This window comes from Amycolatopsis sp. N2S4-7 (assembly GCF_058119595.1).
This window is the reverse complement of record NZ_CP172299.1, coordinates 6,941,530-7,849,382: the sequence shown is the minus strand read 5'-3', so window position 1 is coordinate 7,849,382 and position 907,853 is coordinate 6,941,530. Positions and strand designations below refer to the sequence as shown.

Here is a 907,853-nt window from a genome sequence, read left to right as displayed (position 1 = left end):
GGCGGCTTGGGCGAGCGCCAGGGGCAGGTCGCCCAGCCGTGCCGCCAGCCGGTCGGCCTGCTCCGCGTGCAACTGCCGGTCGTGCAAGCTCAGCAGTTCCGTGCTTTCCGCGCGGGTGAAGGGCCCCACCTCGAGGAGCCGTGGAAAAACGCCGGGCCACTCGGGATTCCTCGTCGTCACCACGATCTCGCCCGGCCCTTCGGCGGGGAGAAACGGCAGCGCCGCCTCGGGTTCGTCCGCCGAGTCGAACACGAGCAGCCACCGGCGATACGGTTCACCCGATCGCAGGGCTTCGAGCACGGCGGGCACCGCGGTGACCGCCTCGGCGGCGCCGGGCAGCCGGAGCTGCCGGGCCAGCTCGGTCAGGGACGCCCGGATCTGGGTCTCCTGCGCGGCACTGACCCACCACACCACGTCGTACCGGTCCAGGTGCCGGTAGACGTACTCCGTCGCCATCTGGGTCTTGCCGAGCCCCCCGGTGCCGTGGAGCACCGCGCGGCCGCCGTCGCGGAGACTGTCGGCCAGTACCTCGAGCAGCCGGTGCCGTCCGGTGAAGTCCGGGTTCCGGGCGGGCACGGCACCCCAGACCGTCGGCGCGTCGGTGGTGAACTGGCGGACCCGCTGCAGGGAGTCCGCCGCCTCTTCGTGGACATCGGCGACGAGGTTCTCGGCAGAGGACGCGGGCGGGACGCCTTCACCGGCCGCCGGCTCGCTCGGCACAGCCAGCTCGGACTCCCAGCGCAGCAGGCGATCCGCGCGTCCGGCGTACGGACCCGACAGCGCCCGCATCACGGCGCGTTCGAGCGCCACTCCCGAGACGAGGTCGGCGTCCGCTTCGGGCAGGGGCGCGCGATCCGGGTCGTCCAGTGCCTCGGCGACCCGGAGCAGCACCGGGTGGCGGTCGCCGAACCGCCGGGTGGTGGTGACGACGACCCGTGCCGTGTCCGACCGCCGGCCGGCAGCCAGCAGCGCCTCCCGCACGGGGAGCGGGAATTCGTAGACGATGTCGTCCCAGTCCTGGCCGGCCTCGGCGAAGGGCGGCACGTCGAGCAGGCCGCTGCCGAACACCTCCGCGAGGTCGGCGGTGTTCGCCTCGGGGACGAGTTCGGTCTGGACGAACCGCGCGATCGGCAGGCTCACCGGCACGGCCGCCAGCAAGGTGGCCAGCCGGAAGGCCGACGGTGAAGCGACGCCGTGGAAGTGCCTGACGCGGTCCCAGGCGGACAACACCGGTCCGTGCAGTTCGTCCCACGGTTCAGGGGGCTGGGGCTGCGTCCGCGCCAGCATGACGACCGCCTGCATCGGGTCCGGCTGTGCCCGGCCGATCATCCGCACCCACCAGGAAAGCCAGCGCGGGTCCAGCTCCACGACCGGGATCGGCACGGCGCCGGCGCCGGCGGTCTTGGGATCCTCCCCCGTCAGCCAGGAATCGGGCAGTTCGAGCCCGTACCGGCGGTTCGGCCGGAACGGCCCCGGCGTCGTCAGCCTGGCCTGGTGCAGCTGTGGCCCGGCCCGGCCCCAGAGCCGTTGCGGCAGCACCTGGACGACGGCCACCGGCATGGTCCGCCCCCACTGGGCCAGCAGCGGCGAAACCAGGTCCTCCCGCCAGGATTCCCCCATCCCGTCGGTCAGCACGAGCATCAGGCGGTGCCCGGACGGATCGAGCAGCTCCGCAGGCTGGCGTTCCGGCGCACCCGGCGTGCCGCCCCGCAGCACCGGCCCGGACACGCCTTCGCCAGTCCGCTTGTCCGTCTCCAACAGCCGGACCTGGATGGCGCGAAACGCGCCGAGCTGCCGGAGGAGGGTGAGGAAGGCCGCGACGGTGGGCTGCCACAGCGCCATGGACGGGCTCGAGTCGACCACGACGGTCAGGTCGAGCCCGCGGACCATGGCGGGTTTGGTCTGAGGCAGCCAGAGCTTGTCCTCCGCCGCCTGCTCCGCGGTCAGGCCCTCGTCGAGTACCGCGTCTTCTTCGGAGCGCGAAGGACGTACCTGTTTCAGCGGGCGGAGCGCCCGGGTGATCGCGGCCGCCTCCGGCAGGAACCGCGACGGTCCTTGGGCCCCTGCCGCACCGCCGGCCGCCAGGATCTCCGCGCTCTTCACCAACGCCGTGACGAGGCGCTCGGGGCCTCGGCCGAGCGGCGGCACCGTGGGCCCGGCCGGTTCCTCCGGTGGTTCCGGCCCTCTGTGGTCCGGGTCTTCCAGGTCGTCCGGTTCCTCGGGTGCCTCGAATTCGGGGTGCGCGCGCGGTGCGGAATCGCCGATCGCCATGGCGAGCCAGACCGCGTCGCCCACTTCGCTCCAGCTCAGTTTGGAGACCGGGGGGACCTCGGGTGGCTCCGCCGGCACGTCAGGAAACCAGCGAGCTCAGTTGCCGCCACAGCGCGTCGACCAACCTCGGCCAGGACGCGTCGTCTTCGCGGTAGGCACCGGACGTGGCGAGGTAGACGGCCTCCAGCAGCTTGTCGACCGGCAGCCCGCCGAACGCTTCACTGCGGCTGACGAACTGCTCGATGATCCGCGACCGGTGCTCGTCGGCCGGGTCGAGCATGTGGGCGGCGACCATCGCGGCCAGCTGGCCCGCGTCCGGGTCCTTGGTTTCGTAGCGCAGGCACCGGCGGAGGAAGGCGGGCGGAAAATCCCGTTCGCCGTTGCTGGTGATCACGATGATCGGGAAGGCGTAGCACCGGACGCGGCCACCGATGATCTCCGCGGTGGAGTCGGGATCCGCGGTGAACACCTCGACCACCGGCGTCCGCCGCGCCATCCGGACCAGCTCGGGGATCTCGAACGCGCCGTCTTCGAAGACACTCAGCAAGTCGTTGGGCAGATCGGCTTCGGACTTGTCCAGCTCGTCGATGAGCAGTACGCGGGGACGCCGGCGGGGCAGGAATGCGGTGCCCAACTCGCCGAGCCGGACGAAGTCGCCGATCGGGGGCTCCGCCACTTCACCGGACTCCGCACCGGCCGCGGCCGATCGGGCACCGGCCGCCTGGGCACGGCCGATCGCGTCGTAACCGTACTGGCCCGTCTTCACCGTGGTGTGCGAAGTGATCGGCCATTGGAGCACCCGGCCCAGCTTGAGCTCACGAGCGATCCGGAACGCCAGGCTGGACTTCCCGCTGCCGGGCCGTCCGGTCACGAGCAAGGGCCGGCGCAGGAAGAGCGCCGCGTTGACCATGTCGACCTCGTGGATGTCGGCCCGTGGCACCGATTCGGTGCTGGCCGCACCCAGCCGTCGCTTCATCTCCCCGTCGTCGGGCGGTACCGGAACCTCGTCGAGGAGTGGCCCTCCGTCGAACTTCCGCCACGGTGGTGGTGGCGGGAGTTCGATGTCCCGCCCGGGATCCGGAACGCCGGTACCGCGGTAGATCCACCAGTCCGGCGGCGTCTCAGGAGGCCCGGCCCCGCTCATCGATACCCCCTGGAGGCGGACCGGGCCGGAACGGCGGGCTGTCGAGGAAAACGAGTCGCGCCGGATCGTCCCAGAGGATGACGAGATTGCGCACCACACCCAGATCCATCGGAATGGTCATTTTCCGGAATGCGGCACGCCGTGATTTCTGCACCCGGACGGGAAGATCGCTGAGACCACCGCCTTCGACGAGCCACGTGACCACCTCTCGCAAGAGATCCAGCGAAGCCTCGGGGTGCCATAGTAATACCGGAAGCCCGGATCGCAATCCCGCGGCGAGTTCGTCTTCGCCCGGACGCGGCCGCAGTGGCGGTGCTGCCGCGAGAACCATGACGCCCCATTGGTCCTCGCTCAATATCGCGTCGAGCCGGTGCCGTTCCCCGGTGTCTTCCGCCGAGCAGAAATACACCCGTTCGGCCGAGGGATCGGCCATCATCGCTTCCCACCGCATTCGCCAAGACCGATGCCATTGGGGCGAACGCATCCGTTCCAGGGACCGCAGGACGATCGGATAATCGAGGAACAGTGGCCGTGGGTCACCGGTTTCGTGTTCCTTGCACCAGAGGTGCACCGGCAGGTTCAGCAGTGACCTCGGCAGGACGAACTCGAGCGCGACTTCGCCGCGGTACTCCGCCCACGCCTTTTCGGCCTCGACGACGAGGGTGTCGACGTGGTGTTCCAGCTGATCACCCGCCACCGTTTCGAGACCGCCACGGGCCGGCGGCCATTCTTCGGGATCGTCCTGACGCCAGAAGGAAACCAGGTGCCGTCCGGGATCGATGCCGTCGGGCTGGACGACGATCATCAAGTGCAGCCGTGACCGGGTGGGGGACTCCGGCTGTGGTTCCGCTCGCAGTTCCCGCAAACCCGCCTCGGCCTGCAGGCGGCGCGCCTGCACCGCGTTCCAGGCCCGCAGTTCGCCGGCCAGTCCCTGGGCACATTTCGCGGCGATGAACTCGACGAACGCCAGCGCCGGGGGCAGGCCGCTCGCCGGGGTATTGAAATCCGAGAGAGCACAAAAGGCGTCCCACGCGTCACGGACTTCGGACGGCGGCTCGCCCGGGCCGACCGCCCGGCGGACCGACGCGCTCAACCGCGGCGGGACGAGCCCGGACAACATCGAGCGCAGCCACATCAGTTCCGTGTCCGGCAAGAGGTCGTGCATCCGCGGCTGGTGCACCAACCGCCGCACCTGGTCCGACTCCGGTGAATCCGGGCGCATCATCCGGACGGCGTCGGCCAGCGCGTTCATCCCGCCGCCCGCTTTGGCGCAGGCGTTGACGACTTCGATCAGGTGGTCGCGGCCGGTCACCTGTTCCGGAATCGTCAGCGGAAATCCGAGGTTGTCGTGGATCAGGTCGAGCAACAGCGCGCGACCGGCTGGGTCGACGGCCAGGCCGGCTGCGGCGAGGACGTTCACGATCGCTTCCCTGACCGCGATCGTGGTGCCCGGCCAGGGACGGAACTCGCGTCCGGGCCCGTACACCCGCTCACCGGCCGACACCTGACGAACCACCTCCCCCGGGCTCGCGCGAGGCTCGGGAACCGTGAGTTTACCGATCAGGCTCAGCCGGGAAAGGGCAAAAGCTGGACAAGCCTCAGTGTGGCCGCCCGTTCGACCAGCCACCGATGATCGCGTCCAGGTTGTCGACCTGCGGCGATTCCGGTTCGATCATCCTGATGGCCTCCAGCAGGGCGGCGAGCCCGCCGGTGAAGCGCACGCACGTCCGCACCAAGGCGATCACGTGGAGGCGGTCTTCGGCGTGATACGGGACGACATCGGCGATTTCGCGGCGCGGGAAGATCTCCAGGAGGAGCCGGCGGCTTTCGGCCTTGCGCACGCACGGGATGGCGAGCAGCGCGTCCACCAACGCGAGCATTGTCTCTTTCGGCTGGGCCGGCGCATTTTGCAGCGCGAAACCGTTGGTGACCGCGCCCAGCAGGCGCAACCACGCTTCGGTCTTCGTTTCCTTCTCCTCGACCCGGATCCGCCGATACGCGGCCGCGTCGGCGGCCGGATCCGCGCACACCACGTCCTGGTAGAACGTCGTCGAAACGATCAAGGCCAGCGCCGCGCCCGATTCTCTCAGCGACTTCTTCGCCTCTGCCGCGTTCAGCAAGCGGAACGCGTAACTGTTCGCATCGCTGACCGTCCCATGGCTGCCCTGGTAGACCTCGCCGGCGTGGAGGGCCACCCGCAGGTGGACGTTCGCCTCCGTGGCGTGCTCCGCGTTGTAGCGGCGCAGCTCCGCCAGCATCCGGTCGGGCAGCTCGGCCACCAGGTCCGCCTTCGCCACCTCGGGTGGCAGGTGGATCATCGCGCCGTCGCCGGTGTTCTCCATGAAGAGGGCGTCCCACGGGACGCCGACGTCCGCGAACGCCGAGCGCATGAGGTTCCAGAACCCCTCGTGGACGACGAGCCGGTGGGCCATCGTGCGCTTCGGGTCGTTGTAGCCGGCGATGTCCACCGCCATGACCGTCCTGTGGTGCGCAGAAGGATGCGAATGCACGGCCCACCTCCCCACGTCCCGTCGCTCATTGTCCCAGACACATGCACGCTCGGCCATGTTCGCGCAGGGCGTTACGGGGAAACCGGACCCTCTTGTCCTTGTTTCGTCCATAATTCGGCGTGCCCACGACACGCCTGCACCTGGTGAGCGCGGAGGAAGACCACCGCGTCTCGACCATCGAGCTGTTCTTCGACCTGGTCTTCGTCTACGCCATCACCCAGACCACCCAGCTGATGGCCGACCACCTGAGCCCCACCGGGGTGGGGCAGGGGCTGGCCATGCTCGCCGTCCTGTGGTGGTGCTGGTGCAGTTATGCCTGGCTCGGGAACACGATCCACGTCGACCACGGGATCGCGCGGCTCGCGATGTTCGGGGCCATGGCCGTGATGTTCCTCGTGTCGCTCACCATCCCCGAAGCCTTCGTCGACCACCCCGGCGGGCTGTTCGCGCCCGTGTTGTTCGTCGTCTGCTACGCGCTCGTGCGGCTGCTGCACCTGGTCGCCTACCTGGGCGCGGCGAAACACGATCCCGGGCTGCGGCGCGTGCTGCTGCGGATGTTCGTCGGGCTGCTGCCCAGCGTCGTCCTGCTCGGCGCCGCCGCGTTCCTGAGCGGGCCGTGGCAGCTGGGGTTGTGGGTCGTGGCGTTGGGCATCGATTACCTCAACGTCTACTTCACCGGGCCCGAGGGCTGGCGGCTCAACGCACCCGCGCACTTCGCCGAGCGGTTCGGGCTCATCGTGATCATCGCGCTCGGCGAGTCGATCGTCGCGATCGGCATCGGGATCGGGGCGCTGCCGATGTCGTGGCTGATCGCGGGCGGCGCCGTGTGCGGGCTGGCGCTGGCCGCCGGGATGTGGTGGACCTACTTCGACGTCGTCGCGCGCGTGTCCGAGCACCGGCTGACCCGGGCGACCGGGATCGAACGCGCGAAGCTCGCCACCGACTCCTACACCTTCCTGCACCTGCCGCTGATCGCCGGGATCGTGCTCGTCGCCCTCGGGCTGAAGAAGGCCTTCCTCTACATCGCCGACACCGAGCACCACACCCCCGGCGAAGCACTCCACGGCGTCCCGATCTGGACGCTCACCGGCGGCCTCGCGCTCTACCTCATCGCGCTGAGCGCCCTGCGCAAGCGCAACCTCGGCAGCTGGAACCACCAGCGCCTGGTCGTCGGCGTGCTCCTGGTCGCGGCGACGCCGTTGCTGGAGCACGTGCCCGCCGCGGCGCTGCTCCTGGTCGTCGCCGGGCTCGTGCTCGGGCTCATCGCGTTCGAACGGCTCCGCTTCGCCGAGTGGCGCAAGCAGGTCCACAAGCAGCACTCATAGCAACCCCGGCCCGACGACCGACAGCAGCTGGAGCTTCTCGGCGTCCTCGGTGCCGGGTGTCGCGGTGAACACCAGCAGCACCTGCGCGAGGTCGTCGGTGAAGAGCGCCTGGCAGTCCAGCGCGATCTCGCCGAAGCTCGGGTGCACGATCGTCTTGCGGCGCTCGGACGGCACCGCGACCTCGTGCGCCTCCCACAGCTGAGCGAACCCGGCGCTCTCCGCCACCAGCCGCCGCGCCAGGTCAGCGGCCCGTGGGTCGCTGCCCGAAGACGCCCGCAGGCTCGCCACCAGGAAGCGGGCGTGACGCGGGCGGTCGGACGCGGGGTAGATCAGCTGCTCCGCGGGATCGGTGAACCACCGGTACACGGCACTGCGCGCGGGCCCGGTGTGGGCGGTCTCGTCCCCGAGCAGGGCCTGCGCCGGCCGGTTCTGCACGAGCGTCTCGCCGAGGTTCGACATCACCTGGGCGGGCGTGTCGTGCAGCCGGTCCAGCACGCGCATCAACGGCGGGCTGACGTGGTCCGCGCGTGAAACGCGGGTCGGCGCGGTGTGCCCGGCCAGCCGGAACAGGTGGTCGCGCTCGTCCAGGGTGAGCCGCAGCCCGCGGGCGATCGCGGCCAGCATCTGCTCCGACGGCCGCGGCCCGCGCCGCTGCTCCAGCCGGGTGTAGTAGTCGGTGGACATCCCCGACAGCGTCGCGACCTCCTCGCGGCGCAGCCCGGGCGCGCGGCGGCGCTGCCCGGGCGGCAGGCCGACGTCGTCCGGGCGCAGGGCCTCGCGGCGGCGGCGGAGGAAGTCGGCGAGCTCGGTGCGGTCCACCTCGTCGATTATCGGCGCCACCGGCGGCGGTGCCAGGGATCGCCGATCCCCCGATCGGCGCGCTCTGCCACGGCCCGCGCACCGCCGCGACGCTGGGCGCATGACCACTTACCTCATCACCGGGGCCGGCGGCGGCCTCGGCGCCACCACCGCCCGCGAACTCGCCGCCACCGGCGCCCGGGTCGTTCTCGCCGTGCGCGACCCAGCCCGCGTCACGCCTCCGCCGGGGGACACCGAAGTGCGGCGCCTCGACCTCGCCGACCTCGCCTCGGTGCGCGAGTTCGCGGCCGGCTGGTCCGGCGACCTCGACGTCCTGATCAACAACGCCGGCGTGATGGCGGTCCCGTACGCGAAGACCGCCGACGGCTTCGAGACGCACATGGCCGTCAACCACTTCGGCCCGTTCCTGCTGACCACCCTGCTGCTGCCGCACGTCACCGGCCGGGTCGTGACGGTCGCGTCCGGGCTCGCCCGCCTCGGCAAGGTCCGGCTCGACAACCTGAACTGGGACCGCCGCCGCTACTCGCCGCTGTTCGCGTACTGCCAGTCGAAGCTGGCGAACCTGCTGTTCACGCACGAACTCCAGCGGCGGCTCACGACGGCCGGGCGGGACGTGCTCGCCGTCGCCGCGCACCCCGGCGTCGCCCGGACGGGCCTGGACCGGCACTTCGGCCCGTCGATGCTCCCCGTGAAAGCGCTCTATCCGGTCATCGCGCAGAAGAAGGCCGAGTACGGCGCGCTGCCGATCCTGTTCGCCGCGACCGAAGACGTCCCGGGCGACGCCTACGTCGGCCCGGGCGACCGCTCGGGCGGCCGTCCGAAGCTCGAACGACGCCGGACGGACGACGACCTCGCCCGGGAGCTCTGGACGCTCTCGGCCCGGCTGACTCACTCGTAAGGGAACCCACACTGGCGCCGAGGCGGATCCCACGTTAACCTACTCGCGAGTAGGTAACGGGATGGAGGGCCACATGGCTGCGCCAAGGAAACGGGACGCGATGGGCTGGGGCCTTTCCGCGCTGACCCGGCTGGCCGGGAGCAAGGCCGTCGACCGGGCGGGGCTGCGCAAGCCCCTCGAAGGCCTGGTCACGGCGGGGACGCGCAACGGCTTCCGCGTCGCGGGCGCGGCGACCCGGTCGTTCAAGTCGGTGCAGAAGCTGGGCAAGCCCGCCCGGCTCGCGCCGGCCGCCGACACCGGGCTGTTCGACCTCACGCCGAGCGAGGACCAGCAGCTCATCGTCGAGACGGTGACGGAGTTCGCCGCCGAGCAGCTGCGCCCCGCCGCGGCGGACGCGGACGCCAAGCTCGAGGCGCCGGAAGGTCTGCTGAGCCGGGCCGCCGAGCTGGGCATCAGCCTGGTCGGCATCCCCGAGGAGCTCGGCGGCGTCGGCACCGAGCGCTCGGTCGTGACCAACGCGCTCGTCGCGGAAGCGCTGGCGCACGGGGACCTCGGCCTGGCCGTGGCCGTGCTCGCGCCGTCCGCGGTGAGCACCGCGCTGGTCAGCTGGGGTGACGAGCAGCAGCAGGCCGACTACCTGCCCGCGTTCGTCGGCGAGAACGTGCCGGCCGCGGCGCTGGCGCTGCAGGAGCAGACGGCGCTGTACGACCCCTTCAAGCCGGCGACGAAGGCGCGTCGCACCCCGAAGGGCTACCAGCTCGACGGCGTGAAGTCGCTGGTCCCGCGCGCGGCGGCGGCCGAGCTGTTCATCGTTTCGGCCGATCTCGAAGGCCGCGGCCCGGCGCTGTTCCTCGTCGAGTCGTCGAACGCCGGGGTGTCGATCGAGGCCGAGCCGGCGATGGGCCTGCGCGGCGCCGCGACCGGCCAGCTGCACCTTTCGAACGTCGCCCTGCCCGCGGGCGCGCTGCTCGGCGGCGGAAAGGCGGACGTCTTCGCCGAGGTCGTGCGGCTGTCGCGGCTGGGCTGGGCGGCGCTGGCCGCCGGCACCGCGAAGGCCGTGCTCGACTACGTCGTCCCCTACGTCAACGAGCGCGTCGCGTTCGGCGAGCCGATCAGCCACCGGCAGGCGGTGGCGTTCTCCGTCGCCGACATCGCGATCGAGCTGGAGGGGCTGCGGCTGGTCACGCTGCGCGCCGCGGCACGGGCCGAGCAGGGCAAATCCTACGCCCGCGAGGTCGCGCTGGCGCGGAAACTGGCCGTGGACAAGGGCATGCAGATCGGCAGCGCGGGCGTGCAGCTGCTCGGCGGGCACGGCTTCGTCAAGGAGCACCCGGTCGAGCGCTGGTACCGGGACCTGCGCGCCATCGGCGTCATGGAAGGCGCCGTCCTTCTCTAGGCTTCGGAAAGGCTTTGGACCATGATCAACCTGGAAGTCCCCAAGAAGGCCGGCGCGCTGATCAACCAGGCGTACCAGGCCGCGGCCGAGGTGTTCCGGCCGATCTCGCGCAAGTACGACCGCGCGGAGCACACCTACCCGAGCGAGCTGGACATGTTCGCGGCGCTGCTGGACGGGCTCAACTCGTCCGGCGAGGGCGGCGCGGGCGCGGCGGGCGTGCGGCGCTCCGCGTCCGACAAGAACGAAAAGGGCAACCGCAACGGCGCCAACCTGAACGTCGTCCTCGGCACGATCGAGATGTGCTGGGGTGACGTCGGCCTGCTGCTGTCGATGCCGCGGCAGGGCCTGGGCAACGCGGCGATCAGCTCGGTGGCCACGGACGAGCAGCTGGAGCGCTTTTCCGGCATGTGGGCGGCGATGGCGATCACCGAGCCGGGCTTCGGCTCGGACTCGGCGGCGGTCAGCACGACCGCCCGCCTCGACGGCGACCACTACGTCCTCAACGGCGAGAAGATCTTCGTGACGTCGGGCGAGCGCGCGGACGCGGTGGTCGTCTGGGCGACGCTGGACAAGTCCAAGGGCCGCGCGGCGATCAAGTCGTTCGTGGTCGAGAAGGGCACGCCGGGCTTCGAAGTGGTGCGCACCGAGCACAAGCTCGGCATCCGCGCGTCCGACACGGCGGTGCTGCGCTTCGAGAACTGCCGCGTGCCCAAGGAAAATCTGCTGGGCACGCCGGAGATCGACACGAAAAAGGGTTTCGCGGGCGTCATGCAGACGTTCGACAACACGCGGCCCCTGGTGGCGGCGATGGCGATCGGCGTGGCTCGGGCGGCTCTGGACGAGACCCGCCAGATCCTCGAGTCGGCGGGCGTCAAGATCGACTACGACCGCCCGGCGAACAGCCAGCACGCGGCGGCGGCGGAGTTCCTCCGCCTGGAGGCGGACTACGAGTCGGCGTACCTGCTGACACTGGAATCGGCGTGGATGGCCGACAACCGCAAGCCGAACTCGCTGCAGGCGTCGATGGCGAAGGCCAAGGCCGGGCGTTCGGTGGTGGAGATCGCGCTGAAGTGCGTCGAGCTGACCGGGGCGTACAGCGAAGAGTCGCTGCTGGAGAAGTGGGCTCGGGACGCGAAGATCCTGGACATCTTCGAGGGGACGCAGCAGATTCAGCAGCTGATCGTGGCTCGGCGGATCCTCGGGAAGTCCTCGGCTGAGCTGAAGTGAGACCCGCTGAAGGCCACCCCCACCCAGGGGGTGGCCTTCAGTGCGTTCAAGAGATCTGGTCGTCCAGGAACTCGTCCAGGTACCGCCACGTCGTCCCCCGCGCCTTCCGGCCCGTCAGGACGCCCAGGTGCCCGCCCGGAGCCGTCTTGAAGCGGACCTCTGGGGCCTTGTCCAGCAGCTCCACCACTCGCTCCACCGATGGCCGGGGGGCGATTGTGTCGTTTTCGCCCGCCACCACCAATGTCGGGACGCGGACCGACGACAGCGAGATGATGCGGCCGTTCAGGTCCACCTTGCCCTCCGCCAGGTCGTTCGTGCGGAAGAGCCGGTGGTACAGCTGGCCGAACGTGCGCCCGGGGTAGGCGTACATGTTGTCCATGAAGTGGTCGACCGCTTCGATCTGGGCCAGGTAGTCGCGGTCGTCGAGGTGGGAGAGGATCGCGATCGGCTTGGTGATCTCCTTGCTGATGCCCGTCGCGCGGAACACGCGGCTGACCAAATAGGACGGTGCGCCGCCGAACGCGCGGTAGATCGGGGTCAGCAGGTGGCCGCCCGTCAGGTCGACCAGCGGGCGGAACGGGGCGACGATCGGGATCGCCGTGAAGTCCACCGGTGAGCCGATCGCGGTGATCGACGCGATCGGCAGCTCCGGGCGGTCGGCGTTCACCAACAGGGAGAAGATCCCGCCGAGCGACCACGACACCAGGTGGACCGCCTGGCCGCCGGAATCCAGGCTCACCTTGCGGATCGCGCGCGGCAGCACCTCGTCGATCCAGTGCTCGATGCCGAGGCGCCGGTCGGAGAAGGCGACCATGCCGTAGTCGACGAGGTAGGTGTTGCGGCCGTGCTCGACCAGGTGCTCGATGAGGCTGCAGCCGCGGCGCAGGTCGAAGCAGATCGCCGGCGCGGCCAGCGGCGGCACCAGCAGGATCGGCGGCCCGGACACCGGGCGGCTGCTGTGCGTCATCCGGTACAGCGAGCGGTTGGGTCCCTGGTCGACCAGCACCCGCGGCATCGGGCGCAGGTCGGCGACACCGCCGTGCAGCACCTTGCCGACCACGTTCGACGCCGCGGCAGCCAGCCGTGCGGGTGGTGAAACCATTTCTCGAGCCTCCTGAGAACCGATCCGGAGGCAATCTTGCCGGGCCGGGCGGGCGGACTCAACAGCACCACACCCGCAAGCACCCGGCAAGCACGTCCAATTCGGACAGTCGCTGGGCCGTCCGAGTTACTCGGAACCGGCCCCCGCGGCCCGCCTCTCGTACTCCGCGCGGGCCGGGGAATGGGCTGCCGAAGCCAAAAGCCGGTCCGCCTTGAGCGCTCGCGCGAGTGTCTCCCCCGCGCGCCGGGGCAGCAGCCGCGTGAGCTTGCCCATAGTGCCCAGCGAGCGGGGCACGAAGACGTCGAAACGAGGCTTGCGCAGCGTGGATACGATGGCGTCGGCCACATCTTCGGGGCGCACGGACTTGAACATCTTCGCCTCGCCGAGCCCGCTCGCCAGCTCCGTCCGCACGATGCCGGGCATCACGCACGAAACGTGGACGCCGCTGCCGTGCAGTTCCAGGTGCACCGCCTCGGACAGCCCGACGACGGCGTGCTTGGTCGCGCAGTACGTCGCCGCACCGGGAAAACCGGCCTTGCCCGCGAACGACGCGACGTTGACGATGTGCCCGGACCGCCGCGGCCGCATCCGCTTCACCGCCTCGCGGGTGCCGTGGATGACGGCGTGGAGGTTGATCTCCAGCTGCCGCCGGGTCGTCGCGTCGCTCTCCTCGTCGAGGTTCGCCAGCGGCATGATGCCGGCGTTGTTGACCAGGACGTCGATCCGGCCGTGGCGGCGCTCGACCTCGTCGAGGAACCCGGTGAAGCCACCGATGTCGGTGACGTCCAGGGGCAGCGCTTCGGCGTCCAGTTCACCGGCGGTCTTCTCGGCCCGGACCAGGTCCACGTCGCCGATCACGACCCGGGCGCCCAGCCGGGACAGCGCCGACGCGGTCGCCGCGCCGATCCCCTGCCCGCCGCCCGTGATGACGACGACCTTGCCCGCGAGTTCCTCGGCCATGGCGACTCCTTCGTCTGTTGGCAACCCGTCAACAGTGTCGCTCCCGGCCCGCGATCGCGCTACCCGGCTTTCCGGTGAAGGCGTTGTTCCAGCACCTGCCCGACCCACTCCTCGACGTGGAACCGCACCGTCGGCTCGAAGCCCTGGCTCTCGTAGTAGCGCTGCAGAGCGCCGTCGCCACCGGCCCAGCAGTCGACGCGCACGAGGTCGATGCCGCGGCGCCGCGCCTCGTCGAGCGCGTATTCGATGAGCCGCCCGCCGACGCGCTGCCCGGTGAACCGCCGTGACGTGATCAGCAGCCGGACGTACAGCTCCCGCTCGTCGACCGCGGGCACGTGCGGGTCGTGGTCCTCCGAGACGATCAGCGCGCCGGCGGCCTCGCCGTCGACCACCGCGATGCGCAGGCCGGGGTCCGCGGCCATGCCCTTCACCCGCTCGACGCGCTTCGGGACGCCGCTCCACGGCTCGGTGCCCCACTGCCCGGAGCTCCCGCGCGCGACGAGCCACTCGACGGCTTCGTCGAAGAAACGCAGCAGCGTGTCGACGTCCCCGGAATCACCCGATCGGATGACGATGTTGTCCATTCCCCCTGTCTACCGCACGGTGAGCACGCGCGGGCCGTCTTCGGTGATGGCGATGGTGTGCTCGACGTGCGCGGCGCGGCTGCCGTCGGTGGTCAGCAGCGACCAGCCGTCCTCGGCGTGCCGGTAGGCGTCGCCGCCCCGGGTGAGCATCGGCTCGATGGCCAGCGCGAGACCCGGCTTCAGCCGCATCCCGCGACCCGCGCGGCCTTCGTTCGCCAGGTGCGGGTCCTCGTGCATCGCGCGGCCGATCCCGTGGCCGCCGTGGTCCTCGAGCATGCCGTAGCCCGAGGCGCGGCCGGAGGTGCCGATCGCGTAGGAGATGTCGCCGAGCCTCGCGCCCGGCCGGGCGGCGGCGATCCCGGCGGCCAGGGCGCGCTCGGTCGCCTCGATCAGCGCGAGGTCGGCCGGATCGGCGTTGCCGACGACGAAGCTGATCGCGGCGTCGCCGTTCCACCCGTCGACGATCGCGCCGGTGTCGATGCTGACCAGGTCGCCGTCCTGGATGCGGTATGCCGACGGGATGCCGTGCACGACGACATCGTTGACGCTGGCGCAGATGACGCCGGGGTACGGCGTCGGCGCGGACCGCGGCTGGTAGTGCAGGAACGACGGCTTGGCGCCGGCTTCGCTGATCACCTGCGCGGCGATCTCGTCCAGTTCGCGCAGGGAGACGCCGATCGCGGCGGCCTCCTTCACGGCGTCCAGCGTCCGGGCCACCACTCGTCCGGCTTCGCGCATGACCGCCAGCTCGGCTTCGGTTTTGATCTCGACCATGACGATAACTATACCGGTATAGATATTGGTGTCCAGCGAGGTGGTCGCGTTCAGCCGGTGGCTCTGTCCGCGTCATCCGGAGTTCAAGGAGCGCTGATTGACTTCGATCGTTCACGACCTCTCTCGCGACGAGGACAAATTGACCCAGTCAGTGCCCGGCGGCGATCCGCTGGCCGCGTTCACCGCCGAGCTCGGGGAGATCCGGGCCAAGGCCGCGGCGGCCCAGGAAAAACTCCGCTCCGCCGTCGCCACCGTGCGGTCGCCGGACGGGGCGGTCTCGGTGACCATCGGCCCGAGCGGCGTCCTGCAGGACCTCCGGTTCGGCGCCCGCGCGTACGAACGACCCCCGCAAGCCCTTTCCAGCCTGGTGATGCAGCTGATCGGCCGCGCGCAGCAGAAGGTCTCGGCCGAGGTCGCCGACGCGTTCAGCGGCGTGGTGGGCGAGAACTCGGCCGCCCGCGAGCTGCTGGGCGAGTTCCTGCCGGCGCCCGAAGAGGACGACGGCAAGTTCGTGCCGCCGCCCGAGGCCGAGCCCCGTCCGCCGGCGCCCCCGCAACCGCAGCGTGGTCAGCCGCGCCGTCGTCCCCGGTCCCAGCCGGAAGAGGACCCCGGCGAGAGCAACCCCTGGTAACAACGAGGAGCAGCAGTGGTTTCCGGAGCAGGGTTCTCGGTCGACCCGGCCGAGTTGCAGAAGTTCAGCCAGTTCCTGTCGGGCACCACGCAGCCGGCGGTGCAGGACGCCGCGAACCGGATGCAGGCCGCCAACGGGTTCGACAACGCCGCGTTCGGCATCCTGCTCGCGCAGGTGCTCGCCGTGCCCTCGCGGGTCACGATGGCGGTGATCAGCGGGGAGATCAGCAAGCTCGTCGGGGACATTTCCAAGTCCGCGGACGACCTGAAGAAGGCCGCCGACACCTACACGACCCACGACTCGAACACGGCACAGGGTTTGAGCACCTTCGAGACGGAGCTGGGCAAGTGACCGTTCCCATCACGGCATCGAACTCCACCACCGGCGCCGGCGTCTTCGACAGCTGGAAGCAGGTGGGCGACTCGATCGGCAAGGTCCAGACCGAACACGGCGGCGACCTCGCGGCCGTCAGCGTCGAGCTGGGCGTCAACGTCATCAGCGCCGCGCTCGACACCGTCGCGTTCGTCATGGACCCGCTGGCGAAGCTGATCGCCGCGGGCCTGGGCTGGCTGATCGAGCACGTTTCGTTCCTGAAGTGGCCGCTGGACCAGGTCGCGGGCAACCCGTCCGAGGTCACGAAGCTCGCCAACGAGCTGCACAAGATCGGCGAGTCGCTGCGCGACACCGGCACCGAGCTCGACGACGCGCTCAAGTCGACGATCACCCAGTGGCAGGGCAAGGGCCACGACAGCTTCGTCAAGTCGATCGACGACCGGAAGGGCTGGATCGACGCGAACGCGAAGGCGTCGGACGTCGCCGGCTACATGGTCGAGACCACCGGGGCGCTGATCGCCGCGGTCCGCTCGCTGCTGCGCGACATCATCACGACGATCCTCGGCGACATCATCTCCACGATGCTGATCGCCCTCGCGATGGCCGCGTTCACCTTCGGCGCGTCGATCGCCGTCGGCGTGACCAAGATCGTCGTGCAGGTCTCGGTGCAGGTCGCGGCGATGGCGGCCAAGCTCGCCAAGGTCGTCGCCTACGCCGGGCGCACCATGGCCCGCCTCACCCAGCTGTCGAAGCTGGTCAAGCCGAAGCCGGGCGCGGGCCACGAAATGACCAACGTGCCGCGCCCGGGCGGGAACACCGTGCCCAACTTCTCGCGGCCGCTGCCGCCGCCCCCGGGCACCGCGATCACCCACGACGTGCCGGGGACCGGCGGCGCCACGCCGAGCACCCGGCCGCCGGGCGACGGCACCGTCCCGAACTTCTCGCGGCCACTGCCGAAGCCCGCGGACCCGCCGCCCGCGCCCAAGCCGCCGTCCCCGCAGTCGCACCTGAGCGACCACGACTTCCCGATGATCAAGAAGCACGAGGACTGGCTGAAGACCAAGTTCGGGGACAGCTACAAGAAGATGAAGTTCGTCGACGACTGGCTGAAGGCCAAGCACCCGGACTACTACCCGATGCTGAAGGCCCTCTCCGACGCCAAGAGCTCGAAGAACTTCGCCGGCTGGGCGGGCAAGAGCATCGTGCAGGTCGACCGCGGCCTCACCGACATCCAGATGCAGGCGGAAGCCGCGTGGGCCGAAGAGGACAAGAAGCAGCAGCCCTAGGGCCCGTCCTCAAAGCCAGCTGAGCAGCGGTCGCGATGGCGCGGAACTGTTTGAGCCGGTCGAAGCAGCGTTCGACGGTGTTGCGGCGCCGGTAGGCGATGCGGTCGAAAGCCGGTGGGCGTCCACCGGCCCGGCCGCGGCGCCGCCGGTTGGCTCGCTGGTCCCGGCGTTCCGGGATGGTCGCCGGGATGTCGGGTCAGCTCATGCCTGCGCACCACAACCCGAGATCAAAGCAGGGCACCGTCACCTACTTTGGTGACGGGCCCCGGCCCGAGGGCACCTCGCGGCACGTCAGGCGACGCCGAGGTGCCGCGAGATCAGCATCTTCTGCACCTCGCTCGTCCCCTCGCCGATCTCCAGGATCTTCGCGTCGCGGTAGAAGCGGCTCACCGGGTACTCGTTCATGAAGCCGTAGCCGCCGAAGATCTGGGTGGCGTCGCGCGCGTTGTCCATCGCCGCGTTCGAGGCCACCAGCTTCGCGATCGACGCCTCCTTCTTGAACGGCTCGCCGCGCAGCATCTTCGACGCCGCCTGGTAGTACGCCAGGCGCGCGGTGTGCGTGCGGACCTCCATGTCGGCGATCTTGAACTGGATCGCCTGGTACTCCCCGATCCGCTTGCCGAACGCGACGCGGTCCTTGACGTACCGGAGGCACTCGTCGACGCAGCCCTGCGCCAGGCCCACCGAAAGCGCCGCGATCGCGACCCGGCCTTCGTCCAGAATGGACAGGAACTGCGCGTAGCCCCGGCCACGGACGCCGATCAGGTTGTCCACCGGCACCCGGACGTCCGAAAAGGACAGCTCGTGCGTGTCCGAGCAGTTCCAGCCGACCTTGGAGTACTTCGGCGCGACCTCGAAGCCCGGCGTGCCGGACGGGACCAGGATCGCCGAGATCTCCTTGCGGCCGTTCTCCATCACGTCGGTGACCGCGGTGGCCGTGACGAACCTGGTGATGTCCGTGCCCGAGTTCGTGATGAACGCCTTGCTGCCGTTGATGACCCAGTCGTCGCCGTCCTGGCGCGCCCGCGTGCGCGTCGCGCCCGCGTCGGAGCCGCCGCCCGGTTCGGTCAGGCCGAACCCGCCGAGCGCGGTCCCCGCGCACAGCGACGGCAGCCACTGCTCCTTCTGCGCCCGCGTCCCGAAGCGGAAGATCGGCATCGCGCCCAGCGAAACGCCGGCTTCCAGGGTGATCGCGACCGACGAGTCGACCCGCGCCAGCTCCTCCAGCGCCAGGCACAGCGCGAAGTAGTCGCCGCCCATGCCGCCGAACTCCTCGGGGAACGGCAGGCCGAACAGGCCCATCTCGCCCATCTTCGCGACGATCTCGTACGGGAACTCCTCCTTCTCGTACAGCTCGCCGATCACGGGCGCGACCTCGGCGTGCGCGAAGTCCTCGACGGTCTTGCGGAGGGACTCGTACTCCTCGTCCAGGCGGAAGTCGATCACTGCTGCTCCTCTTGGGGCTTCACTACGGCAAGGGTTTCGTCCAGCGCGACCTGCTGGCCGGCCCGGACGGGGAGTTCGCTGACGACGCCGTCGATCGGCGCGGTGACCGTGTGTTCCATCTTCATCGCTTCGACGACGAGCAACGGCGTCCCGGCCTTCACCACGTCCCCCGCGGCGACCTTCACGACGAGCACCGTGCCCGGCATCGGGCTGGTGACCGGCCCGGCCCCGGCGGCCTCGCCGCGCGACGCGAGCACGAACTCCTGCTCCCCGAAGGGAAAGCCGAGCCCGTCACGCGCGAGCCAGACCGTCCGATCGGGACCGCAGGCCTGGCGGTAGCGGTGGAAACCGCCGGCGTGCCGGACCTCCAGCACGTCGCCGTCGCGGCGGGCCGAGACCCGCACCGGCGCCGCGTCGTCGACGAACACCGTCGCGTCCGAGGGGGTGCCCTGGACCCGGACCACCGCGCGAGCGGTGCCCGACTTCAGCCGGAACGTCACGCCGCCGGAGCCGCCCATCCGCCAGCCGTCCGGCACGTCCCACGGATCCACGACCGGCCCGGACGGCTGCAGCTCCAGCAGCCGGTCCAGCGCGGCCGCGACGAAGAACTCCGGAGGCACGTCGGCGGAGACCAAAGTGGACAGGCGGCGGTCGACCAGCTCGGTGTCGAGGCGACCGGCGCGCACGTCGGGATCCGCCAGCAGCCCGCGCAGGAACGCGAGGTTCGTGCCGACGCCGAGCAACGCCGTGTCGGCCAGCGCCAGGTCGAGCCGGTGCAGCGCCGCCGCGCGGTCCGGGCCCCAGGCGATGACCTTGGCCAGCATCGGGTCGTAGTTCGAGCCGACCACCGCGCCGGGCGTCATCCACGAGTCGACGCGGACGCCGTCGCCGGACGGCTCGTGCACCGCCAGCACCGTGCCGCCGGTCGGGATGAAGCCGCGCGCCGGGTCCTCGGCGTAGACCCGCGCTTCGACAGCGTGGCCGTTCAAGACCACATCTTCCTGGGCAAGGGAAAGGCGTTCGCCGGCCGCGACGCGGACCTGCCACTCGACCAGGTCGAGGCCGGTGACGAGCTCGGTGACCGGGTGCTCGACCTGCAGGCGGGTGTTCATCTCCATGAAGAAGAACTCGTCGGGGTTCTTCGCCGACATGATGAACTCGACGGTGCCCGCGCCGACGTACCCGACCGAGCGCGCGGCTTCGACCGCCGCCGAACCCATCTTTTCGCGCGTCGTGGCGTCCAGCAGCACCGACGGCGCTTCCTCGATGATCTTCTGGTGCCGCCGCTGCAGGCTGCACTCGCGCTCGCCGAGGTGGATGACGTGGCCGTGGGTGTCGGCCAGCACCTGGATCTCGATGTGCCGCGGTGTCGTGACGAACCGCTCCATCAGGAGCGTGTCGTCACCGAACGAACCCTTGGCCTCGCGCCGCGCCGACTCGATCGCGGCGTCCAGCTCCCCGGGCGCGTGCACCAACCGCATGCCCTTGCCGCCACCACCGGCGGACGGCTTCAGCAGCAGCGGGTACCCCACCTTCGCCGCGGCTTCCGCGAAGCCGCCCTCCGGAATGTCCACATCGGACGCGCCGGGCACGACCGGGACCCCGGCCTTCGACACCGTCGCCTTGGCCCGGATCTTGTCGCCCATGGCGTCGATCGCCGCGACCGGCGGGCCGATGAACACCAGCCCCGCGGCCTCGCAGGCCCGCGCGAACTCGGCGTTCTCCGCCAGGAAGCCGTAACCCGGGTGCACGGCCTGCGCGTCCGAAGACACGGCGGCGTCCACGATGGCCGGAATCGACAGGTAGCTCTTCGAGGCCTCCGCCGGGCCGATGCGCACCGCGGTGTGCGCCTCCCGGACGTGCCGGGCGTCGGCGTCCGCGTCGCTGTACACCGCGATCGAGCGGATGCCGAGGTCCCGCAGCGTGCGGATGACCCGGACGGCGATCTCGCCGCGGTTGGCGACCAGCACTGAGTCGAACATCTGCCTCACATCCGGAAGACGCCGTAGTTGACATCGGCCAAGGGTGCGTTCGCCGCGGTCGAGAGCGCGAGGGCGAGCACCGTGCGGGTGTCCGCCGGGTCGATCACGCCGTCGTCCCACAGCCGCGCGGTCGAGTAGTACGGGCTGCCCTGCGCCTCGTACTGCTCGCGGATCGGGTCCTTGAACGCTTCTTCGTCCTCTGTGGACCATTCGCCGCCGCGCGCCTCGATCGAGTCGCGGCGGACCGTCGACAGCACCGACGCCGCCTGCTCGCCGCCCATCACCGAGATCCGCGCGTTCGGCCACATCCACAGGAACCGCGGCGAGTACGCCCGGCCGCACATCGAGTAGTTGCCGGCCCCGAACGAACCGCCGATCACGACGGTCAGCTTCGGTACCCGCGCGCAGGCCACCGCGGTGACCATCTTCGCGCCGTGCTTGGCGATGCCGCCCGCCTCGTACGCGCGCCCGACCATGAACCCGGTGATGTTCTGCAGGAACAGCAGCGGGATCGAGCGCTTGTCGCACAGCTCGATGAAGTGCGCGCCCTTCATCGCCGACTCGGCGAACAGGACGCCGTTGTTCGCGACGATGCCGACCGGGTGGCCGTGGATCCGGGCGAACCCGGTGACCAGCGTCGAGCCGTACTCCTTCTTGAACTCGCCGAACCGGCTGCCGTCGACGATCCGCGCGATCACCTCGCGCACGTCGTAGGGCGTGCGCGGGTCGGTCGGCACGACGCCGTACAGCTCGGCCGGGTCGACGGCGGGCGCCTCGGTCGGCAGGACGTCCCAGGGGCGCGGCGTGCGCGGGCCGAGCGTCGAGACGATCTGGCGGACGATCCGCAGCGCGTGCGCGTCGTCGTCGGCCAGGTGGTCGGTGACGCCGGACTGGCGCGAGTGGACGTCGCCGCCGCCGAGCTCCTCCGCCGTGACGACCTCGCCGGTCGCCGCCTTCACCAGCGGCGGGCCGCCGAGGAAGATCGTGCCCTGGTTCCGGACGATCACGGCCTCGTCGCTCATCGCGGGGACGTACGCGCCGCCGGCGGTGCAGGAGCCGAGGACCGCGGCGATCTGCGGGATGCCGCGCGCGGACATCGTCGCCTGGTTGTAGAAGATCCGGCCGAAGTGTTCACGATCCGGGAAGACCTCGTCCTGCCTGGGCAGGAACGCGCCGCCGGAGTCCACCAGGTAGACGCACGGCAGGTTGTTGTGCAGCGCGACCTCCTGGGCGCGCAGGTGCTTCTTCACCGTCATCGGGTAGTACGTGCCGCCCTTGACGGTGGCGTCGTTGGCGACGACCACGCACTCCCGGCCGGAGACGCGCCCGACGCCGGTGATGATGCCCGCGGACGGCGCTTCGTCGTCGTACAGTCCGTTCGCGGCCAGCGGCGAGAGTTCGAGGAACGGCGAACCCGGGTCCAGCAGCGTGTCGACGCGGTCCCGCGGGAGCAGCTTGCCGCGTTCGACGTGCCGGGTGCGCGCCTTCTCCGGCCCGCCGAGCCGGGCCGCGGCCAAGCGTTTGCGGAGGTCCTCGACCAGCTCCGCGTGGGATGTGGCGTTGCGGGCGTAGGCCTCGCTGTCCGGGGCAGCGGTGGTCCCCAGTGCCGGCGTGTCCATGGGCTCCCTCGAAGTTAGCAGTCGTTAACCTCCGTCCCGATGTTAGCGACCGCTAACGTGGGTGTCCAGTCGCCGGACTGCCGTGAAGGCCACCTCGAGCGTTCGCCGAGGTGGCCTTCACGAACTTCGGTTCAGCCGATCGCCGCCCGCAACGGCGTGTAGTAGCCGCCCGACTGCCCGGCCACGGTCGGGTGATACGACTCGATCACCGGCCAGGTCAGGCTGTGCAAGTAGTCGTCGGCCGACGAGCAGATGTTGTGGCCGGCGAACGACGGCCGGACGTCGACGAACGTCGCCCCGGCCGACGCGGCGCGCTGCTGGATGACCGACGCCAGCGCGTCGGCGCCCGAGTTGATCGCCGTGCGCTTGGTGTCGCTCAGTCCCACCCAGCACGAGCCGGGCACGGTGTAGAAGCGCGGGTAGGACAGGACGACGAGCCGGGCGGCCGGCGCCTTGGCCTTGATCGCGTTGTAGGTGTTGGTCAGCAGCGGCGGCAGCGTGTTGTTGACGTACGTCTTCGCCGTGTTGACCCGGTTGACGCAGTCGGAATCACTGCCCAGGGTGCAGGTCTGGATCACGTCCGCGAACCCGGCGTCGTTCCCGCCGACGGTCACCGTGACGAGCGTGGCCGACGAAGGGATCGAGTTCGCCTGGTTGATCACGTCGCCCGTGCGGGCGCCGGAGCAGGCCAGGAAGGTGAACGACGTGCCGCTGTGGGCGTTGGCCCACAGCTGGGGATAGGCCTTCGAGCTGCGGTAGCAGCTCCCGGAACTGCCGTAGCTGCCGGCTCCGACCCCCGAGGAGTAGGAGTCGCCGACCGCGGCGTAGACGGTCCCGGCGGCCTGGGCGAGGCCCGTGACGCCGAGAGTGGCAAGGACAACGGCCCCCAGGGCCGTACTCAACCGTAGAAGGGATCGCCGGAACTTACGGGTGGGAACAGCCATGGGTCACTCCTTTGTGACAGGGCCGACCCAAATAGGACAGCAGGTGGAGCGCCCACAAGGAACCCCTGTTACCCGTAGGTAACCCACTCGGCCCACGTCGGAAGGAGGAAACCGTGTTAGCGCTCGCTAACTTGCCGCTCTAATATGGCCAGATGCCGGCCAACCCCACGCCACTCGTGAACGGCGCGAAGGCGAACAGACGCGAACAGATCATGGCCGCGGCCGCCGAGCTGTTCGCGCACCACGGCTTCCACGGCGTCGGCATCGACGACATCGGCGCCGCGGTCGGCATCTCCGGCCCCGCGCTCTACCGGCACTTCCGCAGCAAGGACGCCATCCTCGGCGAAATGCTGAACTCGATCAGCCGCTACCTGCTCGACGGCGGCACCGCGCGGGCGAGCCGGCCGGGTGAACCGGACGACACGCTGACCGGGCTCGTCCGGTTCCACGTCGACTTCGCGCTCGCGCACCCGGCGTTGATCACCGTCCAAGAGCGCAACCTGGCGAACCTGACCGACACCGACCGCAAGCAGGTGCGCGCGCTGCAGCGCCAGTACGTCGAGGTGTGGGTCCGCGCCATCCGCGAAGCGGTGCCGGAGCTGGGAGAACGGCAGGCGCGGTCGGCGGCACACGCCGTGTTCGGATTGATCAACTCGACCCCGTACAACCGCCATCTCGGTGACGGCGAACTCGCCGAACTGCTGTGCCGCCTCGCGCTGGGTGCCCTCCGCGCGGCCGGATGACCGACCCGGATCAAGGTATCCCCACGAGCGGCGTCGCTGGTGTTTGATGGGGCACGTGGATCCGGACTGGAACGAGCGGCTCGTCGAGAAGGCCCAGCGCGCGTTGACCGCGCTGAGCGTCGGTGACGACGCCGAAGCCCTCGTCGAGGTCGCCCCGACGGCCGCCGAACCGCAGGCCCGCGCGGACGAGACGAAGGCGCTGATGCTGCTGCTGTTCGGCGAGTGCAGCGCGATGGTCTCCACCCTCGGCGACGGCGGCAGCGCGCCGGTGAAGGTCCAGGTCTTCGACGAGGACGGCGAAGAGGTCTCGATCGACCAGGCCGACCCGCCGGTGCGGACCGCGGTGCGGACGCTGCTGGCGGAGGTGCACGGCAACACGGAGGCGGCGCAGGAGCAGGTGGAGATCGCGCTGGCCAACGCGGCGCCGGACGAGGTCGACAGCCTCGTGCTGCAGGCGCTGCGCTGGACGATCCGGCTGTCGGTGGAGTGCCTGGACCGGGACCTGCCGGTGGCGCCCTGGATCTCCGAAGCCGTCTCGGACTGACCCGGCCTCAGGCGGGGCGCAGCGAGCGGACGATCGGGGCCAGGTAGAGCTCGGCCAGGCGGCGGCGCTGGACGTCGTCGTCGACCGGGAGGACCGTCTCGGGGGTCAGGACCAGCGAAACCACGATGCGGATCAGCAGCTCGGCCATGCCGTCGACGTCCTCTTCCGGCAGCCTGAGCCGCCCGGCCGCGATCTCCGCGTGGAAGTGCGCCGCGATCCGGGCGCGCGCCGCCGCGAACAGGCCGCCGGCCTGCACGGTCAGGTGCGGCAGGATCAGCTCCGGCTCGGTGCGCAGCAGCCGGTTGAGCAGCCGGTGCCCGCGCAGGTACCCGAGGGAAAAGCTCAACCCCTCGATGAGCTTCTCCTCCGGCGTCGCCTGCGCCTCGACGACGGCGTCGACCTTCGTCAGGAACCGCTTCATCTCCCGCAGGATCAGCGCGCTGAGCAGCTGGTCCTTCTTCGGGAAGTACCGGTAGATCGTCACCCGCGAGAGGCCGACGCGGCGCGCGACGTCGTCGACGGTGAACCGGCGCAGCCCGAAGTCCTCCGCCTGGGTGAGCGCCGCGCCCATGATCCGTTCCGCGGTCTCGTCACCGGGCAGTTCGGCTTCGAGCGCGTGCTTCAGGAGATCGCGCATGGGTCAACCCTAGGCGGGTTTACAACTTGACGGAAAATGTTTCATGCGTTCTAGTGTTTCACAACACAGGGAGGCACGGATGGGTGATCGCGAAGCCACCGCCGAACGGCTGCTCCGCTCGAGCGCCCGGCTCTCCTACGACCCGGACGTCGACGTCCACTGGGCCGCGCCCCTGAACGAGGACCAGTTCTTCATCCCCGAACGGCTCGTCTCGCTGTACGGCACGCCGTTGTGGGACACGCTGACGCGCGAGCAGCGCATCGAGCTGTCGCGGCAGGAGCTGGTGAACACGGTCAGCGTCGGGATCTGGTTCGAGCTGATCCTCATGCAGATGCTGCTGCGCGCGTCCTACCGGCAGGACCCGACGACCCGCCACGTGCACTACGCGCTCACCGAGGTCGCCGACGAGTGCCGGCACTCCACGATGTTCGCGCGGCTGATCGAGCGCGTCGGCGGGCGGCCGTACCGCAACCACCGCTGGCTGCAGCTTTCCGCGCAGGCCCTGCCGGTGATCCTGCACGGCCCCGCGATGTGGGTGGCGACGCTGATCGGCGAGGAGATCTTCGACGCGCTGCAGCGCGAACACCTCGACGACGAGTCGGTGCAGCCGGTGGTCCGCGCGGTGATGCGGATCCACATCACGGAGGAGGCCCGGCACGTCCGGTACGCGCGGGAGGACCTGGTCCGCTCGCTGGCCGACGCGCCCTGGTGGCGCAAGGAATTCGCCCGGGTCGTCGTCGCCGTCGGCGCACTGCTGATGTCGCGGCTGCTGTCCCGGCCCCGCCAGTACCTGCGCGCGGGCATCGACCCGGCCACCGCGGTGCGGGCGGCGCGGGGCAGTGCCCACCGGCGGGCGACGCTGACGTTCGGGGCCCGGAAGCTCGTCCGGTTCCTGCGGGAGAACGACCTGATCGGCGGCCCGAGCGCGGTGCTGTGGCGCCGCGCCGGGATGCTGGGGACGGAAGGGAAGTCATGGCGCTGAAGGATCTGCTGGCCGCGGGAACCGGCAGGCTCGCCGACCGCATCGCCAGCGTCGGCGACGAGGCGGGCGACCGCGCGGACGACGTCGCCTGGCGGGTGGCGAAGCTCTCCGACCGGGCGGCCGAACGCCTCGGCGACTACGCGGCCGAGACCTCACGCCGGATGGCGGACACCTTGCTCCGCCTCGGGGAGCGGGTCGCTAACCCAGCAGCGCCTTCACCAAAGCCGCGATCTGGGCGGTCTCGATGAGGAACGAGTCGTGGCCGTACGGGGACGTCACCACCGACGGCTCGGGTGCCCCCGGGATCCCCGCCGCGATCTCCGCGGACTGGTACAGCGGGTAGAGCCGGTCGCTGTCGACGCCGCCGATCACCGCGCGGGCCGTCACCCGGCTCAGGGCCGCCGCCACGCCGCCGCGGTCGCGGCCGATGTCGTGGGTGTTCATCGACTCCGTCAGCACCACGTAGCTGTTCGCGTCGAACCGGCGGGCCAGCTTGTCCGCGTGGTGGTCCAAATAGGACTCGACGGCGAACCGGCCACGGCGCAGCGGGTCCTCGTCGCCCTGGTACGCCCGGCCGAACCGCTGGGCCAGCTCCGGCTCGCTGCGGTAGGTGACGTGCGCGATCCGCCGCGCGATCCCGAGACCACTACCCGGCCCCGACGGCGCCGAATAGTAGTCGCCGCCGTGGAAGGCCGGGTCCGAGCGGATCGCGTGCAGCTGCGGGGCCGCCCAGGCGATCTGTTCGGCCGACGCCCGCGCCGTCGACGCCAGGACCAGCACCGACGCCACCCGCGAAGGCTGTGACACCGCCCATTCCAGGGCACGCATCCCGCCCATGGACCCGCCGACGACGGCCGCCCACTGCGTGATCCCGAGGGAATCCGCCAGCGCCGCCTCGGCGGCGACCTGGTCCCGCACCGTCACCACCGGGAACCGGCTGCCCCACGGCGTCCCGTCCGGATCGGGCGACGACGGCCCGGTCGACCCCTGGCACCCGCCCAGCACGTTCGGGACCACGACGAAGAACTCGCTCGTGTCCAGGGCCTTCCCGGGCCCGATCAGCCCGTCCCACCAGCCCGCGCTGGGATGGCCCCGCTCAGCGGGCCCGACCGCGTGGCTGTCCCCGGTCAGCGCGTGCTCGACGAGGACGGCGTTGGACGCGTCGGAGTTCAGCGTCCCCCACGTCTCGTACGCCAGGGTGAACCCCGGCAGCACGCCACCGGCCTCCAGCGCGAGCGCGCCGGGGCCGGTGACGAACTTCCGGCGGCCCGGCGGATCGCCGATCCGCCAGGCGCCGGTGACGGGCCCAGCCGTCACAGTTCCGCCTTGGCCGCCCGGAATCCGGCCTCCAGGTCGGCCTTGAGGTCCTCGATCCCTTCCAGCCCGACGGCGAGCCGGACCAGGCCCGGCGTCACGCCGCTGGACAGCTGTTCCTCCGGGTTGAGCTGGCTGTGCGTGGTCGACGCCGGGTGCACGATCAGGCTGCGGACGTCGCCGATGTTCACCAGCTGGCTGTGCAGCTCGGTGCCGTCGACGAACTTGCGGCCCGCCTCGACCCCACCGCGCAGGTCGAACGACAGGACCGCGCCCGCGCCGCGCGGCAGGTACTTCTGCGCGGCGTTGTAGAACGGGCTCGACGGCAGGCCGGCGTAGTAGACCTTCTCGACCTCGTCGCGCTGTTCGAGCCACTCGGCCAGCGCCTGCGCGTTCGCCACGTGCCGCTCGAGGCGCAGCGAGAGCGTCTCGATGCCCTGCAGGATCAGGAAGCTGTTCAACGGCGAGATCGCCGCACCGGTGTCGCGCAGGATCTGCACGCGCGCCTTCGCCGCGTACGCGCCGGGCCCGAGCGCCTCCCAGTACTTCAGGCCGTGGTAGCTCGGGTCCGGCTCGGTGAAGCCGGGGAACCGGCCGTTGCCGAAGTCGAACGTGCCGCCGTCGACCAGCACGCCGGCCACCGTGGTGCCGTGGCCGCCGAGGTACTTCGTCGCGGAGTGCACGACGACGTCGGCGCCGTGCTCGATCGGGCGCAGCAGGTACGGCGTCGGCACGGTGTTGTCGACGACGAGCGGGACGCCCGCCTCGTGCGCGACGTCGGCGACGCCGCGGATGTCGAGGACGTTGCTGCCCGGGTTGGCCAGCGTCTCGGCGAAGAACAGCTTCGTGTTCGGCCGGACGGCGGCGCGCCACTGCTCCAGGTCGTCCTGGTTGTCGACGAACGTGACCTCGATGCCGAGCTTCGGCAGCGTGTAGTGGAAGAGGTTGTAGGTGCCGCCGTAGAGCGACGGGCTCGAGACGAAGTGGTCGCCGGCACCCGCGAGGTTCAGGATCGCCGCCGTGGTCGCGGCCGAGCCGGAGGCGAACGCGAGCGCCGCGACCCCGCCTTCCAGCGCCGCGAGCCGCTGCTCCAGGACGTCCTGGGTCGGGTTCATGATCCGCGTGTAGATGTTGCCCGGCTCGGCGAGGCTGAACAGGTCGGCGCCGTGCTGGCTGTCGCGGAAAACGTACGAAGTCGTCTGGTAGATCGGGGTGGCCCGCGCGCCCGTGGCCGGGTCCGGCGCGGCGCCCGCGTGGATCTGCTTGGTCTCGAAGGACCACGCCGAGGTGTCGTCCGCGCTCATCCGGTTTCTCCTTGCGGCTCAAGGGGGTTCGTGGGGCTGCTGGGTTCGAAGCTACTTCGGCCGAACGGAGCACCCAACCGTTCCCACCTCCTGAGAGCCGACTCTTCTTGCCAGCTAAATGTCTCTGTGTCTAAGATATCTGCCAAGGGAGATTCACGGGTATGGAGGTAGACGTGGTTGAGCAGGTGCAGGTGCTGGTCGTCGGGGCGGGTCTGGGCGGGCTTTCCGCCTCACTGTTCCTGGCGCAGAGCGGAGTGGACGTGCTGACCGTCGAACGGCACGCCGGAACGTCGGTCCACTCGCGGGCCGCCGGGCAGAACTGGCGCACGATGGAGCTGTTCCACTGGGCGGGCATCGACCGCGAAGTGCTGGAGGTGAGCCCGAGAGCGTCACAGGGGCTGCGGATCACCGTGGCGACCAGCCTGGCCGGCCGGGTGCTGCACCGGCTGGTGGAGGACGGCAGCGAGTTCGACGTCTCGGCCTCGACGACGATGCCCGCCGGCATGGCCGGCCAGGACGTCGTCGAGCCGATCCTGCTGGCGCACGCGGAGAAGGCAGGCGCGCGGGTCCGGTTCCGGACCGAACTCGTCGACCTCGCGCAGGACGACGAGTGCGTCACCGCCACCCTGCGGCACCTCGACACCGGCGAGGAGACGGTCGTCCGGGCCGCCTACGTCGTCGCGGCCGACGGCGGCCGCAGCGGGATCCGGCAGCGGCTGGGCATCGGGACCACCGGGATGGACGCGCTGAGCCACTGCCTCGGCGTCGTCTTCGACGCCGACCTCGGCGACCGCGTCCAGGCCGGCGTGTCCGACCTGTTCTACCTGCAGCACCCGGAGTTCACCGCCGGGCTGGTGAACACCGACGTGCCGAACCGGTACGTCTTCGCGCCGGACTACCACCCGGAGCGGGGCGAGAGCCCGGCCGACTTCCCCCACGACCGGCTGGTGGCGATGATCCGCACCGCCACCGACCTGCCGGAGCTGGCCCCGAAGATCGTCTGGACCGGTTCGTGGGAGATCGCGGCGCGGCTCGCCGACCGGTTCCGGGCCGGCCGGGTCTTCCTGATCGGTGACGCGGCGAAGGTGACGCCGCCGACCGGCGGGATGGGCGGCAACACGGCGATCGGCGACGGCGCGGACATCGCGTGGAAGCTCGCCGCGGTGCTTCGCGGCGAAGCGGGCCCAGCGCTGCTCGACACGTACGAAGCCGAGCGGAAGCCGATCGCGCGGATGGTCATCGACACCTCGCTGCACAACATGAAGCAGCGCATGCACCCCGACCTCGACGTGTCCGGGCTGACCGAGGCCGAGGACCAGCTGGCCATCCTCCTCGCGTTCCGCTACCGCTCGACGGCGGTGCTTTCGGAGGAGCCGGACGACGGCGAGCGCGTCGAAGACGTCCACGCGCCGACCGGGCGGCCCGGCTTCCGGGCGCCGGGCCTGGAGTCCACTGTGGACCTGCTCGGTCACTCCTGGGTGCTGCTGTGCGCCGGCGACGGCACGCGGTGGCGCCCGGCCGCGGCGGACATCGCGGCGGAGTCCGGCGTCCGCCTCGACTGCCACGTGATCGACGACGAGGCCTTCGCCTCGCGTTACGGCCTTTCGGCGGGCGGCGCTTCGCTCGTGCGGCCGGACGGCATCGTCGCGTGGCGGGCGAAGGAGCCGGTCGAGGACCCGGCAGGCGAGCTGTGGCGGGTCCTGACCGCGGTCCTGTCGCGCGAGTCTCGCTAGTCGCGCTGCTGCAGTGCGAAGCGGTTCCCCTCGGAGTCGACGAACATCGACCACCAGCCCCACGGCTGCTTCTCCGGCTTCGCGGGGAACTCCACGCCCTTCGCCGACAGCTCCTCGTACGTCTTCTCCACGTCGTCGGCGTACAGGAAGAAGTTCGACGTCGGGAGCTGGTCGGAGTCGCCGAAGCAGCGGCGGTCCTCGGGCGCTTCGCTGAGCACGAGGACCGTGCCGTCCGGGGCGGTCACCTCGACCCAGCGCCGGCCCTGGTCGTCGTAGGGCACGTCGGTCGTCACCGCGAAGCCGACCACCCCCGACCAGAACTCCTTGGCCCGCGCCTGGTCTTCGACCCCGATCACGACCTTGCCGACCCCTTGGATGGGCATGACGCCGCCTCTCTATATCCACCATGGATATAACCAGGCCGGAGTGTAGGCTCCTCCCATGGGCGACGGCAACCCGCTGACCCCCGCGGCGTTCCAGGTGCTCCTGGCCCTCGCCACCGGGCCGGGCGGGCGCGCGCACGGCTACGGGATCATGGGGTTCGTCGCCGAAGTCACCGGTGGCGCCGTCCAGCTCGGGCCCGGCACGCTCTACCGGACGCTCACCCGCCTGGCCGCCGACGGCCTGGCCGAGGAACTCCCCGGCGAGGACTCCCGCCGCCGCTACTACCGCATCACCCCGGCCGGCCGCGCGGCCGCTTCGCGTGAAGCCGCGCTGCTGAGCCGGCTGGTCGCCGCGGCCGGCGACGCGGGCCTGCTGGCTCGTCCGGAGTCGGCGTGAGCCGGCCGCTCGGCCTGGTGCCGCACCTGTTCGTCCGCGACGTCGACCGGGCGCTTTCCTTCTACACCAAGGCGTTCGGTGCGGTGGAGCTGTTCCGCACGGTCCTGCCGGACGGCACGGTGCTGTTCGTCGAGCTGGCCGTCGGCGACGCGCGGCTGCTGGTCAGCCAGGAGATCGCCGCCCTCGACGCGCTGGCGCCGTCGACGATCGGCGGCACTCCGATGCTGCTCACGCTGGAGACCACCGACCCGGACGACCTCGCCCGCCGCGCGGTCTTCGCCGGCGCGACGGTCGAAGCGCCGGTGACCGAGATGTTCTTCGGCGAACGCTACGGCCGGGTTGTCGACCCGGACGGGCACCGCTGGGCGTTGACGACGAAACGCGAGCAGTACACGCCGGAGGACATCGACGCGCGGAAGCCGCACGACGTCTGAGCACCCGGCTCACCCCGCCGCGGGCCGCCGGCCGACCCCGGCGAAGTGCTCGTGCAGCTCGCGCACGTGCTGGGCCCAGAACAGCCGGCGCCCGCCGCGGGTGCGGGGCACGGCCATGCCCTTCCGGCTCGCGAGCCGGTAGAAGCCGGGCCCGGCGTCGTCGGCGCCGAGGTTCCGGACGAGCGCGCCGAGCAGCCTGCCGCCCGCCTCGTCGAACGCGGCCTCGGAGATGCGGTCGAGCAGGTAGGCCATGCTCGCGCGGCCGGCGCCGGTGGTGAAGTCGAACCCGGCGGCCCCGGTGCGCCGGGTCAGCGCGGCGGCGAATTCCCCGTACGAAGTCGTCCGGTCCACCACCGCTCTCGAGATCAGAATCGCCGTGCCGGCCGCGATCATCTTTTGCCATTCCGCCACGTCACGCCCGTACAAGCTGACCACCTCGCACTTCCCGGCGAAAACCGTTCGCTTCGATCGATCGCGAGAGGATGCCACAAGACCGGCCGGTGCCCACACCGGGGGCATGTCCCCGCGCCACAAGGATTTCCGACGTCCCCGGTAGCGCGTCGGACGGTTTCTTTTCGCTCCCCCGGCGTCCCCGGCAGGAATTTTCGGCTATTGCGAAGAATGGGGGAACCGGCTGGGAACGGGCGAGCCGATGCCATAGAGTCGGCCACTCCCCGGACCCGAAACCGATCATCGGGCCCGCCATTTCCCGACACCGTCAGGGAGCGCGGTGAGCGATGCCCCACCCCGGGTACTTGGCCCGCGGTCCGGCGCGCCGGCGCGACCCCGCACGGCGCCTGGCCCCCCGAACGCCTGCCGGGGCGGCGCGTCCGCCCGCTGCCGCCCCGGCAGGCCCGGGCTTCAGCGCCGGCCGAGCACCCAGTGGAAGGTCGCCGGTCCCTCCGGCTCCCGCATGGTCACGAGCTCGTCCACTTCGAGCGTGAAGCCGGCCGCCGCGAGCAGCCGCCGGTTGCCCGCGGGAGCGTGGCTGCTGAAGAACATCGGCGCCCCCAGCCAGTCGGCCTCGACTCCGTTCATTTCGCTGCAGCCCAGCGCGGCCAGGAACCAGCCCCCGGGCCGGAGCCAGGCTGCGATCCGCGCGAAGAGGGCGCCCTGGTCCTCCCGGGGCACGTGCAGCACCGAATAGAACGCCGTCACGGCGTCGAAGCTGCCGTCCGGATAGGACACCCCGGTCATGTCGCCCTTCTCGAACCGCGCGCCGGGGACGTTCCGCCGCGCCAGCTCCAGCTGCGACGCCGAGACGTCGACGCCGAGGACGTCGTGCCGTTCGGCGAGCGCCGCCGTGCACGGCACACCGGCACCGCAGCCGAGGTCGAGCACCCGGGCGCCGTCGGCGAGCCGGCCGGTCAGCTCCGCCAGGAACCGCGGCCGCGGGTCGTCCGGGATCCGGGCGCTCCACTCGAGGTACCGCTCCGCCGCGCGGTCGTAGCCGGATTCGACGATCCGCCGGGCATCGCTCACCCCTCGACCCTAGCGAGCCGTCCACCGGTTTCTCCGCGAGAATGATCCCGTGGTCTCGGTGCGCAACGTGGTCGACCGGGTGGGTCCGACGCTGCTGCACGCGCTGCAGGTGCCCGAAGACTCCCCCGCGGTCGCCGACGTCGTCATCGCCGAGCCCGGCGGCGCGATCACCCTCGCGGCGGGCGACCTCGTGCTCGGCGTCGCCACGACCGGGCCCGAAGACGCCGCCGAACTGGTGAAGCAAAGCGCCGGCCAGGGCGCGGCCGCCGTGCTCCTCAAGCCGCCGCTGGCCGCGAAGCCCGCGGTGAAACGGGCCGCGAAGGCCAGCGGGATCGCGCTCATCCAGGTGCACGCCGCGACGTCGTGGGCCCAGCTCGTCTGGCTGCTGCGGACCGTCCTCGACGCCCTCGCCGACGAGTCCGAGGACCTCGACCCCGGCTCCGGCGACCTGTTCCGGCTGGCCGACGCCGTCGCCGCCGTCGTCGACGCCCCGGTGACCATCGAGGACACCAACTCGCGCGTGCTCGCCTACTCCGCGCGGCAGGACCTCACCGACCCCGCGCGCGTCGCCACGATCATGGGCCGCCGCATCCCGGACGACGTGCTCGCGCGGTTCCGGTCGCGCGGGGTGTTCCGCGAGCTCTCCCGCGGCCGGCAGACGATCTTCGTGCCCGCCCAGCGCGATGGGACGCTGCCGCGGCTGATCGTGCCGATCCGGATGGGCGGCGAGCTGCTCGGCTCGATGTGGGCGGTGGTCGCCGGGCCGGTGTCCGACGAGCGCGCGGCCGCGTTCGCCGACGCCGCCCCGGTCGTCGCGCTGCACCTCCTGCGGCGCCGGGCCCACACCGACGCGCAGCGCCGCGCGTCGGCCGAGCTGCTGCGCGCGGTGCTCGAAGGCCGCGCGAACCCGCGGAAGGCGATGGCGGAGCTCGACCTGTCCGACGAGCCGCACCGCGTGGTCGTCATCGAAGTCACCGGCGGCGACGGCCGCGACGCCGAAGGCCTCCGGCTCGCCCTGCTCGAACGGATCTCCCAGGGCATCGGGAGCCGTCCGGTGGCGACCGAGCTGGGCGGCCTGCTCTACGCCGTGGTCCCGGACCGGCCCGGCACCGGCGGCTGGGCCGAGCTGCGGCAAGCGCTGGCCGCGCAACCGGCCTCCCGGCGCGGCGGGGCCCCGCGGGCGGCGGCGGGCGCCCCCGGTGAGATCGGCGACCTTTCGGTGTCGCGTGCCCAGGCCGACGAAGCACTCGGCTTGCTGCGCGCCGAACTCCTCGGCGAGCGCGTGATCGCCTTCGACGAAGCCTGGACGGCGTTGACGCTCCACCGCGGCGCAACGGCGGCGTCCGCGGCGAAGGTCGCGGAGCTCGGCCCGCTGGGCGCCCTGCGCGCGCACGACGAGACGGGCAAGGCGGGCTACGTCGAGACGCTCTACGAGTGGCTGCGGCACCCCGGCGACCCGCGCGCGGCGGCGCGCGAGCTGCGGATCCACCCGAACACCCTGCGGTACCGGATGCGGAAGCTGCTGGAAATCGTGCCGCTGGACCTCGACGACCCCGACGTCCGGCTGGCGCTGCTCACCCAGCTGGTCGCCCTGCGCTGGAGCTGATTGGGCCGTTCGGCCCAACGTCGGACTCATGCGCTACTCCGCATGGATCGCGCCGAACGTTCGGATTGTCTTTTCCAGCCGAAAGATGGTGGATTCGGCGGATCGCGTGGCGCATTTTCTCTTCACCACCCGGGGTGGCCGGGTCGTCGCAGAGGAGTGTCCATGAGCAGGTTCCGCAGGGCCGTCAAGCTGGGTGCGGTGTCCGCGCTCTCCCTGGTCGCGCTCGTCGTTCCGGGCACCACGACCGGCAGCGCGGTGGCCGCGCCGAGCGGCGACTGCTTCACGCCGACCCAGGCCGCGGACCGCAGCAAGGACGGCCACGCCGACAGCCTTTCGCCCGCGGAGGCGGCGCGCGTCGAGGCGGACATGCAGAGCAAGCTCGCCGGCAAGCGCACGACGTCTTCGGTGAGGGCGGCCGCCGCCGTGTCGATCCCGGTGTACTTCCACGTCATCACCAGCGGCTCGACCGGCAACCTGCCGTCGACGACGATCAGCAAGCAGATCTCGGTGCTGAACAGCGCGTACGCGTCGAGCGGCTTCAGCTTTTCGCTGGTGAGCACGGACTACACGAACAACTCGACCTGGTACAACGGCATCACCGACGGCACCTCGGCCGAGCGCAACATGAAGAACGCGCTGCGCAAGGGCGGCAAGAACGCGCTGAACATCTACACCGCCAACCTCGGTGACGACCTGCTCGGCTGGGCGACGTTCCCGTGGAACTACAACTCGAAGCCGAAGCTGGACGGCGTCGTCATCCTCGACGAGTCCCTCCCGGGCCGCTCGGCGGCGAACTACAACGAGGGCGACACGGCCACGCACGAGGTCGGCCACTGGATGGGGCTGTACCACACGTTCCAGGGCGGCTGCTCCGGTTCGGGCGACTACGTGTCGGACACGCCGGCCGAAGCCACGCCGACGTCCGGCTGCCCGGCGAGCAAGGACACCTGCACCTCGACGGGCCAGGACCCGGTCCACAACTTCATGGACTACAGCTACGACAACTGCATGTACGAGTTCACCGCGGGCCAGGGCACCCGGATGAACAGCTCCTGGTCGGCGTACCGCGCCTGACTGAGTCCGCTCCCGCGGCGAAGCCCGTGAAGGCCACCCTGGTTCCTCAGGGTGGCCTTCACGGCGTCTGGTAGCTGAGGTCCTTCGCGACCAGGCGCGACGGCCGCAGGTGCACCCACACCGTGCCGGGATCGTCGTGGAGGTAGGCGCGGAACCGCGGATCCCAGCGTCCTTCGTCGGCGCCGAGGTAGCGCGCGAGCTTCCGCCGCCCGCGGGAGACGTCGAACTCGCGCAGGTCCGCATCGCCGGTGGCCACCACCTGCCGGACCACCCCGGTGTCCAGCTCGCAGACGTCCACGGTGAGGGCGATGCGCGGCCGCGCGCGGATCCGCGCGGGGAGGCGTGACCACGGGCCGCTGAGGATCCAGAAGGCACCGTCTTCCCAGAGGTACCAGGTGGGCCGCACGGTCGGCCCGTCGGTGGCGACCCGCGCGGTGAGCGGCCGCGCGAGGAACTCGTCGACGTCGAATTCCGTCATGCGACCAGCAACGTCTTCCCCAGGGTGGTGCGGGCTTCGATCGCCGCGTGGGCGTCCGAGGCCTTCTCCAGCGGGAACCTCTGCCCGATCACCGGCACCAGCCGGCCCGCCGCGGCCTCGGCCAGCGCCGACTCCGTGAACGCCCGCATCTCCGCCGGGCCGCCCAGTGACCGGACCAGCGAGACACCCCGCGCGGCAGCGTCCTCTTCGGACACCGAAGCCCAGGAACCACTCGCCAACCCGTACGAAGCCATCCGCCCGCCTCGCCGCAGCAACGCGAAAGCCGCCGTGCCGATCGCCCCGCCCACTCCGTCGAAGACGACGTCCACCTCGCCGACCGAAGACGGCCAATCCGGGAGGAGGTAGTCCACGACCGAGTCGGCCCGGACCTGAGCGAGCTTCGCCGCCCCGCCCGCCGCGCCGACCACCTGGGCACCCGCCGCCTTCGCCAGCTGGACCAGCAGGCTGCCGACCCCGCCCGCCGCCGCCTCGACCAGGACGCGGTCGCCGGGGCGGACGCCGGTGGCGTGGACCAGGGCGGTCGCGGTGCGGCCGTCCGCGAGCACCGCCACCGCCGCGTCGAGCTCGAGCGCGGGCGGCACCGGGAACACCGCCGCCGCGTCCACCGCGACGCGCTGGGCGTACCCGCCGGAGCCACCCGTCGAGGTGACCACCCGCTGCCCGATCAGCCCGGGGTCCACTCCCTCACCGGTCACGCTGATCACGCCGCCGACGCCGTTGCCGGGAATCAGCGGCGGCGAGGCCCGGAACGGCCCGGCCCCACCCGCCCGGAACTGCGTTTCGACGAACGTGACGTTCGCGAACGCCACCTCGACCAGCACCTGTCCGGGCCCCGCCACCGGGTCCGGCGCGTCCCCCGGGACCAGCACCTCCGGGCCACCGCACTCTCGCATCCACACCGCACGCATGAGCTCAGCCTGCAATCTCCAGCGGACTCGAGGTCAAGATCATTGTCCGGGCAGCACCATGAATACCGCCGAGAACTGTCCGGTCAGCACGATGACACCGCCGTCCGGGTGGTTCACCGTGAGGGGCAGCACCGCCAGACCGACCCAGGAGGCCGACCGTGCGCATCGCCGTTCCCCGTGAAATCAAGAAGCACGAGTACCGGGTCGCGTTGACCCCGGCGGGGGTGCACGAGCTGGTCGGCCGCGGGCACGACGTCTTCGTCGAGACCGGCGCCGGCGCGGGTTCGTCGATCTCCGACGAGGAGTACGTCGCCGCCGGCGCGAAGATCCTCGCCACCGCCGAGGAGACCTGGGCCGAGGGTGAGCTGGTGCTCAAGGTCAAGGAGCCCATCGCCGAGGAGTACCCGCGGCTGCGCGCCGACCAGGTGCTGTTCACCTACCTGCACATCGCCGCCGACCGGCCGCTGACCGACGCGCTGCTGGCCGCCGGCACCACCGCGATCGCTTACGAGACGGTCCAGACCGCCACCGGCGCCCTGCCGCTGCTCGCCCCGATGTCCGAGGTCGCGGGCCGGCTGGCTCCGCAGGTCGGCGCGTTCTCGCTGATGAAGCCGAGCGGCGGCCGCGGGGTGCTGCCGGGCGGTATCCCCGGCGTCCACCCGGCGCGCGTCGTCGTGATCGGCGGCGGCGTGGCGGGCCTCAACGCCGCCCGGGTCGCGCTCGGCCTCGGTTCGGACGTCGAGATCCTGGACACCAACGTCGACCGCCTCCGCCAGATCGACCACGACTTCGGCGGCCGCATCCGCACGGTGACGTCGAACCGGCTTTCGGTCGAGGAGTCGGTGCTGCAGGCCGACCTCGTCATCGGCGCGGTGCTCGTCCCCGGCGCGAAGGCACCGAAGCTGGTCTCGAACGACCTCGTCTCCCGCATGAAGCCGGGCAGCGTGCTCGTCGACATCGCGATCGACCAGGGCGGCTGCTTCGCCGACTCGCACCCGACCACGCACGACGAGCCGACCTACACCGTGCACGAGTCGCTCTTCTACTGCGTCGCGAACATGCCGGGCGCGGTGCCCCGGACGTCGACCTACGGCCTCACGAACGTCACGCTGCCCTACGCGGTCCAGCTCGCCGAGCACGGCTGGAAGGCCGCGCTGCAGGCCGACGCCGCGCTGGCGAAGGGCCTCAACACGCACGCGGGCGCCCTGACGAACGGCCCGGTCGCGGTGGCCCACGACCTGCCGCACACCTCGTTGGACACCGTGCTCGCCTGACCTCATTTCACCCGAGCGGGTCCCTGTCGTCCGCCGGCAGGGGCTCGCTCCCCTTTCGCCACCAGCCGCCGTCCGAAGGCGATCGCGGGCAGCTCGACCCACCGCCGCAGGCCGCACGCGAAGAGCAGCGCGACGGCGGCCGTCGCGACGGCCTTGCCCAGCCCCGTCGGGAACAGCAGGCCCGTCACGCCCGCCGCGCCCGTCTGGGCGAGGTAGAGCGCGTAGGACCGGTCACCGAGGTAGGTGAGCGGACGGCTCGCGAGCACCCGCCGAACCGGCCCCCGCGCGATCACCGCCACGAGCAGCAACCCCGCGCCGAAGGCGTAGATCGGGACGACGAACTGCCAGTTCCCGCCGAGCGCCTGCCCGAGCGGCTCGACCGACAGCTGCAGCACGCAGAACCCGAGCGCGACGCCCACCGCGGCAGCCGGGCTGGTCAGCGGCCGCAGCACCGCGAACCCGCGCGGGTGGTGCAGCGCGAGCGCGAGCAGGCAGCCGACGACCAGCGAGCCGTAGTGCACGCTCAGGCTCGCCCACTGGTGCGTGGGCGCCAGTGGCAGCACCCCGACCACGAAAGCCAGCGCGCCGACACCGATCACCAGGCGCAGCGCGGTCTTTCCCGTCCGCGCGAACGACGTCAGCACCAGCAACGCGGGCCAGACGAGGTAGAACTTCTCCTCCACACCCAGCGACCACGACGTCGGGTACGGCGTGTTGTAGTCGACGACTTCGTTGAAGAAGGTCAGGTAGTACGGCATCGCGTCCCCGAGCCGGCTGCTCCGGTAGGTCCCGGCGAGCGTGACGGCCAGCGCCGTCAGGCCGAGCAGCAGGAAGTAGACCGGCATGATCCGGAAGACGCGGCGGACGTAGAAGCCGCGTAGCGAGATCCGGCCGGCGCGGTCCTCTTCGCGCAGGGCGAGGGTGGTGATGAGGAAGCCGGACAGCACGAAGAACAGCTGGACGGCGATCCAGCCCTGCAGCCGGTCGACGACCGGGCCGCCGTAGTGGAAGAACACGACGGCCAGCGCGGCCAGCGCACGCAGGCCGCCGAGGCCGGGGAACCACGACGACGCCCGGTATTCGGCGTGCTCCATCGGCCGCCAGGAAATGCTCATGGGCGCAGCGTCGATCTTGGACGCTGAACCGGGCCTGAAGCCGGCTTAAGACGTCTTCAGCTCCGGCAGCCGGACGACGAACCGGCTTCCCCCTTCGACCTCGGCCGTGCCGCCGTGGGCGCGGGCGATGTCGGCGACGATCGCCAGGCCCAGCCCGGAGCCACCCTCGTCGCGGGCGCGGGCGTCGTCCAGCCGGACGAACCGGTCGAAGACGCGCTCGCGGTCCGCCTCGCGGATGCCCGGGCCGTCGTCGTCGACCGTCAGCACCGCCTGTCCGTCCACTGCGGACACCGTGACGGTGACGCGGGAGACGGCGTGCCGCTGCGCGTTGTCGACGAGGTTGCGGACGAGCCGTTCCAGCCGCGACCGGTGCCCGCGGACCACGGGGGCCCCGCGGACCTCGACCTCGGCTCGCCCGGCCGCGACGGCGTCGACCACTTCGGACAGCGGCACGGGCTCGAGGCGATCGGGGACGGCGTGGTCGAGCTTGCCGAGCAGCACCAGGTCGGCGACGAGGTCCTGCAGCCGGGTGACGTCGAGCAGCGCGTTCTCGCAGGCGTGGCGCCAGTCGAGCCGGTCGGGGTGGGCCAGCAGCACTTCGAGCTGGGTCCGCAGGGAGGCGAGCGGGGTGCGCAGCTCGTGCGACGCGTCGGAGGTGAACCGGCTCTGGCGGGTGACGGCCTCGTCGAGCCGGGCGAGCATGGTGTTCATCGTCCCGGCCAGCCGGGCGATCTCGTCGCCGGTGCCCGGGTCCGGGACGCGACGGCTCAGGTCGTGCGCGCCGATCTCGGCGACTTCGCCGCGGATGGCCTCGACCGGGCGCAGCGACCGGCGGACGGCGAGCCACGCGATGACGCCGATCAGCAGCGCGACCGCGGGGACGCCGAGGGTGAGCACCGTGCGGACGGAATCGACGGCCGCCTGGCCTTCGGCGTCGAGCTGCGCCCCGGCGAAGACGTCGTACTTGCTGTCGCCGCTGGTGTCGTGGACGACGTGCAGGGTGAGGTCGTCGTCGAGGCCGCGCAGCTCGGGCGCGCAGCCGACGGACGCCAGGTCGGCCCGGTCGTACTGGTACGGCCGCAAGGTCACTTCGGTGTCGTGCGCGTCCAGCGTCGCGTCGCGCAGGACCGGGCAGGACGCGAGCCGGCGGCCCGAGCGGTCGGTGACCTCGTAGATCGAATCGCGCACGAGCAGCGTCAGGTCGGCGGGCCGGGCGCCGGTGTTGAGGAGCTGGACGATCGCGTCGGCGTGGGCGTCGGCGAGCTGGGTGGCGGCGTTCTCGAGGCGGCTCTGCGCCTGGAGGACGAACCAGACCGACACCGCCCCGAGCGCCGCGGCCGACGTCGCGAAGGCTGTCACCGCGACGCGGAAGCGGGTCGAGCGCCGGAAGCTAGGCACCGGCGGTCACCAGGTGGTAGCCGGCGCCGCGGACGGTCCGGATGGTCTCGACGCCGAAGGGGAGGTCGATCTTGCGCCGCAGCGCGCTGACGTGGACCTCGACCAGGTTGGCGGTCGCCGAAGCGGCGAAGTCCCACAGGTTTTCGAGGAGTTCGGCCTTGGTGACGACCTGCCCCGGACGTTGCATGAGGTAGGCGAGCAAGGCGAACTCCTTGGCCGTGAGCGTGATCTCGGCGGACCCGCGCCGGCAGGTCCGCCCGCCCTGGTCGAGTTCAAGATCCCCCGCTTTGAGGACCCCCGCCCGGGTGGCACCCCCACGCCGGATGAGCGCCCGCAGCCGCGAGAGCAGCACCCCATAGGAAAAGGGCTTCGGCAAGAAATCATCGGCCCCGGTATCAAGGGCCTCGATCTCGTCATCCTCCCCGTCCTTGGCGGTGAGCATCAGGATGGGAGTCCGGTTCCCCTGCTCCCGAAGCCGCCGACAGACGCGAAATCCGTTCAGCCCAGGCAGCATGATGTCGAGAACGATGGCGGCATAGGAGTGTTCCCCGGCGAACCAAAGCGCATCCCGCCCATTGTGGGCAACATCAACGGCATAGCCCTCACCCCCGAGCCCAGCCCGCAGAGCCTCGGCAAGCCGCCGTTCATCTTCAACAAGCAAGATCCGCATCGCGCAACGATGCCACAGCCCCCGAAGCCCCCCGGGGCAACAGACGCCCCGCCCGGACAGGGCTGAAAGGCAGGGCGGCCCCTCCCGCACGACGCTGGAAGGGGGCGCCCCCTCCCGGACAACGCTGGAAGGCAGGGCGGCCCCTCCCGCACAACGCCGGAAGCCGCGGCAGCCCCTCCCGCACAACGCTGGAAGGCAAGACAACTCCTTCCGCACAAAGCCGGAAGGCAGGGCAGCCCCTCCCACACACCGCCGGAAGCCGCGGCAGCCCCTCCCGCACAACGCTGGAAGCCGCGGGATCCGCACCGTGGGGGGTCCGGGGGGCTCGGCCCCCCGGGCAAGAGGACAAAGTCGAAGCGAAGGGCGAAGCCCGAAGCGAAGACGAAGGGGCGACCCGCTCAACCAGCCTGGGGGTCACTGGGAGCGGGCCGCCGAGTCCTAGCTTAGAGGGGTTGGGCTGAGTTCGCTGCACCGGGTGGGTAAGTCGAACGGATTCTTTACCAAGTTGATCTGTCCGGGGCTGGGAACCCTCTGGTCAGGGCGTCGACGGGGGCTCGGGCCGGTTGCGGAACGTGACGAAGGTCGCTCACCGCGGGTTCTGGTGTTCCGTGCGCGCGGGTGGCGCGGGTAGGGCAGGATGACGCCGCATCAGCGGGAACGTTAGGGGACGGTATGCACGACGGCAGTGGCCGGATTGTGGTGCAGAACCTGAGCAAGCAGTTCGGCGCGGTGAACGCGGTGCAGAACCTCAGTTTCACGGTCGAACCGGGTTCGGTGACGGGTTTCCTGGGGCCGAACGGCGCCGGTAAGACGACGACGTTGCGGATGTTGCTCGGGTTGGTGACGCCGACGTCGGGGTCGGCGACGATCAACGGGCGGCCGCACTCGCAGCTGGGGAATCCGGCGCGGGTGGTGGGCTCGGTGCTGGAGAACGAGGGTTTCCACCCTGGCCGGACGGCGCGGAACCACCTCCGGGTGTACGCGGCGGCCATCGGGGTGCCGGACCGGCGTGCGGACGAGGTGCTGGGTCTGGTGGGGCTGGGCAGCGCCGCGGACCGGAAGGCCGGCGGGTTCTCGCTCGGGATGCGGCAGCGGCTGGCGCTGGCGACGGCGTTGCTGGGTGATCCGCAGGTGCTGGTGCTGGACGAGCCGACGAACGGTCTCGACCCCGAAGGCATCCTGTGGCTGCGCAACTTCCTGCGGTCGTACGCGCGGGAGCAGCGGCGGACGGTGCTCGTGTCGAGTCACCTGCTGAACGAGGTCGAGCAGCTGATCGACCAGGTGGTCATCATCAGCCAGGGCGTCACGCGGTACTACGGGCCGCTGGAGCAGTTGCGCAAGGGTCAGCAGTCGCGGGTGCTGGTGCAGCCCGCCGACGCGGCCGCGCTCGTGAAGACGTTGCAGGAGAACGGTATCCAGCAGGTTTCGCCGACGCCGGACGGCCGGGTGGCGGTCGCCGGGTCGAGTGTGCAGCAGATCGGTGACCTGGCCGCGAAGGCCGGGATCGCGGTCTACGGGATGCAGGAGGAGCACGCCGACCTGGAGCGGATGTTCTTCCAGCTGACGCAGGGTCAGTACGCCGGTGGCCCGCCGTCGGGGTACCCGCCGCAGCCGCAGTACCAGGGCCCGCCGCCCGGGTACCAGGGGCCGCCGCCGGGTCCGCAGCAGTACCAGCAGGGCCCGCCTTCGGGTCCGCAGCAGCAGCAGTACTGGGGAGGTCCGCAGCAGTGATGGGCAACCTGATCAAGGCGGAGTTCCGCAAGACGCTGTCGCTGAAGACGTGGTGGGTGCTGCTCATCCCGCTGGTGCTGGTGGCGTTCTGGCTGACGTTCGTCTGGGGCAAGATCACCAACGACTTCGCGGACTTCATCGGCTCGCGCGAAGCCAGGGAGATCGCCGGGCCGATCGGCCTCGACCCGGACAAGCTGCCGGTGGGGCTGCTGGCGTTCGCGCACGGCGTGAACATCGCGCAGCTGATCCCGGCGCTGTTCGGCGTCTTCGCACTGGCCGGTGAGTACCGCAGCAAGACGATCACGACGACGTTCCTGACGGCCCCGAACCGGATCTCGGCACTGACCGCCAAGATGCTCACGTACGTGGCGTGGGGCGCGATCTACGGTGTGGTCAGCTTCGGTGTCTCGGCGATCGCGGTGATGGCGTCGGTCGACTCGGGCCGCTGGCCCAGCGCGGGTCAGTGGCTGGCCGCGCTCGGTGGGACGGTCCTGGCCGCCGTGCTGGTGACGTTGTTCGGCATCGGGTTCGGCGCGGTGCTGCGCAGCGTGCCGCTGGCGGTGGTGCTGTTGCTGGTGTGGTTCCTGATCGTGGAGAACGTCCTGGTGATCGCGCTCTGGGGCCAGACCGACATCCTGGGCGGGATCCTGCCGAACGGGACGGCGAACGGGATCGTCGGCGGCATCGCGGCGGACGCGTTCGGGATCAACTCGCTGAACCTGCCGGGCAACGTCGACCACTGGTCGCAGCTGGGTCTGCAGCTCGGGGCGGGCGCACCCGGCGTGATCTCGTGGTGGGCGTCGGCGTTGATCTTCTTCGCGTGGACGATGTTGTTCTTCGGCCTCGGCTGGCTGGGCAACCAGAAGCGCGACATCACGTAGGTTCCGCGTCGTCCGTGAAGGCCGTCTCCCGAGCGTGGAGGCGGCCTTCACGGCGTTCGGGGAAATAAATTGTCGGTGGCGGCGCTTAGGGTTGGAACGTGACCACCGCTCCGCCCCGCTCCCGTCAAGAGCTCCCACCCGCCGAGACCGTCGGCTGGGTCCGCCGGCTGTCCGCCGCGGCCTGGGAGCACCGCGCGCTCGTCGTGCTGTCGCTGCTCGCCGCCGTGTTCAGCGTCGGTGTCCAGGCCGCGAGCCCGCTGCTGGTCCGCACGGCGGTGGACGACGCGGTGGCCGGCCAGACCGGCGGGCTGCCCGGGATCGCGGTCTTCCTGGTGGCGCTGCAGCTGGTGGCGTTCGGCACCGCGTTCGTGCGCCGGTACTTCGGCGGGAAGCTCGCCCTCGACGTCCAGCACGACCTGCGCCAGCGCGTCTTCAACGCGGTGTCGCGGCTCGACGGCGGCAAACAGGACGCGCTGCGCACCGGCCAGGTCGTCTCGCGCGCGATCTCCGACCTGCAGCTGGTCACCGGGATCCTGATGCAGGTCCCGCTGTCGTTCGGTTCGGTGATCTTCGCGCTGCTGTCGTTCGTCGCGATGCTGTGGATGTCCCCGCTGCTGACGCTGATCGCGCTGGTCGTCACGCCCGCGGTCGGCATCATCATCGCCCGCAGCCGCAAGCGCCTGTTCCCGGCGACGTGGTCGGCGCAGCAGCGCGCGGCGGACGTCGCGCAGCAGGTCGAGGAGACCGTCACCGGCGTCCGCGTGGTCAAGGGCTTCGGCCAGGAGACGCGCGAGGTCTCGAAGCTCGAGGGGACCGCGCGCAAGTTGTTCGCGGAGCGGCTTCGCGCGGCGAAGCTGTCCGCGGTGCCGACGGCGACCACCGCCGCGCTGCCCGCCGCCGGCCAGGTCGCCGTGCTCGGCATCGGTGGCGTGCTCGCGCTGAACGGCTCCATCACCCTCGGCACCTTCCTCGCCTTCGCGACCTACCTCGCGACCCTGATCGGCCCGGCCCGGATGCTGTCCGGCCTGGTCGTGCAGGCTCAGCTGACCCGCGCCGGCGCCGAGCGGGTGTACGAGCTGATCGACGCGCAGCCGGAGGTCGTCGACTCCCCCGACGCCCGGCCGCTGCCGGACGGCCCGCTCGGCGTGGAGCTCGACGGCGTGCGGTTCGGCTACACCCGGAGCGAACCGGTGCTGGCCGGGCTTTCGGTCACCGCGAACCCGGGCGAGACCCTCGCGCTGGTCGGCACCGCGGGCTCCGGGAAGTCGACGATCTCGCTGCTGCTGCCCCGGTTCTACGACGTGCACGCGGGTGCGGTGCGGGTCGGCGGCCTCGACGTCCGCGACGTCCCGCTGCGGCAGCTGCGCCAGTCGATCGGCGTGGTGTTCGAGGAGGCGTTCCTGTTCTCCTCGTCGATCCGGGAGAACATCGCCTACGGCCGGCCGGACGCGAGCGACGAGGAGATCGTCGCGGCGGCCAAGGCGGCGGAGGCCGACGGGTTCATCCGCGCGCTGCCGGAGGGCTACGACACGCTCGTCGGCGAGCGCGGGCTGACGCTCTCGGGCGGTCAGCGGCAGCGGCTCGGGCTGGCCAGGGCCTTGATCACCGACCCGCGGATCCTGGTCCTCGACGACGCGACATCGGCCATCGACACCGTCACCGAAGCGGCGATCCACGACACCCTCCGGTCGGTCACCGCGAGCCGCACGACGCTGCTGATCGCCCACCGGCGCTCGACGCTGGCCCTGGCCGACCGGATCGCGGTGCTGGACGAGGGCCGCGTCGTCGACGTCGGCACGGAGGCCGAGCTGATGGCGCGCTGCCCGCTGTTCCGCGAGCTGGTCGCGGGCCCGGGCGACGACGTCGAGGAGAAGCACCGCTGCGAGGGTCTCGACCGCGGGCCGGCCGGCGTCACGCCGGCGCTGTGGCCCCGCGAGGAGCGGGACGAGGTCGATGCCCTGGCCGAAGCCGCGCGCCTGCGCAGTGGCGACCCGAACAGCAGCGGGTTCGTCGGCGGGGGCGGCGGCCTGGACGTGCCGCCGACACCGGAGCTGATCGAGGGCGTCCGCAAGCTGCCCGCCGCCGTCGACGAACCCCGGTTGTCCGATGTGGACGTCACCGCGCCCGACCCGCGGTTCCGGCTGGCCCGGCTGCTGCGGCCGGTCCGCTGGCCGCTGACGCTGGTGATCGGGCTGGTGGCGGCGGACGCGCTGGCGTCGATCGCGCTGCCCGGGCTGTACCAGTTCGGCGTCGACCACGGCGTCCGCGCGGGCGTCGAGGGGATGATCTGGCTCGCCGCCGGGATCGGCGCGCTGGTGATCGCGGCCGACTGGCTGGTCGTGTTCGCGCAGACGCGCCTGACGTCGCGGGTCGGCGAGACGGTGCTGTACGCCCTGCGCGTCCGCAGCTACGCGCACCTGCAACGGCTCGGGCTCGACTTCTACGAGCGGGAGCTGTCCGGGAAGATCATGACCCGGATGACGACGGACGTCGACGCGCTGTCGACGTTCCTGCAGACCGGGCTCGCCACTGCGGTCGTCAGCGCGCTGACGCTGGCCGGGATCACGGCGGCGCTGCTGGTCACCGACGCCGGCCTGGCGTTGTTCGCGCTGGCCATGGTGCCGGTACTGGCGGTGGCCACGGTGATCTTCCGGCGGTCGGCGTCGAAGGCGTACAACGAGGCCCGCGAGCGGGTCAGCGTCGTGAACGCGGACATGCAGGAGAACGTCAGCGGGCTGCGCGTCGCCCAGGCGTACACGCGCGAAGACCGCTCCGCGGAGGCGTTCGCCTCCCGCAGCGACGACTACCGGCGCTCGCGGCTGCGGGCCCAGCGGTACGTCGCGACGTACTTCCCGCTGGTCGCGCTGATGTCCGACCTGGCGACGACGACCGTGCTGGTGGCGGGTGCGACCCGGGTCTCGGCCGGCACGCTGTCCGCCGGCGTGCTGCTCGCGTTCCTGCTGTACCTGCAGCAGTTCTTCTCGCCGATCCAGCAGCTGTCGTCGGTGTTCGACGGCTACCAGCAGGCGCGGGTCGGCCTGAACCGGATCGGTGACCTGCTGCGGACGCCGACGTCGGTGCCGGCGGCCGAGAACGCCGTGGCGGTGCCGGAGCGGCTGCGGGGCGAGGTGTCGTTCAAGGAAGTCGACTTCGCCTACACCGGCACCGAGGCTCAGGCGCTGGAGCAGTTCTCGCTGGACGTCGCGGCCGGCGAGACGATCGCGCTGGTCGGCGCGACCGGCGCCGGGAAGTCGACGGCGGTGAAGCTGGTGGCGCGCTACTACGACGTCACCGGCGGCGAGGTCCGGATCGACGGCACGGACGTCCGCGAGTACGAGCTGGCCGGGCTGCGGCGCCGGATGGGTGTGGTGCCGCAGGAGGCGCACCTGTTCTCGGGCACGGTGGCCGACAACGTCCGCTACGGGCGCCCGTCGGCGACGGACGCCGAGGTCGAGGCGGCGGTCCGGGCCGTGGGCGCGTTCGACGGCGTCGCGGCCCTGCCGTCGGGCTTCCTCCAACCGGTGGGCGAACGCGGCCGGTCGCTGTCGGCGGGCCAGCGCCAGCTGGTGGCGCTGGCGCGGGCGGAGCTGGTGGACCCGGACGTCCTGCTGCTCGACGAGGCGACGGCGGCCCTGGACCCGTCGACGGAGGCGGCCGTCCTGCGCGCGACGGAGCACGTGGCCCGCCGCCGCACGACGTTCGTGGTCGCCCACCGCCTCGCGACGGCGGCCCGCGCGGACCGCATCGTGGTCCTGGACCACGGCCGGATCGTGGAAACCGGAACCCACGAAGAGCTCCTGGCGGCCGACGGCTACTACGCCCGCCTCTGGGCCCTCGGCTGACGTGCGGCAAGGGGCAGCACGCGTGATCAGGGAGGCATCACGCGAGATGCCCCCTTGATCACACGTGATGCCGCTCCCATCACGCGTGGTGCCTCTTTGCGCACGAAAGTCCGTGGCCGGGCGGCCGCGGCGCTGGGACCATGGCGGGCATGTTCGAAGAGAAGCGGGTGCCCGACCGGCAGGTCCGGGCCGCGCAGACCGAGACGACCGTCCGCGTCTACCAGGCGTGTTCGCCCGCCGTCGCCGACGCCGCGCTCGAAAAGCAGACCTTCGAGCGGGCCGGGACGACGTGGGTCGTGCCGTCGTTCCGCTGCGCGGCCTACCGCAGCGGCAACGGGAGCAAGCCGGGGCACGAGCGGATCCTGGCGGCCGACATCACCCGCACCGGCTTCGAGTGGGCCCTGGTCCACGCCCTCGAAGGCGGCCCGGTGCGCGTCGAGTGGGAGCCGGAGCGAGACCTCGACCACACCGCGCTGAACTTCAGCGCCATCCGGCTCGGGCTGAGCGGCGAGGCCGCCGGCCACTACGCCGACGAGTGGGTCACCGCGGTCACCGACGTCACGCCCGTCATGCGCGACATCTCCGGCCTCCTGGCCACCGACCAGCTGCACAAGGCGGTCAAGCTCGTCCCCCACGAACCGCCGTACCCGCTGGACGAGGAGCTCGCCAAGGCGCTGGCCGCCGGCTAAGGCAGCGCCCGCCACTCCAGTGACCCCAGCCCGGCCGCCTCGACGTCCGGCCGCGAGGCCCACCGGACCGTGCCCGGCCGGACGTGCACGCCGGCGCCGACCAGCCAGCCGGGCTCGTCCGGCTCGACCCACTCCCTCTCTTCGAAGTCCGACGGCGTGCACCGGACGGCCGAGCACGAGTCGCACGTCAGGACGACCGCCCCGGACTCGGTGACCAGCGGCCGCACCAGGCCCTGGTCCCAGAAGGAAGGACATTCGACCAGCCACATCCGTCCAGGGGAACCCGCCGCGGTGAACCCCCGCGGGACCCCGGGCGAACCCCGGCCGAAGACCGCGAGAACCCTGTACCGGGTACAGCAGTTAAGGTTCCCTTAGCACATCTTGATCGAGTCAGTGACCGATCCCCTAGTGCGCCACGCCTCACACAGGCCGGTTCCATCACATCGCGGTCACCGAGGGGGTTAGCCTGGTAGGCGCATCAGCGGATTCATGATCGAGATCGAGACGGATAGAGGCGAGCCCAAGCCGTGTCCAGCAGCAGCCCTGCGTCACAGTTCGGCCCCAACGAGTGGCTGGTCGAAGAGATGTACGACCAGTTCCTCGCCGACCCTTCCTCAGTCGATGCCGCATGGCACGACTTCTTCGCGGACTTCAAGCCGACGCAGAACGCGCAGGCCAAGGCGGACACGGCCCGGCAGCAGCAGGTCGACGCCAAGGCCCCGACCAACGGCCAGGCTTCGCAGCCGTCGCCCAAGGCCGTGCAGAACGCGGAGTCGGCGGCCAAGCAGTCGTCGCCGACGCCGGCGCCCGCGAAGCCGGCCCCCGCGAAGGCGGCGCCGAAGCCGGCCGCGAAGGCCGAGCCGAAGGCCGACGCCAAGCCGCAGGCCAAGGAAGAACCGGAGTCGAAGCAGCTGCGAGGCGCCGCGGCGGCCATCGCGAAGAACATGGACGCGTCGCTGAGCGTCCCGACCGCGACCAGCGTGCGCGCGGTCCCGGCGAAGCTGATGGCGGACAACCGCATCGTCATCAACAACCACCTCAAGCGCACGCGCGGCGGCAAGATCTCCTTCACGCACCTCATCGGGTACGCCATGGTGCGGGCGCTGAAGAACTACCCGAACATGAACCGGCACTACCAGCTGATCGACGGGAAGCCGTTCGCGGTCACGCCGGAGCACGTCAACTTCGGGCTCGCGATCGACATGAAGGGCAAGGACGGCTCCCGCACGCTCGTCGTGGCCTCCATCAAGGGCTGCGAGGACATGTCGTTCCTGCAGTTCTGGCAGGCGTACGAGGAGATCGTCAAGAAGGCCCGCAACAACAAGCTGACGGCGGACGACTTCTCCGGCACCACGATCTCGCTGACGAACCCGGGCGGCATCGGCACCAACCACTCGGTGCCGCGGCTGCAGGCCGGCCAGGGCGCCATCATCGGCGTCGGCGCCATGCAGTACCCGGCCGCGTTCGAGGGCACCAGCGAGAAGACCCTGGTCGACCTCGGCATCAGCAAGATCATGACGCTGACCTCGACCTATGACCACCGCATCATCCAGGGCGCGGAGTCGGGCGAGTTCCTCAAGCGGATCCACCAGCTGCTGCTCGGCGAGGACGGCTTCTACGACGACGTCTTCACCAGCCTGCGCCTGCCGTACGAGCCGATCCGCTGGGTCGCCGACATCCCGGACGGCCCGGTCGACAAGACCGCCCGCGTCATCGAGCTGATCGACGCGTTCCGGATGCGCGGCCACCTGATGGCCGACACGGACCCGCTGAACTACCGCCAGCGCAGCCACGCCGACCTGGACGTCCTGTCCCACGGTCTCACCCTCTGGGACCTCGACCGCGAGTTCCCGGTCGGCGGCTTCGCCGGTCAAGAGCGGATGAAGCTGCGCGACATCCTGGGCGTGCTGCGCAACTCGTACTGCCGCACGGTCGGCATCGAGTACACCCACATCCTCGACCCCGAGGAGCGCCGCTGGATCCAGGAGCGCGTCGAGATCCCGCACGAGAAGCCGGACCCCGCGGTCCAGAAGTACGTGCTCTCGAAGCTGAACGCCGCCGAGGCGTTCGAGACGTTCCTGCAGACCAAGTACGTCGGCCAGAAGCGGTTCTCGCTGGAAGGCGGCGAGACGGCGATCCCGCTGCTCGACACCATCCTCGACAAGGCCGCCGAGCACGAGCTCGACGAGGTCGTCATCGGCATGCCGCACCGCGGCCGCCTCAACGTGCTGGCCAACATCGTCGGCAAGCCGATCAGCCAGATCTTCCAGGAGTTCGAGGGCAACCTCGACCCGGGCCAGGCGCACGGTTCCGGCGACGTGAAGTACCACCTCGGCGCCGAGGGCAAGTACTTCCGCATGTTCGGCGACGGCGAGACGAAGGTGTCGCTGACCGCGAACCCGTCCCACCTGGAGACGGTCGACCCGGTGCTCGAGGGCATCGTCCGCGCCAAGCAGGACATCCTCGACAAGGGCGGCGAGGGCTACACCGTCCTGCCGGTCCTGATGCACGGCGACGCGGCCTTCGCGGGCCAGGGCGTCGTCGCCGAGACGCTGAACCTGGCGCTGCTGCGCGGGTACCGCACCGGCGGCACCGTGCACGTCATCGTCAACAACCAGGTCGGCTTCACGACCGCGCCGGAGCACTCGCGCTCCAGCCAGTACGCCACCGACGTCGCGAAGATGATCGGCTCGCCGATCTTCCACGTGAACGGTGACGACCCGGAGGCCGCGCACTGGGTGGCCAAGCTGGCCGTCGAGTACCGGCAGGCGTTCCACAAGGACGTCGTCATCGACCTGATTTGCTACCGCCGCCGCGGCCACAACGAGGGCGACGACCCCTCGATGACGCAGCCGGCGATGTACGACATCATCGACACCAAGCGCTCGGTGCGGAAGACCTACACCGAGTCGCTGATCGGCCGCGGCGACATCTCCGTCGAGGAGGCCGAGGCCGCGCTGCGCGACTTCTCGAGCCAGCTGGAGCACGTCTTCAACGAGGTCCGCGAGCTGGAGAAGCACCCGGCGAAGGCCAGCCCCTCGGTCGAGGAAGAGCAGCCGATGCCGGCGAAGGTGCCGACGGCGATCACGAACCAGACGCTGGAGCACATCGGCGACGCGTTCGTGAACGTGCCGGAGGGCTTCACCCCGCACCCGCGCGTCAAGCCGGTCATGGAGCGCCGCCACAAGATGTCGCGCGAAGGCGACATCGACTGGGCGTTCGGCGAGCTGCTCGCGTTCGGGTCGCTGGCGCTGGAAGGCCGGCTCGTCCGGCTGTCCGGCCAGGACTCGCGACGCGGCACGTTCACCCAGCGGCACTCGGTGTTCATCGACCGCAAGACGGGCCAGGAGTACTCGCCGCTGCAGAACCTGGCCGAGGGCCAGGGCCGCGTGATGATCTACGACTCGGCGCTGTCGGAGTACGCGGCCGTCGGCTTCGAGTACGGCTACTCGGTGGCGAACTCCGAGGCGCTGGTCATGTGGGAAGCGCAGTTCGGTGACTTCGTCAACGGCGCGCAGACCGTCATCGACGAGTACATCTCCTCGGGCGAGGCCAAGTGGGGCCAGCGCTCGGACGTCGTGCTGCTGCTGCCGCACGGCCACGAGGGCCAGGGCCCGGACCACACGTCCGGCCGCATCGAGCGGTTCCTCTCGCTGTGCGCGGAGGGCTCGATGACGGTGGCGGTGCCGTCCACCCCGGCGAACTACTTCCACCTGCTGCGCCGCCACGCGCTCGACGGCATCCAGCGCCCGCTGATCGTCTTCACGCCGAAGTCGATGTTGCGCAACAAGGCCGCGACGTCGGCGACCGCGGACTTCACCGGCGAAAGCCGCTTCATGTCCGTCATCGACGACACGACGCCGGACCCGGCGAAGATCCGCAAGGTGCTGCTGACCTCCGGGAAGCTGTACTGGGAGCTGGTGGCCGAGCGGACGAAGCGCGAGGCGGACGACGTCGCGATCGTGCGGATCGAGCAGTACTACCCGCTGCCGAAGAAGAAGCTGGTGGCGGCGCTCGAGCGCTACACCAACGCTTCGCAGGTCGCGTGGGTCCAGGAGGAGCCGGAGAACCAGGGTGCGTGGCCGTTCTTCGGCCTGAACCTGCCGCGGAAGTTCCCGGAGCTGCTCTCGGGCCTGCAGGTCGTGTCGCGCCGCCCGATGGCGGCGCCGTCGGCCGGCTCGTCGAAGGTGCACGAGGTCGAGCAGAAGGCCCTGATCTCGAAGGCGTTCGACTGATCGCTTGAACCCGGCGAAGGCCCCCACACCCGCGGTGTGGGGGCCTTCGCCGTTCCTAGCCGATCGCTCCAGAAGCGGCCTTCGCCAGGTTGTGCGCGTTGCGCCGGCAACGGCCGATGTCCCGGTCCTGTTCGTCGGCCGCCGAGACGATGACGATCACGTCGACGTTGCCCTGGTAGAAGTGCACGCCGCACTGCAGGGTGCTGCCGTGGTCGAAGTCGACGTCCGCGGCCTTCGTCGCCTGGCCGATCCGCTCGGTGATCGGCTTGGCGCCGTCCTTCACGGCGTTCTCGTAACCCGCCTTCGCGTACCGCGGGCCCGCACCGGAGCCCGGGACGTTCGACCGCACGAGGTACATCGACACCTGGCCGGCCGACGACCCCGCCCGCATCCACGAGCAGCTCTGCTGGGTCATCGACAGCTCGTCGTCCGAGGTGCTCGCCGGCTGCGGCGGGTTGTCGCGGAGCAGCGGGGGCAGGCTGTCCATCCGGCTGCCGACCTCCGGGCACCGCGGCAGGGACGTGTACTTGTCCGGCTCGCCCGCCGGGGACGTCGTGGTCGGCGGGGCGGCCGAGCGCCGGTCGCCGTCCGGCGTCAGGAGGAAGAACGCGCCGACGCCCGCCCCGGCCAGGACGAGGACCCCGAGCACGACCAGCACGACGACCAGGGCGGTCTTCCCGCCGGACTTCGGTGGCGGGTAGCCCGGGTACTGCTGGTAGGGGTACTGAGGTCCGTGCTGCACGAATCGGACACTAGGCCATTCGCGCGGCCGAAGCGGGCCTTTCAGTGCAAATCACTCAGCGGCTCGATCCGCTCAGACGGTCAGCGACCAGGTGTCGATGCGCCCGGTGTCGATCGCCGCGACGTCCTGGACCCGCAGCGTCCAGGTGCCGTTCGCGGCCTCGCCCGAGACGTTCGCGCTGTAGGTCGTGTTGATGTCGTTGCTCGAGTCGTTGCCGGAGTTCTTCAGCCGGTAGGCCGAACCGTCCGGCGCGACCAGGTCGATCACCAGGTCACCGACGTAGGTGTGGACGATGTGGACCTCCACGGCCGTCGTCGCGGACGCGTTGCGGTTGCAGCCCGAGACGCTCACGGTGCTGGTGACGGCGGCGCCGTTGTCGGGGATGGCGACATCGGTGCCGTTGGTGACGGTGCCGCAGGCCGGCGGCGGCGGGGTCGTGCCGGAGCCGGTGTAGAGCAGGACGTTCGGCGAGCCGGAGCCCGCGTTCGTCACCTTGCCGGTGGTGCCGTTCGCGACGAGGGCGTCGCGAACCTGCTGCGGCGTCGCACCCGGGTTCGCGGCCAGGTACAGCGCCGCCGCGCCGACGACGTGCGGGGTCGCCATCGACGTGCCGCTGATCGTGTTGGTGGCGGTGGTGCCGCCGATCCACGACGACGTGATGCTGCTGCCCGGCGCGAAGATGTCGAGGCAGGAGCCGATGTTGCTGTAGCCGGCGCGGGCGTCGGTGGACGTCGTCGCGCCGACGGTGATGCCCGCCGCGACGCGGCCCGGCGAGCCGTTGCACGCGTTGGCGCCGTTGTCGTTGCCCGCCGCGAGGCCGTAGGTGATGCCCGCGGTGATCGAGCGCTGCACGGCCTGGTCGAGCGTGGTCGACGCGCCGCCGCCGAGGCTCATGTTCGCCACGGCCGGCTTGACCGCGTTCGCCGTCACCCAGTCGACGCCGGAGATGACCCCGGCCGTGGTGCCGGAACCGCTGCAGTTGAGCACGCGCACGGCGACCAGCTTGACCTCCTTGGCCAGGCCGTACTGCGAGCCGCCGATGGTGCCGGCGACGTGCGTGCCGTGGCCCTGGCAGTCGGTGGCGTTGCTGTCGTTGTCGACGAAGTCGTAGCCCGACGTCGCCCGGCCGCCGAAGGTGCTGTGCGTCAGGTTGATGCCGGTGTCGATCACGTACGCGTGCACGTTCGGCGCCGTGGTGCTGTAGCTGTACTTCTGGTCCAGCGGCAGGTTCCGCTGGTCGACGCGATCCAGGCCCCACGAGGGCGGGTTCAGCTGGTCGGCGGTCGCGTGCACGACCCGGTCCTGTTCCACATAGGACACCGCGGGGTCGGCCGCGATGCGCTTCGCCTGCGTCTCGGACATCGTGCCGGCGAAGCCGCGCAGGGCCGCGGAGAACGTCCGCGCGACCGTGCCGCCGTGCCGGCTCGTGACGTTCTTCGCCGCGCTCTCCACGGCCGTGCCGTCCTTGAACACGACGATGTAGCTGTCCTTGACGGCGTCGGCGCCGCCGGCGCCGGCGATCGAGCCCTCGCTCGCCGTCGCGACGGCGTTGCCACCCCACACCGTCAACGCCGAAACCGCGGCCAGGACACCGATTCTGCTCAACAGACCCCGAGAATCGCGCAAGGTTTCGTCCCTTCTGGGCAGGGTCGACCGGACGGCTCGCGGCCGCCGGATCGCCAGGGGTGAGACGTGAAGTGCGTTCACGTGGAACGTGAGCGGAACTGTAGGTCGGGACGTGACGAGATCGGTAGATCGTCTGGTTTGCCCTGTTCAGAACCACTCGAACGGTCCCCTACCAAAGTCTGCCCGCGAAAACGATTTCCGTCCGGCGCCGGTTCACGGCAAGGTGTCGGCCATGCTGATCCGCCGCGAGACCCCCGCCGACCAGGCCGCGGTCCACGCGATCCACAGCGAGGCGTTCCGGCGCGAGGCCGGGGTGACGCCGATCGAGGCGCCGCTCGTGGACGAGTTGCGCGCCGACGGTGATCTGATCGGCGCGCTGTCGCTGGTGGCCGTCCGCGACGGGGAGGTCGCCGGGCACGTGTGCTGCAGCCGGGCCCGCGTCGGCGACGACACGACGGCCGCCGTCGGGCTCGGCCCGCTCGGCGTCCGGCCCGGACACCAGGCCGCCGGCGTCGGCTCGGCGCTGATGCACGCGGTGGTCGGCGCGGCGGACGCGCTCGGGTACGGCCTGGTCGTCCTGCTCGGCGAGCCGGCCTACTACGCGCGGTTCGGCTTCGTCACGGCGTCGACGCTCTCGATCACTTCGCCGGACCCCAGCTGGGGCGAGTACTTCCAGGCCCGGACGCTCGCCGGGTACGAATCCACCCAGGCGGGCGCGTTCGAGTACGCGCCCGCGTTCTCCCGGATCTGAACGAGGAGCCGCATGTATTCACCGACGTCGTCCGTGGGTGTCCGGATCAACCGCGAGCAGCCGCCGTCCCGGCTGGTCGAGCTGGCGCGGCAGGCCGAGGCGGCGGGACTCGACGAGCTCTGGCTGGTCGAGGACTGCTTCTGGGCGGCCGGGATCGCGACGGTCGCGACCGCCCTGGCGGCGACGTCGACGATCAAGGTGGGCATCGGGGTGCTCCCGGCGGTGGCGCGCAACCCGGCGATCGCGGCGATGGAGATCGCGGCGCTGGCCGAGCTGCACCCCGGCCGGTTGATCGCCGGTTTCGGGCACGGGGTGGCGTCCTGGATGCGGCAGATCGGCGCCTACCCGGCGTCCCCGCTGGCGGCGCTGGAGGAGACGCTGGTGGCGGTCCGCCGCCTGCTGGCGGGCGACCGGGTCTCGATGCAGGGTCGCCATGTCGACTTGGACGAGGTCGAGCTGGTGTTCCCGCCGTCGTCGGTGCCCCCGCTGCTGGCCGGCGTCCGCCGCCCGAAGTCCCTGGCGATCGCGGGTTCTTCGGCCGACGGCACGATCCTCGCGGAGCCGTCGCCGCCGGAGTACGTCCGGACGGCGTTGGCGGGCATCGCCGCCGGGCTTTCCCCGGACGCCTCCCACCCGGTGGTGACCTACAACTGGCTGGCCCTGGGCGACCGCGAACGGGCACGCCTGACGGTGGCGGAGTCCCTGACGCCGGGCGCGCGGGTGCAGGTGGAGGGGCTGCCGTTCGCCCCGGAGCTGCTGGAGCTGATGGACTCGACGTCCACAGTGGACGATCTGGCGGCGGGCCTGCGTCCGGAGTGGATCGACCAGCTGTCGATCTGCGGCGATCTGCCCCAGTGCGTGTCGGCGGTCCGCGCGCTCCACGAGGCCGGGAGCGGGTCGGTGGTGCTGCTGCCGCTGCCGGAGGAGCCGCCGGAGCGGGGCATCGAGGACGCGGGCCGAGTGGCGGCCGCCCTGCGCGCCTGAGCGCCGAAAAGGAGTTCGCGCTCCCGGCCCCGCGTGTCAGGATCGGCCCATGCCGGTCGACCCGCACCTCCTCCTGGCCTTCCTCGTCACCACCTTCATCGCGATGGTGACCCCGGGGCCGGACATGCTCTTCATCCTCGGCTGCGGCATGCGCGGCGGCCCGAAGGCCGGGCTGCTCGCCACCGCCGGGGTGGCCACCAGCGAGGCCATCCACGTCGCCGTCGCCGCGGCCGGGCTGGCCGCGCTCTTCGCCGCCGTTCCGGTCGCCTTCACCGTCGTCCGGATCGCCGGAGCCGCCTACCTCATCCACCTCGGCGTCCAGGCCATCCGGAACCGCAAGCCGCTCGTCGAACGGAAGAGCGACCGCGCCTACCTGTCCGGCCTGCTCACCAACCTGCTCAACCCGAAGATGGTCACCTTCACCATCGCGTTCCTCCCGCAGTTCATCGACCCCGGCCGCGGGAACCTCTGGCTGCAGTTCGCGATCCTGGGCGCGATCCTCATCGTGTTCGAGTTCCTCGTCGACGGCGCCGTCGGCGTCCTCGCCGGCCGCATCGGCGGGTGGGTCCGCCGCAAGAAGAACCAGCGCCGGATCGAGGTGGCCACCGGCGGCATCTTCATCGGCCTCGGCGTGAAACTGGCCCTCGACTAGGACCGGGCCAGGAAGTCCTCCGCGATGTCCAGCGGATTCCGCTTCTCCTCGGTGAACTCGACGTTCAGCCGCGTCAGCTGCTCGGTCGTCAACGCCGCCGAAACGCGGTTCAACGCAGCCACCTCGGCGGGCGACAACGTCCCGCGCGCCACCAGCGGGACGATGTTCTGCGCCGGGAACATGTTCTTGTCGTCGACCAGCGGCACGAACCCGTTCGCCGCGATCGTGGACGACGTGCTGAACAGGTCCGCCACCTGCACGTCGCCGGACTTCAGGGCCGCCACCGTCACCGGGCCGCCCGTGTCGGTCGTGCGGATCTCCTTGAACTCGCAGCCGTACAGGGTCTTGATCTTGTCCTTCCAGCGGCTGCTCCACTGGCCAGGGCCGCCGAACACCAGCTCGCCGCAGCGCTTCCCCAGGTCCGAGAACGTCTTGACCCCCGACGAAGCCAGCTGCGGGCCGACGACCAGCAGGTCCTTGTCCTCCGCCGGCGCCTGGTCGAGGACCTCGAACCCGGCCGGGATCTTCTGCCGCAGCTGCGCGTAGACGTCCTGCGACGTCGTCGCGGTGGTGTCCTTGTCGAAGTACCGCAACAGGTTCCCGCTGTAGTCCGGCACCACCGACAGCGACTTGTCCTGCAGCGCCTTGACGACGACTTCGCGGCTGCCCACCGGCGGCCGCACGGTCACGTTCGACGCACCCGCGTTCTTCAGCGCCCCGGCGTAGATCTGGGCCAGCAGGAGGCTTTCCCCGACGTCGGACGCGCCGATGATGATGTCGCCGGTCGCACCGCCTTCACCACCGCCCGCCAGGGGGTTGCCGCAGCCGGCGGCCAGGACCAGAGCGAGCACCACGACCAGCCGTTTCATGCCGTCACCTTCTTGCCGGTCGCCGCGGCGGTCGCGAGGCGGACGCCCTTCGGCACCAGAGCGCGGTTCAGCAGCGCGAAGAGCAGGTCCAGGACGATCGCGAGCGCCGTCGTCAACAGCGCGCCCGCGATGACCTCCGAATAGTCCAAAATGGCCAGTCCGTCGAGCAGGAACCGGCCCAGGCCACCGAGTCCGACGTACGCGGCCACCGCGGCGGTCGCCACGAGCTGCAGCACGGCGTTGCGGATGCCGCCGAGCACGAGCGGCAGCGAGATCGGCACCTCGACCTTCCACAGCCGCTGCCAGCCGGTCATCCCGACGCCCTCGGCGGCGTCGACCACGCCGTGGTCGGTCGCCTGCAGCCCGGCGTACGTGCCCGCCAGGATCGGCGGCACGGCCAGCACCACGAGCCCGATGATCGTCGAGGTGACGCTCTCGGTGAAGAGCAGGAACAGGAACGTGACGAGCCCCAGCGTCGGCAGCGCGCGGATCGCGTTGCCCACGCTGACCAGAGCGACGCCGCCGCGTCCGGTGTGCCCGATGAACAGTCCCAGCGGGACGGCGATGACCAGCGCGATCACCAGCGACAGGAACGTGTACCCGAGGTGCTCCAGCAGGCGCTGCGGCACGCCGTCCGGCCCGGACCAGTGCGCCGGGTCGCCGAACCAGCGGAAGAGGTCGGTGATCATGAGACGGCCACCCGTTCCCACGGCGTCAGGAGGTTGCGCAGCAGGACCAGCACCAGGTCGACGACCAGGGCCAGCAGCAGCGTCAGCACGATGCCGACGACGATCGGCGAGAAGTACTCGCGCTGGAAGCCGTCGGTGAACAGCACCCCGAGGCCGCCGGTGCCGATCAGCGCGCCGACGCTGACCAGGCTGATGTTGCTGACCGACGCGACCCGCACGCCGGCGGCGAGGACCGGCACGGACAGCGGGAGCTCGACGGCGAAGAAGCGCCGCAACGGCTTGTACCCGACCGCGGTGGCGGCGGCGATCACCGGCGGCGGCACCGCGTCCAGCGCGTCGAGCACCGGGCGGACCAGCAGCGCCGTCGTGTAGACGGTCAGCGCGACGACGACGTTGATGCTGTCCAGGATCTTCGACCCGATCAGGCCGGGGATGACGACGAACAGCGCGAGCGACGGGATCGTGTACAGCAGGTTCGCCACCACCATGAGGACCTGCCGGGCGGGTGCCCAGCGGTGGCCGAGCCAGCCGGCCGCGATCGCCAGCACGATGCCGATGACCAGCGGGAGCAGCGCCAGGTAGACGTGGTCGCCCAGGTCGCCGAGGATCTGGACGCGGTTGTTCCCGCTGCCCAGGTACCGCCCGAGCTCGTCGAAGAAGCTCATGACGCCTGGGGGGTCGCCTCGATCACGTCCAGCACCTGCCTGGCGACGACGGCGCCGAGCACGCGGTGCTCGTCGTCGACGACCACGCCGAGACTGGCGGGCGACGACAGCGCGGCGTCCAGCGCGCCGCGGATCGGCGTTCCCCGCACCCACAGCGAACCGCCGGCCACGAGGTCGTCCTCGGCGAGCGAACCGTCCACTGTGGTGTCCGGCGGCAGCCAGCCGCGGGGTTGCTTGTCCGCGTTGACGGCGAGCCGCCAGCGGTCGCTCGTGGACACCGCGGCACCGATCTCGACCAGCTCGAGCTCCTTGATCTCGACGCCGTCGGCGGAGAGGAAGGAAAGCCCGCGGTAGCCGCGGTCCCGGCCGACGAACGACGCGACGAAGTCGTCCACCGGGTGGCGCAGCACGTCGGCGGGCGTCCCGTACTGGGCCAGCTTGCCGCCGACGCGCATCACCGCGACCTTGTCGCCGAGCCGGACCGCCTCGTCGATGTCGTGCGTGACGAACACGATGGTCTTGCCCAGCTGCGACTGCAGCCGCAGCAGCTCGTCCTGCAGGCCCTCGCGCACCACCGGGTCGACCGCGGAGAACGGCTCGTCCATCAGCAGCACCGGCGAGTCCGCGGCGAGCGCGCGGGCGACGCCGACGCGTTGCTGCTGGCCGCCCGAGAGCTGGGCCGGGTACCGCTTGCCGAGCTCGACCGGCAGGCCGATGGTCTCCAGCAGCTCGGCCGCCCGCTTGCGCGCCTTCGCCTTGTCCCAGCCCGACAGCAGGGGCACGGTGGCGATGTTGTCCAGCACCGTCCTATGTGGAAAGAGCCCGGCGTGCTGGATGACGTAGCCGATGCCGCGGCGCAGCAGCGCCGGGTCGCCCTCGGCGACGTCCTTGCCGTCCAGCAGCACCTGCCCGCCGGTCGGCTCGACCATCCGGTTGATCATCCGCAGCGACGTCGTCTTGCCGCAGCCGGACGGGCCGACGAACACGGTGATCGTGCCGTCCTCGACCGTCAGGTTCAGCTTGTCGACGGCGACCGTCCCATCCGGATACTGCTTGGTCACGTCGCGGAATTCGATGGTCACTGCCACTCCCCATGTCCCGGTCGGTTCCGACCGTAGCCGAGTTGACGGCGGTTGGCACGGTGTTCCGGCAGGTGGTGACTGAGGCTTATCCTGGTTGGGCCGCTGTGCCCCGCGTACGGGCCGGTTGATGAGCGCAGAAGTCATGCGGCGGCCGACGGCTGAATAAGCCTCACTAGGCTCGGGTTCCGTGAGCGCACTCGACGACGTCCTCGCCAAGCACGGCGTAGGCGTCCGCCCGTTGTACCGCGTCATCGACCTGCTGCGCACCGGCGACCACGACCTCGGCGAGCTGGTGCGGCTGAGCACGGCGCCGCGGCGCAGCGTGGAGGACGTCCTCACGGCGCTGGGCGACGACCTCGACCGCAGCGGCGACCGGCTGCGGATCTCCCCCGGCGTCGCCGCGTCGTACCTGCAGTACAGCGTCCCCCGCTACGCCGACCCGCTCGACGAAGCCGTGGCCACGCACGAATTGCTGCCGAAGATCGCCGAGTGGGTGGCGGAGGTGCCGCCGCCGCTGGCCGCGCTCGACCACGTGCAGGCCACGCCGCAGACCGTGCTGCGCCGCGCCCTGTGGCTCGACGCCCAGTACGACCTCGCTTCGGCGCGGCTGCTGTTCCTGGGCGACCACGACCTGACGTCGCTGGCGGTGCGGGCGGTCTGCCCATCGGCCTCGCTCACCGTCGTCGACCTCGACGAGCGCGTGCTCGCCTACCTCGACGACCGCGGCGGGCGCGAGATCCGGGTGGTGCACGCGGACCTGCGCGTCGGCCTGCCGCCGGCGTTGAGCGGCGACGCCGACCTGGTGTTCAGCGATCCGCCGTACACGCCCGAAGGCATGGGCCTGTTCGCCGCGCGCGGCGTGCAGGCGCTGCGGGAGCCGAGCGAGGGGCGGCTGCTGTTCGCGTACGGCTACAGCCCGCGGCACCCGGCGCTGGGCGCGCAGGTGCAGCGGTCGCTGGCCACGCTCGGGCTGACGTTCGAGGCGATCCTGCCGGGCTTCAACCGCTACTTCGGCGCGCAGGCGATCGGCAGCGCGGCGGACCTGTACGTCTGCCAGCCGACGGCGAAGGCGAAGAAAGTCCGCAGCGGCAAGGCGATCTACACGCACGGGCCCCAGTCGGTCGAGGCCGCCGGGACGAAGCCGACACTGCTGGAGAAGCTGAAGGAGATCGCCGTTTCCGGCGGGCTTTCGCTGGAGTCGCGGCCGGTGGACTGGTCGATCTCCGGGCCGGAGGGGGACGCGGTCGCGATGGACCTCTCGGCCGACCCCGGCCCGTGGCTGCTGCGCACCCTGCTGGGGACGAACGCGCGACGGCTCGCGCTGCTGGTCCCGAACGCGCACCCGGATCTCGCGGACGAGCGCTCGCAGACGGCGCTCACTTCACTCGTCCGGGGGAAGTACGCACTGCGCTACCTGCGGAGCACCCCGGACAACCGGCACGCGGTGGTGGTCGCCGACGCGGTGGACCACCAGGACGAGGTGCTGACCCGCGCCCACGCCCGGCTGGCGAACGTCTCGCTGGACGTCCCCGAGGACCTGCGCGACCTGCGCCTGGTCGACGTCCCCCGCCACCGCCTGGCCGAACTGCTCTGAACACGCCGAAGGCGGCACTCCCCCGAGGAGGAGTGCCGCCTTCGCGAACGCTCAGTCCGTGACGCCGTCCGCTTCCGCGGCCTTCGCCACCGCCGCCGCGACCTCGGGGGCCACGCGCGGGTCGAGCGGGCTGGGCACGATGCGGTCCGGGCCCAGGTCGTCCATCGCCACCGACACGATCGCCTCGGCGGCCGCCAGCTTCATGCCCTCGGTGATCGCCCGGGCGCCGGAGTCCAGCGCACCGCGGAACACGCCGGGGAACGCCAGCACGTTGTTGATCTGGTTCGGGAAGTCGCTCCGCCCGGTGGCCACGATCGACGCGTACCGCGCGGCCACGTCCGGGTGCACCTCCGGGTCCGGGTTGGAGAGGGCGAACACGATGCCGCCGCCCGCCATCCGGCCGAGCAGCGACTCGTCGATCGTCGCGCCGGACAGGCCGAGGAACACGTCCGCGCCTTCCAGCGCCTCCGCGAGGCCGCCGCGCAGCCCCGCCTTGTTCGTCGTCGAAGCCAGCTTCGCCTTGACCGGGTTCAAGCCGTCCCGGCCCTCGTGGATGATGCCGCGCGAGTCGAGGACGGTGACGTCGCCGATGCCCGCCTCCTGCAGGATCCGGGCGCAGGCGACCCCCGCCGCGCCGGCCCCGGAGACGACCACGCGCTGGTCGGCGATCGCCCGGTCGAGCACCAGGTTGGCGCCGCGCAGCGCGGCGAGCGTCACGATCGCCGTGCCGTGCTGGTCGTCGTGCATGACCGGGCAGTCCAGCGCTTCCTTGAGCTTGTCCTCCAGCTCGAAGCACCGCGGCGCGGAGACGTCCTCGAGGTTCACGGCCCCGTAGGACGGCCGCAGCCGCACCATCGTCTCGACGATCTCGTCGACGTCGGTGGTGTCCAGCACCAGCGGGATCGAGTCGAGCCCGCCGAAGGTCTTGAAGAGCACCGACTTGCCCTCCATGACCGGCAGGGACGCGCTGGCGCCGATGTCGCCGAGGCCGAGCACCGCCGTCCCGTCGCTCACCACGACCACCAGCCGGTCCGCCCACGTGTACCGCTTGGCCTTGGCCGCGTCCTCCGCGATCGCGCGGCTCACCTTCGCCACACCGGGGGTGTAGGCGATCGAAAGGTCACGCGGGCTCGAAATCGGGCGGGTGGCCGCCACCGAGAGCTTGCCGCCCTCGTGCCCGGTGAAGATCTCTTCGTCGGTGACCGGTGCGTGGGCGCCGGTGGGGTCGTTCATGGGGATTCCTGTCGTCGTTTCCGTCATTCCTCCAGTGGGAATGACGGAACTCGCGGTTCGAACGTGGGTCACTGGAATTTCTCCTGGGCATGCGAGCTGGGACCACGGCTGCAAGGGGAAACCGTGGTGGTTCCCGGCACGGCAGCCCAGCGCGGTAGCGCCGGCCTGTCGGCGAGGCGTCACGTCGGCCATCGGTGCCTTGGGTCTGGCGATGGCCGCGGACGCGGCGGTCCGCTCATTGTGACAGGTCGGTGCGCGCCGGTGACCCCTCGGTGCGGTTGATGTCACACCGGTGCCGTTTCCCGGCAATTCCCAAGACGTCCGTCCGGTTTTGTTGGCGCCCGATAAGGTGACGCCATGCAATTCCGCCGGCTGAGCGTCCCGGACGCCTACGAGTTCTCCCCCGGCCGTTGCCCGACGACCGGGGCCTGTTCGTCGCCCCGTTCCAGGAGGAGACCTTCCGCGCGGCGGCGGGTCACCCGCTGCGACTCGGCCAGACGAACCACAGCGTGTCCCGGCGCGGCACGATCCGCGGCATCCACTTCGCCGACACCCCGCCCGGCCAGGCGAAGTACGTCTACTGCCCGCGCGGCTCGCTGCTCGACGTCGTCGTCGACCTCCGCGTCGGTTCGCCGACCTTCGGCGAATGGGACGCGGTGCAGCTCGACTCGAACGAGTACCACGCCGTGTACGTCGCCGAAGGCCTCGGACACGGGTTCATCGCGCTCGAAGACGACACGGTGATGGCGTACCTCTGCTCCGAGCCGTACAACCCGGCCGGCGAGCACGGCATCACCCCGCTCGACCCCGCGCTCGACCTGCCCTGGCCCGCGGAACTCACGCCCATCCTGTCCCAGAAGGACCGCGACGCGCCCACGCTGGCCGAAGCGCGCGAGCAGGGCCTGCTCCCGGCGTACGAAGACTGCGTCGCGTACTACGACAAGCTGCGCTCGGCGAACTGATCCACCCCGGCCACCAGGCCGCTTGCACATTTAATATGCGTGCATATAGTCTGCCCGCATGGCACTTTACGAGTACGAGCACAGCGAGACCTCCGCCGCCCCCGCCGCCGCGATCTGGCCGCTCTGGGCGGACACCACCCGGTGGCCGGAGTGGGACACCGGCGTCCGGTCGGTGGTCCTCGACGGCCCGTTCACCGTCGGGACCGGCGGCACGATGGCGATGGACGGCATGCCGCCGATCCCGTTCACCCTCACCGAGGTCACCGAGGGCCGCAGCTTCACCGACGAGACCCGCCTGCCGGACGCGCACCTGCGGTTCGAGCACGTGCTCACCGACGTCGACGGCGGCACCCGGATCACCTACCGCGTCACGATCGACGGCCCCGACGGCTTCGGCCCCCAGGTCACCGAGGACACCCCGGACGCCGTGCGCGCGCTCGCGCGGCTGGCCGAGGCCACTTTCCCGGAGGTCGGCGACCCGGCATCCTCGCGGGTATGACCGCCCCGGAGTCCCGCCTGCCCGGCCCCGAGCGCAGCCCCGGCTTCCTGCTGTGGCGCGTGACGCTGGCCTGGCAGCGGGCGATGCGGGCCGCGCTGGCCCCGCACGACCTCACGCACGTCCAGTTCGTGCTGCTGACGACGACGTGGTGGCTCACCCGCTCGGGGGAGCCACCGACCCAGCGGCAGCTCGCCGAGCAGGCCGGTACCGACACGATGATGACCAGCCAGGTCGTCCGCAAGCTCGCCGACCGCGGCCTGCTGGCCCGCGCGGACGACCCGTCGGACGCCCGCGCGAAGCGCCTCGAAGTCACCCTGGCCGGCCTGGACGTGGTCGCGAAGGCGCTGAAGGACGTCGAAGCCGCCGACGCGTCGTTCTTCGAAGCCGTCGACGACGGCTTCACCGATTCGCTCGCGAAGCTCAGCCCTTGACGTCCTCGGCGAGGACCCGCTCGATGTTGCGCTCGGCCAGCGCCGTGATCGTCACGAACGGGTTGACGCCGGTGCTGCCCGGGATGAGCGAGCCGTCAGTGACGTACAGGTTCCGGTAGCCCTTGACGCGGCCGTAGTCGTCGGTCGCCTCGCCGAGCACCAGGCCGCCGAGCGGGTGGTAGGTGAAGCGGTTCTCGAACACGCGCGTGTCGCCGAACAGGTCGTAGCGGTAGATCGTCCTGTTCGCGCGGTTGACCTTGTCGAACAGCGCCTTCGCGGCGTCGATCGACGGCTGTCCCTGCGAAGCGGTCCAGTTGAGCTTCGCCGAGTCGCTCGCCGCGTCGTAGGTGAAGTGGCCGCGCTCGGGGTTCTTGGTGATGGCCAGGTACAGGCTGACCCACGTCTCGAGCCCGGCCGGGACCGGCGCGATCTCGGCGAACGCCGGGTGCACCGGGTCGGCCCAGTTGTCGATGCCGAGCGCGGGCATGCCGGATTGGAGGCTGCCGGTGGTGTCCCAGACGTGGTTGGCGCGGCCGCACATGACGTTGCCGTTGGTGCCCCAGCCGCGGCCGACCGCGTCACCCAGCGCCGGGAGCCGTCCGGTGTCGCGGGCGCGCACCAGCAGCTCGGTCGAGCCGACACTGCCCGCGCCGAGGAAGAGGTGCTTCGTGGTGACGTGCTTGGTCGCGAGGACGGTCCCGCGCTCGTCGATTTCGCGCACGACCAGCGTGTACGAGCCATCGGGCCGCTGGAGGATTTCGCGGACCTCGTGCAGCGTCTGGATGGTCACCCGGCCGGTGCCGAGCGCGGCGGCGAGGTAGGACCGGTCGAGCGAGCGCTTCCCGTGGTTGTTGCCGTAGATGACCTCGGACGCGTCGGCCGAGCGCGGCACCGTCCCCGCCTCCTCCCGCCGGAGGTAGTCCATGTCGTACACGCTGGGCACGAACACCGTGTCGAACCCGGCCTTGCGCGCGGCCTTCCGGGAAACGCGCGCGTACTGGTAGGACTTGCACGTCTCGAACCACGCCGGGTCGACGACGTTGACGCCGAGCTGCGCCCGGGCGCGCGGGAAGTACTTGCCGTACATCTCCCCGGCGTCGACCCGCGGGAGGATCTCCTCGAAGTAGGACCGCTTCGGCGTCACCGCCATCGCGCCGTTGACCAGGGAGCCGCCGCCGACGCCGCGGCCGAGGTAGACCGCCATGTCGCCGTAGTTCACCCGGTCGAGGACACCGGCGTAGCGCTTGATGTCGCGGTTGGCGAGGTCGAGCCAGAGGAAGGACGCGAGCGGCGCTTCGGTGCGGTCCTTGAACCACATCGACCGTTCGTCCGGGGTGAGCATCGGGCAGAAGACCTTGCCGTCGGCGCCCGGGGTGGTCCACAGCCTGCCCATCTCGAGCATCAGCGTGGGGACGCCGGCCTCGCCGAGCCGCAACGCCGTGACGGCGGCGCCGTAGCCGGTGCCGATCACGACCGCCGGGACGAACTCCGGCAGCGGCCCGGCGGCCGCGGGCCGCGTCGAGACCGTGGTCAGCCCGAGGGCGGCGGCGGAGTTCAGGGCGGCGAGGCCGAGGAACCGGCGGCGGGAGAAGGGAGACATGCGCCCGATCATGACCCAGTTGAGTGAACAGTGTTAACTAATCAGAACGTGTTTCACCCAGTCGAGGGAATTTCGGGTCTCCCCTGGGGGCGATCCCGGATGTCCCGCGGCCGCCGTCCCAGCAGGCTGACCACCATGAAACTCCTCGCACTGGCCGCGGCCGGGGTCGCCGCGACCGCACTGGCGCTGACGCCGGGGACGGCATCCGCCGAAGCACCGCCGACGTTCGACTTCACCGACTGCCCGGCCCCGCCGTCGAACGCCGACCCGGGCACCTGGCGCTGTGAAGCCTTTGTCTCGCAAGGAAAACTGACCATCGGCGACCGCGAAATCCCGCTCGGGGAGATGCGGCTGACGTTCAGCGAAGGCCGGGTGAACGGCCAGTACGCGCAGGTGTTCGGCACGCTGCGGCACGCACCCGCGCGCATCCCCGGCCTGGCCGGCGCCACGATCCAGCTGCGCTACGGCGGCTACTCCGACTTCCACAGCGACGACGAACGGCGCGGCGAGCTCGACGTCTACGCCGTGGTGCGGCACCCGTTGCTGCGCAAGGACTGCAGCATCGGCACGGCTTCGGCGCCACTGCACACGGTCGTCCACGACGACCCGGCCGTGCCGCCGCGGATCATCTCGGAGAACCCGCGGACGGCGTTCTCCGGCGTCGTCGACCCGGATCTGGCCCTCCCGGCCACGCAGGGCTGCGGCGCGCTCGGCCCGCTCGTCGACCGGCGGCTGGGCCTGCCGTCGCCGTCCGGCGAGAACGCGTTCCACCAGGCGTCCTACGTGCAGTACAAGCAGCTCTAACGCTTCTTCGGCGTCACCCAGATGGTGATCGTCCCGGTGACCACCGGTTGGCCGTTGCTGTCCGAAATGGTCACCGGGACGTCCAGCTCGACGCCGTCGTCGCCGAACTCCGGCAGTCCGGGCAGCGACGCCACCGCGCGCAGGCCCGTCTCGGCCTTCGCGACGTACTGGACGTTCATGCCCTTCGGCAGCCAGCGGTGCGTGGCCGGGACGGTCGCCTCGGCGAGCATGCCCATCGCGATTTCGGCGAGGTTGCAGGCGGCGATGGCGTGGAACGTGCGGATGTGGTTGTAAACACCCCACCACTTCGGCGCGGTCACCTCGCAGTGGCCGGGACGCAGTTCGCGCACCGAGGGCAGCACCGTGCGGAAGTAGGGCACGCGCACGCACATCGCGGCGCTGAACAGCTGTTTCCCGCCCGGCTTCCCGGCCAGCTTGTGCCACAGCGCGAACGTCGGCGTCTCGGACATGGGCGTCTCCTCCGGCTAAGCTACCGCTCAGTAGCTAAGCAGACGCCCAGCCGGGGCGCAAACCGCCGGATATATTCGGCGACGTGGCGAATCGGCTCTTCCTCCTCCGGCACGGTCAGACCGAATGGTCGGTGAACGGGCGGCACACCGGCCGCACGGACATCCCGCTGACGCCGGCGGGCGAAGGCCAGGCGCTGGCCGCGGGCGGCACGCTCCGGAGCCTGGTCGGCGGCCCGTCGCTGGTGCTGTCGAGCCCCCGCGAGCGGGCGCTGCGCACCGCCGCACTGGCCGGGCTCCGCGTCGACGACGTCACCGAGGACCTCGCCGAGTGGGACTACGGCGACTACGAAGGCATCACCACGCCGGAGATCCGGGAAACCGTGCCAGGGTGGACGGTGTGGACCCACCCGATCCCCGGTGGAGAAAGCGCTTCGGAGGTCTCCGCCCGCGCGGACAAGGTGCTTTCGCGCGCCCGCCGCGACATCGAAGCCGGCGACGTGATCCTGGTCGGGCACGGGCACTTCAGCCGCGTGCTGGTGGCCCGCTGGGTCGGTCTGCCCGCCACCGCGGGCGTCCACTTCGGATTGGATGCCGCCGGCATCGCGGTGCTCGGCGACGAGCGCGGCGAGCCGCAGATCGAACACCTCAACCTGCCGCCCGCCCTGGAGGACTGACGTGCCCGACAACCGCATCCGCCGCATCCGGCCCGACGACGTCGAGGCCGCCGTCCGGCTGGCGTACGAACTCGCGGAGTACGAGCGCGCGCCCGGCGAATGCCACCTGACGGCTCCGCAGCTGCACGAGGCCCTGTTCGGCGAGGCGCCGAAGCTGTTCGGGCACGTGGCCGAAGTGGACGGCGAGGTCGTCGGCTTCGCGGTCTGGTTCCTGAACTACTCGACCTGGCGCGGCGTGCACGGGATCTACCTGGAGGACCTGTACGTCCGCCCGGAGCAGCGCGGTTCCGGCCTGGGCAAGGCCCTGCTGGCGGCACTGGCGGCCGAGTGCGTCGCGAACGGCTACGCGCGGCTCGAGTGGTCGGTGCTGGACTGGAACCCGGCCACGGAGTTCTACAAGGCCCTCGGCGCGGTCCCGATGGACGAGTGGACCGTCAACCGCCTGACCGACGAGCCGCTGAAGGCCCTGGCCGCGCAGGCGTAACCCGCGTGATCAGCACCGCATCTCGCCGGTTACGGGCCTGATCACGCCGGATCCGGGGTCAGTCCTCTTCGTGGCCTTCGCGCTCGGCGCGGCGGCCGGCGAGCCCGCCGCGTTCGGCGGCCTCCGTCTCCGTTTCGCCCTCGCGCAGGCCCAGCGCCCAGGCGCGGGACGGGCGGCGGAACAGCAGCACCAGCGCGGCGATGCCCAGCAGCGCGACCGGCACGCCCCAGGCCGGTTCGCCGGACGGGCCGAGCAGGTACCAGCCGAGCCCGATCACGATCAGCGCGATCACCACGCCGGGCGAGCGCGCCCACGTCTGGCCGAGGACGAGCCCGGCGGAGGCGGCCAGGAAGGCCAGCGCGACCACGATGAACGTGCCCGACTCGACGAAGACGTTGTTGCCCGGCTGAGCCGGCGACCGCAGGCCGTTCACCAGCACGACCACCCCGAACACCAGCAGGGCGAGCGACGGCACCGCGGTGACGGCGCCGGCCAGCCGGACCTCGCGGGGAGCGGGCGAGAGCTTCACTGCGGCGGCCTTCCGGAGGTGCTTTGCGGGAGCACAGTGGACTCCACCAGGGCGAGTCACCGTGCGTGAGCTCTTTCGATCGTATGCCACCCGGTCGGCCGTTTTCGCGGGACCGCCCGGGCGTCGAAAATTCAGGTGTCGTCGATGAGCGGGCGGTCGGCCCGGGTGCACTTGTCACGACGAGCGGACACTCGCGCGTGAAGGAGGCGGCCGGCACAGGGTCTCGAAGGCACAAGGTCTCGAAGGTGCTGGTTCCCGGGGTTGCGCCCGTCACCATGCGGCGCCGGAAGGTTCTCGGGCCGCCGGAAGTCACCTACCCTGCGGTGGTGCGCGCAATCCTCGTCGTGAACCCCCAGGCCACGTCGACCACAGCCGGTGGCCGGGACGTGCTGGCGCACGCGCTGGCCAGCCAGGTCAAGCTCGACGTGGTCGAAACGGACTACCGCGGCCACGCGATGGCCGTCGCCCGCTCGGCCGCGCGGGACGGGATCGACCTGGTCGTGGCGCACGGCGGCGACGGCACGGTCAACGAGGTCGTCAACGGCCTGCTGGCCGACGCCGACGGCGACCCGGCCGAAATCGGGCCGGTACCGGCGCTCGGCGTCGTCCCCGGCGGCTCGGCCAACGTCTTCGCGCGGGCCCTCGGCATCTCCGCGGACCCCGTCGAGGCCACCCACCAGCTGCTCAACGCACTGGAGAACAACCGCTCGCGCCGGGTCGGCCTCGGCCTGGCCGACGGGCACTGGTTCACCTTCAACTCCGGCCTCGGCTGGGACGCCGACGTCGTCGGCCGGGTCGCGAAGCGCCGCGGCAAGCAGACCACCGCCGGGCTGTACCTCCGGGCCGCCGTCCGCTCCTACTTCCGGCCGCCGCTGGGCCGCCCGCAGCTCACGATCCGCATCCCGGGCGAGGAACCCGCCGAGGCGCTGACCGCTTTCGTGTCGAACACCGATCCGTGGAGCTACCTGGGCGAGCGTCCCATCCACCTCAACCCGGGTTGCTCGTTCGAGACGGGACTGGGTTTGTTCGCGTTGAACGGTCTGGGGTTGCCCACCGTGTTCAAGCATGTACGCCACGCTTTGGCTACGAAGAGCAACCAGCGCGGCCGGCGTCTCGTGCGTCACGATGACCTGCCGATGATCCGCATCGACGCAGCTGAACCGGTAAACTTCCAGGTGGACGGCGACCTCGTCGGCCAGCGGACCAGAGTGGAATTCTTCAGCGTCCCGGATGCACTCACAGTGATCGTGTGACGCCGAGATTGCTGATCGCCTGCGGCAAAGTGCCAGGTGCCGTTCGTCGACGGAGAAGCTCCACTCAGCGCATCAGCCTTCCCTTCGGTCGACTGTTTCGGAGAGAAACCGCAGGTCAGAGGGGTCGCTCGGCCGGGTGACCTGACTCACCGATCTCCAAGAAACCCTTGTCGAAAGCGGTGCTTCGTGAAAGCATTCACAAGCACCCAAGAACACGACCGCCATGACGACTGTTGGCGCGGCCCTCCCGCGCCATATAAAGGAGCTCACGAACATGGACTGGCGCCACGACGCGGCCTGCCGAGACGAGGACCCCGAGCTGTTCTTCCCGGTGGGAACCAGCGGTCCGGCTCTGTCGCAGGTTACGCAGGCGAAGGCCGTGTGCCACCGCTGCACCGTCGCTTCCGACTGCCTGGCCTGGGCTCTGGCCAGCGGCCAGGACGCGGGCGTGTGGGGCGGTATGAGCGAGGACGAGCGACGCGCGCTCAAGCGCCGCCGTACGCACATCGGCACGCGTACCAACGCCTGAATTTCACAGCTTTAAAACACCGAGCCGAGAAGGAAATCTCCCGGCGGGCGCTGCTGTGCCTTCGCCGTCTGGGGTGATACCTGCCCGGTTCGAGCTTAACAAGTGGGGTGAAACCACCTGGCAACGGGTGCGGTGAAACCTCACCGGGACTTCAAGTCCTCCCGCGAAGCGCTGAACGGCCCGGCACCTCTGCACCAGGTGCCGGGCCTTCATCGTGTCGCCCCGCCAATCACGCGTGATGCCCCGCCAATCACGCGAGAAGCCTCCCCAGGCACGCGAGCGACCGCCCGGGCACGCGGAGCCGACCGTCTGAGTACGCGGCCCACCTTCCAGGGCACGCGAGCCGACCCTCCAGGCACGCGTGATACCCGTCCGAGTACGCGAGTCGTCCGCCCAGGTACGACGAAACAGTCAGAGACGGCGCGAAAGCGGGATGCGCAGCGCGGCTTCCGTCCCGGTCGCCCGGGTCGACGACTCCTCCACGCGCACCTTCCGCAGCGACAGCGAGCCCCGCAGCTCGGACTCCACCAGCGTCCGCACGATCTGCAGGCCGAGGCCGTCCGAGCGCTCCAGCGAGAACCCCGACGGCAGGCCGCGCCCGTTGTCGCGGATGACGACGTCCAGCCAGCGGGCCGAACGCTCCACGATCAGCTCGACCTTGCCGGACCGGCCCGCCGGGAAGGCGTGCTCGATGGCGTTCTGCACCAGCTCGGCCAGCACCATCACCAGCGGCGTCGCGATCTCCGCGACCACCACCCCGAACGAGCCCTTCCGCGACAGCCCGACCTGCGACTCCGCCGTCGCGACCTCGCCGACCATCGGCAGCACGTTGTCGAGCAGCTTGTCGAGGTCGACGCGCTCGTCCACGGAGATCGACAGCGCCTCGTGCACCAGCGCGATCGACGTCACCCGGCGCACCGACTCGGCGAGCGCGAGCCGCGCCTCCTCCGACGTCGTCCGGCGGGACTGCAGGCGCAGCAGCGCCGCCACCGTCTGCAGGTTGTTCTTCACCCGGTGGTGGATCTCGCGGATCGTCGCGTCCTTCGACAGCAACGCGCGGTCACGCCGCTTCACCTCGGTGACGTCCCGGACCAGCACCAGCGCGCCCGCCGCCTGCCCGGCCGGCCGCAGGGGCAGCGCGCGGAACAGCACGACGGCGCCGCGCCGCGAGTCGGCCTCCGTGCGGCTCGACGGCTTCCCGTCGAGGGCCTCGATGATCCGGTGGGACACCTCGGTCGCGTCGAACGGGTCGCGGATCAGCGACCGCGTCAGCGGGGCCAGCCGCGTGCCGACCAAGTCGGATTCGTGCCCCATCCGGTGGTAGGCGGACAACCCGTTCGGGCTGGCGAACACGACCGTGCCGCTCGAGTCGAGCCGGATCAGGCCGTCACCCACCCGGGGTGAGGTGTGCGTGTCGGTCGCGTTGGACCCGCTGGGCGGGAACGTGCCGTCGACGATCATCTGGCACAGGTCGCCGGCGCTGCCCAGGTACGCGATTTCCAGCGGCGAAGGCACGCGCGGCGCGGCCAGGTTCGTCTCGCGGCTCATCACGGCGATGACGTCGTCGTGGAACCGCACCGGGATCGCCTCGCGGCGCATCGGCAGGTCGCGGTACCAGTGCGGGTCCTCCTCGCGGCAGATCCGCACCTCGCGCATGGCCTTCGCCAGCTGCGGGTGCTCCTCCACCGTGAACCGGGTGCCGACGACGTCCTCCGGGTGCGCGGTGGGCGCCGTCGTCGGCCGCGCGTGCGCGACGCAGACGAAGTCGCCGCCGTCCGGCTGCAGCTCCTCGGTGACCGGGACCCAGAGCAGGAAGTCCGCGAAGGACAGGTCGGCCAGCAGCTGCCACTCGGCGACGACGGTCTGGAGGTGGTCCGCCGCCTCCCCGGGGAGGCCGGTGTTGTCGGCGAGCAGTTCGGCGAGCGTGGACACGGTTACTCGACCGTCCCGAGGACGTCACCCTGCTGGACCCGGTCACCCTTCGCCACGGCGAGGCTGGTCAGCGTGCCCGCCTTCTCACTCACGGCGGGCAGCTCCATCTTCATCGACTCCAGGATCAACACGGTGTCGCCGGCGTTCAGCGCGGCGCCGGGCTCCGCGACGACCTGCAGCACGGTGCCGACCATTTCGGCCCTGATCTCGGCCATCGACACCCTCCTCGCACTCGCCCGACCACCCCATCCAACCAGAACGGGACGTCATGACACACTTGAGAGGTTGACCAGCTTTGACGACGAGGAGTGAACATGTCGAAGCGCGCCCGCAAGCGTCGCGACCGCAAGAAGAACGGCGCGAACCACGGCAAGAAGCCCAACGCCTGATTCCCGGCGTCGGCATGACGAAGGCCCCCACACGCGGTGCGGGGGCCTTCGTCGTGCTCGGGCGCTATTCGGAACGCTGCTCGAGGGTGATCTCGGTGCGCTCCACCGTGACGCCGCCGCGCGTAGCGACGGTTTGGCGGATCGACGCGCGCAGCCGGCTCTTCAGCTCGGCCGGAGCGTGGTCGCCGCCGCACTTGCGGGCCAGCAGCTGCTTGATGTGCTCGTCGATGCCGTACTCCTCGAGGCACGGCGGGCAGTCCTCGATGTGGGCGCGCAACGCGGCGTCCCGCTCCGGGCTGCACTCGCGGTCGAGGAGCAGGTAGATGTCGGCGAGCGCCTCTTCGCAGCGGACCTTGTCGGACGCGCCCTCGCACATGTCGTTCATCGCCCCGCCACCTCTTCCTGGGCCCCGCGGATGAAGCCGCGCTCGCGCGCGACGTCGGCCAGCAGGTCGCGCAGCTGGGCGCGGCCGCGGTGCAGGCGGGACATCACGGTGCCGATGGGGGTGTCCATGATCTCGGCGATCTCCTTGTACGCGAAGCCCTCGACGTCGGCCAGGTAGACGGCCAGCCGGAACTCCTCGGGCAGCTTCTGCAGGGCGGCCTTGACGTCGGTGTCGGGCAGGTTGTCCATCGCCTCGACCTCGGCCGAACGCAGCCCGCTGGAGGTGTGGCTCTCCGCCTTGGCGATCTGCCAGTCGGTGATCTCCTCGGTGGGCTGCTGCACCGGCTGCCGCTGCCGCTTGCGGTAGCCGTTGATGTAGGTGTTGGTCAGGATGCGGTACATCCACGCCTTGAGGTTCGTGCCCGCCTTGAACGACGCGAAAGCGGCATACGCCTTCAGGTAGGTCTCCTGGACCAGGTCCTCGGCGTCGGCGGGGTTGCGGGTCATCCGCATCGCGGCCGAGTACAGCTGGTCGAGCAACGGCATCGCATCCCGCTCGAAGCGCTCGGCGCGCTCGGCCTCGGTCGCTTCTTCCGGCGCTGAGTTCTGCGTGCTCGGCAAACCGTTCCCTTCCCGCTCGGCGTCGATGCGCGTGCGCGCATACGGCGACGTCGAGTTTACGCGGGGGCCGGGCACACCGCGGTTCGCCGGTGCCTCAGGGCGGCGACGGCTGCGAGAGCGTGTGGTGGCGAGCGTTGTGGTCACGCCCCGTACAACCGATCGGGTGCAGTGGGCATTCCCTAGACTTCCGCCCATGGCTGGCAAGGGCACCCCGGCGACCGCGGCTTTGACGAAGCAGAAAGTGGCGCACACGCTGCACGCTTACGACCACGACCCGCGGGCGGAATCGTACGGGCTGGAGGCCGTGGAAGCGCTCGGCCTGGACCGGGCCCGGGTGTTCAAGACGCTGGTCGCCGAGGTCGACGGCCGCCTCGTGGTCGGTGTGGTTCCGGTCACCGGCCAGCTGGACCTGAAGGCCCTGGCCGCCGCGGCGGGCGGCAAGAAGGCGAAGATGGCCGACCCGGCGGCAGCCCAGCGGGCGACGGGCTACGTACTGGGCGGGATCTCCCCGCTGGGCCACCGGACCCGGCTGCCGGTGGTGATCGACGCATCGGCCGAGAAGTTCGAGACGGTGTTCTGTTCGGCGGGGCGGCGGGGGCTTGAGGTGGAACTGGCCCCGGCCGAGCTGATCCGGCTGACCGGCGCGGTCGTGGCGCCGATCGGCGCCTGAACCGGGTCAGCTGAGCGGCCTCAACACCCGCGACAGCCACTCCGTCGCCGCTCGTGACACCGTCTCCAGGTCCTTGCCGAGGCTGTGGTCGCCGTCGACCAGGACGAGCTCGTGGTGCGGTCCCGGCTTCGGTCGCCCGAACGGGTCGCGCTCGCCCTGGACCACCAGCACCGGGACCTCGACCGCGTCCAGTTCCGGCTGGCGCGTCTTCTCCGGCCGGCCCGGCGGGTGCTCCGGGAACGCCAGGCACAGCACCGCCACCGCCTGCCCGGCCGCGGCCGTCCGGCAGGCCACCCGGGCCCCCGACGACCGGCCGCCGAACACGAACGGCAACGAGTCGAAACGCGCCGACAGGTTGTCGGCGATCGTCAGCCACGCCGTGTCCAGCTGGTTCGCCGGCGCCGGCGCGCGGCGGCCCGCGACCTTGTACGGCTGCTCGACCAGGGCCACGTGCACGCCCGCTGCCTGCGCCGCCCGCGTCACCGCGACCAGGTCCTTCGCGCCGAGCCCGCCGCCCGCGCCGTGGCCGAGCATGAGGACCGCCACGCCCTCCTCGGCGCAGTGCAGGTAGACCCGCGCCGGGCCGTACTCGGTGTCGATCTTGAGGGCGGTCATGACTTCGGCGCGTCGAACAGCGCGCCCTCGTCCTCGAGCTGCTGCCGCGGGTCGACGCGCTCGAGCAGCTCGGGCCCGTTGTTGCGGACGTTGTTGACCAGCGTCGAGATCGGCCGCAGCTCCAGCGACGAAACGATGTCGTCGGGCGTGGGCACCAGCAGGTCCTTGACGTCTTCGCGGTCCGGGTCCAGCCAGCCGTCCCAGTGCGACTGGGGCACGATCAGCGGCATCCGGTGGTGGATGTCGGTGAGCTGCCCGGCGGCGTCGGTCGTGATGATCGAGAACGTGATCAGCGGCGCCGCGTCCTTGTCGTCCTTCGGGTGCCAGCTCTCCCAGATCCCGCCGAACGCGAGCGAAGAGCCGTCCGGAGCGGTCATGTAGAACGGCTCCTTCTCCTTGCCGGTGCGGCGCCACTCGAACCAGCCGTCGGCGGGCACCAGGCAGCGGCGCGACGTCAGCGCGCGGCGGAAGGCCGGTTTCTCGGCGGCCGTCTCGGCGCGGGTGTTGATCATCCGCGAGCCGACCGACGGGTCCTTGGCCCAGAACGGCACCAGGCCCCACTTCATCATCCGCAGCGAGCGCTCGGCGGGCTCGTCCTCGAGGACCTGGCCTTCGTCGTCACGCGGGTGCCGCTGCACGACCGTGACCACGTTCTTCGTCGGCGCGACGTTGTGGTCGGCGCGCGCGTGGCCTTCGGTGAGGTCGATCGCGTCGAACTCCTCGATCAGCTTCGCCGGGTCCTTGGTCGCGGCATAGCGGCCGCACATGCGAACCTCCTCCTGCTTCAGGGGCTCCGGGTGGCGGAGCCCCCGGCCCGGGGCGGAGCCCCGGTGTGACACAGCCGGAAACGTCCGGGACGCCATCGTTACACGCAGGCCAGGGCCGTGGCGAGCGACGTGGGATCATTCGGGTGGGCACCGGCGCACGAGAGGACGAGGGTTTGGCGCGCAACGACTGGAGCAAGCTGGACGAGTCCGACGTCCGCGTGCGCCCCGGCAAGGGCACCCGGCCCCGCAGCAAGCGCCGTCCCGAGCACGCCGACGCCGTCACGGCCATGGTCATCGGCAAGGACCGCGGCCGCTGGACCTGCGCGATCGACGCCGATCCGGGCCGGGTGATCACGGCGATGCGGGCCCGCGAGATGGGCCGGACGCCGGTGGTTGTCGGCGACCGGGTGGGGATCGTCGGCGACGTCTCCGGCAAGCCGGACACCCTCGCGCGCATCATCCGCGTCGACGACCGCACCAGCTCCCTGCTGCGCACGGCCGACGACACCGACCCGTTCGAGCGGCTCGTCGTCGCCAACGCCGAACGCCTGCTGATCGTCACCGCGCTCGCCGACCCGCCGCCGCGCACCGGGTTCATCGACCGCTGCCTCGTCGCCTGCTACGCGGGCGGCGTCGAGCCGGTGCTGTGCCTGACGAAGGCCGACCTGGCCAGCCCGGACGAGCTCCTCGCGGGGTACGCGGGCCTCGACGTCCCGGCGATCGTGACCCGCTACGACGAAGAGCCCGACGGCCTCGCCGAGATGCTGAAGGACCGCGTGACGGCACTGGTCGGGCACTCCGGCGTCGGCAAGTCGACCTTGGTCAACCGCCTGGTCCCGAACGCCGACCTGGCCGTCGGCGTGGTGAGCGGGGTCGGCAAGGGGCGCCACACGTCCGTCGCGGCGGTGGCGCTGCCGCTGCCGGACGGCGGCTGGGTGATCGACACGCCCGGCGTGCGGTCGTTCGGGCTGGCCCACGTCACGGCGGACCACATCGTCGACGCCTTCGAAGAGTTCGCCGCGGCCGCCGAGGAATGCCCCTCGGGCTGCGGTCACCTGGGCGCGCCCGAGGATCCGGACTGCGCGCTCGACGACGTCGTGACCGAAGGCAAGGCGAGCCCCGAGCGGCTCGCGTCGCTGCGACGACTGCTGGCCTCCCGCGGCGGACACGAAGTGACCCGCGCCACAGAGTCCTGAGGCACCGGGAACCGGGTGGCGGCGGGGGCCGCGCCGGTGCTCACGCTCACTGCCCGCAGCGGCAACGCCACCGGCACCGCCGAACCGGCCGCCGCGGGCGACCGGACGCAGGCCAACGGCAGCAGCGGCCTGGCTTCGGCGTTCACCGACGCGATCCAGCCGGCGTCCAAGTCGGCGAAGTTCACCATGGAGGTTCGGCCGCGGCCAGACCCTCAGCGCGACCGGCGCGATGGCCATGGACGGCGCTCTCGATGACCAGCACCTCGGCCGACCAGACCACCGAGCTGCGCATGGTCGACGAGGTCATGTACACCAAGCTGCCCGCCGACCAGGTTGTCGACCTCGGCGAGCTGATGAAGAAGGCCGGTCGCTGACCGAGCGACACCGAGTAGCAGCGGCTCCCCCGAACGGGTTCGGGGGAGCCGCTGTGTTTGGGTTGTCCCATGCGCAAAGCCGCCGTCGTGCTGCTGCTCGCCCTGCTCGCCGGTGCGTGCTCCCCCGCGTCACCACCCCCCGCCTTCTCCGACGCACGGGCGCTGGCCGACGCGGCCACGGCGGCGACCACGAGCGGCGGTTCGGCGAAGTTCGGCACCGACGTCGCCGTCGGCTCGGTCCGGTCGAAGGGCCAGGGGCAGGCGCGGTTCGGCGCCGGCGGGACGTCCCAGGTGATGACGACCGACTTCATCGGCGAGCCGATGGAGCTGCGGGTGGTGGCCGGGAAGCTGTACGCGAAGGTGCCGGAGGGCTCGCGCGACGAGGTCGGCGCCGGGAAGCCGTGGGTCGTGGTCGCCCAGGACGGCACGGACCCGTTCTCGCAGGTGCTCGGCGGCAGCCTCGCGCAGCTGGCCGCGCAGAACGACCCGGCGCACACGCTGGGCGAAGTCCGGACGGCGGGCACGATCATCTCGGCGGAGCGCACCGACCTCGGCGGCGTGGCCGCGGAGCACTACCGCGTCGAACTGGAGCTGGCCCGGCTGGGCGCCGATCTACCCGCGGGCCTGTCGGCCGACGAGGCCGCGCGCGTGGGCGGCAAGTTCCCGGTGGAGCTCTGGCTCGACGACACGCACCGGCCGTTGCAGATCGTGCTCGACCTTTCGCCGATCCTCCAGGGCGCCGAAGCCCGGATCACGACCCGCTACACCGAGTGGGGCGTCCCGGTCGACGTCCAGCCGCCACCCGCGGGCGAAGTGGGCTAGTCACGTTTTCCGGCGCTGTCTCGTCCCCTCCCCGACGAAGGGAGACGAACGTGCGGGTGATGGTGATCGGAGCGACCGGCGTGCTGGGGGTGCCGGCGGTGGCCCGGCTGCTGGCTTCGGGGCACGAGGTCAGCGGGCTGGCGCGCACCGCGGATCGCGTGGCGGCGGTCGAGGCGACGGGCGCGAAACCACTGGTGGGCGACTTGTTCTCGCCGTCCTCGCTGGCCACGGCCTTGCGCGGCCACGACGCGGTGCTGAACCTGGCGACGCGGATCCCCCGGAAGGTGACGAGCAAATCGGCCTGGGCCGAGAACGACCGGGTCCGCGTTTCGGGAACCGCGGCCCTGGCGGCGGCGGTCCGGCAGGTCGAAGAGGTGCGGATCATCGTCCAGGAGGGCATCTCGTTCGTGTACGCCGACGGCGGCGACCGCTTGCTCACCGAGGAGGCTCCGCTCCGGCCACGCGGTGTGACGGCATCCTCGGTGGTGGCCCACTCGAACGTGGCGGCCCTGACGGACCGGACGGTGGTCCGCCTCCGGATCGGCACGCTGCTGGGCCCGGACCCGATGACATCGGCCCTGCTGGCAGCGGCCCGGCGAGGAGCCCCGCTGATCCTGGGCTCCCGGACGGACTGGACCACGGCGATCCACCCATCCGACGCAGCAGCGGCCGCAGTGGCGGCTTTGGACGCGCCTGCCGGGGTTTACAACGTGGGGGCACCAGCGGTGCGAAAGGGCGAGCTGGGAGCGGCAATGGCCGAGGCGGCGGGGATCAGGAAGGCCCGGGCGGTGCCGAAGTGGCTGATCTCGCGGCTACCGATGGCGGAGCCGATGGGACGGTCGCAGCGGGTGGACTCGGGAAAGCTGACGGCGGCGACGGGGTGGCGGTGTGAACGGCCGGTTCCGGGGCCGGAGTGGTTCACGGAGTGAGGTCCTGGGGTCTCGATGGAGAATTCACTGGCTCTCGATCCGGAATGCCCTCGCGGCCACGGCCTCCGCGCCTGAGAACCGGAATTGCCAGAGCCCCAGCCCCCAGACAGCCCTCGCCCTTCCCTGGCAGGGTTCCGGTAGGCCGAAGTTGTCCACAATCCATCCAACCTGTGGACAACTCGCCTCGCAGCGCCAACGACCAGCCGATCAACGGCCGAACCGCAGCCCCAACCCTCAGAGCAGCTCCAGCAGGAAAGGCAGCTCCTGCGGCGCATACCAAGCCAACTCATGATCCTCGGCATCCCCGAGCGTGAACTCCGCATCGGGATCCCCCAGATCCGCCGCATCGATCACCGCTGCCGCGGCGGCTACCGCGTCCGCGGCCTCCGGGGCGTCGACGTGGATCGCCGCTACCGCGGACAGGGGGATCGGGCCGCCGATGCGGACCACCGGGGCGTCCAGGTCCGGGCGGGGCGTCACGCCCTCGACGTCCGCCGAAATCACCACCCGGCGGGGCTCGCCCTTCTCCTCCGCCGCGATCAGGCGCAGCGATGCGCGCGCCGCGTCCAGCAGCGCCGCGTACTCCAGTTCCTCGTCCGACCCGCTCACGTACGCCTCGCGCAGCGCCGGGGTCAGCGCGAACGCCGTCCCGCTGCGGGCGCGGAACTCCCCCGAGGACTCGAGGTCGCGAAGCATCGCGATGGTCGCAGGCAGATAGACCCTCACCAGTGCGCACCCTTCAGCTCTTCCAGGGACTCCTCGATCATCCCGGCGAGGAGGTCGACGTCGAAAGCGGCCTTGCGGTCGCCGTTGAGTCCGAAGTAGACGCCGCCGTGGTACGACGTCACCCCGATCGCCAGCGCCTGGGTGCGCATCAGCGGCATCACCGGGAACATCTCGACCAGTCTGGCCTCTCCCGCGTACATCGGCACCTGCGGGCCCGGCGAGTTGGTCACCATGACGTTGAAGATCCGCCCGGACAGCGACCCCGCCGCACGCGCGCCGAGAGAATGCAGGGTAGCCGGGGCGAAGCCGCCGACCTTGAGCAGCCCGCGCGCTGCCACTGACCGGCCCGAGTCGAGGTGCTCGGCCATCGCGTGCCCGATGTGCTGCAGCCGCAGCACCGGGTTCGGCTCGCCGACCGGCAGGTCCACCAGGTAGGCGGCCACCTGGTTGCCGATCAGCGCCGGCGTCGAGTACTCCGCCGTGTCGGCGTCGCGGACCGCCAGCGGCACCAGCGCGCGGACCGTGGCGTTCGGGGTCAGCGGCTCCTCGCGCGAAAGCAGCCATTCGCGCAGCGCGCCCGTGACGGCGGCGAGCACGACGTCGTTGACCGTGCCGCCGTGCGCCGCGCGGATCTTCCGGAAGTCCTCCAGGCGGGTGCGCACCACGGCGAACACGCGGCCGCCGGACACCCGGACGTTCAGCGGCCCGGGCGGCGCCGGCCGCACCAGCGTGCGCAGCGTCGACGCGACTCCACCGACCGTGTCGGCGAACTTGCCCGCGGCCGCGGCGGCGTCGTTCGCCGCCGACCGGACGTTCTCCACGACCTCGCCCGGCCGCTGGACGCCCTCGCTGATCGCGTCCAGCACCAGCTGGGTGCGGCTCGGCTCGCGGCGCGGCGTCCAGATGTCCTCGAACGGCTCCGGCTCGGCGGGCGTCGGGTCAAGGATGAGCTGCCCCAGTTCGATCGTGCCGACACCGTCCACAACGGACTGGTGGGTCTTCGTCACCAGCGCCACCCGGTCGCCGGACAGGCCCTCGATGAAGTACGCCTCCCAGAGCGGCCGCTCCGGCGCGAGCCGCCGCGACATCAGGCGCGCGACCAGGTCGAACAGCTGCTCGTCGCTGCCCGGCTGGGGCAGCGCCGACCGCCGGACGTGGTAGTTCAGGTCGAAGTCGACGTCGTCCACCCACACCGGCCGCGCCAGGTGGCCCGGGACCTCGAGCACGCGCTGCCGGTACCGCGGCAGGTACGCCAGCCGGGCTCCGACGAGGTCGAGGAACTGTGCGTAGCTGAACCCCGACCGTGGCCGCTCGAAGATCGCGACGCCGCCCACGTGCATCGGGGTCGCGTGGTCCTCCACGTAGAGGAACGAGGCGTCCAGCGCGGAAAGGCGGTCGGGCATGGGGCGATCCTTACACAGCGAACCTCATTCGGGTTAGGCCGGCGCCACGGGCCGCGACCTGCCCGGCTGCCGCAACCTTCGCGCCGGTCGACGGCTGAATGAGGTTCGATGCAAGACTGCCCGGTGTGGGTGATGAGTCGACAATCTCGCCGAAGGACCGCTTCCTGACCGTGTACGGCCGGAAGCCGGTGCTGGAGGCGCTGGCGGACGACGGCCTCCGGGTGGACAAGGTGATCCTCGCCGACACCGCCGGCGGTCCCGGCGCGGCGGAGATCCAGCGCGCGGCGAAGGCCGCCGGCGTGCCGGTGCAGCGCGCCAGCGCCCACCGGGTCAAGGTGCTCGCCGGGAACGGGAAGCAGGACCAAGGCGTGCTCGCCGACGTCGTCGCGCCGCGGATGCGCGCGCTCGACACCGCGCTGGCCGACCGCCGGCCACCGGCGCGGGTGCTGCTGCTGGACGGCATCACCACGCCCGCGAACGTCGGGATGATCCTGCGGACGGCGACCGCCGCCGGGCTGGAGGGCGTGATCGTGCCGCGCCGGGGTGTCGCGGCGCTGGACCCGCTGGTGGTCAAGGCTTCGGCCGGGGTGGCGTTCCGCGCCCCGGTGCTGCGCTGCGGCTCGGCGCGGGAAGCCGCCGAAATGCTCGCCGAAGCCGGCTACGGGCTGTACGCCCTGAGCGCGTCGGCGAAGACGACCGTGTTCGACGTCGACCTGCCGCAGCGCGCGGCCTTCGTGCTGGGCGGCGAGACCGCGGGCGTCGGCGGGGAGGTCGGCGAGCTCGTCACGGAGTGGCTGTCGATCCCGATGCCGGGCGAGGTCGAGTCCCTGAACGTCTCGGCCGCCGCCGCGGTGCTGGCGTTCGAGCTGGTCCGCCGCGCGCGCTGAGCGCTCAACCGGCCGGGAACAGCGCGTCCAGCTCGACGAGGGTCTCCTCGACCGACCAGTGCTGCACCCCCACCATGCCCGCCTGGACGGCGCCGCGGATGTTGGCCGCCGAGTCGTCGACGAACGCGCAACTCACGGCGGGCAGGCCGAGCCGGTCGGCCGCGATCAGGTAAACCGCCGGGTCCGGTTTGGCGATGCCGACCTCCCCCGAAAACACCAGGGCGTCGAAATAGTCGAACATGGTGTTCTTGACCTCGTCCGACGCCCCGGGGGCGTTCGACAGCAGCGCGGTGCGGACGCCTCGCCCGCGCGCGGCCGCCAAGTAGTCGTAGAACCGGCCGGCGTCGGGATCGGTGAGAACTCCGGCGAAATCGACCAATAACCCTTTTAGCACCCGGCACACCATAGCCCCGTGGCCGCGACGCGGTGTCTCGGATGGCGCAACAGCGTCGGCTTAGCGGACCGGGGCCCGGGAATCCATCGCTTCGGTAGTTTTCCACCAAATCGAGCGATTCCTGTCGCCTTTCGGACCGGTTCCCGCCTCTAAGCGGTGGAGGTGGGGAAATGCCGAGTACCGGAGGGGTGGAAATGATCGAGGAACATCGTTTGAGAACACTGGTCGACTACGAAGCGCCGCGACGCGCGGAACAACCGGTGACCATGACACCGCGAGAACACCGAAGCGGCGGCGCGCGTTGCCCGGCGCCGAGGCAGCTCGAAGCGGGCGAGGTGGGCCGCCTGCTGAACATGCTGCTGGAGGCGTACGACGGCCGCCGTCCGGTGACGCAGATCCGCGCGATGGTGGCGCCGGAGGTCTACGCGGGACTCAGCGAGCCACGCCTGGCGCGGCCGCGGCACCGGACGCAGACGATCCACGTGGGCACCCCGGTGCCGGACGTGATCGAGGCGTGCGCCCGCGTGGAGGCGGACGGCCGGTCGTTCGCACTGGCGGCCCGCTTCACCCGCACGCCGACGGGCTGGCGCTGCGTGCGGTTCGCGCTGCTGAAACCGCAGCGCACCGGCGGACGGCAGGGGCGGGCGGCGGCATGAGGGCGGCCTCCGCGGCACGATCCCCGCCGGTGGAGCCCGGCCCGAGCGGGCCCGTGCCGATTGCCGGTGCAGCGCGGGCCAGGGTGGTCCCGCCGCGCAGACCGAACGCGCTCGCGCCGCTCCGGTCGAGGGAAGCTACTTGCCGCTCACAACGGGCAGCGTCGACAAGCCGCGCAACGTCGTTGTCGGGTTCCACTCCGGAGCTCCCGCGAGCCTCAGCTCCGGCAGCCGCCGGGCCAGTTCGCGGAACACGATCCGTCCCTCCAACCTGGCCAACGGCGCACCCAGGCAGAAGTGGATGCCCTGGCCGAACGCCAGGTGGCGGCCCGGCGGCCGCGTCGGGGCGAATGTCTCCGGGTCCTCGCGCGCGGCCGGGTCGCGGTTGGTGGCTCCCAGGAGCACCACCACCTGGCTCCCCGCCGGGACCGCCAGCCCGCCGAGTGTGGTGTCGCGCAGCGCCGTCCGGGCCGTCAGCTGGACCGGTGAGTCGTAGCGCAGCACCTCTTCCACCACCCGGTCGGGCGCCTCCGCCGCGGGGCTCAGGCCACCGGGGTGGCGCAGCAGCGCCAGGACGCCGTTGCCGATCAGGTTCGTCGTCGTCTCGTGGCCGGCGATGAGCAGGAGCGTGAGCGTCACCAGCAGCTCGCCTTCGCTGAGCGCGTCGCCGGCGTCGGACACCGCGACCAGCGCCGACAGCAGGTCGTCGCCCGGCTCGCGCCGCCGCTGCTCGGCCAGCTCGCGGAAGTAGCCGACGAACGACTGCCTGGCCCGGACCGCCGGCTCCACCGTCTCCGGGCGCTGCAGGAACGGCGGATCCAGCGCCCGCGCCATCGCGTGCGACCACTCCGCGAACCGCTCGCGATCGTCCAGCGGCACGCCGAGCAGTTCGGCGATCACCTCGACCGGCAACGGCTTCGCGAGCGCCGTCATCACGTCGAACCCGCCCCGGACGCGGCCGATCAGCTCGGCGGTGAGCTCCTCGATCCGCGGCGCCAGCTGCTCCACCATCCGCGGCGTGAACGCCTTCGCCACCAGCCGCCGCAGCCGCGTGTGGTCGGGCGGGTTCAGCGACAGGAACGCCCGGACCACGCGTCCTGACTCGTCGACCGGCTGGTCCGGGAGCCGGTCCGCCGGATCCAGGTACTCGGGTTCGGGGTGCCCGAAAGCCGGGTCGCGCAGCACCTGCGTGGCCTCGGCCAGCCCGCTGACGGCGAACATCCGCTCGGCCAGCACCGCGACCGGCAGGCGTTCGCGCCACCGCCGGTAGTGCGGGTACGGATCCGGCCGCCGCTCGGCCGCGAACAGCGCGAAGAACTCCTGCGGATCCGCCGACGTCGTCGTCACAGCCATCCCCCGTTCATGACACCGGGGCGTGCGGAAGACCCGCACGCCCCGGTTGCCCGCACGTCAGCGGCGCGGGCCCTTCTTGCCCTTCTTGGCGGCGTCGCGCTGGGCGGCGCGGCGGTCACGGCGGGACGCCGCCCCGCCCCCGCCCGCGGCCTGCGCTCCACCGTCGGCGTGGGACTCGACCTCGCCGTCCTCGCCCGGACCGGACAGCGTCACGCCCGACGGCTGGCCGCCACCGCCCAGGCCCTTGCCGCGCAGGGCGGCCGGGACGGACTCGGTGTCGGTCGTCGGCGGCTGCGGCGGCGCCGGACGGGCGTGTCGGCCTTCGGCCTGCCCGTTGCCCGACGTGACCCCGGCCGGCAGCGCGGCGGCGTCCTCGGCGGGCGGCGCCTCGGCCCGCTCGACCTGCAGGTTGAACAGGAAGCCGACGGCTTCCTCCTTCAGCGAGTCGAGCATCGCGCGGAACATGTCGAAGCCCTCGCGCTGGTACTCGATCAGCGGGTCGCGCTGCGCCAGCGCCCGCATGCCGATGCCCTGCTTGAGGTAGTCCATCTCGTAGAGGTGCTCACGCCACTTGCGGTCGAGGACCGTCAGCATCACCTGGTGCTCCAGGGTCCGCATGCCGTCCGGGCCGACGAGCGCGTTGATCTCCGCTTCGCGCTTGTCGTAGGCGTTGCGGGCGTCCTGCAGGAGCGCCTCGCGCAGCGCGCTCGCGTCGAGGTCGCCGTCCTCCATCAGGTCGTCCCACTCGATGCTGACCGGGTACAGCGTCTTCAGCGCCGTCCACAGCTTCTCGTGGTCCCAGTCCTCGGCGTAGCCGTTGGCGGTCGCACCGTCCACATAGGCGTTGACGACGTCCTCGAGCATGCCCTCGATCTGGTCGCGCAGGTTCTCGCCGGCGAGCACGCGGTGGCGCTCGGCGTAGATCACCTTGCGCTGCTCGTTCATGACCTCGTCGTACTTGAGGACGTCCTTGCGCTGCTCCATGTTGATCTGCTCGACCTGGGTCTGCGCGCTCTTGATGGCCTTGGAGACCATCTTGTGCTCGATCGGCACGTCGTCGGGCAGCCGCATGGTCGTCATGACCCGCTCGACCATCGTCGCGTTGAAGCGGCGCATGAGCTCGTCACCGAGCGACAGGTAGAAGCGCGACTCGCCGGGGTCGCCCTGACGGCCCGACCGGCCGCGGAGCTGGTTGTCGATGCGGCGCGACTCGTGCCGCTCGGTGCCCAGCACGTACAGGCCACCGGCCTCGCGGACCTCTTCGGCCTCGGCCTTGGACTCTTCCTTGACCTTCTCGAGGACGGCGGGCCAGGCGGCCTCGTACTCCTCGGAGTGCTCGACCGGGTCCAGGCCCTGCTCGCGCAGCACGTGGTCGGCGATCAGGTCGGGGTTGCCGCCGAGCACGATGTCGGTACCGCGGCCCGCCATGTTCGTGGCGACCGTGACGGCGCCCTTCTGGCCGGCGCGCGCGACGATCAGCGCTTCGCGATCGTGGTGCTTCGCGTTCAGCACCTCGTGCGGCACGCTCAGCTTCACCAGCAGCTTCGACAGCCGCTCGGACTTCTCCACGCTGGTCGTGCCGACCAGGACCGGCTGGCCCTTCTCGTGCCGCTCGGCGATGTCCTCGGCGACGGCCTCGTACTTCGCTTCCTCGGTCTTGTAGATCAGGTCCGGCTGGTCCTGGCGGACCATCGGCCGGTTCGTCGGGATCGGCACCACACCCAGCTTGTAGGTCTGGTGGAACTCGGCGGCCTCGGTCTCGGCCGTACCGGTCATCCCGGACAGCTTCTCGTAGAGGCGGAAGTAGTTCTGCAGGGTGATCGTGGCCAGCGTCTGGTTCTCGGCCTTGATCTCGACCTTTTCCTTGGCCTCGATCGCCTGGTGCATGCCCTCGTTGTAGCGGCGGCCGTGCAGGACGCGGCCGGTGAACTCGTCCACGATCATGACTTCGCCGTTGCGGACGATGTAGTCCTTGTCGCGGTGGAAGAGCTCCTTGACCTTCAGCGCGTTGTTCAGGTACCCGACCAGCGGGGTGTTGGCGGCCTCGTACAGGTTGTCGATGCCGAGCTGGTCCTCGACGAACCGGACGCCCTTCTCGGTGACCGCCACCGTGCGCTTCCGGACGTCGACCTCGTAGTGGTACTTCGAGTTGATCAGGTTGGTCTTCTCGACCCGCTCGCGCGACCCCATCGTGGTGGTGTCGATGCCGTTCATCAGCGGGGCGAGCCGCGCGAACTCGACGTACCAGCGCGACGACTGGTCCGCCGGGCCGGAGATGATCAGCGGCGTCCTGGCCTCGTCGATGAGGATCGAGTCCACCTCGTCGACGATGGCGAAGTTGTGCCCGCGCTGCACGCAGTCGTCGAGGCTCCACGCCATGTTGTCGCGCAGGTAGTCGAAGCCGAACTCGTTGTTCGTGCCGTAGGTGATGTCGGCGTTGTACTGGCTGCGCCGGACGTCCGGCTGCTGCTCCGACAGGATGACGCCGACCTCGAGGCCGAGGAACCGGTGGATGCGGCCCATCCACTCCGAGTCGCGCTTGGCCAGGTAGTCGTTCGTCGTGACGACGTGCACGCCCTTGCCGGGGATGGCGTTCAGGTAGGCCGGGAGGACGCAGGTGAGGGTCTTGCCCTCACCGGTCTTCATTTCGGCGACCTGGCCGAGGTGCAGGGCCGCCCCGCCCATGAGCTGGACGTCGAAGTGCCGCTGGCCGAGCACCCGCTTGGCCGCCTCGCGGCCGACCGCGAAGGCCTCCGGCAGCAGCTCGTCGAGGGACTCCCCGTCGGCGTACCGCTTGCGGAACTCGTCGGTCTTGGCCCGCAGCTCGGCGTCGGTCAGGTCCTTGACGTCGTCTTCGAGGGTGTTGATGTGATCGGCGATGTTGCGCAGCCGCTTCACCATCTTGCCCTCGCCCGCGCGGAGCAGGCGGTTCAGCACCATCCGGTCGACCTCACTAGCTGATCATGAGCGCGCCCAGGCCGGTCCCGGGCAGGTTCTCCCGCGGCGGCAGCCGTGGTCGGCGCCACCGTCCCACCCCATCGTAGGGAACGGTGGGCGTCGTGTGCACACGCCGTAGGTTCCGACATGCGGGTGGCCCGCACGCGAGCCGCGTGCGGGCCATCCGGCAAGGCCTCCTTCGAGCCGGCTCAGCCGAGCCGGATCACGCCGTAGTCGAAGCCTTTCCGCCGGTAGACCACGCTGGGCCGGCCCGCTTCGGAGTCGTTGAAGAGGTAGAAGTCGTGGCCGACCAGCTCCATCTCGTAGAGAGCCTGGTCCACCGTCATGGGCTCCGCGGTGTGCTGCTTCTCGCGAACGACGCGACCGGGCTGGTGACCCAGGTTGTCGTCGGCCCAGCTCTGCTGCTGGGGCAGGTCGATCTCGTCGGCACTCGCGAAGCCGTTCGTCTGCGGTTCGGCTTCGGGTGCGTCCAACACCGCGGTACGCGCGGCGGGACTGGCTGCGGCCGGGGAACCACCACCCGGCAGTGCCGAGGTCGCTTCGGCGACCGATTCCGGGCGGCTGCGCCCGTAGTGCACGCGCCTCCGGTCGTGCGTCCTCCGCAGCCGGTTTTCCAGCTTGGTGACTGCGGAATCGAGCGCTGCGTAGAAGTCGGCGGCACACGCTTCAGCGCGGACGGCCGGGCCCCTCCCCTTTCCGGTGATTTCGACGCGCTGGCAACTCTTGGCCTGGCGTCGGTTGGGTTCGTGGAACAGTTCCACGTCGTACCGGATGACTTTCCTGTCGTAGCGCTCGAGCCGGGCCAGCTTTTCGCTGACAAGCGCCCGATAGTGGTCGGGCACCTCCACGTTGCGGCCCTTAACGACGATGTCCATACACGACCTCCCTCGCCTGAGATGACTGCGAGCTGTTGTGTTCACACACGGCGCCGGTATTGCGGGGACGGAAGCCCGGTTCGCGGGCTGAGAAGGAACTCGGAAACGGTTCACGACGTCTCGTGCCGGTGACCGAGCGCGGACTCAGCGCACCTCCGGCGCCAGGGACATGGGCTCGTCACCTCCCTGCCTGCGGGGATTGCTGATTGCGGAGCACGTTAGCTTCCTCACGCCCGTTACAACAGCCCCCGAGCCGGGGGATGTCAGGGAATGGAACTCCGTCACCCCGCGCAGTGATCGCGGGATGGACACCAGAAAACACCCGCTGGTCGGACGCGGTCCGCGCAGCTCGGTTTCACACGGACGGCGCATCATCGCCGACTGGTGGACGCCGAGGGTGACGACCCCGTCCGGCACAGCCGCCACTCCGGTGGAGTGGTGTGGCGGCCGAGTGGTCGTGATCCGCACCCTCATGCCCGGACAACGGGCGCGGGGCCGTTCGCGTTCCCGGCGGATGTCACTCGTGTAGGTGACGTGCTGGTTCACCTGGTCGCGAGCTGGGCGGAGGGGTTTTCGTTGGGCTGGGCGGGGTGGCTTCGGCGGGCGCCGGGGTTGGTTGGCGGGTTGGGTCCCGGGGTTGGTTGCCGCGGTGGGCCACCGGGGTTGGTTGCCGCGGTGGGTCCCGGGGTTGGTTGCCGGGTTGGGTCCCGGGGTTGGTTGGCGGGTTGGGTCCCGGGGTTGGTTGCCGCAGTGGGTCCCGGGGTTGGTTGCCGTGTTGGGTCCCGGGGTTGGTTGCCGTTGGTCCGCGCCCGCAGTGCCGGGTGGACGCCGCGCGGGTTCGCGCCGGTGCGGAGGCGCGGTGGTGGCCGAGGGCGGTTGAAGACCGCGCGGAGAGCGCTCGGCGGCCGCCTGACCTGGGCGCACCGGCCCGGTTGCGCCGCGCCGGTGCGGTGGCGGGACCTGCCGCCACCGCACCGGCGGGCTGCGACGGCGGCCGCATCACCTGGGGAGACCATGGGATCACCCGGCCGAGAGCAGGGTCAGGACGGCCGAGACCGTGAAACCCTCCGCCGCCAGCGCTCGGACGCAGGCCGCGGCGGTGGCTCCCGTGGTGATCACGTCGTCCAAGACCACCACCGGGACTCCCGGCGGCGGGCGCCCGGCCTCGCGGAACCGCAGCCGGCCGGTGAGGTTGGCCGCGCGTTCCGCGTGGTCGAGGCCGACCGCGTCGCGGGCTCTGCCGGACAGCTCCAACGCCGGAGCCACCACGACCTCGAGGCCACGAGCGGCCAGGACGCTCGCCGCGGCGTTCGCGAGGCGCTCGACGTGCGGGCCGCCGCGCACCCGCGCCGCCGAGGGGCGGCTGGGGGCCGGGACCAGGCAGATCGTCCGGATCGAGGGCTTCGCCGGGCGGCGAACGGCCGCAACGCACTCCCGACCGGGTGGCCCGCTTGAGAGCGCGGTATCGGTTCCGCCCGCGGGGGCTACCGGCACGGACCCACCCGCTCGAACGGGAACGGCTAACCGCCCGAAACTCGCCGGGGCGGCGGGAGCGGAGCCGCCCACCAGTCCGGAACGTGCCGTGGTGGCGGGGGCGGGGCCGCCCATCAGCCCGAAACTCGCCGGGGCGGCAGGAGCGGAGCCACCCACCAGCCCACAACTCGCCGGGGCGGCGGGAACCGAGCCACCCACCCGCCCGGAACCCGCCGGAGTGACGGGAACCGAGCCACCCACCCGCCCAGAACCCGCCGAGGTGACGGGAGCGAAGCCACCCACCCGCCCGGAACTCGCCGGAGTGGAGTCACCCCTCCGAACCGCCGCCGCCGAGGAGAGCGCTCTCCGCTGCCCCGCCGCGGGAACGGTTCCGGTACCGGTTCCCCCCAACGGCAGCACAACCAAAGCCTCCGCCAACGCCCGCCCCAGCGACGGCGCCAGATCCCGCCGCCCCCGCTCCTTGTACGCAATCAACAACCGCCGGCCGACGCCGCGATACCGGGCCAGGGCGAACACCCGCACCAACCCCGCCGTCGGCCCGCGGACCACTTCGGAAGCCGAACCCCAAACACCCTCGCACCGGGCACAACACGGCGCCCCGCGGGCTCCGCACGCGGCGCAGCGGCTCGGGACCAGGAGATCGAGCAGTTTCTTCAGCACACGGACAGTGTCACGACCGGCACCGACAGTTTCGAACGTCCGGACGTCACCCGAACCGGTGAAAAAGATCAGCCCGGGTAGAAGGGATCCGCGTCCTTCATCGTGTGGCCCTGGGGACGCCACACCTCACCCAGGACCGAAGCCGTCCACAGGCCGCTCGTGTCCGCCACCACGATCGGCCGGCTGGGGGCCGCCGTCACGCCGTGGACCGGGGTGGTGAGGTTGGAGCTGTTGAACGCGTCCATCCGCTGGCCGTCCACCGTCACGCGGACCACCGGCTGGGACGTCGACTTCGTGACCGCCACCAGGCTGTCCTGGGCCACCCAGTCGACGTCGACGACGTCCTGGAGGTCGTGCGGCTGGAGGTGCCGCGGCTCGCGCAGGGACACCGAATCGCCGCCGCCGACCACCGAGGCCACCCACAGCTGGCCGTTGATCACCGCGGCGACGCGGGCGCCGTCGCGGGAGAAGCGCAGCTCCGTGATGCCGCCTTGCTGGGTCAGGTCCGTGGCGTTGACGTACAACGGCGTCCACTGGCCGTTCGGGCCCACCACCATCCGGCCCACCGAATACTGGTCGACCACCGTCCACACCTCGCCGGTGCCGGGGCGCCACGTCGGGCGGCTCAGCGTGGTGCCGCCGAGGGTGACCATCGGCAGCTCGTGGCCGAGGTCGCCGATCCGCAGCCGGACCCGGCCGTCCTCGGCGCGCTCCACCACCGCCAGGCGCTTGCCGTCGATCGACTGGGCGGCGCTCACGACGTCGTAGCCGCCGTTGCCCGCCGGGCCGGCGATCGGCGCGCCGTCGCCGAGGGAGCGGACGCGGCCGCCGACCGTCATCAGCCCCGGCAGCTCCAGGCTGGGCGACAGCGAAGCGCCGTACGCCGGCAGCTCGCTCAGCCGCCAGTCCGGGTGGTTCGCGACGAGCGGGGCGCCGTCGGCGAGGATCCGGATCCGCGCCGACGTGACGTACTGGAGCGAAAGGACGATCTGCGCCGCGATCAGCTTCCGGGTGTCGTCGGGGACGCCCGTCAGCCCGGTCAGCGGCACGACCAGCGTCCCGTCGTCGAGGCTCTTGACGTTCGTGTCGATCTCGACCGGCTCGCCGAGCAGGTTCTTCACCGACCCCGCCAGGCTCGTCGACGGCCCCGTGACCAGCAGGTCCATCACGCGGCCCGGCAGCCCCGACTGCGGCTTCGCGACGACGTAGCGCCGATCGGGGACGAAGGTCGCCGCCGACTCCGAGTAGAAGCTCACCGGCACCGGCGTGTAGTTCTCGCTGAAGTCGGACTCGGTCGCGTACAGGTCGGCGGGCGGGTCGACGATCCGCCACTGGCCGTTCGCCTGCTTGCGCACCTTCACCTGCAGCAGCGCCGAGCTGTAGTCCGGCACGAACGCGCTGTTCTGGTCGAGCGTGCCGATGTCGATCCCGCGGACGTTGACGACCAGCGTGTTCGGGTCCGGCTGCGGGTTCGTGTCGTAGACCGTGCCGAAGGTGTTCTGGATGATCGTCAGGCTGCGGCTCGGCCGCCAGCTCGCGCGGCCCGCGTCGTCCAGGTACGCGCGGGAGGCCGCGTTGTTCTGCCCCGGCTTGAGCGTCGCGCCGACGAAGTCGCGGACCAGCGTCAGCGGGTCGATGCCCGGCTCCGGCTCGGGCACCACGTCACCCGAGCCCTGGCCCTGCCGTTCGCCGGAGACGACCACGGGCTGGGACTCCAGCGGGACGTTGGCACAGCCGGCCAGCAGCACCAGGCCCACCGCCGCGGGCAGGAGCCGCGACCGCCGGCGCCGCGCCCCGGACCCCCGAAAAGCCTGTTGTTTCACTGCCCGATTCCCTCACGTTCGGCGAAGATCGCCTCAGGTGCCGGCGTGACGTCGATGACCCCCAGCGGCACCTCGCCCGCGAGGCGGTCGGGCGGCGGCAGGACCAGCGGCGGGTCGCCGGCGGGCACGTCCTGGCGCCGCGGCAGCACGAGCCGGAAGCAGGCGCCGTGGCCGAGTTCGCCCCAGGCGTCGAGCTCGCCGCCGTGCAGGCGCGCGTCCTCCTGGCTGATCGCCAGGCCGAGCCCGGTGCCGCCGGTGCGGCGGTTGCGCGACGGGTCGGCGCGCCAGAACCGGTTGAACACCAGGTCCGCCTCGCCGAGCCGCAGGCCGACGCCGTGGTCCCGGACCGTGATGGCGACGGCGGTCTCGTTCGCCGCGACGGTGAGCACGACCGGCTTGCCCTCGCTGTGGTCGACGGCGTTGGCGAGCAGGTTGCGCAGGATCCGCTCGACGCGGCGGGCGTCGACCTCGGCGACGACCTCCTCGTCGGGCAGCACGAGCTCCACCGAACTGCCCGCGTTGCCGGCGATCACCCGCACCTGCTCGACCGCGCGGGTGGCGATCGGGCGGACGTCGATGAACTCCGCGGCCAGCTCCTCGACGCCGGCGTCGAGCCTGCTGATCTCCAGCAGGTCGCCGAGCAGCGCTTCGAACCGGTCGAGCTCGTCGACCAGCAGCTCGGTCGAGCGCGCGAGCCCGGCCGGGAACTGCTCGCGGGACGCGTGCAGCACGTCCGCGGCCATCCGGACGGTGGTCAGCGGGGTGCGCAGCTCGTGCGAGACGTCGGAGGTGAACCGGCGCTGCAGCCCGCCGAACTCCTCGAGCTGGCGGATCTGGCGCTGGATGCTGGCGGCCATCTCGTTGTAGGACACCGCGAGCTTCGCCAGGTCGTCCTCGCCGAGCACGGCGAGGCGCTGGTCGAGATCACCCCCGGCGAACTGCTCGGCCGCCGCGGCGGCCGAGCGGACCGGCCGCACCACCTGCCGGGTCACCAGGTTCGTGATGCCGGCCAGCAGGAGCAGCAGCACGAGCCCGCCGACCAGCAGCGTGTTCTGCACGGTCGAGACGGTGTTCTGCTCGGTCGTCAGCGGGAACAGCAGGTACAGCTGCAGCGGGCTGGCGACGGTGTTGAGCGGCGTGCCGACGATCAGGTACGTCGTGCGCCCGCCGTCCACGTCGGTGACGGTGTGCTCGAGCCAGCTCATCTCGTTGGCTTCGACGAACTGGCGCAGCCGCGGCGGCACGTTCTCGAACGGCCCGGCGGACACGGGCGCGTCGCGGGACTGGTCGTGGCCGCCGTTGGCGAGCACCGGGACGAACGTGCCCGCCGCCGAGCCGGCCGCGTCCTGGCTGGTCGGCGTGATCGCGATCTTCTTCAGCGCGTTCTGGAGCCGGTTGCGCATCGCGTCGGGCGTCTCGCCGCCGAGGCCGACCAGCTCACCGGCGGCGGTGTCCGCGGCCGCGCGGGTCTGCGTGATCGCGGCGTCGCGCTTGGTGTCCAGCAGCCGCTCGGTGATCTGGTTCTGCAGCACCATGCCCAGCACGAACACGACGGCCGAGGACAGCGCGAGCGTCGACACGGTGACGCGGAACTGCAGCGAGTGCTTCCACAGCTCGTTGAACGCGACCGCGCGACGGCGCGCGAAAACGACGACACGCCGCACCAGGCGTGCCGTCGTACGCGCGAACGCGGGGATCCGTCTGCCGGTCGCGAGGGTCATCGAGTGATCACGGCGGGCCGGCCTTGTACCCCACGCCGCGAACGGTCAACACCACCTCGGGGTGTTCCGGATCCTTCTCGACCTTCGAACGCAGCCGCTGGACGTGCACGTTCACCAGCCGCGTGTCGGCCGCGTGCCGGTAGCCCCACACCTGCTCGAGCAGCACCTCGCGGGTGAACACCTGGCGCGGCTTGCGGGCCAGCGCCACCAGCAGGTCGAACTCCAGCGGGGTCAGCGGGATGGCCTTGCCCTCGCGCGTGACCTCGTGGCCCGGCACGTCGATCGCCAGGTCGCCGATGGTGAGCGACTCCGCGGGTTCGGCCTCGGTGCGGCGCATCCGGGCCCGGACCCGCGCGACCAGCTCCTTCGGCTTGAACGGCTTGACGACGTAGTCGTCCGCGCCGGACTCCAGGCCGAGGACGATGTCGACGGTGTCGCTCTTGGCGGTGAGCATGACGATCGGCACCCCGGACTCGGCGCGGATCGCCTTGCAGACGTCGATCCCGTTCATCCCGGGCAGCATCAGGTCGAGCAGGACGAGGTCGGGTTTCAGCTCACGCAGCGCGGGCAGCGCGCGTGAGCCGTCGGCGACCACGGCCGTGTCGAACCCCTCCCCACGGAGCACGATGGTGAGCATCTCCGCGAGGGCGGGGGCGTCGTCGACCACGAGAACACGTGCCTTCATGTCCACATATTCGCACTAGTTCCGATGCCCGCACGCGCGACCCGCGTGTTTGACCACCAGAAAGATCAAGATCGCGACGGGTGCCTGCTCCATCCGGGTGCCGGTAACCGCCGCTGCGGACCCGCGTGACGAGCTCAGGGAACGGCCGGGACCGGCGCGTCGACGTGGACGACGCCGTCGGTGACGACCACGCGGTACGTGCGCACGGGAGCCTTGGCCGGCAGGCAGGCCGGCACGCCGGTGCGGAGGTCGAACCGCGCCGCGTGCAGCGGGCACTCGACGAAGCAGCCTTCGAGCCAGCCGTCGGCGAGCGAGGCGTCCTGGTGGGTGCAGGTGTCGTCGACGGCGAAGAAGCCGTCCTCGGTGTGGAACACCGCGATCGGGACGGGACCGTCCAGGCGGAGGGCTTCGCCTTCGGGCAGGTCGGCAACGGCGCAGGCGCGGATCATCGGGGCCTCCGGGCAACGACTGACGGGATATCGGGGTGGTGCGTGAAAGTTGCGCATTGCGCGACGCTGCGCTTCCTGCGCAACAATCCGGTTCGCCCGGCGGCGTCGTCAAGAGATTCGCCCACTCAGCCGATAGCAACGGGGCGAAACGGATACTGTTGCGCTATGCGGAACCAGGACTCGGGCAACGCAACACAGAGCCAGGTGCAGTCGGTCGACCGCGCGATCAGCGTGCTGGAGCTGCTCGCCCGCAACGGCGAAACCGGCATCACCGAAATCGCGGGCGAGCTGGGCGTCCACAAGTCGACGGCGTCGCGGCTGCTCAGCGTCCTGGAGTCCAGAGGGCTGGTCGAGCAGCTCGGCGAACGCGGGAAGTACGCGATCGGCTTCGGCATCGTCCGGCTGGCCGGCGCCGCGACGGGGCGCATGGACCTGGCGAAGCTCGGCCGCGCCAGCTGCCTGTCGCTCGCGGAGGAACTGGGCGAGACGGTGAACATCGCCATCGCCGACGACGGCGTCGCGATCAACATCAGCCAGGCCCGCGGCTCGGCGGCGATCACCACGCAGAACTGGACCGGCCAGCGCACGCCGCTGCACGCGACGTCCAGCGGCAAGATCCTGTTGGCGTACATGGGGGAAACCGAGCGCAAGCGGGTGCTGAAGCGGAAGCTGGAGCAGTACACGCCGCGCACGACGGTCGAGCCGGAAGAGCTGCTGACCGAGCTGGAGCGCGTCCTCGAAGACGGCTACGCGGCCTGTTACGAGGAGCTCGAACTCGGCATGCACGCGGTCGCCGTGCCGATCCGCGGCCCGGGCGGGGACGTCGTCGCCGCGATGAGCGCGTCGGGGCCGTCGTACCGCCTTTCGAAGCAGCGGGTGAAGCAGATCGTGCGCCCGATGACCGAAGCGGCGGACGAACTTTCCGCGCAGCTGGGCTACTTCCGGGACTAGGGGTACAGCCGGATCGCGATCAGGCGCGGCCCGGGTGTTGGTGACGCCGACGTCCTGACCGGTGCCCCGCGCCGGGCGGGCACTGGTTTTGCCGGAGCGCCAACGCCCGGGCAGAAGCGCGAAAACGAGCAGCAGCGGGGTAAAACCGCCCGGGTTCGTGGCTCCCGCCGACGGCAACGACCAGGGGTTCCGTGTCCGTTCCCCCTCTTCCAGAGACCACTAGGGGTACAGCCGGGCCATCGCGCGGATCGTCTCCGCGAGGTGCGCGACGAGCTCCGCGGGCGCCAGCACCTGCGCGTCCGCGCCGAGCCGCAGCAGGCCCGCGGCGGCGTGGGGGACGCTCTCCAACGGGATCGTCGCGCGTTGCCAGCCTTCGGCGTCCGCGGGTTCGAGGGTGCGCGTCGCGAGCCGCGCGGCCTTCGGGCCGAGGAGTTCGGGCAGGGCGGCGATTCCCGCGGGTGACAACCGGACGACAGCGGTGTCGGCCGCTTCGCTCTCCTCATAGCTTTCGACGTTCGCACGCCAGAATTCCGCCAGGTCGAAGCCGTCGGGCCGGGTGAAGTGCTCGTCGAGCGGGCGCAGTTCTTCGATGTTCGCGACGCGGTAGGTGCGCACGCGCGGCCCGGCGACGAGGTACCAGACGCCCGCCTTGAGGACCAGGCCGAGCGGGCGCAGCCGCCGCGTCACCACGCCGGGGCGGGGCGACCAGCGGCGGTACCGGACCTCGACGACCTGGTCCTGCCACAACGCCTCCGCGGCCGCGAGCAGCTGCGGCACCGGGTCCGCTTCGCGGTACCAGCCGGGCGCGTCGAGGTGGAACCGCTGCCGGATCCGCACCGACGCGTCCCGGTACGGCGTCGGCAGCGCCGCCATCAGCTTCAGCTCGGCGGCGGCCACCTGGGCGCCCAGGCCGAGCTCGGCGGCCGGCTGCGGCAGGCCGGTGAGGAACAGCGACCCGGCTTCACCGGCGGTCAGCCCGGTCAGCCGGGTCCGGTAGCCGTCCATCAGCTGGTAGCCGCCGTCCGGCCCCGTCTCGGCGTAGATCGGCACGCCCGCGGCGGCGAGCGCTTCGACGTCCCGGTACACGGTCCGCGCGGTCACGCCGAGCTCGGCCGCCAGCTTCGACGCGCTCATCCGGCCGCGGTTCTGCAGCAACAGCAACAGGGCCACCAGCCGGCTCGCGCGCACCCGGCGGAGTCTGCCAGCCACCACTGACAGAAGGTGTCAGTGGTGGCGCCCCAGGATCGGCGGCATGAACGACTTCGACTTCTTCATCGGCTCCTGGACCGTGACCAACCGGCGGCTCGGCGAGCCGTTCGCCGGCAGCGACGACTGGGACGTCTTCCCCGGCACGACGACCTGCTGGTCGCTCTTCGAGGGCGGCGGCAACGTGGACGAGATCGTCTTCCCGACCCTCGGCAGCCGCGGCTGCACCTTCCGCCTCTTCGACGTCGAGCGCGAGGAGTGGTCGCTGTACTGGGCCAACAGCCGGACCGGGGTGCTCCAGCCGCCGGTCGTCGGCACCTTCGCCGGCGGCCGTGGCGACTTCTACGGCGACGACACCCACGAAGGCGCGCCGATCAAGGTGCACTACGCGTGGACCGGCATCGAGACGGTCACGCCGCGCTGGGAGCAGGAGTTCTCCGCCGACGGCGGCAGGACCTGGGAAGCCAACTGGGTCATGGAGTTCGCCCGGGCCTGAGCGGGCACCTTTTCGGGCGCTTGACACCGCGTCTCGCATCACGCACGTTGTTGCCGAAGACGCAACTTCGTCGCCCGGAGGGAACGCATGGCAGCACGGCCCCGGGTGGTCGTCCTCGGCGCCGGCCTCGTCGGCTGCGCGCTCGCCGACGAGCTGACCGAGCGCGGCTGGACCGACGTCACCGTCCTCGGCGACGGCGACCCGGCCGACGTCCCGGGGCTGGTGTTCCGGACCGACGCGGACCGCACGCTGACGGAGTTCGCGAAGTACACCGTCGAGAAGTACGGGGGCCTCAACGGCGAGTGGTGCTTCAACCCGGTCGGCAGCCTCGAAGTCGCGACGACGCCGGAGCGGCTCGATGACCTGAAGCAGCGCCACGGCTGGGCGACGTCGTGGGGCGTGCGCGGCTACCTGCGCACGCCCCGCGAGTGCGCCGACCTGCACCCGCTCCTCGACGCGACCCGGGTGCTCGGCGGGCTCCACGTCCCCGGCGACGGTCTGCTCCACGCGCGCCGCGCGGCCGAAGCCCAGGCGCGGCGGGCGAAGGACCGGGGCGCCCGGTTCGTCGCCGAGGACGTCGTGGCGATCGACCGCTCGGGCGGGCGGGTGACCGGCGTCGTCACCGCGGCCGGGCGGTTGCGCGCCGACGTCGTCGTGTCGTGCGCCGATGCGGGGAAGCTGGTCGGCCTGAGCGTGCCGCGGGTGCCGCTGACCCACGAGTACACGACGACGTCACCCTTGCCGGAACTGGCCGGGCACAACGACGAACACGTGCAGGCGGGCAAGCCGGTGCTGCGTCACCTCGACACCGGGATGTACGTCCGCGAGCACGTCGACCGGCTCGGCGTCGGGGTCGCCGTGGCCGCCGACCTGGTGCCGGCGCTACGCGACGCCAAGGCGGCGACCACCACGACGGTCCTGCTCCCCGGCACCCCGGACGGGCTGCCGCTGCTCGGCGAGCACCCGGAGCTCGACGGTTTCTGGGTGGCCGAAGCCGTCCGGGCCGAACACTCCGCCGGAGTCGCGCGCGAGCTGGCGCGCTGGCTCGTCGACGGGCAGCCGACGCTGGCCCTGCACGGCTGCGACCTCGCCCGGTTCGCGCCGTCGGCCCGGTTCACCGCGGAACCCGTGCGGTCCAGCCCCTTCCACGAACGGCAAGCCGCACTGGGCGCGTCCTTCTCCCCGGACGGCGGCTGGGCGCGGCCGGAGTCGTACGGGACCGGCGAAACCGTGGCCGCCGAAGCGCGCGTGGCCCGCGAGCGCGTCGCGATGTTCGATCTGACTCCGGTGCCGCGCCTGGCGGTCACCGGCCCCGGCGCGCTGCCCTTCCTGCAGACCATGACGACCGGCGACCTGGCGAAGCCGCCGGGCACGGTGACCGAAACGCTGCTGCTCGGCGAGGACGGCGGGGTGCGCGGGTGCTTGGCCGTGGCGCGGCTCGGCGAGGACCGGTTCCACGTCGGCGCCGGCGGGCGCCTGGACTTCGACTGGCTGCGGCGGCACCTGCCCGGCGACGGCACCGCGCAGATCCACGAGACCACGCCCGGTACGTGCTGCGTCGGCCTGTGGGGGCCGCTGGCCCCCGAAGTCCTGCCGGAGTTGTCCACAACGGACTTCTCCGCCGAGGAAACCTTCGTCGGCGACGTCCCGGTCGTCGCGTTGCGACTGTCCACTGTAGGCGAACCCGGCTGGGAACTGCACACGACGGCGGACTTCGGCCGCCGCCTGTGGGACACGCTGCGGGAACTCGGCGTCGCCGTCGCCGGCCACCAGGCGTACACGTCGCTGCGGCGGGAAGCCGGGGTCCGCACCCCCGGCGTCGACTTCACCACCGAGCACGACCCGTACGAGGCCGGGCTCGGGCACGCCGTCCGGATGGACAAGGGCTACTTCCTGGGCCGCGACGCGCTGGCGGGACGCTCCGAGGCGACCGTGAGCCGCCGGTCCACCCGGCTGGTGACCGCGGAAGTGGTGCTGGGCAAGGAACCCGTGTACGTCGAAGGCCGCCCGGCCGGGTACGTCACCAGCGCCGGGTACGGCCACACCCGGGGCGAGGCTCTCGCCTGCGCCTGGCTTCCCGTGGAGTACAGCGGTTCCGGGACACCGGTGGAGATCGAGCACTTCGGCAGCCGCGTCCCGGGGAGGGTGGCGTGACGCACTACGACGTGATCGTGCTCGGCCTCGGCGGGATGGGCAGCGCCGCGGCGTACCGGCTGGCGCGGCGCGGGCAGCGGGTGCTCGGCATCGACCAGTTCGCGCCGGTGCACAACCGCGGGTCGAGCCACGGCGGATCGCGGATCACGCGCCAGGCCTACCTCGAAGGCCCGGAGTACGTGCCGCTCCTGCTGCGGGCCCACGAACTGTGGGACGGCCTCGAGCGCGACAGCGGACGGCGGCTGTTCACCCGCTGCGGCGGGATCATGGTCGGCACGGCGGATTCGCGCACGATCACCGGCAGCGTGGCCTCGGCTCGCGCCTTCGACATCCCGCACGAGCTGCTGGACGCCGGGGAAATCCGCCGCCGGTTCCCGACCATGACGCCGTCCGCGGACGAAGTCGCGCTGTACGAGCCGGGCGCCGGGCTGGTGTCGCCCGAGGGCAGCGTCGCCGCGCACCTGCAGCTCGCCGCGCGGTGCGGGGCCGAACTGCACCACGAGGAGAAGGTGTTCACCTGGAGCACCACGGCCGGCGGGGTGCGCGTCGGGACGTCGCACAACTACTACACGGCCGAGCGGCTGGTGCTGTGCCCCGGCGCGTGGGCCGCCGAGCTGCTGCGCGACCTCGGCGTCGCCTTCACCGTCCGGCGGCAGGTGCAGTACTGGTTCGCGCCGGCGGGCGGGATTTCGCCGTTCCTCCGGCATCCGGTGTACATCTGGGAAAGGCACGGCTACACGTTCTACGGCTTCCCGGCGCACAACGGGCCCGCGAACGGGGTGAAGGTCGCGTTCCACAGCGGCGGCCGCGTCTGCACCCCGGACGGCATCGACCGGACCGTGTCCGGCGAAGAGGTCCACGAGATCGCCGCGGCGGTGAAGCGGCACCTCCCGACGTTGCCCGGCGAGTTCCTCCGCGCGGCGACGTGCCTGTACACCGACACGGCCGACGAGAGTTTCGTCCTCGCGCCGCACCCGGCCGAGGAGCGGGTGGTGCTCGCCTGCGGGTTCTCCGGCCACGGCTTCAAGTTCGCCCCCGTGGTCGGCGAGATCGTCGCGGACCTGGTGGTCGACGGCGGGACGGCCCACCCGATCGACCGGTTCGACCCCGCGCGGCTACTGCCCTAGCAGCGACGTCGCCAGCGCTTCGAGGTCGACGCCCGCGACACCGTCGAGGACGTACCACGGCGCCAGCCAGCCCGACGCGGCCAGCTCGTCGTAGACCGCCGCGCAGCGCTGCTGCAGGGCGTCGTCGGTTTCGAAGGCGTCGCGCTCGCGGCCGGTCTCGGCCTCCGCGCGGCGTTCGGCGCGCTCAGCCGCCACCTCGGGCGCGACCCGCAGCAGCAGGTGCGCGTCCGGGCGGGGCAGGCCGAAGCGGCCGATCTCCAGCTCCCACACCCACTTCACGACTTCGCCGGCCGCGTCCTGCCGCAGGCGCGCGGCCGCGTAGGCGGCGTTGGAGGCGACGTAGCGGTCAAGCAGGACTACGTCGTGCGCGTCCCGCAGCGCGCGGATGTCGTCCGCGGCTCCGCTGCGGTCCAGCGCGTAGAGCACGGCCATGCCGTACACCGAGTCGGCGAGGTCGCCGTGCCCGCGGTGCAGCGCCTCCTGGACGAGGTCCGCGTGCACGCTCTCGCCGTAGCGCGGAAAAGCCAGCTTCGCCACGCTCGCGCCCTTGGCGCGCAGCGCCGCCGTCAGCCCGTCGGTGAGCGTGCGCTTGCCCGCGCCGTCGAGCCCTTCGATGACCACCAGTCGACCCACGGGCGTCACAGTACTGATCCGGCCAGCAGGCCGATCCCCCGCTCCGCACGCGACCGTCGCCGCGAAGTCATTCGGCCGTGACTGTGGTCGGATCAGTACCGATCGGCACAGTGACGGTGGTGGACCGGCGGGCTCGGTGGACGGGGATCGACGCCGAGCCCGCCGGTTCGTCTAGGCGGGGTTCCGCCGCAGGTGGAGCACGTAGCCGGCGCCGCTGACCGCCAGCACGCCGACGAGGATCAGCAGCGGCACCCAGCCGGTGTCGTGGCTGGACGGCGACGGGCCGCCGTCGCCGCGGGGCATCACCTCGGAGGTGGCGTCGTAGCCGCCGGCCTCGCCGTCGCGGGCGTAGGCCGAACCGGGGAGCTTGTCCGCGTAGCGGGCTCCGACGGTTCGCTGGTAGTCGGCGACGGTGACCGCCTTGTTCTCCGTCAGCGACTTCACCCGGCCGTCGCGGACCGCGTACCAGGCGTCGACCTGGGGTTCGTGCAGCAGCTGGGCACCCGGCGGCAGCTTCCGCGCGTACGCGCTCTCGACGTCACCCGAGGCGATGTTGCCGACCTGCCAGGCGCCGTCGGGGCCGCGGACCGACCAGAGCGTCGCGGTCCGCCCGTCGGAGGCCCGCGCGGGGACGGCGAAGTAGGCGAACTCACCCGGCGCCGCGCCCGGCTTGCCCGCGACGAAGTCCGGCGACAGGTCGTAGACGGCGTAGGCGTCCGGCTCGATGCGCACCGAGACCGGCGCCCCCGCCCCCGGCGCCTGGGCGAAGAAGCGGACCAGGACGTCCTGGAACCCGGCGGCCGCGCTCCGGGCCGCCACGGCGTCGGCGCTGCTGATGCCGGCGGCCTGGGCCGCGCCTGACACCGGTGCCGTCATCAGCAGCGCCGCGCCGGTCAGCACGGCGAGCACCAGCACCCGCCTGCTCATCGGGCGATCCCGGTGAGCGTGTGCGTCCAGGTGAAGGACGAGTTCTGCGTGTAGTACCCGTAGGTCGACCAGTTGTAGCGCTTGGCCGGCCCGGGGTCGCCCCAGTACACCCAGTCGCCGCTGGTGTCGTAGCCGTAGAGGACGTTCACGTGGCCGCCGCCCGAGCGCCAGCCGACGCGGGTCGCGACCGGCCGATCGGCCGCGGTCTGCGTCCGGATCGCGGCGTAGGAGATGGGCCGGTCCAGGTACCGGCCCGGCGAGCCGAAGCCGAGCCGGGCGAAGGCGCGCTGCGGGTCGGCGAGGGTGCCGGGCAGGTTCGCGCAGTCCTGGCCGGTCTCGGCCGTGTCGCTGTGAGCGAGGCGACAGAACTGCGTCTGGCTGACGCCGGCGCCGTGGTAGGCCGCGATCGTGTTGCCGGCGCCCACCCAGCACCACTGGTTCTTCTGCTGCTCCTGCATCGTGATCCGGTTGAGGTAGGTCGGCGGCACTCCGGGCGCGGCTCCGGCGGTGACCGGCGCGACCAGGCACAACATCAGGCTCACGGCCAGTACGGCGTGAACCCGGCTCGACTTCACCTGCACAGACGGCCTCCTGCGGAGGAGTGGGCGAACCAGCGGTGGTCACAACGGTGAACAACGCGGTCACCCGGAGCAAGAACGCCATCTGGATGAACGGACCGTTCCGGGTCATAGCCGGAACGCGGAACAGTCACCCTTACGTGGCCAACCACCCTGAACGGGGGTCGGCACGGCCACTCTACGCTGCTAACGTGAACGTTCCGCGGTGTTCACGCCCAGCGCACACACTGGTCGGGTGAAGGGACGAGCGGTGGCACAAGACGGGAACCTCCCACTGATCATCGATGGCGCCCGCACGACCCGGGCATCGGTCGCCGAGCTGCCGAAAGAGCTGACCGAGGCGCTCCGCACCGGCGAGTTCCACCACGCGCTGCGGCTGGCGATCGCCTACCGGGGGCTCTCGCTGGCACGCCTGCGCGCCCACCTCGCCCTGCGCGGGGTCCAAATCGGACAGTCCACGCTCAGTTACTGGCAACGCGGGCTGCGTCAGCCCGAGGTGCCGAAGGCGCTGCCGGCGGTCCGGGCCCTGGAATCGGTCCTCCAGCTGCCCGCCGACGCCCTGGTGGTGCTGATCGGGCCGCGACTGGTCCGGCGCGGCCACCAGCCGGCGGCGTCGTTCCACGACCTGCGTTCCGGTGACATGGGGTCGATCGTCGAGGACCTGCTGGCCGAGCTCGGCGCGTACCCGTCGTCGAACCACTACAACGCCGACCTCGAGCTGCTGTCGGTCCACGACACGATCACGTTCGACGCCGAGCACCGCCAGGTCAGCCTGCGCACGCGGCTGGTGACGCGCGCCCGCCGGCACGGCCCCGACCGGTACCTGACGGTGTACAACGGCGACCCGGGCTGCCGCATCGACGACGTCGAGCTCATCACCGACGAGGGCTGCCGGGTGGGCCGGATGCGCCGCAACCCGGACGCGGACACGATGGCGACCGAGCTGCTGTTCGACCGCAAGCTCGCCGAGGGCGACATCCACGTGTTCTGCTTCGAGGTCCGCGACGACTCGGGGTCGGCGTCGCCGGGGTACTACCGGATGCTGCGCGATCGGTGCGCGAGTTACCTGGTCCAGCTGAGGTTCGACCGCAACGCGCTGCCGGCCCGGTGTACGCGTCAGGTGCGGGCTCGGGACGACGCCCTGCCGGTGGTGGCGGAGGAGCTGGCGTGCGACATGGGCGGCGTGAGCAGCGCGTTCTTCAGCGACGCCGGGCCAGGGCTGGCCGGGGTCGCGGTGGAGTGGAACTGACCGCGGTGATGCCCCGCTGACCACGCGCGATGCCCGCCCAATCACGCGTGATGCCGCCCAATCACGCTCGATGCCCGCCCAATCACGCCTGATACCTGCCCGATCACGTAACTCGCGTTCTCAGAGGCGTGACTCGCGTGATGGGGGCCGGAACTCGCGTGATTGGGGGCGTCACTCGTGTGATTGGCGGGGCATCTCGCGTGATTGGTGGAGCATCTCGTGTGATTGGGCGGGCATCTCTCCGCTAGTGGCCGCGGTGTTTGGCTCGGGACTTCGCCCGGGCCAGGGCTCGGCGACGGGTCGCCTCGGCGGCCGCGCGGCGTTTGCGGGCCGCCTTGTTCTCTGCCGCTCGCTCGGTGACCGCGTCGCGCAACGCGCGCTGGGCCGCCGTTCCGATGCCCACCTCGTCGTGGACCTTCTTCGCGAGCCGCTTGCGGTGCGGCTCGGCCGGGACCGGCGGGGCTTTGCGCGCCTCGTCGGCGAGACGCACGAAGTCGCGGCCGGCCGCGAAGGCCGCCAGTTCCGCGTTGTTCGGCTCGGCGCCGAAGATGTGGCGGGCGGCCCGGACCAGGCCGTCTTCGTGGATCTCGTAGACGCCGACCCAGAACCGGCCGTCGTGGTACAGCGTGAACACCCCGCTCATCGGGAAACCTCCAGGCGTGACGGATCAGCCTGGCGTCACCGGTTTCCCCGTGTAGGGAGTCAACGAGTCCTTCAGGACCGCCCGGACTACCTACCGGGCCGTGAGGTTCGTGAAGCCAAGAAACGCCGGTGAGTCTACGCGGGAGGGCCGCCGATGCCGAGCTCGTTTCCCTCGGGGTCGCGGTAGATGATCTTGCGCACACCGTTGCCGTAGGTCTCGCGATCGGCGGGTTCGATGCCCCGCGCGGAGATGCCCGCGACGCGCTCGTCGAGGTCGTCGACGAACAGGGTGTGGAAGGCGTGCCCCGCCCGGTCGGGCCGCGACTCGACGACGATCGAGCCGTGTCCGGTGACCTCCCACAGCGCCTCGGTGTCACTGACCACGTACGTCGGCGGCGAGCCGAAGAGCTTTTCGTACCAGGCCAGGGCACCGGCGTAGTCGCGGACGGCAATGCCGGCGAAGAGATCGGTCACAGCACCTCGAACCCGTTGGCCTTGGCCGCGTCGGCTTGGCGCTCGTCACGGGTGACGAAGGTGACCGGCTCGCCACCGGTGAGTTCGGCCGTGGAGTGCATCGCGACCGCGATGTGGATCGCGTCGAGGGTGCGCACCGGGTAGTTCTCGGTGACCAGCCGCCGGGCGGCGGGAATGACCCGGCTCGGGTCGAACGGGATGAGCACCAGGTCCCCGTCCGGGGAGGCGAGGTGATCGAAGTGCGCCAGCACGGCCCCGGGATCGGGAATCCGGCCGGTCCGCTTGGCGGCCGTCATGGCACCGGCGAACTCGATGCGGGTGAAGTCGCTGCTCACCACCGGAGCATCACCCTCGAGGAGCAGCTTGCGGAACTTGTCGTGCTCCGGCTCGTCCCGCAGGTAGGCCGTGACCAGTGCACTGGTGTCGACGTACAGCACGGTCACCACTCCCCTCGGGTCCAGTCGAGCGCTTCGCTCACTGCCGTACCCCAACCCCGGGTCAGCTCTTCGAGCTCGTCCAGGGTCGGCACGCGAGCCGGTGGCTCCACGTGCACGACCTTGCCTTCGGCGATCAGCCGCCGCTTCCATTCCGCGCGTGTTTCGGTCTTCGCCACAATGCCCCTCAACGCTTCCGTGACCAGGTCGTTCATGCTGCGCCCCTCAGCTTCGGCTCGTGCCTTCAGCCGGGCGTGCAGCTCGTCGTCGATCCTCGTGATCAACTGTTTCACGACTCCATGATAACACGTCACCCATTCGTGCTATCACTGTCGCAAGCGCGAAACAAAAGGGCCGCCCCGACACTGTCGGGGCGGCCCTCACCTGCAGAAACTCAGTACCGGTAGTGCTCCGGCTTGAACGGGCCTTCGACGTCGACGTCGATGTACTCGGCCTGCTCCTTGGTCAGCTTGGTCAGCTCGCCACCCAAGGCGTCGAGGTGGATCTTCGCGACCTTCTCGTCGAGCTTCTTCGGGAGGCGGAAGACCTCGTTGTCGTACTCCTCGTGCTTGGTGAACAGCTCGATCTGCGCGATCACCTGGTTGGAGAAGCTGTTCGACATCACGAACGACGGGTGCCCGGTCGCGTTGCCCAGGTTGAGCAGCCGGCCCTCGGACAGCACGATGATCGTGTTGCCGTTCGGGAAGACCCACTCGTCGACCTGCGGCTTGATGTTCACGCGGCGGATGCCCGGGTAGCGCGCGAGGCCGGCCATGTCGAGCTCGTTGTCGAAGTGGCCGATGTTGCCGAGGATCGCCTGGTGCTTCATCTTCGCCATGTGCTCCACCAGCACGACGTCCTTGTTGCCGGTGGTGGTGATGATGATGTCGGCCTCGGGCAGCACGCTCTCGAGCTTGCGGACCGCGTAGCCGTCCATCGCCGCCTGCAGCGCGCAGATCGGGTCGATCTCGGTGACGATGACGCGCGCGCCCTGGCCGCGCAGCGACTCCGCCGCGCCCTTGCCGACGTCGCCGTAGCCACAGACGACCGCGACCTTGCCGCCGATCAGGACGTCGGTGCCGCGGTTGATGCCGTCGATCAGCGAGTGGCGGATGCCGTAGCGGTTGTCGAACTTCGACTTCGTCACCGCGTCGTTGACGTTGATCGCCGGGAACAGCAGTTCGCCCGCCGCCGCCAGCTGGTAGAGGCGCAGGACGCCGGTCGTGGTCTCCTCGGTGACGCCGCGGATGCCCTCGCCGATCTTGGTCCACTTGCCGGTGTCGGCCGCCACCGAGGTGCGCAGCAGCTCGAGGAACACGCGGAACTCGTCCGAGGTGTTCTCGTCCGGGGTCGGGACGACGCCGGACTTCTCGTACTCGGTGCCCTTGTGCACCAGCATGGTGGCGTCACCGCCGTCGTCGAGGATCATGTTGGGACCTTCGCCGTCCCAGGTGAGCATCCGCTCGGTGCACCACCAGTACTCCTCGAGCGACTCGCCCTTCCACGCGAAGACCGGGACACCCTTGGGCTCCTCGGCCGTGCCGTGCGGGCCGACGACGACCGCGGCCGCCGCGTGGTCCTGCGTCGAGAAGATGTTGCAGGAGGCCCAGCGCACCTCCGCGCCCAGGGCGACCAGGGTCTCGATCAGCACGGCGGTCTGCACGGTCATGTGCAGCGAGCCCGAGACGCGCGCCCCGCGGAGCGGGTAGACCTCCGCGTATTCGCGCCGCAGGGCCATCAATCCCGGCATCTCGTGCTCGGCGAGGCGGATCTCCTTGCGGCCGAATTCGGCGGCATCGAGGTCGGCGACGGCGAATTCGATGCCGTTGCGGGTCTCGTGCCGCTTGGCAACGCTTTCGGGGGTCATAGTGGCGATTCCTCCAAGACTCGATGACACCGGAACACTACCGTTGTCCGCTCGACAGTCCCTAGATTGGTTAGGAGACCCTTACCGTGCCCATGCCCGGCTCGGACACCCGCGTCGTCGAAATCCGCGTCGCCGGGCTCGTGGGCACCAGCGGCGAGACGCTGCTCGACGCCGTTTCGACCGTCGACGTCGCCGGCGACGGGCTGGGCCGCGTGATCCGCCCGGCGGACCGGCTGCGCCGCCCGGCGCCCGGACCGGTGCTGCCGGCACTGGGCCGGTCGATCCCACGCACCCTCGAAGGCTACCTGTGGCACGGCATGACGTCAGGGGGTGCCGCGAAAGCCACCTGGGCGCTGCTGTTCCCGTTCTCCCTGGCCAACGTCGCGTTCTGGATGCTGCCGCCGGCGCCGCCGGGCCGGAAGCTCGCGCGCGTCCTCGGCTCGGTGTGCCGCGGGCTGCTGCGCGTCGGCGCCCTGCTGCTGACCATGCTGCTGATGGGCCAGCTCGCGGCGATCGCGCTCGACCTCTTCGCCGCGCAGTGCCTCGCCCCGGCGTCGGGGTGCCTGCCGGTGATCCCCGACGTGCTCCGCTCGGTCCCCGCGCGGATCTCGGTCGGCGTGCTGCCGCTGCTGCTCGTGATCTTCGTGCTGCACCGGATCTCCTCGGCGACGTGGGCGGTGCACGCCGACGGCGACCTGACCGAGGGGCCGCTGCGGATGCGCGCCGACCCGGAAACGCCGGCGTTGCGCTGCCTGCACACCGTCGCGGCGCTGGCGTCGGTCGCGCTGCTGCTGCTCGGCGGCCCGTTCCGCGCGCCGGGTGACCTCTTCGACCTGGTCGTCTGGATCGCGACGCTGGCGCTGGTGCTCGCCACGGTCGTCGCCGCCGCGATCGGCGTCGACACGGGCCGGTTCGCCCGGCCCGGCGTGATCGCGTTCGCCGGGCTGCTGGTCGTCGTGGCCGCGGTGCGGCTGCGCCCGGGCCCGGGTCCGCTGCCGGGCACGAACGGCGTCGTCGAAGGGCTCGGCGCGGCCCTGGTCGTCGTCACGGTGCTGTTCGCGCTGTTCCTGGCCCCGGCCGCGCTGCTCGCCCGGCCCGGCTGGCAGCACAAGCCGCAGCGGCTGCGGCCGTGGGCGGGCGGCTGGGCGGCCGCGCCCGTGCTCGCGCTGGCCGGCCTGCTCGGCGGCGGGTTCGGCGCCGGCCTCGCCGAAGCCGTCCGACGCCTTTCCGGGGCGGAGTTCCTGCGCCTCCCCGACACGTACCTGCTGGTCACCGTGCTGTGGGGCGCCGGGCTGGCGCTGGCCGCGGTGCTCGGCGTGCTGGGTTTCGCGGTCGCCGTCCCGCTGCGGCGGCTGCGGCGGGGCATCCCGGAGATCGTCGAGCTGATGGAGCACGACGAGCGGCAGGAGGCGCAGGCCGCGGCCGCGTGGGCGCGGTCGGCCTGGGAACGGCGGCACCTGCACCACCTGGCCCTGACGGTCGCCTCGGCGATGTCCGCCGGCGGCGCGGCGCTGCTGGTGCTGCGCTTCGGGTTCGGGCTGGTCCCCGGCTGGTTCGGGCCGCTGTCCGCGATCGGCGTGTTCGCGCTCGGCGCGTTCGCCGCCGGCCTGCTGCGCGTCGTCTACACGGCCGCGCGCACGCCGCAGCGCAGCCGGCACCTCGGCGCGCTGGCCGACCTGGTCTGCTTCTGGCCGCGCGCCGCGCACCCGACCGTCCCGCCCTGCTACGCGCTGAAGGTCGTTCCGGAACTGGCCGCGCGGGCGCGCGAGCACCTCGCCGAACCGGGGACGCGGGTGGTGCTCTCCGGCTACAACCTCGGCAGCCTGCTCACGATCATGGCCGCCGCCCGCTTGGCGGCCGAGCTGCCGAAGGCGGACCTCGAGCGCGTCGGCGTGCTCACCGCCGGTTCGCCCCTGCAGTGGGGTTACCAGCGCGCCTTCCCGGCGCTGCTTCCGCAGGAGGCCCTGGAGCGGCTCTTCGGCGACCTGGGCGGCCGGTGGCGCGCCCTGTGCCGCGGCACCGACATCTTCGGCGGCGGCGTGACGACCTGGCGGCACTCGGTCGCCGAGCGACGGCTGCACGGCGTCGGGTTCCTGCCCGACGGCGGCTGCGGCCCGGTGTCGGCGACGGCCGACCGGAACGGCGTCCTCATCCTCGGCGGCGACCACTGGCTGCCGGACCCGCTGCGCGGCCCGACCGGGCGGCACCGCTGGGCGCCGGGGGTGCTCAAGCACCAGGACTACGTGGTCGACGCGGAATGGGACCACGCCGTCGCGATGGCCGCCGGCCTCGGCAAGCCGTCGTGGGGCGAGCAGGGTTCGCTCTTCGGGGACTTTCCGCCGAAGCCGTGACCACGGCGTGCGGGGCGCGGGGAGGAAGGGAGATCTCGTCGAGTCCCGGCGGTGACGCGCCCTCGCCCTCGAGGCGACCCACGGCATCGGCCTGGACCGCTGACGGCCGCCAAAACGACGAAGGCCCCTCACCGGCGAGCCGGTGAGGGGCCTTCGCAAAGCTAGCTCAGCTTCACTCGGAAGCCTTGCGGCGGAACTTCAGCAGCGCGAGCAGGCCACCACCGGCGACCAGCAGCAGGCCGGCGATCCAGACCAGCCACATGTTGTCGAAACCGGTGTTGGCCAGGCCGCCACCGGTGCCCGACTCGTTGCCCGCCGGGACGACGGCCGGAGCGGTCGTGCTGGTCGGCGAGACCGAGGTGTTCGAGGTCGCCGGGGCGCTCGTCGACGTGGTCGGCGTCGACGTCTTGGTCGGCGGGGTCGAGGTCTTGGTCGGCGGGGTGTCCTTCTTGGTGCCACAGGCGAACCAGTGGCTGATCTCCGGGACGTTCTTGAAGTCCTTGCCGACCATCGGGGCGTGCAGCTTCTCCCACGGCGGGGTGGCCGACAGGCCCTTCTTGCCCGGCTTGTAGGTGTTGTACTCGTTGCCGCCCTTGACGACGATCGCGGAGACCGTGACGCCCTCGGCGACCTTGGTGACCGTCAGGTACTGGTCCTTCGTCGTGCCACCGGTCACCGTGAGGAGGTCGGACACGTCGATGGCCTTGCCGAGACCGATGTCCGAGCACTTCGTGGCGTTGCCCACGGTGCCCTCCGCGCGGTCGTCACCGGGGACGCACGCGAACGCGGAGCCGGCGGTCCCGATCAGGGCAGCGGTGGTCAGCGCCATGATCGCCACGGCGCCGCGGAAGGAACGTCTGCGCATAGAGAACTCCTGTGCCGAACGGAAGAGTCAACTGCGAAATCAGTGATCGACATCCCACGGAGCGTGTAAATCACGCGGCTGTAATTAACCCGTCAGTGGGACGCGAAGGATCGAAAGGTATCGCATGTCACCCCGCCCCTCACACGGGGTCCCCCTTTGCGCACGAACTGCAAGATCGTCTTAATCAAGCCGTGACCGGGCGTTTCGGGTGGATCCGGCAGAAAGCCCCGCCTACCTGGGCAACCGGGCAGGCGGGGCTTTTCGCGCGCAAGTCAGGCTTCGGGCGCCTTGACGGGTTCCTCGAGACCTTCGGCGTGCCGCTTGCCGAGCAGCGAATGCCGTCGGCTGTACCCGAAGTAGATCAGCACGCCCACGACCATCCAGGCGACGAACCGCAGCCAGGTCAGCACGGTCAGGTTCAGCATCAGCCACAGGCAGGCGAGGATCGCCAGGATCGGGATCAGCGGCACCAGCGGCACCTTGAACGCACGGGGCAGGTCGGGCCGCGTCCGGCGCAGGATCAGCACACCCGCCGAAACCAGCACGAACGCGAAGAGCGTGCCGACGTTGACCATCTCTTCGAGCTTGTCCGCCGGGAAGAAGCCGGCCGCGAGCGCGACCAGACCGCCGACGATCAGCGTCGCGCGCTTCGGCGTGCCGTGCTCGCCGGTCTTCGCCAGCCCCCGCGGCATCAGGCCGTCGCGCGACATCGCGTAGATGATCCGGACCTGGCCCAGCATCAGCACCATGACGACGGTGGTCAGGCCGGCCAGGGCACCGAAGGAGATGATGTTGGCCGCCCAGTCGACGCCGTTCGCGGAGAACGCCGTGGCGAGGGTCTTGTGGCTGCCGTCGCCCGCCTTGGTCGCGAGGTCCTTGTACGACGTCATGCCGACGACCACCAGCGAGACCGCGACGTACAGCACGGTGACGATCGCCAGCGAGCCCATGATCCCGCGCGGCACGGCCTTCTGCGGGTTCTTCGTCTCCTCGGCGGTGGTCGCGACGATGTCGAAGCCGATGAACGCGAAGAACACCAGCGAAGCGCCGGCCAGGAGGCCGAAGACGCCGAACGAGCTGCTCGCCCCGCCCGCGATCAGCGAGAACAGCGACTGGTCGACGCCGGTCTGGCCCGAGCCGCCGGTCGAGCCCGGCGGGATGTACGGCGAGTAGTTGGCGCCCTTGATGTAGAAGATGCCGAGGATGATCACGAACAGCACGACGGCGACCTTGATGCCGGTGATCACCATCGAGACCCGCGAAGACAGCTTCGTGCCGACGGCCAGCAGGATCGTCAGGACCGCGACGACGACCAGCGCGCCCCAGTCGACGGTCACGCCGCCGACGTCGAACGTCGTCTTGGCGCCCTTGCCGAACAGGTAGCCGAGCACCGTCTCGAGGTACACCGACCAGCCCTTGGACACCGCGGCCGCGCCGACGGCGAGCTCGAGGATCAGGTCCCAGCCGATGATCCACGCCATGAACTCGCCGAACGTGGCGTAGGAAAACGTGTACGCGCTCCCCGCGACGGGCACGGTCGAGGCGAACTCCGCGTAGCACAACGCCGCCAGCGCGCAGGCGATCGCGGCGAACACGAAGGCCAGCGAAACCGACGGACCGGCGTAGTCGCCGGCCGTGCGCGCGGTGAGCGTGAAGATGCCGGCGCCGATGACCACCGCGACGCCGAAGACCGTGAGGTCCCACGCGCTCAGGTTGCGCCGGAGCTTGGTGTCCGGCTCATCGGTGTCCGCAATGGACTGTTCGATCGATTTAGTGCGCCACAATCCCGTTCCGGGCACCGTTGACCTCCTGCGGCTGGCCTGCATGTATCGCAGTAGGTCACCCTATCGGGTCAGACGCGTGACGGCTCAGCGAAGGACCCGGAGTGGATCTTGACCTACTTCGCCAGGCTGCGGTCGAGGTCCGGTTCGAGGTAGATCAGCTTCGCGACCGGCACCTTGGCGCGGACGCGCGCCTCGGCGTCGTCGATGGCCGTGGCCAGCTCGGCCGTGTCGAGGCCCGGCACCATCGCCAGCTTCGCCGCGACGAGCAGCTCGTCCGGGCCCAGGTACTGGGTGCGGATGTGGATGACGCGCTCCACCTTGCCCGCGGCGAGCTCGTCGACGATCGTCGCGAGCACGCCCTCGTTGGCGCCCTCGCCGATGAGCAGGCTCTTCATCTCGACGATCAGGATGATCGCGATGACGCCGAGCAGCGCGCCGATCGCGAGGGTGCCGACGCCGTCCCAGACCGGGTTGCCGGTGGCGACGGCCAGCCCGACACCGAGCAGCGCGAAGACCAGGCCGAGCAGCGCGCCGGCGTCCTCCAGCAGCACCACGGGCAGCTCGGGCTCCTTGGCCTGGCGGATGAAGCCCCACCAGCTCACGTCACCCTTGATCTTCTTCGACTCGGTGATCGCGGTGTAGAAGCTGTAGCCCTCCAGCCCCAGCGCGACGACCAGGATGACCACCGCGACGATCGGCGACTCCAGCGGCTCGGGGTGGCCGATCTTGTGGATGCCTTCGTAGATCGCGAAGGCGGAGCCCAGCGTGAAGAGCATGAGCGCGACGATGAAGGAGTAGAAGTACCGGTCGCGGCCGTAGCCGAACGGGTGCTCCTTGTCCGCTTCCCGCCTCGACGTCTTCTGGCCGAGCAGCAGCAGCCCCTGGTTGGAGGTGTCGGCCAGGGAGTGCACGGACTCCGCGAGCATCGACGACGACCCGGTGACGAGGAAGCCGACGAACTTCGCGGCCGCGATCCCGGCGTTGGCCGCCAGTGCCGCGATGATCGCCTTGGTTCCGCCTCCAGCTGACACGACCGCTCCCCTGCCGACGTTCCCGAATTGCCGGTTTGGAGCCTAGAGGACCCACCCGGGGTCCCGCCGCACCGCCCGGTTTTGTCGGACCCTTTCGCTACGGTGGCCGTTCCGGCACTGGGGAAGGTGGACATGGCTCACTTCGGCGTGCTCGGGCCGCTCGCCGTCGAGAGCCCGCCCGGGCGGTGGGTCACGCTGCGCGGGGAACGCCAGCGCACGCTGCTGGCCGTGCTGCTGCTCAACGCCGGCCGGCACGTCCCCGTCGACGTGCTGGTCGAGGCGCTGTGGCCGGAGCGGCCGCCGAAGTCGTGGAGCTCGAACCTGCACACCTACCTCTCGCGCCTGCGGGAGCGGATCGACGGCCTGCGCGTCGAGCACGGGCCGTCCGGCTACCGGCTGCGGGTCGAGCCGGACGAGCTCGACCTGCTCGTCTTCCGGTCCGCCGTCGCCGAAGGGCAGCGCGCCGGGGACCCGGTCACCGCGTCGGGGCACTACCGGCGGGCGCTCGCGCAGTGGCGGGGGCCGGTGCTGGCCGGGCTGCACGTCCCCCGGCTCGGCGCCGACATAGCGCGGCTGGAGTCCGAACGGCTCGCCGTCTTCGAGGACTGCGTCGACGCGGAACTGGCGGCCGGGCGGCACGGCGAGCTGACCGGCGAGCTGCAGGCCGTGTTCACCGAGCACCCGCTGCGGGAGCGGCTGGCCGCGCAGCTGATGATCGCCCTGCACCGGGCCGGGCGGCAGGGCGACTCCCTGGAGATCTACCGCCGGCTGCGGACCACGCTGGTCGAGGAGCTCGGCGTCGAACCGGGCGCCGAGGTGCGCCGGGTGCACGCCGCCGTCCTGCGCGGGGAAGACCCGGTGCCGCGGACGCCGCCGCCGGCCTGGCCGGTGTGCCAGCTGCCGCCGGACATCGGGGACTTCACCGGCCGCGACGCCGAACTGGCCGAGCTCACCGGCGTGCTGGGCGGCGGGCCGGGCGTTCCGCTCGCGGTGCTCAGCGGCGAACCCGGCGCGGGCAAGAGCACGCTGGCCGTCCGCGCCGCGCACCGGCTGCGCGCGCGGTTCCCGGACGGCCAGCTGTACGTGCCCCTGGCCGGCCGCGACATCGGGGAGGTGCTGGCCGACCTGCTGCGCGCGCTCGGCGTGCCGGGTCCGGCCGTCCCGGACGACGTGCGGGCCCGCGCGGCGGCGTTCCGCGGCCGGCTCACCGACCGGCGGGTGCTCGTCGTGCTCGACGACGCCGTGGACCCCGGGCACGTCCGCACGCTGCTGCCGGGCACGCCGGGCTGCGCGGTGCTCGTGACGAGCCGGCGCCGGTTGAGCGGGCTGGCCGGCGCCCACCGGCTCCCCCTCGGGCCGCTGTCCGGCGAAGACGCCGCCGAGCTGCTGAACCGGCTCGCCGGGGCGCGGGTGGCCCGGGAGCGCGCCGACGCCGACCGGATCATCGCGGCGTGCGCGCGGCTGCCGCTGGCGCTGAGGATCGCGGGCAGCCGGCTGGCCATCCGCCCGCACCTGCGGCTCGGCGAGCTGGCCGACCGGCTCGAGGACGAGGTCCGCCGTCTCGACGAGCTGACCGTGAGCGACCTGGCCGTCCGGAGCAGCATCGCGCTGAGCTACGAAGGCTTGCGCCCGCCCGCGCGGCGGGGCGTTCCGCCTGCTCGGCCGGTGCCGCCTGGCCGACCTGCCGTCCTGGGCGGTCACGACGCTGATCGGCGACCCGGGCGCCGACGAAGCCGTCGAAGAGCTCGTCGAAGCGAGCCTGCTGGAACCGCGCGGAGCGGACCGGACCGGCGAGGGCCGCTACCGGATGCACGACCTCGTCCGGCTGTACGCCGCGGAAGGACCGCCGGAGGAGGGCGGCGGCGAGACGGTGCTGGCGGCGACGTTCGCGCTCGCCGACGCGGCCGCGGCCCGCCTGCCGCGCACGGTCCCGATGCCGGAGATGGCCCACGAGCCGTTCACGCAGCCGTTGCCGGGCGCGCTGGTGGCCCGGCTGCTCGAGAGCCCGGACGAGTGGTTCGCGGCCGAACGCGCGAACCTGATGCTGCTCGCCGGGTCGCTGAGCCCGCCGGAAGCGTTGCTGCTGCTGGACAAGCTGAGCGTGTACCTGTACCTGCACGGCTACTACGCCGACATGCGCGCGGCGTACGAAACGGTGCTCGCGGCGACGGACGACCGCGGGACGGCGGCGATCGCCGAGGCGAACCTGGCGCTGCTGCGGCACGCGCGCGGGCAGTACGAGGAGGCGGCGGCCGCGTACCGCCAATGCGCGAAGGAACTCGAAGCCCACGGCGACCGCCGCACCCACGCGTGGGTTTCGGCGAACCTGGCCCACTGCCTGATCGGGTTGGGCCGCGCCGAAGAGGCGCTGCAGACCGCGGCTCACGCCCGCGAGTTGTTCACTGTGGACGGTCAGGAGGAGGCGCTCCTGGTCCGGGCCGCGGAGTCGGCGGCGCTGCTGCGGCTCGGCCGGGTGGCCGACGCCCGGTCGGTCGACCGGCTCGCGCTGGCGTCGGCCAGGGCCACCGGCGACCCGCGGCGGATCGGCACGGCCCTGCTCGGGTTCGCGTGGTCGTCGCTGCTGACGGGCGACCACCCGGAAGCGGCGACGGCGATCGCGGAGTCGGTGGACCTCCTGCGCGGGACGATGGCGCGTTCGGCGCTGGCGAGGTCGTTGCGCACGCTGGGCGCGATCTCGGCGGCGACGGGATCCCGCGAGCGCGCGACGGCGGCGTTCGAGGAGGCCCGCGAGCTCGCCCGCGACCTCGACGAACGCCCCCGCGAGCTGTCCTGCACCCGGGCGATCGCGGCGAGCTGGATCGGCGAAGGCCGCGCGGCGCAGGCGATCCCCGTGCTCCGCGCCTGCCTCGACGAGTTCCGCGAGATGGGCGGCAAATCCGCGACGAGCCTGACCTGGCTCGTCCTCCAGCGGGCCTACGAAGCCGCGGGCGACCAGCCATCGGCGTCGGAAGCGGCCGGTGAAGCCGCGAACCTGGCCGACCCGCGCGACGCCAGCGCGGCCGCCCTCCGGAAGGCCCTGCTCGCCCTCACCGAGCCGGCCTGAGGATTTCGCCCGCGCCGCCCGGAACCGGCCTGAGGGCCTCACCCAGCTCGGCACGGAACCGGCCTGAGGGCCTCGCCCCGCTCTGCACGGAACCGGCCTGAAGACCTCACCCACCTCCGCACGGAACCGGCCTGAAGACCTCACCCACCTCCGCACGGAACCGGCCTGAAGACCTCACCCACCTCCGCACGGAACCGGCCTGAAGACCTCACCCACCTCCGCACGGAACGGCCGCGTGGGTGGGGTGGTGCCGCCCCCTCGCGACACCACCCCTCGCCCACGGCGCCGGGCGAACTCGACCGGCGCCACCCCCAGCGGACCGGCGCGCGCCAGCGCACCAGGGTCCCCCCTTGGTGTCGATGGTGGCGGAGCCCGCCACACGGAACGCACACAGAAACGACCCACACCGCCGAGGCCGGTCGCGGACCCGGGTGGTCGGTTCACGTACCTGGGAAGTCGGCTCGCCCGGATCAGCCTTCGCAGGTGCCCGCCGTGGCGCGGAACAGCTGGGCGCGGGCACCGTCCAGGGGGCGGATCTTCACCGGGGGGTCCGCCGCCGGGAGCCACACCGACTGGCCGCGGCGGAGCTCCACCTTCTCGCCGTCGTCCGCCGTCACCAGCAGGTCGCCCGCCGTGCACAGCAGGATCTGGGGGCCCACGCTGTCGACCGTCAGCTCGTCGTCCTGACCCTCGGCCCACTCCACGCGCGACAGCTCGAACTCCGGCGCGTCCGTGTGGTACACGGCCATCCGGCCGCCGGTGTCACCGCACTGCACCGGCATCTCGCCGCACGCGAAGTCCACCACCCGCAGCAGCTCCGGCACGTCCACGTGCTTCGGCGTCAGGCCGCACCGCAGGATGTTGTCCGAGTTCGCCAGGATCTCCACGGCCGTGCCGTGCAGGTACAGGTGCAGGTTGCCGGCCGGCAGGTAGATCGCCTCGCCCGCCCGCAACGTCAGCCGGTTCAGCAGCAGCGCCGCCAGCACCCCCGCGTCCCGCGGGTGCGTCTCGCCCAGCTCGAGGATCGTCCGGCACTCGACGGCGAACTCGCCGTGCTCCTGGACGTGCCGGACGCACGCGTCCAGCACCTCGGGCAGCAACGAGTCCAGCGCCGACTGCGGCAACGTGATCCACGTCGTGAACAGCGCCCGCAGCCCGGACGGGTCCGGTTGCGCCTCCAGCAGACCCGTGTACTTCGCCAGTCCCGGCGTCTCGATCGCCTTGAGCAGCTTCACCGTGCGGTCCGGCTCGCGGAACCCGGCCAGCGCGTGGAACTCCGTCAGCGCGCAGACCAGCTCCGGCTTCGCGGTCGGGTCCGGGTAGTTGCGGTTGGCCGCGTCCCGCGGGATGCCCAGCCGCTCCTCGCGGGCGTGCCCCTCCGCGGCCTGCGCCGCCGACGGGTGGGCCTGCATCGACAGCGGCTCCTCCGCGGCGAGGATCTTCAGCAGGAACGGCAGCCGCCCACCCCACCGCTTCGCGCAGCGTTCACCGAGCTGGCCGAGGGGGTCGGCGTCCACCAGCTCCAGCAGGCTCCGCTCGGTGCCGTCCGGGCCGATGACGTGGGAAGGATCACCCGGGTGGGCGCCCATCCACAGCTCGGCCTCGGGGTGCGGCGCGGGTACCGGACGGCCCAGCAGCTCGGGGATCGCCGTCCGCGATCCCCAGGCGTAGGGCCGCACCGCGTTGCGCAGCAGCTCCACTGTCACCTCAACTCCACTCCTTCGGCACCGGCCGCGGCCGGTGCTCGGCGGGTCTCACGCCGTCACGGGCTCGAAGCGGCCCGCGCCGCCGATGCTGCCCGCCGCCAGCCCGAGGTAGACCGCCGCCAGTTCGAACCGCAGCGCCAGCACCGCGGCCCGCACGATTTCGTCGGCCTCGATCTCCTCGGCCGGCGCGATGACGTCCGCACCGGGCAGCAGGTCCTCGGCCTGGTAGCGCGCCGCGTCCGTCGCCGGACCGGTCCGCACCGAGAGCAGCAGCACCCGGGTCGGGATGTCACCAGAGGGATCGTCCGGATCGGCGAAGATGTCACGCTCCCGCCCACCCGACTGCGCCGCCCGCCGCAACGCGGGGCGCGCCAGTGCCTGACGATAGTCCTCGACGTCGCACACGGTAGCCGCGTGGGCGGCGAAAGCGTGCGCAGCGTGTTCGCCGACGGCGACCGCGACCGGGTCCAGGCCCCACAGCAGGGGCACGCGGTCGGCGACGCGCAGCGCGAGCGCCTTGGCCGGGTTCGCGAACGACTCCCGGGCCAGGTAGTCCTTCTCGGCTTCCAGGTCCAGCTGGTCGGCCAGCACCTGAACGTCGGAGATCAGCAGCCCCAGCGCGTTCGCGGTGAGCAGCCCGGCGGCCAGGCCGCGCGGGAACGCCAGCTCCGGCGGCACCGGGATGCGCGGCGCCAGCAGCAGGCCCTTGCCCGCCACGGCGGCCGCGACCGGACCCTCCGACGGCGCGGAGAGCACCACCGAAGCGCCGTAGCGGGCGGCGCGCTCCAGCGACGCGGCCAGCTCGCGGTCGCCGGGGTCGTCGGTGTGCGCGAACACGACGTCGAGCGCGCCGATCCAGCTCGGCACCACTTCGGCGACGACCACCGGGACCGGGCACGACGGCGTCAGCAGGGCGGCCAGCAGCCGCGTGAGCGTGCGGCTCACCCCCGGCCGGTCGATCAGCACGACGGCGCGCGGACGCCCCATGTCGAGCCGCTCGGACAGCTCGATCTCGGCGGCCATCTCGGTGGTCGCCCGCACCTGGGCGCCGGCCATCGCGGCCGCCCGGAGGAGCCCCGCGCTGTCGGCTTCGGCCAGCCGCGCAGGGTTGTCGAGCAGCGAGTCGTCAAGCACTGTCGGCATCGGACGTTCCGGTGTCACCGGGCTGAGTGGCCTCGTCGAGGAGCAGCACCGGGATCCCGTCACGGACCGGGTACACCCGGCCACACCCGGTGCAGGTCAGTGCGTCGGCCTCGGGGTCGCCCGGTGCGCCGGGGCGCAACGGGGCGTGATCGGGCGACGGGCACGCCAGGATCTCGAGGAGCTGGGCGTCGAGCGTGATGGCCATGGTTCCTCCATACCACGCGGGGAGGTGTGATGAAGGGCACCTTCAGGACACAGTTGCGGCCTGCGGCCCTTCATCCGGGACGGGGTTCAGCTGCGGATGATCGCGAGTACGTCGTCCACCAGTGCTTGCACCGCCTCGGCGTTCGCGGCTTCGACGTTCAGCCGGAGCAGCGGCTCGGTGTTCGACGGGCGCAGGTTGAACCAGGCGCCGCCCGGCAGCAGCACGGTGAGGCCGTCCAGTTCGTCGATCTCGACGCCGGAGCGGGCCCCGAAGACGTCCTTGACCGACATCATCTTCGCGACCTGGTCGTCCACGGTCGAGTTGATCTCGCCCGAGGCCGCGTAGCGCGAGTACGCGCTGGTCAGGTCGGACAGCGGGCCGGTCTGCTCGCCGAGCGCGGCGAGCACGTGCAGCGCCGCCAGCATGCCGGTGTCGGCGCGCCAGAAGTCGCGGAAGTAGTAGTGCGCGGAGTGCTCGCCGCCGAAGATGGCGCCGGTGCGGGCCATCTCGGCCTTGATGAACGAGTGCCCGACGCGGGTGCGGACCGGCTTGCCGCCGTGCTCGGCGACGATCTCCGGCACGCCCTTGGACGTGATCAGGTTGTGGATGATCGTGCCGCCCGGGTCCTTCGCCAGCTCGCGGACGGCGACCAACGCGGTGATCGCGCTCGGCGAAACCGGCTCGCCGCGCTCGTCGACGATGAAGCAGCGGTCGGCGTCGCCGTCGAAGGCCACCCCGGCGTCCGCGCCGACCTCGCGCACCTTCGCCTGCAGGTCGACGATGTTGGCCGGGTCGAGCGGGTTGGCCTCGTGGTTCGGGAAGCTGCCGTCGAGCTCGAAGTACATCGGCACGACGTCGATCGGAAGCCCGTCGAAGACGGTCGGGACGGTGTGGCCACCCATGCCGTTGCCGGCGTCGACGACGATCTTCAGCGGCCGGCTGCCGGACAGGTCGACGAGGTTGCGCAGGTAGCCGGCGTAGTCGGCGAGGACGTCCCGCTCGGTCACCGTGCCACGCTGGCCCTCGAACTCGGGCACGCCCTGCTCGACGGTGTCGCGGATCTCGGCGAGCCCGGTGTCCTGGCCGACCGGGGACGCGCCGGCGCGGCACAGTTTGATGCCGTTGTACTTCGCCGGGTTGTGGCTCGCGGTGAACATCGCGCCCGGCATGTTGAGCGAGCCCGACGCGAAGTACAGCTGGTCGGTGCTGGCCAGGCCGATGCTGACGACGTCGAGGCCCTGCGAGGTCACGCCCTCGGCGAAGGCCGCGGCCAGGCCCGGCGACGAGTCGCGCATGTCGTGGCCGATCACCACCGAGGGCGCCTCGGGCTTGATGAGCAGGGCGAACGCGGCACCGAAGTCACGGACGAGGTCCGCGTCGAGCTGCTCGCCGACCACGCCGCGAATGTCGTAGGCCTTCACGATGCCCGAAAGGTCTGGCACGCCGTCTCCCCGCGAATAGTCGTCCCGGCGCCCGCTGCGCCGCGCGGAAAGCCTACCGGCGAGGTGAGTGGGTTACGCGTTCAGGCGCGGCCGGGCAGGACCCGCAGGTGGCCGCGGCGCCCGGACGGGCCCTCCGGCTCGGGCGCGGGGGCCGGTTTGCCGGGGCGGCCGGCCTCGCGCACGGCCTCGGCCAGCGCCGTCAGCTCGTCGGCCGACGGGTCCGGCGCGGCGAAGGCACCCTCGTGCCGGACGACTTCCCAGCCCTTGGGGACGGTCAGCCGCAGCGCGTGGGCTTCGCAGAGGTCGTACGAATGCGGCTCGGACGCGGTGGCCAGCGGGCCGACGACGGCGGTGGAGTCGCTGTAGGCATACGTCAGCGTGGCCACAGCTGGCTCGAGACAGCCAGTACGCGAACACTTCCGTACGCTCCGCACGATCCGAAACGATAGCGCGTCACCGCAAGCTCGTACCGGCGACACGCGCTGGGACGCGCCGACCGCATAGACTTCCGGAGTGGCGACGGCTCGTGACTACCGACAGCGGCGGCGCTCGCGAAGGGACCGGCACGGCCGGGGCCTGCGCGGGACGCTGTATCCGGCGACCCTGCCCGCCGCCGCGAGCCGCGCGGAACGGTTCGACGCGCTGGTGCTGGACGCGCTGGAACCGATCGAGGCCCGCTGGCGCCACGAGCTGACGAAGCTCGACGTGGCGGTCGACGACGTGCCCGAGGTCCGCGAGAACGGCAACACCCCGGCGGACGGCGTCCTCCACGACGGAGCGGTACCGCTGTCCCGCCTGGTCCCGGCGGGTGTCGACCGCACGGGGCTCCCGACGCGGGCCCGGATCGTGCTGTACCGGCGGCCGCTGGAGGCGCGGGCGAAGGACCCGTCGGAGCTGGCCGAGCTGGTGCACGACGTGCTGGTGGAGCAGGTGGCGGGGTATCTGGGCGTGGAACCGGACGTCATCGAGGGCGAGTAGCGGCTGGGGTTCTTGGGGACGAACGGTCCGCTCGCGCTCTGCCGCGGCGGTGCGAAAGGACCACTCGCGCCCTCCGCCCGCGCGAAAGGGCCACTCGCGCCCTCCGCCCGCGCGAAAGGGCCACTCACGCCCCCGGACAACAGCGCGAACGGCCCACTCGCGCCCTGCCTCGCCAGCGCGAACGGCCCACTCGCGCCCTCCGCCCGCGCGAAAGGACCACTCGCGCCCGCGGGAAACCGCGCGAAAGGGCCACTCGCGCCCGCGGGAAAGGGCCACTCACGCCCCCGGCAAGCGCGCGAACGGCCCACTCGCGCCCCTCGCACGGCGCGAACGGCCCACTCGCGCCGCCGCCCGCCTCAACCCTCAGGGGCGGCGCCGGGCCGGGACCGCCGTCAGCAGGGTGAACAGCACCGCCGCCAGCTGGGCCAGCAGGAGCAGGTTCCGTTCCGTGCCCGGGTACTCCACCGTCACCTCCGAGGACGTCGGCGGCACCGACACCGCGACCTGGTGCCCCCACGCCGGCACGATCGGCACCCCCTTGCCGCCCACCGAGGCCTTCCAGCCCGCCTCCTGCTCCGCGGCCAGCACCAGCAGCCGTCCGGTGGGGCCGTCCGATACCCGGACCCGCACGTCCGGCAGCCCCGCCCGGACCGGCGCCACGCCCGGTGCGTTCCCGGGGGCCCCGCCGCCCGTGACCGCCGCCTTGGCCTGCTCCGGCGAGATCAAGATCACCTGGCCAGCCGGGGGTAGCAGGCGAAGCACGCCCCTTCCGTCGGACGTCGGCGCCGCCACCGACACCAGGTCCTTCGCCAGCGGCGGGTACGCCTGCGGGTCGACGCCCGGCGGGAGCACCACGAACTGGACCCCGGCGGCCGCGGCCGCGGCGAACGCGCGCTGGACCGCCGCCGCGTCGCCTTGGCCCAGGTCGCGGCGCCAGGCCGCGAGCCGGGCCGGGGTGCCGGGGGTGGGGGCCAGCTCGTCGTCGCCGTAGTGGGGCAGGCGGCCGCCGAGCTGGCGGGTCGCGTCGGACGCCAGGTCGAGCACCGACCGGCCGGACGCGCCCAGTTCCGCCGAGACCTCCGGCGCGAGCGAAGGCCGTTCACCGGCCCGGAGCGGTCCCTGGCCGCCGACGACGGCCGCGCCGGCCGCCAGTGCGACGAACACCGCCACGCCGGCGACCGCGAAGACCTTCGGCAGCCACGTCGCCGGGACGCCGGCCGAACCGCCGCGCTGCCACGAACCGAGCACGACCCACAGCAGCCCGGCGCCGACGATCAGCAGCGGCACGCCCGCGTGGCCGTGGGCCGCGGCGCCGCCCTGCATCGGCGTCGCGGTCACCAGCCGGACCAGGACCAGGCCGCCCGCGCCCAGCGCGGCCAGCGCGAGCCCGCCCGCGGCGAGCTTCGTCGGCCGCACGACGAGCGCCACCAGCGCCGCCGCGATCACCGCCACGCCGATCGGCCAGGCACCGGGCCCGCCCGGGTCGAGCCCCGCCAGATCCGTGCCGGAAACGGCGTTGGCGGCCCCGCCGAGGCCCTGGACCAGCAGTTCCGGATGCCGGAGCAGCACGGTCGGCCACGGCAGCAGCAGCGCCAGCGGCAGCAGCACCACGATCCCGACCGACGCGATCCGGCGCGCCAGCCCGGTCGGCGCGGGCAGCACGACGAACCCGATCAGCAACCCGGCGAGCGCGAGCCCGTGCGCCAGCGGGGAAAACGCGCCGAGCAGCGCCACGCCGAACGCCGAGAGCGCGGACACGTGCAGCCACCGCGTGTCCGCCCGGACCAGCAGCCCGGCGATGCCCGCGGCCACGAGCGGCAGCACCAGGTGCACCACGACGACGTCGAGCCGGCCCTGCGCCACCCCGGCGGTCGCGGCCGGCAGCAGCGCGTAGCTCGCGGCGACGACGGCGCGGACCCAGCGACGCACGCGAAGCCGCCGCGTCGCCGCGTACGCGCTCAGCGCCGCCAGGGGAATGTCGCCGAGGAGCAGCACCGCGACCAGCGCGGCCGGGCCGCCGATCGGCGCGAACACCGCGCCGAGCGTGCCGAGCACCGGCAGCGTCGCGGACGCGGGCGCGCCGGTGCCGCCCGCGATCGCGTGCCACGGCGTCAGGTACGACGACCAGAGCTCGCCCAGCCCGCCGACCGGCAGCAGCTTGCCGCCGAAGAGGTCGAGGCCGAGCCGGGCCCGGTTGACGAACACCCCGAGCGCGGTCATCACGACCAGCAGCACCACCGGCGGCGCGAAGATCGTGGCGCCGAGCACGCGACGGCGGTTCACCTCGACGAAAACGAGTTCGGGCTCCTCGGCGGGCGGTCCTTCGTCGGTGACGTCGGCTGCCTCGGGCGCCGGGGTTTCCGGCAGCGTCACGGCGACGAGCGTGCCCGGCCGCCGCAGCCCGGACCCGCGCGAGCTGACCCCGCGCAGCGCGCCCGCGGGCAACGCGTCCGGCCCGACCGGCCGGGTCTCGCGCGCGTCGAGCGCCTCCGGCGTCACCCACGCCGACTCGGTTTCGACCGTCTCGGGCACCCGGCCGAGCGCGACGTCGTTCTCGACGCCGCGGCGCACCAAGCCGACGACGCCGGCGCGGACGGCGTTGCGCAGCCGCGTCCCGCGTCCGGTGAAGAGCCCGCGAACCGTGCCCGGCCGCGGATTCCGCCGCCGGCGGGCCCGTGCGGCGCGCAATCCGCCGCGTCCACTGAGGAGGTACCCGGCGGCGGCGAACTCGGCGCGCGCTTCGCCGGTGCGGCGCAGCAGGACGAAGGCCAGCGCGCGCAGCACCGAAAGCAGCGGGAGCCGGATCATCCCCAGCCAGAAGGAAAAGGGCGAGCAGTTCACCAGGAAGACCCGCAGGCCGTGGGCCCGGTTCGCGGCGGACAGGGGCACCGCGATCGCGTCCGCGGTGCGCCGGCCGGTGGTGGCGGCGCGCGCGTGACGCACCCGCGCGGTCGGCACGGACAGGACGAGGCCGCCGGCGGCGTTCGCGCGCCAGCCGAAGTCGAGATCCTCGCGCAGCAACGGGAAATCCGGGTCGAAGCCGCCGAGCTCGTCCCACGCGTCGCGGCGCACGAGCGAGCCCGCGCTGGGGACGGCGAGGACCTCCGCCGGGTCGTCGCCGGTCGCGGCGATCTGCTGGCGGTGCCCGGACGCGTCGGTCGACAGGCCCGCCTCGACGATCAGCCGGGGATCGGCCCAGTCGAGCCCGAGGGAACCGAGCACGGTCGCCGACGGCCTCTTCGTGGCGATCTGCAGGAGCTGCTCGAGGCAGTCCGGCTCGGGCGCGCAGTCGTCGTGCAGGAGCCACAGCCACGATCCCGGATCGCCCCACCGGTCGCTGGCGTGCTCGACGGCTTCCGCGACCGCGGCGGCGAAGCCGGTGTCACCCGAAAGCGTGATGACGCCGGAGAGCACGGGAGAAGAATCGGGGCCGGCCGCGTCCGGATCGGCCGCCTCGGCGAGCAGCCGCGGGGTCGCGTCGGTGGAGCCGGTGTCCACGGCGAGCACGTGCCGGGGCCGGACGGTGCTGCGGCGCAACGAAGAAAGCGCCAGCGGCAGCCAGTTTTCGCCGTTGTGACAGACCACAATGGCCAGAACGGGCGCGGTGCGCAGGACGGGCGGCGCGGCGGTGCGGGGCAACGAACGCTCCAGATCAGGCGGCGGATCGGTGCGGCCACCCTACGGCCCCGGTCCGTCACCCGGTGGTGAACCCACGCCGAGTGTTCACCAAGTGAAACCGTGGTGGATCTTGGCGGGGCCTACGAAAGTCGGGCCGACGCGCGAGAAAGCTGGCGCGTTCCGAAGATCGACGCGCCGCGATCGAACCCGGGCAGCGCTGCTGCGCCCGGGCCGGGATTCCCGGCGCACTCCCGGAAATCGCCGAACCGTCCGCGAACCCGCCCCGCTTCCTGCGGGCGCAGCACGACGCACCGCGCGCCACCCGCAGGAGCAAGGTCTAGATGGCTCGTTTCTTCAGCTTCCGGCGCTCCCGCTCGGACAGACCGCCCCAAATGCCGAAGCGTTCGTCGTGGGCCAGCGCGTACTCAAGGCACTCGTCCTTGACCTCGCAGCCCAGGCAGATCCGCTTGGCTTCGCGGGTGGAGCCGCCCTTCTCGGGGAAGAACGCCTCCGGGTCCGTCTGCGCGCACAGAGCGCGTTCCTGCCAATCCTGCTCTTCCTCAGTGGCATCGATGAGCTCGGTGAGATCACCCAGAGCCTGCTCCGGGATCTCGCCCCAACCCATGACGTGCCCCCATTCCTTCCCATCGGCTTCCAACCGCACGTCCGCCTCCTCGCTCCCTAGCACTCCCCAGGCTGGCGGTGGTGAAACGACACTCGCCGTCCCCTCGACGGCGAATGACATCACTGTGATTACACCCGTGTAGTGCGGTCAGGTCAAGCGGAGTAGCGAGTTCGGGGGACGTCGGAGCCCGATCGCGCAAGGGGACACGCCGGTAACTTCACACCGGGCATACGGAAGACTGGAACCCGTGCAGAAGTCAGCAGTGCGTCCCAGCCCGGTCTTCCTCGGCATCCTCGCGCTCACCGTGGCCGGTGGCGCCATGGCCGCGTTCGGGGACATCAACACCGTTTTCGTCCGCGACCGCGACCCGCTGCTCATCGCGGGCGTGGTGATCTTCGTCGCCGCCGGCTGGGTGGCGTCGCTGTCGTTGCACGAGTTCGGCCACGCGATGGTCGCCTACCGGGGTGGTGACTACAGCGTCGCCCACAAGGGGTACCTCACCCTGGACGTGCGGAAGTACACCGACCCGGTCCTGTCGATCGTCCTGCCGCTGGTCTTCCTGATCATCGGCGGCATCCCGCTCCCGGGCGGCGCGGTCTGGATCAACCGCGGCGCGCTGCGCTCGCGCGGGACGTCGTCGTGGGTGTCGCTGGCCGGCCCGCTGAGCAACCTCGCGGTCGGCGCGGCGCTGGCGCTGGTGGTCGCGCTGGTCCCGATGTCGGGCGGCCTCGTGATCGCGATGTCCTACCTGGCGCTGCTGCAGATCGTGACGTTCATCCTCAACATCCTCCCGATCCCGGGCCTCGACGGCTGGGGCGCGATCGAGCCGTACCTGCCGCCGCGGGCGCGTGAACTCGGCGCGCAGGTGCGCCCGTGGGCGCCGATCATCCTGTTCGCGATCCTGTGGTTCATCAAGCCGGCCAACGCGGCCCTGTGGGACGGCGCCTTCTCGCTCTTCGGTGCCTTCGGCGGCTACGAGGACGGCGCGCAGATCGGCAGCAGCGTCTTCCGCTTCTGGAGCTGACGTCCGAGGTGGCCTCCGGCAAGGAGCCGAAGGCCACCTCGGAGGTTTGAACCCGCTTCGCGGCGGGAAAAGTCAGGTGCGGTGCTCCGTCAGCCAGACGTGCGCCCGCTTCCACGCCACCCGCAACCCCGACCGTTCCCCGAAGTAGTCCCCCGCCGCACCGACGACGGGCAACATCCCGACCGCACGATGCAGGATGTTCCCCCGCGGCCGCTTCTCCAGCTCCCCCGTGATCGCGAGGAGGCCGCGGCCGAGGCGCCACAGCGTGCCCGCCGCCGCCTTGACCGTCGCCTTGCCGTGCTTCTTCTCCGACTCCGTCAGTTCCTCGGTCAGCTTCGCCGCTTCGTTCGCCTCCGCGGCTTCGTCGTGCTCCGCGTGCTTGCCCGCCGCGAGGTCCGGGTCGATGTCGCGCTCGAAGAGCACCCACGCGATGAGCCGCACCCGCGTGCCGACGTCCGTGACGCCGTACTCGCCCGCGATCGCGCACAGCAGCAGCCCCTGCGACGCCGCGCCGAGCGCGTCCTGCACCGGCAGCCGGTCGGCGAGGGCGCCGCCGAGGCCCGGGATGGACGTCAGCAATGCCGTGAACCGGCCGACGCGGTTCATCCACCAGCTGGACCGGTCGTATCCGGTCATCCGCGCCCACGCCGCCGTGCCGGGCACCTTCACCGACGTCAGCCCGTGGATCAGCTTCGCCTTCAGGCCGGATTCGACCTCGGCCAGATCGTCGTGCTCCGCCCGCTGGGCTCGCGCCTGCAGCTTGAACGGGTCGGACTCGCGCAGCGCGTCGAGCATCGGCCCGCACGCCCGCACGAACGGCCGCAGCACGGCCACGACCTGCTTGTCGGAGATCGCCTCAGCCACGTCCCGGTCTCCTTCCCACCGCACGGCCCAGCCCGCCGCCGAGCACCATGGCGCCCGGCAGCGCGCTCGCGCCGAGCAGCAGCAGTGCCCGCCAGTCCTGGATCAGCACCAGGTCACCGCCCGGACCCAGCATGCCGACCCCGAACACGACGAGCACCCACACGGCGAGGGGTACCCACGAAAGGGCGGGCCGCACCAGCCTGCCGGTCGTCGCCACCAGCCACGGTGTGGTGACCGCGCCGACGAGGACCGTCGCCGGCACCGGGACCACGCCGATCCGCAGCGGCAGGAAGAACAGCTCCAGCACGGCGAGCAGCACCGTGTCCACGACGAGCAGCGCGAGCAGGAGCCCCTGCTCCAGCGTCAGCCGGTCCGGCACGGTCACAGCCCGCCGAACAGGTCGTCCGCGGCACCCTCGGCCGGGCCGTGGGCCAGCACGAAGCAGTCCTGCGCGAGGATCGGCTGGGCCACCTCGTTCGTCAGCGCGAAGTACGGGACGTCGCCGTCGACGACGGCCAGCTGCGTCGCGTGCGCGCGCAGGGCCGCCAGTTTGGCCGGGACGTACGCGGTGACGTCGAGCACCGTCGTGATTTCGTCGTCCGGCGTCGTGGGCAGTTCGTCGTCCGCCGGGACGCGGTAGGCGGCCTCGCCGGCACGCAGCGCGTCCAGTCCGGCGCGCACTGCGTTCCCCGGCGCCACCGTGTGGAACACCCGCGCCACCGACTTCGCCCGCGGCGCCGCCGCCATCGTGATCTCGTGGGCCCGGATGTGGTCGGGGTGGCCGTAGCCGCCGAAGGCGTCGTAGGTGACGACAACCTGGGGCTCGAACTCGTCGAGGAGCTCCACCAGCTGCTCGGTCTGTTCCTCGGCGTTCCCGCCGGTGAACGCCCGCGGGTGCGACGCCGACGGCGTGCCCGCCATGCCCGAATCCCGCCAGCGGCCGACGCCGCCCAGGAAACGGTGCCGTGAGACCCCCAGCGCGGCGCAGGCCGCGCGGAGCTCGGTCAGCCGGTAGCCGCCCAGCTGGTCGGCCGCCTCGGCGCGCAGCCCGGCCAGCTCGCCGAGGCCGCGCATGACCTCTCCCTCTTCACCGAGCGTGCAGGTCACCACGATCACCTCGGCGCCTTCGGCGGCGTATCGTGCGATCGTGGCGCCGGTGGTGATGCTCTCGTCGTCGGGATGGGCGTGGACGAGCAGCAGCCTGCGCGATACCGGGGAGATCACGGGTTGAGCGTAATTCCCGTGCTCCGACCTTCGTCGGGGACACCCTCGGTTATCCTCGCGCGAGTCGCGACCGCCGCGTCGCGATCGTCTGTACCCCCACGAAGGGCATCTGGTGAGCACTGAAGCAACTTCGGCGGACGTCGCCGGCGTGTCAGGATCGGTCCTGTCCATTTCCGACCTCAGCGTCTCGTTCCCGACCGAGGACGGCGTCGTCGACGCGGTCAAGGGCATCGGGTTCGACGTGAAGCCCGGCGAGATCGTCGCCGTGGTCGGGGAGTCCGGGTCCGGCAAGTCCGTCACGTCGATGTCGGTGCTGGGCCTGCTGCCCAAGACCAGCCGGATCGCCGGCGAGCTCCGCCTCGGCGAGCGCAACCTGGCCGATCTCAAAGAAAAGGAAATGCAGAAGATCCGCGGCAATCAGGTCGCGATGATCTTCCAGGAGCCGATGACCGCGCTGAACCCGGTCTACACGGTCGGCTGGCAGCTGCGCGAGGCCCTGCGTTCGCACCAGGAGATCTCCAAGGCCGCCGCCGACCGGCGCGCGGTCGAGCTGCTCGACATGGTCGGCATCCCGAACCCGGAACTGCGGTTCAAGCAGTACCCGCACCAGCTGTCGGGCGGGCTGCGCCAGCGCGTCGTCATCGCCATGGCGATCGCCTGCGACCCGAAGGTCATCATCGCCGACGAGCCGACCACCGCGCTCGACGTCACCGTGCAGGCGGAGATCCTCGGCCTGCTGCGCAAGCTGCGGGACACCCTCGACACCGCGATCGTGCTGATCACCCACGACATGGGCGTCGTCGCCGACATGGCCGACCGCGTCATCGTGATGTACCAGGGCGAGATCGTCGAAGAGGCGCCGGTGCGCGAGCTGTTCGCGTCGCCGAAGGAGGACTACACCCGGCGGCTGCTCGCCGCGGTGCCGGTGCTCGGCCAGCGCCCGGAGGGGCGCCGCCTGCTCGACGACTCCGGGATCGACGCGGACAGCACGGAGGCCGCCCGGATCGCCGAGGAGATCCGGCTGGCCGACGCCGAGCTGGAGGCCGTGATCGAGGAGAGCGCCCCGGCCCTGGAGATCAAGAACCTGGTGCTCGAGTACCCGGGCCGCCGCGGCCAGGCCAAGAACCGCGCGGTGGACGACGTCTCGATCACCATCGCCAAGGGCGAGATCGTCGGCTTGGTGGGCGAGTCCGGCTCGGGCAAGTCGACGGTCGGCCGCTGCGCTGTCGGCCTGCTGCGCGCGACGCAGGGCACGATCGCGATCGCGGGCAAGGACATCACGACGATGTCGGCGAAGGAGATTCGCCCGCTTCGCCGGTTCTTCTCGATCGTGTTCCAGGACCCGGCGTCCACGCTGGACCCGAAGATGACGATCGGGGAGTCGATCGCCGAGCCGATGGTGCTGCACAAGGTGCTGTCCGGCAAGGCGCTGTCGGCGCGCGTGCGCTCGCTGCTCGACAAGGTCGAGCTGGGCGGGCACTACATGAACCGCTACCCGCACGAGCTCTCGGGCGGCCAGCGCCAGCGCGTGGCGATCGCCCGCGCGCTGTCGCTCGACCCGGCGCTGCTCATCGCGGACGAGCCGACGTCGGCGCTGGACGTGTCGGTGCAGGCCCGCGTGCTGGACCTGTTCCTCGACCTGCAGCAGTCGCTGCAGTTCGCCTGCCTGTTCATCAGCCACGACCTGGCGGTGGTCGACCTGCTCGCCGACCGTGTCGCGGTGATGCAGCACGGCAAGCTCGTCGAGGTCGGTACCCGCGACCAGGTGCTGCACTCGCCGCAGCAGGACTACACGCGCCGCCTGCTGTCGGCGGCCCCGGTCGCGGACCCGGTGCTGCAGGCCGAGCGCCGCGCGGCCTGGGAGGCCGGCAGGCTGGCCCCCGTGGCCGACTGACGTACACACGCTGAAGGGCCCGCACCCCGGGGGTGCGGGCCCTCGCCGTGCCTGGCGGGGTCGCTCGCGTGATCAGGCGGGCATCTCGCGTGTCCGCGGGGGCATCACGCGTGATCAGGCGGGCATCTCAGCCGACGCGGATGCGGGGGTCGAGGATGCCGTACAGGAGGTCCGCGATCAGGTTCGCCACCACGACGCTCGCCGCGATCACGACCAGCCAGCCCATCAGCACCTGCGGGTCGTTCTTGTTGACCGCCTCCACCAGCAGCGTGCCCATGCCGTGCCAGTTGAAGACCGTCTCGGTGATGATCGCGCCCGTCACCGTGGCGCCGAAGTTGACCGAGAACAGCGTCATCACCGGGATCAGCGCGTTGCGGAACGCGTGCCGCCAGATCACGCGGCTGTTCGTGACGCCCTTGGCGCGCGCTGTGCGGACGTAGTCGGCGCCCAGGACCTCCAGCATCGACGCCCGCTGGAACCGGCTGTACGCGGCGAACGTGATCGCCATGATGGACAGCGTCGGCAGCAGGAACGCGCCGACGTACTTCGCGAGCGCGTCGCCCACGCCGGTCGCCGAGAGGCTCTCCGGGCTCGTCGTGCGCAGCCACGGGTCACCGAGGACGTCGGACAGGCCCAGGTCACGCACCCAGATGTTGGCGCGGATCGCGTAGCCCTTGAGGACGATGGCGACGCAGAAGATCGGCATCGAGAACATCAGGAACGCCAGCGTCGTCGCGAGGTAGTCCCAGATCGAGTACTGCTTGACGGCGGCGAGCACGCCCACCAGCACGCCGAAGACCAGCGCGAGGATCGAGGCCGCCAGCACCAGTTCGAGCGTCACCTTGAACGCGGCCATCACCTTCGGCTGGACCGGGGTGAACGCGTTGCCCTGCGCGATGGAGATGCCCCAGTCGCCGCTCAGGAAGTGCCCGAGCCACGTGAAGTACCGGGCGACGACGCCCTGGTCCAGGCCGAGCTTGTGCTCGGTCTCGGCGATGGCCGAAGCGCTGATCCCGGGTTTGCTCTTCAGCTCCCCGAGCGGGTCGCCGGTGTTGGCCACCATGACGAAGCACAGGAAGGTGCCGACCAGCAGGACCGGGATGGAGATGGCCAGCCGGCGGAGCACGAAGAGAACCAGGTTCATCCGAAACCCCCAGGTCCGGCGATCCCGCGGCGAACGAGCGCGGGGGTGACCGGAACCCGGTCACCCCCGCGGCGTGCGTTCAGGCCTTCATTCTCCGCTGACGCGGGTCGAAGGCGTCGCGAAGACCGTCACCGATGAAGTTGATCGTCAGTGAAATCAGCACGAGCACGACGAACGGCCCGAAGAACAGCGCCGGCCGCGTCTGCAGCTGGGCGTAGTTCTCCAGGATGACGCGGCCGAGCGAGGTGTCCGGCAGCTGGACACCGAGGCCGATGAACGACAGCGCGGCTTCCGCCAGCACGGCCTGCGCGACCGCGAGGGTCGCGTTGACCGTGATGCTGCCGACCATGTTCGGCACCAGGTGCTTGAAGATGATCCGGAACGTCCCGGCGCCCGACGCGCGAGCCGCGTCGACGAACTCGCGCTGGGACAGCGACATCGCCTCGGCGCGGGTGATCCGGGCGATCTGCATCCAGCCGAACGCCGCCAGCACCAGCGCGACGATGTACCAGGAGCCGCCGCCGAAGACCTTGGCGAGGATGGCCGCCGCGGCGATCTGCGGGATGATCAGGAACAGGTCCGTCACCCGCGAGATGGCCGAGTCGGAGAACCCGCGCAGGTAGCCGGCGATCGCGCCGAACACGACGCCGATCACCGTCGCCAGGATCGACACCGTGAGCGCGATCAGCAGCGAGTACTGCGTGCCGCGCAGCACCTGCGACACCATGTCCTTGCCGACCTGCGTCGTCCCGAGCGGGAACTCGCCGCTCGGCTTGGCGAAGGACGGGAACGAGCTGTCCTGGTAGCTGTGCTTCCAGAAGATCGGCAGCAGGATGCTGACCAGCACGATCAGCAGCAGCACCGCCGTCGACGCCATCGCCAGCTTGTGGTGCAGGAACTTCCGCAGGACCAGCTTGCCCTGGCTCCGCGGTTCCGGCAGCGCGTCCGGGGGCAGCGTGCCTTCGGCCGCGGCGGTCTCGGTCGCGAGAAGAGAGTTCAAGTCAGCCAACGCGAATCCTCGGGTCCAGGATGCCGTACATCAGGTCGGCGATCAGGTTGGCGATGATCACGAGGGAGGCGATCACCACAAGCCACCCCATCATGACCTGGGTGTCGTTCTTGGTGACGGCTTCCACCAGCAACGTGCCCATACCGTGCCAGTTGAACACCGTCTCGGTGATGATGGCGCCGGCCAGGACCGAGCCGAAGTTCACCGAGAACAGCGTCGTCACGGGGATCAGGGCGTTGCGGAACGCGTGCCGGAAGATGACCCGGCCGTTGGCCAGGCCCTTGGCGCGCGCGGTGCGCACGTAGTCCGAGCCCATGACCTCGAGCATCGAAGCGCGCTGGAACCGGCTGTACGCGGCGAAGCTGATCGCCATGATCGACAGCGTCGGCAGCAGGTACGCGCCGATCGTGCTGGTTATGAAGTCCCCTACGCCGTCGGTCCTCAGCTGCTCAGGGCTGGTCGTACGCAGCCACGGGTTGCCGAGGACGTCGGACAGGCCCAGGTCGCGCACCCAGCCGTTGATCTCGATCGCGTAGCGCTTCAGCACGATCGCGACGCAGAAGATCGGCATCGAGAAGAGCAGGAAGGCGAGGGTGGTCGCGATGTAGTCGATGATCGAGTACTGCTTCACGGCGGCCAGCACGCCGACGATGATGCCGACGATCAGCGCGAGGATCTCGGCGCCGACGACCAGCTTGAAGGTGACGCCGAGCGCGGCCATCACCTTCGGGGCGACCGGCGCGAGGGCGTTGCCCTGGGCGATGGAGATGCCCCAGTCACCGGTCAGGAAGTCACCGAGCCACGAGAAGTAACGGGGGATGATGCCCTGGTCGAGACCGAGCTTGGCAGCCGTGGCGGCCAGCGCTTCCTTGCTGATCTGCGGGTTCTGGCGCAGCTCGCCCAGCGGGTCGCCGGTGCCGGCGACCATGACGAAACACAAGAAAGTCCCGACCAGCAGGACGGGAATCGATATCGCCAGACGGCGAAGGATGTAGATCACCAGGTTCAACGAACTGCTCCTCATCCGGGCCTGGTCAGAAGTGCGCTGGACCGCTACCCGGTTGTCTACCGTAGTGGCGGTAACCCTACGGTCAACAGCTACTTCCGGTGGGTACCGGGGCCCGGCTTGTGGCCGGGCCCCGGTACCCCCAGGTCATCTGGAGCGAGGGGAAAGAAGAGGCGGGGCGAGCCCTACTTCTTCTGCTCCCACTCGCCGACGTTCCACAGAACACCGTCGTACGACTGCATGTAGACGCGGTCGATGCCCTTGAACGCCCACATGGACGGCGTCTGGAACAGCGGCAGGGTCGCGTAGTCGTCCGCGATGGCCTTGTCGGCCTCCTGGTACTTCTGCAGCTTGACCTGCTCGTCGGTCGCCTTCACCGCGGCGGTGTAGGCGTCGTCGATCTTCTTGTCGCACAGAGCCTGGTAGTTCTGCTCACCACCGTTGTCCGGGCAGACGTAGATCGACTTCGACTCCGCCTTGAAGGGCTGGGCCGACCAGCCGAACAGCGCGACGTCGTAGTCACCGGTCGAGACGCGGCCACCCTTGAGGAAGTTGGCGTCGGTCTCGTCCTTGACCTCGATGCCGGCCGCCTTGGCCTGCGAGATGATGATCTCGACGGTCTGGCTGCGGCGCGCGTTCTGGTTGTGCGTGATCTTGAACGAGGCGCGCTGGCCGCCCTTGGCGAAGATGCCGTCGGCACCCTTGGTCCAACCGGCGTCGGTCAGGGTCTTGGCCGCCGCCTCGGCGCCCAGGCCCGCCTTGCTGCTGTACAGGTCGGTGTAGCCCTCTTCACCCTGGAAGAAGACGACGCTGTTCAGCGGCTCCGCGTCCGCCTGGACCTCCTTGAGCAGCTTGTCCGTGATCTCCTTGCGGTTGACCGACTCGAGGAACGCCTTGCGGAGGTCCTTGTCGGCGAACATGCGCTTGAAGTTCAGGTCGAGGTGCTCGTAGGTCAGCTGCGGGGCCGAACCGTAGACCACACCCTGCGCCGCGAGGCCCTTCATCGTCTGGGCCGCGGTGGCGTCCGGCTGGGTCGACGCCGCAACGTCGATCTCACCGTTCTGCAGCGCGGTCGCCATGGCCTTGGTGTCTTCCATGGCGCGGACGATGATCTTCGACGGGCCACCCTTGCCGCCGACCCACATCGGGTTCTTCTCGAGGGTGACGGCCTTCTGGTTGGCGTCGAACGCGGTGATCTTGTACGGGCCCGACGACGGCATGATGTCCGCCTTGAAGCCCTTCCACTCGTTCGACCAGAAGTCACCGGCGGCCTTGATCTGGGCCGGGTCGCCGGTCGGGGCCAGCTTGGTGATGTCCGAGATGCCGGTCTTGGCCTCGAGGACGTGCGCGGGCATGATCGCCGGCGCGTTGAAGAGGCCCTTGTAGTCGAGGTAGGGCTCGCTGTAGTCGGTGACGAAGGTCAGCGGGTCCTTGCAGGTCGCCTGCTTGATCAGCGAGTAACCCGTGGTCGACGCCGAGTTGAACGGGTTCTTGCCGTCCGGGCCCTTGGCCAGGCCGCTCTGCGACAGCCACGCCAGGTACAGGTCCTTGCAGTCGTACGCCTGGCCGTCGGACCACTTGACGTTCGGCTTGATCTTGTACGTGACCTGCTGCGGGTCCTTCTGCGTGATGTCCCACGACTCGAACACGTCGCTGTTCAGCAGCACCTTGTTGTTGCCGTCGAGCTTCAACGTACCGGAGAGCACCGCGGTCAGGACGTAGTTGTTGTACGAGCTGTTGGTGTCCGGGGTCTGGTTGTTGTACCCCGAGTACCCGTCGTCGATACCGATCGTGACCGTGCCGTCGTACCCCGGGGTGTCCGCGAGCTTGAACAGGTCGCCGGTCTCGGCCTTGCCGGCAGCCATCGCCTTGACGTCGGTCGACGATCCGTTCTGGTCGGTGTTGCCCGAACCCGAATCGCCGCCGCTGCAGGCGCTCAGCAACAGCGAGGCGCCGGCGACGAGCGACAAAGCGGAGACAGCTTTGGATCTCCTCATGAAGTGTGCCCTCCTAGCACTGAGCCCTTGAATATCGGGACAAGGGCCCACACCGCTCCGGTTTGGATGGGCCGGAGCCTACGACACGCCAAGCGACACTCAACTGGCGCACTGCGGGAGCACGCTAGAAAGGAAAAGCACCGACAGTCACCAGTTCAGGGTCGATCGTGACCAAAGGGTGACTTCCAGCCGACATCCAGAAATACGACGGTTACCTCACGGATTCACGCACTCCCACTCGAAGGCGTCGGTGAAGATCACCCGGTAGTACTGAATGCGTAGCCAAGCGATTACTTCGGGCCGCGAGTCCAGTTCACCGCCGACCCGAACGGGCCCACCATCGGGGGACCGGGCGTGACGCCCGAGATGCCCGATCCGATCGCCAGGGTGTCAGCCAATTGGAACAACGGGATTACCACGTTCTGACGCCAAAGTTCAGGCTCAAGGGTGGTGAGCGCTTCGGTGATCGGCGTCGATCCGGACAGCGCCGCGTCGATCGACGGCTGCAGCGCGGGGTCGCAGAACCCGGCCGAATTGCCCGGAACGACGGGTTTGGTCTTGTCGGCGCCCGCGGCCGTCTGCTCCGGGCGGCAGCCGAAGGTCGAGGCGAGCACCGACGCCGCGTCGCCGCCGACCGCCTGCGGCACGACCGCGATGTCGATCCCGACGTTGCCGGCCGAGTCGCCGGTCGGCTGCTGGACCCCGCCGGCGACCGGCATCGCGAGCAGGCCGCTGAACAGGTCGCGCGGCTGCGGGGTGATCGCGTTGACCTCGATGCCCTGCGCGGCGAGCTCGCTGGTGAGCTCCTTGGCGATCGTCGCGTACGGCTCCTGGGTGCCCGGCGAGGCGATCACCAGGGAAAGGGCCTTGCCGTTCTTGCGCCAGGTGCCCGCGGTCTTGGCGTAGCCGGCCGCCTGCAGCGACTCCTCGGCCTTCGCGACGTCGGGGGCGGTGGGCGGGCCGGGCGGGATGGTCGCCGCGTACCCCGCCACCGACGGCGCCTTCACCTGGGCGTCGGCGTGCAGCGTCGACGACGGGCCGCCGTCGACACCTTCGGTGATCAGCTTGCCGCGGTCGATCAGCGCGGCGACGCCGGCGCGGACCCGGGCGTCCTGCAGCGTGGCGCTGACCGGGCGCAGCAGCACGCCGGCCACCAGCGGCCGGGCGACGGTGTGCAGCTGCACGGCCGGGCCGAGCTCGCCGAGCAGCTTGAGCTCGTCGCCGGTCGTCCGGGCCAGCGCGAACTGGTCGTTGCCGCTGCGCAGCGCGGCCAGCAGGGTGTTCTGGTCCGACCGGCGCAGCACGATCCGGTCGATCGCGGCCGGCTTCTCCCAGTAGCGCTCGTTGCGCTCGAGGATCACCTCGCCGCGGGCGGTGTCGAGGCTCTTGATCGAGAACGGGCCGGCGATGGCCGGGAAGTTCGACGCGAGCGCGCCGCGCCAGCCGTCGGGCGCGTCCTTGAGCAGGTGGGCGGGCAGCAGGCCGGAGAACAGCGTCTGCCAGCCGGGGTACGGCTTGGCGAAGGTGACCTCGACGCGCTTGCCGCCTTCGCGGGACTGCAGGTCGGTGATCTGCCGGTAGCCGGCGGGCTCGATCACGCCGGGCTGGTCGCGCATCTGGGTGCGCAGGTAGTCGAAGTCCTCGGCGGCGATCGGCGCGCCGTCGGACCAGGACGCGTCGGCCCGGATGTCGTAGGCGACGACGAACGGCTGCTGCGAGATCACCTGCGCGGACTTCATCAGGTTCGTGTCGAGCTTCGTGGTGCCGTCGTCCTTCTGGCGGAACACCGAGGGCAGCAGCAGCTGCGACAGCGCCGAGGTGACCTGGGAGGAGTCCGCGAGGTTGTGCGGGTTGTACCCGCCGAGCACGTCGTCGACGCCGACGACGATCTGCGACGGCGTCTTGCCGGTGGTCGACACCGGCGCGACCGACGACGACACGACCGGCGGTGGCGGGGTGTTGGTGCAGGCGGTGAGCAGCACGGCCGCGAGTGCCACTACCGGCACCGCCTTGCGATTCACCCGCACGCCCCGTTCCTCCCCAAGATTCCGCCGATCGGGTCAGCCATGCTCCCATGACCACCCGTGCGTCCGGAACCGAGATTCCCACACCCGGATCGGCCGGGCCCGGCGCCCCAAGGTGGGCGCTATGGGGAAGGACGCGCGGAGCACCGTCCGGGTTCCCGGACCGTTCCGGAACGGCGGAACGAACACGGCCCGGACACGGCCGGGGTTCACCCCGGTGGTGCGCACCAGGCGATGAGGCCGCCGCGACCCCTATAAAGATATAAGGAGAAGAACGGCGGATTCCGTGACGTCCCGTCGGCAGGCTACCGACCCGGCGTGACGAACCGGCAACGAAAAAACCTCCCGGCGGCACACACCGGGAGGTTTTTTCGCGTCTGTCGGATCAGCTGTTGTCGCGGCTCTTCGCGCGCGAACGCTCCTTCGCGCGGGTGTTGACGTCGAGGGTGACCTTGCGGACCCGGACGACCTCCGGCGCGACCTCGACGCACTCGTCGACCGAGCAGAACTCCAGGGCCTCTTCCAGGCCCATCTTGCGCGGCCGGGCCAGCGTCTCCATCACGTCGGCGGAGGACTGACGCATGTTCGTCAGCTTCTTCTCCTTGGTGATGTTGATGTCCAGGTCCTCGAAGCGCGGGTTCTCGCCGACGACCATGCCCTCGTACACCTCGGCGCCCGGCTCGACGAAGAAGGTGCCGCGGTCGGCCAGCTGGATCATCGCGTACGCGGTGACCGGGCCGGACCGGTCGGCGACCAGCGAGCCGCTGTGCCGGGTGCGGATCTCGCCCGCCCACGGGAAGTAGCCCTCGAACACGTGGTTCGCGATGCCGGTGCCGCGGGTCTCGGTGAGGAAGTCGGTGCGGAAGCCGATCAGGCCCCGCGCCGGGAGGACGTAGTCGAGCTTGAGTCGGCCGGAGCCGTGCCCGCCCATGTGCTCCATGCGGCCCTTGCGGGCGGCCAGCAGCTGGGTGATCGCGCCGAGGTGCTCCTCCGGCGAGTCGATCGACAGGCGCTCGAACGGCTCGTGCACCTTGCCGTCGATGACGCGCGTGACCACCTGCGGCTTGCCGACGGTCAGCTCGAAGCCTTCACGCCGCATCTGCTCGACGAGGATCGCCAGCGCGAGCTCGCCACGGCCCTGGACCTCCCAGGTGTCGGGGCGCTCGGTCGGCAGGACGCGGATCGAGACGTTGCCGATCAGCTCCTGGTCGAGGCGGGCCTTGACCAGCCGCGCGGTGACCTTGTCGCCGCCGTTGCGCCCGGCCAGCGGCGAGGTGTTGACACCGATGGTCATCGAGATGGCGGGCTCGTCGACGGTGATCCGGGGCAGCGCCACCGGCGTCTCGGAGTCGGCGAGGGTGTCGCCGATCGTGATGTCCGGGATGCCGGCGATGGCGACCAGCTCGCCCGCGCTGGCCTCGGTCGCCGGGACGCGGGTGAGCGCCTCGGTGACCAGCAGCTCGGAGATCCGGACGTTCTGCACGGTGCCGTCTTCGCGCATCCAGGCCACGGTCTGGCCCTTGCGGAGCTTGCCGGCGTGGATGCGGATCAGCGCGATGCGGCCGAGGAAGTTGGAGGCGTCGAGGTTCGTGACCAGGGCCTGCAGCGGCGCGTCGAGGTCCGCGGCGGGCGGCGGCACGTGGCGCAGCAGCGTGTCGAAGAGCGGGTCGAGGTCCTCGCTGTCGGGCAGGCCGCCGTCCGCGGGCTGCTCGAGGCTCGCCTTGCCGGCGCGCGCGGAGGCGTAGACGACCGGGAGGTCGAGGATCGCGTCGAGGTCGGCGTCCTCGATGTCGCCGGCCAGGTCGAGCAGCAGGTCGTGGGTCTCCTCGACGACCTCGGCGATCCGCGCGTCCGGCCGGTCGACCTTGTTGACCAGCAGGATCACCGGGAGCTTGGCTTCGAGGGTCTTGCGCAGCACGAACCGGGTCTGCGGGAGCGGGCCCTCGCTGGCGTCGACCAGCAGGACGACGCCGTCGACCATGGCCAGGCCGCGCTCGACCTCGCCGCCGAAGTCGGCGTGGCCGGGGGTGTCGATGACGTTGATCGTCACCTGGCCCTCGGGCGTCTGGCGGTGGATCGAGGTGTTCTTCGCCAGGATCGTGATGCCCTTTTCGCGCTCGAGCTCGCCCGAGTCCATCACGCGGTCGACGAGCTCGGCGCGCTCGGCGAAGGCGCCGGACTGGCGGAGCATCGCGTCCACCAGCGTGGTCTTGCCGTGGTCGACGTGGGCGACGATCGCGACGTTGCGCAGGTCGGGCCGGGTCTTACCGGTCGGCCGGCCGGTTTCGACGGTAGCGCTGGCTGCGGGCACGCGAGAACTCCTGAACTTCAAGGGTTGGATGGCCGCGTAAGCCCGTCAGGCATCCCGTGACCGGCTCTGGTCACACGCGGACCTCACCCAGGATACCTGCCACCCCATTGTGAGCGGCCCCACGCCCCCATGACGGTTAGGCTGACCTAACGTGGAAACCCGGTGAAGGACGCCGATCCGGAAGGTGCGTGCGCGTGGGCAAGAAGCCGAAAGACCCGCGGAAGGTCGTGCGCAAGCTGATGAAGGCCGGCAAGGTCAAGAAGAAGTGCTGCCGGTCGAAGCCGCGCTGCAAGAAGTGCCCGGTATTAGCTCTGAAGAAGGCGAAGCTGGATCTGGCCGCTTAGTGGGGCACGGCCTCGTTGAGCAGCCGGAGCTCCGGCGCGGTCTTCGTCGGGGAGAACTCGATGACCTCGTACTTCGCGAGGTGCTTCACGCAGAACGGGTCGGACGCCAGGATGGCGTCGAGCTTCCCGCGGGACATCGGGCGCGTGATGATCACGCCGCCGGTGCGCGGGTTCCGCCGCCCGGAGGCCAGGAAGTGGCCGTGCTCGTACTGCCTGTTCAGCCACTCGGCGTGGTCCGGGAGCGCGTAGTCGATTTCCTCGATCGGGGCCGTGTAGTTCAGCAGGACGACATACATGGTTAAGACCGTAACTCCGCCCGTGCGCTTCCGCGTCCGGACGATGCGAAGTGGTGACGGATCGGGCTATAGTCGTCGCCGTGCACACGCAGACCGCCAGCTGGTGGCCGCCATCGGCGGCCTGCTGACCCTGCGCTGAACCAGCCAGTGGCCGCCCCGGACGGGCGGCCTTTTTCGTGCCTTCTTCTCCGGGGTGGTCCCCCTCGGAAGGAAGAGACATGAGCAAGCTGTCCGGGATCACGCCGTCCGGTCACGTCCACCTCGGCAACCACCTCGGGGCCGTGCGCCGCTGGGCCGCCGAGGGCGGGCCGGAGGACCTGTACTTCGTCGCCGACCTGCACGGCATGACGACCCCGCACAACCCGGCGAAACTCCGCTCCCTGGCGCACGAGCAGCTGGCGCTGCTGATCGCCGCCGGCATCGATCCGGAGCGGGTGTTCGTCCAGTCCGACCTGGCCCGCGAGCTGGGCGCGCTGACCTGGGTCCTGGAGTGCACCTGCAACTACGGCGAGGCCGCGCGGATGATCCAGTTCAAGGAGAAATCAGCGGCGCGCAGCGCCTCCGTCGAGGGCGGCGGCGGGGGCATGGATGGAAAATCCAAGGGGCAGGCCGGGGTGCGGCTGTCGCTGCTGACCTACCCGGCGCTGATGGCCGCGGACATCCTGCTGCAGGGTGCGGACGAGGTGCCGGTCGGCGAGGACCAGCGGCAGCACGTCGAGCTGACGCGGACGCTGGCGAAGCGGTTCAACAGCACGTACGGCGAGGTCTTCACCATCCCGAACGCCGTGCTCCCGCCCGCGGGCGCGCGTGTGAAGGACCTCACCGACCCGACGCGCAAGATGTCGAAGTCGACGCGGGACGCGGCGGGCGTGGTGTTCGTGCTGGACGAGCCCGACCAGGTCCGCCGCAAGATCCGCCGCGCGGTCACCGACGGCGGTTCGGTGCCGGTGCACGCACCGGACACCCGGCCGGGGATGGCGAACCTGCTGGAGATCCTCGCCGCGTGCCGGGGCGGTGCACCGGCCGACCTGGCGGCGGAGTTCTCGTCCTACGGGGCGGTGAAGGACGCCGTCGCCGACGCCGTGGTCGAGGAACTCCGCCCGGTGCGGGAACGCGCGTTGACCCTGCTCGACGACGTCGCGGAGCTGGACCGAGTCCGCAAGGCGGGCGCGGAACGCGCGCGGGAGCGCGGCTCGCACCGGCTCGACGCGGCGCTGCGGATGATCGGCGCCAATTGAAGAGCCGCGTCCTGCTCCCGGCTCAGGCGAGCAGTTCCCGGAAGGCCGGGAGCAGGATGCGGTCGGCGGGCAGCCAGTCGACGTCGTCGAGGTCGTCGGGCCCCAGCCAGCGGACGGCGAGGTGCTCGACCGCGCGGGGCTCTTCGCCCGGCGAGACGAGCTTCGCGGCGTAGATCCGGAGGACCTTGCCGCCGGGCAGGGGAACGTCCTCCCCGACGCGCTCCCCGACCTCGATGACGACGTCGAGTTCCTCGCTGCACTCCCGGGCCAGCGCGAAGGCTTCGGACTCCCCCTCCTCGACCCGGCCACCCGGCAGCTCCCACTGCCCGGCGTGCCCCGGCGGCCAGGCCCGCTGCTGGGCGAGCAGCTTGCCGTCACGCACCAGGGCCGCACCCACGATCACACCGTTCACAGTCCCGGAACCTACCCGGAAGCGCCCCGCCCCTCCCGCCGTGCCGACCCTCCAGGCACGCGAGCCGACCCGCCAAGCACGGTCACGCCTCTCCCACCGCCGCGCGCCAGACGACCACGAACCGCGCGCCGCCGTCCGGGGACTCGCCCACCTGGACCCGGCCTCCTCGGCGCCGGACCGTCTCCGCCACCATCGCCAGGCCCAGGCCCGTCCCGCCCGACGAGCGGGCCCGGTCGTCGGCGATGCGGTAGAACCGGTCGAACACCTTCTCGCGGTGCTCCGGGGCGATCCCCGGCCCGTCGTCGTCGACCACCACCCGGACCGACGAGCGCGACGCCAGCACCGAGACCACGATCTGGCCGCGCGCGTAGCGGCACGCGTTGCGCAGCAGGTTGTCGAGCACCAGCTCCACCTCGGCGTGCGCGGACGACGCCCACGCCTGCGCCACGGCGTTGCTCACCCGCGTCTCCGGCGCTCCGGCCGGGAGCCGGGCCACCGCCGCTCGGACCTCGCTGACCAGCTCGACCGGCGAAGCGGGCGGCACCTCCCCCGCGTCCGAGCGGGCCAGCGACAGCAGCCCGTCCAGCAGGGACGAGAGCCGCTCGGCCTCCGTCAAGATGTCCGACAGCGTCTCCTGGGACAGCTCCGGATCCGGGTTGGTGACGGCGACCTCGGCCTGGACCCGGATCGACGCGACCGGCGACCGCAGCTCGTGCGCGGCGTCGCCGGTGAAGCGCCGGAGCCGCTCGCTGGCCTGCTCCTGCCGCTCCAGCAGGGCGTTGAACTCCTCCGCCAGCGCGCGCAGCTCGTCGTGCGAGTCCGGCAGCGCCAGCCTCGCCCCCGGCGGCAACGCGCGCACCGAACCCCGCATGCGCGCCACCGGCCGCAGCGACAGCCGCACCACCAGCCACGTCGCGAAGCCCGCCACCAGCGCCCCGGCCAGCGCGACGACCACCAGCCACACCCCGGCGTAGTGCACGGAGGCGGAGAACCCGACCAGGCCGGCGCCCGCCACGACCAGCCGTTGCGCCCCGTCCGGCGCGGTGACGACGGCGCCCAGGTACCGCGCGCCGTCGCGCTGCACCGGCTGGCCGGCCTTGAGCGTCGAGATGTCCGCGGGCGCCAGGCCCGCCGGGGTGCCGCCGTCCACCGGCGTGCCCGCGATGTCCAGGACCCGCAGCGTCACCGGGGCCGCCCCGGCCAGCGGCCGCCCGGCGCTCACCTCGGCGCCGGCCGGGCCGAGCGCGCCCGTCAGCTCGCGGTCGACCGAGCCGATGAGCAGCGGCGAGAGGTTGGCCGCGGCCAGCGCCGCCAGCCCGAGCAGGCAGGCCAGGGTGATCGTCGCGGCCAGGACGGTGATCCGGGCCTGCAGGGACCGCCCGCGCCACCACCCGATCACGGGGTGATGACTTCGTCGAGCTGCGCGTCGGAGGCCAGGTAGCCGTGCCCGCGCACGGTCCGCAGCAACGCGCCGGCGCCGACCGCGTCGAGCTTGCGCCGCACGTACCCGACGTACACCTCGACGAGGTTGCGCGTGACGGCCTGCTCCTCGCCCCAGACCGCGCGCAGCAGCTCGTCCTTCGTGACGACCGTGCCCGCCCGCCCGACGAGCACTTCGAGCAGCGCGAACTCCCGCGGGCTCAGCCCGACCTCCTCGCCCTTCCAGTGCACCTGGCGCAACCCGCGGTCGACTTCCAGCGCGCCGAGCTTCAGCGTGCCGCGGCTGGCGTCCGGTCCCGCCCGGCGCAGCGTCGCCCGGACCTGCGCGACCAGCACCACGAAGGAGAACGGCTTGACGAGGTAGCCGTCGGCGCCGAGGTCGAGGCCGTCGGCCTGGTCGATTTCGCCGTCCTTGGCCGAGACGAGCAGCACCGGCGTGGTGACGCCGTCCTTGCGCAGCCGCTCCAGCACGCGGTAGCCGGACAGGCCCGGCAGCATGATGTCGAGCAGCACGACGTCGAACGAGCCCGTGCTCGCCAGCTGCAGGCCGGTGGGGCCGTCCGCGGCCGTGACCACGTCCATCCCCTCCGCGCGCAGCCCGCGCTGCAGCGCCTTCCGCACGCCCGGTTCGTCGTCGACCACCAGCACCCGAGGTTTCACGAGACTCATCATGGCCGGTTTCCGCAGGTCGTGTGGCGGCTCTCAGCACGATCTCAGCCGGAGGGGGAGAACCTTCAGGGGTATCTCAGCCTCGAGAGGGAAGCGTCGGTGCCAGGGAGCCGGGCACACTCGAGTCCGGGAACACCACAGGGAGAGACGCATGAAACCGAAGACGAAGGGCATCACCGCCGCGGTCCTCGGCACCGCGCTCGGTGCCGGCGGCCTCGCGTTCGTCGCGATGCCGGCCAGTGCCGACGACAAGCCGGCGCTGCCGCAGGTGAGTGCCGAAGACCTGGTGCAGTCGGTGGTCAAGGCGAAGCCGGGCGCGTTCGACGGCACGGTCAAGGTCAGCAACGACCTGGGCCTGCCCGCCGTGGGGAACGCCGTGCCGGGGGCGGCGGCGCTGAACATGGATTCGGCGCACATCTTCAGCGACGGCGCGGGCAAGAGCCGGCTCGCCGTCACGCAGGGGGCCAGCCAGGAGACCGTGGTCCACGACGGCACCACCGTCTGGGACTACAGCTCCCGGACGAACACCGCGACCAAGGTGACCGTCCCGGCCGAGGTGGCCCAGCAGAAGGGCGCGGGCAGCGACAAGACGGCCGACCCGGTCGCGGCGTCGACCGAACTGCTCGCGAAGGTCCGCGAGAGCAGCACGGTCTCGGTCGACGGCACCGCGACCGTCGCGGACCGCCCGGCGTACGAGCTGGTCCTGACGCCGAAGCCGACCGAACGCACGCTGCTGCGCGAGATCCGCGTCGCGGTCGACTCGCAGACGCGGATGCCGCTGCGCGTGTCGGTGCTGAGCAACGGGACGTCGACGCCGGCGCTCGAGGTCGCGTTCACCGAGATCCAGTTCGCCCAGCAGCCTGCCGACCTCTTCACCTTCACCCCGCCGAAGGGCGCCAAGGTGCAGGAGAAGACCCCGCAGGTCGACCAGCACGCCAAGGACCTGGCCGAGCAGGCCAAGCAGGACGTCAAGGTCGTCGGCGACGGCTGGGACACGGTCGTCACCGGCAAGGTGCCGGCGGACGCGCTGAACGCCGCGCCGAAGCAGCAGTCCGGGCGTGAAGGCCGCAACGCCGACCCGCAGGCGCTGCTCGACCGGTTCGCGAAGAAGGTCAGCGGCACCTGGGGCAGCGGCCACCTCATCACCACGAAGGTGGGCAGCGCGGTGCTGACCGACGACGGCCGGTTCGCGGCCGGTGCGGTGCCGGAGCAGGTCCTCTACGAAGCGCTGGGTCAGAAGTGACCAGCACGGCTGTGGAGTCCGGGGCGGACATCTCTTCGGAGGTGTCCGCCCCGGTGGTCCCGCTCGCCGCGCGCACCCGGGGACTGCGCAAGGTCTACGGCAGCACGGTCGCGGTGGACCACGTCGACCTCGACATCCCGCAGGGCGCGGTCGTCGGGATGCTCGGGCCGAACGGCTCGGGCAAGACGACCACCATCCGGATGCTGCTCGGTCTGGTCCGGCCGACCGAGGGCGAGGTCGAGCTGCTCGGCCGCCCGATGCCGGACGCCGCCGCGCACGCGCTGCCGGACGTCGGCGCGCTCGTCGAGGGGCCGGGCTTCCACCCGTTCCTGTCCGGGCGCGACAACCTGCTGCGGTTCGCCGCGGCGGAACCGCGCCTGGCGTCCGCCGGGATTCCCACCGCGGTGGACACGGCGCTGGAGCGCGTCGGGCTGACCGGCGCGGCGCGGCGGCGCTACAAGGGTTATTCGCTCGGCATGAAGCAGCGGCTCGGGCTCGCTTCGGCGTTGCTCGTACCGCGGAAGATGGTCGTGCTCGACGAGCCGACCAACGGCCTCGACCCTGCTGGTACCAGGGAGATCCGCAGGATCGTCGCCGAGCTGCACGCCGAGGGCGTCACCGTGCTGGTGTCGTCGCACCTGCTGGCCGAGGTCGAGGCGACGTGCACGCACGTGGCCGTGCTGCAGGCCGGCAACGTCGTCGCGCAGGGCGAGCTGGCGGAGCTGCTGGAGTCCGGGAACGCGGCCCTGCTGGTCCGCACGCCGGACGCCGAACAGGCGGTGGAAGTGCTGCGGGAGAACCGGATCGGCGCTCGGCTCACGCCGGACGGCGTCCGCGCCGACCTCACGGCGGCCGAGGCCCCGCGGGTGCTGCAGGTCCTGGTGGGCGCGGGGGTCGCGGTCCACGAGGCGACGCGGGCCCGCACCGGGCTGGAAGACCTGTTCGCGCGGCTGACCGAGGGGGCGGAATGACGACGGCGGTTCTCGACGCACCGGCGGCCCGCACGGGCCACGACACGGTGCCGCTGACCCGGCTGCTGGCCGCGGAGCTGCGCTGGATCTTCCGGCGGCCGCGCACGCTGGCCGTGCTCGGGCTCTTGGCCCTGATCCCGGTGGTGATCGGCATCGGCCTGACGCTGGTGGACGACAACCCGTCCGGTGGCGGCGGCCCGGACGACGGCGGCGGGGCGCTGCTGGCGTCCGCGGTCAACAACGCGTTCGTCCTCCCGATCGCGGCGATCGTGATGTCGCTGGCGCTGCTGCTGCCGCTGGCCTCGGCCATGGCGGGCGCGGACGCGATCGCGGGCGAGACGTCCCACGGCACTCTGCGCGGCTGGCTGATCGCGCCGGTCGGGCGCGGCCGCCTGCTCGGGGTGAAGGCCTTCGGCGTCGCGACCGTGTCGGTGGTCTCGGTGCTGGCGATGTGCGTGACGGGCGTGGTGACCGGGCTGATCATCAACGGCACGGATTCGCTGTTCACGCTGTCGGGCACGACGTTGTCCCTCGGCGGGGCGCTGGCCCGGATCCTGCTGGTGGCGGGCTGGGTGGTGCTCCAGCTGTGGGCGGTCGGCGCGGTGGCGCTGGCGATCTCCAGCTGGACCGAGCACCCGATGCTGGTGGTGGCCTCCGTCCTGGCGGCGGACATCGTCTTCACCATCCTCGGGTTCCTGACCTCGCTGGATTGGCTGCACCCGTTCCTGCTGACGCAGAACTGGTCGATGGCGCCGGCGGAGGTGCTGCAGGACCCGATGGGCACGCAGCTGCTGGGCGAAGGTGCCTTGCGGGCGCTGTGCTACATCGTGATCGGGCTGTCGCTGGCGTACGCACGGTTGTCCACCCGCGACGGCTGAGGTTTCCTTCCGGACGGCGTCAGCCGACCAGCGCGACGCCGTCCGGGTCGAACTCCAGCTTCACCGCGTCCCCCGCGCGCAGGTCCGACGCCGCGGGCGCGACGGCGTCCACAGTGGAACTGCCGAGGTTCACCACCAGCCGCACGTGCTCGCGCCGGTGCACGGCCGCCACCACTTCACCGTCCACTCCGGACGCGGCGACCCGCAGGGCGTGCGGGCGCAGGCCGAGCCGCACCGGGCCGTCGCCGACGTCCGGGAGGGCCAGCTCCCCCAGGTCCGTGCGCACCACGCCGCCCGCCGCCACCCCCGTCACGAACGTCGTCACCCCGAGGAACCGCGCCACCGTGTCGTCCGCCGGGTTGCGCCACACCCTGCGGACCGCACCCTCCTGGCGCACCTCGCCCGCGTCGAGCACCGCCACCCGGTCGGCGAGCGTGAACGCCTCTTCCTGGTCGTGCGTCACCAGCAACGTCGTGATCTTGCTGCGCCGCAACAGGTCCGCCAGGTCGATGGCCAGCTGCTCGCGCAGTCCGGCGTCCAAACCGGACAGTGGCTCGTCGAGCAGCAGCAGCCGCGGCTTCGGCGCCAGCGCCCGGGCCAGCGCGACGCGCTGAGCCTGGCCGCCCGAAAGCTCCGTCACCCGCCGCTTCTCGAAGCCGGACAGGCCGACCAGGTCCAGCAGCTCGGCGACCCGCGGCGCCCACGCCGCCCGCGGCACGCCGTGCATCCGCAGGCCGAACGCGATGTTCGCGGCGACGTCGCGGTGGCCGAACAGCTGGCCGTCCTGGAACACCAGCCCGAACCCGCGCCGGTGCACCGGCACCGCGCCGAGGTCCTCGCCGTCCCAGCTGACCGAACCGCGCGCCGACGGCTCCAGCCCGGTGATCGCGCGCAGCAGCGTCGACTTCCCCGACCCCGACGGGCCGAGCAGGGCCAGGACCTCGCCGTCGGCGATGTCCAGCCGGACGTCGCGGACCGCCGCGAACGATCCGTAGTGGACGGTCAGGTCCCGCACCGAAAGCGCCATCAGAACTCTCCCACCCGGCCGCGTCCGAGCCGGTCGATCAGCGCGACCGCCAGCACCGTCACGAGCATCAGCAGCGCGCACGCGGCGTACGCCATCTGGTTGTTCAGCTCCCCGGGGCGCGCCATCAGCGTCGCGACCGCGACCGGCAGCGTCGGCGCCGTCGGCCGGGCGAGGAAGCTCGTCGCACCGAACTCGCCGAGCGCGACGACGAAGCCGAACCCGGCGGCGGCGACGAGCGGCCGCAGCGTCAGCGGCAGGTCGATCTCCCGCCACACCCGCAGCGGGCTCGCGCCGAGCGTCGACGCGGCCTGCCGCAGCCGGACGTCGACCGCGCGCAGCACCGGCAGCACCATCCGCACGATCAGCGGGATGATCACCAGGGCCTGGGCCAGCGGTACCAGGTACGGCGACGTCCGGAGGTCGCCGGGCAGCGCGTCGAGCGTCACCAGGTAGCCGAACCCGACGGTCACCGCGGACACCCCGAGCGGCAGCATCAGCACGGCGTCCATCGTCTCGCCGAGCCCGCGCGCGGGCTTCGCGGGCGACCGGCGCAGGGCCACCAGCACCACGGACGCGAGCACGCCGACCACCATCGCCAGCAGCGTCGCGTCGACGGCCACCTTCAGCGAGTTCACCGCGGCGTCCCAGCCGGACACCTGCAGCGCGCCCTTCTCGCCGGTGCTCGTCAGGGCCCGGTAGCCGGCGAGGCTCCAGCCGTCCTCAGTGGACACCGACTCGGCGAGCAGCGCGAGGATCGGGGTCAGCAGGAGGGCGAGCACGGCACCCGCCGCGCCGACGACCCACCACTCGCCACCACGAGGGCGCCGCGTCTTCGTGGCCCCGATCCTGGCCCCCTCCTTGCGCCGGCGCGCCAAGCCGCCGAGGACCAGCGCGGCCACCACGGCGGCGAACTGGATCAGCGAAAGCGCCGCCGCACCCGAGAGGTCGAGCAGGTCGACCGTCCGGAGGTAGATCTCGGTCTCCAGGGTCCGGTAGCGGGCGCCGCCGAGGATGAGCACGACGCCGAAGCTGGTGGCGCAGAACAGGAACACCACGGCCGCGGCGGACGCGATCGCCGGGGCCAGCGCGGGAAGCGTCACCGAGCGGAACGCCCGCCACGGCGACGCGCCCAGCGCGCGGGCGGCGTCGGTCGTCCGCGAATCCAGCCGCGACCAGAGCCCGGCGACGGTCCGCGCGACGACGGCGACGTTGAAGAAGGCGTTGGCCAGCACGATCGGCAGCACGCCGCCGTCCGGCCAGAGCGCCCGGAAGGCGAGCCCGACGACGACCGTCGGCAGCACGAACGGCACCAGCACCAGCGTCCGCGCGAGGCCGACGCCGGGCAGCCGCACGCGGGCCAGCAGGAACGCCACCGGCAGCCCGGCCAGCACCGCGACGACCGTGGACGCGGCCGCGCTCGCCACGGTGAACCCGGCCAGCTGCCAGGTCCGCGGGTCCCGGAGAACGACGTCGAGACCACCCGCGGCGAACCCGCGGCCGACGATGGCCAGCACCGGCCAGGCGAAGAACACCACCAGGAACCCGATGGGGGCCAGCCCGAGCAGCGCCAAGCCGATGCCTCGGGCGGTCCGCGGTGGCGCTAAGACTGCACCAGCGTGCGCCATTCGCCGATCCACTTCTCGCGTCCGGCCTGCACCTGGTCCGCGGGCAGCGTCTGCGGCTTCTGCGGCAGCGGGGCGGCCTGCGCCCAGCCCGCGGGCAGGTCGACGCCCTGGCGCGCCGGGTAGACGTACATGTTGGCCGCCACGGTCACCTGGAACTGCTGCGAGAGCAGGAAGTCGACGACCTTGCGCGCGTTCTCGGCCTGCTTGCCGTTGGCCAGCACGCCGGCGTACTCGACCTGCCGGTAGCACGTGTCGAGCAGCGCCTTGGTGCGCGGCTTGCCGTCCTCGCCCACCTCGGCGGCCGGCGACGACGCGTACGAGACGACGATCGGCCGCGGCCCCTTGCCGGACGAGCCGGAGAAGTCCTTGGTGTAGGCCTCTTCCCAGCCGCTGACCACCTTGACGCCGTTGGCCTTCAGCTTCGTCCAGTAGTCCTTCCAGCCGGCCTCGCCGTACTTCGCGACGGTGCCGAGGAGGAAGGCCAGGCCGGGCGACGCCGTCGCCGGGTCCTCGGCGACCAGCAGGTCCTTGTACTTCGGGTCGGCGAGGTCGTCGTACGACTCCGGCGCCGGGATCCCCTTGCTCGTGAAGTAGTTCGTGTCGACGTTGACGCAGACGTCGCCGACGTCGACGGCGGACAGCCGGTGCTCGGGGTCGACGGCGTAGCGCTGCGGCCCGCGGTCGGCCTCCGGGCTGGTGTACGGCTCGAAGACGCCCTCGGTGAGCGCGCGCGAGGCGAAGGTCGAGTCGACGCCGTACGCGACGTCGCCGATCGGGTTGGCCTTGGTCAGCACGAGCTTGTTGGTCAGCGACCCGGCGTCACCCTGCTTGAGCACGGAGACCTTGATGCCCGACTGCTTCTGGAAGGCGTCGAGCACCTCCTGCGGCGCCAGGAAGGAATCGTGCGTCACGAGGGTGACGGTGGGCGTCTGCTGCGTGCCACCGTCACCGTCCGACAGCGAGCACGCCGCTGCGACGGCGCTGACGGCGGCGACGGCCGTCGCGGCGCGAACAGCCCTGCGTTTCATCTACCCTCCTGCACTTCGCCGGACGAGGAGGTCGAGCCCTCCCTTCGCCGGCATGATCCGGTCAGGTGCGAACGGTCGCGGGTGACCCGCCTCTCAGCCCGGCTGACCGGACTCCCGTGGCAACCGTGCAGCGTAGTCCAGGACGTACGACCATGGAGACATGACGGAAATCTTGAGCGACTCCGAGGCCGACGGACGGTTGGGTGCGGGCTGGACCCGATCCGGGTCCGTCATCTCCCGCGAGGTGGAGCTGGCGAGCTTCCCGCAGGCGATCGAGGTGGTGGACCGGGTGGCGGTCCTCGCCGAAGAGGCCGACCACCACCCGGACATCGACATCCGCTGGCGCACGCTCACCTTCCGCCTGAGCACGCATTCGGCGGGCGGGCTGACCGCGAAGGACTTCGACCTGGCGGCCCAGATCGATGCGGTGCTCGCCGGACTGTGATCCTGGTAACTCTGGGTGAACTTTCGCCCGGGTTCGACGTCTCTCGGTTACCGGAACCTTCGGGAGGGAGACGAGATGACTCAGGCAATCGTGGTCGGTTCGGCGGCGTTCGCAGCCATGGTGGCGGCAGCCGGAGGCGTGCTCTGGTTCACCGCCCGCAACCGCCGCCACCTGGACGGCTGAACGGCGTTTTCCCTGGTCACGGGTGAGCTTGATCACAGCGGCTAACGCGGGGCATGATCAGTGCGCTGTCCCTGCGGAAGCATCGGCCCGCCCGTAGGGAAAACGCCCATGAACAGCACTCTGCCCGCCGCCCAGCGCGCCTGGATCAACGCCCTCGCCCCCGCGGTGGTGTTGATCGCCATCGTGCTGCTGGGTGTGCTCGGCTAGTCCGCGCAGCAGCCGCAGTTCGAGCGCCGTCGCCCTGACCTCCAGAGCGGCGGCGTACTCGTCTGTCAGCCCGCCGGGCGGATCCGCTCGGTCGGCGGGAACTCGGCCGCCTGCGCCCGCAGTTCCGCGGCATCCGGGACGTCCGCCGCGGCCCGCTCGACCCGGGTGAGCGCCCGGCTCACACGTTGAAGCGGAATTCGACCACGTCGCCGTCGGTCATGACGTAGTCCTTGCCCTCCATGCGGACCTTGCCCGCCGCGCGGGCCGCCGCCATCGAGCCGGCCTCCATCAGGTCGTCGTACGAGACGATCTCCGCCTTGATGAAGCCGCGCTCGAAGTCCGTGTGGATCACGCCCGCCGCCTGGGGGGCCGTCGCACCCTGCGGGATCGTCCAGGCGCGCGATTCCTTGGGGCCCGCCGTCAGGTACGTCTGCAGGCCGAGCGTGTGGAAGCCGGCACGGGCCAGCGAATAGAGCCCCGGCTCCGGCTGGCCGACCGACTCGAGCAGCTCGCGGACCGACTCCTCGTCGTCCAGCTCCAGCAGCTCCGCCTCGACCTTCGCGTCGAGGAACACCGCGTCCGCGGGCGCGACCAGCTTCGTCAGCTCCTCGCGGCGGGCCTCGTCGGTGAGCACCGACTCGTCGGCGTTGAAGACGTACAGGAACGGCTTCGTGGTGAGCAGGCTCAGCTCCCGCAACGCCTCGAAGTCGACCTCCTTCTGCGCCTGGAAGAGCGTCCGCCCGGCGTCGAGGATCTCCTTCGCCCTCTGGGCGTTGTCCAGCGCGGGCTTGTTCTCCTTCTTCGTCCGCGCTTCCTTCTCCAGCCGCGGCAGGGCCTTGTCCAGCGTCTGCAGGTCGGCGAGGATCAGCTCGGTGTTGATCGTCTCGATGTCGCTCGACGGGTCGATCCGGCCGTCGACGTGCACCACGTCGGGGTCGTCGAACACCCGGATGACCTGGCAGATCGCGTTGGCCTCACGGATGTTCGCGAGGAACTTGTTGCCCAGCCCGGCACCCTCGGACGCGCCCTTCACGATGCCCGCGATGTCCACAAAGGACACGACGGCGGGCACGGTCTTCTCCGACTTGAACAGCTCGGCCAGCTTGTCCAGCCGCGGGTCCGGCAGCGGGACCACGCCGACGTTCGGCTCGATCGTCGCGAACGGGTAGTTCGCGGCGAGCACGTCGTTGCGCGTCAGCGCGTTGAACAGGGTGGACTTGCCGACGTTGGGCAGACCGACGATACCGAGGGTGAGGCTCACGACCCCGCAGTCTACGGGGCTGCCCCGGCGGTCCCCCAAGCGCCCAGTGCCGCGTCGGATTTCCGCCAGCGACGGCGCTGACCTGCTGGCATGCTCGGATCCATGGTTCCGAACACCGCGCTCGCCGAAGCCCCGGCCCCCGTTCCGGCGCTCTGGCGCGACGTCGAACGCTGCTACCGCGTCGTCACCGCCCGCGACTCGCGCTTCGACGGCCAGTTCATCATGGCGGTCCGCACCACCGGCATCTACTGCCGCCCGTCGTGCCCGGCGTCGACGCCGAAGGCGCAGAACGTGCGCTTCTTCCCGACGTCGGCGGCCGCGCAGGCCAACGGCTTCCGCGCCTGCCGCCGGTGCCTGCCCGACGCCGTCCCCGGCTCGCCGGACTGGAACGTGCGGGCCGACCTCGCGGCGCGCGCGATGCGCCTGATCGCCGACGGGACCGTGGAGCGCGAAGGCGTCCCGGGGCTGGCGCGGCGGCTCGGCTACTCGGAGCGCCAGGTCGGCCGGGTGCTCACCGCCGAGCTGGGCGCGGGCCCGCTCGCGCTGGCCAGGGCCCACCGCGCGCACTCGGCGCGGCTGCTCATCGAGATGTCGGGGCTGCCGCTGACGGACGTCGCGTTCGCGGCGGGCTTCTCCAGCGTCCGGCAGTTCAACGAGACGATCCGCGAAGTGTTCGCGACAACTCCTTCGCAGCTTCGCGTCTCCGCGGCTTCGCGACGGGGACGTCAGGGCGACGTCAGCGGAACGCGGCTGAGCCTGCGGTTGCCGTTCAGGCCGCCCTTCGACGCCGACGGGCTGCTTCGCTTCTTCGCGGCCCACGCGGTGCCGGGCGTCGAGGACGTCACTTCGGAGTCTTACGCGCGCACTCTGCGGCTCGCCCACGGCACCGGCGTCGTGCGGCTGACGCCGGAGCCCGACCACGTGCGCTGCGAGCTGCTGCTCACCGATCTGCGCGACCTCGGCAGCGCGGTGAGCCGGGTGCGCCGGCTGCTCGACCTCGACGCCGACCCCGCGGCGGTCGCCCGTGTCCTCGGGGCCGATCCGGCGCTGGCCCCGCTGGTCTCGGCCGTGCCGGGGATCCGGGTGCCGGGCGCGGTCGACGGCGAGGAGCTGCTGCTCCGTGCCCTCCTGAGCGAGGTGCCACCCGGTGAGGAGGTGCCGGGCGAGTGGGGCGTGACGCGGCTGTTCCCGACGGCGGCCCAGGTCGCGACCACCGGCCACCCCGTCGCCGCCGCACTGGCCGAGGGACGGCTGGACGTGCACGTCGGCCGGGACGCTGCCGACCTGCGGACGGAGCTGCTGGCGCACGTCGACCCGGCGGCCGCGGACTACGCGGTGATGCGAGTCCTCGGGGCCCCGGACGTCCTGCTCGCCGACGACCCCGCGGTCCGCCGCGGTGCCGCGGCACTGGGGATCTCCCCGGATTCGCTCGGCGAGCGGGCACGCGCGTGGACGCCGTGGTGTTCGTACGCCGGGATGTACCTCCGGCGCGCGGGCTAGCCCTGTTCGCCCTGCCACAGCAGGGCTTGGGCCGCGATCACCTGGTCGCCGTCGAACGTCACGGCCGGCGAGCCGTACAGGCGGTAGCCGAGTTCGAGCGCCTCGCTGACCCGGTGGCAGAACTTCGCGTCGTCCGGGCCGGTGAGCATCCGGTAGCGGGGCAGGCCGTTCGGCGGCTGGTCGGTCATGGCTTCATCTTGTCCGAGCGATCACCCGGCGCGCACCTCCAATGTCGAGCCGGTGCGCGACTTCCGGACCCGCAGCCGGGTCGGGATGCGCTGCCGCAGCTCCTCGACGTGGGACACCAGGCCGACCACCCGGCCGCCGGCGCGGAGCTCGTCGAGGATGTTCATCACGACGTCGAGCGTCTCGGCGTCCAGCGTGCCGAAGCCCTCGTCGACGAACAGCGTGTCCAGCAGCGCGCCGCCGGTCTCCCCCGCGACGACGTCGGCCAGCCCCAGCGCCAGGGCCAGCGACGCGAGGAACGACTCACCGCCGGAAAGGGTCTTCGCCGGGCGGATGGTGCCCGAGTAGTCGTCCAGGACGTCGATGCCGAGGCCGCCGCGGGTACCGCGCGCCCCGGCCGCGTCCGAGTGCACGAACGAGTAGCGGCCCTGGCTCATCGTGCGCAGCCGGTGCGTGGCGGCGACCGCCACCTCTTCCAGCCGCGCCGCCAGCACGTACGAGCGCAGCGACATCTTGCGGCTGTTCTGCCCGCGTCCGTTGACGACCTCCGCCAGCGCGCGCAGTTCGGCGTAGGCCGCCTCCGCCGGCGCCAGCCCGGCGAGGGCCTTGCGCAGCAGACCGGCCAGCCGGGTCAGCTCCTCGTGCTGGGCGGTGGCGACCCGCAGCGCCGCGTACGCCGAGTCGGCGCGCGCCCGGGCCAGCTGGGCCGCGTCGGCCGCGCGGCCGACGTCCGCGACGTCGTCCGGCGAGATCCCGAAGAGGTCGGGCTCGGACAGCAGCGCCCGCGCTCCCGCGGCGGCCGCCTCGGCCTCGGCGATGCCCTGCTCCAGCTTCTCGATCTGCTCGTCCGGCAGCATCGCGGCCCGCGCCTTCTTCAGCGACGTGAACCCCTTCGCCTTGACCGCCGCCTCGACCAGCGCTTTTTGCTGGGCGACCCGCTCCCGGGCGCCCGCGACCGCCGTGCGGGCCTCGGCGACCTCCTCCAGGGCCTCGGCCAGCCCGATCAGGTGCGCGCGCCGGGCGCCGACGTCCGCGAACTCGCCCCGGCCGGCGACCAGGCGGCGTTCGCGCTCGGCCAGCCGTTCGTCCAGGGCGCGGACGTCGGTCGTGGCCTCGACCGCCGCCTGCTCGGCTCGCCGGAGGCGTTCGGCCCGCAGCTCGGCGTCCCGCTCGAGGAGGACGACCTGCCGGCTCAGCTGCGCCTTCGCAGCGGCTTTTTCGTTGAGGACGGTGACCGCGGACCGCGCTTCCGCCAGCTCGGCGGCGATCGACTCGGCCGTGCGCCCGGCCAGCCGTTCGATCAGCCCGGCCAGCCGCGCCTTCGCCTCTTCCAGCGCGACGACGACCCGCTGCCGCACCGCGTCCGCCGCCTGCTCGGCTTCTTCGGCGGCGCGTTCCTCCGCCGGGTCGACGAGTTCGGCGTCCCGGTTCGCCTTCGCCGGGTGCTCGGCCGACCCGCACACCGGGCACGGCGCGCCGTCCGGCAACGCGGCGGCCAGCTCGGCCGCCATCCCGTCCAGCCGCCGCTCGCGCAGGTCGAGCCGCCGTTGCCGGGCCGTCTGGTGCGTGTCGACGACTTCGCGCAGCTTCGCCTCGCCCCGCCCGACCTTCGCCTGGGCTTCGGGTAGTTCGGCCGCGTCGCGGGCGAAGGCCCGCAGCTCGTCCACCTTGGCCTTGGCGCCTTCGAGTTTGGCTTCGGCTTCGGCCGCTTCGAGGGCGTCCGCCCGCAGCTTGGCCAGCTGGCCGGGGATCGCGGCCAGCTCGGCGGTGAGTTCTTCGACCTGCTGCCCGGCCGTGACGGCGGCGAGCTTCCGGTCGTCCCGCCGCATGACGTCGAGCTCTTGCTGCTCGGCTTCGGCGACCAGCTCCGCGACCGCGCCTGCCTCTTCCCGCGCGGCGGCCGCCCGCGCCTTCAGGTCGCCGGTCGCGCGCGTGCCGAACTCGCGCAGCCGGGCGCCGCGGTCCTTCTCCGCCTGCTCGGCTTCAGTCAGTTCGGCGGTGCGCCGGTCCAGCAGGTCGGCCTCCACGGCGACCCCGGCGGCCCGCCGCGCGGCCGCGACCTCCCGCGCCCATTCGGCGCGCTGCGGCGCCTGCTCGGTGATCTCGACGAGCCGCAGGTGCGCGGTGCGGACGCGGCGGATCTTCTCCGCGCCGGCGCGTTCTTCCTGCAGGTGGACGTCCGCCCGGAGCGCGGCCGACCGGGCCCGCTCCTCCTCGGCCGTCACCTGCCCGACATGTTCGGCCGACGCCGCGAGCACGGCGTCGACCCACTCGGGCACGTCCGTCTCGGGCGGGTCCTGCTGGGCTTCCTGCGCGTACCGCGCGAGCAGTTCACGCATCTTCTGCTGGCGTTCGGCCAGTTCGCGGCCGCGCTCGGCCCGCAGGTCGGCGAACCAGCGTTCGACGTCGGCGAAGCGCTCGGTGCCGAACAGCCGTTCCAGGAGCTTTTCGCGCTCGGCGGTGTCCGACCGCAGGAACCGGGCGAATTCGCCCTGCGGTAGCAGCACCACCTGGAAGAACTGGGCCGCGGTCATCCCGAGCAGCCGCTCGACGGTGCGCGCGACCTCCTCGATCCGGATCAGGCCCTCCGGCGGCAGCCCGGCGGGCGCGGTGCCGATCCAGCTCAGCGAAACCTTCGCCTGCTGGGTGGTGGTGCCTTCGCCGCGCCGCTTGGGGCGCTGGTACTCCGGGTTGCGCACGATCTTGAGCCGGTGCCCCTGGACGGTGAGCTCCAGCGAGACCTCGGTGATCTGGTCCGGCTCCGCGAGGTCGCAGCGCAGGCGCTTGGCTTCGTTGCGGGCGCCCGGGACCACGCCGAACAGCGCGAACGCGATCGCGTCGAGCAGCGTGGTCTTGCCCGCGCCGGTTTCGCCGTGCAGGAGGAAGAGGCCGTCGGCGCCGAGCACGTCGAAGTCGACCAACTCGCGTGCGCAGTACGGCCCGAAGGCTTCGACCTCCAGCCTGTGCAGCCTCATTTCGCGAGGGCCCCCCGGTCGGCCGCTTCCAGGGCCTTGAACAGGAGGTGCTCTTCGGTTTCGGTCGGCGGGGCGCCGCGGCAGTCGTCGAGGAAGCTGCGCGAGATCTCGATGTCGGACCGGCCGCGGACGGCGTCGGAGTACCGCAGCGGAGCACCGGCGTACCCGCCCTCGGGCTCCCACTCCAGGTGCACCGCGTACGGGAACCGTTCGCGCACCCGCCGCATCGCGTCCACCGGGCGCACCCGGTCGGTGACCGTGACCGACAGGAAGTGCTCGAGGTAGCCGTCGTGCGCCGGGTCGTTCAGGAGTTCGTCGATCTCGCCCTTGAGCGTGGCGAGCGCCCGGGGCACCGGCAGCTCGTGCCGTCGGACTTCGGCGAGGCCACTTGCGTCCAGGTCGACCAGCCAGACCGATTTGCGTTGGCGGGCTTCGGAAAACGAGTACGCCAGGGGGCTGCCGGAGTAGCGCAAGTGCTCGGCGAGCGTCTGCGGCCCGTGGAGGTGGCCGAGCGCGACGTAGTCGACGCCGTCGAAGACCGAGCCGGGCACCTGCTCGACGCCGCCGACCGCGATCGTCCGCTCCGACTCCGTCGGCTCGCCGCCGGTGACGAACGCGTGCGCGAGCACGACCGACCGGGTGCCGGGCCGGGTTTCGAGGTCCGCGCGGATGCGGCGCATGGCCTCGGTGAGCACGCCGGTGTGGCCGCGCGCCTCCGGCACGCCCAGCGCGTGCCGCGCCGGTTCCGGTTCCAGGTAAGGGATGCCGTAGACGGCGACCGGGCCGTGGTCGTCGTCGAACAGCACGGGCTCGGCCAGCCCGCCGACGGTGGTGCGCAGGTGCAGGCCGCCCGCCGCGGCGAACTCCGCGAAGGCACCCAGCCGGGGCGCCGAGTCGTGGTTTCCCGGCGTGACGACCAGGTGCGCGCCGGCCGCCCGGATCCGGGCGACGGCTTTCGTCGCCACCCGCACGGCCTCGGCCGAAGGGACCGCGCGGTCGTAGATGTCGCCTGCCACCAGGACGGCGTCGATCGCCTCGCCTGCCACGAGGTCGGCGAGGTGCCCGAGGACCGCTTCCTGTTCCGCGAGCAGGTCGGCACCGTGGAAGGTGCGGCCGACGTGCCAGTCGGAGGTGTGCAGGAATCTCACGGGGGCCAAGGTACGACCCGGCCCCGACGAAACCGCGAAGGCTCGCCGCCGGCTCACTCGAACGTGTGTACTAACACGAGCGTGACGGCTCGGACACGCCCTGCGCGAGATCGATGTGTTCGCAGGTCAGCTACCCAGAGCGACGGGACGGGTGCGATTTTTGTCGGTGGGGTCCGCCATGATGTCTGCGCGGTCCGATCCAGGCGGCCCGGAGGGAGGAGACGAAGTGGCGACAGTGCTGACCACGGCGGCGATCGTGCTCGCGGTCCTGCTGCTGTTCGCCGTCGCGGTGCTGTGGCGGCTGTACCAGGACGGGATGCGGCGGGCGGACGCGGCGGCCCGGCTGGTGGCGGCCGAGCGGGCCAAGGCGGACCAGCAGCAGCTCGCGCTGCGGCGCTACGAGGTCGCGTTCGCCTCGATCAGCGGGCGCGGCGAGCTGGGCGAGCAGGTCCTCGTGGAGACGGCGCGGGCCCTCGGCCTGCGCGAAGACCTGCACTTCACCCTGCAGACCGACCTGGCGGGCGGCGGCGCGGCGAAGCCGGACATGGTGCTGCGGGTGGGCGGCGACCGCACGGTGCCGGTCGACGCGAAGGCGAGCATGGCGACCTGGTCCGAGGCGGTGGAGACCGACGACCCGGACGAGCGGCTGGACGCGTTGCGCGCGCACGTCCGCCAGATCCGCTCCCGGGCCGCCGACCTGGCGGGCAAGGGCTACCAGCGCTGGGCGGACGCGATCTACGGCACGATCATGTTCGTCCCCTCGGACGCGGCCGTGGTGGCGGCGCTGGACACGGACCCGGAGCTGCTGCGCTGGCTGATCGACCGCCGAGTCTTCCTGTGCGGCCCGACGGGCTTCGGAGTTTTGGCGTCGGCGGCCCTGTTCGCGGCGAGCGACCGAACCCTGGAGGCGGACGTCGAGCAGGTCCGAGCCGGAGCGGCGGCGGCCCACCGCGCAGCCGGCGGCGCGGTGGAGGCGCTGAACCTGTCGAGCACGCACCTCCAGCGCTTCCTGTCGGCCCGCCGCCGGGAGCTGGAGGCCCTGGAGACGTTCCGTTCGACGGTGGCGCCGTTGACGGACGCGGCGGGGAGCCCGGCCCCGGTTCCGACGGTGCGGAAGGGAGACGAGCTGGCGGCGAGTTGAGAACCCACGGGCCCGGCGTCGTGCCCTCGGCATCGGAACTGTCGGCGAGCTCGGGTAAGGCGAGGTCAGGCCGCCTAGCCGGTTGCATACCCCGGGTCCGAAAGCGCCGTCCGGGGCGCGCCCCACCCGTATCGAAGCCGTGCGCCGCCGAGCTGAAATCGCTCGGCCGTGAAGCGGCCAGCACTGCTGTCACCGACCGCTACTCCGGGCCACCGGATCATGCCCCCGGGTGGCTGTCCCCCACGTCGGAGGCGGTGCTGGCAAGATCTTCACAACCACGAGATACGGTGTTGCCCTGTGACCGCGATTCGCGATCGCCAGAGCGATCCAGATGCCGACGACGTCCCCGTCCCGTGGGATGAGCGTCCTGTCGTCGGTTCGAGGCGCGGACTGCCCTGGTGGGCGGCAGTCCTGGTCGGCCTCGGCCTGGCGGTCGTGGGCGCCCTCTTGGGCAAGCCGAGCCAGGGCAACATCCCGCTGATCTTCACGGTCTGTTACATCGCCGGGGCCGTGATCGCGGTCTGCGCGGTGCGCCGCCGCGGGCTGTTCGGGCCGATGGTGATGCCGCCGCTGGTGCTGGCCGTGACCGTGCCCGGCGTGATCCTGCTGACCTCGGGGTCGCAGGGCGACGACATGCTGTCGAAGGCGCTGAACATCGGCACCCCGCTGATCAACGGCTTCCCGACGATGGCGATCACCACCGGCATCACGCTGCTGATCGGGTTCGTCCGGATCTTCCGCGAGCGCGACCCGGACGCCCCGAAGAAGATCAAGGACGGCAAGGCCGACCGCCGCCGCCCGGACGAGGACGACGAGAAGCCGTCGTCCCGGGCCGCGACGACGTCGGCGGGTGGCCGTCCGAGGCCGCCGGGTTCGAGCCGTTCCGGCCAGACGCCGCTGCCCCCGGGCACCCGGCGTGGCCGCGAGGGCGAACCGCCCCGGCGCCCGCGTCCGCCCGCGGACGGCGAACGCCGCACCTCCCGCGCCGGCGCCCCCGCCGAACGCGACCCCGGAACCCGCGGCACCCGCAAGCCCCCGCCGGCGAACCGGCGCACCCCGCGCCCGGAAGAAGGCGACCCCCGCCGCCGCGAACCGCGCGGCGACGCCCCGCGCCGACGTCCGCGCCCGCCCGCGGAAGACGGCCGTGACACACCGCCGCCCCGGCGCCCATCCGGCGGACGCGGTGCCCCGCCCCGCCGCAACCGTCCTTGGGACGACGAAGAACGCTGACCTCCGCAAACGGCGGTCATCTCCCACGGGAGGTGACCGCCGTTTCGCATGCGGTGCCGGGGCTTGCGGGCCGATCTCACGTGACGGTGGCCGGAACTCACGTGATCCAAGGCGGATCTCGCGTGATTGCCGACGGAAGTCGCGTGATCGAGGGTGGATCTCGCGTGATTGAGGAGGTATCTCGCGTGACTGGAAGGGCATCACGCGTAAGCGAGGTCTGGGAAGCAGGTCGGCGGCGGGTCGCCGAAGCGAGCCGCCGCCGAAACCCTGCTTAGACCTTCCGAAGCTCCTTCGGCGGCGCGAAGGTGATCTTCTCGTTGGCCGTCGTGACTTCGTCGACGTCGCCGTAGCCGCGCTCGGCCAGCCAGGCGAGCAGCTCCATGACCAGCTCGTCCGGCACCGAGGCGCCCGAGGTCACCCCCACCGTCGTCACGCCGGACAGCCACGCCTCGTCGACCTCGTGCGCGAAGTCGACCAGGTACGACGCCCGCGCTCCCGCCTTCAGCGCCACCTCGACCAGGCGCTTCGAGTTGGACGAGTTCGTCGACCCGACCACCAGCACCAGATCGCACTCGGCGGCCATCGCCTTGACCGCGACCTGGCGGTTGGTCGTGGCGTAGCAGATGTCGTCGCTCGGCGGGTCGGCCAGCCCCGGGAAGCGCTCGCGGAGCTGGTCGACGCGCTCCATCGTCTCGTCGACCGACAGGGTCGTCTGGGACAGCCAGATCACCTTCGACGGGTCGCGCACCTCGACCTTGTCGACGTCCTCGGCCTTGTCGACCAGCTGCACCTTGTCCGGCGCCTCGCCGGCCGTGCCCTCGACCTCTTCGTGGCCTTCGTGGCCGATCAGCAGGATGTCGTAGTCGTCCTTCGCGAAGCGGTTGACCTCCTTGTGCACCTTCGTCACCAGGGGGCAGGTCGCGTCGATCGTGCGCAGGTTCCGTTCCGCGGCCTCCGCGTGCACCATCGGCGAGACGCCGTGGGCGGAAAACACCACGAGCGCGCCCTCGGGCACCTCGGACGTCTCGTCGACGAAGATCGCGCCGCGCTCGCGCAGCGTGTCGACCACGTGCCGGTTGTGCACGATCTCCTTGCGGACGTACACCGGAGCGCCGTAGACCTCGAGAGCCTTCTCGACGGCGATCACCGCGCGGTCGACGCCGGCGCAGTAACCACGGGGTTTGGCCAGCAGCACCCGCTTGCCGGAAGCGGTTCCGGTGATCGTCGGGGTACCCGCGGGCTCGATTCCGGGACTCGCTGAACTCATGGCACCCAGGGTACGGGCAGTCCCGTGACGGCCTCGCAGTCCCTTTCGGGTGAGCTTCGTCCCTCTACGGTGCTGTGCCCGGGGTCACGCAACGCGCCCGATCCCGATGTGGCTTGTTCCGCCGTCGCCCGCCGCACGACTTCCGCGCTGACCAGCGGTCCGCGCCGGGAGCCGCGGCGGACTGACCAGAGTGAGCCTCACCCGTTCGGTTGGGCAGGATGGCGGATATGCGGCAGGCTAGACGCATGAAGCCATTCCCGCTCCCCCTCCGGGTCGCCGCGGGCCTCGCCGTCAGCACCGCCGAGCGGGTTCGCGAACTCCCCCGGCAGCTCGCCGGCCTCCCGGTGACCGTGGTCAGTCAGGTGCTGCAGGCCTCCATGCGGGTGCAGCAGCACGTCACCGAGCTGGCGATCAAGGGCGACAACGCCCTGTCGAGCCTGCGCCCCGTCGAGGACACGCCGAGCTGGGCGACCTTCGACGAGGAACTCCCCGACGTCCCGCCCGCGCGGCCCAACCTCACGCCGGTCGCCGACGTGCCGGAACCGCGCTCGGAAATGAACGGTCACGCTGGGTCACTCTCCGAACTCGAAGAGGAACTCGGCGACCCGTGGGCCGAAGAAGAGCGCGCGCTCGCCGAGGACCACGCCGACGGCGAGTTCGACTCCAGCGAGAGCGAGAGCGACAGCGCGGCCGGGGCCAAGACCGAGCCCAAGACCGATGGCAAGGTCAAACCCGAGCCCGAGACCGACACCGACAGCCCCGAAGAGCCGCCCCGCAAGCCCAAGCCCGGGACGCCCAAGGCCGACAAGGCCAAGAGCGACATCCCCCGGACCAGCGCCGGCGGGTACGGCGGTCCCGCCGGGCTGACCGGCTACGACCAGCTCACCCTCCCGCAGCTGCGGGCCCGGCTGCGCCAGCTCTCGATCGACCAGCTCGAGACCATCCTCGAGTACGAGCGCGCGCACGCCGACCGCTCGTCGTTCACCGGCATGCTGTCCCGCCGGATCGCCAACGCCCGCAAGGCCGAGCAGGCCCAGGACAACGGCGACGGCACGGAAGGCCCGTGACCACCGAAACCGAAGCGAGCACCGCGGAAAAGCCGTGGCCGGTCCGGACCGTCGCGCGCAAGATCGGCGACTGGATCCACCGGCTCGGCACCGTCTGGGTCGAAGGCCAGGTCACGCAGGTCAACTCCCGGCCGAACACGCAGACCGCGTTCCTGACGCTGCGCGACCCGTCGGCGGACGTGTCGATGTCGGTGACCTGCCCGAACTGGCTGATCCGCGAGATGGAACCGCCGCTGCGCGAGGGCGCGAGCGTGGTGGTGCACGCGAAGCCGTCGTTCTTCTTCGGCCGCGGCACGATCAGCCTGCGCGCCGACCAGATCCGCGCGGTCGGCATCGGTGAGCTGCTGGCCCGGATCGAACGCCTGCGCAAGCTCCTGGCCGCCGAGGGCCTGTTCTCGCCGCAGCGCAAGCGGCCGGTCCCCTTCCTGCCGAAGGGCGTCGGGCTGATCACCGGCCGCGCGTCGGCGGCCGAGCGGGACGTCCTGGTCAACGCCCAGACGCGGTGGCCGCACGTCCGGTTCAAGGTGCTCAACACGGCCGTCCAGGGCTCGCAGGCGGTGCCCCAGGTGATGCGCGCGCTGCGGATCCTGGACGCCGACCCCGACATCGACGTCATCGTCATCGCCCGTGGCGGCGGCAGCGTCGAGGACCTGCTGCCGTTCTCGGACGAGGCGCTCTGCCGCGCGGTGTCGGCCGCGGGCACGCCGGTGGTCAGCGCGATCGGGCACGAGCCCGACACCCCGCTGCTCGACCACGTCGCCGACCTGCGCTGCTCGACGCCGACCGACGCCGGCAAGCGGATCGTGCCGGACCTGCGCGAGGAGACCCAGCGCGTCCGGCAGATGCGCGACCGCGGGCGCCGCGCCCTCCACGGCTGGGTCGACACCCAGACCCGGCTGCTGACGCAGCTCCGCAGCCGTCCGTCGCTGGCCGACCCGCTGGGCCCGATCCAGCGGCGCCAGGACGACGTCGACGTCCACCGCGAACGCGCGCGCCGCGCCATGCTGACGCTGCTCGCCAAGGACCAGGCCGAGATCGCGAGCGCGCGGGCCCGGCTCACCGCTCTCGGCCCGGCCGCCACCCTGGCCCGCGGGTACGCGGTCGTGCAGTTCATCGATTCCGAAGGCAACCTCCAGGTACTCCGCTCCGTCTCCGAAGTCGAGGCCGGTGCCCAGCTGCGCGTGCGCGTGGGTGACGGCGCGATCGGCGCGGTGGCGGAAGGAGAACAGGCGTGACGCTGGCGGCGGCGACGTTCCTCCCGCTGACCGTGGACGCGGCCCTGCGCCTGGGCGCGCGGCCGCTGCTGGACCAGGCGGTGCGCACCGACCGGGCCGCCACCGAATGCTGGACGGCGCTGCTCGCCGGCTGCCACAGCGCGGCCCGCCGCGACCTGGGCCCGCAGCTGCGGCGGCTGTCGGAGGCGACGTCGATGCAGGTCGGCTCGCGCTGGTGGTTCGCCGAGGGGGCCGGGCACCGCCGCCGGGTCGCCGGCGCGCAGGAGAACCTCGAAGAGGCGATCGCGGACGGTGACGGCCAGGAGTTCGCCCTGGCGTTCGTCGGGTACGACCACGCGATGGCCAGCGCGGTAGTGTGCGCGAACAGCGTGCAAGCCCGGAAGGTCGGAGAACACCGAGCGTGAGTGAAGCAGCCAGCGAGGAACTGGGCTACGAGCAGGCGCGTGACCGCCTCGTCGAGGTCGTCCGCGAGCTCGAAGCCGGTGGCCTTTCCCTCGAGCAGTCGCTCGCGTTGTGGGAGAAGGGCGAGAAGCTCGCGAAGGTCTGTGAGCGCCATCTCGAAGGCGCGCGTGAGCGGATCGAAGCCGCGCTGGCCTCGGTGGAGGACGACTCCGAGCAGTGAGGTAGGCCATGCCGACGGTATCTGGAAACACGGCGGGTATCTGACAGACTGAACGCCCGCCAGTTCCACGATCCGGGAGGCACAGATGCCCGCCGCAGACAGTCGTCGTGAAGCGCCCGACCGCAACCTCGCGATGGAGCTGGTCCGGGTGACCGAGGCCGCCGCGATGGCGGCCGGCCGCTGGGTCGGCCGCGGCGACAAGATCGGCGGCGACGGCGCGGCCGTCGACGCGATGCGCCAGCTGGTCTCGACGGTGTCGATGCGCGGGGTCGTGGTGATCGGCGAGGGCGAGAAGGACGAGGCCCCGATGCTGTTCAACGGCGAAGAAGTGGGCAACGGCGACGGCCCGGACTGCGACGTCGCGGTCGACCCGGTCGACGGCACCACGCTGATGGCCAAGGGCATGCCGAACGCGCTCGCGGTGCTCGCCGTCGCCGAGCGCGGCGCGATGTTCGACCCCTCCGCGGTGTTCTACATGGAGAAGCTGGCCGTCGGACCGGACGCGGCGGGCAAGGTCGAGCTGGGCGCGCCGATCGCGGAGAACATCCGGCGCGTCGCCAAGGCGAAGAACAGCAGCATCGGCGACGTCACCGTGTGCATCCTCGACCGCCCGCGGCACGAGAAGATCATCAAGGAGGTCCGCGACGCGGGTGCGCGGATCCGGTTCATCTCCGACGGCGACGTCGCGGGCGCGATCGCCGCGGCCCGCCCGACCACCGGCGTCGACATGCTGATCGGCATCGGCGGCACCCCCGAGGGCATCATCGCGGCCTGCGCGATGAAGTGCCTCGGCGGCGAGCTGCAGGGCCGGCTGTGGCCGAAGGACGACGCCGAGCGCGAGAAGGCCCTCGCCGCCGGCCACGACCTCGACCGCGTGCTGCTGAACGACGACCTCGTGCGCGGCGACAACGTCTTCTTCTGCGCCACCGGCGTCACCGACGGCGACCTGCTGCGCGGCGTCCACTACCGCGAAGGCGGCGCGACGACGCAGTCCATCGTGATGCGGTCCAAGTCCGGGACCGTCAGAATGATCGACGGCTACCACCGGCTGAACAAGCTGCGGGCGTACTCCTCGGTCAACTTCGACGGCCACCTGGACGCGCCCGACGACGACGTCGTGCCCCCGCTGCCGTAAGGAGATCCGTGACCAGGCGACTACCGGCCCTGTTGGTCCTGCTGTTCGCCCTGGTCACCGGCACCGCCTCGGCCGAACCCGGCATCGTCGGGGGCGCCGACGCGGACCAGCCGTACCCGTTCACGGTTTCGCTGCACTCGACGTCGGGGAAGCTGTTCTGCGCCGGCGTGCTGATCGCGCCCACCTGGGTGGTCACGGCGGCGCACTGCGCGTTCGACAAGACCCCGGGCGCGGTTTCGGTGCGGGCGGGGACGAACGACGCGGGCCAGGGCGGCGAGGTCGCCCAGATCGCCGGGATCGTCGTGAACCCGGCCTTCAGCACGCAGAACCCGGCGGGCGACATCGCGTTGCTGCGGCTGGCGGCGCCGGTGCAGGCGGCACCGATCGCGCTGGCGACGGCCGCGTCGCCCGGCACGGCGACCCGGATCCTCGGCTGGGGCCAGACCTGCCCGAAGGTCAACTGCGGCCGGATCCCCACGGCGCTGCAGCAGCTCGACACGCACATCGTCGAGGGCACGAAGTGCACGGCGGGTTTCGACGGCACGGCCGAGCTGTGCACCGACAACCCGGGCGGCAAGGCCGGGGCGTGCTTCGGCGACTCCGGGGGTCCGCAGATCGTCCGCGACGGGGACCGCTGGCTGCTCGTCGGCGTGACCAGCCGGCCGGGCAACAACGACCCGGAATGCGCGACGGCGCCGTCGATCTACACGTCCGTCGTCGCGTATGCGCCGTGGATCGCGGAGAAGACGAAGGCCTGAGCTACTCGGCGTTGCTCGAGTGGCCCGGGAACAGGTGGGCGTCCGGGTCGAGCGCGACGGCGATGTTGTTGACCGCCGTCGCCGCTTCGCCGAAGCCGGTCGCGATCAGCTTGACCTTCCCCGGGTACGCGGCGACGTCGCCCGCCGCGTAGACGCGTTCGCGCGCGGTCGCCATGGTGGAGTCGACGGCGATGGCGCGGTGGCTGATCTCCAGGCCCCAGCTCTCGATCGGGCCGAGGTCGGCGGTGAACCCGAGCGCCGCGACGACGGCGTTGGCCGGCAGCCGCTCTTCGCCGGCGCCCTTGACCGAGACGTCGACGGCTTCGAGCGTCCCGTCCGGGGCTTCGACGAACCGGGTGACCTCGGCGTCGGTGATGATCCGGGTGCCGAGCTCGCGCGCCTGCCGGACGATCGACTCGGCGGCGCGGAACTTCGCCCGGCGGTGCACCAGCGTCACGCTCGCCGCGACCGGGTGCAGCGCGAGGATCCAGTCGAAGGCCGAGTCGCCGCCGCCGACGACCACGACGTGCTGGTCCGCGTGCGCCTGCAGCGACGGGACGAAGTGGACCATGCCGCGGCCGAGCCAGCCGTCGCCGGCGGGCAGCGGGCGCGGGGTGAACTCGCCGATGCCGGCGGTGATGAGGACGGCGCGGGCTTTGAGGGTCTCGCCGCCGTCGAGGGTCAGCTCGACTCCGTCGGCTTGGCTCTCCAGCTTCTCGGCCTTGCGCCCCAGCAGGTACTTCGGCTTGAACGGCGCGGCCTGCTTCACCAGGCCGTCGACGAGATCGCGCCCGCGGACCTCGGCGAACCCGCCGACGTCGTAGATCATCTTCTCGGGGTACATCGCGGTCACCTGGCCGCCGGGCTCGGGCAGCGAGTCGACCACCGCCATCGAGAGGCCGCGGAACCCGGCGTAGTAGGCGGCGAAGAGGCCGGTCGGGCCCGCGCCGATGATCACGAGGTCGTAGGCGTCCCCAGAAGCTTCAGTCATGCTCGCTCCAGCCAGTGGTGGATGGCGGTGATCGAGAACACAGCCGATCCTAGCCGGATCGGAGTTCACCCGACGGGGTGCGACACCGGCGCCCCGACGACCGGCGGCCGCCGTGGGGTGTGCGGCGGACGGCACTGAGCGGGCTCGTCGCCGTCGTCGTGTTCCGCGGCTGGCTCGCCTTCGGCGGGTGACTGGGCTGCCGTCGGCTTCTCCGGTCGGGTTCCTCCCGTTCGTCTCGGCGGGTTCGCGGGCCTCGCCGGGTCGTCGCCCGCCGGCTCGGACGGGGCTTTTCGCTCGCGTTGCTGCCGGCGCTCTTCCGCGGCCGGCCGTGGCTCCGGGACGAGATCCTTCTCTCGCCGTCTCGCCCTCCCGCCGAGGGAGCAGCCGGCCGAAGCCGCTCACCAGTTCAGAGCCGCTGCCGGCCGATACACATCCCCGCGTAGTTGTGGACAACTCGGCGGCCGGGCACCGGGACCACCCGGTTTGTCGGTGACCGCCGATAGACTGGCCAAGGGGACGCCCCCCAGGGAAGGGCGGGGCCGGTCCCGGACTCCGGCGCCGCACAACTGCCGCTGCTTCCCTTTCGCCGGTGCATCGGCCGCCCCCGGGGAGCGCAGGGGTGCGCAACGCCACCACGCGGTGACCCGCGAAGAGGTCCAGAATCGGTGTCATGGCTGACCAGGAATACCGGATCGAACACGACACCATGGGCGAGGTCCGCGTGCCTGCCGACGCGCTCTACCGCGCGCAGACCCAGCGGGCCGTCGAGAACTTCCCCATCTCCGGCCGGGGCCTGGAGCGCGCCCAGATCCGCGCGCTCGGCCTGCTCAAGGCCGCCGCCGCGCGCGTGAACCAGAAGCTCGGCGTGCTCGACGCCGACGTCGCGGACGCCATCGCCAAAGCCGCCGACGAGGTCGCCGAGGGCGCCCACGACGCGCACTTCCCGATCGACGTCTTCCAGACCGGCTCGGGGACGTCGTCGAACATGAACGCCAACGAGGTCATCGCGACCCTGGCCAGCCGCGCCCTCGGCAAGGACGTCCACCCGAACGACCACGTCAACGCGTCGCAGTCGTCGAACGACACCTTCCCGACCACGATCCACGTCGCCGCCACCGAAGCCGTGACCAAGGACGTCATCCCGGCGCTCGAGTACCTCGCCGGCGCCATCGAGGTGCGTGCCGCGGAGTGGGCCGGCGTCGTGAAGTCCGGCCGCACGCACCTGATGGACGCGGTGCCGATCACGCTCGGCCAGGAGGCCGGCGCGTGGGCGTCGCAGATCCGCTTCGGCGTCGAACGGCTGAAGTCGGGCCTGCCGCGGCTGGGCGAGCTGCCGATCGGCGGCACGGCCGTCGGCTCGGGCCTCAACGCGCCCGAGGGCTTCGGTGCCGGCGTCGCCGTCGAGCTCGCCACCGTGACCGGGCTGCCGCTGACCGAGGCCCGCGACCACTTCGAGGCGCAGGCGACGCAGGACAGCGTCGTCGAGACGTCCGGGCACCTGCGCACGATCGCCGTGTCGCTGAACAAGATCGCGAACGACCTGCGCTGGCTGGGATCCGGCCCGCGCACCGGGCTGGCCGAGCTGGCGCTGCCGGACCTGCAGCCGGGCTCGTCGATCATGCCGGGCAAGGTGAACCCGGTGATCCCGGAGGCGACGCTGCAGGTGGTCGCGCAGGTGATCGGCAACGACGCCGCGGTCGCCTTCGCCGGTGCCGCGGGCAACTTCCAGCTGAACGTCAACCTGCCGGTGATCGCCCGGAACGTCCTCGAATCGGCGCGCCTGCTCGCGGCCGTGTCCCGGCTGCTGGCGGACAAGGTGTTCGCGGGGATCACCGTGAACACCGAGCGGACACGCACGTACGCCGAGGGCTCGCCGTCGATCGTGACGCCGCTGAACAAGTACATCGGCTACGAAGAGGCGGCCGCGGTCGCGAAGCAGGCGTTGAAGGAGCTGAAGACGATCCGCGAGGTCGTCATCGAGCGCGGCCACGTGAAGGACGGCAAGCTCACCGAAGCCCAGCTCGACGAAGCGCTCGACCTCCTCCGCATGGCCCGCGGCGGCAGGTGACCCGCTACCGCCGGCGCAGGCGCTTGTCCGCCAGCGCCGGCGGGGTGTAGTCCTTCTCGGCCGGGTTGAGGTCCGTGCCCGGCGGGACGATCTCGTCGATCCGGTCCAGCACGTCGTCGTCGAGGACCAGGTCCGCACCCGCCAGGAGGTCGTCGAGCTGCGCCGGCGTGCGCGGGCCGATGATCGCCGACGTCACGCCCGGGTGCGCCCGGACGAACGCCGTCGCCAGGTGCGTGAGCGGCCGGCCCAGGTCGTCGGCGATCTTCTTCAGCTGGGCGATCGCCTCGAACTTGACGGCGTTCTCCGGCAGCGCCGGGTCGAACTTGTGCGCCTGCAGCGTCCGGCGGCCCTCGGAAAGGTCCACATCGGACGGTTTCGTGTACTTCCCCGACAGCCAGCCGCTGGCCAGCGGGCTCCACGTCAGCACGCCCATGCCGTACTTCTGCGCGGTCGGCAGCACGGCGGTTTCGATCGCCCGGTTGAAGATCGAGTACGGCGGCTGCTCGGCGCGGAACCGTGCCAGGCCGCGCTTTTCGGCCACCCACTGGGCTTCCACGATCTGCTCGGCCGGGAAGTCCGACGAGCCGATCGCGCGGACCTTCCCGGCCCGCACGAAGTCCGTGAGCACCGACAGGGTCTCCTCGACGTCGGTCGTGGGGTCCGGCCGGTGGACCTGGTAGAGGTCGATGTAGTCGGTGTCGAGGCGGCGCAGGCTGTCGTCCAGCGCGCGGGTCAGCCAGCGCCGGGAAAGACCACCTTGGTTGGGGTCGGCACCCATCCGGAAGAAGCCCTTGGTGGCCAGCACGACGTCGTCGCGACGGCCCTTGAGCGCCTTGCCGACGATCCGCTCGTTCTCGCCGTCGGAATACATGTCCGCGGTGTCCCAGAAGTTGACGCCCGCGTCGAGCGCGGTGTGCAGCATCCGGACGCCCTCTTCGTGGTCCGGGTTGCCCCACTTGCCCAGCATCATCGCGCCGAACGCGTACTCGCTGACCGAGATGCCCGTACCGCCCAGAATTCGTCGTTCCATGCCACTACCTTGGAAGCCGCCGGAAGATCGGACCAGGTCACGCTCGACCTGGGTCTGGCAGTACCAGGCGGGGCCGCGCGAGCCGGGGATACTGGAGGCATGAGTGACGCAGCCGAGCTGGGCGCCTTCCTGAAGGCGCGCCGCGCCGCCCTCGACCCCGCCGACCTGGGCCTGCCGCCCGGGATCACGCAACGGCGGGTCAAGGGCCTGCGCCGCGAGGAGCTGGCGCAGCTGTCCGGGATCAGCGTCGACTACTACACGCGGCTCGAACAGGGCCGGGCGAAGAACGTCTCCGACGCGGTCCTCGACGCGCTGGCCCGTGCGCTGCGCCTCACCGACGGCGAGGCGTCCTACCTGCGCAACCTCGCCGCTCCCCCACGCCGTGAACGGAGTGCGCCCCAGCGGATCCGGCCCGAGCTGCAGCAGCTGCTCGACGCCGTCCAGGCGCCGGCGTTCGTCTTCGGCCGGTACCTGGAGGTGCTGGCCTGGAACGCACTCGGCGGCGCCGTCTCGTTCGACTTCGGCCGCCTCGAAGAACGCAACATCGCGAAGCTGTTCTTCCTCGACGAACGCGCGAAGGAGCTGCACCCGCAGTGGGACGAGGTGGCTCGCGAGGTCGTCGCGAACCTGCGGGCCGAGAGCGGGCGGCACCCCGGCGACCCGGAGTTCGCCCGGCTCATCGGCGAGCTTTCGCTGGCCAGCGCGGAGTTCGGCAGGCTGTGGGCGGAGCACGCGGTGCGGGAGAAGGCGCAGGGGTGGAAGGTGATGCACAACCCCGTGGTCGGCGAGCTGCGGCTGCGCTACCAGACGCTGCGCCTGCCCGACGACCCCGACCAGGGCATGGTGATCTACCACGCCGAACCGGGGTCGGACAGCGAACGCGCGCTCGGCCTGCTGGCCAGCTGGATCGCCGAGGCGCCCGCCGGTGAACGACCGGTGAACTCTCGCCCGTAGCCGTCCCGCGCCGGGTTTTCGCTGCCTACGCTGCTTCACCTGGGGAGTCGGGGGCAGAGGAGCGGCACGGTGGGCGTCGGCGCGACGATGCAGTCCCTCGCCGAAATCCTGAGCTCGGACTCCGGCAGCCTCGTCCTCGGGCTGGCCGCGCTGGTCGCGATCGCCGCGCCGTTCATCGACCGCTACTTCATCCGGCGGCGCCGGATGACGTTCCGGGTGCTCTACAACTCCAAGATCGGGCTGTCCCCGATCCTGGACCTGCACGACGGCGAGAACGGGTCCGCGCAGGCGGCCCCGCAGCTGGAGCAGGTCTCGCGGCTGCTCGACCGGATGAGCGTCGTGGTGATCCGGATCCACAACACCGGCGGGTTCGACATCGCGCCGGGGGACTTCGAAATCCCGCTGTCGTTCACCTTCGGCAACCGGATCGTCTGGGACGCGCGGGTGTCCGACGCCACCGACGACGGCCTGCGCCAGCACGTCCGCGACGGCCTCGAGTTCTTCACCCGGGAGACGCCGCAACGGCCGGTCGAAGGCGCGAAGCTGTCCCGCGTGCGCGCGTGGCTGCCGAAGCGGCTGGCCGGCCTCGCCGCGGCCGAAGCCCCGCCCGAAGCGCCCGAGTGGCACGGCGTCCGGTTCGCCCGGCTTTCGCTGAAGCGCAAGGAGAAGTTCAAGCTCGTCGTCGTGCTGCGCGAGTCCGACGGCCACGACGGCGAGATCAGCAAGGAGATCGATCACCACGCGCGGCTGGCCGCCGGGCGGATCAAGGACGACCGCAAGCAGCGCCGGTTCGGCTGGCCGGTGATCACCACGGCCGTCGGGGTGCTGCTGACCGGGGCGCTGCTGGCCACGCTGATCGTTTCGTGGTCCCGGCCGGGTGACTCCGCGCAGTGCGCCACCGGGAAGCTGGCGGTCGAGGGGTCGAGCGCGTTCGTGCCGATCATCGACAGCATCGCCGCCGAGTACCACGGCCAGTGCGACGGCGCCGCCATCACGACCCGCGCGACCGGCAGCGTCACCGGCGTCCGCGCGCTCGCCCCGGTCGACGCGGCGGGCAAGGACGGGCTGGCGGTGCTGTCGGACGGCCGGTCCGGGGAAGCGGGGCCGGAGCTGGAGGCGAAGGCGGTCGCGGTGATCGTGTACAGCCTGGTCGTCAACCGCGCGGCCGGCGTCGACCGGCTGACGACCCAGCAGGTCAGGGACATCTTCAGCGGCCGGGTGCGGAACTGGGACCAGCTCCGGCCCGGGCCGTCGGTGCCGATCGGGATCGTCGGGCGCGGGCAGGAGTCAGGCACGCGCAAGACGTTCGAGCAGAAGGTGCTCGGCGGCGCCGAGGACCGGCTGACGTCGGACTCGTGCCGCAAGCCCGAACGCGACCCGGCGGCGGCCACCACCCGGTGCGAGCGCGGCACGACGGCCGAGGTGCTCACCGAGGTCGGCGCGGTCCCGGGAGCGATCGGGTACGCCGACGTACCGGCGGCGAAGGCGGCCGCGGCGCGGGACCGGCAGCTGAGCGTCGTCCAGCTCGACGGCCACTACCCCGACGTCACGAACGTCGACGCGGGGTACCGGTTCTGGACCGTCGAGTACCTGTACACGAAGGGCGTACCGGACGGCGGCAGCGTGCTGAAGCGGTTCCTGGACTACCTGGCGAGCCCGGCCGCGCGGGCCGAGCTGCAGGACGCCGGGTACACGCCGTGCGTGGCCAAGGACGGCCTGCTCGACCCCCTCTGCACCAGGCCGGACATCTGATCGGACTGAAATTGTCGGTGGTCCGGGTCATGATGTCCGGGTGTTGCTGAGCGAGATAGTCCGGGCGTCCGCCGAGCTGGCGGCGACGAGGTCCAGGAAGGCGAAGATCGCCGTCCTGGCCGAACTGCTGCGCGCGGCCGAGATCACCGAGCTGGCCACGGTGGTCGCGTACCTGACCGGGCAGACGGCGCAGGACAGGCTGGGTGCGGGCTGGCGCACCCTGGCCGGCCTCGGCGCCGACCCGGCCTCGGCGCCGGCGGTGTCGGTGGTGGAGGTGGACGCGGCCCTGACCGCGGCGGCCGGCGTCGCGGCGGGCACGGGTTCGTCGACGCGGCGGCAGGACGTGCTGCGCGCGCTGTTCGTCCGGCTGACGAAGGACGAGCAGCAGTTCCTGTTCCGGCTGGTCACCGGCGAGCTGCGGCAGGGCGCGCTGGAAGGCGTGATGGTCGACGCGATCGCGGCGGCCGCCGAGGTGCCGGCCGAGGACGTGCGGCGGGCCTTCATGCTGTCCGGGAAGCTCGGCGTCACCGCGGTCGCGGCGCTGACCGGCGGGCAGGCGGCGCTGGCGGAGTTCCGGCTCACGCTGGGCACCCCGATCAAGCCGATGCTGGCGTCGCCGGCGGAGTCGCTCGACGAGGCCGTTGCCGAGCACGCGGAGGCGATCGTCGAGTACAAGATGGACGGTGCGCGGATCCAGGTGCACCGCCAGGGCGACGAGGTGCACGTCTGGACGCGGACGCTGCGCGAGATCACCGGGAGCGTCCAGGAGCTGGTCGAGCTCGTGCGGGCGCTGCCGTGCGAGTCGGTGGTGCTCGACGGCGAGACCCTCGCGCTGACCGACGCCGGGCGGCCGCGGCCGTTCCAGGACACGATGAGCCGGTTCGGCAGCACCCGCGAGGAGCAGGTGAAGGCGCTGCTGCTGCGGCCGTACTTCTTCGACTGCCTGCACCTCGACGGCGTCGACCTGCTGGACGCGCCCCTGTCCGAGCGCAACGCGGCGCTGCGCAAGGTCGCCGGGGCGCACGTGATCCCCGGTGAGGTGGGGGTGGCGGGGGCGGCCGCCGTGCTGGAGGCGGCGATGGAGGCCGGGCACGAAGGGGTGATGGTCAAGGACCTGGCGTCGCCGTACGCGGCCGGGCGGCGCGGGCGGGCGTGGCTGAAGGTCAAGCCGGTGCACACGATCGACCTGGTGGTGCTCGCGGCGGAGTGGGGCCACGGCCGGCGCACGGGCATGCTGTCGAACCTGCACCTGGGTGCCCGCGACCCGGACGGCGGCCCGCCGATCATGGTGGGCAAGACGTTCAAGGGCATGACCGACGAGCTGCTGGCCTGGCAGACGAGGACCTTCCAGGAGATCGAAACCCACCGCGACGACTGGACGGTGTACGTCCGGCCGGAGGTGGTGGTGGAGATCGAGCTGGACAGCGCCCAGGTGAGCACGCGCTACCCGGGCGGGCTGGCGCTGCGGTTCGCGAGGGTGGTCCGCTACCGCCCGGACAAGGACCCGGCAGAGGCGGACACGATCGACACGGTCCGCGGCCTCCTCCACGGCGACCGCTCGGAAGGGAGCTGACCACGCCCTCCGGTCACCCAGGCACGCGAGTCGTCCGCCCCATCACGCGTGATGCCCTCCAATCACGTGTGATGCCCCATCGAACCCCCGAAAGGAGCCGACTACGAAGGTCTTGATCACGACATCTCGCGCGTCGGCGGTGCTTTCCTCCTAAAAGGAAAGACGAAAGTCGATGTTGCGCGCCCGCCGGTCTCGCCAGGGTGGAGTTTCCACCACTCCCGGGGAGAACAGCATGAGATTGCGCGCCACCGCCGGCCTGCTCGCGAGTACGACCCTGGTCGTCACGGCGTTCGCCGCGCCGGCCGAGGCCACGCCCGTGCCCAGTACGCCGAATGCCGGGCACCAGCCGTCGAAGCACCACTTCTCGGCGGCCGCGCAGTCGTTCGTCGGCGCCGACACCGTGCAGGCGCGCGTTGCGAAGCTGGAGGCGGCGATGGCGTCGCTGCCGAAGGAAAGCACCGCGTACAACGCGACGAAGCTGTGGAACGACGGCATCACCGGCGCGGGCAGCACCGTAGCGACGCTGGTTTCCTTCGGCGACGACCAGGTCAAGGAAGTCCTCGACACCTACTCGAAGAACCACGGCCTGCCGCCGGCGAACGTCGAGGTCATCCAGCCGTCCGGGCCCGTGCCCGCGTGCACCGATCCCGGCGTCGACACCGCCACCTGCCAGGGCTGGGGCGGCGAAACCGACCTCGACGTCACGATGATGCACGCCATGGCGCCGAACGCGAAGATCATCGTCGCCGCGACGCCGGTCGCCGAGACGCAGGGCTTCACCGGCCTGCCCGAGATGATGCACGCCGTCGACTACATGACCGAGCACAAGCTCGTCGACGTCATCTCGATGAGCTTCGGGACCACCGAAGAAAACTTCCCGTCTTTCGACTCGATCAAGACGCTCGACCCGGCCCTGGACCGCGCGAGCAAGGCCGGGATCACGATGGTCGCCTCGTCCGGTGACGACGGCCCGACCGGCGGCTACCTCTACGGCCCGGGCAACTACCCCTACCGCGTCGCGAGCTGGCCGGCGTCCGACCCGCGCGTCACGACGCTCGGCGGCACCCAGCTGCACCTCGACGCGAACGGCGTCCGCACGAAGCCGGACGACGTCGTGAGCGTCGCCGACAACGGCTTCTCCGAGGGCGCCGGGCTGTCCAAGACGTACTCGCGGCCGAACTGGCAGGACGGCGTCAAGAAGATCACCGGCAGCAGGATGCGCTCGTTCCCGGACATCAGCATGGAAGGCGTCTTCGGCACGTCGCAGTCCGCGCCGCTGTTCGCCGGCGTGCTCGCGCTCGCGGTGCAGGCCAAGCACGGCAAGCTCGGCCAGATCAACCCGGCGCTGTACGAAAAGCTGGGCCCGGCCGGCCCGAAGGCGGGCATCGTCGACGTCACCGAAGGCGACAACAGCCAGGACGGCGTCGTCGGCTTCACCGCGGCGAAGGGCTTCGACATCGCCAGCGGCTGGGGCACGGTCGACGCGGCCGTTTTCGTTCCGGCTTTGGTGAAGGCGCTCCGCTGACAGCTTGACCGGAAGCGGCGTTCGACGAATTCGACACGGCGAACGCCGCTTTCCGGTCATAACCCCCGAGCCGCGGAAAAACCGGATCACGGACCGCGTTCTGCCGACTACCACTCCCACGGGTGACGACAATTTTCCCGCCGCGGCCCGACATCGGCGATCCCTAGAGTGCGCTCCTCGCAAGCGAATCCGCTCCCTTCCCGAGCGGTCATGGAGGAGCAAGAAGTGGTCAGCAAGGAACAGATGAAAGCGGCCATCCACGCGGCTTTCGATTCGGTCGTCGCCGATGGGGCGAGTTACACCAAGGTGTACGCCGTGGAAATCAGGCAGAAGAACTACCTCGTCTTCCGCACCACCACCGTCGCCAACTTCGCGCTGGGCTTCAAGCCCGGGCAGACCGACCTCGTCCTCGTCCCGCTCGAGGAGAAGAACGGCACCGTCACGGCGGGCTCGCCGCTGACGATCACCGACGCGAACCGGGCGTCGGTCAAGAAACGCGATCTCCAGGGCCGGTTCGTCATCAAGACGACCGACGGCCGGACGTTCCGGCTCACCATCATCCCGTCCGTGGCGAAGATCCTGGCCGCCACCTACCAGCTGCCGGTCGAGCAGAAGGCGGAGTACGAGGCGTTCACCGCGCTCCGCGACGCCCTCACCGCGGCGTAACGTCCGGGGCTGTCCACGCGCTGGGCAGCCCCAGCCCGCCGGACTCGACTCCATCGAGTGGTCCACTGTGGAGTTACCGGCCGGTATGGTCTGGGGGATGCGCAGCGAAAAGCTCACCCGCGCCTGGTTCGCGGTCACCGCACTGGTCGCGGTGGCCGGGTTGGTCATCCAGGTGATCGCCACCGCCGGCGACACCACCGGCCGCTTCACGACGGTCGCCGGGCGGGTCGCGAACCTGTTCTGCTTCTTCACGATCGACTCGAACCTGCTGGTCACCGCGACCTCGGCGATGGTGGCGCTCGGCCTCGCCCGCGGCGGGCTGTTCCGCGTGCTCTGGCTGGACGCGCTGGTCGGCATCATCGTGACCGGCATCGTCTACCAGGTCGCGCTCGCCGGCCTGTACGAGCTGCACGGGCTTTCCCTGGTCGCCGACACGGTGCTGCACAAGGTGACGCCGATCCTGTTCGTGCTCGGCTGGCTCGTCGCCGGCCCGCGCGGCGCCCTGACCTGGCGCACGGTGTGGTGGTCGCTGCTCTACCCCCTGGTCTGGCTCGCGTTCACCCTGCCGCGCGGCGCGCTCACCGGCTTCTACCCGTACCCCTTCGTCGACGCGGCCACCCTCGGCTACGGCAGCGTGACGATCAACTGCGTCGCCATCGGCCTCTTCTTCACGACCCTCGCCACCGGCGCGCTCCTCCTCGACCGCCGACTGTCGAAGAAATCGTTGACAATCACGGCGACAGCGCCGTAACGCCCCCCACCCGGCACCTTCCCGGCCCCACCGGCCGTCGCCGACGCGCGTCCCGTGACATCGGAGGACTCCTGTTCCCCGTCGTCGCACACTGCGGCGGCGACGGGCCGAGCACCTTCCTGACGCCCGTGCTGGTCTGGGCCGAAAGCGGCCGGCAGCCCGGCGCGGTGGTCGCGTCGAACGCGGCAGCACCGACGAGGACGCAAACTTCGTCCCGTTCACGCCCCCGGCCGAGCCTGCGGTGCCGGGGTAGTCGGCGGCGAACTCCTCTGCCGGCCCGCGAAGACCTGGCTGACCGGGTTAGGGTCGGGCGCATGACGGCGATCGTGCAGAACCTGGTGACGTCCGGTGTCTTCGAACTCGACGGAGGCAGCTGGGACGTCGACAACAACGTGTGGATCGTGGGCGACGACGCGGAAGTGATCGTGATCGACGCGGCCCACGACGCGAAGGCGATCGAGAACGTCGTCGGCGAGCGGAAGCTGGCCGCGATCGTCTGCACCCACGCGCACAACGACCACGTCAACGCCGCGCCCGAACTCGCCGCCGCGACCGGCGCGCCGATCCTGCTGCACCCCGATGACCGGGTCGTCTGGGACCTCACCCACCCGGACCGCGCGCCGGACGGCGAGCTGGCGGACGGCCAGAAGATCACCATCGCCGGCACCGAGCTCCGCGTCATCCACACGCCGGGGCACGCGCCCGGCGCGGTCTGCCTGTACGCCGCGGAACTCGGCGTGCTGTTCACCGGCGACACACTGTTCCACGGCGGGCCGGGCGCCACCGGGCGGTCCTACTCGGACTACCCGACGATCGTGAAGTCCATCCGGGAGAAGCTCTTCACGCTGCCGGAGGCCACGAAGGTGCACACCGGCCACGGCGAGGGCACCACGATCGGCGCCGAGAAGGCGGCTTCGGACGGCTGGGACCAGCCCTAGGACGTGTGTTTCCGGGCGACGACGGCGAACTCCTCGATCGCCCGGTCCAGCGCGACCACGGCCTCACGCACGACCGGCGGCAGCACCGTCCGGTTGAACTCGCCGCCCTCGTCCAGCTCGCGCCCCACGTGGTGCAGGTCCATGTCCTTCCTCCGCACGGTCTTGGCCGCGTCGACCAGCTCGTCCGGCCCGCTCATCACCAGCAGCCCGAGCAAGGACCGCATTTCCGTGCGGACGGTGTAGTAGTCGTCTTCGAGCGCGGTCAGGCGCTCGACGTCGGCGAGCTTGCCGAACGTGTGCTGGCGATGAACGACGTTGAGGGTGACGAGGTGGTGCCGCGCGCGGCCCGCGGCCTCGATGAACCCGCCGCAGCGGTCGGCGCGGTTCTGCCGCAGCTTCGCGCGCCGGGCGGCGTTGAGTTTCAACGGCTCGAGCAGGGCGCCCAACGTGACCCCGGCCAGCGAAGCGATGGCCGCGATGATCGCGGCGCCCGAGACGGTCAGCACACGGACGTGTCTATCAGGTCAGCGCGTCAGCCGCGGCGGAACGGGCTCGACGCGTACGCGCCGCTTCGCCTCGTCGACCAGGCTTCGCGCCCACTCCTGCAGCCCCGCGACGTCGATGCCGTGCGGTGGCTCACCCCGGAACGGCTCGATGTTCGCCGCGCCGCGTTCCAGCAGCGACGCCGCGCCGACCGCGTTGCCGCGCGCCGCGTGCGTCAGGCCGACGGCGAGCTGCGCGAGGCCGCGCCAGAGCTCGCGGTCGGGTCCGTCGGCGGTCTTCCACGCGTCCTCGAAGACCTCGTGCGCGTGGAACGGCTTGCCGTCGTCGAGCAGCCGCTGCGCCTCCGCAAGCGTTTGCGCGGGCGTCCGCGCGATGCCTTCCGGCTGGCGCTCGACGCCGTCGGCGCCGTACGGCAGCGGCCGGCCGAGGCCGTCGCGCGGCCGCGCGTTGCGTGCCCGTCCCTCGGGGTCCCGGTCGCGGCGGCTCATGCCCCGATCTTCCCACGGGCCCGGCCGCGTTCGCCGTCTCCCGGACTGCCCCGTAGTCTGGGGACTCGTGCGTTTCCTCGACGGCCACCGGCCCGCCCACGACCTGACCTACGACGACGTGTTCCTGCTGCCGAACCGCTCGGACGTGGAGTCCCGCTTCGACGTCGACCTGTCCACCGCGGACGGCACCGGCGCGACAATCCCGATCGTGGTCGCGAACATGACCGCGGTCGCCGGCCGCCGGATGGCGGAGACCGTCGCCCGGCGCGGCGGCCTGGTGGTGCTGCCCCAGGACGTCGACACCGCCGCCGTCGCCGAGATCGTCGGCTGGGTGAAGAGCCGCCACACGGTGTGGGACACGCCACTCGTGCTCACCGGCGGCGACGCGGTCGCCGACGCCCTCAACCTGGTCCACAAGCGCTCTCACGGCGCCGTCGTGATCGTCGACGGCGAAGGCCGCCCGGTCGGCATCGTCGACGAAGCGGCCTGCGCGGGTGTCGACCGCTTCGCGCGTCTCGCCGACGTCGCGCAGCCCGCGAGCGTCGCGGTGCCGCTGACCACGCCGTCGCGCGAGGTCTTCGAGCTGCTCCACAGCCACGGCGCGAACCTGGCGCTGGGCCTGGACGCCGATGGCCGGCTCGCGGGCGTGCTGACCGCCGTCGGCGCGCTGCGCGCGGACATCTACACCCCAGCCGTCGACGGAGACGGCAGGCTGCGCGTCGCGGCCGCGGTCGGCGTCAACGGCGACGTCGCGGCGAAGGCCGAAGCCGTCCTCGCCTCGGGCGTCGACGTCCTGGTCGTCGACACCGCGCACGGGCACCAGGAGAAGATGATCGCCGCGCTGAAGGCCGTCCGGTCGGTGTCGCCGCAGGTCCCGGTGGTCGCCGGGAACGTCGTCACGGCCGAAGGCACGCGCGACCTGATCCAGGCCGGCGCCGACGTCGTCAAGGTCGGTGTCGGGCCGGGCGCGATGTGCACGACCCGGATGATGACCGGCGTGGGCCGCCCGCAGTTCTCCGCGGTCGCCGACTGCGCGGCCGCCGCGCGCGAGCTGGGCAAGCACGTCTGGGCCGACGGCGGCGTCCGCCACCCGCGCGACGTCGCGCTGGCCCTGGCCGCGGGTGCGTCCGCGGCGATGGTCGGCTCGTGGTTCGCCGGCACCTACGAATCCCCCGGCGACCTGCGGTTCGACGAGCAGGGGCGGCCCTACAAGGAGTCGTTCGGCATGGCGTCGAAGCGCGCGGTCGGCGCGCGGACGCGCACGGACAACGTCTTCGACCGCGCGCGGAAGGCGCTGTTCGAGGAGGGCATCTCGTCGTCGCGGATGGCCCTCGACCCGGCGCGGCCGGGCGTGGAGGACCTGCTGGACTCGATCGGCTCCGGCGTCCGGTCCTCGTGCACGTACGCGGGCGCGCGCACGCTGGAGGAGTTCCACGAGCGCGCGCTGCTGGGCGTGCAGTCGGCCGCTGGGTTCGCCGAAGGCCGTCCGCTTCCCGCGGGCTGGTAAAAGCTCAGCCCGCGCAGCAGACGTGTTCCGACCACTCCGGAACGTGCCACCAGTGCTGCTTCTCCGCCGTTGGGGCAGCGGGCGCCACCTCGGTGGCCGCCCGCTGTTCCGGCCGGTTCCGGTAGGGCGCCAGCAACTCGCCGACCGTGTGCGGCACTCCGCCGACCATCACGGTGCGGACGTTCGCGGCCGCCTTGATGTCCTGCAACGGGTTGCCGCTGACGAGCGACAGATCGGCGTACGCCCCACGCTTGAGCACACCGATCCGGTCCTCCAGGCCCAGCCACCGCGCCGGGTTGCGGGTGGCGGTGGTGAGCGCCTCGTACGGCGTGAACCCGAACGCGACCATGGCCCGCAGGTTCTGGTGGGTGGAGACGGCCACGTTGTCCAACGGGGAGTCCGTGCCGGTGACCACGAACCCGCCCGCCCGGTGGATCCGCAGCACCATGTCGACGTTCCCGGCGAGGACCTGGCGGAGGTAGGCGTTCTCCGGGTTGCCCGCGGTGTCCGCCGTGGTCTTGAGCTGCTGGTATTCCCACTGCGGGAAGAGGACCTCGGTGCGCTCGTCGGTCACGAGCGACTTGTCGTCCGCGTACAACGCCCTGGAGGTGAACAACGTCGGCGTGATCGACATCCCCGAGCGGACGAACAAGGCGACAGCGTCCTGGTACGCCCGGCCGATCCGGCTGACGGTGTGCGAGTACCCGAGCCGGTTGGTGGCCCCGGTGTGCTCCATCGCGTCCATGCCGATGTTCGCCGCCGGGTACAGGTAGTGCGACGACAACGGGATGCCCGCCCGGTGCGCGGCCCGGACGACTGCCTGCTGGTAGGTCACGGGAAGCCGGACGTACGTCTTGATCATGTCGTATTCCAGCTCGACCGCGCGGGACAGCTCCAGGTCCAGCTGCTCCGGCGAAAGGGTCGGCCGCATGAAGTTGTAGTAGATCCGGGAGCCGTCGATCGCTTCCCCGGTGCCGAAGTACCTCGGCCCGACGCGGTTTCCGGATTCCAGCGCCTCGCGCGTCTCCAGCATCTGGTACACCGGGTCGCCGGGCGAACGGGTCGTGGTGATGCCGTAGGACAGCCACAGCCTGCCCTGCCGGTCACCCCACTGCCTGCCGCGCAGGTGCCAGTGGTTGTGGAGGTCGACGAGCCCGGGCATGGCGGTCAGGTCGTGCGCGTCGACGGTCCCCGGTGCGTCCCGGTGCGGCCGGATGTCGGCGATCCGGCCACCGTCGACGACGATGTCGACGTCCCGCCGCAGGGTCCGGGCGACGCCGTCCCACGCCGCACCGACGTGGATGACGACCGGGCGCGGCGAGCGCGGCCGGGCCCACGTGAAGTCGAGCCGGATCGTGCGCGGCTCGCCGCCGGTGATCTTCTGCGCCTTGAGCTGCCCCTTCGACAGGTACACGAGCGTGTCGTTCCCTCGCCAGGCCAGGGAGTCGGTGACGTCGTGGGTGACCTGCCTCGGCTCGCCGACGAGCCGTCCGGCGCCGTCGACCGGAGCGATCCACGCCACGCTTTCGACCGTGAAGGCGAGATACCGGCCGTCGGGTGACCACAGTGGACCGTCGTCGCCGCGGGTGGCGAGCGAGCGGAACGGCATCGCCTCGGCGTAGCGGAGTTCGTGCGTCTTCAGGTCGACCGTGAGGATCTGGCTCGTGCCCTCCCGGTACCGCCGCGAGTACGGCTTCACCGCGGCCAGCGCGACGACCGACCCGTCGGGCGACCAGGTGGGCCTGCCCGGCATGAACAGCGGCGGCGTCACCTGCTGGGCCTGGGCCGTGGCCACGTCGTAGATCCACGTGGCGCCGTCCTGGTCGGCGTACGCCACCCGGCCGCCGTCCGGCGACCACCGCGGCGCGACCTGGGCACCCGGCAGCCGGGTGAGGACGGTGTCCTCGCCGGTGCCGAGGTCATGAAGCCACAGGTCGGCGGTGCCGAGCCGGTCACTCGTGTAGAGCAGCTTCGTCCCGTCCGGGTGGAAGTCCGGATCGGAGTTGAAGTAGCCGTCGCCGATCAGCCGCTGTGGCCTGCCACCGCCGGCCGCGACGACGTAGATCGCGTTGAGGGCCCGGAACGCGATCCGCTTGCCGTCGGGGGAAACCACCGGACCGGCGATGCCACGGACGGGCTTCGGCGCGGCCGAGTCCAGGTCACGGACCCGCCTCCGGTAGTCCCGCGTTGCCGTGGACACGCCTGCTTCGAACGGGATGTCCTTGACGGCGCCGGACTGCTCGCGCCGCCGGAGGTGCCCGTCGGCGGTGTAGAGCACGGTCGACCCGGACCAGTTCGCGGCGAAGCCGAAGACGTCCTCGCCCTTGGTCAGCTGCTCGTCGCCGAGCATGAGGTCCGCTTCGGCGCCACGCAGCCGCAGGTAGCTGGGCTGCCCGCCAGGACCGAACGCGGGGCCGTAGAACTTGTCGGCGCCGGTCGCGGTGACCAGGCGCGTCCGGGCGCCGGTCGCCGAGGTGACGACGTCGATGGCGGTGTCGTTCACGGTGAAGACGATCTTCGTGCCGTCGGCCGACCACCGCGGCGACGCCTCTTCGTCCGTGGTGGACACCACCGTGCTGATCACTCCGGAGGCGACGTCCAGCAGGTGGATGCCGTAGCTGCCGTCCCGGTCGCTGCTGAAGGCGATCTTGGCGCCGTCCGGCGAGAACACGGGCTCCCGGTGGTCGAACCGCCCGCTGGTGAGCTTGCGGGGCGTGCCGCCTGCGGCGTCGATGACGTACAGGTGGAAGTTGCCGTCGCGGTAGGACTGGAACACGATCCGGCGGCCGTCCGGCGACCAGCTGGGGAGCGTGGCGTCCTGCAGGTCGCCGGTGAGCCGCCGCGCGCGGCCGCCGTCGGCGGGCAGCACCCAGATCCCGGTGACCAGGTCGACCGCGATCCACCGGCCGTCCGGTGACAGCGCGGCGGACATGTTCGTGCCCTCCCGCAGCACCACGCCGTCCCGTCCGGCGTCCGGCCGGACATCCGGTTCGGCCTCGGCGACCCCCGCCCCGGCCACGGCCAGCGCGGCGGCGGCGACGCCACCACGAACGAGAAGTTCACGACGGGAAAGGCTTTCCGGCGCCATGCGGCCAACTATGCCCACCCCCGGATCGGCCGTCCAGCGGCCGAGCGGGTTCTTCACCGGATATCCGGCCAAGGCGGTAAGAGGTGCCGGGGGCGGCGCGCTCGCGCCGCCCCCGGAGTCCGTCAGCCGTGGTCCTCCAGCATCTCGGTGACCAGGGCCGCGATCGGCGAGCGCTCCGAGCGCGTCAGCGTGACGTGCGCGAACAGCGGGTGGCCCTTCAGCTTCTCGATCACCGCCGAGACGCCGTCGTGCCGGCCGACGCGCAGGTTGTCGCGCTGGGCGACGTCGTGCGTGAGCACCACCCGTGACGCCGTGCCGAGCCGCGAGAGCACGGTCAGCAGGACGTTGCGCTCCAGCGACTGGGCCTCGTCGACGATGACGAACGTGTCGTGCAGCGAGCGGCCGCGGATGTGGGTCAGCGGGAGCACCTCGAGCATGCCGCGGTCGAAGACCTCGTCGAGGACGTCCTGGCTGACCAGCGCGCCGAGCGTGTCGAACACCGCCTGCGCCCACGGCTGCATCTTCTCGCTCTCGGACCCGGGCAGGTAGCCGAGGTCCTGGCCGCCGACCGCGTAGACCGGGCGGAACACCACGACCTTGCGGTGCTGACGGCGTTCCATCACCGCCTCGAGCCCGGCGCACAGCGCGAGCGCCGACTTGCCGGTGCCGGCCCGGCCGCCCAGCGAGACGATGCCGACGTCGGAGTCGAGCAGCAGGTCGAGCGCGACGCGCTGCTCGGCGCTGCGGCCGTGCAGGCCGAACGCCTCGCGGTCGCCGCGGACCAGCCGGATGCGCTTGTCCGCCGTGATCCTGCCCAGCGCGCTGGAGCTGCCCGCGAGCAGCCGCAGACCGGTGTGGCAGGGCAGCCCGGCGAGGTCGTCCATGCCCCATTCGACGGGGTCGACCGTGCTGCCGCCGAAGAGCGCGTCCAGCATTTCCTGCTGGACGTCGACGTCCGCCATGCCCGTCCAGCCGGACGGCGTCACTTCCTGCGCGCGGTACTCGTCCGCCTCGAGACCGACGGCCCCGGCCTTGACCCGCAGCGGGATGTCCTTCGTCACCAGCGTGACCGCCGGGTTCTCCGCCGCGAGGTTGAGCGCGCAGGCGAGGATGCGGTGGTCGTTGGAGTCGGTCCGGAACCCGGACGGAAGCACCGACGGGTCCGAGTGGTTCAGCTCCACCTGCAGCGTGCCGCCGTGGTCCCCGATGGGGAGCGGCGCGTCGAGCCTGCCGTACTGCCGGCGCAGGTTGTCGAGCATGCGCAGGGATTCCCGGGCGAACCAGCCGAGCTCCGGGTGGTGGCGCTTCGCCTCCAGTTCACTGATGACGACCAGCGGAAGCACGACAGCATGCTCGGCGAAGCGGGTGACCGCCCACGGGTCCGAAAGGAGGACCGACGTGTCGAGCACGTACATGTGCTGCTGGGATTCGGGCGAGGTCGAGGCTTTCTCCGGGCCAGGAACGGCACCGGTCGAAGAGTGGCCAGAGGCCTTACGGGGCAAACGCTGCGCAGTCACGACGGCATCTCCCTCGAGGGCGTGTGCACCTCACGCCCGCACTCGCTGGGCCGGGCACCTCCCTGGCTGGACCACTCCTCCTGACCGGTGGGTCAGGTGGCGCGGCCACGAGGGCCGGGTGCCGGCCCCCTCGTGCGTCTCGTGGGCGGCTGCGCCGCCCCCTCGATCACCGTCACGACCAGGGCCTCCCGCGAGGACCCGCACGGAACGCGTGCCCTCTTCTCGGAAGGTACCCACGAATGCCGGATCGCGCAGGGAGCCAACACGGTGATTCGCCAAACCGTCACCTCACTGTCGGTCGCCCGACATCCACGCCTCGTGACGATGACTGGGAGTGACCGGTCGCTCGATCGGTACCCACCCAGCGGTTTGATCTTGGCGAAATTGCTGACCCCGCGTATTCACAAGATCGACTGAAGTGCTTTTACCACGGACGGATCAGCGGCGCAGTTTCCGCCACCGAAAGAGACCCGGTCCGAGTGAAAGCACCTGCGTCGGGCTCACACAATGGGCTTACGCGCCGGACGGGACACCCGGTCGGCGAGTAATTTTCCGACTGCGGGACACACCGCCGGACATCCGGTGCCCGGATCCCAACAGTTCTACCTAGGAGTGTGCGAAGTGCTGAAGAAGGCTGGTTTCGTGGCTGCCACCGCTGCGGGCCTCATGATGGTGGGCAGCACCGCGTTCGCCGCGACGGGCGACCACGGCAGCACCCCGGACCCGACGTTCGGCGACGCCTACGCCACGTTCATCGAGGGCGGCGGCGCCCTGGGCTACGGCGCGGCCTCGCTGGTCGCCGGGGCCTACACGGGCATCGCCACCACCCCGGCGCTGGTCCTCCACTCGCTGGAGCACCACCACCACTGAGTGAAGCAGCCGAAGGGCCCCGGGGTGCGCTCCGGGGCCTTTCGGCGCTCTTACGAGCCGAACCTTCGGTGGCGCCAGGCGTAATCGCGGATGGCGCGCAGGAAGTCGACCCGGCGGAATGCGGGCCAATACGCTTCGGTGAACCAGAATTCCGAATGCGCGGACTGCCAGAGCAGGAATCCGGAAAGGCGTTGTTCGCCCGAAGTGCGGATGATGAGGTCCGGATCCGGCTGCCCCGAGGTGTAGAGGTGCTCGGAGATGTGGTCGACGTCGAGGATTTTCGCCAGCTCGTGAATGGTCGTGCCCTCGTCGGCGTGCTGGAGCAGCAGCTTGCGCACGGCGTCCGCGATTTCCTGGCGCCCGCCGTAACCGACCGCGACGTTGACCTCCATACCGCTCCGCCCCTCGGTGCGCGCGGCGGCTTCGCTGAGTCGCTTGGCGACTTCGGCGGGTAGCAGGTCCAGGGCTCCGACGATCCGGAGCCGCCACTGCGTCCCGGGTCCGGCGAGCTCGTCGGTGACGTCGGTGATGATCTTCAGCAGGGGTGTGAGCTCGTCCGGGTCGCGGTTGAGGTTGTCGGTGGACAGCAGCCACATGGTGACCACCTCGACGTCGGCCTCCTGGCACCAGCTCAGGAAGTCGGCGATCTTCTTCGCCCCGGCCCGGTGGCCGTCCGAAACGTCCGTGAAGCCCGCTTCACGGGCCCAGCGGCGGTTGCCGTCGAGCATGATGGCGATGTGCCGGGGATGCCGGCCGGCGGCCTGCTGGATGAGGCGCCGGCCGTAGGCGCTGTACACGACGTCGGACAAGAAGGAGCGAACACTCACGTCCAGGAAGAGTACGCACTCGGTGTGAGGCGCGTGACTCGACCGCTGCCGGGGAACCTACGGGCCCGTAACCTGGAACGGTGAGCCAGACGACCGAACCGCCGCCCCTGGTGGACCCCCGCCCGCGCCTGCGCGGGCACATCCACTTCTGGACGTTCTTCGGCGCGCTAGCCGCAGCCGCGACCCTGATCAGCCTGGCCGCGTCGACGGTCTCCCCGGTCGCCACACTGGCGACGTCCGTGTACGGCCTGACGGTGCTCGGCCTGTTCGGCGTGAGCGCGCTGTACCACCGCCGGTTCTGGAGCCCCCGGGCGTACAAGTGGATGAAGCGGGCGGATCACTCGATGATCTTCCTGTTCATCGCGGGCACGTACACCCCGTTCACGTTGCTGGCGATGTCGAAGCCGACGGGCTACGTGATCCTCTCCATCGTCTGGGGCGGGGCTGTTGCCGGCGTGGCGCTGAAGATGCTGTGGCCGCACGCACCGCGATGGCTCGGGGTCCCGATCTACATCGCGCTGGGCTGGGTGGCGGTGTTCGTCTTCCCGGAGCTTTTGACACACGCTGGCGTGGCGGCTCTGGTGCTCCTGTGCGTGGGCGGGCTGTTCTACACGCTGGGAGCGGTGTTCTACGCCGTGAAGTGGCCGAACCACTGGCCGGACACGTTCGGGTACCACGAGTTCTTCCACGCGTGCACGGTCCTGGCGGCGGTTTCGCACTACATCGCGATCTGGCTGGCCATGTACGCCTAGCTGCTCGCGATCAACCACGCAGCTGTTACGCCTGACCAGGCAAGCGAAAGGGGCCTTGCTCGCACACCTCAGCGAACAAGGCCCCTCCGAAGAGCGATCAGCCGAACATGCCCGGCTGGTACTCGCCCGCCGGGTTCTGGATGATCACGTTCAGCCTGTTCCACGCGTTGATCGTGGCCACCAGGGCGATCAACGCCCCGACCTGCTCGTCGTCGTAGTGCTTGCGCACTGCTTCCCACGTCTCGTCGCTGACGCCCGTGTGCGCGTCCGCCAGGCGGGTGCCCTCCTCCGCCAATGCCAACGCCGCGCGCTCGGGCTCCGTGAACACCGTTGCCTCGCGCCACGCCGCCACCATGGCCAGGCGGACCGCCGTCTCGCCGGCTGCCGCGGCGTCCTTGGTGTGCATGTCCAGGCACATTCCGCAGCCGTTGATCTGGCTGGCGCGGATCTTCACCAGTTCCTGCACGGCGCCCGGCAGCGACGACTCCTCGATCGGGCGGGACGCCGCGATCAGGCGCTTGACGAACTTGCTCGTGATCTCGTTCTCGAACATGTTGAGCCGCGCTTCCATGACCGTTTCCCTTCGTTCTTCGGTTTCACAGCCTTGACGAGGCGGGCGACGGCGTTGTGACAGGCCGGGGCGTGGCGCCGGTCACAGCGAAATCCAGGTCCACACCTTCGCGCCATCCCCCGCGCCGATGATCACGGCGGGAACACCCCTCCCTACCTGCGGCGAAGCCCGGGACCTAGCCAGCGGGGAACGCTTCAAACCACCACGTTCGGGGGTCACTCACGGGAACACCACGACGGTTGCCGTGATCACCGGGGCGGCCGACCGTGGGCTGCAACGAGACCCCAACGCGTGGAAGGGAGCACGACCAAGATGGCCAAGACCATGCAGCCCCAGGAGCTCATCGACAGCGCCGTGGTCGACCCGGCGGGCAACAAGCTCGGCAAGGTCGGCAACGTCTACCTCGCCGACGCGACGCACCAGCCGGAGTGGATCACCGTCAAGACCGGCCTGTTCGGCACCAAGGAGAGCTTCGTCCCGCTCTCCGGCGCGCGCACCGAGAAGGACGGCATCCACGTCCAGGTCGACAAGGACAGCGTCTCCGACGCGCCCCGCATCGACGCCGACGGGCACCTTTCGCCCGAGGAGAGCGCGCAGCTCTACCGCCACTACGGCCTGCCGGTGCCGCGGACCTCGCCCGACGGCCGGATGGGCAACCGGACGCAGGGCCGCGACCCGGCCATGGGCCGCGGCGGTCGCGGGAAGCCTGAGATGGACAGCATGACCCGCTCCGAGGAACGGCTGAACGTCGGCACCGAGCAGGTCGAGACCGGCCACGTGCGGCTGCGCAAGTACGTCGTCACCGAGGAGCAGCAGGTCACCGTCCCGGTGCGGCACGAGGAGGTGCGCGTCGAGCGGGAGCCGATCACCCGCGGCGACGGCAAGGCGGACATCGGCGAGGCCGAGCAGGACGTCGTCCTGCACGCCGAGAAGCCCGTGGTGCGCAAGGAAACCGTGCCGGTCGAGCGGGCGCGCCTGAAGACCGAAACGGTCACCGACGAGCAGACCGTCTCCGGCAAGGTCCGCAAGGAGCAGTTCGAGGTCACCGACGACGAGGGCAAGCGCCGCCGGTAAAGCCCCCGCTGGGGTGGCTGGCCCCCGACGCCGGCCACCCCAGCGGTCACGACCGCAGCATCGGCGCGGCCAGGAACTGCTCCGGGATCGCGAAGGCGTCCACCAGCGTCCGCGCGTGCGGGCGCAGCTGCGCGCACAGGCCGTTCACCGCCGCGGTGACGGCCTTTCCGCGCGCCGCCGTCAGGCGGCCGTGGCCCAGGAACCACGCCAGGTCCTCTTCGATCGCCGAAAGCGCGTACAGATCGCAGACGCGCTCCAGCAGCGCGCGGGCGTCCGGGTCTTCGCAGCGCTCGACGGCCGACGCGAACGCCTCCAGGATCAGCCGCTCGACGTGCACGCGGCCGGCGCGCAGCACGTGGTCCTGCGCCGAGTTGAACACGCCGAACGGGTCGGCCGCCGCCTTGCGCAGGCGCTTCGCCACCCCCTCCACGACGTGGTCCTCGCGGTCCTCGAACAGCCGGAGCTGCCAGTCGCGGCGGAAGAACGCCTCGGTGTCGGACGCTTCGGTGAGCAGCTCGACCGCCTTGCGCACCGAGGTCCGCTCCAGGATCGCGCTGACCACCTGGTCGGTGAAGAACCGAGCTGTCGCCAGCGGCGAAAGGTCCTCGAAGTCCTGCTTGTAGCTGGTCAGCAGCCCCTTCGCGACCAGCTGCAGCAGCACCGTGTTGTCGCCCTCGAACGTCGTGAAGACGTCGGTGTCGGCCTTCAGCCCGGGCAGCACGTTCTCCGCCAGGTACCCCGCGCCGCCGCACGCCTCGCGCGCGGTCTGGATCGCCGACGTCGCGTGCCACGTCCCGAGCGCCTTCAGCCCGGCTGCGCGCGACTCCAGCTCGCGCTGCTCCTCCTCGGGCGCCGACGAGTCGATGTCGTGCAGCTTCGCCACCAGCTCCTCCTGCGCGAAGTGCAGCGCGTACGTCTTCGCCAGCGCGGGCAGGAGTTTCCGCTGGTGGGCGAGGTAGTCGAGGACGACGACCTCGTCGCCGTCCGGCTTCGCGAACTGCCGGCGGACCTCGCCGTACCGGATGGCCAGCGCCAGCGCGCGTTTCGTCGCGCTGCCCGCGCTCCCGGCGACGCTCACCCGGCCGCGGATCAGCGTGCCCAGCATCGTGAAGAACCGGCGGCTGTCGCTCTCGATCGGGCTCGAGTACGTCCCGTCCTCGGCGACGTCGCCGAAGCGGTTCAACAGGGCCTCACGTGGGACGCGGACGTTGTCGAAGCTCAGCCGTCCGTTGTCGACGCCGTTGAGGCCCGCCTTCGGGCCGCAGTCCTCGATGGACACCCCGGGCATCGGCGCGCCGGAGTCGTCCCGGATGGGCACCAGGAACGCGTGCACGCCGCGCGACTCCGACCCCGTGATCAGCTGCGCGAACACGACCGCCATCCGGCCGTCGCGGGCCGCGTTGCCGATGTATTCCTTCTGCGCCATGGCGTCCGGCGTGTGCACGACGAACCCACCGTCCACGTAGGTCGCCGTGGTGCGCAGGTGCTGGACGTCGGAGCCGTGGCCGTGCTCGGTCATCGCGAAGCAGCCCAGCAGGTCGAGGTCCATGATCGCGCGCAGGTACCGCTCGTGGTGGCGGGACGTGCCGAGCAGCTGGACGGCGCCGCCGAAGAGACCCCATTGGACGCCGGCCTTCACCATCAGCGACAGGTCGCCGAAGCCGAGCATCTCGAACGACGTCACCGAGCCGCCGACGTCGCCACCGCCGCCGTACGCCGGGTCGAAGCCCAGGCCCGGCCGGTCGGTCTCGGCGAGGGCGCGCAGCTGGTCGAGCACCTGGGCGCGGTGCGCCTCGATGCCGAGGTCGACCGGGTCCCGGAACTCCGCGTCGGCCATCTGCGCGCGCACCCCGCGGCGCAGCTCGGCCCAGCGGCCGTCGAGGACGGCGGTCAGCGCGTCCGGATCCACCTTCGAGGGCACTTCGGGGACGTCCACGGCTACCTCCGGAAAGGACGAACGGCAGGCTTCCTACTCGTTGGTAGTAAGCCTGCCGCAGCCCCGCCGATCCCGCAGGTTCAGATCGGCTTGCCGTTGACCGTCACGTTCGTGAACCGGGCGTTGTCCACGTACTTCAGCGTGTTCGAGGTGTCGGACACACCGTCGAACCGGCAGTCCGAAACCGTGAATCCGTGCACGTGGGCGTCCGGAAGCCCGCTGACGTCGAACGTCTTTCCCGCGATCTTCGTGCTCGCGCAGTCGCTGATCGTGAACGGCCCGAACGAGGGAACGGTGGTCCCGGTCTGGTTGTTGTACGTCGATGTCACGAAGACGAAGTTCCGCGCGAAGGTGCCGGAGACGCTGTCCAGGTTGATGTTCTCGGTGAACCCGCCACGCAGCGTGTTCGACTTGACGTACAGCGCGAACTTCGTGTCACCCCGCACGGTGAGCCGGTACGCGTAGACGTTGCGGATCCCGCCGGTCTGCTCACTGCCGCACGTGATCGCACCCCAGTTCCCGTTCATCACGCAGTCGACGACGACGAGGTTCTGGCACGGCACGTTCACCCGGCGCCCGTCGGCGTCGCGGCCGGACTTGATCGCGATGTTGTCGTCGTGCGCGCCGAGGGTGCAGTTCGCGATGACGACGTGGTCGCACGACTCGGGGTCGCAGCCGTCGGTGTTGGAGTGCGCGGTGCTGGGATCGGTGCTGACGCCGTCGACCGTGACGTTGCGGCAGAGGGTCGGGTGCAGCTGCCAGAACATCGCGTTCTTCAGCGTGATGCCCTGGATCAGCACGTTCTCGCAGGCGTACGGCTCGACGAACGTCGAGCGCATGGTGTGCCCCGAGCCCGGCACAACCCGCTTCTCAGGCGGGATCCCCTTGGCCACCAACGATTCCAGGTACGCCCGATCGCTGCCCTTGTTCCACGACGACGTCGCCGCCGCGTCGAGCGTGCCACTGCCGGTCAGGCCGATGTTCTTCTCCCGGTACGCATAGATCATCGGCGACCGGTTGACGCACTCGATGCCTTCGTAGCGCGTCAGGACGTTCGGGAACTTCGAGGCGTCACCGCTGAATTTGAGCACCGCGCCCTTTTCGAGGTGCAGGTCGACGTTGCTCCTGAGGTGGATCGCGCCGGTGAGGAAACTGCCGCCGGCGGGCACGATCACGTGGCCGCCGCCGGCCGTGTGGCAGGCTTCGATCGCGTTCCTGATCGCCGCGGTGTTGTCGGTCTTGCCGTCGCTTTTCGCGCCGTAGCCGGTGATCGGGAACTTCCGGTCGGGGAACACGGGGATCGTCGTGTTCGCGACGATGGCGTTCGCCGCCGGCCACGGGAGCGCGGGAACGTCGGTGCGGGGTGCCGCCGAGGCGACGGCCGGGAGCAGCGGCACCGCCGCCACCGCGAGCCCGCCCTTGATCAGCTGCCGCCGGGTGAACCTGCCGTCCATGGACGCCTTCCTTCACGGGAAAGACCGGGTGCGACGGCGGAACCACGGCACGGACCGTGGGCACGAGGAACTCTAGGCGGCGAAGTGCCTCCAGGTCCAGGCTTGCGCGATCGGCGAAAAGGCTGTCATGATCGGGTCATGTCGATTCGAAAGGGCGTGCGCGCCCTCGCGCGTTGAGCGCCCCGCGGCGGCCGGACCGCCGACTTCCCGATATTTCCGCGTGGCTGAACCACGCCTTCCGCACGGACCCCGCTGATCGCGCCGCGGCCGAAGAGGCCATCAGCCGGCTCTACGCCCTGTTGGGCGAGCCACCGCCGGAGTTCGTGTGGGTGCCTTCCCCGAACGCCGCCGTCCCGCATTTGCCGCCGCCGCAAGCGCTTTCCAGCACTGGATCGTTGCCGCTGGAGGCGCGGTTGGCGTCTCGGACGGCCACGCTGCGCGAGCGACGGCGGCCGCTTCCGCCCGAACTGCGTCAGACGGTCAAGGAATCCGTCGCCGGCCTGGTCCGGGCCGCCATCCCGCAGTCACTGGGCCTGCACTGGTACGGCCAGCAGGACGCCTACTGGGTGACGCCGGACTCGGGTGACCCAGAGCTGGAGCTGTGGGCGACGCTGGTCCGCTCCTGCGGCTGGTGGTGGCCGCGCGACGGCGTCTGCGTCGTGGCCGAACGGCCGCTGGCGATCCGCACCGAGCCGTCCGGAAGCGCTTACCGGCTGCACAGCGCGTCCGGGCCCGCGGTGGTCTACCCCGACGGCTGGGCCGTGCACGTGTGGCACGGCACGCGGGTGCCGTCCTGGGTGATCGAGGACCCCACCGCGGACCGGATCAACCGGGAGTTCAACGTCGAGGTGCGGCGCTGCGCGATCGAGCACCTCGGCTGGCCCGCGTACATCGAGCAGGCCGGGCTGGAGCTGCTGAGCCGGGCACCCGATCCCGGCAACCCCGGCTGCTCCCTGGAGCTCTACAACCTGCCGCCACAGAAATGGCACGCGCCTTCGCGACTGCTCCTGGCCGTCAACGGCTCGGTGGAGCGCGACGGCACCCGCCGCCGCTACGGGCTGCGCGTGCCCGCCGGATTCGACCATCCCCACGACGCGGCCGGCTGGTCGTACGGGCTCACCGGAGCCCAGTACGCGCGCCTGCTGCGCCGGACCTGACTTCAGAGGTGATTCCTGTGTTTCTTTCCGAACTGCTCGGCAAGACCGGGCTCGACGTCCTCGACCACCTGGACCGCCAGGTCACCGTCCCGGTGATCGACGGGCTCCAGGCCCAGGGTGACCTGCTCGTCCTGCCGCTGGCGCTGCTGGACGCGGTGCCCTGGCGGCGCAGCTGGTGGGAGGTGCCCGCCGAAGGCCGCGAACTCGTCCGTGGCGAGGCGGGCAACAACCCGCACACGCTGGTCGCCGACCCCGGCACCTGCCGGTTGACGACCTGGGTGAACGACCCCGAACGCCTGGCGATCGCGATCTTCGAGAACACGGCACCGGCGTATTTGATCCATCCGGAGCACGGTGCCACCGGGATCGCACCCGGGGCTTGGGCGGTGCGGCGGCAGCGGGAGCTGGGGGCCGGATTCCGGAAGCCGGTGCTGATCGCGGACTGAGGGCCGCGGCTCGGCTGGGCGGTGTTCGGCTGACGGGTTGCGGGGTGCCGCCGAGGGGGCGGCACCGCGCGGTTCGGGCCACACAACCGAGCCGCGGGGTGCCGCCGAGGGGGCGGCACCCCGTGGCTCAGGCCAGGTCCGGGCCCTTCGAACGCAGGTCGTCCACCTTGCTCATCGCCTCCCGCAGCTCGCCGAGCCAGCTGTCGGCGTGCTGGCCGACCAGGCGGACCGCCCAGGCGAGGGCGTCCGAGCGGGACCGGGCCACCCCCGCGTCGACCAGGGTGTCGAGGATCAGGCGTTCCGGCTGCCTCAGCCGGGTCATCACCGGCGCCGAATGCGTCGTGAACAACGCCTTCGTCCCGCCCAGCCGGGCGCCCCACGCGACCTTGCGCTGGTAGCGGTGCTCGGCCTGGCGCGCGATCTCGATGCGCTCGTCGCGCGTCTCCTCGCGGTACCGGCTGATCCGGCCCTCCTCGGCCGCGGCGCGGGCGGCGTCGTCGGCGTACTCCTCGGTCAGCGGCGGCAGCTCGCCGACGACGATGATCTCCTCGCGGTCGACCGTGACCTCCGGTGCGCCGGTGAACCAGCCGTCGGGCAGGCGCCCGCCGAACCAGGCCGCCGCGTCGTCTGCCGAGGGCACTTCGGCCTGCTGCCAGCCGCGGCCACCCTTCCAGCCTCGTCCCATGACTCTCCACCTCCGCGATTACATGATTACAACGCTACCGACGCTACGCGCGCAGCACGGAAATCGGGACGGCGTTCACCCAGGGCGGAAGCGAGTCAGAGCTGGGCAGCGAGGGCCTCGGCCGTGGTGACGGGGCGGTCGCAGACGTAACCGCGGCAGACGTACGCCGCCGGGGCGCCGTCGACCAGCGGACGGTCGGCCAGCAGGGGGACGCCCGGCGCGTCCGGCTCGCCGGCCAGCACGATGCCGCCGCCGTGGATGCCCCGCGCGGCCGTCCGAAGCAGCTCCGCGTCGGAACCCACCACCGCGACCTGCACCGGACCGGCCTGCACCGCCTCGGCCACCGACAGCCAGTGCCCGGCGAACCGCGGCACCCGCCCCGCCAGCACTCCGGCCCGTCGCAGCGCCTGCTCGGCCGCCTCCCGGTACCGGGCCGAATCGGCGTGCCCGGCGAGCGCGGACGCCGTCAGCAGGGCCCCGGCCAGTGCGGACGCCCCGGACGGGCTCGCGTTGTCGCCGGGGTCGGCCGGGCGCTGGACCAGCGTCTCGGCGTCGTCGGCCGTGTCGAAATACGCGCCGGGGACGTCCGGGGACGCGAAGTGCGCCAGCGCCAGGTCGAGCAGCCGGGTCGCCTCGGTGAGCCACTTCGCGGAGCCGGTCGCCTGGTGCAGGGCCAGGAACCCGTCGGCGACGCAGGCGTAGTCCTCCAGCACCCCGGCCGATTCCCCGACGACGCCGTCGCGCGAACTGCGCCGCAGCCGTCCGTCGACGACGTGCACGCGCAGCAGCAACTCGGCCGCGTCGAGCGCCCACTCGATCCACTGTGGACGATCCAGGGCGACCCCCGCTTCGGCCAGCGCCGTGATCGCCAGGCCGTTCCAGGACGCGATCACCTTGTCGTCCCGGCCCGGCTGCGGTCGCTTCGCGCGTGCGTCCAGGAGCTTGACGCGCATCGGCTCCGGCAGGTCGCCGAACAGGCGCAACGTCGAGGCGCCGTCCTCGAACGTCCCCTCGTCGGTGACGCCGAACAGCTCCGCCGCGCGCGAACCGTCTTCGTCACCGAGCACCTCACGCAGCTGCGACGGCGTCCAGACGTACGTCAGACCTTCGACGCCTTCGGTGTCCGCGTCCAGCGAAGACGCGAAGCCTCCTTCAGACGTCCGCAACTCCGAAGCGAGGAACTCCGCGGTGCCGGTGGCGACCCGAAACGCCGTGGCCGAGCCGGTGCGCCGCCAGAGGTGGGCGTAGAACCTGAGCAGCAAAGCGTTGTCGTACAGCATCTTCTCGAAGTGCGGCACGATCCACTCGGCGTCGACGGAGTACCGCGCGAAGCCGCCGGCCAGCTGGTCGTACAGCCCGCCGCGGGCCATCGCCTCGGCCGTGGCGTCCGCCAGGGACAGCGCCACCGAAGAACCCGTGCGTTCGTGGTGGCGCAGGAGGAACTCCAGCACCATCGACGGCGGGAACTTCGGCGCGCGGCCGAACCCGCCGTTGACCGGGTCCGCCTCCTGCTCGAGCTTCCCGACCGCGCCGGCGAGCGCGGCTTCGTCCACCACGGACTCCTTGAGCGGCCCGGTCTGCTCGGCGAGGTGCGCGACGATCTGCTTCGCGCCGTTCAGCAGTTCGTCCGGCCGCTCCTGCCACGCTTCGGCGACGGCGGACAGGAGCTGCCGGAACGACGGCATGCCCGGCCGCGGCGACGGCGGGTAGTAGGTACCGCAGTGGAACGGCTCGCCGTCCGGGGTGAGGAAGCAGGTCATCGGCCAGCCGCCCTGCCCGGTCATCGCCTGCGTGGCGGCCATGTACACCGCGTCGATGTCCGGCCGCTCTTCGCGGTCGACCTTGATGTTGACGAAGTGCGCGTTCATCACGGCCGCGGTTTCGGCGTCCTCGAACGACTCGTGCGCCATCACGTGGCACCAGTGGCACGCGGCGTAACCCACGGAGAGCAGGATCGGCACGTTCCGCCGCCGCGCCTCGGCGAGCGCGTCGGGTCCCCACTGCCACCACTCGACCGGGTTCTCCGCGTGCTGGAGCAGGTACGGGCTGGTCGCACTGGCGAGGCGGTTCATGTGTCCAGGGTGGCACCCGGGAAAACCGGGCGCGCGGTCACCGGCCGCTCGGTCACACTGGGCCCGTGCTGCTGACGATCACCACGACCCGGACCCCCGCCACCGACCTGGGCTTTCTCCTGCACAAGCATCCGGAGAAGGCGCAGTCGGTCGCGCTGTCGGCCGGGACCGCGCACGTCTTCTACCCGGAGGCGGCGCCGGAACGGTGCACCGCCGCGTTGTTCGTCGAGATCGACCCGATCGAGCTCGTGCGCGGGGGCGGGACGTCGCTGACCCAGTACGTCAACGACCGGCCGTACGCGGGTGGCTCGTACCTCGCGGTCGCGCTGCGGGCGGCGTTCACGACGGCGCTCGCGGGGCGCTGCGCCGCGCGTCCCGAGCTGGTCGACGAGCCCTTCGACCTGGAGATCCACGTGCCGTCGCTGTCCGCGCGCGGTGGGGCCGAGGTCGTGCACAAGCTGTTCGAGCCGCTCGGCTGGCGCGTCTCGACCGCGCCGATCCCGCTCGACCCGCAGTTCCCGCAATGGGGCGACAGTCGCTATGTCGACTTACGACTCGCCGGCACCCAACGCGTCGCCGACGCCCTGCGCCACCTGTACGTCCTGCTGCCCGCGCTCGACGGCGACAAGCACTACTGGGTCGGCCAGGACGAGGCCGACAAGCTGCTGCGCGCCGGCGACGGCTGGCTCGCCGGGCACCCCGAGCGGACGCTCATCACGAACCGCTACCTCGAGCGGCGCCGCGCCGTCGTCACTTACGCGCTCTCGCGGCTGGCCGAGGCGGACGACGTCCCGGCGGAGGCCGAAGCGCTGGTCACGGAGGTGCCGGACCGGCCCGAGAGCCTCGCGTCGCAGCGCCACGGCAGCGTGCTCGCCGCGCTGCGGGCCGCGGGCGCCCGGCGCGTCCTGGACCTTGGCTGCGGTTCCGGGGCGCTGCTGCGCGTCCTCGAGAAGGAGCGCTCGTTCACCGAGATCGTCGGCGTCGACGTCTCGAGCAGTGCGCTGAACATCGCGGAGAAGCGGCTGAAGGACAACTCCCGCGTCACGCTGCGCCAGTCCGCGCTCACCTATGCCGATCCGGCGCTGGCCGGGTACGACGCCGCCGTGCTCATGGAGGTCGTCGAGCACGTCGACGAGGAGCGGCTGCCGGCCCTGGAACACGCGGTGTTCGGGGTCGCGGCGCCGCGCACGGTGCTCGTCACGACGCCCAACGCGGAGTACAACCGGCTGTTCGAGTTCCTGCCGATGGGGCATTTCCGGCACGCCGACCACCGGTTCGAATGGACGCGAGCCGAGTTCCGCGCCTGGGCGGACGGCGTCGCGACCCGGCGCGGCTACGACGTCCGATACGTGCCGATCGGACCGGAGGACCAGGAATCGGGACCGCCGACCCAGATGGCGGTCTTCACCACCCACGAGGAGGTGGCCGCGTGAAGCTGACCGTTCCCGACATGTCGCTCGTCGTGCTCGTCGGCGCTTCCGGCTCCGGCAAGTCGACGTTCGCGCGCACGCACTTCGCGCCGACGCAGGTGCTCTCCAGTGACTTCTTCCGCGGGCTCGTCGCCGACGACGAGAACGACCAGTCGGCCTCGGCCGACGCCTTCGACGCCCTGCACTACGTCGCGGCGAAGCGGCTCGCGGCCGGGCGGACGACCGTCATCGACGCGACGAACGTCCAGCGTGCTTCGCGGGCGAGCCTGGTGAAGCTCGCGAAGGAGCACGACGTGCTGCCGACGGCGATCGTGCTCGACCTGCCGATCGCCGTCTGCGCCGCGCGCAACGCCTCCCGCGCCGACCGCGACTTCGGCGACCACGTGATCCGGCGGCAGCGCGGTGAGCTGCAACGGTCGCTGAAGTCGTTGGAGCGCGAGGGTTTCCGGCGCGTGCACGTGCTGCGCAGCGAGACCGAGGTGGCCGAAGCCGAAATCGTCGTCGAGCCGCTGCGCAACGACAAGCGCGAGCTGACCGGGCCGTTCGACGTGATCGGCGACGTCCACGGCTGCGCGGCCGAGCTCGAGGAGCTGCTGGCCGAGCTGGGGTACGCCGACGGCGTGCACCCGGACGGGCGAACGGCGGTGTTCGTCGGCGACCTCGTCGACCGCGGCCCGGACACCCCGGGCGTGCTGCGCCGGGTGATGGCGATGGCCGAAACCGGCAACGCGCTGGTCGTGTGCGGGAACCACGAGCAGAAGCTGGTGCGCGCGCTGCACGGGCGGAAGGTCAACGTCGCGCACGGGCTCGCCGAGTCGCTGGAGCAGCTCGCCGCGGAAAGCGAGGACTTCCGGCGGAAGGCGCACGAATTCTGCGACGGGCTGATCGCGCACTACGTCCTCGACGGCGGCAAGCTCGTCGTCGCGCACGCCGGGCTGCCCGAGCGGTACCACGGGCGTGCGTCCGGGCGGGTGCGCAGCATGGCGCTCTACGGCGACACCACCGGCGAGACCGACGAGTACGGCCTGCCGGTGCGGCTGCCGTGGGCCCGCGACTACCGCGGGTCCGCGATGGTCCTCTACGGGCACACGCCGACGCTGGAGCCGGAGTGGGTCAACAACACGATGTGCCTCGACACCGGGGCCGTCTTCGGCGGGAAGCTCACCGCGCTGCGCTACCCCGAGCGCGAAGTCATCTCGGTGAAGGCGCACCGGGTCTGGTACGAGCCGACCCGGCCGCTGGACGCGTCGCGCCCGCTCGCGGGCCGGGAACCCGCGGTGCTGGAGCTGACCGACGTCACCGGGAAGCGGATCGTGCAGACCGCGCACCACGGCCGGGTCGGCGTCTCGGCCGAGCAGTCGGCGGCGGCGCTGGAGGTGATGAGCCGGTTCGCGGTCGACCCGCGGTGGCTGACCTACCTGCCGCCGACGATGGCGCCGTGCTCGACGTCGTCCCGCGCCGACCACCTCGAGCATCCGGAGGAGGCGTTCGCCGAGTACCGCGCGGCCGGGGTGCAGTCCGTGCTGTGCGAAGAGAAGCACATGGGCTCGCGGGCCGTCGTGCTGGTGTGCCGGGACGACGACGTGGCGTACCAGCGCTTCGGGATCCGCGGCGGTGGCGCGGTGTACACGCGGACCGGGCGGCCGTTCTTCTCGGCCGCGCAGAACGACGAGCTGCTGGCGGAGGTGCGGTCGGCGGCCGCCGGGCTGTTCGAGGAGCTGGGTTCGGGCTGGCTGCTGCTCGACGCCGAGCTGCTGCCGTGGAGCGCCAAGGCGGGGTCGCTGATCTCGTCCCAGTACGCCTCGGTCGGCGCGGCCGCCGAAGCCGTGCTGCCGGCCGCGGTTTCGGCGTTGACGACGGCGGCCGGGCGCGGCGTCGACGTCTCGGAGCTGCTGACGCGGACGGCCCTGCGCGAGTCCACAGTGGACTCCTACCGGGCGGCCTACCGACGGTACTGCTGGCCGACGTCGGGCCTGGACGGCGTCCGGCTGGCGCCGTTCCAGCTGCTGGCGGCCGAAGGGGCGGCCTACCACGACCGGCCGCACGCGTGGCACCTCGAACTGCTGGATCGGCTGACCGGGCCGCGCTTCCAGCGGACCCGGACGCTTTCGGTCGACCTGCTGGACGACGCGTCGGTGGCCCGGGGCGTCTCGTGGTGGGAGGAGCTGACCGCCGACGGCGGCGAAGGCATGGTCGTGAAGCCCGCGGGGAACCTGACGCGGGGGGCGCGCGGCCTGGTCCAGCCCGGGGTGAAGGTGCGCGGGCGCGAGTACCTGCGGATCATCTACGGGCCCGACTACACCCTGCCGTCGAACCTGGAGCGGCTGCGCAAGCGCGGGCTCAACCGCAAGCGCATGCTGGCGCTGCGGGAGTACGCGCTCGGGCTGGAGGCCCTGGAGCGCGTGGCGCGGGGCGAGCCGCTGTGGCGGGTCCACGAGTGCGTGTTCGCGGTCCTCGCCCTGGAGTCGGATCCGGTCGACCCGCGGCTCTGAGCTAGTCGGCCTTGGTGGTCGAGGAGTCCTTCGCGGGCTTCTCGGCCACCTGCGGCTCCGCGGCGGCCCCGGGCTGCTCCGGTGCTTCTTCAGCCGGGGGCTCGTCGAAGCTGGCCGGGACGCGCTTGAGGTGCTTCGTCATCGAGCGGACCAGGAACGCCACCGCGATGAGGAACAGGATCAGCACCAGGAAGCCGACCGGGGAGGACTTGCCGAAGTCCTCCCCCTGCCCGCCGTTGTCGCCGTTGCCCGGCTGCTGCGTCAGGACCAGGGCCGACGCGGTCACCGGGAGCGCCACGCCGGCCGGCAGCGTCAGACTCATGTGTTCACCTTCTCCTCGATGCCGATGCCGGCGAACAGGTCGTCCTCCGGCAACGTGCTGTCGACCAGCGACTTGACCAGCTCGTACTCCTCGGTCGGCCAAGTCTCGCGCTGGATCTCCAACGGGACGAAGAACCAGCGGCTGTTCGGGTCGATCTGCGTGGCGTGCGCCTTGAGCGCCTCGTCCCGCACCTCGAAGTATTCACCGCACTCGACGCGGGTCGTCACCCGCTCCATCACATCGGCGCGGTCGGGGTCCCACTTGGCCAGCCACTCGGTGTACGGCGACTCGAGCCCGGCCTCCTTCAGCGCCTCGTCGAAGGCCACCATCCGGGCCTTCGAGAAGCCGTGCATGTAATACAGCTTCAGCGGCTGCCACGGCTCGCCCGCGCCGGGGAACCGGTCCGGGTCGCCCGCCGCGTCCCACGCCGCCATCGACACCTCGTGGGTGCGGATGTGGTCGGGGTGCGGGTAGCCGCCGTTCTCGTCGTAGGTCGTGATCACGTGCGGGCGGAACTCCCGGATCACGCGCACGAGCGCCTCGGTCGACTCCTCCAGGGGCACGACGGCGAACGAGCCCTCGGGCACCGGCGGCAGCGGGTCGCCCTCCGGCAGGCCGGAGTCCACGAAGCCCAGCCAGCGCTGGCTCACGCCGAGGATCTTGGCCGCGCGGGCCATCTCCTCGCGGCGGACCTCGGCCATGTTCGCCAGCACCTCGGGCCGGTCCATGGCGGGGTTCAAGATGCTGCCGGCTTCGCCACCGGTGCACGTGACGACCAGCACCTCGTGACCTTCGGCGGCGTAGCGCGCCATCGTGGCGGCGCCCTTGCTCGACTCGTCGTCCGGGTGCGCGTGCACGGCCATCATGCGCAGGCGCGGCTTGGCGGTTTTCCTCAGCTCGTCGGCGTCCACCATGCTCCGAACGACTCCCCTTCTGCCCTTATTCCGCGACCCACCTGCGGGCCGCCCACCCAGCGAGCGGATACTCGAGACGTACCCGCGTCTCCATTGTCCCCACGGGTACGACAAGAACGAGCAGGAGGCCCCGGGTTGGCAGGCAGACCGGCGGAAACGGCAGCGCCCGTGCTGCCCGAAGGCCGGTATGGCACGGGCCACGCGAAGACGCCCCGGCGCTGGCGGCGGTGGCTCTTCCTCGCCATCGCCCTGCTGGTCAGCGGCGTGATCGCGTGGGTCGCGTACGTCAACCTCGGTTCCGCGCCGATCGACGCCGAGCGCGTCGCGTTCGCCAAGGAACCGGGCAACGCGATGGAAATCACCATCAACGTGACCCGGGACGACGACAACCGGCCGGGCGTGTGCGTCGTCCGCGTCCGTGACAAGACCGGCGCCGAGAGCGGCCGCAAAGAGCTCTTGGTCCCCGCCGGCGCGAAGTACAGCAGGATGACCACGACGATCAAGAGCATCGGGGAACCGGTGACCGCCGACGTCTACGGCTGCTCGTACGACATACCACGCTACCTGTCAACCCCATAGCGGCCAACGGGGTGAACCGCGCGCCCAGTGCCCACGACGTGCGGAATTAACGGGCGTCGGCCTGTCGCGCCGTGATACTCTGACCCCTCAGCACGGCCCACGACGGGCCGTGTTTTTCCTTTATCTCAGCCACGCGGGCACCTACGCCCGCGTGGGCCGGCTTGAACACGCAAGCCTGGCAGGCCCGACGAGGAGATGGTGACCGTGAGCGACACCAAGGTGACCTGGCTCACCCAGGATGCCTATGACCGGCTCAAGCACGAGCTCGACGAAATGATCGAGAATCGGCCGGTCATCGCCGCGCGCATCAACGACAGCCGCGAAGAAGGCGACCTCAAGGAGAACGGCGGCTACCACGCCGCCCGTGAAGAACAGGGCCAGGCCGAAGCGCGCATCCGGCACCTCCAGGAGCTGCTGCGCTCGGCCAAGGTCGGCGAGGCGCCCGCGAACGACGGCACCGCCGGCCCGGGCAAGGTGCTCACCGTCCGGTACGAGGGCGACGACGAGGACGAGAAGTTCCTGCTCGCCACCCGCGAGGAAGGCGCCGAGGGCGACCTCGACGTGTACTCCCCGGAGTCGCCGCTGGGCAAGGCCCTGCTCGGCGCCAAGGAGGGCGAGTCCCGCGAGTACGAGCTGCCCAACGGCAAGATCCAGAAGGTGACGCTCGTCAAGGCGGTCCCCTACACCGACACCAAGTAAGCGCGATGCGCGTCCGGCTCCCATGGCCGGGCGCGCATGACCGCGGCTAACGTTCCTCCCAAGAGCCACGTTCTGGGAGGAAAGAGTCTTGAGCACCGAACCGATCTGCCTCGCCTGCGGCATGCAGTACGCCGTGGCGCGTGACGACTGCCCGATCTGCGAGGACGAGCGCCAGTACGTCCCGCGGTCCGGGCAGCAGTGGACGAACCTCGACACCCTGCGCGCGAGCGGCACCTACACCCCGCGCGTCGAGGAGCAGGGCCGCGGCATCATCGGCGTCGGCTCGAACCCGGGGTTCGCGATCGGTGAACGCGCGCTGCTCGTCCAGGCCGGGTCCGGCAACTTCCTCTGGGACTGCGCCGCCTACCTCGACGACGCCCTGGTCGAGCAGGTCCGCGCCCTGGGCGGGATCACCGGCATCGCGATCAGCCACCCGCACTACTACACGACGATGGTGGAGTGGGCGCGCGCCTTCGACGTGCCGATCTACCTGCACGAAGGCGACCAGCAGTGGATCGGCAGGCCCGACCCGGCGGTGAAGCTGTGGTCCGGCACGACCCTCGACGTCGCCCCCGACCTGCGGCTGATCAACCTCGGCGTGCACTTCGACGGCGGCACGGTGCTGCACTGGCCGGACGGCGAGGAGGGCCGCGGCGCGCTGCTGTCCGGCGACATCGTGCAGGTGATCCCCGACCGCACGCACGTGGGCTTCATGTACAGCTACCCGAACCTGATCCCCGAGCGCCCGCACATCGTCCGTCGCGCGGCGGAGCTTCTCGCGGGTTACCGCTTCGAGGCGATCTACGGCGCCTGGTGGGACGCGATCGTCCGCACGGACGGCTTCGAGGTCGTCCAGCGCTCCGCGAAGCGCTACCTGGCCCACGTCGTCGACGAAGGCTGAGCCGTCACCCCCGCGCGGTCCGCTCCAGCAGCGGGCGGACCCGCGGCGGGACCGGCGTCGACAGGGCGATCGACGTCGACGTCCGCAGCACGTCGGGGACGCCGACGACCTCGTCGATCACCCGCTGCAGGTTGTCGTTCCCCCGCGCCACCATCCGGACGAACAGGTCGCCCTGGCCGGTGGTCGCGTGGACCTCGCAGACCTCGTCGATCGCGGCGAGGGCCTCCGCCACCTCCGCGCGGCGGCCCTGCGCGATCTCGAGCACCGCGAACGCCGTCAGCTCGTAGCCCATGGCCGCCAGGTCCAGCTCCGGCGGGAAGCCGCCGAGGATGCCGCGCTCGGTGAGGCGGTCGAGCCGGGCCTGGACCGTGCCGCGGGCGACGCCGAGCCGGCGCGCGCACTCCAGCACCCCCAGCCGCGGCGAGTCGGTGAGCAACAGCAGCAGCCGCGCGTCCAGTGCGTCGAGGTTCTCCGGCATTGCTCTCTTCCTCTGCGCAGGTTGTCCATCGTGACCGCCGCTTTCCGGCGATGACTAGTCACGTTGTCCAGTAAAATCTTCGACCATTGCACATCTTGCCTCACAGGCCGATCCTTCGGGTATGACCCAGACTGCCGAACCGCAGGGCGCCCTCGACGACGTCAGCTACGACCAGCTGCGTCAGCTCGTCGGGCTCGTCGACCACGACGCCTCGACCGACCCGTTCCCGGTCAAGGCCATGGACGCGGTGGTGTTCATCGCCGGCAACGCCACCCAGACCGCCTGGTACTACCAGATCGCGTTCGGGATGCAGCTCGTCGCGTACTCCGGCCCGGAGACCGGCGTCTACGAGCGCAAGTCCTACGTGCTGAAGTCCGGCTCGGCCCGGTTCGTCATCACCGGCGGTGTGAAGCCCGACTCGCCGCTGCTCGACCACCACCGCAACCACGGCGACGGCGTCATCGACCTGGCGCTGGAGACCACCGACGTCGACAAGTGCATCGAGCACGCCCGTGCGCAGGGCGCGACCATCCTCGAGGAACCGCACGACGTCTCCGACGAGCACGGCACCGTGCGCATGGCGGCCATCGCGACCTACGGCGAAACCCGCCACTCGCTGGTCGACCGGTCGCGCTACACCGGCGTCTACCTGCCCGGTTACGAGCCGCGCGAGAGCTCGATCAAGCGGCCCGAAGGCGCGCCGAAGCGGCTGTTCCAGGCCGTCGACCACTGCGTCGGCAACGTCGAGCTCGGCAAGATGGACTACTGGGTCGACTGGTACCACCGCGTCATGGGCTTCGTGAACATGGCGGAGTTCGTCGGCGACGACATCGCGACCGAGTACTCGGCGCTGATGAGCAAGGTCGTCTCGAACGGCAACCACCGGGTGAAGTTCCCGCTGAACGAGCCGGCCGTGGCGAAGAAGAAGTCGCAGATCGACGAGTACCTCGAGTTCTACGGCGGCGCCGGCTGCCAGCACATCGCGCTGGCCACCAACGACATCATCGCGACGGTCACCGCGATGCGCGCCGCCGGCGTCGAGTTCCTCGACACCCCGGACTCCTACTACGACGACCCGGAGCTGCGCGCCCGGATCGGCAACGTCCGCGTGCCGATCGAGGTGCTCAAGGAGCACAGCATCCTGGTCGACCGCGACGAGGACGGCTACCTGCTGCAGATCTTCACCAAGCCGATCGGCGACCGCCCGACCGTGTTCTACGAGCTGATCGAGCGGCACGGCTCGCTCGGCTTCGGCAAGGGCAACTTCAAGGCCCTGTTCGAGGCGATCGAGCGTGAGCAGGAGCGCCGCGGCAACCTCTGACACACATCTCGGCGAAGGCCACCGTGGGAGACCCCTGGGTCCCCTATGGTGGCCTTTGGCGTGTTCCGGGAACCGACGGCTCCCCGGATCCGTCAGTGTGGAGACGCAGAGAGAAGGGGCCGGGATGCCGGACAGCATCGACGCCAGCGACGCGATGATCGACAACTGGACCAAGCGGCTCGAGGAGAACGCCGCCCGGTACCAGGCGCTGGCCGATCGCATGCAGGGCCAGTCGGTCACCGAGCGGTCGAAGGACGGCACCGTGCAGGTGACCGTCGATTCGCGCGGCCTGCTGAAGAACCTGGTCATCTCCGAAGCCGCGGCGGGCAAGCGGATGGCCGAGGTGTCGGCGCAGGTGATGCAGCTGGTGCAGCGCGCGCAGGCGCGGATCCCGGAGCTGTTGCAGCAGGCCATGACCGAGACCACCGGCACCGGCGACCAGGCCGCGGTGGAGATCGTGCGGGAAGCGCAGAGCACGTTCCCCGAACCGCCGCCGGAGCCGGAGCCCGCGTTCCCGGAGCCCGACCGCGTCCGCCGGTTCCTGCCGGAGGACACCGAGGAGCCGCCGCGGACCCCGCCGCCCGCGCCTCCGCAGCAGCCGCAACCGCCGCGGCGACGGCGTCCGGCCGACAACGACGATGACGACGACTTCGGCGGACCGATTCTTTCCTGAGGGGGAAAACCGTGGCAGACGTGGAACTCAGCACCGACCTCACGGCGCACGCGAAGCAGCTCGACGCCATCGGTGACGGGCTGCAGCAGGCCGTCGACGCGGCGAACCAGGTCAGCATGCCGACCGACGCGTACGGCATCCTGTGCCAGCCGTTCCGGATGATGCTGGACCCGGTGGAGCAGTACGGGATCGACGCGCTGAAGGACGCCGTCCAGGCGATGACCGCCGTGTCCGGCAAGGTCCGCGAGGCCGCGGCGGCCTACCACAAGTACGAGACGGGTGTCGCCGACGACCTGAACAAGTCGGCGGGCGGTGCGTGATGCCGGAGGGGAACCCGCTCGTCGTCGAGGCGGAGAAGGATCCGGACGGGCCGGGTGCGTTCACGGCGGGCAATGGTGATTACGGCTGGGCCGGTGGGATCGGCATTGCCGAGTCGTCGATGGACGCGTTCAACGGGATCAAGGACGGCGACTGGGTTTCCGGTGGCTTGGGCATGTTGTCGCTGGCCGGGGAGGTCGCGGGGGCGGCGATCGATCCGTTCGGGTATTTGCTGTCGTCGGTGGCGTCGTTCCTGATGGAGCACGTGCAGCCGTTGAAGGACATGCTGGATTCGGTGGCGGGGAATCCGCCGGTGATCCAGTCCTACGCCGACACGTGGGGGAACGTGTCGAAGGCGTTGGGTGAGCGGAAGACGGATTTCGACAATGCGGTGAAGAACGGCACGTCCGGGTGGTCGGGTGAGGGTGCCGAGGCGTACCGCAAGTTCGCGGCGGAGCACAGCGACGCGTTGTCGGGTGCGGCGACGGTGGCGGGTGCGATCAGCACGGTCACGATGATCATGGGTCAGGTCGTGTCGTTCGTGCGCGAGACGGTGCGGCAGCTGATCGCGGATCTGGTGGGGAAGCTGATCGCGTGGGTGATGGAGGAGGTGTTTTCCCTCGGTTTCGGCACGCCGGTGGTGGTGGCGCAGGCCTCGGCGGCGATCGCGAAGTGGGGGAAGAAGATCGGTGAGCTGCTGAAGAAGCTGACCGACACGATCCGCAAGGTGTCGCCGCTGCTGAACAAGCTGGTGGACATCTTCGGGAAGATCGCGAAGGTGTTCGGCAAGGTGCTGGGCAAGGTCAGCGGTCTGGACGGGCTGAAGGTCAAGGAGGGCGGCTTCGTCCGCAAAATCCCGAAGGAGGGCGGCGGGGTGCACACCCGCGCCCACGGCGGGGACGGGGGTTCTTCTGGGGACGGGGACGGCGGCTCGTCCGGCGATGGCGAGGGTTCGCGTTCCGGGGACGGGGATGGCGGCTCCTCCGGCGATGGGGACGGTTCGCGCTCCGGGGACTCGGGGGATTCCGGGAGCGGCCGCGGGGATTCGGATGCGCCGAGTTCCGATCCGATGAACACGGATTCCTCGCCGGATTCCGGTTCCCGGCGAGGTTCGGGCCGGGACGGGTCCGGTTCCCCGGACGGGGACGGTTCCCCGTCGCATGCGGGTGATGGGGACAGCTCGCCCTCGCACGCGGGTGATGGCGGCGGGTCGCCCTCGGCGGAGGGCAGCCCGTCGGCGGCGCGGTCGGGTGACAATGGTGCGCCCGGCACCCGCTCCGGCGACGGTTCGGCCAGGGGCGGGGATAGCTCGCCCTCGCACGCCGGGGATTCGAGTTCCTCCCCCAGCCACGCCGGGGACGGCACCCCTTCGCGCGCCGGAGACAGCAGCCCGTCGCCGACTCGTGCGGGCGATTCCAGCCCCTCGCCGACCCGGGCCGGGGAGAATTCTCCTTCGCACGCCGGAGATTCGAGCCCCGCACCGACCCGCGGGGGCGACAACACCCCCTCGCACGCCGGGGACTCGAGCCCCGCACCCACCCGAGCAGGCGACAACACGCCTTCGCACGCTGGGGACAGCAGTCCTTCGCCCACACGGGCCGGGGACAGCTCGCCTTCGCACGCCGGCGACACCGGCCCCTCACCCACCCGAGCCGGGGACAACTCTCCTTCGCACGCTGGGGATTCCAGCCCCGCACCCACTCGCGCGGGGGACAGCAGCCCAGCCACCCACTCCTCGCCCGCCGCGCGCACCGATGCGCCCGGTGCCGATACCCCCAGCAGTGCCGCGCCTCCGCGGGCCGATGGCACCACCTCCGCCAGCGGCACCGCCCCCGCCGCTCCGCGCACCGGGGATCCCGGGACCCAGTTCCCGTCCCCGCGCGGCGGCGACGGGGCCTCCTCCGGCATCCCGCCCCAGGGCGGGCAGCCCATGGGCGGCGGCGGAATGCCGCCCGGCGGCGCACCAAGCAGCAGCGGTGGTCTCGGCGGCGGTGCCCCGCGCACCAGCGGCCCGGGCTGGACCGGCACCCCCGGCAGCCCCGGGGCGCACAGCCCGCACGTCGACACCCCCGGACGGCCCCGCACCGACCTGCCCGAAGGACGACCCCGCCCAGGCGGGGACACGCCCCGCCCCCGCACCCCGGACACACCCGCCCCGGCCGCCCGTGGCTTCGGACCCGGCACCCACGGCCCCGACACCCGGCCCGGGCACACCGGCACGAACAACCCCGGCGCCCGTCCCGGCGGGCCCGGCCACACCGGCACGCCTGGCCCCAGCTCCCGGCCCGGCGGCCACGGACCCGACACCCGCCCCGGCGCCCACCCCGGCGCCCCCGGGCACACCGGCGGCCCCCACAGCCCCGACAACGGCACCCCAGGGCACGGCCCGCACGAAAACGGCCCCGACGCCACCCCCCACCACCACGACCCCCTCACCCCCGACGAAATCAACACCCGACACGCCGAAAACACCCCCTCCGGCAGCTCCTACCACGCCGGCGACCCCGACATGGGCGACCTCCCCCACCGCGTCCACCCCGACCCCGACGGCCGCTACACCGTCGACGTCCACGTCACCCCCGACGGACACGCCCGCATCGGCAACCGCCTCTACACCCCCGAAGAATTCGCCGACATCCTCCGCCGCAACGCCGACTACGACGGACGACCCGTCCGGCTCATCGGCTGCGACGCCTCCTCCAACGACTTCGCCCACCGCCTCTCCCGCGAACTCGACACCGAAGTCCTCGCCCCCACCAAACCCGCCTGGACCGACTCCCACGGCCGCGTCTTCTCCTCCGACTACGAAATCGGCCCCGACGGCCGCATGCGACCACGCATCCCACCCGACGGCGAATGGAACACCCACCACCCCGACGGCACCACCCACCGCGCCGGCGACGACGGCTTCGCGCCGGACAGCCACCACGGGGATCCGCACGACGTCGACGCCGACAGCGCGCTCGCGCGGGGCAAGGACCACCCGGACATGCACGACCTCGACGAGGGCTGGCAGGAACCGGAGTTCAAGCGCCACGAAGACGTGACCCTGCCGCCGAACGAGCGGTTCTTCGACCCGGCGAACCCGCGGCACCTCGAACCGAACACGCGCTACGAGATCACCGATCCGGACGGGCGGTTCTCGCGCGTCTACACGAACGGCGAGACGCCGCCGCGGATCACGCACGTCGACGCCGATGTGCCCAACACCCGGGTCGGGAGCGACCCGCACACCCAGGTCGGCAACCCGGACGCGTCCCACCTGCTCGGCGACGTCGATTACCGGGTCAACACCGGCGAAGGGCAGTTCGAGTTCCACACCGACGCGAACGGCCGTCCCGAACTCGACATCGACCACTTCGACCCGCCGATGACCCCGCCACCCGTCGAACGGCGGATCACCGGCTACGACCCGAGTCACAACGGCGACGGCCCGTTCGGGGCCACGCCACCGGAGAACCTCAAACCGAACAGCCGGTACGAGATCTACTCGAAGGCGCCCGACGGCACCGACCAGTGGCACGGCACCTTCTACACCAGCGGCGACAACCCGCCGGAGTTCACGCACATCAAGACGTGGCACGACAACGAACGCGGCATGATCAACCCGGAGACGGGTGACAAGAACACGATGCACGACCAGCACGCCGGCCGGCCCGACGGCATGCCGGTGCGCGGCGCCAAGTACGAGATCGGCGCCGACAACATGCACTACCACGTCGACGCGCACGGCAACGCCGCCGTTTCCTGGGAGCCGGACTACTCCAGCCCGGCGACGAAACGGGTCGGCCTCGGGCCCCAGGAACGCACCGGCCACGTCGGGCAGGCGGACCACCCGGGGAGCACCGTCAACCGCGGCGGGCACACCGCCGATCACCGGTCGGGCGGCCTGCAGGGCCGGATGGGCATGGTTCCGCAGCTCTACGAGCAGAACCACAGCGTCGGCAACCCGGACAACTGGCGGCAGATGGAGATCGACCGCCAGACGTTCGAGAACAACGGCGGCGACCACGGCGCGACACGCATCTACGCCGACGAGCCGTCGACGCCGAACACCGAGACCCCGGATCGCCTGCACGTGATGTCCGAGAGAATCCACCCCGACGGCACCCGCACCTACAACTACAGGAGTTTCCGCAATGTCCCGCTCCCAGCCCCCGTGGTACCCCCCACCCGGACCTGATCTCCGGGAGGCGGACGAGGACCAGGTGGTCCGCTGGATCGGCGGCTGGCTGATGGACGCCGCTCCCGAAGGCTGGCGGCGGATCGACATGACGGCCCGGGTCGCGTCGACGGTCGAGGAGATCTCGCTGGCCGTCGTCATGCCCGACGGCGAGCCGGCGCGGATGGAACCGCCGCCCGACGTCAGCCCGCTGCTGTTCGAGCTGCGGCAGAAGAAGTACATGCGCGGCCGCGGCACGTGGTTGTCGATGCGGCTGGTCGTCGAACCGAGCGGTGCCTACCGCGTGCTCTACAACTTCGACTCGGACCCGCGGTGGGACCCGCCGGTCGAGACCGCGGTCTTCGACCACGACTTCGAGACCTTCCCCCGCGAAGACGAGTGGATCCCGGCCTGGTACCGGGAAGGGCTCAAGGGCGAGACCGGCGGGACGCGGGTCCCGGACGAGCCGAACGCCCTGCTGAAGGGTGTCGCCGACGAGCTGAAGTTCGCCCTCCCCGCGGGCTGGGACTACGTCCAGCTGCAGTACCGCGCGGTCGGCGACCACGAGGAGTCCGGCGCGGTGGTCCACTCGATGACCGGGACGGTGTACCCGTGGACGCCGCCGGAGCAGGTGCTCGACCTGCTCCGCCGGCACCGCGCGGCGTCGCTGTCCGAAGACCGGGGCACCTGGGTGAGCCTGAAGTACGAGATGAGCTTCCCGGAGTCGGTCAAGGCGCAGTTCAACTCGACCGAGGACCCGGGCTTCCAGGGGCGGCCGCCCGCCGAGGCGTACGCCGAAGAACTGCGTCGCCACCCGCGATCCGAGCAGCGCACGCCCGAGTGGCTGCGCCAGGGCGCCGAAGGGGCCTGACGATGACTCAGCCACCGGGACCGTTGCGGCCGGACCAGCAGCAGGAACTCGTCCGGCAGATCGGCGCGGCGCTCACGGCGCAGGTGCCGCCGGGGTGGCAGCAGCTGCGGGTCGAGTACCGCGCCGCCGGCCGGCACGTCGAAGCCGACCTGCTGGTGACCGGGCCGGACGGGCGGCCCCGGCTGGTGCAGCCGCACCCGGAAGCCGTGCGGCTGCTCGGCATCCTGCGGTCGGGCATGTACCAGCCAGGCCGCGGGACCTGGCTGGGCGCGATCCTCGTGTTCGCCCCGGGACAGCCGCCCGACGTCGACTTCGTGCGGCCGGACCTCGAACCGCCGTTCCGGCAGCAGCCGCCGCCGATCGGGTTCCAGGACGAGCTGCGGTTCTTCCCGCGGGCCGACGAGCACGTCCCGGCCTGGCTGCGGGAGCGGGCCGGGCCGGCGCCGATCGCCGCGGCCCCAGGTGAGGGCGAAGTGCGGACGCCGCGGATCTACGACGGCCTCGACGCGGAGGGCAAGCCGCTCGTCCGCCGTCAGCCGCTCGTCCCGGCGGAGGCCGAGCGGGTGCTGGCGTACCTCGACGCGGCCCCGGTCATCCTGGCGTCGCGCAGCAACGGACCGGACGCGTTCGCCCCGGACCGCACGGACGCCGTCCCGATGAACTTCCGCACCGACGGCACCTGGGCCTGGCCCGGCGCGGTGGCCTACTACCTGCGCGAACACGGCGTGCCACCGGACCCGGAGCTGGTCGCCCACATCCGGGCCCGGCGCTTCACCGCCCCCGCTGAAGTCCCGGAACCCGCGAAGGACCTGGCCCTCGCCGCCATCACGGGTGAGCAGCCTCAGACCACCGTGTAGCCGGCGTCAGTCAGCGCTCGCTCGACGTCCTTGCAGTGCTCCGGACCCCGCGTCTCGAGCGCCAGGACGACGTCGGCCTCGCCGAGGTCGAGACTGCCGGAGATCCGCGAATGCTCGACGTCGAGCACGTTCGCGCCCAGTTCGCTGACGCAGGACAGCACACCGACCAGGGAGCCGGGGCGGTCCGGGACCCGCAGCCGGAGCCGCAGGTAGCGGCCGCCGGCGGTCATGCCGTGCTGGATGATCTGCAGGAGCAGCACCGGGTCGACGTTGCCGCCGGACAGGATGGCCACCACCGGGGGCTCGAACGCGCCGGGGTGCTGCAGGAGCGCCGCGACCGTCGCCGCGCCGGCGGGCTCCACCACCAGCTTGCGCCGCTCCAGGCAGAGCAGCACCGCCCGCGAAAGGGACTGCTCGGACACCGTCACGACGTCGTCGACCAGGGACTCGACGTGGGCGAAGCTGACCAGGCCCGGCTCGCCGACCGCGATCCCGTCGGCCATGGTCGAGGTCGTGCTCAGCCGGACCGGCGCGCCCGCGGCCAGCGACGGCGGGTACGCCGCGGCTTCCGCGGCCTGGACGCCGACGACGCGGACGTCCGGGCGCAGCGCCTTCACCGCCGACGCGACCCCGCCGACCAGCCCGCCGCCGCCGGTGGCGACCAGGACGGTCTTCACGCCGGGCACCTGTTCGAGGATCTCGAGGCCGACGGTGCCCTGGCCGGCGATGACGTCGGGGTGGTCGAAGGGGTGGATGAACACCGCCCCGGTCCGCTCGCCGAACTCGATCGCCGCGGCGAGGGCCTCCTCCAGCAGCGCGCCGTGCAGGTGGACGTCGGCGCCGTACCCGCGGGTCGCGGCGAGCTTCGGCAGCGGGGCCCGCAGCGGCATGAAGACGGTGGACTTCGCACCGAGCAGCGACGACGCGAGCGCGACGCCCTGGGCGTGGTTGCCGGCACTGGCCGCGACGACGCCCCGCTCGCGTTCGGCGGCGGTGAGGCCGTGGATGCGGGTGTAGGCGCCGCGGATCTTGAACGAGCCCGTGCGCTGCAGGTTTTCGCACTTCAGGTGCACCGGACCGCCGTGGAGCCGGCGCAGGTCGCGCGCGTGCTCCATCGGCGTCACCCGGGTGACTCCTTTCAGGAGTTCCCGGGCGGCCTGGATCCGCTCGAGGGTGACGAGTTCCATGGGCCGGATGATGCCACTCAGGAGATCCACAGGTTGATCGGACCGGGAGCCGGGTACCCTGGGACCCGTCAACACGCGGTAAACAAGGAGCAACCATGGCACGGGGGAACGACGCGAACGCCGCCCGACGGGCTCGCGCCACCCGCTCCGCCGGCCTGCTCCCGCTCGTGATCGGCCTGGCCTCGGCGGCCGCGCTCACCGGAGCCGCGTACATCACCGTGGACAGCGCGAGCTGCGGCTCCCCGGCCCAGTACATCCGCCACGACAGCCACGTCGAGCTGGTCGGCGGCTGCGTCGACGGGTCGAAGCTGCCGGCCACCGGCACCCCGAAGTCCGGCGGCGTCGTGCACGGCAACTACAACCCCTGACCAGGTGGGTTACCCCGGTGTGCCCCGGGAACAGGGAAGTGCCTTCTTCCGCGGGGTTCGACCGTCCCCGATGATCAACGCATGACCCAGGCACCCGAAACCGTTTACGAGCCCGGCCGCGGCCCCGGCCCCGCCAAGCCCACCGAAGAAGCGCTGGGCCACCTGCTCGGCACGCAGAACCTGGGCGCGCTGGCGACGATCAACCGCGGCGGCCACCCGCACCTGTCCACCGTCGCCTACGCCTGGGATCCGGCGGAGCGCGTCGTGCGGATCGGGTCCGCTTTAGGCCGCGCGAAGGTCGGGCAGTTGACGCGCAACCCTCGTGCGGCGCTCTACGTCAGCAGCCCCGACCAGCTGGCCTTCGCCGTCGCGGAAGGCGTCGCCGAGGTGTCGCCCGTGAGCGCCGTGCCGGGGGACGCGACCGGCCGGGAACTGCTCGCGATGCAGGCACCGTTCGCCGATCCCGAGGACGAAGCCGTGTTCCTGCGGAACATGGTCGAAGACCGCCGCGTCGTGATCACGCTCCGGGTGGAACGCCTCTACGGCGGCGGTCTCGACGTAAGCGCGGGGTGAGGCTCAGCCGAGCGCGGCCAGCAGGTCCGCGACCAGGTCGCGGCCGTCCTCGATGCCGACCGAGAGGCGGAGGAGGTCGGCCGGGACCTGCAGGGTCGAGCCCGCCGTGCTCGCGTGGGTCATCTTGCCCGGGTGCTCGATCAGCGACTCGATGCCGCCGAGCGACTCGGCCAGGATGAACAGCTTCGTGCGCGAAGCGACGTCGAGCGCCGCCTGCTCGCCGTCGGCGTGGCTGAACGAAACCATCCCGCCGAAGCGGCGCATCTGCTTCGCCGCGGTCTCGTGTCCCGGGTGCTCCGGCAGGCCCGGGTAGTAGACCTTCGCCACCTTGGGGTGCTTGACCAGTGCCTGCACGATGAGCTCGGCGTTGTCGCTGTGCCGCTCCATGCGCAGGGCGAGCGTCTTGATGCCGCGCAGGGTCAGCCAGGCGTCGAACGGGCCGGGCACCGCGCCCGCGGCGTTGCGCAGGTAGAAGAACTGCTCGCGCAGCTCGTCCTCGTTGGTGATGATCGCACCGCCGACGACGTCGGAGTGGCCGCCGAGGTACTTCGTCGTCGAGTGCAGCACGATGTCCGCGCCCAGCGACAGCGGGTTCTGCAGGTACGGCGTCGCGAAGGTGTTGTCGACCACCAGGCGGGCGCCGGCGTCGTGCGCGACCCCGGCCAGCGCGGCGATGTCGGCGATGCCGAGCATCGGGTTGGTCGGCGACTCGCACCAGATCAGCTTGGTCTCGGGCCGGATCGCGGCGCGCACCTCGTCGAGGTTCGCCAGGTCGGCGACGGTGTGCTCGACGCCCCACAGGCTGAGCACCTTGTCGATCAGGCGGAACGTACCGCCGTACGCGTCGTTGCCGAGCACGAGGTGGTCACCGGGGCGGAGGGTACTGCGCAGCACCACGTCGGAGGCCGCCATGCCGGACGCGAAGGCCAGCGCGTGCCGGCCGCCTTCCAGCGAGGCCAGCGCCTCCTCCAGCGCCGAGCGGGTCGGGTTCGCGGTGCGCGAGTACTCGTAGTCGCCCTCGCGGGTCCCGCCCACGCCGTCCTGGGCGTAGGTCGAGGTCTGGTAGATCGGCACGATGACCGCGCCGGTGCGGGGGTCGGGCTTCTGACCGGCGTGGATCGCGCGCGTCTCGAAACCCAGTACGGAGTAGTCGTCCACCATTGGTCAAGCGTACGGGCCGGCCCGTACATTCCCGTCAGGTGGGATGGATCTCAGCGTCACACCACCGCGCGGCCGGCGCCGAGGCGGCCAGGAGCAGTGTGCCGACGGCCGGTGGCAGGACCACGACCAGCGCGGCGTACCCGCCTTCGGCCAGGTAACCGGAGCCGCCGAGGTCCACGAAGGCGAGACCGGTGGCCGCGAGGACCATCGACGTAAGCGTCGCGAGCAGCGCCGCCGAGCTCCCGGCGATGCAGCCGATCCGGCCGGCCGGGTGCCGCCGCAGCAGCAGGACACCGCCGGGCAGCAACAGCCCCGCGAGGACGACGTTGACCACCGCGTGCACGATCACGCGGCCGGCGTCGTCCGGGAAGCGGACCAGCGTGACGACGTCCAGGACCAGGCCCGTCAGGTAGAGCACGCCCCCGAGCAGGGCGAGCGCCGCGGCGGCGAGCGCCGTGCGGCCTTCGATGGAGGTGGTCATGCGGTCACCGGCCCGGGGCTCGGCCGCCCTGCGGACGGGGCGGGTACGGCTGCCGAGGATAGGGCCCCCGCGGTTACGGGACGGGCGCGGTCACCAGCTCCGCGACGAATAGGCGCCCCGGCCGGCCAGCACCGGCAAGGTCGGCGTCCGGTACCTCAGGTAGCGGAACGTCGGCGGCACGAACGCGAGCACCAGGACCAGCACCGCCAGTGCGGCCAGGCCGACGCGGTCGGCCATCGCGAACCCGCCGTGGGTGAACATCGCGTCCACGAAGCGGGCCGGCGGAACCCCCGCCGACAGCGGCTCGGTCAGCAGCGCGCCGATCGCGAGCAGGGCGCCGAGGCCGAGCAGGACCGCGCCCGCGGTCGCGCGGAACAGCGTCGCCAGTGAACCGAGCAGCAACACGAGCCCGGCGACCAGGAACCCGGCCAGGTCCACCAGCACCCAGCCCGGCAGCGCGCCGAGGCTGAATTCGGCGGGCATGTCGAGGTAGATCCTGACCGGTACGTATCCCGCCGCCACCGCGGCCGGCAGTCCGAGAACGGCGGCGAGCAGTGCCGTTACTCCGGATGGCCGAGTCGGGGAATACGAATGCGAATACGTTACCGGACCGGTCACAACTCCCCCATCGCAGAACACGGGACGACGGCGCTCACCCTAGTCCCGAATGGGTGAAGTGTTCCGGAAACAGAACGGAATTCGGCCGGACGGCGGAACCCAAGATCATTTATGTGCGGTAGCGGCAGAAATGCTGTCACGCGATGACCGCGGCAGCGATATCCGCCCTTTTGTCCTCTTCGGACAATTGCGCAATCGGGCCGTTAATGCAGCGTGCCCCGGAGCCGAATCGGCTCCGGGGCACGGACAGGTGTACTAGCTCACCACTGCTGCTGCGGCGGCTGGCCGGGCTGGCCGAACCCGCCGCTCGGCGGCCCCTGCTGGCCCGGCGGCTGGCCGTAGCCCTGCGGCGGCTGACCGGGCTGCTGCGGGTAGCCCTGCGGCTGCTGCCCCGGCTGGCCGTACCCGCCCTGCTGGTGCGGCGGCTGACCCGGCTGCTGGAAACCCCCGCTCGACGGCTGGGGGAACCCGCCGCTGGACGGGTTGGGGCCGCCCGGCTGGCCGTAGCCCGGAGGCGGGCCGTAACCTTGCGGCGGCTGCCCGTAGCCCTGCGGCGGCTGGCCGGGGTGCCCCGGCTGGCCGAACCCGCCCTGCTGCTGCGGGCCGCCGAAGCCCTGGGGCGGACCGCCGAAGCCCTGCGGCCCGGCCGGTCCGGCGCTGCCGGCACCGAGGCCGACGAACTGCGCGGTCCCCGGGATGAGCCCCAGCACGCCGATGATCAGGATCAGGATGCCGAAGATCATCGGCGCGAGGCCGATGCCCGTGGCGTCGCTGGCGTCGGTCGCCTTGATCTTGTCGAGGTAGTCGGCGTTCGGCGTCGTCCCCGTGAGCAGCAGGATCGAGAAGAGCGTGATCAGCGCGCCGCCGGCGGCGACGGCGATCGGCACGATCTTGCGCAGTGACGCCGGCAGCTTCCCGGCGATGGCCAGCCCGACGCCGGCCGCCAGCGCGACGAGGCTGAAGACCAGCAGCATGATGGCGTAGAACCACAGCGTGCCCGGCGACGCCGTGCCGGCTTCGTCCAGGAACTTGTTCAGCGCGTCGGCGTTCGGCGCCAGGTCCAGCAGCTTCGAGTAGTCGCTGATGTCCCCGAAGTAGACGAACGTGAAGATCAGCGCGATCAGCGCGAAGAGCGCCGCGAGACCACCGGCGATGTAGCCGTACAGGCCGTTGCCGCCCGCCGCCGGAGGGGCGCCGAAGGGCTGGTGCTGCTGGCCGCCGAACCCGGGCTGCTGCGGGCCGCCGAAGCCGGGACCGCCGAAGCCCTGCGGCGGCTGGCCCGGCTGGCCGAAGCCACCCTGCTGCTGCCCGAACCCGCCCTGCTGACCGGGCTGGCCGTACCCGCCCTGCTGCTGGCCGTAGCCACCCTGCTGCTGCCCGAAGGCCGCGGCCGGGTTGTCGGCCGCGCTCGGCGGCGGGGTGTACGGGATCGCCGGCGGCTGGGAGCCCGGGGGCACCAGCTGCGTGGACTCCCCGAGCGGGGCGTCGCCGCCGGCCGGGCTCACCACCTGGGTCGCGCCCGCCCCGCCGTCACCCGGCTGAACCGGCGGGACGACCTGAGTCGGCTCGGGCGTCTCCCCGAACGGGGAACCGCCCTGCTGCTGGGCGGGCTGCACGACCTGGGTCGGTTCCGAGGTGCCGAACGGGCTGTCCTGCTGCGGCTGGGGGCCACTCGGCGGGCCTTGAGGTGGCTGGCCGCCACCCCACGGCTGGTTCGGTGGCTGCGGTGCACTCATGTGGGTCTTGAACCCCCTTGACGAGGACGCGAAAGTGTTCTACTCGCGCCCACGCTATCGGATCACCCGGCAGGGCGCTCGTAACGCCCCTGCCGGGTCCGCCGATCAATACTCTTCTCAGGTCCGGTTCAACGACCGGCCAGGAACCCCAGCAGATCGTGCCGGGTGACGACCCCGGCCGGCTTGCCGTCGACCAGCACGAGCGCGCCGTCGGCGCCCTCGAGCGCCGTCATCGCGGCACTCACCTGCTCGCCGCCGCCGATGGTCGGCAGGGGCGGGGACATGTGCTGCTCGAGCCGGTCGGCCAGCTGCGCCTTGCCGGTGAACAGCGCGTCCAGCAGGTCACGCTCGTTGACCGCGCCGACGACCTCGGCGGCCATCACCGGCGGCTCCGCGCTGACCACGGGCATCTGGCTGACGCCGAACTCGGACAGGATCGCGATGGCCTCCGCGACCGTCTCGTTCGGGTGCGAGTGCACCAGCGAAGGCAGCGAGCCGCTCTTCTTCGTGAGCACGTCGGCGACCGTCGCGCCGGAGGAGTCGGGCGGCAGGAAGCCGTAGGAGGACATCCACGTGTCGTTGAACACCTTCGTCAGGTAGCCGCGGCCACCGTCGGGCAGCAGCACGACCACGACGTCGTCCTCGGTGAGCCGCTCGGCGAGCTTCAGCGCGGCGGCGACGGCCATCCCGCAGGAGCCGCCGACCAGCAGGCCCTCCTCCAGGGCGAGCCGGCGCGTGGTGTCGAAGGAGTCGGCGTCGGAGACGGCGATGATCTCGTCGGCGATGTTCCGGTCGTAGGTGTCCGGCCAGAAGTCCTCGCCGACGCCTTCGACCAGGTAGGGGCGTCCGCTGCCGCCGGAGTAGACCGAGCCCTCCGGGTCGGCGCCGACCACCTGCACCCGGCCGTCGCTGACCTCCTTGAGGTACTTGCCGGTGCCGGAGATCGTGCCGCCGGTGCCGACGCCCGCGACGAAGTGCGTGATCTTGCCGTCGGTCTGCTTCCACAGCTCCGGGCCGGTCGAGAGGTAGTGGCTCTCCGGGTTCTGCGGGTTGGCGTACTGGTTGGGCTTCCAGGCGCCGTCGATCTCGCGGACCAGGCGGTCGGAGACGTTGTAGTAGGAGTCCGGGTGCTCGGGCGCGACCGCCGTCGGGCACACCACGACCCGGGCGCCGTACGCCTTGAGCACGTTGCGCTTGTCCTCGCTGACCTTGTCCGGGCAGACGAAGACGCACTGGTAGCCCTTGCGCTGCGCGACCATGGCCAGCCCGACGCCGGTGTTGCCGGACGTCGGTTCCACGATCGTGCCGCCCGGGCGCAGCTCGCCGGAGCGCTCCGCCGCTTCGATCATGCGCAGCGCGATCCGGTCCTTGACCGAGCCACCCGGGTTCAGGTACTCGACCTTGGCCAGCACGAGCGGCTTGAGCCCCTGGGTCAACGAGTTCAGCTTGACCAGCGGGGTGTTGCCCACGAGGTCTGCGATGTGCTCTGCGTACTCCACGACCGCCAGCCTAAACGGCCGACCCGTGGCGTTGTCCACTCGTGCACGGTCGGGGGGCCGGGGTGGCCTCCGGGTGCGCGTCGGTGATGCCGGGCCGCGAGCGCGGGGTCGGGCCGCCCGGCGCGGACCTCAGGCGGCCACCAAGCCGCGCGTCCGAACCGGTCCCGGCCCGAGGGCCCCTGCACGTTGAGCCGTCATCCCGTCCCGGAGGTGCCACCCGGCGCCGGTCGGCACGCGGCAGCCCGTCCGAGATCGCAGGGACACTCGTCCGATCACCATCGCCAGTTCACCTCCCAGCAGGAATGGCGGACTTCCATTGCTGGGACGATCCTATCGGCCGCCCGGATCCCCCGGAACGTCCTTTCGTGTCAATTCCGCCCAGCCCGGCCGGTCGGCGATCGGCCGTTCTTCCCAGCCCGGCGGCCAGGCCCGGGGAAACCCCTGCTTCGCTTCGGCACCGGCGAGCCGCGCGACCGACTTCGTCCCGAAATCGGCGGGACCTGCGAAAACGGCGCCGTTGAAGGAGTCGCGCTCGCCACCGAAAACGGTGCCGCGGAAATCGACGCGGTCGTCGAAGCGCGCCTTGTTGAAGTCCGCTTTGGTGCGGAATTCGGTGCCGCGGAACGAAGCCAGTTCGACAAAGTGCGCGTCGTAGCAGGTGATCGACCGGATCGCGCAGTGCGTCAGGGTCAGCCCGACGAGCGTCGCCCCGGAGAAGTCGAGGTCGATGTCCGGCCAGAAGTCGCCGTTCGGTTTCTCGGCCGGGCCGGGCCGCAGGTGCAGCAGCAGGATGCGCTGCGCGGTCTTGCGGACCTGCAGCTCTTCGGTGTTCTTCCCGGTGTGCTCGTACGGCATCCGCAGGTAGGCGCAGAGGACGTTGACGATCGTCTGCCGGTGCGGCGCGTACCCGCCGGCGAGCCGTTCCAGGGAGTACAGCCCGGCGAGCCGGACCGGCGCCTTGTCGCTGCCGAGCTGGTCGGCGGCCTTGCCGTAGATCTCGGTGATCCGGCGTTCGGTGGCGTCGTGGTCCTTCTGCACCAGGTCCAGCTCGGCCGACCGCTGCCGCCGCGCGGCGAGCAGCAGGGCGGCGGCGCCCCCGGTGCCGACGACGATGTTGGCGGCGGTCCGCAGCGCGTCCAGCCGGGCGGAGTCCCGCGGGCTGCCGCCGCCCAGGAGGGCGAGCAGCACCGCCGCGGCGGCACCGGCCACCACCAGCAGGCCGGCTCCCCACAGCAGGATGGTCCTGGTCCGCAGCACTCGCTCCAGCTGGTCCGCCACGGCGCCCGATCCTGCCAGTCCCCGGGCAAGCTCACACCGGGTTCGACTTTGCGCGCCGGGATCCACGCGGCACTATGGTGAGCAACCGCTTAGTGACAGCCGATACGAGGATGTGTCCGTCATGCCAGAAGCAGTCATCGTCTCCGCCGCGCGTTCGCCGATCGGGCGCGCCAACAAGGGCTCGCTGGTCAGCATGCGGCCCGACGACCTGACCGTGCAGATGATCCAGGCGGCGCTGGCCAAGGTGCCGCAGCTCGACCCCGCCGACATCGACGACCTGATGCTGGGCTGCGGCCTGCCGGGCGGCGAGTCCGGGTTCAACATGGGCCGCGCGGTCGCCGTCGAGCTCGGCTACGACCACCTGCCCGGCTGCACCATCACGCGCTACTGCTCGTCCAGCCTGCAGACCACCCGGATGGCCTTCCACGCGATCAAGGCCGGCGAGGGCGACGTCTTCATCTCCGCCGGCGTCGAGACCGTCTCGCGGTTCGGCAAGGGCAGCTCCGACTCCTGGCCCGACACGCACAACCCGCTCTTCGCCGACGCCGAGAAGCGCACGGCCGCGATCGCCGAGTCCGGCACCGACAGCTGGACCGACCCGCGCTCTTCCGGGGACGTCCCCGACGTCTACATCGCGATGGGCCAGACCGCGGAGAACCTCGCCCGGCTCAAGGGCGTCACCCGCGAGGAGATGGACGAGTTCGGCGTCCGCTCGCAGAACCTCGCCGAGAAGGCCATCGCGGACGGCTTCTGGGCCAAGGACATCACCCCGGTGACGCTGGCCGACGGCACGGTCGTCTCGAAGGACGACGGCCCCCGCGCCGGCGTGACCCTCGAGGGCGTCTCCGGCCTGAAGCCGGTCTTCCGCCCGGACGGCCGCGTCACGGCGGGCAACTGCTGCGCGCTCAACGACGGCGCGGCGGCGCTGATCGTCATGTCCGACACGAAGGCCCGTGAACTGGGCCTGACGCCGCTGGCGCGGATCGTGTCGACCGGCGTCACCGGGCTCTCGCCGGAGATCATGGGCTACGGCCCGGTCGAGGCGTCGAAGCAGGCGCTCTCGCGCGCCGGGCTGTCGATCGGCGACATCGACCTCGTCGAGATCAACGAGGCGTTCGCGGCCCAGGTGATCCCGTCGTACCAGGACCTCGGCATCGACCTGGACCGGCTGAACGTCAACGGCGGCGCGATCGCGGTGGGTCACCCGTTCGGCATGACCGGCGCCCGCATCACCTCGACGCTGATCAACTCCCTGCAGCACCACGACAAGCAGTTCGGCCTGGAGACGATGTGCGTCGGCGGCGGCCAGGGCATGGCGATGATCATCGAACGCCTTTCCTGATCCTCCCTCACGACGAAGGCCACCGCGCGGGCGGTGGCCTTCGTCGTGTCTCAGCAGACGCTGTCCGACGGCTCCGGGTTCGCCAGCCCGAACAGCGGGCGCAGCTTCAGGCCGATCCACGTGCCGCCGAGGGCGAACACGCCCCAGAGCCAGCCGTGCAGGCTGCCGGTGGAAATGCCGCCGAGGTACGCGCCGATGTTGCAGCCGCCCGCCATGCGCGCGCCGATGCCCATCAGGACGCCGCCGAGGATCGCGGCGACGGCCGTGCGCCACGGGATCGAGCTGTGGATCTTCCACGCGCCCGCGGCCGCGGCGGCCACCGCCGCGCCGATCATGATCCCGATGTCGGTGAGGCTGTTCTTGTCCTTCCAGATCGGGTTGGCCAGCGACGTCGCGTTGGCCTTCAGCCGCCAGAACTCCCACGTCTCCGGGTGCAGGCCGAACACCTGCAGGATCTTCGCGCCCCACAGGGAAAACGCGCTCGTGATGCCCCAGATCCCGCCGGACACCAGGAACACCGCGCCGGCCAGCACGCCCAGCACGAGCGCGCCGGCGAGCAGCGGCCACGAGCCGCGGAAGATCCGCGCGAAGCCGTGCGCGGTCGGCACGACGTCGACCGGCGGCGGCGTGCGGCGGCGCTGCACCGCGCGCGTCACGAGCACGATCCCGGCCAGGACGGCGATCGTGATCGCCCACGAGCCGAACCAGCCGACGTGGTCGGCCAGCAGCACCCCCGGGAAGGCGGGCCAGCCGTTCAGCAGCGGGTACGCCCACGTGTAGAGCACGGACCCCGCGATGAACCCGCCGAGCGTCAGCACGATCGCCGACTGGCCGGACCCGACCGCGAACAGCGTGCCGGACGCGCACGCGCCGCCGAGCTGCATGCCGATCGCGAAAAGCGTTGCCCCGACGAAGAGAGCGAGCCCCAGCGGACTGGCCGTCGGCGCCGGCTTACTGCCGAACAGCCCGCTGCCGGTGCCCGCGATCAGCGCGATCAGCGTCGCGGCGGTGCCGAGCAGGACGGTGTGGGCACGCAGGCCCTGGCCGTTGCCGACGGCGATCAGCTGCCGCCACGCCGACGTGAAGCCGAACCGCGAGTGGAACAGCGCCAGCCCGAGGCCGAGGCCGAGGAGCAGGAGGACGCCGGACTTGGCGCCATGGCTCGCCCAGACGTACCAGGTCAGCCCGGCCGCGAGCACGCCGGCGACCGCCAGCGGGACCACGCGGACGGGGTCCTCCGGCCGCGGCGGGGGCGCGGCGCAGGAGGTGGGGAACTCGAGGAACTTCTTGTCACCGGCCGGTGTTTCGGTCGTCGCCACCAGTACTCCAGGCTTGGGTGGGCGGAGCAGGACGACCCAAGTTAGGTCCGGTGATCACTCCGTCGCAGCCCGTCGCACAGTGTGGGACGAACGGAGCAGTCCGGGCGGCCCCGAACGCCGTGAAGGCCACCTCGCGGGACTGCTGAGTCCTTCGAGGTGGCCTTCACGGGCCAAGCGCTATTCGTTCGTCTTGACGCACATCGTCGTCGCGGGCTGCGGGTACACGGCGACGCGGGTGGCGTCGGTGCCCTCGCAGACGTTCTGGTCGGCCTGCCCCTCGACGACCTTGACGAGCTCGCCGTCCTTGGTCGGGTCGGTGCACGGGACCTTCTGGTAGCCCTTGGTCTGCGAAGTGAAGTTCGCCAGGCAGTCGCCCTGCTTCGCGTTGATCATCAGGCAGAGCTTGTACGAGCTGCGGCCGCTGACCGAGTAGGTGTCGTAGCCGGCGTCGGTGCCACCGGGGCACTGGTCGCCGGAGCTCTCCAGCTTGACGGCGATCTTGACGTTCGCCTTCGGGTCGTTGCAGTCGGCCTTCGCCGGGTCGTCGCCGCCCCGGGTGAACTCGGTGATCGACAGGCAGTCACCCGCGTTGGAGGTGGCCGGCGACTTCGCGAAGGAGACGATCCCCACGACGATGAGGCCGATGACCACGAGAGCACCGATCCCGCCCAGGATCAGCCCGCGGGCCTTGGAGCGCTTCGGCGGCGCCGGCGGCGAGGGCGGGAAGCCCTGCTGGCCCGGCGGGAACTGTCCCGGCGGCGGGCCGTACTGGCCGGGCTGGCCCTGCGGCGCCTGGCCGTAGGCGCCGGGCTGGCCGTACTGCTGCGGCTGACCGCCCGGCGGCGGACCGTAGGGATCGGGCTGACCCACCGGCTGCTGGCCCCCGGGGGCCGGAGGGGGAACGCTCACTGTGAACCTCACACATGTGAAATGACGAACCGACCCGCCACATCAAACACGTAGGGTGAGCGTCGTCCGCATCGGGGTCCACCAAAGAGCAAGTAACCCACAGAAAAGGCGCCCCGTTGGTTACGGAGCGCCTTCACTGTGGGGCCTATCGGAACTGCGAGCCGGGTTACTCGCGGAGGTAGGACAGCAGCCGCAGGATCTCCAGGTACAGCCAGACGAGCGTCGTCATCAGGCCGAACGCGGTGTACCAGGCCCACTTCGACGGCATGCCCTCGCGGATCATCCGGTCCGCCTGGTCGAAGTCGAGCAGGAAGCTGAACGCCGCGATGCCGATGCAGACGAGGCTGAAGACGATCGCGAGCGGGCCGCCGTCGCGCAGCGGGTTGAAGCCGAAGGCCAGCGAGCTGATCAGGTTGAACAGCATCAGGATCGCCGCGCCGACGACGGCGCCGACGATCCACTTGGTCAGCTTCGGCGTCACCTTGACCGCGCCGGTCTTGTAGACGACCAGCATGCCGATGAAGACACCCGCGGTGCCGATGATCGCCTGCAGCGCGATGCCGGGGTAGATCGCCTCGAACACGCCGCTCAGCGCACCGAGGAACAGACCTTCGGCCGCCGAGTACGTCAGCGTCAGCGGGCCGCTCGGCTTCTGGCGGAAGATGATCACCAGGGAGATGACGAGGCCGACGACCAGACCGCCGAGCATCGCGCCGATGAGGGCCGGCGAGAGCCCGCCGGTGCCGGCCAGCTCGCTCTTGGCCCAGATCGCGGTGACGATGCCGACGAGCAGCGCGACGCCGAGGCTCATGCCCGTCTTGACGACGACGTCGTCGACGGTCATCGGGCGGTCGCCCTCGCCGGAGGTGACCTGGCCGGGTCCGTACCCGGGCACGCCGCCCTGGGGCTGGTTGAAGCCCACCGGGGGGCCGTACTGGCCGTATGTCTGCGTTCCGCCGTGCGGCAGGTTGCGGAACGCCGGGTTGCTACTGGAACGCACCTGATCCTCCTGGATCTGCTGCTTCGTGGATCGACGCTGCATCGGGTTCAACGACCGCCGGGGACGTGCGGTTCCCGTCGAGTAAAGACGACTTTACTCGACGGCAGGTCTCTGGCCTCGGCCGACACGGTATGCGACGGAGATCACGACCGTTCATCGACAGCCACCCCGATGGCCGCTGGACACCGCCCACCCATCCGGGCGACGCTCACCAGGTGTGCCCGGATGTTCACCGGATGCGCGTCGGGGAGTTGATCAATCGTGTGACCTGCGGAGACGCACCCGTGTCCCCGCGCGTCCGACGAAGGAGCCTACACACCATGGGGTGGTCTGCACGCCCGCGCGCGGGTCGTCGCGCGCTCACCGGCCTGATCGCCGCGGCCCTGCTCGGAACGCTCTCCGTCACGGTCGGCGCCCCCGCGGCCTCGGCCGCCAGCCAGGAGGGCATCGGCTACGAGGTCAAGCCCGGCCAGGACATGACTCCCCGGCCGAGCCGCAACTGGCTCGGTTCCTACCTCGTCGGCGGCGAGCAGGTGTTCTGCGTGAGCTTCCAGCTCAAGGCGCCGGACACCGACGAGGAGTACCGGCCCGGGGACGAGCTGCTCACCAAGTGGGGCACGAAGCTGCCCGCCGACCAGGCGGCGAACATCTCCTACCTCCTCCTGCGCTACGGCGACACGAAGAAGCCGGAGGAAGCGGCCGCGCTCGCCCACCTCCTGCACTCGTGGACCGCGGCCCCGCGCACGCCGGCCGACCTCGACCCGTCGCTCCACGCCGACGAGATCGGCTACGACGCGCAGTACCACCTCGACCTGCTGCCCGCGGACGCCAAGGCGGCCGTCGAGCGGCTGCGGACCGAGGCGGAGGCCAACCACGGGCCGTGGACGGCGTCGGTGACGCCGCCGAAGGGCGACCAGCACCTCGGCGAACCCGCCGAGTGGACGGTCACCGTGAAGAACGCCGAAGGCAAGGGCGTCCCGGACGTCCCGGTGAAGCTGACCGTGACCGACGCCGACGTGGTGCCCCCCGCGGACACCGCCGGGAACTCGAGCCCGCAGGGCGCCGCCGCGAAGAACGTCGCCTTCGAGACGGACGCGGACGGCACCGTGAAGGTGCAGCTCACCCCGGCCGGTGACCAGCCGAAGCTGGCGGCGTCGCTGTCCGCGCCCGCCGACCGGCCGTACGTGCGGGTGCCGGTCGACACCGGGAAGCAGCGCGTCGTTTCCACCGGCGGCGAGAAGGAGCTGACCGCGCAGGGCGTCGTCAGCGTCGCCAAGCCCGGCAAGGTGCAGGTGACGAAGACCGACGCGAACACGGGCAAGGGCGTCGGCGGCGCCGTCCTGCGGATCACCGGCAAGGACCGGACGTCGGCCGCGCTCGGCCAGGACGGGAAGCCGCTCACCGGCGCCGACGGCAAGCCCGCGGTCGTCACGACCGACGGCAAGACCGGCGCGGTCACCGTCGAGAACCTACGGGCGCCGCAGGAGATCTGCCTCGTGGAGGCGAGCCCGCCACCGGGCTACACGAACGCGTACGACCCGCAGAACCCGCCGTCGGCGTGCGGCACGGTGAAGCCGGGCGAGACCCTCGCGCTGACGGTGACGAACAAGCCGAACGAAGTGCCCCGCGCAATCCCGGCCGGCGACCAGCCGGTGGCGCAGGCGCGGGGCGCGGTGGAGACGAGCTACTCGGTGCCGGGCGTGGCCGGGCTCGGCCTGCTCGCCCTGGTGGGCGCCGGCCTGGTCGGCTTCGCCGCGCGGCGGGTCTCTCGGCGGTAGGGCGTGGCAGGGGAAAACGGCGGAGGGTGGCCGGACGCGAACGGCAGCGCTGGAAGCTGGCCGGACGCGAGCGGCAGCCTCTGGACCAGCGACGACAGCGGAGGGTGGACCGCCGCTGCTCCGGGCCACGGCCGACCGGAGAGCAACGACGCCGGAGCCTGGGCCGCCGCCGCGCCAGGCCACGGCCGACCGGCGAGCGACCACGCCAGAGGCTGGGCTGGCGTCAGCGGTGACGCCGGAGCCTGGGCCGGCGCCGAGCCGAGCCACGGCCGACCGGCGAGCGACCCAAGCGACCAACCCGGCACCTGGGACCGGGCCGCACCCAGAGCGGGCCGTGGGCGGCTGCTCGCCGGGTTCGCTCTCGGGGCCGCCACCGTGCTCGCCGTCCAGCTCGGCTCCGCCGTGATCACCTCGCCTCCCGTGGCGGTCGTGGCCGGTACCGCCCTGCCCGCCGCGGGTGCCGCCCCCGCCGCCGCGGCTCCTCCCGCCCCGACCTCCCCCACGCCCTCGAGCACGGCGCCCGCCGCCCCGGCCGCGCAGTCGCCGTCGTCCCTCGCACCTCCTCCGCCGCCGCCTCCGCAGCGGCCCGGCACCGTCCGGCTGCCCGGCGGTGGCACCGCCGCGCTGGTGCGCAAGGCGCTCGGCCCCGGTGGCGAGCTGCCGGTCCCCGCCGACCTCGGGCAGGCGACCTGGTGGGGCGCCGAGCTGACCGCGGCGAGCGGGGCGAGCGTGTTCGCCGGTCACGTGAACTGGCGGGGCGCGACCGGGCCGTTCGCCGAACTGTGGACCATCGGCATCGGCGCCGAAGTGTCCGTTGTGGACAATTCCGGGAAGACGTGGCGGTACCGGGTCTCGCAACTGGTCACCGTGCACAAGAACGACCTGCCCGCGCGCGCCGACAACCTGTTCGGCCAGTCCGGCCCGCACCGCGTGGTGCTGGTGACCTGCGGCGGCCGCTGGGTGGGCGGCTCGGACGGGTACGAGGAGAACCGGGTCGTCATCGCCGACCCCGCCTAAGTTACTCGTGGGTAACATCACGTCGTCACAAGGTGGTCACGGACGTCGTGATGCAGCAGAATGCCCAGGGTCAGGCGATGCGGCGAGAGGTGAGAGACGATGGCGACGTTCTTGGTGACCGGGGCGACCGGACTGATCGGGCGCCAGTTCACCCGGCTGCTGCTCTCCCGCCCCGACGACAACCGCGTCGCGCTGCTCGTCCGCGCGTCGAGCCGGGCCAAGCTGGCCGCGCTGGTCGACCAGTGGCCGCACTCCGACCGCGTCACGCTCGTCACCGGCGACCTCGGCGAGCCGATGCTCGGCGTCTCCGAAACCGATCGCGACGAGCTGCGCGGGAGCGTCGACCACGTCGTGCACCTGGCCGCCCTCTACGACCTCACCGCCGACGACGAAGCCAGCATCAAGGCCAACGTGGACGGCACGCGCGCCGTCGTCGACCTCGCCGCGGACCTGCGCGCCGGCTGCCTGCACCACGTGTCCTCGGTGGCCGTCGCGGGCGACCACGAAGGCGTTTTCACGGAGGAGATGTTCGACGCCGGGCAGCGGCTGGTGACGCCGTACCACCGGACCAAGTTCGAAGCCGAGAAGATCGTCCGCGAGCAGGACCGGGTGCCGTGGCGGGTGTACCGGCCCGCCGTCGTCGTCGGGCACTCCGAGACCGGCGAGATGGACAAGATCGACGGCCCGTACTACCTCTTCCCCGCGATCAACCGGCTCGCCGGGCTGCCGGACGTGCTGCCGATCGTCGGACCGGACCTCGGCGACACCAACATCGTGCCGGTCGACTACGTCGCCAAGGCGCTGCTGGAGCTCGTCGTCAAGCCGGGTCTCGACGGCCACGCCTTCCACCTGGTCAACCCCGAGCCGCAGCCGGTCGTCTCGGTGTACAACGCCTTCGCGAGGGCCGCGGGCGCGCCGACGATCACGGCGCAGCTCGGGGAAGGCCTCTCCAAGCGGATCGTCGGGCTGGTCAAGCTGACCGAGCACATCCCCGGCGTCACCATCGCCCGCGACGCCGTCCTGGAGCGGTTCGGCATCCCGCCGGTGCTGCTGGACACCATGGCGTTCCCGTCGGTGTTCTCCTCGACCGAGACGCGCAAGGCGCTCGCCGGCACCGTCGAGGTGCCGCGGCTGGAGGAGTACGCGCCGACGCTGTGGCGCTACTGGCGCGAGCACCTCGACCCGTTCCGCGCGCGCAAGCACGGCCCGCGCGGCGAGCTGGACGGCCGCCGCGTGATCATCACCGGCGCGTCCTCGGGCATCGGCCGCGCGACCGCGTTGCAGGTCGCCGCCGCGGGTGGCGTCCCGCTGCTCGTCGCGCGCCGCCAGCACGAGCTCGAAGAGGTCCGCGACGAGATCGTCGCCGCCGGCGGCACCGCGTCGGTGTACCCGGCCGACCTGACCGACGAGGACTCGGTGCACAAGGCCGTCGACGCGATGCTGGCCGAGCACGGCCGGATCGACATGCTGGTCAACAACGCCGGCCGGTCGATCCGCCGGTCGATCAAGCTGTCCTACGACCGGATGCACGACTACGAGCGCGCGATGGCGATCAACTACTTCGGCGCGGTGCGGCTGATCCTCGCGGTGCTGCCGCACATGTCCGAGCGGAAGTTCGGGCACATCGTGAACGTGTCGTCGATCGGCGTGCAGGGCATCGCGCCGCGCTTCTCGGCGTACGCGGCTTCGAAGGCGGCGCTGGACTACTTCTCGCGGATCGCGGCGACCGAGACGCACGGCGACGGGATCACGTTCACCACGATCCACATGCCACTGGTGCGCACGCCGATGATCCGCCCGACGAAGATCTACGACGCGTTCCCGACGAAGTCGCCGGAACAGGCCGCGGACATGGTGATGAAGGCGCTCATCGAGCGGCCGAAGCACATCGGGACCCCGGCCGGGCAGGCGATCGGGCTGGCCTACACGCTCACGCCGGGCCTCACCGACGCGATCGCGTACCAGGGTTTCCGGATCTTCCCGGATTCGACCGCCGCGGGCGGTTCGGGCGAGTTGAAGATCGGGCGTGGCGAGAAACACCTCTCGCGCGCCGCGATGGCTCTCGCCCGGCTTTCGCGCGGCTTCCACTGGTGACCGAGGCTTATTCCGGTCAGGCCGCCGCGCCCTGCGCGCAGACCGCTGGTCAGCACGGATGTGATGCGGCGGCCGACGGCTGAATAAGCCTCACTCTGCGTTTCCGGGGTGCGGCCATTCCGGCGACGCGCCGCCAGAACCGCGACACGTGTTGGTGATTTGTTAAGCCGACCGGCGTAAGCGGTGGGTGCCCGGGTACGGTCGGGCGCATGGTTCCTGAGCGCGATCCCGCCGCAACCGCCCTCAACGGCCTTCTTCCCCTCCGTCGTGAATACACCCAGGCCTGGCACGGCTTCGACCGCAACGAAGTCCGGCAGTACCTCGACCACGTCGAGGCGCAGCTGCGCCGGGTGCTCAGCGATCGCGACGCCGCGGTGGCGCAGGCCGCCGCCGCGACCCGCGAGCTGGAGTCCGTCCGGCAGCAGGTCGCTTCCCTGGAAGCGCGCGTCGAGGAGCTCAAGAAGCCGCCGGAGCGGCTCGAGGACCTCGACGAGCGGATGCAGCGGACGGTGACGCTCGCCCAGGCGCGCGCGGAGGAGATCATCAAGCGCGCCGAAGCGGCCGCGGAGAAGACGTGGGCGTCGTCGACCGAGGCGTCGAAGAAGCTGCGTGAGCGGTACACGAAGCTGGTCGCGGAACTGGACAAGCAGGCCGACCTCCTGCACTCCGAGCACGAGAGCGCCCTGGCGGAGACGCGGGCCGAGGTGCAGCGGCTGACCGTCGAGGCGGCCCAGCGGCGCGAGCTGCTGGACAACGAGGCGGAGCGGAAGCGGCGGAAGATCGAGCGCGAGTTCGAGGCGTCCCAGGCGGCCCAGCGGGCGGCGCTGGAGAAGCACGTCGCCGACCAGCGGACGGCGAGCAAGAACCAGGCCGAGCGCCGGCTCGCGGAGGCGACGGCGGAGGCCAAGCGCCGGCTGGACGAGGCGACGGCGGAAGCCAAGCGGCGCCTCGACGAGGCGACGACCCAGGCGGCCCAGCGCACGACGGCGGCGAACCGCAAGGTCGAGCGGCTGGCGGAGATCCGCGAGCAGGCGCGCAAGAGCCTGGCGATGGCGGAGGACATCCTCAACCGCAGCGAGACGCAGCTGGCGACGCTGCCGGAGGAAGCGGTGATCCCGCAGGCATCCAGGCTGGTCGGCGGCGACGACTCCGAGTCGGCGACGACGCCTTCGGCGCCCGTGGTCCCGGTGGTCCAGCCGCAGGTTCCGGCTTCGGCCAAGCCCGCGGCGAAGGCGGCCGCGCCGGCCAAGGCGGCGCCTCAGGCGAAGCCGGCGCAGCAGGCGGCCAAGCCCGCGCCCCAGGCGGCCAAGCCCGCGACTCAGGCGGCGAAGCCGGGGAACGCGCCGGCGAAGCAGAACGGCCCGGCGACCAAGCCCGCGAACGGGAACGGCGCCAAGCCGCTGTCCCCGACGGCGAGCAAGCCGGGTTCCTGACGGTTCGAAGCAGCGGTCACGGCCCCCTCGGGAGACGAGGGGGCCGTTCCGTGCCTCAGTTGCGCGCCGTGCGGGGCCAGGGGTTGGCCGACTCCAGCTGGGCCGCCAAGCCCAGGAGCAACGACTCGCCTCCCGGGCGGGTCACCAGCTGCACCGACGTCGGCAGGCCCGTCTCCGCCGAGCGGCCCGCCGGGACCGTGATCGCCGGGTAGCCCGCCAGGTTCCACTGGCCCGTGAAGCCCGCCAGCCGCGTCGAGGGCAGCACGTTCGACAGCCAGCGGCGCTCGTGCCAGCGGCCCGCCTTCACCGGCCAGTGCGACAGCGTCGGCGTCATCAACACGTCGTGGCCGTCGAAGAACTCCTCCGCCCGCGACAGCCAGCGCTGCCGTGTGCGCTCGCGGATCAATCCCGTCCGCGTCAGCAGCCGGCCCGCGCGGACGTGCGCGCGGGTGCGGCGTTGGAGGCGGCGGAAGTCGAAGTCCCGGGCCTGCTCGGCCGGGCCCGCGCACCAGCGGGCCGTCATGCCCAGGACCATCGTCGCCGGGTAGCGCGGGGCTCCCGCCGACACCGTGTGGCCGGCCGCCGTCAGGAGGTCCGCCACCTGCGCGACCGCCGCGACCAGCTCGCGGGGCACCGGGGTGTGCAGCAGCGGCACCGTCGTCGACGTCGCGATGCGCACCGAAGACGGCGAGGGCACCGAAGCCAGCGAAGGGTCGTCGGCCAGCACCGAGAGCAGCAAAGCCGCGTCGGCGACCGTCGTGGCCAGGGGCCCGTGCACCGACATGCCGAACCAGCCGCCCTCCGGCAGCAGGTCCGCGCCCGGCTTCAGCCCGACCAGCCCGCACATGGCTGACGGTAGCCGGATCGAGCCCAGGCCGTCGGAACCGTGCGCCAGCGGGACGAGCCCCGCCGCTACCGCCGACGCGCTGCCGCCGGACGAGCCGCCCGAGGCGTACGTCGGCTCCCAGGGGTTGCGGGCGATGCCGTCCGGGGTGTCGCTCATCGGCCAGATGCACAGCTCCGGCACCCGCGTCAGCCCGACGAGCACCGCTCCCGCCGCGCGCAGCCGCGCGGCGATCACGCCGTCCGAACCGGCCGGTGTGGACGGCCCCGCCAGGGAACCGTGCGAAGCGAATTCCCCGGCGATCTCCGTGACGTCCTTGACCGCGACGGGCACCCCGGCCAGCGGCAGCGACGCGAGGTCGGACCGGGCGGCGACCTCGGCGGCTTCCGCCAGCGCCTCGGCCGCGCGCACCCGGCGGAAGGCGCCGACGACGCCGTCCGCGGCGGCGATCCGGTCCAGGGCTTCCTTGGTCACCTGCACCGGATCGACGGTTCCGGCCCGGACGGAGGCCGCGATGTCCACTGCGGTCAGCACCATGATCGCCGACCCTAGTCCACCGGAAGGTGACAGTGGCAACGAAAACGTCTCAGATAGCGCCCGCCCGCAGCGCGTAGGCGACGGCGTGGGCGCGGTTGTTGAGGCCGCAGCGCGTCATCAGGCCGTAGAGGACGTTCTTCACCGTCCGCTCGGAGTAGCACAGCTTCGCCGCGATCTCCTCGGTCCCGAAGCCCTCGGCGACCAGCCGCAGGACGTCGCACTCACGGGCCGCGAGCCCGGACAGCGTCAGCCCGTTCGGCTCCAGGACGTCCCGGCGCATCCGCTGGACCTGGGAGAGCAGCGCCCCCTGCAGCCGCGGCGGCAGGTTCGCCGTGCCGTCGCCCGCGGCGAGCACGGCCGTCACCAGCTCGGCACCGCCCGTCTCGCGGCGCGGCAGGATCGCCACGACGCCGCTTTCCAGCACCGACATCAGGTCGCTCTCGCGGAAGTGTTCGACAACCAGCACGACGTGCGAAGCCTTGGCCGCGCGGATCTCCCCCAGCACGGCCTCGGTGACGTGGTCCTCCATCACCAGCAGCACGTCGGGCACGAGGTCGGTGACCCGGACGTCCGGATGCGCTTCGAGGAGGCTCACCGCGCCGGCGTACGTGATCGGGTCCGAGGCGAGGACGGTCACTTCGACGGGCTTCATGGTCGCAGTGTGGACGGCCCGTCTTCACGCCTTCCCTATTCCGTCTTCACGCGCGTGAAGGAGTCTCCGGCCAGCTCGCCGAACGCCTCCCGCGCCCGCTCCAGGCACTCCGGCAGCCGCTCGGCCGCCCGCCCCCAGTCGCGCTTGGCCCGCAGGTACTGCTCGCGCGCCTCGCCGGTCCAGCCGGCCAGCCCCGGCTCCACGCCGGCCTCCAGCTCGGCGAGCAGTTCGCCCAGCTCACCCGTGATCGACCCCATCCGGTCGAGCACGAGGTCGGCGAAGCTGAAGTCGAGCTCGTGCCGCGTCACGGCACGCGCGGCCGCGGCATCCGGCCACCGGTCGTCTCGAGCAGCCGGGCCAGCCGCGAGAGGATCACGTCGAACTCCTGCTCCCAGTCACTCATCGCCTGACCGAACCGCACCGAAGCTTCGCCGCGCCAGGACGCCTGCACCGTCGCCATCTCGCTGTTGACGTCGCGGAGCCGGGAATGGGCCGCCTCGATGGCGTACGCGAAGCGCGCGGCGGCACGCTGCATGTCCTCCGTGGGCTCGGCGGTGGCCATTCGGACTCCTCACGCGGGTCGGCGCACCCGAGCGTCGCGCACCCGGCCGCGCCGCGAAACCCGGGCGGGGCGCCATTGCCCGAATGTCCGCCATCCTTGCCTGCCGGATCACGCCGCCCGCGTATGCTCACCTCAGGCATCCGGCGCGTGACACTTTGTCAGCGCACGAAGGGAGACCGATGTCGGCTGCGGACGGCTCCGCGCTGCATCCTTCTGGGGCCGAGCCCCAGACCCCAGCCGGGGGGCAGGCCCCCCTGGACCCCCCAAACGCGTCCTTGGAACTCCAGCTCCTCGGCCCGGTCAAGGCGTGGCGGGGTGAAACGGAGCTCGACCTCGGCTCCGCGCACCGTAGGACGGTTCTCGCCGCACTGGCGATGAACCCGAACCGCACGGTCTCGCGCGAGGAGCTGATCGACGCCGTCTGGGGCGAAGCGCCGCCGCAGAGCGCGCAGGGCTCCATCTACACCTACGTTTCCGGGCTGCGGCGCGCGCTCGAACCCGGCCGCGTCAAGGGCGAAGGCCCGCAGCTGCTCGCGTCGATCGGCTCCGGCTATTCGCTGCGCCTGGACGCCGAAGCGATCGACGTCCACCGATTCGAGGCCCTGCGCGAAAAGGCGCAGCACCGGCAGTCGGCGGGCGACCTCCGCGCCGCCCGCGAAACCCTCGACGAAGCACTGGGCCTCTGGCACGGCGTCCCGCTGTCCGGCCTGCCCGGGCCGTTCGCCGCCGCGCAGCGCGCCCGGCTGGCCGAGCTGCGGCTGGCGACGGTCGAACGCCGCGCCGAAGTCGTGCTGGAGTCGGGCGGGCACGCCGAACTCGTCGCCGAACTGACCGCGCTCACCCGCGAACACCCGTTCCGCGAGACGGTGCACGGGCTGCTCATGCGGGCCTTGGCCCAGGCCGGCCGGCGGACCGAGGCGATCGCCGTCTACGCCGACGTCCGCGACCGGCTCGTCGAGTCCTCCGGCACCGAGCCGGGCCCGGCGCTGCGCCGGATTCACGAGCAGCTGCGGGAAAAGCCGGCCCCGAAACCCACGCCGGCCGCCCGCGTGACACGGTTCCCCGTCGCGTCACTGCCTGGGCGCGCGGACCCGTTCGTCGGCCGGGAGACCGAGCTGGCCCGGCTGCGCGAAGCCGTCGACAACCTCGGCGCGGGAACCGGCCGGTCGGTGTGGCTCGAGGGCGAGCCGGGCAGCGGCCGCACGGCGTTGCTCGCCGAGGTGCTCGCCATGGCCCAGGACCTGAAGCCCGCCTTCGCCGCCGCGGACGCGCTCGACCAGCGGTTCGCGCTGCGGCCGTTGCTCGACGCGCTGGGCGTGCACCCGCGGGCCGCCGACGAGCGCCGCGCCGAACTGGCCGCCCGGCTCGCCGCGCAACCGGACGAGGACCCGGTCGACGGCCTGCTCGGGCTCGTCCGCGAGCTGTGCGCGGAGGCGCCGCTGGTGCTCGCGGTCGACGACCTGCAGTGGGCCGACGACAGCACCCTGCGGGTCTGGCGGTACCTGAGCCGGGAGACGCGGCAGCTGCCGCTGCTGCTCATCGGCGCGTGCCGTCCGGTGCCGCGGCCGGCCGCGCTCGAGGACCTGCGTGTCGAGCTCGACAACGATGACATCACCGTGCTGGCGGTACCGCCGCTGGCCGAATCCGCGACGCGGCAGCTGGCCACCGAGCTGGTCGGCGCGCCGCCCGGACCCGGCCTGCAGCTGCTGGTGTCGTACGCCGCCGGCAACCCGCGCTTCGTCCGGGAAATCGTCGAGACGCTGCTCGCGCAGTCGATGATCGTGCTCGACGGCGTCCACGCGCACCTGGACGGGAACTCGTGCCAGACCATCCCGGCGCCGCTGGGGTCGCGGATCACGCTGTACCTGAGCTTCCTCTCCAGCGGCACCCGCGACACCCTGCGCTGGGCGGCGCTGCTGGGCCGCGAGTTCTCCCTCTCGGACATCGCCATCGCCACCGAGCGGCCGCCGACGGCGCTGGTCGGCGCGGTCGACGAGGCGATCACGTCCGGGGTGCTCGTCGAGTCGGGCGACCGGCTGGCGTTCCGGCACTCACTGGTGCGCCGGGTGCTGTACGAAAAGACGCCCGCGGCGATGCGGGTCGCGCTGCACCGGCAGCTGGCCGAGGCCTTCACCGCCGCGGGGGCGCCCGCCGGCCGCGTCGCCGAGCAGCTCGCCGCCGCCCCCGCGCAGGTCGACCCGTGGATCACCGCGTGGCTACTGGAAAACATCGGCACGGTCGCCACCGAAACCCCGCGGATCGCCGTCGACCTGCTGCGCCACGCCGTCACGCAGGGCACCCTGCCGCCGGACGCGCGGGAGACGCTGACCGCGACGCTGGCGCGGCTGCTGTTCTGGCTCGGCCGGGAACCCGAGGCCGAGGCGCGCTCGGTCGTCGCGCGGACGTCCGACAGCAGGCGCGCGGCCGAAATGCGCTGGATCCTCGCCTACATCTACTACCGCCGCGGCGACTTCGCCGAGGCGACGACCGAGCTGAAGCGGACCCTCGACGACGCCGAGGTCCCGGAGATGTGGCGCGGACGGCACGAGTCGCTGCTGGCCACCCTGGAGAAGCTCGGCGACGAAACGGTGCTGGCGCCGGCCGGGCTGCACCCGCTGGACGACGCGGCGCTGTCCGTGCCGACCATGGACAGCCTCGACGAGGCCGCCGAGCCGCTCGACGCCGCCCGCCGCATCGCCGCGACCCGCGCGGTGCCGGGCGAGATGCACCTGGCCGGCGCGGTGCACTACTACTGGCTGGGCCGCTGGCGCGAGGCCCTCGACGAGCTGGACGCGGTGATCCGCGACGGCGCGGAGACGGCGTCGTACGTGTTGCGCAGCCCGGGCTCGGCGCTGCTGGTGCACGGCGTCGGCGCGCTGATCGCCGGGCACCGCGGCGATCCGGGCCTGGCCACGACCCACCTCGACGCGGCCCACCGGCAGCAGTGGCCGCCGGGGCTCGAGCCCGACGGCGGGGACTTCCTGCTCGCGGCCCAGGCGTTGCTGGCCGAGCAGGAGGGCAGGCCCGAGGCGGCGCTGGCCGCGCTGCTGCCGTTGCTGGAGGAGAACTACCCGCCCGCCGCGCGCCACCAGTGGCTGCCCGACCTGGTCCGGCTCGCCGGGCAGCTCGGCGAGCGGCAGCGGGCCCACCAGGCGCTGCGCCTGCTCGAACCCGACGGCGACGTCCCGCCGGCCCACGCGGCGGCGGCCGCGCACTGCCGCGGCCTGGTCACGGGCGACCCCGAGCCGGTCCTGACGGCGGCCGGCCACTACCGCGCCGCCGGACGGCTCCTCAAGCAGGCCAAGGCCACGGAGGACGCGGCGATCCTGCTGGCCGAGTCCGGCCGCCTCGACGACGCCCGGAGGGCGTTCCGCACGGCGCTGACGGCCTACACGGGCATGGGCGCGGTCTGGGACGTCCGCCGCGCGGAGGCCCGCATGCAGCCGTTCGGCATCAGGCGCGCCAACCCGGTGCGGCAGCGGGTCGTCGCCGGGGAATGACCGGGCGGACCGCCGCCGAGGCGTGAGCGGGCGACCGTCGCGAGAGTCCGGCGCCAAGCGCAACCCCGCCGGGGGTTGCCACGTCAGTAAGGTCACCGGAGTAGTCGGTACCGAGAGATGTCCCTGGGGGATGGGGTCTGGGGCGCGAGCCCCAGAGGGGACGGCGACGACGTGCGAGGGGATGCGGACACCGGTCTGCGCGTGGGCGTGCTCGGCCCGCTGCGGGCCTGGCGCGGGGAGGCCGAGATCGGCCTCGGCCCGGCCCGTCAGCGCGCGATCTTCGCCGTGCTCGCGGTCAACGCCGGACGGCCGGTCCCCCGGGCCGAGCTGATCGCCGGGGTCTGGGGCGACTCCGCGCCCGCGAGCGTCGAAGGCAGCGTCCACACCTACGTCTCGGGGCTGCGGCGGGCGCTCGAACCGGACCGGTCGCGCTGGTCGGCCGCCAGTCTGCTGGTGTCCGATCCGGCGGGGTACTCGCTGCTGCTCGGCGAAGACGCCCTCGACGCCGCCGTGTTCGAGCGGCACCGCGAACGCGCGCAGCGGCACCTCGACCGGGGTGATCCGCGGGCGGCCGTCACCGAGCTGGACGCCGCCCTCGCGCTCTGGCAGGGCGAGGCCCTTTCCGGGGTGCCCGGCGGGTTCGCCGAGCGGCACCGCGAACACCTCGCCGAGCTGCGGCTGAACGTCCTCGAACGGCGGGCCGAAGCCCTGCTCGCCCTCGGCGGCCACCTCGACCTCGCGCCGGAGCTGGCCGTGCTGGCCGGCGAGCACCCGCTGCGGGAGTCGCTGCGGGAGTCGCTCATGCTCGCCCTCTACCGCAGCGGACGGCACGCCGACGCCCTCGACGTCTTCCGCGACGCCCGCGCCACGCTCGTCGAGGAGCTCGGCGTCGAGCCCGGCCCGGCGCTGCGGCGGCTCCAGCAGCAGATCCTCGCCCAGGACCCGGCCCTCGACGCGCCCGCCGCGCCGGTCGTGGTCAGCGGGCACCGGCTCTTCGGGCGGGAAGCCGAGACGGCCCGGCTCGCCGAGCTCGTCGCCGACGTCCGGGCCGGCCGCGGCCGGGCCGTGTGGATCGAAGGCGAGGCCGGGATCGGCAAGTCCGAGCTGCTCACCAGCACGCTGCCCGACGGCCCCGGCTTCCAGCGGCTCTGGGCGGCCGCGGACGAGCTGAGCACCCGGTTCCCGCTGCAGGTGATGCTGGAGTGCCTGGCGATCGACGTGCATTCGGCCGACCCGCGGCGCGCGCGGGTGGCGAAGGAGCTCGAAGGCGCGGCGCGGCGCAGCCGGGGCCCGGCCGACCCGGTGCTCGGCGCCGTCGACCGGCTGCTGACCCTCGTCGACGAGCTGTGCGCGCACTCGCCACAGGTGCTGGTGCTCGACAACCTGCAGTGGGCGGACGAGGCGTCCGTGCTGGTCTGGCACCGGCTCTGCGCGGCGACCCGGCAGCTGCCGCTGCTGCTGGTGGCCGCGACCCGGCCGGCGCCGGACCGCGCCGAGCTCGCCCAGCTGCGCCGCGGTGTCCAGGCGCGCGACGGCGTGATCCTGGACCTCGCGCCGTTGAGCAGCGAAGACGTCGTGAGACTGATCGAGGACCAGATCGGGGCGCCGCCCGGGCCCGGACTGCGCGAGCTGGCCGCCCGTGGCGCGGGAAATCCGTTGTACGTCAAGGAGATGGTCGACGTCCTGCTCCGCGCCGGCGCCGTCGAGGTGACCGGCGGCGAGGCCGACGTCGACGACCCGGAGGAGTTCGAGGCGCCGCGGTCGCTGGTCGCCGCGGTCGACCGGCGGCTCGACTTCCTCCCCACCCGGACGCAGGAAGTGCTGCGCTGGGGCGCGTTGCTGGGCATGGAGTTCGCCGTCGGCGACATCGCCGCGGTGCTCGGGACCCGGCCGTCGGACCTGCTGGAGCCGCTGGAAGAAGCCGTCGCGGCGAACGTCCTCATCGACACCGGGACGCAGCTCGCGTTCCGCCACCCCCTGCTGCGCCAGGCGCTTTACCACCGGCTGCCGTCCGGGACGCGGGCGGCGCTGCACCGCCAGGCGGCCGAGGCGCTCGCCCGGATCGGCGCCCCGGTCAAGCGCGTTGCCGAGCAGCTGGTGGCCGCACCGGCCACAGTGGACGAATGGGTGCTGGACTGGCTCGCCGGGCACCACGCGGCCGTTTCCAACCGCGCGCCGCTCATCGCCGTCGAGCTGCTGGAACGGGCGTTGAGCGCGGATCCTCGGCGCGAGGTCCTGCTCGTGGCGCTGGTCAAGGTGCTCTTCCGGCTCGAACGCAGTCCGGAAGCCCTTGCGCGCCAAGCCCTCGAGGTCGCCACCGAGCCCGACGCCATCGAGGAGATGCGGCACGTGCTCGCGGCGATGCTGCACCGCCGCGGGGACACCGAAGGCGCCGTCGCGACGCTCGCCGCGTCGGTCGACAACCCGGCCGTGCCGGAGCTCTGGCGGGTCAAGCACCGGCAGCTGCTGGCGAACTTCCGCCGCGGCGACCTGTCCGATCTGGACAGAGCGGAAAAGACGGCGTACGAAACGAAGTCGCTCGCCGACGGCGACCGGTACCTCACCGCGCACGCCTTGCAGTCGCTGTGGCTGGTGGATTCCGTGCGCCGCGAGCACGACCGCGCGCTGGTGCACGTCGACGCGGCGATCGAGGCCGTCGGCGACGAGCACGAGCTGGCCGACCTGCACCTCGACCTGCTCGACAACCGCGTGTTCACGCTGCAGAACCTCGACCGCCTGGCCGAGGCGGGCGAAGCGCTGCGGGCGGCGGGCGAAGTCGCGGCCCGGCACGCGCTGCCGGTCGGGCTGCAGGTGTCCGCCGCGGTGCACCGGTACTGGGAGGGCCGCTGGGACGAGGCTCTGGTCGAGCTGGACACGGTCATCGAGGACGGCCCGGCGATCACGTTCTACGGCCTGCGCGAGCCCGGCCCGGCGGCGCTGCTGCTGCACGGCGTCGCGGCGCTGATCGCCGGCCGCCGGGACGACCGGGCGCAGGCCGCGGCCCACCTCGACGCGGCGGAGGAGTACGCCCCGGCGACCGGCTCCGAGCGCGAGAGCTTCGACTTCCTGCTGGTCGCCGACGCCCTCGCGGCGGAGCAGCGCGGCGACCGGGCCCGCGCGCTGGCGATCCTCGAGCCGATCCTGAACCCGACGTACGCGCAGATGATGCTGCGGCACCAGTGGTTGCCGGCGTTCGTGCGGCTGGCGATGGAGCAGGACGACGTCGGCCGCGCGCGCCGGGCGCTGGCGGTCTGCGAGGAAGAGGCGGCGAAGGAACGGCGTCCGGCCCGGGCGCACGCGGCCGTGTCGTGGTGCCGCGGGCTGATCGAGGAGGACCCGGCCCCGGTGCTGGCGACGGCGGAGCACTTCCGCGCGGTCGGCCGCCGCCCGGAACTGGCGTCGGCGCTGGAAGACGCGGCGGTGCTGCTGGCGCGCGCGGGCCGGCTGGACGCGGCGCACGCGGCGTTCGAGGAGGCCGCCGAGCTGTACACGGCGCTGGTGGCGCGCTGGGACCTGCGCCGCGCGGAGACCCGCCTGCGCCGCCTGGGCGTCCGCCGCGGCGCGATGTTCGCGCCGATCCGCCCGGGCCACGGCTGGGAATCCTTGACGCCGATCGAGGTCCGCATCGCGAGCCTGGTCGCGGAGGGCCGGTCGAACCCGGACATCGCGGCCGAGCTGTCCCTGCCGCGCCGGACGGTCCAGGCCCACGTCGCGCGGCTGCTGGGGAAGCTGGAGACGCCGTCACGCTCGGGGGTGGCCGACGCCTTCCGGCAGCGTCCCTAGGTGTGCTGCTGCTTCTGGTCGTTGACACCCCGGGGTGGGGGTGATGGCCGGGCAGAGCAGCGGTGCGCTCGAGCGGTCGACAACCTCTGTCGGTTTTAGACCTAAGCCGTGTTAGCCGGCCTGGTCGCACGCACGCAACGCCTGGGCGAGCGCATCAATGGTCACGCCCACGATGGCCCGGAGTTGTGCTGGGCTCGCCCCGGTTCTGCTCATGACGGCGAGGGACTGGTTCACGGCCGCCGCGTGCACGGCGAAGGCCTCGGCGTCCTGGTCGGTCATTCGGCCGGCCTTCAACGCGGCGCGCAGGCGCAGGCGCTGGAAGCCGAGCGCCTGCCTGGCGTGCGCCGCAACGGCCGGGCTCAGCACCGGAATCGCCATGACCGACTGGGCGATCAGGCATCCATCGGGCAGTCCGGGATCGGCGATGCGCTCGAGGGTTACGTCGAAGAAGGCGCGAACAGCGGCAAGGAGCTCGGAGGCCGCACACGACAGGGCGGCGTCGTACTTGTCGCCGTAGCGCGCGGCGTAGCGATCCAGACAGCGCAAGAACAGCGTGTCCTTGTCGCCGAGCGAAGAGTAGATCGAGCTGCGGTTCAGGCCGGTGGCCCTGGAAAGGTCGTCCACTGAGGTGTCGGCGTAGCCGGCGCGCCAGAACTGGATCATCGCGGCGTCGAGTGCCGTGTCCATGTCGAACTGCTTCTTGCCTGCCACGTGGTACTTCCTTGCCGGTGCGTCGGTGTTCCGGGTGCTCCCACATCCTATCTTGAACCGCTTAGTTCAAGATGTGCTAGCCTTCGGTCGTGGTCATGGCCGGAACCGACGGAGGAATCCCGTGACTGTCTCCGAAAGCAACCCCGTGCGCGACCTGCCCTTGCACGAGCTGGCCGGATTCACCCACCACTGGGTCGACGCGGACGGCATCCGCCTTCATGCCGTCGAAGGCGGCCGGCCGGCCGGCCCGGTTGTCGTTCTGCTCGCCGGGTTCCCGCAATCCTGGCGGGCCTGGCGAAAGGTGATGCCCAGCCTCGCCGACCGGTTCCGCGTCATCGCGATCGACCTGCCGGGCCAGGGCCACTCCGAGCGCCCGGAGTGCAGCTACGACACCCACACGGTCGCCGACCACGTCCACGCCGCCGTAACGGCACTCGGGGTGCCGGCCTACTGGCTGGCTGCCCACGACATCGGCGCCTGGGTCGCCTTCTCCCTCGCCCTCAACCACGAAAGCCGGCTGCGCGGGGTCGCCCTGCTCGATGCCGGAATCCCCGGCATCTCCCTGCCGGAAACGATTCCCACCGACCCGGCCGGGGCGTGGAAGACCTGGCATTTCGCGTTCCACCTCGTTCCCGACCTGCCCGAGACCCTGCTCGCCGGCCGCGAACGGGAATACGCCGGCTGGTTCCTGAGGGCAAAGGCCTTCGCTCCCGGCACGTTCGACGACGCCGACCTCGACCACTACGCAGCGGCCCTCGCCGCCGACGGCGGCCTCCGCGCCTCCCTCGCCTACTACCGAGACGCCGCCGAGTCGGCGCGCAAGAACCACCAGGCTCTCAACCGGCAGCACGTGACCGTGCCCGTCCTCGGCATCTCCAGCAGCCACGGCTCCATCCCGGACATGGCCGCCTCCCTCAGCCCATGGGCCGACAACACCACCGGAGTCGTCGTGCCCGACGCCGGGCACTTCATCCCCGATGAGCAGCCAGAAGCCGTCGCTGCCGCGATAGCCGGCTTCATCGCAGGCGGCGACTGAGGACGCCGTTGGGGCAAGGACCACTGTCGCAGCTGTTGCCGCCATCGGCGCACGGCCGCAAACCTCACTCGCCGTGTCGTCCCCCGGCACCCGTTGTTCCGTGGACGGCACAGCCGGTCCCCAGCGCGTTCGCCCTGGCGACCCGGCCGAGGAACCGGCCGGACTCCTTGACCGTCCGGACCTGGGTCTCGAAGTCGACGTGGATCAGGCCGAACCGTTGCGAGTAGCCCATCGCCCACTCGAAGTTGTCCAGCAGCGACCACGCGAAGTAGCCGCGGACGTCGGCCCCGGCGCGGATCGCGTCGTGCACCGCCTGCAGGTGCTCCATGAAGTAGTTCACCCGCGCTGCGTCGAAGACCCGGCCGTCGACCACTTTGTCCACAAAGGACGCCCCGTTCTCCGCCACCACCAGGGGCAGACCGGACCGCGATGAAAGCCAGCCGAGCAAGGACGTGAGCGTGGCAGGCGACTGCTCCCAGCCGAACGCCGTCAGCGGCGGCGGCGCGGGCAGCACGTCCAGGCCGCGCAGCGCGGGCAGCGGGCAGTTGCCCGGCGCCAGCGGGTCCGCCAGCGGCGTCACCCGGGCCGGCGCGTAGTAGTTGACGCCCAGCCAGTCGATCGCAGCGGCGATGACGTCGGTGTCGCCGTCGCGGACCGACGCGGCGAACCGGCCGCCGTGGTGGGCGACGTCCGCCACGACGTCGGGCGGGTACCCCCGGCCCAGCACCGGATCGAGGAAGAACCGGTTGTGGATCCCGTCGAACTTCCGGGCCGCCTCGAGATGGGCCGGCGACGTGCCGTCGGCCAGCGCCGGGGCGAAGTTCAACGCCAGCGAGAACTCGTGCCCCGGCCGCGCCTGCTCGGTGAGCGCGCGCGTCGCCAGGCCGTGCCCGAGCAGCAGGTGGTGCGCCGCGACCAACGCCGTGTCGTAGTCCTGGACGCCGGGCGCGTGCACGCCGCTGCCGTAGCCGAGGAAGGCCGCGCAGAACGGCTCGTTGATCGTCGTCCACTGGTTCACGCGATCGCCCAGTGCGTCGTGGACCACCGCCGCGTACTCGGCGAACCGGAACGCCGTCTCGCGCGACGGCCAGCCGCCGTCGTCCTCCAGTGCCTGCGGCAGGTCCCAATGGTAGAGCGTCAGCACCGGGACGACGTCGCGGCGCAGCAGCTCGTCGACCAACCGGTCGTAGAAGGCGAGCCCGGCCGCCGACGGAGTCCGGCCGTCGGGCATCACCCGCGGCCACGCCACCGAAAACCGGTACGCGCCGAGTCCCAGCTCTGCCAGCAGCCCGATGTCCGACGCGTAGCGGTGGTAGTGGTCGCAGGCGGTCTCGCCGGTCGCGCCGTCGAGCACCTTGCCCTCGACCGAGCAGAAGGTGTCCCAGATGGACGGTCCGCGGCCGCCCTCGGCCACCCCGCCTTCCACCTGGTACGACGCGGTCGCCGCGCCCCACAGGAAACCCGCTGGGAACGAACTCACACTGGCGCCCCTTTCAGGATCCCCCGGACGATGTGGCGGCCCAGCAGCAGGAACAGCGCGATGACCGGCAGGACGCCCACGGTCGCCCCGGTCAGCATGAGCGCGTAGTCGGTGTAGTACCCGCTGGCCAGCTGCGACAGGGCGACCTGCACGGTCGGCGTTTCGTTGGGGTCGAGCACCACCAGCGGCCAGAAGTAGTCGTTCCAGGTGGCCATGAAGGTGAGCATCGCGAGCACCGCGGCCGGCGGGCGGAGCGCGGGCACCGCCACGTGCCAGTAGGTGCGCAGGATCGAGCAGCCGTCGACGGTCGCGGCGTCGACGAGGTCGGCGCTGATCGCGTTCTCGCAGGCCTGGCGCATCCAGAACACGCTGAACGCGCTGACGAGCGCCGGCACGATCACCGCCTCGAGCCGCCCGTACCAGCCGAGGTCCCCGATGACCAGGTAGAGCGGGATGACACCGAGCTGCGCCGGCACCATCGCCGAGCCCACGACCAGCAGGAACAGCGTGTCGCGGCCGCGGAACCGCAGCCGCGCGAAGGCGAACCCGGCGAGGCTGGCCAGCACGACGTTGGCCACCATGACGGTCCCGGAGACGATCAGCGAATTGCCGATGGCGAGCCAGAAGTCGACGGTGTCGAAGACGCGGCGCACGTTCTCGACGAGGTGCCCGCCCGGCAGCAGCAGCGGCGACGTCTCCCCGATCGCCGAGTTGTCCCTTGTGGACACCACGAACGACCAGTACAGCGGGAACACCGACGCGCCGAGCACGCCGATCAGCACGGCGTACACCCAGCCGCCGGGGCGCCTCACGCCGCCCTCACGAACCGGCGCACCAGCCGGTAGTTGACCAGCGCGAACAGCGCGCAGATCACGAACACCACCCACGTCAGCGCGGCCGCGTAACCGGCGTCGAAGTGCGTGAAGCCCCTTTCGTACAGGTACATGACGAGCGTCTGGAACTGGCGGTCGTTGCCGCCGGTGCCGCCCGAGCCGCCGGTGTCGAACAGCTGCGGCTCGGCGAACAGCTGCAGCCCGTTGACCGTGCCGGCGATGGCGGTGAAGGCCAGCGCGGGCCGGATGCCCGGCACGGTGACCGACCAGAACGTCCGCCACCGCGAAGCACCGTCCAGCGCGGCGGCCTCGTACAGCTCACCGGGCACGGCCTGCATCGCGGCCAGGTAGATCAGCGCGTTGTAGCCGGTCCACCGCCAGAGCACCATCGACGCCACCGCGAAGTGCGACGTCCACGTCCCGGCCCGCCAGTTCACCGGCGCGATCCCGACCCAGCCGAGCACTTCGTTGACGACCCCGTAGTCGCGGCTGAACAGCTGCCCGAACACGAGCCCGATCGCGACGACGGAGACGACGTTCGGCAGCAGGATCCCGGTGCGCCACCACGTCGCGGCGCGCAGCGGCCGATCGAGCAGCGCGGCGATGCCCAGCGCCAGCAGGAACTCCGGGACGGCGGCGAGCAGGAAGATGCCGACGGTGTTGGCGAGCGCGTTGTAGAAGTGCGGGTCGGTGAGCAGGTCGCCGTAGTTGGCGAGGCCGAGGTAGCCCTGGTCGCCGTCGAGGAGGTTCCAGTCGCGCAGGGAAACCCACGCCGTGTAGAGCAGCGGGAAGGCGCCGAAGACGACGAAGAGGGCGAAGAAGGGCGCGACGAGCAGCAACGGCGTGACCTTGCGGTCGAGACGGGAGAGCCGGTGCGGCACGCGTGGCTACTTCAGCGCGGCCTGGGCCTGCTGGACGGCGTCCGTCCAGGCCTGCTCGACCGTCTCGGTCCCGTCCTCGACCCGCCCGAGGGCGCGGCCGAACTCCGGCCGGACGTCGGCGTCGCGCAGGCCGCGGTAGTTGGGACGCAGCTGGTCGGCCGACGCGGCGAAGATCCGCCCGATCGGCGCGTCGCCGAAGTACGGGTCGGTGTGCGCGATGACCTGCGGATCCTCGTACACGGACGGCTCGCTGGGCAGGATGCCGTCGGAGAGGAAGAGCTTCTTCTGCTGCTCCGGCGCGGTCAGCCAGCGGGCGAGCTCGTACGCCTCCTTCGGGTGCTCGCCCTGCTTCGGCACGGTCAGGAACGAGCCGCCCTGGTTGCCGCTGCGGCCGGGCACGGTCGTGACGTCCCACTTGCCGCGGTTGGCGTCGCCGCCGGCTTCCTTGATCTGGCTGAGCATCCAGGCGGGACAGGCGACGGTGGCGAACGAGCCCTGCTTGATCGCGACGTTCCAGGCCTGGGTGAAGGTGGTCGCCGCCGCCGTCTGGCCCTTCGCGGCGATGCCGCCGGAGAGGGTGAAAGCCGCGCGCACGCTCGGGTTGCGGTCGCCGATGTAGGAGTCGTCCGCGGCGGAGAAGTAGTTCTCCGGCGACTGGTTGAGCATCGCCGTGTACACGGTCCCGGCGGAGTCCGCGAACTTGACACCCGGCGTCTTGCTCGTGAACCGCTCGGCTGTCGCCGCGTAGGCGTTCCAGTCCGGCATCAGCTTCGCGACCTCTTCGCGGTCGGCCGGCAGGCCGGCGGCCGCGAACAGGTCGCGGCGGTAGCAGAGGGCCAGGCTGCCCATGTCGGTGCCGAGCCCGAGCACGAACGCGCCGTCGGTGCCCTGCGCCCACTTCCAGGGCGCCCACTGCTTTTCGAGGTCCCGCGCGCCGTAGCCGGCGAGGTCGGCGAACTTGTCCTTCGCCTTCCGGTACTGCGGGATGTACTGCTCCTCGATCGCGACGACGTCGGCGGCGCCGTGCCCGGTGGCGAGCTGCGTCGCGAGGCCCTTGTGGTGGGTGTCGAAGTCGGTGACGCGGTTCTGCACCGTGATGTCCGGGTGCAGCTTCTCGTACTCGGCGATCAGGGGCGCGTACCCGAATTCGCCGAAGGTCGCGATGGTGAGCTTCGTCTTGTCACCGCCGTCACCCGGGCTGCAGGCGGCGAGCGGGATCAACGCGGCGACCGCGACGGCGGTCCGGCGGACGATCGTGCGCACAGGCTTCCTCAGATCACCCCGGCCCGCACGGCATACGCGACCGCGTGCGGCCGGTTGCGCAGGTTGAGCCGGTTGGTCATGGCGTAGATGACGTTCTTCACGGTCCGCTCCGAGTAGCAGAGCTTGCCCGCGATCTCGGCAGTGTCCCAGCCTTCGGCCATCAGGCGAAGCACATCCACCTCGCGTGGCGTCAGCGACGCCACCGCGGCGTCGTGGGCCAGGGCCTCGACCTGGTCGCGCAGCGAGGTCGTGCGGCCGCGCGCGGCGGCGAGCACGCTGCCGGTGAGCCGGTCGAGCGCGGTCCGCGGCAGCACGGCGGAGACGTGGCAGTCGGCGAGCAGGCTCAGGTGCGCGGGGTCGACGTGCCCGGCGACCAGCACGATCGCGGCGGGCGACTCGGCCGACGCGGCCCGCAGCGCGGCGATGACCTCGCGGTCGACCTGCCCGACGGCGAACACGAGCACGGCCGCCTCGCCCCGGCGGGCCCGTGGCACGACGAGCAGCTCGGGGCGGGACTTGAGGTGGTTGATCAGCCCGGTGAGCGCGATCGGGTCCGACGCCCACGCCGCCACTCGCACCTGGTCCATGGAGCCTCCCCGCTCACAGTGGGTTTATTGCCGGCGCCAGTCTGCTGAGAGCGCCTTCACGAATTCTCTAACGGCGGTGGCGCCGTTCTTCACGCCGTGAAGTCGGGGCGTCCACTACGGTCGGGGCACACGCGACGACTGAAGGGACCGATGAACCGCCGACGTCTTGCCGCCCTCGGGGTGGCGTTGAGCATCGTGACCGGGAGCCTGCTGGTCGTGGGGCTGCAACCGCAGACCGTGTCCGGTCTGGCGCTGCCCCAGGCCTCGTTTTCGCCCCGCGCTCCGTCCCCGCCGGTCACCGTGCCTCCCACGTCGAGCCTCGCGCGGCCGAACGACTGCGCGTCGCTGGTGAACGGTCTCGACGTCCGCGGCCAGGTCGCGCAGCTGGTCGTCGTGGGGGTGTCCGGCGACAACCCGGCCACCACGGTCGCGATGGTGCGCGACAACCAGGTCGGCGGGATCTTCATCGGCGGTAACGCAACAGCGTTGTTGAAAGATCACGCCCTGGACGCGGTCCAGGCGGCGGCCCGGGTGCCGGTGGCGGTGTCGGTCGACGAAGAGGGCGGCCGCGTCCAGCGCATCGACGACCTCGACGGCGACCTCCCGTCGGCCAGGGAGCTGGCCGCGACGAAGTCCCCGGCCGAGGTCAAGGCGCTGGCCACCGAGCGCGGCCGGCAGCTGCGCGCCCGCGGGGTGACGGTGGACTTCGCCCCGGACGCCGACGTCACCGACGCCCCGGACGACGACGTCATCGGCGACCGGTCGTTCAGCTCCGACCCGGTTCGCGTGAAGACGTACGCGACGGCGTTCGCGGAGGGTCTGCGCGACGCGGGCGTCCAGCCGGTGCTGAAGCACTTCCCCGGCCACGGCCACGGCTCGGGCGACTCCCACAAGGGCACGGTGGTGACGCCGCCGCTGGACCAGCTGCGGTCGGTCGACCTGGTGCCGTACCGCGGCCTCACCGACTACGGCCCGGTCGCGGTGATGGTCGGCCACCTCGACGTGCCCGGCCTGACCGGCGGCGTCCCGGCCACGCTGTCGCCGGCCGCGTACCGGTTGCTGCGCGGGGAGTTCGGGTTCGCGGGTCCCGTCCTGACGGACGACCTCGGAGCCATGAAGGCGATCACAGCGCAGTATTCGCTGCCGGAAGCGGTGCTGAAGGCGCTGCAGGCGGGCGCGGACGAGGCGTTGTGGTCCTCCGGCGGCCGGGTCGACGAGGTCCTGAACCGGCTGGTGAAGGCGGTCGAGACCGGAGAGCTGCCGAAGGCGCGCGTGCAGGAGTCGGCGACCCGGGTGCTGCGGGGCAAAGGGCTCTGCTGAGTTTCCGGGCCGGGCGCGGCCGGGAAGATTCCCAGAACAACCCCAAGATGAGGAGCGGCATGGCGAACCTGGGCGGCACCTTCACCCTCGGCGGCGAACTCTCCGTCACTCGCATGGGTTACGGCGCCATGCAGCTGGCCGGGCCCGGTGTCTGGGGACCGCCGCGGGACCACGACACCGCCGTCGCCGTGCTGCGGGAAGCCGTCGAAAGCGGTGTCACCCACCTCGACACCAGCGACTACTACGGCCCGCACACCGTGAACGCGCTGATCGAAGAGGCCCTGCACCCCTACCCGGAATCGCTCTGCATCGTCACGAAGGTCGGCGCGCGCCGGACGCCCGACAAGGCCTGGCCGCCCGCGTTGTCGGCCGAGGACCTGACCCAGGCGGTGCACGACAACCTGCGCAACCTCGGCGTCGACGCGCTCGACGTCGTCAACCTGCGGCTCAGCAACGCCGCCGGGGACTACCCCGTGCCGATGTCGCTCGCCGAACCCTTCGGCGTGCTCGCCGAGCTGCGCGAGCAGGGGCTGATCCGGCACCTGGGCCTCAGCCACGTCAGCGCGGAGCAGCTCGACGAAGCGAAGGCGATCGCGCCCGTCGTCTGCGTCCAGAACCAGTACAACCTCGCGCACCGCGAAAACGACGCCCTCGTCGACAGGTGCGCCGCCGAAGGCATCGCCTTCGTGCCGTACTTCCCGCTCGGCGGGTTCAGCCCGCTGCAGTCCGGGATCCTCGACGACTGCGCCGCCCGGGTCGGCGCGACGCCGATGCAGGTCGCGCTGGCCTGGCTGCTGCGGCGGTCACCGTCGATGCTGCTCATCCCCGGCACGTCGTCGCCGGAGCACCTGCGGGAGAACCTCGCCGCCGCCGAGCTCGAACTGCCTGCCGGCGTTCTGGCCGATCTCGACCGGATCGGCGCCCCCTGATCGCTACGCTGAGCGCTCGAACAGGCACGAGAGCGGAGGAAAGCGTGGCGGAGTGGGGCGATCTGGTCGCTTACATCAGGGAGTCGTACCGGGTGGTGCGGGACGACCCCGACGAGATCCGCATCCGGCTCGTCTACGGCGACGACCCCGACACCGAGCAGCGCGCCCAGATCGTCGTCATCGCCCGCGAGATCCTCGACCAGCGCGAGGACTGGGTCCAGATCGCCACGCCGTTCGCCCGGCACGAGGAGGTCGACCTCCTCGAGGTGCTGTCCGAGGTGGGCAACTCGACCGTCGTGGGCGGGCTCGCCGTGATGGGCGACCACATCGTGCTGCGGCACTCGCTGCCGCTGATCAACCTGGACATCAACGAGTTCATCGACCCCCTCGAGCTGGTCGCCGGCGCGGCCGAGCTGCTGGAGCAGCAGTTCACCGGGCGCGACGACTACTGAGCGGCACGACCGCGACGGCGGCGGCCACGGTGAGCCCGGCGGCGACGCCGAGCGCCGTGGTCACCGAGCCGCTGCCCAGGTAGAGCCCGCCGAGGAGGGCGACCCCGAGGGTGCCGCCGAGCTGCTGCACGGCGTTGAGCAGCCCGGCCGCCGAGCCCGTCTCGTGCGGCCGGACCCGGTGCAGGGCCGCGGTGAAGAACGGGACCGTGAACGTCCCCAGCCCGAGGCCGCACAACGCGAGGGCCGGCGTCATCCCGGCCGCGACGGCGACGATCCCGGCCAGCAGCAGGGCCAGCCCGGCGAACATCACGCGCGCGCCGAACTTCGGCACCAGCCAGGCGCCGGCGAGCCACGACGAGACCGCGAGCCCGGCCGAGAGCGGCAGCAGCGTCAGGCCCGCGGTGCGGACGTCGACGCCTTCGCCCAGCTGCAGCTGCATCGGCACCACCTGCATCAGCCCCGTCATCACCGCGAAGAACAGCAGCGACCCGGCGAGCGCCGACGGGAACCCGCGGTGGGCGAACAGGCTCGGCTCGACCAGCGGCGCGGCGGAGCGGCGCTGGTGGAACCCGAACACGACGAGCAGCGCGGCGCCGGCCGCGAGCAGTGCCCAATTCCGGCCTTCGGGGTCGATCAGCGGGTAGACGAGCAGCCCGGTCCCGGCGACGACGAGCACGGTGCCGGCGAGGTCGAGCCGCGGGCGCGTCTCGGCCTTGTCCTCGCGCAGGAACCGCGCGGCGAGGAGCACCGCGAGCCCGAGCGGGACGTTCACCAGGAACACCGCGCGCCACGACACCGCCTGCGTCAGCAGCCCGCCGAGCAGCGGCCCGGTGACCGCGGACAGGCCCATCACCGGGCCGATGCTGCCCAGTGCCTTCGCCAGCTCGTCGCCGTCGAAGAGCGCGCGGATGAGGCCGATCGTCTGCGGGATGATCAGCGCGGCCGCCGCGCCCTGCGCCGCGCGCGCCCCGATCAGCAGGCCGGCGGTCTGCGCGGCCGCGCAGACCAGCGACGCGAGCACGAAGCCCGTCACGCCGATCTTGAAGACCTTCGCCCGGCCGAAGATGTCCCCGAGCCGGCCGCCGGTGATGAGGAAGACCGCGAACGGCAGCGTGTAGGCCGCGCTGAACCACGGGATGTCGGCGGCCGGGCCCGGCAGGTCGGTGTGGATCACCGGGCCGGCGACCTGCACGATCGTGGCGTCGAGCAGGTTCATCGCCTCGGCGGTCAGCAGCACGGCCAGTGCGGCCCACCGCCGCCGGTAACGCGTCATGGTCGGCAAGAGGTGCCCCCTTTCGTTCGCCGCCCACCCTGGCTTGCCGTGCGCCCGGCTTCCATCTGCACGCTCGCAATGGCAGATTTCTTCCGCCGGATCCGCTTCAATGAGGGATATGACCACGTTGGACGCCGTCGACCGCGCGCTGATCCACGCGCTGCACCTGGACGGCCGGGCGCCGTTCACGAAGATCGGCGACGTCCTCGGCGTCTCGACGCAGACGGTGGCGCGCCGCTATCGCCGTCTTCGCGCCGAAGCGTCGCTTCGCGTCGTCGGCCTGCCGGACCCGCAGCGCGCCGGGCAGGCCGAGTGGATGGTCCGGCTCACCGCGACGCCGCAGACCGCGCAAGACCTCGCCCACGCGCTCGCGCGTCGCGCCGACACGGCGTGGATCAAGCTCATGTCGGGCGGCACGGAGATCTGCGTGAACGTGTCCACGCCGGCGGCGAGCGACCACGGGCTGCTGCTGCGGGACATCCCGCGCACCGCGAGCATCACGGCGGTGTCGGCGCACCAGCTGCTGCACCGCTACTTCGGCGGCCCGACCGCCTGGCTCGGCCGCGCGAACTCCCTCGACGACGCGCAGATCGCCGCCCTCACCCCGGTTCACGCCGGTCCGGGCAAGCCCCTGACCAGCGACGACGAGGCTCTGATGGCAGCCCTGCAGCGAGACGGCCGCGCCGGCCTGGCCGAGCTGGCGACGGCAACCGGCTGGTCCCCGGCGACCGTCGCCCGCCGCCTGACCGACCTCCAGGCCGGCGGCACGGTGTTCTTCGACCTGGAGATCGACCCGGCGCCCCTGGGCGCGACGACGCAGGCGCTGCTGTGGATGTCGGTCGCCCCGGCGCACGTCGACCAGGTCGCGAAGGAGCTGGCGACGCACCCGGAACTGGCGATCGTCGCGGCGACGACCGGCCCGGCCAACCTGGTGGCGCACGCGCTCTGCCCGGACGCGGCGGCGCTGCACCACTACCTGACCCACCGGCTCGGCGCACTGGAGGCGATCCGCACCCTGGAGACGGCGCCGGTGCTCCGGACGATCAAGGCGGCCGCCTCCCGCTGACCTGCGGGACGTGCTGCCTGAACGACTCGATCAGGACAGTCCGGCGTGGCCCTCAGGACGCCCGAGCCGCCCGGATCAGGCCGGTTTCCGCGCCAGCACCCTCCCCTGCGGCACCCGCGCGCCCGGCTCCCGCACCACCTGCGTCAGCACCTCGAAGCCCGCGCCGGTCACCAGCTCGCCCACCCCCTCCACCGGGAGCCAGTAGATGTCCAGGTCGAGCCCGTCGTGCCCGTACGCCTCCGTCCGGTGGTGCCGCCGGTCGCCGACGTGGAAGCCCAGCTGGAGGTGGCCGCCCGGGCGCAGGACGCGGTACATCTCCTCGGCCACCGCCGGGAGCCGCTCGAGTGGCGTGTGGATGATCGAGTACCAGGCCACCACGCCGGCCAGACCGCCGTCCGGCAGGTCGAGCGCCAGCAGCGATCCCTCGGAAAACCGCAGGTCCGGGTGGTCGCGGCGGGCGACGGCGAGCATCTCGGGCGACAGGTCGACGCCGGCGACGTCGAGGCCCGCGGCCGCCAGGAACGCCGTCACCCGGCCCGTGCCGCAGCCGAGGTCGGCGACCGGGCCGCCGCCGTCCGCGCGGACGAGGTCGGCGAACGCCGTGAGCAGCGCGCGGTCCTCGATGTCTTCGTCGACGGGTGGTACGACCCGGCCGTAGCTCTCGGCCACGATCGCGTACGTGGCCCGGGTCGGGGTGAGGAACTGGTCGTCGGTCATGGCGCGCACGGTATCGGCGGGCACCGACAGTTCCCTGCGAAGTCCTAAGTGGACTCGGCTTTGCCGAGGTGGTCGAGCATCGTGCGGACGGCTTCGAACTCCCGGGCCTCCTGGCGGCAGTCCGGGCACGCCGCGAGGTGCCGCTCCACCCGGGCCGCCTCGGCGGCGTCGAGCAACCCCAGGCTGTACGCCCCTAGGTCGGTCCGGTCGTACCGGCCCATGGATCGCGTCTCCGTTTCCGCATCCCGCAAAGGGAACGCCCGTACTACCGGATGTCTCCAGAGTCCTGGGCCGGACGCGTCCTCGGCGGCGTTCCTCGGTATTCCACCCGATCGGCCGACAACGGCGGTAGGCCGACAGCCCATGTGAGTGACAGAGATCGTCACGGATTTCACCCGGTCGACCACGGAAAGCTTTTGTGTGACCGACTTCGCCGATTCGGCGTCATGCCTCCCCCGCTCACCCGTCGGACTCGCGTCGGGTCGGAATTTTTCGGGCTCGACCTGGACAGAAGGCGATCCGAAACGAGGAGAGCGATGACCGTACTGAGCCACCGGGCGGACGACGTCGTCGACGAGGTCGGGGTGTGGCTGGCCGGGGAGTTCGCGGGGCGGCTCCCCGCCTCGGAGATCGACCGCGTCGTCCGGGTGACGCGGCTCGACCTCGAAGGGAGCATCGCGCCGGAGGAGCTCGGGGAGATGCTCCACCGGCTGGGCCGGGTCCGGCTGCAGCGGATCCTGCAGCTGCCCTCCGCGTCGCCGCGGATTCCCGAAGCTCGCTGACGCGCGGCGCCGGGACGGACCACGAGCGTCGTCCCGGCGCTCCCAGGGGGGCGTTCGCGCAGAACACTTGCCCGGAACGCCGGAATTCTTGACTGGACTAGACCAATCTGTTCTAGTGGCCGGTGTCACGTTCGTCTCGGCCGGATGAGCACACCCACCTTCGACACCGGGCGCCTGCCGCGCCCGGATCCTGTCGTGTCCGAAGGAGTGAGCGAGTCTTGAGAAGACGTCTTGTCGCGGTCCTGTCAGCTCTGGCCGCCGTCGCCGGGCTCACGCTCGGGGTGCCCGCGGTCACCGGCCAGGCACCGCAGGCGGCCGCCGCCGCGTGCAGCGCCCCGAACTGGGTCGCGGGCCAGTGGTACGACGTGGGCGCGGTCGTCCGCTACACCAACGGCGGCTACTACCGCGCCAAGAACGCCAACCCGGGCTACGACCCCGTCATCAGCACCTGGTACTGGGAGCCCTACAGCTGCGACGGCGGGGGCGGCACCACGTGCAGCTACCCGAACTGGGTAGCCGGCCAGTGGTACGACGTCGGCGCCATCGTCCGCTACACCAACGGCGGCTACTACCGCGCCAAGAACGCCAACCCGGGCTACGACCCCGTCATCAGCACCTGGTACTGGGAGCCGTACAACTGCGGCGGCGGCACCGACCCCGGCAACCCCGGCGCGTTCGTGGTCAGCGAAGCCCAGTTCAACCAGATGTTCCCGGGCCGGAACTCCTTCTACACCTACAGCGGCCTCACCGCGGCGCTGTCGGCGTACCCCGGCTTCGCGAACACGGGCAGCGACGTCGTGAAGAAGCAGGAAGCGGCCGCCTTCCTGGCCAACGTCAGCCACGAGACCGGCGGGCTGGTCTACATCGTCGAGCAGAACACGGCGAACTACCCGCACTACTGCGACTGGAACCAGTCCTACGGGTGCCCGGCCGGCCAGGCGGCGTACTACGGCCGCGGCCCGATCCAGCTGAGCTGGAACTTCAACTACAAGGCGGCAGGCGACGCGCTCGGCATCGACCTGCTCGGCAACCCCTGGCAGGTCGAGCAGAACTCGGCCGTCGCGTGGAAGACCGGGCTCTGGTACTGGAACACCCAGAGCGGTCCCGGCACGATGACCCCGCACAACGCGATGGTCAACAGCCGCGGCTTCGGCGAGACGATCCGCAGCATCAACGGCTCGATCGAGTGCAACGGCGGCAACCCCGCCCAGGTCGAAAGCCGCGTCTCGAAGTACCGCCAGTTCAGTTCGGTCCTCGGCGTCGACCCCGGCGCCAACCTCTACTGCTGAGCTGACGCGGGCGGGGGCGCGCCGGGCCGCGGCGCACCCCCGCCCGCTTGCTTTCGGCGGAAAGCCACTAGCCGCCGGCGAGCCGGTCGGCGAGCAGCCGGTTGACCGCCGCGTGGTGGTCGTTGAGGTAGAAGTGCCCGCCCGGGTACGTCTTCAGCTCGAAGCCGCCGGACGTGCGCGCCGCCCACTGGCGCGCCTCCGCTTCGGTGACCTTCGGGTCGCTGTCCCCGATCAGCGCGAGGATCGGGCAGCTGACGTCGGGCCCGGGGCGGTAGTGGTACAGCTCCGCGGCCTTGTAGTCGCCGCGCAGCGCGGGCAGCACCATCCGGACGACGTCCTCGTCCTCCAGCACCCGCGCGTCGGTGCCGCTGAGCCGCCTGAGCTCGGCCAGCAGCTCGTCGTCACCCTTGTCGTGGATCCGCTCGTCGCGGACCGCCGACGGAGCCCGGCGCCCGGAGACAAACAGGCCGAGCAGCCGCGTGCCCCGCTGCTCGAGCCGCCGCGCGACCTCGAAGGCCAGGCTGGCGCCCATGCTGTGGCCGAAGAACGCCATCGGCCCGCCGGTCTCCGCGGCCAGCACGTCGGTTACCCGGTCGGCCAGCACGAACAGGTCGTCCACGGGCGGCTCGGCGTACCGGTCCTGCCGGCCCGGGTACTGCACGGCCAGCACCTCGACCGAGGGTGACAGCGCGGCCGAGACCGGGTGGAAGTAGGTCGCCGCTCCCCCGGCGTGCGGGAAGCACACGAGCCGCGCCGCGGCGGACGGCGCCGGGTGGAAGCGCCGGAGCCACGCCGAGGCTTCGAGGGAAACAGTCATGTCCCCGAATCTGGCAGGCCGGCGGGCCCGCGTCGACCCCTAACGTGCGGAGTACGGGTTCGGCGCGGGCCCGGCTCCCTCCCTCCTCAGGAGCACCACTGCCGGAGGGTCACTCCGCCCGCCAGAGCGCGGGGACCGCCGGGGGCTCCCAGCCCGGCTGGGCGGTGTGCCCCTGCAGACACACGTAGCCCCGGCCGCCGTAGGTGACCTGGGCGCCCGCCGCGTACGTGGTGCCCGCCGCCCAGGAGGTGCCCCCGGGCGGCGTGGAGGTCGGCCCGCCGGTCGTCGTGGTCGTCGGCGGCGTCTGCGGCACGTTCAGCACGAAGTCGAACGCGGCTTCCTTGGCGGAGCCGTTGTCGCGCACGGTCATCAGCAGCCGCGGGTCGAAGATCGTGTCGGTGTTGTTGCGCGGTTCGCCGGGGAAGTACAGCTGCGTGGTCAGGACCGGCCGCCCGGGCGCCTGGACCTTCACGTGGATGTGCCGGGTCCGGCCCGGGTAGAGCCCGGGCACGATCGTCGACAGCGTGAAGGCGCCCTGGGCGTTGGTGTACTGGTGGCCGCGGAAGGTGTACCCGGTGTTGTCGTACGCGCCGTTGACGTCGGCCTGCCAGAAGTCCAGCAGCGCGCGGTTCACCGGCAGGCACGCGAGCCCGAAGACGTAGCCGGTCACGGTCAGCCGGGTGCCCTGGGTGCCGGGCGTGACGAGGTTGGTCCGTTCCGGTGAGTTAGGCTTGAAGTAGGGGCCTTCGGTCTGCTCCGGCGTCGGATCGTCGTCGTCGTGGCACGCCGGGGTCAGCTCCGGGACCCGGCCGGCGGCGGCGGTGGTGCGGGCGAGCGCCGGGCCGCCGATCAGCGCGACCGGCGCGGCGACGCCGGCGGCCAGCGCGGCGCGCAGCACCGTCTTGCGGCTGAGCTGCTTCTCTTCGTCCATGCCTGCTCCTCGTGGGGGCTTCGGGAATCCCCTCGAACGTAGGCAGCGCACCGGGCCGGCGACGATGGACTGGATCGGTCAGTCGTGGTGAATCTCCCCGCCGCGCCGGAAGTCACCGGGGCTCAGCCCGGTTTCCCGGCGGAAGAACCGGCAGAAGTACGCCGGGTCGGCGAACCCGACGCGGCTCGCGACCTGCCGCACGGTGAGGCCGGTCCGGAGCAGGAACCGCTGGGCCTCCCGGATCCGCGCCTCCCGCAGCAGCTGCGCGGCGGTCCGGCCGGTCGCGGCCTTCACGGCCTCGGTGAGGTAGCCGGGGGTGACGCCGATGCGCTCGGCGTGCGCGCTCACCGACCACAGCCCCAGGTCGGGACGGCCGGTGAGCCGGGCGAACTCCGCCGCCACGGCCCCGGCGGGCGCGGGCGGCGCTTCCGGCGTCCCCGGCAGCCGGCCGGCTCGCACGACCAGGACGTGCAGCAGGGCCCGCAGCACCGACTCGCTGTCGTCGCCACCGCGGCGGTGTTCGTCCTCCAGCTCGGCGATCAGCCGCGTGACGCCGGCGTCGGCGCGTTCGTCCAGCTCCAGCCAGGGCCGCTCGCTCAGCCGTCGCAGCAGCTCGCGGTCGGCGGGGTAGTCGAGGAGGAAGTCGTCGGTGAACAGGACGACGTGCCCGGTCAGGCCCCGCACGCCGGCCCACTGGTGCACCTGCCCCGGCGCGATGACGCCCAGGTGCGGTGGCCGCAGCGGCCAGCGCGCCGTGTCGACGACGTGCGCACCGGTGCCGCCGGTGACGTGGACGAGCTCGTGGAAGGTGTGCCGGTGCGGGAAGTCGGCGCGCGACAGCGGCCCGACCGCGTCGAACGTGCCGACGGCGAACGGCGGCGCGTGCGGGGCGGGCACCTCCAGCCGGTGCATCGGCAGCTCGCCCGCCCGCGGTTGCGGACAGGGGGTCCCGGGCGGAACGGTCGTCCCACGCATGACCGAAAAGTCTAGACCAATCACGGTCCGAGACGCCCGTTTTGCCCCGAAGATCGCAATCCGATCGTCGGGTTCGCGGGCACGAAAACGGGGCTGGTCCACAGTGGACCAGCCCCGTTCCCGAGGTTACTGCTCAGTGCTCACGCACGGCTGCGGCGCCGGTTCAGCAGCAGCATCAGCGCGCCGCCGCCGAGCAGCAGGCCGCCGATGGTGAACGGAACCGCGGCGTCGACACCGGTGTTGGCCAGGTCGCCGCCACCGGACTGCGCGCCACCCGGGGTGGTCGGCGCCGGGCTCGTCGCGGGCGCGCCCGCTTCGGTCCAGCTGGCGGCCGCGTTGGCGGTCACCTGCGTCTTCTCCGAGTCGGCGACGATCAGCGACTGCGCCGGCTTCTTCGCGTAGTTCTCGGCGACGAACAGGCGGCCGGTGTCCAGCTCGCCGGTGGCCTTGAGGGTGAAGGCACCCTTGCCCGGCTTCGTGCCCGCCGGGACGTCGACGTACAGCTTGCTGCCGTCCTTGACGTCCGTGCCCTTCAGCTCCTTGCCGTCGGCGTCGGTGATCTTGACGCCCTCGGGCAGCTCGGTGGAGAGCGAGGTGATGTCCCCGCTGGTGGCGACGCTGTACGGGCCGATCTTGGCGCCCGCCTTGCCCTCGGTCTTGTCCGCGGCGATGTTCAGCGTCGGCTTCGGCTGCTCGCCGATGCCCTTGTTCAGGTCACCGGTCAGGTAGTCGTACAGCGCGAGGGTGTCGGCCGCCGACTCCGGCCGCTTCGGGTCCTTCGGGTCGTCCTCGGCCAGCGGGTGGGCGCGGTCGATGTTCCGGCCGTCGCTGAAGTGCCACACGGCCGCCTGCGTCGCGCCGATCGCCTCGAACTCGGACACGCCGTCGTGCACCTTGACGCCCTGCTTGCCGAGCGCGGTGGCGAGGCCGTCCCGGGAGACGCCCGGGTAGCCGTGGTGCAGCACCCAGTTGAGCTTGTCGCTGTTCTGCTGGAACGGACCCGGAACCGGGTACTTGTTCCACGGCCGCTCGATCATGTCGACGTCGGTGCGCAGGCCGACGGTGATCTGCACGCAGTAGAGCTTCAGGGTGCTGCCGTTGGACAGCTTCATGTCGAACAGCACGGTGGTCTGATCTTCACCGTTGTCGAACTTGATCCGGTAGCCGGTGGCTCCCTGGGCGTGGCCCTTGTCGTCGGAGACGACCCGGCCACGAGCGGCGCCGTCGTCGGCGAGGGCGGCCGGGGAACCGACCATGACGGCGGCGGCCGCGGCGAGAGCCGCGATCCCGCCACGCACGAGAGTGGACCTGACCTGCATAAATCTCCTATCCGAGCCCGAACCACAACGTTAGGGCCGCGTGAGATCACGATCCCCGATCACGACGGCCACCGATTCGGGTGAGTGATCACCCGGTCAAGCGACACCGGAGCATACACGGACCACACAAGCACTACTTGCAGTGGCCCCGTTAACTCGAATGCGTCCGGAAAACCGCAGAAAGCAGCACCGAGAAAGACGTTCACGACGTTTTATCCGGGCCGACCGAAGACGGCCACCACGAATCCACGTCGGCTGCCCGGCTCCTTCACCGGGTGCAGGCAGCGCCCGGTCTCCGGGTCAATTCACGCGGACGCGCAGCCCCGCCGCCATCCGTCCGATCACGGCGGCGTACTCCGCCTTCAGCCGTGGCTTGTCCACATCGGACGCTTCGGCCAATGCCATGCCCGCCGTGCCGAGCATGCCGAACACCAGCCGCGTCGTGGTCTCCAGCGGCTGCGGTTCGATGTCGCCGCCGTCCACCAGCGCCTTGATCAGCTGCTCGACGAGGCCGTACGCGTACTGCTCCTCGGCCGCCTGCCAGCGCAGCCAGCCGAGGGCGATCGGTGCTTCCTGCCAGACGAGCTTGCCGTACACCGGGTCGCAGCAGCGGTCGAGGAACACGTCGAGCGCGTCGAACGCGGCCGACCAGGGATTCGCCGCCCGGGCCGCGGCAGCCGCCGACAGCTCCATCGCTTCGGTTTCGAGCTGCTCGAAGACCGCTTCGAACAACGCCGTCTTGTTCGCGAAGTGGTGGTAGATCGCGCCGCGCGTGGCCTGGATGTCGCCGGCGATGTCCTCCAGCGCCGTCCCGGCGAAGCCGTCTTCGGCGAACCGGCGGGTGGCCGCCACCAGCAGGGCGGCCCGGGTGGCTGCGGAGTACTGCTCCCGCCGGCTCTTGACCGTCGACATGCGCACAGCATAGGACATACACTGTGCATGTCACCGACGCAGTGTATGGGGGTATGCGATGACCGATTTGATCGAGCCCGGCGAGCTGCTGTTCAACCCGTTCGCGCCCGGCTTCTTCGAAAACCCGTACGCGCAGTACAAGATGCTGCGCGACGAGGACCCGGCGCAGGACCACCCGCTGGGGTTCTGGTTCGTCTCGCGCTACGAGGACGTCTCGGCCCTGCTGCGCGCCGGGTTGTCGGTGGACGTCGCCAACCTGGCGCCCAGCCCGTTCAGCCAGCAGATCGAGTACTTCGCGTCGGAGGGCAACGGCGGCGCGCTCAACCTGTCGATGCTCGACCGCGACCCGCCTGACCACACGCGCCTGCGCTCGCTGGTGACCAAGGTGTTCACCCGCCGCGCGGTCGCGGCGCTGGAGCCGCAGATCGCCCGGCTCGTGGACGAAGCCCTGGACCGGATGGCCGAGAAGGGCAACTCGGACCTGGTCGAGGAGCTGGCGTTCCCGCTGCCGTTCGCGGTGATTTCGGAGATGCTCGGCATGCCGCCGACCGACCACGCGCGGATCCGCGAACTGAGCGGGACCCTCGTGCGGTCCCTGGAGATCGTCGCCGACGAGGAGACGGCCCGCGCGATCATGGCGGCGGACGCCGAACTGACGGCGATCACGCGGGAGGTGATCGCGTGGAAGCGCGACCACCCGGCGGACGACCTGCTCACGGCGTTGATCGCGGCGGAGCACGACGGCCAGGTCCTCGACGGTGACGAGCTGGTGGCGCAGGTGGTCCTGCTCTACGTGGCCGGCCACGAGACGACGGTCAACCTGATCGCGAACGGCGTCAACGCTTTACTGCGCAACCCCGACCAGCTGGCGCTGCTGCGCGCGCAGCCCGAGCTGGCGGCGAACGCGGTCGAGGAGTTCCTGCGCTACGACTCCCCGGTGCAGCAGACCCGCCGGGTCACGACGTCCCCGTACGCGGTGGCGGGCAAGGAGATCCCGGCGGGCACGTTCGTGCTGGCCTGCCTGGCCTCGGCCAACCGCGACGAGCGGTTCTTCGGCCCGGACGCGGACGAGCTGCGCATCGACCGACCGGAAGCGCGGCACCAGGTGTCGTTCGGCGCGGGACCGCACCACTGCCTGGGCGCGGCGCTGGCCCGGCTGGAGGGGCAGGTCGCGATCAGCCGCCTGGTGCAGCGGTTCCCGTCGCTCGGCTTCGCCGGGGACCTGGAGTGGAACGGCCGGATCAACCTGCGCGGACCGGCGAAGTTCCCGGTGCACGTCTGAATTCGTCCGTCAAGAGGGCGGCCGATTTCATCGAAGTTTCATCGGCCACGGATACCTTCTTTTCGAAGGGGGCGTCCGTGGCCGGGCTGAGGAAAGCCCGGACCAGGCAACGAAATCCACCACTGCGGCCGTCCGGAATTCTCGGCTTGAGGAGCTTTGATGCGCAAGAGACTCGTTTCCGCCGTCGTGGCCGTCGCCGTTCTGGCGTTGCCCGGTATCGCCTACGCCGATTCTTCACCGTCCGTTTCCGTGCTCGCCCACGGTTCCCGGGCGGGTACCACCGTCCTCAGCGACGTCAAGCCGGGCACGCGGGTGCACGTCGACGGCGCGCAGGCGGAAGAGGGCGCACCGCGCTGGCTGAACATCGATTACCAGGTCCAGGAAACCGGTTACTGGTGCGGCCCGGCGGCCACGCGCATCGCGTTGTCGGCGCGCATGGCCCCGCCCAGCCAGGGCGAACTGGCCGGCCAGCTGGGCACGACGGTGGACGGAACCGGCTGGATCGGCCAGGTCACCGGGGTGCTGAACGGCAATCTCGGCGGCAGCTGGTACGAAACCAAGGAAATGCCGAGCGACCCGCCCGAGCAGTGGCAACGGGATCTGCTCTGGAACGACATCGTGTTCGACATCGACCGCAACTACCCGCTGGTGGCCAACATCGTCGCGCCGGCGAACAACCACCCGCCGGGCTACCCGGACTACACGATTTACCACTACTTCACGATCTTCGGTTACGACCCGGTCGACCGCACGGTCGTCATCGCCGACCCGGCCAACTTCGGCGGCAACGCGATCTACTGGATTTCCTTCGACCAGCTCGCGTCGCTGATTCCCCCGAAGGGTTATTCCGCCTGAGGGCGTGCCCGGTGGCCGGGCCCTGGGGCCGGCGACCGGGCACCGTCACGCCGGCGGCGCCTGCAGGTCGTGGGCGCGGAACAGGATGGCGTGCTCGACGCCCATGGCCTCGCCGCTCACCGCGGTGAACTGCGGGATGAACTCCGCGGGGGCGGGGTGGTCCGGCAGCGCGGCCAGGTAGGCGGCGTGCGCCTCGAGCGAGGCGACGCCACGGCGCAGCGGCTCACCGGTGATGTCGACGCCGTGGGTCGCGCCGGAGCCGACGAGCCCGGGAACGAGGTACCAGCGCGCGGAGTGCGGTTCGAGGCCCTCGTCGTCGACCTGCTCCGGGAAGACCCACCGGTTGCCGGCGTCCCGCACGGCGTCGAGCGTCGCGAGCCCGACGGCCCGGTGGTCGGCCTGGTCGAAGCCGTAGGGCGTCTCGACCTCGAACCCGACGCCGAGGACGACGTCGGGCTTGAACCGCCGGATCTCCCGGCAGATGTCCCGGCGCAGGTCGAGGCCGTAGACGAGCACGCCGTCCGGGTGCTCGAGAACGGTCAGGTGCTCGACCCCGACGACGTCACAGGCGGCCCGCTGCTCGGCGACGCGCAGCCGCGCGGTCTCCTCGGGCGGGTTCGGCATGCCGGCCTCGCCCCGGGTGAGCAGGAGATAACCGACCTCGACACCCCGAGCGGTCCACCGGGCGACGGCCGCGGAAGTGCCGTACTCCATGTCGTCGGGGTGCGCGACCACGCAGAGCACGCGCCGAAAGGACTCCTCGGGAAGAGCAGGCAATGTCATGCCGGCCATCCTGCCGCGTTCCGCGCCGCGCGGCGAAGTTCACTTTTCGTTCATCTTCAACCGAGCATTCGTTCAGCTGACCGAGCAACCGTTCATCCCGCGTGCAACTTCGGTCCACCACCCGGGAGGCGACCATGCTCGAGAGCGTCGGTGTAGTCGGTGCCCTCGCCACGGCGGGCATGATCGTGCGGCAGGTCCTGATCCTCGCGATCGCCCTGCGCGGGACGAAGCCGGTGGAGCGCCCCGCGATCATCCACGCCCTGACGGGGTTCAACCGGATGGTCCGCATCCTCCCCCGTTCCGAACCAGGAACTCGGCGACCGCCGGACGAATAGGAAAGACTGGCGTGAAACCTGGACAGGGGGTGAGTCACGGTGCTGGTGCGGTTGCTGGGAGAAGTGGGCGCCGAAATCGACGGGCGACCACTGGACCTCGGAACACCGAGGCAGCGCTGCGTGCTCGCCGCCCTGGCGGTCGACGCCGGGCGGGTCGTGCCGGTGGACCGGCTGGTCGAGCGCGTCTGGGGAACAGAGGCGATCCCGCGGACGCGGGCAACGCTGCACAGCTACATTTCCCGGCTGCGGCGGGCCCTGACCGACGCGAACGGCACGGCGATCGTTCGCCGGTCGGGCGGTTACGCCCTGGGGACCGACACGGTGGTGGACCTGCAGAGGTTCCGCGACCTGTGCACCCGCGCCCGCACCGACGACGCGGTACCGGCGTTGACCGAGGCACTCGCGCTGTGGCGAGGGGAGCCGCTGACCGGCGTGGACGGCCAGTGGGTGCAGGCGGAGCGCGAGCTGCTCGCCCTGGAACGGCTGGCCGCGCACCACGACCTGGTCGACGCCCGCCTGCGCGCCGGGGACGGCCGGGAGCTGGTGGCCGAGCTGTCCGCGCGGGCCGCGCGAAACCCGTTGGACGAGCGGGTCGCCGGTCAGTACCTGCTGGCCCTGCACCAGGCCGGACGCACCGCCGACGCGCTCGAGCACTACCAGCGCACGCGCTCGCGGCTGGTCGAAGAGCTGGGCACCGAACCCGGTAGCGCCCTCATCGACACGCACCAGCAGATCCTCACCGCCGACGCGGCCCCGGCCTCTGACGGCGTCCACCCGGCCGTCGTACCTCGTCAGCTGCCGGCCGGATCGGCGACGTTCGCCGGCCGTCACGACGAACTGGCCCGGCTCGGTACCTCGGCCGTCTCGGCCATCACCGGTACGGGCGGGATCGGCAAGACCTGCCTGGTCCTGCACTGGGCGCACCACAACGCGGGCCGGTTTCCGGACGGCCAGCTGTTCGTCGACCTGCGTGGTTTCAGCCCCGAGGACGCTCCTCTCCCCGCGGCCGCCGCACTCCGCGGCTTCGTCGTCGCCCTCGGGGTGCCGCCCGCGGGCATCCCCGCGGAGTTCGACGCATTGGCCGGCCTGTACCGCAGCCTGGTCGCCGGCAAGCGGATGCTGATCGTGCTGGACAACGCCCACGACACCGGCCAGGTCCTGCCGTTGCTGCCCGGAACCGCCGGGTGCGCGGTGCTGGTGACCAGCCGCGATCGGCTGACCGGCCTCGCCACGACGCGCGGCGCCCAGGTTCTCGCCCTGGACGCGCTCGACGACGCCGCCGCCGAATCCCTGCTCACCTGCCGCCTCGGACCGCAGCGGGTGGCCGCCGAGCCGCAGGCGGTCAGCGATCTGCTGGCCCACTGCGCGGGCCTGCCGCTTGCGCTGGGTGTCGTGGCGAGCCGAGCCGCGGCGCACCCGGCCGCGCCGCTGGAGGTGTGGGCGCGGGAACTGCGGGACGCGGCCACCCGCCTCGGCGCCCTCGACGCCGGCGACCCGCAGGCCAGCGTGGGAGCGGCCTTGTCGTGGTCCCACACCGCTCTGACCCCGGCGCAGGCGGACCTGTTCGGGCTGCTCGGTTCCGCGCCCGGGCCGGACATCAGCGCGGCGGCCGCGGCGGCCGCCTTGGACCTGCCCCCGGACCGGGCACTGGCGCTGCTGCGTGCGCTGACCCGGGTGTCGTTGCTGCACGAGCACGTCCCGGGCCGATTCCGGATGCACGACTTGGTCCGGCTCTACGCGGCGACCCACGCCGGATCCGGCCACGACGCCGCACTGCGTCGGCTGATCGCGCACTACGTCCACACCGCCCACGCCGGCGAGCGGTTGATCGCGCCGCAACGCCGGCCCGTCGAACTCCCCCCACCACCGGCCGGCTGTGCCCCGCAACCCCCGGCAGACGAGGCGGCGGCGCTGGCCTGGTTCGACACCGAACACGCGAACCTCCTGGCCGTCCAGCGCCTGGCCGCCGAGCGGGGTCACCACACGGAGGTATGGCAACTGGCGTGGGCGTTGGACACGTTCCACTGGCGACGCGGACACCTCGACGAAAACATCGCCACCTGGCGCGCCGGGGTGGCCGCGGCCGAACACCTCGGCGAGTTCCTGGGGCGATCCCACCGCCGCTTGGGGCGCGCCTACGCGCAAGCCCGACGTCACACCGAGGCTTTGGAACACCTGAACCGGGCCCTCGACTTCGCCGAGCGCAGCGGTGACGTCAACGACCGCGCCCACACGGAGAACGCCCTCGCGTGGACGTGGTCCCTGCACGGAAACGACGGCAAGGCTTTGCACCACGCACTCCGTGCGCTCGACTTCTACCGCGGCCTGCCGAATCCGGTCTGGCTGGCCAGGGCACTCAATTCCGTCGGCTGGTACGAGGCCCGTCTGGGGCGTCCGCACGAGGCTTTGGAGCCGTGTACACAGGCGCTCGAGCTATTCCGGCAACATCAAGACCCCGGCGGCGAAGCGGCGGCGCTCGACACACTGGGCCTGATCGCGTACGGCTGCGGCGATCACAGCGATGCTCTGAACTACTACCGTGCCGCATTGACGCTGTTTCGGCGGCTGGGAAACGACTACCTCGAAGCCGACACCCTGGTGAACATCGCCCAGGCTCAGAGCGCCCAGGGCGCCTCGGAAAAGGCTCGCGAAAGTTGGCAACAGGCGCTCCGGCTGCATCGAATCCAGGGACGCGATCTCCGGCAGTGGACAGCCCCGCCTCTGGGGAATCATGGCGTTGCGCCCACCCCGAGCCGCTGACCAGCGTGCGTGGTGCCCCCGACGGGACCGCCCAAAGGGTGGGAACGGGCGCAACCAGGAGGTTCCCGCAGACCAACTAGCGATCGAAGGCACCTTCGACATCTAGACGGGCAACGCGACGGTAGGTAGCCAGTCCGAGAAGCCGTTGGGCACGTGGTTCTCGAAGAACTGCTGCTGGATGACGGCCATCACGTGCAACACCCGGTTGGTCCTGCGGTTTCCTGCCCGCGACAGACGGTGCCGACGACGATCACCCGAAGACGCCTCCAACGGCGCCGTGCCGTTCCAGTATGCAAACCGCTTCTTGTCGACGAACGGGCCGACATCACCGATGTCACCCAGCAGGCGAGCAGCGCTGGACGGGCCGATTCCAAACAGCTCCAGCAGGGTGCTGCCGGTGGACGCGACCAACTCATGTAGTTCGGTGTCTGCCGTCTTGATCCGCTTGTCGATGCGGTCCAGCTCGGTGACCAGGTCCGCAGCCAGCTGCCGGTGGGTCGTGCCCACGACATCACGCGGCCGCACCAAGGCCAGCAAAGCACGGGCCTGAGCGGCGGACAGGAACTTCTTCGCCCCACGGGGAAGCAGTTCCAGCAGCAGCCGATGTAACCGATTGACGACCTGGTGCGAGCGTGGCCCAATTCGTCTCGATGATCGACCAGCAAGCAAGCGCAGCGCCACTGCCGTGTCATCGACTTGAACGTGCCGCAAACCTGTGATGCGTAGGGCGACGGCGGCCGAGTGCGGCGTCGACCGGGTCGGTTTTGCGGGCCTGGCCGGTGGCGAACACCCGCACCCGCGCTGAGAGTTTTGCCGGCACATCGAGCACGGTCTCGCCGACGGCGAACAGGCGCTGCGCGAGGTGGCGGCCGATACCCTGGCAGCCTTCGACCGCTCACAGCCGTCGCGCATGCCGGCCGCGCCGAAACATCCGCTTCTGCCGATGAGCGTGTGTTCGCCCACCAGAACGCGCCACCTCGAGCATCCGATGTGGACAGTCGCTGCCTTGGCGGTATCTCCATCGCAGCTTGCCCCTGTCACAAAACCAGGCAGCACATCGGGCGGGTGATCGGCCGGGTCAGTTCCAGAGACCTGCGGCGGCTGTTTCGGTGACATAGTCCTCGAACGGTCTGGCGGGCCGGCCGAGGGCCCGTTCCACGCCGTTGGTGGGCTCGGGAGCCGAGCCGTCGCGGATGGCGACGAGGATGCCGGTGAGCAGCCGCGCGATGTCGGGTGAGATGCCGTTGGCGACCTGGCGCTCGATGTGGGCCTCGGGGGCGACGTCAATGTAACGGATCGTGCGTCCGGTGGCCTTGCCGATGAGGTCTGCCGCCTCACCGAAGCTGATGGCCCGTGGTCCGGTCAGCTGGTAGATCCGGCTGTTGTGGTGGTCTTCGGTGAGCGCCGCCGCGGCGACTTCGGCGATGTCCTCGGCGTCGATGAACGGCGTCCGCCCTTCACCGGTGGGCAGGGACAGCGTCCCGGCGCGGACTCCCGGCAGCCAGGGGCCCGCACTGAAGTTCTGCGAGAACCAGTCCGGTCGCAGGATGGTCCAGTCGAGTCCGGAGGCGCCCACGGCCTGTTCAGCGGCCTTGAGCGGATGGCGGTCGTCGGCCTCGCCGACGCCGCCGGCCGACAGGAGCACCAACCGCCGCACACCTGCGGCGACCGCTTCGGCCACGAACGTGGGGATGCGGTCCCCGCTCGCCCGCAGGTCGGGTTCCACGACGTAAGCGGCGGTGACGCCCTCGAGTGCGGGTGCCCAGGTTGCCGAATCCGCGAGGTCGAACCCGATGTCTCCGCCGGTGCGGGACGCCGTTCGCACTGCCTGGCCGGTGGCCCTGAGGCGACGGGTGATGCGGCGACCGGTCTTCCCGGTGCCGCCGACGGTGTGGATTTTCTGCATGTCAGACAGCCAACTCCCCGACGCGAGGACGATCCATGGGAGAACGTCGAGAATGCCTTTGTGATCGTCTACGGTGGGCGGGGTGGACGTGCTGAGTGATCTGCTTGTCCGTGCCCGCGCCGGCAACACGCGAGTCCGGCAGCTGATCCGGCGGCCACCGTGGTCGGTGACCTATGCCGATCCGCCCCCCTGACCGTCGTGGCCACGCTCGGCGGGTGCGCTTCGGCCGCAGGCAGTGCTCCCTGCCTGGTACCGGGCGTTGGAAGATCCCGCCATCGGCGACGCGCTGCGCCTGATGCACGACGATCCCGCGCCGCCTTCGCTGCACGCTTCACCACCTTGACCGGCCAGCCACCGCTCACCTATCTCACCGGCTGGCGGATGACTCTGGGGGCGGACCTGCTCCGGGACACCGAGGCAACCGTCGCCACCGTGGCCCGCACGGTCGGCTGCCAGGACGCCTTCGCCTTCAGCGTCGCATTCAAACGCGCCCGCGGCGTCAGCCCCTCGGTCTGGCGCCGCAAGTGCGCTGACACCCGCGCAACGACCGGCGGATGATGGGCCCGCGTGGTCTTCAGTGGCGGCGGCACGGCGTTCGTCACTCAGAACGTCAACGGCACCATTTCGGGGAAGGCCGCATCCGCGATCACGCTGGTTGCGGCACTCCCCGCCGCTGACCACGGCCGGCTCGAGGCACGCTCATGCAGACGAGCGTGCGGCGGAGCTGATGAACCCGCGCCATCGCCTCTTGCCGGGCGCGATTGCGCAACGCCCGTGGAGTCCCAGATAGAGATCCGGCGGAAAGCTCGGGGTGGCCGGTACCCGGAATGGACCGGATTCGGCGCCCACCGGCTTCGCTCACGCGGCGGACGTACCGGGCTCCGGCCGATGGGCGGCCGCGTAGTGCGCAGTGCCGACCGCCCCGGCGACAGCCAGAACGAAGCCCACGGCGGCCGCGGCGGTGAAACCGGCGCGGACGCGGTCGTCCAGCACCACGACGCCGATGAGCGAGGACACCGCGGTGTTGGTGGTGAACATGATGGCGGTGACCGCGGTCGCCCGGCCGCGTTGCAGGGCCATCGCGAACGCCACCGCCGCGACCAGCCCGTTGACGATCATCGCCCACAGCGCCGGCTCCACGGCGAGACGCCAGACCGGCCCGGACACGTCGAGCGTCCGCGCCGAGATCCCGACAGTGCTGAACCCCAGCCCGGCGCAGAACCCGAGCACGATCGGCGACCAGCGGCCGTCCCGGCGCTGGGCGGTGAACGCGATCGCCGCGATCACCACCGCCACGCCCACCAGCAGCAGCTTCCACCCGGGCGGCAGCGGCCGCGCGGGACCCGGATCAGCGGACAGGCCGAGCAGGACCAGACCGGTCGCCCCGACCCCCAGCGCCGCCCACCCGGCGCCGACCAGCCGGACGCCGAGGATCGCGGAGATCGTCGCGGTCACGCCGACACTGAACGCGAGCACCGACTGGACCAGGAACAGCGGCAGACGGTGCAGCGCGGCGGCAGCGAAGACGAACCCGAGCAGATCGACCCCCACCCCGAGGAAGTAGAGCGGCTGCCGGCGCAGCGCGACCAGGTCCTGAGGCGAGCCGCCGAAAGCGCCGGCCCGCCGGACCCCGGCCGACTCCAGGATGGAGCCACTCCCCGAGGCGACGGCGGCCAGCATCGCGAGGACGTATCCAAGGATCACCGCCTGAGTGTGCCAGGCCGTTCGCGACCGACCGGGCCGGTGTCGCGGAACCCGGACCGCACCGATGTCCTGACCGGCAACGATGCTTCGCCGCGAAGGCGGCCTGCTCGTTTACGCCGACAGCGGCGCGCCCGTGCTCGGCCGGGCCGCGCTGTGGGAAGACGGTCATCGCATCGAGCGGAACCTGACGCTCGAAGCCGCGCCCGGCCACACCCCGGGCTCGCCGGTCCTGCGCGTGGCGACCGGCGCGGACCGTGCGGTGTTCGTCGGGACCTGCTGCACAGGCCGGTCCAGGATCCTGGCACCGGAACACAGCAGCTGCAGGCCCCCCCCCCCCGCAGAGCGACTTGCCCAGTGTCAGGCTGAGGACCTCCGTCATACGTCCAGGCGAGGGGCATACAGCTTCGGGAGACCCGTTGCCGCGGGACTTCGACCGCCCGTTGACGCGACTGGACCTGAGCGTTCGTGCAGCGCTCAGGCCCAGCGTCCAACGGGCGTCGGTTCAGGCCGACATCTTCACGGGACGCCGACGACACGCGGACGCTTCGCCCACAGGCTACTCCGCAAACCGATAGCCCTGGGCCAGAACCGCAGCGTCGGCAACGACGTCGGCACCTTCTATAAGGCCTACCGCATCCCTGGCAGCGAACGGCTATTTGTCAGCGCAAACTGAACCAGCTGACTCCTACGTAGGCCGGAGCTCGGGTGGTGCACGAACAGTCAAATTCGTGCACCACCCCTGCTAGCGTGCATCCATGACCGTGATCCAGCGGGTCCACCGGACCGTCGCCGTCTATCCCGGACTGTTCTTCCTCGCCAACGTTGCCCCGGTCGGCACTGAATTCCCAGCCGACCTCGTGGACGACTTGCTCGACACCGGCGACATTTGCGCCTTCGGACCCAACGGCATCGCATTCGCCAGCGCCTTCCAGTCCCACATAGTCACCGTCAACATCGAGTTCCCCGTCAAGCCGATCGGCACTTCCGAGTCGACGAACGAGCTGCTTCTACGAGAGAGCAGCGGCGCCTTCGTCTTCAGCGGTAAAGAGCTGCAGTTCGAGAACCCCGACTACGTCCAACCTGAAACTCAGTTCACCGTGCCTGTCACCGGCAACCGCGACGTCGTCGTAACCCGTCGCCTCCTGGTGTCTCCCGCCACGTTCACCCCACCACTCGATGATCCCAACCCCGCCGGACTAGAGCACTGGACGATCACTGCCCTACCTGAGTAGGGCTTCGCATTTGCCGTCTGGCTCCGAGCGGTTGCTCTAGCAGGCCATCGCCACGCTGCGGCTCGTCGACGTCCCCTGCCCCGTAGCCGCAGGACACGGACGTGCGACTGTCCACGCATCAAACGGTGGAAGGGAAGGGAGGCCCCGGTGCAGCGTCGCCGGGGCCAGCGCTGTGCTCACAATGAGCGCCGCGTCGTCGCTGGTGGCGCTGGTTGCTCGACTGGGCGAGTCGTCGCAGCCGGTCGGTCTGTGCGTGTCCGGGGAACGGCGGTGTCGCACATCAGTTCAGATCCGAATCACTAGCGGGACAGCACCACGTGGTCCGACGAAGCCATAACCTCAACATGACGGCTCCGGCTCGTGCCAATAGCGCGCCTGGGGCGTCCGCTGGCTGAGCTGGCGAGGTGTCAGCTTCCATGTCGAGCCCGCAGCCGGGCGGCGCCCTGCCTCGCCGGTTCACTCATCTAAACGCTAAGCCCCTTCTGCTCGTCGTCTGCGGCGTGTCGTTGTCACACAGGGTCGGGTACCGGCACTCCCCACGTCTCACAGGCGGCATGCCTGCGACGGGTTCACGACTGGGTGAACTCCGGCGCGCGCTCGAGGGACGTCACCGCTTGGCGTTGTGGATGCGTTGTCAGTCAACGGTAGAAGGAGCCGGTCGGTGCCCGGGGTGGCTCGGCAGGGTCGGGGGCCGGCGTCCTGTCGATTTCCGGGCACCGGCGTCACCCATCTCGGTGGTCTGCGCGTCTGGGCCGTCATTCCGTGCGCGGCGCAACTTCTTGCCTAGGACTGGTTCGGCACGCCCCCGACCGTCCCGAGCACGGCAGCGTGGCTAGGCGGCAAAACGCCCCCCGGTTTGCCACCTAGCCCTGCCTTTCTGGCCAGACGCTGCCGGCCTCGCCGCTGGTAAGGCCTAACCTCATCGGGCAGGTAGCGGCGCTTGGGTACCGGCGAGCAGGTCGCCGTGGCGCCGGACGCGGTCGAGGACGTCGTCGGCCGTGAACGTCAGCTGCGCGACGTGCGTGCACTGCTCAACTTCGGCCCAGGTGACCGGTGTCGAGACGATCGGATGCTCGCGGCCGCGCAAGGAGTACGGGGCGATGGTGGTCTTGGCCGGGTTGTTCTGAGACCAGTCGATGAACACCCGGCCGTTTCGTTGGTTCTTCGCCATGACCGCGGTGACCGACGACGGCGTCTCGCGAGCCAAATGCTGAGCGAGCTTCTTGGCGTAGGCCGAGGGCGCCGCCGGGGCGTCAGTCGTTACTGCGCAGTACAGCTGCATTCCCTTGGACCCGGAGGTCTTGGCGAACGCGGTGAGCCCGTCGGCGTCGAGGAGGTCGCGCAGGCGTTCGGCGACCCGGCAGCAGTCCACGATCGACGTCCCGGGGCCGGGGTCGAGGTCGAACACCAGCCGGTCCGGCGGGCACCGCCCGCCGTCGGGATCGATTCGCCATTGCGGGACGTGCAGTTCGAGCGCGGCCATGTTCGCTGCCCATACCAACGCCGGCAGCTCCTCCAGCAGCGCGTATTCGATGACGCCCTTACCGCGGCCGGAGCGGGTGCCCGTGCTGGGCAGCCGGACCGGGGGCAGCCAGTCCGGGGCGCCGTTGGGGACGTTCTTCTCGAAGAACTGCTGCTTGCCCTCGCCGACGCCGTCGGGGAAGCGGATGAAGGTGACGGGCCTGCCGGCCAGATGGGGCAGAAGCACGTCAGCGATGCGCGAGTAGTAATTGATCACCTCGCCCTTGGTGAAGCCGTCGGCATAGAGCGGTTTGTCGAGGTTGGACAGGGTCAGACGCCGGTTTCCAGCCTGCACAGTGACCTTCTGTCCCATTGCGGCCGTCGGTGCTGCGGTCGGTGCCGCAGCCGCCTCGACCGGGGCAGCGGTGTCGGCTGGTTCCGGTGGCGCCGCCGTCTCGACCGATGCCAGAACAGGACCGGGTGCGACAACCTCGGCGGGGACGCGGTCGTCGCGCAGGCCGCGCCAGGCCGTGTGCCGGACACGGTCGGCGCTGGTGAAGGTGCGGAACACGACCTCGCCGACGAGCTCGGGTTCGACCCAGCGGACCCGGGCGACGTCCGCGCCGGGCGGCGCGACCGCGAACGGATGCGTCCGTCGCTCCAGGGGCTCGAGGCGGGAGCGGTCGGCCTCGCTGAACCCGGTCCCCACGTCTCCGATGTAGACCAGGTCACCGGTGTCGGGGTCGTGGGCGCCGAGCGCGAGGCCGCCCATCCGGCCGGCGATGCGACCCTGGCCGGGCCGGTAGCCGCAGACGATGATCTCGGTGGTGCGGATCAGCGGGTGCTTGCGCCAGCCGTCGCTGCGCCGACCCGGCTGGTAGATCCCGCTGCGGCGCTTCGCCACGAGCCCCTCATAGCCCGACGCCGACGCATGCTCCAGCAGGTTGGCGGGAGTGCGGCGGTCGGCGTCCAGCTCGGTGAAGGTGAACGCCCGGACCACCGACACCCGGTACGGGTCGGGCATCGGCAGCGCGGCCATGCGGGCGCGGCGCTCGTCGCGAACGGCTGGTGCGGTCGCCGCCCTACGTCGCGCACGGTCACATGCGTCGAATGCGCAGAGCGCGGACAACAGCATCAAATAAGTCCTCGCCGGACAGCATCACCGGCGCGTATCCGGCCGCGCGGCGACGAACGCGGCGTACATCTCGGTCGGCGAGAGCCAGCTTCAGTGTCGGGCGGCCACACGAATGACCAGAATGCTTGTCGATGACCATCTAGCTTGTCGCTCGACAATCACTGTCCGACACTCTCGATCCTCCCCGTCGCGCCCTCGCGTCGACCATTTGACCGTACTACGTATCGCAGTCAATCACGTCTCCGGCTTCGTCGCCGAGTGGAGTCGACAACACCACACTGAAGTCTTTTACCTGGTGTTATCGAGGTCGCATGCCGGTGGAGTGCACGTATTCGAACGTGCACTATTCGCTGCAGACTACGCCGCTCACCTGTTGGAGGCTCAGCGTCGTCCTGCCTTGGCGCTGGCCGCTTCGACCACCGCCGTTCGTTGCTGGACCGCCATCCGGGTGGTCGGCGCGCAGGGAGGGAACGTGGGCAGTGCGGCCTGTGATCACTAGCCGTAGCGCACTGCGTGAGCTTTTGGGTGTGCACTCGCGTGGGAAGACTTGGTGGCGCGAATCGTGTGCGTGCATGGCGTCGGGCAGCAGGTTGCTGGGGAGCACGAATTGTTGCGGGACTGGACGCCCGCGCTTCTGGACGGGTTTGCCCGCACCGGTCACGGTGACGCCGCGAACACAGGGATGTCGCGCTGGGTTCTACGGGGCGGGAGTCGGGTGCAGTAACCGTGCATGCCGCGAGACTGGCAACACCAGGACGCCCACAATCGCCTCCCGCACGAAAGGAACGGTAGCGCGCGCAAGCAACCTCGCCCGGTTTGTTTAGTGTCAGCTCAGCGGTAGCGACGAACATCTGAGGTTGATTGAGCGATTCATCGGCGTCATTCGGGCGGACAGGGGTGTCGCGAGGCCGAAAGTGCACCAGTTGGTTAATTGCCAGCCTTGCTCGGGGATGGCGGCGTGGACGGTGACGTGCGTGTTGTCCGCTCGTAGACCCGGGGGTATGCTATCCCGAGATTTGCCTGTCGGGAGGTGCCCATGCCGACCTTAAGCGCCACGCCCAGCCCCATCGTTGTCGACAAGGAAGCCGGGCAAACTAGCCTCAGCACGACCATTACCTACGGCAAGGAAAGCTGGCATGAGCTTTGGGAACGCTTATCGGGCAGTGAGTGGTCGGAGGTTAAGGTCCACACCCGGACCGGCTTAGGCGATGTAGCCGACCGCGACGGGCAGTTTCCTGTCACACTGACACCCGGCAACAGTTACGAGATCGCCGTCTTCGAGGACAATCATGGGCCGCTGACGTCCGACCCGCTCCAGTTGGCCTCCTTGAAGGTCTGCTGCCTTTGGAAGAAGCCAGAAGCGCAGAACTTGATCTCTGATGAAAATAAGGCCATCGGGGGGACCTGGTACTGGCATCAGACACACACAAGAGTCCCCACGAACATCGTCGAGATCGGAGTGAGCCGAACTCCGCCGGTGTTTGATACCAACGGCATTCCACATCTCGACTCGCCTGACGGAAGCCCGACTGCACCCCTGGCGTCCAGTCAAGATCACTCGGTGGAGATCAATCCAATTCTACCTGGCAATCACTATTTTTTCTTGGTTCTCGTGGTCGACTCTTCTGGGAATTGGGAATTCAAGACAGCAGAGTTCGATTCACTCAAGCGAAAGCTCACAGTTGAGTTCCTTACGATGCACATCTACAACGATGGAGATCCGGGGACCTACGGTGAGGGCGAGTTCTGGTTTTACGTTGACTTTACCAAAGGGTATCAACAGGGACACATTAAGGAGTTTCATTTACCTACACAGGATATTGACGATTGGGGCGAGACGGATCGACCCTATTCCGTTGGCTTTGCACACGTTGGTGCGCCCGAGATCGTCAAGCCTGGGCAGGAAAGTGTCAGTGTGAGCTCATGGGGTGTCGAGCACGACGGTATCGTCGAGCCCGAAGAGGGAGCAATGGGCCGTGTCACGTTGCCGATTCCGCACGGGCGCGATGTGGAGACGGTTATTAACAACACATTTCTGATGGACTGTCCGGTCTCCACCGTGGACGATGACTTTCATTACGGTCTGGACGTTCGGTTCTCGGTTTCCTACGAGCCCTAGTACTCCAGCCGCACTTCGTGATGTCCATCGTCGGCCCGGTGGAAGCGGATCAGGTCCGTGCCGCCGTGTGCCCACTTCGTTCGCCGTTGAAGTAGGCCCTCGACAGCTGATCGCCTGTCACCGCTCCCGCCGGGGCAAGGCCGATGGCGCGACCTCCGGGCCGACGTCGCGCCGCTGAACCGGACCACGAACACACCTACTGGGTGCCCGGCCGAGGGGGATCCGTCTGATTGCCGGCCTGGTGGCTGGCCGTGCCAACATGGTTGGCTTGGCCGCCTTGGCCTTCTACGCTCGCCGCCCAGTCGCCTCGATGCTCGAAGGCGAGACGCTTGACGCTCGGGCAGCGGGGAGATTGCAGGCCAGCGACCGTCCGGAGAGCCCGCTGACCACGAATTGGCAGTGGAACACCAGGTAGCTGATCGCAGACTGCGGCGGTCTCTGAGTTGCCGACGAATGTTGATGCCCAGCCTGCCATCGATGTTGCGCAGGTGGGTCTCCACGGTGCGGGCTGATGGCGACTGGGCGACGCCCGTCTTCCGAAGTCGCGCTGGCGGCGATCAGCCACGCGATGTGTGGCTCCGCCAGCGCCTGCGCCCTGTGGGTGAGCAACTCACCCACAGTTACCACCAGGCAGCTGTCCCCCTTTTACGGTGCGAAGCCGAGCCACTACGCTGCAGTGACCATCGCTGTGACGGCCGTGTGTGAGGGTGGAATGACGCAGTCGGAGTTCCTGGCGCCAAGTTCAGTCCCGGTCGGCGTGGATCCCACTCGGGCCAGCATCGCCCGGGTCTACGACGCCGCGCTCGGCGGCAAGGACAACTACGAGATCGACCGCGAAGTGCTGCGGCAGGTCGCCACCCGAGCCCCCGAGGTCGCCGACCTGGCCTGGTCCAACCGCAACTTCCTGACGCGCGCCGTGCGGTTCCTCGCCCAGCAGGCGAAGATCAAGCAGTTCCTCGACTGCGGCTCCGGCCTGCCCACCGCGGAGAACACCCACCAGATCGCGCAACGGGTCGACCCGACACCCAGGTCGTGTACGTCGACAACGACCCGGTCGTCATCGCGCACGGCCGCGCGATCCTCGAGGAAAACCCGAACACCCACTTCGTCTCCGAAGACATCTTCCAACCCGCCGAGGTGCTGAACAACGAAACGGTCCGCGAGCACCTCGATTTCACCCGGCCACTGGCGCTGCTGCAGGTCGGGACGCTGCACCACTACACCGCCGACAACGGCGCCGATCTGATGCGCGACTACATCACCGCGCTGCCCAGCGGCTCCTTCGTGGTCATCGCCCACTTCTTCGACCCGGAAATCGAAGAACTCAGCGGCCTGGCCCGCAAGATGGAAGACCTGTTCCTCCACAGCCCCATGGGCTCCGGGAAGTTCCGCACGAACGACAGATCCTCCAGTTCGTCGACGGGCTGGAAATCATGCCCCCAGGGCCGGGCAAGGAGCCGAAACTCGAGCTGTGCGACTACTGGTGGCCGACGGACCGAAACTGACCCCACTCAACCAAGTCGAACGCTGCATCGCTGGCGTCGTCGCACGCAAGCCATAACCCGCGCATCCACGGGTCCCGGGCGCCGTAGCCTGCGCTCGGGCGCCGCGCGAAGCGCTGCCCATCCCGCAATGTTTCGCCGTCCGACTGTCCGGACCTACCTGGCAGAATCGTGGCCGCAGCGGCCAGCATTACCACCTGGCTGAACAGGAGCTGGTCGAGTACGGCCGCTCCGCGGCCTGGGTCTCTCGCGGATCGAGTCCCACAGGGACCAACCCGACCTGATTAAGGCGCTACACCGCCACGTCCGGCCGCTGATCACTGCCTGACTCCGCGGCCCGGCCGGCCTGCGTGCGGGGTCCGGCTTGACCGCACCGGGGCTGGACCAGCCCCGACCGCAACCTGCCTCTCGTGCTGGCGTTCCAGGAGCGTCTGCTGGTCCGGCTCCGGCTGGATCCAGCCCTAGCGCGGCGCCGGCGATGGCCGGTACTTCTACGATCTTCACCTGATCATGCGGCTCATCCGCCGATCGTGGCCCTTCGCGGCGCGGTTCGCGGCGCTGGAACTCGACTCAACCTGATCGACGGTCACATCGCCGAGGTCGACCGGGAGATGTCCCGACTACGGGCCGCCAGGCAGCAGGTCAACGACCTGCGGCTACGAGGCGGCCCCGCCACCGATCCACGCACCTGCGGACACCTACTGACCCTGGCCGACCAGCTGCGCGCCGACGGCGACGCGCTCACCGAGCTGGTCGCCTCCGTCGAGGGCGACAGCGTGTAGTTCCGGGACCTCGAGCAGTTCCTCCGGCACTGCTCACCACGCATGCGCACGGCGGCGCGCGAACACGTCACCGCAAGCCGGCCGCAACCACGCCCCACCAAGCCACCGCCACTATGGCGGCGGCCCCGGCCACGACCGGCCACCACCACCCGAGGCACTCCCGGTGGCCGGTCGTGGCCGCAGATGAACTCGACCTGCACCCGCTCCGGCTGGAACTGCACCGCATTCCCCAGCACCTCCCCGACCACCACCTGGAACCGCTGACTGCCCTCGCGGACGGCCCGGCCGCGCTGCTGCGCAGCTTCCGGCGCTTCGCGGCGATCACCCTGGCCCAAGCCGCGAGCGGCCTGACCGTCGAAGCCGCCACCGCCGCGCTCGGCTTCCCGGCCGGGTGCGGCGCGAACGCCCGCAGCACCGTCGCCGCTGGGCCGACGCCCTCCACCGGCACAGCGAGCTGGAAACGGCGCTGAACGAGACCATCGACCGGCTCAACACCGAGCCGCTCGAGGTCGACTGCCGGGCGCGGCGCAGCGCGCTCGCCGCCTGGCGGATTCCGGCCACGTCCGGGGAGGCCGTCGCCGCCGAACTGCAGACGAAGCAGCGACTCCGCGACCCGGGGATCCGCGCCGACTGGGGCCCGAACAAGCACCGGGCCACCTCGCTGCTGCTGTGGGTCGTCATGACCCGCGGCGACTACCTCGCCGCCCCGGACTTCCGTACCGCGGCCGGACCGAAGGACCGCGTGTTCATCAGAACCGTGCATTGCCTGATGTTCTACCTCGGCAAGCCCCCGTCGGCGCCGGGACGCGGCGGGCACGTGTTCGAGCTGCTCGACGCCGTCGCCGATTTCCAAGGCGAGGTCGAACACGCCGTCGACGCCGGGACGGACCACATGTCCCGACCTGGCAGCGTGCGACGGAGTCCGAGGCGACGCGCTGGTGGGGTGCATGAAGTCGGCGCAGATTCGCAGCGCTCGACCTCACCCTCCGGCTGCTGCGGGAGAAGCGCGACGAGGCTCAGCGACTGACTTCGATCAGGAAGGAGGTCGACCTAGGTTTCCCCGTGATCCGGCAGCAGTAGCTCGGGAACTCGGCACGGCGGTCGGACGTTGTCGTCACGTGACTAGCCCAAGCACAGGGTTCGCTGGAGGCTAACTCACATGGAACTGAGCGAGATTCTCGCTCACGTTCTGCAGATCCTGCGGGGTTTGACGCCGGTGCGCATCATCGCCGGAGTCAACACCCTCTACGGACTGCTCGCAGTGGTAGTTTTCGTGATCGGTCAGACCCTACGGGCCTACTGGAAGCTGGTGAGATGGAAAGCCGAGTTCGAGCTCAGGAGCGCACAGTTCCTGGCCGACCGCGGGCACCCCGTCGCACCTCCGCGCATTCAGTCCGCCCGCCCTCGGCCGCCGCGTCGCTCTCCGAACGGGAGACGGCCCGCCCGCCGGCAGGGCACCGGGCGCCGATCACGACGGCGTCGGCGACGACGCCGTCGCTCGCGCTGAGCGAGGGAACTTTCCGACTCAGCAAAGTGCAGCACCCCCTGGTCTTTCGCGAGCCGATGGTCGGACTCCGAAGGGCGACCCGCTGGTCGGTGGCCTCCTGGGCCAGCCGGCTCCCGGTCATACCGCCAACCCCCGTGCCTGCCTCCACACGTGACAACGTGAAAGCGAACCCACAAAAGTAGTTGAACTACGGGGATTCCCCCGGGCGGACTTACCGCTCGGGGGTTTTCTTACTTCACGGTTCGCTACGTTGAGTAACAAGACCGTTGTCAGCATGTCACGCTGAGTGGATCGGTCGTCATCGAGACCCCTAAACCGCGTGTCGCCTTGCTTAGTGCAGAGAAGTCAGTAACGCGCAAACCGGGCCTTCGACGCCGGACTGCACGCAATGCCTCACCAGTGGGACCTGCCGCGAGCTGGCGGGGCAAGCCGGCCAGCCGCCGGCACCGAGCATGCGGCCAGCAGTGGCTGCCGCTGGTGGCACGTCTGCACTGAGCCCACCTCTCCTCACGCCCATCCGCCGAGTTGTCGCCGTCCAGCTCACTCATCCCAGATCGCGGTACACCTGACAGCAGCTTGAGCGCCATCGGTGCCCGCGGCCGCCCGGTTCGCCCGCGAACGGCTGATCGACCTCGGCCGGGCAGAAGGGCTGACGCAGGTCACCGTCCGGCAGGTGCTGTTCCTCTGCGTCCACAACGTCGGCCGCTCGCAGATGGCCGCGGCCCTGCTCGACCACCACGCCTTCGGCCGGGTCACGTGCGCTCGGCAGGCTCGCAGCCCAGGGGTGAGAGCCCGAGATCATCACCGCCGCACTGCGGGAGCTGCACGTCCCGCTTGAGGCCGCCTGCCCGAAGCCGGCTCACCGATGAGGTGCTGCGCGCCTCCGACGTCGTGGTCACCATAGGCTGCGGCGACGCGTGCGCGACCTACCCGGGCAAACGCTACCTGGACTGGGACATCCCCGACCCGGACGGCGAGCCGCTGCACATGGTCCGCCGCATCCGCGACGAGATCGACCGCCACGTCCGCGGCCTGCTCGACAAGCTCGGCAACCAACCGTGAAAGGAACCCCCCATGGCCCGCACTCCCGAAGTGCTATTCGTCTGCGTGCACAACGCCGGCCGCTCCCAGATGGCCGCCGCGCTGCTGCAGGGCGTCCTCGAAGCCGTGAAGGTCGAGCCAGAGTTATATGCCGTGACGAATTATGTCAAGTGACAGGCGACTGAGCCTAGAGTGGGCCTGTGATCCAATTCCTGTTCCGGTACTTCCGGGCGAAGCCGATCGATCTCGTGGAGGTCCGCAGTGGTCTGTGGACTGAAGCGGTCGATGAGGCCACGTACGCCGTCGACAAGGCCGCCTACCAGATGGCGGTTCTCGAACAGTACAAGATTTACGTGGAGATGGCCGATCGCGTCAGCGCCCGGCGAGCGCTGGCCAACGGTTTCTTCCTCAGCTTGAACACCGCGACCCTGACCGCGGCGGGCGCGTTGTGGGACTCGAAGTTCCTGACTTCGTGGCTGCTGTTCCTCCCGCTGTGCCTCCTGCTGGCGCAGACAGCGGCCTGGTTCTGGATCGTCCGGTCGTATCGCCAGCTCAACACGGCCAAGTACGTGGTGGTGGGGATGCTGGAGGAGAGGCTGCCGGCGTCCCCGTATTGGCGTGCGGAGTGGAAGGCGCTCGGCGAGGGGAAGGACAAGGCCCTGTACTGGCCGCTGACTCACCTCGAGCAGTGGCTGCCCGTGATCCTGGCCGTCGTGTATGTCCTGGGGTTCATCGTTGCGGTAGCGGTACCACACTGATCCGGCCGCCCGCCGTAACGCGCCTCGCTGATTCCGCGACTCCCACCTCGATGTCCGAGGCCGAGGAGGATCATCGTGACGCAGGGGGTGGTCCGCACCGGTTCGGCGGTTGCGGTGATCGCCGCCACGGCTGACCTCGCGACTGCGACGCAGGTTGCGAGCGGGTTGGACGCCTTGGGGGTGTCGGCCGACGTCAACCCGCCCGAAGTGGCGGAGCGGGCCGTGGTCGTCGTTTCCGCGAATGCCGGGCTGGACACAGTGTGGCGGGATGCGGTGCGAGTGCACGAGCGGGCTCGGCTGGTGCCGATCCGGGTCGGCACCGTGGATGCGAACGGTCTGCCCGCGGCGGTGACCGAGCCGAACTGGATCGCGTGGTCCGCGTCCGCCGCGCCAGTGCGGCTGAGCGAGGTTTTCGCCGCCCTCCATTCCGACATGTCGCGCTACCGCACCCATCGCAGCCTGGCCGCGTCGGCGGCCGAATGGCAGGGAGCCGGCCGGCCTGGGCACCTGCTGATCACCGAGTACGAGGCGGTGGAGCACGCCGTCCGCCACCTCGCCGACGCCGCGCACGATCCGCTGGCCACGCCGACGCCCCTGATCCGCGAGTACGTCGAGTGTTCGCGTCGCGACGCGAAGGGAATCCGGCGCAGGCGTAATCGCCGCTGGTGGCTCCGCGGACTGGCGACCGTCATCGCCGTGGCGATCGCGGTCACGGTCTTCGTCCTCATCCGCACCGCCGCCGGGGTGACCAATCTGCAGTTCCAGGCGACGACGGTCCCGTGGCTGATGCAGGCGAGGCCGGATCGGACCGCCATGCTGTCCGCGGCTCTGGTGCTCCAAGCCGATGCCGACCACAAGACGCAGCCGCGGAGCACCACCTATGCAGCTCTCGGCCAGCCGTGGTCGCTTGGCCTGGTCGGCGCCAACCATCCCACGACGATCCAGCTCGCCGTGCTCGACCGCGACGGGCGGCGCACGCTGGGGCTGGACGCCAACGGCCTGTTGGCCTTGTGGGACAACGAGTCGCTGAACCTGACCTGGCAACACGCGGTGGACGGTGCCGCCTCGCCGGTCGATTTCGACGCGGATCCCGATCTGACCCGGATCGTCCTCGGTACCGGGCAGGGGCTGCAGCTGATCACTCGCGAGCCGTGGGCCCAGCGCGCCATCCCGCTTCCGGAGCCACCTTCGGCTGTCGCCATCGCCGGCGATAAACAACTGGCCGCCGTCGCCACGGGCCGAGGCGACCTGTTCACTGTGGGCTTCGCGACCGGGACGCCGGGCCCGTCTCTGCACTTCGACCGGGTCTTCGATCTCCGACAGACCGACGACGGCGGCGTCCGGGCTCTCGTCCGGTCCGGCGACAACCTGCTGGTCGTCGACCCTGTGACGGGTACCCGGTCCCAGCCCCTTTCCTATCCCGACCACCGGTTTGCTCAGGCGGTGCTGGCCCCGGACGGACTGGGCGTCGCGACCGTCGGGCCGGATCGCCAGCTCTACTACAGCGCTGGCGACGGCCCGCTCCGGCCGACGGGCAAGGCACTCGCGAATCCCAACTCGGTGCTGACGGTGTTGCCCGGTGGCCGGATCGTCTACGGAGGCCCGGAGTTCGGCGTCCACGTGTTCGACGTTCGTGCCGGTGTCGCGGTCGGGGAAGTGTGCCGCACCGAAACGCCGGTAATGGCCGTACGCGCCGCCGCGGACGGTGACATGCTGGCGTGCCTGGACAGCTTCATCGTCGATCTCTGGCGGTCACGGGCCTTCGGTCCCTTGCCCACCGAACCGGAGGCCGCACACGGTACTTCGCGCGCACCGTCCATGGCGGACAGCGGGCTGAACGCGACCGGCGGCCATGACGGCCGCCTGGAGATCACGTGGCAAGGGGCACGCTGGCGGATCCCGGTGTCGGCCGCACCGGTGACAGCTGTGAGCGTGAACGCCGCAACCCGATCCGTCCTCGCCGGTGCCGCGGACGGGACCGTGGTTCAGGTCATCGTCTCGAGCTCCGCCGCCTCAGAAGTCGTGCGGTGGTCCGTTCCGGATGGCTCGCCGGTGACGTCAGTGGGCACGGCAAGCCCGCGCCGGCTGCTCATCGGGACCGGACGCGGTCTGTGGTGGTCACCGACCTCATGCGACGGCTGCGACCAGGACGACGTGCTCGTTGAGCGTGTCCGAGAGCGGTTATGGGGCTGTTACACGGAAAACCAGTTCGATTTCCTCGATGACGACAGCCGTGAGCGGCTCGGGATCCAGGCCTGCCAGCCTGAACCGGCCGAGTAAGGGGGACGCGGCGGTGAAGCAGGTGTTCGTCTCGTATGCGCGAGCCGACGAAGCAGTGGTCAAGCAGATCGTCGCCCGGCTGGAGGGCGCCGGCGTCAGCTGCTGGTTCGACCAGCGTGACATCCCGGTCTCGGTGCCGTGGCTGGAAGAGGTCCGGGAGGCGATTCTCCGATCCGCGGTCTTCGTCGGCTGTGAATCCTTGCACTGGTACGCGTCGCAAGCCTGCCTCATCGAGAAGGCGACGGCAGACGAGTTCGGGAAGAAAATCGTCCACATCGACGTCGTCGATCAGGAACCCACTGCCGGCGCGCGCTTGATTCACAACGCCGTACTGGCTCAGACCGACGACAACCGGGCACACACGGACTTACTGGTCCGCAGCTCCGTCTGGGATCGGCGGGGACGCCAGAGACACGACTTGGCCGGCGGGGTCGCGTTGCGCGCGCACCGCCGGGTCGCCAAAGACGAGAACCGCGCGTTTACCAGCACCGCACGGTCCTTTCTCGACGCCAGCGTACGGCGACACCGGCAGCGCGCATGGCTCTCGCGGTTGGGCGGGCTGGTTCTCGTTCTGGCCGCACTGGTCACTTACGTGTTCGTCGGTGCACGCGAGAAAGCGGCGGAGAACCTGGCGAACGCCGCCAACGCCTACAGCGCCGCAGCGACCGTGCACGGGCATATCGACCGAGATCCCTACGACGGCATGCGCGCCGCCACCGCGCTGGCCGCCGGTCTCAGCCAGACCGGGTATCTGGGACTGCTGGGCTTGCAGGACGCGATGAACGTCCCCGTGCCCGACCGGTCCACGGAACTGCCGGGTACTCCGCTCGCCGGGTTCGCTTCCGGGGTCATCGCCGGCGAGCCGACGGTGTACGCGGCCGACGGGCACGCCGGCCCCTTGAAGACGGAGTGGCCGGCCGCGGTCTCCTCGGTCGCGACGAGCGCGGATGGCGCTGTCGTGGTCGTGGCAGGTCCTGACGGAACCGGCGCGCGAATCGCGGGCCGCTCGATGCCCGTTCCCTGCCGCGGCACCGCCGCCATCTCGGCATCCGGGAAAACGGTGGGATTCACCGACGGCCAAAACCTCTGCGTTTGGCATCCCCTCGACGGCGGGGTACGCCGGTGGCGGGGAGCCGGCGGCGGGAAGATGGCCGTGACTGACGAGTACGTTGCGCTCGGCCTGGACACGGGACGGCTGACGGTTTTCTCGCCGACCGGCTCGGTGGTGGCTGACGTCGACGGAGACGGCGGCGTCATGGACATCGTGGCCTCGGCTGATGGATCGCGGATCGCGGTCGTGCGGGCGGGCCGGTCCTCGGTGGAGGTTCGAGCGCTCGCGACTGGAGCGCTGTACCGGTCCTTGGCCGCGACCGGACTCGTCAGATTTTCCCCTGACAGCAGAACGCTCGCCGTCGGACGGGGTGGTGCGATCGAGCTGTGGGATCTCGCGACCGGCGTGCTGCGAGCCGATCTGCGTGGCGGGGTGGGGGCCGTGCGCGAGTTGGCGTGGACGGCCGACGGCCGCCAGATCTGGGCTATTGCGGGCGAGCATCGGCTCACGAGATGGCCGTGGCGCCACGGTGACCGTCTCTTTGACGACCCCCGCACCTGGTTCGTCGCGCTGTCGGAGGCAGACGGCGACGGAAGGTTCCTCGCGACCACTCAAGACGGGCGAGTCATCGCGATTGACCAGCGGAACCCGCATACCAGCCTGGTGCGGCAGACGACGGCAACCCGCGTGATCACCGCCGCCGTCGACACGGCACGGACCAAGGCCGTCCTCGGCTCGGCCGGGACCATTCTCATCGCCGAGTTGCCGGCCGGCCGGGAAACCAAGGTGGCGGTAAACGACTGCACGCCGGTGTCCCTGACCTTCGCCGAGGCAGGCGCTGCGGTGATCGTGGCCTGCGTGGAGGGCGACATCCTGGCCGTCGATACCCGATCGGGGAAGATCACCGCGAGAACACCGGTTCCGTACGGAGGTGCCTCCGCGGTCGCCGTCGGTCCAGACGGCGAGTTGTACGTGGCAACGGGAATCGGTTTCGTCGAGCAAACCGACGTCTCACTCGGGAACCTGCGGTTGGTATACAGCACGCCGCTGGATCACAGCTACTGGCAAGACATCGCGGTCTCCGCCGACGGAGGCGCCGTCGCGCTGGTCGGCGACGGAACCGGCAACGTCGGCCACGCCCTCGTCGGGAACCGCGGCGACGACGGCAGCTGGAAGTGGTCACGGTTGCTCGTGCCGTTGCGGCCGGGACAGCAGGCGCGTTCGGTGGTGGTGAACCACGACGGTTCCCGCGGCGCGATCGGACTTTCCGACGGCACCGTGGAATATTGGGTCCCTCGAGACGGTAACCCCGGGATGATCCTGACCGAGACGTCGGGTGCGGTCCGCGGATTGGCTTTCACCTCGGACGGCAGCCACGTCGTCGCGGTCACCCGGGATGGCGTGGTCGACGTCCTGCCCGGCTGTGCCTCGTGCGGGGACAGCCGGGCTCTGACGGCCGATGCGAACCGGGTACTGGCCGACGCCGTCCGGATGGGACTGACGACGCCGTGACCCGTGCAAGTTCGTCGGAACCCGGAAGTATGCTCGATAGCATGACGACCGGAGAGGCCAAGCACGTCTTCATCTCCTACGTGCACGAAGACTCGGCGCAGGTCGATCAGCTGTGCCAGGCGCTGGAGGCGGCACAGATCCCCTACTGGCGCGACCGGACTTCGCTGGCCCCCGGCGACCAGTGGAAGGACAAGGTCCGCGAGGCCATCCGTGCCGGATCGCTGGTGTTCCTCGCCTGTTTCTCCGAGCAGTCCCGGGCGAAGCCGAAGTCGTACATGAACGAGGAACTCACCCTCGCGACCGAAGAGTTCCGCCTGTACCCGCCCGGAGCGACCTGGCTGATCCCGGTGCGTTTCGACGACGGCGACATCCCGGAGTGGAACCTCCGTGCCGACCGCACGCTCAGGGACCTCAACTACATCGACCTCTTCGGTGATCAGTACCTGGTCAACATGGTCGCGTTGACGACCACCATCGGCAAGGTCATGGGCACGACCGGACCGGACCCGGCGACGGTGCGCGCTTCGCTCGCCGAGGCTGACGCCGCCAGCCGTCCAGCCACCGTCCGCCGCATGACCAAGGAGATGATTATCGATCCGCAAAAGCGGATCGAGCTCGATGACCTCATCTCAGCGGAGACTCAGCGGCTCCTGACGGCCATGCGGGACGAAGAGAAGTTCCCGACTCAGCAACTGGAAGGGTCCAACGAGGACCAGGTGGTGCGTTGTGCCGAGACTGTAGCGTTGTACTGGCAACTGTCGGAGCCCTTTGTCGCCTCACTCCAGGTTGCTGCTCGGTGGGGCGACGAACAGACCTTGATGCCGTGGGTTTCAGGGCTGCGGGCTGTCGCGAGCGAAGCTTCGAAGGTGCAAGGTGGCGTCGTCGCCTTGCTGAGCCTGCGACACGTGCCGGCGCTGATCGCCACGTTTACGGCCGCTCTGGCGGCGACCGGTCAGGGGCGGTGGGACAATCTGAAAGCCTTGCTCGTCGACGTCACCGTTCCCCATCCATACGGCGAAGGCCGCGTCCCTCTCGCCGAGGCGGAGAACCCTTGGACCCCCTTCGGTGACTTGGGTCATGTGCTGCCGAGCGTCGTTGCTCGAGTTGCCAAGACCGGCGAGGACGCACGCACTGCCTTTGGTGTCTTCACACAGAAGCAAGCCGGCAAGTATCGTGCGCCCGTTGCCGAGTGGTTACACGCCATTCTTCGTCCTCATTTCACTGATCAGTATGCGGATGACTCGACCTATGACGACGCTTTCGATCGGGCAGAATTGCTTCTGGGACTTATTTCCCAGGATATCGATAATATTAGAAATGCTGCCGATTCGAAACGAACGTGGGTGGGACGTTCTAGTTGGTTTGGTCGCTCTGTGTGGCGCGCCCACTTTGGAAGTGGGGTGATAGGTGTTGTGTCCGCTGAACTCGAAGCGCAGGGATCGTCGTGGCTGCCGCTGAATGCTGGCCTGTTTGGTGGTGATGTTGATCGTGCAACAGTTGCAGTAAAAGATTACGCCGAGCAATTCAACGAGATGGCACGCTCTTTTCGTTTTTAGCTTTTTAGATACGATTGACGTGGATGGATGTCCCGGCAATCAGCCGACCCTCGGAAAGGCTGCCGAGCCGCCCACGCTTGCACCGCACCCGCTGCGGCCGCCGCCTGGGTCGGCGAACGCATCGCCCAAAGTGCGCCGGGACCTGACACGACACCGTCTTCCTTGAAGGTCGCAGCCCGGTCAGCTGACGACAGGGGCGGCCATTCGGGCATGCTCGGCCCTGTCACGCGACGCTAACGACTTCGTCGCATGGACACCGGCCTGGGCGGCGTCTTTGGCCGCAATATAAGGCGCCCAGTGTGCTGGGGACGTGCATGTATTCGAAGTTGCAATATTCCAGCGGAGGCTTGGCCTGTTCAACGCACTGCATCGCCTCGTGGCAGCCTCGCGGACTTCCCGCCCGCGTCTATCGTTAGGCCATTCGAGTGGCAGACAGTGCGCACCGGAACGTGGTCAGCGTGGCCAGCGACCACCAGCCATGGCGCACCGTAGAGTCGTGCGCTCTCACGTTGGGAGGCGTGGTGGGGCGGATCGTGTGCGTGCACGGCATCGGCCAGCAGGTCGCCGGCGAGCAGTCTCTGTTGCGGGACTGGGCACCCGCCCTCCTGGACGGGCTTACCCTCGCTGGCCATCGCAACGCCGCGACCGCCGATGACATCGCGATGGGCTTCTACGGGAACCTGTTCCGCCCGGCCGGGGAGCTGCTGGCGGCCCGGGACCCGATGTTCACCGCAGCCGACGTCGATTCCGCTTCGAGGAAGAGCTGCTGCTGGCGTGGTGGCGGGAGGCCGCGCGAGCGGATCCCCAGGTCGCGCCATCGGGGGCAGACACGCTGGTACGTGCGCCGGGCTCGGTGCAGGCCGCGTTGCGGCAGCTGTCCCGATCGCGGTTCTTCGGGGGCCTGGCGTTGCGGGCATTGGTATTCGATCTCAAACAGGTCAGTCGCTACCTGCAAGACCAACAGGTGCGCGAGGCAGCGCGAGCGGCTGTCCGGAAGCTGATCACGGCAGAGACCCAGGTCGTCGTGGCGCACTCACTCGGGTCGGTCGTTGCGTACGAGGTCTTGGCTTCGATGCCGGGACACCAGGTGCAGACGCTGGTGACGCTCGGGTCACCGCTCGGGATCGCGAACCTGATCTTCGACCGACTGGACCCGACGCCACGCGACGGGCTCGGGGTCTGGCCGGGCTCGGACAAGCTGGTGTGGACGAACGTGGCCGATCACGGCGACATCGTCGCGCTCGAGAAGGACCTCCGCCCACGATTCGGACCACGGGTGATCAACGCCGTCGTGCACAACGGTGCCCACGCCCACGCCGTCACCGCCTACCTCACCGACAAGCTCACCGGCACGGCCATCGCGGGAGGCATGGATGCACGATGACGGCGATCAGCCGCGGCGTTTCTTGATCGCGACCACCGTCGCGCGCTACCCGAAGGCTCCGCAGTGGGACCGGCCCGGGCTCATCGAGGCCCGCGACGAGATCATCAGGCTGTTCACCGAGGATCTCGGCTACCAGCACGTCAGCACTCTGGGACTGAACCCGACCAAGGACCAGCTGACCACGCTGTTGCGCGCGTTCTGCCGTGACGAGGTCCGGCAACCGAGCGACATCGTGGCCGTCTACATCGGCAGTCACGGCGAAGTCCTCGACGACACCCACGAGCATGTGCTGCTGACCACCGACATCGATCCTGACGATGTCGAGGACGCGCTGCCCACGGCGGAGCTGGCCCGCAAGATGTTGCTCAAGACCGGGGTCCGGCGGGTGCTGCTGATGCTGGACACCTGCTACTCCGGCCAGGGTGGCAGCGAACTCACCGCCGCCGCCATCACCACCATGACCAGTGGCTGGGGCGACAACCATGGCGCGGGCCTGGCCGTGATCACCTCCGCGCAACCGTCCGAGCAAGCCGCGACGGGAGCCTTTCCGCGGTTGCTGCGCGACGCCGTCCGGGCCCTGCCGACCGCCGGATACAACCCGGCGACATTGCCGCTGGACTCAGTCATGAAGGCGATGAACGCCAGCGAGGACAAACCCGGTCACCAGCGGATCGGGCATACCGTCACCGGTTTGACCGGGGAGGTTCCGCCGTTCCTGCCCAACCCGCGCCACGACCGGCGGATGACCGAGGTCGACCTGGCCATCCAGCACGCCAGCGAGTTCGAGGTCCAGGCCGAGCGCCGCGACATCGAACTCCGGACCCGGCTGCTGGTCCGCGCCATGGGCGGCAGCAGCAACGGTACCGGCGGCTGGTGGTTCGCCGGCCGCCACACCGCACTGCTGGACATCACCGCCTGGCTGCACCACCCCGACCCGTCTCGACCGCTGCAGGTGGTCACGGCAACCCGGGATCCGGCAAGACCGCCGTTCTCGGCCTGATCGCCACCCTCACCCACTCTGACTGGCGCCCCACGGTGCCGTTGGACGGCCTGGGACTGCCGGCTGCAGCTGTGCCAACAAGGGTTCGGTGGATGTGGCGATCTACGCCCAGAGCCTGAGCACTGAGCAAGTGCTGGCCGGCATCGCGGCCGCCGTGCACTCCCACGCCAGCACGCCGGGCCAGCTGCTGGAGGAGCTCATAGGCAGAGACAGGCCGCTGACTGTGCTGCTCGATGCCCTCGACGAAGCCGCCGACCCCGACCACCTCACCCGCCGCCTGCTCCGACCTCTCGTCGACCACGCCGCGGGGAGATTGCGACTGCTCGTCGGCACCCGGGACTTCCTTCTGGAGCGTCTTGGCCCGTTGCGCGATCACACGATCGACTTGGACGCCGACCGATACGCCGACCTCCTGGCGCTCACCACCTACGCCGCCCGCGGCCTGCTCGAAGCCAACCTCGACAGCCCCTACCGCACCGAGACGCCGCAGCTGCTGCGCGCCGTCGCGGAAGCCGTCGCCCAGGCCGCTCATCCATCGTTCCTGGTTGCGCGGATCACCAGCGCCACCCTCGCCGCCCAAGACGAGGCCGCCGATCCGCAAGATTCTGTTTGGCGCCGGGCCCTTCCGCAGCTACCCGGGCAGGCGATGCACCGTGACCTCGAAACCCGTCTCGGCGACAAGGCCGCGAAAGTCCGGGATTTGCTTCGCCCGCTCGCGTTCGCCGAAGGCCAGGGCCTGCCCTGGGAAGACATCTGGGCTGCCGTCGCCTCCCGCGCCGCCGACACCCACCTACACCGACGTAGACCTGCTCTGGCTGCGGAAACACGCCGGCTCCTACGTCGTCGAAGCCACCGAGGACGGCCGCTCCACCTACAGGCTCTACCACCAAGCCCTCGCCGACCACCTCCAAGCCGGCAGCGACGCCGCAGCCATACACAACGCCATCGCCGAGATCCTGATCGCCCGCGTACCACGCACACTCGAAGGCCACCGCGACTGGACCCGCGCCCACCCGTACACCTTGCGGCACCTTGCCACCCACGCCGCCCTTGCAGGCGAGATCGATGCGCTGATCACCGAAGCTGACTACCTCGTGCACGCGGAACCCGGCGCGCTCCTGCTGGCCCTGCACCAGACCAGCACCGACGCCGGCGCGCTCACTGCGGCGGTCTACCGCGGCTCCGCTGACATCCACCGCCATCTCCTAACAACACGCCGCCGCCAGGTTCTCGCTGCCGACGCCGCCCGCTTCCGTGCGACACGACTCCAACACGACGTGTCCGCACCGCTGAGGTGGCAACCCCGCTGGGCGACCGGCCGACAAGCTGCCCATGCCCTCCACACCACCTTCACTGGCCACACCGATGCGGTGGAGGCGGTCGCCTGCACCAGCCATCGCGGATCGACTCAACGATGACCCGGGCACCTACCCACCGCCCATACCGAGCATCCCCAGCCGCGCTGCCGGGAAATGGACTTACTCGAGCGTCCGCGACGTCCTCACCAACCCGAAGTACACCGGGCACATGGTGTGGAACCGGCGCGGACGCAAGACGCGCGGCAATCGAGCGAACCCGGTCCAGGAGTGGGTATGGTCGGCCACACCTACCCACGATCCCCTCGTGGACCTCGACACTTGGCTTCAAGCCCAAGACATCGGCGGACACCGCTTCGGATCCCGAAGCACCAGCAACCTCAACGCCAAACACCCGCAGACGAAACGATCTTACCTCTTCCGCACCTACCTCTTCTGCAGCGCATGCGGACGGCGCATGTACGGCAAGACCAGGCGTGACGTGGCCTACTACATGTGCAAGCCCAAGAAGGCATACATCCCCGAGGGCCACCTGACCAACAGTCTCTGGGTCCGAGAAGAGGGGTTGATCGACAAACTCAACGAATTCCTGTCCAGCCAAGTCTTCGGCACCTACCGTCAGTCCCTGCTGGGACATCGGACCCGCGAACTGAGCGAATCCAAGGCTGCCGATCGCGCGCAACGAATCGCGACGATTCGTCGGGAGATCGAGGCCACCGAGCTCAAGAGCAAGCGAGCCCTTCGCAACCTCGAGTTGTTCGACAAGCTCGACCAGGCTCTGATCCGAGACATCAACGATCGCCGGGCAGAACTCCACCAGGCAAAGGTTCGACTCGAAGCCCAGCTGGCCGACGCCGAGGCAGCCATCCAGCAGTCCGCCAACCCCGACCTGCTCCAAATGCTGCCCACCGGTGAGATAGACCTTGGAGACCTCCCCGAAGACATCGCGCGCCGGCTCTTCGAAGCACTACGGCTCGAACTGCACTACGACCGGAACGCCAACCGACTGACCTGCCGCGTCACGCTGTCCGGCCCTACCATCGAAGCCGTGCGTCGGACCGCCACCGACGTAGTCACGATGCCGACGACGCCATCACAACGCGTTGACCGGCGAAAAGACGCCACCCCAGACGCGAAAAGCATCGAAAACGGCATCTCAGCCGTTCCCATGCTTGTGGTGCCCCGACGGGATGCCACGCAAACCATCATCGAAGAAGACGTGCTGGGCCAGGGTCATCGTGTGGTTCTCCTCCATCGTGACGGAACTGCCGGTGGCCCGAGCGGCCAGCGGGACCACGTTCGAGCCAACCACCTGCGAAGCCGCGGCCAGGCTCTCGCCAGCGAGCGTCACCCGGCAGGTCGCCTTCTGGGCGACGTGGTCGTAGCGGATCTCTAGCCGGAAGGCCTCGAATAGCTGGCTTGTCAGCTCGTCGGGCAGGCCGTCCAGGCACATGGAGCCGAGTGGCAACGCCTGCAGAAGGCCGGCGTTCGGCGCATGACGAGCTACCTCCTCGGCCTCTTCGAGCTGAGCTTCGAGGCTCGATCGTTCGACCTTCAACTCGGCGCGGCGCTCGTTGATGTCGCGCACCATGTCCTTGCTGACGTCGTCGGCGACCTCGAGGGTTCGCAGGAGGTTCTTGCTCTTGGTCGCGTTGTCGACGAGCGCTCGCTGCAGGGCACGGATGCTGTCCGCGCGACCGCGGCGGTCGGCGTCGTCCAGGTCCTTCAGATTCCGGTCGAGGAGGTCCTGCCGGTACAGCCCGAACAGCCGCAAGTTCAGGAACTCCTCCAGCGCTTCGAGCAGCGAGTCCTCCCGGACCCGGCAGATCGTCGGGTGCCCCTCCGGTCGCCACGCCTTCTTCGGGGCGCACGCGTAGTAGCGGGTGGCGGTCGGCTTGTTGCCGCACATCCGGCGGCCGCACAACGTGCAGTAGACGTAGCTGCGCAGCGAGTACACCTGCTTGGCCTGAGTGTCACGCTTCCGCCCCGGCGACGTCCGCGACCGCTCCCGCAGCGGTGCCACCCTGCTGCGCTTGGACGAACGTCTCCAAGTCGACAAGCGCCTCGTGCTCCGGCTTCGGCGACCACACCCACTCTGACGGCGGATTCAGCCTGTTCCGGCCGTTCCCCTTCCGGGCGCGCCGGTTCCACACCATGTGCCCGGTGTGCTTCGGGTTGGACAGGACTTCACGCACGTTCGAGTACGTCCACACCCCGACGGCACGAGCCGGATCGACCGGGACCGGCAGCGGGTTCGTGGTCAGGTCCGCGTTGAGCAGGTCGGCAATCGCCTGGTAACCGAGTCGTTTCGACACCCGCCACCCGAACATCTTCTGAACGACCGGGCCCTCGACCTCGTGCACCTTGAGCTTGGTCTTCTTCAGCCCCTTGGCCCGCTTGGCGGGGACGGGATGCTTGATGAACTCGGCTCGGTAGCCGTAGCACGGCTTGCCGACGTTGTAGCCCTGCTCGGTGTGGGTCGCGAACCCGTCCCAGCTCTTTTCGAGCATCTCGGTGACATACCACTCGGCAACGCCCTGCTTGAGACGCCGAGTGAGGACCTGCGTCGCGGTCTTCGTCTTCCGCCCGGGTTCGCCGAGCCGGACGCCTTCGTCGACCGCGACCAGCATGACGTCCTGCTGTTCGAGCTGGTGCTCGATCTGGGTCCCGATGTACGCCGTGCGCCCGACGCGGGAGATGTCTTCGCAGATGACGACATCGAACCGCCGCGTCCGACGCGCGGCTTCGTCAAGAAGCTCTTGGATGCCGCCGTCCCGGGGGATGCCGATGTCGAACATCTCGTGGGCGCTGCCCTCGCTGCGCGCGTCGGCTTCCTTGCGGCCGGACTCGATGTCGTAGAAGTGCGCGGTGATGACGGCGTTCTCCGGCAGAGCTGAGACGCAGTTGCGGTACTGCCGCGGCAGCGAAAGCGTGGGGTCCTGCTGGTCGTAAGTCGACGTCCGGCCGATGAAGGCGACGCGGATGACCGTCGGCTCGTTCCGGAACGCGGTCGCCTGGCCGGCGAGCGCGCCGATGCGATCTACACGGCGTGGCCCCGCCCATGCTCGGATTGCTTCCGGGCTGTGAGCCACGCCAACACCTCCTCGATCGCACGCGTTTGCTCCATCGCGATGCGCGTCCCTTCGGGACCGGTCACCACGTGGAGTTCGAAATGGACCTGAGTTCCGCCGGAACTCGCGAACGGCTCTTCGTCGCCGGTGTGCACCTCGGCGTCGGTGTCGCTCACTGTCGAACCTGACCGTTTCGGCCAGCTGTACCAGCTGAAACAGCTGCGCCACAAGAGGAAGCCCCAGACACGATCGTGCCCGAGCTGATCTCCCAGCGAGTCCGGCGTACGCCGTCGACCCCGCGGGACTGGCACGGGCGGGACGTCGTCGTCCATCCCGACCGTGGCCGAAGGTCCGCCACGGGAATCAATCCGGCGGCGCGCAGGCTCGCACCGCTTTCGCCCGCTTGCGTGTAGGTGACGAGACGCAAGTAGCCCATGGCTCGCGCCGCGCGCCATACCGCGCCGTAGAGCTTCGAGTTCGCGTTCGGCTCGCCGACGGTGCAGCTCCGCGTCACCTCTAGCGTGACGCCGTCGTCGAGACACCTGGCGACCGGACGACCGGCGGTCGCCACGCCGACCAGCTCCTCCCCGCGCGCGACACCGACGGCGAACTTCATCCCGCGAGGTGGACGGTGGTGCCGGTGGTGTGCGTCGATGAACTCGCAGGCCTGTCGAAAGGTCAAGGGGACGATCGTCAAGCGCACCGCGACTCATCCCCCATCCGGGGCTGAGCACGCTGGAACACGCGCTTGTCGACCAGCGGCTCGTGAACCATCGGCTCCAAAGTCACCCACTGCTCGGCGGGAGCCGGGCCCGCAGCGGTCTGCCAGTCGGGAACCAGGACCGCCCGCAGCCTGCTGCGTCCGCTGGGATCGGTGACGCGGATGCGCAGCGCGCGGTAGCCGTACGGCGGAGACCCGATCTGGTAACCGGCACGGACGAGTTCGATCATCGCCGCGCGGGCGCGGCGGGTTGTTTCGACGTGGTGCACGGCGAGCGCGTCCCGGCCCTCCTCGGCGACGCCAGATCGCTTTGTCCACAGGTTTGCCCACAGCCGGTACCACCGCTGTGGACGGGTCTCGGCCACCGGTGTGCCAGTGCGTTTGCAGCAGGAGAGGCGAGCGGTCATACGGCTCGCCTCCATCCCGCGTCGGCGGCGCCGTCGACGTCGAGCCGAGTCGGCCGCGGCACGCCGCTTGCCGCCGCGGCAGCAAGCTCGACGTCGTGGGCAAGTCCGAAGACGAGCACCTCGTGGTGCGCCGGGAGCGCGGTCAGCGCACCGGCGGCACGGGCTCGAGCAGCAGCCCGACGGGTAGGGAGCGAGGCGCGGGTGACCAGCCGGCTGCCGCGCAGTCCGGCGGTCAGGGCAACGCACCGCTCGACCGGCGCCAGCCCGGCCGTGGTCGCGGCGGCGATGAGCGGGGTGCCCAGGTCGGCCATCGTGCTGTCCGAGCGCTGGCGCGGTCTTGCGACGATGACGAAGTGGCCGCCTGAACGCAGCAGCGATTCGCCGTAGAACGGTGTCGCGGCGATGTCAGCGGGCGCGGACTCGACCGGGTGGCGGGGTGGACCGTTCGCAGACTCCGGCTCCATTCGCAGGGCGGTCAGCACGAGCCCGACTCGCCCGATCAGGCTGGCGACCCAGGCGGTCGTGAGGACCTTCGGACGGGCATCGAGGACCGATCCGTCGCGCCACGCGCCCGCAGTCTTGGCGGCGGTGACGTTGGCGCGGGCAAAGGACCACCACCGGGTGCGGCCGGTCAAGCCCAAGGCGTCCGGTCGGCGCGCAGCGCCGCAGTCAGTACGGTCCCGCACCGCACTCAGGATCGAGAACGAGGTCGCCGAGTCGGCTGCGAACGGCGATCGGAGGTCAGGGCAGCCACGTCGCCGGCGTCCAGCGGTGATGGCGCTTTCGGGACTTCGGCGTGCAGGACATCAATCTGACGAGCCCGGCGATGCACACGAGCGGTACGGTGGGCGGCGACGGCAGGATCGTGGTGGTCCTGATCCTGGAGCCGACAACGCTGTCGTGGCAGGACTCGGCAGCGCGGATCACGAACCTGACGCGGGAAGTCTTCTGCCAGTCCGGCCTCTGAGGCACAGCGGGCGCCGACTGCCACGGCGGTCGCCGTCCCGCGGCTCTGACGAGATATACGGAGGGTCAACAAGAGTCGTAGCCATGAGCGACATGATCTCAACTGCCCGGGAATCATCCCTCCAAGAGATCGCTGGATCGCTCCACCGTCTCGATGCGAATACCTTCGAGAACATCCTGGAAGAAACCCGGCGTCTCGTCATCTCCGATGAGCAGGACCCTGTCCAACAGAACATTGGACCGCTCGCACGACGTCTCCGCAACAAGGCAGCAGCCATGACAAGCTGCACGGTTCAAGCTGTTGAAACCTTGCCCGCGACTCTCTCGGCAGAGCGGATCAGCCGAACACCACGCAGCTTCTTCAATGGCCGCAATCAGGGTACGAGCCAGCCTCGGAGCCTCTCCCTCGCGAACGAGGCCACCAAGGGTTCCCTCGGAATCACCGGCAGCAGTATATATGAGAAATCCCGCCTCCGAACGCGGAGCAGTCTCGGCATAGATGCGTTCTCGCAATGAAGCGGAAGAGTAACCAGAAGAGAAAGCGAGTCTTCGCATCACAATGTGAGCCAAGGTATGAAGCAGTACAGATCGAGGAGTCGCTTCGAAAAGTCTGGCACCCATGATACTACGACGTCGTCGCGACTCGAGTACCGCCACCCGGGACCGAACTTCGTCGCGTTGCTCCCATCGAGCCAGAAGGTCCTGATTCAGCGAGATAAATATTCCCTCTCCGAAAGACTCGACAGCCGGCAGCCATCGACCACGTCCCCGTCGTCCCAGATGCACGTCGACGAGGTCCGCATCCTGCGAGTAGCGACGGAACCCGTGCAGCACCCGTATTTCGCGCAACCTGTGCGCAAGCACCACAGCATCGACAGACTCACCTAACCGTTCGATTACCGGAGACGTGTCGGTACCAGCACGGACGAACTCCGTGGCACTGATCACAAATTCCGGCGTACCTACAGGTTCGTCCTCCGATCCGGCAGCCTCGAGAAAGGCGTCCCACTCATCGCTGAGTAGACCACGTCGCGTCTCCCGCAGACTCTCGTCGGGATCGCCGTCCAATGCTTGCCGAACTTGACTCTCATCGATCTCGAGATTCTGCGCGATCAGTTGTATCAAGGCCGACGCCAAGGGTCCATGTGGGGCGCTGCGCACATCTTCGAAATTGCGGTGCTGACGCACTTCCGCAGCAATATCCCGCATACCTTCAGCCGGCTCGGGAATATCCAAAGCGGTAGTCGTATCAGGCAACGTGACGTTGGTCGCGCCTCGTTGCAGTACCTCCAGCGGTTGATCGCACGATGGCATGTTGCGTTGCCACGGCTGCCCTCCCGAGCAGCCTATCCCAATCCTTCCCAGCGCTCCTCGAGCTGGAAGCTCACCCAAATCGCGGAACGCGCCGCACGTACGGCAACGCACGACAAGGCCGGACAGGCCTTCGTTTCCCCTCACCGCCATGTCGAAGATGAGCACATGCCTCTGACAACGACGTTGAGCCTCCGACTCATATGCCGAGTGCGCCCATTTGTCCCAGGGTACGTCTCTGGCATGCCCCTTGGTGGCGCAGACTGCGATAAATCGCATCGGGACCAGCTTGCTCTTGCACTGATCGCACAGGGGCGGATCACCGGTCTCCTGCTGGGTCCGATAATGGTGCATCCTGCGACAACCCTGGCAGAACAGCCAGCGAGGGAACCGCTGGTAAGGAATTCCGGGACTGTGGATCGACGGTCTCGCCGGCACACTCGGCGGCGTACGCAACTCCTGTACTCCGAGACGCTCTTCGAGCCGCTTGGATTTCACCTGCACAGTTCGGTCATATTGCCATTCGCTGATGTCGACGCCCATGAGGGACTCTCCCATCACATCGACGATGGCACCCACACCGAAGGGCGAGACGGTCTGACTCAGCCGAACAGTCCTCATCGACGCCCCTCACCGACAGCCAGAATCCGTACCTGCCGGTCGACCGACCGCATCGAGTGCGCGACCGGCCACCCCTCACCCCGCGCACCGAAATCCTTCAGCAAGGTCGCATGTTCTTTGGATTGGTAGTACAACCGCTCTCCCCGCTCGGTGACGGCCGCCGCACGATCGTGCCACTCCTGGGCAATGTGCTGCAGTTCGCGCCTACTTGGTTCAGCTTCGTCCTCATCGGCCCGGCGAGCCGCCTCGGCCAGCCGTTCGAAGGCCATCCGAACGACCGGGTCGTCAATGGAGAAGTCACCTGCTTGCTCGTTGCGCCGGAGCCCGACCCCATGCCGGATGAGCATGACGAAGGCGGCGCGCAGAGATCGCTCTCGGGAAGCCAGCGACCAAGGCGTAACGCTCGTGGGCTCCACATAGCGGTAGAGCGATTCGTGGTAGGCCCGGAACGACTCGTAATGAGACCGATCCCGCGGTTTGGTGGCGCGGAGGAGAGTTACGACCAAGCCGGGGACCACGGTGGAACGACCAACCCGACTGGTGGCCTGGATGTACTCGGACGTGGTTTTCGGCTGTCCGTTCATGAGCATCACCCCCAGTCTCCCGATGTCGATGCCGACCGACAGCATGTTGGTTGTCGCCAGGACATCTACGGAGCCTCGCTGTTCTGTACTCTGTTCCAGGCGGGTGATGATTTCGGGCAAATCATCAGCGTGGACGTTGCTCGTGAGCTCCACGACGCCGTCGCCTCGCAAACTACGGGCAGCAGTCGCTTCTGTGCTGCGCGCCTGCAGCATGGTATCGACATCGTCTCGAATTTGCGTTACCGTCCGCCCGAGTTCACGGAGACTGTTGTGGTAGATGACCAGCGTCCAGTACGCATCCAATGCCTTGCCGGACAATCCCAACACTGTGGGCGCTTGGAGAATCGCCACACTGCTCAAGATTGTTGCTGAGGCCTGCGTGAACGCCTGCGGCATCAGACCGACGTAGAGCCTCCCCGCGCCATTCCTGTCAGTACGGGCGAAATAGTTGTCATCCGCGTCCAATCCACTGGGCGGGAAGAGCTCGACCGAACCGCCGTACAGACTGCACACCTGGTGGTCCGCGGCTCGAATCGTGGCGGTGGACGCCACAATCTTGGGAGTTCTTCCATCCCAGGACAGCAAAGCATGAACAGCGGCCTCGTAAAGTGCAACTGTGGTTCCCAACGGTCCGGACAGAAGATGCAGTTCGTCTTGGATCACGAGGCTCGGCGCATCAAAGGGAACGGCACCTCTTCCGAACACCGTACCCGCGTCCTTCACCCAGGGCAGCCGAGCAAGCTTGTCCACGGTCGCCAAAAGGAGCGTCGGCGGATCCGCGAAGATCTGATCGTCGACCACGCTGACCGGCAGAATGTCGTGGAAAAAACATTCCGGATGCGGACAGAAAAGTTCGAAATGATTCTTCGTGGCCCTGACGCCGTATGCCGGATTGGGCCCGCCTTCGACAGGACTCGGTCGTCGACTCTTGGGCAGGATCAGCGTTCCACACCATGGACAGTTCTGTAACTGAAATGGATTTTTCGGCTTCTGCGCAAGGAACACCTCCTTGACCGCAGCAAACGCTTCGCCATAGTTGTTCGGCGTGGTGTCGCCGCCCACCCACAATCCAATACTGAAAGACGGTAGACTCTGCAACTCGAGGTGCTTGCCTCTGAGCTGCTCCAGAGCGCAGATCAGCGTCGCCGCGCGCTGGAACTGTTGACTGGTCAAAAGCCGGAGTGTGTAGCGGGTGAGCACCGCTGTGCCACCCCCGCGCACACCATCCACAAGCCGCCTGCGGATCATTTCGAAAGCAGCAAGTCCGAGGTAGGCTTCTGTTTTCCCACCGCCGGTAGGGAACCAGATCAGATCGACGACGCCCCGGTCAGCGTGCGAACCATCGGCGGTCGAAGCGAGACTCAGTAGTTGGAACCCGAGCTGAAAGTGGTACCAAGTAGGGTTGTCGACAGTCGAGTCTCGGGCCATCAGCGGCGCACCGAGCTCGCCGGGATGAGTCCTCACGTGTTGCGATTGGAGCACCTGTTCGCACATCGCCGCATTGGCGAGACGGAAGGCCAGAAGGCATTTGGCGTCCTCGTGCAAGAGGTCGATCCCTGCGTACATCCGCTTGACTGCCCGCCGCATCCTGCGAAGGATGCGGTCAACGGCAGGCATATGGATCTGCTCCAGGAATTCGGACTCCCGCTCACGGTCTACAATCCAAGCCTCGTACCTACTGACGAATTCTTTCAGGTGAAAAACAAGAGTCTCTGTTTCGATAGACTCGTCTGCCAAATAGGACATGCGTAGCACTTTGCCCGCGTCGGAAGGTCGAGCGACGCCTGGGACGATCTTGGTCGGCAACATCTCTGTGCGCACTGTGCGAACTTCGCCGTCAGAGCCTGCGAGCCAGTCGACGGAGCATCCATGACCGATCCCGTAGATACGTCGCCGCCGATACATCAGCCGCAGTTCCTGGTCCTCCGGATCGTCAGACAGGTCGGCGCTGCTCGGGTAAGGTAAAATTCGACCGTCCTGCACGTGACAGACGAACCCGACCTGGAATAGACACTGATCGGTAGGAGGCGGCGATTCGGCCTCGTCGTGCTCAGCCAGATTTTCCAGCGCAACAGTGACCAGCCAGGCCGCCTTCGTTCGACGCCAGACGCACACCAACCTGGCCCGGTTGTCGAAAAGATCGACTGTGTTGTCGTCGAGGCTGCCTTCCGCGCTGAGGACCACCTCATCGCTCCACGGTCGGCGCGACCATCGATCGCGCCGTGTCGTCGGGTCCTTTTCAGGCAGTTTCTCGTAGGTGCCGGCAGTTATCTCGCAGCGCAGCTCGGGTCCGTCATGCAGGAAGGAAATGGCTGCCGAGGCCGGATGCCAAATGTTGGCCATCTCGATGGGTTCGTCGAGTTCCTCGTCGTGGGCGTCCTCACCGAGAGAGTCCCCATACAATTGCTCAGCCGCAGGCCCCTTGGGGTAGAGCGTACCGACGAGGTAAGTGTGTTCAGGTTTGGTGTGGAGGATCTCTTCATCGCCTGAAGCAGGACCCAAGTATTGGTCGCGCAAGTAGCCGAGCAGATCCTCGCGAACGCCGACCGGATCGCGGTCTGTCATGGCTTCGCCCTTTCGCCACCTTGTTCGATCTGCCGCCAAGCTGTTTCGCTGACGGCCAGCCACAGGCTGATTCTCGGCCGCGTCATCGCGACATACAGCCGTGCCGCTCGGACCGGGTCGGCAATACCGTCGACGTCGACAATACAGACATGGGCTACCTCGAGCCCCTTGATCTGAGGCGTGGTGACGAGGCGGGCAACTCCTGACCGCCCCTTCCCCGGATCGACCACGTTCTTGAGCCGTCCCGCTCGGAACGCCCTTGTTCGCAGCGCGGAGCTCTCTTCCGTGCGATCCCGAAGAGTCACTACGGCGACATCGGCCAAGTCCACGTCCTGTTGCCGGAGCCCGCTCAGCTGCGCATCCAGCAAACCAGCCTCTTCCTCATCGTCACGATAGCGCTTGTAGTCGACGGCGGGTCCCGCTCCTGCTCTAGCCACTCCGACGTCGGCTCCGGTGATCAGTTGGGTCTGCAGCACGATCGGCGATGTATTTCGGCAGTTGTAAGGCAAGCTGATTGCTACGGCACCGGCCGCCAGCTCGTCGAATGTCTGCTTGTCGAACGAGCCATCGACGTTGGCCTGGTTGTTGGGGTCGCAGAAGACCCGCCAGCGGCCGGCCGTCCATCCTCCCTGGACCAGGGCATCGAGCCGCAACACCGCATCCACGTCCATGAGGTCCTGAGCCTCATCAACCACGAGGACATCTCCTGGTGCCGTTCCGTGCAATTCCGACAACGCACCACATACAACGCCGGTACCTACAACGCTGTCGCGCAACACGCCGGCCAAATGCGGGGACCGACACGTGAGCACGACGTTCCAGCCGGAAGCTGCAGCACGCCGAGCCGTCTCCACTGCAAGCAGAGTCTTGCCGGACCCAGCGCCTCCGGTGCACACAATCCGATCGTTGCTCTCGGCACCCAGGAGCAAGTCGTACTGTCGTTCGGCCAGCCGAACGTACTCCTGCTCCAGCCCGGCGGCCCTAGCAGCCAAACTCGGCACCCGGTCGAAGTCTGGGCGCAACACCGACAGCAGCTCCGTGCGAGCACCGCCTCGCACCGGGTGCCCGAGACGCTCATGGGCGAAGTTACGGGCGCGTCGCAGAGCCTGTTCGACACCGCGGACACTCATGGTGCGTGGTCCACCGTGTTGTTGCGGCGCCCATTCCATGTCCGGGTCGAGTTCCTGGTCCGGAGTCAGTACGAGAAAGCCGAAGGCCACATCGAGGTGCGGGCGCGTGTTCAGAAGACGGCGTTCCAGCGCGAACATAGCGGAGGACGCCTGCTCGAAAGGACCTTCGCGCTTCTCGTGCGTCTTGCCGTAGCGATCAGTGAAGGTCCACAAACCTTCTCGGCGGCTGACGCGTCCGCCCTTCACCTCGACGACCAGTACGGTGTCATCCCAGACGACCACGAAATCCATTTCGGACATCCGCTTGTACTCGTGTTCCGGCAATCTCAGCGAGTACAAACAGGTGGTCGGTACACCGAGATCGGCCTGCGCCATGAGTTGGGCCACCCGCAGTTCCGCAACGCTGTTCACCCGCCCGAAGCTTTCTGGAGCCGGGATCATCTTCATGCTTCTGGTCCCCCCTGTCGTTGCCATAGATAGTCGAAATCCCTGAACGCCAGGCGCTCACCGAACTGGCCGAAGGTGTCCGCAACGTTCACCACGAGACACTCGGCCTTACCGCCGTTCGCGGGACCGCGCAGTCCACGCCCGACCATCTGTATGTAAGCGTTGGGACTGAAGGTAGGACGGGCAATATACAGCGCCCTTACGGCGGGCACGTCGAAACCCTGGGTCAATACGTTACAGTTGGTGAGCACCCGGATTTCACCACGGCGGAATCGCTCGATGCTTCGCCGTCGTTCATGAATGCGAGTGGTGCCGCTGATCGAAGCCGCAGGGATCTTTCGCACTCGCAGGAGCGCTGCCAGGACCTGGGCCGACAAGACCGAGGCAGCGAACACCAAGACCGGCCAATCCGACGGCAGGCTTGTAATGTGTTCGACCAGTCGCAGGGTCCTCTCCTCGTCACGACCGAGTCGCTCCAGAACATTCGACGGCAGCAGACGCGTGCGTTGAGCGGCCTCGGCCTCCTCCGGGTCGAGGACCACTGCACCACCGTCAAGGACACGGTGCTCCACCCGTGAGAGGACTTTCAACTCCTGAAGCTTGCCGTAAGGGTCATCACCTAGGACGTCGAGCATCGTGTCGCCGAACCGTCTCGCCAGCCAGCGGGTCATCTCCTCACTATTGCCCTTGAACGGCGTGGCGGTCAGCCCGATCAGGGGTCTGGCCGTGTGACCGACGTCCAGCCCGAGCCAAGCCAGGAGTTCAGTGTAGTCTTTACCGGTCGCCTCGTGCGCTTCGTCGATCACGACTGCAGTGGGTTCTGCCAACCAGGCGTAGTCCGGGTTGTCTCGGCTCGCGGCAAGTTTCGCGTCGGTGGCCACGACGACCATGAGTTCGTACTCTCCCTGGGCTATTTCGTTGCGGCCCCATAGACGGCAGATCCGCATCGCGCGGCCATCGCCGAAATCACGCCAGATTGTGCTCCACGTCTGGACGGCCTGCTCGCAGAGCTCCTCGCTTTGGGCGACCCAGAGCAAATGGCCTGCGAGCCCATCTTCGATGAAAGCTGCCGCCAATGCCTGCACCGTCACTCGTGTTTTCCCTGCTCCCGTAGGCAGAAAAAGCAGCCCTCTGCCCCCGCTGGCGACGAGGCTCCGAATCTTGTCGACCAACTCCTGCTGATACGGATGGAGACCACCCAGTCGGGGCGGACCGAGCACCGTCAAGTCAGGCTCAAGGTGCGAGCCGCGCTCCCCGGCGTACTCGGATGGGAAGCCGAGGCTACGGACGAAGCCCACCGCTGGCGGACTTCCTGCCCAGCGATCGGGTACCGGGAAGCCCATGGCCTCGAGATCGTGGCGAAATTCGTGCAGCACGTCATAGCCGTGCACGTCCAACAACAGACGTGCGACCTGCGTCGGTCCTCTGTCGTCTTCGAGTTTGCGGACGGTGTCCAGTAAACCAGTAGGGAGTCTGGCCTCCATTTTCTCCGCATCGAGCAGGTGCAGCAGCTTACGAGCGTGGTCACGTTCACTTCGACACAGCGCGATCGACCTCTTCACCGCCTCGCTTTGCGAATCCTCGAGGATCCGGGCAATCAAGCTCGTGGTGAGATCGATGTGAAACTCGGCGGCTAGTCGCTCGATCAGCTCTTCGTCGTCGATGTCTGCGCGGTGGTAGACGACCTTGCCGTCACGTAGCACATCTACCGGCTCCCGGTCCGATCCGTCCGGTCCGGTAATCTGTCTGAAGAGATCCCCACACTCGACCAGCTCCACATCGTCAAGTGTCCCGTGCGCCAGCGGTCGAAGGCCTCGATAGCGGTCGAGGACGACAACGGGCTCGGCTGGTTTCTCCGAGAACACCTCCACTTTCAATCGTGCGGACGCGAAATTACAGCCCCACTTGTCGACCAACAGCGTGGCGAGTTCGTCGTCGGAAACAGCGATGTACGCAGAACGCCGTTTGGAAAGGACGCGATGCTCGTCCTCGTTCCTCGCGACCAGAAGGTCTCCTCGAGGTACCCGGCAGCCCGAAGCACCACTGATAGCCGGCAAGTATTCCGGCGCGTCCTTGCTGGGCAGCGTTCTGGCCGCCTCCGCCACGAGGAAACCCAGAGACCACGCATTCCCATCTGACGGAACTCGATCAAGGAACTCGCGCCAAACTTCGACGCTTATGTCCGCCAGGGCAGCAGGTAGCGACAGCTTGTCAGCAGCCTCCCACTCGACAACGGGCAAGTGCGGCGCATATGCCGCGAGCGCCCGAGCCACACTGCTCGCCGCCGGGCGTGGTCCCCACGACGTGGCGAGCAGTCCGTATTCTCCCGCCGCCCATACCGATGGTGCAAGAAACTCCATTGGCGGGTACGATCTTCGATTGACGCGTCCGAACTTCCATTTCACGGGAACATCAAGCTGGAGAAGTGCGCGAGTCCAACCCGTGCATGCATCGACATCGCCGGAGTCACGGAACCTTCTGAGAATGTGTAGGGGCCCAACCGGAGTGCTTTCAGTAAAATTCAGTTCTTTTTCGGGCGGTCGTCCACGCGCCGGTAACGTCGAAGAGTACTTCGCGCGAATACGCCGCAGGTATTCAAGATTGGTCGAGTCGTGCGCCAAGGCACGACTGATAACAGGTTGCGCGGCGACTCCGATCCTTTGCAACAAGGCAAGGCTCAGATCGCGATGAAAGTCCTCATCCAAAACCATGGCGGGATTTTGAGGTCGAACCGTACCGGCGATTACGACCTCGTCCGAGAAGTGCCACCACCCGTCCCGGCATTTGACTTTGAGCCTGCGCCCCTCTGCCAGATAGTTTTCCAGGTGCTTCTCGGCAGTTGATTCTTGCACGTGAGAGACAAGTCTCCAAAACTCACTCCACTCGGCGCCACTCCACTTCTTGATAGCCGCACTGGTGAGCTTGGCCAGCTCATGACCGGGATCGACGTCGTCGAGGCCAAACCCACGAAGGATAGGTTCGACATCCGGAAGAGCCAAAAGAGATTGCCGTACAAGGCTGATCTGAGCCTGGCCAGTCAGGATGTCACCACGAAGAAATACGTTGCCTGTCGCATTGAGTGCCCACAAATGCCCATTTTCATCCGGCAGTATCTTCGCCGACAGGAACCGGTTTCGGGTTTCGGGATCTTTCGTAGATGCGACCACTCGGACAGCGGATGCGCATTGCTCATCGCTCGCAGCACCGACGATGCGTTCGAGCCAAATCGGTGCATCCAGTTCGACGGTGGCTGCGCGCGCGTCGTCGGCACGGATCAGAGTTCGCAGTTTAGCTTGTCGGATGGATCCTCGAAAGCACTGGATGTGGGGAACCGACGAGGGGCCACCCGGTGCCGAATACCAGACAGCAAGCATATCCGGGTCGAGTCGAATCCGTTCTTGGTGTGGAAACCATAGTTCGTCGACCCGGCGAAGAACTCCTTGACGATCTGGAACACAGGGCCCGGCGGCGACCAACTGAGGAACACGTTCGGTCAGGAATCGATCAGCGAAATTAGGTGCCTCGCGGCCGCGCGCCGGCAAGTAGTCGAAGTGCCGTGCAGGGTCAGTCGAGCTGCTGAGCTGCGGCAGGCCGTCAGCCACGAGAGCTGCGATCGTCTCCAGTATCTCACGATTGAAACGGCCTTGGAGCAGGCTGGTGCGGTTGTCGTTGATCTGCCACGGTGCGTTCACGATTCCGCGCAGTGACGTGGTCTCTCCGAGGGGATAGTACGCCCAGAACCGGCCCAATACAGTGCGGTCCGAGTTCAGCGGCGCCGCCCAAGTCACCGTGACCGTCTCGCGTCGGATCGCATCGCCGACCTCCTGCAGCGCCTCGGGCGACGAACTGTGCGATCGTTGCCACACGCGCCAATCCGCCGACTCGCCCCCCTGAGTCTGCAGCCGGCGAACGCCGGCGGCGAGAACTGTGCACCGGTGTTCCCTATCGATGAATGTGTCGTCCGGTCGCCCTCTCACGATCCGCAGTGTGGACACTTTCGGCGTAAATAGGAGGAACTCGAGAGGGAAATTCTCAAGATCGCTCTCGATTCGGTCCATGTGTGCTGACAACGGTAAACGGACGACGGTAGTGGCCCAGGTGATCAGTTCAGCCAACACCGTATCGCGGCGAGTCTCCTCCATCACGTCAAGATGGGCCGGCATACGCAAGATCGGAAATCGCGTGGCAGTCGGATCGAGATAACGCAGTTCTGCGGCCGCCCGAGCCGCGTTGAAGTCAAAGCTGACCGATCTACTGAAGACTGCCGGATTATCGGTAATACCCAGAACCGACTTGAAGCCGAGACCGAACCGGCCGATGGCGTCGTCACGCTTGTCACTAAGGAACGCATGACAGACGGCCTCAAGGCCCTGCTTACTGAACGCTTGCCCCTCGTTCGCACAATATAATACACCATCGACGAGGCGTACCTCGATTCGGCCTGGTCGGTCTATGTATTGCGCATCTGCAGCATTCTGAACCAGTTCGATAATCTGACGTCGTGAATAACCGCCAGTCCTGTAGCTGTCCTCCTGGTTCGCATGCTCGCCCAGGTAAAGTCTATCGGCTTCGTATGCCTTGAGGGTATTGACGCGGTGTTCCTCGATCCAGCGGACAAGTTCAGGGTCCTCATGGTGCCACGTACTATCCTCGGTCACGGACACCTCCAGCCACCGCCGACCGCAACGATTGGCCCCTCACGCTACGCGACGGCCTCCGAGACCAGCTACAGCAATTTCGAACCCACAGGCGTGCAGGAGTCGAGAAGATTGCATCGAGAGCCCGCGATCCAGGCGCCATCGCGCTTAACTCCCGGTTCGAGACGCGATTCGGCCACCGACTCTGCTCGCGCCAGCCATCGCGACGACGATCGAAGCAGCCCGCCGCACTATCCGACTGCATACAGGCTAAGGAAAAGTTCGGAACTGCAGGCACGTGAGACATCGCGTGAGAGACTACCCCGGTGCATTCGGACAAGGAACTACGCGCCGCCATCGCCGACGCGCGAGACGCCCTGTTGGCCGCTGCAGACCAGCTGGCCAACATCGGTACCGCCGAAAGAGTGACGGAAGACGACTGGCAAGACGTGAGCGCCGCCGTTGGACTCAGCATGGCTTTGCACCGTGAGCGCATGGCAAGAGTCGGCGTCCTCCTCGGGCTGGGCGGCGCTCGGAAACGTTTGTTGCGGTACCTACTACGGCACGTCGGGCAGGTGGTTTCCGGTCCGGAGTTGTCCGGAGTCGCTGGGATCGCCGAGTGGCCGCGACGAGTCCGCGAGCTGCGGGTCGAGGAAGGATGGCCCATCGAGAGCGGGATTCAGCGCCCCACGCTGCGTACCGACGAGTACGTACTCCTCCGGGCAGAGCGCGACGCCAAGTTGGCGGACAGGTGGCGGCTTGCCTCGGACATCCGGAAGAGCGGCGGCACTGCGCGCGACCGCATCTTGGCATTGCTGAAGGCCGTGAGTCCTGACGCCCTCGACCACGAGGATCTCGACTACGTAGCCAAAACCAGTAACTGGACGTCCTTGATCGACGACTTGAGAACCAGCGGTTGGGACATTCGCTCAGCCGACCAAGATCCACAACTTGCGGCCGGGAGCTACCGTTTGATCTCATGATTCGCCCGCGGCATGCTTGTTGGCGGATCGCCACCAACGCCACCCGTTCATCAACTCACAGTTGCTCACGCGCGGGTGCCCTGTGCATCCGGCACTCATCCTCGAAGGTTCGCCCGAGTGAATACTCCCGCGATCCCACGCTAGGTGACGGCGGGATTCCGGTTGTCGTTTTGCCGGCTTATGGCCAGTCAAGACGGGGTATCTGGGTCTTTGACTGAGTCATCGACCAGAGTCGCGGCCTTGAGCGACCGGCTGCTGCCGAGCCTGCTCACGGCCCGCGAATCGTGCGTCGGCGCGGCCGAACCGCCGACATCCACCCGCTCAATCCCCGTACTCATCAGTGCTCTCCCCCGTCCACGAGAGGTCGGCCACTCGCTCCCGATGCAGCTCGCCGACTGAAGCAGTTATCGCCGGCTGGGAAAGATCCATTACGCACTACAAGCAACTGAACTCGCGGGTAATATCTCCCGTTCCACCTCGACAGGCATGAATGACATGTCTGACCAGCCACACAGCCCATCTTCGGCCGGCCTCGGCCGAAAAGACACGATTCGGTCACGACCTGCGGTCGACTGCCGAGCAACGTGCTGACTGCGACGGCGTTCGGCAAGGTGAGGCAAGGCGCGATGACGACGGGCATCGCAATCCCGAGAAGATCGACAGAGGCGGCTTCCGCGTTCTCGCTCCCGGCCACTGCAGCCGCAGACCATCATGATGACGAAGCCCTCAGCGGGGACATGACGATCGGCCTGCCGATCGCATGCGTGGAGTACTGTACGGCAGGCTTGTTTGCGTGGTGCCCCCGACGGGACTCGAACCCGCACTGAATCGATTTTAAGTCGACTGCCTCTGCCGGTTGGGCTACGGGGGCACCGCACACTCTAGGCGATCGACGCCGTCTGCCGGGAACGGAGGACCGGGTTCGGGAACCGGGGGGTCAGTTCAGCGTCCAGGACTGGTTTGCTGCTCCTGTGCAGGTCCAGATCTGCAGTGGCGTCCCGTCCGCCGAGCTTGGGCCCGTGGCGTCCAGGCACTTGCCCGAGGCCGGGTTGATCAGCTGGGTTCCCGAGCGCGTCCACTGCTGGGCGCCCGTTCCGTTGCAGTCGTAGAGCTGGACCTTCGTGCCGTTCGCCGTGCCCGCCGCGGCCACGTCCATGCACTTGCCCAGGGCCTTCAGCACTCCGCCCGACGACGTCCACTGCTGCGCGTTCGTCCCGTTGCACGTGTACAGGTCGATCGTCGCGCCGTTCGTCGTCGACGCTCCGGCCACGTCGACGCACTTGCCGCCGTAGCCGGTGATTGTGCCGCCGCCTGAAGGAGTTGTGCCGCCGGTTATGGCGTTGAAGATGCGGGAGTACGCGTAGCCCGTTGCGCGGTCGTAGTCGTGGACTTCCCAGAACGACAGTTCCGCGACGCCGTTCTGCGCGGCGAACGTCTCCAGCTGCTGGGCGTCGGACTGGCTGAACTGCGCGCCGTCGTCGTTGCGGCCGGCGATCGGGGTCAGGCCCATCATCGCGTAGGCCGCCGACGTCGAGATGCCGTACAGGCTCGCCAGCTGGGACGCCGACGCGCGCGCCGCCGACAGGGCGTCGCCCAGGACCGGCTGGCCGTCGTAGAAGTCCATCACCATCAGGTTGACGACGCTGACCTTCACGCCCTTGCTCTTCGCGTCGCGCAGCAGGTCGAGCTCCTTCGACGGCAGGCCCGTCGGGTCGACGGCGAGCGTGTAGTCGACCTGCACCGCCGGGTTCTGCTGCTGCAGCGCGGCCAGCGCCGAGTTGCGGCGCTGGTTCGACGTCGTGTCGTCGAGGACGCCGCCTTCGATGTCGAAGTCGAGGCGGGGGGTGCCGTAGGTGTTGACGACGTTCGCGTACGCCGACGTCAGGCTGGCCGTGTTCGTGCAGGTCTGGGCCAGCTCGCCGCCTTCCGCGCCGCCGAACGACGGGATGACGTTGCCGCCCGCCGACTGCAGGGCGCCGATCTGCGACTTGAACGAGCCGACACCCGTGCCGTTGGCCTCCCACACCGGCGTGCAGCCGGACTGCGGGGTCAGGAACGCCAGCGTGAAGAACTTCGTGCCGGTCGCGCTCATGTCGGCGGCCATGTCGCCGGCGTCGGCGTCGCTGATCTGCAGGTACGGCGCTGCGTAGTGGGCGGGGAAGGCGGGCCCGGCCGCGGCGGCGGTGGACGGGGTGACGGCGAGGACGGCGGCACTCAGCGAAGCGGCGAAGAGCGCCGCTCTGGTACGGGAAAAGGACATGGGAGCTCCGGGGGGACCGTGGGGGTGGAGCGGGAGCGGACTTATTCCGCGTTGTGAAGAAAGGGATACCCGCTCACCGGCCCAGTTGTCCAGACCATGTCGCTCACCGGCACACAGCCGGTCATTTCCCGCCAAACCGCCTAAACACGCCGGTACTTCGCTCCCGGGTGGTCATCGCGCAACCGCACTTGGCCCGGCTCGTAAACGCTTTCCCGCAGTGTCGAACCTTCGTAGTCCTCCCACACCAGGCCGCGCCGCTGGAGTTCCGGGACCACCAGGTCGATGAAGTCCGAAAACGTTCCCGGCGTGATCGCGTACGCGATGTTGAAACCGTCGACGTCGGCTTCGGCCACCCAGCGTTCCAGCTCGTCCGCCACCGTCGATGGCGATCCCACGGCGACCGGGCCCAGGCCGCCGATTCCGAGGAAACGGCCGATCTCCGAAGGCGTCCACGTCCGGGATGGGTCGGCCTTCGTGAAGTTCTCCACCACCGACTGGATCGCCTCGCTGTGCACGTGTTCCAGCACATCGGTCGGCGAGTACGGCGAGAGGTCGATTCCGGTCCAGCCGCCGAAAAGCGTCAACGCGCCGTCGTAACTCGCGCGGGACAGGTAGTCGGCGTACTTCGCGCGTGCCGCCGAGTCCGTTTCCGCGACGATCGGGGTGATCAGCGCGAACACCTTCACGCTCGCCGGATCGCGGCCGAACTCCGCCGCCTGGCGGCGGATGTCCGCGACGTTGCGGGCCACCACCGATGTCGAATGCCCCATGATGAACACGGCCTCCGCGTGTTTCGCCGCGAACGCCCGGCCTTTTGTCGACGTACCTGCCTGGTACAGCACCGGAGTCCGTTGCGGGGACGGCTCGGCAAGGAACACGCCGGGAACCGTGTAGTACTCCCCCTTGTGCTCGATCGGGTGCACCTTCGACTCGTCGGCGTAACGCCCGGTCGCCTTGTCGGCGACGACCGCGTCGTCGTCCCACGACGACTCCCAAAGCTTGTAGGTGACGTCGAGGAACTCCTCGCCGATGTCGTACCGGTTGTCGTGCGTGATCTGCCGGTCCAGTCCCAGGTTCACCGCCGCGCTGTCCAAATAGGACGTGACGATGTTCCAGGCGACCCGGCCCTTGGTGAGGTGATCGAGCGTGGTGAACTTCCGCGCCAGCGCGTACGGCTGCTCGTACGTCAGCGAAACGGTGACCCCGAAGCCCAGCCGGGAAGTCACCGCGGCCATCGCCGAGATCGACAGCAGCGGGTCGTTCACCGGGAGCTGGGTGCCGGTCCGGATCGCCGGGTCGCGCGAATCCTGGTAGACGTCGTAAACGCCGAGCACGTCCGCCAGGAAAAGCCCGTCGAACTTACCGCGCTCCAGCAGTTTCGCCAGTTCGGTCCAGTATTCGAGATCCTTGTACCGGTGCGCCTGGTCGTCGGGGTGCGTCCACACGCCGGGGGCCAGGTGACCGGTCACGGCCATGTCGAAAGCGTTGAGGCGGATTCGTTTCGCGGGCATGGCGGAAGGAAAGCAGCCCGCACGGGAATCGGCGAGAGCGTCCCAAAAGCCGAGAGCCCCCGGTCACCGGACCGGGGCTCTCGGGCAAAAGCAGTTCAGGACTTCGAAACGCGCGCGAACTCGTCCTTCGGGTTGTTGATCTGCCCGAGCGAGATGACCTCGCGGCGGAACAGCCCACCGAGGATCCAGTCGAACAGGATGCGGATCTTGCGGTTCCAGGTCGGCATCGCCTTGAGGTGGTAGGCGCGGTGGAACAGCCAGGCCGGGAAGCCCTTGATCTTCAGGTTCAGCGCGTCGGCGACGCCCTTGTGCAGGCCGAGGCTGGCGACCGCGCCGAGGTTCTTGTGGTAGTAGTCCTTCGGCTTGCCGCCGCGGATCACCTTGATGATGTTCTTCGCCAGCAGCGTCGCCTGGCGGACCGCGTGCTGGGCGTTCGGCGGGCAGGTGGCCGTCGGGTCCTCTTCGGTGCGCGAAAGGTCCGGGATCGCCGCGTTGTCGCCCGCGGTCCACACCTCCGGGTGACCCACGACCTGCATCGCGGCGGTCGCCTCGAGGCGGCCGCGCTTGTCGAGCGGCAGGTCCGAGTTGGCCAGCACCGGGTTGGCCTTCACGCCGGCGGTCCAGATGATCGTGTCGGTGTCGAACTCCGTGCCGTCCGAAAGCACGACGTGGCCGTTCTCGAACGACTTCGCCGCGGTCGACAGGTAGACCTCGATGCCGCGCTTCTCCAGCTGCTCGACCGTGTACACACCCAGGGTCTCGCGCACCTCGGGCAGGATCCGCCCGGCGGCCTCGACGAGCACCCAGCGGATGTCGGAGGTCTTGATGTTCGGGTAGTAGTTCTCCACCGCGAACCGGGTCATGTCCTCGAGCTCGGCCAGCGCCTCGATGCCGGCGAACCCGCCGCCGACGACCGTGAACGTCAGCAGGCGCTTGCGCAGCTCGGGGTCGAGCGTGCTCGCCGCCTCGTCGAGCTTGGTCATGATGTGGTTGCGGAGGTAGATCGCCTCGCCGATGGTCTTGAAGGCGATGCCCTCCTCGACCAGGCCGGGGATCGGCAGGATGCGGGCGACGGCGCCGAGCGCGACGACCAGGACGTCGTAGCCCAGCTGCTCGATGTGGCCGTCGGCCGCCTCGACCGTGACGGACTTCTTGTCGTTCTCGATCTTGGTGACGCGCGCGGTCAGCACGTGGCAGCGCTTGAGCACCCGCCGCAGTGGCACGACGACGTGCCGGGGCTCGATCGCGCCGGCCGCGGCCTCCGGGAGGAACGGCGCGTAGGTCATGTGGGGCTGCGGGTCAACGACGGTCACGGAGGCCTCGTTGGCCCGGAGCATCTTCTGGAGGCCGTACGCCGTGTAGAGCCCGACGTACCCACCACCGAGGACGAGGATCCGAGTCGGTTCCGACTTCGACTTCGCAGCAGCCATGTCCTCATGGTCGCACCTTCCCGGCGACCTCGCTCGGGGGCCCCATCCGGCTGTGACCAGCGTCGCTGCGGTTTCCGTAACGATTCAGTCCGGGGCTGTCACCGAGGTCGCGGCGCGGAAGACGTCGGCCACCATGGCGTGGGTCACGCGCCGTGTCTGGACATTGCGCGGCGACACGTGATAACAGCCGAAAACGCGCAGGTCGCCGAGTTCGAGCACGGCGCCGTGCGCGAACGCCGGGCGCGGCTGCGGCACCGCCCAGCCGGCCGCGGCGAGCACCGGCAGCAACGCCTGCCAGCCGAACGCGCCGAGCACCACGATCGAGCGCAGTGTCGGACGTAACAGTGTCAGTTCCTCCGCGAGCCACGGACGGCAGGTGTCCCGTTCGGCGGGCGTCGGCTTGTTCTCCGGCGGGGCGCAGCGGACCGGCGAGACGAGCCGCGTGCCGTACAGCTCCAGGCCGTCGCCGATGGCGGTCGACGTCGGCTGCGACGCGAGCCCGACCTCGTGCAGCACCCGGAACAGGAAGTCGCCCGACGGGTCGCCGGTGAACATCCGGCCGGTGCGGTTCGCGCCGTGCGCCGAGGGTGCCAGCCCCACCACGGCGAGCGAGGCGTCCGGCGGCCCGAAGCCCGGCACCGGGCGCGCCCAGTACTCCTCGCCGCGGAACGCCGCTTTCGTGCCCGCGACGCCTTCGCGCCAGGCGACCAGCCGCGGGCAGGCGCGGCATGACGAGACAGCCGTGTCCAGCTCGGTCAGCGACCTCATCGCAGCGCCGCCCGGGACAGCCGGTCGGCCTGCCGCGTCGTCTCGGGCAGCCGGTAGCGCGGGGTCAGCGCCAGGGTCAGCCGGCAGGCGTGGGCCAGGTCGATCCGGTGCCCGGCCGAGACGTACACCGGCTTGACGCCGTCCTGGGTCCGCAGCACCGCGCCGACGACCTCCCCCGCGTCGACCAGCGGCTCCGACGAGCCCCGCGTCGCCGCCGGGACACCGTGCGAGCCGACGAACCGGGTCTTGCCGACGCCGAACGCCGGCAGCCCGGTCAGCACACCCAGGTGGCAGGCGAGGCCGAACCGCCGGGGGTGGGCGAGGCCGTGGCCGTCGCAGACCAGGACGTCGGGCTGGTGCGCCAGCCCTTCGAGCGCCGTGAGCAGCGGCGGCAGCTCGCGGAAGGCGAACAGGCCGGGCTCGTACGGGAAGACGGCCTTCGCGCGGTGCGTCCGTTCCTCCACCACGGTGAGGCCGGCGGTTTCGAGCGTGACGACGGCCGCGGCGATGCCGTCGTCCTCGTCGTAGGCGACGTCGAGGCCGGTGACCGTCGGCGGCAGCTCCGGGCAGTCGTCGCCGGGCTCGACCAGGCCGCGAAGCCGTTCCTGGACGGCGAGCGCCTCCTCGACGGTCGCCGGCCAGTCCTCGGTGTGCACCAGGTCACCCTGCCACAGGCACCCGCGGCCGGCGGCTAAGTTGGGTCCATGGCGGACACCACCCCCGAAGAGGCTCCCGAGACCAAGGACCCGGCGACGACGGAGATCCCGGCCGAGCCGACCGACGACATCGTCACGACCCGGCACACGCTGACCGTGAAGCGGAAGAAGCTCGCGTACACGGCGAAGGCGGGGCGGATCGTCCTCCGCAAGGAGATCGTCAAGGACGGCAAGTCCGAGGGCTTCAAGGCGAAGGCGGAGGTGTTCATCACCTCCTACACCCTCGACGACGCCGACCCGGGCACGCGGCCGGTGACGTTCGCCTTCAACGGCGGCCCCGGCTCGTCGAGCATCTGGCTCCACATGGGCCTGCTGGGGCCGCGCCGGGTGCTGTCCGGCGACGTCGACGACCTGGTGCCGCCGCCGTACGGACTGGCCGACAACCCCGAGACGCTGCTGGCGCACACCGACCTGGTGTTCATCGACCCGGTGTCGACCGGCTACTCGCGCGTCGCGGGCGGCGAGGAGACCAAGGACTTCCACGGCTTCAAGGGCGACATCGAATCGGTCGGCGAGATCATCCGGCTGTGGGTTTCGCGCCACCAGCGCTGGCTGTCGCCGAAGTTCCTGGCCGGGGAGTCCTACGGCACGCTGCGCGCCGCCGGGCTGGCCGCGCACCTGCAGGACCGGCACGGGCTGTTCCTGAACGGCCTGCTGCTCATCTCGTCGGTGCTCGACCTGGGGACCCTGCAGTTCACCGAGGGCAACGACCTGCCGTACTCGCTGTACGTGCCGACGTACGCGGCGATCGCGCACTACCACGGCCTCCACGGCGAGCGCCCGCTCGACGACGTCCTCGCCGACGCCGAGGACTTCGCGGCGAAGGACCTGCCGTGGGCGCTGGCCCGCGGCGCGCGGTTGTCCACACAGGACCGGGCCGAGGCGGTGGCCACGCTGGCGTCGCTGACCGGGCTCTCGGAGTCCTATGTGGACCGCGTGAACCTGCGGATCGAGCACGTCCGGTTCTTCACCGAGCTGCTGCGCGACCGCGGGCTGACGGTCGGCCGGATGGACGGCCGGTTCACGACGTGGGAGCCGGACGGCGGCCGCGAGCACATGAGCGACGACCCGTCGATCTCCCGCGTGATCGGCGCGTACGCGGCGTCGTTCAACCACTACGTGCGGGCCGAGCTGGGGTACGAGAACGACCTGCCGTACGAGCTCATCCACGAGGACACGTTCAAGGCGTGGTCGTACGCGGACTTCGAGGGCCGCTCGGTGTCGGTGGTCGACTCGCTGAGCGCGGCGATGCGCGCGAACCCGCACCTGCAGGTCCACGTGGCGTTCGGCCACTACGACGGCGCGACGGCCTACTTCGCGGCCGAGCACGTGCTGGCCCACCTGCGGATCCCGGAGGAGCTGCGGGACAACATCGACACGGCGTACTACCCGGCGGGCCACATGATGTACGTCCACGAGCCGACCCGGGTGCAGCAGGCGAAGGACCTGGCGAAGTTCGTCAAGAAGGCGTCGAACCGCTGAGCCCGCGCCGGGCCTGCTCCGTGTGGGCCCGGCGTCTCCGGCTCACGGCGAGGGTCGGCAGGGCGAGCCAGCTCAGGGGACACGCCCGGGCCCCGAGCCGCGACGGCGTCCGGTCCGCGTACCACTCGGCGATCTGTCCGGCCGCGCCGCGGCCCAGGACGGAGTAGGCGATCGTGGCGGCGAAAGCCACCGCCACGACCACGACCGGAGCACCGGGTCCTTCACCGGGCGTCCGGCGAGGACCAGTCGACGTCGGTCTGCGTCGGCAGCGGGTCGCCGTAGTGGCCGGGTGGTAGCGGACTGCGGCTTCGCACGTAGGCCACCAGCTCCGTGGCCACCACCAGCGTCGCGTACCCGGCCACCACCGGGCCGTAGCCCGGCGGCAGCCGGTTGCCGAGGGCGATGTCCAGGATCGGCGGGACCGCCGCCAGAGCCGGCGCCGCCGCGTGGATGTTCTCCGCCTGCAGTGCGCGGTAGACCGCCAGGGACGCCGGATCCTCGGCGAGCACCGGGGCCCGCCGGAAGCCGGCCAGGACGCACCCGCTGCACAACGCGCTCAGCCCGAGCAGACCCAGCCAGCTCAGGGCGTAGGTCCGCGCCGGTGTCGCGAAGTACATCGCGAGGGCCAGCGCCGCGCCGCCGCCGTAGGCCAGTGCCGCGGAGGTGGTGAACCAGCCGCCGAGGGGTTCGCGCGTCGCGCCGGGCCGCGGGCGGGTCGCCTTCGCGAGCTCCCGCTGCCGGGACCGGGCGCTCAGCCACATCGTGAGCTGGATGGCGAAACACACGAAGTACGCCGGCGTGCTCACGGTCGCGCCGGGTCCGAAGAGCTCGTGGTAGCCGATCGCTCCGAAGAGCGCGAGCACGCCGAACAGCACGAGCCACAGCGCGCTGCGACGGATGCCCACGTTGCGCGTGGCCAGCAGCGCGTCGAGGTACGGCGTCGGCGCCGCGACCGGACGGCCGCGGCTCGCCAGCCACCGCAGGCTCATCGCGCGCTCCGCTTCGGTGCTCATCGGACCTCCCCGTAGCAGCCGTCCGCGGGCAAGGCGGGAAGCCGCTGGGCGAACCACCCGGCGGCGTTCGTGGCCACCGCCAGCACGACGTAGCCGACGAACCACGGCTTGCCCGGCAGCTCGGTGAACACCAGGTCGGCGACCACCGGCACCGCGAAGGCCGACGGCAGGACGAGGTGGACGTCCTCCCGCCGCAGCACGAAGTCGACCGCCAGCGAGCCTTCGTCCTCGGCGATGACCGGCCGCCCGAGGATGCCCGTCAGGATCACGGCCTCCACGACCGCGCCCAGCGCGAGCAGGCCGAGCCAGCACACCGCCCAGAGCGAACTGGCGGCCATCGCGACGCCGAGGACGGCGCCCCGCCGAACGTGATGCCCAGCGAGGCCAGGTACCAGCCGTTCACCACCTCCCGCCACGGCGGACGCGGCCCGGCCGGCCGGTCGCCCAGCCGCGCCGCCGCCAGCCGGTCGCCGGCCTGGACGTGCAGCCACGTCCTCAGCACCGTCGCGGCCGCGATGACGAAGACGTACCCACTGTCCGGCAGGTCGTCACCGTCCACGCCGGGCAGCAACCGCAGGAGCTGGTAGCCGATCAGACCGGCGAAGGTCACCACGTTCAGGACGACGACCGCGGTGAAGGCGTCCGGCGACGACCGCCCGCGGCGGACGCTCAGCCGCGTCGTCAGCAGGGTGGTCGGCTCGGCCACCCGGACCCCGTGCGACTCGAGCCACTTGACGGCGGCCCGCTCGCGCTTCGTCAACGCGATCACCACGCGTCCCCCAGGGGCACGAGACCGGGCTGGGCCGGCAGCGGGACCCCGTAGTGGCCGTCCGGGAGGGCCGGGCGCCGACGGCGGTGGACGAGTGCGCCGATGCCCTGCAGCGCGACCGCGAGCGCCGCGTAACCGATGAGCCACGGCGCGAACCCCGGCGGCTGCCGATGGGTGGTGAACAGGTCGACGAGCACCAGGCACGCGTACGCCGAGGGAAACGCGAGGAACGAGTCCTCGATCCGCAGCACCGCGTCGACGGCCAGCGACGGCTCGTCCTCGGCGATCACCGGGCGTCGGAGCACGCCGAGCACGAGGAGCGTGCCGGCCACCGCGCCCAGTGCGAGCAGACCGAGCCAGCTCCAGGCATAAGTCCGGTACGGGGTCGCGAAGAACATCGTCGCGCCGAGCGCGGCCCCACCGGCGAAGGTGACCACGGCCGACGCGAGGAACCAGCCGCTCAGCACGGCGCGCCACGGGGGCCGGGGCCGGTCCAGCGCCCGGTCGCCCAGTACGGCGACGGCCCGGCGGTCCTGTCGCCGCACGGTCAGCCAGGCCCCCGTCTGGACTCCGGCGGCGATGAAGTACGCCACCTTGCTTTCGGTCATCTCGACCCCGCGCACCCCGGGCAGGAGCTGCAGGCACTGGTAACCGACGGACGCCGCGCCCGCGACCAGGAGGGCGGCGGTCAGCCGGACCAGGAACATCAGCGGCCGCGCGCCCGCGCGGACGCCGAGCCGGGTCGCCAGCAGCCGGGTCGGGATGCCGACGCGGACTCCGCGCTTGCCCAGCCAGACCGCGGCGTGCGCGAATTCGTCGCGGCTCGGTACTCCTCTGCCCACAGAACCCCCTCACCTCGCGGTGAACACGCGCGAACGCGCGAAAAGGTTTACCGGCCGTAGAAACCCGGCGGCAGGTACCGGAACCGGCTGCGGGTCACCAGCCAGCCGAGCAGCTGCAGGACGATCACGACCACCAGGTACGCCAGCGCGAACCACCCGAGCGGGCCGGGCGTGGGCCAGTCGACGACGAAGACCGGCATGGCCAGCACGGCGTACACGGAGCACGTGGCGAACCGGTAGGGGTCCTCCGCGCGCAGCAGCCCGTCGACGAACTGCGACGTCGCGTCCTCCGCGAGCACCGGTGCGCGCAGCGTCCGGCCCAGCACGAGCGCGGTCGCGCCGGCGCCGACCGCGAGCGCGAACGTGTGCACCGCGATCGGCAGGGACGGCGTGTACCAGTGCTTCCAGGTGAACTGCGGCTCGGTCAGGAACGCCGCCGCGCACAGCGCCGCCCCGCCGGCGAACGTCAGGGCCGCCGAGGCCAGGTACCACCAGCCGACCTGCTTCAGCGCGCTCCCCAGCGGGGGCGGCGCGGCAGCGCCGATCCGGCGCTCGGCCAGCTGTTCACGGCGTTGCGCGGCGCGCCAGCGCGCCGTCTGGAAGACGGCGAAGAACACGGCTGAGACGGCGGCCAGGCCCGGCAGGTCGAACGCGTTGACGAGCCCGCCGGTGACCCACCAGGTGATCACGATGGCGATCAGGTATCCCGGTGTTCCCCCGCCGACGAGGCTGCGCCCGCCGATGCGCAGGGCGAGCAGCCGGGTCGGCAGCCACACCCGCACCCCGCGGCGGCCCAGCCACAGCCGCGTGCGGCCCACCTCCAGGACCGTCGGCTCACCCGGCAGTCTCGGATCCACCGGCAACGCCGGCTCACGCACGTCCATTCGACCTCCCCTGTCTCGGGGTGAACGCGTATCACCGAGGAAAGGTTGGCTCGGCGTGCGGCTTTCACCCAGGACCGGGCTCACGCGGCCTCGGTGCCGTGGCAGCCCGGTGGCGGCGAGCCCTCGGCACACGCAAGCCGCCCCGGGAAGCTGAGCTTCCCGGGGCGGCCGTCGAGCACGTGCCCTACTTCAGGTACTGCGACCCGCGCGTCACCGCCGCGTAGGCGTCGACCGCGCCGTGGCCGTAGAAGCCGTTGAACGACAGGTCACCTTCACAGGTGGCCGTGAACGTGTCGTCGCGGCCCTCCTTCAGGTAGTCCACCGTCCGCGGCACCGGGCAGGCGACCTTCGCCGCCGTGCCTTCGAGGACCCGCTGGACCTTGTCCGGGTCCATGCCGAACTCGCCGTGCGCCTTCTTGCCGTACTGCGAGATGATCAGCGCGGCGACGCCGGTGGCGTGCGGGGTCGCCATCGACGTGCCCTGCAGCCACTGGTAGTAGCCGACCCGGCCGTCGGCCGCGGTCGCCTTCTTGATGCCCGCCACCAGGCCGGCCTCGGTGATGTTGCCGTCCGCGTCGATGTTGCCCTCGGCGATGCCGACGTTCTTCGGGTACGTCGAGAGGATCTCGTTCTCGAGCGTGCGGTACCACGACGTGCCGAAGCCGTCGCGGAAGAACCCGCCCGGCGCCGACACCGAGATCTGCTCGAGGCCGTAGTTCGAGTAGTCCGCCTTCTTCTGCGACGGCCCGAACGAGCTCACGCCGATGGTGTGGTTGCCCTCGACCGGCAGGTTGAGGCAGGTCGAGTTGTCCACCGTGCGCGGGTGCGTGCTGTTGGCCGGGTAGTCCGGGCTGGTGGTGTCCGGCTGCGGCGCACCGAGGTCGGTGTGCTGGTTGCCCAGCGCGACCACCATCGTGACGCCCTTGCGGTGCGCGTAGTTCAGCGCGCGCTGGGTCGCCTCGATGATCGTGCGCTGCTCGGCCTGCTCGGCGGCCGAGTCGGCCGGGTTCGCCGTGCAGTTGTACAGCCACGGGTCGGTGTAGAACGACATGTTGACCACGTCGATGCCGGCGTCGCCGGCGTAGGTCAGCGCGTCGACCGTCGGCTGCAGGAAGAAGTAACCCGAGTCCTGGCCGGCGCGGATGTTCACCAGGGTCACGTTGGGCGCGACGCCGGAGACGCCGAAGCCGTTCGCGGCGGCGGCGATGGTGCCGGCGACGTGCGTGCCGTGGCCGCCGTCGTCGTGGTTGGCCGGGTCGACGCAGCCGCGGAACTCACACGGGCCGTCCACCTCGACGCCGTTGACGTCGGTCGGGATGTCGCGGGTGAAGTTGCGCGAGTCGGCCAGGTCGAAGTTCGGCGCGATGTCGGGGTGCGTGCCGTCGATGCCGGTGTCGATGACGCCGACCTTGACCTGCTTGCTGCCGGCCTGCTTGGTGCGCGAAAGGTCCGAGCGGACGGACTTGAGGCCCCAGAGCTGGTCGTCCAGCGGGTCCATGCCCACCGGAGCGGCCGCGGCCTGCTTCTGCGCCGCCGCGCCGCGGCCTTCCTTCTCGGCGTTGTCGGTCTTGGTCTTCTTGCCCGACTTCGGCACCGAGCCGATGGCCTGGGCCTTCGCCGCGCCGAACACGGCGCGGTTCGACGACACGCGCTCGGTGAACCCGGTGGCCGGAGCGCTGGCCTTGATCAGGCCGACCGCGGTGTTGGTCTCCAGGACCGTGCCACCCGCGTCGCGGATCGCCTTCTGCGCGCCCGCGACGCTCTGGACGTCCTTGGCGAGCACGGTGAACTCGGTCGCCGGGCCGGCCAGCGCGGGCTGCGCGGTCGCGGCCGGGACCGCGACGGCCGAGAGCGCCCCGAACAGCGGGACGGCCATGGCCGCGGCCAAAAGCCTGGGTCTCTTCACGATTCTCCTCCTCGGAAAGCGGTTCCTGCACCGTATAGACCGGACAATGCGTAAACAACGGCCAAACGTACGTTATGGAACAACCGACTTCTGCTCCGCGAAGTGACAAGCTGACAAGTGCCCGTCGGTGCGGGGCACGAGCTCCGGCACCTCCGAAGCGCACTTGTCCTGTGCCTTCCAGCACCGCGTGCGGAACCGGCACCCGGACGGGGGATCCAGGGGACTCGGCACGTCCCCGGTCAGCCGGATCACCTGCCGCTGCCCGCGCACGGCCGGATCCGCCACCGGCACCGCCGAAAGCAGCGCCTGGGTGTACGGGTGGGACGGTCGCTCGTAGATCTCCTCGTCGGTGCCGACCTCGACGATCTTGCCGAGGTACATCACCGCGACCCGGTTGGACAGGTGCCGCACCACGGAAAGGTCGTGCGCGATGAACACGTAGGACAGCCCGAACTCGCCCTGCAGGTCGCCGAGCAGGTTCATCACCTGCGCCTGGATGGAGACGTCCAAGGCGGACACGGGCTCGTCGCAGATGATCACCTTCGGCCGCAGGGCCAGCGCCCGCGCGATGCCGATGCGCTGGCGCTGCCCGCCGGAGAACTGGTGCGGGTACCGGTTGAGGTGCTCCGGGTTGAGCCCGACGACGTCCAGCAGCTCACGCACCTTGCCCGCGCGCGAGCCCTTGGGTGCCACGTCGGGGTGGATCTCGAACGGCTCGCCGACGATGTCGCCGACCGTCATCCGCGGGTTGAGCGAGGTGTAGGGGTCCTGCAGCACGATCTGGATTTCGCGCCGCAGTTTCCGCAGCTCGTTGCCGCGCAGGGCGAAGATGTCGCGGCCCTCGAACTTCGCGGTGCCGCCGGTCGGCTCCTCCAGGCGCATCAGGACCTGGGCGAGCGTCGACTTGCCGCAGCCGGACTCGCCGACGATGCCGAGCGTCTCGCCCGGCATCAGGTCGAACGAGACGCCGTCGACGGCCTTGACCTGGCCGATCGTCCGCTTGAACAGGATGCCCGTGCGGACCGGGAAGTACTTCTTCAGGTCGGTGACCGACAGGATGGGGTCAGGCACGGGAGCTCACCACCTCTTCGGCGAAGTGGCACGCGCTGGTCCGGCCGAAGCCGAGCGCGTGCGGCGGCGGGACGTCCACGCTGCACTTCGCTTCGGCCCGCTTGCAGCGCGGGTGGAACGGGCAGCCCGGCGGGATGTCGAGCAGGCTCGGCGGCAGGCCCTTGATGGTTTCCAGCGTCTGTCCTTTGAGGTCGAGCCGGGGCAGCGAGTCCATCAGCGCCGCGGTGTACGGGTGGGCCGGCGCGCGGAACAGCTCGGTGACCTCGGCCTGCTCCACGATCCGGCCGGCGTACATCACCGCGATCCGGTCGGCGACCTCGGCGACGACGCCCAGGTCGTGGGTGATGAGGACGAGCCCCATCTTGCGTTCGGCCTGGATTTCGCCGAGCAGGTCCATGATCTGGGCCTGCACGGTGACGTCGAGGGCGGTGGTCGGCTCGTCGGCGATGAGCAGGTCGGGGTCGAGCGCCAGTGACATGGCGATCATCGCGCGCTGGCGCATCCCGCCGGAGAACTGGTGCGGGTAGTCCTTGACCCGCCGGTCCGCGGCCGGGATGCGGACGATGTCGAGCAGCTCGATCGCGCGTTTCCGGGCGTCCTTCTTGGACATCCCGAGCCGCACGCGCAGCTGCTCCTCGATCTGGAAGCCCACGGTGAACACGGGGTTCAGCGCGGAAAGCGCGTCCTGGAAGATCATCGCGATCTCGCTGCCGCGCACCTCCCGACGGCGTTCCTCGGACGCCGTCAGCAGGTCCTCGCCGCGCCAGCGCACGGCGCCGCCGGTGATCACGCCGGGTGGCGTGTCCAGGATGCCCATCACGGTCTGGGCCGTGACGCTCTTGCCGGAACCGGACTCGCCGAGCACGGCCAGGGTCTCCCCGGCGTGCACGGAGTAGCCGACGCCGTTGAGCACGTTGGCGGTGCCGTCGGACGTCCGGAACTCGACGTGCAGGTCCTCTACTTCGAGCAGGAGTTCGTTGTCGGACAAGGGACCTACCTCGACTTCGGATCGAGCGCGTCGCGGATGCCGTCACCCAGCATCACGAAGGCCAGCACGGTCAGGGTGACGAAGGCGCCGGGGAACAGCAGCATGTGCGGGTCCACCCGGAAGTAGTCCCGCGAGTCGCTGATCATCACGCCCCACGAGATCACCGGCGGGCGCACGCCGATGCCGAGGTAGGCCAGCGTCGCTTCGGCGCCGATGAACGCGCCGAGCGCGATGGTCGCGTACACGAGCACCGGCGCGATCGTGTTCGGCAGCAGGTGCCGGAAGATGATCCGCGGGGTGCTCGCGCCGAGGCCGCGCGCGGCCTTGACGTAGTCGAGCTGCTTGGCCACCAGCGTCGCCGAGCGCATGATGCGCATCGCGACCGGCCAGCTCAGCACCGCGATCGAGCAGACCACCTGGACGATGATCGTGACGGCGCCGGGGTTCGAGCCGGGCGCGTTGAACGTCGTCAGGATGACGATCGCGCCGAGCACGAACGGCAGGCCGGCGAAGATGTCGCCGAAGCGCGACAGGAGGCTGTCGACAAAGCGTCCGTAGTAGCCGGCCACGATGCCCACGAGCGATCCGAAGAGGACGGTCAGCAGCGTCGAGAACACCCCGACCAGCAGCGACGCGCGGGCGCCGTAGATCGTGCGCGCGTAGACGTCGTAGCCCTGGTTGTCGTAGCCGAACCAGGCGTCCGCGGACGGGCCTTCGTTGGCGTGCGTGAGATCGCTGAAGCCCGCTTCGCGCGAGCTGAACAGGCCGGGCGCGATCGCGATCAGCACGATCAGGGCGATGATCACGGCGGAGGCGACGAACGCCGGCTTGCGCCGCAGCTGGCGCCACGCGTCGCTCCACAGGCTGCGGGGCTTGTGCGGGCCGGTGGCGGAGTCGTCGACGCGGGACAGCTCGGCCGCGTCGGCCCCGCCGCCGCCCACCAGGTTCGGGTCAGTCATAGCGGATCCTCGGGTCGAGAACGGCGTAGAGCAGGTCGACGACCAGGCTCATCAGCAGGTACACCAGCACCAGCAGGACGACCACGCCGACGACGGTCGCGCTCTCCCGGTTCTGGATGCCGCGGAAGATGAGCCCGCCCAGGCCGTTGATGTTGAACACGCCTTCGGTGACGATCGCGCCGCCCATCAGGGCGCCCAGGTCGGTGCCGAGGAACGTGAGCACCGGGATCACCGAGTTGCGCAGCAGGTGGACGCCGACGACGCGGCTGTTCGGCTGGCCCTTCGCGATTGCCGTCCGCACGTAGTCGGCGCGCCGGTTTTCGGCGATGCTCGTCCTCGACAGCCGGGCGACGTACGCCATCGACAGGCTGCCGAGCGCGATGCCGGGCACGATCAGCTCGCCGATCCCCGGGTCGTCGGACACGCTGGCCTCGATCAGCCCGAGACCGTTGCTGCCCAGGGCGAGCTGCAGCACGATCGCGGTGACGAACACCGGCAGCGAGATCAGGAACGTGGTCGAGACCAGTACGAGGTTGTCGAGGAAACCGTTGCCCCGCAACCCGGTCAGCACACCCGCGGTGAGGCCGATGAGCGCCTCGATGACCACCGCGACCACCGCGAGCCGCAGCGTGATCGGGTACGAGGTGGCGATCAGCTCGCCGACCGAGGTGCCGTTGAAGGTTTCGCCCCAGTCGCCGGTGAGCAGGCTCCCGAGGTACTTGAAGTACTGGACGAAGACGTTGTCGTCCAGGTGGAACTTCTCGGTCATCTGGGCGATGTAGGCCGGCGGGCAGGCGGCCTGGCCGCACTTGCCGGAGAACGGGTCGCCGGGGACGGCCCAGACGAGGACGTAGATCAGGAACGTGGTGCCGAAGAACACCGGGATCAGCTGCAGCAGCCGTCGCAGGACATAGCGGATCATGACGAGTTCCTAGTGCGCGCCGGGCGCCGTGGGCGGGAGTGCGCTCCCGCCCACGACGCCGTGGTGGTGGGTACGGCGGAACAGCGCGGCACTACTTCTTGAGGACCTCGATGGACGGGTAGTCCGGCATGCGCCGGAAGTCCAGGCCCGCGGCCTTGAGGTTCTTCGACTTCGCCGCGACGCCCTTCTCGTCCCACACCGGGATCGACGGCAGGTCCTTCGCGATCAGGTCCTCGGCCTGCTGGTACAGCTTGACCGCGGCGTCCTTGTCGGCGGTGGCGTCCGCCTGGGCCAGGATCGAGTCGACCTGCGGGTTCGAGTAGCTGGAGTCGTTCGAGGACCCGCCGGTCTTGTAGATCGGGTTGAGGAAGTCCTCGATGGACGGGTAGTCCGCCGACCAGTCGGAGCGGCCCATGCCGGTCAGCTTCTTGCCGGTCACGATGCTGCGCCACTGGCCGAAGTCGGTGGCGGGCACGAAGTCGCACTCGACGCCGAGGGTGTTCTTGATGCTGTTGCACGCCGCGGTCAGCGGTTCCTTGCGGCCGCCGTCCGCGTTGGACGCGATGGTCAGCTTGCCCTTGAAGCCCGACTTCGCGAAGGCCTCCTTGGCCGCCGCCGGGTCGAACTTGCAGAACTGGCACACGCCGGCGCGGGCACCCGGGATGCCCTGGGAGATGTAGCCGTCCGCGGGCACGTAGGTGTCGTTCATGACCGTCTTGGTGATCTGGGCGCGGTCGATCGACATCGAGATGGCCTTGCGCAGCTCGAGGTTGTCGTAGCCGGGCACGTAGTACGGCACGGCGATGGTGCTGATCCCGAGCAGGTGGCCGGTGACGAGCCGGTCGCCGAGGTCGGCCTTGTACTTGCCGCCCGCGACCGCCGACGGCGGCAGCGCCTCCATGAAGTCGAGCCGCCCGCTCAGCAGGTCCTGGTAGGCGGTCTCCTGGCTCGAGTAGATCTTGATGTCGAGGTTCTTGAACTTGACCTTGTCGTCACCCTTGTAGTCGTCGAAGCGGGTGAGCTTGATGTCCTGGTTGGGCGTCCGCGAGACGAACTTCAGCGGGCCGTTGCCGATGGGGTGCTGCTCGAAGGCCTTGGGGTCCTTGAAGAACGAGTCGGGCAGCGGCGCGAACGCCTGGTAGCCGACCTTGATGTCGAAGACGGAGAACGGCGCGTTCAGCGTCACCTGGAACTCGTAGTCGCCCTTGGCGACCAGCCCGGACATCTTGTCCGTGGCCGGCTTGGCGTTCTCGTCCTCGGGGTGGACGTCGGCGTAGCCCTGGATGTTCGAGAAGAAGTCGGTGTTGAGCTGGCCGTTCGGCCCGTACGCGCCGTAGTTCCAGGCGTCGATGAAGTTGTGCGCCTTCACCTCGGTGCCGTCGTGGAACTTCCAGCCCTGCTTGATCTTGATGTCGTAGACCTTGGAGTCGGTCGTGGTGATCGAGTCCGCCATCAGGTTGAACGGCTTCGCGTCCGCGCCCTTGAAGCCGACCAGGGTGGCGAACATCGGCTGGATCGCCTTCGTGCCGCCGAGGTCGTTGATGTTGGTCGGGACCAGCGCGTTCTGCGGTTCGGTGCCGTAGACGCTGACCGTGCCGTCCGGGTCCGTCTCGCCGGCGCCCGCGGAGCTGCCCGAGCCGCCGCCGCACGCGGCCAGCACGAGCGCCAGCGAGGTCATCACCACCGTGGGTCCCCAGAGCCTGCGCGAACGACGCATGATCCCCTCCATATCCGTGACGTCCGAAAGGTGAGACGCACGCTAGCGGGGGCGGTGAAGCCGATCACAGGACTGCGGTGTTGCAAATGAGTGACGACCGTCAGGACCACCTGGTTGGAGCACAACGAACGGAGGAATCCGGATGGACCGGACGGCCCAGCGCGGACTGGTGGTCATCACGCGCTCACCCACGGTTTGCGTTGCGGCACAAGCCCTTTGGGGCGGCCGAACGGTCGGTCAGGCGAGGGACAGGGCGATGCCGTCGAGGATGTCGTGCTCGCTGACCACCAGCTCGGTCGGGCCGCCGCGCGCCGCGAGCTGCTCCGCGAGGGTCTGGACCACCACGGCCCCGCCGCCGATGACGTCGACCCGGCCGGGGTGGATCACCGGGTTCGCCGCGCGGGTGGCGTGGTCCTCGGCGAGCAGGCGCGTCGCGAGCCGGTCGATGTCCGCCGGGCTCAATGTGGACAGGTGCACGCGGTCGCTGTCGTACTCCGGCAGTCCCAGCGCGATCGCCGAGAGCGTGGTCACCGTGCCGGCGACGCCGACCCAGGTCTTGGCGCGGGCGACGTCGACGACGTCGAACGCGTCGGTGAGGACCTTGCCGGCCAGGTCGCGGGCGGCGGCGATCTCGTCGGCGGTCGGCGGGTCGCTCTTCAGCGCGCGCTCGGTGATCCGGACGCAGCCGATGTCGACGGACTTCGCGGCGAGCACCTCGGCCTGCCTGCCGTCCCAGGTGCCGAGGACCAGCTCGGTCGAGCCGCCGCCGACGTCGACCACGACGAACGGGCCGTCGTCCGGGTCCTGCTCCCCGACGGCGCCGGTGAAGCTGAGCCGCGCCTCTTCGTCGCCGCTGATCACCTCGGCCTCGACGCCGAGGGTTTCGCGCGTCATGCGGAAGAAGTCGTCGCGGTTCTTCGCGTCGCGGGTCGCCGAGGTGGCGACCATGCGCACCTTCTCGACACCCTTGCGGCGCGCGGCGACCGTGTAGTCGGCGAGGGCCGCCCTCGTCCGCTCCAGCGCTTCGGGAGCGAGCTGCCCGGTGGCGTCGACGCCCTGGCCGAGCCGGACGATCCGCATCTCGCGGTGCAGGTCGCGCAGGTCGACCGTGCCGTCGTGGCGCGGCGTCAGCTCGGCGACGAGCAGGCGGATGGAGTTGGTCCCACAGTCGATCGCGGCAACACGAGGCATGCGATCACCCTAGCCGGACGTCGGCGGCCCCACGGTCGTGGTCGTGGTGGTGGTCGAGACCGAGGTGACCGTCTGCCCGCACGTCGGAGTCGGGGTCGGGGTCGGCTCCGGGGTCGTGGTGCTGGGGGTCGGGGTCGACTTCGGCGGTGGGGTGGTCGTCGTGGTGATCTCCGTCGACAGGATGACCTTCGTGGTCGGCGGCTCGCACGAGGGCGACGTCTCGGTCGTCGTCGTCGTGTCCGGTGTGGTCGGTGGCGGGCTCGTCGGCGTGACCGTCGGGGTCGGCGGGGGCGGGATCGGCGGCGGGGCCGGGGCCAGCGCCGCGTTCGGGGCGCCGACCGGCACCGTGCTGTCCGGCACCTGCATGATCCCGTTGCGGTAGGCCTCGGCCCAGAGGACCACCGTGTTCACGTACGTGTCGGAGTTGTTGTAGCGGTAGATCGCCGCGCGCAGCTGGTCCGGGTTGGCCAGGTCGAACCCGCCCGAGCAGAGGTACCGGCCGGTGGCGAGCGCGGCGTCGAAGATGTTGTTCGGGTCGGACTTCCCGTCGCCGTTGCCGTCGGAGGCGTAGGCCTTCCAGGTCGCCGGGATGAACTGCGTCGGGCCGACCGCCCGGTCCCACACCGGGTCCGTGTCGAGCAGGCCCTGGTCGGTGTCCGGGATGGCGGCGAACCCGCCCTGGCCGTTGAGCTGCGGGCCGAGGATCGGTTCGCGGGTGGTGCCGGTCGCGTCGACGTAGCCGCCGCGGGCGTGGTTGGACTCGATGCGGCCGATGCTGGCGATCAGGGCCCAGTCGATGTGGCACGCGGGCAGCTCGCGGCCGAGGATGTCGGCCGCGGTCTTGTACGCGGCCAGCGCGGTGGCCGGGACGCCGAGGGGGCCGTCGGGGAGTTCGTAGGCCGGGAGCGGCAGCGGCGTGGGGGTGCCGGGGAGGGTGCCGTCGACGGCGATCTGCTGGAGGGCGGCGTGGCCGGGGTCGTAGCCCTGGCCGAGCGCGGCGTCGCGGGTGTGGTCAGCGCTCCCGCCGAGCCAGCCGAGGGTGCCGCCGCCGGCGACCAGCGCCGGGACCACGGCGAAGATGCCGGCGATCAGGGGGTACGCGGTGCGGTGGCGGAGCCCGAATCTTCGGGTGTAGCTCCCGACTGCGTCAGGCAGCCGCCGCACGCGCATAGCTCAGAGCCCTCCTGGCCGGATCGGTCACCACTCTCCCGGGTGACAGCCTGCCGTACCCGAGGCGCGGTTTCACCCCTTCGGGAGTTGGGATCTTCCCGGATCGGGGTTTTCGCTCACCCAGACCAGTAATCTCTTTACGCGGCGCGAGCGTTACGCGGCGCAGTCACCCGAGGGCCACCCGTTCGCCTTAAGGAGCGCGAGGGTTTCGTCACCGAACGGATTGATGCCGGGACCCACCGCGAGCGTGTGGGCCACGTGCACGTGCAGGCACTTGACGCGGCCCGGCATGCCGCCCGCGGTGACCTGGTGGCCGAGCGGCTCGATGGCGTCCCGCTCGGCGAGGTAGGTCTCGTGGGTGCGCTGGTACCGCTCGGCCAGCTCGGGATCGGTGGCGAGCCGCTCGGTCATCTCCTTCATGATCCCCGAGGCCTCGATCGTGCCGATCATCGAGTTCAGCTTCGGGCAGGTGAGGTAGTAGAGCGTCGGGAACGGCGTGCCGTTCTCCAGCCGCGGGCTGGTCTGCACCACGGAGGGGTGCCCGCTCGGGCACCGGGCGGCGATGGCGCGCAACGCCCGCGGCGGCCGCCCGAGCTGCTCCGCGATGATCTCGCGGTCGGCGTCGGTGACGGGCTCGAACCGGTGCTGCTGCGTGCTGTCCACGCGGTCAAGGCTAGTGCGTGAGGCTCGCCACCCGGTCCGCGGCCCGCGCGGGTCAGCCGCCGGAGACCTGGTTCCAGAGGTTCTCGTACCAGGAGCCGCCCGTCACCTGCTGCTGTCCCGGCTGCGGGGCCGCGTCCGGCGCCTTGTCCTCGGGCAGCTGGACGATGTAGGGCGTCTCGCCCGGCTTGACGTACCGCAGCCGTCGGCGGGCTTCCGCCTCGATCTGCGCCGGGTCGCTCAGCTCCGCCTTGCGGCCCTGGAGCTGAGCGACCTCCTGCTGCAGCTGAGCCTGCTGCGCCTGCTGTTCGCGGACCTCGGTCCGCTGGGAGAGGTACGTGCGCAGGGGCACCGCGATGGTGAACGCCAGCGCGCACACCACGATCGCCACCACCGCCGCGCGGCGGGTGGTGGACATGCCGAGCACCTTCGCCGCGCCGGACGCCCGCTTCGCCGCCAGGCCCCGGCGCAGCCGGGCCCTGGTGGTTTCCGCGTCGCCCGTGCGGCGCCGCGCCGCTTCGGGACGGCGGGCCCGTGCGGACCCGCCCGTCCTCGAAGACCCGCCGGCCCCGCGACGGGTGCGTGCCCTCCCCCGGTCCGCCATGGCCGGCTCAGCCCTCGGCGCTGAACCGCGGGAAGGCCAGCTCGCCGGCGTACCGGGCGGCGTCACCGAGGGTCTCCTCGATGCGCAGCAGCTGGTTGTACTTCGCGATCCGCTCGCCGCGGGCCGGGGCGCCGGTCTTGATCTGGCCGACGCCGGTGGCCACCGCCAGGTCGGCGATGAAGGTGTCCTCGGTCTCGCCGGACCGGTGGCTCATCATCGACTTGTAGCCGAAGGACGTCGCCAGCGAGATCGCGTCGAGCGTCTCGGAGAGCGTGCCGATCTGGTTGACCTTCACCAGCAGCGCGTTGGCGGCGCGGCGGGTGATGCCCTCCTCGAGCCGGTCCGGGTTGGTGACGAACAGGTCGTCGCCGACGATCTGGACCTTGTCGCCGACCTCGGCGGTCATGGTGACCCAGCCGTCCCAGTCGTCCTCGCTCAGCGGGTCCTCGATGGACACGAGCGGGTAGTTGGCCAGCAGTTCGCCGTAGTAGGCGGACATCTGCTCGGCGCTGCGCTTGGTGCCCTCGAAGGTGTAGGCGCCGTCGGCGAAGAACTCGGTCGCGGCGACGTCGAGCGCGAGCGCGACGTCGCGGCCCGGGGTGTAACCGGCCTTCTCGATGGCCTGCAGGATCAGGTCGAGCGCCTCGCGGTTGTTCGCCAGGTTCGGCGCGAAGCCGCCTTCGTCGCCCAGACCGGTCGAAAGGCCGCGGCCCTTCAGCACCGACTTCAGCGAGTGGTAGACCTCGGCGCCCCAGCGCAGGGCCTCGCGGAAGGTCTCCGCGCCGATCGGCGCGATCATGAACTCCTGGACGTCGACGTTGCTGTCCGCGTGCGAACCGCCGTTGAGGATGTTCAGCATCGGGACCGGCAGCACGTGCGCGTTCGGCCCGCCCAGGTAGCGGAACAGCTCCAGCTCGGCCGACTCGGCGGCGGCCTTCGCGACGGCCAGCGAGACGCCGAGAATGGCGTTCGCGCCGAGGCGGGACTTCGCGGGCGTGCCGTCGAGGTCGACCAGCTTCTGGTCGACGATCCGCTGGTCGACGGCCTCGATGCCGACCATCTCCGGACCGATCTCGTCGAGCACCGCGGCGACCGCGCGCTCGACGCCCTTGCCGTTGTAGCGGCCGGTGTCCCCGTCCCGCAGCTCGACCGCCTCGTGCTCGCCGGTCGACGCCCCCGACGGGACCGCGGCCCGCGCCAGGGTGCCGTCGTCGAGAGCCACCTCCACCTCGACCGTCGGGTTGCCGCGCGAGTCCAGAATCTCGCGCGCGCCTACCTGCTCGATGAGAGCCACGCCATGCTCCTCGGTGCGTCGTGCCTGCGGTAACGCGCCCAGCCTAGCCGTCGCCGCGGTTCACCCGTTGGAGGCACGGCCGGTATCGGGTGGTCCTCAGTCCTCCGCGCGGACCGCCTGCCAGCCGGGCGGCAGCTCGACGGTCTCGGACGTCTGCTGCCAGAACGTCCAGCTGTTGCCGCCGAGGTCGGCGACGGTGAAGACCCGGGCGCCGTAGGGCTGGTCCTGCGGCGGGTCGAGCTCGCACTCGTCACGGAGGGCGGCCTCGATCCGCTCGTAGTGCCCGTCGACGTCGTCGACGTAGAGGATGTTGAGCTGGCCGACCGGTCCGTCGACGCCCTTGGCCTGCCAGTAGTCCGCGCCGACGCCCGCGATCTGGATCCGCGCGTCGCCCGCGCGGAGGGTCGCCTGGAAGACCTCGCCCGCCGCGTCGCAGAACCGGACCTCCTCGGTGAACCCGAAGACCCTGGTCAGCCAGGCGAGCGCCGCCGTGGCGTCGGCGTAGTAGAGGTAGGGCGCCAGGCCCCGGTACCCGCTGCTCATGGCGGCACAGTCCATCACGTCCCGTTCGGCGGCGTGTGCAACCCCCTCCTCCCGGGGTAACGTTGGAGTGACCATGACGGACGCCGCAGCTGCTTCGCAGCCTCCCGAGGAGTCGCGGTTCCATGCCTTCCGCCAGGCCGAAGACCTGGTCGGCCGCCGTCGTCCGCTGGACGCGCTGAAAGCGTTGCAGCCCCTGCTGGAGTCGGAATCGGACAAGCCGTCGGTCCACCTGCTGGCCGGGCGCGCGTACTTCCACTCCGCTCAGTTGCGGCGCGCCGAGGCGGCGTTCACCCGGGTGATCGAGCTGGACCCGACGGACCACTACGCGCGGTTCATCCTGGGCCGGACCCTGCAGCGCCTGGGCAGGTTCGTCGAGGCACTGGCCCAGATGCGGATGGCGTCGGCGATGAACCCGGTGCCGGAGTACCTCGAGGCGATCAGCGAGGTCAAGGCGCGCATCGCGCTGCGCGAGTCCTGAACGACCAGGGCCGATCGGCCCGGTGCGCCTCGGACTTTCGGCCGATCAGGCCGGGCCCCTCGGCCGATCCGCGACACCCCCTCCGCGGGCGAAGCTGGTTCCAGACCCATTGAGGAGGGACCGGAAATGTCGATCTTCGCCACACTCGGCGCGTACGCCGGCTTGCTGCTGCTGGTGCTGACGGCCGTCACGCCGTTCGTCGCCGACCGCGAGCTCTGAACCCGTCCAGCAGCAGATCCGCCACCTGAGCCCCGCCGACGTCGGAGCCGCGCGAGAGCATCCGCAGCGTGCCGACGGTCGCCCGCGGCAACAGGTCGGGTGCCAGATCCGCACGCAGGACGCCGAGCCGGGGCGCCGCGCCGCAGCGCGTCGCGCCCGGGATGACGCCCGTACGCGGTCAGCCGCACGACGCTGCGCGCCGCCACCCGCGGGAGCGCCGCCATCGCGGCCGCCATGCGGCGGGTCGGGGAACTCGTCGAAAGCGCCGGCCCCGATCGCGAGCTCTGAGAACTCAGGGTGCGACACTCGCCTCCGCGTACGCGTCCGCCGCGCTGAACACGTCCTGTCCGTACGCCAGGGCCTGGTTGTAGAACAGGATCGCCCGCCACCAGCCCGCCGGCGTGCCCAGGTCGTCGGCACCCGAACACAGGAACCGCGCCGCCGTGAAGGCCGCGTCGTCCACGTTCTGGGGGTCCGGGGTGCCGCCGTCGCCGTTGGCTCGCTCCTGGTACTTCTTCCACGTCGACGGCAGGAACTGCATCGGGCCGATCGCGTGGTCCCACGACTTGTCGCCGTCGAGCTTGCCGGCGTCGGTGTCGTGCACCGCCGGCACTCCGGGTGAGCCGTCCAGCGGCGGGCCGACCACCGGCTTCGCGACGCGGCCGTTCGCGCCGATCGCCGCGAGGTCGAACTCCCCCCGTTCCGTCTCGACGCGGCCGATGCCCGCGAGCGTCGCCCACGAGAGGTGGCACGTCGGCTTCTGGCGCTGCATCCACATCTCCGCCCGGCCGTACGCGGCGAGCACGCGCGCGGGGATGTGCGTCTTGTCCGCGACGCGCGTCGCCCACGCGTCCAGCTCGGCCTGGTCCGACACCTGCGGCCGGTCGACCGGCGCGGCGAGCCCGGCGCGCGGTGCTTCGGCGCCGGGCTGCGGACGCTGCTCCGGGATGGCCAGCGCCGGCTGGACCGGCGGCGGCGCGGCCGGCTCGTCCGGGTTCCGGACACCGATCGTGACGACCAGGACCACCCCGGTGAGCACCAGCGCCAGCGCGAGGGCCGCCCGGCTGAGGTAGCGCCGGGGCGGGCCACCCGAGGGCGGCGAGGGGGGCGTGACGGTCGGCTGAGCGGTATCGGCCACCCGGTCAGGTTACGGAGCCACTCAAGAGTGACACTCGTTCCGGTCCACCCGCCGACCGTCTGACCAGGCAAGCGGAGGGTTAAAACAATCCCCCTGCCAGCGACATCACAAATTTTGTTATCGAGTCGACGCGCAGGCCGCTGACCTGCGGTTACCCTAACCTAACTTCGGGCTTCAGTCCTTTTTGCCCGTTTCATCCGCCTCCCCCGGGCGTAGGCTCGCTGGACTTACAGGTGAGCCTTACCTAAAACCTTCACGAACCCCGAAGAACCAGGGAGGCGGACCGGTGTTGTTCTCGAGCGCGCTGATCGGGCTACGCGAAGGCCTGGAAGCGGCGCTGGTCGTCAGCATCCTGGTGGCCTTCCTCGTCAAGACCGAGCGGCGGCACGCGCTGCGCTGGGTGTGGCCCGGCGTCGGCGCCGCGGTCCTGCTGTCGATCGCCGTCGGCGCGGTCCTCACCTACACGACCGCGCAGCTGTCGTTCGAACACCAGGAACTGCTCGGCGGGAGCCTGTCGATCGTCGCGGTCGTGTTCGTCACCGCGATGATCTTCTGGATGCGCAAGGCGTCGAAGAGCATCGCCGCCGAACTGCGCGGGAAGATGGACGACGCGCTGGACGTCGGCCCGGCGGCCGTGCTGCTGCTGTCGTTCCTCGCGGTCGGCCGCGAGGGGCTGGAGACCGCGGTGTTCTTCTACTCGACCGTCCAGGCCGCGCAGTCGGACACCGTGCAGCCGCTGATCGGCTTCGCCATCGGCATCGCCGCCGCCGTCGTGCTCGCCTGGCTGCTCTACAAGGGCGCCGTCCGGTTCAACCTGGGCAAGTTCTTCACGATCACCGGCGTGCTGCTGGTGTTCGTCGCCGCGGGCGTGCTCGGCTACGGCCTGCACGACCTGCAGGAAGCCGCGTTCCTCCCCGGCATCGGCACCCTCGCCTTCGACGCTTCGGCCACGCTGCCCGAAACGTCCTGGTACGGCGCACTGCTGAAGGGCATCTTCAACTACTCGCAGCAGACGACCGTGCTGCAGGCCGTCGCCTGGGTCGCCTACGTCGCCATCGTGCTGCCCCTGTTCCTCAAGCCCAGCAAGAAGACCGCGCCGGCCCCCGCCGCCGCGGCCGCCTCGAAGGAGTGACCGTGCGCAAGACCCCCTCGCTGGCCGTACTGGCCGGCGCCGCCGTCCTGGTGACGCTGGCCGCCTGCGACAGCAAGAGCGACTCCGCGGGTGCCGCGGCGGACGGCGGCCCGATCAAGGTCGCGGCGTCCGACACCGCGTGCGAGGTCTCCGCCACCACGGCCGACGCCGGCAACGTGACCTTCGAGATCACCAACAAGGGCACCAAGGTCACCGAGTTCTACCTCTACGCCGAGGGCGACCGGATCATGGGCGAAGTCGAGAACATCGCGCCCGGGCTGAACCGGCGGCTGATCGTCGAGGTCGCCGACGCCGGCAAGTACCAGACCGCGTGCAAGCCGGGCATGGCGGGCAACGGCATCCGCGGCGACTTCACGGTCACCGGCGGCGTCGCGAAGCAGAACGACACCAACGCGCAGAAGTCCCAGGCCACCAAGAGCTACGCGGACTACGTCGGCAACAACACCGCCGCGCTGCAGGACGAGACGGTGAAGTTCGCCGACCTCGTGAAGGCCGGCAAGGTCGACGAGGCGAAGGCCGCCTACGCCCGCACCCGCGTCTACTACGAGCGGATCGAGCCGGTGGCGGAGAAGTTCGGCGACCTCGACCCGGCCATCGACGTCCGCGAGGCCGACCTCGAGCCGGGCCAGCAGTTCACCGGGTTCCACCGGCTGGAGAAGGACCTGTTCAAGACCGGCTTGCAGCCCGACAGCGCCCAGATCGCCGACAAGCTGGTGACCGACGTCAAGGACCTCGTCACGAAGTCGAAGGCCCTCGAGCTGACCGCGCTCGACCTGGCCAACGGCGCGAAGGGCCTGCTCGACGAGGTCGCCACCGGCAAGATCACCGGCGAGGAGGAGGCCTTCTCGCACACCGACCTCTGGGACTTCCAGGCCAACGTGGACGGTTCGAAGGGCGCGATCACCTCGCTGCGGCCGATCCTGCAGGTGAAGGACCCGGCTCTCGTGTCCACCTTGGACAAGGAGTTCGCCAACGTCCAGGGCCTGCTCGACAAGCAGCGCGCCGGTGACGGCTTCAAGCTGTACACCGACCTTTCCCAGGACCAGGTCAAGGAGTTCGCCTCGGCCGTCGACGCCCTGAGCGAGCCGCTGAGCAAGGTTGCGGAGGTCGTCTCCAAGTGACTGAAGTGTCATCGGAAGAGGGCACGCGCGTTTCGCGGCGGAAGCTGTTCGGCCTGGCGGGCGCGGGTGTCGCGCTCGCCGGGGCGGGGGCCGCCGCCGGCATCGGGATCGACAAGGCGACCAGCGGCAACGCCGAGGCGTCGGTGAACACCGTCGACTTCCACGGCGAGCACCAGGCCGGGATCGTCACGCCGACCCAGGCGAACCTGCACTTCGCGGCCCTCGACGTCACGACGAAGGACCGCGAGAAGCTGCGGCAGCTGCTGAAGACGTGGACCGAGGCGGCCCGCCGGATGACGGCCGGGCAGGAGGTCGTGCCGGGCGGCGCGATCAACGGCGGCGAGTACGCCCCGCCCGGCGACACCGGCGAGGCGCTCGACCTGCCGCCGTCGAACCTGACGCTCACCATCGGCTTCGGGCCGTCGCTGTTCGACGGCCGGTTCGGCCTGGCGGCCAAGCGGCCGCCGCAGCTGATCGACCTGCCGCTGTTCCCGAAGGACAAGCTCGACCCGGCGCGCAGCGGCGGCGACCTGTGCATCCAGGCGTGCGCGGACGACCCCCAGGTCGCGGTGCACGCGGTCCGCAACCTGGTGCGGCTCGGCTTCGGCGTCACCGAGGTCCGCTGGTCGCAGCTCGGCTTCGGCCGCAGCTCGTCGACGTCGCGGGCACAGCAGACGCCGCGGAACCTGTTCGGCTTCAAGGACGGCACGAACAACATCAAGGCCGAGGACACCGACGTGCTCCGCGACCAGGTGTGGGCGCAGGCCGCCGACGGGCAGGCGTGGATGGCGGGCGGCACCTACCTGGTGGCGCGCCGGATCCGGATGCACATCGAGACCTGGGACCGGGAAACCCTCGACGGCCAGCAGCAGATCATCGGCCGCACGAAGGGCGTCGGCGCGGCGCTCGGCCAGCAGAAGGAGTTCGACGAGCTCGACCTCGAGGTCGGCGGCGCGGGTGGCGAGCCGCTGATCGCCGAGGACGCGCACGTCCGGCTGGCGTCGCACCAGGCGCTCAACGGCGTGCGGATCCTGCGTCGCGGCTACAACTTCGTCGACGGTTCCGACGGCGTCGGCCACCTCGAGGCGGGGCTGTTCTTCCTGGCGTTCAACCGCGACACCCGGAAGCAGTACGTGCCGATGCAGCAGGCACTGTCGTCGAAGGACGCGATGATGGAGTACGTCCAGCACACGGGCTCGGCGCACTTCGCCGTCCCGCCGGGTCTCACGCGGCAGTCGAGCTGGGCGGACGCCCTCTTCTCCTGAATCCGGTTGCGCGTGCACCGTTCTCCGCGGTAGGCCTGCCTCATGATCACCACCCCCATCACCGCGGACCTCGTGCGCGGTGCCCTCGAACTGGAGCGCACCGGCCGCGGCCTGGCGCCGCACCGGCTCCCCGCCCGGGCCCGCGCCCAGAACACCGACCCGCGGCTCGCCAGGGCCGAGGCGCAGCCCGCGGGCGTCCGGCTGCGGTTCCGGACCCGGGCCGACGTCGTCGAGCTGGAGACGCTGCCGACCAAAGTGGTCTACGCGGGCGCCCCGCCCCGGCCGGACGGGGTGTACGACCTGCTCGTCGACGGCGAGCTCGTCGCGCAGGCGGGCGCGGCCGGCGGCGACACGCTGACCGTCGACCCCCGGACCGGTGCGGGCGAACACCGCGACGGCCCGGCCGGCGCCGTCCGGTTCGACCACCTGGGCACGCAGCCCAAGGACGTCGAGATCTGGTTGCCGCACAACGAGATCACGCAGCTGGTGGCGCTGCGCACCGACGCACCCGTCGAGGTCGTGCCGGAGCGCGGCCCGGTGTGGCTGCACCACGGCAGCTCGATCAGCCAGGGCTCGAACGCCGCGAGCCCGGCCACGACCTGGCCCGCGCTCGCCGCGCTCGCGGCCGGCGTCGAGCTGGTGAACCTGGGCTTCAGCGGCAACGCGCTGCTCGACCCGTTCACCGCGCGGGCCCTGCGCGACACGCCCGCCGACCTGATCAGCGTCAAGCTCGGCATCAACGTGGTCAACGCCGACCTGATGCGCCTGCGCGCGTTCGGCCCGGCCGTGCACGGGTTCCTCGACACCGTCCGCGAAGGGCACCCGGACACGCCGATCGTGGTCGTCTCGGCCCTCTACTGCCCGATCCACGAGCAGACGCCCGGGCCGGGGGACTTCGACCACGAGGCGCTGGCCGCCGGCGAGGTCCGCTTCCGCGCGACCGGTGACCCCGCCGAGCGGGCCGCGGGCAAGCTGACGCTGGAGGTGGTCCGGGCCGAGCTGGCCCGGATCGTCGCCGAGCGGCAGGCCGAGGACGCGAACCTGCGCTACCTCGACGGCCGGGAGCTGTACGGCGAAGCCGACTTCGCCGAGCTCCCGCTGCCGGACGCCCTCCACCCGTGTCCCGCGGCCCACCGCCGGATCGGTGCCCGGTTCGCCGACCGCCTGCTTGACTTCAAGGGAGCTTGAAGTTGGAAGCTTCGGAGCATGTTCACCGAAGCAGAGCTCTCCTACCTCGCCGCCCAGCCGCTTGGCCGGCTCGCGACCCAGCAGCCGAACGGAACCCTGCAGGTCAACCCGGTCGGCTTCCGCTACAACCCGGACGAGAAGGCCATCGACGTCACCGGGCACAACCTGCGGAACAGCAAGAAGTTCCGCAACATCGCGACGCACGACCGAGTCGCCTTCGTCGTCGACGACCTCCCGTCGACGAACCCCTGGCGGGTGCGCTGCCTGGAGATCCGCGGCCGCGCCGAAGCCCTGGTGGGCGTCAACCTCCCGGACAACCACTTCGACGACGCGGTGATCCGGATCCACCCGGAGCGCATCCTCGCCATGGGCGTCGAGGACTGGGACCGCGAGCCGCTGGAGCTCGAGACCAACTTCCGCGACGTCTGAACGTCACCGCACCAGGGCCGGGGCTTCGGCGAGCCCGGCCAGCGCCTGCGGCAGCGGGCCGCGGTGCAGGACGCCGAGGCGCTGCGTGGCGCGGGTGAGAGCGACGTAGAGCTCGGCCGCGCCGCGCGGGCCGTCGGCGAGGATCCGGTCCGGGTCCACCACCAGGACGGCGTCGAACTCCAGGCCCTTCGTCTCCGACGGCGGCACCGCGCCCGGCACCCCCGGTGGCCCGATCACGACGCTGGTGCCTTCGCGGCCGGCTTCATCGCGGACGAACTCGTCGATCGCCGCCGTCAGTTCGTCCTCAGTGACGTGCTTCGCCCACGGCTGGACGCCGGACGCGCGGACCGACTCCGGGGGCCGGACGTCGGGCGCGAACCCGGCCAGCACCGAGGCGGCGACCGCCATGATCTCCGCCGGGGTGCGGTAGTTCACCGTCAGCGACCGGTAGACCCAGCGGCCGGGCACGTACGGCTCCAGCACCGCGGCCCACGACGTCGCCCCGGCCGCCGACCGGCGCTGGGCGAGGTCGCCCACCACGGTGAACGACCGGCCGGGGCAGCGCCGCATCAGCACCCGCCAGTCCATTTCGGACAGTTCCTGGGCCTCGTCGACCACGACGTGCCGGTAGGTCCAGTCCCGGTCCGCGGTGGCGCGCTCGACGAGGGTCCGGGTGTCGGCTTCGACGAAGCGGTCCGCCAGGTCCTCGGCGTGGAGCAGGTCCTTGGCGACCAGCCCGACGTCTTCGTCGACGTCCTCGCGCTCGATGAGGTTGTCCAGCACGTGGGCGGCGTAGGCCTCCTTGGCCCGGCGTTCCCGTGCGGCGGCCCGCTCGGCCGCGCGGTCGGCGGCCTTGTCGCGCCCCAGCAGGTCGACCAGCTCGTCGAGCAGCGGCACGTCCGACACCGTCCAGGCGCCGCCCTCGGCGCGGAACAGCACGGCGTCGGCGCCGGCCGCGCGCAGCCGTCCGGGCGAGGAGTACAGCTCGGCCAGCAGGGTTTCCGGCGTCAGGATCGGCCAGAGCTGGTCGAGCGCCTTGGCGAACTTCTCGTCGGCGGCGAGGTCCTTGAGCAGCTCCGCCCGGAAGTTCTCCCACTCCTCGCGGTTGTCGCGGCGCAGCCACCCCCGGCCGATCCGGCCCATCGCCCGTTCGGTGAGCACGTACGTGACGATGTCGGTGAACACGTCGCGGGCTTCGTTGTGCGGCAGCCCGCTGTCGCGCGCCTCCTGCCTGGCCCACTCGGCGGTCTCGGCGTCGATCCGCACCGTGACGTCCCTCAGCGCGATCGGCAGCGGTTCCTCCGGCAGCCGCTGCCGGTCGGCGACGGCCGCCTCGAGGACGTCGAGCATCTTCAGCGAGCCCTTGAGCCGCGCGGCATCCGGGGCGTCTTCGGCCGTGACGTGCAGGCCCGGCACGAAGTCGCCGGCCGTCATGAACACGACGTCGGTCTCGCCCAGCGACGGCAGCACGCGGCCGATGTGGTTCAGGAACGCCGGGTTGGGCCCGACGACGAGCGCGCCGTGGCGTTCCATCCGCTCCCGCTGGGTGTAGAGCAGGTAGGCGACGCGGTGCAGCGCCACCACCGTCTTCCCGGTGCCCGGGCCGCCTTCGATCACCAGCACGCCCGGGTGGTCGAGCCGGATGATCTCGTCCTGCTCGGCCTGGATCGTCGCGACGATGTCGCGCATGCCTTCACCGCGTGGGGCGTTGACGGCGGCGAGCAGGGCGGCGTCCAGGTCGCCCTGCTCGCCGTCCGGACGGCCGAGGACTTCGTCGGTGAAGTCGGCCACCTGCCGTCCGCGGGTGTGGAACTGGCGACGCCGTCGCATGTTCTCCGGGTTCGCGCCGGTGGCGGTGTAGAACGGCCGGGACGCCGGGGCCCGCCAGTCGAGCAGGACGGGCTCGTGCTCGTTCTCCTCGTCGAAGAGCCCGATCCGGCCGATGTACGAGCGCTCCCCCGAAACGGCGTCCAGCCTGCCGAAGCACAGCCCGTTGTCGACCACGTCCAGCCGCCGCACCTCGCGGCTGAGCGCACGCACCCGGACGTCCCGTTCCATGGCGCCGACGTCGTTGCCGCCCAGCGCCGCCTGGTATTCGCCGCGCACCCGGGCGCGTTCGGCGTCGAGCCGCGTGTAGAGCCCGGCCACGTAGGCGCGCTCGGCGCGCAGTTCTTCCTCGTGCTCCATCTTCCCCTCAAGCCTTCTTCGGCGCGCCGAACCACTGCGGCAGCCGGGTGAGCAGGTCCGCCTGGTCTTCGCCGACCCAGGCGACGTGGCCGTCCGGCCGCACGAGCACGGCGGGGACGTCCAGCTCTTCGCTGACGTCGACGACGTGGTCGACGCGGTCCTCCCAGCCGGCCACCGAAAGCTGCCCGGTCTGGTCGAGCAGCAGCCCGCGGCCGCCGTGCATCAGGTCGTACAGGCGCCCCCGCTTCAGCTCGAGGTCCCGCAGCCGCCGGCCGAGCAGGTGGTGGCCCTCACCGAAGTCGTAGCGGATCTCGATCCCGACGATCTGCCCGATCAGGAACCGGTTCACCTCCTCGAAGTCCATCAGCTTCGCCAGCAACCGGCGCACGGACTGGGGGCCGGGCTCGGGGCGCATCAGCTCGCCCTTCGCGCGGACGTTGTCCAGCACGTCGGCGGCCACCGGGTGCCGTTCGGCGTGGTAGCTGTCGAGCAGGTCCGCCGGGGCCCAGCCGGCGATTTCGGCGGCCAGCTTCCAGCCGAGGTTGACCGCGTCCTGGATGCCGAGGTTGAGGCCCTGCCCGCCCAGCGGCGCGTGGACGTGCGCCGCGTCGCCGGCCAGCAGCACCCGGCCGACCCGGTAGTGCTCGGCCAGCCGGGCCGCGTCGCCGAAGCGGGACAGCCACCGCGGCGAGTGCACGCCGAAGTCGGTGCCGGCGAACACCCGCAGCCGCTCCTTGAACTCGTCGAGGGTCGGCGGGACCGAGCGGTCCTCGGCCACCCCCTCGGCGGGCACGACAACGCGGTACAACCCCTCGCCGGACGGCCCGAGCCCGAACCACTTCTCGGTCTTGCGGACCTCGGCGACCACGGCGGCCACCTCCTCCGCCGGCGCGGTCACCTCCATCTCGCCCAGCAGCGCCTCCTGCCGCGCGGGCTCGCCGGGGAAGGCGACGCCCAGCAGCTTCCGCACGGGGCTTCGCCCGCCGTCGCAGCCGACGAGGTAGCGCGCCCGCAGCTCGGAGCCGTCGGCCAGCTCGACGGTGACGCCGTCGTCGTCCTGGCTCAGTCCCACCACCTCGCAGCCGCGCCGGATCTCGGCGCCGGCCTCGGCCGCGTGCTCGGTCAGCAGGCGCAGGGTGACCGGCTGCGGGATGCCGAGGGCGTAGGAGTGCGCGCTGTCGAGCCGCTCCGGCCACGGCTTGTCGATGCCGGCGAAGTAACCGGCCATCCGGAACTGCTTCCCGTGCTCGAGGAACCGGTCCAGCAGGCCGCGCTGGGCCATCATTTCGATGCTGCGCACGTGCAGGCCGAGCGAGCGGACGTCCTTGGTCGGCTCCAGGTCCTTTTCGAGCACGAGCACCTGCACGCCGTGCAGCCGCAGCTCGGCGGCCAGCATCATGCCGGTCGGGCCGCCACCGGCCACGATCACGTCGATCATGAAGAATCCCCTTGGGTCGAAAGCTTGGGTTTGCCGGTGCGGGTGCGCACCGGTGAGCGAACCGCCGCGGGCCGCCCGGCGCCGGGCGATCCCGCGAGGTTCACGCGGAAGTGACCGCCGTCTCGAGGAGCAGCTTCGCGGCCACCGTCGCCCCGTCGGTGCGGATCGTGGCCGCCACCGCGGCGGCCCGGTCACGGGTTTCGGGAGCCAGGGCCGTCCGGAGCGCGGCCGAGAGCGACTCGAAGGTCGGCGCCGGGCCGTCGTGGGCCACGCCGATCCCCAGTGCGGCCACCCGGCCCGCCCAGTACGGCTGGTCCGTCGCCTGCGGCACGACAACCTGGGGCGCGCCGGCCCCGGTCGCCGTCATCGTGGTGCCCGCCCCGCCGTGGTGCACGACGGCCGCCACCCGGCGGAACAGCGCCTGGTGGTTGACCTCGCCGACGACGAAGACGTCGTCCTGGTCGTCGACCGCGGCCAGGCCGGCCCAGCCGCTCAGGACGACCACCCGGCGGCCCTGCGCCCGGACCGCCTCGACGGCCACCCGCGCGACGTCCGCCGCCGCGTGCATGGGCATGCTGCCGAAGCCCACGTAGACCGGTGGTTCCCCCGCCGCCAGGAAGGCCTCCAGGCCGTCCGGGAGCGGACGGTCGTCCGGCACGGTCCACGCGCCGGTCTGCACGACGTCCAGTCCCGGTGTCTCCTCCCACGGGTCCAGGACCGGGTCCGTCGCCAGCCACGGCCGGTCGCCGAGGACGTAGCGGCGGACGTCGTCCACCGGGGGCAGGCCGTTCGCCGCCCGGTGCTTGGCGAGCGCCTCGCCGAACAGCGCGTTCACGCTTTCGGCGTCGAGGTCCCACAGCACCCGGTTGTCGGTCACCTCCGGCGGGAACGGCCGCCCCGGGTACGCCAGCGGCGCGTGGTGCGGCGACGGCAGGACGACCTTCTGGAGAGCCACGAACACCGAGCGGATGCCCAGCTTCTCGGCGACGGACAGCGCGCCGGCCGCGGCCGGCAGCATGCCGGTCACCACCAGCACGTCACACCCCTCGGCCGCCGCGGTGACCCCGGCGAACTGGGCCTCGATCAGCTGGGCCGCGCGCTCGGGCAGCGACGACGGCGGCGGCGCCGCTTTGGTGAGCTCCCGCGCCGACGGACCGACCGGCACGAGCGTCACGCCGGCCGAGGCCAGCCGCCGCGCGAAGTCCTCGTCCGGCGGTGCGCACACGCGTACCTCCGCGCCGAGAGCCCGCAGGGCCACCGCGAACCCCACCAGCGGTTCGACGTCCCCTCGCGACCCGTACGTCGACAACAAAACACGCACTCGCAAAACCCCCGTTTGTCGTTCTCGGCCGCGGACCCGCGGCCGAGAACGACGATTTTGGAGCACAACCGGGGTCTTGCGGCAAGCCCCCCAGTGCGATATACGTTAGACATGGAAGGAGTGGGTTTCCTTCTTCCAGGTCTTCCGGATTCCCGGACCCCTCACTTTCCGCGTCTCGCTTTCCCGTGTCCAGGCCCGTTTTGCGTTGTCACGCCCGGCTAGCGGCGACCGCCCCAGCCGGTGTAGGCCACGGCTCCCGCCCCCGCGAGGACCACCGCCGTCCAGGCGGCGGCCGCCGTTCCCGCCGGTTGCAGCAGCCAGCTCGCGACCCGGGTTCCGGTCGAGCCGTCGTCCGGGACGAACGGGCTGATCGCGCACCAAGCCAGCGGCAACGTCCAGCCGAACTGGCCACCGGCGACCGTGGCGGCCAGGCCGGCCAAGCCCGCCAGCCCGGCCGCGTCCCGCGCGACGATCGACATGTCGACAACGTCCGCGCCCAGCTGCTGCACGCCCAGCACTGCGGCGCCGGCCGCGACGCCGATCAGCACCAGGTGCGCGAACCGCCGGACCGGCCACGGCAACGCCGCGGCCCGGTCGAGGTCCACGTCCTGGCCGCTCAGCCCGATCGCCACCACCGCGACCCCGGCGCTCAGCGTCAACGCCACCAGGATCACGTTCCAGGAGTCACGCCCGAGGAGCCACACGCCCAGGGTCACCGCGACCAGGGCCGCGAAGGCCGCCGGCAGCTGCCGCGACCGGGCGTAGAGCGTCACCCACCTCATCGCGACGACCCCGGTACCAGCGTGTCGAGCGGGTCGCCCTGGCACGTCAGCAGCGCCTGCCGGAGCGCGGCGACCCTGGCGAACCGCACGTCCGCGGGGAGGGTGCGGAACGTCTCCCAGGCCCGCTCGACCTCGCCGGACGGGGTCTTGTACCACTTGCCGGCGTACTCGGGCAGCGGCTTCAGTTCGCCGGTGAAGTACGCCGCCGCGATCATCCGGCCGCCGATGTCGGACACGCTGCCGGCGTACGGCCGTTCGCAGGACGGGACGCCCGCACCGGAGAGCACCGCCAGCCGCAGGTCGCTCGCGTCCGCCGTGAGCAGTTCTTCGTTGCGCTGGAAGTCGAGGTAGACGACGCCGGGGTCGCGCCGCTTGCGCTCGGCCGGGGGGCTGGGCGCGACCTGCTCCTCGACCCGCGTCGGCGCGCCAGGCAGTTTCGCCAGCATGGCCAGCGCTTCGCGGCCCGGTCCGGCCAGCGCGGCCAGCCGCTCCCGGTGCAGCTCCGCGACGCAAATGGGGCCGTCACAGAGTTTTCGGGCGGCGAAGCGGTCGGCGGTGAGCGCGTCCCCGGGAACGGCCGGGAGCAGCGGCAGCGCGATCGCGGCCCCCGCGACGAGCGGCAGCAGGCTCAGCAGCCGCGCCCGCACGGAGTTCACGGCCAGCAGGAGGAACCCGGTCGCGGCGAGGCCGAGGAACCAGGCGGCCTGCCCGATGTCGAGGGACGCGCTGGTGGTCACCATCGTGCCGCGCGGCTGCGCGACCGCCGGCGCCAGCGGGCCGGCGCGGACGGGCAGGACCGGGTCCAGGCCCGGTTCGAGCGACATCCAGCAGAGGACCGACCCGACGAGCGTCAGCACGGCCAAGCCGGGCGCGGTCAGCGGGTGCGGCAGCAGCCGCCCCGCCGCGAGACCCAGCCAGCTCCCGGCGACCAACCCGAGCAGCCCGACGAGGAGGACGGGAACGAAGCCGGGCGAGAAGAACCCGTCGTGGGCCAGGATTTCGACGACCCCGACGGCGAACACGAAGAGGTAGCCGAGCCCGGTCAGCGCACCGACCGCACCGGCGAGCCGGAGCGCCCGGTGCCACCCCGGCCGCGACGTGGTCGCGAGCAGTTCGACCATCCCGGACCGGCTGTCGCGCATGCCCTGGATCGCCCCGGCCCCGACGGCGACCGGCACCAGGAACTGCAGGATGAACCGCATCCACAGAGCGGTGGTGGTGGAGTGCGCGGTCCACGGCGCGGGCACCTTCCACCACGGACCGGAGAGCAGGAAGAGGAAGCCCAGCGCGACAACGACAACAGCCAGCCCGGCCCAGGGCGCGATCGAGCGCCGGAGTTCGATGCGGAGGATCACCGGGCCACCTCCGGAGCGGGTTCGCCGATCGTCCGGCCGCAGCCTCCGGAGCGGAGTCCGGTGTGGACGGTCATCACCACGCCTCCCTGCCCGGCTCGTGGTTCAGCAGGGCCGAATAGCCGCGCTCGATGGGGCTGTCGCCCACGTGCTCTTCCGTGCCCGCCGCGGCCAGTTCGGCCGGGGTTCCCTGGAACACCAGCTTGCCTTCGGCGAAGAGCACGACGTCGGTGCACGCGGTGGCCACGTCTTCGACCAGGTGGGTCGAGATCAGCACGCACGAGTCGTGGCCCAGTTGCTGGACCAGCTCGCGGAACCGCACGCGCTGCGCCGGGTCGAGGCCGGCCGTCGGCTCGTCGAGCAGGAGGATGTCCGGGTCGTTGACGATCGCCTGGGCGATGCCGACCCGCCGGACCATGCCGCCGGACAGCGTCTTCATCCGGTCGTCCGCGCGGTCGGCCAGCCCGACGCGCTCCACCGCGCGCTGCACCGCCCCCGGGATGTCCGCTTTGGACATCTCCTTGAGCCACGCCATGTACTCGACGAACTCGCGGACCGTGAACCGCTTGTAGAACCCGAAGTTCTGGGGCAGGTACCCGATCCGGCGGCGCAGGCCGCGCTGCCCGGTGGGCCCCCCGGCCGGCACCCCGAGCAGCCTCAGCCTGCCTTCCGCCGGGCGCAGCACCGTCGCCAGTGCGCGGATCAGCGTCGTCTTGCCCGCGCCGTTGGGCCCGAGCAAGCCGTGCACCCCCTTGCCGAGGGACAGGTCCAGCCCGTCCACGGCCATCTTCCGCCGCCCCACCCGCACCTTCAGCCCCTCCGCCTGGATCTCCCAGGCGTAGGTCGTCGGCGCGACCTCGGCGGCCTCGACTGCCCGCATGTGCCCTCCTCCTTCTTCCCCTCCGCCACCCTCAGCGGAGGCGCTACGCGCCGCTTTGTCTCCCTAGTGATGAGCGCCGAGCCGGGTGAACGCCGACCTGCGCAGGACGACGACCACCGTGGTCAGCGCGAAGATCCCCGCCCACACCGGCAGCGCGCCGGTGCTCAGCGCGAACGCGTCCCCGGGCCGGCCGAAGGCCGGCAGCACGACGACCGCGACCCACACCGCGATCAGCGCGTACGCCGCCCGGCTGACGCCGACCAGCCCGCCGAGCGCGAGCGTGCCGGTGGTGAACGCCAGGCTCGGCAGCAGCCAGAGCGCCGGCGCGGTGCCGGTCAGCCACCCGGCGACACCGAGCACCGGCAGGACGACGCCGAGCACCGCCACCGTCCGCCGGACGATCAGGTAGAGCCCCGCCCGCGGCGTCGCGGCCACGATTTCGTACGCCGCGTCGAGCCCCCGCGCCCACGACGCGGCCACCCCCAGCACCGGCAGCACCGGGGCGAAGAGCTGCACCGCCGTCACGTCGAGCACGATGTGCGCGGCCTGGTCGAGCACCACCGCGAGCAGCGTGACCAGCGCGATCATCGCCAGCCACGGCACCATCGCCGGCGTGACCCAGGTGTCGGCCCACCGCCGCCACGGCCGGTGCCCCTGCCGCTGCCGGACCGGCTGGGGCGGCCCGTGGAACGGGGTGCCCGGCAGCTCGATCTCGGCCTGCAGCCGCGTCCAGACGACGTCCACCACCGGCTGGGCCGGCGCCACCGCGGCGAGCCGCGCCCGGCACTCCGCGCACGTCTCGAGGTGGGCCTCGAGGCCGAACAGCTGGTCACCAGGGAGGTCCTCGCCCGCAACGTACGCGGCGATGAGCCGGTCCGACGCATGGTTCATGACAGTGCCTCCCGCATCGCGATCCGCGCCCGGCGGGCGCGGGTCTTGACGGTGCCCTCCGGCAGTCCGAGCAGGACGGCGGTTTCGCGGACGGTCAGCCCGTCGAGCACCATCGCCTGCAGCACCTGCCGCAGTTCGGGCGCGAGGTCGCGCAGCGCGTCGCCGACCTCGTCACCCACCGTCGCCGCCAGCGCCTCCTCCTCCGCCGCCGGCACGGTCGCGACGTCGAAGGCGACCTCCACCGGCGGCTCGGCGTGGTGCGCCCGGCGCCGGAACGCGTCGACCAGCCGCCGTGCCGCGATCGTCCACACCCAGCCGACCGCGCTGCCGCCGGTCGCGGCGCCCGCGAACGAGCCCGCCGCGCGCCAGACGGCCAGGTACGTCTCCTGCATGACCTCGGCGACGATCTGCTCGTCCGCGCACCGGCGGCGCAGGCGCACGGCGAGCCAGGGCGACGTGCGGCGGTAGAGCTGTTCGAACGCCGCGCGGTCGCCCTTGGCCGTGCGCCGGACGAGGTGCTCCTCGTCGGCGTCCTCCAGTGACGGTTTCCTCACACAGGCAAGACGCCGGGAGATCGGAAACGGTTCTCACTCGATTGTGTGCTGCGTCACACCGAGGAGGAAGGCCAAAACTTACGCCAGCCGTCGGCCTCCAGGGTCGTCGGCTCCAGCCCGGCGTCGCGGGCGGCCTGTTCGGCGGCCTGGACGTCCTTCGCGAACTGCTTCGCCACGGCCCGCAGCTCGCCTTCGGGGTCGACGCCCGCGCGCCGCGCCGTCGCCGCGATGCGGAACAGCTGGGCGGCCGCGGCGGTGCCGGTCGGGAAGAGGTCGAGCGGGATGCCCGCGCGCCCGGACCGCTGCCCCAGCTTGCCCGCCAGCGCCACCGCGGGCTGTCCGAGCGCCACGCCGTCCACAATGGACTTGCGCTGCTTCTCGCGCTGCTTCAGCTCTTCCCACTTGACGTTCTGGTGCTCGACCGTGTGCACCTGGTCGGCGTCGGCGAAGACGTGGGGGTGCCGGCCCACCAGCTTGGTGACCAGCGCGGCGGCGACGTCGTCGATGCCGAAGGGGTCTTCGGGATCCTCCGCGGCGACGCGGGAGTGGAAGAGCACCTGCAGCAGGACGTCGCCGAGCTCTTCGCGCAACGCCTCGCGATCGCCCTCTTCGATGGCGTCGAGCAGCTCGTAGGTCTCCTCGACCAGGTACTGCCGCAGCGAATCGTGCGTCTGCACCGCGTCCCACGGGCAGCCGCCCGGCGAGCGGAGCCGGTCCATCACGTCGGCGGCCTCGACCAGGGGCGGCACCGGCGTCTCGATGACCTCCGCGCCGGTCGCGATGAGCAGCGACGCCGCGGGCTCGTCGCGGGACCCGGCGAGCAGCACGACGTCCACGAGCGAAGGCGCCTCGGTGATGGCCGGGACGCCGAACGCGGCGGGGTCGACGTCCGTGGCCGCGTAGACCTCGGTGGACTCACGAAGGATCTTCAAGGCCGCGCCGGGCAGCGTCGCCCCGCGGACGACCACGACGACGCCCGTGCTCACTGCTGAGCGGGTGCGGCACCGCGCAAGGGCTGCACGGTGCCCTTGGTGGCGTCCTGGTTCGGCGCGAGGTTCATGCTCACAACATCCCACACGCCGTACCGGGGGTTGACGCGCAGCCCGCTCTGGCCGAGGTAGGGCTGCAGCAGCCGGATGCCGATCTGGGTCAGCTGCTCGTCCGTCGGCTTCTGCGCCTCCTGGTCGGCGGGCAGCGCCTGGTTGGTGCCGCGGGCGCGGACCACGAAGACGTACCAGTCCGGCTTGGCCGGCATCCGCGCCTGGAACGTGACGACGCTGTTCGCGTCGACGCCGAACAGGGCGGTCTGCGCCAGCGAGGGGTACTGCGAGGCGCCGAAGAGCTCGGTGAGGCCGGCGTCGGAGAACCCGCCCGGACCGGGCATGCCGGTCTGCTGGGCCTGCTGCGCTTCCTGGGTCGCCTGCTGGATGGTCGCCTGGATCTTGCCCGGGTCGGCGGAGAACTGCTTCACGAGGTCGAAGGCGCGGGCGCGGGCCTCCGGGTCGGTCTCGCTGGTGGCGCTGATGCCGACGTAGTCCGCGCCGACCGAGAGCTTCGGCAGGTACTTGTTCGCGAGCTCCTGCTCGAAGTAGGTGTCGGTGGCGCGCTCGGTGCGGTCGCGCAGGTTCGCGACGATCTGCGAGACGGCGACCTGGTCGCCCTGCCCGGTGTCGCTGACCGGCGTGCTCGACTGCGTCGCGGCCTTCTGCGCGATCTTCGCCTGGTCCGCGGTGAGGTTCTCCTGCTTCGCGGCGCGCAGGACGAGCTCGTGGAGCACCGTCTGCTTGACGATTTCGCGGCCAAGCAGGTCGAGCTTGTGCTCACGGGCGAGCTTCTGCGCGTACGGCTGGTCCCGGACCGCCTGGTCGATCATCGACTGGACCTGGTCGAGCGAAACCGACCGGTCGCCGACGATCACCGCGCTGCCGATCTGGCTGGGGCCCGACCCGCACCCGGCGAGCAGAAGTGCACCGGCAACGACCGCGACCAGCGCGCGAGGGCGCCCCATGATCCGCATCACAGCGCATACCCTCTCACACCATCGCACCCGAAACGCAACACCCGGGCGGTGTCGCCGGGCGTAACGTCGATGACATGGACCACTGGCTGACCATCGAGGTGTTCGATGGCGAGTCCACGGCTTCGTTGTGGCGGCTCGCCCGAGGTGACGCACTGACGGAAGCAGCACTGACGAACGGCGCCGAGCAGTGGGTCTGGCACGAACACCGCTGGGGCGTGGTGCTGGAGATCGAGTTCACCACGGAGGAACGCCGCGACGCGTTCCGCCTCCTCCCGGCGGTGACGGCGGCGCTGGACGCCGTGCCGGACCCGACGCGCGGGCTGCTCGTCTACCCGGGTCGTGGCGGGGGTGCGGGATCGCGGATGCCGCGAAGGCCCCGGCCGCTGCCGATGGCGGGGGCCGGAGCGATCCCGGTACCGGAGGAGCAGGTGCGGATGGGGCTGGCGGAGCCGCGGCCGCCGATGTTCAGCGAAGTCGGCTGAGGAACGCTCAACGGGGACGGCAGTGGTGCCGTCCCCGCCGGTCTTGCGTGCGCGTGAGCGTGACGAGCCGCCGCCCTACGAAACCGGTGCCGGCTTCTTCGTCAGCTGGAGCAGCAGCTTGGTGCACCAGTCCAGCAGCTCCTCGTCCCGCAGGGTCGGGGCGCCGATCCGGCCGCCGGCCGGGCCTTCCGTGGGCTTGGGGACCGAGACCGTGTTCGTCACGGCCTTGAACGTCGCCTTCGGGTACAGCCGCTTCAACCTGACCAGCTGCGAGTCCTGCAGCGGCAGCGGTGCGAACCGGATCGTGTTGCCCTGGACCGCCACCTCCGTCACGCCCGCCTCGCGGCACGTGTGCCGGAACTTCGCGACCGCCAGCAACCTCCGCACCGGGGCCGGCGGCTGGCCGTACCGGTCGATCAGCTCTTCGCGCACCGCGTCCAGGCCCTCGGTGTCCGGCGCCGCCGCGATCTTGCGGTACGCCTCGAGCCGCAGCCGCTCGCCCGGGACGTAGTCGTGCGGGAGGTGGGCGTCGATCGGGAGGTCGACGCGGACGTCGGCCAGCTCCTCGTCCTCCGCCGGCTCCGCGCCGGCGTGCCGGCGGAACGCGTCGACCGCTTCGCCGACCAGGCGCACGTACAGGTCGAACCCGACACCCGCGATGTGACCGGACTGCTCCGCGCCGAGGATGTTTCCCGCGCCCCGGATTTCCAGGTCCTTCATCGCGACCGCCATGCCCGCGCCGAGCTCCGTGTTCTGGGCGATCGTCGCGAGCCGGTCGTGCGCCGTCTCCGTCAGCGGCGCCTCCGGCGGGTACAGGAAGTACGCATACCCGCGCTCGCGCCCACGCCCGACGCGGCCGCGCAGCTGGTGGAGCTGCGCCAGGCCCAGCAGGTCACCGCGCTCGACCAGCAGCGTGTTGGCGTTCGAGATGTCCAGCCCGGTCTCGACGATCGTGGTGCACACCAGGACGTCGTACTCGTTCTCCCAGAAGCCCTGGATGATCTTCTCGAGCTTGTCCTCGTTCATCTGCCCGTGCGCGGTGACGACCCGCGCCTCCGGCACCAGCTCCCGGATGTGGCGCGCGGCCTTCTCGATCGACGAGACGCGGTTGTGGACGTAGAACACCTGGCCGTCGCGCAGCAGCTCACGCCGGATGGCGGCGCCGACCTGCTTGTCGTCGTACGCGCCGACGTAGGTCAGGATCGGGTGGCGGTCCTCGGGCGGCGTGAGGATCGTCGACATCTCGCGGATGCCGGCCAGCGACATCTCCAGCGTGCGCGGGATCGGCGTCGCCGACATCGTCAGGACGTCGACGTGCGTGCGCAGCGCCTTGATGTGTTCCTTGTGCTCGACGCCGAAGCGCTGCTCCTCGTCGACGATCACGAGGCCGAGGTCCTTGTAGCGGATGCCGGTCTGCAGCAGGCGGTGCGTGCCGATGACGATGTCGACCTCGCCGCTGGCCAGCTGCTCCAGGGTCTCGTCGGTCTCGCTCTTGGCGGAGAACCGTGACAGGCCCCGGATCTTCACCGGGAACGAGCGCATGCGCTCGGTGAAGGTGTTCAGGTGCTGCTGGGCGAGCAGCGTCGTCGGGACGAGCACCGCGACCTGCTTGCCGTCCTGCACCGCCTTGAACGCGGCGCGGACGGCGATCTCCGTCTTGCCGTAGCCGACGTCGCCGCAGATGACGCGGTCCATCGGGACGCCGCGTTCCATGTCCGCCTTGACCTCGTCGATCGCGGCGAGCTGGTCGTTGGTCTCGGTGAACGGGAAGGCGTCCTCCAGCTCGCCCTGCCACGGCGTGTCCGGCCCGAACGCGTGCCCGGGCGCCGCTTGGCGCGCCGCGTACAGCTGGACCAGCTCGGCGGCGATCTCCTTGACCGCCTTCTTGGCCCTGGCCTTGGTGTTCTTCCAGTCGGAGCCGCCGAGCTTGTTCAGCGTGGGCAGCTCGCCGCCGACGTACTTGGACACCTCGTCGAGCTGGTCGGTCGGGACGAACAGGCGGTCGCCGGGGTGGCCGCGCTTGGACGAGCCGTACTCCAGCAGCAGGTACTCGCGGGTCGCGCCGGCGACGGTGCGCTGCACCATCTCGATGAACCGGCCGATGCCGTGCTGCTCGTGCACGACGTAGTCGCCGTTCTTGAGCGCGAGCGGGTCGACGGCGTTGCGCCGCCGGGACGGCATCTTGGTGTTGAGATCCTTTGTGGACGTTCCGGCGCCCGCGCCGCGGCCGGTCAGGTCCGCTTCGCTCAGCACGACGAGGGCGCGCTCCGGCGAGACGAAACCCTCGGTGAGGCCGCCGCAGGTGACCGTGACGACGCCGGGTGCCGGGGCGCTCTTCAGGCCGTCACCGGCCTGGGTGGCCGGGACGTCCGCGCTCGAGAGCTGTTCGACCGCGCGCGTCGCGGTGCCGTGGCCGGCGACGACGAGCACCGCCGTGCCGCCCGACGCCGTGTGCGCGCGCAGGTCGGTGATCGCGCGTTCGAGCTCGCCGCGGTAGGCGGGCGCGGCCTCGACCGAGACGCGGTAGACGTCGGGGTCTTCGCTGGTCAGCTGGGTGAGCGTCCACCAGGCGCGCTTGGTGTCCTGCGCGTGGGAGGCGATCTCGTCGAGCCCGCGGTAGGCGGACGCGCCGAGGTCGATGGGGGCCTGCCCGCCCGCGGCGGCCGTCGTCCAGGAGGCTTCGAGGAACTCCTGGCCGGTGCGGACGAGGTCGGCGGCGCGGGCGCGGATCTTCTCCGGGTCCGTCAGCAGGACGTGGGTGCCCACCGGCATCGCGTCGGTGAGCAGCTCCAGCTCGCCTTCGCAGAGCACCGGGATGAGCGCCTCCATGCCCTCGACGGGGATGCCGTCGGCGAGCTTGGTGAGCATCTCGGCCAGGTGGGCGTCGGCTTCGTACGTCTTCGCCAGCTCCGCGGCCTTCTCCTTCACCGGCGCGGTGAGCAGCAGCTCGCGGCACGGCGGCGCGGTGACGCGCTGGATCTCACCGGGCAGCGACCGCTGGTCGGAGACGGCGAACGCGCGGATCTCGCTGACCTCGTCACCCCAGAACTCGACCCGGACGGGGTGCTGCGCGGTCGGCCCGAACAGGTCGAGGATGCCGCCGCGGACGGCGAACTCGCCGCGCTTCTCGACCATGTCGACGCGGGTGTAGGCCAGCTCGACGAGCCGTTCGAGCAGCTCTTCGAAGCTCTGCTCTTCGCCGACGACCAGGTCGACGGGGGCGAGCGAGCCGAGGCCGGGTGCCATCGGCTGGATGAGGCTGCGGACGGTCGCGACGACCACGCGGAGAGCGTCGTCGCCGGCCTTGAGCCGGTGCAGCACTTCCAGTCGGCGGCCGACGGTGTCGGCGCGCGGCGAGAGCCGCTCGTGGGGCAGCGTTTCCCAGGAGGGGAAGTCGGCGACCCGGTCCGCCCCCAGGAGCGCTCCCAGGGACGTGGTCAGCTCGTCGGCCTCGCGGCCGGTGGCGGTGACGGCGAGCACGGGCTTGCCGGCCCCGGCATCGGCGGCGAGCGCGGCCGCGACGAGCTGCCGCGCGGCGATCGGGCCCTGGAGCTCGAGCAGCGGCGCGCCGGCGCGCTCGACCACGCCGCGCAGGGCCGGGTCGGGAAGGATGGCGGTGAGGAGTCCGGACAGTGGAGCGTCGGTCACGGTCCCAGCCTACGTGCCACCCCCGACAGGTTTCCGATCACCGCTGGTCGCGCAGCAGCGCCACCACCTCCGCGAGCCGGGGCAGCTGGTCGTCGAAGACCTTCGGTTCCGTGCTCGCCACGCGCAGCAGGAAGTGCTCCACCCCTTCGTACTCCCGCAGCCGCGCGGCCACCTCGGCGGCGCTGCCCGTCACCTGCATCTGGATGCCCTGGACGAAGTCCGCCGGCATGCCGTAGTTGCGTTGGCAGTACTCCTCCAGCAGCGCACGTCCGCGCACGGGGTCGTCCTCCACCAGGACCGTCGCGAACAGCGCCGGGGTCACCGGGCGCGACGCCGTCGAGCGGATCTGCGCCAGCCCGGTGCCGTAGTCCGCCGGGTCGGGCGGGTAGGGCAGCCAGCCGTCGTAAAGCCGTCCGACGCGCTCCAGGGCGCCCGGCGTGTACGCCGCCAGCCAGATCGGCGGGCCGCCGGGCCGCGTCGGCGCCGGGAACGCCGGCAGCGAGTCGTAGTGCAGCACCGAGCCGTGGAACGGAGCCGACGAGCCGCTCCAGATGTGGCGCCACAGCGCCACGATGTCGTCCAGCCGCGCCCGCCGTCGCTCCCACGGGACGCCGGCGAACGCGAACTCCGGTTCGCTCCGCCCGGCGAACCCGGCGCCGACGGCCACCGTGAGCCGTCCGCCGCTGAGCAGGTCCAGGGAAAGCAGCTGGTTCGCCGTCAGCAGCGGGTTCCGCAGTGCCGGGAGGAGCGCGGACGTCCCCAGCGTCACGCGGGAAGTGCGCGTCGCGAAGGCGGCGAGCGTCGTCAGGGCGTCCAGGGGCGCCCGCGCGAGGGTGTCGCCGACCCACACCGAGTCGAGGCCGAGCCGCTCGGCTTCGACGGCGGTGTCGACCAGCTCGGGCGCGGTGCGCCCGGCGTCGAGGATGGGCTGGTAGGTCGGCACGACCAGGCCGTAGTTCGTCATGCCGGAAGCGTCGCCGAGACGGGGTATGCCCTCAATTCCCCGCGGGGAATGGCGGACCCGAGCAGGATGGACCCGTGGACTTCGGAACGGCGCTCAAGGACTGGCGGACCCGGCGGCGGCTCAGCCAGCTCGACCTGGCGTTGCGCGCGGGCACGACGCAGCGGCACGTGAGCTTCATGGAGAGCGGGCGCTCGCTGCCCGGCCGCGGCATGGTGCTGCGCGTCGCCGAGTCCCTCGAACTGCCGCTGCGCGAGCGCAACGGCCTGCTGCACGCCGCCGGCTACGCGCCGACGTACCCCGAAACCCGGCTCGACGACCCGGCGATCCGGCCGGTGCTCGAGGGGCTGCGGCGGCTGCTCGACGGCCACCGGCCCTACCCCGCGATCGTCGTCGACCGCTACGGCGTCCTCGTCGCGAAGAACGACGCGTTCGCCCTGCTCACCGAGGGTGTCTCGCCGGAGCTGCTCCGCGAACCGGTGGACACGCTTCGGCTCGCACTGCACCCGCGCGGGATGGCGCCGCGGGTGCGCAACCTCGACGACTGGGCGCGGCACATCCTCGAGCGCATCCGCAACGACCTGGCCCGCACCCCGGACGACCGGCTGGCCGCGCAGCTCGCCGAGCTGGAGGGGTACCTGCCGCCGGCGGCCGCGCCGGGGCCGGAGCACCTGGGGTTCGCGGTGCCGGTCCGGCTGGCCACTTCGGTCGGCGAGCTGCGCCTGATCACGGCGATCACGACCTTCGCGACGGCGGCGGACGTGACGGTGTCGGAGCTGAAGCTGGAGACGTTCCTGCCCGCGGACGCCGAAACCGCGGACCGGCTTCAGACCACCAGCGCCGTCACGTGACCGACCAGCAGTTCCGCGCTCGCCCACAGCACCGCCGCCGCCACGCTGCCCGCCGCGAACCGGCGGTACGGCATCGCCGCGGAGCCCGCGACGCGCGGCACCAGCTTCCGGACCCCGGCCAGGCAGCGGCCCGCGATGACCGCCGGGATGCCGTAGCGCGCGACCGCCGCTTCCGCGCGGTCCCAGCGGTCCTCACCGAGGCGGCGCGCCCACCGGGAGGCGCGCAACCGGGGTCCCCAGTGCCGTCCTTCGAGGTACGCGAGCTGGTCGCCGAGGACGGCCGCCAGCACGGCCACCGCCAGCGCGAGTCCGAGGTGGAGCGTGCCCCGCTCGGCGAGGAAGCCCATCAGCAGCAACGTCGACAGCGTCGGCAGCACGATGCCCGGCAGCAGCGCGGTTTCCGCGGTGATCAGCAGGCCGCAGACCAGGCAGACGACGACCGCGGGCGCGTCAAGCAGGGGCCGCAGCAGGCTGTCCATGCCGGGTCCTCCCCACGGCCACCGGCAGCGCCGCGCGGTAGACGAACGCGGGCGGCAGGTTGCCCCAGACGACCGGAGTGCGCTCCACGACGGCGAAACGGCTTCGCAGCGAAGCCGCGAAGCGGCGCGCGGGTGGTGTCCAGGCCGCGTGGGCGTACGCGAACGTCGTGAACCGGCCGTTCGGGGCCAGCGCCGCGAGGACGGAGTCGAGGATGCGGTGCTGGCGGTCCGCGGTCATGGCCGTCCAAGGCAGACCCGAGACGATGACGTCGACGTCTGCATGGTCGGCGAGGCAGTGCTCTGCCGAGCCGGTCACGACGGCGACCTGTGGAAAGCGCTCACGAAGAAACGACGTGAAACGCGGGTTGATCTCGTAAGCGGTCAGGCGTGCTTCGGGGCGAAGCAGCGCGAGGACAGCTTTGGTGAACACGCCGGTGCCCGGCCCGAGCTCGGCGACGCGCGTCGCGAGTTCCAGGCCGAGGCCCGCGGTCATGGTTTCGGCCAGCCGCGGCGAACTGGGCGCGATGGCGCCCGTCAACATCGGATGACGGAGGAATTCGCTGGTGATCGACATGGTCCCGACGCTAGGAACGGGAGGTGGCCGCGAATCCGTCGGATCGACCGGTGTCCTTGTCCTCCCCCGGGAGGACAAGGACGGACCGGAGGAAGGACGCGGCAGGCCAGTCCCGGCATTACGTTCGGTGGCATGGAACGACTCGTGAAGTGGGTGCGCGGGCACCGGTGGACGGTGGACCTGCCGCTGTACGCCGTTTTTCTCCTCCTCGCGCCCAGCCTGTCCGGCGAAGAACCGTGGACCACCCGCGCGTTCCCGATGGTCTTCCTGCTGCCGCTGCTGGTCCGCCGCCGGTTCCCGCGGACGACCGCGGTGCTGATCATCGCCGGGGCGACGGCGGTGTACATGAACGAGATCTGGGCGTACGACCGCGGCCGCGTCGAGCTGGGCATGGCGGTCGTGCTGTTCAACCTGGTGAAGCGGGGCGACCGGTGGTTCGGCGCGCTGATCGCCGCCTGCGTCGTCGTCCTCGACTTCATGTGGGGCTTCACCTGGGGCTCGTTCACCGAAAACCCGACCTTCACGATCATCGGCGTCCTGCCGCTGCACATCGCGGCGTGGGCGCTCGGGGAGTTCTTCCGCAAACAGGAACAGCTCGGCGCGGAGGAGGAGAAACGCGCCGACGCCCAGACGCGCGCGGCGGCCGCGGAGGAACGCACCCGGATCGCGCGGGAGCTGCACGACGTGCTGGCGCACAGCATGAGCGTGATCGTGCTGAACGCCGAAGGCGCGAAGCTCGCCCGGCACCGCGACCCCGAAGCCGTCGACCGCACGCTCGACACCATCGGCCGCACGGGCCGGGACGCGCTGGCCGAGTTGCGGCGGCTCCTCGAAGTCCTGCACGCCGGCCGGGCGGCGCGCAGTCCCCAGCCGACGCTCGCCGAGCTGCGCGAGCTCGTCGAGCAGTCCGGGCGGGACGTCACGCTCGACGTCACCGGCGACCCCGGCGGCCTGACCGCGAGCGCCGCGCTGCAGGCGTACCGGATCGTCCAGGAGGCCCTGACCAACATGATCAAGCACGCCCCGGCCGACGCGACCGGCCGCGTCAGCGTCACCTTCGCCCCGTCCGAGATCCACATCGAGGTGACGAACACCGGCGGCCACGCCGCACCCGCGCCGGCGCCCGCCCTGCCGTCGTCCGGCCGCGGGCTGACGGGCATGCGCCAGCGCGTCGAGATGTACCACGGCGAGCTGGCGACCGGGCCGCTGCCCGACGGCGGGTACCGGGTGCGCGCGAGCCTGGTGGTCGGGTCGTGACCACCCGCATCCTGCTCAGCGACGACCAGGAGCTGGTCCGCGTCGGGCTGCGCATGATCGTCGAAAGCCAGGACGACCTCGCCGTCGCGGGCGAGGCGGCCAACGGCGCGGAAGCCGTCGCGCTGGCCCGGGAGCTGCGGCCGGACCTGGTGCTGATGGACGTCCGGATGCCGGTGCTCGACGGCGTCGCCGCGACCGAGCGCATCTGCGCCGAGCTGCCGGACGTGCGCGTCCTCATCATCACGACGTTCGACCTCGACGAGTACGCGTATGCCGCGTTGCGGGCCGGGGCCAGCGGTTTCCTGGTGAAGGACGCGCCGTCGGAAGAGATGCTCGTCGCCATCCGCGGGGTGCTGCGGGGCGACTCGATGGTCTCGCCGTCGGTCACGCGGCGGCTGCTCGACCGCTACCTCGCCGACAACCGCAGCCCGGCGGACGTCGCGAAGCTCGACGCCCTGACCGAGCGCGAGAAGGACGTCCTGGGGCTCATCGCGCGCGGGCTGTCGAACGGCGAGATCGCGGCGAAGCTGTACATCGGCGAGACGACGGTGAAGACGCACGTCGGGCGGATCCTCGGCAAGCTCCGGCTGCGCGACCGGGTGCACGCCGTGGTCTTCGCCTACGAGACGGGGCTGGTGCGCCCAGGCACCTGATCACTCCCTTTTTATCCGCTTGATACGGTCGTTTAGAGTACTTTGCATGACGATCTACAAGTCAGAAACCGGCGCGCGCCTCCTCCGCGAGCGCTACCTCGACGCGTTGAAGGCCTGGCCGGTACCGCACGAACAGGTCCGTGTGCCGACGCCCGAGGGCGAGACCTTCGTCGTCGCCTCCGGCCCGGCCGAGGCCCCGCCGCTGGTGCTGCTCCACGGTTCCGGCAGCAACTCCGCGGAGTGGGCCGACCGGCTCCCGGCGCTGGCCGGCCGGTTCCGGGTGTACGCCGTCGACGTCATCGGCGAACCCGGGCTGAGCGCCGAGACGCGGCCACCGCTGGACACCGACCGGTACGCGGCGTGGCTCGACGCGGTGCTGGACCACTTCGATGTGGCGAAGGCCGCGTTCCTGACGTCGTCGTTCGGTGGCTGGCTCGCGCTCGACCACGCGATCCGGCGGCCCGAGCGCGTCGCCGCGCTGGCGCTGCGGTGCCCGATCGGCCTCGGCCCGATGAAGAAGGGGTTCGTCGTCAAGGCGGTGCTGCTGAGCGTCTTCGGCGAGCGGGGACGGCGGAAGTCCGTGGCGGACGTGCTCGGCGAGCCGCAGTCGTCGCCGATCGTGGCGCACCAGCTGCTCGTGTCCGCGCACTACCGGTACCGCACCGGCCCCTTCCCCGTCTTCGGCGACGCGGCCCTGGCCGGGCTGACCATGCCGGTGTACGCCGTGGCCGGGGCGGAGGACGCGATGGTCGACTCCGCCACGACGAAACGCCGCCTCGAGGCGGCCGGTGCCGTCGTGGACCTGGTGCCCGGCACCGGCCACTACATCCCCGGTTCGGGTGACCTGGACTTCCTCACGCGCGTTGCGGCGAACGGCGATTTCACCGCTTGATGGCAGGATGAACGGTATGCGGTGTGTCGTGGGTCTCATCGGCGTGTTGTCCCTGCTGGTCTTGGGCTGCTCGGGGGCGGAGAGCGCGCCCGTCCAGAGCGTCCCGCCCGCGGCGACCCCGGCGGCTTCGACCGGCAAGTTCAAGGTCGAGACGGTGACCGCCGGGCTCCAGCACGGCTGGGACGTCGGTTTCCTGCCCGACGGCGGGATCCTCGTGCCGCAGCGGCCCGGCAAGCTCGCACTGGTCCGCGACGGGCGGGCGGCCGAGGTCCGCGCCGACTTCTCCGACGTCCTCGTGCAGGGCGAAGGCGGGCTGCTCGGCATGGTCGTCAGCCCGGACTTCGCGACCAGCCGCGAGTTCATCACCTGCCAGGACCACCAGGAGGGCGGCAAGGCCGTCGACATCCGGCTGGTCACGTGGCGGCTGGCCGACGACGGCGGGAGCGCGTCCCGCGTCAAGAACCTGCTGACCGGGCTGCCGGTGAACCCGAGCGGACGGCACTCCGGCTGCCGCCCGACGTTCGCACCGGACGGCGCCCTGCTGGTCGGCACCGGCGACACCGCCCGCGCGACGGTCGCGCAGGACCGGCATTCGCTGGGCGGCAAGGTGCTGCGGCTGGACGCGAAGACCGGGAACCCGTTGCCGGACAACCCGTTCATCACGTCGTCGGACCCGCGCGAACGGCTGATCTACACGTACGGCCACCGCAACGTCCAGGGGGTGGCGATCCGGCCGGGCAGCGGCCAGGTGATCACCGCCGAGCACGGGCCGACGTTCGACGACGAGGTCAACCTGCTGAAGCCGGGCGGGAACTACGGCTGGGACCCGTCGAAGGGCGGCACCGAATCCAGCTACGACGAAAGCGTCCCGATGACGGACCTCACGCGCTTCCCGGACGCGGTGAGTCCACTCTGGACGTCCGGCAAGATCACCGAGGCGATCAGCGGCGATGCCTTCTTGACCGGCGCCCAGTGGGGCAAGGACGACGGCGCGCTCGTCGTGGTGGCGTTGAAGGGCCAGAAGCTGCTGCTGTACCACCTGGACGCGGCGGGCAAGGTCCTCGACGTCACGCTCCCCCCGGAGTTCGACGACAAGTTCGGCCGCCTGCGCGCGGTCCGCACGGCCCCGGACGGCGCCCTGTACGTGACGACGTCCGACGGCAGCGACGACAAGCTGCTGAAGGTCACGCCGGCCTAGCGGCTCGCGCACCCGCTCGAACCGCACGGGCGGCCGGCGGTGCCGCGCCGACTTGTGGCGCCGGAGGCTCGACCTCCCCTCAGCACGCCGGCCTGATCATGAGAAAAGCACGGCCCGGTGGGTGCCGTGGACACTTCCGCCGGGGCGGCGGATCGCGGAACATGGTCTGCACCAGGAGTTTCGCCCGCCCCCGACGCGTGTTGGACGCGGTCCGAAGAGTGCGTTCCCGCGGCAGCACCGCGCTGGTCCCCGATCGTCATCGCCGACCTGACGATCGGGGACCGGCATCCAAACGCTACTTGCCCAGGTGGGCCCCGCCGTTCACGTGAAGAACTTGGCCCGTCACGTGCCCGGCGGCGGGGCTCGCCAGGAACGTCACCACCGCGGCGACGTCCTCCGGCGTGCCCGGGCGCTTGTTCATCGTGTTCCCGATGAGCCACTCCCGGCGGCGGTCGCTCAGCTGCCCGTGGAAGAACTCGGTGTCGCCGATCAACCCCGGCGCGACGACGTTCGCGGTGATCCCGCGCGGCCCGAACTCCCTGGCCACGCTGACGTTCCAGCCCTCGACCGCGGCCTTCGCGGCGCCGTAGGAGCCGGCGCCGGTGTGCGCGGCGATCGAGCCGATCGTGATGATCCGCGCCCCGTCGGCGAACCGCTCGCGCAGCGCGTGGGTCACCAGCGCGGCACTGACCACATTGGCCTTGAGGTTCCGTTCGAACGCGGCCGCGAAACCGGCGAGACCACCGTCTTCGGCGTCGAGGAAATCCGTGTTGCCGCCGGCGTTGTTGACGAGCACGTCGACGCGGTCCGGCAACTCCTCCAGTGCGGCTTCGACGGCCGCCGGGTCGGCGGCGTCGAACACGACGGCCCGAGCGCCCAGCAGCGTCGCCGCCTCGGTGAGCACTTTCTCGCGGCGTCCGGTGATCGTGACCTTCTCGCCCGCCGCCGCGAAGGCCGCCGCGGCCGCGTAGCCGATTCCGGTGCCGCCGCCGGTCACCACCACTTCCCTGTTGTTCCCCATACCGCCGACCCTACTGCCTAGGATCGGGGCATGACCAAGATCGACCCGGCCACGTCCGCGCTCGTGCTGATCGACCTGCAGGAGCGGATCGTGGCGTTGCCGACCACGCCGTACAGCGGCGAAGAAGTCGTCACGAACGCGCTCCGGCTGCGGGCGGCGTTCCGCGAGGCGGGCGCGCCGGTGGTGATCGTCAAGGTGTCGCGGCCCGACAACCCGCCGGGCAACGAGCTCGTCTTCGAACCGGAGGACGACAAAATCGTCACGAAGTACACGATCGGCGGCTTCGCCGGCACCGACCTCGACGAGTTCCTGCGCGGCAAGGGCGTCCGCACGGTGGTGTTCGGCGGCATCGCGACGGAGTTCGGCGTCGAGTCGACCCTGCGCGCGGCCTCGGACCACGGCTACGACACCGTCGCGGTGTCGGACGCGATGACCGCGCTGTCCGAAATCTCCCACGAGAACGCGATCACGAAGATCTTCCCGCGGCTCGGCACGGTCGTGACGACGGACGAAGTGCTGGCGGGCCTGGCGTGATCGACAAGATCGCCTGGCTCCACCTCGTGGACGGCCGGATCCTGGCGGCTCGCTCACGCGGCAAGGACCGGTTCTACCTCCCCGGGGGCAAGCGCGAGCCGGGTGAGACGGACGCCGAGACGCTGGTGCGCGAGATCCGCGAAGAACTGGACGTCGAGATCACGCCGGAGTCGATCACCCCGGCGGGCACGTTCGAGGGGCAGGCGCACGGCCACGCGGCGGGCACGCTCGTCCGGACGACGGCCTACTCGGCGGACTACCGGGGAACGCTCACAGCGAGCAGCGAGATCGAGGAGATCGCCTGGCTCGGCTACACCGACCGGCCGCGGGTTTCCCTGGTGGCCCAGCTGATCTTCGACCACCTGCACGAATCCGGGCAGCTGCAATGATCGACAAGATCGCTTGGCTGCACCTGGTGGACGGCCGGATCCTGAGCACCCGTTCGCGCGGCAAGGAGGTCTACTACCTCCCGGGCGGCAAGCGCGAGCCGGGCGAAACGGACGCCGAGACGCTGGTGCGCGAGATCCGCGAAGAACTGGACGTCGAGATCAGGCCCGAGTCGGCCGCCGCGGCGGGCACGTTCGAAGCTCAGGCGCACGGCCACGCGGCGGGCACCCTGGTCCGGATGACCTGCTACACGGCGGAGTACCGCGGAACACTCACGGCGAGCAGCGAAATCGACGAGATCGCGTGGCTCGGATACCCCGACCGGACCAAGGTTTCGGCGGTCGACCAGCTCATCTTCGACCACCTGCACGAGTCCGGGAAACTGACCTAACCCAGCCGGAGCTTCGGCTTGTGCTCCAGGTGCGACAGCCCGTTCCAGGCCAGGTTCACCAGGTGGGCCGCGACCTCGTCACGCTTCGGCTTGCGCGCGTCCAGCCACCACTGGCCGGTCAGCGCCACCATGCCCACCAATGCCTGCGCGTACAACGCCGCCAGCTTCTCGTCGTACCCGCGCGCCGCGAACTGCTGGGCCAGGATGTGCTCCACCTGGCTCGCGATGTCGTTCAGCACCGTGGAAAACGTGCCCGTGGAGCTCGCCACCGGCGAATCGCGGACCAGGATGCGGAAGCCGTCGTGGGAATCCTCGACGTACGACAGCAGCGCCGTCGCGGCCTGTTCCAGCATCGCTCGCGGGTGACCGCCGTGGAGGGTGGAGACCATGCGGTTGAGCAGCAGCTGCGTTTCGCGGTCCACGACCACCGCGTAGATGCCCTCTTTGCCGCCGAAGTGTTCGTACACCACGGGTTTCGACACGTTGGCGCGGTGCGCGATCTCCTCGATCGACGTGCCGTCGAAACCCTTCTCGGCGAACAGCGCCCGCGCCACGTTCAACAGCTGCTGACGCCGCTCGCTGCCGGTCATCCGGACGCGCGTCACCGGGGCGACCGGACGCGCCCCGGTGACCTGCTGTTCTCTCTTGGAACGTCGTCTCCCCGCCATCGGGGCAGCCTACAGCGAGGCTTATTCAGCCGTCGGCCGCCGCACGGCATTTGTGCTGACCAAAGGCCCGTGCGCGGGCGGCGACGGCCTAACCAGAATAAGCCTCGGACTAGCCCTTTTCCGTGGCGATTCGGGCCAAACGCTGCGGGGTCGGCCAACGCACGTCGTGCACCCAGCCGAACTTCTCGAAGATCCAGATCAGCCGTGCGGAGATGTCGATCTGGCCGCGCTTGACGCCGTGGCGCGCCGACGTCGGGTCGGCGTGGTGCAGGTTGTGCCACGACTCGCCGAACGAGAAGATCGCCAGCGGCCAGAAGTTCGCCGACTTGTCCCGCGCGTTGAACGGGCGCTCACCGATCATGTGGCAGATCGAGTTGACCGACCAGGTCACGTGGTGCAGCACGCAGATGCGCACCAGCCCGGCCCAGAAGAACGCCGTCACCGCGCCCCAGAAGGACCACGAGATCAGGCCGCCGAGCAACGCCGGCAGCAGCAGGCTGACCAGTGCCCACAGCCAGAACAGCTCGTCGACCTTCTTGATCGCCGGGTCCTTGACCAGGTCCGGCGCGAAGCGCTCGGCGTTGGTCTGGTCGCGCTCGAACAGCCAGCCCATGTGCGCGTGCCAGAAGCCCTTGGCGATGGCCCACGGCGAGGTGCCGAACGCCCACGGCGAGTGCGGGTCGCCGTCGCGGTCGGAGAACGCGTGGTGGCGGCGGTGGTCGGCGACCCAGGTGATCACCGGGCCCTGCAGGGCGATGCTGCCCGCGATGGCCATGAACACGCGCAGCCACTGCTTGGCCTTGAACGAGCCGTGCGTGAAGTAGCGGTGGTAGGACACCGTGATGCCGAGCCCGCTGACCGCGTAGAACAGCACGAAGATGCCGACGTCGACCCAGCTCAGTCCCCAGCCCCAGGCGAACGGCACGGCGACCAGGAGGGCCACCAGCGGCGCGATCACGCCGAAGTAGACCGACAGCTGCACGCCGATGCCGCGCGTGCCTTCGGTGACAGGTTTGGGCCCCTTGGGAGCCGGCGGCTCCCCCGTGGGCTGAGAGCGGTCGAGCGTGGCCGTCATACGCTTCACTTCTTCCTACAGCGGGCGCCCTTTGACCAAGGGTGACCTAACCTACGATGCCGTAAGTTACGGTACAGGAGGTTCGGGCGGCTGGGGAGTGCCTGAACCCACACAACCGGTGTTCGGAACCGGAGTACCCGGAAGACGGGCCGGTAACGCATCCCCCGCGCGGACGACACCCGATCGTCGCTATCCTGACCAGGATCGATCCGCCGTAGTGTAATCGGCAGCACTTCAGATTTTGGTTCTGACAGTTCAGGTTCGAATCCTGGCGGCGGAGCAGACGACCCGACCCACGACACCGGGAGGATGGCGCTGACCGAAGAGGCGACCGACCCGGTGGCGGCCAGGCGGCCCGCGCTGATCGAGATGTCCGACGCCTGGCTCGTCGGACGAGCGCGCGAGCTGGTCGCTGCGGTCCAGCGGCGGGGGTACACCGAGCAGCTCGACATCGTCGCGCAGCTCGACGAGCTCCTCGACGAAACCCAACGCCGCGGCGAGCCGATGCTGGTCGCGCAGCTGCTGCGCGCGTCGGCACTCGCGCGCCTGGTCACCAAGGGCCTGGCCGCCGAGGCCGAGCCCCGGCTGGACGAGATGCTCGCGCACACCCGCCGGCACGGCCTCGCGCTGCTGCGGGCCGACGCGCACGCGCTGCGCGGCCGCCGGCTGGTCATCGCGTCGCAGGAGGACGCGGCGCTCACCGAGATCGCGCGCGCTCTGGCCATCCTCGACGACTCCGCGATCCCGGACCGGCAGGTCGGCGTCCGCAACTGGAACCGGATGCTGTCGACGACGCTGATCGACTGCTGGCTCGTGCTGAACCAGCTCGGCGTCTACGAGGCCGCCGAAGAGGTGATCGGCCGGGCCGCCACCGCGATCCGCGAGAGCGCGAGCCCGCACGAGATCGCCCTGCAGCTGATGAACCGCGTGAAGATGCTGCTCGGCTGGGGCCTGCGGCTCGAGCGCATCGACGAGTACGACGAGAGCGCCGAGAAGTTCCGCACCGCCGCGTCCATGGCCGTCGCCGCGGAGGGCCCGTTCGCCGAGTCGCTGTTCCCGCGCCTGGCGAACGTCCCGGCCGTCGACCAGGTCGGCGTGCTCGCGGCGGCGCTCGCCCTGCACTCGCCCGCGCCCGAGCACGTCGACCGGCTGCGGCAGCTGCACGAAGGCACCAGCTACCCGGGCGAACGCGAGATCGTCGCCATCGCGCTGGCCCGCTGCCTGGACAAGGCCGGACAGCGCGAAGAGGCCCTGGACGTGCTGCGGTCGGCCCGCGAGTCGCTGGGCGACGACAACTCGCAGCCGTCGATGCGGCTCAACATCGCGCGGGAGCTGGCCCGGCTCGACACGAGCCCGGACTACGCGTCCGGCGCGAGCCAGTCCCTGATCGACTACGCGACCCGGCTCGAGTCCGAGATGTGGAGCCTGCGCGAGTCGCAGATCGCCACGCTGAACGCCCGCCGCGAGCACGAACGGCTGTCCGCCGAGCACGGCGCGATCACCCAGCAGGCGCTGCAGGACCCGCTCACCGGCCTGCCGAACCGGCGCGCGCTCGACGAGAAGCTGCGTCAGCTCGCGTCGTCGGCCGACGCGCAGCCCCTCGCCGTCGCGCTCGTCGACCTCGACGGCTTCAAGGGCGTCAACGACAAGCAGTCGCACGCCGAAGGCGACAACGTCCTGCGTGTCGTCGCGAGCACGCTTCGTGACGCCCTGCGCGGTGACGACCTGGTGGCGCGTTACGGCGGCGACGAGTTCATCGTGCTGCTCCCCGGCACGCCGGCGTCCGCGGCGAAGATGGCGCTCGGCCGCGCAGTGAAGTCCGTCGCAGGCCTGCCGCACCACCTTTCGCACGGCGTCACGCTGTCGATCGGCCTCGTTTCGCTGCGGCCGCAGGAGCGCGGCGAGCAGGTCCTCGCGCGCGCGGATGCGGCCATGTACCAGGCGAAACGCGGTGGCGGCAACCAGGTGGCGTCGGCCAACTCGATGGCGGCCGACCCGGCGGCCGCGTGGGCGGGCGAGGCCCCTCCCACCGACCCCGCGTGGGACGCCGAAGAGCACAGTTAGGATCTGAGCCCGACAGAAGCCATCTTTTGGTTACCGTTGGGAGCGTCGTTGACCGGCCCGCTGAGCACGTTGATCCTCGCCGCGGGTGAAGGCACCCGCATGCGTTCCTCGACGCCGAAGGTGCTGCACCCGATCGCCGGGCGGCCCCTCGTCGAGCACGCCGTCCGGGCCGCCGCCGGCCTGAACCCGGAACACCTCGTGGTGGTGATCGGCCACGGCCGTGAGGCGGTCGGCGAGCGGCTGGCCGCGGTCGGGGAGGCACTCGGCCGTTCGGTCGGCACCGCGGTCCAGGCCGAGCAGAAGGGCACCGGCCACGCCGTGTCCTGCGCGCTCGCGACCCTGCCCGCCGACCTCACCGGCACCGTGATCGTCAGCTACGGCGACGTCCCGCTGCTCGACACCGCGACGCTGGGCGCGCTGCTCGACGAGCACACCGAGGCGAAGAACGCGGTCACCGTGCTCACCTCGGTGGTGGCCGACCCGGCGGGTTACGGCCGCATCGTGCGCGACGCGGCGGGCAAGGTCACCGGGATCGTCGAGCACAAGGACGCCACCCCGGAGCAGGCGGAGATCACCGAGATCAACTCGGGCGTGTACGCCTTCGACGCCGCGGTGCTGCGCGACGGCCTCTCGCGGCTTTCGACCGACAACGCGCAGGGCGAGCTCTACCTCACCGACGTGCTGGGCATCGCGAACGGCGACGGCCTGCACGTCGGCGCGCTCGTCGTCGACAACCCGTGGCTGACCGAGGGCGTCAACGACCGCGTCCAGCTGTCGGCGCTCGGCGCCGAGCTCAACCGCCGGATCGTGCAGCGCTGGCAGCGCGAGGGCGTCACCGTCGTCGACCCCGCCTCGACGTGGATCGACGCCGGCGTGACGCTGTCGCGGGACGTCGTCATCGAGCCCGGCGTGCAGCTCCGGGGCACGACGTCGGTCGGCGAGGGCAGCACGGTCGGGCCGGACAGCACCCTGACGAACGTCAAGGTCGGCGCGGGCGCGTCGGTCGTGCGGGTCCACGGCTCCGACTCCGAGCTGGGCGACCGCGTCAACGTCGGCCCGTTCACCTACCTGCGGCCCGGCACGAAGCTGGGCGAGAAGGGCAAGCTCGGCGCGTTCGTCGAGACGAAGTCCGCCGACATCGGCGCGGGCACGAAGGTGCCGCACCTGACCTACGTCGGGGACGCCACCATCGGTGAGCACAGCAACATCGGCTGCTCCAGCGTTTTCGTGAACTACGACGGCGTGCACAAGCACCGGACCGTTATCGGGTCGTATGTCCGGTTGGGCGCGGACAACACCTTCGTCGCTCCGGTGCAGGTCGGCGACGGCGCTTACAGTGGTGCGGGTGCGGTCATCCGGGAGGACGTCCCGCCGGGCGCCCTCGCGGTGTCCGCACCGCCGCAGCGCAACATCGAAGGCTGGGCGGTCCGGCGCAGGCCGGGCACGCCCGCGGCGGAGGCGGCCCAGGCCGCCCTCGACGCCGATTCAGCAGCAGGAACCGACGGGGAGTCGCCAGCATGAGTCCGAAGTCAGGCACACCGAAGAAGAACTTGATGCTCTTCTCCGGCCGGGCCCACCGGGAGCTCGCCGAAGAGGTGGCCGAGCACCTCAACGTGACGATCACCCCGCAGACGGCGCACACGTTCGCCAACGGCGAGCTGTTCGTCCGCTTCGAGGAGTCCGTCCGCGGCACCGACGCCTTCGTCATCCAGGCGCACACCACGCCCATCAACGAGTACGTGATGGAGCAGCTGATCATGGTGGACGCGCTCAAGCGGGCGAGCGCGAAGCGGATCACGGTGGTCATGCCGTTCTACCCGTACGCGCGCCAGGACAAGAAGCACAAGGGCCGCGAGCCGATCTCGGCGCGGCTGATCGCGGACCTGTTCAAGACCGCGGGCGCCGACCGGATCATGACGGTCGACCTGCACACCGCGCAGATCCAGGGCTTCTTCGACGGCCCGGTCGACCACCTGATGGCGCAGACCGTGCTGGCCGACCACATCAAGAAGACCTACGGCAACGCCGACATCACCGTCGTCTCGCCGGACTCGGGCCGCGTGCGGCTGGCCGAGAAGTGGGCGCAGACGCTGGGCGACCGGCCGATCGCGTTCATCCACAAGACGCGCGACCCGGACAAGCCGAACCAGGCCGTGGCCAACCGCGTGGTCGGCAAGGTCGAGGGCAAGCTCTGCGTGCTGATCGACGACATGATCGACACCGGCGGCACGATCGTGAAGGCGACGGAGGCCCTGATCGACGAGGGCGCGGCCGACGTCGTCATCGCGACGACCCACGGCATCCTGTCCGACCCGGCGACCGAGCGGCTCTCGCAGTGCAAGGCGCGCGAGGTCATCGTGACGAACTCGCTGCCGATCCCCGAGGAGAAGCGGTTCGAGGGCCTGACGGTCCTGTCGATCGCCCCGATGCTGGCCGAGGCCATCCAGCAGGTCTTCGAGGACGGCTCGGTGACTTCGCTGTTCGACGGCAACGCCTGAGGTTCCCCGGAAAGCCCGCTCTCCCTCGGAGGGCGGGCTTTCCGCTGCCCGCGAAAGCCCGGGGCCGGCCGCCCTCGGCTCCGGCCGGTTTCGCGCCGTTCCCAGAGCCGGCCACGGCGACCGCGAGGCGGCCATCGAGCAGCGCGGCCGTCGAGGACGCGCGAACTGACCCAGCGCAGGGCCGGCGCCGACGCCCGCGAACTCCTCGACGCGCCCCGGCGCCTGCTGGGCACGGTCGAGGAGATCGCCGGGCAGCTCGAACGGCGCGACCGCTACGGCTTCTCCTCCCTCACGGTCTTCGAGCCGAACCTCGAGACGTTCGCCCCCGGGATCCGCGAGCTTCAGTAAGCGACGGTGAAGCGCGCGCGGCGGTGCTTCGGCTGCTCGATCTCGTCGACGTACGCGATCGCGTAGTCGTCGCCGCCGATGAACGACTTTCCGTTCTCGTCCGTCAGCAGCACGTCGCCGCCGAGGCGGAACCGGCCCGTGCGCTCGCCCGGGACCCACGCGCCGAACTCGGCGGCGGGGCTGACGTAGAACCAGTCGAGGTCCTCGGGCTGCTCGCGCAGCAGGTCGAGCACCGCGGCGTGGCTGCCGGCCTCGTCCTTGTACTCCTCGGGGAACTCCGGGGTGTCGAACAGCCGCGGGCCGCCCTCGGCGACCAGCAGGCTCGACGCGCCGCCGACGAACGACAGCCGGACGCCGTTCTCGCGCGCGATCCGGGCCAGCCCGGGCACCGCGTCGATCAGCTTCTTGCCGTCGATCGCGCGGGCCGGGGTGGCCACCACGATGACGTCCGCGTCCTTGGCGACCTGCGCGACGAAGTCCTCGTCGTGCAGCGAACCCTGCCGCGCGTCGACGCCGTCGGGCACCGAGCCGGGGTTCCGCGCGACGCCGACCACCTCGTGCCCTCGCCGCAGCGCCTCGGCGCCGATCTTGCCCCCGGCGTACCCGGTCGCTCCGAAAACCACCAGCTTGGCCATGTGCTTCTCCCGTTCGTTCTCGGCTGTTCGCAGCCGATGCTAGGAACGGAAGATCACCTACTTCAACGGGAGCAACGCACCCCCGGGTAGGCGTCCAGGTCAGCCGCCCAGTGCCGCGAACTCCGCGGCCACCTTCTGCTTCACGGCGTTGGCGTCGAGGGCCGCGCGGACCTCCGCCGTCGCGTTCGGCTTGGACAGCACCTGGTAGCTGGCCGTGCGGTTGGGCAGTTTGAACTTGACGGTGCAGGACAGCTTGATCGTCGCGTACGGTTCCGCGTCGCCGGCCGCCGTGCACGTCTGCGCGCCGAGCGACTCGGCGCTGACCTCGACCGAGAGGTTGATGTGCACGACGCTCTTCTCCCCCGACGCCGGCGAGCCGACGACGCTGTTGGAGACGTCGACCGTCGTCGTGCAGGAGCCGACGAAGTCCTTGCAGTCGAGGTTGTCGTTCGTGACCACGGCGCTGGCCTGCACCAGGCCCTCGAACGGCTGCCCGAGCCCGCCGACGGTGTTCTCCAGGTCGGTGCGGAACGCCTTCAGCGGGTCGCCGGTCAGCGGGGTGAGCTGGAACTCGGCGCCGTACTTCGGGCCGGCCTGCGGGTCGAGCAGCACCGGGGCGAAGCTGACGACGCGGTTCGGCTTGGCCGTGGTGACGCGCAGGACGCTCGGTGCGGCGCCGAGCTGGTAGACCTCGGTGCCGTCCGGGAGCTTCGCCTTGACCGGCTGGCCCATCCGGTCAAGCCCGGCCGTCGCCTTGCGCAGGCCGTCGGCGAGCGCGGCCGGGCCGAACCGCGTCACCGGGTCGAAGGGCAGCTCGGAACCGAGCGAACGCACCCAGCTCGTGCCGAACTGCGCGCCCTCGTCGATGGCGTGGGCCTTCCAGTAGTCGGCGTCGGCCTGCAGGTAGAACTGGCCGGCGGCGGCGACCACCTGGACGACCCGCCCGTCGAGCGGCAGCGCGCCGACGGCGAAGCCGCCGCGGGTGACCCGGAACTGCTGCTCGGCGCCCTTGACCGTGGACTTCAGGGCCAGCGCGGGTGCCTTGCCGAGCGCCGTGAGGGCCGCGTCGACAGCGGTGCGCTGCTCGGCGCGCAGATCGGCCGTCCGCTGATCGGCCGCGGAGACGCCGGCGGTACCGGGGACCGCGACCTGGCAGCCCGCCAGCAGTCCGCCCAGCAGCAGCACCGCTGCCACCATGCTCCGTCGAGCCCACATGTCCGCCCCCTGCTCTCCCGCTGCGCCGAGCACACCTCGACCGGCGAAGTTCCGCCACCGGATTTGTGTCGTCACGCACCGGGTTCCAGGAGGGTTCTAGCCTGGGCCGGGCACCCGCCGCAACCCACCGTGATGAGGTTGGTTTACACTCTTGAGGTTGTCTCGGCGAGGCGGGGCCCTTCTGGGGTGCCCGGCGTGATCGACGCGGCGGCTCGAGTAGCCCCCGCTGTCGTGCACGCCCGGAAACTCGCCGCCGAACGCAACCGCCTGAACAGAACAACCCGCATCCCCCGCCGCAGCATGCTGTTCACCGCACCATGTTCGTGATTTGAAGGAGTGCCACACCGTGTCCGAGGTACGTCTGTCCGTCGAGCCGCGCACCGAGTTCGGCAAGGGCGCCGCGCGCCGCACGCGTCGCGCCGGCAAGATCCCCGCCGTCCTCTACGGCCACGGCTCGGACCCGCGGCACTTCGCGCTGCCGGCTCTCGAGTTCGCCCGCGTCGTCCGTGAGAACGGCTCCAACGCCGTCATCACCCTCGACCTCGAGGGCTCCGACGAGCTGGCGCTGACGAAGACCATCGTCGTGCACCCGCTCAAGAACTACATCGAGCACGTCGACCTGCTGGTCGTGAAGCGCGGCGAGAAGATCGTCGTCGACGTCCCGGTCGTCGTCACCGGCAACCCCGGCCCCGGCGGCCTGGTCAACCAGGACGTGGACACCCTCCAGGTCGAGGTCGAGGCGCTGCACATCCCGGAGCAGTTCGAGGTCTCGATCGAGGGCCTCGAGATCGGCTCCCAGGTCCTCGCGGGCCAGGTCGAGCTGCCGCAGGGCGCCACCCTGGTCACCGACCCCGAGTCGCTGGTCGTGGCCGTCAACGAGCCGCAGCGTGAAGAGGCCGAGGACGAGGGCGCCGCCGAGGCGGGCGACGAGTCGGCCGAAGCCGCCGAGTAGTTCCGACCCACCACCACCCTCAACGGAGGAGCTTCGCTCCGCTGTTACCTTTTTCGCATGACCGAAGACCTGCCCGGGGCCGGCGAGCTGATCCTGCTCGCCGGCCTCGGCAATCCCGGACCCCAGTACGCCGGAAACCGGCACAACGTCGGCTTCATGGTGCTGGACGAGCTCGCCGCCCGGATCGGCGGCAAGTTCAAGACGCACAAGAGCGGCGGCGAAGTCCTCGAGGGCAGGCTGGCCGGCCGCCGCGTCGTGCTGGTGAAGCCGCGGTCGTTCATGAACCTCTCCGGCGGCCCGGTGGTCGGCGCGGCGCGGTTCTACAAGGTGCCGCCGACGGGCCTGATCGTGGTGCACGACGAGCTGGACGTCGACTTCGGCGCGCTGAAGCTCAAGTTCGGCGGCGGCGACAACGGCCACAATGGACTTCGTTCGATCACGAAGTCCCTCGGCACCCGCGACTACTACCGGGTGCGGTTCGGGATCGGCCGCCCGCCGGGCCGCCAGGACCCGGCGGACTTCGTGCTGAAGGACTTCTCGACGGTCGAGCGCAAGGAGCTCCCGTTCGAGGTGGACCGGTGCGCGGACGCGACCGAAGCCCTGATCGGCACCGGCCTCGCGGCCGCGCAAAACTCCTTCCACGCGGGCTGACATGGGTGGCAAGGTGAAGCCATGACCCCCGACGAAGTCCGGGCGATCGCGTTCGGCAAACCCCGGTTCGGCCGTCGCGGCTACAACGAGGACGAGGTCGACGCGTTCCTCGACCTCATCGCGGAGGCACTGGCCGGGCGGAACATCCTCACCCCCGACGACATCCACTACGTCGAATTCACCATCATGCCGGTCGGCATGCGCAGCTACGACCAGGCCCAGGTCGACCTGTTCCTGGACGAGGCAGAGGCAGCCCTGGTGGAGCTACGCAACCCGCCGCCACCGCCGCCGGTCGTCGAGGACGCGCGACCGCAGGGTCCCCGGAAGTGGTTCGGCCGCGCCTGACCGGCTGGTGTGAAACCCGCCACATGGCGGTCCGTAGTCCCGGCTCACCCGAAGGCGGCCCCGCGCCGCCCGTGGGGGTGAGGTTCGGGGCTTGCTCTTCCGGTGGAGGCGGCCAAGGGTTAGGACGGATGCGGGAGTTCGCGCCCGCCCAACCCCGGAATCGGAGAGTTCCATGTCGTTCACCGCCGAAGACCTCGCCGAGGTCACCTTCGGTAACGCCCCGATCGGCCGCCGTGGCTACGCGAAGCACGAGGTCGACGAGTTCGTCCGGCGGATCGCCAAGACGATCGCCGAGGAGGACGACCTGACCGCCGCCGAAGTGCACCACGTCATGTTCTCGAAGCCGCTGATCGGCAAGCGCGGCTACGACGAACGCGAGGTCGACGAATTCCTCGACAAGGTGGAGGACCAGCTCGCCGCCCGCACCGGCCACGCCCCGGACCTCCCGGGCGCCCGCACGTCGCAGGAGGCCACTTCCGAGCGCGCGGCCCCGCCGACCCTCCGGGCCGAACGCCTCCAGCAGCGCTGACCCGGCGGTCCCGAGTGACTCGTCCAGGGCCTGGACGAGTCATCCGGGACCCTAGGCGTCGGCGTTCTTCTTGATCTTGTCCCCGAACTGCTGAGCCGTCGCCGCGCGCTTGACCTTGCCCGACGGCGTCTTCGGCAGGCTGCCCGCCGGCAGCACCACCACCGCGTACGGCCGCATGTCCACAGCGTCGCGGACCCGGGCCGACACCTGCTTCATCAGGTTCTTCTCGGCCTCGGCGTCACCCGCCAGCTTCGACTCGACGACCACGGCGAAGCGCTCGCGACGGCTGCCCGCGTCCAGCCGCACGGCCACCGCGTTGCCCGCCCGCACGCCCTCGACCGACGTCGCCGCGCGCTCGATGTCCGTCGGGTACAGGTTGCGGCCGCCCATGATGATGACGTCCTTGCGGCGGCCGCAGATGACGATCTGGCCGTCGACCAGGTAGCCGAGGTCACCGGTGTTGAGCCAGCCGTCCGCGTCCTGCGTGTCGAGCGGCCCTTCCATGGTCAGGTAGCCGGGCGTCATGGCCTCGCCGCGCAGCCGGATCTCGCCGACCTCCCGCTCGCCGACCCGCTCACCGGCGTCGTTGACGATCTCCGCCTCGAGCCCGTCCAGCGGACGGCCGAGCAGCGCGAACGACCGGACGCTGTCGGTGCCGCGCCGCGGGTCGCCCTCGGGCACCGGTACCGCGCGGTTGTCCGCTTCCAGGGCCTCCGCCTCGACGACGTCGAGGGTGAGCCCGGTGAACAGCGGCGCGAACGACACCGCGAGCGTCGCTTCGGCCATGCCGTAGGCCGGGAAAACGCATTCCGCCGGCATCTTGAACCGGGCGCCGGCGTCCACAAAGGTCTGGACGGCGGTCTCGTCGATGGGCTCGGCGCCGTTCAGCGCGATCCGCAGCTTCGAGAGGTCGTAGGCGGTCTCGTCGTCGACGCGGGCCATCCGGCGCCCGACGATCGCGTACGCGAAGTTCGGCGCCGCCGTCGTGGTGCCGTGGTACTTGGTGATCAGCTCGGGCCAGATCAGCGGACCGGACAGGAACTCGACCGGCGTGATCTTGACCAGCTCGACGCCGAAGGTCATCGGCACGGTCAGGAAGCCGACCATGCCCATGTCGTGGAACGTCGGCAGCCAGGACACCATGACGTCGACGTCGAAGTCGAACTCCGCGCGGTCGACCATGGCCTTGACGTTGGAGTACAGGTTCCCGTAGGTGATCCGCACGGCCTTGGGGTCGGCGGTCGAGCCGCTCGTCAGCTGCAGCAGCGCGGTGTCGCCCTCGTCGGTGGTGACGACCTCGGCGAGCGGCTCGGCTTCCGCCAGCTCGGTGACGAGCTTGAACCCGATGCCCTTCTCGCTCAGGACGGGCGCGAGCTGGTCGAAGGGCTCGCCCAGCAGCACGAGGTCGGAGCCGATCATCCCGAGCACCCGCACGGTGTCCTCGGCCCATTCGGCGAGGTCGGTGCGCGGGGTCGGCTGGTGCAGCATGGTGACGCTGCCACCGGCCAGCCACACAGCCTGCACGGTCGGCGCGATGAGCACCGGCGCCGCGGCCAGCACCGCGACGGCGCCCCCGCGCTCGAACCCGCCCGCGACAAGCCCGCCGGCGATCCGCCGGGCTTCCTCGTGCACCTCGGCCCAGGTCCGGCGGACCGGCTCCTTGGGCTCCCCGGTGACCATGCCCCGCTGCTGACCCCGCTTCGTCGCGGTGGCGACGAGCGTGTCCACGAACCTGCTCATGGCGCAGACATTACTGTCTGCCCTTCACCGGTCGCGTGCCAACACGGGAACCAGGTGTCACTCCAGCAGTTCGGACGTCTCCAGCCAGCGGCCTTCGACGTCCTCGATCTCGCCCTGGACGCCCTTCAGCTCCGCGTTGAGCTCCATCAGCTTCGCCGGGTCGGTCGCCGCCTCCAGGAGGGCCGCGTGGAGCTTCTCCTCCTTCGCGTGCAGCTGGTCGAGCTTGCGCTCGAGGCGCCCGAGGTCCTTCTGGGCCGCGCGGACGTCGGCCGCCGACTTCTTCGCCTCGGTCTTCGCCGCCGAGGGCGCCGGGCCCGAGGTGTCCTGCGCGGCCGCGCGGCGGTTCAGGTACTCCTCGATGCCGCCCGGGAGGTGGGTGATGCGGCCGTCGCCGAAGAGGGCGACGATCGTGTCGCAGACGCGTTCGACCAGGTAGCGGTCGTGTGAGACGACGACCATCGTGCCCGGCCAGCCGTCGAGGAGGTCCTCAAGCTGCTGCAGCGTGTCGATGTCCAGGTCGTTCGTCGGCTCGTCGAGCAGCAGCACGTTCGGTTCGGCCATCAGCAGCCGGCACAGCTGCAGCCGGCGCCGTTCGCCGCCGGAGAGGTCCTCGACCGGCGTCCACTGCCGGGCCGCCGGGAAGCCGAGCTTCTCGCCCAGCTGCGACGCCGTCATCTCCTGCTTGCCGAACACCACGCGGCCGGCCACCTGCTCGATCGCCTGCAGCACGCGCAGGTCACCGGGCAGGTCGTCGAGCTCCTGGCGCAGGTGTGCGAGCGCGACCGTCTTGCCCTCGATCCGGCGTCCGGTCGTGCCTTCGACGTCGCCGCCGAGCAGCTTCAGCAGCGACGTCTTGCCCGAGCCGTTGATGCCGACGAGGCCGATCCGGTCGCCCGGCCCGATGCGCCAGGTGACGTGGTCGAGGAGCGTGCGCTCGCCGACCGTGTACGTCGTGTCTTCCAGCTCCAGCACGGTCTTGCCGAGCCGCCGCTTCGCGAACGCCTGCAGTTCCACGGAGTCGCGCAGGGGCGGGACGTCGGCGATCAGCGCTTCGGCCGCCTCGACGCGGTAGCGCGGCTTCGACGAGCGCGCCTGCGGGCCGCGGCGCAGCCACGCCAGTTCCTTGCGGGCCAGGTTCTGCCGTTTCTCCTCGGCCGTCGCGGCCAGCCGCGCCCGCTCGGCGCGGGCGAAGATCCAGTCGGCGTAACCGCCTTCGTACTGCTCGACGCGGCCGTTCGCGACTTCCCAGGTCAGGGTCGCGACGGTGTCGAGGAACCACCGGTCGTGGGTGACGACCACGACCGCGATGCGGCGCGCGAGCAGGTGGTCGGCGAGCCAGCGGACACCTTCGACGTCCAGGTGGTTGGTGGGCTCGTCGAGGACGACGAGGTCGAGCTCGCCGGTGAGGGCGGCGGCCAGGGAGACCCGGCGCCGCTCGCCGCCGGAGAGGTTCGCGGTGGGCGTGTCGAGCCCGATCGCGGTGATCCCCAAGCCGTCCACAATGGACCGGACGCGGGCGTCGGCGGCCCATTCGTGCTCGGCGCCGTAGCGTTCCAGCACGACGTCGCCGACCGTGCTGCCGTCCGGCAGCTCCGTGCGCTGGGTGACCACCGCCATCCGCAGGTCGCGAACGTGGCTCACCCGCCCGGAATCCGGCTCGGCGAGTCCGGAAAGGACTTCCAGCAGGGTGGTCTTGCCGCCGCCGTTGAGGCCGACGACGCCGATGCGCTGCCCGGCCGCGACGCCGAGCGACACGCCGTCCAGCAGTGGGCGCACGCCGTACGACTTGCTCACCGCCTCGAGATTGACCAGGTTGGCCATCCGTTCAGCCGATCCTTTCCACGATGACGAACCGCGTCGCCACGACCATGGTCGTGTCGTCCACGGTGAATTCCGGATCTTCGAGCGCGGCGCGCATTTCCGCGCTCTGCCAGTACTTCGTGTGGCCGGCACGCCATTCGGCGACGCTCTTGTCGCCCTCGCCCTCGTCGAGCGCGTGCTGCAAGTCCACTTCGGACAGAGGAAGCACGCGGACCTCGGTGGTCTCGAGCACCGCGACCCCGACGCCGGCCGAGTCGATCATCAGCTCGCGCTCGCCGACGACGGGCAGTTCTTCGCCGTCCTTCTCGTATTCGGCGACCAGCCCGGTGGTCGAGGTCTTCTCCCCGCGCAGGATCGCCGCGACGAGCTTGTCGCGCAGCGGGCCGGGGAACGCGAATTCGGCGTGCTTCATGCGTGCACCCGCGGCGGCGTCGGCCGGTTCGCGTCGTCGCCACCGACCACCCGGGCACCGGGGACCGGGCCGTGCGCCACCCGGACCGTCCGGCACACCCCCGCGCCCGACAGCTCGGCGGCGACCTCCACCGCGGACTGCGCGTCCTCGCAGAGGAACGCGCAGGTCGGGCCGGAGCCGGAGACCGTGCCCGCGAGCGCGCCCGCGTTGACGCCGGCGCGCAGGGTGCGGCGCAGTCCCGGGCGCAGCGAAACGGCAGCCGCCTGGAGGTCGTTGCCCAGCAGCAGGGCCAGCTGGCGCGGATCACCCGAGGCCAGCGCCTCGACGACCGGCGTGTGCGAGCCGATCCGCGGCGGGTTGCCCGCCGCGCGCAGGCGGTCGAGCTCGCCGAACACCTTCGGCGTCGACAGCCCTTCGGCGTCGAAGGCCAGCACCCAGTGGAAGGTGTGCCGCGAGAGCACCGGGACGAGCTGCTCGCCGCGCCCGGTGCCCAGCGCGGTGCCGCCGTAGAGCGCGAACGGGACGTCGCTGCCCAGCTCGGCGGCGATCTCGGCCAGCTCGTCGCGGGTGACGTCGAGGTTCCACAGGCTCGCCAGCCCGACCAGCGTCGCGGCCGCGTCGGCGCTGCCGCCCGCCATGCCCCCGGCGACCGGGATGCCCTTGCGCAGCACCACCCGGACCTTCGGCTCGCCGGTGCGGCCGACGTGCGCGGCCAGCGCTTCGACGGCCCGCCAGGCCAGGTTTTCCGGGCCGGTCGGGACCGTGCCCTCGCCTTCGCCGTAGACCTCGATGCCGGGCTCGTCGGTGACCGCGACGGTCACCTCGTCGGTCAGCGACAGCGCCTGGAACACGGTCACCAGCTCGTGGTAACCGTCTTCGCGCAGGTCGTCGACCGAAAGGTGCAGGTTGACCTTGGCCGGGACCCGGACGGTGACTGGGGGCGGAACTACGGCGAGCACCCGACCAGCCTACGTGCCCGCGTTCCGACCAGGAGAAAGGATGTCGAGCCCGACGGCGAGCGCCACCTCCGGCGGGGTGCTCGGCGTGGCTTCGACGCTGTTGAGCTGGACGGCGACCAGGGCGAGCCGGGCGCGCAGGCTCAGTTCGGGGTCGTCGGAGCCGCCGCGGAGCCGGTCGTGCAGCCGGATCACGCGGTCCGCGAGGCCGGCGCCCGCGGCGATGGCCTTCAACGCGGTCGCGTTGCGCTGAACCAGGCCGATCACCGGACCGAACCGGCTTTCCACCAGCCCGGCGTAGGCCGTGAGCAGCTCGGCCGGGCCGGCTTCGCGCTCGAGGAGGTCGTCGAGGGCCGCCCCCCAGTCTTCGAGGAGGCTCGTGACGATGTCCTCCTTCGTGCGGAAGTGGTAGTACAACGCGGCTTTCGTGACGTCGAGCCGCTCGGCGATCTCCCGCAGCGAGCTGCTCTCGTAGCCCTGCTCGGCGAACAGCTCGAGCGCGACCTGCTGGATGCGCTCTCGGGTGTCGGTGCGCCGCCCGGCCATGCCTCACTCCTCAACTTACTTGACGACCGGCTAGCAATGGCTTACCGTTCGGCTCGTTCCCATTACTAGTCGGACGACAAGTAATGCTTCCGCAGCTTACCCCGGGGGTCCCCATGACCACTACCGCACCTCGGCGCGTCGCGAGCCGCTGGCTCGCGCTCGGCGCACTGGGCCTGGCCCAGCTGATGGTCGTGCTCGACACGACCGTCGTGAACATCGCCCTGCCTTCGGCCCAGCGCGAGCTGGGCCTGTCCGACACCGGCCGCCAGTGGACGATCTCCGCGTACACGCTGGCGTTCGGGGGCCTGCTGCTGCTCGGCGGCCGGCTGGCCGACCGGCTCGGCCGCCGCACGACGCTGCTCGTCGGCATCGCCGGGTTCGCCGTGGCGTCGGCGCTGGGCGGCGCGGCCCCGTCACCCGGCTGGCTGATCGCCGCGCGGGCCGCGCAGGGCGTGTTCGCCGCGCTGCTGGCGCCGTCGACGATGTCGCTGCTGACGCTCACCTTCACCGACCCGCGCGAGCGCGGGAAGGCGTTCGGGATCTTCAGCGCGATCATGATGTCCGGCTCCGCGCTCGGCCTCACGCTCGGCGGCGCGCTGACCCAGTTCCTCGACTGGCGCTGGAGCCTCTACATCAACGTGCCGCTCGCCGTGGCCGCCGGGCTGGGCGCCTGGTTCGCCGTCCCGGCCACGACCGGGCACCGGGAGACCAAAGTGGACTGGACCAGCGCGCTGCTCAGCTGCGGCGGGGTCGTCGTGCTGGTGCACGCCCTGTCCGAAGCGGCGGTCGAGGGCTGGAATTCGTTGCCGGTACTGGCTTTTCTCGCGCTTTCGGTGGTTCTGCTCGGCGCGTTCGTGCTCCGGCAGGCGCGGCACCCGCACCCGTTGCTGCCGCTGCCGGTCGTGACCGACCGCGCCCGCGCCGTCGCGTACCTGACGGTCGGTACCGCGTCGTTCGGCGCGTTCGGGATGTTCCTGTTCCTGACCTACCAGCTGCAGGTGGTGATGGGCTACGGCGCGCTCGCCGCGGCGCTGGCGTTCCTGCCGACGCTGGGCGCGAACCTCTTCGCCTCGACGCAGCTGTCCGGACGGCTGCTGGCCCGGTTCGGCCCGCGCCCGCTGCTCGCGGGCGGGTTGGCCGTGCTCGCCGGCGGGTTGCTGCTCGCCACCCGGCTGACGCCGGACGCGTCGTACGTCCCGGTCGTCCTGCCGATGCAGCTGCTGCTCGGCCTCGGCGCCGGCCTGTGCATGCCGGTGGTGCTGAACGTCGCGACCCGGGACGTCGGCGCGCGGGACGCGGGCGCGGCGTCGGCGTTCGTGACGACGTCGCAGCAGGTGGGGGCGTCATTGGGGACGGCGACGCTGAACACGATCGCCACCGCCGCGGCGGCCGGGCTGACCACCTCGACGGCGATCGTCCACGGCTACACGACGGCCGCGGCCTGGGCGGCCGGGATCGTCGGCGCCGCCGCGCTCACGGCGTTGCTGGTCCTGCCCCGCGGTACCCGCTGAAAGCCGTGAAGGCCACCTCGGGGGATTCCCGAGGTGGCCTTCACGGACTTGCTGCTCAGGCGGCGGCGATGCCCTGCGGGCCGCGCGCGGTGTGCGTCACGTGGCCGCCGCGCTCGGCGACCCACGCCAGCGCCGCGTCGGCGCGCTCGCCGCGGACGCCAAGGCGGAACCGGCCGACCGGGGTGTCGCCGATCCGGGTCAGGCCGCCGCCGATGGTGGCGAACTCGACGTCGAAGCGGCCCGCGGCCTCGGGCAGCAGCGCGCCGACCGACGCGAAGCCGACCAGCACGACGTCGACCGAGCGGTCGTAGCGCGCCGCCTGCGAGCGGGACGTCTCGATGGCCGGCAGCAGCGCCCGGGCGGTGCGGCTGGCCGGGTCGGAGATCAGGTCGAGGACCGTGCCGCGCTCGACGACCGTGCCGTCCTCGAGCACCGCGACGTCGTCGCAGACCCGGCGGACCACGCCCGCGTCCGGCGTCGTGAGCACGACGGTGACGCCCAGCTCGGAGCGGGCCCGGTCGAGGACGGTGAGCACCGCGCCGGCCTCCTCCGGGTCGATGCCGGCGGTCGGGTCGTCGGCGAGCAGCACCGCGGGGGCCGCGGCCAGCGCCTTCGCGACCGCGACGCGGCGGAGCTGACCGGCGGACAGCTCGCCGGGGCGCTGCGCGGCGCGCGGCGTCAGGCCGACGAGGTCGAGCAGCGAGCCGACCCGGCTGCGGCGCTGCGGGCCGTCGACGCCGAGCTGCTCGAGCGGGGAAGCGATGTTGCCGGCGATGGTGCGCTCGGCGATCAGCTCCGGCTTCGTCGAGACGACACCCAGCTGGCGGCGGATCTCGCGCAGGCGGCGGCCGTCGAGGGTGCCGGTGTTGAGGCCGTCGAGCCGGACGACCCCGCGGTCGGGCCGCTCCTGCAGCGCGATGCACCGGGCGAGGACGGACTTGCCGGAACCGGCGGGGCCGACCACGCCGAACAGCGAGCCGGCCTGGACGTCGACACTCACGTCGCGCAGCGCGACGACCGGATTTCCGTTGAGGGCAAAGGACTTGGACAGGTTTTCGACGGTGATCACGAAGGCTCCAGAAAACGGGGTGCGCGCGGATGGCGGCACCCGGCCGCAAGCGAATTCCGTCCTTTATGGACGGTGCATGAAGAAGAGGTGGACCGGCTGGCTAGCTCAGTTGGAGCGCCGACATGCGGTCACGGAGCGGCGGCCTTCGTCGACGACGCGACGCCTGGTCAGGAGCAGGGGGCGAGCTACCCTCTTCATCGGAAACGGCCTCCATCGGTCCTGGCGGTAGCACCTGCCCTGTGGAGGGTGGTTGCTGCGACTTCGGCGAGCCAGGTCTCTCAGTCGCTCGGGATGGACGTACTGAGTAAAACCGATCCCGAGGAGCGAAAGCAAGCGTGTTGGCCCAGATCACACGTCTGGAGGTGTCCGAATCGCGGGATCACCCGCGGGGAGGGCGTATTTTCACCGCCTCCACTGTGGAACTAGCGCGTGGCGGCGAGTCTCGCGAAGGCGTGCACGTCGAGCTGCTCGCCGCGGGTCCTGGGGTCGATCCCGGCGGCCGTGAGCAGCTCCCCGGCGCGTTCGGCCGAGCCCGCCCAGCCGGCGAGCGCGGCGCGGAGCGTCTTCCTGCGTTGTGAGAAAGCGGCGTCCACGAGGCCGAACAGCCTGTCCCGGTCTTCGGACGCGGGTACGTCGGCACGTTCGAAGGCGACGAGCGCGGAATCGACGTTCGGCACCGGCCAGAACACCGAGCGTGGCACCGTGGCGACCTTGCGTGCACTGCCGTACCAGGCCAGCTTGACGCTCGGCACGCCGTAGATCCGGCTGCCCGGGCCGGCGGCCATCCGGTCGGCGACCTCGGTCTGCACCATGACCAGGCCGCGCCGCAGCGACGGCAGCTCGGCCAGCAGGTGCAGCACCACCGGCACGGCGACGTTGTACGGGAGGTTGGCGACGAGGGCGGTCGGCTCGGCGGGCAGGTCCTTCGCGGTGACGCGCAGCGCGTCGGCCCCGACGACGGTCAGCCGCCCGGCGGCCTCGGCCCCCCGCTCGGCGACGGTCTTCGGCAGCCGTTCGGCGAGCACGGGGTCGATCTCGACGGCGACGACCCGAGCTTCGGTGGCGAGCAGCCCCAGCGTCAGCGACCCGAGCCCGGGCCCGACCTCGAGGACGACGTCGTCCCGGCCGACCTGGGCCAGTTCGACGATCCGGCGGACGGTGTTGGGATCGTGCACGAAGTTCTGGCCGAGCTTCTTGGTCGGCCGCACGTCGAGCTCGGCCGCCAGCCCGCGGATCTCGGCAGGTCCCAACAGTTCAACCACCGCACGAGCTTACCCAGGGGCATCACCCGTGCTTGGGCAGGCATCACGCGTGATCGAAGGGGCATCACGCGTGATTGGAGGGGCATCGGCGTGATGGCCCTCCAATCACCGGTGATGCCCTTCGGCACCCGCGTGCTGCCTTTTCGCGCACGCGAAAACGGCCCCCGCGGGAGGCGGGGGCCGTTTCGAAAAGCGGGTCAGGCCTTCTTGCCGCAGACCGGCCAGGCGCTGTAGCCGCCGCGGGCGTCGCGGACCTTCTCGGCGATCGCGATCTGCTGCTCACGCGAAGCCTGGTTCGGGAGGTTCGCGTACTGGTCGCCGCCGTAGGCGTCCCAGGTGCGCTTGTCGAACTGGAGGCCGCCGTAGTAGCCGTTGCCGGTGTTGATGGCCCAGTTGCCGCCCGACTCGCACTGCGCGATGCGGTCCCACGCGGAGCCGTCGCCGATGTCCGGGGTCGGGGCCTTCTTGCTGCCGACGTGGACGATCTTCGGCTTCGGCTGGGTGATGACCTCTTCGGAGACGCTCTCCCGGGAGACCTCTTTGCCGTTCTTCTGCGTGACCTTGTAGGTCACCATCTTCTCGCCGGGCGTGCCGGGGTCCTCGACCTCGGTCTTGCCCTTCTCGAGGTCCGGGTCGTCGACGCGCTGCTCGGGCGGGTCGATGGTCTCCTTCTGGACGACCGTCGAGACGCCGGTGCGGCTGATGTGCACCTCGGCGCCGTCGGTCAGCTTGACGTCCAGACCACCCTCGGCGGCGTCCTCCGGGCCCAGGGTGAGCTTGTACTCGCCCAGGAACTCCTTCGTGGTGACCGCGGTGGTGGTGACCTTCTTCGGCTCGTTCGCGCCGTCGTAGAGCGTGATGTGCTTGAGGGTCTTGATCTCGACGGTGGCGCCCTGCAGGGGCAGCTCGCCGTCCTTCGGCATCGACATCCACGTGCCGGACTGCTCGGCCTGGGCCATGCCGAGCTGGCTGAGGGCGTCGCCGAGGTGGGTCGCGCGGACCCAGGAGGTGTGCTCGGCACCGTCGACGATCAGCTTCAGCTGACGGCCGCGCTCGAGCTTGATGACCCCGCCGTCGCCGACCTCGGCCTGCGGGGAGGGCGAGAGCGAGTCGTGCGCACCGACGGACAGGCCCGCGTCCTCGAGCACCTCGCCGACGGTGTCGCCGAAGGAGTGCACGGTCTGCTGCTGGCCGTCGACGTCGACGGTGATGCTCTTGTTCATCGCCAGCGCGGCCGCGCCGCCGCCGGCGACGCTGATCATGACGCTGAGGACGGCGCCCTTGAGGAACCGGCGCTTCCAGACCTTGGTGGTCTGGCGGAGACCCTCGTCCAGAGCCGCACGACGCGCTTCGGGGGAAGCGGTGCGGTCCTCCTCGAGGCCGTCCGGGATGACGATCGGCGGCAGGTACGTCGTCTCGGCGTTGATGAGGCGGATCAGTTCGTCGACGTCGACGTCGATCTCGGCCATCATCGCGTCGGCGTCGGGGCCGAGCGCGGCGAGGATGTCCTGCTGCGTGATGTTCGGGTCGTCGGAGAAGTCGAGCTGGCCGTATGCGGTGTTCTCGAACTCGCGGTCGAGCACGGCCGCGGAGCGCGCTCCAGCCTGTCTGCTACCTGTCACCGGGTCGTTCCCTTTCCCAAGACATCGTTCGGGGCGACGTCTTTACGTCTGGGCCCGCAGCCGGCGCCATCGTCACGGTCCCGGCCGTACCTACCCGGTTCCGCTTCCCCGACGTGCACTGACGTGACTGTGGGCGTAACAGTCGGCAACTGCAGTCTGCAGTACCGACCGGCACGATCACGGGACAGTAACGGGTCCCGCCGGGTTGCGCAAACACCCCCCGGAGTGTCGTGATCTGGGTCACTCCATCAGGTGGGCGATCGAGAAACCCTGTTGTCGCAATGCGTTCAACCCGTTGTGACACTGGGGAGTCGGTAGACCCGTTCGGCGGTGGTCCGGACCGATTCGGCGACTTCGTGGACAGCTTCGCCCCTGAGCGCCGCGAGGTGACGGACGGTGTAGGCGGCGCCGAACGGCTCGTTCGGCCGCCCACGGAACGGGTGGGGGGTCAGGAAGGGTGCGTCGGTCTCGACGAGGTACTGCCCCGGCGGGCAGAGCCGCGCCGCCTCGTGGAGCCCCTTCGCGTTCTTGAACGTCACCGTGCCCGCGAAGGAAAGGACGAATCCCGCATCGACGCACGTGCGGGCCATTTCGGCGTCGCCGGAAAAACAATGGAAGATTACGGCATTCGGCGCACCCTCTTCGGCCAGGATGCGCAGCACGTCGTCGTGGGCCTCGCGGTCGTGGATCATCAACGGCTTGTCCAGCCGCTTCGCCAGGTCGATGTGCCAGCGGAAGGCCTCCTGCTGGGCGTCGTGCGGCGAGTAGTCCCAGTAGTAGTCGAGACCGGTCTCGCCGACCGCGACGACGCGCTCCTGGCCCGCCAGGCGCTCCACTTCGGACTTTTCGGCGTCGCCGAACTCCTTCGTCCGCGTGGGGTGGATCGCGACCGCGGCGAAGACGCGGGCGTCCCAGGTGGCCGCCTCGGCGGCCCAGCGGGCCGAGGCGAGGTCGTCCGCGACCGTGACGACGCGGGCGACGCCGGCGCGCTCGGCGCGGTCGACCACGGCCGTGACATCGGCCGCGGTGACCGCGCCGCACGCGTCGAGATGGGTGTGCGCGTCCACCACCGACACCGGGAGCCGGTCCGGGACCGGCGGCAGCTCGCGCTTCTCGTCACCCATGCATGACCTCTTAGTCCTTCGTGATCGGTGCCCACTCCGGGCCGGTCTCGCCGAGCGCCGGGTCGAGCTTGGTGAACAGCGGCGACGGCTTGACCAGCGGCTTGCCGACCTCGATCGGCTTCGACTCCCACTTGGCCTGCTCGGCCGCGTAGTCGCCGGTGAGGATCGGGTTGACCCGGCCGGCGATGTCGAGGTCGTCGACCTCCTTGAGCTCCGGCTGGGCGGCCCAGACGCCGGTGCCGCCGAGGGCCTCGTGCACCTTCTGCGCCGAGTGCGGCAGGAACGGCGTCAGCAGCGTGTTGGCGTCGGAGACGACCTGCAGCGCGGTGTGCAGCACGGTGTCGCGCCGCGTCGGGTCGTCCTTGAGCTTCCACGGCTCCTGGTCGGAGATGTACTTGTTCGCCGCGGTGACGACCTTCATCGCCTCGCTCGCCGCCAGCTTGAACCGGGACCGGGCCAGGTGCGCGCCCGCCGTGTCGAACGCCTTGCGCGACAGCGCCTTCAGCTCTTCGTCGGCCGCCGTCGGGGCCTCCGGGCGCGGGATCGCGCCGACGTTCTTGTGCGCCATCGAGATGGACCGGTTGACCAGGTTGCCCCACTCGTTGGCCAGCTCGAAGTTGGTCCGGCGGACGAACTCGTCCCAGGTGAAGTCGGTGTCCTGGGTCTCCGGGCCGGCGACCGAGATGAAGTACCGCAGCGTGTCCGGGCCGAAGTCGCGCAGGAAGTCCTCGACGTAGATCACGCGCCCGCGCGAGGTCGAGAACTTCGAGCCGCTCATGGTGAGGAACTCGCTGGAGACGATCTCGTCCGGCAGGTGCAGCTTGCCGTACTTGCCGGGCTCGCCGCCCTTGTCACCCTCGCCGTTGTGGCCGAACAGCAGCGCCGGCCAGATCTGGGCGTGGAAGGTGATGTTGTCCTTGCCCATGAAGTAGTACGACCGGGCGTCGGCGTTGTTCCACCACTCCTGCCACGCGTCCGGGTTGCCGGAGCGCCGCGCCCACTCGACGCTGGCCGAGAAGTACCCGATCACCGCGTCGAACCAGACGTAGAACCGCTTCAGCGGCTGGTCGCGCCAGCCGTCGAGGGGGATCTTGACGCCCCAGTCGAGGTCGCGGGTGATCGGCCGCGGCCGCATGTCGTCGATCAGGTTCTTGGTGAAGTTGAGGACGTTCGGGCGCCAGTCGGTCTTGGTGCCCAGCCAGTCGCCGAGGGTCTTGGTGAACGCCGGCAGGTCGAGGAAGTAGTGCTCGGTCTCGACGAACTTCGGCGTCTCGCCGTTGATCCGCGACTTCGGGTTGATCAGCTCCGCGGCGTCGAGCTGGTTGCCGCAGTTGTCGCACTGGTCGCCGCGCGCGCCGTCGTACCCGCAGATCGGGCAGGTGCCCTCGACGTAGCGGTCGGGCAGCGTGCGGCCGGTGGACGGGCTGATCGCGCCGCGCGTGGTCTTGGGCACGACGTAACCGTTGCGGTGCAGCGCCAGGAAGATCTGCTGCGTCACCTCGGCGTGGTTGCCGGTCGTGGTCCGGGTGAACAGGTCGTAGGAGAGGCCGAGGCCCTGCAGGTCGTTGCCGATCTGGCGGGTGTACTTGTCCGCCGTCTCCTGCGGGGTCGAGTTCTCCTTGTCCGCCTGGACGGTGATCGGGGTGCCGTGTTCGTCGGTGCCGGACACCATGAGCACCCGGTTGCCGGCCATTCGCTGGTAGCGGGAGAAGACGTCGGACGGGACGCCGAATCCGGACACGTGGCCGATGTGGCGGGGGCCGTTGGCGTAGGGCCAGGCCACCGCGGTCAACACAGGGGTGCTCATACCTTATTAGCCTACGGAGGGCGTCACGCGCTTTGACGAGAGGGAGGCCCGGTTGTCGGCGACACGGTTGCTCGTGCTCGGGGTGGTGCGCATGTACGGCCGCGCGCACGGCTACCAGGTGCGTCGCGAGCTGCTGACCTGGTCGGCGGACAAGTGGGCCAACGTCCAGCCCGGGTCGATCTACCACGCGCTCAAGAAGATGACCGCCGAGGGCTTGCTCGACCAGGTCGAGGTCGAGCCGGGCGACGCCGGCCCGGACCGGGTCGCCTACCGGGTCACCGAGGACGGCGACCGGGAGTTCCACCACCTGCTGGGCACGGCCCTGTCCGATCCCGAGGTCGGCCACCCGGAGCTGTCCGCCGCGATCTCGCTGATGACCGCGCTGCCCCGCAAGCGGGTGATCGGCATGCTGAACCAGCGCCTCGTCCACCTCGAAGCCGAGGTGCGGCGGGCGGACTGGCTCATCCAAGAGGGCTCCGAGTGGGGGCAGCCCGCGCACATCTCCGAGCTGTTCGGGCTCTGGGCTCAGATCTCGGCAGCGAGCTTGGAGTGGCTCCGGACCCTGATCGCCCGGCTCGAAGCCGGCGAATACGTGATGGCCGACGACCCGGGCCGCGCTTTCGGGCAGCCGCCGGACGAAGCCACCGAGTAATCAAGTTGACTAGAGCGCCTCCGTCGGGCACAGTGTGCGCCTCAGCTAGTCAAGTTTGACTACTCAGAAAGGGGTTCTCATGATCACGGCACGCGGTCTCGAGCGGCGGTTCCGCCGCAAGGGCCGCACTGGGGGCGAAGTCCACGCCGTCAAGGGCGTCGACCTCGACGTCGAAGCGGGTGAGCTGGTCGGCTTCCTCGGGCCCAACGGCGCCGGGAAGACGACCACGCTGCGCATGCTGACCACGCTGCTGAAGCCGACGGCGGGCACCGCGACCGTCGGCGGCTGCGACCTGCTTTCCGACCCGCTCGGCGTGCGCAAGCGCATCGGCTACGTCGCACAGGGCGGCGGCAGCGCGCCGGAGAGCAAGGTCGCCGACGAGCTGGAGCTGCAGGGGCGGCTCTACCGGATGAGCAAGGCCGACGCGATCGCGCGCGGCGCCGAGCTCGCCGAACAGCTCGACCTGACCGGGCTGGACCAGCGGCTGACCAAGACGCTGTCGGGCGGGCAGCGGCGGCGGCTCGACATCGCGCTCGGGCTGATCCACTCGCCGGGCCTGGTCTTCCTCGACGAGCCCTCGACCGGGCTCGACCCGCAGAGCCGCGCCAACCTGTGGGACCACATCCGCCGGCTGCGCACCGAACAGGGCGTCACGGTCCTCCTCACGACCCACTACCTCGACGAGGCGGACGCGCTGTCGGACCGGCTGATCGTGATCGACGACGGCCGGATCGTCGCCGAAGGGACGCCGGACGCGCTGAAGGCGGGCGTCAACGGCGACCGGGTCGAGGTGGGCGTCGCCCCCGAGCAGGCCGCCGACGCCGCCGAGATCGCCGGACGCCTCGCGGGCGCGCAGGAGCTGTCCGCCGACGGCGGGGAGATCCGGTTCCGCGTACCGCGCGGCGACGTCGCGTTGCCGGAGCTGCTGCGCGCCTTGGACGCGAAGGACATCGCGATGCTGTCGGTCCAGGTCCACCGGCCGACGCTCGACGACGTCTTCCTGACCCTGACCGGGCGTTCGCTGCGGGAAGCGGAGGAGGCCGGCCGTGGTGCGTGACACCTGGCTGATCTTCCGCCGCGACATGACCGCGGCGCTGCGCAACCCGACCTGGGTGCTGATCGGCATCATGCAGCCGCTGCTGTACCTGTTCCTGTTCGGGCCGCTGATGGTGCAGGCCATGCAGGGCCAGGGCCTGACCGAAGTGCAGGGCTGGATGCTGCTGACCCCGGCGCTGATCGCCCAGCTGGCCCTGTTCGGCAGCTCGTTCGTCGGCTTCGGGCTGCTGGCCGAATACCGCTCCGGGGTCGTCGAGCGGTTCCGGGTGACGCCGGTCAGCCGGGTCGCGCTGCTGCTGGGGAAGGTGCTGGCCAACGCGCTGCAGGCCGTGGTGCAGGCGGTGTTGATCATCGTGCTGGCCGCGCTGGTGTTCCCCCTCGACGCACCCGTCGGCGGCGTGCTCCTGTGCCTGGTGATCGTGTTCCTGCTGGCGGTGTCGCTGGCGTCGTGCTCCTACGCGCTGGCGTTGACGCTGAAGAGCGAGGAGACGTTCCCCGCCCTGCTCAACGCGGTGCTCATCCCGCTGCTGTTGCTCTCCGGGATCCTGCTGCCGATCACCGCCGGGAAGGCACCGGACTGGCTCTACACGGTCTCGCGGATCAACCCGTTCCGGCACGTCGTCGACGTCGAGCGGAACAGCTTCGGCGGCGACTTCACGATGGATGCCCTGTTCACGGGCGGTGTCGTGGTGCTGGCGATGGCGGTGTTGTCCCTGTGGTGGGGAACACGGACCTTCCAGAAGGAAAACGCCTGATCAACCAGCGTGTGTCACTGCAGGTCCGCCCTCGGCGACGTATGGTGTGCTCTCCACCGAGACGTGCCGGGGGCGGACCGTGACAGAGCCCGAGAGTGAGCTCGGCATCTCGCTGTCGCACCGCGAGCACGTGGCCGACTGGCGCGCCGTCCGCGCCGCGGAGACCCGGTTCGTGTCGGTGACGATCAGCGAGAACGTCAACTGGACCAGCTCCGCCGCGGAGCGGAACCTGACCGGCGCGCAGGAAGCCGGGCTGCACGTCGGCGGGCGGCACTACGCGCGGCCCGGCGCGGTCCACGACCAGGCCGAGCACTTCGTGCGGACGGCGAGCGGGCTCGGCGCGTTCGCCCCCGGGTCGCTGGCCCCCGCGCTGGAGGTGGCGGCGCCGAGCGTCGACGACCGGTTCATCAAGGCGTGGATCAAGCACGTCCGGCACGCGGCGCGCATCGAGCGGGTGCTGGTGTACGCCGACCACGACTGCTGGGCGCACCGGCTGCACCCGGACCGCTGGGCCGACAGCGAGGTCGTGCTGTGGCTGGTCCGCCACAACGGCATCCCCGGGCGGGCCGGCTGGTTCCACTCGCGGCTCGGCCTGCACCAGCACGCGTGCGCGCCGGACGTGCCGGGCATCGACGGGCCGGTCGAGCAGAACGCCGTCGTGTACCCGTTCACATTGGGCGACCTGCTCCTGTGAATCCGGCTCGCCGTGTGGTGACAATGTCGCCATGCGCGTGACGAGCAGGGCACTCCGGACGGACGTGACGCCGTCGCGCGCCCTGTCGGTGCTGGCCGCGCACGCCCGCTCGCGCGGCCTGCCGCCGCCGGCGATGCTCTCCGGCGACTGGTTCGGGTCACGGGCGGTGATCGCGCCGTCGCTTTCGGTCTCCCCCGGCGATCTTCCCGCGTTCGCCCCGGAGGTCACGGCCCCGCCCGGGGTGATCGGCGGCGGCTGGTTCGGGTACCTGGGGTACGACCTGGCGGATCCCTCCGGTCGCCGCGGCGCGCTGCCGGCTTCCGCGTGGGGCTGGGCGGACCACGTGCTGCGGTGGTCTTCGTCCGGCACCTGCCACCTGGAATCAGTGGACGGCGGCGGCCCCTCGGTGTCCACAATGGAGTCGCTGCTGGCCGCCCCGCCCCCGGACGACTCGTGGGCGGCCGGGCCGCTCCGGCGTCCGCTGCCCTCGGAGCACCGGGACGCGGTCAAGGCCTGCGTCCACGCGATCGAGGCCGGGGAGCTGTTCCAGGCGAACATCTGCGGCCGGTTCACGGGTTCGTTCTCGGGCTCCCCGGCCGCGCTGTTCGCCGCCGGGGTGTCCTCGTTGTCGCCCCGCCGCGCGGCCTTCCTGTCCGGCTCGTGGGGGTCGGTGGTCTCGTTCTCCCCGGAGCTGTTCCTCGCGCGGCACGGACGCGCGGTGCGCTCGACGCCGATCAAGGGGACGCTCCCCCGGCGCGGGCCCCACGACGACGGGAACGCCCTGCTGCTGCGTCAGTCCGCGAAGGACGTCGCGGAGAACGTGATGATCACCGACCTGGTGCGCAACGACCTGGGCCGGGTGTGCGAAGTCGGGTCGGTGACGGTGCCGTCGCTGCTGGAGGTGCGGCCCGCGCCCGGCGTCTGGCACCTGGATTCGACGGTGACAGGCGTGCTGCGCCCATCGGTTCCGGACGCTTCGCTGCTGGCGGCGACGTTCCCGCCCGGCTCGGTGACGGGGGCGCCGAAGATCCGCGCGCTGGACCTGATCGCGGAGCTGGAGAGCTGCGGCCGGGGTGTCTACACGGGCGCGATCGGGCTGGTTTCCCCGGCGGCGGGACTGGAGCTGAACGTGGCGATCCGGACGTTCGAGATCGCCGGCGGCTCGATCTCGCTCGGCGTCGGCGGCGGCATCACGGCGGATTCGGACCCGGAGGCGGAGTGGCAGGAGTGCCTCCACAAGGCGGCACCCCTGGAACACCTCCTGGCGAACCCGCTACTTGGCCGGGTCGAGCAGTAGCTTTCCGACGGTCTGGCGCGACCGGAGCGCCTCGTGCGCGCCCCGCGCGTCCGACAGCGCGTACTCGCCGCCCGGGATCGCCTTCAGCTTCCCGGCCAGCACGAGGTCGAACAGCTCGGTGAGCGCCGTGCCGAAGACGTCGCCCGGCAGGCGGAAGACGTGCGGCAGCCACATGCCGCTGATGGTCGTGCTGTGGCCGAGGAGGTTGCGCAGGTCGACGGGCTTCGGCTGCTCGCGGCCGGCCATGCCGTAGAACGCCAGCCTGCCGAACGGCGCGAGCGCGGCGATGCTCTGGTCGGTCGTCTTCCCGCCGACCATGTCGAGCACGACGTCGACGCGGCGGCCGTTGGCGTCGAGCAGCACCTCGGTCATGTCCTCCGCGCGGGAGTCGACCGCTACGTCGGCGCCGAGCTCGAGGGCGAGCGCGCGCTTCTCGTCGCTGCTCGCGGTGGCGATCACGCGGCCGGCGCCCAGGCCTTGGCCAGCTGCACCGCGACGGTTCCGACCCCGCCGGCGGCGGCGTGCACGACAACCGACTCGCCTTCGGCCAGGTGGGCGTTCCGGCGGAGCAGCACCCAGGCGGTCGTGCCCTGGACCAACATGGACAGCGCCGTGAGGTTGTCGATGCCGTCGGGCACGGGGAAGGTGGTCGCCTCGGGCGCGACGGCCTTCTCGGCGTACCCGCCCCCGCCGTTCAGCAGGGCGACGACGCGCTGGCCCGCCGTCGTCCGGCCGACGACCTCGCCGCCGGGGACGAGCGGCAGCTTGCTGGGCGCGAGGTAGCTGTTTTCGGCCTGGTGGGTGTCGGCGTAGTTGACCCCGATGCGTTCGACGTCGATGAGGACCTCGCCGGGACCGGCCACCGGGTCGGGCAGCTCGACCGGCGTGAGCACCTCGGGTCCGCCGAACTCGGTCACCTGCACTGCGCGCATGCTGCGTCCCTCTCTCCGTCGTGAGTGTGAGACATTCTGGCACATGTCTCACGAGTTCGAGCTGGCGCGCGAGTGGTTCCTGTCCGGCCGCCGGGTGGACATGGGCGAACTGGCCGAGAAGCTGTCGATCAGCCGCGCGACGCTGCACCGCCGGGTCGGCTCCCGCGACCGCCTGCTGGGCGAGATCCTGTGGTCCCTGTCTTCGGCGTCGATCGACCGGCTGTGGCCGTCGTGCGTGGGCCGCGGCGCGGCGGGGATCGCGGACTTCGTGAGCGGGTACGTCCGCTACGCGAACGACTCACCGCCATTTCGCGACTTCCTGCGCCGCGAGCCGGAGCGAGCCCTGCGGTTGCTGACGACCCGCGCGAGCGTCTGCCAGCAGCGGACGACGTCGAAGCTGGTTTCACTGCTCGAGGAGGAGGTGTCGGCGGGCCGGCTGGTGCCACCGCTGCCGGTACCGGACCTGGCCTACCTGCTGGTGCGGATCGGCGAGTCGTTCGTGTACACGGACGTGATCACCGGCGATGCCCCTGATGCGGCGAAGGCGCATGCCGCGGTGACGGCCCTACTCACCTGAGGCGGCGCGGAGCTCGGCGGCCTCGGCCCGGGCTGCGCGCGCTTCCGCCGCGGCCTGCTGGCGGTCTTCGGTGAAGAGCAGCAGCGGGGCAGCGCCTCGAGCGCCTCCGCGATCTCGACGCGCCAGGCCGCGAAGGCTTCCGTGCCGAGTTCTTCGGCGGGCTGAGCGGACCGCACTCGCCGCAGCTCCGCCAGGGCGGCTCGCAGCTCGGGTGTCACTTGCGCGCCGCGAGCACGGCGTCGTAAAGCTCCTTTTTGGACACCCCGGTCGCCTCGGCGACCTCCGCCGCCGCGGACTTCAGGCGCTCGCCCGATGCCACTCGGGCCGAAACCTCGTCCACCAGGTCGGCCACCGACACCGCGCGCGGCTCCGCCCCGGAAAGCACCACCGTGATCTCGCCGCGGACCCCCTCCGCGGCCCACGCAGCCAGCGACTCGAGAGACCCCCGCTTCACCTCTTCGTACGTCTTCGTCAGCTCGCGGCACACCGCGGCCTGGCGCTCGCCGCCCAGTACCGAAGCCGCGTCCGCCAGCAGCGACGCCAGCCGGTGCGGGGACTCGAAGAACACCGCCGTCCGGGGCTCGTTGCGCAACGACGTCAGCCACTTCGTGCGCTCGCCCGGCTTGCGCGGCGCGAAGCCCTCGAAACAGAACCGGTCACACGGCAAGCCGGACAAAGCGAGCGCCGTGGTCACCGCGGACGGTCCCGGCAAGCACGTCACCGGGATGTCCGCAGCGACGCACGCCGCCACCAGGCGGAAGCCGGGATCGGACACACTGGGCATTCCGGCGTCCGTCACCAGCACCACCGACTCGCCCGCGCGTAACGATTCGAGCAACCTGGGCAGGCGCGCCGTCTCGACGTCCTCGTAGAAGCTCACCACCCGGCCGCGCGGGGTCACCTCCAGCGCGGAAGCCAGCGAACGCAGGCGGCGCGTGTCTTCGGCCGCGATGACGTCGGCTTCCGTCAGCGCTTCGGCCAGGCGCGGCGAAGCGTCGCGGACGTCGCCGAGCGGGGTGGCGGCCAGGACGAGACGACCGGGAAGCACCGAGGAACTCACCCGGCCAGCCTAGGCTGATCAGCGGATCCCGACGACGCACGCCCCGCCGCGCCCGTAGGATCGCCCCCGTGACCGCCGTGCTGACCCGTCCCGACGACGAAAGCGTCCGGCCGGACCCGGTCGAGGCGCTCCGGCCGCCCACCGACCGCGAAGTGACCCTGCTCGGCCGCGGCATGCCGGCCGACCGCCTGCGCGGCTGGGTCGTGACGATCGTGCTGACCGTGATCGGCGGCGTCGTCCGGCTGCAGAACCTCGGCACGCCGACCGACAAGGGCAGCCCGGTCTTCGACGAGAAGCACTACGTGCCGCAGGCCTGGCAGGTGCTGCGCAACGGCGGCTACGAAGACAACTACGGCTACGAGCTGGTCGTCCACCCGCCGCTGGCGAAGCAGCTGATCGCGATCGGCGAGTGGCTGTTCGGGTACAACGGCTGGGGCTGGCGGATCATGCCCGCGCTGGCCGGCACGCTGATCGTGCTGCTGACCATCCGCATCGCCCGGCGGCTCACCCGCTCGACGCTGCTCGGCGGCATCGCGGGCATCCTGGTGATCAGCGACGGCGTGCTCCACCTGCAGTCGCGCATGGGCATGCTCGACATCTTCATCGCGCTGTTCGTGCTCGCCGCGTTCGCCTGCCTGCTCGTCGACCGCGACCAGGTGCGCGAGCGGCTCGCGACGGCGGTCCGCGAAGGCTGGGTCAACGAGTCCGAGTGGGGTCCCAAGCTCGGGTTCCGCTGGTGGCGGTTCGCGACCGGCCTGATGATCGGGCTCACCTTCGGCGTCAAGTGGTCGGCGCTGTACTACATCGTCGCGTTCGGGCTGCTGTGCGTCGCCTTCGACGTCGCGGCGCGGCGCGCGGCCGGCGTCGAACGGCCCTGGCTGGGCACGATCCGCCGGGACGTGCTGCCCGCGCTGTGGGCGATCCTGCTGATCCCGTTCGTGATGTACCTCGGCGCGTACTGGGCGTGGTTCGCCAGCGAAACCGCCACCGACCGGCACTACACCGAGATCAAGGACATCGCGCCGGGCGTCTGGTCGTGGGTGCCGCCGGCGCTGCGCTCGCTCGGCGACTACTCGGCGAACGTCCTGCACTTCCACGAAACGCTGGTCACGCCCAAGGACAGCCCGCACCCGTGGGAGTCGAAGCCGTGGACGTGGCCGATGGGCCTGCGTCCGATGCTGTACAGCTACGACGGCGACGTCACCGGCTGCGGCGAGGCCCGCTGCGTCAGCGCGACGATGCTGATCGGCACGCCGGCGATGTGGTGGCTGGCGATCCCGATGCTCGGCTGGGCGGCCTGGCGTTCGATCTTCCGCGCGGACTGGCGCTACGCGGCCGTCCTGGTCGGGTACCTCGGCGGGTACGTCTTCTGGTTCACCAACATCGACCGCCAGATGTACTTCTTCTACGCGACGCCGCTGGCCGCGTTCCTGGTGCTGGGGTTGACGTTGTGCCTGGGCCAGATCCTGGGCAGCGCCCGCCGCGGGTTCGAAAGACGCGGGACGGGCCTGCTCGTGGTGTCCCTGTACGTCGGCCTGGTGGTGGCGAACTTCGCCTGGCTCTGGCCGATCCTGAACGGCATCGCGATCACGAACGGCCAGTGGGAAGCCGAACGGTGGCTGCCGTCCTGGCAGTAGGTCAACCGGCGAAGTAGGCGCCCGGCGTGACGCCGACAGCGCGTCGGAAAGCCGCCACGAAGGCGCTCGCCGAGCTGTAGCCCACCCGGAACGCCACCGTCTCCAGCGGTACCCCCTGCGCCACCCACGGCAACGACGCGCGCAACCGCACCTGCGTGCGCCAGGTCCCGAACGGCATCCGGCACTCCCGCACGAAGATGCGCGCCAACGTGCGCTCGGCCGCACCGACGTCGCGGCCGAGCTCGGCGAGGCTTCGGGGATCCGCCGGGTTCGAAAGGAGGGCGGCTTCGACGTCGCGGGCTCGCGGGTCGGCCGGGGACGGCACCACGATCGGCACCACGTCGAGCGGCTCCAGCAGGTCGAACGCCACGGCTTCCGCGCGCAGCCGCGCCTCCGGCGTGACGCCGTCGCCGGTCAGGTACTCCAGCAGCTCGCGCAGCAGCGGGCGGACGACGACCACCCGCGGCGACGACCATGACACCGGGGACCGCGACGGCTCGGCGTAGATGCCGCGCAGGGCCGCCCGGCCGAGGGCGCCCGTGCGGTGCTGGACCCCGGCGGGCAGCCACAGCGCCCGCGTCGGCGGGAGCACCCAGCCCGCGTCGCCGGCTTTCACCGCGACGACCCCGCGCGCGGACCAGACCAGCTGGTGCACCGGGTGCTCGTGCCAGGGGAACCAGGTGCCGGCGGGCAGGTCGACCTCGCCGATCAACATGGCTTGGCTGTTTCGCGACATCGGTTGGCAGGCTATCGGCTACCGGCCACCCGCGCGCCGAAATAGGGTCGGACGCATGCCGATGAACCTCATCCACCGCAGGATCTGCAGCTCGGAGAAGTGGGCGACCACCGTCGAGGAACGCCTGACGCCGTGGCTGGAGCGGCGCGACCTCGGTGACGACGTCCTCGAGATCGGACCCGGGTTCGGCGCCACGACGAAGGTGCTGCTCGACGCGGTCCCGAAGCTGACGGTGCTGGAGATCGACCACGCGTCGAGCGAGCTGCTGCGGGCCGAGTACGGCGACCGCGCCGAGGTCGTGGAGGGCAGCGGCGCGGAGATGCCTTTCGAAGAGAACCGCTTCTCCGCCGTCGTCTGCTTCACGATGCTGCACCACGTCCCGACCGCGCAGCTGCAGGACGCGATCTTCGCCGAGGCCGCCCGCGTCCTGCGCCCGGGCGGCACGTACTGCGGCAGCGACGGCCAGCTCAACCTGCGGTTCCGGCTCCTGCACATCGGCGACACGATGAACGTCGTCGACGCGGCCACGCTGCCGGCGCGGCTCGAGCAGGCGGGCTTCGAGCAGGTCGACGTCGAGCTGCGGCCGAAGGAGCTGCTGACCTTCTCGGCCGTCAAGCCGGGTTAGCGGTGGGGCTGGCGGGGCACGACCCGGGTGACCGGGCCATCAGCCGACTTGCCGGCCCGCGACAGCCAGCCCTCGACCTCGCGGCGCACCGCGTTGAGCGTCGGACGGCGGCGCGGCTCGGGGTCCAGGGACGCCGCCAGCAACCGGGCGTGCGCGCTGCGCTGGGGCAGCCGGGACACCGGTTCGGCGCGGGCCGCGGCCATCAGGGCCGCCATCGGCGTCTCGCGGGTGCCGCGCGGCGGCTGGCCGGACAGCGCGTAGCTGATCGTCGCCGCCAGCTGCCAGGCGTCCGACGCCGGTGAGGCCGTCGCGCCCATCGCCTGCTCGGGCGCGACGAAGTCGGGCGTGCCGATCATCATCCCGGTCGCCGTCATCTTCGAGTCGCCCTGGCTGCGGGCGATGCCGAAGTCGATCAGGTGGGCCAGGCCGCTCGGGTCGAGGACGATGTTCGACGGCTTGATGTCACGGTGCAGGACACCCTTCTCGTGCGCCGCCGCGAGCGCGCCCGCCATCGTCGCCCACAGGCGGCCGGCGGCGACGTCGTCGAGCGGGCCCTGGCCGTCGACCAGCTCGGCCAGCGGCCGGCCTTCGAGGTACTCCATGACGAGCGCGAGCCCGTCCGGCTCCTCGGCCAGGTCGTACACCTTGACGCAGTTGGGGTGGCTGACCACGGCGAGCGCGCGGGCCTCGCGCTGCATGCGCTCGGCGGTGTCCCGGTCCGGCGCGTGCGCGATCTTCAGCGCGACCGTGCGGTTGAGCTGGGTGTCGACGGCCTGCCAGACCGTGCCGAACCCACCCGCGCCGAGCTGCTTGACGCGGCGGTAGCGGCTGCCGCCGGCGTTGCGCGAGCCGGGCGGCGGCGGGACCGGGCCGGGGGCCGCGGCCAGCGCGCCGGCCATCGGCGGGGGCTCGGGCGCGGACGCCAGCGCGGTCTTCGGGTACGGCTTGTTGACCGGCGGGGGCGGAGGCGGCGGCGGGGTCGGGCGCGGCTGGACCTGCGACGGCGGCGGCCGGTACGGCTCGGGCTCGCGGCGCGGCGGCGCGTCGGGCCGGTTGATCACCGACCACGGCGGCGGCCCGACCATCGCGACCGGGATCAGGCCCAGCACGCTGAACGGCAGGAAGCCGAGCCAGAAGTGGAGCGCGGTGTTCGCCTCCATGCCGACGCTGAACACGATCATCGCGGCGAACGGGATCCAGAAGAACCGCGACGGCCACTTCGGGCCGCGGCGGAAGGCCGTGCGGCCCTGCAGCATCACGAACAGCAGCGAACCGGCCGGCAGCACGACGAACGCCAGCAGGTACACGAAGAACGGCATGTCCTTGCCGCTCTGCGAGAACAGCACGTCGAAGACGGTCTGGCCGCCGCCGAGGTACTCGCGCTGGTTGTCCACCCAGCAACCCCCGCCGCTGTTCAGCGTCGAGAGCTCGGTCGCGGACAGCCCGGTCTTCTCCTTGCGGTAGGCCGCCTGGAAGACCCCCGACACGCCGATGGCCAGCAGCCACGGCAGCACCAGCGTGCTGAAGAGGCCGATCGCGCCGAAGACGGACAACGTCGTGGCGTCGTAGCGGTTGCCCGTGCCCTTCCGGATGATCGACACCGCCAGCGCGCCGATCGGCGGGAGCAGCGCGACGAGCGCGCCGGCCGCACTCGTGGCCCAGACCCAGTCGCCGGGGCAGAAGCCCGGGCCGAACAAGGAATGGGCTAGCGAGAGCAACGCGCTCGCGAGTCCGTTCACCGCCGGGCTCCCCTCACTGTCCGTGTTCTCTTCGTACCGCCGCGCGGCTTTTCCCCGCGGTCCAGCTTAGGACGCTCCCGGCCGCGTTGAGGTTGCCGGGTCTTCAGGGTGCCTGGAATCGGGCGCGCCCGCCGCTCCCGCGCCATGATGGGTCCGGCGGGACGTTCGACGCGAAGGAGCGGGGAATGGGCGCGTACGCGGAGGCCTACCGGCGGAGCCTGGCCGAGCCGGACGCGTTTTGGCTGGAAGCGGCCAGGACGATCAGCTGGACGAAGCCGCCCGAGCGGGCCCTGGACGGCTCGAACCCGCCCTTCTACCGGTGGTTCCCGGACGCCGAGCTGAACACCTCCTACAACGCGCTCGACCGGCACGTCGAGGCCGGCCGCGGCGGCCAGGACGCACTGATCTGGGACTCTCCCGTGACCGGACGGCAACGCACCTACACCTACGAGGAGCTGCGAGACACGGTCGCGCGCTTCGCCGGCGCGCTCAGCTCGCTGGGGGTCACGAAGGGTGACCGGGTGATCGTCTACCTGCCGATGGTGCCGGAGGCCGCGATCGCGATGCTGGCCTGCGCGCGGATCGGCGCGGTGCACTCGGTCGTCTTCGGCGGGTTCGCGCCGAAGGAGCTGGCCGCGCGGATCGAGGACGCCAAGCCCAAGGTGATCCTGGCGGCGTCCTGCGGCATCGAGCCGACACGGGTGGTCGAGTACAAGCCGATCATCGAAGCCGCGCTCGGGATGACCGAACACCAGCCCGACCACGTCGTCGTGCTGCAGCGCGAGCAGGCCCCCGCCGAGCTGACCGCCCGCGACGTCGACTGGCGCGACCTCGCGGTGGGCGCCATCCCGGCCGACCCGGTGCCGGTCGCGGCCACCGACCCGCTGTACATCCTCTACACCTCCGGGACCACCGGGAAGCCGAAGGGCGTCGTGCGCGACACCGGCGGCCACGCGGTGGCGCTGGCCTGGTCGATGGACGCGGTCTACGACGTCCACGCCGGCGACGTCTGGTGGACGGCGTCCGACGTCGGCTGGGTTGTCGGGCACTCCTACATCGTGTACGCGCCGCTGCTGGTCGGGGCGACCACGGTGCTCTACGAGGGCAAGCCCGTCGGCACCCCGGACGCGGGCGCGTTCTGGCGGGTCATCGCCGAGCACGGCGTCCAGGCGCTGTTCACGGCGCCGACCGCGCTGCGGGCCATCAAGAAGGTCGACCCCGACGCCCGCGAGCTGGAGAAACACGACCTCAAGGAGTTCCGGACGCTGTTCATGGCCGGCGAGCGGCTCGACCCGGAGACCTACCACTGGGCGCGCGAGAAGCTCGGCACGCCGGTGGTCGACCACTGGTGGCAGACCGAGACGGGCTGGCCGATCGCGGCCAACCCGCGCGGCCTCGAGCCGATGGAGGTCAAGGCCGGGTCCGCGACCAAGCCCGTCCCCGGCTGGGACGTCCGCATCCTCGACCAGGCGGGAGAGGAGCTGCCGGCCGGACGCGAAGGCGCCATCACGGTGAAGCTGCCGCTGCCGCCGGGGTCGCTGCCGACGCTGTGGGGCGACGACGAGCGCTACCGCGAGGCCTACCTCTCCCGCTACGAGGGCTACTACCTCACCGGGGACTCGGGGTACTTCGACGAGGACGGCTACCTGTTCGTCATGGGCCGCACCGACGACGTCATCAACGTCGCCGGGCACCGGCTGTCCACCGGGTCGATGGAGGCCGTGCTGGCCGCGCACCCGGCGGTCGCCGAGTGCGCCGTCATCGGCGTCGCCGACCAGCTCAAGGGCCAGCTGCCGCGCGGGTTCGTCGTGCTGAAGGCGGGCGCGGACATCACCGAGGACCGGCTGCGCGACGAACTGGTGGCCATGGTCCGGCGGGACATCGGGCCGGTCGCCGCGTTCCGCGACGTGTCCATTGTGGACGCCCTGCCGAAGACGCGGTCGGGGAAGATCCTGCGCAAGACCATGCGCGCGATCGCCGACGGCCGCGACGAACCGGTGCCGTCGACGATCGAGGACCCCAGCGTGCTGGACGCCATCCGCCAGGCCCTTCGTTAAGTACTGTTCCAAATGCCCCGGCTGGTCTGTACCTTTGCAGGGAGTCCCCGACCGGAGGTGCCCTGATGCGCTTGTCCAGAGCCGTCCTGACCACGGCGATCGTGAGTCTCACGGCCGTCGGCCTGCCCGCCGCCGCGGCGGCTTCCCCGGCCGCCCCGGAACGCAGCGTGACCGACGTCGTCCCGGCCCCCGTCTCGGCGAAGGCCGATCCGAAGGCGGGCTTCAAGCTCACGCCGTTCACCGTCATCAGCGCCGGCCGCGGCGCCGGCCAGGTCGCGGACTACCTGCGCGGCCTGCTCCGCCCGGCCACCGGCTACCCGCTGCCGGTCGTGCCGCACGCCGCAGGCCTGCCGGCGATCTCGCTGGAGCTGGGCCACGACTCGCGGATCGGCACCGAGGGTTACGAGCTGAAGGTCGCGCGCGACGGCGTCTCGCTGAAGGCCAACACCGCGGACGGGCTCTTCGAAGGCGTGCAGTCGCTGCGGCAGCTGCTGCCGTCCGCGATCGACGCGAAGCGCGTGCAGCACCGGACGTGGACCGTCGCCGGTGGCACGATCCTCGACTACCCGCGCTTCGGCGAGCGCGGCGCGATGCTCGACGTCGCCCGGCACTTCTTCCGGCCGGACCAGGTCAAGCTGTACATCGACCAGATCGCCCAGTACAAGGTCAACACCCTGCACCTGCACCTGGCCGACGACCAGGGCTGGCGCATCGAGATCAAGAGCTGGCCGAAGCTCGCGACGGTCGGCGGCAAGACCGCCGTCGACGGCGACCCCGGCGGCTACTACACGCAGGCGCAGTACAAGGACATCGTCGCGTACGCGGCTTCGCGGCACATCACCGTGATCCCGGAGATCGACATGCCGGGCCACACGAACGCGGCGCAGTCGACGTACGCGGAGCTGAACTGCGACGGCAAGGCCGTCCCGGTGCGCACGGACACGGAGGTCGGCTACAGCTCGCTGTGCATCTCCTCGCCGATCACGTACAAGTTCGTCGAGGACGTCGTGCGCGAGCTGGCGGCCCTCACCCCCGGCCCGTACCTGCACATCGGCGGCGACGAGGCGCACTCGACCCCGCCGGCGGACTACCTCGCGTTCGAGCAGAGGGTGCAGCCGATCGTCGCCAAGTACGGCAAGAAGGTCACCGGCTGGCACGAGATCGCGAAGTCGGACCCGCCCGCGTCGGCCGTCCCGCAGTACTGGGACTTCGGCGGCGACAACCCGAGCGTCGCGGCCGCCGCGGCGCGCGGCAGCAAGATCCTCATGTCGCCGGCGAACTACGCGTACCTGGACATGAAGTACAACCCCTCGACGCCGCTGGGCCAGGACTGGGCCGCGCTGATCGAGGTTCGCGACGGTTACGACTGGGACCCGGCGTCGCTGGTGACCGGCGTCGGCGAGAAGCAGGTCGCGGGTGTCGAGGCGCCGCTGTGGACCGAGACGATCCGGACCAGCGACGACATCGAGTACATGGCGTTCCCGCGGCTGCCGGGGATCGCGGAGATCGGCTGGTCGCCGAAGTCGACCCACGACTGGGACGCCTACCGCGCGCGGCTGGCGAAGCAGAGCCCGCGCTGGGTAGCTCAGGGCATCGACTTCTACCGCAGCCCGCAGGTCGACTGGAAGTGACGGCCCCGGTGCGGGCCACCTCCGCGGAGGCGGCCCGCACCGCGGTCAGCCCAGGGTCACGCTGCGGAGGTAGACGACTTCCCGGTCGGGCCCCGGCTTGACGAGCACCTTGAACGTCGACCACCGGTTCGGCGCGTGGAAGGTGTCATACGTGTCGTACCGGACGTTCCGGTCGAGCACCCACCCGAACTGCCGCATCTCCTCCGCGTCGAACGGCGGGTCGTACGGCCCGACCGTCTTTCCGCCGATGGTCCCGGAACCGGCATGCGGCCAGTGGCCCTGCGGGTCGGCGGGGTCGACGCCGTACTGCTTCAGATAACCGTCCACACAGGACTTGGGTGCGGTGAAGGTGACCGCCAGCCGGTCGGTGAGCGGCGGCTGGACGTCGAAGCGGAAGCCCTCGACCGGGCACGACGGGAGTGAGATCCGGTACCGCGCCGCGGCGTCCTCCCAGCTCACCCCGCTTTCGCTGCCCGGGTAGGCCCGCGGGTCGGGCTCCTTGCCGCAGCCGGCCAGCACGGCGGCCGCGGCAAGGAGCCCGAAGACGGCCGTCAGCGGCCGTGCGCGCATCGTTCTCCTCGCGGATTCATCGGTGCCCCGGAAGGTCGAGGTTCTGGTTCGTGCTGCCCTGCACGGTGAAGTCCCGCGCGAGGCCCACGGTGGGCATCTGCGCCAGGTCCTTCACATTGTAGTCAACGCCGTGCACCTCGATCGGCGGCTTGTCGGGGTCGAAGTTGTACGCCTTCTTCAGGTCCACGCGGTAGCCACCGGTCAGCTGCACCGTCCCGTCGCCGGTCACCCGGGCGGTGAGGTCGCCGGTGAGCCGGTATTCGAACGAGTGCAACGCGAAGATGTGGTCGGACACCTGGGTGAACTGCCCGCCGAGCCAGTTCGTGTCCAGCTTCAGCGCACAAGTCGTCCCGACCGGTCCGGTGCACTTGGCCGCGGCCTGATCGGCGTATTTCCGCAGCTTGTCGTCGAGGGCACCCTGCCACTGCGGATCGCTGTAGAAGTTCGCCATCTGGTCGGCACTGAGGACGTAGTCCTTGCCGCTCGCCTTGGCCCAGTGGTCGAACAGGGCACAGGTGATCGGCCGGTTGTGGCAGACGAACAACGCGGCCGCACCCTGTTCCATGGTGAGCATGTTGATGTAGTCCTGCAGCCCGACCCGCTCCCACGGCGTCGGCTCGTGGTAGGCCGGGTGACCCGCCTCGTCGTCGCTGTAGGGGTGCCCGTCGGGATCGGTCATGTCCGGGCGGCTGCCGCCCGCGGCCTCGGCGATCTCCCGCAGGTACAGGTCGATCGCCCGCTGGAAGGCGTCGGCCGCGGCCTGCACGGCCTGGTCACGGCTGAGGTTGGCGTCCGCGGCCTTCTGGGCCGCGTCGGCGGCGGCCGTGCGGGCGTCGGCGGCCGACGCCGCGGCGTCCGAAGCGGACGCCTGGGCCTGGTTCGCGGACTTCTGCGCCGACTGCGCGGCCTGCTGCGCCGCGGCTTCGGCCTGCTTGGCCTGGTTCGCCGACTGCACCGCCGCGTCCGCGGACGCCTTGGCGTCCTGAGCCGACGCCGCGGCCTGCGCCGCGTAGGTCTTGGCCAGCTCCGCGGAATCCTTGGCCTGCTGGGCGTAGCGGGCCGCGTCGTCGGCCGCGCCACGGGCCGTCGCGGCGGCCTGGGCCGCCTCGGCCGCGTTCTTCCGGGCCAGCGCCGCGGACTGGGCGGCGTCGGCGACGTACCCGGCGACCTCGGCGCGGTGGGTGGCGGTCAGCGCGTCCCGCTGCCGCGCCCGGTACAGCCCGGACTCCAGGAACGTCCGGACGACGCTCGCCGGCCCGGCCAGCGCGGCCCGCGCCGAGGCGCGGACCTCCGGCCCGCCGGTGGAGACGGCCTGCGTGGCCAGCACCCGGTCGTCGGCCTCGCGGGCGGTGTACTGCCCGGTGCGCAGGAACGCACGGACGTCGTCGGCGGTGCCGTCGAGGGCCTTGCGCCCCGCGGCCTGCACGCCCGGCCCGCCCGCGGCGACGATCTGGGTGGCGAGCACCCGGTCGTCGGTCTCGCTGCCGGGGTACCGGCGGTTGCGGAGGAAGTCCTGCACCTGGGCGTCCGTGCCGACCATCGCGGCCTGCGCGGTCGTCACCTCGGCGGGGTGCGTCGTGGACGCCGCGATCGCCGCGACGCTGGCCCGGTCGTCCTGGTGCGCGGTGGCCGGCTGGACGGTGGTGACGAACCCGCGGACGTCGAAGTCGTCCCCGATCAGCGCGGTTTCCGCGGCGGCGCGGGTGAACGGGCCGCCGAGCTTGAGCAGGCCCGCCGCGGCCTTGCGGCCGTTGCGGAGCACGACGGCCGGGTCGGCGCCGGGTGCGCGGGCTTCGGTGAGCAGGCGCTGGGTTTCGGCGTCGAGCTTGGCTTCTTCGCCGGCGGTCCAGGTGGCGTCCGCCTGCGCGTTGGCTTCTTCGTCCTTCGCGGCCTCGGCGTCCGAGGTGTCCTGGGCTTCCTGCTGGGCCAGCCGCTCTTCGTCGGCCTTGCGCGCGGTCTCGGCGACGGACGCGGCGGTGTCGGCCGCGGTCTTCGCGTCGTTCGCGGCGTTGTCCGCCTCGCGGGCGGCGGCTTCGGCCCGTTCGGCCGCGTGCGCGGCTTCCCCGGCGTGTGCCGCGGCTTCGTCGGCGGCGGTGGCCGCCGCGTCGGCGTGCGCGGCCGCCGAATCCGCGGCCGCGGCTGCCTGGTTGGCCGCGCCGACCGCTTCGTTCGCCAGCGTGGTCGCGGCGTTCGCCGCGCGGGTCGCCTCGGCGGCCTGCCGCTTCGCCTGCTGGGCCGCGCGCCGTGCCCGGTCGGCCTGCGCACCCGCCTGCTCGGCGAACCCGCCGGCGGCGTCCGCGGCGTCACCGGCAGCGGCGGCGTGCTGACCGGCCGACGCGGCGGCGCTGGCGGCACCGGCCGCGGCGAGGGCCGCGTCCACCGCACCGCGGGCGGCGTCGGCCGCCCGGCGGGCGTTCAGCGCGACCCCGCGAGCGTCGATCGCGGCCTGCCGGGCCCGGTCCGCCTGACCCGCGTCGGTGGCCGCCGCGGCGGCCGCGTTGCGCGCGTTGGTCGCCGCCTGGCCGGCCTGCACGGCCGCGGTGGCGGCCTGGGACGCCGCGCTCGCCGCGATCCGCGCCGATTCGGTCGCCGCGGACGCCGCCCGGATCGCCGTCTTGGCGGCATCCGCGGCGCGCCTCGCCGCGTCCGCCGCCCGGCCGGCCGCGGCCGCGGCGAGCTGGGAGTCGTTGCGGGCCGCTTCGGTCTCCTGCGCCGCGCGCTGCGCCGCCTGCTTGGCGAGCTCCGCGGCCTGCACGGCCTGGGCGGCGGCCTCCTTCGCGGCTTCCGTCTGGGCCGCGGCCCGCGTCTGCGCGTCCGAGGCGAGGTCCGCGAGCTGCGACACGGTCAGGGTTTCGTGGTCCTGCGCGACCGCCACCGGGTAGCCGGCGGTGAGGAACCGCGAGATGTCTTCGGCGGTCCCGTCCAGCGCGATCTGCGCGGCCCGCTTGACCTGGGGACCGCCCGCCGCCATCAGCTGGGTGACGCGCACGCGGTCGTCCCCGGCCTGCGCCCGCGCCCGGCCGGTGCTGAGGAATTCGCGCTGCTGTTCCGGGGTGCCGTCGAGGGCCGTCTGGGCGGCGCGCTTGACGCCGGGGCCGCCGGTGGCCAGCGCCTGCGTGACCTGCACGCGGAGGTCGTCGAGGCTGGGCTGCTGCCAGCCGGTGTCGAGGAAGGCCTGCATCTGGGGGACGGTGCCGCCGGCCGCGGTCTGCGCGGCGCGGCGCAGCCCCGGGCCGGCCCGGGAGACGAGCTGCGAGATGCGCACGCGCAGGTCCTGCTCGGACGCGACGGCGAGCCCGGTGGTCAGGAAGGCGTGCACGTCGGCGTCGGAGCCGGTGAGGGCCCGCTCGGCGGCGGCCTGGACACCCGGTCCGCCCGTCTTGAGCTGTTCGAGGGCCTGGCACCGCTCGGTCGGCGGTGCCGGTTCGGCGGCGGCCGCGGGCAACGCGGTGACCCCGGACAGGAACCCCACCGCGGCGAGCACCACGGCCATGGATCTGCGGACGGATTTCATCTCGTCTCCCCCTGGGCACGACGAAATCGCGGGACCGGCCGGGCCGGAGAACCGGCGCGGCCGGACCGCGGAATGAATGGACAGCAGGAATGCCGCTCAGTGGTGCATTAGTGCAATGGGTGGAACGGTCAGGACCGGCCGGACCGCAATTCGACGAGCGGGGTGAATCCGTTCTGCGGATTGACGCCCTCGCCCACCGGGGTGTAGGTGTTCTCGACGATGTCGGTGGGGGTCGCGGTGCCCTTGATGACCACCGTGGCCTTGAGCTCGTGGGTGTCGCCGGTGACCGCGAACACGTCGGGCACGTCCATGCTCAGGTAGCCGGACTCCCCGGTGATGCGGAAGCAGAAGTACTGCTGCTCGGCGATCCGGCTCCACACCTTGACCAGCGATCCGCTCGCGGCGCAGTCGGTGAACAGGATGTGCCCGTCGCCCTTGAGCAGCCGGATGTGGTACTGCGCGTAGATCTGGTCGGCGCCGGGGTAGTCGTATTCCTCGACGATCGGCGGCGGGACGTCGTCCGCGAGAGCGGTTCCGGAAACGAACGGCAGCACGGCAGCGGAAAGGGCACCCGCGACGAGCAGGTGCGCGAACTTCTTCACAGTTTCATCCCCCTGGAAAGGCAGCCTCGGCCGCCCCGAATCCCCGATCCGCAAATGATCCTACGGACCACTTGATCGGGAAGTCAACAAGAAACCGGCGCGCCGCCCACCCGGCGTGTCAGCACCGCTTCCCGGCCGCCAGGCGGGCCCGGATCGCGCGCCGGGCCAGCTCGTACGGCCGGGTTCCGCCGCCGAGGACGGCGTCCGCGTTCGCCGCGCGGCCGAGCGCGTGCAGCTCGAACGCCAGCACCTCCGCGTCCGCGTCGACGTGCCCGAGGGCCACGGCGTCGGCGGCCGTCTCGCGGAGGAAAGCCGCGAACGAGCCGCTCGCGGCGGCGACCGCGTCGTGCACCCGGCCCGGGCGCGCGTCGAACTCCGCGCCGACGTTGAAGAAGAAGCAGCCACCCGGGAAGACGCGGTTTTCCGAGTAGTCCAGCCACTTCTCGCAGACCGCCCGCAGCCGCGGCAGCCCGGGCTCCGCCGCCCGGGCGGGCGTCACGACGTACGAGGTGAAGATCTCCAGCGCCGCCTCGACGGTCGCGAGCTGCAGGACCTCCTTCGAGCCGAACAGCGCGAACACGCCGCTCTTGCTCAGCTCCAGCTCGGTGGCCAGCCGGCCGAGGGACAGCCCGTCCAGGCCGTCGACCGAAGCGACGTCCACCGCCCGGCGCAGCACCAGGCGCCGGGTCGCGTCCCCGCGGGCGATCCGGCCGTCACCCGGCACGCCGCGCCCGCCAGCGGTCCACAGTGGACCGGACACCGTCGCGATAGGACTCCGAAAGCGCCGGCGTGGCCAGGATCCGCTCCGCGAGGGCGAGGGCCGCGTCGACGTGCTCCTCCGGCAGCTGCCCGAAGTTCGTGAACGCCACCAGGTGCACCTCCTCGACGGTCGGCGCCCCGGCCCGCTCGACAACCTCGATCGCGCCCGACGCCGGCACCGTGCCGGGCCGCAGCACCCGCAGGTACCAGCCGCTGCGGGCGGAGTCGATCATCGCCGGGCCGACGTCCTTGCGGCCGGTCTTCATCGCCAGCTTGAAGCACGGCTGCCGCGGCTGCGACACCTGCACGAGCGCGTCTCCCCAGGCCCACACGTCACCGATCCGCACGTCCGCCTCGGTCACGCCGCTCAGCGACAGGTTCTCGCCGAACCCGCCGGGCTCGACCTCGAAGCCGTCCGCGGCCCAGGCCGCGTAGTGCCCGGCGGGATAGACGTAGACCGCCTTGTCCACCCCGCCGTGCACGCGGAGGTCCGCCTGCCGGTCGCCGTCGAGGTTCAGCTCGGTGAGCGCCAGCTCCGGCGCCGTGACGCGCGCCTTCGTGATCGCGCTCAGCACGGCCCGCTCCCGGCGGTACCCCAGCACGCTCGGCTCACCCACGTAGACGCCCTCGACGTTCATGCGCCCGAAGATAGCACGACCGTTCGTTTACTTTCCCGGTTCCGCCGGGCGGAGCAGCGAGACGAGCAGCGCGGTGAACCGCGTCACCGTCAGCGAAAGGGTCCGGCCCGCCATCGTCTGCACCTGCGCTTCCCGTTGCCGGAACGCGGGATCGTCGAGGTGGGCGTAGGCGACGCCCTCCGCGGCGGCGTCCCCGTGCACGTCCCCGAGCCCGCCGACCAGCGAAATCCCGCCGCCCTGCCGGACGAACTCGTACAGCGGCGCGAGCTCGTCGCACTCCAGCACCCGGCGGACCGCGAGGTTCTCGATCCGGGCGGCGATGTCGAACAGCTCGCGCAGGCTCTGCCCCGGGGTGGGCAGCGCGACCGGGTACGCGCACAGCTCCGCCAGGCTGACCCGGGCCCGGCCCGCCAGCTCGTGCCCGACCGGCACGATCGCGAAAACCGGCACCACGACCGCGCTTTCCACGCGCACGCCGTGCTGCGGGCCGGTCGTGTAGGTGACGGCGACGTCCGCCTCGCCGTCGAGCACGCGCCGGGTCGCCTCCTCGCGCCGCACCACGTCGACGTGGAACGCGACCTCGGGGTGGTCGCGCCGGAACCCGGCGATCGCGCGCGGGACGACCCGGCGGCCGAAGCCCTCCGAGCACGCCACGGTGATCGACCGCGCCTGCAGCCCGCGGCCGGTGCGCAGCTCGTCGAGCAGCGCCGCCGACTCCGCCTCGCTGCGGCGGACGTGGTCGAGCAGCAGGTTCCCGGCGTCGGTCGGGATCATGCCGCGCGGGTGCCGGACGAACAGCGGCACGCCGATCCCGGCTTCGAGCTTGGCGATCTGCCTGCTGATCGCGGACGGCGCGACGGTCAGCGCGACGGCGGCCTCGGACACCGAGCCGGTGCGCGCGACTTCGAGGAAGTAGGTGAGCCCGGTGGGCAGCAGACGCATCGAGCCTCCCGATTTGCCTCCATGAGAACGCACGACGTCCAAAACGGCAATGGTCAGCGCCCCAGGAGCGACTTACGCTTTCCCGACACGACCCGGGAGGCCCCGTGATTCCTGCCGAACTCACCGCGAAGGCACAGGCCCACGTCGACTCCGGCGCCTTCTTCGCCGAACTCGCCACCCTCGTCGGGTATCCGACGGTGAGTGACGCTCCCGAAGGCCGCGTTGCCATCAGGGCATACCTCGACGAAGTCCTGACGCCGATGCTGACCGCGCTCGGGTGCGAAGTCACGACCTTCCCGAACCCGGACCCGGCCGGCGGGCCGTTCCTCGTCGGCACCCGGGTCGAATCGCCCGAGCTGCCGACGCTGCTCTGCTACGGCCACGCCGACGTCGTCGGCGAAGCGGGACAGTGGAGCGACGGCCTCGATCCGTGGACGCTGACCGCGGACGGCGATCGCTGGTACGGCCGCGGAACGGCCGACAACAAGGGCCAGCACCTGGTCAACCTCACCGCGCTGCGGCTGCTGCTGGCCGAGCAGGGCGCACTCGGGTTCAACCTGAAGTTCCTGTTCGAGACCGGCGAGGAAATCGGCTCGCCCGGCCTCACGGAATTCGCGTCGCAGCAGCGAGAGCTGCTGCGGGCCGACGTCCTCATCGCCTCCGACGGCCCGCGCCTGGACGCCGCGACGCCGACGCTGTTCCTCGGCGCGCGCGGCAGCGTCCGGATCGCCCTCGACGTCGACCTGCGTCCCGGCTCCTACCACTCCGGGAACTGGGGCGGGCTCCTGCGCAACCCCGCCACCACGCTCGCCGCGGCCATCGCGTGCCTGGTCGACGGCCACGGCCGCATCCAGGTCCCCGAGCTGCTGCCGCCGAGCCTCCCGGACACCGTGCGCACGGCGCTCGACGGCGTCGTCGTCGCGAACAGCCCCGGTGACCCGGTGCCGGACGAGGGCTGGGGCGACCCGCGGCTGACCGCCGCCGAACGGCTCTACGGCTGGAACACCCTGGAAGTGCTCTCGCTCGGCGCGGCCGACGTCGACCGCCCGGTCAACGCGATCCCCGGCCGGGCCAGGGCGGTGCTGCAGTTGCGGTACGTCGCGGGAACCGACGCCGACGGCGTCGCCGGTGCGGTCACGAGACAGCTGGCCGCACACGGGTTCCCGATGGTTTCGGTGACCGTCGACGGCAACTTCCGGGCCAGCCGCACGCCCGTCGACGATCCGTGGGTGCGGTGGGCGAAGTCCACTTTGGACGACGTGGCCGGCAAGCCGGTCGCGCTCCTGCCCAACTTCGGCGGCGGCCTGCCGAACCACGTCTTCACCGACGTCCTCGGGCTGCCGACGCTGTGGCTGCCGCACTCCTACCCCGGCTGCCTGCAGCACGCTCCGGACGAACACCTGCTCGCGTCCGTCGCCCGCGAAGGCGTCGTGCTCGCCACCGCCTTGTTCCACGCGCTCGGGGAGCGCCGATGACCGAGACGCAGACCCGCGGGCGCGTCGTCAACCGGCGCGCGATCGCCGCGGCGACCATCGGCAACGCGCTCGAGTGGTTCGACCTCATCGCGTACACGGCCATGGCGGCCTACATCGGCAAGACGTTCTTCCCCGGCGGGAACGCCGCCGTGCAGCTGGTCCAGGCGTACGCCGTCTTCGGCATCACGTTCCTGATCCGCCCGCTCGGCGGTCTCCTGCTCGGCGCGTACGCCGACCGGCGCGGGCGCAAGAAGGCCCTCGTGCTGACGATCCGGCTGATGGTCCTCGGCACGCTGCTGCTCGCGATCATGCCGGGCTACGACCGGATCGGGATCCTGGCCCCGCTCGGCGTGATCGTCGCGCGGCTGGTCCAGGGGTTCGCCGCGGGTGGCGAGTTCGGCGCCGCGACGTCGTTCCTCATCGAACAGGACGACCGGCGCAAGGGTTTCCTCGGCAGCTTCCAGTTCGCGAGCCAGGGCGTGTCGACGCTGCTGTCCGCCGGGTTCGCGGCCGGCCTCACGGCGTTCCTGAGCGACGACGCCATGACGGCGTGGGGCTGGCGGGTCCCGTTCGTCTTCGGGCTGCTCATCGGCCCGATCGGCTACTACATCCGCCGGCACGTCGACGAGTCGCCCGTGATGGCCGAGAAGACCCCCAAGCCGTCGACGATCCGGACGGTGTTCCGCCACCACTGGGGCGGGCTCCTGATCGCCGGTGGCGCGCTCGTGGTGTCGACGTCGCTGAACTTCATCCTGCAGTCGCTGCCCGCCTTCGCGATCAAGAGCCTGGGCATCGACGCCTCGCTGTCCTTCGTGGCCCTGCTGATCACCGGCGCCGTGCTCACGCTCGGCACCCCGCTCGCGGGCCTGTTCGCCGACCGCCACGGCCGGCTCCGGCTGATGGCCGGATCCGCGGTGCTGATCGGCGTGAGCGCGGTCCCGCTGTACCTCTGGGTCACCGCGGTGCCGTCGTTCCTCACCCTCACGATCGCGATGACGATCCTCGGGCTGCTGAAAGCCGCCTACTTCGGTGCCCTGCCCTCGGTGATGGCCGACGCCTTCCCGCCGGAAACCCGGGCCACGGGACTTTCGTTCGGGTACAACGCGACGGTCGGGATCTTCGGCGGGTTCACCCCGACGATCGCGGCGGCGCTGGTCGCCACGACCGGGTCGCCGGTCTCGCCGGGGTACTACCTCGTGCTGACGGCCTGCCTGAGCCTCGCCGCGCTGGCCGCCGCCTACCGGTTCCGCGGAATCAGCTGAGGGCCGCCGGCTCCTCGTCGGTGAGCAGGCGGGAGCGGATCAGGAAGCGCACGCCTTCGGGCGCCTCCAAGGAAAACCCGCTCCCGCGGCCGGGTACGACGTCGATCGTCAGGTGCGTGTGCTTCCAGTACCCGAACTGCGGCCCGGACATCCACACCGGCACGGCGTCGATGCCCTCGACCTCGAGGTCGCCGAGGCGCACGTCCGACGCGCCGGTGCGGAACTCCCCGGCCGGGTAGCACATCGGGGCGCTGCCGTCGCAGCAGCCGCCGGACTGGTGGAACATCACCGGCCCGTGGCGCGACACCAGCCGCCGCAGGAGGTCCGCGGCGGCCGGCGTCAGATCCACCCGTCGCACCATCAGAAGAACCCGAGCGCCTGGTCGGAGTAGGAGACGAGCAGGTTCTTCGTCTGCTGGTAGTGGTCCAGCATCATCTTGTGCGTCTCCCGGCCGATGCCGGACGCCTTGTAGCCGCCGAAGGCCGCGTGCGCCGGGTAGGCGTGGTAGTTGTTCACCCACACGCGGCCCGCCTGGATGTCCCGCCCCGCGCGGTAGGCGACGTTGCCGTCCCGCGACCAGACACCCGCACCCAAGCCGTACAGCGTGTCGTTGGCGATCTTCAACGCGTCGGCGTAGTCGTCGAACTTCGTCACCGAGACGACCGGGCCGAAGATCTCCTCCTGGAAGATCCGCATCTTGTTGTCGCCGGCGAAGACCGTCGGCTCGACGTAGTAGCCGCCGGACAGCTCGCCGCCGAGGTCGCTGCGGGCGCCTCCGGTGAGGATCTCGGCGCCCTCCTGCTTGCCGATGTCGATGTAGGACAGGATCTTCTCGAGCTGGTCGTTCGACGCCTGCGCGCCGATCATCGTCTCGGTGTCGAGCGGGTGCCCCTGCTTGATCTTCCGCACCCGTGCGACGGCGTCCCCGAGGAACCGGTCGTAGATGCCGGACTGGATCAGCGCGCGCGACGGGCAGGTGCAGACCTCGCCCTGGTTCAGCGCGAAGAGCGCGAACCCTTCCTGCGCCTTGTCGTAGAAGGCGTCGTTGGCCGCGGCGACGTCGTCGAAGAAGATGTTCGGGCTCTTGCCGCCGAGCTCGACCGTCACCGGGATGATGTTTTCGCTGGCGTACTGGAGAATCAGCCGGCCGGTGGTGGTCTCGCCCGTGAAGGCGATCTTGCGGACGCGGCTGCTGGACGCCAGCGGCTTGCCGGCCTCGACGCCGAAGCCGTTGACGATGTTGACCACGCCCGGCGGGATCAGGTCGCCGATGACCGACATCAGCACGTGGATCGACGCCGGGGTCTGCTCGGCCGGCTTGAGCACGACGGCGTTGCCCGCGGCCAGTGCCGGGGCGAGCTTCCAGACGGCCATCAGGATCGGGAAGTTCCACGGGATGATCTGGCCGACCACCCCGAGCGGCTCGTGGAAGTGGTAGGCGACGGTGTTCTCGTCGATCTGCGAGATGCCGCCCTCCTGGGCGCGCAGGGCGCCGGCGAAGTAGCGGAAGTGGTCGATGGCCAGGGGGATGTCGGCGGCGAGGGTCTCGCGGACCGGCTTGCCGTTCTCCCAGGACTCGGCGACCGCGATCTTCTCGAGGTTCCGCTCCATCCGGTCGGCGATCTTGAGCAGGACGTTCGCGCGTTCCTCGATCGAGGTCCGGCCCCACGCGGGCGCGGCGCCGTGGGCGGCGTCGAGCGCTTTCTCGACGTCGTCGGCGGTGCCGCGGGCGATCTCGGTGAACACCTTCCCGGTGACGGGCGTCGGGTTCTCGAAGTACCGGCCGCTCGCGGGCGGCACGTACTCGCCGCCGATGTAGTGGTCGTAGCGCGGTTCGAAGCTGACGACACTGCCTTCGGTGTTCGGTGCGGCGTACTGGACCATCTTCCCTGCCTCGTTGCTCGGAGTGACGGTTGAGCTGGTGGCGGCGAAGGTAGGTCCGGCAACGTTGCAAGCGCGTTGCACCCCTGTGAGCTGGGTCTCTACGCTGGTGAACGTGGCAGAGGCGCCCGAACCGGAGCTGCTGCGCGACCCCGAGTCGTACGCGCGGCTGCTGGAGCACGTCCGCGAAGCGGTGCTCCAGGGCGCTCCCGCGCCCCGGCTGCCCCGCTCCGTGGTCTCCGACTCGTGGAGCCGCTCGCTCGCCGCCCGCGTCGACCCGGACGACGGCGAAGCGCCGTTCGTCTACGACTCCGGCGACCTGCCCGCGCTGCGCGAGGCCCACCCGCTGGCCCCCGTGCTGCCGGTGCTGCGGCAGATGCTGGTCAGCATCGCCGACGACGCCGAGCACGTGATGATCGTGACCGACGCGGACGGCCTCATCCTGTGGCGCGAGGGCGCCGCGGGCCAGCTGCTGCGCGGCGACCGCGTCGGCCTCAGCGAGGGCACGCGGTGGAGCGAAGCGGCGATCGGCACGAACGCCATGGGCACGGCGCTGGCCACCGGCGAACCGGTGCAGATCTACTCGGCCGAGCACCTGGTCCGGCGCTACCACACGTGGACGTGCGCGGCGGCGCCCGTGCGCGACCCCGAGACCGGCGTGCTGCTCGGCTCGATCGACGTCAGCGGGCCGCTGCGCACGGTGCACCCGGCAATGCTTTCGCTGGTCACGGCGACGGCGCAGCTCGCGGAAGGCCAGCTGCGGGCCCAGCTGGCCGTCCGCGACGAACGGCTGCGACGGGTCAACATGCCGCACCTGGAGGCGTTGCGCGGCCGCCCCGGCGCGCTGCTTTCGGCGGGCGGGCGGGTGCTGGCGGCGCAGTCGTGCCTGCTGCCGTCCACAGTGGACGTCCGACGCGGCGGCGGCACGGTCGCCCTGCCCGACGGCCGCATCGCCACCGTGGATCCCCTTCCCGAGGGCTACCTGCTCCGGCTCTCGTCCTCGTCGGGAGCGCACCGGGCCCGGCTGCGCCTCGAGTACCTGCCCGACGGCGCACACTCGACCACTGTGGACGGTCGCGAAGTGCCGTTGACGTTGCGGCACGCGGAGATCCTGACGCTACTGACCCTGCACCCCAACGGCCTTTCGGCGGAACGGCTGGCGTTGCAGCTCTACGGCGAGGCGGGCAACCCGGTGACGGTCCGCGCGGAGATCCACCGCCTGCGGTCCCAGCTGGGCGCGTCGGTGGTGCAGACCCGCCCGTACCGCCTGGCAGCGGACGTCGACGCGGACTTCGCCCGGGCCCGCACGGCGTTGCGCAGCGGCTCCCCGGCCGACGTCCTGCGCGTGTTCCGGGGACCGCTCCTGCCGGAGTCGGAAGCCCCGGCGATCCGCGAGGAGCGGGAGACGCTCACGGCCCAGGTACGTCAGGTGGCGCTGAACAGCACCGACCCGGCCGTGCTGTGGTCGTTCTGGGAGACGGCGTGCGGCGTCGACGACCTGGCCGTGCTCGACGCGCTGCTGCGAACGCTCCCGGCGGCCGACCCGCGGCGGGCCGCCGTGACGGCCCACCGCGCCCGGCTCGCCTGAGCCCTCAGGGCTCGAGGTCCGTCACCCCCTTGCCGGTCGCCATGTCGAACGGCACGGACGCCTGGTCGTGGACGATCACCCAGTCGTCGCCGGTGTTCCGGAAGACGAACGTGGCCCGGACCCACATGCCCTCCGCGACCGTCCCGTTCTTCAACGTGCCGCTGATCCGCCCGAAGCCGTGCCCGACGGCGAGGTCGCCGCGGGCGGTGAGGGTCAGGTCGCGCAGCTCGTAGTCCACCTTCTCGAAGATCGTGAACACCTTGGCCCAGTTCTTCAGCTTCGCGTCCGTCCCCACGTGCTGCAGCGGCGGTTCGACGTCGAAGGACACGACGTCCGGGGCGTAGCTGTGCCGCAGCGCCTCGAGATCCTTGTGCCGGAGCCCGTCGATCATCGCGTCGATCCGGCGCCGGATCCCGGTTTCCGCGTCTCCGTGCCGCAGCGGCGCGAGGGCGGCGCTCCAGGCGACGACGTGGTCGAGCAGCAGGTCCAGCGCGGCGAGCTGGTACTCGCCCGGCTTGAAGACCGTGCGGTCCTCGAACTCGGTCGCCAGCGGCAGCGTGACCTGCGGGGCCACGTCGGCCAGCTGCAGCGCCCCGCACACCAGCCGCAGCTGCTCCACCGAGCGGGCGCCGCCCACCCCGCCGTAGGAGACGAACCCGGCCGCCTTGGTGTTCCACTCGACGTGCACGTGGTCCATGGCGTTCTTGAGCACGCCCGGAACGGAGTGGTTGTACTCCGGCGTGACCAGCACGAACCCGTCGCACGACGCGACGACCGCGGCCCAGGCGCGGGTGCGCTCGTCCTGGTACTGCCCCGAGAAACCCGGCGGTTCCTCGAGGTGCGGCAGCGGGTGGTCACGCAGGTCGACCAGCTCGAACGCGGCGTCCGTGCGCCGGCTCGCCCGCTCGTGGACCCACCGCGCGACCTGGTCCCCCACGCGGCCGGGGCGGGTGCTGCCGAGCACGATTCCGATCTTGGTCATCGTTTTCCCCTGTTCGGTTGACTTCGACCGGTACGACGAAGCGGCCCACCGGGATGTCAGGCCTGACGTTCGGGAAGGCTGTGTCGTCGGAGGAGTCATGACCACGCCATCGGATCCGGTCGTCGGCGAACGACGTCACCTGCTCAACCTCGCCTACCGGCTGCTCGGGTCCCTGGCCGAAGCCGAGGACGCCGTCCAGGAGACCTACGCCCGCTGGTACGCGCTTTCCCGGGAGCAGCAGGACGCCGTTTCCTCGCCCGGCGCGTGGCTGACGACGGTCGCCGGCCGCGTCTGCCTCGACGTGCTCGGCTCGGCGCGGGTCCGACGCGAGCGGTACGTGGGCGAGTGGCTGCCCGAGCCACTGCCCGACCAGGACGACTCGGTCGCCGACCGGATCACCCTCGACGAGTCGGTCACCATGGCCTTCCTCGTCGCGCTCGAAGCGATGACCCCGGCGCAGCGCGTGGCCCTCGTCCTGCACGACGTCTTCGGGTACGCGTTCGCCGAGGTCGCCGAGATCACCGGCCGCACGCCGGGCGCGTGCCGGGAACTGGCCTCGTCGGCCCGCCGCCGCGTCCGCGCCGCCCGGCCCGCGGCGCCGGCCGGCGGGCAGGCGAACCTGGTCAGGGACTTCAAGAAGGCGTGGGAGGCGGGCGACATCGACGCACTGGTCGGCCTCCTCGACCCGGCCGCGACCTTGACGGCGGACGGCGGCGGCGTGGTCCGCGCCGCGCTGACCCCGATCGAAGGCGGCGAACTGGTCGCGCGGTACGTCGTCGACCTGTCCGCCGGGGCCGCCGGCGCCCTGACGCTGGTGGAGCGCACGGTCAACGGCCTGCCCGGCCTGCTGCTCCAGCGCGGGGACGAGCTCGCGGCCGTGTACGCCTTCGACGTCGCGGGCGGCCGGATCACCCGCGTCTGGGCGATGCGGAACCCGGAGAAGCTCCGCCCGTGGCTCGGCTGACCCCGAGGTAGACAGCGTCTACATCAGTTTGATAGACAGTGTCTACAAGGTGAACCACGGGTTACGGAGATCGGGATGAGCTACCACCGTTTCGTCGTCCTCGGCGACAGCTGCGCCGAAGGCCTCGACGACCCGTACCCGGACCGAAGCCGCTACCGGGGCTGGGCCGACTTCGTCGCCGCCCGCCTCGCCGAGGACGAACCCGGTTTCCGCTACGCCAACCTCGCCGTCCGCGGCCGCCGGCTCGACCAGATCGTTCCCGAGCAGGTGCCGACCGCGACCCGCCTCGAACCCGACCTGGTCGCCCTCTTCGGCGGCGGCAACGACGTCATGAGCCGGGGCTGGGACGCGCGGACCGTCGCCCGCCGGGTCGACCGGGCCATCCGGGCCTGCACCGAAATCTCGCCCACCGTCGTCACCTTCACCCTCAGCGACGTCTCCCACCGGATGCCGCTGGGCCACCGGATGCGGCCGCGGATCGTCGCGCTCAACGAGGCCATCCGCGAAGCCGCCGTCAGCTACGGCGCGCTGCTCATCGACCTGTGGCCCGACCAGGCCGTCACGGACTCGCGGTACTTCGGCCCCGACCGCCTCCACCTGTCGGCCCACGGCCACCGCAGGCTCGCGGCCTACGTCCTCGACCGGCTCGGCCTCGACCCCGATCCGGCGTGGCTCGCGCCACTGCCGGGCGCCGCCGCCGGCGGCGGCCTGCGCGCCGACCTGCAGTGGCTGGTCCGCGAGGTGCTGCCGGTGGCCGTCACGCGCACGCGGAACCGGCTGATCGGCCGCCAGCCCGGCGACGGCTTCCTCCCGAAGCGCCCGGACCTGCTCCCCGTGCACCGGGACGAGGCGTGGGCACCCGGCAACGCCTGATCACGACGGCGTCGGAGCTGCTCGCCGAAGAAGGCGTCGGCGCGGTCACGCTGCGCGGGATCGCCAAGGCCGCCGGGGTCTCGCACGGCGCGCCGCTGCGGCACTTCTCCGGCCGCGCCGAACTCCTGTCCGCCGTCGCCACGCAGGGTTTCACCGAACTGCTCGAACGCCGGACGCGCCTGCCGGACGGCGGCCCGCGGGAACGGCTGACCGCCGCCTGCCACAACTACGTCGACTTCGCGCTGCGGCAGCCGGCGATGTTCGAGCTGATGTTCCGCCGCGACCTGATCGACCCGGACGAGCCCGCGCTCGCCGCGGTCAGCAGCGCGGTGTTCGACGAGTTCGCGGCCCTGGTCGCGGCGGCAGGCAGACCCGGCGGCCCCGATCCGCGGCTGGTCGCCGCTTCGCTGTGGGCCGCCCTGCACGGCCTCGCGCAGCTGTGGCTGTGGGGCGGGCTGGCCGGGGCGAGCTTCGCGCCGTCACCGGAGTCGGCGCTGGCCGTCACGCTCGACGCGTACCTGGGCCAGCTCCTGGTGCACGGCGAGCATGACCGGCAGTGACGTGTAGCCGATTTCGTGGTTGACGCGGATCATGTGCGCGTTGTCCGCCCCGGTCGTGGTGCTGATCCACGCGACCGCGGGCCGCTCGGCGAGCAGCCGCCGCAGCAGGTGCGCCTTGACGCAGCGTCCCAGTCCGCGTCCCCGGTGCGCCGCCGTCACCGCGGTGTCGCGCTGGTAGGCCCAGTCCGGACGGCGGGGGTGCACGCAGACTTCGTGAACGCGGCGACGTCCCCGGTCGCCTCGTGCACCGCGACCGCGACCCGTTGCTCGAGCCCCTGCGACCGCGCTTCGGCCTCGGCGGCGCGCACGCGCGCGGCCGTCCACTCCGGCCAGCGGTAGTCCGACTCCCCGAGCGGGGCGTCGTGGATCGCGCCCCGCGCGACGGCGTAGGAACCGAGGACGTCGTCCGGCGCCGCACCGGTCCACTGCCGCAGCCGGTAGCCCGCGGGCACCGGCACGTCCCAGCGCGACCGGTCCGCCTCGCCGACCACGAGCGCCTGCCGCACGATCGTCCGCACCCGCCGGAAGCCCAGCGCCTCGGCCCACCGCTCGCCGTCCGTCCCGGCGACGACCTGCCACCCTTCGACGACCCGGCGTCCGCGGGCCCGCAGTTCGGGCAGCACCGCCCGCAGCATCGCGGTGCCGATCCCCGCCCGCCGGGCGGCCGGGTGCACGACGACGTCGGTCAGGCCGATCGCGCTGTTCTCGGCTTCGAGGAAGTGCACCCCGGCGAACCCCACGACCGCGTTCCCGCGGCGGGCGATCCAGTGCGCCGCCGGTCCCGTGCCGGGGAGCGGTTTCCGCAGGCGCCCGGCCAGTTCCACGCGCGGGAGCGCGGGCTCGCCCGGGCGGTCGGCGGCCTGGCTCGCCACCAGAACGCGGTGGTAGGCGGCGAAGTCGGCGTCCTGGGCCGTCGCCGGGTCGAACCGCTCGATCGTGACCACGACTCCAGTGTCCGGGACACGCCGACCCGGTGCGCCCGCCCGAACACTTGATCGAATATATTCCCGCCATGACCGAGTCAGACCCTCAGCTCGAGCGCATCCGCAAGCTGCTGGCCAAGGCCGAGGATCCGGCGGTCACCGAGGCGGAAGCCGAGGCGTACAACCAGAAGGCCGCCGAGCTCGTCGCGCGGTACGGGATCGACCAGGCGATGCTCGCCGAGTCCGGCGCCAGCGCCGACGAGATCGGCACGCTGAAGATCCCGATGAACGACCCGTACAGCCGCGACAAGGCGAGCCTGCTCACGTCGGTCGCGTACCCGCTGCGCTGCCGGACCCTGCTGCACCGCCTCGGCCAGAAGGTCGAGAGCGTCACGGTGTTCGGCTACCGCTCCGACCTCGGCCGGGTGGAGCTGCTGTTCACCAGCCTGCTGCTGCAGGCGAGCACGCAGCTGACCCGCGTCCGGCCGGACGGCTTCTTTCCCGGTGAGTCCCTGGCGGCCTACCGGCGCACGTGGCTGCACGGCTTCGCCCGCGCGGTGCACGAGCGGCTTTCCCACGCCGAAGAGGAAGCGGTCCGCACGGCAATGCCCGGCCGCCGGTCGGCGGAACTCGTGGTCCGAGACCGCGCGCAGCTGGTCCAGCACGCGTTCGACGCGGAGTACGGCGGCCTGCGCTCGGCCGCGCCCCGCCGCCTGTCCGGCAGCGGCTACCTCGACGGCCACGACGCCGGGACGAAGGCGAACCTCGACCCGTCCGCGCTGACCCGCCGCCAGAAGGCCCTGCGCTGAGCGTCGCCCGGATGCCGGATCTTTTCGCTTCACGGCGAGAACTTCATCCCGGGCGGCATCGCCCCGGTGCGCACGTCGACCGCCTGCGACACGGCGACATACGTCCGGCTGGAACACCCGAGGTGATCTCAGGGATCACCCGGATGGTCACCCGGCCCACCACCTGCTAACTTTTGTTGGCATGTGGACCACGGGCGACGAGCTCCTGCGGCAGCTGGGCGCCCTCGGCAACCCGCACCGGCTGCGGATCGTCGCGGCGCTGCAGGCCGAGCGCACCTACGTCAGCAAGCTGGCCCGCGAGCTGCGGATCAGCCGCGCGCTGCTGCAGGTGCACCTGCGCAAGCTCGAAGCCGCCGGCCTGGTCACCGCCAGCTTCGAGGTCGGCGAAGACGGCAAGACCCTGCGGTTCTACGAGCTCACCCCGTTTTCCGTCGTGCTGACGCCGCAGGCGATCGCGGCCGCCGTGCCGACGCTGACCACACCGGAATCCGTCCAGCGGGACGGCGAGGAGGGACGGACATGAACTGGCACCAGTGGCAGGAGATCATCGGCGTGACGGGGGTCTTCGTCCTGATCACCGTCGTGCTGTCGATCGCGACCGTGCAGCTGGCCGCGACCTGGCGCGCCAAGGCCGCGCTGGCGCGGGAGCACGAATACCGCGCGCTCGCGGAGAAAGCCGTCCGGGCGCAGGAAGAAACGGAACGGCAGCTGCGGGACGTGCAGCAGAGCCTGCGTTCCATCGAACACGTGCTCAGGGAGGTCGACTGAGCTGCAACAACCGGGGCTCCGCCCGAGCCGGGGGCTCCGCCACCCGGAACCCCCGGAAACGCAACTGAGGCCCTGGACCGCCGAGCGGCAACTCGGCGGCCCAGGAGGAAGAAGCAACCACCTCGCCCGAGGGCGAGCTCTCATCGGATCACTCCTTCACGGAAGGACCTTAGTTCATGCTGCCTGCAGGCACCCCGGCTCACCGGCGGGGGCCGGTGGTCGAACGCGTCACGAACTGGTCGCTGCGGCACCGCGCCGCCGCGATCCTCGGCTGGCTGGCGCTCGTCGCGCTGGCCTGGGCCGTCGGCACGTTCGCCCCCGGCACCGACGCGCGGTCGAGCCCCGCCGGCGACGCCGGAACCGGCTCGGCCGTCCTCGACCGCCAGCACACCCGCGAGCCGTTCTGGGAGAACGTCCTCGTCCAGCCTCCGTCCCCACCGGCCACGGCCGACCTCGCGACCACGTTGACGGCATCGGGCGCGGCCGCCGACGTCCGCTCCCAGGTCTCCGCCGACAGCCGATCGGAACTGGTCACCTTCCGGATCACCGGCAGCGGCACCGGAATCCGGGCCAACCTGGCGACGGCGACCGCCGCTGTCGCCACGGTCGCCGCCCGGCACGCGAACGTCCGGTTCGCGCAGGCCGGCGACCTCAGCGTGGCCGCCGCGGTGGACCAGAGCATCAAGGAGGACATCAAGCGCTCGGAGACACGGTCACTCCCGCTCACCGCGCTGATCCTGCTGATCGTGTTCGGTTCGCTGGTCGCGGCGGCGATCCCGGTGCTGCTGGCGGGTACCACGGTGCTCGCGACGTTCGGCTTCCTGTCCGTTGTGGACAACTGGATCCCGGTCAACAGCGCCACTTCCGCCATGACGCTGCTGATCGGCATGGCGGTCGGCGTCGACTACTCGCTGTTCTTCCTGCGCCGGGTCCGCGAGGAGCGCACGCACGGCGTTCACGAGTCGATCCGGATCGCCGCGCGGACGTCCGGGCACGTGATCGTGGTGTCCGGGCTGACGGTCGTGCTGTGCGTGACCGGCCTGCTTTTCACCGGGCTCGACAACCTCCGCGGCCTGACCGTGAGCACGATCCTCGTCGTCGCACTGGCCGTGCTGGCCGCGGTGACGGTGCTGCCCGCCGCGCTGTCGTTGCTCGGGCACCGCGTCGACCGCGGCCGCGTCCCGTGGCTGGGCAACCGTCCGACGCGCTCCGGGTTCTGGGCCGCCGTGGCGGGCGTCGTCACCCGGCGTCCCGCGCTCTGGAGCGGAATCGCCGCGGCGCTGCTCGTGCTGCTTGCGTTGCCCGCACTGGGGATCCGGCTGCAGGACCCGGCGCCGACCGAAAGCCTGCCGCACAGCATTCCGGTGATCGACGCGGCCGCGCGCGTCCAGGAAGCGTTTCCCGGCGTGACGATGCCCGCGCACGTCGTCCTGTGGAACACCCGTGGCGGCCCGGTCGACACGCCCGCGCTGCGGCGGGCGATCGACGAACTCACCGCGGAAGTGCCGAAACCGGCCCTGGTCGTCCCGGTGGACCAGGCGCTCGTCGTCCGCATCCCGCTCGGCGGCACCGGCAACGACGAAGCGGCGAGCCGCACGCTCACGACGTTGCGCGAAACCCTGCTGCCGCGGACGGTCGGGCGGGTCGACGGCGTCGGGTACGCGGTGGCGGGCCGGACCGCCGAAGCGCACGACTTCACCGCGCAGGTGCTCACCCGCGCGCCGTTCGTCTTCGGGTTCATCCTGCTGCTCGCGTTCGTGTTGCTGCTCGTGGTGTTCCGGTCGGTCGCGGTGCCGGTGGTATCGATCCTGCTCAACCTGCTGTCGGCCGGCGCCGCCTACGGCGTGCTCACCCTCGTGTTCCAGGACGGCTTTCTCGCGTCACTGCTGGGTTTCACGCCCTACGGCGGCGTGCTGGGCTGGCTGCCGATGTTCCTGTTCGTGCTGCTGTTCGGCCTGAGCACGGACTACCACGTCTTCATCCTCAGCCGGATCCGCGAACGGCGGCGGGCCGGCGCCCCGGCCCGGGAGGCGATCGTCGAGGGCACGGCGAGCAGCTCCGGCGTGGTGACGAGCGCCGCGCTGATCATGACCGGGGTGTTCAGCATCTTCCTGAGCCTCGCCGCGATCGAGTACAAGATGCTCGGCCTCGGCATGGCGTTCGCGATCCTGCTCGACGCGACGCTCGTCCGCGGGGTGCTGCTGCCGGCGGCGCTCGCCCTGGCCGGTGATCGGCTCTGGCGCACCGACGCTGTAGCAAGCCTTAAAGATCCGTCCAGAACTCTTCACTTGTCCTGACAGGTCCGCTCCGGCACCGTGAGGAGCATGACGAGTGGACGGGGCGCCTTGGTGCGCATGGCCGTGCTGGCCCTCCTGTGGGGGTCGGGCTTCCTGTGGATCAAGCTGGCCCTGACCGGGCTGAGCCCCGTCCACCTCACGCTGGTGCGCTGCGCGCTCGGCGCCCTGACGCTGCTGGCGCTGGCGTTCGCGGCTCGCCAGCGGCTCCCGCGTGACCTCGCGACCTGGGGCCGGTTGATCGTCGCCGCGTTGTTCTGCAACGCCCTGCCGTTCGCGCTGTTCAGCTTCGGCGAGCGCACGGTGGACTCCGGCGTCGCCGGCGTCATGAACGCCACGACACCGTTGTGGTCGCTCGTGATCGGCGTCGCGCTCGGCACGGAACGCCGGCTCGGCCCGGCGCGGCTGCTCGGGCTGGTCCTCGGCTTCGCCGGCATCCTGGTGATCTTCGCGCCGTGGCAGCAGTCGGGCCTGCTGAGCGCGGGCGCGCTGGCCCTGCTCGGCGCCGGCCTCAGCTACGCGATCGCGTTCGCCTACATGGCCAGGAAACTGCCGCCGAACGGCGCTCCGCTCGCCCTTTCGGCCGCGCAGCTGATGACGGCCACCGCGCTGACCGCCGTCGCCCTGCCCGTCTCCTCCACGGCGCCGCACCTGACGCTGACCGCGGTCGTCGCGGTGACGATCCTCGGCGTCTTCGGCACCGGGATCACCTTCTACCTCAACTACCGGATCCTCACGGACGAAGGCCCGACCGCCGCGGCGACCGTCGGCTACCTGCTCCCCGTGGTGTCGGTCGGGCTCGGCGCCCTCTTCCTGGGCGAGCCGCTGTCGCCCCGCGTCGTCGGCGGCATGGTGGTCGTGCTGGTCGCGGTCGGCCTGACCCGGTGGAAGGCTCAGGTGCCGGCGAAGTGCCCGACGAGCTCCCCCGGTGGCTTAGCGGTCCCGAAGTAGTCGCCCGTGGCCAGCTCGGCACCGGCCGTGCGCCACCAGCTCGCCTGGTCCTCGGTGTGGATCCCGTCGACGACGAGCGTGGCCCCGACCTGCCGGACCAGCGGGACGAGGGCGCCGAGGAACGTCGAGTCCGACCACGCCTGCCATTCGGCGAGCCGCCGGTCGACGCGCACGATGTCCACCGGCAGGTCCTCGATCGCCCGCAGGTCGTCGGGACCCAGCCCGAACTCGTCGAGCATGACCTGGACACCCAGGTCGGCGAGCGCGGTGACGTTCTCGATCACACCCGGCACCGGCAGCGCGCCGGCCGGCACGCCGAGCATCAGCTGCTCCGGTGGCAGGCCCGTGTCCGCCAGCAACCGCGTCACGCGCGTGCCCAGGGCGTCGTCGGAAACCTGGTGCCCGGTGAGCCCGGCGACCATCGGGAGCCCGAAGTCCGCGCGCTGCCGCCACCATTCGCCCTGCCGGGCCGCCGCGCGCAGCACCCAGTCCCCGAGCGGCAGCATCAGCCCGGTCTCCTCGGCGAGCTCCGCGCAGCGCTCGTGCGCCAGCGGCGGCTCAGCCGGCCGGTCCCAGCGCAGGCGGGCTTCGACGCCGGCGACGCCACCGTCCGCCAGCCGCGCCATCGGCCGGTACCGCACGCCGATCTCGCCGTTCTCCCAGGCCCCGGCCATGCCGACGGCCAGCACCTGCGTCCGCCGGTCTTCGGCGTCGGCTTCGCGGTCGAACATCTTCCACTGACCACGCCGCCGCGCCTTGGCCCGCCGCAGCGTCTGGTCCGCCGCGCGCAGCAGCTCACCCGGGTCGATGCCCTTGTCCGGCCGGTGCACCACACCGGCGCTGGCCGACAGCGCGAGCCCGTGCCCGTCGACGAAGAACGGCTCGGCGAGCTCGTCGTTGATCGCGCGCACGATGGTGTCGATGTCGGGCGTCGTCGCCGAGTTCTCGACCAGGATGCCGAACTCGTCGCTGTGGAACCGCGCGATCATGGCCTTCTCGCGGGCCATCACCACCTTCAGGCGCTGCGCGAAGTGCACCAGCAGCTGCTCGCCGACCCGGCGGCCGAGGCTGTTGCAGACCATGCCGAACGCGTCGAGGTCGACGTGGAACAGGGTGACGCCGTACACCGGGTCGGCGCGCCGCAGCGCCGTCTCCAGGTGGGTGCCGAAGTACTGGCGGTTCGGCAGCCCGGTCAGGACGTCGTGCAGGGCCTGGCGGCTCAGCTCGCTCTGCAGCAGCATCAGCTCGGTGCCGTCCTCGACCACGACGACGAAGTGGGCGGGCCGGTCTTCGGCGTCGCGCAGCAGCGACGCCGTCAGCGAGATGCGGGCGACGTCGCCGTCCGCGCGCAGCAGCCGGTGGGACTGCCGGATCCGCTCCTTGCCGTCGTCGAGCAGCGACCGCATCGCCTCGCGGAGGACCTCGACCGAATCGGGGTGGACGACGTCGTAGAGCACGGACCCGGTCAGCTCGCCGGACGCGTGCCCGAGCATCTCGGCCAGCGCCGCGTTGGCCCGCACGATCCGGCCGTCGAGGGCGACCAGCGCGATGCCGCTCGCCGACGACGTCACCACCTCTTCGAAGCGCGCTTCGCTCTCCTTGAGGTTCCACTGGGCGTCCCGCACCGCCTTGAGCAGTGACAGGTGCATGATCTCCTGCTGGTCGAGGACGCTGCGCTCGTGCGCGAGCAGGAACCCGCACGACAACGCGCCGAGCGCCAGCACGATCCGCTCGGCGAAGCAGTCCACCGGCTGGAGTTCGGGCAGCGTCGGCAGGCCCTTCCCGAGGACGTCGAGCGTGCACCGCAGCCCGGGTTCGCCGACGTAGCCGAGCGCCACCAGGCGCGCGCCTATCCGCTCGGCCGGCGTCGTGTCGACGGACCTGTCGCGCAGGCATTCGATCAACGTGTCGAGCTGGCCGCGGAGTTCGCCGTCGAGTTCTTCCCGGCTCAGCGAAACGACGGTGACGCCGCTGAGCAGGTAGGCCCATTTCCGGGCGAGGAGGCTCCGCCCGCGTTCCGGGTCGGGAACGGCGGGCGGTTCCGGGACGTGATCGATCTTCGGCATTCGTGGGTTCACTTAGCTTTTGCGACCGATTCCGGCGTAAACCAGCATGTTCATGGCGGCCGCGCCGGAGATGTCCGCCGGCCCGGACGGCCGCCATTCGCCGCAGCCGACCAATCCCGGTTCGACGAGTTCGAAGCCCGCCAAAAGGGCGGACACCTCGGCGTGCGTCCGCAGCGTCACCTGATCGGGACTGCGGCTCTCTTTGATCACATCCGTCGCTTCTTCGAGATTTTCGCCCTGGTGGTCGCCGGTGACGTGGGTGATCGCGAAGAAACTGCCGGGCGCCAGTGCCGCGCGATAACGCCCGACCAGCTCGAGCGGGTCGGACTCGTCCGGGACCCAGTGCAGCATCAGCAACATCAACAGGCCCAACGGCTCGCCGAGATCGAGCAGCCCGCGCACCTGCGGGGAATCGAGGATCTTTTCCGGATCCCGCATGTCGGCCTGCACGACGGCCGCGCGGTCGTTGCCCGCCAACATCAATTCGCTGTGCGCGACCGCCACCGGGTCGCGGTCGACGTACACCACGCGGCACCCGGGATCCTGCGCCTGGGCGACCTCGTGGACGTTCGCCACCGTCGGGATGCCGGACCCGATGTCGAGGAACTGCCGGATCCCGCGGTCGGTCATGAACCGCACCGCGCGCCCGAGGAACGCACGGTTCACGCGCGCGGAGTCGCGCAGGCCGGGCATCACGCGTTCGATCTGCTCACCCACCGCGCGATCGACGGCGAAGTTGTGGCCGCCGCCCAGCATGAAGTCGTAAGTGCGAGCCATGCTCGGCACGGAGATATCGACACCCGGTGGAACCCATTCCGGTGATCGTGTCACGGAGAACACCTTCTCAGTCGCGGCGGACCGGAAAGAGCTTAGCGATTCCTCCCGGATCGTCTACTGCGCCATATGCGTGAGGGCACACCACCCGATCGGGCACTGTCCCGTTCGGCCGGACGCGCCTACCGTAGGCCGTCTCCTTGGGAAATCCACCACAATGGCGCAAACGAGGAGTCCACATGACCGTCCCGGTCGCACCGGGCCGGTGGCCTTTTCTCGGGCACACTCCGGCACTGCTGCGGCAACGCTTCGCATTCACCAGTTCATTGCACGAACACGGCGAGATCGTGAAACTCTACCTCGGCCCGTCGCCGACGTACTTCGTCACCAGCCCACGGCTGGCACACGAAGTGCTGGTCACGGCGGGGCCGAAGTTTCGCAAGGGCGCCATGTTCGACAAGTTCCGGCCGTTCGTCGGAAATGGCTTGGTGCTTTCGAACGGTGATTTCCACCTGCGGCAGCGGCGGCTGATGCAGCCGGCGTTCCACCGCGACCGCCTGGCCGCCTACGCGAAGACCATGCAGCGCGCGGCGGCCGACATGTGCGGCTCGTGGCAGCCCGGCGACGTGCGGCTGGTCGACGAGGACATGCAGGGCCTCGCGGTGACGATCGTCGGCGAGGCGTTGTTCTCCACCGAACTCGGGAAAGCGGCGATCGCCGAAGCGCGCCGGTCGATCTTCGTGATCATCCAGCAGGGAATGATTCGCGCGTTGTCGCCGAAGTTCGTCGAAAAGCTGCCGGTCCCCGGCAACCGGCGGTTCGACGAGGCCATCGGCCGGATGCAGGAGATCGTGGTCGAGGTGATCCGCGACTGGCGGGCGGAGGGCGCCGACCACGGCGACCTGCTGTCGACCCTCCTGCTGGCCGGGATGACCGACGAGCAGGCGCGCGACGAGGTGCTCACCCTGCTCACCGCCGGCATCGAGACGACCGCGCTCGCGCTGGCCTGGACGTTCCACGAGCTCGGCCGGCACCCCGAAGTGGAAGCGCGGGTGCACGCCGAGGTCGACGAGGTGCTGGCCGGCCGTCCGGTCACCGTCGACGACCTCGCCCGGCTGACCTACGTCCGGCAGGTGGTCGACGAGGTGCTGCGCATGTACCCGCTGTGGATGCTGATGCGCCGCACCCTCACCGACGTCGACCTCGGCGACGCGCGGCTCCCGGAGGGCGCCGAAGTGATCGTCAGCCCGCACGCGCTGCACCACGACCCCGCGTCGTTCGCCGACCCGGACCGGTTCGATCCCGGCCGCTGGGCGCCCGAGCGGGTGGCGGAGCTGCCGAAGGGCGCGTTCGTCCCGTTCGGGGCGGGCACCCGGCAGTGCCTCGGAAACCGCTTCGCCCAGAACGAAATCGTCATCACGGTGGCCACGGTGGCCGCGCGCTGGCGGCTGGTCCCGGTGCCGGGCCGGCCGGTGCGCGTGAAGTTCACCTCCGCCGCCTACCCCGACAGCCTGCCGATGACGGCAGTCCCCCGCTAGTTGGAGGTCGTTTCTCCGTGCTCCGCCTACGTTTTTGTGCTGCCCTCATGCTCGTGGCCGCGACCCTGTTCGCGCCCGTCACGGCGAGCGCGGCCACCACGACCTGCGAAGACCTGAACGTCCCGGTCACCGTGGCGTTGCTCCCGCAGACCATGCACGGCCGCCTGTGCGCGCCGCCCGGGGCGTCGACCGTGGTGGTCCTGATCCCCGGTGGCACGTACAACGCGTCCTATTGGGACATCGGCTACACGCCGGAGGTCCGGTCGTTCCGGCTGGCGATGAACCAGGCGGGGATCGCGACGCTGGCCCTGGACCGCCTCGGCACGGGCGCCAGCTCGAGGCCGTTGAGCACGCTGCTGAGCGCGTCGGTCCAGGCGACGGCGGCGCACCAGGTGGTCCGGTCGGTGCGCTCGCGCTTCGCGAAGGTGGTGGTCGGCGGCCACTCGATCGGCGCGGCGATGGCGATGATCGAGGCGGGCCGCTACCGCGACGTCGACGGCGTGCTCGTCACGGGGATGACGCACCGGATGAACCTGATCACCGTGATCCCGGTGCTGGCCAACATGATCCCGGCCCCGCTGGACCCGGCGCTGGGCGCCCGCGGACTCGACGCGGGCTACCTGACGACGAACGCGGGCACCCGCTACACGGCGTTCCACACGCCGGGCCCCCTCGACGAGGCCGCGATCGCGTACGACGAGTCCACAAAGGACGTGTTCGCGGCGACCGAGGCGGTGGACAGCCTGACCCTGACGACGGTGGTCACGCCGGCGTCCCAGCAGATCACCGCGCCCGTCCTGCTGGCCGTGGGCAACGACCCGCACTTCTGCGGCGTGCTGGGCAGCGACTGCTCGTCCGCGGAAGCGCTTCGCGCGTCCGAGGCGCCGTTCTTCGGCACCAAGGCACTGCGGACGTACATCTTGGACGGCTACGGCCACGCGATCAACTACGCCCCCAACGCTCCGACGTACTTCGCCGTGGTGATCAACTGGCTGAAAACCCTGTCGTAACGGACAAGACGACGACCGCGACCCTCATCAGACCACCGTCGGCGATGAGGGAGCGCTCGACATGCAGGAATACACCGAACAGCACCACCTGTTGGATCAATGCGTGCGTGGCAGGCACCGCGACGAGTCGTTGACGGCGCTGCGAAGCTACTTCAACCAGCACCGTCCGACGGCCCGCTACACCGGCCGTTGGTTCGAACGCTTCGCCGGCGGCGGCGACGGCCCCAACGTCGCCAACACGGTGACGGAAGCGGACGTCCTGGCCCTGAACTTCCTGAGCATCACCAGCCTGGCCGACGTGGCGATCGAAGCGACGATCACGTACGCGTACCAGATCAGGGAACTCCTGGAACAGATCCCGGTGAACATCTCGATGCACGCGGCGGCGTGGTCGACGTACGAACCCGGCGCCCCGGCCCACCGCCTGTGGGAACTGTTCCGCCGCTGCGGCGGCAGCCACCGCCCGGTGACGGCGTCGAAGCTGATGGCGCGCAAGCGCCCCCGCCTGATCCCGGTGTACGACAGCCAGGTGAAGGCGGTCCTCAAGGCCCCGGAGAGCCCGTGGAACTGCCTGTGGAGCTGGTTCCACACAGACCCGACCCGGGCATCGGCGGTCGCGGACCTCCGCGCCGAGGCGGGCGGGATCGAGGACATCAGCCTGCTGCGGTGCCTGGACGTGATCCTCTGGATGAAAGCCCGCTCTTCCGCCTGACGGCGGCTCGTGTCAGGCCGCGTAGAGCTCACCGACCGCGGTGTGGACGGACGTCGAATACGCCGGGTCGTAGTTGTGCTGGCCCGCGTTCACGTCACCGTTTCCCCGGGTGAACGTCCAGCCACCCGTGTTCTCGAAGTCGGGGTTCGTGAGGTGACAGCCGGTCAGCGACACGTCGTCGAAGCGGGCCACGACTTCGTAGTTGCTCACCGCCTTCGCCTCGAACAGCCGCAGCGTCAAGGTCGCCGAGCCGCCGGTCAGGCGGGACGTCAGGTCGATCGGCGCCGAGGTGTACCAGTCCGTGCCCTCGCTCGCGACATCGCGTTGCCAGACCTGCGCACCGCCGACCTGCGCCTGTTTGAGGTGGTATCCGGCCGGGCTGCCGCCGTCCCGGTCGTCGCTGTGCCACAACACCATCCGGCACGACGCCGATCCGCCGTCGAGCCGGATGGTCGTGCTCGCCGCCGCGAAGTCGCCCGCCTTCGTGGGGACGTCCGGGTGCACGGTGAAGACGAGGCCGCCGTTCCCGGTGTGCGCGAAGGAGACGTCCGAGTTCTGCGAGCGGCCGGGCGTGAGCGGCAGCGCGTACTGGATGACCCCGGCGATCTTGCCCGCGGCGGCGTACTGCATGCCGACGGCCGTCACCGCGCGCACGTAGCCGACGTCCGGGGCGACCGTGGTCTTCGACAGGGTCGACGCGTAGACCATCAGGACCAGCTTGCGGTTCTTCGCGGCCAGCCGGGCGACGAGGGTGTCCAGCTGGGCACGGAGGTCACCGGTCCACACCGTGTTGCGGTGCGGGTCGTCCCGGAACGGCATGATCAGGGTGTCGATGATCCCGCCGTAGGACTCCACGAAGGCGGACGTGAGGGCGCCCGCGTAGACCACCGGGTAGAACTCCAGCGCCGGTTGCACCGCGCGGCCTGCGTTGCGGATCTGCGTGGTGTACGCCGGGGTGAAGAACGCGAGGTTGTGGTTGAAGTCGTCGATCGCCCACGCCTTGAGCACCGGGAAGTTCTGCGCGAGCGCGCCGATGGCCCGCCCCCACGCGACGTAGTCCTTTTGGTACGGAAGATAGCCGTCGCAGGTCGGGCCGCCGGGGCACTCGCTCGGCGGTACCAGGTAGGCCCACACGGTCAGGCCGGCCGTCTGGGCTTCCGGCAGGAACGCTTCGAGGTCGTGCCAGTCGGTCTCGTTCTGCACGAGGAAGGCGTAGGTGTCGGCGTTCATCGTCCGCAGCCGGTCGATGGTGGCGGCGGCGTCGACGTGGCCACCGATCCGGACCGGGTTCGCGTAGCTCGCGCGCACCCCGGCGACGGGCGCGGCGCCCGCCGTCGCCGGGAGCAGCGCCGCGCACACGGCAACGACCAGGGTGAGCAGGGCTGTTCTCAGCATGCGGCCGACGATCCAATGAAGACGTACAGAAGACATACAAACGGCCCGCTCTCGGGATCAGTCCCCGTAGCGGGCGGCGATCGCGGCGGCGCGGTCACGCAGGGCGGTCCGCAACGAGGCCGGTGCCAAGGCTTCCGCGTCCGTGCCGAGCTGCCACAGCGCCCACTCGGCGTGTCGTGAATCCTGGTACGTCACCTCCAGCCGCAGCCAGCCGTCCGCGTCGGGTGCCTCGGCGCGAACGGCGACCGCGGTGCCCAGCAGGTCCTCCCGCCGCGCCGGCTTCACCCGCACCAGCACGGCGAGGTGGTCGCTGGACAGGAATCGCGCGCAGCGTTCCCGCCAGGCCCGGTCCAGATCGACCCGGCTCGGCCGCTGCGCCGGTTCGGGAAGCCCCTCGGCGGCCAGCACCCGGGACAGCCGGTAGGTACGGTCCGCGCCGGCTCTCGTGGCCAGCAGATACCCCCGATCGCGCACGGTGACCAGACCGATGGGGTCCACCGTGCGCCACTGTGGAGCCTGGTTCGAGGCGGCGTAGTGGATGCGCAGCTTGCGTCCGGCGAGCACCGCCCGCCGCACCTCGACCATCGTCGTCCCAGGCAACTCCTCGGCGACCAGCCGACGCGAGAGCAGGTCGGTCTCCGGCTCGACGAGAAACCGCTGGGACGCATCGCTCGCAGTGGCCCGCTGACTTTCGGGCAGCGCGTCGACCACCTTCCGCCTGGCGGACGCAAGCGCCGGCCCCAGCCCGAAAACCCGCTCACCCCGCCCCGACCCGGCGGCCAGCAAGGCCAGGGCCTCATCGTGGTTCAACCCGGTGAGTTCGGTCCGAAAACCCGGCAGCAGCGCGAAACCACCGTGCCGTCCCCGTTCCGCGTAGACCGGCACCCCAGCAGCCGACAGCGCGTCGATGTCACGCAGCACAGTACGAGCGGACACCTCAAGCTCGTTGGCGAGCGTGTCCGCAGTCAGCCGACCGCGCTGTCGCAGCAGCAACACCAGCGATACCAACCGATCGGCGCGCACCCCGGAAACCTATCGAAATACACGACAGAGGATGTCGTGATTGACCGCAAAGCTCAGGAGCACACATCAAGTCACCGAACCTGGAGCGACAGTGGAGCGAACGGCGATCAACCCGTGGCCGTGGTCGACGGAGCTGGGCTACAACCAGGCCGAGCTGGTCTCAGGACACACCCGAACCCTGTACTGCTCAGGCCAGACCGCAATGAGCGCGGAAGGCAAGCCCCAGCACGACAACGACATGGCCGCCCAACTGGCCCTAAGCCTGAACAACCTGGAGACCGTCCTGGCCAAGGCCGACATGACCCTCACGAACGTGGTCCGCCTCAACATCTACACAACAGACGTCGACGAGCTCTTCAAGCACTACGGCGTACTGGCATCCCGCTTGGCCACCACGGGCATAGCCCCCGCAACCACCATGCTCGGAGTAACCCGCCTGGCTCTCCCCACCCTGATGGTCGAGCTGGAGGCAACAGCCACAACCTAACGACCAATCACCTGAGAAGCGACCACAACCGGGGTCCCGGGGGGGCGAAGCCCCCGGGCGGGGTGTGGGGGTTGCACCCCCACAAGACACGCGGAACACAAAAGCCCGCGCCCTCCGCGGGCACGGGCCACCTCTGTGTGGACCTGCGGGGACCCTACTACAACCCGAGCGTGCAGGTCAGGACGCTCGAAGCTCTGGTCCGGCGCCTGCCTACGACGGCCACTACACCTCCACCCAAACGGCGTAAGCCGCGACGTGCTAAACAGCTGAGCGATCAGCAAGTCGACGAGCTCACTGCGGCCTACCAGGCCGGCGGCACCGTGTACGACCTCGCCGAGCGATTCAAGATCAACCGGAAGACGGTCAGCGGCATTTTGCGCCGCGCCGGTGTCCAGATCCGAGGGCGACTGACCGCCGAGCAAGTCGACCAAGCGGTGCGACTCTACGCATCAGGGCAGTCACTCGCCCGCATCGCGGACAAGCTCGATACAACCGCGAACACCGTTCGTGCCCGACTGTTCGAGCGTGGGGTACGCACCCGAGACCGTCACGGAAGGGAGCGCTGACACCCGTCCTGGTCGTGGCCCGATGGCGACAACATGTCAAGGGGGCTCCCGTCACGAGTTCGGCGACGCCGCGGTCTCCGCTACACACATCGGCGCAGCGTTTCCGCAGTTCAAGGCACTAAAAATCCATACATGCACTGGTTAGTTCGCTGCCGATCAAACATATTTGTCACTTGCCAAGTTCTGAGGCCGGCCGCGGTGATACTGGGTGCAGAAGGTGGCTTCAGGGCCCAGAACGATCAAGTAGCGAGGTGGCAGAGATGATGACCTTGGTGGAAACCGACCCGGTGGGGCGAGTGCAGCGAGCGCAGGCCAGACCGCGCAAGAGAGATCGCTTGGCAGCGATCAGATACGGAAGCTCACCAAAGAACCACTTCCGGGCTGAGCCCGCCTTACAGCAGTGGCGACCCACGCTCATGGAGTCATGGGCGCTACACCACGACCGGTTCGTCGGCGAAGCCCTTCGGGACGCCGATAGCGATCTACTACTACCGCCCCACGCGCGGCCAGGGCTTGTGAGGATCGGCGCCCTCACCCTGACGTCGGTCCCCGGCGGCGTGCTCGTTGAAACCCGAAAGGCATTCGGGGAGGATCCACTAGCCAGGGCCATCCTCGGACGCTGGCTACAACGTCGCGACCCACAGATCGATCCAGATCTCGTGATCGGCAGCAAGTGGAAAGCTGCCGACGTTGCTCAGGCTCGTCGCGTGACGTCGAGAGACGTCAACAGGTGGGTCGGCGAGGCTGGCGCGGGCGCCGTGACCCACGAGCTCGACTTGTTCAGGGACGCCGTCGCGCAGTACACGCGCGACTTGCCAGCCAGCGATGGCAGTCCTATAGACTTCTTCTTCCAACTTGGGAGCGGTCCGCTCCGAGACGAGGCGTTGGCACGTACGGAGTACCAGCGGCTGCATCGTCATCACTCCGATGTAGAGATCGAGCAGTACCTCGAGATCTACGGCTACCGCAATCCGAAAGGCACCGTCGGCCGCTGGTACCACGAGAACATCCGATCCCTGCGCGCCGCGGACTAGCAGTGGAAGCTCTCGCCCCTCCGGAGCGCCTCCGCGAGCGTGAAGGCGTCGGCGGTCAAGATACCGGCGTGACAGGAACCGATCTCGACGTACGACTGGACGCGATCAGCCGACTCCAGAACCTGGCTACCCGAGGTCGAGAGCTTGAAGACTTCGTCGCCGAAGTATTCCGCCAATCTCACTTCAAGGTCACCCTGAACCCAGGCGTGGCGCGGCCGCGGCAGACTGACGTCCTAGCGACCAGGGCTACCGAAACCTTCTTGATCGAGTGCAAGTGGCGTAGCGGCAGAGCCGACATAAACGATCTTGACAGCCTGCGCTCGCGGCTGAGGCGGACCAACAGCGACGTGGTCGGTGTACTGCTGAGCTTTCCGGGGTTCGCCGGCTCGGTGCTGTCGGATACCGAACATCACCGCCACCAACCTATTCTGTTGATCTCTGGCGACGAGCTCCGGCTCATTGCCAGCGGACGCGAGTCGCTAACGAAGCTGCTGTGGCGCAAGAAGGACGCGCTGCTCACCGATGGCATAGTTCTGCTCGACGAGCCCCTGGAGAAGCGACCCTCTTCACGTCGTCGCTTCGACCTGCCGAAGGCTGAAGGCCAGTTCATGTCGCCCGACGGTGAGCGAAGCCAGGTGATCGAATGCGCAGGCCAGTTTGGCCAGTTTGTCTTCGCCCATAAGCTTCCCGACATCGACTGGGTGCCGGCTTCCGGCAGCGGTGTCACCCTTGATGTAGCGCCAGCAATACTGAGCCAACGTCACCTCGCCGACCTCGTCGACAAGCTCGCTGCTATGGGATGGGCAACTCCAGACGCGCGCTGGAGCATGCAGCAAGCGAACCGAAACTGGCACGGCCTCGGCTGTGCTGCGTTCATAGACCAGCTGCCTCTATGGCAACAGCGAGCCGACACACCGGACGCCCACCACAGCGAGGAGATCTGCTATCTCGACCGCTGCGACGGCGGCTTCTATACGGTCACCGCGAACCTGGCTGCCCACCGAAGCCGCCAGACCATGGCCGTCACGCTATCGTTCCAGCTGGAAGGCGTGCCGCTCGACACCGCGCCGCTGCTGCAGCTCTGCCGCTCGATCGGCGCTCATGAGGGCTTGTACTTCCGACCACGTGTAGAGCGATCCGTTGTACGAAGCCGGGCACCTCGCACCCCCGTCACAGACGTGCAACCGCTTGCTTATGTGATCGGACCTGAACGTCTGGGCGATGTAGCAACCGAATGGGTTACAGGCATCGTCATCGACAACCCGTTCAACAACACATCCGGTAACAAGCCCGCTATCGAACCACCCGTCGGCCTCGAGCTGATCCAGGATAGCGAGCATCTGATCTGTGACCTTGCCGAGCACCATATCCTCGACGACCTCGATCGCTACACCTATGACCTGCGACGCTTCGAGAGTGCGCGAACGTCGGAAGCCCTGGTGTGCCGCCCCGTTGCAAACTGGCGCCACCGCGAAGGGACATCTACAGACGCGGCGACCCGCAAGTAGCCATTCAGGGCTCGGCATCACGCTGATCGTCAAGCAGCTGTCAACCCGTCTTACGCTGCGCAGCTGCTATCCGCGCACGTTGCCGCTCAACCTTGCCAGCCGACCGCCAAGTTTGTCCTTGACGTCTCCGTGCTCGTCGAAAAAAGCTACGTCGGTAACCTCGGTCAGCTCCTGCAGGAGGGCCGATGACCAAGCATCGCGGCGGCCGGCCGCGACCGCCAATACCCGCTCACGTGGCACGTTGGTGTGACTGAAGACGTAGTAGCAGTGCTCAGCCGCGTGTTCACGATTGCTCGCACCCATGGCCTGCACGTACACGCGATTGTCAACATCCGGACCAACTGCAGCAGTCACCTGCCTGGTGCGTCCTGATGTCTGAGGCAACGGCGCGTTGGGAGTTACGTGCTCGGGCGCACTTGCGATCGCGCTGATCGTGCTGACGACACGATCTCGAAACCTCACTGGCCGCCGATCCGTCACAAGCCATCTGAGCTGGTCAACGCGGAGAACCGCCTCGGCTACGCTCAGTATCAACCTGCCAACCTCCGCCTCGTCCCCCCACCCGCCAACCACGCCGTCCTCAGCGGCCAATGACTGTGCGCCGAGCGCAGCTACGGATCGCGACCAGGCGTCCGCAATGCGAGGGTTCTCCAGATCCAGATCCGCCATGTGGAGCCGCAGCGCCGTCGTACCTTGATCAGATACACGGATCCCGCCCTCATAAGGCTCCACGAACAACGTGATCAAATCGTTGTCATAGAAGGCCAGCGGGAGAGTCAAGAGGTGTCCATGGCCATACTGACGAACTTCGATCATGTCGTTGACCAGCGACAACACGCTAGATTTGATCTTGGAGACGTCCACTCCTGCTCACCTCCCTGGCTCCGTCCAGTATCCCTCTGGCAACTCGATGAAGCACTCCGAAGCGAACGCCTCGAACAATCGCCGATAGGTGCCTTCAGCGACCGTCGGCCCCAACGGTACCGGCGGTATGTCATCCGGTACATAGGCACTCTCAGTCCCCGTCTGCGGCACATAGGTGTGCTTGTGGGTCGTATCGGGCGGTAGGCCGCGGTGACTGTCGTTCACGTCAAGGCGTCGAACAGGAACACGGTTGACTAGATACTGAACGTGGAACCTGTCTGGCCGCGCTGTCGCGAAGTAGGCACGCAGGGCACCATCCAGGCAGTCCTCAACCTGAGTACGCACCTGGATCAATCCTTGGACGGTGTTGGGCTTCAGCTGCGCCCATGTCAGCTGGCCGTAGGCCTTGGCCCTAGCAAGCTCCGACAAGAGTGCACAAATCGCCGACGACGACACGGCACCCGCTGTGTAGCTTCCCAAGTCACCCCCTCAGGCCACCCCGTGTTCTGCTTGATCCTATGTCGTCACGAGACAGGTGTTGAGTTACAGCCTTCAACCTGACCTTGGTCACGGAGCGTTAAATGGCCAGTGACCTACTCAACAGTAGGTCTCAGCAGTCGCTCAGCTCACGGGTCGGCGGCGGACGATCGGGGGCGCGTCGTTGCCCCCTAGCTCGTCCAACCCTCTCAGGTGCGATAGAACGTCTCTATGTCGACGACGATCTATGAGGTTCTCGAGCAGCTCCGCGCCTCGGCCATCTCGGAGGCCGACAAGGGCGCGAAGTTTGAGCGCCTGATGAAGGCTTACCTCAAGACCGACTTGGTCTTCGCCGACCAGTTCACGGACGTCTGGTTGTGGAATGAGTACCCCGGCAACCACGGCAAGCACGACACCGGCATCGACCTCGTCGCCCGCGACAGGGAAACCGGGCATGACATCGCCATCCAATGCAAGTTCTTCGCACCGACCACCTCCGTCACCAAGCCGATGATCGACTCCTTCCTTGCGATCTCGGGCAAAGAGGGGTACCGCGAACGCATCATCATCTCCACGTCGGACAAGTGGAACGCCAACGCCGAAGATGCCATCCGCAACCAAACGATCCCCGTCCGACGGATCGGCCTCTCCGATCTAGAAGCATCTCGAGTCGACTGGTCGGTCTTCTCCCTCGACGCACCTGAAGAGCTCACGCTTTCCGAGAAGAAGAGGCCGCGCCCTCATCAAAGGATCGCGATCGACAAGGTCGTGGCCGGCTTCAGCGAGCACGACCGAGGCAAGCTTGTAATGGCCTGCGGTACCGGTAAAACCTTTACGAGCCTCAGGCTCGCGGAGGAGAATGTCGGCGCAGGTGGAAAGATTCTTTTCTTGGTCCCGAGTATCAACTTGCTTTCTCAGACTGTGCGCGAGTGGCTCGACAACGCCGACGTCCCCGTCCGCCCTATCGCCGTTTGCTCCGACGCCAAGTCGACGAGGCGCAGTCCGACCAGCGACGGCTTGGAGGACATCTCGGTCAACGACATCGCGCTGCCCGCCACAACTAGCATCACCGAGATCACGAAGCGGATCTCGGGAGCGGAGTCAGACAAGTCTGCCATGACGGTGGTCTTCTCGACCTATCAGTCGATCAACGTCGTCGCCGAAGCGCAGCGAACCCTCGCACCGTTCGATCTGATCATCGCTGACGAGGCACACCGCACGACAGGTGCAACCCTCGCCGGCGAGGACGAGTCCAACTTCGTCAGGGTCCACAACGACGACTACCTACCGGCCGCCAAACGGCTCTACATGACCGCGACCCCGCGCATCTACGACGACTCCACGAAGACCAAAGCGGGCGAGGCCAACGCCGTGCTCGCATCGATGGACAGGGAGGATCTGTTCGGTCCGGAATTTCACCGTCTCGGCTTCGGCGAGGCGGTGGAACGCGACCTGCTCACCGACTACAAGGTGCTGGTCTTGACCGTTGACGAGGAATCGGTCGCTCGCACCTTCCAGATGCAGCTTTCCGATGAGGGTAACGAACTCAAACTCGAGGACGCCGCGAAGATCGTCGGATGCTGGAACGGTCTTGCCAAGCGCGGCAAGGTGGAGCACTCGTTCGAGCCCGACATAGCTCCGATGCGGCGCGCGATCACGTTCGCCGGCAACATCGCCGATTCTAAGCGGATCGAACAACTCTTTCAGTCGGTCACCGACTACTATGTCGATGCCACCGACCAGGAAGACTCCGACGGTACCAACCCGCTCAAATGCACAGTCCAGCATGTCGACGGTGGCATGAACGCGCTGCAACGCAACACCAAACTCGACTGGCTACGTAGCGAGCCCGCCGACGGCACCTGCCAGATTCTCACAAACGCCCGCTGTCTCTCCGAGGGAGTCGACGTCCCCGCCCTCGACGCCGTCATGTTCCTCTCCCCGCGCAAATCAGTGGTCGACATCATCCAGTCAGTCGGCCGCGTGATGCGACTCGATCCGAAGGGCGAGAAGAAGTTCGGCTACATCATCCTCCCGATCGGGATCCCGTCCGGCATGACGCCTGAGGAGGCTCTGCGGGACAACAAGCGCTACGCCGTAGTCTGGGAGATCCTCCAGGCGCTTCGCGCCCACGACGAACGATTCGATGCGATGGTCAACCGGATCTCTCTGTCCAAGAACCGCGACGGCGGCAAGATCAACGTCATCGGCGTCGGCGGCGACGACCAAAAGCGGAGCGAACAGGGCGCTTTTGACCTCGCCTTGCCAGATCTCGACCGGTGGCGCGACGCAATCTACGCCAAGATCGTGCAAAAGGTCGGCTCTCGGGAGTACTGGACCGACTGGGCCAAGGACGTCGCCTCCATCGCCGAACGTCAGATCACCCGCATTAGCGCGCTCCTGAAGGACCCCGAGACGGGCGTGCGCGACGAATTCGACGAGTTCCTCGACGGCATCCGCGGCAACCTCAACGACAACATAACTGAGAACGACGCGGTTGAGATGCTCGCCCAACACCTCATCACCCGCCCCGTCTTTAACGCCCTCTTCGCCGGCGACGACTTTCTCGACAACAATCCCGTCGCGGTTACGATGGAGAAGATGCTCGCCGTCCTCGACCAACACGACCTCGAAGCCGAAAACGAATCGCTTCACAAGTTCTATGACTCGGTACGCCGCAAAGTCGCCGACGTCAAGGACCGCGAAGGCCGCCAGGAATTGGTCCGCCGCCTCTACGACACGTTCTTCGCCACCGCCTTCAAGAAGACCGTCGACAAACTCGGCATCGTCTACACGCCAGTCCAAATCGTCGACTTCATCCTCCGCTCTGCCGACGAGATACTGAAAAACGAGTTCGGCCAGTCCCTGTCGGACGAAGGCGTTCACATTCTCGACGGCTTCACCGGCACCGGCACCTTCATTGTCCGACTACTCGAACTCGGCCTCATTGATCCACACGACCTCGCCAGGAAATACACCGAGGAACTCCACGCCAACGAAATCCTCCTACTCGCCTACTACATCGCCGCAGTCAACATCGAGACCACTTACTTGGGCATTAAACGAGGCCAAGAACTCGAACAGGCTTCGGTGATCGAATCTGAGAACGAAGCGAGCAGTGTCGGCACGAACACTGCCGACGTCGAAAAGGCAGTGTATGAATCCTTCCCCGGCTTGATCCTCACCGACACCTTCCAGTCCTGGGAAGACGACGACCACCCCGACCTCAGCATCTTCCCAGAGAATAATGCTCGCCTTGAACGACTCAAGAAACTCCCGATCACCGTGATCGTTGGTAACCCGCCTTGGTCCGTTGGGCAGGGCTCAGCTAATGATGGCAATGCCAATGAGAAGTATCCCTCTCTTGATGAGGCGATACGGAAATCTTATGCAGAGCGATCTACTGCGACGAATAAAAATTCCCTGTATGACTCATACTTCCGTGCGATCAAGTGGGCTACTCTTCGAATCAAGGATCGCGGCGTAATCGCCTTTGTCACCAATGGTGGCTGGCTGACATCGAATACCGCCGACGGAGTCCGCAAGGCACTCGCGGACGAATTCAGCAGCATCTACGTCTACAATCTCAGGGGCAACCGCCGCGCGGGCGGAGCAGAGGGACGTCCAATCTGGGAGGCCTTCACAAAGAGCCAAGGTGGGTCGATCGCCACGGTCGCCATCACCCTCTTGGTCAAGAACCCTGATCACGTCGGTAGCCCGAACATCTCGTACGCCGAAGTCGGCGATTACACTTCAGCAGAAGAGAAGGCAGCCGAGGTCGTGACGGCGGGTACGATGACGCGCATTCCGGGACTTCGGCCAATCGTCCCGAACGAGCACGGCGACTGGCTCGACAAGCGAAGCGACGAATTCACCAAATTCTTGCCCATCGGCGACAAGACTGCTCGGATAGCAGTCTTTGACACCTACTCCAAAGGTGTGAATACTGCTCGTTCCCAGTGGGCATATGCATCGGCGCAATCAGCGCTCGTCGAGCAAGTATCGAGACTTATTCGCACCTACGAGAATGATCGACTCGCCCTCATTGAACTTGCCGATCACAGTCTCACCTCGGATGAGTCGCTCATAAAATGGAGCAGGACGCTCGAAAGCGCCGCCCGCAGGAACCTGCCTCTATCCTTTAATAAGGATCACATCCGAGTGGCAACCTTTCGACCGTTTCAGGGTCAGTACCTGTACTTCGATCGGTTCCTTAATGATCAGCAGTACTCGGTGCGCAACTTCTTTCCGACGACAAGCACAACAAATATCGGCATTGTGGTCACCGACATATCTTCCCATTATCCATTCTCTTTCATCATGATTGATCGAATGCCTGATCTGCATACTCTTGACACCGGTCAATACTTCGCGCGCTGGCGCTACGAGTCGGCCGAGGATGCAGGGATGCTCTTTTCGGTCGGCGACGAGGAGCTTGTTGACGGCTACCGCAAGCTCGACAACATCACCGATGAGGCATTGCGGCAGTTCCGAGAGACATATGGGAATAAGTTCACCAAAGATGACATCTTCTTCTACATCTACGGGCTGCTACACAGCCCGGAGTACCGCGAGACCTACGCGGCCGACCTGAAGAAGATGCTGCCGCGAATCCCACTCGTGGAGGACACGCGGCCGTTCGTTGAGGCTGGCCGGATCCTTTCGGAGCTACACGTGGGCTACGAGTCAGTGACGCCGTACCCGCTTGGCGGCCTCGACGTCGAACCGGCCGGTGACCCATACGACTTCTTCGCCGTCCAGAAGATGGCCTTCAAGAAGACGCGCGACCCGGAGACGAAGAAGCTCGTCGCCGACAAGAGCGCGATCGTCTACAACTCGCGGATCACTCTTGACGGAATCCCAGAGGACGCCCATCGCTACATGCTGGGCCCGCGGTCTGCTATCGAGTGGATCATCGACAGGTATCAGGTCAAGACCGACAAAGCCTCGGGCATCGTCAACGACCCCAACAACTGGAACCGCGAGGTCGGCGACCCACGCTACATCGTCGACCTGCTCGCCCGCATCGTGACCGTCAGCCTGCAGACAATGCAGATCGTCGACAACCTGCCCGCCCTCGCGATCCGGAAGAATCAGAACTCGCAGTAAGCAGTGTCGTCGAGATGCGCACCTCTAACTACTGCTGGAAGTCAGGTGCGCAGGCTTGTTCGGTCCCGCCGTGCTTGTAGCGTCGGAGCAGGTTCGAGTGCCTGCTCCGACGCTTACTTAAGCGGCAGCCTTCTTGCTACGAGAACGCGTTTTAGGCGTGTGTGGAATGTCCGCGAACTGCAGGTTGCATCGCAGGTGACGTAGTGTCCTATGCAGCCGGAGAAGGCCGAGCTGGGAAAGTGTGAACAGCTGGTCCACATCCCATGTCCGGCCGGCGATCGCCAGCACGACCACTGACGGGTCCATCTGGGCGCGATGCGGGTCGAGTGCCCTGACTTTGACGTTCAGCTGCTGGACTGCCTCCGGTTCATCTCGGATGGCCTGAGCCGCGACCTGCGCCTGGGTGAAGAGGTGGCTCGCGGCTGGCGCTCCACCAAGCCACTTGACGTGCACCATCTCGTCAGCCGGTCCGACGACATCGCAGAGTTCGAACCGTGGGTGGAAAGGCGTCGAGGCGAAGTTGCGGTCGAGACAGAGGTAGCCGTCCTGCTCGGCGGTCAGGTCACAGAAGCGATGCTCGTCGTCGCGCTTCCCGGTCGGCGTCCAGTGCGGGAACGACAGGTCACTCCGGTTCTTGAGCAGCGCGGCGACCTGCTCGCGAATCTGCTCCACGAAGCCCTCGCCGATGCGGAACCACTTGCCCTGGTGGTAGCAGTACCGGACGTTGTCGATGGTCGTCTCGAACACGAACCACTTCCGCAGTGAGGTCTGCGACGCGAACTCTTGTTGCCCGTCGTCGTCGAGGCAGGGCAGAACGCGCGCAAGCTGGAGGCACTCGAGGCGGTCTTGAGCGGCGATCAGCTTGAATCGCTCGGTGAAGTCGTTCAATTCGAGGTTCGTATCGACGACATACGGTCCCCACGACCCGAGACGCTGAATCCTGAAGGAGCCCGCCTCCTCGACGTCGCGGACGACGTCATCCGGCCAGGCCAATCCGAGTACGCCGGCCGTCTCGTCGCCGCCGAGCGCCGCGGCCAGCCGTGACTCAAGCGCACCCCGCTTCACGTTCGACCTCGGCAGAGGACGCGTCTGGGCAGCGAAGCGCAGCGCCGAGTGGTTGTCGGGCTCGTCGACAGCCTCCCCGACAGCCCGGAGGTCGGCCAGCAGGGCATGAGGCTCACGAGCGAACGGCGCCCAGAGCGCGTTGCCGACCTTGATGCGGTACGGCTTGCCGGTCTCCCGGCCGTAGGTCAACCCGCGGAGGTCGGCGGGGCCGGCGATGCGGTTAACCAGCTCGCCATACGGCTCGATCTGGAAGCCACCCAGATCGCTGCCGCCCGGAAAAGAGGTCTGCGTGGCGCGAGCCGTGACGTCCAGCGCCGAGCTGGCTACCGAGCCAAGTCGGCTGCAGTCCAGTCTGCGGATGCCGAACATCAGGCCGAAACCTTGCTTGATCAGTTCGTTGTCGACGAGAAGATGACCGGAGCCCCAGGTCAGGGCGTACGTCCAGGGCGGCAGGGGCACGAGCAGCACCCCGAACGGCATGTCGCCCGAGAAGTTGAAGTCGATGCCAGTCAAAGAGTGCATGTGATCGGCCCAGGACGGCGCGTCCGAACGCAGGACGCCACCCATCGCGAGGCACTCCACCTCACCGAGCTGAACATGCTGGTTGACGATGGTGTCGGCAGATTCGACGGACAAGAGGTATTTCGCCAGGTCAAGGCCACCGTCGAGACGGTAGAGGGACACCGGGCGGCACGAAGAACGTGGGGGCACAGGGAGAACCCTTCGGTGGTGGGAGGTGCGAGGAACTACGGCGCACTCGCACGTACGCCGCCACCTCCGGACAGCCAACAAGACAAGAACCCGCCGGTGATCAAGCTCGCACTAGCGGGCTGCGGCAATCGCCTCTACCCTCACCACCGTTCCCTTGTTCTGGATGCGACTCCGGGACTTTCAGTTGGAACATCACGCGGCTCCCTGCTGGAACAGGGGGCCGCGTTTCTACCGCGACCGTGAAGACCGCGTGAACCCATGATGCGCTGAGGCTCCGACAGTCCTCGCAGCGACCCCGGCTCCATCGCCAAGCGGCCAGTGACAGGCGGTAGGCGGCACCTGCGGGGCAAGTCGCGCCAAATGGCGGTTGACACCCGTTAGCGTGACGCGCGGACAATCCGTCCATATCGCGATTCACACGACCGAGTGGCTACTCATCTCTTCGGCTACTGTCGACTCGCCAACGTCTGACTGCCCTCGGCCGTAGCTCGGATCCTTGATCAACCACGACTAGGCCGGACTCCCTCGATGCGCGGAGCTACCGGTACTGGCGGCGCTGAGCCGCGAGGATGTCGGCGCGCACCTGCTCCGGCAGCTCGGCAACGAAGACCTCGATGTACTGGTCGCGTAGCGCGGCGGCCGCCCACGATCGACCAGCTTGGAAGGGCTTCGCGGCGGCCTCGTCGGAGAAGCACAGGATCAGCCGAGGCCGCATCGGCAGCGTTGACGCGATCCAGGCGAGCTTGAAGGCGTCGGCCAGCACCTTGTGTTTCTGCGCAACCTTTGGCGGTCCTTGGTGAGCCCACGCCTCGACCAGCACAGAGCGGTTGTCGTCAGCCCCATCGACCTCGACTCGAGCGCCGGTCGCCGTCATTATCCGTTGTGGCCCCAGCTTGAGGCCGAGCGTGTCAGCCAAGTAGGCGATCATCACGCCTTCGGCGGCCCGCTGCTCAGCACTCGAGCCCGGTGCCACCTCAATCGAGTTACTGACGGGCTCGATCGGAGCCGCTGCTCCGACGACGCGGCCATCTGACTGCGGCTCACGCAGAGCGTTGACCAGCTTGCCGGTGTCTCCGACGTATCGCTGGAGCTGGCCATCGGCGGCGAGCCGACGACAGATCTGGTTGATCGTCTGCCGCTGGGCGACGCCGAGCCTTTGGGCAAGCTCGTCGTCATCCAAGGGACGAGCGCTGATGCGCAGCGTGTCGAGGATGCGTTCCGCGATCGTCCCCGAGGTCGCAGTCACTTGGCCTCTCCGTCCAGCTTGTCAGCGGCCTGCTCTGCTTCTTTGGCTGCTTTGGCCAGAATTCGAAGGCGGCCGTCGAAGTGCTGGTGCAAAGCGCTCGCCCGCTCAACGCTCCACTTGACCGCCTGCTGCCTGGTGTCTTCGTCCGCGGCGTCGAGATCGAAGCCGGCCAGGTAAGTCGCGATACGGCTGCTGCGGTTGTTGTCAAGACGATCCCAGTCCAGCGTGAACCCGACCGCCTGCTCCAGCAGCTCGCGTTCGGCGGCGAGGCCGTCGAATATCTGCTTTGTCGACGGCTTGCTGCCGGTGTCGAGGTAGATCTCGATGCGGTAACCCTGCTTGGTGAAGGTGAGGCTGTAGTAGCCGAACGGCCCGGAAGCGAAACTGCACCAATTGGCGGTCTGCGTCTTCGGGGTCCGGATCGCCGAATAGGTCGTTGCCATCAGGTCGAAGGCCTCCTCGAAGAAGGCCATGCGCAGCTGGTTCTTCGGCGAGGCCACCGCCTTGGATGTCTCTTTTGCCGCTTTTGCCCAGTCGTTGGGTTCGACGACGACGTTGAGCACGGGCGCGCGGAGCGATTCGCCGATGTGGACGACGCTGACTTCGATCCCGAAGGCTCGGACGTCCGCGTCGGTGCGTTCGTTGAGCCAGACCAGCGCGCTCCGGTGCTCTTCCCTGAGGCGTGTCGTGATCCAGATGGCGGTCGACGCTTCAAGGCCACTGGCGTACACGAGCAGCTGACCGAGGTGTGAGTGGTCGCTCGATTCGAGCTGGTTCTCGATGATGACGTGCTTACCGTCTGGGTCGGTCGCATGGATGTCGACGCGGAAGTCGCCGACCAGCACCTCTTGACCCACGACGGTCAGCGGTAGGCCGATCGCGTCACTGAGTACGTCAATGTTCGCAGCTAACCAGGGGGTGAAGTCGCCGGCCTCGTGCTTCCAGATGTCGCGGGGATTCGCAAGCCGCTCGAGGCGGCCGAGGCCGTACGCGTCGGTACTCATCGTCCAGATGTAGCACTCGCACAGGCCCAACGCGAGCACCTTGCGGCCACGCAGCTCAGTCGATAGATCGTGATCTGTCTCTGGCGCCGGCTGTCGTGGCGGCCAGCATGCCTCATGACCCCCCACGCCCGGCTTGGCACCGCGGCTGAGACGTGACGATGCTTCCCTAGACGGTCCTCGTCGACAAAGCTGGCGCGCATGCCGCTCTTCGAACTGACCGCTGACAAGCTGGAAGCCGTGCCATCATCGACGTTCGCAGCGGAGCAGATTCTCGAGCGGGCCGACCTGCAGCGACTGCTCCGCGCTCAGATCGACACGGTGGTCGAAGATGTCCTGATCGTCAGCGAGGAGTTCGCCGAGTTCGCCGGCGCCAAGCGACGCATCGATTTACTCGGCATCGACCGCGGGGGGAAGCCCGTGGTCATCGAGCTCAAACGCACCGCCGACGGCGGACACCTCGAGCTCCAGGCGCTGCGCTATGCAGCGATGGTCTCCGCCCTCACCTTCGATGACGTCAGCGAGGCCTACGAGCGCTATCTGCTCCAGGTGGAGCCCGACGCCGCCGACAGCGCCCGCGGCCGGCTGGCCGAATGGCTCGAGGATGTCGGCGGCGAGGACGCCGTCCTGACTCGTGACGTACGCGTAGTGCTGGTGTCCGGAGGGTTCGACCGGGAGATCACCACGACCGTCCTATGGCTGAACGAGGTCTATGGCTTGGACATCCAATGTGTCCGGCTCACCCCGTACAAGGTTGGCGAGCGGCTACTCCTCGACGTCCAGCAGGTCATTCCCCTCCCGGAAGCCGCCGACCTGACCATCCAGCTTCGGCGACGTGAATCCCAGGCACGCGCCGCTAGGGTCAGCGAAGGGCGAGACTGGACGCCGTACGCGATTACCACCCCCGAGGGCACCACCGAGCCACTACGGAAGCGTCAAGCAGTCCTCGCACTCGTAAGCGGACTCCATGCCGCCGGCGTACCCGGTGCTCGACTGGCCGAGGCCCTTCCCGGCGCCCGCTTCCTCAGCCTGCCGAGCTCACCTGCCGACGACGACCTCGCTGAAGAGTTTGTCGCCCGGTACCCGAAAGCCAAAGGCAACCTGCACCGATGGTTCATCGACTCGCCGTTGCGGGAAAGTGGCCAGACCTGGCTGCTGAGCAAGATGTGGGGCCGAAACACCGAGCCCGTCCTCGCCAAGCTGGTCGAGCTGGCACCTGAGGGCCTGTCCTTCGGCTACGAAGCACGGCCCCGGGACTGACCAACCGGATCGCCACGGTCGCAAGCTCGTGTGATCCCGACGGTCCGAAGTGTGACGATAATCGTAGGATCAGCAAGCCACGCAATGCCGTGTCACTCCGCCATTTCGGGGAATTGGAACTACGCTCGAACGCGCGCTCGTAATGGCACAGCCCACATTTAACCTACTGAAAGGCTCGCTCTATGGCCCAGAAAGTCCGCGTTGAAATCGTTGACGACCTCGACGGTAGGAACGCGACTCAGACGGTACCGTTTGCCCTTGACGGCGTCTCGTACGAGATCGACCTGTCTGACGAGAATGCCCAGGCCCTGCGCGACGTGTTCGCGCGATACATCGAGGCTGGTCAGCGCACCGGTGGGCGCCGGGTGAGGGTTGCCGCTGGCCAGTCGACTGCAGACACTGGCGCCAGCCGCAGCAGTTCGACTACCGCTGCGAGCCGAGAGCACAACCAGCAGGTACGGGCGTGGGCGGCTGCCAACGGCTACGAGGTCTCCGAGCGCGGGCGGATCTCGAACGAAATCTACGCCGCATTCCAGGCCGGCGAACCAGCTGCATCGACAGCTGAGCCGGAGCCGGCTGAAGAAGCTCCGGCCAAGCCAGCGCGTCGCCGCGCACCGCGGAAGAAGAGCAAAGGAAGCTGACTGCGCACGCTGGCTGAGTTAGCCCCAGCCACTGTCGCCGACCTACCACTCGTCACGTCGCGATGGTCCGAGGATGTCGGCAGCCGTCCGCATGCCGTCGTCGTATGGCTCCGCATCGCCTGCTGGCGCTTCGACGGGGAACTGGCGCCCGTAGTTCTGCGCCGTCGTCTCGATAGTCACGGTGTCTTCGGGGACGAGTTCTTCCATCAGGGTGGTGACCTGTGGCCCGAGCTGCGACTGCGCGTGCCGCATGGCGGTCATAATCTGCTCAGCAAGGTACCGCGCCGGCATGTGACGGACCGAGTCAGCGAGTTCCAGGTTCAATAGAAGACCGGACTGGCCGACAGTCACAGCGATAGCACCGTTCGCCGCGGTGGCTGACGCCCTCACTTCAGCCAGTCGCGTCGTCAACACCTCATATCGTTCGGCCTTCGCGCGAACATGAGCCGACCACTGGTCTATCTGGCGCTCCACCTCATCAGGTGATGACATCCACGCTCCTAACGTTCGGTCACATCGGCATTGCGCAGTGAGCCGGACTGCAGCACCACAAGAGCACGCTCAGATACAACAAGAACTAGATTTTCATCGACGCCAAAATCGTCACGCTCTGGCACGCCGGGCACCTGCAACCAGCGCCACTCGGGGATATCTGCAGGCATTAGGTCAACGTAGTCAGGGTCCACCCGAACGGTGACGTCTCCAAGCTGAAAGCCGGTCAGACCAGCGTCCTTAAGGCTCTGCGCCATAGTGTCCGTGACGACATAACACGGCGCGCTCTCGATGATATCGTCACCAAGCCAGTTCGTTAGGGTGTACTCGAGCGACGTGACAACAGGCGGAGTGGTACTGCGATCAAAGACAGTGCTGGCCCCCAACTCGCCAGCCACTTCAGGTTCTACAGAAAAATATGCCATAGCCCCATCATAACTTATCCGAGCGGCGGGTTGAAGTGGACGCCATAGTCAGCATCTATCTTTGTTGCGAAGTCTAAAAGCTGCTGCTTAGTCGGCGAGGTGCCGCCGACAAGGAAAGGCTTGTAGAAGCGATTCCACTCTTTACGTATCTCGCTAAGATGAATCTTGTTGTTGACGTCACCCTTGGGGATACCTCTCAGGTTCTCCAGAGAATGCATCTCACCGTCCTTGACAACGCCAGGAAACTTCGTCAGAACCTGCTGTTCAACGGCGTGATGCACGACAACGCGCCCTTCCAACTCCGGGTGCGCAGAAAAGAACGTTCGCTTGTAGTCCTTCGAGTCCGCCCATCCAAACGAAGCAGGCTTTACACCACCGCCGCTATGGCGCGTTGGGACAATATGGATCTCAGCCTTCGACAACGACTTGCCGACCGAGTCTGCGCTGCGCGCCACCTGCTTAGTGACGGCCTCCAACTGTCTCAGCGAGCTAACAACCGCTTTAGCTGCTGCCGTTATTTTACCCAACGCCCCGTCACACCCACTTCACGATGAGGCGGACAGCGTCGGCCACCACGAATGGCGTACCAAGCCCCAGCGAGCAACCTTCGGCCGCCAACCAGGCCGGGATGTGTTCGATGATCTCAGCCACGGCCTGCGCGATCAGGTCGCGAGTCAACGTTCGGCCAGCCGCCACTACCTGCCCCGCCGCTTCAACGGCATCAGCGGTCGCACGGGACGTTGCGGCGATGGCATCGATACCGGCGCGCTGCTGGTCAGCGTACTGCCGGTAGGCGTCGCCGGACCCTCCAACCCAGCCAGCAGTGTCGCCTGCGACGTACTGCCGGTGACTCGTTGACGCATCCTCGACAGTCGAGGCCTGGGCTCGCCACTGGTCCGCGTAGGCCTGGATGGCCGCAGGGTCGCCGGCAAACTGGTTGAGCGCGTCGGTAAGGATCTGCACGTGCTCCATCAGCCAGGCGATACCCGAGGTCAGCAGGGCATCTGCTGGGTTAGCGATGAGCCCGAGAGCGTCGAGCCCAGCTCCCACGCCGGCCAACGAGCCGTCCATCCAACTGCCACTCTTGATCGCGTCGCGGATGCCCTCGACGTCTTGCACGAGGTAGAGCCCGTCGGTTGCATGATTGGTCACAGCTGTCCCTCCAACCGCTGCGACGTATCCACAGCATCGGCTTCCTGCTCGTCGTAGGCGCGAACGGCGGTGCGGACATTGGCTGCGCCGTCTTCGACAACCCGCTGGCCTGCTGAGACAGCGTCGACAGCCTTGTCGATCATCGGCTGAAGCATGCTCGGGATGAAGCCGCCGATTACTCCAAATGCAGGAGGTGGCGCCCCCAGCCCACGGGCAACGTTCGAGGCATCAGCAAGCTGGTCAGCAACGCCCCCAAGGTGACCGACATGCGCGTCCAGCTCATCACGCACGTACTCGTACCCGTCCACACGCCTCCCTCAGCCCGCACAGTCCGTGAAATAGTTCCTACCTCGTTCACCGACTGCAACGACGGCAAGGGGTCAGTTGTTACGCCCTGTTCCATCTCAAATCCGGACCAACTCCCGGGTCGAAGCATCCAAATGCTCAATTGGCGGGTCGCCAATTGAATAATCGATCATGACTTAGGTGCCCCCATCACCGGTAATGAACCACGCAACTCATGTCGGTGTAACTGACCTGCCGCTCGAAGCGACCGACTGATATGAGCCAGCCAGCATCGGGAGGCGCCTGTTGAACCACCAAGCCGCATGGCGGGCGCTGGCCGTCACGTACGCCGTCGTCGCCGGGATGCAGGTCTATCTGGCTGTCGCGATGAACGTCGCCTGGGCGTGGGTCCTAGGAGTCGTCTTCACACTCGCGGCGGTCGGCTTCGGCCTCGCGGTGTGGCGAGCTCGGCGGCTTCAGCTGACGGCGGGACCGTGCACCCGCTCCTGCGGTGATAGTGCTGGTCAGCGACGACGCGTAACACGGTTAACTCCCCCGGCGACCTCAGGTCCAGGTACTGACGTAGCCGAGGGGGTGCCGTGCGAGGTGACGCCAGCGGGGTACCCCTCGTCAGCGATTACGCATCGCAGCACGAGCAGCTAGACCGGTACCTCCTCGACGACGGCCGGATAGCCGCGGTCGATGCACTCAAGCGCTACTTCAACGAGGACGCCGGACGACCCCGCCACACCGGCCGCTGGTTCGAACGCTTCGCCGGCGGAGGCGACCGACCAGACATCGCTGACACCGTGACCGAGGCCGACGTCCTGGCCTTGAACTTCCTGAGCATTACAGACCTGGCGAACGTCGCCATCGACACGACGATCACCTACGCAGCCGAGATCACAGAGCTGCTCAAGCAGATCCCGACCGACCTGGCAATGCACGACGCGCCGTGGACGACATACGCGCCCGGTTCGCCAGCCAGCAGGCTGTGGTGGCTCCTCAAGCGATGCGGCGGCAAGGACCGGTGGGTCACAGCCAACAAGCTGATGGCCCGGAAGCGGCCTCACCTGCTGCCGGTCTACGACAGCCAGGTCAAGGCCGCACTCGACGCCCCCGGCAGCCTCTGGGCCTGCCTGTGGACCTGGTTTCAGGCCGACTCACGACGAGCCCAGGCTGTCGCCGAGCTGCGCGACCAAGCCGGCGGTATCCAGGACATCAGCTTGCTGCGCTGCCTCGACGTCGCGCTGTGGACGAGCGCGACTCACCGGCCGTCTGCGCGCCACGGACTGCGGTAGCCACGTTAACGAGCTCAATCAGCCGGACGATCAACCGTGATCAGGAGACGAATACTATGAAGTGCCCACGGTGCCAGGGGGCGGACGTTCGAACGATCGCGCCCGGCTACTTCGAGTGCCTGTCGGTCGCCGTCACTACCAACTTCGTCCCAGACCAAACTCGCCCTGGCCAGATGCGGCCGGCGCACAGCGGGACCAAGTGTGGACACCTTTGGCAAGAGGGCACGCCGGAAAACACAGCAGTTTGCCACGAATGCGGCACATTCGCTATCGGTCGCTGCCCCACCTGCAGCATCGCCGTCTGCGGCCTCCACAGCTGGATGATCGACAATCGACGCCTTTGTCGATCTCATGCTCTCCTCGCCCAGAAAGCCATCGACGACCTGAAGGCTGCTGTCGTTGAGCACCAGAAACGCCGTGTCGAGGCGGCCGAACTTGCCGCAGAGCAACGGCAGGAGCACGCCGAAGCAGAGATGCGTCGCCTTATCGATAGCCTCAACAACGCCGACCAACCTGGCTTAACACAACGCCACCGCAGGAGACACGAGGAACGCTTGTTCTCAAAGAAGACTCGGAAAGTCTTCGATCCACTTCAACCAGGTTGGCCAGTCGGCCCCCTGATCTGGGGCTGGTCCTACGTGGTCCGCGGTGACGACATCACCGGAGAAGACAGCGTACAGAGCGCCGTCTTACCAAGCGGCAATATCGTAGAACTCAATGTCGGCTATCATTATGAGTCGCAGCGCGGACGCTTGCATTACGTGCCACACATGCTCCAAACAGAGCGTATCAACACAGCCCTCATGTGCCACCTTACAGGTGGCGAGCTACCCAAGTGGCGCGAAGGCAGAACAAAATCTAATGAGACGATTCAACAGGTCGAACATCTGGAGAACGTCGCCAAAGAAGCTGACCAGGTATACCTTCGCGCAACTCAGGGAAACTCTAGTGCCGACGAGTTAAAACGCGCAATAGCAGAGATCGAGAAGACTTTATCTGCAGTCCATGAGCTAGCTTCGACAGTCGAAGCCGATTGGCTGGTCGGTCGTAGCGGCGACAGACTCGTCAAAGCTCAAGAACTGGCCCGCCATACTCGCGATCGACTCTCGCGGCAAACCGACAGCCTGAATAGCGGGACGTAACTAGATTAGCGAAATTGGAGCGTTAGCAACTAGTTATCGCCTAATTAGGGAGCATTGAATGACTGCTGTCACCGGGTCTGGCAACGCCGAACAGGTCGCCGTCTTCATCGACTTTGAAAACCTGGCGATCGGCGCCGCCAACAGCCTGCCCGACCAGGCCAATCCGGTGCCGTACGCCGCGCTCGAGCTGGTCTGCCGCGACTACGGCAACGCCTCCATCCGCCGCGCCTACGCCGACTGGGCAAAGCCGCAGTTCGGCAAGTACCAGAACGACCTCGCCATGAACGGTGTCGACCTGATCCAGATCCAACGGTTCGGGATCCAGCAGAAGAACGCCGCCGACATCCGGATGGCCGTCGACGCCATGGAAACCCTGATCACGCACCCCGACGTCGGGACGTACCTTCTGGTGGCCGGCGACGGCGACTACTCACCGCTCGTGCAACGACTGCGGGAGTTCGGCAAGCACGTCGTCGGCGTCGGCACCGAGGCTTCGGCCAGCCCGCGACTGGTCTCGGTCTGCTCCGAGTACAAGTACTGGGGTACTTTGGTCGCAGCCGTCGAGCCCAGCGCAAAGTTGACGGTTGAGAAGACGTTTGACATCAAACACGGCGAGGAGCTGCTAGTCCGAGCGATCAAGCAGAGCAATACCCCGACGCCGGTCGCTGCCTGGCTCAAAGCCCGGATGCTGACCCTCGACTCGGCCTTCGACGAGCGGAACTACGGCTGCCGGAACTTCAAGGAGTTCCTCGGTCGGCTGCCCAACACCGTGACGGTGCAGACCAGCGACGGGCCCGGCGACTTGCGCGTTCAACTAGTCGAGGCGGCAGTGGCGAACGGGATGACCGACGGCTAGAGACTTGTGCAGCTCGGTCTGACTCAGGACCACCGTCATTGCAGCGCTGATAATGAGGTTATCGATCATGAATCGGCCTCCCTTCCTCCGGTTCTTCACTAGCGGCATCGGAATCGTGACATCCGGATCGTTTGGCAGTGAAGGGATAGAAGCTATCTCAGCGGCGCAACCGCCAAAATGAGAATCGAACTCGGCGCCAGACCCACACCGAGCTGCACAAGCCACTCTGTAGTTGAAGGACCAAGAAGATAGCAGCCACCAGGTCGTACGTCAACACCTGGCTTGTGTCGCACTGACCGGAAACGACTCGCCTAACCCACCAGATAGCTTGCGAGCGCGTCAGGGCCGCTGACCAGGGCGGGATCCTCACGGTCGCCGGCTGGCCAGATCTCCAGGAGATGAGTCTCCATCGGCTCCTCGATAGGCGCCGACGCCTGAGATGCAGCCATCCGATCCCGTACCGACGCACGCACGCGAAGCCAGCCTGGCTGTACTGCGATCCGGGTTGGCTCGTTGCTGCTGTAGATGTCGTGGACCAGAAGCACACCGTCGGGGCACTCCAAGGACCACTCGGCACTCATCTCCCAGCTGGGGTCGATGGAAGCAGCTGGCCGGCTCTCGTACTGCCGGATAGTCAGGCTGACTGGGCCGAACTGCGTCCCACAGAGAATCGTCACCCAGTTGTCTTCGCCAACAAAGAGTCCTTCAGTGCTGCCCGGCCAGTCGTTCTCGACCCCAGGAGCGGTACGGACGTGGTACTGACCGTCCATCGCCGGAATTGTCAGTACCACGTCCGATACGTCAGCCACAGCTAAGCACTCCCACCTGAGTTACCAGGCGGTCGTTCCATCACCCAAGATCGCCTGGACGTAGAAATTATTCCCGTCCAGAACACGGTATAAGTCGTAGGCGGCGCTGGTCAAACCACCCTGGCTGTTGTTCGCCTGAAGGGGGACGACGGCGGTCGACCGATCGTTGGCCGCCGCGTAGGTCCCGCCTTGGTAGCTCGACGCAAGTGGATACTCGTCACACGACTGCCCGGTCGGCACAGTCACACTGCCGCACACCGCGTTGCGGTTATCGTTGATCGTCTTCTCGTCGGTTACTCGGTTGAGCGGCTGGCCATTGCGTGGGTTACCCCAGTGGCTCGGAAGGTTCCGGATGGCATTGAAGACATGCTGCGCCACCGGACCGACCGCGGGGTTAGAGCGCGTGTCATACGTGACCAGCGCAGCCGAACGCCAGTTGACGCAGCCGATGCCGTAACGGTTTGGGCTGACGTTGTCGCAGCGGCCATACAGGAAGTTCTGGTAGTGATCGGCCAAGGTGACCGGGTTGCCACCCGCTGGGCGGACTTCCACGGCCGAGCCCAGGTTCCCGTCCAGGGCGAGGATCTGGTTGTTGAACGTGACCGCCGAGTACTGAGTGTACGTCTTCGGGATGACGGCGTCCTTGATCAGACTGACAGCTTCCCGCTCCTTGTTCGTGCCCTCAAGCTCGGAGGTGGTGCACTTGTCGTTGTGGTTCAGGCACCCTGTCCAGACGGTGCCGGGCGCACCAGCTTCCAGGCTGCCCCGTGTGTCGGTGACTGTCAGGACAGTGTCAAGCAGCCAGTCGTCACCATCGCCCTCGGCGAACTCGACAGACGACGTGATTCGAATCCCCATAGAGCCACGCCACTGCGGGACTCCGTTGACCACGACGTAGCTGTTCACGCCCCACACCTGGTCAGTGCAGGCCGTCCAGCGGTTCGGGTTCTGACCGAGCTTGCAATCCTCTGAAATACCACTGGTAGAGCGCGTCGGCGAGCCATTGACGTGAGCCTGAGAATTCCGGAGCTCTTCGAGTGGCGACAGCTTGGGCAGCTTCGACTCGACCAGGGCGACAGTGTTGCAGATGACGTCACCCTTCGACTGCGTCACGGCTTGCTGCTGGCAGCGTTGCAGCTGCGCCGCCGGCGACAAGGTGCTGTCGATGACGGCATCGATCGGAGCAGGTGCCGCCGAGGCCAGCGCCGGCCAGCACACTAGGGCCGCAGCCGTCGCTGCCACGATCGAAACCATTCTGCGTGTACTACTTCTTCGACTTGACACAGTTTCCTTCCATGGACATGCCAACGAAAGGAGAGCCAGCATTCGCTAATGCGCACAACAAATGAACAGAACGCGCGATGCACAACAACATGCGCTACACGATCTGCGACGTGTACCCCGGCCTGGACGTCGAACCTTGCGAATGACGACGAAACCGTCGAACCCTCCCCTTACGTCTTCCACCTTGGCCGAGCCGGTTTACCGCTCACAAGATCCGTTCGAGTGAAGCGAGAAACTGTCGGCCAGACCGACAGTGACTCGACTTCTTCGAAAGCTCTTCTGCGCAGCCCTCGCCGAGCGAAGCCCCTGCGCGTACGAGAAATGCAGTGGACGATCTACTTCACGACGGCTTCGGTACTGCCCACTGGTCCCAGCTACGCGTCGCAGCGCCTACGAGCGACACCGCGAACCGCCCTTGCAGCCGGCCACCAACTTGATGAGTGCCGCCTCGTACTTCGCCCGATCGGCGGTCGTCATGCTTCCCACGTCGTACCTCAGGACCACCCGGCTCGCCTGGTACACGCTGCCCCGACGGCCGTGCGCATACCGGCCGGCTTCCGCGTCGGTCAGGAAAGACATGACGCCGAGTACGTCCGTCGTGATCATCTGCTGGCAGCCGTCTTGGACACACGACTCTGTCGTGTCACGTTGGCCGGGGACCGGCAGACCGCCGCTAGCGAATGCGTCGACGGCAATGCGCGCGCTCAGCGGCCGTCCCTGATTCATCGACTCCGGCGGAACGGTCGGGAGCTTCGGGAATGAGGTCAGCAAGGTCGCTGAGTTGTACGTCGGCTCAGGGGTTGGATCACTGCACCCGCTGAGCAGCACAGCGGCGGCCATCGCCACCAGATCCAGCGCAACGATTCGACGACTACGCACACCCACCAGCCCCGCTCACTGCTCAACGCGTAATCCTGTGCGCAGCGTAGCCGTAGATGGTCAGTTCGGCAGTCCGCTCACGCCTTCGCCTGCTTGGTCTCCGGTGGCGGCCACAGCTCCCATCGGTTCGCCGTACCACGGCGGACGATTGCGCCAGGATGCTTCGCCTGCATCTCTGCCAGCTGACTCACGAGCTCCTCGATCGGCAGACCTGACGGAATGAACGCGACTGGCTTCAGCTTCGCCAGGCCCCCAACCTTCTCCTCGGTCGCTCGCCGCTCGGCAAGGTGCTTGTTCAGCGCGACGACCTGGGCTTTCCAGTCCGGCCACGCTGGGCACGGCCCCATGCCGGGAAAGAGTGGCCACGGCATCTCGTGCCAGGCTTTCGGCTTGACGCACTCCGAACACATGTCGGACGGCTCAAGCGGCGGCATGGCTTCCAGGAGCTCCCGACGCTGGTTCTCACGCGAAAGCTCATCGCGAAGCTTCCGACGCTCGGACCGATCAGCGTCGGCAAGCTTGTCCTGCAGATCAGCAACCAGCTGCCGGAGTCGGCAAATCTCCTGGTCCCGCCATATCGAGAAGTGAAAGAGCGAGAACTCGCGACGGTCCTGCGGCAGCCAGCCATGCTCATCGACGACGGCCTCGCGGTCGCCAACGGCTTCGCAGAGTTCATCGACAACCGCTTGCAGGCGGTCTGCCTTCGCCTTCACCTCCTCGATCTCACTGACCCGGCGTTCCGGATCCATAAGCGGAAACAAGGTGCCGCCGACGAGCCCATCCCGCTCCCACACGGCGTGCCGCAGATTCGCTTCTTGCTCGAGGAGTGACTGCAGCCAGCCGTGGCGCTTTGCGTCATACAGCGGGATGCGAGCCTTGCGCCGGCGCTCTTCCTCCTCCTGCTCGGCCTTGAACTTGGCGTCCTCCTCGGCCAACCCGCCTCGACGTCGGCCTGGCTCATGCGGCGAAACCCGGGTTCCCCTCGATCCCACTGGACGAAGACCGCCGTGGCCGCCTGCCACTCGGTCTCCCGCTCGTCCGAGCGCCACGAGTTCCAGATCCGGTCGCGGTTGATCTCGAGCACGCGAGCCCGTGCGTCCACCCACTCCTCGAACGTCGCAGTGGCTCCCACCACGGGCTTCCAGAGGAACCCAGCGTGCTCCCGGGGCTGGCCGCCACGGACGATGTCCGGCGTCAGCGGTTCCGGCAGCTGCTCGGATCTGGATGCACAGCGACCATCTTGAGCGATTCGCGTCGGCGCTGGCCGACGAACGGGATGGTCGTCTTCGAGGTGTCGGCGGCCGGCTTCTGTGAGTTCGGCAGTCCAGGCCTTTCCCCGGCGGATGACGGCCACGAGACCGCGGTCAAGCAGGGCGTACACCGTCCGAGCAAGCTGCGGCTGCGCCGACGTCACCGGTTCGGCGGCGTCGTCGGCGATCTGACGGAGTACTGCTTCTTGTCGGTCGGTGAGGACACGCCGCGGCGTCACGCGACGACTGTGACATGCCTTTTGGACTGGTCAGGGGATCTTCATCCGAACGAGGCGGAACCGCGCACCATCGGGGTGCATACGGCTTCAGCGGGCCCGAAGCGCACGGCCCGCCGGCGGCACGATTGCGGCACTGTCACGTCAAAATGCTGCGGCAGCTGGGACGACAGGCCAGTCGCGGCGACAGGCGTGCTCGTAGAAGATCGGCCTTACTGGTTACGAGTTGTAGTCAACGTGGTCACCCAACCGTTGACCGATCGACCGCTACCACTCAGCGCGACACCCTGAGTGCTACGCGAGAGTAACCAATCGGCTTCGTCAAGATGTCTCTAACCGAACTGGGGGGTGAGACCCAGCACGGTGCTGCATGGCCCCCTGTTGCACCAGGGGGCCATGCGGATTGTCCGACTACTCGCTTGCGACACAAGGAATAGGACGCTGTGACTGTACAACCAGATATTGGCAAGACGCCAGGCAAAGATGCGCCCCACCGGGTCAAGATTGACGCAAAACACGTCGAGGCCGTTGAGGCGCGACGCATCGCTACTCGCGACGAGATGCTGGCGGCAGCGGATCGAGTCATGGTTCGCCGTGGTTTGGTACGGCGCCGACGCCGTACCGGCGATAACTGGCTGTGCTTGGCGATGGCCATCCTCGCGGGTTGGGCGCCGACCTTGCGCGTGTGTCTATTGCTCACGGTAAGCGGCGGGATCATCGTCGCGGTTTTCATGACGAGTGGGCCTGCGGTCGGCGCGTCGCTGAGCACGCTGGTTGGCGGCTTTAGCCTGCTCGGCGCATGGGCGATGCGGCCTCGACGTGGACGTGTGCCGAGTCTCTGATTGAACGGGGCTCCGCGTCGGCTCCGAAGGGCCGACGCGGAGCACCAAAGCGCGGCGCGACGCGCACGGCTGGCGTCGTCGTCTCAACTCGCTCCCGGCAGACTTTCCAGGGCGACTACGTAGCATCTCCCTCGACCGTCTGCTCCGAACGAGTGACGCCTCATAGGTGTCGCAGACAGTGCCTAAACGACCCCTTAGGGTGGACGCCGATCTTGGTCATCCTCGGGGAGGGTGCGATGCCAGACGGCTTTGCTGTCGACGTCGAGGCACTGAAGAACGCCGGGCTCGGCCTGTCCGATCTCCTCGGCGACCTCGACGAGCTGCACGTGGAGAACATCGACTGCGACCGCAAGTTCATAGGACACACCAAGCTGGCCGACTCCTACGAGTCGTTCACGACTCGCTGGGCGCTCGGCGTCGAGAACCTGACCAAGGACGGCCAGCAGCTCTCTCGTCGCCTGGTCGACGCGGCCGGTGCCTACATCAAGGCTGACCAGGCGCACGAGCACAAGCTCAAGGGCATCTTCGACGACACTGGCGCAGACCCGGGCGCGACGGCGATGAGCGATGGCTGAGCTCGGCGAGACGGACAACCCGAAGGCCCTCGTGCCCGGCGAGGCGAAGGAGATCAGGGCGTCGACCATGCACCTGACGGTGTACGGCGACACCATGATCCGCATCGGTGAGGGCTTCAAGAAGCTGGACACCGGCGGCTGGTCGGGGCCGGCGGCCGATGCGTATCACGAGCGGACTCATGCCGAACCGGCTCGCTGGCTGACTGCCGGTGACGCCTTTCACGCGGCGGCCGCGGCGATCAATGGCTACGCTTCGACGCTCGACTGGGCGCGGGAACAGGCACAACAGGCCATCGACCTGTGGAAACAGGGCGAGGACGCCACCCGCCAGAGCCGCGCCGCCTACGACCGCGATGTCGCGGCAGCCGCGCAGGAGGCGGCCTCCCGCGGTGAACCGCCGCCGTCCACGGCGCCCTTCCAGGATCCCGGTGAGTCGAAGCGGGCTCAGGCGCGCTCGCTCCTGAACGAGGCCCGCAGCCAGCTGGACTCGGCGGGCAACCAAGCGGTCGGCCAGGTCGACAAGGCTCAGGCCGGCGCCCCGGAGGAGCCGACGTTCCTCGACGACATCGGTGACGGGCTGACGTCGGCCGCCAAGTTCGTCGGCCACAACCTCGGTGTCGCGCTTGGCGATGTCACCAGCAACGTCATGAACGCGGCCGGCGACTTCACGAGCGACGTTGTCCATGCAGCGGGCGACATCGTTCACGACCTCGGCGACGGCGTCGGTGGAGTACTCAGCGACGTCGGCGGCCTGGTCGGCTCGGACGACCTGAAGAACGCCGGCAACACCGTCACCTCATCGATGCACGAGACCGGAGATGCAGTCGACCGTGCTGGTGACACCGCGGAACACTGGCTGCAAGACCGTGGCAATGACGCCAAGGCGTTCCTCAGCGGCGACGAGCCGGAGCCCAAGGGGCCGCACTACGTGATCATCGATCAGGGCGACTACCCCGAAGCGGCCGACCACGCCCGCGAGGCGCAGATGGGCACGTCGTGGCGCGGCGACGAGTCGTTCCCGCGGACCCAGCCGGCGGACGTGACGATCGACCGCGAAGGCGCCGAGGACCGACGCACAGAGTCGATGAAGCAGGTCCCGCAGACCCGGCCTGGCTACGATCGCGACGAGTATCCACCGGCGGTGTTCCTGGAAGGTGGCGAAGGTTCGTCCGTGAAGTACATCGACCCGTTCGATAACCGCGGCGCGGGCTCGTCGGTGAAGAACCAGATCCGCGACCTGGACAACGGCGAACGCGTCACCCTCCTGGTGGACTGACAGATGACCGACTTACAGCCGCTCGACCAGCTGATGGCTGGAGCCCGCGCACCGCTCGGGCCTCACATCGAGCTCAACCTGGGCCACGACGTCGGGCCGTTGGCTGAGCTCGCCGAGCTCCTCACCCGTGTTAACGGGTTCACGGCCTTCAACGCTGGGGTGCAGGTCTTCCACGCCGGCCCGAGGGGCCTCGGCCCGGAGCTTGGACGCTGGAATGAGCCGTCGACCTGGAAAGGCACTTACGCTGGGTTGGCTGACGGCCTGTTCTGCTTCGGCCAGGACCTCTTCGGCCGCCAGTTCGCGATCACAGATAACCGCCAGGTCGTCCTCTTCGATCCGGAAACCGCCGAACGCACACCCATCGGGGCCGGCCTCGACGACTGGGCGGCGTGGTTGCTCGAGGAACCAGCCGTCCACGGTGCCCACCAGTTCGCCACGGCCTGGCAGGACGAGCACGGCGCGCTCGGGCATGACCAGCGACTGATCCCGCTGAAGATGTTCACCATGGGCGGGACGTACGACTTCGATAACCTCGTCGCCAAGGACGCCGTCACCTGCATGCGCATCCGCGGCCCGCTCGCCCAGACGATCCACGACCTACCCGACGGAGCTCAGGTACATCTCATGGCTGAACACGCACCGGCCGCGAAGCCCGGCAGCAAGCAGCTCGCCTACGCCGAACTTGACGTCTTCGCCGACTACAACAGCTTCATCGTGCAGGACGAAACTGCGCGGTTCGAGCCCGACCGTGCATGGACGAAGGCGCTGATCACGGACATGATCGCGGCGCGTGAGGGCGTCATCGGGGTGGGTACCGCTCGGAGGACAACGGTTCCGGTCATCCTCGACGTTCGCTCAGAAGCGCCTGACGACAACTTCGACGGCTGGGACCACGTCACCGAAGCCTTCCTGCGCGTTGAATCAGGTAAGGTCATCGTGTCGATGCTGGATTACAGCGACGCTGTACCGCGCACTGAGGTGCCAGCAGGCGACTACACGGCGCGTGTGTACGCGAAGGGGTTCGGCACGATCTCGAGCGACGGGCTGCATGGTGACGACCTGTACCACGTAGTGTTGTGGCCGGGCGAATTACGGGAGCCGCAGGTACTCGTCCACTATCCAGAACAACTACCTGGCGGTTAGTTGCCGCTTCTCACGCTTCTGCGAATCACATCGCAGTCAAGGCAAAAAGACCAAAGCAAAATGAGAAAAGCACCAAAGCTCCCGACGAAAGCAGCAAGTTGGCCGCTGACTCCAAATTGGCAATGACCTGTGCCCGACGTTCCGTAGGCGACAATGTCGATCCAACCCCATCCAGCGCTTCTTCGCGAAGACGGCCAATCAGGAGCGAAAGGAATCCCAGCACTACAGATCCTACAAGGAAAGACCACCCGCCCATTTTGACGCGCACGCTGACGTCAGCGGCAAGACCACCCACCGTTGCCGACGTAAGCAGGTTGATGGCGAGGCCGGCAGACAGTCCGAATGCAAGGTTCAAAAGATCGGAACCTGGAAACCAGCGAACTACTTGCCGACGGATGTTATGTCCCATAGATCCACCCATGCCTCTCCTAGCACCGACCGGCCCATCGAATTGATCGATTTAAGTGCAGAATCCGCCTTACTCTGCGACCAGTCTTCCTGAAGCAAGTCGAGAGTTGCCTTCAAAGAAGTCAGCCGCTCCGCCGTCTCACGCCAAACCTTTAGAGAAGTTCGCACTTCATCGCTCACCTTTCGGCGGGCCACTACCGCTTCTCGATCCCCGATGTGTTCCTGAACCTCGACATCAATCCGCGTGATGCGCTCTCGCGCCTCATGCAACCACTCATCGAGCCCGCCCGGACGCTGAGTACCGGTTTCAGGGCCTCCCTCTCCTACGACTCCCTGCAAGAGCAAGGGTAATTCAGCCCTCACCGTCTCCCAGATGATCGCAATCAAAGCGCTCGCAACTGCTGGCGCCTTGCTGCTCTCATCTTGCACCTCTGAAGCCAATGCACCGGTATCATCCCACGCCCGGCTATCTTGAGCCCAGCGAAGGAGGTTACGGAGCTCCACGCCAAAGTCGCGCCAGTTACCACCCAGAACAAGTGCAGCCTCGATTGCTTGCGCGCAATCAATCTCTTTTCCTGGCTTATACCACTCACTCCGTCCAGCCCTCAAAAATTCGACGCCAGCCCGAACAGAGCGGTCCGCCCCATTGATACCAGCGCGACCGAGGGCAAGCAGAGCCATTGCGGTCATTTGGACTTCAGTATTCCATGTTCCGGTTCCTGACCGCCAAACACCAAAGCTGCAAGGTCCGTTCGGTGGCCGCGATCGCAGCCATTCGGTCCCTAGACGCAAAGAATCACTGCCCGACAGGTTCTCGCCCGACTGGGCTAGACCAATCAAGATTCGAGCCGTCACCCATGGAACACGCGAAGGATAATAACTTCCTCCAGGCAATTGCGCTAATGAGGCCATTTTCTTCAGCGTACGCAACCGACGCATGTCCGGCACTAGGGCCTTCCCCTCAAAACCAAGCAGGAGACCCAGCACCCAACTTCTATGAAATCGATCGATATCAATCGAAGACGCCTCATGAGCCGATGGCTCACCCAGGTCGACGTCCTCGTCGATCATCTTTCTCTGTATCTCCCGGAAGTCATCTGCCTCAGCCGTATCTGGGGAAGTCGGTCGTGGAAGACCCTCATTCGGCTCCACAATCCAGCGCGTGCGCACGTAGGCAGCTACGGCTTCCCACTCTTCGCGCATGCCGAGCTCGGCAAATGCGTCTGCCGCAAATACTGCCGAGGCAACGTTATCTCCCCAGGTTGGATCCGAGAAGACCTGTTGTGCGAGCTGGCGAACAAGAACCTTTAGCGAACTCCAGCAATGAGCGAGGAATGCCGCTCCAAACTGATCATCCCTGTCAGCTACGGCCACCAGGTCGAGCCTGTCCAACGTCTGCCTAGTCTGCACCTCACCGGCAGCACGCAAGTAATCGACGGCAAATCTGATCGGCGAGCGGTCGCGATACCGCAGGTCACTCTGAAGGCAACGCACAACGAGCTTCGCTAACGACCGATGACCGATACGGACATAGTCACTTGCTACACGAAGGATTCGACGATCCTGCAGCCCTCGTACCGTTCTCCTGTTTTCCGCCGAGAGGAATGGTATGCGCGCATCAATCTCAAACATCCCCAGACACGCGATTTCGAAAAGACAATCCTTCTCATCGACCCCAAGGCTTGCACCATTAACTAGTGCGTCATAGGCCGCAACCGCGAGCTCTTGCATAGAAGGAATCTTGCCGATCTTCGTGCAGATATCAGCGCTTAGCTCGGCAACTAACGCGTCACCGCTCGCCAATATCAGGAGACTTTCGACGGCACCTCTCGACGACTGAACTTTTTCGACCAGTCGTCGACACGTAAGTGTTCCGTCGCAGTATACGTGGCCATCAACTTCAATGTAGCGCTCCACTACATCGAGTGCGTCAGGCCAACATCCTACGAGCAGATCAATAGCCACCGCCGACTTCTTCCAAATTTTCAGAAGCGCCGTTCCAACTCGGGGTGCAGACTGAAAGTCGTCGATGACCACTAACGGCCTGCCGATATCACCGGATTCAGCTAACCGAAGCAGCGCAGAGAGGAACCCGACAGCCCCGACAGCCGGATTAGACAGATCAACCCAAAGCGTCGCCGCGCCGGCCTCTGCGCGAGATTGTCGCAAAGACGCAAGCGTCACAGTCTTTCCCGACGAGCTCGGCCCAATGACAACAGCTGATCCACGCTCCGCAACTATCGATTCAACCTTGGACTTTGCCACAGGCGTGACTGGATTGTCAGATACAAATGTTATCCGCGGCTCACCGATCTCGACAGAATCGCGCTGACTCCAGGCCCCTTCGATCGAAGTAACTCCAGCGGAGTCGACCCCAATCCACTGCTCGATACACCACGAGACGAGACTGCGCCCGTCCCGCAAGCATGAAACGGCATCATCCTTGCTTATTTGCACAGGACTAAGCTCACCCACTGAAAACGAAACAGAGTCGCCATCGTTCTCAATGCGCACTTGGGATAGATGTTGTCTGCTCGCCCCAATCTGCCCCAACCCCACTTCAAGGCGTAGCAGTTCTACAATTGCTCTCGTTGCCGCTTCATCTGGAGCTGTTGCGAGTTGCAGCGTCAAGGCGGCAATGTCGTTGGCCAAATGGGCAACCTTCTGGCCAAGTTGATCGGTCACGACCCCTCACAATCAAATTGCGCGCAGGAAAGTCGAAATCTCACTCCGTAGCACTGCCTCCTGCCCAGCGAAGTTGTGAGGCGCTCCATCGACAAGTACGGTCTGCGCTTTCGGCGCCTGACTCTTTACCAGCCCGACAACCTCACCTGGAGACGGAGCCGCCGCAAAATCGTCGTTGCCAACAGCCACAAACAGCGGCTTCTCTATCTGACTCAAAGCACCGACCGATTGAGCGCGCGTCGGAAAGATGTCGTACTCTCCACCCTCGACAGTTGCAGAGAGGAATGTGCCCGCGGAGACAGGCCACACGTCGAAAATGTCCGAGTCTACCAAGGCGTGGCCACCCTTGTCAGCCACGATCTTTTCCGCGCGAGCGCGACGTGCATCATTAGACCCGGCTGATGCACCACCGTAGAATGCGACCAGATCGAACGGCGCAAGGAGAACAACAGCACGGACTCGCCGCGCGAGGTCGGAATAGTCAGGATGCGTCAGCAATCGAATCACCTTTAGGGCCCCAAGACTGTGCCCCTGCAGGATAAAATCTGAAGCAGAGCCCGCGAGTTTGTAGATCCAATCTCGGATCACGGGCAGACTGGCGTCGAAGTCCTCTTCCATCGATCCACCGTCATGGCCCGGGTTATTCGTACTTGCGTACCTGTACCCGGCGTCCACGTACACGCTCGCGAGGTCGAAGACGAATGGGTTCTCGTAGAAGTTTCCCCAAGTTCCGTGCACGTGGATGCACAGTGGTCCCTGACCGTCGGTTGCCAGACCATGGAAAAGGCCATCACCGGATCGCATCGATTCAAACAGGAATTTTTGAGTCATCACAAGCCCTCCTTTTTTAACATATTAACACGTAAGTACTTTGTGGGGTAGAGCTCGCCTGGCACGGTAGCCAGGTCACGCACGGCGACCTCGAATCTCCGTGACACCACTCGAATGATGCCGTCCTCTGTCCCTATCGGATTACTGACCATCTTGCGAGCGTATCGCTCGGCCCTATCAGCGACGTCAGCGGAGTCAAGTGCAATGAACGACTCCCAGCGCCGCCATCGATCACGTGCTCGCTGCTGAAAGCTGGCGATAGCCTCTTCAGCAGTTTGTCCACTGTTAGTTTCAGAGTGCGCTCTCACGGTAGTTACTACCTGTCCGCGCTCGGTGAGAAGGTTCCACCAGGAATCAAGAAGCTTGTCGACTTGCCCTGACTCAAACCGAGTAATGAATGCATCAGTGATAATCAGGTCGTATCTCTCTGGGTTCCGCTGCGCAAACCTGAAGATATCATCAGCGATCGTTTCGATGACGATACCAACTTTTTTCGCGTACCACTGGCAGGCAAACAGTGGGGTTGGACAGAGGTCGACGATCGATATATCAACGTTGCGGCCGCTCTTGATCACTGAGTCTGCGACGTATGCAAGTACAGAATAGTCAGCCGTTCCCGTGATCAGCACTTTCTTCACGCCATCACTCATGACATTACTCAGTGAGTTTCGATAGAACTCGTCATGCCACGTTGGCGTAGACACAAGGTTCATCAATCGGAGATACTGCCAAGTGCCGTGATACCATTCGCAGCCGTGTGGGTCCACGTGATCCCCCACGCATAGCACTGGTGCCACGCCGCTAACGAGCGATGCGCTCTGTACCAACGGTTCGTCGAGGTTTAAAGTTTCCGGCAGTTCGTCCGCTTCGAAGGCAGATTTCCATATCTGCGTCATAAGACTATCGGCTGCGTCGACATGCTCAACAGACTGAGTGACCGCCCAGGATGTCACCGGACGAGCCCCTCCTGTTTTCGGCCCCGTAGCCGAAATAACGCCGTCTACGGTAACCGTTTCCACTACCCCTGCCTGTGCGATCTCCTCCGAGAGTTGACTAACAGCGACCGTGCGGACCTGAATCCCTGCAGCTATGTCTCGGTTAATCAGTTCACGAATGCCGGAACGGCTCAATCCAAGGTGCGACAGTACGTAGACCGCGCGACTCTTAACCCCCATTTCCGCAAGGTCTCGCCAAATCGTCACCTTGAATGACGTAGCGTCAGGGTACTCGCTGCCACAAATTACAATTCGGTCGACCGTCTCTCGCGCGTTCTCAGCAAGCGCCAGATAGAGATCACGCTCGTAGGCTGAAGGAAAATAGAGCGTTTCTCGATTATGCGAATCTTCGCGTTGGCGCGCCCGCCTGAGCGCAAGTACAAATGGCTGCAAGTAGTCGCCGACCAATTCCTCTACACCTCTCTCCTCCAAATTTTAGTCGCCACCCGAAGGCGCCAATCGGCTCATCGTCCCCCTTAGAACGCGCATGCTAAGTCGGCGACGGTAGACAGGTCGCTCTGCTCGTGCTGCCTGTTACTACCGCGAGCAGAGCTTGACCCGAACGGTCTACACGGCGTGAAAGCAGCGCTGTCAACTGAGACCGGCTGGCGAATTTTCGACCACGCGCGGCGGGAGTTCGGTCTCGAGCACCCATACGAACGCCACACCCGCCCGAGGAAAGACCCAGCCGTCGAAGCCGACGTCTATCGTCTTGGCCGGCGCCGACGCTGGCGACCGCTCAACCCGCGAGGCGTCAGGGCTCGCGAAGTAGTCCAGCACGTTAACGTACCGAATGTCCGCCTGCCCGTAGTTGAGCTGGACGTGCAACCCTTTGGTCGGCCGGGGCAGGTCGAGGTAGAGCAGATGGCCGTGGCGCTGCACGAGGATCCGGTAGGTGTAGGAGATCGTCACTTCGTTGCCCAACGTTGCAGCTTTGCCGAAGGCGACCGTGTACACCTGCGTGCCCTGGCGGACCGTCCGTCGCACCGGACGTTCGACGCCATCGACGGCGAACTGGACGAGCTCGAACGTGTCCTGTGAACTCGCGTCGAGAGCCCCGACCTTCTCAAACATCCACTGGCCGGCGACCGTCGGATCGCGAAGCAGTTCGCGGTATTCCGCGTGGTCGCTCGTGCTCACGAACCGCAGCGTCGAACTGGACGGTCGAACCTCATACTCCCAGCGGATCGTGGCGACGAACATCGAGTCCTTGCCCTCTGCCGGCCCGCCATCCCAAGGGCTGAGTGACACCGACACGTCGACGTTGCGCCATCGCTCTGTCGAGCGGATCACCTGTTCGCGCAGGTCTGCATAGGCGTCATGAGCTAGCTCGGCGTCGCCGAGGCGGAGCCCGATCGCGTTCGTTGCGATCCTGTCGAGTGTTTTTTCCGACGCGATGCTCCGCATCGTTTCGGGCTCGAACGCGAAGCTGTTCAATACGGCGTCGCGGATAGCCGGTGCTTCCTGTCGGATGGCGTGGCGAAGCTGTTCGTTCGTGCGCGCCGCGGTTTCCCTGCGTGCGTAGTACTCGAAGATGACCGCAATGACACCTGCGCTGAGCAACGCGCTGCCGACTTCGCCAGTCGGCCACCCGACAAGCCAGCTCAGGACCGGAACCGCGTCGACCTGGTTCGATACAGCTATCAAGACGATACCGAGGAGCGCAGTCACCAATCCGGCGAGCCGGAGCTTGGTCTTGTAGAGCTGGTCGAGCAGGTGGTTCATCTGCTACTTATTGTAGCAAGCTTTGTTTTCCTGTTGAATAGCAAAACGCGAGGTCCTGGACGAGTACAGCGTCCAGGACCTCGCGCCTCTACGTCTGTCCAGTCGGATCAGCCGCCGGTGCCACCACCGCCACCGCCACCGAACGTGGTCTTCTGCATGTCGTCACCTCCCGCCAAAAGCGCTGGTAAATAGCCGATCCCTTCGGCCGACGGCGACAATATCCTATTTTGGGATATTGGCAAGTGTTACGGTCCGCTACCTTCCGTGGACAAGTCGATCTACTCTGCGGAGTACCAGCGGCTCTGCGCGCTTCTGCGGGAGTTGCGGCTCGAAGCCGGGCTGACGCAGGTGCAGGTCGCCGAACGGCTGGACGAGCCGCAGTCCTTCGTGAGCAAGTACGAGGCCGGCGAGCGACGGCTCGATGTCGTGGAGCTGCACCAGGTGGCGACTGCGATCGGGACCACCGTCGTAGCGATCCTCCAGCGGCTCTGGCCCGAGGGCTAACCCCTTCTACCTGACCTCAGCGTGCCGCGTCTGGATCAAGTTCGGCGTACGCGACGTCGCCCGACGCCCGCGCTGCGAGGGCTTTCTTCAGCTGTGACCAGAGCCGTGGTTTGAGCAGCGACTTCGCCTCGGCGGGCAACAGGAACCCCAGGCCAGCAAGTTCTTCATCAGTTGGGCGCAGCTCGGCGACGGTCGTATCGTCCAGCGTCCCGCCGTCGAAAATCATCACCAGCTGGTCGTCCCACGGTCCGTGCGGCGGCACCCATTCGACGAGCAGCAGCCTGCCGACGGTCAGCGTCAGGCCGAGCTCCTCGCGCAGCTCCCGCTCGGCAGCGACCCGCGGCGGCTCGTTGGCCTCGACCATCCCGCCGGGGATGTCCCATCCCTCCTTGTAGGTGGGATCCACCAGCAGGACACGGCCGACCCGGTCGGTGATCAGAACGTCGGCAGCGACCCGCTTGCGCGCCTGTTTGGCGTTACCTTCGGCGAGGTAGGCGAAGCGGGCCGCATCGTCCTCAGTCACACCGGCCACAACGTGTCGGATTCCGGCGCAGCCGCAGGTTGCAAGACATGAGAGCAGTCTGCCAGGAACAGCTGCACGGCGGGAACTGAACGGTGCGGCCTCAGCGTCACTTGGAGCTCGGCGAGCCGACTCCGCACACGGTTCGACGTCAGTGAACCCGCTGCAGCGCATATCTCACGGCCGAGCGCGGCGGCCTCGTCGATCTCACCACCACCAGCGAGTACTTCGGCGAGTGTCAACTGCCCGAACGCCCTGCTCCGTACCCGGTCGCCGACGCGTAGCTCCAGCACCCGACGCGCCTGCTGCTCGGCTTGCAGCCGATCGCCGAGCGCGTCGTAGCAGAGGGCCGCCTCGCTCGCGAGTGAGGCTTCATCGAACTGACTGATCCAGTCCGCAGGCCCGTCCTCGTGCAGACGCTCCAGGACGCGTTCGGCGTCCATGAGGGCTCGGCGGCTGGCTCTGGCGTCGCCTTGCATGGCGAAACCGCGGGCGCTCATGGCGTACAGCCGCGCCGACAGCCGTTGACGCGCGGGACCGCGCTCAGCGTGTGCCAGGCCGACCTGTGCGATTCGGACGGCGTCCGTCGCCTGGCGCAGCTGGCCGGCAAGGTGACTCATGCTGGCGCAGATGTTGGCGAGAAGGGCCGGATGATCCGCAGCTTTCGCGAGCCGGTACGACTGGCTGAAGTGACGCTGGGCGTGCTGGTCGAGGCCGCTGTCGTGAGCCATCCAGCCAGCGATCTCCGTCAGCGACGCAGCTGCCTCGAACAAACGCTCGCCCAGAATGTCGCTGGCTGGGTCGAAGAGCCGCGGGCTGATCTCGGTCTGCAGGTAGTGGACGACGGTGGAGTAGATCTGGCCGCCGCCGACTTTCCGATCCGCCACCTGGAACGCCGTGGCCATTGCTTGGATTGTGGCAAGATCGGCTTGTCGGTCCGGCTGGGCCGGTCGGACAGGACGCACGATGCGCACGTCGGGCAACGACCGTTGCAAGCGTCGCTGCTGTTCGACGCCGACGGCCTCTACTTCGCCAGCTTCGTGTTCGCTGCGGCGATCGGCCGCCGCGTACGTTGGGCCTTCGTGTAGCAGCTCCTCGAGCCGATCTGCGCTGATGTTTAGTGCCGTTGCGAGCTTGGGGCGTTTGTGGGGCAACGGCTCATTGTTTCCGGTCTCCCAGTTGCCGACCGTCTTGACATCGACCGCGAGTTCCTCAGCGAGCCTCTCCTGCGTGTAGCCAGCTGCCCGCCGTGCCCGTGCTAGTCCGTCGCGCTTGGCGACCATTCGCGCCCCTCCGTATACGGTCCGTGCCGCCTGGACACATTACCGCAGGTCAGGCCCTTTGGTTGGGGGTCTTTTTCGGCAATTTTCCCGATCTCTTCCCTGGGATCCCGCGGGGCCGCCGTCCAAGGTCAAAGGCGGCATCCGGCGTCGAGGTGGGCGCCACACCCCAGGGGCGCCACTGGCCGTTCGCCCCCCGACGGCCGGGCGAAGCCCTCGGCGTCGGATGCCGTCCAAGATCGACGACGAGACGGACGGAGCGGTCGCCATGGCCGTACGAACGATCGACCTGCGCAACGGCCCACGAGTGTCCTGCGCCTGGCAGCGACGGCTGAACCGGCTGTCGGCGACGGTCAATGAGCGGATTCCCGAACCCGCACAGCTCTACAGCCTGATCACCCTGACCTTCGTGCTGCACGAGCCGGACCCTGCCAGCGGCGACTGCGCCTGCTGCGCCGCGTCCTGGCCCTGCGACATCGTTCGACAGGCCTACCGGCTGCGCGAAGGCTTCTAGCGATGGTGGACGCCGTCTTCCCGCAGTTGCAGCGGTTCGTGCACCACCTCAGGGAGCATGGGCTCATCGCTACGCCGGCTGGGAAACCGCTGCTGGTGTACGGCTACGTCCGCTCGCCTGAACCGGAGCCCGCGTATGCCAACGCGTGCGCCCAGGTGCTCGACTGGTGGGCGACGGCGGCTGGATGGGAACTCGGCGCGGTGTTTCGGGACGTCGGCGTCGGCTCCAGCCAGCTGACGCGGCCAGGCTTCACGGCCCTGCTCGACGTGCTGCGCTTGCCCGACGCCGCCATGGCGATCGTGGTGGAGAAGCGCCATCTCTCTCGCAAGTCCGACGGCTTTAAGCGGCTCCGGGCAGCCATCCGGCAGACCGGTTCGAGTCTTCGCATCCTCGCCGACGAGCTCGAACCCCCGGCATGACGGTCCGCATCTACCTCGACTTGGACAACCTGCACCTCGTCGTCCACGGCTTGCGTCACCGCGCTCGGCTGGCCCGCGTCCCGAACCCCGGCGACCAGGTCACCATGCTCTGCGGCTTGGTCGAGGTCGTCGAGTACACGACCGAAGCCGAGAAGCCGGTCAAGACCTGCTGGACCTGTGACCTGCACTACCGGCGCGGCCTCGGCTTCACCATCCCGCCGACGCACCCCGGCTTCACATCCGGTGCGCCCTCCCGCCGAAAGCGGCCATACACCGCCTAGTCCATGCCCTTCTCGTCTCAACAGGCGCTGTCTGGCGCTACCGCCACCCCAGATTCGTCATTCCAGAAAGGAGTTCTGTATGCAGCAGGTATTGCCTCCGGTCCAGCCACTGGCTGGCCCCGTTCCACCGCCCTTGAGGACAGGGACCCGGCTTCGCGCTGGCGTCGTTGGACTCGGCAAGCAGGCGGTCGAGGACCACCTGCCCGGATTACTCGCCGCCGACGATGCTGAGCTGGTCGCCGTCTGCGACGAGAACGCTGGCGTCGTGCGAGAGCACGAAATCGAACTCCAGGTCAACGGGTACAGCGACGTCGAGGCCATGCTGACCGATGAGCAGCTGGACTTCGTGGTGGTCTGCGTGCCGCACAGTGCCGGCCGGAGGGTCATCGAGGTGGCGGCAGCCCGTGGCGTCCACATCCTCAAGGAGAAGCCGTTCGCCACGTCGCTGACCGAAGCCCAGGAGCTGGTGGCCCTCTGCGAGCGCTCGGACGTCGAGCTCATGGTGACGCTGCAGCGACGTTTCAATCCGATCTACACCAGCTTCAATCAGCTGGCTGACCAGATCGGCACGCCCATCGTGGTTGACGCCGCCTACACGCTGCACGTCGACGACCCATCCGACGGCTGGCGTGGACAGAACGCGGTCGCCGGTGGCGGCTGCATTATCGACATGGGCTACCACCTCGTCGATCTGCTGCTCTGGTACTTCGGGCTACCCGACCGGATCCTGGCGGACACATCGGCGAGTGCCCGGCCGGATCGCAGCTACGACGCCGAGGACACAGCGCTCATCCACTTCAGCTATGACAGCGGCCTATACGGGTCGCTGCTGCTGTCCCGGTTCATTGGGCCCAAGAGCGAACGGATCCGGTTGGTCGGCAGCCGCGGCATCGTCCGGCTCGAGCGCGGCCGGATCCAGCGAATGACCAACGACGGCGAGATGATCGAGTCGCTGGTCCGTGAGCAGGCCTGGCCCTCGGCCGCCACCTCGCAGATCAACCACTTCTGCCACGTCATCCGGGGTGATCGGCTGAATCTGAGCAGTCCGCGGGACAACATCGCGCATCTCGCGTTCATCGCCGCCTGCTACGAATCCGCTCGAGCTGGCCACCATGTCAACCCGAAGGAGCTCATGTGACCAGCCAGCTGGCCCTGCTCGGGGGCCCGCCGAGCATCTCGGCGCCGGGCCCCCATTTCAGCTGGCCGCCGCTCGACGACCGGACTGACCTGCGTGTTCTGGCCCAACTGCAGCGTTCCATCTCGATCTACGACCGATCCGGCGTCATCGCCGAGCTGGAAACGGCGCTGCAGGACTACTTCGGCGTCCGGCACGCCGTGCTGACCAGCTCCGGGACAGCCGCGCTGCACTCGACATACGTGGCGGCCGGCATCGGGCCCGGCGACGAAGTCATCGTGCCCGCCTACACCTTCCTCGCGACGGTGACGCCGTTACTTCACCTGGACGCCATCCCCGTACTGGCTGATTGCGACGAGACGGGCAATCTGTCGGTGAGCGACGTCCAGGCGAAGATCACGCCGAAGACGACGGCGATCATGGCGACGCACCTCTGGGGCATCCCGGCCGACCTGACGGCCCTACGCGCGCTGGCCAACGAGCACAACCTGCTGCTGCTCGAGGACGGCTCACACGCGCACGGCGCCGCGGTCGCCGGCCAGAAGATCGGCAGCGTCGGCGACATCGCCGCCTTCTCCATGAACGGCCCGAAGCCGCTCTCGGCCGGCGAAGGCGGCTTCGTCCTGACCAACAACGACGAGACTTACTACCGGCTGCTGCTCCACGGCCACTACAACAAGCGCTGCAAGACCGAAATCCCGCCAAGCCACCCGCTGCACCGCTTCGCCGTCACCGGCATGGGGCTCAAGTTCCGGATCCATCCGCTGGCCGCGGCGATCGCGCTGGTACAGCTGCTCGATCTCGACGACTACCTGGTGGGACGCGCCGAGATCGCCGAAGTGCTCGGCGACGAGCTCAGCTACCTGGAGGGCATCTCGGTGCCGAAGCTCGCCGACGACATTCGCTCCGCCTGGTACGGCTACCCGGTCATCTACGATCCCGACGAGCTCGGCGGCGTCCCGGCAGAGCGGTTCTACGACGCGCTCTACGCCGAAGGCCTGGTCGAAGTCGACCGCCCTGGCTCAACCTGTCCGCTCAACCTGCTCCCCCTGTTCCAAGATCCGCGGCCGCTGTTTCCGCACCACCCGTACGTCGACCAGATCCGCTACGAACCGGGTCAGTTCCCAGTCGCCGAACGGCTACACGCGCGGACGCTCAAGCTGCCGGTCTGGCATCGCGAGCAGGACATCGCACTCGCCCGTCAGTACGCCGCTGGCTTCCGTAAAGTTGTCGGCCTCCACCACGAGCTTTAGGGGATCGCAATGGTCGACTCGACATCGTTGAAGAAGCTTGCCTCGGAAGCCGCGGCCGCGGGCATCCAGCAATTCGTCGTCGGCGCCGTGGTGCAGTCTCAGGACGAGGTCCTGCTGCTCCGCCGGCCAGAGGATGACTTCATGGGCGGGCTCTGGGAGCTGCCCAGTGGCAAGGTCGAACCGGACGAAGCGCTCGACGCGGCACTGCTCCGAGAAGTCAAGGAAGAGACCGGACTCGACGTCTCGGAGATCCAGCACTACCTCGGAAGCTTCGACTACACCTCCGGCAGCGGCAAGGCGAGCCGCCAGTTCAACTTCGCCGTCGACGTTGCCGCGACGAAGCCGATCGAGTTGCAGGAGCACGACGTCTACCAGTGGGCTCGGCTCGACAGCGAACTGCCGGTGACCGACGCCGTCAAGACGGTCCTGAAGGCCTACGTCGACCGCGACCAGAGCAACTAAATCTGGCCGTCACGCTGCGGAACAACGTAATGTGCCCGTCCGAGCTACAAGGCGACGCCGTCGGCGGTGTCGAACTGGACCGTCTCCCGTTTGACTAGCACGCGCAGGGGAACATGAGCTGGGGAGGACCGGGGCTGCTTCTTTCAGCCCCGGTCCTCCCCACCTTTACCACGGCCTCAGCTCGAGTATCAGCTGAGGCGCACCCGGTTAGCCTGCCAGCGGCTCAATCGCAGCAGCCCGAGCAGGCCCACCAGTGCGGCACCGGCCGCCGTCAAGGCGACCGACCCTGCCAGCAAGATGCCGCAGATCACGGCACCGAGCACGACCATAAGCAGCGCAGAGCGCCAGGCGTGTGCCACGTCGCCCAGCAGAATTTGTCGCAGCAGCTCCCATGCCGGGTGCGGCCACGCCGAGCCGTGCTGGTGACGCTGCACGACGCGGCAGGGCGGTTCGAGCACGATGCCCGGCCGACTGGTTTGGACGACAGGCTCGGCAGCCGCCTCGAAGAGTTCTTCGAAGCCGACGTAGTTCGGATCGTTGTCAAATGTGATCCGATCGGGGGAACGTCGGTCTGGCATGTCGCCACCTAGCGGCGGTAACGTCGCCATGTTCGTTGCCTCTCTCAATATTTGCGTGTTGGACGGGCGGTGCGAACACCGACGCGGCTCCCAGTTCCAGCTGGGGGTCGCGTCTGCATGTCTGGGTTACCCCAGGCGGTGCTGAGGTCATCTTGGCGGAAAACCACGTACCTACGGACCGGTAACAATGCCATTCCGGCACTCCAGTCGACAACCGGTATTTACGGCACGACGAGCGGTCGGCAAGGTGATTGTGCGTGACCAAGCGCTGGTCAGACACCGTTTAGCTGCAACATGATTCACACTTTCGTGTGGCGTCGCTACTCGTATTTGAAATGCCGCGGACAGATACATGACATTGCCGACACGTTCGAGTGAATGCGCCAAAACGATCACCGGATCCTGCTGCTCCTGGTGATCAGGCGATGCAGACGCCCGTGCAGGTGCAGCGGAGAGTGACGCTTGCGGGTGCACGACCAGCTCGCTGCGACGAGAACTCACCGCGGGCCGTCGTAGTCTTTACATCGAGCACGAACCTACGGTTGCGTTTCTTTTGATCTTGAGTGATCAATAGGAGGGCCAGCGATCGTGCTGCGCGCTCGTCGGTGCCCTGCGGCTTCTAGGTGAACCATCCAGGTTCGCCGGCCGCAACCCACCGAGGAGGCACTCGCCATGAGCGAGCCGACTACCACCGCAGGCTCAGGACACGTAAAAACACTGGCCGTCCGAATCACGGAGGACCTTCGCGCACAGCTGGACATCGTGGCTCAGCTGACCGGCCGCAGCACCACCGAGGAGATCCGTCTCGCCTTGGAGCACTGGATCGAGAAGACCAAAGCCGACCCGGTCATCCTCAAGAAGGCCGAGGCGGTCAGGGCCGAGATCGAGCGTAAGGCGCAGACGGAACGGGCTGCTATCGCTGCGATCTTCGGCGGTAGCTCTGCCGCCGAAAGCACGGCGTCCGAGGGTACCCAGCGCTCAACCACGCGTCGAGGCAAGCCAGCGGCCGAGTAGTACTCGCACCGCGGGGGCACCAACTACGGCGGAAGCCCGCCCTGGACGAGATCAGCGATGATCACCGTTCGGGGTGGACTTTCGCCTACTTGCCTTCTGCACGCGTCGGCTTTACCCAGTAAAGAAAGTCATCGAAGCCGCAAGAAATTGCTCGGGGGAATCGCGTACTGCGGGTCTGGATACTAACGTGCAGGTTATTTGGACCATCCACCCAGGTGTAGCTGACGACTTTACGGTCATTGACGAAGAAGTCGTAATTCGACCCAGTTCGATGAACGCTGAGTTTCGCCCAGCCAGTGCGCGACGAGCCACCAAAAGAGCCACCCCAACCGTAGGGGATGGTAACATCGCTTTGCGCCACGACGGTTTCATCGAACATACCAACGAGCGACACGACCGGCCGGTAGGCCGTACTGTCCACACCTTGGACCAGTTCAAGCCTGAAGGCGAGAAAATTCCCAACTTTACTTTGGTATGGCGGAACCGCCGCCATGCCGCATTCTGACCAGAAGGTGCCATCGCCGGGACGGACAAGCGCCTCAGCGAACACATCACCGTCGTAGTCCTGCGCCTTATCGCCAGGGAGTCCGTTATCGAATACTGCGGCACGTAAAGTGAGTGAGCCGGATTCCACCGAACACGAAGGACGTAACAACTCAGCCCCACCAAAGTCGGCGAGTCTCTCCCTGATGACGTCATTCGTGATGTCAGGATTGGTTGGATTGGTCTTAAATTCGCTGCATACGTTCTGGTACGGGTCACCCCCGGACGCGTTCCTGCCGTCGAAATGAAGTGCGTGCTCACGAGTCCAGAAGGAGAGATCGCCGACAAGCTGGTTGTATGCGACTCGCTCCCGATCAGCGACTAACAGGGAGGCACCGAGAATCCCGTCGTGCAACAAGGTAAGAGCGGCAGCAACCCACACGATCCAGCGTCGACGCTTCGCAAAAATGGCGACCGCTCCACCAGCGAGCAAGCCGACTACGAACGTGGTCATCATTACGACTTCGTGCTGGACGGCGAAGTCAGTGACGTAGCGAAGGGGACCAAACCAGACGGGATCGTCTTGGACACTTGCGAGCAACTTACCGCTGAAGTAGGAAAAAATACTGCCGACTACTACAGCTAAAGTCAGCCAACGGGCACTGCGCTTGACAGCACTCCAACCCCTCGAACACAAAGCAGCTAGGGCGCCGAATTCAATAGCCAGACGTGCAGAAGATCGATCAATAAATGAGACGCGTTGGACAGATCGATGATTTGATGGCTGACGAACGGACTCTGCACTCATCAAAACAGCATCAGCTTCACCCCCCGAGTCGGCCACATCGCTACCGACAGGAAGCTCCGTTGATTTGTAGTCAGTCCCATTCAGCAGCTGTTCCATCTGGTCGATCGCATGGTTAAGGTCGCGCTGGCTCGTTGACACCGCTATCCGAAGTGGACCCCGTTCCCTGCGAGCCAACCAGTTGCGGCGCTCCTGCAGCTTACTGTTCACCAATTCAGGATCTTGAATAAGGTTGAAACTTACCGCTACCGCGTGGCGATACTGCTTTATGCGCTGTTCCATGCTAAGCGATTGCTTGGCGTCACGAGGCGTTAGCTGTACGACGAGCGCGTAGAGGTTAACCGAAAGAAGCCTGCGAACAACCTCGTCGTCACCGTGGTCGTCGATGCGCCAGACTTGTCGAAGCGGATTCAGCTCACCGGTCAAAAGTTTGGCTATAGCTGGTCGCCAAACCCCTTCTTCGCGAGACAGTGCTTGCAAGCATCGCCAGACTTCCGAACGCTCGTCAGCCCGCCCTGTCATCTCACCTGCCATCTGGTCATATCCATCCACCTTACGGTATCCCAGATTATCTCGACTGCGCGCCACTGGCATGTTATAACTAAATACAGAAGGAAGCAAGCAACAATGTCAGAACATTTGCATATAACGAACGGAGATGAAGGCGATAGGACAACGGAAGCGCGTGAGCGTTATCCAACCAAGGAAGAACTTCGTGAATTTGAGCGAGTAAGAAACGCCAGGATCGTTGGCGCTGAGCCGATAGAAAAGTTCGCGCGAGATCCTCAGCATCCGACCGAAGTTGAGATTAACGCCATGAACGACTACAACATGATGGTCCCTAAGCCGTTCGGCGACATGACCTTCGAGGAGTACTTCGGCTACCCAGATCCACGCGAGCCCGAACACGAACACCAGGACGACCAACACCGCCTCGACAACTCCGGTGAAACCTAGCCCGTCGCACCAGGTGACCCGGTTCAACACCGTGACCCTGCATGACATAGCCGCCACTTTGAGTCACTAGCCGCAGAGCATCGTGGCCGGACTACTCCTCCGCGACGAGGCCCCTGAACTCAGCCTAACTGGATGTGGATCACGAGGGCTTGACACCCTACCTGTCAGCGGTCAGCGACGAACCAGCGACCCACCGTGGATTTCGTTAGGCATCTTCACGCCCTCACAGGTATCAGAGATCAACAGCGAAGCAAGTCGCAGGCGGCCTGTGTTCCTGTTCGAGAGTCTTGCTGCCCGTGCCATCCAGACGCGCCCCCGTTTGGTCGACCACATCCGCCGTCCCGAACCTCCCCTCAGGCTTACTGCCGTCCATGAAGCTCGAGACCTCTCCGGCTTCACATTCTGCTGGTCACTAGAGCCCTGACCTGCGGGGATGCGCTGGTCACTTACTGGTCACTTGCCAATCTTCGGGTTGTCCACTGCCTCCCGGGTTCGCTGTTACTTGCTCGCACTGGCTCAGGTGCGAACACAGTCGATCAGGCAGGAGGCTCACAGTGACCAACCCTCTCGCTCGCCGTACCAGCGGCGACTCCCTCGACCGCGCCAGCGGTCGTTCTCCATCCCCGCGCCTCGAGCGCGCCCTTCGCAATGAAGTCGATCTTGTCCAGAGTCGAGCCGTCGTCCAGGCAGCCCGCACCCAGGCTGTGGAGTACGTCGCCCACAGCGCGCTCCGGGCTGTGGAAGGTCTGACCGAGATGGAGACGCAGGCCCTGATGCGCGCACCCCTTGGCGATGCGCGCTACAAGGCGATCGTCGACACGGCCGCCGGCGCGCTCGCCCGGATCGTGGCCGAGACGGGGCGTGGCTGACTGATGCACGCCGCTTGGGTGGTGTTCACCCTGCTCATGTGTCTCGGTGGAACGGTGTGGCTTGGCTACGTCCTGGCCGAAGCTCGGCTGGAGGACGAACGAGACAAGCTCAAGGTCGAGCGCAAGGTCCTCAAAGCCGAGTGGAAGGCGCTCGAGCAGACGCGACGCGTCAACGACGTCTTCTTCCGGGCGCGCGACGCGATGCGCCGCGCGCAGGACGAGGCTGGTGGCTCGACCAAGGGTCGGCCTCCCACCCGCCCGTGATGCCCTGCCGGTTGCACCGGGCGACGGCGACCGTAAGGAAAAGACAACTCGAGCAAGTGGCAATGCGGCTATCTGAGTAATCACCAAATTTCTCTTACTTGCACATATTTACTATTCGAAAGGTAGGACAACTATGCCTCGACACACCCGCACAAGAGCCATCCGGAAGCATGAGGTTAACGCACGCAGGTCGTGGGCGAAAATTGCACGACGCATTCGTCGGGAGCTTCGGGCGGAATGGGAAACTGGTCAGGCGCTGGTTCTCGACACGCCCAACGCTGTACCTGCCGCCGACCAGCGGCGAATCAAGTTCGAGCTGCGCCAGGAGCATCGACGTGAACTGCAGCGTCAACGTCGGTGGGCTCAGAACATCGCAGCGTGACGACGAGGACGCCGACACGCCACGCGGGTGCCGCCTTCACAGGCGGCCCCGCGGTGGTCGTGAGGCGGACGGTGACGGCCGTCGTGTTCATCATCGCCGGTCTGACGTTCTGCTTCGGCTTTGGCAACGGCTACGCCGTCGGAGTCCAGCTCGGTGTTCCAGGCTGGATAGCTCCGCTTGTGGCTCCGGCAGTGGACCTCACGGTCGTGGCGCTGCTGGCCTCGATGCAGTACCTGAGGACGAACGGCCTCAGCGAACGACTGGCCGGTCCTCGACTGTTGTTGCTGTTCAGCGGCGCAGCAACCCTCGCCATGAACACGGCCCACCCGATCATCAGTGGGGCGTACGGCCAGGCCTGCTTCTACGCCGTGGCGCCGTTGCTCCTGATCGGGTGGAGCGAGGTCGGTCCTCGGCTGCTCGCCTCTCTACACGGGACGGTCCCAGGACCGTCCTCAGTCGTCCCGGACGACGAGGCCGGCGAGCTGGTAGCCCGCGCCCGCCAGCTCGACGCCGAGCACCGCGAAGCGCATGGTCGTCCGATCACTAGGGACAAGCTTCGGGCTGCGCTGAAGGTGAGCAACGCCGTGGCGAGCCATGTACTCAGACAGGTGCGCAACACAACAGAGATCCGGCGACCAGGTGATCCCAACCGCTCGCAGTAGTAGATATTACAACGACATTTTGCCTTCCCTCTATGTCAAAGAAGACCGTCCGCCAACGGGTTGTCTAGGGCGTCGGTTCGCTCGAAGGTTCGGGCGAACCTTCGAGCGAACCGACGGTTTCCCGCTCTCCCACTCATCGTCCATAACTAGGCACATGCCTGGCAGGTGCCCAGCCGGTTCCGGCCCAGGAAGAGAAAGGAGAATCATGTGTGACAACAACAAGTGAACTTACGTCCAGCACACCCAAGCGGTTCCGGACCATCCTGGCCGATCCGCCCTGGAACATCTATCAGGCCGGCAGCCGGGGCGCCATCCGTCACTACCGGCTCATGACCCTGGATCGCATCAAGGCGATGCCCATCGAGGACCTTGCCGAGCCCAACGGGCACCTCTGGCTCTGGGTCACCAATGCCACGCTGCGCGACGGCTACGACGTGGCTGAGGCGTGGGGGTACACGGTGCGGTCGCCGTTGACGTGGGTGAAGTTCCACCTCGGTCTTGGCCGGTACCTCCGCAACTCCACCGAGCACCTCCTGTTCGCTACCCGCGGCAAGGCACCGGTGCAGTTCCACTCCCAGCCGACCTGGCTCAACGCGCCGATCCAGGATCACTCTCACAAGCCGGAGGAGCAGTACGCCCTGATCGAGCGGATCTCCCCCGGCCCCTACCTGGAGCTGTTTGCCCGCCGCCGGCCGCCCTCGAACGCCGACTGGTCGGTCTGGGGCGACCAGGTCAACTCGGACCTGGTCCTCCCGGGCTACCCGGTGCCCAGCGATCGGCAGCCGACCGGAGATGCCCGGTGAACGACAAGGGCGGCCCGAAGAACCCGATCGCATGGCTACTACATGCCAGCCTGGTGCTGCTCGGCGCGAGCATCGCGCTCAACGTGGCTGTCGCGTTTCTCCGGCCCGTTGTGCCCTGGCTGGCCGGCGGTTTCACGGTCGTCTTCCTCGGCTGGTGCGTGGTCGCCTTCATCCGGTGGCGCCGGTCTCGCTGGTAGCCGAGCCAGACCGACACATGTCAGGCGCACGCGTTGTTAAATAGACAAACATTATTGACGTTTCGTCGAAAATAGGTAATAAGTAAAGCCGTTGCAGCGTGTTGAATCCATGCAGCACAAGCGTGATACGGAGAAAGTGAGGTGATCTATGGCCCCAGCCCCCAAGAAGACCAGTAAGAACCGAAAGGAGCGTCGCGAACGCCAGTTAAGGATCCGCAGCGTCCGCCGGGATACACCGGATATGCGTAAGCTATCCAAAGCCATCATCGGCCTCGCCCTGGCTGAAGCTGACCGCGAAGCAAAAGCGCAGGCGGCCTCAACTAAGCAGCCCGGAGCCAGCGACTCGCCCTCATCCGCGGAGAAGGGCGGTCACCATGGCGCCTGACGCTGCCACCCTCGTCTTCTCTCAGCTGCACCTGCCGCGCCCGCTGGAACCTACCGCCGTCCTCCGCTTCCTCGAGCGTCTCGCATCCGATCGCGACGAACCGCGAGTCGTCTTCGAAGCACGCGCAGGCGAATCCGGCACTCAGCATCTGCTTGGCTGCCGGGCCAGCGACGTCCATCCGCTCAGACGGCTCCTCGGGGACCTGCTGCCAGGCACCATTCTCACCGGCACGCCAACCGCCGGCCCCGATCCGCGCCCCGCCGTCAACGTCGCGAGGCAGCTGCGTCTGCAGTCCGCCCATCTGCCGCTCCGCGTGGACGCTGCGGAGTCGACCGCGCTCGCCCTGCTCTCAGCACTTGCTGTGCGTCTTCACGTCGGTGAGGCGCTGGTCCTCCAGATCGTCCTGGGCCCACGACACACCCCAAGGTCACTGCATGGCGACGTGCCGGATCCCGACAGCACGCTGATCGATGCGCTCACAACCGGCTCGCGACCCGCGAGTCCGGACACACGTCAGCGCCTCAAGGACCGGCTATCCCGAAGCGGCTTCGGGGCCGCCATCCGGCTGGGGGCCACCAGCGGGGACAGCGACCGGCGGCGCCGCTTCATCATGGGGCTGCTCAGCGCGATCTCAACCGCGCGCAGCCCCGGGGTGCAGGTGACGCTGGTGCCGGACAAGGCGACGGCGCTGAACGACGCGCGACTGCCCTGGCGCTGGCCGTTACATCTGGCGGCTCCCGAACTTGCCGGGCTGCTTGCTTGGCCGATCGGCGACGGCGAGCTGCCGGGGCTCCCGCCGCTCCACCCGAAGCCGCTTCGGGCAGCGCCAAACGTCCATACCGGTCCGCGCACCTTCGCGGTAAGCGCGGCGCCGGGCGACAACCGCCGGATCGGCATCTCGGCCCAGGACCAGACGTACCACGGGATCGCCTACGGCCCGAGCGGCTCCGGCAAGACCACGGCTATCGAGCACCTCATCCTGGCGGACATCGAGGCAGGTCAAGCCGTCGCCGTACTCGACCCGAAGCGCCAGCTGATCGACAATCTCATGGCCCGGATCCCTGCAAGTCGCATCAACGACGTCGTCGAACTCAACGCCGGCGACCAAACGCCGGTCGGCTTCAACCCGCTCGACGTTGGTGAGCGCGATCCCGACGTCGTCGTCGACGGCATCCTGGCGGTTTTCGCCGCCGTCTTCAGCGACGGCTGGGGCCCGCGGACCCAGGACATCTTCTCCGCCTGCCTCCGCACGCTGGCGAGAGCCAGCACACCGAAGGCACCGGCCACTTTGGTCGACCTGACCCGCCTGCTGACCGACCCGACGTTTCGACGTCAGCAGGTCGGCCGTATTCAGGACGACGTCGCTCTGGCCGGCTTCTGGGCCTGGTACGAGGGACAGTCACCACAAGCGCAGGCGGCAGCGATCGCGCCGCCGCTCAACAAGCTGCGCCAGTTCCTGCTCCGCCCCGCCCTGATCCGGATGCTCGATCAGCGGCACGGCCGCTTCCGGCTGCGCGACCTGTTCCGCGAGAACAAGGTGGTCCTGGTCCCCCTCAACGAGGGCCTCATCGGACCGGGTACCGCCAGCCTGCTCGGCAGCCTCATCGTGGCGGACATCTGGCAAGCCACCCAGGAGCGGGCCAGCGACTCCGGTGCTGCCACCACCCCGGCGACGATCTACGTCGACGAGGCGCCCCGCTTCCTGAACCTGCCCGTATCGATGGCTGACGCGCTCGCCGTGTCCCGCTCACTCGGCGTCGGCTGGTTCCTGGCCGCCCAGTTCCGCTCCCAGTTCCCACCGGCCCTCGCTCGGGCCGTCGACATGAACGCTCGGTCCAAGATCCAGTTCGCGACCGAGTACGAGGACGCCCGGGACACCGCCAAGCTGACCCGTGACCTGACGCCCGAGGATTTCATGTCGCTGCCGCGCTACCACGCCTACGCCAACCTCGTGGCCGACGGCCACCCGTCGGGCTGGGCCCTGATCAGAACGCTGCCACCGACGCCGCCGATGATCGACCCGGCCGTCGTCCGCGCTGCCTCGCAGGCCAACTACGCCCCGGTCCAGGAGCCAGCTCCGCTGAACATTGCCGATCCGGAGGTCGTACCCGAGGTCACTCCTGCACCCGAACCAGCCCCTCAACCGATCGAGCGCATCGGTCGGAAGCGGAGGACGTCATGAACCGACAGAGCGACGCCAGGAGCAGTGTCTCCGCCCCTATGTTCGTCCGCACCTTCGTGTCGACCACGCTGCCGCATCGTCGCAGGTCACACCCCCTACCTATCCCCTTCCGGGATGGGACTGACCCCCAATTTGGGGGTCACCGGGCGGAGCGAGGAGACGGCGCATGAGCCCGACCGACGTCACGACCTTGCTGCTCCAGCTGTCCGAGCGAGACATCTCGATCCTGCAGTCAATCAGCACGCATCGCCTGCTCACGACCGCTCACATCCGGCGACTGCACTTCGCGCGCGGGCACGCCAGCCTCGGTGCCGCCTCCGGCGCCGTCATGCGGGTGCTGACGCGGCTCGAGGCGAAGAACCTCGTGGCGCGCCTCGGCCGACGCATCGGCGGTGTCCGCGCCGGGTCGTCCGGCATCACCTGGCAGCTGGGAGCCGCTGGCGAGCGCCTCACCCGCACCATGGAAGGCAAGAAGTACCGCCGCCGCCTCGTCGAGCCGGGCGCTACCTTCGCCGCCCACACCCTCGCCACCGCCGAACTCGCCGTCACGCTGCACGAACTCGGCCAGGCCGGCGTGCTCGAAGTGACCAATATCGAGACGGAGCCAACTTGCTGGCGCTCCTTCACCGGGCCGCACGGCACGCTGGAGTGGCTGAAACCCGACCTGTTCGCCATCACGCTGAGCGGCGACTACGAGGACCACTGGTACCTCGAAGCGGACCTCGCAACCGAGCACCCCACCGTCGTCGTCCGCAAGGCGAAGCTCTACCAGCACTACGCGGCGACCGGAGCACACCAGGCGCGCCACGGCCTCTTCCCTGCTGTCATCTGGGTCGTTCCTGACTCGATCCGGCAGCGCGCACTCCAGGCCGCGCTGGCGGGCGACAAGGCCATTCAGCCTGGGCTCTTCCAGGTCGTGACGACGTCGGGGTTCCGGCAACTCATCGCCAGCGGGATCCCTGATCCCCCGGCGGCCGCTGAGCCCCACCAGCAGAACCAACCACTCATCTTGAAAGGAGGGACCACGTAATGGAACGACAACCACAGCAACCTGAAGCCGAGGAGGAGGACGACACGCACGCAGCTCACTTCGACCCAGAACGGCAGCTGCCTCGCCATCCCAGGATCTACGTCGCCGACCTGGCCAGCACGGAGCGTGGCATCGAACACGGCTTGTGGATCGACGCCAACCAGACCGCGGACGAGATCGACGCGGACATCGAAGCGATGCTGGAAAGTTCGCCGGTGCCGGGCGCCAAGCTCTGGGCGGTCCGCTCCGTCGAAGACTTCGATGGCGTCGACCTGACGACGGTCACCGACAGCACAGTCATCTCGACTCTAGCCCGCGGCCTCGCCGAGCACGGCCGCGCCTTCGCGGCCTGGGCGCGGTTCGTCGACAACGACCGCACGAAGCTTGCCGAGTTCCGTGACTGCTACACCGGCAGCTACCAGTCGCATGAAGCGTGGGCATGGAGCCTCGTCGAAAGCCTCGGCTGGCACCAGGAACTCGACCGGCGGATTACCGACACCCTGATTCGCCCGTACGTCGTCTTCGACTACAAGGCCGTCGCGGAGGATGCCAGCGCCAGTTGGCAAGTCCTGACCGACCCGGACGGGACCGTCCATGTCTTCGCCCGCTGAGCGGGGCGGTATGCCGCCATGCACACAACCACACACATCGAAAGGAGGTACTACTTGGAAAAGCAACCACAGAACCCGTACGACCGGAACCGAGACATCCCCGCCCGGGAGAAGCTTGAGTCGGGCGAAATCGACCTCACCGGCAGTGTTCAGCAGCCAGGCGCCTTGGCCGACGTCATCTTCGACGCCATCAGCGAGGCAGAAGGGGTCGGTGAGAAGATCCCCGACTGGGGCGCCCGGGTCATCGCCCGCGAACTCGCCAACCGCATCCCGGTCCCAGGCACCCTTCACCACTACGCCGTGACGGGCACCATCGAACACATCCAGCTCGCCCGCGAACTGTCGATCCACGCCCAGTTCGGCGACGTTCAGACGAAAGAACTCACCGACCTGCTTGGGCTCTACCTGATCAAGCAACCCGCCGGCCGACCTGGACGTCCTGCAGCGCCCCCCACGCCGGTCGAACAGGGCTTGCGAGATCACGGCGCTCCCTTCTGGGCCTACCTGCAACTCCATGACGGTGAGCCCTCCGACGACCTCGTCGAACGCTTCACCGATCTCCACATCGGCAGCTTCGCTCGCCTGGAAGACATCGTCGACGAGTTGACCGAGATCAAGAACTTCAAGGCCGCGCTCAAGGAAGCCGAGGAACGCTGGGGTTTCGAAGACTTTGTCACGATCGACCAGGACCGACTCGAGCAGACCGTGCGTGCCACCTGGGACGTCGTTGAATTCGACGGGAAACTACATGTCTTCATGCGCTAGCGCCGGCGCTGCGCGCGCAGCATCCAGATGCCAGACAATCGTAATATTCGGAATAGTGTTGCGGAATTCCCAACAATGGGTGATTTTGCGCGCAAACGGAGGTAAAATAGGGAAACGAATAACGGAGACCTTCGCGAACATGACTGACGATGCCGCACGCTGTTTTGGCGAATACCTTAGAGACCTACGCACTCAGCGCGAGCTGAGCGTTCGTGGCCTTGCGGCAGAAGCAGGCATCGATAGCGGGACCGTCACACGTCTTGAGCAGGGCGGCATCCACGCGCCGAGTCCCGACACACTGAAGCGCCTCGCCCTGGCACTTGACGTTCCCCTCGCGGACTTGTTCGCCATGGCCCAGTACGTCACGGCGAATGAATTACCCGAGCTTTCCGCATATTTCAACACGAAATTCGGCCACCTCCCCCTTGAGGTTCGGGCGGCGATGACCCAGTACTGCAACAAACAAGCCAGCTCGTATGACAGCGAGCCATCACAGGAAGGAGGTACCTATGAACACAACAGAGAATAATGAAGTCAATGCGACTACGGCACCTGAGCCGCCACGCCTGTTCACTATCAGCGAGGTAAGCGAACGACTGCGAGTCAGCCGGTGGCAAGTGTACGCACTGATCAACCTACGAAGGCTGAAGACCATCCGCATCGGTCGACGGCGGCTCGTTGCCGAGCCCGACCTGGCTTCCCTCATCGAAGAGCTGCGCGAAGAGGGAGACGGACTGTGAGTCGCCGGGCGAACGGTGAAGGCACGGTCTATCTCCGAGCAGACGGCCGGTATGAGGCTGCGGTCACGCTCCCGACGTCAAACGGCAAACGCAAGCGATTCCGCGTGTACGGCAAAACCCGGCAGGAAGCCCACAAGAAGCTGACGGCCCTCATGCAAGAGGCGAACCAAGGCATCTTTCGCCCTGAGCATGCGTGGAAGATGGACGACTACCTCGACTTTTGGCTCGACCACGAGCGGAGGCGGCCCCTTACCCGCAGGCGGCACGAGTCAGTCGTCCGGCTCTACATCAAGCCCGGCCTCGGCCGCTACCGCCTCCAGGACTTGTCCGTCCGCCTCGTCCAAGGGTTTCTTGACGACCTCTATGACAATGGCAAGACGCCCTCGACCATCCACCAAATCCGTAAGGTACTAAGCGCTGCCTTGACGTATGCCATGCGCCAAGAGATCGTCAACCGCAACGTCGCCCGTCTCGTCGAGCTTCCACGCTACCGACGTCCGGAAGCAGCTCACTGGACGCCCGACGAGATCATCCAGTTCCTCGAAGTCGCGAGGGACAACCCGCTCTACCCCGCCTTCGTGCTACTCACCCTCTATGGCTTACGACGCGGCGAGGTACTCGGCATCCGCTGGTGCGACGTCGACTTCGACCGCGGAGTGCTCCGCATCCGCCAGCAGGTACAACGGATCAATGGCAAACTGGAGCAGGTCGAGCTCAAGACTGAGTCCAGCGAGCGCGATGAGCCCCTACTCGACACCGCACGCCAGGCGCTTGAACAGCAGCGCGCAGCCCAGGCGGCTGCCCGCCTCGCTGCCGGCGCCGACTGGCACGGTGCCGGTAGCGAGTACGAATTGGTCTTTACGACCCGCAGCGGCCGTCCTCTCGAGTCTCATAACCTTGGACGTTCGTTCGTGCGAATCTGCGCTCGACACGGTCTTCGCAAGATCACGCTGCATGGCCTCCGCCACAGCAACGCCACGACCCAAAAAGACCTACAGGTGCACGCCCGTGATATCCAAGCCATCCTTGGCCACAGCGACGTTCGCACAACGGGCATCTACGAGCACGTTGACCTTGCCAGCAAGCGGAACGCGCTACAAAAAGTCGAAGACCGCTTGTTCCTGGAATCAGCTAACAGAGGTAGTAGCCGTCAAAATTACCGTCAAGAGGCGTCGTCCAACACGTCGACACGCTCAGAAACTCCACCAAAGAAAACACCCACCCCTGATGGGGTAGGCGCTTTCTTTGGTGGCTCCTCCCAGACTCGAACTGGGGACACAAGGCTCTTCAGGAAGGCTAAAGGACCTATTAGCGGTCGCCCGACCTCTATTAAGCACATCATGCAGAGACACACGCACACGTGGCTACTAGGGAGTACGGCCGTCTCTTTTGCCGTCAACTCTACCCCTGTTAGCGAGCAAAATGACCTGCAGGAGATTTCTGCCGCCTGACGGCTACGGTACCTACTTCCCTAGATAGGACATGACATAGCCGCACCCCAAGGAGAGGAGACCAGATGACCGAGCAAGCTTTGAACCGCACCGTTGCGCAGTACGCGACCGGCGAACGTCGCCGTAAGCGCGCCGTGCTCTACCTCCGCGTATCGACGCCCGGACAAGTCCACACCGACTACAACCCGGAAGGTATCTCGATCCCGGCCCAGCGCGAGGCTGGCAAGCATAAGGCTGAACAACTCGGCGCCGACATCGTCCGCGAGTTCGTCGAACCTGGCCGCACTGCCACCAGCATCGACAAGCGACCAACCTTTCAAGAGATGGTCGCCTGGGTGAAGTCCCAGAAGGACATCGACTACGTCATCGTCTACCACTTCAATCGGGTCTTCCGGAACAGCGTCGACGCGGGCATCACGAAGCGCGACCTGAAGAAAGTCGGTACCCGAGTCGTCTCCACCATCCTCGACATGGGCGAAAGCCCTGAGAGCGCCATGGTGGAGACCATCCTGCACGCCGTCGACCAGTACCAGTCCGAAGCCAGTGGCGCCGACATCAGCTACAAGATGGGCCAGAAGGTCCGCAACGGCGGCACCGTCGGCGTCGCTCGGCTCGGCTACCTGAACGTCCGCGCGCCGAAGCCCGAGGGCGGCGAGATCCGCACGATCGCTATCGACCCGGAACGCGCACCTCTCGTCCGACTGGCATTCCAGCTGTATTCAACCGGTGACTACACGCTGGCGGACCTGGACGAGGAGCTGTACGAGCGGGGCCTACGTACCCGGCCGACACCGCGGCGGCCGGCCAAGCGAGTCTCGATCAACAAACTGTCGCTGATGCTGCGTGACCGGTACTACATCGGTTACGTCACGCATCAAGGCGAAGAAGTCCGCGGTCGTCACGAGCCACTTGTCGACCCCGTTCTCTTCGAACAAGTCCAAACCATCGCCAGCTCACGGACCGCCGCAAAGGAGCGTCGACGCGTGCATCACCACTACCTCAAGGGATCGCTGTTCTGCGGTCGCTGCCGGACGAACGGCACCGCGTCGCGCATGATCATCCAGCACACCGTCAACTCGCGCGGCTACGAGTACACGTACTTTTTCTGCCGGAACAAGCAGAGCGGCGGCTGCAACGCCCCGCACATCAACGTCCTACACGTTGAGGAAGCAGTTGAGACGCACTACGCCACTGTCCGATTCAGCCCTGGCTTCGTCGCCGAGGTCCGAGCCCACGTCGCCGCCACCCTCCAGAACGAGCAGGCGGCGACGCGCCTGCTGAAACAGCAGCTCAACACGCAGCTACGCGACCTCGGCACCAAGGAAGAGAAGCTGATCGACCTGGCCGCCGGTGGCGACGAGACGATGCCGCAGGAGCGGATCAAGGAGAAGCTCCGCGATATCGGTCGGCAGCGCCAGCGCGTCACCGAACGCCTAGACGAGACCACCGAAGACCTCTCGGAAGCTGCCCGGCTTGTCGAACTGTGCCTCACCCTGCTCGAGGATCCACAGGAGCTGTACCGGCGCTGCGACGACGAACAGCGACGGCTACTCAACCAGGCGCTCTTCGAGCACATCTTCATCGAAGACGAAGACGTCACCGACTACGACTTGCAAGAGCCGTTTGCCACGCTGCGCTCAGTCGAGGCGCGCCACCACGGCGCGAGCAGCGACAAGCCTGATCCGGGGAGTACTGCCGCGCTGCCCAAAGACGACACGAGGGGTGTCTCCGAAACCGGAGACACCCCTCGTGTCATGAACGATGTTGAAGTCCTACTAGCGGGCATGGACTTAGTCCATTGTTCTAGTAAGCCCTCCAGTGTGGAGCTGAGGGGAATCGAACCCCTGACCTTCTCGATGCGAACGAGACGCGCTACCAACTGCGCTACAGCCCCTTGGTTGTGCTCGTAGAGCTTAGCAGTGCCCTACGAGCACCTCACTCAGGGGGGTCACTCTCCGACCGCACGCCGGTAAGGCCCGGTTCCGGGCTCGTCGAGTTCCTCGAACGCCGGGTCCTCGTCGTCCAGGTCGACAACCACCGCGCTGCGGCGGACGCGGGAAGTCGGGGACGGACGGCGCTCGACAACCTCGCGGCGGACCGGCTCGACGACGTCGACGGTCTCCGCGGGGTCCTCGGCGACCTCGTCCTCGACGGCGGGCCGCGGTTCCGGGCGGCGGGGTGCGCGGGTGCTGTTGAAGCGGGCGAGCCGGCGCTGGCGGATCTCCTCTTCGATGCGCACCTGCCGGCGCAGGTACACGAGGTAGCCGACCAGCACGACGTCGATGGCACCGTGGCCCCACCAGGCGAGCGGGACGAGGAAGCCGGCGACGGCGGCCGAGGCCACCGCGATCACGAGCAGGATGACGACAACCCGCTGCCGGAAGCTGTACTTCGCGCGGGCGGCCATCTCCGCGGCTTCGGGGTCGAAGCCGCCTCGGCCGGGCCGGTAACCGGGCCGGTCGCGTTCGGCCCGCGAGCCGCGGGCCGGCTGCGGGAGCGGCTCGGGCTCCGGTTCCTCGAGGTCCTCGTCGAGTTCCGCCGCCAGCTCCGCGAGGTCGTCCTCGACGGAGGGCCGGGACTTCTCGGGATCATCGGACATGGCGAATTCCTCCCGGTCTTCGTTGCGTCCACCACCGCCGCTGCGCACGACCCTGGCCGCGAGCGCCGAGTCGGCCGTCCTCGCGACCTGCTGGCGCCGGCGCGCGACCATGGGCACGAGTACGACGAGCCATGCCGCGGCGAGCGCCACGATGATCACGGAGCTGGGCATCTCCCGTCACCTCCCCCGATCCTTCCACCACGAATCACGCTAGTCACAGGAGTAACAGATCGGGCGGAGGCTCGCCGGTTTCGATCACGGAAATGCCTCACCGGATTAGGTGAAACTCACAGCATGTGGTAACGCGATCACGGCCCCGGGTGGGTAGTCACTCTCAGGCGTAGTCGGCGCGGCCCGCGGCAACGAGCCGCGACACCAGCCCGGCACCGGTCTCCTCGCGCGTGACGGCGAAGCAGTAGTGGTCCCGCCAGGCGCCGGCAACGTCGAGGTAGCGCTCGAACAGGCCCTCCTGCCGGTAGCCCGCCTTGGTGAGAACCCGCAGGCTGGCGGCGTTTTCCGGCCGCACGGTGGCCTCCAGCCGGTGCAGGCCGGCGGGGCCGAAGGCGTGGTCGGTGACGAGGGCGACCGCGGCCGTCGCAACCCCTCCGCGGACCACTTCGGAGGACACCCAATAGCCGATCCAGGCGGACCGCAAGGACGCCCGGATGACGTTACCGACGGTGATCTGACCCGCCAAACGACCGTCCAGGGTGATCGTGAAGGGCAGGCATTGACCACGCCGAGCGAGCGAACGTAACGCCGCCCACTGCGACGGCCACGACCAGAAGGCGTTGCGTTCGGGCCACGGGCCGACACCGGTCGGCTCCCACATCTCGAGATGTGCCCGGTCCCGGAGCCGGATCCGGCTCCACTCGCCGGCGTCGCGCAGCCGGACCGGCCGGATCGCGACCTCGCCGGCGGGCACCCGCAGCGGCCCGAGCCGCGCCGGCCAGCCCGGGTGCCGGCTTTCGACCGGGTAGGACACGCCCGACACGGAGTTCATCAGGCCCGTTGGGCCAGGAAGGTGACCTGGACCTGCTCGCCCGCGGGCACGTCGGTCAGCTCTTCCGGCACGTTGATCAGGCAGTTGGCTTCGGCCAGCGACGCGAGCAGGTGCGCCCCGGACTGGCCGAGCGGCTGGACCAGGTACTCGCCGTTGGCCTCATCGCGCAGGAGCTGCCCGCGGAGGAAGCCGCGCCGGCCCTCGGTCGACGTGATCGGCGACAGCAGCCGCGCGCCGACGATCCGCCGGTGCGGGTTCCGGGTCCCGCGCGCCGCCCGGATCAGCGGCCGCACCAGCACCTCGAACACCACCAGCGCGCTCATCGGGTTGCCCGGGATGAGGAACGTCGGCACGGAGTCGGGGCCGAGCCTGCCGAACCCCTGCACCGAGCCGGGGTGCATCGCCACGCGCGTCATGTCGATGCGGCCCAGGTCGGACAGGGCGGCGTGGACCTCGTCGCCGGTGGCGCCCCCGGCGCCGCCCGCGACCACGACGATCTCCGACATCAGCAGCCGGCCCTCGACGATCTCCCGCAGCCGCTTCGGCTCGCTCGGCACGATGCCGACCCGGCTGACCTCGGCGCCCGCGTCCCGCGCGGCCGCGGCCAGCGCGTAGGAGTTGACGTCGTAGACCTGCCCGACCGACGGCGTCCGGTCGATGTCGACCAGCTCGTCGCCGACCGACACGATCGACACCCGCGGCCGCGGGTAGACGAGCACCTTCGCCCGCCCGACCGCGGCCAGCAGGCCCACCTGCGCCGAGCCGATCGTGTCGCCGCGGCGGACCGCGACGTCACCGATCTGGACGTCCTCGCCGGCCCGGCGCACGTACCCCGCCGACGGCACCGAGCGGTGCACCGTGACTTTGGCCTGGTGCCCGTCCGTGTACGCGAGCGGCACGACCGCGTCGGCCAGCGTCGGGAGCGGAGCGCCGGTGTCGACGCGCACCGCCTGGCCGGGCTGCAGGCGCCGCGGCTGGCGCGAACCCGCCGCGATCTCCCCGACAACCGGCAGCTGCACCGGCTCCTGCCCGGCGCTGCGCACGTCGACGCTGCGCACCGCGTAACCGTCGATCGCGGCCTGGTCGAAGCCGGGCAGCGCGTGCTCGGCGACCACCTCCTCGGCGCAGAGCAGCCCCTGGGCCTCGGAGATCGCCACGCGCACCGGCTGGGGCCGGACGGCGGCGTCCAAGGTCATCGAGATCTGCGCGTCGACCGAGCGCAGCTCGGTCTCGTCCCCGGCCACTTCGGGCCGCGCCGCGTCGAGGGAATCCGTCATGGGCGATCTGTCCCGATCCGTTCCGTCAGCCACGCCCGTAAAGATGGACCGTACTCGGGCGTTTCAAGCGCGAAATCGACCGCGGCGCGCAGGAAACCACCCGGATTCCCCAGGTCGTGGCGTCCGCCGCGGTGCACGACGACGTGCACCGGGTGCCCCTCGGTGATCAGCAGCGCGACGGCGTCGGTCAGCTGGAGCTCGCCACCGCTGCCCGGCGTGATCCGCTTCAGCGCGTCGAAGATCGCCCGGTCGAGCAGGTACCGCCCGGCCGCGGCGTACGTCGAGGGCGCGTCCTCCGGCTTCGGCTTCTCGACCATCCCGTGCACGCGCTTGACGTCTTCGTCGTCGGTGTCGGTGACGTCGAAGACGCCGTACGGCGAGATCTCGGCCTTCGGGATGTCGAACGCGCAGAGCACGCTGCCGCCGTACTGGGCCCGGACCGCGCTCATCCGCTCGAGCACGCCGGTGGGCAGCACCAGGTCGTCCGGGAGCAGCACGGCGACGGCTTCGTCGTCGGGCGTCAGGTTCGGCTCGGCCTGCGCGACGGCGTGGCCGAGGCCGAGCGCCTGCTCCTGGATGGCCGTTTCGACCGCGAGCAGCGCGGGCCCGCGGCGGACCTTGTCGAGCAGCTCGGTCTTGCCCTTGGCCTCGAGGTTCTCCTCGAGCTCGGGCTGGGCCTCGAAGTACTTGACGACGGCTTCCTTGCCCGGCGAGGTCACGATGACCAGGCGCTCCGCCCCGGCGGCGGCGGCCTCGGCCGCGACCAGTTCGATCCCCGGCGTGTCGACCACCGGCAGGAGTTCCTTGGGCACTGCTTTCGTCGCCGGGAGGAAGCGCGTCCCGAGCCCGGCGGCAGGCACGATGGCGGTTCTGAACGTCTGGGAGGTTGCGGCGCCCGTCATGGGCGCAAAGCCTAACGTGAGGTCATGCACGCGCTGGGCAATGAGCACCTGAGCAAGGCGGAGTGGCGTGAGCGGCTCACCCGCGCACGGGCGGACCAGACAGCCGAATCGCACGCCCGGGAGGCTTCGGCGCTGGTCAGTGCGGTGTCGAAGGTCACAGTCGGGACGGTCTGCGCGTACCTCCCGTTCGGCACCGAGCCGGGCACGACGGCGCTCGTCGACGCGCTGGCCGCCGGGGGCGCGCGGGTGCTGCTGCCCGTGATCCTCCCGTCGCCGGGCCCGCTCGACTGGGCCGAGTACACCGGCGAGGCCGATCTCGTGCCCAGCCGGTTCCGCGGCATCCGCGAGCCCGGCGGGAAACGCCTGGGTACCGAGGCTGTGGGAGCAGCGGAGCTGATCTTGGTGCCCGCGCTGGCCGTGGACCGCCGGGGCGTCCGGCTCGGACGCGGCGCCGGCCACTACGATCGCTCGCTGGTGTTCGCCGCGGCCGACGCCACGCTGCTGGCCGTCGTCCGGGACGAAGAGCTGGTCGACCGGCTGCCCGGCGAGGCCCACGACGTGCGCATGAGCGGCGCCTTGACCCCCGGTCGAGGCGTGCTCGAGCTGCCGATGTGAGCAACCAGGAATTGCTTTCGGGGAATGTTATCGAGCACAATCGGGTTAGCACTCTGGTCGGATGAGTGCCAGCAAAGGAGCCGTCAGTGCCTACGTACCAGTACGCCTGCAAAGAATGCGACCACCGGTTCGAAGCCGTGCAGTCGTTCTCGGACCCCAGCCTGACCGTCTGCCCGCAGTGCTCCGGCGCGCTGCGCAAGGTCTTCAGCTCGGTCGGCGTGGTCTTCAAGGGCAGCGGGTTCTACCGCACCGACTCGCGTGACTCGAGCAAGTCGAGCACGACGTCGGCCCCGGCGAAGACCGAGACCAAGACGGAGACGAAGTCCGAGACGAGCTCGGCATCATCCTCCACGAGTACGACGAAAACGACCGCCGCGGCGTCCTGACGCGGGCGGTTGTCCACAGCACCCCGGTTGTCCACAGATGCCGGACGCGGCCCTTCCGGCGGCCCGTCCGGCTTCCCTAACGTCGATCTCGTGCGGCACACCGCCGCACCCGATCCGGCCGAGGGGGCCCCGTGGACGTCCTGTCGAAGCTCCACCCACCCGACTTCATCCGGCTGCCCGGCCGGCGGACGCGGCTGATCCGCCGCTGGCTCGCCGCCTGCCTGCTGCTGGCCGGTGCCCTGCTGGTCCTCTGCCCCGGCTCCGCGCGGGGCGCGCCGACGACTCCGACCGTCGTCGCGGCGCACGACCTTCCGTCCGGCGCGACTCTGCGCGCCGCCGACGTCCGGCTGGCCGATCTCCCCGACGAAACGCGCCCTCAGGGCGCGCTGAGCACCCTCGACGTCGTCGACGGGCGCCCGCTGGCGGGCGCCGTCCGCGCCGGTGAGCCACTGACCGACGTCCGGCTGGCCACGACCATCCCCGCGCCGGGTGATCCCGGGACGGCGACCGTGCCGGTCCGGCTGGCCGACGCGGCCGTCGCCGGGTTGCTGGCGCCGGGGCAGCGAGTCGACGTCGTGGCCGCGCCGGAACCGGACGCACCCGCGTCGGTCCTGGCCGGCGGGGCCACGGTCGTGACGATCGGGCACCAAGAACCATCCGGGGCGAAGGGGTCACTGGTGCTGCTCCGGCTCCCGGAAGCAACCGCGACGCGGGTGGCGGCGGTTTCACTGGAGCGTCCGGTAACGGTTACTCTCCGCTAGCCCGCGCCCGCCGAGACGGGCGACGGCGTCCCCATCCCGGCTCGTGAGGAGTGCAAGTGTTCAAAGGCTTCAAAGACTTCCTGATGCGCGGCAACGTCGTGGACCTCGCCGTCGCGGTGGTCATCGGCTCGGCGTTCACGGCGATCGTCACGGCGTTCACCAACGGCCTCATCAAACCGCTGATCAGCACGATCGGCGGCACGGACGCCGCGAAGGGCCTCGGCTACCAGATCTTCGCCAACAACGACGCGACGTTCCTGGACTTCGGTGGCGTGATCAACGCGGCGATCAACTTCGTGCTGGTCGCGGCGGTGGTCTACTTCGTGATCGTGCTGCCGGTGAAGCACCTGCAGGAGCGGCGCAAGCGCGGTCAGGAACCCGGCCCTTCCGAGCCGACGGACGTGGAACTGCTCATCGAGATCCGCGACCTGCTGCGGGCCCAGTCCCAGCGCGACAACAGCCGGGACTGAAGCCGTCAGCGATCGTGGTGCGGAGGCCGGTTCTCCCGGTACCAGTCGTCCGGGAGGCCGGTGCGCCGGTCCGGATCGCGCTCATCGGACGTGGTCTCGGGCAGGACGTCCCCGAAGATCTCATCGACCCGGCGGCGCTGGTCGCTGCTGGTCTTGGGATCACGTTCACGGCCAGGCATGCCCCCAGTGTCCCACGACGCGTTCCTTGACAACTCCAGAGAGCTGACCCGAGCGCATCGAGGCGGCGCAGGTGCTCAGCGGTCCGCCCGAGCCCTGCGACAGCGGCGATCTCCGCTCCGCCGGCCGGCGCCACCGAAACCGAGCCTGCGGACGCTCAGCCCGCCACCGATGCGGACATCGGGGTCACACCTCTTCGAGGCCGGAAAGCTCGTCGATCACGTGGGGCACGAGCGAGGTCAGCGTCGCCATCCCGTCGCGGACCGCGGACCGCGACCCGGCGAGGTTGACCACCAGGGTGCTCCCGGAGACACCCGCGAGCCCCCGCGAGATCCCCGCGTCGACGGCCCCGGCGGCCAGACCGGACGCCCGGATCGCCTCGCTGATGCCCGGGATCGGGCGGTCGAGCACACCGGCGGTGGCGTCGGGGGTGCGGTCACGCGGCAGCACGCCGGTGCCGCCCACGGTGATCACCAGGTCGGCACCGCCGATCACGGCCGTGTTGAGCGCGTTGCGGATACCCGCGGTCTCGGCCTCGACGACCACGACACCGTCGACGATGAAGCCCGCTTCTTCGAGCAGCTCCGTGACCAGCGGGCCAGTGGTGTCCTCGTGCTCGCCGTGCGCCACGCGATCGTCCACGATGACCACGAGGGCCCGGCCCAGCCGTTGTGCACTCCGTTCCATGGCGCCCACCGTAGTCGGTTTGGGCCACCCGCCGCCGGGAGGTGCCGGGTGAGTTCTGACGATTCGGTGACGCGACCACGCGGGGCCGGGCGGTCACCGGCCCGGGCCCCTAGCGTGACCGGTGTGCGCGTACTGGTCACCGGCGGAGCCGGGTTCATCGGGTCACACATCGCCGATCTGCTGGCCGACGGGGGTGACGAGGTCGTGGTGCTCGACAACCTGCTCCCCACGGCCCACGGCTCCCGCACCCCGCCGTCGTACACCGGGAGGCACCGCTTCCTGCGCGGTGACGTCACCGACACCGAGATCGTCGCGGAGTTGCTCGACAGCGTCGACGCGGTGTGCCACCAGGCGGCGGTGGTGGGGCACGGCATCGACCCGTCGGACGCGCCCTCGTACGCCCTGCACAACGACTACGGCACGGCGGTGCTGCTGGCCGGGATGCACGCGGCCGGGGTGCGGAAGCTGGTGCTGGCGTCGTCGATGGTCGTCTACGGCGAAGGCCGGTACGCGTGTCCCGAGCACGGCGTGGTGGCGCCGTCGCCGCGCCGGCAGTCCGATGTGGACGCCGGCCGGTTCGAGCCGCGGTGCCCGACCTGCGACACCGAGCTGAGCAGGCGGCTGGTGCCCGAAGACGCGCCCCTGAACCCGCGCAGCACGTACGCGGCGACGAAGCTGGCGCAGGAGCACCTGGCGGGCGCGTGGGCGCGGCAGACGGGCGGCAGCGTGTGGGCGATGCGGTACCACAACGTCTACGGCCCGCGGATGCCGCAGAACACCCCGTACGCCGGGGTGGCTTCGCTGTTCCGCTCGGCGCTGGTGCGCGGCGAGGCCCCGAAGGTCCTGGAGGACGGCCGCCAGCAACGCGACTTCGTGCACGTCCACGACGTCGCGAGGGCGAACGTCCTCGCGCTGCGCACGGAGGGTCCGGCCGGCGACATCATCCCGGTGAACGTCTGCTCCGGCACCCCGCACACGGTGGGCGAGCTGGCCGAAGAACTGGCCCGGGCCTGCGACGGCCCGGCACCCGAGGTGATCGGCGGCGCCCGCCCGGCGGACGTCCGCCACGTGGTGGCCGACCCGGCCCGCGCCCAGGAGCTGCTGGGCTTCACGGCGGAAATCGGCTTCGCCAAGGGCATGGCGGACTTCGCCACGGCGGAGCTGCGGGACCCGGTCTCGCCCTGACGGGAATGGTTCGACGTCGACCGAACTTGTTCCCGGCATGCAGATCACCGTGGGCGACTACACGATCGAAGCGCTGACCGACGGGCTCGTCCGGCTCTCGACCCCGTTCTTCCCCGGCCTGGACCCGGCCGAGCACGCCGAGGTGCTCGCCCCGGACGGCACGGTCCACGTACCGACGGGCGCGTTCCTGGTCCGCGGCCAGGGACGCACGGTTCTGGTCGACGCCGGGTTCGGTCCGCGCGAGATGGACTACCCCGACGGCATGGCCCCGGCGGACGCCGACCCGGCGGCGCCGATGGGTGAAGGCGGCGATCTCCTGGCCGCTTTGGCCGAGGCCGGTGTGCGGCCCGAGGACGTCGACACGGTCTTCGTCACGCACCTGCACGCCGATCACGTGGGCTGGCTGGCGCCGGAAGGCACTCCGGCGTTCGGCCGCGCGCGGATCGTCCACGGGGCCGCGGACTGGGAGCCGCTGGTCGGCAGCCTCGGCCACGACGACTGGAGCCGGGTCGGGCTCGAGGCCGTGCGCGCGGCCGGCAGCACCGAAGGGATCCACGGCGACGCGGTCGCGCTGGCGGCCGGCATCACCGCGCGGCACGCGCCGGGCCACACCCCCGGGCACTACGTACTGGACATCGTGGCGGACGACCAGCGCCTGATCCTGCTCGGCGACGTCATCCACACACCCGTGCAGCTGCGCGACGAGCGGGTCGGGTTCATCGGCGACTTCGCCCCGGAAGAGGCGGCCCGCACCCGGCAGCGCTGGCTGGACGAGGTCGAACGCACGAACGCGGTGATCGCGGCCGCCCACTTCCCCGGCATGGAGTTCCTGCGGCTGGGGCCGGGCCGGACGCCGCGGCCGGCCTAGGACATCGCCAGCGGCAGGCGGACCTCGAACCGGCACCCGGGCCCGTGGTTCTGGACCCCGATCTTCCCGCGGTGGGCCTCCACGAGCCCCTTGGCGATGGCCAGGCCGAGGCCGCCGCCGCTGGTCGTGCCCCCGCGCTCCGGCGTGCGGGCCTGCGTCCCGCGGAACGCGACGTCGAAGACGCGGTTGATCTCGTCGTCCGGGATGCCCCCGCACGAGTCGTCGACGGCGAGCAGCGCCTCGTCGCCGTCCACGCCGATCTGTACCGCCACCGTCCCGTCCGGCGGGGTGTGGCGGATCGCGTTGGACACCAGGTTCCGCACGATCCGGGCCAGTTCCGGGTCGCTCCCGGTCACGACCGGCCAGGTCGACGCGTTCGCGAGCACGCGCACCCGCTTCCGCTCGGCGACCGGGGCCTGGGCGGCGACGGCGTCGCTGACGACGTCCCGCAGCGGCACCGCGGACATGGTGAGCTCCAGGGCACCCGCGCTGATCCGCGAGAGCTCGAACAGGTCACCCACCATCGCGGAGAGCCGGGTGGTCTCGCCGCTGATCCGCTGGGCGTAGTCGGCGACCTCGTTCCGTTCGGACACGACGCCGTCGGCCAGCGCCTCGGCCATCGCCTGGATGCCGGCCAGCGGGCTGCGCAGGTCGTGGCTGATCCAGGCGACCAGCTCGCGCCGGGACGCCTCGGCCGCGCGCTCCCGGTCCCGCGCCTCGCGTTCCCACACGCTGCGGCGCGCGATGGCGCGGCCGAGGATGATCGCCGCCGGCACGGTGACCACCGCGACGAGCAGGCAGACCAGCAGCATCGTGGTCAGGGCCGGGGTGAACATGAACCCGCTGACGCCCAGGACGCCGACCAGCGTGGCGAGCACCGGGATCAGCACCAGCACCGTGAGCGTGGTGGCCAGCGAGCCCCGGCGCAGGGCGTACAGCACCGCGCCGCCCAGCGCCGCGACCGGCAGGGAAAACAGCAGTGCGAACGGCAGGATGTGCCAGAGGTGCGTCAGCATCTCCGGAAAGGACTCGCCGGAGCCGATCACGGTTGCTCCCGGTCGTAGCGGTAGCCGACGCCCCACACGGTCGCCACCCGGGTCGGCTTGGCCGGGTCGCGCTCGATCTTTTCACGCAACCGTCGCACGTGGACGGTCACAGTGGACTGGTCGCCGAAGTCCCAGCCCCACACCTTCTCGAGCAGGTCCGCGCGCGAGTAGGCGACGCCGGGGTGGGCGAGGAAGAACGCCAGCAGGTCGAACTCGCGGCTCGTGAGCGGGAGTTCGCGGCCGCCCAGGGTCGCGGTGCGCGCGGTCATCTGGAGCCGCAGGCCGCCGTCCACCAGCTCGGCGGCGGCCGGTTCCGGGCGCGGCATCCGCGCGCGGCGCAGCACCGAGGCGACGCGGAGGGCGAGTTCCTTGGGGCTGAAGGGTTTCGTCACGTAGTCGTCGGCACCGAGCTGGAGGCCGGCGATCCGGTTCTCCTCCTCGCCGAGGGCGGTGAGCATGACGATCGGCACCTGGCTGACCTGGCGCAGCCGTTTGCACACCTCGAGGCCGTTGATCCCCGGCATCATGACGTCGAGGACGACGAGGTCGGGCTCGTGGGCGGCGAACTTTGCCAGCCCTTCGGCACCGTCGCCGGCCATGTCGACGGTGAACCCGGCCACCTCGAGGTAACGGCGGACGACGTCACGGACGGTCTCGTCGTCGTCGACCACGAGCACCCGCCCGGCCTGATCGTTCATCACGTCTCCCTCACCAGCCGGTCAGCAGCAGGTGGTTGACCGCCAGTGCCGTGCCCGCCTGCGCGGCGAGCCACCACCGGCGCCCGGGCCGCGGCAGCAAGGCCGTCATCGGCAGCAACCACACCCCGAACGGTAGCCAGATCCGTTCGGTCTCGGCCTTCGACAGGCCCGAAACGTCGGCGAACACGATGGTGAGCAGGGCGGCGACGCCCAGGAGCAGCACCGGATCGGCGAACACGGCACGGCGTGGCCCGGGCAGGAAGGTCTGCGCGAGTCCCCGCCGGAGAGCGGCGATCACCGCGGGGCCGAGGGCGACGGCGACGGCCGCCAGATCCGCCCAGACCCAGTACGAATAGGGCCGGACCAGCGCGACGCCCTGGTAGTAGCGCTCGACGACCAGGTGGTAGCCGTCGAGCCACCAGAAGCCCGCCCAGGCGAAGACGCCGACGACGGCCAGCGCCGCGGCGATCGCCAGGGCGGCCGCCCGCCACTGCCGGCCGAGGACGGCCACGGCCACCGCCAGGAGGCCGAGCAGCACCAGGCCGTACGACAGGAAGATGCCGAAGCCGAGCAGAACACCGGCGGCCAACCCGGCCGGCACGGCGTACCGGCGGCCACCGGCGAACCCCCTCGCGGACAACGCGAGCAGGGCCAGCCCGGTGGCGGTCACCCCGGCGAACAGGCCGTCCGCGGACACGCCGATCCACACCGCCCCCGGCGTCAGGACGGCGAACGGCAGCACCGCGCGAGCGGCGTCGGGGCGGCCGAGCAGGGCGACCGTCGCGGGCACGGCCACCGCGACGAGGCTGCCCACGAGCACGACGGCCGTCGCGGCCCAGGCGCCGCCGTGCAGGCCGATCCGGTCCAGCCAGACGAAGACGAGCGTCGCGCCCGGCGGGTGCCCGGAGACGTGCGTCGTCCACGAATTCGGCTGGAAGTCGAGGATGCGGGAGGAGAACTCGCGCAGCATCCGCGGGATGTCGGTGATCCCGGGCACCTCGTGGAGGTACTCCTGCGGAATGGTCAGGTGCTGGGCGAACCCGCGCGTCCAGCCGTCGACCATGGCCAGGGAGAAGATCCAGCCCAGCGACGCGAGGTACCCGGCGACGAGCGCGCGGCGCCACGGCACGCGGGCGGCCAGTGCCGGGCCCTGGAGCACGACCACGGCGGCGATGAGCACGGCGAACGCGGAGCCCGGACCGACGTGCGGCAGCCAGTCGGCGAACAGCGGGGGCGAGTTGACGAAGATGACCACGCCCGAGCCCGGCCGGTTGTAGTACAGGCCGGCCGCGGTGGCCGCGGCGACGAGCACCGCGGCCACCGCGACGGCGAGGAGATCGGCTCGGGTGGCGCGGTGTCCGGACCGATCGGGTACCGGGCGTTCGGGTTCGCGGGCAGGCGGCTCGGCGAGCCGGGCTGCCGGATTCGACTCGCTCATCGCTGCCCACCCTAAGCCCGCGGACGAGGTCCGGCGGGCCGGGAACGGCAGCCGTAACGACCCGGTAAGAACTCCGCCGATGTCATGATTCGGTAAGCCCCGCAAGGGTTCTACACCGTCCAGCGTGGACTTACGGTCAAGCCCGTGACTGACTCAGGAGTGGACGTCGTCCTCCCTTGCCTCGACGAAGCGGGCGCCCTGCCCGGTGTGCTGGCCGGCTTGCCTCCGGGCTACCGCGCGATCGTGGTCGACAACGGTTCGGCCGACGGCTCGCCCGAAGTGGCGGCCTCGCTGGGCGCCAAGGTCGTCCACGAACCGCGCCGCGGCTACGGCGCGGCCGTGCACACCGGCCTCGAAGCCGCCACCGCCGACATCGTGTGCTTCGCCGACGCGGACGGGTCCCTGGACCTCGCCGACCTGCCGCGGCTGGTGACCGCGGTCGAGGACGGCGCCGACCTCGCCGTCGGGCGCCGGGTGCCGACGGGTCCCGGGGTGTGGCCGTGGCACGCGCGAGCGGGCAACGTCGTGCTGGCGATGCTGTTGCGCGGCCGCGGACTGCCGGTGCGCGACATCGCGCCCCTGCGCGCCGCGGACCGGCGGGCGCTGCTCGGGCTCGACGTCACCGACCGGGCGTTCGGCTACCCGCTGGAGCTGCTGCTCAAGGCCCAGCGCGCCGGGTGGCGGGTCCGCGAATTCGACGTCCGCTACGGCGAACGCGCCAAGGGGACGAAGTCGAAGGTGTCCGGCTCGGTCCGGGGCACGCTGCGCGCTGTCCGCGACTTCGGGCGGGTGCTGGCGCGATGACGGCCCGGTTCATCCTGCTGGTCGTGGCCAAGGCACCGGTGCCGGGGCTCGCCAAGACCCGGCTCTGCCCGCCGGCGACGCCGGCCCAGGCGGCGCAGATCGCCGCGGCCGCGCTGCTCGACACGCTCGACGCCGTCTGCGCCGTTCCCGGCGCCGCGCCCGTCGTCGCGATGACCGGCGACCTCGGCGCGGCCGCCCGGCCCGCCGAAATCGGCATGGCGCTGCGCCGCGTCACCACGATCCCCCAGCGTGGCTGGGACTTCGGGGCGCGGCTGGCGAACGCCCACGCGGACGCCGCCGCGGTGCACGCGGGCCTGCCGATCCTGCAGATCGGCATGGACACCCCGCAGGTCACCCCGGAGTCCCTCGCCGCGGCGGCCGCGCCCGTCCTGGACGGCGGGCACGACTCGGTGCTCGGCCCGGCCGCGGACGGCGGCTGGTGGGCGCTGGGGCTCGCCGAGCCGCGGTACGCGCAGGTCCTCGCGGGCGTCCCGATGTCCCGTGACGACACCGGCGAACGCACGCTGCGGGCGCTCACCGCGAGCGGGCTGCGGCCGCGACGGGCGGCCCTGCTGTCCGATGTGGACACCATGGCCGACGCCCGCGCGGTCGCGGCGGCGTGCCCGGACGGCCGGTTCGCCCGCGCCGTCGCGGCGGTCGGCGGACGGGCGGTCGCGTGATGACGGCCCCAGTGACCATCGGCAACGAGTTCGACCGCGGCCTGCTCGGCCACCGGTGCTGGCTCGAACTGGCCGACGGCGAGCGGATCGAGCTGCCGGTCGAACGCTGGACCGAGCCGTCCGAGGGCGACGACGTCCTGCTCGACGCCTGTTCCGGGCCGACCGTCGACATCGGCTGCGGTCCCGGCAGGCTCACCGCGGCACTGGCCGGCCGCGGGGTCGTCGCACTGGGCGTCGACAGCTCGCGCACGGCTGTCAGCCTGACCCGCCGTCGCGGCGGGATGGCGTTGCACCGCAACGTCTTCGACCCCCTGCCCGGCGAAGGCCGCTGGCGGCACGCCCTGCTCGCCGACGGCAACATCGGCATCGGCGGCGATCCGGCGGCCCTGTTGCGGCGCACGGCGCAGCTGATCGCCGCCGACGGCGACGTCCTCGTCGAGCTGGAGCAGCCCGGCCACGGCCTGCGGCTCGAGCGCGTCCGGCTGCGGCCGGGCCACCCGGACGTCGCGTGGTTCACCTGGGCGTGGGTCGGCGCGGACGCGATCGCCGAAGTCGCCCTGCGCGCCGGGCTGCGCGTCGACTGGACCACCCGGCACGGCCACCGCTGGTTCGCGCGATTGGAGCGATCGTGAAGCTGCCCGTCCCCCAGGAAGAACAGTTCAAGGCAGCCGCGCACGACGAGCGCGTGACCTCGAAGATCGGCCTGGCCCTGGCGGTCACGTTCACGACGTGCTTCGTGACGGGCCTGATCAGCCACCTGATCCAGCACCCGCCGTCGTGGTTCTTCTGGCCCAGCCGCCCGGTCGGGCTCTACCGCGTCACGCAGGGGCTGCACGTGATCTCCGGCGTGGCGTCGATCCCGTTGCTGCTGGCGAAACTGTGGAGCGTCTACCCGAAGCTGTTCGGCCGGCCGCTCGTCCGCTCGCTGCCGCACGCCCTGGAACGGCTGTCGATCCTGGTGCTGTCCGGGGCGGCGTTCTTCGAGCTGACGACCGGGCTGCTGAACGTCGCGCAGAACTACCCGTGGGGCTTCTACTTCCCGCAGGTCCACTACGCGGTCGCGTGGCTGGCGATCGGGTCGATCCTGGTGCACGTCGCGGTGAAGCTGCCGGTGATCCGCCGGGCGCTGAGCCGCACCACCACCGTCGTCGACGAGGAACCGCCCGCCGGCGGGTTGTCCCGGCGGGGCTTCCTGCTCACGACCGGGCTGGCGACGGGTGTCGCGGTCGTTGCGACTGCCGGTGCGACGGTCCCGTTCCTGCGCGGCGTTTCCGGCCTCGCCTGGAAGACGGGCAAGGGCACGCAGAACCTTCCGGTGAACCGCACGGCGGCGGCCGCGGGCGTCACGCAGGCCGCGCGGGCCGCGAGCTGGCGGCTGTCCGTGGTGACCCGGCGCGGCACGACGGCGTTCTCGCTCGACGAGCTGCGCGCGCTGCCGCAGACCACGGCGGAGCTGCCGATCGCGTGCGTGGAGGGCTGGAGCCAGTCGGCGACCTGGCGCGGGGTTTCCCTGCCGGCGCTGCTGAAGGCCGTCGGCGCGACGCCGGGGACGGCGGTGCGGGTGTCCTCTTTGGAGCGTTCCGGGCTCTACGGCGTCAGCGTGCTCCCCGGCGAGCACACGGCCGACGAGCTGACCCTGCTGGCCCTGGAGCTGAACGGCGAAGTCCTCGACATCGACCACGGCTTCCCGTGCCGGATCATCGCCCCGAACCGGCCCGGCGTGCTGCAGACGAAGTGGGTCACGAAGCTGGAGGCACTGTGAAGACCGCGCGCGCTCTGCTTGCCCTGCCGGGCCTCGCGGCGCTGGCGTGGGGCGTGGTGCTGTTCGCCGAGTACGCGCTGCCGCTGCGCCCGGACGTCTTCGGGACGGTCGGCTGGATCGTCGGCGGCCCGCTCCTCAACGACGGCGTCGTCGCCCCGCTGACGGCGCTGCTCGGCGTCGTCCTGGCCCGCTTCCTGCCGCGCCCGTGGAAGACCCCGGTCGTCGCCGGCACGGTCACCACCGGCGTGCTGCTGATCCTGGCGTTCCCGCTGCTCTGGCGCCCGTACGGCACCCCGCCGATGCCCGGCCTCCACGACGGCAACCCGGCCCTGGGCCTGGCCCTGACGCTGGCCGCGGTCTGGCTCGCGGTGATCGTCTTCGCCCTGTCCCACCGTGTCGTCCGCCCCATCACACGTGATGCCCCTCCAATCACGGGTGCTGCCCGCCCAGTCACGAGTGATGCCCGCCCGATCACGCGTGAGATCCCGCCAGACACACGAACCGACCCACCCGGCACGCGGGCCGACCTTCCGGGTACGCCAGCCGACCCTCCCGGCACACCAGCCGACCGTCCCGGCACCTGACCCCGCCACAAATGCGGCCACGCGCGACCGGCATCGAGTGCCTGGTCGCGCGTGGCCTTGTGGGTCCGGCCCCGGTTACGGGGGTCGAGCCGAAGTTGGTCTCGGCCGCGCCGAGGCGGCCGAGCGTCTGGAACCGATCAGTTGGGCTGGACGGGCTTGCCGCCGAGCGTCACCTCGACCGTGCGGCCGTCGGAGAGCGTGAACGTCGCCTTCTCGTCCGGGGCGCGGGTGCGGATCGCCGCGACCAGCGTGTCGGCCGAGTCGATCGGGCGGTCGTCGATCTTCGTGACGATGTCGCCCGCCTTGAGGCCGGCCTTCTCCGCCGGGCTGCCGCCGTCGATGGCGCCGAGCTGGGCGCCGCCCTGCGGGGCGTCCTTCACCTGCGCGCCGATGTAGGTCTGCACGGCCTGGCCGGTCTTGATGATCGTGTCCGCGGTGCGGCGGGCCTGGTCGATCGGGATGGCGAAGCCGATGCCGACGTTGCCGCCCTCGGAGGCGCCCTGCCCCTGGCCGCCGGACGCCGACTGCGGGCTGTAGATCGCCGAGTTGATGCCGATGACCTGGCCGGCCATGTTCGCCAGCGGACCACCCGAGTTGCCCGGGTTGATCGCGGCGTCGGTCTGGACGGCGTCCATCACCGTGGTCTGGTCGCCGCTGCTGCCGCCCGCGCGCACCGGCCGGTGCAGCGAGCTGACGATGCCGGAGGTGACCGTGCCGGCCAGCTCGAACGGCGAGCCGATGGCGACCACCGACTGGCCGACGCGCAGGTCGTCGGACCGGCCGATCTCGACCGGGGTCAGGTTGCTGACGCCGTCGACCTTGACCACCGCGATGTCGGTCGTCGGGTCGCGGCCGACGACCTTGGCGGCTGCCTTCTTGCCGTCCTGGAACACGGCCTGGATCTGGCCGCCGTTCGCGGCGACCTCGACGACGTGGTTGTTCGTCAGGATGTAGCCGTCGGTGCTGATCACGAACCCGGAGCCCTCGCCGGCCCCCTGCTGCCCGCTGACCTGCAGCTCGACGACGCTCGGCGACAGCTTCTGCGCGACGGCTTCGACCGAGCCGGCGGGCGCGTTGCCGGTCTGCTGGGCCGGCTTCGGCGCGTCGAGGGCGTTGCTGACCGGGCCGGACGCCCCGCCGGTGAGGTACCCGACCGTCCCGCCCGCGATGCCGCCGACCAGCAGCGCGACCAGCGCGACGCCGGCGAGCAGCTTCCCGCCGGACCGCTTCGGCTGCGGGGCGGGCGCGTTGTAGACGCCCGTGCCGGGCGGCCCGTACGAGTTCGGCGGCGGGTAGACGCTCTGCTGGGTCTGGCCGGAGGGCACCTGCGCACCCGGTGCTGACCAGGGGTTCGTGTGCTGCTGCGTCCCGTACGACGGATCGGCCCCGGTCACCGCGTGGTAGGACGGCGCCGGGTACTGCGGCGAGCCGCCGGACTCGGGCGCGGCCTGCTCGCCGTACGGAGTACCCGCCCAACCACCCTGAGCGGCCTCGTGGCCGGGCTGGACGTCCGCGGGGTGCCGGGGCGCCGCGGGGTCGTGCGCGCTGGGGTCGTTCTCGGTCATGTCCTCACCTTGCGCGATGGTCCTGAGAGGTTCCTGAGCCGAACCTGTGCATCGGAGATGAGTATGGCCTTCTCAGCCCGCCGCGCGGAGCCGTTCCGCGATCTGCTCCGGAGTCGCGTCGTTGATCCACACCGCCATGCCCGATTCGGACCCCGCCAGGTACTTCAGCTTGTCCTTCGCGCGCAGCACGGAGAACAGTTCCAGGTGGAGCCAGCCGAGGTCGCGGTCGCGGTGCACCGGCGCCTGGTGCCACGCCGCGATGTACGGCAGCGGCCGGTCGTACAGCGCGTCGCAGCGGCGCAGCACGTCCAGGTAGACGTCGGCGAAGTCGTCGCGCTCGGCGTCGGTCAGCGCCGGGATGTCCGGGACCTGCCGGTGCGGCACGATCTGCACTTGGACCGGCCAGCGCGCCGCGGGCGGCACGTACGCCGTCCAGTGCTCGCCGGACGTCACCACGCGGGCGCCGGACTTGAGTTCGGCCGCGAGCACGTCGCCGAGCACCGGCCGGCCGTGTTCGGCCTGGTAGGCGCGGGCGACTTCGAGCATCCGCTCGGTCTTCGGCGTGACGAACGGGTAGCCGTAGATCTGCCCGTGCGGGTGCGACAGCGTGACGCCGATCTCCTCGCCGCGGTTCTCGAACGGGAAGACCTGCTCGACGCCGGGCACCGCGGAGAGGCCGGCCGTGCGGTCCGCCCACGCGTCCACCACGGCCCGCACCTGCTTCGCGCTCAGCCGGGCGAAGGCGCCGTCGTGGTCGCTGGTGAAGCAGACGACCTCGCAGCGGCCGCGCCCGGGCCGCACCGGCACCAGGCCGAGACCATCCACAGTGGACGGCTCGCCGACGACGTCCTCGGCGAAGGACGGGAAGCGGTTCTCGAAGACGACGACGTCGTAGTCGCTTTCGGGGATTTCGCTGGGTTTGCCGGGTTTGCTCGGGCACAGCGGACAGAGGTCCGCCGGCGGCTTGTAGGTCCGCGTCTGCCGGTGGGCGGCCATCGCCACCCATTCCCCGGTCAGCGGGTCCAGCCGGATCTCCGACGCGGCCGAAACCGGCGGCAGGTCGCGGGTGTCCTCGGCGACGCGGTCCGGCGCGCCGGGCTGGTCGAAGTAGATGATCTCCCGGCCGTCGGCCAGGTGTCGTACAGTGCGCTTCACGCTTCTTCGGCCTCGACCGTCTCCGCCGTTTCGGCGATCATGAGTTCCCCTGCCCGTTCGGCAAGTATTTCCTTGGCCTCGCCCGAAAGCCCGTCGTCGGTGACGACGACGTCGGCCTCGTCCAGGTCGGCGATCGTGGAGATCCCGACCGTGCCCCACTTGGTGTGGTCGGCGAGCACGACGAGCTTGCGCCCGGCCTCGACCAGCGCGCGGTCCGTTTCGCTCTCGGTGAGGTTCGGCGTCGTGAACCCCGGCCCGTCGGCCATCCCGTGCACGCCGAGGAAGACGACGTCGAGGTGCAGCGACCGCAGGCTGTGCACGGCGACCGGCCCCACCAACGCGTCCGACGGCGTCCGCACGCCGCCGGTGAGCACGACCGTGCGATCCGGCTGCGTCGACGCGCGGAGCACGTCCGCGACCTGGATCGAGTTGGTCACGATGGTGAGCCCGGGGATGGCGTCGAGCGCCCGCGCCAGCGTCCACGTGGTGGTGCCGGCGGAGATGCCGATCGCGGTGCCGGGCCGGACCAGCGTCGCGGCGAGTTCGGCGATGGCTTCCTTCTGCGCGCGCTGGCGCACGGACTTGGCCTCGAAGCCGGGCTCGTCGGTGCTCTTGCCGACGACGGAGGTGGCGCCGCCGTACACCTTCTCGACGAGTCCTCGCCCGGCCAGCACGTCCAGGTCGCGGCGGACCGTCATGTCGGACACGCCCAGCCTGGTCACGAGGTCACTGACCCGGACCGCACCGGTCCGGCGTGCCTCTTCCAGGATCACCGCCTGTCGCTGACGCGCCAGCACCGTTCAACTCCGTCCCCGTCGAGCCCAACCACACAAAATCCTACACGATTCAACACAGGATCCGCAGGCTCGGCGGGGGTGAACTTCGAAGTACCAGGTCACAGCGCGATCGGCAGAACCACGCCCCAGGCGAACAACACCACCACGGGCGAGGCCAGCGCAACCCGCCACGCGCGCGGCATCCCGTCGGCGGTCACGAGCGCCGCGAGCGCATAGCAGCCGGCGACAGCCACGCAGACCACCGGGAAAGGGCACGTCACCAGGTCGAGCACGGTGGTGACCAGCGAGAGCAGGGCGAGCGGCCCGATCAGCGCGACGGGCCAGGCCGGCCGGACGCGGGCCAGCGCCATCAGCGCATACGCGAGCAGCGCGGCACCGACCACCACCAGCGGTACGACGAGCAGCGCGACGAGAAAGCACGCCGCGCCGGTGCACGTGTCCCGGTACGGGAACACCCGCAAGGCGAACGTCGCGAGCAGCCCGCTCGCCGCCGCGACCAGGCAACGGCAGACCAGCTCGCGGCGAACCATCCGCCGATCCTGGCCGATTCCGCCGTCGGCGTCTCGCGAACGAGTCAGCCAGGCGCCCCCGGCAGCCGGATGGTCATCAACGCGCCACCCTCGGGCGCCCGCGAGGCGTACACGGCCCCGCCGTGCCGCTCGGCCGCGTGCTTAACGATCGCCAGGCCGAGGCCCGAGCCGGGCAGCGTCCGGGCCTCCGACGAGCGGTAGAAGCGGTCGAACACCTTGGGCAGGTCCTCTTCGGCGATGCCCGGCCCGGCGTCGGCCACCTCGACCACGGCGGTGCCGTCGCCGAGCGGGTACAGCCGCACCCAGACCGTCGCGTCGGGCGGCGAGAACTTCACGGCGTTGTCCAGCAGGTTCAGCACCGCGCGCTCGAGCGAGCTGTTGTCGCCGGTGAGCACCCACGGCTGCAGCGAGACGTCGAAGTTGATCTCGCCCGCCCGCCGCCGCGCCCGGTCCAGCGCCCGCTCGACGACCTCCAGCAGCTCGACGCGTTCGAAGCGCTCGCGCGGCTCGTCCTGGCGCGCGAGCTCGACGAGGTCGCCGATGAGCTGGGTGAGCTCGTCGAGCTGGCCGCTGATGTCCGCGACGATGTCGATCCGGTCCTCGTCCGGCAGCGGCGGCGCGCCCGGTTTGCTCGCGGCGAGCAGCAGCTCGAGGTTGGTGCGCAGCGACGTCAACGGCGTCCGCAGCTCGTGGCCGGCGTCCGCGACCAGCTGGCGCTGGCGTTCCTGCGAGTCCGCGACCGTGCCGAGCATGGTGTTGAAGGTCTGGGTGAGGCGTGCCAGCTCGTCGTCGCCGCTGACCGGGATCGGCCGCAGGTCGCCGGTCTTGGCGACGCGCTCGGCGGCCGACGTCAGCCGGTCGACCGGGCGCAGGCCGGCCCGCGCGACCGCGGTGCCCGCCGCGGCGGCGACCAGGATGCCGGCGCCGCCGATCAGGAAGAGCACCAGCGCGAGCTCGTTCAGCGTCCGCTTGGTCGGGCCCATCGACTGGGCGAGCACGATGGCCTCGCCGTGCCCGGACGGCAGCGCGACGACGCGGCTGTCGGTCCGGAAGTCCGTCCGCAGCGACTGCGGCGAATCGCCGTTCGCGACGTCCAGTTCGCGCTGGTCGAACGGCGGCGCCGAGCTCGACAGCGGATAGGTCATCACGGCGTGCTGGACGTCGGGCGCGGCGTTGAGCTGCCCGATCTGCAGGTCGGCGCTGGCCAGGAACGCGCCGGGGACCTGCCGCAGCTCGGTCTGCACCTGCGGCGAGTCGACCGCCGCCTCGGCGCGCGCGACGAGGCCGTCGTCCAGCTGCTGGTAGAGGTTGCTGCGCACGACCATGTACGCGCCGATCGACACCAGCGCGACGGCGCCGGCGACGCAGGCGGCGGCCAGCAGCGTCACCCGGCCGCGCAGGGAGAACCGGCGCGTGCCCCACCGCGTGCCGCGGGGGTCCTCCGCGCCGGGGTCGGTCACGGCGGGGTTTCCCTCAGGACGTACCCCACTCCCCGCACCGTGTGGATCAGCCTCGGCTCCCCCTCGGCCTCCGTCTTGCGGCGCAAGTAGCCGACGTAGACCTCCAGCGCGTTGCCCGACGTCGGGAAGTCGTAACCCCATACTTCCTCCAAGATCCGGCCCCGCGTGAGGACGTGCTTCGGGTAGGAAAGGAACAGCTCCAGCAGCGCGAACTCGGTCCGGGTCAGGCTGATCTCGCGGCCGCCGCGGCGGACCTCGCGCGTGCCGGGGTCGAGGGTCAGGTCCGCGAAGGACAGGACCTCCGACGCCTGGCCGTTCTGACCCTCCGGGACGGCGCGGCGCAGCAGGGCCCGCAGCCGGGCGAGCAGTTCCTCGAGCGCGAACGGCTTCGGCAGGTAGTCGTCGGCGCCGGCGTCCAGGCCGGACACGCGGTCGGAGACGGTGTCGCGGGCGGTGAGCACGAGGATCGGCAGGTCGTCGCCGGTGCTGCGGAGGCGGCGGGCCACCTCCAGGCCGTCGAGCCGCGGCATCATGACGTCCAGGACCATCGCGTCCGGCCGGTCGGCGATGATCGCCTCGAGCGCCTGCGCACCGTCGCTGGCCAGCTGGACCTGGTAGCCGTTGAACTCCAGGGACCGCCGGAGCGACTCACGGACGGCGCGGTCGTCGTCCACCACAAGGATGCGCATGGCTGTAGTTTTACTCAGCGTGCTGAGACTCGCCTAAGAACACACACAGAACTAACAAAGAGAATCCTTACTCCGCCGCGCGCGGGAGCGGCGCGTTCCAGTGCCGCCAGAGCGCGACCATCCTGATCGCGACGACGACCGCGGCCGCCGCGACGGTCACCGGCCCCTCCGGAAGTCGCACAGCGTGACCGACGACCACGAGCGCCGAGCCGGCCAGCGCGGCCACGGCGTAGATGTCCTTCCGCAGGACGAGCGGGATTTCCCGGAGCAGCAGATCGCGCACGGCACCGCCGCCGATCCCGGTCGTCATGCCGATCAGACACGCCGCGTAGACGGTCGCGCCGGCGTTGAGCGCGATGGTCGTCCCGGAGGTGGCGAAGACGCCGAGCCCGAGCGCGTCCGCGAGCAGCACGCCCCGCCGCAGCCGCGCGACCTGCGGGTGGAAGACGAACACGACGAGGGCGGTGCCGGCGCAGACGGCGAGGTAGGGCCAGTTCCGCAGCGTCGTCGGCGGGTGGATGCCGAGCAGGACGTCCCGGATGACGCCGCCGCCGAGCGCGGTGGTGAGCCCGACGACGACCACGCCGAAGACGTCGAGCCGCGCCCGCACGGCGGCGAGCGCCCCGGACGCCGCGAAGGCGACGAGACCGAGGAACTCCAGCGCCGTGAGCAGCATTTACTGGTCGAGCAGGCCACCGCGGTAGGCCAGGAGGGCGGCCTGCACCCGGTTGGCCGCGCCGATCTTGGAGAGCACGGCGGAGACGTACCCTTTGACGGTGGCTTCGGAGAGGTGGAGGCGCCCGCCGATCTCGGCGTTGGAGAGGCCCTGCCCGATGAGCGCGACGACCTCGCGTTCCCGGTCGGACAGCGAGGCGAGCAGCTTGCGGGCGGGCTGCGCGGCGCGTTGTTCGTCCCGGTGGGTCTGCACCATCCGCGCGGCCACCCCCGGGTCCAGGACGGCACCGCCACGCGCGAGGTCCCGCACGGCCCTGAGCAGCGCGGCGGGGTCGATGTCCTTGAGGAGGAAGCCGTTGGCGCCGAGCCGCAGCGCGAGGCTGACGTACTCGTCGATGTCGAAGGTGGTCAGCATGGCGACGGTGGGCGGGTCGGGGAGGGCGAGGATGGCCCTCAGCGCGCGGATGCCGTCGTCGGGAGCGCGCATCTTGATGTCGAGAAGGGCCACGTCAGGGTGATACCGGCGCGCGACCTCCACCGCGGATCTGCCGTCGCTCGCCTCGCCCACGATCTCGATGTCCTGGGCCCCGGACATCATCGCGCGCAGCCCCGAGCGCACCAGTTCCTCGTCGTCGGCGAACATGAGCTTGATCAACGAAGCCCTCCGCAACAGCCGGTGGAGGCGGCTCCCCGCATCCCGTTAACGAAGGTTACCTACTGTTGTTCAGCAGTTCGAAACCAGACACGACCAGGTGACCCGCTGGTCCGTCCAGGTCAGCGCAGCGCGGTGGTCCGCTTGGGTGTACCAGGGCGTCGACCAGCGGCCGAGAACCACTCACCTGGGTGACTACGTCCGTCGGGCTACTCCATCCGTGCCGCCGTACTCCCCACGCCCCCGGTCCGCTAGGCTGAGCGCGGCAGTACATGCCCTCGTAGCTCAGGGGATAGAGCACCGCTCTCCTAAAGCGGGTGTCGCAGGTTCGAATCCTGCCGGGGGCACTCAACCGGCGATCTGTCCACATAGGACGCCTTTCACCGAGCCGAGCCGTCAATCCGCCCATCGGGCCCCGTACGCCAGACCCGGCGTCAAGTGGTGGAAACGCAGGTGTACCTCCCCCGATGGGTCCACCTGCTCCCGGCGTCCCCGGAAGCCCGGGTCCGACACGTCCCGCTGGAACGCTCCCTCCAGGACCGACACCTCCGCGGGCCCCTCCATCCCGAACCGGACTCGCAGGTCGAACGAGTCGCACGACTGGCGGGGTACCGACACCATGCACGGGCGCAGTGCCGGCGGCTGGAAGAGGATCGCGAACTCCCACGACTCGCCCCGCGACAAGGGACGGGGCAGTTCCAGCCCGTACCCCCAGCGGTCGCTCGCCTCCATTCCGCGGTCCACCAACCGCCCGCCGTACAGCACCGATACCGACAGGCCATCGCGGCCGGACGGGAGTGAGACGGCGAGGTCGAGGGACCTCAGCCCGTCCTGGCCGGCGATCACGCGGCGCTGCTCCAGCACCGATGGCCGTGGTTGGTCGAGGACCATGGCCACCGACAGGGACGCCGTGTGCCAGTGGCCCGATGGCGCGCCGGCCGGGGGGCGCACCGCTCCGGAAGCCAGCTCCGCCAGGAGGTCGATCGCCTCGTCGACGCGGCGGCGGACCGTTCGGGGGTCGCGGTCCACCCGGGTCGCCGCCCAGGCGATCCGGTCCTGGTACAGCGGCTGGCGGGCCTCCGCGCAGATCGCGAAGGCCGCCAACGCGGCCAGACGGAGGTCCTCGGGCAGGTGCGAGGACAGCTCCGTCAGCTTGCCTGCCACCTTCGTGCGGATGGCCACCAGTTCGTCGTCGTCGGTTACGGCGCACGCCGAACGAAGCACCGGCCCCACCCGGTCCTCGATCTTGCCCAGCAGGCCACGGCCCTTGCGGAGGGCCTTCAGCTCCTGGACCAGCTCAGCTCGCCCGCTCACGGTCGGTCTCCTTCAGTGCGTTTCCATGACGTCTCCTTTCCGGACAGGGTGCGATCGGCCGGTGGACGGGAAGTGGACAGAACGTGCATCACCGAAGCGATCAGCGCCGTTCCCAGGCGGACGCCGTCGCGGGCCAGGTAGGTGCGGAACGTGCCGATGGCGGCCAGGGCGTCCGCGTCGCCGACGCCGAACGCCACCACCCGGGGACGGCGGGCCCACGCCGGGTCGGTGAGCGACGCGAACGCCGCCGGCCAGGTCACCGGGTCCGTCGGCTGGCCGTCGGACAGGAAGAACACCATCGGGCGGTGCACGCGCAGCCGGTGCCGTTCCAGGGACCGGACGTCCTGGTCGATGGCCGCGCGCAGGAACGTGAACGCCGGCCCGAAGTTGGTGCCGGCGCACGCCCCCGGTGCGGGCAGCTCGGCGAGGTCGTCCATCGGCAGCAGCGACTGCACGACGTGCGGCGTCTCCCCGAAGCCGACGACGCTGCAGAGGACCCGGCCGGCGATCGCCGCGTCCGCGTGGACCGCGCCGCGGAACTCCCGCAGCCCGGTGTTCAGCTCGTCGATGTGGTCGGCCATCGACAGCGAGACATCGCAAGCCACGTAGCACGGCAACACGTCGGACCCCATACCGGTTTCTCCTTCACGCCCCTGATCGACCGGCGGAGTGTGGCAAGCACGTGTGGACCGAACGTGGAAAAAATGCTGATTTCCGAAACCCGGACGGTCGATTGCGCGATATCAACCGTGATAGCAAGCTAACGCCGGGGAGGCCGCGTGGAGTTCCGGATGCTCGGCCCGCTGGAAGCGTGGCACGACGGCGCCCCGGTGCAGCTGGGCGACCAGCAGCAGCGGTTCGTCCTCGTCGTGCTGCTCCTGCACGCCAACCGGCCGGTGACGCCCGCCCGCCTCACCGAGATCGTTTGGGCCGGCCGCGAAACCCGGCCCACCCTGGTGCGCGGCTACATCAAGCGGTTGCGCGACGTCGTGCAGGACGCCGGCGACGTGAGCATCGAGACGACGCCGACCGGCTACCTGCTGCGGCTCGGCGAGGACCAGCTGGACACCGTCCGGTTCGACCGGCTGCGCGCCGAAGCCGCGGAAGTCCGCGCCGACAACCCGCACCGGGCGATCTCCCTGTTGCGCGCCGCGGTCGGCCTGTGGCGCGGGAAGTTCCTCGAAGACATCGACATCGACCGGGTCGGCGGGCCCGAGGTCATCTCGCCGGACGAAAGCTACCCCGACACCGTCGGCGACCTGGCCGAACTCGAGCTCGAGTCCGGTGACCACCGCTCGGCGCGCGACCGGCTGCGGCCGCTCGTCCAGGCCGACCCGGCCAGCCAGAAGCACGCCGAACTCCTGATGCGCGCCTTGATCGCCGGCGGCGACCGGATGGCGGCCCTGCGCATCTTCAACGGCACCCGCGCCGCCCTCGCCGGGCTGCGCATGGAACCCGGACCGGTGCTGCGCAAGCTCGCGGCGCGGGCCGAACGCGGGGATCCGCCCAGCTCGCTGCCGTCCCGGCCCGGCGGGTTCACCGGCCGCGCCGCGGAACTCGCCGCGATCGAAGCCGCGGCTTCGGCCGGGCGGCGCGCGGTCTGGGTGAGCGGCGCGCCGGGCGTCGGCAAGACCGGCCTGGCGGTCGAAGCGGCCCACCGGCTTCGCGACCGCTTCCCCGACGGCCAGCTCCTGGTCCGCCTCAACGGGTTCACGCCCGGGGTGCACGAAACGAACGTCGCGGACGCCCTCGCCGAACTGCTCGTCGAGCTCGGTGTGCCGGCCGAGCAGATCCCGGCCACGGTCGGCCGGAAGGTCCGGCTCTACCAGGACACGCTGTGGGGCACGCGCACGCTGGTCGTGCTGGACAACGCCGCGTCGCCGGAGCAGATCCGGCCGCTGCTGCCCGACACGGAAGGCTGCCTGGCCGTCGTCACCAGCCGGCGGATGGGCGACGCGGACACCTGGGAGCACATCCGGCTTTCGCCGTTGCCGCCCGAGGAGGCCGCCGACCTGTTCCACGCGCTGACGGATCCGCCGCGGGTGCGCGGCCGGTCGGCCGAGGTGGCCGCCGTCGTCAAGCGGTGCGGTTTCCTGCCCATGCCCGTCCGGGTGGCGGCCGCGTTGTTCCGGCGGCACGCGAAGTGGCCGCTGGAGCACCTGCTCCGGCTGCTCGAGGAGAGCGGGCCGTGGGGTGCGGACGGCGACGTCGACGGCACCGCCGCGGTCCGCGTGTCCTACCAGCAGCTGGGCGAGCCGCAGCGTGCGCTGTTCCGGCTCCTCGGCAGCCTGCCCGGCCCGGACGTCGACGTCACCGGCGGCGCCGCCCTGGCCGGCTGCGACGTCACCGAAGCCCGTGCGCTGCTCGACAACCTCCACGAAGTGAGCCTGCTGGAGGAGGCGACGCCGGAGCGGTACCGGATGCTGGACCCGCTCAAGGAGTTCGCGGCCGTGGAGCCGCAGCCCGGCCGGGACGCCGCCCTGCTGCGGCTGCTCGACCGCTACCTCGTCACGCTGGCGGCCGCCGTCGGCGCCGCGTACCCCTTCGACCGCGCCCAGCTGCCCGGAACCGACCGGCCGGGCTCGGTCCCGGTCTTCGCCGACGCGGCCGCCGGGCTGCGGTGGATCGCCGCCGAGCGGGACAACCTCGTGGCCGCGATCCACTACGCCGCCACCCACGACCTGCCCGAACACACCTGGCGGCCGGCGGTGCTGCTGTGGCGCTACTTCAACACGGAGAACCAGTTCGAGGACTGGACCGCCACCCTGGAGCTGGCCTGGCAGGTCGTCTCGGCCGATCCGGGGAACGACTACGGCCAGGCACACGTCCTGCTCCGGCTGGCCACCGCGAACGACCGGCGCGGCAGGCTCACCGAGGCGCTCGAACTGGCCGCCAAGGCGTTGCCCAAATGGCGCCGCCTGGGTGATATCCGCGGCGAGGCGGCGACGTTGTGCGCGCTCGCCATCCCCACCATGGAGCTGGGGAAGCACGACCAGGCGATGGCGCACCTCGAAGCCGCGCTGGCCAAGTACGAGCAGAGCGAGGACCGCCGCGGCGAAGCCCACGCGTTGAGCATGCTCGGTTATCTGAACGAACAGCGCGGCAACCTCGACGTCGCCCTGCGGCAGCACGAGTCCGCGGCGCGCATATTGCGCGAGATCGAGCACGTCCAGGGGGTCGCCCACACCCTGAACAACCTCGGGTCCGTGCAGGAGCGGCTCGGCCTGCTCACCGAAGCCCTGGCCAGCTACACGGAGGCGCACGGGTACGCCGCCGAAGTCGGTGACCGCTGCGTCGAGGCGTACGCGCTGAACAACATCGGCAACGTGCACCGCCAGCGCGGCCGGTTCGTCGAAGCCGCGCGCTACCACGACAAGGCCAAGGAGGTGGCGGCGAACGTACCGGACGTGGACCTGCGCACCCAGCTCTACCTCGACCGCGGCGCCACCGCTCTCGCCCGGGGCGCTCTGCAGGAGGCGTTGACGGCCTGCGAAGCGGCCTTGGACCTGGCTGACGGCAACGGGAACCGCGCCTACCAGGCCCGTGCGCACCGCGGGGTGGCCGAGACGTTGCACGTGATGCGCGCCCACGAGCGCGCCGTCGCGCACTGGGACGAAGCCGAAGCCGCGTTCGCCGAACTCGACCTGCCGGAAGCCGCCGCGGTACGCGAAGAGCGTTCAGCAATGGAGTGTGCCTGCTCGCGGTGACGTTCAGTGCCGGTGCAGCACGCGGCTCAGCTCGGGGTAGATCTCCCGGACGGTGTGGTGACCGCGCCACCGGCTGAGGCACCTGGCCAGTTCGCGCAGGTCCGTGCGCACGGTCGCGGAGTCGACCTGGGCGGCGTCGTCGATCGTCTCGGCCAGCGTCCGGCAGCTTTCGTCGATCTCGCCGTCGAGCGCGTGGGCCAGTGACCGGCGGACGCCGAAGCGCGCCCTGGTCCGGCGGTTGGTCACCGGCACGCGGGCCAGTTCCGCGCCCAGCAGCGTCGCCGCCTCGCCCGGAAGGCCGAGGTCGGCCAGCGACCAGCCGCGGGCGAGCGCCAGCGGGTCCGGCGCGGTCGAGCCGAGCAGCGGGTAGTCGCGGGTGTCCACAGTAGACGAATACAGGGGCGCGGCGGCGCGGTCCATCGCGCGCTCGAAGGCGTCCCGGTCGCCGGCCAGCGCGTGCCCCTGCGCCTCCCGCCGGGCGGCGAGGCCGAACGTCCGCGAGCCGGCTCTCCCCAGGTTCTGGGCCTGCCGGGCGAGGTCGATCGTCCCGATCGGGTCCTGCCGGTACAGGGCCAGCCCGGCCTCCCGGACGTACGCGTAGCTCGCGATCTCCCGGTCGCCACCGGCGCGGGCCAGCTCCGACGCGTGCCGCGTCCACGACAGCGCGTCCTGCTCGTTGCCGGCTTCCTGGCTGAGCCACCCGGTGTACTCGGCCATCCGCGCGGCGAGCAGCAGCAGCCGTGACCGGACGGGTTCCGGGTTGCCCCTGGCCAGCGCGTGGACGGTGTGGGTCTGGGCGACGAGGGACTCGAGGACCACCGCGGGGCTCGTCCGCATGCCGAGCGCGCGCAGCTGCTCGAACGACAACCGCAGCCCGGCCACGACGCCGTCGTCGAGGATCGGGCGCGGGCCGCCGGCCAGCGCGATGCCGAGCACCGCGCCCGCACCGGTCAGCATCTGGCGGCGGTCCAGCGTGCTCGCGGCCTGGAACCGCGCCCGCGTCTCGTGCGCCGACTCGATCAGCGCGCCACCGGCGTCCAGGACGCCGTCGCAGATCCGCGCCAGCATCGCGTTCGGCGGCTTGAGGTCGTTTTCGATCTTGCTGATGTAGCTCTTGCTGTAGTTGACCCGTTTGGCCAGCTCACCCATCGAAATCCCGGCGGCGACGCGATATTCCCGCATCAGCGCGCCGAATGTCCCGGCCATGCGGACCTCCATTCCGGCTGCATCCGAGTACACCATTTCGGCGGCGTCGACGCAATTGCCGGGCCGGCCGCGATCCGGTCGCGGCCGGCCCGGCGCACGTCATCCGTGCCAGGGGTTGCCGTCGGTACCCGCCGGCGGCGGGGTGGTGCTGGTGGCCGGGGGCGTCCCACCGCCGTCACCGTCCGCGAACGCCGAGGTGGAACCGATCACCGGCACCGCCGCGACGATGCAGAGCGCGAGCACGGGTCCACCGATTTTGGCCAGCTTTTCGGACAAGGACATGACAAATCCTCCTTGGGAAAGGTGATTGATTAGGGCGTTTGCGGAATTTCCGCGCCCTGCAATCAGGATTCGTCACGCGCGTTTTACCGACAAGGAGTTGACCGTTTCCCGAGGCGGTGGTCAACGGGTCACCGGCCCAGGACGCACGAAAGCCGCGTTCCCCCTCGGAACGCGGCTTTCGTGTTCAGCGGCCTTCGCGGGCCCGGTCGAGCACTTCCTCCAGCCGCAGCGGGCTGGGTGGGTGGTGGCTCAGGCACAGCGGAGCCCGCATGAGGCGGAACCCGAAGGTCTCGCCGGTGACGTAGAACTGCCCGCGTTCGAGCCGCGAGATGTCCCCGACGGTGCTGCCCTTGGCCCTGGCCATCTCGTTCGCCGCGGCGACCTGCGCCGGGCTGTTCAGCCGGCCGAAGAACTGCGTCGTCGCGTTGCCGGTGACCTGGTTGTGCAGGCCCTTCGGCGCCTGCGTCGCGAGCAGCAGGCCGAGCCCGTACTTGCGGGCCTGCGAAGCGAGCAGGATGGTGCTCTGGGTGCTCGCCGTCAGACCGCCGGACGGCGCGATGGTCTGCGCTTCGTCCATGACGAACAGCCCGCCGAGCGGCCGGTCGGCCGCGGGGTGGCGCTTGATCCAGGCGAACACCTCCAGCTGGAGCTGGCTGACGAACCCCTGCCGCTGTTCTTCGGACGGCAGCCCGATGAAGCTGATCACCGAGATCCGCGCCCGCTTGCCCGGCGAAGGGGTGAACAGCACGGCCGGATCGGCCGGCTCCCCCGAGCCACCGAGCAGCGGATCGTTGACCATCGCGGCCCGCAGCGTCTCGGCCAGGTCGGCGGCGGTCTTCGTCCCGGTGGTCAGCTTGCTGACGCCCAACGGCAGCTCGGCGAGCACGTCGACGAACCCCGACAGGCTGCGCGAGTCCTTCTGCGCGTAGTGCGTCAAGGCCTCACGCAGCACTGCTCGCCCTCGCACCGCGGCTTTCGCCCCACCACCAACCCGGGCGTGCGGCACGAGCCGCGCCACGGCCGCCTCGACGGCCGCGGCGAACTCGTCCTCGTCGTCCCGCACCCCGGCGAAGTCCGGCAGCGGGTGAAAGCTGAGCGGCCGCCCGGCGGCACGCCCGGGAGTCCAGACGACAACCTCGGTCCCGGCGAGGTAATCGGCGGCGCTTCGGGCGTCACCTGGCCGCCAGGCTTCGGGTGCTTCCGGCCAGGCATCGCCCAGCCGCGCGAGGTCGTTGTTGGGGTCGAGGACGATCGCGGACACACCTTGGAGGGCGCACTCCTCGATGATGCGGCGAAGGAGGACGGTCTTTCCGGTGCCTGAGCCGGCGAAGATGACGGCGTGCTTGCGGAGGGATTCGAGCTCGATGCGGATTTCGCCGTCGACGCCGAGGGTGAACTCGCCGGGCTTGACTTCTGCTGGTGGTTGTTTATCCACCGGTGGTTGCTTCTGTCCGGCCGCCGGTTCCGGCGGAGGGCGGGTCTCCCGCTGGCTCCCGCCGGGCTGCCCCGTGGCGGGGAGGATCTGCCGCAGCAGGCCCGTCTTGCTCGCCGGTTTGCGGGACACGAGCCAGTTCAGCAGCTCATAGCTCTGCCTGGTGAGCATCTGGCTGAGCGCCCAATACGTCCGGACGTCGTCCTTGGTGATTTCGACCCGCGGGCTCCCGACCCGGGCCAGATCCTTGAACACCCTTTCGGTCGTTTTGCCGCTCCAGCCCTTGGTTCCGTGGTAGACCAGCACCAGGTGCCGGTTGCGCACACCGTCCCTGATCCCGGCGGCCTGCTTCGCGTCCCGCATCCGCCGCAGCACCCGGTTGCCGTGCTGGTTCGGCCCGAACGCCCGGAACATCCACCGTTCCTTGACGTCCTCCTTCTCGCTCAGCAGCCGCAGCAGTCCGGCGTGCAGATCCCCGGCGCCGTCCGCGGGCGGCTCGGTCTCCCAGGACCGGTCGTCGTTGCCGAACTCGGTGATCCAGGACCGCAACGCCGCCTGCAGGACACCGGGCATCACGTCGTCCTCGGTGTGGTAGTTCAGGATGGCGTTCACATCGGCCTTCTTGCGCAGCTCAGCGAACTGGCGGTCGAATTCGGCGTAGTAGTGCGGTTCCGGACCGGCCGGCTGCGGCGCCGGAGCCGGTTCGACCGCCTCTTCGTCGAACGACGACAGTTCGCGGATCTCGCCGTACCAGCAGACTTCGGCGTGCTCTTGGACCCGCCGGAGCAGCTGCCGCGGGGTGTAGCCGCTCCACGAACCACCGAACGCCTCCGTCGCGACCGGCCAGGTGCCGTGCGGAGGGACGAAGCCGACGTCCTGGTAGACCACGCCCAGCCACTTCTCCACCAGCGCCCGGCCGAGCTCGGGATCGACGATGGCGCCGAGGATCGGGGTCTCGGTGAACCGGTCGTCGAACGAGTCCGTCGCCGCCTTCTGCAGCAGCATCCAGGTCGTGGGCAGGCAGGCCACGATGGACAGCGTCCGGCGGGTCGTCTCGCGCAGCTGCATCAAGCCGTCGGCGATGACGGCGAGTTCCCCGGTCGTTTCCGCGGTGGGCTCGTCGGCCGCCTTGGTGATCAACGAGTCCAGCTGGTCGATCGCGGCGACGCTCGGCCCGGTCAGCGCGAGCACCCGCGAGATCTCCGTCACCAGCTCCCGGGGCGGCTTCGGCTCAGCGGGCAGGCCCCAAGCCTTGCGGGCCTTCTTCCGATCCTCTTCGGTCGATGCCGACAGGTAGTCCTTGCCGACGGCGCTCTGATCGGTATCGGCGGCGGCGTACAACACGAGGGCACGCAGGGTGTCAGCGCACTCGACGGCCACCTGGGCGTCCACCCGGCGCAACGCTCCGATGAAGCTGTTGAGGTCTTCCCCGGTGAGCGGCGCTCCGCCGAGGACGACCTTGGCCACCGGGTCCGGCAGGTCCGCCTTGTCGCACAACCGCTTCAGCAACTTGGCGAGCTGGAGTTCCCCGTCGTCGTCCGGAAGCCACAGTTCGCTGCGCATGGCCCGCAGGACGTCGTCCCAGAAGGCGTCGCCGGTCGTGAGGTCGATGAGGAAGAAGTAGCCGCCCTCCTGCTGCACGGCCCGCCGGACGCGGCCGAGCAGGTGCGTCTTGCCCACGCCCTTCTGTCCTTGCAGGGTGAGCCCGATCGGGCTCGGGCCCCTGCTGTTCTTCGCGTCGAGGATGCTCGCGCGGATCCGGTTTTCGGCTCGCGTGTGCAGGCCTTCCACGTGGAACGACGACTTGCCCCAGACGTCGTCGGGGGTCTCGGCAAAGTTGAACCGGACCGCGGCGAGCGCTTGGCGTTCCTGGTCCTCGGTCATGATTCCTCGATCGACACGAGGTGCTTGTCCTCCTTGCCGATCCGGATCGCCGCGGCGTGGTCCGCATCGGTGAGTCCCTGGCGATCGGAGTCCGGGGAGAGGTGGACGAGTTCGCTCTTCATCATGTTCAGCAGGGTCTGGTCGACCTCTTCGCCGATCTTCCGGCGGAGCTGTTCCAAGCGCACCCACGCCCGCGGCCGGCTCGCGATTTCCCCGTACGCCGCCCGGATCGAAGTCTCGAGACCAGTCGGAGCCGGTGTCGTCGTGCCAGAGGGGTGGATCGCCTCGAAGAGAGAGACCTTGCCGGTCCGGCAATGGCGCGCGAGGCGCGACAGCACCTCGAAGACCGCATTGACCAGCGCGCCTTTGCCCTGCGGCACCTCGGCTTTCATCAGCTCGCTCTCACACCAGGAAATACCGTCGGTGGTGAGCCGGTGCACGTACGGGCGCTTGTTCGTATCGGTGACAAGCAAACCGGCCTTGTTGAGCTTCTCACGGCCGTCCTTGCTGAGGGTGACGCCGTGCAGCTCCTTCAGATCCTTGTTGTTGATCTCGTCGTTCGCCAGCAACAGCACGAGCAGCGCCGCCCGTTCCTGGGGTCCGTACTTGTCCGCCATTCCCGCTCCCTACTTGGTCGACATCCTGGTCCGGCGATCGATCCGGACGAGCAGCTCACGGATCCGCGGCCGGAGGCCGCCGGGTGCCGTGATCCGGCTGCCGTTCGCACGGACGTGGTTCAGCTGGTCGAGGTCCACCGTCAGGTCCTTGAGCAACGCCAGGTCGCCGTCGTCGAGGGCCGCGGCCATCTCGGCGACGGTCTGCTCGATGAGGGCCCAGCGGCCGGCGTGGGTCACTTCCGCCGGCACTGTGCGCAAGGCGGCGGCAGCGTCCTGGAGTGCGGTCCGGTCCGAGTCCGAGTGGGTGGGCACCGCGTCGGTGATGATCTCGTGCAACTGCCGCGCCACCTGGGTCGGCCGGAGGGCCGGGCTCAGCTTGAAGAGCCGCAGGTTGCGCAGGAACACAGGCAACCGCTCGGGGTCCGTCCGGCCGGTGAGGACACAGAACAGCTGCCGGTCGCCGTCGGCGTCGAGAGCGTGCCGGAGGAACCGCTCCGCCTCGGTGGCCTGCCAGCGGCTCACCTCGTTGTCCACGATAAGGCACAGATGCTTGGCCGGATCGCTGCTCTGCTCGAGGAACTCCGGGTCGCTGGACAAGGACCGGTCCACCCGGAGATCGAGCGCCTTCAGCTTCGTGATGAGTTCGTCGGCCGCCCGCGGTTGCGTCCTCGGGACCGACACGAGCAGGTCGAGGCTGTACGACCGGCGCTGTGCGCGGGCCGCGGCTACGTAGGCGTCGCGATTGTCGGCGAGCAGGTCCGTTCGGTCGAACTGCTGCGCGATGACCGCGGCCACGGTTTCCAAGGCGAAGGAGATCTGGTCCGCGGACGGGACGAGCTCTTGGAGCACCGGGAGCTGCTCACCGAAGCTCCAGTACGAGACGTACGGCACCGTCGTATGCCGCAGCATCAGCTCCTGCGTCACGCTCTTCGCGAGCCAGTTCCGGAACAGCGGCGCGGTCACCTCGGCGCAGCGCTGGCGCCACGCGTCGGCGCGCTGGTACTCGACCCGGTTGTCCAGCCGGGACAGGACCGGCAACACGGTGTGCGGCGGGCGGTCGTAGGGCATCCGGTCGCGGGCGACGTTGGCGCGCTGCGCGATGTCCACCACACCCTCGACGCTTTGCTGGTTGGCGGTGAACAGCACCACCAGGCGGTCGGGCAGGTGTGCCGTGCAGATGCCGCCGATGTCCGAGATGCCGGTCCGGCTGTCGATCAGGACGAAGTCGTAGTTCTCGGTCCACTCCGCCCGGCAGCGCTCCAGGAACTCGGCGAACCCCTGGCGATACAGATCGTCCCAGTCGATGTCCTGGACCCGGCCGGTGTAGGCGGCGTCCTGCTTGCCGGCGGCCAGCAGCGACACCTCGCCGTCCACGAAGTCCAGCCGGATGGCGTGGGGCTTCGGGCGCTCGGCCCCGTCGAGGAAATCCGAGGCGAGGTCGACGACGCCCCCCTGGGGGATCTTCGGCAGGAGCTCGTCGAAGTAGTGGTGCAGGCCGGGCGCCTCGAGGTCCCAGTCGATCGTGAGCACGCGGTAGCCCCACCGGGCCAGCAGCAGGGCGACGTTGGCGAGCGTGAAGCTGCGGCCGACACCACCCTTGTACGAATAGAAGGTGACGACGGTCCCCGTCATGAGTCGAACCTCGGCAGCGGCGGGGGTGGGGGCAGCACCGGGTCGGGTCGCTCGATGGCCGGCCAGTCGGGCCGCCACGGCGGCACCTGCTTCAGCAGCTCGGCGAGATCCTGCGCGCACCGCCTGACCAGCTGGTGGAAGGGAATCCAATCCCGGCTTTCCTGGAACACCTTGTCCGGGTTGTCAAGCCCCTTGAAGTCCCACCACGACCGCTGCCTGCCTTCGTCTTCGAAATCGTTCGAATCCGAATAGCGCACGGGGTAGATCAGCCCCTGCGGGCGCTGCGGACTGGCCAGGCCGAGTACCTGTTCCCGCGCGTACATGTTGCCCCACTCCGCCATGCACCACTTCGACGTGAAGTAGGAGGCGGACAGGACGGCCAGCATGACCTTGCTGTGCCGCAGGGCGTTTTCCAGCTGCGACGGCCAGTGGACGCCGCGCGGCATCTCCTTGTCGATGAAGATCTTCGGCGCGGGCGCCATCTCGTCGACGAGGCACTCGACCAGCCGCGGGTAGAAGTGGTTCAGCAGCCAATTCTGCGCATTTCCGCGACGCGGGTAACTGATGAAGAGATCGTACTTGTATCCCGGCACGCGGTCGATGATAGGCAGGCCGAACGGCGCAACACCAGGACAAATAACTGGCCATAAACCGGGAATTGTCCAAAAACTTGCTAAAAAGTGGACAGGCGATCCGTTGTGATGATCAGGGTTCCGGTCACCTTCGCCGGGCCCAGGCGTTCGTACACGTGGGCGCAGTTCGCCGCGAAGGCGGCGTAGTCGCCTGGGCCCAGTTCGATCGGGGACTCCGCCGGGCCGGTGCGGAGGCGGCCCGTGTGGATGTGGAGGTGCTCCCACGTTCCGCTGGGGTGGGCCGCGGAGTGCTGGGGCTGCGATGTCTTCACACTGAAGTCGTAGATCTCCGCCGTTGGCGTGCGGTCCAGGAGCCAGGCTTCCACCGCCTTTCCCGTCACGTGGACGCCTTCGCCGCGGCGGATCACGCGTGGTCGCGGGGACTCCGCGATCAAGTCGGCCAATGGCGCGCCCAGGGCGTTCGCCAGTGCGTACAACGTCTCCAACGTGGGGTTTCCGCCTCCCGACTCCAGTTGCGTCAACGTCGCGCGGGCCGTTCCCGACTCGCGGGCCAGGTCGACCACCGTCAGGCCGCGGGCTTGGCGGAGACGGCGGAGGTTGAACGCGAGCGGAGTCATGTGCCTATTATGACAGGCACGGTGACCACTGAAACAGTCAAGGAGCACCGATGGTCGTCAGCAGGTTGAGGGAGATCCCCGGAATCGGCGTGAACGTCGTCGGCGACCGCGCTGATGCCGCCCGGGATCCGGGGCTTCTGCGGCTCGAGAACCTCGACACCGACGTCCCGCCGCCGTCGGTCGCGCTTGAGGTGACGCGGGCGGCCGTCGGCCGGGATGAGGCCAACAGTTACCTGCCTTTCGAGGGGCACCTCGACCTGCGGCGGGCCGCCGCTGAGCACGTCGGGCGGATCTGCGGACAGGAATACGACCCCGTCACCGAGTGCGTCAGCGTCGCCGGTGGGCTCAACGGCGTCCTCAACAGCCTGCTCGCCGTCACCGAGCCGGGGGCGGAAGTCGTCTTGAGCGATCCGATCTACGCCGGGCTCATCAATCGCGTGCGGCTCGCCGGCGGCGTGCCCAGGCACGTGAAAGCCCGCCCGACGCCGGAAGGCTGGCGGACCGATCCCGGCGAGCTCGCCGCCGCCGTCGGGCCGCGGACCGCCGCCGTGCTGCTGATGGGGCCGGCCATGCCCACCGGAGCCGTGCTCGAGCCCGCGCACCTGGACGCGCTCGCCGGGCCGGTGCGCGAGCACGGCGCCTGGGTGCTTTACGACGCCGCCATGGAGCGCATCCGGTTCGACGGACGGCCGCCGTTGCACCCGGCGAGCCATCCCGGGCTCGCCGATCGCGTGATCACCATCGGCTCGGCGTCGAAGGAGCTGCGCATGATCGGCTGGCGGGTCGGCTGGGTCGTGGGGCCCGCGCCGATCCTCGCCGACATCGCGCTCGTCGGGCTCACCAACGTCGTGTGCCAGGTCGGCATCGCGCAGCAAGGCGTCGCCGCCGCCTTGACCGCGGCCGACGCGGAGGCCGACGTCACCCGCGCCGTGGGCATCTGGCAGGAACGGTGTGAGGCCGTGCTCGAGCAGCTGGACGGCTATCCGGTCGTCCGGCCGGACGGCGGCTGGTCGCTGCTCGTCGACACGGCGGAGCTCGGGCTCGACCCGGCCGAGGCGTCGGTCCGCCTCTTCGACCGCGGCCGCGTCGCCGCGACCCCGATGACCGGCTGGGGCCCGTCCGCCGACCGCTACCTGCGGCTCGTCTTCGCCAACGAACCCGTCGAACGCCTTCAGGACCTCGGCGCGCGGTTCGCCGCCGCCTTCTGAGGTTTCAGATCACCCGCCGGCAACGTCGCAGTACGGGTAGATCTCGGTTCGTGAGTCGTCGGCGGCGGACGGGCTGCCCGCCGGCGGGACGATCCAGGTTTCCCGCTCGCCCTGAGCACACGACGGACTTGGTGGCGGCTGCGTCTCGCCGCCCAGGTCGCGGCCTTGTTCGTCGCGGAAGGTGATCGGTGTGTCAGGAGACGCCACGCCGCCGCCGATGAGCTTTCCTGTCGCGTTGCGGAACACCACTGCCGTTCTGCGGTTGATCAGAGATCGGCAGTTCGTCGACGTCTCCCGGTAATGGATGTCCACGCTCGTGGGGATCCGGGGGTTGAAGCGGGCCGTCCGCAAATACGTCGCGGCGACCGGCGAGAAGCTGCCCACCGCCTCGCGTGACACCCACGTGGTCGCGCCGGTTCCGAGCTCGACCGACGCCACCTTCGCCTTGCGGTACGTTTCCTCGCCTGTTCCGATTCGCTGGCCCGGCAGGATAATCGGTATCTCCACCGTCAGCGGCGAAGTTCCGGTTTCGGTCAGCTCGGCGTGTGCCGCGTCGAACAACCGGAAAGTGACTTTGGTTCGGTATGCGACGCTGCTGCTGGTGTTCTCGAGGACAGCCCCGAGGCTCACCGCGGTGTTCGCATCCTGGGTGAAACCTTGTTCGACGACCTGCACCGCGCCACCACCCGGCGCGGCCGGTGCCGAAGCCGCTTCTCCGGAGACTTTGTCCGGGATGTCGCACCGATCACGCGCCGAGTCGCCGACCCACGGCAGTTTCCCGCCCGCGACGACGACGATCCCCGCCACCACCAGCGCCGCCGCTGCGATCAGGGCCATCGATTGGGATTTGGTCATGCGTAGTGCCGGATCTTCAACTGACGGACCTTCGCCCGGTAGTCCTGGACGAGGATCGTGACTGCTTCCTTCGTCCGCGCGGCGAACTGGTCCTCGGTCAGCTTCCACACCGTGCCGGGGACGATGCGCACCGAGATGTCCTGCATGCCCACGGCGGAGAAGGTGATCCGCCCGTCGCTCGACGCGCCGCTGGATTCGATCTGCGAGCGTTCGCTCAAGAATGCGTGGTCCCGCTCGTCGTGTGGCGCAATGTCCAATGCCGAATCGTCGATCGCCGCACGGTACTCGCGCAGCCAGGCCGCATACAACAACCGAGCCAAGCCGGCGAGGTGGCGCTCCAAACCACTCTCGTTCAGGAATCCGTAGACGCTTTCTCCGAAGGAGATCGTGATGTCCGCACCGTTGCGCAGCTCCGCTTCGATCTCCGTGCCCGGCGCGCGGACGCGCACGTAGATGCTGTCCAGACGATCTGCCAACTGGCCCATGGTCGTAGCCGCCTATTCCGCGTCGCCGAGACCGCCGCTGCCGGTGATCTGCCCCGGAGGCGTGCCGGCCAGCGCGGGACGTGCGGCGACGAAGTAATTGCTGTTCTCATTCACCAGTTGAGTGATCTTGCTGATGCTTTCGGTGATCTTCGTCTCCGCCTTCTGGACCACCTGGGTAAGCTGGTCGATCGCAGCCTTCATGGAATTGGTGATCTGCAGCGCGGTTTCACCGCCGCCCTTCGGCGGGTCCGACAGACTGTCCGGCGGCAGAGTGGCACCCACCTGCGCTGCCGCCCCGATCACTTGAAGCGCGAGCGGAGCGGCGGCGCCCTCGGTCGCGACGGTGAGGATCGCCGCACCGACCGCGCCGAGCGAGGACAACACCGTGAACGAGACGTTCCACGTGTTCTTGTCGCAGCACTTGTTGTCGAAGGCGTCCATCGTGGCGTGGGCGATCTTGTCGATGTCCTTGCGCGTGCTGTCCCACATCGCCTGATGCGCTTCCAGCGAAGCTTTCAGTATCGACGTGAGGATGAACTGGTTGGTCGAGATCGACGGGAACGGGTCGAGGAACTTCTGCTTGAAGGTCATCGCGGCCTGGCCCGTCCAGTCCTCCAGGTAGTCGCTCGCCGTGTGCATCTTGTCGAGCGTCGGATTCGCGAGGTAGGGATCCTTGTCGATCGGGTCTTCGTTCGTACGACCACTGGACAGACCGTGCATCACCACGGACAGGTCGTCGATCATCGGCTGGTACTTGGCCGGGTCGGGGATCTTCGAGAACGGCTTGTACAGCGGTTCGACGAGTTGCTGGTAGTAACCGTCGACACCGTTGCGGGCGTACTCGGGCTCCGCTTCCTTGTTGTCCAGAGCGTGCTTGGTCGCCAGGAACTTGATCTGGCTGGCATGCTCCATCAACTGCTCGAAGCTCACGATGTCACTTCCCGGGCTTCGGTTCGCCGCGTTCGGCCTGCAGCCGGCGAAGTTCCTCGGCCGCGCCCCGGTCGATCGCCTCGTACGCCGCCACCGCCTTGACGAGAGCGGTCGCCGTGTCGTCCAGGTTGGTCCGGGTTTCCTGCATGAACTTCGCCGCCACACCGTGCAGAGCCACCCAGGCCGCGTGGACCGGCCCCGGGTCGCCGCCGAAGTGGTCGGGCCGCGCCATCACCCCGTCGAGACCGGATCGAGCGTGGCCGTATTTGGCCACAGCGTCACCGTAGATGGCCGAAACCGACGGGAGGTCGTCCTTCGCGACGACGAGCAATTTGTACAGGTCAACGCCAAGATCTGCCCCGTGATCGGGCATGGTTCCCCCTCAGCCTCGGTTCAGCCGCCGCCCGGCAGGCCAGGAGCGGCAGTTTTCGAGTTCCCCCCTCGAATGACCCGACCCTAGCAGCACTTCACGACTCAGCCGACCACCCGAAAGTGGGTGCTCGGGCGGTCGCTCACGCAGGTCTCCCGCCAAGAGCCGCGGCTGTGCTCGACGCACCGGCGAGCAGCACCACGGCGGCGACGGCCAGCGCGAAAGCCGTCGACGTCGTGGCCGCCAGCACTCCGAGGATCGCCACTCCGAGGGCGGCGCCCGTCTGACGGGACGCGTTCAACGCTCCGCCCGCGATGCCCGCCAGTTCCGGTGGAGCCGAGCCGACCACCGCGGTCAGCAGCGAAGGGATCGCGAACGACACCCCGAAACCCAGCAACGCCAACGCGATCACCGACAGCGCCGCCGACGTCGAAAGTGCCTGGAGCAGCGTTCCCGAAGCCATCAACAGGAAGCCGGACACCGCTGGGGCGCGCGGGCCGATGCGGGCCACCAGGCGGCCGGTGAAGATCGGGTTGAACGCCGTCGGGATCGTCAGCGGGAGGAACGCCAAGCCCGTCGACGACGGCGCGTAGCCGCGGGTCTCCTGGAAGTACAGCGACAGGACGAACAGGACGCCGGACAGTCCGAAGTTCACGATCGCACCCGCCACCAAACCGAGGGGGAACGTGCGGGTGGCGAAGAGGCGCGACGGCAGCATCGAGTCCGGACGGCGTTGCGACACGACGAACACCGCGGCCGCCACCAGGGACACCGGCAGAGCCCAAAAAGTGCGCTCGACCAGCGCGTAGGTCAATGTCGACAAAGCGACTACCGCCGACACCTGGCCCGTCACGTCGGTGCGGCCCGGCTTGGGCGGGGTCGTCGGAGCCGAACGGGACAGCGCGAGGGCCACCAGGGCCACCGGGACGTTCACCACGAAGATCGCTCGCCAGCCGAACGCCTGCGTCAGCACGCCGCCCAGGAGGGGGCCCGCCACCAGGCCCGTTCCGCTCAACGCCGCCCACACGCCCATCGCCTTGGCGCGCGCGGCCGGCACCGGGTGGGCCGCCGCGATCAGGGACAGCGACGACGGCACCAGCAACGCTCCCGCGACGCCCAGCGAAGCCCGGAGCGCGATCAACATCGACGGCGACACCGAGAACGCCGAAAGCAAGGAGAGCACGGCGAACGAGATCAGCCCCGTGAAGAACACCCGGCGGGCGCCGAAGCGGTCGGACCACGCCCCCGCCGTCAGGAGGAACGCCGCGAACGTCAGCGTGTAGCCGTTCGAGATCCATTGCTGGTCGGAAAGCGACGGGGAAAGCGCGGGAAGGGCCACCGTCACGATCGTCGTGTCCAGCATGACCAGGAAGTAGCCCAGGGAGAGGCCCGTCAGGAGTCTTGTCACGAGGAAAAGCCTGGACGCTCGGTGACATCGGTGGAAGCAGGCAGTTACGATGGCCGGTATCGGGAACACCGATGGGGGCCCCATGGAACTGCGTCACCTGCGCACCTTCCGCGTCGTCGCGCGGACGCTCAACTTCACCCACGCCGCCGGCGAACTGCACTACGCGCAGTCCAGCGTCACCGAACAGATCCAGGCCCTGGAAGCCGAACTCGGTGCGAAGCTGTTCGACCGCGGGAGGCGGCTCCGGCTCACCGCGGCCGGGGAACGGCTGGTCGGGTACGCCGATCAGGTCCTCGAACTCGTCGAGGAAGCGAAGGCCGCCGTCGACGACGAACGCGGCGAACCCGAAGGGGACCTGACCATCGGCGCCCTCGAAACGCTTTGCGCCCACCGGATTCCGGACATCTTCAGCGCCTACCGGACGCGGTGGCCGCGGGTGCGGGTGACGCTCAAGGAAGGCGGCCGCGGTGAGCTCTACCAGGCCGTGCAACGGTCCGAAATGGACGTTTGCTTCACCTTCGGGGACGCACCCGCCGATCCCGCGCTGGCCAGCCGGGCACTCGGCGAAGAACCGCTCGTCGTGATCGTGCCGCCGGGGCATCCCCTGGCCGGCAAGGAAGAGATCCGGCCCGGCGACCTCCGCGGGGTCGGCTTCCTCGCCACGCCGAAGGGGTGCGGCTTCCGAGAGATGCTGGACCGGCTCGACGGGCCCGTCGTCGAGGCCGAGGTCGGCAGCCTCGCCGCCCTCGGACGCTGCGTGGCCGCCGGGATGGGGGCCGGGATCGTGCCCGCCCTCGTCGGACACGAAGGCGCGGTCGCGATCCCCCTGGCCGGGGAGACGACCGCGGTCACCATGACCTGGCGGCGGCGCGACGAGCACAAACCGAGCGTCGCCGCGCTGCTCACCACCGCCTACGCGTTGTCCAGCAAGGACATCAGTTCATCCGGAATGTCCAAAGTGAACGCCGGTGCGATCGACTCGTAGTGCTCCCACGTGCGCGGGCCGATCAGCGGGATGACCCCGCGACGCAGCAACCACGCCAGCGCCACCTGGTTGCCGGACGCGCCCAGCGACGCCGCCACCTTCGCCACCGCCGCCAGCCGGGCCGCCGAATCCGGGCCCGCGTAGGACCGCCAGATCTGCGTCGATTCGCGATACGCCGCGTCGTCGTAGATCCCGCGCAGCAGGGCTGAATACGCCGCCAGGGAGACGTCCGGGTGCTGCGAAAGCCAGTCGAGCAGTTCGCCGCCGGCGATGGACGGGGAGTCGGCGCCGGTCGGGCGCAGGTACGAGTGCTGGACCTGGACCGCCACCGGTGACGCCCAGCCGTGGGACGACGCCAGTGCACGGATCCGCTCCAGGCGCCACGTCCGGACGTTGCTCCAGCCGATGTACCGCACCTTCCCGGCGCGCACCACGGCGTCCAATGCGGACAGTGTCTCCTCCAGCGGCACGGACCGGTCGTCCACGTGGACGTAGTACAGGTCGATGTGGTCCGTGCCCAGCCGCCGCAGGCTCGCCTCCACCTCGCGCCGGATCACCGCGGCGCTCGCCCCTTCGTAGGTGCGCTCCCGCGCCTCCCAGTCCGTCGTCCCGTCCGGGCGGGACGCGGCGCGGGCCGCGGGGAGGTCCGTGATGCCCGCCGCCACCTTCGTCGCCAGGAACACGCGGTCCCGGCGCCCGCGGAGCAGCCGGCCCAGCGTGGTCTCGCTCTCGCCGCCGGCGAACGACGGGCCCGCCCACCACGCGTAGCAGTTCGCCGTGTCCAGGAAGTCGCCACCCGCGTCGAGGTACGCGTCCAGGATGCGGGCCGACGTCGGTTCGTCCGTCGACGTGCCCATCGTCATGCAGCCCAGAGACACCTGGCTCACCTGCCGGCCGGTCCGGCCCAGTTCCACCTTCTTCATGAACACGAACCTAGAAGACAATCGGTCCGGTACTACAGTCCAATGACGTGGCTGGATCACAGACCAATTGGGATGTCCTGCTCGAGCTGACCGGGCCGGGCCCGAAGCACGAACAGCTGGCCCGCGCCCTGCGGAAGGCCGTCCGGGACGGCGGCCTCGAGGACGGCGTCGCGGTGCCGCCCAGCCGCCGGCTCGCCGCCGAACTCGGATGCTCGCGGTGGGTCGTCACGCAGGCGTACGCCCAGCTCGTCGCCGAGGGGTACCTGGCCGGGCGCACCGGATCGGCGACCCGGGTCCGGCGGGCCGGCAGCGCCGCCGAGCCGAAACCGCGGCCCCGGGCGGCGCCTCCGCGGTACGACCTCGCGCCCGGCCTGCCCGACCTGCGGAACTTCCCGCGGCAGCGGTGGGCGGACGCGGTCCGCGGTGTCCTCACGACCGTGCCGCACGCGGAGTTCGGGCTGCCCGACCGCGCCGGCCACCCCCGGCTGCGGCGCGTGCTCGCCGGCTACCTGCGGCGCGTGCGCGGCGCCGATCCGGGCGACATCGTCATCTGCGCCGGCGTCACCGACGGCGTGACCCGCGTCTGCCACGCCCTGCGCGAGCGGGGCGTCACGCGGCTCGCCGTCGAAGATCCGGGGTGGACGCGGCTGTGGCGGGCCGCCGAAAGCGCCGGGATGACCGTCGATCCGGTGCCGGTCGACGGGGAGGGCCTCGACGTCAGCCGGATCCCGCCGGGGACGCGGGCGGTCCTCGTGACGCCCGCGCACCAGTTCCCGGTCGGCGCCGTGCTCTCCCCGCGGCGCCGGGCCGAGCTGCTGGCGTGGGCGCGGGACGTCGACGGGGTGGTCCTCGAGGACGACTACGACGCCGAATTCCGCTACGACCGGCGGCCGGTCGGCACCGTCCAGGGCATGGACCCGGCGCGGGTCGCGCTGCTCGGGTCGGTCAGCAAGACGCTCAGCCCGGCACTCGGCCTCGGCTGGGTCGCGCTCCCTCCACAGTGGACGATTTCGGCGGCGGCGCCCCCGGTGATCGACCAGCTCGCGCTCGCCGGGTTCGTCGACAGCGGCGGCTACGACCGGTACCTGCGGGCCGCCCGGCTGCGGTACCGCGCCCGGCGCGACCGGCTCGTCGCCGCGCTCGGCCCTGCACGCCTCTCCGGGGTCGCCGCCGGGCTCCACCTCGTCCTGCACCTCGACCGGGACGCGCGAGCGGTGGTGCGGGAGGCGCGGGAGAAGGGCGTGAAAGTGGCCGACCTCGACGACTACCGCGTCGCGCCCGGCGAGCCCGCGCTCGTCCTCGGCTACGGCAACCTCGCCGACAACGCTGTCGAAACCGCCGCCCGGTTGCTGCGCGAAGCGGCCGGTTGAGGGCTTCTCAAACCGGCGCCGAAGTGAGAGGCTGCTGACCGATTCGGTCCCCGATCCACTTCTGACAACGTTGTCACCTGGGAGGTGCGCCCCATGGGGTCGCAGAGAAGACGGCTGGTCGCCGCCGCGGCCATCGGGCTCGTGGTCGCCGCCACGACCCAGGCCACCGCACACGCCGCCGAGCCGGTCGACCCGGTTTCGCTGGTCAACCCGTTCGTCGGCACGCAGAACTTCGGCAACACCTTCCCCGGCGCGAGCGCGCCCTTCGGGATGGTGCAGGTCAGCCCGGACACCGGCGGGCAGGGCGGCTACGACTACCTGCAGAACGCGATCTACGGCTTCAGCCAGACGCACCTGTCCGGCGTCGGCTGCGGCGTGATGGGCGAGCTGCCGGTCATGCCGACCACCGGCGCGGTCGACAACGTTGACAAGAACGCATACAAGTCCGAGTACAGCCACGACGACGAACACGCCGAGCCCGGCTACTACCGCGTCGGCCTCAAGAAGTACGGGATCGACGCCGAGCTGACGGCGACCGCGCGCACCGGCTGGCAGCGCTACACCTTCCCTTCGTCCGGGCAGGCGAACGTCCTGTTCAACACCGGCCAGGCCAACCAGTCCGTCAAGGACTCCGAAATCCACATCGTCGGCGACCGCACCCTCGAAGGCCGCGTCCGCGCCGGCGGGTTCTGCGCCGGGCACGACGAGCACACCGTCTACTTCACGGCCACCTTCGACCGGCCGTTCAGCTCGTACGGCACCTGGCGCGGCTCGACGCGCACCGACGGCAGCCGCGACGCGGCGGGCACCGGCAGCAACGGCGCCTGGGCGAGCTTCGACGCGACCACCGACCACGACGTCGTGCTCAAGGTCGGCCTGTCCTACACCGGGCTCGACGGCGCGCGGAAGAACCTCGCGGCGGAGACGTCGAACTACGACTTCGACGCCACCCGCGCCGCCCTGCACCAGCAGTGGGCCGACCGCCTCGGCGCGATCAAGATCGCCGGGGGCACCCCCGAGCGGCAGACGGCGTTCTACACCGCGCTCTACCACGCGCAGCTGCACCCGAACCTGGCCGGCGACACCGATGGCGCGTACACCGGCTTCGACGGCAAGGTGCACACCGCGAGCGGCTACACGCCGTACCAGAACTTCTCGCTCTGGGACACCTACCGGCCGCAGAACCAGCTGCTCGAGATGCTGGAACCGCAGGTCGCGCGGGACGTCGCGCTGTCGGTCGTGGCGATCGGCCGCGACGGCGGGTGGCTGCCGCGCTGGGCGCTGGCCGAGAGCGAAACCAACATCATGACCGGTGACCCGGTGACGCCGTTCCTCGTCGAGGCGTGGTCGAAGGGCCTGCTCGCCGGGCACGAAGAAGAGGCGTACGCGCTGCTCAAGAAGAACGCGACGAGCACGCCGCCCGCCGACTCGCCGTACAACGGCCGCTCCGGCGTCAACTACTACAACGACCGCGGCTACATCCCGAGCGGGCTCGAACTCGGCAAGGACTGCGCGGCCAAGGGCGGCGACAACGACTGCGAGCACCCGGCGTCCGCGACCATGGAGTACTCGGCGGCCGACGCGGCGCTGGCGCTGATGGCCCGCGGGCTGGGCCACGGCGCCGACGCGAAGATGTTCGCCGACCGCGGCCAGTGGTACAAGAACTTGTGGGACTCCTCGATCCAGCAGTTCCGCCCGCGCACCACCGAGGGCACCTTCCTCACGCCGTACAACCCGGTCGACGCCGACCACCAGTTCCACGAAGGCGGCGCCTACCAGTACCAGTGGCTCGTGCCGCAGGACCCGGCCGGGCTCGTCTCCCTGATGGGCGGCAAGAAGACGACGGAGAAGCGGCTTGACTCCTTCTTCGCCTACGACAACCTGCTGAAGGATCCGGCGGGCACCGCGCGCAACGACTGGATCTCCAGCCCGTACGACTACTACGGCAAGGCGACCTACAACCCGAACAACGAGCCCGACCTGCTCGCGCCGTACATGTACCTGTGGGCGGGCGCGCCGGCCAAGACCGCGACCGTCGTCCGCGCGGCGATGACGCTGTTCACCACCGGCCCGGACGGCATGACCGGCAACGACGACCTCGGCACGATGTCGGCCTGGTACGTCTTCTCGTCGCTCGGGCTGTACCCGACGATGAGCGGCGCGAACTTCCTCGCGCTGTCGAGCCCGCAGTTCGAGTCGGCGACCGTCCGGATCGGACAGTACGGCTCTTCGCAGGGCGGGACGCTCACGGTCTCGGCGCCGGGCGCGAGCGACGTGAACCGGTACGTCCAGAGCGTGTCGCTCAACGGCCGCGCCGTCCGGCAGACGTCGCTGGACTGGTCTTCGCTGGCGCACGGCGGGACCCTCGCCCACCAGCTCGGGTCGAAGCCCTCTTCGTGGGGGACTTCGAGCGAGCCGCCGTCGGTGAACAACGCCCCCGGTGACCCGCGGCGGCACGTCGACGCGTCGCTGCGGCAGTCGTCCGTGGTGATTCCCGCGGGCTCGGCGCAGCAGGTGCACCTCGACCTGGACGTCCTCGCGCAGAACCCGGCGCTGCAGCCGGTGACCGTCTCGGTCTCGGCTCCGGCCGGGTGGAAGACGCAGGCCCAGCCGCTGCAGCTGGTCTGGTCGGGGCGGCTGCCGGTGCAGAAGACGGTGCCGATCACCGTGACCGTGCCCGCCGGGACCGCGCTCGGGCGCTACCCGGTGCAGGTCAAGGTGGCCGGCCTCGGCGCGAACACGGTGACCCGTTCCGCGACCGTCGAGGTCCGGACGCCTTCGGCGTGCGCGTCTTCCGGCCCTTCGTGCGCGGTCGACCTGGGCCGCGACCTCAACCACGACGGCACGGCGACGGTGGCGGCGTCTTCGGAGGGCAACTTCGACGGCGGCGGCTGGAGCTACGACGCCGCGCTGCTGCCGGCCGCGGGCCCGGTGACCTGGGGCGGCGTCACCTACGCGGCGCCGGACGCCACCGGCACCGCGGCGAACTTCGTCGAGGCGCGGGGCCAGTCGCTGCTGCTCCCCGCGGGTCAGCACGCGGCGCTGCGGCTGGTCGGGGCGTCGCACAACGGCCCGGTGTCGACGACGCTGACCGCGCACTACACGGACGGCACGAGCGCCGACCTCGCCGTGACGTTCGGCGACTGGGCGGGGTCGGGCAGCCCGGTGGTGCTCGAGATGCCGCACCGGATCAAGGCGGGCAGCGGCGTCGACGGGCCACCGGTCCGGCTGTTCGGGATTTCGGCCGGGCTCGACGGCGGGAAGACGCTGCAGTCGGTCAGCCTGCCGAACGACCCGCGGGTCGAGATCTACGCGCTCACCCTGGCGTGACGGTTCGGTTCGCCGGGTCGCCGGCGAACCGTTCCACCAGGTCAGGGAAGCCGAAGACGGTGATCCTCGCGATGCCGCCCTTGCCGGGGGTCAGCACCGCCAGGCCGAACGGCTCGCCGCGGTACCAGGCGGCCGCCGCGGGTTGGCCGTTCGCGCGGGTCGGCGTCATGTGCCACTCGCCCGGCTCGCCCATTACGTGTCGCAAGAACGCGACACAAGTCCGCTTTCCGGCGAACCACGTCCGGGACGGCACCGGCTCGATGACGGCGTCGTCGCGCAGGACGCGCTCCAGCGCCGCCAGGTCCGAGTTCATGAACGCGCTCATGTAGCGGTCGAGGAGTTCGCGCTGCTCGGGCTCGGTGAGGTCGTCGTCGTAGTCGGGCGCGTCGGCGAGGGTCGCGCGGGCGCGCTGGAGGGTGCTCTTCACGGCGGTGACGGTGGTGCCGAGCATCTCCGCGACGTCGGCAGCCGGGAAGGCGAGCACCTCACGCAGGATGAGCACGGCACGCTGCCGCGGCGGGAGCAGCTGAAGCCCGGCGATCAACGCCAGCCGGACGCCGTCGCGGGCCACGGCGATCTCCGCGGGGTCGTCCGCCTCGTCGGTGATCAAGGCGTCCGGGATCGGCCGCGGCCAGAGGTCCGTGGGTTCGGCCGGAACGGCCGGAGCATCCGGATCGGCGGCGGGCGCCCCCAGCCCGGACGGCAGCGGCCGCCGTCCCCGCTGCTCGAGCGCGGTGAGGCAGGCGTTCGTCGCGATCCGGTAGAGCCAGGAGCGGACGGACGCGCGGCCCTCGAAGCGGTCGTACGAACGCCAGGCGCGCAGGTAGGTCTCCTGCACGACGTCTTCGGCCTCGTCGGGGGTGCCGAGCATGCGGTAGCAGTGCGCGAGCAGCTCACGCCGGTAGGGCTCGAAGTCCGGAGTCACCACGGTCATGATCCTCTGACCGCCGGGGACGGCGAAAGGAATCGGTCAGGCGACGATGCGCGGCTCGGACGCCAGTCTCGACAACGCCTGCGTCAGCCGCCGTGCCGCCACGTCCCACTCCTCCAACGCACTACCGCGGCCAAGGGCCGCCGTGCGGAGGGAGCGGCGTAGCTCTGCGTCGGCGTACCAGCGGTGCAGGGCGTCGGCGAGGGCGAAGGGGTCGTTCGGCTCGACCAGGAGCCCCGGGACCTCGCCGTCGGCGTCTACGCCCAGTGCGTCGTACACCCCGCCCACCTCGGTGGCCAGTACCGGGATGCCGCGGGCCAGTGCCTGCGCGACGAACATGCCGGACGTGGCCGCGCGGGCCGGGATCACCAGGAGGTCGGCCGCGTTGTAGGCGGCACCCAGGTCGACCGCGCCGCCGGCGAGGGTGATGCGGCCGCCCAGGCCGAGGCGTTCGATCGACCAGCCGAGCTCGTCGACGTACGCCCGGTCCACCTCCAGCGAACCCACCATGACGCACGACAGCGCGAGGTGGTCGACCTCGCCGAGGGCCTGGACCAGCAGGTCGTGGCCGTTGCGGCGGGTGACGTCGCCGACGCACAGCAGCCGGGACACGCCGTCGGCGCCGGCCGCCAGCGGAGCCGCGTCGGTGCCGGGCTTGGCGACGTAGACGCGACCGGGGTCGAGGTCGTGGCGGTCGATCAGCAGCCGGGCGAGCCACGGGCTGGTCGCGACGACCATCCCGGCCATCCGCAGCGTCTCCCTTTCACACGCGTCCAGCTCGGCGGCGTGCGCCGGGTCGAGGCCGGGCTCGTCGGCGAGGGCCTGGTGCACCAGCACGGCCAGCCGCAGCCGCCGGGCGTGGGGGACGACGATCTCGGGCACGCCCGACGCGATCATGCCGTCGAGCAGCACCACCGTCCGGTCGGGCAGGGCCGCGAGCGACCGCGCCAGCCGGCGGCGGGACGTCGCGTCGGGCTCCGGCCAGTCGCCGGCGATCGGCAGCTCCAGCACCGGCTGCCCGACGGCGGGCAGGTTCTGGCACATCCGCTTGTCGTAGGTGTCACTGCCCGGCGGGGCCGCCGGGAGGATGAACACCATCGGGTCGGCGGGCCTCATCGCGCGCGCCGGAGCAGGTCGGGTTCGGAAACAGACACGGCTACCTCCAGCGTGGTCGACGGCGGTGACGGCTCATCCATCACACGCAGCCGGAAGCCGGACGGTTCAGCCCTGGAGGTCGATCTTCCAGACGCCGTCCTGCTGGACCAACGTGAAGGTGTCGTTGTCGGACTTGCCGTCGCTGTACTCGACATGGGCGGTGACCCGGTTGGGCCCGACTTCCCGGACGTTGGTCGCCTTCACCCAGGTGAAGCGGCCCCACCAGCGCGTATAGGTCTCGTACGTCTGGTTCCGGGACGCCTTGAACCGGTCCGTGAGCAGCTTCCACGCCTCCGCGGGGTTGGCCGGCAGCAGCGAGTAGTAGCCGGAGAGCGCCTCGGCCGCGGTCTTCGTGGACGACACGGTCGAGACGGTCGGCGAGGGCGGTGGCGCGCTCGTCGTGGTCGCGGGCGTCGAGGACGGAGACGGCGAGGGCGTCGCCGAAGGCGTCACGGAAGGCGAGGCCGACGTCGACGACTGCACCGGCGGCGCGGCGACGTTGTCCTGCGGCCCCTTCTGCCGCACGACCAGCAGGATCGCCACGACGACAGCGACGCACAGCAGCGCCGCGCCCGCCCCGACGGCGATCAGGCCCTTGCGCGCGCCGGGCGACACCGTGGTGACCTCGCCCGCGGGCACGGTGACCGCGGCCGGCACGGTCGGCACCGCCGGGGGCTCGGTTTCGGGCACCGTGGCCGCCAGCACCGACTCCCCGGGCTCCGCGTCCGGCAGCAGTGCCCGCAGCTCCTGTTCGACCTCGTCCATCGAGGGCCGCTCGGCCGGGTCGGTGGCGAGCATCCGCAGCAGCAGCGGCGTCAGCCTGCCCGCCTTCGACGGTGGCTCGATCTCGCCGCTGGACGCCTTGTAGAGCAAGGCGATCGCGTTGTCCGCGGTGCCGTAGGGCGGCTGGCCCTCGACGGCGGCGTACAGCGTGGCGCCGAGCGAAAAGACGTCGGCGGCGAAGCTGGCGTCATCCCCGCGGGCCACTTCGGGCGCGAGGAACGCGGGCGTACCGGCGATCTCGCCGGTGGCGGTGAGCTTGACGTCACCGATCGCGCGGGAGATGCCGAAGTCGGTGATCTTCGCCGTGCCGTCGTCGGAGACGAGGATGTTGGCCGGCTTCACGTCGCGGTGCACGATGCCCACGCGGTGCGCACCGGCCAGCGCCGAGCTGATCTGCGCGCCGACGCGGATGGCGTCGTCGACCGTGGTCGGCTCCTCGCGGATCAGGACGGCGAAACTCTTCGACGGCAGGTATTCCATGATCAACCACGGCCGGTCCTCCTCCTCGAGGACGGCGAACACGGTGATCGCGTGGGAATGCTGCAACCGGGCGGCGATGCGCGCCTCGCGCATCGCGCGGTTCTTCGCCTCTTCGGTGCGGTGCTCGTCGTGGTCGTGCGGCAGCAGGAGTTCCTTGATCGCCACGGTGCGGTCGAGCTTTTCGTCCTGGGCCCGCCACACCGTGCCCATCGCGCCGCCGCCGATCGGCTCGAGCAGCCGGTACCGATCGCGGATCCGGCGACTTTCCACGAGCATCCACCATTCTCCGATGTGGTCGACGAGATCCGGCCAGCATGCCAGGCTGGGCGGCCGACCGGTACCAACGTAACCGAAAACCTTGCGCGGACAGCGCAAACGCGCGCTGTGGCGCCGCCCACGGTGTACCCAGGAATCCTAACGAACAACCCCATAGGCACGATCAAGTGCGTCCACGATCTCCTTGCGCAGCCCGGCGCCGACGGCGATCGTCGCCGACGAAGCGACCGTGTGCTCGCTGCCGTCGCGGTCGACGACGGCACCGCCGGCCTCGCGCACGAGCAGCACGCCGGCCATGGTGTCCCACGGTTTGTTGGCCAGGATCAGTGCGGCGTCGAGCTTTCCGTCCGCCACCCAGGCGAGGTCGATCGCCGCGCTCCCGTACATCCTGATCTTCTGCGCCCGCGCGCCGAGGTCCGCCAGCAGCAGGAGCCGCGCGCGGTTCTTCTCCTCGGCGAGCTCCCCGATCGCGAAGTCCCCGACGGCGATCATCGCGTCGGACATCTCCGTCGCCTTCGACGCACCGATCCGCTCGCCGTTCGCGAAGGCGCCTTCGCCGCGCGATGCCGTGTACGTGACGCCGAGGTACGGCAGCGTGATCGCGGCGACCGTGCTGTGGTCGCCGTCCACCAGGGCCAGGGAAATCCCGCAGAGCGGAATTCCGCGGGCGAAGTTCGCGGTCCCGTCGATCGGGTCGAGGGCCCACCAGCGGCCGCCGGCGTCCCCGCTGCGGCCGCGCTCCTCGCCGAGGATCCCGATCTCCGGCGTCTCGGCGGCGAGGAACTCCCGCAGCGCGTCCTCGACCGCCGTGTCGACGTCGGTCACCAGGTCGCGATCGCCTTTCGCGGACACCGAAAAACTCGGTCGCGACCTGACGATCTCCATCGCCTTCGCCACGGCTTCGCGCGCGACGTCGAGTAGTGCGGCATGCTCGCTCATATCCACCAACCTAGTGAAGGGACGTGCTCATGACCGACCTCTTCCCGCTCGCGACGACGGTCGACGAGCAGCAGCGGGGCGCGGCGGTCGCGGTGCTGCCGGTCGGCAGCTTCGAGCAGCACGGCGCGCACCTGCCGCTGGCGACCGACACGGTTGTCGCGGCCACCGTCGCGAAGGCCGTCGCGGAGGCGTACCCGGTGCTCCACCTGCCGCCGATCACGATTTCGTGTTCGCACGAGCACGCCGGGTGGGCCGGCACGGTGAGCATCTCGGCACGCACGCTGCACGCCGTGGTCACCGACGTCGCGGACTCGCTCAGCGCGTCCGGCGTCGACCGGCTCGTGCTGGTCAACGGGCACGGCGGCAACTACGTACTGTCCAATGTGGTCCAGGAGTCGGCCCGGCCGATGGCGCTGTTCCCCGGCGTCGCCGACTGGCAGGCCGCGCACACGGCGGCCGGCCTGCGGACGTCGCTGGACGACGACATGCACGCCGGCGAACTGGAGACGTCGGTCCTGCTGCACGCGCACCCCCACCTGGTCCGGCCGGGCTACGAGACGGCCGACCACGTCACCGACCGGGAGCACCTGCTGACCCTGGGCCTGCGGGCGTACACGGAGTCGGGGGTGGTCGGCCGTCCGTCGCTGGCGAGTGCGGCCAAGGGCCACGTCGTGCTGGACACGCTGGTCCAGCGCTTCGCGGGAGTCCTCGAGGCGTTAGGCGCCTGAAAACGCCTGCCCGAGGTGCGGGAGCAGGTGGTCCATCCGCTCGGCCTTCGTGCGGAGGTACTGCAGGCTCTCCGGGTTCGGCGGAACCAGCAGCGGAACCCGCTCGCTGATCCGGATCCCGTAGCGCGTGAGCTGTTCGACCTTGCGCGGGTTGTTCGACAGCAGCCGCACCGACCGGACCCCCAGGTCCTGGAGGATGCTCGCCGCCGCGTGGTAGTCGCGAGCGTCGACCGGCAGGCCGAGCGCCACGTTCGCGTCGACCGTGTCGAGGCCCTCGTCCTGCAGCCGCATCGCCTTGAGCTTGGCGAGCAGGCCGATCCCGCGGCCCTCGTGGCCCTGGACGTAGACCAGCACGCCCGAGCCCTCTTGGATGATCCGGTCCAGCGCCACCGCCAGCTGGTCGCCGCATTCGCAGTGCGTCGAGCCGAAGACGTCGCCGGTGAGGCACTCGCTGTGCACGCGGGTCAGAGTGCCGAGCTCGGCGATCTCGCCGTGGACCAGCGCGACCTGCTCGGTGCCCGTGTCGTCCAGGTAGCCGACCGCGCGGAAGGTCCCGTGCCGGGTCGGCAGCCGGGTCTCGACCACCCGCTCGACCACGGGCCGGTGCGGCAGGTCTCCGACGGCTTCGCTTGCGGTCATGACTTGACCCCCATCTCCGATTGGATCCCGGTGCCGGCCGCCGTGCGCGGGGCGGGTACGGCACCACTGTGCGGAGCGCGGGTCACGCGGAACCCGGCGACGCTCCGGACGAACAGGACACCGGCGCCCGGCAGGCTCGCGACCAGCGTGAGCACGCCGTAGACCACGGCGACGGTGACACCTTGGGCGGCGCCGAGCCCGGCCGCGCCGAAGAGCAGGGCGCAGACGCCCTCGCGCGGGCCGAAGCCGCCGACGTTGAGCGGGAGACCCATCGCGAGCAGTGCGAGGACCATCAGGGGCACGAGCTGCCCGGCCGGCGCGTCCACGCCGGCGACGCGGGCGGCGACGACGAACAGCGCCAGGTGCCCGGCCAGCGTCGCGGCCGACAGGAAGCTCACGCCGGGCCAGGTCTCGCGGGTCAGCAGGCCGAGCCGGACGTCGGCGAGCGTGACGGCGAAGCCGCGGCGCCACTTCGACGGGCTGTGGATCCACCGCCCGCCGAGCAGGCGGCCGACGACCAGCGCGGCGACGGCGGCCAGCACGACGACCACCCCGGCCGTCACGACGACCTCCCGGAACGCGCCGGGCACGACGTCCGGCGACGCGAGCACGACGGTGACCGCGGCCGCGATCAGCACGACCTGGCCCGCGGTGCGTTCCAGGACGACGGCGCGCACGCCGCGCGGCACGTCGCCGGCGTCGCGGCCGTGCTGCACCGCGCGGTGGACGTCGCCGAGGACGCCCGCGGGCAGCACGCCGTTGAGGAAGAGCGCGCGGTAGTAGTCGGCGACGGCGGTGCGCAGGGACAGCCGCAGGCCGAGCCGGGTGGCGACGATCTGCCAGCGGCCCGCGCTGAACAGCGTCGTCGCGAGGCCGATGCCGAGCGCGGCGAGCACGCCGGGCGCGCTGATCCGGCCGAGGCCGTCGAGGAAGGCGGCGCTGCCGAGCTGCCAGACGAGGACACCGAGGATGGCGACCGCGCCGAGGATCCGCAGCCAGGCCAGTGCGCGCTTCACGCCGCCACCTCCAGGCTCGGCGGCAGGACGAGCAGGTCACCGTGGTGGATCACCGCGTGCAGCTCGCCCGCCGCCGCCATCTCGAGGCGGCGCTGCAGGTAGACGTCGGCGGCCGGGCGCAGGTCCGGGCGCTGCTCGATCGCCGCGCCGACCCAGCCCGCGAGCCACTGGCGCTGCAGTTCGGTCTGGCCGGGGCCGAGCCGCCAGGCGCTGGCCGCGCGGAACACCGTGGCGCCGAGCCTGCTGAACGCGGTCGCGGCCACGTCCGCCGCGGCCGGGCCGAGCAGCCGTCGGCCGTCTCCGGCGATCCGGCGCTGGTGGGCGTTGAACGCGGCGGCGATCTCGTCGTCGAGCGGGTCGGCGGGCGAGAGCTCCACCCGCCCGGTCACCGTCAGCATCAGCAGCGCCGCGCAGCCGGCCTCGACGATCGCCGTGGCCAGCGTCGTGATCTCGTCCTTCGTGAGCAGGTCGAGCAGCGCGGACGCGGTGACCAGCGACGTCCCGGCGAGGTCCGCGGCACGCAGCGCGGTGACGTCGCACTGCTCGGCGACGACGTCGACGGGGCTGCCGTCGAGCGCGGTCCGGGGCAGGTTGCTGCGGGCGTGGCCGAGCAGCTCGGTGTCCTGGTCGTGCAGGATCCAGTGCTGCGTGCCCGGCAGCCGGGCGGCCAGCCAGCGGCCGAGCGAGCCGGTGCCGCAGCCGAGGTCGCGGATGACGACCTCTTCGTCCTCCGGCAGGTAGGCGCGAAGCGGTTCGAGGAGTTCGGGCGCGCGGGCCGCCGCGTCGGCGGGTTCGCGCAGGTAGAGCCACTCCGGCGCGTACGCGCTCATGCCGCCGCCTCCTGCCGCTGCAGGATTTCGGCGATGCGGCGGGCGGTGTCGTCCCAGCCGGTCAGGGTCTCGCGACGCAGCCTCGCCGACGCGCGCAGCCGCGTCCGCAGCGGCGCGTCGGTGAGCCAGCGGCGCAGGGCGGCGCCGAGCGCCTGGACGTCGTCGCCGGGCACGAGCATCCCGGGGACCGAGCCGTCGGGCGCGACGCCGAGGGTGTCGGGCAGCGCGTCGACCTCGGTGGCCAGCACCGGCACGCCGCGGGCGAGCGCTTCGGTGACGACCATGCCGTACGTCTCGGCGCGCGAAGGCAGCACGAGCAGGTCTGCGGTGTGGTAGGTCGCGGCGAGCGCCGCGCCGGTCCGGGGGCCGGTGAGGGTGAAGCGGGGGCCGAGCCGGTGCTCGCGCAGCCGCTCGACGTACTTCGTCTCGCGGCGGATCCCGCCGACGCAGTCGCAGGTCCAGCGCAGGTCGGCGACGGTCTCGAGGGCCTGGGCGAGCACGCCCTGGCCCTTGCGCGGGGTCACGTTGGCCACGCAGACCAAGCGGGACACGCCGTCGGTGCCGACGGCCAGCGGCGCCGCGTCGACGCCGGGCGGCACCGCGTGCACGCGGTGCGGGGCGAGGCCGTGGTGGCCGATCAGGCGGCGCGCGGCCCACTCGCTGGTCGCGACGACCGAGCTCGCGGCCCGCAGCGTCTCGCGCTCCAGCGCGTCGAGCTCGGCGGCGAGCGCGGGCGGCAGGCCGGTCTCGTCGGCCAGCGGCAGGTGCACCAGCACCGACAGCGAAAGCCGGCGGGCCTGCGGGACGACGACCTCGGGCACCCCGCAGGCGACCAGGCCGTCGAGCAGCACCGCGGAGCCGGTGGGCAGCGCGGCGAGCAGGTGGCCGAGGACCGCGCGGGCCTCGGTGTCCGGCCGCGGCCAGGTGCCGGCGACGGCGATCTCGTGGATGTCGAGGCCGGCCGCGGCGAGGCGGTCGCACAGGCGCCGGTCGTAGGTGTTGCCGCCGCTCGGGACGGACGTGTCGTCGACGTCCCCCGGGAGCACCACGTAGAGGGTGTTCACAGGGCACGCTCGTAACTCGCCCAGGCGACGTGCGATTCGTGCAGCGAGACGGCGATGCCTTCGAGGCCGCGCGCGCCTTCGCCGAGGCGTCCGGCGTGAACGGCGTCGGCGAGGCGGTCGGCGATGACCTTCGCGAGGAACTCGGTCGACGTGTTGATGCCCTTGAACTGCGGCTCGTCGTCGAGGTTGCGGTAGTTCAGGTCGCTCAGCACCGCCCCGAGTTCCTCCGTGGCCTTGCCGATGTCGACGACGATGTTGTCCTCGTCGAGCTCGGCGCGGCGGAAGGTGGCATCCACCACGAAGGTCGCGCCGTGCAGGCGTTGCGCGGGCCCGAACACGGCTCCGCGGAAGCTGTGGGCGATCATCACGTGGTCACGGACGGTAATGCTGAACACCAAGACCTCCGAAGCGTTCGGGTGGACGTGGTCACTGCGGCTGATACATGACACGGAGGCAGAGGGCGGAAAGTTCATTCGCGGCCAACCGGGGTAACACGGCAGGAAGATCTTCAAACATGCACTCGGCACTGACCAGCGCTTCGAACGCCGGATCGGCCAGAAGATCCAGTGCGACGCCGAGGCGCTGGGCGTAGCTGCGGTCGGGACGCGCGACCGTCCCGACCTGGCTGCTGCGGATCGTCAGCCGCCGCGAATGGAAGTTCTCCCCGAGCGGCACGCTGACCTTCCGGTCGCCGTACCAGGACATCTCGACGACCTCGCCTTCCGGCGCGAGGAGCTCCAGCGCGCGGGCGAGCCCGGCCTCGCTGGCGCTGGCGTGCACGACGAGGTCGCACTCCGTTCGCGCGGTTTCGGGGGTCGCGAAGTCGACGCCGAGCGCGTCGGCGATTTCCGCCCGGGACGGGTCGACGTCGATCAGCTGCACCCGGGTGGCCGGGAAGCCCTGGAGCACCTTCGCGACACTGGAGCCGACCATGCCGGCGCCGATCACCGCGATCCGGTCGCCGAGCCGCGGTCTCGCGTCCCACACGGCGTTCACCGCGGTCTCGACGGTGCCGGCGAGGATCGCGCGGCCGGGCGGGACGGCGGCCGGCACGGGCGTCACGGCGCTCGCCGGGACGACGTACGCGGTCTGGTGCGGGTAGAGGCAGAAGACGGTCTTGCCTTCGAGCGAGGCCGGGCCCCGCTCGACGACGCCGACGTTGAGGTAGCCGTACTTCACCGGGCCGGGGAACTCGCCCTCCTGGAACGGCGCCCGCATGACGTCGTGCTGGCTCGCCGGGACGCCGCCGCGGAAGACGAGGGTTTCGGTGCCGCGGCTGACGCCGGAACAGAGCGTGCGGACGAGGACGTCGTCCGGTCCGGGGTCGGGGAGGGTCACCGGCCGGAGCTCCCCTTCGCCGGGGCTTTGAACCCAGAACGCCTGTTCCACGTGTTTCTCCTCAGCGGGCGACCGGAGGCGGTGTCGCCGCCACCCTATGAGCAGCCGTGCCGATTCGCGGAGTGGACGATGATCAAGCTGGGACTTTTCCTACGTTCGGCGGTTCCGGCGTGGGTGCTCGCCGGGGCGGCCGGTTTCCTTTCCCCGATCGCCTGGGCGACCGGGCTCGCGTACGGCCTGGCCCTCGTGCTGCTGACGAGCTGGGGCCTGCGGCGCAGCGGCCGCCACGCCTTCGGGCCGGCCGACTGGATCACCTTCGGCCGCGCGACGCTCGTCGGGTGCGCCGCGGAGCTGATCGCCTCGGGTGACCGGCCGGTCGCGTGGCTGGTCGGGGTCATCGCCGTCGCCCTGCTCCTGGACGGCGTCGACGGCCAGGTCGCCCGCCGCACCGGCACGACGTCCGAGTTCGGCGCGCGCTTCGACATGGAGGTCGACGCGTTCCTGATCCTGCTGCTGTGCGTCCAGGTCGCCGGGATGGCCGGGCCGTGGGTGCTGGCGATCGGCCTGATGCGGTACGCGTTCGTCGCGGCTTCGTGGGCGCTGCCCTGGCTGACGGCGCCGCTGTACCCGAGCATGGCCCGCAAGACGGTGGCGGCGGTCCAGGGTGTGGTGCTGGTGGTCGCGGTTGCGGACCTGCTCCCCCGGCCGGTCACGGTCGCCGCGGTCGCGGTGGCCCTGGCGGCACTGGTGTGGTCCTTCGGCCGCGACATCGGGTGGCTGGCCCGGCACCGGATCGCGGAGCGCCGGCCGAGCGCCATCGTCGACATCACCCGCGCGACGCTGCGCCGCCCCCACGGCCCCGCCTGGCGGGGCCACAACCAGGCGGCTTAGCCGGGACTCGCGGTCGGCTCCCTTCGGCGAGCCGACCCGCCAGGCACGCGAGCCGACCCGCCGGGCACGCGAGCCGGCCCTCCAGGCTCAGCCCGACTCGCGGGCCTCCCGGGCCCGGCGCTTGCCTTCGTGCATCGCGGCGACGCGGGCGATCGGGATCGTGTGCCCCTCCTCGACCAGGTCGGCCGGCAGCACGAACGGCTCCGGCATCTCCTCCGTCCACGGATCGCCGTCCGCGAGCAGGCCCGGCGCCGTGTGGACCGTGAAGTCGCCCGGCTTGACGCCGTCGAGGTCGGCCCAGCGGACCGGGAACGACACCGGCACCCCCGGCCGGTGGCGCGGGCTGTACACGCAGACGACCGTCCCGCCGCCGGACCGGGTCGAATCGAGGAAGACCTTGCCCTCGCGGCGTTCCTTGACGAACTCGGTCGTGCCGCGCGCCGGGTCGATCCGCTCGGCCCTGGCGGCGACGGCGCGGGTGGCGGCCGCGATGTCCTCGGTGGACTGACCCGGCGCCAGCGGGATGAAGACGTGCAGGCCCTTCGAGCCACTGGTCTTGACGGCGCCGTCGAGACCGTCGGCGTGCAGGGCCTCCCGCACCAGCTTCGCGGCGTCGATCGCCAGGGTGAACGGGCCGTCCTCCGGCGGGTCGAGGTCGAGGACCAGGTGGGTCGGCCCGGTCGACGGCTCGCCCCGGAAGAGCGTGACGTGGTACTCGATCGCCCGCTGGTTGCCGAACCACAGCAGGGTGCGGAGGTCGTTGCCCAGCGCGTAGCTGACTTCGCGGCGGGACCGGTCGGCCCACAGCGACATGCGCTCCACCCAGTCCGGCGTGTACTTCGGCAGGTTCTTCTGCATGAACGGCCCCTGGCCGCGCAGCACCCGCACCACGCTGAGCGGCCGGTCACGCAGCTCCGGCAGCATCCGGTCGGCGACCGCTTCCAGGTAGTCGACCAGGTCCCGCTTGGTGGCTCCCGCGCCGGGGAAGACCTCCTGGTCGAGACTGCTCAGCTTGACGCCGTGCCGAATCTCTTCGCTGCTCATCGGCCCACCTTCGCGCCCGCGCGCGAAGCGGTCAACTCCCTGCGAGCCCTACACCAGGGGGCGTCCGGCACGCAGCCGGCGGCGCAGATCCCAGAGGTAGAAGTTGTACGGGAACCGCCGCAGCGGGCCGGGTGTCCGGCGGGCGACGGCGCCGATCCCGCGCATGAGCGCGTCGAAGCGGCGCTGCGACCCGGCCGACCACGGCAGCCGCATCTCCTCGCGGAAGCGCGGAGGCAGGAACCCCGTCGTCACGAAGCGGTTGAACGGCCCGAGGACGGCGGACACGGCCCGCGGCAGGAACTTCAGGTCGACGACCGCCCGCAGGTAGCCGCGGACGGTGTCGTCGATGTGCACCTCGGCGAGCTCCGCGGTCCAGTACTCCTCGAACGCGTCGCGGTCTTCGGGCCACATCTCCGGGCGGACCTGCAACGTCGTGCCGAGCACCGCGGCCTCGCGGTAGAACCACGACGCGTCGCCGCCGAAGAAGGCCGCGTTGGTGTCTTCGAACCCCTTGTACAGGCAAGCCGCCACCCAGAGCTGCAGGTCCGGGTCGAAGGCGTTGTAGGCGACGGGGCTCGACCCGGTCGAGTGCACCTGCGCGTGCGACCTGCCGACCGCGCGGCGGTAGGCCGCGCGCTCGGCGTCGGTGCCCAGCATCGCGACCGACAGGTAGGTCAGCGTGGTCCGCGTCCGCTTGACGGGGTGCCGGAAGAGGTTCCCGCTCTCCACCCGGCTCTCGACGACGCCGTACCCGACCGGCCGCCGGGCCAGCTGCATGACGACGTTGGCACTGCCGGCGAGCAGGCCGGCGCCGACGACGGCTTCGGGAAGCGGGGTCTGGGCCATCGGCACGCCTCCTTCACGGGGACCTTCAGAAAACGCGCTTGTTGACGACCTGTCAAGAGCGGTACGCGGCCCGGGTGAACGCGATCAGGGCGCGGGCGGCCGGGCTGAGCGGGCCGCCGGTCCGCCACGCCAGCGCCAGCGCGCCCCGCAGCCCCGGCCCGGCGATGGCGACGACCCGCAGCTCCGCCTGGTGGTACCGGGCCAGCGACTCCGGCACGATCGCCACCCCGAGACCACGGACCGCCAGCTGCACCAGGACGTTCGGGTCGGCCGCCTCGAACGCGATCCGCGGCGTCAGCCCCTCCCGCGCGAACGCGGCGTCCAACGCCGTGCGCAGGCCCGTCCCCTTCGGCAGCGCCATCAGCGGCAGCCCGGCGAGGTCGGCGATCTCCACCTCGGCCCGCCCCGCCAGCGGGCCGGTCGGCGCGGTGACCGCCAGGAACGGCTCGTCGAGCAGCACCTGCGTCGCGATGCCGGGCGGCGGTTCGGTCGCGAGGCCGACCACGGCCAGGTCGAGCCGCCCTTCGCGCAGCGCCGCGAGCATCACGTCGGAGTTGGCCTCGGACAGCGTGATCTCCACCGCCGGGTACCGCTCGTGGAAGCCGGCCAGCAGGTCCGGCAGCCCGACCGGGCCGGCCGACGTCACGGCGCCGATCGCGACCTGGCCGCGGACGAGCCCGGCCAGCTCGTCGACGGCTTCGCGCACCCCCTGCACCGCCGCGAGCGCGGCGCGGGCGGGCGGCAGCGCGGCGGCGCCGACGTCGGTGAGCCGGACGGTGCGGCCGGAGCGGTCGAGCAGTTCCTGCCCCAGCTCGCGTTCGAGCCGCCGGACCTGCGCGCTCACCCCCGGCTGGGCGACGTGCAGCCGCTCCGCCGCGCGCGTGAAGCTGCCTTCCTCGGCGACGGCGACGAAGTACGCGAGCTGGTGCAGTTCCATAAGCACTGATTCTAGTAAACAGAAAAGACAGATCTTGGACTTCTGATCGTCCCAGCCCGAAGCTGGAGGCAGCGAACGAAGGAGTCGAAGATGCTTACCCTCCGCCCTGGTCAGGACGGTTACGCCGAGGAGATCGCCGGTTTCCAGACGTCGGTGCCCAGCTCGCCCGCCCTGGTGGCCGGCGTCGAGAGCGCCGAGGACGTCGCCGCCGCCGTCCGGTACGCCGCCGAACACGACCTGCCGGTCGCGGTCCAGGCGACCGGGCACGGCCTGACCGCCGGCACCGACGGCGTGCTGGTGAGCACGCGCCGGATGACCGACGTGCACGTCGACCCCGGCAGCCGGACCGCGCGGGTCGGCGCCGGGGTCCGCTGGGACGCGGTGATCGAGGCCGCGGCGAAGCACGGGCTGGCCCCGCTCAGCGGCTCGTCACCCGGCGTCGGCGTCGTCGGCTACACCCTCAGCGGCGGCTTCGGGCTGATGGCCCGCCGCTACGGCCGCGCGGCCGACCACGTGCGCGCGATCGACGTCGTCACCCCCGACGGCGAGCTCCGCACGGTGACGCCCGGGTCCGAGCTGTTCTGGGCCCTGCGCGGCGGCCGCGCCGGCTTCGGCGTCGTGACCGCGCTCGAGTTCGACCTGGTTCCGGTGGACGGGCTGTACGGCGGCGGGCTGTACTTCGACACCGCGGACCTCCTGGCGGTGCTGCGCGCGTGGCGGACGTGGTCGATGACGGCCCCCGACGAGCTGACGACGTCGATCGCGCTGATCCCGCTGCCCGATCTGCCGGTGCTGCCGGAGCCGATCCGCGGGAAGCACGTGGCGAACGTGCGGATCGCGTACCTCGGCGAGGACGGCGACGAGCTGGTCGCCCCGCTGCGGGCGGCCGCGCCGGTGCTGGTGGACACGCTGCGGCGGCTGCCGTTCACCGAGTCGGGGTCGATCGCGAGCGAGCCGCCGCACCCGCACCCCTACCACGGCACGAACGCGACGGTGACCGCGTTGAACGACGGGATGCTGACGTCGATCCTCGAGCACGCGGGCCCGGGCGCCCCGGTGGAGACGGTGCTGATCATCGACCGCCTCGGCGGCGAGCTGGCCCGGCGGCCGGTGGACGGCCCCGGCTGGGACTCGGCGGCGGAGTTCGTCGTGCGGGCGCTGTCGGTGGTCGAGGACGGCGTGGACCCCATCCGCCGCGCGCACGCGAAGCTGTTCGACGCGCTGGCGCCGTGGTCGACGGGCCGCTTGCTGCCGTTCCTCTACGGCGAACACCCGGCCGACGAGCTGGCGGCGGCCTTCCCGGCCGAGGACCTCGCCCGGCTGAAGCAGCTCAAGCGGAAGTACGACCCGGCGGGGCGGTTCGGCTGACCCGGATCCCGCCGGCCGCGCTGGACGCGGCCGGCGGGACGGCCCGTCAGCGCTCGAGGACCACGATCGGGATGACCCGCGTGGTCTGCTTCTCGTAGTCGGCGAAGCCCTCGGCGTGCGCGACCATGCCCGCGTAGAGGCGGTCGCGCTCGGCACGGTCCTCGATCACGGTGGCGGTGGCCTCGAACTTCTCGGTGCCGACCTCGACGGTGACCTTCGGGTTGGCGACGAGGTTGTGGAACCAGGCCGGGTTCTTCGGCGCGCCACCCATGGACGCGGCGATGACGTAACGGTCGCCGTCGCGGGTGTAGACGAGCGGGGACAGGCGCGCTTCACCGCTCTTCGCGCCGATCGTCGTGAGAAGCAGCACGTTCTTGCCCTCGAACATGCCCCCGACCACGCCGGCGTTCGCGCGGAACTCCTCGACGACCTGGTTGTTGAAGGCGTTCATGTCGGCTGGCGCGGTCATGGAATCCCCTGTTCTTCCCGGTACCCTCGACGAGCGCGAGGTACTGTCGGGTGAGTGTGATGCGTTTGCTTTGCAAACAAAGCTACCGAGGTGGGGTGAGCGGTGTCAACGGAGGCGGCCGGACCGAGCGTCGAGGACGGCGTGCGGCAGCTCCTGCTGCTCATGCCGCGCCTGGTCGGCCGGGCGAAGCGCACCCCCGTGCCGGCTGAGCTGGACGGCTGCGCGCTGGCGCCCCGGCACCTCTCGCTGCTGTCGTACCTGTTGTTCGACGGCCCGATGACGGTCACCGAGCTGGCCACCCGCCTGCAGGTCGCCCCCACGACGGCGAGCCTGATGGTCGGCGACCTCAGCCGCCAGGGCGTCCTGAACCGTGACGAGGACCCGGCCGACCGCCGCCGCACGATCGTCAGCATCACCCCGGACAAGCGCCCGGCGGTCGACGCCTGGCTGGCCCGCGGCGCGAAGGCGTGGAGCGACGCGCTCGGGCCGTTGACCCCGGCCGAGCGGCAGCTGGTGATCTCGACGCTGGAGGCGTACGAACGCGGGACCTGCGACGGCCCCGCCTGCTAGCTCAGTCCTCGGTGCGCTTCTCGCGAGCCAGCTTGCGCTGGGCCTCCGCGCGCTCGCGGCACTTGCGGAGGAACTCCTCGTCGTCGTCCGGGTTCCCGGCGGCGAAACGGCCCGGCCGGTCGTACTCCGGGAACGCGGGCGCGTTGCGCTCGTACGGCCTGCGGGCCCGCGTCACGTGCTGCGGGCGCCCCGCGACCAGCCAGACGATCGAGCCGACCAGCGGGATCACCAGCACGACGAGCAGCCACAGCAGCTTCGGCAGGTTGCGGCACGACGACTCCTCCGTCGTGATCACGTCGACCAGGCAGAAGATCCACAGCCCGAGCGTGACGAAGCCGAGCAGACCATCGAAGTACAGCAATTCCCGCCCCTTCCCCAGAGATGAACGCGGTAAGTCTTAGCAGAACCCCCCGGCGGTGCGGTCGCGGGTCACCCGCAGCACCGAAGGCATCCGGAGATTCGGCGACGACACCCACGCCGTTTCCGCTTCTGTCAGGCGAAAACCACGCAACGCCTCCAGAACGCCGGTCGCGAGGGCGAGCGCTTGCCGCGCCCCCGGGCAGGCGCGCGGCCCGGCACCGAACGGCGTGCCCGCCAGCGGCACGACGACGTCTTCGCCGCCGATCCGGCGGCGCGTGCCCAGCACCGGCTGTTCCGCGGGTTTTCCGGTCAGTGCCGCGAAAAGCCCGTTGCCGATGAGCCCGGCGGTGGCGTCGCAGGCCTGGACGAGCAGGCCGATCCGCGCCGCCGCGAGTTCGGTCGTGCCGCCGCAGACCGCGAGCAGCCGGCCCAGTGCGGCCTCGGCGTCCGCACCGGGCGTCACGTGCGGGTGGTAGGCCGCCGCGACCGGAGCCACGTCCGCCGAGACGTCCGGCAAGCCGAGCGCCTCCGCGAGCACCCCGACCGGCACCGGCCGGGCGATCACGGCCATGACGTCGACGGCGTCGAGGCCCGCCATGATCCGCCGGGTCCGCGAGAAAGCCTTTTCCTGCAACGATTCCGGGTCGACCGGGGCGAGCAGATCCACCGCCAGCCCGCGCCGCCGGGCGTGGTCGGAGCCGTTGCTGAAGCGCGAGACGGAGGCACGCAGCCAGGCGACGCTCCCCGGCGCGACGTCGGCGGGCACGGGCGGGACCGGAGCGGTCAACGAAGTCATGCGGCGAAGGTAGCCACGGGAAACGTCGGCGCCGGCCGAAGTTTCATGCCATTCCGGGGCCCGCCACCCCGAGCCCCCGAAAGCCTCAGAACAGCCAGGACGCCGGGAACCACGTCGCCTGCGGGCCGCCGCACCGGGTGGTCCGCGGGACGTCGTGCTGGAACCACCACGCCTCGGTGACCCGGCCGTCCGGCAGCCGGTACGTCGGCGGGCCGGCGACGCGGACCAGCCCGGCGGCGAGCAGCGACCGCGCGCTGGCGACGTTGCCCACCTCGGCGCCGGCCCGCACCCGCGGCAGGCCGAGGTGGTCGTGCGCCAGCGTCAGCCCGGCCGCGAAGAGCACCCGGCCGTTGCCGCGGCCGCGGTAGTCCGGCGCGAGGTAGCCGCCGGTCTCAGGGCCGCCGTCCTCGCCGGTGTGGACGCTGACGAGACCGACGCAGCGGTTGGCCGCGACGTCGATCATCACCAGGTCGACGGACTGCGGATCGGGTGACACCCAGTCCGGGCCGGTGCCCGGCACGACGCGCAGCGCGTCCGCCCGCGCCGACTCGGCCACGATCGAGTCGCGCTGCCAGCCGAGCCACCGCTGGGCGGCCGGGTCACTGCCGCAGGCGACCGCGGCGGCGTACTCCCACGCGGTCGGCGTCCGGAACAGGAACCGCCCGCTGCGCACCACATGGCCCTGCCGGTCGCAGGCCCGCTTGGTCATCAGGCGGCCGCGGCGGGTGAGCCGGTCGAAGATCCCCTTGGTGGCTGGCAGCATCGCGGCGGAATCGTAGCGGAGCGATCCGCACCGGAGTTGTTATTGTGGCCCGATGACGGCCGTACCCGAGGCAACCGAACTGGACGGCTCCGGCCGGGCAGCCCAGCCTCGTCAGCTCATCGTGACGGTTTACGGCCTCTATTCGCGCACCGAAGGCGGCTGGCTCTCGGTCGCGTCGCTGATCGACCTGCTGGCCGCCGTCGGTGTCGACGAGCCCGCGGTGCGCTCGTCGATCTCCCGGCTCAAGCGGCGCGGGATCCTCGAAGCCGTGCGCCGCGGCGGGACGGCGGGGTACGAGCTGTCCGGCGACGCGCGGGAAATCCTGCGCGAGGGCGACGAGCGGATCTTCCGCCGCGAGCGCGCGACCCCGGGCGACGGCTGGCTGCTCGCGGTGTTCTCGGTGCCGGAAACCGAGCGCCACAAGCGTCACCTGCTGCGCGCCCAGCTCGCCCGGATGGGCTTCGGCACCGCCGCCTCCGGCGTCTGGATCGCCCCGGCGCACCTGCACGCCGCGACCGCCGAGGCGCTGACCCGGCTCGGCCTGGCCGGGTACGCCGACCTGTTCCGCGCCGACCACCTGGCGTTCGGCGACGTCGCCGCGAAGGTCCGCGAGTGGTGGGACCTCGACCGGCTGGACGAGCTGTACACGACGTTCATCGACGAGCACGGCCCGGCGCTGCACCGCTGGCAGCACCGCCGGTCGGTGGCCGACGAAGACGCCTTCGCCGACTACGTCCGGGTGCTGACCGGCTGGCGGCGGATGCCCTACCTCGACCCCGGCCTGCCCGCGGAGTTCCTCCCCCGCGACTGGTCGGGGATCCGCGCGGCCGAGCTGTTCTTCGAGCTGCACGCCCGGCTGGAGGACCCGGCACGCGCGTACGTCGCGAAGGCCATCAACTTCGGCTGACGACGGCGAAGCCCTGGACCTCGACCAGGGCTTCTTCGTCCCAGAGCCGGTCGACGCCGATGCCGGCCATCGCCGGGTACTCCGTGCCCGCGAGCCGCCGCCAGACCGCGCCGATCTCGCGCGCGTGGGCCCGGTAGTCGGCCATGTCGACGATGTAGATCGTCACGCTGCACAGGTCTTCCGGCGCACCCCCGGCCGCGCGCAGCGACGTCAGCAGGTTGCCCAGCGCGCGTTCGAACTGCTCGACGACGCCGTCCCCGACGATCCGGTTCGAAGCGTCCAGCGCGGTCTGCCCGGCGAGGAAGACGACCCGCCCCTCCGCCACCACCGCGTGCGAGAACCCGGACGGCTTGCCCAGCTCCGGCGGGTTGATGCGTTCCATGCCGGACACCGTACGCCATCTTTCGCGTTATTGACGGTCGTACGGTTGACGACATACCCTGGACGGCGTGCGAATCGCGGTCATCGGCGGCGGCCCGGCGGGCTTGTACTTCGCCGCGCTGGCGAAACAGCTCGGTCCCGCCCACGAGATCACCGTCTGGGAGCGCAACGCCCCGGACGACACGTTCGGCTTCGGCGTCGTGTTCTCCGACGAGACGCTCGGCGGCATCGAGCACGCCGACGCGGCGGTGCACGAGGCGATGAAGGCCGAGTTCGCGCGCTGGGACGACATCGACGTCCACTACCGCGGCACGGTCACCACCTCGGGCGGCCACGGCTTCGCCGCGATGAGCCGCAAGCGCCTGCTCGGCATCCTCCAGAGCCGGTGCGCCGAACTCGGCGTCGGGCTCCGCTTCCGGGAGGAGGCCCCCGCCGACCTTTCGGGGTACGACCTCGTCATCGCGGCCGACGGCGTCAACTCGGCGATGCGCGCGCGGTACGCCGAGACGTTCCGGCCCAGCGTCGAGACCCGCCGGTGCCGCTACATCTGGCTCGGCACGGACCTCGTGTTCGACGCCTTCAAGTTCTACGTCCTCGAGACGCCGGCCGGGATCATGCAGATCCACGGCTACCCCTACGGCCGCGACGGCAGCACGTTCATCCTCGAAGTCCAGGAGGACGTCTGGCAGCGGACGTTCGGGCCGATCGCCGCCACGTCGCTGCCGCCCGGCCAGAGCGACGAGAAGTCCATCGCGCTGATCCGCGAGCTGTGCGCCGACGTCCTGGACGGGCACGGCGTCATGGCGAACAACTCGAAGTGGGTCACCTTCGGCACGGTCCGCTGCGAGACGTGGGTGCACGACAACGTCGTCCTCCTCGGCGACGCCGCGCACACCGCGCACTTCTCGATCGGCTCCGGCACGAAGCTGGCGATGGAGGACGCGCTCGCGCTCGTCGCGTGCCTGCACGAAAACGACGGTGTCGCGGCGGCGTTGAAAGCCTACGAGCTGGAACGGCGCCCGGTCGTCACGTCGACGCAGCGCGCCGCGCAGGCGAGCCTGGAGTGGTTCGAGAACATCGCGCAGTACACCCACCAGGAGCCGCCGCAGTTCGCGTTCAACATCCTCACGCGCAGCCGCCGCGTCACCTACGACAACCTCCGCCTCCGCGATCCGGAGTTCGCCACCGAGCTGGACCACTGGTTCGCGCGGTCGCTCGGGACCACCTCGCGGCCACCGATGTTCCAGCCGTTCCGGCTCGGCGAGCTGGAACTGCCCAACCGGATCGTCGTGTCCCCGATGGACATGTACTCGGCAGTCGACGGCCTGCCGGGCGACTTCCACCTCGTGCACCTGGGCAGCAAGGCGCTCGGCGGGGCCGGGCTGGTGATGACCGAGATGGTCTGCGTCTCGCCCGAAGGCCGGATCACGCCCGGCTGCGGCGGGCTGTACACGCCGGAACAGGAAGCGGCCTGGAAGCGGGTCGTCGACTTCGTGCACTCGCAGACGCCCGCGCGCATCGGTGTCCAGTTGGGACATTCCGGGCGCAAGGGATCGACGAAGCTCATGTGGGAGGGCATCGACGAGCCGCTCCCGTCGGGCAACTGGGAAGTCTGCGCGCCCTCGGCACTGCCGTACTCCGAACGGAACCAGGTCCCGCGTGAGCTGTCCACTTCGGAGCTCGTGGCGATTCGGGACCAGTTCGTCGCGTGTGCTCACGCGGCCGCCCGCGCCGGGTTCGACGTCCTGGAACTGCACTGCGCCCACGGCTACCTGCTGTCGTCGTTCCTCTCGCCGCTGACCAACCGGCGAACGGATTCCTACGGCGGCTCGCTGGAGAACCGGCTGCGCTTCCCGCTCGAAGTCTTCGACGCGGTCCGCGCCGCCTGGCCCGCCGAGCGGCCGATGACCGTCCGGATCTCGGCGACCGACTGGGCCGAAGGCGGCATCGACGCCGACGACGCCGTCGAGATCGCGCGGGCCTTCGCCGCCCACGGCGCCGCGGGCATCGACGTCTCGACCGGCCAGGTGGTCTGCGACGAGAAGCCGCAGTACGGCCGGAGCTACCAGACGCCGTACGCCGACCGGATCCGCAACGAGATCGGCGAGGAGTACGGGATCGCGGTCATCGCGGTCGGCGCGATTTCGTCTTACGACGACGTGAACTCGCTGATCCTGGCCGGCCGCGCGGACCTCTGCGCACTGGGCCGCACGCACCTCTACGATCCACAGTGGACGTTGCACGCCGCGGCCGAGCAGGGGTACCCGGTGCCGTGGCCGAAGCCGTTCGCCGCCGGCAACCGGAAGCCGCAGACCGGCCGCAGCGACGGCCCGGAACCGCGGCTCGACCTCGTCCGCTCCGGCCCCACCGGGACGGCCCATGCCCGCTGGCGACCGGGAGCCTCCTCATGACCTTCGCGTTGACCGCCGAGCAGCAGGCCTTCGCTTCGGAAGTCCGGCGGCTGGCCGCCGACCGGCTGCGCCCGCTCGCCGAGTCCGGTGTGGAGGGTGCCGTGAACCGCCCGCTGCTCAAGGAGATGGGCGCGCTCGGCCTCCTCGCGCGGCTCTTCCCCGGCGTCGCTTCGGGGAAGCCGTCACGGCAGGCGGCCGCGACGGACCTGTGCATCCTGCGCGAGAACCTCGCCACGGTGAGCACCGAGGCCGAGACGGCGCTGGCGTTGCAGGGCTTGGGAACCTACCCGGTCCTGCAGTCCGGGCAGGACGAACAGGTGGCGCGGTGGCTGCCCGCGGTGGCGGCCGGCGACGCGGTGGCGGCGTTCGCCCTGACCGAGCCGGACGCCGGTTCGGACGCGGCCGCGCTCTCGCTGTCGGCCGAGCCCGACGGCGACGGCTGGCGCCTGACGGGCGAGAAGATGTGGATCTCCAACGCCCCCGAGGCCGACTTCTACACGGTCTTCGCCCGCACGACGCCGGGCGCGGGCTCGCGCGGCGTCAGCGCGTTCGTCGTCCCGGCCGACCGCCCCGGCCTCGGCGGCGAGCACCTGGATCTGGTCAGCCCCCACCCGATCGGCACGGTCACGTTCGACGGCGTCGAGGTCCGGCGAGGAGAACTGCTCGGCGAGGAGAACCGCGGCTTCGCCGTGGCGATGCGGACCCTCGACCTGTTCCGGCCGAGCGTCGGCGCGTTCGCCGTCGGGATGGCGCAGGCCGCGCTGGACGCCACGGTGGCCTACACGGGCGAACGCGTCGCGTTCGGCGGGCCGTTGATCAAGCAGCAGGCGGTGGCGCACGCACTGGCGGAGATGGCGACCCGCACCGAAGCCGCCCGGCTCCTGGTCTACGCGGCGGCGGGAGCGTACGACGCGGGCGAAGAGAACCTCGGCGGGCGCGCGGCGATGGCGAAGCTGTTCGCCACCGAAGCCGCGCAGTTCGTCGTCGACTCGGCGGTCCAGCTCCACGGCGCCCGCGCCCTGCGACGCGGGCACCTGCTGGAGCACCTCTACCGCGAGGTCCGCGCACCCCGGATCTACGAAGGCGCCTCGGAGATCCAGCGGACCATCATCGCGCGATGGCTGGCTTCGGCTTCCGGTCCAGCCACCACTGGCTGAGCAGCAACAGCGTCAGCAGGCTCAGCACACCGGAAACCGTGGCGGCACTCAGGATCATCTCCGTTTTTTCTTCGATCCGGGGCATGACAACCAGGAAACCGAGCGGCGAGAGGGCCCGCGTCAGCAGGGTGTGCATGGTCATCGCGAAGCTGCGGATCATCCACTTCCGGTGGTCGGCGTACCGGCGCTGCCGGATGGCCCGCCACCCGGCGGTGGTGAAGCCGAGCCACAGCAGCGCGGCGACGACGTCGACCGCCGCGACGACCGGGCCGAACGGGCTCACCGCGCCGATCGTCGCCGCCATCACCGCGGCGGGCAGCGCACCGCCGAAGACGTAGACGCGCCCGATCCGCCGGTGCGCGACCGGGTGCGTCCGCCGCAGCCAGGGCCAGATCTGCAGGACGACGCCGACGATGGCCACGGTGCCGAAGAGGATGTGCGCGACGAGGAACCAGTAGTGCGACGCGAACCCCGGCGGCGCGGGGACCCGCGACCGGGCCGGGTCCAACGTCAGGTAGGGCGGCACCGAGAAGGCGAGGAAAGCGGCAACGACCAAGGCGAGCGGCGCCAGCCAAGGCCGTCGCCACCACTTCGGCTTCGTTGCGCCAGGTTCGGGTTTTATCTCGGTGCGGACGGTCATGGCTACCCCCGGGATCGGCTTTCGCTCCGAAGGTAGGGCCGGCACGGGGGACGAACCATGGGGTGAGCCACCACAAGCGCGGTGGGGCCCACCCCACCGCCGTTCAGCTCCCCCGGACCCGCCGGACGGTGTCGCGGTAGAAGTACCCGCTCTGCTTGATCGTCCGCTGCTGCGTCTCGTAGTCCACGCGGATCAGCCCGAACCGCTTCGCGTACCCGTACGCCCACTCGAAGTTGTCCAAAAGGGACCAGGCGAAGTACCCGCGGACGTCGGCCCCGGCCTGACGGGCCGCCGCCACCGCCGCGATGTGGGAGGCGAAGTACGCCGTCCGCTCGTCGTCGCGGACGAACCCCGACGAGTCCGGGTCGTCGTCGAAGGCCGAGCCGTTCTCCGTGATGTACATCGGGAGACCCGGGTAGTCGCGGCCCAGCCGGGTGAGCAGCTCCGTGAACTTGTCCGGCAGGATCTCCCAGCCCATCGCCGTCGTCGGCTCGCCGAACGGGACCGTCCGCGAAGCCGGGACGCCGTCGTCGTCGACCGCGCGACCGGACTCGTCGACCCCCGAGAACTGCTGGCCGAAGTAGTAGTTGACGCCGAGGAAGTCCAGCGGGGTCGAGATGACCGCCAGGTCGCCGTCCTGGACCGGGAGCTTGACGCCGCGGTCGGCCAGGTCGTCGACCACGTCCGCCGGGTACCGCCCGTGCACCAGTGGGTCCAGGTAGATCCGGACGCCGAGGCCGTCCGCCTGCCGCGCCGCGCGGACGTCCTCCGGCGAGTCCGTCGCCGGGTCGGCCGTGCACATGTTGAGCGTGATGCCGAACTGCGTGTCCGCCGGCGCGGCCTCGCGCATCCGCTGCGTCGCGAGCCCGTGCCCGAGCAGCAGGTGGTGCACCGCGTGCAACCCGGCCGCGTAGTCCCGGCGGCCCGGCGCCATCACGCCGTGGACGTACCCGTGCATGGCCGAGCACCACGGCTCGTTCAGCGTCGTCCAGTGCCGGACCCGGTCGGAAAGCCGGTCGAACACCAGCATCGCGTAGTCCGCGAACCGGTACGCCGTGTCACGCGCCGGCCAGCCGCCCGCGTCCTCCAGCTCCTGCGGCAGGTCCCAGTGGTACAGCGTCAGCCACGGCGTGATCCCCCGGCTCAGCGTCTCGTCGACGAGCCGGTCGTAGAACCCGATGCCCGCCTCGTTTACGCCGCCGCGGCCGCGCGGCTGGACCCGGGGCCACGCCACGGAAAACCGGTAGGTGTCCGCCCCGAGCTCGCGCACCAGCTCGATGTCCGACGGCATCCGGTGGTAGTGGTCGCACGCCACGTCGCCGGTGTCGTTGTTGTCGATCGCCCACGGAACCTGGCAGAAAGTGTCCCAAATGGACGGTGTGCGCCCGTCTTCCGCGACCGCGCCTTCGATCTGGTACGCGGCGGTGGCCACGCCCCAGCGGAAGTCCGGCGGCAGGGTGTCGATCAGCGCCTGCTGTTCGGCGGTCGCGGCTGTGGTCTCGGTCAAGGCAGTCTCCTCCAGGGATACCGGGACAGGACGGGCGTTCAGGGAGTGGCGACGGGGTGCAGCCAGCACGCCACTTCGCGCGCCGGGTCGCCGGGCGTTCCCAGCAGCGGCACCCGGTCGGGGCACGGCTCGAAGGCCTTGGGGCACCGCGGGTGGAACGCGCAGCCCGACGGCATCCCGCGCGTGTCGGGCGGCGAACCCGGGATCCCGCTGAGCTCGCGGCGCGGTCCCCGCAGGGCGGGGAACGAGTTCAGCAGGCCGTGGCTGTACGGGTGGAGCGCGTCCCGGTAGAGGTCCGCCGCCGGCGCCTGCTCGACGATCCGGCCGCCGTACATGATCGCGATCCGGTCCGAGAACTCGACCAGCAGCGAAAGGTCGTGCGTGATGAACAGGACCGAGAAGCCCAGCCGCTCGCGCAGTTCGACGAGCTGGCCGAGGATCTGGCGCTGCATGACGACGTCGAGCGCGGTGGTCGGCTCGTCCATGATGACGATCCGCGGCTCCAGGGCCAGCGCCATCGCGATCATCACGCGCTGGCGCATCCCGCCCGAGAGCTGGTGCGGGTACGCCTCCAGCCGGTCGGCCGAAATCCCGACCAGCTTGAGCAGGTCGCGAGCCCGCGCCACCCGGCCCGCTTTCGTGGTCCGCGGTTCGTGCGCCTTGATGACGTCGACGAGCTGCGTGACGACCTTGTGCACCGGGTTCAGCGAGTTCATCGCCCCCTGGAACACGATCGACGTCTCGGCCCAGCGGAAGTCCCGAAGCTGCTTGTCCGTCAGCTTCAGCACGTCGTACGGTTCGCCGTCCGCGGGGTGGTAGATCACCTCGCCGCCGCGGATCACGCCCGGCGGCGCGAGCAGCCTCGTGAGGCCGTAGGCCAAAGTGGACTTCCCGCTGCCGCTTTCCCCGGCCAGGCCCAGGACTTCGCCGCGGTGCAGCGTCAGGTGCACGTCCCGGACCGCGCGCACGGCCTCGTCGCCGACGCCGTAGTCGACGTCGAGCCCCTTGATCTCCAGGACCGGGTCCATCATGGCTGTTCCTCCCGCCCGAGCACGGGCGTGAAGCCCACGCGCATGCGATGCGTCCGCCCGTCCGCGCCCTTGACGCGGGACTTGCCGCTGCCGCGCAGCCGCGGGCTGACGAACTCGTCGATGCCGAAGTTGAGCAGGGACAGCGCGGTGCCGAGGATCGCGATCGCCAGCCCGGCCGGCACGAACCACCACCACGCGCCCTGCGCGAGGGCCTGCTGGCTCTGCGCCCAGAACAGGATGGTGCCCCAGTTCCAGTTGGACAGTCCGGAGACGCCGACGAACGCGAGCGTGATCTCCGACATCACGGCGAAGATCACCGTGCCGACGAAGCTGGACGCGATCACCGCGGTCAGGTTCGGCAGGATCTCGAAGAAGATGATCCGCCACGTCGACTCGCCGGTCGCCCGGGCCGCCTCGACGTACTCCCGGCCTCTGAGCGACAGCGTCTGGGCCCGGAGCACGCGCGCGCCCCACGCCCACGACGTGAACCCGATGATCACCGCCACCAGGATGTCGCCGCCGGTGGGCACCGCGCTGCCGATGATGATGATCAGCGGCAGCGCCGGGATCACGAGGAACACGTTGGACAGCGCGGACAGCCCTTCGCCCGGCGTGCCACCGAGATAGCCCGACGTCACCCCGACGATCACCGCGAGGATCGTCGCCACGATCCCGGCGGCCAGCCCGACGAGCATGACGCTGCGCGTGCCGACCAGCACCTGGCTGAAGATGTCCTGGCCGAGGTGGGTGGTGCCGAACCAGTGCCGCGCCGACGGCGACTCCAGCAGGTCGCTGCTGCGCGCCGATGGGTCGTACGGCGCGATCCACTCCCCGACAACCGCGATCACCAGGAAGAAGACGATGACGGCGAGGCCGGTGACGGTCTTGCCGCCGGTGAGGAACCGGAACCGGCGACGGCGGGCCGCCACCGCTTCGAGGGGGAGGGCTTGGGCGGCCTTGACGTCCGCCGCGGGTACGGCCATGTCAGCCCTCCTTCCGGGTGCGCGGGTCGAGCGCCAGGTAGGCGACGTCGGCGAAGAGGTTCGCCACCAGCACCGACAGCGTGATGATCAGGAAGATCCCCTGCATCAGCGGGTAGTCCTGCGAGCCGACCGCCTGGAACAGCTGGAAGCCGACGCCGGGGTAGGAGAAGACGATCTCCACCAGCAGCGTGCCGCCGACGATGAAGCCGAGCGCCAGCGCGAAGCCGGACACGCTCGGCAGCAGCGCGTTGCGTGCCGCGTAGCCGACCATCACCCGGCGCTCGGGCAGGCCCTTGGCGTGCGCGACGGTGACGTAGTCCTCCGACGCGACGGTGACCATCATGTTGCGCATGCCGAGGATCCAGCTGCCCATCGAGCTGATCAGGATGGTGAGCGCGGGCAGCAGGCTGTGCTGGATCGCGCTGCCGATGAACCCGCCGTCCCAGCCGGGCACCACGCCCGGGTCGTACCCGCCGGACGACGGGAAGAAGCTGCCCGGGCCGGCCAGCAGCGTCAGCGCGATCAGGCCGAGCCAGAAGTAGGGGATCGACGAGAGGAACGTCGTCACCGGCAGCAGGCCGTCGACCCACGAGCCGCGCTTCCAGCCGGCGACCACGCCGAGGCCCGTGCCGATGGCGAAGCCGACGATCGTGGTGATGCCGACCAGGATGATCGTCCACGGCAGGCTGTCCCCGAGCAGCTCGGACACCGGCGTCGGGAAGAACGTGAACGAGACCCCGAGGTCGCCCCGGAAGAGCTGGCCCCAGTAGTCGAAGTACTGGGAGATCAGGCTCTCGTTCTTGTCGAGTCCGAACAGGACGTACAGCGACTGGATCGCGTCCGCGCTGATCATGCCCTGGTTCTTCGCGATCAGCGACTGCACCGGGTCGCCGGGGATCAGCCGCGGGATGAAGAAGTTGATGGTGACGGCGGCCCACGCGGTGAAGACGTAGAAGGCCAGCCGTTGCAGCAGGTACCTCATCGGGCGGCCCCGTCGTAGAGCCAGCACGCGGCCCAGTGCCCCGGCGCGTCGTCGACGTCGAACCGCGGCGGCAGCTCGGTCTCGCACCGCTGCATCGCCACCGGGCAGCGCGGGTGGAACCGGCAGCCGGACGGCGGGTCGATCAGGCTCGGCGGCTCGCCGGCCCCGCGCTCGGCGGGCACCTCACCGGGGTCGAGCTCGGCGCCCCCGCCGGCCAGCCGGTCGGGGTCGGGCGCGGAGTCGATGAGCAGCCGCGTGTACGGGTGCGCCGGGTTCTGCGTGATGGTTTCGCTGTCGCCGCCCTCGACCATCCGGCCCGCGTACATCACCATCGTCTCGTCGGCGAAGTAGCGCGCCGACGCGATGTCGTGGGTGATGTAGAGGATCGCCAGGTGCAGGCGTTCCTTGAGGTCCCGCAGCAGGTTCAGCACGCCGAGCCGGATCGAGACGTCCAACATGGACACCGGCTCGTCGGCCAGCAGCGCCTCCGGGTCGGCACCCAGCGCCCGCGCGATCGCGACGCGCTGGCGCTGCCCGCCGGACAGCTCGTGCGGGAACTTCTCGAGGTAGCGTTCCGGCGGCGTCATCTGGACGCGGGTGAGCAGGTCCCGCAGCGACGCCTCGAGGTCGTCGCCCTCCCGGCCGTGGATCTTCAGCGCCCGCGTCAGGTGGTAGCGCACGGTGTGCACCGGGTTCAGCGACGCGAACGGGTCCTGGAAGATCATCTGGACCCGCCGGGCGTAGGCGCGGAACGCCTTGCCGCGGTGGATGTTCACGGTCTCGCCGTGCAGCCGGATGTTCCCGCCGGTGCGCGGGTAGAGCCCCGCGAGCAGGCGGGCGACGGTCGACTTGCCCGAACCGGACTCGCCGACCAGTGCGGTGACCCGCCCCTTGCGGAGCGTCAGGGTGACGTCGTCGACGGCCTGGACGGCGCGGCGCGGGCCGGTCAGCCCGGCCCGGCCCTTGCGCCGGACCGGGAAGTGCTTGGTGAGCCCGGCCGCTTCCAGGACCACGTCGCCGGTCGCCCCGCCCGAGGCGGGGAGGTCCCCCTCCGACCCGACGGCGACGGGGTCGGAGGGGGCCGGGGCGGCCGCGTCGCCGCGGCCGTCCCCGTGTTCCGTGATGACTGAGTCCGCCATAGGTCAGGCCGCGGGCTTCAGGTGCAGGACGATGTCGAGCGCGTTGCGCAGCGTCGGCTGCGCGGGGCCGTACGGGTTGGCGTCGTCCGGCCAGCCGACCCAGTTCTTCGTGCTGTACTCGCCGCCGGAGTTCGCCGCCGACGTCGGGATCATCGGCTGCTGCTCGATCATGATCTTCTGCAGCGTCGCCATGGCGGCGGTGCGGGAGGCGTCGTCCTCGGCGTTGGCGTAGGTCTCGAGCGCCTTGGTCGCGTCGTCGTTCTTGTAGCGGCCGTAGTTGCCGTTGATGTTGCCCTGGCCGGTCGGCTTGTAGCGGTTGCCGTCCATCACGTCGCGGTACATGTCGTACGGCGTCGCACCGTCGTTCGTCCAGTGCATCAGGCCCTCGAAGTCACCGGTGTCGACCGACTTCGTCCACGCGTCCTGGTTCATCTTCTCGACCGTGGCGGTGATGCCGATCTGCGCCAGGTTGTCCTTGATGATCTCCAGGTCGGTGATGTAGTCCGACCAGCCGGACGGGACGGTGAGCTTCAGGGTGACCGGCTTGCCGCTCGGGTCGGCCAGCTTGTCGCCGTTGAACTTGTAGCCGGCCCCGGTCAGCAGGTTCTTGGCGCCCGGGACGTCGACCTGGACCGTCTGGCCCTTGTACTGCGGCGCGATGAACGGGTCACCCGCCGGCGTGGGGATGCCGGTGATCTGGTCGTTCTTCGGGTAGAAGTAGCCGGCCTCGCCCTGGTTGAAGATGTCGTCGCGGTTGATGACCTTGTTGACCGCCTGGCGCAGCTTCGCGTCGTTCCAGGGCGCCTTCTCGGTGTTGAACCACAGGCCGTGGACGGCCAGCTGCGCGGGGAACCACAGCTTGTAGTGCTGCGGGTCCTTGTTGGTGTAGACGGCCTTGTAGTTCGGGATGAAGACGAAGCTCCACTCCGACGCCCCGCTCACCAGCGCGTTGACCTGCGCGTTGTTGTCGGTGTAGGAGGTGTAGCGGATCTCCTTGACCTTCGGCGCTTCCTGCCAGTAGCCGTCCCGCCGGGTGACGATCATCGTCTGCGGGGTGAACGACTTGAGCGTGTACGGCCCGGTGCCGATCGGGTTCTTCACGGTGTCGAGCGCCGGGTCCTTGATGCCCTGCCAGGCGTGCTTCGGCACGACCATCGTCTGCAGGATCTTGACCTGGTTGACGAACTGGGAGCTCTCGAAGCCCAGGGTCACCTGGTTGCCGGCCGCGGTGATGTCCTTGTACGGGACGGCGTCGATGTTGATCGCCTTGTTGTCGCGCAGCAGCTGGAACGTGTAGGCGACGTCTTCGGCGGTCATCGGCTGGCCGTCGGAGAACTTGACGCCGTCACGGACGGTCAGGACCAGCTTCTTGTAGTTGTCCGACCAGTCCCACTTCGTGGCGAGCCACGGCTTGCCCGGCTCCTGCGGCTTGACGCGGTTGAGCATGACCAGGGGCTCGTAGATCATCCACCGGTAGCCCATGTTCGACAGGGCGGACGTCTCGAGGAACGGGTTGTTGTTCTCCGACTGCGGGCCGTCGGGCTTGCCGACGTTGAGCACGGCGTCCGGGTTGCCCTGGGCGGCGTTCGAGCTGCCACCCCCGCACGCGGTCAGGCCGGCGACGGCCATCACGGCTACTAGCGCTGCGACGATGGAGCGCTTGACTCGCATCGGTCCTCCTACTTGGTCATCGACGAGTAACTCCGTGTCGACTGGTAGCGAGCCCCGACCGCCGGCGACCGAACGACGCCCCGAAGTCAACCCGGGTGACTCGGGTCACGTCAATAACACGGCGGTAACTTTTTGTACCTAAGTTTAAGTACTAAAAGAACTGGTTGTGCGACCTGTTCCGGCGCACTACCCCTTGCGGTGCAAGGATTTCAGCCGGTCCGGCCACCCGCCGCGAGCAGCTGCGCGATGGGCAGCGTCGCCGCGCCGAGCGCGACCGCCTCGGGCCCGAGCCTGCCGAGGACGACCTCGGTGCGTTCGGCCAGGTAGTCGAGCGCGTGCCGGCGCACCGCGTCGCGCACGGCGGGCAGGATCGCCGGTCCCATGATCGCTCCCGCCGAGCCGGACAGCACCACCCGGTCGGGGCTGAGCAGGTTGATCAGGTTCGCGATGCCGATCCCCAGGTACTCGCCGGTCTCGGCGAGCACGTCGGCGGCCGGACCCGGCGCCGTCGCCTCGGCGACGATCCGGGCCAGTTCGGCGTCGCTTTCGTCCCCGATGACCGGTGGTTTGCCGACGCGGTCGGCGTAGTGCCGGACGACCGCCTCGGTGCCGACGTAGGCCTCCAGGCAGCCGTGCGAGCCGCACCGGCACGCCGCTCCCGCCGCCTTGACGACGGTGTGACCCCACTCGCTGGTCGTGATGCCCGGGTGCGAGGGCCCCGCGGTCGCGACGGCGGCCCCGACCCCGACGCCGAGCAGGGCGACGATGGCGCGTTCGGCGCCCCGGCCGGCGCCGCGCCAGGTCTCCGCCTGTCCGAGCGTGCGGGCGCGGTTGTCGAGGTGGAGGGGCGCGGGGACGTGCGGCCGGATCAGCTCGGCGAAGGCCACGCCCCGCCAGCCGAGGGTGGGCGCGTGCACGATCCCGCCGTCGCGGACCGCGCCGGGCACGCCGATGCCGATGCCGAACACCGCGTCCGGATCGCCGCCTTCGAGCACTTCGGTGATGCCGGTTCGCACCAATCCGGCCACTTCGTCCGGATCGAGCCGGGTGCCGACGAGCGGGTGGCGCACCGTGCCGAGCGTCCCGAGGGCCCAGTCGAAGAGGCCGACCTCGACGTGCGTCTCGCTCACGTCGACGCCCACGACGTGCCCGAACTCGGGCCGCACCGCCAGCAGCGTCCGCGGCCGCCCGCCGTCCGATTCGACCGATCCCGCCTCGGCGACGACGCCGTCCGCGATGAGCTCGGAGACGACGTTGGTAACGGTGGCGGCCGACAGTCCCGATTCAGCTACCAGTTCCAGTCTGCTGACGGGGCCGCGGAGGTAGAGGGAGGAGAGGAGTGCCGCGCGGTTGTGCCGCCGGAGGTCTCTGGTCGTTTGGCGCACCACCTGGGTCACCGGGAGGATTGTGCCAGACACCGGCCGTGCGACCATCGGTTCGGGACTTAGTTCACCACTTAATACATAGCCACAACTTACGGTGATCAGGCATCCTGTCAGTGAGCCGGTAAGAGTTCAGATGGGTTGCCCATGGCGAGCAAGCGCACGACCGTCCGTGATCTGCGGCGGCACAACCGATCCCTGCTGCTGTCGAAACTGTACTTCGACGGCCCGCTGTCGAGGCACGAACTGAGCCAGCTCACCGGATTGAGTGCCGCCACGGTCAGCAACGTGACCGCCGAACTGGGCGAAGAACGGCTCATCACCGAAGCGGGCCAGGTCGAGTCGGACGGCGGCCGGCCGCGCGTGCTGCTGCGCGTCGACCCGGCGTACGGGCACGTCGCGGGCGTCGACATCGGCGAAACCGGCGTCAAGGTCGAGCTGTTCGACCTGGCGATGAACCGGCTCGCGACGGTCGAGCACCCGCTGCCGAAGGCCCCGGACCCGGCGACGGCGGTCGAGCAGGTGACGTCCGGGCTGCGCGAGGTGTTCGCGAGCGCGGGCATCGACGACGCGAGCGTGCTGGGTGTCGGCATCGGCGTCCCGGGCACGGTCGAGCAGGGGGCGCGGGTGCTGGTCCACGCGCCGACGGTCGGGTGGGACGCGGTGCCGCTGGTGTCGCTGCTGCAGGACGCGGGCGTCACGCTGCCGCTGTTCGTCGACAACGGCGCGAAGACGCAGGGCCAGGCCGAGATGTGGTTCGGCGCCGGCCGCGGGGCCCGCCACGCGGTGATAGCGCTGATCGGCTCGGGCGTCGGCGCGGCCGTGGTGACGGACGGAACGACGTACCGGGGCTCGACGAGCAGCGCGGGCGAGTGGGGCCACACCACGATCGCGTACGGCGGCCAGGCCTGCCGCTGCGGCGCCCGGGGATGTCTGGAGGCGTACATCGGCGCGGGCGGCGTGCTGGCCCGCTACCGCCGCGCGCGGGGCAAGGACATCACGGGCGAGGACGAGCAGGCCCAGTTCGCGGCGCTCTTGGAGGCGGCCCCGAAGTCCAAGACGGCAGCCCGCGTCCTCGACGAAACGGCGGGCTACCTGGGCGCGGGCATCGCGAACCTGATCAACCTGTTCAACCCGGAACGCATAGTGATCGGCGGCTGGGCCGGGTTGGCGCTGGGCGAGCAGCTGCTGCCCAGGATCCGAGCGGCGGCGGGCGAGCACGCGCTGCGGCACCCGTTCAGCCAGACGTCGATCCAGCTGGGTTCACTGGGCCTGGACGCGGTCGCCACCGGAGCGGCGACGCTGCCGGTGGCGGATCTGCTGGAGCAGGGGGCCACGCCGAGGATCGCCAAGCCGGGAGCCCCGGACTCCGACGCGGCCTGAGCCTGGGGCTTGTGTCAGCAGGGCGGCGCATCGGCCCGGTGAGCAGGGCAGGCGCATCGGCCCGGTGAGCAGGGCCCACCCTCCCGGGGGTCCGTCCCCGCTCCAGCGTATCGGCCCACCCCGACAAAAACCGGCGCAGACCGCCGCCGAACCGCAGTTGTCCACAACCCCACCGAACTGTGGACACCTCAGCGGCCCGAGCCACCGCGAACCCCTCGGCACCGCCGAGCCCCACCGAACTGTGGACCCCCCTGCGGCCCGAGCTCCCGCGAACCCCTCGGCACCGCCGAGCCCACTGAGCGACCCCCTCGGCACGCCGGGCCCACCGAACGACCCCCTCCACACCGCCCGCGCCCCACTGAGCGACCCTCCACACCGACCCGTGCTCCACTGAACGGGACCCGCCCCCGCCACCAACCCACCCTTAATTCGGGTTGAAAAAAAATGACCGGCCGACTGTTGCCCGGCTTGTCTGGACCATGCATACTTTGTTGCCAGACACAACAAAGGCACACCCAGAGTCACAACCCAGACTCCGCCGCCGTCCGGTAGACCCGCCCCCGTGCGGCGAAGCAACGGTCCCGCCTGCCGCCGCCCCGGCATGCGAGGCCACCTCCCCTCCCCGCGTTCCGTGCTGCGCGCGGAACGCCGGTCCCCACGGTGAGAGAGGCGACAACGATGTCCACCTCGAAATCCCGCAAGAGATGGGCGGCACTGCTCGCCGCCTGTTCGCTGCTGCTCCTCGGGCAACAGGTGCTGGCCCCGAACCCGGCCCAGGCCGCGGCCACCTTCACCGACGACTTCAACGGCCCCGCGGGCGCCGCCGTCGACGGGTCGAAGTGGCAGCTCGAAACCGGCGACAACGTCAACAACCACGAGCGGCAGTACTACACCTCCGGCACCAACAACGCCCAGCTCGACGGCCAGGGCCACCTAGTCATCACGGCGAAGAAGGAAAACCCGGGCAACTACAACTGCTGGTACGGCCGTTGTGAGTACACCTCCGCGCGGATGAACACCGCCGGCAAGTTCAGCCAGGCCTACGGCCACTTCGAGACGCGCATGAAACTCCCGCGGGGGCAGGGCATGTGGCCGGCGTTCTGGATGCTCGGCGGCGGCAACTGGCCCACCGACGGCGAGATCGACATCATGGAGAACGTCGGGTTCGAGCCGAACACCGTGCACGGCACCATCCACGGCCCCGGCTACTCCGGCTCCGGCGGCATCGGCGCGGCCTACAACGGCCCGAACTTCTCCGACGACTTCCACACCTACGCCATCGACTGGGCGCCCAACCAGATCAAGTGGTACGTCGACGGGAACCTCTACCAGACCCGCACGCCGTCGGACCTCAACGGCAACCGCTGGGTCTACGACCACAACTTCTTCATCATCCTCAACCTCGCCGTCGGCGGGTACTGGCCCGGCGATCCCAACAGCAGCACGCAGTTCCCGCAGCAGCTGATCGTCGACTACGTGCACGTCACCAACACCTCGAGCGGCGGTGGCGGCAGCGGCCGGACCGGCACCATCACCGGCATCGGCGGCAAGTGCGTCGACGTCGCGGGCGCGAACTCCGCCAACGGCACGCCGATCCAGATCACCGACTGCAACGGCAACGCCGCGCAGAGCTGGACCGTCGGCACCGACGGCACGCTGCGCGCCCTCGGCAAGTGCATGGACGTCGCCGCCGCGGGCACCGCGGACGGGACACCGGTGCAGCTCTACGACTGCAACGGAACCGGCGCCCAGCAATGGGTCGTCACCGCGGCGCACGACATCGTGAACCCCAACGCCAACAAGTGCCTCGACGCCGCCGGCAACTCGAGTGCCAACGGAACCCGCCTGCAGATCTGGACCTGCACCGGCGGCGCCAACCAGAAGTGGACCACTCCCTGATCCATCCCCTCGGATAGGCGGGCCGTCGCGGCCCGCCTATCCGGCGTCCCCCAAGGAGAATCCCAGTGCGGCGAATCCTCGTCGCGCTAATGGGGTGTGCCCTGTTAGCGCTTTCCTTCCTGACCACCGGCTCCGCACAGGCCGCGGTCGAGGCGGGCCCGTCCGCGAGCCAGCTGCTCGCGAAAACCACTTCCTGCCAGCAGATCTCGAACGGCAAGTATTCCTTCGACGAAGGCGGCGCGGCCACCGTGCCCGTCTGCCAGGCGAACGGCGCGGTGTTCTTCAAGGCCGACATGGACATCGACTGCGACGGCGTCCGCACCACGCAGTGCAACGAGAACACCGACTGCTGCTTCTACCCCGACACCGCTTTCCACACCTCGACCGACCAGCCGCTCAACGCGGCGCAGCTGCCCTACATCGTCCTGCCGCAGCCGACGTCCACTTGGGACTACCGGAACTACGGCATCGACGGCGGCTCGGTCGTGGCGGTGATCTACAACAACCAGGTCACCTACGCCGTGGTCGGCGACACCGGCCCGACGAGCATCATCGGCGAGGCGTCGTACGCCACCGCCGTCAACCTCGGCATCAACCCGGATCCGTCCAACGGCGGCACCGAAGGCCCGGTGACGTACATCGTCTTCCCGAACACGCACGTCAACCCGATCGAGAACCACGCCAACGCCGTCAGCCTCGGCGAGCAGGTCGCGACGCAGTTCGCCGGTGGCAGCACGACGCCGCCCACGCAGAACGCCGGGCAGATCACCGGCATCGGCGGCAAGTGCGTCGACGTGGCGGGCGCGAGCAACGCCAACGGCACCGCCGTCCAGCTCTACGACTGCAACGGCACCAACGCCCAACAATGGACAGTCGGCAGCGACGGAACCCTGAAAGCACTCGGCAAGTGCCTCGACGTCACCAGCGCAGGCACCGCGAACGGCACCCTCACCCAGCTCTGGGACTGCAACGGCTCGAGCGCCCAGAAGTGGACGGCCAACGGCTCGCAGAACCTCGTGAACACCGGCTCCGGCAAGTGCCTCGACGCCACCGGCAACTCCAGCGCGAACGGCACCCGGCTCCAGATCTGGACCTGCGGGTCCGGCACGAACCAGAAGTGGACGCTCCCATGAGAAAACTGCTCACCCTGGTGGGCGTGACCGCGCTCGCCGCGGCCACGTTCGCCGCGCCCGCGCAGGCCGCGGGCGAGACGGTCAACGTCTGGCTCACCACCACCAGCGACTCCGGCGGCCGCACGGTCACCCGCGGCCTCCAGCAGCAGACGCCGGTCACGTTCGCCTCGGGCACCGGCACCGGCGGCGTGACCATCAACGTCAACGAAAACACCACCTACCAGCAGTTCGAAGGCGGCGGAGCGTCCTTCACGGACACCGCGGCCTGGCTGATGAACTCCAGCGGGGCGCTGTCCCAGGCCACCCGCGACGACACGATGCGCAAGCTGTTCGACCCGAACAGCGGCATCGGCCTCAGCTTCATCCGCAACCCGCTCGGCGCGTCCGACCTGGCCCGCTACAGCTACACCTTCGACGACATGCCGGCCGGCCAGACCGACCCGAACCTGACGCACTTCTCGATCGCCCACGACCAGGCCGACGTGCTGCCGCTGACCAAGCAGGCCAAGCAGCTCAACCCGCAGGCCAAGGTGATGGCGTCGCCGTGGAGCGCGCCGCCGTGGATGAAGGACAACGACAGCTACCTGCTGGGCTGGGTCGAATCGCAGTACTACCCGGCCTACGCGCAGTACTTCGTCAAGTACCTCCAGGCCTACCAGGCCGCGGGCGTGCCGATCGACTACGTCTCGATGCAGAACGAGCCGACGTGCTGCGCGAGCTACCCGTCGACCAACTGGAACGGCGCCGGCCTGGCCTACTTCGCGAAGAACAACCTGCTGCCCGCGCTGCAGGGCGCCGGACTGTCCACCAAGGTCCTCGCGCTGGACTGGAACTGGGACACCTACGCCTCCTACGGCGCGCCGACGCTGGACGACTCGGCGATCCGCAACCACCCGAACTTCGGCGGCGTCGCGTGGCACGGCTACGGCGGGAACATCGCGCAGCAGACGACCACGCACAACCAGTACCCGAACGTCAACGCCTACTCGACCGAGCACTCCGGCGGCACCTGGATCTCGAACCAGCAGGCCGAGGACATGAACAACATCGTGGACTACACCCGGAACTGGTCGAAGAGCTTCGTGAAGTGGAGCCTCGGCGTCGACCAGAACATGGGCCCGCACAACGGCGGCTGCGGCACCTGCACCGGCCTGATCACCGTCCACAACGGAGACTCGCGCAGCGGCCAGGTCGACTACACCGTCGAGTACTACACGATGGGCCATCTGACGAAGTTCGTGAAGCCGGGCGCTTACCGGATCGACTCGAACGACAACTCGACCGTGCGCAACGTCGCCTGGAAGAACCCGGACGGCTCCAAGGCGCTGATCGCGTACAACTCCAGCACGGGGAACCAGAGCGTGCGGGTGAACTGGGGCAACTCGTCCTTCACCTACACCCTGCCCGGCCACACCTCGGCGACGTTCACCTGGAACGGCAACCAGGGCAGCAGCGGCGGCACCGGCAAGACCGGCCCGATCACCGGCCTCGGCGGCAAGTGCATCGACGTCGCGGGCGCGAGCAGCGCCAACGGCACCGCCGTCCAGCTCTACGACTGCAACGGCTCGACCGCCCAGCAGTGGACGGTCGGCACCGACGGGACCCTGAAGGCACTGGGCAAGTGCCTCGACGTGACCGGACAGTCCACAGCGGACGGTGCGCAGCTGCAGCTCTGGGACTGCGGTGGCACGGCGAACCAGAGGTGGGCGGCCACCGCGGCCAAGGACATCGTCGGCGCGGGGTCGAACAAGTGCGTCGACGCCACCGGCAACTCCAGCGCGAACGGCACCCGCCTGCAGATCTGGACCTGCACCGGCGCCGCCAACCAGAAGTGGAACGTCCCTGCGTAAGGAGCAGCGCATGAAGAAGCGGGCACTCGCGGCGCTGGGCGGCCTGATCGCCGCCTCCGCCGTGGTCCTCCTCCCCGGCGCCGCCCAGGCGGCGACCGGACCCATCACCGGCATCGGCGGCAAGTGCGTCGACGTCGCGGCGGCGAGCAGCGCCAACGGCACCGCCGTCCAGCTCTACGACTGCAACGGCACCAACGCTCAACAGTGGACGGTCGGCAGCGACGGCTCCCTGCAGGCACTGGGCAAGTGCCTCGACGTCACCAGCGCGGGCACCGCGAACGGCACGCTCACCCAGCTGTGGGACTGCAACGGCTCGAACGCCCAGAAGTGGACGGCCAACGCGGCGAAGAACCTGGTCAACACCGGGTCGGGCAAGTGCCTCGACGCGACCGGCAACTCGAGCGCCAACGGGACGCGGCTGCAGATCTGGACGTGCGCGAGCACGGCCAACCAGCAGTGGACGCTGCCCGGCGGCACCACCACCCCGCCGACCGGACCGGGCGCGATGGCCGTCGCGCCGTACCTCTACAACGGCTGGGGCGACCCGCCGAACCCGTCGACGATCATGAGCGCCACCGGCGTCAAGTGGTTCACGCTGGCGTTCATCCTGTCCAACGGCTACTGCAACCCGCAGTGGGACGGCGGCCGCGCGCTCACCGGCGGCGTCGACCAGAACACGATCAACACGATCCGCGCGGGTGGCGGCGACGTCATCCCGTCGTTCGGCGGCTACTCCGGCAACAAGCTGGAGTCGTCGTGCGGCAGCGCGGGCGAGCTGGCGGCGGGCTACCAGAAGGTGATCAACGCCTACGGCCTCAAGGCGATCGACATCGACATCGAGGCCGACGCCTACAGCAACCCGACCGTGCAGCAACGCACGGTCGACGCGCTGAAGACGGTGCGGGCGAACAACCCGGGCATCAAGCTCTACGTCACCTTCGGCACCGGGCAGTCCGGGCCGGACAGCAGCCTGGTCAACCGGGCGGCGCAGTCCGGGCTGACGGTCGACGGCTGGGTGATCATGCCGTTCGACTTCGGCGGCGCCGGCCAGAACATGGGCACGCTGACGCAGCGAGCGGCCGAGGGCCTCAAGAACGTCGTCAAGTCGGCTTACGGCTACGACGACGACACGGCCTACCGGCACATGGGCATCTCGTCGATGAACGGCATCACGGACAACAACGAGACGGTCACGCTCACCGACTTCACCACCATCCTGGCCTACGCGAACACGCACCACCTGGCCCGGTTGACGTTCTGGTCGGCGAACCGCGACCGCCCCTGCCCGGGGGCGTACCCGAACAACGACACCTGTTCCGGCGTTTCCCAGCAGGCGTGGGACTTCACGAGGATCTTCGCCCGCTACGCCGGCTGACGCTCCACCGCTGAAAAGTCCGTGGAGGCCACTCAAAGGTGGCCTTCACGGACTTCTCCGGTTTTCGGGGCTGCCGAGCCGTGACACTGGGGGAGCCGCGACCCGGCAGCCGGGGTTCGCCGGCCGCTGGGGGTCTCCGGCGGCGAGCCCGAACCCGAGGTTAACCAGCCACGACCGGCGGAGACGGCCGCTCGGCCCGTCCGGACGGCAAGCGTGCCCGAAGGGGCACCGGCTGGGGACAAGGCCCTCGACCGGGTGATCGTCAAAGGCGACGCCGGGACCGCTCCTACTCCGACATGGCCGCCCGGGCCGCCTCCGCGCGGTCGGCGTACGCGGCGACCAGCTGATCCTCCGCGTCTTCCAGGTACTTCATCAGCAGCTGCTCCGCGCCAGGGCCGTCGCCGGCCTCGACGCGGTCGAGGATCTCGTGGTTGCGCGGCAGGTAGCGCTCGTGGAAGCGGCGCGGCTCGGCCATGATGTGGAAGACCAGCCGCAGCTCGGCGGTCAGCCTGCCGACCAGCTCGTTGACGCGCTCGCTGCCCGACAGCGCGGCCAGCTCCTGGTGGAACCAGACGTTCGCGGTGCCGAGGTCCTTCCAGTTGCCGGTGCGCGCGGCCTCGTCGCCGATGTCGACCTTCTCCTTGATCCGCGGGAAGGACGCGGGCTTCGCCGTCACCCCGCGGACGGCCGCGCACTCGATGATCTTGCGGACGCGGTAGATGTCGACGACGTCCTCGACGCTCGGGATGCGGACGAAGACGCCGCGGTTGAGCTCGTGGGCGAGCAGCCGTTCGTGCGTGAGCAGCCGGAACGCCTCGCGCAGCGTGTTGCGCGAGACGCCGAGCGCGTTGCCGATGTCCTGCTCCGAAAGCCGGCCGCCGGGCAGGAAGAACCCCTCCGCGATGCGCTTGCGGAGGACGCCGGCGACCCGTTCGGCCGTGCTCTTGCGGGTGACCAGGCCGCGGTCGGCTTCCAGGCCCGGGACGACGCTGTCTTCGATGACCACGGCATCGAGGGTACCCCGGCACGCAGAGGACGATCCAATTGCACTCTTGTGGAATTGTTCAACAATCCCTACCGTGTGAGTCACGCCACGATGAGAGACACTGGCCAGGAGGTGCCCCATGACTGCCACTGCTGCTACCGAGGCCCGGCCGTTCGACTGGTTCCGCACGCTCGGAAAACGCGGGCGCCGCGCCTTCGTGGGCGCGTTCGGCGGCTACGGCCTGGACTCGTTCGACTACCAGACCCTGCCGCTCGGCCTGGCCGCGATCACCGCGTACTTCGGCATATCGAGCGGCGAAGCCGGCCTGCTCGGCACGACGACGCTGGTCGTGTCGGCCGTCGGCGGGGTCGGGGCCGGCATGCTGGCCGACCGGATCGGCCGCGTCCGCACGCTCCAGATCACCATCGCGATGTACACGATCTTCACCGTGCTCTGCGGGTTCGCGCCGAACTTCGAGACGCTGCTGGTCTTCCGCGCCCTGCAGGGCCTGGGCTTCGGCGGCGAGTGGGCGGCCGGCGCCGCGCTGGTCGCGGAGTACTCCTCGGCCCGCTACCGCGGCCGGACCGTGGCCTTCGTGCAGAGCGCGTGGGCGGTCGGCTGGGGCCTGTCGGTGATCGTCTACACCGTCGTGTTCAGCGTGGCGAGCGACGACGTCGCCTGGCGCATCATGTTCTGGACCGGCGTCATCCCGGCGCTGCTCGTGCTGTGGGTCCGCAAGAGCGTCCAGGACGCGCCACGCGCCGAGGAACGGCTGAAGACCGAGCGCACGAAAGGCACGCTCGGCAAGATCTTCAAGGGCGACCTCCTGCGCACGACGTTCTTCGCCGCGCTGCTGGCCACGGGCGTCCAGGGCGGCTACTACACGATCTCGACGTGGCTGCCGTCCTACCTGAAGAAGACGCGCGAGCTGACCGTGATCGGCACCGGCGGCTACCTCGCCTTCCTGATCACCGGCGCCTTCGTCGGCTACGTCTGCGGCGGGTACCTCACGGACCTGCTGGGGCGCAAGAAAACCTTCCTGACGTTCGCGATCCTGTCGGCCGGGCTGATCGTCGCCTACACGCAGATCCCCAAGGGCGCCAACGGACTCGTGCTCGTGCTCGGCTTCCCGCTGGGCTTCTCGATGTCGGCGATCTTCAGCAGCTTCGGCGCGTACCTGGCCGAGCTGTACCCGACGGCGCTGCGCGGCACCGGGCAGGGCTTCACGTACAACTTCGGCCGCGCGGTCGGCGCGATCTTCCCGACTGTGGTCGGTTTCATGGGCGCGGGCGGCGCGATCGTGTTCGGCGCGCTCGGCTACGGCATCGCGGTGCTGGCGCTGCTCGGCCTGCCCGAAACCCGAGGCATCGAACTCGTTGACTGAGGGGGAACTCATGACGACCTTCGACCAGCCGGCGACCTTCACGCCGGCCCAGGCACGCTCGGTGTTCCGCCGCGGCAACGCCCGCCCGACGACGGGCTGGGCCAGCGGCTTCACCCAGACCAACCTGATCGCCGTGCCCGAAGACTGGGCCTACGACGTCCTGCTGTTCTGCACCCGCAACCCGCAGCCGTGCCCGCTGCTCGACGTCACCGACGCCGGCGACCCGGCCACCCGGCTCGCCGACGGCGCGGACCTGCGCACCGACCTGCCGCGCTACCGGATCTGGCAGAACGGCGTGCTCGCCGGCGAAGTGACCGATGCGACCGGCCTGTGGCGCAGCGACATGGTGGCCTTCTCGATCGGCTGCAGCTTCACCTTCGAGACGGCCCTGGCCGCCGAGGGCATCCCGCTGCGGCACGTCGACCAGGGCCGCAACGTCGCGATGTACGTGACGAACCGGCAGTGCGAGCCCGCCGGGCGGCTGTTCGGCCCGATGGTGGTGTCGATGCGGCAGATCCCGGAGGACCGCGTCGACGACGCCATCCGGATCACCCGGGCGATGCCGGCCGTGCACGGTGCCCCCGTGCACATCGGCGATCCGCGGGCGCTGGGCATCGAGGACCTTTCGCGGCCCGACTTCGGCGATCCGGTGGACGCGGAACCGGGCGACGTCCCGGTGTTCTGGGCCTGCGGGGTCACGCCGCAGGCGGCGCTGATGGCGTCGCGGCCCCCGTTCGCGATCACGCACGCCCCGGGGTACATGTTCATCACGGACCGGCACGACAGCGAATACCGGGTGGGCTGAGATGGATCTGAACAGCGACCTTGGCGAGGGCTTCGGTGCCTGGAAGATGGGCGACGACGAAGCCATGCTCGACATCGTGACCAGCGCGAACGTCGCCTGCGGCTTCCACGCGGGCGACCCGTCGGTGATGCGGCGGGTGTGCGAACTGGCGGCCGAACGCGGCGTCGCGATCGGCGCGCACGTCGGGTACCGCGACCTGGCCGGGTTCGGCAGGCGCGCGCTCGACATCGCGCCCGACAACCTGGCGGACGAGGTGCTCTACCAGATCGGCGCGCTCGACGCGTTCGCCCGCGCGGCCGGCAGCCGCGTGACGTACGTGAAGCCGCACGGCGCGTTGTACAACACCGCGGCGGCCGACCCGGAGCAGGCGGCGGCGATCGTCGACGGCCTGCGCCGGTACGACCCCGCGCTCGCGCTGCTCTGCCTGCCGGACTCGGAAACGCAGCGGGAGGCGGAAAAGGCGGGCGTGGTGGCCTACGCGGAGGCGTTCGCCGACCGGGCCTACACCGCGGAAGGCCGGCTCGTGTCGCGCAAGCAGCCGGGCGCGGTCGTGCACGACGCCGACGCTGTCGCCGAGCGCGCGGTCGCGATGGCGACCGGGGGCGGTGTCGTGACGGCCGACGGCGGCAAGCTCGACCTGCGCCCGGATTCCCTGTGCGTGCACGGGGACACGCCGGGGGCGGTCGAACTGGCCCGCCGGATCCGCGACGGCCTGGCCGCCGCGGACGTCACGCTCACCGCGTTCACCGGATGACCGTCCGGTTGCTGCCGTGCGGGCGGCGCGCGGTGCTGGTGGAACTCGACGACGTCCTCGGCTTCCGGGCGGCGCTCGAACAGGCGCCTCCGGACGGCCTGGTGGAACTGGTCCCGGCGGCCCGGACGCTGCTGGTCCGCTTCGACCCCGCGGTGACGAACGCGGACCGGCTGGGCGGGATCCTGCGTCGGATGTCCCCTGTGGACAGTGCGGTGGCGGAGGCGGGCGAGGTCGTGCTCCCGGTGGTGTACGACGGCGAGGACCTGGCCGGCGTCGCCGCGGAGACGGGGCTGAGCGTGGCCGAAGTGGTGGACCGCCACAGCGCGGGCTCGTACGTTTCGGCGTTCTGCGGGTTCGCCCCGGGGTTCGCCTACCTGTCGGGGGCCGATCCGGTCCTGCACGTCTCCCGCCGGTCGTCGCCGCGCACGCGCATCCCGCCCGGCTCGGTGGCGATCGCCGGCGAGTACAGCGCGGTGTACCCGAGCGCGTCCCCCGGCGGCTGGCGGCTGCTCGGCCGGACGGACGTGCCGGTGTGGGACGTCGAGCGCGACCCGCCGAACCTGCTGCCGCCGGGCACGAAGGTGCGTTTCGAGGCGGTGACGTCGTGAAGCTCGAAGTCGTCCGGACCGGGTTTTCGACGACGGTGCAGGACCTCGGCCGTCCGGGACACGCGGCGCTGGGCGTCGGCCGGTCCGGCGCCGCGGACCGCGGGTCGTTCCGGCTGGCCAACCGGCTCGTCGGGAACCCGGCCGGCGCCGCCGCTCTCGAGGTGACGCTCGGCGGACTCGTGCTGCGGGCTTCGGCGCTCACCACGGTGGCGGTCACGGGCGCACTCTGCCCGGTGTCGCCGGGTGGCATGAACGCGCCGATCACGCTGTGGCCGGGAGACGAACTGGCCCTGGGCACGGCTTCGTCGGGGTTGCGCTGTTACGTCGCGGTGCGCGGCGGGATCGACGTGCCCCCGGTGCTCGGTTCCCGCGCGACGGACACGCTCGGCAAGCTGGGCCCGCCGCCGCTCGCCGCCGGGATGCTCCTGCCGGTCGGTCCGGCCCCCCGGGCCTTCCCCAACGTCGACCTCACGCCGCGCGCGGCCTTGCCCGACGCGCCGGTCCTGCGGGTGACGCCGGGTCCGCGCCGCGACTGGTTCGCGGCGCCGGACGAGCTGTTGTCCACCGTGTACACGGTTTCCCCGGACTCGGACCGCGTCGGCATCCGGCTGACCGGCCCGGCCCTCGCCCGGGTCCGGCACGACGAGCTGCCGTCCGAGGCGTGCGTGCCCGGGTCGGTCCAGGTGCCGCCGTCGGGCCGGCCGATCCTCTTCCACGCCGACAGCCCCACGACCGGCGGCTACCCGGTGATCGCCGTCGTCGAAGAGGACGACCTCGACCTGGCGGCTCAGCTGCGCCCCGGCCAGACCGTCAGGTTCCGGTCGTCGCCACCAGCAGCCAGACGACGTTCGTGAGGACGATCGCGAGCCACAACGGCCACGTGCGGCCGCCCCGCGGGATTCTCCGCTCGGCCAGGTAGGCGTCGAGGGCCTCCGCGACCTGGTCGTCGATCTCGTCGCGCAGCCGCGGATCCAGCTCAGACATGCGCCGGCACCGCCGGGCGTGGCACGGCGACCGACAGGCACGCCAGCGCCAGCGGCACCTCCAGACCGGCCATGAGCAGCGAAAACCCGACGTCGTCGCCGGCCGTCACGACGTCGAACCAGGCGTCGGCCAGCAGCAGCGTGGCCGTGCCGATCGCGGCGAACGGCGTCCGCGGGTCGCCGCGCCCGAGCAGCCAGGCCGTGGCCAGCAGGCCGAGCGCCTCCGCCGCGTCGAAGCCCGTCCACGCCAGCCGCCAGTGCTGCGCCTGGACGACGTCCGGCAGCGTCGTCCCCAGTACCGCGATCCACGGCAGCAGGCACAGTCCCGCCGCCCAGAACAGCTTTCTCATCGCAACCCCCGAAGTCCCGTCCCGAACCACGGTAGCCGATTGCAGAGATTCTTTGCAAACAATCTCTGTAGTAGGCTCCCCGCATGGCGGAACGTCCCGAAAAGCGCGTGCTCACCGGCGCGGACCTCAAGGCCTTCTACAAGACCCTCGCCAACCCGGTGCGCCGAGACATCCTGTCCTACCTGGGCAAACACGGCGAAGCGAACTCGACGAGCGTCGCGAAGGCCCTCGGCGAGAGCACCGGGACGACCAGCTACCACCTGCGCAAGCTCGCCGACCTCGAGCTGATCGAGGAGATCGAGGACCGCGGGGACGGCCGTGAGCGCTGGTGGAAGTCGCGGTCGACCGACATCTACACCCCGCCCGGCCTCGAGCTGGCGCCGGACGAGCGCGAAGCGATGCTCAAGCTCGGCGCGCTCAAGCTGAGTCACGACCTGGGCCTGGTCACGCGGGCCTACGCGGGTTACGACAGCTCCAGGGGCTGGAACCAGATCTACCGCGCCGGCCTGCACCTGACGAAGGAGCAGGTCACGGCGTTCGTCGAGGAGTACCAGAACCTGGTGTGGAAGTACGTGACCGAGCCGGGGCAGCACGCCGAAGGCTCGCGGGCGCTGGCCGTCCGACTCGTCGTGGTGCCCGAAGAAGAGTCCACAGAGGACTAGAGACCCGAGACCCGCAGCGTGATGTTCAGCCGCCCGGTCAGGCCCAGCGCCGGGTCCGCCGTGCCCGGCAGCGTCTTCGGGACGCCGTGGTAGGCGAGCCGGGACGGGCCGCCGAACACGAACACGTCACCGGAGCGGAGTTCGACGTCGGTGTACGGCCGGCCACGGGTTTCGGTGTTGCCGAAGCGGAACACGCAGGCGTCGCCGAGGCTGACCGACACCACCGGCTCGAGGCTGCGCTCGTCCTTGTCCTGGTGCAGCCCCATCTTCGCGGCGGCGTCGTAGAAGTTGACCAGCGCGATGTCCGGCGCGTAACCGTCGGCCGGCTCGCCGTACGCGTCCGCCAGCGCGCGGCGGCCGAGGTCGCCGAGCCAGCCGGGGAACGGCAGCACCGGCGTGCCCTCACCGGTCGTGCGCGAGTAGCCGTACGGGTACCAGTGCCAGCCGAGGCAGACGGACTTCACCGACATCACGCCGCCGTTGGGCAGCCGGGTGTGGCGGTAGCCGGACCAGCCGCGGCAGGCGGCGACGAGCTCGCGCTGCTGGTCGAAACCGAGCCAGTCGGGCAGGTGCACGGCGCCCGGCGCGATCTCGGCGCGCGGGCGCGGCAGGAGGGCGTCCATCACCTCGATTGTGCCGGAGACTCCCGCCGCGCACGGTGGGTGATCGTCGCGGGGACCACGCGGTGACCGCGGAACGTGACTCCGGCGGCGGTGAACAGCCGCAGGAGCCGCCCCAACGGACCAACGGAGCGCTCCTGCGGCCGCGTCCCCTCGCTTTGGGCCGCCATGAACTAGACGTTCCCACACCTGAATGTCACAAGCCAGCGTGGATCAGCTACGAACGGGTCACTTGACCGCGCGGCCGCGGATCAGTCACCGAACGTCACGACCGTGACGCCCGCCCGCGCCGGAACCGGGTCGTTCATCTCGGCCAGCGCGGCGGGGACGTCGGCCAGCCCGATCCGGCGCCCGACCAGCGCGGCGAGGTCGATCCCCGCCGTCTCGACGACGCGCAGGAGCTCCGGGTACTCGTGGGCCTGGAGGCCGTGGATCCCGACCAGCTCCAGCTCGCCGCCGATGACCCGGTGCATCGGGATCGGCGCGATGCCCTGGGCCGGCGGCATCAGCCCGGCCTGGACGTGCCGACCGCGCTTGCGGAGGCTGCCCACGGACGCCGCGCAGGTCGACGGCGACCCGAGGCAGTCGAGGGAGACGTGCGTGCCGCCGTCGGTCAGGTCGCGGACGTGCGCGGCGACGGCTTCCGGGCCGTCGAACGCCGAGGAATCGACCGTGACGGCGGCGCCCGACTTCGCGGCGAGTTCGAGTGCAGCCGCCGAGACGTCGACGGCGACGACCTTCGCGCCCGCCGCGACGGCCAGCAGCACCGCGGAGATCCCGACCCCGCCGCAGCCGTACACCGAGACCCACTGGCCCGCGGTGACCCGGCCCTGCCGCAGCACCGCGCGGAACGCCGTGCCGAACCGGCAGCCGAGGGCGGCGGCTTCGACGGCGCCGAGCGAGTCCGGCAGCGCCACCAGGTTCGTCTCGGCGTGCTCGATCGCGACGCGCTCGGCGAACGAACCCCAGTGCGTCGCGCCGGGCTGGAACTCGCGGTCGCAGATCTGCTGGTCGCCGCGGGCGCACTGGGCGCACGTGCCGCAGGCGCAGACGAACGGCACGGTGACGCGCGCGCCGGGTTCCCAGCCGCGGACGCCTTCGCCGAGCGCGACGATCCGGCCGGCGAGCTCGTGGCCGGCGACGTGCGGCAGCGTGACGGCGGTGTCGTGCCCCTGCCACGTGTGCCAGTCGCTGCGGCACACGCCGGTGGCGTCGACCTCGATCACCGCACCGCCCGGCGCGGCCACCGGCTCCGGCACGTCCCGCACCACGGGCGGGACGCCGAACTCCTCCATCACCACAGCTCGCATGGCGCGAGCCTACCGCTCACCTGAGCGGTTTTCCGTTGGTACCGCTCAGTTGAGCGTCTGCGGCTGCGTGTGGAAACGCGTCCGGCCCCGAGGTGGCCCGAGGAGCTTGCTGAGCGAGCCGTCCGGCACGTTCAGGATGTCCTCGAGATTCCGCAGGGCTTCCAACGATTCCGGCCGCTCCGGCCGGCACCGCCCCGACTGCCAGTGGCTGAGGGTGGCCAGGCTGACCGTGGTTCCCCTGCCGCGCAAGCGATAGCGGATGCGGTCGAGCCCGAGCCCGCGGGCCCGGATCGCCGCCCGCAGGGCCACCTCGAACGGCCCGGCGGCCAGCAGCTGGCTCAGCTCCGCCTGTTCCCCCCGGTCCATGGTGCGTGTTCGCTGACCGGTCATCACAACGCTCCGAAGCACTCCCGAATACGAACATTGGAGCGTAGGCGCCGCTTCGCAAGATCGGAAGGGCTCTCACCCACCTGCCTCGCGCACCTCGGCCGCGATCGCCGCGAACGGTTCCGCGTAGCCGGAGTTGATCGTCACGTAGGAAATCCCCCACCGCTCCCGCCACCGGAGAAGCCTTTCCGTCGCTCGGCGCGGATCCTCGGGCAGCACGGTCACGGCACCGGCCGCGGCGAGCTCGGGCACGTCGACCCCGGCCCACCGCGCGATCCCGGGCGACGGCTCCTCCCCGACGGCCATCAGGTTCAACCCGAGCTCGATCTCCGGCAGCCGCGCACCGGCGAGCGCACGGAATCGATCCACAATGGACTCCGCCTCGGTTTCGGTGGTCTTCGGCGGCCAGGTGAAGGTGACGGTGTCGGCTTCTTGCGCGGCGAGCGCCAGCATTTTCGCCCCACCGCCGGCGAGCACCAGCCGCGGCCGATCGGCGGTCCGCTTGAGGTACGCGATGGTCTCGGCCATCCGTGTGATGCGCTCACCCGGTGAGGGGAATTCCCGGCCCAGCCGCCGCGCCTGTGTGTCGGCACCGGGCCGTCCCACCCCGAGCCCCAGCTCGAACCGGCCCGCGGTCTGCTGGTGCAGGGTCTGCACCTGCCAGTCGAGGGCCGGCGGGTCCCGGAAGGGATCGGCGAGGACGAAGGTGCCGAGTCGCAGTGTCCGCGTAACCGCGGCGGCGGCCCCGATCAGCGGGAAGGGATCGGCGGTCCCGACGGGATCGGTGGCGAGCAGGGTGTCGAAGCCGAGCTTCTCGACCCGCTCGGCCTGAGCGGTCCAGGAGGCGAGGTCAGGCGCGTAGCCGGCGACGATGCCGAAGCGGAAGGGTTTCATGGGGCCATGGTGGGCGCGGGGGGTGGGTCACCACATCCGCTTCAGGACGTCATCCGCGCGTACGCCTCTCGGCGTCCGGCGCGTCCCACTGTGGCCTTGGGGCGCTCGGCCTCAGCGCAGGGTGACCGACAAGGCCTGCGCGATCTCCTTGCCGATCGCGTGCGTAGCCGCGTCCGGGGGCGAGCCCACCTTGACGACCATCGGCCCCCCGAACGGCTGCCTCTCCACCACCTCGATGCGTTCGCCCAGGTTGATCGCGTGTTCCGTCAGGTACCGCAGCAGTTCCGGGTCCGTGTCCCACACCCGGACGATCTCGCCCACCGCGCCCGGCGGGAGGTCGTCCAGGATGCGGACCGGGAGCTCCTCCACGCTGCCGTCGGGGGCCGGGATCGGGTCGCCGTGGGGGTCGCGGACCGGGTTGCCCAGCTTGGCCGCGATGCGCTCGACCAGCCTGTCCGAGACCGCGTGCTCGAGCGCGTCCGCCTCCGCGTGGACCTCGTCCCACGTGTAGCCGAGCTCCGAGACCAGGTACGTCTCGATCAGCCGGTGCCGCCGCAGGACCGACCTCGCCAGGAGCCTGCCGTCGGCCGTGAGCTCGATCCCCCGGTACGGCACGTGCGTGACCAGGCCGAGCTGGGACAGCTTCGTGACCATCCCCGACGCCGAGGACGGGCTGACCTCCAGCCGGCCGGCGAGCGAAGCGTTCGTGACCGCCTCACCCCGCTCGACCAGGCCGTAGATCACCCGGACGTAGTCCTCGACCGACGAGGACCTCCGGACCGAACCATCTCCCATACCGCATACGATACGGGGCCGCGCTCTTTCTCGTGAAAGCTCACGGTCGCCAGCGGTACCGGGTCCAGCCGGGGACCGGCTCCGCGCCGAGCTGGGCGTAGAACGCCTCGCCCTTTTCGTTGCCCTCCTGCATGTCCCACTCGACCCGGCCGGTCGTGCGGTTGCGCAGCTCGTCCAGCAGCTCGCCGCCGAGCCCGTGGCGGCGGTACGCCGGGCGGACGAACAGGTCGTCCAGCCAGATCCCCGGCCGCGCCTCCCACGTGGAGAAGTTCCAGCTGCAGAAGGCGAAGCCGGCCACCGTCCCCGGCTCGCCGGGCGGGGTCGCGATGAGCACCCACGCCTTCGGGTCCGGCCCGAACAGGTGGCCGCTCATCTCGGCGCGGTCGAGCTTCAGGTCGTGGTTGTCCTCGTAGACGGCGTGCTCCTCGATGAGCGCGCAGATCTCTTCGATGTCTTCGAAGACGGCGTCGCGGACGGGCATCTCGCCTCCCGTTTCTGTCGGTGGTGGTCGTTACTGTCGGACGCGGAGGTGGTCGATGTCACCGGAGGAGAAGTTCGAGGTCCTGGTCGACGAGTTCACCGGACGCCCCGGCATCACGCCACCCGGCGCGACCGGCGGGTTCGGGCGCACGGCGCTGCGCGCGCACGGCCGGATCTTCGCGATGTTCGTCCGCGGGCAGCTGGTGCTGAAGCTGGCGAAAAGCCGGGTGGACGAGCTGGTGGCGGGCGGCCACGGCGTGCGCTTCGACGCCAACAAGGGCACCCCGATGAAGGAATGGCTGGCGCTGGACCCGGGGTCGCCCCACCCCTGGGCCCCGCTGGCCGAGGAAGCACTCGAGTTCGTGGCGGCCCGCGATTCCGGAAGGCGGTGATGCCTCACAGCGGCGCCTGGTAACGCAGTTCGCCGCCGACGGCGGTCCCTTGCACGCTCAGGTCGTCCAAAGCGGACTCCTCGAGCGGCGACCCCGACAGCACGGCGAAGTCGGCGAGCTTCCCGGGCTCGAGCGTGCCCAGATCCCGCTCGGCGAAGGTCGCGTACGCGGACCCGTACGTGTAGGCGCGCAACGCCTGCTCCGGCGTCAACGCCTCTTCGGGTGCGAAGGGCGCTCCGGACGCCGTACGCCGGCGCACCATGTCGGCGAGCGCGAGCAGCGGAGCGCCGTTGACGACCGGGCGGTCCGAGGACGCGGGAAGCACGCAACCCGCGTCGAGGACGCTTCGCAGCCGGTAGCACCAGGGGACGCGTGACTCGCCGAGCGCGGCGCGCATGCCGTCGCCGAGCTCGTTGACGAAGCGCCCCTGCGGCGAAGGGATCAACCCGAGCGAAGCGAGGCGGGTCAGCTCCGCGGGCTGAAGCACCGCGCAGTGCTCGATGCGGTGCCGGTGGTCTGTACGCGGCGAAGCGGCCAACGCGGCTTCGTACGCGTCGAGGACCACGGTGATCGCGCGGTCGCCGATGGCGTGCGTCGCGATCTGCCAGCCCGCTTCGTGGGCGCGCAAGATCGTCTGCGCCAGCGACTCCTCGGGCACCTGGAAGTAGCCGCGGTTGTCGGGCTCGCCGTCGAACGGGTCGTGCATCGCGCAGGTGCGCCCGACCAGGGAACCGTCGGCGAACAACTTCATCGGGCCGACGCGCAGCCATTCGTCGCCCAGGCCGGTGCGCAGGCCCAGGTCGAGGCCGAAGCCGGCGCCGTCGGGCAGGTCGTGCAGCACGCTCGCGGCGACCATCACGGTGCTGCGCACACGCAGCACCCCGCGCTCGCGCGCCAGCTGGTAGGCGGCCAGCTCCGCGGGCGTCTCCCCGACCAGGCCGCCGCCGATCCCGGCTTCCTGGACGCTGGTGATGCCCTCCGCCAGGTACCGCTCGGACGCCCGGTCGAGGCCGCGGACCACCTGCGAAACCGGCGTCGGGTACGTCAGCGGCCGCAGCAGCAGCTGGGCCTGCTCGCGCAGCAGCCCCGTCGGCGAGCCGTCCGGGAAGAGCACGACGTCACCGCCGACCGGCACGTTCGCCAGATCGAGCCGGTCGAGGACCGCCGAGTTGACCACCGTCATGTGCCCGGACGTGTGCTTGAGCCGCACCAGCATCCCCGGCGCCGCCCGGTCCAGTCCGCGCCGGTCGGGGTGCCCGCCGTCGAGCTTGTTCTGGTCGTAGCCGCTCCCCACCACCCAGCTCCCGGAGGGCAGCGTCGCGGCCCGCGCGGCGACGGCGTCGTAGACCTCCTCGACGCTGCGGCAGCCGCTCAGGGGGACGTCGTCCAGGCCCATGCCGAACCACGCCATGTGGTTGTGCGCGTCGTGGAACCCCGGCACGACGAACCCGCCGGCCAGGTCGACCCGCGACCGCGCGGACAACGCGGCAGCGTCGTCCCCGAGCGCGACGACCCGGCCGTGCAGCACGGCGAGTGCGCTGGTGACGTCCGAGCCCGTCCACACCGTGGCGTTCTCGTAGACCGTGTCGACCCGCATACCTCCGCCTTCCTCCCCGCCACCCTCAACGGAGGCGCTTCGCGCCGCTGCCCCGGGCAAAGGCTATCGATCGATCGATCGAACGTCTAGCATCAGCGGCATGCCCACCGTGGAGTTCGCCGTCGAGGACGGCATCGCGCAGATCCGGCTGAACCGGCCCGAGCGGCTGAACGCGGTCGCCGCCGTCCTGGTCGACGACTTCCTCGCCGCGCTCGACGCGGCCGCCCGCAGCGACGCCCCCGTCGTCGTGCTCTCCGGCAACGGCCGCGCCTTCTGCGCGGGCCACGACCTCAAGGAGCCCACGCCCGAGGGGGACTCGCGGGCGCGGCTGGACCGGCTCCAGGACGTCACGCGGCGGCTGCGTGCGCTGCGCCAGCCGGTGATCGCGGCGGTGCACGGCTACGCGATCGGCGCCGGCGCGGAGTTCGCGCTGGGCTGCGACCTGATCCTGGCGGCCGAGGACGCCGTGTTCGCGTTCCCGGAGGTCTCGCTGGGCCTCAGCGTCACCGGGGCGGCTTCGCGCCTGCTGCCGCTGCTGGTCGGCCCGCTCAAGGCCAAGGAGCTCCTGCTGCTCGGCGAGCGCTTCGACGGCCGGAAGGCCGCGGACCTCGGCATGGTCAACGCCGCCGTCCCGGCCGACCGGCTCCAGGCCGAGGCGCTGAGCTGGGCGAAGCGGATCGCCGAGCACCCGCCGGCGGCGGCCGCGATGGCGAAGCGCGTCCTCGACGCGAGCACGGACCTCGAACCGGCGCTCGAACTCGAGGTCAGCCACGCCCTGATCACCGAACACTCGGCCGCGGTCGCCGCGTCCACGGAGGCCTTCCGGAGCCGGACGTGACGCCGCCGGCCGAAATCGGCACCCTCGCCCAGCTCGTCACGCGGGCCGCGCGGCGGTGGCCGGACCGCACGGCCTGGGTCTTCGACGAAACGGGCGAGCGGTTCACCTTCGCCGACGTCGACCGCGAAAGCGCACGGCTGGCCGCCGCACTGGCCGGACGCGGGATCGGCCCCGGCGACCGGGTGGCCGTGATGCTGCGGAACGTCCCCGGGTTCCCGCTCCTGTGGCTCGCGCTCGCCAGGATGGGCGCGATCCTGGTGCCGGTCAACACGAACTACCAGGAGTTCGACGGCGCCCACGTCCTGCGTCACTCCGGCGCGAAACTGGCCGTCGCCGCGCCCGAGTTCACCGATCTCCTCGGCCGGATCGGCCTGACCGAGGTCATCACCCCGGACGAGCTCGTCACCGACGCCGAGCCGCCGGACTTCACGCCGGTGCCCGAGCGGCCGGTGAACATCCAGTACACCTCCGGCACCACCGGCGCCCCCAAGGGCTGCGTGCTGCCGAACCGCTACTGGACAACCCTCGCGGTGAGCCTGGCCACCGACTTCCCCGCCGTCGGCGCGGACGACGTGATCCTGACCGCGCAGCCGTTCCACTACATCGATCCACAGTGGAACGTGGCCCTCGGGCTCGCCGGCGGCGCCACCCTGGTCGTGCTGGACCGCTTCCACCCGAGCACGTTCTGGGCGAAGGTCCGCGAGCACGGCGTCACGTGGTTCTACTGCCTCGGCCTGATGCCGGCGCTGCTGCTGCGGCAGGAGCCGTCGGAGGCCGACCGCGACCACCGCGTCCGGGCGATCTGCGCGTCGGCGATCCCGCACGAGCTGCACGCCGGGCTGGAGGACCGCTGGGGCGTGCCGTGGTACGAGGCGTTCGGGATGACCGAGACCGGCGGCGACATCCGGATGTCCGCCGACGACCACGACGAGACCGTCGGCACCGGCTGCCTCGGGCGGCCGAGCCGCGACCGCGAAGTGATGATCGCCGGCGACGACGGCAAGCCGTTGCCCCGCGGGGAAACCGGGGAGCTGCTGATCCGGGGGGTCGGGCTGATGCACGGCTACCACGACGATCCCGAAGCGACGGCGAAGGCCTTCCGCGACGGCTGGTTCCACACCGGCGACCTCGCGCGGATGGACGACGCCGGCCGCGTCTACTACGTCGGCCGCACGAAGGACATGATCCGCCGCAGCGGCGAGAACGTCTCGGCCGACGAGGTCGAACGCGCGCTGCTGCTGCACCCCGCGGTCCGGCTGGCGGCCGTCGTCGCCGTCCCCGACGACCTGCGCGGCGAGGAGATCAAGGCGTACGTCGTGTGCGACGGCGACCGGCCGGAGCCCGCCGAGCTGGCCGCCTTCTGCGCCGAAAAGCTGGCCTACTTCAAGGTTCCGCGGTTCTGGGCGTTCGCCGACGAGCTCCCGATGACGCCGTCGGAGCGGGTCGCCAAGGGCGAGCTGCGGAAGGTCGCCGACCCGCGCGCCGGGTCCTGGGACGCGAAGGCGGAAGCATGGCTGTGACCAGCCGCGAGCGGGTCCGCGCGGCCGCGGTGAAGCTGTTCGCCACCAAGGGCTTCCACGGCACCGGCATCCGGGATCTGGCGCAGGAGGCGGAACTCTCCTCGGCGAGCCTCTACCACTACATGGGCACCAAGGAGGATCTGCTCGCGGACATCATGCACACCGCGCTGAACCGCCTCCTCGACGCCGCCCGCGAGGCGACCGCGGGCAGCGCCGATCCGGTGCACCGGCTGCGCACGCTGGTCGCGCTGCACGTGCTCGCGCACGCCGTCGGGCCGGCCGAAACCCGGGTGGTGGACAACGAAGTCGACGTGCTGTCCCCGGCCGCGCGCGAGCCGGTCGTGGCCCTGCGCGACGCCTACGAACGGCTGTGGGCCGCGGCCATCGACGAAGGCGTCGCGGCGGGGGTGTTCCACACCGAACACCCGGCGGTGACCCGGCTCGCACTGCTGGAGATGTGCAGCGGCGTCGCGAGGTGGTACTCCCCCCGCGGCCCGCTGGCGCTGGACCAGCTCGCCGAGCACTACGCGGAGCTGGCTTCGGGGGCGCTGGGCTGCACGGCACCGCCCGGCGTCCACGACTTGGCACGCTGCCGGGAAATCGTCGCGAAAGCGTGGGGCACGGCGGTCTAGGCGGCGAGCCGCGGCCGAGTGTCCTGCACCACACGCCGGCCCCCGCGTGCCCGGCTCACGCCCCGTCCGGAATGGTCGCGAAAGAGTGGGCCATGTCCGTTTAGCGGCGCTTTTACCTGTGTACGCCTTGCCCAGACGGCGTGCGTGGGGGACGCTCGAAGGGTGACTGAGGAAACGATCCAACTGGAACTGGACGACTCGGGTCTCGCGCCGGGCCTCCCGGCGCCGGCACACCCCCGCGATCAGGTGCAGGATGTCCCCTATCGCCCGGTCGAGTTCCGCGATGACGATCTCCCCACCGCCCTGGAGCGGTGCTCCGCCTGGCTACGGCAGGCTCAGGAGTGGCTCGGCGAGCCGCTGGACGTCCTGGCCATCCACCTCGACTACGACAACCGCCAGGGTTCGCCGTACTACGACGTGAAGCTCCTGTGCAACGAAGAGGACCTCGCCGGCGTCCCGATCGCCATTCGCAACAAGAAATAAGCAGGCCGAAGTGCCGTCAAGGCCATCTCACGGACATCCGGGAGGTGGCCTTGACGGCTTCTCGCGCCCTTAACCCAGTGCCCCGCCGACCTTCACGTGCCCCTTGAGCAGGTTGCGCGCGATGGTGCGGCGCTGGATCTCGTCGGTGCCTTCGTAGATGCGCAGCAGCCGCAGCTCGCGGTACCACCGCTCGACCGGCAGCTCCCGCGTGTAGCCCATGCCGCCGTGGATCTGCAGGACGCGGTCGACGATTTCGTTCGCCTTCTGGCCGCCGTACAGCTTCGCCATCGACTGCGCGTGCCGCGAATCCATGCCCTGGTCGACCTGCCAGGCGGCGTTGAGCACCAGCCAGCGCAGGGCCTCGAGCTCGACGCCGGAGTCGGCGATCATCCACTGGATGGCCTGCCGCTCGGCGATCTTCTGCCCGAACGTCTCACGGGTGTTGGCGTGCTCGATGGCCATCGAGATCAGCCGCTCGCACGAACCGATCGCGCGGGCCGGCAGCAGGTAGCGGCCCTGGCCGATCCACTGCATGGCGAGCTCGAAGCCGCGGCCCTCCTCGCCGAGGATCTGCGTCTCCGGCACCCGGACGTCCTGGAAGATCAGCGAAGCCGGGCCCCACTCGCCCATGGTGTCGATGTACTCGGACTTCCAGCCGGCCTCGCGGTCGACCAGGAAGCACGTGACGCCGCCGTTCGCGCCCTTCTCCGGGTCGGTGATGGCGAAGACCATCGTGAAGTCGGCCTCGTTGCCGCCGGTGATGAAGGTCTTCTCGCCGTTGATGACCCAGTCGGTGCCGTCCTTGCGGGCGGTGGTCCGGATGGCCTTGGCGTCCGACCCGGCGCCCGGCTCGGTGATCGCGAAGCACGACTTGCGCTCGCCCGAGATGGTCGGCAGCAGGTAGGTCTGCTTCTGCTCCTCGTTGGCGTGGAACAGGATGTTGTCCGCGGCGCCACCGAAGCGGAACGGCACGAAGGTGCGGCCGAGCTCGGCTTCGAGCAGGGCGGCCATGACGGCGGACAGGCCCATGCCGCCGTACTCCTCCGGGGTCAGCACGCCCCAGAAGCCGGACTCCTTGGCCTTGAGCTGGAGCTCCTTCAGCTCCTCGCCGGTCAGGCCGGGCTGGTGGGCGCGCTCGCGCCGCAGGACCTCCTGCTCGAGCGGGATCAGCTCGCGCTGGACGAACGTGCGGACCCAGTCGCGCACTTCACGTTCTTCGACGCTGAGAGAGAAATCCATGACCTCGCTGCTCCTCCGACATGACTAAGCGCTCGCTTAGTCCCAGGGTACCTCCTGGGTGCCGGATAACCCCAGACCTCTCGGCGAATTCGTGACAACGGCTTCGGCGCCCGGAAAGATCGAGGGGGTGATGGAGATCGTGGTCCGCTGGTCGTCGCCGTTGCCCGCCGAAGAGCGCTTCCTGCGTCTGCTGGACGACGTCGAGCAAGGACGGTTCGAGGCGTACCGGCAGGAGGCGGACAAGCGGCGCTTCCTCACCGGCCGCGTCCTGGCGAAGACGGTCGCGGCGGAGCGGCTCGGCTTGGCCGTCGAGGCCGTGCGGTTCGACGCGACCTGCGAAGACTGCGGGAAGCCGCACGGGCGGCCGCGGGTCCCGGGCGCGGACCTGGCGTTGTCGATCTCGCACTCGGGCGAGCTGATCGGCCTCGCGGCGACGCCGTCGGTCCCGGTGGGCCTGGACGTCGAGACGGCGACCCGCCGCGCGGACGACGGCCTGATCGAGTACGCCCTGAGCCCCGCCGAAGCCGGGCACCTGGCCGGCCTGGGCGCGGAGGAGAAGGCGGCGGCGTTCTTCGTCTACTGGACGCGCAAGGAAGCGGTGATGAAGGCCACCGGCAAGGGCCTGCGCATCCCGCTGCAGAGCATCACGTTCTCCCGCTACGACGAACCGGCCCGCCTGGTCTCGTCGGGCGACCCGGCCCTGGACCCGGCCCGCACGCGGCTGGCGGACCTGAAGGCCGCGGACGGTTACCGCGCGGCCATCGCGGTGCTGACCACCGACGAGCTGTCGGTGACCGAGGAACACTGGGTCCCCTAGCCGGGCAGGTCCTCCAGACCCATCGCGGTCAGGAGCGTCCGGAACTTGGCCGTCGTCTCGTCCAGCTCCGCCTGCGGGTCCGAAGCCGCGACGATCCCGCCGCCCGCGTAGAGCCGCATCGACGTCGACGCGATCTCGGCGCAGCGGATCGCCACCGCCCACTCGCCGTCGCCCGCCGCGTCGACCCAGCCGACCGCGCCCGCGTAGTAGTCGCGGTCGAAGGGCTCCAGCTCCTGGACCAGCTCGCGCGCGCCGTCGGTCGGGGTGCCGCAGATCGCCGGGGTCGGGTGGAGGGCCGCCGCGAGGTCGAGGGCCGTGACGTCCGGGTCGGCCAGCTCGCCGGTGATCGGCGTGCGCAGGTGCCAGATGGCCGGCGTGGTGACCAGCTCCGGCTCGGCGGGGACTTCCAGCGTCCGGCAGAACGGCCGCAGCGCCTCGACGAGGTAGTCGATCACCACGGCGTGTTCGAGCTGGTCCTTGCGCGAGGTCCGCAGGGCCTCACCGTTGGCCCGGTCGGTCGCCGGGTCGGCCGAGCGCGGCATCGAGCCGGCGTGCGGCGACGAAAACACCGTGCGGCCGGTGCGGCGCAGCAGCAGCTCGGGCGTGGCGCCGACGAGCGACCGCCCGCCGGGCAGCTCGGCCGCGTACGTGAAGTGCCGGGGATTGCCGACGGCGAGGTTGCGCACGATGCTTTCCGCCGGCACCGGCGAGGCGAACTCGAGGTCGAGGGCGCGGGCCAGGACGACCTTGCGCAGGTCACGCTCACGGAGGGCGTCGACCGCCGCCGAAACGGCGACCATGTGCCGCGCCGGCGACGGGACCGCACGCACCCGCGAGGGCGCGGGCAGGACCTCACGCGGCAGCGAAGGCACCCCCTCGGACCGGTGGACGGTCCGGGGCACGACGAGGTGGCCCGGCACCTTCGTGTCGGGCCCGGTGTCGAACGGCAGGACGCCGACGGCCAGCGGGGCGCCGGTCTCGGCCAGGACGCCGGGGATCGCCGAGGCGAGCCGCCGGGGGTCCGTCTCGGTGACGGTCCGGATGGTGCCCTGCGCGAGGAGCGCGCGCTCGGCCGTCGTGAACAGGAAGTCGCCACGCTGGTAGCGGGCGGCGAGGTCAGCCGGGGTCGCCGGGTCTAGGTCGCTCACACGACCAGCGTCCCAGGCTTCGGGAGAACCGCGGGAGAAGTGTCGCGAGCGACACTCCCCCCGCGGGAGCTCCTGGTGACGGCTACTTGAGCGCGTCGATGAGCGCCTCGCGCTGGCGCTCGCCCAGGCCGGCCGCACGCCGGTCCGGGTCGATGCCGGCCTGCTCGAGCAGGGCGGCGACCTTCACCGCGCCGAGGCCGGGGACGGCCTTCAGCAGCTGGGTGACCTTCGTCTTCCCGATCGTCTTGTTCTCCTTGGCCTGCTTGAGCACCTTTTCGATGCTCTCCTTGCCGGACTTGATCGACGCGAGCAGCTCCGAACGCGCCTTGCGAGCCTCGGCGGCCTTGGCCAGGGCCTCGGCGCGCTGCTCCGGAGTCAACGTAGGCAGAGCCAACGTAGTAGTCCTTTCCTCTCAGGTCTCCGCTTTCGCGGCCGACGGCTTTTGTGAGTGCTTGCTGCTGCAAGCGCTGGCCAGCCGTCTCTTACCACGGCCCCAGTAAACGCCACCGGCTTCGTGACCGTGCAACCGACACGCACTTATTACCCCCGGAGGTGATGCCGGGCAACCCGCTCCGGCCTGCGGAAACGCTCCCAAGAAGCGTCCCGCGTGGCCTCACTCACCCGGAAGTGAAGCCTCCACTACGCCGTCTCTTCGCGCGCATTTCCTTGTCCATAAGGAAAAGCGGAAAAATTGATGATCTTGATCATCGTCCGGTCGTCGCCCGATCGCGCGACGACCGTGACCGAACGGAGCCAATGTTGACCATGCCCGCTTCACCCGATCCGCACTAGAGTCGGCGCAACCCCAGTTCACCGGCGAACGACCCCCGGGAGCGACCATGTTGAGCACCATGCAGGACGGCCAGCTGTCGCTGGCGAACCTGCTCCGCCACGGCACGTCGGTGCACTCGGCGAGTGAAGTCATCACCTGGACCGGTTCAGAAGCCCGCCGCGAGAGCTACGGCGAGCTCGGCAAGAACGCCGCCCGGCTCGCGAACGCGCTCCGCGGCCTCGGCGTGACAGGAGACCAGCGCGTCGGCACGTTCATGTGGAACAACGCCGAGCACATGGCCGCCTACCTGGCCGTTCCGGCGATGGGCGCCGTGCTGCACACCCTGAACATCCGGCTGTTCCCCGAGCAGCTCGTGTTCGTCGCCAACCACGCGGAGGACCACGTCGTCATCGTCGACGGCACGCTGGTCCCCCTGCTGGCGAAGCAGCTGCCGCAGCTCAAGACGGTCCGGCACGTCATCGTGGCCAACGGCGACGCGGCGGCCCTCGAGGCCCCGGACGGCGTCGAGGTGCACTCCTACGCCGAGCTGCTGGCCGGCCAGCCCGACACCTTCGACTGGCCGGACGTCGACGAGCGCTCCGCCGCCGCGATGTGTTACACGTCGGGCACGACGGGTGACCCCAAGGGCGTCGCCTACTCGCACCGGTCGATCTGGCTGCACTCGATGCAGGTCTGCATGACCGACAGCATGCGGCTGGCCCAGCAGGACAAGGCGCTGGCCATCGTGCCGATGTTCCACGCGATGGCGTGGGGCCTGCCGTACGCGTCGCTGATGGTCGGCGCGTCACTGCTGATGCCGGACCGGTTCCTCCAGCCCGCGCCCGTCGCCGCGATGCTGGCCGCCGAGAAGCCGACGTTCGCCGGCGCGGTGCCGACCGTCTGGCAGGGCCTGCTCGCCCACCTCGAAGCCCACCCGCAGGACATCTCGCACCTGCGCGAGGTCGTCGTCGGCGGGTCGGCGGTGCCGCCGTCGCTGATGCACGCGTTCCAGGAGCGGCACGACGTCCCGATCCTGCACGCGTGGGGCATGACCGAGACGTCACCGCTGGGCAGCGTCGCCCGGCCGCCGGCGACCGCGACCGGCGACGACGCCTGGCGGTACCGCTACACGCAGGGCCGCTTCCCGGCGTCCGTGCGGGCCCGGCTGATCGACGACGACGGCGCGGTGCTGCCCTGGGACGACGAGGCCGTCGGCGAGCTCGAGGTCCAGGGCCCGTGGATCGCGGGGTCGTACGTCGGCGGCTCGGAAGTCGACCCGGACAAGTTCCACGACGGCTGGCTGCGCACCGGCGACGTCGGCCGGATCAGCCCGGACGGCTTCCTGACGCTGACCGACCGCGCCAAGGACGTCATCAAGTCCGGCGGCGAGTGGATCTCCTCGGTCGACCTGGAGAACCAGGTCATGGGCCACCCGGCGGTGGCCGAGGCGGCGGTCGTCGGCATCCCGGACGAGAAGTGGGACGAGCGGCCGCTGGTCGCCGTCGTGCTCAAGGAGGGGCAGACGGCCACGCCCGAGGAGCTGCGCGAGTTCCTCAGCGACAAGGTCGCGAAGTGGCAGCTGCCGGAGAACTGGACGTTCGTGGACGAAGTGCCCAAGACGAGCGTCGGCAAGTTCGACAAGAAGCGGATCCGGGCGTCCTACTCCGAGGGAAAGCTCGACATCGCCCAGCTCTAACGGGTAAATCTCCGGCGTGCCTTTGAGTCCGTGACGGCCACCTTGGGGGACTCTGTGTCCCTCAAGGTGGCCTTCACGAACGTTCACGGAGGAGTGCTGGGGATGCGGAACAGGCGGAGCTTTCTCGCGCTCGCGGGGATGAGCGCGGTGGGTGCGGTGGCCGCGGCGTGCGGGTCGAACACCGGGCGGCAGGGCGACCCGCCGCCGTCGACGGCGTACTCGGCGGGGCCGCCGCCGTCGGACGCGCCCAAGGTCACGCTCCAGCAGTGGTACCACGCGTACGGCGAGGACGGCGTCCAGCAGGCCGTCAAGCGGTACGCCGCGAGCTACCCCGGCGCGACCGTCGACGTCCAGTGGAACCCCGGCGACTACGACTCGAAGATCGTCACCGCGCTGCAGAACAGCAACGTGCCGGACGTCTTCGAGGCCCAGGTCAAGATCGACTGGGTGCGGCAGAACCAGGTCGTCTCGCTCGACGACGTCATCGCACCGGTCAAGGGCGACTTCAGCCCGGCCGTGCTGGCGGCGCAGACCGTCGAGGGCAAGGTCTACGGCATCCCGCAGGCCACCGACACGCAGGTGCTCTTCTACCGCAAGAGCCTGCTGCAGGCCGCGGGCGTGCAGCCGCCGCAGACGGTCGACGAGCTGATCGACGCGGCCGCGAAGCTCACGAAGGACGGCGTCAAGGGCCTCTTCGTGGGCAACGACGGCGGGGTCGGCGTGCTCACCGGCCCGCTGCTGTGGTCGGCCGGCCTCGACTACCTGAAGAACGGCAACCGCGAGGCCGGCTTCGACAACCCGCGCGCGGCGACCGCGTTCGGCAAGCTGCACACCTTGAACGCCAACGGTTCCCTGCTGCTCGGCGCGCCGGCGGACTGGTCGGACCCCGGCGCGTTCGTCGACGGGCTCACCGCGATGCAGTGGACCGGGCTGTGGAGCCTGCCGAAGATCCGCTCGGCGTTCGACGACGACTTCGGCGTGCTGCCGTTCCCGCGGCTCGACGGCAGCGGCGCGCCGTCGGTGCCGGTCGGCGCGTACGGCGCGATGGTCAACGCCAAGAGCGCGCACGTCGCCGAGGCCAAGGCGTTCGTCAAGTGGCTGTGGATCGACCAGACGCAGAACCAGCTGGAGTTCGCCTCGAAGTTCGGCTTCCACGTCCCGGCGCGGCAGAGCCTGATCGACCGCGCGGACAACCTCAAGACCGGCCCGGCCGCCGACGTCGCCCGGTTCGTCAAGGAGAACAGCCACCTCGTCGGCGGTCCGGTGTGGACGCAGCAGGCGAACACGGCGCTGTCCGATGCGGTCGCGAAGATCGCGAAGGAGGGGGCGGACCCGGCGGCGCAGGTCAAGACCGCGGTCGAGGTGGCTCGCGCCGAGCTGAAGCGCCTGTTCGGGTGAGGCGGCGCGACTCGCGCGCGTTCTGGCTGTGCGTCGGGCCCTTCCTGCTGGGCCTGGCGATCTTCGCGTACCTGCCGATCGGCTGGAGCGCGTACCTGTCGTTCTTCGACGCGCGCAACACGGTGACGCCGACCGAGTTCGTCGGGCTGGACAACTACGGGCACATGCTCATCGACGAGCCGTTCCTGTCGAGCCTGGGCACGTTCAGCCTGTTCGCGGTGTTCATCGTGCCGCTGACGTTCGTGCTGTCGCTGGCGCTCGCACTCGGGGTCGACCAGCTGCGGTTCGCGCGGGCGTTCTTCCGGTCGGTGTTCTTCCTGCCGTTCGCGTGCTCGTACGTCGTGGCGTCGCTGATCTGGAAGACGTCGTTGTTCTCGGGTGTCCGCTACGGGCTGGCGAACACGGTGCTGGCGGCGTTCGGGGCCGATCCGGTCGCCTGGACCGGGACGGTCCACCCGCCGCTGTACTGGATCGTGCTGGTGACGGCCCGGCTGTGGCTGCAGCTCGGGTTCTACATGATCCTGTTCATCGCGGCGCTGCAGCGGATTCCCCAGCACCTGTACGAAGCGGCGTGGCTCGACGGCGCGAAGCCGGGCTGGCAGGTGTTCCGGTACGTCACGCTGCCGCAGCTGCGTTCGACGGCCGTCGCGGTGTTGTTGCTGAACCTGATCAACGCGTACCAGGCGTTCGACGAGTTCTACAACATCATGGGCGACAGCCGCGGCTACCCGCCGTTCGCGCGGCCGCCGTTGGTCTACCTGTACTACACGTCGCTGGGCTCGGGCGGTCAGGACCTCGGGCGCGGCAGCGCCGGCGCGGTGATCCTGGCGCTGATCATCGCCGTGGTGACGCTGCTGCAGGGCCGCGTCCTCCGCTTCGGGCGGGCGTCATGAGGGCGTTCTTCCGCTGGACCTCGCTCGTCGTGGCGGCGGTGCTCTTCCTGCTGCCGTTCTACCTGCTGGTGCGCAACGGCCTGGCGTCGCGGGCGGAGATCACGGCTCCACAGTGGACGTTCTGGCCGTCCACTGTGCACTGGGAGAACTTCTCGCGGCTGTTCTCGTCGGAGGACGTCCCCTTCGCCCGGAGCCTGCTGAACTCGCTGCTGGTCGCGACTTCGCAGACGATCGGCCTGCTCGTGGTCTGCTCCCTGGCGGGCTACGGCCTGGCGCGGATCCCGTACCGCCACTCGCGGCTCGTGTTCCACGCGGTGCTGGCGACGCTGATGATCCCGACGTCGGTGACGTTCGTGCCGAGCTTCGTGGTGGTCTCGACGCTGGGCTGGCTGTCCGACTTCCGCGGCCTGGTGATCCCCGGGCTGTTCAGCGCGTTCAGCGTGTTCCTGTTCCGGCAGTACTTCCTGGACTTCCCGCGCGAGCTGGAGGAGGCGGGCCGCGTGGACGGGCTGACGCGCTGGGGCGTCTTCTGGCGGATCGTGGTGCCCAATTCGAAGGGCTTCTTCGCGGCGATCGCGGTGATCACGGTGATCGGCAGCTGGAACGCGTTCCTGTGGCCGCTGATCATCGCCCAGTCACCGGACTCGTGGACGGTCCAGGTGGCGCTGTCCGGGCTGCTGACGGCGCAGAACCCGCAGCTCAACCTGCTGTTCCTGGCGGCGGCGGTGTCGATCCTGCCGATCGTGCTGCTGTTCGCGTTCCTGCAGCGGTACCTGGTCCGAGGGGTGACGGAGTCCGGTTTGACGGGCTGAACCGCCACCACAGCAGGGCCAGGGTCAGCAGCAGCGCCCCGCCGTCGGTGACCAGCGAAGGCAGCAGTCCGGGCCAGCCGTACAGGTCCAGCGTGGCCCGCCACACCGACGACGGGATCGTGAACACGCCCGCCGCCTGGGTGGCGTTCACCGCCAGCACCAGCCAGAACACCCAGCGGCGCCCGGTCAGGACGAGCAGCCCGAGCAGGTTCCCGGCCAGGTAGCCGTCGCCGACCAGCCGCAACCCGGTCAGGAAGCCGTCGGACAGCGGCGCGCCCGCCAGGAAAGCCGCGCGTGCCACCAGGTCGTGGTCGATCACCACGAAGTTCTGCAGTGCCGTGCCGAGCGCGAAGAGCAGTGAACAAGCCGCGATCCACCACCGCATCCCGAGCCCTCTCTATCAGTGATAGAGAACAATCTATCACTGATAGAGTCCGCCGCGTGCCGCTCGATCGCCGTCGGATCACCGAAGCCGCCCTGGAACTGCTCGACGAGGTCGGGCTCGCGGAGCTGAGCACCCGGCGGCTCGCCGCCCGGCTCGGCGTCAGCTCGCCGACGCTCTACTGGCACGTCAAGGACAAGGCACAGCTGCTCGACCTGCTCGCCGAAACCATCTGCGAAGACGCGTTCGACATCGACGCCACCAGGCCGTGGCGGGATCAGCTCGCGCAGGGGCTGCACCAGTTCCGCGCGCTCCTGCTCAAGCACCGCGACGCGGCCACCCTGCTCCGGGACCGCCCGCCGGGCCCGAACCGGCTCGCCCACATCGAAACGACGTGCCGGATCCTGCTCGACGCCGGCTTCACCCCCGAAGACACCGCGGGGATCGCCCGGCTGCTCACCGCCCACGTCCTCGCCTCGACCGAGACCCCGGCGAAACCTGCTTCCGGCTTCCAGGACCGGCTGGACGACTACCCCGCCGTCCGGGCACTCGGCCCGATCTTCGCCCGCACCACCGCCGATGACCTCTTCGCCCTCGGCACCGAAGTCATCCTCGACGGGCTCGCGCAGCGGCGGAAATGACCACGACCTTCGGCGGTACACCCCACCCCGGCGCCTGTGACAAGGTGGATTGAACTGTCACGGTGAATGTTTTTCACGTTCACCCCGGAACGGACTGGGGAGCGAACACCATGGCCGAACTCACCCGGCGCACCTTCGCCACCGCGGGCGCCGCCGGCGTCGGGCTCCTGCTGTGCACGCCCACCGCGAACGCCCTCGACCGCGCGCTGCGGCTCACGACCACCCGCTCGGTCACCACGTCCGGCACCACGCTCGAACAGGTCGCCACCGGTGGGGGCACCAGCACCTACTCGCGCCTGTCCGCCGGCCCGGGCTGGCCACTGGTCGTCCGCAGCGATCTCGCCACGCCGAAGAGCGGGCGCGACGACCGGCGCCGCGCGCTGTCCGCCTTCGTGCAGTTCACCGACCTGCACATCACCGACGCCGAGAGCCCCGCGCGGTTCGAGTACCTGCACCCCTTCATCGGCTCCGCGCACCGGCCGCAGGAGGCGCTCGGCACCGTCGCCACCAGCGCGCTCGTCGAGCGGGTCAACAGCGTGCGGCAGGGTCCGTTCACCGGGCGGCCGTTCGACCTCATGGTCACCACCGGCGACAACACCGACAACCACGAGCTGATCGAGCTCGACTGGTTCCTCAAGGTCCTCAACGGCGGCAGCGTCACCCCGAACTCGGGTGACGCCAACGCCTACGAAGGCGTGCAGAGCTCGGGCAACGACGAGTACTGGAACCCCGGCACGCCCGGCGGTGACGCCTACACCGCCAAGGGTTTCCCGCAGATCCCCGGCCTGCTCGAGGCGGGCATGAAGACGTTCACCGCGCCCGGCCTCGACGTCCCGTGGTTCTGCACCTTCGGCAACCACGACGACAGCATCGTCGGCTCGCTGCCGGCGCAGATCCCCGGCATCGACGCCTGGTACACGGGGAAGTACAAGGTCATCGGCAAGGACGAGACCACCGCGAAGAAGCTCGCCGACGCCATCAGGAAGCCCGGCTCCAGCGTGCCGGTCGCGGAGCTGTTCGGCGGCAGCGGCACCGTCCGCGAGATCACGCCGGACGTGCGGCGCCGGCCGTTCAGCACGGGCGAGTTCGTCCGCGCCCACCTCGACAGCGCCAACACCGGCCCCGGCCCCGTCGGGCACGGCTTCACCAGCGCCAACGCCGACGGCCAGAACGTCTACTACACGTTCCGGATCGCCCCGGGCATCACCGGGATCAGCCTCGACACGACGACCGACGCCGGGTTCGCCGACGGGTCGATCGGCCTCGCGCAGTACTCCTGGGTGGAGTCGACGCTCAAGCGCAACAGCTCGGCGTACTACGACTTCTTCGGCCGCAAGGTCACCCACGCCGTCACCGACGAGCTGTTCATCCTGTTCAGCCACCACACCAGCGGCTCGATGGGCAACCTGCTGCCGGACTCGCGCCACCTGCTCGACCCGCGCCTGGACGGCAACGCGTTCGTCGCGCTGCTCAAACGGTTTCCGAACGTGCTGGCCTGGGTCAACGGCCACACGCACCTCAACAAGATCACACCGCACGCGGGGAACACGCCGCAGCAGGGCTTCTGGGAGATCAACACGGCGTCGCACGTCGACTTCCCGCAGCACGCCCGGATCGTCGAGGTCGCGGACAACGCGGACGGCACGTTGTCGCTGTTCACGACGCTGATCGAGGCGGAAGCGCCGTACGCCGTGGACTACGACGCCCGGACCCCGCAAGCGCTTGCGTCGCTGTACCGGGAGCTGTCCTACAACGACATCCACGTCGACCTCGGCCGCGTCGGCGCGGCGGCGGACCACAACACCGAGCTGCTGCTGGTGCACCCGCTGGGCTGAGGCGTTACCCCGGAGGTAATCGCCCCGCCGCACGCCTTCGGGCAAGCTGCGGGCATGACCGATCCCGAGGGCACCCGGCTCTTCCACCGTTCCATGCCGTTCTCCGAACGCCTCGGCGTCGAGGTCCTGGAACACGGACGCGAGCTCGTCCGCAGCCGGCTGAAGTGGGACGAGAGCCTCTGCACGCTCGGCGGCGCGCTGCACGGGGGCGCGCTCATGGCGCTGGCCGACTCGACCGGCGCCGTGTGCGCGTTCCTCAACCTGCCCGAGGGCGGCCAGGGCACGACGACCGTCGAGTCGAAGACGAACTTCCTGCGCGCGGTGCGTTCGGGCTACGCCGTTGCGTCGTCCAGACCACTTCACGCCGGCCGCAAGTTCGTCGTGGTGGAGACCGAAATCCACGACGACGACGGCAGGTTGGTCGCGAAAGTGACACAGACCCAGGCCGTGCTGTAGGTACCTGTTTACATACCTGGCCGGACCGGCGAAAATCCCTGCCTACTGGGTGGGCCGATCGAGGAGCCGGGATGCGGGTACGCAAACTGTTCACCATATTGTCCGTTGTCATGTTGACCGCGGTAACCGCCCAAGCCGCCGAAGCCGGGCCCGCCCGGCCCGGCGACGACGAGGCGATCGACTACCACGAGTGGAACGGCGGCCGCTTCCACGAGGGCGAGTTCGCCGGGCTCGCGCCGACCCGGGACGGCCTGCGCATCACGCACCCCGCCGGCACGGTGGAGCACACCGAGCCGGAGCTCGGCACGACGAAGACGTACGAGTACGGCCAGTGGACGTCGCCGTCTTACCGGCAGGGCTTCGGGGCGACGCAACTGGTCGCGTCGTGGAACGCGCGGACGCCGTCGAAGACGTGGCTGCAGGTGGAGGCGCAGGGCCGGACGTCGGCCGGCGCCGAAACCGGGTGGTACGTGATGGGGCGCTGGGCCAGCGGCGACGCCGACATCCTGCGCACCAGCGTCGACGGACAGGACGACGCGAACGCGCTGGTCGACGTCGACACGCTCGTCATGAAGACCGGCGTGACGCTGAAGTCGTACAAGCTGCGGATCAGCCTCTACCGCGAAGCCGGATCGGGCGCGACGCCGTCGGTGACGTCGCTGGGCGCGATGACGTCGGCGGTCCCGGACCGCTTCGACGTGCAGCCGACGAAGCCGGGCCGCGCCACCGGGATCGAGCTGAAGGTGCCCGCGTACGCGCAGAACCTCCACAAGGGACAGTTCCCGCAGTACGGCGGGGGCGGCGAGGCCTGGTGCAGCCCGACGTCGACCGAGATGGTGGCCGAGTACTGGGGCAAGAAGCCGTCCGCGGCGGAGATGGCGTGGATCCCGGCGGACTACGTCGACCCGTCGGTGGCGTTCGCGGCGCGCTACACCTACGACCACGCCTACGACGGCACGGGCAACTGGCCGTTCAACACGGCGTACGCGGCGTCGCGCGGGCTGCGCGGGCACATCACGCGGCTGCACTCGCTGAACGAGCTGGAGACCTACATCGCGCGCGGCATCCCGGTGATCACGTCGCAGTCGTTCCTGGCCACCGAGCTGGACGGCGCCGGCTACGGCACGGCGGGCCACATCATGGTGGTGGTCGGCTTCACGAAGGACGGCGACGTGATCGCGAACGACCCGGCGTCGAGCAGCAACGACCGCGTGCGGAACGTGTACAAGCGCGACCAGTTCGAGAAGATCTGGCAGCGGACGAAGCGGTACCGCGCGGACGGCACGGTGGCCGGCGGCCCGGGCGGCATCGCGTACATCATCACCCCGGCCTGACGGAGTGGGGGTGGGGAACAGTGCCCGGTGGCCTGTTCCTCACTCCCGCACCAGTCCCAGGGCCGCACGATGACGCCAGGCCAGCATCAGACAGGCCTGAGCGGCGTTCCGGGTGCCCGGATCCCGCACGTACCGGTCGACCGATTCGGCTTCGAACGGGACTCCACGTCCTTTCGGCCCCACCACGATCGTTCCTTCCGTGCCCTGCTGGACGATCCCGGCGAACAGCCGGTCGAACGTGGTGTGGTCGAAGACGCAGACCAGGAGCAGTTCGAGCTTCCACGTCAGCGGGTCCAACCCGATGCCCAGCACGTGCAGCCGGAGGTCCCCGCGCGCCCGTGCCGCGCTCAGCTCGCGGAAGGGCCACTCGTTCTCGTAGTCCAGCGGACGGCCACCGCGGCCGTAGGACTCCTCGACGTCGAGGAACTCCTCCGCGTATTCACGCATCACCGTGTGCCAGATCTTGAAGTCCCGCTCCCGGGAGCCGAGGTCGATGTCGGCCGGCGTGAACTCCCCGGCCGGGACGACGTGGATCGTGGCCGGACCCACCGCGACCCTGCGCTCGTCCCGGCGGTGCATGAAGAAGCCACAGCCGTCATCCGAGGCGCGGATCGTCAGGACGATCACTCCGAGCGAAGTCCCGCGGCGGCGGAGGTCGAACGGATCACCCAGGTACCGCCGGTACGCGCCGTCCACGACCGCCCGGCCGGCGAGATCGTTGATCGCGGCCTCGTGGGCGAGGACTTCGGTGGTGTCGAGCTGGTCGTAGTAGTGACCGGCGGCGAAGCTGAGCCGGAGGCCGCCGTCTTCGGCGACCACGCTGGTCGGGCGGTAGATCCAGCCGTTGTACAGCTCCGTCATCCCGCCCAGTTCGACGAGCGCGTTGCTGTAGCCGGGGTACCGCGTCCCATCGCGCTTCCTGGGCATCATCCTTCGCGCTCGGCTCCGCACCTCGACGAACTGCTCGTCCCGGTCTTCCGGCTCGCGGTGGATCTCGACCGACTCGAGAGGAGCCGGTTCGGGAAGCACCCACCCGGCCTTGGTCAGCATCGGGATCTCGTCGGCTTGCCACTCGGGACGGATTCCCGATCCGGCGAGCGCGCGCAGCTGCGCCTGCCGCAGGCGCACGTGCTCGTTCACGCGCCGGAAGTGGCCCTCCGTACTTTCGCTTCGTGACCGACGCAGGTTCGCCCAGGTCAACGGAACCCCGAACAGGGCTATCAGGAGGCCGACCCCGGTCAGTACGACTCCAGTGGTCATGCCGCCTCCCCAGTCACTTCCGTCTCCGGCGAAGTCGGTTCGAGCGGACCTCTTCGTTACGGCCGGACCGGGATCGGCGGGGCGCCTCGCGGCGCCCCGCCGGGCTTTCACCAGGTCTTGCCGGCCTGTTCCCCGGTCGTGCGGTTGATCCGGTTGAAGAAGTTCGTCAAGGCGATGTTCAGGGTGATCGCCGACAGCTGCTTCTCGTCGAAGTGCTCGGCGGCGGCCGCCCAGATCTCGTCGGTCACGCCCGGCTGGCCGTCCTGGAGCCGGGTGGCGGCTTCGGTCAGCGCGAGCGCGGCCCGCTCCGCCTCGGTGTAGAACGGCGTCTCGCGCCACGCGACCACGTTGTGCAGCCGCTCCTCGGTCTCGCCGTGCTTCTTCGCCGACTGGACGCCGCCGTACACGCACGGGCTGCAGCTGTTGATCTGGCTGGCCCGCAGGTGGACCAGCTCGAGCACCAGCGGGTCGACGCCCCCGGCGTGCACCGACTTGATGATCTGCTGGATCGCTCCGAACACCTCCGGATCGCCCGCGCTCTTCAGCCGTGGTTCCATCGTTCCTCCATCGGTTACCTGTGCCCCTCCGGGCTCGTCACCACCACGACGGAGCAGAACCGAGGAAGGTAACGACATGTCCGAGACGCTGGCCGAGGCCTTCGAAACACAGCGAGACCGGCTGCGCGCGGTCGCCCGCCGCGTGCTGGGCTCGGCCGCCGACGCCGAGGACGTGGTCCAGGAGGCGTGGCTGCGCCTCTCCCGCCAGGACGCGGCGGAGATCCACAACCTCGAAGGCTGGCTGACCACGGTGGTCGGCCGGCTCAGCCTCGACCTGCTGCGCTCGCGCCGGGCGCGTCCCGAGACGCCCTACGACGAGATCGTCGTGGAGGTCGACGACGGCCCCGCGCCCGAGGAGGACGTGGAGCTCGCCGACTCGGTCGGGCTCGCCCTGCTGGTCGTGCTCGAGTCGCTCGGGCCGAACGAGCGACTGGCGTTCGTGCTGCACGACCTGTTCGCGGTGCCGTTCGACGAGATCGGCCGGATCCTCGGCAAGACCGCCGGCGCCGCGAAGATGCTCGCCAGCCGCGCCCGCCGCAAGGTCCGGACGCCGGGCCGGACACCGGTGGCCGGGCGAGAGCAGCGAGAGGTGGTCCAGGCATTCCTGACGGCCGCCCGCGACGGCGACTTCGAGGGACTGCTGCGCGTGCTGGACCCGGACGTCCGGCTCACGATCGACAATCCGGACGGCATGGTGGTGGTCCTGGGCGCCACCAACGTCGCAGCGGGCGCCCGCTTCGGCGCAGCCAAGGACGGCCGACGGGTACTGGTCGGCGGCCTGCCGGGAGTCGTGGCTTGGCGGGAAGACGGAACGCCGCTGTCGGTGGTGGCATTCACGGTGCTGGACGGCCGGATCGCCAGCATCGCGGCGGTGACGGACCCGGCGAAGCTGGCGTCGATGGACCTGCCGGAGCCACCGGAAACCGTCGGTACCCCCCGATGAGCTGGAAGACGGGGGCCGGTGGCCCGCGCTTCGCACAGCAGCGGCGTGGGGGCTCGGGCCCAGGCCGCACGGCCCGCGGCGAACAACGAGCCCGGGCCCAGCCCGGCGAGCAAACCGGAGCCCGAGCCCACCGCCCCGCGAGCTAACCACGGCACCGAAGCCAACCCGCCCCGCCCGCGGCGAGCAGACCGCAGCCCGCGCCAAGCCCACCCACCCGCCGAGCCAACCAGCACCGAAGCCAAGCCAACCGACCTCAGCGACCCAACCAGCACCGAAGCAAACCCACCCACTCACAGTTGCGAACAGCGCAACACGTTGCGCCATCGCCACCCAACCTCACTCATGCGGATGTCGCCATCTGCGCATGATCCGTGATTAGCTGCGGTCAGAGCCAGCAAAGCCGGAAGGTGGATTCGCATGCCGTACGAGGTGCAGGGGGTTGTTTCGCGGGCCAAGGGCGAGCCCGTCTCGCTGGAGACCGTTCTCGTCCCCGATCCCGGGCCCGGCGAGGCCGTCGTGAACGTGCAGGCCTGCGGGGTCTGCCACACCGACCTGCACTACCGCGAGGGCGGCATCAACGACGAGTTCCCGTTCCTCCTCGGCCACGAAGCCGCCGGCGTTGTCGAGGCGGTCGGCGAAGGCGTCACCGACCTCGAGCCAGGCGACTACGTCATCCTCAACTGGCGCGCGGTCTGCGGCACCTGCCGGGCCTGCAAGCGCGGCAAGCCGTGGTACTGCTTCTCGACGTTCAACGCGACCCAGCCGATGACCCTCCAGGACGGCACCGAGCTGTCGCCCGCCCTCGGTGTCGGCGCCTTCCTCGAAAAGACGCTCGTCCACAGCGGACAGTGCACGAAGGTCGACCGCGAGGCCGAGCCCGCGGTCGCCGGGCTGCTCGGCTGCGGTGTCATGGCCGGGCTCGGCGCGGCGATCAACACCGGCGCCGTCACCCGCGGTGACTCGGTCGCCGTCATCGGCTGCGGCGGGGTCGGCGACGCCGCCATCGCGGGCGCGAAGCTGGCCGGGGCCACCACGATCGTCGCGATCGACATGGACGACCGGAAGCTGGAGTGGGCGAAGGACTTCGGCGCCACCCACACCGTCAACAGCCGGAACCTCTCCGAAGCGCAGGTCGTCGAGGCCATGCAGGACGCGACGAACTCCTTCGGCCCGGACGTCGTGATCGACGCCGTCGGCCGCCCGGAGACCTGGCGGCAGGCGTTCTACGGCCGTGACCTCGCCGGCACGGTCGTCCTCGTCGGCGTCCCGACCCCGGACATGCGGCTGAACGACCTGCCGCTGATCGACTTCTTCTCGCGCGGCGGCTCGCTCAAGTCGTCGTGGTACGGCGACTGCCTGCCTAGCCGGGACTTCCCGATGCTCGTGGACCTCTACCTGCAGGGCCGGCTGCCGCTGGACAAGTTCGTCACCGAGCGGATCGGCGTCGACGGCGTCGAGCAGGCCTTCGAGCGGATGCACCACGGTGACGTCCTGCGCAGCGTGGTGACGTTCTGAGCCTCTTCGTCGACGAGGACTTCCCGGCCGACCCCTACCCGGGGGCCCGGCCGGGCTACTCCTTCGTGCACGTCGACGGCGCCGGGTACCCGCTGGACACGGCGCCGGACGACTGGCGGGAGCGGCAGGCCGTGCTCGCCTACGGGTCGAACGCGAACCCGTCCAAGATCACCTGGATGCGCGCCGAACTCGGCCTGCAGGGCCCGGTCGTCGTGGCGCACGCCCGCTGCGACGGCCTGGCCGCGGTCTGGGCGTCCGGGCTGCGCTACCGCGACGGCCAGCGCCCGGCGACGCTGACCGCGCTGCCCGGCGTCGAAGAACACGCCGTCTGGTTCGTGACGCCGGAGCAGCTCGCGGTGCTGGACGTCTGCGAAGGCCGCGGCAACCGCTACCACCTGGTGCGGCTCACCGACCCGGACATCACCCTCGAGGACGGCAGCAAGGTGACCGACGTCCTGGCCTACATCGGCGCGATGCCGATCCGGTACCCGCTGCTGGTCGACGGCAAGCCGGTGCGCACGGCCGACGTCTCGCAGGCGGAGGCCGTCGAGCTCGAAGGCGAGGCGGCCGACGGCCCCGGCGTCGCGTGCACCGTCGTCGAGCCGCCCGACGGCCGCACCTTCCCCTAGATCAGCTTCCCCGGGTTGAGGATCCCGGTCGGGTCGACCGCAGACTTGGCCGCCCGCAACACCTCGACGCCCAGCGAGCCGATCTCCGCGCTCAGGTAAGGCGCGTGATCGACGCCGACGGCGTGGTGGTGCGAAATCGTCCCGAGCCCGGTGATCGCCTCGCACGCCGCCGCCTTCGCGCGCTGCCACTGGCCGACCGGGTCGGTCCCGTCTCGCGCGGTCAGGACCGTGAAGTACAGCGACGCGCCGGTTTCGTACGCGTGCGAAACGTGGCACATGACGATCGAGCGGCCCAGGGACGCCGTCAGCGCCGCGCGGACGTCGTCACGCAGTTCGTCCACAGTGGACCAGTAGGCCGCGGTTTCCAGCGTCTCGACGCAGACGCCCTGGTCCAGCAACGCGTCCCGCTGCCGGGGCCCGGCGAACCGGCCGTGCCGCCAAGACTCGCCTAGGGCCTTGCCGACGCGCACGGCGCCCGCGGCCTTCAGCCGGCGGGTGGTCTCGCGGCGCCGCAGCGCCACGTCGTGCGCGGTGCCCTCCCAGCCGACGATGAGGAAGCACGGCCGCGGCACCCCGCGCGCGGCGAGGTACCGGCGCAGCGCCGCCGTCTTGAACCCCGCGTTCAGCGCCAGCGAAACCTCGGTCTCGTCCCCATCGGACAGCCGGGTGACGTCGGCGAGCGCGTGGTGCTGCGCCAGGTCGCGCACCGCCGCCGTGCCGGCCGCCCAGCCGGGCAGCGCGTAGCCCTCGTAGCGGCGGACCGGCGGCACCGGCCGCACCCGCAGCGCGACTTCGGTGATCACGCCGAGCGTGCCCTCGCTGCCGACGGCGAGCTGCCGCAGGTCCGGGCCGGCCGCCGACGCCGGCGCGACCCCGAGCTTCCACGGACCGCGCGGGGTGGCCAGCCGCACGCCGGTCACCATGTCCTCGAACCGCCCGTAGCCCGACGACGCCTGGCCGGCCGAGCGCGTCGCCGCGAAGCCGCCGATCGTGGCGCGTTCGAACGACTGCGGGATGTGCCCGAGCGTCAGGCCGTGCTCACCGAGGAGGCGCTCGGCCTCGGGGCCGCGGACGCCCGCCTGCAGGACGGCGATGCGCGACTCGGCGTCGACCGACACGAGCGTGTCGAGCCGGACGAGGTCGAGCGCGATCACCGACGCCTTCTCGCCGCGCAACGCCGCGACGCCGCCGACCACCGAGGTGCCGCCGCCGAAGGGCACGACCCCGACGTCGTGCGTGACGCAGACGTCGAGCACCGCCTGGACCTCGTCGGGGTCGGCGGGCAGCACGACCGCGTCGGGCACCGGGAAGTCCGCGCCGGGCGAACGGCGGCGCAGCAGGTCGAGGTAGGACAGTCCGGTCGCGCGCGCCAGCCGGGCCCCGTCGTCCACGAGCACGTGGTCCGCGCCGACCACCTCCGCGAGCGCCGCCGAGGCAGATTCACCGAGTTTCGGTGACGGTATTTTCACCGACTCGTTCACTTCGGGGGCGGCGCCGGGGGTGACCGGACCGATACGCTGGTCGAGCCACCTGGCCGCTCGCGCGGGCAACTGGGCGGCGTCGGCGGCTTCCGCGGTCCAGGACCGGCGGAGGCGGTGGTCAATGAGCGCGTTCACGACTACAGTGTGACATATGGACGTTAAACGTCACACCACGCAGACTGCGGGATCTTCCGCGCTCGCGGACACCCGCAACCGCCAGACGGCGACGCGAGTGGCCGATGACGTGCTGCTCGACGCCGCGCGCTCGTGCGTGCTGGCCGTCGGTGTGCGGCGCACCACACTCGCCGAGATCGCCCGCACCGCCCGCGTCAGCCGGATGACGGTCTACCGCCGCTTCCCCGACGTCCGCAGCGTGCTCGCCGCCCTGATGACCCGCGAGTTCAGCGGGCTCCTGCGGACCGCGAGCGAGCGGGGCGCCGAAGCCTCGAACAGCCGCGAACGGCTCGTGCTGATCGCTTCGGCCGGGGTGCGCGCGCTGTCGACCGATCCGCTGTTCCGCACGCTGCTCGACGTCGACCCCGAGCTGGTGCTGCCGTACATCGTGGAGCGGCTCGGCGCGACCCAGAAGTTCGCCGAGCAGGTGCTGCACCAGCTCCTGGCGGCCGGCCACCAGGACGGCTCGATCCGGCGGGCGCCGGTCGCGGCGCAGGCCCGGTCGGTGCTGCTGCTGGTGCAGTCGTTCGCGTTCTCGCTGCGCCCGGCGACGGCGGACGTCGGCGAGGCGGCGCTGATGGCGGAGTTCACCCACGTGCTCGACGCCGCGCTGAAGCCATGACGTCCGGCTCGCTCAACGCGCGGCGCCGCGAACGCGAGCTCGCGGAGCTGGCGTCGGGCGAGCGCGTCGACGTCGTCGTGGTCGGCGGCGGCGTCACCGGCACCGGGATCGCGCTGGACGCGGCTTCGCGCGGGTTGTCGGTGGCGCTCGTCGAGGCGCACGACCTGGCTTTCGGGACGTCACGGTGGTCGTCGAAGCTCGTGCACGGCGGCCTGCGGTACCTGGCTCACGGGGAGCTCGGGCTGGCGCACGAGAGCGCTGTCGAGCGCGGCATCCTGATGACGCGCACGGCGCCGCACCTCACGCGCGCGATGCCGCAGCTGTTTCCGTTGTACCCCAGCACTTCCCGGGCGCAGCAGGCGATCGTCACGGCGGGGCTGCGGGCCGGGGACGGCCTCCGCCGGGCGGCGCGCACGCCGTCGTCCGTGCTGCCGCGGCCGCGTTCGGTTCCCGCGGCCGAGGCGCTGGCGCTGGTTCCCGGGCTGGCCGCGCACGGCCTGCGCGGCGCTTTGCTGGCGTACGACGGCGCTTTGGTCGACGACGCGCGGTTGGTGGTGTCCCTGGCCCGCACGGCCGCGACGTTCGGCGCGCGGATCCTGACCCGCGTGTCGGCGTCGTCGCTTTCCGCGGACCGGGTCCGCGTCCGCGACGAACTTTCGGGCGACTCGCTGGACATCCACGCGCGGCAGGTGATCAACGCGACCGGGGTGTGGGCGGGAACGCTGACGGGCGCGGTTCGGCTGCGGCCGTCGCTCGGCTCGCACCTGGTGCTCGCGCCGGGGACGGTGCCGATGGGCACGACGTCGGTGAACATCAGCGTGCCGGGCGAGACCAACCGGTTCGTCTTCCTGCTCCCCCAACCGGACGGCCGTGTCTACCTGGGACTGACGGACGAGCCGGTCTCCGGCCCGATCCCGGACGTCCCGGTCGTGCCGGAGTCCGATGCGGACTTCCTGCTTTCGCTGGCTTCCTCGGTACTGGCCCGGCCCCTGACCCGAGCCGACGTGGCCGGTTCCTTCGCCGGCTTGCGCCCGTTGGTGGAGGGCGGCGGCCGGTCGGCGGACCTGTCCCGCAAGCACGCGGTCCTGGCGGGCGCGGACGGCCTGCTGACGGTGGTCGGCGGCAAGCTCACGACGTACCGCCGGATGGCGGAGGACGCCGTCGACGCGGCGGTGCGCCTGGCGGGGCTTTCCGCTTCACCTTGTCGCACGGCACGGCTACCGCTGCTCGGCGCTGCTCCTCGGGCGAGTTTGTCTCTTGTGGACGCTCCCGCGCGGCTGGTGGCCCGGTACGGCACGGAGGCACCCCGCGTGGCGGCTTTGGGCGAGGTGGACACGGAGTTCGCGGCCCCGGTGGCCCCGGGGACGGAGATCACGGCGGCGGAGATCGTCTGGGCGGTCCGGAACGAGGGGGCGTTGAACGTGGCGGACGTGCTGGAGCGCCGAACGCGGCTGGCGTTGATCCCTTCGGATGCGGCGGCGGCTGAGTCGCGGGTGGCGGAGCTGGTCGACAAGTCGCTGGCCGGGCTGGCCTGAGCCGGGGTCACTCACCACCGCAGACGTTCCGAGCCGAACCGCGCGTCAACCACCCTTGATGTTCTCTTAAGTTGACGACCCGTTGGGTTTTTGCAACAGTATGTTCCATGAGTCCGGTCAGACGGGGCAAAGAGCTGCCGATCTACAACCGGCTTGCCGTGCTTCGGGCGGAGCGGGGGATGAGCCGGGCCGCTCTTGCCGATGCCGTCGAGGTCAATCCGCAGACCATCGGGGCGCTCGAGCGCGGTGACCACTATCCGAGCCTGGACCTGGCGTTCCGGATCTGCGCGGTGTTCGACCTGCCGGTCGAAGCGGTGTTCAGCCGCGAGCCGTTCACGCCGCTTTCCACCCAGGTCTACCGCGAGGGGGGAGCATGACCGAGCAGCAGGGCCGGCTCGCGGCCTACTGGGAACGCCAGCTGGACAAGCTGGACGACCGCGAACGACGGCGGGCGCGGCAGCTGCCGCGGTGGCGCACCCGGCGGCGGCGCCGGGCCCTGGCGATCGTGCTGACCGTGGCGGACGTCGTCTACGTCGCCGGTGCTGCCGTGTTCAGCGTGGCGGCGGAATGGCTGTACTTCGGGCTGTGGGCGTTCGGCCTCGTCGTCGGCGGGATCGCCTTCACGCTGCTGAAGATCCTGACCGGCCGGATGAGCGGCGGCTTCTCCCGCCTGCTCGACGAACGTGAGCGCGAGTGGCGCCACCGCGTCACCTACATCGGCTACCAGATCCTCGTGTACCTGATGCTGGTCGCGCTGTTCTACAGCCTGTTCATCGCGCACACCGAGGACGGCGGCATCCGGGGCGCGATGATGCTGTCCGCGCTGCTGGCCGCGGGGAGCACGGTCCCGCCGATCGTGCTCGGCTGGTCGCTGCCGGACGACGACCCCGAAGACTTCGAAGAGGGGATGGGGAATGACTGAGGGGACACTGGAGATCGACGGGATCTCCAAGCGCTACGGCGCCAAGGTCGCGCTGGACGGCGTCTCGTTCGACGTCCGCGCCGGGGAGCTGTTCGGCTTCGTCGGCAGCAACGGTGCCGGCAAGACCACCACCATGCGGATCGCGCTGGGGGTGCTGGCCGCCGACGGTGGTGAGGTCCGTTTCGACGGCGCGAAGGTCACGCACGAAACCCGCACCCACATCGGCTACATGCCGGAGGAACGCGGGCTGTACCCGAAGATGAAGGTGCTGGACCAGCTCGTCTACCTGGCCGAGCTGCACGGGCTGAGCCCGAACGAGGCCCACCGCAACGCGGAGAACTGGATCGGCAGGCTCGGCCTGGCCGACCGCCGCAAGGACGAGGTGCAGAAGCTCAGCCTGGGCAACCAGCAGCGCGTCCAGCTGGCCGCCGCGCTGGTGCACGACCCGGCCGTGCTGGTGCTCGACGAGCCGTTCTCCGGCCTCGACCCGCTGGCGGTCGACGTCATGAGCGGGGTGCTGCGCGAGAAGGCCGCGGCCGGCGTGCCCGTCGTGTTCTCCAGCCACCAGCTCGACCTCGTCGAGCGGCTGTGCGACCGGGTCGGGATCATCCGAAGCGGACGGATGGTCGCCGTCGGCACCGTCGGTGAGCTGACCGCGACCGCCACCAGCAAGCTCGTCGTGACCGCCCCGGCCGCGCACCCCGGCTGGGCCGCGGGCCTGCCCGGCGTGCGGGTGCTCGAGGAGCGCGGCACCACGACCGTGCTCGACCTCGACCCGAGCGCCGACGACCAAGCCGTGCTCGCCGCGGCACTGGCGACCGGGCCGGTCACCGAATTCAGCCGCCGTCGCCGGTCGTTGACCGAACTGTTCCGCGACGCCGTGTCAGAAGAGGGGGTCCCGCGATGAGGACGCTGAGTGGCCGCCGAGCCGTCTGGCTCGTCATGAAGCGCGAACTGAACACGCGGCTGCGCACCCGCTCGTTCGTGGTCGGCACCGTCGTCCTGCTGGTGCTGCTGCTGGGGTACGTCGGTTTCCAGACCGCGCTCGCCGGCTCGTCGGACAAGAGCACCGTCGGGCTCACCGGCCAGGCGACCGGCATCGCCCAGCAGCTGCAGGTCCAGGCCGCCCAGTCCGGGCGGCAGATCGAAACCATCACCGTCACCGACCCGGCCGAGGGACGGCAGAAGGTCGAGGACGGCGACCTCGACGCGCTCGTCTCGGGCAGCGCGGCGAAGCTGACCGCCACCTACAAGTCCTCTTTGGACGACCAGTTGCGCGAGGTCCTCGACCACGTCGCGCAGCAGCAGGTGCTCGACGGCGTGCTGTCGTCGGCGCAGCTCGAGCCCGCCGAGGTGATGGCCCAGGTCAACGGCACCCACGTGCAGGACGACGCGCTTTCGCCGGAACCCGCCGACCACACGCAGCGGCTGGTCGTCGGCCTGGTCGTGGCGTTCCTGCTCTACATGAGCATCATCACCTACGGGATGATGGTCGCCCAGGGCGTCGTCGAGGAGAAGTCGAGCCGGGTCGTGGAGATCCTCCTCGCCAGCGTGCGGCCGTGGCAGTTGTTGCTGGGCAAGGTGATCGGGCTCGGCCTGGTCGGCCTGACGCAGCTGGTGATCCTCGCCGCGGCCGGGCTCGTGGCGGCGTCGGTGACCGGCGTGTTCACCCTCTCCGGCTTCGCCACCGGCGCGGTGCTGTGGGGCCTGCTCTGGTACCTGCTCGGGTTCCTGCTGTACGCCACGATCTACGGCGCGCTGGGGTCGCTGGTCTCCCGGCAGGAGGACACCCAGTCGGTGGTCGGGCCGCTCAACATCATCCTGGTCGTCGGGTTCATCGCGGGCTTCAACCTGCTCGTCCAGAACCCGGCGGGCTCGGCGACGAAGATCGTCTCGCTGATCCCGCTGCTCTCGCCGATCCTCATGCCGGCCCGCATCGCGACCGGCGCCGCGGCGGGCTGGGAGATCGGGCTGTCCCTGGGGCTGACGGTCGCGCTGGTCGCGCTGCTCACCTGGCTGGGCGGCAAGATCTACGGCAACAGCGTCCTGCGCATCGGCAGCCGCATCAAGCTGTCGGAGGCGCTGCGTGGCTGAAGTGCGCCCCGCCGGGCCGGCCGACGTGGCCGCGATCCGCCGGTTCGGCGAGGCGCACGTCCGGGCGCACTACGCCCCGCTGATCGGCGCGGCCGCGGCGGACGCGCAGGTCCGCGACTGGTGGAACGAGACGCACCTCGCCGCGGCCGTCGCGGGTGGGCTGGTGCTGGTCGCCGAGGCCGGCGGAGAACTCGTCGGCGTCGGGCAGCGCGGCCGCCGCGGCGCCGACCACGTGGTCTACAAGCTGTACGTCCACCCCGGGCACCGGGGCCGCGGCCTCGGCCCGCGGCTGCTCGACGCCCTCGTCCGGCAGCTGCCCGCCGGCGCCGACCGGCTGTACATCGAGCACTTCGCGGCGAACGAGCGGGCCGGCGCGTTCTACGAGCGCGAAGGCTTCACCGTCGAACGGATCGAGCCGAGTCGCGGTGGCGACCCCGCGCTCGCCGTCGTGTGGCGCGTCCGCCGGCTGGTCACGACGTGATCCGGCCGTAGCGCTCCAAGGACACCCGGCGCTCGTGGGCGTGGTCGACCATGGGTTCCGGGTAGTCCTCCGGGCGGTCCTTCAGCTGGTGGACCGCCTTGCCGGCGATCGATCGCAGCTCCGGCACGTACTTGCGGACGTAATCGCCGTTCGGGTCGAACTTCTCGCCCTGGGTCGTCGGGTTGAAGATCCGGAAGTACGGCGCCGCGTCGGTGCCGCAGCCGGCGACCCACTGCCAGTTCAGCTGGTTCGACGCCAGGTCGCCGTCCACGAGGTGCTTCATGAAGTGCCGGGCGCCCAGCCACCACGGCAGGTGCAGGTCCTTCACCAGGAAGCTCGCGACGACCATCCGCACCCGGTTGTGCATCCAGCCCTCGGCCAGCAGCTGCCGCATCCCGGCGTCGACGATCGGATAGCCCGTCTTGCCGGCGCACCAGCGCTCGAACGCCTCGGGGTCCTCGTCGTGCTTCATGCCGTCGAAGCGCTTGTCGTAGTTCTTCCGCGCGGTTTCCGGGCGGTGCCACAGGACGTCGGCGTGGAACTCGCGCCAGCAGATCTCGCTGCGCAACGACTTCGCGCCGACGCGGTCGTCACCGTCCAGGTCGGCCAGGATGGTCCGCGGGTGGATGTTCCCCCAGCGCAGGTACGGCGAAAGCCGCGTCGTGCCCTCGCGGTCCGGCCGGTCGCGATCGGCGTCGTACGTCACGATCGGGCCGTCGAGGAAGTCGTGCCAGACGTCCAGCGCGGCCTGCTCCCCCGGCTCGGGCAGGGTCGCGGAAACCTTGGGCGGCTTGGGGATCTTCAGCGACTTCGGCGGCTGCACCCAGTCTACGAGGGACGGTCCGGTGTCGGCGGGCGAGTGCCAGCCTCGCCCGGTCCAGGCGCGGTAGAACGGCGTGAAGACGCGGTAGGGTTCGCCGTCCGGCTTGGTGACCTGCCCGGGCGTCACGGCGTAGGGCGAGCCCGTCTCGACCCAGTCGATGTTGTTCTCCGCCAACGCCTTCGCCACGGCCGCGTCCCGGCGGCGGCCGTAGGGGCCGGTGTCCGCACTGACGTGCACTGCGGCCGCGCCGATCTGGCGGGCCGCGCGGACGACCTCGGTCGCCGGTTCGCCGCGGACCAGCATCAGCCGACCGCCGAGCCGAGCGTTCAGCTTTTCGAGACAGCCGTACAGGAAGGCTTCCCGCGTCGCGCCACCCGGCTTCAGCAGCGCCTCGTCGAGGACGTACAGCGCGAGGACGTGCTTGCTGTGCCGGGACGCCTCCAGCAGGGCGGCGTGGTCGCCCAGCCGCAGGTCACGGCGGAACCACAGGACAACCGGCGCTTCTCGGGTCACGCCGCTCAACGATAAGCGCCCCGCCGTGCAGGTGCACGACGGGGCGTTTACGCAAAACCGATCAGCGCTCCGACATCGGGACGTAGTCCCGCGTCGCGTGGCCGGTGTAGATCTGCCGCGGGCGGCCGATCTTGGTGGCCGGGTCGTTGATCATCTCGCGCCAGTGCGCGATCCAGCCCGGGAGCCGGCCCAGCGCGAACAGCACCGTGAAGAACTTCGTCGGGAAGCCCAGCGCCCGGTAGATCAGGCCGGTGTAGAAGTCCACGTTCGGGTACAGCTTCCGCTCGACGAAGTAGTCGTCGGAAAGGGCGGTCTCCTCGAGCTTCTTGGCGATGTCGAGCAGCTGGTCGCCGCCCTTCAGCTTGCCGAGGATCTCGTCCGCGGTGTTCTTGATGATCTTCGCGCGCGGGTCGTAGTTCTTGTAGACCCGGTGCCCGAAGCCCATCAGCTTCACGCCCTTTTCCTTGTTCTTCACCCGCTCCACGAACTTGGCGACGTCGCCGCCGTCGTTCTTGATGCCCTCGAGCATGTCGAGGACGGCGGCGTTCGCGCCGCCGTGCAGCGGGCCGAACAGGGCGTTGATGCCGGCCGAAATCGACGCGAACAGGTTCGCCTCGGACGAGCCGACCAGGCGCACGGTCGACGTCGAGCAGTTCTGCTCGTGGTCGGCGTGCAGGATGAACAGCAGGTCGAGCGCCTTGGCGACGTCCGGGTCGACCTCGTACGGCTCGGCCGGGAAGCCGAAGGTCATCCGCAGGAAGTTCTCGACCAGGCCGAGCGAGTTGTCCGGGTACAGCAGCGGCTGGCCGACCGACTTCTTGTACGCGTACGCGGCCAGGGTCGGGACCTTGGCGAGCAGCCGGATCGTGGACAGCTCCACGTTGGGCTCGTCGAACGGGTTGAGCGAGTCCTGGTAGAAGGTCGACAGCGCCGACACCGCGCTCGACAGGACCGGCATCGGGTGCGCGTCGCGCGGGAAGCCGCTGAAGAACGCTTTCAGGTCCTCGTGGAGCAGCGTGTGCCGCTGGATCTTCTCGGTGAAGTCGGCCAGCTGGGCCTCGGTCGGCAGCTCGCCGTAGATGAGGAGGTAGGAGACCTCGATGAAGGTCGACTTCTCCGCCAGCTGCTCGATCGGGTACCCGCGGTAGCGCAGGATGCCGGCGTCACCGTCGATGTAGGCGATGGCCGACGACGCGGCGCCGGTGTTGACGAAACCGGGGTCGTAGGTGATGTACCCCGTCTGCGCCAGCAGCTTCCCCAGTTCGATCCCGGGCGCGCCCTCGACCGGGTGGACGATCTTGAACTCGTGCTCGCCACTCGGCAGGGTCAGCTTCGCGGTTTCGCCGCCGGACTGCCCCGCAGTCGTCGCGTCGGACATGCAAGTCCCTCTCACGTTGGGCACGGGCCGGCGGCGCCTGTACGTTTCACAGGTAGCCACGTGTTCACGCGAGGAAACACTGGCGCCTCGCTGCACACCGCCCCGCTGGGGTATGAAGAATGCCCCTCTACGCTAGTCGAGAAACGTGCCTTCGCGCAGCGGTGACGTTGCTCCTGGACCCCCCTTTGGGACCAGGTTCACACGGTCGACGCCATGTCGGCCGACGTGGGCGGCTCGGCACCGCTCCGGGACACCGTGATGGACGCCGCTTTCGCCGCGAAGGTGAGCGCCTCGCGCCACGCGTCGGCGTCGAGAGAGGCCAGGTCGGCGGCCTCGTGGGTGTGCAGCCAGGCCAGCAGCGCGCCCTGGACCGTGTCGCCCGCGCCGATGGTGTCCACGACGTCGACCTTCCGGGACGGCACGTGGGCCAGCTCACCTGCGGCGGTGATCACCGCGAGCCCGTCGGCGCCCCGGGTGAGCACCACGGCGTCCACACCGGACTCGATCCACGTCTTCGCCGCGGCGACCGGGTCGGCGCCTTCGGTGAGCCACGCGGCGTCGTCGTCGGAGATCTTGAGCAGGCGGACGTCCGGCAGCCACGAGGTGAACCGGGCCCGGTAGGCGGCCGGGTCGGTGATGAGCGCCTCGCGGATGTTGGGGTCGAGCACGGTGAGCACGCCGCGGGCGGATTCACGCCGCAGCATCGCCTCGTACGCCGACGCGCCGGGCTCGAGCACCATGCCGAGGGTCCCCAGTGAGAGCGCTGTCACGTTCTCGGGCAACGGGCCGGGGTCCGCGACGAGCCGGTCCGCGGTGCCTTCGACGTAGAACGTGTAGCGCGCGGCGCCCTTCGCGTCGAGCGCCACGACGGCCAGCGTCGTCGGCTCGTCACCGCGCTGCAGCAGGGACGTGTCGACGGCGGAGGCGTGCAGGCGCTCGATCATCGCGTCGCCGAAGCGGTCGGTGGACACGCGCGACAGGAACGCCGCCGGCACGCCGAGGCGGCCGGCGGCCAGCGCGACGTTGTACGGCCCACCGCCGAGCCGGGGCAGCAGCGCACGCAGCCCACCGTCCACAGTGGAATCCAGGGGGTCGCCGGGAACCAGGTCGACCAGAGCTTCTCCGCCTACGACGATCACGAGGGGAGTTTAGAGGAGGAATGGCTGACAATTCCTGTCCTCATTTGTTCAGGCCACCGAGCAGCAGTTCCCCCAGTGCGGTGAACGCCTCCGCGTCGGACACGTCCGTCCGCTGACCGAGCACCCCGGTCTGGATGCCTTCGATGATCAGGCCGGTCATCTCGGCCACGAGCCGGGCGTGGACGTCGCGGAAGACCCCGTCGGCGACGCCCTTGTCGATGAACTGCCGAAGCCGCTTCGCCGCGAAGCGGCTGTTGAGCTGGTAGGCCTCGCGGGCCGGGCCGAACTCCGCGAGGTCGCGCATGAACGTCGCGGACGCCCGGTTCAGGTGCTCCGCGACGCCGGCCAGGTACTCGCCGATGAGCTTGGGCGCGTCGTCGATCCCGGCGATGCGCTCCTCGATCCGCTCCGCGGCGCCCCGGAAGAACTGGGTGACCACCTTGACGGCGAGCTGCTCCTTGCTGGGCGCGAGCGCGTAGAGCGTCGACTTCGAGCAGCGCAGGCGGCCGGCGAGGTCGTCCAGCGTGAAGGCGGCGAAGCCCTCGGCGAGGAAGAGCGCCTCGAGGTCGGCCAGCAGCGCGCGCTGGCGCGCGGTCGGCCGTCGGCGGAGTTCGGGGGCCATCGGGTCACTATCTCCTACGTCTTCCGGCCACCCCAGACCCGTCGTACTGTACTCTCAATAGGCCCACAGTACTGTTTTCAGTACAGTTTTGGAGGACAACGATGCCCGCCGAACGCTTGCTGCCGGATTCGGACGCCGAAGACCTGGTCGCCCTGGCGACCGAGATCGCGCGCGACGAGCTCGCGCCCCGAGCGGCGGCGGCGGAGGAAGCCGAACAGTTCCCGCGCGAGCAGTTCCGCCTGCTGGGCAAGTCCGGGCTGCTCGGCCTGCCGTACGCCGAGCGGTGGGGCGGCGGCGAGGTGCCGTACGAGGTGTACCTGCAGGTCCTGGAGGAGATCGCGGCGGCGTGGATGACCGTCGGCGTCGGGCTGTCGGTGCACACGATGTCCTGCTACGGCCTGGCCCAGTGGGGCACCGACGAGCAGCGCGACCGCTGGCTGCCGGACATGCTCGAAGGCGACCTGCTCGGCGCGTACGCGCTCTCGGAGACGCAGGCGGGTTCGGACGCGGCGGCCCTTTCGACGCGCGCGCGGCTCGACGGCACGGACTACGTCGTCAACGGCACGAAGGCCTGGATCACCCACGCGGGTGTCGCGGACTTCTACACGACGATGGTCCGCACCGGCCCGGACGCGATTTCCTGCCTGCTGGTCGACGGCTCGACGCCGGGCCTGTCGGCGGCGCCGCGGGAGCGGAAGATGGGACTGACGGGCTCACCGACGGCGCAGCTGATCTTCGACGGCGCCCGGGTGCCCGCTTCACGCCTCATCGGCGCCGAAGGCGACGGGCTGCGGATCGCCCTGTCGTCGCTGAGCTCGGGCCGGCTGGGGATCGCGGCCTGCGCGGTGGGCCTGGCCCAGGCGGCGCTGGACGAAGCGGTGGCGTACGCGAAGGGCCGGTCCCAGTTCGGCCGGGCGATCATCGACTTCCAGGGCGTGGAGTTCCTCCTGGCCGACATGGCGGCGACGGTGGAGTCGTCCCGGGCCACGTACCTGGACGCGGCCCGCCGCCGTGACCGCGGGCTGCCGTTCCAGAGGCAGGCGTCGATCGCGAAGCTGGTGGCGACCGACGGCGCGATGAAGGTGACGACGGACGCCGTCCAGGTCCTCGGCGGGGCCGGGTACACGCGGGACTTCCCGGTGGAGCGGTACATGCGGGAGGCGAAGGTGCCGCAGATCTTCGAAGGGACGAACCAGATCCAGCGGCTGGTCATCGCGCGGGAGCTGAAGAAGGCCTGACCCGATCGAGCGAGGGCTGTCCCGGCCGGGTGACGGATACCGTGGCGCCATGCCCGGTCATCTGCTGACCATCGAGGAGTACGCGGCGCTCGGGGAAACCGGCTTCGGCTTCACCGAGCTGACCGAAGGCCGCGTCGTGACCTGCCCCGGTTCCGGCCGGACGCACGACATGGCGGCGTGCCTGCTGGCCGGCCAGCTCGAGCGGCAGCTGCCGCCGGGCCTCGCGTTCGCCGTGGCCACCGATCTCGACCTGTGCCTCGTGCCCACCGGTGAACCGGGGTTCGCCCGCCGGCCCGATCTGCTCGTCTTCGGCCGGGCCGCGCTCGGCCGGGCCGGCGGCCTGCTGCGCGCCGACGAAGTGCTTCTCGTGGCCGAGATCGTGTCGCCGGGCTCGAAGCGCACCGACTACCGGGTCAAGCACGCCGAGTACGCCGACGCGGGAATCCCGCACTACTGGATCGTCGACCTCGCGGCGCCGGTCTCCCTGGTCGCGTGCCGGGCGGGTGCGGCCGGCTACCGCGACGCACCGGCGGTCACCGGCACCTTCACCACCGACGTCCCGTTCCCGGTCGAGATCGACCTGGACGCGCTCCTCGGCTGATCGGACGGGCAGCACGCGGTTCACCACGCCGAGGTAAAGGTGTCACACGCTCGGCACAGATACGGTTACTCCAGGTTGCACGGGAGCCGTGAGACAATGCCGGGCGACGTGAGGAGAGGCTGTGACCGCACTTCCCCAGCCGGGCCCTGCTCGCCGGTGGGAGATTCCCGATCACCTGCTGACGATCGAGGAGTACGCGGCGCTCGGTGAAACCGACACAGGTTTCACCGAGCTCGTGGAAGGCCGCGTCGTGAGGTCCCCCAGTCCCAGCCGAAAGCACAACAAGGCCGCTTACCTGCTGGGCCGGCAGCTGGAGTCGCAGCTGCCGGCGGAACTCGACTTCACCCCGGACATCGACGTGGATCTTGGTCTGGCACCCCGAGGTGAACCGGGGTTCTCGCGCCGTCCCGACCTTTTGATTACCTACCGCGAGGCGAGTGCTCGCGTGGATCGCGAAGACGACATGTATCGCGCCGACGAGGTGGTCGTGGTCGTCGAAATCGTGTCGCCAGGCTCGAAACGCACCGACTACCACGTCAAGCACGACGAGTACGCCGACGCGGGAATCCCGCATTACTGGATCGTCGACACGAGCGAGCCCATCTCGCTGGTCGCGTGTCACCAGGCCGGCGAGTTCGGCTACCTGGACGCCGCCGCGGTCACCGGCACCTTCACCACCGACGTCCCGTTCCCGGTCGAGATCGACCTGGACGCGCTCCTCGGCTGATCGGACGGCACGCCGGAACCGCCCGGTAACCGGCGTGCCGTCCGAAACTCAGCGGGACTCGCGGTAGCGGCGGTCCTTCGACACGCCTTCGCCCAGCGACTCGTCGAAGTGGTAGACCTCGTCACCCCGGACGAAGACCCGCAGCGCGCGGTTCATCACGTCCAGCGGGTCGCCCGACCACAGGACCACGTCCGCGTCGAGGCCCGGCTTCAGCGAGCCGATCTGCCCGTCCAGGTTCAGCATCGACGCCGGGTTGACGGTCAGCGAACGCAGCGCCGTCGCCGGGTCGAGGCCGTCCTTCACCGCCAGCGCCGCCTGGTACACCAGGAAGTTGATCGGGATCACCGGGTGGTCGGTGGTGATCGCGATCTTCACGCCGGCGCGGGCGAGGATGCCGGCCGAGCGCAGCGTGCGGTTGCGCAGCTCGACCTTGGACTTCGTGGTGAACAGCGGCCCGAGGATGACCGGGACCTCCCGCTCGGCCAGCAGGTCCGCGATCAGGTGGCCCTCGGTGCCGTGGTTGATCACCAGCTTGTAGCCGAACTCGTCGGCCAGGCGGATGGCCGTCACGATGTCGTCCGCGCGGTGGACGTGCTGGTCCCAGTACAGCTCGCCGTCGAGGACCTTCGCCAGCGTCTCCAGCGTCAAGTCGACCTCGTGCGGCTTGCCCTCGGACTCCGCGTGCGCGCGCTTCGCCTGGTAGTTGCGGGCCTTCGTGAACGCCTCGCGCAGGATCGCCGCGACCCCCAGCCGCGTCGACGGCGTCTGCTTCTTCTCCCCGTACACGCGCTTCGGGTTCTCGCCGAGCGCGCTCTTCACGCTGACGTGCTCCGCGAAGACCATGTCGAGGATGCTGCGGCCCCAGGTCTTGACGCCGATCGTCTGGCCGCCGATCGGGTTGCCGGAACCGGGCTTGATGACGACGCTCGTGACGCCGCCGGCCAGCGCGTCGTCGAAGCCGGGCTCGTACGGGTCGATGCCGTCGACGGCGCGGAAGCGGGCGCCGTTCGGGTCGGTCATCTCGTTCGTGTCGTTGCCGGACCAGCCCTCGCCCTCCTCGTGGACACCGAGGTGGGCGTGGGCGTCGATGAAGCCGGGCAGCACCCAGGTGCCGGCCGCGTCGACCAGTTCGGCGTCCTCCGGGATGTCGACGTCGGCCTCGGTGCCGACCGCGACGATCTTGCCGCCGTCGATCAGGACCGTTCCGCCCTCGATGGGATCACCGTCGATGGGGACGACATAGCCCCCGACAATTGCCTTCGCCATAGTTCGCCACGCTAACGAACTGCTCCGGCCGGGTGGACACGGGCCTTCTCCAAGTGCACCAGCTCGTGGTTGTTCTCCGGCGTCCGGTGCGTCTCCCGGTACCCGTGCTTCGCGTAGAGGTGCAGCGGGCCCACGCTCTTCGAGCCCGTGAACAGCCGGAACACCGTCACCTCCGGGGGCGCCGCCAGCTCGGCCGCCCGGAGCAACCCGCCGCCCAGCCCGGCGCCCTGCCGGTCCGGCGCCACCACCAGCCGGCCGATGACCCCGACGTTTCCGGTGACCGTCAGCCGCACCGACGCGACCAGCCGGTGGTTCTCCCGGAAGCCCCAGGAAAGCCCTTCGAGGGCCACCCGCGTCTCGTCGAGGGTCTCCAGGAGCGGCGGCAGCTCCCAGTCGTCGTGGGCGCGGGCTTCGGTGACGTACGCGGCGCGTTGCAGCGTCAGCACTTCGCCCGCGTCGGCGACGCTCAGGCGAAGCGGCTTCACCGGACCCGGATGCCCCAGCTGCCCGACCACGACGTCGCGGGCTCGAGTTCGATCAGGTCCGTGCCCGTGTTCAGCGCGTCGGCGGGGCACGTCATCGGCTCGATCGCGACGGCCCGGCCGCGGCCGACGAGGTCGTCCGGCGTGAACACCTGCGCCCAGCGGAAGTCGGGGCCGGTCCAGACGAGCAGTTCCTGGTCGTCGTGGCTCAGGACGACGTGGTGCAGGCCGTCCTCGGCCGCCACCAGCCCGCCGAACGCGGTGTCCAGGTCGACCCCCGCCAGCACCCGGCCGGAGCGGAAGTCGTACTCCGTGCCTTCGACGTCCTGCTCCGGCGCGTAGGGCATCTGCTCGTCGCCGAGGTACGGCCGGACGCGGCTCGCGGGGAGGGTGAGGGTCAGCTCGTCGGTCGGGACGTCGCCGATCCGGAAGTACGGGTGCGTGCCGACGCCGACGCCGATCGGCTGCTCGCCCTCGTTGCGGATTTCGTGGGTGATGGTCAGTTCGCGCGGCGCGAGCTCGTAGGTGACGGTCGCGCGCAGCGGCACCGGCCAGCCGGGCTGCACCTCGACGTCGACGGCCAGGGTGATCGACGACTCGGCGTGCTCCAGCAGCTCCCACTCGAGGTGGCGGGTCAGGCCGTGGATGGCGTTGCCGCGCGCCTCCTCGGTGATCTCGAGCTGCTGCTCCTCACCCTGGAACGTCCACTTCCCGCCCTTGGTCCGGTTCGGCCACGGCAGCAGCACCTGCCCGGCGCCCTTCGGCGGCTTCGCGTCTTCGGGGAACTCCTCGACGTACGGCACTCCGCCGACTTCGAACGCGCGCAGGCCGGCGCCGATTTCGGTGACGACGGCGCGTGCGTTGCCGCGGGTGATCTCGAACTGCTGACCGGTCGGGTTGCCCATGGGGACGACCTTACCGATCCGCGAAATCACTAGACCGGTCGTCATAGTTTGCGCTACCGTCACAGCCATGGTTCGCCGCACCGACACGCGGCAGCGGATGCTCGACACCGCCGCCGACCTGTTCCAGACGCAGGGCTACCACGCCACCGGCCTCACCCAGCTGACGACGGCCGGGGGCGCGCCGAAGGGGTCGCTCTACTTCCACTTCCCCGGCGGCAAGGAGCAGCTCGCCGCCGAAGCCGTCCGGCTTTCGAGCGAGCGCACGGGCGCGCTCCTCGAAGCGATCGTGAACGACGCGCCCGACGCCGCGACCGGCATCGACCGGGCCGTCGACGCACTGGCGAGCTTCCTCACCGGGTCGGACTTCCAGCGCGGGTGTCCACTCGCGACGGTCGCGCTCGACGCCGCCGCGGCGAGCGAGCCGATCCGGGAAGCCTGCGCGGACGGCTACTCGTCGTGGCACGGCGTCCTCGCCGGTTACCTGGCGGGACAAGGGCTTTCCCCGGACCGCGCCGACGAGCTGGCCACCGTGGTGCTCGCCGCGATCGAAGGCGGGCTGCTGCTGGCCCGCACCCGCCGGGACGTCGCGCCGCTGCGCGCCGTCGCCGCCCACCTGCACGCCACCCTCGACCGGGAGTTCTCCTGATGCGCGTCCACCACCTGAACTGCGGCACCCTGCGGCCGCTCGGCGGCAAGCTGGTCGACGGCAAGCCGGGCCTGTTCCGGCGCGCCACCATGGTCTGCCACTGCCTCCTGCTGGAGACCGAGACCGGGCTCGTGCTCGTCGAAACCGGGATGGGCACGCCGGCCGCCGTCGACCGCAAGGCCTGGCTCGGCGCCGGGTTCGTCCGGCTGTCCAACCCGGTCGAAGACCCCGCGCAGACCGCGATCGCCCAGATCCGCGCGCTCGGCTTCGACCCGGCGGACGTCCGCGACATCGTGCTGACCCACCTCGACCTCGACCACGCCGGCGGGCTGATCGACTTCCCGTGGGCGCGCGTGCACGTCTACGCCGAGGAGCTGCGGGCGTTCCGGGAGCCGCGCGACGCCGCCGAACGCGGCCGCTACCGCACGATCCAGTTCGCGCACGGTCCACAGTGGACGTCCTATGCGGACACCGGCGAGCCGTGGTTCGGCTTCGACGCCGTGCGGCAGCTCGACGGCCTGCCGCCCGAGATCCTGCTGGTGCCGCTCTCCGGGCACACCCGCGGGCACGCCGGGGTCGCCGTCGACACCGGGGACGGCTGGCTGCTCAACGCCGGCGATTCGTACTTCTTCCACGGGCAGGCCGACCCGGCCGCGCCGCACTGCCCGCCGGGCCTGAAGTGGTTCGAGGGCCACATGGAAACTGTCGGTGGCGCCCGGCTGGACAATCACCGCCGCCTGCGCCAGCTTGTTCAGGAGCACGGCGACGAGGTGACCGTCTTCGCCGCGCACGACGAGACCGAGTTCCTCCGGCTGAGCACCAGGAGCAGGGTATGAAGGTGCACCACCTGAACTGCGGGACGATGCGACCGGCGGGCGGCAAGCTGCTCGACGGCGAGCCCGGCCTGCTGCGGCGGGCGGAGCTGGTCGCGCACTGCCTGCTGATCGAGACCGGCGACAGCCTGGTGCTGGTCGACACCGGCTTCGGCAGCCAGGGCGTCGCCCGGCCCGCCGAGTGGCTCGGCCGTCCGTTCATGGCGATGGTCGGCGCGCGGGTCGTGGCCGCCGAGACGGCCGTCGCGCAGATCAAGGCGCTCGGCCTCGACCCGGCCGACGTCCGGCACATCGTGATGACGCACCTCGACGTCGACCACGCGGGCGGGCTGGCGGACTTCCCGAACGCCGTCGTGCACGTCCGTTCCGAGGAGCACCGGGGCGCGACGTCGCCGTCGAACGCGGCCGAGAAGAACCGCTACCGCGCGGCGCAGTTCGCGCACCGGCCCCTGTGGAGCACGTACGACGAGGTGGGCGAGCCGTGGTTCGGGTTCGAGGCGGTGCGCTCGCTCAAGGGCCTGCCGGAGGAGATCCTGCTGGTCCCGCTGACGGGCCACACGCGCGGCCACACGGGCGTGGCGGTCGACACGGGCGACGGCTGGCTCCTGCACGCCGGCGACGCGTACTTCTTCCACGGCCAGCTGGACCCGGTCGCCCCGCACTGCCCGCCGGGCCTGACGGCGTTCCAGAACATCGTCCAGACGCTGCGCGGGCCGAGGCTGGAGAACCTGGCGAGGCTGCACGAACTGGCGCGGGACCACCAGGACGAGGTCACCGTGTTCTCGGCGCACAGCCCGGTCGAGCTGGCGGCCCTTCGCCGCTGAGGGAACCGGATGATCTCCCGTCGCATCTGAGCCGCGACGAAGGAGGTTCAGCGGTGACGAAGAAGTGGTGGAGCGCGGCCTTGATCGCGGCGGTCGCGGTGCTGGTCACGGCCTGCGGGAGCGGCACGCCGCCCGCACCGGCCGCCGCCGCGGCGCCGGACGCGGCACTGCTCGACCTCTCCGGAATCGTCCTGCTGCAGCACTCCGAGAAGACGGGTCTCGACGACGTCGTCTTCGCCGATCCGGTCTCCGGCGCGGCGAAGACGACCTTGTCCTTGCCCGGCTACGACACGTCCCTGAACCGCTTCGACGGACCGGCCACCAAGCTGGACCTCCTCTCCCCCGACGGCCAGTACGCGACCCTCGAGACCGACGAGGGCATCGACGTCTTCACGCTCAACGCCACCGACCGGCGGTACGAACGCACGGGCACCGTGCCGGCCCGGGAACGAACGATGAGCGAGCAGGCCTCGCGGTTCCGGAACCCGCAGTTCAGCCCCGTCGGGTCGAAGCTGTACTTCGACGACGGCAAGGCGGTGTACTCCGTCGGCTACCGGCAGCTCGGGCAGCCCGTGAAGGAAGCCGACCTCGTGCCGAACGGGTCGTCCGACCAGCACGTCGAGGACTGGTGGGTCGACCCGCAGGGCAAGGTGCTGACCTGGCGGGACGTCCGGCACGCCGGGGACGGCCTGGCCTACCTGACCGGCTCGTCGGGCGCGATCGCCTACGCCGTCTACGAAGAGCCCGGCGCCACCTACCAGTTCGTCACCGCGCTCGACACCACGACGGTGCTGATGTCCGCCGTCACCGGCTCGGACGAGCACGGCGTGCTGATGCGGCTGCACCTCGACGGCGGGACACCGCAGCTGACCAAGCTCGTCGAGAAGTCCGAGCCGCGGATCGCCAAGGCGGCCGCCTCGCCGGACCGGGCCACGGTGCTCTACCAGACCCACCAGGGTGAGTGGTTCGCCTCGCCCGTCACGCCGGGAGCGATCGCGCGGCCCGCGCTCGGGCAGCTACCGCCCGCCGGGACGGTGTCGGAGCGGCAGCTCGTCGGCTGGGCCTGATCAGCTCGCCGCGAGAGCCTGCTTGACGAGCGGGGCCATCATCTCCGGCGTCATCTTCGCCGGACCGGTGTAGTTGACCAGCACGGGCACGCCGGACACGAGCTCGGCCGAGGCCAGGGTGGCTGTCTTCTGCTCGTCGACGTAGTAGACGGCGCCGTCGGGGAAACCGGCGACGTCCTGCGCGCCCGCCTTCGCCTTCTTGATCGACGCCACCATGTCGGCGGGCTTCGCCTGGCGGCCTTCGTAGCGGGTCACCGCGAGGGCGCCCGCGGCCTTGCCGTTCAGCTGGTACTCGCAGCTGCGGGCCTTGCCGCCGTTGGCCGCGTTGTCCTGGACCGGCCCCGGCACCGCCGTGAGGTTGTCCAGGAAGAGGGCCTTCGACACCGCGGCCGCGGGCAGCAGTGCGCACGGGTCCAGCGAGGCCGCCGCGGCCTTCGAGCTGGGCGCCGGCTTCGGGGCCGCGGACGACGACGTCGCCTTCGACGGTTCGTCCCCGGAGGAGCAGGCGGTCAATGCGGCAAAAGCGACGAAGGCGACAGCGAGGGTGCGCATGTCCGCACCCTAGCCCGCCCCGCCCCGCCACCGCCCCTCAAGGGAGGAGCTTCGCTCCACTGGTTCGATTCGGCGTCCTAAGCCGTGGGTGCCCGGTACCGCCAGAACGCGGGAAGCACGAACATCGAGGCGCAGACCAGCACGATCACGAGCAGGCCGCCGGTGGTCGCGGCGGCCGTCGTGCCGAAGGCGGCGGCGCCCCAGCCGTGGGTGAGGTCGGCGATCCGCGGGCCGCCGGCGACCACGACCGTGAACACGCCCTGGAGCCGGCCGCGCATCTCGTCGGTGGTCGCGACCTGCAGGATCGCCATCCGGTAGACCGCGCTGACCATGTCCGCGGCGCCGGCCAGCGCCATGAAGACGACGGCGAGCCACAGCGAGTGCGCGAGCCCGAACGCGGCCACCGCCGCGCCCCAGGCGCAGATCGACACGACCACCGCGACGCCCTGGCGGTGGATGCGCGTCAGCCAGCCGGAGAAGAGCCCGATCAGCATCGCGCCCGCGGGCAGCGCGGCGTAGAGCCAGCCGAGCGCGGGGCCGCCGCCGGGCGGGTCGCCGAAGGTGCGTTCGGCCATCTCGGGGATCAGCGCGCGCGGCATGCCGAAGACCATCGCGATGATGTCGGCGACGAACGAGGCCAGCAGGATCTTCTGGCCGGCGAGGTACTTGAAGCCGTCGACGACGTCGCCGAGTCCCGCGCGGCGCGACGGGCCGTTGAGCGGCGGGATCGACGGCAGCCGCCAGACCGCGAAGAGCGTGATGGTGAGGGCGATGACGTCGATCAGGTAGAGCGTCGAGAGGCCGAGGACCGGGATCAGCGCGCCGGCCATCAGCGGGCCGAAGACCGCTCCGAAGGTCGACATGGTGGTGTTCAGCGCGTTCGCGGACGGCAGCAGTTCGGCAGGCACGAGCCGGGCGACGACGGCGCCTCGAGTGGGCATGTTGATCGCGAAGAACGCCTGGTTGACGGCCAGCAGGCCGAGGACCAGCCACACCGAGCCGAAGTTCAGGAACGCCTGCAGCCAGAGCAGCGCGGAGGTGATCGCGACGCCGACGTTGGTGACGAAGAGCAGCTTCCGCCGATCGACAGCATCGGCGACGGCGCCGCCCCAGAGACCGAAGATCAGCAGCGGCACGAGCGCGACGAGCCCGGTGAGGCCGACGTAGGCGGAGGACCCGGTGAGGTCGAAGACCTGCTTGGGCACGGCGACGGCGGTCAGCTGGGTCCCGACGGCGGTGACCACAGTGGACAGCCAGAGCCGCCGAAAAGCCACGATCTTCAGCGGCCGGGTATCGACAACGATGCGCCCGAGGAACTTCCGAACGCCCGAGCGGGGCGGCACGGTCCCCGGTTCACCAGTCACGACACATCAGCTTAGCGGGGCTAACTATCTCCGCGCAGGTGATTTACCTCGCCCTGGTGGCGGCGGCAGCGCGCCCGATGTGGCCTTCGGCGCGCTCGCCGCACCGAAGGCCACGTCAGGCCGCTAAAACCTCAAGGCGCCACGCGCTCGATGTTCCACCCGTCGTCGTTCCGCACATACCGCAGCCGGTCGTGCATCCGGTCCTCGCGGCCCTGCCAGAACTCGACCAGATCCGGCCGGATCCGCCAGCCACCCCAGTGCGGCGGCGCCGGGATCTGCTCGACGTCCGCGAAGCGCCGTTCGATGCCGTGCAGTGCGTTGTCCAACGCCCGCCGACCGTCGACCACCCGGGACTGCGGCGACGCCCACGCCCCGAGCTGCGAACCGCGGGGTCGCTGGGCCCAGTACTCCGCCGTCTCCTTGACTCCGACCTTCTCGACCTCGCCGCGGACGTGGACCTGGCGGTGCAACGCGTACCAGGGGAACGTCACCGACGCGTACCGCGTCGCAGTCAGGTCGTGGCTCTTCGCCGACGTGTAGTTCGTGTAGAACACGACGCCGCGGTTGTCGAGGCCCTTGCACAGCACCGTGCGGGACGATGGCCGGCCTTCGGCGTCCGCCGTCGCGAGCACCATTGCGTTCGGTTCGGCGATTCCGGCGGCGACGGCCTGGTTCAGCCAGCCCTGTAGCTGGTCGGTCCAGGTGGCCGCCAGCGCGGATTCGTCGAACGCCGCGCCGTCGTAGGCGACGCGCATTCCCGGCAGGCGCACTACGGCGTCTTCCACCTGGTCCTCGATCTCCGGCATCATCGCCAAACCTCCACGCCCGGTCGGGGCATCAGTCGACTTCGGCTCTAGGCACGTTAGGGCCTTCCGAGCTGCGGCGGAACCCACTGAACGGTGACACCCGCCACCTCGACGCGTTACGGCTGGACAACAAGCCGTAACCCCCGCGTTACCTGCCGGACCAGGATCGATACAGGACGCACCTACCTTCGGCCCGTTCCCCACCACCCCCGGAGGCAGGCATGACCGACACCCTTGCCGGCGCCGAAGAAAGCGCCCCGCCGAAACGCCGGTACGCCCCGCTCGCGGCGAACGAAAACCGCGAGGACTATTCACTGCGCTTCGCCGCCCATTCGTTCCGGAAATGGTCACCGTTCGTGGTCGCGACGACGGCGCTGGGCGGCATCGCCTACCTCGCCGACTTCGCCATCGGGGCCAGCATCGTCCTTTCCTACGGCTTCACCTCCGGCGTGCTGGCGATCCTCGCCGCGGCCGTCGTCATCTTCACGACCGGCGTGCCGATCGCGGCCGCCTGCGCGAAGTCCGGAGTGGACATGGACCTGCTGACCCGCGGAGCCGGCTTCGGCTACTTCGGGTCGACGCTGACGTCGCTCGTCTACGCGAGCTTCACCGTCATCTTCTTCTCGCTCGAAGGCTCGATCATGGGCCAGGCGTTCGAGCTGGCCCTCGGCATCCCGCTGCCGATCGGCTACCTCCTCGCCACGCTGATCGTGCTGCCGTTCGCGCTCTACGGCATGGGCGCGGTCGCGAAGATGCAGACCTGGACGCAGCCGATCTGGATCGCCGGCCTGGTGCTGCCGTTCGTCGTCGTGCTGGTCCGCGAGCCGGGCAAGTTCGCCGAGTTCACGCACTTCGGGGGCACCGAAGGGGCCGGCGCCGGGTTCTCCGCGATCGGCTTCGGCTTCGGCATGGGTGTCGCGCTGTCGCTGATCGGGCAGATCGGCGAACAGGCCGACTACCTGCGGTTCATGCCCGAAAAGACGGCGGAGAACAAGCGGTCGTGGTGGGCCGCGGTGCTCGCCGCCGGACCCGGCTGGGTGATCCTCGGAGCCGCGAAGCAGATCGGCGGCGCGCTGCTGGCGTTCCTCGCGCTCGGCGTCGTCGGGAAGACGCACGCGCTGGAGCCGATCGCGCCGTACCTCGAAGCGGTGAAACCGGCCCTCGGGCCGCTGGCGCTGACGTTCGCCGCGCTGTTCGTCGTCGTGTCGCAGATCAAGATCAACACGACGAACGCGTACTCCGGCTCGCTGTCGTTCGCGAACTTCTTCTCCCGCGTGCTGCACAAGCACCCCGGCCGGGTCTGGTACGTGCTGGTCAACTGCGGGATCGCGCTCGCGCTGATGGAGTTCGGCGCGTTCGGCTTCCTGAACAAGATCCTCGGCTTCTACTCGAACGTCGCGATCGCGTGGATCGGCGCCGTGTGCGCCGACCTGGTGATCGCCAAGCCGCTCGGGCTCTCGCCGCGCTACATCGAGTTCAAGCGGGCCTACCTGCACAAGATCAACCCGGTCGGGTTCGGCTCGATGGTGGTCGCGTCGGCGGTCTCGATCGTGGCGTACTTCGGCGCGTTCGGGCCGTTCCTGGCCGCGTTCAGCCCGTTGCTCGCGCTGGTCATCGCGATCGTGCTGGTGCCGACGCTCGCCGTCGTGACGCGGGGGAAGTACTACCTGGCCCGGCCGAACACGGTCGCCGGCCCGGACGTCGACGTCGATCTCCGCGCGACGCACCCGTGCTCGGTCTGCGGCGACCCGTACGAGCTGCCGGACGTCGCGGACTGCGCGAAGCAGGACGGCCCGATCTGTTCGTTGTGCTGCACGCTCGACAACACGTGCCACGACGTGTGCCAGACGACCGGCCCGGTTTCGCTGGGCCTGCCGGCGGTCCGGACCCCGTAACGTCCATGAAGGCCCTTTCCCGGCGTCCGCCGCCGGGAAAGGGCCTTCACGTTCGCCGGGTTCCCCCCTGCTCCCCCTCCCGGCTCGACTGTTTCACGTCCGCGGGCGCGCCGGGGTTGCCCGGGGCTTCCAAGATTTTTTCCGGCCGCATGATGGCCGCCAGCATCAGCGCCCGCAGCTCCCCGCCGACGTCTTCGACCGGCAGCGGCGGCTCGTGCGCCTGCCACTCGCGCAGCAGCCCGGTGGCCGCGCCGACCAGCGCGATCGCCGTCAGCCGGTAGTCGCGGTCGGGCGCGACGCCGTGTTCGGCGGCGCGCCGCGCCTCGGTCTCGATGAAGGTCGCCCAGCGGTCGACCCACACCTGGTGCTGCTCCTCCAGCTCCGCGCTGACGCCGACCGCTTCGACGTAGTTGAGCCGCGGCAGCCGGGGGTCCACGGTGACCGTCTCGATGAAGACGTCGAGCAGGGTGGCGATGCGGGTCATGGCGTCGGCGTCGGCGACCTCGTCGAGCGCGGCCGTGACGTGCTCGAGCGCGAGGCTGTTGATCCGGTCGTGGAGGGTGCGGAGGACGTCCTCCTTGCCGGTGAACTCCTCGTAGAAGTTCCTCGTCGACACCCCCGCGCGGGTGCAGACCTCGGTGATCTTGGTGTGCCGGAAACCGGTGGAGGCGAAGAGCTCGAGAGCGGCCGTGAGCAGCCGCTCGCGACGGTCGGCACGGCGTTGCTCGGGCGCGACGCCGCCGTACGTGCGAGCCACCGGTCGTCTCCTCCTTCTGAGGGATTGCCAGATCCTACCCGGCTGGCTAATTTGTGAAAACTTCGATTACCAAACGGCCGGAGGCAACGATGCTTCGTCGGTTACTGGTCGCCGTCACCCTCCTCTTCGTCGTGGCCGCGCCCGCGGCCCACGCGGATCCGGGGGTGCTGCTCTCGCAGCGGCCCACCACCGTGTTCGTGGGTCCGTTCCCGGCGCCGGTCCAGGCGTGGCACCTCGTGTACCGCTCGACGTCGGCGACCGGCGAGCCGGACGCGGTCTCCGGGACGCTGCTGGTGCCGCCGACGCCGTGGCTGCGCGGCGGTCCGCGGCCGCTGATCACGTACGCGGTGGGCACGCACGGGCTCGGCGACCAGTGCGCGCCGTCGAACCTCCTCGCGCACGGCATCGAGAACGAAAGCGCGTTGCTGGCCCAGGCGTTGTCGCAGGGGTGGGCGGTCGTCGTCACCGACTACGAAGGCCTCGGCACGCCGGGGACGCACACGTACGCGGTCGGGCAGTCCGAGGGCCGGGCGGTGCTCGACGCGGCGCGGGCGGCGTTCGAGGTGCCCGGCGCCGGCTTGTCCCCTTCCGGCCCGGTCGGCGTGTTCGGCTACTCGCAGGGCGGCCAGGCCGCGGCGTGGGCGGCCGAGCTGCAAGGCACGTACGCGCCTTCGCTGAACGTGACCGGCGTGGCGGCGGGCGGGGTACCGGCGGACCTGAACGCGGTGTTCGCGGCCAACGACGGCGGCGCGGCGTTCGGCCTGGTCCTCGGCGCGGCGACCGGTTTCGCGGCGGCGTACGACGACGTGCCGTTCGCCTCGATCCTGAACGACCGCGGCCGCGACGCGGTGGCCCGTGTGTCGAAGGCGTGCACGATCGAACTGGGCGCGGCGGCGCCGTTCGCGCACCTGCAGGACTTCGTGACGGTGCCGGACCCGATCCACGAGCCGCACTGGCAGGCCCGGCTGGCCGAGAACTACCTGGGGACGGCGAAGCCGAAGCCGCCGGTCTACCTGTACCACGGGACTTTGGACGAGCTGATCCCCTTCAGCGTCGGCGCGGCGTTGCGGGACCGGTGGCGCGCCCAGGGCGCGGCGGTGACGTGGCAGGAATTCCCGCTGCTGGAACACATCGCCGGAGTCTCGATCGGCGGCCCGGCGGCGATGACCTGGCTGGGCACGAAGTTCTGAAGGTTCCGCTCGCCGGAGAAGGCGCAGGGGGCTTTCTCCGGCGAGCGGCGCGATCCACCGAAACCGTCGGTGCTCCCGGGTAGCGTGGAAAACGGGGGCTGCTCAGAACGCCGCGGCTCCTGACTCGGCCAGGCCCTTCATCGCCGTCACGGCGTCCGGGGCCAGCGAAGTCACCAGCGAGCCGCCGGCGGCGAGCGGGCTGCGGGACCACCACTCACCCGAGGCCGCCGGGAGTTCCCGCCCACCGACCTCCAAATCCGTGGCGAGCACCCGGCGGCCCGCGAGCACCGCCAAGCTCCCGTCCAACCCCGCATCCCCGACCGAAAGCGTCTGCCGCAGCACCGGCACCGCACCCCGGGTGACCGACAACGAAGTCGTCATCGAGCCCGGCCTCTCCCCGGCCCGGCCCAGCACCAGCACCTCCCGCGTGTGCAGATACGCATCGGAAGCCAGCGAAGCCCGGAAAACCGCCGTGTGCCGGGCCCGCGCCGTGATCACCGTCGGCTCGGGCAGGTACTCCAGCGACCCACCCGCTTCCACGAGAACATCCACAGTGGACAAGGACGACTCGCCGTGCAGGCCGGGCAGAGCCAGAGTTGCCGCCACCCCGGACAACCGAAGGGAAGCACCCGGCCCCACCCGAACCGTGAGCAGCAGGTCATCCCCACCCAACGGCGAGGTCGCCGAGTTGACCAGGTGCACCACCGCCGTCGGGCCGGACCACCGGCGGGGGAACAACGTCAGCGGCGCCATCGACCGCAGCTCCCGCAACACCGTGCGCGAACCGTCGAAGCACGCGGTCAACCGGGCGTGGGCTTTCACAGCAGGGAACGCACCCAGTCCGCGACCGCCGGCGCATCCGGGGTGTCCACAAGAGACTGCGTGATCACCGGCAGCGGACCGCGCATCCGGTGCGCGTCCGACGTCATCACGTCCATGTCCGCGCCGACCAGGTGCGCGATGTCGGTCTTGTTGATCACCAGCAGGTCCGCCGTCGTGACGCCGGGGCCGCCCTTGCGCGGCACCTTGTCGCCGCCCGCGACGTCCACCACGAACACCTGGCTGTCGGCCAGGCCGCGGCTGAACACCGCCGTCAGGTTGTCCCCGCCGCTCTCGATGATCACCAGGTCCAGGCCGGGGAACTTCTCCTCCAGCCGCTCGACGGCGTCCAGGTTCGCGGTGATGTCGTCGCGGATCGCGGTGTGCGGGCACGCGCCCGTCTGCACCGCCTCGATCCGCTCGGGGTCGAGGACGCCCGCGCGGCGCAGGAAGTCCGCGTCCTCGGTCGTGTAGATGTCGTTCGTCACGACGGCGAGGTTGACCTCGTCGCCGAGCGCCCGGCACAGCGCCGCCGTCAGCGCGGTCTTGCCCGAGCCGACTGGGCCGCCGATGCCGATCCGGTACGCGCGCCCGGCGGTCGGCGCCGCTTCGTAGTGGTCCGGTTCGGCGGCCGTCGGGTCGAAGCTGACCTCGTGGAAGTGTCCATGACCGTGGCCGTGCTGTTCGATGTCCATGCCTTCAGCTGGCAAAGAGACGCACCTCTTCCTGGTGGTGCCGGGCGTGGGCCTCGGCGAACAGATCCAACGCGGGCGACCCCGGCGACGGCAACGACGCCGGGTCGTCCCCCGCCACGGCCGCCGCGTCCGAGCAAACCGAACGCAGATCGAGCCGCGCGACAACAGCGTTGACGGCGAAGGGATCCAGCCCCAGCAGCCGCACGACCGCACTCGCCGGGCCGCTCACCGACAGATAGGCGACCGCCATCGCCGCGTCGAACGGCGAACCACCGGCAACACCCACCAATGCGCCAAGCACGACGGGGTGGTAGGGACGCGGAGTCTCGTCCAGCAAGGAAGAAAGGACCGGCGACGGCCACGCGATCCGGCCGGCCCGCGCGGTCCCCCGTCCCTGTGCCCGTGACGCTTCCCGCTGCGCGAGCGACGGAGTACGGGCGTCCAGCTCGGCGTCCAACAGGGACCAGTGTCCAGGAGAAACAGAGCGCGCGGCGGCATGTGCCGAAGCAGCGGCGAAAACCGCGGCCAGGAAGCCCGCCGTCCGCAACCGTCCGGAAAGGAATCCCGGGAGGTCCCGCACGGACGTCACCAGGCGACGGGAAACGACTTCCTCCAACCCGCCACTGTGGACGTGCCCGCCGCCGGGGAAGCGGGAGTCCGCGAGGATCAGCGCCGAGAGGTCCATCAGAAGAGGAAGTACCGTTGCGCCATCGGCAGTTCCGTCACCGGTTGCGGTTCGACCAGCTCGCCGTCGACGTGCACCGCGAAGCTGTCCGGCTCGACGCGGACGTCCGGCGTGGCGTCGTTGAGCACCATGTCCGCCTTGGTCCGCGCGCGCATGTTCGACACGGCCACCAGCGGACGCGTGATGCCGAACGTCTCGCGCAGCCCGCTGTCCAAAGCGGACGGTGCGACGAAGTGCAGGCTCAGCGCGGCTCCGATCGACGCGCCGAACATGGGCCGGGCCATGACCGGCTGCGGCGTCGGGATGGACGCGTTCGCGTCGCCCATCGCCGCCCACGCCGGAAAGCCGCCCTTGAGTACCACGTGCGGGCGGACGCCGAAGAACTTCGGCTCCCACAGCACCAGGTCGGCGAGCTTGCCGACCTCGACCGAGCCGATCTCGGTCTCCATGCCGTGCGCGATGGCCGGGTTGATCGTGTATTTGGCGACATAGCGACGCGCGCGCAGGTTGTCGGCCGCGCCGTCGCCGGGGAGGGCGCCGCGACGGCGTTTCATCACGTGCGCGGTCTGCCAGGTCCGGATGATCACCTCGCCGATCCGGCCCATCGCCTGCGAGTCCGAGCTCATCATCGAGATGGCGCCCATGTCGTGCAGCACGTCTTCGGCGGCGATCGTCGTCGGCCGGATCCGGCTTTCGGCGAAGGCGAGGTCCTCGGGCACCGACGGGTTCAGGTGGTGGCAGACGACCAGCATGTCGAGGTGCTCGTCGAGGGTGTTGGCCGTGTGCGGCCGGGTCGGGTTGGTCGACGACGGCAGCACGTTCGGCAGCGAGACGACCTGGATGATGTCCGGCGCGTGCCCGCCGCCCGCGCCTTCGGTGTGGTACGCGTTGATCGAGCGGCCGCCGATGGCGTCCACAGTGGACTCCAGGAAGCCGGCCTCGTTCAGGGTGTCCGTGTGGATGGCCACCTGGACGCCGGCTTCGTCGGCCACCGTCAGGCACGCGTCGATCGCCGCCGGCGTCGTACCCCAGTCTTCGTGGAGCTTGAAGCCGCCCGCGCCGGCCGCCAGCTGCTCACGCAGGGCCTCGTGCCGGACGGTGTTCCCCTTGCCCAGCAACAGGACGTTGACCGGGTAACCGTCCATGGCGGACAGCATCCGGCCGAGGTTCCACGCGCCGGGCGTCACCGTGGTCGCCTTGGTCCCTTCGGACGGACCGGTCCCGCCACCGACCAAAGTGGTCAGTCCCGAGGCCAGCGCCGTGTCGACGAGCTGCGGGCAGATGAAGTGGACGTGGCAGTCGATGCCACCGGCGGTGAGGATCTTGCCGTTGCCGGCCAGCACCTCGGTGGACGGCCCGATGACCAGCGCGGGGTCGACGCCGTCCATCGTGTCCGGGTTGCCCGCCTTGCCGATCCCGACGATCCGGCCGTCGCGCACGCCGACGTCGGCCTTGACCACGCCCCAGTGGTCGAGGATCACGGCGCCGGTGATGATCAGGTCCGGCGCGCCCTCGGCGCGCGTCGCCATCCCCTGGCCCATGGACTCGCGGATGACCTTGCCGCCGCCGAAGAGCACCTCGTCGCCGGAGCCGCCGGGGCCCATCGACCGGTCTTCGGTGACCTCGATCAGCAGGTCGGTGTCGGCGAGCCGGATGCGGTCGCCGGCGGTCGGGCCGAACAGCTCGGCGTAGCGCTCGCGGTCGATCTGCGCCATCTCAGAACTCCCCGGCGAATTCGGACCGCAGCCCCGGCACGCGACGAGCCCCGGCGAGCGGAACAAGATCGACTTCCCGTTCGACGCCCGGTTCGAACCGCACCGACGTCCCGGCCGGGACGTCGAGCCGGTGGCCGCGGGCGGCGTCCCGGTCGAACTCCAGGCCAGGGTTGACCGCGGCGAAGTGGTAGTGCGAGCCGACCTGCACCGGCCGGTCGCCGAGGTTCCGCACGAGCAGCCGGACGCGCGGGCGGCCGGGGTTCAGCTCGACCGGCCCGTCGCCGGGGATGATCTCGCCAGGGCGCATCCAAGACCTCTCAGACGATCGGGTCGTGCACGGTGACGAGCTTCGTGCCGTCCGGGAAAGTGGCCTCGACCTGCACGGAGTCGACCATCTCCGGCACGCCGTCGAGCACCTGCGCCCGGGAGAGCACGGAGCGCCCGCTGGAGACCAGCTCGCTGACCGTGCGCCCGTCGCGGGCCCCTTCGAGGACGTGGTCGGTGATCAGCGCGACCGCTTCCGGGTAGTTGAGCCGGACGCCTCGGTCCAGCCGCTTCCGCGCGACGTCGGCCGCCACGTGGATGAGCAGCTTGTCGCGCTCCTGCGGGCTGAGGTGCATCAGCTAGGTCTATCACCCGCGCGGCGGCAGCGCCCGGTTCGGAAACACAGGATTTACCTGGGCTTCGTCACAGTCCGTGGCGAAAAATTCTCCTGCCGGACAGCTTCGGTGACTGAATCGTTCTCGTAATCGTGACCGAAACCACCGCATCTTTCGATTGCCAGTCGCCGGTCAAGAGAGCAAGGTCTATCCATCCGTGCGATGTGGCGCGCGTTGTGTGCGCTCTTCCAACCGCGCGACCAGCACCAACCAGCCGGGGAAAAGGCGCACCGAAAGGTTTCGCGAAACAGTGACTACCTCCACGATCAGCAAGCCACAGCCGTCCGGCCAACCCGACGACGGCTTCCGACCGGGTCTGGAGGGCGTCGTCGCCTTCCACACCGAAATCGCCGAACCCGACCGGGACGGCGGTGCGCTGCGCTACCGCGGCGTCGACATCGAGGACCTCGCCGGCAAGGTGACCTTCGGTGACGTATGGGGCCTCCTCGTGGACGGCCGCTTCGGCCACGGCCTGCCGCCCGCCGAGCCGTTCCCGCTGCCGGTGCACACCGGCGACGTCCGGGTGGACGTCCAGGCCGCGCTGGCGATGCTCGCGCCGATCTGGGGCTACCGCCCGCTGCTCGACATCACCGACGAAGAAGCCCGTGAGCAGCTGGCCCGCGCTTCGGTGATGGCGCTGTCCTACGTCGCGCAGTCGGCTCGCGGCATCGGCCAGCCCGCCGTGCCGCAGACCCGCGTCGACGAGGCCCACTCGATCACCGAGCGGTTCCTGATCCGCTGGCGCGGCGAGCCGGACCCCGCGCACGTCAAGGCGCTGGACGCCTACTGGGTGTCGGCCGCCGAGCACGGCCTCAACGCGTCGACCTTCACCGCCCGCGTCATCGCCTCCACCGGGGCGGACGTCGCGGCGGCCATGTCGGGCGCGATCGGCGCCATGTCCGGCCCGCTGCACGGCGGCGCGCCGGCGCGCGTGCTGCCGATGATCGAAGAGGTCGAGCGGACCGGCGACCCCGCGGGCCTGGTCAAGGGCATCCTCGACCGCAAGGAACGCCTGATGGGCTTCGGCCACCGCGTCTACCGCGCCGAGGACCCGCGGGCGCGCGTGCTGCGCCGGACCTGCCAGGAGCTGGGCGCGACCCGCTACGAGGCGGCCGCCGCGCTGGAGCAGGCGGCGCTGAAGGAGCTGCGCGAGCGGCGCCCGGATCACCCGATCGAGACCAACGTCGAGTTCTGGGCCGCCGTGATCCTGGACTTCGCGCAGGTCCCGCCGCACATGATGCCCGCGATGTTCAGCTCGGCCCGCACCGCCGGCTGGGCCGCGCACATCCTGGAGCAGAAGCGGACCGGCCGCCTGGTGCGGCCGTCGGCCAAGTACGTCGGCCCGGCGCCGCGCACGCCCGAGGACGTCGAGGGCTGGGAACTGGTCACCAAGCACTGACGCTCGTCAACCGGCCGGTGCCTGCGCGGCGCCGGCCGGTTCGTGCTGTGCGGTGGCCCCGAGCATGGCCGTGAGCTGGTCGACGAGCCAGGTGTCCAGGGATTCGCGCGGGAGCGTGCGTTCCTGGAGCCAGCTCAGCAGGGCACCCTCGACAACCGCCGTCCAGCACCGCAGGGTCAGCGACAGCAGCGGCGAAGGATCTTCGACGCCGAGCGCGTCCAGGATCAGCGCCACCGCGCGGTTGCGGACCTCGTCGACCGCCGCGTCCGTCTCGGACGTCGCGATCACCGAACCGCCGCGCAGCAGCGCGATGTAGCCCGCGCGGTAGTGGTCGGCGACGTCGATCAGGCCGCGGACGGCCGCGCGCAGCCGCACCTCCGGCGGCCCTTCCTCGAGCCCCGCCAGGCCGTCGATGAGCCCGTCGGTGACCGTGCGCAGGGCCTCCACCTGCAGCTCGCGCAGGCTGGAGAAGTACCGGTAGAACAACGGCCGCGACACCTCGGCGCGCGCGACGATGTCGTCCACGGTCACCAGCTCGGGCGCCCGCGAACCGAACAGGTCCAGCGCCGCCCGGATCAGGTCCTCGCGGCGGGCCTGCGGCGTCATCCGCCGCGGTCGGCTCACGGCGTCAGGTCCAGCTTCGCGGCCTTGCGGAGCAGGCCGGGTGTCAGTCGCGAAAGGACCAGCGCGGCCTTCGCCTCCGGAGTGGACGGAGCGATCGCGATGTCCTTTTCCACGGCACGCAGGATGTCCCGCGCGACCCCCGCCGGGCCGAACCCGCGCCGGGCGTAGAGCTTCGAGCTCGACTGCTGACGCCGTCGTTGCTCCTCTTCGGACACCCCGACGAACCGGGTCGTGTTCGTGATGTTCGTCTTCACGATGCCGGGGCACACCGCCGTGACGCCGATGTGGTCCGCGGCCAGCTCGGCTCGCAGGCAGATGCTCAACGTCAGCACGGCGGACTTCGTCGTGGCGTAGGCGGAGAGGATCTTCGACGGCAGGTAGGCGGCCGCCGAAGCGAGGTTGACGATCTGGCCGCCTTCGCCGCGCTCGGCGAGCATCGGCGCGAACGCGCGGCAGCCGTGGATCACGCCCCAGAGGTTGACGTCGATGACGCGTTCCCAGTCCTCGACCGAGGTGTCGAGGAACGGGCCGGACATCCCGATGCCGGCGTTGTTGACCACGACGTCCGGGACGCCGTGCTCGGCGCGGACGCGCTCGGCGAAGCGGTGCACGGCGTCGCCGTCCGAGGAGTCCACTGTGTACTCGGCGAGGCCGTGTTCGCCCAGCAGTTTCAGGGTTTCCGCGGCCGAAGCCTGGTCGATGTCGGTGATGACGACGTCGGCGCCCCGCTCGGCGAAGGCGAGTGCGGTCGCGCGGCCGATCCCGCTGCCCGCCCCGGTGACGACGACGAGCTTGTGCGCGAAGGGTCCAGCGCCGACGCGGGCCTGACGCAGCGCGCGGCTTTCGGTACCGGTCTCGGCGTACTCGATCAGCTCGGCGGCCGCGGCGGCCACCACCTGCGGCCGGGCCCTGGTCACCCAGTGCGTCCCGACGATCCGGCGGATCCGCAGGTCGGGCACCCAGCGGGCGACTTCGGTCTGCAGCGGCGTCGTGACGTAGGCGTCGCCGGTCGGGGCCAGGACCTGCACCGGGACGTCGGCGGCGCGCGGCGCGGGTCGCGACAGCCGGGTGAACATGTTGGCGCGGTACAGCTCCAGCCCGTGCAGGCCGTCGGACTTCTCCGGCGGCGCGGCGTCCGGCTCCATGCGCTGGATCTGCTTGCCCAGCAGGCCGGTGCGCCACAGCAGGTCCGGGATGAGCGGCACCTGGAAGGCGAGGATGTACCAGGAGTGCAGGAACTGGCTCAGGGCGTTCTTGAGCCGTTTCGGCGTCGGACGGGTGAGCTGGGCGCGGAACCAGGCGCCGGCGTGGTCGAGGTTCGGGCCGGAGATCGACGTGTAGGAAGCGATCCGGCCGCGCAGGCCCTCGCCGGTGACGGCGTGCCACGCCTGGATGGAGCCCCAGTCGTGCGCGACCAGGTGCACCTTGCCGGCGGGCTGCACCTCGTCGACGACCGCGCGCAGGTCGTCGGCCAGCTGGTCCAGCCGGTAGGACGCGCGTCCCGACGGCTTGTCCGACTGTCCCGCCCCGCGGACGTCGTAGGTGACGACGCGGTGTTTCGCGCCCAGTTCGGCGGCCACCCCGCCCCACATCGAGCTGTTGTCGGGATAGCCGTGCACGAGCACGACCGTGGGCCCGTCGGCCCGGCCGTCGATGTGGACCGAGAGGCGGACACCGTCGCTGGCGGTCACCCACTTGTGAGACATTCTGTCATGTTAGACAACCTGTCAACAGCAGTGTTCACCCGCGCGGCGGTGCCGTGTTGCCGGAAGTTCAGGATCGGCGCGCGTTTTTGTTTGTGTGACAGCGTTTTCGTGGTTCCACGGGAAACAGCCGACGTCTCTGTCCACCGATCGGTGGACAGCCGGATTCAGCTGAGCGGTGCTCGGCTCCGCCGCTGCGGGCGGCCAGGCTGTAAGCCATGACCACAGCAGTCAGCGTGCGCGGCCTGCGCAAGCAGTACCCCGGCCACCTCGCGGTGGCCGGGCTGGACCTCGACATCGAGCAGGGCGAGGTGTTCTCCCTGCTCGGCCCGAACGGCGCCGGGAAGACCACGACCGTCGAGATCCTCGAAGGCCACCGGCAGCGGACGGCCGGCGAGGTCAGCGTGCTCGGCGAGGACCCCGGCAAGGCCGGGCGGGCCTGGCGGTCACGCCTCGGCATCGTCCTGCAGACGGCGAACGACGCCGCCGAGCTGAGCGTCGCCGAGACCGTCCGGCACTTCGCGAAGTACTACCCCGACCCGCGCGACCCCGACGAGGTGATCGAGAAGGTCGGGCTCGCCGAGAAGGCCGGGGCCCGGGTCAAGTCGCTCTCCGGCGGGCAGCGGCGCCGCGTCGACGTCGCGCTCGGCATCATCGGCCGGCCCGAGCTGCTCTTCCTCGACGAGCCGACCACCGGCTTCGACCCGGAGGCGCGGCGGCAGTTCTGGACGCTGATCAGCGACCTCGCCGCCGAAGGCACCACCATCCTGCTGACCACCCACTACCTCGACGAGGCCGAAGCGCTCGCCGACCGCGTCGCCGTGATCGCGCGCGGCGAGATCGTCGCGCAGGACACCCCGCGGAACCTCGGCGGGCGGGCCGCCGCCGAAGCCACCGTGCGCTGGGTCGACGAACGCGGCGAGCACGTCGAGCGGACCGCGTACCCGACCAAGCTCGTCACCGAGCTCTCTGCTGGGGGTAGGGAGCTCGGCGGGCTGACCGTGACCAGGCCGAGCCTGGAGGACATCTACCTGGACCTGATCGGAGACAAGGCATGACCGCCGCGACACCCGGGGCTTCGCCCCAGGCCGGGGGCTCCGCCACCCGGAACCCCCGAAACGCGGCTGTGGCCCTGCCCGGCCCGCTCGCGCTGGGGTTCGCCCGCGGCGGCGCGGAGCTGCGGCAGTTCTTCCGCCACAAGGAACAGGTGGTCTTCACCTTCTCCCTGCCTGCGGTGCTGATGATCCTGCTCGGGTCCATCCTGGACGGTCCGACGGCACTGCAGGGAGTCACCTCCGGGCAGCTGCTGGCGGCCGGGATGATCGGCTCCGGCATCGTTTCGACGTCGTTCAACAGCATCGCGACCGGCGTCTCGGCCGACCGGGAAAGCGGGGCGCTCAAACGCCTTCGCGGCACGCCGATGCCGTCGTCGTCCTACTTCGTCGGCAAGATGGTGCTGGTCGCGGTGTCGAGCCTCGCCCAGACCGTGCTGATGGTCGCGGTCAGCGTGCTGCTGTTCGGGCTGGAGCTGCCCTCGGACCCGGCGAAGTGGCTGACGCTGCTGTGGGTGTTCGCGCTCGGCATCGTGTCGTGCACGCTGCTCGGGATCGCGCTCAGCTCGCTCGCGAAGTCCGCCACCGGCGCGGTCGCCGTCGTGCAGATGCTCTACCTGGTGCTGCAGTTCATCTCGGGCGTGTTCGTCACGCCGATCACGAACCTGCCGAAGATTATGGTGGACATCGCGTCGTTCTTCCCGCTGAAGTGGATCTGCCAGGGTTTCCGGTCGGTGTTCCTGCCGGACGGCGCGGTGAGGATGGAGATGGCCGGGACATGGGAACTTCCGCGGGTGGCGCTGGTGCTGGGGATCTGGTGCGTGGTGGGCGCGGTGCTGGCGCGGCTGACCTTCCGGTGGACCGACGCGAAGTGAAGGACGCCTGGGACCGGTTCAACTGGCTCTGGGAGGTCCTCTTCGCCGTGGCGTACCTGGCCACGACGACGCTGGTGCTGCTGGACGAAACCGATCCGGTGCGCGCCGTCGTCGCGGTCGGGGCGCTCACCGCGCTCGCGCTGACCTACCTGCTGTGGGGACGGCGGGTGACGCGCGTCGACGGGCACGTGCGCAAGCGGTGGGTCCTGGCCCTGCTGGTCCTGGCGCTGGTCGCGGTCGCGATGTTCGCCAACACCACGGCCAGCTTCATCCTGTTCATGGTGTGCCCGCTGGTGTTCTCGACGCTCGAGTTCCGCCCGGCCGCGGTGGTCACCACGGTGGCGATCCTGCTGAGCCCCGCGTCGTCGATCGCCAACGACGGATTGCAGGGCCCGTCGCTGCACATCCTGCTGCCGATGACGGCGATCCTCGTCGTGTTCGGCGTGCTGTCGGGCAAGTTCATCCTGCACGTCGTCGAGGAGAGCCGGGAGCGGGCGGACCTGATCACGCGGCTCGAGGAGAGCCAGGCCGAGGTCGCCCGGCTCTCCCGGGAGGCGGGCACCGCGGCCGAGCGCGAACGGCTCGCGAGGGAGATCCACGACACCCTGGCGCAGGGTTTCACCAGCATCGTCACGCTCGCCCAGGCCATCGAGTCCGAATTGGACAACGACCCGGCCGCGGCGCGGCGGCACGTCGAACTGGCGGCCCGCACGGCGCGGGAGAACCTCGACGAGGCCCGCACGATGGTCGCGGCGCTGGCGCCGGCGGACCTCGCGGCCGGGTCCCTCGTCGACGCCGTCCGCCGCCAGGCCGACCGGCTCGCCGACGAGACGGGCGTCTCGCTGCGGTACGAAGTGGACGGTGCGCTGCCGCCGATCGGCATGGCGGCCGAGGTGGTCCTGCTGCGGGGAGCGCAGGAGGCGCTGAACAACGTCCGGCGGCACGCGGCGGCGTCGTCGGTGTCGGTGCGGTTGTCCACTGTGGATTCCTCGGTGCGGCTGTCCGTGCGGGACGACGGCACCGGCTTCGACCCGGACTCCGCCAGCGGCTTCGGGCTGCGCGGCATGCGGTCCCGTGCCGAGCAGGTGGGTGGCACACTGAGCGTCCGGAGTGGCCCCAGCGGCACCGAACTCACCCTGGAGGTGCCCGCGTGATCCGCATCATGCTCGTCGACGACCACCCCGTCGTCCGCGAAGGCCTCCGCGGCATGCTCGAAGCCGAACCCGACCTGACGGTCGTCGGCGAAGCGGGCTCCGGCGACGAAGCCGTCGCGCTCGACCGCGTCGCCCAGCCCGACGTCGTCCTGATGGACCTGCGGATGCCCGGGCTCGACGGCGTCGGCGCGACGAAGCGGATCCTGCGCGAGCAGCCCGGGCGGCGGATCGTCGTGCTCACGACGTACGAGACGGACGCCGACATCCTGCTCGCGGTGGAGGCCGGCGCGTCCGGCTACCTGCTGAAGGACGCGTCCCGCACGGAGCTGGCGAACGCGATCCGCGCGGCGGCGCGCGGGGAGACGGTGCTGGCGCCGTCGGTGGCCGGGAAGCTGGTCAACCGGGTCCGCAACCCGGAACCCCAGCCGCTGTCGGCGCGCGAGGTCGAGGTCCTGCGGCTGGTCGCGAAGGGCGGCACGAACGCCGACATCGGCCGGGCGCTGCACATCAGCGAGGCGACGGTGAAGACCCACCTGCTGCGGGTGTTCGGCAAGCTGGGCGTCTCGGACCGCACGGCCGCGGTCACGACGGCCATGTCCCGCAACCTCCTCGGCTGAGGCCCAGGACCTGCTCCGCTCGGCAGCGCGCGGCAGAATGCCTGCATGCTTGAGTCGACCCAACACGCCCTGCTTCGCCGGATCGCCCACGAGCAGGCCACCTGCCGGGCTCCGTCGCTGGTCGCCGCCGTCGTGCGGGACGGCGGGATCGTCTGGTCCGGCGGCCGCGGGCGGGTCGGTGGCGAGACACCCGGTACCGACACCCAGTACCGGCTGGGCTCCATCACCAAGACCCTCGTCGCCACCGCCGTCATGCGGCTGCGCGACGAAGGCCTGCTCGACCTCAACGATCCGCTCGAAAAGCACGTCCCGGGCACGCCCTTCGGCGCCGCCACCGTCGCCCAGCTGCTGTCGCACACCTCCGGCCTGACGTCCGAGTCGCCGGGCCTGTGGTGGGAGCGCACCCCCGGCGCCGACTGGGACGCGCTGGTCGGCAGCCTCGCCGAGGGCGCGACCAAGCACCGGCCGGGCGCGCGGTTCCACTACTCGAACGTCGGCTACGGCGTGCTCGGCGAGCTGGTCGCGCGCCACCGCGGCAAGGGCTGGCTCTCCGTGCTCGACGAGGAGATCCTCGGCCCGCTCGGGATGACCCGCACCACCCCGCACCCGGTCGGCGCGCACGCCGACGGCTTCGCCGTGCACCCCTTCGCCGACGTGCTGCTGCCCGAACCGAGCCCGGACGCCGGCGCGATGGCCCCGGCCGGGCAGCTGTGGTCCACGGCCGCCGACCTCGGCCGCTGGACGGCGTTCCTCGGCGGCCACGGCGGCGGGGTGCTCGCCCCGGAGACCATCGAGCAGATGCGGACCATGGTCACCGTCGACGACACCGACGTCTGGACGACCGGGTTCGGCCTCGGCCTGATGCTCGTGCGCACCGCGGGCCGCCGGCTGGCCGGGCACACCGGGTCGATGCCCGGGTTCCTCGCCGTCACGCTGGTCGACCCGGTCGCGCAGACCGGCGCGCTGGTGCTGACCAACTCGACGGCCGGTGTCGGCATCACCCAGCTCTGCGTCGACCTGATCACCATGACCGACGAGCTCGAGCCGCGCCTGCCCGCCGAATGGGAGCCGTCCGCCGTCGACCCCGCGCTGCTGGCCCTGACCGGGCTCTGGCACTGGGGCCCGACGCCGTACCACCTGCGCATCCAGGGCGACGGGCTGCTGCTGCTCGCGCCGGCCGAGGGCGCCGGGCGCAGCTCGCGCTTCCGCCCGACCGGGAAGGACACCTACGTCGGCCTCGACGGCTACTACGCCGGCGAGACGCTCGAAGTGGGCCGGAACGCCGACGGCGTCGCCACCCACCTCGACCTCGCGACGTTCATCTTCACCCGCACGCCGTACGACCCGGCCGCGCCGGTGCCGGGCGGCGTCGAGAGCTGGCGCTGATCCGCTGGGCCCCGCTCACACCCCCAGAGGTGGTGAGCGGGGCCCTCAGGTCAGTGCGGCGGTGCCGGCCGCGTACGCGACGGCGGCGGCGAACTGGTTCGCGATGCGCTTGCCCTCACCCCAGTCGAACAGGCCGAACTTCAGCTGCGTCAGGACGGTGAGCGTCGCCCCTCCCGCGGACGGCGCGACCGTCGCGGTGATCACCTGTCCCCAGCTCAGGAAGGTCATGCCGGTGCGGCAGGACGCGAACCCGCGCTGCGGGTCGTAGAACGGGCTCTGCGCGCCGATCGCCGCGAACCCGGCGGGAAGCGCGTTCCACAGCGCCTGGGGCGGCGCCGGGAAGGTCTGTTGCACGGTTGTCACGGCGGGGACGCTACCGGTGCCCGGGCGGGGCGGGAACCGTGTTTTTACCCCCACGGCGATGGAAACCGATGAGCCCGACGGCGTAGCTGTCGCCCTCCGGAAGGCCGGTCACGAGGTACTCCGAAGGCCAGCCCGCCAGCCACAGCCGACGCCGGTCCGCCAGTTCGGCGGCGATGTCGGCGGGCACCGTGGCCAGGTGGAACCGGGCCCGCGCGTCCCCCGGCAGCACCATCCAGCCGTTGACCGGCTCGCCGGGGCGCACGTCGAACGCGGCCGCCGTGACCGGCGTCCAGGTGCCGCTCGCCAGGCACCGGGCCGCGACGGCGAGATCGGAACGCCACAGGGCGAGCGCCACCACGGCCACCACGGCCGGGACCGGCAGGATCCAGGGCGCCCAGCCGCCGGCGACGACGGCCGCCACCTCGGCACCGATGGCCAGGCCGCCGACGCCCCACGCGGCCGCGGTCGCGACCACCAGCCGTCGCCGCAGCGCTGTGCGCCGCGTCATCAGCCGCTTCGGCAGGAGGCGGGACAGGACGTACACCGTCGCGCCGAGGAAGAGCGCGACGAGCACCCCGGCGTTCACGACGTCGTCGCCGTGCGGCGGGTGCAGCACCAGCGCGACCACGACGAGGACGTCGGCCAGTGCCAGGCCGGCGACCCCGGCCACCCGGAGGAAGCGGTGCCCGGCCGGGCTGTCGCCGGTGAGCCACCACGGCAGCCGCCGGACGAACACGAAGACGAGGGTGAGCGCGAGCGCCACCGGCGCCGCGATCGTGGTCCAGCCGCCGCTCGCCACCAGGTGCACGACGACGACCGCGCCCAGGTTCCAGAACATCCACCACCGCGGCCGCCACGGCTCGTCCGTCATCGGTCCTCCCCTCCCCGCGGGAGAAACTACCGGGGGCCCGGCGCGGCGGACAGCGGGTTTCCGCGTGGCTCATTCCACATTCCGGACACCCGCGCACCACCTTCACCAGCCGCGTCCCGACCTGAGAGACTGGCCACATGACCGACGCTGAGTTGACCATCCCCGCCGACCTCAAGCCGGCCGACGGCCGCTTCGGCTGCGGCCCGTCGAAGGTCCGCGCCGAGCAGCTGAGTGCGCTGGCGGAGTCCGGCTCCACCTACCTCGGCACGTCGCACCGGCAGAAGCCGGTCAAGTCCCTCGTCGGGCGCGTCCGGGCCGGCCTGTCCGAGCTGTTCTCGCTGCCCGAGGGCTACGAGGTGATCCTCGGCAACGGCGGCACCACGGCGTTCTGGGACGCGGCCGCGTTCGGCCTGGTCCGCGAGCGCGCGCAGCACTTCACCTACGGCGAGTTCTCCTCGAAGTTCGCCACCGTGACCAAGGGCGCGCCGTTCCTGGCCGACCCGATCGTCGTCAAGGCCGAGCCGGGCAGCGCGCCCGACATCGCCTACGAAGCCGGCGCGGACCTGGTCGGCTGGGCGCACAACGAGACGTCCACCGGCGTGGCCGTGCCGGTCCGCCGCCCCGAGGGCAGCGAAGGCGCGCTGGTCGCGATCGACGCGACCTCCGGCGCCGGCGGGCTCCCGGTCAAGGCCGAGGACTTCGACGTCTACTACTTCGCGCCGCAGAAGTCGTTCGCCGCGGACGGCGGCCTCTGGATCGCGCTGGCCTCGCCGGCCGCGGTCGAGCGGATCGGCGAAATCGGCGGCGGCGACCGCTGGATCCCCGAGTTCCTGTCGCTGACCACCGCGCTGGACAACTCCCGCAAGGACCAGACGTACAACACCCCCGCCGTGGCCACCCTGTTCCTGCTCGCCGAGCAGATCGAGTGGATGAACGGCCAGGGCGGCCTCGAGTGGACGACCTCACGCACGAAGGACTCGTCTTCGCGGCTGTACGACTGGGCCGAGAAGACCAGCTACACCACGCCGTTCGTGAAGGACCCGGACCTGCGCTCGCAGGTTGTCGGCACGGTGGACTTCACCGACGAGGTGGACGCCGCCGCGGTGGCGAAGGTGCTGCGCGCCAACGGGATCGTCGACACCGAGCCGTACCGCAAGCTGGGCCGCAACCAGCTGCGCGTCGGCCTGTTCCCGGCCATCGACCCGGACGACATCACGAAGCTCACGCAGAGCATCGAGTACGTCGTCGAGCGGCTCAGCTGACCTGAGGCTCCTTGGAGGGGACCTCCGCCGCTTCCGCGGTGGGGGTCCCCTTCTTCGTGCTCAGGCGGCGGGTGCCGAACGCGGCGAGGGCCAGCAGGAGCAGGCCGAACAGCTCGTAGGACTCGGTGGCGAGCCACCAGCTCGCGGACGGCGCCGGGCGCGGGGCGAACCACATCGGGCCGGCGATGAACAACGCCAGTCCCGCGACGACGACCGCGGCCGCCACCCACCGGACCGCCCGGTCGAAGCGCCACGCGTACCACCCGGCGAGGACGAGGATCGGCACGCACCACGTCCAGTGGTGGGTCCACGAGATCGGCGAGACCAGCAGCCCGCCGAGCGCGCAGGCGGTGAGCCCGAGCACCGGCTCGGCGGCGCGCACGATGATCACCGCGACCAGGGCCATCACGGCCAGCGCGACCAGCACCCACACGAACTCCGGCAGGCCGGCGCGCACGGTCAGGCCGTGCAGCGACTGGTTGCCGACGTAGTCGACGCCGCCGATGCGGCCCGCGTCGAAGACGAGCTTCGTCCAGTACGTGACGGACGCCGACGGCCGGACCAGCCACAGCAGCGCCCCGGCCGCCACGAACCCGGCCACCACCCGCGCGGCCGACTTGAAGTCGCGGCGGACGAGGAAGTACACGACGAAGACGGCCGGGGTCAGCTTGATCGCCGCGGCCACGCCGATGAGCAGGCCCTTCGTCCGCTTCCGGTCGCCGGGCAGCAGGACGTCGAGCACCACCAGCACCATGAGCAGGGCGTTGATCTGCCCGAAGCCGAGCGTCGAGCGGACCGGCTCGAGCAGGGCACCGGCGAGCTGCGCGCCGATGGCGACCAGCGCGGCGACCGCCCGCCCGCGGACCTGGGACGCGTCGGTCAGCGAACCGTTGAGCGTCGCGACGTAGAGGTAGGCGACCACGCCGGTCGCGACGATCGAAGCGATGCTGACCAGCTTCATCGTCACGGCGAACGGCAGCAGCGTGCCGGGCAGGAACACCGCCGCGGCGAACGGCGTGTACGTGAACGGCAGCAGGATCTGGTGCGTGGTCGGCACCCAGGCGTCGTACGGCGAGCCGTGCTCGGCCAGCGCCTTCGCGCCGCCCAGGTAGACCTCGAGGTCGAGGCCGTCGAACCGCTTCAGCAGGAGCACCAGCCCGACCGCGGCGACCTCGAGCGCCGCGAGCGACCACGCCAGTTTCCGGCCTCCGGAAAGCCACCCAGCCAGCCGCACGCGTCCCCCTCGAACCAGGTCTTCGACCGGCCGAGATTACCGGGCGCTCAGCAGCACCCGCGCACCGGCAAGCGCACTGACCTGGCGTTCACCGAGGCGGGCGGCTGGTTCGCCGCGGCCTCGACGTCGGCCAGCATGCGGTCGAGCGTGGCCCGGTCGAGGACGCGGCCGTCGGTGACGACGGTGTCGATCCGCCGGACCGCGCGGATGTCGGCGAGCGGGTCGGCGTCGAGCAGCACCAGGTCGGCGACCTTGCCGGGGCTGATCGTCCCGGCGCCGGCCGCGTGCCCGAGGAACGCGGCCGCGTCGCGGGTCACCGCCTGCAGCGCCCGCCGCGGGGTCAGCCCGGCCTCGACCAGGAAGTCCAGCTCGTCGTGCAGGCTGAAGCCCGGGAAGACGTACGGGTTCAGGCAGTCGGTGCCGCCGAGCAGCCCGACGCCGGCCCGGTGCGCCGCGCCGGCGAGCCGCAGCTGGGCCTCGAAGCAGGCCTCCTGCCCGGCGATCTCCTCCGGCGTGACCGGCGCGAACAGCGGGAGCCGGTCGGCCCAGAAGTCCCGGATGTCCTGGGGCACGTACTTGAGCCGGGGGTCGTGCGCGTAGGCGTCGACGGGCTTCGAGATGACGCGGTTGATCGCGAACGTCGGGCTGAGCCGGCTGCCGAACGCCTTGAGGCCGGCGAAGTGGCGGCTCGCCGTCACCGGGTCGTAGGCCTGCGCGGCCTCCCGGTCGAGTTCGCGGGCGAGGTTGAAGAAGTCGCGCTCGGCGGCCGGGTCGAAGGGCGTCGCGTCGAGGCGGGCGAGGAACTCGTCACGACGGCTCGACGTCGCGATCGGCAGCCCGAAGAGGTGCTCGAAGCTGCGCTGCCCGGCCCGGGCGGCGTCGAGCGGGCGGATCCGGTACGGCCAGTGCCCGGCGAAGGTCAGGCCGAGGCGGCGGCACTCGTCGGCGATCCCGCGGAAGGCGTCCGGCGGGAGGTAGAAGTAGACCTTGACGAAGTCCGAGCCCTGGTCGGCCGCGGTCCGGACGGCCGCGCGCGCCTCCTCGGCGTTCGCGACCTGCGTGACCGGCGGGCCGAGCAGGCTCACCGGCCCGTCGATGATCGAACTGGCCAGCACGACCCGCGGGCCGAGCAGCTCACCGCGGGCGATCTTGTCGCGGGTGGCGCGGTTCTCGTCGTAGCCGTACATCTCACGGATGCCGGTGACGCCGTTGGCCAGGAACAGCGGCGGGAACAGCGCTTCGAGGTCGAGGCCGTGGGTGTGGGTGTCCCAGAGGCCGGGGACGAGGTAGCGGCCGCGGCCGTCGACGATCCGGGCGCCCGCGCAGGACGGCACGTCGGCGGCCGGCCCGACCCAGGCGATCCGGTCGCCGACCAGCACGACCGAGGAGCCCGGCCGTGCCGGTCCGTCGGTGCCGTCGACGACGGTGACGCCGTGCACCACGACGAGGTCGCGCCCGTCGGCCGCGGCTTCCTGCGCGAAGACGGCCGGAGCGACCCCGGCGGCGGCGAGTCCCGCGCCCGCCGTGGCCAGCCACCGCAGGAAGTCCCGCCGGTTCGCCTCGACTCGCACCACAGCCGCCTTCGATCGGGATCCGTGCGCCCATCCAACTCGAAGCCCGATCGAGGGCGGATCTCCCAAAGTGCGGAATCGCCGGGTGGCGGGCCACCCGTCGTGGCCCGCCACCCGGCGTCCCTCCGCCGGCGTCCCCTCCGCCGGGCCCCCGGCCGGCCCGCCCGACCGGACCGCAGCACCGAAACGGGGCTCAGGCGAGTGCTTGCGTCGGCGCGAGCCGGGCCGCGCGGACCGCCGGGTACGCCCCGGCCACCGCTCCGACCAGCGCCGCCACCCCGACCCCACCGGCCAGCGCTCCCGTCGGCAGCACCGCCGGCCAGCCCTGGCTCAGCGCGTACCCCGCCGTCACCAGGATCCCGGCCAGCACCCCCGCCAGCCCGCCCAACCCGGACAGCAGCACGGATTCGGCCAGGAACTGCCCGCGGATCTGCCGTTTCGTCGCCCCCAGCGCGCGGCGCAGGCCGATCTCGCGCCGCCGTTCCAGGACCGAGATGACCATCGTGTTCGCCACCCCGACGCCGCCGACCAGCAGGGCCACCCCGCCGAGGCCGAGGAACAGCGCGCTGTACGTCGTGTCCGTCAGCTTCTGCGCGGCGAGCGCGTCCGACGGGCGGCGGACCTCGACCTCGTTCGGCGCCTGCGGGTTCAGCGTCGCGGCCAGCACCGATCGGACCCCGTCCACTTCGGACTCCTCGGCGCGGACGTACACAGTGGACGGATGGCCGTCGAACCCGAGCAGCCGCTTCGCGACGTCCCAGCCGACCAGGGCCGACCGTTCGATCTCCGGCGCCAGTGGCATCGGCGCGAGGATCCCGACCACGGTGAACCACTGCGTCCCGATCATCACCTGCGGCGGCCGGGCCGGGTCGACGTGGTCGACGCCGAGCCGGGCCGCGGCCTGCGAACCCAGCACCGTCACCGGGTAGTCCTGGTTACCGGCGGCGAGGAACGCTCCCGCGCGGACCTTCCCGCCGAGCACCCCGAGCAGGTCCGGCCGGGCCGCGTACACGGCGAGCCCGGACGTGTCGTCCGCGGCGATCTTGTCGCTGCGGCGCACGCTCGCCGACGTCGTCCCGGTACCGCTGGCCGCCTGCACCGGCCCGATCCGCTTCGCCATCGGGACGGCGTCGTCGGGCAGGGTCGCGTCGGCCCCGAACAACGTCTGCCCCGGCCCGGCGGTGAGCAGGTTCGTGCCGAGCGCGGCCAGCCGGTCGTGCAGGGCCTGCGCGCCGGACGCCGGGATCGCCAGCACCGCCACCATCGCCGCGACGCCGATCGCGATGCCCAGCGCGGAAAGGACCGCGCGCACCGGCCGCGTCCGCATGCCGTGGGCGCCGAGCGCGACGACGTCCGGCGGCTTGAGCCGGGCGGGTTCCGGCAGGGTCACCATCGTCACCGCGCACCCACCAGGCCGGTGTCCAGCCGCAGGTGCCCGTCGAGCAGCTCGATCCGGCGCGGCATGCCCGCGGCGATCTCCCGGTCGTGGGTGATCACGACGATCGTGGTGCCGTCCGCGGACAGCTCGCCGAGCAGCGCGAGCACGGAGGCGCCGGTGCCGGTGTCGAGGTTGCCGGTCGGCTCGTCGGCCAGCAGGATCGACGGCTCGTTGACGACCGCCCTGGCGATCGCGACGCGCTGGCGTTCCCCGCCGGACAGCTCCCCGGGCCGGTGCCACGCCCGGTGCCCCAGCTTGACGCGGTCGAGCGCGGCCAGCGCCCGCTCCCGACGCCGTCGCCTCGGCACGCCGGCGTAGAGCAGGCCGGTGCACACGTTGTCCACCGCACTCATCCCTTCGTCGAGGAAGAACTGCTGGAACACGAACCCGATCCAGCGCGACCGCAGCGCGGAGACCTTGCGGTCCGGCAGCGCGGCGACGTCGTGGCCGTGCAGTTCGACGCGGCCCGACGACGGCCGGTCGAGCGTGCCCATCAGGTGCAGCAGGGTCGACTTGCCGGACCCGGACGGCCCGACGATCGCCACCATCTCGCCGTCCTCCAGGGTCAGCGAGACGCCGTCGAGCGCGGCGACCCCGCCGGGGTAGGTGCGCGTGACCTCGTGCACGCGCAGCACGGGCGTCACGACGTCGTCACCACCCGCATGCCCGCGGAGAGGCCGTTTCCGGAGACCTCGACCTTGCCGCCGCTGAAGAGTCCGGTTCGGACGGCGATGAGCCGTCGCTGCCCGTTCTCGTCGACCTCGACGGCGTACCCGCCTTCGGCGAGCGCGAGCAGCGCACCGACCGGGACCGCGAGCACGCCCTGGTGGACGTCCTTGGTGAACCGGACGGTCGCTGGGGCCGAGTCGAGCGAGCCGGCGACGGCCGGGTCGTCGAGCTCGACGGTCACGGTGATCTTGGGCTTGCCGTCGTCCTGGCCCGCGGCGTCCTTGCCCTCGACCGCGGTCCGCCCGACGTCGGTGATCGTGCCCTGCGTCGTCTTCCCGTTGATCGTCACGGACGCCTTCGCGTCCCGCTGGGCGAGGTCCTGCTTGGCCGCGTCGAGCTTCACCTGCACCGACCGGACGGTGCCGGTCGTCTTGAGCACCTCGCCCTGCGACGGCGAACCGAGCTTCGCCGACAGCGCCGACACCCGGACCTCGCCGGGCGCGAGCACGACGTCGCCCTGGCCGAACGCGCCGGTCTGCTCCAGTCCCAGCGCCTTCTGCCACTTCTTCAGCGCGGTGGCCGTCGCCGCGGTGAACTTCTTGTCCGGCGTGCCGAACCCCCCGTACCCGCACGCCTTGAGGTTCTCCTCCAGCTGCTTGACGTCGGCGCCGTCGTCCGCGCCCGTGGCGAGGTCGCGGTAGAACGGCAGCGTGCCGTAGAACAGCGGCACCGGCTTCGCGTCCACTCCGTACACCGGCTTGCAGCGGGTGAGGGTCGCGCCGGCCTCGGGCAGCGACGTGATCGTGCCGGGCTTGCGGCCGCCGACGGTCTCCTCGTCGCCGTAGCCGAGCGTGCCGTCGGCCTCCTCCTCTTCGCTCAGGTCGGTCTTGGCGACCTCTGCGGTCTCGACCGCGGGCGGCGCGGCCTCCTGCACCGGCGTGGCGGAGGAGACCCGCGTCAGGATGACGACGGAGCTGGTACCCAGCACCACGACGAAGACGGCGCCCGCGATGAACCAGCGCGTCCGGCCGCGGCGGCGGGGCTTGAGGTGGGCCACGTCGTTCACTTGGCCGCCTCGGAGCGGACGCTCATGCCCATGCCGCACGCCTTGGCGGCTTCTTCGAACTTCTTCGGGTCGTCGCCCGGCCCGCCGATCCGCACGGTGCCCTTGCCGCTCGGATCGGGGTCCGGCATGTCCACGCCGTGCTCCCGCATGCACTTGGCCTGCTTGCGCATCTTGTCGAGTTCTTCGGCGCTCGGCGGCTTCATCTCGCCGCCGTTGGGCATCAGGTGCTTGCACGCGTTCTGCGCGGCGTCGATCTTCGACTTGTCGGCGCCCTCGCCCTGGATGGCGATCGACATCCCCTTGCCGTCACCCGCGGGCTTCGGATCGGGCATGTCGACGCCGTGCTCGCGCATGCACTTGGCGAAGTCCCGCATCTTGTCCTCGTCGCTCTTGCCGCTGTTGTCGGCCGCGGCGGGGCCGCCCGTCTGGGACGGCGTCGAGATCGAGGCGACCTTCGACCCGTCGTCGGGCTTCGCCCCGCAGCCGCCGAGCAGCAGGGCCGTCCCGAGCGCCGCGACGGCTATCCGTGTCCGCATGGCTCGAATTCCTTTCGTCCGGATGAGGCTCAGGTCTACGGATCGGGGGATTCGGGCGCGCTAAGCGACGTCGCTTATGCGGTCCTTATGGCCTGCCTGCGCAGACTGGGCGGGTGCGCGTGCTGGTGGTGGAGGACGAACGGCTGCTGGCCGACTCGGTCGCGGAGGGCCTGCGGCGGCTCTCGATGGCCGTCGACGTCTGCTACGACGGCGAGCAGGCCCTGGAACGGGTCGGCGTGCACCGCTACGACGTCGTGGTCCTCGACCGCGACCTGCCGAAGGTGCACGGCGACGCCGTCTGCGCCGCGGTCGTCGAAGCGGGCGGCGAGGCACGCGTGCTGATGCTGACCGCGGCCGCCGACGTCACCGACCGGGTCGCCGGCCTGGGCCTCGGCGCCGACGACTACCTGACGAAGCCGTTCGCGTTCGCCGAACTGGTCGCCCGGGTGCAGGCGCTGTCGCGGCGCGCGCGGCCCGCGTTGCCGCCGGTGCTGGAGCGCGACGGCGTCGTGCTCGACCTGCCGCGCCACCAGGCCGCCCGGGACGGCCGGTTCCTGTTGCTCTCGCCGAAGGAGTTCGCCGTGCTGGAGGTGCTCATGCGGGCGGAGGGTGCGGTGGTCAGCGCCGAGGACCTGCTGGAGAAGGCGTGGGACGAGCACGCCGACCCGTTCACGAACGCGGTGCGCGTCGCGGTGATGACGCTGCGGCGCAAGCTGGGCGACCCGCCGGTGATCGAGACCGTGCCGGGCGCCGGCTACCGGTTCGGTACGCCGTGAACGGCCTGTCGGTCCGGACGAAGCTCACCGCCTGGTACGGCGGGCTGTTCCTGCTCGCCGGGCTGGTCCTCGTCGTCATCAACTACCTGCTGGTGCAGAGCACGCTGCCGGACCCGGCCCGGGTCGCCTCGACGACGATCGGCTCGGCCGACGCGCTCTACGGCGTCCAGGGCACCACGGTCGTGGGCTCCCCGGGCGTGGCGGTGCGGCTGCTCAGCGGGTCGCTGGACGAGTACCGCTCCTCGACGCTGTCCACCCTGGTCGTCGGCTCGGCGATCGCGCTGGTGGCGACGGCGGCGCTGGCCGTGCTGTTCGGCTGGCTGATGGCGGGCCGGGCGCTGCGGCCGCTGCACGACATCACCTCGGCCGCTCGGCGGCTGGAGGCGGGCAAGCTCGACCGGCGGATCAACCTCGAAGGACCGCCCGACGAGCTGAAGGAGCTGGCGGACACCTTCGACGGCATGCTCGACCGGTTGGCGGAGTCGTTCGACAGCCAGAAGCGGTTCGTCGCGAACGCGTCCCACGAGCTGCGGACCCCGCTGGCGGTGCAGCGGACGCTGATCGAAGTCGCGATGGCCGATCCCGAAGCCGCGCCGGAGCTCGAGAAGCTCGGCACGCACCTGCTGCACACCAACGAGCGCAGCGAACGGATGATCGAGGGCCTGCTCATCCTGGCCCGCAGCGACCGGGGCCTGCACGCGCGTTCGCCGGTCCGGCTGGACGAGGTGGCCGCGTCGGTCGTCCGGGCGACCGCGGCACAGGCCGCCGAAGCGGGGGTGACGGTCGAGACGCGGCTGCGGCCGCGAGTGGTGGCCGGCGACCGCGTGCTGCTGGAGCGGCTGGTGACGAACCTGGTCGTCAACGCCATCACGTACAACGCGCAGGGTGGCTGGGTGTACGTCGAGGTCCGCGGCGACCCGGCGCTGGAGGTCCGCAATTCGGGGCCGGTGGTCCCGCCGGAGGCCGTGCCGACGCTGTTCGAGCCGTTCCGCCGGGTCGGCGGCGCGGAGCGGACCGGGGACACGCGCAACGCCGGGCTCGGCCTGTCGATCGTCCGCTCGGTGGCCCAGGCCCACGGCGGCGGCGCCGAAGCCCAGCCGGGCCGCCGCGGCGGCCTCACCGTGACGGTCCGGCTCCCGCCGTCATGATCCACTCGATCGTGACTTTGTGTGTCCGGCGTGTCACCCCTCGGCCGCTGACCTGGGTGACCGATGATGCGGGAGTCGCCAAGTGAACAGTGGGCAGTTCGGTGCGGACTCGGCGCGCCTCGCACGTCAAGCCGACGCGCCGTTCTAACGTGGGCACCCACAACGGTGAAGAAGATCGGGGAGGCGAGAACAATGCGGGCGCTGCGAGTGGTCGGACTGCACGAGGACGGCAAGTCCATCGTGCTCGAAGACCCGGCGAGCCGTACTCGCTTCCTGCTCCCGGCTGATGAGCGACTGCGCGCGGCGGCGCGGGGTGACATCACCCGCCTCGGCCAGATCGAAATCGAGTTGGAGAGCCAGATGCGGCCACGCGAGATCCAGCAGCGCATCCGCGCCGGCGAGTCCGTCGAGCAGGTTGCCGCGAGCGCCGGTGTCTCGGCGCAGCGCGTCGAGCGCTACGCCTACCCCGTGCTGCTCGAGCGGTCGCGCACCGCCGAGCTCGCGCAGAGCGCCCACCCGGTCCGCGAAGACGGCCCCGACGTGCAGACGCTCGGCGAGGTCGTCGCGTACGGCTTCGGCGTCCGCGGGCACGACTACTCGCAGGCCACCTGGGACTCCTGGAAGGGCGACGACGGCCGCTGGGTCGTCGTGCTCCAGTGGAAGGCCGGGCGCTCGGACAACCGCGCGCACTGGGCGTTCTCGCCCGGGGCGCACGGCGGCACGGTGACGGCGCTCGACGAGAACGCCGAGGTCCTGCTGGACCCGAACGCCTACCGCGCCCCCCGCACGGTCCGCGCCCTCGACCCGGCCCGCGACGCGGAGTTCCAGCCGACGCTGGACTCGGTGCCGCCGGAGCACGCCGAGCTGCCGGCCGCCGAGCCGGACCCGGACGACGACACCCGCGAGATCCCCCGCGTCCCGGCCGACCCGGAAGAGGACGTGGCGGTGCCCGAGCAGGCGGAACAGGCCCGGCCGAAGGCGAAGAAGAACCACCCGATCGTGCCGTCCTGGGAGGACGTGCTCCTCGGGGTCCGCTCGCAGCGCGGCTAGTCCACCCGGGCGGCGAGGGTCTTCGGCGCCACCAGCCGGTACGCCTCCCGGACGATCCGGTCGACCTCGGCCCAGTCGACGTCGACGTCCAGCCGCACGCCCAGCCAGCCGCGGTGCCCGACGTACGGCGGCCGGAAGAACCGACCGGGTTCGGTGCGCACCAGCTCTTCCTGCACGCCCGGCGGCGCCGGGCACCAGAACGCGAGCAGGTCGTCGTGGTGGTGGTCGGCGAACATGACGAACGTCTTCTTGCCCCGCACGAACCACGTCGGTTCGCCGTGGCTGAGGCGTTCCGTCGTCTCGGGCAGCGCCAGGCACAACTTCCGCAACGCGTCGAGCTGCTCCATCCCGTCAGGTTACGATGTCACGCTGAGGGAGGGATCAGTCATGCAGCGTGACATTCGATGACGGCTTCGGACCAACGCGCCGGGCAGCTCCGCTTCGCCGAGCTGAGGTACCGGGTGTTCACCGGCGCGCCGGTCGTCGAGGTCGCGCCCGCGCTGTGGGGCATCCACCCGACGGCTGTCCGGCAGGCCGCCACTTCGCGCCGGTATCGCGAAACCCCGCCCGGCCAGGCCGGGTTCCTGCGGTTCGAGTTCGCGCCCGGCTTCTTCCCGCGGGACTTCGACCGCGGCCCGGGCACGGACGCCGCCCGGCGGCGGCTCGCGAAGCTGCTCGCCGGGCAGGACCAGTTCTGGGCGAGCACGCGGCGGCTGCGCCTGAGCCGCGCGGACGTCGGCGCGGTCGCGGCGGCCTCCGGGATGGCGGTGGTCGCCGAAGCCGCCGACCCGGGCGACCGGCTGCTGTTGCTGCGCCGGAACGGCCTGCCGGACGAAGAACTGCGGCCGCGCACCACCGGGCGCCGGCTCACCCTCGACCAGGTCCAGGGCATCGCCGTGGTCCTCTGGGTCCTGGGGCTCGGCGCGGGCGCCTGGTTCGCGGCGGCGGCCGAGCGGAAGTGGCCACTCCTGCTGCTCCCGGTCGGACTCGCGGGCGTGCTCGGCGTCCAGTTCCTGATCCGCGCGATCGCCGGCCGGTCACCCCGCATGCCGTGGCTGGACGCGGCGTTCGACGGCCGCCCCCAGGCGATCGTGGCGCCTCCGCCGTCGCTGTCCGCCGAACTGCTCGGCGAGGTCGCTTCGCGGTACGGCTACTTCTTCGCCGGTCCCTGCCACTCCGGCCGGAACAGCAGGAACCTCCTGTTCGCGAAGTGCCGTCCCGGGCTGGTGTTCGGCACCCCCGCCCCGGCCGTCCCGCCGAGGCCGGCCGCCTTCGCACTCCTGGCCGAGTCGCCCGGCCGGGAGCAGTGGCTGCGCAACCACCTCGACGGCCGCGACGAGCTGTGGGTGAGCGCCCGGCACGCGAAGCTGCCGCCGTCCCGCGTCACCGAAATCGCGCGCGGCGAGGGCCTCTTCCCGGTCGCCGAATTCGCGGACCCCACCGACCGGATCCTGCTGCTGCGCCGCGCCTCGCCGGCCCGGCCGGCCGCCGGGCGGAAGTTCCGGATGTCGTTCGCCGGCTTCCTCGCCCCCGCGGCCTGGGCCCTGCTGTGCTTCGGCGGCAGCGCCGTGACCAGCGCGATCTCCGGCGACGAACGCATCTTCGCGATCGGCTTCGCCCTCACCGTGCTGGGCGTGCCGCCGCTGCTGTGGGTGCTCCGGATCTTCCCGCGCTCGACCCGCGTCGGCTGGCTGGCGGAGGAGTTCAACGGCCAGGACGGCGTGACGTTCTTTTCCGGCCAGTTCGACGTCTCCCCGGAACTGGTCCGCCAGATCGCCGTCTCCCGCGGCTACGTCTTCCGCAGCGAGACCTCGACGGCCGCCCAGGGCGCGCTCGTCACCTACGTCCGCCGCCGCTAGAAGGCGATCACCAGCACGCCGACCCACGCGATCACGACGCCGCCCGCCGCGCCGTAGGCGGCCCAGCGCAGGATCGGGGTGCGGCGGACCAGCCAGAGCGACGGCGTGATCCCGGCCGTCACGACCACCGAGGCCACCAGCGCCAGCCAGCCGCTGGTCTCGCGGGCCAGCGTCGAGGCCAGCGCCAGCAGGGCGACGACGACCACGGCCGCGATGAACGCCGACACCGTCAGCCCGGTCAGCCACGGGGTCGGTTCGCCGGGCGGGCCGGGCGGGCCGAGCACCGCCCGGATGAAGCGGTGGCCCGGTTCGGTGGGGCGCGGCGGCGGCTCGACGACCGTTTCGGCGCCGGTCACCGGGTCCGTGAACCGGACGGTCGTGCCCATCACCGAAGCCAGCCTGCCGGCCAGCTGGCGGCCGCGCTGCGAGACCACCGCGGCCGCCTCCGCCCCGGAGGGGTCGGCGGAGACCGCGGACGCCACGCGCGCCCACTCGTGCAGGGCCTGCGCCAGGTCGGCGCCGATCGCGAGCTTGTGCGGGTCCACCTCGCGCGCGTGCTCCCCGCCGGGACCGGCCAGCACGGCGCGCTCGTCGCGGATCCGCAGCTCCATGGTGTCCTTTCGCCCGGCCTGGAGGATCACCTTAGCCACCCGAGGCCAGTTCGTAGAAGGCGATCGCGGCGGCCGTCGCGATGTTCAGTGAGTCGACTCCCGCCGGCATGGGTATCCGGACCGCATGATCCGCCGCCGTGAGCGCCGCCTCGGTCAGTCCGGGGCCTTCCGCGCCGAACAGCATCGCCACCCGCCCGGGCGCGTGCTTCCGCAGTTCGCGCAACGGGACAGAACCCGGCCGCGGTGTGAACGCGGCGACCGCGAACCCGCGCGCCCGCAGGTCGTCGAGGCCGCCCGGCCAGTCCGCCAGGTGCCCGAACGGCACGCGCAGGACGTGTCCCATCGACACGCGCACGCTGCGCCGGTACAGCGGGTCGGAACAGCCGGGGCCGAGCAGCACGCCGCCGACGCCGAGCGCGGCCGCGTTGCGGAAGAGCGCGCCGAGGTTTTCGTGGTCTCCCACGCCTTCCAGCACGGCGATCGTGTCCGCGCGGGCCACGACTTCGGAAACCGTCAGCGGGGCCGGCCGGTCGGCGACGGCGAGGATCCCGCGGTTGAGGTGGAAACCGACCACGTCGGCCATCGTCTCCGCGGAAGCGACGTATTGGGGCGCCTCGATCCCGGCCAGTTCGCCCGCCAGCTCGGCGAACCGCCGTTCGACGCCCAGCAGGGCCCGCACCGGGTAGCGGGACGCCAGCAGCCGGGACACCACGACGGTGCCCTCGGCGATGACGAGTCCCTTGCCACCCGGGCGGTCCGGGCGCCGGTCCGCTGTGGACAGGTCGCGGAAATCGTCGACCCTCGGGTCGTCGCGGTCGTCGATGTGGATCACGCCCATCCGCCCAGTCTGTCATCCGCTTGCCCGGCGCCCCACTGGTCCGAACGTCGAGCCCGGCGTACTGCGAACGGCGGCATTTTGCTTTCGGTTAACTCGTCGTGACAGAGAGCACCAGTTTGGCCGCTAGCCCGGCTGCATCGCCTGTGAAACGGTTGTCCGCCGGGGCCGGAAACACGTCCTAGTTCCACGTTCCACGCCGACGCAAAGCAGGGATGGTCATGGGGATGGACCTCGCGGCTCAACCGTTCAACACGCTGGACCGCGGACGGTACCGCCGCAAGGTGCAGCGTTGCCTGGACACGTTGGCCCGCATGCTCACCGACGGCAGCTTTTCGTTCCCCCGCAAGAACATCGGCCTCGAGGTCGAGCTGAACCTCGTCGACCGCGAGCTGCGCCCGTCGATGACGAACACCGCCGTCCTGGAGGCGCTGGACGACCCGTCGTTCACCACCGAGCTGGGCCAGCACAACATCGAGCTGAACGTGCCGCCGCGGCCGCTGGCCGGCGATTCGGCCCTCCAGCTCGAAGACGACCTCCGCGCGTACCTCGACACCGCCGCGACGAAGGCCCGCGACACCGGGTCGTCGCTGGCCATGATCGGCATCCTGCCGACGTTGAAGCACGAGCACTTCGACCAGAAGTGGCTCACCAACAAGGCCCGCTACGCCACGCTGAACGACCAGATCTTCGCCGCGCGCGGCGAACGCACGGTGCTCGCGATGGAAGGCGCGCCGCTGCCGGGCCAGCAGCCCGAGCGCCTGCGCAGCTACGCCGAGTCCATCCTGCCGGAGGCCGCCTGCACTAGTGTGCAGCTGCACCTCCAGGTCGCGCCGGAGGAGTTCGCCGCGCACTGGAACGCGGCGCAGTGCCTGGCCGGGCTGCAGATCGCCCTCGCGTCGAATTCGCCGTTCCTGCTGGGAAAGGCGTTGTGGCACGAAACACGCATCCCGCTGTTCCTGCAGGCGACCGACACCCGGCCGGAAGAGCTGAAGAACCAAGGCGTGCGCCCGCGCGTGTGGTTCGGCGAGCGCTGGATCACGTCGATCTTCGACCTGTTCGAGGAGAACGTCCGCTACTTCCCCGGCCTGCTCCCGGAAACCGACGCCGAGGACCCGATCGAGGCGCTCGACGCGGGACAGGCGCCGAAGCTCACCGAGCTGCGGATGCACAACGGCACCATCTGGCGGTGGAACCGCCCGGTGTACGACGTCGTCGACGGCCTGCCGCACCTGCGCGTGGAGAACCGGGTGCTGCCGGCCGGGCCGACGGTCGTCGACACGGTGGCGAACGCGGCGTTCTTCTACGGCGCCCAGCGCGCGCTCGCCGAGGCGGAACGCCCGGTGTGGAGCCAGATGTCCTTCCAGGCCGCGGAAGAGAACCTCTACGCCGGGGCGCGCCGGGGCTTCGACGCGCAGCTGTACTGGCCGGGCATCGGCTGGATCCCGCCGGACGAGCTGGCGCTGCGCGTGCTGCTCCCGCTCGCGCACGAGGGCCTGCGCCGCTCCGACGTCTCCGACGAGGCCCGCGAGCGCTACCTCGGGATCATCGAGCGCCGCTGCCTCGCGCGGCGGACCGGGGCGACCTGGCAGCGCGACTACGTCGTGCGCGCCCAGGAACGCGGCATGGATCGCGAGGCGGCACTCAGCCTGATGCTCGGGCGCTACCTGGAGCTGTCGGAATCGGGCGAGCCGGTGCACACCTGGCCCCTGGCCGACTGACAAGCGGAGCTTTCACGTGAAAGCTCCGCGCCCGCTAGCCTGGGTCGATGCCGAAGATTCTCGGTGAGTCGCTGGAAGCACACCGGCGTGAGGTGCGTGCGCGGGTCTTCGAGGTCCTGCGCGCCCAGCTCTACGAGCGCGGCTTCGACGCGATCACGCTCGCCGGGGTCGCGTCGGCGGCCGGGGTCGGGCGGACCGCGCTGTACAACCACTTCCCCGACAAGGAAAGCCTGCTCGTCGCCTTCGTCGAGGACGAAGCCGCGCGGTACGTCACGCGGCTGACCGAGGCCGTCGAGGCGCACGCCGACCCGGTCGACCAGCTGGCCACCTTCGTCCGGCTCCAGCTGCGCGTGCTGGCGGAGTACCACATGCCGCCGGGCACGGCCCTCGCGTCGGCGCTGGCGCCGGCGGCGTACCGGCGGATCAGCGCGCACGCCGACCCGATCACCGACCGGCTGCGCGCGATCCTCGCCGGCGGCGTCGACCTGGGGCGCTGGCCCGCCGAGGACCCGGACGTCCTGATCCCGATGATCACCGCGGCGCTGGGCAACCGGACGCTCGTCGACGGGCCGTCCGAGCAGCTGGAAGACGTCGTCGAGGCGGCCGTGCGGTTCGTGCTCCGAGCGGTCGGCGCGTCGATTTAGGGTAGCCTAAGCGCCAGTTGTGCCCTACGATCTTTCTGACAGCGTGTCAGATCGATCGCCGGGAGGCCTGCTCATGTCGGTGACCACGGACCTCGACACCCGTCCGTTCTCCGCGGCGCTGCGCGCGTCGACCCTCGAAGTCCACGACCGCGCGAACTACTCGGCCTACATGCGCGCCCTGCTCGGCGGGGAGCTGACGAGGGACGGCTACACCCAGCTGGCGATCCAGTACTACTTCATCTACGGCGCGATCGAAGCGGCGAGCGACGCGATGGCCGGTCACCCGGTCGGGGGCGAGTTCGTCTTCGAAGAGCTGCGGCGGCTGCCCCGCCTGGAGCGCGACCTCGCGCACCTCGTCGGCCCGGACTGGCGCTCGGCGATCGAACCGCTCGCCTCCACGCGCGAGTACGTCTCCCGGGTGCGCGAAGCGTCCTCGTGGGCCGGCGGGTACGTCGCCCACCACTACACGCGCTACCTCGGCGACATCGCCGGCGGCCAGGTCATCCGCCGGGCGCTCGAGAAGAACTACGACGTCGCCGAGGCGGGCGCGCTGTTCTACCACTTCGACGAGATCGGCAGCGCCCCGAAGTTCCGGGACCGCTACCGCGCGAAGCTGGACAACGCACCGTGGGACGAGGCCGAGCGGGCGCGGGTGATCGACGAGACACTCGTGGCGTTCGAGTGCAACGTCGCCGTCTTCGACGAACTGGCCCTGCGGCTCGACGAGTTCCGCGCCGCCTGAATGATCGTCGTCACAGCTCGTTGACCTCCAGTTAAGTCCAAGTAGCAGGCTCGGTTTCGGGTGGTGCACCTGCTGGGTACGCCACTTGAGGACCGCCGTCCCACGCTGCACCAACCGGGGCTCCGCCCCGGGCCGGGGGCTCCGCCACCCGGACCCCCATATCGGTGGGACGGCCACCCGCCCCCGCTCGCCGCGGAGGACGGTGTGCTACTAGGTTCGATACCGGAAACTTGTGTCGAAGACAGAAGGAGGGCCAATGGCCCGCTACGAGCTGCCCGATCTCGACTACGACTACGGCGCCCTCGCGCCCCACATCTCCGGCGAGATCAACGAGCTGCACCACAGCAAGCACCACGCGACCTACGTCAAGGGCGCGAACGACACGCTCGACAAGCTCGAAGCCGCCCGCGACGCGAACGACTTCGGCTCGATCGTCGGCCTGGAGACCACGCTGGCCTTCAACCTGGCCGGCCACGCCAACCACGTCGTGTGGTGGAAGATCCTGTCGCCGGAAGGCGGCGACAAGCCGACCGGCGAGCTGGCCGCGGCGATCGACGAGGCGTTCGGCTCCTTCGACAAGTTCAAGGCGCAGTTCACCGCCGTGTCGACCACGATCCAGGGCAACGGCTGGGGCGCGCTCTCCTGGGACCCGATCGGCAAGACGCTGATCACCCAGCAGCTGCGCGACCACCACAACAACCTGATCCTGCCGACCGTGCCGATCCTGCTGGTCGACGTCTGGGAGCACGCGTTCTACCTGGACTACAAGAACGTGAAGCCGGACTACGTCAAGGCCCTGTGGAACATCTTCAACTGGGCCGAGATCAGCAAGCGCTTCGACAACGCCGTCGCCGGCGGCAACGGCCTGCTGCTCGGCTGAGCGTCGCGGGTTCGGACGGGGTCCTCTTCTCGGAGAGGGCCCCGTTTTCGTCGCCGGGTGAAATGGCTTGACCTCGAGTGCGGTCGAGGTGTGAGAGTGAGGCCATGGACGTCGACGCGTATCTCGACCGGCTCGGTGTGGAATGGCCCGCGGCGGCCGACCTCGCGACGCTGCGCCACCTGCAGGAGCGCCACCTGGCCGCGGTCCCGTTCGAAAACCTCAGCATCCACCTCGGCGAGCCGATCGAACTGGACGAGGAAGCTCTCTTCGGCAAGGTCGTGCACCGGCGGCGCGGCGGGTTCTGCTACGAGCTCAACGGCCTGTTCGCGGCGCTGCTGCGCGAGCTCGGCTACCGGGCCTCCCTGCACGCGGCGCAGGTCTTCCGCCCCGACGGCACGCTGGGCCCGCCGATGGACCACGCCGCGATCGTCGTCGAGCTCGACGAACCGTGGCTGGCGGACGTCGGCTTCGGCCGGTTCGCCCGGCACCCGCTGCGACTGTCCGGCGTGGACGCGCAGTCCGATCCGGACGGCGAGTTCCTCGTGCTGGACGCGCCGCACGGCGACATCGACGTGCTGATGGACGGCAAGCCGCAGTACCGGCTGGAGCGCCGCCCGCGGCCGCTGGCCGACTTCATCCCGATGGCGTGGTGGCAGGCGACGTCGCCCGAATCGCACTTCACGCGCTCGCTGACGTGCTCCCGCCCGACGTCCCAGGGCCGCGTCACGCTGTCGGGCGAAAGGTTGATCGAGACGGTCGACGGCGTCCGCCACGAGGTGCGGCTGGCCGGCGCCGAAGCGCTCCACACGGCGTACCGCGTGTACTTCGGGATGACGTTCACCCGCCTGCCGGTGCCGCCGGGTGAGAGTCCCTTGACGAGCGCCGCCGCGCGGCCCGACACTGCCGTGCGAGTGCCGTGAAATGAACGGAGCCCCGGCCTGGGGTTCCCAGGGCCGGGGCTCCGTCCGTTCCCGAACTGACTGCCGCTCCCACCACGAAGCGGACATGTATGAGGTTAGCCTAACCTCATCTCCCGGACAAGAGGATCGTCCGAGAGACCCCGATCTCACTCGTCCGGGGGAGGGCCTGACGAACTCCTCGCCGAACATGAGAGCCCGCACCGAGTGCTGGAGGCTCGGAGGCCGAAGACCCCGTCAGCAGCCGTAGGCCGCCGTCAGGCCTTCGCGCGCTTCAGCACCCGGAGCCCGAACCCGCGCTGCACCGGCCACGAGACGCCACCCCGCCGGATCAGCACGATCGCGCACACGACCGCGGCCGCCGCCGACACCGCGCCACCGATGTAGAACGGGGACCGGCCGCCGAAGGCGTCCGCCATCCAGCCGACCATCGGGCCGCCGACCGGGTTGCCGCCGATCAGGACCAGCACGTACAGGCCCATCACGCGGCCGCGCATCTCGGGGCTGACCGACGTCTGCACCAGGGCGTTCGCCGTGTTGAGGAACGTCATCGTGGCGAAGCCGAGCGGGATCAGGCCGAGGCCGAACGTCAGGTACGTCGGCATGAACGCCGTGATCAGCTCGAACACGCCGAGGAAGAACGCCGACACGAGCATCAGGCGCACCCGCGGCCTGCCCTTCGTGCCACGGCGGGCGGACATCACGGCGCCGGTGAAGGTGCCGACCGCGACCAGCGTCGACAGCAGCCCGTAGCCGTCGGCCGCGGTGTGGAAGACGTTCGCCGCGACGATGGGGAGTGAGCTGAAGTACGTGATGCCGAACGTGCTGACGAACAGCACCAGCACCATCACCGTCATCAGGTCGGACCGCCGCCGCACGTACCGCAGGCCCTCGGCCAGCTGACCCTTCTCGCGCGGCACCGCCGCGACGCGGAACAGCTTGTCCGGGTTCATCAGGAGCAGCCCGACGATCACCGCGACCGTGCTGGCCGCGTTGGCGATGAACAGCCAGCCGGTGCCGATCCAGGTGATCGCGAAGCCGGCGATCGCCGGGCCGACGATCCGGGCCATGTTGAAGATCGACGAGTTCAGCGCGACCGCGTTGGCGATCTGGTCGCGCCCGACCATCTCGGCGACGAACGACTGGCGCGTCGGGACTTCGAGCGCCGCCGTGATGCCGAGCGTGAAGCACAGGACGTAGACCTGCCACAGCGCCACCAGCCCGGAGATGTCGAGCACCCCGAGCACGACGGCCTGCGAGCACGCCGCCACCTGGATCCAGGTGAGCAGCCGCCGCTTGTCGACGCGGTCGGCGAGGACGCCGGCCCACAGCGACAGGAACAGCGTCGGCGTGAACTGCAGCGCCACCGCGATCCCGAGGGCGATCGGGTTGTTGCCGCTGAGGGTGAACACCAGCCAGTCCTGGGCGATGCGCTGCATCCAGGTGCCGATGTTCGAGATGACCTGGCCGGTGAAGAACAGCCGGTAGTTGCGGACCCGCAGGGAGGCGAACATGCTGCGGCGCTTGGATCCGGACGGTGGTGAAGCGGACGGCGGTGGCGCCGTGTCCCGGGTAGCAGTGGTCTCGATGGAACGCTTCGTTTCGCTACCCGTGGCCGTCACCGTGGTTAGTTCCCCGCCATCCTGTCTATGATTTCGGCGGCTTTGGAGAGCACTTCGCGCTCTTCGTCGCCGAGTTCCGCCAATTGCCGGTCCAGCCAGGCCTCCCGGACGGAGATCGCCTTCCGCACGTAGGCCAGTCCGCTCTCGGACAGCTCGACGATGGCCTGCCGGCCATCGGTCGGGTGCGGGCGCCGCTCGACGAAACCCATCTCCTCGAGCGCGGCGATCACCCTCGTCATCGAAGGTGGCTGGACGCCTTCCTTCGCGGCGAGCTGCCCCGGGGTCAGCGCACCGCACTTGTGCAGGGTGGACAGCGCGGCGACCTGCGTCAGCGTGAGGTCGTCCCCGACGCGCTGTGCCCGCAGCCGGCGGTTGAGCCGGACCACCGCGAGACGCAGACGGCTCGCCAAGGAGCGGTCGTGCGTGTCGCCGGACATATAGTTAGCATACCTTACGAATCTTCCGTCGATCGGGTGATCTCCGTCAACCGGCAACCTGGAATACGCTCGCGCGTCCTCATCCAGGAACGGATCTGGGGGTCGGATGAACAAGAAGCTGGTGGGTTCCGCCGTGGTCGCCGCGGCGGCCGTGGCCATCGTGGTGGCGCTGCTCTGGCCCCGTGACGACGCTCCGGCGGCCGCGGCTCCCCCGTCGCCGGCGCCCGCGATCGCCCAGGGCGCGTTGGAGGTCTACCGGCTCCCGGACGCGGACGGTCCCGGCTCGGCGATCGAGATCCCGGTCCCGTCGACCTGGGCCGTGAGCCGCGACAAGGAGCGCGCGAGCTACCGCCAGGGCGACCTGCTGCTCGAGACCGATCGGGTGCCGATCACGCAGGAGGACGCCCTCGGCGGGCTCCAGGCGGTGGCCGGCAGGCAGGGTGGCACCGTGACCGACCACGCCCCGATCGCCGACCGCGACGCCGCGGAGTGGGACTACACCTACGAGCGCGACGGCGTGCCGCGGCGGGTGACCGTGGTCGGCGTCGGCGCCGGCGACGCACTGGTGACGGTCCGGTTCGAGGCCCCGGTCGCCGAGTTCGAGCGCAACCGGGGTGTCCTCGACGAAGCCCTGAAGATCAGGGGCTGATCAGCGGAACGCCGCCTGGATCGGCCCGACCGCGAAGTAGGCGACGAAGGCCAGCGCGATCACCCACATCAGCGGGTGGACCTGGCGGGCCTTGCCGGTGGCCGCGCGGATCACGACGTAGCTGACGAAACCGGCGCCGATGCCGTTGGCGATCGAGTACGTGAACGGCATGACGACGATGGTCAGGAACGCCGGCAGCGCGATCGAGTAGTCGGTGAAGTCGATGTCGCGGACCTGCGACATCAGCATGGCGCCGACCACGACCAGCGCCGGCGCGGCCGCCTCGACCGGCACGACCTGGTACAGCGGGGTCAGGAACATCGCGGCGATGAACAGCACGCCGGTGACGATGTTCGCCAGCCCGGTCCGCGCGCCTTCGGCGATGCCCGACGCCGACTCGACGAACACCGTGTTCGAGCTGGCCGAGCCGAACCCGCCGGCCGCGCCCGCGAGGCCCTCGACGAACAGCGCTTTGCCGACGTTGGGCAGCTGGCCGTCCTTCGGGAGCAGGTCGGCTTCCTTCGCGAGGCCGGTCATGGTGCCCATGGCGTCGAAGAAGTCGGCGAGCACCAGCGTGAACACCAGCAGGCAGACGGTGATGATGGGCAGCCGCGTCCAGGCTCCGAACGAGACGTCACCGACCAGCGAGAGGTTCGGCAGGCCGAACACCTGGTCCGGGAGCGCCGGGTAGCCGAGGTTCCAGCCCTTCGGGTTGGTGCCCCGCGACGGCCCGGCGTTGACGATCGCCTCGACCACGATGGCCAGCACGGTCGAGGTCAGCACGCCGATCAGGATCGCGCCCTTGACCTTCCGCACGACCAGGATGCCGGTGACGAGCAGGCCGACGACGAACACCGCGGTCGGCCACGAGGCGATCGAGCCGTTGATGCCGAGGCCCACCGGGACGGTGGTGTGCGCGGCGTCCGGCAGCCGGCGCACGAACCCGGCGTCGACCAGGCCGATCAGGCAGATGAAGACGCCGATGCCGACGGCGATCGCGGACTTCAGCGCGGCCGGCACGGCCCGGAACACCGCCGTGCGGAAGCCGGTGAGCACGAGCGCCACGATGATGACGCCCTCGATGACGACCAGGCCCATCGCCTCGGGCCAGGTCATCTGCGGGGCGATGGTGACCGCGACCAGGCTGTTGATGCCCAGGCCGGTGGCGATGGCGAACGGGTAGTTCGCGATCAGGCCCATGAGGATGGTCAGCACGCCGGCGACCAGCGCGGTCACCGCGGCGACCTGCGGCACCGGCAGGATGCCGCCGAGGACGTCCTTGTGCGCGCCGGCGTCGTCGGCCGAGAAGCTGCCGATGATCAACGGGTTGAGCACCACGATGTAGGCCATCGTGACGAAGGTGACCAGGCCGCCGCGCAGCTCGCGCGACACGGTCGAACCCCGCTCGGTGATCTTGAAGAACCGGTCCAGTGTGGACGTCCCGGTGCGGGTCGTCTCCTGCTCCGCCATTCGCCTGCCCATTCTGTCGCTGCTGCGGAGTACCCTTCACCACGTGAGTGAACCGATCAATCCACCGGAGGTTACGGGCTCGTTGCGGCACACGCCGGAGCTGCCCAAGAGGCTGACCGACCTGACGCCGGTGGTGATCGTAGGCACCTCGATCTGGGCTGTCGCGCTGGTGGTGCTCTTCTTCACGACTTCGGGGCTGTGGGTGCAGACGGCGCTGTCCGGGTTCGCGCTCGGTTTCGTCGGGCTCGCGATCATCGGCTGGCAGCGCGCCGCCGCCCGGCGCGGGTCGAAGTCGGCCCAGCGCCTCTAGGCCAGCAGGGTCCGCGGTGACGGGTCGTCGAGCAGCGCCGTGATCAGGTGCCGGTCCGGCCAGCGACCGGCCGCCCAGGCGAAGGCGCGAGCCAGGCCTTCCGACGTGTCGGCCGCGTGCAGCCGGTCGTCGGACCACCACTGCACGTCGTGGTCTTCGCCCTGGATCGACACCGTCAGCGGGTCGTGCACCAGGACCCCGCCGTCCGGCAGCCGGATGCCGAGCTGGTCGGCGACGAGCTTCACCGCGGGCAGCTCGACCCAGGGCGCGTACTCGCCTTCGCTGGTGACCCGGGCTTCCTCCGTGCCGGCGAGCGGCAGGTCGAGCAGGCTCGCCAGCCGGTCCGGTTCCTCGGGCGCGACGACGTACTGGTCCGGTTCGAGCGCCCCGGCCACCCACGGCACGTCCAGGACCAGCGCGTCGTCCACAACGGACCCGTCGGCGGCCCGGACCGCGCGCGGCGGGCGGGGCTCCAAACCGGACTCGACGACGGCGTCGTAGGCGCGCGTGGCCAGTCCGGGCGAGATCGTGCGCTCCGGGTCGGCGAGCCGTTTCAGCACGTCGTCCGCTTCATCCACAGTGGACAGGCTCAGGTCGGTCCGCACGCCGGCGGCCTTGAGCAGGTCCTCGCTCAGGCCGACGTCGGGAACCTCGTCGTACAGCCCGGCGAGGTCGGCTTCGGGCAGGCGCCACTCGTTCGGGGCGAGGCCGCCGAGCACGGCGTACTGGGCGATCCACCAGGCCGCGTGGCCGCGGGGGGTGTGCAGGGCGTGCCACGTCTCCGGGCGGGCGGCGAGCAGGCGCAGCGCCGCGGGCCAGGCGTCGTCGGCGACGAGGTCGAGGTCCCGGATCGCGACCAGCGTCGACGGCGGCTCCGGCAGCGAGTCCCACCAGGCTTCCTCGTCGGGGAGGTCGTGGTCGGGCTCGTGCGGCTCGTCGTCGACGACCAGCGCGAAGGAGTCGAGCACCCCGGCGGCCTTGAGCGTGGTGTCCGGCCAGTCCCCGGCGAAGTCGTCGTCGAGGACGTCGAGCGCGCCGTCCTCCTCGAAGACCTCTTCGTCGAAGATCTCCAGCAGCGGCGACCCCGGGAGGAGGAGTTCGTCGGCGCGGCGCCAGGTGTCGGTGGCCGGGAGCGCGAGGGCGCCGACCCAGCCCGGCGCGTCGTCGCCGCAGTCGGCGATCAGCCGGAGGACCGCGCCGGCCAGGGTGGTCCCGTCCAATCCGGACCGGACGTCCTCGACGCTGCGCTCGACGGCGTCGCGCAGCTGGTCGGCGTTGAGCAGCTCGCGGGCGTCCGCCTGCTTGGCGCCCAGGCGTTCCAGCAGCGGGTGCGACGCGGCGGGGTGCACCAGCCGCAACCCCGGGATGTCCACATCGGACAGGAGGTCGAGCAGTTCGGCCGAGCCCTCGACGAGCAGGCAGCCACGGGCGCCCGGCAGCGTCCGGCCGTCCGACAGCGGCACCGGCAGACCGTCCAACCTGGACGTGGCGAGCGCGTGGGTGTCGACGGCGAGCGCGAGCGCCGCGTAGACGTCCCGCCACCAGCTCGGCTCCCGGCTGACGCCGGTCAGGGTCTCCAGCACCTCTTCGACGCTGATCACCTGCACGGCGACGACTTTCAGCGTCTGCGCGGGCGCCGCGCCCTTGAGCAGCCCGGGCACGAGGTCGGCGAGCAGCGCGGGCAGGCCGGGCACGTCGACGTCGAGAACGCGGGCCTGGCGGCCGGAAACCTCGTTGCCGTCCTCTGTGGACAGCCAAGGTTCCTTGCTGAGGTTGGCGATCACTTCGTCACGCAGCGTGGCGTCTACAGTGGACTTCGGGAAGCCGGGGCGCGGGACGAGCGCGAATCGCCTCTCCGGCGGCAGCAGCCGGACGAGCTCGACGTATTCGGCGGCCGCGTTTTCCAGCGCCTTCGTCAGGTCGGGCCCGGGGAGCGCGCGCCGTCGCGACGGCTCGACCGGCACGGGCGCGAGCAGCCGGGCGGGCAGCGACAGGCCGTCATCGGTGGGGGTCGGCGCGTGCAGGACGTCCTCTTCGACCGGCTGCGGAGTGCCGTCCTCACCGACGGGGACCGCCCACACGACGTCGCCGCGGTGGGTGAGCCAGCGGGTTTCCCCTTCCGGTCCGCGGATTTCCACGACGTCGCCCTCGGCCGTCCGAGTCCAAACGCGACCGTCGACGTCGACCTCGGCCAGCCACGGCAGCGCGAGGAGGAGATCGCCGATCTGGTGCTTGAGGTCGTCGAGCAGGGCCTGTCCGTCGACGTCGTCCCGCAGCGGCAGCCGGACTTCGGTGTCGAACCCGGCGGGGACGTCGGCGGGCGCGGGCCAGGGCAGCCGCAGGACGGGAACGTCCCCCTCGATCCCGGCGGCTTCTCTCGTGCGAGCCGCGGAAAAGACGACACCACCGGTGGTGGAGCTGACGCGCGGTTCATCGGAAACGGTCCGCACGGCGGCGAACCCGACTCCGAACCGCCCGACGGTTCCCCCGGTCTTGCCGGACGCCCGCAGGGAGGCGAGCGACGCCACCCCGCGCGCGTCGAGCGGGGCACCGGTGTTGGCGAACCGGAGTTCCCGGTCCACAAGGGACACCCGAAGCCGCCCGGGCGCCCCGGCCGCCACGGCGGCGTCGGCGGCGTTCTGGGCGAGCTCGACGAAGAGCCGATCCCGATAGGCGCCGACGCGCAGATCACGCTCGACGTTGGTGTCTTCGGTGAGCCGGGTCGGCGAGTCCTGCCAGGCGCGCAGGGTCGCTTCCCGCAGCCGCGCGGTGCCGAAGGGATCGGCCCCGAGCGACGGCTCAGGCGTCCCGCTGGTCACCGGTCGCTTCGTCGATCCGGGCCTGCGCTTCGTCGGCTTGGTCGGCTTCGTCAGTGGAAGGCACGACGACGGCATCGGTCACCTCAGCCTGAGTGGGCTCGGCTTCCGAAGGGTCAGCGATGTCGTCCTCGACCGGTGCATGGGTTGCAGCCACCTCCGGCTCAGCCGCCACGAGCTCGGCGGCCACCGCGGCCTGCGACTGGGCGGCCACATCGGCCTCCGGCTCAGCGGCCTGAGGCTCGGCGGCCACCTCAGCCTGAGTCGGCTCCGCATCCACGGGCGCGGGAACATCCGCGACCGGCTCCGCATCAGCCTGGACTGGCTCGGCAACGGCATCGGTCGCCTCGGCCTGCACCGGCTCCGCTTCCGCAGGTTCCGGCACATCAGCCTCGACCGGCGCGGGCACCTCTACCGCCTCGGCCGACTCCGCAGTCTCCGCCACCTGCGGCTCGGCAACCACATCGGTCACCTCGGCCTGCGTCGGCTCCGCCGCAACTACCACCGGCTCCACGACCGCCGCCGGTTCCGCGGCAGCCTCCTCGGCAACTACCTCCGGCTCCACCTCTGCCGGCGACACATCCGACTCCGCCACCCCCGTCTCCGGCTCGGCCGCCGGGGTCTCCACGACCTCCGGGGCCGGTGTGAAGTCCAACAGGGAGTCGTCGTACACGAGCTCGGCCACCGGGACCGAGGACGTCACCTCGACCTCTACCTCCGAGTGCGCTCCGCAGCCGTACTCCACGTCGACCACGTGGCCGTCCGCGGGGGCTATGTCGTTGCTGCACACCCCGAACACCCCGCGCAACGAACCCGCCAGGGGCACGAAGAACCCGCACGTCCCGCACACGTCCGGCGCGCTGCGCGCCATGTCCGACCGGGGGCCGAACTCGCCTCCGTGCCAGCGGGTGGCCGCCTCCGCGCGGCCGTAGCGGGACAGCACGTGGACGCGCCCCAGGCCCACCTCGTGCGCCGTCTCCTCGACCGCCGGGTCGTCCGACTGGAGGTACGCCGGTACCAGGCGCGGGTCGTTCTCGTCCGTCGGGAAGATGTCGCCGACGCCCAGGTCGCCCGCCCGGACGCGGCGCTCCCACGGCACCCACGGCGGCGCGATCAGCGCGTCCGGACCGGGCACCAGCACGACCTCGCTGACCGTCACCGGCTCGTCGTCGCCCGCGAGGGCGACCGTCACCGACCAGCGCCAGCCGCCGTAACCCGGCACCTGGGCCTCGAACAGGTGACTCGCCGTGACCGCGTCTTCGCGGCTGACCCCCACATGGGCGCCGAGCTGCTCCTCGGGTGCGTCCTCCAGCACCGCAGCTCGCGCGAACTCCACCGCGTCGGCGAGTTTGCGCTGCACGGAGCCGTCGTCCAGGGTCAGCAGCAGAGTCATGCGGCCAATTGTGCCGCACGCATCCGCGGCGCCCGTGCCAGGCTGTTCAACGTGCGCACGCCGATCGTCACCACGCTCCTGCTCGCCGCCGCGCTCGGCGGCTGCGCCGGCGCGCCCGAGCAGGACCCCGGCCCGGAACAGCTCACCGTCGAGGTGGTCTCGACCCTGCCGCACGACCCCGCCGCGTTCACCGAAGGCCTCGAGTTCGACGGCGGCACGCTCTACGAGAGCACCGGCCTGGCCGGGCGGTCGACGCTCACCGCGGGCCCGGCCGGCGGGCCACCGGAGCGAACCGCCACGCTCCCGTCGCCGCTGTTCGGCGAGGGCGTCACCGTCCTCGGGCCGACGCTGTGGCAGCTCACCTGGCAGGACGGCTTCGCGATCGAACGCGACTCGAAGACCCTCGCCGAGCTGCGGCGGGTGCCGTACCAGGGCGAGGGCTGGGGGCTCTGCCACCAGGACGGCGGACGGCTCGTCATGAGCAACGGCTCCTCGCGGCTGACCTTCCGCGACCCGAAGACGTTCGCCGTCACCGGCGGCGTCGACGTCGGCCGCGATCAGCTCAACGAGCTCGAGTGCGTCGGCGGCGACGTGTACGCAAACGTTTGGCACACCGACACGGTCCTGCGGATCGACGCCGCCACCGGACGCGTCACCGCCACGATCGACGCAGGCCGGCTCCGCGCCCAGCTGAACAAAACCGGCGCCGAGGACGTGCTCAACGGCATCGCCGCCGTGCCGGGCACGGACGAGTTCCTGCTCGCCGGCAAGCAGTGGGAGATCACGTTCCGGGTGAGGTTCGTCCCGAAGAACACCTAAAGCACGGATGAGCAGGCGAGACCGACCCCCGGTAGGGCAGGATTGAGACGTGGCACTCTTCGGCTCCCGCTCCGACTCCGACGGCACCAGGTCGGGGCGGCAGCGCGGCCGGAAGTCCAAGCGGCGCTGGACGCCGGAGCCGGGCGCGGCGCAGGCCAAGCCGTGGCGGGAGGCGGTCGCGCCCACGCGCGCCGAGCACCAGAGCCCACCGCCACCCACCCGAGTCGAACACCAGAGCGCGCCGCCGCCCACCCGCGTCGAACACCAGAGCCCGCCGCCCACCCGCGTCGAACGGCCCGTCCCGCCGCCGCCCCGGCAGCCGCCGCCCCCTCGGCAGGCCGCGCCGCGGGTGCCGAACGCGAACGAGGCCCCCACCGCCGCCGCGCCGACGGGTCACCGGCCGCCGCCCCCGCCGCCGCGCGGGGCCCGGCCCTACCCGCCGCACGACCCGCAGCGCACCGAGCCCATCCGCCGCGAGCCGCCCGGCTTCTACCAGGGTGAGCGCTATCCCGGCAGCGGCGAGTACGAGCACTACGACACCGGCGGCTACGCGGGCGAGCCGCGGCCGCCCGAGGCCGAGGCCGGGCCGCCGCGGGAGGAACCGCGGACGCCCGGCGGCACGCCGAAGCTGCCGAAGAAGATCACCGTCACGCGGGTGGCGGCGATGCGCAGCCGCCAGCTGACCGGCCAGGCCGTCGGCGCCTTCCAGCGCGCGACGAAGGCCGACGGCGCCGAAAAATCCGGCCTCACCTCGCTGACCTACGCCGTGATGCTGAACTACGCCAGCGACGCGGCGATGGCGATCGCGCTGGCCAACACCCTCTTCTTCGCCGCGACCAGCGGCGAGAGCAAGGGCAAGGTGGCGCTCTACCTGCTCATCACGATCGCGCCGTTCGCGCTGGTCGCGCCGGTGATCGGGCCCGCGCTCGACAAGGTCCAGCGCGGCAGGCGGCTGGCGATGTGCGCGTCGTCGATCGGCCAGGGACTGATGGCCGTCGTGATGGCCCTGCACTTCGACGACTGGCTGCTCTACCCGGCCGCGCTCGGGATGATGGTGCTGTCGAAGTCGTTCACCGTGCTCAAGGCGGCGGTGACGCCGCGGGTCCTGCCGTCGGAGATCACGCTCTCCAAGACGAATGCCCGCCTCACGACGTTCGGCCTGGTCGCCGCCGGCGTGTTCGGCGCGGTGGCCAGCGGCGTCAACGCGATCTCCGGATCGGCGGGCGCGCTGTGGTTCACGGCGCTGATCTGCGTCGCCGCGGCGGTGCAGTCGATGCGGATCCCGGCCTGGGTCGAGGCGACCGAGGGCGAGGTGCCGACATCCCTGTGGGCCCACCCGAAGGAGAAGAAGCGCCGTCAGCCGATGGGGCGCCACATCGTCGTCGCGCTGTGGGGCAACGGCTCGGTGCGCGTGCTCACCGGCTTCCTCATGATGTTCGCCGCGTTCGCCGTGAAGGCGCAGACCGAAGGCAGCGGGCAGACGCCGTTCATGCAGCTGCTGCTGCTCGGCGTGATCGGCGCCGCCGCGGGGGCCGGCGGGTTCCTCGGCAACGCGCTGGGCTCGCGCCTGCACTTCGGCAGCCCCGACCAGGTGATCGTCGGGTGCGTGGCGGGCTGCGTGCTGGCCGCGCTGGTCGCGACGCTGCTGCCCGGCCTGGCCACGGCCGCGATCGTCGGCCTGATCGGCGCGACCGCCAGCGCGCTGGCGAAGATCAGCCTCGACGCCGTCATCCAGGAGGACCTGCCCGAGGAGTCGCGCGCGTCGGCGTTCGGCCGCTCGGAGACCGTGCTGCAGCTGGCCTGGTGCTTCGGCGGCGCGGTCGGCCTGCTGCTGCCGCCGACGTACTGGATCGGCTTCCTCGTGGTCTCGATCCTGCTGGCGGTCGGCCTGACCCAGACGTACCTGGTGCGCCGCGGCGGCTCGCTCGTGCCGGGCCTCGGCGGCGACCGGCCGCTGCGGCCCGAACCGACCGGCAGCTTCCCGGCCCAGGGCCTGCCCGGGGACCCGACGGCCCGCCGGTAGGCTCCGGCGCATGCGACGTTCCCGGGTGGTGGCCCTGCTTGCGGCCGGAGGGTTCGCGGTGGCCGGTTGCTCGGCGCCCGGCCCGGCCGAGGTCACCTTCTACGCCGACGGCCACACGATCCGCTCCACCCCGGTGCTCACGTGCGACTACTCGCAGCAGCTCGCGCAGCCGTGCAGCGCGAAGGGCACCACCCAGACGCTGAAGGTCCGCCCGGGCAAGCCGGTGCAGATCTCGGTGCCCGGTGAGGTCGCGGACGCGCCGTGGCAGATCGTCTACGAGTACGTGACCCCGCAGGGCGAGTACAAGCAGAGCGACCCGATCCCGTTCACGTCGCTGGACCGCTACGCCTACACGGTCACGCCGCCGACGCCCGCCGACCGCATTTCGGCGGTCGACGTGCAGAAGTACACCGCCGTGCTGAACTCGAGCACGGGTGAGTCGGGCCTGCTGCCCAGCGACGTGTGGGGTCTCCGGCTGGAGGCCTAGGGATCGATGTCCCGGGCGACCGCGCGCATGATCTCGGCGATCTGCTTGGTGTGCTTGCGATCCGGGTAGCGGTTGCGCCGCAGGTCCGGCTGCACCTTCAGCTCGAGCAGCTTGATCATGTCCTCGATCAGGCCGTGCAGCTCCTCCGCCGGGCGGCGCCGCGCCTCGGCGACGGACGGCGGCGGGTCGAGCAGCCGGACGGAGAGCGCCTGCGGCCCACGGCGACCGTCGGCGACGCCGAACTCGAGCCGTTGCCCGGCCTTGAGCCCCTCGACGCCCTGCGGCAGCGCGGCCTTGCGAATGTAGACGTCGGCGCCACCGTCCTGCGTGACGAAGCCGAACCCCTTCTCCGCGTCGTACCACTTGACCTTGCCGGTCGGCACTTCCCTCACCAGTCCTTCTGCTGTCCGCTCACGACGAACGCGCCCGGGGGCGTACCCAGGGCGCGCTCGGTAAAGGGTATCTCGCCACAGGCCCTGGGGAGAAGTCGATACCTGCGGATACCCTCTGCGTCATGAAGACCACGTCGAAGGAGGCCGCGGTGGCTACCCCCGGCAAACCGTTCCTGATGCGCCTCGGCATCGGCTTGTTCGGCATCGGCATGCTGGCCGTGCTCGCCGTGTTCATCATGTTCGCCGCCGGCCTGGAGAACCTGCCGATCTGGCTGTCCGTCGCCGCCGCTGTGGTCACCCCGCTGGGCTTGCTGCTGGGCCTGATCGCGCTGGTCCGCGAGGCGCGCGCCAAGAATTAGCAGCGCAGCGCAGCCGCTTCGTTGAGGGTGGCGGCGGGGGCATGGATGGATCAGGAGACGGCCGCGAAGGTGCGCTCGAACCAGTCCGGGAACTCCGTCAGCGAGTCGAACACCACTTCGGCACCTTCGCGCAGCAGGAGCATGCGGTCGCACGGCCCGGTCGTGACGCCGACCGGGATCGCGTTGGCCGCCAGCGCGCCCCGGACATCGCCGGCGTGATCTCCGACATACACCTTCGCGTCGTGCGCCAGGAGCGCCTCGGCCTTCTGCGTCGACCACAGCTCGCCGACGAGCTCGTCGACCTCCAGGCCGAGCGCGTCGACGTGCAGCTGCGCGTTGGGCCCGTACTTGCCCGTGACGACGAGCGTGCGGCCGCCGGCGCGGCGCACCGCCCGCAGCGCCTCCGCCGCGCCCGGCAGCGCGACGGTGATCGGCACGACCAGCTCCGGGTACAGCGCGCGGAACCGGTCGACGAGACCCGGGATGCGCTCCTCGGGCGCCTCGAAACCGCGCAGGATGTCGTCGAGCGGCGGCCCGAGGTTGGCGGCGAAGTGCTCGCCGTCCAGTGGCAGCCCGGACTCGGTCCCGAGCGCGTTCATCGCCGCGACCATGCCCGGTCGCGGGTCGATCAGTGTCATGTCGAGGTCGAACCCCACGGTGATGCCCACCCCAGCACCGTAGCTGCCACCACCGACAGATTTACACGTCAACCGATCATGTACAGCGTCTTGACACCAGAGTGATCTGTGTCAAGGTGAGGGTGTGACCAGCTTCACCGACCGGACGAAGGCGTCCCTGCGGGAAGCCCTGCTCGACGCCGCCGCCGACCTCCTGCCGGAGGGCGGTTACGCGGGGCTGCGGATGGCCGACGTCGCGGCCAGGGCCGGGGTGAGCAGGCAGACCGTCTACAACGAGTTCGGCAACAAGGCGGCGCTGACCCAGGCGGTCGCGCTGCGCACCGCGTCGGAGTTCCTCGACGGGATCCGGCAGCGGTTCGAAACGGCGGACGGGCTCCTGGCCGGCATCCACCACGCCGTCGTCTACACGATCGAGCACGCGCGGGAGAACCGCCTGGTCGCGGCGGCGCTCGGCACCGAAGCCGGCGAGGACCTGCTGCCGCTGCTCACGACCAGGGGCGAGCCGATCCTCACCGCGGCCGCGGACCTCGCCGCCGAGCAGTACCGGGAGTTCGAACCGGGGCTGTCCGCCGAAGCCGCCGCCCTGCTCGCGGAGACCGTGGTGCGGCTTTCGCTGTCGCACCTGGTGCTCCCGACGCACTCGGCGACGGAGGCGGCCGACGCCGTCACCACCGTGCTGGCCCCCGTCATCCGCCAATTCGTCCACAATGGAGTGAAACGATGACCGACACGCTGCCCGAACTGCGGACCGGCTTCTCCTCGCTGCGCAAGGGCGGGCTGAACTGGGATTCGTTCCCGCTGCGCCTGTTCGCCAAGGGCAACAAGAAGTTCTGGAACCCGGCGGACATCGATTTCAGCCGCGAACGCGAAGGCTGGGACACGCTCAACCCCGAGCAGCAGCGGAGCACGACGTACCTGGTCGCGCAGTTCATCGCCGGCGAGGAGGCCGTCACCGAGGACATCCAGCCGTTCATGCGGGCGATGTCGGCGACCGGCCGGTTCGGCGACGAGATGTACCTGACGCAGTTCTGCTTCGAGGAGGCCAAGCACACGGAGGTGTTCCGGCGCTGGATGGACGCGGTCGGGCTGACCGACAACCTCCACCCGTACGTCGCGGAGAACCCGCACTACCGCAAGCTGTTCTACGAAGAACTCCCGCAGTCGCTGCGGGCGCTGGAGGACGATCCCAGCCCGCTCAACCAGATCCGCGCGAGCGTGACGTACAACCACGTGATCGAGGGCAGCCTGGCGCTGACGGGGTACTACTCGTGGCAGCTGATCTGCACCCAGCACGACATCCTGCCGGGCATGCAGGAACTGGTCCGCCGCATCGGTGACGACGAGCGCCGCCACATGGCGTGGGGCACGTTCACCTGCCGGCGGCACGTCGCCGCGGACGACTCGCTGTGGGACGCGGTGCAGCAGCGGATGGGCGAGCTGCTGCCGCACGCGCTGAACATGATCCAGTGGGTGCAGGACCAGTTCGAGGAACTGCCGTTCGACAACGACCCCCAGGAGATCGTCCAGTACGCGGCGGACCGGGCCCAGCGCCGCCTGGGCGCGATCGAGTCGGCGCGCGGGATGCCGGTGGAGCAGATCGACCTGGACTACTCCCCCGAGCACCTGGAGGACACCTTCGGCGAGGAAGACGCGAAGGCGATCGCGGAGGCCGCCGCCGCGGTCGGCTGACGTGGGCCGTGAAGGCCTCCTCACCGGCTTCTTGCCCCGGTGAGGAGGCCTTCACGGGCTTGTCACCAGTCCCAGATGCGGTTCACGCGATCACCAGTCCCAAACGCGGTTCATGCGATCACCAGTCCCAGTGTCGGTTCATGGCTTCACCAATCCCAGTTTCGGTTCACTGCTTCACCAGTCCCAGAGTCGGTTCACGGGCTTCACCAGTCCCAGCTTCGGTTCACGGGCTTCACCACTCCCAGCCTCGGTTCATGTCCTCACCAGTCCCAAGCGCGGTTCATGCGGTCACCACTCCCACTGACGTTGCATTCGGTTCATGTCCTCACCACTCCCAAGCGCGGTTCATGCGGTCACCACTCCCACTGACGTTGCATTCGGTTCACCAGTCCCAGAAGCGCATCGCGTCACCAGTCCCAGGCGCGGAGCCACTCGTTCCCGCGGCTCCAGTCGTTGCCCGGGGACCAGTCGTTGCCTGGGGACCAGTCGTTGTTCCGGGACCACTCGTTGTTCCAAGCCCAGTCCCAGCCTCGTCCGGTCATGCCGAACTCCCTTCGGGAGACAATCCTTGCGAAGGTGTCACGCCCGAGGGGCCCGGCCGGTTTAGGCGTGCTTCGCCGCGGCCGCCTTCTCGAGGCCGAGCAGGCTGATCGACTTCTCACGCATCTCGACCTTGCGGACCTTGCCGGTGACGGTCATCGGGAACTCGTCGACGACGTGCACGTACCGCGGGATCTTGTAGCGCGCGAGCTTGCCTTCGCAGAACTCCCGCACCTTCTCCGCGGTCAGCGGCTCCGCGCCTTCGCGCATCCGGACCCAGGCCATCAGCTCTTCGCCGTACTTCTCGTCCGGGACGCCGATGACCTGCGCGTCGAGGACGTCCGGGTGCGTGTAGAGGAACTCCTCGATCTCGCGCGGGTAGAGGTTCTCGCCGCCGCGGATGACCATGTCCTTGATGCGGCCGGTGATGTTGACGTAGCCGTCGCCGTCCATGACCGCCAGGTCGCCGGTGTGCATCCAGCGGGCCGCGTCGATCGCTTCGGCCGTCTTGTCCGGTTGCTCCCAGTACCCGAGCATCACCGAGTACCCGCGCGTGCACAGTTCGCCGGGCTCGCCGCGCGGCACCGTCAGCCCGGTTTCCGGGTCGACGACCTTGACCTCCAGGTGCGGCCCGACACGGCCGACCGTGGAGACGCGGCGCTCGACGGAGTCGTCCGACCGCGTCTGCGTCGACACCGGCGACGTCTCCGTCATGCCGTAGCAGATGGACACCTCGCTCATCCCCATCCGGTCGATGACCTGCTTCATCACCTCGACCGGGCACGGCGAACCCGCCATGATGCCGGTGCGCAGCGAAGACAGGTCGAAGCTCGCGAAGTCCGGGTGGTTGAGCTCGGCGATGAACATCGTCGGCACGCCGTAGAGCGACGTGCACTGCTCGGCGGCGACGGCTTCCAGGGTCGCGCGCGGGTCGAACGCCGGCGCCGGGATCACCATGCAGGCGCCGTGGCTGGTGCAGGCCAGGTTGCCCATCACCATGCCGAAGCAGTGGTAGAAGGGCACCGGGATGCAGACCTTGTCGTATTCGGTGTAGTTGCAGAGCTCGCCGACGAAGTAGCCGTTGTTGAGGATGTTGTGGTGGCTGAGGGTGGCGCCCTTGGGGAAGCCGGTCGTCCCGGATGTGTACTGGATGTTGATCGGGTCGTCGGCCGACAGCCCCGCCTGCAGGTGCGCCAGCTGCCCGGGGTCGCCCCGCCAGCCGGCGTCCAGCAGCCGCTGCCAGCTCTCGCCGCCGAGGACCACGACGTGTTCCAGTGCGGCGCACTTCTCCCGCACCTCGTCGACCATCGCGGGGTAGTCCGACGTCTTGAACTTGTCCGACGCGACGAGCAGCCGGATGCCGGCCTGGTTGAGCACGTACTCCAGCTCGTGCGACCGGTACGCCGGGTTGATGTTGACCAGGATCGCGCCGATCTTCGCCGTCGCGTACTGCAGGAACGTCCACTCCGCGCGGTTCGGCGACCAGATCCCCACCCGGTCGCCCTTCCCGATGCCCTGCGCCACCAGCCCCAGCGCGAGCGCGTTCACCTCGGCGGCCAGCTCGCGGTAGGTCCACCGGCGGCCGGCGGTCCGGTCGACCAGGGCGTCCCGGTCCCCGAAGGCGCCCACCGTCCGATCGAAGTTGTCGCCGATGGTGTCCCCGAGCAGCGGGACCTCCGAGGTCCCCGAGGCGTAGCTCGGCAGGGCGGGCGCGTCAGGCATGGTGCCTCCTGAAGTCGACGATGACTGCCGCCGAGTCTAGAAACCGCCGCACCCGGCAGCCAGCGGTGGCAGGATGCCCTTCGCGAGAGGGACGACCGGGAGGGAACCCGATGCGAAGAATCCTGGCTCTGCCGTCGGCGATCTTGGTGCTCGTGCTCGCCGTGGCCGCACCGGCCTCGGCGGCGACCCGGGTGATCGTGCTACCCGGTGCCACGTCCGCCGAAGGGATCACCCCCGCCGGCGGCGGCACCTACTACACCGGCGACCTCATCGCCGGCACGATCTTCCGCGAGGACGTCCGGCGCGGCACCGCCGAGCGCTTCATCGAGGCGCCGCCCGGTGCGATGGCGGCCGGGGTGGACCTCGACCGGCGCCACGACCTGCTGTTCGTCGCCGGCGGGAACGGCGGCAAGGCCTACGTCTACAACGTCCGCACCAAGGCGAAGGTCGCGGACTTCACCTTCGGCGACCCGCAGACGTCCTACGTCAACGACGTGGCCGTGACCCCGCAGGGCGCCTGGTTCACCGACTCGTACCACCCGCAGCTGTTCTTCGTGCCGGTCGTGTCCGGCGGGCTCGGAACGCCGCGCACCCTCCCGCTGAGCGGGCCGGGCGCGGGCGGCTCGCCCGGCACCTTCTTCATGAACGACATCATCGCCACGCCGTCCGGCGACACCCTGCTCGTGGCCGCCACGACGCCCGGCAAGGTGTACACGATCAACCCGGTCACCGGAGCCAGCAAGGAGATCGCGGGCGTGACCGCGCCCAGCGTGGCCAGTCTCGTGCTCGAAGGGCACCGGCTCTGGGCGGTGCAGCTCGACGACACGATCAGCCGGTGGTGCCTGGACGGCGACCTGAGCCACGGCGATCCCGCCGGCACGATCACCGACCCGCTGTTCGACCAGCCGGTGTCGGCGGCGAAGGTCGGCAACCGGCTCGCCGTCGTCAACTCCCACATCTTCAGCGGCTACCCGCCCACCAGCCCGACCTACGAAGTCCTCCTCGTCGACGCGTGACCGGGTCGCCGGGGTTGGTAGGGTCCGAACGGACTTCGCGAGGGGGCGATCGATGGCCGGCCAGGGGTTTCGCGACGAGCTGACCCAGTTGCTGCAGGCGCGCTACCCGCTGCTGGTCGTCGAAACGCACGAAGAGCAGCGGGTGCTGCGGGAGATCCGCGCGGTGGCCGAAGACGCGCAACGGCTGCGCACGCCGCGCCGCGTGTACGTGTGGTCGTCCACCACCGGGCTGGCCCCGGCGGGCGGCCCGCCGATCGCCGAGACGCGCGCCGCGTCGGCCGCGCTGGAACGCGTCTACGGCTGGGGCGAGCCCGCCGTGTTCGTCTTCGCCGACCTGCACCCGTCGCTGGTCTCCGAAGGCGGGCACCGGCCCGATCCCGAGGTCGTCCGCCGGCTGCGCGAGCTCGCCGCCGCGTTCAAGACCCGCCCGGTGCCGCTGAGCCTGATCCTCGTGTCGCCGTCGCTGCCCGTACCGCCGGAGCTGGAGCACGACGCCACCGTCGTCGACTTCCCGCTGCCCGACCAGCGCCAGATCGGCGAGCTGCTGGACGGCATGGTCGCCGCGCACCGGCAGAACGTCCGGATCAGCATCGACCGCGACAACCGCGACACGATCGTCGCGGCGGCGCGCGGGCTGACGCTGCCGGAGGCGGAGAACGCCTTCGCCAGGGCGCTCGTCGAGGGCGGCGGGCTCGACCCCAGCGACCTGGAGCTGATCCTCGCCGAGAAGCGCCAGGCCGTCCGCCGCTCGGGGATGCTCGACATCGTGCCCGCGGGGACGGGCTTCGACGCCGTCGGCGGGTTGGACCGGCTCAAGCGCTGGCTCACGAAACGCACCGGCACCTGGACGCCCGCCGCGGCGGCGTACAACCTGGCGGCGCCGAAGGGCCTGCTGCTCACCGGTGTGCCCGGCTGCGGCAAGAGCCTGTCCGCGGTGTGCGTGGCGAACATGTGGCGGCTGCCGCTGCTGCGGCTGGACCTGGGCCGCGTCTTCGCCGGGCTGGTCGGCTCGAGCGAGAAGAACATCCGCACGGTCATCCGCACCGCGGAGGGCATCGCGCCGTGCGTGCTGTGGGTCGACGAGATCGAGAAGGGCCTGGCCGGCGCGGGCGGCGGCGGGGACGGCGGCACCGCGCGCCGCGTGTTCGGCACGTTCCTGTCCTGGATGCAGGAGAAGACGGCGCCGGTGTTCGTGATGGCCACCGCGAACCAGGTCGGCTCGCTGCCGCCGGAGTTCCTGCGCAAGGGCCGGTTCGACGAGATCTTCTTCGTCGACCTGCCGTCGGCGCCCGAGCGGGCCGCGATCTGGCGGATCCACCTGCTCAAGCGCGTCACCGACGCCTTCGTGGCGAGCGAGCTGCGGATGGACGACGCCCTGTTCGCCGAGCTCGCCGACGTCAGCGCCGGCTACAGCGGCGCCGAGATCGAGCAGGCCGTGCTGTCCGGCCTGGTCGACGCGTTCGCCGAGAAGCGGCCGCTGCGCCGGGACGACCTGGTGCGCGCGGTGAAGTCGACCGTGCCGCTGTCGGTCACCCAGGCCGACGAAATCCTGGCCATCCGGAACTGGGCGGAGACCCGGGCCGTCGCCGCCACGGACACTTCCGTTCCCGTTCCGGAGCCGGTTGCGCCGCCGCCTCCGGCGTCACCGAGTGGGAGGACGATCGACGTATGACGCACCGCGTGACCGTGACGATCGGCAAGGACGGCTCGATCAGCGCCGAAACGCACGGCGTGACCGGGTCGAAGTGCCTCGACTACATCCCGCTGCTGGAGGACCTGCTCGGCGCGGAAACGGTGTCGTCGGAGTTCACCGAGGACTACCGGCGCACCACCGCTTCCGCGGAAGACACCGCGTCGCAGCAGCAGTCGCAATGGAACTCCTGAACCTCCACCGGATCGTCGACGTCACCGCGGCCGAAGGCCCCGGCCTGCGCTGCGCGGTGTGGACGCAGGGGTGTTCGGTCCGCTGCCCCGGGTGCTTCAACCCGCAGACGTGGACGACGCGCGGTGGTGTTCCGATGGCCTGGCAGGACCTGGTTTCGCGCGTCCTGGCGATTTCCGGCATCGAAGGCGTCACGCTGCTCGGTGGTGAGCCGTTCGACCAGGCGGCGCCGCTGGGTCTCTTCGCCTCCGCGGTGCGTTCCGAGGGCCTTTCGGTGATGACGTTCACCGGGCACGTCCTGGAGGAGCTGCCGCCGTCGAAGCTCCTGGACTCGACGGATCTGCTGGTGGACGGGCCGTTCCTGGCCGACCGGCCGGAGACTTCGCGGCCGTGGGTGGGGTCGGTGAACCAGCGGTTCCACTTCCTGACCGGCCGCTACGACGAGTCGATCTACGCCACCCCGAACCGCCTGGAACTCACGATCGCCCCGGACGGCGCGATCGAGCTGAACGGGTTCGCCACCACCGAAGTACTCGAAGCGCTGCTCGAAGGGGATCACCGATGAGTGTCACGCTCAAGCTGCGCAGTGAGGCGCTGGCCCAGCTCAACGCGGCCACGATCGCCGCGCACACGCAGGCCGGCGTGGTCACCGTGCGGACGCGCATGCGGCACCGCGACCTGCTGGGCCGCGCGCTGACCGGGCTGCGGGCGCAGGTCACCGACGACGGCACCTCCGTCGTCGCGGCCTGGGAGGGACGGCGGATCACGTTCGTCTACGGCCCGGACGGCGTCCAGCTGGCGCACGTCGACGGCCCCGGCCTCGTCGAGGCGGAGGCTTCGCGGCTGGTGCTGTCGGTCGACGAGGCCTACGCCGCCGAGGTGCAGCGCGCTGTTCTCGCCCGGCTCAAGGAACGCGCGGCTTCGAACGGCATGCGCGTCGAGTCCGAGCGGGTCAACGCCGACCAGTCGATCAGCGTCACGCTGGCCGCCACGTCGTGACCGAGGTCAGGGTCGGGCTGATCGAGTTCGGCAAGGCGATCCACGACTCGGTCACCGTCCCCGGCCTCGGGGAGCTGCCCGGCGGGCAGGTGAGCGCCGGGCGCGCGGTCCGCGGCGCCCGCGCGCGGCTCCGCCGGGGCGACCGGGTCCTGGCGGACAACCTGCGCCTCGGGATCGTGGTGCGGAAGAAGTTCTTCTCCAGCGACGTCGAGCCGGTGCTCGACGCCGGGTTCCTCAAGGACGTCTTCGTCGCGGTCGGGTGGCGGGACCTCGGGAACGGGGACGCGCTGGAGCTGTACACCGACGACGCCGTCGGGCCGGACCTGAGCCGCCAGGACGCTGTGGCTTCGGTTCTGGCACCGGCGTACGACCACCTGACCGGGTTCCACGTGCAGGTGCTCGTCCGGGACGGTGTCCTCCGGTTCGGCGCCTTGGTTTCGCTGACGCGGGGCGGCCGTCCCATCGGCGAGCCGATGCGGGTGCTCGGGCTGTTCGGCCCGGGCGGGCCGCTCGAGGAGCTGCCGGCCGGGCCGCCGGGCACGGTGCTGCTCGGCTTCCAGTGCGACGTGCCGCCGTTGGCGGGCGACGCGCTGACGGCGTTCCACGAGCCCTCGCAATTCGAGCGGCGCGAGGGGACGGCGGTCGTGCACGGCCTGACCGACCTCGGCACCGGCTCGGTGGTGGCGGCGGTCGAGGTGCCGGAGGGGCGGACCGCGGCGTTCACGGTCGGCGGGCGGGCGCGGGTGCTGCGGCCGATCGGCACGACGTTCAACGAGCGCAGCACGATCGTCGCGCCGGACCTGCGGATCCTGTCGCTGGCCCGTGACGGCGTGGCGGTGCGGACGACCGCCGGGTCGCGGGTGTTCACGGTCGGGCTGGCGTTCCGGGACCTGCGGCAGAACGACGTGATCGAGGCTTATGTCCCGGCTGAGGTGACTCCGCTGGCCCCGCCTCCCGCTCCTGTGTTGGATGTCAACACGGCTTCGGGACCGGAGCTGGCTCAGGTGCTTTCACCGGAGCAGGTGGCCATGGCACTGGACCTGCGTCGTCGCCAGGGCGGCTTCCCGGACGTGGAGGCGTTCGGCGTCGCGATCGGCCTGCAGCCGCACGAGATAGTCCGCCTCCGCACCCGCGCGACGGCAAGCCGGGTGGCGCTGCCCGAGACGGGTGTGCGGCAGCTCGACATCTGAAGCGCGGGGTGGCGGTTCCGCTACGCTCGGGGACGTGCCGGAGGAATTCTCACTGGGCCTGGCGGAGGTCGACGCGGCGGTCCGGCGTACCGGCCTTCCGGCGAACTGGCACCCCTTCGAGATCCGCAGCCCGGGCCACACTCTGGCGGAGCACGACCGCATCGCGGCGGAGTCCTGGGAGTCGATGCGCGCGAGAGGCTTGGCGGGGCCGGACAAGCTGGACATCGAGGTGGAGCAGACGCTGCGCGCGTGGACCCAGCCGGACGTGCTGATCATCGTCCGCGCGGCGGAAGAGGGCCGCCAGGTGTTCTACCGAGCGGCCATCGGCCACGGCCTCGGCGTGTTCTCGGAGCTGGCGGGCGAGGAGATCCTGTTCGCCCAGACACGCCCGGACCGGCTGGTCGACGTGGTGGTCGGCATGCTCCCGAGCTACCCGCCGGTGCCGCTGGCGGAGCTGACGTTCGTCCAACCGGGCTCCCAGCAGGACACCGCGGCGGCGGCCGAGTTCTCGGCGTGGCCCCTGCACCGGTACGGCACGTTCGAGCTGTCGGCCCGCGAGGGCCAGGCCCCGCTGCACCCGGTCGGCACGGTCACGTTCATCGACAACGACGGCGGCCGGTTCCTGATGTTCACCGACCCCCTGCCCGGCGGTCAGTCGCGAGTCAGGTTCACCCCTTCGGATGGTTCTCACCTGCGGACCTGGCTCCACGAGCGTGGCAGGAACCACTGACGCCGCCTGTTCGTCACTAGTACAGTGCGAGAGGACCACGCAGGGTGGTGCCGAGACTCCGGGGAGGGCGTCATGGGCGGATCGCAGTTCGGCGCACCGGGCTCGTTCACACCCCCGCCGGCAGCCGGTGACGCGGGTTCGAACTTTCTCTCGGGGCTGCTCGCCGGTCCGGTGAACGACCAGGCCGCCCAGCAGGTCGGCGAAGGCGGCCGTCACCTGAAGTCCCTCGCGGAGAACGGCCAGTTCGCGGTGAACGAGGAAGGTTTCCAGGCGTACATCAAGGCCTGCGATTTCTTCATCGACGGCTTCGACACGATGATCACCAACGTCTACAAACTGGCGAATCCGGCCCAGATGGGTGGCAGCGACTACGCCAAGGCCGTCGCCGGCTTCAACGTGAAGGTGGCCAACGGCGACCCGGAGTCGCTGATCCCCAACCTCGAAAAGATGCGAGACGGTGTCCAGCAAGCTCGCGAGGCCATGGTGATCGCGCGCAAGAACTACCGCGAGACCGAGGACGCCCACAGCATGACGTTCGCCAAGTTGAACAAGGGGCTGCAGGAGTAGTGCTCTCACGACGCGTTCCGGTTGTCGCGTTCGCCGCCCTGGCTCTGGGGTTCGGCCTTGCCGCCTGCACCAGCGAGGTCGGCGGACAGGCGAACCCGAGCTCACCGGTTTCCGCCACGAACAGCACCACGGCCGATTCGGGCGACCCCTTCGCGGGCCTGAGCCCGTGCACGATTCTCGACCAAGCCCTCGCCGGGCAGGGGTTTCCCCAAGCCGAGAAGACGGTCGCGGATCCGGCACACGGCTGCCACGCCAACAAACCCAGGTCCGGCGACACCTCGCCCGTGGATGTCGGGCTGTTCCTGCAGGCCGGCGGGAACTACAAGGACAACGTGAACAACCCGGCCAAGGCCAGCGACGGGAAGGTCAACGAGCGCCCGGCGATCGAGGAACAGGAACCCTTGAACGTCAAGGGCCAATGCGCCATCCGGTTCCAGGTACGGGACTCGCGGGCCCTGCTGTCGCTCACCTTCGGGTCGGACACCGCGGGCGCCTGCCGGCAAATCGAAGACCTCGCCCCGAAAGTCGAGCCCCTGCTGCCGAAGAACAACTGATACGGAGTCAGCCATGAGTCAGCCGCACCGGGCGCAGCACCGCCAGTCCGAGGGTGACTACTACGCGGCCACCGAACAGAAGCTCCAAGGCCACAGCGCCGATGCACCGGGGCTGACCCAGAAGGCGGCGTCGGACTATTCGGTTGCCCAGAGCAAGCTCCTGCAAGAAGGACAGACCCTGCGTGGCGGGGCGCCGACGCCGGATCAGAACTACGCGAACCAGCCACACGAAGTGCTGTACGACATGGTCCACAAGAACATGAACCTCGAGGACCTCAACGACCGCAGCAGGGTGGCCAACGTCTACGGCAACTGGCTCGCCGACGCTTCCAACCAGTTCCGCGACGCCGCCACCGCGGCCGGTGGGTCGTGGCAGGGACCGGCCGCGGACCAGGCCAACGGCTTCTTCCAGAGCACGGCCGGCCACGCCGAACAAACGGGCAACGCCATGCAGCTCGCGTCGAACCACTACTCCCAGCAGTCCGCGGCTGCCCACTACGCGAAGACCAACATGCCCGAGCCCACCGGCTTCGACCAGCAAGCCGAGTTCGACAAGGCGAAGCAGCAGTACCTGTCCGGCGACGTCGTCGGCATGAACTCGACCATGAGCGGCATCCAGGCCAAGCAGCAGCAGGCCGATGCCGCGCACCAGCAGGCCGTTCAGGTCCTGCAGAACCTCGACTCCACCTACCACGAAACCGCCAGCACCCAGCCCACCTACACACCTCCGCCGCAGCTGGGGAACGGGGATTCCACCTCGGCCAGTGGGTTCCACGGCACCAGCAGCAGCAGTTTCAGCGGCGCCCCGACAATCGGCGGAGGCGGAGGCGGAACCGGAACCGGCGGGACCACCGGTGGCGCCTACCTACCCCCAGGCACGACACCAGGCACCACCCCACCGGGAACCACGCCTCCCTCCTACGTGCCGCCCGGTACCACCAGTGGCATCGGCGGGTCCAACAACTTCGCCGGCAACAGCAACTTCCGCTCCGCGCCGGCGGCGAGCACCTTCGGCCGTCTCACTCCCGATGGGCTGGCCGTGGCCGGCGGTGGGGCGCCTGGGACGACCGCCGGGGCCGGTGGGGACACCGCTCGCGGCAAACCCGGGCGCGCCGGGAGCGGGTTCGCCGGTTCGCGGGTTTCCGGGGGTGCCGGCAGTCCCAAGGAAATGCCCGGCGAAGGCAAGGCCTCCGGCACGGGCAAGACGGGCGAACGGCTCGAACGCGGGGCCACCGCCGCCGCGGCTGCGAAGGGCAAGGGCGCGGGCGGCGCCGGGGCCGCGGGGGCCGCCGGCAAGAAGAAGGAAGACGACAAAGAGCACAAGAACAAGTACGCGGTCGAGGACGACGTCTTCGACCTCAAGCCCGATCGCGGTCCGGACGGCGAGAAGATCGTCCGGCCGACCCTCGGGGAAAACCCCTAGATCTCCCGGAGATCAAGTTCGGCGGCGAGAGCCGCGGCTACATTGGTGACATGCGCTTCTTCATCGTCGACGCCTTCACCGACCGGGCCTTCAGCGGGAACTCCGCCGGGGTCGTCCTGCTGGACGAGCCCGCCGACGCGAGCTGGATGCAAGCCGTCGCCGCCGAGATGAAGCACGCCGAGACCGCCTTCGTCGTCACTTCGGGAGATGGCCCGAAGTCGCTGCGGTGGTTCACCCCCGAGGTCGAGGTCGCGCTCTGCGGGCACGCCACCGTCGCGACCACCCACGTCCTCGGCGGCGAGCAGGTCTACACCACCAAGAGCGGCGAACTGCGCGCCAACGCCAAGGACGGCTGGGTCGAGCTGGACTTCCCCTCCGACCCACCGCGGCAGACCGACGACGACCTGTCCGAAATCCTCCCCGGTGTCGAGATCGAGTACACCGGGCGAGGCGTCGAGAACCTCTTCGCCGTCCTCCCCGACGCGGAAACGGTGAGAAACCTCGAACCGGACCTCGCGAAGCTCAAGAACACCTGGAACGGGCGGCTGCTCGTCACCGCGAAGGGTGACGACTACGTCAGCCGCTTCTTCGCGCCGGGTGTCGGCATCGACGAAGACCCCGTCACCGGCTCCGCGCACTGCATCCTGTCGCCCTACTGGTCCGAAAAACTGCAGCGCGACGAACTCACCGGCGAGCAGGTGTCGAAGCGCGGCGGGATCGTCCGGACCCGCCAGGACGGCGACCGCGTGCACCTCTCCGGCCAGGCCGTCACGGTCCTCAGCGGGGAGCTGCACGTCTGATGCGCACCCTGCTCAACCTCATCTGGCTCGTCCTGTGCGGCTTCTGGATGGCGCTGGGTTACCTGGTCGCCGGCGTGATCTGCTGCATCCTGGTCGTCACCATCCCGTTCGGGCTGGCGTCGTTCCGGATCGCGCGCTACGCGCTCTGGCCGTTCGGCCGCACGGTCGTCGACCGGCGCGACGCCGGTGCCGCGTCCTGCTTCGGCAACGTCATCTGGTTCGTCTTCGCCGGGCTGTGGCTGGCGATCGGGCACGTCTTCACGGGCATCGCGCTGTGCATCACGATCATCGGCATCCCGCTCGGCATCGCGAACTTCAAGATGATCCCGGTGTCGCTGATGCCGCTCGGCAAGGAGATCGTCGAGATCGAGTGATCACGGCTCCGGCTCGTACGGCAGCGCCACCACCAGGCACGGGCCGCCGACGAAGAGGCCGCCGTCGACGCCCAGCGCCTTGCCGCCCGCGTACAGGAACGGGCCCTCGATCTGTGTCGGGTGGATCCCCAGCTGGTCCGCGATGACGCTGTGGCCGTGCACGATCCGGGACCCGCCGAGCTCGTCCATCAGCTTCTGCGCGTTCTCCTCGCCGTCCGGGCCGCGGAACGCGTAGCGCGTCGTCATGCGGCGCCAGACGTCCCACCACGCCTCGATGTCGGAGCCCGCCAGGATCTCGCCCGCCGCCTCGTTGATCTCCTCGATCGACGTACCCCAGTCGAGGTACTCGAGCGTGTCCGAGTGCAGCAGCAGGTGGTCGGCGGCGAGCGCGGCCAGCGGGCGCGCGGCCAGCCACTCGATGTGCTCCGGCGTGAGCCGGTCCTGGTCCGACAGCAGGCCGCCGTTGATCTCCCAGCTGCGGGCGAAGCTGCGCGGGCCGAAGTCGGACGGCACCGGCTCGTCGCCGAAGTGGTACATCCCCAGCGCGAGGATCTCGTGGTTGCCCAGCAGCGTCTGCACCTGGCCACCGGCCTCGGCCGCCTGCTCCTCGAGCCGCATGACCAGGTCGATCGCGCCGACGCCGTCCGGGCCGCGGTCGACGAAGTCGCCGAGGAACCACAACTCGTCCTCGCCCCCGGACCAGTTGTCCTCGTCGTCGACCAGGCCTTCCGCTCTCAGCGCGTCGGCGAGTTCGTCACGGTGGCCGTGGACGTCACCGACCACATACGTGGACTTGCTCATCCGGTGACGATAAGCCCTGCTCCCGCCCGGCCCACCGTCAGCCTTCGCCGAACGGGTCCCCGGTCCGCCCGATCAGGTCAGCGATCGAGTCGATCACGAGGGTGGGCCGGTACGGATAGCGTTCGGCCGACTCCCGGGTGGATATGCCGGTGAGCACCAGGATGGTCTGCAGCCCGGCCTCGATCCCCGAGTGCACGTCGGTGTCCATCCGGTCGCCGATCATCAGCGTCGACTCCGAGTGCGCGCCGAGGCGGCGCAGCGCCGAGCGCATCATCAGCGGGTTCGGCTTGCCGACGTAGTACGGCGACCGCCCGGTGGCCCGCTCGATCAGGGCCGCCACGGACCCGGTGGCCGGCATCGAGCCCTCCACGCTCGGGCCGGTCGCGTCGGGGTTCGTCGCGATGAACTTCGCGCCGCCCTCGATCAGCCGGATCGCGCGCGTGATGGCGCTGAAGCTGTACGTCCGGGTCTCACCCAGCACGACGTAGTCCGGGTCGCGCTCGGTCAGCACGTAGCCGACCTCGTGCAGCGCCGTCGTCAGGCCCGCTTCGCCGATCACGAAGGCCGAGCCGTTCGGCCGCTGCGACGAGAGGAACTTCGCGGTCGCCAGCGCCGACGTCCAGATCGACTCCTCCGGGATGTCGAGCCCGGTGCGCTCGAGCCGCGCCCGCAGGTCGCGCGGGGTGTAGATCGAGTTGTTCGTCAGCACCAGGAAGTCGATGCCGTTCGCCTTCAGCTCGGCGAGGAACTCGTCGGCCCCCGGGACGAGGTGCTCCTCCTTCACCAGGACGCCGTCCATGTCGGAGAGGTACGTCCACCGGCGTTCGTTCATGGGCGAAACCTATCACGCGCGCGAGACACCTGCGGTACGCGGCGAAAAGGGTTACAGTGGGAATTGCTGGTATCGCGAGGGGAGTCGCGCATCCGGTCACCGAGGGGGCTTGGGGGAATACTTTTCGAAGCCGACGGCGCACCCGCCGTGGCGCAATTCGTCCTGCCCCCGATCGCGAAGGGGGAGAACAAATGACCGATATCATCGAACGCCCGGCGACCACCGGTCCCATCACCGGTCCGAACTGGGGACTCACCAAGTTCCTCGACCCACTGCGGATTCCACCGGTGCTCCGGCCGCATTCCTGGTGGGGCCAGGACATGATCACGATTCCGATGATCGCGAAGCGGCAACGGCTGCACTCACAATTGCCCCAAAGTACGTTGTGGACGTACGCGGGCCATTTCCCGGGTCCGACGATCGAAGTGCGCAGCGGCAAGCAGCTGCGGATTTCGTGGTCGAACGAAATCGACGGCGAGTTCCCGCTCGTCGCCGTTCAGGGCCCGGTCGCGGACGCGCCGACCAGCCGCCCGGGCCGCGAGCTCGACCGGCCCGGCTACTCGATCATCGAGGGCGTCGCGGACCTGCCGTCGTGGACGGTCGTCCACCTCCACGGCGCGCGCACCAACGCAGGCAACGACGGCTGGGCGCACAACGCCGGCCTCAAGGGCACTTCGCAGCTGGCCGAGTACCAGAACGTCCAGCCGGCGATGCCCCTCTGGTACCACGACCACGCCATGGCGATCACGCGCTTCAACGTCCACACCGGCCTCGCCGGGATGTACCTGATCCGCGACGACGAGGAGGACGCGCTCGACCTGCCGCACGGCGACCACGAGATCCCGCTGATCATCACCGACCGGAACCTGGACACCGACCCGGTGACCGGCGAACTCACCGGGCAGCTGCTCTTCAAGGTCCCGGTGGTGCCGAACGGCCCGATGATCCCGTTCTCGGGCCCGTTCAACCTGGTCAACGGCGTGATCTGGCCGCACCTCGACGTCGACGCGCGGTGGTACCGCTTCCGGCTGCTCAACGCGGCCAACTCGCGGTTCTACACGCTCAACCTGGTCGACGAGGACAACGTGGCGCACAACGACGCCGTCCGCCTGATCGGCACCGACGGCGGCCTGCTGCCCGCGCCGGCGGAGCTGCCGGCGGGTGGGCTGACCGTCGCGCCGGCCGAGCGGTTCGACGTCCTGATCGACTTCAGCCGCTTCCAGGGCCAGAAGCTCAAGCTGCGCAACGCCGACCCGCGGCTGGGCGGGATCGAGCCCGACCTGATGGAGTTCCGGGTCGACGGCCGGGCGAAGCACGACCCGTTCCGGCTGCCGGAGCAGATCTCGACGTCGTACCAGCGGCTGGTGCACGGCTCGACGCTGCCGGAGGACCACGACCACGTCTGGATCGCGCTGCTGCTCAACGCCGAGGGCCACCCGGAGATGTGGGACCTCGAGCAGATCGAGGCCGACCCGGGCGGCGAGGGGATCATCCAGCTGAACGACCCGGCGGGCGGCCTGAAGACGTTCCGGATGATCGGCCGGCTCTTCGACGACACCACGGGCATCTTCATCGACCACGACCGGTGGGCCGTGTGGAACATCCTGCACGTCGCGAACGGCGGGCCGGCGCACCCGATCCACATCCACCTGACGGAGTTCCAGGCGCTGTTCCGGCGGCGCTTCACCACGACGTTCGACCAGCCCACCGAGCGGACGACCGCGCCGATCGACGGGTTCACCGACGTCCCGCTGGAGAAGTACGAGGAGGGCTGGAAGGACACGATCATCGTGAACCCCGGCCAGTGGGTGAGCGTCGCCGGGCGGTTCGGCGGGGGCACCGGCGAGTTCATGTACCACTGCCACATCCTCGACCACGAGGACGAGGGCATGATGCGGCCGTTCGTCGTGCACCCGCCGGAGGTGGCGAAGTTCCACGTCCACCCGGGCGGCGACCACCACCACGCGGCCTGACCCGCGTCGGCTAGGAGGCCGCGGCCGGGTGGACGCTCACGGTCGCGGCCTTCACCGACAGCGTCACCGCCGAGCCGGGCTCCAGGGCGAGCTCGGCCACGGCGGCCGGGGTGAGGTCGGCGGTGAGGCCGTGGGCCCAGCCGTCGCCCTCGGCCCGGATCCGGATCACCGGCCCGTGCGGTTCGAGGGCGGCGACGACGGCGTCGGTGGTGTTGCGCGGGCTGCCGCGGTGGTCGCCGTCGTGCGGGTAGACGGCGACGGCGTTCGGCGGGAACACCGCCACCGCGGGCTCGCCGGGCACGACGTCCGGCGCCGGGATGCCGCTGACGACCTCGCCGGACGGCGTCCGCAGGCCTTCGGTCACGGCCGTCCCGGCGACGAGGTTGAGGCCGGCGATCCGCGCGGTGAACGCCGTCCGCGGCGCCGACAGCACGTCACGGGTCGGGCCGCGTTCGACGATGCGGCCGCCGTTCATCACCGCGACGTGGTCGGCGAGCGCGAGCGCGTCCAGCGGGTCGTGCGTGACGAGCACGGTCGTCGGCCCCGTCTTGAGGACCCGCCGGAGCAGACCGCGGATCGACGGCGCGGCGTCGACGTCGAGCGCGGCGAACGGCTCGTCGAGCAGCAGCAGGTCCGGTTCGGCGGCGAGCGCCCTGGCGATCGCGACGCGCTGGGCCTGGCCGCCGGACAGGTGCCCCGGCCGCCGGTCGGCGAGCTCGACGGCGTCCACTTCGGCCAGCCAGAAGTAGGCGCGCTCACGGGCGGCGCGGCGGCCGGCGCCGGTCGAACGCGGCGAGAACGCGACGTTGTCCACGGCGGACAGGTGCGGGAAGAGCAGGGCGTCCTGGGAGAGCAGGCCGATCCCGCGGCGGTGCGGCGGCACGCCGGCGAGGGGGCGCCCGGCCACCGTGATCTCCGCCGCCCGCGGGGTGACGAGCCCGGCGAGGCAGCCCAGGACCGTCGACTTGCCCGAGCCGTTCGGGCCGAGCAGCGCCAGCACCGTCCCGGTGGGCACCTCGAGGTCCACGTCCAGCGAGAAGGACCCGCGGACGGCCTCGATCCGGGCGGTGAGGCTCACCGCAGGCCGCCTTCCCACGAGCGCGGCCGGGCGACGGCGATCACGAGGACCGCCACCACGATGAGCAGCAGCGAGAGCGCGACGGCGCTGTCGATGTCCACTTCGGCCTGCGTGTAGACCTCCAGCGGCAGGGTGCGGGTGACGTCTTCGAGACTGCCCGCGAAGGTGATCGTGGCGCCGAACTCGCCGAGCGCGCGGGCGAAGCTGAGGACGACGCCGGAGCCGAGCGCGGGCAGCAGCAGCGGCAGCGTGACCCGGCGGAACACCGTCCACGGGCGCGCGCCGAGCGTCGCGGCGACCTGCTCGTAGCGGTCGCCGGAGTTCCGCAGCGCGCCTTCGAGGCTGACCACGAGGAACGGCATGGCGACGAACGTCTGCGCGATGACGACGGCGGCCGTCGTGAACGGCACCGGCTCACCGGTCAGGGAGATGATCAACGCGCCGAGGAAGCCCTTGCGGCCGAGCAGGTAGAGCAACGCGAGGCCGCCGACCACCGGCGGCAGCACCAGCGGCAGCAGCACGACCGAGCGCAGCAGCCGGACGCCGCGGAACCGGGCGCGCGCGAGCACCACGGCCAGCGGCACGCCGAGCAGCACGCAGGCCACGGTGGACAGCCCGGCTGTGACCAGCGACAGCCGCAGCGCGTGCCACGACGACGGCGAGACGATCAGCGACGGCAGCCGCGTCAGGTCCGAGCGCACCAGCAGCCCGACAACCGGCAGCACCACCAGGGCCAGCGCGAGCGTGGCGGGGACGGCCAGCACCCACGGGACACGCGAGTGGCCGGCCGGGGCGCTGCCCGGCCGGCCACTCGCGGAACGCCTACTGCGCAGAGCCGAACCCGACCTTCGCCAGCTCGTTCTTGCCCTCGGTGCCGAGGACGAACTCTTCGAACTGGTGCGCCAGGTCGGCGTGGCCGCCCTTGACCGCGGCGATCGGGTAGCTGTTGATCGCCTGCTGCGCCTCGGGGAACTCGACCTTGTCCACCTTGCCCGCGGCGGAGGTGGCGTCGGTGACGTAGACGAGGCCCGCGTCGGCGTCGCCGGACTGGACCTTGTTGAGCACCTGCTTGACGTCCGACTCCTCGCTCTTGGGCTTGAGCGTGACGCCGGTGCTCTGCTCGACCTTCTTCGCCGCCGCACCGCACGGCACCTGCGGCGCGCAGGTGACCACGGTCAGCCCGGCCTTGTTCAGGTCGGCGAAGGACTTGATGCCCTTCGGGTTGCCCGGCGCGACGGCGATGGCCAGCTTGTTCGTGGCGAACACGGTCGCCTGGCCGTCGAGCACCCCGCCCTGGTTGGCCTTGTCCATGTTGGCCTGGTCGGCGGAGGCGAAGACGTCGGCCTTCGCGCCGTTGGTCAGCTGCTGCACCAGGGTGGACGACCCCGCGAAGCTGAACTTCACGGTGACGCCGGGGTGCTGCGCTTCGAACTCCTTGCCGAGCGCGGTGAACGACTCGGTGAGCGACGCGGCGGCGAACACGGTCAGCGTGCCGCCGCCGGCGTTCGCGGCCCCCTTGGGCGCGGGTGCGGTGACCGACGCGCCGGGCTGCGTGCTGGGCTCGTCCGAGCTGCTGCACGCGCCCGCGAACAGGGCGACGGCCGCGACGGCGAGAGCGAGCTTCTTCATCGACTTCCTTCCGGTGTTTCCACCACGACAGTGGTCGCCTTGACCACCGCGACCGCGAGCACCCCGGGGCGCAGACCCAGCTCGCGGACGGCTTCCGTACTCATCAGGGACACCACGCGGTGTGCCCCGCACTGCAGTTCCACCTGGGCCATCACCTTGTCGGTGATGACTTCGGTGACCAGCCCGACGAACCTATTGCGGGCGGAGCGGCCGACCGTCGAGGGGTCGTCGGGACCGGTGGCCTGCGCCCGGGCGAACCCGGCCAGCTGGGCGCCGTCCACGACCTTGCGGCCGGCGGCGTCGTCGGTGGCGGTCAGCTGACCCGCGCGCACCCAGCGGCGCACGGTGTCGTCGCTGACCCCGAGCAGGCGCGCGGCCTCGGACAACCGAAATTGCGGCATGGCCGAGACATTATCTCCGCAGTTGAGGAAAAGCTACGCGGGGCGGCCGTTCTCCATGATTTCGGCGCGCAGCTGGCCCAGCATGACATTCTGATAACGCTCGATGACTTTTCGCTCGGCCGGGGAGAACTGCGCGAGCGTCTCGCGGAGGGCGTCGAAGGCCGACGCGAAGAGCGGCGCGAAGCGCTCGGCGGCGCCGGGGACGACGTCGACGAGGACCTTCCGGCGGTCTTCGGGATCGCGGACCCGGCGGACCAGGCCGACCTTCTCGAGCCGGTCGATGACGCCGGTGACCGCGCCGGTGGACAGGCCCGTCAGCTCGGCGATCCGGCCGGCGGTGAGTGGCTCGCCGGCCTGGATGACCAGGTCGAACGTCTTGTGGTCGGTGCCGGACAAGCCCATCCGCTCGGCGATCCTGGCGTGCCGCAGGACGGTGAGCGTGCTGCCTTCGCGGCCCAATTCCGCGAAGCGGAAAAGCTCCTCTTCGGTGACCGGATAGGTTTTTTCCGTGGTGTCCGACATCACGCGGCCTTCCTCCGGCCCCGCCGACCGAGATAGTTCGCCAACTGAACAACTCACTCCGCAAATTATCCTAGCGAGTGGCTCACTTCGCGCGTTCCGGAGCTACTCTGGGCGTAATGACGGCAGTGGATCTCGGGTTTCCTCGCGTCCCCGGTACACGAGGTTCTTCTCGCGTGCCCCGACCCGAGAACCCGCACCTCATCGACACCTTCGGCCGGGTGGCCACCGATCTCCGGGTTTCCCTGACGGATCGGTGCAACCTGCGCTGCACCTACTGCATGCCCGCGGAGGGCCTCGACTGGATGCCGGGCGAGCAAGTGCTCACCGACGACGAGCTGATCCGGCTGATGCGGATCGCCGTCGAGATGCTCGGCGTGACCGACATCCGGCTCACCGGCGGCGAGCCGCTGCTGCGGCCCGGGCTCGAGGACCTCGTGGCGCGGATCACGGCGTTGTCGCCGCGGCCCCGGCTCTCCATGACCACCAACGGGATCGGCCTCGCCAAGCGCGCGGCCGGGCTCGCGGCGGCGGGCCTGGACCGGATCAACGTCTCGCTCGACACGGTCGACCCCGAGCTGTTCAAGACGATCACCCGCCGCGACCGGCTCTCGCACGTCGTGGCCGGGCTCGCCGCGGCGCGGGACGCCGGGATGGACCCGGTCAAGGTCAACGCCGTGCTGATCCGCGGGCTCAACGAGACCCAAGCCGTGCCGCTGCTGAAGTTCTGCCTCGACGAGGGCTACCACCTGCGGTTCATCGAGCAGATGCCGCTGGACGCCCAGCACGGCTGGAACCGCGGCGAGATGATCACCGCGGCCGAGATCCTCGAGATGCTGGGCACTTCGTTCACCCTCACCCCGTTCCCGGTGGCGCGGGGGGGCGCCCCGGCCGAGCGCTGGCTGGTCGACGGCGGCCCCGGCGACGTCGGCGTGATCGCGTCGGTGACCAGGCCGTTCTGCTCGGCGTGCGAGCGGACGCGGCTGACCGCCGACGGCGCGGTGCGCTCGTGCCTGTTCAGCAACGACGAGACGGACCTGCGGTCCCTCGCGCGCGCGGGCGCGCGTGATGAAGAGATTGCGGACGCCTGGCGGGCGACGATGTGGGGCAAGCTCGCCGGCCACGAGATCAACGACGCCGGATTCGCGCAGCCGATCCGGCCGATGAGCGCGATCGGCGGTTGAGATGGCGACCCTGACCATCGTGGTCCGGTACTTCGCGGCGGCTCGTGCCGCGGCGGGCGCGGAAGAGGAGAAGGTGCAGCTGACGTCCGGCGCGACGGTCGCCGACGCGGTGGCCGAGCTGCGGAGCCTGCACCCTTCTTCTTTACCGCGGGTCCTGGACGCCGCCAGCTACCTGCTCGACGGCATCGCGGTCCGCGACCTGACCCGGCCCCTGCACGACGGCGCCGAGCTGGACGTCCTCCCCCCTTCGCCGGCGGCTGACCCTCCCCGCCCCTCCACTCACGCGCACCCTCGACTCACGCGCGATGCCCCTCCAGTCACGCGCGATGCCCCTCCAGTCACGCGCGATGCCCCTCCAGTCACGCTGGATGCCTCCCTGATCACGCGAGTCGTCCGCTCAGGTACGCGAGTCGTCCACCCAGGTACGCGAGTCGTCCGCCCAGGTACGTGAGCCGTCCGGCTGAGTACGTGAGCCGTCCGTCCAGGTACGCGAGTTCGTCTCTCCCGTACGCGGGCCGACCGTTCGGGTACGGGAGCCGACCGCTCGTCGACGGTGGTTCGGGGGCTCGGCGTGGCGCGTCACCGGATCCGGCCGTTCGCGGCAGGCTGGACGCGACCGGCCACCACGCCATCCAGTGACCCGTTTCGCCTGGTCGGTCGCGGTGCGTCGCCCCAGGAGACCTGCATCACCGACCAGGGCGGCCCCGGCCGTGAGCGCAAACCCCTCGAACAGGTGGGGCTGTTGTGACTCAAGGGGCACATGGGGCTAGGTTGTCAAGTCTGGCGTACTCCCGTGAGGAGTCATAAGATGCGCGCTTCAATCGTCACCAGGGCGTCGCGAATGGCCCATTCGCCACGCAAAACACGTGATGCAAGCCTCACGATCCGTGTTTTATCTCGGCAAGGAAACGGCCAGATAACGGCCCTCTGACCTGCGAAAACAACCGCATCGACCGGGGTTGCGTGCTGTTACTGTGACGTAGGTCACGCCCCGAATAATTTCCGATCACGGCTCTCGTTACGTACCGTCGCTTTTCGGTTGGCCCCGACCAACCAGCAAGACCGGGAATCCGTAGCGCCTAGCCCTGTCCGACGGATCCCCGGACCCATACCCCGAGCGAAAGCATTTCCGGACAGGGACGAGGGGACGACGAAGACGCGCCGTGCGTCGGACTCGTCTGCCGGTCTGAGACGGCCGGCGCCAGGACCCCGATCCTGACCCTCAGCACAGGCTCGTAGGCGCAGGGAAACGTGAGAAGCATTCAGATGTCTTACCGAGGCAAGCACCGCAAGATGTCCGCTGCCACCCGCACCGTCGCTCGCGTCGCCATCGCGGGCATTGCGGTCGGCGCTCCCCTCGCGATCGCCGCGACCCCCGCGTCGGCGACCAACTGGGACGCGATCGCGCAGTGCGAGAGCGGCGGCAACTGGAGCATCAACACCGGCAACGGCTACTACGGCGGCCTGCAGTTCACGCAGAGCACCTGGAAGGCCTACGGCGGTTCCGGCAGCGCGCAGAACGCTTCGCGCGACGAGCAGATCGCCGTGGCCGAGCGCGTCCTGCAGGGTCAGGGCATCGGCGCGTGGCCGGTCTGTGGCAAGAAGGCCGGCGGCTCGTCGGCCCCCAAGGCCACGGCCAAGACCAACAGCCCCAAGAAGGTGACGCCGAAGAAGAGCACGACCGCCCCCAAGCAGGCGGCGGCTCCGGCGGCGGCGGCGACCGGTGTCAGCAGCTCGAACCCGGCCGGTGACTACACCGTCGTGGCGGGCGACACCCTGTCCAAGATCGCCAGCCAGTTCAAGGTCGAGGGCGGCTACAAGAAGCTGCAGGACCTGAACGCGAAGTACATCCCGAACGCGGACCTGATCCTCGTCGGCCAGAAGATCGCCACCAAGTGACGATCGCGCAGTGATGCGTAGGTCCGGCCTCGAGCCGTGACGCACAAGCCCTCCACCGCCGATCCCCCGGGCGGTGGAGGGCTGTGTGCGTTGGCGCCCGTGCCGCGGTTCTGCCAAGCTCGGGTTCATGAGCACGGCGGCGGTCTGCGACGGATGGGCCGCCTTTGCGCGGCCTAGCGGCCGCGAAAAGCAGCGCGCGCTGCGCTGGCGGCCAGGCGGCTTCTCAAGCCACACCCGAGCCCCGGATCCGGGCCGCCTCCTGGAGCTGCATCTGCTCCCCTCTCCTCAGCACCTCGATCACCAGCGCCAGCTGCTCGGCTGAGTAATCCTCCAGCAGCGCCCGGCCCGCTCGCTCGATCGGCCCGTACGTCCGCTCCAGCAGCTCAGCCGCCCTCGGGGTCAGCTCCACCACCGCCCTACGGCGGTCTTCCGCGTCCGTTCGGCGCGTCAAATGACCCGCGCGCATCAGGCGCTGGATCGCCGTTGTCGTTGCTGCCGGGCTGAGCTGGGCCTCCGCGGCCAGGTGGCCCGCCGTCAGCGTGCCTGCGGCCGCCACCAGGGCGATGATCCGCAGGTCCGTGCGGTTCACCCCGAAGGCCGCCGCCGCGGCTTCGTCCACCAGGTCGTTCGCCGCGCCGAACGCGGATGCCGCGTGGGTTGCCTCTGTGACCAGCGATTGCTTCGACACTCGAAAGAGTCTACCTTGGCGAGCAACTCCTTCGATCGTCGAAAGGATTACCGCCGTGACGACCGCTCAAGCCCTACCTCGCTGGCTCCGACCCGCCAACCGGCTCGTCCGCCTGCTGACGCGCCTGGGCCTGCCCCTGGGCACCATCCACGTCCTGACCGTGCCCGGCCGCCGCTCGGGGGCGCCGCGGCCCACGCCCGTCTCGCCGCTGACCGTCGACGGCCGGCGGTACGTCATCGCCGGGGTGCCCCAGGGTGACTGGGCGCGCAACGTCCGCGCTGCCGGGCGGGGCGAGCTCGCCTACGGGCGCAAGAAGCAGGCCGTCCGGCTCGAAGAAGTCACCGATCCGGGGATCCGCACGCAGGTCATGCGCGCTTTTCCGCGCGAAGTGCCGCACGGGGTGCCGATGTTCGTCAAGCTGGGCCTCGTCACGAGCGCCGACGCCGACGAGTTCGCCGCGGCCGCCGAGCGGGTCGCGGTGTTCCGGATCAGGGCGAGTTGACCCACTCGTCCGTGCCGTCGGTGAAGTGCTGGTGCTTCCAGACCGGCAGCCGCGCCTTGACCTCGTCCACGAGCTCCGAGCACGCCGAAAACGCCTGACCGCGGTGCTCCGCCGCCACGGCGCACGCCAACGCGACGTCACCGATCGTCAGGGGCCCGACGCGGTGGCTCACCGCCACGGCGCGGACGCCGGCCCAGCGCGAAGCCAGGTCCGCGACCACGTCCTCGATCACCTGGCCCGCGCTCGGATGGCCCTCGTACGTCAGGTCGCGGACGCCCTTGCCGCCGTCGTGGTCGCGGACGACCCCGGCGAACGTCACCACCGCGCCCGCCGCGTCGTCCTCCACGAGCCGCGCGTGCTCCTCGACCGACAGGACGTCCTCGGTCACCAGCGCCCGCGCCACGCGGACGGCCGGCCCCGAAGCCACCGGACGCGGGTGGTCGCCGCCGGCCAGCTGGTCGACCGCGTGGGCCAGGATGCCGTCCAGGACGCCCAGACCGTCCTTCACGCCGCCGCTGGACCCCGGGAGGTTCACGACCAGCGTCCGGCCCGCCACGCCCGCCACACCGCGCGAGAGCACGGCCGTGGGCACCTGGGGCAGCCCGGCCGCGCGGATCGCGTCCGCGACGCCCGGCAGCTCGTGGTCCAGCACTCCGCGGGTGACGTCGGGGGTGCGGTCGGTCGGCGAGATGCCGGTGCCGCCCGTGGTGAGCACCACGGCGACGCCGTCGGCCAGCGCGGCCCGCAGCGCGACGCCCACGGGGTCGCCGTCCTCGACGACGACCGGTGCCGGCACGTCGTACCCGCGATCCGCCAGCCAGGCGACGATCACCGGGCCGGTCTTGTCCTCGTAGACGCCCTTCGCGGCGCGGTTGGACGCCACGATCACGCGCGCGGTGCGCTTCACGGCCGCTCCCAGGTTCCGGTCTTGCCGCCGTCCTTGCGGAGCAGGCGGACCTCGTCCAGCGTCGCCGCCGGGTCGACGGCCTTGATCATGTCGTGCACGGTCAGCCCGGCGACCGCCACGGCCGTCAGGGCCTCCATCTCGACGCCGGTGACGTCGGTGGTCTTCGCCGTCGCGCGGATCCGGACCTCGGCCTCGCCCAGCTCGAACTCCACCTTGACCCCGGACAGCGCGATCTGGTGGCACAGCGGGATCAGCTCGGGCACGCGCTTGGCGCCCATGATCCCGGCGATGCGCGCGGTGGCGAGCGCGTCGCCCTTGGGGAGGCCGTCGGTGGCCAGCAGCCGGAGCACCTCGGCGGTGGTCCGCACGGTCCCCGCCGCCAGCGCGGTGCGCGCGGTGGCGGTCTTGCCGGAGACGTCGACCATCCGGGCGGCGCCGGTCTCGTCGACGTGGCTGAGTTCACTCACATGGCGAGGCTACTTCCGGGCAGCCGCACCGCGGGCACCGGCCGCGACGGTTCCGCCGCGCACGCCTGGTCACGCTGCGGACGGACGCCCGACGTCAGGAACGCCGTCGCCGCGTTGTTCGCGCACTGGTTGCCGCCGAACAGGTAGGTGCCGTGGCCGCCCTGGTCGGCCGTCACCATGCGGGCCCGGTCGCCGAACGCCTGCCGCAGCTTCCGGGCCCCCGCCAGCGGCGTCGCCGGGTCGCGGAGGTTCTGGACCATCAGGACGTCCGACGGGCCGCGGTCGCCGATGCGGACCGGCGGTTCCGCCGGCTCGGACGGCCAGAACGCGCACGGCCAGACGTTCGCCGCCGCCGGGCCGAACATCGGGTGGCGGAGCCGGTCGATCGCGACGTTCCGCTGGTACGTCCCGACCGACTCCGGCCAGTCGGAGTCGCCGCAGACGACGTACAGCTGGCTCGACAGCAGGTTGCCCGGGTCCGGAACGGCCCCGCCAGGCGGCGGTGAGACCGGCTGCCCCGTGTCGAGTGCGTGCCACGCCGAGGCGAGGTACGGCAGGGCCGCGTCGTAATAGAACATGCCGAACGTGAGGTGGCGGAACAGCTTGCCGTCGATGCCCTCCGGGCTCGGCTTCGCGTCCAGCCGCCGGGCGAGGTCGAAGTACTTCGCCCTGACCTGCGCCGGCGTCGTGCCGAGGCCGTACTCCGGGTGGGCCGCCGCGAAGGCGGCGAAGTCCGGGAAGCGGTCATCGAAACCCTGGGCGAACATCCGCGAGCCGGTCACGTCCAAGCCGCTGGGCCCGATGTTGCTGTCGAGCAGGATCCGGTCGCTGCGCTGCGGGAACAGCGTCGTGTACACCGCGCCGAGGTAGGTCCCGTACGAGATGCCGTAGTACGACAGCCTCGGTTCGCCCAGCGCCGCCCGGATCCGGTCCATGTCACGGGCGGTGTTCGCGGTGGTGACGTACGGCAGCATCGACGCCGTCCGCGAGGCGCCGCACTGCTGCGCGATCCCCTTCGCGTACTTCGCCTGCGCGGTGACGTCGGCCGCGTCGCGCGCGTACGGCGGGACGTTGCTCCGCAGCTGCTCCGGCGTGAGGTCGCACGTCACCGGCGCGCTGTGGCCGACGCCGCGCGGGTCGAACCCGATGACGTCGTAGGCGTCCAGCACGCTCCGCGGCAGCCCGATCTGCGCCAGCACCGCCGGCAGGTCCAGGCCCGGGCCGCCGGGGCCGCCCGGGTTGGTCAGCAGCACGCCCCGGCGCTGCGCCGGGTTCGTGCTCTTCAGGCGCGAGATCGCGACCTGGATCCGCGCCCCGCCCGGTTGGCGGTAGTCCAGCGGGACGTCGAGCGTCGAACACTCGAGGCCCGGCGCGGTGACGTCCGCGGGGCACGCGCCCCACCGCAGCGAACCCGGCGCAGCCGAAGCCACCCCCGGCGCCACGGTCACGGTCACGGCCGCCACCACGGCGACCAGCAAGCTCTTTCGCATCGGCTTCCCCCTAGCGAGTCCGAACTCGAGCCTAGGGGTGCGGAGGGCCCCGGTCGTCCGCCCGAAGACGGATCCGGGGTCCTCCGAAACGCCGACTCAGCCCTGCTCCGCGCGCACGGCCTTCCGGACGGCCTCGGCGACCGCGGGCGCCACCGCGCTGTCGAACACGCTCGGCACGATGAACGACGCGTTGAGCTTGCCGTTGTCGACGACGTCGGCGATCGCGTCGGCGGCCGCGAGCAGCATGTTGTCGTCGATGTTGTGCGCGTGCGCGTCGAGGAGACCGCGGAAGACGCCCGGGAACGCCAGGACGTTGTTGATCTGGTTCGGGAAGTCGCTGCGACCGGTCGCGACGACGGCGGCGTGCTGCTGCGCCTCCAGCGGGTCGATCTCCGGGTCCGGGTTCGCCAGCGCGAAGACGACGGCGTCGGGCTTCATCGTCGCCACCTGCTCGGCGCCGAAGAGGTTGGGCGCCGAGACGCCGATGAAGACGTCCGCGCCGACGAGCGCCTCGTGCAGGGTGCCGCTGACCTGCTCCTTGTTGGTGTGCGAAGCGATCCAGGCCAGGTTGTCGTCGAGGTTGCCGCGCGCGGAGTGGACGATGCCGTCGATGTCCGCGGCGACGATGTCACCCGGGTTCTTGCGCAGCAGCAGCCGGATGATCGCCGAGCCGGCCGCGCCGACGCCGCTGACCACGATCTTGCAGTCCTCGATGTTCTTCTTGACCACGCGCAGGGCGTTGCGCAGCGCGGCCACGACCACGATCGCGGTGCCGTGCTGGTCGTCGTGGAAGACCGGGATGTCCAGCTGGTCGCGCAGGCGCTTCTCGATCTCGAAGCAGCGCGGCGCGGCGATGTCCTCGAGGTTGATCCCGGCGTACACCGGCGCGATCGCCTTGACGATCTTGATGATCTCCTCGGTGTCCTGGGTGTCCAGGCAGACCGGCCAGGCGTCGACGTCGGCGAACTTCTTGAACAGGGCTGCCTTGCCCTCCATCACCGGCAGCGCGGCGGCCGGGCCGATGTTGCCGAGGCCGAGCACGGCGGAACCGTCGGTGACGACGGCGACCGTGTTGCGCTTGATGGTCAGCCGGCGCGCGTCCTCGGGGTTCGCGGCGATCGCCTGGCAGACGCGGGCGACACCGGGGGTGTAGGCGCGGGAGAGGTCGTCACGGTTGCGGAGCGCAACCTTGGGCGTGACCTCGATCTTGCCGCCGAGGTGGATCAGGAACGTCCGGTCGGAGACCTTGCGGACCTTGACGCCCGGCAGCGAGTCGAGCGTCTGCGTGATGTCGTTCGCGTGGTTCTCCGACAGCGCGTTGGCGCTGATGTCGACCACGATCGAGTCGGAGTGGGACTCGACGACGTCGAACGCGGTCAGCACACCGCCGACCCGGCCGACGGCGGTGGTCAGGTCACCGGCCGCGGTGGACGAGGCCGGGGCCTCGACCCGGACGGTGATCGAATACCCGGGACCGGGAACCGGCATGGCACTACCCCCGCATGGGAAAGGTGGGCTGGGACGGGTGGAAACCTACTCCCGTGACCGCCCTCACGAGGGGCCGAGACCGGTACTGACCAGTAGAGTCTTATTCGGATCAGACCGGCGCTACGCGACGCACCGCGAGCGCGGTACCGCGGCTTCGCGCCGGGCGACGTCTGAATAAGGCTCTAACAATGCTGTCAGCGGTTGATCTCGGTCTCCGGGTGCACGTACGGCACGGTGTCGAGCGGGAACGTGACGTCGCCGAACGGCGACAGCGCGCCCTGGCGGTCGGAGGCGAGCTCGGTCACGGGGTGCTCGCCGTCCTCGCCCGGCCAGGTCGGGTCGATGCCCTTGTGCTTCTTCTCACCCTTGGCCACAACGTCCTCCACAGCCGTTATCGGTGCTGTCACATCCGGGGCTTCGCCCCGGGCCGGGGGCTCCGCCACCCGGAACCCCCGAAAGCCTTCGGAAGGACAGTCTGCCTCAGCCCGGGCAGGCCGTCGCAACCACCCGGTATCCTGGTCTTCTATGCCCGCGACCTCCTTGGCGGACTGGCTGCGCGCGGAGTCCGACGCCGCACTCGCAGAGTTGCTCCGCACGCGGCGCGACCTGTCGACGCCCCCGCCCTCCGACAGCACGGTGCTGGCCACCCGGGCCGGCACGCCGGGCTCGGTCGCGCGCGCCTGCGAAGACCTGGACACCTTCACCCTGGCCGTGCTCGAAGCGTGCCTGCTCGCGGGCGCGGACCGGGACCCCGTACCGGTCGAAGACGTCGCGAAGCTGGTCGGCGCCGACGTCACGGCGCCGCTGACCCGGCTGCGCGCGCGGGCGCTGGCCTGGGGCCCGGACGACGCGGTGCGCGTGCCGCCCGCGGCGCGGGAGGCGCTCGGGCCGTTCCCGGCCGGGCTCGGCGCGTCGTCGCCATCGCTCGCCGGCGAGGACCTCGAGGCACGGCTGGCGGAGCTGCCGGACGACGAACGCGGCGTCCTGAACGCCCTCGCCGCCGGCCCGCCGATCGGCCGCACCCGCGACGCCGGCCTGGACCTCACGCTCGAGAAGGCCGAGACGCCGGTGCAGAAGCTGCTGGCCCGCGGGCTGCTGCTGCGGCGCGACGACCAGACCGTCGAGCTGCCGCGCGAGCTCGGCATCGCCGTGCGCGGCGGGGTCTTCGCGCCAGGCGCGCTCACCGAGCCGGAGCTGCCGGTGCACCCGCACCAGACGTCCGCTTTGGACAAGGCGGCGGCCGGCGAGGCGATGGAGTTCCTGCGCCACACCGAATCCCTGCTGCGCGCGTGGTCGGCGGCGCCCCCGCCGGTGCTCAAGTCGGGCGGCCTCGGCGTGCGCGAGCTGAAGAAGCTGGCCAAGGACCTGGAGATCGACGAGACGCAGGCGACCCTGCTCGCCGAGCTGGCCGTCGGCGCCGGGCTGGTCGCCGACAGCGAGACGACCGTGCCCGAATGGGTGCCGACGACGCTGACCGACACGTGGCTCGCGTCGCCGACCGCACAGCGGTGGATGACGCTCGCGCAGGCGTGGCTGGAACTGCCGCGGCTGCCGGGGCTGGCCGGCGGCCGCGACGCCAAGGACAAGCCGATCGCGCCGCTGTCGGAGGACCTGCGCCGCCCGCTGGCGCCGGTCGCGCGCCGCCGGGTCCTGTCCGCGCTGGCCGACCTGCCCGAGGGCGCCGGTGTGAAGAGCGTCGACGAGCTCGTCGCGGTGCTGGCCTGGCGGGCCCCGCGACGCGGCGGACGGCTGCGGGACGAGACCGTCCGCTGGACGATGGCCGAGGCGAGCGCGCTCGGGATCGTCGGGCTCGGCGGTCTCACGACGGCGACGCGGGCGCTGCTCGCCGAAGACCGGCCGGGCGCGGTCGAGGCGATCCTGGACGCGCTGCCCGCGCCGGTCGACCACGTGCTGCTGCAGGCCGACCTGACGGTCGTCGCCCCGGGACCGCTGGAGCCGGAGCTGGCGACGGAGATGGCCGCGGTCGCCGACGTCGAGTCGGCCGGGCACGCGACGGTCTACCGGATCACCGAGGGCTCGGTGCGGCGGGCGCTGGACACCGGGCGCACGGCCGACGAGCTGCACGCGCTGTTCCGCGCCAAGTCCGCGACCCCGGTCCCGCAGGGGCTGAGCTACCTGATCGACGACGTCGCCCGGCGGCACGGGCGGCTGCGCGGCGGCGTCGCGGCGTCGTTCCTGCGGTGCGACGACGAGGCGCTGCTGGCCGAGGTGCTGGCCCACCCGATCGCGGCGGAGCACGACCTGCGGCTGATCGCACCGACCGTCGTGATCAGCCCGGACCCGCTGCACGAGGTGCTGACCGGCCTGCGCGGCGCCGGGTTCGCCCCGGCGGCGGAGGGCCCCGACGGCCGGGTGGTCGACATCCGCCCGGGCGGACGCCGGCTGCCGGCGAAGGCGCGGGCGGCCCGGCGCGGCCCGGGCGAGCAGGCGGTGCTGACGCCGGACCAGGCGGAGCGGATCGTGTCGAACCTGCGGGCGGGAGACGCGGCTTCGGCACGACGGCGCGGGTCGGCGGTCCGGGCGCCGACGGGCGGCGGCGCGGACACGTCGGCGACGCTGGAGCTGCTGTCACGGGCGACGCTGGAGCGGCGCGAGGTGTGGATCGGCTTCGTGGATTCACGCGGGACGGCGAGCCAGCGCGTGGTGCGCCCGGTGCGCGTCGGCGGCGGGGTGCTCGAAGGGGAGAACAACGAGCGGTACTCCCTGCACCGCATCACGTCCGCGGCCATCGTCGAAGACTAGAGCGCGCGCAGGCCAGCCAGGACGCGTTCCATGAACTCGCGGGACGAGCGGTCCCCGAGGATCAGCTCCGTCTGGTGGATCAGCACCAGCCCGATGTCGGCCATGTCGCCGACCAGCACCTTCACCACGCCCAGCGGCAGGTGCAGGTGCGCGGCGATCTCCGCGACCGAACGGGTGTCCAGGCACAGGTCGCAGATCCGCCGGTGCTCGACCGAGCGGACCCCGCGGTACCGGCGTCCGTCGTCGGACGTCGAGACCAGGGCCTCCAGCGCCAGGTTGTGGTCGGACCGCGTGCGGCCGCCGGTCCGCGTGTACGGGCGGACGCGAGAGCCCACCGAAGCGACGGGCGCCGGGCTCGCGACCCGGGCCGGTTCGTTCCAGGCCGGTTCCTCCCACGGTTCCGGCTGGGGGATCCAGCGGGTCTCCGGGTCCGGCGGCGGGGTCCAGTCGGTCGGCGGAGCCCACGCGGGCGGGGGCGCCGCCTGGGGTCTGGACACCGGTGGCCGGGGCGCGGGCGGCCGCGGCGCGTGGGGTGCCGGGGGCCGGGGCGGGGCCGGGGGCCGCGGCGGACGCGCGCCGCGGGGCGGCGTCCAGGCCGGCTCCAGCGGCGGGGGCTCCGGCTCGTACGTCTCCTCGTCCTGCCACTCCGGCTCGACGGGGTCGTAACCGTCGTCGTCGTAGCCGTCGTCCTCCGGCTCGGCGGCCGAAGAACCCCACTCCCGGGTGTCCTCGTCGGTGTAGCCCTGCGGGTCCGGCTTCGGCCGCGCCGGGCGGCGCTTGGGCATGATCATCGACAGCGTCGACATGTCGAACTTGCTGGGCGAATCGAAACCCTCGCGCTCGGTGCCGCGGTGCAGCGCGTCCCAGCCGCTGGAGTCCGGATCGTCGAATCCCGAAATCCTCATCGTGTCCTACCCACGCACGCCGCCCTGGAGCTGGGCGCGCAGCTCGGGGGTGATCTGCTGGCCGACCCGCTCGACGAGCAGGGTCATCTCGTAGGCGACCGTGCCGATGTCGCACGTCGGCGCGGCCAGCACCGCCAGCGACGAACCGTCCGAAACGGACATCAAGAACAAGTAGCCGCGCTCCATCTCCACCACGGTCTGGTTGACGCCGCCCGCTTCGAAGCAGCGCGCGGCGCCCGCCGTCAGGCTGATCAGCCCGGACGCGACCGCGGACAGCTGCTCCGCGCGTTCCTGCGGCAGCCCTTCCGACGGCGCCAGGAGCAGCCCGTCGGCGGACACCAGAACGGCGTGCGCGGCGCCGGGTACCCGGCGCACGAAGTCCGTGATGAGCCAGCCGAACGTGCCCTGCTGCTGGCCGGAAGCCGTCACCACTGCCCCTCCTTGCTCGTGCGGCGTCGCGCGCCGCACACCGGAGTGGCCGGCACGGCCGGTCGACGACGCCACGGTAAAGCGTATTCGCACCGCCGGTGGTGTCGAGTCCGCCACCGGCCGGCCGGTGCGCACCCTACGTGTCCACGCGGACGCGATCCGCGCCGGGCCGGTCCGGGCGGCGCGCCCGGTGCACACTCCGCGACGTCGGCCGTGACCGCGGGCGACGGGGTGCCCGCGCAGGTCAACCACGGTGCCGGCGCGCCGGGCGAGCGACGCCGCCTTGGGCGCCGACCCGCCGCAGTCACCGGTTTTCCCTCCGGACGGCGGCAACACTCCCCGAAGTGGGTGAAGCACGCGGAGTTCACTCCAACGGCCGCATCCGGTTCGGGGCGTCATCGGCTATCCCGCGCGCAGCGCCGAATCGTGCGCGATCGCGTGCTGGACGACCGAGATCAGCACCTGCTTGGCGGAATCGCGCTCACGCGCGTCACACGCCATGATCGGGACCGACGGCGCGATGGTGAGCGCGTGCCGGACGTCCTCGATCTGGTGGTGCAGGAGCCGGTCGAAGCAGTTGATCGCCACGACGTAGGGCAGCTTCCGGTTCTCGAAGAAGTCGATCGAGGGGAACGCGTCGGCGAGCCGCCGCGTGTCCACCAGCACGACCGCGCCGATGGCGCCGACCGCGAGGTCGTCCCACATGAACCAGAACCGGTGCTGACCGGGGGTGCCGAACACGTACAGCACCAGGTCCGAGTCCAGCGAGATGCGCCCGAAGTCCATCGCCACGGTGGTGGTGGTCTTGTTGGGCGTGGCCGAGGTGTCGTCGTGTCCGACGCTCGCCTCGGTCATCATGGCCTCGGTGGTCAGCGGGTCGATCTCGGAGATCGCCCCGACCAACGTTGTCTTCCCCGAACCGAACCCGCCGGCGACCACGATCTTGGCCGACGAGGTCGGACCCGTCACCTGCGGCGCGTTCGCGTCGGAGTCAAATTCTCCGAAGCCCACTGAGCACCCTTTCCATGAACTCGATACTCGGGCGGTCGCCCACGGTGGTGCTGCTGGAGTGCACCAGCACCAGCCCGAGGCCCGCCACGTCACCAATCAACACCCGCACCACGCCGAGCGGCAGCCGCAGCAGCGCGGCCACCTCGGCCACCGACCGGGTGTCGAGGCACAGGTCGCAGATCGACCGGTGCTCGGGCACCCGGACCCGGTCGAGCATCCGGCCCTGTTCGCTGGTCGAGATCAGCGCCTCGATGGCCAGGTCGAGGGTCGCCTTCGTCCGGCCCCGGGTCCGGAAGTACGGCCGGACCAGGCCCGAGGTCTCCATCTCGGTCGGCGGCGGCTCGTCGACGTACTCCTGGTGGGCCTGCCGCGGCAGCGCCGCGGCCAGCTCACCGGAGTCGGGACCCGACGAGTAGTCGCGATCGCGGTCGGTGCTGTACGCGGCGAAGTCCGCCGCGTCGTAGAGCGGCCCGCTCGCGCCGCCGAACAGCTCCGCGCCCGGCCCGCCGAGCAGCCGGTCGCGGTACTCGTTGCTGCCGGCCTGGATCGGCCGGATCGGTTCCTGCCCGGCATTGCTGTCGGTCAGCCAGTTCGGTGGCTCCCGCACGGGGTCGCTGTCGGAGGCCTGCACGCGCCTCTGCCGCCACTCGCGGTCGACGCGCTCCCGGAACGACTGCCAGTCCTCCCGGCCGTCGTCCGGTTGCTCGGACCACCCGCCGGAGAAGTCGTCACCGAGCCGGCCATCACCCCTCAAGCGCCCGTCGTCCACGGCTCTCTCCTCGGTTCCCAGGTCCTCAGCGGCGGACGGCCGCACCCTGCAGTTGCGCCCGCATCTCCGGGGTCAGCTGCTGGCCGACCCGTTCCACCAGCAAGGTCATCTCGTAGACGACCAGGCCGATGTCACTCTCCGGCGACCCCAGCACCGCCAGACAGGAACCATCGGAAACCGACATGAGGAAGAGGAAGCCGTTGGCCATCTCGACCACGGTCTGCGCCACCGTGCCGCCCTCGAACACCTTGGCCGCGCCGCGCGCGAGGCTGGTCAGCCCCGACGCCACCGCGGCCAGCTGGTCCGCCCGGTCCTTCGGCAGACCCCGTGAGGCCGCCAGGAGCAGGCCGTCGGCCGAAACCACGACCGCGTGGGCCGCGCCGGGCACCCGGTGCACGAAATCCGTGATCAGCCAAGCGAAGCTGCCGGCATTACCCGCCTTCGCCTGCGCCTGGCCGTTCGGCTGCGCGGCGCCACCCGGCTGCATTGCACCCGCCCGTGTCACTTTCACTCCTCACTGCTGTCTGTGGTGTTGCCACGTCCCGGAACTCCGCTGCCTTCCAGCCTCTCCTCGGCCGGGAGTTCCTTCAAGGCGTGCCGCCCCGAGGTGTAGCCACGCTGGAAGCTTGCCATCCGGCTCCGCGCCGCGGACGCCGAGCGGGTGATCGCACCCGTTCCGGGCATGCCGGCGGTCGCGTCCGCGAAGTTGTTCTGCGCCGGCGCCTCGGGCGTCGAGCTCGGGCTGTTGATCGATCCCGGCACCAGGTAGGCGTTCGGGATGCGCTTGGGCAGCCCGGCCGGGGTGATCTCCTCGTTCTTGGACTCCAGCAGCGACTGCGCCGCCTGCCAGCCGTCGTCGGAGGCGCTGTGCCAGCCGTCGTCGGGCGGGAGCAGCGGGTGCCGGGTGGCCGCGGTCGGCTGCAGCTCGTCGGCCTGCTCGACGCGGTCCGCGACCGGCGCCGCGGGAGCGGCGGGCGCCGCTTCGCCGGAGCCGGTGAGCGGCGGCAGGTTCGGGTCATCACCCTCGGTGTGCGGCGGCACCGGGTCGGCGGCAGCCGCGTCGTCACCCTCACTGAACCAGCGTGACAGCACCGACTGGTAGATCGGCAGCCGCCGGGTGGGTACATCGTCTTCGAGAGCCGACGGGCCGACGTCCTCCGCGGGCGGCGGCGCCGGGGGCGGCTCCTCGGGCGGGACGAACTTCGGCTCGCGCTTGGGCAGCACCAGCGGCGCGTACTGCGTGTCGCCCGCGCTGGACCGGGCGCCCTCGCCGTTCGCCGACGGGGTCAGCGGCGCCAGGTCCTCGGCGGTCGGCCAGGCCGGCGTCTCCGCCTTCGGGAGGTCGGGCGACAGGAACGGGCCCGCCGCGCGGCCGCCGCTGACCAGGTCGTCCAGGCTGATCGGCTGGTCGAGCGGGACCAGCCCGCCCTGGTTCGGCACCGGCTCGTGCGCCGGCGGGGCCGGCGGCGGCGGTGGCGGCGGAGGCGTCTGCGAGAACGACTGAGTCTGATCGAAGTCCGAGCGCGCGGCCGGGATCGGGATGCTCGGCATCGACATCGACGTCTCGGACCGGTTCGGCGGCAGCGGCGTCTGCCGCTGCATGCCCGGGCGGAGCTGGGTCAGCAGCTCGGCCGGGACGACGACCCGGGCGATCACGCCGCCTTCGATGTCCTCGTTCTCCCGCAGCCGGACCTCGATGCCGTGGCGCTTGGCCAGCCGCGAAACCACGTACAGACCCATTCGCCGGGTCACCGACACGTCCAGGTCCGGCGGCTCGGCCAGGCGCGCGTTGACCTCGGCCAGCCGCTCCTCGCTCATGCCGACACCGTGGTCGGTGACCTGGATGGCGAGCGCCTTCCGGCGGGTCACCACGGCCCGCACGATGACCTTCGTCTCCGGCTCGGAGAAGTAGGTCGCGTTGTCGAGCAGCTCGGCGAGGACGTGCACGAGGTCGTGGATCGCCAGGCCCTGGACCGCGACGTCGGGCACGATGCCGACCTCGATCCGGGCGTACTGCTCGATCTCGGACACCGCGGCGCCGATGACGTCGGCGGCGGGCACCGGCTTGGGCACGGACTTCGCCAGGCCGGCGCCGGAGAGCACCAGCAGGGACTCACCGTTGCGCCGCAGCCGGGTGGCCAGGTGGTCGAGCTCGAACAGGCTGGCCAAGTGGTCCGGGTCCTGCTCGTCGGCCTCGAGGCGGTCGATGACGCCGAGCTGGCGTTCCACCAGCCGCTGCGACCGCCGGGAGAGGTTCACGAAGATGCCGTTGACGTTCTCGCGCAGGAGGGCCTGCTCGGCGGCCATCTTGACGGCCTGCTCGTGGACGATGTCGAACGACCGCGCGACCTCGCCGATCTCGTCGCGGGTGTTGACGGGCACCGGCTGGACGGCCCGCTTCGAGGCGCCGACCGGGTCCGGGTCGTCGAGGATCGCCTGCACGGTTTCCGGCAGCCGGGTGTAGGCGACGTCCAGCGCGCTCTTCCGCAGCACCCGCAGCGGGCGCAGCATGAGCCGGGCGACGACGAGCATCAGCGCGATCGCGGCGGCCAGCGCGGCGAGCACGATGCCGCCGCCGACCCAGGCCGAGTTGACCGCCGCCGTGGCGAGGTTGTCGGCGCGGGTCTTGAGCTGGGCCAGCAGGTTCGACTCGACCGCGTGCAGCTTGTCGGCCGACACGGTGCTGTCCTTGCCGAGCGCGGTCGTGTCGATGCTCGGGGCATCACCCTGCTGGGCGAAGGCGAACGCCGCGGTCTGGATCCGGCGGCGGTCGTCGACCTCCGGGCCGGAGTAGGTGTCGTTGTAGAGCTGGCGCTGGTCGTCGTCGGCGTTCGCCAGGAAGGAGGCGACCGACGCGTCCGCGCTGGAGGCCGACGCGCGCGTCTGGTCCAGCAGGTCGCCCGGGAAGTTGCCGCGGAACGCGGCGATCTGCAGCTCGGCGTCGGAGCGGGTGGTGAACTCCTTGGCCTCGCTGATCGCCTGCGTGCTCGTGCCGAGGCGCAGCACGTCCCGGTCGGTGACCGCGGTGGTCACCTCGCGGCCGAGCTCGATGAGCGAGTCGAGGATGCCCGAGTAGGCGGTCATCACCGTGATGTCGGGCAGGCCGTTCGCGGTGTTGAACGCCGCCCGCAGCGGGCGCAGGGCGTCGAGGCGCTGGATACCGCGGGCGTAGCGGTCCTTGGTCGCCTGGTTGTCGTAGCTGAGGGTGTTCGCCGCGTTGCGCAGGTCGGTGACCTCGCGGTCGACCTTGGCGATCTGCGAGTCGAGCCCCGTCTGCAGGAGCGGGTTGCCCGACGAGATCCGCGCGACGGCCAGCGAGCGCTCGTTCTGCAGCTCGTGCACGACCGTGGTCACCTTGACGGCGAACGCGACCTGGTCGGCGGTGTGCTGGAACTCCGTCGCCTCCCGGGCGTCGTCGACCACGCGCAGCGCCCCCAGCGCCAGCGCGGTCAACGTCGGGATGATCAGGACCGCGGCCAGCTTGGACCGCAGCCGCCAGTCGCGCATGCCGGAGAACAACCCGGCCTTCCGGCCCGGACTCTCTCCGGGCGACTGCGCAGGGGCCCCTCCTACCCCCGCGGCGTCTTCGTTCGGCACCGCCGCACCACCATCATCGTTCGTGCTCGTGAAACCCTGGTCGGTCCAGCGCCCGCCAGGGCGCATCGCGTTCTCCTCAGCCACTCGTCTGCACGCTCCTGGCGCTCCGGCGCACCGGCCGATCGGTCGGAGCCCAGCGCGAGACGGTACCCGTAAGAGTGAAAAGATCGTCTTCGGTGTCGGCCCTGGGGGTTCCTGAACCCCGTCCGGCCGGACGGAATCGGTTCAGCTCGAGCATCACGGTCAGGTCCCTGCGCTGGTCTTGCATCGGTCTGTTGTTCGGCCTAACCCACCGGCGCGGCGGTTGTGCCCGGCCAGGCAGTGGTCTCCGCGGGGGAGAATCTCTCAGGAAAAGCACAGCGTGCGCTGGTAGACCGGGAATCGTCTTGATCGGCCATCCAGGCACTCTCTCTCACTACATCGGAGGTTGATACCTCCCCGCAGGTGCAGAGGGTAGCGAACGGCAGGGGAAGATGTAACCCTCCCGACAACACGCACTGGATGTTGCACAGCGTTCGCTCAGTCGACGCACAGCTGGAGATCCCCGAATCAGGAACTGGGCCCTACGCTGGGTGAACAGCTACGGCGAGTGGAGCAGTGGGTCTAGACCAGAGGCCAAAAGAGTGACATGCGCCACCCTCTCGGGTATTGATCCGACCCGTTGTGAGCGACCTGTCACCTTCTCTACAGTGGCCGCGTGACTCCAGAGAATGAGTCACGCACTTCCATCGGATTCGGTTCACCAACCGTCACTTTCTTCAAGGAGCAGGCCTTGCTTGGAAACGCCATGAGCGGTGGCCGGGTTCGCACTCGCCGCGCCGCGCTCGGGCTCGCCCTCACCGTCGCTGCCGCGACAGCCCTCACCGGCTGCAGCGCCCTCGGCTCGGACGACTCGAACGCCTCGTCGAACGGGGGCGGCCTGGAGAAGTCGAAGATCAAGGTCTCGATCATGCCGACCACGGACCTCGCGCCGTTCTGGCTGGCCCTGGACGGCGGCTACTTCAAGGCCGAGGGCCTCGATGTCGAGCAGATCGTCGCCAACAGCGGTCAAGCGTCGATGACGAAGGCGATCTCCGGCGAGGCGGACATCGCGCTGTCGACCTACACGCCGTTCTTCGTCGCCAAGAGCACCGGCGCCGCGGACGTGCAGCTGGTCGCGGACGGCACCTCCGTGAACGCGAAGAGCAACGCCATCGTCACGGTGCCGAACTCGAACGTGAAGACGGTCCAGGACCTCGCCGGCAAGCGGATCGCGATCACGGCCAAGAACACCGCGTCGGACATCCTCACCAAGTCCGTCATGAAGGACCACGGCGTCGACTTCAGCAAGGTCAACTGGGTGCTGATCCCGCTGCCGAACATGGCGGCGGCGCTCAAGGACAACCAGGTCGACGCGGCCTACATGCCGGAGCCGATGCTCTCGCAGGCGGCGAAGCTCGTCGGCGCGACCCCGGTCATCGACATCAACACCGGCGCCAGCCAGGACTTCCCGCTGACCGGCTACGGCGCGGCGACGAAGTGGGTGCAGGCGAACCCGAAGACCCTCGCGGCCTTCCAGCGCGCGATGAAGAAGGCCACCAGCGACGCGATCAACGACCGCGCGAAGGTCGAACCGCTGCTGGTCAAGTACGCGAAGATCGACGAAGACACGGCCAAGCTGCTCACGCTGCCCGGTTACGGCTCCACCCTGGATGCCCGGCGCCTGCAGCGGGTGCCCGACCTGCTGCTGCAGATGGGCGTCATCAACAGCAAGGTCGACGCCGCGCCGATGATCGCCCCGCAGGCGACCAGCTGAGAATGACCAAACTGCTTCGCGGCCTGGCCGGCCTGGTCGGCTTCCTCCTGCTTTGGGAGGTCGTCGTCCAGGTCGGCCTGGTCAGTAAAACCTTCATCCCGCCGCCGAGCGTCGTCCTGGTCACCGTCGTGGACCTGCTGGGCGACCCGGACTTCATCCGCGACGTCGTCGCGACCATGCTCGCCTGGCTGATCTCCATCGCCATCGCGATCGCGATCGGCGTACCCGCCGGCCTGTTGCTGGGCAGCGTCCCGGTGCTGCGCACCGCCACCGCCGCGATCGTCGAGTTCCTCCGCCCGATCCCGGTCACCGCCCTGGTGCCGCTGGTGCTGCTGGTGATCGGCTCCGGTCCCGACGCGAAGATCTCCCTCGCGGTGTACGCCTCGCTGTGGCCGATCATGTTCAACACCATCTACGGCATGGGCGAGATCGACCCGGTGCTGATGGAGACCGCTCGCGCGTGCGGGACCAGCCGGTTCCGGATCCTGTCGTCGGTCGCGCTGCCGCAGACCGCGCCGTTCGTCTTCACCGGCATCCGGCTGTCGGCGATCATCTCGCTGATCGCCGTGGTCAGCGTCGAGTTCCTGGCCGGCTCCGAAGTCGGCCTCGGCACCTTCATCCTGGTCGCCAGCACCGGTTCGATCCGGTTCGACCTGGTCCTGGCCGGTACGGTGGTGGCGGGATTGCTGGGCTATCTGATCAACGAAGGGCTCGAGCAGCTGGGCAAGCGGCTGTTCCGCTGGAGCACGGTGGACCGGGAGGCGATCGCGTGACCACGGCGACCCTTTCCGGCCGGGTCGGCAGGCGAGCCGCGCGCGGCGCCGCCGCCGTCGTCCGCAACTGGCTGCTGTTCGCGATCCTCGTGGTGGTCTGGGAGTTCGCCGCCCGCGCGGGCGGCAGCAAGTTCTTCCCGCCGCCGACGGAGATCGCGGCCGCCGCCGCGAAGCTGTGGTTCACCGGTCCCGCGTCGCGCCTCTTCCTCACCAACGCGGTGTTCGACAACGTGTTCCCCAGCCTCGGCCGGACGCTCGGCGGCTGGGCGCTGGCCGCGGTCGTCGGCATCGTGCTCGGCGTGCTGCTCGGCCGGTCCGCGAAGGCGATGGACTACGTCGGCCCGCTGTTCGCGTTCTTCCGCTCGATCCCGCCGCCCACGCTGATCCCGGTGTTCGCGGTGCTGTTCGGGCTGAGCTCGGGCATGCAGATCGGGTCGATCATCTTCGGTGCCGTGTGGCCGGTGCTGCTCAACGCGGTCGACGGCGTCCGCTCGGTCGACCAGGTGAAGGTGGAGACCTCGCGGTCCTTCCGCACGCCGAAGCGGTACTGGATCGCGATGGTGGTGCTGCCCGCGGCGGCGCCGAAGATCTTCGCCGGGCTGCGGGTGAGCCTGTCGATCGCCCTGCTGCTGATGGTCGTCTCGGAGCTGGTCGGCGCCTACAACGGCATCGGCCGGTCGTTGCTGAACGCCCAGCAGGACTTCGACTTCCCGAACATGTGGTCGTGGCTGGTGCTGCTCGGCATCCTCGGCTACGTCTTCAACACGATCTTCCTGGCCGCGGAGCGGCGGGTGCTGGCCTGGCAGCCGACCCGCCTCGGCCGCGACTGACGCTGGAAAGGCCCTCTCCCATGTCAACCATGCTCGAAGTGTCCGGCCTCAGTCACACGTACGGCAGCGGCGCGAAGGCGCACACGGCGGTCGACAACCTGTCGTTCACCGTCGAGGCCGGGCAGCTGGCCAGCATCGTCGGCCCCTCGGGCTGCGGGAAGTCGACGCTGCTGCGCTGCGTGGCCGGCCTGACCCCGCCGACCGAAGGCACGGTGAGCCTGCACGGCGACCGCGTCTCGGGTGTGCCGGACGACCTCGCCGTCGTGTTCCAGGACTACAGCCGCTCGCTGTTCCCGTGGCTCTCGGTGCAGAAGAACGTCGAGTTCCCGTTGCGGTGGCGGCCGATCTCCCGCGCGGAGCGGCGTTCGCGGGCGGCCGAGGCGCTGGAGCAGGTCGGGTTGTCCAAGGTGGGCGGGAAGTACCCGTGGCAGCTGTCCGGCGGCATGCAGCAACGGGTGTCGATCGCCCGCGCGCTGGCCAGCCGCCCGGCGCTGCTGCTGATGGACGAGCCGTTCGCCTCGGTCGACGCGCAGACGCGGTTCGAGCTGGAGGACCTGACCCGGCGCGTGCAGCGCGAGCAGGGCAGCACGATCCTGGTCGTCACCCACGACATCGACGAGAGCGTCTACCTGTCCGACCGGGTGCTGGTGCTGTCGAAGTCACCGGCGTCGATCGTGGCGGACCTCCCCGTCGGCCTGCCGGCCGAGCGCGACCAGATCACCACGCGCGAGTCGGCGGAGTTCGTGACGCTGCGCGGCGAAGTGGCACGGCTGCTGCACGGGGGAACCCCGGCGGAGGCTGCCGCGGCGGCTTCCGATGCGGCAGAGTGGGAACTGGCCGAGCAGGCCTCGGACGTGACGGAGAGCAAGACCGGCAGCTGAACGACCGCAGGGGGGAGCATGGCCACGGCCGGGCGGGCGGTACTGACCGGAACACTCGCACTGCTGCTGGCGGGGTGCGGCGCGCTGGACGGCGCCTCGCCTTCGCCTTCCGCGTCGGCACCGGAGAAACTCCGGGTGTCGATGATGTCGACCATCGACACCGCGCCGTTCTGGCTGGCCAAGGACGGCGGCTACTTCCAGCGCGAAGGCCTCGACGTCTCGACGACCGAAGCGGCCACCGGACAGGCGTCGCTGACGAAGCTGCTCAGCGGCGAAGCCGACATCGCGTACTCGAGCTACACGCCGTTCTTCGTGGCGCAGAGCAAGGGCACGGCGGACATCCGGCTGGTCGCCGACGCGTCGTCGGCCGGGCACCGGTCCACCGGCGTGGTGGCGCTGCCCGCGTCCGGGATCCGTACGGTGGCCGACCTCGCGGGCAAGCGGATCGGCATCTCGGCACCCAACACGATCGCCGACACGCTGACGAAGTCGGTACTGGCGGACAACCACGTCGACGCCTCGGGCGTCAAGTGGGTCCCGCTGCCGCTCCCGAACACGACGGCGGCGCTGAAGAACGGCGACATCGACGCGGGTTTCCTGACCGAGCCGTTCATCACGGGCGCGTCGCGCACGGCCGGCGCGGTGCTGGTCGCCGACACGGGTACCGGATCCACAGTGGACTTCCCGACGGCGGGCTACGGGGCGGTCGGCTCGTTCGTGTCGTCGTCACCGAAGAAGGTGGCGGCGTTCCAGCGCGCGATGGCCGCGGCGACGCGTGACGCTTCGGCGGACCGCAAGAAGATCGAGCCGCTGATGGTGAAGTACGCGAAGATCGACGCCGGCACGGCGGCGGCCACGGGACTGCTGACCCTGAAGTCCACTGTGGACGCCCGGCAGCTGCAGCGGGTGCCGGACCTGCTGCTGAAGACGGGCGTCCTGGCGAAACCGGTGGACGTCTCGGCGATGGTGGTGCGCTAGCTCAGTACAGGGACCGGCTCGACGAGGCGACCCGGACGTGGACCAGCGTCGGGCGCGGGTCGGCGAGCGCCGCCGTCAGGCCCGGGACCAGGCCCGACGGCTCGGTGATCGTCACGCCCTGGCAGCCCATGCTCGACGCCAAGGCCGCGAAGTCGATGCCGCCCAGCTCGGTGCCCGGCAGCTTCGCGCCGCCGATCGCGTCGCCGAGGATGCGGACCGCCGCGTACTCGGAGTTGTCCATGATCACGAACGTCACCGGGAGCTCCTGGCGCGCCGCCGTCCAGAGGGCCTGGATGCCGTACATGCTGGAGCCGTCGCCGATCACGCCGACGACCTTGCGGTCCGGCCGGGCGAGCGCCGCCCCGACCACGCCCGGGACGCCGTAGCCGAGCGTGCCGCTGGCCATCGTCAGGAAGCCCGTGTCGGTCGCGGTGATCGGCAGGTGGTCGTGCAGGATCCCGCGGTGGCTGGGGGCCTCCTCGACGACGATCGCGTTGTCCGGCAACAGGTCCGCGAGCGTCGAGTAGACGTACTCCGCGGTGAGCTTGTCGCTTCCCGGCCTCGCGGGGCGAGCGAAGGGCGCCGGCGCCGGCCGCGTGCTCCGCTCGACCACGTTGAGCAGGGCGCGGATGCCGAGCTTCGGCGTCGCGCGGATGCCCGTGCCTTCGTAGGCGCGCGCGAGGACCTGCTCGTCGTCGCTGACGATGAACAGCGGCGGCAGCGGAGCTTCCCCGCGCCCGCGGTCGACGTGGTAGGTGAAGGCGGGCGCGCCGAGCACCACGACGAGGTCGTGCTTCGCGAGCGTGTCGGCGACGGCGCCGCGCTCGGGGTCCAGGAAGCCCTGGAACAGCGGGTGGTCCTCGGGGAACGAGCAGCGGAAGGACATCGGCGCGACCCACACGCCGGCGTTGAGGCGTTCGGCGAGCGCGACGGTTTCCACGACGGCACCGTCCTGGTCGACGGCTCCCCCGACGACGAGCGCCGGCCGTTCGGCGGCTTCGAGGGCGGCGACGAGCTCGTCGATCGCCTCGGGGTCCGGCGCGAAGCCGCGGATGCGCGGACGGGAGATGGCGGGCCGTTCGGTGGCGACGGTCCAGTCGTCCGCCGGGACGGACACGAAGACCGGCCCGGACGGCGCCTGCGTCGCGACGTGGTAGGCGCGGGCCAGCGCGGCCGGGACGTCCTCGGCGGACGCGGGCTCGATCGACCACTTGACGTACGGCTTCGGGAACTCCGGCGCTTCCATCGCGCCGAGGAAGGGTTCGTGCGGGATGAGGGACCGGATCTGCTGCCCGGCGACGATGATCAGGGGCGTCCGGTTGCGGTAGGCGCTGAAGAGGCTGCCGAGGCCGTGCCCGACACCGCCCGCGGAGTGCAGGTTCACGAGGACGGCCTGGCGCGTGGCCTGGGCGTAGGCGTCGGCCATCGCCACGACGGCGGATTCCTGCAGCCCCAGGACGTAGTCGAAGTCGTCCGGCCAGTCGGTGAGGAAGGGAACCTCGGTGGTGCCGGGGTTGCCGAACACCGTGGTGAGGCCGAGATCGCGGAGGAGTTCGCGGGTGGCGTCCAGCACCGTGCGCTTGATCATGCCCCCACACTAATGCTTAGTCTTGCGAAGAAAAGTCCCCCAAGCGGCCGCTTTGCCGATCAGGGCGGGCCCGCTACGAGTGGTGCGCGTTCTGTCACGGCGTAGAGCCGGGGCCGTCGGCCCCGGCTCCCGCCGCCCTCAGCCGATCAGGCCGGAGAGGCCGCTCGCCTTGAACGAACCCCAGCCCGTCACCTGGTCGTAGCCCGTCCCGGCGCTGAACCCGGTCGTGCCGTGCAGGGTGTTGGTGCCCGTCGTCACGTCGTGGAAGCCCGTTCCGTACGAGGAACCGTTGCCGATCGAGTAGAACTTCGGGTTCAGGTTGCCCAGACCACCGCCGTGGACCTGGTTCTGCAGCGTCGCGAAACCCGCCCACAGCGGGGCCGCGCCCGAAGTCCCGCCGACCGTCTCCCAGGCACCCGCGCTGTAGATGTAGTAACCCGACGTCGGCGAGGCGTCCGCGGAGACGTCCGGCACCTTGCGGTACGTCGTGCTCTGCGAGGACTGCCACGAAGGCGCCGTGAAGACCGTCGAGATCCCGCCGCCGGTGGCACCGCCGCTGTTGCCGTTGTTCCAGGTCGTCTCGCTGCTGTAGCCGTTGGACGACGTCACGCTCAGCTGCGTGCCGCCGACGCCGGTGACGTTCGGGCTCGACGCCGGGAAGTCCACGGCCTTCGCCGTCGAACCCGTCTGGCGGTAGCAGTCGGTCGTGCCGTCGTCGCCCGCGGCGGCGAAGTACGAGATCCCCTCCGCGGTACCGGTCGCGATCGCGCTGCTGACGCTCTTCGCCGCGCTCGAACCCTCCGCGGATTCGCAGGCGCCCCAGGAGATCGAGACGACGTTGACCGTGTGGTCCGACGCGATCTTCTGGTACATCGCCAGTTCGCCCGCGCTCGAGTTCGGCGCCTCGTAGACGTAGTCGCTCGCCGCGGCGGCCACCGCGTGCACGACCTCGATGTCGAGCTCGACCTCGATCTGGCCGTCACCGGGTGACGAGTCGTAGTTCGCGCCGCTGACGCCGACCGTGGTCACCGGGCCTGCCGAGAGGCCGTAGGTGCTGTCGTACTTGGTGATGTTCGACTTCTGGTAGCCGTCGAACTCGACGAAGCCGACCTTGACGCCGCTGCCGGTCGCCGAGAGACCGCTGGTGCCGTAGGCCGTTTTGAGCACCGGCGGGGTGACGGACTTGACGACGTTCGGCTTGGCGACGGCCTTCGACGAGTGCGTCCGCACGGCGTGGTTGTCCAGGCCGACGACGTTGGCGACGACCCCGGAGACGTCCGCGGGCACCGCCGGCGCGGCGTCGTTGGCGAAGAAGTCGCGCCCGGAAACGGTGTCGTGGTACGTCCCGATCCGGGTGCGGAACGCCGATTCCAGCTGTGCCGCCGATCCGGAGAATGTGACGGCCTGCCGGTTCCCCGAAACCTCGATCCCGGTGGCGCCCGCCTTCTCGAGGAATGAGACGGCCTTGTCGACGTCGGCCTGGGTCGGACCGAACTCGGCATTGAACTGCGCCGGGGTCAGGAAGTGGTGGTATTGCGGCGAAGCCGGGCTCTGGACGTCGGCGAGGAACTTTTCCAGCGCGCGCTGGTTGTGCAGTTTCAGCGAGAGCGCGGCGGTGATCGGCCGGTCGGCCGCGACGTCGCCGGTGCGGGCGCTGTTGACCAGCGGAGCGGCGTTGTCGGCCAGCGTGACCAGCGGTTCCGGCGCCGCGGCGGCCGGAACGGCCACGGCGAGGCCGAGCAACGCAGGCAGCGGCACGGCGGCCGCGACGAGCTTGCGCAAGCGCATGGGGAATTTCCTCTCGGCGGTGGGGACCGGGCCTGCGCGAAATTCTCGCCGCAGGTTGCCGAGCAGCATAAGAAGCGACGATCACGCCAAGGAACCTACTTTTGGCCGGTCTTCGGCGGATCTCATTTTCATTTTCCGCGCGGTTTACCTTTCCATGGCAAGCCGATTATTGTCCGGAATGCCCGACGACTTCGATGCGTTCGATGATTTCCCGGGCGTGCGGGTCACCGGGAAACCGGCGGGCGGCGGCCGACAACGTCCGCAGCCGCTGCCGGGTCCGCGGCGACCGCAGCGCACCGGCCAGCTCGATCGCCTCCCGCCCGGCTTCGGCGGCGACGTCGAGATCGCCGTCCAGGGCGTGCACCGTGGCCAGCCAGATCACGGTCAGCCCCCGGCTGCGGGTCATGTCCGGCCCGTACCCGGCGACGGCGCCGGCGAGCGCGGCGATCCCGTCGCCGCTGTGCCGGACGTCGACCACCTGGGCCAGCTCGGCGTGCACCGTGCCGATCATCGCCGCCAGGTCGGTCGGCCCGAAGAAGGCCGCCCACGGCGCCGGTTCCGTTCCCTCGGCGTCGGCGAACTCCGCGCGGGCCCGGCCCAGGCACGCCAGCGCGGCCGCGACGTCGGCCTGCTTGGCGTGCGCCCACGCCTGGTTGGCCGAGAGGATCGCCTGGGCGAGCTTGGAGCGGGCCAGGACAGCCGCCTCGCGGCCCCGCGCGAACTCCGTCAGCGCCCGGCCGACGGCGTCGTAGTGCAGGTGCAGCCGTCCGGTGCGGTACCGGACGTTGGCCTGGAGGTCGTGGTTGCCGGCTTCGACGGCGAACTCCAGCGCCCGCGCGAAGGATTCCAGCGCGGCCTCGGGCCGGTCTTCGTCGAAGTTCGTCCAGCCGGCGAGGTTGTACAGGTCGGCCACGACGGTGCAGAGCCGCGTCAGGACGGCGTCGCGCATCGTGCCGTGCAACAGTTCCACCGCACCCGGCAACCGCGCCTCGACGGCCGCGCAGCAGGCGCCGCCGCCGTAGCGGTAGTCCTCGGCCCGAAGCCGCGCGACGACGTCTTCGAGCCGCCGCACGTCGGTGAGACCCACGCGGACGCCGCGCAGGTCGTCCCGCCCGTCACTGCCGGTCATGGCAGCCCTCCGTCCTAGAGAGCCGCCGGCACGGGCAGCTCCCGGGTCATTCCCCTCCGGGCCAGGCCGGAGCCCGCTCCTTCGGGGGATTGGCACCGGGCAGCACCCCGGTGGCGGTCAGCACCACGCCGGTGGCGGTTTCCGCGATCTTGACGGCGGCCAGGAGGCCGGTGAGGGCGAGCGAGCCGCCGAGCCCCAGCCGGGCGAATTCGTCTTCGGAGGTTTCGGGTCCGCCTTGCCGCGGTATCTCGCCGGTCACGATCCGGCCTTCCGGGTCGTCCCGGACGCGGTCGCGCGATATCCGCGTTGAATCAGCCGCTCCCGAGCGGTGGAAACCCACCGGATACCCGTCATCCTGGTTTCTGAATGGCTTCGCATCGAATTGTCTGCGAAGCGAATGCGTGCGCCCACAGCACCGCCTCCCATATGGTCCAAACAATTGATGACACCGGGGTCCGGGGTGTCGAATCTCGTCAGGGTCGTCAGTTGCCACCGTCGACCGGCCCGACATTGCCAACGATAGCCACCGGGTGCCGCCGATCCAGCCACCAAGCAGCCCAACCGGGGATCCGCACGTGCACCTGCACCTCCGACGGAGAACGGGCATCCGCAAGGCGCGAATGCGATTTCATTCCGTCGATTCAAAGGGAACCGAATACTGGTATGAACCGGTGGGCGGATGGCTCGATCAGCCGCCGGCGCCCTGCGGATTTCCGTTCGGAACCCGCGGCTCCCGTGCGGGTTTCGCAGTGGATCAGGATTTGACGAGATCCACCCAGGTGCGCACCGTTTCGGCGTCCACCGGCGACTGCCAGCCACCGGGCCGGACCGCCCCTCCGACATGGAACCCGCGCACCCCGCCCGCGCGCAAGAGGTGCACCTGCTGGGCACGCAGGCCGCCACCCACGAGCAGTTCCGGGCCGCTCTCACGCTGCGCGAGCCGTTGCAGCACCGACAGTCCACTGGCGACACCGTTCGGGTGACCCGCGGCGAGCACAGTGTCACAGCCGAGCGACGCCAGCTGGTCGTACGCGCGCAACGGATCGCGCGTGCGGTCGATGGCGCGGTGGAACGTCCACGGCAGGCCGTCGATCTCCTTGATCAGCGCTTCACAGGCGTCCAGGTCGATCTCGCTGTCGACGGTGAGGAAGCCGAAGACGAACTCGCGCGCGCCCGCGTCGATCAGCCGGGCGGTGTCCGCGCGCAGCCCTTCGAGGTCGCCGACGGCGAAGGAACCGTTGTCCCGCAGCATGACCCGCACCGGGAGGTCGGTCGCCGACAGCACGTCACGCAGCGTCTCCAGCGACGGCGTCAGGCCGTCCTGAGCCATGTCCGCGACCAGTTCGAGGCGGTCGGCCCCGCCCGCCTGCGCGCCTTCGGCATCCGCCGCGTCCAGCGCGATCACTTCCAGCAGGGGCGTCTTCGAGCTCATGCCTCATCCGTTTCACTGGTTCCGGGTGTCGTCTCCCCTCGCGTGCCGCCCTCGCCGGAAGCCGCCTTGAAGGCTTGTCATCCGCTCGCGCACCGCTTCCGGGGAAAGAGAGAGTATCGGCCGCTGCTCCGGCACCGCTCCGGGGCTCGCCGCGGAATCGGCGGCCTGCAGGAACGGCCACGTGTCTTCCGCGCCGTCCTCCTGCTCCAGCTCGGCCGGGGTCGGCCACTGGTACTCGGGCTCGATCGCGGCGGGCGGCGCGACGGGCGCGAGCTGCGGTTCGGTGTCCTCGTCGTCCGGCCGGGGCCGGGGCGCGACGGGCTCGGGCTCGCGGACCGGCTGCGGCGCGACGAGCGCGTGCCGCGGTTCGGGAGTGGGCTGCCGCGGCTCCTCCACGACCGGACGCGGCTCCGCCGGGCGCCGCGGCAGCTCCGGCACCGCGGAGGCGTCGAACCAGCGGGACAGGACGTCGCGGTAGGCGGGCATCCGCTCGGTCGGGGCGTCGAGGTCCAAGTGCGTGTCGCCGTCCGCGGTGGGCCACTGCGGCGCGTGGTCGCGGGCCACCACCGGGGCCCGGCGCGGCGGGCCGGCCTCGATCGACGGCGGCGACAGCTCTTCCGGCTCCGGCTCCGGTTCGGGCTCCGGCGGCGTGAGCGGGGCCAGCGGGGCCAGCAGCTCGGGTTCCGGCGCGGCCGGCGGCTCGGCGGGCGGGGGCGGCGCGGGCATCGGCGGCAGCTCGACGATCAGGGCGGACGGCACGAGCACGGTCGCGACCAGGCCGCCGTCCTCGCCCGCGCTCAGGCTGACGTCGATGTGGTGGCGCGTGGCCAGCGTGGCGACCACGAACAGGCCCATCCGGCGCGAGACCTCGACGTCGACGTCCGGCGGGTGCGCGAGCCGCGCGTTGGTGCGGTCGATCTCGGCCTGCGGCATGCCGGCGCCGTGGTCGATGATCTCGATCTGCCAGTCGCCGTCGTGGGTTTCGGCGCTCGCGACGGTGACCACCTCGTCGCCGGAGTAGCGCGTCGCGTTCTCCAGCAGCTCCGAAACGACGTGGACGAGGTCGTTGACGGCCTCGCCGCGGACCGCGACCTGCGGGGCCGGGCCGAGCTCGATGCGCTGGTAGTGCTCGACCTCCGAAAGCGCGGCGCCGACGATCTCGTCGGCCGCGACGGCGCCCGCGTCCTCGCGCGCCGAGTCCTGCCCGGACAGCACCAGCAGGTTCTCGCTGTTGCGCCGCATCCGCGTCGCGAGGTGGTCGAGCTCGAACAGCCCGGCGAGGGTGTCCGGGTCCTGCTCGTCGGCTTCCATCCGGTCGAGCACCGTCAGCTGCCGCTCGACGAGGTCCTGGCTCCGCTGCGAGAGGTTGACGAACATCGCGTTGACGTTCTCGCGCAGCATCGCCTGTTCGCCGGCGAGCCGGACGGCCTCGCCGTGGACGGCGTCGAACGCGCGCGCCACCTGGCCGAGCTCCTCGCGGGTGAACACCGGCACCGGCGCGACGGCGAGCCGTTTCCGCAGGTTCTCCGGGGCGGGCTCGGGGTCGGTGAGCAGGCCCTGCACGGCCGCGGGCAGCCGGTGCTCGGCCACCTCCAGCGCCGTCCGGCGCAGGATCCGCAAGGGGCGCAACAGGGAGCGCGCGATGACCACCGACAGCACGCCCGCGACGAGCAGGACGCCGAGCACCACACCGCCGTCCCAGATGGCCGCCGTGCGGGCCTGCGCCGCGAGCGCGTCGGTGCGTTGCTGCAACTGGACCAGCAGCGCCTGCTGCACCTGGTGGGCGAGGTTCACCGTGTGGGTCGCCGAGGTGTCCCACTGGTTCGGGTCGAGGCCCGAGAGGTTCTGGCCGTTCTCGGTGCGGGTGAGCGCGGACTCGACCATGTCGTTGCCGATGTCGACGACGAGGCCGATCACCGTGTCGTCGAACATCCGCTGCTGGTCGGGCGTCGCGAAGGTGCGGTAGTCGTTGCGCGCGGCGGCGAGCTCGGCTTCCGCGCCGAGCAGCGCGCGCGTGCGGTCGCGGTTGAGCGTGCCCTCGGCGAGCGCCTCGGCCATCACCGCCCGCTTGACCGACATCTGGTCCTTGATCCGGGCGAGCGCGTTGCCGGCCAGGCGCAGCCGCGCGAGTTCCGGGTCGGAGACGTCGGCGGCGGCCGAGTCGCTGATGTCGAGCAGCCCGGAGATCAGCTCGCTGTAGGAGCGCAGCACGGCGTCGGCGGGGAACGCCGAATGCTCCGCGGAGAACCGGAGGCCGCCGAGCACGCGCAGCCGGTCGTCGGTCTGCTGGAGGCTGTCCGCGGCCTTCGCGTCGAGCCGCGGCCTGCTGTCGGCGAGGGTCCGCTCGAACGTGCCGATCGCCTGGTCGACGCGGCCGCGCTGGCCGGTGAGGTCGGCGGTGTCGCCCTGGCGGTTCTGCGCGACGAACCGGACGGTGAGGTCACGCTCGCGCTGCAGCTCGTGCAGGGCTTCGGCGACCGTGCTGTCGACGCGCCCGCGCGTGGCGAATTCGGCGAGCGCCTGCGCGTCACGCAGGTCCGAGCTGATCCGGAGGCCGACGAGGGCGATCACGGCCAGCGCCGGGATCAGGAGGACGGCGAAGAGCTTCGTGCCGAGGCGCCAGTTGCGGAGGCGCCAGCGGCCGCCGGCCGGACGTGGATCCGCCGCGCCGCCGCCCTTGCGGGGACGCTTGTCGCGACGGGTCACCTGGTTTCCTTTTCCACCGCGGGCGGGAACCCGCGGACCTGACGACGCTCGAACCTACTGAACGGTAGCCCGCCCCATGAAGATCCGAAAGCCGCGCTGGCGCGTTACGGCCCTGCCCGCGATCGTATGGGGCGCGGACCATACGATCCAGCACGAGAACCAGATTCTCGCGGTAGGTGAAGGTTCATGATCAGACGCGGACGGACGATTCCGCTGGTAGCGGCGCTTCTGGCGACCGCCGGGTGCAGCATGTTCTCTTCCGGCCCGGCCGCGGCGCCACCGCCGCTGGAACGGACCACCCTGCGCGTCGGTGTGGGCAACGCCATCGACACGGCCCCGCTGCGCATCGCCGTCGCGGCCGGCAAGTTCGGTTCCGCGGGCCTGAACGTGCAGCTGGTCGAGCTGGGCGCCGACGACGGGCTCGCGAAACTGACCGGCGGCGACCTCGACGTCACCTTCGCCTCGGACATCGCGATCTTCCGCTCCGCCGCGGGCGGGACGGCCCTGCAACTGCAGGGCGAGGCCTACACGGCCGGGCCCAACACCATGGCGCTCGTCACACTGCCCGGTTCCGACTACACCGTGCCGACGGCGAAGAAGTCCCCGCGGATCGCGGTGAACATGCTCGACGACATCGGGGCGCTCGCCGCGCGTTCGGTGCTGGTCACCGGGGGCGTCGACGGCACGAAGATCCGGTTCCGGCAGGTGGCGTTCGACCAGATGCCGCAAGCGCTCCAGGCGGGCGACGTGGACGCGGCGCTGATGGTCGAGCCGTACATCACCCGCGCCGAAAAGGACCTCGGCGCCCACATCCTGGCCGACGGCGCCCGCGGCTCGACCCTCGCCTTCCCGCTGTCCGGCTACGCGTCCGCCAAGCCGTTCGCGCAGGCCAACCCCCGGACGCTCGCGGCGTTCCGCACGGCCCTGGGCGCGGCCCAGCAGAGCGCCACGGACCCGGCCATCGTCCGCGACGCGCTCCCGAAGTTCTCCGACATCGACACGACGACGGCGGCCCTGATCTCGCTCGGCTCGTACCCGGCGTCCCTCAACGGCATCCGGCTGCAGCGCGTCGCGGACCTGATGCACAACTCCGGCCTGCTGGCGAACCGCCTCGACGTCCAGGCCCTGCTGCCCGACCGGAACAGCTATTGACGAACTTGCACTCGGTCTACTTTTGCCCCGGCTAGATGTTCTCGCCGGCTTCGATGAGGCAGACCGTGCGTGACGGCGGACCCGAGTACGTCAGCACGTCGTCGGCGTCTTCGCAGTTGTCCTCGCGGTCGAACCCCGAGAGGACCTCGACGCGTTCCTCCGCCGCCGGGTCCGTGCAGCTCACCTTGCCGATCGTGGCTTCGTCGTCGACGTTGCGCAGGCAGTCGCCGGGCTCGACGTTCAGGGCCAGGCAGAGCGTCTGGCCGGTGCCGGAGCCGAGGCGGAACCGCACGTAGTCGCCGGAGGCGCACGCGATGCCCCCGCGGTAGGTGTTCTCGACCTTGTACGTCGCGTTGCCCGCCCCGCACCCCACGCGGTGGTAGGCGAGCTTGCCGGCGCCCTCGCGCGTCAGGTACAGGCAGTCGCCGTTCGACGGCGGGCTGCTGCGCTCGATCCAGGAGATGCCCAGCGCCCCCAGCGCGCCCAGCCCCAGCGCGGCGACGACGCACGCGACCAGCGTGATCCGCACCTTCGTGGTGAACCAGTGCGGAATCGGCGCGTGCTGCCCCGGTGCCGGCGGCATCGGCGCCGACGGCATCGCGTAGTCCGGCGTCCGGAACGGGTTGTCGTCGGACGGTGGTGTGGTCAACGTGCCCTCCCAGTGATCCCCTCGGCATATCGTCCCACCGGCGGACCCGCGACGGGAGCGGGCCGGAGCGAGGCACGTATAACAGTAGTTGTGACTGATGGCCCGCTGATCGTCCAGTCCGACAAGACCGTGCTCCTGGAGGTCGACCACCCCCAGGCCGACGACGCGCGGATCGCCATCGCGCCGTTCGCCGAGCTGGAACGGGCGCCGGAGCACGTGCACACCTACCGGATCACGCCGCTGGCCTTGTGGAACGCGCGCGCCGCGGGCCACGACGCCGAGCAGGTCGTCGACGCGTTGACGACGTACTCGCGCTTCCCGGTGCCGCAGCCGCTGCTGATCGACGTCGTCGACGTCATGGGCCGGTTCGGCAGGCTGCAGATCGCCAACCACCCGGCGCACGGCCTGGTCATGTCGACCACCGACCGCGCGGTGCTGACCGAGGTCATCCGGAACAAGAAGATCAGCCCGATGATCGGCGCCCGGATCGACGAGGACACCGTCATCGTGCACCCGTCCGAGCGCGGGCGGCTGAAGCAGGCGCTGCTGAAGGTCGGCTGGCCGGCCGAGGACCTCGCCGGGTACGTCGACGGCGAGGCGCACCCGATCGCCCTGGACGAGCAGGACTGGCACCTGCGCGACTACCAGCGGCAGGCCGCGGAGGCGTTCTGGGCGGGCGGCTCCGGCGTCGTCGTGCTGCCGTGCGGCGCGGGGAAGACGCTGGTCGGCGCGGCGGCCATGGCCAAGGCGCAGGCCACGACGCTGATCCTGGTGACGAACACGGTCGCCGGGCGGCAGTGGAAGCGCGAGCTGATCGCGCGGACGTCGCTGACCGAGGAGGAGATCGGCGAGTACTCCGGCGAGAAGAAGGAGATCCGGCCGGTCACCATCGCCACCTACCAGGTGATCACCCGCAAGACCAAGGGCGAGTACCGGCACCTGGAGCTGTTCGACTCGCGGGACTGGGGCCTGGTCGTCTACGACGAGGTCCACCTGCTGCCGGCGCCGGTGTTCCGGATGACGGCGGACCTGCAGTCCCGGCGGCGGCTCGGCCTGACCGCGACGCTGGTGCGCGAGGACGGCCGCGAGGGCGACGTCTTCTCGCTCATCGGGCCGAAGCGCTACGACGTCCCGTGGCGCGACATCGAGGCGCAGGGCTGGATCGCGCCGGCGGAGTGCACCGAGGTCCGCGTGACGCTGACCGACGCCGAACGCCTGGACTACGCCACGGCCGAGGCGGACGAGCGGTACAAGCTGGCGGCGACGGCGCTGACGAAGACCCCGGTCATCAAGTCCATCGTCGCCAAGCACGCCGGGGAGCCGACGCTGGTCATCGGCGCCTACCTCGACCAGCTGGAGATGCTCGGCGACGAGCTCGACGCCCCGGTGATCCAGGGCGCGACGAAGAACAAGGAACGCGAGGAGCTGTTCGACAAGTTCCGCCGCGGCGAGATCCGGACGCTGGTGGTGTCGAAGGTCGCGAACTTCTCGATCGACCTGCCCGAGGCGTCGGTGGCGATCCAGATCTCGGGCACGTTCGGCTCGCGGCAGGAGGAGGCCCAGCGGCTCGGCCGGCTCCTGCGTCCGAAGGGCGACGGGCGGCAGGCGCACTTCTACTCGATCGTCTCGCGCGACACGGTGGACACGGAGTACGCGGCACACCGGCAGCGGTTCCTCGCGGAGCAGGGGTACGCGTACCACATCGTGGACGCCGACGACCTGCTCCGGCCGCTCTGAGGTTCACGACCCGAGGTACCGCAGGACGGCCAGGACCCGTCGGCTGTAGCCGGCGGCCTGGGGCAGGTCGAGCTTGTCGAAGATCGCGTTGACGTGCTTCTCGACCGAGCTCTGCGAAAGGAACAGCAGCTTCGCGACGCTCGCGTTCGTGTGGCCCTGCGCCATCTTGTCCAGGACATCCCGCTCGCGCGGGGTCAGCCGGCCCAGCGCGTCCTCGTGGGAGGTGCGGGCGACCAGCCGCCGCACGACCTCCGGGTCGAAGGCGGCACCGCCGTTCCCGACCCGCTCGAGGGCGTCGAGGAACTCGCCGACCTGGGCCACGCGGTCCTTGAGCAGGTAGCCGACCCGGCTGCCGTCGCCGCTGATCAGCTTGGCGGCGTAGCGCTTCTCGACGTACTGGGAGAGGACGAGCACCCCGGTATCCGGCCACTTTTCGCGGATCTCGAGGGCCGCGCGCAGTCCTTCGTCGGTGTGGCCGGGCGGCATCCGCACGTCGGTGACGACGACGTCGGGGCGGTGCGTTTCCACCGCCCCGAGGAGCGCTTCGCCGTCCCCGACCGCGGCGACGACGTCGTGGCCCTCTTCGGCCAGCAGCCGCACCAGCCCCTCGCGCAGCAGGGTCGAGTCCTCGGCCAGGATCACGCGCACGGGAGCACCGCCCGCACGACCGTCGGACCGCCGGCCGGACTGTCCACAGTGAACTCCCCGTCCGCGGCGGCGACGCGTCTCGCGAGGCCGGTGAGCCCGCCGGTCCGGCCGATCCGGGCCCCGCCGCCGCCGTTGTCGACGATCTCCACCGTGACGTTCCAGTCGCCGCGGCGGACGTCGACCCCGATCCGGGTCGCGCCGGAGTGCTTGGCCGCGTTGGTGACCGACTCCGACGTGACGAAGTACGCGACCGTCGCGACCGCCGTCGGCGGTGGCCTGGAGAGCGCGTACGTGAGGTCGACCGGGATCGTCGCCCGTTCGGCGAGCGACTCGAGCGCGGCTTCGAGACCGCTCTCGTCGAGCGCGATCGGGTACACGCGCCAGGCGACCTCACGCAGTTCGCGCAGTGCTTCCTGGGTTTCCTCGTGCGCCTGCCGGACGAGGTCGGCGTCGCCCGTGCGCCGGGCCCGGCCGAGCAGCACGCCCAGGGCGACCAGCCGCTGCTGCACGCCGTCGTGCAGGTCGCGTTCGATGCGGCGGCGTTCGCTGTCCACGGCCTCGACAACCTCCGCGCGGCTGGTGGCGAGGTAGGACAGCCTGCGCCACAGCAGTTCCCGGTCGCTCGGGCCGAGGAACCGGTGACCCAGCCACCGATCCAGCGCGGCGACGCCGAGGATCCCCTGCCAGCAGAGGAAGACCGCGAGCGCGGCGAGCGCGGCGATCAGCAGCCAGCCGGCCGCGCTGCCGTCGCCCGGCCCGCCGCCGGGGGCGCGGCCGGCGACCAGCTGCCCGGCGAAGACGGCAGCTGTGACCACCCCGGCGCCGATGCACGCCCAGACACCCAGCCCGAGCAGGCCGACGGGCACGTGCACGAGGAGGTACTGCAGCGCCCGGCGGCCGTCGAAGTCGTCGCCGTTGACGGCGTCCAGGAACCACCGCAGCCGGGCGCGTTCGAGCTCGGCGAGCCGCCGGGCGCCGCGCAGGACGACCTTCCTGGTCGCGGGCACGGCGAGCAGAGGCGCGCCGAGGACCAGGTACAGCACCTCGGCGAGCGCGGTGAGCGCGCCGAGGCCGATACCCGCCGTCGTGCGTCCAGCCCAAGTGATCACGCACCCAGGCTAGCCAGGCCGGGCGCCTGGACGTATTGCGGTTTTCCGCAATTTCCCCGGTGGTGCTCAGCAATGTGCCCGGCTTCGTGAATCCCTACGTTCGAAGGCATGGACCTCCTGCTGACCACCGCCCCCGCCGAACCGATGACCGGACTGGCCGGCTGGGCCGTCGGGCTCATCGACGCACTGGGCGGCCCGGGCGCGGCGATCATCGTCGGGCTCGACAACCTGTTCCCGCCGATCCCCAGCGAGCTCGTGCTGCCGCTCGCCGGGTTTTCCGCCAGCCAGGGCGCGTTCACCCTGCTCGGCGCGCTGTTCTGGACCACGCTGGGCTCACTGGCCGGCGCCCTGATCGTCTACTGGATCGGCGCCCTGCTCGGCCGCGACCGCACCCGGGCGCTGCTGGCTCGCGTCCCGCTGATGAACGTGTCGGACTTCGACCGCACGGAGGCGTGGTTCACCCGCCACGGCGGCAAGGCGGTGTTCCTGGGGCGGATGGTGCCGATCTTCCGCAGCCTGATCTCCCTGCCGGCCGGGGTGGAACGCATGCCGTTGGGCCGTTTCACCCTGCTGACCACGGCAGGCAGCCTGCTGTGGAACACGGCGTTCGTCGTCGCGGGGTACGCGCTCGGCGAGAGCTGGACGCTGGTCGACCGCTACGCCTCGGTGTTCCAGTACATCGTGCTGGCCGCGGTGGCGGTGGCGCTGGGCCTGTTCGTCACAGTCCGGCTGCGGCAGCGTGCATCACGGCCGTAGAAACAAGAGTGAGGGCCACGCCCCCTCGGCGTGGCCCTCACTCCCGCGATCAGTACCCCGTCAGCTGGAAGTCACCGACCCCACCGGCCTGCTCGACCCAAGCCCCATAAGGACCGCCATCCTTCACCGTCAACGAACCATCCGCCCGCAGAACGCCGACCCGAGCCGTCGAAGCGTCGACCTCGATCGTGGCCGCGTCGGACAGCTGGTTGATCCAGCCCGCGTACAGGTTGCCCTGCTTGACCGACGCCAGGCCGTTGGTGAAGACGACGCCGAGGTAGTCGCCGGACAGGTCGACCTGCTTCACCCCCGACGTCTGCTCGACCCAGGCGCCGTACAGGCCACCTTCCTTGACCGTCAGCGAACCGTCGGTGCGTACGACCGCGATGCGGCCCGTGCTCGCGTCCAGCTCGACGTCGGCCGCACCGGAGAGCTGATCGACCCAGCCCGCGTACAGATTGCCCTGCTTGACCGACACGAGGCCGTTGGTGAAGACGACGCCGAGGTAGTCGCCGGAGAGCTCGACTTCCTTGGCGTTGCTGGTCTCCTCGACCCAGCCGCCCTGCAGGCCGCCCGCCTTGACGGCGACCGTTCCGTCGGTCCGCACGACCGCGATGCGCCCGCTCGAGGACTCGAGCGCGAAGTCCTTGACGTTGCCCGCCTGGTGGAACCACTCCTGGTACAGGTTGCCCTGCTTGACGAACAGGTCGCCGGAGCCGGTCAGCACGCCCACCATGTCACCGTGCACTTCGGACTTGACGATGCCGCCGCCGTGCACGGGAGTCCAGCCCGCGTACAGGTTTCCTTCCTTCACCTGCACCGAGCTGTCCTGGAACCGCACGCCCAGCCGCGGGGTGGCGGGCTTCGCCGGCTCGGTCAGGCCGACCGGGCTGACGAACGCGGAGATCTGCTGGCCGGCGATGAACTGGCCGACCCGGCCGGGCCCGGACCCGTACTGGACGCTGGTGCTGCCGGGGCCGCCGTTGCCCCAGTTGCCGTTGATGGTGCGGATCGTGCCGTCGCCGTTCACCGTGTCGACCAGCGCGACGTGGTCGGCGTAGCCGTTGCCCTGGTAGTTGAAGACGACGGCGTCACCCACCTGCGGGACGTAGCCGGGATCGGTGTGCAGCGTGCCCTTCTGCTGGCCGTACAGGTAGAAACTGCCCGCCGCGGCGGTGAGCCGGTCGACGTTGAGGTTCCGGTTGCCCCACACCCATCTGGCGAAGTCGGCGCACCACGCCCACTGCATCCGGCAGCTGTCCATGAACCCGACCCCGCCGAGGCTGTTCGTGCTGCAGGTCTGCTTGGCCAGGTTCGCGGCGGCGAGGTCGCGGACGTCGGTCCGCGAGTCCGCGCTGGCGGGGACGGCGCTCAGCAGGGCGAGGACGGCGGCGGCGAGGACGGTCGTGGTGACGCGCTTGAGCGACATGACGTTCTCCTTCGGACGGAACGGGGGTCAGCGGGTGCAGTTGATGGCGCCGTCGGCGACGGGCAGCGAGCCACCGTTGAAGTAGGCGAGTGCCTTCTTGTAGTCGGCGCACCGGTTGAGCGACTCGGTCGGGTCGAGGCGGTAGGAATAGCCGATCGCGCGGCCCACCGCGCCCATGTCGTAGTTGTCCGCGGCGGCGTTGATGTTGTGGGAGTTCCAGTACCAGCGGGCGATCTTGGCGCTCCAGCCGAGCGTGGCGGCGTCGTCCGGGTGGCCCAGGAAGTCGTGGCCGAGCGCGGTGCCGGCGGACTGGTAGTTGAAGTCGTTGGTCAGCTGGATGAACCCGCGGCCGTGGTACAGGTCGGAGTTGCCCCCTTCGCCCGCGTTGTAGCGGAACCCGCTCTCGTGCTTGAGCGTCGCGAGGAGCGCGGCCTTGCGGCTCGCCGTTGTGATGCCGCCCGCCGCCATCTCGGCGTTCAGGCTCGGCAGCCCGGCCGCGACGGTGTCGGTGGCGTAGGTGGAGCCGTAGACGGCGGTGATGTCGGCGAGCGAAACCTGGCCGCCCGGCGAGGTGACCGAGGCGGCGGCGAGCGCCAGCTGCTGGACGCCGCCGATCTGCTCGACCCACGTCCCGTAGAGGCCGCCGTCCTTGACCGTGACGCTTCCGTCGGTGCGGAGCACGCCGATGCGGTCACCGGCGATCTGCAGGTTGGCGGCACCGGGGAGCTGGTTCACCCACGGCGAATAGAGGTTGCCCTCCTTGACCGTCGCCAGCCCGTTGTCGAGCACGACCCCGATGCGGCTGCCGGACAGTTCCAGCTGCTTGACGCCCGAGGCCTCCTCCACCCAGCTGGACCAGAGGTTGGACTCCTTGACCGCCACGGTCCCGTCGGTGCGCAGCACGCCGATCCGGTCCGCGGAGAGCTCGAGGTCGGCGGCCGAACCCAGCTGGTCGACCCACGGCGCGTAGAGGTCACCCTCCTTGACCGTCGCCAGGCCGTTGTCGAACACCACCCCGACCCGGCTCGGGGTCAGCTCCAGATCCTTGACGCCGCTGGTCTGCTCGACCCAGGACGCGCTCAGGGTGCCGTCCTTGACCGCGGCCGTGCCGTCGTTGCGCAGCACGCCGATCCGGTTGCCCGCCAGCCGGAAGTCGCGGACGTTGCCCGCTTCCTCGACCCAGTCCGTCCACAGGTTGCCTTCTTTGACGAAGACCTTCGAATCCGCGGTCAGCACCCCGATCCGGTCGCCCGCGATCTCGAACTTCCGCACCCCGCCCATTTCTTCGACCCAGGAGGAGTAGAGGTTCCCCTCCTTCACGAGCAGCTTGCCGTCGGCCAGCACCCCGATGCGGTTCGCGCCCTGCGGAAGCTCGCCGGCGGAGGCGATCGCCTGCGTGCCGCCGAAGGCGATGCCCGCGACGAGCGCCGCGGTAGCGGCGCGGCCCAGCATCTTCTTGAGCGAAGACATGGTTGTTCCCTTCTTGACCATGAGGTTGCGGAAGTCCCGATGCGCTGTTTCACGCGACCGGAGCGGCGCAGTGCCGGTGTCCCCCTGGCGCTGCCTCCGGACGGGAAGAAGCATCTCCCGCGGAGGTTAAAGAAACCTCAAAGCCGGATTTGGGGCCCCGACCAGGGAAAATGCCGTACTCAGCGACTGACCGAACGGGAACGTTCAGCCGGGTTTGAGAGCCTCGCCGGACGCGGTTCGCCCGCTTCGCGGCTGCCGTGCAGCCGGAAGATGGCCGCGGCTTCCGTCCACGCCGCTTCGGCGCCGGCGGTCTCGCCGAGGGCGTCGAGCGTCGTGGCGAGGTCGCGCAGGGCGCGCGCCCGCCACACCGGGAGCGTGAGCGCGTCCCACCACTGGACCGACCGCTCGAGGTACGTGCGAGCTTCGGGGAACCGCCCAGCGGCGAGCTCCAGCTCGCCGAGGGTGCGCAGCATCAGGCCCTGGCCGAAACCGTCCTGCATCTCGTGGCAGGTGGCGAGGCAGGCGAGCATTTCGGCACGCACCTCGTCGCCGCGGCCCTGGCGGACGCGCACCTTGGCGAGCGCCTGCACGGCGTACGCCGACATCAGCGGGTCGTCGGCGCCGCGCAGCAGGTCGACCGCCTCCTGGCAGGAGCGGGCCGCCTCACCGAGCCGTCCGGCGGCGCGGTGCACGAGGCCCACCGAACGCAGGGCGACCGCCCGGCTGCTCGTGTCGCCGACGGTCGCGTACCCCGCCGCCGCGAGTTCGGCGGCGGCCAGCGCCTCGTCCAGTTCGCCCTGTTCGGTGAGCACGCGGGCGAGTCCGTGCAGGGCCTGGATCTCCACCAGCGGATCACCCAGCTCCCGCAGGTCGGGCAGGGCGAGGTCGAGCGAGCGCCGCGCCTGGGCGAACTGGCCGTATTCGCACTGCACGACGCTGAGGTCGAGCCTGCTCATGGCCTGCCCGCGCCGGTCGCCGTCCAGTTCGTAGGCCGCGAGGGCCTGCTCGTGGTACGCGATCGACTCGTCGAAGCGGTCCTGCTCGTAGCGCAGCCACCCCAGCCCGGCGAGCAGCCTCGCCTCGCCGGTCCGGTCACCGGTCCGGCGCGCGGCCGCCAGCGCGGCGTTGTGCGTGCGCCACCACTGGCCGAACAGGTTGCGCACGGCGAACACCGACGAGCACAACGCCGCGGCCAGCCGGGTGGCGATGTCGGTGAGGTCCAGTCCGCTGACGCGCTCGACCACGCCGACGAGGCCGGTCTGCTCGGCGTCGAACCACGCCTCGGGGTCGACCAGGATCTCGTCGATCTGCGCCGGGGACAGGTACGGGGCCAGCCGGCCCGTCTCGGCGGGTGTGAGCGTCGCGTGCGGCATCCGGCGGCCCGCGAGCTCGACGAGACCGAGCAGCACTCGGCGGCGCGCTCGGCCGCGGCCTTGACCTCGTCCTCGGACTCCTCCGCCTCCCCGCGTTCGCGGGCGAAGGCGCGCGTCAGATCGTGGATCTGGTACCGCATCGCGCCGCCGCTGTCGTCCACTGTGGACACGTCGAGCAGCTGGGCGTCGACGAGCCGCTCGACCACCTCCTCGGCTTCGTGGCCGTCGCAGCCGAGCAGGGGCGCCACCACCCACGCCCCGAACGAGGAGACGTCGAGCAGACCGAGCCGGCGCAACGCGGTCCGTTCCCGTTCGTCCAAACCGTCGTAGCTGAGCGCGAAACTGCCGCGCACCTCCAGGTCGCCGAGGGTGAGTTCCTGCAGGATCCGGTGCTGCACGCGAAGGCGCTCGGTGAGCCTGCCGACCTTCCACTGCGGCCGCGCCGCGAGCCGGGCGCCGGCGATGCGCACGGCGAGCGGCAGGTTGCCGCACAGGCGCACCATCTCGCGGGCCGCTTCGGGGTGCTCCGCCACCCGCGTGCCGCCGACGACCCGGCCCAGCAGGTCGAGCGCTTCCGCCTCGTCCAGCACCTGCAGGTGCAGGTGGGCGGCGCCGCCGAACGCGCCGAGGCGTTCCCGGCTGGTCACCAGCGCCGCACAGGTGTGGCCGCCGGGCAGCAGCGGACGGATCTGGCGTTCGTCGGACGCGTCGTCGAGCACCACGAGGATGCGCCGGTCGGCGAGCATCGTGCGGTAGAGCTGGGCTCGTTCCTCCAGGCGATCGGGGATGTCCTGCTCCGGCACGCCCAACGCGCGCAGGAAGCCCGCCAGCACCTCGGCGGGATCGGCGCGGACGGCCTGCACCCCGCGCAGCGAGGCGTAGAGCTGGCCGTCGGGGAACCGGTCGCGAACGCGGTGCGCGACGTGCGCGGCGACCGTGCTCTTGCCCGCGCCGGGCTTGCCGTAGACGGCGCACAGCCGTGACCCGCTGGCCTCTTCGGACAGTCGCCTGGTCAGCTCCGCGACTTCGTGCGCGCGGCCGGTGAAGTCCGCGATGTCGAAGGGGAGCTGGCTCGGCGCCGGGACCCGCTGGTCGGTCTCGGGCCGGGACGCCGTCGTCTCGGGTTCGTCGCGCAGGACGCGCTCGTGGGCCGCCTGCAGGACCGGGCCGGGCTCCAGCCCCAGCTCGTCGAGCAGCGTCGTGCGCCCGTCCTGGTAGCAGGCGAGCGCGTCGGCCCGGCGGCCGCTCTGGTGCAGCGCGAGCATGAGCTGGGCGCGCAGCCGTTCCCGCAGCGGGTGCACGGCGACGGCCGAAGTCAGTTCCGGGATCAGCGATTCGCCTTCGCCGGTCTCCAGTCCGACGTCGACGCGATCCTCCAGCGCCGCGACGCGCAGCTCCTCCAGCCGGGCTCGTTCGTTCTCCGCCCACCGGCCCTGCGTGCCGCCCAGGGCGGTCCCCCGCCACACCGCGAGCGCCTGCCGGAGGTGGCCGATCGCGCGGCCGGGTTCCCCGGCCGCCCTCGCCCGCCGCCCGGCCGACGTGTGCCGGGTGAAGGTGTGCAGGTCGACCTGGTCGAGGTCCACGGCCAGCCGGTAACCGCCCCCGCTGCGCGCGATCACCTCGGGGTCACCGCCCTCCGCCAGCGCCCGGCGCAGGGTCGAGACGTAGGTGTAGACGGCGGCGCGGGCCTGATCCGGCGGCTCCTCGCCCCAGAGCGCGTCGATCAGCTGCTCGAGCGGGACGACGTGTCCCGCGTTCACCGCGAGCAGGGCGAGCAGGGTTCGCGGCTTCGGGCCGCCGAGGCCGGCCGTTCGTCCCGCGATCCCCACCTCGACCGGGCCCAGCACGTGGAACTCCACCCGGGAAGCCTCGCAACCCGCCTCCGGCGAGACAAGATCCACACAGGTGACCCGCCGAATCGGGAGCCGGCGCCACTCCTTCGGCGCAACGGCGTGTCTCAGCAACATCTTGTGTCACACCCGCCCCAGCGACGCCCTGACCTGCGGATTTGCGGATTCACTCGAACGGATGAGCGGGCAGATCGCTGGAAATTGTCGGCCCCTCGAACTACTGTTCGAGGTGCAGTAGCCGAACACAAGTTCGAGGGGACGTCCATGACGATCGCACCGCTCCGCCCCGGTACGCCCGCGCCGCCGGTCCAGACCCTGCCACCGGGGTCGTGGCACGGCCGGCTGTGGGTGTCCGACCTGCCCCTGACCCGGCCCGAGCGCTACCTCGGCTGCGTGGCCGAGTTCGAGCGGTCCGGGTTGTGGCCGGTGCTGATCCCGCACGACCAGCGCTTCGCGGCGAACGGCGAGGACTGGATCGACGACCGCGGCAGGCTGGCCCCGGCCGGCCACCGCGTCCCGACGGCCGACGCGGCGAGCGCCCTGGACCGCTGGTGGGACGGTTCCTGCTGCGACGGCGCCTGCCTGCGCCCGTTCGGGGCGCGATTCCCGGGGCTGGCCAAGCGAAGCCCGCGCAAGTCCGACCCGCTGGCGGAAGCGGGCAACACGGGTTCGATCCTGGCCAACCGCGCCCCCCACCGCCTCGGCCTGGTGCAGACCGAGCGTCCGGCGGACATCCCGGCGCTCCTGGGCTGGACGGGCATGATCAAGTGCACCGACCAGGTAGCCGAGCTGTCGGCGGTGCTACGCAGCTGGGAGGACCGTTTCGGGGCGACGCTGGTGGTCCTGGGGTTCGACACGCTGGAACTGTCGGTGGCGGCACCACCCCGCAACCAGGCCAGGGCCTTGACGGTGGCGGCGGAGCACCGGGCGTTCAGCTTGCCGACCTTCGCGGGCCAGCCGGGGAACCTGCGGGAGTACGCGTCGGGGCTGGTGCAGTCACGGCATTGGCGGTTCTCCTGGGCATGAACGGACGGAGGTTGCGGGCGGAGGGGCCGGGTCGGGCGGGCGTGCGGGTGGAGGGCACGGCTTTCCAGTCCCCGCGGCCGGAGAACGCAGCTCTCCCACCGCGCCCCACCCTCCGCTTTGGCGGTGCAGCCGCCGTTCCCCGCAGCACGCACCACGGGCTCCCTCCCGACCAGCTCCGCGAGCAGCCGCCGCGACCGGAGAACGCAGCTCTCCGCCCCAGCGGTGCGGCCGCCGTTTCCTGCGCCGCCGCTCCGCACCGCACCCCACGCTCCCTCCCGGCCACCTCGGCGCGCGCGGCATGAGCAAGCGCACCAAAGGGCCGATGAGACGCGCGTCCACCAGATTGGGTCAGCTGTCCCGACCCGCGGTCCGCCGGTCCGGGTGGCACCCTCGCCGTCGCGTTTGGCCGGGCGGGAGAGCGGGCATCACCCACCGCGGGAAGGCGGTGAGGGCGATCGCCGAGATCCGGATCGGCACTTCGGGGTGGCGCTACCCGCCGTGGCGCGGGGTGTTCTACCCACCAGGACTCGCGCAGCGGCGGGAGCTCGAATACTTGTCGCGGCGGATGAACGCGGTCGAAATCAACGGCTCCTTCTACTCCCTGCAGCGGCCGGAGCGGTACCGCGCCTGGTTCGACGAGACCCCGGCGGACTTCCTCTTCGCCGTCAAGGGCGGCCGCTTCATCACGCACATGAAGCAGCTCCGCGACGTCGAGACGGCTCTGGCGAACTTCTACGCCTCCGGCGTCCTCGCGCTCGGCGCGAAGCTGGGCCCGTTCCTCTGGCAGCTGCCGCCGAGGCTCGCGTTCGATCCCGACCGGCTCGCGAACTTCTTCGCCCTCCTGCCGCGCACGACAACCGACGCCGCCCAGCTCGCGACGAAGCACGACGACAAGCTGAAAGGCACGCCGTACCTCGAAGCCGGGTCACGTGCTCCGCTGCGGCACGCGCTGGAGGTCCGGCACCCGAGCTTCGCCGAGCCAGCGGCGAAGGAGCTGCTGCGGGAACTCAGCATCGCCCTGGTGGTCGCCGACACCGCAGGCAAGTGGCCGTTCCTCGAAGACCAGACCGCGGACTTCGCCTACGTCCGCCTGCACGGCGACGAGGAACTGTACGTCAGCGGCTACTCCGATCGGGCGTTGCGCACGTGGGCCGACAAGATCCGCAAGTGGCACGACGGCGGACGGCGGGACGTGCACGTCTACTTCGACAACGACGTGAAAGTCGAGGCCCCGCGCAACGCCGAAGCCCTCGCCGACCTGCTCGGAGTGGCCCCGCCGACGAGACAACCGGACAGGACAGTGAGTGGACAGTGAGCGCCGTCCGCTTGGGTGAACACGCGGGCCGGACCGGCTTGCGTGCTGTCGCTGGGGGTCGGCACGCGGGCGGTCCGGCACCGGCACAACGCGCCCGGCAGCCCGCACTCCCGCGCTCGGCGGCCCGCACTCGCACGCCGCAACTCGGTAGCCAGCACCCGGCAGCCCGCACCGGGGCACCGGCACCGGGCACCGGGCAACCCGGCCTCAGCTCGACCCGCCCACCAAAGCCGCCAGCTTTGCCCGCACGTCATCAGCGTCCGGATGGCCCAGCTCCGTCAGCAACCGCACCGACCGGAGCCAGCACTCCCGGGCCAGCGCCGCCTCGCCCCGGCGGAGGTGGATCGTGCCCAGCTGGGCCAGCACGTCCGCCGCCTCGTACTGCTCGCCCATCGCGAAGAACATGTCCACCGAGTCGCGGATGCACGCGATGCCCTCCTCGAGCCGGCCCAGCCCCACCAGCGCCAGGCCCCGCGTGTGCTGCGTGAACCGCGTGTCCACCGGCTCGCCGTCCGGCCCGAGGATCTCCAGCGCCGCGTCGGCCAGACGTAGCGCCTGCTCGTGGTCGCCCATCGACGTGCAGACGTCGCCGAGGGCCCGCAGCACACTCGCCTCGAACGCCCCCAGCCCCAGCTCGCGGACGATCTGCAGCGCCTGCATGCCGTGTTCGTACGCCCAGGCGTAGTCGTCGAGGTCGTGCGCCGCCAGCGCCAGGTTGTACTGCGCCCGCGCCTCGCCCTCCCGCGCGCCGAGCTCACGCTGGATCGCGAGCACCCGCTCCAGGTACCGCCGGGACTCGTCGTACTGCCGCGCGACGCCGTTGACGACGCCGAGCCCGCTGAGGATGCCCGCCTCCCCCGGCCGGTGGCCGCTCGCCTGCGCCGCTTCGAGCGCCACCGCGAACACCGCGCGCCAGTCGTCGAGCCGCGAGCGCGTCACGAAGTAGCTCTGCATCAGCCAAGCGAGCTTCCAGCAGACGTCGTCGCGGCGCCGCCGCCGCGCCAGGTGCACCGCGGCGATCAGGTTGCCGGCCTCGTCGCCGAACCAGTCCAGCGCGTCGTGGTACTCGGCGAACTCCAGGCCGCCCTGGAGGTTGTCGAGTTCCAGCAGCCGGTAGTAGCGCTCCGGCCGCATCCGCCGTGACGCGTTGAGCGCCGACGCCAGGTACCAGCCCAGCAACCGGTCCAATGCGGCGTCGCACTCCGAAGCCGGGTCGAGCTGCGAAGCGACTTCGCCGGCGTAGGCCCGGATGAGGTCGTGGAACTGGTAGCGGCCGGGCCGTGGCTGCGCGAGCAGGTGCGCGGCCGCCAGGGTTTCGAGCATCGGCCGCGTCGTCGCGAGGTCCAGCCCGGCGACCGCGGCCGCCGCCGGCGCGGTGAAGTCGACGCCGGTGAGCAGCCCGAGCAGCCGCAGCAACCGCGCCGTCGGCGGCTCCAACGCCTGGTACGAGTACGAAAACACCGAGCGGATGTTCGTGCCTTCGCCGTCGGCGAGGTCGAACGAACCGAGCAGGTCGCTGTCGAGCGAGCCGACGAACTCGTCGAGCGCCAGGTCGGGGAACTGCGCCGCGCGCACGGCGAGGATCCGGATCGCCAGCGGCAGCCCGCCGCAGTAGCGCACGAACCGCGCGGCCGCCGCCGGGTCGCGGGCGACGCGGTCGTGGCCGATCGTCGCCGCGAGCAGCCCGACGGCGTCCTCGTCGCCGAGTTCCTCCAGCGCGATCCGCCGCGCGCCGTGCGTCGCGACCAGCGCGCGCAGCTGCCAGCGGCTGGTGATCACGACCAGGCAGCCCGGCCCGGGCAGCAGCGGGCCCACCTGCTCGGTGCGGTTGGCGTTGTCGAGCAGGATCAGCAGCCGCCGTCCCGCGGTGTGCGTCCGCCAGCTCGCCGCGCGGCCGTCGAGATCACCGGGGATCGCCTCGCACGGCACGCCGAGTGCGGTGAGCATCGCCTCCAGCGCCGCCGACGGCTCGACCGGCTCACCCGGGCCGTAGCCGCGCAGGTTGAGGTAGACCTGCCCGCCGGGGAACCGGTCGGCGATCTCGTGCGCGAAGTGCACGGCGAGGGTCGTCTTGCCGATGCCGCCCATGCCTTCGACGGACGCGATCGGCGTCGACGTGTCGGCGTCGAGCGCCTCCGGCAGCAGCGCGTGCAACGCCTTGAGGTCGCACTCGCGCCCGGAGAAGGCCCGCAGGTCGGCCGGCAGCTGGTGCGGCACCTGTGGTTCGACGCCGAGCCGGTACCGCGCGCCGCCGGCGGGGTCGCCGTCGTCGGCGCCGGTGAGGATCGCCTGCCGGGTGCGCTGCAGCGACGGCCCGGGATCGAGCCCGAGTTCCTCGGCCAGGACGCCGCTGATCCGGCGGTACACGTCGAGCGCCTCGGCCTGGCGGCCCGACCGGTACAGCGCGACCATCAGCTGCTCGTGCAGCCGCTCCCGCAGCGGGTTTTCCCTGGTCAGCCGGGCGAGTTCGGGGACGACGGTGCCGTACTCGCCCACTTCGAGCAGCGCGTCCGCCCACTGTTCGCGGACGCGCAGCCGTTCCTCGGCCAGCTGGCCGACCTCGTCGCGGTGCAGCGCGTCCGATTCGACGTTGAGCAGCGCCGGTCCGCGCCACTGCTCGAGCGCCTCGGCGAAGTGCGCGGCCGCCTGGCGGCTCTCGCCGCGGTCCATCGCGGCCTTGCCCCGCGTGGCGAGGGCCCGAAAGCGGGAGAGGTCCAGCAGGTCGTCGTCGAGTTCGATCAGGTAGCCGCCGCTCTCAGTGCGGATCGCGACCTGGTCGCCGAGGGCGCGGCGCAGGCGCAGCACGTACGTCTGGAGCGCGCCCTTGGAGCGGCGGCGGTCGTCGTTCCACAGCCAGCGGCCCAGTTCGTCGACCGGGACGACGCGGTTCGCGCGCAGCAACAGGCCGGCCAGCACGATCAGCGGCCGGCTGCCCCCGAGCGGTACCGGGCGGCCGTCGGCCGTGACCTCGGCCGGACCCAGCACGCGGAAATCGAGGACCACGGAGTCATTCTGGCCGGAAACGCGCAGTTCGGCACCTGTTTACCCGACCCGGGACGGTGGCATGATCGGCGACGATGAAGGTCTACGCGATCCCCCTGCGCAACCGGTTCCGCGGCATCACGGTCCGTGAGGGCGTGCTGCTGCACGGCCCGGCGGGCTGGGGCGAGTTCTGCCCGTTCGCCGACTACTCCGACGCCGAGAGCGTGCCGTGGCTGCGGGCGGCGGTGGAGGCGAGCGAAACCGGCTGGCCGGCGCCGGTCCGCGACCGGGTCGAGGTGAACACGACGGTGCCGGTGGTCGGGCCGGAGAAGGCGCACGAGCTGGTCCGCGCGTCCGGCTGCCGCACGGCGAAGGTGAAGGTCGCCGATCCCCGGTCGTCCTTGGCGGACGACTGCGCGCGGGTGGAAGCGGTCCGCGACGCGCTCGGCCCGGGTGGAGCGGTCCGCGTCGACGCGAACATGGCGTGGGACGTCGACACGGCGGTCCGGGCGATCGCGGCCCTCGACAAGGCGGCGGGCGGACTGGAGTACGCGGAGCAGCCGTGCCCGTCGATCGAGGACCTGGCGGCGGTGCGCCGCCGCGTCTCGGTCCGCATCGCGGCCGACGAGTCGATCCGCCGCGCGGAGGACCCGCTGAAGGTGGCGGTCGCGGGAGCGGCGGACATCGCGGTCCTGAAGGTCTCCCCCCTCGGCGGCGTGCGGCGGGCCCTGGAGGTCGCCGAGGCGTGCGGGCTGCCGTGCGTGGTGTCGTCGGCGGTGGAGACGAGCGTCGGCCTGGCGGCGGGTCTCGCGCTGGCGGGCGCGCTCCCCGACCTGGAATTCGCTTGTGGACTGGGCACGATTTCGTTGCTGGAAGGGGACGTCTGCCCGGATTCACTGTCCCCTGTGGACGGTTACCTCCCGGTCCTGCGCCAGGCCCCGGAACCCACGGAGGCGTATGCGGCGCCGCCCGGGGTCACGACGGCCTGGGAAGACCGGCTGGGCCGGGTCCGCGCCCTGTCCTGAGCACGGACCCGGCGTCAAGCTCGCCAGGCTGTTTCGTAGGCGTGCACCAGCCACCGGTTCGCCCAGTCCCGGTCCGGCTCCTCCGCCAGCGGCGACTCGCTCTTCACCAGCCGATCGAGCCGAGCCTCCAGCTCCGCCGCCGCCTCGACGGCCTCGTCCTGCGTGTGCTTCCCGCGACGCAGGTCACGCAGCCAGGTCAGCCACGGCTCGGCGATCGGCAGCGTCATCCGGCCGGTCTCGAGCAGCTCGACACCCTGGACGCCCAGGCGCACCATGTGCATCGCGTACTTGGTGTCGAAGCCGTACTTCGCGATCAGCTCGGGCCGGTTGACCTTCAGCGCCCCTTCGAGCAGCCGCCGGCGCTGGGTCCGCAGGTAGCCCGCGAACCGCAGACCCGCCTGGCGCGAAACGATCCTGTCCGCGTTGGCGCGCAGCTCGTGGCCGAGGCCGGTGCTCCGCACGATCTCCGCATCCGGCACGAAGAGCGGCAGCAGGATCGTCGGATTCCCGGTCAGCGCCAGGCGCATCTACTTGCGCAGCGAGTAGACGATGAGGTCGAGATCGCCGGGCCCGGAGCGGACACCCTCCGGCTGGGTGCGGAAGATGTACTGCTCGAACCGCCGCAACCCGGTGACGTACTCGGCCGGCTCCACGCAGAGCCCCATTTCGTCGCGGTCGTCCTGACCGTCGACGGCGGTGCCGTGCAGGCCGGACCCGACCTGGCAGCGCAGGATCGTGCCCCGCTCGGCGATCGCGGCGAACTCGGGCTCGTCGTGTTTCATGGTGAGAAGTTGTACCGGCCCCCCAGGAGCCCCAGCACCTGGTTTTCCCCGATGGCAAGTTCAGGGTCGGGGTCCGGGCCGTTCCCGATGTGGGCCGGGGCCGCTGAACGCGAACATTGAGCCATGACGAACAGCGTGTACACCCCGGAAACCAAGAAGCTCCGTCGCAGCAAGACCGACAAGATGCTCACCGGCGTCTGCGGTGGCTGGGCCACCTACCTCGGCATCGACGCCAACGTCCTGCGCATCGGCATGGTCGCCGCCGTGTTCCTGTCCGTCGGCATCGCCATTCCGATCTACGTCGCGGCGGCCATCCTGACTCCGGAACAGGACTCCTGAACGGGGCGGGCGCCGGCTCGCAGGGGGAGCCGGTGCCCGCCGGGGGCCGGGGGTGCACCGAGATGAACGGCCCGGACGCCAAGGGGACGTCCGGGCCGTTCGGCGTAGGCGGCTGCGCCTAACGGCCGAGCGGCCGAAAACCCGCGCTGCGAATCCCGTTCGAGGGGTTAGGGTTCGCGTTCGTGGATCACGGAAACACCGCCCCGAAGATCGTCGTGGGGATCTTGGGCGGGCTGTACCTGATCGGCGGGCTGGGGCTGACCGCCTTCGCCGCCTTCATCGCGCTCGCCTTCAACGACACCGGCAGCTCGAGCGTCACCAAGACCGTGCTCTACACCGCCGCGGCGCTGGCGATCTGGATCCTGCTCACCGGGATCGGCGCGATCGTCGTCGCGCTGGAGGCCGAAGAGGCGTCCACCGCCTGGCTCGGGGGCCTCGGCGTGCTCGCCCTCGGCGTCGTCATCGTCGGCGCCTTCGCCGTCTGGTTCTTCACCAGGCCATAGAGAAAGCCCGGCCCGCCGAAGCGGACCGGGCTTCCCGGAAAAGCGCGTGGATCAGAAGTCCATGCCACCCATGCCACCGGACGGGTCGGCGGGAGCGGCCGAAGCCTTCTCCGGCTTGTCCGCCACGACGGCCTCGGTGGTCAGGAACAGCGCCGCGATGGACGCGGCGTTCTGCAGCGCGGAGCGGGTGACCTTCGTCGGGTCCGGCACGCCGGCGGCGAGCAGGTCCTCGTAGACACCCGTGGCGGCGTTGAGGCCGTGACCCTGCGGCAGGCCCTTGACCTTCTCCACCACGACGCCGCCCTCGAGGCCGGCGTTGATCGCGATCTGCTTGAGCGGGGCCTCGACGGCCACCTTGACGATGTTGGCACCAGTGGCCTCGTCGCCCTCGAGCTTCAGGCCCGCGAACGCGGCCTCGGCGGCCTGGATCAGGGCCACGCCACCGCCGGCGACGATGCCCTCTTCCACGGCGGCCTTCGCGTTGCGCACCGCGTCCTCGATGCGGTGCTTGCGCTCCTTGAGCTCGACCTCGGTCGCGGCGCCGGCCTTGATGACGGCCACGCCGCCGGCCAGCTTCGCGAGCCGCTCCTGCAGCTTCTCGCGGTCGTAGTCCGAGTCCGAGTTCTCGATCTCGGCGCGGATCTGGTTGACGCGACCCTGGATCTGGTCGGCGTCGCCCGCACCCTCGACGATGGTCGTCTCGTCCTTGGTGATGACGGCCTTGCGGGCCTTGCCCAGCAGGGACAGGTCCGCGTTCTCCAGCTTGAGGCCGACGTCCTCGGAGATGACCTGGCCACCGGTCAGGATCGCGATGTCCTGCAGGATCGCCTTGCGGCGGTCACCGAAGCCCGGCGCCTTGACGGCGACGGACTTGAAGGTGCCGCGCATCTTGTTGACGATCAGGGTGGCCAGCGCCTCGCCCTCGACGTCCTCGGCGATGATCAGCAGCGGCTTGCCGGACTGGATGACCTTCTCCAGCAGCGGCAGCACGTCCTTGACGGTGGAGATCTTCGAGCCGAAGAGGAGGATGTAGGGGTCCTCCAGCTCGGCTTCCTGACGCTCCGGGTCGGTCACGAAGTAACCGGAGATGTAGCCCTTGTCGAAGCGCATGCCCTCGGTGAGCTCGAGCTCGAGACCGAAGGTGTTGCTCTCCTCGACGGTGACGACGCCTTCCTTGCCGACCTTGTCCAGCGCCTCGGCGATCAGTTCACCGATGGTGCGGTCGGCGGCCGAGATCGAGGCGGTAGCAGCGATCTGCTCCTTGGTCTCGATCTGGACGGCGGCCTTGTGCAGCTGCTCCGTGATGGCCTCGACGGCCGCCTCGATGCCGCGCTTCAGGCTGATGGGGTCGGCGCCGGCCGCGACGTTGCGCAGGCCTTCCTTGACCAGGGCCTGGGCGAGCACGGTGGCGGTGGTGGTGCCGTCACCCGCGACGTCGTCGGTCTTCTTGGCAACTTCCTTGACGAGCTCGGCCCCGATCTTCTCCCACGGGTCTTCGAGCTCGATCTCCTTGGCGATGGAGACACCGTCGTTGGTGATGGTCGGCGCGCCCCACTTCTTTTCGAGCACGACGTTCCGGCCCCGCGGGCCGAGGGTCACCTTGACGGCTTCGGCGAGGATGTTCAAGCCGCGCTCAAGACCGCGGCGGGCGTCCTCGTCGAACGCGATCAGTTTGGCCATTGCGGTGTGGTCCTCCGGTATTGGGCGCCACCGCCGCGCTGTGCTACTTGCAGCGGCAGCAGGACTCTTCCTCGGCCAGGCTCGGTGCCCGCGACGGACGACTGAACCGCGTGGGGTCAGCCTCACCGTCCCGACCTTCAAGCGCGCGATCGGTGACCGCGCGCTTGGCACTCAACGGCGTCGAGTGCCAAGTTCGTGTTTAGCACTCTCGGGGGGAGAGTGCAAGAAGGCCTGCTCAGGGCCGCACGAAATCAGGAGCTTGTTTCTGGTCAGCCCGCCGCCGGCTACGAAGAGCGTCATGCGGCGGCCGACGGCTGAACAAGCTTCTCAGGAGCTCGGCTTGATGCTGATCGACGGCGGCGGGGCGTTCAACGACGACGTCGGGTTGCTCTGCGAGTCGCCGGGACCCACCGGGATGTTCGGCGCCGTCGTTTGGCCGCCACCGCCGCTGCCGCCGTCGCTGAAGAGGAAGATCGCGCCCACGATCAGGCCCGCCACCACCAGGACGCCGAGGACGATGAAGATCCACTTCTTGCCACCGCCGCTCTTCGGCTGGTGGAACGCGCCCGCGCCGCCCGCGGGCATCGGCGGGCGCAGCCGCATCGGGTCGCCGGGCTGGCCGTAGCCGGGCGGCGGGCCCTGCGGATGCCCCTGCGGGGGCATGCCCTGCTGCTGCGGGTAGCCGTAGCCGGGGGGCGGGCCCTGCGGGGGCATGCCCTGCGGACCGCCCTGCTGGGGATAGCCGTACCCGGGCGGCGGGCCCTGCGGCGGCCCCTGCGGACCTGGGGGCGGACCCTGCGGACCTTGCGGGCCCGGGCCGTAGCCGGGCTGCTGCTGTCCTCCGTACGGGTGCACGGGGGCCCCCTCTCCCTGCGGTGCGCTGTTCTGGTGCGGCCCCTGTTGTACCTGACCGTGGCGCTGCGGCGCCGGAACTCCACCCGAATTGGACCCGGGTGGGCCCGGCGGGGTGTCCGACGTCGCCAGGGGGCCGAGCGCGCGGCGCGCGGCCGCGACCATCTCGACGCAGCTGGGGTAGCGGTCCGCCGGGTTCTTCGCCATGCCCTTGCGGATGACTTCGTCGATCGACGGCGGCAGCGCGACCACGCGCGAGATCGCGGGCGGTTCGCCGTTGAGGTGGCCCTTGATCACCGTCGGCACGTCGCCCTTGAACGGCGGGCTGCCGGTGAGGCAGGCGTAGAGGACGCACGTCAGCGCGTACTGGTCGGTGCGCCCGTCCAGCGGCTCGCCGCGCAGGTGTTCGGGCGCCGCGTACGTGGGCGAGCCGAGGAAGTCGCCGCCGCGCGTCCGGTGGCCGGTCGCGCCGCGCCGCGTCAACCCGAAGTCGGCGACGTAGACGTGCTCGCGCGACGTCTCCTTCTTCGTCACGAGCACGTTCGCCGGCTTGACGTCGAGGTGGACCAGACCACGGTTGTGCAGGGTGTCGAGGGCGTCGGCGACCTGGTCGAGCATCGTCAGGGCGCGCGCGGGCGCGATCGGGCCCGCGGAGATCAACGCGGCGAGATCGCCGCCGTCGACCATGCGCATGGCGATGTAGAGCATGCCGTCGAGCTCGCCGAAGTCGTACAGCGGCACGACGTTGGCGTGGTCGATCGCGGACGTGTTACGCGCCTCGTCGACGAACCGCTCGCGGAACTCGGCGTCGGCCCCGAGGTGGTCACCGATGATCTTCAAGGCCACCTTGCGGCCGAGCCGCACGTCCGTGGCCTTGTAGGTCACACTCATGCCGCCCTTGCCGAGCACGGCGTCGATGCGGTAGTTGCCCAGCCGGCGACCGGTGAGGTCCCCCGACACATCGCCTGTCACGCCCGGCAGCCTAACGTCCCTGGTTCGGCGGCTGCCGGGGGTTCGCCCAACGGGTGAAAGGGAGGGTTACGACACCTTCCGCACGTCCGCTGCCTGGCTTCGCCCGTCACGCCCGGACTGGACTTCGAACTCGACGCGGTCGCCCTCGTCCAAAGTGCGGAATCCATCAGCCTGAATGGCCGAATAGTGCACGAACACGTCCGGACCTTCGGTGGATTCGATGAACCCGTAGCCCTTTTCCGAGTTGAACCATTTGACGGTGCCGACAGCCACGGCGCCCTCCCTCAGCACAAAGGATCCGCTGGCCCGAGCGGATGCCAGCGGCGCGAGTGCCAATCACGCTACCGGAATTATTCCCCTCGGCAATGGGCAATTCGTCCGAAGATCACATCCCCGAAAGACGGCGGTTGCGCGCTTGCACGAGCACCGTCCCGGGACCCGCGAAGTCGACCGCGAGCCCTTCCCCGGTGCGCAGCGACTGCGGGCCGCCCGGGTCGAGGGCGCGCAGCCGGCACTGCACGGAGTCCGGGTAGGCCAGCAGGTAGTCCGGCCGGACGGTGACCAGCTCGCCCTGGGCGAGTTCGAACGCGTCGACCGGGCCGGGCGCGGCGAGCACGAGCGGCCCGGTTCCGCTGTAGTGCTCGAGGAACCCCGAGTCGGCGCCGAAGAGCTGCTGCAACGGCGCCCAGCCGGGGTCGTGCCGGACCGAGGAGGGCCGCACCAGCACGGCCTCGCGGTGCACCGACCAGCCCGTGCCGCCGCCCAGCTCCAGCGGGTAGACGTCGCCGGGGCGCAGCGGCGCGAAGTCGATCCAGCCGCCGTCGGAGGGTGCCGTGTAGACGGCCGTCGTGGTCTTGCCCGCGCGGACGCCGCCGCGGCCCGCCGCCGTCTCGGTGACCCCGAACCGGCTGGCGAGCAGGGTTTCGGGCGCGGCGCGCACGGCCTCGCCCGGGTCGAGCAGGACGCGGGCGACGCCGAAACCGGGCGTGTGCCGGGTCTGGACGCGCATCAGCGGGAGGGGACGTGGGAGATGATCCAGCTGATCAGCGCGGACGGGTTGCGCGTCTGCGTCATGATCTGGCCGGGACCGACGAAGTCGAAGACGAGGCCTTCGCCGCTCTTCATGGACTGGATGATGCCCTGCGCGACCTTCCGGATCTGGTACTGCACGGTGTCGGCGTACGCGACGACGTGCCCGGTGTCGATGGTGACCATCTCGCCCTGCTGCAGGGTGATCGTCTCGACCGCGCCGTAGCAGCTGACGAGCAGCTGGCCCTGGCCGGTGGCGTGGGTCAGGAAGCCGCCCTCGCCGCCCATCAGGTTCTTCATGCCGCCCCACTTGGTCTCGGTCTGCACGCCGTGCGACGACGCGAGCCAGCAGCCGCGGGTGACGGCCCAGCCGGTGCGGCCGTCGAGGGTGATCACCTGGATGTCGCCGGGCAGGTTGGCGGCGACGTCGACCCAGCCGCCGTTCGGCGGCGCGGTGAAGGTGGAGATGAAGAAGGACTCGCCGGAGAGGAACGCGCGGCCGAGGCCCTTCATGATGCCGCCCTGGGCCTGCGACTGGACCTGCACGCCGTAGCTGGTGGCCATCATCGCGCCGGACTCGACCTGGCACGGTTCGCCGGGCGCCAGCATCAGCCGGGCGACGGCGAACGAGGGCTGTTGACGGACTCCGACCTGCATGCGTGCTCCCCTGTGGCGTGCTCTCGAACGACGCAAAGTCTTGCACGCCCCCCGAGGGGGTGGAGGATGGTCCGGTGATCTCCGTCGACGACTACCGCGACCGGGTTGCCGCGCTCCTCGGCACCTCCCCCGCGACCGCCCTGCCCCTCGCCGCCGCGGCCGGCCTCGTGCTGGCCGAGGACGTGGTGGCGACCGTGTCCCTGCCGCCCTTCGACAACTCCGCGATGGACGGCTACGCGGTCCGCGCCCGTGACGTCGCCCAGGCTCCGGTGACCCTGCCGGTGGCCGACGACATCCCGGCGGGCCGGGTCGACGTCCAGCCCCTGGAGCCGGGCACGGCGCACCGGATCATGACCGGCGCGCCGCTGCCGCCCGGCGCGGACGCCGTCGTGATGGTCGAGGACACCGACGGTGGCACCGGAACCGTCACGATCTCCGCCGTCGCGCGGGAAGGCGCGCACATCCGGCACTCCGGCGAAGACGTCCTCGAAGGCAGCATCGCGCTGCACGCCGGGACCGTCCTGGGCCACTCGCAACTGGGCCTCGCGGCCGCGGTCGGGCTCGCCGAGGTGCGGGTGCACCGGCCGCTGCGGGTGGTGGTGGCCTCCACCGGCACCGAGCTGATCGACGCGCCGGCGCCGCTGCGCCACGGCCAGATCTACGAGTCCAACAGCGTGATGCTCGCGGCGGCGATCCGCGGCCTCGGCTGCGAGGTCGACGTCGTCCGCAGCGTCGTCGACGACGTCGAGGAGTTCCGCAAGGTCATCGAGCCGAAGCTGGCCGACGCCGACCTGCTGGTCACCTCCGGCGGGGTCAGCGCGGGCGCGTACGAAGTGGTGAAGGACGCGCTGACCGGCCAGGGCGTCGAGTTCGCGAAGGTCGCGATGCAGCCGGGCGGGCCGCAGGGCTGCGGGCGCTGGCAGGGCGTGCCGGTGGTGACGCTGCCCGGCAACCCGGTCAGCGTGCTCGTGTCGTTCGAGGCGTTCCTGCGCCCGGCGCTGCTGACGGCACTGGGCCACAGCGACGTCTCGCGCCGCCGCGTGCGGGCCCGGCTGACCGAGGCGATGTCCTCACCGGCCGGGCGCCGCCAGTACCGCCGGGGCGTGTTCACCCCGTCCGACCGGGAGGTCACCGGGATCGTCGGCCCGCGCGGCGGCCCCGGCTCGCACCTGCTGGCCGCGTTCACGCAGGCCAACTGCCTGATCGTGCTCCCGGAGGACGTCACGTCGGCAGCGGTTGGCGATGAGGTGGACGTCCTGCTGCTCTAGCCGGGAACTCCCGCAGCTTCCGGTACGGCGCCAGCAGCGGCAGCGCGAGGATCGAAATCCCCGCGGCGACCCAGAGCGTCTCGCGGAGCCCGATCACCTCGCCCAGGACGCCGCCGAGGACACCGGCCAGGGGGATCGACCCGTAGTTGACGATCGACATGCTGGAGTTGACCCGGCTGATCAGCTCGGGCGGGCAGTACTGCTGCCGGAACGTCGTGACCAGGACGTTCCCGGCGACGACACCGGCGCACACGCCGAACAGCGCGAGCACGAACGGCACCAGGCCCCAGCCGGGTCCGCTCAGCGGCCCGAGCAGCAGCATCGGTGCCGCGAAGGCCTCGCACAGCAGCCACGCGCACACGGCACCCACGCGCGCGGCGAGCCGTCCGGCCCCGGCCGCGCCGAGCACCCCGCCGGACGCGCCCAGCGCCAGGGTCAGGCCCACGAGCCCGGGCGCGGCACCGAGCGTCCGGGACAGGAACACGATCTGGATGGCGCTGTAACCGGTGAGCGCGAGGTTCGAGACGGCGCCGAAGGTCATCAGCGACCGCAGGTACCGGTCGCGCACGACGAACCGGAGTCCCTCGGCGATCTGGCTGCGCAGCGGCGAGCGTTCGGCCGGGACGAGGACTTCGCGCGCCCGGATCGCCCGGACGCACAGGACCGAGACGCCGAAGCTCACCGCGTCGGCCAGGATGCCGCTGACCGGGCCGAACGCCTGGGCCAGCAGACCGGCCAGGCCGGGCCCGGCGACCTGGGTCGCGGATTCGCTGCCCTGCAGTTTCGCGTTGCCGTCGAGCAGTTCGCCGTCGCCGACGAGAACCGGGAGGTAAGCGCGGTAGGCGAGGGTGAAGAACACCTTCGCGACCCCGCCGAGCAGGGCGGCGCCCAGCAGGTACGGCATGGTCAGCACGCCGAAGGCGGCCGCGACCGGGACGCTGCCGAACACCACCATCGACACCGTGTTGCAGCTGAGCATCACCGGCTGCTTCGGCAACCGGTCGACCCAGGCACCCGCCGGCAGGCCGATCACCAGCCAGGGCAGCCACGCCACGGCCGTCAGCAGCGCGACCTGGAAGGTGCTCGCCTGCAGCGTGACCACCGCGACCAGCGGCAACGCCGTGCTCGCGACCATGCTGCCGAGCATGCTGGTGGTCTCGCCGGACCAGAGCAGCCGGAAGTCCTTGTTCCCCCAGAGCCCCTTCACGGCTGACCCACCGAGGCCCTCGCGACGAGGAAGACCGGGCGCCGCTCCTGGCCGTCGTCCGGGATCTCGCGGAGCGAGTACTCGGTGAACAGCGCGAGGATCCGCTCGTCCAGTTCGCGGATCTCGGCGACGGACATCCGCGCCCAGTCGTCCACGGCGAACGCGCCCGCGGAGCGCCAGGGCTCCGGCTGCGAGTCGCGCTGGTTCAGCCAGTCCCGGTACACCGCGGTCTGGTGTTCGAGGTTCAGCTGCTCGGCCGCTTCGGCGACGGGGTCGTCGCGGAAGTCGGAAGCCGCCCACCGGAGGCCGTCTGACGTGCGGCGCCACCACCGTTCGCGCTGGTCACGGGCCAGTTCGGGCGCCTCTTCGACGAGCTCGACGGCGGCCAGCACCTTGACGTGGTGACTGATGTTGCCGACGGCCTGGGCGGTCTTCGCGGCGAGCACCGACGCGGTCGCCGGGCCGTCGAGGCGAAGCAGGTCCAGCAGGCGGCGGCGCAGCGGGTGCGACATCGCGGCGAGCACCTTGGAGTCCCGGATATCCCGGATGTCCTTCTCGGTCATAACGTACAAGAGTAGTTGTACAAGAGTTCTTGCGCAATGCCTCTTGTACGTCTGCTCGCGTAAGCTCCCGCCATGGGTTTCGTCGCATGGGTCATCTTCGGCGCGATCGTCGGCTGGGCGGCGAACCTGGTCGTCGGCGGCCGGGACCGCCGACGGCAGGGCTGCCTGGTCAGCGTGCTGGTCGGGGTGGTCGGCGCGGCCCTCGGCGGGCTGCTCTACCGGCTCGCGACCGGCCAGTCGAAGACGTTCGACTTCGACTTCCCCAGCTTCGGCGTGGCCATCCTCGGCGCCGTGGTGCTGCTGGCGATCCTTCGGCTCGCAACCGGTCTCGGCCGACGTCCGGGTGACCGTTTGTAACTTTTGCCGCGCGATCCGTGATCAACGCCGCTCCGACGGTTAAAGTGTGTCGTTCTGCGCGTCTCGCAGGCCCGGATCCCGCGGCCGGGTGCGTGCGCCGTCGGGGGGCGCATGCACCCGGCCTCGCCTCATCGCTTCGATGACGACGTCGACGGCGTGCGCCGGGTCGACGAGCGGGGGCACGGGCACCTCGTCGATCTCCCGACGCCACGCGCCCAGCAGCTCGCGAAGCCGAGCTCCGGCGGGATCACGGCGGTCGGTCATCGTCCCCTCACAGGTCTCGCGGGCAGCGCCCCGAACGGCATCAACTACCGAGAGTTATCGGTGGATTCAACCTTGCGTTACCGCGATGTGGCCACTCCCACCCGCCGCGGTGACACCCCCGCGGAGGAGCCACCCGGCGCCGGACCAGGGGCACGCGGACACGCTCACCTGGGGCAGCGGTAGCGTGGGGACGCCCGTACGCGGCCGCCGGACCTCCGGCGCCCACAGTTCTTCCGACACGAAACCAGGGGACCCGACCATGAGCGGCACCCGGCCGGAGCCCGCCGGCAACCCAGTCGCGCACGCCCTCCAGCTCGCTCGCGAAACGCTGCCGCCGATGCACCCCGCCGGTCGCCCGTTCGTGGCGGGCGGCCTCGCCGCGACGCTGCTCGCGCGCCGGTTCTCCAAGCGCCTCGGGCTCGTGGGCGCGCTCGCGACCGTGGCCACGGCCGCGTTCTTCCGTGAGCCGAAGCGGGTCCCGCCGCCGCGTGCCGGCGTCGCGCTCGCCTCGGCCGACGGTCTCGTGTCGCTGATCGAGGAAGCCGTCCCGCCCGCCGAGCTCGGCCTGCCCGCCGAGCCGCGGATGCGCGTGTCGGTGTTCCTCTCGGTGTTCGACGTGCACGTCCAGCGCGTGCCGGCGAACGGTGTGATCGAGCGGGTCGCCTACCGGCCGGGGAAGTTCCTGTCCGCCGACCTGGACAAGGCGAGCGACGACAACGAACGCAACTCCGTGCTGATGCGCACCGAAGACGGCCACGAGCTCGTCGTCGTGCAGATCGCCGGGCTCGTCGCGCGCCGCATCCTCTGCGAGATCCGCGAGGGCGACAAGGTCGAGGCCGCCTCGACGTACGGCATCATCCGGTTCGGCTCGCGGGTCGACCTCTACCTCCCGCCGGGCTCGCGCGTGCTGGTCGGCAAGGGCCAGCGCACCGTCGGCGGCGAGACCGTGATCGCCGAGCTCCCTGCCGCGCCTTCGAAGGGCTGACCGATGGTCCGCGTGACCACCCCGGGTGTCCGGCTGCTGCCGAACGCCATCACCGTCCTGGCGCTGTGCGCGGGCCTGTCGGCCGTGCAGTTCGCGCTGACCAAGAACTACGCGATGGCGATCGCCTCGATCGGCATCGCGGCGGTGCTCGACAGCCTGGACGGCCGGATCGCCCGCCTGCTCGACGCGACGTCGAAGATGGGCGCGGAGCTGGACTCGCTGTCCGACGGCATCTCGTTCGGCGTCGCGCCGGCCCTGGTCATCTACGTGTGGCAGACGGGCGCGGACCGGATCGGCTGGGTGGCGTCGCTGATCTTCGCCGTCTGCATGATCCTGCGGCTGGCCCGGTTCAACACCCTGCTGGACGACACCGAGCAGCCGGCCTACGCGAGCGAGTTCTTCGTCGGCGTCCCGGCGCCCGCGGGCGGGCTGCTGGCGATGCTGCCGCTGGTCGCCGAGCTGCAGTGGGGCGACGGCTGGTGGTCTTCGCAGTACGTCGTCTGGGCGTGGACGATCGCCATCGCCGCGCTGCTGATCAGCCGCATCCCGACGCTGTCGCTGAAGACGGTCAAGGCGCCGGCCAAGGCGATCGCCCCGCTGCTGATCGGCGTGGCCCTGCTGGCCGCGGCGATCATCCAGTTCCCGCTGGTCGCGCTGGTCGTCGCGATGATCCTGTACCTGGCGCACATCCCGTACTCGATCCACCGGCACCGCTGGCTGGCCGCGCACCCGGAGGCCTGGACGGTCCCGCCGCGCGAGCGCCGCGCGATCCGCCGGGCCCGCTCGCCCCGCCGTCTGGGCCTGCGCCCGCCGCTGCGCCGCCGGGTGGCAGGCGCGGCGATGCGCGCGGTCCGGCTGCCGCGCGAAACGGTCCGCACCCCGCGAGGCAGCGAAAACGGCCAAGGCCCGCGCCGCCGGTCCTGGCGCCAGATCGGCCTCCGCCGCAAGTAAGCCGCGACGCCCCTCCAAGCACGCAAGTTCGTCCGCGGTTCAGGCGAGTCGTCCATCCGGATACGCGAGTCGTCCATCCAGGCACGCGAGTTCGCCGTTCCGGTACGGCACAGAGCTACCCCTTCGGCGCTCGGAGCCCACCGATCAGCAGATCCAGCTGGTATTCGAAGTCCTGGACACAGTCGCCGGACTCCAGCGCGGGCAGCACCCGGTGCAGGCTCGGCAGCTCCGCCGACGTCACCATCCTCCGGAACCACGCGACCACCGGTTCCGCCCGCTCGGCCTTGGTGCCGGTGCCGGTCGTCCCGGTGAGGACCGATCCGAAGAGCATGCCCAGCAGCGACCGGTAAGCACGGGCCGCGGCTTCCTCGTCGAGACCGCCGTCGAGCAACGCGCACAGCACCGCGTCGATGACCCGCAACGCCCCGGTCGAGCGCGGGTTCGCGTCCTGCGCCGCCAGCGCACGCACGACGACCGGATGACGTGCGAAGCTCGCGTACAGCCCGTCAGCCAGCAGCCGGACGCGCGAATCCCAGGGCAGCGAAGGATCCGGCACCGGCACCTCTTCGAAGACCCGCGCGGTGAGCCCGTCCAGCAGGTCGCCCTTGTTTTCGACGTGGTTGTACAGCGACATCGCCTCGACACCGACCGCGGCCGCGACCTTGCGCATCGACAGCGCCGCCAGCCCTTGCTCGTCGGCCAGGCGCAAGGCCGCGTCGAGGATCTTCTCGCGAGTCAGAGCCATACTTACACTGTACGCATACACTGTAAGTATGGACGCCGAAACCGTGCTCACCACCACCCGCTCCGTTCGCCGCAAGCTCGACCTCGACCGCGAAGTGCCCCAGGACGTCCTGGGCGGCTGCCTCCGCATCGCCCAGCAGGCGCCGGCCGCGGGCAGCATGGCCGAGCAGTTCCGCTGGCTGCTCGTGCGCGACGCCGGCACCAAAGCCAAGATCGCCGCCTACAACCGCGAGACCGCCGAAGCGGCCTGGGCCCAGTACGGCCACCTCGTCGAGGAGCGCGCGCTCAAGTCCGCCCAGCACCTCGTCCGGAACCTCGAACGCGTTCCCGTGCTGGCCATCCCCTGCATGATCGGCCGCCCGCCCGCCGACGCCTTCTCGCAGTCCGCCTACTTCGGCTCCGCCTACCCCGCCATCTGGAGCTTCCAGCTCGCGCTGCGCGACCGCGGCCTCGGCAGCTCGTTCTGCGGCTACCACCTCCAAGACCACGAAGCCGACGTCGCCGCGCTGCTCGGCATCCCCGGGGACGTCACCCAGATCAGCCTGCTCGCCGTCGCGTACACGACCCAGCGCGACTTCCGGCCCGCCACGCGCCCGGCCGTCGAGGGCATCACCTACTTCGACGCCTGGGGGCGCGCCGGATCGCTAGGGTGAACGGCGTGAGCCACCCGCAGATCACGCTGACCGTCCGGCACACCCCGTCCGCGCTGGACACCCGCCGCGGCGTCGTCCGGTTGCACCCCGAAGTCCTCGACGCGCTGGGCCTGCGGGCCTGGGACGCCGTGCACCTCACCGGCGCCCGGGTCAGCGCCGCGCTCGCGGCGCCCGCCGACGAGACCGGCGTGCCCGGGGTGGTGCTCACCGACGACGTCACGATGTCGAACCTCGGCGTCACCGAGGGCGCCGAGATCGTGGTCGCGCCGGCCGAGGTCGCGGCGGCCAAGACGGTGACCGTCGCGGGTTCGCGGCTGGCCAGCGTCTCGCTCAGCCCGCACACGCTGCGGCTCGCGTTGATCGGCAAGGTCCTCACCGTCGGCGACGCCGTTTCGCTGCTGCCGCAGGACCTCGCGCCCCAGCCGGGGTCGGACCCCGCCGGGCTGCGCGGCCAGCTGTCCCGCGCGATCGGCGCCACCTGGACGAACGAGCTGCTCACCGTCACCGCGACCGAGCCGGCCGGGACCGTCGCCGTTGGACCGTCCACTGTGGTCACCTGGCGTGACGGGGCGCGGCCGGGCACCACCGAGCCCGCCGCGCCCCGCACGGCGACCGCGCTGGTGCGCACCTCCGCCGTCACCGCGGCCGAGGAGTGGATCGACGCGGAGATCGTCGAGGACGAGGTGGTGCTCGAGGAGATCACCGAACCGGCGGTGCCGCTGGCCGACCTGATCGGCGCCGAAGCCGCCGCGCGCAAGCTCGCCGAGTGGTTCGACCTGGCCTTCCACCGGCCCGAACTGCTGGCGCGGCTGGGCGCGCCGGCCCACCTCGGCGTGCTGCTGTCCGGCCCCGAAGGCGTGGGGAAGGCGACGCTCGTCCGGTCGGTCGCGAGCGAAGCCGACATCCGCGTGGTGCCGGTGGCCGCGCCGAACCTCGCGGTGCTGGACCCGAACGTCGCGGTCGCGCGCCTGCGCGAGGCCATCCGCTCGGCGGAGGGGCCGTCGGTGCTGCTGCTCACCGACGTCGACGCGCTGCTGCCCGCGGCCACCCCGCCGCCGGTCGCCACGGTAGTGCTGGAGGAGCTGCGGCTGGCTCTGCGGCGGGACCGGTTCGCCGTCGTCGCGACGACGGCCCGCGCGGAGTCCGCCGACCCGCGGCTGCGGGCCGCGGACCTGCTGGACCGCGAACTCGGCCTGGCGCTGCCGGACGCGAAGACCCGCCGCGAGCTGCTGAACGTCCTGCTCCGGGACGTCCCCCTCGACCCGGGCATCGACTGCGGCGTCCTCGCCGAGCGGACGCCGGGCTTCGTCGCGGCGGACCTGATCGCGCTGCGCCGGGACGCGGCACTGCGGGCGGCGCTGCGCCAGCGCGACACCGACGAACCGCGCATCTCGCAGCAGGACCTGCTCGACGCGCTGGCCACCGTCCGGCCGGTCTCGCTGTCCACTTCGGACAACCTGGCCACCGGCGGGCTGACCCTGGACGACGTCGGCAACATGGTCGACGTCAAGCAGTCCCTCACCGAGACCGTGCTCTGGCCGCTGCGGTACCCGGACTCGTTCGCCCGGCTCGGCGTCGAACCGCCGCGCGGGGTGCTGCTGTACGGGCCGCCCGGCGGCGGCAAGACGTTCCTGGTGCGGGCGCTGGCCGGCACCGGCGCGCTGAACGTCTTCGCGGTCAAGGGCGCCGAGCTGATGGACAAGTGGGTCGGCGAGTCCGAACGCGCGGTGCGGGAGCTGTTCCGCCGCGCCGCGGAAGCCGCGCCCGCGCTGATCTTCCTGGACGAGATCGACGCGCTGGCCCCGCGCCGCGGCCAGTCGTCCGACTCGGGCGTCGCCGACCGCGTGGTCGCGGCGCTGCTCACCGAGCTCGACGGCGTCGAGCCGATGCGCGAGGTCGTCGTCCTGGGCGCGACGAACCGGCCCGAGCTGGTCGACCCGGCCCTCCTGCGGCCGGGACGGCTGGAGCGCCGCGTCTACGTCCCGCCGCCGGACGCCGAGGCCCGCGCCGCGATCCTGGTGGCGAGCTCGAAGAACACCCCGCTGGCCGACGACGTCGACCTGGCCGAGGTGGCGTCCACTCTGGACGGTTACTCGGCGGCCGACTGCGCGGCCCTGATCCGCGAAGCGGCCCTGACGGCGATGCGCGAGTCCCTGGAGGCCCGCGAAGTCACGGCGGCCCACCTCGACGCGGCCCGGAAGACGGTCCGGCCGAGCCTCGACCCGGCCCAGCTGGCGGCTTTGGAGGCCTACGCCCACGCCCAGGCCGGGGCCTGAAGAGGCATCACGCGTGATTGAAGGGGCGTGACACGTGATGCCCCTTCAAGCACGCGTCATGCCTGTCCAAGCACTCGACGTGCGGGTCAGCTGCCCTTGGGGTTGCTTTGGTAGTTGTTCGTCACGATGACGATCACGCCCGGGCTCGCGCTCTGGATGCCTTCGAAGCGGGGCTCGGCCTTGAAGCCGAACTCCTGCGCCAGCTGCTTGGCCGCCGCTTCCTCGTCGGTGCCCGGGCGGTAGTACGCCGTGGTCGCCGGGATGATGCCCTGCGAGTAGTTGCTGACGTCGACGACGTTCCAGCCCCCGCCGCGGAAGTCGTCCGCCGCGCGGGCCGCGAGGCCCTTGATCGTCGAGTTGTTGAACACCCGCAGCGTCACCCACTTGTTGGACGCCTGCTGGTCACCACCCGGCCGGCCGGGCTGCCCCGGCTGGCCGGACGTCGGCTGCTGCCCCGCCGGCGGGGTGGTCGGCGACGGCGGCGTGGGCGACGACGGGTTCGTCGAGGTGGAGCTCGGCGGCGGCGACGACGGCGACGTCGGCGGCTGGCTGGTGCTGCCGGACGTGCCCGGCTGCGTGGCGGTGCCGCTCGGCCCGGCTTCGTTGGACCCGTCGCCACCGTTCAGCGCGGTGATCCCGCCGATGACCGCCGCGACGATGGCGATCCCGATCAGCGCGACCCCCGCGGCCTTCATCGGCCGGGACAGTCCCGAAAAAACGCTCATTTCAGCTCGATCCCCAGTCGCCGGGCGCCACGCTTGCGCTGGCGGGTGGCGCGCGTCTTGCGCAGCCGCTTCACCAGCATCGGGTCGGCCTCGCTCGCCTCCGGCTTCTCCAGCAGCTTGTTCAGCAGCTGGTAGTAGCGCGTGGCCGACAGCGAGAACCGTTCGCGGATGGCGTTTTCCTTCGCCCCGGCGTGTCGCCACCACTGACGCTCGAAGGCGAGGATTTCGACCTCGCGTTCGGTCAGGCCGGGTACGGGCTTCGGCGGCGACGGCTGCGGCTCAGCCATCGACTCCGCGGCGTCCATCCGAGTCCCTCTCAATCGGGCGTCATGGCGATCAGACCTAGCTCTTCCGCGGGCGCCATTCAACCACGGAAGCGGCCGCCGACGTGGGCATCGACTTCGGCGCGTCACGGTCTGATGCAGGTCTACCAGAGGGGTCCGACTAAACTGGCTCGCCGTGACCATCCACCCCATCGTTATCGCCGGCGAGCCCGTGCTGCACCAGCCGACTCGGGAGATCACCGAGTTCGACGAGAAGCTGCGCACGCTCACCGACGACATGTTCGAGACGATGTACGCCGCCGAGGGCGTCGGCCTCGCGGCCAACCAGATCGGCCTCGACCTGCGGGTGTTCGTGTACGACTGCCCGGACGACGAGGGCGTGCGGCACAAGGGCGTCGTCGTCAACCCGAAGCTCGAGACGTCGGAGATCCCGGAGACCATGCCGGACCCGGACGACGACTGGGAGGGCTGCCTGTCGGCCCCCGGCGAGTCGTACCCGACGGGCCGCGCGAAGTGGGCGAAGGTGACCGGCTTCGACATCGAAGGCAACCCGATCGAGGTCGAAGGCACCGGCTACTTCGCGCGCTGCCTGCAGCACGAGACCGACCACCTCGACGGCTACATCTACCTCGACCGCCTGGTCGGGCGGCACGCGCGCGCCGCGAAGAAGATGCTGAAGGCCAACAAGTGGGGCGTCCCCGGCCTGTCGTGGCTGCCCCCGAAGACTCCCGAGGACGACGGCGCCGTCATCTGAACCCGCGAAGGGCCCCTCGAGCGAGGGGCCCTTCGCCGGTTCAGCAGCCGAGGAAGTGGCAGCGGACGACGCGGGGCGTCTCCAGCACCGAGCCCGCCTTGACGTCCCAGGCGAGCCGGACGTACTGGGCGTGCGTCCAGGCCAGCGGGGTCGCCGAGGTGTTGGGCGTGCCGGCCGGGAAACCGGTCTGGCCCGACGGCGGGTTCTCGTCCCACACCTGCTCCGGCATGGTCTCCGCCGAGCTGCTCACCCGGCCGAGGTCACGCAGCCGCCGCGCCGCCGACGACGGATCGCCGAGGGTCAGCTCGTACTCGCCGCGCTCGCCGGCCAGCAGCGGCCACAGCCTGCCGAACGTCGTGCGGCTGCCCGCCGGGAACGTGTAGTCCCACGGTGAGCCGTCGGCCTGCTCGCCGTAGCCGTCCTTCGTGTAGCGGTGCCAGAACTGGCCGGTCGGCGTGGTGAACGCGATGTCGGCGTCCGTCACGCGCACGCTGTTGACGACCACCGGGTTGTCGGCGCGGTAGATCCCGAGCCGGACCAGGTCGAGGAAGCCCGCGTCGGTGACCGCGCGCTGGTCCATCGTCACGCTCGAGTTGCTCAGGTTGTACGTCGTGCCGGCGTTGGCGTTCGCGTCCTTGGTGAGCCGGACGAAGTACGGGTCCTTCGACAGCGGCCCGTTCGTGGTGATCGTCTGCTTCGGCAGGTCGGCCTTCATCTTGTCCGCCGCCGCGAGGTACCGGGCGGCGTCCGCCGGGGCGCCGTTGTGCGAGGCGAGGTCCGCGGCGCAGACGAGCCCGGCGATCACCGAGGCGATGGTCGACGGGGACCAGCCGTCCTGCTCCTCCCAGCGCTCCTGCTGGGTGTACGGCGACGGCTGCCCGGCCGGCCCCCGGTACCCGAGGATGAAGTCGGCGGCCTTCCGGACGCCGGGCCACAGGTCGTTGCGGCCGAGCTGCTGGGCCAGCACGATCGGGAAGGCGGTTTCGTCGAGCTGGATCGACGTCCAGTACGGCACGCCGTCGACGCGGCTGTTCTGCGGCATGTGCCCGTCGGCCTGCTGCTGCGTGCCGAACATGTAGCCGACGGCGCGGTTCGCGGCGGCCTGGTCGCCGCCGGCGGCCAGCCCGGTCGCGATCTGGTAGAGGTCCCGCGGCCAGACCAGGTGGTAGGTGCCGGACGGCGACCACTCCGGGTCGTTGTTCCCGAACCGCCACGGCATGCTCGGCGACGCGATGAAGGCACCGGGGTGGTGTTTGTCCTCGCTCGCGGCGAGCGTCAGCATCGACGCCTTGTAGAGGTCGCGCTCCGCGTCGGTCTTCAGCGACGACGGCGCCTTGCTGGCCCCACGCAGGTACTGCTGCCAGCCGCGGTCGTACGCGCGCGTGATGTCGCGGACGCCGCGGCGCTGCGACGCCTGCGCGTTGCCGAGCGCGTCGGCGGCCTTCGCGCCCATGCCGAGCGCGAGGGTGACGTGCCGGCCGCGGACGCCGTCGGCCGCGGTCTGCCCGGTCAGCACGACGTTGCCCTTCGCGGCGCTGTCGTACGCGGCGAGCTTGAAGGTCTTCGCGAGCTGGGTGTTGCCGTCGGAGGAACCGGCGTAGCCGACGCTGGTCTTCACGAAGGCGGGCTTCGCGGTGAGCGCGGCGGCGTTCGCGGCGTCCTGCGCGGTGACGGCGTCGCCCTTCCGCGCGGCCGAGTCGTCCGAGCCGTCGTTGGTCAGGTCCGGGTCGGCGACCGCGTAGAGCTGGTAGGGCCGCCCGGTGAGCGACTGGAAGTCGACGTCCACCAGTACCGTCGTGGCGGCCGGGTCGGTGACGTAGGTCTTGCGCAGGCGCCAGCGGTGCTGGTCGTCGGTGATGGTCTGCTCGTAGACCAGGCTGTCGTCGTCGGTCCGGCGCACCTGCTGCGCCTTCGCCGTGTAGTCGGCGACGGCGAAGCTGCGGCCGTCCGTGACGACGAAGTTCATCGACCGGACGCTCGGCGTCGACAGGTCCGGGTAGTAGACCTCGGACATCTGCCCACCCTGGAGGGTGAACCAGACGTTGCTCGACCGGTCACGCGCGGTGCCGAAGCCGGTCTTGTTCGCGGGTAGCCAGCTGGGATGGGCCCCGGGCGCGCCGGGTGCTTCACCGCCGCCCTGTGCCGCTGCCGTCGCCGGGATCAGGCCGGTGACCAGCAGTCCGGCGAGGGCGCCGAACATGAGTTTGCGCATATCAACCCCACAGAAAGAGCGCTTCTGCACCGTTACAGAAGCGCCCAGCAGTCTGCCGCCGATTCCTGGCGGGCGCATGCTCCGATCCGGTGAACCACTAACCGTCACCGGTCCGGTAATGCGGTTGCCCGGCCGCCGGGCCGTGCCACACGATCGGGCGATGCCGAACCTGCTCGCGTTCATCCCCGCCGCGTTCCTCATCGCGATGGTCCCCGGGCCCGCCACGGTCATGCTGATCAAGCAGGCGGCGCGCGGGTCGAAGCGCAACGCCTTCGCGACCATCGCGGGGATCGAGGCCGGGGTCGCGTTCTGGGGGCTCGCCGCCGTCTTCGGGCTGACGGCGTTGCTCGCCGCTTCCCAGACGGCGTACGACATCCTGCGGGTCGCGGGCGCGCTTTTCCTGATCTACCTGGGGATCAAGGCCCTGTTCTTCCGCGGTTCGGGCGCGGAGAAGGAGATTCGGCCGGGCGCGGGCTTCCGCTCCGGCCTCGTCACGAACCTCGGCAACCCCAAGGCGGGCGTGTTCGCGCTGTCGTTCCTGCCGCAGTTCGTCCCCGCCCACGCGGGCTCCGGCGCGCTGCTGGTCTGCGTCGCGGCCTGGATCGTCGTCGACATCGTCTGGTACTCGGCGCTCGCGCTCCTCGTGACCCGCCTCGGGCAGTGGCTGCGGCGCGAGAACGTGAAGCGGTGGCTCGAGCGCACCTCGGGCGGGCTGCTGATCGGCTTCGGCGTCACCGTCGCCCTCGAGAGCTGAGTTTCACCAGCAGCGAACGATGATTCCGCGACCTCGGGCGCACACTTGTAGTACCTGCAACGCTGTAATCGAGGTACACATGGACGAGGCGATGGACGCCTACTCGCGCGCGGTCAGCACGGTCGCCAAGACCGTCACCCCGCACGTCGCCGGGGTTCAGCTCGCGCGCGGCAGCGGCTCGGCCGTCGTCTTCGGCGACGACGGCCACCTGCTCACCAACGCCCACGTCGTCGACGACCACCGGCGCGGGGTCGCGACCTTCGCCGACGGCAGCGAGGTGCCCTTCGACGTCGTCGGCGCCGATCCGCTGTCCGACCTCGCCGTGCTGCGCGCCCGCGGCGAGACGCCGTCGGCCGCCGCGCTCGGGGACGCCGACCGGCTCGTCGTCGGGCAGCTCGTCGTCGCCGTCGGCAGCCCGCTCGGCTTCTCCGGCACCGTCACCGCGGGCGTCGTCAGCGCGCTCGGCCGGGCCCTCCCGGTGCGCCACGGCCGCGCCGGGCGCGTCATCGAGGACGTCATCCAGACCGACGCCGCGCTCAACCCGGGCAACTCCGGCGGCGCGCTCGCCGACTCCGCCGGCCGGGTCGTCGGGATCAACACCGCCGTCGCCGGGGTCGGCCTCGGGCTCGCCGTGCCGATCAACGCGACGACGCGGCGCATCATCGACACGCTCGTCGTCGAAGGCCGGGTGCGGCGCGCGTACCTCGGCGTCGTCGGCGTGCCCGCGCCGCTCCCCGACGACGTCGCCGGGCGCACCGGGCAGAGCGCCGGGCTCCGGGTGCGGGAAGTGGTCGCCGGCGGCCCCGCGGACCGGGCGGGGCTCAAGGCGGGCGACCTCGTGCTGACGGTCGCGCGCACCCGCGTCTCCGACGCGCAGGGCATCCAGCGGCAGCTGTTCGCGGAAGTGATCGGCACCGCACTGCCGATCACCGTGCTGCGCAACGGAGCCATGGTCGACGTCTACGCCACCCCGGCCGAACTGGTCGGGTGAGGTGACCTGACTTGAGTATCGCGCTTCGGCGTGGCATGGTCGGGGGCACAACACCAACGCGGGAGCTCGCGCCATGGCGGGCTGAGAGGGCGACTTGCACTTCGCAGGCGTCGCCGACCGCATGAACCTGACCGGGTAATGCCGGCGTAGGGAGTGAATGTCGTTGACGACACTGGAAAACAATGCTGCCGTCTCCGTGACGACCGGGCCGATCACCGGCTCGCGCAAGGTGTACCACCAGACCGAATCCGGGCTCCGCGTGCCGGCGCGCCGGATCGACCTCTCCAACGGCGAGCACTTCGACGTCTACGACACTTCGGGCCCGTACACCGATCCCGAAGCGGACATCGACGTCCACAGTGGACTGCATCGGCTGCGGGCGGGCTGGGCCGACGGCCGGGAGCACAACACCCAGCTCGGGTGGGCCAAACAGGGTGTCATCACCCGGGAAATGGAGTACATCGCGGCCCGCGAGCGCGTCGAACCCGAGTTCGTGCGCGACGAGGTCGCCCGCGGCCGCGCGGTGATCCCGGTCAACCGGAAGCACCCCGAGTCCGAGCCGATGATCATCGGCAAGAACTTCCTGGTGAAGATCAACGCCAACATGGGCAACTCGGCCGTCTGGTCGTCGGTCGAAGAAGAGGTCGACAAGATGGTGTGGGCGACCCGCTGGGGCGCCGACACGATCATGGACCTGTCCACCGGCAAGCGGATCCACGAGACGCGCGAGTGGATCGTGCGCAACTCGCCGGTCCCGGTCGGCACGGTGCCGATCTACCAGGCCCTCGAAAAGGTCGACGGGGAACCGGAAAAGCTGTCGTGGGAGGTCTACCGCGACACCATCATCGAGCAGTGCGAGCAGGGTGTCGACTACGTCACCGTGCACGCCGGCGTGTTGCTGCGCTACATCCCGCTGACCGCGCGGCGCGTCACCGGGATCGTCAGCCGCGGCGGCTCGATCATGGCCGCGTGGTGCCTCGCGCACCACCAGGAATCGTTCCTGTACACGCACTTCGAGGAACTCTGCGAGATCCTGCGCCAGTACGACGTCACGTTCTCCCTCGGCGACGGCCTGCGTCCCGGCTCGATCGCCGACGCCAACGACCGCGCCCAGTTCGCCGAGCTGGAAACCCTCGGCGAGCTGACGCACATCGCGCGGTCGCACGACGTCCAGGTGATGATCGAGGGCCCCGGGCACGTGCCGATGCACAAGATCAAGGAGAACGTCGAGCTCGAGGAAAGGCTCTGCGGCGAGGCGCCGTTCTACACCCTCGGTCCACTCGCGACGGACATCGCGCCCGCGTACGACCACATCACCTCGGCCATCGGGGCCGCGCAGATCGGCTGGTACGGCACGGCGATGCTGTGCTACGTCACGCCGAAGGAGCACCTCGGCCTGCCGAACCGCGACGACGTCAAGACCGGCGTGATCACGTACAAGATCGCCGCGCACGCCGCCGACCTGGCCAAGGGGCACCAGTACGCGCAGGAATGGGACGACGAGCTGTCGAAGGCGCGGTTCGAGTTCCGCTGGAACGACCAGTTCAACCTCTCGCTCGACCCGGACACCGCCCGCTCGTTCCACGACGAGACGCTGCCCGCGGAGCCGGCCAAGACCGCGCACTTCTGCTCGATGTGCGGGCCGAAGTTCTGCTCGATGCGGATCACGCAGGACGTCCGCAAGTACGCCGAGGAGCACGGTCTGTCCACTGTGGAGGCCATCGAGGCCGGCATGGCGGAGAAGTCGGCCGAGTTCGGCGAGCACGGCAACAAGGTCTACCTGCCCGTGGTGGGGCAGTGACCGGCACTCCCCGGACCGCCCTCACCATCGCCGGATCCGACTCCGGCGGTGGTGCGGGCATCCAGGCGGACCTGCGTACGTTCTTCGCCAACGGCGTGCACGGGCTGGTCGCGCTGACCGCGGTCACCGTGCAGAACTCCCTGGGCGTGCAGGGGTTCACCGAGATCCCGGCCGACGTCGTCACCGCGCAGATCAAGGCGGTGGCGTCCGACATGGGCGTGCACGCGGCCAAGACCGGCATGCTGGCGACCGCGGAGATCATCCGTTCGGTGGCCAAGACGCTGGACGAACTCGGCATGGACTTCCCGCTGGTGGTCGACCCGGTGGCGGCGTCGATGACCGGGCACGCGCTGCTGCGGGAGGACGCGCTGGAGGCGATCCGCACCGAGCTGTTCCCGCGCGCGACCCTGATCACGCCGAACCTCGACGAGGTCCGGCTGCTGACGGGGATCTCCGTCGTCGACGCGGCCTCCCAGCGCGAGGCCGCGGAGGCGTTGCTGGCCTTCGGGTCCCGCTGGGTCCTGGTCAAGGGCGGCCACATGCAGGGGACGGCCGAGTGCGTGGACCTGCTTTCGGACGGCCGTGACCACGTCGAGCTGAGCGGCCCGAGGTACGTCACGGAGAACACCCACGGCGGCGGCGACACCCTGGCGTCGGCGATCACGGCGTCGCTGGCGAAGGGCGCTTCGGTGCCGGACGCCGTGGCCGCGGGCAAGCGGTTCATCGAGCGCTGCGTCGCGGAGGCCTACCCGCTGGGCGCGGGGGTGGGCCCGGTCTCGCCGTTCTGGGTGCTGGACCGCTGAAGCTGCTTGTTGGTGGGTTTCGGCGGGACCGGCCTACTCCACGCTGATCACTTCGATCTCGCAGCCGCGGATGATCACGCGGTCGGAGGCGGCGGGCAGCTCCGGGCCGGCCGGATCGGGCGAGTCTTCGGACTCGGACTCCGGGTTTCCCGTTTCGGCTTCTCACCGGTCGCTGGGTGCTGGACAAGGGCTAACGCACCGGCTGCAGCTCCCGGCCGTCGTACTCCTGCCGCGCAGGGCGTGGTCGACGTCGGGAACGTCCACGGCGGACAGCGCGTGTTCGTCGACGCCGCCGCGGGCGGGGTCGGTCACCTCGCCGTGCAGATCGCCAAGGCGCGCGGTGCCCACGTGATCGGCACGGCCAGCGCCAAGAAGCACGGCTTCCTGCGCGAGCTCGGCGTCGACGAGCCGATCGACTACCACGACCAGAACCCGGCCACGTCCGATGTGGACGTCTACTTCGACTCGTCGGCGAGGAGAGCGACCTGCGCCGGCTCCCGGCCATCAAGGAGGGCGGCCTGCTGATCGGCGTGCCCAGCGGCGTCGGCGAACGCGTCGAGCAGGCGTCGGCCGGACGCGGCGTGCGGGTGTCCCGGATCCTCGTCGAGCCGGACCGCGGCGGGCTGCCCGGCCTCGTCGAGCTCATCGAGGCCGGGCAGCTGCAGGTCCGCGTCGAGCGGACCTTCCCGCTGGAAGACGTCGCCAAGGCGCACGAGCTGGGGGAATCCGGCCGGGTGTCCGGGAAGCTCGTGCTCACCGTCTAACCCCTGGCGAGCACCTGGGGCAGCACCGTCGTGAGCCCGGTCCAGTCCGCCGTGACGACCGACGCGTGCTGCTTCGCCAGCTCGGCGACGCGCTGGTTGGCCTGGTCGACCGTCGGGTTGTGCGCGTCGATCGCCGGGGCGACGTTCTGCGCGTCGGTCATCACGACGTAGTAGTGGTTGGCGTCGTACCACCACGGCCCGGTCTGCGTCACCCACGCGTTCGCGTCGCCGTCGAACACCACGAACCACGGCTTGAGGTCGGCGGTGTACTTGTCCCGCGGGTCACCGCCGGCCGCGCCGTGCACGGTCGGGAAGATGTTCGCGTCGCCGAGCCGGCCCGCGTTCTTGAGCCCGACCAGGTACCGCGCGTACTCGACGTCGGTCTTCAGCGTGTCGGTCGAGTTGCCCTCCTCGACCGTGCCCGGGATGACCTCGGTGATCACCCGGCCCCGCAAGGCGTCCACGGACGGCCAGTTGTCCGCCTTGGCGGCGTCGTCGAGCGTGGCGTAGCCACCGAGCAGCTCGGCCGGGCGGAACGCGACGCTGCCGAGGTGCGCGCGGAACGTGGCGTCCAGCTCGTCCGGGCCCATGCCGGTGTTGTCCGAGAAGCCCGTCTTCATCTCCAGCTTCAGGGTGATCGGCGTGTGCCCGGGGTGGGCCGCCAGCCAGATCCGGATGTCGTCGAGGCAGTACTCGAGGTTCTTGTTCTTCCCGCCGGAGTACAGCTGCGCCGCCGAGGTCGCCGCGACGCAGTTGTTGTTGTTCCCCAACGGGTTCGAGTGGCTGACCTTCCACTCGTGGGTGAAGAAGTCCGGCCAGACGTCCAGCTCGATCAGTGACGAACCGGCGTCGAGCGCCCGGGCCAGGTAGTCGTAGGCCGCCGGGTCGTACGTGTTGTGCACGCCGACGGTCGTGACGTGGGACAGCTTGGGACTGTCCGCATGGGCAGCGGTCGCCCCGGAGAGCGTCAGAGCGGCCGTGAGGAGTACCACCGAGAAGAGCTTCATCCAGGCTCCTTCGCCCGTGAACTGGTGAGTAGCCCACACAATGTGCCACCGTGGTGGACTGTTGATGAAGGAAAAGCGGCCGATTGGCCTAGACCAGAAGTCGGGAAGAGAATGACCACGAGCCCGCCCACCGCGTTGACCATCGCCGGATCGGACTCCGGCGGTGCCGCCGGGCTGCAAGCGGACCTGCGCACCTTCCTGACCTGCGGCGTGCACGGCCTGGTCGCCGTCACCGCCGTCACCGTGCAGAACACCCTGGGCGTGCACGACCGGGCCGACCTGCCGCCGCACATCGTGGCCGGGCAGATCGAGGCCGTCGCGGCGGACATGGGGGTGAACGCGGCGAAGACGGGCATGCTGGCGTCGGCGGAGATCATCAACGCCGTCGCGGCCGCGTGCGACAAGGCGGGGATCGGCCGGGACGAGAAGATCCCGTTCGTCGTCGACCCGGTGGCGGCATCGATGCACGGGCACCCGCTGTTCGACGAAGCCGGGCTCGTGGCGCTGCGCGACGAGCTGCTGCCGCGCGCGACCGTGCTGACCCCGAACCTCGACGAGGTCCGGCTGCTCACCGGGATGACCGTGACCGACCGCGAGGGCATGCACACCGCGGCCGTGGTGCTGCACCGGATGGGGCCGCGGTACGTCCTGGTCAAGAGCGGCCACCTGCAGGCCGACCCCGAGTGCGTCGACCTGCTCTTCGACGGCTCGACGTTCGTGGAGCTGCCCGGCCGGCGGTACGCGACGCCGCACACGCACGGCGCGGGCGACACGATGGCGTCGGCGCTCACCGCGGGCCTGGCGAAGGGGATGTCCGTGGTCGAGGCGGCGAGCTACGGCAAGTGGTTCGTCTCGCACGCGGTCGAGCACGCGTACCCGATGGGCGCCAAGGTCGGCCCGGTGTCCGCCTTCTGGCGGCTGGCACCCGAGGAGCGCTGAGTAGGCGTCCGGTTACCATCCCTGCGTTTACTGATCCTTGAACCCAGCAGGGGGCGGCCTTGACCGGACGCGAGCGGGTGGCGAAGGTCCTCGAAGACCGCCGCTTCCAGAACTTCGTCATCGCCGTGATCGTGTTCAACGCGGTCACGCTCGGCATGGAGACATCGACGTCGCTGATGGACGGCTACGGCGGACTCCTGCACGCGCTGGACCACCTTGCGCTGGGCATCTTCGTCGCCGAGCTGCTGGCGAAGTTCTACGCCTACCGCGGCGCGTTCTTCCGCGACAACTGGAACGTCTTCGACCTGCTGGTCGTCGGCATCGCGGTGATCCCGGCGACGGGGCCGTTCGCGGTGCTGCGGTCGCTGCGCGTCCTGCGCGTCCTGCGGCTGATCTCGGTGGTGCCGTCGATGCGCAAGGTCGTCTCCGGGCTGCTCGCCGCCATTCCCGGCATGGCGTCGATCGCCGCGCTGCTCGCGCTGATCATCTTTGTGGCGGGCGTGATGGCCACGAAGCTGTTCGGCGGCATCTCGCCGGAGAACTTCGGCGACCTCGGCACGTCGCTGTTCACGCTGTTCCAGGTGATGACCGGCGAGGCGTGGCCGGACATCGCGAAGGAGATCATGGTCCAGGCGCCGACGGCGTGGATCTTCTTCGTCGTCTACATCCTGGTGTCCAGCTTCGCGGTGCTGAACCTCTTCATCGCCGTCGTGGTCAGCGGCATGGAGGACGAGCTGCGCGAGGACATCCGCGAGGAAGAGGCGAAGCAGGCCGAAACCCAGGCCGCCGCGAACCGCGAAATCCTCGAAGAGCTCCGCGCGCTGCGCGCGGAGCTCGCCGAGCTGCGGCAACAGGCCGCTTAGTCGTCCGCGATCAGGGCTTCTTCCGGGCCCGACGGCCCATGATGGTCCCCCCGATCACGGCCACGAGAGCGATCACCACGAGCACGCCGCCCATGGGGCCATCGGGAAACCAAATCGCGGCCAGCGTCGAGTCCACCACGCCTACCTCCCCAGGTGTTCCGGTCGACGGTCGACCAGCGTGCGGAGGGAGTACCCGCTCGGCCGGCGCGCCACACCCGAGGCGCGTCCTAGTCGTCCGCGATCAGGGCCTCGAGCGCCGGGATCGCCGCCGTCAGGGCTTCGCGGTGCTCGGGCGAGAGCCGGTCGAGCCGCCGGTTCAGCTCCTGCACCCGGGTCGACCGGACGCCGGAAACCAGCCGCTCGCCCTCCTCGGTCGCCTTCGCCAGCCACGCCCGCCGGTCGACCGGGTCGGACTCCCGGCTGACGTACCCGGCCTCGACCAGGGACGCGATGATCCGCGACATGGTCGCCGCGGCGACGCCCTCCTTGGCCGCGAGGTCACCCAGCCGGAGCTGGCCCGCGTGCACCAGCGTCGCCAGCGCCGAGATGGCGCCGTGGCCCGGCCCGGGCACGCCGGCCTGGCGCAGTGACCGGGACAGCCTCCCGACGGCGAGGTACAACCTGCCCGAGACGTCCTGGACCGAGGTGCTGGTCACGGCTGGCTCCTTCTGCCCTGCCCCGCCGCGGGTGCGCCGGAAAGTGCCGTCCACCTTACGGGTTCGCGGTGCGGGTTCGGCGTGAAGCCACTCCGGTTCACCGGGGTGGACTCGACGCCTGCGCCCAGAAGCGCTGCGGCACCCGACCCGCGCCGCGGGCCAGGCGACCGGCGGCGACGCCCGCCCGCATCGCCGCGGCCATCCGTTCCGGATCCGCCGCCCGGGTGACCGCCGTGGACAGCAGGACGGCGTCGCAGCCGAGCTCCATCGCCAGCGTCGCGTCCGACGCCGTGCCGATTCCGGCGTCCAGGATCACCGGGACGCCCGCCCGCGAAACGATCAGCTCGATGTTGTGCGGATTCCGGATGCCGAGGCCGGTGCCGATCGGCGCGCCCAGCGGCATCACGGCGGCGCAGCCGGCCTCCTCCAGGCGCAGCGCGAGCACCGGGTCGTCGTTCGTGTAGGCGAACACGGTGAACCCGTCGGCGGCCAGCCGTTCGGCGGCGTCGAGGGTTTCGAACGGGTCCGGCAGCAGCGTCCGGTCGTCGGCGTGCACCTCGAGCTTGATGAGATCGGTACCGAGCGCCTCGCGCGCGAGCTGCGCGGTGAGGACGGCTTCGGCGGCCGTGCGGCAGCCCGCGGTGTTCGGCAGCAGCTCGATACCGAGCCGGTTCAGGAGCTCGAGGACGCCGGAGCCGCCTTCGGCGTCGGCGCGGCGCATGGCGACGGTCGTCAGCTCGGTCCCGGACGCGACCAGCGCGCGTTCGAGCACGGCCAGGTTCGCCGCGCCGCCGGTGCCGATGATCAGCCGGGACGTCAGCTTGGTGGTGCCGATGACCAGCGGTTCTTCGTCCATTTCAGCCTCCCTGGACCGCGGTGAGCACGTCGACGCCCGCGCCCTTGGGCACGGCGGTGGTGGGCCAGTCGCTCCGGCGGACGACGACGCCGTCGACCGCGACGGCGATCCCGGGCCGCTGCCCGCCCGTCGCGTCGAGGACGTCCGCGACGGTGGCGCCGTCCGGGAACTCCGTCCACGTCCCGTTGAGCTTGATCTCCATCACACGCGCTCCTTCTGGTGCAGGCGGGCGGGCGAAGCCGCTTCGACGCCTTCGGGCGGCTTTTCCCCCTCGAGCCAGGCGACCACGGCGTCCGCGGTCACGGGGGCCATCAGCAGTCCGTTGCGGTGGTGCCCGGTCGCGGCGTAGACGCCGTCGTCCAGGACGCCGAGGTACGGCAGCGCGTCCCGGCTGCCGGCCCGCAGGCCCGCGGCGGTCTCGGCCAGCTCGTACTCGGTGATCGCGGGGAAGACGCGCTCGGCGCCCTCGATCAGCTCGCGCACGCCGCGCGCGGTGACGGCCTGGTCGAAGCCCGCCTCGTACTGCGTGGCGCCGAGGACGAGCTCCTGGTCACCGCGCGGGACGAGGTAGATCGGGCGGCCCTCGACGACGGCGCGGACGGTGTGCACCGGCGGCGGCAGGCAGCCGCGGCGGGGCTTGAGCCGGAGGATCTCCCCCTTGAGCGGGCGCACGGCGTCGGCGAGCTGCGGGTGCAGCCGCCCGGTCCAGGCGCCCGCGGCGAGCACGACGGCTTCGGCGTCCGGCACGGATCCGACGCGCTCGCGGACGAACCGGACGTCGTGGTTGACGCAGGCCGCGTAGAGCGCGTTGAGCAGTTTCCGGTTGTCCACGGCCAGGTCGCCGGGCACGTGGAGTCCACTTCGGACGGACCCGACCCCGGGCTCGAGGCGCTTGGTCTCCCGGCCGGTGAGCCGGTCCGCGGCGCGGCCGATCGAGCGCAGGTAGCCGGCGAGGATGTCGAGGTGACCGGCGTCGGCGCTGTCGAACGCGACGACCAGCGTCCCGTGACCGGCCAGACCGGGGTCGACGCCCTCCTGGGCCAGGTCGCTCGCGAAGCCGGGCCAGCGGCGAAGGGACTCTTCGCCGAGCCTGAGGACGTCCTCCTCGCCGGGCCAGGCCTCGGTGACCGGCGCGAGCATGCCGCCGGCCAGCCAGGACGCGCCGCCGCGGGCGGGTTCGGGGTCGTAGACCGTGACGGGGTGGCCCTGCCGGGCCGCACGCCACGCCGTGGACAGGCCGATCACGCCGCCGCCCACCACTGCCAGGTTCGTCATGGGATCACGCTCCCTGCGCCGGCATGACCCGGATCAGGTTCCACGGTCGGAGCGGCAGCTCCCTCTCAGCCCGTGCCTCGGGCTCCCGTGCGGACCCCACCACCCTAACGCGGGAGGTACGGTCGCCGCTATGCCCGCCCTTTCCGGTGACAAGATCCGCGCCCGGCTCGACGCCGCGCGCCTGTACCTGTGCACGGACGCCCGCACGGCCCGTGGCGACCTCGCGGAGTTCGCCGACGCGGCGCTGGCCGGCGGCGTCGACGTCATCCAGCTGCGCGACAAGACCGGTGCCCTGGAAGCCGCGGGAGAGATCGCGGCACTGGAGGTGCTGGCCGAGGCGTGCGCGCGGCACGGCGCGCTGCTGTCGGTGAACGACCGCGCGGACGTGGCGCTGGCGGTCGGGGCGGACGTGCTCCACCTGGGCCAGGACGACATCCCCGTGCCGCTGGCCCGCCGGATCCTCGGCGAGGACGTCGTGATCGGCCGGTCGACGCACTCCCTCGACCAGGCGCTCGCGGCCGCCGCGGAGCCCGGCGTGGACTACTTCTGCACGGGCCCGTGCTGGCCGACGCCGACCAAGCCGGGCCGCCCGGCGCCGGGCCTGGACCTGGTCCGTTCGACGGCGGCGGCCGCCCCGGACCGGCCCTGGTTCGCGATCGGCGGCATCGACGCCGAGCGCCTGCCGGAGGTCCTCGACGCGGGCGCGACGCGGATCGTGGTGGTCCGGGCGATCACCGAGGCCGAGGACCCCGCCGCCGCGGCCCGGGCATTGCTGGGCCGACTGCCCTGAGGGGCTCGCCGGGTGGGTGCTCAGGGGTCGTCGGCGGCCCGGGCACTGCTGACCCACCTCACCTGAGGCCCGGGTTCACGGGGGTGGGTGCTCGAGGTCATCGACGGTCCGGGCCTGCTGACCCACCTCACCTGAGGCCCGCGAGGTGGGTGCTCGGGCTCGTCGACGGCCCGCCCGGCCCGCGAGGGGACTCAGGGCGTGGAGGTCGGCGCGGCCTTGCTGGTCGGCGGGGTTGTCGTCGCCGGGGCCGAGGTCGACGGCTGCTGGGTCGTCGTGCTCGGGGTCGTTGTCGGTGACTGGGTCGACGTCGTCGGGGCGGTCGAGGTTTCGGTCGGGCTGGTCGGCGTCTCCGTCGGGGACACCTGGGTGTCGTCCGTCGAGGTCGTGGGGGTCGTGGCCGGGGTCTTGTCCGTCCCGCCGCCACCGCTGCCGAGGATCTTGCCGATGCTCGAACCCGTGCCGCCGCCGATCTGGGTGCCCGTCGCCGACTCGAACCCGACGATCGCCAGGATCGCCACCGCGAACGCCGCCACGCTCGTGCCGATGATCAGCGGCCAGCGCAGCTTCCGCCACCGGCCCGGCCCCTCCTCCGGGGGCTTCGCCAGCTGGACCGTCGGCTGGTCGGTGATCGGCACGTCCGGACCGGCGGGCCCCCGTCGCCGGATGCCGGACGTCGCGAGCTCACGCGCCTTCAGCGCCGCCTCCCGGGTGCGTTGCAGCGAGCGGAGGTACAGCTCGCTGCCGACCGTCGACACCACGCTCGCCACGCCCGCGCCGACCACCGTGCCCGCCACGCCGAGCGTCGAGCCCAGCAGCGCCGCGGTCACCGCCGCCAGCGCCGCCGCCAGTACCTGCGCGATCCGCAGGCCGGACTTTTCTTCCTTCGCTTCGGAAGTCGCTGCGTTCTCCTTGCTCATGGTCCCGATCCGGTAGTAAGTCATCTCCCCTGTCCAACGTGTAAGGCGCGCGAGGAACTCCCCACGTTGCCCCGACGTGAGAAGCACCACTCCGACTGTCCATAATAGACAGTGTCGATCGCACGTTTTCTTGACATACTCGGCCGATGGAACTGGTGACGATCTCAGACATCGAGGCCGCCGCGAAGCGCGTCGAAGGTGTCGCCGTGCGCACGCCCTTGCTGCTCCAAACGTGGGATCCCCGCAAAACCCTGTGGCTCAAACCCGAAAGCCTGCAGCCGATCGGCGCGTTCAAGGTGCGCGGCGCGTTCAACGCGATCGGCACCCTCGACGACGAGGCCCGCGCCCGCGGCGTCATCGCGTACTCGAGCGGCAACCACGCGCAGGCGGTCGCGTACGCGGCGCAGCAGTACGGCGTGCCCGCGGTGATCGTCGTGCCGGACGTGGCACCGCGGATCAAGGTCGAAGCCACCCGCTCCTACGGCGCCGAGGTGATCGAGGTGCCGATCGGCGAGCACGAGGCGAAAGCGCACGAACTGGCCGCCGAACGCGGGCTGACCCTCGTGCCGCCCTACGACGACGCGGCCATCATCGCCGGGCAGGGCACGGTGGGCCTCGAGATCGCCGAAGACCTCCCCGACGTCGAGGTCGTGCTGGTGCCGGTGAGCGGCGGCGGGCTGGCCTCCGGCGTCGGCGCCGCGATCAAGGCCCGCTGCCCGCGGGCGCGCGTCGTCGGCGTCGAGCCCGCGCTGGCCGCGGACGCGACCGAGGGGTGGCGCCTGGGCCGCCAGGTCGACTGGCCGATGGCCGACCGCGCCCGCACGATCGCCGACGGCCTGCGCGCACAGCCGTCCGAGCTGACCTTCGCCCACCTGCGGAAGGTCGTCGACGACATGGTGACGGTCACCGAGGACGAGATCCGCGAGGCCATGCGCACGCTCGCCCGGAAGGCCCGGCTGGTCGCCGAGCCCAGCGGCGCGGTGGCGACGGCGGCGTACCTGTTCCGCGCCGGGGAGCTGCCCGCGGGCCGCACGGTCGCCATCGTGTCGGGCGGCAACGCCGACCCGGCGCAGTTCGCCGAGATCCTCGCGGGCTAGGAGCCGCAGGTCACGTCAGGAGCCCGCGACCGGGGTCCCGCCGCCGCGGACGTGCGTCGGCGGGCCCTCCACGCCGCAGTGGTAGCACTCGCCCAGGTGGGGGCACTCGTCGTCGGGTTTCCCGGCCGGCTCGGACGGTGGCTCGAGGACGCCGTTGTGGATGCCCAGCGCGATCAGGCCGCCCGCGATCGCGAGCGCCGCGCAGATGACCAGCGCCACCCGCCAGCCCGCGGTGAGCGCCACCGGGTCGGCGTACGCCTCGCCGGTCAGCCCGGCCGCGGCGGGCAGCACCGCCACCGCCAGCAGGCCGCCGGACCGGGCGATGGCGTTGTTGACGCCGGAGGCGACCCCGGCGTAGCGGTCGGGGGCCGCGGCGAGCACCGTCGCGGTCACCGGGGCCACGACGATCGCCAGGCCGAGGCCGAACACGGCGACCGCGGGCAGCACCGTGCCGAGGTAGGACGCGCCGGGCGCGATGCGCAGCATCAGCAGCATCCCGGCGCCGACGACGATCGGGCCGACGACCAGCTGGGCGCGCGGGCCGATGCGCTGGGCGAGAGCCCCGGACCGGCCGGAGAGCAGCAGCATGATCACCGTCAGCGGCAGCCCGGCCAGGCCGGACGCGGTCGGCGAGTAGTGGAGCGACACCTGCAGCTGCATGACCAGCAGCATCATGACGCCGCCGAGCGCCGCGTAGACGACGAACGTCAGGGCGTTCGACAGCGTGAAGGTGCGGTCGCGGAACAGCGACGGCGGCACGAGCGGTTCGGCCGAGCGGTGCTGGACGACGACGAACGCGGCGAGCCCCGCGATGCCGAGCACGCCCGCGACCAGCACGATCGGGTCGCCGATGCCGCGTCCCGGCGCCTCCACCAGCGCACCGGTGACGCCGGCGAGGCCGAGCGCGCCGAGCGCGGCGGCACCGAAGTCCGGGTGCCCGGTCGCGTCCGGGTCGCGGGACTCGGGGACGAACCGCCGGGCCATCAGCACGACGACGACCGCGATCGGGACGTTGATGAGGAACGCCAGCCGCCACGACCACACCTGGACGAGCAGGCCGCCCAGCAGCGGCCCGGCGGCGGCCGCGATGCCGCCGAGGCCCGACCATGCGCCGATCGCGCGGGCGCGGGCGTCGTGCGCGAAGGACGACTGGAGGATCGCGAGCGAACCGGGCGTCAGCAGCGCGCCGCCGATGCCCTGCAGGATCCGGGTCACGACGAGCATCTCGGTGGTCATCGCGGCGGCGCACAACCCGGAGGCGACGCCGAACCAGACGACCCCGATGAGGTACATGCGGCGCCTGCCGTACCGGTCGCCGAGCGAGCCGGCGACGAGGATCAGGGCGGCGAGCGCCAGCATGTAGCCGTCGAGGATCCACTGGAGCCCGGCGACGGAAGCGTTCAGTTCGGCGCCGATGCGCGGCAGGGCGACGTTGACGATGGTGCCGTCGAGCATCGCCATGCCCGAGCCGAGGATGGTGGTGGCGAGCACCCCGCGCGCGGCGTGGGTTCCCCACCGGATCCCGGTGTCCTCTGTGGCTGTCACCGGCTCACCTCACCGCGCGCGCCGACCGCCGTCAACCGCGGGTCACGGCAGGAGCGTCGTGACGAACTTGTACCGGTCGCCCCGGTAGACCGAACGAGCGTATTCGACCGGCTTGCCGTCGGTGGCGAACGAGTGCCGGGTCAGCCGCAGCACCGGCATGCCGACGTCCGCGCCGAGCATCTCCGCCTCTTCCGGCCCGGCGAGCGACGTCTCGATCGACTCCTCGGCGCGCTCCAGCTCGACCCCGTACTGCTCGCGTAGAACGGCGTACAACGACCCGCCGGACGAGACGTGCTTGCGCAGCCCGCGGAAACGGCCGAGCGGCAGGTGCGAGGTTTCCAGGGCCATCGGCTGGGAGTCCGCCAGTCGAAGGCGTCGAAGGCGAAGAATTTTCGCACCAGTACGGATTCCGAGCAGTTTCGCGAGGTCACCCTCGACCGGGAGCTCCTCGACTTCGAGCAGCTTCGACGACGGCTTCAAACCCTGGCGCCGCATGTCCTCGGTGTAGGAGGACAACTGCAGCCGCTGCGCGAGCTTCGGCTCGGCCGCGAAGGTGCCTTTTCCCTGCACACGGTGCAGGCGGCCCTCGGCGGTCAGGTCGGCCAGCGCCTGGCGCACGGTGGTGCGGGAGACCGTGAACTCGCCGGCGAGCGCGCGTTCGGTCGGGATCGGCGACCCGGGCGGCAACACGTCCAGGAGGTCGAGGAGGTGCTGTTTCAGTGCCCAGTACTTGGGCTCGCGCTGCCCGCGCATCCCGGCGACGGCGCCCGCCTCGCCCGTGGTGGTGGTCTCCAACATGCCCGACTCCCTATGTCTTCCCTCATCGCACGCCACGTCCCCGTAAGAAACGTACCCTTTTCCCCAAACGCGCCGCCCCACTAACATTGGTCTAGACCTGACCGACGCCGCCTGAGTCCGGTACATAATGCCGGAGGTGGAGAGGAAAATGATGACCGAACAACGGCCCGGCGAGCACATGGCCGCGGAGATCGCCCAGCAGCCGGACGTCCTGGCCGGACTGGTCGAGCGTCAGGCGGAAATCGCCGGGGTGGCGGAAAAGATCTCACACCGGCCCCCGCGCTTCGCTTTGCTCGCCGCGCGTGGATCGAGCGACCACGCAGCGTTGTACGCGAAGTACCTGATCGAGGTACTCCTCGGCCTTCCGGCGGGTCTGGTTTCCCCGTCCACGGCGACCCTGTACGGCGCGCGCCCCGATCTTCGGGACGTGCTGTTCGTCACGGTCAGCCAGAGCGGTGGCTCGCCCGACCTGATCGAGGTGACCGAAACGGCGCGGCGCCAGGGCGCGCTGACGGTGTCCGTCACCAACACGCCGGACTCGCCGCTGCGGGCGGCGTCCGAGCTCGGGGTGGACATCGGCGCGGGCGTCGAGAAGGCGGTCGCCGCGACCAAGACGTACTCCGCGACGCTGATGGCGCTCTACCTCCTGATCGACGCGGTGCGCGGCGGCAAGGCGGCCGACGCCGAGAAGATCGGGGAACTGGCGCAGCAGACCCTCGACGGCGCCGCCGAGGGCGTGCAGCGCGCGGTCGACCGGTACCGCTTCGTCGACCGGGTCCTCACCACCGGCCGCGGCTACTCCTACGCCACCGCGCTCGAAGGTTCGCTCAAGCTCGCCGAGACCAGTTACCTCGCCGCCCGCGCGTACAGCGGCGCGGACCTGCTGCACGGCCCGGTCGCGGCGGTCGACGGCGAAACCGCCGTGCTCGCGGTGACCAGCGCCGGGCACGGCGGCCGGGCGATGCACGAGGTCCTCGAGGCCGTCGGCAAGCGCGGCGCGGACGTCCTCGCGGTCGGTTCGGCCGCCGCCGAGGTGCCCGCGGCGCTGCGCATCGACGTCGCGCCGACGGCCGAGGAGCTGGCGCCGATCCTGGAGATCCTGCCCATCCAGCGGATCGCGCTGGGCCTGTCGCTCGCCCGCGGCGGCGACCCGGACAGCCCGCGCGGCCTGCTGAAGGTGACCAAGACCCGGTGAGCTTCGCGATCGGCGTCGACGCCGGTGGCACGTCGACCAGGGCCGCACTGGTCGACGCCGCCGGCGCGGTGCTGGGTACCGGGCGCGGCGACGGCGCCAACCCGAACGCGCACGCACCCGAGGTCGCCGCGGGCCGGATCGCCGACGCGATCACCGCGGCGCTCGGCGCGCACGACCCCGGCGCCGTCCGGGCGTGCGTCGTCGGCATGGCGGGGGTGAGCAAGCTGAGCGACCCCGCGGTGGCGGCGGTGTTCGACGCCGCGTGGGCGCGCGTCGGGCTCACCGGCGTGGTCCGGACCGTCGCCGACGCCGAAGTCGCGTACGCGTCGGCGACGTCGGCGCCCGACGGGACCGTGCTCGTCGCGGGCACGGGCTCGATCGCGGGCCGGATCCGGAAGCGGCGCCTGGCCGGCACGGCCGGCGGTTACGGCTGGCTGCTCGGCGACGAGGGTTCCGCGTTCTGGCTCGGCCGCGAGGCCGTCCGTTCCACTTTGGAGGCCCTCGGCCGCGGCCGCGCCCTCGACGGGCTGCCGTCGGCGGTGCTCGAGACGGCGCTCGGACTGTCCGGTTTGGACGTCCGGACGGACGCCGAGCGGCTCGCCGCGTCGCGGGCGCTGATCACGACGGCCAACGCCGAGGCGCCGGTCCGGCTCGCCCGGTTCGCCCCGTTGGTGAGCGCCGCGCACGACGCGGGCGAGCCCGCGGCCCGCGAAATCGTCGCCCGCGCGGCCGAGCTCCTCGTCGCCAACGCCCTCGCCGCACGGGAGCCCGGCGAGTCGACCCCGGTCGTGCTCGTCGGATCTGTGCTGACCGGAGAGAGCCCGGTCGGCGCGCTCGTGCGCCGTGGTTTGTCCGGTCTCGAGGTGCTGACCAGCTCGGATGGGGTGCTGGGAGCGGCCTGGCTCGCCGCCGTCGACGCGTTCGGCGAAGGGGTGGTCAGACCAGTATTTTCGGCGACTTTGAGCAAAACGCCGCCCGAAGACGCGAAAACGTCGACTGAACCCGGGTAGTCCGGGTAACGTAGGCACCGGCCCCCGGACCCTCCCCCTCGCCGGGGGCCGCCTTATGTCCCGGGTACGTCGTCCGGGTGGGTTTCCGGGGCCAGCCGCAGACCGGGGTGCTCCGGCGGCAACGCCCGGTAGAGCACCCAGCCACTCACCGCGACGGTCAGCGCCACCAGCGGCCACGACAGCACCGTGCGGGCCACGCCGAGCGCGATCACCTGGCCGGACCACCACAGCAGGCCGTAGACGACGACGCGCAGCGTGTACTGGCCGAACACCCACACCCAGCTGGCCCGCGAGTACGCCTTCAGCAGTACCGGGTCGCGCCGCCAGCGCGTCTTCTGGCCGAGCACCAGCCCGACGACGACGCCGAGCAGCGGCCAGCGGACCACGATGCTGGCCGCCCACAGCAGGGCGCTGGCCACATTGGACATCAGCTGCAGCAGGAAGAAGTCCTGGGCGCGGCCGGTGTGCAAGGCGATCAGCGCGGCCGCGACGACGGCGGCCAGGCTGACCACCAGCGCGCGGATCTTGCCGCCGCGGGCGATCCGGTAGCCGCCGAGCCCCACGGCGACCGCGATGGCGGCCCCGGCGCCCCACGCGATGGACTGCCCGGCCGCGAGCCAGCCGACGACGAAACCGACGGGCGGGATGCTGGCGTCGAGGGCGCCTCGGCGGCCGCCGAGGATCTGCGCGAGCGACTCACGGGGTTCTCCGGACACCTGTCCAGCCTGCCGGATCCCGCCCGGGAGGCTCCGGGGAGGGAGATCTTCGCCACACCGGGTGCCGGGTTTGCCTTCGAGTGTGCTGTTTCACGGCATGCCGGAGGTGAAGACTACGTAATAGAGAGGCGGGGAAGGCCGACAAGATAAGACACTGTTACCGCAGGCTGAACAGCCGAGGTGGTAGCGGGGGGAAGGCCCCACGGTTAGTTGGGGTGTACAACTACATGTCGGGGAACGTCGGCCGCAGGATGGGAAGGGGACCCAACGTGTACGGAATCGACAGCTATGTAGCCCTCGGTGACAGCTTCACCGAGGGGCTCAACGACCCCCTGCCGGACGGCTCCTTCCGGGGCTGGGCCGATCGGCTGGCGGAGATCCTGGCGGCCGGCAGGCCCGACTTCGAGTACGCGAACCTGTCGCTGCGCGGCAAGATGCTCGACGAGATCCTGAACGAGCAGCTGCCGATCGCGCTGGAGCTGAAACCCGACCTCGTCACGCTGTGCGCGGGCGGCAACGACATCATCGTGCCGGGCGCGGACGTCGACGCCGTCACGGAACGCCTGGAAGAAGGCGTCGCGAAGCTGCGCGAGGCGGGCATCCCGGTGCTGATGTTCAACGGCCCGGACACCAAGGTGCTGTCGGTGATGTCGGTGCTGCGCGGCAAGGTGGCCATCTACAACACCCACCTGTGGGCGATCGCCGAGCGCCACGGAGCGCGGATGGTCGACCTGTGGGCGATGGGTCCCCTGCACGACCGCCGCGCCTGGAGCGACGACCGGCTCCACTTCTCCCCGGAGGCCCACCGCCGGATCGCCCTGAAGGCGGCCGAGGTCCTGGGGATCCCGGTGGAGGGCGACTGGCGCGAGCCGTGGCCGCTGGAGGAGGTCCAGAGCCGCTGGCTCGACTCCCGGCGGTCGGACCTGACGTGGACGAAGGTGCACCTCCTGCCCTGGATCCGCCGCCAGCTCCGCGGCCAGTCGATGGGCGACGGGTTGTCGCCGAAGCGGCCCCAGCTCGCACCGCTGGTGCCGCTGGACGTGCTCGACGGGCCGGACAGCCCCCAGGCTCATCAGCAGCAGGCCAGCTGAGGTTGTGCCAGAGGTGCTGTGAAGGCCTCCTTGAGGGACCCTGAGTCCTTGAAGGAGGCCTTCACGGCTTTCGGTGCCCGGCTGAAGGCCCGGGTCGGCCGCCTCCGACGGAACGTGCCCAACCGATCACATCCCCGCCAGTTGTCCACATGTCGACTTGCCTGGGGACAACTTGTGGATCGCCACCCTTCCTCCGCTCGCCATCCCGCGTCACCCGGCTTACAGTCCCCTTATGTCCGGTGGTTGTCGCTGGATCCTCGTGGTCCCGATCGCGGTGCTGGTCACGGCACTGCTCGCGGGGGTCGTGACCTGGGCGCAGGCCGGGAACATCCAGCGCGCCCTGACGTCCGAGGCGCAGTCGGCCCTCGCCGCCGCCGGGTTGCCGCCGGGCAACGTCAGCTTCGACGGCCGGGACGCCACCCTCAGCGGCTTCCCGCCCGGCCAGGCGCTGCGGGCCCTCGAAGTCGTCCAGCGTCTCGACGGGGTCCGGGCCGCCCGGTTCGAAGGCGACGTCGTTCCGGTGGCGCCGAGCTCCAGCGCGCCGACGTCGAGCTCCAGCGTCCCGCCGACCACCAGCAGCCCGCCGCCGACCACCACCACGACCGCGCCGCCGCCCACCGACAAGGCCGGCGTGCAGGCCGAGATCGACCGGATGCTCGCCGAGGCGCCGATCACCTTCGAGCCGGACACCGCCCGGCTGACCCCCGAAGGCGAACAGGCCGCCCGCGACATCGCGATCGCCCTCGCCAAGTCGCCGGAGGGCTTCCGGTACCGCGTCACCGGCCACGTCGCCCGCGGCCCCGGCGGCGAAAGCGCCGCGCTGAAACTCTCCCGGGACCGCGCCAGGGCCGTCGCGCGGATCCTCACCACCAACGGGCTGACGGCCAAGCGCGTGACCTACCGGGGGCTGGGCGACACCCGGCCGGCCACCGGCGGCGAAGAAGACCGGCGCGTCGAGATCACGGTCGTTTGAGGGGTGAGTAGCAGATGGTGTGGCTGTTCGGGCAGATCTGGCTGTGGCTGATCATCGCCTTCGCCCTCGGCGCGCTCACGTCGTGGCTCGTCCTGCGCGCGGCGCAGCGCCCCAAGCACCACCCCGAGCCCGAACCCGAGCCCGAGCCGCGGTACGAACCCGAGCCCGAGCCGCTGGCGGCCGAGCAGACGCAGTTCATCCCCGCGGCGTGGATGCAGCACGGACCCGACCGGCCGCGCCAGGACGTCGACGAGGATGCCGAGGAGCCCGTCGGCCACCGCGAAGGTCATCTGCCGCTGCCCCCGCAGCGCGGGGCCCAGGACGAGGACTGGCCCACCGAGGAGGAACCGGCCTGGCCGGAGACCGAAGAGGCGACCCCGCGGTGGCCGCAGCAGCCTGGGCGCGGTAGCTGACACCCATCCTGGTAAATTCGGCTACGCACTGTGAGCGAGGCAACGGAGGGGGTGGCGTGGCGCTCCCCCATTGGACGTCGCAGCAGGTCCTGCCACCGGGCCGCCACGCGGGCGACCTCGCCGACGTCTACGAACGCCTGGTCTTCGACGCCCCGCACCAGAACGACCGCGAGATCCTGTTCAGCGCGCTCAACAGCTACCTCGGCGTGGCCCGCCGGATCATTCCGACCGGCCGGGCCTGGATCGGCGGCGAGCTGATCATGCGGACCGCGCACCCGCCGCGCAGCCTCGACGTCGTCCTCATCCCGGACGAGTGGGGCGCGCTCAAGCGGCTCGACGACGCCGGCCGCTCGGCGCTGTACGGCCTGCTCACCCTGCGCGGGGTGATCGTCGGGCAGCCCGCGATGTACCTCGACCAGGTGCAGCCGGTGGGCGGCATGCTGGACGGCTTCCTGTGCCGTCCCGGCGACGAAGACGTGTGGGCCGAGGTCTGGGCCGAAGGCGGCAGGGGCTACCCGGAGATGATCTGGTGAGGAACGAGTTCCGGCGCATCGCCGACGAGATCCCCGGCGGCACGTGGCTCGACGACCTGGCCCGCGCGTCGGCGATGGCGGCGAACGCCAAGTTCGAGCGGACGTCCCGGTCGCCGCTGCTGCACGTCTCGGTGATCGGTGAACAGACCATCGACGCCTACACCTTCTCCGACATCAGCCGGGCCCTGCAGGACGCCACCGCCAAGATCGGGCACATCATCCGGAACCCGGCCGGCGAGGTCACGATCGTCCAGCAGGCCGACCGCGACAAGGCGCCGCTGATCCAGCGCGGCCAGGCGGGCAACGCGATCTTCTTCGGCTTCCCCGAGCTCGACGTCTCCGACGACGCGCTGATCGTCGACGGCATCGAGACGCTGTCCGAGCGCGCCGTCAAGGAGCTGTGCGACTTCCTGCCGGCGAACGGGTCGGACGACGGCGCGCTCGACGCCGTGCTCCTGCAGCGCGACACCGTCCGCAACGCGGTGAGCGACATCGTCAACGCCGTGGCGAAGAACGCCGGCATCGGGATGGCCTTGACGCCGACGTCGGGCGAGCAGGTCACCCGGAGCATGACCACCGAGCAGGCCCGGATCCTGCAGGGCAGCCTCCGGGAGTCCCGGGAGGAGGTCGGCTACGAAACGGTGCGCGGACGGCTGGACGGCGTCCGCACCCGGCGGCGGATCTTCTACCTCGACCGCGAGTCGGGCGGGACCATCCAGGGCGCGGTGGCGCCGGACCTGCTCGACGAGATCAAGGAGAACCTCGACCGCCCGGTGACCGCCCGGCTGCGCGTCGTGCGGACGACGACGATCGACGGCCGCCGCGGCCGGCCCGTCTTCGAACTCCTCGAAATCACCCCCGAAGTGAGTCTTTTCGACTGAGAAGTCCGATCTACGACTTTCGTCGGGGCGGGCGTACCGACTGTCGTCGTAGGCCTCACGGCGGTGCCGGGATGTCCGTACGGTATTTACGCTCTACCCGCTGCGAGGTCGCAAAAGGCCGCGTCGAACAGTGGGAACTCCGATATTCTTCCCATTGATCACCTGGCCACACCCTGCGCGCGATGTCAGGAAATACCGATACCCGCCGCAAAATGGTGGGACAATGACTTTTTCCAGAATGTAACAATTTCGTTCGGGGCCACACTTATGGGTTAACGTCGTCGCACTCCCACCCGAAGGGGCCCGCATGATGACCGACCCGCAGTACCCGCCGACCACCGCGCGCCACGGCAGGCCCGCGCCGCCGGTGACGGCCACGGAGCGTCGTCAAGCCAACGCGAAGCCCGGGCGGAACATCCTGGCGATCGTCGGCCTGCTGCTGGGTGCGGCCGCGCTGGTCGTCACGTTCGTCCCGGACATCGGGTTCGTCGCGTGGCCGCTGGGCGGGATCGGGCTGGTCCTGGCGGTCGTCGGGCTGGTCCAGGTCAAGAAGGGCACCGTGGGCGACCGCGGGCTGGCGATCACCGCCACCGCCGTCTCGGTCGCGGCGCTGCTCTCGACGGCCGGGATGCTGGTGTACTCGACCTTCCTCGGCGGCGGCGAGTCCGGGCTGCACCTGCCCGCGGTGGCCGGCGACAAGCACGCCGTGGTCTTCCAGGTCACCTCCGCCGGCGGCGCCACCGTCCGCTACGGCAGCCTCAGCGACCAGCGCACCGAAAACGCCCCCGCCAGCACCGACGCGTGGGAAGGCGCGGCCTCGTACAACAATGGTTCGTACCTGCTCACGCTGACCGCCGACACCCGCAATTCGAACGTGGACAACGAAATCCGCTGCGCCATTCTGGTCGACGGCAAGAAGGTCGCGGAAAACAGCGGGACGACGATCGCGCTCTGCACCGCGAACGTGGGCTGAGCCCCAGGCCCGGGTGCCTGGCGACCGGCCGGCCTACCCCCATCTCGGCCGGCCGGGCCGCCACGAGCCGCTCCTGGCGGCTCCCGGCCCCGCCGCGGTTTCCCGCGTGGGGCCCGGCGCCGGCGTCTCAGCCTGCCCCTCCCCTAGGGCTCTGCCGGCACCGCCGAACCTACGCGGACGCCGCCCGCGCGCACTAAGAATCCACTAAGGATTCACCGGCCGTCGCGGGCCGTGACCCATTCGCAACCGAAATTCTCCCCACCAATCCGGAGTGCCGACACCGATCTGTCGCAGCCGGAATCGGGCGGCGAAAAGCTCACTCCAGTTCGGCGAGTTCGGTGCGGACCTCACCGACGAGCTTCGGGTGCACCCGCTCGTAAATGCGCACGGACAACGCGAGTTGTTCGCGCGCGCCGTCGATGTCGCCCTTGGCCCGCAGGACCCGGCCCAGGGTCAGCCGCAGCGCGCCCTCCCTGGCGACGAACTCGCGGCTGATCGCGAGGTCGATCGCCTCCCAGACGTACCGCTCGGCCGCCGCGTGGTCCCCGGCCCGGAGGCTGAGCTCGGCCAGCTTGTCGAGCGAGACGACGACCTGGTCGTCGTCGCCCAGTTCGCGGTCGATCCGGAGCCCGGCGAGCTGGTGGGCGATCGCGTCGGTCAGCCGTCCCGCCCGCTTCTCCGCCTGCGCGCAGCTGCTGAGCGCCTGCCCGCGCAGGGTGACGTCGCCGGCCTCCGCCACCGCCTTGGTCAGCCGCTCGATGGCCTTCTCGTGCGCGCCGAGCCGGCTCAGCGCGCGGCCGAGGTGCAGGTCGGCCGACGTGACCAGCCGCCCGTCGGCGAGCCCGGCGGACAGCTCCGCCGCCTGTTCGGCGTCGGCGAAGCCGAAGCCGGGCAGCTCGAAGGCCAGCGCGATCTCGCACCGCGCGAGCAGCAGCCAGCACTGCCCCGGCACGTCCTCGGCGGCTTCCGCGGCGGCGACCCCGAGGTCGGCCATGCGCGTCCACTCGTCCAGCAGCGGGCAGGCGACGCGGTAGGTGTGCCCGAGCCGGGCCAGCCGCCAGACCTCGTCGTGGCGGCCCGCGGCGTACGCGGCGTCGAGGACCGCGAGGAGGTTCGGCCACTCGGCGGCGAACCACTCCCGCGCCTCGGCCGCGCTCGACAGCGGCGGCATCGCCTCGTCGGCGAGCACACCGGTGAAGTCGAGCGGGTCGGCGACGCGGCCCAGCCGGCGCCGCGCGCGGTCGACCACCGCCTGGTAGTAGCGGACCGTCCAGCCGAGCGCTTCGTCGCGCTCCTTGTCGCCGAGCTCCTGTTCGGCGAGTTCACGCAGGTAGAGCCAGACGAGGTCGTGCGGGACGAAGACGTCCCGGGCGGTCTCCTCGATGAGGTTGTGCGCCGCCAGCGCGCGCAGCCGCCGGCGGGCCTCGGTCACCGGGATCTGCGCGACCGCGGCCATCAGGTGCGGCCCGACCATCACCCCGGGCACCGCGCCGAGCTGCAGGAACGTCTCGGCGACCTCGCCGGGCAGACCGCGGAAGGAGACGTCGAACGCCGCCCGCACGCCGTCGTCGGCGCCGTCGACCTGCAGCCCCGCCAGCCGGGTGCGCTCGTTGCCGAGCTCGTCGACCAGCTCCTCCGCGGTGCGCTGCGGGCCGGCCGAGAGCCGGGCGCCGGCGATCCGCAGCGCGAGCGGGAGGTAGCCGCAGAGCCGCGCGAGGGTGTGGTTGTGGCCCGCCGGGCCGGCGAGCTCCTCGATGAGCCGCACGGCGTCGTCGGGCGCGAGCGTGCCGAGCACCCGCTGCTTGGCCGCGTTCGACACGGCGAGCCCGTCGAGGCGCGACCGGCTGGTCACCACCGTCATCGTCCGCGCGCTCGGCGGCAGCAGCGGGCGCACCTGCTCGGCGGTGCGGGCGTCGTCGAGGAGCACGAGCATCCGCCGTCCGGCGATCAGGGACCGGTACAGCGCGACGCGCTCGTGCAGCAGCTCCGGGATCTTCTCGGTCTCGACGCCGAGACCGAGCAGGAACTGCGTGAGCAGCTCGGCCGGCTCCAGCGGCGGGTGGTGCGGGTCGAAGCCGCGCAGGGACGCGAACAGGACGCCGTCCGGGAACCGCGGCGCGACCCGGTGCGCCCACCACACGACGAGCGTGCTCTTGCCGACCCCGGCGGTGCCGGTGACCACGGCGATCGTGTTCTCCCCGGCCTCGGCGCGGGTGACCAGGCCGTCGAGCCAGGCCAGCTCGTCGGCGCGCCCGGCCAGGCTCGGCACCGCGGCGGGCAGCTGCGAGATCGCCTTGGCCGGTTCGGCGGCGGTGGCCGGGGCGACGACGTCCCGCGCCGGGAGGTTGTCGTTGAGCACCCGCTCGTGCAGCCAGCGCAGTTCGGCGCCGGGCTCGACGCCCAGGGTGCGGAGGGTGGCGCGCGAGACCGTCCGGTACAGCTCGAGCGCGTCCCCGCGGCGCCCGGCGTGGTAGAGCGCCCGCATCAGCTGGCCCGCGGTCCGCTCGGCCAGCGGATCGGCCCGGACGATCGGGCTCAGCTCGACGATCAGCTCGGCGTGCCGGCCGAGCTCGAGGTCGGCGTCGACGCGGGCGCCGTGCACGGCGAGGCGGAGGTCCTCCAGTTCGGGGGCCTGCAGCGAATCGGGCACCCCGCCCAGCGCCGGGCCCTGCCACAGGGCGAGCGCCTCGGCCAGCAGCGCGGCCGCGACCTCCGGGGTGGCGACCGACGCGCGGTCCAGCAGGGTGCGCGCCCGGTGGACGTCGATGCGGTCCGGGTCGACCTCCAGCCGGTAGCCCGGCGGGGTGGTCAGGATGCTCGGGCCGTCGATCTCCCGGAGGATCCGCCGCAGGTGGGAGACGTTGCCGTGGACGATGGTGCGGGCCGTCGCGGGCGGGTCGTGCCCCCACAGGGCGTCGATGATCTCGTCGAGCCCGACGACCTTGCCCGGCTTGAGCGCCAGCAGCGCGAGCAGGCCCCGGACCCCGGGACCGCCGATCGGGACGGGCTGGTCGCCGTCGAAGAGCTGGACGGGCCCGAGCAGCTGGAACCGGGTTTCGGCCATGCTCGCGCCCACCTCCCCGGATTCTCGGTCTGCCGGCGTCGCCCCCGCCGGAAAAATCAACCTACCGTGATCGCCCCTTGACGAATACCACCCCGCCGGGCACGGCGCAGGCCCGGAACAAGGAGGTTTCGTCGCTCTGCGAATTCCGCAGCCGGGGTGCTCGTGCCCTGCGATGTCCTCCGGAGGACCGGAACGGACGACTCGCGCACCCAGCCGGACGACACGGCGTGCACCGCGTGTCGTCCATCCGGGTACGCGTGTCGTCCACCGGGGTACGCGTGTCGTCCACGGGGTATGCCCGGACATGACACGACCCCGTACCACCGGTCCCGATCCGGTGGTACGGGGTCGTGCTGAAACTCCGGCCGGGCCGCCAGGGGGCGCGGTCCGCCCGCCGTCGCCGTGAGCGACCGGGCGGGTGTGCTCACCCCGAGCGAAGCACCCGCCGCCGGTCGTCCGCGAAGACGTCTGTTGCGCGGGCCACACGCCCGCGCGGTGGCGACACGGTAACAAAGCGCGTCGGACCGGTCACCGGCGGGCCGGGGATGTGGCTCAGCGCGAGATCGGCGTCGAGTCGCGGCCGGCGATGAACGCCGGTCGCGGCGTGCTCGCCGCGTACGGCTCTTCCAGGGCGTTCTCCACGCTGTTGAACACCAGGAAGATGTTCGAGCGCGGGTACGGGGTGATGTTGTTCCCGGAGCCGTGCATGATGTTCGAGTCGAACCACAGCGCCGAGCCGGCCTGGCCGGTGAACTGGTCGATGCCGTACTCGGCCGCCATCTTCGTGATGTCGTCCTCGCTCGGCACGCCCACCCGCTGGTCCTTGAGCGAGCTCTTGTAGTTGTCGTCCGGCGTCTCGCCGGCGCACTGGACGAACGTCCGGTGCGAACCCGGCATGATCATCAGGCCGCCGTTGTAGGGGAAGTTGTCCGTCAGCGCGATGGAGCAGCTGACCGCGCGCGGGGCCGGCATGCCGTCCTCCGCGTGCCAGGTTTCGAAGTCCGAGTGCCAGTAGAACCCGGTGCCCTTGAACCCGGGCATGTAGTTGACGCGGCTCTGGTGGATGTACACCTCGGAGCCGAGCAGCTGCCGGGCCCGGTCCAGCACGCGCGGGTCGCGCACCAGTTCGGCGATCAGGTCCGAGATCTCGTGGACGTCGAAGATCGACCGGACCTCACCGGTCTTCGCCTCGGTGATCACGCGCTCGTCCTCGGCCAGCTCCTCGTCGGAGGACAGCCGCACCAGCTCCTGCCAGTACGTCTGGACCTCGCCGACGGACAGCATGTCCTCGACCACGGTGTAGCCGCGGGCGTCGTGGTTCGCGAGCGTGGCGGCGTCGATCGGGCCGTCGGCTTCGGTACCCCACACGGTGGGGTGCACGCGCGGCAGGTGGGCCGGCGTACCGGTGATCCGGGTCGGGTAACGGTCGTCGACCCGGGTGTCCATCAGCGTCACGGACTTCGCCTCCTGTGTTCCTCTCCGGTTCTTACGCGTCCTCGGTGATCAGCGGGTACACGCCGTTCTCGTCGTGCACCTCGCGGCCGGTCACCGGCGGGTTGAACACGCACACGCACTTGATCTCGGTCTTCGGCCGGACCTGGTGCTTGTCGTGGTCGTTGAGCAGGTAGAGCGTGCCGGGCTTGAGCTCGTACACCTTGCCGGTGGCGAGGTCTTCGATCTCACCCTCGCCCGAGGTGATGAAGACCGCCTCGATGTGGTTGGCGTACCAGAAGTCGTTGACCGTCCCCGCGTACAGCGTGGTCTCGTGCACCGAGAAGCCGACGCCCTCCTTGGCCAGGATAATCCTCTTGCTGCGCCAGTTCTCGGTCTTGATGTCGGCGTCGGTGTCGGTGATCTCGTCGAGCGTGCGGACGAGCACGTCGTACTCCCTTACTTCGTCAGGACGGCCTTGACGGACTCGTCGATGATGGACAGGCCCTGCGTCAGCTCGTCGTCGGTCAGGGTCAGCGGCGGCAGCAGCTTCATGACTTCGCCGTCGGGGCCCGAGGTTTCCATCAGCAGGCCGCGCGCGAACGCTTCGGCGCAGATCCGGCCGGCCAGGTCACCGTCGGCGAACTCGATGCCGCGCGCCAGGCCGCGGCCCTTGGCGATCAGGTTCGCCTCCGGGTAGGCCTCGACGATGCCCGAGAACGCGGCGGCGATGCGCTCGCCCTTCGCCTTGGTCGACTTCTCGAGCTCGTCGTCGCTCCAGTAGGCGTCGATCGCCTCGGTGGCGGTGACGAACGCGGGGCTGATGCCGCGGAAGGTGCCGTTGTGCTCGCCGGGTTCCCAGACGTCGAGCTCCGGCTTGATCAGCGTCAGCGCCATCGGGAGGCCGTAGCCGCTGATGGACTTGGACAGGCAGACGATGTCCGGCGTGATCCCGGCGTCCTCGAAGCTGAAGAACGGGCCGGTGCGGCCGCAGCCCATCTGGACGTCGTCGAGGATCAGCAGGATGTTGTGGCGCTTGCAGAGGTTGTCGAGCCCCTTCAGCCACTCCAGGCGCGCGGCGTTGATGCCGCCTTCGCCCTGGACGCCTTCGACGATCACCGCGGCCGGCTCGTTGAGCCCGCTGCCGGAGTCTTCGAGGAGCTTCTCGAAGTAGAGGAAGTCCGGCATCGCGCCGTCGAAGTACTTGTCGTACGGCATCGGGGTGGCGTGCACCAGCGGAACGCCGGCGCCGCCGCGCTTCATCGAGTTGCCGGTGACCGACAACGCGCCCAGCGTCATGCCGTGGAAGGCGTTGGTGAAGTTGATGACCGACTCCTTGCCGGTCACCTTGCGCGCCAGCTTCAGCGCCGCTTCGACGGCGTTCGCGCCGCCCGGCCCGGGGAACACGACCTTGTAGCCGAGCCCGCGCGGGTCGAGGACCTTGTCGCGGAACGTCTGCAGGAAGTCCCGCTTGGCCACGGTGAACATGTCGAGCGCGTGGGTGACGCCGTCGCGCTGGAGGTAGTCGATCAGGGCCTGCTTCAACTTCGGGTTGTTGTGCCCGTAGTTCAGCGCGCCGGCCCCGGCGAAGAAGTCGAGATAGGGCTTTCCGCTCTCGTCGTAGAGCCAGCTGCCCTGCGCGCGGTCGAAGACGACCGGCCAGCCGCGGCTGTAGCTGCGGACTTCGGATTCGAGCTCTTCGAAGATGCTCATGTGGTTTCTTTTCTCCTACTCGCCCGGATCTGTGCGTGCTGTCAGCGGACCGATGCGGTAAAGCTCTTCCGGCAAGTGCCCGGCTTCGGGGAAATCGTCCCCGCCGAACAGCACACTGGTTTCCACGGCGGCGTTCCACCGCTTCGCGAACGACGTGAACAGCCGGATGGACGCCTCGTTGTCCGGGGTGATGGTGGTCTCGAGGTAACGCACCCCCTCGCCGACCAGGCGCGTGTACAGCGCGTCGAGCAGGGCTCCGGCCAGGCCTTTTCCACGTTGCGACGCGTCGACCGCGACCTGCCAGACGAGCGCCGCACCGGGCTCGTCCGGTCTGCGGTAGGCGATGACGAATCCGACCGCCCTGCCGTCCTCGCGCGCGACCACCGAAGACCCGGCGAAATCGCGGCACCACAACATGTATGCGTACGGCGAGTTGAGATCGAGCTTGGCGGAATCACGCGCGATTCGCCACAGCTCCGCGCCGTCCGCCTTGGTCGGGGATTCGATCAAGTGCGTTACGGACATACTCAGGAAACGTAACAGAGAATTTTCCGCTCGCCAGCGACGCAGCTCACGACCCCCGCAATGACCTGCGACGACGCGGAGTACCCGGTGAGCAGTCCCACAAACATGTTTGAAGTGGACGATCCTTGGGCACACGCGGGCCTGGGTCGCGCACCCGTGGCTCGCGACCTACTCGAACCATGAACCCAAAGCCCGGTGATCGCAAGGCGACGGGCCGGAACCCTCGCTCACGGTGAGCGTTCGGTGGCCGGTTCCGGGACGGCCACCGTGGTGGTGGTCGCCAGGACGACCGGCTCGGTCGGCCGCACCTTCTTCGCCGGTTTCCCGCCCGGCCGCGCCGCCGCCTGCCGGCCACCGCCCCGCCGGCCACCGGCCCGCCGGTCGCCGGGGCGGAGCCGCCGCCACAACGCACCCAGCGGCGGTACCACCCACGGCAGCAGGAGGACGGCCACGAAGGCGACCCACCAGGCCGGCGCGTCACCGCGGCCCCAGCCGGCGACCACGGAGCCCAGCCAGCCGAAGAAGGGGTGCGCGAGCACCGGCAGGAACGGCGCCAGCACCAGGCCGAGCACGGTGAACAGGCCGAGCAGGTAGAGCAGGACCAGCGGGGACTTCTTCGCCATCAGCAGCACGTTGACGACGACGAAGACCACCCCGCCGGCCAGCACGGGCAGGCCCACGAGCCCCACGACCGTGTTGTCGTTGCCGCCCAGCAGCAGGCCCGCGACCAGGGCCAGCACCGCGGCCACGATGGTTCCCGGCGTCTTCAGCGCCATCGCGCCCCGGGTGATCCGCCAGGTGCTGCGGGCCGTGGCGCGCACGGCGGTGACCATCGACCTCGCGGCCTTCGGCGTCGACGACGGCACGGTCGCGGCCGCCGCGTTGACCCCGGCCGCCGCCAGCTTGATCACGGTCTTGACCAGCAGCGGGGTGCCGCGCTCGGCCGAGATCCGTTCGGCGGAGACGCGGCACGCCTGGAAGACCTGCTGCGTCCGGTTGTCGCCGTCCAGCGGGAGCACCGGATCTCCGGTCTGCGGGTCGGGCTCGGCCAGGGCGCGGAAGGCCGCCGACTGCTTGCCGCTCGCCTTCGCCTCGACGACGTCGGCGGCCGCGTGGCGGCACACGACCGGTAGCTCGGCCCGGGCGATCTCCAGCTGGCGCGCCCTGGCGAGGACGAGCGCGGTCACCGGCATGCTCTCCGGCACCTCGGCGGAGTATTCGGCCGGGTTCAGCTGCCCGTCGAGCCCGAGGAAGCCCAGTTCCTCGTCGAGCTGGGCGGTCAGCTCGACGACGTCCGGTTCGCTGAGGTTGTCCGCCACGCGCGGCGGGCACCAGACCTTCCCGAAGACGTCCTTCACCTGCGCGCGGAACGCGTCCCGGCCGGCGAGGTCGGCGAGGTTCCGCAGCCGGACCGGGTCGAGGAGGACCTGCATGAGCCAGCCCGCCCCGTCGATCCGGCCCCACATCCAGTCGTTCGCGCGCCAGGAAGCCTTGTAGAAGGCACCGAAGTAGCCCGCCTGCATGCCGGTCAGCTTGTCCCACGAGCGCCGCCGGCCCATGTCGAGCAACGTCCGCGAGTCGGCGCTCACCTGCACGAGATCGGCTCGCTGGTCGACGGAGGGTGCCTCCGCCAGCAGCCCGCGACCGGCGACGTGCAGCGCGAGCAGCCGCGCCCGCACGACCTCGTCGCCGGCGTCGCCTTCGAGCGCGAGCCAGTCCAGCAGCGTCTTGACGACGTCGTTTTCGCCGGGTCGCGCCTCGACCCGGCGCCGCAAGGCGGGTGCCGCGGTCCGGAGCGCGTCGACGACGGAGGTCCAGGCGTCGGCGAGGCCCTCCGTCTCGCCGAGCGCCGCCCACTGCGTGGCCAGGTCCTCGACCCACGTCTCGAGGGGCCGGTCCGGCTCCGGATCCTGCGCCGGGACCCACTCGTCCAGCTTCGTCCTCCGCGCGGCCGCCACCCGCGCCCGGTGCAGCGCCGATCTGGAGCGGTTGAGGACGGCCGCGTCGGCCGCGTCCGGGCCGAGGTGGAACGCCGCGTTGATCAGCTGGAGTCCGGTGGCGACGGCGTCGGCGAGGGCCGAAGTGCGGTAGGGCAGGAGCGCCTCGAGGGACATCCGGGTGCCCGGCGGGCCGGCGCCGATCCCGCTCGCCAGCCCCTTGGCCGCCGTCTCGCGCAAGGACGCCGACATCCCCGTGGACCACCTCAGTTCCCGTCTGTCCACATGGCACTGGGCGTACCGGCAGGCGGCGAGCTCGGCCAGCTCGGCCGCGTCCTCGGCCGTCCGCCGCTCGAGGTAGGCGCGGAAGAGCCGGTTGTCGATCAGCTGCTCCGCGTCCCGCAGCCCGAGCCCGGCCAGGATGACCCGGGTGTCCCTGGCCCGCACGACACCGGCGTTGTGCCGGGAAAGCTCCTCGAGCTCGGAACTGATGGACTGGCTCATCACCGCGGTGACGACCTTGCCCATCGTGTTGGTGAGCATCGGGAAGTCCTTCGGGTCACACGGTTTCGCGGCAGCCTCGTGCTCACCGGTCGGCACGACGTACAGCAGCAGCCGCCGGACGTCGGCGGCGGCGGGCCGCGCGAAGATCTCCTCCAGGGCCGGGCGGAGCGGCTTGTTGAGCAGCACCCCGCCGTCGGTGACCCAGTGCGAGCGGTCGAGCTCGGTGTACGGCCGCATGTCCGGGTGCTTGTCGTCGGCGTCCCCGCGCCCGATCGGCACCCGGGACAGCTCGAACGCACCGGGGTAGGACGCGGTGGACCGGGCGGCGAGGGCGAGCGGCCCGAGCACGTCCTTCGACCGCCACTGCCTGCCGTGGAACCGGAAGAGCATGCGGTGCTCGGTGTCGCGCACCAGGTTGCCCAGCGCGTCTTGGTACCGGGTGCACTCGCCGTCGATCATGGTTCCGGTGAGCAGCACGGTCAGGTCGGGCGCGTCCGCCACGGGCCGCCGGCTGTTCGCCACGATCCGGTCGAGCGCGCCGCGGACGCCGTCGAGCAGGACGCGGTCGCCGTCGAGCAGCGACCGCGGCTCGGGCTCGGCGGGGTCGCGGGTCAGGTTGTCCAGCGAGCCCGTCGAGATCCAGGTGTCGCGCAGCACCTCCGGGCTGGAGTCGCACGCCTCCGCGAGCCCGAGGCAGGCGGCGTTGATGCCGCCGGCACTCGTCCCGGTCAGGACGTCGACCGAGACGTCCGCCCGGAGCAGGCCGGTCAGCCGGCGGTAGACACCGGCGGGTGCGCTGCCGCGCGACTCGCCGAGCAGCTGGGACGTCTCGGTCGCGACGCCACCCATCCAGACCGCGAGGCTGGCCCCGCCGACCATGGTCATCGCGAGCCGGATCTCCTGCCGGGGCAGGGTGTCCTCGGCGGTCCCGGGTTCCTCTGTCTCAGCCATGGGCTCCCCCGCCCGTCGACGTCGCTGACGCACAGTAGAGGCGCGAGGTGAGCGGCTGGATACGCGCGGGTGTGCGGCCTTTCGGGTGGACTTCCCCGCCCGGTCAGCCGCCCACGGTCACCACCACCTTGCCGAACTGGCCGTTCGCCTCGAGGTAGCGGTGCGCCTCCGCGACGTCGGTGAGGTCGAACGTCCGGTCCACGCGCGGCCGGAAGGTGCCCGCGCGCACGCCGGCGCGGACGAAGTGTTCCGCCCGCGCCAGGCGTCCGGCGTCGAGCGTCAGGTCGAACGCGTTGAACAGCCGCATGGTCGGCACGAACCACAGCGGGAACGGCGTCTCCTTCGTGTCGAGCGCGCCGTACACGACGAGCGTGCCGCCCTTGGCCGTGGCTTCGGCCAGCTTGCGGACGCCTTCTCCGGCCACCGCGTCGAAGACGAACTCCGCGCCCCGGCCGCCGGTGATCTCCAGCGTGCGCTCGGCGATGTCTTCGTCGCCGGTGACGATCACGTGCGCCGCGCCCGCGTCCAGCAGCCGCTGCTTCTTCGCCGCGGTGCGCGTCGCGGCGATCGGGATCGCACCGATGTGGTTGGCGACGTCGATCGCCGCCAGCCCGACGCTGCTCGACGCGGCCGTGATCAGCACGAAGTCACCCGGCCGCACCTGCCCTTCGTCGACGAGCGCGCCGTACGCGGTGAGGAACGGCCCCCACAGAGCTACGGTTTCGGTGGCGTCGAGCCCTTCCGGGCGCCGGAGCACGGCGGCCGCCGGCACGATCGCCGCCTCACCGTAGACGCCGTAGGCCCGCATCGAGAAGCCCGCGACGGTGCTGACCGCGTCCCCGACGGCGAACCCGGTGACACCGTCGCCGAGGGCTTCGACGATCCCGGACGCCGAGTAGCCGAGCTTCGCGGGGAACTCGTCGGGGCGCTCGAAGTAGATCCCGGCGCGGAACATGGCCTCGGCCCGGTTGAGCCCGATCGCCTCCACCCGCAGCCGCAGTTCGCCCGGCCCCGGGTCGCCGAGGTCGACGTCCACGAGCTCCAGCACTTCCGGTCCGCCTTCGGCCGCGAACCGCACTGTCTTCGTCATTTGTGGTTCCTTTCCGGTGCTTGCCGGAATCGATCGTGGACCAGTGGCGTTTCCGCTGGAAGACGGCACTTTCCTGGTACGACGGCACACGCCTGTTACGAACGAGGTCACGACGATGGACAACGGCGAAACCCCTCCGGCCGAGATGTGCTCCCTGCGCGAGGTCCTGGACCTGGTGGGCGACAAGTGGGCGATCCGGGTCCTGGTCCGGCTCAGCGACGGACCCCGGCGCTTCAGCGAACTGGAGCGCGCCCTCGACGGCGTCTCGCGGCGGATGCTGTCCCTGACGCTGCGCGGCCTGGAGCGCAACGGCTTGGTGACGCGGAAGGTCTACCCGGAGGTCCCGCCCCGGGTGGAGTACACGATGACGCCGCACGCGGCGGAGCTGGACGAGCCCCTGCACGCACTGTCGGCGTGGGCGGCCAAGCACCGCGCGAAGGTGGGCGAAGCGCGGCGCGCCTACGACGTCGCCAACGCCTAGACCGCCAGGTGCTCCAGCACCAGCACCTGAGCCTCACCGACCGCGAACCCCAGCGCCGCGCCCGTGGCGATCAGGATCCATTCGTCCTGCTCGAAAGCCGGGCGCAGCAGCCGCTCGAACTCCTTCGGCGACAGCTGCTTCATCTTCGACACCAGCACGTTGCGGATGTCCATCGCGTCCGTCGCGTAGTCCTCGATGTACCGCATCGTCTCCGGCAGGCGCGACATGATCTGGGACGAGATCGCCAGCTTCATGTCCTGGTACTTGCGGCTCCCGACCGCGAACACCAGCACCGGCTTCACCCGGCGGCCGAGCTCCGCGTCGAGCTGGCGCTGGATCAGGGCCAGCACCCGGTCCGACAGCGGCCCGTGGAGGATCGCCTCGATGACGTTGTGCGGGGTGATGATCTCCTTGGCGATCAGCGAGCCGTACGCCTCCGCGACCTCCGCGCGCCGCTTCAGGAACAGGCCCTGCCAGGTGACGCCGAAGTACTTGCGGGGCTCGATCGGGTAGAAGATCATGCGCAGCGCGAGCCAGTCGGTGAACCAGCCGGTGAAGAGACCGAAGACCGGCATGATCGGCGGGAACTTGAACAGCACCCACGCCACCATCTGGACCACGCCGATCGCGCCGCCGAACACCAGGCCCGAGCGGGCGATGAACTTGAACTCCTTGGCGCCCGCCTCCTGGAAGATCCGGTTCAGCAGCCGCTTGTCCTTGACCAGGCTGGTGACCACCATGCCCTTGAGGTCGAACACACTGTCCACATCGGACTTGATCAGGTCGAGCACGGCGGCGACCATCCGCGGCGACTCGTGCTGGACGCGCTGGATCACCAGCCGCTGGACGCCGTCCGGCAGCGACTCCCACAGCCCCGGCTGGTAGTGCCCGGCGACCTCGCGCACGATGTCCTCGACGCCCGCCAGCAGCGGTTTCTCGATTTCCTTGGCGATGCGGGACGCGTCGAGCCGCGCCACCACCTCGGCCGGCTTGATCAGCTGCTCGGTCATCGTGTCGCAGGCGATGCTCGCCATCCGCGCGGCGCGCTTCGGCACGATGCCCTGCCAGCCGAAGAACGGCCGGACGCCGATGAACTCGACCGGCTGGAACATCATCCGGATCGCGACGAGCTTGGTGCCGTAGCCGATCAGCGCGGCGACGACCGGGATCGAGACGTAGAGGGGCCAGTGCTGCGCGAAGTCGGCGACGATGCCGCTGAGGAAGGCCCCCATCTAGCCGAAGCTGCGAGGTTGAAAAGCGGGGTCGCAGGCCTGCCAGAACTGCGCGCCGAGGCGCGAGATGTGGATCGTCCGCCTGATGTACTTCGCGCGTCTGACGTGCTTCTCCGCGTCACGCACGGTCTCGTCGGTCAGCAGGATCTCGTACTGGGTCTCCAGCGCCGGCACCTCTTCGTCGAGGTCGACGAGCCCGAGCCCGATCAGCCGCGTGACGTAGCCGGGCACCTGGTCGGGCAGCGACACCCCGGCCGCCTTGCCGACCGTCGAGGCGTTGCGCAGCGCTACGCGGCCGTTGCCGCCGAGGCCGGTCCGCTCGACGACGTCGAGCGCGGGGAACGGCGAGCCGTCGGACAGCGCGGACAGGATGCGCGCCTCGTCGGGGGTCAGCTGGCGCAGGATGATCGCGTAGAAGTACTCGCGGGCCCGCTCGCGGCCGAAGCCGATGGAGTGGTTGAGCAGCTCGGCCATCGCGGCCCGCAGCGGCTCGGCGTGGTTGTCGCGCGCGGGCACGAGCGTCACGGAGGCTTCGACGGATCCGGGCACCGCGGGGCGGTTCATCGCGGACGCCGCGGTCAGCGCCGCGTGGTACGGGTCGTCGACCTCTTCGAGCCGCCGTCGCAGCTCGGTCAGCAGCTGCCGCTCGACCTGCCGCACGCCGCGCTCGGCGGTCTCGACGCCGGGGAGCTTGCGGGTGAACGCGAACCCGGTGCGCGCGGCCCAGCCCGCCAGCTGCCCCGCGCGCCGCGCCAGGTCGGCCACCTCGTCGCCGGTGCCCCGGCCGTTCGGTCGCTCTGCGTTCACGGGCCCGCTCCCCTCTGCTTACGGGGCTGATGCTACCTGCGGGTAGGCCGAATGGAGGTGTGACTTGCGTGTTGGATGGCGCCATGAGTCCGACGCGCTGGGGCCCGCCGATCGACGTCCTCCCGTACTTCTCCAAGGAGGAGCAGGCGCTGATGACGCTGCTCGGCGCGCTGACCGACGAGGACTGGACGCGGCCGACGATGTGCGACGGCTGGTCGGTGAAGGACGTCGCCGCCCACCTGCTCGGGGCCAAGGTCGGCCGGCTGTCCCGCGGCCGCGACGGGCACGCCGCGGAAGCCCCCCGTCCGGGTGAGGCCTTCCCGCGGTTCATCGACCGGATCAACGAGGAGTGGGTCGTCGCGTGCCGCCGTCTCTCGACGGACGTGCTGCTCACGATGCTGTACGAGTTCATGGGCCAGACGACCGAGTACTGGGCGAAGCTGGACCTCGACGTCCTCGGCGAGCCCGTGACGTGGGCCGGTGCCGAGCCCGCGCCGCGCTGGCTGGACGCGGCCCGCGACTATTCGGAGTTCTGGGTGCACCACGTCCAGATCCGCGAGGCCCTGGAGCACACGCCGCTGGAGGCGGAGTACGCCGAGCCGATCGCCGACACGTTCGTCCGCGCGTTGCCGCACGCCCTGCGCGACGTCGACGCGCGTGTCGGCAAGCAGGTCGGCTACGCGGTGACCGGCGCCGGCAAGTGGTACGCCCGCCGCGAGCGCGACGGCTGGACGCTCGACCGCGGTGCCCCGCCGTCACGCACGCCGCTGGCCACCGTGACGACGGACCTGGACACGTTCTGGCGGCTCTGCACGAGGAACCCCGCCGACCTCGGCCGCGTCCGGACGACCGGGGACGAAAACGTTTGCGTGCAGGTACTGGCGATGACCTCGATCATCGTCTAGGCGTCAGCGGCGGCGGGCCTGCTTCCGCAGCTGCAGGATCCGGGCCCCGCCGATCAGCGCGACCAGCACCGCGCCGCCGATGGCCGAGAACAGCATGGCGATGGCCAGCGGCAGGCTGCCTTCGGCGCCGAAGAAGTGCACCGTCGCGGGGTCGAGGTTCTGCAGGATGAAGACCAGCAGCACCACCAGCACGACCAGCCCGGCGATGACCGCGACCCAGGTGCCGCTGATCCGCGTCGGCCGGGCCTTCTTGGTGGCGGCGGGCCTGCTCGGTGCCGGGCGCACCGGCGCGACCTCCTCGGCGCCGGGCCGGACGTCACCCGCCCGCAGCTCGGCGGGCTCGAGGGCGCCCTCGGGCACCTCGATCCCGGCCGGCTCGTGGCGGCCGGGGCCGCCGCTTCCGGGCAGGTCGTGGTTTCCGGGGCCGGTGGGGCGGTCAGCCGCGCCCCCGCGCGCGTGCGTCATGTACCCAGTGTCCGCCTGGCACGCGGGGAGCGCTGCGTCAAACCCCCTAACGGGCGAAACCGTCCACCTCTCGGAGCACGCGGAGCGTGTTCTTCCCGGCCAGCTTCGCGCAGTCTTCCTCACTCCACCCGCGCTCGAGCAGGGCGGCGAACAGCACCGGGTACTTGGACGTGTCCTCCAGGCCCTCGGGCAGCGAGCCGACGCCGTCGTAGTCGCCGCCGAGGCCGATGTGGTCGATCCCGGCGACCTCGCGGGCGTGCTCGATGTGCGCGACGACGTCGTCGATGCCGGCCTTCGGCTTGGCCGGGCCGTCCCAGTTCTTGACGAACTCCCCGCGCTGGGTCAGGTTCCGGTAGTCCTGGCCCGCCTCCGCCATGGCGGCCTTGAGCTGCTCGTCCCAGGCGGCGACCTTCGGCGAGACGAACGCGGGCACGAAGGTGGTCATCGCGACGCCGCCGTTGCCGGGCAGCATCGCCAGGACGTCGTCGGGGATGTTGCGCGGGTGGTCGTTCACCGCGAGGCACGAGGAGTGGCTGAAGATCACCGGGACCGAGCTGACCTCGATCGCCGCCCGCATCGTCGACGGCGCGACGTGCGACAGGTCGACCATCATCCCGATCTTGTTCATCTCGCGGACGACGTCGCGGCCGAACTCGGTGAGCCCGCCGTGGGCCGGCTCGTCGGTGCCCGAGTCGGCCCAGGTGGTGTTGAAGTTGTGCGTCAGCGTCATGTAGCGGACGCCGAGGCGGCGCAGGATCCGCAGCACGCCGAGCGACTCGGCGATGCTGTGCCCGCCTTCCGCGCCGAGCAGCGACGCGATCCGGCCGTCGGCGAACGCGGCCTCGGCCTCGTCCGCCGTGTCGACCAGCCGGAGCCGGTCGGGGTAGCGCTCGGCCAGCTGGTAGACGACCTCGATCTGTTCCAGCACGGCGGTCACGGCGCTGTGGCCCTCGAACTCACAGGGCACGTACACCGACCAGAACTGCATGCCGAGCTTCCCGTCGGCGAGCTTCGGGAAGTCAGTGTGCAGGGCCGGCTGCCGGACGGTCAGGTCGAGCGACGCGGCCGCCTCGACCGGGTTCGGGCCGCCGTGCTGCCGCAGCTCCCACGGCAGGTCGTTGTGCCCGTCGGCGAGGATGGCCGTGTCCAGCAGTTTGACAGCACGCTGTAGTGCCTCGTTGGTCATCGCCCGATCGTAGGGCGAGCCGGTATACGGTCCGTACAAAAGCTAGGGCTTGATCCACTTGGCCGCCGCGCGGACACCGTCCACAGTGATCTGATGGCCGCCGGGGTGGCGCTGCGTGACGACGTCGGCACCGCGCTCACGCAGCAACCGGATCAGCTCCTCTGTGGACGCCAGTGGCGCCATCGGGTCGCGTTCGCCGTTGGCCAGGAAGACCCGGGAACCGCTGAGGTCGTTCGAAGGCGGCTCCGGGACCGGCGACATCGCCGCGAACAACGCCGCTTCGCGCACGACCTCCGGCCGCAGCAGCGCCGCCGCGGCCGCGATGTTGGCGCCGTTCGAGAAACCCACGGCCACCAGCCGCCGGTCGCCGAGCCCGTACTTCTCCCGGGCTTCGAGCACGAAGTCCGCCAGCTGGTTCGCGCGCTTCACGACGTCTTCGTGGTCGAACACGCCCTCGGCCAGCCGCCGGAACCAGCGCGCCGCGCCGTACTCCGACACCGGCCCGGCCGGGGCCAGCACGGCGGAGTCCGGGCTCAGCTCGCGGGCCAGGCCGAGCAGGTCGTCCGGGCCGCCGCCGGTGCCGTGCAGCAGGAGCAGCACCGGCGCGTCCGGCGCCCCTTCGACGTACTTGTGCTCCAGCGTCATGACAGCTCCGGGTTGTTCTCGGCGGGGAGGTTCAGCTTCGGCAACAGGTGCTGGATCTCGTCGCGGCGCGGTTCCAGCCACGGCGGCAGCTTGAGCGCGCGGCCCAGCTCCAGCAGCGGCTCGTCGATGGCAAAGCCCGGCTCGTCGGTCGCGACCTCGAGGAGCGTGCCGCCCGGCTCGCGGAAGTAGATCGACCGGAAGTACTGGCGGTCCAAAATGGACGTCACGTGCACGCCCTTGTCCACGAGCTCCTCGCGCCACGCCTTCTGCGTCTCCTCGTCCGGCGCGCGCCAGGCGACGTGGTGCACGGTTCCCGCGGCGACCAGCCCGCGCGGCGCGTCCGGCGTCACGAGGACGTCGACCAGCGCACCGGGCCCACCCTCGCCGGCGGCGAAGCGCAGGCGGTTGCTGTCCTGGTGGGCGAAGGTGAGGCCGAGGCCGTCGGTGAGCATGCCGGCGGTGGCGTCCTCCTTCGCGACCGAGAGCGTCACCGAGTGCAGGCCGCGGATCGCGTGCTCGGCGGGGACGAGCTCGGTGTCCCACGGGTCGCGCGGGTCGCCCTGCGGGTGCGCGACGAGCGCGAGCTTGAGGCCGTCGGGGTCGCGGAAGGTGAGCGTGTCCTCGCCGTCGGCGTTGCGGACCTCGCCGGTCTCGACCTTCTGGGCGGCCAGGTGCTGCTTCCACCAGCCGATCGAGGACTCCGGGACGGAGAACGACGTGGTCGTCGCCTGCCCGGTGCCGTGCCGGCCGCTCGGCGCGTCGGGCCACGGGAAGAAGGTCATCAGCGAGCCCGGCTTGCCGGAGCTGTCGCCGTAGTAGAGGTGGTAGGTGCCCGGATCGTCGAAGTTCACGGTGGTCTTCACCAGCCGCAGCCCGAGGGTCCGGAGGTAGAAGTCGGCGTTGCGCTGCGGGTCGCCGCCGATCGCGGTGACGTGGTGCAGGCCGGACGTCTTGATCGACATGGTTGCCTCCTGGGAGTCAAGGTAACCCCGATAACCTCTCGCGCGCAAGATATATTCCGGCGAGCTTTTGCGGTAGGCTGGTCGCGTGATCCCCGATCCGAAGACCGACGACGACGAGATCGTCACCTGGTGGGGCCTGGTCATCGAGGGTTACCTGGCCACCCAGGACAAGCTGATGGGCGAGATCGCCGAGCGCTTCGGGCTCGCGCCCGCGTCGTTCGACATCCTGGTGCGGCTGGTCCGCTCGCCCGAGCACCGGATGCCGATGACCCGGCTGGCGACGGAGGCCGCGCTGTCCAGCGGCGGCTTCACGAAGGTGGCCGACCGCCTGGTGGCGGCGGACCTGATCTGCCGGATCCCGAGCCCCGACGACCGCCGCGTCACGTTCGCGTCCCTGACCGACCACGGCCTGGAGGTGGCGAACAAGGCCCGCGCGGCGGCCGCCGACATCCTGCGCCGGATCGTCCTGACCCCGCTGGGTGACGACGCGGCGGCACTGGCCGAAGCGATGCGGACACTCCGCGCGTTCAACGCCGATCGTTGAAAAAGTCGAGGTCAGCGCGGTGCGGTTCGCGGCGCACCATGAGAGCCATGCTGACCGAATCGACCATCACGACGATGCTCCCGGTGACCGACAGCGAACGCGCCGGCCACTTCTACGCGGACTCCCTCGGCCTGAAGCAGACGGGGAAGGGCGAAGACGGAACCCTCTACTTCACGGCCGCCGGCGGCGCCATCGGACTCCGCCCGATGCCGGCCGGAGCGCAGAGCGAGAACACCGCACTGAGCTTCGAGGTCGGTGACCTGAACGCCGAAGTCAGAACCCTGGAGGACCGCGGCGTGCGGTTCCAGGACTTCGAGGTGGAAGGCCTGAAGACCGTCGACCACATCGCGGAGCTGGGCAACGAACGCGCCGCGTGGTTCAACGACTCCGAAGGCAACGTCCTCTGCCTGCACCAGGTCCTAGGCTAGCCCCGGCATCAGCTTCACCGCGTTGCCCCCGAGGACGCCGGTCAGGACGTCCTCGGGGAGGCCGAGCCCGATCAGCGTCCGCACGTTCTTCGCGACCGAGGGCACCCCGGGCCAGTCCGTCCCGAACACGAACTTGCCGGCCAGCCGGGCCAGGTCGAACCGCTGGTAGTACTCCGGCAGCTTCTTCGGCGGCAACCCGGCGAGGTCGAGCCAGACGTTGTCACGGGCCAGCGCGAGGAACGCCGCCACGTCGTACCACCAGCCGCGGCCGCCGTGGGCGAAGACGAACTGGAGCGCCGGGAAGTCCTCGACCACGTCGGACAGCAGCTCGGGATCACCGAAACTGGTGCGGGAGCCGGGAAAGCTCGACGTGCCCGAATGGAGGATCACCGGCACCCCGCGCTCGAGACACAGCTGGTAGACCGGGTACAGCTCCTTGTCCGCCGGGGAGAACGCGCCGTGCACCGGGTGGATCTTCAGCGCCACGGCACCCAGGTCCAGCTGCCGCGCGACCTCGGCCGCCGCCGGGTGGTGCAGGTACGGGTTGACGTTGGCGACCAGCCGGAACCGCGCCGGGTTGTGCTCGACCAGCGGCAGGTTGTCCTCGATCGGCTGGATCCCGGTCGCCCGCGGGCTGTACTCGCAGAACAACAGGACCCGGTCGACGCCCTCGGCCTCCATCAGCTCGTCCATCGCCGACGGGATCACCGAGCCGTCTTCCGCGTACACCGAACGCCACGGGTACGTCCCGGCGAAGTCGTGCGCCCACTGCAGCCAGGCGGGTTTGAGCGTCGGCAGCCGCGGCGCGTGGACGTGCGCGTCGACGACGAAGTGCCCGTCGATCATGAGTGCGGTGCCACCACCCGCAGCACGTCGCGGACCTGTTCGCGGATGACGTTTCGGCGGATCTTCCCGGTCGCCGTCTTCGGCAGTTCCGCCAGCTCGACCACTCCTCGCGGGCGTTTGAACGCCGCGAGGCCTTCGCGGCAGAACTCGATCAGCTCGTCCGGATCGACCGCGAAGCCGGGCGCGGCGACCACGCACGCCACGGGCTTGTCGAGTCCGTCGGCGTCCGGCGCGGCCACCACCGCGACCTCCGCCACCGCCGGGTGCTGCCGCAGCCGTTCCTCCACTTCGGACGGCGACACCCAGATCCCGCCCGCCTTGAGCATGTCGCCGAAGCGGCCGAGGCAGCTGTAGGTGCCGTCCTCGTTGCGGACGTAGCTGTCGCCGGTCCGCAGCCATTCGCCCTGGAAGACCAGCTTCGTCGCGTCGTAACGCGCCCAGTAGCCGGTCGCCGTCGACGGGCCGGCCACGAACAGCTCGCCCGGCTTGCCGACGGCGTCGATGACCGCGCCCGTCTCGTCGCGGAGCTGGACGTCGTAGCCGGGAACGGGGACGCCGGTGCTGCCGGGCCGCACCGCGCCGGGCCGGTTCGACAGGAAGATGTGCAGGGCTTCGGTGGACCCGATGCCGTCGAGGATCTCCAGCCCGAAGCGGGCGCGGAACCGTTCGAACAGCGACGCGGGCAGCGGCTCCCCGGCCGAAACCGCGTGTCGCACCGAAGAGAACGAGTCGTCCGGGACGTCGCTGGCCAGCAGGGCCGCGTAGAACGTCGGTACCGCGAAGAAGAGCGAAGGCTCCTCTTCACGAGCGCGTCGAGCGAACAACGCGGGCGTCGGCCGCGACGGCTCGAGCAGCGTCGTCCCACCCGCGCCGAGCGGGAAGAAGCACGAATTCCCCAGCCCGTAGGCGAAGAACAGCTTCGGCACGGACAGGAACCGGTCCGCGGAAGTCGTCGCCAGCACGCCACGGGCGTAGGTCTCGCAGACCGCGCGGATGCTCGCGTGCCGGTGCATCGCGCCCTTCGGCTGCCCCGTCGTCCCCGAGGTGTACAGCCACAACGCGGGCGAGTCCTCCCACGTCTGTCCACTTCGGAACGAACCGGCCAGTGACGACCACGGGTGCGTCCGGACCGGGATGCCCCCGGCGTCGGACCGGTCGAGCAGCACGTCGGTGACCTCGGGGGCGAGCCCGAGCGCGGTGACCGCCTGGTCGGCGAACTCGCCGGACACGCACAGCACGCGCGCCCGCGAGTCGGCCAGCATCTTGCCCAGCTCGAGCCCGGTGACCATGGTCGACACCGGCACGGCCACCGCGCCGGCCAGCATCGCGCCGAGGATGCCGGTGAGCAGCTCGACGTCGTCGACCATGCAGAACATGACCCGCTCTTCGGGCCGCACGCCGAGCTCGACGAGGCCACCGGCGACCCGGCGGGACTCCTCCGCCAGCTCGGCGTAGGTGAGGGACCGGCGGGGCGACACGACCGCGGTCGCGTCCGGACGCCCGGCCGAGAGCAGGTACTCCGCGGCGTTGAACCCTGTCGCCACCAGACCTCCTACGTGAGGTACACGTACTCGTAGTCGAAGGGCTTCCCGTTGATGCCCTGCCGGGGCGGCGCCACCCAGCTCGCGATCTTCCCCCGCTCGTACACCGGGTGCATCAGCGAGCGGACGAACGTGAGGTCCTCGGTCGTGGGCAGCCACTTGCGTTTGCCGGCCTCCCAGGTCGCCTCGTCGACGATCGTCCCGTCGGGAGTGACGTGGTGGCCGGAGTTTATGCCGACTTCGCGGTTGAAGCCAGGGTGCGGCAAGCGGAACGTGAAGTCGACGCCGGCTTCGGTGAGGATCTTGTTCCACCGGTTGACGCCGGTCTGGCAGTCGGCCACGTACTCGCTGCGCAGGTCGAGGTTCAGCAGCAGGATCGCCTGCAGCTCCTCGGTCGTCCACGTGCCGTCGCCGTTCGGCCGCTCGATGGTGCGGGCGTCCTCGGTGAGCTTGTGGTCGTCCTTGCGGCGGGTCTCCTGCCAGCGGCCCTTGAGCCCGGCGGTGTAGTAGTTCGCCGCGTTCGTCGACGTCTCGCTGCCGAAGAGGTCGAGCGAGACGGTGTAGTGGAAGTTGATGTACTTCTGGATGACGTCCAGCGGGATGCCGCCGTGCGGGCCGATGTCGTACGTGTCGTGCTCGCGGATCAGCTCGGCGCTGCGGGTCACCACGCGGTCGACACCGGTGGTGCCGACCATCATGTGGTGCGCTTCTTCTTTGAGCATGAACTCGCAGGTGCGCGAGAGCGGGTCGAAGGAGCTCTCCTTGAGCGTGCCGAGCTGGTACTTCCCGTCGCGGTCGGTGAAGTAGGTGAACATGTAGAAGGCCAGCCAGTCGGCGGTCTCCTCGTTGAACGCGCCGAGGATGCGGGGCGCGTCGGGGCTGCCGGAGTTGCGCAGCAGCAGCCCTTCGGCCTCGTCACGGCCTTCGCGGCCGAAGTAGGCGTGCAGCAGGTACACCATCGCCCACAGGTGCCTGCCCTCTTCGACGTTGACCTGGAACAGGTTGCGCAGGTCGTAGAGGCTCGGCGCGGTGAGGCCGAGGAGCTTCTGCTGCTCGACCGACGCCGGCTCGGTGTCGCCCTGGATCACGATGAGCCGCTGCAGGTCGGCGCGGTACTCGCCGGGCACCTGCTGCCAGACCGGCTCGCCCTTGTGCTCGCCGAAGGCGATCCGCCGGTCCGGGTCGCGCTCGGCGAGGAAGATGCCCCAGCGGTAGTCGGGCACGTTGACGTGGTCGAAGTGCGCCCATCCCTCGCGGCCCACGCTGACGGCGGTGCGCAGGTAGACGCCCTGGGTCTCCAGCGTCGGGCCCATCTCGCCCCACCAGTGCATGAACTTCGGCTGCCAGCCCTCCAGGGCGCGCTGCAGCCGCCGGTCCTCGGAGAGGTTGACGTTGTTGGGGATCTTGGCGTCGTAGTCGATCTTCTCGGGCATCTGCGCTAGACCCGCTTCCTGTCGAAGACGGCCTTCTGCCCCGTACCGTATCGGCGCAGGGCGCCTTCCGGCCCGGATGCGTTCGGCCGGGTGAAAATCCAGTTCTGCCAAGCCGCCAGCCGGCCGAAGATCTTGGTCTCGATGGTCTCGGGACCGACGAACCGGTGGTTGGCCTCCATGCCGGTGAGCGCGTCCGGGGACAGCGACGCCCGGCCTTCCAGCGCGATCCGGATCTCGTCCTCCCAGTCGAGGTCGTCCGGGGCGTCGGTGACCAGGCCGAGCTCGACGGCTTCAGTCGGGCTGAGGGCCCGGTTCTTCTCGCGCGCGAGCCAGGTGAGGTGGTCGTCGTCGCCGTAGAACCGCGCCTGCAGGCGGGAGAGGCCGTTGCCCATCGGGAAGGCCCCGAAATTGGCGTCGGTGAGCCGGATCGAGGCGCGTTCGGCACTGTCTTCGTCGTCGATCGGCGGGCCGTCCAGGATGTACTGGCGGTCCGCGGCCAGCGCGATCTCCAGCAGCGCGCCGGCGAAGCAGCTGCCGGGTTCGATGAGCGCGATCAGGCTGCGGCTGGTGACGTCGAGGCGCTTGAGCGTGCGCTTGAAGTAGTGCGTGATCTCGTTGGCCAGCCAGTCCTTCCCGCCGAGGACGGCCTGCTCGTGGGCGAGCACCTTCTCCGGATCGCCCTGGGACTTGAGGATCCACGTGCCGGCTTCGACCTCGTTGGTGCGCAGCCGCAGGATGGCGTCGTCCAGCTCGCGGGTCATCGCGAGGAACCAGCCGCCCGCCCCCTCCTCGTGCAGGTCACCGGGGTCGTTCCCGGGGCCCTTGATGGTGATCGTGGCCTGGTCCTTGGTCACATCTATGTCGACATAGCGATGTTCCAGGGGCGTCAGCTCGATGCCTCCCTCGCCGGTCCGGCCGGACTCCCGCGCGATCTCACGGGCCCGCTTCGCCACGGCCTCCCGGAACCCCTGGCGCGGCACCAGTTCGTCGACCAGGCGCCAGTCGACCGCCGTCTTGCCCTTGACGCCGTCCGGGCGCGTCGCGAAGACGTCGGCGAGGTCGCGGCGAACCCGCCGCTTGTCGACCACGCGGGTCAGGCCGCCGGTGCCGGGCAGCACGCCGAGCAGCGGCACCTCCGGCAGCGCGACGGTCGAGGAGTTGTCGTCGATCAGGAGGATCTTTTCGCAGGCCAGCGCGATCTCGTAGCCACCACCCGCGCACGTCCCGTTCACCGCGGCCACGTATGTCTGGCCGGAGTGCTCGGTGGCGTCCTCCATGCCGTTGCGGGTCTCGTTGGTGAACTTGCAGAAGTTCACCTTCCACTGGTGCTCGGACGCGGCGAGCATGCGGATGTTCGCGCCCGCGCAGAACACCTTGTCCTTCGCGCTGGTCACGACGACCACGCGGACCTCGGGGTGCTCGAACCGCAGGCGCTGGGTGGCGTCGTACAGCTCGATGTCGACGCCGAGGTCGTAGGAGTTGAGCTTGAGCTCGTAGCCCGGGACCAGCCCACCCTGCTCGTCGACGTCCATTTCCAGCCAGGCCACCTCCCCGTCGATCTGGAGGCGCCAGTGGCGGTACTCGTCCGGACGGCGGTCGAAGGTCACCGGTGTGGTGGTGGTCACTCACCCGATTGTCTACATGGTCTCGACGGACGTCAATGTTGTGTAGAAACTTGATCTCGCGAGGTCACCCGGTTGAGCGTCGCCCAGGCCCAAGTGACGAAGACCCACAGGGCGACGGCGGCCGCCGAGTCGGTGAAGATCGTCGCCAGCCAGAACGCGGGGATGTGCACGTCACCGACCAGGAAGTGGCCCGCGCTGGCCAGCCCGGACAGCGAGTACACCAATAGGAACGCCAGCGCCCGCGGGTAGTTCCCGTGCCCGTACGCGCGGTGGCCGAGCCAGCCGAACGTCGTGAACAGCGCCCAGCCGAAGGCGACCACGATCTGCGTGGCGAGCACGGAGACGCCCGGGAGCTGCGGGTAATCCACCGCCCGGATGACGTTGTGCGCGTAGTGCAACGTGGTGCTGAGCAGCGAAAAGCCCAGGATCAAGCGGAGCGGCGCCAGGCCCTTCTCCTGCAGAACGTCCATCATGAACCCCCGATTTGATAGATCGCTCTAGCGACGGTACCGCGAGGCGGCCGCGCCGGGCAAGACGCGGCCGCCCGCGGCGTCACACGAGGTCGATGCGGTGCTGCGTCACCGGGTAGCCCGCCTTCGCGAAGGCCTTGGCCATCGGGACGTTGCCGACGTCGGTGCCCGCGACGATCCGGTCCGCGCCGTGCGCGACGAGGTCGTGCGTGGCCTCGACCAGCAGGTCGTACGCGTAGCCGTGACCGCGGTGCTCCGGCACGACGGCGATGTAGCCGACCACCGGGTCGTACGGGTTGCGGCTCGGCAACGTGAGCCCGACCAGCTCACCTTCGCGCGTGTACGCCAGCCGCCACCAGTCCCGCGGCGCCGGCATCCACCGCATGATGTCGAGGTCTTCCCGCGCGGCCACCTCGAGGCCGTGCTCTTCGACGGTCTTCCGCACGTGCGCGTCGAGGCTGCCGACGTGCACCCGCTTGAAGACGTCGAGGATGACGTCGTCGTCCGGCTCGGGCCGGAACTCGAGCCGGCCGGGCTTCTCCGGCAGGCCGTTTTCCGGGGTCCAGCGGAACCGGTAGCGCTCGACGAGCTTGCGGTAGCCGGCCTGCTCGGCCGCTTCGACGCGGACGTTCACCTCGTGGGCGACGTCCGGGTCGTCCTGCCACGCGGGCGGCGTGGTCAGGGCGTACTCCGCGCGCAGCGGCGCCGTCTTCAGCAGGTGGACGCCCGCGTCGAAGTCGGTGAAGTCGAACCAGTCCAGCGCGAGCGGCGCTTCGTCGTCCGGCCCCGCCCACCAGGCCGCCCGCGCCACGACGACGTCGTCGCGCAGCGCGACCCAGGTCCATTCGGGCCGGTATTCGCCCTTCTTCGCTATCTCGGCGAAGTCGTTGCCGAGCAGCGTGCGGCCGACGAGACCGCGGTCGGGCAGGGAGGTGAACAGTGCTTCTTCGCCCGCTTCGAGCGAGCGCACGACCAGATCGGTCATGGAAATCCTTCCGGGAGGACGCGCTCCCGGTCAGACAGCCGGCACCCTCGCGGCGAGGTGGGAGCGCGTGATCGGTTGCGTGATCATCGTTCCCACCTCCTTTCCCTGGTCACGGGTGCTTCCGCAGAGCATAGGGGTGCCACCCGCGGTGATCAACGGATTTTCTGCAGCACCACCCGGGTGCTCAGCCGCGGCTCGGCGTAGGAGTGCGAAGCCTCCACGACGTACTCGCCCGCGATGTGCCGCCAGCCGTCCCGCCAGACTTCGACCGACCTCGGCCGGACGGCGATGTCGGCCTCGACGACCTCGCCCGGCCCGGCTTCGACGCTCGCGAACCCGGCGAGCCAGCGGTCCGGCCGGTCGCCGCGCTCGGTCGGGGCCAAGTAGAGCTGGACGACTTCGCGCCCCTTGCGCGTCCCGGAATTGCGTACGCGGACCCGGACGCGCGCGCCGCCTTCGTCGTCCGGGTAGACGTCGAGTTCTTCGTAAACCCACGTCGTGTAGCCCTGGCCGTGGCCGAACCAGTAGGCGGGCTGCCGGTCGGTGCGTCCCCAGGCGCTGTAGCCGATGTAGACGCCTTCGCGGTACTCGAGCACGCCTTCTTCCGGTGTCACGTTGGTGACGGGCGCGTCTTCGAGCTTCGCCGGCCAGGTCGTCGGCAGGCGGCCACCGGGCTCTTCGCGGCCGAAGAGGACGTCGGCGAGCGCGTCGCCACCGGCCTGTCCGGGGAACCAGGTGAGCAGCACCGCGGCGACGTCGTTGCGCCACGGCATCTCCACCGGCGAGCCGGCGTTGACCACGACCACGGTGTTCTTGTTGACGGCCGCGACCCGCTCGACCAGCTCGTCCTGGCGGCCCGGGAGCGAGAGAGACGTCCGGTCGAAGCCTTCGCTTTCGACTTCGGCGGTGGTGCCGACCACGACGACGGCGACCTCCGACTTCCCCGCCAGCGCAACGGCTTCGTCGAGCGCGGCGTCCGGGTCGAGCACCGGGCCGCGGTGCCGGAGCGCGAAGGTGACCCAGGCGAAGGTGCCCCTCGCGAACTCCGCCATCTCGGACGGGATCCAGTAGGTCAGGCTGACTTCCACGGGCTCGCCCGCGGTCAGTTCGACTTCGCGGCGCTGCTCGTTGACCTGCATGATCGACGTGAAGATGTCCCCGCCTTCGGGCAGGTTCACGCCGTCGAAGAGGGTCTGCCCGGCGACGGTGAGGCGGAGGTCGCCGGGGCCGGTGACGCCGAAGGTGTGCGTGCCGGTCTGCTCGGGGAGGAACGTGCCTTCGATCTCGACCGACGCGAGCGTGCCGATGTCGAGGCCGGCGGGAAGTTCCCCGATCCAGTCGATTTTGGCTTCCCTGAGCGGAAATTCAGCCAATCGGGTGCCGTCCGTGGCTTTGGCGGTGGCGCGGAGCCGGAAATTGTCGGTGGCCGGCGGTAGCGTCGTTCGCGGATCGGCACCGGTGGCGAACGTGAGCTCGGTGCCCGGCGGAACGGCTTTTCGGAGGCCGTCGAGAGGGGAGACGACGTGATCGGGGAACACCGTGGCACTGCCGCCGCCGAGGATCTTCGGGTCCGCGGCCGGCGCGCCGACGAGCGCGATGCTCTGCGGTTCACGCAGGGGAAGCAGGCCGGTTTCGTTGCGGAGCAACACGAACGACCGGTGCGCGACCTCGCGCGCGACCGCATCACCGTCCACATCGGACGAGAACGGCAGCGGACCGCCGCCGAGCGCGCCGGTCCGGTTGGCCAGGAGGAGAACGCGGCGGACCATGGCGTTGACGACTTCTTCGCCGACCTCGCCGCCGCGCACGGCTTCGGCGAGCCGTTCGCCGAACACGGTGCGCGGGCCGGGCATCGCCACGTCGAGGCCGCCGCTGGCGGAGGCGACGGTGTCGCGCGCGGCCAGCCAGTCGGAGACGACGAAGCCGTCGAAACCCCATTCGTCGCGCAGCACGCCGTTGAGCAGCTCGGCGTGCTGGGTCATCGTGACGCCGTTGACGCTGTTGTAGGCGGCCATGATCCCCCACGGCTTCGCCCGCCGGACGATGAGTTCGAACGGCGCGAGGTAGAGCTCGCGCAGCGCGCGCTCGCCGACGTGCACGTCGGCGGTGAAGCGTTCGGTCTCGAAGTCGTTGGCGACGAAGTGCTTGACCGTGACGGCGACCCCGCCGTCCTGCACGCCGGTGACGTAGCCGGCCCCGATCATCCCGGTGAGGAGGGGATCTTCCGAGTAGCACTCGAAGTGCCGGCCACCCAGCGGCGAACGCTGGAGGTTGACCGTCGGCGCGAGCAGGACGTGCACGCCCTTGCGGCGGGCCTCCTGCGCGAGCAGGCGCCCGACCCGCACCGCCAGCCGCGGGTCCCAGGTCGCGGCGAGCGCCGTCGGGCTGGGCAGGGTCACCGACGGGTCGTCCGGGCTCCACCGCACCCCGCGGACGCCGACCGGGCCGTCGGAGAGCACCAGGGAGCCCAGGCCGATCCGCGGCAGCGCGGGGAGGCTCCAGACGTCCTGGCCGGCGAGGAGGTGCGCCTTGGCGTCCAGGTCGAGTTCGGCCAGCAGCGCGTCGACGTCGAAGCTCATGCACACCCTCCGCGGTCGGTCCTGCCGTCACTCTACCTGGCATTGGGTAGTGAAAGTTATGGTTCCGTGACGGCCTCTCCCGTAGGCTCGGGATCATGACCCGGGCCAGGGGCGTCGACCGCCGCGAGAGCATCGTCCGAGCGGCGTTCGAGGTGATCGCCGAACGCGGCTACCGCGGCACTTCGCTGGCGGCCGTGGCCGAGCGCGTCGGGCTGACCCAGCAAGGCCTGATGCACTACTTCCCCACCAAGGAAGACCTGCTGACGGCGGTGCTCGAGACCCGCGACGAGTGGGACCTGCTGCACTTCGGCCACGCGCCGCCGGGCGATCCGTCGGCGATGACGGTGAACCAGCTGGCCGACCTGGTCGACTACAACGCGACCCGGCCGGGCATCGTCCAGACGTACACGGTGCTTTCGGCGGACAGCGTCACCGAAGACCACCCGGCCCGCAAGTACTTCCACGACCGCTACGCGCGCGTCCGGGCGGGCATGACCGAGATGCTCGAACGCCACCGGGACGAACTGCCACCCGGCACCACGCCGGAACAGCTGGCCCCGATCGCGATCGCCGTCCTCGACGGCCTGCAGCTGCAGTGGCTCCTCGACCCGGCGGAGGTCGACATGCCCGCCGGGTTCCGCACGTTCCTGACGCTGCTGGGCATCAAACCCGGCTGACGTCAGCCCATCCCCACACTCTGCCGGTCCACCTCGATCAGCGCGACAACCCGCTCCTGCTCACGCGGGTACGGCCCGCCGAGGTACTTCGTGGCGATCCGGTCGACGATCTCCCAGCCCGCGTCGCCGGTGATCCACTCGACCACCCGGCCGCGGATGACCACCGGCTCGAACGGGTTGTCCGGCGGGGTCAGGGAGAGTGCCACCCGCGGGTCACGCCGCAGGTTGCGAGCCTTGCGCGAATCCGGCCCCGTCATGATCGCGATGCGGTCGCCTTCCGGGTCGACCCAGAGCGGGATCGAGTGCGGGGCACCGTCGGGCAGGACGGTGGCGAGGTGGGCGACCACGGTGGTCTGGAGGATGCGGCGGACATCGGCGTCGAGCATGGGGATCTCCTCAGTTGACGGCGTAGTGGAGGTGGGTGACACCGGGCGCGGGAACGGCTTCGACGAGGCGCAGCCGCACGTGCGAGGGCAGCTCCTGGAAGAAGGGCCGTCCACCGCCGAGCAGGACCGGGACCTGGTGGAGGACGATCTCGTCGACGAGCCCGGCTTTCAGCGCCGACGCCAGGGCACCGCCACCCATGAGGCCGACGTCCTTGCTCCCGGCGGCCTCCCGGGCGGCCGCGATCGCGTCCTCGATGTTGTCGACGAGGGTCTGCTTCGCGGTCAGCTCCGGCGCCGGACGGTGGCTGACGAGGAAGAGCGGGGCGCCCGGGTGCGGGCTGCCGCCGCCGAAGCGGTCCGAGTCCTCGTAGGTGTTGCGGCCCGCCACGATCGCGCCGACGCGGCCGGCGAGGGTGTCGAAGACGCGGGCGCTGGGCTCGCTGAGCTTGAAGAAGTCGAACACCCGGCTTGGCGTGTCTCCGTCGGTGTACCAGTCGAAGAGGGTCCCGCCGTCGCCGAGCCCGTGCCCGGGGCGGGCCCCCCGGCCGGTGATGTACCCGTCGACCGACACGGCGTGGGCGCTGAAGACCTTGCTCATCGCTGAGATCCTTTCGGCGTTCCTTGAGGAGACTCCAGAACCGTAGCAGGCTCAGTTCCCTAAGGGAACCCAGAATGCTAAACTGGCGTCATGCAGCGCACGAACTTCAGCGAACTGGCCGCGTGCTCGATCGCGCGCACGCTCGACGTCATCGGAGAGCCGTGGTCCCCGCTGATCCTCCGCGACATCTGGGCCGGCTTCAGCCGGTTCGAGCAGATCCAGGCGGACCTCGGCATCTCGCGCAAGGTCCTCACCGAGCGCCTCAACCACCTGGTGGACGAGGAGGTCATCGAGCGCCGCCCGTACGACCGCCGCCCGCGCTACGAGTACGTCCTGACTGAGAAGGGCGCCGAACTGGTGGACATGCTGATGGTCATGACCCGCTGGGGCGACAAGTGGCTGGCAGGCGAGGCGGGACCCCCAGTGCTCTACCGCCACCACGCCTGCGGCGAAATCACCAAGCCCGACCTGCGCTGCCCCCACTGCGGCGAGCCGATGCACGCAGGAGACATCGACCTCCTCCCGGGCCCCGGCGCGGAGAGCTAGCCCAACAACCGCGGCTGGGCCACGATCTCCCGCAGCCGTCGCAACGTGCGCAGAGTCGTCTCCAAATCCCCCTGCGACACCTCCGCCGCCACACCTTCCGCCCACTCGACCTGCGCCGCCCCCAGCTCTCGCATCGCCGCGCGCGCCCGGTAGGTCAACGACAACAGCGGGGCCCGCGCGTCGGCCGGATTCGGCGAGCGGTCCAGCATTCCGTTGCGCAGCAGGCGGTTCACCGTCTCCTGCACGCTCTGCCGGCGCAGTCCGCGGCGGCGCGCCACCTCCGCGGCCGTCGCCGGGCCGTCCTCGAGGAAGCCGAGCACCTGCCACTGGGCCGCCGTCAGGCCGACCGGCTCCGTCAGCGCGTCGCCCGCCGACAGGAAATCGCCGTTGCACGCGAAGACCGCGTCGATCACCCGGGTGAACGTCTCGGCTCGATGGGACCGCATGCGTGCTAGTCTCGCACATCGACAGGCACCTGTCGAAATGGAGACGACCATGGACATGCCCACCCTCGGCCCCGCGCACGACGCGCTGAAGGCCTTCGCCGGCGACCGGACCGGCACCGAAGAGCTCGCCGCCTCGCCGTGGGCACCGGCCTCGACCGCGCGCGCCGACTGCGAATACCACTTGGCGCTCAACGGTTTCGCCCTGATCCAGCACTACCGCCAGCGCCGCGAGGACGGATCGGAGTTCCTGGGCCACAACGTCTTCACCGCCGACCCGGCCACCGGCGAAACGCTCTGGTACGGGTTCGACAGCTACGGCTTCCCGCCCGAGGCACCCGCCCGCGGCGGCTGGACCGGCGCGACACTGACCCTGGAGAAGCGCACCGCCCGCGGAGTGGCCCGGCACCGGCTCACTCCGGAGGGTGACACGTTGACTCACGAAATCGACGTCCGGATGGGCGAAGACCGCGAATTCAGCCCATTTCTGCGCGCCCGGTACACCCGGAAAAACGAGTAGGAGGAAACAGGCGACGCCCCTCCCCCCTGACCCGAGGACGTCACCTGTTTCCGGTCTCTGCCACCACATTCGCGAACCTGCCGACCCGGGCGGTCGCACGATGAGGTCAATTAAACAACAATTATGAGTTATTCGGTCTTGCCTTGTTCTGGGCTATGCAGCGAGTGTGTCCCCGATTCCGCCGGACGCCCAGGGAAAACGATTACTTTCACCCGAACGGCCCAGCGCGGAAGCCGCCCACCGGGACACCGCCGCCCCGGAATTGTCGGACCCCCGGAGTACAGATGAAGGCGTGCGCAGATCCGCCGAGACCCCGCCCCCCGACTCGCCCCCGCTGATCGGGGTCGAGAACCTGAAGATGCCCGAATGGGCGCGCGTCGACGAACGCGTGGCCACCGCGGGCTTCGGCCAGGCCGTGCGCGCGCTGCCCGCCGCGATCTCGGTCGTGCTGCGGCTGGCGTGGCGGACGTCGCCGCGGCTGACGCTGCTGGCCGCCGTCGTCCACGTCGTTTCGGGCTGCGTCACGGCGTTCGGGCTGCTCGCCACCGCGAACGTCTTCACCGCGCTGCTCGAACAGGGCCCGACGCCGGACCGGGTGCTGCAGTCGCTGCCCGCGATCGCCGTCGTCACCGGGTCGTACGCGGCGCGCGCGGTGCTCGACGCGGCCGTCGCCGCCGTCGAAGGCGCGCTCCGGCCGCGCGTCACGGCGGCGGCGGACGACGCGGTGACGGCGGCGGTCGTGCGCGTCGGGCTGATCGCGTTCGAGGACGCCGACTTCCGGGAGCTGGCGCGCCAAGGCGCCCGGTTCGGCGTCCGGGCCATCGAAACCAGCCTGCGCCGGCTGGCCGACCTGACGTCGTCGGCGATCTCGCTCGCGGCGGCGATGCTCACGGCCGGGCTGCTCAACCCCTGGCTGGCGCCGGTGCTGCTGCTCGCCGCGGCGGCCGACGGCTGGGCGGCCGCACGCGTCGCGAAGCTGAACTACCAGCACTTCATCGCCACGGTCGGGCGCAACATCCGCAAGTCGGTTGTCGAGGAGGTCGCCACCTGGCGCTCGATGGCCCTCGAACGGCACGCGCTGACGCTGCAGGAGCCGCTGCTCGGCGAGTACCGGCGCATCTCCCGCAGCCTGACGCGGGAGGAGGTCCGGCTGGCCCACCGCAGCAACCTGGTGCGCACCACCGGGCGGGCGGCGGCCGGCTTCGGCACAGCCGTCGCCTACCTCGTGCTCGGCTGGCTGCTCTACACCGGCGCGATGGAGCTGGCGCTGGCCGGCACGGCGGTCCTGGCGATGCGCACGGCCTCGACGGCGCTGTCCAACACCATGCGCGCGGTCAACTCGCTGTACGAGGACTCGTTCTACATCGGCTTCTACAACCAGCTGCTCGCGGAGTCGGGGAAGCGGCAACCACCACCGACGCCCCTGGTCGCCCCCGCCGACCCGGCCGAAATCCGGCTGGACGGCGTCACGTTCTCCTACCCAGGCCGGCAGAACCCGGCCCTGCGGGACATCTCCGTGACCATCCGGCGCGGCGAGGTGGTCGCGCTCGTGGGCGAGAACGGCTCGGGCAAGACCACGCTCGGCAAGCTGCTCACCGGGCTGTACCCGCCGGACGAGGGCACCGTCCGCTGGGACGACGTCGACCTCGCGCAGGCCGACCCGGCGTCGGTGCACGCGAACATCGCGGTGATCGCCCAGGAGCCCGCGGAGTGGCCGATGACCGCGGCGAACAACATCACGGTGGGCCGCCTCGGCCGCGCGGACCCGGATCGGCGGGCGTGGCGCGAAGCGGTGGACTACTCCGGCGCCGACGAGGTGATCGATTCCCTGCCCAGCAAGGAAAACACCGTGCTGTCGAAGAAGTTCGACGAAGGCCACGACCTGTCCGGCGGCCAGTGGCAGCGCATGGGCATCGCCCGCGGCATCTACCGCGACGCGTCGGTCCTGGTGGCCGACGAACCGACGGCGGCGCTCGACGCCCGCGCGGAGGCCCGGGTGTTCGCGGGGCTGCAGCACGCGAGCCGGTCGAGCCGCGGCCGCCGCACGACGGTCCTGGTGACGCACCGGCTGGCCAACATCCGCTCGGCGGACCGGATCCTGGTCCTGGAGAAGGGAAGGCTGATCGAGGAGGGCACGCACGAGGAACTGATCCGCGCGGGCGGGGTCTACCACGAGCTGTACGAGATCCAGGCCCGCGCGTACCGCAACGGCTCGGCGACGGTCCCGGAGCCCCGCGCCACCGGCACGCCGGAGGAGGTCACGTCCCCGACCGGAGCCGATTGACCACCCGGCAGGCACACTGGACGGCCGAGCCCCAGGAGGTCCGATGGCCGAGCGCGTCACGAAGGTCAACGGCGTCGAGCTGTGTCACGAGACGTTCGGCGACCCGGGCGGGCGTCCGCTTCTGCTCGTCATGGGCCTCGGTGCGCCGATGATCTGGTGGGACGACGAGTTCTGCGAAAGCTTGGCCGGGCAGGGCTTCCACGTCGTCCGGTTCGACAACCGGGACGCCGGGCGGTCGAGCCGGATGCGCGGGCGGGCCAACCTCGCGCAGGCGTACCTGCTGCACAACGCGCCGTACACGCTGGCGGACATGGCCGACGACGCCGCCGGGTTGCTGGACGCACTGGGCATCCCGGCCGCGCACGTCGCCGGGGCGTCGATGGGCGGGATGATCGCGCAGACCCTCGCCTTCCGGCACCCGGGGCGGGTGCGTTCGCTGACGTCGATCATGTCCAGCACCGGCGGCAAGCTGGTCGGCCGGCCGAGCACGCGCGCGATGTCGATGCTGCTCACCGCGCCGCCGCGCGACCGGGCGGGTTACGTCGAGCTGCTGGTGCGCACGTTCCGGCTGATCGGCTCCCCCGGCTACCCGTTCGACGAGGCGCGGATGCGGGAGCGGGCCGAGCGCACGTACGACCGCGGCGTGCACCCGGGCGGCACGCTGCGCCAGCTCGCGGCGATCATGGCCGAGCGCGACCGCGCGCCGCGGCTGCGGAAGGTGCGGGTGCCGGCCCTCGTGGTGCACGGCGCCCGCGACCCGCTGGTGCACGTCTCGGGCGGCCGCGCCACCGCGCGCGCCATCCCGGGCGCGGACCTCGACATCGTCCCCGGCATGGGCCACGACCTGCCCCGCGCGGTCTGGCCGCGGGTGATCACGGGCATCACCCGCATCGCCGACCGCGCGGACGCGGCGAACTGACGCACCCAGGCGGTCGGTTCGCGCACCCAGGCAGTCGGCTCACCGGCCGACCCTCCAGGCACGCGAACCGACCCTCCAGGCACGCGACCGACCCTCCAAGTACGCGAGCCGACCCTTCAGATACGCGAGCCGACCATGCGGAACCGGCGAACTCGCGTGATTGAGCGCGTCACTCGCGTGATTGAGCGCGCAACTCGTGTGATTTGGCGAGGTATCACGCCGAGAGCGTGATCGAGCCCAGGTGGGAGAAGTGGGCCGCGACGCGGGAGCCCCGGCGGAGCGGGACCGCGTCCGTCATGCCGCCGGTCAGGACCAGCCAGCCCGGCTCCAGGGCCAGGCCGCGTGCGCCCAGCGCGTTCGCCGCCAGGGCCAGTGCCTCCGCCGGGTGGCCCTGGACCGCCGCGCCGGTCGCCGTGTCGACGATCTGGCCGTCGACCTCCAGCAGCGCCGCCTCCAGCGACAGGTCCAGCTCGCGCGGAGGCAGCCCGACCGGACCCAAGCCGAAGTACGCCGACGAGCCGTTGTCCGCGACGGCGTCCGGGAGCGTGAAGCGGTAGTCCGCGTACCGGCTGTCGATGACCTCGATGCCGCCGTACACACGGTCGACGGCGGCCAGCGCCGTCGCCGCCGTGACGCCGGGGCCCGCCAGCCGGCGGCCCAGCACGAAGACCAGCTCCGGCTCGGCGCGCGGGTGGATCAGGGCGTCCTGCGGCACGGGCGTGCCCGCCGGCAGCACCATCGCGTCGGTGAGCCAGGCCAGCAGCGGCGAGTCGATGCCCATCCGCTGCTGCTTCGCCCGCGACGTCAGGCCCAGCTTCAGCCCGACGAGCGTCTCGCCGCGGGCCCGCCGCAGGCGCAGGGCCTCGTCCTGGATCGCGTACGCCGTGTCGATGTCCAGCCCCGGCCAGTCCTCGGAAAGCGGCGCGCGCTCCGAAACCGTCCCCAGCAGGGAAGCGGCTGCCTCTCGCACGTTCATGATTCCTCCGAAGGGGCGAACACCGCGGTGACGCTGCCGAGGCCGGCGATCGTGGCGACGATCGTGTCGCCCGGCGACACCGGGATCGCCCGGGTCATCGACCCCGGGAGCACGACGTGCCCCGGTTCGAGCGTGACGCCGAGCGGGCCGACCGTGTTCGCCAGCCACACCAGCGAATTCAGTGGCGAGCCGAGCACCGCGCCGCCCGCGCCGGTCGCCGCGACCGAGCCGTTCTGGTGCAGCACGCAGCCGGCGAGCCGCAGGTCGGCGTCGCGCAACGCCGTCGGCCTGCTGCCCAGCACCACGCCGCCGGACGACGCGTTGTCGGCGATCGTGTCGAACAGGGAGATCTTCCAGTCCTGGATCCGCGAGTCGACGATCTCCAGCGACGGCAGCACGAAGTCGACGGCCCGCACCGCGTCGGCGACCGTGACGCCGGGTCCGCGCAGCGCCGAGCCGAGCACGAACGCGATCTCCGGCTCGATCCGCGGCTGCAGGAACGCCGACGTCGGGATCGGCTGGTGCTCGAGGTGGAACATGCTGCCGGTGAGGTGGCCGTAGTCGGGCTGGTCGACGCCCATCTGCCGCTGCATCGCCGCGGAGGCGAGGCCGACCTTGTGCCCGCGGACGGCGTCGCCGCCTTCCACCCAGCGCCGCACCTGCTCCTGCTGGATCCGGTAGGCGTCTTCGGTGGTCGCCTCCGGGAAGGTCTTGATCAGCGGCTCGATCGGCTCGCGCGTGGCATAGGCCCGCCCCAGTACGGCGGCGGCCTCTTGCACCCTGCTGGCTTCCATGGGTTCCTTCCGACCCCCGGAACTCTGCCTCGCCGGCACCCCGCACACAAGGCCGCGTGTTCCACCCAGCGGAACTCTCGCCAGACAACCTCTTGCGCGCGAGATAAATGAGGCGTAGCGTTCCGGGTACCACCAGGAAGGGACGTGAGGGACATGGCACCCACCCAGGCCGAGGTCACCAAGCTCGCCGAAATCCGCGACGAGCTGCGCGAGCGCCACCTGCACCCGGCCGCCGACCGACCGGCGACGAACGGGCGCGGCATCCACCACACCGCGCTGATCTCCAGCGACGTCGAGCGGACCATCGGGTTCTACCAGGACCTCCTCGGCTTCCCGCTGACCGAACTGATCGAGAACCGCGACTACCCGGGTTCCAGTCACTTCTTCTTCGACGTCGGCAACGGCAACGCCGTCGCGTTCTTCGACCTGCCCGGCCTGGACCTCGGCCCGTACGCGGAGGTCCTCGGTGGACTGCACCACCTGGCCCTGTCCGTCGCACCCGAGCGGTGGAGCGCCATCAAGGACAAGCTCGACGAAGCCGGCGTCCAGTACCTGCTGGAAAGCCGGACGTCCATCTACCTGGCCGACCCCGACGGCGCGCGCATCGAACTGATCTCCGACCCGCTGGGCGAGATGTACGGCGAGAAGATCGGCTGAAACTCCTGTGCCGGGCGTCGTGCGCCGCATAGCCTGTGCGCGACGTCTGGAGGTCCGATGTCCGACTGGTCGCTCTCCCGCGCGAAGGCGCGGCTCGATCACCGCGAGCTGCTCGACGAACTCACCGCGCGCACGCGCTTCGAGGTGCGGCTGCACCTGAACGAGCCCGCGGCGAACGGCAGTTACGACGACCTGGCGAGCATCTTCGCGATCGGGCACGGCGAGTGCGCGGCGCTGCTGGCGCACCGGCGTCTGCTGCCGCTGTGGGAACGCCTCCTGCTCGCCCGGTACGCGCGGCGCCTGCACGGCAAGGCGATCACGCGCAGTGTCGGCGCGGTCCCGGTGGAAGCCGCGCCGCAGGCGGCCCGCGCCTTCGGGGCCGAGATCGCCGCACTCGCGCCTGCCTCCGGGGACACCGGCGCGAAGTACGACCTCCAGGGCCGCGGCCTGCTGACGGTGTTCCGCATCGCCGTCGGCGCACGCGGCGAAGCCTGGGAGGACCGCCACGAGGTGGCGACGACGTCCGCCCGCAACATCCTGACCTGCGCCGCCACCTTCGCCCGGCGCAAGCCGTGGCATGTGATCTGGCCCGTCTACCGCGTCCGTGGCCTGCGGCTCTGGAAGCTTTGACGCCCGCCGCGCGTTCCACCGGTATGAACGCAGAGGAGATCCTCGAGGGCGCGAAGACCATCGCCGTCGTCGGCCTGAGCCGGGACCCGGCCAAGGCCGCCCACGGCGTCCCGGCGGTGCTGCAGGCGCACGGTTTCCGGATCATCCCGGTGCACCCGACCGCGACCGAGCTGCTCGGCGAGAAGGTCTACCGGTCGCTCAAGGACATCCCGGAGCCGGTCGACCTCGTCGACGTCTTCCGGCCGTCCCCCGAGGCGCCGGGCATCGCCCGGGACGCGGTCGAGATCGGCGCCAAGGCGCTGTGGCTGCAGCAGGGCATCGTGTCGGCCGAAGCGCGCCGGATCGCCGAGGAGGGCGGCCTCGAGTACGTCGAGAACCGCTGCACCGCCGTGGTCCGCGCGACGGCCGCGATCTCGAAGAACTAGGCCGCCGGTCCGAAGTGGACGATGCGGTGGTGGACGGCGTCGGCGACCCAGACGCCGCCCGCGCCGTCGGTGGCGGTGTCCCGCGGTGAGCTGATCGCCTCGTCCGTGTCGGACAGGGCCGCGCCGGTGCGGGTGTCGAACCGCCTGACGCGGCCGTGCCCGCTGTCGTCGACCAGCAGCCGCCCGGCCGGGTCCAACGCGACCCCGCGCGGGTGGTCGAGGCCGCCGAATTCGCGCAGGAACCCGCCCCACCACGAGTACTGCACCACACGGTGGTTGCCGGTGTCGGCGACGTAGACGTGGCCCGCGGCGTCGACCGCCACGCCTTCCGGCGCCTTGAGCCGTCCGGCGAGGACGCGCACGAGATCGCCGTCGCGGGTGAACGCCTGCACGCGGTGGTTGCCGGTGTCGGCCACCCACACCCGCCCGCGGGCGTCGACGGCGATCCCGGACGGCGCGCGGAACTGGCCCGGTCCCGAGCCGGGCCCGCCGAAAGCGCGGGAGAGCTCTGCGACGTCGCTGGTGGTCACCCCGCCAGGATCACCGACCGCGGGCCGTGACGGCCAGTACCGAAAAGAGTGTTCAGCAGCTGTTCCGCCGTCGCTCACCAGCTCCAGCGGGAGCAGGCCCGCCGCTCCAGGAAGCTGTACGCGGGCAGGGGCCCGATCCAGTCGGCCTGCACGCCGTCACCGACGGCGAGCCCGGCGACGGCGTCCCGGACGACGAGCAGGTCGCCCATCCCGACCAGGAACGCCCACCGCTCGTCGGCGGACTCGCCCGCCGGCAGCGCCACGGAGTCGCGGGCCCGTTCGGCGACCTGCGAGAGCAGCCCGTCCGAGCGGGCCGAGCGCCACGGCGAGCCGGGTTCGGTGAACCGCAGGCAGACGTGCACCTCGGCCAGCCCGTCGAGCCGGTCGAGGTCGGCGCGGTACTCGTCGGCGGCGGGCGCGAGCACCTCGGCGCGGACGGCCTCCTCGTCCTCGGCCACGGTGCCGAACCGGACCGGCAGCACCGGACCGCCCTCGACGAGCGCGGACACCATCGCCAGGTGCACGGCCGGGTCCGGCTCGGGCTCGCCGACGACCATCGCGAGGTCCTCCCAGCACACCGTCCGCGGCGCCCGCGGGTGCCCGGCCCGGACGACGCCGTAGAGCTGCAGCGTCACGGCTGGTCGACCGGGACGGCCGGTTCGACCGGCACGGCCACCGCGGGGGTCGGCGGCGGGGGCGGGATGAGCCCGGTGGTCTGGCCCAGTCCCTGGGAGATCTGCCCGGGCGCCGTCGCCGCGTTCTGCAGCCGCTGCATCGCTTCGAGGTAGCGGATGTAGGTGTCGACGCTGGCGATGACGATCCGCGCCTCGATCGCCAGCAGCTCGATCCCGATCACCGACACCCGCACCGAGGCGTCGATCACGAGTCCCTTGTCCAGCAGGATGTCGAGCGTGTCGGCGAGGCCGCCACCGGTCTGTCCCGGTCTGGTCACTTAGATCCTTTCGTCGAGGGCCGCGCGGATTTCGGCGAACCGGAGCTCCAGCGCGATCAGCGCCTGGCCGAGGTCTTCGACCTGGGCGGGGGTCAGGGAGCCGGCGTCGAGGCGCCGGAGGGCTTGGCGTTCGAGCACTTCGCGGAGGATGTCGAGCACGGTGACGACCAGGTGGCCGAGCGAGCGTCCCGCGTCGGCGGGGATCCGGACGGGCTCGCTCATTCTTCGAGCCCGAGCAGCAACAGCCGCAGGTCGAGCCGCACCAGGTCGATGCCGGCCAGCGAGATGACCACGTCACCGGTCACGACGGCCCCGCGGTGCACGACCCGGTCGAGCAGCTCGGCGACGGCTTCGGCGGCGTCAGCCATCGACCGCCGCCCCGAGCTCGACGTCGGTGAACGAGTACGGCGGCCACGGCCCGGTCGTCTCCACCGTCGCGCCGGCCGTCCGCAGCTCGCGGGCGAACCACTCGACCTCGGCGTGGAACGCGGCCTCCCGCCCCGTTTCGACCAGGTAGGCGGTGTTCACCAGCACGCCGTGCGGCCGCGGGCGCCCGATGCGGTCGGCGACGTGCCGGCGCACCGCGTCCTCGAGCCGTCCGGCGGCGCCGACGACGTCCTCGCGGGCCTGCTGGATCGCCTTCAGCCGATCGCGGCGGCGGACGAGGTACTGCGTGCCGGTCAGGCCGGCGGCGTCCGGCCGGCTGGTCGCGGCGGGCTCGTCGTAGCGGACGCGGACACCCCACTCGCGGTGGCCGTCGACCTCGTCGAGGCAGTCGCGTGCCTGGTCGTAGGCGGCCTCGAGGAGCCGGAGCGCGGCGGCCTCGCCGTCGAGGACCGTGCCGAACCGCAGCGGCAGCACGGGCTCGTGGCGGAACACCGCGCGCACCACCGCGTCGTGCTCGCGGGCCAGCTCGGCGAGCTCGCCGTCGACCGGGTCCAGCGTGTCGAGGCGGTCGAAGCGCGTCGGCGTCACCTCGGCGACGACCACGCCGAGGTCGCGGTAGCCGATGAGCCGCGGCGCCGGGCCGAGGTCCCAAGTGGACGGACTGTTGCGGGTGATCGCGTACGCGCACAGCCAGTTGCGGGTGCTCACCGCGGTTCTTCCCTCCCGCCCGGCACGGGCAGCCGAGCTTCCAATTCGGCGACGCGCGCCGCCAGTCCGGCTTTCTCCACTTCGCCGCGCGCGGCATTCGGCGCGAAGAACGGATCGTTCGTCCACCAGTCCATGCCCATTTCACGGGCGGTCTGGGCCGATGCGATGAACAGCCGGATCCGCAGGGTCAGCAATTCGACGTCGACGACGCTGACGCCGATGTCGCCGGCTATCACGACACCCTTGTCGAGCACGCGTTCCAGAATGTCCGCCAAAGAATCGGACGAAGCGGCCAATCGTGTCACCTGTCCTTCAGGAATCGGTGGCGCCCCGCGTGAACCGCCGCAGGCGTTCGCACGCGCCGAGTTCGCCGGCACCGTCGATGTCCACCCGGTAGGTGGCCATCACACTGGTGGAGTCCGGGATCCGGGCCAGCTCGACGACGTCGACGAGCACGGACCAGCCGCCGTCGGCGCGGGTCCTGACCCCGGTCACGGCGTGCGGGGACAGCCCGGTCACGACGCCGAACTGGGTCTTCGCCGCCAGAATGGCGTCGGCGGCGCGAAGCCGGGAAACGGATTTCCCGGGGGCGTCCGGGGTATTGTTGTTTTGGGCGAGGAGCGGCTTCTGCGATTCTGTCATCGCTTTCCTGGTCTGGGGTGGGTGCCCACCGTAGCAACGGGCACAACCGCCCGCAGCGCCGCCGAGGTACGGTATTTTTCACCGGTTCGCGGGAACGACTGGGCGATCTGCGGCAACCGGCGGCGGCAAACGGCGCAACGGCGGGACGCCCAGCGGAACCAATTTCCGGATTCCGCCCAGAAGATCACGATCGAGTAACGTCCACCAGCCGGTACCCGACGCCCCGGACCGTCTCGATGGTGCGGGTGCCGAACGGCACGTCGATCTTGCGCCGCAGGTAGCCGATGTACACCTCGACGACGTTCTCGTCGCCGTCGTAGTGCGCGTCCCAGACGTGGTTCAGGATCTCGTTCTTCGTCAGCGCGGTGCCGGGGCGCCGCAGCAGGAACTCCAGGAGCCCGAACTCCCTGGCGGTGAGCTCGATCCGCTGTTGTCCTCTGTGGACTGTTCGCGCCGACGGGTCGAGCCGCAGGTCGCCCGCCTCCAGCACGGCCGGGCGGGCGGGGGCGCCGCGCCGCAGCAGCGCCCGCAGCCGGGCGATGAGGACGACGAAGGAGAACGGCTTCGACAGGTAGTCGTCGGCGCCCAGGTCGAACGCGTCGGCTTCGTCGTATTCGCCGTCCTTCGCGGTGAGCATGAGCACCGGCGTCCAGTTCTCCGCCGCCCGCAGGCGTTTGAGCACCTCGTAGCCGGACAGCTCGGGCAGCATGATGTCGAGCACGACGACGTCGTACTCGTGCTCGACCGCGCGCCACAGCCCGTCCTTGCCGGTGTGCGCGACGTCGACGGTGAACCCCTCGGCGACCAGGCCGCGCCGCAGCGTCTCCGCGAACTCGCGCTCGTCCTCCACGATCAGCAGGCGCACTACTCCTCCTTCGGCAGGTCGATCACCGGCAGCTCGAGCACGAACCGCGCGCCCGGTTCGTCGGACGCGGCGTAGCGCGCCCGGCCGCCGTGGCGCGCCGCGATGCCGGCCACGATCGGCAGGCCCAGCCCGGTGCCGCCGTGCCCGCGCTGGCGCGACGCGTCGAGCCGGACGAACCGTTCGAAGATCCGGTCGCGGTCGGCCTCCCCGACGCCGGGGCCGTCGTCGCTCACCTCGACGACGGCGAGGTCGCCGCGCACCGCGCTGCTGACGCGGATGCGCGACCGCGCGTGCCCGCGGGCGTTGTCGACGAGGTTGCGCACCGCCCGCCGCAGCTGGGCCTCGCTGCCGCGCACCTTCGCCGGTCCGGCGCGGACCTCGACGTCCAGCGCGCATTCGCCGCGGACCCGCTCGGCTTCGGCGCGGACGATGTCGTCGAGGTCGACCTCGGTGCGCGACGGCCGGTCGGTGGTGTCGTCGGTGCGGGCCAGCATGAGCAGGTCGTCGACGAGCTCGCGCAGCCGCGCGGTCTCCCTGGCGATCACGGGCACCAGGTCCTCGGCGCTTTCCGGGTGCCGCCCGGAGACGTCGAGCGCGGTGCTGATCGTCGACAGCGGCGAGCGGAGTTCGTGGCTGGCGTCCGCGACGAACCGCCGTTGCGCCGCCTGGGCGGACGCGAGCCGGCCCAGCATCTCGTTGAGCGTCACGGCCAGGCGGTGCACCTCGTCGCCGCCCGGCGGCAGCGGCACGCGCGCGGCGAGGTCGTGCGTCGAGATCTCGGCGACGGTCCGGCGCATCCGCTCCACCGGGCGCAGCGCCGAGCCGACCGCGCGGTAGACCGCGAGCCCCGAGATCGCCAGCAGCGGGATGGCGATCAGGCCGAGCAGCAGCGTCAGCCGCGTCGACGCTTCCGTCACCGGCTCCAGCGAGCGCGCGGAGATCACCGTGTACGGCCCGCCCGGCCCGTTGACCTGCTGCGACACGACGCGGTAGTCGTCGCTGTCGCCGTTGAGCCCGAGCGGGAGGGTCTCGATGGTCTCGTGCCCGACGGCCGGGCGGGCGGTGGTCAGCGGTGGGTGCCCGGCGATCGCCGGGTCGCTCGCGATCGGCCGGCCGCGCGCGTCGAGCACCTGGGTGACGGCTTCGGTGTCGCCGGTGCTCGCGACGTCGCTCGCGCTGAGGTCGCGCGCGCCTTCGCGGACGAGCTGGATGGCGACCTGGCGGCCGGTGCTGCGGGCACTCTCGGTGACGCTGCGGTCGAGCGACTCCTCGAGCAGCAGCACCACGACCACGCCCGCGGCGGCGATGGCCAGCGCGAGCGCGAACACCGCCACCGCGGTCGTGCGCATCCGGACGCCGGTCGCGGCGAGCACCCTGCCCAGTTTCACCAACGCAGCGTAACCACGAGCCGCCGGCATCACGACGTCCGGCGGCGGCGCGTGGTGGTGAGCCGCTCGCCGCGCAGGCGGTCGACCTCGGGGACGGCGAGCGGCGGCAGCGGGAACCCCACCGTCCAGGCCAGGATCCGGTCGGCCAGCGCGGGGTTGCGGGCGAGCGCCGGACCGTGCAAGTAGGTGCCGATGATGTGGTCGGTCACCGCGCCTTCGGTCCCGTCGCCGTTGCCGGTGCCGCGCACCACCCGCCCGAGCGGCTCGCTGCCGGTGCCGAGTTTGCTGACGCCGAGGTGGTTCTCGAAGCCGGTCAGGGGTTCCCCGTCGAGCAGGCCGGTCGCGACCAGCTCGGCGACCGCCCGCCGGTCACCGGGTTCGGTGGTGACGTCGAGCAGGCCGAGACCGTCGTGGTCGACGCCGTCGAGGCCGCGGAAACGCGTGCCGAGCACCTGCAGGCCGGCGCAGACGCCGAACACCACCGCCTGGGGCGTCAGGGCCCGCCGGTACTTCCGCAGGTGCGCGGCCGCCAAGGCCTGGGCGCCGTCCTCGCCACCGCCGAGCAGGTAGAGGTCCAAAGTGGACGGCACCGCGTCGCCGAGCCCGACCGGCACCACCTCGGCGTCGAACCCGCGCCACTGCAGCCGCTTGGCCAGCACCTGCGCGTTGCCGGTGTCGCCGTAGGTGCCGAGGACCTCCGGCAGCAGAAGTCCGATGTGGACGATCGAGTCAGCCACCCGGCAGCCTGCCCACCAGGTCGCGGAACGCGGTGTAGTTGGCGACCAGCTCGACACCGCCGGGCGGCAGGGCGTCGATCGCGGCGACCGGGTCCGGCTCGGCCCAGTGCGCGACTTCGGCGTAGCAGAGCCTGACGGCGAGATCGGCGCCGCGCTCGCCGGTGACGACGACCTGGCGCCCGCGCAGCCGTTCGAAGTGGACGTCCCAGAGCCAGGACAGGTCGCGGCCGTCGGCCTCCTGGGCGTTGACCGCGACGACGACCGGGGTGTCCTCGTCCAGCACGCGCAGCGTTTCCACCCAGCCGGCCGGGTTCTTGGCCAGCATCAGCCGCACGGAATGGCGCGAGCGGCGGATCGTGCGGTAGCGGCCACCGATGTCGGTGATGGTCCGCAGCCGCGCGGCGGCGGTGTGCGGCGGCACGCCGAGCCGGTGCGCGGCGGCGAGCGCGAGTGCGGCGTTCGCGCGGTTCGCGTCACCGGGCAGCCGCAGGTCCAGGTCGACCTGACGGCCACCGGGCGTGCGAACAAGGTCCCCGTCGAGCGTCCAACCGGGCTCGGGCCGGGCGAGCCCGCACTCGCAGCGCCAGTGTTTGCCCTGGGTTTGGACGCGGCCTTCGCAGCGCGGGCAGGCGGTCGAGTCGCCGGCCCAGCGCCGCCCGGCACTGACCCAGACCGGCTTCTCGGCAGCACTCGCGGCGGAGGTGACGAGCACGTCGTCGCAGTTGGCAACGACGACGGTGTCCGGGTGCGCGGCGATCGCCTTGCGGAGTTCGCGTTCCGTCGCGCGCACCTCCCCGACGCGGTCGAGCTGGTCACGGCTGAGGTTGAGCAGCACGAGCACCGCGGGCCGCAGCTGCCCGGCCACGAACGGGACGTAAGTTTCATCGACTTCGAGCACCGCGTAGGGCGCCTCGGGCCGGGCGGTCAGCGCGGCGAGGACCCCGTCGGGCATGTTGGCGCCATCGCTGTTGGCAGCGACCTCGGCAAGCGCTTCCAGGGCACGGGTGAGCATGAGCGACGTCGTGGTCTTGCCGTTGGTCCCGGTGACGAGGACAACGGTCCGTTCCCGCCCGAGACGGCTGAGGGCCCGGGGATCGAGCGCGAGGGCGACGCGGCCGCCGATCATGCCACCACGGCCGAGCCCGGAGCTGCGGGAGAGCCAGGCGGTCACCCGCCCGGCGGCTACCGAGGCGCGAGTGCGGAGAGGGCTGTGGGCGGTCACGGCGCAGACGGTGCCTGGTGGGCGCTGTGAGTTTCCTGAGTCCGTGACTGGGGTCTCGCGGGGATGGGCGGTTTGGGCGGCTTGGTCGTTTGGTGACCCTCTGCCGGCTGGGCTTCTCGAGTCGTTCAGGCCGCCCGGCTCGCGCCAAGCCCTGCGGCCGCGATCTGCGTACCGGTGCGGCCGCCACGCGTACCCAGCCGGACGGCTCGCGTACCTAGGCGGACAACTCGCGTACCCAGCCGGACGACACAACCGAGGCCGATCGGTACGGGGAGAACAGCGCGGACACCACGAGGGCGGCGTAAAGCGGCCGTACGCGGTGACGTTCTCCTTGACCTCGCAGAGCCGTACGGGACGGGACCGCAGCCCCCGCGACAAGCAGCCCCCGCGACAAGCAGCCCCCGCGACAAGCAGCCCCCGCGACAAGCAGCCCCCGCGACAAGCAGCCCCCGCGACAAGCAGCCCCCGCGACAAGCACCCCCCGCGACAAGCAGCCCCCGCCCTCTCCGGGGGTCCGGCCCCGCACCCAGTCTATCGGCACCCCCCGTCCAAAGGACGGAAAAGGCCGCCGCGAGGCCGGTTTGTCCACATCGCCGCGCCTGTGTGGACAACCGGGCCAAATCCGCCGACCCATTCACGGATATGAACACCACGCTCGTCGAACTTGTCGAACGTGGCTGATCAAGACCGCGCAACCGCCATAGGTAGGAAACTTAACCATCGGAGGTTGTACCAATTAGCATCCACAACTACTCGCATTGTTCCGACTTATTCCAAGATCTTCCGCAGATACATCGGAGGTGTTACCGTCCAACCCCAACCAGCGGAAAGGCGTACCGCTGAGCGGGAAACCGGGACGTCCAACGGAGGGCAACGTGGGGCCGGAGCGCGGACTGGAACAGAGCGGGACTCTCGAACGTGGGCTCGCGGTGCTTGAGCACGTGGGTCGGCACCAGGAGATTTCCACCAATGCGATCGCGCGGCAACTGGGGCTTTCCCGCAGCGCCGCCTACCGCATCGTCGGCACCCTGAAGAACCTCGAGTACCTCGAAGCCGACCAGGTCACCGGGCGGGTCAGGCTCGGCACTCGACTGGTCGAGCTCGGGGCGCGGGCGATGGCGGCGACCGATCTGCACCGGTGCGCGCCGCGGTATCTCGCGTCGCTCGCCGAACGCTCGGGGGAAACCACCTACCTCGCCGTGCCGGACAACGACACCATGGTCTACGTCGCCACCGAACGCAGCGCCAGCGCCGTCACCCTCGCCTGCCGGCTCGGCACGCGGCGGCCGCAGCACGCCACCTCGCTCGGGAAGGCCTGGCTCGCCGCGCTGCCGGAGGCCGACCGCGCCGAGCGCGTCCGGCGGATGAAGCTGGATCCCTTGACCCTCAAGACGATCAGCGATCCGCACCGGCTGCTCGACGAGCTCGCGAAGACCAGCCGCCGCGGCTGGGCGATCGACGAGGTCGAGAACGAGCCGGACGTCGGGTGCGTCGCCGCCGCCGTCCGGGACCACTCGGGACGGCCGATCGCCGCCATCAGCATCGCCGGGCCGGCGCCGCGGGTGCTGCGCCGCCTCGACGAGCTCGGGGCCTCCGTGGCCGGCACCGCCGCCGCGCTCTCCCTGCGGCTCGGGTACGTCCGGGGCCGCCCCGCCTGAGCACGCCTCCCCGAACCAACCCGGCAAAGGAGCCGACCGTGACCTGGATCCAGGACTACCAGCCGGCGGGCGGGCTGTGGGTCTCCGCGCTGCTCGCCGCGCTCCCGATCGTCGTGCTGCTGGTTTCGCTCGGCGTGATCCGCTTGTCCGCGCACCTTTCGGCGGCACTCGCGCTGGTCACAGCGCTGGGCGTGGCCCTGCTGCTGTACCGGATGCCCGCCGCGCTGGCGTTCGACTCCGCGGCGATGGGCGTGGTCTTCGGCGTGTGGTCGGTGGCGTGGATCGCGTTCCACGCCGTGTACTTCCACAACGTCACGGTCGCCACCGGCCGGTTCGACGCGATCAAGCGCGTGCTCGCCGGCTTCAGCGAGGACCGGCGGCTGCAGGCGCTGCTCATCGCGTTCAGCTTCGGCGCGCTGCTCGAAGGCGTCGCGGGCGGCGGGTCGCCGATCGCGATCACCGCGGCGATGATGGCCGCGCTCGGGTTCCCGCCGGTGAAGGCCGTCGTGCTGGCGCTGCTGGCGAACACCGCGCCGGTGGCGTTCGGCGGGCTGGGCAACCCGCTGATCGTGCTCGGCCGGCTGACCGCGCCGATCATGCACCTCAAGCAGGACCAGGCGACCGAGCTGTTCTCGGCGGCGGTCGGCCGTCAGGTGCCGGTGCTGGCGCTGATCATCCCGGCGTTCCTGGTCGTCGTCCTGGCGGGCTGGAAGCGCATGCTCGAGGTGTGGCCGGCGGTGCTGACCGCCGGGCTCGCGTTCGCGGCCATGCAGTTCGTCGCGTCGAACTACATCAGCGCCAGCCTGGTCGACGTCCTCGCCGCGCTGACCGCGATGGCCGCGCTGTGGGTCCTGACCCGGTTCTGGCAGCCCGCGACGGTGTGGCGCTTCGACGGCGAGGAAGCCCCCGCGGCCAAGAGCCTCGGCGCCGCCCAGGCCGAGCGTGGCGCGCTGTACGCGTGGATGCCCTACATCATCCTGATCCTGGCGATCTTCCTGACGCGGATCGGGACGATCTTCAAGAACCTGCCCACCTGGCTCGACCTGACGAAGCTGCTGCACAAGGCGGACTGGGTGTTCGCGTGGCCGGGGCTGCACAACCACGTCGTGCAGCACCCGCCGATCACGGCGAAGAACGCGCCGTACGCGGCGACGTTCACCGTCGACTTCCTGTTCTCGCCGGGCACGGTCGCGCTGGCCGCGGCGGTGATCGCCGGGTTCGCGATGGGCGCGCGGCCGGGTCTGCTGGTGGCGACCTACCGCAAGACGCTGTTCCAGATGCGCTGGGCGCTCGCGACGATCTTCATGATCCTGGCGATCGCGTTCGTCATGAACTACTCCGGCGCGACGCAGACGCTGGGCCTGGCCCTGGCGACAACCGGCGTGGTCTTCCCGCTGTTCTCGGCGTACATCGGCTGGCTGGGTGTGTTCTTGACGGGCTCGGACGCGTCGACGAACAGCCTGTTCGGCCCGATGCAGGTGATTTCGGCGCAGCAGCTGAACCTGAACCCGATCCTGGCCGGCGCGACGAACACGTCGGGCGGCGTGATGGGCAAGATGATCTCGCCGCAGAACCTGTCGATCGGCGCGACGGCGATCGGGCAGAGCGGCAAGGAGGGCTCGCTGCTGCGGCAGACGTTCCTCTGGTCGTTGCTGCTGACCGCGGTGGTCGGCGTGATTTCCCTGCTCCAGGCGACGATCCTGACGGCGATGATCCCGTCGCCCTAGGCTGGGGGCATGAGCGCATCCTTGGCCTCCTTCGGGTACGAACTGGGACTCCTGAAGAGGATCCGGCGGTCGGGGTGGTGGCACGCGGGCGTCCGCGACCCGGAGTCGGTCGGCGAGCACAGCCTGCGGGCGGCCCAGCTGGCGGCGCTGATCGCGGCGGAGGAGGGCGCTTCGCCGGAGCGCGCGGCGTTCCTCGCGCTGTGGCACGACACGCAGGAGACGCGCACGGGCGACCTGCCGCTGACGGCGGTGGAGTACCTCCGCAAGCCGGAGCCGCGGCAGATCACGGCCGACCAGACTTCGGGCCTGCCGCCACGTTCGCGTGACTTGGTGCGCGAGGCCGTCGACGAGTACGAGACGCGCTCGTCGGCCGAGGCGTTGTGCGCGAAGGATGCCGACAAGCTGGAGATGCTGCTGCAGGCTTTGGAGTACCGGGACATCGGCGTGCGGCCCGTGGACGAGTGGATCGAGTCGGCGCGGAAGGGCCTGACCACGGAGACGGCGAGGAAGATCGCGGAGGCGGCTTTGACGCTGTCGCCGCTCTCGTGGCGGGAGCGCTGACTACCGATCGCCCATCGCCGCCGATGTGATCGTCCCGTCCGCGACGCTGTGGCCGATCAGGCTGTGTGCCTCCCGGAACAGCTTGCGGGCCTGGGCGAACAGGTAGACATCGGCGACGCCGACCGAGATCAGGACCACGGCTTCGAGCCACGCCGGCGCCGCCAGGTTGACGCACACCGCCACCGCCAGGACCGGCAGCGGGAGCAGGATCGCATCGCGAAACTCGCTTTCCGCCTTGATCCGGCTGAATTCGGCGTGCAACTCGGGTTTCGCGACGATCAAGCGCGGCGCCATGTGCAGCACTTCGCCCAGGGTCGCGATCGTGAGCCGATCGACCTCGTGCGGGTCGTCGCTTCTCGGCGTGGCATCGGACGCCGTGCTCTCTTGATCCTTCCGGTAGTCGCTGCGAACCCGGCTGCGCACCCGCGTGATCGCCCGGCCGCTGACCGGGCGGAAGACCGACAGAGGCCCGCCTGGCCGGTGGTCGAGGTCGCCCGCGCTCAGCCGCCGCAGGTAGGCGAGGCACACCCGGTAGAAGAAGGCCTGCACGACGCTGCTCGTGACTTCACCGATCAGCAGGCACAGCACGCTGATCGCGGCCAGCCGGCCGCCGGTGCCGAAGAGCTCCAGCAGCTCGAGCACCGGTTTCCCGAGCAGGTCGGCCGACGGCGGGTGGTAGTGGCCGACCAGGAGCCAGCCGGCGCAGAACCACATGTAGCCCGCCACCAGGGCGCTGCGGACGTCGCGGAACCCGGGCAGCAGCGAGGCGAGCACGGCGCTAGCGACCCACCGCCGTGGCTCGGTCCAGCAACAGGGCGCGCTCGCGGGCGTTCTCCGTCATCTCCGCCGCGCGGCGGAACTCGCGCTCCGCCTCCTCCAGCCGCCCCAGCTTCTGCAGCAGATCACCCCGGACGCTCGGGAGCAGGTGGTAGTCCTTCAGCGCCGGCTCCTCGGCGACCGCGTCCACCACCGCCAGGCCCGCTTCCGGCCCGTACGCCATCGCCACCGCGACTCCGCGGTTCAGCTCGATCACCGGGGACGGCTGGAGCTTGCCGAGACCCTCGTACAGCGCCGCGATGCGCTCCCAATCCGTCTCCGATGCCGTCCGGGCGCGGGCGTGGCAAGCCGCGATCGCCGCCTGGGCCGAGTATGGGCCGTACGCGCCTTCGGCGATCTGCTCCGACAGGGCGAGCGCCGCGAGGCCGTGCTGGATCAGCAGGCGGTCCCAGCGGGAACGGTCCTGGTCGAGCAGCAGCACCGGCTCGCCGTTCGGGCCGATGCGGGCCTTCGACCGGGACGCCTGCAGCTCCATCAGCGCGACCAGGCCGTGGATCTCCGACTCGCCCGGCATCAGCGCGGCGAGCACGCGGCCGAGCCGCATCGCCTCGTCGCAGAGTGCCGGTCTCATCCAGTCGTCGCCGCGGGTGGCCGAATAGCCCTCGTTGAAGACCAGGTAGATGACCTCGAGCACGGACGACAGCCGGGCGACGCGCTCGTCGCCCTCCGGTACCTCGAACGGGACCTTCGCCGCGGCCAGTGCCTTCTTCGCGCGGACGATCCGCTGCGCGATCGTCGTCTCGCGGACCAGGAAGGCCCGCGCGATCTCGTCGGTCGTCAGGCCGCCGAGCATCCGCAACGTCAGGGCGACGCGGGCTTGGGTGTTCAGCACCGGGTGGCAGGCGACGAACAACAGGCGCAGGACGTCGTCCTCGATGTGGTCGTCGAGCGCGGCGTCGAAGTCGGGCAGCACGCCTTCGCCGAGCTGCTGATCGCGGCCGACCTCTTCGAGCTTCTCCGCGTACCGCTCGTTGCGGCGGAACTGGTCGACGGCGCGGCGCTTGGCGATGGTCATCAGCCACGCGCCGGGGTTGCGTGGCACGCCGGACTCCGGCCACTGCTCCAGCGCCGCGACCAGCGCGTCCTGTGCCAGCTCCTCGGCCAGGCCGACATCGCCGCGGGCCATCCGGGCCAGGCCCGCGATGAGCCGCGGCGACTCGATCCGCCAGACCGCCTCTACCGTGCTCCGGGTGTCCGCAACCGTCACCCGGCCATCAGACAGGGTGTTCCGGCGCGGTGCAACCCACTACTCGCCGATCCGGCGAATCTCCAGCACGCCGATCGGCTCCTCCGAGCACGGCATCCGCTTCATCACCTCGACGACGTCCGCGAGGGATTCGCCGTTGAGCACCCAGAACCCGGCGATCAGCTCCTTCGTCTCCGCGAACGGGCCGTCGATGACCTTCGGTTCCGAGTCGCCCTCGAACACGACCCGCACGCCTTCCGCGCTCGACGTCAGTCCCTCGGCGAGCACGAGCCGGCCTTCGGCGGCCAGCTCCTCGTTGAACTTCGTCATCGCGGTCAGGTCCGCGGCACTGGGCTGGAACCCGGGAGCCTCGGATTCGGCGTTGGCCTTGACGATCACCATGAACCGCATCGGCTCACGCCTTCCCGTCGCTCTGCGCGCGCAGCCGGCTCTCCAGCTCGGCGACCTCGGGCGTCATGTTCTCGAAGTCGGACGCCTCCGCGACGCGCCGGATCTCGACCTCGCCGTGCTCGCCTTCGGGGTTCGGCATCCGCTTGATCCACTCGATGACCTCGTCGCGGTCACGGCACTGGAGGATCCAGAACCCGCCGACCAGCTCCTTCGACTCGGTGAAGGGACCGTCGACGACCTTGGGGGCCTCCTTGCCGTCGAAGACGATCCGGGCCCCTTCCGCGCTGGGCGCGAGGCCTTCGCCGGCCAGCATGATGCCGGCCTTGACCATTTCTTCGTTGAACTTCCCCATCTCGGCCAGCAGCTCCGCACTGGGCGCCTTGGCGTCGGTGGCCTCGTTCGTCTTGACGATCACCATGAACCGCATCGCGGTCTCCTCTCGTTCGGTCCTGCCTACGCGTCGAACGGCCACGCCCCGGATCGACAGCCGCCGCGAAGAACTTTTCGCGCCGGAAAACTAGCAGCTCAGGGTCGCTCCGCAGGGACGATTCGGACAACCGGGGGACGTGGTGGCGGCACGCTGCCGACCTGCGGCAAACCGGGGAGGGTCACGTGGCCGAGCGCCCGCGGCAGGGGAAGCGGCGGTACATCATCCGGCTTCCGGCGCCCCCAGGCGGCCAGGCACGCAAACCCGGCTTCCCGGTCTGGGACACGTCCCTGCGGCGGGTGCGGGCGCGCTACCCGCGCGCGGTCAAGATCTGGCGGGCGACCGAAGACCGGCCGTGGCTCCGGTCGCGGCTGGCGCAGGCCGGCCGCGTGCTGCGGCGAGGCGCGGCGTCCGCGTGGCGCTGGACCAGGAACCGCGACGCCCCGCCCTGGTCAGGCTCGGGTCCCGGCTAATCTGCCGTCGTGGCGGTTCTCCCCGACGATCTCTCCTCCGCTCTCGACGAAGAGCTGGCCAGGCACCCCGTGGCCCGGCTGACGCAGTCCGTCGACCGGCTCAGCGCGCGCTACCGCCAAGGTGACGCGGCGACTTCACCGATCCTCAGCTCCGAAGCAGACGTCGCCGCGTACGCCGGCTACCGGATGCCGGCCACCTTCGCCGCTGTACAAGCTGTACTCGCCGAAGCCGCTTCGCGTGCTCCGGGCTTTGAGCCGCGTACGCAGATCGATGTCGGTGGGGGCACCGGTGCGGCGGTGTGGGCGGCCGCGGCCGTGTGGCCGTCGCTCGCGAAGTGCACCGTGCTGGAGCAGGTCGCCGGGGCGATCGGGCTCGGCAAGCGGCTCGCCGCCGGTGCCGGGCGAGCCGTGGTCCGGGACGCCGAGTGGCGGCGCGGGCTCGTCGACCCGGCCGCGCCGTCGCCGGACGCGGATCTCGTCACGCTGTCCTACGTGCTCGGTGAGCTGCCGGAAGGCACCCGCGCGGACGTCGTGCGCTGGCTCGCGGCGAAGGCCGGCGCGGTCGCGCTGATCGAGCCGGGTACGCCCGCCGGTTACGAGCGGATCCGCGCCGCGCGCGCCCAGCTCATCGAGCTCGGCCTGCACGTCGTCGCGCCGTGCCCGCACGACGCCGCGTGCCCGATCGTCCCCGGCGAGGACTGGTGCCACTTCGCCGCGCGGCTCCCGCGCTCCGGGCTGCACCGGCGGCTGAAGGCGGGCACGCTCGGCTTCGAGGACGAGAAGTTCGCCTACGTCGTCGCGGCGCGGTTCACGCCGGAGCGGCCGGACGCGCGGATCGTCCGGCACCCGAAGAAGCACAAGGGCTGGGTCGCCCTCGACCTGTGCACGGCGGACGACGGCCTGAAGCCCGGCGTCGCCGTCTCGAAGAAGCAGGGCCCGCGCTACCGCGCGGCCCGGGACGCCGAATGGGGCGACGGCTGGTCGACGGCGAGCACGTGACCTGCGCTAGGGCATGTGGACCGTGCGGAGGAACTCCAGCAGCCGCCACGGGCGGCGGCCGCCGACGCGGACCTTGCCGCTGAACACCGCTCGCGGCGGGGAAATGCGGCCGAACATCATCGGCACCAGCACCGCCGGGTCGAACGTCAGGCGGACGTCGGCCGTGCCGTCGGGTTCCTCCACCCGCAGGCCGCCGTGCTGGAGCACCATCACCACCGGTGCCGTGTAGGCGGAGCGGAACTCCACCGCGATGCGCTTGGGCGAGGGCTTCGCGTAGTCGAGGAGCCGCCCGACGTCGTTGCGGACCATGCCGACGAAGAACAGCTCGAGGAACATCCCCTCGTTCGCCGGGTCGATCCGCCACGGCCTGCCGCTCGCGCGGGCGATGTCCCGGCCGTGGATCTCCAGCTCGTTGATCAGGTGGGCGAGCAGGCCCGCCACCGGGACGCGGCTGCCGCCCAGCCACCAGATCGGCTTTTCCGGGTCGTGGTCGCGGGTCACCCGCAGCACTTCCGCGATGTCCGCGCGCAGCCGCTCGGCCAGCCGGCGGGGGTCGCGCTCGGGGTAGGCGGTCATCGCGACGGCGTTCATCGCCGACACCGTCTCGATGTTCGCCGACGCCATCGGCTCGTCCAGCTCCGGCAGCGGCAGCGGACCGCCGTCGCCCTTGGCCATCGCGGTGTAGACGAGGGCGATCCAGCCGACGTGCGCGGCCGTCTCGGCCACCGACCAGTCGCCGACGGCCTTCGCGTGCGGATCGGGCGCGCTTTCGACGGCGTCCGCGAACCGGTCGCCTGCCGCCGAGAAGGCGGCGCGCACCGCCTGCCACTGCGCGGGTCGGATCGTCATGGTTTCCGACGGTAGCTCCCGGACGGCCGGTCCGGGCTCTCCCAACCTGCGGTCATCGTGCGCGACCGGCCCCGGACGGCCTGGGCTGGGCTCGTCGGGCCGCGCACCTGACGTGCGCGACCGGACGCCGGCGCAGCGGGCGGGCATCGACGCGGTGCCGGCGGCCGACCGGCCGCCACCGCGGGTAGAGAACTCGCAGCGGTAACCGGCCAGTCGGGGGGCGTGCCGGCCGGTTACCGCCGCACCGAGGAAGAGGGGACCCCGCGCCAGGAATGACGCGCGGGTTCGCGCTTCACCCGATCGAGTGACGGATCAGGCCGGGTCGGCCAGGATGCCGTTCACGTAGCTGCCCGGGTGGGTCGCCGCGTCCTGGCGCAGCACCGGGAGGTTCGACGGCCAGTCCGCGGTCAGCGCCTGCGTCTGCCCCGGCGGGATCGTCTTCAGCTTCGACGGCGTCCAGGACCGGCCGCCCTCCGCCGGGGTCAGCACCGTGATGGTCGCGGACGCCGTCGTGCCCGGGGTGACCTCGTTGTACTTCACGCCGTTGTCGACGCGCGGCAGGTGGTAGACCGGGCCGAACGTCGCGTCGTCCGGGCCGATCAGGTCGACGCCCGGCACGCCGTACAGCCCGCACGTGTGGCCCGAGGTGTTCCGGTACGTCAGCGGGATCTCGAACTGGCCCGGCGCGTCGGCCTTCTCGGCCGGCTTGCCCAGGGAGAGCGCGAGGTCCGCCGTCGTGCAGCGGGCGGTCTTCGCGGCCGCGGGAGCGACGGCGGCCGGCGCGGGGGCGGCGGCGTCGGAGCCGCCCGAGGCAGGCCGCGGCGTCGTGACCGAGCCGGACGAGCCGCACGCCGCGAGCGCGAAAGCCCCGGCGACCGCCGTGACCCCGACCGAAATGCGCTTCCCGAGCATGACGTTCCTCCCTGCGTCGAATGATCGAACTCGTTCAGGGAAGATGCCCACGACCCCCTCGGGGATGCGCCGCGATGGGGTCGATCACCCGGAAGCAACCCCGGCGGGCACCGGACGTCGAAAGAATCAGCTGCGGCCGAAGCAGACGAACGGCATCAACGGCTCCGCCCGGGCCGCGTCCGCCAGCGCCCGTGCCGGGGGCGTGCCCGCCGACAGCGCCCGGTGGAACGCGAGCATCACCCCGCCGGCCGTCCGGTCGTCGACCCGGGCCACGCTCGACACCACCGTCCGGCTCCCGCCGTAGAGCAGCGCCGCCGTGAACCCGAGGACCTCGTCACCCGCGCGGACCACCGCCTGGCCGACGTCGCACGAGGACAGCACCACCTGCTCCGGCGCCGTCGCGAGCTGCTGGACGTCGTAGGCCATCAACGGCCCGTCGGCCAGGTTGAGCCGCGAAAACAGGACGTTCTCCTGCTCGTGGTGGCCGTGCGCGGCGAAGTGCGCCAGGCGGCAGCCGTCGAACGCCTTGAGGGTCGCCGCCACCGTCGCGTCCGGCCCGGACAGCACCTCCGCGTCCGGGTACAGCTGTGCCAGCACCGAAACCTCGGCCTCCGCGTGCCGCAGGTCCGAGCCCGCGACCAGCAGCGGTGCGCCGCCGGCCCGGCGAGGGCGGTGGCCGGCGTCGAGCCAGGCCGACGACGACGGCGTGACCGTCACCGGGCGGCCGCGCAACGTCGGCAGCAGCCCCCACGGGATCGACGACAGCGCACCGGTCGGCACGACGACGACGTCGAGGTCGCCGAGCCGGGAAGCCAACGGCGCCAGCAGGATCGCGTCCAACGCGGTGACCTGCGTCCGCACCGACCGGCGGATGACCCGGTCCAGCTGCGGCGGCAGCTGCCGCCCGCACAACGCGTCGAGGTCGCTGTGCAGGCGGGCGACCGGCTCCGCCACGGCCGAGGCCGGGCCGAGCTCGATCAGCGCGACGCGGTGGTCCGCGATCACCTGCGCACACAACGCGCCGTGGTCGGCGAGGAAGCACACCATCGCGCTGCCGGTCGCCGCGAGCTCGTCGCCGATCTCGCCGAGCTTCGCCTCCGGGTGGTCGACGTCGGTGCCCTCGGCCTGCCAGCCCTTGGCGCGGATCTCCCGTTCCAGCGCGGCACACCGCTTCACGGCGTGGGCGTCCGGCTTCCCGGACAGCTCGCCGGCCCGGATCTGCATCGACAGGTACCGCAGCTCGGCGACGGCGTCGACGGTCTGCGGGTGCGCGGGCGGGCGCACCGGCCGGAACCGGAACGCCTGGGCGCGCGACCGGTCGAGCCACCGGAACACCACGCCGGGCGAGCGCTGCGCCAAGGCCGCGGCGAGGCCCGCGTCGGCCAGCTCCTTGCCCAGCGACGTCGTCCCGGTCTGCAGGTCGACGCTGCCGAACCGGCTGCGGTGGCGCTGCAGCTGCGTCAACCCGGCCCGCGCGTTGGCGAAGGTGATGCGCCGGTGGCCGCTCGCGGCACCGAGCTCGGCCAGCGCGAGCCGCCGCACCAAGCGGTTCTCCAGCGGCGCGGTCCGGCGGTCGCGCGGGGCGATCCCGGCCCGGGCACCGTCGAGGTCACCCAGCGCGATCCGGGCCCGCGCGGCCAGCAGCGCCGCGATTTCCGCGTCGTTGCGCAGGCCCAGCCCGGTGAGCCGGCCGGCCAGCGCGGTCGCCTCCTGGGCGACGCGGGCGATCCGCCGTCCGGCCGCGAAGTCCGCGCGCAGCACGGTCAGCTGCGCCACCGCCGCCCACGTTTCGTTGCCCCGGCGGCGAAACCGGCGCTCGGCGCGCCCGGCCCAGCTCCGCGCGGTCGACGGCTCGCCGCTCGCCAGCGCCGCGAGCGCCCTGGTCAGCTCGGCCTCGGCGTGTTCCTGGTTCATCCGCAGCCGCGGGAACTGCTCCAGCGCCGCGTCCAGCTCGGCGGCGGCCTCCTGCGGCAGCCCGGCCGCGAGCAGCGCCCGCGCCTTGTCGACGGCCAGCACCGGCAGCATCCCGACGCTCTGCTCGGCGTAGAAGCCGCTCGCCGCGTCGAAGTCGCGCAGGGCGCCCGGGATGTCGCCGGTCAGCACCCGCGCCTGGCCGCGGCCGTGCGCCGCCTTCGCGAAGATCCGTTCCAGGCCCTCTTCCGACGCCTGCCCGGCGCCGATCTGCTCGCACTGGTCGAGGTCGGCGAGCGCGAGCCGGACGCGCCCGGCGTACTGGTGCAGCATCGCGCGGTTGAGCAGCGTTCTGGCGAGCACGACGTACTCGCCGGCCTGCCGCAGCAGCGGGATCGCCTCGTCGAAGCACACCAGCGCCTCGTCCATCCGGCCGATCAGGATGAACACGAGACCGCGTTGCTGGCGCAGGATCCCGCGCCCGGCGTCGGACACGAGGACGTCGGCTTCGTCGAGCAACGCCAGCCCGCGGGCGCTGTTGCCCAGCGCCGTTTCGACGGCCGCGTACGTGCCGAGCACGCGCGTCGCGAGGTCGGGCCAGGCCGGCCAGTCCGGCGGCGGCGCGGTCGCGGGCAGGCCCAGCAACCGCGCGGCCGAGCGGATCAGGCGGCCGCCGACGACCGGCTGGCCGTTGTTGGTCGCCGCGACCGCTCGCCGGTGCAGGTCGCGCACCCGGTCTTCGACCTTCGGCGACACGACCACGGGCTGCCCTCCCGACCGGGGCCGTCCCCCTCGGCCGAGAAGGACGCCCCGGATCGTACCTCCGGGCCGGGGCCGTCCGGGAGTTCTCGCGGGCCGGTCAGGTTTTCACCTCACAGCTCCATGGCCGGTGTGCTCACCGTCCTCGACCGCCCGAGCGTCCGGACCAGGACCTGCACCATCCCGTGCGGCACCCCGCTCACGGCGAACCGGCCCTCGGCGTCGGACGTCGTCGTCAGCGGCCCGTTCGCGGTGCGGACCTCGATCGGGTGCTCCGCGGGCGGGGTGAGCCAGCCGTCCAGGCGGATCGTCCCGCCCGTTTCGGGGCTCACGTTCACCATGATGGTGAGGCTCTCGCTGTCGAAGGTGATGAGCCTGCCCTGCTCGGCGGCGCTGCGGGCGACGGCGAGGCCCTCCTGTTCACGGATCCGCATCACCTCGAGGTCCACGTGCTCCAGCTGGATCGCGAACCGGATCTGGTCCACCAGCGTGGCGGGCATCGGGTCGGCGTCTTCCCACAGCTCGCGCACCCCGGCCAGCAGCCGGAAGTCGAGCTCGTCCAAGGGCTCGTCAGCACCTGGTGGTTCGACGGTGGTCACAGCCAATCTCCTTCGCCGTTGGCGAGTAGCTGCTCGCGCAGGCGCGCGAGGCAGCGTCCCCTGGTCGGGCCGATACTCCCCCTCGGCATGCCCAGCCGGGCGCCGACTTCGGCGTAGTCCGGCCGGTGCACGAACGCCACGATCCGCAGCAGGCTGCGGCAGCGTTCGGGCAGGTTGTCCACCGCGCGCCACAACCGCGCGCGCTGGTCGTCGCGCAGCACCCCCTCCTCGGGTGCCGGCGACGCTTCGGTCAGCCGCTCCGGGAGCTCCGGCAGCGGCCGTTCGACCTGGCGTTTTTCCCCGGTCCGCCAGGCCTCCCGCTTGGTGACGGTGATCAGCCAGCCGGTCAGCGCGACCGGCGAGCGGATCTCCGCGAACGAGCCGAGCAGCCGCAGCCACGTCGTCTGCACGACGTCGGCGGCCTGGTCGACGTCCAGCCCCTGGTCCCGCGCGACCTGCCAGAGCAGTGGCGTGAGCAGGGAAACGAGCTCGTCGAGCGCCGCGCGGTCGCCGTCCCGCGCGGCGTCGAACAGGGCCGCGACCCGGCCGTGGTCGGTCTTGGCCACGTTCACAGCGAGCCCAGCGCGGTCCAGGCGCGCTTGACGACGGTGTCGCGGTCGACCGTGGCCAGGTCCCCGGACTGGAGCAGCGCCTTGCCGAGTTCGGCGGCGGCGAGCGGCGCGGCGAACGACGTCCCGTCCCAGACCGCGAAGCCGGCGCTGTAGTCGTCCGGGTCGAACGAGTTGCGGCCGTGGTCGGGCACCTCGTGGTCGGCGGCCGCGGTGCCGCGGACGTCGGTCGGGTAGGTGCTGACGACGCCGGCGCCGGTCGCCCAGCAGCGGACCCACGGGCCTTCGTTGGAGAACAACGCCTTGCTGGTGGTGACGTCGGGGTTGAGCGCGCCGACGCTGATCACCTGCGGGCCGGCGCCGCCCGCGGGCGGCTGGTCGGCGAAGGCCGCCGGGTAGAAGCGGCGGGTCGTGGCGTCGTTGCCCGCGGCGGCGACGACGAGCACGCCGAGGCCGGTCAGCTCCGCGACGACCGCGCCGAACTGGCCGGTGTAGGCGATGTCGGCCGGGTTCTCCTCGTAGTAGCCCAGCGACAGCGAGACGATGTCGACCATGTTCTCGGGCCGGTCGTTCGCCTGCGCGTCCCGCACGCGGTCGGCCAGCAGGTGCAGCGCGAGCAGGACGTCACCCTCGTACGCGACGCCGTCGCTGTGCACCACGCGGATCGCGAGGGTGTCGGCCTCGGGGCAGACCTGCCGGACGATGCCGGCGATGAACAGGCCGTGCCCGGTGTCGGTGTCGACGTCGCCGATCAGCGGCTGGCCGGTCGTCGGCGCGTCCCAGTAGTCGGTGAGCAGCTGGGTGGGCAGGGTCGTGCCGGAGTCGATCTCGGCCTGCAGGATCGCCGCCTGGATGTCCGGCGCGACGGTGAGCCCGGCGCCGGCGGGCGGCGGGCCGCCGCGGTCGGGCAGCCTGAACCACGGGTGCGGGCCGATGCCGGTGTCCAGCACGGCGATCACCGGCCGCCGGTGCCCGGGCTTCTCACTGCGGTACGGCGGGGCCGCGGCCAGCGTCACCGGGATCCGGTTGGCGCCGCGCGTGCGCCCGTAGGAGCTGCCCGCGCCGAACCCGCTGGTCTCCCACGGCGTGCCGCCGAGGCCGCTGGTCTCCCACGGCACCCCGCCGAACACCGGCGTGGTGAACAGCAGGTGCTCGACGGAGATGCGCGCGGCGACCTCCGGATCGATTTCTCGCCGCTCGGCGGCGGCCCGGAGCAGTTGAAGCGCCTTCCAGCAGTCGACGACGACCGGGTCGGAGTCGTCGCGGACGTGCAGCAGGGCCCGGACCGGCAGGTCCTCGAGCTGCTGGGCGCGCGCCGTCTCCTTGGTCCCGCCGCCGCGCTCGGCCGGGGTGGCGTAGATGCCGATGCGGGCGAGCACGCCGTTGATCGCGGCCAGGGTCGCCTGGTCGCGGAGGAACCGGTGGGGGATGAGGAACACGCCCGGCCGGTAGACGGTCGTGCGCGGGACCGGTTGCCCGGCCACGGCGACGGCCGTCGCCGGGTCGAGCACGCGCGCGCCGTGCCGGTCGAGCAACTGTCTGGGCGGGGTCGGGAGCTCGTTGAGCGTGCTCGCGTCCTCCGCCGCCACTTCCGCGGTTTCATCCCGCACGAACCTGACGACCATCGGGTCCACCCTCCTGCTGCCTCGCCCCCGGCTGATCATTCGCGTCACCCGGGAAAGACCGGGCGACCGCAACTGGGATACGACACCGACATCACGAACGCATAACGACGACGGCAAACGGGTGACGACGTATCTGGCGGGCCCGGCTCACCCACTTGGCCCTCCGGAAGTCACGAGTACAGCCGGGGAGATCACATGGTTCCGCTTGGGTCGAGCGCGCACGAGGCAACCCGGCCCGCGCCGGTCCGGGGACCGGGCGAGTCCTTCACCCCGGTCCCCGCCACCGGCGGTGGCCGCTTCTCGGTGCCGCTCGACCTGCCGCCCGGGCCCGGCGGCATCGCCCCCGCGCTGGCGCTGCGCCACACGACCGGCGCGCCGAACGGCCCGTTCGGCGGCGGGTTCGCGCTGCCGCTGCCGCAGGTCCGGCCGGACGACGGCCGCGCGCGCTCCGGCGCGAAGGGCAGGCTCGCCCGCCGGGGCGACGGCTTCCTGCTCACCACCCGTTCGGGGGTCCGGCACTTCCTCGGCCCGGCCGGCGGCTCCGCCTGGTACCTGGAGCGGACCGAGGACGCGCTGGGCAACACCGCGACGTTCGGCTGGACGCACCACAGCGGCCAGGCCTACCTCGCCCGCGTCGCCTACGGACCGTACGAAGTGGACTTCACGTACGAGCCGCGGCCGGACGTGCTGCGCTGGGGAAGCGGCGGCACCCTCGTCACGACGGCGTTGCGGTGCGCCCGGATCGACCTGCGCGTGCCCGGCGACGACCGGCCGCTCGTCCGGCGGTGGACCCTCGGCTACGACACCGACGACGTCACCGGCGCGTCCCTGCTGACGTCCGTCGCGCTCACCGGGTTCGACGCGCGCGGTGCCGAAGCGGCCGCGCCCGTGCTGCGGCTGGCCTACGCCCGGACGGAACCCCCGGCGGCGCGGCGGGTCCAGTTCGCCGCGCACGCCCGGGCCGGGCAGGGCGTGCTCCTGCTCGACGCCGACGACCCGGTGCCGTACCACTCCCTCGAAGACGTGCCCCGGACCGGGCGGCTGAGCGAGATCGACAACGGCACCGGCCTGCGGACCGCGATCGAGTACACGACCGTCGAGACGATCCCGGTGGTCCAGCGGGTCTCGCTCCGCGAGACGGTCACCGGCCACGTGGGCGTGACCGAGTTCGAGTACCACGACGGCCGGTTCGACGACGCCCACGCGTTCACCGGGTTCGGCCGCGTCGTCCAGGACGAGCTGGGCGACGAGCACGCGCCCACGCTGCGGACCGTGCGCTGGTTCGGCGACGACGGGGTGCTGCGCAAGGAGGAGACCTACGGCCTCGACGGCTCGTCACGGGCGGACCGGCCGTACCGCCGGGTGGAGCACACCAGACGTCCACAATGGACACGCGCGGTGACGACGGTGTTCGAGCGCCGCGACAGGCCCGTTTCGGTCACCACGACGGAGACGGCCTTCGACGCCGCCGGGAACCCGGCCCGGGAAGTGGAGACGACCGAGCGGCCCGGCCGCGACCCCGTCGTGCGCGAAACCCGCACGACGTACGCGACCGACCCCGAACAGCGGTTCGCGGCGCTGCCCGCGCGGGTGCGCGAGGTCGACGGCGCCGGGAAAGTGCTGTCCGACAAGGTGTTCCGGTACGACGAGGAGCCCGACGGGCGCGCCGGTTCGCACGGCCTGCTGACCGCGCGGGAGGAGCTGGTGCTCACCGACGAGCTCGTCGCCGACGTCTACGGCCCGGTCCCGCCGGACCTCCGGCACCACGGCTTCCACCGCCGCCCCGGCGAGGACGGCTGGTGGGTCACGACGTTCCACGGCCGGCTCGACACCGTCACCGGGCTGCGCACCACGACGACCGGGCCGCTCGGCCACACCGCCGAGGTGCGCTACTCCGCCGACCGCTGCTTCCCCGAAGTGGCCACGGACCCGCTCGGGAACGTGACGGTCACGCGGCACGACGTCCGCACGGCCCGGGTCTGCCAAGTGGTCGATTCAGCGGGCGCGGTGACGATCGTGACCCACGATCCGCTGGGCCGCCCCGAAACCGTCGTGCGGCCGGGCGACTCGGCGGACCTGCCGACGATCCGGTACCGCTACGACCACAGCGGGCCGGTGCGGGTCACCACGGAACAGCGTGCGGTGTCCGGCGAGGCGGAGGTGCTGGTCACGGCGGAGCTGCGCGACGGCGCCGGCCGGCTGCTGCAGCGACGGCACGCCGAGCTGCTCGGCGACGTCGTCGACGAGCACCACGAGTACTGCGCGCGGGGCCTGGTGTGCCGGACCAGCCGGGCGTTCCGGGACGGCGGGCCACGCAGCACGCCGTCGACGTTCCGGTACGACGCTTTGGGCCGGCCGGCCGGGAAGGCCCGCGAAGCCCACCGCGGCTCCCCGGGTGTCCGCGACCTGCTCGGGCGGGAGCTGCGTGACGCCGACGGCGTCGTGCACGTCCGGGACGCGGCCGGGAACCCGGTGGAGTCGCGGACCACGGACGGGCACACGGTGTTCCGCGTCCACGACGCGGCCGGCCGGGTGGTCGCCGTGCTGGTCGACGACCCGCGCGGGACGCCGGTCACGACGTTCACCTACCACGACGGCGGGCTCCCGGTGCCGTTCGGCGCGGGGCCGCACAGCTGCGGGCGGCTGGTGCGCGTGGCCGACGAAACCGGCGTGACCCTGTTCGGCTACGACGCCCTCGGCCACCCGGCCGAGAAGCGCTGGCGGCCGGCGCACGTCGCCGTCGAGTACCGCCTGGACGTGGCGCGCCGCGCCGACGGCCGGCTCGACGAGGTCGTCTACCCCGACGCCGGCGACGGGCGGCTGACCGTGCGCCACCAGTACGACGAGGTCGGCAGGCTGGTGAGCGTGCCGGGCTTCGTCGACGCCGTCCACTACGACCTGCACGGCCGCCGCATCGCGGTGCACTACGCGAACGGCGTCAGCGAGCACTTCTCCGGCGGGCGGCACCTGCTCACCGGCCCGGGCGGCCTGCTGCGCGACATCGGGCCGGGGCCGGACCCGGAAACGCCGTCGGGCAGCGAGATCCGGGACGCGTTCGGCCGGCTGCGCGGGGTGCACGGCGACGGCGTCAACGCGTTGTACGGCTACGACCACACCGGCCGCCGGATCCGCACCCTGACCACCAACGGCACGCGCGTCCACGAAGTGCTGACCCCGGACGAGCTGTACGCGATCGAGGACGGCGAGCTGGTGGTCGTGGTGGCGGACACGGTCCACCAGTACGCGGACGGCAGGCGGCGCTACCTGCACTTCGACGAACACGACCGGGTCGCCCTGGTCACGGACGAGACCGGCGCGGTGGTCGACGGGTTCAGTCCAGTACGGCCAGGTCCAGCCGGCTGAGCCGTTCCGGGTCGGCCAGGATGTCGATCTCCACGATGCGCCCGCCGGCCACCGTGAACCCGAGCACCGAGAACGGGCGGCCGTCGCGCGTGGCGACCACGCCGGCCGCGCCGTTGACCAGCGCCCGCCGCACCACACCGCCGCCGGCGCCGAGCCGCGAGAACGTCAGGGCCTGGTTCGCCACCTGGGCCGCGCCCCGGACCTCGAGCGAGCCGCCCGCGGCCGCGCCGCGATCCGCGCGCAGCACGATCTCCGGGTCGAGGACCGACACCAGGGCGTCGAAGTCGCCACCGCGGGCGGCCGCCAGGAAGGCGTCGACGACTTCGCGCTGCCGGACCAGGTCCGGGTCCGGGGCGACCGGCGCGCCCTGCACCCGCCGCCGGGCGCGGCTGGCCAGCTGCCGGGCCGCCGCTTCCGAGCGGCCGATGATCGGCGCGATCTCCTCGAACGGCATCGCGAACATGTCCCGCAGCACGAACGCCAGCCGTTCGGCCGGGGTGAGCGTGTCGAGCACGACGAGCAGCGCGAGGCCGACCGAGTCCGCCATCAGCGCCTCGTGCTCGGGGCCGGCGTCGTCCCGGCTGACGATCGGGTCGGGCACGAGGGCCTCCCACGGCTCCTCGCGCCGGGCCTTGCGCGAACGCAGCATGTCGAGGCAGACGCGCCCGACGACCGTCGTGAGCCAGCCGCCCAGGTTCTCGACGGCGGCGGCGTCGCTCCGGCTCAGCCGCAGCCACGATTCCTGCACGGCGTCCTCGGCCTCGCTCAGCGACCCCAGCATCCGGTAGGCGACGGACCGCAGGTGGTCGCGGTGGGTCTCGAAGCGGCGGGCCAGCCAGTCCGGGTCAGTCACGGGGCGATCCTTCGTTCGGGGGCGATCACCACCTTGACGTTTCGCCCGTCGAGTTTGTGACAGGTCTGACGACTGTGTGCCGATGAGCGGCATCTTCCCTTGACGTACGATATATGACCTAGCAATCATCGGATCTCTCCGGGACGAAGGAGAGCCATGAGAGCACTCACCTGCCTCGCCGCGGTCTTCGCGCTGCTGGCGAGCCTGATCAGCCCCGCGAGCGGCGAGCTGTACCACCCGCGCCAGGACTGGCTGCGGTCCTCGACAGCCGGGTTGTTCCTGCACTGGGGCATGTTCACCGCGCCGCGGCACACCGACTGCGCCGCCTGGGAGCGCGACGTCACCGACGGCGGCTGGACGCCGGACTACTGGATCGACGAGGCGAAGAAGCTCGGCGCCTCGTACGTCGTCCTCACCACCTTCCACAGCCGGCTGGGCTACGCGCGGCCGTGGCCGTCGAAGATCCCGGGCAGCTGCTCGACGCAGCGCGACTTCCTCGGTGAGCTGATCGCCGCGGGCCAGGCCAAGGGCGTCCGAGTCATGCTCTACATGACCGACAACCCGCAGTGGCACAACGAAACCGGCCACGAATCCCTCGACTCGGCCGCCTACTCGGCGTACAAGGGCAAGCCGGTCGACCTGACCACCCGCCCCGGCTTCGGCGAGTTCGGCTACGACCTGTTCGACGAGGTCATGGACCGCTACTCCGGCCTCGCCGGGTTCTGGATCGACAACGACAACGAGTACTGGGAGCAGCACGGGCTCTACGAGCGCGTCCGCGAGAAGCGGCCGTCCTGGTTGCTGAGCAACAACAACGAGGACACCCCGATCATGGACACGGTCAGCAACGAGCAGAAGACCGGTATGACCCCGTCCTACGACTACCCGCAGGCGGTCTACACGCCGATGCCGCGGCTCACCGAGGCCGACTACAAGCTGCCGACCAACGGCGACTGGTGGTACAGCGGCGGCGACCAGGCCGTCGACTTCCGGCTCTCCACCGGCCGCTACATCACGAACGCGGGTTCGTCGATCAAGTCCCTGATGGCCGAAACCGCCATGCTCAACGGGAAGTTCCCGCCGCAGCAGGAGGCGTTCAACAACTTCATGGCGTCCTGGACGCAGCCGATCCGCGAGTCGCTGCAGGGCACCGAGGGCGGCGGGTACATGTACGGCGGCCTGCAACCCGGCTTCTGGAACGACGGCGCCCACGGCGTCATCACCGTGAAGCCCGGGGCGAAGACGCAGTACGTGCACGTCGTCACGCGGCCGTCGACGAACCTGGTGCGCCTGCGCGACAACGGCTACCGCGTCACCGGGGTGGCCGACCTGCGCACCGGGAAGCCGATGCGGTTCGCCCAGTCCGGCGGCTACCTGTCCATTCTGGACATCAAGGACTGGGACACCTACGACACGGTGTTCGAAGTGGACACGGCCGGGCAGCAGTACTTCTACGACAAGAGCACGATCAAGGCGACCGCGTCGGCGAACGGGGCTTCGGCGGCGAACCTCGTCGACGGCAGCTACCTGAACCACTGGGACGCGGGCGGGCAGCTCCCGGTGTCCGTGACGCTGGACCTCGGGCGGAAGCGGTCGACGGCCTACCTCGCGGTGCACGAGCGCGAGTCGTCGCCGACGTACGCGCGGGAGTCCTTCGGCCGCGCCGAAGATTCCGCGCGGATCAAGGACTACCGCGTCCACGCCAGCGACGACGGGAAGAACTGGCGCACCGTGCGCACCGGCGCCCTGCCGAGCAACCGCGGGGTGCAGTTCATCGACGTCGGCGAAGTCCACGCGCGGTACCTCCGGCTCGAGGTGCTGAACACGTGGTCCGGCCCGCAGGCCAAGCCGTACTACCACCAGCTGGCGCTCGACGAGGTCGACGTCGCCTACGGCTACCCCGATCCCCGCGGCGAGCTGCCGCTGGAGGCGGAGTCGTGGCGCAACGGCTTCGAGGGCAAGGCGTCGCCGGTGTGGTGCGAGGCGTGCTCGGGCACGAACGCGGTGACCGGCCTGGACCGCGGCGCGGTCGTCTTCCGCGACGTCCAGGCGGCGGGCCCGTCCCGCCTGCAGCTGGACACGACGGGCCCGGGCTCGCTGTCGGTCAGCGTGAACGGCGCCGCGCCGATCACCGTCAGCGCGCCGGGGGCGATCGCCGTGCCCCTGAACGCGGGGAGCAACACGATCAAGGTCTCCGGGACGGTGGGCCTCGACCGGATCGCCGTGGCGCCGCTGCCACCCGAGTCGTACACGCCGAAGACGACGTTGACCGTGCAACCCGCCGGCGTGCAGTGGGTTTCGCCCGGCCGGCAGTCCCTGAAGGTGACGGCGTCGCTGCGGCTGGACGTCGACAACCCGATCGACCAGGTGTCGCTGGCGCCGGTCGTCCCGGCGGGCTGGACGGTCACCGGCGCCCCGGTCACCACGGCCAGGCTGGGGCTCGGCCAGGTGCTGAGCGGCTCCTGGACGGTGACCTCCCCGGTCGCCCAGGACGTGACCATCCCGGTGACGGCGTCCTTCACCACGCTCGGCCGCGCGAAGTCGGTGAGCAAGCCGGTGCAGGTGAAGCCGCGCCCGGCGGACCGGGTGTTCATGCGCGAGGCGGAGGACTCGGCGAACGACATCGGCGACGCCGGCGTCACCAGCTGCTCGGCGTGCTCGGGCGGGCAGAAGGTGCGCAACATCGGCGGCAGCCCGGGTGCGGCGGTGCTGTTCCCGGACGTCACGGTCCCCGCGGCCGGGTCGTACCCGCTGTACCTCGACTTCACGGTGAACGGCGACCGGTCGTACTCCGTGTCGGTGAACGGCGGCGCGCCGGTGGCGGTCAAGGTCAGCGGGGTCGGCAACAACACGCCGTACACGACGTCGATCCCGGTGACGCTGAACGCGGGCGCGAACACGATCAGGATCGGCAACGACGCGAGCGGCGCGCCCGACCTCGACCGGATTTCAGTGGGTTAGCTCGCGCAGCACCCGGGCCGGGTCGATGTCGACGGCGAGCCACGTGCCCGGGTGCTCGCTCGGTTCGCTCCACGCGACGGAAACCCACACCTCGGCGTAGTCCCCGCGCTCGACAACCGGCAGCTGCCAGGTGAGCCGGCCACCGGTCCGCACGACGGCGTCGCCGGCGAGCAGCCGGGACCAGTACGGCGGGACGTGCTGCCCGGCTCGCGAGCAGCGCCGCAGCACCTCCGCGCCGGGACCGCCGACGCTCACGACGGCGTCGGCGGTCTCGGCGGTGAAGGCGCTTTCCCAGATGCCGGCGTCCGCGGGCGCGCCGGCCAGCTCGGCCTGGACGACGAACTCGCTGACCGTCTCCCTGGCCAGCACCCGGAAGATCGTGACCTCCCGGGTGACGGCGGGGAACCCGGCCGGCAGCCGCGGCACGCTCGACCCGGCCAGCACGTCGAGCCGCACGGACGGGTGCCGCCACCGGCACAGCCGGGCTCCGGAGCCGAGGCCCCAGGTGAGCTCCGGCTGCGCGGGAACGTCCCAGCCGTCGACGCGCACGGCGAACCGCACGGCGCCGAGCGGCGTGCGGACGTCGAGCGTCCGCGGCGGCGTCCGCGACAGGACTTCGGTGTCCAGCATGCCGACATCCTTACCCCCGGACGGCGGGGGCGAAAACGCCGCACGCGAACGTCACCCGTCCGTGGCGCCTCAGAACCCGGCTGTCCCGTTTGGACTCCCGAGCCCGGTGGGGCCGTCGTACCCGGGCCCGGCCGTGCAGAGGTAGGTCCCGCCGCAGCTGCCGTTCGAACCCGAAGTCACGTCGTACAACCCAGCCGTGTGCGCGTACGGGTACGAACCCGCGGTGACCGCGTTCCCCGCCAACGCGTAGACGCTTGCGACCACCGGCGAGGACAAGCTCGTCCCGCCGACCTGCACCCACCCGTCGGCGCCCTGAGGGAGGCCCAGCGACAGCAGCAGATCGCAGTAGGACGAGCTGCCGCAGCTGTTGTAGGTGTCGTAGACCCCGAGCCCGGTGGCCGGGTCCGCGACGGCCGAGACGTCGGCGACCGTCCTTTTCGCACACCCGGTGTCGTGCTGCCACGCCGGTTTCGGCTCCAGCGCCGAGCACCCGCTGCCGCTGCCCTTCCACGTCGTCTCCGACCAGCCTCGCGCGGTCCCGGACGCCTTCTTCAACGTCGTGCCGCCCACCGCCGTGACGTACGGCGACGACGCCGGCCAGCTGACCCCGTAGCCGGAGTCGCCCGAGGACGCCGTGACCGCGATGCCCGGGTGGTTCAGGTGGGCGTCCGCGCCCAGGATCGTCGAGTCCTCGGTCCCGCCGTAGCTGTTGGAAATCGCCACGACCCCCGGCGTCGCCGCGGCCGTGTCCACCGCCGTCATCAGCGGATCGGTGTCCGGGGAATCGGCTTCCACCACCAGGATGTGGCAGTCGGGGCAGGTCGCCGACACCGCGTCGAGGTCGAGGCTGATCTCCATCGCCCAGCCGTAGTCGGGCGCGGGCAGCGGGCTCGCCGCGCCGTTCTGGTTGACCTTCTTGAAGCAGCCGTTGGCCGTCGTGCACGGCGAGAGCCCGCGCGCGGCCCGGAACTTCGCCAGGTCGGCTTCCGCGGTCGGCGCGTCCATGGCGTCCACAATGGCCACTGTGCGGCCGTTGGCCTGCAGCCCGCCGAGGTGGTACGCGGCCTGGATCTCGGCCGGCCCGTAGCCGACCGGGGTCGACGTCAGCAGGGGGCCGGAGCCCTTCGGCGACCGGATCGCCTTGCCGAGGCAGTGCAGCTTCCCGGCGGTCGCGCAGCCGAAGTCGACGAGCCCGCCGCTTCTCAGTGGCGTGGCGTCCGCGGGCGCGGCGACCGCGAGCGGAGCCGCCGCGAGGAGGAGGGCCAGGACGAGCGTCTTGCCACGGGAAGGGGCCAATCGGACTCCTCGGTCGGGGGCCGTTCTGTGGCACCGGATCGTCGCATGTCACACGATCGTGGTCACCCGCTCGACGGATGTTTCTCGGTTCAGTCCTTCGCCCACCACCCGGCAAACCGGACGATCGGTCACAGAACGTCTCCCCCGATCGAGGCATTGGTCCAGACAAGTGTTACCAAAAAGTGATCGAAGCCTCGCTGAGCGGGAGCTACTTTGTTGTGACTCGCAACAAATGCTCGTGGATCCCCAACGGCGGAGGTGTCACGGCGTGAACCGGACCTTTGAGAAGCTTCGACGACGCCGGCGTGGCCCTCTCGCCACGCTCGCGCTCACCGCGGCGGCGCTGCTGGTGGCGGCCGGGCTGAACGCCCCCGCCGCCCTCGCGGCCGACGACTACACCCAGAGCGCCGCGCAGGTCAGCGCGACGCAGGCGCAGCTCAGCTTCACCCCGACAACCCCGGCGCTCTATGTCGACGTCCACTACACCGGCGTCCCCGGCGTCGGCCAGCAGAACGTCCGGATGACGAACTCCTCCGGCACCTGGCGCTACACCGTGGGCGGTCTGAGCACCGGCACCGTGCTCGACTACTGGTTCACCTACGAGAAGAGCGGCCCGCAGTACGACACGCCGCACTTCAGCTACACCCAGGGCGGGGGCACGAGCACGGTCGCGGCACCGGCGTTCAGCCCGCCCGGCGGCACCTACTCGACGGCCCAGACCGTGACGCTGTCGAGCGCCACCGCCGGCGCGACCATCCGGTACACAGTGGACGGATCGACGCCGACCGCGTCGTCCCCCGTCTACAGCGGGCCGATCAGCGTCCCGACGTCCCGCACGGTCAACGCGATCGCCACGAAGTCCGGCTCGGCCGACTCCCCGGTGTCGAGCGCGAGCTACACGATCGGCACGCAGGCGGGCTGCCCGACGCAGTCCGACACCCCGAACTTCGGGCCGAACGTGCGGATCTTCGACCCGAGCATGTCCGCGGCGACGATCCAGGCGCAGCTCGACACCGACTTCAACAACCAGAAGGACACGCTGACCGCGCAGTTCGCCGACCGGCGGGTCGCCCACCTGTTCAAGCCGGGCACCTACAACGTGCACGACAACGTGGGCTTCTACACCTCGGTGGCGGGCCTCGGCCAGAACCCCGGCGGCGTCGTGATCAACGGCGACATCACCGTGGACGCCTTCAACCCCTCCGACAACGGCGTCGCGCTGCAGAACTTCTGGCGCTCGGCGGAGAACATGGCCGTCAACCCCTCCAGCGGCAACGACCGCTGGGCGGTGGCGCAGGCCGCGCCGTTCCGCCGGATGGACATCCGCGGCGGGCTGCAGCTGTACCCGGCGAGCTACGGCTACGCCAGCGGCGGCTACATCGCCGACTCGAAGGTGTCCGGCCAGGCCGCGTCGGTGTCGCAGCAGCAGTGGTACACCCGCGACTCGAGCCTCGGCAGCTGGAACGGCGGCGTGTGGAACATGGTCTTCTCCGGCACGAGCGGCGCGCCGGCGAACACGTTCCCCAACCCGCCGGAGACGACGCTGGCCAGCACGCCGGTCTCGCGGGACGTGCCCTACCTGTACGTCGACGGCACCGGCAAGTACCGCGTGTTCCTGCCGTCCCTGCGGACCAACGCGTCCGGCCCGAGCTGGGCGAGCGGCAGCACCCCGGGCACGTCGGCGCCGATGAGCCAGTTCTACGTCGTGAAGGCGGGTGACACGGCCGCGTCGATCAACAACGCGCTCGCCGCCGGCTGCGACCTGTTCTTCACGCCGGGCATCTACCACCTCAACCAGACGCTCAACGTGACCCGCGCGAACACGACGGTCCTCGGCATCGGCTACCCGACGCTGGTGCCCGACAACGGCGTCAACGCGATGCAGGTGTCCGATGTGGACGGCGTGCGGCTCAAGGGCCTGCTCTTCGACGCCGGCACGACGAACTCGCAGGCCCTGCTGACGGTCGGGCAGTCCGGGTCGTCGGCGTCGCACGCCGCGAACCCGACGACGGTCCAGGACGTCTTCTTCCGCATCGGCGGCCAGATCGCGGGCAAGGCGACGAACAGCCTGATCGTCAACAGCGCCAACACGATCATCGACCACATCTGGGCGTGGCGCGCCGACCACGGCAACGCGGGCACGGTCGGCTGGACCACGAACACGGCCGACACGGGTCTCGTGGTGAACGGCGCGAACGTGCTGGCCACCGGCCTGTTCGTCGAGCACTACCAGAAGTACCAGGTGATCTGGAACGGCCAGGGAGGGCGGACGATCTTCTTCCAGAACGAGATGCCCTACGACGTGCCGAACCAGGCGTCGTGGAACGCGCCATCGGGCGTCGCGGGGTATGCCGCCTACAAGGTCGCCTCGAACGTGACGTCGCACGAGGCGTGGGGGCTGGGCAGTTACTGCTTCTTCGACACGAACCCGGCGGTGTCCAGCTACCACGCGTTCGAAGTGCCGAACAACAGCGGCGTCCGGTTCCACAGCCTGCTGACGGTTTCGCTCAACTACCGCGGCACGATCACCCACGTCATCAACGACACCGGCGGCGTCACGCCTTCGGGCACGGTGCCGGTGAACGTGGTGAGCTACCCCTGATCGGCGGAGGCCTCCGCACCGGACCCGACCCCGGTGCGGAGGCCTCCGTGCTTCAGGCGATGTGCCACACCGCGTCGGCGCCGTCGAGCACGTCATGGTCGAGCCCGAAGTAGCCGCGTTCGGGCTTGGTGTCGGTGCGCGGGCGACCGGCGGGCAGGTCGGCGGTCAGCCTCCACGTCTTCGTGCCGCGCTGCAGCTGGCCTTCGTAGGTGTCCGGCTCCGGCTCCCCGAGCCCGATGGCCTCGCTGTGGCCGAGGCTGCCGGCGACGAAGGCGTACCGGTCGCCGAGCAGCGCCGCGACGATCGCGCCCGCGCCGGACCCCGAACGCCGCAGGTGGCTGTTGTGCGAGAACACCAGCGTCGGGCCGCGGCGGGCCTCGATGGCCCGGATGTCCAGGAGGTTCTCGGCCATGAGCACCGCGCGCATGCCCGAGAGACGCGCGATCCTCGTGTCCCGGTCGCCGGGCCGAGCCGAGGCCGCGTGGTAGCGCAGGAGCCCCAGCCCGGCGGTCGCGTGCACCTTGGCCCGCCACCAGGCAGCGCGCGAAGTCAGCCGTGGGGCCTGGGCGTGGAGCTCGGTCACCAGGTCGTCGGCGATCACCCGCAGCTCGCGGGCCTCGGCCGACGCGCCGGGTGAGGCCGCCGGGTCGAGGATCGCTTCCTGGCGGCTCCACCGCTCGTCGTCGCCGGCCAGTGCCGCGATGTCGACGTCGAGTCCCAGGTAGTCGCGGGTGTGTTCGAGGTAGGCGCGGGGACTGGGGGCGCTGAACGTCTCCGTCGGGGCGTCGAAGCCGTGGAGGGCCAGCGGCTCGTCGGCGTTCTCGTTGTACTCGCGCAGCCAGGCGACCAGCTGCCGGTTGGCGTCCACTTCGCCGAGGCCGTGCGAGAACCCGCCGTCGAGCGCGGCCACGCGGTCGGTCTCCAGCGCGATCGAGCGGAAGCCGTGCTCGGCGAGCCGCGCGAAGAGGTCGTTGCGGATCCGCGCGCAGGCCGGTTCGAAGTGCGTGGGCTCACCGAGGGCGAGCAGTTCGGCCGTGAAGTCCGTGAGGTCCATGTGGTTGAATCGTATCCTTGAAGACTCGGTTGAGACCTGCTGACCTCGCGCGTGAGCACGGCATCTCCACGCAGGCGGTCCGCAACTACGAGCGGGACGGCTTCCTCCCGCCCGCGTCGCGCACGCCGAGCGGCTACCGGGTTTACACGGAGGTCCACGCGGCGGCGCTGCGCGCGTTCCTCGCGCTGGTCGCGGCGTACGGGCACGCGACGGCCGGCGGGATCATGCACGCCGTCCACGAAGACGACCTCGGCCGCGCACTGGCGCTCGTCGACCGCGGGCACCTGCGGCTCCTGCGCGACCGGGAAACCCTCGACGCGGTGCGCCAGGCGATCGGCCACCTGACGACCGAGCCGATCCCCGAACCGGCCGGGACCGGCTGGCCGATCGGCGAACTCGCGCACCGGCTCGGCGTCACCGCGGCGACCGTGCGGGCGTGGGAACGGGCGGGCATCCTCGTCCCCGACCGCAACCCCGCGACCGGCTACCGGGTCTTCCGGACGGCCGACATCCGCGACGCGGAGCTGACGCACCTGCTCAGGCGCGGCGGCTACCCGCTGGAGCACATCGCGACGGTGGTCGGCCAGGTCCGCACGGCCGGCGGCACCGAGTCGCTCGCCGAAGCCCTGGCGACCTGGCAGGACAAGCTCACCGCGCGTGGTGTCGCCATGCTCGGCGCGGCGGGCGTGCTCAGCGAGTACCTGCGAGCACGGCGTCCACCACCCGCTCGATGAAGGCGTCCGCCAGCGGTTCCCGCGACAGCAACCGGCGGTAGAACAACGGCCCCAGGAAGAGATCGGCGACGAACTCCGCTTCCCCGATTTCCCCGCGCGCCACGGCCCGCGCCACGGCGTCGTGGACGGGTTTCCGGCGCTGGGCGGTGAACCCGGCGAGCACCTCCGCCAGTCCCGGGTCGCGCTCGGCGGCGTCGATCAGCCCGGGGATGAGCGCCGACGTCGGCGCGGTGTGCAGGATGCGGTCCAGGTCGCGGGCGAACGCGAGGAGGTCACCGCGCAGGCTGCCGGTGTCCGACGGCGCCGCGGCGGGCACGATCGACTCGACGGCCGCCCGGAGCACCGCGTGCTTGTCGGGCCAGTGCCGGTAGACCGTCGTCTTCGCCGCGCCCGACCGCGCCGCGATCGCCTCGACGGTCGCGCCCGCGAAACCCTGCTCGACCAGCAGCTCGACGGCCGCGTCGAGGATCGCGCGCCGCGAGCGGGCCACCCGTGGATCCACCACTTCCCGACCTCCTTGCGAGCAGTCTAGCAAGTTCGCTACGCTACGGTAGCGTAGCGAAACTTCGGCGAGAGGATCCGTCATGAAGTTCGGCATCGAGCTCCCCACCGCCACGTCCGGCATGATGCACCCGGTCCCGTTCGCGGCCCCGCGGGACCTGGTGGACCTCGCGATCGAGGCCGAGCAGCTCGGCTACCACGACGCCGGCGGCAACGACCACCTGTCCACGATGGACTTCGTCCGGCGGGCCTGGCCGGACCCGCCGGACCTCTACGAACCCCTGATCGTGCTGGCGCAGGTCGCGGCGAAGACGTCGGTGCTGCGGCTGACCACCGGCATCATGGTGCTGACGCTGCGCGACCCGGTGCTGCTGGCGAAGCAGGTGGCGACGCTCGACCAGCTCAGCGGCGGCCGCGTCACGCTGGGCGTCGCGGTCGGCGGCTACCGGGACGAGTTCGAAGCCGTCGCGCCCGCCCTCCGCCACGCCGACCGGGCCCGGTTGACGCGCGAGCGGATCGAGGCTCTGCGTCTCTTGTGGACGGAACGGAACGCGACGTACCACGGGGAATACGTCCGGTTCGAAAACGTCGAGTCGTTCCCCAAGCCGGTCCAGGCCCCCCTGCCGCTCTACTCGGGCGGCAACGCGGACGGTTCCCTGCGGCGCGCGGCGGCCCTGTGCGACGGCTGGTTGCCGGCGAAGATGAGTCCTTCAGCCATCGCCGCCGGACGCGAGAAGCTCGCCGAGTACGCCCGCGCGGCGGGCCGCGATCCGGCCGCGATCACGACGGCCCTGCAGTCGGTCGTCTGCCTGGGACCGACGCGCGAGGCGGCGCGGGAAACGTTCCGGAACTCGTCGTTCGACCTGTTCCGGACGTCACTGGCGAAGACGATGACCAAGGGCGTCGACCAGGACGCGTACTTCGACCTGAACCTCATCGGCACGCCGGACGAGGTGTGCGAGAAGGTCGCGGCCTACGCGCGGGCGGGCGTCGACCACCTGACGGCGCTGCTGTTCGTCGGCAACACCGTCGAGGAGATGCGCGCGCAGATCCGGCTGTTCGCCGAAGAAGTCCTGCCGGCGTTCCCCTGATCAGGGCCGGGGGTGCAGGCGGTCGTACTCGTGCGCGGCCGAACGCTGGGTGCGCACGGGCAGGGCCTTTTCCTCGTCCTCGTCGTCGACGTCGTTGAGGCCGAGTTGCACGGCCAGCCGGATCTGCTCGCGGTTCTCGCGGACGACGGCCGAGAAGAAGTCGTCGATCCGCGGGTCGAGGAGGACTTCGAGCAGCACGCGGAACGAGGTGTCGACGACGGTCCGCACGATCTCGTCGTGGAACGGCAGCCGCTTGAGCTTCCCGAGCTGTGGATCGGCGGCGATCTTCTCGGCGATGATCGTGCGCAGCTCGTCCTTGTTGGCACCGAGCGACTTGGCGAGGTTTTCGGGGTAGTTGCCGGTTTCGAGCACCTTGACGACCTCGTCGAGCACGGCGATGGTGATCGGCTTCTTGATCGCCTTGACGATCGGCTCGGAGAGCTTGTCGACGAGCCGGTAGGTGAACTGCTCCCCGACGGCCCGGTCCGCGGCCCGCCCGATCCGCACGAGCAGCAGCACGACGGTGACGAACCGGTGCCCCACCATCGCCGGGTGCGCGACGGGGATCATGGCGAACAGCTCGTACCAGTTGCGCGCCAGGAAACCCTTGGCCCACCGCCGTTTCCGCCACCGCCACAGGAACTCGGCGAGGAACACGGCACAGATCCCGCAGTCGACGGCGAAGATGACGAGCCCGACCTCCCGCGCCGGCGGGCTGAGCACCATGAACCCCAGCAACCCGACCGACCCGGCGGCGAGGACGAGCATGATCCAGTCATCGGCCCGCACGTTCCCGGGCAGAACCCCACTGTTGAGCTCCGGCTCACGGGCATCGCGAAGGGTGGCCATGGCCCCGATGATGGCACGCGAGGGCCCGCTCAGCCGCTCCGCCGCCCCGGTTCAGGTACATCGGTCCCTCGAAGAGGAGGCTTGCGAATCACACGACACGCCAGCCGGCCCCTCCTCACACCGAATACAGGATGATGAGCCCATGAACGACTTTGGCGCTGAACTGAGACGTCGACGGACGTCGATCGGCATGTCGTTGACCGGGCTTGCGGCGGCCGTCCATTTCACCAAGGGCTATTTGAGCAAGGTGGAGTCCGGCAAGGCCAGGGTGAACAGGCAGCTGGCGGAGGCCTGTGACCAAGCGCTCGACGCCAACGGAAAACTTCTCGCTCTCGTCACGAACCCGCTGCCCCAGGCCCGCCGCGGCGGCGGCGCCATCTTCGGGCTGCCGAACGGCGGCCGGCACTTCGTCGGCCATGAGACCGAACTCGACGCTCTTGCCTCGATGCTGTTGAACCCGGACGAAGCTCACGTCGCCGTGGTCCACGGAATGGCCGGGGTGGGGAAGACGGCGCTGGCCGTCGCCGCCGCCCGGCGGGTCGAGCGAACCTTCCCGGACGGCTGTCTGTTCTTCGACCTCCGGGGCTACACACCCGGCGCGACCGAGCTCTCGCGCGGCGATGCCGAGAGCCGGCTGCTGCGGCTCCTGGGCGTCACCGCCGCTGAGCTGCCCGCCGACGAGGACGGCCTGGCCAACCTGGTCCGCGACCGGCTCCGCGACCGGCGAATGCTGCTCGTGCTGGACAACGCGCGATCCGCCGAGCAGATTCAGGGGATCATCCCAGGTGAGACGTCGTCCCGAGTCCTGGTCACCAGCCGAAGCCGCCTCGCCGCTCTCGACGACGCTCGGCACTTCCCGATCGACGTGCTGCCACTCGAGGACGCCGTGCGGCTCCTGCGTTCCGTCGCCGGCGAGCACGCGCCCGACGACGAAGACGTGGCGACCGAGCTCGTCCGGTACTGCGGACGGCTCCCGCTCGCCGTGCGGATCGTGGCCGCCCGGCTCGTCGCGGGCGGCTGGACAGCGCGGAAGCTGCGCGACCGGCTCGCCGACAAGGCCACCCGGCTCGGGTTGCTGGACGACGGCGAGCGAAGCGTCGCAACCGCGTTCGCAGTCTCCTATGACTACTTACCCCAAGATCAGCAACGCCTGCTGGGCCTGCTCGCCTTACACCCCGCCGCAGAGATGACCACCGCCGAGGCGCTCGCAGGCATCGAGCCCGGCGAAGTGGACCGGCTGGTGGACCGGCTGCACGACGCCCACATGGTCGTCCGCGACGAACGTGGAGTCATCGAGCTCCACGAGCTGATGCGGATATTCGCCACGGAGCGAACTCTCCCGAGGTCGAACCAGCCGGTCGAGCAGCAGCCATGAGCAGGCTGGTGAACCTGCGCTCGTGAAGCCTCAGGCTCCGGCTCTTGTCCGCCGGCGCGCAACTCGCAAGACGTAGTTCGCCGCCTCAGCCCAAGTTCGCTGAGCCGCCAGGGCCTGCCGGAGTTCGGACGTGTCCGCGAAGGCCTGGGGAATGTCTTTCAGGACCGTCACGATTCGTTCGGCCCAGACGCTGTCGTCGCGGTCCTGGTACCCCGTTATCGGGACCACGAACTTCGGCGCGAGGTCCGGAGCCAACCGTTCGAGCAGAACCCCGAGGCCACTCTCCGCGCTGACGAGCACCGGAACTCCCGCCACGATTGCTTCCGCGCCGACCAGGCCGAAGCCTTCCCCTCGGGACGGCATGAGCAGCAAACTGGCGGCTGCAAGTTCGTCGCGGAGAATCTCCTCGTCGGTTACGAACCGGCGAGGTACAACTTGGAGCAAGGGATTGCGAGCCAGCTCGAGCAAAGCCGCGTGGTCTTCTTCCTCTGCTCCCCGCAGAACCAACCGGAATCGGTTCAGGCGCTCTTGAACCACGATGTCGAGCGCTTGGCCGGCGGCGCGCAGGGCGGTGTCCAGTCCTTTGACGTGTCGATCGTGCAGTCGCCCGCTCACCAGGACGATGGACGTGCCGCTCGGCGGAGGCCCGGAGGTCACCGGAGAGTCATCGAACCCCGGGTCCACCTGCCTCAGCTTGACCCCGGTACCCCGCACCTGAGGGCTGAAATCGTCGTGCAGCTTCGGTCCGACGGCGAAGGCCAGATCCGCACCGGCAGCGAGCTGCCGTTCGAGCTTTCCGCGAGTTTCCGTCCCCAGGCCGACGTCAGTGACGTCCGGCTTGAACCACTCCGTCTCTTCGGGCGACATGTGGACGAAGTGCAGTCGAGCAGCGCTCGGGTAGTGATCTTCCTTCTGGCATTCGGCGATCCGGCCGGTGATCCGGCCGTGCCCGATCACGAGATCCGGCACGACGTCGGCGGGGAAACCGCGAGGTAGCCGCATGAGCGCCTCTCGCACCGTGTCGTCGTCGTTTCTGCGCGCCTGGAGCAGCCGGACCTTCTGTTCTGCCGCTCGGTCCCGGTCTTGCGCCGAGGAATTGGCCACCAGGCAATAGACTTCTGCTCCAGCTGCGGCAAGCGCGACGCACAGTCTGCGGTTGAACGTGGTCAGGCCACCGTGCACCGAAACCCAATCCGTGTCGATCGCGAGGATGCGAGGCCCGGTGACCGTTTCCTGCCTCGTCGGCGAAGATTCGGCTCCCGGCGAAGGCGGGACGGTCACCGTACTGGCCGGAGAGATCTCCGTCTCCCCCGGGGCATCACCCTGCCCCGACGGATCACCGGAGCCGAAGGCGATATAGGCCCGATCAGCCAGCTCCTCCCAGCGCGCCGCCTTCTCGAGGTTCCCGACTTTGCGCGCGACCTCGGCGAGACCGTCGAGCGCCACGGCTTCGTCCGCCAAGGTGCCGGCAGCCATACTCAGCCTCCTGGCTCGGCGAAATGCCTTCTCGGCATCGGCGAATTCTTCTCGACGAAGAAACGACTCACCCAGATGCGATTCGATCTGCGCCATGTCCGCAGATCCGAACATCGGCCGTCCTTTTTTCAGCGATTGTCGGAAATAGCGGATGGCGTCCTTCGTCTCACCCAGCGCCATAAGAGATCTGGCAATGCAATCAAGCGCGATCGCTTCACTGTAAGAATTTCTTCGGAATCGGTAGAACTGGCGCGCCTTGCTGGCAAGGTCGTGCGCATCTCGATATTGGGCCGAGTAGTAGTGCAACCAGGCTTCGTTGTGGATCGCGTTGGTTGTTCCATACTCGTCCCCGGCCTCGTCGAAGGCCCAGCGAGCACTGTTCTGCCTGCGGCGCGCCTCTTGCAGATCACCGGCCTCCCCGAGAGCCATACCCAGGTTGGCCAGCATGAGCCCGTGCGCGAGCCGGTCCGCTTGGTTCTGATAGGCGGCATCGAGCCCTGTGCGGTAGAGGTTCACCCAGATCCGCCAGGGCTTCGTCTCGAACAAGTATCCGCGTGCCGCGTAGGCGAACTGCCAGCAGGCCACCCCAACGCGGTCAGTCTCCCCGGCAGCGAGCTCACCTTCCGACACCACGCCAGTGGCAACCGAGTACATCGCCGACGCAACGGGAAGGAGGTTGTCCAACTCACCCTGCATCCAAGCCCGGGCTTCCTCTTTGTCACTGAAGTCTTCACCTGCCGAACGGCCGGACAGACGCACAAGAGGAAAACGATGACGCGAAGGGGCTATTCGCAGGTCGGCTGCCGCCACTGATTGCACGTAGTAGTCGAACAGCCGGAGCAGAGCGGGACCCCGTTCCACAGAGCCCGAAGAACCGGTTGCCGACGTTCGAAGCCGATCGGCAAGCGCCGGGGGAAAACGCCAAGATTTTTCCGCGTTGTTCTCAAGGAAGCCGCTTGTGAAGAGATCATCCAACAGATCCTCGGCTTCGCCGGCCGAAGAATCCGTCAAGCTGGCAGCCGCTCCGCGGCCGATGTGCTCACCCGGATGGAACGCCAGCAGTTCGACTGTGCGCCGATACGAGGGCGGCAGAACCGCCAGGCATGCGTCGGCGACCTCTTCGAGAGTGACAATGTCATTGCCCTGCGCCACGTTCGCCAATCGGTGATCGAGATCGTCGAGCGACGCACGTCCGCGCACTGCCAGGCAACCACCGAGCAACCGCAGGGTGAGTGGCCGGGTACCACAGCGCCGGAGAACCCAGCGGGCGACGTCGAGGGTGCCTGTGTCGGTCAAATCGAGTCGGCCGGAGGCGTTCAGCAGCTGCAGCGCCGGCATTTCCGCCAACTGCGGCAACGTCAGGGCGAGCCCGGTGTTCGGATAACCGAGGATGTCACGGCCGATGAGGAGAGCGGAGGTGGTAGCCGTCTCCGGAAGCAAGAACTTCACTTGGTCGGGACTCGTCAAGCCGTCCACTATCAGGAGGACTCTCCGGTCGGACATCCACTCCTGGAACAGCGCCGCACGGTCTTCCAGTGCACGAGGGACATAGCGGGCAGCCACCCCCAAACCACGAAGAAGCCGATCAAGAGCCTCGGCGGCCGCGTCCTCGACGCCGGCCTCGCGGTACAGGCTCATATCCTCGTAGAGGCAACCGTGGGCGAACCGCCCTTTCAGGCGTTCTGCGACATGGATGCCGAACGCGGTTTTCCCGACACCCGCGGGCCCCTGAAGCAGGCAAGTGCGCTCGATCGATTCAGCAGGGGTTGATGCCGGCGTCAGGACGCCGACGACTCTTTCCATTGTTTCTTCCCGGCCGTACAGCGTGTCCCGGCCGTGAAGCTTCGGCGGACGGAGGAGAAAGGGGGTCTTGATACCGAGGTCGGCAACTCGTGGAAGCCGCGCGAAGCGTCGCAGGCGGCCATTGCCGTTCAGCACGCGGTCACAAGCGTCAGCCAGCTCGGGCGACGGGAGCCGGTCACCCGCGACGACCGGCGCCAGCACCTCCATGGGCCAGCCGGTCGCGTCCACCAGATCGTCCAAGGACAGCTGCGCAGCTCGCATGAGCTTCCGCAACTCGGCGGCGAAGGGAGTGTTCGACACGCCTTGAAAGCCCTTCGTCCGCACCGACCCGAGTTCCTGCAAGACTACCCGGGGAGACCCGCCGCGTGGATAGCCACGCGGGAGCGAAGGGGCTCATTGTCGATTCGACCGCACGACCGTACCGTTCCCAAGTGGAGGGCGAACTCCCGTGATGCTCGCAGGTGAGCGACGCGACCCACCACCGATTCGGTACGACGTCTTCCTCTCGTTCGCCGGACCGGATCGGGAACTGGCTCGACGGCTGATGCGCGAACTTCAGCGGCTGGGCCTGCGCGTCTTCGTGGACGACATGATCGCCGAGTTCGAAGGCATCGACGACGGCATAACCCGGGCGCTGGCCGGCACCAAGACGTTTGTCGCCATCTACTCTCGGAAGTTCGCCACTCGGCCCGCATGCCAGCGAGAACTCACCGCTGCATTCATTGCCAGCCGAGAACTCGGCTCACCTTCCGATCGCATCCTGGTGATCAATCCGGAGCCGACAGCCGATCACGTGCAGCCGATCGAGCTCGCGGACGCCAAGCATGCTGTGCCGCCGCGAGACACGGCTGCGGCACGCGACTTGGCCAAGAAGATCCAGGCCCGTGCCGAATCCATCCATACGCCTTTGGGTGACGCCGTGTCGCCGAAGACGCCACCATGGTTCGGGGCGGTGCCCGGGAGCCACCGGTTCATCGGCAGGCATCGGGAGCTCTGGGCCTTGCACAGCGCGCTCCACCGTTCAGAATTCAGGCTCGCACACACGGCTTCATGCGGTTCCGTCGTTTCACTGTGCGGGCTACCGGGCGCAGGGAAGACGGCGCTGGTCGCCGCCTACGCCTGGGCGTTCGGCGGCGCATATCCCGGTGGCGTCTTTTGGCATCGCCCTGGCATCGAACCAACGATGGGGTCTGAGAACTACCGGCAGAGCCTGCGGTCGGCCGCCGTCGCAGTCGGGCTCCAGCCAGCCGATGGAGCCCGGCGCGATGACACGGTCGCCGCCATGGGCGAAGCCCTGAGACGCCGCGATCTGCCGGTGCTCTGGGTCTTGGACGACATTCCCGATACGTTCGACCTGGTCGATCTGGCCGGCGTGATCCCGCCCGCCGGGAACCTGGTGCACACTGTGGTCATCAGCCGCGAGAACCTCTTCGACCGCGCGATCCCTGTCCATGAGCTGGAGATGTTGCCGAAGCACGACGCGGCAGCTGTGCTCGGAGCATTTCTGGCCTTCACCGACGTCTTCGAGAGCGGAGCAACACATCAGCTGATCGCGCAGCTCGGGGGGCATTGTGGCGCCCTGTGCGCCGTAGGTCGGCAACTACGCGACGCGAATGGCCTTGTCTCGGTGGCAGACTACGTCGCCGCGGTCGAGGAGGGCAGGGTCCGCCCCGGAGCGGCAGTCGGCCCAACGTTGGCGCGGTTGACCGAAGACGAAAGGACCGTCGTCCGGCTCGTGGCACTCAGCGGCTCCGATACGGTGCCCGCCGAGCTCGTCGCCGCGGTGCTCGGGAACACGTGGCGCACGGCTACGGCACTCGACGGTATCCGACGGAAACTTCTTGCCACCCGGCGAGACAACTCGTGGTCTTTTCATCCACTGGCCACTGCCGAACTGGCGCAGATGGGTGATTCAGGGGACGCAGAGCTTACCTCCCAACTGGTCGTACAGGTGGTGCGACTGGCGGAGGCGCACTCGACGCTGCCGACCACACTGGACAGCCTGCGCTCGATCGCCGGGAAATTGCTTGCGACTCGTCCCGAACTACCGCCGTCCAACGAGCGCGAGTTGCTGCAGCTACTCGCGAACACGAAGCTCTTGGATGAAACAGAAGCACCGTTCACGCTGACCGTGGAGTCGAGCCGCCACAGTTTGGGCAATCCTCTCGTTCAGACCATTCCGAGTGCCCAACTGAGCGAGGACTGAAAACGTGCTCGCCAACGTCTTTCCGGACAGCCATGCGAAATTTCCAGGTATTCTCGGCAAGCACGTGGTATGCGGCGTGATATTCCGCCGACGGCAGAGATGCGCCATCCTGAACGGCTCGGCGCACCTCGATCAACGCCAGAAACGCCGCTTCACCCGGGCTCACCACAGCTTCGGGACCGAACATCAGCAAGTGCTCCCGTGTGCGGTACAGACCAGAGTCAGCGACGGCCGCCAGCGCCTCGGCCCGCAAATCCCGATCCGTAGCCGCTTCTCGTGCCACCATTCGCAGAGCGGAGTGGGCCGCATCGAGCGCCGTCGAAAAGTCGACATACACGGTCCGGCGGAAATTCTCACGTTCCCGGCCTAGATGCTCACGCGCCGTGAGCCTGCCAGCCAGCAGCGAGCTGGAGAGCGCGATCGCAGCACCCAGAATGGTGCTGATCAGTGGCAGCCAATTCATTTCGGTATCCTGGCAGCTCTTCCGAGAGCAAACCAGAGGCGACGAAAGGCAAGTCGGTCGCGATCGGCGCCATCCGAAAGGTCGCTATGCCCCTGCGGTCAGCCCTCGAGCACCTCCCGCAGCTTGCGCGCAAAGGCTTCCGGCTGACCGGCATAGCCGAACTCCCCGCCCATGAACCCGCCGTGGTGGCTGGGGAACACCACCGCCTCCTTCCCCAGCCGGGCGGCTGTGGCAAGGGCCGTGCGTCCCGTGAGGACCTCCATCGTCTCCTCGCCCACCGCGATCACGATTCGCGTCGATGCCGCGGCGAGCGCGTCGACGTCCGGTTCGTACATGCTGACCGCCAGCGAACGGTCCGTCAGCAGTGGGTTGTCGCGGCGGCCGTCGTCTTCCGATGGCATGCCGAACTGCGCTGGGTCGGCTGGGGGCAGGGCGAAGTAGTCGTCCGTGAACTCGCCCTTCCACGACGTCATCGCGATGAACCCCGCCATGCCCGCGCCGAAGCCGCGGGCCTGGTACGCGTCACGGACCGCCTTGCCCGCCCGCTCGGCCGCCGCCGCGTCGGGGAGCAGGGAGACCAGCGGCGGTTCGTGGGCGACCAGCGTGCTCACGGCTTCGGGGTGGGCGGTGACGAGCGCCAGCCCGGCGATGGCACCACCGCTGCTCCCGAACACCTCGACCGGTCCGGCGCCGAGCGCCGAGATCACCGCGTGGATGTCTTCCGCCTGGACGGCCGGTACGTGGTCTTCGCGACCGTCCTTGCGGACGCTGCGCCCGAGCCCGCGCGGGTCGTAGGTGACCACCGTCCGGTCGGGGAAGTACGACACCAGCGTGCTGAACCCGCCGGCGTCCATGGGCTGTCCGATCATGAACAACGGTCTGTCGACGGACGCCGGGCCGTGGACGTCGTAGACGATGTCGGCCTCGGCCGTCTTCAGCGTGTGCGTCGTGCTCATGGCTGCCTCCCCGGTTCAGGACTCGTCGAGAGACTAGACCGGGGCACCGACAATTTCCGGCGAAGCGAGGAAGGCGAGCGGGCTAAGCCGTTACAGGGAGTAGAAGGAAGCCCGCTCATGGCCTCGCGTCGACAGGATATCCGGCGGGTCAGGCCGGGACCAACCGGTTAAGCGTCTCCAACGTGATCACCGTCGAGCCCTCGGGCAGCCCTTCCGGCCGGTGCGGGCCGACGAACGTGACCGGCCCGTCCAGCCGGGTGCCCGGCTCCCACACCGTCACGACGGTGTCGCGCATCAGCCCGACCAGGTACCCGATGGTCAGGTACCGCCGCCGCACCAGGCCGCTCACCAGCACGCTCGTGCTCGCGTGGTTGGTCTCGAGCCGGTTGAACCGGGGCGAGCCGGACAGGTACAGGTGCAGCCAGGTCGCCGTCCACGTGCCGGCGCTGTCGCGGCCGAAGACCATCGGCAGCGCGACGCGGCCGCCGCCGCGCAGGTCCGAGCGGGTCCGCACCGTGCGGGCCTCGAACGGCGCGCCGGCCTGGGCCCGGTCGCGGACCATCCAGCCGAACATCGACTCGGCGACGTCGTCGAACCCTTCGCCGGAGAAGACGTTGACCTGCGGCACCACGTACGCGGCGTCGATCGAGTCCAGCGGGATGTCGATGAACTCGGTCGCCCCGCGCGGCGCCGCGGTCAGGTCGCCCGAGTACACCGCGCCGCGGTCGTGGTAGTTGGTCCACGAAACGTGCCCGGCGTACCGGAAGTGGGAGTCCAGCAGCAGCGCGGAAAGGTCGAAGTCGGTGGTTTCCCGCGCCTGCCGCCAGTAGGTGAAGAACCGCAGCACCTCCCCCTCGACGTGGGTGCGCGAACCCCGGGGCAGCACGGCGAACCCGTCCTCGCTCGCCTTCCCCGACAGCGGCAGCGCGACGTCCAGCACCGCCGGGTCGACCACCAGGTGCCCGAGGGCGGGCAGGCGGGCGGCGAGCTCGGCGTCGATCAGCGCACCGGCCCGGTCGATCACCTCGCGCGGCAGCGGCGGGCGGGTGTCGTCGGTGACCCACGCGCGACGGCTGCGGGTGGTGAACGCCCGGGCGGCCTCCGGCGAGGCGCGGTTCATCAGGTGTTCGCGCACCGAGCACAGCACCCGTCCGGACACCGAGCCCAGCACCTTCCCCATGGCGGCGAGGACGTCGTCGGCCGGGTCCGCCTGCCGCAGCAGCCGGTCCAGGGACCGCATCAGCAGTCCCGGCGCGGCGGTCAGGACGTCGGCGGCCCGCGCGACGTCGCCCTCGGCGAACGCGCGCTCCGCCCGTCCGGCCACCGACGGGACCTTCCGATCGCCGCGAGCGACGTCGAACACCTCGCGAGCGCCCGGGTACGCCGGGGTCTCGTAGGCGTGCAGGTACGCGCCCAGCCGCTTGAAGCGCTCGGCGTAGCGGGACACGTCACCGAGCTTGCCCGCGTTGTCCGCGACGACCTGGTCGAGCGCGGCCAGCAAGACGCGCCGCTCGCGGCGGGTGAAGCTGCGGAACCGGGTCGGTTCGGCCAGCGTGACGTCGCCGCCGCTGGCCTGGCACGCGGTGCGCAGCACGTCGACCACGGTGTCGACCGCGACGAGCGGCCGTCCCTCGGCCAACCGGGCGGCGTTGACCACGGCCCGGTTCTCGCGCACCGGCACGGCCTCGAGCTCGACGTGGCCGCACATCACGGCCAGCTCGGCGAGCAGCGCCAGGTCGGCCTCCCCCAGCGGGGTGACCGACTCGGCCAGGGACCGGTAGAGCGCGTGGGTTTCCTCTTCGAGCGTGCCGCCCAGGTGGACGACGGTCACCCGGTCCTTGACCGACGCGATCAGCTCGTCGTGCTCGGCGAGCATCTCGGCGAAGCTGTGCTGGTAACGGCCGTAGCCGGGCAGCGTGAGCAGGTCGACGACCTCGCCGCCGCCGGTGTGGCGCAGGCACGAGACCCAGAATTCGACGGTGTCCGGCACGCGGCGCGGGAACTTCTTGAAGTAGGGGTTGTGCCGCACGTGGTCGCCGACCAGGCCGCGGACCGCGTCGAGGACGGCCACGGCGAGGTCCATCGCCGCGCCGGAGGCCAGCCCCGCGAGGTGGGCGAGCAGCGCCCGATCGGCCTTGAACCCCACCGAGAGGAGGACGACGTCCAGCTGCCGGGCGACGGCGGACCCGTCGCCGGCCGGTGCGTCGCCGCGCGGCACGCGCAGGGTGTGCCGGATGATCGTCTGCAGCATGGTGTTCCCCCGGGTCGGTGGTCGCGCGCCGTGGTGTCGAACCACGTCGGCGGAGCTTATGAGGCCCCGCTGGTTGCCGAACCGCGCGCGGTGGGTTGGCCGACCGGACTCGCACCGGCTTCGCCCGGGGTCACAGCCCGGGGCCTCGTCTCCTTCGGCTTCGGCCAACGTAGCGCGTCCGGGAGTCGAACCCGGGTCCCCCGGGTGAAAACCGGGGATCCGTTCCACTGGACCAACGCGCCGGGTGCGCCCGCGTCCGTGCACTGATTGCGACGAAGACGAGCGCTGGGAAAAAGTTCTGTTCCCCACAAAGGGAAAGCCGCCCGGATCGGTTTCCCGACGGGCGGCTTCCTCGGTTCGGGTGGCCCCATCATCACCGGCCGCGCCAACCGGCGTCAAAGCAATTAAGCCTCTTCTCGCACCAGCCGTTGCGCCGCGCGCCCGATGGCGGATTCGACCGCACCCACGCGGTCGGCCAGCAGGCCCACCGCGCCGACCGCGCGGCTCATCGGGTCCTCGTCGTCGCCGCCCAGCGCCTGCGCCCGCAGGTACGCGGCCTTGACGTCGGCCCAGCGCCGCGCCTGCTCCTCGGAGAGCCGTCCCCGCAACTCCGCCAGCTTGAGCAGGTTCGCCTCGGCGCCCGAGGTCAGCGTCTGCGCCTCGCCCGCGTAGTGGTTGTCGATCAGGGCCTCGAGTTCCGCGTCGTTCATCGCGGGCACGATCCGCTCGGCCAGCTTGTTCATGTTCCGGTACGAACCCTGCAGCTGGAACGGCGGTTCGGTGCGGGAAGCGTCCGCCTGCGCCGCCGAAGCGATGTACGCCTGGTTGTTCGCCAGCACGGTGCGCTGCACCCGCAGGAGTTTCCGGAGCACCGCGAGGATCTGCTCCAGCTCCGTCGCCGAATACGCCTGCGAAAGCTGGTCGGCGCGCACGGATCCGTCACCGCGCGCCATCCGGACCAGGACGTCCACATCGGACCGTTCCCGCGAGACGAGCGGCGCCAGCACGGAGTTCGACGTCAGCGAGTTCTCGACGTAGCTCAGCGCGAAGAGCTCTTCCTTGCCGGACAGCACGTCGCCGAGGTTCCACACGTCCGCGCGGTTGGCGAGCATGTCGGGGATGCGGAACCGCTTGCCCTGCTCGGTGTACGGGTTGCCGGCCATGCACACCGCGAACCGCTTGCCGCGCAGGTCGTAGGTCCGCGTGCGGCCCTCCCACACGCCTTCCATCCGCCGCTGCGCGTCGCACAGGGAGATGAACTTCTGCAGCAGCTCCGGCGACGTGTGCTGGATGTCGTCGAGGTACAGCAGCACGTTGTTGCCCTGCTCCAGCGCGAACGAGATCTTCTCGACCTCCTGCCGCGCGGTCGCGTTGGGCGCGTCGGCCGGGTCGACCGAGGTGACCTCGTGGCCGAGCGCCGGCCCGTTGACCTTCACGAACACCAGGCCGAGTCGGCTGGCGACGTACTCCATGAGGGTCGTCTTGCCGTACCCCGGCGGCGAAATGAGCAGGAGCAGGCCGGATTGGTCGGTGCGCTTCGCGTCGCCGGTCGCGCCGAGCTGCTTGGCCAGGTTGTCGCCGATCAGCGGCAGGTAGACCTCGTCCAGCAGCCGGTTCCGCACGAAGGCGCTCATCACCTTCGGCTTGTACTCCTCCAGCCGCAGCCGGTCGCGTTCGGCCGCCACGAGCTCGTTGCGCAGCCGCTGGTACGCGCGGAACCCCGGCACGCGGTCACGCCGGAAGCGGTGCGTCCTGGCGAGCACCTCGTCGAGCCGCAGCGTCACCGAGCGCCCGGTGAGCTGCGGGTGCGAGCCGAGCAGACCGTCCACAGTGGCCGTCAGCGTCGCCGACGAGTCGTACCGCGGGAGGTCGCACAGCTCGATCGCGACGGCTTCCGGCAGCTCGTCGGCCGGCAGCCCGACGGAGTCCGCAAAGGATCGCAGCCAGGCGTCGGCCAGCTGGTACCGGTCGGCGAGGTTGTCGAGGGACCGCAGGTCTTCGGCGAAGCTGCGCCGGTCGAGCCGGAACTTGTCCAGCACCGCCCGCGCGCCGCCGCTGGTGACGAACCCGGGCTGGGCGACGGCGAGCTCCTCGACCAGGTATTCGCCGGCGAACTCGGTCTCGAGCGCCAGCCCGGCGCCGTCGAGGAACGCCGTCATCGCGTCCGTGAGCTCCCGCGCCAGGTTGTCGATCGCCTTCGTGGGGCCGAACGCCTCCCGCACCCGCGCGAGCGACGCGGCCCGCGTCGTCCACGCGGCCTTGGCCCGTTCCTCGGCACCGAACGCCCAGAACAGCTGGGCCGCCGCGCGGGCCGCGGGCGGGTAGCGCAGCAGGCCGGCGGCGGACCGCAGGCGCAGCAGGGCCGCCAGGATCGCGGCGGCGTCGTGGTCGTGGACCCCGCGCGCGTAACCCTCGTCGTACCGCTCCCCGGCGACGCCGCGCACGACGTCGAGCAGGTCGGCTTCCCGCAGCTCGGCCGCCGGCCGCTCGGCGAGGATCGACGTCGCGAGGTACTCGGCCCGGTACACCTCCGGCGACTCCGAAACCAGCAGCTGGTCCCAGTACGGCCGCGTCGCTTCGAACGCCCCGTCGCGCACCGGCGCCCGGTAGTCGGTGCCGGTGATCGCGAACTTCATCGAGCCGTCGTGCGGCACCAGCGTCAGGTCGATGTCCTGCGTGTTGACGGCGAAGGTGTTGCGGCCGAGGCGGATCGTCTCGCCGCCCTCGCCGTAGAGGTCCAGCCGGTCGCGCAGGGCCCGGCCGGCCTCCTGGCGAGCGGCCTTCACGCGGCCTTCGAGCTCCTCGGCGCGCACCTGGTCACCGAGCGCACGCAGGTCCTCGACGACGCTGCGCAGCTTCGAGACCATCGGATCGGCCGCGAAGTAGGTGTTGATCTCGTCGACCGAGCCGAGCGAACCGACCCGGCGGGTCACGCTGCCGAGGATCCGCTCGGCCGAATCGACGAGCCGGTCCGCCCGCCGCGCCCGCTCGTCGAGCAGCGCCTGCTTGCGCGAGGAGAACGCCTCGTAGACGTCGGTGCGCTTCTCGCCGAGCGAAGCCAGGAAGTCGTCGAACTCCCCGAACCGCGATTCGAGGTTCTCCAGCTGCAGCAGCAGCCTGCCCAGCTGCTCGTCGCAGCGCTCGGGGGTGTCCGCGACGGCGAGCCCGCCCGTGATGGCCTGCGCGAGCAGCGCGAACTCGGCGGCGAACTCCGCGCGGCCCTCGGTCTCCAGCAGTTCCTTGCGCCGCGCGTCGAGGGTGGCCCGGGCGCGGTTGACGGCGCCGATCACCTCGCCGACGCGCTCGAGGATCTTCGTGCGGACGACGGCGTCGGCGATGTCGAGCCCGCCCACGACGTCGGTGAGGACCTCGAGACCGGCGGACTGCTCGTCGAGCCGCTCGGCGACCGGACCGGACTCGGCGACCGTCGTGATCGCGCCCGCCGCGGCGATCAGCGCATCCACTTCGGCGTGGTAGCCGGTGAACGCCTCCTCGCCCTGCAGGAACCGCACGGCCCGGTGCGCGGCCTCGGAAAACTCCGTGTCGAGCTCGCCGATCAGCGTGTCGACCCGCGCGGTGTCGGCGTAGCGCAGCTCCCGCACGGTGACCAGGCGCCCGCGTGCCCGGTGCATTTCGGCGAGGCGGCGCACCCACGCGTCCGCGGTGTTCAGCGCCTCGCCGCGGACCCGCCGCACGAGGGACGCCGTGTCGGCCGCCGCCGTGTCGACGGCCTCGGTGGCCTGGGCGGTGAGCGAGGTGACCGTCTCGAACTCGTCCAGCACCTGCTCGGCGGTGACCCGGACGTCGGACAGCGGCGAGCGCAGGTCGCCCAGCTCGGTCTCGCCGAGCCAGTGGTAGTGGTCGAAGACGCGCGCGCAGGCGGCGATCAGGGCGTCGAACACCGCCGCCGACGGCGCCATGTCCGCGATCATCCTGGTGATCGAGAGGCAGTCGGAGATCCCGCGGACGAGGTCGGCGTTCCCGACGCGCTCCAGCGGCCCGGTCCCGGCCGGCTGCGACGCGGCGTAGGTGTCCGACTGGAACGGCGTGCGCCACACCTGCATCGGGTGCACCCGGCTCGGTTCGTCGGACAGCGCGCGGAACAGGATCATCGTGCCGTCGTCGAACAGCGAGTACCCGTGGCACGGGATCGGGTTGGCGACCTCCTTGCGGATCACGTTGTACGGCAGGAGGAGCGAGCGTCCCTCGGCCCGCGCGTGGAAGACGTACAGCACGTCCTCGCCGTTGGGCGAGCGGATCACGCGTTCGAACTCGAGACCGTCCACTGTGGTGTCGAACGTCTTGCTCACGCCGGTGTCGAGGTAGTAGCCGCCGGGGAAGATGATGCCGTGGTCCTCGGGGAGCCGCTGGCACGCCTGCCCGATGCCGTCGAGCCGCACGACGTCCTGGGTGCGGGTGTTGAACACCAGGTAGCGGTATTCGGTTTCCTTGTACGGCAGCATGCGCAGCAGGATCAGCGGGCCGATCCGCGCGTACGACACCTCGGCGTCGGCGAGGCTCTGCAACGGCTCGTCGACCGGCTCGGCGTAGACGCCGGCGCCGGTCTCGGTGTTGTTCTCGACCTTGATCGTCAGGTTGCCGCCGACGGTCTCGACGAAGACCTCGTCCTCGATCGAGATGTGCGGGTGCCGGCCGAGGACGTGGTCCTCGCGCGTGGTTTCGACCCACTCGAAGTCGTGCGACGGCGGGAAGACGTGGTCGCGCTCACCGCGGTTGTCCAGGTAGGACACCGTGCCGTCGGCGGCGATCCCCCACCGCAGCACCCGGATGTCCTCGGTGCGCGGGCCGATCTGGAACACCGCGAGCAGCTTCCCGTCCAGCCGGCGCAGCTGCAGCAGCTTCGCCTGGCGGTAGTACCGGTACAGCTCGCCGAAGTCCCGCCCGAACTGCTCGTCACGCAGCAGTTCGGGCAGGTCCTCTGCGCTCACGTCGTCGAACCGGAACGCGCTTTCGTCGTGGCTGAAGCGCTGCAGCGAGAAGACGTCGTCGACCGCCGTCTCGGGCTTGAGCCCGATGAAGACGTTGTAGCCGAACAACATCCGGCCGCCGACTGCGACGATGTCCCGGGGCACGCAGTTGTTCGCGGTGCGGATGCGTTCCGTGCCGACCAGCGCGAGCTGGGCGCTGCCGAAGACCTCCAGCCGGCGCGCGTTGAGCTCGTCCGCGCGTTTCGCCAGCTCGGCCGCCTGGGCGGCCAGCCGGACGCGGAGCACGTCATAGGTGCCCGCGTCCAGCTGCGTTTCGGCCGCCGTCACTGCTTCGCGGCGACGACGGTGGCGACCGACGTCTCGGCGAGGCCGAGCCGCTGCGCCGTGGTCATCAGCTCACGGAGCTTGTCGCTGTCCGGGCCGCCCGCCTTCAGCTGCTGCGCCAGGAAGGCCGACAGCGTCAGGTTCTTCACGTC

General features: G+C 70.6%; 851 protein-coding genes, 5 tRNA genes, 12 pseudogenes and 4 riboswitches (2 of these 872 only partly in view). Of the genes and pseudogenes, 391 read left to right on the top strand and 477 right to left on the bottom strand.

What is annotated here, in order from left to right:
* The 4 genes from fxsT to ACH54P_RS37250 all read right to left on the bottom strand — a co-directional run.
* Positions 1-2,295 carry the 5' portion of an FxSxx-COOH system tetratricopeptide repeat protein gene (gene fxsT / locus ACH54P_RS37265; protein ID WP_489907979.1) on the bottom strand. It extends 1,893 nt beyond the left edge of the window, so the window shows 2,295 of its 4,188 coding nt (coding positions 1-2,295); its start codon is at positions 2,293-2,295; its stop codon lies beyond the left edge, outside the window.
* A 55-nt stretch (positions 2,296-2,350) separates the two neighbouring features.
* A complete protein-coding gene (locus ACH54P_RS37260; protein WP_489907978.1) occupies positions 2,351-3,415 on the bottom strand; it encodes an AAA family ATPase in 1,065 nt (354 codons plus the stop codon).
* Positions 3,393-4,919, bottom strand: a complete 1,527-nt coding sequence (locus tag ACH54P_RS37255; protein WP_489907977.1) for a VMAP-C domain-containing protein — start codon at positions 4,917-4,919, stop codon at positions 3,393-3,395. Before ACH54P_RS37255 ends, ACH54P_RS37260 begins: the two co-directional genes overlap by 23 nt.
* Positions 4,920-5,013: 94 nt before the next feature.
* Positions 5,014-5,982, bottom strand: a complete 969-nt coding sequence (locus ACH54P_RS37250; protein ID WP_489907976.1) for an effector-associated domain 2-containing protein — start codon at positions 5,980-5,982, stop codon at positions 5,014-5,016.
* 62 nt (positions 5,983-6,044) lie between these two features.
* On the opposite strand from ACH54P_RS37250, the gene ACH54P_RS37245 reads away from it, so the two are divergent.
* The gene (locus ACH54P_RS37245) at positions 6,045-7,250 is read left to right on the top strand and encodes a low temperature requirement protein A (protein WP_489907975.1); all 1,206 of its coding nucleotides are present in this window, start codon (positions 6,045-6,047) and stop codon (positions 7,248-7,250) included.
* Here the strand turns inward: ACH54P_RS37245 and ACH54P_RS37240 are convergent.
* A complete protein-coding gene (locus tag ACH54P_RS37240; protein ID WP_489907974.1) occupies positions 7,245-8,069 on the bottom strand; it encodes a helix-turn-helix transcriptional regulator in 825 nt (274 codons plus the stop codon). The two genes, ACH54P_RS37245 and ACH54P_RS37240, sit on opposite strands and share 6 nt — an antisense overlap.
* A 100-nt stretch (positions 8,070-8,169) precedes the next feature.
* On the opposite strand from ACH54P_RS37240, the gene ACH54P_RS37235 reads away from it, so the two are divergent.
* The 3 genes from ACH54P_RS37235 to ACH54P_RS37225 all read left to right on the top strand — a co-directional run bounded on the left by ACH54P_RS37235 (position 8,170) and on the right by ACH54P_RS37225 (position 11,590).
* A complete protein-coding gene (locus tag ACH54P_RS37235; protein ID WP_489907973.1) occupies positions 8,170-8,967 on the top strand; it encodes an SDR family NAD(P)-dependent oxidoreductase in 798 nt (265 codons plus the stop codon).
* A 100-nt stretch (positions 8,968-9,067) separates the two neighbouring features.
* A complete protein-coding gene (locus ACH54P_RS37230) occupies positions 9,068-10,363 on the top strand; it encodes an acyl-CoA dehydrogenase family protein (protein ID WP_489916855.1) in 1,296 nt (431 codons plus the stop codon).
* A gap of 21 nt (positions 10,364-10,384) precedes the next feature.
* The gene (locus tag ACH54P_RS37225) at positions 10,385-11,590 is read left to right on the top strand and encodes an acyl-CoA dehydrogenase family protein (protein ID WP_489907972.1); all 1,206 of its coding nucleotides are present in this window, start codon (positions 10,385-10,387) and stop codon (positions 11,588-11,590) included.
* Between the two features lie 46 nt (positions 11,591-11,636).
* Here the strand turns inward: ACH54P_RS37225 and ACH54P_RS37220 are convergent, their stop codons facing one another.
* The 4 genes from ACH54P_RS37220 to map form a co-directional block, all read right to left on the bottom strand.
* The gene (locus tag ACH54P_RS37220; RefSeq protein ID WP_489907971.1) at positions 11,637-12,692 is read right to left on the bottom strand and encodes an alpha/beta fold hydrolase; all 1,056 of its coding nucleotides are present in this window, start codon (positions 12,690-12,692) and stop codon (positions 11,637-11,639) included.
* 126 nt (positions 12,693-12,818) lie between these two features.
* Complete coding sequence (locus ACH54P_RS37215; RefSeq protein WP_489907970.1) at positions 12,819-13,652, bottom strand: SDR family oxidoreductase; 834 nt, start codon at positions 13,650-13,652, stop codon at positions 12,819-12,821.
* A gap of 59 nt (positions 13,653-13,711) precedes the next feature.
* A complete protein-coding gene (locus tag ACH54P_RS37210) occupies positions 13,712-14,236 on the bottom strand; it encodes a GNAT family N-acetyltransferase (protein WP_489907969.1) in 525 nt (174 codons plus the stop codon).
* Positions 14,237-14,245: 9 nt separating this feature from the next.
* Positions 14,246-15,010, bottom strand: a complete 765-nt coding sequence (map, locus tag ACH54P_RS37205; RefSeq protein WP_489907968.1) for a type I methionyl aminopeptidase — start codon at positions 15,008-15,010, stop codon at positions 14,246-14,248.
* 139 nt (positions 15,011-15,149) lie between these two features.
* Between map and ACH54P_RS37200 the strand changes: the two genes are divergently transcribed.
* Genes ACH54P_RS37200 through ACH54P_RS37190 form a run of 3 tightly spaced genes read left to right on the top strand, consistent with a single transcriptional unit; the run spans position 15,150 to position 17,260 of the window.
* Positions 15,150-15,641 (top strand): YbaB/EbfC family nucleoid-associated protein, encoded by a 492-nt coding sequence (locus tag ACH54P_RS37200; RefSeq protein ID WP_489907967.1) that lies wholly within the window; start codon positions 15,150-15,152, stop codon positions 15,639-15,641.
* 15 nt (positions 15,642-15,656) lie between these two features.
* Positions 15,657-15,992: a hypothetical protein gene (locus ACH54P_RS37195; protein ID WP_489907966.1), complete on the top strand. Its 336-nt coding sequence runs from the start codon at positions 15,657-15,659 to the stop codon at positions 15,990-15,992.
* Positions 15,989-17,260, top strand: a complete 1,272-nt coding sequence (locus ACH54P_RS37190) for a WXG100-like domain-containing protein (protein ID WP_489907965.1) — start codon at positions 15,989-15,991, stop codon at positions 17,258-17,260. The genes ACH54P_RS37195 and ACH54P_RS37190 overlap by 4 nt, the downstream gene beginning before the upstream one ends.
* A gap of 28 nt (positions 17,261-17,288) precedes the next feature.
* Here ACH54P_RS37190 and ACH54P_RS37185 read toward each other — a convergent pair.
* The 5 genes and pseudogenes from ACH54P_RS37185 to ACH54P_RS37165 all read right to left on the bottom strand — a co-directional run.
* A pseudogene (locus ACH54P_RS37185) lies at positions 17,289-17,441 on the bottom strand (IS5/IS1182 family transposase); the annotation flags it as partial.
* A gap of 110 nt (positions 17,442-17,551) precedes the next feature.
* Positions 17,552-18,706, bottom strand: coding sequence for an acyl-CoA dehydrogenase family protein (locus ACH54P_RS37180; protein WP_489907964.1), 1,155 nt, complete (start codon positions 18,704-18,706; stop codon positions 17,552-17,554).
* Positions 18,703-20,688, bottom strand: a complete 1,986-nt coding sequence (locus ACH54P_RS37175; RefSeq protein WP_489907963.1) for an acetyl/propionyl/methylcrotonyl-CoA carboxylase subunit alpha — start codon at positions 20,686-20,688, stop codon at positions 18,703-18,705. Before ACH54P_RS37175 ends, ACH54P_RS37180 begins: the two co-directional genes overlap by 4 nt.
* A gap of 5 nt (positions 20,689-20,693) precedes the next feature.
* Entirely contained in the window at positions 20,694-22,307 is a 1,614-nt protein-coding gene (locus ACH54P_RS37170) for a carboxyl transferase domain-containing protein (protein WP_489907962.1), read from the bottom strand.
* A gap of 131 nt (positions 22,308-22,438) precedes the next feature.
* Entirely contained in the window at positions 22,439-23,209 is a 771-nt protein-coding gene (locus tag ACH54P_RS37165) for an SGNH/GDSL hydrolase family protein (protein WP_489907961.1), read from the bottom strand.
* A gap of 194 nt (positions 23,210-23,403) precedes the next feature.
* On the opposite strand from ACH54P_RS37165, the gene ACH54P_RS37160 reads away from it, so the two are divergent.
* Both ACH54P_RS37160 and ACH54P_RS37155 read left to right on the top strand, forming a co-directional pair.
* Complete coding sequence (locus ACH54P_RS37160) at positions 23,404-23,994, top strand: SACE_7040 family transcriptional regulator (RefSeq protein WP_489907960.1); 591 nt, start codon at positions 23,404-23,406, stop codon at positions 23,992-23,994.
* A gap of 46 nt (positions 23,995-24,040) precedes the next feature.
* The gene (locus tag ACH54P_RS37155) at positions 24,041-24,538 is read left to right on the top strand and encodes a hypothetical protein (RefSeq protein WP_465449621.1); all 498 of its coding nucleotides are present in this window, start codon (positions 24,041-24,043) and stop codon (positions 24,536-24,538) included.
* 7 nt (positions 24,539-24,545) lie between these two features.
* Here ACH54P_RS37155 and ACH54P_RS37150 read toward each other — a convergent pair whose 3' ends face one another.
* Entirely contained in the window at positions 24,546-25,175 is a 630-nt protein-coding gene (locus tag ACH54P_RS37150) for a TetR/AcrR family transcriptional regulator (RefSeq protein WP_489907959.1), read from the bottom strand.
* Between the two features lie 79 nt (positions 25,176-25,254).
* Here ACH54P_RS37150 and ACH54P_RS37145 point away from each other — a divergent pair, with 79 nt between their 5' ends.
* Positions 25,255-26,157: an AurF N-oxygenase family protein gene (locus ACH54P_RS37145; protein ID WP_489907958.1), complete on the top strand. Its 903-nt coding sequence runs from the start codon at positions 25,255-25,257 to the stop codon at positions 26,155-26,157.
* Complete coding sequence (locus tag ACH54P_RS37140) at positions 26,148-26,405, top strand: hypothetical protein (protein WP_489907957.1); 258 nt, start codon at positions 26,148-26,150, stop codon at positions 26,403-26,405. The genes ACH54P_RS37145 and ACH54P_RS37140 overlap by 10 nt, the downstream gene beginning before the upstream one ends.
* Here ACH54P_RS37140 and metX read toward each other — a convergent pair.
* Positions 26,356-27,474 carry a homoserine O-acetyltransferase MetX gene (gene metX, locus ACH54P_RS37135; protein WP_489907956.1) on the bottom strand — a complete coding sequence of 373 codons (1,119 nt, stop codon included), beginning with the start codon at positions 27,472-27,474 and terminating at the stop codon, positions 26,356-26,358. The two genes, ACH54P_RS37140 and metX, sit on opposite strands and share 50 nt — an antisense overlap.
* Complete coding sequence (locus ACH54P_RS37130) at positions 27,471-28,775, bottom strand: bifunctional o-acetylhomoserine/o-acetylserine sulfhydrylase (protein WP_489907955.1); 1,305 nt, start codon at positions 28,773-28,775, stop codon at positions 27,471-27,473. The genes metX and ACH54P_RS37130 overlap by 4 nt, the downstream gene beginning before the upstream one ends.
* 173 nt (positions 28,776-28,948) lie before the next feature.
* Between ACH54P_RS37130 and rdmE the strand changes: the two genes are divergently transcribed.
* Positions 28,949-30,508: an aklavinone 12-hydroxylase RdmE gene (gene rdmE, locus ACH54P_RS37125; protein ID WP_489907954.1), complete on the top strand. Its 1,560-nt coding sequence runs from the start codon at positions 28,949-28,951 to the stop codon at positions 30,506-30,508.
* On the opposite strand, the gene ACH54P_RS37120 is transcribed toward rdmE, so the two are convergent.
* Positions 30,505-30,891, bottom strand: a complete 387-nt coding sequence (locus ACH54P_RS37120) for a glyoxalase superfamily protein (protein WP_489907953.1) — start codon at positions 30,889-30,891, stop codon at positions 30,505-30,507. The genes rdmE and ACH54P_RS37120 overlap by 4 nt on opposite strands.
* A 58-nt stretch (positions 30,892-30,949) precedes the next feature.
* Between ACH54P_RS37120 and ACH54P_RS37115 the strand changes: the two genes are divergently transcribed.
* Together ACH54P_RS37115 and ACH54P_RS37110 are read left to right on the top strand one after the other, a co-directional pair.
* Positions 30,950-31,288: a PadR family transcriptional regulator gene (locus ACH54P_RS37115; RefSeq protein ID WP_489907952.1), complete on the top strand. Its 339-nt coding sequence runs from the start codon at positions 30,950-30,952 to the stop codon at positions 31,286-31,288.
* The gene (locus ACH54P_RS37110; RefSeq protein ID WP_489907951.1) at positions 31,285-31,722 is read left to right on the top strand and encodes a VOC family protein; all 438 of its coding nucleotides are present in this window, start codon (positions 31,285-31,287) and stop codon (positions 31,720-31,722) included. Before ACH54P_RS37115 ends, ACH54P_RS37110 begins: the two co-directional genes overlap by 4 nt.
* A gap of 9 nt (positions 31,723-31,731) precedes the next feature.
* Here ACH54P_RS37110 and ACH54P_RS37105 read toward each other — a convergent pair whose 3' ends face one another.
* Positions 31,732-32,133, bottom strand: coding sequence for a hypothetical protein (locus tag ACH54P_RS37105; protein WP_489907950.1), 402 nt, complete (start codon positions 32,131-32,133; stop codon positions 31,732-31,734).
* 450 nt (positions 32,134-32,583) lie between these two features.
* Positions 32,584-33,204, bottom strand: a complete 621-nt coding sequence (locus tag ACH54P_RS37100; RefSeq protein ID WP_489907949.1) for a class I SAM-dependent methyltransferase — start codon at positions 33,202-33,204, stop codon at positions 32,584-32,586.
* Between the two features lie 49 nt (positions 33,205-33,253).
* Here ACH54P_RS37100 and ACH54P_RS37095 point away from each other — a divergent pair, with 49 nt between their 5' ends.
* A complete protein-coding gene (locus ACH54P_RS37095) occupies positions 33,254-34,810 on the top strand; it encodes a PucR family transcriptional regulator (RefSeq protein WP_489907948.1) in 1,557 nt (518 codons plus the stop codon).
* A gap of 162 nt (positions 34,811-34,972) precedes the next feature.
* The gene (locus ACH54P_RS37090; RefSeq protein ID WP_489907947.1) at positions 34,973-35,884 is read left to right on the top strand and encodes a zinc metalloprotease; all 912 of its coding nucleotides are present in this window, start codon (positions 34,973-34,975) and stop codon (positions 35,882-35,884) included.
* Between the two features lie 58 nt (positions 35,885-35,942).
* Here ACH54P_RS37090 and ACH54P_RS37085 read toward each other — a convergent pair whose 3' ends face one another.
* On the bottom strand, positions 35,943-36,362 hold the full coding sequence (locus ACH54P_RS37085; RefSeq protein WP_489907946.1) for a pyridoxamine 5'-phosphate oxidase family protein: 420 nt from the start codon (positions 36,360-36,362) through the stop codon (positions 35,943-35,945).
* Complete coding sequence (locus ACH54P_RS37080; RefSeq protein ID WP_489907945.1) at positions 36,359-37,291, bottom strand: zinc-binding dehydrogenase; 933 nt, start codon at positions 37,289-37,291, stop codon at positions 36,359-36,361. Before ACH54P_RS37080 ends, ACH54P_RS37085 begins: the two co-directional genes overlap by 4 nt.
* A 158-nt stretch (positions 37,292-37,449) precedes the next feature.
* On the opposite strand from ACH54P_RS37080, the gene ald reads away from it, so the two are divergent.
* On the top strand, positions 37,450-38,565 hold the full coding sequence (ald, locus tag ACH54P_RS37075; protein WP_489907944.1) for an alanine dehydrogenase: 1,116 nt from the start codon (positions 37,450-37,452) through the stop codon (positions 38,563-38,565).
* A gap of 2 nt (positions 38,566-38,567) precedes the next feature.
* Here the strand turns inward: ald and ACH54P_RS37070 are convergent, their stop codons facing one another.
* The 3 genes from ACH54P_RS37070 to ACH54P_RS37060 are packed head-to-tail and all read right to left on the bottom strand — an operon-like array spanning position 38,568 to position 41,748.
* Positions 38,568-39,680 (bottom strand): acyltransferase family protein, encoded by a 1,113-nt coding sequence (locus ACH54P_RS37070; protein ID WP_489907943.1) that lies wholly within the window; start codon positions 39,678-39,680, stop codon positions 38,568-38,570.
* A gap of 45 nt (positions 39,681-39,725) precedes the next feature.
* A complete protein-coding gene (locus tag ACH54P_RS37065; RefSeq protein WP_489907942.1) occupies positions 39,726-41,078 on the bottom strand; it encodes a sensor histidine kinase in 1,353 nt (450 codons plus the stop codon).
* Positions 41,071-41,748: a response regulator transcription factor gene (locus ACH54P_RS37060; protein WP_489907941.1), complete on the bottom strand. Its 678-nt coding sequence runs from the start codon at positions 41,746-41,748 to the stop codon at positions 41,071-41,073. Before ACH54P_RS37060 ends, ACH54P_RS37065 begins: the two co-directional genes overlap by 8 nt.
* Positions 41,749-42,420: 672 nt before the next feature.
* Between ACH54P_RS37060 and ACH54P_RS37055 the strand changes: the two genes are divergently transcribed.
* From ACH54P_RS37055 to ACH54P_RS37040, 4 genes are all read left to right on the top strand, one after another.
* Positions 42,421-43,479, top strand: a complete 1,059-nt coding sequence (locus tag ACH54P_RS37055) for an ABC transporter ATP-binding protein (protein WP_489907940.1) — start codon at positions 42,421-42,423, stop codon at positions 43,477-43,479.
* Complete coding sequence (locus ACH54P_RS37050) at positions 43,479-44,360, top strand: ABC transporter permease subunit (RefSeq protein WP_489907939.1); 882 nt, start codon at positions 43,479-43,481, stop codon at positions 44,358-44,360. The genes ACH54P_RS37055 and ACH54P_RS37050 overlap by 1 nt, the downstream gene beginning before the upstream one ends.
* Positions 44,361-44,458: 98 nt before the next feature.
* Positions 44,459-48,202 carry an ABC transporter ATP-binding protein gene (locus ACH54P_RS37045; RefSeq protein ID WP_489907938.1) on the top strand — a complete coding sequence of 1,248 codons (3,744 nt, stop codon included), beginning with the start codon at positions 44,459-44,461 and terminating at the stop codon, positions 48,200-48,202.
* Between the two features lie 149 nt (positions 48,203-48,351).
* The gene (locus tag ACH54P_RS37040) at positions 48,352-48,891 is read left to right on the top strand and encodes a DUF4291 family protein (protein ID WP_489907937.1); all 540 of its coding nucleotides are present in this window, start codon (positions 48,352-48,354) and stop codon (positions 48,889-48,891) included.
* On the opposite strand, the gene ACH54P_RS37035 is transcribed toward ACH54P_RS37040, so the two are convergent.
* Entirely contained in the window at positions 48,888-49,160 is a 273-nt protein-coding gene (locus ACH54P_RS37035) for a hypothetical protein (RefSeq protein WP_489907936.1), read from the bottom strand. The genes ACH54P_RS37040 and ACH54P_RS37035 overlap by 4 nt on opposite strands.
* 258 nt (positions 49,161-49,418) lie before the next feature.
* Here ACH54P_RS37035 and ACH54P_RS37030 point away from each other — a divergent pair, with 258 nt between their 5' ends.
* Entirely contained in the window at positions 49,419-53,126 is a 3,708-nt protein-coding gene (locus tag ACH54P_RS37030; protein WP_489907935.1) for a multifunctional oxoglutarate decarboxylase/oxoglutarate dehydrogenase thiamine pyrophosphate-binding subunit/dihydrolipoyllysine-residue succinyltransferase subunit, read from the top strand.
* Positions 53,127-53,181: 55 nt separating this feature from the next.
* Here the strand turns inward: ACH54P_RS37030 and ACH54P_RS37025 are convergent, their stop codons facing one another.
* Positions 53,182-53,868 (bottom strand): hypothetical protein, encoded by a 687-nt coding sequence (locus ACH54P_RS37025; protein WP_489907934.1) that lies wholly within the window; start codon positions 53,866-53,868, stop codon positions 53,182-53,184.
* Positions 53,869-53,940: 72 nt separating this feature from the next.
* On the bottom strand, positions 53,941-55,494 hold the full coding sequence (locus tag ACH54P_RS37020) for a S8 family peptidase (RefSeq protein WP_489907933.1): 1,554 nt from the start codon (positions 55,492-55,494) through the stop codon (positions 53,941-53,943).
* Between the two features lie 232 nt (positions 55,495-55,726).
* Between ACH54P_RS37020 and ACH54P_RS37015 the strand changes: the two genes are divergently transcribed.
* From ACH54P_RS37015 to ACH54P_RS37005, 3 genes are read left to right on the top strand one after another with little or no spacing between them, the layout of a single operon-like run.
* A complete protein-coding gene (locus ACH54P_RS37015; RefSeq protein WP_489907932.1) occupies positions 55,727-56,245 on the top strand; it encodes a GNAT family N-acetyltransferase in 519 nt (172 codons plus the stop codon).
* A gap of 12 nt (positions 56,246-56,257) precedes the next feature.
* The gene (locus ACH54P_RS37010) at positions 56,258-57,229 is read left to right on the top strand and encodes an LLM class flavin-dependent oxidoreductase (protein ID WP_489907931.1); all 972 of its coding nucleotides are present in this window, start codon (positions 56,258-56,260) and stop codon (positions 57,227-57,229) included.
* Between the two features lie 49 nt (positions 57,230-57,278).
* A complete protein-coding gene (locus ACH54P_RS37005) occupies positions 57,279-57,881 on the top strand; it encodes a LysE family translocator (RefSeq protein ID WP_489907930.1) in 603 nt (200 codons plus the stop codon).
* Here ACH54P_RS37005 and ACH54P_RS37000 read toward each other — a convergent pair.
* The 4 genes from ACH54P_RS37000 to ACH54P_RS36985 are packed head-to-tail and all read right to left on the bottom strand — an operon-like array spanning position 57,878 to position 61,186.
* The gene (locus tag ACH54P_RS37000) at positions 57,878-58,750 is read right to left on the bottom strand and encodes an ABC transporter substrate-binding protein (protein ID WP_489907929.1); all 873 of its coding nucleotides are present in this window, start codon (positions 58,748-58,750) and stop codon (positions 57,878-57,880) included. The genes ACH54P_RS37005 and ACH54P_RS37000 overlap by 4 nt on opposite strands.
* The gene (locus ACH54P_RS36995) at positions 58,747-59,439 is read right to left on the bottom strand and encodes an ABC transporter permease (protein ID WP_489907928.1); all 693 of its coding nucleotides are present in this window, start codon (positions 59,437-59,439) and stop codon (positions 58,747-58,749) included. The genes ACH54P_RS37000 and ACH54P_RS36995 overlap by 4 nt, the downstream gene beginning before the upstream one ends.
* Positions 59,436-60,104 (bottom strand): ABC transporter permease, encoded by a 669-nt coding sequence (locus tag ACH54P_RS36990; protein WP_489907927.1) that lies wholly within the window; start codon positions 60,102-60,104, stop codon positions 59,436-59,438. The genes ACH54P_RS36995 and ACH54P_RS36990 overlap by 4 nt, the downstream gene beginning before the upstream one ends.
* Positions 60,101-61,186, bottom strand: a complete 1,086-nt coding sequence (locus tag ACH54P_RS36985; protein WP_489907926.1) for an ABC transporter ATP-binding protein — start codon at positions 61,184-61,186, stop codon at positions 60,101-60,103. The genes ACH54P_RS36990 and ACH54P_RS36985 overlap by 4 nt, the downstream gene beginning before the upstream one ends.
* A gap of 187 nt (positions 61,187-61,373) precedes the next feature.
* On the opposite strand from ACH54P_RS36985, the gene ACH54P_RS36980 reads away from it, so the two are divergent.
* Complete coding sequence (locus ACH54P_RS36980; protein ID WP_489907925.1) at positions 61,374-62,780, top strand: bis-aminopropyl spermidine synthase family protein; 1,407 nt, start codon at positions 61,374-61,376, stop codon at positions 62,778-62,780.
* A gap of 51 nt (positions 62,781-62,831) precedes the next feature.
* On the opposite strand, the gene ACH54P_RS36975 is transcribed toward ACH54P_RS36980, so the two are convergent.
* Positions 62,832-64,013 (bottom strand): NAD(P)-dependent malic enzyme, encoded by a 1,182-nt coding sequence (locus ACH54P_RS36975; protein WP_489907924.1) that lies wholly within the window; start codon positions 64,011-64,013, stop codon positions 62,832-62,834.
* 357 nt (positions 64,014-64,370) lie between these two features.
* Between ACH54P_RS36975 and ACH54P_RS36970 the strand changes: the two are divergent.
* The 3 genes and pseudogenes from ACH54P_RS36970 to ACH54P_RS36960 all read left to right on the top strand — a co-directional run bounded on the left by ACH54P_RS36970 (position 64,371) and on the right by ACH54P_RS36960 (position 65,905).
* Positions 64,371-64,975, top strand: a pseudogene (locus ACH54P_RS36970) (dTDP-4-dehydrorhamnose 3,5-epimerase family protein).
* Positions 64,976-65,033: 58 nt separating this feature from the next.
* Entirely contained in the window at positions 65,034-65,474 is a 441-nt protein-coding gene (locus tag ACH54P_RS36965) for an SRPBCC family protein (RefSeq protein WP_489907923.1), read from the top strand.
* A complete protein-coding gene (locus ACH54P_RS36960) occupies positions 65,471-65,905 on the top strand; it encodes a MarR family winged helix-turn-helix transcriptional regulator (protein WP_489907922.1) in 435 nt (144 codons plus the stop codon). The genes ACH54P_RS36965 and ACH54P_RS36960 overlap by 4 nt, the downstream gene beginning before the upstream one ends.
* On the opposite strand, the gene ACH54P_RS36955 is transcribed toward ACH54P_RS36960, so the two are convergent.
* The gene (locus ACH54P_RS36955; RefSeq protein ID WP_489907921.1) at positions 65,895-67,505 is read right to left on the bottom strand and encodes a GMC oxidoreductase; all 1,611 of its coding nucleotides are present in this window, start codon (positions 67,503-67,505) and stop codon (positions 65,895-65,897) included. The genes ACH54P_RS36960 and ACH54P_RS36955 overlap by 11 nt on opposite strands.
* A gap of 135 nt (positions 67,506-67,640) precedes the next feature.
* Between ACH54P_RS36955 and ACH54P_RS36950 the strand changes: the two genes are divergently transcribed.
* The gene (locus ACH54P_RS36950) at positions 67,641-68,309 is read left to right on the top strand and encodes a hypothetical protein (RefSeq protein WP_489907920.1); all 669 of its coding nucleotides are present in this window, start codon (positions 67,641-67,643) and stop codon (positions 68,307-68,309) included.
* Here the strand turns inward: ACH54P_RS36950 and ACH54P_RS36945 are convergent.
* Positions 68,306-68,779 carry a hotdog fold domain-containing protein gene (locus ACH54P_RS36945; protein WP_489907919.1) on the bottom strand — a complete coding sequence of 158 codons (474 nt, stop codon included), beginning with the start codon at positions 68,777-68,779 and terminating at the stop codon, positions 68,306-68,308. The genes ACH54P_RS36950 and ACH54P_RS36945 overlap by 4 nt on opposite strands.
* 83 nt (positions 68,780-68,862) lie before the next feature.
* Between ACH54P_RS36945 and ACH54P_RS36940 the strand changes: the two genes are divergently transcribed.
* Both ACH54P_RS36940 and ACH54P_RS36935 read left to right on the top strand, forming a co-directional pair.
* Positions 68,863-69,453 carry an acid phosphatase gene (locus ACH54P_RS36940; protein WP_489907918.1) on the top strand — a complete coding sequence of 197 codons (591 nt, stop codon included), beginning with the start codon at positions 68,863-68,865 and terminating at the stop codon, positions 69,451-69,453.
* Between the two features lies 1 nt (position 69,454).
* Positions 69,455-69,937 carry a GNAT family N-acetyltransferase gene (locus tag ACH54P_RS36935; protein ID WP_489907917.1) on the top strand — a complete coding sequence of 161 codons (483 nt, stop codon included), beginning with the start codon at positions 69,455-69,457 and terminating at the stop codon, positions 69,935-69,937.
* A gap of 58 nt (positions 69,938-69,995) precedes the next feature.
* Here the strand turns inward: ACH54P_RS36935 and ACH54P_RS36930 are convergent, their stop codons facing one another.
* The gene (locus tag ACH54P_RS36930; RefSeq protein WP_489907916.1) at positions 69,996-70,466 is read right to left on the bottom strand and encodes a hypothetical protein; all 471 of its coding nucleotides are present in this window, start codon (positions 70,464-70,466) and stop codon (positions 69,996-69,998) included.
* A gap of 326 nt (positions 70,467-70,792) precedes the next feature.
* On the opposite strand from ACH54P_RS36930, the gene ACH54P_RS36925 reads away from it, so the two are divergent.
* Together ACH54P_RS36925 and ACH54P_RS36920 are read left to right on the top strand one after the other, a co-directional pair.
* Positions 70,793-71,719: a diacylglycerol/lipid kinase family protein gene (locus ACH54P_RS36925; protein ID WP_489907915.1), complete on the top strand. Its 927-nt coding sequence runs from the start codon at positions 70,793-70,795 to the stop codon at positions 71,717-71,719.
* Between the two features lie 274 nt (positions 71,720-71,993).
* Positions 71,994-72,248 (top strand): WhiB family transcriptional regulator, encoded by a 255-nt coding sequence (locus ACH54P_RS36920; protein ID WP_003059797.1) that lies wholly within the window; start codon positions 71,994-71,996, stop codon positions 72,246-72,248.
* Between the two features lie 411 nt (positions 72,249-72,659).
* Here the strand turns inward: ACH54P_RS36920 and ACH54P_RS36915 are convergent, their stop codons facing one another.
* Both ACH54P_RS36915 and ACH54P_RS36910 read right to left on the bottom strand, forming a co-directional pair.
* Positions 72,660-74,180, bottom strand: a complete 1,521-nt coding sequence (locus ACH54P_RS36915; RefSeq protein ID WP_489907914.1) for a sensor histidine kinase — start codon at positions 74,178-74,180, stop codon at positions 72,660-72,662.
* A gap of 2 nt (positions 74,181-74,182) precedes the next feature.
* Positions 74,183-74,395 (bottom strand): biotin/lipoyl-binding carrier protein, encoded by a 213-nt coding sequence (locus ACH54P_RS36910; protein WP_489907913.1) that lies wholly within the window; start codon positions 74,393-74,395, stop codon positions 74,183-74,185.
* Positions 74,396-74,494: 99 nt separating this feature from the next.
* On the opposite strand from ACH54P_RS36910, the gene ACH54P_RS36905 reads away from it, so the two are divergent.
* A complete protein-coding gene (locus ACH54P_RS36905; protein WP_098515123.1) occupies positions 74,495-74,569 on the top strand; it encodes a 50S ribosomal protein bL37 in 75 nt (24 codons plus the stop codon).
* Positions 74,570-74,633: 64 nt separating this feature from the next.
* Here ACH54P_RS36905 and rsrA read toward each other — a convergent pair whose 3' ends face one another.
* Together rsrA and ACH54P_RS36895 are read right to left on the bottom strand one after the other, a co-directional pair.
* Entirely contained in the window at positions 74,634-74,954 is a 321-nt protein-coding gene (gene rsrA / locus ACH54P_RS36900; protein ID WP_003059781.1) for a mycothiol system anti-sigma-R factor, read from the bottom strand.
* A complete protein-coding gene (locus ACH54P_RS36895) occupies positions 74,951-75,574 on the bottom strand; it encodes a sigma-70 family RNA polymerase sigma factor (RefSeq protein ID WP_086858446.1) in 624 nt (207 codons plus the stop codon). Before ACH54P_RS36895 ends, rsrA begins: the two co-directional genes overlap by 4 nt.
* Before the next feature lie 193 nt (positions 75,575-75,767).
* Here ACH54P_RS36895 and ybaK point away from each other — a divergent pair, with 193 nt between their 5' ends.
* Positions 75,768-76,244, top strand: coding sequence for a Cys-tRNA(Pro) deacylase (gene ybaK / locus ACH54P_RS36890; protein WP_489907912.1), 477 nt, complete (start codon positions 75,768-75,770; stop codon positions 76,242-76,244).
* Positions 76,245-76,250: 6 nt separating this feature from the next.
* Here the strand turns inward: ybaK and ACH54P_RS36885 are convergent, their stop codons facing one another.
* Both ACH54P_RS36885 and ACH54P_RS36880 read right to left on the bottom strand, forming a co-directional pair.
* A complete protein-coding gene (locus ACH54P_RS36885; RefSeq protein ID WP_489907911.1) occupies positions 76,251-76,859 on the bottom strand; it encodes an alpha/beta hydrolase family protein in 609 nt (202 codons plus the stop codon).
* Positions 76,856-77,626, bottom strand: a complete 771-nt coding sequence (locus ACH54P_RS36880) for an SOS response-associated peptidase (RefSeq protein ID WP_489907910.1) — start codon at positions 77,624-77,626, stop codon at positions 76,856-76,858. The genes ACH54P_RS36885 and ACH54P_RS36880 overlap by 4 nt, the downstream gene beginning before the upstream one ends.
* Before the next feature lie 173 nt (positions 77,627-77,799).
* Here ACH54P_RS36880 and rsgA point away from each other — a divergent pair, with 173 nt between their 5' ends.
* From rsgA to ACH54P_RS36855, 5 genes are all read left to right on the top strand, one after another.
* The gene (gene rsgA, locus ACH54P_RS36875) at positions 77,800-78,822 is read left to right on the top strand and encodes a ribosome small subunit-dependent GTPase A (RefSeq protein WP_489907909.1); all 1,023 of its coding nucleotides are present in this window, start codon (positions 77,800-77,802) and stop codon (positions 78,820-78,822) included.
* 36 nt (positions 78,823-78,858) lie between these two features.
* Positions 78,859-79,077: a hypothetical protein gene (locus ACH54P_RS36870; protein WP_489907908.1), complete on the top strand. Its 219-nt coding sequence runs from the start codon at positions 78,859-78,861 to the stop codon at positions 79,075-79,077.
* On the top strand, positions 79,074-79,196 hold the full coding sequence (locus ACH54P_RS36865) for a hypothetical protein (RefSeq protein WP_489907907.1): 123 nt from the start codon (positions 79,074-79,076) through the stop codon (positions 79,194-79,196). The genes ACH54P_RS36870 and ACH54P_RS36865 overlap by 4 nt, the downstream gene beginning before the upstream one ends.
* Before the next feature lie 69 nt (positions 79,197-79,265).
* Complete coding sequence (locus tag ACH54P_RS36860) at positions 79,266-80,018, top strand: SCO4651 family lipoprotein (RefSeq protein WP_489907906.1); 753 nt, start codon at positions 79,266-79,268, stop codon at positions 80,016-80,018.
* Positions 80,019-80,077: 59 nt separating this feature from the next.
* Entirely contained in the window at positions 80,078-80,947 is an 870-nt protein-coding gene (locus ACH54P_RS36855) for an NAD-dependent epimerase/dehydratase family protein (protein ID WP_489907905.1), read from the top strand.
* A gap of 234 nt (positions 80,948-81,181) precedes the next feature.
* Here ACH54P_RS36855 and ACH54P_RS36850 read toward each other — a convergent pair whose 3' ends face one another.
* Together ACH54P_RS36850 and ACH54P_RS36845 are read right to left on the bottom strand one after the other, a co-directional pair.
* The gene (locus ACH54P_RS36850) at positions 81,182-81,673 is read right to left on the bottom strand and encodes a DUF6912 family protein (RefSeq protein ID WP_489907904.1); all 492 of its coding nucleotides are present in this window, start codon (positions 81,671-81,673) and stop codon (positions 81,182-81,184) included.
* Positions 81,670-83,076 (bottom strand): WS/DGAT/MGAT family O-acyltransferase, encoded by a 1,407-nt coding sequence (locus tag ACH54P_RS36845; RefSeq protein WP_489907903.1) that lies wholly within the window; start codon positions 83,074-83,076, stop codon positions 81,670-81,672. Before ACH54P_RS36845 ends, ACH54P_RS36850 begins: the two co-directional genes overlap by 4 nt.
* 125 nt (positions 83,077-83,201) lie before the next feature.
* Here ACH54P_RS36845 and ACH54P_RS36840 point away from each other — a divergent pair, with 125 nt between their 5' ends.
* A complete protein-coding gene (locus tag ACH54P_RS36840) occupies positions 83,202-83,963 on the top strand; it encodes a TrmH family RNA methyltransferase (protein ID WP_489907902.1) in 762 nt (253 codons plus the stop codon).
* A gap of 4 nt (positions 83,964-83,967) precedes the next feature.
* Here the strand turns inward: ACH54P_RS36840 and ACH54P_RS36835 are convergent, their stop codons facing one another.
* On the bottom strand, positions 83,968-84,342 hold the full coding sequence (locus tag ACH54P_RS36835) for an HAD-IA family hydrolase (RefSeq protein WP_489916852.1): 375 nt from the start codon (positions 84,340-84,342) through the stop codon (positions 83,968-83,970).
* A gap of 209 nt (positions 84,343-84,551) precedes the next feature.
* Here ACH54P_RS36835 and ACH54P_RS36830 point away from each other — a divergent pair, with 209 nt between their 5' ends.
* Positions 84,552-85,013 carry an Rv3235 family protein gene (locus ACH54P_RS36830; RefSeq protein ID WP_489916850.1) on the top strand — a complete coding sequence of 154 codons (462 nt, stop codon included), beginning with the start codon at positions 84,552-84,554 and terminating at the stop codon, positions 85,011-85,013.
* Positions 85,014-85,148: 135 nt separating this feature from the next.
* Here ACH54P_RS36830 and ACH54P_RS36825 read toward each other — a convergent pair whose 3' ends face one another.
* From ACH54P_RS36825 to ACH54P_RS36790, 8 genes are all read right to left on the bottom strand, one after another.
* Positions 85,149-86,363 carry a cytochrome P450 gene (locus ACH54P_RS36825; protein ID WP_489907901.1) on the bottom strand — a complete coding sequence of 405 codons (1,215 nt, stop codon included), beginning with the start codon at positions 86,361-86,363 and terminating at the stop codon, positions 85,149-85,151.
* A 57-nt stretch (positions 86,364-86,420) separates the two neighbouring features.
* Positions 86,421-89,303: a preprotein translocase subunit SecA gene (secA, locus tag ACH54P_RS36820; protein WP_489907900.1), complete on the bottom strand. Its 2,883-nt coding sequence runs from the start codon at positions 89,301-89,303 to the stop codon at positions 86,421-86,423.
* A gap of 206 nt (positions 89,304-89,509) precedes the next feature.
* Entirely contained in the window at positions 89,510-90,196 is a 687-nt protein-coding gene (hpf, locus tag ACH54P_RS36815; RefSeq protein ID WP_489907899.1) for a ribosome hibernation-promoting factor, HPF/YfiA family, read from the bottom strand.
* Between the two features lie 1,020 nt (positions 90,197-91,216).
* Positions 91,217-91,540: a hypothetical protein gene (locus tag ACH54P_RS36810; protein ID WP_489907898.1), complete on the bottom strand. Its 324-nt coding sequence runs from the start codon at positions 91,538-91,540 to the stop codon at positions 91,217-91,219.
* Between the two features lie 878 nt (positions 91,541-92,418).
* Positions 92,419-94,173: an LpqB family beta-propeller domain-containing protein gene (locus tag ACH54P_RS36805; RefSeq protein ID WP_489907897.1), complete on the bottom strand. Its 1,755-nt coding sequence runs from the start codon at positions 94,171-94,173 to the stop codon at positions 92,419-92,421.
* Positions 94,170-95,894, bottom strand: coding sequence for an MtrAB system histidine kinase MtrB (mtrB, locus tag ACH54P_RS36800; protein WP_489907896.1), 1,725 nt, complete (start codon positions 95,892-95,894; stop codon positions 94,170-94,172). The genes ACH54P_RS36805 and mtrB overlap by 4 nt, the downstream gene beginning before the upstream one ends.
* A gap of 7 nt (positions 95,895-95,901) precedes the next feature.
* Positions 95,902-96,579 carry an MtrAB system response regulator MtrA gene (gene mtrA, locus ACH54P_RS36795; RefSeq protein ID WP_489907895.1) on the bottom strand — a complete coding sequence of 226 codons (678 nt, stop codon included), beginning with the start codon at positions 96,577-96,579 and terminating at the stop codon, positions 95,902-95,904.
* A gap of 134 nt (positions 96,580-96,713) precedes the next feature.
* On the bottom strand, positions 96,714-97,028 hold the full coding sequence (locus ACH54P_RS36790) for a bifunctional 3-phenylpropionate/cinnamic acid dioxygenase ferredoxin subunit (RefSeq protein WP_489907894.1): 315 nt from the start codon (positions 97,026-97,028) through the stop codon (positions 96,714-96,716).
* A gap of 165 nt (positions 97,029-97,193) precedes the next feature.
* On the opposite strand from ACH54P_RS36790, the gene ACH54P_RS36785 reads away from it, so the two are divergent.
* A complete protein-coding gene (locus ACH54P_RS36785; protein ID WP_489907893.1) occupies positions 97,194-97,979 on the top strand; it encodes an IclR family transcriptional regulator in 786 nt (261 codons plus the stop codon).
* A gap of 219 nt (positions 97,980-98,198) precedes the next feature.
* Here the strand turns inward: ACH54P_RS36785 and ACH54P_RS36780 are convergent, their stop codons facing one another.
* The gene (locus ACH54P_RS36780) at positions 98,199-99,167 is read right to left on the bottom strand and encodes a helix-turn-helix transcriptional regulator (RefSeq protein ID WP_489907892.1); all 969 of its coding nucleotides are present in this window, start codon (positions 99,165-99,167) and stop codon (positions 98,199-98,201) included.
* A 64-nt stretch (positions 99,168-99,231) separates the two neighbouring features.
* Here ACH54P_RS36780 and ACH54P_RS36775 point away from each other — a divergent pair, with 64 nt between their 5' ends.
* The 3 genes from ACH54P_RS36775 (at position 99,232) to solA (ending at position 102,962) form a co-directional block, all read left to right on the top strand.
* Positions 99,232-99,681 (top strand): hypothetical protein, encoded by a 450-nt coding sequence (locus ACH54P_RS36775; RefSeq protein ID WP_489907891.1) that lies wholly within the window; start codon positions 99,232-99,234, stop codon positions 99,679-99,681.
* A gap of 87 nt (positions 99,682-99,768) precedes the next feature.
* A complete protein-coding gene (locus ACH54P_RS36770) occupies positions 99,769-101,835 on the top strand; it encodes an FAD-dependent oxidoreductase (RefSeq protein ID WP_489907890.1) in 2,067 nt (688 codons plus the stop codon).
* A complete protein-coding gene (gene solA / locus ACH54P_RS36765; protein ID WP_489907889.1) occupies positions 101,832-102,962 on the top strand; it encodes an N-methyl-L-tryptophan oxidase in 1,131 nt (376 codons plus the stop codon). The genes ACH54P_RS36770 and solA overlap by 4 nt, the downstream gene beginning before the upstream one ends.
* On the opposite strand, the gene ACH54P_RS36760 is transcribed toward solA, so the two are convergent.
* The 3 genes from ACH54P_RS36760 to ACH54P_RS36750 all read right to left on the bottom strand — a co-directional run bounded on the left by ACH54P_RS36760 (position 102,951) and on the right by ACH54P_RS36750 (position 105,103).
* On the bottom strand, positions 102,951-103,583 hold the full coding sequence (locus ACH54P_RS36760; RefSeq protein WP_489916848.1) for a dTMP kinase: 633 nt from the start codon (positions 103,581-103,583) through the stop codon (positions 102,951-102,953). The two genes, solA and ACH54P_RS36760, sit on opposite strands and share 12 nt — an antisense overlap.
* 183 nt (positions 103,584-103,766) lie before the next feature.
* Positions 103,767-104,522 (bottom strand): hypothetical protein, encoded by a 756-nt coding sequence (locus ACH54P_RS36755; protein WP_489907888.1) that lies wholly within the window; start codon positions 104,520-104,522, stop codon positions 103,767-103,769.
* Positions 104,519-105,103 carry a papain-like cysteine protease family protein gene (locus ACH54P_RS36750; protein WP_489907887.1) on the bottom strand — a complete coding sequence of 195 codons (585 nt, stop codon included), beginning with the start codon at positions 105,101-105,103 and terminating at the stop codon, positions 104,519-104,521. The genes ACH54P_RS36755 and ACH54P_RS36750 overlap by 4 nt, the downstream gene beginning before the upstream one ends.
* A 247-nt stretch (positions 105,104-105,350) precedes the next feature.
* Between ACH54P_RS36750 and ACH54P_RS36745 the strand changes: the two genes are divergently transcribed.
* Entirely contained in the window at positions 105,351-106,349 is a 999-nt protein-coding gene (locus tag ACH54P_RS36745) for a hypothetical protein (protein ID WP_003085563.1), read from the top strand.
* A gap of 244 nt (positions 106,350-106,593) precedes the next feature.
* Here ACH54P_RS36745 and ACH54P_RS36740 read toward each other — a convergent pair whose 3' ends face one another.
* From ACH54P_RS36740 to ahcY, 5 genes are all read right to left on the bottom strand, one after another.
* On the bottom strand, positions 106,594-106,992 hold the full coding sequence (locus ACH54P_RS36740; RefSeq protein ID WP_489907886.1) for a YjdF family protein: 399 nt from the start codon (positions 106,990-106,992) through the stop codon (positions 106,594-106,596).
* A 134-nt stretch (positions 106,993-107,126) separates the two neighbouring features.
* Positions 107,127-107,465 carry a VOC family protein gene (locus ACH54P_RS36735; protein WP_489907885.1) on the bottom strand — a complete coding sequence of 113 codons (339 nt, stop codon included), beginning with the start codon at positions 107,463-107,465 and terminating at the stop codon, positions 107,127-107,129.
* Positions 107,462-107,911 (bottom strand): type II toxin-antitoxin system VapC family toxin, encoded by a 450-nt coding sequence (locus ACH54P_RS36730; protein ID WP_489907884.1) that lies wholly within the window; start codon positions 107,909-107,911, stop codon positions 107,462-107,464. The genes ACH54P_RS36735 and ACH54P_RS36730 overlap by 4 nt, the downstream gene beginning before the upstream one ends.
* Positions 107,905-108,192, bottom strand: coding sequence for a FitA-like ribbon-helix-helix domain-containing protein (locus tag ACH54P_RS36725; protein ID WP_489907883.1), 288 nt, complete (start codon positions 108,190-108,192; stop codon positions 107,905-107,907). The genes ACH54P_RS36730 and ACH54P_RS36725 overlap by 7 nt, the downstream gene beginning before the upstream one ends.
* A gap of 101 nt (positions 108,193-108,293) precedes the next feature.
* On the bottom strand, positions 108,294-109,766 hold the full coding sequence (gene ahcY / locus ACH54P_RS36720; RefSeq protein ID WP_489907882.1) for an adenosylhomocysteinase: 1,473 nt from the start codon (positions 109,764-109,766) through the stop codon (positions 108,294-108,296).
* A 92-nt stretch (positions 109,767-109,858) separates the two neighbouring features.
* On the opposite strand from ahcY, the gene ACH54P_RS36715 reads away from it, so the two are divergent.
* Positions 109,859-112,117, top strand: a complete 2,259-nt coding sequence (locus ACH54P_RS36715; protein WP_489907881.1) for a hypothetical protein — start codon at positions 109,859-109,861, stop codon at positions 112,115-112,117.
* A gap of 172 nt (positions 112,118-112,289) precedes the next feature.
* Here the strand turns inward: ACH54P_RS36715 and ACH54P_RS36710 are convergent, their stop codons facing one another.
* From ACH54P_RS36710 to ACH54P_RS36700, 3 genes are all read right to left on the bottom strand, one after another.
* Entirely contained in the window at positions 112,290-112,982 is a 693-nt protein-coding gene (locus ACH54P_RS36710) for an LPXTG cell wall anchor domain-containing protein (RefSeq protein WP_489907880.1), read from the bottom strand.
* Positions 112,983-113,254: 272 nt separating this feature from the next.
* Complete coding sequence (locus ACH54P_RS36705; protein WP_489907879.1) at positions 113,255-114,781, bottom strand: amino acid permease; 1,527 nt, start codon at positions 114,779-114,781, stop codon at positions 113,255-113,257.
* Between the two features lie 98 nt (positions 114,782-114,879).
* Positions 114,880-115,797 (bottom strand): cation diffusion facilitator family transporter, encoded by a 918-nt coding sequence (locus ACH54P_RS36700; protein ID WP_489907878.1) that lies wholly within the window; start codon positions 115,795-115,797, stop codon positions 114,880-114,882.
* 132 nt (positions 115,798-115,929) lie between these two features.
* Between ACH54P_RS36700 and ACH54P_RS36695 the strand changes: the two are divergent.
* Positions 115,930-118,861 (top strand): annotated as a pseudogene (locus tag ACH54P_RS36695) (AfsR/SARP family transcriptional regulator).
* A 470-nt stretch (positions 118,862-119,331) separates the two neighbouring features.
* On the opposite strand, the gene manA reads toward ACH54P_RS36695, so the two are convergent.
* The 5 genes from manA to ACH54P_RS36670 form a co-directional block, all read right to left on the bottom strand.
* Positions 119,332-120,561 carry a mannose-6-phosphate isomerase, class I gene (gene manA / locus ACH54P_RS36690; RefSeq protein WP_489916846.1) on the bottom strand — a complete coding sequence of 410 codons (1,230 nt, stop codon included), beginning with the start codon at positions 120,559-120,561 and terminating at the stop codon, positions 119,332-119,334.
* A 54-nt stretch (positions 120,562-120,615) separates the two neighbouring features.
* Complete coding sequence (locus tag ACH54P_RS36685) at positions 120,616-121,710, bottom strand: hypothetical protein (RefSeq protein WP_489907877.1); 1,095 nt, start codon at positions 121,708-121,710, stop codon at positions 120,616-120,618.
* Positions 121,694-121,915 (bottom strand): Trm112 family protein, encoded by a 222-nt coding sequence (locus ACH54P_RS36680; protein ID WP_489907876.1) that lies wholly within the window; start codon positions 121,913-121,915, stop codon positions 121,694-121,696. The genes ACH54P_RS36685 and ACH54P_RS36680 overlap by 17 nt, the downstream gene beginning before the upstream one ends.
* 86 nt (positions 121,916-122,001) lie before the next feature.
* Positions 122,002-123,357: a phosphomannomutase/phosphoglucomutase gene (locus ACH54P_RS36675; RefSeq protein ID WP_489907875.1), complete on the bottom strand. Its 1,356-nt coding sequence runs from the start codon at positions 123,355-123,357 to the stop codon at positions 122,002-122,004.
* An 80-nt stretch (positions 123,358-123,437) separates the two neighbouring features.
* Positions 123,438-123,791, bottom strand: coding sequence for a DUF3499 domain-containing protein (locus tag ACH54P_RS36670; protein WP_026468546.1), 354 nt, complete (start codon positions 123,789-123,791; stop codon positions 123,438-123,440).
* Positions 123,792-123,870: 79 nt separating this feature from the next.
* Between ACH54P_RS36670 and ACH54P_RS36665 the strand changes: the two genes are divergently transcribed.
* Entirely contained in the window at positions 123,871-124,335 is a 465-nt protein-coding gene (locus tag ACH54P_RS36665) for a metallopeptidase family protein (protein ID WP_020641172.1), read from the top strand.
* Positions 124,336-124,698: 363 nt separating this feature from the next.
* Here the strand turns inward: ACH54P_RS36665 and ACH54P_RS36660 are convergent, their stop codons facing one another.
* A complete protein-coding gene (locus ACH54P_RS36660) occupies positions 124,699-127,974 on the bottom strand; it encodes a glycosyltransferase (protein ID WP_489907874.1) in 3,276 nt (1,091 codons plus the stop codon).
* A gap of 316 nt (positions 127,975-128,290) precedes the next feature.
* Positions 128,291-128,578: a WhiB family transcriptional regulator gene (locus ACH54P_RS36655; protein WP_257918562.1), complete on the bottom strand. Its 288-nt coding sequence runs from the start codon at positions 128,576-128,578 to the stop codon at positions 128,291-128,293.
* A gap of 262 nt (positions 128,579-128,840) precedes the next feature.
* On the opposite strand from ACH54P_RS36655, the gene ACH54P_RS36650 reads away from it, so the two are divergent.
* Complete coding sequence (locus ACH54P_RS36650) at positions 128,841-129,602, top strand: site-2 protease family protein (RefSeq protein WP_489916844.1); 762 nt, start codon at positions 128,841-128,843, stop codon at positions 129,600-129,602.
* A 72-nt stretch (positions 129,603-129,674) separates the two neighbouring features.
* Here ACH54P_RS36650 and ACH54P_RS36645 read toward each other — a convergent pair whose 3' ends face one another.
* The 3 genes from ACH54P_RS36645 to mshB are packed head-to-tail and all read right to left on the bottom strand — an operon-like array spanning position 129,675 to position 131,690.
* Positions 129,675-130,466: a hypothetical protein gene (locus ACH54P_RS36645; protein WP_489907873.1), complete on the bottom strand. Its 792-nt coding sequence runs from the start codon at positions 130,464-130,466 to the stop codon at positions 129,675-129,677.
* On the bottom strand, positions 130,459-130,851 hold the full coding sequence (locus ACH54P_RS36640; protein WP_489907872.1) for a hypothetical protein: 393 nt from the start codon (positions 130,849-130,851) through the stop codon (positions 130,459-130,461). Before ACH54P_RS36640 ends, ACH54P_RS36645 begins: the two co-directional genes overlap by 8 nt.
* Positions 130,848-131,690, bottom strand: a complete 843-nt coding sequence (mshB, locus tag ACH54P_RS36635; protein WP_489907871.1) for an N-acetyl-1-D-myo-inositol-2-amino-2-deoxy-alpha-D-glucopyranoside deacetylase — start codon at positions 131,688-131,690, stop codon at positions 130,848-130,850. The genes ACH54P_RS36640 and mshB overlap by 4 nt, the downstream gene beginning before the upstream one ends.
* Before the next feature lie 112 nt (positions 131,691-131,802).
* On the opposite strand from mshB, the gene ACH54P_RS36630 reads away from it, so the two are divergent.
* Positions 131,803-133,584 (top strand): ABC transporter ATP-binding protein, encoded by a 1,782-nt coding sequence (locus ACH54P_RS36630; RefSeq protein WP_489907870.1) that lies wholly within the window; start codon positions 131,803-131,805, stop codon positions 133,582-133,584.
* A 127-nt stretch (positions 133,585-133,711) separates the two neighbouring features.
* Here ACH54P_RS36630 and ACH54P_RS36625 read toward each other — a convergent pair whose 3' ends face one another.
* From ACH54P_RS36625 to typA, 6 genes are all read right to left on the bottom strand, one after another.
* On the bottom strand, positions 133,712-134,728 hold the full coding sequence (locus ACH54P_RS36625; RefSeq protein ID WP_489907869.1) for an ABC transporter permease: 1,017 nt from the start codon (positions 134,726-134,728) through the stop codon (positions 133,712-133,714).
* 79 nt (positions 134,729-134,807) lie between these two features.
* Positions 134,808-135,737 carry an ABC transporter permease gene (locus ACH54P_RS36620; RefSeq protein ID WP_489907868.1) on the bottom strand — a complete coding sequence of 310 codons (930 nt, stop codon included), beginning with the start codon at positions 135,735-135,737 and terminating at the stop codon, positions 134,808-134,810.
* Positions 135,730-136,746: an ABC transporter permease gene (locus ACH54P_RS36615; RefSeq protein WP_489907867.1), complete on the bottom strand. Its 1,017-nt coding sequence runs from the start codon at positions 136,744-136,746 to the stop codon at positions 135,730-135,732. The genes ACH54P_RS36620 and ACH54P_RS36615 overlap by 8 nt, the downstream gene beginning before the upstream one ends.
* 182 nt (positions 136,747-136,928) lie before the next feature.
* Positions 136,929-138,740, bottom strand: coding sequence for an ABC transporter family substrate-binding protein (locus tag ACH54P_RS36610; protein WP_489907866.1), 1,812 nt, complete (start codon positions 138,738-138,740; stop codon positions 136,929-136,931).
* A gap of 290 nt (positions 138,741-139,030) precedes the next feature.
* Complete coding sequence (locus ACH54P_RS36605) at positions 139,031-140,767, bottom strand: ABC transporter family substrate-binding protein (protein WP_489907865.1); 1,737 nt, start codon at positions 140,765-140,767, stop codon at positions 139,031-139,033.
* A 382-nt stretch (positions 140,768-141,149) separates the two neighbouring features.
* Positions 141,150-143,075 carry a translational GTPase TypA gene (gene typA, locus ACH54P_RS36600; protein WP_489907864.1) on the bottom strand — a complete coding sequence of 642 codons (1,926 nt, stop codon included), beginning with the start codon at positions 143,073-143,075 and terminating at the stop codon, positions 141,150-141,152.
* 194 nt (positions 143,076-143,269) lie between these two features.
* On the opposite strand from typA, the gene ACH54P_RS36595 reads away from it, so the two are divergent.
* Entirely contained in the window at positions 143,270-143,419 is a 150-nt protein-coding gene (locus ACH54P_RS36595) for a hypothetical protein (RefSeq protein ID WP_167455137.1), read from the top strand.
* Here the strand turns inward: ACH54P_RS36595 and ACH54P_RS36590 are convergent.
* Positions 143,416-143,715 carry a YciI family protein gene (locus tag ACH54P_RS36590; RefSeq protein WP_354827510.1) on the bottom strand — a complete coding sequence of 100 codons (300 nt, stop codon included), beginning with the start codon at positions 143,713-143,715 and terminating at the stop codon, positions 143,416-143,418. The genes ACH54P_RS36595 and ACH54P_RS36590 overlap by 4 nt on opposite strands.
* A gap of 218 nt (positions 143,716-143,933) precedes the next feature.
* On the opposite strand from ACH54P_RS36590, the gene trpS reads away from it, so the two are divergent.
* Positions 143,934-144,953 (top strand): tryptophan--tRNA ligase, encoded by a 1,020-nt coding sequence (gene trpS / locus ACH54P_RS36585; RefSeq protein WP_489907863.1) that lies wholly within the window; start codon positions 143,934-143,936, stop codon positions 144,951-144,953.
* A 22-nt stretch (positions 144,954-144,975) separates the two neighbouring features.
* Here the strand turns inward: trpS and ACH54P_RS36580 are convergent, their stop codons facing one another.
* The 3 genes from ACH54P_RS36580 to ACH54P_RS36570 all read right to left on the bottom strand — a co-directional run bounded on the left by ACH54P_RS36580 (position 144,976) and on the right by ACH54P_RS36570 (position 147,477).
* The gene (locus ACH54P_RS36580) at positions 144,976-145,365 is read right to left on the bottom strand and encodes a (deoxy)nucleoside triphosphate pyrophosphohydrolase (RefSeq protein WP_489907862.1); all 390 of its coding nucleotides are present in this window, start codon (positions 145,363-145,365) and stop codon (positions 144,976-144,978) included.
* 82 nt (positions 145,366-145,447) lie between these two features.
* Positions 145,448-146,764, bottom strand: coding sequence for a sensor histidine kinase (locus ACH54P_RS36575; RefSeq protein WP_489907861.1), 1,317 nt, complete (start codon positions 146,762-146,764; stop codon positions 145,448-145,450).
* Positions 146,761-147,477 (bottom strand): response regulator transcription factor, encoded by a 717-nt coding sequence (locus ACH54P_RS36570; protein WP_489907860.1) that lies wholly within the window; start codon positions 147,475-147,477, stop codon positions 146,761-146,763. Before ACH54P_RS36570 ends, ACH54P_RS36575 begins: the two co-directional genes overlap by 4 nt.
* Positions 147,478-147,625: 148 nt before the next feature.
* Between ACH54P_RS36570 and ACH54P_RS36565 the strand changes: the two genes are divergently transcribed.
* The 3 genes from ACH54P_RS36565 to ACH54P_RS36555 are packed head-to-tail and all read left to right on the top strand — an operon-like array spanning position 147,626 to position 150,566.
* Positions 147,626-148,717: a LolA family protein gene (locus tag ACH54P_RS36565; RefSeq protein WP_489907859.1), complete on the top strand. Its 1,092-nt coding sequence runs from the start codon at positions 147,626-147,628 to the stop codon at positions 148,715-148,717.
* Entirely contained in the window at positions 148,714-149,688 is a 975-nt protein-coding gene (locus ACH54P_RS36560) for an ABC transporter ATP-binding protein (RefSeq protein ID WP_489907858.1), read from the top strand. Before ACH54P_RS36565 ends, ACH54P_RS36560 begins: the two co-directional genes overlap by 4 nt.
* The gene (locus ACH54P_RS36555; RefSeq protein ID WP_489907857.1) at positions 149,685-150,566 is read left to right on the top strand and encodes an ABC transporter permease; all 882 of its coding nucleotides are present in this window, start codon (positions 149,685-149,687) and stop codon (positions 150,564-150,566) included. The genes ACH54P_RS36560 and ACH54P_RS36555 overlap by 4 nt, the downstream gene beginning before the upstream one ends.
* A 19-nt stretch (positions 150,567-150,585) precedes the next feature.
* Here the strand turns inward: ACH54P_RS36555 and ACH54P_RS36550 are convergent, their stop codons facing one another.
* Genes ACH54P_RS36550 through ACH54P_RS36540 form a run of 3 tightly spaced genes read right to left on the bottom strand, consistent with a single transcriptional unit; the run spans position 150,586 to position 154,246 of the window.
* A complete protein-coding gene (locus tag ACH54P_RS36550) occupies positions 150,586-151,593 on the bottom strand; it encodes an ABC transporter ATP-binding protein (RefSeq protein WP_489907856.1) in 1,008 nt (335 codons plus the stop codon).
* Positions 151,593-153,218: an ABC transporter permease gene (locus ACH54P_RS36545; RefSeq protein WP_489907855.1), complete on the bottom strand. Its 1,626-nt coding sequence runs from the start codon at positions 153,216-153,218 to the stop codon at positions 151,593-151,595. The genes ACH54P_RS36550 and ACH54P_RS36545 overlap by 1 nt, the downstream gene beginning before the upstream one ends.
* Positions 153,194-154,246 (bottom strand): thiamine ABC transporter substrate-binding protein, encoded by a 1,053-nt coding sequence (locus ACH54P_RS36540; RefSeq protein ID WP_489907854.1) that lies wholly within the window; start codon positions 154,244-154,246, stop codon positions 153,194-153,196. Before ACH54P_RS36540 ends, ACH54P_RS36545 begins: the two co-directional genes overlap by 25 nt.
* Positions 154,247-154,267: 21 nt before the next feature.
* A riboswitch (TPP riboswitch) is annotated at positions 154,268-154,374 on the bottom strand.
* Between the two features lie 32 nt (positions 154,375-154,406).
* On the opposite strand from ACH54P_RS36540, the gene ACH54P_RS36535 reads away from it, so the two are divergent.
* A complete protein-coding gene (locus ACH54P_RS36535) occupies positions 154,407-154,691 on the top strand; it encodes a 4a-hydroxytetrahydrobiopterin dehydratase (RefSeq protein ID WP_489907853.1) in 285 nt (94 codons plus the stop codon).
* Between the two features lie 568 nt (positions 154,692-155,259).
* Here ACH54P_RS36535 and ychF read toward each other — a convergent pair.
* Positions 155,260-156,342: a redox-regulated ATPase YchF gene (gene ychF / locus ACH54P_RS36530; RefSeq protein ID WP_489907852.1), complete on the bottom strand. Its 1,083-nt coding sequence runs from the start codon at positions 156,340-156,342 to the stop codon at positions 155,260-155,262.
* Between the two features lie 102 nt (positions 156,343-156,444).
* Here ychF and ACH54P_RS36525 point away from each other — a divergent pair, with 102 nt between their 5' ends.
* A complete protein-coding gene (locus ACH54P_RS36525; protein ID WP_489907851.1) occupies positions 156,445-157,842 on the top strand; it encodes a DNA-3-methyladenine glycosylase 2 family protein in 1,398 nt (465 codons plus the stop codon).
* Here the strand turns inward: ACH54P_RS36525 and ACH54P_RS36520 are convergent.
* The 3 genes from ACH54P_RS36520 to ACH54P_RS36510 are packed head-to-tail and all read right to left on the bottom strand — an operon-like array spanning position 157,839 to position 162,151.
* Entirely contained in the window at positions 157,839-158,030 is a 192-nt protein-coding gene (locus tag ACH54P_RS36520; protein ID WP_489907850.1) for a DUF1737 domain-containing protein, read from the bottom strand. The two genes, ACH54P_RS36525 and ACH54P_RS36520, sit on opposite strands and share 4 nt — an antisense overlap.
* Before the next feature lie 21 nt (positions 158,031-158,051).
* The gene (locus tag ACH54P_RS36515) at positions 158,052-161,003 is read right to left on the bottom strand and encodes an AAA family ATPase (RefSeq protein ID WP_489907849.1); all 2,952 of its coding nucleotides are present in this window, start codon (positions 161,001-161,003) and stop codon (positions 158,052-158,054) included.
* On the bottom strand, positions 161,000-162,151 hold the full coding sequence (locus ACH54P_RS36510) for an exonuclease SbcCD subunit D (protein WP_489907848.1): 1,152 nt from the start codon (positions 162,149-162,151) through the stop codon (positions 161,000-161,002). Before ACH54P_RS36510 ends, ACH54P_RS36515 begins: the two co-directional genes overlap by 4 nt.
* Before the next feature lie 226 nt (positions 162,152-162,377).
* Here ACH54P_RS36510 and ACH54P_RS36505 point away from each other — a divergent pair, with 226 nt between their 5' ends.
* On the top strand, positions 162,378-163,292 hold the full coding sequence (locus ACH54P_RS36505) for a DNA recombination protein RmuC (RefSeq protein ID WP_489907847.1): 915 nt from the start codon (positions 162,378-162,380) through the stop codon (positions 163,290-163,292).
* Positions 163,293-163,589: 297 nt separating this feature from the next.
* Positions 163,590-164,522 (top strand): DUF6542 domain-containing protein, encoded by a 933-nt coding sequence (locus tag ACH54P_RS36500; RefSeq protein ID WP_489907846.1) that lies wholly within the window; start codon positions 163,590-163,592, stop codon positions 164,520-164,522.
* Between the two features lie 271 nt (positions 164,523-164,793).
* Here the strand turns inward: ACH54P_RS36500 and ACH54P_RS36495 are convergent, their stop codons facing one another.
* Positions 164,794-165,789, bottom strand: a complete 996-nt coding sequence (locus ACH54P_RS36495; protein WP_489907845.1) for a 4-hydroxy-3-methylbut-2-enyl diphosphate reductase — start codon at positions 165,787-165,789, stop codon at positions 164,794-164,796.
* A gap of 245 nt (positions 165,790-166,034) precedes the next feature.
* Between ACH54P_RS36495 and ACH54P_RS36490 the strand changes: the two genes are divergently transcribed.
* From ACH54P_RS36490 to ACH54P_RS36465, 6 genes are all read left to right on the top strand, one after another.
* The gene (locus tag ACH54P_RS36490) at positions 166,035-166,856 is read left to right on the top strand and encodes a lipid droplet-associated protein (RefSeq protein ID WP_489907844.1); all 822 of its coding nucleotides are present in this window, start codon (positions 166,035-166,037) and stop codon (positions 166,854-166,856) included.
* The gene (gene xseA / locus ACH54P_RS36485; RefSeq protein WP_489907843.1) at positions 166,853-168,091 is read left to right on the top strand and encodes an exodeoxyribonuclease VII large subunit; all 1,239 of its coding nucleotides are present in this window, start codon (positions 166,853-166,855) and stop codon (positions 168,089-168,091) included. The genes ACH54P_RS36490 and xseA overlap by 4 nt, the downstream gene beginning before the upstream one ends.
* The gene (locus ACH54P_RS36480) at positions 168,088-168,495 is read left to right on the top strand and encodes a hypothetical protein (RefSeq protein ID WP_489907842.1); all 408 of its coding nucleotides are present in this window, start codon (positions 168,088-168,090) and stop codon (positions 168,493-168,495) included. The genes xseA and ACH54P_RS36480 overlap by 4 nt, the downstream gene beginning before the upstream one ends.
* A complete protein-coding gene (locus ACH54P_RS36475) occupies positions 168,492-168,713 on the top strand; it encodes an exodeoxyribonuclease VII small subunit (protein ID WP_013229792.1) in 222 nt (73 codons plus the stop codon). The genes ACH54P_RS36480 and ACH54P_RS36475 overlap by 4 nt, the downstream gene beginning before the upstream one ends.
* Before the next feature lie 85 nt (positions 168,714-168,798).
* Positions 168,799-169,848 (top strand): class II fructose-bisphosphatase, encoded by a 1,050-nt coding sequence (gene glpX / locus ACH54P_RS36470; RefSeq protein ID WP_489907840.1) that lies wholly within the window; start codon positions 168,799-168,801, stop codon positions 169,846-169,848.
* 8 nt (positions 169,849-169,856) lie between these two features.
* On the top strand, positions 169,857-170,606 hold the full coding sequence (locus ACH54P_RS36465; RefSeq protein ID WP_489907839.1) for a S1 family peptidase: 750 nt from the start codon (positions 169,857-169,859) through the stop codon (positions 170,604-170,606).
* A 1-nt stretch (position 170,607) separates the two neighbouring features.
* Here ACH54P_RS36465 and ACH54P_RS36460 read toward each other — a convergent pair whose 3' ends face one another.
* On the bottom strand, positions 170,608-171,597 hold the full coding sequence (locus tag ACH54P_RS36460) for an NAD(P)/FAD-dependent oxidoreductase (RefSeq protein ID WP_489907838.1): 990 nt from the start codon (positions 171,595-171,597) through the stop codon (positions 170,608-170,610).
* A 670-nt stretch (positions 171,598-172,267) separates the two neighbouring features.
* Here ACH54P_RS36460 and ACH54P_RS36455 point away from each other — a divergent pair.
* Complete coding sequence (locus ACH54P_RS36455) at positions 172,268-173,665, top strand: class II fumarate hydratase (protein WP_489907837.1); 1,398 nt, start codon at positions 172,268-172,270, stop codon at positions 173,663-173,665.
* Positions 173,666-173,669: 4 nt separating this feature from the next.
* Here ACH54P_RS36455 and ACH54P_RS36450 read toward each other — a convergent pair whose 3' ends face one another.
* Positions 173,670-174,695: an aldo/keto reductase gene (locus ACH54P_RS36450; protein ID WP_489907836.1), complete on the bottom strand. Its 1,026-nt coding sequence runs from the start codon at positions 174,693-174,695 to the stop codon at positions 173,670-173,672.
* A 99-nt stretch (positions 174,696-174,794) separates the two neighbouring features.
* On the opposite strand from ACH54P_RS36450, the gene ACH54P_RS36445 reads away from it, so the two are divergent.
* From ACH54P_RS36445 to ACH54P_RS36415, 7 genes are all read left to right on the top strand, one after another.
* A complete protein-coding gene (locus ACH54P_RS36445; protein ID WP_489907835.1) occupies positions 174,795-175,649 on the top strand; it encodes a helix-turn-helix transcriptional regulator in 855 nt (284 codons plus the stop codon).
* A gap of 69 nt (positions 175,650-175,718) precedes the next feature.
* Positions 175,719-177,401: a PstS family phosphate ABC transporter substrate-binding protein gene (locus ACH54P_RS36440; RefSeq protein WP_489907834.1), complete on the top strand. Its 1,683-nt coding sequence runs from the start codon at positions 175,719-175,721 to the stop codon at positions 177,399-177,401.
* A gap of 40 nt (positions 177,402-177,441) precedes the next feature.
* Positions 177,442-178,974, top strand: a complete 1,533-nt coding sequence (locus ACH54P_RS36435; RefSeq protein ID WP_489907833.1) for an ATP-dependent DNA ligase — start codon at positions 177,442-177,444, stop codon at positions 178,972-178,974.
* 232 nt (positions 178,975-179,206) lie between these two features.
* Complete coding sequence (locus ACH54P_RS36430; protein WP_489907832.1) at positions 179,207-180,499, top strand: S53 family peptidase; 1,293 nt, start codon at positions 179,207-179,209, stop codon at positions 180,497-180,499.
* Between the two features lie 225 nt (positions 180,500-180,724).
* Positions 180,725-181,165: a hypothetical protein gene (locus ACH54P_RS36425; protein ID WP_489907831.1), complete on the top strand. Its 441-nt coding sequence runs from the start codon at positions 180,725-180,727 to the stop codon at positions 181,163-181,165.
* 97 nt (positions 181,166-181,262) lie between these two features.
* Entirely contained in the window at positions 181,263-181,916 is a 654-nt protein-coding gene (locus tag ACH54P_RS36420; protein WP_489907830.1) for a Pr6Pr family membrane protein, read from the top strand.
* A 314-nt stretch (positions 181,917-182,230) separates the two neighbouring features.
* The gene (locus ACH54P_RS36415) at positions 182,231-182,854 is read left to right on the top strand and encodes an MBL fold metallo-hydrolase (RefSeq protein ID WP_489907829.1); all 624 of its coding nucleotides are present in this window, start codon (positions 182,231-182,233) and stop codon (positions 182,852-182,854) included.
* Here the strand turns inward: ACH54P_RS36415 and ACH54P_RS36410 are convergent.
* Positions 182,851-183,360: a hypothetical protein gene (locus ACH54P_RS36410; RefSeq protein ID WP_489907828.1), complete on the bottom strand. Its 510-nt coding sequence runs from the start codon at positions 183,358-183,360 to the stop codon at positions 182,851-182,853. The two genes, ACH54P_RS36415 and ACH54P_RS36410, sit on opposite strands and share 4 nt — an antisense overlap.
* An 18-nt stretch (positions 183,361-183,378) precedes the next feature.
* Complete coding sequence (locus tag ACH54P_RS36405; RefSeq protein WP_489907827.1) at positions 183,379-183,846, bottom strand: DUF309 domain-containing protein; 468 nt, start codon at positions 183,844-183,846, stop codon at positions 183,379-183,381.
* A gap of 67 nt (positions 183,847-183,913) precedes the next feature.
* Here ACH54P_RS36405 and guaB1 point away from each other — a divergent pair, with 67 nt between their 5' ends.
* Complete coding sequence (gene guaB1 / locus ACH54P_RS36400) at positions 183,914-185,353, top strand: GMP reductase (RefSeq protein WP_489907826.1); 1,440 nt, start codon at positions 183,914-183,916, stop codon at positions 185,351-185,353.
* 4 nt (positions 185,354-185,357) lie between these two features.
* Here guaB1 and ACH54P_RS36395 read toward each other — a convergent pair whose 3' ends face one another.
* Complete coding sequence (locus ACH54P_RS36395) at positions 185,358-188,441, bottom strand: amidohydrolase family protein (protein ID WP_489907825.1); 3,084 nt, start codon at positions 188,439-188,441, stop codon at positions 185,358-185,360.
* Between the two features lie 122 nt (positions 188,442-188,563).
* Positions 188,564-189,856, bottom strand: coding sequence for an RNA 5'-3' helicase PhoH2 (gene phoH2 / locus ACH54P_RS36390; protein WP_489907824.1), 1,293 nt, complete (start codon positions 189,854-189,856; stop codon positions 188,564-188,566).
* 744 nt (positions 189,857-190,600) lie between these two features.
* Here phoH2 and ACH54P_RS36385 point away from each other — a divergent pair.
* Entirely contained in the window at positions 190,601-190,828 is a 228-nt protein-coding gene (locus ACH54P_RS36385) for a hypothetical protein (protein ID WP_489907823.1), read from the top strand.
* Positions 190,829-190,878: 50 nt separating this feature from the next.
* Here the strand turns inward: ACH54P_RS36385 and ACH54P_RS36380 are convergent, their stop codons facing one another.
* Complete coding sequence (locus ACH54P_RS36380; RefSeq protein ID WP_489907822.1) at positions 190,879-191,655, bottom strand: isoprenyl transferase; 777 nt, start codon at positions 191,653-191,655, stop codon at positions 190,879-190,881.
* A 110-nt stretch (positions 191,656-191,765) separates the two neighbouring features.
* Here ACH54P_RS36380 and trhA point away from each other — a divergent pair, with 110 nt between their 5' ends.
* On the top strand, positions 191,766-192,407 hold the full coding sequence (gene trhA, locus ACH54P_RS36375) for a PAQR family membrane homeostasis protein TrhA (RefSeq protein ID WP_489916842.1): 642 nt from the start codon (positions 191,766-191,768) through the stop codon (positions 192,405-192,407).
* Between the two features lie 97 nt (positions 192,408-192,504).
* Here the strand turns inward: trhA and ACH54P_RS36370 are convergent, their stop codons facing one another.
* Complete coding sequence (locus ACH54P_RS36370) at positions 192,505-192,978, bottom strand: carboxymuconolactone decarboxylase family protein (RefSeq protein ID WP_489907821.1); 474 nt, start codon at positions 192,976-192,978, stop codon at positions 192,505-192,507.
* A gap of 312 nt (positions 192,979-193,290) precedes the next feature.
* Between ACH54P_RS36370 and ACH54P_RS36365 the strand changes: the two genes are divergently transcribed.
* Positions 193,291-194,052 (top strand): DUF2382 domain-containing protein, encoded by a 762-nt coding sequence (locus tag ACH54P_RS36365; protein WP_489907820.1) that lies wholly within the window; start codon positions 193,291-193,293, stop codon positions 194,050-194,052.
* Between the two features lie 46 nt (positions 194,053-194,098).
* On the opposite strand, the gene ACH54P_RS36360 is transcribed toward ACH54P_RS36365, so the two are convergent.
* Together ACH54P_RS36360 and ACH54P_RS36355 are read right to left on the bottom strand one after the other, a co-directional pair.
* Complete coding sequence (locus ACH54P_RS36360; protein ID WP_489907819.1) at positions 194,099-195,988, bottom strand: acyl-CoA dehydrogenase family protein; 1,890 nt, start codon at positions 195,986-195,988, stop codon at positions 194,099-194,101.
* 80 nt (positions 195,989-196,068) lie between these two features.
* Positions 196,069-197,442, bottom strand: coding sequence for a glycosyl hydrolase family 28 protein (locus ACH54P_RS36355; RefSeq protein ID WP_489907818.1), 1,374 nt, complete (start codon positions 197,440-197,442; stop codon positions 196,069-196,071).
* Between the two features lie 413 nt (positions 197,443-197,855).
* On the opposite strand from ACH54P_RS36355, the gene ACH54P_RS36350 reads away from it, so the two are divergent.
* Together ACH54P_RS36350 and ACH54P_RS36345 are read left to right on the top strand one after the other, a co-directional pair.
* Positions 197,856-198,599, top strand: a complete 744-nt coding sequence (locus tag ACH54P_RS36350; RefSeq protein WP_489907817.1) for a DUF6745 domain-containing protein — start codon at positions 197,856-197,858, stop codon at positions 198,597-198,599.
* Between the two features lie 17 nt (positions 198,600-198,616).
* Complete coding sequence (locus ACH54P_RS36345) at positions 198,617-199,045, top strand: DUF8820 family protein (RefSeq protein WP_489907816.1); 429 nt, start codon at positions 198,617-198,619, stop codon at positions 199,043-199,045.
* Positions 199,046-199,172: 127 nt separating this feature from the next.
* On the opposite strand, the gene ACH54P_RS36340 is transcribed toward ACH54P_RS36345, so the two are convergent.
* Both ACH54P_RS36340 and ACH54P_RS36335 read right to left on the bottom strand, forming a co-directional pair.
* Complete coding sequence (locus ACH54P_RS36340) at positions 199,173-199,730, bottom strand: hypothetical protein (RefSeq protein ID WP_489907815.1); 558 nt, start codon at positions 199,728-199,730, stop codon at positions 199,173-199,175.
* A 95-nt stretch (positions 199,731-199,825) separates the two neighbouring features.
* On the bottom strand, positions 199,826-201,802 hold the full coding sequence (locus ACH54P_RS36335) for a thioredoxin domain-containing protein (RefSeq protein ID WP_489907814.1): 1,977 nt from the start codon (positions 201,800-201,802) through the stop codon (positions 199,826-199,828).
* Between the two features lie 65 nt (positions 201,803-201,867).
* Between ACH54P_RS36335 and ACH54P_RS36330 the strand changes: the two genes are divergently transcribed.
* The gene (locus tag ACH54P_RS36330; RefSeq protein WP_489907813.1) at positions 201,868-203,235 is read left to right on the top strand and encodes a 3' terminal RNA ribose 2'-O-methyltransferase Hen1; all 1,368 of its coding nucleotides are present in this window, start codon (positions 201,868-201,870) and stop codon (positions 203,233-203,235) included.
* A complete protein-coding gene (locus tag ACH54P_RS36325) occupies positions 203,232-205,724 on the top strand; it encodes a polynucleotide kinase-phosphatase (RefSeq protein WP_489907812.1) in 2,493 nt (830 codons plus the stop codon). Before ACH54P_RS36330 ends, ACH54P_RS36325 begins: the two co-directional genes overlap by 4 nt.
* A 1-nt stretch (position 205,725) precedes the next feature.
* Here the strand turns inward: ACH54P_RS36325 and ACH54P_RS36320 are convergent, their stop codons facing one another.
* Together ACH54P_RS36320 and mca are read right to left on the bottom strand one after the other, a co-directional pair.
* A complete protein-coding gene (locus tag ACH54P_RS36320; protein ID WP_489907811.1) occupies positions 205,726-206,046 on the bottom strand; it encodes a hypothetical protein in 321 nt (106 codons plus the stop codon).
* A complete protein-coding gene (gene mca, locus ACH54P_RS36315) occupies positions 206,043-206,960 on the bottom strand; it encodes a mycothiol conjugate amidase Mca (protein ID WP_489907810.1) in 918 nt (305 codons plus the stop codon). Before mca ends, ACH54P_RS36320 begins: the two co-directional genes overlap by 4 nt.
* 135 nt (positions 206,961-207,095) lie before the next feature.
* On the opposite strand from mca, the gene ACH54P_RS36310 reads away from it, so the two are divergent.
* From ACH54P_RS36310 to ACH54P_RS36300, 3 genes are all read left to right on the top strand, one after another.
* Positions 207,096-207,539 (top strand): DUF4307 domain-containing protein, encoded by a 444-nt coding sequence (locus tag ACH54P_RS36310; RefSeq protein ID WP_489907809.1) that lies wholly within the window; start codon positions 207,096-207,098, stop codon positions 207,537-207,539.
* A gap of 195 nt (positions 207,540-207,734) precedes the next feature.
* Positions 207,735-208,238, top strand: a complete 504-nt coding sequence (greA, locus tag ACH54P_RS36305; protein WP_489907808.1) for a transcription elongation factor GreA — start codon at positions 207,735-207,737, stop codon at positions 208,236-208,238.
* A gap of 88 nt (positions 208,239-208,326) precedes the next feature.
* Positions 208,327-209,139 carry an MBL fold metallo-hydrolase gene (locus tag ACH54P_RS36300; RefSeq protein ID WP_489907807.1) on the top strand — a complete coding sequence of 271 codons (813 nt, stop codon included), beginning with the start codon at positions 208,327-208,329 and terminating at the stop codon, positions 209,137-209,139.
* A 4-nt stretch (positions 209,140-209,143) separates the two neighbouring features.
* On the opposite strand, the gene ACH54P_RS36295 is transcribed toward ACH54P_RS36300, so the two are convergent.
* A complete protein-coding gene (locus tag ACH54P_RS36295) occupies positions 209,144-209,617 on the bottom strand; it encodes an Lrp/AsnC family transcriptional regulator (protein ID WP_489907806.1) in 474 nt (157 codons plus the stop codon).
* A gap of 121 nt (positions 209,618-209,738) precedes the next feature.
* Between ACH54P_RS36295 and hppD the strand changes: the two genes are divergently transcribed.
* The 6 genes from hppD to ACH54P_RS36265 all read left to right on the top strand — a co-directional run bounded on the left by hppD (position 209,739) and on the right by ACH54P_RS36265 (position 217,819).
* Positions 209,739-210,938: a 4-hydroxyphenylpyruvate dioxygenase gene (hppD, locus tag ACH54P_RS36290; RefSeq protein WP_489907805.1), complete on the top strand. Its 1,200-nt coding sequence runs from the start codon at positions 209,739-209,741 to the stop codon at positions 210,936-210,938.
* 124 nt (positions 210,939-211,062) lie between these two features.
* Entirely contained in the window at positions 211,063-211,611 is a 549-nt protein-coding gene (locus tag ACH54P_RS36285; protein WP_489907804.1) for a YbaB/EbfC family nucleoid-associated protein, read from the top strand.
* Between the two features lie 11 nt (positions 211,612-211,622).
* Positions 211,623-211,931, top strand: a complete 309-nt coding sequence (locus ACH54P_RS36280) for a type VII secretion target (RefSeq protein WP_489907803.1) — start codon at positions 211,623-211,625, stop codon at positions 211,929-211,931.
* Positions 211,931-216,112, top strand: coding sequence for a WXG100 family type VII secretion target (locus ACH54P_RS36275; RefSeq protein WP_489907802.1), 4,182 nt, complete (start codon positions 211,931-211,933; stop codon positions 216,110-216,112). The genes ACH54P_RS36280 and ACH54P_RS36275 overlap by 1 nt, the downstream gene beginning before the upstream one ends.
* A gap of 25 nt (positions 216,113-216,137) precedes the next feature.
* Positions 216,138-216,962 (top strand): hypothetical protein, encoded by an 825-nt coding sequence (locus ACH54P_RS36270; protein ID WP_489907801.1) that lies wholly within the window; start codon positions 216,138-216,140, stop codon positions 216,960-216,962.
* 2 nt (positions 216,963-216,964) lie between these two features.
* Entirely contained in the window at positions 216,965-217,819 is an 855-nt protein-coding gene (locus ACH54P_RS36265) for a ferredoxin (protein ID WP_489907800.1), read from the top strand.
* Here ACH54P_RS36265 and ilvA read toward each other — a convergent pair.
* The gene (ilvA, locus tag ACH54P_RS36260; protein ID WP_489907799.1) at positions 217,804-219,006 is read right to left on the bottom strand and encodes a threonine ammonia-lyase; all 1,203 of its coding nucleotides are present in this window, start codon (positions 219,004-219,006) and stop codon (positions 217,804-217,806) included. The genes ACH54P_RS36265 and ilvA overlap by 16 nt on opposite strands.
* A 95-nt stretch (positions 219,007-219,101) precedes the next feature.
* On the opposite strand from ilvA, the gene ACH54P_RS36255 reads away from it, so the two are divergent.
* Both ACH54P_RS36255 and ACH54P_RS36250 read left to right on the top strand, forming a co-directional pair.
* Entirely contained in the window at positions 219,102-219,374 is a 273-nt protein-coding gene (locus ACH54P_RS36255) for a hypothetical protein (RefSeq protein WP_489907798.1), read from the top strand.
* An 81-nt stretch (positions 219,375-219,455) separates the two neighbouring features.
* Positions 219,456-219,947, top strand: a complete 492-nt coding sequence (locus ACH54P_RS36250) for a TIGR03618 family F420-dependent PPOX class oxidoreductase (RefSeq protein ID WP_489907797.1) — start codon at positions 219,456-219,458, stop codon at positions 219,945-219,947.
* Between the two features lie 3 nt (positions 219,948-219,950).
* Here ACH54P_RS36250 and ACH54P_RS36245 read toward each other — a convergent pair whose 3' ends face one another.
* The 6 genes from ACH54P_RS36245 to ACH54P_RS36220 form a co-directional block, all read right to left on the bottom strand.
* Entirely contained in the window at positions 219,951-221,108 is a 1,158-nt protein-coding gene (locus ACH54P_RS36245; protein WP_489907796.1) for a cystathionine gamma-synthase, read from the bottom strand.
* 34 nt (positions 221,109-221,142) lie between these two features.
* Complete coding sequence (locus tag ACH54P_RS36240; protein WP_489907795.1) at positions 221,143-221,589, bottom strand: hypothetical protein; 447 nt, start codon at positions 221,587-221,589, stop codon at positions 221,143-221,145.
* A gap of 90 nt (positions 221,590-221,679) precedes the next feature.
* Complete coding sequence (locus tag ACH54P_RS36235) at positions 221,680-222,072, bottom strand: hypothetical protein (RefSeq protein WP_489907794.1); 393 nt, start codon at positions 222,070-222,072, stop codon at positions 221,680-221,682.
* Positions 222,073-222,467: 395 nt separating this feature from the next.
* Entirely contained in the window at positions 222,468-223,943 is a 1,476-nt protein-coding gene (locus ACH54P_RS36230) for a hypothetical protein (protein ID WP_489907793.1), read from the bottom strand.
* 128 nt (positions 223,944-224,071) lie between these two features.
* Positions 224,072-225,442, bottom strand: coding sequence for a cystathionine beta-synthase (locus ACH54P_RS36225; RefSeq protein WP_489907792.1), 1,371 nt, complete (start codon positions 225,440-225,442; stop codon positions 224,072-224,074).
* 330 nt (positions 225,443-225,772) lie between these two features.
* Entirely contained in the window at positions 225,773-226,720 is a 948-nt protein-coding gene (locus ACH54P_RS36220) for a pentapeptide repeat-containing protein (RefSeq protein WP_489907791.1), read from the bottom strand.
* Between the two features lie 121 nt (positions 226,721-226,841).
* On the opposite strand from ACH54P_RS36220, the gene ACH54P_RS36215 reads away from it, so the two are divergent.
* Entirely contained in the window at positions 226,842-228,062 is a 1,221-nt protein-coding gene (locus tag ACH54P_RS36215; protein WP_489907790.1) for an acetyl-CoA C-acetyltransferase, read from the top strand.
* A 50-nt stretch (positions 228,063-228,112) separates the two neighbouring features.
* Here the strand turns inward: ACH54P_RS36215 and ACH54P_RS36210 are convergent, their stop codons facing one another.
* From ACH54P_RS36210 to ACH54P_RS36200, 3 genes are all read right to left on the bottom strand, one after another.
* Positions 228,113-229,381, bottom strand: a complete 1,269-nt coding sequence (locus tag ACH54P_RS36210) for a YeeE/YedE family protein (RefSeq protein ID WP_489907789.1) — start codon at positions 229,379-229,381, stop codon at positions 228,113-228,115.
* Positions 229,382-229,558: 177 nt separating this feature from the next.
* Positions 229,559-230,251, bottom strand: coding sequence for an LppU/SCO3897 family protein (locus ACH54P_RS36205; protein ID WP_489916840.1), 693 nt, complete (start codon positions 230,249-230,251; stop codon positions 229,559-229,561).
* A 205-nt stretch (positions 230,252-230,456) separates the two neighbouring features.
* Positions 230,457-231,290 (bottom strand): Bax inhibitor-1/YccA family protein, encoded by an 834-nt coding sequence (locus ACH54P_RS36200; protein WP_489907788.1) that lies wholly within the window; start codon positions 231,288-231,290, stop codon positions 230,457-230,459.
* A gap of 320 nt (positions 231,291-231,610) precedes the next feature.
* Here ACH54P_RS36200 and ACH54P_RS36195 point away from each other — a divergent pair, with 320 nt between their 5' ends.
* The 4 genes from ACH54P_RS36195 to ACH54P_RS36180 all read left to right on the top strand — a co-directional run bounded on the left by ACH54P_RS36195 (position 231,611) and on the right by ACH54P_RS36180 (position 237,612).
* The gene (locus tag ACH54P_RS36195) at positions 231,611-233,068 is read left to right on the top strand and encodes a SpaA isopeptide-forming pilin-related protein (RefSeq protein ID WP_489907787.1); all 1,458 of its coding nucleotides are present in this window, start codon (positions 231,611-231,613) and stop codon (positions 233,066-233,068) included.
* A gap of 342 nt (positions 233,069-233,410) precedes the next feature.
* Positions 233,411-234,085, top strand: a complete 675-nt coding sequence (locus ACH54P_RS36190; protein ID WP_489916838.1) for a class F sortase — start codon at positions 233,411-233,413, stop codon at positions 234,083-234,085.
* Positions 234,086-234,184: 99 nt separating this feature from the next.
* Complete coding sequence (locus ACH54P_RS36185) at positions 234,185-236,179, top strand: SDR family oxidoreductase (RefSeq protein ID WP_489907786.1); 1,995 nt, start codon at positions 234,185-234,187, stop codon at positions 236,177-236,179.
* A gap of 209 nt (positions 236,180-236,388) precedes the next feature.
* Positions 236,389-237,612 carry a cell division protein DivIVA gene (locus ACH54P_RS36180; RefSeq protein ID WP_489907785.1) on the top strand — a complete coding sequence of 408 codons (1,224 nt, stop codon included), beginning with the start codon at positions 236,389-236,391 and terminating at the stop codon, positions 237,610-237,612.
* 55 nt (positions 237,613-237,667) lie between these two features.
* Here the strand turns inward: ACH54P_RS36180 and ACH54P_RS36175 are convergent, their stop codons facing one another.
* Genes ACH54P_RS36175 through ACH54P_RS36160 form a run of 4 tightly spaced genes read right to left on the bottom strand, consistent with a single transcriptional unit; the run spans position 237,668 to position 240,207 of the window.
* Entirely contained in the window at positions 237,668-238,993 is a 1,326-nt protein-coding gene (locus ACH54P_RS36175; protein ID WP_489907784.1) for an amidase family protein, read from the bottom strand.
* 49 nt (positions 238,994-239,042) lie between these two features.
* Positions 239,043-239,645, bottom strand: coding sequence for a helix-turn-helix transcriptional regulator (locus ACH54P_RS36170; protein ID WP_489907783.1), 603 nt, complete (start codon positions 239,643-239,645; stop codon positions 239,043-239,045).
* 35 nt (positions 239,646-239,680) lie between these two features.
* On the bottom strand, positions 239,681-239,953 hold the full coding sequence (locus ACH54P_RS36165) for a hypothetical protein (RefSeq protein WP_489907782.1): 273 nt from the start codon (positions 239,951-239,953) through the stop codon (positions 239,681-239,683).
* Positions 239,950-240,207, bottom strand: a complete 258-nt coding sequence (locus ACH54P_RS36160) for a WXG100 family type VII secretion target (RefSeq protein WP_489907781.1) — start codon at positions 240,205-240,207, stop codon at positions 239,950-239,952. The genes ACH54P_RS36165 and ACH54P_RS36160 overlap by 4 nt, the downstream gene beginning before the upstream one ends.
* Before the next feature lie 275 nt (positions 240,208-240,482).
* Here ACH54P_RS36160 and ACH54P_RS36155 point away from each other — a divergent pair, with 275 nt between their 5' ends.
* Both ACH54P_RS36155 and ACH54P_RS36150 read left to right on the top strand, forming a co-directional pair.
* Positions 240,483-243,707, top strand: coding sequence for an ATP-binding protein (locus ACH54P_RS36155; protein WP_489907780.1), 3,225 nt, complete (start codon positions 240,483-240,485; stop codon positions 243,705-243,707).
* A gap of 201 nt (positions 243,708-243,908) precedes the next feature.
* Positions 243,909-247,490: an ATP-binding protein gene (locus ACH54P_RS36150; RefSeq protein ID WP_489916836.1), complete on the top strand. Its 3,582-nt coding sequence runs from the start codon at positions 243,909-243,911 to the stop codon at positions 247,488-247,490.
* A gap of 111 nt (positions 247,491-247,601) precedes the next feature.
* Here the strand turns inward: ACH54P_RS36150 and ACH54P_RS36145 are convergent, their stop codons facing one another.
* The gene (locus tag ACH54P_RS36145; protein WP_489907779.1) at positions 247,602-248,201 is read right to left on the bottom strand and encodes a TetR/AcrR family transcriptional regulator; all 600 of its coding nucleotides are present in this window, start codon (positions 248,199-248,201) and stop codon (positions 247,602-247,604) included.
* Between the two features lie 145 nt (positions 248,202-248,346).
* On the opposite strand from ACH54P_RS36145, the gene ACH54P_RS36140 reads away from it, so the two are divergent.
* Positions 248,347-249,237 (top strand): alpha/beta fold hydrolase, encoded by an 891-nt coding sequence (locus tag ACH54P_RS36140; RefSeq protein ID WP_489907778.1) that lies wholly within the window; start codon positions 248,347-248,349, stop codon positions 249,235-249,237.
* 64 nt (positions 249,238-249,301) lie between these two features.
* Here the strand turns inward: ACH54P_RS36140 and ACH54P_RS36135 are convergent, their stop codons facing one another.
* From ACH54P_RS36135 to ACH54P_RS36115, 5 genes are read right to left on the bottom strand one after another with little or no spacing between them, the layout of a single operon-like run.
* Positions 249,302-250,717 carry a GH1 family beta-glucosidase gene (locus ACH54P_RS36135; protein WP_489907777.1) on the bottom strand — a complete coding sequence of 472 codons (1,416 nt, stop codon included), beginning with the start codon at positions 250,715-250,717 and terminating at the stop codon, positions 249,302-249,304.
* The gene (locus ACH54P_RS36130; protein WP_489907776.1) at positions 250,714-251,529 is read right to left on the bottom strand and encodes a carbohydrate ABC transporter permease; all 816 of its coding nucleotides are present in this window, start codon (positions 251,527-251,529) and stop codon (positions 250,714-250,716) included. Before ACH54P_RS36130 ends, ACH54P_RS36135 begins: the two co-directional genes overlap by 4 nt.
* Positions 251,526-252,431: a carbohydrate ABC transporter permease gene (locus tag ACH54P_RS36125; RefSeq protein ID WP_489907775.1), complete on the bottom strand. Its 906-nt coding sequence runs from the start codon at positions 252,429-252,431 to the stop codon at positions 251,526-251,528. Before ACH54P_RS36125 ends, ACH54P_RS36130 begins: the two co-directional genes overlap by 4 nt.
* Positions 252,432-252,437: 6 nt before the next feature.
* On the bottom strand, positions 252,438-253,694 hold the full coding sequence (locus ACH54P_RS36120) for an ABC transporter substrate-binding protein (RefSeq protein ID WP_489907774.1): 1,257 nt from the start codon (positions 253,692-253,694) through the stop codon (positions 252,438-252,440).
* A gap of 8 nt (positions 253,695-253,702) precedes the next feature.
* The gene (locus ACH54P_RS36115) at positions 253,703-254,281 is read right to left on the bottom strand and encodes a helix-turn-helix transcriptional regulator (protein WP_489907773.1); all 579 of its coding nucleotides are present in this window, start codon (positions 254,279-254,281) and stop codon (positions 253,703-253,705) included.
* Between the two features lie 150 nt (positions 254,282-254,431).
* Between ACH54P_RS36115 and ACH54P_RS36110 the strand changes: the two genes are divergently transcribed.
* From ACH54P_RS36110 to ACH54P_RS36100, 3 genes are read left to right on the top strand one after another with little or no spacing between them, the layout of a single operon-like run.
* Positions 254,432-255,601 carry a glycoside hydrolase family 3 N-terminal domain-containing protein gene (locus ACH54P_RS36110; protein WP_489907772.1) on the top strand — a complete coding sequence of 390 codons (1,170 nt, stop codon included), beginning with the start codon at positions 254,432-254,434 and terminating at the stop codon, positions 255,599-255,601.
* Positions 255,602-255,660: 59 nt separating this feature from the next.
* Positions 255,661-256,530, top strand: coding sequence for an oxidoreductase (locus tag ACH54P_RS36105; protein WP_489907771.1), 870 nt, complete (start codon positions 255,661-255,663; stop codon positions 256,528-256,530).
* Positions 256,531-256,574: 44 nt separating this feature from the next.
* Positions 256,575-256,982, top strand: coding sequence for a hypothetical protein (locus ACH54P_RS36100; RefSeq protein WP_489907770.1), 408 nt, complete (start codon positions 256,575-256,577; stop codon positions 256,980-256,982).
* Here ACH54P_RS36100 and ACH54P_RS36095 read toward each other — a convergent pair.
* Positions 256,960-258,255, bottom strand: a complete 1,296-nt coding sequence (locus ACH54P_RS36095; RefSeq protein ID WP_489916834.1) for an MFS transporter — start codon at positions 258,253-258,255, stop codon at positions 256,960-256,962. The two genes, ACH54P_RS36100 and ACH54P_RS36095, sit on opposite strands and share 23 nt — an antisense overlap.
* A gap of 118 nt (positions 258,256-258,373) precedes the next feature.
* On the opposite strand from ACH54P_RS36095, the gene ACH54P_RS36090 reads away from it, so the two are divergent.
* The gene (locus ACH54P_RS36090; protein ID WP_489907769.1) at positions 258,374-259,321 is read left to right on the top strand and encodes an Lrp/AsnC family transcriptional regulator; all 948 of its coding nucleotides are present in this window, start codon (positions 258,374-258,376) and stop codon (positions 259,319-259,321) included.
* Positions 259,322-259,396: 75 nt separating this feature from the next.
* Here ACH54P_RS36090 and ACH54P_RS36085 read toward each other — a convergent pair whose 3' ends face one another.
* A complete protein-coding gene (locus ACH54P_RS36085) occupies positions 259,397-260,038 on the bottom strand; it encodes a class I SAM-dependent methyltransferase (protein ID WP_489907768.1) in 642 nt (213 codons plus the stop codon).
* Positions 260,039-260,082: 44 nt separating this feature from the next.
* Positions 260,083-260,259: a zf-HC2 domain-containing protein gene (locus ACH54P_RS36080; protein ID WP_489907767.1), complete on the bottom strand. Its 177-nt coding sequence runs from the start codon at positions 260,257-260,259 to the stop codon at positions 260,083-260,085.
* 315 nt (positions 260,260-260,574) lie between these two features.
* Between ACH54P_RS36080 and ACH54P_RS36075 the strand changes: the two genes are divergently transcribed.
* Together ACH54P_RS36075 and ACH54P_RS36070 are read left to right on the top strand one after the other, a co-directional pair.
* Complete coding sequence (locus tag ACH54P_RS36075) at positions 260,575-260,820, top strand: hypothetical protein (protein WP_489907766.1); 246 nt, start codon at positions 260,575-260,577, stop codon at positions 260,818-260,820.
* Positions 260,821-261,038: 218 nt separating this feature from the next.
* Positions 261,039-262,109 (top strand): glycoside hydrolase family 19 protein, encoded by a 1,071-nt coding sequence (locus ACH54P_RS36070; protein ID WP_489907765.1) that lies wholly within the window; start codon positions 261,039-261,041, stop codon positions 262,107-262,109.
* Between the two features lie 67 nt (positions 262,110-262,176).
* Here ACH54P_RS36070 and ACH54P_RS36065 read toward each other — a convergent pair whose 3' ends face one another.
* The 5 genes from ACH54P_RS36065 to ACH54P_RS36045 form a co-directional block, all read right to left on the bottom strand.
* Positions 262,177-262,926, bottom strand: coding sequence for a thioesterase II family protein (locus ACH54P_RS36065; protein ID WP_489907764.1), 750 nt, complete (start codon positions 262,924-262,926; stop codon positions 262,177-262,179).
* 109 nt (positions 262,927-263,035) lie between these two features.
* Positions 263,036-263,857, bottom strand: a complete 822-nt coding sequence (locus ACH54P_RS36060) for a dioxygenase family protein (protein ID WP_489907763.1) — start codon at positions 263,855-263,857, stop codon at positions 263,036-263,038.
* Positions 263,858-263,935: 78 nt separating this feature from the next.
* Positions 263,936-264,832 (bottom strand): helix-turn-helix transcriptional regulator, encoded by an 897-nt coding sequence (locus ACH54P_RS36055; protein ID WP_489907762.1) that lies wholly within the window; start codon positions 264,830-264,832, stop codon positions 263,936-263,938.
* Between the two features lie 140 nt (positions 264,833-264,972).
* The gene (locus ACH54P_RS36050) at positions 264,973-266,151 is read right to left on the bottom strand and encodes a thioester domain-containing protein (protein WP_489907761.1); all 1,179 of its coding nucleotides are present in this window, start codon (positions 266,149-266,151) and stop codon (positions 264,973-264,975) included.
* A 300-nt stretch (positions 266,152-266,451) separates the two neighbouring features.
* The gene (locus ACH54P_RS36045) at positions 266,452-267,063 is read right to left on the bottom strand and encodes a TetR/AcrR family transcriptional regulator (RefSeq protein WP_489907760.1); all 612 of its coding nucleotides are present in this window, start codon (positions 267,061-267,063) and stop codon (positions 266,452-266,454) included.
* A 58-nt stretch (positions 267,064-267,121) separates the two neighbouring features.
* Here ACH54P_RS36045 and ACH54P_RS36040 point away from each other — a divergent pair, with 58 nt between their 5' ends.
* Positions 267,122-268,345 carry a cytochrome P450 gene (locus ACH54P_RS36040; protein WP_489907759.1) on the top strand — a complete coding sequence of 408 codons (1,224 nt, stop codon included), beginning with the start codon at positions 267,122-267,124 and terminating at the stop codon, positions 268,343-268,345.
* Between the two features lie 159 nt (positions 268,346-268,504).
* On the top strand, positions 268,505-269,200 hold the full coding sequence (locus tag ACH54P_RS36035) for a C39 family peptidase (RefSeq protein ID WP_489907758.1): 696 nt from the start codon (positions 268,505-268,507) through the stop codon (positions 269,198-269,200).
* Between the two features lie 45 nt (positions 269,201-269,245).
* Here the strand turns inward: ACH54P_RS36035 and ACH54P_RS36030 are convergent, their stop codons facing one another.
* Positions 269,246-269,992: a PIG-L deacetylase family protein gene (locus ACH54P_RS36030; protein WP_489907757.1), complete on the bottom strand. Its 747-nt coding sequence runs from the start codon at positions 269,990-269,992 to the stop codon at positions 269,246-269,248.
* A 125-nt stretch (positions 269,993-270,117) separates the two neighbouring features.
* Here ACH54P_RS36030 and ACH54P_RS36025 point away from each other — a divergent pair, with 125 nt between their 5' ends.
* Together ACH54P_RS36025 and ACH54P_RS36020 are read left to right on the top strand one after the other, a co-directional pair.
* Positions 270,118-270,318 (top strand): hypothetical protein, encoded by a 201-nt coding sequence (locus ACH54P_RS36025; protein ID WP_489907756.1) that lies wholly within the window; start codon positions 270,118-270,120, stop codon positions 270,316-270,318.
* Between the two features lie 39 nt (positions 270,319-270,357).
* A complete protein-coding gene (locus tag ACH54P_RS36020) occupies positions 270,358-273,078 on the top strand; it encodes an AfsR/SARP family transcriptional regulator (protein ID WP_489907755.1) in 2,721 nt (906 codons plus the stop codon).
* Positions 273,079-273,180: 102 nt separating this feature from the next.
* Here ACH54P_RS36020 and ACH54P_RS36015 read toward each other — a convergent pair whose 3' ends face one another.
* Together ACH54P_RS36015 and ACH54P_RS36010 are read right to left on the bottom strand one after the other, a co-directional pair.
* Positions 273,181-273,759, bottom strand: coding sequence for a transposase (locus ACH54P_RS36015; RefSeq protein WP_489907754.1), 579 nt, complete (start codon positions 273,757-273,759; stop codon positions 273,181-273,183).
* A 397-nt stretch (positions 273,760-274,156) separates the two neighbouring features.
* On the bottom strand, positions 274,157-274,984 hold the full coding sequence (locus ACH54P_RS36010; protein ID WP_489907753.1) for an NAD(P)H-binding protein: 828 nt from the start codon (positions 274,982-274,984) through the stop codon (positions 274,157-274,159).
* A gap of 223 nt (positions 274,985-275,207) precedes the next feature.
* On the opposite strand from ACH54P_RS36010, the pseudogene ACH54P_RS36005 reads away from it, so the two are divergent.
* Positions 275,208-275,542: pseudogene (locus tag ACH54P_RS36005) on the top strand (helix-turn-helix transcriptional regulator); the annotation flags it as partial.
* 300 nt (positions 275,543-275,842) lie between these two features.
* On the opposite strand, the gene ACH54P_RS36000 reads toward ACH54P_RS36005, so the two are convergent.
* A complete protein-coding gene (locus ACH54P_RS36000) occupies positions 275,843-276,688 on the bottom strand; it encodes a DMT family protein (protein WP_489907752.1) in 846 nt (281 codons plus the stop codon).
* Between the two features lie 755 nt (positions 276,689-277,443).
* Here ACH54P_RS36000 and ACH54P_RS35995 point away from each other — a divergent pair.
* Entirely contained in the window at positions 277,444-277,920 is a 477-nt protein-coding gene (locus tag ACH54P_RS35995; RefSeq protein ID WP_489907751.1) for a hypothetical protein, read from the top strand.
* A gap of 919 nt (positions 277,921-278,839) precedes the next feature.
* Here ACH54P_RS35995 and ligD (ACH54P_RS35990) read toward each other — a convergent pair.
* Positions 278,840-280,420, bottom strand: coding sequence for a non-homologous end-joining DNA ligase (ligD, locus tag ACH54P_RS35990; protein ID WP_489907750.1), 1,581 nt, complete (start codon positions 280,418-280,420; stop codon positions 278,840-278,842).
* A 58-nt stretch (positions 280,421-280,478) separates the two neighbouring features.
* Positions 280,479-280,655 (bottom strand): hypothetical protein, encoded by a 177-nt coding sequence (locus tag ACH54P_RS35985; RefSeq protein ID WP_489907749.1) that lies wholly within the window; start codon positions 280,653-280,655, stop codon positions 280,479-280,481.
* Positions 280,656-281,552: 897 nt separating this feature from the next.
* On the opposite strand from ACH54P_RS35985, the gene ACH54P_RS35980 reads away from it, so the two are divergent.
* The 13 genes and pseudogenes from ACH54P_RS35980 to ACH54P_RS35920 all read left to right on the top strand — a co-directional run bounded on the left by ACH54P_RS35980 (position 281,553) and on the right by ACH54P_RS35920 (position 297,008).
* Positions 281,553-282,635 (top strand): hypothetical protein, encoded by a 1,083-nt coding sequence (locus ACH54P_RS35980; RefSeq protein WP_489907748.1) that lies wholly within the window; start codon positions 281,553-281,555, stop codon positions 282,633-282,635.
* Positions 282,636-283,347: 712 nt separating this feature from the next.
* A pseudogene (locus ACH54P_RS35975) lies at positions 283,348-284,196 on the top strand (SAM-dependent methyltransferase).
* Positions 284,197-284,748: 552 nt separating this feature from the next.
* Positions 284,749-284,919, top strand: a complete 171-nt coding sequence (locus ACH54P_RS35970; RefSeq protein ID WP_489907747.1) for a hypothetical protein — start codon at positions 284,749-284,751, stop codon at positions 284,917-284,919.
* A 173-nt stretch (positions 284,920-285,092) separates the two neighbouring features.
* Positions 285,093-285,389 (top strand): hypothetical protein, encoded by a 297-nt coding sequence (locus ACH54P_RS35965; protein ID WP_489907746.1) that lies wholly within the window; start codon positions 285,093-285,095, stop codon positions 285,387-285,389.
* Positions 285,311-285,946 carry a hypothetical protein gene (locus ACH54P_RS35960; RefSeq protein WP_489907745.1) on the top strand — a complete coding sequence of 212 codons (636 nt, stop codon included), beginning with the start codon at positions 285,311-285,313 and terminating at the stop codon, positions 285,944-285,946. Before ACH54P_RS35965 ends, ACH54P_RS35960 begins: the two co-directional genes overlap by 79 nt.
* A 1,192-nt stretch (positions 285,947-287,138) precedes the next feature.
* A pseudogene (locus ACH54P_RS35955) lies at positions 287,139-287,488 on the top strand (arsenate-mycothiol transferase ArsC).
* 12 nt (positions 287,489-287,500) lie between these two features.
* Positions 287,501-287,575: pseudogene (locus ACH54P_RS35950) on the top strand (arsenate reductase ArsC); the annotation flags it as partial.
* A 92-nt stretch (positions 287,576-287,667) separates the two neighbouring features.
* On the top strand, positions 287,668-288,225 hold the full coding sequence (locus tag ACH54P_RS35945; RefSeq protein ID WP_489907744.1) for a RipA family octameric membrane protein: 558 nt from the start codon (positions 287,668-287,670) through the stop codon (positions 288,223-288,225).
* Between the two features lie 75 nt (positions 288,226-288,300).
* Positions 288,301-290,505 carry a WD40 repeat domain-containing protein gene (locus ACH54P_RS35940; RefSeq protein ID WP_489907743.1) on the top strand — a complete coding sequence of 735 codons (2,205 nt, stop codon included), beginning with the start codon at positions 288,301-288,303 and terminating at the stop codon, positions 290,503-290,505.
* Between the two features lie 13 nt (positions 290,506-290,518).
* Positions 290,519-293,068, top strand: a complete 2,550-nt coding sequence (locus ACH54P_RS35935; protein WP_489907742.1) for a toll/interleukin-1 receptor domain-containing protein — start codon at positions 290,519-290,521, stop codon at positions 293,066-293,068.
* Positions 293,069-293,109: 41 nt separating this feature from the next.
* Positions 293,110-294,624, top strand: coding sequence for a toll/interleukin-1 receptor domain-containing protein (locus ACH54P_RS35930; RefSeq protein WP_489907741.1), 1,515 nt, complete (start codon positions 293,110-293,112; stop codon positions 294,622-294,624).
* Positions 294,625-295,489: 865 nt separating this feature from the next.
* On the top strand, positions 295,490-296,008 hold the full coding sequence (locus ACH54P_RS35925; RefSeq protein ID WP_489907740.1) for a hypothetical protein: 519 nt from the start codon (positions 295,490-295,492) through the stop codon (positions 296,006-296,008).
* The gene (locus ACH54P_RS35920; RefSeq protein WP_489907739.1) at positions 295,998-297,008 is read left to right on the top strand and encodes a caspase family protein; all 1,011 of its coding nucleotides are present in this window, start codon (positions 295,998-296,000) and stop codon (positions 297,006-297,008) included. Before ACH54P_RS35925 ends, ACH54P_RS35920 begins: the two co-directional genes overlap by 11 nt.
* Here ACH54P_RS35920 and ACH54P_RS35915 read toward each other — a convergent pair.
* Positions 296,965-297,540 (bottom strand): hypothetical protein, encoded by a 576-nt coding sequence (locus tag ACH54P_RS35915; RefSeq protein ID WP_489907738.1) that lies wholly within the window; start codon positions 297,538-297,540, stop codon positions 296,965-296,967. The two genes, ACH54P_RS35920 and ACH54P_RS35915, sit on opposite strands and share 44 nt — an antisense overlap.
* A gap of 121 nt (positions 297,541-297,661) precedes the next feature.
* Between ACH54P_RS35915 and ACH54P_RS35910 the strand changes: the two genes are divergently transcribed.
* Together ACH54P_RS35910 and ACH54P_RS35905 are read left to right on the top strand one after the other, a co-directional pair.
* On the top strand, positions 297,662-298,426 hold the full coding sequence (locus ACH54P_RS35910; protein WP_489907737.1) for a hypothetical protein: 765 nt from the start codon (positions 297,662-297,664) through the stop codon (positions 298,424-298,426).
* Positions 298,341-298,829: pseudogene (locus ACH54P_RS35905) on the top strand (recombinase family protein); the annotation flags it as partial. The gene ACH54P_RS35910 and the pseudogene ACH54P_RS35905, both read left to right, overlap by 86 nt.
* Before the next feature lie 651 nt (positions 298,830-299,480).
* On the opposite strand, the gene ACH54P_RS35900 reads toward ACH54P_RS35905, so the two are convergent.
* Genes ACH54P_RS35900 through ACH54P_RS35875 form a run of 6 tightly spaced genes read right to left on the bottom strand, consistent with a single transcriptional unit; the run spans position 299,481 to position 303,158 of the window.
* Complete coding sequence (locus ACH54P_RS35900; RefSeq protein ID WP_489907736.1) at positions 299,481-300,281, bottom strand: recombinase zinc ribbon domain-containing protein; 801 nt, start codon at positions 300,279-300,281, stop codon at positions 299,481-299,483.
* Positions 300,282-300,297: 16 nt separating this feature from the next.
* On the bottom strand, positions 300,298-301,416 hold the full coding sequence (locus ACH54P_RS35895) for a recombinase family protein (RefSeq protein WP_489907735.1): 1,119 nt from the start codon (positions 301,414-301,416) through the stop codon (positions 300,298-300,300).
* Positions 301,365-301,571 (bottom strand): hypothetical protein, encoded by a 207-nt coding sequence (locus ACH54P_RS35890; RefSeq protein ID WP_489907734.1) that lies wholly within the window; start codon positions 301,569-301,571, stop codon positions 301,365-301,367. The genes ACH54P_RS35895 and ACH54P_RS35890 overlap by 52 nt, the downstream gene beginning before the upstream one ends.
* Positions 301,568-302,098, bottom strand: coding sequence for an XF1762 family protein (locus tag ACH54P_RS35885; RefSeq protein ID WP_489907733.1), 531 nt, complete (start codon positions 302,096-302,098; stop codon positions 301,568-301,570). Before ACH54P_RS35885 ends, ACH54P_RS35890 begins: the two co-directional genes overlap by 4 nt.
* Complete coding sequence (locus ACH54P_RS35880) at positions 302,089-302,523, bottom strand: hypothetical protein (RefSeq protein ID WP_489907732.1); 435 nt, start codon at positions 302,521-302,523, stop codon at positions 302,089-302,091. The genes ACH54P_RS35885 and ACH54P_RS35880 overlap by 10 nt, the downstream gene beginning before the upstream one ends.
* On the bottom strand, positions 302,520-303,158 hold the full coding sequence (locus tag ACH54P_RS35875) for a hypothetical protein (protein WP_489907731.1): 639 nt from the start codon (positions 303,156-303,158) through the stop codon (positions 302,520-302,522). The genes ACH54P_RS35880 and ACH54P_RS35875 overlap by 4 nt, the downstream gene beginning before the upstream one ends.
* Before the next feature lie 161 nt (positions 303,159-303,319).
* On the opposite strand from ACH54P_RS35875, the gene ACH54P_RS35870 reads away from it, so the two are divergent.
* Positions 303,320-303,490: a hypothetical protein gene (locus tag ACH54P_RS35870; RefSeq protein WP_489907730.1), complete on the top strand. Its 171-nt coding sequence runs from the start codon at positions 303,320-303,322 to the stop codon at positions 303,488-303,490.
* A gap of 113 nt (positions 303,491-303,603) precedes the next feature.
* Here the strand turns inward: ACH54P_RS35870 and drmB are convergent, their stop codons facing one another.
* From drmB to ACH54P_RS35850, 4 genes are read right to left on the bottom strand one after another with little or no spacing between them, the layout of a single operon-like run.
* Complete coding sequence (gene drmB / locus ACH54P_RS35865; protein ID WP_489907729.1) at positions 303,604-305,421, bottom strand: DrmB family protein; 1,818 nt, start codon at positions 305,419-305,421, stop codon at positions 303,604-303,606.
* On the bottom strand, positions 305,418-308,570 hold the full coding sequence (locus ACH54P_RS35860; RefSeq protein ID WP_489907728.1) for a helicase-related protein: 3,153 nt from the start codon (positions 308,568-308,570) through the stop codon (positions 305,418-305,420). The genes drmB and ACH54P_RS35860 overlap by 4 nt, the downstream gene beginning before the upstream one ends.
* Positions 308,567-310,147, bottom strand: coding sequence for a nuclease-related domain-containing DEAD/DEAH box helicase (locus tag ACH54P_RS35855; protein ID WP_489907727.1), 1,581 nt, complete (start codon positions 310,145-310,147; stop codon positions 308,567-308,569). Before ACH54P_RS35855 ends, ACH54P_RS35860 begins: the two co-directional genes overlap by 4 nt.
* Positions 310,144-314,811: a DEAD/DEAH box helicase gene (locus ACH54P_RS35850; RefSeq protein ID WP_489907726.1), complete on the bottom strand. Its 4,668-nt coding sequence runs from the start codon at positions 314,809-314,811 to the stop codon at positions 310,144-310,146. The genes ACH54P_RS35855 and ACH54P_RS35850 overlap by 4 nt, the downstream gene beginning before the upstream one ends.
* A 299-nt stretch (positions 314,812-315,110) precedes the next feature.
* Between ACH54P_RS35850 and ACH54P_RS35845 the strand changes: the two genes are divergently transcribed.
* On the top strand, positions 315,111-315,767 hold the full coding sequence (locus ACH54P_RS35845; protein ID WP_489907725.1) for a hypothetical protein: 657 nt from the start codon (positions 315,111-315,113) through the stop codon (positions 315,765-315,767).
* A gap of 794 nt (positions 315,768-316,561) precedes the next feature.
* Here the strand turns inward: ACH54P_RS35845 and ACH54P_RS35840 are convergent.
* From ACH54P_RS35840 to ACH54P_RS35815, 6 genes are all read right to left on the bottom strand, one after another.
* A tRNA-Leu gene (locus ACH54P_RS35840) sits at positions 316,562-316,638 on the bottom strand.
* Positions 316,639-316,704: 66 nt separating this feature from the next.
* Positions 316,705-318,027 (bottom strand): RICIN domain-containing protein, encoded by a 1,323-nt coding sequence (locus ACH54P_RS35835; protein WP_489907724.1) that lies wholly within the window; start codon positions 318,025-318,027, stop codon positions 316,705-316,707.
* Between the two features lie 140 nt (positions 318,028-318,167).
* A complete protein-coding gene (locus ACH54P_RS35830) occupies positions 318,168-319,538 on the bottom strand; it encodes an LLM class flavin-dependent oxidoreductase (protein ID WP_489907723.1) in 1,371 nt (456 codons plus the stop codon).
* A 95-nt stretch (positions 319,539-319,633) separates the two neighbouring features.
* The gene (locus ACH54P_RS35825; protein ID WP_489907722.1) at positions 319,634-320,968 is read right to left on the bottom strand and encodes an NAD(P)/FAD-dependent oxidoreductase; all 1,335 of its coding nucleotides are present in this window, start codon (positions 320,966-320,968) and stop codon (positions 319,634-319,636) included.
* Between the two features lie 84 nt (positions 320,969-321,052).
* Positions 321,053-321,736: a uracil-DNA glycosylase gene (locus ACH54P_RS35820; protein ID WP_489907721.1), complete on the bottom strand. Its 684-nt coding sequence runs from the start codon at positions 321,734-321,736 to the stop codon at positions 321,053-321,055.
* Positions 321,733-322,392, bottom strand: coding sequence for an endonuclease V (locus ACH54P_RS35815; protein ID WP_489907720.1), 660 nt, complete (start codon positions 322,390-322,392; stop codon positions 321,733-321,735). The genes ACH54P_RS35820 and ACH54P_RS35815 overlap by 4 nt, the downstream gene beginning before the upstream one ends.
* A gap of 48 nt (positions 322,393-322,440) precedes the next feature.
* Here ACH54P_RS35815 and ACH54P_RS35810 point away from each other — a divergent pair, with 48 nt between their 5' ends.
* Entirely contained in the window at positions 322,441-323,934 is a 1,494-nt protein-coding gene (locus tag ACH54P_RS35810; protein WP_489907719.1) for a S10 family peptidase, read from the top strand.
* On the opposite strand, the gene ACH54P_RS35805 is transcribed toward ACH54P_RS35810, so the two are convergent.
* The 18 genes from ACH54P_RS35805 to ACH54P_RS35720 all read right to left on the bottom strand — a co-directional run bounded on the left by ACH54P_RS35805 (position 323,912) and on the right by ACH54P_RS35720 (position 340,467).
* The gene (locus tag ACH54P_RS35805) at positions 323,912-324,130 is read right to left on the bottom strand and encodes a hypothetical protein (RefSeq protein ID WP_489907718.1); all 219 of its coding nucleotides are present in this window, start codon (positions 324,128-324,130) and stop codon (positions 323,912-323,914) included. The genes ACH54P_RS35810 and ACH54P_RS35805 overlap by 23 nt on opposite strands.
* Positions 324,131-324,155: 25 nt before the next feature.
* Positions 324,156-324,947 carry a hypothetical protein gene (locus ACH54P_RS35800; RefSeq protein ID WP_489907717.1) on the bottom strand — a complete coding sequence of 264 codons (792 nt, stop codon included), beginning with the start codon at positions 324,945-324,947 and terminating at the stop codon, positions 324,156-324,158.
* Complete coding sequence (locus ACH54P_RS35795) at positions 324,944-325,261, bottom strand: hypothetical protein (RefSeq protein WP_489907716.1); 318 nt, start codon at positions 325,259-325,261, stop codon at positions 324,944-324,946. The genes ACH54P_RS35800 and ACH54P_RS35795 overlap by 4 nt, the downstream gene beginning before the upstream one ends.
* Positions 325,213-325,716, bottom strand: coding sequence for a hypothetical protein (locus ACH54P_RS35790; protein WP_489907715.1), 504 nt, complete (start codon positions 325,714-325,716; stop codon positions 325,213-325,215). Before ACH54P_RS35790 ends, ACH54P_RS35795 begins: the two co-directional genes overlap by 49 nt.
* A complete protein-coding gene (locus ACH54P_RS35785) occupies positions 325,713-326,558 on the bottom strand; it encodes a hypothetical protein (RefSeq protein ID WP_489907714.1) in 846 nt (281 codons plus the stop codon). The genes ACH54P_RS35790 and ACH54P_RS35785 overlap by 4 nt, the downstream gene beginning before the upstream one ends.
* A gap of 47 nt (positions 326,559-326,605) precedes the next feature.
* Positions 326,606-327,442, bottom strand: coding sequence for a hypothetical protein (locus ACH54P_RS35780; RefSeq protein ID WP_489907713.1), 837 nt, complete (start codon positions 327,440-327,442; stop codon positions 326,606-326,608).
* 184 nt (positions 327,443-327,626) lie between these two features.
* Positions 327,627-329,318 carry a S8 family serine peptidase gene (locus tag ACH54P_RS35775; protein WP_489916832.1) on the bottom strand — a complete coding sequence of 564 codons (1,692 nt, stop codon included), beginning with the start codon at positions 329,316-329,318 and terminating at the stop codon, positions 327,627-327,629.
* A 102-nt stretch (positions 329,319-329,420) separates the two neighbouring features.
* A complete protein-coding gene (locus ACH54P_RS35770; protein ID WP_489907712.1) occupies positions 329,421-330,419 on the bottom strand; it encodes an ABC transporter ATP-binding protein in 999 nt (332 codons plus the stop codon).
* Positions 330,412-331,407: an ABC transporter ATP-binding protein gene (locus tag ACH54P_RS35765; protein WP_489907711.1), complete on the bottom strand. Its 996-nt coding sequence runs from the start codon at positions 331,405-331,407 to the stop codon at positions 330,412-330,414. The genes ACH54P_RS35770 and ACH54P_RS35765 overlap by 8 nt, the downstream gene beginning before the upstream one ends.
* 5 nt (positions 331,408-331,412) lie before the next feature.
* Positions 331,413-332,366 carry an ABC transporter permease gene (locus ACH54P_RS35760; RefSeq protein ID WP_489907710.1) on the bottom strand — a complete coding sequence of 318 codons (954 nt, stop codon included), beginning with the start codon at positions 332,364-332,366 and terminating at the stop codon, positions 331,413-331,415.
* Positions 332,359-333,288, bottom strand: coding sequence for an ABC transporter permease (locus ACH54P_RS35755; protein ID WP_489907709.1), 930 nt, complete (start codon positions 333,286-333,288; stop codon positions 332,359-332,361). Before ACH54P_RS35755 ends, ACH54P_RS35760 begins: the two co-directional genes overlap by 8 nt.
* Before the next feature lie 91 nt (positions 333,289-333,379).
* Complete coding sequence (locus ACH54P_RS35750; RefSeq protein WP_489907708.1) at positions 333,380-335,005, bottom strand: peptide ABC transporter substrate-binding protein; 1,626 nt, start codon at positions 335,003-335,005, stop codon at positions 333,380-333,382.
* A 237-nt stretch (positions 335,006-335,242) separates the two neighbouring features.
* Entirely contained in the window at positions 335,243-336,196 is a 954-nt protein-coding gene (locus ACH54P_RS35745; protein ID WP_489907707.1) for a Ppx/GppA phosphatase family protein, read from the bottom strand.
* A gap of 9 nt (positions 336,197-336,205) precedes the next feature.
* Positions 336,206-337,366 carry a lytic transglycosylase domain-containing protein gene (locus ACH54P_RS35740; RefSeq protein WP_489907706.1) on the bottom strand — a complete coding sequence of 387 codons (1,161 nt, stop codon included), beginning with the start codon at positions 337,364-337,366 and terminating at the stop codon, positions 336,206-336,208.
* A gap of 153 nt (positions 337,367-337,519) precedes the next feature.
* Positions 337,520-338,029 carry a DUF501 domain-containing protein gene (locus tag ACH54P_RS35735; protein WP_489907705.1) on the bottom strand — a complete coding sequence of 170 codons (510 nt, stop codon included), beginning with the start codon at positions 338,027-338,029 and terminating at the stop codon, positions 337,520-337,522.
* Between the two features lie 52 nt (positions 338,030-338,081).
* Entirely contained in the window at positions 338,082-338,444 is a 363-nt protein-coding gene (locus ACH54P_RS35730; RefSeq protein WP_489907704.1) for an FtsB family cell division protein, read from the bottom strand.
* Between the two features lie 193 nt (positions 338,445-338,637).
* Positions 338,638-339,924 carry a phosphopyruvate hydratase gene (gene eno, locus ACH54P_RS35725; protein WP_489907703.1) on the bottom strand — a complete coding sequence of 429 codons (1,287 nt, stop codon included), beginning with the start codon at positions 339,922-339,924 and terminating at the stop codon, positions 338,638-338,640.
* Between the two features lie 96 nt (positions 339,925-340,020).
* A complete protein-coding gene (locus tag ACH54P_RS35720; protein WP_489907702.1) occupies positions 340,021-340,467 on the bottom strand; it encodes a VOC family protein in 447 nt (148 codons plus the stop codon).
* Positions 340,468-340,540: 73 nt separating this feature from the next.
* Here ACH54P_RS35720 and ACH54P_RS35715 point away from each other — a divergent pair, with 73 nt between their 5' ends.
* Positions 340,541-340,945: a tetratricopeptide repeat protein gene (locus tag ACH54P_RS35715; protein WP_489907701.1), complete on the top strand. Its 405-nt coding sequence runs from the start codon at positions 340,541-340,543 to the stop codon at positions 340,943-340,945.
* 511 nt (positions 340,946-341,456) lie between these two features.
* On the opposite strand, the gene ACH54P_RS35710 is transcribed toward ACH54P_RS35715, so the two are convergent.
* Entirely contained in the window at positions 341,457-342,203 is a 747-nt protein-coding gene (locus ACH54P_RS35710; RefSeq protein ID WP_489916830.1) for a lysozyme family protein, read from the bottom strand.
* A gap of 385 nt (positions 342,204-342,588) precedes the next feature.
* Between ACH54P_RS35710 and efeU the strand changes: the two genes are divergently transcribed.
* The 5 genes from efeU to ACH54P_RS35685 are packed head-to-tail and all read left to right on the top strand — an operon-like array spanning position 342,589 to position 347,458.
* Positions 342,589-343,434 carry an iron uptake transporter permease EfeU gene (gene efeU, locus ACH54P_RS35705; protein ID WP_489907700.1) on the top strand — a complete coding sequence of 282 codons (846 nt, stop codon included), beginning with the start codon at positions 342,589-342,591 and terminating at the stop codon, positions 343,432-343,434.
* On the top strand, positions 343,431-344,576 hold the full coding sequence (gene efeO / locus ACH54P_RS35700; protein WP_489907699.1) for an iron uptake system protein EfeO: 1,146 nt from the start codon (positions 343,431-343,433) through the stop codon (positions 344,574-344,576). Before efeU ends, efeO begins: the two co-directional genes overlap by 4 nt.
* Complete coding sequence (gene efeB / locus ACH54P_RS35695) at positions 344,573-345,841, top strand: iron uptake transporter deferrochelatase/peroxidase subunit (RefSeq protein ID WP_489907698.1); 1,269 nt, start codon at positions 344,573-344,575, stop codon at positions 345,839-345,841. The genes efeO and efeB overlap by 4 nt, the downstream gene beginning before the upstream one ends.
* A gap of 42 nt (positions 345,842-345,883) precedes the next feature.
* Positions 345,884-347,029, top strand: a complete 1,146-nt coding sequence (locus ACH54P_RS35690) for a GDSL-type esterase/lipase family protein (protein ID WP_489907697.1) — start codon at positions 345,884-345,886, stop codon at positions 347,027-347,029.
* A gap of 18 nt (positions 347,030-347,047) precedes the next feature.
* Complete coding sequence (locus ACH54P_RS35685) at positions 347,048-347,458, top strand: PPOX class F420-dependent oxidoreductase (protein ID WP_489907696.1); 411 nt, start codon at positions 347,048-347,050, stop codon at positions 347,456-347,458.
* A 3-nt stretch (positions 347,459-347,461) separates the two neighbouring features.
* Here ACH54P_RS35685 and helR read toward each other — a convergent pair whose 3' ends face one another.
* The 10 genes from helR to ACH54P_RS35635 form a co-directional block, all read right to left on the bottom strand.
* Positions 347,462-349,645, bottom strand: coding sequence for an RNA polymerase recycling motor ATPase HelR (helR, locus tag ACH54P_RS35680; protein ID WP_489907695.1), 2,184 nt, complete (start codon positions 349,643-349,645; stop codon positions 347,462-347,464).
* Between the two features lie 7 nt (positions 349,646-349,652).
* Positions 349,653-351,083, bottom strand: a complete 1,431-nt coding sequence (gene rox / locus ACH54P_RS35675; RefSeq protein ID WP_489907694.1) for a rifampin monooxygenase — start codon at positions 351,081-351,083, stop codon at positions 349,653-349,655.
* 100 nt (positions 351,084-351,183) lie between these two features.
* On the bottom strand, positions 351,184-352,404 hold the full coding sequence (locus tag ACH54P_RS35670) for a glycosyltransferase (protein ID WP_489907693.1): 1,221 nt from the start codon (positions 352,402-352,404) through the stop codon (positions 351,184-351,186).
* A gap of 218 nt (positions 352,405-352,622) precedes the next feature.
* The gene (locus ACH54P_RS35665; protein WP_489907692.1) at positions 352,623-353,186 is read right to left on the bottom strand and encodes a hypothetical protein; all 564 of its coding nucleotides are present in this window, start codon (positions 353,184-353,186) and stop codon (positions 352,623-352,625) included.
* The gene (locus ACH54P_RS35660; protein ID WP_489907691.1) at positions 353,183-354,541 is read right to left on the bottom strand and encodes a hypothetical protein; all 1,359 of its coding nucleotides are present in this window, start codon (positions 354,539-354,541) and stop codon (positions 353,183-353,185) included. The genes ACH54P_RS35665 and ACH54P_RS35660 overlap by 4 nt, the downstream gene beginning before the upstream one ends.
* A gap of 73 nt (positions 354,542-354,614) precedes the next feature.
* A complete protein-coding gene (locus ACH54P_RS35655; RefSeq protein WP_489907690.1) occupies positions 354,615-355,418 on the bottom strand; it encodes an ABC transporter ATP-binding protein in 804 nt (267 codons plus the stop codon).
* Positions 355,419-355,481: 63 nt separating this feature from the next.
* Complete coding sequence (locus ACH54P_RS35650) at positions 355,482-356,309, bottom strand: zf-HC2 domain-containing protein (RefSeq protein ID WP_489907689.1); 828 nt, start codon at positions 356,307-356,309, stop codon at positions 355,482-355,484.
* Positions 356,306-356,863, bottom strand: a complete 558-nt coding sequence (locus ACH54P_RS35645; protein WP_489907688.1) for an RNA polymerase sigma factor — start codon at positions 356,861-356,863, stop codon at positions 356,306-356,308. The genes ACH54P_RS35650 and ACH54P_RS35645 overlap by 4 nt, the downstream gene beginning before the upstream one ends.
* Positions 356,864-356,916: 53 nt before the next feature.
* Positions 356,917-357,849: a nucleoside triphosphate pyrophosphohydrolase gene (locus ACH54P_RS35640; protein WP_489907687.1), complete on the bottom strand. Its 933-nt coding sequence runs from the start codon at positions 357,847-357,849 to the stop codon at positions 356,917-356,919.
* Positions 357,846-358,871: a hypothetical protein gene (locus ACH54P_RS35635; protein WP_489907686.1), complete on the bottom strand. Its 1,026-nt coding sequence runs from the start codon at positions 358,869-358,871 to the stop codon at positions 357,846-357,848. The genes ACH54P_RS35640 and ACH54P_RS35635 overlap by 4 nt, the downstream gene beginning before the upstream one ends.
* 86 nt (positions 358,872-358,957) lie before the next feature.
* Between ACH54P_RS35635 and ACH54P_RS35630 the strand changes: the two genes are divergently transcribed.
* Entirely contained in the window at positions 358,958-359,365 is a 408-nt protein-coding gene (locus ACH54P_RS35630) for a hypothetical protein (protein ID WP_489907685.1), read from the top strand.
* 75 nt (positions 359,366-359,440) lie between these two features.
* On the opposite strand, the gene mfd is transcribed toward ACH54P_RS35630, so the two are convergent.
* Complete coding sequence (gene mfd, locus ACH54P_RS35625; protein WP_489916828.1) at positions 359,441-362,998, bottom strand: transcription-repair coupling factor; 3,558 nt, start codon at positions 362,996-362,998, stop codon at positions 359,441-359,443.
* A 52-nt stretch (positions 362,999-363,050) separates the two neighbouring features.
* Entirely contained in the window at positions 363,051-363,977 is a 927-nt protein-coding gene (locus tag ACH54P_RS35620) for an LLM class flavin-dependent oxidoreductase (RefSeq protein WP_489907684.1), read from the bottom strand.
* Between the two features lie 74 nt (positions 363,978-364,051).
* Here ACH54P_RS35620 and ACH54P_RS35615 point away from each other — a divergent pair, with 74 nt between their 5' ends.
* Positions 364,052-364,825, top strand: coding sequence for an MmyB family transcriptional regulator (locus ACH54P_RS35615; protein ID WP_489907683.1), 774 nt, complete (start codon positions 364,052-364,054; stop codon positions 364,823-364,825).
* Here ACH54P_RS35615 and ACH54P_RS35610 read toward each other — a convergent pair.
* Together ACH54P_RS35610 and ACH54P_RS35605 are read right to left on the bottom strand one after the other, a co-directional pair.
* A complete protein-coding gene (locus ACH54P_RS35610; RefSeq protein WP_489907682.1) occupies positions 364,801-365,304 on the bottom strand; it encodes a DedA family protein in 504 nt (167 codons plus the stop codon). The two genes, ACH54P_RS35615 and ACH54P_RS35610, sit on opposite strands and share 25 nt — an antisense overlap.
* On the bottom strand, positions 365,276-365,878 hold the full coding sequence (locus ACH54P_RS35605; RefSeq protein WP_489907681.1) for a class I SAM-dependent methyltransferase: 603 nt from the start codon (positions 365,876-365,878) through the stop codon (positions 365,276-365,278). The genes ACH54P_RS35610 and ACH54P_RS35605 overlap by 29 nt, the downstream gene beginning before the upstream one ends.
* 132 nt (positions 365,879-366,010) lie before the next feature.
* Here ACH54P_RS35605 and ACH54P_RS35600 point away from each other — a divergent pair, with 132 nt between their 5' ends.
* The 4 genes from ACH54P_RS35600 to ACH54P_RS35585 are packed head-to-tail and all read left to right on the top strand — an operon-like array spanning position 366,011 to position 369,878.
* Positions 366,011-367,135 (top strand): sensor histidine kinase, encoded by a 1,125-nt coding sequence (locus ACH54P_RS35600; RefSeq protein WP_489907680.1) that lies wholly within the window; start codon positions 366,011-366,013, stop codon positions 367,133-367,135.
* Complete coding sequence (locus ACH54P_RS35595) at positions 367,132-367,788, top strand: response regulator (RefSeq protein WP_489907679.1); 657 nt, start codon at positions 367,132-367,134, stop codon at positions 367,786-367,788. Before ACH54P_RS35600 ends, ACH54P_RS35595 begins: the two co-directional genes overlap by 4 nt.
* A 46-nt stretch (positions 367,789-367,834) precedes the next feature.
* Positions 367,835-368,680, top strand: coding sequence for an alpha/beta fold hydrolase (locus ACH54P_RS35590; RefSeq protein WP_489907678.1), 846 nt, complete (start codon positions 367,835-367,837; stop codon positions 368,678-368,680).
* A gap of 16 nt (positions 368,681-368,696) precedes the next feature.
* Positions 368,697-369,878, top strand: a complete 1,182-nt coding sequence (locus tag ACH54P_RS35585; RefSeq protein WP_489907677.1) for a PQQ-dependent sugar dehydrogenase — start codon at positions 368,697-368,699, stop codon at positions 369,876-369,878.
* 295 nt (positions 369,879-370,173) lie between these two features.
* Here ACH54P_RS35585 and ACH54P_RS35580 read toward each other — a convergent pair whose 3' ends face one another.
* Positions 370,174-370,899 carry an SDR family NAD(P)-dependent oxidoreductase gene (locus tag ACH54P_RS35580; RefSeq protein ID WP_489907676.1) on the bottom strand — a complete coding sequence of 242 codons (726 nt, stop codon included), beginning with the start codon at positions 370,897-370,899 and terminating at the stop codon, positions 370,174-370,176.
* 30 nt (positions 370,900-370,929) lie between these two features.
* Between ACH54P_RS35580 and ACH54P_RS35575 the strand changes: the two genes are divergently transcribed.
* The 3 genes from ACH54P_RS35575 to ACH54P_RS35565 are packed head-to-tail and all read left to right on the top strand — an operon-like array spanning position 370,930 to position 372,211.
* Positions 370,930-371,433, top strand: coding sequence for an isochorismatase family protein (locus ACH54P_RS35575; protein WP_489907675.1), 504 nt, complete (start codon positions 370,930-370,932; stop codon positions 371,431-371,433).
* Positions 371,430-371,822 carry an NUDIX hydrolase gene (locus tag ACH54P_RS35570; RefSeq protein ID WP_489907674.1) on the top strand — a complete coding sequence of 131 codons (393 nt, stop codon included), beginning with the start codon at positions 371,430-371,432 and terminating at the stop codon, positions 371,820-371,822. Before ACH54P_RS35575 ends, ACH54P_RS35570 begins: the two co-directional genes overlap by 4 nt.
* The gene (locus ACH54P_RS35565; RefSeq protein ID WP_489907673.1) at positions 371,819-372,211 is read left to right on the top strand and encodes an NUDIX hydrolase; all 393 of its coding nucleotides are present in this window, start codon (positions 371,819-371,821) and stop codon (positions 372,209-372,211) included. The genes ACH54P_RS35570 and ACH54P_RS35565 overlap by 4 nt, the downstream gene beginning before the upstream one ends.
* Here the strand turns inward: ACH54P_RS35565 and ACH54P_RS35560 are convergent.
* Both ACH54P_RS35560 and ACH54P_RS35555 read right to left on the bottom strand, forming a co-directional pair.
* On the bottom strand, positions 372,208-372,801 hold the full coding sequence (locus ACH54P_RS35560; protein WP_489916826.1) for a TetR family transcriptional regulator: 594 nt from the start codon (positions 372,799-372,801) through the stop codon (positions 372,208-372,210). The two genes, ACH54P_RS35565 and ACH54P_RS35560, sit on opposite strands and share 4 nt — an antisense overlap.
* 187 nt (positions 372,802-372,988) lie before the next feature.
* Entirely contained in the window at positions 372,989-373,954 is a 966-nt protein-coding gene (locus ACH54P_RS35555; protein ID WP_489907672.1) for an acyl-CoA desaturase, read from the bottom strand.
* Positions 373,955-374,162: 208 nt separating this feature from the next.
* On the opposite strand from ACH54P_RS35555, the gene ACH54P_RS35550 reads away from it, so the two are divergent.
* From ACH54P_RS35550 to ACH54P_RS35535, 4 genes are all read left to right on the top strand, one after another.
* Positions 374,163-374,234: transfer RNA gene (locus tag ACH54P_RS35550), tRNA-Gln, on the top strand.
* Between the two features lie 29 nt (positions 374,235-374,263).
* The gene (locus ACH54P_RS35545; protein WP_489907671.1) at positions 374,264-376,018 is read left to right on the top strand and encodes a GGDEF domain-containing protein; all 1,755 of its coding nucleotides are present in this window, start codon (positions 374,264-374,266) and stop codon (positions 376,016-376,018) included.
* 48 nt (positions 376,019-376,066) lie between these two features.
* Entirely contained in the window at positions 376,067-377,539 is a 1,473-nt protein-coding gene (gene glmU, locus ACH54P_RS35540) for a bifunctional UDP-N-acetylglucosamine diphosphorylase/glucosamine-1-phosphate N-acetyltransferase GlmU (RefSeq protein ID WP_489907670.1), read from the top strand.
* The gene (locus ACH54P_RS35535) at positions 377,536-378,516 is read left to right on the top strand and encodes a ribose-phosphate diphosphokinase (RefSeq protein ID WP_395933366.1); all 981 of its coding nucleotides are present in this window, start codon (positions 377,536-377,538) and stop codon (positions 378,514-378,516) included. Before glmU ends, ACH54P_RS35535 begins: the two co-directional genes overlap by 4 nt.
* A 341-nt stretch (positions 378,517-378,857) precedes the next feature.
* Here ACH54P_RS35535 and ACH54P_RS35530 read toward each other — a convergent pair whose 3' ends face one another.
* The gene (locus ACH54P_RS35530) at positions 378,858-379,499 is read right to left on the bottom strand and encodes an NAD(P)-dependent oxidoreductase (protein ID WP_489907669.1); all 642 of its coding nucleotides are present in this window, start codon (positions 379,497-379,499) and stop codon (positions 378,858-378,860) included.
* 99 nt (positions 379,500-379,598) lie between these two features.
* Positions 379,599-380,693, bottom strand: a complete 1,095-nt coding sequence (locus ACH54P_RS35525) for a hypothetical protein (protein WP_489916824.1) — start codon at positions 380,691-380,693, stop codon at positions 379,599-379,601.
* 367 nt (positions 380,694-381,060) lie between these two features.
* Between ACH54P_RS35525 and ACH54P_RS35520 the strand changes: the two genes are divergently transcribed.
* The 4 genes from ACH54P_RS35520 to ACH54P_RS35505 all read left to right on the top strand — a co-directional run bounded on the left by ACH54P_RS35520 (position 381,061) and on the right by ACH54P_RS35505 (position 383,191).
* On the top strand, positions 381,061-381,666 hold the full coding sequence (locus tag ACH54P_RS35520; RefSeq protein ID WP_489907668.1) for a 50S ribosomal protein L25/general stress protein Ctc: 606 nt from the start codon (positions 381,061-381,063) through the stop codon (positions 381,664-381,666).
* 57 nt (positions 381,667-381,723) lie between these two features.
* On the top strand, positions 381,724-382,317 hold the full coding sequence (gene pth / locus ACH54P_RS35515; RefSeq protein ID WP_489907667.1) for an aminoacyl-tRNA hydrolase: 594 nt from the start codon (positions 381,724-381,726) through the stop codon (positions 382,315-382,317).
* A gap of 21 nt (positions 382,318-382,338) precedes the next feature.
* On the top strand, positions 382,339-382,662 hold the full coding sequence (locus tag ACH54P_RS35510) for a DivIVA domain-containing protein (RefSeq protein WP_489907666.1): 324 nt from the start codon (positions 382,339-382,341) through the stop codon (positions 382,660-382,662).
* 172 nt (positions 382,663-382,834) lie between these two features.
* The gene (locus ACH54P_RS35505; protein WP_489907665.1) at positions 382,835-383,191 is read left to right on the top strand and encodes a DivIVA domain-containing protein; all 357 of its coding nucleotides are present in this window, start codon (positions 382,835-382,837) and stop codon (positions 383,189-383,191) included.
* Positions 383,192-383,242: 51 nt separating this feature from the next.
* On the opposite strand, the gene ACH54P_RS35500 is transcribed toward ACH54P_RS35505, so the two are convergent.
* From ACH54P_RS35500 to ACH54P_RS35480, 5 genes are read right to left on the bottom strand one after another with little or no spacing between them, the layout of a single operon-like run.
* Positions 383,243-384,931, bottom strand: a complete 1,689-nt coding sequence (locus ACH54P_RS35500) for a fatty acyl-AMP ligase (RefSeq protein ID WP_489907664.1) — start codon at positions 384,929-384,931, stop codon at positions 383,243-383,245.
* A gap of 57 nt (positions 384,932-384,988) precedes the next feature.
* Positions 384,989-386,752: an ABC-F family ATP-binding cassette domain-containing protein gene (locus ACH54P_RS35495; RefSeq protein ID WP_489907663.1), complete on the bottom strand. Its 1,764-nt coding sequence runs from the start codon at positions 386,750-386,752 to the stop codon at positions 384,989-384,991.
* Positions 386,753-386,756: 4 nt separating this feature from the next.
* Positions 386,757-387,164 carry an ASCH domain-containing protein gene (locus tag ACH54P_RS35490; protein ID WP_489907662.1) on the bottom strand — a complete coding sequence of 136 codons (408 nt, stop codon included), beginning with the start codon at positions 387,162-387,164 and terminating at the stop codon, positions 386,757-386,759.
* Positions 387,161-388,123, bottom strand: a complete 963-nt coding sequence (locus tag ACH54P_RS35485) for a 4-(cytidine 5'-diphospho)-2-C-methyl-D-erythritol kinase (protein WP_489907661.1) — start codon at positions 388,121-388,123, stop codon at positions 387,161-387,163. Before ACH54P_RS35485 ends, ACH54P_RS35490 begins: the two co-directional genes overlap by 4 nt.
* Positions 388,124-388,132: 9 nt before the next feature.
* Positions 388,133-388,666 carry a TetR/AcrR family transcriptional regulator gene (locus tag ACH54P_RS35480; protein WP_489907660.1) on the bottom strand — a complete coding sequence of 178 codons (534 nt, stop codon included), beginning with the start codon at positions 388,664-388,666 and terminating at the stop codon, positions 388,133-388,135.
* Positions 388,667-388,779: 113 nt separating this feature from the next.
* Here ACH54P_RS35480 and ACH54P_RS35475 point away from each other — a divergent pair, with 113 nt between their 5' ends.
* A complete protein-coding gene (locus ACH54P_RS35475; RefSeq protein ID WP_489907659.1) occupies positions 388,780-390,177 on the top strand; it encodes a DHA2 family efflux MFS transporter permease subunit in 1,398 nt (465 codons plus the stop codon).
* Between the two features lie 55 nt (positions 390,178-390,232).
* Here the strand turns inward: ACH54P_RS35475 and ACH54P_RS35470 are convergent, their stop codons facing one another.
* The 5 genes from ACH54P_RS35470 to metG all read right to left on the bottom strand — a co-directional run bounded on the left by ACH54P_RS35470 (position 390,233) and on the right by metG (position 397,061).
* The gene (locus ACH54P_RS35470) at positions 390,233-391,246 is read right to left on the bottom strand and encodes a methionine ABC transporter ATP-binding protein (RefSeq protein WP_489907658.1); all 1,014 of its coding nucleotides are present in this window, start codon (positions 391,244-391,246) and stop codon (positions 390,233-390,235) included.
* A 207-nt stretch (positions 391,247-391,453) separates the two neighbouring features.
* Positions 391,454-391,544, bottom strand: a riboswitch (SAM riboswitch).
* Positions 391,545-391,668: 124 nt separating this feature from the next.
* A complete protein-coding gene (gene rsmA / locus ACH54P_RS35465) occupies positions 391,669-392,508 on the bottom strand; it encodes a 16S rRNA (adenine(1518)-N(6)/adenine(1519)-N(6))-dimethyltransferase RsmA (protein ID WP_489907657.1) in 840 nt (279 codons plus the stop codon).
* 197 nt (positions 392,509-392,705) lie between these two features.
* Positions 392,706-394,130 carry a resuscitation-promoting factor gene (locus tag ACH54P_RS35460; protein ID WP_489907656.1) on the bottom strand — a complete coding sequence of 475 codons (1,425 nt, stop codon included), beginning with the start codon at positions 394,128-394,130 and terminating at the stop codon, positions 392,706-392,708.
* Positions 394,131-394,417: 287 nt separating this feature from the next.
* A complete protein-coding gene (locus ACH54P_RS35455) occupies positions 394,418-395,254 on the bottom strand; it encodes a TatD family hydrolase (protein ID WP_489907655.1) in 837 nt (278 codons plus the stop codon).
* Positions 395,255-395,264: 10 nt separating this feature from the next.
* A complete protein-coding gene (gene metG, locus ACH54P_RS35450) occupies positions 395,265-397,061 on the bottom strand; it encodes a methionine--tRNA ligase (RefSeq protein WP_489907654.1) in 1,797 nt (598 codons plus the stop codon).
* A 52-nt stretch (positions 397,062-397,113) separates the two neighbouring features.
* Here metG and ACH54P_RS35445 point away from each other — a divergent pair, with 52 nt between their 5' ends.
* The 5 genes from ACH54P_RS35445 (at position 397,114) to ACH54P_RS35425 (ending at position 401,515) form a co-directional block, all read left to right on the top strand.
* Positions 397,114-397,713, top strand: coding sequence for a PadR family transcriptional regulator (locus ACH54P_RS35445; RefSeq protein ID WP_489907653.1), 600 nt, complete (start codon positions 397,114-397,116; stop codon positions 397,711-397,713).
* A 79-nt stretch (positions 397,714-397,792) separates the two neighbouring features.
* Positions 397,793-398,770 (top strand): ATP-binding cassette domain-containing protein, encoded by a 978-nt coding sequence (locus ACH54P_RS35440; protein ID WP_489907652.1) that lies wholly within the window; start codon positions 397,793-397,795, stop codon positions 398,768-398,770.
* On the top strand, positions 398,760-399,524 hold the full coding sequence (locus tag ACH54P_RS35435) for an ABC transporter permease (RefSeq protein WP_489907651.1): 765 nt from the start codon (positions 398,760-398,762) through the stop codon (positions 399,522-399,524). The genes ACH54P_RS35440 and ACH54P_RS35435 overlap by 11 nt, the downstream gene beginning before the upstream one ends.
* A gap of 79 nt (positions 399,525-399,603) precedes the next feature.
* Complete coding sequence (locus ACH54P_RS35430) at positions 399,604-400,218, top strand: glycoside hydrolase family 25 protein (RefSeq protein WP_489907650.1); 615 nt, start codon at positions 399,604-399,606, stop codon at positions 400,216-400,218.
* Positions 400,219-400,249: 31 nt separating this feature from the next.
* Positions 400,250-401,515, top strand: coding sequence for an aminodeoxychorismate synthase component I (locus ACH54P_RS35425; RefSeq protein ID WP_489907649.1), 1,266 nt, complete (start codon positions 400,250-400,252; stop codon positions 401,513-401,515).
* Here ACH54P_RS35425 and ACH54P_RS35420 read toward each other — a convergent pair.
* Positions 401,492-402,447 (bottom strand): annotated as a pseudogene (locus tag ACH54P_RS35420) (quinone oxidoreductase family protein). The gene ACH54P_RS35425 and the pseudogene ACH54P_RS35420 sit on opposite strands and share 24 nt — an antisense overlap.
* A 43-nt stretch (positions 402,448-402,490) precedes the next feature.
* On the opposite strand from ACH54P_RS35420, the gene ACH54P_RS35415 reads away from it, so the two are divergent.
* On the top strand, positions 402,491-403,024 hold the full coding sequence (locus ACH54P_RS35415; protein WP_489907648.1) for a QsdR family transcriptional regulator: 534 nt from the start codon (positions 402,491-402,493) through the stop codon (positions 403,022-403,024).
* 214 nt (positions 403,025-403,238) lie between these two features.
* Here the strand turns inward: ACH54P_RS35415 and rsmI are convergent, their stop codons facing one another.
* Positions 403,239-404,072: a 16S rRNA (cytidine(1402)-2'-O)-methyltransferase gene (gene rsmI / locus ACH54P_RS35410; RefSeq protein WP_489916822.1), complete on the bottom strand. Its 834-nt coding sequence runs from the start codon at positions 404,070-404,072 to the stop codon at positions 403,239-403,241.
* Between the two features lie 80 nt (positions 404,073-404,152).
* On the opposite strand from rsmI, the gene ACH54P_RS35405 reads away from it, so the two are divergent.
* Positions 404,153-405,721: a dolichyl-phosphate-mannose--protein mannosyltransferase gene (locus ACH54P_RS35405; protein ID WP_489907647.1), complete on the top strand. Its 1,569-nt coding sequence runs from the start codon at positions 404,153-404,155 to the stop codon at positions 405,719-405,721.
* Between the two features lies 1 nt (position 405,722).
* Here the strand turns inward: ACH54P_RS35405 and ACH54P_RS35400 are convergent, their stop codons facing one another.
* Positions 405,723-406,436 carry an AraC family transcriptional regulator gene (locus tag ACH54P_RS35400; RefSeq protein ID WP_489916820.1) on the bottom strand — a complete coding sequence of 238 codons (714 nt, stop codon included), beginning with the start codon at positions 406,434-406,436 and terminating at the stop codon, positions 405,723-405,725.
* Between the two features lie 76 nt (positions 406,437-406,512).
* Here ACH54P_RS35400 and ACH54P_RS35395 point away from each other — a divergent pair, with 76 nt between their 5' ends.
* On the top strand, positions 406,513-407,082 hold the full coding sequence (locus tag ACH54P_RS35395; RefSeq protein WP_489907646.1) for a class I SAM-dependent methyltransferase: 570 nt from the start codon (positions 406,513-406,515) through the stop codon (positions 407,080-407,082).
* Here the strand turns inward: ACH54P_RS35395 and ACH54P_RS35390 are convergent.
* Positions 407,079-408,821: a serine/threonine-protein kinase gene (locus ACH54P_RS35390; protein WP_489907645.1), complete on the bottom strand. Its 1,743-nt coding sequence runs from the start codon at positions 408,819-408,821 to the stop codon at positions 407,079-407,081. The two genes, ACH54P_RS35395 and ACH54P_RS35390, sit on opposite strands and share 4 nt — an antisense overlap.
* 185 nt (positions 408,822-409,006) lie before the next feature.
* On the opposite strand from ACH54P_RS35390, the gene ACH54P_RS35385 reads away from it, so the two are divergent.
* Together ACH54P_RS35385 and ACH54P_RS35380 are read left to right on the top strand one after the other, a co-directional pair.
* Entirely contained in the window at positions 409,007-410,878 is a 1,872-nt protein-coding gene (locus tag ACH54P_RS35385; RefSeq protein WP_489907644.1) for a propionyl-CoA synthetase, read from the top strand.
* A gap of 65 nt (positions 410,879-410,943) precedes the next feature.
* Positions 410,944-412,509: a beta-N-acetylhexosaminidase gene (locus ACH54P_RS35380; protein ID WP_489907643.1), complete on the top strand. Its 1,566-nt coding sequence runs from the start codon at positions 410,944-410,946 to the stop codon at positions 412,507-412,509.
* 45 nt (positions 412,510-412,554) lie between these two features.
* Here the strand turns inward: ACH54P_RS35380 and ACH54P_RS35375 are convergent, their stop codons facing one another.
* The 6 genes from ACH54P_RS35375 to ACH54P_RS35350 all read right to left on the bottom strand — a co-directional run bounded on the left by ACH54P_RS35375 (position 412,555) and on the right by ACH54P_RS35350 (position 419,534).
* The gene (locus ACH54P_RS35375; protein ID WP_489907642.1) at positions 412,555-413,079 is read right to left on the bottom strand and encodes a hypothetical protein; all 525 of its coding nucleotides are present in this window, start codon (positions 413,077-413,079) and stop codon (positions 412,555-412,557) included.
* Between the two features lie 16 nt (positions 413,080-413,095).
* Positions 413,096-416,593 carry an ALF repeat-containing protein gene (locus tag ACH54P_RS35370; protein WP_489907641.1) on the bottom strand — a complete coding sequence of 1,166 codons (3,498 nt, stop codon included), beginning with the start codon at positions 416,591-416,593 and terminating at the stop codon, positions 413,096-413,098.
* Positions 416,594-416,721: 128 nt separating this feature from the next.
* A complete protein-coding gene (locus ACH54P_RS35365) occupies positions 416,722-417,195 on the bottom strand; it encodes a hypothetical protein (protein ID WP_489907640.1) in 474 nt (157 codons plus the stop codon).
* 118 nt (positions 417,196-417,313) lie between these two features.
* A complete protein-coding gene (locus tag ACH54P_RS35360; RefSeq protein ID WP_489916811.1) occupies positions 417,314-417,919 on the bottom strand; it encodes a TetR family transcriptional regulator C-terminal domain-containing protein in 606 nt (201 codons plus the stop codon).
* Entirely contained in the window at positions 417,909-418,592 is a 684-nt protein-coding gene (locus ACH54P_RS35355) for an MOSC domain-containing protein (protein WP_489907639.1), read from the bottom strand. Before ACH54P_RS35355 ends, ACH54P_RS35360 begins: the two co-directional genes overlap by 11 nt.
* Before the next feature lie 27 nt (positions 418,593-418,619).
* The gene (locus tag ACH54P_RS35350) at positions 418,620-419,534 is read right to left on the bottom strand and encodes a LysR family transcriptional regulator (protein WP_489907638.1); all 915 of its coding nucleotides are present in this window, start codon (positions 419,532-419,534) and stop codon (positions 418,620-418,622) included.
* Between the two features lie 104 nt (positions 419,535-419,638).
* Between ACH54P_RS35350 and ACH54P_RS35345 the strand changes: the two genes are divergently transcribed.
* Together ACH54P_RS35345 and ACH54P_RS35340 are read left to right on the top strand one after the other, a co-directional pair.
* Positions 419,639-421,009: a M20 family metallopeptidase gene (locus ACH54P_RS35345; protein WP_489907637.1), complete on the top strand. Its 1,371-nt coding sequence runs from the start codon at positions 419,639-419,641 to the stop codon at positions 421,007-421,009.
* On the top strand, positions 421,006-422,271 hold the full coding sequence (locus ACH54P_RS35340) for an MFS transporter (protein WP_489907636.1): 1,266 nt from the start codon (positions 421,006-421,008) through the stop codon (positions 422,269-422,271). Before ACH54P_RS35345 ends, ACH54P_RS35340 begins: the two co-directional genes overlap by 4 nt.
* Here the strand turns inward: ACH54P_RS35340 and ACH54P_RS35335 are convergent.
* Entirely contained in the window at positions 422,264-422,632 is a 369-nt protein-coding gene (locus tag ACH54P_RS35335) for a DUF779 domain-containing protein (RefSeq protein WP_489907635.1), read from the bottom strand. The two genes, ACH54P_RS35340 and ACH54P_RS35335, sit on opposite strands and share 8 nt — an antisense overlap.
* Complete coding sequence (gene adh, locus ACH54P_RS35330) at positions 422,632-424,155, bottom strand: aldehyde dehydrogenase (protein WP_489907634.1); 1,524 nt, start codon at positions 424,153-424,155, stop codon at positions 422,632-422,634. Before adh ends, ACH54P_RS35335 begins: the two co-directional genes overlap by 1 nt.
* A gap of 112 nt (positions 424,156-424,267) precedes the next feature.
* On the opposite strand from adh, the gene ACH54P_RS35325 reads away from it, so the two are divergent.
* Complete coding sequence (locus tag ACH54P_RS35325) at positions 424,268-425,740, top strand: helix-turn-helix domain-containing protein (RefSeq protein ID WP_489907633.1); 1,473 nt, start codon at positions 424,268-424,270, stop codon at positions 425,738-425,740.
* 4 nt (positions 425,741-425,744) lie between these two features.
* Here ACH54P_RS35325 and ACH54P_RS35320 read toward each other — a convergent pair whose 3' ends face one another.
* Positions 425,745-426,722, bottom strand: coding sequence for an NAD(P)H-dependent oxidoreductase (locus ACH54P_RS35320; protein WP_489907632.1), 978 nt, complete (start codon positions 426,720-426,722; stop codon positions 425,745-425,747).
* A 97-nt stretch (positions 426,723-426,819) separates the two neighbouring features.
* Here ACH54P_RS35320 and sigJ point away from each other — a divergent pair, with 97 nt between their 5' ends.
* The 3 genes from sigJ to ACH54P_RS35305 all read left to right on the top strand — a co-directional run bounded on the left by sigJ (position 426,820) and on the right by ACH54P_RS35305 (position 429,119).
* Positions 426,820-427,686 (top strand): RNA polymerase sigma factor SigJ, encoded by an 867-nt coding sequence (gene sigJ, locus ACH54P_RS35315; protein WP_489907631.1) that lies wholly within the window; start codon positions 426,820-426,822, stop codon positions 427,684-427,686.
* Positions 427,687-427,761: 75 nt separating this feature from the next.
* On the top strand, positions 427,762-428,559 hold the full coding sequence (locus ACH54P_RS35310) for an SGNH/GDSL hydrolase family protein (protein WP_489907630.1): 798 nt from the start codon (positions 427,762-427,764) through the stop codon (positions 428,557-428,559).
* Entirely contained in the window at positions 428,538-429,119 is a 582-nt protein-coding gene (locus ACH54P_RS35305; protein WP_489907629.1) for a TetR/AcrR family transcriptional regulator, read from the top strand. Before ACH54P_RS35310 ends, ACH54P_RS35305 begins: the two co-directional genes overlap by 22 nt.
* On the opposite strand, the gene ACH54P_RS35300 is transcribed toward ACH54P_RS35305, so the two are convergent.
* Together ACH54P_RS35300 and ACH54P_RS35295 are read right to left on the bottom strand one after the other, a co-directional pair.
* Complete coding sequence (locus tag ACH54P_RS35300; RefSeq protein ID WP_489907628.1) at positions 429,039-429,323, bottom strand: GNAT family N-acetyltransferase; 285 nt, start codon at positions 429,321-429,323, stop codon at positions 429,039-429,041. The two genes, ACH54P_RS35305 and ACH54P_RS35300, sit on opposite strands and share 81 nt — an antisense overlap.
* On the bottom strand, positions 429,275-430,063 hold the full coding sequence (locus ACH54P_RS35295) for a GNAT family N-acetyltransferase (protein WP_489907627.1): 789 nt from the start codon (positions 430,061-430,063) through the stop codon (positions 429,275-429,277). The genes ACH54P_RS35300 and ACH54P_RS35295 overlap by 49 nt, the downstream gene beginning before the upstream one ends.
* A 68-nt stretch (positions 430,064-430,131) precedes the next feature.
* Between ACH54P_RS35295 and ACH54P_RS35290 the strand changes: the two genes are divergently transcribed.
* From ACH54P_RS35290 to ACH54P_RS35270, 5 genes are all read left to right on the top strand, one after another.
* Positions 430,132-430,851, top strand: coding sequence for a DUF2786 domain-containing protein (locus ACH54P_RS35290; RefSeq protein ID WP_489907626.1), 720 nt, complete (start codon positions 430,132-430,134; stop codon positions 430,849-430,851).
* Positions 430,852-431,032: 181 nt separating this feature from the next.
* Positions 431,033-431,374, top strand: coding sequence for an ArsR/SmtB family transcription factor (locus ACH54P_RS35285; RefSeq protein ID WP_489907625.1), 342 nt, complete (start codon positions 431,033-431,035; stop codon positions 431,372-431,374).
* Positions 431,371-431,619: a hypothetical protein gene (locus tag ACH54P_RS35280; protein WP_489907624.1), complete on the top strand. Its 249-nt coding sequence runs from the start codon at positions 431,371-431,373 to the stop codon at positions 431,617-431,619. The genes ACH54P_RS35285 and ACH54P_RS35280 overlap by 4 nt, the downstream gene beginning before the upstream one ends.
* Before the next feature lie 176 nt (positions 431,620-431,795).
* Positions 431,796-433,916 (top strand): MMPL family transporter, encoded by a 2,121-nt coding sequence (locus ACH54P_RS35275; protein WP_489907623.1) that lies wholly within the window; start codon positions 431,796-431,798, stop codon positions 433,914-433,916.
* 27 nt (positions 433,917-433,943) lie between these two features.
* Positions 433,944-434,864 (top strand): DMT family transporter, encoded by a 921-nt coding sequence (locus tag ACH54P_RS35270; protein WP_489907622.1) that lies wholly within the window; start codon positions 433,944-433,946, stop codon positions 434,862-434,864.
* Here the strand turns inward: ACH54P_RS35270 and ACH54P_RS35265 are convergent.
* Together ACH54P_RS35265 and ACH54P_RS35260 are read right to left on the bottom strand one after the other, a co-directional pair.
* Positions 434,807-436,930, bottom strand: a complete 2,124-nt coding sequence (locus ACH54P_RS35265; protein WP_489907621.1) for a putative bifunctional diguanylate cyclase/phosphodiesterase — start codon at positions 436,928-436,930, stop codon at positions 434,807-434,809. The two genes, ACH54P_RS35270 and ACH54P_RS35265, sit on opposite strands and share 58 nt — an antisense overlap.
* A gap of 12 nt (positions 436,931-436,942) precedes the next feature.
* Complete coding sequence (locus ACH54P_RS35260; protein WP_489907620.1) at positions 436,943-437,707, bottom strand: SAM-dependent methyltransferase; 765 nt, start codon at positions 437,705-437,707, stop codon at positions 436,943-436,945.
* Positions 437,708-437,943: 236 nt separating this feature from the next.
* Here ACH54P_RS35260 and ACH54P_RS35255 point away from each other — a divergent pair, with 236 nt between their 5' ends.
* From ACH54P_RS35255 to ACH54P_RS35245, 3 genes are all read left to right on the top strand, one after another.
* Complete coding sequence (locus tag ACH54P_RS35255) at positions 437,944-439,242, top strand: cytochrome P450 (protein WP_489907619.1); 1,299 nt, start codon at positions 437,944-437,946, stop codon at positions 439,240-439,242.
* A 47-nt stretch (positions 439,243-439,289) separates the two neighbouring features.
* Positions 439,290-440,252, top strand: coding sequence for an alpha/beta fold hydrolase (locus ACH54P_RS35250; RefSeq protein ID WP_489907618.1), 963 nt, complete (start codon positions 439,290-439,292; stop codon positions 440,250-440,252).
* Between the two features lie 61 nt (positions 440,253-440,313).
* Positions 440,314-440,964 carry a DUF6308 family protein gene (locus ACH54P_RS35245; RefSeq protein WP_489907617.1) on the top strand — a complete coding sequence of 217 codons (651 nt, stop codon included), beginning with the start codon at positions 440,314-440,316 and terminating at the stop codon, positions 440,962-440,964.
* A 12-nt stretch (positions 440,965-440,976) separates the two neighbouring features.
* Here ACH54P_RS35245 and ACH54P_RS35240 read toward each other — a convergent pair whose 3' ends face one another.
* Positions 440,977-442,359 carry a hypothetical protein gene (locus tag ACH54P_RS35240; RefSeq protein ID WP_489907616.1) on the bottom strand — a complete coding sequence of 461 codons (1,383 nt, stop codon included), beginning with the start codon at positions 442,357-442,359 and terminating at the stop codon, positions 440,977-440,979.
* A 57-nt stretch (positions 442,360-442,416) separates the two neighbouring features.
* A complete protein-coding gene (locus ACH54P_RS35235) occupies positions 442,417-443,382 on the bottom strand; it encodes a helix-turn-helix transcriptional regulator (RefSeq protein WP_489907615.1) in 966 nt (321 codons plus the stop codon).
* Positions 443,383-443,473: 91 nt separating this feature from the next.
* Between ACH54P_RS35235 and ACH54P_RS35230 the strand changes: the two genes are divergently transcribed.
* The 4 genes from ACH54P_RS35230 to ACH54P_RS35215 all read left to right on the top strand — a co-directional run bounded on the left by ACH54P_RS35230 (position 443,474) and on the right by ACH54P_RS35215 (position 446,977).
* Entirely contained in the window at positions 443,474-443,869 is a 396-nt protein-coding gene (locus ACH54P_RS35230; protein WP_489916809.1) for a RidA family protein, read from the top strand.
* Positions 443,870-444,039: 170 nt separating this feature from the next.
* Positions 444,040-444,435 carry a helix-turn-helix domain containing protein gene (locus ACH54P_RS35225; protein ID WP_489907614.1) on the top strand — a complete coding sequence of 132 codons (396 nt, stop codon included), beginning with the start codon at positions 444,040-444,042 and terminating at the stop codon, positions 444,433-444,435.
* Positions 444,436-444,770: 335 nt separating this feature from the next.
* Entirely contained in the window at positions 444,771-445,469 is a 699-nt protein-coding gene (locus tag ACH54P_RS35220) for a hypothetical protein (RefSeq protein WP_489907613.1), read from the top strand.
* Between the two features lie 2 nt (positions 445,470-445,471).
* Positions 445,472-446,977 (top strand): restriction endonuclease, encoded by a 1,506-nt coding sequence (locus ACH54P_RS35215; protein WP_489907612.1) that lies wholly within the window; start codon positions 445,472-445,474, stop codon positions 446,975-446,977.
* 66 nt (positions 446,978-447,043) lie between these two features.
* Here ACH54P_RS35215 and ACH54P_RS35210 read toward each other — a convergent pair whose 3' ends face one another.
* Positions 447,044-447,841 carry a hypothetical protein gene (locus ACH54P_RS35210; protein WP_489907611.1) on the bottom strand — a complete coding sequence of 266 codons (798 nt, stop codon included), beginning with the start codon at positions 447,839-447,841 and terminating at the stop codon, positions 447,044-447,046.
* A gap of 708 nt (positions 447,842-448,549) precedes the next feature.
* Here ACH54P_RS35210 and ACH54P_RS35205 point away from each other — a divergent pair.
* Positions 448,550-453,427 (top strand): DEAD/DEAH box helicase, encoded by a 4,878-nt coding sequence (locus ACH54P_RS35205; RefSeq protein WP_489907610.1) that lies wholly within the window; start codon positions 448,550-448,552, stop codon positions 453,425-453,427.
* 117 nt (positions 453,428-453,544) lie between these two features.
* Here ACH54P_RS35205 and ACH54P_RS35200 read toward each other — a convergent pair whose 3' ends face one another.
* The 3 genes from ACH54P_RS35200 to ACH54P_RS35190 form a co-directional block, all read right to left on the bottom strand.
* On the bottom strand, positions 453,545-455,176 hold the full coding sequence (locus tag ACH54P_RS35200) for a TIGR04141 family sporadically distributed protein (RefSeq protein WP_489907609.1): 1,632 nt from the start codon (positions 455,174-455,176) through the stop codon (positions 453,545-453,547).
* A 565-nt stretch (positions 455,177-455,741) separates the two neighbouring features.
* Positions 455,742-456,449 (bottom strand): hypothetical protein, encoded by a 708-nt coding sequence (locus tag ACH54P_RS35195; protein ID WP_489907608.1) that lies wholly within the window; start codon positions 456,447-456,449, stop codon positions 455,742-455,744.
* Positions 456,446-457,453 carry a DUF4268 domain-containing protein gene (locus ACH54P_RS35190; RefSeq protein ID WP_489907607.1) on the bottom strand — a complete coding sequence of 336 codons (1,008 nt, stop codon included), beginning with the start codon at positions 457,451-457,453 and terminating at the stop codon, positions 456,446-456,448. Before ACH54P_RS35190 ends, ACH54P_RS35195 begins: the two co-directional genes overlap by 4 nt.
* 198 nt (positions 457,454-457,651) lie before the next feature.
* Here ACH54P_RS35190 and ACH54P_RS35185 point away from each other — a divergent pair, with 198 nt between their 5' ends.
* Both ACH54P_RS35185 and ACH54P_RS35180 read left to right on the top strand, forming a co-directional pair.
* Positions 457,652-458,710: a hypothetical protein gene (locus ACH54P_RS35185; RefSeq protein ID WP_489907606.1), complete on the top strand. Its 1,059-nt coding sequence runs from the start codon at positions 457,652-457,654 to the stop codon at positions 458,708-458,710.
* A 182-nt stretch (positions 458,711-458,892) separates the two neighbouring features.
* Entirely contained in the window at positions 458,893-459,351 is a 459-nt protein-coding gene (locus ACH54P_RS35180) for a histone-like nucleoid-structuring protein Lsr2 (RefSeq protein WP_489907605.1), read from the top strand.
* 42 nt (positions 459,352-459,393) lie between these two features.
* Here ACH54P_RS35180 and ACH54P_RS35175 read toward each other — a convergent pair whose 3' ends face one another.
* From ACH54P_RS35175 to ACH54P_RS35155, 5 genes are all read right to left on the bottom strand, one after another.
* On the bottom strand, positions 459,394-459,843 hold the full coding sequence (locus ACH54P_RS35175) for a YbaB/EbfC family nucleoid-associated protein (RefSeq protein WP_489907604.1): 450 nt from the start codon (positions 459,841-459,843) through the stop codon (positions 459,394-459,396).
* Between the two features lie 8 nt (positions 459,844-459,851).
* Complete coding sequence (locus tag ACH54P_RS35170; protein WP_489907603.1) at positions 459,852-460,268, bottom strand: hypothetical protein; 417 nt, start codon at positions 460,266-460,268, stop codon at positions 459,852-459,854.
* 14 nt (positions 460,269-460,282) lie between these two features.
* Positions 460,283-460,723 (bottom strand): hypothetical protein, encoded by a 441-nt coding sequence (locus tag ACH54P_RS35165; RefSeq protein ID WP_489907602.1) that lies wholly within the window; start codon positions 460,721-460,723, stop codon positions 460,283-460,285.
* Between the two features lie 79 nt (positions 460,724-460,802).
* Positions 460,803-461,420 (bottom strand): WXG100 family type VII secretion target, encoded by a 618-nt coding sequence (locus tag ACH54P_RS35160; protein ID WP_489907601.1) that lies wholly within the window; start codon positions 461,418-461,420, stop codon positions 460,803-460,805.
* Positions 461,417-461,728, bottom strand: a complete 312-nt coding sequence (locus tag ACH54P_RS35155; protein WP_489907600.1) for a hypothetical protein — start codon at positions 461,726-461,728, stop codon at positions 461,417-461,419. The genes ACH54P_RS35160 and ACH54P_RS35155 overlap by 4 nt, the downstream gene beginning before the upstream one ends.
* Positions 461,729-462,304: 576 nt before the next feature.
* Here ACH54P_RS35155 and ACH54P_RS35150 point away from each other — a divergent pair.
* The 3 genes from ACH54P_RS35150 (at position 462,305) to ACH54P_RS35140 (ending at position 465,004) form a co-directional block, all read left to right on the top strand.
* Entirely contained in the window at positions 462,305-463,006 is a 702-nt protein-coding gene (locus ACH54P_RS35150; protein ID WP_489907599.1) for a DUF6308 family protein, read from the top strand.
* Positions 463,007-463,326: 320 nt separating this feature from the next.
* The gene (locus ACH54P_RS35145; protein ID WP_489907598.1) at positions 463,327-464,148 is read left to right on the top strand and encodes a hypothetical protein; all 822 of its coding nucleotides are present in this window, start codon (positions 463,327-463,329) and stop codon (positions 464,146-464,148) included.
* A gap of 58 nt (positions 464,149-464,206) precedes the next feature.
* A complete protein-coding gene (locus ACH54P_RS35140; protein WP_489907597.1) occupies positions 464,207-465,004 on the top strand; it encodes an NYN domain-containing protein in 798 nt (265 codons plus the stop codon).
* Positions 465,005-465,315: 311 nt separating this feature from the next.
* Here the strand turns inward: ACH54P_RS35140 and ACH54P_RS35135 are convergent, their stop codons facing one another.
* From ACH54P_RS35135 to ACH54P_RS35120, 4 genes are all read right to left on the bottom strand, one after another.
* On the bottom strand, positions 465,316-465,774 hold the full coding sequence (locus ACH54P_RS35135) for a hypothetical protein (protein ID WP_489907596.1): 459 nt from the start codon (positions 465,772-465,774) through the stop codon (positions 465,316-465,318).
* A gap of 60 nt (positions 465,775-465,834) precedes the next feature.
* Positions 465,835-467,067: a NucA/NucB deoxyribonuclease domain-containing protein gene (locus ACH54P_RS35130; RefSeq protein WP_489907595.1), complete on the bottom strand. Its 1,233-nt coding sequence runs from the start codon at positions 467,065-467,067 to the stop codon at positions 465,835-465,837.
* 420 nt (positions 467,068-467,487) lie between these two features.
* Positions 467,488-467,982 (bottom strand): hypothetical protein, encoded by a 495-nt coding sequence (locus ACH54P_RS35125; RefSeq protein WP_489907594.1) that lies wholly within the window; start codon positions 467,980-467,982, stop codon positions 467,488-467,490.
* A 71-nt stretch (positions 467,983-468,053) separates the two neighbouring features.
* The gene (locus ACH54P_RS35120; protein WP_489907593.1) at positions 468,054-468,911 is read right to left on the bottom strand and encodes a hypothetical protein; all 858 of its coding nucleotides are present in this window, start codon (positions 468,909-468,911) and stop codon (positions 468,054-468,056) included.
* A 341-nt stretch (positions 468,912-469,252) separates the two neighbouring features.
* Here ACH54P_RS35120 and ACH54P_RS35115 point away from each other — a divergent pair, with 341 nt between their 5' ends.
* The 5 genes from ACH54P_RS35115 (at position 469,253) to ACH54P_RS35095 (ending at position 473,298) form a co-directional block, all read left to right on the top strand.
* Positions 469,253-469,753 (top strand): hypothetical protein, encoded by a 501-nt coding sequence (locus ACH54P_RS35115; RefSeq protein WP_489907592.1) that lies wholly within the window; start codon positions 469,253-469,255, stop codon positions 469,751-469,753.
* Between the two features lie 152 nt (positions 469,754-469,905).
* Complete coding sequence (locus tag ACH54P_RS35110) at positions 469,906-470,304, top strand: hypothetical protein (protein WP_489907591.1); 399 nt, start codon at positions 469,906-469,908, stop codon at positions 470,302-470,304.
* A 236-nt stretch (positions 470,305-470,540) separates the two neighbouring features.
* Entirely contained in the window at positions 470,541-470,879 is a 339-nt protein-coding gene (locus ACH54P_RS35105) for a hypothetical protein (protein WP_489907590.1), read from the top strand.
* Complete coding sequence (locus ACH54P_RS35100) at positions 470,872-472,155, top strand: putative T7SS-secreted protein (protein WP_489907589.1); 1,284 nt, start codon at positions 470,872-470,874, stop codon at positions 472,153-472,155. The genes ACH54P_RS35105 and ACH54P_RS35100 overlap by 8 nt, the downstream gene beginning before the upstream one ends.
* Before the next feature lie 3 nt (positions 472,156-472,158).
* The gene (locus ACH54P_RS35095) at positions 472,159-473,298 is read left to right on the top strand and encodes an SMI1/KNR4 family protein (protein WP_489907588.1); all 1,140 of its coding nucleotides are present in this window, start codon (positions 472,159-472,161) and stop codon (positions 473,296-473,298) included.
* A 25-nt stretch (positions 473,299-473,323) separates the two neighbouring features.
* Here the strand turns inward: ACH54P_RS35095 and ACH54P_RS35090 are convergent, their stop codons facing one another.
* From ACH54P_RS35090 to ACH54P_RS35070, 5 genes are all read right to left on the bottom strand, one after another.
* Complete coding sequence (locus ACH54P_RS35090) at positions 473,324-473,707, bottom strand: hypothetical protein (protein ID WP_489907587.1); 384 nt, start codon at positions 473,705-473,707, stop codon at positions 473,324-473,326.
* Positions 473,680-476,391, bottom strand: a complete 2,712-nt coding sequence (locus tag ACH54P_RS35085) for a prenyltransferase/squalene oxidase repeat-containing protein (protein WP_489907586.1) — start codon at positions 476,389-476,391, stop codon at positions 473,680-473,682. Before ACH54P_RS35085 ends, ACH54P_RS35090 begins: the two co-directional genes overlap by 28 nt.
* 12 nt (positions 476,392-476,403) lie before the next feature.
* Positions 476,404-477,222: an alpha/beta fold hydrolase gene (locus ACH54P_RS35080; RefSeq protein ID WP_489907585.1), complete on the bottom strand. Its 819-nt coding sequence runs from the start codon at positions 477,220-477,222 to the stop codon at positions 476,404-476,406.
* Positions 477,222-478,625, bottom strand: a complete 1,404-nt coding sequence (locus ACH54P_RS35075; protein WP_489907584.1) for a polyamine aminopropyltransferase — start codon at positions 478,623-478,625, stop codon at positions 477,222-477,224. Before ACH54P_RS35075 ends, ACH54P_RS35080 begins: the two co-directional genes overlap by 1 nt.
* Positions 478,626-478,808: 183 nt before the next feature.
* Positions 478,809-479,942 carry a hypothetical protein gene (locus tag ACH54P_RS35070; RefSeq protein ID WP_489907583.1) on the bottom strand — a complete coding sequence of 378 codons (1,134 nt, stop codon included), beginning with the start codon at positions 479,940-479,942 and terminating at the stop codon, positions 478,809-478,811.
* A 264-nt stretch (positions 479,943-480,206) separates the two neighbouring features.
* Here ACH54P_RS35070 and ACH54P_RS35065 point away from each other — a divergent pair, with 264 nt between their 5' ends.
* The gene (locus tag ACH54P_RS35065) at positions 480,207-480,446 is read left to right on the top strand and encodes a helix-turn-helix domain-containing protein (RefSeq protein WP_489907582.1); all 240 of its coding nucleotides are present in this window, start codon (positions 480,207-480,209) and stop codon (positions 480,444-480,446) included.
* Between the two features lie 16 nt (positions 480,447-480,462).
* Here the strand turns inward: ACH54P_RS35065 and ACH54P_RS35060 are convergent, their stop codons facing one another.
* Positions 480,463-480,969 (bottom strand): NUDIX domain-containing protein, encoded by a 507-nt coding sequence (locus ACH54P_RS35060; protein ID WP_489907581.1) that lies wholly within the window; start codon positions 480,967-480,969, stop codon positions 480,463-480,465.
* The gene (locus ACH54P_RS35055; protein WP_489907580.1) at positions 480,966-482,249 is read right to left on the bottom strand and encodes a helix-turn-helix domain-containing protein; all 1,284 of its coding nucleotides are present in this window, start codon (positions 482,247-482,249) and stop codon (positions 480,966-480,968) included. Before ACH54P_RS35055 ends, ACH54P_RS35060 begins: the two co-directional genes overlap by 4 nt.
* A 223-nt stretch (positions 482,250-482,472) precedes the next feature.
* On the opposite strand from ACH54P_RS35055, the gene ACH54P_RS35050 reads away from it, so the two are divergent.
* The 6 genes from ACH54P_RS35050 (at position 482,473) to ACH54P_RS35025 (ending at position 486,310) form a co-directional block, all read left to right on the top strand.
* The gene (locus tag ACH54P_RS35050) at positions 482,473-482,760 is read left to right on the top strand and encodes a hypothetical protein (protein WP_489907579.1); all 288 of its coding nucleotides are present in this window, start codon (positions 482,473-482,475) and stop codon (positions 482,758-482,760) included.
* A 2-nt stretch (positions 482,761-482,762) separates the two neighbouring features.
* Positions 482,763-483,179, top strand: coding sequence for a recombinase family protein (locus ACH54P_RS35045; protein WP_489907578.1), 417 nt, complete (start codon positions 482,763-482,765; stop codon positions 483,177-483,179).
* Positions 483,176-483,460 carry a hypothetical protein gene (locus ACH54P_RS35040; RefSeq protein WP_489907577.1) on the top strand — a complete coding sequence of 95 codons (285 nt, stop codon included), beginning with the start codon at positions 483,176-483,178 and terminating at the stop codon, positions 483,458-483,460. Before ACH54P_RS35045 ends, ACH54P_RS35040 begins: the two co-directional genes overlap by 4 nt.
* A gap of 79 nt (positions 483,461-483,539) precedes the next feature.
* Complete coding sequence (locus ACH54P_RS35035) at positions 483,540-484,598, top strand: Gfo/Idh/MocA family protein (RefSeq protein WP_489907576.1); 1,059 nt, start codon at positions 483,540-483,542, stop codon at positions 484,596-484,598.
* On the top strand, positions 484,595-485,848 hold the full coding sequence (locus ACH54P_RS35030) for a DegT/DnrJ/EryC1/StrS family aminotransferase (protein ID WP_489907575.1): 1,254 nt from the start codon (positions 484,595-484,597) through the stop codon (positions 485,846-485,848). The genes ACH54P_RS35035 and ACH54P_RS35030 overlap by 4 nt, the downstream gene beginning before the upstream one ends.
* Before the next feature lie 27 nt (positions 485,849-485,875).
* Positions 485,876-486,310, top strand: a complete 435-nt coding sequence (locus ACH54P_RS35025) for an NUDIX hydrolase (protein WP_489907574.1) — start codon at positions 485,876-485,878, stop codon at positions 486,308-486,310.
* A gap of 188 nt (positions 486,311-486,498) precedes the next feature.
* Here ACH54P_RS35025 and ACH54P_RS35020 read toward each other — a convergent pair whose 3' ends face one another.
* Entirely contained in the window at positions 486,499-486,888 is a 390-nt protein-coding gene (locus tag ACH54P_RS35020; protein ID WP_489907573.1) for a hypothetical protein, read from the bottom strand.
* A 672-nt stretch (positions 486,889-487,560) separates the two neighbouring features.
* Here ACH54P_RS35020 and ACH54P_RS35015 point away from each other — a divergent pair.
* Positions 487,561-487,902, top strand: coding sequence for a hypothetical protein (locus ACH54P_RS35015; RefSeq protein WP_489907572.1), 342 nt, complete (start codon positions 487,561-487,563; stop codon positions 487,900-487,902).
* A gap of 85 nt (positions 487,903-487,987) precedes the next feature.
* Here the strand turns inward: ACH54P_RS35015 and ACH54P_RS35010 are convergent, their stop codons facing one another.
* Entirely contained in the window at positions 487,988-489,784 is a 1,797-nt protein-coding gene (locus tag ACH54P_RS35010) for a hypothetical protein (RefSeq protein WP_489907571.1), read from the bottom strand.
* Positions 489,785-489,817: 33 nt separating this feature from the next.
* Here ACH54P_RS35010 and ACH54P_RS35005 point away from each other — a divergent pair, with 33 nt between their 5' ends.
* The 14 genes and pseudogenes from ACH54P_RS35005 to ACH54P_RS34940 form a co-directional block, all read left to right on the top strand.
* Complete coding sequence (locus ACH54P_RS35005) at positions 489,818-490,147, top strand: hypothetical protein (RefSeq protein WP_489907570.1); 330 nt, start codon at positions 489,818-489,820, stop codon at positions 490,145-490,147.
* 554 nt (positions 490,148-490,701) lie between these two features.
* Entirely contained in the window at positions 490,702-491,016 is a 315-nt protein-coding gene (locus tag ACH54P_RS35000) for a hypothetical protein (RefSeq protein ID WP_489907569.1), read from the top strand.
* Positions 491,017-491,034: 18 nt separating this feature from the next.
* A complete protein-coding gene (locus ACH54P_RS34995) occupies positions 491,035-491,280 on the top strand; it encodes a hypothetical protein (RefSeq protein ID WP_489907568.1) in 246 nt (81 codons plus the stop codon).
* 378 nt (positions 491,281-491,658) lie between these two features.
* Positions 491,659-492,324 (top strand): hypothetical protein, encoded by a 666-nt coding sequence (locus tag ACH54P_RS34990; protein WP_489907567.1) that lies wholly within the window; start codon positions 491,659-491,661, stop codon positions 492,322-492,324.
* A 209-nt stretch (positions 492,325-492,533) separates the two neighbouring features.
* Entirely contained in the window at positions 492,534-493,127 is a 594-nt protein-coding gene (locus tag ACH54P_RS34985) for an MT-A70 family methyltransferase (RefSeq protein ID WP_489907566.1), read from the top strand.
* Entirely contained in the window at positions 493,124-493,324 is a 201-nt protein-coding gene (locus ACH54P_RS34980) for a hypothetical protein (protein WP_489907565.1), read from the top strand. Before ACH54P_RS34985 ends, ACH54P_RS34980 begins: the two co-directional genes overlap by 4 nt.
* A 374-nt stretch (positions 493,325-493,698) precedes the next feature.
* Complete coding sequence (locus tag ACH54P_RS34975) at positions 493,699-495,891, top strand: type IV secretory system conjugative DNA transfer family protein (protein WP_489907564.1); 2,193 nt, start codon at positions 493,699-493,701, stop codon at positions 495,889-495,891.
* Positions 495,892-496,057: 166 nt separating this feature from the next.
* Positions 496,058-496,921: a replication-relaxation family protein gene (locus ACH54P_RS34970; protein ID WP_489907563.1), complete on the top strand. Its 864-nt coding sequence runs from the start codon at positions 496,058-496,060 to the stop codon at positions 496,919-496,921.
* Positions 496,921-497,532: an antirestriction protein ArdA gene (locus ACH54P_RS34965; RefSeq protein WP_489907562.1), complete on the top strand. Its 612-nt coding sequence runs from the start codon at positions 496,921-496,923 to the stop codon at positions 497,530-497,532. The genes ACH54P_RS34970 and ACH54P_RS34965 overlap by 1 nt, the downstream gene beginning before the upstream one ends.
* A 54-nt stretch (positions 497,533-497,586) precedes the next feature.
* The gene (locus ACH54P_RS34960; protein ID WP_489907561.1) at positions 497,587-498,297 is read left to right on the top strand and encodes a hypothetical protein; all 711 of its coding nucleotides are present in this window, start codon (positions 497,587-497,589) and stop codon (positions 498,295-498,297) included.
* 139 nt (positions 498,298-498,436) lie between these two features.
* On the top strand, positions 498,437-498,826 hold the full coding sequence (locus ACH54P_RS34955; RefSeq protein WP_489907560.1) for a helix-turn-helix domain-containing protein: 390 nt from the start codon (positions 498,437-498,439) through the stop codon (positions 498,824-498,826).
* On the top strand, positions 498,807-499,037 hold the full coding sequence (locus tag ACH54P_RS34950) for a helix-turn-helix domain-containing protein (protein WP_489907559.1): 231 nt from the start codon (positions 498,807-498,809) through the stop codon (positions 499,035-499,037). Before ACH54P_RS34955 ends, ACH54P_RS34950 begins: the two co-directional genes overlap by 20 nt.
* Positions 499,034-500,488 (top strand): tyrosine-type recombinase/integrase, encoded by a 1,455-nt coding sequence (locus tag ACH54P_RS34945; RefSeq protein ID WP_489907558.1) that lies wholly within the window; start codon positions 499,034-499,036, stop codon positions 500,486-500,488. The genes ACH54P_RS34950 and ACH54P_RS34945 overlap by 4 nt, the downstream gene beginning before the upstream one ends.
* 65 nt (positions 500,489-500,553) lie before the next feature.
* Positions 500,554-501,660: pseudogene (locus tag ACH54P_RS34940) on the top strand (recombinase family protein); the annotation flags it as partial.
* A gap of 649 nt (positions 501,661-502,309) precedes the next feature.
* On the opposite strand, the gene ACH54P_RS34935 reads toward ACH54P_RS34940, so the two are convergent.
* The 5 genes from ACH54P_RS34935 to ACH54P_RS34915 all read right to left on the bottom strand — a co-directional run bounded on the left by ACH54P_RS34935 (position 502,310) and on the right by ACH54P_RS34915 (position 506,269).
* Positions 502,310-502,382 (bottom strand) — tRNA-Ala (locus tag ACH54P_RS34935).
* 54 nt (positions 502,383-502,436) lie between these two features.
* The gene (sepX, locus tag ACH54P_RS34930) at positions 502,437-503,258 is read right to left on the bottom strand and encodes a divisome protein SepX/GlpR (protein ID WP_489907557.1); all 822 of its coding nucleotides are present in this window, start codon (positions 503,256-503,258) and stop codon (positions 502,437-502,439) included.
* Between the two features lie 163 nt (positions 503,259-503,421).
* Complete coding sequence (locus ACH54P_RS34925) at positions 503,422-504,090, bottom strand: GNAT family N-acetyltransferase (protein ID WP_489907556.1); 669 nt, start codon at positions 504,088-504,090, stop codon at positions 503,422-503,424.
* Positions 504,090-505,367: a molybdotransferase-like divisome protein Glp gene (glp, locus tag ACH54P_RS34920; protein WP_489907555.1), complete on the bottom strand. Its 1,278-nt coding sequence runs from the start codon at positions 505,365-505,367 to the stop codon at positions 504,090-504,092. The genes ACH54P_RS34925 and glp overlap by 1 nt, the downstream gene beginning before the upstream one ends.
* Positions 505,364-506,269 carry a UTP--glucose-1-phosphate uridylyltransferase gene (locus ACH54P_RS34915; protein WP_489907554.1) on the bottom strand — a complete coding sequence of 302 codons (906 nt, stop codon included), beginning with the start codon at positions 506,267-506,269 and terminating at the stop codon, positions 505,364-505,366. Before ACH54P_RS34915 ends, glp begins: the two co-directional genes overlap by 4 nt.
* A gap of 24 nt (positions 506,270-506,293) precedes the next feature.
* Here ACH54P_RS34915 and ACH54P_RS34910 point away from each other — a divergent pair, with 24 nt between their 5' ends.
* The 4 genes from ACH54P_RS34910 to mscL all read left to right on the top strand — a co-directional run bounded on the left by ACH54P_RS34910 (position 506,294) and on the right by mscL (position 508,501).
* Positions 506,294-506,884, top strand: a complete 591-nt coding sequence (locus tag ACH54P_RS34910) for a 5-formyltetrahydrofolate cyclo-ligase (RefSeq protein WP_489907553.1) — start codon at positions 506,294-506,296, stop codon at positions 506,882-506,884.
* Positions 506,885-506,970: 86 nt separating this feature from the next.
* Positions 506,971-507,270, top strand: a complete 300-nt coding sequence (locus tag ACH54P_RS34905; RefSeq protein WP_489907552.1) for an FmdB family zinc ribbon protein — start codon at positions 506,971-506,973, stop codon at positions 507,268-507,270.
* Positions 507,271-507,401: 131 nt separating this feature from the next.
* Entirely contained in the window at positions 507,402-508,031 is a 630-nt protein-coding gene (locus ACH54P_RS34900; RefSeq protein ID WP_489907551.1) for an SAF domain-containing protein, read from the top strand.
* 56 nt (positions 508,032-508,087) lie between these two features.
* The gene (mscL, locus tag ACH54P_RS34895; RefSeq protein ID WP_489907550.1) at positions 508,088-508,501 is read left to right on the top strand and encodes a large-conductance mechanosensitive channel protein MscL; all 414 of its coding nucleotides are present in this window, start codon (positions 508,088-508,090) and stop codon (positions 508,499-508,501) included.
* Between the two features lie 5 nt (positions 508,502-508,506).
* On the opposite strand, the gene ACH54P_RS34890 is transcribed toward mscL, so the two are convergent.
* Positions 508,507-508,680: a hypothetical protein gene (locus ACH54P_RS34890; protein ID WP_489907549.1), complete on the bottom strand. Its 174-nt coding sequence runs from the start codon at positions 508,678-508,680 to the stop codon at positions 508,507-508,509.
* A 184-nt stretch (positions 508,681-508,864) separates the two neighbouring features.
* Positions 508,865-509,365 carry a MogA/MoaB family molybdenum cofactor biosynthesis protein gene (locus ACH54P_RS34885; RefSeq protein ID WP_013230045.1) on the bottom strand — a complete coding sequence of 167 codons (501 nt, stop codon included), beginning with the start codon at positions 509,363-509,365 and terminating at the stop codon, positions 508,865-508,867.
* A gap of 123 nt (positions 509,366-509,488) precedes the next feature.
* Here ACH54P_RS34885 and ACH54P_RS34880 point away from each other — a divergent pair, with 123 nt between their 5' ends.
* Positions 509,489-510,550, top strand: a complete 1,062-nt coding sequence (locus tag ACH54P_RS34880; RefSeq protein ID WP_489907548.1) for an NAD-dependent epimerase/dehydratase family protein — start codon at positions 509,489-509,491, stop codon at positions 510,548-510,550.
* Between the two features lie 37 nt (positions 510,551-510,587).
* The gene (locus ACH54P_RS34875; protein ID WP_489907547.1) at positions 510,588-511,418 is read left to right on the top strand and encodes an MBL fold metallo-hydrolase; all 831 of its coding nucleotides are present in this window, start codon (positions 510,588-510,590) and stop codon (positions 511,416-511,418) included.
* Here ACH54P_RS34875 and ACH54P_RS34870 read toward each other — a convergent pair.
* From ACH54P_RS34870 to ACH54P_RS34860, 3 genes are read right to left on the bottom strand one after another with little or no spacing between them, the layout of a single operon-like run.
* Positions 511,415-512,464 (bottom strand): sensor histidine kinase, encoded by a 1,050-nt coding sequence (locus ACH54P_RS34870; RefSeq protein ID WP_489907546.1) that lies wholly within the window; start codon positions 512,462-512,464, stop codon positions 511,415-511,417. The genes ACH54P_RS34875 and ACH54P_RS34870 overlap by 4 nt on opposite strands.
* The gene (locus ACH54P_RS34865) at positions 512,461-513,162 is read right to left on the bottom strand and encodes a response regulator transcription factor (RefSeq protein ID WP_489907545.1); all 702 of its coding nucleotides are present in this window, start codon (positions 513,160-513,162) and stop codon (positions 512,461-512,463) included. The genes ACH54P_RS34870 and ACH54P_RS34865 overlap by 4 nt, the downstream gene beginning before the upstream one ends.
* A gap of 10 nt (positions 513,163-513,172) precedes the next feature.
* Positions 513,173-514,600 carry a hypothetical protein gene (locus tag ACH54P_RS34860; RefSeq protein ID WP_489907544.1) on the bottom strand — a complete coding sequence of 476 codons (1,428 nt, stop codon included), beginning with the start codon at positions 514,598-514,600 and terminating at the stop codon, positions 513,173-513,175.
* 159 nt (positions 514,601-514,759) lie between these two features.
* Between ACH54P_RS34860 and ACH54P_RS34855 the strand changes: the two genes are divergently transcribed.
* Genes ACH54P_RS34855 through ACH54P_RS34835 form a run of 5 tightly spaced genes read left to right on the top strand, consistent with a single transcriptional unit; the run spans position 514,760 to position 518,430 of the window.
* The gene (locus tag ACH54P_RS34855; protein ID WP_489916807.1) at positions 514,760-515,404 is read left to right on the top strand and encodes a glycosyltransferase family 2 protein; all 645 of its coding nucleotides are present in this window, start codon (positions 514,760-514,762) and stop codon (positions 515,402-515,404) included.
* Complete coding sequence (locus tag ACH54P_RS34850; RefSeq protein ID WP_489907543.1) at positions 515,401-516,084, top strand: TIGR04282 family arsenosugar biosynthesis glycosyltransferase; 684 nt, start codon at positions 515,401-515,403, stop codon at positions 516,082-516,084. Before ACH54P_RS34855 ends, ACH54P_RS34850 begins: the two co-directional genes overlap by 4 nt.
* Positions 516,084-516,716, top strand: a complete 633-nt coding sequence (locus tag ACH54P_RS34845; protein ID WP_489907542.1) for a class I SAM-dependent methyltransferase — start codon at positions 516,084-516,086, stop codon at positions 516,714-516,716. The genes ACH54P_RS34850 and ACH54P_RS34845 overlap by 1 nt, the downstream gene beginning before the upstream one ends.
* Positions 516,713-517,846 carry a molybdopterin-dependent oxidoreductase gene (locus tag ACH54P_RS34840; protein WP_489907541.1) on the top strand — a complete coding sequence of 378 codons (1,134 nt, stop codon included), beginning with the start codon at positions 516,713-516,715 and terminating at the stop codon, positions 517,844-517,846. Before ACH54P_RS34845 ends, ACH54P_RS34840 begins: the two co-directional genes overlap by 4 nt.
* Positions 517,843-518,430 carry a hypothetical protein gene (locus ACH54P_RS34835; RefSeq protein WP_489907540.1) on the top strand — a complete coding sequence of 196 codons (588 nt, stop codon included), beginning with the start codon at positions 517,843-517,845 and terminating at the stop codon, positions 518,428-518,430. Before ACH54P_RS34840 ends, ACH54P_RS34835 begins: the two co-directional genes overlap by 4 nt.
* 137 nt (positions 518,431-518,567) lie before the next feature.
* Here ACH54P_RS34835 and ACH54P_RS34830 read toward each other — a convergent pair whose 3' ends face one another.
* The 8 genes from ACH54P_RS34830 to ACH54P_RS34795 all read right to left on the bottom strand — a co-directional run bounded on the left by ACH54P_RS34830 (position 518,568) and on the right by ACH54P_RS34795 (position 525,956).
* Complete coding sequence (locus tag ACH54P_RS34830; RefSeq protein WP_489907539.1) at positions 518,568-519,995, bottom strand: S1C family serine protease; 1,428 nt, start codon at positions 519,993-519,995, stop codon at positions 518,568-518,570.
* A 72-nt stretch (positions 519,996-520,067) separates the two neighbouring features.
* Entirely contained in the window at positions 520,068-521,150 is a 1,083-nt protein-coding gene (gene galT / locus ACH54P_RS34825; RefSeq protein WP_489907538.1) for a galactose-1-phosphate uridylyltransferase, read from the bottom strand.
* Positions 521,147-521,947, bottom strand: a complete 801-nt coding sequence (locus ACH54P_RS34820; RefSeq protein ID WP_489907537.1) for a DeoR/GlpR family DNA-binding transcription regulator — start codon at positions 521,945-521,947, stop codon at positions 521,147-521,149. Before ACH54P_RS34820 ends, galT begins: the two co-directional genes overlap by 4 nt.
* A 98-nt stretch (positions 521,948-522,045) precedes the next feature.
* Positions 522,046-522,477 carry a hypothetical protein gene (locus ACH54P_RS34815; RefSeq protein WP_489907536.1) on the bottom strand — a complete coding sequence of 144 codons (432 nt, stop codon included), beginning with the start codon at positions 522,475-522,477 and terminating at the stop codon, positions 522,046-522,048.
* A 44-nt stretch (positions 522,478-522,521) separates the two neighbouring features.
* Positions 522,522-523,937 carry a sensor histidine kinase gene (locus ACH54P_RS34810; RefSeq protein WP_489907535.1) on the bottom strand — a complete coding sequence of 472 codons (1,416 nt, stop codon included), beginning with the start codon at positions 523,935-523,937 and terminating at the stop codon, positions 522,522-522,524.
* Entirely contained in the window at positions 523,934-524,626 is a 693-nt protein-coding gene (locus tag ACH54P_RS34805; protein WP_361092650.1) for a response regulator transcription factor, read from the bottom strand. Before ACH54P_RS34805 ends, ACH54P_RS34810 begins: the two co-directional genes overlap by 4 nt.
* A gap of 67 nt (positions 524,627-524,693) precedes the next feature.
* Positions 524,694-525,302, bottom strand: coding sequence for a trimeric intracellular cation channel family protein (locus ACH54P_RS34800; RefSeq protein WP_489907534.1), 609 nt, complete (start codon positions 525,300-525,302; stop codon positions 524,694-524,696).
* A complete protein-coding gene (locus ACH54P_RS34795) occupies positions 525,303-525,956 on the bottom strand; it encodes a response regulator (protein ID WP_360265871.1) in 654 nt (217 codons plus the stop codon).
* Positions 525,957-526,227: 271 nt separating this feature from the next.
* Here ACH54P_RS34795 and ACH54P_RS34790 point away from each other — a divergent pair.
* A tRNA-Arg gene (locus tag ACH54P_RS34790) sits at positions 526,228-526,300 on the top strand.
* A 49-nt stretch (positions 526,301-526,349) separates the two neighbouring features.
* Here the strand turns inward: ACH54P_RS34790 and ACH54P_RS34785 are convergent.
* Both ACH54P_RS34785 and ACH54P_RS34780 read right to left on the bottom strand, forming a co-directional pair.
* The gene (locus ACH54P_RS34785) at positions 526,350-527,267 is read right to left on the bottom strand and encodes a hypothetical protein (protein WP_489907533.1); all 918 of its coding nucleotides are present in this window, start codon (positions 527,265-527,267) and stop codon (positions 526,350-526,352) included.
* Positions 527,264-527,899 (bottom strand): vWA domain-containing protein, encoded by a 636-nt coding sequence (locus tag ACH54P_RS34780; RefSeq protein WP_489907532.1) that lies wholly within the window; start codon positions 527,897-527,899, stop codon positions 527,264-527,266. Before ACH54P_RS34780 ends, ACH54P_RS34785 begins: the two co-directional genes overlap by 4 nt.
* A gap of 147 nt (positions 527,900-528,046) precedes the next feature.
* Between ACH54P_RS34780 and ACH54P_RS34775 the strand changes: the two genes are divergently transcribed.
* A complete protein-coding gene (locus ACH54P_RS34775; protein WP_489907531.1) occupies positions 528,047-530,974 on the top strand; it encodes an AfsR/SARP family transcriptional regulator in 2,928 nt (975 codons plus the stop codon).
* 3 nt (positions 530,975-530,977) lie between these two features.
* On the opposite strand, the gene ACH54P_RS34770 is transcribed toward ACH54P_RS34775, so the two are convergent.
* From ACH54P_RS34770 to ACH54P_RS34740, 7 genes are all read right to left on the bottom strand, one after another.
* Complete coding sequence (locus ACH54P_RS34770) at positions 530,978-532,180, bottom strand: helix-turn-helix domain-containing protein (protein WP_489907530.1); 1,203 nt, start codon at positions 532,178-532,180, stop codon at positions 530,978-530,980.
* Between the two features lie 99 nt (positions 532,181-532,279).
* On the bottom strand, positions 532,280-532,462 hold the full coding sequence (locus ACH54P_RS34765; protein ID WP_489907529.1) for a hypothetical protein: 183 nt from the start codon (positions 532,460-532,462) through the stop codon (positions 532,280-532,282).
* A 184-nt stretch (positions 532,463-532,646) separates the two neighbouring features.
* On the bottom strand, positions 532,647-535,778 hold the full coding sequence (locus ACH54P_RS34760; protein WP_489907528.1) for an ATP-binding protein: 3,132 nt from the start codon (positions 535,776-535,778) through the stop codon (positions 532,647-532,649).
* Positions 535,775-536,395 (bottom strand): hypothetical protein, encoded by a 621-nt coding sequence (locus ACH54P_RS34755; protein ID WP_489907527.1) that lies wholly within the window; start codon positions 536,393-536,395, stop codon positions 535,775-535,777. The genes ACH54P_RS34760 and ACH54P_RS34755 overlap by 4 nt, the downstream gene beginning before the upstream one ends.
* A 9-nt stretch (positions 536,396-536,404) precedes the next feature.
* Positions 536,405-538,027: a CATRA system-associated protein gene (locus ACH54P_RS34750; RefSeq protein WP_489907526.1), complete on the bottom strand. Its 1,623-nt coding sequence runs from the start codon at positions 538,025-538,027 to the stop codon at positions 536,405-536,407.
* Positions 538,024-538,620, bottom strand: a complete 597-nt coding sequence (locus ACH54P_RS34745; protein ID WP_489907525.1) for a toll/interleukin-1 receptor domain-containing protein — start codon at positions 538,618-538,620, stop codon at positions 538,024-538,026. Before ACH54P_RS34745 ends, ACH54P_RS34750 begins: the two co-directional genes overlap by 4 nt.
* An 80-nt stretch (positions 538,621-538,700) precedes the next feature.
* The gene (locus ACH54P_RS34740; protein ID WP_489907524.1) at positions 538,701-539,237 is read right to left on the bottom strand and encodes a helix-turn-helix domain-containing protein; all 537 of its coding nucleotides are present in this window, start codon (positions 539,235-539,237) and stop codon (positions 538,701-538,703) included.
* Between the two features lie 50 nt (positions 539,238-539,287).
* On the opposite strand from ACH54P_RS34740, the gene ACH54P_RS34735 reads away from it, so the two are divergent.
* Positions 539,288-540,445, top strand: coding sequence for a pyridoxal phosphate-dependent aminotransferase (locus ACH54P_RS34735; protein WP_489907523.1), 1,158 nt, complete (start codon positions 539,288-539,290; stop codon positions 540,443-540,445).
* A 9-nt stretch (positions 540,446-540,454) separates the two neighbouring features.
* Here ACH54P_RS34735 and ACH54P_RS34730 read toward each other — a convergent pair whose 3' ends face one another.
* From ACH54P_RS34730 to ACH54P_RS34710, 5 genes are all read right to left on the bottom strand, one after another.
* Positions 540,455-541,300: a hypothetical protein gene (locus ACH54P_RS34730; RefSeq protein WP_489907522.1), complete on the bottom strand. Its 846-nt coding sequence runs from the start codon at positions 541,298-541,300 to the stop codon at positions 540,455-540,457.
* The gene (locus tag ACH54P_RS34725) at positions 541,297-541,785 is read right to left on the bottom strand and encodes a hypothetical protein (protein WP_489907521.1); all 489 of its coding nucleotides are present in this window, start codon (positions 541,783-541,785) and stop codon (positions 541,297-541,299) included. Before ACH54P_RS34725 ends, ACH54P_RS34730 begins: the two co-directional genes overlap by 4 nt.
* Before the next feature lie 12 nt (positions 541,786-541,797).
* The gene (locus tag ACH54P_RS34720) at positions 541,798-542,715 is read right to left on the bottom strand and encodes a hypothetical protein (RefSeq protein ID WP_489907520.1); all 918 of its coding nucleotides are present in this window, start codon (positions 542,713-542,715) and stop codon (positions 541,798-541,800) included.
* Positions 542,716-542,719: 4 nt separating this feature from the next.
* Entirely contained in the window at positions 542,720-543,088 is a 369-nt protein-coding gene (locus ACH54P_RS34715; RefSeq protein ID WP_489907519.1) for a type VII secretion target, read from the bottom strand.
* A gap of 139 nt (positions 543,089-543,227) precedes the next feature.
* A complete protein-coding gene (locus ACH54P_RS34710; RefSeq protein ID WP_489907518.1) occupies positions 543,228-544,493 on the bottom strand; it encodes an MFS transporter in 1,266 nt (421 codons plus the stop codon).
* Between the two features lie 82 nt (positions 544,494-544,575).
* Between ACH54P_RS34710 and ACH54P_RS34705 the strand changes: the two genes are divergently transcribed.
* Complete coding sequence (locus ACH54P_RS34705) at positions 544,576-545,478, top strand: LysR family transcriptional regulator (protein WP_489907517.1); 903 nt, start codon at positions 544,576-544,578, stop codon at positions 545,476-545,478.
* Here ACH54P_RS34705 and ACH54P_RS34700 read toward each other — a convergent pair.
* The gene (locus tag ACH54P_RS34700) at positions 545,406-546,401 is read right to left on the bottom strand and encodes an aldo/keto reductase (RefSeq protein ID WP_489907516.1); all 996 of its coding nucleotides are present in this window, start codon (positions 546,399-546,401) and stop codon (positions 545,406-545,408) included. The two genes, ACH54P_RS34705 and ACH54P_RS34700, sit on opposite strands and share 73 nt — an antisense overlap.
* A gap of 47 nt (positions 546,402-546,448) precedes the next feature.
* Between ACH54P_RS34700 and pdxR the strand changes: the two genes are divergently transcribed.
* Positions 546,449-547,771, top strand: a complete 1,323-nt coding sequence (pdxR, locus tag ACH54P_RS34695; RefSeq protein WP_489907515.1) for a MocR-like pyridoxine biosynthesis transcription factor PdxR — start codon at positions 546,449-546,451, stop codon at positions 547,769-547,771.
* A gap of 93 nt (positions 547,772-547,864) precedes the next feature.
* Positions 547,865-551,101: a GH92 family glycosyl hydrolase gene (locus ACH54P_RS34690; protein ID WP_489907514.1), complete on the top strand. Its 3,237-nt coding sequence runs from the start codon at positions 547,865-547,867 to the stop codon at positions 551,099-551,101.
* Here ACH54P_RS34690 and ACH54P_RS34685 read toward each other — a convergent pair.
* The 4 genes from ACH54P_RS34685 to ACH54P_RS34670 all read right to left on the bottom strand — a co-directional run bounded on the left by ACH54P_RS34685 (position 551,088) and on the right by ACH54P_RS34670 (position 555,665).
* On the bottom strand, positions 551,088-552,035 hold the full coding sequence (locus tag ACH54P_RS34685) for an RNA polymerase subunit sigma-70 (RefSeq protein WP_489907513.1): 948 nt from the start codon (positions 552,033-552,035) through the stop codon (positions 551,088-551,090). The genes ACH54P_RS34690 and ACH54P_RS34685 overlap by 14 nt on opposite strands.
* Positions 552,036-552,071: 36 nt before the next feature.
* Complete coding sequence (locus tag ACH54P_RS34680) at positions 552,072-553,130, bottom strand: glycosyltransferase (RefSeq protein ID WP_489916805.1); 1,059 nt, start codon at positions 553,128-553,130, stop codon at positions 552,072-552,074.
* 123 nt (positions 553,131-553,253) lie between these two features.
* Positions 553,254-554,726, bottom strand: coding sequence for a protein kinase domain-containing protein (locus ACH54P_RS34675; protein ID WP_489907512.1), 1,473 nt, complete (start codon positions 554,724-554,726; stop codon positions 553,254-553,256).
* Positions 554,727-554,864: 138 nt separating this feature from the next.
* Positions 554,865-555,665: an inositol monophosphatase family protein gene (locus ACH54P_RS34670; protein ID WP_489907511.1), complete on the bottom strand. Its 801-nt coding sequence runs from the start codon at positions 555,663-555,665 to the stop codon at positions 554,865-554,867.
* Between the two features lie 29 nt (positions 555,666-555,694).
* On the opposite strand from ACH54P_RS34670, the gene ACH54P_RS34665 reads away from it, so the two are divergent.
* Positions 555,695-556,393 carry a creatininase family protein gene (locus ACH54P_RS34665; RefSeq protein WP_489907510.1) on the top strand — a complete coding sequence of 233 codons (699 nt, stop codon included), beginning with the start codon at positions 555,695-555,697 and terminating at the stop codon, positions 556,391-556,393.
* On the opposite strand, the gene ribA is transcribed toward ACH54P_RS34665, so the two are convergent.
* From ribA to ACH54P_RS34635, 6 genes are read right to left on the bottom strand one after another with little or no spacing between them, the layout of a single operon-like run.
* The gene (gene ribA, locus ACH54P_RS34660) at positions 556,382-557,032 is read right to left on the bottom strand and encodes a GTP cyclohydrolase II (RefSeq protein WP_489907509.1); all 651 of its coding nucleotides are present in this window, start codon (positions 557,030-557,032) and stop codon (positions 556,382-556,384) included. The two genes, ACH54P_RS34665 and ribA, sit on opposite strands and share 12 nt — an antisense overlap.
* Positions 557,029-558,048 carry a lysylphosphatidylglycerol synthase transmembrane domain-containing protein gene (locus tag ACH54P_RS34655; RefSeq protein ID WP_489907508.1) on the bottom strand — a complete coding sequence of 340 codons (1,020 nt, stop codon included), beginning with the start codon at positions 558,046-558,048 and terminating at the stop codon, positions 557,029-557,031. The genes ribA and ACH54P_RS34655 overlap by 4 nt, the downstream gene beginning before the upstream one ends.
* Positions 558,045-558,878 carry a methyltransferase domain-containing protein gene (locus ACH54P_RS34650; protein ID WP_489907507.1) on the bottom strand — a complete coding sequence of 278 codons (834 nt, stop codon included), beginning with the start codon at positions 558,876-558,878 and terminating at the stop codon, positions 558,045-558,047. Before ACH54P_RS34650 ends, ACH54P_RS34655 begins: the two co-directional genes overlap by 4 nt.
* The gene (locus tag ACH54P_RS34645; protein ID WP_489907506.1) at positions 558,875-559,942 is read right to left on the bottom strand and encodes a glycosyltransferase family 4 protein; all 1,068 of its coding nucleotides are present in this window, start codon (positions 559,940-559,942) and stop codon (positions 558,875-558,877) included. Before ACH54P_RS34645 ends, ACH54P_RS34650 begins: the two co-directional genes overlap by 4 nt.
* Entirely contained in the window at positions 559,939-560,337 is a 399-nt protein-coding gene (locus ACH54P_RS34640) for a 6-pyruvoyl trahydropterin synthase family protein (RefSeq protein ID WP_489907505.1), read from the bottom strand. Before ACH54P_RS34640 ends, ACH54P_RS34645 begins: the two co-directional genes overlap by 4 nt.
* 31 nt (positions 560,338-560,368) lie before the next feature.
* Positions 560,369-561,331, bottom strand: a complete 963-nt coding sequence (locus tag ACH54P_RS34635) for a zinc-dependent alcohol dehydrogenase (protein ID WP_489907504.1) — start codon at positions 561,329-561,331, stop codon at positions 560,369-560,371.
* Positions 561,332-561,409: 78 nt separating this feature from the next.
* On the opposite strand from ACH54P_RS34635, the gene ACH54P_RS34630 reads away from it, so the two are divergent.
* A complete protein-coding gene (locus tag ACH54P_RS34630) occupies positions 561,410-562,171 on the top strand; it encodes a CDP-alcohol phosphatidyltransferase family protein (protein WP_489907503.1) in 762 nt (253 codons plus the stop codon).
* Between the two features lie 87 nt (positions 562,172-562,258).
* Here ACH54P_RS34630 and ligD (ACH54P_RS34625) read toward each other — a convergent pair whose 3' ends face one another.
* The 3 genes from ligD (ACH54P_RS34625) to ACH54P_RS34615 are packed head-to-tail and all read right to left on the bottom strand — an operon-like array spanning position 562,259 to position 564,998.
* Entirely contained in the window at positions 562,259-563,215 is a 957-nt protein-coding gene (gene ligD, locus ACH54P_RS34625) for a non-homologous end-joining DNA ligase (protein ID WP_489907502.1), read from the bottom strand.
* 48 nt (positions 563,216-563,263) lie between these two features.
* A complete protein-coding gene (locus tag ACH54P_RS34620; protein ID WP_489907501.1) occupies positions 563,264-564,061 on the bottom strand; it encodes an oxygenase MpaB family protein in 798 nt (265 codons plus the stop codon).
* 52 nt (positions 564,062-564,113) lie between these two features.
* Positions 564,114-564,998, bottom strand: a complete 885-nt coding sequence (locus tag ACH54P_RS34615) for a LysR family transcriptional regulator (RefSeq protein ID WP_489907500.1) — start codon at positions 564,996-564,998, stop codon at positions 564,114-564,116.
* A 90-nt stretch (positions 564,999-565,088) separates the two neighbouring features.
* On the opposite strand from ACH54P_RS34615, the gene ACH54P_RS34610 reads away from it, so the two are divergent.
* Positions 565,089-566,366 carry an FAD-binding oxidoreductase gene (locus ACH54P_RS34610; protein ID WP_489907499.1) on the top strand — a complete coding sequence of 426 codons (1,278 nt, stop codon included), beginning with the start codon at positions 565,089-565,091 and terminating at the stop codon, positions 566,364-566,366.
* Positions 566,367-566,412: 46 nt separating this feature from the next.
* Here the strand turns inward: ACH54P_RS34610 and ACH54P_RS34605 are convergent, their stop codons facing one another.
* Positions 566,413-566,835, bottom strand: a complete 423-nt coding sequence (locus ACH54P_RS34605) for a nitroreductase family deazaflavin-dependent oxidoreductase (RefSeq protein WP_489907498.1) — start codon at positions 566,833-566,835, stop codon at positions 566,413-566,415.
* Between the two features lie 102 nt (positions 566,836-566,937).
* On the opposite strand from ACH54P_RS34605, the gene ACH54P_RS34600 reads away from it, so the two are divergent.
* The gene (locus ACH54P_RS34600) at positions 566,938-567,405 is read left to right on the top strand and encodes a MarR family winged helix-turn-helix transcriptional regulator (RefSeq protein ID WP_489907497.1); all 468 of its coding nucleotides are present in this window, start codon (positions 566,938-566,940) and stop codon (positions 567,403-567,405) included.
* Between the two features lies 1 nt (position 567,406).
* Here the strand turns inward: ACH54P_RS34600 and ACH54P_RS34595 are convergent, their stop codons facing one another.
* The 3 genes from ACH54P_RS34595 to ACH54P_RS34585 all read right to left on the bottom strand — a co-directional run bounded on the left by ACH54P_RS34595 (position 567,407) and on the right by ACH54P_RS34585 (position 569,324).
* Entirely contained in the window at positions 567,407-567,766 is a 360-nt protein-coding gene (locus ACH54P_RS34595) for a PLDc N-terminal domain-containing protein (protein ID WP_489907496.1), read from the bottom strand.
* 36 nt (positions 567,767-567,802) lie between these two features.
* Positions 567,803-568,561, bottom strand: a complete 759-nt coding sequence (locus ACH54P_RS34590; RefSeq protein ID WP_489907495.1) for a hypothetical protein — start codon at positions 568,559-568,561, stop codon at positions 567,803-567,805.
* Between the two features lie 85 nt (positions 568,562-568,646).
* The gene (locus tag ACH54P_RS34585) at positions 568,647-569,324 is read right to left on the bottom strand and encodes a GNAT family N-acetyltransferase (RefSeq protein WP_489907494.1); all 678 of its coding nucleotides are present in this window, start codon (positions 569,322-569,324) and stop codon (positions 568,647-568,649) included.
* 52 nt (positions 569,325-569,376) lie between these two features.
* Here ACH54P_RS34585 and ACH54P_RS34580 point away from each other — a divergent pair, with 52 nt between their 5' ends.
* Positions 569,377-570,231, top strand: a complete 855-nt coding sequence (locus ACH54P_RS34580; protein WP_489907493.1) for a PaaX family transcriptional regulator — start codon at positions 569,377-569,379, stop codon at positions 570,229-570,231.
* On the opposite strand, the gene ACH54P_RS34575 is transcribed toward ACH54P_RS34580, so the two are convergent.
* Positions 570,218-570,613, bottom strand: a complete 396-nt coding sequence (locus tag ACH54P_RS34575; protein ID WP_489907492.1) for a RidA family protein — start codon at positions 570,611-570,613, stop codon at positions 570,218-570,220. The genes ACH54P_RS34580 and ACH54P_RS34575 overlap by 14 nt on opposite strands.
* 67 nt (positions 570,614-570,680) lie before the next feature.
* On the opposite strand from ACH54P_RS34575, the gene ACH54P_RS34570 reads away from it, so the two are divergent.
* Together ACH54P_RS34570 and ACH54P_RS34565 are read left to right on the top strand one after the other, a co-directional pair.
* On the top strand, positions 570,681-573,023 hold the full coding sequence (locus ACH54P_RS34570) for a bifunctional salicylyl-CoA 5-hydroxylase/oxidoreductase (RefSeq protein ID WP_489907491.1): 2,343 nt from the start codon (positions 570,681-570,683) through the stop codon (positions 573,021-573,023).
* Positions 573,020-574,180: an acyl-CoA dehydrogenase family protein gene (locus ACH54P_RS34565; protein WP_489907490.1), complete on the top strand. Its 1,161-nt coding sequence runs from the start codon at positions 573,020-573,022 to the stop codon at positions 574,178-574,180. Before ACH54P_RS34570 ends, ACH54P_RS34565 begins: the two co-directional genes overlap by 4 nt.
* Here the strand turns inward: ACH54P_RS34565 and ACH54P_RS34560 are convergent.
* From ACH54P_RS34560 to ACH54P_RS34525, 8 genes are all read right to left on the bottom strand, one after another.
* Entirely contained in the window at positions 574,131-574,751 is a 621-nt protein-coding gene (locus ACH54P_RS34560) for a DUF2306 domain-containing protein (RefSeq protein ID WP_489916803.1), read from the bottom strand. The two genes, ACH54P_RS34565 and ACH54P_RS34560, sit on opposite strands and share 50 nt — an antisense overlap.
* 172 nt (positions 574,752-574,923) lie before the next feature.
* On the bottom strand, positions 574,924-576,327 hold the full coding sequence (locus ACH54P_RS34555; protein WP_489907489.1) for a GH1 family beta-glucosidase: 1,404 nt from the start codon (positions 576,325-576,327) through the stop codon (positions 574,924-574,926).
* Between the two features lie 38 nt (positions 576,328-576,365).
* Positions 576,366-577,358, bottom strand: a complete 993-nt coding sequence (locus ACH54P_RS34550) for an ABC transporter ATP-binding protein (protein WP_489907488.1) — start codon at positions 577,356-577,358, stop codon at positions 576,366-576,368.
* A complete protein-coding gene (locus ACH54P_RS34545; RefSeq protein WP_489907487.1) occupies positions 577,355-578,341 on the bottom strand; it encodes an ABC transporter permease in 987 nt (328 codons plus the stop codon). The genes ACH54P_RS34550 and ACH54P_RS34545 overlap by 4 nt, the downstream gene beginning before the upstream one ends.
* Before the next feature lies 1 nt (position 578,342).
* Positions 578,343-579,323 carry an ABC transporter permease gene (locus tag ACH54P_RS34540; protein ID WP_489907486.1) on the bottom strand — a complete coding sequence of 327 codons (981 nt, stop codon included), beginning with the start codon at positions 579,321-579,323 and terminating at the stop codon, positions 578,343-578,345.
* Positions 579,320-580,462 (bottom strand): ABC transporter ATP-binding protein, encoded by a 1,143-nt coding sequence (locus tag ACH54P_RS34535; RefSeq protein WP_489907485.1) that lies wholly within the window; start codon positions 580,460-580,462, stop codon positions 579,320-579,322. Before ACH54P_RS34535 ends, ACH54P_RS34540 begins: the two co-directional genes overlap by 4 nt.
* Positions 580,463-580,465: 3 nt before the next feature.
* Entirely contained in the window at positions 580,466-582,091 is a 1,626-nt protein-coding gene (locus tag ACH54P_RS34530) for an ABC transporter substrate-binding protein (protein ID WP_489907484.1), read from the bottom strand.
* A gap of 251 nt (positions 582,092-582,342) precedes the next feature.
* On the bottom strand, positions 582,343-583,530 hold the full coding sequence (locus tag ACH54P_RS34525) for an ROK family transcriptional regulator (RefSeq protein WP_489907483.1): 1,188 nt from the start codon (positions 583,528-583,530) through the stop codon (positions 582,343-582,345).
* A gap of 132 nt (positions 583,531-583,662) precedes the next feature.
* Here ACH54P_RS34525 and ACH54P_RS34520 point away from each other — a divergent pair, with 132 nt between their 5' ends.
* From ACH54P_RS34520 to ACH54P_RS34500, 5 genes are all read left to right on the top strand, one after another.
* Positions 583,663-584,898: an ROK family transcriptional regulator gene (locus ACH54P_RS34520; RefSeq protein WP_489907482.1), complete on the top strand. Its 1,236-nt coding sequence runs from the start codon at positions 583,663-583,665 to the stop codon at positions 584,896-584,898.
* Positions 584,899-585,576: 678 nt separating this feature from the next.
* Positions 585,577-586,797, top strand: a complete 1,221-nt coding sequence (locus ACH54P_RS34515) for a family 16 glycosylhydrolase (RefSeq protein WP_489907481.1) — start codon at positions 585,577-585,579, stop codon at positions 586,795-586,797.
* A gap of 89 nt (positions 586,798-586,886) precedes the next feature.
* A complete protein-coding gene (locus tag ACH54P_RS34510; protein WP_489907480.1) occupies positions 586,887-587,930 on the top strand; it encodes an RICIN domain-containing protein in 1,044 nt (347 codons plus the stop codon).
* A complete protein-coding gene (locus ACH54P_RS34505; RefSeq protein ID WP_489907479.1) occupies positions 587,927-589,780 on the top strand; it encodes a ricin-type beta-trefoil lectin domain protein in 1,854 nt (617 codons plus the stop codon). The genes ACH54P_RS34510 and ACH54P_RS34505 overlap by 4 nt, the downstream gene beginning before the upstream one ends.
* 10 nt (positions 589,781-589,790) lie before the next feature.
* A complete protein-coding gene (locus ACH54P_RS34500) occupies positions 589,791-591,155 on the top strand; it encodes a ricin-type beta-trefoil lectin domain protein (RefSeq protein ID WP_489907478.1) in 1,365 nt (454 codons plus the stop codon).
* A gap of 286 nt (positions 591,156-591,441) precedes the next feature.
* On the opposite strand, the gene ACH54P_RS34495 is transcribed toward ACH54P_RS34500, so the two are convergent.
* Positions 591,442-592,161, bottom strand: coding sequence for a GntR family transcriptional regulator (locus tag ACH54P_RS34495; protein ID WP_489907477.1), 720 nt, complete (start codon positions 592,159-592,161; stop codon positions 591,442-591,444).
* A gap of 118 nt (positions 592,162-592,279) precedes the next feature.
* Here ACH54P_RS34495 and ACH54P_RS34490 point away from each other — a divergent pair, with 118 nt between their 5' ends.
* From ACH54P_RS34490 to ACH54P_RS34470, 5 genes are read left to right on the top strand one after another with little or no spacing between them, the layout of a single operon-like run.
* Entirely contained in the window at positions 592,280-593,524 is a 1,245-nt protein-coding gene (locus ACH54P_RS34490; RefSeq protein WP_489907476.1) for an MFS transporter, read from the top strand.
* A gap of 10 nt (positions 593,525-593,534) precedes the next feature.
* A complete protein-coding gene (locus ACH54P_RS34485) occupies positions 593,535-594,329 on the top strand; it encodes a putative hydro-lyase (RefSeq protein WP_489907475.1) in 795 nt (264 codons plus the stop codon).
* A gap of 1 nt (position 594,330) precedes the next feature.
* A complete protein-coding gene (locus ACH54P_RS34480) occupies positions 594,331-595,083 on the top strand; it encodes a LamB/YcsF family protein (RefSeq protein ID WP_489907474.1) in 753 nt (250 codons plus the stop codon).
* A complete protein-coding gene (locus tag ACH54P_RS34475) occupies positions 595,080-595,691 on the top strand; it encodes a 5-oxoprolinase subunit B family protein (RefSeq protein WP_489907473.1) in 612 nt (203 codons plus the stop codon). Before ACH54P_RS34480 ends, ACH54P_RS34475 begins: the two co-directional genes overlap by 4 nt.
* On the top strand, positions 595,688-596,545 hold the full coding sequence (locus ACH54P_RS34470) for a 5-oxoprolinase subunit C family protein (protein WP_489907472.1): 858 nt from the start codon (positions 595,688-595,690) through the stop codon (positions 596,543-596,545). Before ACH54P_RS34475 ends, ACH54P_RS34470 begins: the two co-directional genes overlap by 4 nt.
* Here ACH54P_RS34470 and ACH54P_RS34465 read toward each other — a convergent pair.
* Together ACH54P_RS34465 and ACH54P_RS34460 are read right to left on the bottom strand one after the other, a co-directional pair.
* Entirely contained in the window at positions 596,502-596,675 is a 174-nt protein-coding gene (locus tag ACH54P_RS34465) for a hypothetical protein (RefSeq protein ID WP_489907471.1), read from the bottom strand. The genes ACH54P_RS34470 and ACH54P_RS34465 overlap by 44 nt on opposite strands.
* Positions 596,668-597,024 carry a hypothetical protein gene (locus ACH54P_RS34460; protein ID WP_489907470.1) on the bottom strand — a complete coding sequence of 119 codons (357 nt, stop codon included), beginning with the start codon at positions 597,022-597,024 and terminating at the stop codon, positions 596,668-596,670. The genes ACH54P_RS34465 and ACH54P_RS34460 overlap by 8 nt, the downstream gene beginning before the upstream one ends.
* Positions 597,025-597,107: 83 nt before the next feature.
* Between ACH54P_RS34460 and ACH54P_RS34455 the strand changes: the two genes are divergently transcribed.
* Positions 597,108-597,686: an ArsR/SmtB family transcription factor gene (locus ACH54P_RS34455; RefSeq protein ID WP_489907469.1), complete on the top strand. Its 579-nt coding sequence runs from the start codon at positions 597,108-597,110 to the stop codon at positions 597,684-597,686.
* On the opposite strand, the gene ACH54P_RS34450 is transcribed toward ACH54P_RS34455, so the two are convergent.
* The 6 genes from ACH54P_RS34450 to ACH54P_RS34425 form a co-directional block, all read right to left on the bottom strand.
* On the bottom strand, positions 597,683-598,309 hold the full coding sequence (locus ACH54P_RS34450) for an alpha-ketoglutarate-dependent dioxygenase AlkB family protein (protein WP_489907468.1): 627 nt from the start codon (positions 598,307-598,309) through the stop codon (positions 597,683-597,685). The two genes, ACH54P_RS34455 and ACH54P_RS34450, sit on opposite strands and share 4 nt — an antisense overlap.
* Positions 598,310-598,557: 248 nt before the next feature.
* Positions 598,558-599,616 (bottom strand): alcohol dehydrogenase catalytic domain-containing protein, encoded by a 1,059-nt coding sequence (locus tag ACH54P_RS34445; protein ID WP_489907467.1) that lies wholly within the window; start codon positions 599,614-599,616, stop codon positions 598,558-598,560.
* A gap of 45 nt (positions 599,617-599,661) precedes the next feature.
* Positions 599,662-600,006: a transcriptional regulator gene (locus tag ACH54P_RS34440; RefSeq protein ID WP_489907466.1), complete on the bottom strand. Its 345-nt coding sequence runs from the start codon at positions 600,004-600,006 to the stop codon at positions 599,662-599,664.
* Positions 600,007-600,078: 72 nt separating this feature from the next.
* The gene (locus ACH54P_RS34435; protein WP_489907465.1) at positions 600,079-600,897 is read right to left on the bottom strand and encodes an LLM class flavin-dependent oxidoreductase; all 819 of its coding nucleotides are present in this window, start codon (positions 600,895-600,897) and stop codon (positions 600,079-600,081) included.
* 111 nt (positions 600,898-601,008) lie between these two features.
* Entirely contained in the window at positions 601,009-601,692 is a 684-nt protein-coding gene (locus tag ACH54P_RS34430) for a metal-dependent transcriptional regulator (RefSeq protein ID WP_013230121.1), read from the bottom strand.
* A gap of 40 nt (positions 601,693-601,732) precedes the next feature.
* Complete coding sequence (locus ACH54P_RS34425) at positions 601,733-602,173, bottom strand: GNAT family N-acetyltransferase (protein WP_489907464.1); 441 nt, start codon at positions 602,171-602,173, stop codon at positions 601,733-601,735.
* A 55-nt stretch (positions 602,174-602,228) separates the two neighbouring features.
* Here ACH54P_RS34425 and ACH54P_RS34420 point away from each other — a divergent pair, with 55 nt between their 5' ends.
* Positions 602,229-602,564, top strand: a complete 336-nt coding sequence (locus tag ACH54P_RS34420; protein ID WP_489907463.1) for a hypothetical protein — start codon at positions 602,229-602,231, stop codon at positions 602,562-602,564.
* A 4-nt stretch (positions 602,565-602,568) separates the two neighbouring features.
* Here the strand turns inward: ACH54P_RS34420 and ACH54P_RS34415 are convergent, their stop codons facing one another.
* Positions 602,569-604,161 carry an amidohydrolase gene (locus ACH54P_RS34415; protein ID WP_489907462.1) on the bottom strand — a complete coding sequence of 531 codons (1,593 nt, stop codon included), beginning with the start codon at positions 604,159-604,161 and terminating at the stop codon, positions 602,569-602,571.
* 100 nt (positions 604,162-604,261) lie between these two features.
* Between ACH54P_RS34415 and ACH54P_RS34410 the strand changes: the two genes are divergently transcribed.
* The 4 genes from ACH54P_RS34410 (at position 604,262) to ACH54P_RS34395 (ending at position 607,634) form a co-directional block, all read left to right on the top strand.
* Positions 604,262-604,999: an enoyl-CoA hydratase/isomerase family protein gene (locus ACH54P_RS34410; protein ID WP_489907461.1), complete on the top strand. Its 738-nt coding sequence runs from the start codon at positions 604,262-604,264 to the stop codon at positions 604,997-604,999.
* Positions 604,996-606,519: an ATP-dependent acyl-CoA ligase gene (locus ACH54P_RS34405; RefSeq protein WP_489907460.1), complete on the top strand. Its 1,524-nt coding sequence runs from the start codon at positions 604,996-604,998 to the stop codon at positions 606,517-606,519. The genes ACH54P_RS34410 and ACH54P_RS34405 overlap by 4 nt, the downstream gene beginning before the upstream one ends.
* Positions 606,516-607,151, top strand: coding sequence for a TetR/AcrR family transcriptional regulator (locus tag ACH54P_RS34400; protein WP_489916801.1), 636 nt, complete (start codon positions 606,516-606,518; stop codon positions 607,149-607,151). Before ACH54P_RS34405 ends, ACH54P_RS34400 begins: the two co-directional genes overlap by 4 nt.
* A 162-nt stretch (positions 607,152-607,313) precedes the next feature.
* Positions 607,314-607,634, top strand: a complete 321-nt coding sequence (locus tag ACH54P_RS34395) for a hypothetical protein (RefSeq protein ID WP_489907459.1) — start codon at positions 607,314-607,316, stop codon at positions 607,632-607,634.
* 69 nt (positions 607,635-607,703) lie between these two features.
* Here the strand turns inward: ACH54P_RS34395 and ACH54P_RS34390 are convergent, their stop codons facing one another.
* Positions 607,704-608,873 (bottom strand): acyl-CoA dehydrogenase family protein, encoded by a 1,170-nt coding sequence (locus tag ACH54P_RS34390; RefSeq protein WP_489907458.1) that lies wholly within the window; start codon positions 608,871-608,873, stop codon positions 607,704-607,706.
* A 130-nt stretch (positions 608,874-609,003) separates the two neighbouring features.
* On the opposite strand from ACH54P_RS34390, the gene ACH54P_RS34385 reads away from it, so the two are divergent.
* On the top strand, positions 609,004-609,690 hold the full coding sequence (locus ACH54P_RS34385) for a 4'-phosphopantetheinyl transferase family protein (RefSeq protein ID WP_489907457.1): 687 nt from the start codon (positions 609,004-609,006) through the stop codon (positions 609,688-609,690).
* Here the strand turns inward: ACH54P_RS34385 and ACH54P_RS34380 are convergent.
* Together ACH54P_RS34380 and mihF are read right to left on the bottom strand one after the other, a co-directional pair.
* A complete protein-coding gene (locus tag ACH54P_RS34380) occupies positions 609,687-610,838 on the bottom strand; it encodes an isochorismate synthase (RefSeq protein WP_489907456.1) in 1,152 nt (383 codons plus the stop codon). The two genes, ACH54P_RS34385 and ACH54P_RS34380, sit on opposite strands and share 4 nt — an antisense overlap.
* 82 nt (positions 610,839-610,920) lie before the next feature.
* The gene (gene mihF / locus ACH54P_RS34375; protein ID WP_051767699.1) at positions 610,921-611,232 is read right to left on the bottom strand and encodes an integration host factor, actinobacterial type; all 312 of its coding nucleotides are present in this window, start codon (positions 611,230-611,232) and stop codon (positions 610,921-610,923) included.
* Between the two features lie 445 nt (positions 611,233-611,677).
* Here mihF and ACH54P_RS34370 point away from each other — a divergent pair, with 445 nt between their 5' ends.
* From ACH54P_RS34370 to ACH54P_RS34355, 4 genes are all read left to right on the top strand, one after another.
* Positions 611,678-613,306, top strand: coding sequence for a long-chain fatty acid--CoA ligase (locus ACH54P_RS34370; RefSeq protein WP_489907455.1), 1,629 nt, complete (start codon positions 611,678-611,680; stop codon positions 613,304-613,306).
* Positions 613,307-613,408: 102 nt separating this feature from the next.
* Positions 613,409-614,704 (top strand): ABC transporter substrate-binding protein, encoded by a 1,296-nt coding sequence (locus ACH54P_RS34365; protein WP_489907454.1) that lies wholly within the window; start codon positions 613,409-613,411, stop codon positions 614,702-614,704.
* Positions 614,701-615,597: a carbohydrate ABC transporter permease gene (locus tag ACH54P_RS34360; protein ID WP_489907453.1), complete on the top strand. Its 897-nt coding sequence runs from the start codon at positions 614,701-614,703 to the stop codon at positions 615,595-615,597. The genes ACH54P_RS34365 and ACH54P_RS34360 overlap by 4 nt, the downstream gene beginning before the upstream one ends.
* Positions 615,594-616,409, top strand: a complete 816-nt coding sequence (locus ACH54P_RS34355) for a carbohydrate ABC transporter permease (RefSeq protein WP_489907452.1) — start codon at positions 615,594-615,596, stop codon at positions 616,407-616,409. Before ACH54P_RS34360 ends, ACH54P_RS34355 begins: the two co-directional genes overlap by 4 nt.
* On the opposite strand, the gene ACH54P_RS34350 is transcribed toward ACH54P_RS34355, so the two are convergent.
* Positions 616,297-616,794 (bottom strand): hypothetical protein, encoded by a 498-nt coding sequence (locus ACH54P_RS34350; protein WP_489907451.1) that lies wholly within the window; start codon positions 616,792-616,794, stop codon positions 616,297-616,299. The two genes, ACH54P_RS34355 and ACH54P_RS34350, sit on opposite strands and share 113 nt — an antisense overlap.
* Before the next feature lie 56 nt (positions 616,795-616,850).
* Between ACH54P_RS34350 and ACH54P_RS34345 the strand changes: the two genes are divergently transcribed.
* The 4 genes from ACH54P_RS34345 to ACH54P_RS34330 all read left to right on the top strand — a co-directional run bounded on the left by ACH54P_RS34345 (position 616,851) and on the right by ACH54P_RS34330 (position 621,057).
* Positions 616,851-617,432: a TetR/AcrR family transcriptional regulator C-terminal domain-containing protein gene (locus tag ACH54P_RS34345; protein WP_489907450.1), complete on the top strand. Its 582-nt coding sequence runs from the start codon at positions 616,851-616,853 to the stop codon at positions 617,430-617,432.
* 110 nt (positions 617,433-617,542) lie between these two features.
* Positions 617,543-619,267: a TIGR03767 family metallophosphoesterase gene (locus ACH54P_RS34340; RefSeq protein WP_489907449.1), complete on the top strand. Its 1,725-nt coding sequence runs from the start codon at positions 617,543-617,545 to the stop codon at positions 619,265-619,267.
* A gap of 54 nt (positions 619,268-619,321) precedes the next feature.
* Entirely contained in the window at positions 619,322-619,723 is a 402-nt protein-coding gene (locus tag ACH54P_RS34335) for a PaaI family thioesterase (protein WP_470284453.1), read from the top strand.
* A gap of 71 nt (positions 619,724-619,794) precedes the next feature.
* Positions 619,795-621,057 carry a C39 family peptidase gene (locus tag ACH54P_RS34330; protein ID WP_489907448.1) on the top strand — a complete coding sequence of 421 codons (1,263 nt, stop codon included), beginning with the start codon at positions 619,795-619,797 and terminating at the stop codon, positions 621,055-621,057.
* A gap of 39 nt (positions 621,058-621,096) precedes the next feature.
* Here ACH54P_RS34330 and ACH54P_RS34325 read toward each other — a convergent pair whose 3' ends face one another.
* Positions 621,097-622,197 (bottom strand): hypothetical protein, encoded by a 1,101-nt coding sequence (locus ACH54P_RS34325; RefSeq protein ID WP_489907447.1) that lies wholly within the window; start codon positions 622,195-622,197, stop codon positions 621,097-621,099.
* Between the two features lie 227 nt (positions 622,198-622,424).
* Entirely contained in the window at positions 622,425-622,874 is a 450-nt protein-coding gene (locus ACH54P_RS34320; RefSeq protein ID WP_489907446.1) for a carboxymuconolactone decarboxylase family protein, read from the bottom strand.
* 76 nt (positions 622,875-622,950) lie between these two features.
* On the opposite strand from ACH54P_RS34320, the gene ACH54P_RS34315 reads away from it, so the two are divergent.
* The 3 genes from ACH54P_RS34315 (at position 622,951) to ACH54P_RS34305 (ending at position 625,961) form a co-directional block, all read left to right on the top strand.
* Positions 622,951-623,817 (top strand): sigma-70 family RNA polymerase sigma factor, encoded by an 867-nt coding sequence (locus tag ACH54P_RS34315; RefSeq protein ID WP_489907445.1) that lies wholly within the window; start codon positions 622,951-622,953, stop codon positions 623,815-623,817.
* Between the two features lie 417 nt (positions 623,818-624,234).
* Positions 624,235-625,332 (top strand): S-(hydroxymethyl)mycothiol dehydrogenase, encoded by a 1,098-nt coding sequence (locus ACH54P_RS34310; RefSeq protein WP_489907444.1) that lies wholly within the window; start codon positions 624,235-624,237, stop codon positions 625,330-625,332.
* Positions 625,333-625,397: 65 nt separating this feature from the next.
* Positions 625,398-625,961 (top strand): gamma-glutamylcyclotransferase family protein, encoded by a 564-nt coding sequence (locus ACH54P_RS34305; protein ID WP_489907443.1) that lies wholly within the window; start codon positions 625,398-625,400, stop codon positions 625,959-625,961.
* Here the strand turns inward: ACH54P_RS34305 and ACH54P_RS34300 are convergent.
* Positions 625,958-627,577: an FAD-binding oxidoreductase gene (locus ACH54P_RS34300; protein WP_489907442.1), complete on the bottom strand. Its 1,620-nt coding sequence runs from the start codon at positions 627,575-627,577 to the stop codon at positions 625,958-625,960. The genes ACH54P_RS34305 and ACH54P_RS34300 overlap by 4 nt on opposite strands.
* A 97-nt stretch (positions 627,578-627,674) precedes the next feature.
* On the opposite strand from ACH54P_RS34300, the gene ACH54P_RS34295 reads away from it, so the two are divergent.
* The 7 genes from ACH54P_RS34295 (at position 627,675) to ACH54P_RS34265 (ending at position 633,270) form a co-directional block, all read left to right on the top strand.
* Positions 627,675-628,238 carry a TetR/AcrR family transcriptional regulator gene (locus ACH54P_RS34295; RefSeq protein WP_489916799.1) on the top strand — a complete coding sequence of 188 codons (564 nt, stop codon included), beginning with the start codon at positions 627,675-627,677 and terminating at the stop codon, positions 628,236-628,238.
* Positions 628,235-629,773 carry a glycerol-3-phosphate dehydrogenase/oxidase gene (locus tag ACH54P_RS34290; RefSeq protein WP_489907441.1) on the top strand — a complete coding sequence of 513 codons (1,539 nt, stop codon included), beginning with the start codon at positions 628,235-628,237 and terminating at the stop codon, positions 629,771-629,773. Before ACH54P_RS34295 ends, ACH54P_RS34290 begins: the two co-directional genes overlap by 4 nt.
* Before the next feature lie 107 nt (positions 629,774-629,880).
* Positions 629,881-630,150: a helix-turn-helix transcriptional regulator gene (locus ACH54P_RS34285; RefSeq protein ID WP_489907440.1), complete on the top strand. Its 270-nt coding sequence runs from the start codon at positions 629,881-629,883 to the stop codon at positions 630,148-630,150.
* Positions 630,147-630,695: a hypothetical protein gene (locus ACH54P_RS34280; protein ID WP_489907439.1), complete on the top strand. Its 549-nt coding sequence runs from the start codon at positions 630,147-630,149 to the stop codon at positions 630,693-630,695. The genes ACH54P_RS34285 and ACH54P_RS34280 overlap by 4 nt, the downstream gene beginning before the upstream one ends.
* Positions 630,688-631,602 (top strand): ABC transporter ATP-binding protein, encoded by a 915-nt coding sequence (locus ACH54P_RS34275; protein ID WP_489907438.1) that lies wholly within the window; start codon positions 630,688-630,690, stop codon positions 631,600-631,602. The genes ACH54P_RS34280 and ACH54P_RS34275 overlap by 8 nt, the downstream gene beginning before the upstream one ends.
* Positions 631,599-632,789, top strand: coding sequence for an ABC transporter permease (locus ACH54P_RS34270; RefSeq protein WP_489907437.1), 1,191 nt, complete (start codon positions 631,599-631,601; stop codon positions 632,787-632,789). The genes ACH54P_RS34275 and ACH54P_RS34270 overlap by 4 nt, the downstream gene beginning before the upstream one ends.
* The gene (locus tag ACH54P_RS34265; RefSeq protein WP_489907436.1) at positions 632,782-633,270 is read left to right on the top strand and encodes a GNAT family N-acetyltransferase; all 489 of its coding nucleotides are present in this window, start codon (positions 632,782-632,784) and stop codon (positions 633,268-633,270) included. Before ACH54P_RS34270 ends, ACH54P_RS34265 begins: the two co-directional genes overlap by 8 nt.
* Here ACH54P_RS34265 and ACH54P_RS34260 read toward each other — a convergent pair.
* The 4 genes from ACH54P_RS34260 to ACH54P_RS34245 all read right to left on the bottom strand — a co-directional run bounded on the left by ACH54P_RS34260 (position 633,260) and on the right by ACH54P_RS34245 (position 637,745).
* Positions 633,260-634,606: a cryptochrome/photolyase family protein gene (locus tag ACH54P_RS34260; protein WP_489907435.1), complete on the bottom strand. Its 1,347-nt coding sequence runs from the start codon at positions 634,604-634,606 to the stop codon at positions 633,260-633,262. The genes ACH54P_RS34265 and ACH54P_RS34260 overlap by 11 nt on opposite strands.
* Positions 634,607-634,667: 61 nt before the next feature.
* Entirely contained in the window at positions 634,668-635,984 is a 1,317-nt protein-coding gene (locus ACH54P_RS34255) for a citrate synthase (RefSeq protein WP_489907434.1), read from the bottom strand.
* Positions 635,985-636,181: 197 nt separating this feature from the next.
* The gene (locus ACH54P_RS34250) at positions 636,182-637,123 is read right to left on the bottom strand and encodes a carbohydrate kinase family protein (protein WP_489907433.1); all 942 of its coding nucleotides are present in this window, start codon (positions 637,121-637,123) and stop codon (positions 636,182-636,184) included.
* A 40-nt stretch (positions 637,124-637,163) separates the two neighbouring features.
* Positions 637,164-637,745, bottom strand: a complete 582-nt coding sequence (locus ACH54P_RS34245) for a TetR/AcrR family transcriptional regulator (RefSeq protein WP_489907432.1) — start codon at positions 637,743-637,745, stop codon at positions 637,164-637,166.
* A 101-nt stretch (positions 637,746-637,846) separates the two neighbouring features.
* Here ACH54P_RS34245 and ACH54P_RS34240 point away from each other — a divergent pair, with 101 nt between their 5' ends.
* The 3 genes from ACH54P_RS34240 to ACH54P_RS34230 all read left to right on the top strand — a co-directional run bounded on the left by ACH54P_RS34240 (position 637,847) and on the right by ACH54P_RS34230 (position 640,311).
* Positions 637,847-638,983: an acyl-CoA dehydrogenase family protein gene (locus ACH54P_RS34240; protein ID WP_489907431.1), complete on the top strand. Its 1,137-nt coding sequence runs from the start codon at positions 637,847-637,849 to the stop codon at positions 638,981-638,983.
* Between the two features lie 49 nt (positions 638,984-639,032).
* Positions 639,033-639,584, top strand: coding sequence for a Uma2 family endonuclease (locus tag ACH54P_RS34235; RefSeq protein WP_489907430.1), 552 nt, complete (start codon positions 639,033-639,035; stop codon positions 639,582-639,584).
* Between the two features lie 121 nt (positions 639,585-639,705).
* Positions 639,706-640,311 (top strand): Uma2 family endonuclease, encoded by a 606-nt coding sequence (locus ACH54P_RS34230; RefSeq protein WP_489907429.1) that lies wholly within the window; start codon positions 639,706-639,708, stop codon positions 640,309-640,311.
* 48 nt (positions 640,312-640,359) lie between these two features.
* Here ACH54P_RS34230 and ACH54P_RS34225 read toward each other — a convergent pair whose 3' ends face one another.
* The 3 genes from ACH54P_RS34225 to ACH54P_RS34215 are packed head-to-tail and all read right to left on the bottom strand — an operon-like array spanning position 640,360 to position 642,964.
* Positions 640,360-641,577, bottom strand: coding sequence for an amidohydrolase (locus ACH54P_RS34225; RefSeq protein ID WP_489907428.1), 1,218 nt, complete (start codon positions 641,575-641,577; stop codon positions 640,360-640,362).
* An 11-nt stretch (positions 641,578-641,588) separates the two neighbouring features.
* Positions 641,589-642,092, bottom strand: coding sequence for a GNAT family N-acetyltransferase (locus ACH54P_RS34220; RefSeq protein ID WP_489907427.1), 504 nt, complete (start codon positions 642,090-642,092; stop codon positions 641,589-641,591).
* A complete protein-coding gene (locus ACH54P_RS34215) occupies positions 642,059-642,964 on the bottom strand; it encodes an aldose 1-epimerase family protein (RefSeq protein WP_489907426.1) in 906 nt (301 codons plus the stop codon). Before ACH54P_RS34215 ends, ACH54P_RS34220 begins: the two co-directional genes overlap by 34 nt.
* A 67-nt stretch (positions 642,965-643,031) precedes the next feature.
* Between ACH54P_RS34215 and ACH54P_RS34210 the strand changes: the two genes are divergently transcribed.
* The 4 genes from ACH54P_RS34210 to ACH54P_RS34195 are packed head-to-tail and all read left to right on the top strand — an operon-like array spanning position 643,032 to position 646,334.
* Positions 643,032-643,610, top strand: coding sequence for a TetR/AcrR family transcriptional regulator (locus tag ACH54P_RS34210; protein ID WP_489907425.1), 579 nt, complete (start codon positions 643,032-643,034; stop codon positions 643,608-643,610).
* Positions 643,610-644,446 (top strand): MBL fold metallo-hydrolase, encoded by an 837-nt coding sequence (locus ACH54P_RS34205; RefSeq protein WP_489907424.1) that lies wholly within the window; start codon positions 643,610-643,612, stop codon positions 644,444-644,446. The genes ACH54P_RS34210 and ACH54P_RS34205 overlap by 1 nt, the downstream gene beginning before the upstream one ends.
* Positions 644,443-645,267 (top strand): MBL fold metallo-hydrolase, encoded by an 825-nt coding sequence (locus ACH54P_RS34200; protein ID WP_489907423.1) that lies wholly within the window; start codon positions 644,443-644,445, stop codon positions 645,265-645,267. The genes ACH54P_RS34205 and ACH54P_RS34200 overlap by 4 nt, the downstream gene beginning before the upstream one ends.
* 53 nt (positions 645,268-645,320) lie before the next feature.
* Positions 645,321-646,334, top strand: coding sequence for a hypothetical protein (locus tag ACH54P_RS34195; protein ID WP_489907422.1), 1,014 nt, complete (start codon positions 645,321-645,323; stop codon positions 646,332-646,334).
* On the opposite strand, the gene ACH54P_RS34190 is transcribed toward ACH54P_RS34195, so the two are convergent.
* The 3 genes from ACH54P_RS34190 to pdxH all read right to left on the bottom strand — a co-directional run bounded on the left by ACH54P_RS34190 (position 646,335) and on the right by pdxH (position 649,059).
* A complete protein-coding gene (locus ACH54P_RS34190) occupies positions 646,335-646,886 on the bottom strand; it encodes a DUF3558 family protein (protein ID WP_489907421.1) in 552 nt (183 codons plus the stop codon).
* Positions 646,887-646,963: 77 nt separating this feature from the next.
* Entirely contained in the window at positions 646,964-648,229 is a 1,266-nt protein-coding gene (locus ACH54P_RS34185) for an MFS transporter (protein ID WP_489916797.1), read from the bottom strand.
* A 152-nt stretch (positions 648,230-648,381) separates the two neighbouring features.
* Positions 648,382-649,059 (bottom strand): pyridoxamine 5'-phosphate oxidase, encoded by a 678-nt coding sequence (pdxH, locus tag ACH54P_RS34180; protein ID WP_489907420.1) that lies wholly within the window; start codon positions 649,057-649,059, stop codon positions 648,382-648,384.
* 218 nt (positions 649,060-649,277) lie between these two features.
* On the opposite strand from pdxH, the gene ACH54P_RS34175 reads away from it, so the two are divergent.
* Complete coding sequence (locus tag ACH54P_RS34175) at positions 649,278-650,951, top strand: purine-cytosine permease family protein (protein WP_489907419.1); 1,674 nt, start codon at positions 649,278-649,280, stop codon at positions 650,949-650,951.
* 46 nt (positions 650,952-650,997) lie between these two features.
* Here ACH54P_RS34175 and ACH54P_RS34170 read toward each other — a convergent pair whose 3' ends face one another.
* On the bottom strand, positions 650,998-651,708 hold the full coding sequence (locus ACH54P_RS34170) for a TetR/AcrR family transcriptional regulator (RefSeq protein WP_489907418.1): 711 nt from the start codon (positions 651,706-651,708) through the stop codon (positions 650,998-651,000).
* An 89-nt stretch (positions 651,709-651,797) separates the two neighbouring features.
* Here ACH54P_RS34170 and ACH54P_RS34165 point away from each other — a divergent pair, with 89 nt between their 5' ends.
* Positions 651,798-652,898 (top strand): lipase family protein, encoded by a 1,101-nt coding sequence (locus tag ACH54P_RS34165; protein WP_489907417.1) that lies wholly within the window; start codon positions 651,798-651,800, stop codon positions 652,896-652,898.
* Positions 652,899-653,000: 102 nt separating this feature from the next.
* Here the strand turns inward: ACH54P_RS34165 and ACH54P_RS34160 are convergent, their stop codons facing one another.
* From ACH54P_RS34160 to ACH54P_RS34135, 6 genes are read right to left on the bottom strand one after another with little or no spacing between them, the layout of a single operon-like run.
* Positions 653,001-653,720, bottom strand: coding sequence for an urease accessory protein UreD (locus ACH54P_RS34160; RefSeq protein WP_489907416.1), 720 nt, complete (start codon positions 653,718-653,720; stop codon positions 653,001-653,003).
* Positions 653,717-654,412 carry an urease accessory protein UreG gene (ureG, locus tag ACH54P_RS34155; RefSeq protein WP_489907415.1) on the bottom strand — a complete coding sequence of 232 codons (696 nt, stop codon included), beginning with the start codon at positions 654,410-654,412 and terminating at the stop codon, positions 653,717-653,719. The genes ACH54P_RS34160 and ureG overlap by 4 nt, the downstream gene beginning before the upstream one ends.
* 4 nt (positions 654,413-654,416) lie before the next feature.
* On the bottom strand, positions 654,417-655,097 hold the full coding sequence (locus ACH54P_RS34150; RefSeq protein WP_489907414.1) for an urease accessory protein UreF: 681 nt from the start codon (positions 655,095-655,097) through the stop codon (positions 654,417-654,419).
* Complete coding sequence (locus tag ACH54P_RS34145; RefSeq protein WP_489907413.1) at positions 655,097-656,812, bottom strand: urease subunit alpha; 1,716 nt, start codon at positions 656,810-656,812, stop codon at positions 655,097-655,099. The genes ACH54P_RS34150 and ACH54P_RS34145 overlap by 1 nt, the downstream gene beginning before the upstream one ends.
* A gap of 1 nt (position 656,813) precedes the next feature.
* Positions 656,814-657,119: an urease subunit beta gene (locus ACH54P_RS34140; protein WP_489907412.1), complete on the bottom strand. Its 306-nt coding sequence runs from the start codon at positions 657,117-657,119 to the stop codon at positions 656,814-656,816.
* A 10-nt stretch (positions 657,120-657,129) separates the two neighbouring features.
* Positions 657,130-657,432 (bottom strand): urease subunit gamma, encoded by a 303-nt coding sequence (locus ACH54P_RS34135; protein WP_308673798.1) that lies wholly within the window; start codon positions 657,430-657,432, stop codon positions 657,130-657,132.
* Positions 657,433-657,721: 289 nt separating this feature from the next.
* Here ACH54P_RS34135 and ACH54P_RS34130 point away from each other — a divergent pair, with 289 nt between their 5' ends.
* A complete protein-coding gene (locus tag ACH54P_RS34130) occupies positions 657,722-658,870 on the top strand; it encodes a citrate synthase 2 (protein WP_086856317.1) in 1,149 nt (382 codons plus the stop codon).
* Positions 658,871-658,876: 6 nt separating this feature from the next.
* On the opposite strand, the gene ACH54P_RS34125 is transcribed toward ACH54P_RS34130, so the two are convergent.
* On the bottom strand, positions 658,877-659,476 hold the full coding sequence (locus ACH54P_RS34125) for a TetR/AcrR family transcriptional regulator (RefSeq protein ID WP_489916795.1): 600 nt from the start codon (positions 659,474-659,476) through the stop codon (positions 658,877-658,879).
* A 14-nt stretch (positions 659,477-659,490) separates the two neighbouring features.
* The gene (locus ACH54P_RS34120; RefSeq protein WP_489916793.1) at positions 659,491-661,185 is read right to left on the bottom strand and encodes an SDR family oxidoreductase; all 1,695 of its coding nucleotides are present in this window, start codon (positions 661,183-661,185) and stop codon (positions 659,491-659,493) included.
* Between the two features lie 230 nt (positions 661,186-661,415).
* Between ACH54P_RS34120 and ACH54P_RS34115 the strand changes: the two genes are divergently transcribed.
* Genes ACH54P_RS34115 through ACH54P_RS34095 form a run of 5 tightly spaced genes read left to right on the top strand, consistent with a single transcriptional unit; the run spans position 661,416 to position 666,281 of the window.
* The gene (locus tag ACH54P_RS34115; protein WP_489907411.1) at positions 661,416-662,255 is read left to right on the top strand and encodes an ABC transporter ATP-binding protein; all 840 of its coding nucleotides are present in this window, start codon (positions 661,416-661,418) and stop codon (positions 662,253-662,255) included.
* Positions 662,252-663,124, top strand: a complete 873-nt coding sequence (locus ACH54P_RS34110; protein ID WP_489907410.1) for an ABC transporter permease — start codon at positions 662,252-662,254, stop codon at positions 663,122-663,124. Before ACH54P_RS34115 ends, ACH54P_RS34110 begins: the two co-directional genes overlap by 4 nt.
* A complete protein-coding gene (locus tag ACH54P_RS34105; protein ID WP_489916791.1) occupies positions 663,121-664,278 on the top strand; it encodes a sensor histidine kinase in 1,158 nt (385 codons plus the stop codon). Before ACH54P_RS34110 ends, ACH54P_RS34105 begins: the two co-directional genes overlap by 4 nt.
* Complete coding sequence (locus ACH54P_RS34100; protein WP_489907409.1) at positions 664,275-664,895, top strand: response regulator; 621 nt, start codon at positions 664,275-664,277, stop codon at positions 664,893-664,895. The genes ACH54P_RS34105 and ACH54P_RS34100 overlap by 4 nt, the downstream gene beginning before the upstream one ends.
* 45 nt (positions 664,896-664,940) lie before the next feature.
* The gene (locus ACH54P_RS34095; protein WP_489907408.1) at positions 664,941-666,281 is read left to right on the top strand and encodes a serine hydrolase domain-containing protein; all 1,341 of its coding nucleotides are present in this window, start codon (positions 664,941-664,943) and stop codon (positions 666,279-666,281) included.
* 45 nt (positions 666,282-666,326) lie between these two features.
* Here ACH54P_RS34095 and ACH54P_RS34090 read toward each other — a convergent pair whose 3' ends face one another.
* Together ACH54P_RS34090 and ACH54P_RS34085 are read right to left on the bottom strand one after the other, a co-directional pair.
* The gene (locus tag ACH54P_RS34090; RefSeq protein WP_489907407.1) at positions 666,327-666,644 is read right to left on the bottom strand and encodes a hypothetical protein; all 318 of its coding nucleotides are present in this window, start codon (positions 666,642-666,644) and stop codon (positions 666,327-666,329) included.
* 10 nt (positions 666,645-666,654) lie between these two features.
* Positions 666,655-667,515 carry a hypothetical protein gene (locus ACH54P_RS34085; protein ID WP_489907406.1) on the bottom strand — a complete coding sequence of 287 codons (861 nt, stop codon included), beginning with the start codon at positions 667,513-667,515 and terminating at the stop codon, positions 666,655-666,657.
* 137 nt (positions 667,516-667,652) lie between these two features.
* Here ACH54P_RS34085 and serC point away from each other — a divergent pair, with 137 nt between their 5' ends.
* Positions 667,653-668,777 carry a phosphoserine transaminase gene (serC, locus tag ACH54P_RS34080; RefSeq protein WP_489907405.1) on the top strand — a complete coding sequence of 375 codons (1,125 nt, stop codon included), beginning with the start codon at positions 667,653-667,655 and terminating at the stop codon, positions 668,775-668,777.
* On the opposite strand, the gene ACH54P_RS34075 is transcribed toward serC, so the two are convergent.
* The 6 genes from ACH54P_RS34075 to ACH54P_RS34050 form a co-directional block, all read right to left on the bottom strand.
* Complete coding sequence (locus tag ACH54P_RS34075) at positions 668,770-670,011, bottom strand: glycosyltransferase 87 family protein (RefSeq protein ID WP_489907404.1); 1,242 nt, start codon at positions 670,009-670,011, stop codon at positions 668,770-668,772. The two genes, serC and ACH54P_RS34075, sit on opposite strands and share 8 nt — an antisense overlap.
* Before the next feature lie 47 nt (positions 670,012-670,058).
* On the bottom strand, positions 670,059-671,582 hold the full coding sequence (locus ACH54P_RS34070) for an amidohydrolase family protein (protein ID WP_489907403.1): 1,524 nt from the start codon (positions 671,580-671,582) through the stop codon (positions 670,059-670,061).
* Between the two features lie 193 nt (positions 671,583-671,775).
* Positions 671,776-672,975, bottom strand: a complete 1,200-nt coding sequence (locus ACH54P_RS34065) for an ABC transporter permease (protein ID WP_489916790.1) — start codon at positions 672,973-672,975, stop codon at positions 671,776-671,778.
* Positions 672,976-672,977: 2 nt separating this feature from the next.
* A complete protein-coding gene (locus ACH54P_RS34060) occupies positions 672,978-673,664 on the bottom strand; it encodes an ABC transporter ATP-binding protein (RefSeq protein WP_489907402.1) in 687 nt (228 codons plus the stop codon).
* The gene (locus ACH54P_RS34055; RefSeq protein WP_489907401.1) at positions 673,661-674,755 is read right to left on the bottom strand and encodes a peptidoglycan-binding protein; all 1,095 of its coding nucleotides are present in this window, start codon (positions 674,753-674,755) and stop codon (positions 673,661-673,663) included. Before ACH54P_RS34055 ends, ACH54P_RS34060 begins: the two co-directional genes overlap by 4 nt.
* Positions 674,752-675,291, bottom strand: coding sequence for a hypothetical protein (locus tag ACH54P_RS34050; RefSeq protein WP_489907400.1), 540 nt, complete (start codon positions 675,289-675,291; stop codon positions 674,752-674,754). Before ACH54P_RS34050 ends, ACH54P_RS34055 begins: the two co-directional genes overlap by 4 nt.
* A 113-nt stretch (positions 675,292-675,404) precedes the next feature.
* On the opposite strand from ACH54P_RS34050, the gene ACH54P_RS34045 reads away from it, so the two are divergent.
* The 3 genes from ACH54P_RS34045 to sepH all read left to right on the top strand — a co-directional run bounded on the left by ACH54P_RS34045 (position 675,405) and on the right by sepH (position 678,265).
* Complete coding sequence (locus ACH54P_RS34045) at positions 675,405-676,067, top strand: response regulator transcription factor (RefSeq protein WP_489907399.1); 663 nt, start codon at positions 675,405-675,407, stop codon at positions 676,065-676,067.
* The gene (locus ACH54P_RS34040; RefSeq protein ID WP_489907398.1) at positions 676,064-677,215 is read left to right on the top strand and encodes a sensor histidine kinase; all 1,152 of its coding nucleotides are present in this window, start codon (positions 676,064-676,066) and stop codon (positions 677,213-677,215) included. Before ACH54P_RS34045 ends, ACH54P_RS34040 begins: the two co-directional genes overlap by 4 nt.
* Positions 677,216-677,407: 192 nt before the next feature.
* Entirely contained in the window at positions 677,408-678,265 is an 858-nt protein-coding gene (gene sepH / locus ACH54P_RS34035; protein WP_489907397.1) for a septation protein SepH, read from the top strand.
* Here sepH and ACH54P_RS34030 read toward each other — a convergent pair.
* Complete coding sequence (locus ACH54P_RS34030; RefSeq protein ID WP_489907396.1) at positions 678,262-678,612, bottom strand: MmcQ/YjbR family DNA-binding protein; 351 nt, start codon at positions 678,610-678,612, stop codon at positions 678,262-678,264. The genes sepH and ACH54P_RS34030 overlap by 4 nt on opposite strands.
* 57 nt (positions 678,613-678,669) lie before the next feature.
* Between ACH54P_RS34030 and ACH54P_RS34025 the strand changes: the two genes are divergently transcribed.
* The gene (locus ACH54P_RS34025; protein WP_489907395.1) at positions 678,670-680,124 is read left to right on the top strand and encodes a hypothetical protein; all 1,455 of its coding nucleotides are present in this window, start codon (positions 678,670-678,672) and stop codon (positions 680,122-680,124) included.
* On the opposite strand, the gene ACH54P_RS34020 is transcribed toward ACH54P_RS34025, so the two are convergent.
* A complete protein-coding gene (locus ACH54P_RS34020) occupies positions 680,121-680,735 on the bottom strand; it encodes a DUF2537 domain-containing protein (RefSeq protein WP_489916788.1) in 615 nt (204 codons plus the stop codon). The genes ACH54P_RS34025 and ACH54P_RS34020 overlap by 4 nt on opposite strands.
* A 31-nt stretch (positions 680,736-680,766) precedes the next feature.
* Positions 680,767-681,573: a TrmH family RNA methyltransferase gene (locus ACH54P_RS34015; protein WP_489907394.1), complete on the bottom strand. Its 807-nt coding sequence runs from the start codon at positions 681,571-681,573 to the stop codon at positions 680,767-680,769.
* 218 nt (positions 681,574-681,791) lie between these two features.
* On the opposite strand from ACH54P_RS34015, the gene ACH54P_RS34010 reads away from it, so the two are divergent.
* The 5 genes from ACH54P_RS34010 to ACH54P_RS33990 all read left to right on the top strand — a co-directional run bounded on the left by ACH54P_RS34010 (position 681,792) and on the right by ACH54P_RS33990 (position 686,477).
* On the top strand, positions 681,792-683,291 hold the full coding sequence (locus ACH54P_RS34010; protein ID WP_489907393.1) for a glutamate-cysteine ligase family protein: 1,500 nt from the start codon (positions 681,792-681,794) through the stop codon (positions 683,289-683,291).
* A 47-nt stretch (positions 683,292-683,338) separates the two neighbouring features.
* Positions 683,339-683,935, top strand: a complete 597-nt coding sequence (locus ACH54P_RS34005; protein WP_489907392.1) for a TetR/AcrR family transcriptional regulator — start codon at positions 683,339-683,341, stop codon at positions 683,933-683,935.
* 73 nt (positions 683,936-684,008) lie between these two features.
* Positions 684,009-684,677 (top strand): biliverdin-producing heme oxygenase, encoded by a 669-nt coding sequence (locus tag ACH54P_RS34000; RefSeq protein ID WP_489907391.1) that lies wholly within the window; start codon positions 684,009-684,011, stop codon positions 684,675-684,677.
* A gap of 256 nt (positions 684,678-684,933) precedes the next feature.
* Entirely contained in the window at positions 684,934-685,557 is a 624-nt protein-coding gene (locus ACH54P_RS33995) for a superoxide dismutase (protein WP_489907390.1), read from the top strand.
* Positions 685,558-685,661: 104 nt separating this feature from the next.
* The gene (locus ACH54P_RS33990; RefSeq protein ID WP_489907389.1) at positions 685,662-686,477 is read left to right on the top strand and encodes an arylamine N-acetyltransferase family protein; all 816 of its coding nucleotides are present in this window, start codon (positions 685,662-685,664) and stop codon (positions 686,475-686,477) included.
* Positions 686,478-686,731: 254 nt separating this feature from the next.
* Here the strand turns inward: ACH54P_RS33990 and ACH54P_RS33985 are convergent, their stop codons facing one another.
* A complete protein-coding gene (locus ACH54P_RS33985) occupies positions 686,732-687,988 on the bottom strand; it encodes an MFS transporter (RefSeq protein ID WP_489907388.1) in 1,257 nt (418 codons plus the stop codon).
* A 113-nt stretch (positions 687,989-688,101) separates the two neighbouring features.
* Positions 688,102-688,533: a MarR family winged helix-turn-helix transcriptional regulator gene (locus ACH54P_RS33980; RefSeq protein ID WP_489907387.1), complete on the bottom strand. Its 432-nt coding sequence runs from the start codon at positions 688,531-688,533 to the stop codon at positions 688,102-688,104.
* A gap of 106 nt (positions 688,534-688,639) precedes the next feature.
* Here ACH54P_RS33980 and ACH54P_RS33975 point away from each other — a divergent pair, with 106 nt between their 5' ends.
* Positions 688,640-689,182: a hypothetical protein gene (locus ACH54P_RS33975; protein ID WP_489907386.1), complete on the top strand. Its 543-nt coding sequence runs from the start codon at positions 688,640-688,642 to the stop codon at positions 689,180-689,182.
* On the opposite strand, the gene ACH54P_RS33970 is transcribed toward ACH54P_RS33975, so the two are convergent.
* A complete protein-coding gene (locus ACH54P_RS33970; protein WP_489907385.1) occupies positions 689,183-690,652 on the bottom strand; it encodes an NCS2 family permease in 1,470 nt (489 codons plus the stop codon).
* 82 nt (positions 690,653-690,734) lie between these two features.
* On the opposite strand from ACH54P_RS33970, the gene ACH54P_RS33965 reads away from it, so the two are divergent.
* Positions 690,735-690,962, top strand: a complete 228-nt coding sequence (locus ACH54P_RS33965) for a DUF2530 domain-containing protein (RefSeq protein ID WP_308673962.1) — start codon at positions 690,735-690,737, stop codon at positions 690,960-690,962.
* Here ACH54P_RS33965 and ACH54P_RS33960 read toward each other — a convergent pair.
* Positions 690,959-693,781, bottom strand: a complete 2,823-nt coding sequence (locus tag ACH54P_RS33960) for a sacsin N-terminal ATP-binding-like domain-containing protein (RefSeq protein ID WP_489907384.1) — start codon at positions 693,779-693,781, stop codon at positions 690,959-690,961. The two genes, ACH54P_RS33965 and ACH54P_RS33960, sit on opposite strands and share 4 nt — an antisense overlap.
* Positions 693,762-695,171 carry a DUF3027 domain-containing protein gene (locus ACH54P_RS33955; RefSeq protein ID WP_489907383.1) on the bottom strand — a complete coding sequence of 470 codons (1,410 nt, stop codon included), beginning with the start codon at positions 695,169-695,171 and terminating at the stop codon, positions 693,762-693,764. The genes ACH54P_RS33960 and ACH54P_RS33955 overlap by 20 nt, the downstream gene beginning before the upstream one ends.
* A gap of 51 nt (positions 695,172-695,222) precedes the next feature.
* Between ACH54P_RS33955 and ACH54P_RS33950 the strand changes: the two genes are divergently transcribed.
* The 3 genes from ACH54P_RS33950 to ACH54P_RS33940 are packed head-to-tail and all read left to right on the top strand — an operon-like array spanning position 695,223 to position 698,500.
* The gene (locus ACH54P_RS33950) at positions 695,223-695,990 is read left to right on the top strand and encodes a glutaminyl-peptide cyclotransferase (RefSeq protein ID WP_489907382.1); all 768 of its coding nucleotides are present in this window, start codon (positions 695,223-695,225) and stop codon (positions 695,988-695,990) included.
* 49 nt (positions 695,991-696,039) lie between these two features.
* Positions 696,040-698,013 carry an MFS transporter gene (locus ACH54P_RS33945; protein ID WP_489907381.1) on the top strand — a complete coding sequence of 658 codons (1,974 nt, stop codon included), beginning with the start codon at positions 696,040-696,042 and terminating at the stop codon, positions 698,011-698,013.
* 10 nt (positions 698,014-698,023) lie between these two features.
* Complete coding sequence (locus tag ACH54P_RS33940; protein ID WP_489907380.1) at positions 698,024-698,500, top strand: DUF2771 family protein; 477 nt, start codon at positions 698,024-698,026, stop codon at positions 698,498-698,500.
* On the opposite strand, the gene ACH54P_RS33935 is transcribed toward ACH54P_RS33940, so the two are convergent.
* Positions 698,497-698,883: a cold-shock protein gene (locus ACH54P_RS33935; RefSeq protein WP_013230216.1), complete on the bottom strand. Its 387-nt coding sequence runs from the start codon at positions 698,881-698,883 to the stop codon at positions 698,497-698,499. The genes ACH54P_RS33940 and ACH54P_RS33935 overlap by 4 nt on opposite strands.
* Positions 698,884-699,014: 131 nt before the next feature.
* On the opposite strand from ACH54P_RS33935, the gene ACH54P_RS33930 reads away from it, so the two are divergent.
* Positions 699,015-699,251 carry a hypothetical protein gene (locus ACH54P_RS33930; protein WP_489907379.1) on the top strand — a complete coding sequence of 79 codons (237 nt, stop codon included), beginning with the start codon at positions 699,015-699,017 and terminating at the stop codon, positions 699,249-699,251.
* 50 nt (positions 699,252-699,301) lie between these two features.
* Here the strand turns inward: ACH54P_RS33930 and ACH54P_RS33925 are convergent, their stop codons facing one another.
* Positions 699,302-699,919 (bottom strand): HAD family hydrolase, encoded by a 618-nt coding sequence (locus ACH54P_RS33925; protein ID WP_489907378.1) that lies wholly within the window; start codon positions 699,917-699,919, stop codon positions 699,302-699,304.
* A 94-nt stretch (positions 699,920-700,013) separates the two neighbouring features.
* Here ACH54P_RS33925 and ACH54P_RS33920 point away from each other — a divergent pair, with 94 nt between their 5' ends.
* The gene (locus ACH54P_RS33920; RefSeq protein ID WP_489907377.1) at positions 700,014-700,613 is read left to right on the top strand and encodes a TetR/AcrR family transcriptional regulator; all 600 of its coding nucleotides are present in this window, start codon (positions 700,014-700,016) and stop codon (positions 700,611-700,613) included.
* Positions 700,610-701,578 carry a R2-like ligand-binding oxidase gene (locus ACH54P_RS33915; RefSeq protein ID WP_489907376.1) on the top strand — a complete coding sequence of 323 codons (969 nt, stop codon included), beginning with the start codon at positions 700,610-700,612 and terminating at the stop codon, positions 701,576-701,578. Before ACH54P_RS33920 ends, ACH54P_RS33915 begins: the two co-directional genes overlap by 4 nt.
* A 407-nt stretch (positions 701,579-701,985) precedes the next feature.
* Here ACH54P_RS33915 and ACH54P_RS33910 read toward each other — a convergent pair whose 3' ends face one another.
* On the bottom strand, positions 701,986-702,120 hold the full coding sequence (locus ACH54P_RS33910) for a hypothetical protein (protein WP_489907375.1): 135 nt from the start codon (positions 702,118-702,120) through the stop codon (positions 701,986-701,988).
* Between the two features lie 61 nt (positions 702,121-702,181).
* On the bottom strand, positions 702,182-703,840 hold the full coding sequence (locus ACH54P_RS33905) for an AMP-binding protein (protein WP_489907374.1): 1,659 nt from the start codon (positions 703,838-703,840) through the stop codon (positions 702,182-702,184).
* Between the two features lie 110 nt (positions 703,841-703,950).
* Between ACH54P_RS33905 and ACH54P_RS33900 the strand changes: the two genes are divergently transcribed.
* The 12 genes from ACH54P_RS33900 (at position 703,951) to ACH54P_RS33845 (ending at position 713,375) form a co-directional block, all read left to right on the top strand.
* A complete protein-coding gene (locus ACH54P_RS33900) occupies positions 703,951-704,856 on the top strand; it encodes an SMP-30/gluconolactonase/LRE family protein (protein ID WP_489907373.1) in 906 nt (301 codons plus the stop codon).
* A 52-nt stretch (positions 704,857-704,908) separates the two neighbouring features.
* On the top strand, positions 704,909-706,528 hold the full coding sequence (locus tag ACH54P_RS33895; protein WP_489907372.1) for an AAA family ATPase: 1,620 nt from the start codon (positions 704,909-704,911) through the stop codon (positions 706,526-706,528).
* A complete protein-coding gene (locus ACH54P_RS33890) occupies positions 706,525-706,740 on the top strand; it encodes a DUF2997 domain-containing protein (protein WP_489907371.1) in 216 nt (71 codons plus the stop codon). The genes ACH54P_RS33895 and ACH54P_RS33890 overlap by 4 nt, the downstream gene beginning before the upstream one ends.
* Positions 706,728-707,303 (top strand): 4Fe-4S single cluster domain-containing protein, encoded by a 576-nt coding sequence (locus tag ACH54P_RS33885; protein ID WP_489907370.1) that lies wholly within the window; start codon positions 706,728-706,730, stop codon positions 707,301-707,303. The genes ACH54P_RS33890 and ACH54P_RS33885 overlap by 13 nt, the downstream gene beginning before the upstream one ends.
* Positions 707,300-707,737 carry a hypothetical protein gene (locus tag ACH54P_RS33880; protein ID WP_489907369.1) on the top strand — a complete coding sequence of 146 codons (438 nt, stop codon included), beginning with the start codon at positions 707,300-707,302 and terminating at the stop codon, positions 707,735-707,737. Before ACH54P_RS33885 ends, ACH54P_RS33880 begins: the two co-directional genes overlap by 4 nt.
* Complete coding sequence (locus tag ACH54P_RS33875) at positions 707,734-708,927, top strand: hypothetical protein (protein WP_489907368.1); 1,194 nt, start codon at positions 707,734-707,736, stop codon at positions 708,925-708,927. Before ACH54P_RS33880 ends, ACH54P_RS33875 begins: the two co-directional genes overlap by 4 nt.
* 34 nt (positions 708,928-708,961) lie before the next feature.
* Positions 708,962-709,657 carry an ESX secretion-associated protein EspG gene (locus ACH54P_RS33870; RefSeq protein WP_489907367.1) on the top strand — a complete coding sequence of 232 codons (696 nt, stop codon included), beginning with the start codon at positions 708,962-708,964 and terminating at the stop codon, positions 709,655-709,657.
* Positions 709,658-709,729: 72 nt separating this feature from the next.
* On the top strand, positions 709,730-710,224 hold the full coding sequence (locus tag ACH54P_RS33865; protein ID WP_489907366.1) for a hypothetical protein: 495 nt from the start codon (positions 709,730-709,732) through the stop codon (positions 710,222-710,224).
* A complete protein-coding gene (locus ACH54P_RS33860) occupies positions 710,224-710,778 on the top strand; it encodes a DUF3558 family protein (RefSeq protein ID WP_489907365.1) in 555 nt (184 codons plus the stop codon). Before ACH54P_RS33865 ends, ACH54P_RS33860 begins: the two co-directional genes overlap by 1 nt.
* A 13-nt stretch (positions 710,779-710,791) precedes the next feature.
* Positions 710,792-712,201 (top strand): hypothetical protein, encoded by a 1,410-nt coding sequence (locus ACH54P_RS33855; protein WP_489907364.1) that lies wholly within the window; start codon positions 710,792-710,794, stop codon positions 712,199-712,201.
* Between the two features lie 50 nt (positions 712,202-712,251).
* On the top strand, positions 712,252-713,001 hold the full coding sequence (locus ACH54P_RS33850; RefSeq protein WP_489907363.1) for a PhzF family phenazine biosynthesis protein: 750 nt from the start codon (positions 712,252-712,254) through the stop codon (positions 712,999-713,001).
* On the top strand, positions 713,001-713,375 hold the full coding sequence (locus ACH54P_RS33845) for a YccF domain-containing protein (protein WP_489907362.1): 375 nt from the start codon (positions 713,001-713,003) through the stop codon (positions 713,373-713,375). The genes ACH54P_RS33850 and ACH54P_RS33845 overlap by 1 nt, the downstream gene beginning before the upstream one ends.
* Here ACH54P_RS33845 and ACH54P_RS33840 read toward each other — a convergent pair whose 3' ends face one another.
* Entirely contained in the window at positions 713,376-714,176 is an 801-nt protein-coding gene (locus ACH54P_RS33840; protein ID WP_489907361.1) for a metallophosphoesterase, read from the bottom strand.
* Between the two features lie 37 nt (positions 714,177-714,213).
* The gene (locus tag ACH54P_RS33835; protein WP_489907360.1) at positions 714,214-715,008 is read right to left on the bottom strand and encodes an HAD-IIA family hydrolase; all 795 of its coding nucleotides are present in this window, start codon (positions 715,006-715,008) and stop codon (positions 714,214-714,216) included.
* Positions 715,009-715,199: 191 nt separating this feature from the next.
* Between ACH54P_RS33835 and ACH54P_RS33830 the strand changes: the two genes are divergently transcribed.
* Entirely contained in the window at positions 715,200-716,981 is a 1,782-nt protein-coding gene (locus ACH54P_RS33830) for a multicopper oxidase family protein (RefSeq protein ID WP_489907359.1), read from the top strand.
* A gap of 10 nt (positions 716,982-716,991) precedes the next feature.
* On the opposite strand, the gene ACH54P_RS33825 is transcribed toward ACH54P_RS33830, so the two are convergent.
* From ACH54P_RS33825 to ACH54P_RS33805, 5 genes are read right to left on the bottom strand one after another with little or no spacing between them, the layout of a single operon-like run.
* Complete coding sequence (locus ACH54P_RS33825; protein WP_489907358.1) at positions 716,992-718,059, bottom strand: sulfate/molybdate ABC transporter ATP-binding protein; 1,068 nt, start codon at positions 718,057-718,059, stop codon at positions 716,992-716,994.
* A complete protein-coding gene (locus ACH54P_RS33820; protein ID WP_489907357.1) occupies positions 718,056-718,823 on the bottom strand; it encodes an ABC transporter permease in 768 nt (255 codons plus the stop codon). The genes ACH54P_RS33825 and ACH54P_RS33820 overlap by 4 nt, the downstream gene beginning before the upstream one ends.
* A gap of 58 nt (positions 718,824-718,881) precedes the next feature.
* On the bottom strand, positions 718,882-719,688 hold the full coding sequence (gene modA, locus ACH54P_RS33815) for a molybdate ABC transporter substrate-binding protein (RefSeq protein ID WP_489907356.1): 807 nt from the start codon (positions 719,686-719,688) through the stop codon (positions 718,882-718,884).
* Positions 719,685-720,089 carry a TOBE domain-containing protein gene (locus ACH54P_RS33810; RefSeq protein WP_489907355.1) on the bottom strand — a complete coding sequence of 135 codons (405 nt, stop codon included), beginning with the start codon at positions 720,087-720,089 and terminating at the stop codon, positions 719,685-719,687. Before ACH54P_RS33810 ends, modA begins: the two co-directional genes overlap by 4 nt.
* Before the next feature lie 33 nt (positions 720,090-720,122).
* On the bottom strand, positions 720,123-720,611 hold the full coding sequence (locus tag ACH54P_RS33805) for a MarR family winged helix-turn-helix transcriptional regulator (protein ID WP_489907354.1): 489 nt from the start codon (positions 720,609-720,611) through the stop codon (positions 720,123-720,125).
* A gap of 173 nt (positions 720,612-720,784) precedes the next feature.
* On the opposite strand from ACH54P_RS33805, the gene moaA reads away from it, so the two are divergent.
* The 3 genes and pseudogenes from moaA (at position 720,785) to ACH54P_RS33790 (ending at position 723,691) form a co-directional block, all read left to right on the top strand.
* Positions 720,785-721,792 (top strand): GTP 3',8-cyclase MoaA, encoded by a 1,008-nt coding sequence (moaA, locus tag ACH54P_RS33800; protein ID WP_489907353.1) that lies wholly within the window; start codon positions 720,785-720,787, stop codon positions 721,790-721,792.
* 1 nt (position 721,793) lies between these two features.
* Positions 721,794-722,039 (top strand): annotated as a pseudogene (locus tag ACH54P_RS33795) (MoaD/ThiS family protein); the annotation flags it as partial.
* 1,019 nt (positions 722,040-723,058) lie between these two features.
* Complete coding sequence (locus ACH54P_RS33790) at positions 723,059-723,691, top strand: transglycosylase family protein (RefSeq protein WP_489907352.1); 633 nt, start codon at positions 723,059-723,061, stop codon at positions 723,689-723,691.
* A 223-nt stretch (positions 723,692-723,914) separates the two neighbouring features.
* Here the strand turns inward: ACH54P_RS33790 and ACH54P_RS33785 are convergent, their stop codons facing one another.
* Positions 723,915-724,379: a MarR family winged helix-turn-helix transcriptional regulator gene (locus tag ACH54P_RS33785; protein ID WP_489907351.1), complete on the bottom strand. Its 465-nt coding sequence runs from the start codon at positions 724,377-724,379 to the stop codon at positions 723,915-723,917.
* Between the two features lie 55 nt (positions 724,380-724,434).
* Here ACH54P_RS33785 and ACH54P_RS33780 point away from each other — a divergent pair, with 55 nt between their 5' ends.
* Positions 724,435-724,881, top strand: coding sequence for a nitroreductase/quinone reductase family protein (locus ACH54P_RS33780; protein WP_489907350.1), 447 nt, complete (start codon positions 724,435-724,437; stop codon positions 724,879-724,881).
* On the opposite strand, the gene ACH54P_RS33775 is transcribed toward ACH54P_RS33780, so the two are convergent.
* The 5 genes from ACH54P_RS33775 to ACH54P_RS33755 form a co-directional block, all read right to left on the bottom strand.
* A complete protein-coding gene (locus ACH54P_RS33775; protein ID WP_489907349.1) occupies positions 724,868-725,788 on the bottom strand; it encodes a molybdenum cofactor biosynthesis protein MoaE in 921 nt (306 codons plus the stop codon). The two genes, ACH54P_RS33780 and ACH54P_RS33775, sit on opposite strands and share 14 nt — an antisense overlap.
* Positions 725,785-726,255: a cyclic pyranopterin monophosphate synthase MoaC gene (moaC, locus tag ACH54P_RS33770; RefSeq protein ID WP_489907348.1), complete on the bottom strand. Its 471-nt coding sequence runs from the start codon at positions 726,253-726,255 to the stop codon at positions 725,785-725,787. The genes ACH54P_RS33775 and moaC overlap by 4 nt, the downstream gene beginning before the upstream one ends.
* Positions 726,252-727,745, bottom strand: a complete 1,494-nt coding sequence (locus ACH54P_RS33765) for an alpha/beta hydrolase (protein WP_489907347.1) — start codon at positions 727,743-727,745, stop codon at positions 726,252-726,254. The genes moaC and ACH54P_RS33765 overlap by 4 nt, the downstream gene beginning before the upstream one ends.
* 96 nt (positions 727,746-727,841) lie before the next feature.
* Positions 727,842-729,233, bottom strand: a complete 1,392-nt coding sequence (locus tag ACH54P_RS33760; RefSeq protein WP_489907346.1) for an NAD-dependent malic enzyme — start codon at positions 729,231-729,233, stop codon at positions 727,842-727,844.
* Between the two features lie 194 nt (positions 729,234-729,427).
* Positions 729,428-729,607 (bottom strand): hypothetical protein, encoded by a 180-nt coding sequence (locus ACH54P_RS33755; protein WP_043776346.1) that lies wholly within the window; start codon positions 729,605-729,607, stop codon positions 729,428-729,430.
* A 151-nt stretch (positions 729,608-729,758) separates the two neighbouring features.
* Here ACH54P_RS33755 and ACH54P_RS33750 point away from each other — a divergent pair, with 151 nt between their 5' ends.
* On the top strand, positions 729,759-731,996 hold the full coding sequence (locus tag ACH54P_RS33750; RefSeq protein WP_489907345.1) for a helicase-associated domain-containing protein: 2,238 nt from the start codon (positions 729,759-729,761) through the stop codon (positions 731,994-731,996).
* Here the strand turns inward: ACH54P_RS33750 and ACH54P_RS33745 are convergent.
* The 6 genes from ACH54P_RS33745 to ACH54P_RS33720 form a co-directional block, all read right to left on the bottom strand.
* On the bottom strand, positions 731,993-732,901 hold the full coding sequence (locus ACH54P_RS33745; protein WP_489907344.1) for a DUF742 domain-containing protein: 909 nt from the start codon (positions 732,899-732,901) through the stop codon (positions 731,993-731,995). The genes ACH54P_RS33750 and ACH54P_RS33745 overlap by 4 nt on opposite strands.
* Before the next feature lie 6 nt (positions 732,902-732,907).
* Positions 732,908-733,330, bottom strand: coding sequence for a roadblock/LC7 domain-containing protein (locus ACH54P_RS33740; protein WP_489916785.1), 423 nt, complete (start codon positions 733,328-733,330; stop codon positions 732,908-732,910).
* 402 nt (positions 733,331-733,732) lie between these two features.
* Entirely contained in the window at positions 733,733-734,341 is a 609-nt protein-coding gene (locus ACH54P_RS33735; RefSeq protein WP_086861435.1) for a GTP-binding protein, read from the bottom strand.
* Positions 734,322-735,110, bottom strand: a complete 789-nt coding sequence (locus tag ACH54P_RS33730; RefSeq protein ID WP_489907343.1) for a DUF742 domain-containing protein — start codon at positions 735,108-735,110, stop codon at positions 734,322-734,324. The genes ACH54P_RS33735 and ACH54P_RS33730 overlap by 20 nt, the downstream gene beginning before the upstream one ends.
* Before the next feature lie 25 nt (positions 735,111-735,135).
* Positions 735,136-735,597, bottom strand: a complete 462-nt coding sequence (locus ACH54P_RS33725) for a roadblock/LC7 domain-containing protein (protein ID WP_489916783.1) — start codon at positions 735,595-735,597, stop codon at positions 735,136-735,138.
* Between the two features lie 20 nt (positions 735,598-735,617).
* Positions 735,618-738,773, bottom strand: a complete 3,156-nt coding sequence (locus ACH54P_RS33720) for a sensor histidine kinase (RefSeq protein WP_489907342.1) — start codon at positions 738,771-738,773, stop codon at positions 735,618-735,620.
* 721 nt (positions 738,774-739,494) lie between these two features.
* Here ACH54P_RS33720 and ACH54P_RS33715 point away from each other — a divergent pair.
* The 5 genes from ACH54P_RS33715 to ACH54P_RS33695 are packed head-to-tail and all read left to right on the top strand — an operon-like array spanning position 739,495 to position 743,964.
* Positions 739,495-740,502, top strand: coding sequence for an ABC transporter substrate-binding protein (locus ACH54P_RS33715; protein WP_489916782.1), 1,008 nt, complete (start codon positions 739,495-739,497; stop codon positions 740,500-740,502).
* A 2-nt stretch (positions 740,503-740,504) separates the two neighbouring features.
* A complete protein-coding gene (locus tag ACH54P_RS33710; protein ID WP_489907341.1) occupies positions 740,505-741,275 on the top strand; it encodes an ABC transporter permease in 771 nt (256 codons plus the stop codon).
* Positions 741,272-742,105 (top strand): ABC transporter permease, encoded by an 834-nt coding sequence (locus ACH54P_RS33705; protein ID WP_489907340.1) that lies wholly within the window; start codon positions 741,272-741,274, stop codon positions 742,103-742,105. The genes ACH54P_RS33710 and ACH54P_RS33705 overlap by 4 nt, the downstream gene beginning before the upstream one ends.
* A gap of 20 nt (positions 742,106-742,125) precedes the next feature.
* Complete coding sequence (locus ACH54P_RS33700; RefSeq protein WP_489907339.1) at positions 742,126-742,986, top strand: ABC transporter ATP-binding protein; 861 nt, start codon at positions 742,126-742,128, stop codon at positions 742,984-742,986.
* An 18-nt stretch (positions 742,987-743,004) separates the two neighbouring features.
* Positions 743,005-743,964: an ABC transporter substrate-binding protein gene (locus tag ACH54P_RS33695; RefSeq protein WP_489907338.1), complete on the top strand. Its 960-nt coding sequence runs from the start codon at positions 743,005-743,007 to the stop codon at positions 743,962-743,964.
* Position 743,965: 1 nt separating this feature from the next.
* Here the strand turns inward: ACH54P_RS33695 and mdlC are convergent, their stop codons facing one another.
* The 6 genes from mdlC to ACH54P_RS33665 form a co-directional block, all read right to left on the bottom strand.
* Entirely contained in the window at positions 743,966-745,552 is a 1,587-nt protein-coding gene (mdlC, locus tag ACH54P_RS33690) for a benzoylformate decarboxylase (RefSeq protein WP_489907337.1), read from the bottom strand.
* Between the two features lie 138 nt (positions 745,553-745,690).
* The gene (locus ACH54P_RS33685; RefSeq protein WP_489907336.1) at positions 745,691-747,340 is read right to left on the bottom strand and encodes a S53 family peptidase; all 1,650 of its coding nucleotides are present in this window, start codon (positions 747,338-747,340) and stop codon (positions 745,691-745,693) included.
* A gap of 166 nt (positions 747,341-747,506) precedes the next feature.
* Positions 747,507-748,469 (bottom strand): NsdA family TPR-like regulatory protein, encoded by a 963-nt coding sequence (locus ACH54P_RS33680; RefSeq protein WP_489907335.1) that lies wholly within the window; start codon positions 748,467-748,469, stop codon positions 747,507-747,509.
* Positions 748,470-748,515: 46 nt separating this feature from the next.
* Positions 748,516-748,728 carry a hypothetical protein gene (locus ACH54P_RS33675; protein ID WP_489907334.1) on the bottom strand — a complete coding sequence of 71 codons (213 nt, stop codon included), beginning with the start codon at positions 748,726-748,728 and terminating at the stop codon, positions 748,516-748,518.
* A 495-nt stretch (positions 748,729-749,223) separates the two neighbouring features.
* A complete protein-coding gene (locus tag ACH54P_RS33670) occupies positions 749,224-749,901 on the bottom strand; it encodes a copper homeostasis protein CutC (protein WP_489907333.1) in 678 nt (225 codons plus the stop codon).
* 12 nt (positions 749,902-749,913) lie between these two features.
* Positions 749,914-752,607 (bottom strand): sensor histidine kinase, encoded by a 2,694-nt coding sequence (locus ACH54P_RS33665; RefSeq protein ID WP_489907332.1) that lies wholly within the window; start codon positions 752,605-752,607, stop codon positions 749,914-749,916.
* A gap of 186 nt (positions 752,608-752,793) precedes the next feature.
* Here ACH54P_RS33665 and ACH54P_RS33660 point away from each other — a divergent pair, with 186 nt between their 5' ends.
* A complete protein-coding gene (locus tag ACH54P_RS33660) occupies positions 752,794-753,759 on the top strand; it encodes an ABC transporter substrate-binding protein (RefSeq protein ID WP_489907331.1) in 966 nt (321 codons plus the stop codon).
* A gap of 31 nt (positions 753,760-753,790) precedes the next feature.
* Here ACH54P_RS33660 and ACH54P_RS33655 read toward each other — a convergent pair whose 3' ends face one another.
* Positions 753,791-754,408, bottom strand: a complete 618-nt coding sequence (locus ACH54P_RS33655; RefSeq protein WP_489907330.1) for an LppU/SCO3897 family protein — start codon at positions 754,406-754,408, stop codon at positions 753,791-753,793.
* Between the two features lie 90 nt (positions 754,409-754,498).
* Here ACH54P_RS33655 and ACH54P_RS33650 point away from each other — a divergent pair, with 90 nt between their 5' ends.
* Positions 754,499-756,145, top strand: a complete 1,647-nt coding sequence (locus ACH54P_RS33650) for a DNA repair helicase XPB (RefSeq protein WP_489907329.1) — start codon at positions 754,499-754,501, stop codon at positions 756,143-756,145.
* A gap of 3 nt (positions 756,146-756,148) precedes the next feature.
* Here ACH54P_RS33650 and ACH54P_RS33645 read toward each other — a convergent pair whose 3' ends face one another.
* On the bottom strand, positions 756,149-756,793 hold the full coding sequence (locus ACH54P_RS33645; RefSeq protein ID WP_489907328.1) for a response regulator transcription factor: 645 nt from the start codon (positions 756,791-756,793) through the stop codon (positions 756,149-756,151).
* Entirely contained in the window at positions 756,784-757,902 is a 1,119-nt protein-coding gene (locus ACH54P_RS33640) for a sensor histidine kinase (protein ID WP_489907327.1), read from the bottom strand. The genes ACH54P_RS33645 and ACH54P_RS33640 overlap by 10 nt, the downstream gene beginning before the upstream one ends.
* Before the next feature lie 108 nt (positions 757,903-758,010).
* On the opposite strand from ACH54P_RS33640, the gene ACH54P_RS33635 reads away from it, so the two are divergent.
* Positions 758,011-758,658, top strand: a complete 648-nt coding sequence (locus ACH54P_RS33635; RefSeq protein WP_489907326.1) for a DedA family protein — start codon at positions 758,011-758,013, stop codon at positions 758,656-758,658.
* Between the two features lie 49 nt (positions 758,659-758,707).
* On the opposite strand, the gene ACH54P_RS33630 is transcribed toward ACH54P_RS33635, so the two are convergent.
* The 4 genes from ACH54P_RS33630 to ACH54P_RS33615 form a co-directional block, all read right to left on the bottom strand.
* Entirely contained in the window at positions 758,708-760,087 is a 1,380-nt protein-coding gene (locus ACH54P_RS33630) for a CHAP domain-containing protein (RefSeq protein WP_489907325.1), read from the bottom strand.
* Positions 760,088-760,114: 27 nt separating this feature from the next.
* Positions 760,115-761,557 (bottom strand): glycoside hydrolase family 19 protein, encoded by a 1,443-nt coding sequence (locus ACH54P_RS33625; protein WP_489907324.1) that lies wholly within the window; start codon positions 761,555-761,557, stop codon positions 760,115-760,117.
* A gap of 179 nt (positions 761,558-761,736) precedes the next feature.
* Positions 761,737-762,513, bottom strand: a complete 777-nt coding sequence (locus ACH54P_RS33620; protein ID WP_489916780.1) for a tetratricopeptide repeat protein — start codon at positions 762,511-762,513, stop codon at positions 761,737-761,739.
* Complete coding sequence (locus ACH54P_RS33615; protein WP_489907323.1) at positions 762,510-764,789, bottom strand: AfsR/SARP family transcriptional regulator; 2,280 nt, start codon at positions 764,787-764,789, stop codon at positions 762,510-762,512. Before ACH54P_RS33615 ends, ACH54P_RS33620 begins: the two co-directional genes overlap by 4 nt.
* Before the next feature lie 255 nt (positions 764,790-765,044).
* On the opposite strand from ACH54P_RS33615, the gene ACH54P_RS33610 reads away from it, so the two are divergent.
* Positions 765,045-765,806, top strand: coding sequence for a DUF4253 domain-containing protein (locus ACH54P_RS33610; protein WP_489907322.1), 762 nt, complete (start codon positions 765,045-765,047; stop codon positions 765,804-765,806).
* 445 nt (positions 765,807-766,251) lie between these two features.
* The gene (locus tag ACH54P_RS33605) at positions 766,252-767,121 is read left to right on the top strand and encodes a DUF72 domain-containing protein (RefSeq protein WP_489907321.1); all 870 of its coding nucleotides are present in this window, start codon (positions 766,252-766,254) and stop codon (positions 767,119-767,121) included.
* Positions 767,122-767,328: 207 nt separating this feature from the next.
* Here ACH54P_RS33605 and ACH54P_RS33600 read toward each other — a convergent pair whose 3' ends face one another.
* The gene (locus ACH54P_RS33600; protein ID WP_489907320.1) at positions 767,329-770,124 is read right to left on the bottom strand and encodes an AfsR/SARP family transcriptional regulator; all 2,796 of its coding nucleotides are present in this window, start codon (positions 770,122-770,124) and stop codon (positions 767,329-767,331) included.
* A 74-nt stretch (positions 770,125-770,198) separates the two neighbouring features.
* Between ACH54P_RS33600 and ACH54P_RS33595 the strand changes: the two genes are divergently transcribed.
* The gene (locus tag ACH54P_RS33595) at positions 770,199-771,128 is read left to right on the top strand and encodes an o-succinylbenzoate synthase (protein ID WP_489907319.1); all 930 of its coding nucleotides are present in this window, start codon (positions 770,199-770,201) and stop codon (positions 771,126-771,128) included.
* 14 nt (positions 771,129-771,142) lie between these two features.
* On the opposite strand, the pseudogene ACH54P_RS33590 reads toward ACH54P_RS33595, so the two are convergent.
* Positions 771,143-771,910: pseudogene (locus ACH54P_RS33590) on the bottom strand (DNA polymerase beta superfamily protein).
* 123 nt (positions 771,911-772,033) lie between these two features.
* On the opposite strand from ACH54P_RS33590, the gene ACH54P_RS33585 reads away from it, so the two are divergent.
* Positions 772,034-772,249: a PspC domain-containing protein gene (locus tag ACH54P_RS33585; protein WP_489907318.1), complete on the top strand. Its 216-nt coding sequence runs from the start codon at positions 772,034-772,036 to the stop codon at positions 772,247-772,249.
* A gap of 182 nt (positions 772,250-772,431) precedes the next feature.
* Complete coding sequence (locus tag ACH54P_RS33580; protein ID WP_489907317.1) at positions 772,432-772,752, top strand: hypothetical protein; 321 nt, start codon at positions 772,432-772,434, stop codon at positions 772,750-772,752.
* A 51-nt stretch (positions 772,753-772,803) separates the two neighbouring features.
* Here the strand turns inward: ACH54P_RS33580 and groL are convergent, their stop codons facing one another.
* The 5 genes from groL to ACH54P_RS33555 form a co-directional block, all read right to left on the bottom strand.
* Positions 772,804-774,432, bottom strand: coding sequence for a chaperonin GroEL (gene groL / locus ACH54P_RS33575; protein WP_013230279.1), 1,629 nt, complete (start codon positions 774,430-774,432; stop codon positions 772,804-772,806).
* Positions 774,433-774,759: 327 nt separating this feature from the next.
* Positions 774,760-776,256: a serine/threonine-protein kinase gene (locus ACH54P_RS33570; RefSeq protein ID WP_489907316.1), complete on the bottom strand. Its 1,497-nt coding sequence runs from the start codon at positions 776,254-776,256 to the stop codon at positions 774,760-774,762.
* A gap of 66 nt (positions 776,257-776,322) precedes the next feature.
* Entirely contained in the window at positions 776,323-776,529 is a 207-nt protein-coding gene (locus ACH54P_RS33565; protein WP_005164266.1) for a cold-shock protein, read from the bottom strand.
* A gap of 112 nt (positions 776,530-776,641) precedes the next feature.
* Positions 776,642-777,265, bottom strand: coding sequence for an AIM24 family protein (locus tag ACH54P_RS33560; protein ID WP_489907315.1), 624 nt, complete (start codon positions 777,263-777,265; stop codon positions 776,642-776,644).
* On the bottom strand, positions 777,265-777,942 hold the full coding sequence (locus ACH54P_RS33555; protein WP_489907314.1) for a TIGR00266 family protein: 678 nt from the start codon (positions 777,940-777,942) through the stop codon (positions 777,265-777,267). The genes ACH54P_RS33560 and ACH54P_RS33555 overlap by 1 nt, the downstream gene beginning before the upstream one ends.
* A gap of 74 nt (positions 777,943-778,016) precedes the next feature.
* On the opposite strand from ACH54P_RS33555, the gene moeA reads away from it, so the two are divergent.
* Positions 778,017-779,210, top strand: a complete 1,194-nt coding sequence (gene moeA, locus ACH54P_RS33550) for a molybdopterin molybdotransferase MoeA (protein WP_489907313.1) — start codon at positions 778,017-778,019, stop codon at positions 779,208-779,210.
* On the opposite strand, the gene ACH54P_RS33545 is transcribed toward moeA, so the two are convergent.
* Positions 779,164-780,417: an MFS transporter gene (locus tag ACH54P_RS33545; protein ID WP_489907312.1), complete on the bottom strand. Its 1,254-nt coding sequence runs from the start codon at positions 780,415-780,417 to the stop codon at positions 779,164-779,166. The genes moeA and ACH54P_RS33545 overlap by 47 nt on opposite strands.
* Positions 780,414-780,980, bottom strand: coding sequence for a helix-turn-helix domain-containing protein (locus ACH54P_RS33540; protein ID WP_489907311.1), 567 nt, complete (start codon positions 780,978-780,980; stop codon positions 780,414-780,416). The genes ACH54P_RS33545 and ACH54P_RS33540 overlap by 4 nt, the downstream gene beginning before the upstream one ends.
* Positions 780,981-781,052: 72 nt before the next feature.
* On the opposite strand from ACH54P_RS33540, the gene ACH54P_RS33535 reads away from it, so the two are divergent.
* The 3 genes from ACH54P_RS33535 (at position 781,053) to pssA (ending at position 783,537) form a co-directional block, all read left to right on the top strand.
* Positions 781,053-781,337, top strand: a complete 285-nt coding sequence (locus tag ACH54P_RS33535; RefSeq protein WP_489907310.1) for a GlsB/YeaQ/YmgE family stress response membrane protein — start codon at positions 781,053-781,055, stop codon at positions 781,335-781,337.
* A 523-nt stretch (positions 781,338-781,860) separates the two neighbouring features.
* The gene (locus tag ACH54P_RS33530; protein WP_489907309.1) at positions 781,861-782,586 is read left to right on the top strand and encodes a phosphatidylserine decarboxylase; all 726 of its coding nucleotides are present in this window, start codon (positions 781,861-781,863) and stop codon (positions 782,584-782,586) included.
* Positions 782,587-782,589: 3 nt separating this feature from the next.
* Complete coding sequence (pssA, locus tag ACH54P_RS33525; RefSeq protein ID WP_489907308.1) at positions 782,590-783,537, top strand: CDP-diacylglycerol--serine O-phosphatidyltransferase; 948 nt, start codon at positions 782,590-782,592, stop codon at positions 783,535-783,537.
* A 115-nt stretch (positions 783,538-783,652) separates the two neighbouring features.
* Here pssA and ACH54P_RS33520 read toward each other — a convergent pair whose 3' ends face one another.
* Positions 783,653-784,282 (bottom strand): TetR/AcrR family transcriptional regulator, encoded by a 630-nt coding sequence (locus tag ACH54P_RS33520; RefSeq protein ID WP_489907307.1) that lies wholly within the window; start codon positions 784,280-784,282, stop codon positions 783,653-783,655.
* Positions 784,283-784,310: 28 nt separating this feature from the next.
* Between ACH54P_RS33520 and ACH54P_RS33515 the strand changes: the two genes are divergently transcribed.
* Positions 784,311-784,934, top strand: coding sequence for a nitroreductase family protein (locus ACH54P_RS33515; protein ID WP_489907306.1), 624 nt, complete (start codon positions 784,311-784,313; stop codon positions 784,932-784,934).
* 5 nt (positions 784,935-784,939) lie between these two features.
* Positions 784,940-787,210 (top strand): AAA family ATPase, encoded by a 2,271-nt coding sequence (locus ACH54P_RS33510; RefSeq protein WP_489907305.1) that lies wholly within the window; start codon positions 784,940-784,942, stop codon positions 787,208-787,210.
* Positions 787,211-787,296: 86 nt separating this feature from the next.
* On the opposite strand, the gene ACH54P_RS33505 is transcribed toward ACH54P_RS33510, so the two are convergent.
* Together ACH54P_RS33505 and ACH54P_RS33500 are read right to left on the bottom strand one after the other, a co-directional pair.
* Complete coding sequence (locus ACH54P_RS33505) at positions 787,297-787,935, bottom strand: LytR C-terminal domain-containing protein (RefSeq protein ID WP_489907304.1); 639 nt, start codon at positions 787,933-787,935, stop codon at positions 787,297-787,299.
* Positions 787,932-788,240, bottom strand: a complete 309-nt coding sequence (locus tag ACH54P_RS33500) for a DUF3263 domain-containing protein (RefSeq protein ID WP_489907303.1) — start codon at positions 788,238-788,240, stop codon at positions 787,932-787,934. The genes ACH54P_RS33505 and ACH54P_RS33500 overlap by 4 nt, the downstream gene beginning before the upstream one ends.
* Positions 788,241-788,394: 154 nt before the next feature.
* Here ACH54P_RS33500 and ACH54P_RS33495 point away from each other — a divergent pair, with 154 nt between their 5' ends.
* Positions 788,395-788,973 (top strand): peptide deformylase, encoded by a 579-nt coding sequence (locus ACH54P_RS33495; RefSeq protein WP_489907302.1) that lies wholly within the window; start codon positions 788,395-788,397, stop codon positions 788,971-788,973.
* A gap of 40 nt (positions 788,974-789,013) precedes the next feature.
* Here the strand turns inward: ACH54P_RS33495 and ACH54P_RS33490 are convergent, their stop codons facing one another.
* Entirely contained in the window at positions 789,014-791,185 is a 2,172-nt protein-coding gene (locus ACH54P_RS33490; protein WP_489907301.1) for a glycoside hydrolase family 15 protein, read from the bottom strand.
* Positions 791,186-791,345: 160 nt separating this feature from the next.
* On the opposite strand from ACH54P_RS33490, the gene ACH54P_RS33485 reads away from it, so the two are divergent.
* From ACH54P_RS33485 to ACH54P_RS33460, 6 genes are all read left to right on the top strand, one after another.
* Positions 791,346-791,939: a LysE family translocator gene (locus ACH54P_RS33485; RefSeq protein ID WP_489907300.1), complete on the top strand. Its 594-nt coding sequence runs from the start codon at positions 791,346-791,348 to the stop codon at positions 791,937-791,939.
* A gap of 79 nt (positions 791,940-792,018) precedes the next feature.
* Positions 792,019-792,930 carry a S1C family serine protease gene (locus ACH54P_RS33480; RefSeq protein ID WP_489907299.1) on the top strand — a complete coding sequence of 304 codons (912 nt, stop codon included), beginning with the start codon at positions 792,019-792,021 and terminating at the stop codon, positions 792,928-792,930.
* Positions 792,931-792,978: 48 nt separating this feature from the next.
* Positions 792,979-793,100, top strand: a riboswitch (TPP riboswitch).
* Positions 793,094-794,731 carry a phosphomethylpyrimidine synthase ThiC gene (thiC, locus tag ACH54P_RS33475; protein WP_489907298.1) on the top strand — a complete coding sequence of 546 codons (1,638 nt, stop codon included), beginning with the start codon at positions 793,094-793,096 and terminating at the stop codon, positions 794,729-794,731. It overlaps the preceding riboswitch by 7 nt.
* Positions 794,728-795,534, top strand: a complete 807-nt coding sequence (thiD, locus tag ACH54P_RS33470; protein ID WP_489907297.1) for a bifunctional hydroxymethylpyrimidine kinase/phosphomethylpyrimidine kinase — start codon at positions 794,728-794,730, stop codon at positions 795,532-795,534. Before thiC ends, thiD (ACH54P_RS33470) begins: the two co-directional genes overlap by 4 nt.
* 240 nt (positions 795,535-795,774) lie before the next feature.
* Complete coding sequence (locus tag ACH54P_RS33465; protein WP_489907296.1) at positions 795,775-796,059, top strand: zinc-binding dehydrogenase; 285 nt, start codon at positions 795,775-795,777, stop codon at positions 796,057-796,059.
* Positions 796,020-796,298 (top strand): zinc-binding dehydrogenase, encoded by a 279-nt coding sequence (locus ACH54P_RS33460; RefSeq protein ID WP_489916778.1) that lies wholly within the window; start codon positions 796,020-796,022, stop codon positions 796,296-796,298. The genes ACH54P_RS33465 and ACH54P_RS33460 overlap by 40 nt, the downstream gene beginning before the upstream one ends.
* On the opposite strand, the gene ACH54P_RS33455 is transcribed toward ACH54P_RS33460, so the two are convergent.
* Positions 796,295-797,305 (bottom strand): phosphatidylinositol-specific phospholipase C domain-containing protein, encoded by a 1,011-nt coding sequence (locus ACH54P_RS33455; protein WP_489907295.1) that lies wholly within the window; start codon positions 797,303-797,305, stop codon positions 796,295-796,297. The two genes, ACH54P_RS33460 and ACH54P_RS33455, sit on opposite strands and share 4 nt — an antisense overlap.
* Positions 797,306-797,416: 111 nt before the next feature.
* Here ACH54P_RS33455 and thiD (ACH54P_RS33450) point away from each other — a divergent pair, with 111 nt between their 5' ends.
* Positions 797,417-798,244, top strand: coding sequence for a bifunctional hydroxymethylpyrimidine kinase/phosphomethylpyrimidine kinase (thiD, locus tag ACH54P_RS33450; protein ID WP_489907294.1), 828 nt, complete (start codon positions 797,417-797,419; stop codon positions 798,242-798,244).
* A gap of 59 nt (positions 798,245-798,303) precedes the next feature.
* A complete protein-coding gene (locus tag ACH54P_RS33445; protein ID WP_489907293.1) occupies positions 798,304-799,107 on the top strand; it encodes an ion transporter in 804 nt (267 codons plus the stop codon).
* Positions 799,108-799,117: 10 nt separating this feature from the next.
* On the opposite strand, the gene ACH54P_RS33440 is transcribed toward ACH54P_RS33445, so the two are convergent.
* From ACH54P_RS33440 to thiO, 5 genes are all read right to left on the bottom strand, one after another.
* A complete protein-coding gene (locus ACH54P_RS33440) occupies positions 799,118-799,246 on the bottom strand; it encodes a hypothetical protein (protein ID WP_489907292.1) in 129 nt (42 codons plus the stop codon).
* Positions 799,247-799,334: 88 nt separating this feature from the next.
* Entirely contained in the window at positions 799,335-799,763 is a 429-nt protein-coding gene (locus tag ACH54P_RS33435; protein ID WP_003101725.1) for a MarR family winged helix-turn-helix transcriptional regulator, read from the bottom strand.
* 97 nt (positions 799,764-799,860) lie between these two features.
* The gene (locus tag ACH54P_RS33430; protein WP_489907291.1) at positions 799,861-800,619 is read right to left on the bottom strand and encodes a thiazole synthase; all 759 of its coding nucleotides are present in this window, start codon (positions 800,617-800,619) and stop codon (positions 799,861-799,863) included.
* 1 nt (position 800,620) lies between these two features.
* Positions 800,621-800,821 carry a sulfur carrier protein ThiS gene (gene thiS, locus ACH54P_RS33425; protein ID WP_489907290.1) on the bottom strand — a complete coding sequence of 67 codons (201 nt, stop codon included), beginning with the start codon at positions 800,819-800,821 and terminating at the stop codon, positions 800,621-800,623.
* Positions 800,821-801,894, bottom strand: a complete 1,074-nt coding sequence (gene thiO / locus ACH54P_RS33420) for a glycine oxidase ThiO (protein ID WP_489907289.1) — start codon at positions 801,892-801,894, stop codon at positions 800,821-800,823. The genes thiS and thiO overlap by 1 nt, the downstream gene beginning before the upstream one ends.
* Positions 801,888-801,993: riboswitch (TPP riboswitch) on the bottom strand. (Overlaps the previous gene by 7 nt.)
* A gap of 31 nt (positions 801,994-802,024) precedes the next feature.
* On the opposite strand from thiO, the gene thiE reads away from it, so the two are divergent.
* A complete protein-coding gene (gene thiE, locus ACH54P_RS33415) occupies positions 802,025-802,684 on the top strand; it encodes a thiamine phosphate synthase (protein ID WP_489907288.1) in 660 nt (219 codons plus the stop codon).
* Between the two features lie 191 nt (positions 802,685-802,875).
* On the opposite strand, the gene ACH54P_RS33410 is transcribed toward thiE, so the two are convergent.
* Entirely contained in the window at positions 802,876-803,601 is a 726-nt protein-coding gene (locus tag ACH54P_RS33410) for a hypothetical protein (RefSeq protein ID WP_489907287.1), read from the bottom strand.
* 146 nt (positions 803,602-803,747) lie between these two features.
* Between ACH54P_RS33410 and ACH54P_RS33405 the strand changes: the two genes are divergently transcribed.
* Positions 803,748-804,698: a threonine ammonia-lyase gene (locus tag ACH54P_RS33405; protein ID WP_489907286.1), complete on the top strand. Its 951-nt coding sequence runs from the start codon at positions 803,748-803,750 to the stop codon at positions 804,696-804,698.
* Between the two features lie 15 nt (positions 804,699-804,713).
* On the opposite strand, the gene ACH54P_RS33400 is transcribed toward ACH54P_RS33405, so the two are convergent.
* Positions 804,714-806,243, bottom strand: coding sequence for an MFS transporter (locus tag ACH54P_RS33400; protein WP_489907285.1), 1,530 nt, complete (start codon positions 806,241-806,243; stop codon positions 804,714-804,716).
* 42 nt (positions 806,244-806,285) lie between these two features.
* Positions 806,286-807,041: a GntR family transcriptional regulator gene (locus ACH54P_RS33395; RefSeq protein WP_489907284.1), complete on the bottom strand. Its 756-nt coding sequence runs from the start codon at positions 807,039-807,041 to the stop codon at positions 806,286-806,288.
* 148 nt (positions 807,042-807,189) lie between these two features.
* Between ACH54P_RS33395 and ACH54P_RS33390 the strand changes: the two genes are divergently transcribed.
* Positions 807,190-808,236 carry an SIS domain-containing protein gene (locus tag ACH54P_RS33390; protein ID WP_489907283.1) on the top strand — a complete coding sequence of 349 codons (1,047 nt, stop codon included), beginning with the start codon at positions 807,190-807,192 and terminating at the stop codon, positions 808,234-808,236.
* On the top strand, positions 808,233-809,246 hold the full coding sequence (locus tag ACH54P_RS33385) for an N-acetylglucosamine kinase (RefSeq protein ID WP_489907282.1): 1,014 nt from the start codon (positions 808,233-808,235) through the stop codon (positions 809,244-809,246). The genes ACH54P_RS33390 and ACH54P_RS33385 overlap by 4 nt, the downstream gene beginning before the upstream one ends.
* A 53-nt stretch (positions 809,247-809,299) precedes the next feature.
* On the opposite strand, the gene ACH54P_RS33380 is transcribed toward ACH54P_RS33385, so the two are convergent.
* Entirely contained in the window at positions 809,300-809,962 is a 663-nt protein-coding gene (locus ACH54P_RS33380) for a DUF3159 domain-containing protein (protein ID WP_489907281.1), read from the bottom strand.
* 269 nt (positions 809,963-810,231) lie between these two features.
* On the opposite strand from ACH54P_RS33380, the gene ACH54P_RS33375 reads away from it, so the two are divergent.
* The 6 genes from ACH54P_RS33375 (at position 810,232) to ACH54P_RS33350 (ending at position 814,826) form a co-directional block, all read left to right on the top strand.
* Positions 810,232-811,053 (top strand): SGNH/GDSL hydrolase family protein, encoded by an 822-nt coding sequence (locus ACH54P_RS33375; protein WP_489907280.1) that lies wholly within the window; start codon positions 810,232-810,234, stop codon positions 811,051-811,053.
* Between the two features lie 232 nt (positions 811,054-811,285).
* Positions 811,286-812,026 (top strand): OmpA family protein, encoded by a 741-nt coding sequence (locus tag ACH54P_RS33370; protein WP_489907279.1) that lies wholly within the window; start codon positions 811,286-811,288, stop codon positions 812,024-812,026.
* A 14-nt stretch (positions 812,027-812,040) separates the two neighbouring features.
* A complete protein-coding gene (locus tag ACH54P_RS33365) occupies positions 812,041-812,439 on the top strand; it encodes a hypothetical protein (RefSeq protein ID WP_489907278.1) in 399 nt (132 codons plus the stop codon).
* Positions 812,440-812,495: 56 nt separating this feature from the next.
* Positions 812,496-812,972, top strand: coding sequence for a DUF6932 family protein (locus tag ACH54P_RS33360; protein ID WP_489907277.1), 477 nt, complete (start codon positions 812,496-812,498; stop codon positions 812,970-812,972).
* A complete protein-coding gene (locus ACH54P_RS33355) occupies positions 812,969-813,853 on the top strand; it encodes a hypothetical protein (protein ID WP_489907276.1) in 885 nt (294 codons plus the stop codon). Before ACH54P_RS33360 ends, ACH54P_RS33355 begins: the two co-directional genes overlap by 4 nt.
* Positions 813,854-814,160: 307 nt before the next feature.
* The gene (locus ACH54P_RS33350) at positions 814,161-814,826 is read left to right on the top strand and encodes a DUF4190 domain-containing protein (protein ID WP_489907275.1); all 666 of its coding nucleotides are present in this window, start codon (positions 814,161-814,163) and stop codon (positions 814,824-814,826) included.
* Positions 814,827-815,142: 316 nt separating this feature from the next.
* On the opposite strand, the gene ACH54P_RS33345 is transcribed toward ACH54P_RS33350, so the two are convergent.
* The 7 genes from ACH54P_RS33345 to ACH54P_RS33315 all read right to left on the bottom strand — a co-directional run bounded on the left by ACH54P_RS33345 (position 815,143) and on the right by ACH54P_RS33315 (position 826,041).
* Complete coding sequence (locus tag ACH54P_RS33345; RefSeq protein ID WP_489907274.1) at positions 815,143-817,890, bottom strand: AfsR/SARP family transcriptional regulator; 2,748 nt, start codon at positions 817,888-817,890, stop codon at positions 815,143-815,145.
* A 552-nt stretch (positions 817,891-818,442) separates the two neighbouring features.
* On the bottom strand, positions 818,443-819,345 hold the full coding sequence (thpD, locus tag ACH54P_RS33340) for an ectoine hydroxylase (RefSeq protein ID WP_489907273.1): 903 nt from the start codon (positions 819,343-819,345) through the stop codon (positions 818,443-818,445).
* Positions 819,346-819,376: 31 nt separating this feature from the next.
* Positions 819,377-819,769: an ectoine synthase gene (locus ACH54P_RS33335; RefSeq protein WP_003071625.1), complete on the bottom strand. Its 393-nt coding sequence runs from the start codon at positions 819,767-819,769 to the stop codon at positions 819,377-819,379.
* 11 nt (positions 819,770-819,780) lie between these two features.
* Positions 819,781-821,034 (bottom strand): diaminobutyrate--2-oxoglutarate transaminase, encoded by a 1,254-nt coding sequence (gene ectB, locus ACH54P_RS33330; RefSeq protein WP_489907272.1) that lies wholly within the window; start codon positions 821,032-821,034, stop codon positions 819,781-819,783.
* A 15-nt stretch (positions 821,035-821,049) separates the two neighbouring features.
* On the bottom strand, positions 821,050-821,604 hold the full coding sequence (gene ectA, locus ACH54P_RS33325) for a diaminobutyrate acetyltransferase (protein ID WP_489916776.1): 555 nt from the start codon (positions 821,602-821,604) through the stop codon (positions 821,050-821,052).
* A gap of 182 nt (positions 821,605-821,786) precedes the next feature.
* Entirely contained in the window at positions 821,787-824,951 is a 3,165-nt protein-coding gene (locus ACH54P_RS33320) for a patatin-like protein (RefSeq protein ID WP_489907271.1), read from the bottom strand.
* A gap of 103 nt (positions 824,952-825,054) precedes the next feature.
* Positions 825,055-826,041 carry a zinc-dependent alcohol dehydrogenase family protein gene (locus ACH54P_RS33315; RefSeq protein WP_489907270.1) on the bottom strand — a complete coding sequence of 329 codons (987 nt, stop codon included), beginning with the start codon at positions 826,039-826,041 and terminating at the stop codon, positions 825,055-825,057.
* A 115-nt stretch (positions 826,042-826,156) separates the two neighbouring features.
* Between ACH54P_RS33315 and ACH54P_RS33310 the strand changes: the two genes are divergently transcribed.
* Positions 826,157-826,522, top strand: coding sequence for a winged helix-turn-helix transcriptional regulator (locus ACH54P_RS33310; protein ID WP_489907269.1), 366 nt, complete (start codon positions 826,157-826,159; stop codon positions 826,520-826,522).
* Here ACH54P_RS33310 and ACH54P_RS33305 read toward each other — a convergent pair.
* Both ACH54P_RS33305 and ACH54P_RS33300 read right to left on the bottom strand, forming a co-directional pair.
* Positions 826,519-827,754 carry a DUF445 domain-containing protein gene (locus ACH54P_RS33305; RefSeq protein ID WP_489907268.1) on the bottom strand — a complete coding sequence of 412 codons (1,236 nt, stop codon included), beginning with the start codon at positions 827,752-827,754 and terminating at the stop codon, positions 826,519-826,521. The genes ACH54P_RS33310 and ACH54P_RS33305 overlap by 4 nt on opposite strands.
* On the bottom strand, positions 827,755-828,561 hold the full coding sequence (locus ACH54P_RS33300; RefSeq protein ID WP_489907267.1) for an Abi-alpha family protein: 807 nt from the start codon (positions 828,559-828,561) through the stop codon (positions 827,755-827,757).
* Positions 828,562-828,644: 83 nt separating this feature from the next.
* On the opposite strand from ACH54P_RS33300, the gene ACH54P_RS33295 reads away from it, so the two are divergent.
* Positions 828,645-829,466, top strand: a complete 822-nt coding sequence (locus ACH54P_RS33295) for a maleylpyruvate isomerase family mycothiol-dependent enzyme (RefSeq protein WP_489907266.1) — start codon at positions 828,645-828,647, stop codon at positions 829,464-829,466.
* Positions 829,467-829,469: 3 nt separating this feature from the next.
* On the opposite strand, the gene ACH54P_RS33290 is transcribed toward ACH54P_RS33295, so the two are convergent.
* The 4 genes from ACH54P_RS33290 to ACH54P_RS33275 are packed head-to-tail and all read right to left on the bottom strand — an operon-like array spanning position 829,470 to position 832,724.
* A complete protein-coding gene (locus ACH54P_RS33290) occupies positions 829,470-829,931 on the bottom strand; it encodes a LapA family protein (protein WP_489907265.1) in 462 nt (153 codons plus the stop codon).
* Positions 829,932-829,977: 46 nt separating this feature from the next.
* Positions 829,978-831,117 (bottom strand): dipeptidase, encoded by a 1,140-nt coding sequence (locus tag ACH54P_RS33285; RefSeq protein ID WP_489907264.1) that lies wholly within the window; start codon positions 831,115-831,117, stop codon positions 829,978-829,980.
* 42 nt (positions 831,118-831,159) lie between these two features.
* On the bottom strand, positions 831,160-831,762 hold the full coding sequence (locus tag ACH54P_RS33280; RefSeq protein WP_489907263.1) for an alpha/beta hydrolase: 603 nt from the start codon (positions 831,760-831,762) through the stop codon (positions 831,160-831,162).
* On the bottom strand, positions 831,759-832,724 hold the full coding sequence (locus tag ACH54P_RS33275) for a ring-cleaving dioxygenase (RefSeq protein ID WP_489907262.1): 966 nt from the start codon (positions 832,722-832,724) through the stop codon (positions 831,759-831,761). The genes ACH54P_RS33280 and ACH54P_RS33275 overlap by 4 nt, the downstream gene beginning before the upstream one ends.
* A gap of 85 nt (positions 832,725-832,809) precedes the next feature.
* On the opposite strand from ACH54P_RS33275, the gene ACH54P_RS33270 reads away from it, so the two are divergent.
* Positions 832,810-833,268: a MarR family winged helix-turn-helix transcriptional regulator gene (locus ACH54P_RS33270; RefSeq protein ID WP_489907261.1), complete on the top strand. Its 459-nt coding sequence runs from the start codon at positions 832,810-832,812 to the stop codon at positions 833,266-833,268.
* A 47-nt stretch (positions 833,269-833,315) separates the two neighbouring features.
* Positions 833,316-833,696 (top strand): VOC family protein, encoded by a 381-nt coding sequence (locus ACH54P_RS33265; protein WP_489907260.1) that lies wholly within the window; start codon positions 833,316-833,318, stop codon positions 833,694-833,696.
* Here the strand turns inward: ACH54P_RS33265 and ACH54P_RS33260 are convergent.
* From ACH54P_RS33260 to ACH54P_RS33230, 7 genes are all read right to left on the bottom strand, one after another.
* Complete coding sequence (locus ACH54P_RS33260) at positions 833,688-834,542, bottom strand: amidohydrolase family protein (protein WP_489907259.1); 855 nt, start codon at positions 834,540-834,542, stop codon at positions 833,688-833,690. The two genes, ACH54P_RS33265 and ACH54P_RS33260, sit on opposite strands and share 9 nt — an antisense overlap.
* Complete coding sequence (locus tag ACH54P_RS33255; protein WP_489907258.1) at positions 834,539-836,086, bottom strand: benzoate-CoA ligase family protein; 1,548 nt, start codon at positions 836,084-836,086, stop codon at positions 834,539-834,541. The genes ACH54P_RS33260 and ACH54P_RS33255 overlap by 4 nt, the downstream gene beginning before the upstream one ends.
* A gap of 8 nt (positions 836,087-836,094) precedes the next feature.
* Positions 836,095-837,516 (bottom strand): benzoyl-CoA 2,3-epoxidase subunit BoxB, encoded by a 1,422-nt coding sequence (gene boxB, locus ACH54P_RS33250; protein ID WP_489907257.1) that lies wholly within the window; start codon positions 837,514-837,516, stop codon positions 836,095-836,097.
* Positions 837,517-837,521: 5 nt separating this feature from the next.
* On the bottom strand, positions 837,522-839,141 hold the full coding sequence (gene boxC / locus ACH54P_RS33245) for a 2,3-epoxybenzoyl-CoA dihydrolase (protein ID WP_489907256.1): 1,620 nt from the start codon (positions 839,139-839,141) through the stop codon (positions 837,522-837,524).
* Positions 839,142-839,173: 32 nt separating this feature from the next.
* The gene (locus ACH54P_RS33240) at positions 839,174-839,611 is read right to left on the bottom strand and encodes a hypothetical protein (RefSeq protein WP_489916774.1); all 438 of its coding nucleotides are present in this window, start codon (positions 839,609-839,611) and stop codon (positions 839,174-839,176) included.
* A gap of 82 nt (positions 839,612-839,693) precedes the next feature.
* Entirely contained in the window at positions 839,694-840,596 is a 903-nt protein-coding gene (locus ACH54P_RS33235) for a GNAT family N-acetyltransferase (RefSeq protein WP_489907255.1), read from the bottom strand.
* A 152-nt stretch (positions 840,597-840,748) separates the two neighbouring features.
* Positions 840,749-843,175 (bottom strand): beta-glucosidase H, encoded by a 2,427-nt coding sequence (locus ACH54P_RS33230; protein WP_489907254.1) that lies wholly within the window; start codon positions 843,173-843,175, stop codon positions 840,749-840,751.
* A 95-nt stretch (positions 843,176-843,270) separates the two neighbouring features.
* Here ACH54P_RS33230 and ACH54P_RS33225 point away from each other — a divergent pair, with 95 nt between their 5' ends.
* The gene (locus ACH54P_RS33225) at positions 843,271-843,852 is read left to right on the top strand and encodes a TetR/AcrR family transcriptional regulator (protein ID WP_489907253.1); all 582 of its coding nucleotides are present in this window, start codon (positions 843,271-843,273) and stop codon (positions 843,850-843,852) included.
* Between the two features lie 2 nt (positions 843,853-843,854).
* Here ACH54P_RS33225 and ACH54P_RS33220 read toward each other — a convergent pair whose 3' ends face one another.
* Both ACH54P_RS33220 and ACH54P_RS33215 read right to left on the bottom strand, forming a co-directional pair.
* Positions 843,855-844,238, bottom strand: coding sequence for a PPOX class F420-dependent oxidoreductase (locus tag ACH54P_RS33220; protein ID WP_489907252.1), 384 nt, complete (start codon positions 844,236-844,238; stop codon positions 843,855-843,857).
* Positions 844,239-844,248: 10 nt separating this feature from the next.
* Positions 844,249-844,836, bottom strand: a complete 588-nt coding sequence (locus ACH54P_RS33215) for a dihydrofolate reductase family protein (RefSeq protein WP_489907251.1) — start codon at positions 844,834-844,836, stop codon at positions 844,249-844,251.
* Positions 844,837-844,926: 90 nt separating this feature from the next.
* Here ACH54P_RS33215 and ACH54P_RS33210 point away from each other — a divergent pair, with 90 nt between their 5' ends.
* On the top strand, positions 844,927-845,382 hold the full coding sequence (locus tag ACH54P_RS33210) for a winged helix-turn-helix transcriptional regulator (protein WP_489907250.1): 456 nt from the start codon (positions 844,927-844,929) through the stop codon (positions 845,380-845,382).
* On the opposite strand, the gene ACH54P_RS33205 is transcribed toward ACH54P_RS33210, so the two are convergent.
* A complete protein-coding gene (locus tag ACH54P_RS33205) occupies positions 845,379-845,828 on the bottom strand; it encodes a MarR family winged helix-turn-helix transcriptional regulator (RefSeq protein WP_489907249.1) in 450 nt (149 codons plus the stop codon). The two genes, ACH54P_RS33210 and ACH54P_RS33205, sit on opposite strands and share 4 nt — an antisense overlap.
* Before the next feature lie 49 nt (positions 845,829-845,877).
* Between ACH54P_RS33205 and ACH54P_RS33200 the strand changes: the two genes are divergently transcribed.
* The 3 genes from ACH54P_RS33200 (at position 845,878) to ACH54P_RS33190 (ending at position 849,548) form a co-directional block, all read left to right on the top strand.
* A complete protein-coding gene (locus tag ACH54P_RS33200) occupies positions 845,878-846,345 on the top strand; it encodes a DUF1579 domain-containing protein (protein WP_489907248.1) in 468 nt (155 codons plus the stop codon).
* Between the two features lie 358 nt (positions 846,346-846,703).
* Complete coding sequence (locus tag ACH54P_RS33195; RefSeq protein WP_489916772.1) at positions 846,704-848,629, top strand: ABC transporter ATP-binding protein; 1,926 nt, start codon at positions 846,704-846,706, stop codon at positions 848,627-848,629.
* 43 nt (positions 848,630-848,672) lie between these two features.
* Positions 848,673-849,548 carry an alpha/beta fold hydrolase gene (locus ACH54P_RS33190; RefSeq protein WP_489907247.1) on the top strand — a complete coding sequence of 292 codons (876 nt, stop codon included), beginning with the start codon at positions 848,673-848,675 and terminating at the stop codon, positions 849,546-849,548.
* Between the two features lie 214 nt (positions 849,549-849,762).
* On the opposite strand, the gene ACH54P_RS33185 is transcribed toward ACH54P_RS33190, so the two are convergent.
* Complete coding sequence (locus tag ACH54P_RS33185) at positions 849,763-850,524, bottom strand: 2-keto-4-pentenoate hydratase (protein WP_489907246.1); 762 nt, start codon at positions 850,522-850,524, stop codon at positions 849,763-849,765.
* A complete protein-coding gene (locus ACH54P_RS33180; protein ID WP_489907245.1) occupies positions 850,521-851,318 on the bottom strand; it encodes a 2-keto-4-pentenoate hydratase in 798 nt (265 codons plus the stop codon). The genes ACH54P_RS33185 and ACH54P_RS33180 overlap by 4 nt, the downstream gene beginning before the upstream one ends.
* A 153-nt stretch (positions 851,319-851,471) precedes the next feature.
* Between ACH54P_RS33180 and ACH54P_RS33175 the strand changes: the two genes are divergently transcribed.
* The 3 genes from ACH54P_RS33175 to ACH54P_RS33165 are packed head-to-tail and all read left to right on the top strand — an operon-like array spanning position 851,472 to position 853,030.
* On the top strand, positions 851,472-851,975 hold the full coding sequence (locus ACH54P_RS33175; protein WP_489907244.1) for a VOC family protein: 504 nt from the start codon (positions 851,472-851,474) through the stop codon (positions 851,973-851,975).
* Between the two features lie 57 nt (positions 851,976-852,032).
* Positions 852,033-852,605, top strand: coding sequence for a hypothetical protein (locus tag ACH54P_RS33170; RefSeq protein WP_489907243.1), 573 nt, complete (start codon positions 852,033-852,035; stop codon positions 852,603-852,605).
* Between the two features lie 23 nt (positions 852,606-852,628).
* Complete coding sequence (locus tag ACH54P_RS33165; protein ID WP_489907242.1) at positions 852,629-853,030, top strand: CoA-binding protein; 402 nt, start codon at positions 852,629-852,631, stop codon at positions 853,028-853,030.
* On the opposite strand, the gene ACH54P_RS33160 is transcribed toward ACH54P_RS33165, so the two are convergent.
* From ACH54P_RS33160 to ACH54P_RS33105, 12 genes are all read right to left on the bottom strand, one after another.
* Positions 853,027-853,560 (bottom strand): NHL repeat-containing protein, encoded by a 534-nt coding sequence (locus ACH54P_RS33160; RefSeq protein ID WP_489907241.1) that lies wholly within the window; start codon positions 853,558-853,560, stop codon positions 853,027-853,029. The genes ACH54P_RS33165 and ACH54P_RS33160 overlap by 4 nt on opposite strands.
* Before the next feature lie 74 nt (positions 853,561-853,634).
* Positions 853,635-854,195, bottom strand: coding sequence for a GvpL/GvpF family gas vesicle protein (locus ACH54P_RS33155; protein WP_489907240.1), 561 nt, complete (start codon positions 854,193-854,195; stop codon positions 853,635-853,637).
* Entirely contained in the window at positions 854,192-854,512 is a 321-nt protein-coding gene (gene gvpJ, locus ACH54P_RS33150) for a gas vesicle protein GvpJ (RefSeq protein ID WP_489907239.1), read from the bottom strand. Before gvpJ (ACH54P_RS33150) ends, ACH54P_RS33155 begins: the two co-directional genes overlap by 4 nt.
* Positions 854,513-854,734, bottom strand: a complete 222-nt coding sequence (locus ACH54P_RS33145; RefSeq protein ID WP_489907238.1) for a gas vesicle protein K — start codon at positions 854,732-854,734, stop codon at positions 854,513-854,515.
* On the bottom strand, positions 854,731-854,880 hold the full coding sequence (gvpJ, locus tag ACH54P_RS33140) for a gas vesicle protein GvpJ (protein WP_489907237.1): 150 nt from the start codon (positions 854,878-854,880) through the stop codon (positions 854,731-854,733). The genes ACH54P_RS33145 and gvpJ (ACH54P_RS33140) overlap by 4 nt, the downstream gene beginning before the upstream one ends.
* The gene (locus tag ACH54P_RS33135; RefSeq protein WP_489907236.1) at positions 854,873-855,607 is read right to left on the bottom strand and encodes a GvpL/GvpF family gas vesicle protein; all 735 of its coding nucleotides are present in this window, start codon (positions 855,605-855,607) and stop codon (positions 854,873-854,875) included. Before ACH54P_RS33135 ends, gvpJ (ACH54P_RS33140) begins: the two co-directional genes overlap by 8 nt.
* Entirely contained in the window at positions 855,604-855,912 is a 309-nt protein-coding gene (locus tag ACH54P_RS33130) for a gas vesicle protein (protein ID WP_489907235.1), read from the bottom strand. The genes ACH54P_RS33135 and ACH54P_RS33130 overlap by 4 nt, the downstream gene beginning before the upstream one ends.
* A 7-nt stretch (positions 855,913-855,919) precedes the next feature.
* On the bottom strand, positions 855,920-856,249 hold the full coding sequence (locus ACH54P_RS33125) for a gas vesicle protein GvpO (RefSeq protein ID WP_489907234.1): 330 nt from the start codon (positions 856,247-856,249) through the stop codon (positions 855,920-855,922).
* Between the two features lie 184 nt (positions 856,250-856,433).
* Positions 856,434-857,114 (bottom strand): response regulator transcription factor, encoded by a 681-nt coding sequence (locus ACH54P_RS33120; protein ID WP_489907233.1) that lies wholly within the window; start codon positions 857,112-857,114, stop codon positions 856,434-856,436.
* Positions 857,114-858,502 carry a sensor histidine kinase gene (locus ACH54P_RS33115; protein WP_489907232.1) on the bottom strand — a complete coding sequence of 463 codons (1,389 nt, stop codon included), beginning with the start codon at positions 858,500-858,502 and terminating at the stop codon, positions 857,114-857,116. The genes ACH54P_RS33120 and ACH54P_RS33115 overlap by 1 nt, the downstream gene beginning before the upstream one ends.
* A gap of 29 nt (positions 858,503-858,531) precedes the next feature.
* A complete protein-coding gene (locus ACH54P_RS33110; protein WP_489907231.1) occupies positions 858,532-859,239 on the bottom strand; it encodes a type 1 glutamine amidotransferase in 708 nt (235 codons plus the stop codon).
* The gene (locus ACH54P_RS33105) at positions 859,232-860,365 is read right to left on the bottom strand and encodes a Mur ligase family protein (protein ID WP_489916770.1); all 1,134 of its coding nucleotides are present in this window, start codon (positions 860,363-860,365) and stop codon (positions 859,232-859,234) included. The genes ACH54P_RS33110 and ACH54P_RS33105 overlap by 8 nt, the downstream gene beginning before the upstream one ends.
* Positions 860,366-861,336: 971 nt before the next feature.
* On the opposite strand from ACH54P_RS33105, the gene ACH54P_RS33100 reads away from it, so the two are divergent.
* Genes ACH54P_RS33100 through ACH54P_RS33090 form a run of 3 tightly spaced genes read left to right on the top strand, consistent with a single transcriptional unit; the run spans position 861,337 to position 864,407 of the window.
* Complete coding sequence (locus ACH54P_RS33100; RefSeq protein WP_093953488.1) at positions 861,337-862,119, top strand: IclR family transcriptional regulator; 783 nt, start codon at positions 861,337-861,339, stop codon at positions 862,117-862,119.
* 38 nt (positions 862,120-862,157) lie between these two features.
* Positions 862,158-863,846 carry an L-lactate permease gene (locus ACH54P_RS33095; protein WP_489907230.1) on the top strand — a complete coding sequence of 563 codons (1,689 nt, stop codon included), beginning with the start codon at positions 862,158-862,160 and terminating at the stop codon, positions 863,844-863,846.
* A gap of 9 nt (positions 863,847-863,855) precedes the next feature.
* A complete protein-coding gene (locus ACH54P_RS33090) occupies positions 863,856-864,407 on the top strand; it encodes an HD domain-containing protein (protein ID WP_489907229.1) in 552 nt (183 codons plus the stop codon).
* On the opposite strand, the gene ACH54P_RS33085 is transcribed toward ACH54P_RS33090, so the two are convergent.
* From ACH54P_RS33085 to ACH54P_RS33070, 4 genes are read right to left on the bottom strand one after another with little or no spacing between them, the layout of a single operon-like run.
* Complete coding sequence (locus ACH54P_RS33085) at positions 864,408-865,181, bottom strand: hypothetical protein (RefSeq protein WP_489907228.1); 774 nt, start codon at positions 865,179-865,181, stop codon at positions 864,408-864,410.
* A 4-nt stretch (positions 865,182-865,185) separates the two neighbouring features.
* Positions 865,186-866,451 (bottom strand): RNA polymerase sigma factor, encoded by a 1,266-nt coding sequence (locus ACH54P_RS33080; RefSeq protein ID WP_489907227.1) that lies wholly within the window; start codon positions 866,449-866,451, stop codon positions 865,186-865,188.
* A gap of 39 nt (positions 866,452-866,490) precedes the next feature.
* Positions 866,491-866,841, bottom strand: coding sequence for a YciI family protein (locus ACH54P_RS33075; protein WP_489907226.1), 351 nt, complete (start codon positions 866,839-866,841; stop codon positions 866,491-866,493).
* 4 nt (positions 866,842-866,845) lie between these two features.
* On the bottom strand, positions 866,846-867,268 hold the full coding sequence (locus ACH54P_RS33070; RefSeq protein ID WP_489907225.1) for a YciI family protein: 423 nt from the start codon (positions 867,266-867,268) through the stop codon (positions 866,846-866,848).
* A gap of 185 nt (positions 867,269-867,453) precedes the next feature.
* Between ACH54P_RS33070 and ACH54P_RS33065 the strand changes: the two genes are divergently transcribed.
* Entirely contained in the window at positions 867,454-867,741 is a 288-nt protein-coding gene (locus tag ACH54P_RS33065) for a hypothetical protein (RefSeq protein WP_489907224.1), read from the top strand.
* Positions 867,742-867,750: 9 nt separating this feature from the next.
* On the top strand, positions 867,751-868,740 hold the full coding sequence (locus tag ACH54P_RS33060) for a small ribosomal subunit Rsm22 family protein (protein WP_489907223.1): 990 nt from the start codon (positions 867,751-867,753) through the stop codon (positions 868,738-868,740).
* 6 nt (positions 868,741-868,746) lie between these two features.
* Here ACH54P_RS33060 and ACH54P_RS33055 read toward each other — a convergent pair whose 3' ends face one another.
* The 6 genes from ACH54P_RS33055 to ACH54P_RS33030 form a co-directional block, all read right to left on the bottom strand.
* Complete coding sequence (locus ACH54P_RS33055; protein ID WP_489907222.1) at positions 868,747-869,589, bottom strand: maleylpyruvate isomerase N-terminal domain-containing protein; 843 nt, start codon at positions 869,587-869,589, stop codon at positions 868,747-868,749.
* A gap of 312 nt (positions 869,590-869,901) precedes the next feature.
* Complete coding sequence (locus ACH54P_RS33050; RefSeq protein ID WP_489907221.1) at positions 869,902-870,501, bottom strand: DUF4232 domain-containing protein; 600 nt, start codon at positions 870,499-870,501, stop codon at positions 869,902-869,904.
* Positions 870,502-870,627: 126 nt separating this feature from the next.
* On the bottom strand, positions 870,628-873,174 hold the full coding sequence (locus tag ACH54P_RS33045) for a CHAT domain-containing protein (protein ID WP_489907220.1): 2,547 nt from the start codon (positions 873,172-873,174) through the stop codon (positions 870,628-870,630).
* 110 nt (positions 873,175-873,284) lie between these two features.
* Positions 873,285-873,770, bottom strand: a complete 486-nt coding sequence (locus ACH54P_RS33040) for a hypothetical protein (protein ID WP_489907219.1) — start codon at positions 873,768-873,770, stop codon at positions 873,285-873,287.
* Positions 873,767-874,342: an RNA polymerase sigma factor gene (locus ACH54P_RS33035; protein ID WP_489907218.1), complete on the bottom strand. Its 576-nt coding sequence runs from the start codon at positions 874,340-874,342 to the stop codon at positions 873,767-873,769. Before ACH54P_RS33035 ends, ACH54P_RS33040 begins: the two co-directional genes overlap by 4 nt.
* A complete protein-coding gene (locus ACH54P_RS33030) occupies positions 874,339-875,964 on the bottom strand; it encodes a S8 family serine peptidase (protein ID WP_489907217.1) in 1,626 nt (541 codons plus the stop codon). Before ACH54P_RS33030 ends, ACH54P_RS33035 begins: the two co-directional genes overlap by 4 nt.
* Positions 875,965-876,159: 195 nt before the next feature.
* On the opposite strand from ACH54P_RS33030, the gene ACH54P_RS33025 reads away from it, so the two are divergent.
* A complete protein-coding gene (locus tag ACH54P_RS33025) occupies positions 876,160-879,327 on the top strand; it encodes an RHS repeat domain-containing protein (RefSeq protein ID WP_489907216.1) in 3,168 nt (1,055 codons plus the stop codon).
* Here ACH54P_RS33025 and ACH54P_RS33020 read toward each other — a convergent pair.
* On the bottom strand, positions 879,296-880,180 hold the full coding sequence (locus ACH54P_RS33020; RefSeq protein WP_489907215.1) for a sigma-70 family RNA polymerase sigma factor: 885 nt from the start codon (positions 880,178-880,180) through the stop codon (positions 879,296-879,298). The two genes, ACH54P_RS33025 and ACH54P_RS33020, sit on opposite strands and share 32 nt — an antisense overlap.
* A gap of 156 nt (positions 880,181-880,336) precedes the next feature.
* On the opposite strand from ACH54P_RS33020, the gene ACH54P_RS33015 reads away from it, so the two are divergent.
* Positions 880,337-883,141: an alpha-L-fucosidase gene (locus ACH54P_RS33015; protein WP_489907214.1), complete on the top strand. Its 2,805-nt coding sequence runs from the start codon at positions 880,337-880,339 to the stop codon at positions 883,139-883,141.
* On the opposite strand, the gene ACH54P_RS33010 is transcribed toward ACH54P_RS33015, so the two are convergent.
* Positions 883,130-883,771: a hypothetical protein gene (locus tag ACH54P_RS33010; protein WP_489907213.1), complete on the bottom strand. Its 642-nt coding sequence runs from the start codon at positions 883,769-883,771 to the stop codon at positions 883,130-883,132. The genes ACH54P_RS33015 and ACH54P_RS33010 overlap by 12 nt on opposite strands.
* A 69-nt stretch (positions 883,772-883,840) precedes the next feature.
* Positions 883,841-885,067 carry a S53 family peptidase gene (locus ACH54P_RS33005; protein ID WP_489907212.1) on the bottom strand — a complete coding sequence of 409 codons (1,227 nt, stop codon included), beginning with the start codon at positions 885,065-885,067 and terminating at the stop codon, positions 883,841-883,843.
* Between the two features lie 268 nt (positions 885,068-885,335).
* On the opposite strand from ACH54P_RS33005, the gene ACH54P_RS33000 reads away from it, so the two are divergent.
* The gene (locus tag ACH54P_RS33000; protein ID WP_489907211.1) at positions 885,336-887,669 is read left to right on the top strand and encodes a chitobiase/beta-hexosaminidase C-terminal domain-containing protein; all 2,334 of its coding nucleotides are present in this window, start codon (positions 885,336-885,338) and stop codon (positions 887,667-887,669) included.
* A gap of 52 nt (positions 887,670-887,721) precedes the next feature.
* Here the strand turns inward: ACH54P_RS33000 and ACH54P_RS32995 are convergent, their stop codons facing one another.
* Entirely contained in the window at positions 887,722-888,723 is a 1,002-nt protein-coding gene (locus tag ACH54P_RS32995) for an erythromycin esterase family protein (RefSeq protein ID WP_489907210.1), read from the bottom strand.
* A 17-nt stretch (positions 888,724-888,740) separates the two neighbouring features.
* Between ACH54P_RS32995 and ACH54P_RS32990 the strand changes: the two genes are divergently transcribed.
* Positions 888,741-889,457: a TioE family transcriptional regulator gene (locus ACH54P_RS32990; protein ID WP_489907209.1), complete on the top strand. Its 717-nt coding sequence runs from the start codon at positions 888,741-888,743 to the stop codon at positions 889,455-889,457.
* Here the strand turns inward: ACH54P_RS32990 and ACH54P_RS32985 are convergent.
* On the bottom strand, positions 889,414-889,962 hold the full coding sequence (locus tag ACH54P_RS32985; protein WP_489907208.1) for a TetR/AcrR family transcriptional regulator: 549 nt from the start codon (positions 889,960-889,962) through the stop codon (positions 889,414-889,416). The genes ACH54P_RS32990 and ACH54P_RS32985 overlap by 44 nt on opposite strands.
* Before the next feature lie 79 nt (positions 889,963-890,041).
* On the opposite strand from ACH54P_RS32985, the gene ACH54P_RS32980 reads away from it, so the two are divergent.
* Positions 890,042-891,049: an LLM class flavin-dependent oxidoreductase gene (locus ACH54P_RS32980; protein WP_489907207.1), complete on the top strand. Its 1,008-nt coding sequence runs from the start codon at positions 890,042-890,044 to the stop codon at positions 891,047-891,049.
* On the opposite strand, the gene ACH54P_RS32975 is transcribed toward ACH54P_RS32980, so the two are convergent.
* Positions 891,050-891,898 carry an ion transporter gene (locus ACH54P_RS32975; RefSeq protein ID WP_489907206.1) on the bottom strand — a complete coding sequence of 283 codons (849 nt, stop codon included), beginning with the start codon at positions 891,896-891,898 and terminating at the stop codon, positions 891,050-891,052. It lies immediately after the preceding gene.
* 142 nt (positions 891,899-892,040) lie between these two features.
* Between ACH54P_RS32975 and ACH54P_RS32970 the strand changes: the two genes are divergently transcribed.
* A complete protein-coding gene (locus ACH54P_RS32970; protein ID WP_489907205.1) occupies positions 892,041-893,273 on the top strand; it encodes a helix-turn-helix domain-containing protein in 1,233 nt (410 codons plus the stop codon).
* Between the two features lie 30 nt (positions 893,274-893,303).
* Here ACH54P_RS32970 and ACH54P_RS32965 read toward each other — a convergent pair whose 3' ends face one another.
* Positions 893,304-896,876, bottom strand: a complete 3,573-nt coding sequence (locus ACH54P_RS32965) for a glycosyltransferase (protein WP_489907204.1) — start codon at positions 896,874-896,876, stop codon at positions 893,304-893,306.
* Positions 896,877-897,003: 127 nt separating this feature from the next.
* On the opposite strand from ACH54P_RS32965, the gene ACH54P_RS32960 reads away from it, so the two are divergent.
* Both ACH54P_RS32960 and ACH54P_RS32955 read left to right on the top strand, forming a co-directional pair.
* Complete coding sequence (locus ACH54P_RS32960) at positions 897,004-898,758, top strand: toll/interleukin-1 receptor domain-containing protein (RefSeq protein WP_489916768.1); 1,755 nt, start codon at positions 897,004-897,006, stop codon at positions 898,756-898,758.
* A gap of 4 nt (positions 898,759-898,762) precedes the next feature.
* On the top strand, positions 898,763-899,128 hold the full coding sequence (locus ACH54P_RS32955) for a hypothetical protein (protein ID WP_489907203.1): 366 nt from the start codon (positions 898,763-898,765) through the stop codon (positions 899,126-899,128).
* A gap of 191 nt (positions 899,129-899,319) precedes the next feature.
* Here the strand turns inward: ACH54P_RS32955 and ACH54P_RS32950 are convergent, their stop codons facing one another.
* From ACH54P_RS32950 to ACH54P_RS32930, 5 genes are all read right to left on the bottom strand, one after another.
* Positions 899,320-900,177: an alpha/beta fold hydrolase gene (locus tag ACH54P_RS32950; protein ID WP_489907202.1), complete on the bottom strand. Its 858-nt coding sequence runs from the start codon at positions 900,175-900,177 to the stop codon at positions 899,320-899,322.
* A 148-nt stretch (positions 900,178-900,325) separates the two neighbouring features.
* A complete protein-coding gene (locus ACH54P_RS32945; protein ID WP_489907201.1) occupies positions 900,326-902,428 on the bottom strand; it encodes a TerD family protein in 2,103 nt (700 codons plus the stop codon).
* A gap of 170 nt (positions 902,429-902,598) precedes the next feature.
* Positions 902,599-902,670, bottom strand: a tRNA-Glu gene (locus ACH54P_RS32940).
* Between the two features lie 162 nt (positions 902,671-902,832).
* Positions 902,833-907,704: a DNA repair ATPase gene (locus tag ACH54P_RS32935; protein ID WP_489907200.1), complete on the bottom strand. Its 4,872-nt coding sequence runs from the start codon at positions 907,702-907,704 to the stop codon at positions 902,833-902,835.
* Positions 907,701-907,853, bottom strand: the 3' portion of a protein-coding gene (locus ACH54P_RS32930; protein ID WP_489907199.1) for a flotillin family protein. It continues 1,857 nt past the right edge of the window; only the last 153 of its 2,010 coding nucleotides appear in the window; the start codon falls outside the window, past its right edge — the gene reads right to left on this strand; it ends in the stop codon at positions 907,701-907,703. The genes ACH54P_RS32935 and ACH54P_RS32930 overlap by 4 nt, the downstream gene beginning before the upstream one ends.

What these genes read in the sequence shown, in the direction of transcription:
- ACH54P_RS35715 (WP_489907701.1), top strand. Translation starts at nt 340,541, where the DNA reads ATGACGGACGCCGCAGCTGCTTCGCAGCCTCCCGAGGAGTCGCGGTTC.
- ACH54P_RS35070 (WP_489907583.1), bottom strand. Translation starts at nt 479,942, where the DNA reads ATGAACCACCTGCTCGACCAGCTCTACAAGACCAAGCTCCGGCTCGCC.
- ACH54P_RS34335 (WP_470284453.1), top strand. Translation starts at nt 619,322, where the DNA reads ATGACCGATCCCGAGGGCACCCGGCTCTTCCACCGTTCCATGCCGTTC.
- ACH54P_RS36430 (WP_489907832.1), top strand. Translation starts at nt 179,207, where the DNA reads ATGAGATTGCGCGCCACCGCCGGCCTGCTCGCGAGTACGACCCTGGTC.
- ACH54P_RS35140 (WP_489907597.1), top strand. Translation starts at nt 464,207, where the DNA reads ATGACTGCTGTCACCGGGTCTGGCAACGCCGAACAGGTCGCCGTCTTC.
- ACH54P_RS34680 (WP_489916805.1), bottom strand. Translation starts at nt 553,130, where the DNA reads ATGGTGTTCATCCTCCCGGCGGCCCCGCCGGGCAGTGACACCTACGAC.
- ACH54P_RS37015 (WP_489907932.1), top strand. Translation starts at nt 55,727, where the DNA reads ATGCTGATCCGCCGCGAGACCCCCGCCGACCAGGCCGCGGTCCACGCG.
- pdxH (WP_489907420.1), bottom strand. Translation starts at nt 649,059, where the DNA reads ATGATGCCGGAGATCGAGGACCAGGTGGAAGACGCCGTAGTGCGCCTG.
- ACH54P_RS33670 (WP_489907333.1), bottom strand. Translation starts at nt 749,901, where the DNA reads ATGAGCTCGAAGACGCCCCTGCTGGAAGTGATCGCGCTGGACGCGGCG.
- ACH54P_RS35175 (WP_489907604.1), bottom strand. Translation starts at nt 459,843, where the DNA reads ATGTCATCACCTGATGAGGTGGAGCGCCAGATAGACCAGTGGTCGGCT.
- ACH54P_RS35250 (WP_489907618.1), top strand. Translation starts at nt 439,290, where the DNA reads ATGCTCGTGGCCGCGACCCTGTTCGCGCCCGTCACGGCGAGCGCGGCC.
- ACH54P_RS33540 (WP_489907311.1), bottom strand. Translation starts at nt 780,980, where the DNA reads ATGACCGAGAAGGACATCCGGGATATCCGGGACTCCAAGGTGCTCGCC.
- ACH54P_RS33835 (WP_489907360.1), bottom strand. Translation starts at nt 715,008, where the DNA reads ATGAACGAACGCCGGTGGACGTACCTCTCCGACATGGACGGCGTCCTG.
- ACH54P_RS34865 (WP_489907545.1), bottom strand. Translation starts at nt 513,162, where the DNA reads ATGAACGATCAGGCCGGGCGGGTGCTCGTGGTCGACGACGACGAGACC.
- ACH54P_RS35275 (WP_489907623.1), top strand. Translation starts at nt 431,796, where the DNA reads ATGCTGCCTGCAGGCACCCCGGCTCACCGGCGGGGGCCGGTGGTCGAA.
- ACH54P_RS34705 (WP_489907517.1), top strand. Translation starts at nt 544,576, where the DNA reads ATGGAACTGCGTCACCTGCGCACCTTCCGCGTCGTCGCGCGGACGCTC.
- ACH54P_RS37035 (WP_489907936.1), bottom strand. Translation starts at nt 49,160, where the DNA reads ATGTGGCTGGTCGAATGTCCTTCCTTCTGGGACCAGGGCCTGGTGCGG.
- ACH54P_RS37005 (WP_489907930.1), top strand. Translation starts at nt 57,279, where the DNA reads ATGCCGGTCGACCCGCACCTCCTCCTGGCCTTCCTCGTCACCACCTTC.
- ACH54P_RS36445 (WP_489907835.1), top strand. Translation starts at nt 174,795, where the DNA reads ATGAGTGACGCAGCCGAGCTGGGCGCCTTCCTGAAGGCGCGCCGCGCC.
- ACH54P_RS34650 (WP_489907507.1), bottom strand. Translation starts at nt 558,878, where the DNA reads ATGAGCGCGTACGCGCCGGAGTGGCTCTACCTGCGCGAACCCGCCGAC.
- ACH54P_RS36355 (WP_489907818.1), bottom strand. Translation starts at nt 197,442, where the DNA reads ATGGACGGCAGGTTCACCCGGCGGCAGCTGATCAAGGGCGGGCTCGCG.
- ybaK (WP_489907912.1), top strand. Translation starts at nt 75,768, where the DNA reads ATGGCTGGCAAGGGCACCCCGGCGACCGCGGCTTTGACGAAGCAGAAA.
- ACH54P_RS33405 (WP_489907286.1), top strand. Translation starts at nt 803,748, where the DNA reads ATGGAACTGGTGACGATCTCAGACATCGAGGCCGCCGCGAAGCGCGTC.
- map (WP_489907968.1), bottom strand. Translation starts at nt 15,010, where the DNA reads ATGGTCGAGATCAAAACCGAAGCCGAGCTGGCGGTCATGCGCGAAGCC.
- ACH54P_RS35005 (WP_489907570.1), top strand. Translation starts at nt 489,818, where the DNA reads ATGTCAGAACATTTGCATATAACGAACGGAGATGAAGGCGATAGGACA.
- ACH54P_RS33265 (WP_489907260.1), top strand. Translation starts at nt 833,316, where the DNA reads ATGCTGACCGAATCGACCATCACGACGATGCTCCCGGTGACCGACAGC.
- ACH54P_RS34490 (WP_489907476.1), top strand. Translation starts at nt 592,280, where the DNA reads ATGACTGCCACTGCTGCTACCGAGGCCCGGCCGTTCGACTGGTTCCGC.
- ACH54P_RS37145 (WP_489907958.1), top strand. Translation starts at nt 25,255, where the DNA reads ATGGGTGATCGCGAAGCCACCGCCGAACGGCTGCTCCGCTCGAGCGCC.
- ACH54P_RS34415 (WP_489907462.1), bottom strand. Translation starts at nt 604,161, where the DNA reads ATGCGGGTCGACACGGTCTACGAGAACGCCACGGTGTGGACGGGCTCG.
- ACH54P_RS34860 (WP_489907544.1), bottom strand. Translation starts at nt 514,600, where the DNA reads ATGAGCGAGTCGAATCCGGCAGCCCGGCTCGCCGAGCCGCCTGCCCGC.
- ACH54P_RS34615 (WP_489907500.1), bottom strand. Translation starts at nt 564,998, where the DNA reads ATGGAACTGCACCAGCTCGCGTACTTCGTCGCCGTCGCCGAGGAAGGC.
- ACH54P_RS35555 (WP_489907672.1), bottom strand. Translation starts at nt 373,954, where the DNA reads ATGACGGCCACGCTCGACCGCTCTCAGCCCACGGGGGAGCCGCCGGCT.
- ACH54P_RS35510 (WP_489907666.1), top strand. Translation starts at nt 382,339, where the DNA reads ATGACCCCCGACGAAGTCCGGGCGATCGCGTTCGGCAAACCCCGGTTC.
- ACH54P_RS34365 (WP_489907454.1), top strand. Translation starts at nt 613,409, where the DNA reads ATGCGGAACAGGCGGAGCTTTCTCGCGCTCGCGGGGATGAGCGCGGTG.
- ACH54P_RS36450 (WP_489907836.1), bottom strand. Translation starts at nt 174,695, where the DNA reads ATGGAACGACGAATTCTGGGCGGTACGGGCATCTCGGTCAGCGAGTAC.
- ACH54P_RS34815 (WP_489907536.1), bottom strand. Translation starts at nt 522,477, where the DNA reads ATGGTTCGCCGCGAGCTGGTCTGCCGTTGCCTGGTCGCGGCGGCGAGC.
- ACH54P_RS33365 (WP_489907278.1), top strand. Translation starts at nt 812,041, where the DNA reads ATGGTGTGGCTGTTCGGGCAGATCTGGCTGTGGCTGATCATCGCCTTC.
- ACH54P_RS36055 (WP_489907762.1), bottom strand. Translation starts at nt 264,832, where the DNA reads ATGCGTGGGACGACCGTTCCGCCCGGGACCCCCTGTCCGCAACCGCGG.
- ACH54P_RS35400 (WP_489916820.1), bottom strand. Translation starts at nt 406,436, where the DNA reads ATGTTGATCGGCGAGGTCGACCTGCCCGCCGGCACCTGGTTCCCCTGG.
- ACH54P_RS34500 (WP_489907478.1), top strand. Translation starts at nt 589,791, where the DNA reads ATGAAGAAGCGGGCACTCGCGGCGCTGGGCGGCCTGATCGCCGCCTCC.
- ACH54P_RS34165 (WP_489907417.1), top strand. Translation starts at nt 651,798, where the DNA reads ATGCTTCGTCGGTTACTGGTCGCCGTCACCCTCCTCTTCGTCGTGGCC.
- ACH54P_RS36945 (WP_489907919.1), bottom strand. Translation starts at nt 68,779, where the DNA reads ATGTCCGAGACGCCGACGTTCGCGCTGTGGCACAAGCTGGCCGGGAAG.
- rsrA (WP_003059781.1), bottom strand. Translation starts at nt 74,954, where the DNA reads ATGAACGACATGTGCGAGGGCGCGTCCGACAAGGTCCGCTGCGAAGAG.
- ACH54P_RS34015 (WP_489907394.1), bottom strand. Translation starts at nt 681,573, where the DNA reads ATGGGCGTGATCCACATCGACGACCGCGACGACCCGAGGGTCGACGAT.
- ACH54P_RS36040 (WP_489907759.1), top strand. Translation starts at nt 267,122, where the DNA reads ATGACCGATTTGATCGAGCCCGGCGAGCTGCTGTTCAACCCGTTCGCG.
- ACH54P_RS35980 (WP_489907748.1), top strand. Translation starts at nt 281,553, where the DNA reads ATGCCGACCTTAAGCGCCACGCCCAGCCCCATCGTTGTCGACAAGGAA.
- ACH54P_RS34575 (WP_489907492.1), bottom strand. Translation starts at nt 570,613, where the DNA reads ATGGAACGCATCAACCCGCCGGAGCTGGGCAAGCCGTCCGGGTTCTCG.
- ACH54P_RS35255 (WP_489907619.1), top strand. Translation starts at nt 437,944, where the DNA reads ATGACCGTCCCGGTCGCACCGGGCCGGTGGCCTTTTCTCGGGCACACT.
- ACH54P_RS36555 (WP_489907857.1), top strand. Translation starts at nt 149,685, where the DNA reads ATGACGACGGCGGTTCTCGACGCACCGGCGGCCCGCACGGGCCACGAC.
- ACH54P_RS33305 (WP_489907268.1), bottom strand. Translation starts at nt 827,754, where the DNA reads ATGGGGGCCTTCCTCAGCGGCATCGTCGCCGACTTCGCGCAGCACTGG.
- ACH54P_RS34755 (WP_489907527.1), bottom strand. Translation starts at nt 536,395, where the DNA reads ATGGCGGACAAGTACGGACCCCAGGAACGGGCGGCGCTGCTCGTGCTG.
- ACH54P_RS34915 (WP_489907554.1), bottom strand. Translation starts at nt 506,269, where the DNA reads ATGACGGGCGCCGCAACCTCCCAGACGTTCAGAACCGCCATCGTGCCT.
- ACH54P_RS32945 (WP_489907201.1), bottom strand. Translation starts at nt 902,428, where the DNA reads ATGCTGCAGACGATCATCCGGCACACCCTGCGCGTGCCGCGCGGCGAC.
- ACH54P_RS33200 (WP_489907248.1), top strand. Translation starts at nt 845,878, where the DNA reads ATGGACATGCCCACCCTCGGCCCCGCGCACGACGCGCTGAAGGCCTTC.
- ACH54P_RS34125 (WP_489916795.1), bottom strand. Translation starts at nt 659,476, where the DNA reads ATGACGCCGCAGGCCCGCCGCGAGGACCTGATCCGGGCGGCGCTGGAC.
- ACH54P_RS36025 (WP_489907756.1), top strand. Translation starts at nt 270,118, where the DNA reads ATGCTCGAGAGCGTCGGTGTAGTCGGTGCCCTCGCCACGGCGGGCATG.
- ACH54P_RS33185 (WP_489907246.1), bottom strand. Translation starts at nt 850,524, where the DNA reads ATGAACGTGCGAGAGGCAGCCGCTTCCCTGCTGGGGACGGTTTCGGAG.
- ACH54P_RS35135 (WP_489907596.1), bottom strand. Translation starts at nt 465,774, where the DNA reads ATGGACGGTCAGTACCACGTCCGTACCGCTCCTGGGGTCGAGAACGAC.
- ACH54P_RS36395 (WP_489907825.1), bottom strand. Translation starts at nt 188,441, where the DNA reads ATGGCGCCGGAAAGCCTTTCCCGTCGTGAACTTCTCGTTCGTGGTGGC.
- mtrB (WP_489907896.1), bottom strand. Translation starts at nt 95,894, where the DNA reads ATGACCCTCGCGACCGGCAGACGGATCCCCGCGTTCGCGCGTACGACG.
- ACH54P_RS33500 (WP_489907303.1), bottom strand. Translation starts at nt 788,240, where the DNA reads ATGGACGCCGCGGAGTCGATGGCTGAGCCGCAGCCGTCGCCGCCGAAG.
- ACH54P_RS34025 (WP_489907395.1), top strand. Translation starts at nt 678,670, where the DNA reads ATGACGGCTTCGGACCAACGCGCCGGGCAGCTCCGCTTCGCCGAGCTG.
- ACH54P_RS34765 (WP_489907529.1), bottom strand. Translation starts at nt 532,462, where the DNA reads ATGTCCTTGTCCGAAAAGCTGGCCAAAATCGGTGGACCCGTGCTCGCG.
- ACH54P_RS35385 (WP_489907644.1), top strand. Translation starts at nt 409,007, where the DNA reads ATGGGCGCGTACGCGGAGGCCTACCGGCGGAGCCTGGCCGAGCCGGAC.
- ACH54P_RS35575 (WP_489907675.1), top strand. Translation starts at nt 370,930, where the DNA reads ATGACCAAGATCGACCCGGCCACGTCCGCGCTCGTGCTGATCGACCTG.
- ACH54P_RS36415 (WP_489907829.1), top strand. Translation starts at nt 182,231, where the DNA reads ATGACGGCGATCGTGCAGAACCTGGTGACGTCCGGTGTCTTCGAACTC.
- ACH54P_RS33990 (WP_489907389.1), top strand. Translation starts at nt 685,662, where the DNA reads ATGGACGTCGACGCGTATCTCGACCGGCTCGGTGTGGAATGGCCCGCG.
- ACH54P_RS33975 (WP_489907386.1), top strand. Translation starts at nt 688,640, where the DNA reads ATGAACAAGAAGCTGGTGGGTTCCGCCGTGGTCGCCGCGGCGGCCGTG.
- ACH54P_RS36545 (WP_489907855.1), bottom strand. Translation starts at nt 153,218, where the DNA reads ATGGCGCACGCTGGTGCAGTCTTAGCGCCACCGCGGACCGCCCGAGGC.
- ACH54P_RS33195 (WP_489916772.1), top strand. Translation starts at nt 846,704, where the DNA reads ATGCCCGAATGGGCGCGCGTCGACGAACGCGTGGCCACCGCGGGCTTC.
- ACH54P_RS36625 (WP_489907869.1), bottom strand. Translation starts at nt 134,728, where the DNA reads ATGAACCTGGTTCTCTTCGTGCTCCGCCGGCTGGCCATCTCCATCCCG.
- ACH54P_RS34270 (WP_489907437.1), top strand. Translation starts at nt 631,599, where the DNA reads ATGAGGACGCTGAGTGGCCGCCGAGCCGTCTGGCTCGTCATGAAGCGC.
- ACH54P_RS36550 (WP_489907856.1), bottom strand. Translation starts at nt 151,593, where the DNA reads ATGGCGCTTTCGGTGCGGGACCTGACCGTCCACTACGGATCGTTCGCG.
- serC (WP_489907405.1), top strand. Translation starts at nt 667,653, where the DNA reads ATGACCGACGCTGAGTTGACCATCCCCGCCGACCTCAAGCCGGCCGAC.
- ACH54P_RS36230 (WP_489907793.1), bottom strand. Translation starts at nt 223,943, where the DNA reads ATGAGTGCACCGCAGCCACCGAACCAGCCGTGGGGTGGCGGCCAGCCA.
- ACH54P_RS34925 (WP_489907556.1), bottom strand. Translation starts at nt 504,090, where the DNA reads ATGAACTCCGTGTCGGGCGTGTCCTACCCGGTCGAAAGCCGGCACCCG.
- ACH54P_RS33620 (WP_489916780.1), bottom strand. Translation starts at nt 762,513, where the DNA reads ATGAGCAGGCTCGACCTCAGCGTCGTGCAGTGCGAATACGGCCAGTTC.
- ACH54P_RS36950 (WP_489907920.1), top strand. Translation starts at nt 67,641, where the DNA reads ATGAAACTCCTCGCACTGGCCGCGGCCGGGGTCGCCGCGACCGCACTG.
- ACH54P_RS33010 (WP_489907213.1), bottom strand. Translation starts at nt 883,771, where the DNA reads ATGCTGGACACCGAAGTCCTGTCGCGGACGCCGCCGCGGACGCTCGAC.
- ACH54P_RS36295 (WP_489907806.1), bottom strand. Translation starts at nt 209,617, where the DNA reads ATGCCGGAGAACCTCGACGCACTGGACGCGCGGCTGCTGCTGTTGCTC.
- ACH54P_RS34725 (WP_489907521.1), bottom strand. Translation starts at nt 541,785, where the DNA reads ATGGGCCAGTTGGCAGATCGTCTGGACAGCATCTACGTGCGCGTCCGC.
- ACH54P_RS33535 (WP_489907310.1), top strand. Translation starts at nt 781,053, where the DNA reads ATGGGTTTCGTCGCATGGGTCATCTTCGGCGCGATCGTCGGCTGGGCG.
- ACH54P_RS33680 (WP_489907335.1), bottom strand. Translation starts at nt 748,469, where the DNA reads ATGACCGGCAGTGACGGGCGGGACGACCTGCGCGGCGTCCGCGTGGGT.
- ACH54P_RS35560 (WP_489916826.1), bottom strand. Translation starts at nt 372,801, where the DNA reads ATGACCGGCAGCGAGCGGCGTCAGCAGCTGTTGAACGTGGCGCGGGCG.
- ACH54P_RS33760 (WP_489907346.1), bottom strand. Translation starts at nt 729,233, where the DNA reads ATGCCGGTTCCCGGTCCCGGGTATTCGATCACCGTCCGGGTCGAGGCC.
- ACH54P_RS33175 (WP_489907244.1), top strand. Translation starts at nt 851,472, where the DNA reads ATGGCACCCACCCAGGCCGAGGTCACCAAGCTCGCCGAAATCCGCGAC.
- ACH54P_RS35170 (WP_489907603.1), bottom strand. Translation starts at nt 460,268, where the DNA reads ATGGCATATTTTTCTGTAGAACCTGAAGTGGCTGGCGAGTTGGGGGCC.
- ACH54P_RS37140 (WP_489907957.1), top strand. Translation starts at nt 26,148, where the DNA reads ATGGCGCTGAAGGATCTGCTGGCCGCGGGAACCGGCAGGCTCGCCGAC.
- ACH54P_RS34730 (WP_489907522.1), bottom strand. Translation starts at nt 541,300, where the DNA reads ATGACCAAATCCCAATCGATGGCCCTGATCGCAGCGGCGGCGCTGGTG.
- ACH54P_RS34440 (WP_489907466.1), bottom strand. Translation starts at nt 600,006, where the DNA reads ATGACCGGTCAGCGAACACGCACCATGGACCGGGGGGAACAGGCGGAG.
- ACH54P_RS36495 (WP_489907845.1), bottom strand. Translation starts at nt 165,789, where the DNA reads ATGAGTTCAGCGAGTCCCGGAATCGAGCCCGCGGGTACCCCGACGATC.
- boxB (WP_489907257.1), bottom strand. Translation starts at nt 837,516, where the DNA reads ATGCCCGAGAAGATCGACTACGACGCCAAGATCCCCAACAACGTCAAC.
- greA (WP_489907808.1), top strand. Translation starts at nt 207,735, where the DNA reads ATGGTGACCGTGAGCGACACCAAGGTGACCTGGCTCACCCAGGATGCC.
- ACH54P_RS34975 (WP_489907564.1), top strand. Translation starts at nt 493,699, where the DNA reads ATGGCGCCTGACGCTGCCACCCTCGTCTTCTCTCAGCTGCACCTGCCG.
- ACH54P_RS35505 (WP_489907665.1), top strand. Translation starts at nt 382,835, where the DNA reads ATGTCGTTCACCGCCGAAGACCTCGCCGAGGTCACCTTCGGTAACGCC.
- ACH54P_RS33985 (WP_489907388.1), bottom strand. Translation starts at nt 687,988, where the DNA reads ATGTTCGCCTCCCTGCGGGTCCGCAACTACCGGCTGTTCTTCACCGGC.
- ACH54P_RS33595 (WP_489907319.1), top strand. Translation starts at nt 770,199, where the DNA reads ATGAAGGTCTACGCGATCCCCCTGCGCAACCGGTTCCGCGGCATCACG.
- ACH54P_RS35010 (WP_489907571.1), bottom strand. Translation starts at nt 489,784, where the DNA reads ATGCCAGTGGCGCGCAGTCGAGATAATCTGGGATACCGTAAGGTGGAT.
- ACH54P_RS34830 (WP_489907539.1), bottom strand. Translation starts at nt 519,995, where the DNA reads ATGACCGAGAACGACCCCAGCGCGCACGACCCCGCGGCGCCCCGGCAC.
- ACH54P_RS36105 (WP_489907771.1), top strand. Translation starts at nt 255,661, where the DNA reads ATGGCGAACCTGGGCGGCACCTTCACCCTCGGCGGCGAACTCTCCGTC.
- ACH54P_RS34850 (WP_489907543.1), top strand. Translation starts at nt 515,401, where the DNA reads ATGACGGCCCGGTTCATCCTGCTGGTCGTGGCCAAGGCACCGGTGCCG.
- ACH54P_RS35860 (WP_489907728.1), bottom strand. Translation starts at nt 308,570, where the DNA reads ATGACAGACCGCGATCCGGTCGGCGTTCGCGAGGATCTGCTCGGCTAC.
- ACH54P_RS32975 (WP_489907206.1), bottom strand. Translation starts at nt 891,898, where the DNA reads ATGGCCACCCTTCGCGATGCCCGTGAGCCGGAGCTCAACAGTGGGGTT.
- ACH54P_RS37175 (WP_489907963.1), bottom strand. Translation starts at nt 20,688, where the DNA reads ATGTTCGACTCAGTGCTGGTCGCCAACCGCGGCGAGATCGCCGTCCGG.
- ACH54P_RS35880 (WP_489907732.1), bottom strand. Translation starts at nt 302,523, where the DNA reads ATGACCGCTCGCCTCTCCTGCTGCAAACGCACTGGCACACCGGTGGCC.
- ACH54P_RS33980 (WP_489907387.1), bottom strand. Translation starts at nt 688,533, where the DNA reads ATGTCCGGCGACACGCACGACCGCTCCTTGGCGAGCCGTCTGCGTCTC.
- ACH54P_RS34370 (WP_489907455.1), top strand. Translation starts at nt 611,678, where the DNA reads ATGTTGAGCACCATGCAGGACGGCCAGCTGTCGCTGGCGAACCTGCTC.
- ACH54P_RS34955 (WP_489907560.1), top strand. Translation starts at nt 498,437, where the DNA reads ATGACTGACGATGCCGCACGCTGTTTTGGCGAATACCTTAGAGACCTA.
- ACH54P_RS34585 (WP_489907494.1), bottom strand. Translation starts at nt 569,324, where the DNA reads ATGCTGCCAGCCACCAAGGGGATCTTCGACCGGCTCACCCGCCGCGGC.
- ACH54P_RS33290 (WP_489907265.1), bottom strand. Translation starts at nt 829,931, where the DNA reads ATGACGCACGCGCGCGGGGGCGCGGCTGACCGCCCCACCGGCCCCGGA.
- ACH54P_RS36920 (WP_003059797.1), top strand. Translation starts at nt 71,994, where the DNA reads ATGGACTGGCGCCACGACGCGGCCTGCCGAGACGAGGACCCCGAGCTG.
- ACH54P_RS35040 (WP_489907577.1), top strand. Translation starts at nt 483,176, where the DNA reads ATGACGGTCCGCATCTACCTCGACTTGGACAACCTGCACCTCGTCGTC.
- ACH54P_RS34590 (WP_489907495.1), bottom strand. Translation starts at nt 568,561, where the DNA reads ATGACTTCGTTGACCGCTCCGGTCCCGCCCGTGCCCGCCGACGTCGCG.
- ACH54P_RS35830 (WP_489907723.1), bottom strand. Translation starts at nt 319,538, where the DNA reads ATGCCCGCGAAACGAATCCGCCTCAACGCTTTCGACATGGCCGTGACC.
- ACH54P_RS36865 (WP_489907907.1), top strand. Translation starts at nt 79,074, where the DNA reads ATGACCAGCACCTCGGCCGACCAGACCACCGAGCTGCGCATGGTCGAC.
- ACH54P_RS35310 (WP_489907630.1), top strand. Translation starts at nt 427,762, where the DNA reads ATGAGCTACCACCGTTTCGTCGTCCTCGGCGACAGCTGCGCCGAAGGC.
- ACH54P_RS37220 (WP_489907971.1), bottom strand. Translation starts at nt 12,692, where the DNA reads ATGGTTTCACCACCCGCACGGCTGGCTGCCGCGGCGTCGAACGTGGTC.
- ACH54P_RS35630 (WP_489907685.1), top strand. Translation starts at nt 358,958, where the DNA reads ATGGACCACTGGCTGACCATCGAGGTGTTCGATGGCGAGTCCACGGCT.
- ACH54P_RS35355 (WP_489907639.1), bottom strand. Translation starts at nt 418,592, where the DNA reads ATGAACGTCGAGGGCGTCTACGTGGGTGAGCCGAGCGTGCTGGGGTAC.
- ACH54P_RS33955 (WP_489907383.1), bottom strand. Translation starts at nt 695,171, where the DNA reads ATGACTCTGCTGCTGACCCTGGACGACGGCTCCGTGCAGCGCAAACTC.
- ACH54P_RS37250 (WP_489907976.1), bottom strand. Translation starts at nt 5,982, where the DNA reads ATGGCCGAGCGTGCATGTGTCTGGGACAATGAGCGACGGGACGTGGGG.
- ACH54P_RS35190 (WP_489907607.1), bottom strand. Translation starts at nt 457,453, where the DNA reads ATGAGTACCGACGCGTACGGCCTCGGCCGCCTCGAGCGGCTTGCGAAT.
- ACH54P_RS33660 (WP_489907331.1), top strand. Translation starts at nt 752,794, where the DNA reads ATGATCAGACGCGGACGGACGATTCCGCTGGTAGCGGCGCTTCTGGCG.
- ACH54P_RS33390 (WP_489907283.1), top strand. Translation starts at nt 807,190, where the DNA reads ATGATGACCGAACAACGGCCCGGCGAGCACATGGCCGCGGAGATCGCC.
- ACH54P_RS34605 (WP_489907498.1), bottom strand. Translation starts at nt 566,835, where the DNA reads ATGACCGCGCCAGCCGACATGAACGCCTTCAACAACCAGGTCGTCGAG.
- ACH54P_RS36995 (WP_489907928.1), bottom strand. Translation starts at nt 59,439, where the DNA reads ATGATCACCGACCTCTTCCGCTGGTTCGGCGACCCGGCGCACTGGTCC.
- ACH54P_RS36265 (WP_489907800.1), top strand. Translation starts at nt 216,965, where the DNA reads ATGACTCAGCCACCGGGACCGTTGCGGCCGGACCAGCAGCAGGAACTC.
- ACH54P_RS37150 (WP_489907959.1), bottom strand. Translation starts at nt 25,175, where the DNA reads ATGCGCGATCTCCTGAAGCACGCGCTCGAAGCCGAACTGCCCGGTGAC.
- ACH54P_RS36830 (WP_489916850.1), top strand. Translation starts at nt 84,552, where the DNA reads ATGATCGAGGAACATCGTTTGAGAACACTGGTCGACTACGAAGCGCCG.
- ACH54P_RS32960 (WP_489916768.1), top strand. Translation starts at nt 897,004, where the DNA reads ATGCTCGCAGGTGAGCGACGCGACCCACCACCGATTCGGTACGACGTC.
- ACH54P_RS35045 (WP_489907578.1), top strand. Translation starts at nt 482,763, where the DNA reads ATGGTGGACGCCGTCTTCCCGCAGTTGCAGCGGTTCGTGCACCACCTC.
- mdlC (WP_489907337.1), bottom strand. Translation starts at nt 745,552, where the DNA reads ATGATCAAGCGCACGGTGCTGGACGCCACCCGCGAACTCCTCCGCGAT.
- ACH54P_RS35730 (WP_489907704.1), bottom strand. Translation starts at nt 338,444, where the DNA reads ATGTCCACCACCCGCCGCGCGGCGGTGGTGGCGATCGTGGTGTGCGCG.
- ACH54P_RS35055 (WP_489907580.1), bottom strand. Translation starts at nt 482,249, where the DNA reads ATGGTCGCCAAGCGCGACGGACTAGCACGGGCACGGCGGGCAGCTGGC.
- ACH54P_RS35475 (WP_489907659.1), top strand. Translation starts at nt 388,780, where the DNA reads ATGACCACTACCGCACCTCGGCGCGTCGCGAGCCGCTGGCTCGCGCTC.
- ACH54P_RS34350 (WP_489907451.1), bottom strand. Translation starts at nt 616,794, where the DNA reads ATGCGGTGGTGGATCGCGGCTTGTTCACTGCTCTTCGCGCTCGGCACG.
- ACH54P_RS34200 (WP_489907423.1), top strand. Translation starts at nt 644,443, where the DNA reads ATGAAGGTGCACCACCTGAACTGCGGGACGATGCGACCGGCGGGCGGC.
- ACH54P_RS34565 (WP_489907490.1), top strand. Translation starts at nt 573,020, where the DNA reads ATGACCTTCGCGTTGACCGCCGAGCAGCAGGCCTTCGCTTCGGAAGTC.
- ACH54P_RS35370 (WP_489907641.1), bottom strand. Translation starts at nt 416,593, where the DNA reads ATGAAATCCGTCCGCAGATCCATGGCCGTGGTGCTCGCCGCGGTGGGG.
- ACH54P_RS35105 (WP_489907590.1), top strand. Translation starts at nt 470,541, where the DNA reads ATGCCAGACGGCTTTGCTGTCGACGTCGAGGCACTGAAGAACGCCGGG.
- ACH54P_RS35080 (WP_489907585.1), bottom strand. Translation starts at nt 477,222, where the DNA reads ATGACTCAAAAATTCCTGTTTGAATCGATGCGATCCGGTGATGGCCTT.
- ACH54P_RS33125 (WP_489907234.1), bottom strand. Translation starts at nt 856,249, where the DNA reads ATGACAGAATCGCAGAAGCCGCTCCTCGCCCAAAACAACAATACCCCG.
- ACH54P_RS35835 (WP_489907724.1), bottom strand. Translation starts at nt 318,027, where the DNA reads ATGTCCTTTTCCCGTACCAGAGCGGCGCTCTTCGCCGCTTCGCTGAGT.
- ectB (WP_489907272.1), bottom strand. Translation starts at nt 821,034, where the DNA reads ATGAGCATCTTCGAAGAGCTCGAATCCGAAGTCCGCAGCTACAGCCGC.
- mtrA (WP_489907895.1), bottom strand. Translation starts at nt 96,579, where the DNA reads ATGAAGGCACGTGTTCTCGTGGTCGACGACGCCCCCGCCCTCGCGGAG.
- ACH54P_RS36565 (WP_489907859.1), top strand. Translation starts at nt 147,626, where the DNA reads ATGAAACCGAAGACGAAGGGCATCACCGCCGCGGTCCTCGGCACCGCG.
- ACH54P_RS34875 (WP_489907547.1), top strand. Translation starts at nt 510,588, where the DNA reads ATGCAGATCACCGTGGGCGACTACACGATCGAAGCGCTGACCGACGGG.
- ACH54P_RS37055 (WP_489907940.1), top strand. Translation starts at nt 42,421, where the DNA reads ATGCACGACGGCAGTGGCCGGATTGTGGTGCAGAACCTGAGCAAGCAG.
- ACH54P_RS35350 (WP_489907638.1), bottom strand. Translation starts at nt 419,534, where the DNA reads ATGCGTCTGCTGCCCACCGGGCTCACCTACTTCCTCGAAGTCGCGCGC.
- ACH54P_RS35380 (WP_489907643.1), top strand. Translation starts at nt 410,944, where the DNA reads ATGCGCTTGTCCAGAGCCGTCCTGACCACGGCGATCGTGAGTCTCACG.
- ACH54P_RS36710 (WP_489907880.1), bottom strand. Translation starts at nt 112,982, where the DNA reads ATGCGCAGACGTTCCTTCCGCGGCGCCGTGGCGATCATGGCGCTGACC.
- ACH54P_RS33695 (WP_489907338.1), top strand. Translation starts at nt 743,005, where the DNA reads ATGGCCACGGCCGGGCGGGCGGTACTGACCGGAACACTCGCACTGCTG.
- ACH54P_RS33625 (WP_489907324.1), bottom strand. Translation starts at nt 761,557, where the DNA reads ATGTCTTCGCTCAAGAAGATGCTGGGCCGCGCCGCTACCGCGGCGCTC.
- ACH54P_RS35820 (WP_489907721.1), bottom strand. Translation starts at nt 321,736, where the DNA reads ATGAGGTCGCTGACCGAGCTGGACACGGCTGTCTCGTCATGCCGCGCC.
- ACH54P_RS34515 (WP_489907481.1), top strand. Translation starts at nt 585,577, where the DNA reads ATGTCCACCTCGAAATCCCGCAAGAGATGGGCGGCACTGCTCGCCGCC.
- ACH54P_RS33745 (WP_489907344.1), bottom strand. Translation starts at nt 732,901, where the DNA reads ATGAGGATTTCGGGATTCGACGATCCGGACTCCAGCGGCTGGGACGCG.
- ACH54P_RS36540 (WP_489907854.1), bottom strand. Translation starts at nt 154,246, where the DNA reads ATGAAACGCAGGGCTGTTCGCGCCGCGACGGCCGTCGCCGCCGTCAGC.
- ACH54P_RS35690 (WP_489907697.1), top strand. Translation starts at nt 345,884, where the DNA reads ATGATCACCACCCCCATCACCGCGGACCTCGTGCGCGGTGCCCTCGAA.
- ACH54P_RS36955 (WP_489907921.1), bottom strand. Translation starts at nt 67,505, where the DNA reads ATGTCTCCCTTCTCCCGCCGCCGGTTCCTCGGCCTCGCCGCCCTGAAC.
- ACH54P_RS35530 (WP_489907669.1), bottom strand. Translation starts at nt 379,499, where the DNA reads ATGGCCAAGCTGGTGGTTTTCGGAGCGACCGGGTACGCCGGGGGCAAG.
- ACH54P_RS36255 (WP_489907798.1), top strand. Translation starts at nt 219,102, where the DNA reads ATGGCACGGGGGAACGACGCGAACGCCGCCCGACGGGCTCGCGCCACC.
- ACH54P_RS35535 (WP_395933366.1), top strand. Translation starts at nt 377,536, where the DNA reads ATGAGTCCGAAGTCAGGCACACCGAAGAAGAACTTGATGCTCTTCTCC.
- ACH54P_RS35590 (WP_489907678.1), top strand. Translation starts at nt 367,835, where the DNA reads ATGACGATCTACAAGTCAGAAACCGGCGCGCGCCTCCTCCGCGAGCGC.
- ACH54P_RS35620 (WP_489907684.1), bottom strand. Translation starts at nt 363,977, where the DNA reads ATGACGAACTACGGCCTGGTCGTGCCGACCTACCAGCCCATCCTCGAC.
- ACH54P_RS35565 (WP_489907673.1), top strand. Translation starts at nt 371,819, where the DNA reads ATGATCGACAAGATCGCTTGGCTGCACCTGGTGGACGGCCGGATCCTG.
- ACH54P_RS37210 (WP_489907969.1), bottom strand. Translation starts at nt 14,236, where the DNA reads ATGGACAACATCGTCATCCGATCGGGTGATTCCGGGGACGTCGACACG.
- ACH54P_RS35375 (WP_489907642.1), bottom strand. Translation starts at nt 413,079, where the DNA reads ATGCGCGCACGGCCGCTGACGGCCGTCTTCGGGCTCCTTGCCGCGGCC.
- ACH54P_RS36110 (WP_489907772.1), top strand. Translation starts at nt 254,432, where the DNA reads ATGAACCGCCGACGTCTTGCCGCCCTCGGGGTGGCGTTGAGCATCGTG.
- ACH54P_RS33765 (WP_489907347.1), bottom strand. Translation starts at nt 727,745, where the DNA reads ATGCGAAAGAGCTTGCTGGTCGCCGTGGTGGCGGCCGTGACCGTGACC.
- ACH54P_RS33865 (WP_489907366.1), top strand. Translation starts at nt 709,730, where the DNA reads ATGGGCGGATCGCAGTTCGGCGCACCGGGCTCGTTCACACCCCCGCCG.
- ACH54P_RS36420 (WP_489907830.1), top strand. Translation starts at nt 181,263, where the DNA reads ATGCGCAGCGAAAAGCTCACCCGCGCCTGGTTCGCGGTCACCGCACTG.
- ACH54P_RS34290 (WP_489907441.1), top strand. Translation starts at nt 628,235, where the DNA reads ATGACGTCCGGCTCGCTCAACGCGCGGCGCCGCGAACGCGAGCTCGCG.
- ACH54P_RS33720 (WP_489907342.1), bottom strand. Translation starts at nt 738,773, where the DNA reads ATGCGCCCTGGCGGGCGCTGGACCGACCAGGGTTTCACGAGCACGAAC.
- ACH54P_RS34420 (WP_489907463.1), top strand. Translation starts at nt 602,229, where the DNA reads ATGTCACCGGAGGAGAAGTTCGAGGTCCTGGTCGACGAGTTCACCGGA.
- ACH54P_RS35415 (WP_489907648.1), top strand. Translation starts at nt 402,491, where the DNA reads ATGTCTCACGAGTTCGAGCTGGCGCGCGAGTGGTTCCTGTCCGGCCGC.
- ACH54P_RS36080 (WP_489907767.1), bottom strand. Translation starts at nt 260,259, where the DNA reads ATGGGCCGGTACGACCGGACCGACCTAGGGGCGTACAGCCTGGGGTTG.
- ACH54P_RS35760 (WP_489907710.1), bottom strand. Translation starts at nt 332,366, where the DNA reads ATGACTGACCCGAACCTGGTGGGCGGCGGCGGGGCCGACGCGGCCGAG.
- ACH54P_RS36250 (WP_489907797.1), top strand. Translation starts at nt 219,456, where the DNA reads ATGACCCAGGCACCCGAAACCGTTTACGAGCCCGGCCGCGGCCCCGGC.
- ACH54P_RS34805 (WP_361092650.1), bottom strand. Translation starts at nt 524,626, where the DNA reads ATGCGCATCCTTGTGGTGGACGACGACCGCGCCGTCCGTGAGTCGCTC.
- ACH54P_RS33700 (WP_489907339.1), top strand. Translation starts at nt 742,126, where the DNA reads ATGTCAACCATGCTCGAAGTGTCCGGCCTCAGTCACACGTACGGCAGC.
- ACH54P_RS33750 (WP_489907345.1), top strand. Translation starts at nt 729,759, where the DNA reads ATGCCCGCGACCTCCTTGGCGGACTGGCTGCGCGCGGAGTCCGACGCC.
- ACH54P_RS36455 (WP_489907837.1), top strand. Translation starts at nt 172,268, where the DNA reads ATGGCTGACCAGGAATACCGGATCGAACACGACACCATGGGCGAGGTC.
- ACH54P_RS35985 (WP_489907749.1), bottom strand. Translation starts at nt 280,655, where the DNA reads ATGGTCATCGACAAGCATTCTGGTCATTCGTGTGGCCGCCCGACACTG.
- ACH54P_RS32995 (WP_489907210.1), bottom strand. Translation starts at nt 888,723, where the DNA reads ATGGACCTCACGGACTTCACGGCCGAACTGCTCGCCCTCGGTGAGCCC.
- ACH54P_RS36880 (WP_489907910.1), bottom strand. Translation starts at nt 77,626, where the DNA reads ATGTGCGGCCGCTATGCCGCGACCAAGGACCCGGCGAAGCTGATCGAG.
- ACH54P_RS34675 (WP_489907512.1), bottom strand. Translation starts at nt 554,726, where the DNA reads ATGCTCGTGGAAAGTCGCCGGATCCGCGATCGGTACCGGCTGCTCGAG.
- ACH54P_RS34140 (WP_489907412.1), bottom strand. Translation starts at nt 657,119, where the DNA reads ATGCGCCCTGGCGAGATCATCCCCGGCGACGGGCCGGTCGAGCTGAAC.
- ahcY (WP_489907882.1), bottom strand. Translation starts at nt 109,766, where the DNA reads ATGACCCCCGAAAGCGTTGCCAAGCGGCACGAGACCCGCAACGGCATC.
- ACH54P_RS33905 (WP_489907374.1), bottom strand. Translation starts at nt 703,840, where the DNA reads ATGCCTGACGCGCCCGCCCTGCCGAGCTACGCCTCGGGGACCTCGGAG.
- ACH54P_RS34530 (WP_489907484.1), bottom strand. Translation starts at nt 582,091, where the DNA reads ATGGCCGTCGCCGGCCTGACCGCGTGCGGGGGTGGCAGCTCGAACGCC.
- ACH54P_RS33585 (WP_489907318.1), top strand. Translation starts at nt 772,034, where the DNA reads ATGACGAACAGCGTGTACACCCCGGAAACCAAGAAGCTCCGTCGCAGC.
- ACH54P_RS37080 (WP_489907945.1), bottom strand. Translation starts at nt 37,291, where the DNA reads ATGCGTGCGGTGTGGATGCGAGAGTGCGGTGGCCCGGAGGTGCTGGTC.
- ACH54P_RS35290 (WP_489907626.1), top strand. Translation starts at nt 430,132, where the DNA reads ATGACCGAGTCAGACCCTCAGCTCGAGCGCATCCGCAAGCTGCTGGCC.
- ACH54P_RS35755 (WP_489907709.1), bottom strand. Translation starts at nt 333,288, where the DNA reads ATGATCCGCTATGTCCTGCGACGGCTGCTGCAGCTGATCCCGGTGTTC.
- ACH54P_RS35855 (WP_489907727.1), bottom strand. Translation starts at nt 310,147, where the DNA reads ATGAAGATGATCCCGGCTCCAGAAAGCTTCGGGCGGGTGAACAGCGTT.
- ACH54P_RS36965 (WP_489907923.1), top strand. Translation starts at nt 65,034, where the DNA reads ATGGCACTTTACGAGTACGAGCACAGCGAGACCTCCGCCGCCCCCGCC.
- ACH54P_RS34690 (WP_489907514.1), top strand. Translation starts at nt 547,865, where the DNA reads ATGGGGTCGCAGAGAAGACGGCTGGTCGCCGCCGCGGCCATCGGGCTC.
- metG (WP_489907654.1), bottom strand. Translation starts at nt 397,061, where the DNA reads ATGAGCACCCCTGTGTTGACCGCGGTGGCCTGGCCCTACGCCAACGGC.
- ACH54P_RS34670 (WP_489907511.1), bottom strand. Translation starts at nt 555,665, where the DNA reads ATGAGCGAGCATGCCGCACTACTCGACGTCGCGCGCGAAGCCGTGGCG.
- ACH54P_RS33170 (WP_489907243.1), top strand. Translation starts at nt 852,033, where the DNA reads ATGTCCGACTGGTCGCTCTCCCGCGCGAAGGCGCGGCTCGATCACCGC.
- ACH54P_RS36170 (WP_489907783.1), bottom strand. Translation starts at nt 239,645, where the DNA reads ATGAAGCCCGTCGAAGTGACCGTCCTCGCCTCGGACCCGATCACGTAC.
- ACH54P_RS35635 (WP_489907686.1), bottom strand. Translation starts at nt 358,871, where the DNA reads ATGGGGCGCCCTCGCGCGCTGGTCGCGGTCGTTGCCGGTGCACTTCTG.
- rox (WP_489907694.1), bottom strand. Translation starts at nt 351,083, where the DNA reads ATGATCGACGTGATCGTGGCCGGTGGCGGCCCGACCGGCATGATGCTG.
- pth (WP_489907667.1), top strand. Translation starts at nt 381,724, where the DNA reads ATGACCGAAGACCTGCCCGGGGCCGGCGAGCTGATCCTGCTCGCCGGC.
- ACH54P_RS33635 (WP_489907326.1), top strand. Translation starts at nt 758,011, where the DNA reads ATGGACCTCCTGCTGACCACCGCCCCCGCCGAACCGATGACCGGACTG.
- glp (WP_489907555.1), bottom strand. Translation starts at nt 505,367, where the DNA reads ATGACGGATTCCCTCGACGCGGCGCGGCCCGAAGTGGCCGGGGACGAG.
- ACH54P_RS34800 (WP_489907534.1), bottom strand. Translation starts at nt 525,302, where the DNA reads ATGCTGCTCACGGCGCTGGAGTTCCTCGGTCTCGTCGCCTTCGCGGCG.
- ACH54P_RS35775 (WP_489916832.1), bottom strand. Translation starts at nt 329,318, where the DNA reads ATGGCCGTCCCGCTGTTCGGGGCGCTCTCGGCCGTCGCGGTCCCGGCC.
- ACH54P_RS34215 (WP_489907426.1), bottom strand. Translation starts at nt 642,964, where the DNA reads ATGGGCAACCCGACCGGTCAGCAGTTCGAGATCACCCGCGGCAACGCA.
- ACH54P_RS37000 (WP_489907929.1), bottom strand. Translation starts at nt 58,750, where the DNA reads ATGAAACGGCTGGTCGTGGTGCTCGCTCTGGTCCTGGCCGCCGGCTGC.
- ACH54P_RS37155 (WP_465449621.1), top strand. Translation starts at nt 24,041, where the DNA reads ATGGGGCACGTGGATCCGGACTGGAACGAGCGGCTCGTCGAGAAGGCC.
- ACH54P_RS37160 (WP_489907960.1), top strand. Translation starts at nt 23,404, where the DNA reads ATGCCGGCCAACCCCACGCCACTCGTGAACGGCGCGAAGGCGAACAGA.
- ACH54P_RS34115 (WP_489907411.1), top strand. Translation starts at nt 661,416, where the DNA reads ATGACCACAGCAGTCAGCGTGCGCGGCCTGCGCAAGCAGTACCCCGGC.
- ACH54P_RS34535 (WP_489907485.1), bottom strand. Translation starts at nt 580,462, where the DNA reads ATGGCGGACTCAGTCATCACGGAACACGGGGACGGCCGCGGCGACGCG.
- ACH54P_RS35920 (WP_489907739.1), top strand. Translation starts at nt 295,998, where the DNA reads ATGCACGATGACGGCGATCAGCCGCGGCGTTTCTTGATCGCGACCACC.
- ACH54P_RS33910 (WP_489907375.1), bottom strand. Translation starts at nt 702,120, where the DNA reads ATGACCGGACGAGGCTGGGACTGGGCTTGGAACAACGAGTGGTCCCGG.
- ACH54P_RS32950 (WP_489907202.1), bottom strand. Translation starts at nt 900,177, where the DNA reads ATGAGCACGACGCACACGCTGAAGACGGCCGAGGCCGACATCGTCTAC.
- ACH54P_RS35015 (WP_489907572.1), top strand. Translation starts at nt 487,561, where the DNA reads ATGAGCGAGCCGACTACCACCGCAGGCTCAGGACACGTAAAAACACTG.
- ACH54P_RS34435 (WP_489907465.1), bottom strand. Translation starts at nt 600,897, where the DNA reads ATGAAACCCTTCCGCTTCGGCATCGTCGCCGGCTACGCGCCTGACCTC.
- ACH54P_RS33430 (WP_489907291.1), bottom strand. Translation starts at nt 800,619, where the DNA reads ATGGACGAAGAACCGCTGGTCATCGGCACCACCAAGCTGACGTCCCGG.
- ACH54P_RS33070 (WP_489907225.1), bottom strand. Translation starts at nt 867,268, where the DNA reads ATGCGGTTCATGGTGATCGTCAAGACGAACGAGGCCACCGACGCCAAG.
- ACH54P_RS33485 (WP_489907300.1), top strand. Translation starts at nt 791,346, where the DNA reads ATGCCGAACCTGCTCGCGTTCATCCCCGCCGCGTTCCTCATCGCGATG.
- ACH54P_RS35480 (WP_489907660.1), bottom strand. Translation starts at nt 388,666, where the DNA reads ATGGCCGGGCGGCGCACCGACACCCGAGAGCGCATCCAGCAGGTCGCG.
- ACH54P_RS34225 (WP_489907428.1), bottom strand. Translation starts at nt 641,577, where the DNA reads ATGGCGAAGGCAATTGTCGGGGGCTATGTCGTCCCCATCGACGGTGAT.
- ACH54P_RS34240 (WP_489907431.1), top strand. Translation starts at nt 637,847, where the DNA reads ATGCCCGCCGAACGCTTGCTGCCGGATTCGGACGCCGAAGACCTGGTC.
- ACH54P_RS34385 (WP_489907457.1), top strand. Translation starts at nt 609,004, where the DNA reads ATGGAGATCGTGGTCCGCTGGTCGTCGCCGTTGCCCGCCGAAGAGCGC.
- ACH54P_RS34445 (WP_489907467.1), bottom strand. Translation starts at nt 599,616, where the DNA reads ATGCGAGCTGTGGTGATGGAGGAGTTCGGCGTCCCGCCCGTGGTGCGG.
- ACH54P_RS34465 (WP_489907471.1), bottom strand. Translation starts at nt 596,675, where the DNA reads ATGTCTGAGCTGGATCCGCGGCTGCGCGACGAGATCGACGACCAGGTC.
- ACH54P_RS37130 (WP_489907955.1), bottom strand. Translation starts at nt 28,775, where the DNA reads ATGAGCGCGGACGACACCTCGGCGTGGTCCTTCGAGACCAAGCAGATC.
- ACH54P_RS35970 (WP_489907747.1), top strand. Translation starts at nt 284,749, where the DNA reads ATGTCCCGACTACGGGCCGCCAGGCAGCAGGTCAACGACCTGCGGCTA.
- ACH54P_RS34065 (WP_489916790.1), bottom strand. Translation starts at nt 672,975, where the DNA reads ATGGTGACCCTGCCGGAACCCGCCCGGCTCAAGCCGCCGGACGTCGTC.
- ACH54P_RS35500 (WP_489907664.1), bottom strand. Translation starts at nt 384,931, where the DNA reads ATGAGCAGGTTCGTGGACACGCTCGTCGCCACCGCGACGAAGCGGGGT.
- ACH54P_RS34410 (WP_489907461.1), top strand. Translation starts at nt 604,262, where the DNA reads ATGCCCACCGTGGAGTTCGCCGTCGAGGACGGCATCGCGCAGATCCGG.
- ACH54P_RS34030 (WP_489907396.1), bottom strand. Translation starts at nt 678,612, where the DNA reads ATGGAGCAGCTCGACGCGTTGCGGAAGTTGTGCCTGGCGCTGCCCGAG.
- ACH54P_RS35580 (WP_489907676.1), bottom strand. Translation starts at nt 370,899, where the DNA reads ATGGGGAACAACAGGGAAGTGGTGGTGACCGGCGGCGGCACCGGAATC.
- ACH54P_RS37010 (WP_489907931.1), top strand. Translation starts at nt 56,258, where the DNA reads ATGTATTCACCGACGTCGTCCGTGGGTGTCCGGATCAACCGCGAGCAG.
- ACH54P_RS36460 (WP_489907838.1), bottom strand. Translation starts at nt 171,597, where the DNA reads ATGACTGAAGCTTCTGGGGACGCCTACGACCTCGTGATCATCGGCGCG.
- ACH54P_RS36405 (WP_489907827.1), bottom strand. Translation starts at nt 183,846, where the DNA reads ATGAGCCGCCGCGACCGGGACCCCGAGGGACGGGCACGCAACGCGCGG.
- ACH54P_RS35800 (WP_489907717.1), bottom strand. Translation starts at nt 324,947, where the DNA reads ATGAGCACCGAAGCGGAGCGCGCGATGAGCCTGCGGTGGCTGGCGAGC.
- ACH54P_RS36990 (WP_489907927.1), bottom strand. Translation starts at nt 60,104, where the DNA reads ATGAGCTTCTTCGACGAGCTCGGGCGGTACCTGGGCAGCGGGAACAAC.
- ACH54P_RS35610 (WP_489907682.1), bottom strand. Translation starts at nt 365,304, where the DNA reads ATGGACAGCCTGCTGCGGCCCCTGCTTGACGCGCCCGCGGTCGTCGTC.
- ACH54P_RS36855 (WP_489907905.1), top strand. Translation starts at nt 80,078, where the DNA reads ATGGTGATCGGAGCGACCGGCGTGCTGGGGGTGCCGGCGGTGGCCCGG.
- ACH54P_RS35115 (WP_489907592.1), top strand. Translation starts at nt 469,253, where the DNA reads ATGGTCGTCTTCGAGGTGTCGGCGGCCGGCTTCTGTGAGTTCGGCAGT.
- drmB (WP_489907729.1), bottom strand. Translation starts at nt 305,421, where the DNA reads ATGAGGACTGTTCGGCTGAGTCAGACCGTCTCGCCCTTCGGTGTGGGT.
- ACH54P_RS34480 (WP_489907474.1), top strand. Translation starts at nt 594,331, where the DNA reads ATGGATCTGAACAGCGACCTTGGCGAGGGCTTCGGTGCCTGGAAGATG.
- ACH54P_RS35490 (WP_489907662.1), bottom strand. Translation starts at nt 387,164, where the DNA reads ATGAAGCACGCCGAATTCGCGTTCCCCGGCCCGCTGCGCGACAAGCTC.
- ACH54P_RS34630 (WP_489907503.1), top strand. Translation starts at nt 561,410, where the DNA reads ATGATCAAGCTGGGACTTTTCCTACGTTCGGCGGTTCCGGCGTGGGTG.
- ACH54P_RS35185 (WP_489907606.1), top strand. Translation starts at nt 457,652, where the DNA reads ATGCCGCTCTTCGAACTGACCGCTGACAAGCTGGAAGCCGTGCCATCA.
- mca (WP_489907810.1), bottom strand. Translation starts at nt 206,960, where the DNA reads ATGGTGGACGCCGACGAGCTGAGGAAAACCGCCAAGCCGCGCCTGCGC.
- ACH54P_RS33075 (WP_489907226.1), bottom strand. Translation starts at nt 866,841, where the DNA reads ATGCGGTTCATGGTGATCGTCAAGGCCAACGCCGAATCCGAGGCTCCC.
- ACH54P_RS34460 (WP_489907470.1), bottom strand. Translation starts at nt 597,024, where the DNA reads ATGAGAAAGCTGTTCTGGGCGGCGGGACTGTGCCTGCTGCCGTGGATC.
- ACH54P_RS33240 (WP_489916774.1), bottom strand. Translation starts at nt 839,611, where the DNA reads ATGGACGTTCTGCAGGAGAAGGGCCTGGCGCCGCTCCGCTTGATCCTG.
- ACH54P_RS33395 (WP_489907284.1), bottom strand. Translation starts at nt 807,041, where the DNA reads ATGTTGGAGACCACCACCACGGGCGAGGCGGGCGCCGTCGCCGGGATG.
- ACH54P_RS35655 (WP_489907690.1), bottom strand. Translation starts at nt 355,418, where the DNA reads ATGCGGGCAGTCGAGGCCGCCGAGGTCGCGCCGACGACCTACGCCTGG.
- ACH54P_RS36245 (WP_489907796.1), bottom strand. Translation starts at nt 221,108, where the DNA reads ATGGTGGACGACTACTCCGTACTGGGTTTCGAGACGCGCGCGATCCAC.
- ACH54P_RS36115 (WP_489907773.1), bottom strand. Translation starts at nt 254,281, where the DNA reads ATGGACCAGGTGCGAGTGGCGGCGTGGGCGTCGGACCCGATCGCGCTC.
- ACH54P_RS33295 (WP_489907266.1), top strand. Translation starts at nt 828,645, where the DNA reads ATGAGTCCGACGCGCTGGGGCCCGCCGATCGACGTCCTCCCGTACTTC.
- ACH54P_RS37120 (WP_489907953.1), bottom strand. Translation starts at nt 30,891, where the DNA reads ATGCCCATCCAAGGGGTCGGCAAGGTCGTGATCGGGGTCGAAGACCAG.
- ACH54P_RS34255 (WP_489907434.1), bottom strand. Translation starts at nt 635,984, where the DNA reads ATGTCCGACGCGACGACTGCGGGGCAGTCCGGCGGCGAAACCGCGAAG.
- ACH54P_RS33230 (WP_489907254.1), bottom strand. Translation starts at nt 843,175, where the DNA reads ATGAGCTTCGACGTCGACGCGCTGCTGGCCGAACTCGACCTGGACGCC.
- ACH54P_RS33555 (WP_489907314.1), bottom strand. Translation starts at nt 777,942, where the DNA reads ATGCAGGTCGGAGTCCGTCAACAGCCCTCGTTCGCCGTCGCCCGGCTG.
- ACH54P_RS35335 (WP_489907635.1), bottom strand. Translation starts at nt 422,632, where the DNA reads ATGGTGCGACGGGTGGATCTGACGCCGGCCGCCGCGGACCTCCTGCGG.
- ACH54P_RS33995 (WP_489907390.1), top strand. Translation starts at nt 684,934, where the DNA reads ATGGCCCGCTACGAGCTGCCCGATCTCGACTACGACTACGGCGCCCTC.
- ACH54P_RS36570 (WP_489907860.1), bottom strand. Translation starts at nt 147,477, where the DNA reads ATGATGAGTCTCGTGAAACCTCGGGTGCTGGTGGTCGACGACGAACCG.
- ACH54P_RS36275 (WP_489907802.1), top strand. Translation starts at nt 211,931, where the DNA reads ATGCCGGAGGGGAACCCGCTCGTCGTCGAGGCGGAGAAGGATCCGGAC.
- sepX (WP_489907557.1), bottom strand. Translation starts at nt 503,258, where the DNA reads ATGCCCAGCTCCGTGATCATCGTGGCGCTCGCCGCGGCATGGCTCGTC.
- ACH54P_RS34965 (WP_489907562.1), top strand. Translation starts at nt 496,921, where the DNA reads ATGGAACGACAACCACAGCAACCTGAAGCCGAGGAGGAGGACGACACG.
- ACH54P_RS34320 (WP_489907446.1), bottom strand. Translation starts at nt 622,874, where the DNA reads ATGGAACCACGGCTGAAGAGCGCGGGCGATCCGGAGGTGTTCGGAGCG.
- ACH54P_RS34355 (WP_489907452.1), top strand. Translation starts at nt 615,594, where the DNA reads ATGAGGGCGTTCTTCCGCTGGACCTCGCTCGTCGTGGCGGCGGTGCTC.
- ACH54P_RS36975 (WP_489907924.1), bottom strand. Translation starts at nt 64,013, where the DNA reads ATGAACGACCCCACCGGCGCCCACGCACCGGTCACCGACGAAGAGATC.
- ACH54P_RS35180 (WP_489907605.1), top strand. Translation starts at nt 458,893, where the DNA reads ATGGCCCAGAAAGTCCGCGTTGAAATCGTTGACGACCTCGACGGTAGG.
- ACH54P_RS36525 (WP_489907851.1), top strand. Translation starts at nt 156,445, where the DNA reads ATGGTTCCGAACACCGCGCTCGCCGAAGCCCCGGCCCCCGTTCCGGCG.
- ACH54P_RS34750 (WP_489907526.1), bottom strand. Translation starts at nt 538,027, where the DNA reads ATGACGGGGACCGTCGTCACCTTCTATTCGTACAAGGGTGGTGTCGGC.
- ACH54P_RS34910 (WP_489907553.1), top strand. Translation starts at nt 506,294, where the DNA reads ATGCACGCGCTGGGCAATGAGCACCTGAGCAAGGCGGAGTGGCGTGAG.
- ACH54P_RS33235 (WP_489907255.1), bottom strand. Translation starts at nt 840,596, where the DNA reads ATGACCGATCTGGTCGTGCGCTCGCTCGAAGCGGGCGAAGAAGCACTG.
- ACH54P_RS33880 (WP_489907369.1), top strand. Translation starts at nt 707,300, where the DNA reads ATGAGTGTCACGCTCAAGCTGCGCAGTGAGGCGCTGGCCCAGCTCAAC.
- ACH54P_RS33560 (WP_489907315.1), bottom strand. Translation starts at nt 777,265, where the DNA reads ATGCGCGTCCAGACCCGGCACACGCCCGGTTTCGGCGTCGCCCGCGTC.
- ACH54P_RS34310 (WP_489907444.1), top strand. Translation starts at nt 624,235, where the DNA reads ATGCCGTACGAGGTGCAGGGGGTTGTTTCGCGGGCCAAGGGCGAGCCC.
- ACH54P_RS36685 (WP_489907877.1), bottom strand. Translation starts at nt 121,710, where the DNA reads ATGCCGACAGTGCTTGACGACTCGCTGCTCGACAACCCTGCGCGGCTG.
- ACH54P_RS35685 (WP_489907696.1), top strand. Translation starts at nt 347,048, where the DNA reads ATGTTCACCGAAGCAGAGCTCTCCTACCTCGCCGCCCAGCCGCTTGGC.
- ACH54P_RS35780 (WP_489907713.1), bottom strand. Translation starts at nt 327,442, where the DNA reads ATGGACGTGCGTGAGCCGGCGTTGCCGGTGGATCCGAGACTGCCGGGT.
- ACH54P_RS35665 (WP_489907692.1), bottom strand. Translation starts at nt 353,186, where the DNA reads ATGAGGTGGGTGACGCTCTACGCCCGGTCGCGGCAGCTGCCGGCGGCC.
- ACH54P_RS34245 (WP_489907432.1), bottom strand. Translation starts at nt 637,745, where the DNA reads ATGGCCCCCGAACTCCGCCGACGGCCGACCGCGCGCCAGCGCGCGCTG.
- ACH54P_RS35605 (WP_489907681.1), bottom strand. Translation starts at nt 365,878, where the DNA reads ATGTCGATCACCAGCGAATTCCTCCGTCATCCGATGTTGACGGGCGCC.
- ACH54P_RS36065 (WP_489907764.1), bottom strand. Translation starts at nt 262,926, where the DNA reads ATGACTGTTTCCCTCGAAGCCTCGGCGTGGCTCCGGCGCTTCCACCCG.
- ACH54P_RS36185 (WP_489907786.1), top strand. Translation starts at nt 234,185, where the DNA reads ATGGCGACGTTCTTGGTGACCGGGGCGACCGGACTGATCGGGCGCCAG.
- phoH2 (WP_489907824.1), bottom strand. Translation starts at nt 189,856, where the DNA reads ATGTACGTGCTCGACACGTCGGTCCTCCTTTCGGACCCGTGGGCGGTC.
- ACH54P_RS33030 (WP_489907217.1), bottom strand. Translation starts at nt 875,964, where the DNA reads ATGGTCGTCAGGTTCGTGCGGGATGAAACCGCGGAAGTGGCGGCGGAG.
- ACH54P_RS33145 (WP_489907238.1), bottom strand. Translation starts at nt 854,734, where the DNA reads ATGAGCGAGCCCGTCCGGATCCCCGCCGACGCGGGACGCTCGCTCGGC.
- ACH54P_RS34620 (WP_489907501.1), bottom strand. Translation starts at nt 564,061, where the DNA reads ATGGCCCAGACCCCGCTTCCCGAAGCCGTCGTCGGCGCCGGCCTGCTC.
- ACH54P_RS33025 (WP_489907216.1), top strand. Translation starts at nt 876,160, where the DNA reads ATGGTTCCGCTTGGGTCGAGCGCGCACGAGGCAACCCGGCCCGCGCCG.
- ACH54P_RS33685 (WP_489907336.1), bottom strand. Translation starts at nt 747,340, where the DNA reads ATGCGCTTGCGCAAGCTCGTCGCGGCCGCCGTGCCGCTGCCTGCGTTG.
- ACH54P_RS36610 (WP_489907866.1), bottom strand. Translation starts at nt 138,740, where the DNA reads ATGAGGAGATCCAAAGCTGTCTCCGCTTTGTCGCTCGTCGCCGGCGCC.
- ACH54P_RS35145 (WP_489907598.1), top strand. Translation starts at nt 463,327, where the DNA reads ATGATCGACAATCGACGCCTTTGTCGATCTCATGCTCTCCTCGCCCAG.
- groL (WP_013230279.1), bottom strand. Translation starts at nt 774,432, where the DNA reads ATGGCCAAACTGATCGCGTTCGACGAGGACGCCCGCCGCGGTCTTGAG.
- ACH54P_RS34715 (WP_489907519.1), bottom strand. Translation starts at nt 543,088, where the DNA reads ATGCCCGATCACGGGGCAGATCTTGGCGTTGACCTGTACAAATTGCTC.
- ACH54P_RS33890 (WP_489907371.1), top strand. Translation starts at nt 706,525, where the DNA reads ATGACGCACCGCGTGACCGTGACGATCGGCAAGGACGGCTCGATCAGC.
- ACH54P_RS32970 (WP_489907205.1), top strand. Translation starts at nt 892,041, where the DNA reads ATGAACGACTTTGGCGCTGAACTGAGACGTCGACGGACGTCGATCGGC.
- ACH54P_RS37050 (WP_489907939.1), top strand. Translation starts at nt 43,479, where the DNA reads ATGGGCAACCTGATCAAGGCGGAGTTCCGCAAGACGCTGTCGCTGAAG.
- ACH54P_RS36175 (WP_489907784.1), bottom strand. Translation starts at nt 238,993, where the DNA reads ATGGTGCTGACCGCAGTGGACATCGCGGCCTCCGTCCGGGCCGGAACC.
- ACH54P_RS35440 (WP_489907652.1), top strand. Translation starts at nt 397,793, where the DNA reads ATGATCACGGCACGCGGTCTCGAGCGGCGGTTCCGCCGCAAGGGCCGC.
- ACH54P_RS35285 (WP_489907625.1), top strand. Translation starts at nt 431,033, where the DNA reads ATGTGGACCACGGGCGACGAGCTCCTGCGGCAGCTGGGCGCCCTCGGC.
- ACH54P_RS34145 (WP_489907413.1), bottom strand. Translation starts at nt 656,812, where the DNA reads ATGGCGCAGATCGACCGCGAGCGCTACGCCGAGCTGTTCGGCCCGACC.
- ACH54P_RS34510 (WP_489907480.1), top strand. Translation starts at nt 586,887, where the DNA reads ATGGGGTGTGCCCTGTTAGCGCTTTCCTTCCTGACCACCGGCTCCGCA.
- ACH54P_RS36785 (WP_489907893.1), top strand. Translation starts at nt 97,194, where the DNA reads ATGCGGAACCAGGACTCGGGCAACGCAACACAGAGCCAGGTGCAGTCG.
- ACH54P_RS34890 (WP_489907549.1), bottom strand. Translation starts at nt 508,680, where the DNA reads ATGCCTGGCCGTGAACGTGATCCCAAGACCAGCAGCGACCAGCGCCGC.
- ACH54P_RS35205 (WP_489907610.1), top strand. Translation starts at nt 448,550, where the DNA reads ATGTCGACGACGATCTATGAGGTTCTCGAGCAGCTCCGCGCCTCGGCC.
- trpS (WP_489907863.1), top strand. Translation starts at nt 143,934, where the DNA reads ATGAGCAAGCTGTCCGGGATCACGCCGTCCGGTCACGTCCACCTCGGC.
- ACH54P_RS36520 (WP_489907850.1), bottom strand. Translation starts at nt 158,030, where the DNA reads ATGACCGACCAGCCGCCGAACGGCCTGCCCCGCTACCGGATGCTCACC.
- ACH54P_RS33285 (WP_489907264.1), bottom strand. Translation starts at nt 831,117, where the DNA reads ATGACCAACGAGGCACTACAGCGTGCTGTCAAACTGCTGGACACGGCC.
- ACH54P_RS34315 (WP_489907445.1), top strand. Translation starts at nt 622,951, where the DNA reads ATGTCCGAGACGCTGGCCGAGGCCTTCGAAACACAGCGAGACCGGCTG.
- ACH54P_RS34280 (WP_489907439.1), top strand. Translation starts at nt 630,147, where the DNA reads ATGACCGAGCAGCAGGGCCGGCTCGCGGCCTACTGGGAACGCCAGCTG.
- ACH54P_RS35100 (WP_489907589.1), top strand. Translation starts at nt 470,872, where the DNA reads ATGGCTGAGCTCGGCGAGACGGACAACCCGAAGGCCCTCGTGCCCGGC.
- ACH54P_RS33105 (WP_489916770.1), bottom strand. Translation starts at nt 860,365, where the DNA reads ATGATCGGCGGCCGCGTCGCCCTCGCGCTCGATCCCCGGGCCCTCAGC.
- ACH54P_RS35495 (WP_489907663.1), bottom strand. Translation starts at nt 386,752, where the DNA reads ATGGCCAACCTGGTCAATCTCGAGGCGGTGAGCAAGTCGTACGGCGTG.
- ACH54P_RS33410 (WP_489907287.1), bottom strand. Translation starts at nt 803,601, where the DNA reads ATGAGCAAGGAGAACGCAGCGACTTCCGAAGCGAAGGAAGAAAAGTCC.
- ACH54P_RS33885 (WP_489907370.1), top strand. Translation starts at nt 706,728, where the DNA reads ATGGAACTCCTGAACCTCCACCGGATCGTCGACGTCACCGCGGCCGAA.
- ACH54P_RS37115 (WP_489907952.1), top strand. Translation starts at nt 30,950, where the DNA reads ATGGGCGACGGCAACCCGCTGACCCCCGCGGCGTTCCAGGTGCTCCTG.
- ACH54P_RS37215 (WP_489907970.1), bottom strand. Translation starts at nt 13,652, where the DNA reads ATGGCCGAGGAACTCGCGGGCAAGGTCGTCGTCATCACGGGCGGCGGG.
- ACH54P_RS33180 (WP_489907245.1), bottom strand. Translation starts at nt 851,318, where the DNA reads ATGGAAGCCAGCAGGGTGCAAGAGGCCGCCGCCGTACTGGGGCGGGCC.
- ACH54P_RS33520 (WP_489907307.1), bottom strand. Translation starts at nt 784,282, where the DNA reads ATGGCTCTGACTCGCGAGAAGATCCTCGACGCGGCCTTGCGCCTGGCC.
- ACH54P_RS36825 (WP_489907901.1), bottom strand. Translation starts at nt 86,363, where the DNA reads ATGGCTGTGACGACGACGTCGGCGGATCCGCAGGAGTTCTTCGCGCTG.
- ACH54P_RS35915 (WP_489907738.1), bottom strand. Translation starts at nt 297,540, where the DNA reads ATGAGCGGCCTGGGCGACGGCTTCCGCGACGGCGCGCAGCAGCTGCGG.
- modA (WP_489907356.1), bottom strand. Translation starts at nt 719,688, where the DNA reads ATGAAGAAGCTCGCTCTCGCCGTCGCGGCCGTCGCCCTGTTCGCGGGC.
- ACH54P_RS34085 (WP_489907406.1), bottom strand. Translation starts at nt 667,515, where the DNA reads ATGACGGACGAGCCGTGGCGGCCGCGGTGGTGGATGTTCTGGAACCTG.
- ACH54P_RS36340 (WP_489907815.1), bottom strand. Translation starts at nt 199,730, where the DNA reads ATGGGACGAGGCTGGAAGGGTGGCCGCGGCTGGCAGCAGGCCGAAGTG.
- ACH54P_RS36590 (WP_354827510.1), bottom strand. Translation starts at nt 143,715, where the DNA reads ATGTATGTCGTCCTGCTGAACTACACGGCCCCGATCGAGGAAATCGAC.
- ACH54P_RS33190 (WP_489907247.1), top strand. Translation starts at nt 848,673, where the DNA reads ATGGCCGAGCGCGTCACGAAGGTCAACGGCGTCGAGCTGTGTCACGAG.
- ACH54P_RS34390 (WP_489907458.1), bottom strand. Translation starts at nt 608,873, where the DNA reads ATGGATTTCTCTCTCAGCGTCGAAGAACGTGAAGTGCGCGACTGGGTC.
- ACH54P_RS35035 (WP_489907576.1), top strand. Translation starts at nt 483,540, where the DNA reads ATGCAGCAGGTATTGCCTCCGGTCCAGCCACTGGCTGGCCCCGTTCCA.
- thiE (WP_489907288.1), top strand. Translation starts at nt 802,025, where the DNA reads ATGCCCGCCCTTTCCGGTGACAAGATCCGCGCCCGGCTCGACGCCGCG.
- ACH54P_RS36490 (WP_489907844.1), top strand. Translation starts at nt 166,035, where the DNA reads ATGAAGCCATTCCCGCTCCCCCTCCGGGTCGCCGCGGGCCTCGCCGTC.
- ACH54P_RS36095 (WP_489916834.1), bottom strand. Translation starts at nt 258,255, where the DNA reads ATGACGCGTTACCGGCGGCGGTGGGCCGCACTGGCCGTGCTGCTGACC.
- hpf (WP_489907899.1), bottom strand. Translation starts at nt 90,196, where the DNA reads ATGGACATCGTCGTTAAGGGCCGCAACGTGGAGGTGCCCGACCACTAT.
- ACH54P_RS33610 (WP_489907322.1), top strand. Translation starts at nt 765,045, where the DNA reads ATGACGATCGCACCGCTCCGCCCCGGTACGCCCGCGCCGCCGGTCCAG.
- ACH54P_RS36285 (WP_489907804.1), top strand. Translation starts at nt 211,063, where the DNA reads ATGCCGGACAGCATCGACGCCAGCGACGCGATGATCGACAACTGGACC.
- ACH54P_RS34340 (WP_489907449.1), top strand. Translation starts at nt 617,543, where the DNA reads ATGGCCGAACTCACCCGGCGCACCTTCGCCACCGCGGGCGCCGCCGGC.
- ligD (WP_489907502.1), bottom strand. Translation starts at nt 563,215, where the DNA reads ATGAGCAGCGAAGAGATTCGGCACGGCGTCAAGCTGAGCAGTCTCGAC.
- ACH54P_RS33710 (WP_489907341.1), top strand. Translation starts at nt 740,505, where the DNA reads ATGACCAAACTGCTTCGCGGCCTGGCCGGCCTGGTCGGCTTCCTCCTG.
- ACH54P_RS36535 (WP_489907853.1), top strand. Translation starts at nt 154,407, where the DNA reads ATGACGGAAATCTTGAGCGACTCCGAGGCCGACGGACGGTTGGGTGCG.
- ACH54P_RS34095 (WP_489907408.1), top strand. Translation starts at nt 664,941, where the DNA reads ATGCTTGAGTCGACCCAACACGCCCTGCTTCGCCGGATCGCCCACGAG.
- ACH54P_RS35280 (WP_489907624.1), top strand. Translation starts at nt 431,371, where the DNA reads ATGAACTGGCACCAGTGGCAGGAGATCATCGGCGTGACGGGGGTCTTC.
- ACH54P_RS35585 (WP_489907677.1), top strand. Translation starts at nt 368,697, where the DNA reads ATGCGGTGTGTCGTGGGTCTCATCGGCGTGTTGTCCCTGCTGGTCTTG.
- ACH54P_RS37260 (WP_489907978.1), bottom strand. Translation starts at nt 3,415, where the DNA reads ATGAGCGGGGCCGGGCCTCCTGAGACGCCGCCGGACTGGTGGATCTAC.
- ACH54P_RS34520 (WP_489907482.1), top strand. Translation starts at nt 583,663, where the DNA reads ATGGCGAGCAAGCGCACGACCGTCCGTGATCTGCGGCGGCACAACCGA.
- ACH54P_RS35995 (WP_489907751.1), top strand. Translation starts at nt 277,444, where the DNA reads ATGACCGTGATCCAGCGGGTCCACCGGACCGTCGCCGTCTATCCCGGA.
- ACH54P_RS36050 (WP_489907761.1), bottom strand. Translation starts at nt 266,151, where the DNA reads ATGCAGGTCAGGTCCACTCTCGTGCGTGGCGGGATCGCGGCTCTCGCC.
- ACH54P_RS36180 (WP_489907785.1), top strand. Translation starts at nt 236,389, where the DNA reads ATGGTTCCTGAGCGCGATCCCGCCGCAACCGCCCTCAACGGCCTTCTT.
- glpX (WP_489907840.1), top strand. Translation starts at nt 168,799, where the DNA reads ATGCCCGCCGCAGACAGTCGTCGTGAAGCGCCCGACCGCAACCTCGCG.
- ACH54P_RS37085 (WP_489907946.1), bottom strand. Translation starts at nt 36,362, where the DNA reads ATGACGGAATTCGACGTCGACGAGTTCCTCGCGCGGCCGCTCACCGCG.
- ACH54P_RS36515 (WP_489907849.1), bottom strand. Translation starts at nt 161,003, where the DNA reads ATGAGGCTGCACAGGCTGGAGGTCGAAGCCTTCGGGCCGTACTGCGCA.
- ureG (WP_489907415.1), bottom strand. Translation starts at nt 654,412, where the DNA reads ATGGACATCGAACAGCACGGCCACGGTCATGGACACTTCCACGAGGTC.
- ACH54P_RS34770 (WP_489907530.1), bottom strand. Translation starts at nt 532,180, where the DNA reads ATGGCCGGGACATTCGGCGCGCTGATGCGGGAATATCGCGTCGCCGCC.
- ACH54P_RS34700 (WP_489907516.1), bottom strand. Translation starts at nt 546,401, where the DNA reads ATGAAGAAGGTGGAACTGGGCCGGACCGGCCGGCAGGTGAGCCAGGTG.
- adh (WP_489907634.1), bottom strand. Translation starts at nt 424,155, where the DNA reads ATGGTCCAGTACGCCGCACCGAACACCGAAGGCAGTGTCGTCAGCTTC.
- ACH54P_RS33805 (WP_489907354.1), bottom strand. Translation starts at nt 720,611, where the DNA reads ATGTCGGACACCACGGAAAAAACCTATCCGGTCACCGAAGAGGAGCTT.
- ACH54P_RS34205 (WP_489907424.1), top strand. Translation starts at nt 643,610, where the DNA reads ATGCGCGTCCACCACCTGAACTGCGGCACCCTGCGGCCGCTCGGCGGC.
- ACH54P_RS36320 (WP_489907811.1), bottom strand. Translation starts at nt 206,046, where the DNA reads ATGAGTCTGACGCTGCCGGCCGGCGTGGCGCTCCCGGTGACCGCGTCG.
- ACH54P_RS36075 (WP_489907766.1), top strand. Translation starts at nt 260,575, where the DNA reads ATGACCGTACTGAGCCACCGGGCGGACGACGTCGTCGACGAGGTCGGG.
- ACH54P_RS37060 (WP_489907941.1), bottom strand. Translation starts at nt 41,748, where the DNA reads ATGCGGATCTTGCTTGTTGAAGATGAACGGCGGCTTGCCGAGGCTCTG.
- ACH54P_RS35545 (WP_489907671.1), top strand. Translation starts at nt 374,264, where the DNA reads ATGGCGCTGACCGAAGAGGCGACCGACCCGGTGGCGGCCAGGCGGCCC.
- ACH54P_RS34175 (WP_489907419.1), top strand. Translation starts at nt 649,278, where the DNA reads ATGACCGACACCCTTGCCGGCGCCGAAGAAAGCGCCCCGCCGAAACGC.
- ACH54P_RS33370 (WP_489907279.1), top strand. Translation starts at nt 811,286, where the DNA reads ATGTCCGGTGGTTGTCGCTGGATCCTCGTGGTCCCGATCGCGGTGCTG.
- ACH54P_RS34970 (WP_489907563.1), top strand. Translation starts at nt 496,058, where the DNA reads ATGAGCCCGACCGACGTCACGACCTTGCTGCTCCAGCTGTCCGAGCGA.
- thiD (WP_489907294.1), top strand. Translation starts at nt 797,417, where the DNA reads ATGACCACGAGCCCGCCCACCGCGTTGACCATCGCCGGATCGGACTCC.
- ACH54P_RS34430 (WP_013230121.1), bottom strand. Translation starts at nt 601,692, where the DNA reads ATGGGAGATGGTTCGGTCCGGAGGTCCTCGTCGGTCGAGGACTACGTC.
- ACH54P_RS34485 (WP_489907475.1), top strand. Translation starts at nt 593,535, where the DNA reads ATGACGACCTTCGACCAGCCGGCGACCTTCACGCCGGCCCAGGCACGC.
- ACH54P_RS33310 (WP_489907269.1), top strand. Translation starts at nt 826,157, where the DNA reads ATGGACAACGGCGAAACCCCTCCGGCCGAGATGTGCTCCCTGCGCGAG.
- ACH54P_RS34545 (WP_489907487.1), bottom strand. Translation starts at nt 578,341, where the DNA reads ATGGCCGTACCCGCGGCGGACGTCAAGGCCGCCCAAGCCCTCCCCCTC.
- ACH54P_RS35425 (WP_489907649.1), top strand. Translation starts at nt 400,250, where the DNA reads ATGCGCGTGACGAGCAGGGCACTCCGGACGGACGTGACGCCGTCGCGC.
- ACH54P_RS32980 (WP_489907207.1), top strand. Translation starts at nt 890,042, where the DNA reads ATGAAGTTCGGCATCGAGCTCCCCACCGCCACGTCCGGCATGATGCAC.
- ACH54P_RS33725 (WP_489916783.1), bottom strand. Translation starts at nt 735,597, where the DNA reads ATGCAGCCGGGTGGCGCCGCGCAGCCGAACGGCCAGGCGCAGGCGAAG.
- ACH54P_RS33315 (WP_489907270.1), bottom strand. Translation starts at nt 826,041, where the DNA reads ATGACGAAGACAGTGCGGTTCGCGGCCGAAGGCGGACCGGAAGTGCTG.
- ACH54P_RS33320 (WP_489907271.1), bottom strand. Translation starts at nt 824,951, where the DNA reads ATGGCTGAGACAGAGGAACCCGGGACCGCCGAGGACACCCTGCCCCGG.
- ACH54P_RS35810 (WP_489907719.1), top strand. Translation starts at nt 322,441, where the DNA reads ATGGCGGACACCACCCCCGAAGAGGCTCCCGAGACCAAGGACCCGGCG.
- ACH54P_RS33515 (WP_489907306.1), top strand. Translation starts at nt 784,311, where the DNA reads ATGGACGCCGAAACCGTGCTCACCACCACCCGCTCCGTTCGCCGCAAG.
- ACH54P_RS33900 (WP_489907373.1), top strand. Translation starts at nt 703,951, where the DNA reads ATGCGAAGAATCCTGGCTCTGCCGTCGGCGATCTTGGTGCTCGTGCTC.
- ACH54P_RS35095 (WP_489907588.1), top strand. Translation starts at nt 472,159, where the DNA reads ATGACCGACTTACAGCCGCTCGACCAGCTGATGGCTGGAGCCCGCGCA.
- ACH54P_RS34005 (WP_489907392.1), top strand. Translation starts at nt 683,339, where the DNA reads ATGCCGAAGATTCTCGGTGAGTCGCTGGAAGCACACCGGCGTGAGGTG.
- ACH54P_RS33205 (WP_489907249.1), bottom strand. Translation starts at nt 845,828, where the DNA reads ATGCGGTCCCATCGAGCCGAGACGTTCACCCGGGTGATCGACGCGGTC.
- ACH54P_RS34275 (WP_489907438.1), top strand. Translation starts at nt 630,688, where the DNA reads ATGACTGAGGGGACACTGGAGATCGACGGGATCTCCAAGCGCTACGGC.
- ACH54P_RS34845 (WP_489907542.1), top strand. Translation starts at nt 516,084, where the DNA reads ATGACGGCCCCAGTGACCATCGGCAACGAGTTCGACCGCGGCCTGCTC.
- ACH54P_RS34110 (WP_489907410.1), top strand. Translation starts at nt 662,252, where the DNA reads ATGACCGCCGCGACACCCGGGGCTTCGCCCCAGGCCGGGGGCTCCGCC.
- ACH54P_RS36790 (WP_489907894.1), bottom strand. Translation starts at nt 97,028, where the DNA reads ATGATCCGCGCCTGCGCCGTTGCCGACCTGCCCGAAGGCGAAGCCCTC.
- ACH54P_RS37070 (WP_489907943.1), bottom strand. Translation starts at nt 39,680, where the DNA reads ATGAGCATTTCCTGGCGGCCGATGGAGCACGCCGAATACCGGGCGTCG.
- ACH54P_RS33090 (WP_489907229.1), top strand. Translation starts at nt 863,856, where the DNA reads ATGAGCGCATCCTTGGCCTCCTTCGGGTACGAACTGGGACTCCTGAAG.
- ACH54P_RS33455 (WP_489907295.1), bottom strand. Translation starts at nt 797,305, where the DNA reads ATGAAGCTCTTCTCGGTGGTACTCCTCACGGCCGCTCTGACGCTCTCC.
- ACH54P_RS36235 (WP_489907794.1), bottom strand. Translation starts at nt 222,072, where the DNA reads ATGCCCGCCGAATTCAGCCTCGGCGCGCTGCCGGGCTGGGTGCTGGTG.
- ACH54P_RS33970 (WP_489907385.1), bottom strand. Translation starts at nt 690,652, where the DNA reads ATGGCGGAGCAGGAGACGACCCGCACCGGGACGTCCACACTGGACCGG.
- ACH54P_RS36365 (WP_489907820.1), top strand. Translation starts at nt 193,291, where the DNA reads ATGGCCAAGACCATGCAGCCCCAGGAGCTCATCGACAGCGCCGTGGTC.
- ACH54P_RS33915 (WP_489907376.1), top strand. Translation starts at nt 700,610, where the DNA reads ATGACCGACACGCTGCCCGAACTGCGGACCGGCTTCTCCTCGCTGCGC.
- ACH54P_RS34235 (WP_489907430.1), top strand. Translation starts at nt 639,033, where the DNA reads ATGCCCGGTCATCTGCTGACCATCGAGGAGTACGCGGCGCTCGGGGAA.
- ACH54P_RS35740 (WP_489907706.1), bottom strand. Translation starts at nt 337,366, where the DNA reads ATGCGCGTGCGGCGGCTGCCTGACGCAGTCGGGAGCTACACCCGAAGA.
- sigJ (WP_489907631.1), top strand. Translation starts at nt 426,820, where the DNA reads ATGACCACGCCATCGGATCCGGTCGTCGGCGAACGACGTCACCTGCTC.
- ACH54P_RS34475 (WP_489907473.1), top strand. Translation starts at nt 595,080, where the DNA reads ATGACCGTCCGGTTGCTGCCGTGCGGGCGGCGCGCGGTGCTGGTGGAA.
- ACH54P_RS33350 (WP_489907275.1), top strand. Translation starts at nt 814,161, where the DNA reads ATGATGACCGACCCGCAGTACCCGCCGACCACCGCGCGCCACGGCAGG.
- ACH54P_RS34950 (WP_489907559.1), top strand. Translation starts at nt 498,807, where the DNA reads ATGAACACAACAGAGAATAATGAAGTCAATGCGACTACGGCACCTGAG.
- ACH54P_RS36045 (WP_489907760.1), bottom strand. Translation starts at nt 267,063, where the DNA reads ATGTCGACGGTCAAGAGCCGGCGGGAGCAGTACTCCGCAGCCACCCGG.
- ACH54P_RS35340 (WP_489907636.1), top strand. Translation starts at nt 421,006, where the DNA reads ATGACCGAGACGCAGACCCGCGGGCGCGTCGTCAACCGGCGCGCGATC.
- ACH54P_RS33630 (WP_489907325.1), bottom strand. Translation starts at nt 760,087, where the DNA reads ATGTCGCTCAAGCGCGTCACCACGACCGTCCTCGCCGCCGCCGTCCTC.
- ACH54P_RS33225 (WP_489907253.1), top strand. Translation starts at nt 843,271, where the DNA reads ATGACCCGGGCCAGGGGCGTCGACCGCCGCGAGAGCATCGTCCGAGCG.
- ACH54P_RS35245 (WP_489907617.1), top strand. Translation starts at nt 440,314, where the DNA reads ATGCAGGAATACACCGAACAGCACCACCTGTTGGATCAATGCGTGCGT.
- ACH54P_RS34135 (WP_308673798.1), bottom strand. Translation starts at nt 657,432, where the DNA reads ATGCACCTCAGCCCGCAGGAGCGCGACAAGCTGCTCATCCACGTGGCG.
- ACH54P_RS33790 (WP_489907352.1), top strand. Translation starts at nt 723,059, where the DNA reads ATGTCTTACCGAGGCAAGCACCGCAAGATGTCCGCTGCCACCCGCACC.
- ACH54P_RS35270 (WP_489907622.1), top strand. Translation starts at nt 433,944, where the DNA reads ATGACGAGTGGACGGGGCGCCTTGGTGCGCATGGCCGTGCTGGCCCTC.
- ACH54P_RS33505 (WP_489907304.1), bottom strand. Translation starts at nt 787,935, where the DNA reads ATGAGCGTTTTTTCGGGACTGTCCCGGCCGATGAAGGCCGCGGGGGTC.
- ACH54P_RS33840 (WP_489907361.1), bottom strand. Translation starts at nt 714,176, where the DNA reads ATGAGCAAGTCCACGTATGTGGTCGGTGACGTCCACGGCCACCGTGAC.
- ACH54P_RS34425 (WP_489907464.1), bottom strand. Translation starts at nt 602,173, where the DNA reads ATGCCCGTCCGCGACGCCGTCTTCGAAGACATCGAAGAGATCTGCGCG.
- ACH54P_RS36195 (WP_489907787.1), top strand. Translation starts at nt 231,611, where the DNA reads ATGGGGTGGTCTGCACGCCCGCGCGCGGGTCGTCGCGCGCTCACCGGC.
- ACH54P_RS34010 (WP_489907393.1), top strand. Translation starts at nt 681,792, where the DNA reads ATGGGGATGGACCTCGCGGCTCAACCGTTCAACACGCTGGACCGCGGA.
- ACH54P_RS35650 (WP_489907689.1), bottom strand. Translation starts at nt 356,309, where the DNA reads ATGAACCATGCGTCGGACCGGCTCATCGCCGCGTACGTTGCGGGCGAG.
- ACH54P_RS37235 (WP_489907973.1), top strand. Translation starts at nt 8,170, where the DNA reads ATGACCACTTACCTCATCACCGGGGCCGGCGGCGGCCTCGGCGCCACC.
- ACH54P_RS35600 (WP_489907680.1), top strand. Translation starts at nt 366,011, where the DNA reads ATGGAACGACTCGTGAAGTGGGTGCGCGGGCACCGGTGGACGGTGGAC.
- ACH54P_RS34550 (WP_489907488.1), bottom strand. Translation starts at nt 577,358, where the DNA reads ATGATGGACCCGGTCCTGGAGATCAAGGGGCTCGACGTCGACTACGGC.
- pssA (WP_489907308.1), top strand. Translation starts at nt 782,590, where the DNA reads ATGGTCCGCGTGACCACCCCGGGTGTCCGGCTGCTGCCGAACGCCATC.
- ACH54P_RS35320 (WP_489907632.1), bottom strand. Translation starts at nt 426,722, where the DNA reads ATGACCAAGATCGGAATCGTGCTCGGCAGCACCCGCCCCGGCCGCGTG.
- ACH54P_RS36160 (WP_489907781.1), bottom strand. Translation starts at nt 240,207, where the DNA reads ATGGCCACCGCCGAGCCCACGGAGGACATGCAGCGTGCCGCCGCGCGC.
- ACH54P_RS34020 (WP_489916788.1), bottom strand. Translation starts at nt 680,735, where the DNA reads ATGGAGCTGCGGATCCGCGACGAGCGCGCCGTGCTGGCCGGTCCCGGC.
- gvpJ (WP_489907237.1), bottom strand. Translation starts at nt 854,880, where the DNA reads ATGGCTGACGCCGCCGAAGCCGTCGCCGAGCTGCTCGACCGGGTCGTG.
- ACH54P_RS35265 (WP_489907621.1), bottom strand. Translation starts at nt 436,930, where the DNA reads ATGCCGAAGATCGATCACGTCCCGGAACCGCCCGCCGTTCCCGACCCG.
- ACH54P_RS33490 (WP_489907301.1), bottom strand. Translation starts at nt 791,185, where the DNA reads ATGCGCAAACTCATGTTCGGCGCCCTCGCCGGACTGCTGGTCACCGGC.
- ACH54P_RS34540 (WP_489907486.1), bottom strand. Translation starts at nt 579,323, where the DNA reads ATGAGGTACCTGCTGCAACGGCTGGCCTTCTACGTCTTCACCGCGTGG.
- ACH54P_RS37170 (WP_489907962.1), bottom strand. Translation starts at nt 22,307, where the DNA reads ATGGACACGCCGGCACTGGGGACCACCGCTGCCCCGGACAGCGAGGCC.
- ACH54P_RS36060 (WP_489907763.1), bottom strand. Translation starts at nt 263,857, where the DNA reads ATGGACGAAGAGAAGCAGCTCAGCCGCAAGACGGTGCTGCGCGCCGCG.
- ACH54P_RS33715 (WP_489916782.1), top strand. Translation starts at nt 739,495, where the DNA reads ATGAGCGGTGGCCGGGTTCGCACTCGCCGCGCCGCGCTCGGGCTCGCC.
- ACH54P_RS36030 (WP_489907757.1), bottom strand. Translation starts at nt 269,992, where the DNA reads ATGGCCGGCATGACATTGCCTGCTCTTCCCGAGGAGTCCTTTCGGCGC.
- ACH54P_RS33895 (WP_489907372.1), top strand. Translation starts at nt 704,909, where the DNA reads ATGGCCGGCCAGGGGTTTCGCGACGAGCTGACCCAGTTGCTGCAGGCG.
- ACH54P_RS35240 (WP_489907616.1), bottom strand. Translation starts at nt 442,359, where the DNA reads ATGCTGAGAACAGCCCTGCTCACCCTGGTCGTTGCCGTGTGCGCGGCG.
- ilvA (WP_489907799.1), bottom strand. Translation starts at nt 219,006, where the DNA reads ATGGAACTCGTCACCCTCGAGCGGATCCAGGCCGCCCGGGAACTCCTG.
- ACH54P_RS33530 (WP_489907309.1), top strand. Translation starts at nt 781,861, where the DNA reads ATGAGCGGCACCCGGCCGGAGCCCGCCGGCAACCCAGTCGCGCACGCC.
- ACH54P_RS34735 (WP_489907523.1), top strand. Translation starts at nt 539,288, where the DNA reads ATGGTCGTCAGCAGGTTGAGGGAGATCCCCGGAATCGGCGTGAACGTC.
- ACH54P_RS36910 (WP_489907913.1), bottom strand. Translation starts at nt 74,395, where the DNA reads ATGGCCGAGATCAGGGCCGAAATGGTCGGCACCGTGCTGCAGGTCGTC.
- ACH54P_RS34450 (WP_489907468.1), bottom strand. Translation starts at nt 598,309, where the DNA reads ATGGACGCCCTCCTGCCGCGCCCGCGCGCCGAGATCGCGCCGGGCGCC.
- ACH54P_RS35455 (WP_489907655.1), bottom strand. Translation starts at nt 395,254, where the DNA reads ATGGGTGACGAGAAGCGCGAGCTGCCGCCGGTCCCGGACCGGCTCCCG.
- ACH54P_RS36215 (WP_489907790.1), top strand. Translation starts at nt 226,842, where the DNA reads ATGCCAGAAGCAGTCATCGTCTCCGCCGCGCGTTCGCCGATCGGGCGC.
- secA (WP_489907900.1), bottom strand. Translation starts at nt 89,303, where the DNA reads ATGGTGCTGAACCGCCTGCTCCGCGCGGGCGAGGGCAAGATGGTGAAG.
- ACH54P_RS36740 (WP_489907886.1), bottom strand. Translation starts at nt 106,992, where the DNA reads ATGAGCGGGGTGTTCACGCTGTACCACGACGGCCGGTTCTGGGTCGGC.
- ACH54P_RS35260 (WP_489907620.1), bottom strand. Translation starts at nt 437,707, where the DNA reads ATGGCTCGCACTTACGACTTCATGCTGGGCGGCGGCCACAACTTCGCC.
- ACH54P_RS36770 (WP_489907890.1), top strand. Translation starts at nt 99,769, where the DNA reads ATGGCAGCACGGCCCCGGGTGGTCGTCCTCGGCGCCGGCCTCGTCGGC.
- ACH54P_RS33855 (WP_489907364.1), top strand. Translation starts at nt 710,792, where the DNA reads ATGAGTCAGCCGCACCGGGCGCAGCACCGCCAGTCCGAGGGTGACTAC.
- ACH54P_RS34885 (WP_013230045.1), bottom strand. Translation starts at nt 509,365, where the DNA reads ATGGAACGGAGTGCACAACGGCTGGGCCGGGCCCTCGTGGTCATCGTG.
- ACH54P_RS33480 (WP_489907299.1), top strand. Translation starts at nt 792,019, where the DNA reads ATGGACGAGGCGATGGACGCCTACTCGCGCGCGGTCAGCACGGTCGCC.
- ACH54P_RS34580 (WP_489907493.1), top strand. Translation starts at nt 569,377, where the DNA reads ATGACGGCCGTACCCGAGGCAACCGAACTGGACGGCTCCGGCCGGGCA.
- ACH54P_RS35130 (WP_489907595.1), bottom strand. Translation starts at nt 467,067, where the DNA reads ATGGTTTCGATCGTGGCAGCGACGGCTGCGGCCCTAGTGTGCTGGCCG.
- ACH54P_RS35750 (WP_489907708.1), bottom strand. Translation starts at nt 335,005, where the DNA reads ATGCGTCGTTCGCGCAGGCTCTGGGGACCCACGGTGGTGATGACCTCG.
- ACH54P_RS34210 (WP_489907425.1), top strand. Translation starts at nt 643,032, where the DNA reads ATGGTTCGCCGCACCGACACGCGGCAGCGGATGCTCGACACCGCCGCC.
- ACH54P_RS33830 (WP_489907359.1), top strand. Translation starts at nt 715,200, where the DNA reads ATGACCGATATCATCGAACGCCCGGCGACCACCGGTCCCATCACCGGT.
- sepH (WP_489907397.1), top strand. Translation starts at nt 677,408, where the DNA reads ATGCGGGCGCTGCGAGTGGTCGGACTGCACGAGGACGGCAAGTCCATC.
- ACH54P_RS34455 (WP_489907469.1), top strand. Translation starts at nt 597,108, where the DNA reads ATGGCGGAACGTCCCGAAAAGCGCGTGCTCACCGGCGCGGACCTCAAG.
- ACH54P_RS34050 (WP_489907400.1), bottom strand. Translation starts at nt 675,291, where the DNA reads ATGCGGACACGGATAGCCGTCGCGGCGCTCGGGACGGCCCTGCTGCTC.
- ACH54P_RS34150 (WP_489907414.1), bottom strand. Translation starts at nt 655,097, where the DNA reads ATGGACCTCTCGGCGCTGATCCTCGCGGACTCCCGCTTCCCCGGCGGC.
- ACH54P_RS33345 (WP_489907274.1), bottom strand. Translation starts at nt 817,890, where the DNA reads ATGGCCGAAACCCGGTTCCAGCTGCTCGGGCCCGTCCAGCTCTTCGAC.
- ACH54P_RS35720 (WP_489907702.1), bottom strand. Translation starts at nt 340,467, where the DNA reads ATGAGCAGCGGGTACCGGGGCCTGGCGCCCTACCTCTACTACGCCGAC.
- thiS (WP_489907290.1), bottom strand. Translation starts at nt 800,821, where the DNA reads ATGGAGATCAAGCTCAACGGGACGTGGACGGAGTTCCCGGACGGCGCC.
- thiO (WP_489907289.1), bottom strand. Translation starts at nt 801,894, where the DNA reads ATGACGAACCTGGCAGTGGTGGGCGGCGGCGTGATCGGCCTGTCCACG.
- ACH54P_RS36960 (WP_489907922.1), top strand. Translation starts at nt 65,471, where the DNA reads ATGACCGCCCCGGAGTCCCGCCTGCCCGGCCCCGAGCGCAGCCCCGGC.
- ACH54P_RS35050 (WP_489907579.1), top strand. Translation starts at nt 482,473, where the DNA reads ATGCCGTCCAAGATCGACGACGAGACGGACGGAGCGGTCGCCATGGCC.
- ACH54P_RS35395 (WP_489907646.1), top strand. Translation starts at nt 406,513, where the DNA reads ATGCCGATGAACCTCATCCACCGCAGGATCTGCAGCTCGGAGAAGTGG.
- ACH54P_RS34330 (WP_489907448.1), top strand. Translation starts at nt 619,795, where the DNA reads ATGCGGGTACGCAAACTGTTCACCATATTGTCCGTTGTCATGTTGACC.
- ACH54P_RS37225 (WP_489907972.1), top strand. Translation starts at nt 10,385, where the DNA reads ATGATCAACCTGGAAGTCCCCAAGAAGGCCGGCGCGCTGATCAACCAG.
- ACH54P_RS33055 (WP_489907222.1), bottom strand. Translation starts at nt 869,589, where the DNA reads ATGACGATCCGACCCGCGCAGTGGCAGGCGGTGCGCGCCGCCTTCTCG.
- ACH54P_RS33845 (WP_489907362.1), top strand. Translation starts at nt 713,001, where the DNA reads ATGCGCACCCTGCTCAACCTCATCTGGCTCGTCCTGTGCGGCTTCTGG.
- ACH54P_RS34000 (WP_489907391.1), top strand. Translation starts at nt 684,009, where the DNA reads ATGTCGGTGACCACGGACCTCGACACCCGTCCGTTCTCCGCGGCGCTG.
- ACH54P_RS34780 (WP_489907532.1), bottom strand. Translation starts at nt 527,899, where the DNA reads ATGGGGTCCGACGTGTTGCCGTGCTACGTGGCTTGCGATGTCTCGCTG.
- ACH54P_RS35020 (WP_489907573.1), bottom strand. Translation starts at nt 486,888, where the DNA reads ATGCCAGACCGACGTTCCCCCGATCGGATCACATTTGACAACGATCCG.
- ACH54P_RS36370 (WP_489907821.1), bottom strand. Translation starts at nt 192,978, where the DNA reads ATGGAAGCGCGGCTCAACATGTTCGAGAACGAGATCACGAGCAAGTTC.
- ACH54P_RS36680 (WP_489907876.1), bottom strand. Translation starts at nt 121,915, where the DNA reads ATGGCCATCACGCTCGACGCCCAGCTCCTCGAGATCCTGGCGTGCCCG.
- ACH54P_RS33050 (WP_489907221.1), bottom strand. Translation starts at nt 870,501, where the DNA reads ATGCTCGGGAAGCGCATTTCGGTCGGGGTCACGGCGGTCGCCGGGGCT.
- ACH54P_RS33940 (WP_489907380.1), top strand. Translation starts at nt 698,024, where the DNA reads ATGCGACGTTCCCGGGTGGTGGCCCTGCTTGCGGCCGGAGGGTTCGCG.
- ACH54P_RS33850 (WP_489907363.1), top strand. Translation starts at nt 712,252, where the DNA reads ATGCGCTTCTTCATCGTCGACGCCTTCACCGACCGGGCCTTCAGCGGG.
- ACH54P_RS34685 (WP_489907513.1), bottom strand. Translation starts at nt 552,035, where the DNA reads ATGACCGTGGTGACTCCGGACTTCGAGCCCTACCGGCGTGAGCTGCTC.
- ACH54P_RS33165 (WP_489907242.1), top strand. Translation starts at nt 852,629, where the DNA reads ATGAACGCAGAGGAGATCCTCGAGGGCGCGAAGACCATCGCCGTCGTC.
- ACH54P_RS34760 (WP_489907528.1), bottom strand. Translation starts at nt 535,778, where the DNA reads ATGACCGAGGACCAGGAACGCCAAGCGCTCGCCGCGGTCCGGTTCAAC.
- ACH54P_RS34285 (WP_489907440.1), top strand. Translation starts at nt 629,881, where the DNA reads ATGAGTCCGGTCAGACGGGGCAAAGAGCTGCCGATCTACAACCGGCTT.
- ACH54P_RS33015 (WP_489907214.1), top strand. Translation starts at nt 880,337, where the DNA reads ATGAGAGCACTCACCTGCCTCGCCGCGGTCTTCGCGCTGCTGGCGAGC.
- ACH54P_RS33215 (WP_489907251.1), bottom strand. Translation starts at nt 844,836, where the DNA reads ATGAGCAAGGTCTTCAGCGCCCACGCCGTGTCGGTCGACGGGTACATC.
- ACH54P_RS34665 (WP_489907510.1), top strand. Translation starts at nt 555,695, where the DNA reads ATGACCGACCTCTTCCCGCTCGCGACGACGGTCGACGAGCAGCAGCGG.
- ACH54P_RS34610 (WP_489907499.1), top strand. Translation starts at nt 565,089, where the DNA reads ATGCTTACCCTCCGCCCTGGTCAGGACGGTTACGCCGAGGAGATCGCC.
- ACH54P_RS35090 (WP_489907587.1), bottom strand. Translation starts at nt 473,707, where the DNA reads ATGGGACATAACATCCGTCGGCAAGTAGTTCGCTGGTTTCCAGGTTCC.
- ligD (WP_489907750.1), bottom strand. Translation starts at nt 280,420, where the DNA reads ATGGCCGCGCTGCCGATGCCCGACCCGTACCGGGTGTCGGTGGTCCGG.
- ACH54P_RS36775 (WP_489907891.1), top strand. Translation starts at nt 99,232, where the DNA reads ATGAACGACTTCGACTTCTTCATCGGCTCCTGGACCGTGACCAACCGG.
- ACH54P_RS36715 (WP_489907881.1), top strand. Translation starts at nt 109,859, where the DNA reads ATGCCCGGCTCGGACACCCGCGTCGTCGAAATCCGCGTCGCCGGGCTC.
- ACH54P_RS36010 (WP_489907753.1), bottom strand. Translation starts at nt 274,984, where the DNA reads ATGCAGAAAATCCACACCGTCGGCGGCACCGGGAAGACCGGTCGCCGC.
- ACH54P_RS36885 (WP_489907911.1), bottom strand. Translation starts at nt 76,859, where the DNA reads ATGACCGCCCTCAAGATCGACACCGAGTACGGCCCGGCGCGGGTCTAC.
- hppD (WP_489907805.1), top strand. Translation starts at nt 209,739, where the DNA reads ATGACCCAGACTGCCGAACCGCAGGGCGCCCTCGACGACGTCAGCTAC.
- ACH54P_RS33220 (WP_489907252.1), bottom strand. Translation starts at nt 844,238, where the DNA reads ATGCTCGACGCCGATGTCCGCCGCATCCTCCAGACCACCGTGGTCGCC.
- ACH54P_RS35825 (WP_489907722.1), bottom strand. Translation starts at nt 320,968, where the DNA reads ATGGCTGCTGCGAAGTCGAAGTCGGAACCGACTCGGATCCTCGTCCTC.
- ACH54P_RS34505 (WP_489907479.1), top strand. Translation starts at nt 587,927, where the DNA reads ATGAGAAAACTGCTCACCCTGGTGGGCGTGACCGCGCTCGCCGCGGCC.
- ACH54P_RS36085 (WP_489907768.1), bottom strand. Translation starts at nt 260,038, where the DNA reads ATGACCGACGACCAGTTCCTCACCCCGACCCGGGCCACGTACGCGATC.
- ACH54P_RS37090 (WP_489907947.1), top strand. Translation starts at nt 34,973, where the DNA reads ATGAGCAGGTTCCGCAGGGCCGTCAAGCTGGGTGCGGTGTCCGCGCTC.
- ACH54P_RS36755 (WP_489907888.1), bottom strand. Translation starts at nt 104,522, where the DNA reads ATGAGCAGGCGGGTGCTGGTGCTCGCCGTGCTGACCGGCGCGGCGCTG.
- ACH54P_RS36035 (WP_489907758.1), top strand. Translation starts at nt 268,505, where the DNA reads ATGCGCAAGAGACTCGTTTCCGCCGTCGTGGCCGTCGCCGTTCTGGCG.
- ribA (WP_489907509.1), bottom strand. Translation starts at nt 557,032, where the DNA reads ATGACCGCAAGCGAAGCCGTCGGAGACCTGCCGCACCGGCCCGTGGTC.
- ACH54P_RS33260 (WP_489907259.1), bottom strand. Translation starts at nt 834,542, where the DNA reads ATGATCGACGGGCACTTCGTCGTCGACGCGCACGTCCACGCGCCGCGG.
- ACH54P_RS34190 (WP_489907421.1), bottom strand. Translation starts at nt 646,886, where the DNA reads ATGCGCACCCTCGCTGTCGCCTTCGTCGCTTTTGCCGCATTGACCGCC.
- ACH54P_RS36860 (WP_489907906.1), top strand. Translation starts at nt 79,266, where the DNA reads ATGCGCAAAGCCGCCGTCGTGCTGCTGCTCGCCCTGCTCGCCGGTGCG.
- ACH54P_RS33280 (WP_489907263.1), bottom strand. Translation starts at nt 831,762, where the DNA reads ATGACGCTGGAGCACAAGTACGTCGAAGGGGCGCCGGACGCGCCGGTG.
- ACH54P_RS37230 (WP_489916855.1), top strand. Translation starts at nt 9,068, where the DNA reads ATGGGCTGGGGCCTTTCCGCGCTGACCCGGCTGGCCGGGAGCAAGGCC.
- ACH54P_RS33275 (WP_489907262.1), bottom strand. Translation starts at nt 832,724, where the DNA reads ATGTCGATCAAGACGTCCGGCCTGCACCACGTCACCGCGATCGGCGGC.
- ACH54P_RS35930 (WP_489907741.1), top strand. Translation starts at nt 293,110, where the DNA reads ATGACGACCGGAGAGGCCAAGCACGTCTTCATCTCCTACGTGCACGAA.
- ACH54P_RS36090 (WP_489907769.1), top strand. Translation starts at nt 258,374, where the DNA reads ATGACCACGTTGGACGCCGTCGACCGCGCGCTGATCCACGCGCTGCAC.
- ACH54P_RS36240 (WP_489907795.1), bottom strand. Translation starts at nt 221,589, where the DNA reads ATGACCACCTCCATCGAAGGCCGCACGGCGCTCGCCGCCGCGGCGCTC.
- ACH54P_RS37040 (WP_489907937.1), top strand. Translation starts at nt 48,352, where the DNA reads ATGTTCGAAGAGAAGCGGGTGCCCGACCGGCAGGTCCGGGCCGCGCAG.
- ACH54P_RS33810 (WP_489907355.1), bottom strand. Translation starts at nt 720,089, where the DNA reads ATGCCGCAATTTCGGTTGTCCGAGGCCGCGCGCCTGCTCGGGGTCAGC.
- ACH54P_RS36335 (WP_489907814.1), bottom strand. Translation starts at nt 201,802, where the DNA reads ATGAACCGCCTCGCCAGTGCGACCAGCCCGTACCTGCTCCAGCACGCG.
- ACH54P_RS33930 (WP_489907379.1), top strand. Translation starts at nt 699,015, where the DNA reads ATGAAGACCACGTCGAAGGAGGCCGCGGTGGCTACCCCCGGCAAACCG.
- helR (WP_489907695.1), bottom strand. Translation starts at nt 349,645, where the DNA reads ATGGAGCACGAGGAAGAACTGCGCGCCGAGCGCGCCTACGTGGCCGGG.
- ACH54P_RS34740 (WP_489907524.1), bottom strand. Translation starts at nt 539,237, where the DNA reads ATGACTCCGCTCGCGTTCAACCTCCGCCGTCTCCGCCAAGCCCGCGGC.
- ACH54P_RS36845 (WP_489907903.1), bottom strand. Translation starts at nt 83,076, where the DNA reads ATGCCCGACCGCCTTTCCGCGCTGGACGCCTCGTTCCTCTACGTGGAG.
- ACH54P_RS33210 (WP_489907250.1), top strand. Translation starts at nt 844,927, where the DNA reads ATGCAGCGCACGAACTTCAGCGAACTGGCCGCGTGCTCGATCGCGCGC.
- ACH54P_RS36655 (WP_257918562.1), bottom strand. Translation starts at nt 128,578, where the DNA reads ATGGGTTGGGGCGAGATCCCGGAGCAGGCTCTGGGTGATCTCACCGAG.
- ACH54P_RS35745 (WP_489907707.1), bottom strand. Translation starts at nt 336,196, where the DNA reads ATGCCTCGTGTTGCCGCGATCGACTGTGGGACCAACTCCATCCGCCTG.